Source organism: Labrenzia sp. CP4 (assembly GCF_001579905.1).
Taxonomy (GTDB): domain Bacteria; phylum Pseudomonadota; class Alphaproteobacteria; order Rhizobiales; family Stappiaceae; genus Roseibium; species Roseibium algicola.
In genome coordinates this window covers 3,171,867-4,094,612 of the sequence record NZ_CP011927.1, presented here as the reverse complement: position 1 = coordinate 4,094,612, position 922,746 = coordinate 3,171,867, and the positions used below count along the sequence as shown (strand labels likewise).

Here is a 922,746-nt window from a genome sequence, read left to right as displayed (position 1 = left end):
CATGAGCAGCTCTGGCCGCATCTGGCTGGTGCATACCGGCAGATGTTCAAGGGCATCAGCGACGCGGACCAGCGGGCCTTCGTCGCCACGCTGCAGGCAATTTTGAAGAACGTGCGCAAGCACCCGATATGAGTTGATCGCGTAAGGAGGGGCCGATGGCCGAAAGGTCGTTCAAGGCTGAGGTAGAGCATCTTCGCAAGGGAACAGGAGACACCTTCACGGGTGAGGGTATTCTGGCCATCACCAAGGCACTCCTGGAAAACGGTGTCGGCTATGTCGGCGGCTATCAGGGGGCGCCGATCTCCCATCTGATGGATGTGCTGGCCGATGCGGAGGATCTTCTCGGCGAACTCGGCATCCGTTTCGAGGCCAATGCCTCGGAAGCTGCTGCCGCCGCCATGCTGGCTGCCTCCGTGCATTATCCCATTCGTGGTGCCGTCACCTTCAAGGGCTCTGTCGGCGTCAATGTCGCATCCGATGCACTCGCCAACCTGGCCTCGTCCGGCGTCAACGGCGGTGCGCTTGTCATCGTCGGCGAGGATTACGGCGAAGGCAGCTCCATCATGCAGGAGCGTTCCTACGCCTTTGCCATGAAATCCCAGTTCTGGCTGCTCGACCCGCGCCCGAACCTGGCATCCATCGTCAAATCCGTTGGCGACGGCTTTGCCCTGTCGGAAGCCAGCAATTCGCCGGTCATGCTGATGGTGCGCATCCGCTCCTGCCATGTCACTGGCCGGTTCGAAACCCGGGACAACGTTCCGCCGCCGCTGTCCGTGCGCGACGCGCTCTCCAGTCCGATGCGCGATTTCAAGCGCGTTGTCCTGCCGCCGATGTCCTATGCGCATGAGCATGACAAGATCGACAACCGCTGGCCTGCTGCTGAAAAGTTCATTCTGGAAAATCGTTTGAACGAGCATTTCGGCCCGGAAGAGGGCAAGGTAGGGATCGTCTGTCTCGGCGGCATCTACAACAGTGTCATCCGGGCGCTGCAACGCTTAGGACTTGCCGATATCAGCGGGAACACATCCATCCCGCTTCATGTGCTCAACGTCACCTATCCTCTGGTGAAATCCGAACTGCTTGAATTCTGCGCCGGCAAGGAAGCCGTGCTGATGGTCGAGGAAGGCCAGCCGGAGTTTATCGAGCAGCAGCTCGGGGCGATGCTCTACAAGGAAGGCCGGACGACGAAGCTGGAAGGCAAGGGTATTTTCCCGCGTGCGGGTGAATACACCGGCCAGATCATGCTCGACGGTCTGGATACCTTCGTTCGCCAGTACGCGCCCGAGCTTCTGCCGGGCAAGGTGCTGGCACCAAACGCGCCCAAGCCGGAACTGCCGGATCTTTCCAAGACCGTGCCGATCCGTCCGCCGGGCTTTTGTACCGGGTGTCCGGAACGTCCGATCTTTGCCTCGTTGAAGATGGTGGAGCAGGAAGTCGGCCAGCATCAGATCACCGGTGATATCGGCTGCCATTTGTTTGCCTGCCTGCCGCCCTTCGAAATTGGCGGCTCCACCATGGGCTACGGCCTCGGGCCGGCCTCCAACGCGGCCTTTGACGGCGGCGGCGAGAGGCGAGCAATTTCGATCATCGGCGATGGCGGCTTCTGGCATAACGGCCTCAGCACTTCCATCGGCAACATGGTGTTCAACAAGTCCGACAGCGTCGCGATCATCGTCGACAACTATTATTCGGCGGCAACCGGGGGGCAGGACATTCCCTCCAGCCGGGCGAAGAACAAGACCAAGTCGACAAACAACCCTATCACCAAGGCGTTGCAAGGAGCGGGGGTCAAGTGGATCCGGCAGATCGACCGGACCTATGATGTCACCCGGATGCGCGAAACCATTCGCGAGGCACTGACCACCGACTATGATGGTCCGAAGGTGATCGTCGCGTCCTCCGAATGCATGCTCAACCGCCAGCGCCGGGAAAAGCCCCAGCGCAACAAGGCGATTGCAGGCGGCGAGCGGGTCGAGGTGCCGCGGTTCGGCGTCGATCAGGACGTCTGCACTGGCGATCACGCCTGCATCCGTCTGTCCGGGTGTCCGTCGCTTTCGCTGAAGAAACTGGATGACCCGCTGCGGGATGATCCTGTCGCACATATCGACCAGTCCTGCGTGGGCTGCGGCAACTGCGGCGAAGTCGCCGACGCCGCCATACTGTGTCCGTCCTTCTATGAAGCGAAAGTGGTTCACAACCCGACAGGCTTTGAAGCCTGGTATGCGGGGCTTCGCACAAGGATCATTTCCTGGCTGCAGACACGACGGGCCGGCTCCCGTCTGACCTTTACCGGGGAGGGCGTGTGATGTCGCTTTCATTGCCACTGGAAGCCAGACCGGCAGATCCAGCGCTCGAAGGGATCATCAAACTCGCCATCCTGGCCGTTGGCGGCCAGGGCGGTGGCGTTCTGACCAACTGGATCGAGGGCCTGGCCAGGTCACAAGGCTATCATTGCCAGGCAACGAGCGTGGCCGGTGTCGCCCAGAGAACTGGTGCGACCATCTACTATATGGAGATGGCGCCGGGCGATGTCGCGGCCCCCGTCTTTTCGCTCGCGCCATCTGCTGGCGATGTCGACATTATCATTGCCGCGGAAATGATGGAGGCCGGGCGTGCGATCATTCGCGGTTTCGTGACCCCCGATCGCACCACGCTGATCGCTTCGACCCACCGCATGCTTGCTGTCTCCGAAAAAACCGTGCCGGGCGACGGCATGGCGTCCTCGGAGGAGGTAAGAGCGGCAGCAGAACTGGCAGCACAGAAGCTTGTTCTGGCTGATATGGATACGGCTGCCCTGAAAGTCGGATCCGTGATTTCCGCTTCGCTTTTTGGCGCACTGGCTGGCTCCGGCGCTTTGCCCTTCGAACGGGCGGCTTTTGAAGAGGCCATTCGCGCTGGCGGCAAGGGCGTTGAGGCAAGCCTCAGGGCTTTCGCCACAGGTTACGATCTGGCGAAAAATGGCGAAGAGCCGAAGGTTGAAGCCGCAAAACCGGCCAGGCAGGAAATTGTCAGACCGGCCGGGCCGGATATGGCGCAGAAGGCCTGGGCATCTCTGGAAGCAAAGGTCGCGGCTCTGCCGGAGCCTGTTCGCGAGATGGCACGGGCGGGGCTGCAGAAAGTCGTCGATTTCCAGGATACCGACTATGGGGCGGAGTATCTCGGCAGGCTGGAAAGTCTCGTCAGCCGGGATAGCGCGGAGAAGGATTACGAGCTCTCCCGCGAGGCTGCCAAGTACATCGCCAATGCGATGGCCTATGACGATGTCATTCGGGTTGCTGACCTGAAAACGCGGTCGCAGCGTTTCGACCGGATTGAAACGGAAATGCAGGTGAAGGACGGCAAGCTGATGCACCTGACCGACTATCTTCACCCGCGTGCGGAAGAAATCGTAGGTTTGCTGCCGGAAAAGATGGGCCGGAAGATGGAGAACGATCCGGTCTGGATGAACCGCATCGACCGCTGGTTCAACCGTGGCCGCCGCATCCGCACCGATAGCCTGCGCGGCTTTGCAATGCTCTATTTCCTCGGTGGTTTGCGCGGCTGGCGCCGCAAGACCTTGCGCCACCGGATGGAGCAGGATCATCTGGAAAGCTGGCTGAAGATGGTCTCCGGTTACCTGCCGGACCGCTATGCCATGGCCGTGGAAACCCTGCGCTGCCGCAGGCTTATCAAGGGCTATTCCGACACCCATGCACGCGGCCTGTCGAAATTCGACAAGGTTCTGGCCGGGGCAAGAATGGTGGAAAACCGGAACGATGGTCCTGAATGGGTTGCCCGCCTGCGTGAAGCTGCCCTCAAGGATGAAAAGGGCACGGATCTCGACGGGGCGCTGAAGACGGTTGAGAGCTTCGTTTGAGGGAAGGGTGTCCCGGAACTCAATGACGGGACATACCCCTCGATTATCCCCCTGGCGAGCATAGCGGGACCCGGGGGGCTGCCCATTTCCAGAGTATCCGGGTTTCAAGGCAAGTCTTCGCCTCGTTCCTGGCGAAGCGAGCAGTCGAGTGCGGCCCGGATTTGCGTCGGCGTTTGCCGAGTTTGCAGCCCATCCTTCGAGACAGCGCTCCGCGCTTCCTCAGGATGAGGTTGGAGCAAGTTTGCGATTCAGAGAGGCAACTTTCCGGGCGGCTACACTCACACCCTCATCCTGAGGAGGTCGTCAGGCCGTCTCGAAGGATGGGCCGCTTGTGCTGGCTCCGGCGAAACGGCCTCCCGGCTCATCCTGCCAGTGCCGTCCCCAGTTCCACCACGACTTCGCGTGTGGCGTCTTCGCTCGTCTGGATGCCGGGGGAGAGCCGGAGGGTTGCGCCGCGGGTATCTGCGGAAAATCCGGCAACACGCAGATGGGTCAGCACCTGCACGGCTTGTTCTGGCGAAGCAAGTCCGAACATGAGACTGCCGCCACGATCTTCTTCTGATCTCGGTGTGAGCAGCTTCAGGCCAAGGTCATCCGCGCCATCGATCAGGATGCCGCAAAGGTGCCGGTTGCTGCGCAGGATGGACTCCCTGTCGGCGCTGGCATGCCACTTCAGGGCGGGCACAGAGGCGGCCGCAGGCATGATCGACGGGGTGCCGTTGTCGAAGCGACGGATGTCAGAGGCATATTCGAAGGCGTCGATATCCCAGTTGAAAGGGTTGTCCTGGCTGAACCAGCCGCACAGCTCCGGCCTGCAATCCCGGATCAGGTCCGGGTGGACATACAAGATGCCGGCTCCTGGCGTACCACACATCCATTTGAGACTGGTCGAAACCACAAAATCCACGTTCGGCGCCTCAACCGAATAGGGCAGGAGTCCTGCGGCCTGGGTGATGTCCACGCCAATGATGCTGCCCATCGCGCGGCCATGGTCAACGAGGTTTTCCAGATCCGAGCGTCTTGAGGTTGTGGAGCTGACCCAGGTGATCAGGCAGAGCGCGACATCGCGGTCCCACTCGGCGATCATGTCTTCGTCAGCAACGAAATTTGCGCCCTGACGGGCCCGCACGGTTACCAGCTCGAAGCCGAGCCGTTCCTGCAGGCGGGTGAGAAGAAAGTGGTTGGAAGGGAAACAGTCTGCGGCCACCAGCACCTTGCGGCCACGCAGCAGGCCGTCCGGCAGCGCCCGCATGACCATGTCGACGCCCTGGGTCACGTTCTCGCAGGTCGTAGCGGACCCGGCGGGTGCATCGATGATCGCGCGCCAGTAATCGATGAACTCTCCGCGCTTGCCGAGCAGATAGGGCCACTGCTGATCGTTCGGAGCACTCCAGACGGCAGCCAGCTCCGCCATCGCGGCGCTCAATCCGGCTTCCTTGCCGGGATACTGGCCGATGGAATGATAGAGGAAGTAGCCGTCTTCCCTGGTCGTCATGCGGTCCCCCGAAATGTCATTTCCTTCGGTCAATCAGGGTGCTGAAACAGATCCGTTTCCGTCTCAAACACGCTATTGACCGTCACTGGAATATTCGTATACAGTTTTTGAGATAGTTCAAGCTTAAAGGACTTTTCAAATGCCTGAAAATGGGTTGAATAGGCTGAGTGTCTGTTTAGGCTTGAATTGTTCTGTATACGAATTTGCCGTGGTGACGAGGTTCGTGACAAGGGAGGCTTGCCGGTGACAGCAGGAAAATCAACCGCCTCCACTTCGGGTGCACAAAGCACCAGCGGACAGATCCACGACCTGCTCATGGGGCGCATCCAGCGCGGGGAACTTGGTCAGGATATCCGCCTTGTCGACACCGCTGTGGCGGCCGAATTCGGCGTTTCCCGCATGCCGGCTCGTGATGCCCTGATGCGTCTTGCCCATGAAGGCTATCTGGAACCGACAACGCGAGGCTTTGTGCTTCCGCGTCTTGACCACCGGGAAATTCTGGAAATTTTCGATCTGCGACGTCTTCTTGAGCCGCGGGCAGCCGCCATGGCAGCGCTCAGCCTGTCGGAAGACGAGTTGCAGGGACTGGACGACATCCTCAAGGATGCGGGTTCGGCTATGGCGGCGGGGGATACCGAGCATTTGCATCGGGCCTGCGAGATTTTCCGCAACAGCTGGATTGCCGCCGTGCCGAATGTTTCGTTGCGCAAGGCGCTGCAGCGCTACATGACCCAAGTGCAGGCCGTTCGCCTGATGACCTTCGCCCATCAGGCGAACCATCCGTTGATCGTTGCCGGTAACACCCAGCTTTACCAGGCTTTCTGCCGCCGGGACGCGGTTGCCGCAAGCGACCGGATCCTGCGGTTCGTTTTTGAAGGGGAGGCGGCCTACCTCGCAGCACATGAGGATGCCGGCAATCAGAACACAACATCCTCTGCACAGGCAGGCTGAAGCGGGGGTAAAGGGAGCGATGGACAGGACATGACGGAAACCCGCGCGGAAGTCAGACTACCGACCCAGGACCTTGCCAAGGACCTGCCGTTCTTCACCAAGAAGCTGAACATGCGGCTGGACATGATCTATCCGGCCGACAGCCCGGAAATTGCGGTGTTCTCCGGTCACGGCTTGCGCGTGCGGGTGGAAAAGGGTGCAAGCGAAGCACCCGGCACGCTGCGAATTCTGACGGAAAATCCGGATGAATTTGCAGATGGCGAGCGCCTGCTGGTCTCCCCGAGCGGGACACGTGTCGAAATCGATGAACTCAATCCACCGCTGGTTATGCCTGAAACCGAGCACGCCTTCGTGGTGCGCCGTCTGGCAGACCAGGCCCCATGGGTGATCGGCCGGGCAGGTATGTCCTATCGGGATCTTGTGCCGACACGGCTCGGCGGCGCCATGATCGCCTCGCATATCCGGGTTCCGGACGGACCGGTTCCGGACATGGTTCACTTCCACAAGGTCGGGTTTCAGCTGATCTTTTGTGTCCACGGCTGGGTCGACGTTCTTTATGAAGATCAGGGCGGCATGCGCCGTCTGAGGGCTGGTGACTGTTTCATCCAGCCGCCGGAAATCCGTCACCGCGTAATGCACGCAGCCGAAGGGATCGAGGTGATCGAGATCGGCGTCCCAGCCGAGCACATTACCGAGATCGACCACGAGATGACCCTGCCGACGCCCCATGAGCGGCCGGATCGGGAGTGGCAAGGACAGAAATTCGTGCACAGCCTGGCACAGGACGGCGTTTTTGAACCGTTCCGCATTCCGGGTTTTGAGGCACGCGACACTACCATCTGTGACAACACCCGAGGCGTGGCATCTGTTATGGTGGCTCGTCCGGTCGGGGAGGCCTCTCCCTGGACGCGTCATGACTGCGATATTCTATTCAACTTTGTGCTGGCAGGCGAAATGACCCTGGAGGGCGAAGGCAAAGATCCTTACCGCCTGTCTGCCGGAGACGCCTTCGTGATCCCGCCGAACATGGCGACGCGATACGCGGAAGCAACTGCCGACCTGGAACTGCTGGAAGTCAGCCTGCCGGGCCGGTTCGAAACGGAGGTCCTGCGCGACTGAAAAGACAAAGCCTGTCGAGGAGGAAAGAACAGGCTGTGCAGGAGTTCAAGGTCAAGCCATGAGGGGATGACAGCATGAGAAAATTGATGACATTTGTGGCCGCAGCAGCGTTGCTGGGCACGGGGACCGCCGCACTGGCGGACGACACCAAGATCGGTATCCTGATGGACATCACGGGTCCGATCGCCAATTTCATTCCGCCGCTTCAAAATGCAGCCGATCTCGCGGTCAAGCAGGTGAACGAGCAGGGCGGTTTGTTGGGTGGCACGGCAGTTGCCGTCTACGGTGACACCACCGGCACCGCCCAGGGCGCGGTCGACGCTGCCCAGAAGCTGGTGAACGTGGAAAACGTGCCGATCATCATGGGTTCGCTCATGTCTGGCACCACCATTGCCGCTGCCGAAGCCGCAATCATTCCGGCGGGCGTGCCGCAGATCTCGCCGACCGCGACCTCTCCGGCCATGACCTTCCTGGAAGACAACGGCCTGGTGTTCCGCATTGTGCCTTCAGACAACTATCAGGGTGAGATTCTCGCCAAGATGGTGATGGACGAAGGCATCAAGAAAGTCGCGCTCACCTTCGTCAACAATGACTATGGCGTCGGTATCGGGGAAACATTCATCGACGCCTACACTGAAGCCGGCGGTGAAATCGTCGCCGAGGCGAAGCACGAAGAAAAGAAGGATTCCTACCGTTCGGAACTTGCAAGCCTGGCCAAGGGTGATGCCGAGGCGCTGGTTGTGATCGCCTATGCCGGCGACAGCGGCGGCAAGATCGTCCGTCAGGCCATTGAAGGTGGCCTCTTCACCAAATTCATCGGCACGGATGGCCTTCGTGACGAACTGCTGATCCAGAACGTTGGCGCAGATGCCCTGAAGACCTCGTTCTTCTCCTCACCGACGTCTCCGGCTGAAAACCCGGCCCAGCAGTCTCTGCATGATGCCTTCAACGCCGAATTTGGCGAAGGTGCCGACAAGGCTTTTGTCGACCAGACCTATGACGCAACTTTCCTGGCCCTGCTGGCTGTTGAAAAGGCCGGTTCGACTGACCGCGCAAAGATTGCCGAAGCCCTGAAGGAAGTCGCCATGGCTCCGGGCGAGAAAGTCGGCCCGGGCGAATGGGCAAAGGCGATTGCGCTGATCAAGGAAGGCAAGGACATCGACTATGACGGTGCCAGCGGCTCCGCGGAGTTCGATGAAAACGGCGATGTCGGTGGCTACATCGGCAAGTTCGTCGTGGACGGCGACGGCTACAAGCAAGTCGAAATCGTCGAATAAGCCGACAAGGCGACAGCGTGATTGAGCTGGACAAAATCTGCGTCGATTTTGGTGGTTTGCGGGCTATTGACCATGCAAGCTTCAAGATCGGCGCAGGCCGCATCACCGGCCTGATCGGGCCGAACGGTGCGGGAAAAACAACCGCCTTCAACGTCATTGCAGGTGCAATCCGGCCCAGTGCCGGCCGGGTGCTTCTGGACGGGAAGGACATAACTGCGCTCAAACCCCATCAACGGGCCAAGGCAGGCCTCGCACGCACCTTCCAGATACCTCACGAATTCGGGCATCTCTCGGTTCTCGAAAACCTGATGGCGTCTGCCTCGGCGCCGGAAGGCGAGAATGTCTTCAACGTGATCTTTCGCCGCGGCCACTACCAGGCCGAGGAACAGGAAATCTATGAGACTGCGCGGGACACTGTCCGCCTGCTTGAGCTGGACCATGTCATCGACGAGAAGGCAGGCAATCTTTCCGGTGGTCAGAAGAAGCTGGTCGAACTCGGTCGCGCTCTGATGCGCAACCCGAAGATCATCCTGCTGGACGAGATCGGTGCCGGCATCAACCGCACGCTTCTGTCCAAGCTGGCGGACAAGATCCTGATGCTGAACCGGGAACGGGGCCTGACCTTCTGTCTTATCGAGCATGACCTCGATTACGTTTCCAAGCTGTGCGACCACGTGCTGGTCATGGCGCAGGGCACGCTGCTGACAGAAGGTTCGGTCGAAGACGTGCGTAACGACGAACGTGTGATCGAGGCCTATTTCGGCGGCGGAAAATACGAGGCGCAGCTATGACCGAGCGACTTTCCGTCACAAACGTCAGCGCCGGCTATGGCGGTCCGCCCATCATCGAAGAGGTCTCACTGACTGTTGAGCCTGGCGAGATCGCGGTCATTCTCGGGCCGAACGGCGCCGGCAAGTCGACCTTGCTCAAAACCATCTTCGCACTGACCACCGTCTCCGCCGGTTCGATCAAACTTGGCGCGAAGGAACTGGCGGGCTGCAAGACGTCCGCTCTTGTTCCGCTCGGTGTTTCGGCAGTGCCCCAGACGAAAAACGTCTTTGCGACCATGTCCGTAGACGAGAACCTTGATGTCGGAACCTATGCAGCTCCACCAAAGGATAAAGCGGCGACGCGCGAACGTGTGCTCTCCCTGTTTCCCGACCTGCGGGACAAGCTGAAACAGCCTGCTGGCGAGCTTTCGGGTGGACAGCGGCAGATGGTAGCCATGGGCCGGGCCTTGATGAGCGACCCGAAGCTGGTGCTGCTGGACGAGCCGACAGCTGGTCTGTCGCCTGCCTATCTGGAGCGGATCTTCGACCTGCTTCTCGACATCCGAAAAACCGGGATCACGATATTAATGGTGGAACAGAATGCCCGCCAGGCTCTGCAGATTGCCGATCACGGCCATATCCTGGTGAACGGGCGAAACTATGCCAGCGGAACCGGCAAGGAGTTGCTGGCGGATGAAGACGTGCGTCGCCTCTTCCTCGGGGGAGCGGCTGCATGATCGAGTTCGTGAATTTCTATCTGTTCCCGGCGCTGGCTATCGGCAGCATCTACGCGCTTGGCGCTGTCGGGATTTCCATGATCTTCGGCATCCTGCGCTTTGCCCATTTTGCGCACGGCGATCTGATGACCCTGGGCACTTACGGTGTGCTGGCCATGGCTGCCATCGTCCCGGTCAATCCGCTTCTGCTGATCCCCTTCGGCATGGCACTCACGATTGTCTCGGCGCTGCTGGTCGACCGCTATTTCTACAAGCCACTGCGCGAGCTGCCGACCATTTACACGGTGATCTCGTCCTTCGGCATTGCGCTGGTCTTCCGTTCGATCGTTCAGTTGGTCTGGGGTTCTCAAAACCAGGTGTTTTCGACAGGCGTTAAACCGCCGCTGGTCCTGTTCGATACCTTTCGGGTGTCAGTGCTGCATCTGCAGGCGGTGATCTCGACGGCGATCATTGCCGTGCTTCTGCACTACTTCCTGACCGTCACAAGAACCGGCCGGTCCATGCGGGCAGTCGCGGACGATCCGGAACTGGCCGAAGTTTCCGGTCTGGATACCGCCAAGGTCATTCGCTGGACGTGGATCATCGGCGCGGCTCTGGCGGCTATCGCCGGAACCTTTGCCGCCTTGAACACCAGTGCTCACCCCAATCTGGGCTGGAACCTGCTGATGCCTATGTTTGCCGCTGCCATTCTGGGTGGGATCGGCAAGCCGATGGGGGCCATGGCAGGTGGTTTCATCATCGGCCTGGCCGAGGAACTGTCCTCCTACCACTGGATCGGTGACGATGCGCTCATCTCCCCGTCCTACAAAACGGCGGTTGCCTTCGTCCTGATGATCGGCCTGCTCATCTTCCGGCCCCAGGGCCTCTTCAAGGGGAGGTTGCTCTGATGGAACTCACCGGTCTCTTCTTCTATGCGGTCAGTCTTCTGATCCTGGGCGGTATCTACGCAATCCTGTGCCTTGCCCTGAATGTACAATGGGGCATGGGCGGCCTCTTCAACGCCGGTATCGCCGGTTTCTACGGTGTTGGGGCCTATACCTCGGCGATCCTGACAACCGCGGCCTCGTCCAAGCATCTCGGAGGCTTTGGCCTGCCTGTGCCGATTGGCTTGATCGGGGCTGCGATACTCGCCGGGCTTGCCGGCTGGGCGGTGGCCAAGATCTGCGTACGTCTCAAGAGCGACTATCTGGCGATGGCCTCCATCGGGATCGCCGAGATCCTGCGGCTCGTTATCGTCAACGAAAGCTGGCTCACCAACGGCAGTCTGGGCCTGTCCCGCATTCCAAGGCCTTTGGCGGACCTCACCACCGGGCGCATGGGGGACATCGTGTTTCTCGGCTTTGTCTGGTTCGTGGTGCTGCTGGTCTATCTGGCAGCCTCGCGCCTGCACGACAGCCCGTGGGGGCGCAGCCTGCGTGCGATCCGCGACAACGAGGCTTCTGCTGCGGCCGTCGGCAAGAACGTCGAGAAATTCAGGATCCAGACCTTCGTCATCGGCTGCGCCATCATGGGGATCGCTGGTGGCCTCTCAGCGCATTATTTCCGCTTCCTGTCGCCCACGGCCACCGATCCGCTGCTGGTGACTTTCCTTGTCTGGGTGATGCTGATGGCCGGTGGTTCCGGCAACAACAGGGGGGGCATCCTTGGCGCCTTGACCATCTGGACGCTTTGGTCCGTGACGGAAATCTTCACCAACCGCCTGCCGCCGGAATGGGCGACCCGCAGTTCGTTCATCCGCATGCTGCTGGTGGGTCTGCTTCTGCAGGTGGTGCTGCAGCGTTTCCGGTCCGGACTGTTGCCGGAGAAATCGCCGCCAGTGAAATTCCGGCAGGAATAGTAACGTTGCCGTGGGGTCAGGCGAGCGGTGGAAACACCGCCGTCTTCTTCACGGTGCCATAAACAAAACTGGTATCGATCGACGCAATGCCGCCGATCGGATGAATGCGGTTGCGGATGAAGGTCTCATAGGCTTCAAGATCCGACACCACCACGCGCAGCTGATAATCCATCGCGCCGGTCAGCACGTGGCATTCCAGAACCTCCTCGATGGTCTGCATCCGGCTTTCGAACCGGCGCACATCCTCCTCGTTGTGTCGCTCCAGCCGGATGCGGACGAAGACGGTGATCGGCAGGCCGTAGGCGGCAGCATCCACATCCACCGAAAACCCCTTGATTGCCCCGGAGGCTTCCAGGTTCCGGAGCCGGCGCAAGCAGGGCGAGGGCGACAGGTTGACCGCTTCCGCCAGGTCCTGGTTGGTCATGCGGCCATCCCGCTGCAGCGCACGGATGATCTGTCTGTCTTTCTTGTCCATTTGAAGCTCGATTGGCAGATTATGCTAATCTGAAGGCTAGCACTGACAGATTTTGAAATCTATCACCCTCATGTTTGGATCATATTGCTCAGGCTGAAATCAGGGAGACAGCCATGAGTGCCTACAAGGGTTTTGCCAGCCGTGCGATCCACCTCGCTTACAATCCGCTTGAAAACGAGGGATCTCTGACGCCACCGCTGCATCTGACCTCCACTTTCGTGTTCGAGACGGCGGAAGCCGGCGGCGAGATGTTCGCGGGCGAGCGGGCAGGGCATATCTACAGCCGCATTTCCAATCCGACGCTGGATCTTCTGGAACGCCGCATTGCGGATCTGGAAGGAGCGGAAGCCGGTCTCGCGCTTTCTTCCGGCATGGGCGCGATCACCGCGACCCTTTGGACGCTCGTGGCACCGGGGGACGAGATCATCGTCGACGAAACCCTTTACGGCTGCACCTTTGCCTATATGCGCCATGGCCTGACCAAGTTCGGCATCAAGATCACCCATGTGGACCTGACCGATCCGGAAAACCTGCGCAGCGTCATTTCCGACAAGACCCGGGTTGTCTATTTCGAGACCCCGGCCAACCCGAACATGCGCCTTGTCGACATCAGCCACGTTTCGGAAATCGCCCATGAGGCCGGCGCGACGGTAATCGTCGACAACACCTATGCCACGCCTTATCTCACCCGCCCGATCGAACTTGGCGCCGACCTCGTTCTGCATTCGGCCACCAAGTATCTGGGTGGTCATGGTGACGTTGTGGCCGGTCTGGTTGCCGGACGGGCCGACCAGATCCAGGAGATCCGCCTCGTGGGCATGAAGGACATGACCGGTGCGGTGATGGCTCCGTTCAGCGCCATGCTGATCCTGCGCGGTTTGAAGACGCTTGCCCTGCGCATGGACAGGCACTGTGCGTCCGCGCAGAAAGTCGCCGAATGGCTGCAAGACCATCCGGCGGTCTCAAAGGTCTACTTCCCGGGACTTGAAAGCTTCGAACAGCACGAACTGGCGAACAGGCAGATGAGCCAGCCGGGCGGCATGATTGCCTTTGAACTGAAGGGTGGTCTGGAAGCTGGTATTTCCATGATGAATGGCTTGAAGATGATCCAGCGGGCCGTATCCCTGGGCGATGCCGAGACGCTGATCCAGCATCCTGCGTCCATGACCCATTCCACCTACACCCCGGAAGAGCGCGCTGCCCACGGCATCAGCGACGGCCTCGTGCGCCTCTCCGTGGGCCTGGAAGACCTAGATGACATCCTGGAAGACTTGGCGCAGGCCATGCCGCAGGTGCCTGTTGCGGCGGCAGCCTGAACTCAGTCAACGCCCAAGTTTTTCCACGGATCTCCAGAGCCTCTCCTCTTCTCAACCTCATCCTGAGGAAGCGCGAAGCGCTGTCTCGAAGGATGGGCCCCACATTCCGGAGCAAGTGGCCCATCCTTCGAGACGGGCCGTTGGCCCTCCTCAGGATGAGGGAGCGGTGGAAGTAAGAGCCGGGGAACGTGGCGGACAGCCCAAATCAGGGCGTCCGTGCCACGCCGGATTTCACACGCCGCAGCGGAATGGAGCTTTCGATGTTGGCGACACCGGGCACCTTGGTGAGCTTTCCGGTCAGGAAGGTTTCGAAGGCGGCGAGCCCGGTGGTTGCCACGCGCAGGAGATAGTCCCGGTTGCCGGTCATCAGCCAGCAGTCGACGACTTCCGGAAACGCCTGAATGGCGGCTTCGAACTGGTCCAGGGTGACGTCGATCTGCTTGTCGAGCTGAACGGACACGAAGACCGAAACCTCGTAGCCGAGCTTCACCTCGTCGATCAGCGCGCAATATCCTGTCACGATGCCGCGGTCTTCCAGGTGCCTCAGGCGGCGGGCTGCCGGTGTCGCACTCAGGCCGATGCGTTCGGAAAGATCCTGAATTGAAATTCTGCCGTTCTGGCGCAGCTCCCGCAGGATCTGGATATCAAATGTGTCGAGCGTGTCGGAAATCGCCAAGGAAGGCCTCATTCTTGGTGAAACTCTCCAAGACTTAGCCGAAAAGATTAGGAAATAGCAAGAAACCGGTTCTTGCCCGAAGCTAGAGTAACGGCAAGTACGCACTTAACGGGAACGCCTCCATGAGCACCGAACACCTGAAGACCATCGAACAGCGCCTGTTGTGGCTGTCGCACTGGATGATCCATCACGCCAACCACGTGCGTCCGAAGGTGGATGGCATCAAGATCGGCGGGCATCAGGCAAGTTCGGCTTCCATGGTATCGATCATGACAGCGCTCTACTTCTCTGTTCTCCGGCCGGAAGATCGGGTGGCGGTCAAGCCGCATGCCTCGCCGATCTTCCATGCGATCCAGTACCTGATGGGCAATCAGACGCGCGAAAAGATGGAAAACTTTCGCGGTTACGGAGGTGTTCAGTCCTATCCTTCGCGTACCAAGGACATCGATGATGTCGATTTCTCCACCGGTTCGGTTGGGCTCGGTGTCGCGATTACCTCCTTCGCGTCGCTGGTACAGGACTATATCGCGGCCAAGAGCTGGTCGGGCGACAAGCCGCTCGGCCGCATGATCGCTCTGGTCGGCGATGCTGAACTCGACGAAGGCAATGTGTATGAAGCCCTTCAGGAGGGCTGGAAGAACGATCTCAGAAACTGCTGGTGGATCATCGATTATAACCGCCAGTCGCTCGACGGGATCGTTCGTGAGGGGCTCTTTGACCGGGTCGAGAAAATCTTCGATGCCTTCGGCTGGCAGGTGGTCCGGGTCAAATACGGGGTCTTGCAGCGCGCGGCCTTTGCCGAACCGGGCGGCGACAAGCTGCGCCAGTGGATCGACGATTGCTCCAACCAGGATTATTCCGCGCTGACTTTCATGGGGGGAGCCGTCTGGCGCAAACGCCTGATGGACGACCTTGGCGATCAGGGCGATGTCACCGCGCTGATCGACCGCCGCTCGGATGATGAATTGGCGGATCTCATGGAAAATCTCGGCGGCAATTGCACCGAGACCATGGCGGAAGCCTTCGCCGCCATCGATCATGACAAGCCGACCTGCTTCCTTGCCTATACCATCAAGGGGTGGGGCACGCCGATTGCCGGCCACAAGGACAATCACGGCGGCCTGATGAACAAGACCCAGATGGCCGAGTGGCAGAAACACATGGGCGTTGCGGAAGGCGAGGAATGGGAGCCCTTCGCGACAGTGCCGGATGTTGGAGCGCTGAAGGCGTTTCTGGATCAGGTGCCGTTCTTTGCCAAAGGCACCCGCCGTTTCTCTGACGACAAGATCGCCGTACCTGCCATCGAGCTTGCCTCCGACCGGGATATTTCCACCCAGATGGCCTTCGGCAAGGTGCTGGATGATCTCTCCAAGGGCGACAGCAAACTGGCCGAGCGTATCGTTACGACCTCACCGGATGTCACTGGCACCACCAACCTTGGTCCCTGGGTCAACCGGCGCAAGCTTTTCGCCCGCAAGGCCATGGCGGATGCCTTCATCGAGCACAGGATTCCCTCGACTGCGAAGTGGGAATTCACGCCGGAAGGCCAGCATATCGAACTCGGCATCGCGGAGATGAACTTGTTCCTGCTGTTGGGCGCTGCCGGTCTTTCCCATTCGCTCTTCGGCGAAAGGTTGATCCCCATCGGCACAGTCTATGATCCCTTTGTCTGCCGGGGGCTCGATGCGCTCAACTATGCCTGCTATCAGGATGCCCGCTTCATGATTGTCGGTACGCCATCCGGTGTGACCCTGTCGCCGGAAGGCGGTGCGCACCAGTCCATCGGCACACCGTTGATCGGCATGAGCCAGGACGGACTGGCCGCTTTCGAACCCGCCTTTGCCGACGAACTGGCCGTGATCATGGAATGGGCCTTCGATTACCTGCAACGCGACGGCGAGGGCGATCCGGACGAACGCACCTGGCTGCGCGACGAGACCGGTGGCTCCGTCTATCTGCGCCTGTCGACCAACCCGATCGAACAGCCGGTCAAACGGGCTGACGATGCCTTCCGCCAGGGCGCCATTGACGGTGCCTACTGGCTTCGCAAACCCGGCCCCAACTGCGAAGTTGTGATCGCCTATCAGGGCGTCGTTGCGCCCGAAGCCATCAAGGCGGCGGGAGAACTCGCCGGTAACCGAAGGGATGTCGGCGTTCTTGCCGTCACGTCCGCCGACCGCCTCAACGCGGGCTGGACGGCGGCGCAAAGAGCAAGGTCTCGTGGCAACGCGGCCGCCAGGTCCCATATCGAGCAACTGCTGGGCGATCTGCCCGGTCATTGCAAACTGATCACCGTGATTGACGGCCACCCGGCAACGCTCGCCTGGCTTGGCGGTGTTGCCGGCCACCAGACCATCCCGCTCGGTGTAGAACATTTCGGCCAGACCGGTACGATTGGCGATCTCTACCACCATTTCGGTATCGACGCCGCGTCGATCATCGAGAAGGTGAATGGATTGACGCCGGGGCGGCGAGTCTAAGTGCGCCTGAAGCTAAAGGCAGGGGCTGGATGGCACGTGATGTCTGCAGGTCATGGCTCGATTATGCCTTTGGTCAGAATGATGTTGCCGTAGAGGCGGTTCTCGCCTGTCTGGACCACGGCAAAGGCATGGCTGGCCGCTTCATAAAAGGCGTGGCGTTCCAGCGTTGAAATCCTGGCCGGCTTGTCGGCGGTGTCATCGATGATGGTCTGGAACTCGGCAACAATCTCCGGCACCGCGTCCGGATCACCGACCACCTGCATCGTACGGGCGGGGGCGGCGACGAACGTGTCGAGCGGCATAACCGACAGGATCGCCTTCAGCGTGTCTGTTGCCGATATGCCATCGAGACGAACACAATCGGGACCGGAGCTTTCCGCCGGGAAATTGGCGTCGACAATGGCGATCTCGTCGCCGTGCCCCATGGCTCTGAGGGCATAAAGCAGCGAGGGGCTCAGGATGGGGGGAAGGTTACGCAACATGGGAAGTCTCGCTCGGCAAGGGGGCATCGGGGCGGATCAGGCCAGCAGACCTGAGGTCTGACCAGAGAGCAGCAGGGATATCGGTCTTCAAGAGAGCAATATTGGCTTCAACCTCGGCCGCGTTCACTGCGCCGGGGATGACGGTCTTCACACTTGGATGTCCAAGCACGAACTGCAGCGCGGCCGCGATCAGCGGCACTGAATGGCTGCGGCAGACATCCTCGATCTTGCGCACGCGCTCAAGGATCTCCGGCGGTGCATCGGCGTAGTTGTATTTCGCACCGGGAACGGCCCCGGTTGCCAGAATGCCGGAATTATAGGGCCCGCCCAGAATGATGCCGACGTCCCGTTGCTTGCAAAGCGGCAGGAAGCTCTCAAGGGCGTCCTGTTCCAGAAGCGTGTAGCGGCCGGCAAGCAGGAAACAGTCGAAATCGGCAAGGCCAAGCAGCTTTTGGCAAACCTGCCATTCGTTTACCCCTGCGCCGATGGCCGCAACGTCCCCGGCCTCTTTCAACTCGGTAAGCGCCTTGTAGCCGCCGAGATCGAAGAGCTCGCGGACGCGGGCATCGCTGGCTTCCTGAGAGCCTTGCGAAAAGGCGCAGACGTCATGCACGAAAAGGATGTCCGCGTTGGCGACCTCCAGTCGCTGACGGCTTGCCTCGTAGCTGCGCATGACGCCGTCATAGCTGTAGTCGAAGACGATCCGCTTTTGCGGCACATCGACAAAGGCTTCCGGGGTCACCTCGTGCGGCTCGCAATCCAGCAGCAGGCGGCCGATCTTGGTGGAAAGCTGAATGTTCTCGCGGCCAAAACGCTTGATGGCAGTGGCAAAGCGCATTTCCGATCGGCCCAGGCCGTATTGCGGCGCCGTGTCAAAGTAGCGGATGCCGTTGTCATAGGCCGCCTGAAGGGCAGCCTGGGCATCTTCTTCCGAAACCTTGCGGTAGAGATTGCCGAGCGGCGCGCCGCCGAACCCCATCTCCGTCAGATCGATCGGTCTAGCGGTTCTGCTGTTCAGCCGCTGTGTTCTTAGAGCGGTCATGTGTTTCCTCTGGATGTTTCCTCAGGAGCTGTTTGAACGCCGCATGATCTGCGGTCTGGTGTCGGGCCACGGGCCAGGTTTTCAGTCGAACAGGTCCGGTCTGGTCTCGGCGAGCGGCTCAAGGCGCGTGACAAGTTCGCTCAGGTGCTTTTGCATTGCCTGGCGTGCCCGTTCCGGATCGCGGTCGCGGATTGCTTCCACGATGACGCGGTGCTCGTCATAGGCCTCAAAGGCCCTGCCACGCATGGGCAACAGCAATTGCCGTGCCCGGTTGACCTGCATCCACCCGGTGGCAGACAGGTTGTGGAGCCTCGGGTAGCCGGTGAAGGAGAAGATAAGCTCGTGCATGCGCTCGTCTTCCCGGTAGAAGCCGGTTTCGTCGTGATCTTCCAGGCAAAGAGCCTGCAGACGCAAATTGCGGTTCAACTCCGTCAACTGCTCTTCGGTGCGCTCCGCCGCCACCTTGGAAACGGCCGCAAGTTCGATGGCTTCCCTCAGGAAGGCGCCCTCGCGGATTTCCGACATGGAGAACTTGGTCACGCGTGAACCGGACTGAGGAATGACTTCGACAAGGCCTTCGCCTGCTAGCCGGGTGATCGCTTCCGTCACCGGCGAGCGGGAGACACCAAGCTGCTCGCAGATGACTTGTTTCCTGAGAAGGGTTCCCGGCGGCAGGTCCATCGCCAGGATCGACGAGCGCAGCGCCTCATAGACACGCTGTGCGAGCGAGCCGGACAGTTTGCCAATGTCGGGCAGGGTGATCTCGGGAAAATCTTGTTCGTTGGTCAGGGACATTGTCAACTCGATTGAATGCTAACATGTTAGTTGACACAGTTACCCTGTCAAGCTAATCGTGAAGAAAGACCGGCCGTGCCGATGCTCCATGGAGAGAGCTCGGAGAAGAGAGAAAAGCTGATTGATGTCAGCGGGTTGAGAAGGGCCTTGTCATCTTGAAATGACAAGGCGGACCAACCGTAGCGGCCGTAGCGGGGAGAGAGACGTGTTGCAGCCTCATGCCAATTCGATCCTTCTGAATGCCGATGACAATGTGGTCATCGCCCTTCAGGATATTGCGGCCGGCGCAAGCGTTGCCCATGTTGACTGTCCGCTACCCGGGCAGGTCATGCGTGGCCACAAGATTGCCCGCAAGCCGATCTCCGCTGGCGAAAACGTCATTCGGTACGGTCAAATCATCGGGCAGGCGAAGGCAGACATCAAGCCGGGGGAGCATGTCCATGTTCATAACCTTGGCATGGGCGATCACAGCCAGGACTATCAGCACGCCGAAGCCTCGATCCCGCTTGAGCCCGCAACGCAAGAGCGCACCTTTCTCGGCTACCGCCGGCAAACGGGGCGAGCAGGAACGCGCAATTACATCGGCATTCTGACCTCGGTGAACTGCTCGGGGTCTGTCGCAAAATTCATTGCGGAAGCTGCCGAGAAGTCCGGTCTGCTGGACGAGTTTCCGAATGTCGATGGCATCGTGCCAATCGTTCACGGAACTGGCTGCGGCATGTCCGGCAAGGACGAAGGTTACGCGACGCTGTTCCGGACGCTTTCCGGTTATGCCCAGCATCCGAATTTCGCGGCCATCCTGCTGATCGGTCTTGGCTGCGAGGTCATGCAGATTGCCGATCTCGTCGGTGACCGCAAGATCCGCCCTGATGGCGATTTGCGCTACATGACCATTCAGCAGACCGGCGGCACGCGCAAGACCATTGAAGCCGGGCTGAAAGAGTTGCGGGCGCTTGCCGAACTTGCCAACAAGGCCGAGCGCACGCCGGTGCCGATTTCCGAAATCACCGTCGGAATGCAGTGCGGCGGCTCGGACGGATATTCCGGCATCACTGCCAATCCGGCACTCGGGATTGCCTCCGATCTTCTGGTCCGTCATGGCGGTACCACGATCCTGTCCGAAACGTCGGAGATCTACGGCGCGGAGCACCTTCTGACCCGCCGGGCGGTTTCCGTCGATGTCGGCAAGAAGCTGATCGAGCGTGTGCGCTGGTGGGAAGACTACACTGCCCGCAATGGCGGCGAGATGGACAACAATCCGTCGCCCGGCAACAAGCGCGGCGGATTGACCACAATCCTGGAAAAGTCTCTTGGTGCAGCGGCCAAGGGAGGCTCTGCCCCCCTTGTGGACGTCTACAAGTTTGGCGAACCCGTCGACAAGAAGGGGTTCGTCTTCATGGACAGCCCAGGCTTTGACCCATGTTCGGTGACCGGTCAGATCGCCTCAGGCGCCAATATAATCGTCTTCACGACCGGACGCGGCTCCGTGTCCGGTTACATGCCGACCCCTTGCATCAAGCTCGCCACAAACAGCGAGATGTATGGCCGGATGTCGGAAGACATGGACATCAATTGCGGTGACGTGATCTCCGACAATGTCAGTCTGGAAGCCAAGGGCGAGGAGATCTTCGAAATGATCATCGCCGTTGCCTCCGGAAAACAATCGAAGAGCGAGGAACTCGGCTTCGGCGGAGTGGAGTTCGTGCCGTGGCAGATCGGTGCGGTGATGTAGCCGCATCCGGCAGAACGTTGTGACGATGCGCGGACTTTCGGGAGGATTTCAGTGCGCTTGAAAGATAAAACAATATTGGTGACGGCAGCCGGGCAGGGTATCGGCCGTGCAAGCGCGATTGCCTGTGCCAGGGAAGGCGCAAAGGTCTACGCCGCGGACATCAACGAGGAAACGCTGTCGACGCTCCCGGGCGAATGCCCCGGTATCGAGATCCACAAACTGGATGTCTGTGATCGCTCAGCCGTTGACGATCTGGCAAAAAAACTGCCGGCGCTCGATGGGCTCTTCAACTGTGCGGGCTTCGTTCACAACGGCTCTGTCCTCGATATCACCGAAGACGACTGGGCGTTCAGCTTCGAGCTGAACGTCACCTCCATGTACCGGATGACGCAAGCTTTCCTTCCGGGCATGCGCGAACGCGCCAAGGCGACCGGCACGGCATCGATCCTGAACATGTCGTCGATGGCATCGTCCATCAAAGGCTTTCCGATGCGCACCGCCTACGGCGCCACAAAGGCAGCCGTAATTGGCCTCACAAAGGGTGTCGCAGCGGATTTCGTCAAGGAAGGCATCCGCTGCAACGCGCTATGCCCGGGCACTGTCGATACTCCGTCCTTGCGCGGCCGCATTGCTTCTGCACCGGACCCGGTGGAAGCGGAAAAGAATTTCATCGCCCGGCAGCCCATGGGCCGTCTGGCAACCGTCGACGATATGACGCCGATGATCGTCTACCTGTTGTCCGACGAAAGCCGGTTCGTTTCCGGGCAGGCACTTCTGGTCGATGGAGGTGTCACCATCTGACGGTGGCCCCTTTGTCGCGGTTTGGGAGGATCGCGCATGACAAATCTGGTGAGGATGACGGGGATCGAAAAACGCTTCCCTGGTGTGCACGCCCTCAAGAATGTCAGCTTTGACCTGAACAGCGGCGAAGTGCATGCCCTGATGGGCGAAAACGGTGCCGGCAAGTCGACGCTGATGAAGATCCTGTCCGGAATTTACCCCAGGGACGGCGGCGAGCTGCTGGTCAACGGTCAGGCCGTGGAGATCGACGGTCCACGGGCCGCCCAGGCGCTGGGCATCGGTATCATTCATCAGGAACTCAGCCTGATGAATGATCTGACGGTCGCGCAGAACATCTTTATCGGCCGGGAACCGCGCAAGCGTTTCGGCCGTCTGGACGAGGCGGCGCTCAACGCCCGGGCGCTCGAGATCTTCAAGTCCATGAACCTGAAGATGAACCCGAAGACGATCGTCGGTGAACTCACCATCGCCCGTCAGCAGATGGTCGAGATCGCCAAGGCGTTGTCCTACCGTTCGCGCGTCCTTATCATGGACGAGCCGACCGCCGCCCTGAATGATGCGGAAATCGCCGAACTCTTCACCATCATCCGCCGGCTGAAGGCCGATGGCGTGGGCATCATCTACATCAGCCACAAGATGGACGAGCTGAAACAGATCGCCGACCGGGTGACGGTCATGCGTGACGGCTCCTATGTCGGCACCGTTGATGCAGCGCAGACGCCTGTTTCCAAGATCATCTCGATGATGGTGGGCCGGGAGCTGACCAGCGAGGCCATCGTGATCCCCGATCTGTCCGACGCCGAGACGGTGTTGGACATACGCGGGTTGAACAGGGGGCGCGAGATCCGCGACGTCAGCTTTTCCGTCAAGAAAGGCGAGATCCTTGGCTTTGCCGGCTTGATGGGAGCCGGGCGGACGGAAGTGGCACGGGCGATTTTCGGAGCTGATCCGCGCGACAGCGGCGAGATCCGGGTTCACGGCAAGCCCCGTTCGATATCGAAACCTTCCGACGCCGTGAAGGCGGGGATCGGATACCTTTCGGAAGATCGCAAGCATTTCGGTCTGGCCACCGGCATGGATGTTCGGACCAACGTGGCGCTGGCCAGCCTCGATCGCTTTTCCAGCCGGTTTGGCGTCCTGAATGACGATGCCATGCGCAAGACGGCGCAGGACTATATCGCCAAACTGGAAATCCGCACACCGTCCGACCGGCAGGAAGTCCGCCTGCTTTCCGGTGGCAACCAGCAGAAGGTCGTCATCGCCAAGTGGCTCTACCGGGATTGTGACATCCTGATCTTCGACGAGCCGACCCGCGGCATCGATGTCGGTGCCAAGTCGGAAATCTACAAACTGCTGAAGGCACTGGCCAACGAGGGCAGGGCGATCATCGTCATCTCCTCGGAATTGCCGGAGATCATGCGTCTCAGCCATCGCATCGCCGTCATGTGTGAAGGCCGTCTCACCGGCATCCTGCCGGGCGGTGAAGCCACCACGCAGGAAGACATCATGCATCTGGCGACGCTTCGGGCGCCATCCATGCAGCCAGAAGGATACCAGCAATGACCGCCGTCAACCCGTCCTCCTCGCCGTCGCTCGTTGCACGTCTGATCGAGACAGGGGCGCACCAGAAGCTGCTGGCCTTCGCCAGCCTGGTTCTATTGCTGATCGGTTTCTCGATCGCTTCACCCAACTTCATGCAAACCTCCAACATGATCGCGATCCTGCAGGCGACCTCGGTCAATGGCGTCTTGGCTGTTGCCGCAACCCTGGTGATCATCACCGGCGGGATCGATCTTTCCGTCGGAACCTTGATGACGTTCTGCGCGGTCATCGCAGGCGTCGTTCTGACCAATCTCGGCATGCCGTTGCCGCTCGGTGTGATTGCCGCCATCGCGACCGGTGCGCTCTGCGGCCTGTGTTCGGGCACCTTCATCGCCAAGATGAAAATCCCGCCGTTCATTGCGACCCTCGGCATGATGCTGATCCTGAAAGGCCTGTCGCTGGTGATTTCCGGAACCCGGCCGATCTATTTCAACGACACGCCCGGCTTCGACCTCATTTCCCGTGGCTCGCTGATAGGCGACATTTTCCCGGCACTGCCGATCCCGAACGGGGTTCTGATCCTGTTCCTGGTGGCCGGGGTAGCGTCCTACATTCTCGGACGCACGGTGCTTGGCCGCTACACGTTCGCGCTGGGCTCCAACGAAGAAGCGGTCCGCCTGTCCGGCGTCAACACCGATTTCTGGAAGATGTCGGTCTACGCCCTGGCTGGCTCCATCTGCGGCATCGCCGGCATCCTGATCGCCTCGCGCCTGAACTCCGCCCAGCCGGCGCTGGGGCTCGGCTACGAGCTGGAAGCCATCGCGGCCGTCGTCATTGGTGGCACGTCGCTTTCCGGTGGGCGCGGAACGGTTCTCGGGACCCTGATCGGCGCCCTGATCATGGCCGTCCTGACCAACGGTTTGCGGGTCCTGTCCGTCGCCCAGGAGTGGCAGACGGTGGTGACCGGCGCAATCATCATCCTGGCCGTTTACGCGGACATGGTGCGCAGGCGCAAAGCCTGAGTTTCATCAATACACAAGAGGGTGGTCACACCCCGGTACCGGACCTTCCGTCCAACCCAACCACAGGAGAGGAATATGCTGAACAGACGTACTCTTATCGGAGCTGCAAGTGCCGCTGCCCTGATGCTTTCCGGGAACTTTGCCTTCGCCCAGGAAACCTACATTCCGCTCATCTCCAAGGGTTTCCAGCACCAGTTCTGGCAAGCCGTGAAAGCTGGAGCCGATCAGGCCGCCTCGGAGCTGGGTGTCACCATCACCTTTGAAGGCCCGGACAACGAGACCATGGTCGACCGCCAGATCGACATGCTGGCCGCTGCCCTTGCCAAGAACCCGACGGCAATCGGCTTTGCCGCTCTCGACAGTCAGGCCGCCATTCCGCTTCTGAAGCAGGCTCAGGAAAAGGGAATCCCGGTCATCGCGTTCGACAGTGGTGTCGACAGCGATATTCCGGTGTCGACAGCGTCGACCGATAACATTGCTGCTGCAGCACTGGCTGCCGACAAGATGGCAGAGCTGATCGGCGGAGCTGGCCAGGTTGCCGTGGTGGCACATGACCAGACCAGCCGGACCGGCATCGACCGTGTCGACGGTTTCGTCAACCAGATGAAGGCAAATCATCCGGATATCGAGGTCGTCACTGTTCAATATGGCGGCGGTGACCATCTGAAGTCGACAGAACTCACCAAGGCCATCCTGACAGCCAATCCGGATCTGAAAGGCATCTTCGGTGCCAACGAAGGGTCTGCCCTTGGTGTGGTCAACGGTGTCTCTGAAATGGGCAAGTCCGACGTGGTCATCATCGGCTACGACAGTGGCAAGGCCCAGAAGGATGCGATCCGCAACGGCGTCATGGCCGGTGCGATCACCCAGAACCCGGTCGGCATCGGCTACGAGACCGTGAAAGCAGCTCTCGAAGCATCGCAAGGCAAGGAAGTTCCGGCTCATATCGACACCGGCTTCTACTACTACGACAAATCCAACATTGACGATCCGAAGATCGCTGCTGTCTTGTACGACTGATCGATTTTGTCGTAACCAACCCCATCGAGCCCGGTAGCACGTGCAGCCGGGCTCCAACCACTCAAGGACGATCCTTTATGAAATTGCTGAGATTTGGCGCTCCGGGACAGGAAAAACCCGGTGTTCTCGATGCCGACAACCGCGTTCGTGATCTTTCTTCCGTTGTCGCGGATATCGCCGGCGATGCTCTCCTGCCTGAAAGCATTCAACGCCTGCAGGGGCTCGACGTCGCTTCGCTGCCACTGGTGGAGGGCGCTCCACAGCAGGATCTGCGCGTCGGACCTTGCGTCGGCAATATCGGCAAGTTCATCTGTATCGGCCTCAACTACGCCGACCACGCTGCCGAATCCGGCATGGATGTGCCGCCGGAACCGGTGGTCTTCAACAAGTGGACCTCGGCCATTGTCGGTCCGGACGACGACGTCAAGATCCCGCGCGGCTCGCAGAAAACCGACTGGGAAGTCGAACTCGGCGTCGTGATCGGCAAGGGCGGTGCCTATATCGAGGAAGCCGATGCGATGAGCCATGTCGCCGGTTTCTGCGTGATCAACGATGTCTCCGAACGCGAATTCCAGATCGAACGGTCCGGCACCTGGGACAAGGGCAAGGGTTGCGATACCTTCGGCCCGATCGGCCCCTGGCTGGTAACGCCGGATGAAGTCGGCGACTTCGACGATCTCGGCATGTGGCTGGAAGTGGACGGCAAGCGCTACCAGAACGGCTCCACCAAGACGATGGTCTACCGGGTACCGTTCCTGATCTCCTATCTCAGCCGCTTCATGAGCCTGCAGCCTGGCGACGTCATCTCCACCGGCACGCCCCCGGGTGTTGGCATGGGGCAGAAGCCGCCGGTCTACCTCAAGGGTGGCGAAGTCATGACGCTTGGCATCGACAAGCTGGGCAGCCAGACCCAGAAGGTGACCAAGGCCTGATCATTCGGGATCTTGTATGAACAGTCACGGCCGGACGCGGGAACGCGTTCGGCCGTTGACGTTTTTGAGGAAGGGACGCGCGGCATCTCCTGCTTGTCGTCCCGGTTTGTCGCGTCAGCATCAAGAACGGGATCCAGTATCCTATGTGGCTGGTGAGGGGCAGATGCGACTTCATGCGATTACTGGATCCATGCCTTCGCAGGGACGACAAGGCGCATGTGGACAGATTGATAGAAATCCGCTTTGTCCGTGGACGAGCAGCGCCGCCACAGGTTCTCTTCAGCCCTCTCTGGCGATCTGCCAGCCGGCCCAGGACTGGCTGACGGGCATCAGTTCCAGCGAGTTGATGTTGAGATGCGGGGGCTGTGTCGCGACCCAATAGACAGTGCTGGCGATGTCTTCCGGCTGGATCGCGTTGGCGCCGCCATATAGAGCATCGTAGCTTTCCTGGTTGCCACCGGTACGCACCAGCGTGAATTCACTTTCGCATAGGCCCGGTTCGATGGAGGTAACCCGAACCCCCTTGCCGTGAAGATCCGACCGCAGGCCAAGCGAGAACTGGCGCAGGAACGCCTTGGTACCCGCATAGACGTTTCCGCCCGGATAGGGCCAGTTGGCAGCAATGGAGGAGATGTTCACGACCATGCCCTTGCGCTCGATCAGTTTCGGCAGAAGCTTGTCGGTGATGGTGACGAGACCGGTGATGTTGGTATCGATCATGGTCTTCCAGTCGGAGAGTTTCGTCGCCGGTGCCGAAGCCGTGCCAAGGGCAAGGCCGGCATTGTTGACGAGGATGTCGATCTCCTGAAATTCCTCCGGCAGGCTGGCGAGGGCCGCAGTTGTTGCTGCTTCGTCCATGATGTCGAAGACAAGCGCGTGAAATGCCTCGCAGAGATCCGTCTTCAGCTTTTCCAGCCGATCCGCGCGCCGGCCGGTACCGATAACCTTCCATCCGTTTTGCACGAACAGCCGGGCCATTGCCTGACCGAAGCCGGAGGTCGTTCCGGTAATGAGGATTGTGCCGCTCATGAGCCTGCCTTTCCGAAGTATCTGAAACAGTCGCTTGACCGGACCATAGGCAGCTGCCTCGCCAGCACAACGCCAAAAGCGGGCTTTGGGCCTCTGGCTCCTATGAATTCAAGCGCTGGCTCTACGGCGGGTTTGCGACTGGTCCTAGGAGTGATGGGAATGCTCCGATCTGAAGGACCCTGCGCCATGACCCAGATGCCGATCAACATGGATCACCACTGGCTTCCGTTCACCAACAACCGTCTCTTCCACAAGGAACCGCAGATGTTCGCGCGGGCGGAGGGCGTGCGGTATTGGACGCCCGAGGGGCGGGAAATCCTGGACGGATCTTCAGGCCTGTTCACCTGTGCAGCGGGGCATGGCCGCAAGGAGATTGCCGAAGCCGTCTACAAGCAGCTTCAGGTTCTGGATTATTCCCCGCACTTCCAGCGCGCGGCGCCGATCTCCTTCGAACTTGCCGAAGCGCTCAGTGGAATTCTGCCGGAAGGTCTCGACCGCATCTTTTTCGGGTCTTCCGGGTCTGAAGCCGTCGATTCCGCCATCAAGATCTGCCTTGCCTATCACAAGGCCAAAGGCGAGCCTCAGCGCACCCGTTTTGTTTCGCGGGCCTGGGCCTATCACGGGGTCAACCTTGGCGGCACGTCACTGGCGGGCATGGTCAACAACCGGCGGGACTTTTCCGGCGTTACCTGTGACGTCGTTCACATGCGCCACACCTGGAACGAGGATCAACGCTTCACGAGGGGGCAACCGCAAGACGGAGCGTGGATTGCCGAAGATCTGGAAGAGATCTGCAAGACCTACGGTGGCGAGACCATCGCCGCGGTCTTCGTCGAGCCGATTGCGGGTTCTATCGGCACTATCGTGCCGCCCGTCGGGTACTTGCAGAAGCTGCGCGAGATCGCCGATAAATACGGCATTCTGCTCGTGTTTGACGAAGTCATCACAGGTTTTGGCCGGACGGGCTCGGCCTTCGCGGCACAGGAATTCGGTGTCACACCGGATGTCATGACGATGGCGAAGGCGATTACCAACGGCGCGATCCCCATGAGCGCTGTCGCGGTGAAGACGGAAATCCAGAAGGCCGTCATTGATTCCATCACCGCAGATCGGCCGGAACTGATGCACGGTTATACCTACTCCGCCCATCCGGTTGCCTGCGCCGCGGCGCTGGCAACACTTGGCATCTACAAGACCGAAGGTCTTTTCGAGCGGGCGGCAAGCCTCTCGTCAACATTCCTCGATGGCGTTTTCAGCCTTCGCAATCTGCCTCATGTCCACGATTTGCGTGGTCATGGCATGATGTCCGGTATTCAGCTGACACCGGGCGAAACGCCGGGAGCCAAGGGATCTCTGGTGCAGCGGAAGCTGTTCGACGAAGGCCTGCATGTCAAAGCAACTGGTGATGCGCTGATCTTCGCCCCGGCACTCACTACATCGGAAGAAGATCTCTCGATGATGATCGATGTCCTCCAGAAGGTCTTGGGCAAGGCAGAGCTGTAAGCTGCCAGTCACGGGGTGTCCCGGCTTTGAGCCGGGGTCGCTACCTGCTGTCCGCCAGAAGTTGTCCGAGCAGCTTGATGCCCGGCTCCATCTTTTCTTCAGCAATTGCACCGAAGCCCAGGCGGATCCGGTTTCGAGGACTATTCGGGGAGAAATACCGGTCGTCTCCTGCCTCGATCAGGAGACCTTGCCGCGCGGCTCTCGATTGCAGTTCCGCAGCGCGGATACTCTCCGGTAGCCTGATCCACACGCCTGACCCGCCCGTCGTGACCGTTGCCTGACAGGTCGGCAGATGCGTTTCGATGAGCCTGAAGATCTTCTTCCATTTCTGCGACAGCACCTTTCGCTGACGTCGGATATGGGAATCGTAATGGCCCTCCGACAGAAAGATCGCCATCGCCCGCTGGTCGAGCGCTGAGGGGTGCCGATACATCAAGCGTCTGAGTGCCCGAAGCTCTCTGATAATGCGCCTGTCCGCAGCGATGAAACCGAGCCGCAATCCCGGAAACAGGGCCTTGGAAAGACTGGCTACGTGGATGACACGTCCGGTACGGTCGAAACTGCGCAAGGACGGTTTCTGTGCGCCGATGAAATTCAGCTCATGCTCATAGTCGTCTTCCAGGACGATGAAATCATGTGTTTCAGCATGGGCCAGCAGCCGCAGACGCCGCTCCATCGACATGGTGACGTTGGTTGGGGACTGATGGCCAGGTGTCACGTAAACAAGTCGTGCCCCCTTCAACTCGTCTCCAACCCGCATGCCGTTTGAATCAACCGGGTGATACTTCAGCTCTGCCCCAAAGGATTGGAAGATGTTGCGGGTGTCCACATAGCCGGGCTCTTCCATGTCCGTCCTGACCCCGGGCCGGCAAAAGAGCTGTGCCACCAGGAAGAGGGCATTCTGGGCGCCGACGGTTACCAGAATCTCGTCCGGCTCTGCCCGGAAGCCCCGTTGCGGCAGCATCCGGCGGATGATCTGGTTAACCAGCATCGGGTCGTCCTGATCGACCAGATCGCCGATCCAGGTCGGGGCGTGCTGGGCAGTGCCTGCCAACCGGACACAATCACGCCAGCGCGCGACGGATGTCTTGTCCGGAGCAAGTTGGCCATAGATGAAAGGGTAGGGATAGGACTGCCAATCGGCCGGTTTCGAAATGTTTTCCTGGGCTGCGTAGCTGTAGGTAAGAAAGGCTTGCGGATTGAACGGGTGCTCCGCAGTGGGCAGGATGTCCTTGGCGTGATCATCCACCCGGATGTTGAGCTGTTCGCGGATGTGACGTTCGTTGATGAAATACCCGCGCCGGCTGACCGACTTCAGATAACCGTCCTCAACCAGTCTCTCATAGACGATGGCGACCGTGTTTCTGGACACCTTTATCTCGCTGGAAAAGACACGGGTTGCCGGCAGCGGTTCGTGCAGGGGCCAAACGCCGTCCAGAATGGCCTCGATAAGCCGTTCCTGAATCTGGTGCTGCAATCGTCTGCCCGGATCGAAGGGCGTGTCGAAATAGGTCGCAAGCATTTGAACTTTTTGGTCGTCCCTGAATTCGGTTGGCCCGAAGGCGGCAGTTTGAAGTTGTTTCCCGAACCTGCAAAGCCCGGCAATTCCTCTGGCTCCATAGTTTTCACTCTCTGGCTCTAAGGGTGAATATTGCACCGCAATATCCTTTCTTGCAACGCGGCGCAGGATCGTCCGGGCAATGCGACCCTTTCCAAAAAAATGCGGCCTGTAACGCGCCAGAACGAGGAACAGTTTGGTGAGACCAACAGTGAAGGGGAAGTCATGATCAGTTTTAAAAAGGGAGCATCCGCAACGCGGCGTGATTTCCTGAAAACCGCAGCCGCGGCAGGCGCAGGGCTGTCCATGCCGGCAATCGTCAGCTCCAGCGTGCTGGCCTCGTCCGGTGAAATCAACATCATGATGTGGTCGGACTATCTGCCGGAAAGCTTCGTCAACGGCTTTACGGACAAGACCGGCATCAAGATCAACTTCACCGGCATCGGCTCCAATGAAGAGATCATCAACAAGTTGAAGGCCACCAACGGCGAAGGCTTCGACATCGTTTCACCGACTGTGAACCGCAACCTGCTGTGGGCAGAACTTGGCCTGTTGCAGCCGTTCGACATGTCGAAGGTCGCGCTCGACAAGGTCAACCCCTCAATGGCGCTTGGCGAAACCCACTGGAACTTCGACGGCAAGGGCGTCTTCTGGCTGCCGCATATCTGGGGCACGGAAGGCATTGCCTGGCGGACGGACGCCTTTGTTCCGGGCGGCGAATTCCCGAGCTATTACGATGTCTGGGATGAAGCCAATGCCGGCAAGACAATGGGCCGTGGACATTCCATGCTGCTTGGCCTCGGTCTCGGCCTTGAAGGTCGCGGCGAACTGGAGCCGGGTTCCATGTGGGCTGCTTACGAGAGCCCGGAAAAGATGGACGAGGTCTGGACCAAGGTCGTTGAGGCCGCCATCGCCAAGAAGCCGAACATCAAGCTGATCTGGAACGATGCGGATACCCAGAAGAACGGTCTCCTGAACGAAGGCGTGATCGTCGGCCAGACCTGGGACGGACCTCCGCTTGCTCTGAAAACGGCTGGTGAGCCGGTCATGTACCGGGCGCCGAAGGAAGGTGCGATGGCCTGGGTTGATGGGCTAGCCATGCCGACCGGTGCGAAGAACATCGACCAGATCTACGCCTTCATCGAGACGGCTTATGACGCCAAGCTCGCCGGCGAAGCCATCAAGACCCACGGCTACAATTCACCGGTAATCGGCGCGGCCGAATTCGGCGGCGAAATCTATGCCAAGAACTTTGCCGATGCTTACCCGGGCGAAGCGTTGGACAGTCTGAACGCCTGGCCGGCGGAAGCCCCCTGGTACTCGGAAAAGCGGACCGAATACACCAACAAGTTTCTGTCCGCTTAAGGCCTCTCCGGCTTTCTCAATGGCGGGTGCCGGGCGCAATGCGTCCGGCGCCAGGCCGCCCTTTTTCCGTCTCCCTTTCCCGCCGTCCTTCTGAGAGCGCCATGGCCACAAAAGATATTGTTCTGGATCACGTTTCCATTCGTTTTGGGGCCTATACCGCGGTCGACAATGCACATCTCGTCATCAAGGGCGGCGAGTTCTTCTCCTTCCTGGGGCCGTCCGGCTGTGGCAAGACCACCTTGCTGCGGTGTATTTCCGGCTTCTCCGATCCGTCCGAAGGTCGGGTGCTGATCGGCGGGCAGGACATGAAGGGCATCGGCCCGAACAAGCGCCCGACGGCACTGATCTTCCAGAACCTTGCTCTCTTTCCGCTGATGAGCGTCGCCGACAACATCGCTTTTCCGCTGGAGGTCCGGGGCATCGGCCGCAAGGACCGGCGCAAGCGGGCAGACGAACTTCTGGACATGATCGCACTTCCCGGTGTCGGGGACAAAAAGGTGCACGAACTTTCCGGCGGTCAGCGACAGCGCGTGGCGATTGCCCGTGCGCTGGCGGTCGAGCCGGATATTCTGCTTCTTGATGAGCCGCTGTCCGCGCTCGATCTGAAACTGCGCCACCACATGCGCACTGAATTGCGTGCTATCCAGCAGCGCGTCGGGCTGACCTTCATTTATATCACCCACGATCAGGGTGAGGCCCTGACGATGTCAGACCGTGTCGCGGTCATGAACTCCGGCGTTATCGAGCAGGTCGACCCGCCTGAAACCATCTACAATCGGCCGAAAACTTCGTTTGTCGCCTCATTCGTGGGCGAGACCAATGCCATCGAAGGCAAGGTCGCCCAGCAGTCGGAAGCGCTGGTTTCCGTTGAAACGCCACTCGGCCGCCTGCAGGGAAGGGCAGCAGGCGGGCGCCAATACAAGGCGGGCGAAGACTGCATCCTGTTCATTCGGCCCGAGCAACTGAGCCTTGGCGAAGGCGCTCCCAACAGCCTGACAGCGAACTGGGTGAAGGAAGAGTTCGAAGGCAATTCACGGCAGATGTTCCTGGAAGCGAACGGTGTCCAGCTTCGGCTCACCCGGGTGAACCTTGGCGGTGCGCCGGACAATCTCTCCGGTGGTGCCGTTTCGCTCGGCTTCACGCCTGAGCAGGCAATTGTCCTGCCGCATGGCGCACTTGCGGGAGCGTGAGGATGAAAGCGCTTCAAAACGTATTCAGGGAAATTTCCGGCAAGCATGGTCTTGGCGCTGCATCGTTCGTCGCTGTGGCGGTCCTCTTCTGGGTCATCTGCCTGATCACGCTGCCGCAGGTGGCAATGCTTGACTATTCCTTCCGGTTCAACCTGCCGGCAGCTGATGTCGGTGGACCGCAAGATGTCTATACTCTTGAAAACTACTCTTATTTTTTCCAAGGCAATGACGGCACGGTCAACACGCTCGATATCGGTATCCTGTTCAAGACCCTGATCGCCGCGGTGTTCGTCACCTGTATCGACATTCTTCTGTGCTACCCGATCGCCTTCATTCTCGCTCATTCGGCCACTGGCGTGGCGGCGCGGATGATGGTCATCGGCCTGATCGTGCCTTTCTGGGTCAACGAGATCCTGCGTGCCTTTGCCTTCCGTGTCCTGTTCGGCTCCACGGGTCTCATCAATGGCATCGGCATGTCGATGGGTCTGTGGGATCAGCCAGTCGATTTCATCCGGGCTGACGTCGCGCTCTATTCCGGGCTGACCTACGCCTACATCCTTCTGATGGTGTTCCCGATCTTCAATGCCGTCGAGGCACTCGACCGCAACCAGATCGAAGCGGCACGGGACATGGGCGCAAGCTGGTGGCGGGTGCATTGGCGGGTGGTGCTGCCAGTTGCCAAGCCGGGCATCGCCTCCGGGGCAACCATGGTGTTCATGCTGACGGCAGGTGCGCTTGCAGCACCCCAGATCCTCGGTGGTCCTTCCAATCTCTGGTTCACCCAGCTCATCTACCAGTGGTTCAACGAGAGCGCCAACTGGCAACGCGGTTCGGCCTATGCGGTGATCCTGCTCATTGTCTGCATCTCCTTCGTCATGATGCTGATGCGGATCTTCAAGGTCTCCATCGGGGAGATCGGCCGATGAACCGGGGCACAGGCGGCGGCGTGGTCGCGGCGGGCTTCTCCCTGCTTTTCTTCACCTTCCTGTTCGGGCCGCTGATCATCATGGTGATCACGGCGTTCAATTCATCCTCCTTCCCGCGGATCACGCCATGGGAATGCTTCACGACGGATTGGTTTGGTGTTCTCTTCGCCAATGACCGTCTTATGAGCGGGCTGGCCAACAGCTTGGTGATCGCCATCAGTGTGGTGGTCATTGCCGTGCCGATCGGGCTGGCGGGAGCGCTTGCGCTATCGGAGCTCGGACCGCGCCTGCGGGCGGCGCTCTACACGGTGCTGATCACGCCTATCCTCATTCCGGGCGTCGTTCTAGGCATCTCGACCATTGTCTTCTGGGGCGCTTTCGGCAGGTCCGTCGGGGCGGACTACGGTTCGATCTTCTACAACGGCATGTTTCTGACACTTGCCGGTCAGGTCACCTTCATTTCCGCCTATGCGATGCTGGTGTTTCTCGCAAGACTGCAGCGCTTCGATCCGATCCTGACGGAAGCCGCGCTCGATCTCGGCGCGACGCCGGGACAGGCCTTCCGCAAGATCCTGTTGCCGTTCCTGTGGCCTGCCATCGGCTCTGCCGCGTTTCTGACCTTCCTGGCATCCTTCGAGAACTACAACACCACCGTCTTCACGATCCTCTCCGGCAATACGTTCACCACGGCACTGGCTTCCAAGGTCCGTCATGGGACAGACCCTTCCTTGTCGGCGCTGGCGGTCATCATCATCGGCATTACGCTGATCGGGGCGGTGGTCCACGAAGCCCACATGCGGCGGAAGGAAGTGATGCGGACCGGCACAGCTACGCGTTCCCGCATTTACGGCAATCCGGTTCTGCGAACGCTCGTCCACCCGCTGACGATCTTCGTGATCCTTCTGGGTGTTGCAGGCTTTGCCACCTATCAGGGTTCGCAGCACGATGCAGGCGTATGCAAACAGCAGATCCTCGATGACAAGCGCGCTCGTCAGCAGGAACTTCTGGAGGAGCAGCGCCGGAAGATGGAAGCGCAACAACAGAACCAGGCACCTGCGTCCACGGCGCCGGTTGAAGCGCCGGTGAAAGCCAATCCGTCGCCCTTCGGCGGGGCCTTCAAGCCCAATGGTTTGAAACCAGGCGAGTAACAAGCGAACAGAAGCGTGCCGTCTATTGTCCGGAAAGCCGGGACAGCAGCACGGCAACGCTTTTGACCTGAAACTTCTTCAGAAGGCGCGCACGCACATCCTCAACGGTTCTTGGAGACAGGCTCAGGACACGGCCCATTTCCTTGCTGGTCTGTCCCTGGGAAAGAAGCAGCAGGACATCGCGTTCGCGCGGTGTCAGCTTCGGCCCGGCAGCAGCATTGTCGATCAGGGCGAAACTCAGGACGATTCGTGCCAGCGGTGTTTCCGGCGTCAGGGTTCGCGCCCTAAACCGGCACCAGATCGGGGTTCCATCGGACCGGCGCATCAACCGCTCGTCCGTGTAGGGCAGGGACCGGCGCAAGGGCTCCAGGCCAATGTCGCGGATCTGGTGAAATTCCTGATCCGTGCCGTAGAGCAGCCGGAAACTCTGCCCGATCAGCTGAGACTTCTTGAACCCGAACATCTCAACGAATGTCTGATTGCAGGCACGAATGATCCGGTTTTCGGTCAACGCCAAACCCATGGGCGCGTTTTCGAAGGCCAGTTGGTCGAGGTCTGTCATGTTTCACCGTGTTCCTACGGTATTGGCACCGTAGTTTGACGGTAGCATAGTTCTCGTTGCTTTTACCAAGGGGAGGCTGAGACGGGATGGCGCTAGCAGACGACCTGATCCGGGAGATCGACGGAAGGCGCGAGGATCTGATCGCGTTGACCCAGGACCTTCTGCGCATTCCCACGCTCAACCCGCCCGGCGAGAACTACCGCGATATCTGCGATTATCTGCAGAAGCGTCTGTCCAGGTCCGGCTTCGACATCGAACTGATCCGGGCGCATGGAACGCCAGGCGACAGCGACAAGTATCCGCGCTGGAACATCGTCGCGCGCCGGGATGGCGACCGACCGGGCGAATGCGTGCACTTCAACAGTCATATCGACGTTGTCGACGTCGGCCACGGCTGGACAAAGGATCCGTTCGGCGGGGAACTTGTCGACGGCAAGATTTACGGCCGAGGCGCCTGCGACATGAAGGGCGGCCTTGCTGCCAGCATCGTTGCAGCCGAGGCGTTCCTTGCGGTCTGTCCGGACTTTGCCGGAGCTATCGAGATCAGCGGAACGGCCGACGAGGAATCGGGGGGCTACGGCGGCGTCGCCTATCTTGCAGGCAAGGGCTATTTCAGTCCGGACCGGGTTCAGCACGTCATCATTCCCGAGCCGCTGAACAAGGACCGGATCTGCCTCGGACACCGAGGAGTGTGGTGGGCCGAGCTGGAGACATTCGGAGAGATCGCTCATGGCTCGATGCCGTTCCTCGGCGATTGTGCCGTCCGGCACATGGGAGCGGTGATCGACGAGATGGAGCAGAGCCTGTTTCCGGCGCTCGCGCAAAAGCGCACTGAAATGCCGGTGGTGCCGGAAGGCGCGAAACAGTCGACACTCAACATCAATTCCATCCACGGTGGTCAATCGGAAGGCGATGCGGATTTCACGGGTCTTCCGAGTCCCTGCGTGCCGGACAGTTGCCGGATGGTGATCGACCGCCGGTTCCTGCTGGAAGAGAATATCGACGACGTGCAGGCGGAAGTCCTGGAAGTTCTGAAGACGGTTGAAGGACGGCGCGACAAGTTCCGCTACGACTTGAGGGAACTGCACAGGGTGTTGCCCACCATGACGGAAAAGGATGCGCCCGTCGTGCGGACCGTCGCGAAGGCCATTGCCGAAACCATGGGCCGTGAAGCTGAATATGTCGTCAGCCCGGGTACATACGACCAGAAGCATATCGATCGTATCGGCAAACTGAAAAATTGTATCGCCTATGGCCCGGGCATTCTGGATCTGGCACATAAACCGGACGAATATGTGGGAGTGGATGACATGCTCGATTCTGCGAAGGTCATGGGCCGTTCGCTGATCGAGCTGTTGGCAAGGCCTTGCGAAAGCAGCCTCAATAAAGGGGGAAGTCATGCGTTTGCGTAAGTTTGGATTGGGTCTGGTCAGTGCTTTGGCGCTGGCAGCGAGCATGGGAATGGCCCATGCAAAGAGCGATATCGTGGTTGCCATGCAACTGGAACCGCCACATCTGGACCCGACTGGTGCCGCTGCAGGCGCGATTGATTCTGTCCTTTACTCCAACGTCTTCGAAGGCCTGACCCGCTTCGGTCCCGATGGTTCGGTCAATCCCGGGCTGGCCGAAAGCTGGGAGATTTCCGAGGACGGCAAGACCTATACCTTCAAGCTGCACGACGGCGTGAAATTTCACGATGGATCAGATCTGACGGCGGACGACGTCAAGTTCAGTCTCGATCGTGCCCGTGCAGACGACAGTCAGAACGCCCAGAAAGCGCTGTTTGCCGGTATCGAGAGCGTGGAAGTGGTTGATCCGCTGACCGTGAAGGTAACGCTCAAGGAGCCGAACGGCAGTTTCCTGTTCAACTTGGCCTGGGGCGATGCGGTTATTGTCGCTCCGGAATCCATTGGCGATATCAAGAGCAAGCCGGTTGGAACGGGCGCGTTCAAGTTCACCGACTGGGTACAGGGCGACCGGATCGATCTGGAAAAGAACGCCGACTACTGGGGTGAACCGGCCAAGCTCGACAAGGTCACCTTCAAGTTCATTTCCGATCCGACGGCTGCCTTCGCGGCCGTGATGGCGGAAGACGTCAACGCCTTCGTCGGTTTTCCGGCGCCGGAAAACCTGCCGCAGTTCGAGGCCGACGCCCGCTTCCAGGTGCTGGTCGGCTCTACCGAAGGCGAGACCATTCTTGCAGCCAACAACAAGTTGCCGCCGCTCGACAACATCAAGGTGCGCGAAGCGATTGCCCACGCGGTTGACCGGCAGGCGATCATCGATGGCGCGATGTTCGGCTACGGCACGCCGATCGGAACGCATTTCGCGCCGCATAACCCTGACTACGTCGATCTGACGGGAAGCAGCCAGTACGATCCGGACCTTGCCAAGAAGCTGCTGGCCGAGGCCGGCTATGCGGATGGTTTCACCACCACACTCAAGCTGCCGCCGCCATCCTATGCCCGCCGGGGCGGGGAGATCATCGCCGCTCAGCTTCGCGCCGTCGGTATCGAAACGGAAATCACCAACCTGGAATGGGCGCAGTGGCTTGAGCAGGTCTTCAAGGGCAAGGATTTCGGCCTGACAATCGTCAGCCATACCGAGCCGATGGATATCGGCATCTATGCCCGGCCGGATTACTATTTCCAGTATGACAATGCGGACTTCCAGAAGCTCATTGCCGATCTGACTGCGGAGAACGATCCGGCAAAACGCTCCGACCTTCTGAAACAGGCACAGGAGACGATCTCCAGGGACTACGTCAACACCTACCTGTTCCAGCTCGCATTCCCGACAATCGCCGACGCCAAGATCAAGGGACTCTGGGAAAACCAGCCGACCCAGGCAACGGATCTGACGGCGGTCTACTGGGAAGACTGACCCATACCGCAAAGCGGATGCTCGCGCCCGGTGTGCGGGCATCCACCTTCACTCCTTTCCTTTTGCCGGTATCTGACTGCCGATAGGCACGCGACGCGTTCATGCTGCAATATTTCCTGAAACGCCTTCTGTCCCTGGGGCTCAGCCTCGTGGCCGCGTCGGTGATAATCTTCCTGGCGCTGGAAGTGGTGCCGGGTGATCCGGCGTCCTACATGCTTGGCCTCAACGCCCAGGAAGACACGCTTGCAGCCCTGCGCGAAGAACTGGGCCTTGGCGGCAGCATCCTCGAGCGCTATGCAGCCTGGGCAGGTGGTCTTCTGGTCGGCGATTTCGGCACGTCCTACACATATCGCACACCCGTTGCAGGCATGATCGCCGACAGGCTTTGGGTGTCTCTGCCGCTCGCAGTCTATGCGCTGGTGCTGAGCACCTTGATCGCCTTTCCGGCCGGTATCTGGGCTGCCTCGCGCCGGGGCTCCCACGCCGATGGCGCCGTCATGGGCGTGACCCAGCTCGGCATCGCCATCCCCAATTTCTGGTTCGCGATGCTGATGGTGCTGGTCTTTGCGATCAATCTGCGCTGGTTTTCCGCCGGCGGATTTCCCGGGTGGGACGCGGGATTCTTCGCTGCCATGAAGGCGTTGACGCTGCCGGCCATCGCCCTGGCCCTGCCGCAGGCGAGCATCCTGACACGGGTGATGCGCTCCAGCCTGCTGGACACGCTGGGAGAGGACTTCATCCGCACTGCCCGTGCCAAGGGTCTCAGCAAGGGACAGGCACTCTGGCGTCATGCGGTGCGCAATGCCCTTATTCCGGTGCTGACGATACTCGGGCTGCAATTCTCCTTCCTGCTGGCGGGCGCAATCATCATTGAAAACGTCTTCTTCCTGCCGGGCCTCGGCAGGCTGGTCTTTCAGTCTATCAGCGCGCGCGACCTGATCGTGGTCGAAAGCGTCGTGATGCTGCTGGTCTTTGCGGTCATCGTCGTCAACTTCACTGTCGACATGGCCTATGCCTGGGTCGATCCGAGACTGCGGAGGCGACGTTGATGAGCGTCCTGTTCCACAGCCGCACACTGCTGCCAGGCGCCATTCTGACGCTTCTGTTCACGGCCGCCGCGCTTATCAGCCTCGTCTGGGTGCCGTATGACACGACAGTGCTCGATATCGCCAACCGCATGAAGCCGCCAAGCTGGCTGCACCCCTTCGGTACCGATCAGTTCGGGCGGGATATTCTCAGCATGATCATGGTCGGTGCGCGCACATCCATTGCCGTCGCCCTGGTGGCTGTCGGCATCGGCATGGCTGTTGGTGTGCCGCTCGGTCTTGCTGCTGCTGCCAGGAAAGGCGGCCTGATGGACGAGATCATCATGCGCGCCAATGACCTTGTGTTTGCGTTTCCAAGCCTTCTGATCGCGGTCATGATCACTGCCGTCTTCGGGGCGTCGGCGCTCAACGCCATCATCGCCATCGGCATCTTCAATATCCCGGTCTTCGCCCGCCTGACGCGGGGCGCCGCGCTGTCGCTCTGGAACCGGGAATACATTCTGGCGGCGCGGGTCGCGGGCAAAGGCTCGGCGCGTATTTCGCTGGAACACATCCTGCCCAACGTCGCCAATCTCCTGATCGTTCAGGGCACGATCCAGTTCTCTCTGGGCATTCTCGCCGAAGCGGGGCTCAGCTATGTCGGCCTCGGAGCACAGCCGCCGACTGCCAGTTGGGGGCGGATGCTGGCAGACAGCCAGACGATGATATCGCTCGCGCCTCATCTGGCGCTGTTTCCGGGCCTTGCCATCCTTCTGACGGTGCTTGGACTGAACCTGCTTGGCGATGGCCTGCGGGACAGTCTCGATCCGAAACTCAGGAGGGCCCGGACATGAGCCTTCTGACCATAAGGAACCTGTCGCTTTCCATTCACGGTCTTCAGATCCTCCGGAATGTCTCAATGGAAGTGGCGCCGGGCCGTATTCTCGGGGTGATCGGCGAGAGTGGATCAGGCAAATCGATCACGGCCTTTTCCGTGCTGCAGCTGTTGCCGGGCGGCGCTTCCTGCACCGGTTCGATCAATCTGTCGGGCAAGGATATCCTGTCGCTCAGCGAAGCCGAAATGTGTGGCCTGCGCGGGCGGGACGTCGGCATGGTCTTTCAGGAGCCGATGACCGCGCTCAATCCGCTGAAGACCATCGGCGACCAGGTTGCCGAGACAATCCTGATCCACGAGCGCGTTTCGAAAGCCGAAGCAATGGTTCGCGCATCGGATGCCCTGCAACGCGCGGAACTACCGCAGGAAAAGTTTCCGTTAAGCCGGTATCCGCACGAACTCTCCGGCGGTCAGCGCCAGAGAGTGGTCATCGCCATGGCGATTGCACTCAAGCCCAAGCTGCTGATTGCCGACGAACCGACCACCGCTCTGGATGTCACGACCCAGGCACAGATCCTGGAACTTCTGAAGCGTCTCGTCGCCGAGGACGGCATGGGGCTGATGCTGATCAGCCACGACCTCGCGGTCGTGGCCGACCTTGCCGACGATCTGGTGATCATGCGTCAGGGCGAGGTGGTCGAAAGCGGTCCGGCCAAGACGCTCTTCGGCAATCTGCAGCATCCCTATTCGCGCGCGCTGCTGGAAGCCTCCGCCCATGTGCCCGAACGCGGCAACGAAACGCTGGAGCAGCCCCTGCTGCAGGTGCGTGATGTCGTGCGCGATTATACCGGACATACACACGGATGGTGGGGCAAGACCACGCAGTTTCGTGCTGTTGATGGCGTCAGCTTCGAGATCCGCAAGGGCGAGAGCCTCGGTCTTGTGGGTGAATCGGGTTGCGGCAAGTCCACACTGACGCGGGCTATCCTGGGTCTGGAAGAAGTGCAGGGCGGCGAAATTCTGTTCGACGGTCTGCCTGTCTTCACCCATCACCACGCCAACCAGATCGTGCGCCGGCGCATGCAGGTGGTCTTTCAGGACCCCTATGGAAGCTTTAATCCGCGCTGGCGGGTGGACCGGCTGATCACGGAGCCTTTCCATCTGCTTTCTGACCCGCCCAAAGGGGCCGAGCGAGACGCGGCAATTGCCGAAGCTCTTGAAAGCGTCGGTCTGAGCGCGTCGGATGCCCACAAATACATTCACGAGTTTTCCGGTGGCCAGCGTCAGCGCATCGCAATCGCACGTGCGCTCATCATCAAGCCGGACCTGATCATTCTCGACGAAGCAGTTTCGGCGCTCGATGTGTCCGTTCGCGCCCAGGTGCTCGACCTACTGGCAGACCTGGCCGACAGGTTTGGCCTGACCTACCTCTTCATCAGCCACGATCTCAGCGTGGTCCGTTCGATAACGGATCGGGTGCTGGTGATGAAATCCGGCAAGATTGTCGAGCAAGGTCCGACGGACACGGTCTTCGACCGGCCGAACCATCCATATACCCAACAACTTGTTGCTGCCGCACCGGTCCTTCCGGCCGGCATCCTTTAGGGGAGGAACCCATGACCCAGGAACTGGACCTTTGGTTCGATCCGGCCAAATGCCTGATCGGCGGAAAATGGGTGGATCCGGCAGGAGGCGGAGAACTGCCGCTCAACGATCCTTCGACCGGGGCACGCATAGGTGCGATTGCCCGCGGTGGAGCGACCGATATCGATGCAGCGGTGGATGCGGCCGAAGCCGCCATGGCAGGCGAGTGGGGGCGGACCAACGCCGCCGAGCGCGGCCGGTTCCTGTTTCGCCTGCGCGAGCTGGTGCTGGAAAAGGTCGATCATCTGGCGCGGATCGAATCCATCGACGTTGGCAAGCCGTTGAAACAGGCACGCGCAGACGCTGTCGCTCTTGCCCGCTATCTGGAATTTTATGGCGGGGCTGCAGACAAGCTCCATGGCGAGACAATTCCCTATCTCGATGGGTACACGGTCTACACCTTGCGCGAACCGCATGGCGTTACCGGGCATATCGTGCCCTGGAACTACCCGATGCAGATCATCGGCCGCTCAGTTGGCGCGGCGCTGGCAACAGGCAATGCCTGTGTGCTGAAACCGGCGGAAGACGCCTGCCTGACGGCGCTCGCCTTTGCCGATCTCGCCCGTCAGGCCGGATTGCCTGACGGTGCGCTGAACGTGGTTCCGGGTCTCGGGTCGGAAGCCGGCGCGGCCTTGACCGCACATCCGCGTGTCCACCACATCTCTTTCACCGGTTCGGTTGCAACCGGTGTTCAGGTGCAGACGGCGGCAGCCCGGAATGTCGTGCCGGTAACGCTGGAGCTCGGCGGCAAGTCGCCTCAGCTTGTGTTCGAGGATGCCGATCTGGATGCTGCCCTGCCATTCCTGGTGAACGCAGGCATCCAGAACGCCGGGCAGACCTGCTCGGCTTCCTCACGCATTCTGGTGCACAGGTCTGTTCTCGATCAGGTGACCGAGCGCATGGCGGCTCGCTATGGGTCGCTGACGGTCGGGCCTGCACTGAACGATCTCGACGTCGGACCGCTGATCTCGGCCAAGCAGAAAGACATCGTCTCCGGTTTTCTGGATCGGGGGGCGGACCTGCAAAAGGTGGCGGAAGGTGTGTTGCAGGACGCACCGGAAGGCGGGAACTACGTCTGCCCGACCCTTTTTGCCGGCGTTTCACCCGGCCACGTGTTGGCACGAGACGAGATTTTCGGCCCGGTGCAGGTGATCATTCCCTTTGACGACGAGGAAGAAGCAATCTCGATTGCCAATGGCACAGACTACGGCCTTGTCGCGAGCCTATGGACCCGCGACGGTGCCCGCCAGATGCGGCTCGCCAAAAAGATCCGGACCGGCCAGGTTTTCATCAACAACTACGGTGCCGGTGGCGGTGTCGAGCTGCCGTTCGGCGGCATGGGCAAGTCCGGTCACGGCCGGGAAAAGGGGTTCGAGGCGCTTTACGGCTTCACCACGCTGAAGACCGTTGCGGCGTTTCACGGGTGAACGCCCGGTCGCTCAATTCGATGCGCGTACAAAGAACAATTGAATGTAGCTCCCCGATCCCGGCTTCCGCTTCGCTCGGCCGGGATGACGCTGGAGAGCAAGGAACCAAGATCGGGAGGTTTGCATGAGACTTGAAGGAAAGAAGGCGATTGTCACGGGTGGGGCCTCGGGCTTTGGAGCCGGCATCGTGCGCAAGTTCGCAGCAGAAGGCGCGAAGGTCATGGTCGCCGACCTGAACCTGGACCTTGCAGAGGAAATTGCCGCGGAAGTTGGCGGACTGGCCATCAAAACGGATGTCTCCAGCAATGATAGCGTCAGCCACTTGGCCGATGTTGCCTCCTCGCTGCTCGGCGGGGTCGATATCCTGGTCAACAATGCCGGCATCACGCATCTGCCCAAACTGATGCAGGACGTTACGGAAGAAGAGTTTGACCGGGTCCTCGCGGTCAATTGCAAGTCGGTCTATCTGACAGCGAAGCACTTCGTCCCGGCCATGACGGAAGCCGGCAAGGGGGCGATCCTGAATGTGGCTTCCACCGCAGGCCTCAGCCCGCGTCCCAGGCTCAACTGGTACAACGCTTCCAAGGGGTGGATGATCACCGCGACAAAGACGATGGCGGTCGAACTCGCCCCGTCGGGCGTGCGGGTCAACGCAATTTGCCCGGTGGCCGGCGAAACGCCGCTTCTGAAAAGCTTCATGGGTGAAGACACACCGGAAATGCGTGCCAAGTTCCTCTCCACCATTCCCATCGGCCGTTTTTCGACACCGGAAGACATGGGCAACGCAGCCTGTTTCCTGTGCTCGGATGAGGCGGGCATGATTACCGGAGTTGCGATGGAAGTTGACGGCGGACGCTGCATCTGAGGATTGATCAGCCTCGGCCGGATCATGTATCGACAGGTCCGAACAGATTTGCGCGACATCCAGACGGCCGAAGGAAGACGAGATCATGAAGCGATACACCGGTGGCTGCCTGTGCGGGAATGTCCGGTTCGTGGCAGAAGGCGAACCGTATCGGGTCGGCCTTTGCCATTGTATTGACTGCCGCAAGCACCTCGGGGCGCTGTTCCATGCTTCTGCTGTCTTTCCGCAGGATGCCGTAAGCCACGAAGGAGAAACGGGCGAGTATCGGGGGCGGTTTTTCTGTCCTCGGTGCGGGTCGTCCGTTTTTTCGCAAACGGGTGATGAAACCGAGGTGCATCTGGGAGCACTGGACGCACTCGACCAAATGACCCCGACCTACGAACTCTGGACCATCCGCCGCGAAGCCTGGCTGCCTGAATTTCCGATTTCCAGACACTACGAGCGCGATCGGGAAAACGAGGGCCGCGAGGAGTAGAGGCTTTCAAACCAGGGCCGGGTGCCAAGTGGATGGCGAGTAGGCCCTGCATTGTGCGTCACGCCATCGCGTTCCGGTCGCTGACGCCTCGCAACCTGTAAGTCTGCGCGCTCTGTTATCCGGTTTGTGCATCTGCAACCGTTTGTACCCTTGCAGTCAGGCAGGAAGTCAGGGGGCTGGATTCGGCCCCTTTTTACTGCGCCATAACGTTCCCGAGCAAATTTTTCACGTTTAAATTCAGGTGAAAGATCCTGAAATCACTCGCTATTTCTACGCATGAAATGAATGCATTCAAAAAAATGAAACGTTTCATATTGACGTTGTAATTCGGCCGTGCTTTCAATTGTGCAGCCTGATAGCGCCCTTGGAATGGCGTGAGAGGTGCAGCCTTTTTGGGAGGAAAATCATGAAGTTATTGAAAATCGCTGCCGCGGCAGCGACCGGCCTCGCTTTGCTTGGTGGAGCCGCTCTTGCCGACGACAAGCCGGTGGTGGGCCTGATCATGAAATCACTGGCCAACGAGTTCTTTCAGAACATGATGGTTGGTGCCGAGGAGCACCAGAAGCGCCGTGGCGACTATGAGCTCAAGGCCGTCGGCATGCAGAACGAGACCGACTTTGAATCCCAGATCAATGCGGTCGAAAACTTCATCACGCAGGGCGTTGACGCCATCGTTGTCGCTCCGGCCGACAGCCGCGCCATGGTCCGTCCGCTGAAAAAGGCGATGGAAGCCGGTATCGTCGTGGTCAACTTCGATGTGGCGCTTGACGAGGAAGCCAAGAAGCAACAGGGCGTAGAACTCGCGTTCGTCGGCCCGGACAACCGGGGCGGTGCCAAGCTTGCCGGTGATGCACTGGGCAAGAAGCTGGGTGAGGGCGCAAAGGTTGTCATCATCGAGGGCAACCCGGGTGCAGACAATGCCACGCAGCGCCGCCTGGGCTTTGAAGACTCTGTTGCCGAGTACAAGCTGGACCTGCTGGACAGCCGGACAGCGCATTGGGAAACCGAAGAAGCCAACCAGGTCTTCGCCACAATGCTGACAGCGCATCCCGACGTTCAGGGCGTGATGGCGGCCAACGACTCCATGGCGATTGGCGTTGTAAAGGCACTGGAAAGCGCCGGCCGCACCGACATTGAAGTCATCGGTTTTGACAACATTCCTGCAGTCGGCCCGATGATCGAAGACGGTCGGATGCTGGCTACCGTCGACCAGTTCGGCACCGACATGGCGGCCAATGCCATCGACATGGCGCTCGACGTCGTTTCGACCGGTGAGCAGCTTCAGGGCTGGGTCAAGACGCCGATCGAATTGGTGACTGCGAAGTAAGCAGTCTCAAGAACGCTCCCGCCCGGTCAGCTTCAGGGCGGGAGCTGTTTATCCATCAAAAAACGACTGGACGCACCATGGCAGCAGCATCGCTTGCCGCAGCGCCCGCCGCTGCACCGGACCGTGCTTTCCTGACGGTCGAAGGTCTGAAAAAGCATTTCGGTGGCGTCAAGGCACTCGACGGGGTCAGTTTCTCCCTGGATGAAGGCGAGGTTCATGCGCTCGTCGGAGAAAACGGCGCCGGCAAATCCACCCTCATCAAGATCCTTTCAGGCGTGTTTCCCTACGACGCGGGACAGATCGCCCTGGCTGGCGAACCTTACCGCCCCATGAGCCCGCATGACGCCAAGGATCATGGCGTTCAGGTGGTTCATCAGGAATTCAACCTGCTTGAACACCTCACCATCGCCGAAAATATCTCCATAGAACATCTGCCGAAGAACAGCCTCGGTCTGTTGGACCGCAAGGAAATGAACCGGCGCGCGCGAAAGGCACTGGATGCAATCGGACTGACGGATGTGGACGTCACCGCTCCAGTCCGCTCTCTCGGGATTGCCCATCGCCAGCTGGTCGAAATTGCCCGGGCGTTGCAGTCGAAAAGCCGGATCCTGATCCTGGATGAACCGACCGCAACCCTGACGGAACGCGAGACCAGACGCCTGTTTGACATCGTTGCCGGTATCAAGGCGGACGGGGTCACCGTGGTATTCGTCTCGCACCACCTTGATGAGGTGTTTGCCATCTGTGACCGTGTTACCGTGTTTCGAAACGGCAAAACCATTGCGACCGATCTGATCAGCGAGACCACGCCGGAAGGTGTTGTGCAGCGGATGGTGGGGCGCAAGCTTGCCGCCGAACAGGACGAACAGCCCGATGGCCATGAGCTTGGCGCAAGCGCATTGAGGCTGGAAGACCTTCTGACCGTTGCAAATCCCGGGACAAACGGGGTTTCGCTTGATTTGCGTTACGGCGAGATTGTCGGGATATCCGGACTTGTCGGGGCAGGGCGTACTGAAATCCTGCGCGGCATCTTCGGGATCGATCCGCTCAAGTCCGGCAAGATCTACCGTGATGGCGCGGAAGTGCGCTTCAAGGGGCCGCGTGACGCCATTGCTGCGGGCATCGGTTTCGTCACCGAAGATCGCAAGGACGAAGGCCTCATTCTGGACATGCCCATTGCTGCCAACATATCGCTGGCCAACATGGGCTCGGTCTCGCGCAGCGGGCTTTTGAAGCTGGCCGAGGAAACGCGCCAGGCTATCGCAAGCGCCGCCCGGCTGACCCTCAAATACGGACGTGCCTCGGATCCTGCCTCTAGCCTCTCCGGCGGCAACCAGCAGAAGGTTGTTCTGGCCAAATGGCTGGCGCGCAATCCGAAGGTGTTGCTGCTCGACGAGCCGACACGCGGTGTGGACGTCGGCGCCAAAGCGGAAATCTACGCCATTCTGAAAGACCTGGCCCGAGAAGGGGTTGCCTTGCTTGTCGTCTCTTCGGAAATGCCGGAGCTGATGACACTGGCCGATCGCATTCTGGTGCTTGCCGAACATGAGATCCAGGGCGAAGTGAAACGCCCGGATTTCTCTGAAGAAAACATTCTGAAACTGGCCTACGGGCAAACGCCGAGCGCCGGGGAAAACGACAAATGACAACCGAAACCTTGAGTGAAACGGCCGCAGCCGCACCGAAGTTCTCCATCCGGACGGTGTTGCACAACGCGGGCATCGGCCTGGCTCTGCTGGCGCTGATCGTCTTTTTCTCGCTCTTCACCGAGCACTTTCTGACGCCCAACAACATCACCAACATCCTGACCCAGATCACCATCAACCTTGTGCTGGCCGTCGGCATGACTTTCGTGATCCTGATCGGCGGCATCGATCTGTCTGTCGGATCCGTCATGGCCTTTGCTGCCGTTGTTGCCGGCAAGGCGATTACCTTGCCCGGCTTTGGCCCGGCGGAGGCGATCGCGCTAGCCGTTGTCGCAGCCACCTTGACCGGCGTCTTCTGCGGCTTTCTCAACGGTGCCATCAGTGCCTACTGGTCGCTGCCGTCCTTCATCATCACGCTCGGCATGCTGAACATTGCCCGCGGCGCAGCGCTGCAGGTTTCCGAGGCACAGACCATCTATTCCTTCCCCTTCGCGTTCGAGGAATTCGGGTCCGCCATGGTTTACGGTGTGCCGGTAGTGTTCCTGGTGGCGCTTGTGCTGGTGTTCATTGCCTGGTTCGTGCTGAACTTCACGGTCTTCGGCCGTCTGATCTACGGTATCGGCAACAACGAGGAAGCTGTCCGGCTGGCCGGTCATTCGGTGGCTCGCTACAAGATCGCGGCCTTCACCATCTGCGGTCTGACCGCCGGGATTGCCGCGGTCGTTTATATGGCACGCCTCAACATCTCCAGCCCGATTGCCGGCATCGGCTTTGAACTCAATGCCATTGCTGCCGTCATCATCGGCGGCACCAGTCTCAGCGGTGGGCGCGGATCGGTCATCGGGACGCTGCTGGGGGCCTTCATCATCGGTGTCCTCGCCAACGGGCTCATCCTGATCGGCCTCAGCGATTTCATGCGCCAGATGATCACCGGTGTCGTCATCATCGTTGCCGTCATCCTCGACTACTACCGTGCAAAGTACGCATCCAAATGAAACGCACAGCCCTTTTGAACCGCCACCTGAGCTTGCTTGTTGCTTCTCTCGGGCACCTGGACGAAATCGTTGTTGCCGATGCCGGTCTGCCTGTACCGGCCGGTGTGAAGGTGATCGACCTTGCCGTTACTGCAGGGGTGCCGAGCTTTCGCGAACTACTGACCGCACTGAAGTCCGAACTCGTCATTGAAGGTGCCGTCTGGGCAGAGGAGGCATCTGCGGAACTGACCTCGTTGATGCAGCATGAAGTGGCTGCCTGGGCGGAGGAGACGGGTAAGGCGATTACCGTTTCGAGGCTTTCGCACGAGGCTTTCAAGCACCGGACGCAAACGGCCAGGGCCGTGATCCGCACCGGCGAGGTGACCCCCTACGCCAACATCATCCTCATCAGCGGAGTTGCGTTTTGACGTCCGTTACCGTTGTCGGCAGCATCAATATCGACCTCACCAGCTATCTCGACCGCTGGCCGAAAATTGGTGAGACGATTTCCGTTCGCGAAACCGTCACCTCGTTGGGCGGGAAGGGGGCCAACCAGGCCGTCGCTGCCGCCCGTCTGGGCGCCAGTGTCAACTTCATCGGTGCCGTCGGCAGAGATGGCTTTGGTGCGGAAGCCGCCGCAGCCCTCAGGCCAGAAGGGGTTGCGATCCTTCTGGAGGAAATGACCAACACCGCAACCGGTCTTGCCTTCATCGATGTCGATCCCGATGGGCAGAACATTATCCGCCTCTCGGCCGGTGCAAATGGCAGGTTGTCACCGGAAAATGTCTCGAAATATGCAGATATCCTCCGCAAGAGCCGCGTCCTGCTTTTGCAGAATGAGATTGGTCTGGAAACATCGCTGGCCGCCGCGCGGATTGCCCGTGAGGCGGGTGCGCTGGTCATCATGGATCCGGCACCCGCGCCGGACCCTGCCTGGCCCGCTGAAGTTCTGTCCAGCTTCGACATACTGACACCAAATGCGGGTGAGGCAGGAGGCCTGTTGGGAACAGAACCGCAAACACTGGCCGATGCACGCGAGGCGGCTGGTACGTTGCGCAGCTTGGGCTTGCGCGGCGCTATCGTCACCATGGGGGCAGACGGAGTTGCCTGGTCAATTGATGGCAGCACCGGCGCCTTGCCTGCGCCCGGGGTTCGCAGCATCGATACGGTTGCCGCCGGTGACTGTTTCAACGGTGCTTTTGCAGCAAGAGTTGCCTCGGGCAATTCGATTGAGGATGCAATTTCGTTCGCCATGCAGGCGGCGGCCCTGGCAACAACCCGCAAGGGAGCGGCAACATCGTTGCCACGTCTGGACGAGATGGAGGCTTTCCCCGCCCAACGCATTGCCTGAATGCATTCATTTGCTTGATCAGAACACCGAGGAATGGTTCAAGGGGGCATCGCCTGGGGCGCGGGGAGAAACGCAAAACATGCCAACAATCAAAGACGTCGCACGCAAAGCCGGTGTGTCCGTTGGTACTGTCTCCCGCGTTCTGTCCAAAAACGAGTCGGTCAAGCAGCCCCTGAAAGAGCGCGTGCTCGCGGCTATGAAGGAGCTGGACTACAAGCCCAACCTGGCCGCCAGGGCTTTGCGCACCAACAGCATTGACGTGATCGGCCTCGTGGTGCCGGATATCACCAACCCTTTCTTTTCCCAGCTCGCCAAGAACATCGAAATGGAAGCCGCCAAGCGGGGCCACTCCGTTATGCTCGCAAATTCCCATGATGACGAGGAAGCCGAACAGACCCAGATCGCGGCATTGCTGGACAGGGCCGTGTGCGGGGTCATCGTGGTGGCAACCTCCGACGGTGGCCAGACACACAAGGCCGACGTGCCGATCGTTTCGCTCGACCGCCGTTTCGGTCCCTATCCGCTGGTCGCAACTGACCATTTCGACGGCTCGGCGAAAATCGCCGATCACCTCGTCGGCCTCGGCCATCGCCGCATCGCCTATATCGCCGGCCCGCAGTCCATGGAGGTGGCCCGCCAGCGGCGGGAAGGCTTTGTTGCCCGGATCAAGGCCCTGTCAACGCCGGAAGATCCGATCACGCTTACTGTCCACGAAGGTCATTTCGATTACGACAGCGGCGAAGACATCGGCCGGTCAATCCTGAAAGACACCTCCCGGGAGACCCGCCCGACAGCCATTGCCGCCGCAAGTGACCAGCAGGCCATCGGCGTCCTGCGCTGCGCCCGCGATCTGAAGATCGCCATTCCGGCGGATCTTTCCGTCACCGGCTTCGATGACATTGCACTGGCAGCTCTCGTGGTCCCGCGTCTCACCACCTTGCGTCAGCCCATTGAACAGCTGGCCGGGTCAGCGGTTGCAAGGATCTTTGCCGGGGAGGCCGCGGCCGACGAAGCGATTGCCGGGGAGATCGTGGTGCGGGAATCGACTGGCAATATCCCGAATCCCTGAGACGCATTGAACGGTTCCGTACCTGTATCCAGCCTGACATAAAAGATGATTTGCAGATCGATACCGTCATTTATTTCAAGCTTGAAATTTTAGGCTTGAAATAAATATCTCCCTGTGGTTCGCTGAGCATACCACAGCAGGGGAGGTTCGTATGCGGATTGCTTGTCTGGGCGGGGGACCTGCCGGTCTCTATTTCGCCATCTCGATGAAACTGCGAGACTCATCCCACGAGATCGACGTGATCGAGCGCAACCGCGCCGACGATACGTTCGGCTGGGGCGTGGTGCTCTCCGATGAGACCCTTCAGAACCTCGCGGTGAACGACGCTGTCAGCGCCAAGGCCATCGGCGAGAATTTCGCTTATTGGGACGACATTGCCCTTCATATGCGTGGAGAGCGTCTCGTCTCCACCGGGCATGGTTTCTGCGGCATCGGTCGCATGAAATTGCTGCTGCTCCTACAGGAGCGCGCCCGCGAGCTCGGCATCAACCTGAAGTTCGAAACCGAAGTCGACAGCGCCGAGGATTATCGCAAGGACTACGATCTCGTAGTGGCCAGCGACGGTCTGAATTCCAAGACCCGCACGCTCTATCAGGACACGTTCAAACCTGACATCGATCAGCGCCTGTGCCAGTTCGTCTGGCTCGGCACGCATCAGAAATTTGCCGATGCCTTCACCTTCATCTTCGAGGAAACCGAGCACGGCTGGGTCTGGGCGCACGCCTACCAGTTCGATGATGAAACGGCGACCTTCATCGTGGAGTGCACGCAGGAAACCTTTGACGCTTTCGGCTTTGGCGAAATGAGCCAGGAAGACAGCATCCGGACCTGCGAGGAAATCTTCAAGGATCACCTTGGCGGCCATCCGCTGATGACCAACGCCAAGCATATCCGGGGCTCCGCCTGGATCCGCTTCCCGCGTGTCCTGTGCGAGAAGTGGAGCCACGAGAATGTGGTTCTGCTCGGCGATGCTGCCGCAACGGCGCATTTTTCCATCGGTTCCGGCACCAAGCTTGCCTTTGAATCGGCAATTGCGCTCGCGGAATACCTGCACACCGAAGCGGATATGGCCGCTGCTTTCAAGCGCTACGAGGAAGACCGGCGCCTGGAGGTGCTGCGTCTGCAGTCGGCAGCACGCAACTCGCTGGAATGGTTCGAACACGTCGAGCGTTATCTCCATCTCGATCCGGTCCAGTTCAACTATTCCATGCTGACCCGTTCCCAGCGCATAAGTCACGAAAACCTGCGTCTGCGGGATCCGAAATGGCTGGAATCTGCCGAGCGCTGGTTCATGAACCAGGCCGGCGTTTCCCCGAATTCACCCGTGCGCGCACCCATGTTCACGCCGTTCAAACTGCGCGAGATGGAGTTGAAGAACCGCATCGTCGTCTCGCCGATGGCGCAGTACAAGGCCGTTGATGGTTTGCCGACCGACTGGCACATGGTCCATTACGCCGAGCGTGCCAAGGGCGGGGCAGGTCTCGTCTTTGTCGAAATGACCTGCGTCAGTGCCGAGGGTCGGATCACGCCTGGCTGTCCGGGGCTCTATGCGCCTGAACACGAGGCGGCCTGGAAACGGTTGACCGATTTCGTGCATGCCGAAACAGATGCCAAGATCTGTTGCCAGATCGGCCATTCCGGCCGTAAGGGGTCCACGCGGATCGGCTGGGAAGGCATGGACAAGCCGCTTCACGACGGCAACTGGGAACTTGTTTCCGCATCCGCGATCCCCTGGTCCGACGGCAATGCCGTGCCGCGCGAGATCACACTTGCCGAGATGGACGCGATCAAGGTGGAGTTCGTTGCCGCAGCCGAAATGGCTGAGCGCGCCGGCTTCGACATGATCGAGCTTCATGCGGCTCACGGCTACCTGCTGTCGTCTTTCATTTCGCCGGTGTCCAACGCACGGACGGACGAATACGGCGGGTCATTGGATAACCGCATGCGCTGGCCGCTGGAGGTCTTCAACGCCATGCGCGCTGTCTGGCCTGATCACAAGCCGATGTCTGTTCGAATTTCTGCCTGCGACTGGGTGGGCGAGGAAGGCATCACGCCTGACGACGCGGTCGAGATAGCTCGCCGCTTCCGTGATGCCGGCGTCGATCTGGTCGACGTCTCCGCAGGTCAGACAACCCCGAAGGCGCGTCCGGTCTATGGCCGCATGTTCCAGACGCCGTTCTCAGACCGTATCCGCAACGAGGGCGGGCTGCCGACCATGGCTGTCGGCAATATCTACGAAGCAGACCACGCCAACTCGATCCTTATGGCGGGCCGGGCGGATCTTGTTGCCGTCGGCCGTCCGCATCTGGCGGATCCGTATTGGACGCTGCATGAAGCAGCCAAGATCGGCGACCGGAACGCCACCGACTGGCCGTTGCCGTATCTCGCGGGCCGCGACCAGATGTGGCGTCTGGCCGATCGGGAAGCGGAGATGTTGAAGGTATGAGTGTCGCTTGCCGCCATATCCTTGTTACCGGTGGCGGCAGTGGCGTCGGTGCCGCCTGTGCCCACCTCTTCGCTGAAAAAGGCGCAAAGGTCACCATTCTCGGCAGGACGGAAGCAAGCCTTGCCGAACAGAAGCTGCGGTACCAGGTATGCGATGTAACCGATGCGCAGGCCGTTCAGGCAGCCGTTGCTGCCGCGCGGACGGTCAATGGTCCGGTTGATGTCGTTGTCGCCAACGCAGGGGCTGCCAGCAGCAAACCCTTTGCCCGCACCACCGCGGAAGACTTTCAGGCCATGCTGGCGGTCAATCTCTTCGGCGTGTCGAATGTCTGGCAGGCTGTTTTGCCGGACATGAAGGCGAGTGGCTGGGGCAGGATGATCGCGATTGCCTCCACAGCAGGTCTGCGCGGCTACCCCTATGTGAGCGCTTATAGCGCCGCCAAACATGCCGTCGTCGGGCTGACGCGCTCACTGGCGCGGGAACTGGCCAGAACCGGCATCACCGTCAATGCGATTTGCCCCGGCTTCATCGAGACGCCGATGCTGCATCGCTCCATTGACACGATTGTCGAAAAGACCGGCATGAGCCGGGAAGCAGCGGCTGACAGCCTGAAAGCGGACAATCCACAGGGACGCTTCATCCAGGTGTCGGAAGTGGCCGAAGCTGCGCTCTATCTGTGTTCTGATGGAGCGGTGTCCATCAACGGTCACGCGCTGACACTTTCGGGAGGAGAGCTGTGATGGCGGAAACCGCAGCGAAACAGGAAGCCCTGTCCAAGACGCGTTTGCGTCTGTGGCTGAAGCTGTTGAAATCCGTCAATGGCATCGAAGCCGAAATCCGCCGGAACCTGCGTGACCAGCATGGCACGACCCTGCCGCGGTTCGACGTCATGTCGGCGCTCGCCCGATTTCCCGACGGATTGAAAATGTCGGAATTGTCCACGTTCCTGAAGGTGTCGAACGGCAATGTCACCGGCATTGTCGACAAGCTGACCGAGGAAGGTCTGGCCCTGCGTGTCGCCGTTCCAGGTGACCGGCGAGCCCAGGTGGCCAGGTTGACGCCGAAGGGAAGAGCCGCCTTCGAGGAACTTGCAACCCATCACGAAACCTGGATCGACGAACTGCTGGACGGCTGGTCGGCGGAAGACATCGCGGCGCTTTCGAGCCGCCTCGATCTGGTCCTGAAACGTCAAAGCCAAGAGGAGAGCGGCAATGCGAAGTGACGTGACGCATTTCAAATGTGAGATCGCGAACGGCATTGCGCGGATCGCGCTCGACCGCCCTGAACGCAAGAACCCGCTGACGTTCGAAAGCTACGCCGAGCTGCGCGACTGGTTCCGGGATCTCGTTTATTCGGATGATGTCCATGCAGTGGTGATCCTCCCGAACGGCGGCAACTTCAGCTCCGGTGGCGACGTGCATGATATCATCGGCCCGCTGACGAAGATGAACATGAAGGAGCTCCTAGCCTTCACCCGCATGACCGGTGATCTGGTGAAAGCCATGCTCAACTGCGGCAAGCCGATCATATCCGCGGTCGACGGCATTTGCGCCGGTGCTGGTGCCATCATGGCCATGGCGTCCGATCTGCGCGTTGCGACACCGGAGGCCAAGGTTGCCTTCCTGTTCAACAAGGTCGGCCTTGCCGGCTGCGACATGGGTGCTTGCGCGATCCTGCCTCGTATCATCGGTCAGGGCCGTGCGGCGGAGCTGCTTTATCTCGGCCGTTCGATGAAGGCCGAGGAAGGTCATGCGTGGGGGTTCTTCAACGCGGTGGTGCCGGCGGGTGAGCTGGACCAGGCGGCCATGGATATGGCCGGCCGTATTGTTGCCGGACCGACCTTCTCCAACTCCATGACCAAGACCATGCTGGCGCAGGAATGGTCCATGGGCCTGGATCAGGCCATCGAGGCGGAAGCCCAGGCGCAAGCAATCTGTATGCAGGGCAACGACTTCCGCCGGGCTTACGAAGCCTTCGTGAAAAAAGAAAAGCCGGTGTTCGAGGGCGACTGATGTCGGATAAATCTTTCCTCCACTGGCCGTTCTTCGAAGAAAAGCACTGGCGTCTCGCTGAAGAACTGGAGATCTGGGCAGGATCGCATCTGGCTCATGTTGACCATTCGGACACGGACGCAGCCTGCCGTCATCTGGTGACAGCGCTCGGCGATGCAGGCTTCCTGCAGCACAGCGGTGCCCCGGACGGCAAGCTGGATGTGCGCAGCCTCTGCCTCATTCGCGAAACGCTGGCCCGTCATGACGGCCTGGCGGATTTTGCCTTTGCCATGCAAGGCCTCGGAACCGGTGCAATTTCCCTGTTCGGTACGGACGAGCAGAAAGCCGAGTGGCTTCCGCAGACGCGCACCGGCAAGGCGATCTCCGCCTTCGCGTTGACCGAACCTCAGTCCGGTTCCGACGTTGCCAATTCGACCATGACCGCCACCGACGATGGTGATGTCTATGTGCTCGACGGTGAAAAGACCTGGATTTCCAACGGTGGTATCGCCGACGTCTACACGCTTTTTGCAAGAACCGGCGAAGCACCCGGCGCAAAGGGTTTGTCGGCCTTCATCGTGACGCCTGACCTTGAAGGTTTCGAGGTTGTCGAACGCCTGGAAACAATTGCGCCCCATCCGCTTGCCACACTGCGTTTCACCGGCTGCCGCATTCCGAAAAAGAACATGATCGGCACGCCGGGCGCAGGGTTCAGGATTGCGATGTCTGTCTTGGACATTTTCCGCTCGACCGTCGCCGCCGCCGCCCTGGGCTTTGCCCGCCGGGCGCTGGATGAAGCGCTTTCACGGGTGACGACACGCGAAATCCAGGGCTCGCCGCTGTTCGACCTGCAGCTGGTGCAGGGGCATATCGCGGACATGGCGCTGGATGTCGATGCCGCAGCCCTGCTGATTTACCGTGCCGCCTGGACCAAGGACAGCGGCGCCCCCCGCGTGACGCGGGAAGCCGCCATGGCAAAACTCTTTGCCACCGACCAGGCACAGAAGGTCATCGACAAGGCCGTGCAGCTTCACGGTGGCGATGGTGTTCGCTCGGGCATGCAGGTCGAAAAGCTCTATCGCGAAATCCGTGCCTTGCGCATCTACGAGGGTGCGTCGGACGTTCAGAAGATCATCATCGCGCGCCAGACCCTTGGCGCCTTTCAGGGAGACTGATCCATGCTTGGTCCCTCCGCACACGTCGATACCTTTACCCGTGACAACCTGCCGCCGGAAGAAAGCTGGCCCGATTTCCTGCTCGATGGGTTTCAGTATCCCGAACGTCTCAATGCAGGCGTTGAGCTTACCGACAGGATGGTGGAACAGGGACTGGGGGATCACACCGCCCTGATCGGGAATGGCCGCCGCCGAACCTACAAGGAACTTGCGGACTGGACCAACCGGCTGGCGCATGCACTGACCGAAGATCTTGGTGTGAAGCCGGGTAACCGGGTGCTTATCCGTTCCGCCAACAACCCGGCAATGGTCGCCTGCTGGCTCGCCGCAACCAAGGCCGGTGCCGTTGTCGTCAACACGATGCCCATGCTGCGCGCGGGCGAACTTTCCAAGATCGTCGACAAGGCGGAAATCGAGTTCGCACTGTGCGACACGCGTCTCATGGACGAGATGGTCGCCTGTGCCAAGACATCATCCTTCCTGAAGAAGGTGATTGGCTTCGACGGCACGTCAAACCATGATGCGGAGCTGGACCGGCTCGCGCTGGAAAAATCCGTGCTCTATGACGCTGTCCCGACCGGACGCGATGACGTCGCCCTGCTGGGCTTCACGTCCGGCTCCACTGGCACGCCCAAGGCCACGATGCACTTCCACCGGGATTTGCTGATCATTGCCGACGGCTATGCCAAGGAAGTTCTGGGTGTCACGCCGGACGATGTCTTCGTCGGCTCACCACCCTTGGCCTTCACCTTCGGTCTTGGCGGACTTGCAATCTTCCCGCTGCGGTTCGGCGCTGCAGCCACGCTACTGGAAAGCGCGACGCCGCCGAACATGATCGAGATCATCGAGAAATATAAGGCGACCGTCTGCTTCACCGCACCGACCGCCTATCGCGTGATGCTGCAGGCCATGGAGGAGGGGGCTGACCTTTCCTCGCTGCGCGCCGCGGTCTCCGCCGGTGAAACTCTGCCGGGTCCCGTTTATGACGCCTGGATGGCCAAGACCGGCAAGCCCATGCTGGACGGGATCGGCGCCACGGAGATGTTGCATATCTTCATTTCCAACCGCTTCGACGACCACAAGCCTGCCTGCACCGGAAAACCCGTTTCCGGATACGAAGTCAGGATCCTCGATCAGGACGGCAAGGACGTCGCTCCCGGTGAAGTGGGGCGTCTTGCGGTGCGCGGTCCTACCGGATGTCGCTATCTGGCGGACGATCGCCAGGGGCAGTATGTGATGGATGGCTGGAACATCACCGGTGACAGCTTTTCCATGAGCGAGGACGGCCACCTGCACTTTGCCGCCCGCAACGACGACATGATCATCTCCGCCGGCTACAACATTGCAGGCCCGGAAGTGGAAGCGGCACTGCTTGCACACCCTGCGGTCCAGGAATGTGCCGTCATCGGTGCTCCGGATGAGGAACGAGGCTCCATCGTACAGGCCCATGTGGTTCTTGCAGCTGGGCACGAAGCCTCAGACGACCTTTCCAAGGCATTGAAAGATCACGTTAAAGCGACGATCGCGCCTTACAAGTATCCACGCTCGATCATCTTTGCAGACGCCTTGCCGAAAACAGAAACCGGCAAGATCCAGCGCTTCCGGCTGCGTCCGGACGCCTGACCAGACCCTCGCGTGGGGCACGCGGGACACTAAAACGACAAGCCCCTTGCTGACCGTGCCGCAAAAACGAAGCACGGCGGTCCAAACTAAAAAACCGAATGGGAATAGCAGGTCACAAGACCAAGAGGAGCAGCATATGAAATTTGTAACAATGGCGGCCGCAGCCGCTCTCGCACTCGGCCTTTCCAGCGCCAACGCGGAACCGGTGAAGGTCGGCATGATTACCACTCTGTCTGGTGGTGGTGCGGGCCTTGGCATCGATGTGCGCGACGGCTTCATGCTGGCTGTTAAGCAGGCCGGCAACACGGATCTGGAAGTGGTGGTCGAGGACGATCAGCAGAAGCCGGACATCGCCGTGCAGCTGGCCGACAAGATGATCCAGTCGGAAAAGGTGGACGTCCTGACCGGTATCATCTGGTCGAACCTCGCCATGGCCGTGGTGCCGTCAGCAACCGCGCAGGGCAAGTTCTACCTGTCGCCGAACGCAGGCCCCTCCGCGCTGGCCGGCAAGGGCTGCCACCCGAACTATTTCAACGTCGCCTGGCAGAACGACAACCTGCATGAAGCTGCCGGCGCCTATGCCAATTTCGAAGGCCTGAAGAACAGCTTCCTGCTTGCGCCGAACTACCCGGCCGGCAAGGACGCGCTGACCGGCTACAAGCGCATGTACAAGGGCGAGTTCGCGGGCGAAATCTACACCAAGCTGGGTCAGACCGACTACGCGGCTGAAATCGCGCAGATCCGTGCCTCCGGTGCAGACAGTGTCTATTTCTTCCTGCCGGGCGGCATGGGGATCTCCTTCCTGAAGCAGTACAAGGACTCCGGTGTCGATCTGCCGGTAATCGGACCTGCTTTCTCCTTTGATCAGGGCATTCTGCAGGCCGTTGGCGATGCGGCGCTCGGTGTCAAGAACACCAGCCAGTGGAGCAAGGACATCGAGTCCCCGGCCAACAAGGCCTTTGTTGAGAGCTTCCAGGCCGAGTACGGCCGCCTGCCGTCGCTTTACGCTTCGCAGGGCTTCGATACCGCCAATCTGCTGCTGTCGGCCATGGCCAAGGCGGACGTGAAGGATGCTGATGCCTTCCGCGCGGCGCTGGAAGAAGCCGATTTCGCTTCCACCCGTGGCGGCTTCAAGTTCGGTCCGAACCATCACCCGATCCAGGACATCTACGTCCGCGAAGTCATCAAGGAAGGTGACGTCTACACCAACAAGATCATCGGCAAGGCCTTGACCAGCCATGCGGATGCCTACTGGTCCGAGTGCAACATGTAAGGTATTGACCCAAAAGCCGGTGCGGGAAGCCGCGCCGGCCAAAGGGGCGGGGTACTCATGTCACTGATATTGCTCATAGAGCAGGTTCTGAACGGCCTGCAATTCGGCATCATGCTGTTTCTGATGGCCGCCGGGCTGACCTTGATCTTCGGCGTCATGGGTTTGATCAACCTTGCCCATGGTTCGCTTTACATGATCGGGGCGTTCTGCGCGGCGGCTGTTGCGGCTGCAACCGGATCGTTTCTGCTGGGCCTCGTGGCGGCACTTGCCGGTGCTGCCATCGCGGGCGCCTTGGTCGAGTTGGTGGTCATCCGCCGGCTTTACGCCAAGGATCATCTGGATCAGGTGCTGGCGACATTTGCGCTGATCCTGATCTTCTCCGAAGGAACGCGCTGGATCTTCGGTTCCTTTCCGCTGTTTCTCGACGTGCCGGAATTCCTGTCCGGCCCGGTCACGTTGCCGGGCGGCATCGAATATCCTCTCTACCGGCTGACGCTGATTGCCGTCGGCCTTGCCGTTGCGCTCGGTCTCTGGATGCTGATTTCCAGGACGCGTCTCGGTGTGCAGATCAGGGCAGGGGAAAATGACCGCGAGATGATCGCGGCCCTCGGCATCGACATTGCGCGGCTCTATACCATCGTCTTCGCGCTTGGCGCCGCTCTGGCAGGTCTTGCCGGCGCCCTGGTCGGTGCCATCCAGTCGGTGCAGGTCGGCATGGGGGAACCGGTGTTGATCCTGGCTTTCGTCGTCATCGTCATCGGCGGCATCGGCTCCATCAAGGGGGCGCTTGTGGGCGCTATCCTGGTTGGATTGACCGATACGCTCGGCGGCATCTTCCTGCCGGAAATCCTGAAGCTGTTCCTCGATCCGTCGACAGCCACGTCCGTCGGATCCTCGCTCGCCTCCATGGCGATCTATATCCTCATGGCTGCGGTGCTGATCCTGCGTCCTGCCGGTCTGTTCGGAGCGCGCGCATGATCCGGGAACGCTATCTCAATGCGCTGACGCTGGCGCTCTTCGTCGCGATCCCTTTTTGGGCGATCTCGGCGGAAGAACCCTTCACCATTACGCTGATGACGCGTGCCGTCGTCTTTGCGATCGCGGCCGTTGGCCTCAACATCGCGCTCGGCCTTGGCGGGCTGGTCAGTCTCGGTCACGCGGTCTTCTTCGGCCTCGGCGGTTATGCCATGGGTATCCTCGCCTACCATGCCCAGAACTATACCGCGCTCACCGAGTGGCCATTCCTGATCGAAGGCACGAAGTCCATGCCGGTGATCTGGCTTGTAGCCGTCGTGGTGTCTTCCCTGGCTGCGCTGGTGATCGGGATCCTGTCCTTGAGAACGGCAGGGGTCTACTTCATCATGATCACGCTGGCCTTTGGCCAGATGTTCTTCTTCTTTGCCATTTCCTGGGCGGAATATGGCGGAGAGGACGGACTGTCGATCTATGTCCGCAACGGATTTCCGGGGCTCAATACGCTGGACCCAATCCAGTTCTACGGGCTTTGCCTGGGGCTTTTGTGCCTTGTGCTGCTGTTTGCATGGCGGCTGTCGGGGTCTCCATTTGGTCTTGCTCTCAATGCTGCCCGGCAGGTTCCCGTTCGCGTGGAGACCGCGGGACTGGACCCGGTGCGACTGAAGCTCGTTGCCTTCGTTGTGTCCGGCGCCATCACGGGTCTCGCGGGGGCGCTGTTTGCCGACCTCAACCGTTTCGTCAGTCCGACGATGTTCAGCTGGCAGACCAGTGGCGAGATCATGATCTTCATCATCATCGGTGGGGTGGGACGGCTTTTCGGTCCTGTGGTCGGTGCGCTGGTCTTTGTTGCGCTGGAGCACTGGCTCGGAGCCTTGAGCGACTTCTGGCACATCTACCTGGGGCTGTTGCTTCTGGTCATCGTGCTCTTCGGCAAGGGTGGTGTGATTGGCATGATTTGCGGACGGGAGGCTGTTCATGACTGATGCTGTCCTGCAAACAAACGGCATTTCCAAGAGCTTTGGCGCCTTGCGAGCCAGCCGTGACATCTCCATCGACCTGAAGCCTGGCGAGATCCACGCGATCATCGGTCCCAATGGTGCCGGCAAGTCCACCCTGATCGGGCAGATTTGCGGAACACTGCGGCCTGATGCCGGGTCGGTTCGCCTGCTGGGCAGGGACGTGACGCATCAACCGACACGCGCCCGCGCGCGTGCCGGCCTTGGGCGTACCTTCCAGATCTCCTCGCTGGCCATGGAAGACACGGTTCTCCAGAACGTTCTGCTCGGGGCACTGGGTGCCAGCGGTCGGCCCTGGAGGTTCTTCTCCAACGTGACCAGGGACACCTCCTTGCGTGAAACCGCCGAGGAAGCGCTCGCCCGTGTCGGCCTGTTGGACCAGGCACGCATGCGCACGGCGGAGCTCAGTCACGGTCAGCGCCGTCAGCTGGAAGTGGCCGTTGCGCTGACACAGAAACCAAAGGCGCTTGTCATGGATGAACCCATGGCAGGCATGGGCTCTGAAGGCTCGAAGCTGCTCACCGGTTTTCTCGATCAGCTCCGGCACGAAGCTCCGATCCTTCTCGTCGAACACGACATGGACGCGGTCTTTTCGCTGGCAGACCGTATCAGTGTGCTGGTGTACGGCGAGGTGATTGCCACCGGCACGGTCGATGAAATCCGGTCCAACGCCGCCGTTAAGGAAGCTTACCTGGGAGACGAAGCATGAGCAGTCTTCTGACACTGTCCAACGTGACGGCCTCCTATGGCGCCAGTCAGGCGCTTTTCGGCGTTGATCTGGAAATCGGCGAGGGCGAAGTGCTGGCACTGCTTGGCCGCAACGGCATGGGCAAGTCGACCACGGTCAAATGCATTTGCCGGATGCTCTCCGCGCAAGGCTCGCTGACATTTGCCGGTCATGACCTTGCCCGCCTACCGAGCCACAAGGCTGCCCGGTTGGGACTGGGCCTTGTTCCGGAAGGGCGTCGCTGTTTCAGCACCTTGAGCGTTCAGGAAAACCTGATCGCGGCGGCACGGCGCGGCGACTGGACCTTCGAACGCGTCATAGGCATGTTTCCGCGGCTTGGTGAACGGCGCGGCCAGCGGGCGGGTTCGCTGTCGGGTGGCGAACAGCAGATGCTCGCCATTGGCCGAGCCCTGATGACCAACCCGAAGCTGCTGATCCTGGACGAAGCGACCGAAGGTCTGGCCCCTGTCATCCGCCAGGAAATCTGGGCCGTGATCCGTCAGTTGAAGGCGGAAACGGGGCTCGCGATCCTCGTCATCGACAAGTCGATCAAGGAACTGCGCCAGGTTTGCGACCGGGCGACGATCCTGGAGCGCGGCACATCCGTCTGGACTGGCGGTATTGATGCTCTGACCGACGACGTCACTGCCAAGTACATCGGAGTTTGAGTGATGTTCCGGTTCGAGCAACCCATCTTGTTCAAGCATTGCGATCCGGCGGGGATTGTCTTCTATCCCCGCTATTTCGAGATGATGAACGATTGTGTCGAAGCCTTTTTCGACAAGGTCGTCGAATGGCCGTTCAAGGACATTCACAAGGTGGGGGCCGTACCGACTGCGGAAATTCGTACGCGTTTCATGGCTCCGAGCAAACTGGGCGATCTTCTGGTGCTCGGCTTGAACGTGACCAAGGTTGGCCGGACCAGTTGCGGCATCGCAATCAGCGCGCAATGCGATGGCGAGGTGCGCTTCCAGACCGAGCTGACCATCGTCAACGTGGACAGCAGCGGCAAACCGGAGCCATGGCCGGAACAGGTAAAACAACGATTTCTGGACCAGTCGGCACTCGCTTGAGCGCCGACCGGTTCAACAGGTAGGGAGCGATCAGCCTTGAGAGTTCAATCCAGTCGGATTGATTTTCAGCTGATCCGGAAGACAAGGAAAGTCAGGATCAATGACGGTCAAAAGCATTCAACCCGACGGCTGGGCCCCGGCAAAAGGCTATGCAAACGGCATGTTGACGGAGGGCAAGACGCTCCATATCGGCGGCCAGATCGGCTGGAACAAGGACCAGGTCTTTGAAACCAGTGACTTCGTCGGCCAGATGGAACAGACGCTCGCCAACATTGTGGCTATCGTCGAGGCCGCCGGTGGAGCCGTGACCGATATCGCCCGCCTGACATGGTTCATTACGGACAAACGCGAATATCTTGCCCGGCAGAGAGAAGTCGGTGAAGCCTACCGTCGGGTGATGGGGCGGCATTTCCCGGCCATGTCGGTCGTCGTGGTGGCTGGCCTCATAGAGGACGATGCATTGATCGAAATCGAGGCAACCGCCCAGGTCGGCTGACCGGCAGAGAATATTTCCGTTGCGCTATCTATAGCCCGGCACCTCGTGCCGGGCTTTTGTTTACAGCCTCCGCGACAGGCCGTCTTCGGGACAATCTCCCACCTCGATTTCGTCCTCCCGGACGGAGCGCAGCGCAGATCCGGGATCAGGGAGTTGAGGCCTGTCAACAGGAGGCGGGCCACCACCGCCGCCAGCGACTCCCCGATCCCGGCTCGCGCGTTGCTTGGCCGGGATGACGATGGTGAGGGTGACTGTTGTGAGAGGCGTTGGGGCAGGTCAGCTGGCTGCCTTTTGCATAATCTCCCACCTCGATTTCGTCTTCTCGGACGGAGCGCAGCGAAGATCCGGGACCGGGGAACCAGGGCCTGTCGATAGGGCGGGACTTGCCACTGCTGCCAGCGGCTCTCCGATCCCGGCTCGCGCGTTGCTTGGCCGGGATGACGATGGTGAGGGTGATTGTGGTGAGAGGCGTGGAGCTGCGGTGGCTGATGTTCTTCGCGAGATTGTAAAATTCACTCAATAAAACAATTGTTTAAACGGGATGGCGCTTTGTCCGAAGATTATGTCAGACAAAGTGTTTACAATGTCAGACAAAGTGGTAACGTGAGATGGCAAACAAAGAAGGTTGACATCTGTCCATGCCGGAAAATGCACAACAGCCGAAACCGGAAACGGGGTCTGCAGCAGCGAGTGAGCCGCGGGATGTGCCGCGAGCCCTGATCAGCCTCATCGAGCAGGAAGGCCTCAAGATCGGGGATCGTCTGCCGCCGGAACTGGAGCTTGTGCGCCGTCTCGGCTTTGGCAGGTCGACCATTCGCGAGACGCTCAAGACCTGGGAAAGCATGGGCGTCGTCAGCCGCAACAAAGGAGCCGGCACAAGGCTCATCGCGGAAATATCAACCAATACACTGCGCGTGGCCCTCACCATCAAACATGAAGCCGAGAGCCTGTTGCGAATGCAGCAGGTTCGACGGCCTCTGGAAATCGAGTCGGTGCGTATCGCAACGAGATCCGCAACGCCGGAACAGCGCCGCATCATCAACGCGCGGGCGGCGGAACTGATGGCTGTGTTCGAAGCCGGTGAAGACTGGCGCCCGGCCGACCATCGGTTTCACAACGCCGTTCACGATGCGACCGGCAATCCCCTGTTCAGGCAGTTCATCGAACAGATCCAGAAAGCCTTTCACGACATTTACGAAACACCGTTCGGCAAGCCGCATCTCGGCCAGGACACCATCCCGCTGCACCGCCCGCTTGCCGACGCGATCATCGCCGGTGACGAGGACAAGGCAGCGGAACTGACCGAGATGATCATCGATATGGTCTGTGCCGAAACCCAGAAAATTTCAGAGGAACACGATGGCTGACGCTGTGCCGGGTGGATATTCGATCGAGACGCTGCTGGCGGCTGCTGCCGAGACAGGGGGCGCTGTGGCGCCGCCGATCGTGCAGACGTCTCTCTTCACCTTCGACAACTACAAGGCCTTCGAAGACCGGATGGCGGGCCGCTCCAACGAGCCGCTCTATACACGGGTTCAGAACCCCACTGTGGCTGCCTTTGAAAAGCTGATGGCCCAGGCGGAAGAGGGCGAAGCTGCTGTCGGTTTTGCGTCCGGCATGGCAGCGATCTCCTCCACCGTTCTTGCCTTCGTCAAGCCGGGTGACCGCATTGCCTGCATCGAGCATGTCTATCCGGATGCCTATCGCCTGTTCGAGCGTATGCTGCGCCCGTTTGGCGTCGGGGTTACCTATCATTCAATTGAGGAGTTCCAGTCGGATCCGGATCTGCTCAAGGGCGTGAAGCTCGCCTATCTGGAAAGCCCGACCTCCGTCGTCTTCAAGACGCTGGATCTCGGAGTTGTCGCCTCACATGCCAAAAAGCACGGCACGATCACCGTAATCGACAACTCCTGGGCAACACCGCTTTTCCAGCGCCCACTGACCCTCGGCATCGACATCGTTCTGCATTCTGCCTCCAAGTACCTGTCCGGCCATTCCGACACGGTTGCCGGCGTGGTGGTGGCACGCCAGGACCTGATCGACCGGATCCGGGACCTGACCCTGCCGCTGCTCGGCGGCAAGCTTGCCCCGTTCGAGGCTTTTCTGCTGACCCGGGGACTGCGCACCCTCGGTCCGCGCATGCGCCAGCATCAGGCGACCGCGAACCTGTTTGTTGACCGGCTGGCGAGCCACCCGCATGTCAGCGCGGTGCATTCGCCCGGTCCGAACATCGTGCCCGGTCTGACCGGCCGCTCGGGCCTGTTGTCCGTCGCGCTGAACGACAACGTCGACATTCCGAACCTTGCCGACAGCCTGAAGCTGTTCCGCCTTGGCGTCAGCTGGGGTGGTTTCGAAAGCCTGATCCTGCCGACACGCATCGGCCTCAACCAGGCCGGTGAGCAGAATTCAATGCAACGCTTTGGCGTGTCCGACCGGATCGTACGCCTCAGCCTGGGGTTGGAAGACCCCAACGATCTTTGGGCCGACTTCGAGGCGGCTCTGAGCAAAAGCGCCCGGACATAAGACGGCGCAATTCAAACCAAACCTGAAAGAAGCGGAGTTGAACCATGAGGGGACTGATAGGAGCAATTAGCGCATTGGCGTTTCTGGCAGGCTCGGCAGCGAGCGCGGAAACCCTGAAGCTGGTGGAAGTGATCACCAGCCCGGAGCGCACGGAAGTACTGCAGAAGCAGGTGGATGCCTTCGAGGCTGCCAACCCGGGCACGGAAGTTGAAATCGTCTCGCTGCCCTGGGGCCAGGCCTTTGAAAAGCTGGCAACCATGGTGGCCGGTGGCGACATTCCCGATGTCGTTGAAATGCCGGACCGCTGGGCGGGCATCTACAAGGACAGGCTGGTCGATCTGAACGACAAGATCGCAGGTTGGGAATATGGTGGCACGCTGACCCAGAAAACTCTGGACATGGGCCGCCAGACCGACGGCAAGACGGCACGGATGATCCCTTACGGCTTCTATCTGCGCGCCATGTTCTACAACAAGAAGCTGCTGGCGGAAGCCGGTGTCGAAAATCCACCGAGCACGATGGCGGAATTCATGGATGCGGCCAAGGCCGTTTCCGAACTGGACGGAAAATACGGATATTGTCTCCGGGGCGGACCTGGTGGGCTCAACGGCTGGATCATGATGGCCGCCACCATGAACGGGGACAACACCTTCTTTGACGCGGATGGCAAGAGCACGCTCAACCAGCCGGGTTCCGTCGAAGGCATCCAATTCCTGATCGACATGTACCAGAACGGTTATGCCCCGAAGGATTCCGTCAGCTGGGGCTTCAACGAGATCGTGGCCGGCTTCTATTCGGGAACCTGTGCTTTCCTCGATCAGGACCCGGATGCACTGATCGCGGTTGCCGAACGTATGGCGCCGGAAGACTTCGCTGTGGTTCCGATGCCTGTCGGTCCGGCCGGCAAGGCGTTCCCGACGATCGGGTTCGCCGGTTGGGCGATGTTCGACACGACCAGCAACGAAGACCTTTCCTGGAAGCTGATTGCGCATCTGTCCAGCCCGGAAACCAACAAGGAATGGGCAAAGCGCGTTGGCGTCATTCCGATCCATGAAGGTGCAGAGCAGGATCCGTACTTCAAGACCGAGCAGTTCAAGGGCTGGTTCGACACCCTGAACGGCGACCAGTACATCCCGACGGTCATGCCGACCTATCTGGAGCAGTTCGGTTACTTCGCGGACTCCATCGCCCTGGAATCCAGCCAGGAAGCCCTCCTGGGTGAAATCTCTGCTCAGGAAGTGGCCGACAAATGGGCCGAGTTCCTGACGGAAGAATATGGCCGCTGGAAAGCCGCGCAATGACCACGATCGACACTGCCGTGCCCGGGAAAAAATCCCGGGCTCGGCCCACCTTCTACTTCCGTTACATGGTGGAGCCTTATCTCTACCTGACCCCGGCAATCGTGCTGATTGCCCTGGTGATGCTGGTGCCGCTGGTGATCGGCGTTTCCTATGCCTTCCAGGCCGTCAACCTGCTGCGCCCGTTCCAGTCGGGCTGGGTTGGCTTCGCCAACTTCGAGGCCTTGTGGTCTGACCGGAAGTTCTGGCTGGCGCTCACCAACACGTTCTGGTGGACGCTCGGGTCGATTTTCTTCCAGTTCTTCCTGGGACTTGGCCTCGCGATGCTGCTGAACACACAGTTCCACGGCAAGCGCATTGTTCAGGCACTGGTCTTTCTGCCCTGGGCCGTACCGACGTTCCTGTCGGCTCTCACCTGGGCCTGGCTCTTCAACCCGACCATCGGACCACTGCCGCACTGGCTGGCCGCTCTCGGGATCCTTTCGGAGCCGTTCAACATCCTGGGTGACAAGGACCTGGCCATGTGGGGACCTGTGACCGCAAACGTCTGGTTCGGCATTCCCTTCTTCGCCATCACGCTGCTGGCTGCGCTGCAGTCCATCCCGGGCGAACTTTACGAGGCTGCGGAAATTGACGGCGCGACCGCCTGGCAGACCTTCACCAAGATCACGCTGCCGTTTCTGGCACCGATGATCGCAATCACCGTCATGCTGAGGACGATCTGGATCGCGAATTTCGCCGATCTCATCTTCGTCATGACCGGCGGCGGACCTGCAAACTCGACGCAGATCCTGTCGACCTACATTTTCACAACAGCCTTCCGGAAACTCGATTTCGGCTATGCCTCCGCAATCGCGGTCGCGCTCCTGGGTCTGCTGCTGATCTATGCGGCAATCCTGCTGGTGCTGCGCCGGAAACTGGTCAAGATCTGAGGTGCTTCGATGAGTGCGCTTCGTAATAGCTCGCCTCTGGCGGTCACGGGAAAATATCTGGCTCTGGCGTTTTACGTCGCCTTTGCGCTTTTCCCGCTCTACTGGCTCGTCAAGATCGCGATCACGCCGGACAAGCTGATCTTCACGGAAGGGACGGCGCTCTTTCCGAGCGAGTTTACCTTCGAGAATTTCCAGACCGTTCTGATCGCAACGGATTTCCTGTCCTATTTCAAGAACAGCGTGATCGTGTCCATTGGCACCGCGGCCATCACCACGGCGATTGCGGCGGCTGCCGGATACGCTTTCTCGCGGTTCGATTTTCGCGGCAAACGGCTGATCATCGCCCTGATGCTGATCACCCAGATGTTTCCGCTTCTGATGATCATTGCCCCGATCTACAAGATCGTTGCGGCGATCGGCCTGCTGAACTCGCTTACCAGCCTGATCATCGTCTACACGGCCTTCAACATTCCCTTCGCCACCTTCCTGATGCAGTCCTTCTTTGACGGCATTCCGAAGGATCTGGAGGAGGCCGGCATGATTGACGGTTGCAGCCGCTTCGAAGCGCTCAGGAAAATCATTCTGCCGCTGACGCTTCCGGGGCTTGGGGCGACGCTGGGCTTCGTCTTTACCGCCGCCTGGAGCGAGCTGCTCTTCGCACTCATGCTGATCAACTCCAACGACACCATGACCTTCCCCGTCGGGCTTCTGACTTTCGTTTCGAAGTTCTCTGTCGACTGGGGGCAGATGATGGCCGCCGGCGTGCTCGCACTGGTGCCGTCCTGTCTGTTCTTCATCTTCATCCAGCGCTATCTGGTCCAGGGGCTTACCTCTGGCGCCGTCAAGGGGTAGGAGACCCAGACCATGGCTCGTATCGAACTCAAGAACATCGCCAAGGCTTATGGCTCCGTCGAGGTAATGCGCGATATCAACCTCTCCATCGATGATGGCGAATTCATCGTACTGGTCGGCCCGTCCGGCTGCGGCAAGTCCACGCTGCTGCGCATGATCGCCGGCCTGGAACCGATTTCCGGAGGCGATTTCACGGTAGACGGCAAACGCATGAACGAAGTGCCGCCCCGTGATCGTGACATGGCCATGGTTTTCCAGTCCTATGCGCTTTATCCGCATATGGATGTGGCGCGGAACATGGGCTTCTCGCTGGAAATCCGCAAAGCGGCCAACGAGGAGCGGGTAAGCAAGGTGCAGGAAGCTGCCAGGACACTTGGCCTGAGCAATCTGACAGCACGCCTGCCCAAGCAACTTTCAGGCGGACAGCGCCAGCGTGTCGCCATGGGCCGAGCAATCGTCCGTGATCCAAGCGCCTTCCTGTTCGATGAGCCGCTGTCCAATCTCGATGCGGCACTACGTGTCGAAATGCGCCTGGAAATCGCTCGGCTCCACCAGCGTCTGAAGTCGACGATGATTTATGTGACCCACGACCAGGTGGAAGCCCTGACGCTGGCCGACAGGATCGTGGTCCTGAATGCGGGCGACATCCAGCAGGTCGGCACGCCTCTGGAGCTCTACGACACCCCTGCCAACAAGTTCGTTGCCCAGTTCATCGGGTCGCCGACCATGAACATCCTCGATATCGAACCGAAGGACGGTGGCGTTGCACTGAAGAACGGCGCCAGCCTCGGCCTTGGGTTGAGCAATGGGCAAGCAGCTGCAAGGGAGTTGGGGGTCCGTCCGGAACATCTCAACATCGTCGCCCAAGACGTCGCTCATATTTCCGGAACGGCCGAACTGGTCGAGCATCTGGGCTCGGACACCAACATTCACGCAAGTGTGCCGGGCATCGGTCAGGTCCTGGTGCGCGAGCACGGGCATTTCGCGCTGAAGTCCGGTGATCCGGTCGGCATCGCGCTGGATCTGGACAAGACACATCTGTTCGATGCTGAAGGCCGGCGCCTGGCAGCCTGAGTGCGTGGGGAACTCAACCCCACGCTTGCTCAGGCTGATTAAAAAGTGCGCGCACGGTCAGTTGCTGCTGCAGAGGCAGGTTTTGTAGGCGTCCAGGCTGGTGGCATCGAGCGCGCAGCCATATGCCTGCCAATTGACGGGATCGATTTCCGGGGTCGCTGATTGAACGGCATAGAGATTACTGAACCGCTGGCGCAATGGCTCGTCGTTCTGAAGCGTCTTGGCGAGTGAAGCCCGGCTGGCGGCGGAAAGGTCCGGAACCGCATAGGTGGAGCGGTAGTCATATTCGAGCTGCCAGTCCGGCTTTGCTCCGGCGGCGGCAGCTTCGAGGTTCGTCAGATAGAAGGTCGCCGAGTCTTTCACCGCGCCGCTGGTCTTGTCGTATAGAAAGACCGCAAAGGCCGGGTTGTTGCCGAAAACAGGGCTGACCGATGCCGTTATCTGGTTCGCAATCAACGGTTCACCCGAAGCATCATTGATGACAGTGAAGCCGTCCATATGCGTGTGGCCGGAAAACGTGTAGTCGACGGTGCCGGCATATTTGTACATCAGCTCCAGAAAGTCCGTAAGGTAATGCTCGTGCCAGAAGAGGTGGATACTGACCTCACACGTCTCCTTGTTTGCATGGCGCGCCGTATCGCGGGCATCGGCGCCTGGTGGAACATGCATCAGTAGCTGCGCCTTGCGGCCGGCCTGCTGCGTTTCGGCAAGCTGCTCATCCAGCCAGGTCATGACGTCCTTTCCAGGATCGCCGCCATTGGTATTGCAGGCATCCGAATAGTGTTTTGCCCAGTAGACGTTGCTGAGGGCGATGATGTCCTGATCCGGCACCGTTGGATGCGTAACCTTGTAGAAACCGTCGTGCTTGAACGCCTGGAACCCGCCCGGTTGACGGCTGAGCTTCGCCCACTGCTCGCCGACACCTTCAAGAAATGCACTGTCGGGAGCGAGCTGATAGTCACCGCAGGCTGAATCTTCGTTGCCCAGAACGCCGTAGACCGGGATGTTGCCGAACGTATCGCCCAGAAGCTGGGAAACATATTGCGTGGTCTTGATGGCAAACGAGGTCACGCCCTGCGGATTGTCGCCCGCTGTCTTCTGGTAGGTGTCATTGAAATGGTGGCTCAGGTAGTCGCCGGTATAGAGCACGTAGTCGTAGGTCATGCCTTGGGCTGCCGCCGCATCCAGGGCGGAGACCATCAGCGAGTAGCTGGCATCATTGCCGTAACTCTTGATACTTTCGGCGGCCCCCTTGAATATTTCTGTCCACCCGGAGACTGGGCTCTTGTCCAGTGCCGGCACGAGGGTCGGATCACTGAACGGGTCGAAGTGGATGTCGGTGACGATCAGAAACAGCCCCTCGTTCGTTCCCGGGTAGAACACCGGTTCCGTGGATTGGGCGCGAACACCGTCGAGCGTTAAAGTGACGGCTGCAAATGCCGCAAAAGAAAATGCCAACCTGTCGAACATTCCGGCCCCCTAGCTGTGCCAAAAATTCCCTTGCGGAATATTGGCACAGTCAAACACGGCACCGGTAAATGGATGTGAACCGCACTTCCGAAAATTGAGCCGATTTGCGCCTACCGGTAGACCAGTGTCGGCAGCCACATCGAAAAGGCCGGAACGAAAGTCAGCAACAGCAGCACCGTGATCAGCGGGACGAGGAAGGGAGCCGTTGCCGTCACGCATCGCTCGAAAGGCACTTGCGCCACTTTTGAAAGCACGTAAAGCACCATGCCGACCGGGGGCGTCAGAAGGCCGATCATCAGGTTCAGGATCATGATGATCCCGAAATGGACCGGATCAATACCCAGGCCGACGGCCACCGGAAGCAGCACCGGCGTCAGAATGGTGATGGCGGCAATTGTTTCCATGAACAGGCCGATCACCAGCACGATCAGCGTGATGATCAGTAGCAGAACGACCTTGTTGTCCGTCAATGCCACCATCAGCTCGGAAAAGTGGCGTGCGGTCTGGTTGGCCGTCAGGATCCAGGCGAAAATCGTGGAAGCGGCCACGATCAGCATGATGGCTGCGGTCGTCTCCACCGTCTCGAAGGATACCTTGAGGATCTTTCTGAAATTCAGCGTCCGATAGACGCCGACACCCAGAAAAATGCACCAGGCGACGGCAGCGATCGCCGCTTCCGTCGGAGTGAAAATACCGAACATGATGCCGCCGATGATGATCGTTGGTGTCATGAGGGGAAGCAGGGCGTCGAGAAAGGTCTGGCCAAGGCGCGAAAAGCGGAAATTGAGATCGCGCGGATAATTCCTCTGCCGGGAGTACCAGGCAACCATCACCATCAGGGCCAGTGCCATCATGAGACCGGGAACGATGCCGGCCATGAAAAGCTGGCCGATGGAAGCGTCCGCGATGACGCCGTAGATAACCAGGGGCAAAGACGGAGGAATGATCGGCCCGATAGTGGAAGAGGCAGCTGTGATGCCGACCGCGAAATCCGTATCGTAGCCACTGTCCCGCATGGCCTTGATCTCGATGTTGCCGAGACCTCCCGCGTCCGCCACGGCGGCCCCTGACATGCCGGCAAAGATGACACTCGCGCCGACATTCACGTGACCCAGTCCGCCGTGCATCCAGCCGACTGCCGCGCGGGCGAAGGCGAAGATGCGGGTCGTGATGCCTGCGGAGTTCATCAGGTTGCCGGCAAGGATGAAGAAGGGAACCGCGATCAGCGGAAACGAATTAATGCCGTTGACCATGTTTGCCAGCACGATCATCGGCGGCAGGCCTTCCATCAGCACGAAGGCGAGCGAGGCGAGGGCGAGGGCGGCAGCGACCGGCACCCCGATGATCATCAGGGCGAACAGCAGCATCATCATGAACAGGACGGCCATCGGCGAAAACTCTTCAATCGGTTGGCAGGTGGTCGTCCAGCGAGCGGACGAGGTCTTCGGGGCTTTGGCGAAGGCGGCGCCACAGCCAGATGGCCGAGTAGAACGCCATCAGTCCGAGAGCGACGACGCAGATCGTGTAGATCCATGCCTTCGGAATCGGCAGGGAAATCATCTTCTGCCGGGTTTTCTGGGTCAGTTCGATACCGATCCAGGTCATGGAGGCGAAAAAACCGAGCGTGATCGTCTGGGACAGAACGGTCAGAGCTTTCGCAAGACGCGGTGGCACCATGCGCATCAGAAACTCGAGCGTGATATGCGCACCACGCCGCGTCGCGGTGATTGCGCCAAGAAAGCAGACCAGGATCAGCAGATAACGGGCCACTTCCTCGGTCCACGCGAGGGAATCGTTCAGCACATAGCGAGTGAAGAACTGGAGGAAAACGACCACGGCAAGGACCCAGAAGACCAGAATGCCGGGGGCATCGATCCATTTCAGCGCGTTGAGGTCGGTTTCGGTCTCGTCAAAGTGAAGCAGTTCGGGCGCGCCGTCCGCGCGCCCTTGCTCCGTTTGTGCGGTGGCCTGTTTCGTTTGGTCAGCCACGGCATCGTTGCTTTGCGTCATTGAGCGAGAGCCTGCATCCGCTCGTAGTGTTCCTGGGTATAGGGAACCTTGGATTCATCGGTCAGGATCGGCTCGACAGCAGCCTGGAAAGCGGCCTTGTCGACTTCGTTTATCTGGATGCCCTGATCAACGAACCACTGCACAAGGTCCTGTTCCGACTGATAGATCTCGTCCGCATTCTGCGCGGCAGCTTCCTTCAGAACTGCGTCCACGGTGGCCGCATCGTCCCCCAGCTGCCCCATCGCGTTTTCGGAAACGACGATGATCAGCGAATTGCCGATATGGCCGGTCAGATTGATGTTGGACTGGACCTCGTAGAACTTCTTGAACTTGATCGTCGGCAGAGGGTTTTCCTGGGCGTCGACAACGCCTTGCTGCAACGCCAGATACACTTCGGAAAAGGCGATCGGTGTCGGGTTGGCGCCAACCGCATTCGGGAACAGCACCATCAGCGGCGAATCCGGCACACGGATCTTCAGACCCTTCATGTCGTCCGGTTTGGTGATCGGGAACTTGGATGTCACATGGCGATAACCGTACCAGGTAATGGCCATCACCGTGTGACCGGTCGCTTCCTTGTAGCCATTGGAAAGGTCGCTGAAGAGGTCACTGTCCCGGTAGGCCTTCCAGTGATCATAGTTCTTCAGCATGAAGGGATAGTCGGAAATGGCGATCGGACCGTAATCGCGTTCGGCGAAGTTGGGTCCGGTATAGATCATGTCGACGGACCCGATGGTCAGGCCTTCGTTGATCTCTGCTTCCTTGCCAAGTGACGAGGCCGGGTAGACCGAGATGGTCACGCGGCCATCCGTTTTTTCCTTGATCTGGTCTGCGGCCCACAGCGCCCATTTGTGGTAGCTGGATCCTTCCTCATAGACATGCGCCCATTTCAGGTCCGCGGCCCAGGACTGCCCAGCCAGGGCAAGTGTCATCGCGGCGGCCAGAAGGCCGCGCTTCATTGTTCTTCCAATCATGTCTGTCCTCCCGTCGGCCGGGGTCGAGCTCCTCCACTCAATCGGCCTATCTTGTATAACTGGTATACAAGTTATTTTACGTATATGACATATTGTAAGAATGCAAACGAATTCGGCTGGTCATCCCTTTGCTGGATTGCTAGTAAACCGGAAAAGAGGGGGAGAAACTGTAGGGATTCGAAGCAGATAGGATCAGTTCAGCTGCATCTTCGAACCTCTTGGTTTCAGGAAAGACGATGGCCGTATCACTGGATGAAACGCCTTCTGCCGGAGGCAAGACGCGCAAGCCGAGAGCAAAAAATGCCCCCCCACGCGGCGCTGCTTCCGGGACCGCCAGACGGGCGGCCCGCAACTCGGAAATCGTCTATCAGGACCTGCGCAACGCGATCATAAATGTCACGCTGCCACCCGGTTCGCCGCTGGCGGAAAAAGACCTGACCGAAAAATACGGCATCAGCCGAACGCCGGTTCGCGAGGCGATCTTGCGGCTGGCGGAAGAGAACCTTGTCGACGTTTTCCCGAAGTCCGGCACCTTCGTTGCCAGGATTCCCGTTTCCGAATTGCGCGAGGCCATCGTCGCGAGGAAAGCGCTGGAGGAAGTCTGCGTTCGCGAAGCCACGATGAAGGCGAGCAAGAGCCAGTTGATGGGGCTGCGGGCGATAGTCCAGCGCGAGCAGGAGCTGGCCGACAAAGGCGACGAACAGGCCTTCCACGAGGCGGACAATGCCTTTCATTCCGGTATCGCCGCAGCCAGCGGTTACCCGGGCATCTGGAACATGATCGAGAAGATCAGGCTGCAGGTGGAGCGCTACCGCAGGCTGACGCTGCCGCAGGAAGGCCGGATGCAACTGATCGTCGGCGAACATGCCGCTGTTCTGGAAGCGATCGAAAAGGGCGATGCAGATGCTGCGGTTGCCAATATGAACAACCACCTCAACAAGCTTCAGATCGATATCGGCACCTTTCAGGATCTGTGGCCCGACTATTTCCTGTTCGACAAGGATTAGGCCTGACCGTTTGTGGCTCTGCCCTGATCGGAAAAGGCGGGCAGTTGGGGCAGGTGGTAACGAGGTGGCGTGAGCCGGCGCGACTGTTGCGCTTCAGGAAGAGCGAGTTTTTGGGGCTGCACTGTGGAAGACGCAGCGGCACAGGCGGCATCCGCCATTTCTTTTTCAATCGCAACCATTCAAGTGCGCTGTTGCCCGGGTCGGTTTCGGAAAACGGGTCTGGGTGTGGAGGCCTGTTTCAAGCGGCTGGTTCTGATTTCTTTTAGAAAACAGATTGTTATGCCTGATCTCTGAAGCGGGACCTCGACTGAACAGCTCCCGCGACCGTGCAGGACAGGACTGTGCAGAAACCAGCTCGCAAGAGGGCCAAAGCATTTGTTCCGGCTGGAGTAATGCCAGTTCTTTACAAGACAACACCGGACAGGCGGAAATCCGCCGGATTTCGGCATTTGCTGAACGTGGCGAAACAATACCTCTGAGCCTGAAAGGCTGAAAAAACAAATCCAATATAATACCAATAAGCTGCGTGAATGGGCGATTCGGCCGGTGAAAAATGATTTTCACGATTTCAAACTAATAGGTCGACAAGTGGTATCAAATAGGTATTATATGAAATGAGCAGGAGGGCTGATGCTCTCCGGCGCATATTGTTCTGTATCTGGCGGTAAAACAAAAACGCGAATGGCAACGGAAGGTCCCATTAGGGCCGGCCGCGCCGGGAAGCGGGACGGGCTCCAACGCCGTGAGCGGACAATTTTGAACGTCCAGCAATGGATGGAACTTTTCGGAGGTGTCTTATGAAACGCAATATTCTAGCTCTGGCGATGGCCAGCACTGCGCTCTTTACGTCGACGGCTTTTGCTGAAGATGTCACGCTGACGATCGAAAGCTGGCGCAACGACGATCTGGCGCTGTGGCAGGAAAAGATCATTCCGGCTTTTGAAGCCTCGCATCCGGGCATCAAGGTGAAATTCACCCCGTCCGCACCGACAGAATACAATGCCGTACTGAACTCCAAGCTTGATGCCGGTTCCGCGGGTGACCTGATCACCTGCCGTCCGTTCGACGCCTCGCTGGCGCTTTATGATGCCGGACACCTGGCGGACTTGTCCGACATGGACGCCATGAACAACTTCTCAGACGTTGCCAAGGCCGCCTGGCAGACGGACGACGGTTCGGCAAGTTTCTGTGTGCCGATGGCTGCCGTGATCCACGGCTTCATCTACAACAAGGATGCTTTCAACGAACTGGGCATCGAAGTCCCGACGACCGAGGAAGAGTTCTTCGCCGCTCTCGACAAGATCAAGGAAGACGGCACCTATATCCCGATGGCCATGGGCACCAATGACCAGTGGGAAGCGGCCACCATGGGCTACAACAACATCGGTCCGAACTACTGGAAGGGTGAGGAAGGCCGCAAGGCTCTGATCGCCGGCGAGCAGAAGCTCACCGACGAGCAGTGGGTTGCCCCTTACGCCACGCTGGCAAAGTGGGCACCTTACCTGGGCGATGGCTATGAGGCCCAGACCTATCCGGACAGCCAGAACATTTTCACGCTTGGCCGTGCAGCGGTCTATCCGGCCGGCAGCTGGGAAATTTCGGGCTTCAACACTCAGGCCGATTTCGAAATGGGTGCTTTCAAGCCGCCGCTCCGCAACGCTGGCGACAAGTGCTACATCTCCGATCATACCGACATCGGCATCGGCATGAACGCCAAGACCGAGCATCCCGAACAGGCAAAGGAATTCCTGGCTTGGGTGGCGTCTCCTGAATTCGCCACCATCTTCGGCAACGCTCTGCCGGGCTTCTTCCCGCTGTCCAAGACGCCGGTTGAACTGGAAGATCCGCTTGCGAAGGAATTCGCCAGCTGGCGCGGCGAGTGCGAAAGCACCATCAGGTCCACCTACCAGATCCTGTCTCGCGGCACGCCGAACCTGGAAAACGAAACCTGGGGCGCATCTGCTGCCGCTATCAAGGGTACGGAAACGCCTGAGGCACTCGGCAAGAAGCTGCAAGACGGTCTGGCGAGCTGGTACGAGCCGCAGAAGTAATCTGCACGAATGACAAACGGTTCCCTGGCGGTGTTCGCATCGTCCGGGAACTCTAGACCTGGACAGGCCTCTGTCTGCCCAAGGGAAGTTTGTGTCCCGGGCAAGCCTCTGCCTGCCGTTTGTATCCCGGGCTGGCTTCTGCCTGCCCCAGGAACGTCTATATCCCGGGCAGGCTTCTGTCTGCCCTAGAGACGTCTATATCCCGGGCAGGCTTCTGCCTGCCCGGGGCATTTGACCGGAGCTTTTTATGAGCAGGCCTCGCTTCCGCTGGCATATCGTCGTGTTCCTGGCCCCAGCGGTCCTTGTTTACACGGCCGTGATGATCTTTCCCCTCTTCAACACGCTTCGTCTTGCCCTCTACAGCAAGATTGACCAGGAGCGCGTCTTCGTGGGGCTGCAGAATTTCACCACGCTTCTTGGCGATCCGCTCTGGTCGGATCAGTTCTGGAACGCGTTGGGGAACAATTTCTGGTTCTTCATCATTCATATGCTGGTTCAGAACCCGATCGGCATCGCCCTGGCGGCCATCCTCAGCCATCCGCGACTGCGGTTTGCGGCCTTCTACCGTTCGGCGATCTTCATTCCCACAATTCTGTCCTTCGTGATTGTCGGTTTCGCCTGGAAACTGATCCTGTCGCCGATCTGGGGCATCGCTCCGTCCATGCTGGATGCCGTCGGCCTGAAGTTCCTGTTCGCGCCCTGGCTCGGCAAGGAAGAGTACGCACTGACCACGTTGTCGCTCATTTCGGTCTGGCAGTTCGTGGGCATCCCGATGATGCTCATTTATGCCGCGCTGCTGTCCATTCCCGAAGAGATACTGGAAGCTGGCGAAATTGACGGCATCACCGGCATGTCGGCGTTCTGGAAGATCAAGCTGCCGCTGATCCTGCCGTCCATCGGCATCATTTCGATCCTGACATTCGTCGGCAATTTCAACGCCTTCGACCTGATCTACACGGCACAGGGGGCGCTGGCCGGGCCGGACTTCTCGACCGATATTCTCGGCACCTTCATGTACCGCACGTTCTTCGGATTTCAGCTTCAGCTGGGCGATCCCTACATGGGCTCGGCAATCGCAAGCGCCATGTTCGCGATCATCCTGATCGGCGTCTGTCTCTACCTCTTCGGCATCCAGACCCGGATGCGCAGATATCAGCTGTAAGGGAGGCCGTCACATGAACAAGGCGCGTACCAACCCGCTCAACACCGCCGCCATGCACGGCGCCCTGATCCTCTATACGCTGATCGCGCTGTTCCCGGTCTTCGTGATCCTGGTCAACAGCTTCAAGACCCGCAAGGCGATCTTCAGGGAACCGCTGGCACTGCCGGACGCCGAAAGCTTCTCGATGATCGGCTACCAGACGGTCATGAAGCAGGGGGATTTTTTCCTCTACTTCCAGAACTCCATGATCGTCACTGTTGTGTCCTTGACCTTCATCCTGCTGTTCGGGGCGATGGCGGCCTTTGCCCTGAGCGAATACCGCTTCAAGGGCAACATGCTGATGGGCCTTTATCTGGCACTCGGCATCATGATCCCGATCCGGATCGGCACCGTGGCCATTCTGGAAATGATGGTTGCCACCGGTCTGGTCAACTCGCTGATGGCGCTGATCCTGGTCTATACGGCGCAGGGGTTGCCACTGGCTGTCTTTATCCTGAGCGAGTTCATGCGGCAGGTGTCAGACGATCTGAAGAACGCCGGACGTATCGACGGGCTCTCGGAATACACGATCTTCTTCCGCCTTGTGCTGCCGCTCGTGCGCCCGGCGATGGCGACGGTCGCAGTCTTCAACATGATCCCGATCTGGAATGATCTGTGGTTCCCGCTAATCCTGGCGCCTGCTGAAGAAACCAAGACCCTGACCCTTGGCAGTCAGGTGTTCATCGGCCAGTTCGTTACCGACTGGAACGCGGTCCTGTCCGCGCTTTCGATGGCGATCCTGCCGGTGCTCGTTCTTTACGTCATCTTCTCACGCCAGCTCATTCGCGGCATTACCTCGGGAGCTGTCAAATGATCCGGGTTCTGATCGTCGGCCTTGGCAACATGGGACTTTCCCACGCCCTGGCTCACCACAAACATGCGGACGCCGAGATCGTCGGTCTCGTCAACCGTTCCGGACGGGTGACCCATCCGGATCTTGCTGGCTATCCGGTGTTCACGGATTACGCGCAGGCACTGGACACCTCAAAACCGGATCTGGTGGTGATCTCCACCTATTCTGACACCCATGCGGATTATGCGGTTGCGGCGATGCGGGCAGGCGCTCATGTATTTGTCGAAAAACCGCTGGCGACAACCGTGGCCGATGCAAAGCGGGTGGTCGCTTGCGCCGGGGAAACCGGCCGCAAACTCGCGGTCGGCTATATCCTGCGGCATCATCCGTCCTGGGTACGGCTGATTGAGGAGGCGCGGGGGCTCGGCGGACCATATGTCTTCCGCATGAACCTCAATCAGCAGAGCTCGGGAGCGGAGTGGGAAACCCACAAGGCCTTGATGCAGACGACTGCTCCCATCGTCGATTGCGGTGTGCATTATGTCGATGTCTGGTGCCAGATTACCGACGCCGAACCCGTGAAGGTGCACGGCATGGGGCTGCGGCTTTCCGACGAAATCGGCCCGGACATGTACAACTACGGCCAGTTTCAGGTCTTCTTCGACGATGGGTCGGTCGGCTGGTACGAAGCCGGGTGGGGGCCGATGATGTCCGAGACCGCCTTCTTCGTGAAGGATGTCGTTTCGCCCGCAGGCTCCGTTTCGATAGTCGAGGACGACAAGGGTGCATCGGCCGATGTTGACGGCCACACCAGGGTCGGCGGGCTTCTGGTCCATCGCCCGGAAGGTGACCGGCGCATCGATCTGCCGGGTGAACCCGGCCATCAGGAACTTTGCGACGCCGAGCAGGCTTTCATGCTTCGTGCGATTTCGGAAAACATCGATCTCAACCGGCACATGCAGGATGCCGTCCGGTCTCTGGCAATATGCCTTGCCGCCGACGAAAGCATCCGCACCGGTCACTCAGTCATGCTAAAGGAGCTAACGCCATGACGGCGCTAACCCTGACCAACGTCAACAAGTCGTTCGGCAACGTCCATGTCCTGAGGGACATCAATCTCGAAGTGGAAGACGGCGAGTTTGTCGTCTTCGTCGGACCGTCAGGGTGTGGCAAGTCCACCTTGTTGCGGGTCATCGCAGGTCTTGAAGACGTCTCCTCCGGCGAGGTCAGTATCGGCGGGGAGATCGTGAACACGACGCCGCCGTCCAAACGCGGCATTGCCATGGTGTTCCAGAGCTACGCGCTTTATCCGCATTTGAACGTGCGCAACAACATGACACTGGCGCTCAAGCAGGAAAAGCAGAGCAAGCAGGTGATCGACCAGCGCGTTGCCGAGGCGACCCGCATGCTGAACCTGGAGGACTATCTCGATCGCTATCCGTCGGAACTCTCCGGTGGCCAGCGCCAGCGTGTCGCGATCGGCCGGGCCATCGTGCGCCATCCGAAACTGTTCCTGTTCGACGAGCCGCTATCGAACCTTGATGCAGCGCTGCGTATGAACACAAGGCTGGAAATCGCCAACCTGCATCAGCAACTCAAGACCTCAATGATCTATGTGACCCACGACCAGTCCGAAGCCATGACGCTGGCCGACAAGATCGTGGTTCTCCGCGCTGGCCGCGTCGAGCAGATCGGCAGCCCGATGGAGCTTTACAACAATCCGGTCAACCAGTTCGTGGCAGGGTTCCTCGGGTCTCCGGCCATGAATTTCATGCCCGCAAGCCTGGTCAGTGAAGGCGATGCCCGCACGTTGGGAGTGCGCCCGGAAGACCTGTTCCTGAGCGACCAGGGGCAACTGAAAGCGTCTGTGCAGCATGTGGAACAGCTCGGCGGCGACACCAACGTGATCGCGAAGGTGCAAGACCAGCAGATCACTGCACGGCTCTTCGGCCAGCACGAGATCAAGCCGGGTGCTGAGTTGAGCTTCGGCATCGCGGAAGGCAAGTCGTTCTATTTCGACAAGGACGGCGCCCGGCTTCGCGGATAGGGCACTTCTTTTAGAAACAACACAAAGGCCACCTGGAAGTGATCCCGGTGGCCTTTGTTTTTTGGAGCCGTCATTCCGGACAAGTAAGGCGAAGCCGAACGCCGATCCGGAATCCAGACATATTCGTGCCAACGGCACACGGAGCTTGAAAGTGCAACGGTGTTCGCTGCGTTCACGCTGATATCTGGGTTCCGGATCGGCGCACAACTTGTGTTGCGCTTGTCCGGAATGACGGTGGAGGGGGAGGGGCTCTGCCATCAAAAAAAAGCCGCCCCGGTCTCCCGGGACGGCTTCTCGATATCTCGTCACTCAGACTTAGCCGATCTGGGTCAGCAGCTTGTCGAGGCTGGCCTTGGCGTCGCCGTAGAACATGCGCGTGTTCTCCTTGTAGAACAGCGGGTTCTCGATGCCGGAGTAACCGGTGCCCTGGCCGCGCTTGGAAACGAAGACCTGCTTCGCTTTCCAGACTTCCAGAACCGGCATGCCGGCGATAGGCGAGTTCGGGTCTTCCTGGGCAGCCGGATTGACGATGTCGTTGGAACCAATGACGATCACGACATCCGTTGACGGGAAGTCCTCGTTGATCTCGTCCATTTCCAGAACGATGTCATACGGCACCTTGGCTTCGGCCAGGAGCACGTTCATGTGGCCGGGAAGACGACCTGCGACCGGGTGGATCGCGAAGCGCACTTCCTTGCCCTTGGAGCGCAGGCGCTTGGTCAGTTCGCTGACCGATTGCTGTGCCTGGGCAACTGCCATGCCATAGCCCGGAACGATGATGACGCTGTCGGCATCTTCAAGCGCCGCAACAACACCATCGCTGTCGATGGCGATCTGTTCGCCTTCCACTTCCATGGCCGGACCGGTGGTGTTGCCGAAGCCGCCGAGGATAACGGAGACGAACGAGCGGTTCATCGCCTTGCACATGATGTAGGACAGGATCGCACCGGAAGAACCCACGAGCGCGCCGACGACGATCAGCAGATCGTTGCCAAGCGAGAAGCCGATGGCGGCCGCGGCCCAGCCCGAATAGGAGTTCAGCATCGACACCACAACAGGCATGTCGGCGCCGCCGATGCCCATGATCAGGTGGTAACCGATGAAGAACGCCAGCAGCGTCATCAGTACCAGCGTCCAGATGCCGGCCCCGTTCAGGAACATCAGCAACAAGATGACGCTGAGTGCGGCCGCACCGGCGTTCAGCATGTGGCCACCAGGCAGTTTTTCCGCCTTGGAGGTCAGCTTGCCGGCCAGCTTGCCGAAAGCGACGACAGAGCCGGTGAACGTGACAGCACCGATGAAGACGCCAAGGAACACTTCAACCTTCAGGATCGACTGTTCGATCGGGGTCTTGTGCGCCAGGATAGCGGCGAAGCCCTCAAGCGCATTGCGTTCTTCCTCGCCCATCGCCAGCACGTTGCCGAGCTCGATATAGGCATTGTAGCCGACGAAGACGGCTGCCAGACCCACGAGTGAGTGCATGGCGGCGACCAGCTGGGGCATTTCGGTCATCTGAACGCGCTGCGCCACGAAATAACCGATGATGCCGCCGGCAGCGATCAGGATGAGAGACAGGAGCCACAGGCCGGAGCCCGGACCGATCAGGGTGGCAACAACGGCCAGTCCCATGCCGGCGATGCCGTACCAGATGGCGCGCTTGGCGCTTTCCTGGCCGGAAAGGCCTCCCAGAGACAGGATGAACAGAACAGCCGCAACAACGTAAACGGCGGTCGTGAAACCGAATTCCATCTGCCGGCCTCCTTAGGATTTCTGGAACATGGCGAGCATGCGCCGGGTGACGAGGAAACCGCCGAAGATGTTGATCCCGGCCATGAAGACGGACAGGCCTGCCAGCAGGATGACCAGGAACGATCCGGATCCGATCTGCATCAGCGCACCGAGAATGATGATCGACGAAATGGCGTTGGTGACAGCCATCAGCGGCGTGTGCAGCGAGTGACTGACGTTCCAGATCACCTGGAAACCGACGAATACCGAAAGCACGAAAACGATGAAATGCTGCATGAAGCTGGCCGGGGCGATGAGGCCCACCAGCAGCAGAAGCAGGCCACCGACCGCCAGCAGGGTCACCTGCTGCTTGGTCTGTGCCTTGAAGGCGGCAGTTTCCTGCGCACGCTTTTCTTCCGCCGTCAGTTCCTTCGGCTTTTCCTTCGATTTCGCCGCGATTGCCTGCACCTTGGGAGGCGGCGGCGGGAAGGTGATCTCGCCTTCATGGGTCACGGTCGCGCCACGGATGACGTCGTCTTCCATGTTGTGGACGATCTGACCATCCTTCTCGGGCGTCAGGTCGGTCAGCATATGGCGGATGTTGGTGGCATAAAGCGTGGACGATTGAGCGGCCATGCGCGAGGGGAAGTCGGTATAGCCGATGATCGTGACACCATTGTCGGTGACGACCTTCTCGTCCTTGACCGTTCCTTCCGCGTTGCCGCCGCGTTCGGCGGCAAGATCGACGATGACCGAGCCCGGCTTCATGGCCTTGACCATGTCTTCCAGCCACAGCTTCGGTGCATCCCTGTTCGGGATTAGTGCCGTGGTGATGACAATGTCCATCTCCGGAGCCAGTTCCCGGAATTTTGCAAGCTGGGCTTCGCGGAACTCTGGTGAGGAAACGCTGGCATAACCGCCGGTCGCAGCGCCATCCTGCTGTTCTTCTTCAAAATCCAGATAAACGAATTCAGCGCCCATCGATTCGACCTGCTCGGCCACTTCCGGGCGCACGTCGAATGCATAGGTGATCGCGCCGAGCGACGTGGATGTGCCGATGGCCGCAAGACCCGCGACGCCTGCTCCCACAACCAGTACCTTCGCAGGCGGTACCTTGCCTGCAGCAGTGATCTGGCCGGTGAAGAAGCGGCCGAAATTGTTGCCCGCCTCGATAACGGCGCGATATCCGGCGATGTTGGCCATGGAGCTGAGAGCATCCATCTTCTGGGCACGCGAGATACGCGGTACCATCTCCATGGCAATGACGCTGGCGCCCGATTCCTTCGCCTTTTCCAGCCCGTCGGTGTTCCCACCCGGGTTGAAGAAGGAAATCAGGGTCTTGTCCTTTGTCAGATAGCCCAATTCCTTGTCATCGGGCTGCCGGACCTTGGTTACGATGTCCGATTTCTTCCAAAGACTTGCGGCAGTCTTGACGATTTCAACGCCGGCTTCTTCATAAGCCTGGTCGGAAAATCCGGCGGCGGTCCCGGCTCCGCTTTGCACAAGGCAGGAGAAGCCAAGCTTCTGCAGCTGCTTTGCGGATTCGGGTGTCATCGCCACACGGTTCTCCCCGGGGAAGGTTTCCTTTGGTGTGCCGATCTTTAGGGCTTCTGGCATACGTCTCTCCAGCAAGTGTCGAGGAATTGGCCTCAGGTAAGGGCAAGTTGGCCGGATTGGCTAACAAACTCCCCCCGTGCGTCCTGTCCCTCACAAACGTGCTGCGAATTTAGAAACGAAAATATTACTTATGACAAGGTGTCTTGCGATTGAATTTGGAGGGTATTACCGCACTGCACAGTGAGAGCAGCGCGATATAAATTTCACGGGATTTACAAAATAGGGGTATCGGAAACTGTGGGCGAGGGCATTCGGCAGTCGGAATACTCAAATAGGGCCCGGAATTAGTAAATTTTCCCGGCCCTATACACATATCAAGGCAAAATGACCAAAGACTGGTCGTGCGTAAAACCCCGGCAGCGGTTCCTGGGGAAAGAGCCGCTGCCGGACGAAAATTTATTCTGCAGCAGGGTCCAGCGCGGCTTTTGCGTCCAGATCCGCGGCATCATGACGCTCCGGAAGCTGCTCGTGATCTTCTCCCCAGGTCCGGTTCACCTTGCGCCCGCGAACAACCGCCGGGCGGGCATCGATCTTCTGGGCCCAGGCCAGGAGATTCTTGTATTCGTGAACGGAGAGGAATTCCGCCGCATCATAGGCGCGGCCAAGAACCATTCCGCCATACCAGGGGAAGATCGCCATGTCGGCGATGGTGTAGTCGTCACCGGCGATGTAGGGGCGATCAGCCAGCGCCTTGTCGAGGACGTCAAGCTGACGCTTGGCTTCCATTGCGAAGCGATCGATGGGGTATTGGTACTTTTCCGGCGCATAGGCGTAGAAATGGCCGAAGCCGCCGCCAAGATAAGGGGCGGATCCCATCTGCCAGAACAGCCAGTTCAGCGTTTCGGTGCGCTTCGCCGGATCCTTGGGCAGGAATTCACCGAATTTCTCGGCCAGATACAGCAGAATGGAACCGGATTCGAACACGCGCGTCGGGGTTTCGGTCGAGTGGTCGACAAGGGCCGGGATCTTGGAATTGGGATTGGCTTCCACGAAACCACTGGAGAATTGATCGCCTTCGTTGATCTTGATCAGCCAGGCATCATATTCAGCGCCCTTGTGACCGAGTGCGAGCAATTCCTCGAGCATCACCGTCACCTTGACGCCGTTCGGGGTCGCCAGAGAATAAAGCTGAAGCGGATGCTTGCCGACAGGCCGGTCCTTTTCGTGGGTTGAACCGGAAATCGGCCGGTTGATATTGGCGAACTGGCCGCCGCTCGGCTGTTCCCAGGTCCAGACTTTGGGCGGGGTGTAGGTCGGGTCACTCATGTGAAAGGGTCTCCGGAACGGGTCGGGCAGTAAAGGAAGGCGTGGATCGGAGCCAAGGTTGGTTCGATCCATCGCAATCTTACGATTAAATAGGCGGCAATGGCAGGATTGCCTAGGGTCGATTTTTGTTCTGAGGCAAATTATTGCGCAAAATCGGACATGGTTGAAACCGGGTCGCGATAAGTTCCCGTTTCGAGGTTTTCTGTTCTTTCTTCTTCGTCAAAGTTAGGATGCGTTTTCGCCATCGACCCCTGATCGTATTTCGGGCATTGTACTAAAGTCGCATCTGGAAATGCCAATGGTCGGCACCGTGATCATTGGCGCGGCCCGGCTGCAAAATGCAGCACAAGCAGCATAGGAGACGAATTCGGGAGGTCGGTAACAACAAGAAAAGGAATGCGGACATCCCGTCTTGAATGTCATCACGTTTAGGGAGGACGACATGAATTTAAGGCCCGATCCGAGTTTTTATCCGACGCCGCGCATGGCTATGGAAGCGCCGGTTGAGAAGCTGGCTTTCACCCTGATGCTCAGTCCAGATTTCTCTCAACCCGATGGTCTGGCTGTCGTCAATGTCGATCCGCAAAGTCCTGACTACGGCAAGATCGTGCATACCGTCTTCATGCCGAACAAGGGAGACGAATTCCACCATTTCGGGTGGAACGCCTGTTCCTCGGCGCTGTCGCCGCTGACAGGGCATGCCTTTCTCGAGCGCCGTTACCTGATCATCCCGGGCATCCGGTCGTCGCGCATCTACGTCGTTGACGTGAAAGAGCCGCTTCAAGCGAAAATTCACAAGATCATCGAACCGGAAGAAGTCTTCGCCAAGACAGGCTATTCCCGCCCGCACACCATTCATTGCGGGCCGGAAGGCATCTATGTCTCGACCCTTGGAGGAGGCGGTGCGGATGGCACCGACGGGCCTCCGGGCATCTTCATCATGGACTGCGAAACCTTCGACATTCTCGGCCGGTATGAAATGGATCGTGGCATCCAAGACAAACACTATGATTTCTGGTGGAACCTGCCGCGCGACTACATGGTGTCATCGGAGTGGGGACTGCCGCCGCAGTTCGAGAACGGTCTCGTTGCAGAAGACCTTCTGTCCAATAAATACGGCCACAGCCTTCATTTCTGGGATCTGCGCGGGCGAAAGAACATCCAGACCATCGATCTGGGCGAAAACCACCAGATGGCGCTCGAGGTTCGCCCTGCCCACGATCCCGCCAAACAATACGGCTTTTGTGGCGTTGTCGTCGACACAACCAACTTGCAAGGGGCGATCTTCACCTGGTGGCGCAAGGACGATGGCACGTTTGAAGCCAGGAAGACCATCACCATCGACCCGCAGCCGGCCGATCCCGCAGACCTGCCTGAAATGCTGAAGGGGTTTTCCGCAGTTCCACCGCTGGTGACCGACATCGACCTGAGTCTCGATGACAAATATCTCTATGTCGCATGCTGGGGCACCGGTGAAATGCATCAGTATGATGTCTCCGACCCAATGAACCCGACGCTCGCCGGCAAGGTCGAGATCGGCGGGATCGTGAAGAAGACGAAACATCCGAACGGCAAGGACTTCGGTTACGGACCGCAAATGGTCGAGATCAGCCGGGATGGTCAGCGCGTCTATTGGACCAACTCGCTCTATTCCACCTGGGACGAACAGTTCTATCCTGGCGAGCGCGGCGCCGCGATGGTGATGGCCCGTGTTGGAGCGGGTGGCGGATTGACGCTCGATCCGGATTTCTGGGTCGAATTCCCGGCGGGCTACAGGTCGCACCAGATCCGGCTTGAAGGCGGGGACTGCTCTACCGACAGTTTCTGCTTCCCGTCGGTCTAGGTTTTGGAAGAGGCGAGTTTGTCGGCTCTCTGGTGGGCCGTCATTGCGTCTGGTCTCTATCACGGCGTGAACCCGGGCATGGGGTGGCCGCTGGCGGTGTCGGCTGCCTTGATGGAACAACGCGCGTTGGCCCTGCCGCGTGCTTTGTTGCTGCTGGCGGTCGGGCATCTGGCGGCAATGCTGGTTGTTCTCTTGCCTTTTTCGGCAATGATCACGCTGGTTTCCCTGGAACGGGAAATCCGCATTGGCGCCGCCTGTCTGGTGATCGGCATGGGGCTGTACCTGCTGATCGCTGATCGCCATCCGCGCTTTCTGGCCCGTATTTCACCGGCGAAGCTTGGCCTCTGGTCCTTTCTGGTGGCGATTGCCCATGGGGCAGGGCTCATGCTGGTGCCGATCTACCTGGGTATCTGCGCAATGGAGCAGGAGGCCGGCCACGCGGCGGCCGGTACTCTCATGGGGGCAGATTTGAGGATGGCGTTGCTCGTGGCCGCGGTCCACACGCTCGCCATGGCGCTTGCCGGTGGCCTGCTGGCCATCGGCGTCTATTTCTGGCTGGGCCTGCGGTTCCTGCAAAAGGCGTGGTTCAACCTGGACAGGGTCTGGGCAGCCAGCCTCGTTTTCGTCGGTTTGTTTGCCCTTGTCCTGGCGCTCCGGAGCTGAGCTGCTCATCAGGTCAGCAGATGTGCCTCGAACGGAAACATCGACAGGGTCTCGATGCCGGTTTCGGTGATCAGGATCTGCTGCTCCAGCTTGACGCCTTCCTTGGCACCATCCTCGCCAATGTAGCTTTCGACACATAGTGTCATGCCCGGTTCCACGACACCGTCATAACCGGCGTCCGGAAAGTCGCCATGGTGATAGAGGTAGGGGTATTCGCCGGTCATGCCGCAGCCATGGGCAGACAGATAGTAACGGTTTGCATAGTAGCGGTCGGGGATGTTCCACGCCCGATCGGCATATTCCCGGAAGCTCATTCCGGGTTTCAGAATGCCCATGTTGTAGTGAACCTGTTCGTAGGCGACCTTGTAAAGTTCGCGCTGGGTGTCCGTCGGCCGGTCCGGGCCGGAGTGGAAGGTGCGTGAAAAGTCGGCATAATAACCGTGGCAGCCGACAACATCCGTATCGAGGGCTATCAGCTCGTTCGCGCCGATGACGTTGTCAGATGTTTCCTGGAACCATGGATTGGTGCGCGCGCCAGCATTCAGCAGCCTCGTTTCGACATAGTCGCCGTTCTGCGCGATGATCGACTTGTGCAGCACTGACCAGAGTTCGGCTTCGGTAAGCCCCGGGCGAATTGCTTCACGCAGCTTGCCGACGCCTATTTCCGTCGCGCGCAACGAAGCAATCACGCATTTCATTTCTTCCGGCGATTTGATCGCGCGCGCCATCTCCACGGGTTGCTGCGCGTCGACCACGTTGAGTCCGGCTTCTTTCAGCGCGATGGCTGTTCCCGCATTAAGCCGTTCCAGCCCCACCGTGGCGTCCTTCAAGCCTGTCAGCTCATGAATGGTATCCGCCATCTCCGCCGCCCATGCGCGTTCGCGCTCTGCAATATGAGGACCGGCAGCGACGAAGCTCGCGGTTTTAGAGGGGCGGACCTCGTCGACGGTTTCATAGCCCTCTCCAAGATGAAGACAGCCGGTGAACTCAAATAGAATGGAGCGGTTCTGGGTCAGCAGCAGGTAGCGCGACGGGGCATTGCGCATGGAAAAAACCTGCATGTTCCGCGTGCCGGTCGCATAGCGGATGTTGACCGGGTCGGAGAGGATTACCGCATCAACACCATATTCAGCCATCTTTTGCCGCACACGCTGCTGCCGGTATGTGCGCACGGCCACCAGATCGATCCCTTCCACCTCGGGTGCGCGGTCAAGCTGCGCCAGTCCCTGAAGGTCGCTGCGCTCCGCGTGCCAGTCCAGTTCCGCCATTTGTCATCGTCTCCAGTTCAACTGGATGGAATATCGGGCGAGCTTCGATTCTTTAAAAGACTGGAAAAAATCGGGTCATTGGATAACCTCCAGTAATGCAAGCCTATCGAAAATCACTCCCGCCGCTCGACACATTGGTCTTCTTTGAAGCCGCCATGCGTCATCTGAACTTTACAGAGGCTGCCGAAGAACTCTTCGTGACCCAGGCCGCCGTTTCCAAACGCATTCGGCAGCTCGAAGACTGGCTGGGCGTCGACCTGTTTGAGCGGTCCGGTCGCAGGCTTCTGCCGACAGAAGCAGGAACATATCTTGCCGAGAAGACCGGTATGACGCTGGATTATCTGACGCAGGCGCTGAGTGCGCTGAAAGTGCCGGAGAGGCCTGTCGTGCGGATTGCGTCTGTGACGGCACTTGCTGCCTTCTGGCTCCAGCCTAAGCTCAAGGAATTTGCACTGTCAGACGAAGCCTGCCTGTTCAATCTGGCAACAGCAGACGATCTGGGAGACCTGCTCAAACCAGAGCACGACCTTGTCATCCTGCACGGGGACGGCCGGTTTCCGGGCTGGCAGTCGGAATTGTTGTTTCAGGAGGTCCTGACACCTGTCGGAATGCCGGAGATTATTGACGCCCTGCGGTCAGGAGGTGGTGGGAAACAGCCGGCGCTTCTCAACTACCCGCGTCTTGCTCCGAACTGGATCGATTGGACAGGCTGGATCCAGCGGACAGGGAGATTGGATCTGAAAGATTGGCCTGTTCAGTCATGTGCAAGCTACAATCAGTCTATAGGGCGGGCCCTGAAGGGGCTCGGCATTGCGCTTGGCGCCTTGCCATTGTTGCGAGAAGAGATTTCTTCGGGAAGGCTCGTGCCGCTGGAAGGCGCTACGCTCAAGACGGGAATGGGCTATTACATCGCCTGGCCGAACATGCGGCCGCTCGGCACGGAGGCCGAGCGATTGAAATCCGCGCTGCTGGAAGCCGGCTGAGGCGTCAGTTCCTCACCACATAGACCGAACATTTCGAGTGACGGACGACCCGTGCTGCGTTTGGTCCGAGCAGGAATTCGCTCAAATGCGGCTGGTGGGCGCCAATGACAATAAGGTCTGCCCCGGTCTTTTTCGCGACTTCCAGGATTTCCTCGTAAATGGAGCCGGTGGCGACCAGATGCCGGATTTCGCTGTTTCTTTCCGCCCCGAGGACGCTTGAGACCTTCTCGACCAGCTTTTTCTGGGTTTCCGCCACCATCTGACCCTGAAAGTTCTCGTCGAAATAGGAAGCGACAAGATTGATGCCGGCGCTCGGGACGACCGTGATCACATCGAGCTGGGCACCGTCCAGACGGGCGAGCTTGTCGGCCGTTTCCAGAACCTTGGTGTCGTCGACCTGCTGGACGTCGACGGCGCACAAGATGGATTTCGTCATGCCGCTACTCCTTCTTCACGGTTGGTCCGGCCTGCGCGGGCGCGCTGGAGCATGAAGACAAGGGCCAGAAGCAGAAGCCCCGGGATATAGATCAGCTCCTTCGGCAACTGATCCGCCTCGAGGCGAGCTTCTTTAACGACCACGGGTTCGTCGCCGTAGAAGTCGAACGTACCGAGCTGTTCGAAGTAGGGCGTCCCCGGGAAGGGTTCCTCCAGCTTCAGAACACCGTCTTCTTCGAGGGTCGTCAGGCCAAGCGCCTGCAATCTGGCTTCGCCCCCGTCTTCGCTTCCGGGCGTGATCGCAATGCGCGTTTCCATCGTGTTGCCGGTGTCGAAGTCCGGACCACTCAGCACCAGACGGATCTCGCTGCCTGCAGGTGCATCGCCAACTGCCTGGACGAAACGGTCCGGCGAGACGATCTCGAACGGAGGCTGGATCCGGTTCATGAAGAAATCCGGACGGAACAGCACGAAGGCGACCAGCACCAGGGCAACACTCTCGTAGATCCTGTTCTTGGTCAGGAAATAGCCCATGGTGCCTGCGGTAAACACAAGGATGGCAATCGTCGCCATGATGAAGACGAGTATGCCCTGGGTCACCGTGACGTCGATCAGGAGAAGATCGGTGTTGAAGATGAAGACGAAGGGCAGGGCGACCGTCCGCAGAGAATAGAAGAATGCCGTGAACCCGGTCTTTATGGCATCGCCTCCTGACACCGCCGCCGCGGCAAAGGAGGCGAGACCCACGGGTGGCGTTACGTCCGCCATGATGCCGAAATAGAAGACGAACAGGTGCACGGCAATGAGCGGAACTATCAGTCCGGATTGCGCGCCGAGTTCGACCACGACCCCGGCCATCAGTGAAGACACCACGATGTAGTTGGCCGTTGTCGGCAGACCCATGCCAAGTATCAGCGACAGGACGCCGACGAAGACCAGCATCAGCACCAGATTGCCACCGGATACGAACTCGACGAGATCTGCCATCACCTGGCCGATGCCGGTCAGGGTGACCGTGCCGACGATGATGCCGGCTGTTGCGGTCGCAAGGCCGATGCCGATCATGTTGCGGGCACCGTCGATCATGCCGTGGACGAGGTCGTTGACGCCCTCCTTGAAGGCTTCGACCGTCTCGTTCTCGCCCCGGAAGATCGCCTTGATCGGACGCTGGGTCAATAGGATCGCGAAGAGCAGAGCCGTTGCCCAGAAGGCTGAAAGGCCCGGTGACTTCTGCTCGATCATCAGGAAGTAGACGAGCACGACGATCGGGAGCAGGTAGTAGAGACCAGCCTTGTAGATCTGGGAAATATCCGGAAGCGTGATCTCCTTGGCATTGGGGTCGTCCGGATGAAGGTCATCGACGCTGGCAGCCAGTTTCAACAGAGCGATATAGGCAAGGAAAACCAGTAGCGCGAGGATCCACGACGCGCCTTCCGGTACCAGGGCGACAATCCAGCCGACCGGGTATTGCACCCCATAGCAAAGAGCGGCAAAGGCCGCGAAAAACACGAACATTCCGATGATCGTGCGCAGGGTTGAAACGGTCTTGTGCCCGATGGTTGGCATGTTCCGCTTAACGGCTTCAAGGTGCACGATATAGACCAGCGCGATGTAGGAAATCACGGCCGGCAGAAAGGCGTGAGTGATCACGTCGACATAGGAAATGCCGACATATTCGACCATCAGAAAGGCGGCGGCGCCCATCACCGGCGGCATGATCTGGCCGTTCACGGATGATGCGACCTCGACCGATCCCGCTTGTTCAGAGGTAAAGCCGACGCGCTTCATCAGCGGAATGGTGAATGTGCCCGTGGTAACGACGTTTGCGATGGACGAGCCGGAGATGAGGCCGGTGGCTGCAGAGCCGACAACGGCTGCCTTGGCCGGGCCACCTTTCAGGTGACCGAGCGCGCCGAAGGCCATCTTGATGAAGTAGTTGCCCGCACCCGCCTTGTCCAGCAAGGCGCCAAAGAGCACGAACAGGAAGACGAACTTGGTGGAGACACCGAGCGCGATACCGAAGACACCCTCCGACGTGATCCACATGTGGCTCATCGCCTTTTGCAGCGAAGCGCCCTTCCAGCGGATGACCTCCGGGACCCATTCTGAGGAGCCGAAGAAGACGTAGAGCAGGAATACGGTTGCGACGATGGCCATGGCCGGGCCGAGTGCCCGGCGTGCGGCTTCAAACAGGACCACGATACCTGCAAGGGCGAACCACTTGTCGGTGTCGTCGGCCAGACCGCCGTTGGCAACGATCTTGTCGTAGAAGAAGAAGCCGTAAAGCGAAATGAAGGCGCCGAAAAACGCCAGGGCCCAGTCCTGGATCGGGACGCGGTGTCTCGGACTGCTCGACAGTGCAGGGTAGGCCATGAATGCCAGGAACATCGCAAACGCCAGATGCACCTGTCGGCTGTTATTGATGATGTCCGACGGCAGGACGTAGTAGACGATGGGGGAGGCGAGCAGAACCTGGAAGCAGGACCAGATCAGGGCCACGGTGGCGATCATCATCCCGACGGATCCGGCAGGGTTCCTGGACCCGGAGTCGGAGGAGGCGACGAGTTCCTGAAGTTCTTCTTCGGATAGTCCCTGTCGTTGGTCCCGTCCGTTCGGCTGGTTCTGTTCAGACATGAAGTTCCCCCGGTCTTCCGGCTGAAGCACAACATTGGCGTTGCGCTCGGCTGGCACCCGACAGCCACGCAGCCCGTGGCATCTGTTAATTCATTCAAGAAATGCCTTGGCCAAAATGTCGTTCAATGGGCCGCAGCAGAGAAACGGGCCCGGACATGGTCCGGACCCGAAATGTTGGCAAGGATTAGTTGATCCAGCCCTGTTCCTGGTAGTACTTCGCAGCACCCGGATGAAGCGGTGCGGACAGGCCGTCCTTCACCATTTCTTCCGGCTTCAGGTTGGCAAAGGCAGGATGCAGCTTCTTGAAGGCATCGAAGTTCTCGAACACTGACTTGACCAGCGTGTAGACGACTTCATCGTCCACCTTGGCGGACGTGATGAAGGTCGCGCCGACACCGAAGGTGGTGACGTCTTCGTCATTGCCGCGATACATGCCGCCCGGGATGGTTGCCTTGCGGTAGTAGCTGTTGTCTTCGATCAGCTTTCCGACAACCGGGCCGTCAACGTTCACGAGTTTGGAATCGCACGCCGTGGTCGCTTCCTGAATGGAACCGGACGGGTGGCCGACCGTGTAAACCATGGCATCGATCTGGTTGTCGCAGAGGGCGGCAGACTGTTCTGCAGCCTTCAGCTCGGTCGCCTGCGCGAAGTCATCCGTGGACCAGCCCATCGCTTCCATCAGAACTTCCATGGTGCCGCGCTGACCGGAACCCGGGTTGCCGATGTTGACCCGCTTGCCTTTCAGGTCCTCGAAGGACGTGACGCCGCTATCGGCGCGGGCAACGACGGTGAACGGCTCGGGGTGCACGGAGAAAACGGCTCGCAGGTCTTCGAACGGGCCTTTTTCCTCGAACTGCGAGGTACCGTTGTAAGCGTGATACTGCCAATCGGACTGGGCAACACCAAACTCCAGTTCGCCTTCACGTACCGTGTTGATGTTGTAGACGGACCCGCCGGTGGATTCCACGGAGCAACGAATGCCATGGTCCTTGCGGCCCTTGTTGACGAGCCGGCAAATGGCTCCGCCGGTCGGATAGTAAACGCCAGTCACACCACCAGTGCCGATGGTGATGAATTGCTCTGCAGAGGCTGCGCCGGTGAATGCGATGCTGGTCGCCATGACGGCGCCCGCAAGGTTCAGTTTCATCATCATTTGACTTGGCTTCCCTTTGTTTGAATTCTTGTGTCCGGCATGGCGATCCACGCTAGACGTTTTCAAATTCGTCGAGCAGACGATTGTGTCTGTCGACCTCCTGGATCCGGGCTTCCGCCTCGGCTCCGGCCCGCGCAACCAGCATGCCTGTAATGGTTTCGATAAGCACAAGCGTGGCTGCGTAAGACGAAAAAAAGTGTGGACTTTCAGTGCGTTGTATGAAGTGGTAATTTGCGAATTGCAACCCTGGAAAGGCGTGGCTGTCGGTCAGGACGATCACCTGTGCACCATTTCCTGCCGCCACTTTTGCCGCGCGTACCGAACGGTGGGCATAAGGGTGCTTGGATAGGACGATGACCGTGTCGGCCGATGTAATGCCGGCAAGCGTGCTGCCCAGAGTGGCACCATTGCGCCCGGCTACGACCCACCTGTCATCGAACCACTTGGCCAGATAGGCGAAATAGTCCGTGAAACCTGCTGAGGCGAGGGCACCTATCAGGATGATCTTGCGGGACTGGCTGAGCCGGTCGACGGCAGCATCCAGAACGGCCGGATCAATGTCGTCCACCAGTGCCTTGATGTTGTCGATGCAAGCGGAAACCTGGCGTGGCAGCAGAGGCAGGTCGGCATCCGAGCGCAGCTTCCTGGCCTTGTCCTGAAACGTGTCCCGCCCACGGTGGCTCAACTCGTTCCGGGCCTGTTCGCGCAACGCTTCGTAATCTGAAAAACCCAGTGCCCTTGCAAGTCGGGTGTAGCTCGCCGGCGAAACACCACTGGCCGATGCGACCGACCTCAGGCTGCGGGTGGCGATTTCCACCTGGTTTTCCGCAATGTAATCCGCTGCCGTACGCAATGCATCGCTCAGGTCGGCATAATTGGCCGAAATTGCGGTGCGAAGATGGGGCGGCGAAATGGTTTCCATCCGGTTACTGTTCCATTTGTTTTTTACATTGTCAATTTGTGAAACAAATGTTTCGCGTTGAAAACGATCCCTCCCTTTCTACCGGAAATTCCTACGGTTTTGCCCGTCCTGCCCGCACTCGCAAGGCAGTAAAATGTCCCTGTCCGAGTGGTTTGGCGCGGTGATGAAGGTTCTCGGAACCTGCTCAAAACGTCACTGATAAAAATACACGCATAAATAGATTTTTGAAATTTTAATACACGTTAAGGTTTTGTTAATGATATAATCCCTTGGGGGCATTGCGCTTTTCCTGTGACCATAAGGGGAGAGAGACATGACTGACTACACATCGAGAACTTTGGCCACATGTGCCCGGTCGGTGCTGTTGACACTTGCAATGGCAGCTCCGGCAATTGCCGGTGACTTCTTTGAAGTCGAGCCCGGGGTCGATCTCTATTACGAGGATCACGGATCGGGTCTTCCGATCGTGTTTGTTCCCGGTTGGACCTTCACCACACAGGTGTTCGAACATCAGATCGAGGCCTTTGCGAAAGAGCACCGGGTCATCACCTTCGATCCTCGAAGCCACGGCCGCTCGACGCTGACACTGGAAGGCAATAACTACGTTACCCAGGGGGCTGACCTTGCAAAGTTGCTTGATCATCTCAATGTCGAAAAGCCGGTGCTGGTGGGGTGGTCATTCGGTTGCCTGACCACTTGGGAATTCATCAAGACAAGGTCTGTGGATGCTGCGTCCGCCCATATGTGCATCGATCTTTCGCCGACACCGCTAACCGGTAACGACGGCGACTGGGCTGAGGGAAGTGTCGCGGAAATTGCGGAACTTTACAGCGGCATTCAGTCAGCTGAAGGCCAACGCAACGTCATCAACTGGTATGCCGACGAGGTCATGATCGAACAGGACTACACGCCGGAACTGTCCCGCTGGATTGTTGACCAGTCGACCAAGTCGCCACCATTCGTGGCCGCGGCTTATCTGGCGGCCGGAAATTTCAGCAATTACCTGGAGACGGCCAAGGAGGTCGATGCGAAGCTGCCGTCGGCCTTCGTGATCGCCGATCACTGGTCCGACAGTGCCAAGACCTACCTTGCCGTCCATACGCCCAACAGCTCGGTGCAGGCCTTTGGTGGCCATATGATGTTCTGGGAGTATCCAGACCGGTTCAACAGGGTGCTGGCCGGATTCATCGCACAGATCGAATAAGCTTCAGGCTGAACCTTTGAGTAAGTGGCGGGTGAGGCCTTGAAACTCTGCCTCACCCGCATCTGTTAGGTGACCCGAGTCGAAGGGCTTTAGGCAGCCTGCAACGTATAGACCGAGAACCAGTTGTTCTCGTCGCTGTCGACGTCCGTGATCTGCCATCCGCCCTCGCGGGCGATGCCTTCGAACGCTTCCTCGCTGTATTTGTGCGAGTTTTCCGTGTGGATTGTCTCGCCCTTTGCGAATGCGACGGTTTCCCCGGCGATGGAGACCTGCTGCTGAACTAGGCTTTCCAGATGCATCTCGATACGGCTTTCGACCTCGTTCCAGATGGCTTTGTGTGCGAAGGCGGCGAGGTCGAAATCGCCATCCAGTTCCCTGTTGATCCGCTGCAAAAGATTTTGGTTGAAGGCTGCTGTGATCCCGGCTGGATCGTCATAGGCTTCCTGCAGGAGTTTTGCATCCTTTGGCCGGTCCACACCGATAACCAGGCTGGCCTCCGGCATGGCTGAGCGAATGTTCGCCAGGAGTGTCGCTGCCTCGGTTTTCTCGAAGTTGCCGATCGTGGAACCGGGAAAGAAGATCAGCACTGGCAACTCGGGCAGCAACGGCAGTTGTCCGAAGGGCTGTGTGAAATCGGCAGCAACCGGGATTACCGCCAATGACGGGTATGCGCGGCGCACCCGTTCGGCGGCAGCTTTCAGGTGATTGGCCGAAATGTCGATCGGCATGTAGACGGACAGGTCCGGAAAGGCATTCAGCAACAGGTCTGTCTTGCGGCTGGACCCGCTGCCCAGTTCGACCATCGCTCCGCGTGCGCCCGGCAGACGGCGATATTTCCTGGCATTCCGGGCGAGGATCGAGATCTCCGTTCGGGTCGGGTAATAGGCATCCAGTTCGGTGATCGCTTCGAACAGATGTGACCCGACATCGTCGTAGAGCCATTTGCTGCTGATCGCCTTCTGATCCTTGAAGAGACCGGAGAGGATGTCGTCGCGAAACATATCCGACTGGTTCTCGTCCGTTTGGTTCTCGGGAGAAACATGCTTGGTCATCATTGATCTCCCGCCAGCCTCAGGCCGAGCATCTGCCAGCGTTGGTGTGGATAGAAGAAGGTGCGGTAGGACGACCGCAACTGTTCCTTCGGGGTCGCGCAGGACCCGCCGCGCAGCACCATCTGGTTGACCATGAACTTGCCATTGTATTCGCCAATGGCCCCCTCGGGTGGTCGGAAACCTGGGTAGGGACTGAAAGCGCTGCTGGTCCATTGCCAGACATCGCCCCAAAGACCGGGCCTGCGGCCAACAGGCTGAAAGGCTCCGCTTTCCAGGAAATTGCCTTCGATCGGGGTCGGCTCTGCAGCGGCTTCCCACTCTGCTTCCGTCGGCAACCGGCGACCTGCCCAGCGGGCAAAGGCTTCCGCTTCGTAGTAACTGACGTGGACAACCGGTGCCGCAAGATCAACCGGACGTGGACCCTGCAAGGTATAGGTCCACCATTGACCGTCCTGCTGCCACCAGTAGAGGGGGCTATCCCAACCGTTCTTCTCTCGCACGGCCCAGCCTTCCATCAGCCAGAGCGTTTGGGTTGAGTAACCACCATCTTCCATGAAGGCGATCCACTCGCCGTTTGTCACGGAACGATCCGCAAGACGATAGGGCTCCAGCCAGACCTTGTGACGTGGCCCTTCGCAGTCATACGCAAAGCCGGTCCCGTCGTGGCCGATTTCGAGAAGACCACCGTCGTAGGAAACCCATTCGGCGGTTTCAACCGCGCTGACCGGTGCCGGTTTTGGTTCGACATAGGCGGGCAGCAGCGGATTGAAGGAAAACGCATGGAGTAGATCGGTGACCAGCAGTTCCTGATGCTGCATCTCATGATGACAGCCGAGGGTAATCAGCTCTTCAAGCTTGTCCTGTTCGAGCGAAAAGGCGTTTCGGGCAACTCCTTCACGCAGGGCGTCTTCGACATGTGAGCGGTAGTCAAGCACGTCGGTGGCGCTGGGCCGCGAAAGCAGGCCCCGTCTCGACCGGGTATGTCTCGGGCCGGCTTGTACGTAGTACGAATTGAAGAGCACGGCGAAACGATCATCGCGTGGCTGATAGCCAGGCAGCGAAGGCTTCAGGATGAATTCTTCGAAGAACCAGGTGGTATGTGCCATGTGCCACTTGGGCGGGCTGGCATCCTCCATGGATTGCAGCCCCATATCCTCCGGACTGAGGGGGGCGGCGAGAGCAAGTGTCTGTGCCCTGACCCGATCAAACAGGTCGGTAACGGCGGAAAGAGGCGCTTCATGCGTCCGCTCATCCAGCAATGTCATGTCAATCCCTCCACGCGGGAACCGGCTGCTGTGCCTCCAGCCGGACCTGTGTCTGCCACCAAGCGACTTCTAGGTAGGCAGCGAACGGGGCATTCCAATGTCGGAAATTGCACCGGTCCTGTGCACAAATGCGCGATCAAGGCACTTGGTTGCGTATTGTTGATAAAAAAGAACATTGTTCAGATTTGTCTTCAATCGGTTGGATCGGGTGCGGAAAGTCACCAAGTTGTTGAGAGTGATGGAAGTTTTGCGTTTTGCCTTCCCGCATTTCAGGTGTGACCGTCGAAACCCATCCTAAAAAACAGCTACTGACAGGGTGTGTCAGGAGTTGCTGCAACCAGAGTTCACATTGATGTGAGGGAAGCGAAAATCGTTTCGCGTCAGCTTGAAATGGCCCTTCGCAGCAGCGCCGCACTGCCTGTCTCGGGCGGCCTCCGTGTTTTCCTGATGAACTTCACTTGACTTATTCGGACGGCCGTCCTAATTCGTCGATAGGTCACTTGTCCTAATGAATGTTGCGGAAATACGAAGGGAGATGGATATGGTTGCGGCAGGCGAGACACGGCGTCAGATCGTGGATGCGGCGGACAGCCTTTTCTATGCCCAAGGTTTTACGCAGACGTCCTTCGCGGACATTGCAGCAGCGGTCAAAATCTCGCGCGGCAACTTCTATTATCATTTCAAGACCAAGGACGAGATCCTCGATGCCGTGATCGACAAGCGTTTGTCGGATCGAAAAGAGCTGCTCGCCAAATGGGACGAGACGGCGGATGAAGCACGGAAACGGATTGAGTGTTTTATCCGGATTGTCATCGTCAACCAGACGAAGATCATGGCTTACGGCTGTCCCGTCGGTACGCTGACGACGGAGCTCGCAAAGATCGATCATCCCTCACGGGGCAAGGCCAACGAGATCATGGCCCTGTTCGGCGACTGGCTTGAAGCACAGTTTCGCGAAATCGGCTGCGGTGAGAATTCGCGGGACAATGCCATGCATGTCCTTGGCTGGAGCCAGGGCGTCGCGACACTCGCCCAGGCATTCAAGGACAAGGACTATGTCGAGCGTGAAGTCTCGAAAATCCTGAGCTGGCTGGACGGTGTCATTGCCGGGACACAGCAGAACAAGATCCAGTAACTCGCCTTTGCCTTTGATAAAAACATACATGGAGAATGACATGTTTGTCGTGACACTTACCTTTGCTGACAAATCCCGGGCAGGCGAACTCATGGAAGGCCACAAGGCCTGGATCCAACGCGGGTTCAAGCAAGGATATTTCCTCATGGTCGGCAGCCTGCAACCGAACCGCGGCGGCGGGATCCTTGCGCACGGCGCTAGCCTGGAAAAACTTGAAGGATTTGTTGCCGAAGACCCTTTCGTTGCTGAAGGTGTCGTGACGGCCGAAATTCTGGAAATAACACCTGCGCGGTTCGATGATCGACTGGAGTTTTTGGCTGCCTGATCGCGGATCATGATGCAGTAAGATGTTCATGAGGGACGGGGCAGGTTGCCAGTGACGGGTTTTTGGTGGCACATCGATCTGGAATGACTATCGATGGACATGGGACCGTGCTTTCAGACAGCGCGGATCCGGGAGGACGCCACATGCTCGAACTCAAGGGATCCATTCCCGCCCTTGTCACACCGTTCAGGGACGGAAGCGTTGACATCGAAGCGCTGGAACGTCTCGTTGAGTGGCACATTGCCCTGGGCAGCGTCGGGCTGGTTGCTGTCGGGACGACGGGCGAAAGCCCGACTGTCTCCAAGATCGAGCATAAGGACGTCATCAAGCGGGTTGTCGATCTCGTGGCCGGCCGTATTCCGGTTGTTGCCGGCACTGGCTCCAACGCAACGGCACAATCCCTCGACATGCTTCAGCACGCTGAAGCCGTTGGCGCAGATGCGGCACTGGTCGTCACGCCCTATTACAACAAGCCCAACCAGGCAGGCCTGCTCAGCCACTACCAGGTTCTCCACGACAACAGCGCGATCCCGATCATCCTCTACAATATTCCGGGCCGGTGTGTGATCGACATATTGCCGGAAACCATGGCCGAGATGGCACGCTGGCCGCGAATTATCGGCGTGAAAGATGCCACCGGCAGCATGGAGCGGGTCAGCAAGCAAAGGGCACTTTGCGGCAAGGCTTTCATGCAGTTCAGTGCAGAGGACGCCGCCGCACTGGGTTTCAACGCCCATGGCGGGCAGGGGTGCATTTCAGTGACCGCCAACGTGGCTCCAGGCCTTTGTGCCGAGTTCCAGAGCGCATCACTTGCTGAAAACCTCGAACTTGCCCGGGAGTATCAGGACCGCCTGTTGCCGCTCCACTCCGCGATGTTCCTCGAGCCACCCGCAGCCTGCGCCAAATACGGCCTGTCCAGGCTGGGGCTTTGCCGCGAAGATGTCCGCTTGCCGCTGACCCCGGTGACTAAGGCAACCCGTCGCGAGATCGACAAAGCCATGGAATTCGCCGGTCTGCTCTAGAGCCCCAGCTCATTCGCCGTACACTATGTGGCTGGAAATCGCTTTCCGCGCGACTGGCTATATGAAGCGCCCCGAGCAGGGGCGCTTCATTTTTTTGATCAAGCCGTGACGGGCTTACTGAACCCGCGGATAAAGCGTCTCGATTTCGCCGAGATCGCTATTGCCTTCCAGCCGGTCAAGTTCCGGCTTCCACGGGCAGGCGACAGCCGGTGCGTTCAGCATGGCAAGAGCCTTGCCGGCAGACGCAGGGATGACCTGTGTCAGCGCTTCCATGACGACGCGCAGGCAGTCCAGCGTCACGTAGATCACCGTCTGGCAACGCTCGCGGGTCTCCTCGTTCTTGATGAGATCCCAGGGCGCCTGCTCGGCGAAGTAGTTGTTCATCTCGTCGGCGACGGTGATGATCGACTGCATGCGAGCCGGGATTTCAGCAAGGTTGACCCATTCACCCATGCCCTTGGTGGCTTCAAGCACGGACTTGCGGATCGCTTCGTCCTCGGCTGACAGCGAACCCGGTGTCGGCAGTTTGCCGTCAAAACGGGCCTTGGAGAACTTGGCCGCCCGCGACAGCAGGTTGCCGATCTTGTTGCCCAGTTCCGTGTTGTAGGACTGGGTGATGAAGTCGACCGAAATCTGGCTGTCGCTGTCCGCACGCATGTGCCGGGCGAGGTACCAGCGCAAGGCGTCGACGCCCAGTTTCTCGATGACCTCGATCGGATCAACAACGTTGCCGATGGACTTCGACATCTTGACGCCGCCCGCACCAACCCAGTGGCTGTGAACGGACAGTTTCTTCGGCAACGGCAGTCCGGCGGCCATCAGCATGATCGGCCAGTAAACGCCATGCGGCTTGAGGATATCCTTGCCGATCAGGTGCTCGCATTCCGCCCACCAGCTCTCGTAGCCTGCTTCCGGCCAGTTGATGTTGGTGAGGTAGTTCGCCAGCGCATCGAACCAGACATAGGTGACGAAGTCAGTGTCGAAAGGCAGTTCGATACCCAGGGTTACACGGGCCTTCGGCCGGGAGATACAGAGATCTTCCAGCGGTTCGGACAGCATCTGCTTCAGTTCGTTCTTGAACGCTTCGGGCTGCACGAAGTCCGGATTTTCGGCGATGTGCTGCAGAAGGCGCTCGCGGAACGGTTCCATCTTCAGGAAGTAGTTGGTTTCCTCCGTCTGCTCTACCTTCATTGTCGGGTGCAGCGGGCACTGGCCCTCTTCGGTCAGATCGGATTCCTTCTTGAACTCCTCGCAGCCCTTGCAGTAGGTGCCGGTGTAGTTCTTCTTGACGATCAGATCCTTGTCGAAGATCGACTGCTCCATTCCAGCGACGGCCGTCTTGTGGCCCTCGCGGCTGGTGCGCACGAAATAGTCGTAAGCCACGTCCAGACGATCGAAGACATCGCGGAATTCTGCACAGCGCATGTTGAGGTAGTCTTCAACCGACATTCCCTCTTTTTCCGCTGCTTCCTGGTTCTTCTGTCCGTGCTCGTCCACGCCGGTGGACAGCATCATGTCATACCCCAGCGCCTGTCGGTTGCGTTTCAGGATATCGGCCATCACGGACGTGAAGGCGTGACCGATATGCGGAGAACCGTTGACGTAGTAGATCGGGGTGGTGATGTAGCTTTTCATCCAAACGCTTTCGAAATGTTTGGGCGGAAACAAGTCCGGTCCGGCCTGTTGCGGCGCATCTGCCGTTCCGCCTAAAGAGGTGCGAGCTATATTCCATACTCGCCCGCACAAGAAAAGCCCCGGCCTTTGAAAAGACCGGGGTTCTGCCTCGTTATATGGGGTGTGGCAAGGCCGATTGAAAGGTCAGCCGATCAGCCAGATGCCGCCCAGAACGAAGAGCGCCAGAAACGCTGTCTGCGTAACCAGCATCCAGATGGCCGGGCCGCCAACTTCCAGAAGTTTCGGAATGGAGGTTTTCATGCCCACTGCCGCAATGGCGGCCAGTAACGCCCAGCGGGAAACGTGTCCGGCCGCCTCCTTGGCAACGTCCGGAATAAGGCCGAAGGAATTGAGTGCGGCAAGCACCAGAAAGGCGACAACAAACGCCGGCATGATCGGAGGACGGGCGCTGCCCGGCTCTGAACTCTTGCGCAGGATGAGCGCCGCGACCAGAACGATGGGCGCCAGCATGGTGACGCGGATCAGCTTCACCAGCGTCGAGAGGTCTCCGGTTTCCTCGGAGATCGAGAAACCGGCCCCGACAACCTGGGCAACATCGTGGATCGTGCCGCCAAGGAAGACACCCGTCGCGTCCATGGAAAGGCCGAGGGAGGAGGTGAGGATCGGGTAGAAGATCATCGCCAGTGTGGACAGGACGGTCACGGTAATCACCGTGAAGGCGAGATCGCGTTCGGCATGTTCGCGCTTCGGCAGGATGGAGCCGATAGCCATGGCCGCGGAGGCTCCGCAAATGGCGACCGCGCCGCCGGTCAGAAACGAAAACAACCTGTCTCGTCCGAACAGCCCGCCGATCAAGAGGGAAAAGCCGATGGTAACCAGGACGCCGAGGATCACCAGAAGCAGAAACGGCAGACCCAGCTGCTGCACCATTTCCACGCTGATGCGGACGCCGAGCAGGGCAACGCCGACACGAAGCAGCGTGCGGGCTGCAAAGGCGATGCCTTCACCCGTGCGCTGCTCCTCCGAAAGGAAGTTCAGCGGCATGCCAAGCAGGATGGCCATCAACATGGCCGGTGCCCCGTAGTGCTCGTTGAGGAATTGCGCAGCAATGGCGACAAGCCCGGCAATCGCAATACCCGGGAACAGCCGGTTAGCCCGGTCTTTCAATGGAGCAACCATGAAACGTTCTTAGTCCTTGTTGATGTTTACCGGTCGACGGGAAGGCCGCTCGGGACAGTGGCAGGGATGCCGAAGGGCGGAGCCGTGACGGACTGCGTGCCGGTCAGGCTTTTCAGGAAAGCCTCCAGATCGGCAATCTCCGCATCCGAAAGGGGGAGAGGTTCAATATCCCTGAATCGGGCCTGACGCGCCATCTCACGAGCGTCATTCCAGACCACAAAATCGATCGCCTGCAGCCAGGGCGCTTGTGGAAGGGCTGCGGTTTCCGGTGTCCAGGCTTTCAGCATTCCATCGGGGTCGAGATGATGCCGGATGATCCCCTCCAGCGTAGGGTAGGCGCCATTGTGGCCGTAAGGGGCGGTCAGCTCGACATTGCGCAGCATCGGGGTCCGGAACCGGTAGGCATCTTCCAGGCGGTCGGTTTCTCCCATCACGCCGACATCGCGCACCATCGGATCGAAGCTGCGGGTGCGACCCGGACCGAAGGGGGGCAGGCCCAGGGCGTGGAATTTCTGATCGCTGAGCAGTTTGCCCGAATGACACGAGGAGCACCCGGCCTTGCCGTAGAAGAGATCGAGACCCCGCTTCTGGGCCGGATCCAGAGCGCTTTCGTCGCCGGTGAGATACGCGTCGAACGGGCTGTCGAAGCTCTGCCATTCAATTGCCTGGAAAGCTGCCAGCGCATTTGCGATTTCAACGATCGTGACCGCTTCAGGCGCGTCGATATGATCGAATGCCTCGACAAACAGGAGGCCATATTCCGGAATGATGCGGACGCGTTTGGCAAGGATCGGCCAGGCGTTGTCGATGCGATCGTAGATGGCCCCGGCGATCTCGTTTTCCTTCGGATTGCCCGCCATCTCGAACTGGGCCGTCACCGGAAAGACAGCCTGGGCGGCGAGCAGAGAATTGAAGCCCGTGGGCAGCCATTCTTCCGCCGGCGAATTGAAGCCGTTTTCGAAGGTGTCGGCAATTGACAGGCGGCCGTCATGAAACAGGACGTGGAGCTCTTTTGCTCCCAAATTCCAGAGACCTGGAGCGTTTCGCGGAATCCGTTTCTTAATGCGGCTGTCACCGGTTCCGGCAATCCGCATGAGCCCCAACCCTTCGCCACCTTCGCCGATGCCGAGCGACAACCGGTCCCCGGTGCCAAAGGTCGGGTGGTGGCATGTGGCGCAAGCAATATTCCTGTTGCCGGAGAGGATCTTGTCGTAAAAAAGCAACTGGCCGAGGGCTGCCTGCTTTCTGTCGAAGGCGATGAAATCGTCTTCCTTCAAGGGCGGTGGCAATTCGGAAGCAATCGCCGGTGCCGACAAGCCGAAGACCAGAGGGAGCAACCGCAACACATGAAAACCACGCTGACCGCCGCTCTTTTTGCTCTTGTGTTGTGCACGAGTTCTGCTCAGGCGGAAATCGAAGCCGCGCGCGACCTGATGGAGGCCAATCGCTACGAAGAGGCGATGAAGGAACTTTGGCCGGCGGCACGTTCCGGCAACGCGGATGCGGAAGAACTGATCGGTGTAATGTACGCTATGGGTCTGGGCGTCGAGCGCGACGACCAGCGGGCGTTCGAGTGGTATCTCAGAAGCGCGATGAAGGGGCATCCGGGTGCCCAGTCCGGTGTCGGCTGGTACTATGAGGTGGGCCGGGGCATGCCGGCTCCGGATCTCGTGAGGGCTTACATGTGGTACACGCTCTCCGCCATCGGGGGGGACCCCGACGCCGCGATCTCTCTGGAAGAGGTGGTCAAGAAGATGACCAAAGACGAAATTGAGAAGGCGCATATCCTGGTCGGTGATTACAAGGTCTGGATGTATCCGTTCAATTGAAAGCCGGTGGTTCGTTCCTGATCGGCGCAGAACTCGCGTGATCGAGTGCTGGGCGGGCCGGACCATTGAGTTCTGGCTCTCCCGGGTCTCCCACGGCTTCACCATGGGACGTGTGCCGATCCCTGTCCAGTTTACGGCAGGCACGATTCCGGACCGGTGCATGTGCTGGGATGTGTCACGCCCTGCAGTGGCAAGGCGTGACACGGTGTTTCGTCAGTTCAGATCGGCAGAGCGATTGGCGTTGATGTCGGCTTCGGCCGCAGCCACGGCTTCTTCCAGGGCGCCGAAGATCTCGCCGCCGCGTCCGACATTGCCTTTGAACCAGTCATAGACCGGAGCGGCTGCTTCCTTGAAGGCTGCCTTTTCTTCCGGGGTCGGGACGTAGAGATCGCCGCCACCGGCAACGAAGTCCTCATAAGCCTTGATCGACTTGCGCTTCGGTGAGGCGAAGGTTGCCTGCTGCAGGGCATAGAAACCGTCCACCACGACGCGGCGAAGGTCTTCCGGCATCGACAGGAACTTCTCGTTGTTCATCCACCACAGCGCGCCCATGTAGGCATGCCCGTCGAGGGTGACATACTGAAGACCGGCATCGGGGAACTTCATGCCCATGATGTCGGTGATGCCGTTCTTGGAACCTTCGACAACGCCGGTCTGCAGCGAGGTGAACAGTTCCGGCCACGGGATCGGCGTCGGAGCAGCACCAAGTGCCTTGACCAGTTCCTGCGGCAGGTCGGCCACCACGGTGCGGATCTTCAGGCCCTTGAGGTCTTCCGGCTTGGCGACGCGATGCTTGGTGTTGGCGAAGTTGCGCCAGCCACCGGTGTTGCCAATGGTCATCAGGCGGATGGTGTCACCGGAATCTTCCAGTGCCATCGTGCGCATAGTGCGGGTGAACTCGCCGGACAGGACATGCTCCGCAATCCGGTCGTCGCTCATCATGTAGGGCAGGTCGAGAACCTGGACATACGGGAAAATGCCCGCCGCGCCGCCGGAGGTGGAGATGTAGATGTCGATCGCACCGTCGGAAATGCCCTGAAGGCATTCAGCGCCGTTGGAGCAAAGCTGCGTGCCGATGAACAGTTCGACCTCGATGGCACCGTTGGAAGCGGCCTCAACGAAGTTCTTGAAAACGACAAGACCATCGTAGTCTTCGTCGTTTTCGTTGGAGTTGGCGGTTGCGCGCAGCGTGTAGTCCGCGGCAAGCGCGCTCAGCGACGATCCGGCAAGCATCGCCGCGACGGTGAGCGTTTTCAGTGCAGTTTTGAGCATTAGGTTCCTCCCTTAGAAAGCTCAGGATCAGTTGGCAAATCCGGTCAGACGCGGGATCGTCATCGAAAGTGCCGGAATGTAGGTGATCAGGAAGATCACCGCGATTTCCACCGCCAGAAACGGCAGGATGGCTTTGGCAATGGTTTCAACCCGTTCCCTTGAAACCGAAGCCGCAACGAAGAGCACCAGTCCCATGGGTGGCGTAGCCAGGCCGATGGTCAGGTTGACGCTCATGATGATGGCGAAATGGATCGGATCGACGCCAAGGTTGACGAAGATCGGTCCGAGAATGGGGCCGAGAATGATGATGGCAGGGCCTGCATCCAGGAACATGCCGACAACGAAGAGCAGCAGGTTGATCAGGAACAGCAGGATCAGCGGGTTCTCCGACAGGGTGAGAACGAACTCGGCCATGATTTCGGGAGCGTGGCTTAGGCTGACGACGGTCTTGAAGGCCATCGCCGCACCGACCAGGAGAAGCACCACTGCAGAGGTTATACCAGCCCTGTTCAGGACACCCGGGATCTCGGAGACCTTGATGGAGTGCAGAACGAAGAAGCCGATAACCAGCGCGTAGGCAACTGCGACCGCGGCCGCTTCCGTCGGCGTGAAGACCCCCAGCAGAATGCCGCCGAGAATGATGATCGGCGTCTGAAGCGGAGCAACTGCTTTCTTGCACACGACCCGAAAATCTTCCGAGACAGCACTTCTGAGTTTCCACAAGAGTACATGGGAAACCGCCAGGAAGACCGCGAACAGGATGAAGGAAGTCGTCGTTGAAAGGGAAGCGAACCCGGTCAGATTGATCACAAGGTCCGCGATCACCGTGAACAGGGCAGCCAGGTTTGCCCTCAGCACGACAAAGGAGAACCAGTATTCCACCGGTGCCATGGTCTGGCCGGGGTTGACGATCCTCTGTGCTTTGGGAAGGTCGTACTTGTTGGCCATGACCTTGACCATCAGCATCAGGCCGATGCCGACCATGATGCCGGGTACGATACCGGCCAGGAACAGCGCAGCAACGCTCTCGCCCATTACATAGGCATAGATGATCATGATGCCCGACGGCGGAATGATCGGCCCGATGACGGAACTCGCCGCGGTGATTGCCGCAGCAAAACGCCTTGTGTAACCCTGCTTCTCCATTGCCGGGATCAGCATGGATCCAAGAGCGGAGGTGTCGGCAACAGCGGAACCGGACAAGCCTGCAAACAGCATCGACGACAGGATGTTCACATGAGCAAGGCCGCCGCGCAGATGTCCCATCAGGGCCTGGCTGAACTCGACCAGCCGCATGGTGATGCCGCCCTTGTTCATCAGCTCGCCTGCGAGCATGAAAAACGGAATCGCCATCAGAGGAAAACTGTCCATGCCGTTGTAGACGTTGCGGTAAAGCAGCGTGATGTCTTTTTCCTGGCCGTTCAGCCAGAGCAACAGGCCAGGGGCCGCCAGAAGGCCGAAGAAGACAGGCAGTCCGATCAGCAGGAAGACGAGGAAAACGGGAAGGAACCAGATCAGCATCAGTCAGCTCCTGCCATGTCGGGATCGGGAATGACCGGCATGCGGTCGGCGCCACCGAAGCTGGCGATGATGTTGCGCAGGATCAGCTCGATGTTGACGAGCGTCAGCAGGAATACGCCGACGAGGATGGAAGCCATCATCCAGCTGCGCGGCACGCGGATCCATTCGCTGAAGGAAAGGTTGCCCGGAACATAAAGCGAGGCGGTTGCGAAACGGCCTCCGAAACCGGTGACTTCCGAAAAGCCGATCTTCAGGGCAACGACGAGCACCACAAGTGAAATAAGCAGAAGGAGCAGGGATATGGCGCTTCCCAGCAGGCGAGGCAGGGAATGGGTGAACATGTCGATGGCAACGAAACCGCCTCTGCGGAACGCCGTTGGTGCCATAAGACCTGTCATCCAGAGCATGCAGAAACGGGCTGCTTCGTCCGGCCAGGGCAGGGCATTGTTGAAGACATAGCGGAACACGACCTGAACCAGGATCGCGATCACCATCAGGGCGACGGCAACGATGCCGATGCCCCGGCCAATTCGCAACAGCAGCGAATTGACGAAGTCGAGCGGTGCAAGAACCGCCAGCAAAATGCCCATTCGGGCTCCTCCCTGGATCAACCGGCCGTCATGTGCGCGAACATGAGAACCGTGAAGCTGATCATGTAAAAAGTGGTGAAGCGGTCTTCTGCGTTCTCCTGAGACAGAAGGCTCCTCACTTTCCTCCAGAACGGGCCGGTCGCCGCCCCGTTTTCCGCCCTTATTTTGGAGCGATTTGTCCGAGTTTGCCTGCATAAAACGTCAGGGCCTCGCCTGAACGCATCTCGGCCTGCAACACCTGCCCAAGAACGATCAGATGATCGCCGCCCTCATAGGCGGTGAAGCGCTTGCACTCGAAGCGGGCGAGACAGTTTTCGATCAGGGGCACGCCGTTGTCGTCGATCGTATAGGTGAGCTGATCGAAAGCATGGGCATTGCGCACGAAACCGTTGCAGACTTCAGCCTGTTCGTTGCTGAGCACGTGAATGGCGTAATGTTCGGCCGTTTCGAAATACCTGAACCTTCGCGATCCCTTATCCGGCATCCACAGGACAAGTGCCGGTTCCAGGGAGACGGATGAGAAGCTGTTGGCTGTAATGCCGACGGGGCCGTCGGCCGAGCCGGTGGTCACCACCGTAACACCGGTGGCAAATCGACCGAACGCATCCCGCAAGAGGCGGGTGTTTTCGGCGTCCGGTTCGAAGGTCACGGTATGATTGGCATTCTGCATGGTCATCAGGGCACCTCTGTTCCAAGCGCCGCTTCGTAAAGACGGTACCAGGTTTCGCGATCCAGGCTGACTTTCAGCGCGTCGGAGATCTGGGCAATGCGCTCCAGATTGTTCGTGCCCATGACCGGCAAAAGTTGCGCCGGATGAGCCAGAAGGAAGGCGACCGCGACTGCGGACCGGTCGACACCGGCGTCTGCAGCGATTTCGTCCATCACGGTGCCAAGCTTGCCACTTTCGGAAATCAGCGAGCCGCCGCCGAGGGGAGACCATGCCATCAACCGGGTGCCGAGGCGTTGGTGGAACGCGAGGTCGCCATTGGTGAACGGCGCGATTTCCTTCAGTGAGATCTCGATCTGGTTGGTCACAAGCCGGTTCGACATCGCCGACTGCAGCAGCTCCCAGTCCCAGGGGCGGAAGTTGGAGACACCGACATTCCGCACCTTGCCGCTCTTGACCAGGTCATCGAGCGCGGCGCCGGTCTCGTGATGATCCATCAGCGGATCCGGGCGATGGATCAGCAGCAGGTCGATGGTTTCGATGCCCATCTCCGTGAGGGAGAACTCGACCGACTTCTCGATGTGTGATCGGGACGTGTCGTAGTATTTCACCCTGGCATCCGAATACCGTCCCATCGGCGCGACAATGTCGCATTTGGTGACGATTTCCATCTGACCACGCAGGGCCGGATTGGCCTTCAGCGCCCCGCCAAGCACGGCTTCCGCGGCATAACCGCCGTAAATGTCAGCCTGATCGAAGGTCGTGATGCCCTGGTCGAGACAGGTCTGGATCTTGCGTTCCACGTAAGCGTGGGACGTGTCGCTGTCGTCGCCGATGCGCCACATGCCATAGATCAGCCGGGAGAATTCCAGGGTTTCAGAAATTTTCACGCGGTCCATTAGCGGCGCACTCCTTGGCCAAGCGGGGTTGCCGGCGTTTGAGCCGGTACACGACCATAGGCGTGCGGAAGGGAACATGTCTTCAGATTCGGCAGGACCCTGGACCCGAAATGCCTGGCTTCTTCCAGGTGCGGATAGCCTGAGAAGATGAAGGCACGAATGCCCATCTTCTGATAGGCCTCGATCTTGGACATCACCTGATCGGTTGACCCGACCAGCGCTGCCCCGCAACCGGACCGCGCCCGGCCGACACCCGTCCACAGGTTCGGTTCGATATAACCGAATTCATCGGCGATCTCGCGGTTCTTGGCCTGGTGGCTCACTCCCAGTGACTTGGCATCCAGTGCCCGTTCGCGAATGGCGGTTCCCTGGGTCTCGTCAAGTTTGGAGACGATATAGTCCGCGTATTCCTGCGCTTCCTTTTCCGTGTCGCGCACGATCATGTGCACGCGCAGGCCATAGTCGAGGGTGCGGTCGTATTTCTCGGCGACCGCGTTGACCGCCTTCATGCGGCCTTCCAGTTCCTCGATCTTTTCCGGCCACATCAGGTAGACGTCGCAATGCTGACCGCAAAGGTCCAGCGCATCCGGAGAATAACCTCCGAAATAGAGCAGGGGTCCACCGGTCTGGTAAGGCCGGGCGGGGTCCGTGGTCAGGCCCTTGAAGTTATAGACCTGGCCTTCGTAATTGATTTCGTCCTGCGTCCAGGCCTGCTTCAGGATCTCCACCACTTCCCGCGAACGCTGGTAGCGATAGCTGCTGTCGGCCTGCTCGCCCGGAAAGTCGGACGAGATGATGTTGACCGTCAACCGGCCCTCGAGCATGTGGTCCAGCGTGGCAATGGTCCGCGCCAGCATGATCGGCTGCATCTCGCCGCAGCGAACCGCTGCCAGCAGGTTGATCTTGTCGGTGATCGGAGCGCAGCCGGCGACGAAGGACAGTGTGTCCTGGCCCACCTGGTAGGACGACGGGCACAGGATGTTGCGGAAGCCCTGCTGCTCGGCTGTTTTCACGATCGAAGAGCAATGCTCCCAGGAGGAACGCAGATGGCCTTCGGGTACGCCCAGAAACTGATAGTCGTCGGAACACAATGCGGCGAACCAGGATACCTCCGCTGCATCAAGATCCGGTGACGTGACTGGGACTACGGTCATGAAGTGCCTCCCTTGGACCATCTTGTCGAATACCGAAACCCGCATGCGCCGACATGGGTGCGATTGTGGTTTCGCTATTTTCGTTTGTTTTCGAATGGCTTCATTCTGCCTTCGATTTCTTCTTGCATATCACCCGTTTTGATGTAAATCAATAGTGTATCAATTTTGAAAACGAGACCTTCGAACCGCCATGCCAACCGCCTCGCAAACCTCTACCGCGCTGCCGTTATACGTGCAGATAAGCGAGCTTTTGATCAGGGATATCGCGGCCGGGCGGCTGATCGACGGGGAGCGGCTGCCGCCTGAAAGGGACATGGCAGAGGAGCTTGGCATCTCCATCGGAACCCTTCGCAAGGCACTCGCCGACCTTACGCAGAAAGGCTTACTCGAGCGGATCCAGGGGTCGGGAAACTACATACGGCAGGGCGGTACGCATGAGAGCGTCTACGCCATGTTCCGTCTGGAACTCCTGAGCGGAGGTGGTCTGCCACGCGCGGATATTCTGGACGTAAAGCGCCTAGACAAGCCGGACGATCTGCCGCTTTTCGGTACCAGCGCCGAAGGCACCCGTATCCGCCGGCTGAGGTTTCTCAACGATGTGATGATTGCGGTGGAGGAAATCTGGCTCGACGGCGACGCGGGATTCGTGCGGCGCGAGCTTCTGTCGGACTCGCTTTACCGCTTTTACCAGAAACACCTCGGGTTCTGGATCGTGCGTGCAGAAGACCGGGTGACCATCCGTGCGCTGCCGGATTGGACGCCGGAACTCTTTCAGAAGACGCCCGGCACTCTCACAGGCTTTGTCGAACGGTTCAGCTGGGCGGATCGCCCCAAGCCGGTCGAATATTCGCGAACCTGGTTCGACACGGACCGGGCGCATTACGTGCAGCGCTTGAAATAGGTGGACGAGAAATGCCACCGCGCATGGAGGACTGAATGCCTGCAAAGGTAAGATATGGTGTCATTGGCTGCGGGATGATGGGGCAGGAGCACCTGCGCAACATCGCACTCCTGCCGGACACCGAAGTAACGGTGATCTTCGAGCCGGACGCCGGAATGGCGGAAGCGGCCGCAAGATTTGCGCCTCTTGCGCGATTTGCCAATTCCGTTTCGGAACTGCTGGAAGTGGACGAACTGGACTGCATCCTGATTGCCAGCCCGAACCACTGCCATGTGCCACAGATGGAAGAAATTCGCCGCAAGCGCTCGTTGCCGCTTCTCGTCGAAAAGCCTCTCTTCACCGATCCCAAGGATGTTGCCGAGCTGGAGGCTTTCAAGGCGTCCTATCCGGCGCCCGTGTGGGTGGCGATGGAGTACCGCTACATGCCGCCGATCGCAGCGTTGATCGAGCAGGCGGAAACAGCCACTGGCGGCATCAAGATGCTGACGATCCGCGAGCACCGTTTTCCGTTCCTCGACAAGGTCGGCGCATGGAACCGGTTCAACCGCTACTCCGGTGGTACATTCGTTGAAAAGTGTTGCCATTTCTTCGATCTCATGCGGCTGATCATGCAATGCGAACCAGTCCGCGTGATGGCGTCGGCCGGCCAGGATGCCAACCACAAGGACGAGGTCTACAATGGCGAGCAGCCGGACATACTCGACAATGGCTATGTGATCGTCGACTTCGAAAACGGTGCACGGGCCATGCTGGAACTTTGCATGTTTGCCGAAGGCTCCCGCTACCAGGAAGAAGTGTCGGCCGTTGGCCCGGAAGGCAAGATCGAAGCCTTCGTGCCGGGTCCCGGACGCTTCTGGCCAGAACACCTCGGCGAGCCGCCGGTGCCTCAGCTTGTCGTGTCGCCCAGGTACCCGAAGGGACCGCGCCAGATCGATATTCCGGTTGACCCGATGATCCTCGATGCAGGCGACCACAACGGCTCGACATTCTATCAGCACGAAGGCTTCGTGGCTGTCGTACGCGGTGAAAAGCCGTCACCTGAAGTGACGCTTGAAGACGGATGGCGGGCCGTGGAAATGGGGCTGGCGGCACAGCAGTCTGCCCGTACGGGTCAGGCCGTGACGCTACGATCTCAGGCGCTTTCCTCCGTCGCCTGCTGACAAGACGATTTTTCTCTGGAAACCTGGCCGGTACGACATTTGTCGTGCCGGCTTTTTTCTTGCCAGTCCGGCAGGCGAGAAAGGGCTACCAGCGTTCCTTCGGCAACAGGGACTGCACGTTGTTGGAACTGAAGCCATCCCGTCCGCGCCGCAGGTTGATGGCGCGGATCGGCACCTGGTATTCTCGGCCCGTGTCCGACTTCTTGCACTGCTGTTTCCGGTAGGCGAAATTGTCCGGCACGTTCCTGTGGTTTTGAACAAGGACGCAGAAGACGTCGTAGCGGCCGTTCACGGCCACGTCCCGCCGCGCGCCCTGGGCGACGATTACCTGCATGTGGCGGGTGAAGGCCTTGTCGAAAAGCATAAAGTTGCAGTAGGGCTCGCTGCCGTTGGGTGTGCGCGTGCTCTGGCAATAAAATATCTCTGCCCAGGCTTTCTGCGGAGCAGCGAGCGGGAAAGAGCCGATCGAGACCAAGCCCGCCAATACGGCTGCCAGAGCGTAACGCTTCACCATTCCCTTAAACTCCTGGTCGAAATGCAGTTTTTTTCAACGTGATCTTGCGGATAGAATATCACTCCACGTAAGATTTACCCGTGACGCCCCTCACAGGGAATAGGCGTGACAACGAAATTTAGCTTGCCTCGGGAACGCACAGGTTCCCGTCACGTGCACAGACACATGCACCGACATCGACAGGGTTGGTTGAACCGGCCCCCGGGAGGTCCCAATGCGTAAGTCTCTTTCCGTTCTTTTGTCTTCCACTTTGATTTTGCAAACGGTTTTCGTAAACGGCGTGCTTGCCGCGCCGGCCCTGACGACCGCCAACGTGAATTTCCGACAAGGCCCGGGAACGAACTTCGGCTCACTGGGAACGGTGCCGTCCGGCACGCAGGTCGAAATGGAGAACTGCGATGACAGCGGGGCCTGGTGTTCAATCAGCTACAACGGCCAGAACGGGTTTGTCAGCGGACAGTATCTTCAGCTTAGCGAGCCGGAACAGACGACCGGCTGGCCGCGGTCTTTCCAGACCGACGCCGGGGCGACGCTGGTGCTCTACCAGCCGCAATTCACCGAGTGGGACAACTTCAAGACCCTGAAGGCGATGGTGGCAGCGGAATACATTAAGGACAAGGATGCCAAGCCTGTCTTTGGTGTGATCGGTGTCAGCGGCGCGACCGTGGCCGACACCGACAAGAGCGAAGTTGACATCAACCAGATCCAGGTAACGGAACTGAACTTTTCGGCTTTGGACCGGGAATCCCTCACTGACCTGTCGCTTCAGGTCGGCAAGATCATGCCGACCGGTACGATCACCGTGAAAGAGGATCGGATTACCGCAGGCCTTGCCGAATACCAGCGCATGGAGGATGTCCAGGGCCTGAGTTCGGAAGCACCGCCTATCTATGTCTCTACCGAGCCGTCCATTCTCGTGCAGACCGAAGGCACGCCGATCTTTGCGCCAGTCAAGGGTGATCAGGGGCTCAGCTTCGTGGTCAACAGCAACTGGGACATTCTGAAAATCGACGAGAGCGGCGAACTCTATCTGCGCGATGAAAAATCCTGGATGAAAACCAAGGACGTCTCGGCAGGGTGGGAAGCGGTCGACAAGCTGCCGGATCTGATCGGGTCTCTTCCAGATGACGATAACTGGAAGGAAACCCGGGAAGCGATCCCGGGGGAACCGTTCGCGGACAATACTCCGCCGAAGGTGATCTATTCAGACACACCGGCCGAAATGATCGTCTTTGACGGCGAACCGGCTCTGGAACCGGTGGATGGCACCGATCTGGAATGGGCGTCCAACACCGAAAGCGACGTGTTCTTCCTGAAATCCACGTCCACCTGGTACATTCTGGTATCCGGCCGCTGGTTCAAGTCCACCTCGCTCGACGGGCCGTGGACTTTCACCACTCCGGACATGCCCTCCGATTTTCAGAACCTGCCGGAAGACGCGCCTTACTATTCGGTCCGTTCGTCCATTCCAGGCACTTCTGAAGCCTCGCAGGCACGGCTGAAAGCCAGCATTCCGACAACGGCTCGCGTTGAGGTCGGTTCCGTCAGTGCGGATGTCTCCTATGCCGGCGATCCGGAATTCGAGAAGATCGACGGCACGTCGATGTCCTACGCGGTCAATACCAGCGACCAGGTGATCCAGGTCGGTGCGAAATACTACGTGCTGCAGGACGGTGTCTGGTTTGTCGGAGACAGCCCGGAAGGACCATTTACAGTTGCCACGGCGGTTCCTGACGAGATCTACACCATTCCGCCGTCTTCCCCGGTCTACAACACCACCTATGTGCGCATCTACGACAGCGAACCGGGAGCGGTCTGGTACGGCTACACGATGGGCTATCTGGCTGGGTTCCTGTCCTGGGGCGTCTTCGTTTACGGCACAGGCTATTATTATCGGCCCTGGTACCGTCCGGGGCTGCGCCCGATCTACTTCCCGCGTCCGGTGAGCTACGGGATCGGTGCCTTCTACAATCCGGTCCGTGGCACTTTCGGACGCTATGGCTATGCCTACGGTCCGCTGCGCGGCATCGCCGGCGGCGGCATCTATAATCCGCGTACGGGCGGCTACATTCGTGGTGCCGCCATCAGCGGCCCGCGCGGCAGTGCAGGCTTCATCAGCGCCTATAATCCGCGCACCGGCAATCGTGTCGTGGTTGGCGGAGCCCGGGGCATTTACGGCTCCTGGGGCGGAAAGGTCGTAAGCGGGCCGGAATGGTCACGCACGCGCGATATCCAGGCTGGCGCCGTGCAGCGCTGGAAGCAGGACGGCAATCTGGGCCGTGTAGCGAACCTTGATCGTCGTGGTGACGTCTTTGCCGGCCGGGACGGTAGCGTCTATCGCCGCGACGGCGAGAAATGGCAGAAATTCGAGGGTGGTCGTTGGGGCGAAGTCGCTGCGCCCTCCCGCGAGGCAATCCAGGACCGCGTGGGTGACATTGGTGCCGGACTGGCCGGGGGAGCGATTGGCGCCGGCGCAGGAGCAGCCCTTGCCAACCGCCCCCTTGGCGACAAGATCCAGAACCGGCCGAACGTTCAACGCCCGACCAACCTGCCTGCTGGCCAGCGTCCGAATATCGAGCGTCCCAACGTCCAACGCCCGAATGTTCAAAAGCCGAATGTGGAGCGCCCAAACGTCCAACGACCGGCGCAGCGTCCCAACGTTCAGCGCCCCAATGTGCAACGACCGAATATCCAGAAGCCGAATGTGCAGCGACCGGCGACCCGCCCTGCCACACGTCCGGCGGCCCGACCCCAGGCGCCTGCACACCTGAGCAGGGACAACCGGGCGAGAACGGCAGGCAACCGGCAGGTCAATCGGCAGCGCAACGTTCAGCGCTCACGTCCGCAGGCACGCCCGCAACGTCATGGCGGCGGTGGCGGTGCGCGCAGGGGAGGTGGCGGACGCCGCCGTTGAGAAAACCTAGATTGGAAGGTCGCGGGCATCCGCGATCGATTCCATGGTCATGTACGACGTGACCGTATCCAGATCGACTTTCTCGATCAGGCGCTGATAGACGCGGTCGAAGGCATTCATGTCTTCGGCCACCACTTTCAGCATGTAGTCGTAGTCTCCGGCAATCCGGTAGAAATCGATCACGTTCGGAATGGCCACCACTTCGCCCCTGAACCTTTCCAGCCACTCCTTGGAATGGTGCCGGGTCCGGATCATCACGAAGACCGTGAGATTCAACCCGAGCTGCGCCGGGTCCAGCCGGATCGTATGTCCTTCAATCAATCCACTGTCGTACAGCGTTTTCAACCGGCGCCAGCAGGCGTTCTGGGAAAGACCGACCTTGTCGGCAAGGTCTCTTTGCGAAAGACGTGCGTCGCGTTGCAGGGCGCGCAGCAGCGCGCGATCAATATGATCGAATTTTTTCTCCATGTTCGATCAATTGACACGATCTGGAGCGTAAAACAATCGAATGAGGTGAAGATATCCCAGTGAAAGGGGTCGTATGATCCGAAAAAGGCGTTTCGGAGCACAAGATGACCCAAAAAACAGGCACGGCACTCGATCATTTCATCGAGGAACTGAAATCTCCGGACCTGGTTTCCCGCCTGCGCGCGGGATTGATCGGCGAGGGGGCAACCATCTCAGGCCCGTTTGGCGAGCGCGAGCTGATCTATGCCGACTACGTCGCCTCCGGGCGGGCACTGCGCCAGGTCGAGGATTTCGTTCTGGAAGAAATCCTGCCGGTCTACGCGAACAGCCACACCGAGGCTTCCTACTGCGGCAGCGCAATGACACGAATGCGCGAGGCCGCGCGATCTGAAATCGCCCGCATTTGCGGGGCTGACCTGGGCTACGCGACGGTCTTTTGCGGCTCGGGGGCAACCGCGGGCCTTAACCGGCTTGTACATCTTCTTGGTGTTTCAGCCGCGGCAGAGCAGGGCGAACAGCCACTTGTTGTGATCGGTCCCTATGAACATCACTCAGACATTCTGCCCTGGCGCGAGAGCGGAGCGGAGGTGATCGAGATAGACGAAGCGGAGACTGGTGGACCTGATCTCGCCGAGCTGGAGGATGTCTTGCGCAAGGCTGGGTCCGGCCGGCTGATTGTTGGAGCATTTTCGCTGATGTCCAACGTAACCGGCATCGTTACCGACGACGTGGCGGTCACACACATTCTGAAGCGTTACGGCGCGCTCAGCGTTTGGGATTGCGCGGGTTCCGGCCCTTACCTCCCGGTAGATATGAAAGCCGGCACGGATGCCCAGAAAGATGCGGTTGTTGTCTCGCCGCACAAGTTCATCGGTGGGCCAGCCGCGTCAGGCGTCATGATCGTGCGCAAGGAAGCTGTCAGCAAGGCGACACCGGTCTTTCCGGGCGGAGGGACGGTACGCTTCGTCTCACCCTGGGCTCACGATTATTCAGACAATCTTTCAGCCCGCGAGGAAGCCGGTACGCCGAACGTGATCGGCGATATCCGGGCGGCGCTCGCCTTTCTGGTCAAGGAAGCCATTGGGCAGCGGCTCATGGACGAGCGGAACGCCGCCTGGCGCGCCAAAGCGCTGGCGGTCTGGCGTGACAATCCGGCGATCGAGATCCTCGGAAACGACAAGGCCCGTCACGTGCTACCCGTGTTCTCGTTCCGTGTGAAGGATCTGGAACGCGGAGGCTATGTGCACCAGCAGCTCGTCACCCGCATGCTGTCGGACATCTATGGCATCCAGGCCCGTGGTGGCTGCGCCTGTGCCGGACCCTATGCCCATCGGTTGCTGGATATCGGTCCGGAACAGTCCGAAGCGTTGAGGGTCGGTATTCTTTCCGGTGAAGAACTGAAGAAACCCGGCTGGACACGGCTCAATTTTTCAGTGCTCATGACAGTAGACAAGGCGGACAAGATCATTGCCGCCGTCGAAGATCTGGCGCTGCATCCTTATCCGGCCGCGGATTACTACGCGTGCGATGAAACCACGGCCCGGTTCAAGGCCATGCAAGACGCTGCTTGAAGGACACCAAGTCGACATGTGCCGCTGGGCTGCCTGGAGCGGAGCTCCCAAATACCTGGAAGAAGTCATTTGCGATCCGGCGCATTCGCTGATCGACCAGAGCCGCAACGCGCTGTCCTGCAAGACATCGGTCAATGCCGACGGGTTCGGCGTTGCCTGGTACGGCGACCGGGACACTCCTTGTGTCTACAAGGACGTCCGGCCCGCCTGGTCGGATCCAAACCTGTTGCAGATCTCCAAGCACATCCGGTCTCGCCACTTCCTGGCACATGTGCGCGCCTCAACCGGAACGGCGACCACGCGGGACAACTGCCATCCGTTCACGTTCCAGCGCTGGACCTTCATGCATAACGGTCAGGTCGGCGGCTACGACAAGGTGAAGCGTCGCCTCGACAACATGATCCCGGACGACCTTTACCGCGACCGCATTGGCGGCACCGACAGCGAAAGTCTGTTTCTGGTCGCGCTCGCCTATGGACTCAATCTCCACCCGCGCGCGGCCATGGCGAGAGCTGTGTTCGAAGCAGAAGCCCTGTCCAAATACGCCGGAACGACGCCGCACATGCGTTTTGCTGCCGGCTGGTCGGATGGTGAAACGCTCTATGCCGCCCGCTATGCTTCGGACAACCTGGCGCCGACGCTCTATTACCGGGTGTATGACGACGGTGTGATGGTGGTGTCCGAACCGCTGGATGAAGCCCGCGGATGCTGGATGGAAGTGCCTCAGGGCCAGATGATCGAGGTCAGGGACGGGAAAGTGAACCAGGTTGCCTTCCTGAGTGATGAACAGCTCGCTGACGCCTGAGTTTCCGGACTGACCTGCCAGGGCTGACCTGCCAGAACTGAATTGTCAGATGAGGCTGGACGGCAGCCTCAGTGGCAGAAATCGCCGACGGCTTGGCCTCAGACCGGCGTTTCGATCCAGTGCCAGGCGATATCGATTTCATCCCGGTCGAAGTGCTTTTCCTGAATGCCGACCATCCGTGCAAACGTGGCGTCGATCGCAACGAGGGCGGCAAGCAGCTTGCTGTCCGTAACGATGGCGATCTTGTTGAGATGCTGCATGTTGGCAAGCACCCACCGGATGTCCGCCTTAGCGGCCTCGAAGGAAACGCCGACATGATCGCCAAGAACGACCAGAACGCTGATCTTGCCCTGATCTTCAATCATCTCCTCGGCCTTGGCGATCAGGTTCTTTTCCTGATCAATATCGATTTTTCCGGAAATCTCGACACCGAGAACGGCACCCTGGCTGCGGGGCAGAATGGTGTACATGCTGGTTCCTCCGGCAGTGACTGGACGGCACAACCAGAAGGGTAAACCCAAACACGAGAAATAAGAACCTGCCTGACCTTTTTTGCTGACCGCCCGGCAAGGCGCCAGGCACCCTTGAGCGGCAAAGTCTCTGGTGCAATCAGGCGATTTCCCGTCCTGCGCCCGTCATCATGGTGCGGGTCAGCTCGTCGACTTCGTCACGCAACTGGCGCGTGAGAGCACTGCAATCGGTGCGATCACGGCCGTAACCCAGGTTGAACTCATAAAATGAAGGTGCTTGCCTTGGCATCAGAACGTGCTGAAGCATGGTCTCCAGCTTGTCGAACGCCTTGGCAAGTCGGGCTTCAGAGGTTCGTGCCGCTGCATACTCATCCCAGAGGGAGGTCAGCTCGCCAGCCACGTCACCCGGCAGCGGTTCGCACAAGGTCAGAAAGTCCCGCCTCTCGCGTTCCTGTCGGTCGTCACCCGGCGACTGGAGTGGAGCGGGGACATCTCCGGAGATGGCTTCGCCCAGGTCATGCACAAGCGTCAGCTTCAGGAGTTTGAGCATGTCGATTTCTTTCAGCTCTGGTTCGAACAACAGAACCATCAAGGCTAGTCGCCAGCTATGTTCGGCAGTGCTCTCCGGCCTGCCGCCGGATGTCGAACCCGAGCGAAGCGTGTCCTTCAGCTGCTCTGCAGCCTGAAGGAAGTCCAGCAGGCCCGTCAGTCTGGTGTGGGAAATTTCAGGAAGATCGAGGGAAGGGGGCGTCTTTGTCATGGCGGCCAGATTATTGCGGGCCACCGCGCCAGACGAGTTACCGCATAATTTATGCGGCATCCTGTTCTTCACGGACCAGCCGCGCAAACCGTCCGTCTGACAGCGGCAGGCGCGAAATCCGGATGATGCTCTCCGGGATGGTCATTTCCGGGAAATCGACGTGTTCCGTTCGGTAGACAATGTCAGGAGCATCCGGCTCGAACCAGCCATAGTCGGTCAGTCTGTGCTCCGTTGCCCGGATGCCTTCGGACGCAAAACGCCATAGGGGCCGGTTCAGAAACTCGTTCACCGGTGCGCGCCATTCGCAGGCACGCGGTACGGATATGGCCAGCAGCCTGTGTGTGAGGTCGCAGACCAGATGCACGGGAACTGCGGACCGGGAGACAAGATCAAGCAGGGCCTTGTCGGCGGCGCTCTCCGGACGTGCCCTCAACAGACGGGTGATCTTCGCCCTGTCGCTGTCATCCAGTTGCGACTTGCCGCTCTCCCAGCGCGATATCCTCGTCTGCGAGACGCCAAGTTCATGCGCCAGAGCTTCTTGCTTGACCCGGTTCAGTACGCGCCAGCGCCGCAGCGACGGTCCAAGACTGCTTTCAAGAACGGCGGTTTCTGTTTGCATGGTGCAAGTGTAACGCGTCCCGGGAATTTTGTGCAGCGGGAAAAGAAGCACGGCTCACCTGAGCAGGTGTCCGCGCCACCTGCGGGATCAGCGATACTTCTCGATGAACGCGTCGATCGACAACTTGCGAAAATCGGGCAGCCGCTGCTTCAGCTCTTCATGGGACCAGTCCCACCAGGAGATATCGATCAGCGCCTGTTCCTGCTGTTCGGTAAAACGCCGTTTGATTTCCCTGGCGGCCACACCGCCAACAACGGTGTAGGGGGCGACATCCTTGGAAACGACTGCCCCGGCTGCAACAATAGCTCCGGTGCCGATCGAGACGCCGGCAAGCACCGTGACATTGTGGCCGATCCACACATCATGGCCAATGGTGACCCAGTCGTCCTTGCGCCACTGGAAGAAATCCGCGTCGTCCTCGCCAAGGTCATAGGCAGCAGCGCGGTAGGTGAAGTGGTGCTGGGAGGCGCGCCAGGTTGCGTGGTTTCCCGGATTGATGCGGACGCGTCGGGCGATGGAACAGAACTTGCCGATGGTCGACCAGACGACATCGCCTTCCTGAACGATATAGGAATAGTCCCCCATGCTGCTTTCGCGCATTTCCGTGCGTGCACCAACCTCGGTCCAGATGCCGAGATCACAATTCAGCACCCTGGCCTCCGGGTGAATGTTCGGGGCTTCGGTCAGGGAAGGCTTCTGGGTCGGGGCGGACATGGATGCTCCAAATAGCGTTGGAAGGAGTGCGGAAACGGTTTGTAGCCGTGTTGCTGGCACCGGTCGTGACGCTTTGATGACACTGGCGTGACTCCCATCACTTTTTTTGCATGCATCCACAGCGGTGAAAACGGCATTTGGCGGGTAGAAGCCTTGTATTTGAGCACTGATTTCCGAGTAAATTTCAGCCAGGCATGTGTGACGCCAAGGGGGCTCGGAAAGCGCTGAGAGCGCTGCGGAATTCCCGCTGGAGATGGTTGTTCTGCCGATGCTTCAGGCCGGGATGTCATTGATTTGTCATAAAATTTTGGGCTCCCCGACAAAGGAATGTCATTTTTCTGTAATGGTCCGGTGGCTCTTGTCGCGCAGCACGACGAACACAACGGACAGGGCTGGCGCGTGATTCAATTTCAGGAAGTCACCAAGACCTTCGGGTCTCGGACCGCGGTCAACAAAGTAAGTTTTAATATCGAAAAACCGCAGATGGTCGGGATCATCGGTCGGTCCGGTGCCGGCAAGTCAACCTTGCTGCGCATGATCAACCGGCTGACCCCTGCCAGCGCCGGACAGATCCTGTTCGATGGCCGGGACATTCTCAGCCTGAAAGGTGGCATGATGCGTCGCTGGCAGCGCGACTGCGCCATGGTGTTCCAGCAGTTCAACCTGGTGCCGCGCCTGGATGTTGTCACCAACGTCATGTTGGGGCGCCTCAACGGTCACGGCACCTTGAAGAGCCTCTTCAACATCTTCAGCCAGGAAGACGTCAATTCGGCGCTTGGTGCGCTCGACAGACTGGGCATTGCCCAGGAAGCCACCAAGCGGGCCGAGGAGCTGTCCGGTGGTCAGCAGCAGCGTGTTGCGATTGCCCGCGCTCTTATGCAGGACCCGCACATGATCCTGGCGGACGAGCCGATTGCCTCGCTCGATCCGATGAATGCCAAGATCGTCATGGATGCGCTGCGTGAAATTCACGAGCGCGACAACAAGATCGTCATCTGCAACCTGCACACGCTCGACACTGCCCGGACCTATTGCGACCGGGTGATTGGCATGCGCGACGGTTTCCTCGTGTTCGACGGGGCGCCGGAAGCGCTGACCACAGCCGTCGCACGCGAAATCTACGGTGCCGATGAGAGCTTTAACGAGGCGGCGACATCCACCGCCATCGATGCCGGCCAGTCCGGTTCCAGAGAATCCGCCGGTGCGATGACCCCGGCGGCAGCAGCGGTCTGATCCGGCTGCGCACCCGCTTAACGTCATCAAAATTGAGAACTCTCGGGGAGTGTCCCAAATGAAACTCGTTGCTAAAGTTGCTGCGCTTGCTGCCGTCAGCATGATCGCTCTGAATGCTTCTGTTGCCGGTGCAGCGGAAATCACGGAATTCCGTATCGGCCTGCTCGGCGGCGAAAATGCTTCCGACCGTCTGCGTGCCAACGAATGCCTGCGCGAAAAGACCGAGGAACTGCTCGGCGTTCCGACAAAGCTGTTTGCTCCGGCAGACTACAACGGCGTTATCGAAGGCCTGCTCGGCGGTAACCTCGACATGGCCTGGCTCGGTGCTTCCGGCTACGCAAAAGTCTTCCTGACCGACCCGGAAGCCGTTGAGCCGGTTCTGGTCAAGGTCAACAACGACGGCAGCTACGGCTACTACTCCATCGGTTTTGCCCGCGTCGACAGCGAGATCAACTCCCTGGAAGACATGAAGGGCAAGACCTTCGGCTTCGGCGATCCGAACTCCACGTCCGGTTACCTGATCCCGTCCATCGAAATCCCGAAACTCGGCTACTCCATGAAGCCGGGTGAGTATTTCTCCGACGTCGTCTTCACCGGCGGTCACGAGCAGACCATCGTTGCCGTATTCAACGGCGACATCGCCGGCGGTGTGACCTGGGCTGATGGTCTCGGCGAATGGGAAGACGGCTACAATTCCGGCGCTCTGCGCAAGGCAACCGATGCGGGTCTGGTCGACATGACCGAGATCAAGGAAATCTGGCGTTCGCCGGTGATCCCGGAAGGCCCGGTTGTCCTGTCCAAGAAGCTGCCGGACGACATCAAGGCAAAGATGACCGAGCTGATGGCCAACCTCGTCAAGGAAGACAAGGAATGTGGTTACGGCGTGATGGCCGGTGAAGCACGCGGCTTCGAACCGATCACCCATGCGGCTTACGAGTCCATCGTCGCTGCCCGTAAGGCAAAGAGCGAGTAATCGGAACTTCCGATCTCCGCGCGGGCCGGTCTCCGGCCCGCGTTTTCTCAAGTATCGGCCAGCGGAATCGACTTTCCGCCAGAAGTGGCTCCACAGGGCGAGGATCGCCAGGTTTCGAAGAGTTGATCCAGCTAAGCCACCCCGCTTCGGATGAAGTGAGCATCAAGTAAAGGTCCCAAACAATGGCTGTTGCCGCACTCGAGCAGGAAATCCTGTCCATGCGCAAACGCCGCCAGCTCTATTCGTTGATAGGGTTGCTGCTGGTCGTAGCGGTTCTGGTCTCCGGTTATTCGAAATCCAATTCGATGAATTCCGGTGGATTTATTCAGGGTCTTTCCAAATTCTTCGACTATCCGGGCGAGATCGTCGTAGAAGCCTTTGAAGCCGGTCCGGCCTTTTTCTCGCTGATGCTGCAGTTCGTTCCGGCCATGCTGGAAACCTTGAACATTGCCGCGGTTGCGACCCTTCTGGGCGGCGCGATGGCGGTGGTGCTGGCCATGGCCTCCACACGCAATGTCGACAGCTGGGGACCGTTGATCCCGGTGGTTCGCCGCATCATGGACATCACACGTGCCTTTCCCGAACTGATCATTGCGCTGTTCCTGATCTTCGTACTCGGCTCCAGCCCTGTACCAGCCATGATCGCTGTTGCGTTTCATACCGCAGGTGCGCTCGGCAAACTCTTTTCCGAAGTGAACGAGAACATCGACCGCAAGCCCATCGAGGGCCTGTCGGCCTGTGGGGCCAGCTGGCTGCAACGCATCCGGTTTGCGGTGCTGCCCCAGGTGGCGCCGAACTATCTCAGCTATTTCCTACTGCGCCTTGAAATCAATGTGCGTGCTTCTGCCATTCTCGGCTTCGTTGGCGCTGGCGGCATCGGCCAGGAACTTCGCCGCACGATCGGCTGGGGCAAGGGTGCAGGCGATGAAACCGCCGCTATCTTCGTCCTTCTGTTCATAACCATCATGGCCATCGACCAACTGTCGTCCTATCTGCGCGGCAAGCTGGTCGGGTCCGGCCGGGCGCATTGAGGGGAAATCTCATGACCGTCGATACGCTCGAAACACCTGTCACCCAGGCTCTGGTCTGGAACCAGGTCCGCCGGCGCGCATGGCTCACTGTCGTCGTGCCGCTCGCGATCTTCACCTACCTCGTTTACACGTGGTTCGCCTTCGGGGTGCCGGAACTGCTCTCTCGTGCCCAGCCGGAACGGGCGGTGATCCTGGCAACGGATAGCGTCGCCTACAAAGTTCACGTCACAAAGAGCTTCCGGGACAACGAGTTCGAAGTTGCGATCGAAGGCGAGCGCACCGCTACCTACGACAACGCCAAGGTGCCTGACTGGGTGCAGCTCAGCGGCGAAAATGGTGTGGTTGACCTCGGCGATGGCTACAAGGTCGAGATCGATGGCAGGACAGCCCTGTTCACCATCCCGGGCTATGGCGTGGTGGAGGGCACCGCGACTGCCGATGGTGTCGAAACGGTTCTGCCGGCAAGGCCGGCACCGGACTGGATCAAGATCGACCCGCGCAAGCTCGATGTGCGCCCGACCCTTGATCGGCGCCTTCAGGTCACCAAGACGAAGATCGAGGTTCACAACTATTTCGGGGGTTGGGAGAACTTCTGGTTTCCGTTCCGCTCACCACTTTACGGCATGTCCTTCAGCCAGCTTTATGCGTTGGCGTTGAGCTCGGACCGAATGGATCCGGAAACGTCGAACATCTGGTTCATCGTGAACGAGTTTCTGGAAAACCCTGACTGGCAGCACGGCAAGGTTCTTACCGCCTTGTTCGAAACCATCATGATGGCCGTTCTCGGCACTCTCACGGCCGCATTCTTCGGATTGCCGCTGGCGTTTCTTGCAGCTCGCAACTTCACGCCGTCGAAGCTGCTTCGGTTCGGAACACGCCGCCTCTTCGATTTCCTGCGCGGCATCGACATGCTGATCTGGTCGCTGATCTTCATTCGCGCCTTCGGTCTCGGGCCGCTGACGGGGGCTCTGGCAATTGCCTTCACCGACACCGGTTCGCTCGGCAAACTGTTTTCCGAAGCGCTGGAGAACATCGACAACAAGCAGGTCGAGGGCGTTAGGGCGACCGGCGCCAATCAGATCCAGCGGTATCGCTACGGTGTGATCCCGCAGATCCTGCCGGTCTTCGTGTCCCAGGTCCTCTACTACCTGGAATCGAACACTCGGTCAGCCACGGTCATCGGTGCTCTCGGGGCGGGGGGGATCGGTCTCTTGCTGGTCGAAACCATGAAGACCTCGCGCGATTGGGAAAACACCAGCTACATCATCATCCTGACAATCATTGTCGTGATCCTGATGGATCAGACCTCAGGTTGGCTGCGCCGGAAGCTGATTGAAGGCAAATAGGTCCGTCTGACCTGAAAGTGATAAACCCGGCGCGGTAACGGCACCGGGTTTATCTTGATAACTGCAGGTACCCCCTTTTTGCCGCATTTATGTCGCGCTAGCGTGTCAGCGTTCGGAAATTGCTTCGAAGCTGCGGAGGGGGCTGTGCGCCAGGGCATGCGAAATCATCTTGTGAATGTTGCGTTCGGAACCGGTCTGTCCATGATGGCCATGGCAGGATCGGCCTTTGCGATCGAAAGCTGTGTTGCATCCCTGAAGAAACAGGCTGTTGCCGCAGGCGTCCGGCCGGACATCGCCGAGCGCATGCTGTCAGGTGCAACCTTTGACGAGAAGGTCATCCGGTTCTCGACGTCCCAGCCTGAGCACAAGACCGAAATCTGGGATTACATGGCCTTTCTGGTCGACGCGCAGCGGATCCAGGACGGCAAGGCAAACCTGAAAAAACACAACAGCACACTCACCTCCATCGAAAAGCGGTACGGTGTCGACCGGCACGTGGTTCTGGCGGTCTGGGGCATCGAGAGTGACTACGGCAACTTCCGCGGCGATTTCTACACCCCACATGCTTTGGCCAATCTGGTTTGCGCCGGCAAACGGCGCCAGAAATACTTCCAGGGCGAACTGATCAAGACCATGCAGATTGCTTCACGAGGGGATGTGCCGGCCAAAGACTTCGTCGGCTCCTGGGCAGGGGCTTTCGGGCAAACCCAGTTCATGCCGAGCACCTACAACAGTCTTGCGGTCGACTTTGACGGCGACGGCCGCAAGGACCTGGTGAATTCTGTCCCCGATGCTCTGGCTTCAACGGCAAACTTTCTGAAAAATGCCGGATGGAGCAACAGCCGGCCTTGGGGATACGAGGTCAAGGCACCGAAGAGTTACAGTGGGCCGTCGGGTCTGAAGAACTATTCCTCCCTGTCGACCTGGGCCAAAAGAGGCTTCACCAAAATCGACGGCGGCGGTCTTTCCGGCAATCTGGATGCAGCGCTGATCCAGCCGGCAGGAGCGGGTGGCCCGTCCTTCCTGGTGACCCGCAACTTCCGGGCCCTGCGCTCCTACAACGCATCAACCTCCTACGGTCTGGCGATCGCCCTTTTGTCGGAACTCGTATCAGGCGGCGACCCGTTCAAGACACCCTGGCCGACGGACAACCCCGGTCTTTCCCGTGCTCAGCGTGTGGAGCTGCAGAAGCTTCTCAACCGCAACGGCTTCAACGTCGGTGAACCGGACGGAAAGGTCGGCCCGGCCACACGTGAAGGCATCCGCAAGGCCGAGGCACGCCACGGCCTCCCGGTAACAGGACGTCCGTCCTGGAATGTGTATTCGGTGCTGGGGGGGAAATAGCCCACGGGCAACCGGCTGAAATAGGGTGAACCTTGCTTGACAGGTGCCGATCAGGAAGCGTTCTGGGGAATGGAAAGCGGCACACTGGAATGGAGGCAGCTTCTGTTCCGGCCCGTTTTCTTGGCCTGGTACATGGCCTCGTCCGCGGTCCTGAGAAGCTCATATTCGAGGTCCGGGCCGTTCGCCTGAACCGAGACCCCGACGCTTGCGCCGACTGTCCTGTCCACCGCCCCTTTGATCGGGATCGGCAGGTTGATGTCGTAAACGATCCTGTCTGCTAGGGCGGATAGACTGTCCGCGTCAGTGCGCCGTGTCGACAGGATCAGGAATTCGTCGCCGCCCATCCGGATGATCGTCTCATCTTGTTGCAGCAAATCCGACAACCGTTCCGCCACTGCCTTGATGACCTGATCACCGACCGAATGGCCATGGTGATCGTTGACGGTCTTGAACCGGTCCAGATCGATCAGAATGGCGGCAACTTTGACGCCGGGGCCCACGCTGAGCCGGGTCGTTTCGAAGAATTTCGACATCATGCGCCGATTGCCGACACCTGTCAGCGCGTCGTGCAGTGCGTTGAATTCGATCTGGGCGTTGAGTTCAAGAAGGCTCGTGTTCGCCTCCTGCAATTCCGTGTTCAAGGTTTCGGTTCTGGTGCGCAATTCCCTCTCGTAATCGGCTTTGCTGTGTGCAAGCCGGAATTCCAGACGGTTCCGGAAATCGTTGCTCTGGCGTTCCGTTTCCTCGGTGAACATCTTCTTCTGAAGTTTCACATAGGCCTTCAGATAGTCGAGTGCACTGCGGTGTTCTTCCAGGGCTTCGTGGGTCTGGGAGAGCTTGAGGTAGAAGTTTCGCGTCCAGTGGTGATAGTCGGCACCGGCAGCGTTCAGCAGACCGTTTTCCAGTTCGGCGCGCGCTTCGTCATAGCGCTTCTCTTCGAAAAGGCTCAATCCGAGCACGTAGTAAAGGTGGCAGGCAACCCGGTGATCCTGGCTGAACTGTGCCGCTGCCAGGCCCTTGGCGGCGCAGGCGCGCGCCTCCTTCAATGCCCCGGTTTCCACCAGCGCCGCTCCCAGCACTTCATAGGCGTAAGGCAGGTTCACGGCGTTGCGATGCTCCAGGGCATCTTCCAGGCACGCCTTTGCCGCTTCGACGGCTGCCTCGGGACTGCCACACCGCAATTCAGTGCGCGATAGGGTTTGCAGGATGTGCGAACGCTCGTAAACAAGGCCCAGCCGATCAGCGATGTCCATGGCTTCCTGAAGCTTGGACTGAGCCTTTTCGTAGTCATGATAATAGGCGCACATGTTGGCGAGCACGGTCAGCGGCTCGATACCTGCGCGTCCGTGAGTTGCCGCGCCGAGGATCTCCAGGCTTTCTCCCAGAATGGCATCGGCCTGGCTGAGTTCACCGAGGCTGTAGACGCAAACCGACTTGATGACCAGAAGCTCGGACCAGCCTTCCGGATCCTGCCTCGGATCCATCATCGAGAAGGCTTTGTCTGCAAGCTTTGCCGCCGCATCGAAATGACCGGACCAACGCTCCAGCCATGCAAGATTGAACTGAAGGGGACGGTTGCCGGGTTCCGGTTCCGGCTGCCGTTTCAGCGCGTCATACAAAAGGCGTTTGCAGAACGCCGGATTGCGCCATCGCAAGGCCCAGCTTCGCTCTTGCAGTTCCTTCAGGTGCGCCTCCCTTGACGGCAGTTTTTAAAAAATACCACTGGTGATCATAGCCATAATTCCGGAAACGCAACGTAAATTCATTTGGATAAGACATAGATTTGTTGCGTTGCGAAAAACATCAGCGCAATATATTGGCGAAATTCTGGAGGTTTAGGCATGTCCGGGCGGATTCTGACGGTTGCACAGCAAAAAGGCGGGTCGGGGAAGACAACCCTTGCGGCCCATCTTGCCGTTGCGCTTGCCAAAAAGTCCGGCGAACCGGTGGCAATCCTCGATGTGGATCCGCAAGGCTCTTTGGGGACCTGGTTCGAGGCACGCGAAGACAACTTTGGCGAAGACAATACCGGTCTTGAATTCCGCACCGCGTCAGGCTGGGGCGCAAGGCGTGAGGCGCGTTCGCTCGCAAAGTCCCATGGTTACGTTGTCATCGATACACCGCCCAAGACCGACAGTGATGCCAAGCCGGCAATCGACGCCGCTGACTTCGTGATCGTTCCGATCCAGCCGACGCCGGTCGATCTCTGGGCAACCTCGCAGACGATCGAGATGGCTGCGCGTGAAGATACCCCCGCACTTCTGGTGCTCAACCGCGTGCCGCCCCGCGCGTCCCTGACAGGCGAGATGGCGGACGCCATTGCCGCTTCGGGATATGACGCGCTCAATGCCCGCCTGGGCAACCGGACCGTCTTTGCCTCTGCAATGGGCAGAGGCCGCGCCGTGACCGAGGACGCACCATCCAGCAAGGCGGCCCAGGAAGTTGCGCTGCTGATCGAGGAACTGGTCAGCAGGATTGGCTGAACTCTCAGACCATCTCGTCTGCATTTGCGCGACCACGCCCTTGTGTCAGGAGAGTTCACTCTAAAAACTATTTTGCCTTGTCCTTGTCACGATCCAGTGACTTGATAGGGGAAATTATAGGCCCCGGAGGATTGGCCATGTTCGTTTTTTCGTTTGTTTCCCAAAAGCTTTCCCTCAATTTCAAGCATCGTTTCAAGAAGGTTGCCAAAAGCGCGCTGCTTCTTGTAGCGAGCGTCGGTTTCGCCGGTGTCTTGGCCACCGCAGCAGGCGCGCAGGACCGGCGTATTGTCACCATCGATGATGCGGATTTCTTCGGTGGTGACTATCGCACCGTGAAAGACGTGGATCTGGACGGGTGCAAATCCGTCTGCCTCAGCGACAATCAGTGCCGCGCTTTCACCTTCAACACTTCTGCAGGCTGGTGTTTTCTGAAGACCGACTATGGCGAACTGCAGAGTTTTGCCGGTGCGATCGCCGGACGGGTCGTTGAAGTCAAGGCGCCACGCGCCGACCAGAGCGCAGACCGAAAGGCAGAGCTGGTTTTTGTTCCCAAATCCCAGCTGGAAAGCGCACAGACCTATTCCCTCAGCATTGCAAATTCGGTGCGCCCGAACGGGCAGACTGCGGATCAGCTGCGACGGAACGGTCAGGACGCACTCGGCGAGCGTAACGGCGCACTGGCAGAAGCCGACTTCCTGCAGCTGATCAAGCTGGAACCGGGTGAATTTGATGCCTGGACCCAGCTCACCACCGCCCTGCTGCTGCAGGATCCAGACAACTGGCAGGACAGGGAAACCAAGCGCAAGAACGCGATATCAGCCTCGATCAATGCCTATCTGCGGTCGGTCAGCGCACCTGAGCGCGCCTTGGCACTTGAACTTGTGGGCCGCGCGATGACCCGCAGCAGCGAATACAAGACCGCGATCAAGGCCTTGCGGGCATCGTTGGCGGTCGAGGAAAATTCCAGCGTCCGTCGGCAATACGCGGATCTGGTTGCCGAGCACGGCTTCCGGATCGTTGATCACGAAGTCGATTCCGACAGCGCGTCGCCTCGGATTTGCCTGGTCTTCTCGCAAAAACTGCCGCTTGGCGAAGACATGAGCCCTTATGTCAGCGTAAGCGGCGAGGGTACTTTCGCGATCGAGGCGGAAGGCAGCCAAATCTGTGCGGATGGTCTCAAGCATGGCGGCCGCTATCAGATCACCGCACGCAGCGGCTTGCCGGCAGCCGATGGCGAGAAGCTGGAAAAGACCGCGGACCTGACTGTCTATGTGAAAGACCGGTCTCCCTCCGTCAGCTTTTTGAGCCGTTCCTACGTTCTTCCAGCTGGTGGCGACCCCACCATTCCGATCGTTTCCGTGAACACCTCTGAAGTCGAGACCTCGATCTACCGCATCGGCAACCGCTCCATCGCCGATATTCTGCGTGACAACCGCTTCCTGCGGCAGCTCGACAGCTGGCGGGCAGACCAGATCGAGGACGAACTGGGTCAGAAGGTCTGGTCCGGAATTGTCGAGACCGGCAACGACCTGAACCAGGACATCACGACCGCCATACCGATTTCGGAAACCGGCATCGAGCTGAAACCGGGCGTCTATGCCATGACTGCGCGGTCCAAGCTCGATCAGAAGAACCGCTGGGGCACGCTGGCAACGCAATGGTTCCTGGTGTCCGATCTGGGCCTGACGGCCCTTTCAGGCGATAACGGCATTGCCGCCAATATCCGGTCTCTCACAAGCGCTGAGGCACTGGAGGGCGTGACCGTACGGCTGTTGGCCGTCAACAACGACATTCTCGGTGAAGCTGTCAGCAACGCGGAAGGCTTTGCGGAATTTGCCGTCGGCCTTACCCGCGGCAGAGGTGGTCAGGCCCCCGGTATTCTCGTGGCCGAAACGTCCGAGGGCGACTATTCCTTCCTCGACCTGCGCAAACCGGCGTTCGATCTGTCCGACCGGGGTGTCGAAGGACGTGCAGCGCCGGGGCCGCTAGACGTTTTTGCCTGGACGGATCGCGGTATCTACAAGGCCGGCGAAACCGTTCACGCGCAGGCTCTGCTGCGCAATGCAAGTGCAACCGCTCAGGAAGACTTTCCGCTCACCTTCATCTTCAATCGGCCTGACGGTGTGGAGCACGCCCGCTTTACCGTGAACGACGGCGGGCTCGGTGGCCACCTTCAGGATGTGACGCTGGCGGCGTCGGCTCAGCAGGGTATCTGGTCCTGGCAGGTTTTCGCCGATCCGAAGGGCAGGGCTCTCACCGAGCAGACCTTCCTGGTGGAAGATTATCAGCCCGAGCGAGTCGATTTCGAACTTGAAACAGATGCAAAGGCCTTCAACCGTACCGGACCGACAGCGGTATCGCTGGACGCCAAGTATCTCTACGGCTCTCCGGCCAGCGGCCAGACGCTGGAAGGTGATGTCATCGTGCGGCCCATCCGCACGCTTGAAGCCCACCCGGGCTATCAGTTCGGCATTGCCGATGCGGATGCCTATACACAGCGTGGCTCCCTGTCGTCGGGCCTGAAGACCGATGAAGATGGCAAGCTTACCTTCGACGTGTTCATGCCCGAACTTCCCGAGACGACCATGCTTTATACCGGCGAGCTGATCGCACGCCTGGTGGAGGCGGGTGGCCGCTACGTTGAACGGGACATGGACCTGCCTGTTGCCATCGACGGACCACGCATTGGCGTGAAACCCGCCTTCGACGGCGGTGTCGATGAAGGCGGTCCGGCCGATTTCTCCGTAATCGTCATCGATGAAGACGGCAAGGAAGTCGACGGAGCGGACATCGGCTGGACCCTGTCCAAGGTCGATCGTCGGTATCAATGGTACCGCTATGACGGCAACTGGTCCTATGAGCCGATCACCACCACCCGCCGTGTTGCCACCGGCACCGTGCAGGTGACTGCTGGACAGCCGGCACAGCTATCCCTTCCGGTCGAATGGGGTGAATACCGTCTCGACGTTGAAGGCAGCGGAACGCTGCAGACCTCGACGCGCGTCACCTTCAATGCCGGCTGGTATTCTGCCGATGCGTCCTCTGATACGCCTGATTATCTGGACGTTGGCCTCGACAAGACCAGCTACCGGCCCGGCGACACCGCCAAGCTGCGCCTCAAGCCGCAGATGGCCGGTATTGCCGTGGTCAATGTTGTTTCCGGCGGATTGCTGGCCAGCAAGACCGTTGAAGTGACTGCCGAGGAAACCGAGGTCGAGATTCCTGTCAGCGACGATTGGGGGGCAGGGGCCTATGTCACGGCCAGCCTCTACCGGCCGATGGACCTGGACCAGAAGCGAATGCCGTCACGGGCAGTCGGTCTGTCCTGGCTGCAGGTCGACCCGGGTGACCGGGCGCTTGACGTGCAGTTGTCTGCGCCTGACCGGATTCTGCCCGAGACGACACTGGACGTTCCGGTGAAACTCGCGAACCTGAAAGCAGGAGACCAGGCGTATCTGACGATTGCCGCGGTTGACGTCGGCATTTTGAACCTGACCGGCTTCAAGACACCGGATCCGGAGAAATGGTACTTCGGCCAGCGGCGTCTCGGCACCGACTTCCGTGATCTTTACGGCCAGTTGATCGACCGGATGGCTGGAACCCGCGGGCGCGTCCGTTCCGGAGGAGATGCCGCAGGCATGCGGCTCGATGCACCTCCGCCAGATGAAGAACCGCTTGCCCTGTTCTCGGGACTTGTAACCGTGGGCGATACTGGCGAAGCAACCGTCTCCTTCGATATCCCGGCCTTCAACGGCGCCGTCAAACTGATGGCAGTTGCCTGGACAAAGGATGGCGTCGGTCATGCCGACCAGGAAGTGGAAGTGCGTTCACCAGTCGTGATGACGGCAAGCGCACCCGCCTTCCTTGCACCGGGAGACCAGTCGCGAATTTCCCTGGAAATCGACAACGTCGATGGCCCTTCCGGTTCTTATGCGCTCGAAATCTCGGTCGCTGACGGCCTTCGGCTGGAAGGCGGCAGCACGGATCAGTCGCGTACGCTGGATCTGGAAAACGGCAAGAAAGCCCTGGTGCTGCTCTCGGTTTCGGCAGAAGACATGCTGACGAAGTCGGAAGTCGTGGCGTCGCTGACCGGGCCGCAGGGCGAAGTTTTCGTCAAGCGTTTCAGCCTCGAGGTTGAAGATACCCAGCCTGAAGTTGTCCGTCAGTCCAGCTTCTCGCTGGCATCCGGAGACAGCCTCTCGCTGGATGCGGACACCCTCGACGGCCTGCGGGCGGATACGGTTGACATCACCTTGTCTGCCGGTGGTGCTGCAAGCATCGATGTCGCCGGCCTGCTGGCGGCACTTGACCGCTATCCTTATGGCTGCACCGAGCAGACGACCAGTCGTGCCTTGCCGCTGCTTTATCTCAGCGAAGTTGCCGAGGCTGCAGGGCTTGGCGGCGATAGTGCCATTCGGGAACGGGTGGTCAAGGCCATTGCCAAGATCCTGTCGAACCAGTCCTCTTCCGGCGATTTCGGTCTCTGGAACAGCTACGGCGGCGGTGATACCTGGTTGGATGCCTATGTTACCGACTTCCTGACCCGTGCACGCGAAAAGGGATATCTAGTGCCTGATCTTGCGTTCACTTCGGCACTGGACAATCTGGAAAACAGGTTGGCCTATTCCTCCGACTTCCAGGATGGCGGCGAAGACATCGCCTATGCGCTCTACGTGCTGGCCCGCAACGGCCGCGCCTCCATGGGCGATCTTCGCTACTACCTGGATGCCAAGCTGCAGAACTTCGCAACACCGCTTGCCAAGGCACAGGTTGCTGCCGGGCTTGCCCTTTATGGCGAGCGTGACCGGGCGGCCACCGGTTTCAGGGCGGCTCTTGCCGCTCTGCCGAAGGAGGCTCCGAAGTACTATCGCGACGACTACGGCTCCGTCCTGCGCGACAGCGCGGGCGTGACAGACTATGTCGTTTCGGCGTCCATGGAAGACAGTCTGAAGACGGAAGCCATCGACTTCCTGAAAACGGCCCAGGCCAACAAGCCATACCGGTCGACACAGGACATGGCCTGGATGCTCCTGGCAGCGAATGCGCTCAACGAATCCGCGCAAGACGCCCGGATCTCCGTTCGTGGTGAAGTAACGCCCGGACGGCTCGCCTGGTCGCTGGCTGGCCGCGAGGTTGCCGACTTCCCGGTGGAGGTGAAGAACAACGGTGACGCTGGAACGGAGCTTCTTGTCTCCGTGGCCGGCCAGCCGCTGGTGCCCGAGCCCGCAGGTGGCAAGGACTATGCGGTTGAACGCACGGTCTACGACCTTGACGGCAATCCGATCGATCCGGCCGCGGTTCCGGTCAACACCCGGCTTGCTGTGGTCGTCACAGTTCGGGCCCTGACGGATCATCCGGGCCGGTTGATGGTCGTTGACCGCCTGCCTGCCGGCCTGGTGATCGACAATCCGCGGCTTGTGCGTTCCGGCGATATCGGTGGCCTGTCGTTCCTCGATACGGTTGATCAGCCGGAACATTCGGCGTTCTACAGGGACCGTTTCGAAGTGGCCGTGGACCAGACCCGTTGGAGCAGCAAGGAACTGACCTTTGCCTATCTTGCGCGGGCTGCAACCCCGGGCGACTATTCGCACCCGCCGGCGTCGGTAGAGGATATGTATCGTCCGGACCGCCGCGCCATCACGGCAACCGGCAGGTTGGTTGTTCTCGGCCCGACGCGGTAAGGCGACCGTACGATGAAAACGTTGGCGCGGCGGAATTGGCTCATGATCCGGCGGTGGTTCGCTGCCGCCGGTCTTGGTGCCGCCGCGCTGTCTGTTTGCCTGATTACAAAGGTCGGGCACGACTATGCGTCGCTGTCCGCGCCGCCCCGTGTCGGCGACCTGCCTCTGTCGGTTGTCGTTCTGGACCGGAATGACCGCCTTCTACGGGCTTTCACCAGCCAGGACGACAAATGGCGCTTGCCGGTGGAACTACCAGAAATAGATCCGCTTTATTTCCGGATGTTGCTGGCGTTCGAAGACAAGCGGTTTTACGAACACGGCGGGTTTGACGCGCTGGCGCTTGCTCGCTCTGCCCTGCAAAGTCTCAGGAACGGCCGCATAGTTTCCGGCGGTTCGACGCTGACCATGCAGGTTGCGCGTTTGCTGGAAGAGCAGCCGACGAAGTCGCTTGAGCGTAAATACGAGCAGCTACTCAGGGCCGTTCAGCTGGAAGCGGAGTTTTCGAAAGAAGATATCTTGCGGCTTTATGCTCTCAGGGCGCCTTTTGGCGGCAACCTGGAGGGGGTTCGGGCGGCAAGCCTTACCTGGTTCGGCAAGGAACCTGGGCGTCTCACGCCGGCGGAAGCTGCGCTGCTGGTGGCATTGCCGCAAAGCCCTGAGGCGCGGCGGCCGGACCGTTTTCCAGAGCAGGCGCGCAAGGCCCGCAACCGTGTCTTGCGCCGGGCAGCAGTGGCTGGTGTCCTCGGCAAAGAGGATGCGGCTTCGGCTGCGAATGAACCGGTCCGGACGATACGTTATGCAATGCCATTCCTGGCGCCGCACGAAAGCCGGCAGGCGCGTGCCGATGCGCCTCTCTTGCCTGTCCACCGGTTGACGATCGACCTTGAGCTTCAGCGTGCGATCGAATCCCTGGCGAGACGGAAGAGCGAGACGATGCCATCGCCAGTTTCCCTGGCCATTCTGGTCGCCGATCACCAGAGCGGAGAAATTCTGGCCAGCGTTGGCGCGCCGAACCTTCTGGACACGCGCCGCCAGGGGCATGTCGACATGACCCGCGCCACACGTTCGCCCGGATCAACGCTGAAGCCGTTCATCTATGGTCTTGCCTTTGAAGAAGGTGTCGGTCTGCCGGAAAGTTTCATTGAAGATCGGGCGACCAACATTGGTGGCTACCAGCCGACGAACTTCGACCAGTCCTACCAGGGCACGGTCACCCTGCGCGAAGCCCTTCAGTTGTCGCTGAATACACCGGCCGTCAAGTTGCTGGAAGCGGTCGGGCCGGCACGGCTGATTGCCCGGCTGAAACGTGCCGGTGCCAATCCCGTCATGGAGAAAGGCATCGCACCGGGGCTTGCCATCAGCCTTGGCGGTCTCGGCATGACCTTGCGGGACTTGGCCCAGGCCTACGCCGCAATGGCTCGAGGTGGCGAACCGGTAGCCCTGTCCGTTTGCCGCAAAGACTGCGAAGAGGGTACGACGCCGGTGTCTTCAGCCCGTGTCCTTTCGGAAAAGGCCTCCTGGATGGTGGGCGATATTCTTTCCGGATTGCCGCAGCCGCAAAGTGCAGAAACACACCACGTCGCCTACAAGACGGGCACAGCCTACGGCTATCGTGACGCTTGGGCTGTCGGTTATGACGGTCGTCATGTGGTGGCGATCTGGTCGGGGCGCCCGGATGGCACGCCAGTGCCCGGGGCGACGGGAGCTTCGGTCGCCGTACCTATTCTCTTCGAGGCGTTTCAGATCCTGGGACCCGACAGGGTTCCGCTTCCGGACGGTCCGGCGGAAGCCATGAGTGTCGCCGGGCAACAGGTTCCCGAACCGCTTCGCTTTGCCCGCTTGCCACAAAACCGCGGCACGGTTCGCACGGGTGACACCTTGCAGATATCCTATCCGCCGGACGGAGCCGAGCTGGATCTTGGGTTCGCACGGGACAGTTCGTTGGAACAGTCGGCGCAGCCTCTGGTCGTCAAGTTCAAGGGCGGTGCAGGGCCGTTCTCCTTCCTTGTGAACGGACGCCCCCTCCACACAGGGCAGCGGGAAAGGCAACTTGTCTGGCAGCCGGACACGCCCGGTTTTGCGGATGTGACGGTGCTCGATGCCAACGGCAACAGTGCAGGAATAACGGTTCTCTTGCGCTAATCGCACAACAGCGCGCCAAATCGAACCCTTTCATTGTCGGCATCGCGTAAAGGCCTGCCGACCGGTCTGCATCAAAGACGCGGATCGACACGCCCCGCCTGCGCATCCGCTTGTTTTGCGAGAGTTCGCATGGATTGAGCGAATCTTCCGAAAAACATGCGGTTTTCATCGCTGTGGGGCGAATCTTTCAGCATCGAATCCCGCGACAAAGTATGTGGAAGACAAGAAACGCCTACCTTGATGCGGTTTTAGCGGATTTTCTCTACTCGTCTGAGTGGTGTCGTATTTTCCTTAAGGGAAGGGTGTTCAAATTCTCCATTGAACTTGTTTTCAGGTGTTAATAAAGTATAAATTAAGAAAATTTCTTAAATAAGAAAGACATGTATATTCTATTTTAGAAGTATGATCTATTTTTTGATTGAGTATTATCTTTTTAGATAGAAGTTCTTTGTTTTTCTGTGTTGTGTTTCGGAGGGATGGGGTTGGGGTGTCTCATCGCGAAATAGTGATTTTCCCGGGATTTTCCGCGAATTTTTGTTTGATGGTTCCCTTGGGTAATGGAAAACTGGTTGCAAAACAGCATGTTGCAGAAAAAACACACAGCTGCCTGACAGTGCTGCCAGTCAGCAGTTTGGACTTGCTGTGCCAACTCGAGTTTGGTTCTTAAGCCCTGCGACGGCGAGTAATCGCCAGAAAAAATAGTTCGGACTTTTTCGACTGAATTGTTTTTGTACGAAATCGCGGGGATGGAGCCCGCCAGGTCCTTGAGGGTCAGGTTCGGTTCCAATGAAAATTGACTTTTGGAGGTCAGATATGAAACTCAAGAGCTTGATGCTCGGCGCTGCAGCTGCTGCTGCTGCTGCCACCACCGCACAGGCAGCCGATCTTCCGGTTGCTCCGGAGCCGGTTGATTACGTTCGCGTCTGTGACGCTTACGGCGCACGCTTCTACTACATCCCGGGCACCGAAACCTGCCTCCGCGTTGGCGGCCGTGTTCGTACCCAGGTAATCGTCAACAACACGCTGGACAACGGCGCTTGGGGCAACCGTGATTCTGACGGCTACTCCTGGCTGTCTCGCGGCTACCTGTACCTGGACGCTCGCACTGCAACCGAATTCGGTACCCTGCGTGCATACGTCTCCATGTACTCCACCGTCACTAACGGTGCGAACTCTGCCAGCCTCGATAACGCCTACATCCAGTGGGGCGGCCTGACCGCAGGTCTTCTGACCTCGAACTTCGACATCTTCACCGGTCAGACCTTCATGGGTGTTGTTAGCCGTAACTGGTCCGACCAGACGGTCAACCAGATCGCTTACACCGCAGCTTTCGGCAACGGCTTCTCCGCTACGATCGCTCTGGAAGATCGTTCGCATCGTGAAGTTGGCACCTACGGCGGCACTCGTGCACCGGACCTGGTCGCTGCTCTCGGCGTTTCCCAGGGCTGGGGTTCTGCACAGCTGTCCGGTGCTCTGCACCAGGTTTACCCGGATCGTGCAAACGCACACCAGACCGGCGCAACCAACAACGGTGCTGACGATTCCCTCGGTTGGGCAATCGGCGGTGGTGTTGCTGTCAACATCCCGATGGCTTCCCCGGGCTCCAACATCTTCTTCCAGGGCTTCTACGCAGACGGCGCTCTGTCCTACATCGGCGCAGGCAGCACCGTTGGCGGCGTAGCAGTCTCCGATTACGGCCCGACCAGCGGCACCTCCACCGGCTACTCCCTGTCGGCTGGTGCTTACATCCAGGCAACTTCCACGATCGGTCTTGCTCTCGACGGTTCCTACATGGACATCGATCAGCCGAACGGCGCAACCGACCTGTCCCGTTGGGCAATCGACGGTTCCGTACAGTGGGAGCCGGTCTCTGGCTTCGTAATGGGTGCTGACGTTGGTTACGCCAACACCGACCCGGACAACGCATCTGACGTTGACGAACTCCTCTTCGGTGTTCGTATGCAGCGCACTTTCTAATCATCTGATTAGATTTCTGGCTGTGATCCTCTGAACTCCAGTCAGTCACGCGGCCCGGCAGGCTTCAATCTGCCGGGCCGTCCCCATTTTGATTCCCCGAGAATCCGCATGGGGCGAGGCCTCTAGCCTCCCGGTCAAGTACCGGTCAAACCGGCGATTTTGCCGAGTTTCCTAACAGTTTCTAAATTTCCGATCTGATTTTGTGACATTCGCGCAACACCGGTTTTTGAAAACAGCCGCTGCGGTAGGTGCAAACCGTATTCTGTATTGAACCGGGAAATTGGATGCGTATGGTCATCCTTGCGAGCGGCTTCGAGCCGCACTGATTTGTCTGCCTCGGACGTCCAACCTCCGATCGGTGGCAAACTCAGAAACAATTCGCGGGGACAATGGCGCTTTTCTTTGGTGCCAATTGAAATGACTGATTGGAGGTCAGATATGAAACTCAAGAGCTTGATGCTCGGCGCTGCAGCTGCTGCTGCTGCCACCACCGCACAGGCAGCCGATCTTCCGGTTGCTCCGGAGCCGGTTGATTACGTTCGCGTCTGTGACGCTTACGGCGCACGCTTCTACTACATCCCGGGCACCGAAACCTGCCTCCGCGTTGGCGGCCGTGTTCGTACCCAGGTAATCGTCAACAACACGCTGGACAACGGCGCTTGGGGCAACCGTGATTCTGACGGCTACTCCTGGCTGTCTCGCGGCTACCTGTACCTGGACGCTCGCACTGCAACCGAATTCGGTACCCTGCGTGCATACGTCTCCATGTACTCCACCGTCACTAACGGTGCGAACTCTGCCAGCCTCGATAACGCCTACATCCAGTGGGGCGGCCTGACCGCAGGTCTTCTGACCTCGAACTTCGACATCTTCACCGGTCAGACCTTCATGGGTGTTGTTAGCCGTAACTGGTCCGACCAGACGGTCAACCAGATCGCTTACACCGCAGCTTTCGGCAACGGCTTCTCCGCTACGATCGCTCTGGAAGATCGTTCGCATCGTGAAGTTGGCACCTACGGCGGCACTCGTGCACCGGACCTGGTCGCTGCTCTCGGCGTTTCCCAGGGCTGGGGTTCTGCACAGCTGTCCGGTGCTCTGCACCAGGTTTACCCGGATCGTGCAAACGCACACCAGACCGGCGCAACCAACAACGGTGCTGACGATTCCTTCGGTTGGGCAATCGGCGGTGGTGTTGCTGTCAACATCCCGATGGCTTCCCCGGGCTCCAACATCTTCTTCCAGGGCTTCTACGCAGACGGCGCTCTGTCCTACATCGGCGCAGGCAGCACCGTTGGCGGCGTAGCAGTCTCCGATTACGGCCCGACCAGCGGCACCTCCACCGGCTACTCCCTGTCGGCTGGTGCTTACATCCAGGCAACTTCCACGATCGGTCTTGCTCTCGACGGTTCCTACATGGACATCGATCAGCCGAACGGCGCAACCGACCTGACCCGTTGGGCAATCGACGGTTCCGTACAGTGGGAGCCGGTCTCTGGCTTCGTAATGGGTGCTGACGTTGGTTACGCCAACACCGACCCGAGCTCTGCGTCTGACGTTGACGAACTCCTCTTCGGTGTTCGTATGCAGCGCACCTTCTAATCAATCCTCACTCGAGGTTTGATGGGAAACCCGGCGGAAACGCCGGGTTTTCTTTTGTCTTGTCGGGCAAAAAGAACTGTAAAATGCGACGCACAGAGTGTCGCTGCAGCTCAGAAGCTCAGAAGCTCAGAAGCTCAGAAGAGCCAAGCGGAACAAGGCCAGGTGGCCACCAGATTCAAACGCTTTTCAGAAAATCCGAAATCGTCTTGTGCGTCTCGCCATCCCACAGAACAGGCGCATGTCCTTGGCCGGGAATGGTTTTTGCTGTGGCATTCGGGTGGTTGTCCGTCATCCGCCGACATGTTTCCGGGCTCAGCAGATCCGAATGTTCGCCGCGAAGCACCAGAACCGGTCTGTCGGTCAGCTTTTCGTAAAGAGGCCAGAGGTCGGGTGTGGGCGTGGCATCATCGAGACTTGCCAATTGATGGGCGAGGGCGGGGTCGTAGTCCATCATCACATGTCCGTCCTGCTCGCTCGCAAGCTGGCCGGCCAGCTTGAGCCAGTCAGCCTTCCCGAAGGCAGGGAATTGATATCCGAGCGTGTGTTCCAGGTTGGCTGCGACGTCTTCATGGGAGGCGCATTTCATGTAGTGGCCGAGTGTTGCGGCGATCCGGTGGATCGCGCGCATCTCGATATGCGGACCAATGTCATTGAAGATCACGGCCGCCATTCGGGATGCGGGATAACGCAAGCCCATTGCCAGGGCATGCAAGCCACCCCGTGAAGTTCCAAGAACGGCAAAACGGTCCAGTCCAAGTTCCGCAATGGCAGCATCGATGTCCTTGTCTTCAACGGTCAAGGCGTAATTGCGCCAATCGGGATCCCAGTCGCTCTTGCCTCGTCCCCTGTAGTCGAGGGCGATGACCCTGTGGCCGCAAGTTTGAAGGAAACGCGCGATCTCATTGAAATCTCGCGTATTTCTGGAAAGCCCCGGCAGGCAGAGAACTGGAATTGGGGACGCTGCCTCGTCTGATACCGGTTTGGCAGACGGCCACTCGCAGCCTGACAAGGTAAGGCCATCCGGGCTCTTCCAGGTAAAGTCTACTACTGGCGGCATCGGGGCGGTGCTGGAGCTGACAAGCGCTTCTTGCGGCGCAGAAGTCATGGGTGTCTCCCGTAACGTTTCCATCCAAAAGTTGTTTTTTTTCAAAGATAGAGTGGATTGCGGGCGGGTGCCAATAGGAAGACTTCGTATCAGGCATTGAAAAGATGAGGCCAGGTGTCGCTGGAAGAGCGCAGTTAAGGCAAGAAAAGTCGAAAAGCAGCAGTTCTATAGCATTGGAACCATTGCTCCTTGTTCGGCAGATGAGTATGTTGCGCCTCCATCTGAAACAGATGCCCTTCCGCCCGTCGGAACCACGACAGTCATCCAAGAGGAAACCGAGATGTTTAAAGGTTCAATTCCAGCGCTGATTACCCCGTTTAAGGACGGAGCGCTCGATGAGAAACGGTTTCAGGAGTTCGTGGACTGGCAGATCGCTGAAGGTTCCTCCGGTCTCGTGCCCGTGGGCACGACTGGCGAAAGCCCGACGCTGACCCATGATGAACACAAGCGCGTTGTCGAACTGTGTGTAGAAGCGGCCGCGGGCCGCGTTCCCGTCATGGCGGGCGCAGGTTCCAACAATACGATCGAAGCAATCGACTTCGCGCAACACGCCGAAAAGGCCGGCGCCAATGCCCTGCTGGTCGTGACGCCTTACTACAACAAGCCGAACCAGGCTGGCATGAAGGCCCATTTCAAGGCTGTCAACGATGCCGTTGGCATCCCGATCTTCATCTACAACATTCCAGGCCGGTCGATTGTCGACATGCTGCCGGAAACGATGGCAGAGCTGTTTGAAACCTGCGAGAACATCAAGGGCGTCAAGGATGCAACGGCTGACATGGCAAAGGCCAGCCGTCAGCGCCATCTGTGTGGACCGGATTTCGTCCAACTGTCCGGTGAAGATATCTCCGCACTTGCCTTCAATGCTCATGGCGGTGTCGGTTGCATTTCGGTGACCGCCAACGTTGCACCGCGCCTGTGTGCCGAGTTCCAGGCTGCCACGCTTGCCGGTGACTACAAGAAGGCGCTGGAATACCAGGACCGCCTTGCGCCGCTACACCGGGCCATGTTCCTGGAACCGAGCCCGGGCGGCGCAAAATATGCGCTTTCCCTGCTTGGCAAGGTGGACGAAGAGCTGCGGCTGCCTCTTCTGCCGGTGACGGAAGCAGCACAAGCCGAGATCCGCGCTGCAATGGCACACGCAGGGCTGATCAACTGACCGGAAAAGGAATGGCACTGGCTGCCGGGAACTGACGTTCGTCTCGATTGTTTGCCTTTTCGAGACGAACCGAATTTCAAGGCGCTGGCGCCGGAAGGAAAAAAATGGCTCCGAGAAAAGGGGGCGATCCGGGGCGGACAATCATTTCCGACAACCGGAAAGCCCGGTTCAATTTCGAAATCGAAGATACGCTGGAAGCAGGCATCGAGCTGAAGGGCACCGAGGTCAAATCGCTGCGCAACGGCAAGGCGAATATTGCAGAATCCTACGCCGCCGAACATAAGGGCGAGATCTGGATCTACAACGTCTATATTCCGGAATACCTGCAGGCCAATCGGTTCAATCACGAACCGCGCCGTCCGCGAAAATTGCTGTTGCACAAGCGCGAGATCGGCAAGTTGGCTGGTGCCGTCCAGAAGGACGGCAAGACGATTGTCCCGCTCAAGCTCTATTTCAATGAGCAGGGCCGGGCAAAGCTGGAATTGGCCCTTGCCCGGGGTAAAAAGCTGCATGACAAGCGCGAGACTGAGAAGAAACGCGATTGGCAGCGCGAAAAGTCCCGCTTGATGAAGAACTTCAGCTGATTTTCGCTATCCACAGCGGCGCTGCGTGACAATTCCATGACTGTGCGTAACCTGTTGAAAGCTTGCGCATAACGTGTGGAAGAGCTGTGCAGTGCCTGTGGGTAGTGGAAACGCCCATCCCGGACTTTTCCCGTGGATTGCCTGTGATCATTCACAGCGTAACTGTCTCGACGGACTTGTCCGGTATCTAAGCCGTCAAACCTTCCAGGATTCCCCGTTTCCAGTCGGGAATATGGCACGGTCTGCGTGTTTCACGGGCCACGTGGACATGGACAAAGCGGCCGTGAGCTGCTGTCGTCTCGCTTTCGCCGGCAAACAATCCAACCCTGAAAATTACAGAAGTTGAGCCAAGTTTTTCAACCTTCAGTCCTGCGGATATGATGGCGGGAAAGGTTAGTTCGGTGAAGTAATGGCAGCCGGTTTCCACCACCAGAAAGATCTCGGGGCTCTTTAGCGGGTCGAGCAGTTTCTTATCAACGTACCAGCTGTTAACAGCCGTATCGAAAAAGCTCAAATACTGAACGTTGTTGACGTGCCCGTAGATGTCCACATCCATCCACCTTGTGGGGATATGTTGAAAAGCTTTGAATTCGGACCTGTTTAAAGGTTCCGGCCTCGCCGCTTGTGGATGAGCTGTGATGTTCATAGCGCCGCCCTGTAGATTTCAAGCGCGTCCGTTTCGCCAAGCTCCCGCGGGTTGTTGACCAGCAGGCGGGTTTGCTTCATGGCGTCGCTCGCCATTTTGGGCAGATCAGTCTCGCTGATTCCGACATCGCGCAGGCGTGTTTGAAGGCCCAGTTTTGCAGCCAGGTCTGCCAGGTTATCTGCAAACAGGTCAGAGCGCGCCCTGGCATCGTTTACCTCGGCAAGTCCAGGGAAAACAATTGGCGCAATCTCGGCATAAGTTTCTGAAGCAACAGCGTTATTGAACTTCAGGACATGTGGCAGAACCAGCGCGTTGGATAGCCCGTGAGGGACGTGAAACGTGCCGCCGATGGGATAGGCAAGCGCATGAACCGCGGCCACCGGTGAATTGGCAAAGGCCATGCCGGCAAGCATGGAGCCGAGCAACATCGCGCCACGTGCGTCCCTGTCGTCCGGTGTGAACACGGCCTTTTCAATGTTGGCGCCAAGCAGTTTCAAGGCTTCAACGGCAAGCGTTCGGGAGACGGGGTTGTTGTTCACGGATTTCGAGGCGTATCCCTCGATCGCGTGGACCATGGCATCTATCCCCGTTGCCGCAGTGACAGGGCCTGGCAGGCCAAGTGTGAGCAGCGGGTCGAGGATCGCAAGATCGGGAAGAAGGAAGGGAGAAACGACGCCGCGCTTTTCCTCATCCCCGACCGTAATGATCGAGATCGGAGTGACCTCGGAGCCGGTTCCTGCTGTGGTCGGAACGAGGATCAGGGGCAGTCGCGGCCCCTTGGCGTTTCCGATGCCCCAGGCTTCGTCCAGATCCTCGTTGCTGCCCAGCAGCAGCGCGACAAGCTTTGCGACATCCAGGGAGGAACCTCCGCCGTAGCCGATGATCGACGTTGCGCCGTGCGAGCGGGCCGCTTCCACGGCGGCATCGACCAGGGACCGCGGCGGATCGGCGACGACGTCACTGAACCGGGCGATGTCATGCCCGGCTCCGACCAGGGATGTCTCGCAGGACGCCTGCAGGCCGAGGGAAACAATGCCGGGATCCGTTACCAGAAAGGGGCGCGGCCCCAGAAAGGAAGCCGCGTGGCTTGCCAGGTTCGCAGCTGCTCCATTTTCGAAGACGATGCGCTGACTGGTATTGAACGTGAACGCCCCTATCATAAGTCCTCCCGGGTTTTCTTTGCCCCACAGTGCCCGGAAAAGACATGCGCAGTCGAGTGAAGATTGATCCGACTTTTGAAGAAGGCGGGAGGGGGGTAATTTTCGAGGCCTGCAAAGTCTGAAGTTGTTCAGGCATGCATCTTCGCGCCCTTGGAAATTTTGTCTGCGACCTTCTTGTCCGCATGAAAGGCAATGCCGACCACTTTCGCATCATCCGGGCCAAAGCGCGAAAAGGCCTCCCGGTTCGCACTGTCATGGCCCGTGGTGAACATTTCCTCGATGTAAAGACTTGCCGGAACCGAACGGTCCAGCGTCCGCTTGTGGATCTTGCCGAGTGTTTCTGCGTCGGCACTCAGGACGATGATCGGCTGGACACTCATCGGGTGATAGACATTGGTCGCCGCATCGCTATAGGGTTCGCCGATTATGCCGGGCTTTGCAGCGGCAACGCCGGTTGACAGGAAAGCAGTCACATTCAGCTTCTGCCAGACCGCGAGATCTTCTCGGACAACAACGACGAACTTGGTTTCGAACATGACTTTCAACTCCACGCGGGGATTTCATCTTGAAGGCGAAAGCAAGGACCTAGCGGAGCCGAAGCCGAGTGGTCTTGAACGTTTGTGCGAAGTGGAAGCGGACAGGATCCATGTAGCGCCACCGGAAGAAGGGATCGAGCGCATTGACGCCCGGTTTCACGGCAACGGCTTTACACCTCACCGGCACGACACCTACGCCATCGGTTTGACCATGAGCGGCGTACAGACCTTCAGTTATCGCGGTGAGAAACGTGCTTCGCTGCCGGGGCAGGTGATCGTCATTCATCCGGACGAGCTGCATGATGGTGGTGCAGGGACTGAACGCGGGCTTCGCTACCGCATGATCTACATTCCACCGGAGCTGATTTGTGAAACCCTGGCTGCCTCGGGCAACGCGCGCCTGCCGTTTATCGGCTCACCCGTCATCTCCGACGCAGGCTTCAGGAAAGATCTGGCGGACGCCCTGACCGATATCGATCACGAGATGGGGCCTTTCCGGCGCGACTGCCTGATTGCGGATCTGGCAGCTTGCCTGGCTCGTCATGCCGATGACCGCATGGCAGGTGTCTCCTCATTGAACTGGCCGTCCCTGAAGGCCTGCGCCGAGTACTTGAGAGAAGGCTGTGCAGACCGTATAGCCATGGAGGAACTGGAGGACCTGGCGCAGATGGACAGGTTTTCCCTGTCGCGGCAGTTTCGAAAGGTCTTTGGAACGAGCCCGCACCGGTATCTCGTCATGCGGCGTCTTGAGAAGGCCAAGACGGAGCTGCATCAGGGAGCGTCACTTGCCGACGCGGCCTTTGCCAGCGGCTTTGCGGATCAAAGTCATCTGACACGTCACTTCAAGCGAACATTCGGGATGACACCCGGTCACTGGCGGCAGCTTTGCGCCGCCAGCATGGCTTAGCCCGATCGGAAAACGACCGGGAGCTTTGCCTTAAAGCTTGCTGGGCCCGAACTTGTTCGACCGGGGGAAACCCGTGGGCGGCAGGCGACCGGCCTGACCGCGTTCGCCGCGCCAGTCCGCAAGCTCTTCCATTGTCCGGGTAAAACTGCGGCCGGAACTGTCGGTCCAGGTCAGGCCGTCTTCGCCCTTGAAGACCCGAATGTCCGAGATGTTGCCGTCCCGGTAGCGCTGCAGGCGGACGCCGCGGCCGCGACCCATTTGCGGGATCTGTGCCATCGGGAATACCAGCAGTTTCCGGTTTTCACCGATGATGGCCACTTGGTCACCCGATGCCTCGACACAGATCGAGGCTTCCGCCGGAGCGCTGAGGTTGAGAACCTGCTTGCCCTTGCGCGTGTTGGCAACGACGTCGTCCTCGCTGACGACAAAACCACGCGCTTCGGTGGTTGCCAGGAGCAGGTTTCGGCCAGGTTTGTGAACGAAGGCGTTGACCACGTCCTGTGCTTCGTCCATTTCCACCATCAGGCGTATCGGCTCGCCATGGCCTCGTCCGCCAGGCAGGCGGTCGGCACCAAGCGTGAAGAACTTGCCTCCGGTGGAAAACAGCAGGATCTTGTCCGTCGTCTCGGCGTGGAGTGACAGTTTCAGTTTGTCGCCCTGCTTGAACGCAACACCGGAAAGGTCCGTCTGGTGACCTTTCATCGCCCGGATCCAGCCTTTTTCGGAAATGATGACGGTGATCGGTTCCTTTTCGATCATTGCCTGCTGGATGTCGATCAGGTCCGTTTCCGGAGCTTCGGACTTGTCGGTTCGCCGCTTGCCAATTTCGGTTTCAGGGCCATAGACCTTGGAGATTTCCGCAATTTCCTTGGAGATCTTGGTCCACTGACGCGCATCGGAACCGAGCAGTTTGGTCAGGTCGTCCTTCTCGGCCGACAGCTTGTCGTGTTCCTTGCGGATTTCCATTTCTTCAAGCTTGCGCAAGGAGCGCAGGCGCATGTTGAGGATGGCTTCCGCCTGAACGTCCGACAGCTCGAAAGTCCGCATCAGTTCGGCTTTGGGTTCGTCCTCTTCACGGATGATGCGAATGACCTCGTCCAGGTTCAGATAGGCAACAAGATAGCCTTCCAGAACTTCCAGACGATGGTTGATCTGGCCGAGCCGGTATTCGGACCGCCGGATCAGCACTTCCTTGCGGTGATCAAGCCATTCGCGCAGGACCTGTTTCAGGCCCATGACCATCGGCACCTTGCCCATGGAAAGGACATTCATGTTCAAGGAGAACCGGTTTTCCAGGTCCGTCAGCTTGAACAGTGATTCCATGAGAATATTTGCGTCGACATTGCGCGAACGCGGTACCAGGACGATGCGGATGTCTTCGGCAGATTCATCGCGGATATCGTCCAGAAGCGGCAGTTTGCGCGCCGTCAGCAGTTCGGCGATCTTTTCGATCAGGCGTGATTTCTGCACCTGGTAGGGGATCTCGGTGACGACGATCGCCCATTGCCCGCGGCCGAGATCTTCCACTTCCCAGCGGGCACGAACGCGGAAACTGCCACGTCCGGTTTCATAGGCCTCGCGAATGGACCCCTGGTCCGACACCAGAAGGCCGCCGGTCGGGAAATCCGGGCCCTTGATGTACTCCAGCAGCTCGCCGGTTTCCGCATTCGGGTTCTTGATCAGGTGTTGGCATGCCTCACAGAGCTCGAACGCATTGTGCGGCGGAATGGAGGTCGCCATGCCAACGGCAATGCCCGACGAACCGTTGCCGAGAAGGTTCGGGAAACCGCCCGGCAGAACGATCGGCTCCTTGTCCTCACCGTCATAGGTCTCGCGGAAATCAACGGCGTTCTCGTCCAGGCCGTCCAGCAGCCGTTTGGCCGTGTCGGTCATACGCGCTTCGGTGTAACGCATGGCTGCCGCATTATCGCCGTCAACGTTGCCGAAGTTGCCCTGTCCGTCGATCAGCGGATAGCGCTGCGCGAAGTCCTGGGCGAGACGAACGAGGGCATCGTAGACTGCCTGGTCGCCGTGCGGGTGGTATTTACCGATCACGTCACCAACAACACGGGCACATTTCTTGAAGCCGGATCCAGGGTCCAGTTTCAAAAGGCGCATTGCGTAAAGCAGGCGCCTGTGCACCGGTTTCAAACCGTCGCGCACATCCGGCAAGGCCCGGTGCATGATGGTCGACAGTGCATAGGCCAGATAGCGCTCTTCCAGCGCATTCTTGAGATTGATGCTCTCAATGCCGCTTGGCGGCGGTGTCGTCTCTTTTCCCATACTTGCTTGCTAGCTGTTTCAGGCACGAGGTGCAATTCGCTAACTGCCTCGAATGGCCGGGAACAGCGGATTTTCAACGGATTTCACACGTCTGTGGGTGAATTTCTATCCACCACAGGCGAGGGCAGGAGAGTACGGAAGGCGTGCGAGCAAGAAGTCCATTCAAAGAAAAACTCGAAGTAAAATATCGAAAACTGCGAAGCTTCCTTAATGTCATATCAAGGAGAGACCGGTATTAATCCAAGAAAGGCTGCGGATTTTACCGATGCCCGGTTAAACTTTGGAACATGCCTGAATGGGTTCAAACTGGTTGACGTCGGCCTTGACGGCTTTCAAAACGTGGGTTGCTGGTGATAGTGGCGATCCGGACGTTGCCCTTGCGCAATATCAGTTCATCCAGCGCCAGACACCGTTTCTCTACATGATGAGCCTGGCTGGCGGTTGGGGTTTATCGGTAACGCACTGGTCGGTTGCTCCGATCGCTCTGACGCTTGTGGTGCCTCTACTCGTGACCGCCTTCGCCGTGCAGCGGATCGTGACGGTTCGCAGGCGCCAGAAAGAAACGCCGAGCCACGCCGAAATTCTTGCCTGGCAGAAGCAGGCCAAGGTCCTGGCGGTGGTTTCGCCTGCGATTTTCTCGATCTGGGTTCTGTCGCTTTTTCCCTATGGCGGGCCATACCTGCAGGTTCAGGTGGTCTTCACGATTGCCGTCGCCAATCTGGTGCTGCTTTTCTGCCTGATCCATTTTCGCGCGGTTGCCCTCATCAATGCCTTCTGCGCCAACACCTTGTATTTTATATACTTTGCCATCGCAGGCGAGCATGTCTTCACCTATTTCGCGCTCTATGGAATAGCTGCTTCCATGGGGGCCTTCTTCATCCTGAACAACCATTATCGCGGCTTCATCAAACTGATCCGCACGGGCAGGGATCTGAAACGTCATTCCGAGGAACTGGAACACAAGCAGGATGAAACCCAGAAACTGAGTGATCTGAACTACTACATCGCGAACCACGATCACATGACCGGTCTGCCGAACCGGCGTTGCTTTCTTCTGGAACTGGACCAAAGCTTCAGGTCGGCTCGCCAGACGGGAGAACCGCTGTCGTTGTGTGTATTCGATCTGGGAGGCCTCAGGGCCATCAACAACATCTATGGGCTCAACACCGGAGATCAGATCCTTCTTGAGGTCGTGCGGCGGCTGAAATCCAAGCTTGCACCGCAAATGTTCGTGGCCCGGATCGCCGGTGACGAGTTCGCATTATTAGGCGTTGGGGACGAAGCAGCCTTTTCGGACGTCAGCAGTTTCTTTGACGAATTGTTTGCGGAGAGCTGCCAACTGCCGGAAGCCAGCATGAAGCTGAACTATGCCGCCGGTATAGCTCATCTGGATGAAAGCGTTCTGTCACCGACGGACCTGCTGGAACACGCCGTCTACGTTCTCCAGGAAGCAAAACTCAATCGGAACGAGCCGGTTGCCGTCTTCGGACCGCGCCACAGCGAACAGATGCTGTCCCACGCCAGAGTTACCCAGGCGTTGCAGTCGGCGGACATTGAAGCCGAATTGTCGGTTGCCTTTCAACCGATCGTGGATGTGGCACACAATCGGATTACGGGTGTGGAATGTCTTGCCCGTTGGAACAGTCCGTTGCTGGGCAATGTGCCGCCAGGTGAGTTCATCCCCATTGCCGAACGTTGCGGAGTGATCAACAGGCTGACGCTGGTCTTGTTGCGCAAGGCGCTTGAAGCCGCTCGTCACTGGCCAGCCGATCTGAAGCTGTCTTTCAACCTGTCGGCAAGCAACCTGTCGTCCCGTGGTTTCGTGCAGGAGATACTCGACCTGTTGGAGAGCTTCGGATTTGAGCCAGGGCGACTGCATTGCGAAGTGACGGAAACTTCCGTGATGTGGGATTTCAAGGAAGCGAGCCGGGCGATCCTGGCCTTGAAGGAAACCGGGATCCGTCTGTCACTCGACGATTTCGGCACCGGTTATTCGAGCCTTTCCCATGTTCACAAGCTGCCCCTCGACTGCATCAAGGTCGATCGAAGTTTCGTCCACGGAATTCGGCCGGATACAGCCGGATATGGCATCGTCAAGTCGCTGTTGGCCCTCAGCCGCGACATGGGCATTGCCTGCGTTGTCGAAGGCGTTGAAACGGAAGAAGAACTGTCCGTTCTAAAAAGTCTCGGCACAAGCGAAGTGCAGGGCTACCTGTTTTCCAGGCCGCTTTCCGAAGCGGATCTTGGACGCCTGTTTGCCAAAGGCATGACCCTTTCCAGCGGCACTATGCAATCGGACGACCCTCCGGTTGCTTTGGAGGCTGCCCAGGCAGGATGAAGGCGCGTCGTCTAAATACCTTTGGTTGCAGGAAAGGATTGTAGGAATCAGCACCGTCCCTTAGACCGTTGAAAGGTTTATTCAGCCGCACTGCCAATCGTGTGGTTCCTTTGCTGGGGGGGGCATGGCTTCCAAACGCAAATCTTTTCGCTGGCTCTTGGTCGGTTTGGTAGCGCTGGTTCTGGTCGCGGTCGCGGTGTCCTGGAACGATTTTTACCTGCTGCGCCTGAAAACCTATTCCAATCTTTCAAGCAACATGCGTCCGACCCTGGAGGTCGATGAAGTTGTTCTTGTGACAAAAATCTTCCCCTCAATGGGCGAGCACTATGAGCCAGTCCGCGGAGACGTAATCGTTTTCACTATCGCCGCCAAAAGAGCGAACGATTATATGAAAAGGGTCATCGGCTTGCCTGGCGAGCGCATACGGCTTCAGGACGGCGTGGTGCTGATCAATGATGTGCCTGTTCCACGTCAGGCCCTTGCAGACTATCGCTACGAGGGTCGAGACGGCTCAGAGATCTCTGCTCCGCGATTTAGGGAAACTTTGCCGAACGGCAGAAGTTACGAAGTTCTGGATCTCGATCCGCAAGGAGAAATGGACACGACAAGAGAATATGTCGTGCCCGACGGTCATCTGTTTGTAATGGGCGACAATCGAGACAACTCCGTCGATAGTCGTTTTACAGACTACATCGGGTATGTACCGCTGAGTGGGGTCTTCGGTGTCGTTGAGATGATCCTTCTTCCGAAAGGCGAGGGCAGTTCGCTGTGGCAGCCGCAGCAGCCGGAAGCAAATTAGGGCGTGTTTCTGGAGTTTCAGAAATTCCAGGGAAATTCGGTTCGGTAACGCTTCTCAAGGGCGGAGAGTACCTGGCTTCGCGTGCCGCCGTCCCTGGTGCCATGTTCCTGCAGGTATCTGTTCAGAAAAAAGCTTGTCAGGTCGAACCCCTGGGTGACATCAGCCCAGGTCAGCTCACTGCCGGCCTGCCGTTGCCCCTCAAGAAGAAAGCCGGGCAGGGGCAGCAGACGGTCATGATAAGGCGTGCCGGCTTCCCGGCAGACCGCACGGGCGGATTTCGGCGACACGTAAGCCAGGTCTTCGTTGCTGCCTGTGGCGGCGCAGGACGAAAGATCGAGACCGATGCCGAGGTCGCGCAATACCTCAAGCTCGAAACGGACCAGAAGCGCGGCTGCCGCGTCCGAAGCCTCCAGATGGTCCAGAACCACCGTTAGCGCATTGAACAGTCTCGGGTAGGCGTGGCGTTCGGGCAGGAGACGGAGCAAAAAGGCCAGATGCTGAAGCGCGGCCAGACCGAGGCTGCTGGTCATGAGGTCACCCGCCCGCAGGGTTTCCGGCTCTATGTGAAATTGACCGAGATGGTCGGAAAGGCGTGCCTTCCAGGTGAGGGTAAGCTCGTTGCCGGGCTGCAGAACAGGCCGGTGCCGCCGCGAGCGGCCACCACGGACAAGACCGAGGTGGCGGCCATGATCCAGCGTCATGGCCTCCAGAATGACATCGTTTTCGCCGTGTTTGCGGGTGGTCAGCACCACGCCGCGTCCGCTCCATTCCAAGGGCCGTTTCCCGTTTCATGTCAGGCCGGGAGTGTGGCGGATTCGGCGACCCGCGCAAATTATTTCGGAAATTCCAGTCCCATTTCCCGGTAACGCTCCGGATCGTCGGCCCAGTTCTCCCGAACCTTCACGAACAGGAACAGGTGGACGGGAGCTTCGATGATTTCCGAGAGCTCTTCGCGCGCTGCCTGTGAAATCGCCTTGATCGTCTGTCCGCGTTTGCCGAGCACGATGGACTTCTGGCTGTCCCGCTCCACGTAGATGGTCTGTTCGATCCGGGCCGACCCGTCCTTGCGGGCCTGCCACTGTTCCGTCTCCACGGTGGAGATATAGGGCAGTTCCTCATGCAGGCGCTCGAACAGCTTTTCGCGGGTGATTTCGGCTGCAAGAATGCGCAGGGGCAGGTCCGACGGCTGGTCTTCCGGAAAGAGCCAGGGGCCGTCCGGAACCTTGGACGCGAAATAGTCCAGGATGGTTTCGGTGCCGTCGCCGGTCAGAGCCGATACCATGAAGGTTTCTTCAAAAGAGACGAATTCGTTGATCTTCTGCGCCAGCTGAAGAAGTTTTTCACGCTTGGCGACATCGGTCTTGTTGAGGATCAGAACCTTCGGTGCCTGCTGGCTGGACAGGCGCTTGAGGATGTTCTCCACTTCCTCGGTCAGGCCTTTGCGGGCATCGACCAGAAGCGCGATCAGGTCGGCATCGCGCGCACCGCCCCAGGCGGTGTCGACCATGGCGCGATCGAGCCGGCGCTTGGGTTTGAAGATGCCCGGCGTGTCGATGAACACCAGCTGTGCCGCGCCGTGCATGGCCACGCCGCGCACAATGGTGCGTGTTGTCTGCACCTTGTGCGTAACGATGGAGACCTTGGTGCCGACAAGCTGATTGATCAGCGTCGATTTGCCGGCATTGGGCGCGCCTATCAGGGCAATGAAACCCGCCTTGGTATCAGCAGGCATCTCTGGCAGCGGCTCGGGCAGCGGCATGTCAAATCGGCCGGTGGGGGCCTGAAAGCCGTTGTCGTCATCTTCGTCCATCGGACCATCGTTGGTCGTGTTATCGTTCAAGCTGTCTTATTCCTTCCAGACGCCTTCCCGGCGCAATACGGCCTCTGCCGCATTCTGTTCCGCAATCCGTTTGGAGCCACCCTTGCCTTCGCCTGGCGGCAGTCCCTGAACGGTCACCGACACGGTGAAATTCGGTGCGTGGTCCGGTCCGTCCCGGCCTGTTACATCATATCGCGGTGTCGGCAGGCTCTTCGATTGTGCCCATTCCTGCAGCGTTGTCTTGGCGTCGCGCAGTGGACCCGACCAGGATAGCATACGCGGCTCCCAAAGGCGCGTAATGAAGCTTTCGGCCGCCTCAAACCCGCCGTCCAGGTAAATCGCGGCAATGACCGACTCGCAAATATCGGCGAGCAGGGCAGTTTTCTTCCGGCCCCCGGTCTGTGCTTCTGCAAGCCCGATGCGCATCGCATCGCCGACACCAAGTTCCTGGGCAATTTCCGCGCAGGTTTCGCGCTTGACCATGTGGTTGAAACGCCGCGCCAACTCACCTTCGTCAGCCTTGGGAAAATGCTTGTGCAGCATGGAAGCTATCACGAGGCCGAGAACACGGTCTCCAAGGAATTCCAGACGCTGATAACTGCCCGACACTGTTTCAGACGGTGCAAGGGCACTGGCATGGGTCAGCGCGACCCGCAGGAGTTCCAGGTCCTGAAACTCATATTGCAGTGCCGTTTTCAGGGCCGAAATCGGACCTGGTTGATGCAGTTGTCTTTTCATGCAGCCTGCTTCGGCGGCGTTCCGCCAAAGCCCCGGTTAGAGTGTCCGGCCAATCCGTTCCCAGCGAACGCTCCACGGCCAGGACCAGATATGCCAGGCAGGAGTTCCGTCCTTGACGGAGAAGAACAGGATTTCGGCACGACCCATGAAGTTTTCGAACGGAACGTAGCCGACCCTGTTCAGATAACGGCTGTCGATGGAGTTGTCGCGGTTGTCGCCCATCATGAAGTAATGGCCTTCGGGCACCTTGTACTCGCGGGTGTTGTCCACCTCTCCGCGCGTGGTCAGGTCCAGGGTTTCATAAGAAACGCCGTTCGGCAGGGTTTCCCGATAGCGCGGCACCCGACGTACGAGACCAGAGGGCGATTGTTCGATGTAGTCGTCGATCCGCTCGCGTTTGACCGGTTCGCCGTTGATATGCACCACGCCCTCGATGACCTGGATGGTATCGCCCGGCAGGCCGATCACGCGCTTGATGTAGTCAATGGACGTATCGGTCGGCAGCTTGAAAACGGCGACATCTCCCCGCTCTGGCTCGGCGGACCAGATCCGGCCGCTGAAGGGGCCCAGGCCGAAAGGGAAGGAAAAGCGTGAGTATCCGTAGCTGTATTTGGAGACGAACAGATAGTCGCCAACCAGCAAGGTGTCCTTCATCGAGCCGGACGGAATGTTGAACGGCTGGAACAGGAATGTTCGCACGATCAGGGCAAGCAACAGCGCCTGGACAATAACCTTGATGGTTTCGGCGAGGCCGCTGTCCTTATCCTTCTTGTTTTCCGTCACGCTCATCTTGTCCCTTGATCAAAATCGTCCGGCGTTCTGTTCGGCAGCGCCTTTCACAGCCGGACTCTTATCCGCTAGCGCCTGCCGACGCAATGAGAGGAAGGCCCTTAAGGCAGGGCTTTCAGGGGGAATCCGCCTTTTGCGGCTCGGGCCAGTCGGTCGGCCACGCCGAAATCACGACAAATGCCTGCGCAAGCGGATAATCATCCGTAATGGTCAGATCAATGGTGGTCCTGAAACCGGCAGGCGCCATTGCCTGCAATCGTTCGGCAGCGCCACCGGTCAGGGCAATGGTGGGTTTGCCGGAAGGAAGGTTGACGACGCCCATTTCCCGCCAGGCGACTCCCATGCGAATGCCGCTGCCAAGTGCCTTCGAGCAGGCTTCCTTGGCCGCAAACCGTTTTGCATAGGATGCGGCACGCTCGGCGCGCTTGTCAGATTTTGTCCGCTCGATTTCGGTGAAGACCCGGTTGGTAAAGCGCTCGCCGAATCTTTCGAGTGTTTTCTCGATCCGGCGGATATCGATCAGATCGCTGCCAATTCCAAGGATCATGGCCTTGCTTTCCAGGTTGCGGCGGGATGGGGTCTTGGTCCCGGTCTTAGTTGGACAGGTCGTCCACGAAAATCAAGCGCTGCCGTCTTCTTCGACAGTGTTGCCCGGGGCAGGGAACAAACGGCCATGTTTGCCGGCGCCCTTGTCGGCCAGCTTGTTTCTGCGGCGGCGCTGGTAGACCTCGACGCTCTTGTAAACGACCACATAGGAGACCGTTCCAACGATCAATCCAAGAGGAACCGCACCGATGAACATCGGTTTGAGCATTGGCCAGAGCGCGTCGAGAGATTTTTCGAAAAGACCTTGCTGAAACTGCTGGTGGACCTGATGCGGGTCCGCCTTTGGAGCGCGCCCGTGGATGATCCACTGTCCGATTTTGAAGGTGAAGGCCCAAATGAACGGGAACGTCAGTGGATTGCCGACGGACGTTCCAAGCGCTGCTGCTATCATGTTGCCGCGCACCAGGTAGGCAAGTGCGAAAGCGGTCAGGAAATGGAAGCCGACAAGAGGTGTGCAGGAGGCGAAGGCGCCCGCGGCAAAGCCAAGGGCAATCGCGTGGGGTGTCGCCGTGAGGCGCAAGACGCGCTTGCCGAAATAGCGGGTCGACCGCGCCCAGCTGTTCCGGGGCCAGACGGCAACGCGCAGTCGCTCAATCCGTGTTGGCCTATTTCTCCGGCGAAACAGCATGGTCTAAGGTTCGTTCCCGTCTTTTATCGTTCAGCTCAGTCCGCGGCTGCCAGGTTTGACAGCTGGCAAGGCGGCAAGTTCCGGCGGCAGGTTGTCAGGTTCATAGGCCGGAACCTTGTATTCTGCCAGAGCAATCACCGGAACCGAGGCGTCAGCCTCGCCGCCGGAGCGGTCGATCAAGCAGGCAACACCGAGGACTTCAGCACCAAGAGCTTTCAACGAGGTTACCGTTTCCCGACTCGATAGGCCGGTCGTGACAATATCCTCTACAACAATGACACGGGCGCCTTGCGGCATTTCGAAGCGGCGCAGTCGAAACTCCCCGTCCTCACGCTCCACCCACATGGCGGGAACGCCAAGATGGCGGGCGGTTTCGTAGCCCGGAATAAGACCACCGAGCGCCGGAGATACGATGTAGTCGATCTGACCCAGGCCGGAGGCGCGGATCTTGTCGGCGAGTGCCTTGCAGAGTTTTTCCGTCTTGTCCGGATACATGAACACGCGGGCCTTCTGCAGAAATACCGGGCTGCGCAGACCGGAGGTCAGAATGAAGTGACCTTCCAGAAAGGCGCCGGCCTCGCGGAATACGGCCAGAACTTCATCGCGTGTCATTATCAGATCCCCTCAAATTCTTTGGCGGCGGCGGGCCTTCCATGGACAAGCGGCTGTGTCACTCACCGGCAAGCCGCCTTGTCCTTATGTGCCTGCTACCGTTTGTAATCTAGCCGTTTACACGGCTGACGCTGGAAACATTAGGCTTGGTTCGCAGCTGATTTATGATCCTGTTCAGGTGTTTCAGGTCCCAGACTTCAAGATCGATGATCATCTGATGGAAGTCCGAGGCTCGCTGCATCATCTTGACGTTGTCGATGTTGCCGCTGTTTTCGCCGATCACCTGCGCGATGGTTGCCAGGGAACCAGGTTCGTTTGCAGCCGAAATGTCCAGACGTGCTGGGAACCGTTCCGGATTGTTGACGTCGATGTCCCAGCGAACGTCGACCCAGCGCTCCGTCTGGTCGTCGAATTCCTTCAGGGACGGCGATTGTATTGGATAGATGGTCAGTCCTTCGGACGGGGTCAAGATGCCGACGATACGGTCGCCGGGAACAGCACCGCCATCGGGAGCAAAAGTAACCGGGATGTCGCCGGACAGACCACGAATGGGAAGGGCCGGGCCTTCTTCAGGCTCGCCACTCTCGCCGGTGGCTGCCTTGTCTGCATCCAGTTCGCCGGGCGGAATGCGGAACTTCAGACCGTGGCCCTGTTTCAGGCCGAACCAGCCTTCTTCCAGTGGCGGGCCGGAAATGGCAACGCGCTCGTCCTGATAGTCCGGGTGAGCCGATTTCAGAACCAGTTGGGCGGAAAGATCCCCGCGTCCGACGGCAGCCAGCAAGTCGGCGACGCTGGCCTGGTGGAGGAGATCGAGGATCGCTTCCAGCAGGTCTTCCGAATAGGCTTTTTCGGCTCTGGCGAATGCGCGCTTCAGAATATGTTCGCCAAGGGCTCCATATTGCTTGCGCACGGATTCCCTGGTGGCGCGGCGGATCGCGGCGCGGGCCTTGCCGGTAACGGCAATCGCTTCCCAGGCTGGTGGTGGGGTCTGCGCGGGCGAACGGATGATTTCGACCTCGTCGCCGTTATGCAGCTCGGTCACAAGCGGCATGATCTTGCCGTTGATCTTGCAGCCGACACATGTGTTGCCGATACCGGTATGAACCGCATAGGCGAAATCGATCGGCGTCGCACCTCGGGGCAGGGCGATCAGACGGCCCTTTGGGCTGAAGCAGAAAACCTGGTCATGGAAAAGTTCCAGCTTGGTGTTTTCCAGGAATTCTTCCGGCGTGTCGCCCTGAGCCAGCAGTTCGGTCGTGCGGCGGAGCCATTCGAAGGCGCGGCAGTCTTCCGTATGCCGGGCGATATTGCGTCCGCCGAATTCGCCGTCCTTGTAAAGCGCGTGTGCGGCGATACCGTATTCCGCCACCCGGTCCATGGAAATGGTCCGGATCTGCAGTTCCACACGCTGGCGGGACGGTCCGACAATCGTGGTGTGGATCGACTTGTAGTCGTTCTGCTTGGGCGTGGAGATATAGTCCTTGAACCGGCCGGGAACGGTCGGCCAGGTCGTGTGAATGACACCCAGCACGCGGTAGCAGGCTTCCACGGTGCCGACAGTGACGCGGAACCCGTAGATATCGGACAGCTGCTCGAAGCCGATAGCCTTTCGTTGCATCTTGCGAAAGATGGAGTAGGGGCGTTTTTCTCGGCCCTTCACGAGGGCGGCCATTCCCCGTTCGCTGAGGCGTTCGGTCAGCGTTGTCTCGATGTCCAGGATCAGATCGCGGTTGCGTTCGCGCAGATCGACCAGACGGTCGGTGATGGTTTCATAAGCTTCGGGGTTGAGCGTATGGAAGGCAATGTCTTCCAGCTCTTCGCGCATGTCGTGCATGCCCATGCGTCCGGCGAGCGGCGCATAGATTTCCATCGTTTCTTCCGCGATCCGCCCACGCTTGTGCTCCGGCATGTGGTGGAGCGTGCGCATGTTGTGCAGACGGTCAGCCAGCTTGACCAGAAGCACGCGGACGTCATCGGCAATCGCAAGCAGAAGCTTGCGGAAGTTTTCTGCCTGCTTGGCCTTCTGGGAAACCAGGTCCAGGCGCTTGATCTTTGTCAGACCTTCGACCAGCTTGCCGATTTCCTCGCCGAACAGGGAGTCGATCTCGGCCCGGGTCGCGTCGGTGTCCTCGATCGTGTCATGCAGCAAGGCAACGGCAATGGTGGCGTCGTCCAGGCGCAGGTCCGTGAGGATCGCGGCAACTTCAAGCGGATGGGAGAAATAGGGGTCGCCAGACGCACGCGTCTGGGTACCATGCTTTTGCATGGCATAGACGTAAGCCTTGTTGAGCAAGGCTTCGTCGGCGTCCGGATTGTAGCGCGTAACTCGTTCAACGAGTTCATATTGACGCATCATGGCCGCAACCGACCCTGGCAAACGGCTGAGACATCAGCGGGACAGACAAAAATCGCCCGAAGCGCCGAGGAAACCCCGTCGCGCTTCAGACGAACTTGTGAACTCAAATCAGACGTCGTCGGTCCGCTCCGGCGGAACGAGGCCTTCGAGGCCGCGCAGAAGGTCTTCTTCCGACATGCGGTCGAATTCAACCGCACTGTCGTCAACGTTGTTGACCTGCGTCATCTGATGCTGGTTCGAGGACGGAACCATCGGCACGGCTTCGGCCTCGGGCTCATCCACTTCCACATATTTCTGCAGCGAGTGGATCAGGTCCTCTTTCATGTCTTCCGGGCTGACGGTCTGCTCGGCAATCTCGCGCAGCGCAACAACGGGGTTCTTGTCGTTGTCACGGTCAATGGTCAGCGGCGAGCCGCTCGAGATCATGCGAGCGCGATGCGCAGCAAGCAGCACCAGCTCAAACCGGTTTTCGACCTTGTCGATGCAGTCCTCGACGGTCACGCGCGCCATTCGACGTCTCCATAGGCTTAAGGAACTTGAAGAAACAGCGTATAGTGTTCACGTTTCCAAAAAGCAACCCCTTGTCAAATTTGAGAGGAGGAGGTCAGATACCGGAACGCATAGGCAAAGAATCCGCGGTTTTTTTGCCTGATTTGGCGCACGCTACTCGCTTTTGCATTGCGGCACTCCAATATTATGGTGTAGGCCACTAGTAACGGCCCTTTTCAGAATCAGAAGGCCGTTGACAAAACAAAACGATAAGCTGTGTGACGCCACGGAATACGCGGTAAACTTACAGCAAAATATACGTCGCCTTATAGAGTGTGCGTGGAATTGGTCGCGGGAAGCCAGTTCCTTCTACGCCAAATTGCAAGAGCGACGTGTATGACTCGGAAAGGTTTCAAATAAGATGTTTGACGCTCGAGAAAAAGTTGCTTTGTTCATTGATGGAGCGAACTTGTACTCAACGGCCAAGGCAATTGGTTTTGACATCGACTACAAACGTTTGCTGAAAGAGTTCCAGGGACAGGCGTATCTCCTGCGGGCGTACTATTACACCGCACTGATCGAAGATCAGGAGTATTCCTCCATCCGTCCGCTGATCGATTGGCTTGACTATAACGGCTACAAGGTCATCACCAAACCGGTGAAGGAATTTGTCGACAGTGCCGGCCGCCGCAAGGTGAAAGGCAACATGGACATTGAACTTGCCGTCGATGCCATGGAACTGGTCGAGTCCGTTGATCACGTGGTGCTGTTCTCAGGCGACGGCGATTTCCGCTCCCTGGTTGAGGCGCTGCAGCGCAAGGGCCGCAAGGTGAGCGTGGTGTCGACCTTGAAGACCCAGCCGCCGATGATCGCTGACGACCTGCGTCGCCAGGCCGACCACTTCATCGATCTGGCCAGCCTTGCCAACAAGATCGGCCGCGATCCGTCCGAACGTCCTGCCCGTCCGCAGACCCCCGCGCAAGTCGATGAAGACGACGAGGACGACGACTACTGAGGCTTGATCGGGCAATGTCCGACTATATCGCAGACCATGGGCCAGTCGATCCCCCATCAGATTGTCCGGCCTGTCCCCGCCTTGTTGCCCTGCGTGAAGAGCTGAAAGTTGCCTATCCCGACTGGCACAACGCGCCGGTTCCGTCATTCGGAGCCGACGCGCCGCGTCTTCTGATCATCGGCCTGGCCCCGGGCATGAAAGGGGCCAACTGCACGGGCCGCCCCTTTACAGGGGACTATGCGGGAGATCTCCTCTACCAGACCATGATCGAATTCGGTTTTGCCGAAGGGACCTATAAGGCCCGGCCGGACGACGGTCTGCAGTTGAAGGATGCGATGATCACCAACGCGGTGCGCTGCCTGCCGCCGCAGAACAAGCCAACCGGCGCGGAAATCAAGACCTGCCGCCCGTATCTTTTGTCGACGCTGGACGCCAATCCGTCGATCAAGGCTGTGCTTGCTCTCGGCCGGATCGCGCATGAAACTTTTCTGTCGGCCCTGGATCAGCGTCGGGCATCTTTCGCCTTTGCCCACGGCGCACGGCATGAGCTTCCCGGAACGGGACTGACGCTTTTCGACAGTTATCACTGCTCTCGCTACAACACCAACACAGGCCGCCTCACTGAGGAAATGTTCCACTCGGTCTTCAGGCAGATCCGGTCGTTTATTCCTTAGGAACACAACGGTTTAACGCTTTCGTCGCAGTTCGGTGATGTCGATAAAACTATCAGCCGTTTCCCGAGTGCAGCCCCCCCCCTTCCAACCTCATCCTGAGGAGGACCGTCAGGTCCGTCTCGAAGGATGGGCCACTTGCTCAAGAGTGTGTCGCCCATCCTTCGAGACAGCGCTGACGCGCTTCCTCAGGATGAGGTGTTGGGGTGGGAGCTGCCGCAATTTAGAGGAGAGGGCAGGCGTGCGCCGCCTTCCACACGGTCATTCCTCTGAGTGCGGTTCCGTTTGATAGGCCTCAGCGTCGACAACGAGCCAGCCGTTGGGGCCAAGATGTTCCTGCGGTTTGAAGCGGGCCTTGTAGGCCATCTTCTGGGAGCCGTTGACCCAATAGCCAAGATAAACGTAGGGCAGGTTCATTTTCCGGGCCCGCTCTATATGATCCAGGATCATGTAGGTGCCGAGCGGCGTCTTGGTGTAGTCGGGGTCGTAGAAGGAATAGACCATCGACAGCCCGTCCGAGAGCTGGTCGGAAAGGGCAACGCCCAACAACGAGCCTTCGCCGGCTCCGGTGATGAAGCTGTTCGGACCGCGTTGGCGATACTCCAGGACAATCGTTTCGACATGTGTGTCTTCGACCATCATTGCGTAGTCGAGGACACTCATTTCCGTCATGCCGCCGTTCTCGTGCCGGGCCTGAAGATAATCGCGAAAGAGATCGTATTGTTCGGCAGACGGGCTGGGCGGCAGACGGGCGCCGACGATGTCCGATCCGGATTTCCAGACCCGCTTGAACGACTTGCTCCACTTGAAATCGTCAACACGGACGCGAACCGAGATGCAGGCCTGGCACCGTTCGCAGGCCGGGCGGTAGGCGATATTCTGACTGCGCCGGAAACCGCCCTGCGTCAGCACCTCGTTGAGGGCGGGAGCGCCATGGCCGACAAGATGGGTAAAGACCTTGCGCTCTTGTTTTCCCTCAAGATATGGGCAGGGCGCTGGCGCCGTAAGGTAGAACTGCGGATGATCTGTGGGGTGCCGTGTCACCGTTTTGTCCCGCGAAACCTTTAGATTTGTTCTCTATTCCCGGTCCTATAGTCCGTAATACCATGGCGCGACCAGAGAGAAGGTCAACCATAAAATGAGTGCAAGCGGTGTGCCAGCCCGCACAAAGTCGTTGAACTTGTAGTGACCCGGACCCATCACGATCAGGTTGGTCTGATAGCCGATCGGCGTCGCAAACGACGAGTTGGCCGCAATAATCAGGCAGACGACGAAGGCTTCGGGGCTTGCACCGATCTGATTTGCCAGATTGATCGCAATCGGTGTGAACAGGACAGCCGCCGCGTTGTTCGACAGGAAGTTCGTCAGGATCATCACGATGAAGAACAGGGCCGACAGCATCACGGTTGGTGATGCCCCGGCGAGCAAATGAACCAGTCCGGTGGCAATCGCATTCGCACCGCCGGTTCCCTCCAGTGCAACGGCAGCCGCAAGCGAGGCGCCCACCAGCATGAAGATGCGGCTGTCGATGGCGCGCATGGCCTGGCGGATGTTGAGACAACCCGACACAATCATGGCGAAGGTCCCGGCCACGGCGGTGGTGACAATGGGAACAAGACCGCTGGCAGCCAGCGCGACAACAAGAGCGAAGATGACAAGCGCCCGTGGCGCGTAGCGTTTGCGCGGCACTTCGGCCATCGACCAGTCCAGCAGCAGCACGTCGCGATTACCGCGCAGGCGTGCGATCGCCTCTTCGCTGCCAGCCACAAGAAGCACGTCACCAGCTTCCAGGCGAATGTCGTTCATCGCCATGCGCGGCATGCGGCTGCGGCGCTGGATGCCCATCACCAGACAGCCGGTGTCGGTGTAAAAGCCCGACTGGGGCAAGGTGCGTCCCATCAGGCGGGACGCGGGGGCCACCACCACTTCCGCCAGGCTGATCGTGCCGGCAGGTGCCTGAGCCTCGCGGCCGGAGTTGCTGGTATCTGAATCAGCTTCCATCAGCGGCTGCCGGCGAGCCAGAGCATTGGCAAGGGCTGCACGCGTCGCCGCCACGATCACCGTATCGCCGGGAGAGAGCACCACGTTTTCAAACGGGGGCAGGATTGGCTTCTGGCCTCGCTGAACCAGTCTCACCGTCATGTCCTTCAACTGCGGGAACATGCCGGATACGGATTCCACGCCCACCAGCGGATGACCATAGGTGATTTCGATCTGGGCGATGAACTGCTTGCCGGAGGAGCTCTGGAACTCTTCCGCCATGGTTTTGCGCACCGGAAGCAGCTTGGGCATGATGAACAGCACATAGATCGAACCGACACCGGCGATGATCAGTCCGATTGGCGTGAAGCTGAAAAAGGTCAGTTTGAGATCGGAACTTTGCGCCGCGAAATTTGCTACCAGCAGGTTGGTCGACGAGCCGATCAACGTTGTCATGCCACCAAGGATCGCGAGGAAAGACAGGGGCATCAGAACACGGGCCGGCGACTGGCCGACCGTGGCGGCAACAGCAGTCAGGATCGGCAGAAACATCACCACAACAGGGGTGTTGTTCAAGAATGCGCTGAGCGCCGCGACAGTCAGGAGAACAGGGATCGCAGCCCGCAGCGACCGTCCGCGCGTCATCTTGACGATCGCCTTTGCCGGTGCTTCCAGCGCGTCGGTCTGGAACAGTCCCTGGCCGATGATCAGGAGACAGATGACTGTTATCAGAGCCGGATTTGAGAAGCCGGACAGGAAGTCGCCGGTGGTGATAAGCGAACCGTCCGGTCTCTCGACCGGAAAAACCGAAAAGATAACAATGAAGGCGGAAACGGACCCGAGAGCTATTGTTTCAATCGCGTACCGCTCGACGGCGTACAGGACGACAGTGGACGCGATCACCACGAAGGTCAGCGCCATTGCAATATCAACTGAGTCCATTCACCTGCCCAAAGCCACCTTGGCCAATTTCACGAACCTGCACTTTAAAGCAGGCGGTCCCGGCAATGGAAGAGCCTTAAGATAATATTGCCGTTGATATATTCCTTTGAGGCAATGACACTGTCAAAGTTCATACGCCGTTACTGCGATTTGATCCGATTAATCGGAACCCGGATTGGCGATCCGCGTTGAAGAAGTCATGAAATCAGATAATCCAATTTCGCCTTCGTTCCCGAAAGACCTGCCCTCGCTCGTCTTGTTTCTGGCAGTTGTCTTGGGTGTCGGCATCACGATCGGCGTTTTGAACACCCCTGGCGCCTGGTACGAGGCCTTGCAGAAGCCGCCGTTCAATCCACCCAACTGGGTGTTCGCGCCTGCCTGGACCATTCTTTACATTCTGATAGCGATTGCCGGCTGGCGGACATTCCTTCGGGCTCCCGATAGCCGCGTGATGAAAATCTGGTACGGGCAGATGGTTCTCAACTGGATCTGGTCGCCACTCTTCTTCACACTCCACTTCATGTGGACGGCTTTTGCCGTGATCGCGGCGATGCTCTACCTGATCCTGAACTTTATCGGTGGAAGCTGGCAAACGGATCGTTTGTCCGCGCAGCTGTTCATTCCCTATGCGCTCTGGACCTGCTTTGCCGGAATATTGAACCTGTCGCTGGCTCTCTTGAACTGAACTTACACCTGGCCGCGCACATAGCCTTGATGGGAGGCCGAGTTGATCACCACCGTTCCCAGTACGAGGTCGTGCAGCAGGCGTTTACGGTCGGAAAACAGTGACACCAGCAAAACAAGCGGTGTCAGCAAAGAGACCGAAAACCAGAACAGGATGACATGGACGGCTGCCAGAAGCGGGTAGGGCTTTGCGCCATACCAGAGGTGCATTTCCAGTCCCATCGCACGCATGCCCAGGGTTGACGCCTGCGGTCCGCCAAGGGTGAAGGCGACATAGAGCAGCGCGACCGCCGTCGGCAGGATGCCGTAAAGCAGGAAGCCGAGACCCAGCGTAAAGACACCCAGGAAAAACACCACGATGCCGGCACCGAAGGTGAAAAGCGTGATCACGATCAGATCGATTAAGAAGGCAAAGATGCGCCGACTGCGCACGCCGGAAAACAGCTCCGGATTGCTCACAGGATCGAAAACGTCCTGACGGGCATAATCGGAGGTGGTTTCAGCTGACATGGTTCGGCTCCCTTGAGTTCGATGATCAACATGTGGTGATTGGGGCCGGGTTTCGCAAATCATTTGCCGGGTGAAGCCGAACCGTTCCGCGGGTAATCCACACCAACCCCTCATCCTGAGGAAGCGCGGAGCGCTGTCTCGAAGGATGGGCGGCATACTCCGGAGCAAGGAGCCCATCCTTCGAGACGGTCCTCCGGTTCTCCTCAGGATGAGGTCGGTGTGTGGAATGTCCGCATCAATAGCCGTGTAATGAAGGACTGAGGTGGCGGCCCTTCAGTCCATCCGCTCGCCGATTTCCAGGTAACGCACCACGAAGGCACGTTCGCGCAGAGCGGCGACGATGCGCTCGCCATGTGGACGGTCAAAGGCCTCGAAGGTGACGTCCAGCGTCGCGCCTTTTGCGGGAACATTGAGGAACAGGCGATGGTGTTCGACGTCGACCACGTTGCCCTGCATGTCACCGATCACGGTTGCGATTTCACCCAGAACGCCGGGGCGGTCCGGCGTGTCGATCCGGATCGAGACCAGTTTGCCATCGCGTGCAAGTTCGCGGACCACGATCTTGGAGAGCAGTCTCGGATCGATATTGCCGCCGCAAAGAACCAGCCCAACCCTCTTGCCGGCAAATCGCTCGGGTTCGGTCAGCAAGGCCGCGAGACCGGCGGCGCCTGCGCCTTCCGCAATGGTCCGTTGCAAGGTCAGATAGGCGTTGATCGCCCGCTCGATGCTGCTTTCCGAAACAAGCAGGATGTCATCGACGACCCTTTTGACGACTTCGGTCGTCAGGACACCGATGTCGCGCACAGCGATACCTTCTGCGATGGTCGCGCCTTCGCAGCGCACGTCCTTGCCATAGAAGGCACCCCACATGCCGGGGTAGAGCGTCGTCTCAACGCCAATCACTTCGGCGGAAGGCTTGAGAGCCTTTGCTGCCGTGGCGATGCCGGCGATAAGGCCGCCGCCGCCGATCGGCACGACGAGCACATCGAGATCCGGCTGCTGTGCCAGCATCTCGATGCCGATGGTGCCCTGGCCGTGAATGACATGGGCATCGTCGTATGGGTGAACCCAGACGAGATTGTTCTGTTCGGCCAGCCTGTCGGCTTCTTCCTTCGCCTCGGCCAGCGTGTTTCCCGCCAGGACCACCTCTGCACCGTGGTTGCGGGTCGCGGAGATCTTCACGAATGGCGTCAGAACCGGCATGACGATGGTTGCCGGTATGCCAAGCCGTCCGGCGTGGTAGGCAACACCCTGGGCGTGGTTGCCGGCCGAAACAGCAATCACGCCGCGCTTCTTTTCATCCGCCGTCAGGCTGGAGAGCTTCACCAGCGCACCACGTTCCTTGAAGGCGCCGGTGACCTGCATGTTTTCGTATTTTACAAAGACATCCGCCCCTGTGAGCTGCGAAAGCCGCGGAGCGGGCAGGCACGGGGTCTCGATTACGGCGCCCTTCAAAAGTGCAGCCGCTTCCTGAACCTTGTCGAATGTGACGCTGTCAGCGGTGGTTGCCCCGGTGGAGGTCATTTCCCGGCTGCCAGCATTTCGGCCACCTTCGGTGCGAAGTAGGTCAGGATGCCGTCGGCGCCGGCGCGCTTGAAGGCGAGCAGACTTTCCAGCATCGCCTTGTCACCGTCCAGCCAGCCGTTTCCGGCCGCGGCCTTGATCATCGCGTATTCGCCTGACACCTGGTAAGCGTAGGTGGGAACCTGGAACTCGTCCTTTATCCGCCGGACAATGTCGAGGTAGGGCATGCCTGGCTTGACCATCACCATGTCGGCGCCTTCAGCAATGTCCAGTTCGGCTTCCCGCAGGGCTTCGTCCGTATTGGCCGGATCCATCTGGTAAGTGCGCTTGTCGCCAACCAGGGTCCCCGACGAGCCGACAGCGTCCCGGAACGGTCCATAGAAGGCGGAGGCGTATTTCGCCGAATAGGCCATGATCTGGGTTCCGCGATGACCTTGAGAATCGAGTGCCTGTCGAATGGCGCCGATACGTCCGTCCATCATGTCGGACGGGGCGATCACGTCTGATCCCGCTTCCGCCTGCACCAGGGCCTGCCGGCAGAGCTGATCCACGGTCTCGTCGTTCAGGATCGTCTCGCCTTCCATCAATCCGTCATGACCGTGGCTGGTGTAGGGATCAAGGGCGACGTCCGTCATCAGGCCCAGGTTCAATCCTTCCGCCTTGATGGCGCGCAAGGCGCGACAGGTCAGGTTTTCAGGATTGAGAGCCTCGGAACCTGTTTCATCGCGAAGACCGGGATCGGTGTAGGGAAACAGTGCCAGTGCCGGAATGTTCAACTTCGCCGCCTTCTCGGCGTCGCGGACGGCTTCATCCACGGACAGGCGCACAACATCCGGCATGGACGGAACGGACTGACGGATATTCTTGCCGTCCACCAGGAAAATCGGCCAGATCAGGTCATCGACCGTAAGGCTGTTTTCGCGCACCAGGCGGCGCGACCAATCGCTCTGGCGGTTGCGGCGCATGCGCGTGCCGGCCAGCAGTGTGTCCATGTGGTCGGAGGTTATCGGCGGGAGGGGAGATTTTGACGGCATCGGCCCTGACTGTTCGCTAGGAGATGTTGGAAAGCGTATTCTGATCGAAGTGAGCCGCCAATCTATCACGCAGATTGACGCAATCCAACATTCTGTAAAATAACTGAATTTAATAAAGAAAAAGAGATTGTTTGACGTTCGCGTCAAATGTGCTTTAGTGCTGCCGCGAAGACAGGGCGCAGACCTTTCCGGAGGAGGAAGTGCGCCGCCACCGCTTGAGGGAGGATAACCCGTGGACTTTTCACTGAACGAAGATCAGCGCGCCTTTCAGGACATGGCGGCAAGTTTCTCGCGGGATGAACTGGCGCCATTTGCCAAGGAATGGGACGAGGATAGCCACTTCCCGATTCCCACCCTGCGCAAGGCAGCCGAGCTTGGGTTCGGTGGCATCTACGTGAAGGAAGATGTCGGCGGTTCCGCGCTCACCCGGCTGGATGCAACGCTGATCTTCGAGGAACTGTCCAAGGGCTGTACGTCGACGGCGGCCTATATATCCATTCACAACATGGTCGCCTGGATCATCGATTCATATGGCTCGGAGGACCTACGTCAGAAGTATCTGCCCAGGCTCTGCACCATGGACCTGCTCACCAGCTACTGTCTCACCGAACCGGGCTCGGGTTCGGATGCAGCGAGCCTGCGTACCAGCGCCAAGGATGATGGTGACCATTATGTCCTCAACGGCTCCAAGGCATTCATCTCCGGCGGCGGCGTAAGTGATCTGTATGCGGTAATGGTCCGCACAGGTGGTGAGGGCCCGTCCGGCGTTTCCTGTCTTCTGGTCGAAAAAGGGACACCCGGTCTCAGCTTCGGTGCCAACGAGGTGAAGCTCGGCTGGAAGAGCCAGCCGACGGCCCAGGTCAATTTTCAGGATTGCCGGGTGCCGAAGTCGAATCTGATCGGATCGGAAGGGCAGGGCTTCAAGATTGCGATGGCGGCGCTCGATGGCGGTCGGCTCAACATCGGCGCCTGCTCGATGGGCGCTGCACAGGCCTGTCTCGATCACGCCCTGGCCTATGTGCAGGAACGCAAGCAGTTTGGTCGACCGATTGCCGACTTCCAGGCACTTCAGTTCCGCCTGGCGGATATGGCAACCGAATTGGAAGCAGCCCGTCTGCTCTTGCACAAGGCCGCTTCAGCGGTGGATGCGAAATCGCATGACGCCACCAAGCTTGCGGCCATGGCCAAGCGGCTTGCTACCGACACCGGCTTCAAGGTGGTCAACGAAGCACTGCAGCTTCATGGCGGCTACGGCTATCTGCGCGACTATCCTATCGAGCGTTATTTCCGCGATGTGCGGGTGCATCAGATCCTGGAAGGCACAAACGAGATCATGCGGCTGATAATTGCACGGCAGCTGCTAAAGGACTGATCGAGTTTTCCGTCCCATTCCGTTGAAACGACTCTTCTTTTGCGAGGCGCCAGTGAGCGACGAGATTCTTTTCCAGAAGCGCGGCAAGGCCGGGTTTGTCATCTTGAACCGGCCGAAGGCACTGAACGCGATCAACCACGCAATGGTCCTGGCAATGGCCGAGCAATTGTCGCGCTGGGCGGAAGATCCGGAAATCGCGCACATCGTCGTTACGGGTGCTGGCGACAAGGCGTTCTGCGCAGGTGGCGACATTCGCAGCATCTATGATGCCCGAATGAGCGGGCGGACAGACGGCCTGAGCGCCTTCTTCCGTGACGAGTACATGCTCAATGCACAGATCAAGGCCTATCCGAAGCCATACATCGCTCTCGTCAACGGGATTGTCATGGGCGGCGGTGTCGGGGTGTCGGTTCATGGCAGCTATCGCATCGGCACGGAAAAGACGTTGTTTGCGATGCCTGAAACCGGAATTGGCTTCTTTCCGGATGTCGGCGGGACATTCTTCCTGCCGCGCATGCCCAGGAACAGCGGCGTCTACTGTGCACTTAGCTCCGGCAGGCTGAAACAGGGCGATGCTCTGGCTACCGGCGTTCTGACCCATGCGGTTTCGGAAGAAAACCTTGCTGACCTGGAACAGGACCTTGAAACAGCAGACGATATCGGCGCAGTGCTTGCGCCGTATCTGATGACGCCGGAGAAGGGGCCCGTCTGCGAAAGTCTCGACGTTATCGACGAGATCTTTTCGGCTGCATCGGTGGAAGACATTCTGTCGCGTCTGGATGCTTCGCAGAGTGAATTTGCGGGGAAGGCCGCTGCCGCCATCCGGCAAAAATCACCGACAAGCGTTCTGGTTGCTTTCGAGCAAATGAAGCGAGGCCGCAAGCTTTCCTTCAATGAATGCATGAAGCTTGAATATCGCATCGTCTCGCGCATTCTGCAGGGGACGGAGTTCTACGAAGGCATTCGTGCTGTGCTGGTCGACAAGGATCAGGCGCCAAAATGGTCGCCTGCCCAGTTTGGCCAAGTGGACAGCGCCGAGCTGGCGTCGTATTTCGAGGAACCTGCTGACGGAGATCTGCCGCTCAGCTGAGCTCAACCTGACCCGGACAGCACATGATTACCAGCTTTCAGGACCTGATCGATTCCCGCCCACCCTGGAGCACGCTGCTGATCTGGTATCTGCGCGGCATTGCGATCATTCTCATCGGCGGCGGCGTCATCTACTGGGCCCGCATTATCGGCATCGTCGAATGGCGTGGATTGTGGTTCTGGGACATGCCCGTGGCGCTGCAGGGAGCCATCGTCTTTTTTGCCGTCCTGGATTTGGTGGCCGCGACCGGCCTCTGGCTGACCGTGTCCTGGGGCACGGTGATGTGGATTTTCCGCTGCTTCTGCCAGATCGTCATGCACACAGCCTTTTCCGATCTCTACGGACGGCGGCCATATGAAATCGCCTTCTACCTGCTGACAATCGCAATCTATGCCGGACTGGCCTTCCTGATGGACAGGGAAAACAAGGCCAATGCCGGCTGACGGCGGTTGAATCAGTTTTTGAAGTGCCTGGAACGGCAGTTCAAGACGGCCAGCCAACAGATTCAAAATCAACATGAAATCTCTTTGGGAGGAAACCATCATGAGCACTATCGGATTTATCGGTCTTGGCAACATGGGCGGACCGATGGCGATCAATCTCGTCAAGGCAGGGCACAAGGTACTCGGCTTTGATCTGTCCGATGCGGCCATGGCGGCACACGAAGCGGAGGGTGGTGAGAAGGCAGGCAGTGTCGCCGACCTGGCTGCTGCTGCGGACGTGATCGTCACCATGCTGCCCGCCGGAAAGCATGTCCGCCAGATCTATGAAGGCGAGGGCGGCATTCTCGACAACGCCAAGCCCGGCACTCTCATGATCGATTCCTCGACTATCGACGTCGACAGCGCTCGTGCGGTCAGCGCGGCGGCAGAGGCCAAGGGCATGAAAATGGTCGACGCTCCGGTCTCCGGTGGTGTTGCCGGCGCCGCGGGTGGAACGCTGACCTTCATGGTTGGTGGATCCGCCGAGGCATTCGAAGCGGCGAAAACCTATCTCGACATCATGGGCAAGACCATTGTGCATGCAGGCGACGCCGGAACCGGTCAGGCGGCAAAGATCTGCAACAACATGATCCTCGGCATTTCCATGATCGCCGTATCGGAGGCATTTGTGCTTGCCGAGAAGCTTGGTCTGGACAAGCAGAAGTTGTTTGATATCTCCTCGACCGCGTCCGGTCAGTGCTGGTCTCTGACATCCTACTGCCCGGTGCCAGGTCCGCTGCCGTCGTCTCCTGCGAACCGGGATTATCAACCTGGGTTTGCAGCCGCGATGATGCTCAAGGATCTGAAACTTGCTCAGGAAGCAGCAAATTCGGCCGGCGCGGCAACGCCGTTGGGCGCGGAAGCGGCAGCGCTCTACTCGCTGTTCTGTAACACAGGTGGCGAAGCCCAGGATTTCTCAGGGATTGTGAAGTTCCTCCGCGGAACATCGTAAACAACTTGTTAAAGGGAAGTCTAAAACGCCCGTTGGAAGTTAACGGATGATTCAGCGTGTCTCTTAAGCGGATTTTAGAATCGCTCGGTTAGATTGCGAAACAAGGCGGGAAAAATATCCGTCCAACGACAGGTACTAAAAGAGGCGCAATCACATGATCACCGCAAGTAGGGCAGTCGACGCTGTTGCACAGAGTGAAGGGGAAGAGCTTGAGATCAAGCCGCTTTACCTAGAGGCTCTTACGCTCGTTGAGCGACTGCATCGGCGTCTGCTCGACGTCATCAAGGACGAATTCGACCGCATGGGCCGGTCCGACGTAAACAGCGTGCAGGCACTGCTGCTGTTCAACATCGGCGACAGCGAACTGACCGCCGGTGAACTGCGGACACGCGGTTACTACCTGGGGTCGAATGTCTCCTACAACCTGAAGAAGCTGGTCGAGACCGGTTACATCCACCATCAGCGTTCGCGTATGGACCGCCGGTCTGTCCGTGTCAGCCTGACGGAAAAGGGACGGGAAGTGGCCAAGATCGTGAACGATCTTTACGAGCGTCACATGCTGTCCGTGGAACAGGTCGGCGAAATCGGTCCGCAGGACTTTGTGGCACTGAACAAGTCCCTGCGCCGTCTGGAGCGGTTCTGGACCGACCAGATCCTTTACCGCCTGTAAGACATTCGCGGAACATTCAGATGACAAGGCACCGCCCATTGGGCGGTGCTTTCTGTTTTTCAGCCTCAAGTTGCCGACCTCACGCAAATTTGCACAGCCAGAATTCTCGAACGGCGGAGAAACAAAGCTATGGTACAGGCAGTTTTAACTGCTGAGGCAAAGTTGACATCTTGTGGTCACATTGGAATGGCTTTGTGCAGTGCTCCTGAATCCGAGATGGTTAAAAAATCAAGCGATTTGTTAACTCCCTTCCGTTAGGACTGGGAGCAGGAACCGCCGGGGTGGCCTGTTTTGTTGGTCTCAATCCCGCGTATTTGAAGAAAATTTGCGCCGAATGGCGCTGCAACATGGGGTCGGCGATGAACCTTTTATCCGGACCGTTCGGGATAAAGCGTCACTGGAAGTGGACTGCTGGAAAAACGCTCAAGAGCATGATGATGCTGGGCGTGGTAACTCCAGTCATGATCGCAACTGGTGCGCAGGCACAGACGGCCCCGATGACATTCGCACAGAACCAGCAGGTTGAATGGGCGGATAACTTTGACATCGCGACGGATCACATCACGGAAGTGAAATCCTCTGCTCCGACGTTGTCCCCGCAGACGGCCGACTATATCGCGGCAGCGATCGATCGTTATCAGCGCATTGTCCAGGCCGGTGGCTGGGGAACGGTGTCTGCTGGTGGCAAAGCGCTTCGCATCGGCGCCAAGGATCCGCGCGTCGTGGAACTTCGCCGCCGCTTGATCGTTTCCGGCGATCTTGAACAGCAGGCCGGCCTCTCCGACACCTTCGATTCTTACGTGGATGCAGGTCTGCGTCGTTTTCAGCTTCGTCACGGTCTTATTCCGGACGGTGTGATGGGCGACGGCACCGTGACTGCGCTGAATATTTCGGCTGACGTACGTCTGCGCCAGCTCGAAACCAACATGATCCGTATGCGGTCCATGTCCGGTTTCCTGGGCGACCGCTACGTGATGGTCAACATTCCGGCAGCAGAGATCGAGGCGGTTGAAAACGGCATGGTCCGTTCGCGCCACACGGCCGTTGTGGGCAAGATCGACCGCCAGACGCCGATCCTCAACAGCAAGATCTACGAGTTGAACTTCAATCCGTACTGGACGGTGCCGAAGTCGATCATCCGCAAGGACCTGATCCCGAAGATGAAAGAGGATCCGCAGTATCTTGCGAAAAACAATATCCGCATCTTCGACTGGAGCAACAACGAGCTGAACTGGCAACAGATCGACTGGAACACGGATGAGGCGACCCAGTATCGCTTCACCCAGGATCCGGGCTCGGAAAACTCGCTCGGGTCGGTGCGCATCAACTTCCACAACAAACACCAGGTCTATCTGCACGATACGCCGTCCAAGACCCTGTTTGGCGAAGCCAACCGGTTCCATTCTTCGGGCTGCGTGCGCGTACAGAATGTGCGAGAGCTGGTGACCTGGCTGTTGCAGTCGACAACTCCTGACTGGGATCGGGGGCGCGTCGATGGTGTCATCCGCACAGGTGATCGTGAAGACGTGAAACTGAAATCGCAGATTCCGCTTTATCTCACCTACATCACCGCCTGGGCAAACGCCGACGGTGTGGTGCATTTCCGCGATGATATCTACGACCGCGACGATCTCTACGGAACGGGTGAGCAAGCACGCCTGTAGGTGTCGCCAAGCGTCAAACAATTGTTTCCTGTCCAGAAACGTCGGCCTTGATCAGGCCGGCGTTTCATGGATTCTAGCTCCATTCGCATGCTTGTTCGACAACGGGGTGCTGGATCAGGAGAACGGCAATGAGTCGCGAAGAGCGGCCTGGTGAAATTTATCTTGAGTTTCGGCCGATCGGTCAGCAGGTCAAGGTCACTGCCATTGACGCGGCGACCGGTTTTGAAGTGTCGGTCTTCGGGCCGGCTTCAGCAGCTCAGGAAGATCTGAAGCGGATTGCCGTTCGAAAACTTCGCCGCCGCCTTGAACAGGAAGGCTTGGCTGCGCAGAACAGACCTGACCCGACCCTATATTGATAGTTTGTCTTAAGTCTCTGCTTCCGCAATAGGTTTCGATAAATCAACAATCAATTTAAATCGTTTTGAGAAGAACGGCGCACCAGATCGATTTGCGAGAGCAGATTTCAATTGTGCCCGGGTATTGTTTTGGTGCCGGTCAAATGATCGATGCTGAAGGCCGGATCTGTTGCAGGTGTAACTTGTTGGGTTGTCAGTTTAGATTTGGCCCGAGGTTGCGAAAACTTGTTTCGTTCAAGATTTGGCAGCTGTGTCGTTTTCCAAACTGGACGCGTCGGTATGCCCCTTGGTTCTGGTCGGGGGGTGTGTTAATTCCTCGCCTCACACAGGCATGACGGTCGAAAGCGTCCTTCCGGACATTGGCCGCCGATGCTCCTGATCTATCAAAAGAACACAAGGATGGCGCTATGTCTTTGATGGAAAGCTCCGATCAGTCCCTGCAGTCCGGTTTCTTCACCCGCAGCCTTGCTGAAGCCGATCCGGATATCTTCGACACGATCGGCAAGGAACTCGGCCGTCAGCAGCATGAAATCGAGCTGATTGCTTCGGAAAACATCGTTTCCCGCGCAGTGCTGGAAGCACAGGGCTCGATCTTCACCAACAAATATGCCGAAGGTTATCCGGGCAAGCGCTACTATGGCGGCTGTGAATTCGCCGACATTGCCGAAACGCTGGCAATCGAGCGCGCGAAGGAACTGTTCGGCTGCCAGTTTGCCAACGTTCAGCCGAACTCCGGCAGCCAGATGAACCAGGCGGTGTTCCTGGCTCTTCTGCAGCCTGGCGACACCTTCATGGGCCTGGATCTCAACTCCGGTGGTCACCTGACCCACGGTTCTCCGGTCAACATGTCCGGCAAGTGGTTCAACGTCGTCTCCTATGGCGTGCGTGAGGACGACCATCTTCTCGACATGGATGAGGTCGAGCGCCTTGCCAACGAACACAAGCCCAAGCTGATCCTGGCCGGCGGCACTGCCTATTCCCGTATCTGGGACTGGAAGCGGTTCCGCGAAATCGCCGACAGCATTGGCGCTTATCTGATGGTTGACATGGCGCACATCGCCGGTCTGGTTGCTGGTGGCGTTCACCCGTCGCCGGTGCCGCACGCCCACGTCGTCACCACCACCACCCACAAGTCCCTGCGCGGCCCGCGCGGCGGCATGATCCTGAGCAACGACGAAGCGATCGCCAAGAAGATCAACTCGGCCGTCTTCCCGGGTCTTCAGGGTGGCCCGCTGATGCATGTCATTGCTGCCAAGGCCGTTGCCTTCAAGGAAGCACTGCAGCCGGAATTCAAGGCTTATGCCCGTGCCGTTCAGGAAAATGCCAAGGTTCTGGCTGAAGTCCTGAAGGAGCAGGGTCTGGATATCGTTTCCGGCGGCACCGACAACCACCTGATGCTGGTGGATCTGCGTCCGAAGAACGCCACCGGCAAGGTGGCTGAGAAATCTCTCGGCCGGGCCAACATCACCTGCAACAAGAACGGTATCCCGTTCGACCCGGAAAAGCCGTTTGTCACGTCTGGCGTTCGTCTCGGCACTCCGGCAGCGACCACACGCGGCTTCGGTGTTGCGGAATTCCGCGAAGTCGGTCTGCTGATCACGGAAGTGTTGGACGGTTTGAAGGCCGCAAACAGTGAAGAGGGCAACGCGGCAGTTGAAGCGGCGGTCAAAGCCAAGGTAGAAGCACTGACGGCCCGGTTCCCGATCTACGGGGGCTAATCGCGGGCTCGCTCAGGAGCTTTAAGACATGAGATGTCCGTTTTGCGGGGGTGAGGAAACCCAGGTCAAGGATTCCCGCCCGACCGAGGACAATACAGCCATCCGCCGCCGCAGGATCTGCAATACCTGCGGCGGCCGGTTCACCACCTTCGAGCGCGTGCAGCTGCGCGAACTCCTGGTGCTCAAACGCTCCGGGCGCCGCGTTCCCTTCGACAGGGAAAAACTGATGCGGTCCGTGCAGATCGCGGTGCGCAAGCGTCCCGTGGATCCTGACAAGATCGAACGCATGGTCTCCGGCATCGTTCGCCAGCTCGAAAGTTCGGGCGAAACCGAAATCACCGCGGAAACCATCGGCAACCACGTCATGGAAGGCCTGAAGGGCATCGACGACGTTGCCTATGTCCGCTTTGCCTCCGTTTACAAGAACTTCCGTGAGGCGAAGGATTTCGAAGCCCTTCTGGATGAGCTGAGCGATCCAGACGGACAGCCGCTCAAAAACTCCTGACCTGCAGTATCCGGTTCTTGATGTCCGAGCTTTCCAATCTTGATGCCCGTTTCATGGCGGCCGCCGAACGCCTTGCCCGTCGTGGTCTCGGCCGTGTGTGGCCCAATCCTTCCGTGGCTGCGCTCATTGTCCGTTTCGACGCAGGGGCCGCTGTTCTCGTGGGCAGAGGCGTCACGTCCCGTCCCGGCATGGCGCATGCGGAAGTCAATGCCTTGAACCAGGCAGGGGACAGGGCGAAAGGGGCGACCTGTTACGTCACCCTGGAGCCATGTTCTCACTACGGCCGAACCCCGCCTTGCGCCAAGGCTCTGATCGAGGCGGGCGTGAAACGTGTGGTCGTCGGCATGCTGGACCCGAACCCGCGTGTCGCTGGCCGTGGTGTCGCCATGCTGCGCGATGCGGGCATCGAAGTGGAAGTGGGTGTGCGCGAAAAGGCCATGCATGCGCTGTACCGAGGGTTCACTTACAGGCAACTGAAACAGCGTCCGGTGGTGTTCCTGAAGCTGGCTGTTTCCAGGGATGGATTTATCGGCCGGGCAGGCGAAGGTCAGGTCAAGATCTCCGGTGCCCTGTCGATGCGCAAGGTCCATGGGTTTCGCGCCGAATGCGACGCCATCCTGGTCGGTTCAGGCACGGCGCTTGCCGATGATCCGCAACTGACCTGCAGGCTTCCGGGCCTCGCTGATCGCTCTCCTGTGCGGGTCATCATCGACCGGTTTGCCCGGCTGCCATTGACTTCCAAACTGGTGCAAACCTGTGTCGACGTGCCTGTCTGGCTTGTGTGTGGCAATGCGGCGGATGCTGACAAGCTGGCGGACCTGGCGGCTGCTGGTGTCAATGTCATCCGGGTGCCCGCTGAAGAAACCGGCATCAAGCCCTCTGTCATCCTGAGTGCGCTGGCAACACGCGGCATAACGCGGGTGATGGTTGAAGGTGGTTCCCGTCTGGCGTCGTCATTCCTGGCGACGGACCTTGTGGATGATCTTTGTGTCGTTACCGGGGATATCGTAATCGGCGAAGGTGGCATACCTGCTCTGCACGGTCTTGACCTTGCAGATGTTCTCAAAGACCCCAAATTCGAGCGGGTCGATGCGGGCCGTTTCGGTCCGGACAGTTTTGTTTATCTCAGACGGCGCGGAGCCTGACATGTTCACCGGAATTGTGACCGACCTCGGCGAGATCCTCGCTATCGACAAGATCCCTGCCGGAATGCGGACGCGGATCCGCACCGCCTACGATACGAATGGCTTCGACATCGGGGCTTCGATTTCCTGTTCTGGCGTCTGCCACACGGTGACAGCCAAGGACAACGGATCCAATGGCAACTGGTTTGAAGTGGAATCGGCCGCCGAAACCCTGGCTCTGACCAACGTCGCATCCTGGAAAGTGGGGCAGAAACTCAATCTGGAACGCTCGCTGACGATGGGTGCGGAGCTGGGCGGGCACCTGGTGCTTGGCCATGTCGATGGACTTGCAACGGTGACAAAGCGTGAAGACCATCCGGATTCGGTCTATTTCCAGTTCGAAGCACCGGCGGAAGCCGCCCCCTTCATTGCCAAGAAGGGTTCGGTTGCGCTCGATGGCACGTCCCTGACGGTGAACGAGGTCGACGGGTTGCTCTTCTCCGTCTTCCTGATCCCGCATACGCTCGAAGTCACGACCTGGTCCGATCGGCAGGTCGGTGACAAGATCAACCTGGAAGTGGATATGATGGCCCGCTACGCCGCCCGTCTTGCGGAATTCTCCAAGACCGGGTAGGGGACGGTCCCAACACCTTCGAAAAGAGCTAATATCATTTACCGCCTTAACCACGGGACGAACTCGTCACCGGGATATCGTGGTCCTTTACGAATGAGACTGGACAAACCGGGGCAGACGTGGTTCCTGTCGCGGCCTTACATAGGAACGAAAACCCATGAGCGCTGCACCGAAACTTCTGATCATCGAAGCCCGTTTCTACGAGGATCTGGCCGATGCTCTCGCAGAAGGCGCGATCAAGACCATTGAGGCTGCCGGCGCAAGCTATGACCGGATCGCTGTTCCGGGTGTCCTGGAAATTCCGGCTGCCCTGTCCATGGCTCTGACGGCAATGGAAAACGATGGCGAGCTTTACGACGGCTTCGTTCTGCTGGGTGTCGTCATTCGCGGCGAGACCACCCATTACGATATTGTTGCCAATGAATCGAACCGGGTGATCATGGATTTGATCGTCGATGCGGATCTGGCTGTCGGAAATGGTATCCTGACCGTTGAAAACGGTGAGCAGGCATGGGCCCGCGCGAAGGTGGACGACAAGGACAAAGGCGGCGCGGCTGCCCGTGCTGCCCTCGACATGATCGCCCTGCGCGAGCGGCTTGGAGTATAAGAAGAATGACCGGAAAGGCCGACCCGGAAAAACCGGCTGGAAAAACTGTGCGCCCTGCAAACAAACGCGGCGTGGCTCGCCTTGCTGCTGTTCAGGCCCTTTATCAAATGGACGTCGGCGGTGCGCCGCTGACCAGTGTCGTCAGCGAATTCACTGCCTTTCGCCTAGGCAAGGAAATCGACGGTGCGCAGTACCGCGAAGCCGACGAACAATGGTTCAAGCAGATCCTTGCCGGCGTTGTGGAGGACCAGAAGTTTCTGGATCCCTACATTCACACTGCGTTGGCCGAAGACTGGCCCCTGAAGCGTATCGACAGCCTGCTGCGGGCTATCCTCCGCTCCGGCTCCTACGAGCTTTTGCGCCGCAAGGATGTTCCGGCCAAGGTGATCATTTCCGAGTATATCGACGTTACCAAGGCCTTCTTCGATGATGATGAGCCCGGCCTTGTCAACGGCGTGCTCGACCGTCTTGCGCATGAACTGCGCAGCGGCGAACTCGAGGAAAAGAAAACGGACGGCGCCTCCTGATCATGGGCGCTGACCGGCCAGGCGAATTCGAGCTGATCCGGCGTTTCTTTGCCCCTTTGGCAAAAGACCCGGGCAGCCTCGGTCTGACCGATGATGCCGCGGTGCTGACACCACGGGAAGGCCATGACCTCGTTCTGACCAAGGACGTGCTGGCGGCCGATATTCATTTCTTTGCTGAAGATGCACCGGAAGCGATCGCCGCCAAGGCACTGAGGGTCAACCTCTCGGACCTTGCGGCGAAGGGCGCACGTCCGCGTGGCTATCTGATGGGCCTGTCGTTGCCGTCCGACTGGACGGTCGACTGGCTTGAGCGGTTCTGCAACGGCCTGGCGGCTGATCAGGCGGCCTATGATTTCCATCTTCTGGGCGGTGACACGGTCCGTTCCGGCAATGGTCTGCAGGTGTCGATTACGGCAATAGGCGAGGTTGAAACCGGCAGCGCAGTTCGGCGGTCCGGGGCACGGCCGGGCGATCTTCTGTTCGTTACTGGAACCATTGGCGACGCCGCTGCCGGTCTTCAGGCGCGCCTCAATCCCGACTTCTGCCGCGATCATGATCTGACTGAGAGCGAAGAAGCCCATATTCTCGACCGTTACCTGCTGCCGAGGCCGCGCACGAGGCTTGCCGGGGCGGTGACTGATTATGCTTCGGCTGCCATGGACGTGTCAGATGGCCTGTTCGCCGATAGCGCGCATATGGCCAGCGCTTCAGCGTTGGACCTCACGATCGACCTGGATCAGGTGCCGCTTTCACAGGCGCTCGCCCATCTCAAGATCAAGTCACCAGAGGACTTTGCCCGTTGCCTGAACGGTGGCGACGATTATGAAATCCTGATGGCGGTGCCGGAAGACGTTTCTGGCACCTTCTGCCGGGTTGCTCATCTTGCCGGCTGTCTTGTCACGCAAATCGGTCATGCCCGGGCGGGTGAGGGCCGAATTCGGCTTGAGGAAGCCGGGCAACCTGTCGACTACGGTCGCTTTGCGGGCTTCAGTCACTTTTAGCTATTGCAAAGGGCAGGTGCCGGAATTTTACCAGGCCGGATCCATCGCCCGAATGCCTGCTTCCTATGGTGTTGCGCTTTCTTGCCGCTTGGCCGCGACGTGTCGCACGTTACAGCTCTCGGCTGGTCTCCAGTTGCAAATGAAACTTCTGGTCTTTCGCGGTCGGCTGTTGGCGTGTTATGTGCCATGCAAACTTCTGCCTTCCTGAAAGTATCCAAATGACCGTGACGACCCCCGATAGCTTTGTCGACGACAGTCTGGCAAAACGAAACGCGCTGCTATTGGCTCTGGCTCAGGCAATTGGTGGGGCTTCGGCGTCGATCGTGATCGCAACGGCGCCGCTGGTCGGGTATTCGATGCTGGATACGGACAAGTCTCTGGCAACCTTGCCCGTGTCGGCGATGGTTCTGGGAACAGCTTTCGGGACCATTCCAGCCGGCATGATCATGCGCCGCTACGGCCGCAGGACCGGTTTCATGGGGGCAGCTTTGCTTGGCGCCATCGCCGGGCTGCTGGCGGCATTCGCGGTTTTCCAGGACGAGTTTCTGATGTTTGCCCTCGGGTGCTGCATCAGCGGTTTTGCAGGCGCATTCGTGCAGCAATATCGCTTTGCTGCAGCAGACACGGCAAGTGACGCCTTCAAGCCGAAGGCCATCTCATGGGTGCTTGCCGGTGGTGTTCTGGCAGGGGTGGTTGGTCCGCAAACGGTTATCGCCACCAAGGACCTGTTCTCGCCAATCCTGTTCGCCGGAACCTATCTGGCGCAGGCGGGCTTGTCCCTGATTGCCTTTTTCCTCGTGGCTTTTCTCCGAATTCCGAAGCCGCAGCGGCACAGCCATACCCAGGCGGGTGGGCGTCCACTGCGCCAGATCATGTCGCAACGCCGTTTCATCGTCGCGGCAGCCTGCGGTATCTGTTCCTATGCGCTCATGAGCATGGTGATGACGGCCACGCCGCTGGCCATGATCGGCTGCGGCCTGTCGCAGAATGACGCCACACTTGGCATTCAGTGGCATGTGCTCGCCATGTTCGGTCCGAGTTTCTTCACGGGTAATCTCATCGGTCGCTTCGGTAAGGAGCGGATCGTCTCGATTGGCCTGCTGCTGCTGGCCGGATGTTCGGTGGTCGCGTTGATGGGGGTCGACCTTGCCAACTTCTGGATCGCGCTGATCCTGCTCGGCCTTGGCTGGAACTTCGGCTTCATCGGAGCCACCGCCATGCTGACGGATACCTACCGGCCCGAAGAGCGGAACCTGGTGCAGGCGGTCAACGATTTCCTGGTGTTCGGCTTTGTTGCTGCCGCATCGTTCTCGTCCGGTGCGTTGCTGAACGTCTACGGCTGGAACACGGTCACCCTTCTGGTGTTTCCCTTTGTGGTGCTCTGCATCGGCTTGCTTATCTGGCTTGCAGTTGCGGAAAGAAGAGCGGATACAACCGCTTAAAGTACCTTCGAAATTCCATTTCGTCAGCGCAGCATAATTACTGCGCTGCATCAAACAATACCGTAACGGAAGTTTTGAATTAAACAATGTGAGAGCTTGACGAGGCGCGCCGCTTTGCTGCTATCGTTACCCTCCCTCACGTCGAGGAATTGATGTGAAGGGCCGTCAGGCGGCAAAAAACGACAAGAAAATCAGTCCGCCGCAGCTTTGGGAGGAAGTATGATCGAGCTTGTCGTCATCATTTGTGGCCTCTTGTCCATTGCCTATGGGGCGTGGGCCATCCAGTCCGTTATGGCAGCGGATGCAGGGAACGCGCGCATGCAGGAGATCGCCGAGGCGATCCAGGAAGGGGCTAGCGCTTATCTCAATCGTCAATATACGACTATTGCCATTGTGGGGGCCGTTGTTTTCGTGCTCGCCTGGCTATTGCTTTCCGGCACCGCGGCAATCGGATTTGCCATCGGCGCCGTCCTCTCGGGAGCTGCCGGTTACATCGGCATGATGGTTTCCGTCCGGGCCAATGTGCGCACCGCCCAGGCGGCCAGCCAAAGCCTCGGGGCAGGGCTGGAAATCGCGTTCAAGGCCGGTGCCGTCACCGGCCTTTTGGTTGCCGGGCTCGCGTTGCTTGGCGTGGCAGTCTATTTCGCCATCCTCACCGGAATGATGGGGTACGACCCGACGGACCGTACAGTGATCGACGCGCTGGTCGCACTCGGCTTCGGTGCCTCCCTCATATCGATCTTCGCCCGTCTCGGTGGCGGTATCTTCACCAAGGGGGCTGACGTTGGCGGTGACCTGGTCGGCAAGGTTGAAGCCGGGATTCCGGAAGATGATCCACGCAACCCGGCGACTATCGCCGACAATGTCGGCGACAATGTCGGCGACTGTGCGGGCATGGCGGCCGATTTGTTCGAAACCTACGCGGTGACGGTCGTCGCCACGATGGTTCTGGCCTCGATCTTCTTCACGAGCAGCCAGGCCATCGACCTGATGCACCTGCCGTTGCTGATCGGAGCTAGCTGCGTGGTGACGTCCATCATCGGCACGTTCTTCGTCAAGCTCGGCAGCAACAACTCGATCATGGGGGCGCTCTACAAGGGCTTCATTGCCACGGCAGTTCTGTCCGCGGTAGCCCTCGCGATCATCATCTTCGGCTGGATCGGTGCCGGCACCGAGTTCACGACATCGGGCGGCACGACCTTTACCGGGTTCGATCTGTTCGTCTGTGGTCTCGTAGGTCTCGTGGTGACCGGGCTGATCATCTGGGTGACCGAATATTACACCGGCACGGAGTATCGTCCGGTGCGATCCATCGCCCAGGCGTCCGTGACCGGTCATGGCACCAATGTGATCCAGGGTCTGGCCGTGTCACTGGAAGCAACGGCCCTGCCGGCGCTGATCATCATCGCGGGCATTCTGGTCACCTACGCTTTCGCGGGCCTCTTCGGGATTGCGATTGCCGTAACGACCATGCTGGCGCTCGCAGGCATGGTGGTAGCGCTCGACGCCTTTGGTCCGGTGACCGATAACGCCGGGGGGATCGCCGAAATGGCGGATCTTCCGGCGGAAGTGCGTACCACGACGGACGCCCTCGATGCGGTGGGGAACACCACCAAAGCGGTCACCAAGGGCTATGCTATCGGGTCTGCTGGGCTAGGTGCGCTGGTTCTCTTTGCCGCCTATACGGAAGATCTGAAGTTCTTCTCCAGCAATGCTGCGGAAGGGTCGATCTTCTACGGCATCGACGTCGGCACCCTGTTCACATTGTCCAACCCCTATGTGGTAGCAGGTCTCCTGTTCGGCGGTCTGTTGCCCTATCTCTTCGGCGGCATTTCAATGACCGCCGTCGGCAGGGCTGCCGGAGCGGTGGTGGAGGAAGTCCGCCGCCAGTTCAAGGAAAAGCCGGGCATCATGCAGGGCACGGAACGGCCGGATTACGGCCGTGCGGTGGACATGCTTACAAAGGCGGCGATCCGGGAGATGATCATCCCCTCGCTGCTGCCGGTGCTGTCGCCCATCGTGGTGTTCTTCCTGGTCAAGGCCGTGGCAACACCAGCCGACGCCTTCGCGGCGCTTGGTGCGATGCTGCTGGGTGTGATCGTGACAGGGCTCTTCGTGGCCATTTCCATGACCGCCGGTGGCGGTGCCTGGGATAACGCCAAGAAGTCCTTCGAGGACGGCTTCACCGACAAGGACGGTGTGACCCACCAGAAGGGAAGCGAGGCGCACAAGGCCTCGGTGACAGGCGATACGGTTGGGGATCCCTACAAGGATACCGCCGGTCCGGCCGTGAACCCGATGATCAAGATCACCAACATCGTAGCCTTGCTGCTGTTGGCGATCCTGGCGCACTGACGCCCCGGAAAAAGAAAGCCCCGGCCGATGGCCGGGGCTTTTTGCATAGGGTTGAGACTTTCGCCTCAGAGACCAAGGCTCGGGTTGGTCGCACCGCGCAGGATCTGCGTCAGGAAGCCATAGTCGGCACCGCCCGTACGGGTCTTGCGGGTGACGATGTCGACGATTTTGCCGTCTTCAAGCGAGTAGTTGCCGAGGTCCTGGACGTAGCCGTCCTTGTCGAAGTAAACCGCGACGACGCGCTGCTCGACGATATCCGGAGCCATGAAGGCGGTCGTGGCGGTTTTCTGCGAAATGTAATAGTAGGCATCGCCGTTGAGGCTGGACGTAGTCGACGGGGTTCCCAGGACCAGCTCAACCTGTTCGCGGCTGGAGCCGACCTGAACCTGGTTCAGCATGTCGCTGGTGATCACGTGCCCGTGCGTATAGGTGGAGGTAAAACAGCCGCCGAGCGGTAAGGTGACCAGAAGCGGAAGGATCAGGGCGCTTGCCTTGAAGTTCATCTAAGAATTCCCGTTTCGCCAGACCGGTCTGGCTGCTCTTGAATTTCGTTGCTTGGCAAAGTCACTATCGTGGGATAGGGCACAAGGCAACACCTGACTTAAAAGGAGATGCCATGCTGTTTGGCCTGTTCCGCCGTCGGACCCGCGATGCCGAGCACAAGGTCTATTGTGAAATCGTGGCTCAAGCACGGCAGCCAGTCTTTTACACCGACTTTCAAGTGCCCGATAGTGTCGACGGCCGTTTTGACATGATCGTGGCCCATGCAGTGCTGTATTTCCGCCGAATGCGCGGGGAAGGGAAGTCGGTCTCGGAGTTTACGCAGAACGTCTTTGACCTGTTCTTTCTGGACATGGATGCATCGCTGCGTGAAATGGGTGTCAGCGACACGCGCGTGCCCAAGAAGGTGAAAGTCATGGGCGAAGCCTTTTATGGTCGTGCCGATGCCTATATTCCGGCGATTGAATCAAAAAACGTTGAGGAGCTGGCAGAAGCGCTCGGCCGCAACATCTATCCGGATGCACCGGAGCCGGTCGCACAGAAGCGTTTGGCGTACTATATGCTGGAAGCTGCCGAAAGCCTCGAGGGGCAGACGGTGGAAGCACTGATGAACGGGAGCATCGTCTGGTCCGACCCTGAAAAATTCAAGGCATTGCCGGTCTGAGAGCCAAGCCGGCGGTGCAAGAGGCCGCGACAAAGGTGCCAAGGTAAAAACAAAAATGACAAAAGAAACTTTCCCCTATTCGTACAAGGTCAACGCCGCCCGCGTTGTCGACAAGGACGAACGCGTCACTGTCAGTCCGGACGAAGCCGCGCTCAAGGCCATAGCAAAGACCTATGAGCTCGATGGTATTCGTGACCTCAAGGCGGATTTTCTTCTGAAACCGTATCGCAAGGCGGGACTGCGTGTCGTCGGCCCGCTGACGGCAACGCTGGAACAGACCTGTGTGGTGTCGCTGGAACCTTTCGAAAGCCAGCTGAAGATCGATGTCGATCGCACCTTCGAGCCCCAGTCCAGCCGGCCGCGCAAGGTCAGCGATCTCAATGAGGACGGCGAGATTGAAATCGACCTGGAAACGCTCGACCCGCCCGATGTCATTCTGGACGGCGTTCTCGACCTTGGTGCCGTGATCTGCGAGGAACTTGCACTTACGCTCGACCCGTTCCCCCGCAAGCCGGGAGTGGAGTTCGAGGGTGGCGATGGCGACGACGACAGCGTCGATGAAGAGCCCGAGGCCAAACCGTCCCCCTTCGCCGCCTTGAAGGCACTCAAGGAACAGCCGGATAACTGATATCCATTGTATTCACAGGTGCCGGAACGATTTGGACTGGGTCTTCATGCAGGTTTTCAACGTCAGAACTCTCCGCGATCAGGAAAACGGTTGTCAGTCTTGCCAAAACCGTTATGTTCGCGCCCGTTCTAGGCCCTTGCCGGACCTGCAGGACTTTGTCTGGAAGCACCACTCGGTGCTGTTCTTGGTAGCGAAACGTCAAAAGACCTTCTAGATGGCGAAAACTATTCCGATTTCTCTGGATGCCATGGGCGGCGATCATGGGGCTGACGTCGTCATTCCCGGGGCAGAAATTGCGCTTGTCCGCCATCCTGACATCCGTTTCCTGCTGTTCGGCAATGAAAAGGTCGTGCTGCCGCTCCTGGAAAAGTATCCAAGGGTTCGCGATGCTTCGACGTTCCATCATTGCGATGTCTCCATTGCGATGGACACCAAGCCCAGTCAGGCCCTGCGTCAGGGGCGCTGGCGCTCGTCCATGTGGCGGTCCATCGAGGCGGTAAAGACAGGCGATGCATCCGTTGCGGTCTCTGCCGGCAACACGGGCGCGCTCATGGCCATGTCCAAGTTCTGCCTGCGGACAATGGCCAATATCGAACGTCCGGCGATCGCGGCCATCTGGCCGACCATGCGCGGCGAGTCCGTGGTGCTTGATGTCGGTGCAACGATTGGCGCCGACGCACAGCAGCTTATCGATTTCGCCATTCTCGGTGGCGCGATGGCGCGGGCCCTGTTCGGTGTCCAGAAGCCGAGCGTCGGCCTGCTGAACATCGGCGTGGAAGAGGTCAAGGGACTGGAAGAGGTTCGCACCGCCGGCCGGCTTCTGCGCGAAACGCCGCTGCGCTCGCTGCATTACGCCGGTTTCGTCGAGGGTGACGACCTTGGAAAAGGCACTGTCGATGTCGTCGTGACCGAAGGCTTTGCCGGTAACATCGCGCTCAAAACCGCGGAAGGCACAGCCAAGCAGATCGGCAGTTACTTGCGTTCGGCCATGAATCGGACCTTTATGTCCAAAATCGGCTATCTCTTCGCCAAAGGCGCCTTTGATCTGCTGCGCGAGAAAATGGATCCGCGCAAGGTCAACGGCGGCGTGTTCCTGGGACTGAATGGCATTGTGATCAAAAGTCACGGCGGGACGGATGCCGAGGGTTATGCCTCGGCGGTCGACCTTGCCTACGACATGGTCAAAAACGAACTGACACACAAGATCGCCCAGGATCTTGTGCATTATCATCGTGGCCGCTTCGCTGAAGCCGCGCCGACATCGGAAGGTGATTTGTGAGCGTAATCCGTTCGACCGTAACCGGCTGCGGAAGTTTCCTGCCGGAAAAAATCCTGACCAACGACGATCTCTCCAAGATGGTCGACACGTCTGACGAATGGATCGTTCAGCGCACCGGCATCCAGCAGCGCCATGTTGCTGCCGAAGGCCAGATGACCTCGGATCTTGCTCTGGAAGCTGCCAAGCGGGCGCTGCAAAGCGCCGGCCGGGATGCTCAGGAGATCGACACAATCATTCTGGCAACCGCCACACCGGACAACACCTTTCCGGCAACGGCTGTCACCGTCCAGGCCAACCTGGGCATCTATCACGGTGCCGCATTCGATGTGCACGCCGTTTGCTCGGGCTTTGTCTATGCCCTGACGACGGCCGATGCCTATATTCGGGCAGGCTTGGCGAAGCGTTGCCTGGTTATCGGTGCAGAGACGTTCTCACGCATTCTGGACTGGACCGACCGGACGACCTGCGTTCTCTTCGGCGACGGCGCTGGTGCTGTCGTGGTGGAAGCAGCGGAAGGCGAAGGCACGACGGCCGACCGGGGTGTCCTTACATCGCACCTTCGCTCCGACGGCCGACACAAGGAAAAGCTCTTCGTCGACGGTGGACCGTCCTCGACCGGGACCGTTGGGCATCTCCGGATGGAAGGCCGTGAAGTCTACAAGCATGCGGTCGGCATGATCACCGACGTGATTGAAGATGCCTACAAGGCAACGGGCACCACATCGGAAGATCTCGACTGGTTCATTCCGCATCAGGCCAACAAGCGCATCATCGATGCCAGCGCCAAGAAACTCGGTATCGCACCTGAGAAGGTCGTGACCACGGTCCAGCATCACGGCAACACCTCTGCCGCGTCCATTCCGCTTGCGCTGGATACGGCCGTCAGGGACGGACGTGTCAAAAAGAACGATCTCGTGATGCTGGAAGCAATGGGCGGCGGATTCACCTGGGGCTCCGTTCTGCTGCGCTGGTAAGTCCTGTCTAACTTCCTACGACAAATCTGATTTCCACCAAGAGTTCCGGTTGACCGGCTCGCCGCAAGGCCGTACCGTATGGCCTTGCATCGGAGTTCTTGTGCAAAATCAGCCAGATGATGGCGTCGTTGAGGAGGGGTTATGGGCAATCGGACTATTACCCGCGCTGATCTGTGTGAGGCCGTTTATCAGAAAGTTGGTCTGTCCCGGACCGAGTCTTCTGAATTGGTCGAACGCGTACTTTCTGAAATTTCCGACTGTCTTGTGACCGGAGAATCAGTAAAATTATCAAGCTTCGGGTCTTTCGTGGTCCGCTCCAAGGGGGAGCGCATCGGCCGCAATCCGAAGACCGGCGAGGAAGTACCTATTTCACCGCGCCGGGTGATGGTGTTCAAACCGTCTAACGTATTGAAACAGCGGATCAATGATGCGCTGACAGGACAGGCCAGCAAATAGCCAGAAAATTATAAGACCGGATGAGCTCGCAGGAAAAAAGCCCCGACGCCTTTCGTACTATCAGCGAAGTCGCAGAAGATCTTGACCTGCCGCAGCACGTGCTGCGGTTCTGGGAAACACGCTTCTCGCAGATCAAGCCGCTGAAGCGTGGGGGAGGTCGCCGGTACTACCGGCCGGACGATGTCGAGCTTCTGAAGGGCATCCGTCATCTGCTCTACGGTGAAGGCTACACGATCAAGGGTGTACAGCGGATCCTGAAAGAGCAGGGGCCACGCTTCGTCATGCAGATCCGGCATGAAGACATGTCGGCCCTGCAGGCCGTTGCCACTGCAGAACCGGCACCGGCGGAGCCTGCGCCTGCCCCTGCGATGATTTCCCAAAATGGCCAGCATGAAATCCATAACGGCCCGTTGCCAAGCGGCGTTCTGGCGGACAATGCACCGGAACCGGCACCAGCCCAGGGTCATGGGCATTTCAGTATTCTTGGTCGCCTGCGCGGTGAGAAACCGGCTCAGGGCACAGGGTCCCATTCGTCTGTGACGAAGGAGGATATCCGCCGCCTGCAGGCAACCCTCTTTGAGTTGCTGGAATGCAAGCGAACGCTGGATCAGGCACGCTGACCCTCATACCTGGCCTTACTGGTCTGCCTTGCGTTTGAAAAGTTTCGCCAGGAAGCCAGGTTTTTTGCCGGCCTTTTCCGAAGTTTCGTTCGAAACCTGAGCCTGCTTGACGAAGTCTCGCAATTCGGCAACCGACATCCTTTTTGATGAGGGAGAAGTCTTTCCAGCAATGCGGGTGTCATCCAGCTGCCCGGCTGCAGTGGCGATCGTCTGATGAACTTGCGATGCAGTTGATGGTGAAACGGCGGAAGCAGTTTCAGGGTAAGCTGGTATAGCTGACTGATCAGGCCGGTCCAGTGCCGACATCTCCTGCTCGAATGCCTCTTCGCTCCGAACGTCTGGAGGCGCTTGAGAGGGAGCCTCTTCCTTCAGTTCCTGTAAACGTTCCAGGATGGCCGCGTCCACGGGGTCGTGCGGATCCAGTTCTGTGTCCTCGCTCCCGTCCGAATAACTCCCGGTTTCATTCAGGTCTTCATCGTAGCGAACGTATTTTGTCGGCACATCTTCACGGAGGATACCGAATTTGGGATTGTGGACGACCTTGAGTTCAATCGTACCCAACCCGTCATCGTCTTCCTCATGGTAGATCACCTGGATCTTTTCGTTTTCCTCACGGCCAAAAACGTCTCCATCATCGATCAGGCGACTACTCTTGTTCGTGAACTTTGAAAACGCGACGAGGATCTCGGCAAGGTACTCTGGCGGCAACCTGCAGGGCAGAACCTCCACCCTGTACCCGGTTAGCCACTGGGAGCCGATCCCCATCATGCCGATCAATTGCTCGCCGGTTTCGGGATCCTGTTGTCCGTAAGGATTGGGCAAGAGGTACAGGTCGTCGTGGTTTGAGGCGCGAGCCAGCGCCGAGAAGGCATCCGGCTTCAGCAGGAAGCTGCTTGGAGCCCAAAAGACGGCGTCCGGCCGGGATCTTTCCACGATGATCGCCGTGATCAACCTTGCGATCTCCATGGCTTGCAAGGTTTCTGCAGCCTCGCAGAAAGCCAGACTTTCCACTCCGGAAAGTGTCTTCAGGTTCTCTGGCAGCGAATCCGTGGGGATGAGGCTTTTTCTGACCGAAATCTGCGTGCAGGCCGCAATCTCGTTCAAAAGGTCGGCCGCTTCCGGAAAAGCGGTCCGGGCATAGATCGTTTCAAGCGCAGCATCTATCAGCGGCGTGTGTTCGAAGAGGCCTGTCTGTGTGACAAGGACATGGAACTTGCCGCACAGAAACCGCTTGTTGACGTCGTCTGATGTGTTCAACAGCTGGCAGGCGCTGCGCGGAACGCCCACCTTTTCCGCGACGGCTACAATGACAGCCATGATCGCGTCTCCGTCAAGCGGCTGATAGCGCTTGTAGAGGATCTGGGAATCGACGCTTGGAAGCGGATGCGTTTTCAACGGTAAGACCACACCTGATTTGCGGAATGATGCGGGAGGTTAGGCAACTTTGGTGAAAAAGGCCTTATCGCCTCTCACCTTGGTTGCCAAAACCGGTTCCTGCACGTCACTCCAGTCCGAGACAGGACGCATAAAAGCTCGTGGTTGCCGGCCAGTCCGAAAAGATGCCCTTGACGCCAACCTGGCGCGCCAGAACATCCACAACCTCATAAAGCTTGCCGTCGCCGTCGATGGCATCGTTGACGGTCTGATAGTACCAGCCGCCGCCGGACGACAGCGGTCCCGACCTTTCAAGCGTCCAGGCAATCAGCTCGATACCGGCTTCCTTTGCTGCAATCGCATAAGCCGAGGGAACGATCTTGCCGTCTTCCTGCGCAAGAAGGACAAACAGCGGCGGTGCGAGGTAGTTGACGCCCATGTCCTTCAGTTCGGTCATGGAAGGGGAGAAGGTTTCCGGATCCATGGGATCAACATCGCGGCGGCTTTCAAGGAAGACTGCCTGCTTTCCGAAGTCCGGTTCGTTTTCGATCCAGTAGAGAACGTCATCAAGGTTGAAGGATTGCGGGTAGACGTCTTCTGCCGGGATGCCTGCCGCCTTGTATTCGTCAATCAGTTTCTGGGCGTAGTCGGCCTGGGTAAAGCCATCAAATGGCATCTCGACTTCAGGGGCTTTCAACTCCGGAGTGAATTTCACGCCGAGGTCCTTGAAAAGGCGGATCGAGGCGTCGTGTGTCAGCAGCGTTCCCGTGCCCGCGTAGAGATCCGTGCGCCAGGGCGCGGTTCCATTCTGGTAAGCTTCAGGCGTTGTTGCCGCTTTGTCTGCACTGTCCATCTTGCCCTGCAAAGACGAGAACTCAGCCAGGGTCAGATCACTCGTCCGGCATTCGGCCGCGGCCGGCGTCTCACCCGAGGCCGGAGTGAAGCCCGTGGTGCATTTGTCGGCGAGATCGGTCGTCAGAATGTTCGTGGTCGTGTGCAGATCGTTCTGGGAATGCCGGCACACCAGTTCCTTGTCCTTGGTAAAAGTGACGTCGCATTCCAGGATGCCCGCTCCCATGAGTGCCGCAGCCCGGTAGCCTTCCTCCGTGTGTTCTGGAAACTGCAATGGGGCCCCACGATGGCTGATGGAAAACAGGGTGCGTTTTGCCGGCTTGCCGATGCAGGCTTCCAAGGTCTCCTTCAGCGGGCCGTCAGCCATCTGGGACACAAGGTAGGCGGGGCGGGGCCCAAGCTCGACAGTGCCTGCTTGTGCAGGCAAGACGGCACACAGCCCGGTCAGGCAAAGAACAACTTGTTTGAGGTGCATGAGGTATCCAATGGCTTTCGTGGCAAGAAGGGCAATAATTAGCGGCACGCATGCCGGGAGCAAGTGCAATAGCTGCAACTAGGCAGGTTGCCAGGCAAGTCTGAGTGCTTCCGGGCCTCTCACGGACAGGCCACGCTTGTAGGTGACGTTGTCATCAATCAGCTCAATCGTGCTGAACCTTTTCAGCAGTGTTGAAAAGATGATGTCCATATCCAGACGTGCAAGATGGTTGCCGAGGCAGAAATGTGCGCCCCGGCCAAAGGCAATGTGCCAATTCGGCGTTCTGCCAACATCGAAGCGGTCAGCGTCGGGAAATTGGGCCGGGTCGCGGTTGGCTGCTCCATAGAGGACGCCGAACTTCGTCCCGCGCGGATACGCGTCGCCGCATACCGTCATGTTTTCGGTGGAATAGCGGTGGAAGAACGGCAAGGGTGATTCATAGCGAAACATTTCCTGCACGGCCGTTTTCATCAGCGTGGGATCTTCGCGCAGGCGCTGCAGCTCTTTCGGAAACTTCAGCAGCGCATGCATGCCGCTGCCGAGAACGTCGATGGTTGAACCGTGACCGGCCATCAGGATCAGCATGGCGGTCGAAATGAATTCGTCCTCGTTCATCTGGCCGGCCCGTTCAGCTTCGATCATGAGCGACAGAAGGTCGTCCTGTGGTGCGCGTTCGCGCTCTGCCTTCAGCGTTTGCAGATAGAGATAGAATTCGGTCGTGTTGCGTTCGGCCAGTTCCTTGCGCTCATCCGTCCGGTCGATGTCGAAGTACTGAACAATGTTTTCCGACCAGATGCGCAGCTGCGGGCAGTCTTCATCGGGAACGCCGAGAACGCGGCCGATGATGTGACCTGGAACATGGGCGGCCAGATCTTCGATAAAGTCGATTTCGGTGCGGTCTGACAGACTGTCGAAAAGGCGGTCGACATAGGCCTGTATGTCATCGCGCAGCTTGCCGACCATCACCGGCGTGAACAGTCTGAACACCTGCTTGCGCAGCCGGTCATGAACGTCCCCGTCGCTGTCCAGCAGAGAGAACTGCACGAACCGGGAATGATGCGGCATGTCGTGCCAGTTCTGGGCACGTTTCATGTCCGCGATTTCTTCCGCGCTCGCGATGTGGTCCATGGAGCGCACCATCTTGCCGTTCTGCACGATTTCCGAAACGTCATCGAACGTCGCTGCCAGCCAGATATCGAAATCCTCGAAGTAAGTCAGACCCTTGCGGTCACGCAGTGCGGCGTAGAACGGGTAGGGGTCTCGTGCAAAGGCATCGGACAAAGGCGCGAAGGAAAGGTCTGTGGACGGGCTCATGAAGGGCTCTTGAGGTCGGGTTGGATGGGGTAGAATTGTGATTCTTGGCAGGGTCGAAGATTTGGCTGGCCAAGTGCAAGCGAAAAGCGGGAGCTATGGGCCATTTTTGACGTGTTTGGGCGAGTTATCCCAAGCCAGGCCTTCAGCTCTTGGGGATTGTGAGGAAATGACATTTCTGACGATATCGGCAGAGGTTCGGAAATCTTAACAATTCCTAAACGCGGGCTGGAAGGCCTGCTTGCACAGACCAGCAGAACCGTGAGTGCGTGAGGCCGAAATGCGTGTGCCAAAGGCTTTCAGTGACGAGTACCAGACCTTCTTGCGGGAGACGGGCTTGGACAACCCCAATCCGCAAGCCCTCCTCATGGAACTTGCCTCGCTCTCCATGGAAGTCTACCTGAAGGAAATCGCCTGGCTTTCCGAGTTCATCGGCAAGATCGAGCGCGCGAAAAAGGCTGCAGCCTGACGGTAAGCTGTTGACTGGATTGCGCCATTTCTGGCGGAAGAAATGTTTCCCTGGAATTTGGTCTCGTGCCTATCGAAGATTGTGAACCAAGTCGTTGCAATTAAGATGACGAATGACGCTACGTGAAGCATACTCGGATGATATAATGTCCGGAGCAGCTGTATCATGTCCATCAGTCAGTTCTCCACCACCAAGGAAATTCTGAGGTTCGAGGGCGCCAACAAGGCGGCCTATTGGCGCAAATTCGCTTTGCTGCTGTCGCTTGCCGTGATCATCGCGACGATGGGCCTGTTACGAAATTCCGGTGCTGTCGTGATCGCGGCCATGCTGGTGGCCCCGCTTATGACCCCCATCCTTGGCATCGCCTCATCGATCGTCATGGGATGGGTTGGAAGAGCGCTCGTCCTGATGCTGACTGTCTGGGTCGCCGCCGGCTGCAGCATCGTGATCTCGTGGTTGATTGTCTGGATAGCGGATGCGCCTTCAACGCTGCTGCTGCCGGATGAAGTCCTCAGCCGGAGCAATCCCGGGGCGGAAGACATGGTCGTTGCGCTCGCCGCGGGCATTGCCGGTGCCTATGTGCAGATCAGGAAATCGGAAATCAGCCTTTTGCCTGGAGCGGCGATAGGCGTGTCCCTGGTTCCGCCGCTCGCGGCAGCAGGGATCCTGTTGTACTTCGGAGAACAGGAGGCGGCCTATGAGGCCACATTGCTCTTTGCCACCAATTTCGGGGCGATCATCTTCTCTGCAAGCCTGGTCTACATCATCCTGGGCCCACGGGAGCGGCTCTTCCGCAAAGCACATCGGGGCGTCAAGTTCACGCTCGGCATGACGGTCACGCTTGCCTTCCTGTCGGTCGTTCTGGTCCAGCTTCTGGCGGCAACTTACCTGCGCTACATCGAAACCGGGACAGAAGCCATTCTGGCACAGCGCACCAAGGAGTGGGCGGGGGACACGCCTGTCGAGATCATAAGGGTTGACGTTCACGCCCGCACCAGGATTGCGGAAATCTGGGTACTTCTCGATCTGCCATCGGACGCGCAATACAAGATCGGCTCACTCGACGATTTTCTGCCGGTCGCCATGAAGGAACATCCGTTCAGAGAGGCCGCCCGTGAAGTTCTGGGAGAGGATTACAAGGTGGTCGTCAGATACCAGACACGCATTGCCTGGCTTCTGGATCTCGCCACGGAAACGATCGATGTAGCTCCTTCTGTCGATACCGTCAGAGAGGACTGACAGGTCATGCAAAAACAAACCCCGCCAGAGCGGCGGGGTTACGAGAGACTGCGTGTACTATTCGTCCTAGGAGGCGGTCGACAGCGACTGGCTTGCCAGATAGGCAGCCTTGGCCGGCACCGAAAGCCACGCCTTCGCCTGGGCAACGCGTTCCGGCGTATAGTGATGCTCCTCATCAAGCATGTTGACGGTGCCTACCAGCGTATCGCCGAGAACAACGGGCAGGTTGATGACCGAGCCGCAGCCGAGCCGGCCTATCAGCTCGTAATCGGGAAAGACGGTCGCAATATCGGCAAGCGTGTTTGCGACAAAGCTTTTCCGGTCCTTGTGTACGGTTTCAAACCAGCGGTCATAAGTGATCGGTTTGGTTCCGGAGACCGGGTAATCTTCCGGATGCGAAGTGTAGGAGCGCTGCGCCAGCTCGGTTTTCATGTCGGCTGTCATGAAGGTGAACAGCTTCACGCCAATGGTTTCCTGCGTCAGCTTCAGAAGAGCATCAAAAGGCGCATCCGGTGTGATCGCGGTGGAAAGGGCATGGTCAAACGTGGCCAAAGGGCCGGTGAAATCGGTCATGTATCGAAATCTCGAGCAATTCTGGTTGACGTTAGGCAGGGTGCAAGATGCCGCCGCTGGCGGCATAGAGTTCGCGGGAATATGGATCTGAGAGCTGACCCGACTTGAGAGCGTCGACACCGGCAATTTCCACCACGCGGCCATAGCGCATGACAGCCAGGCGGTCGCACAGGAACGAGACAACCGGAAGGTTATGCGTGACCATAAGATAGGTCAGGCCCTGTTCCCGCCGCAGCTTTTTCAGAAGGTTCAGGATTTCCGCCTGTACCGAAACGTCCAGTGCGGATGTCGGCTCGTCCAGTAGTAGAACGCGCGGTTCCAGCATCAACGCACGGGCGATCGCGACCCTCTGGCGCTGACCACCGGAAAGCTGATGCGGAAAGCGGAAGCGGAAGCGCTGGTCCAGACCGACGGCGGCAAGCATGTCTTTCACGCGGCCGTCCCGACCGCCAATACCATGAATGGCGAGGGGCTCTGCAAGGCAGGTATCGATGGTCTTGCGTGGATGAAGCGAGCCGTAAGGGTCCTGAAACACCATCTGGCAGGTTTCGGCAAAGGTCCTGTCCGGTGAATGTCCGCGAGGTTTTCCTTCAACGGCAATGGTGCCGGTCCAGTCCGGCGCCAGTCCGGAAATTGCCTTCAGGATTGTCGATTTGCCTGAGCCGGATTCCCCGACGAGCGCAAAACTTTCCCCTTCAGCAACATCGAAGGTGACGTCGTGAACGACAGCCGTGTCGCCATAGCTGATGGTGAGGTTTTCAAGATGGATGGCGGCGTCGGTCATGTTCCGGCTCCTGTGGTCCAGGTACTGCGGTCGAGAACGGGCAGCTCATCACGGTCTTCATTCATGCGCGGCATCGCGGCAATCAGGCCACGGGTGTAGGGATGCTGCGCGTTGTGCAGATCGCTCGCCTTGCACTGCTCGACGATCTCGCCGCTATTCATCACCAGGATGCGGTCGCAATAGCGGGACACAAGGTTGAGGTCATGACTGATCAGGATCAGACCCATGCCCTCGCCGGTGACCAGATCGTCGATAATGTCCAGGACCTGTGCCTGCACGGAAACATCAAGCGCGGAGGTTGGTTCGTCCGCAATCAGGAGATCAGGTTCCGGGATCAGCATCATGGCGATCATGATGCGCTGGCCCATGCCGCCGGAAACCTCGTGCGGATAAAGACCCGCAACCCGTGACGGATCGTTGATGCGCACAGCTTCCAGCATGGCGAGCACCCGTTCCTTCAGTTCCCGGCGTGGCAGCTTCTTGTGGGTGACAAGGGCTTCGGCAATCTGCTCGCCTACGGTCATCACCGGGTTGAGCGAGAATTTGGGATCCTGCATGACCATGGAAATGCGGGCGCCACGCAGATCGCGCATCTGGCGTTCACTTCGGCTGAGGAGGTCTATGCCGTCGAAGGTCATGCGCCGGGCGGTGACCTTGCCGGGCTTCCGGATCAGGCGCAGGATCGACCTGCCGGTCATGGATTTGCCGGAACCGGATTCGCCGACAATTCCGAGCCGTTCCCGCCCAAGCGTGAACGAAATGCCCTTGACGACATCCACCGGGCCACGGGCCGTCGGGAAGGTGACGGTGAGGCCGTCAACCTCGAGAAGCGGGGCGCTCATTGCTTGTCTCCCTGCTTGGGATCGAGCACGTCGCGCAAGCCGTCACCGAGGAAACAGAAACCGAGGCTCACCAGGATGATGGCAAAGCCCGGCATGGTGGCAACCCACCACTGGTCGAGAATGAAATTCCGTCCGCGCGAGATCATCGCCCCCCATTCCGGCAGAGGCGGCTGGGCGCCGAGGCCGAGAAAGCCGAGACCGGCGGCCGTCAGGATGATGCCGGCCATATCCAGCGTCACGCGAATGATCGTGGAAGAAGCGCAAAGCGGCAGAACGTGACGGAGGATAACGCGGGCGGAAGACGCACCTTGCAGGCGCACCGCCGCGATGAACTCTGCATCGCGGAAGGTAATCGTTTCCGCACGGGCGATACGCGCATAGGCAGGCCAGGCGGTGATCGCAATGGCGATGATGGCGTTCTCGATGCCGGGTCCGAGGGCTGCCACAAAGGCAAGCGCGAGGATCAGCTTCGGCATGGACAGGAAGATATCCGTCACGCCCATCAGCACCCGATCGGTCCAGCCGCCGAAATATCCGGAGACCGCACCGACGATGAGGCCGATTGGAGCGGCGATGACGGCCACCATGGTAACGATCATCAGCGTGATGCGCGCACCGTAGACAACGCGGGAGTAGATGTCCCGGCCAAGCTCGTCGGTGCCCATCCAGTGGGCCGCGGACGGCGGCATCAGGCGGTTTGCGAGATCCTGGCCGATGGGAGAGTAAGGGGCGATCAGCGGAGCGAAGATCGCCATCACGATCAGGACCAGGATGATGAAGCCGCCCACCACGGCAAGCGGATTGCGCAGGAGTGCTGCAAAGACACGCCAGGCGCGGCCAAGATTGGCCTGCAGGCGCGAGGCGGGGCTATCGTCGAGAAGCCAGTCGATCATTTGCGGGCCCTCGGATCGAGAATGCGGTAGAGCACATCGGAAATCTTGTTGATGAGGATGAACACGGCGCCGATGACGAGCGTCGCGCCCAGCACGGCGTTCATGTCGGCATTGAGAAGGGCACTGGTCAGGTAGTTGCCGATACCGGGCCAGGAGAACACGGTCTCGATCATCACGGAGCCTTCCAGAAGAGCGGCATAGGACAGGCCGATCACGGTGATCAGCTGGATACGGATCGGGTAGAACGCGTGGCGCCAGATGACACGGCGCTCGGGCACACCTTTCACCCGCGCGGTCGTCACATACTCGTGCCCAAGCTGGTCCAGCATGAACGACCGGGTCATGCGGGCGATGTAGGCAAGACTGAAGAAACCGAGGATCGATGCCGGCAGCATGAGGTGATCGAGCGCGTTCCAGAAGATGTCCCATTCGCCTGCGACAACACTGTCGATCAGGTAAAGCCCGGTTACGGGATCAACAATGCCGTCGTAGAAGATGTCGATACGGCCCGGACCGGCAACCCAGCCGAGGCCGGCGTAGAAGACCGCAAGGCCAACCAGCCCAAGCCAGAACGCGGGGACGGAATAGCCGAGAAGGCCGAGGACGCGGATCAACTGATCGATCCAGGTTCCCTGGCGGGTGGCGGCCAATACGCCCATAGGTACGCCGAGCAGCACACCGATCAGGATGCCGATCGTGGCCATTTCCAGGGTGGCGGGGAAGAACCGCCCCAGGTCTTCAGCGACCGGCCGACCGGTGGAAATCGACATGCCGAGATTGCCGGTGAAGACGTCGCCCACGTAGGAGAAAAACTGGATGACCAGCGGCCTGTCCAGTCCCATCGCCTGACGGGCAGCTTCATAGACTTCGTTCGATGCCCTGTCGCCGACTACTGCCAGAACCGGATCGATCGGCACCACGCGGCCGATGAAAAACGTGATTGCAAGCAGGCCAAGGAACGTTCCGGCCGTTACAAGACAGAAGCGCAACAGCGCCGCCGCACTGCCCAGCAGTTGGCTCGTCAACAGGCCCTCTCTTGCGTCGGTTACGCTCTCGGAAGGCTCAAAAGACATGCCAGTAGCGGCCTGTCGCCGTTCCCTGTTCAACCGGATTCTTCAAGTCCGTTCTCCACACTCATATGACTCATTTTCTGAATTAGAGTCTTCAGGTTGTTGTTTTTAAACAGCTTTCAGAAAGCGCTCGTAAGGCGCTTTTTTCGAAGCTGTCTAAAAAAGTTCTTGGAGCATACAAAAAAATCTGGTTACATCAAAAAAATTTTGATGGGAGTAAAAATCTTTGAGCAGTTCGACAGCACGTGCCGCTTCCGATGTCGATACAAAGGTTGGCGCGCTGATCCGTGCGCGGCGCCGGCAGCTGGGGTTCACCCTGCAACAGCTGAGCGATGCTTCGAACCTCTCGGTCGGGTATCTCAGTCAGGTCGAGCGTGATCACGCGACACCGACACTCGGATCTCTGGCGGGAATTGCCCGGGCACTCGGCGTCGGGCTGGATTACTTCGTGGCCCAGCCACGGGCCCAGGATGCACTGACCCGTGCCGCCACACGGCCCAATTTCTCCATTTCCGGTTCCGCCGTAAGCTATGAGCGGCTGGCAACCGAGTTTCCAGGCAATCAGCTTTCCTCGTTCATTCTCACCGTGCCGCCGGGATATGCCTCGGAAACGGTGAGCCACGAGGGCGAGGAGCTGATCTACATCCTGGAAGGGTCCATCACCCAGTACCTCGACGGGGAGGCGATGGTGATGACAGCTGGCGACAGCCTGCATTATCGGGGCAACACCCCGCATGCCTGGTCGAATCCGAACGATGCTCCGGCAAAGATTCTGTGGACCGGCACCCTCACGATTTTCAACGCCGGCGACGAGAAAACCAGCCGCATCGAGCTGGTGTCGCCTGACAAGAGCGCGGTGAAGCCGAGCCGCACCAAAAACAAGAACAAATCCTAACCCCCTGACAGACGGAGACGAAGAAATGAAGCTTTTAAGGACCGCGCTTCTGGCGGCCGCCCTGGCAATGCCGATGGCAATGCCTGCCGGTGCCGCGACACCGGACAACATTCTGGTGGTGGCGCAGAACATCGACGATATCGTCGCGATCGATCCTGCCCAGGCTTACGAGTTTTCCTCAGGCGAACTCGTGACCAATGTCTACGACCGCCTTGTGCAATATGACGCCGAAGACCCGACAGTTCTGGCACCGGGCCTTGCTGCCGAATGGCAGGCTGACGCTGATGCGAAGACCATCACCTTCACCCTGCGCGACGGTGCAACGTTCCATTCCGGCAATCCGGTCCGCGCAGAAGACGTGGTGTTCTCCTTTGCCCGTGTCATCAAGCTGAACCTTACTCCGGCCTTCATCCTTGCCCAGCTTGGCTGGACGGCGGAAAATGTCGAGGACATGGTCACGGCCGACGGCAACAAGGTCGTTGTCAAATACGAGGGTGACTTCTCTCCGGCGTTCGCCCTCAACGTCCTGGCTGCCCGTCCGGCTTCCATCGTCGACGAAAAGACGGTGATGGAGCATGAGGAAGATGGCGACATGGGCAACAAGTGGCTCAATGCCAATTCCGCCGGTTCCGGTCCGTTCGAACTGCAAACCTACCGCGCCGGCGAACTGGTGCGTTACAAGTCCAATGCCGACTACTTCAAGGGCGCGCCGAAGGTTGAAGGCGTGATCATCCGTCACGTTGCCGAAGCCGCAACCCAGCAACTGCTGCTGCAGTCCGGCGATGTCGACATGGCCCGCAATCTGACGCCGGACCAGATCGCCGGCATGGAAGGCGACACCATCAAGGTGGAAACCTATCCGCAGGCAGCCGTGCACTTCCTGTCCTTCAACCAGAAGAAGGACGTGCTGCGGCCTGAAGCGGTGTGGGACGCAGCGCGTTACCTCGTCAATTACAAGGGCATGACCGACAGCTTCCTGAAGGGCCAGATGGAAATCCATCAGACTTTCTGGCCGAAGGGCTTCCCGGGCTCCTATGACGAGACGCCTTACACCTACGACCCGGAAAAGGCCAAGCAGATCCTGGCGGATGCCGGCATCGAGACGCCGATCACGGTAACCCTCGACGTGATCAACTCCACCCCGTTCACGGACATGGCCCAGTCGCTGCAGGCAAGCTTTGCCGAAGCCGGGATCAATTTCGACATCATCCCGGGCACCGGTTCGCAGGTCATCACCAAGTACCGCGAGCGCAGCCATGAAGCGATGTTGCTCTATTGGGGCCCGGACTTCATGGACCCGCACTCCAATGCAAAGGCCTTTGCCTATAACAGCGACAATTCCGACGACAACTACCAGGCAACCACCACGTGGCGGAATGCCTGGGCTGTTCCGGCCGAGATGAACGACATGACCAAGGCTGCCCTGGCCGAGAGCGATGCGGAAAAACGCAACGGGATGTATGTCGAACTGCAGAAGGAAGTTCAGGCCAAGTCGCCGATCGTGATCATGTTCCAGGCAGCCTATCAGGTCGCCATGGACCAGAAGGTCGAAGGTTACGTCAACGGTGCGACGTCCGACTTCGTCTACTATCGTCTGGTAACGAAAAACTGACGCCAGAATCCAGGCCGTCCCGGTTTCCGGGGCGGCTTTTTTATTTGCTGACACAGCACACTGACTGACCAACCCCTCCGGAGTTTCCTGAAATGTCTTCCCTTTCCGATCAGCGCCTTGCCGCTTTGCGCGAGCGGATGTCTGCGACCGGGACCGACCTTGTGGCCATCGGTCCGTCCAGTCACATGATGTATCTGGCTGGTCTCGACCCCCACGGCGACGAACGGCCGGTGATGCTTCTGGTTTCCAGGAGCCATGCGGGCTTTCTGATGCCGGCGCTCAATGTCGACAGCTCACGCCAGAAGACGCACTTGCCCTTCTTCCCCTGGCGTGACGACGACGGACCGGACGCCGCGCTTGCCACATTGCTGGAAGCCTCCGGACTTCCGCAATCGCCAAGTGTCGTCATCGACGAAACCATGCGTGCCGATTTTGCGCTTCTGTTGCTGGACGCGCTCCCGGGCGCTTCTCGCCGGTTTACGGATGACACGGTCGGCTTCCTGCGTGCTCGAAAGGAAGAGGACGAATACCGCCGTCTTAAAGCCAGTGCCGTTCTGAACGACACTGCCGCCATCGCGGGCTTCGACGCCCTGACACCCGGCATCACGGAACTTGAGATCGCTGCCGTCATCCGGGAGGTCTACAAGCAGGCAGGCGCGACCCCGGTATTCACCTCGGTCTGTTTCGGTGGAAACGGCGCCTTTCCGCACCATCACACCGGCGAAACACAGCTGAAAGCCGGCGATGCCGTGCTGATCGACACCGGTGGCCGTCTCGAGGGGTACCCGTCCGACATGACCCGTGTTGGCTTCTTCGGAACGCCTACGGCGGAATTTGAGAAGGTCCACGCCATCGTCAACATGGCTGTGGAAGCAGCGCTTGCCGCTGCAAAGCCTGGGGTCTTGGCAAAATCAATCGACAAGGCGGCTCGGGATGTCATTGCAGATGCGGGCTATGGTGACTTTTTCACACACCGGACCGGCCACGGCCTCGGAATAGACATACATGAACCGCCATATTTGACGGCGACCTCCGAAACCGTACTGGACGAGGGCATGGTGTTCTCGATCGAACCTGGCATCTATCTCCCCGGCCAATTCGGCCTGCGTCTTGAGGAAATCGTCATCTTGCGGAAAGACGGCGCGGAAATCCTCTCGGACCTGCCGCGTGCGGCGCTTGTAAGGTGAGGGTACTCCAGTAAACGGACACGAAGCCGTTTTGGGAAACGAGGTCGGATTGTGGTTCCTTCGCCCTTGAAGGAACCTGAAAATCTTATACAGATTCGCGGCAAGACCTGCCTTGAAGCGGGGCTTGCCACGAAACGTGACCGCGAGACCCGAAACGGATTCATGCTCGAAGTAATTGAACTGGACATTCCCGAGGTCAAGATTCTCCGGCCGAAGAGGCATGGTGACAGCCGTGGTTTCTTCTCCGAAACCTACAACAAAGCGCTTCTTTCCGACGCCGGAATAGACATCGATTTCGTCCAGGACAATCATGCCTACTCTGCGGAAAAGGGAACGGTCCGCGGTCTGCATTACCAGACGCCGCCGTTCGCGCAGGACAAGCTGGTGCGTGTCGTGCGCGGAGCGATACTGGATATCGCTGTGGATCTGCGGCAAGGGTCTCCGACTTACGGCAAACACGTCTCGTCCGTCATTTCCGCGGAAAACGGTGATCAGATCCTGGTTCCGATCGGATTTGCCCACGGGCTGGTGACCCTGGAGGCGCACACGGAGGTTCTCTACAAGGTCTCGCATTATTATGCTCCGGAGCATGACCGGGGCATCGTGTGGAACGATCCCGATCTGGACATTGATTGGCGAATACCCGAAGCCGATGCCATCCTGTCGCAAAAGGATCAGGAACTCCCACCATTTGCCGATGCTGCCAGCTGTTTCACGTACCCGGAGGCCAGAGAACGATGAAAGTTCTTGTCACGGGGGGCGCCGGCTTTATCGGTTCGGCGGTCGTGCGAAAGCTGGTGTTGCAAGGCCTGGCAGAAGTAGTCACCGTGGATGCCCTGACATATGCCGGTAACCTGGCGTCCCTGGCTCCGGTCATGGAAGATCGCCGCCACCGGTTCGTGCAGGCAGATATCCGGGACGGGGAGGCAATGGCCAGTCTGCTGGAGACAGAGGCACCCGACGCTGTCATGCATCTGGCGGCTGAAAGTCACGTCGACCGGTCTATTGATGGCCCGGCTGCCTTTATCGATACAAATATCGTGGGCACCTACACCTTGCTGGAGGCGGTGAGAGGGTATTGGTCAGGCTTGCCGGTGTCTCGAAAGGAAGCCTTTCGCTTTCATCATGTGTCCACCGATGAAGTCTATGGCAGTCTCGGTCCAACAGGGGCCTTCAAGGAAACGACCGCATACGCGCCGAATTCTCCTTATTCCGCATCAAAGGCGGCGTCGGATCACTTGGTCAGGGCTTGGCACCATACGTATGGATTGCCGGTGGTCACCACCAATTGTTCCAACAATTACGGGCCTTACCAGTTTCCGGAAAAAACTGATCCCGTTGATGATCCTGAACGGCCTGGAGGAAAAGCCTCTGCCGGTCTACGGCGCGGGAGCAAATATCCGTGACTGGCTACATGTCGAAGATCATGCGGATGCGTTGTGGCTGGTCTTGACGCGCGGCACACCGGGCCAAGTTTACAATATCGGCGGTGACGCAGAGCGTCGAAACATCGATGTAGTCCATTTGATCTGCGATCTGTTGGATGAAGCGGTGCCTGGAGGAAAACCCCGGCGAGAATTGATCGAGTTCGTGACAGACCGTCCCGGCCACGATGCGCGCTATGCGATGGACATTTCGCGGATCGCTGCCGAACTCGACTGGCGACCCCGTTATTCATTCGAAAGCGGATTGCGCCAGACGTTGGACTGGTACCTTGCCAATTGCAGCTGGTGGGAGGCAATCCGTAGCGGTCAATATAGAGGGGACAGGCTGGGACTGGGTGCAAATGGTGTTTCAAGTGCATCTGCCGGTGTTCCATGACCCGTGTTCTGCTTACGGGAGCGAACGGTCAACTCGGTTATGAAGTCATTCGGCAAGCCCGGGCGCTGGCTCTTGATGTCGTGGCTCTCGACAGATCGACACTCGACATAACCGATCGCAATGCTGTGGCGGATGTCGTCCAGAACTTGGCACCCGACCTGATCATCAATGCGGCTGCATACACTGCCGTTGACCGTGCCGAGACCGACCGGCAGGCCGCCTTTGCGATCAACCGCGACGGAGCGCGCAATCTTGCGGAAGTGGCCGAACGGCGGGGTGCCGTCTTGATACATTTCTCCACGGACTACGTGTTCGACGGGGCAAAGCCGCAGCCTTATGTGGAAGAAGATACAGTCGGCCCGTTAGGCGTATATGGCGAAAGCAAGGAGGCCGGGGAGGCTGCCGTCCGCACAGTCTCAGAACGTCACCTGATCCTGCGCACGTCCTGGGTGTACGGCGTGCATGGTGCGAACTTTGTTCGGACGATGCTGAGGCTCGCACAGGAGAAGGATGTAATTCGGGTGGTCACCGACCAGACAGGATGCCCGACATATGCGGCCGACCTGGCTGAAATCGCATTGCAGCTATCCGTACGGGTCCTGAAGGGAAATTTTCCGAAGGGTGGATACGGAACATTTCATTGTGCCGGACAGGGGCAGGTGAGCTGGCATGGGTTTGCATCCAAGATATTCGAACTGGCCGGGGAACGATTATGCAAACAGCCGGAGCTGATTGGCATTGCGGCGTCGGAATTTCCAACGCTTGCAAATCGGCCGGCGAACTCGGCGCTTGATTGCTCTAAATTGTCACGTGTCCATGGCCTTTCCGCCAGGGACTGGCCAGTGGCACTGTCCGACATGCTTGACCGCCTGTATCTAAACGCCTGATATCTTGCGGGCAAGCAATTGGAATTGGAGTTGGACAATGAAAGGCATCGTGCTGGCGGGCGGAAGCGGAACGCGTCTCTTCCCGGTAACAAGGTGTATTTCCAAGCAATTGCTGCCTGTCTACGACAAGCCGATGATCTACTATCCGTTGAGTGTTCTGATGCTTGCCGGGATAAGAGATCTCCTGATCATCACAACACCACGCGATGCCATGGCTTTTCAGAACCTTCTGGAAGACGGCGCGCGATGGGGCATCAATATCAGCTATGCAGTTCAACCTGAACCGGCCGGCATCGCGCAGGCGTTCCTGATTGGAGAGGAGTTCCTTGCTGGACAGGAATGTGCGCTGATCCTGGGAGACAACCTTTATTACGGACATGGTCTGACGGAAATTCTTGCGAGAGCTTCAGCGCGCAAGTCCGGAGCGACCCTGTTCGGATACGAGGTGGCGGAGCCGGAACGATATGGTGTCATCTCGTTCGACCCGTCAGGCGCGCCGGTTTCAATCGAAGAGAAGCCAAAGTCCCCCCGGTCGTCCTGGGCGGTAACAGGGCTTTACTTCTATGACAAGGACGTCGCCGCCATTGCTTCCGATATCCGTCCGAGTGCGCGCGGTGAACTTGAAATCACGGATGTGAACGCCCGGTATCTTGAGCGCGGAGACCTGCATGTTGAACAGCTGGGGCGGGGATTTGCCTGGTTCGACATGGGGACACACGACAGTCTCATAGAATCCGCGACCTTCGTGCAGGCGATCGAGAAAAGGCAGGGCCACCGCATCGCCGTTCCGGAAGAAATTGCGTTCAAGAACGGTTGGATTACTGTGAATGATCTGGAACGGCTGAGCGAAGAATATTCCAGTAACGGATATGGGAAATACTTGGGAAAAATAGTCTCTGGGCACTCTAACGCATAAATAAATATTTCCGTTCGGAGGAAAATTGAAAATCTTGTCTAATAATAATCTGTTTGATTTACAGGATAATAAATACTGTCGAAGGCTATACGAAGCTTTTCTCTCGCCACGAATATTTGTAGCTGCTTGCTGGTGGTACGTCGTTGGTAAAAGGCAGCGTTCCCGAAACCGATTCCGACTGGTTTTCAGCGCCACAAGTATTCAAGGCAAGAATCTTCGTGTCGGACCACATATCTGCTTTGCACAAGCAAACCCGTCTATATCAGAACGAGAAGAGATGCTGCAGGAAGTTGCCGGTTGGCATAATCCTCCAGTAATCTCAATTGCAATGCCTGTCTATGATACAGATCTGGCTCAGCTGCGAGATGCCATCCAATCCGTGAAGAAGCAGATATATCCGCATTGGGAGTTGTGCATTGCTGACGACTGCTCAACGGATCCTGCCGTTCAAGAGGCTCTCAAGGAATTTGAAGAAAGCGACGGGCGCATCAAGGTCGTTTACCGGAGTGAAAACGGACATATCTGCAGAGCTTCAAACTCTGCCATAGATATTGCGACCGGTCCCTACATTGCGTTCATGGACCATGATGACCTGCTACCAGTTCATGCCCTTTATTATGTTGCCAGAGAAATTCGGCAATATCCTGAGGCAGATTTCATCTACTCGGATGAAGATAAAATTCGGAAGGAGGGCTGGCTTACCGATCCACACTTCAAGCCGGACTGGAATCTGGAACTTTTTCTAACCCAGAACTACATCAATCACCTCAGCGTATACAGGGCTTCAATCGTCAGGGATGTCGGAGGGTTTCGACCAGGTTTCGAGGGAAGTCAGGATCATGATCTAGCACTCCGGGTGGTTGCTCGGATTGACGAGAAAAATATTCGTCATATTCCGAAAATTCTCTACCATTGGCGATGCTTCTCCGGTTCGGGATCTTTTTCCGATCGCTGGATGCAGCAAGCCATAGAAGCGCGTCAGCGCGCCGTGCGTGAATACTTTAAGGACAATTACCCGGACGCGCCGGTGTCGGTAACGAATGGCCCTTCAGGGTGCAACAGGATCGTTAGGGAGCTCCCAAGCCCGGTTCCGCACGTAACCATCATTATTCCAACCCGTGACTGCACAGAATTTGTAAAGGCCTGTGTCTTCAGTCTGTTTGATAAAACAGACTATCCAAGTTTTGACGTTGTCATCGTGGACAATGACAGTGTGGAAGTGGAGTTAAAAGAATATCTGGCTGAAATAACAGAAAAACACCCTGTAACTGTATTGCCATATTCTGGTGAATTTAATTATTCAGCCATGAATAATTTTGCCGTTGAGCATGCTTCAGGTTCAGTTGTTGTGCTCTTGAACAATGACACTCAAGTTATTTCTTCTGAATGGCTTCGGGAGATGGTGTCCTATGCGGTACTGCCTCATATCGGGGCTGTTGGGGCGAAACTCCTATATGCCAACGGTTTGGTTCAACATGCTGGTGTGATCGTGGGTGTGGGAGGTATCGCAAATCACGCTTTTCAATTTTATCAAGGCGGCGATATCGGCTACCAGAACAGGTTACAACTTCCACAATATTTTTCTCGCAGTTACTGCCGCTTGCATGGTTGTTGAAAAGGATAAATACCTAAAATGTGGAGGTCTGGACGATATAGATCTAAAGGTTGCGTATAACGACGTTGATTTTTGCTTAAGGCTATCAAGAGATTTTGGGTTAAAGAATGTATACACTCCATACGCCCAATTATTTCATCATGAGTCTGTCTCGCGTGGCCAAGATACTTCGCCGGAGAAAATAGCAAGGTTCGAGCATGAGTCTATGACCATGAGGCAGCGCTGGGGTGATATCATGCAACGAGACCCTTATTATAATGAAAACTTCTCGCATCATAACGCTTACTTCCAGTATAATGTAAGTTGAAGTATTTTGAGGGCTTTAATTATTATATGTTCGTTGATAGGTGTTATATGGATGGATTTGTAGGTGGTAGTATATGAAACTATTTGACCTTGGTGTTTCAATAAACGATGAGAAGATGAAGAAGTTTTCATCGGGCAAGAAAAAAGTGTATCTCATTTCTGGGGCAAGTCGTGGAGGAACCTCTGCACTAGCTTATGCATTGCGGAGAGCTAATATATACTTTGGGGATGTTGATGTTAACAATCATGAACTTCCAGATTTGATGATACCTGATCTTACTGAGGACAAAATCAAAGCCGCGATAGATGGATTGCTTGTTGAGGAAGATGTTGTTGGTATCAAGCTTCCAAATTTTTCTTTTCATTTAACGTATCTTACATCGCAATATCCAAATTCAATATTGCTTTACGTTATACGCAATCCGTTGGATGTGGCTTCGACGATTATGTCCAGGAGTCCAGTCCATGGTCTTAATAAGTCGGATCTGCAGATGGGTATCCAGCACGCATTTCATTTTTATTTCGCAATGGCCAAAGTTCTCGATCAGATCGAACAACCTGTTTATCTGTTGTCTTTCGAGAGGATGAAAGCACAGTCAGAACGGTTCGCAACTTGGCTTGAAGAAATTGGGATAAATTTATCAGACGAAAATAGGTCGGAATTGGCTAAAGAAATAGCGGCGCCTGGTTACAAGAGTATTGCAAAAGAGAGATCCAAGTAATCGATCATTTTGGTATTCAAGAACATGAATCTCGAGGAGCTTCCAAACACGCCGACCAGAAGGCTTTCTGTTCTCTTCCGGCAATTTCATTGCGCTCATGAACGGGTGTGAGCGATCCGACGAGATCCTGAAAGTTCCGTTCAATCGATAGCGACAGCAGGTTGTCCACCCAGGTTCGAACGCTGTTTTTCCAGACCAGGCCCACGCGGTTGACACGAACGAAGTCAGCATAGGCCCAGCTGTCGCTGTACACACCAACGCCTCCACAAACGGCATGTTCTGCCAGCTTGTTCGCGGATCGGGCATCGTTGAAGCTCGAAGGTATTACCGGGTAGAGAAGAACGTCAAACCTGTGTTTGAATAGGCGCTTGCGATAGAAATACCAGTCGAGGTGCCTCAAAATCCGTAGCTTGGGGTGCGTTGATAGCTGCGGCGGTACATCGTGATCTCCAACGATTGTCAGTTCGACATTTGCGCCTGTCGCCAACAGGTTTTCAAATACCTCAAGGACGAATTTTCGATCGGCGGCGTGGCTGGCAGTTCCCAGGTAGCCGATCCTGAGCGGTGCATCTGCCGGCAGGTCTTGAAAACACCAGTCCGTCGAAAGTGCTTCTGACCAAAACGGATCGAGCATTTTGACCTGAAATCCTTGTTGCTCGTAGACCTCGAACAAGGCAGGCGAAGGGACAACAATCGTGTCGGCTGCAGTTGCCAGCTTGTTGTGCTGTCCATTGCGAAGGCTCAGCAAACGTTGCCGGTAAATTTCAGGCAGTGACACATCGTGGTCGGCTGCCCATAAATTGTCATCGATCACGTAATAGAGCCGTTTTGTCTTTTCATTCAAAAGACGCTCGACGACGCCCGGATGATCACGACGGCAGACGACAACGGCATCACGGGTGGAAAACGAATTGACACCTTCGCGCTGCAAGCTCCGCTCGCGGTTGGAATTCAGGAAATAAATGTCTGTCGTTGGAATGGTTTTGAACGAAGAACACAGATTACGCGCGAGGACGCTGTAGCAATAGTAAAAATCATCAGACGACTTTCTCGAAAATTTTGTCGCTATTCTCATCAAAAAAATACTCGGAATATTCGAATACGAACTGGTAGCTATGATTACTCGGAATACAGCATAATCAGGTGCCAGTTCCGTGCCGTGGCCGCAAGCTGCCATACGTTGTCACGGTAGGTAAGTTTACGCATAGCGTGCATCCGACGGCAAGCAACTGCGGGAAGCGAAAATGACAGACTGTGATACTTCTGGGTGAAACGTTGGAATGCTGAACGGCAAACGCAATGCGGTGCTGGATGGAGTTCCAGCCGCATAGTCGTTCAAAATCTGCAAAATATTTGGGGAAGTTTGTGTTGGTCGGGCAGGCCGGATTTGAACCGACGACCCCTTCACCCCCAGTGAAGTGCGCTACCAGGCTGCGCTACTGCCCGAACGGACCCTACCTAGCTTGTTCGCATGCCAAGCGCAAGCAGGTTGTTGCGCTTCTTTGGAGGCTTTTCCAGACATCTGTTACTTGCGGTATGGGAAGGCGGGAACCGGTCGTGCAGGGCGGCCATGGCCGAGCTTTTCAGCGGCAATCAGGCCCCAGGCCAGACCGTACAGCATATACATGTGCCGCCAGTGGTCGGTGTCGATGATCACCGACAGGATAAGATGCGCGGTAAACACCGCGAAGACGGATTGGGTGAAGGCGGTCCACGGGCGGGCTTTGAACAGGAGCGGCACCAGCGCGCAGAACGTCCATAGCGCCATCAGAATGTAGATCGAGCCGCCGAGCCAGCCGTAGGTCGTGTAGCCTTTAAGATAGACGTTGTGTTCGTCTTCCGGGAAATACTTGTTGAACTCCAGCGGGCCGAGCCCGAGCGGGTGTTCCATCACCAGCTGAAAGCCGAGCGAGTAGCGGGCGAAACGGCCAAGGCGGGCACCGTCGTAGGATTGTACGAGCTTTGCCCGTTCTGCGAACATGTCGGCGACCGTATCGACCGAAAGCGCCGCGCCGATTAGTGCGAAGACCGCAAGAATGCCGATTACGCCGAGCAGCACCAGGCGTGCCCGGCGGGCAGCGGCCTTTTCGGTGACGAGCGCCAGGAAATAGACCAGCAGCACCGATGCCGACAGCACACCCCACGCACCGCGTGAAAAACTCAGGAAGACACCGAGCAACAGAACGGCAAGCGGCACCAAAAGGTGCAGGTTGCGCAGCACCGATTGCCGGAGCAGCTTCTGGACCAGAAGCACCGTCGGCAGCACCAGGAACGGACCGAACACGTTGGGGTCCTGGAAAGTGCCACGAGCTCGATCGTAGAGTGTGAAATAGGACGCGCCGGGGAAAAGCTGAAAGTAACCGGCAACGCCTATGGCAGCCACAAGCACGGCGCTGGCGATATAGCCGCTCTGGATGACCCTGAACCTGCCAGGGTCTTCCGCGATAATGGCGGCATAGAAGATTGCAGTGATTGCCAGAAAGCCGGAAACGGCGATGTACATGATGGCATCGCCCATCTCCTTGGCCATGGGAATGGAGGCGACACCGCCTGCAATGTAAAGCATCAGGCAGATGATCAGCGGACCGAATTCACGACGAAGTTTCAGGCCGCAGGCAAGCCAGACGACCGAAAGCAGTGCCATGTAGAGTTCGTAAGGTGCCGGCTCCTCGATTACGAACCCGGACAGAAAGGCTGCAAGCCACAGTGCGCCGTTGCCCAGGCTCCTGGCCTGAAGACCGATAGGCGCGCGTGCATGAGGCGTACTGCCAAAATGGTCGGTCGCAAGGCTCAATAGGCGTTCTCCGTATTGAGCAACCGGAAGGGCGTCTGGATAAGGATTTTCAGGTCGAACAGGATCGACCAGTTCTCGATGTAGTAGACATCGCACTCCACGCGCTTCTGGATCTTTTCCGGTGTATCGACTTCACCGCGCCAGCCGTTGATCTGCGCATAGCCGGTCACGCCCGGCTTGACCTTGTGCCGCGCGAAGTAACCGTCAACGACGTCGTCCCAGGTCTTGTTGTTGGTATGGGCGTTGACAGCATGCGGGCGAGGTCCGACGAGCGACAGGCTGCCGCCGAGAACGTTGAAAAGCTGCGGTAATTCATCGATCGAAGTCTTGCGAATGAAGCGACCGACCCTGGTCACGCGGGGATCGCCCTTGGTCACCACCTTCTTGGCGTCCGGATCGGCCATTTCCGTGTACATGGACCGGAATTTCAGAACTTCGATGATCTCGTTGTTGAAGCCGTAGCGTTTCTGCCTGAACAGGATCGGCCCCTTGCTGTCCAGCTTCACGGCGATGGCAGCGGCGATCATGACCGGCAGCAGCGTGATGATGGCGAGCGAAGCGAAGACAAGGTCGAAGATCCGCTTGGCCACCATGTCCCAATCGGCTATCGGCTTTTCGACCACGTCGACAAATGGGACCGTACCGATGAAGCTCGATCCGCGGTTACGAAAGCGAACCTTGTCGGTGTGGGCAGAAAGCCGGATGTCGACCGGCAGAACCCAGAGTTTTTTCAAAAGCTCCAGCACCCTTTGCTCTGCGCGCAAGGGAATGCAGACAATGAGCATGTCGATGCGTGCCAGACGGGCGAATTCGACCAGCGCGCTGATGTTGCCGAGCTTCGGATAGCCGGCCACCACTGGCGGCGAACGTTCGTTGTTCCGGTCATCGAAAATACCGCAAATGCGGATGTCGTTGTCCGCCTGGGCTTCCAGGTCGTGGATCAGCTCCTGGGCGGCCGTGCCGCCACCGACGATGATCGCGCGCCGTTCCAGGCGACCGGATTTCATCCAGTGACGCACCAGCCGATAGACAATGAAGCGTGACAGGCAAAGGCCGGTCAGACTTATCGCGAACCAGGCGCCGATCCAGGCATCTGACAGTTCCGTACCGATGCCTGTTGTGGTGCGCAGAAGCGCGAACATGGCGAACACGAGCGTCCAGCCGGCGGCAACGCGTCCGATCTGCGACAGACCCTGGCGCATGACCGGAACCTGATAGACGTCTGCGGCCTGGAAAAAGGCGAGCGCAAACAGGATGGCGGCGCCAGTAACAAACAGGTTGCCAAGTCCGAAACCAGCCGCTTCGGGACTGGTAAAGACTGCGAACAGGGCCGTGCCAGCGATCAGAAGTACATCCGTCAGACGCACCATGCCGGTGAGAACGGTAACGGAAACGCCCTTGCCACCTAAGCCTTGAGCAATTTCAAAGGCATCGGCCGAAAGGCTGGTGTTGGCGGCGGACAGAACCTCGACGTTGCTTTGGCCCGTCGCGCCATGAACGGTATGTCTGAAATGCTTTTCCAATCTGTGCCCCAAAGCGGATGTCCCGCCCGCAACAGGCTTCGGTTCGACCGCATCAGAGGGTTTAAAAACTGGGGTATTCATTATCGGTTGTTCGATCTGGCAAGAACAGTCTGCGCACGCGGCACGGCTGATACACTATCAGCTTGGGCCGGTGTCGAGCTATCGGTCGGGGCGATGCCCTGGATTTCCTGGTAGAGGGTGGTGATTCTGTCGTTCATGAGGTCGACCGAGAAAGTCTCTGCAAGGCAGCTGCGCAGGTTTTTTGCCTGCTGTGCCATCTTGGCGGGATCCGCAAGTGCTTCTTCCATGGCTGTGGTCAGTTTGCCGATATGGCCTGGTTCCACCAGCCGATTGGCATAGCGGCCAAATATTTCCGGAATGCCGCCGACGCGTGTTGCAATCAGCGGACGTTCTGCCGCCACGGTCTCCAGGATGATATAGGGCATGGCTTCGGCGCGTGAGGGTACAACGACGTTCCTGGCAAGCTTGAAGGCTTCCCGAGCGGGAAGGGCACCATGGAACGTGATTGCGCCGTCGAGCCCCAGCTTCCTCACCATGTTACGATACCGCTCTTCGTCCGGGCCTTCACCAACGATGTGAGCCTTGGGCGCGGTGCCGTTCTTCAGGCGAATGTTGTAAAGCGCTTCAATGAAAAGGTCCGGTCCCTTCAGGTCTCGCAGCATTCCGATATAAAGGAAATCGGCGGCTGCTTCATCCACCGGAACGGGGGTGAATTCGTCCGGTGTCAGCCCGTTGTAGACAATGCGCGATCGGGCTTTCGTGTGACCGACCTTGCTTTCGTAGGCTGCGGCTTCATAGTCGGACACAAAGATCAGCCCGTCGGTCAGGCGGCCAAGAAGCCGTTCCAGCGTGTGGTAGACCCGGCCTTCGAAGCGATTGGGATCATAGTGCAGGCTGCCGCCATGAGGGCAATAGACGCGGGCGGCTTTCTGGCCGCGCAGGCGCAGAACACTGCCGATCAGGCGCGCATAGGCGCCACCTTTTGCCCCGTGTCCATGAAGGATGTCGGGTTTCAGGTCCCGGATGTGCTTGTAAAGGGAAACAGTTGCCGTCAGATCCTGTACGGTTAGCTGACGTTGCATGGGAAAGCGTGCAATACCAAGAGCTAGCCTCGGCTTCAGCTCTTCAAGAAGCTGATTGTCGAAAGCACTGCCCGTGTTGCTGTCACATACGAGGCCGACATCGTGTCCCGCTTCCGACTGGCAGATGGCCAGATCCCGGATATGGCGGAAAATGCCGCCAATGGGCGAGCGCACGCAATGCACGATCCGCATGGGGGTCGTTGTCATGATGCAGTATCCCTGTTGCTACCCCCAGGTTTCTTGTCGAACCTGTGGGGCACTGAAACTGCACCCTAACAAAGGGAGGTGAGTCCACAGTTAACTTGGCGGGACCCTAAAAATAACGCTCACGGACGTAAATTGTATCACCGGGACGCACCGGGTCCGAAATGGGCACACGGCCGTTTAGAATTTCACCGTTGAGCTGTCGGGTGATATCCACATCTGACTGCAGCGCCCGCGAACTGAAACCACCCGCTGTTGCGATGGCGTTTTGAACGGTCATGCCGGCAACGTAATTATATTGGCCTGCATTTTGCACTTCACCCATGACGAAGATCGGACGATAGGTATCGACCTCCACCGAGACGTCCGGATCGCGGATATAGCCCTGACGCAGCTTGGCCGAAATTTCGGATGCCAGGCCTTGCTGGGTCTTGCCGCGCGCAGCGACGCTGCCGACCAGCGGGAAGGAAATATATCCTGCTTGATCAACGACATAAGTATTGGACAGGTCATCCTGGCCGAACACGATAATGCGCAGCTTATCGCTTGAGTCCAAACGATAAGGCTGGGTCAGTGTTTCGTGAAACGCTGTCGGCGGCTGTCTGTACCCGCTGCATGCAGCAAGGCCCAGGCACAAGCCCAGGACAACAAGCGCTCTCGTTCGCATCAACGACTCTCCTACAATTCGGAGACAGGATCGCGCTTTATGGTTAATTGAGGGTGAAGAGGAAAAAAGACCTGTCCGGCACCCTGTCAAATTTGCGCATGCATTAATTAACAGGGCGACCCCGGAGACTGTAACCAGCTTAACCGAACGCTTACCATAATTCGACATAGTTTGCCGGTATCTTGGAGTTTCAAAAGATGAATGCTGAGCGGCAGACACATTCCGAAGACGATATGGCGCTGGATCTGGGTGGTCTGTTGCGGACGATCGGTCGATCCCTGGGCTGGCTTGTTCCACTCACGCTCTTCGTCACCGTTGTCGTCTTTCTGGGGCTCCAGTTCGTAGCGCCCAAATACAAGGGCGAAGCGCGCCTCATCATCGAGAGCACGGACAATCTGCCCGGTGCATCGCGAGGGCAGGAAGAAGAGCGAGCCCTGCTCGACAGCGAAGGTGTTGTCAGCCAGGTTCAACTGCTCAAGTCCGCTGATCTGGCGCGTCGTGTCGCGAACAAGCTCAACCTTGCTGCGATCCCGGAATTCGATGCCAACGACGATGGCAGCCTCGTCAATCTCCTGCTGTCTCTGGTCGGGTTCGGAAACGAGACCGAAGGCAATAGCGAGGAAGAGCGGGTCCTCAAGCATTATTACGAGAACCTGGAAATCTACCGGCTGGAAGGATCCCGCGTGATCGCGGTGGACTACACCGCCGAAAGTCCGGTTCTGGCGGCCAAGGTCGCCAATACGATTGTTGATGAGTATCTGTCGGTTCAATCCAGCGCAAAACGGCAGACGACCGAGCAGGCCTCCGCTGCGCTGGAGCCTCAGATTGTCGAATTGCGCCGGGAAGTTCAGGCAGCCCGGCAGGCGGTATCGGATTTTCGCGCCCGGGCCGACCTTTTGATCGGCGCTGACAATATCCCGCTCAACCAGCAGCAACTTGCCGAAACGAGTACCGCTTACTCCGACGCCCAGTCCTCCAAGGCCGAGGCGCAGGCCAAAGCCGACCTCATTCGCGAGTTGTTGAATTCAGGCGGTTCTCTCGAGACTGCCAGCGATGTGCTGAATTCCGCACTCATTCAGCGTCTGCGGGAGCGTCAGGTCGAAATTCAGTCCAATATTGCCGAACTCTCAATCACACTGTTGCCCAACCACCCGCAACTGAAGGCGCTTCAATCTCAGCTTGGTGATTACGACCGGCAAATCCGATCGGAAGCACGCAAGATCCTGCAGGGACTGGAAAATGATGCGAAGGTGCAAGACCAGCGCGCAAAAGCACTTGGGGCACGCCTTGAGGAGCTGAAGACGGCTGCGGCAAAATCCAACGCCGATCAGGCAAGGCTCGCGGAACTGGAGCGCGAAGCCAATGCCAAGGCGGCGCAACTTGACCAGCTTCTTCTCAGTTTCCAGGAAGCTGATTCCCGCTTGCGTGCACAGGTTCTGCCTGCCGATGCCAGGATCATCTCCCGTGCCAGCGTGCCGGTAGAACCGGATTCGCCCAAAATCATTGCCAGCACCATCATTGCTGCGCTTGTCACCTTTATTCTCGGATGTGCCTTCGTGCTCATGCGCGAATTTCTGAACGGCAATGCGCTCTATCGGATGCAGGATGGTTCGTCTGAAGGGCAGCGTGTCGCACCGCGAATGGATGAGCGGCCGCAGTCAGGTCCTCAGAATACCGTGCGGGCTGAAAACCCAGGCTGGGGCGGCGGCTACGGTCAGACGGTTGCCAGCTACAGGATCGATCCCGGCGAGTGGAGCAAAGCCGACACGCTTCGCGACGCTGAACCAAGCGTCCCTGAAACAGCCGTTAGCATTGATGAACCAGCCGAAGAAACGGTTCCTGAGCAGACCCCGGAACCCCAACCCCAACCCCAGGCCTCGGAAAAGACACAGCGGCCAAAGGGACGCATCGGGATCCTGTCCGGCAAGCTTCGTGGTCGCAAAAAGAAGACCGGCTACGATCACGATGTCAGCCCGGACTGGGTGGGGGACATGCGGGGTTCGAAGGAAGCCGAAGCAGAGGTGCCAGGCGCGGAAGTCGCTCCTGTTCCTGTGGTTTCAGCCAGCAAGACAAGCAGGCAAGCAAAGCGGGAAGAGCAGCTCAAGACAACGCACGCGGACGATGTCGAAGCGGCGGGACGCGTTGTCGTTCTCAGCGTCGATGATGAGGCCCTGTCTCACGAACTCGCTTTCGACCTGATCCGGAAGGCGGCCGGACGTGGCAAGTCTTCTCTCATCATGGAAGTCTTTCCCGATCAGACCAACCTGAAGGGGGCCGAAGGGTTCTCCGACATCGTCGCCGGAACGGTGCCTTTCGCCAAAGTGGTCTATCGCGATGCCGGATCAAAGGCGCATATCATTGAGGCCGGGCGGGTTGAGATCACGGACGAAATGGTGAACTCGGAACGTTTCAAGCTCGCTCTTGAAGCAATCAAGTCGACCTATGAAACCGTGGTTGTCGATCTTGGCGCCATCGATGGGTCGCTGGCGAGTGCCCGTATGTTGAGTTTCGCGGACAGGGTATTGATTGCAGCATCGGCGCCAGACCACGGCCACGAACTGCAAAGTGCGGCCAATCTACTGGCACATAACACAGGCGCGAAGGTCGAAGTCGTGATTTCTGGTGGAACCGGACCGGGGCCGCGCAGAAACGGTGACGGGCACGCCGCTTGAGGAAGATGTTGGCGACAGTTGGTCGCCAACTGTCTAACTGTTGCCGGCGATACCAGCTTTCATCTTGCGCAAACGCCGGATCAGCGGCCACAGGATCGATGAATTGCGGACGTGGGTTTTGGCTTTCAGCCTAGCGGCTTCCAGACGCATGCGGAGAGCCCCTTTCCAGGTCATCGCCAAAAGGCTGTCCTTCAAAGACACTGGTTCCGCCCACGTGGTCTTGTAGCGTTCCTCGCCAAGGCCGAGGTCCAGTGTGTCGATGGTCGGATCACTGCACGCACGTTCGATGATTTCCTTGATCAGGACCAGCCCTGGACTGTTGGGCAGCATGTCGTCATGAGCAACGCTGTTGCTGTAGGCATAAAGTGTCTTGCCATGCTGGGCGCACAGATAGGTGGCCCTGATCCGGTCTCCCGCTTCCAGGTACCAGAGATCCAGGGGATGAGCGCCGTGATCTTGCGCGCTGCCCGCTGCATCCAGTCCAACCACGCTGGACAGGAACGTCTTCGCTGGGGGCGCCGAAAAAACATTCGGAATGCCCGCTTCCCTTGCCCTGACAGAGCGTTGTTCAAGAAAAGCATCAAAGCCACGTTGCCTGTCGACAGGGGAGGTGGCTTTGGCAATCGTGTAATTACCGGCTGCCTGAAGATGTCGTTCCTTGCGAAGCAGGTTCTTGCGTGAGGACTTGCTGTGTGTGTCGTTGAACAACTGTCCGAAATCGGAGGGCAGAGCGCGGGCGAAAACAGGGCTTGGGCTTGATGTCGCTCCTTTGAATACCAGCGGATGGTCTCGCCCTAGCCAGGTCTCCGGAACGTTTTCAAGCTTGAGGAGATCAGCACCGACCTGTTTGCAGACGGCAGACAGGTGGCTTTTCATCTCGTCTGCCGTGGCACCTCGGTAGAAATCGGCGTGCCAGAGGCCCGTATTCTGGTTGCCATTCTGGTGGCCGAGAAACGTCAGCGCAGAGGTTCCAGCAGACCGTTTAAGTTGCAGTGGCAGCAGAAAAACCGCCTGACCGCGACACCGTCCGACAACGATCACCGGCGTGCAATTCAGGCTCTGGCCGACTGTCTCGAACCAGCTGCAAAGCCAGCCAGGAGACTGGTATGGATTACTGTGCAGCACATCCTTTAGTTGTTGCCAGTCAGCCTGTGCTTCGCTAAGCCTCGTGAATATGGACAATTCAAGGTCTGTTGAGGACACGGTGCTCACCTCGCACCAGGGCGCGTGAAAGACAGGCTGAAACGGTTATTGAAAATCGGATAAACCATTTTGAACGAACATGAAGGAAAGACAGGACGTCGCGCTGGCAGATCAAGCTAAGTCTCGATAGATTTAGCAATAATTGTTAAAGAAACCGTGCCTAACTGGCACATTCTAGCAAGGTGGGCATTTCGGCCACATGGGCATGCGGCACAAGACGGTAACACGCGCATTCAGTGTGCTTAAGGGAACGGGGCTCGGCCGTATGCTGGCACCGTTTACCCAGGGCTGTGGTGCCGTGTTTATGATGCACCATGTCCGGTCGGCCCGCTCCGATGCTTTCCAGCCGAACCGTCACCTGGAAATCACGCCCGAATTTCTGAAGCTCGCGGTCGAGCGGATTAGGGCAAACGGCTATGAAATCATATCGATGGATGAAGCCGTCGACCTGCTCAAGTCCGGTTACGGGCACCGCCGTTATGCGGTTCTGACTTTCGATGACGGGTACCGGGACAATCTGTCTGTCGCCTATCCGATATTGAAGGAACTGGAAGCTCCTTTCACCGTGTTCGTCACAACCGGGCTGATCGACCGGACCAGCGAACTGTGGTGGCTGGCCCTGGAGAAGATCATCGCTGACAACGATGAAGTGGTCTTCACAGCGGCAGGCAATTCAGCCGGCATCCCGTGCAGAACACTTGCAGAAAAAAACGCGTGTTTCGAAAAGATCGTCGATCATTTGACACTGGAGGTCGGCGAAGGTGATCAGCGCAAGATCATCCGGGCGCTTGCTGAAAGATACGGCGTCGACCTGAAAGCCCTGGCGGACGCGCAGATGATGACGTGGGACGAGACCCGCCAACTGGCTGGCGATCCGCTGGTTACCATCGGGGCCCACACCCACGATCATTTTGCCATGGCGCGGTTGAACGCGGATGCCGCCTGTGAAGACGTAACCAGGGGGCTTGAGCGGCTGGAGAAAGAACTCGGCCGCAGGCCGAAGCACTTTGCCTATCCGTATGGAAAATCACACGCGGTTACACCGCGTGATGCGGATATCTTGCGGGAGATCGGCTTCGCCTCGTCTGTGACGACGCTTCCCGGTGTGCTTCAATCCGTCAACGCGCGCGACCCGATGATGCTGCCACGCGTCTCCCTGAACGGCCGGTTTCAAGACCCGGCTGTCGTCGACCAGTACCTGACGGGGGCGCCCTTTGCGCTTTACCGGGTTGCCCGGTGGGCTGCCAACGGGTTTGGTGTCAGGTCCGGCTTTTCCCGCCTCTTTCCATCCACCAGATAATCGCGCCTGCCGGGATGACCCAGGCCAGACCTGCGATGCCGAAGTAGATGAAGCGGACCAGGTTCGAGGACTGCTGCAATGTCAGGTCGCCGATCACCATTGCGGTGAGCGCGTAGACCACCACAAAAACAACCAGCAGCACCATGCCGATAAACTTGCGAAACGAGGGAACCATTGTCGGGCGTGTCCGTTGACCGTGTGTGAATCCGCGCGATGAGGGACCTTTTGCCGCAAAACGTCCCGGACCGCTTGCCGTCTTGCTCCTGCACCTATATCTCCGCAAGCCAAAGGTCAAACTCACGATAAGAATTTCCGGAAGCGGCTCATGATTGCGATTGCAGAAGGTGTGAAGAACGAACAGATGCTTCCGGCCAAATTGCAGAGATTGCGACAGAACAGGGCTCTGATCCGATGGTGGCTCTACTTCGTTTGTGCGCTGATCCTGGCCATGGTCGTCGTCGGCGGAGCGACGCGTCTGACCGAATCCGGGCTGTCTATCACCGAGTGGAAACCCATCCACGGCGTCATTCCCCCGCTTAGCGAAGCCGAGTGGGAAGAGGAGCTGGAAAAATATCGCCAGATTCCGGAATATCAGCTCATCAACAAAGGCATGAGCCTTGACGAGTTCAAGTTCATCTTCTGGTGGGAATGGGCGCACCGGCTGCTGGGGCGCTTCATTGGTGTTGCGTTTTTTGTCCCCATGGTGGCGTTCTGGGCAACCGGCAGGATAGAGCCCTGGCTGAAGCCGAGATTGCTTGTCGGCCTGGCACTTGGCGGTTTGCAGGGCTTTGTCGGCTGGTGGATGGTGGCATCCGGCCTGGTGGACCGGGTGGATGTCAGTCAGTACCGGCTGGCCACACACCTGACGCTCGCACTCTTCATTTTTGCCTATCTTTTCTGGATTGCCCGGCGGCTGTGCCCATTGCCCGAACCCGAAATTCAGGAGCAGGAGCGGCTCGCAGGGCTGGGCAAACTGGTTCTTTTCCTTGTCTTTGTTCAGATGTTCCTGGGAGGTCTCGTCGCCGGGCTGAACGCCGGCTTGACCTTCAACACATGGCCACTCATGGATGGCCAATTCATTCCGCGCGGCATGCTTGCCATCCAGCCTATCTGGCTGAATTTCTTTGAAAACGTGATGACGGTTCAATTCCAGCATCGCATGACGGCCTATGTGCTGGTGTTCACCGGTGTGGCGCTGGCCTGGAGTACCTTCCGCGTGAGCCGGCGCAAGGAACTGCGCCGGGCAGGCGCCCATGTCGGGGGCTTCCTGTTGCTGCAGGCGATCTTCGGCATTCTGACGTTGCTGTGGCACGTGCCGCTGTCCATCGCTCTGGTGCATCAGGGCTTCGCGGTTATCGTCCTGGCGGCTGCGGTTGACTATGTGGCCATGCTGAAAGGGCCTTTCGCCATTCGCAGCTAGGTTCCGGAAGTCGCAACTGTTGGGGAAACGGGCTGCCGCGTGGAAGCACTTCGCTCCGAACGCCGCGGCTCTCCGAGCCAGGATTTCCGCTGTGCTTACAGCCTCGGGGCCTGAACGGGAGTACAGGCAAAAAAGCCCGCCAATCGGCGGGCTTTTCGTTTGTTCAGCTGGCACCCCTTAGCCGGAAAGGGCCTGATCGAGATCGGCGATGATGTCATCGACATCTTCCAGCCCGACCGAAATACGCACCACATCCGGGCCCGCGCCGGCCGCGGTCTTCTGTTCATCCGAAAGCTGCCGGTGTGTTGTGGATGCGGGATGGATGATCAGACTGCGGGTGTCACCGATGTTGGCCAGGTGCGAGAACAGTTCCACCTTGCTCACCAGGGCGACACCTGTGTCATAACCGCCTTCAACGCCGAAGGTGAACACGGCGCCGGCGCCTTTTGGCATGTACTTCTGTTGCAGGGCGTGGTGCTTGTCTTCCGGCAGGGCTGCGTAGGACACCCATTTGACCTTGTCGTGGGCCGCGAGGTGAAGCGCGACCTTCTTGGCATTGTCCGAGTGTCGCTGCATGCGCAGCGGCAGGGTTTCGATGCCGGTCAGGATCATGAAAGCGTTGAAGGGCGAGATGGCCGGTCCGAGGTCGCGCAGACCAAGCACACGGCAGGCAATGGCAAAGGCGAAGTTGCCGAAGGTCTCGTGCAGAACGATGCCCTGGTATTCCGGCCGGGGCTGGGACAGCAGCGGATAGTTGCCGCTGGCAGACCAGTCGAAGCTGCCGCCGTCGACGATGATGCCGCCCATGGAATTGCCGTGACCGCCCATGAATTTGGTCAGCGAGTGCAGAACGATATCAGCACCGTGTTCGATCGGCCGGCACAGGTATGGCGTTGCCATGGTGTTATCGACCACCAGCGGCACACCCTTTGCCTTTGCGATTGCCGCAATCGCCTCGATGTCGACAACGATTCCGCCGGGATTGGCCAGGCTCTCGATGAAGATCGCGCGTGTGCGGTCGTCAATCGCCGCTTCGAAGGACGACATGTCCGCAGGGTCGGCCCACTTCACGCCCCAACCGAAGCTCTTGAAGGAGTGGTTCAGCTGGTTGATGGAGCCGCCATAGAGCTTGTTTGCGGCCACGATGTTGTCGCCGGGCTGCATCAAGGTATGGAAGCACAGAAGCTGAGCCGAATGACCGGAAGCTGTCGCAAGTGCGGCGGTACCGCCTTCAAGCGCCGCAACGCGCTCCTCCAGAACAGCCGTCGTCGGATTGGTGATGCGTGTGTAAATGTTGCCGAAGGCCTGCAGCCCGAACAGGGAAGCGGCGTGATCGACATCGTCGAAAACGAACGAGGTCGTCTGGTAAATCGGTGTCGCCCGCGCGCCTGTCGAAGGATCCGGCGCTGCGCCAGCGTGAATCGCGAGAGTGGAAAAACCTGGAATATTTTCGCTCATTAAAAGACCTCCCTGTTGGATTGGCGGCCAGTTTGACCGAAGGAGCAGGGCAGGTCAAAGAACGATTTTGCGGTTTTGTGATCTAAAGGAAATTATGTATGTCAAAGCGTTAGGCAGGATTGGTGGCCTTTGCCTCCTGCCAGGGTGGGGCATGTCTGCCTATTGGTCGGAAGGGTCCTTCCGGTTCTCCAGCTTCACACCGAAATAGACACCAAAAAGCAGTGCCGCCGCCAGCAGTGGCAGGCTCCATGCCAGAAAGGTCGTATCTCCGAAGACTGCAAACACAGCGGCCTTCCTCCCGGTTTGAAAACTTGGATGCGAGGCAAAAGGTTAACGATCTCTTATGGAGAAAGTGGAAAGAAATTCATCGGCATTCGGAGCAAATTGAGCGAAAGCTCTTATAAATTGAACTTAAAATTGTCAGCTTTTGTCGGTTGCATCATCTTTCGTGCGCCTGGTTGCGCGCGGGCCGTTTGCAGATGGTTTCTGCAGATGAATCAGTACCGCGATACAGACGACGAACGCGACAGTCGCGAGCGCGAATATCATTAGTATTGCCCCCATGTATCTGTCGTCAAAGGCGCAAATTCGCCTGAACGCAGATCAAAACCCCATCCCTGAAGTCCCGAAGTATAGCAGAAACACGCAGGGGTAGAAGTGGGGGTGTATACATTGATTTCGGTTCAGCCGCCCTTCTGTTCCCGCTCGCCGGACTGTGCCTGCTCTCGCGCCCAGGTCTCGTCACGGTGGGCGAAAGGGGATCCGTGTTCGGCCTTGTGCACGAATGCGAACAGCAGCAAGGCAACCAGAGCTGCCATAGCCATGAGAACCCATTCAAATGCGGTAAACAGGGTCGGGTCCTGGGTCATGCTGCCTCACGCTACTGATGGCATCCGGTTGGCTTCCGGACGGCGGTATCTCAACTAACGAGCTATCCGGCGAGCATTGTGCGAAGCTGATGCAATGGGGAAAATTAGCTGTCTTTTTCCCCAGAAAGCCCGCGATGCTGAAACCCTGCTTTCAGAGCAGGGCGCTTGGAGGAAAGCGTGCGCGAGTTGACACCTGCCCATCCGATTTCACCTGACAGTCGACCATACTCTATCTTGGGGCAGCGGTTCATCACCATCTTGATACCGGCAGCTTCGGCTCTTGCTGCCGCTTCGTCGTGGCGCACGGTCAATTGCATCCAGATGACCTTGGGCAACTTGCCGCTGGCAATAACGTCGTCGACGATAACGCCTGCCGCTTCGGAATTGCGAAAGATGTCGATCATGTCGGGAACCGCAGGCAATTCGTCGAGCGAGGAATAGACCTTCTGTCCCAGGATCTCCTTGCCTGCCTGACCGGGATTGATGGGCCAGACCTCGTATCCCTTGGACAAAAGGTATTTCAGCACGAAATAGGACGGCCGGACATTGTTGGCACTCGCGCCGATCATGGCGACGGTTTTCACCTCGTCGAGAATACCCTTGATGTAAGCGTCCGGATAAGTGTCGTGATTCATGGAATGGAGATCCTCAGATTTATCGCGCTATCCAATGCGAAATGACACCTGCCTGCAAGGGGCCTTCTGCCGCAGACCGGTCCACCTCGAAGAATTGTGAAACTGCGCAGGGACGGTCAGGCGCGATAAACGGCTCACCGGTAAACGGGAGAGGCTAAACAGGCATACGGAAGGCGGCGTTTTATGAGTGAGTTGAAAAAGCGGTTCCAAAAGGTGCTGGAAACGATCGACCGGTCGCTGGACCGTCCGCTTGATGTTCCTGCGCTTGCGGGGGGGGCCGCCTATTCGAAGTTTCACTTTCAGCGCCAGTTCTCGGCCTTCTTTGGCCTCGGAGTTGCAGAATACCGGCGGCTCCTGAAGCTGAAACGCGCAGGACAGCAGCTCGCTTTCAGGGTGGAGCTGCCGGTCACTGAGATTGCCTACGATGCGGGCTACGAAAATCTCGAGAGCTTCTCACGTGCGTTCAAACGAGATTTTGGGCAAAGCCCGTCGGCTTTCCGATCAACGCCCGACTGGTCTGTCTGGCACAGAACCTATGACCCATTGCTGAATTTGAAAGGACAGTTCATGTCGGATCAGCACCTTGATGTCTCGGCCGTCCGGATCATCGATTTTCCTGAAACATCCGTCGCCCTGCTTGAGCATCGCGGGTCACCGCAAGAGGTGCCCGCATCCGTCAGACGCTTCATTGCCTGGCGCAAGGCAAATGCAAGCCCTCCCTCCAGAAGCGCGACGTTCAATATACTCTTTGACGATCCCAGAACGGCGCTACCTGAAGAATATCGGTTCGGCATTTGCTGCGCTCTAGCAGGACAGTTCAAAGAGAATGCGGAGGGCGTGGTAGCCGCAACGTTACCCGCAGGACGCTGCGCCGTAATCAGGCATTCCGGTCCACTCGACTTAGCTGAAGAAACAATCCGCGCGCTTATCGCGACTGGCTGCCACGAAGTGGCGAGGAGCTGCGGGACTTTCCGCTGTTCGTTCAACGCCTCAGCTTCTTTCCGGATGTTCCGGAGCATGAAGCGCAAACCGATATCTTCCTGCCGCTGAAATGATATGGAACCGCAGTGGTAATACGGTGAGTTGACAGTAGACACTCAGGCCAGCTTTGCCGCCTGTTCTTTCCTGAATTCCTTGCGGATCATCAGTTTCAAACCGGACCAGATGCCGTCAACGGCACAAACCTTTACGTCCACAAGCCCCATCGGCAGGCAAAGCTCGCGGATGGTGTCTTCGGTGACGTCGGTCGGTAGCTTGCTGGCCTTCTTGGGCCAGGAAACCCAGATCATGCCGTCCGGGGCCAGCAGGACCCGCAAGGTTTCCAGTAGTCCAGTCAGTTCAACCCGTTCGGTGACAAACACATGAGCGCATTCAACACCCGGTCCCGGCGCGGCACGAATGACCGCGCCGGGGTCTTGTGTCTGCAGCAAGGCGGAAATGTCTTCCGGCATCCGATGACGCCAGCAGATCATTCCCGGTTTCAGCCCCAGTTTTGCGGACAGCGGACGTCCGGAATAACCGGCTTCAGGCATGTCTTATCCTTGATGCCTCCAAACGGCAGGGCCGATCAGCTGTCCGTCCATTCGGGTTTGCGTTTTTGCAGAAAGGCGTTGATGCCTTCTTCCGCATCCCGGGCCATCATGTTCTCGACCATTGTTTGTGCCGCGAAATCATAGGCTTCCGACAACGGCATTTCCAGCTGACGGTAAAAGGCTTCCTTGCCGATCTTCACGGTCTTGGCAGACTTGGAGGCGATCGATTCCGCGTATTTCTGGACGACCTGCTCCAGGTAGTCACGCGGGACGATGCGGTTGATCAGGCCGAAATCCTTCGCGGTGGATGCGTCGATGCTTTCACCGGTCAGAAGCATCTCCATGGCCTGTTTAGGTGCAACATTGCGCGAGAGCGCAACCATTGGTGTGGAGCAGAAGAGGCCGATATTGACGCCTGGTGTGCAGAAGGTGGCCGTGTCGGTAGCGATGGCAAGGTCGCAGGAGGCAACCAGTTGGCAACCGGCTGCGGTCGCAACACCTGTTACCACGGCGATCACAGGCTTGGGCAGGCGCACAATCTGCTGCATCAGGTCCGAACACTGGCGCATGATCCGCTCGTAGGTGGCTTTCCCGCCGTCCGTTTCACCGCGCGCAGCGGTTAGTTCCTTCAGGTCGTGGCCAGCGCAGAAGACCTTGCCTTCTGCACCGAGCAGGACAACACGCACTGCAGGGTCCTCGGCCGCCTTCTGCAGTTCACCGGCTAGAGCGGTCATCATCTCGCTCGAAAGAGCGTTCATCCGCTCCGGCCGCTGCATCACGATCCGGTAAACGCCTTCATGAAGAAGCGTTGCGAGCATCGGTTTCTGGATCTCGTCATTTGCGGCGGTTTCAGACATGGAACGCTCCCTCAAGATTTGCTTTGCCGATGTTATAGCCGACGCGGGCAGGGCGGCGAAAGTGTCCGATCGGCTGGTGGCTGCCTCCGATCACAGATGGTTTATCTGACGAAGCGTCAAGTCGCTGGCGGTTCTTTCGGTTTCGGTTATCCTTTCGGCATGTGGAGGCTTTCCGAAGTCCGCTCACTTGCAGGTGCAGTCGCCTTGCTGCTGGCACCTCTCGGTCCCGCGCTTGCGCAGGAACAGGTCGATGTCGCTCTGGTCCTTGCTGTCGATGTCTCCCGCTCCATGTCGCCTGAAGAACTCCAGATCCAGCGCCGCGGATATGCAGCCGCCATCGCCAGCCCGGAAGTGGTGCGGGCGATCGGGTACGGGGCTCACGGCCGGATCGCTCTCATGATGTTCGAATGGGCCAACGAAAGCCATGCGCGCGAAATTGTCGGGTGGTCGGTGATCGAGGGCGTGGAAGATGCCCAGGAGTTCGCCGACAAGGTTCTGGCGGACAGCACCTACGGTCAGCGCCGAACCTCGATTTCCGGCGCAATCTGGCATGCTTCGGCTCTCCTCGCCGATGCACCTTTCAAGGCAGACCGCCGCGTGATCGACATTTCAGGGGATGGTCCCAACAACCAGGGAGCACCTGTGGTTCAGGCACGCGATGCTGCCGTAGAGGCCGGTCTGGTGATCAATGGATTGCCGCTGATGACTACTGGTGGCATGGGCTTCCAGTTCAACATTCCGGACCTGGACGTCTATTATCAGCGCTGCGTCATCGGCGGGCCTGCCAGCTTCGTCATACCGGTGAACGACTGGGAACAGTTTCCCGAAGCCGTTCGTCGCAAGCTGATCCTCGAGATCGGCGGCGTCAAGCCGCCGGAGCCACAAGTCATCCCGGCCCAATTCACCTTCGAAGAGCCATATGACTGCCTCGTGGGAGAAAAGATCTGGCGGCGTATGCGTGAGCAGTATTTCTGGGATCAGTAGCGGCAGAGCAAATCTGCCGCCCGTTCATGCTTGCTAGCCGAAGGAACGACACCATCATCCCCGGCGGCGTCTGCGCCTGCGCTCTCCGCCGGCTGCATCCGAGCCCGCGTCAGCCTCCTTGCGTACCGGCAATTCGACGGCAGCTCGAAGGTGGGGGAACTGATCGACCTTGTTGGGCAAGGCCATTGCATTGACGAAATGCTCCTGGAACTTGGGTTCCAGAGCGGTCTCGATCTTTTCGATATCGCGCACTGTCTGCTCGATTTCGCGCCTGTAGCAGCGGTTGAGCAAAGCCATCCTGGCGCCTGTCCCGGCAGCGTTGCCGACGCCGGAGACACCGTCCAGCGGGCAATCGGGAATAAGGCCAAGGATCATCGCGTACTTTGGGTCGATGTAACTGCCGAAGGCCCCAGCAAGGCGAATGCGGTCCAGATCATAGGTGCCGAGCTTGTCCTGCAGAAGTTTGACACCGGCATAAAGCGCACCCTTGGCGAGCTGGATCGCGCGAATGTCCGTCTGCAGGATCGATATTTCGACCCCGTCGTCAGCAATCAGATAGGAGAAGGTCCGGCCGGTGGATTTGACGCGCGATGTCCGTTCCGCCATCGAGCCGTCGATAACACCGTCTTCCGTGATGAGGCCCGCCAGATACATCTCGGCAACCGCCTCGATAATGCCGGAGCCGCAAATGCCGGTAACGCCGACAGTGTCGACCTTTTCGGCAAAGCCTTCTTCATCCGACCATTCGTCGACACCAATCACCTTGAAGCGAGGCTCAAGCGTTTCCTTGTCGATGCGGATGCGCTCGATTGCACCTGGTGCCGCGCGCTGGCCGGACGAGATCTCGGCGCCTTCGAACGCAGGGCCGGTCGGAGAGGACGCTGCCAACAGCCGGTTCCGGTTACCCAGCACGATTTCCGCATTGGTACCGACATCGACAAGCAGCGTTATCTCGTCGAGCTTGTAAGGGCTTTCTGCAAGCGTTGCAGCAGCTGCATCGGCACCCACATGGCCGGCGATGCAGGGCAGCATGTAGACACGTGCACCCGGGTTCAATTCCAGATCCAGATCGCGCGCGTTCAAAACCATGGCGTCGGAGGCTGCGAGCGCGAAGGGAGCGCCACCCAGTTCCACCGGATCGATACCGAGGAACAGATGATGCATGACCGGGTTGCCGACAAAGGTCGCATCAAGCACATCCGTGCGTTCTGCGCCGACATCGCCGACCAGTTTGCCGATCAGCGCGTTGATGGCATCGCGCACGGCCTTTGTCAGATCCGGCAGCTTGGACGGGTTCATCTGGACATAGGACACCCGCGACATCAGATCCTCACCAAAGCGGATCTGCGGGTTGGAGGTGCCTGCGGACGAGACTGTACGCCCGTTCTGCAGGTTGCAAAGGTGGGCTGCGATGGTGGTGGAGCCAATGTCGACGGCAAGGCCGTAGACGGCAGGTTTTTCTCCGGGCCAGAGCGCCACGAGTGTCGGCAGCACGCCTCTGTCTTCGTGGATTGCCGCGGTTACCTGCCAATTGCCCTTGCGCAGGATCGTCTGGACCCGTGGCAGCAGCACCGGGTCGATCGTGAGGTCGGCAATGCCGGTCTCGGCAATCAGCGCCTCTCGCAGCCGGTCGATATCGCCGCGCGGCGTTTCCATGTCCGGTTCGGCGATCGAGACGGATACCAGCGAAATGGGGCTGTCGGCTTCGATGTTGCGGGCTTCCGCGCGCTTGCGCACAACCTGACGGTTGGTCTGGGCATCGGTCGGGACATCGATAACCAGATCGCCCAGGATTTTTGCCTGACAGGAAAGGCGCCGGTCGGCGGGCAGTTTGCGCAAGGTTGCGTAGCGGGTTTCCGCTTCGGTGGCACCTTCCAGGTTTTCAGCTGCGCTGGTCAGGTTTTCCTTGGCGAAAGTGCCTTCCGAGATGGAAATCTGGCAGCGCCCGCAAATGCCGCGCCCGCCACATACCGACTCCACATAGACACCGAGCGAGCGGGCAGCGTCGAGCAAGGGCGTGCCGACAGGAAAGGTTCCACGGCGACCACTGGGTTGGAAAACGACTTTGGCTTGTTTGACGGTCTCGGTCATGTCTGCGATCTGCCACTACCGGTTTTGAAACACTGCGGGGACGAAGCCCACCCTTGACCCTTCACCCACAAGGAGGAGGGAGTTTTTATCTGAACCTGCGAAAGCCGGAGCCATCGTGAAAACGACGCGGATCCCGCGATTTGAAACGTGCCCCTCGACACGCAAAACCCCTCCCTATTAAAGGGAGGGGATTGGGGTGGAGATTCCATCCTGAAACTGGTGAAAAGCCACCCTGTTTGCGGAAGGGGAGAGAACCGCAAACGTGTTATGACATCTGGGCTCAGCCGGCGGACCGACGGGCCGCGCGTCCACCGCGGCGGCGACCGCCAGCAGACGCACCACCTTCACCAGGTGCTGCAACCGCACCTGCAGCGGCAGGCTGGTGATCACGGTAGGTCATGATCCATTCCGAGCAGTTCGGATCAGTGCCGTTGAGCACGTTCGCCGCACGTACGGCTTCCATTTCCTGCGGGCGGCACGGGTTCATGATCGCGGAGGTCATGCCGGCACCGATGACCATCGGAATGAAACCGGCATTGATACCGTGGCGATGCGGCAGGCCGAAGGAGATGTTGGAAAGGCCGCAGGTCGTGTTGACCTTCAGCTCTTCACGCAGACGGCGCAGCAACCGGAACACCTGCTGACCTGCGGTGCCCATGGCGCCGATCGGCATCACCAGCGGGTCCACGACAATGTCGTGTGCGGGAATGCCATAGTCGGCAGCATGCTGAACGATCTTCCTGGCGACTTCGAAACGAACGTCCGGATCTTCGGAGATACCGGTCTCATCGTTCGAGATCGCCACCACCGGCACGTTGTATTTCTTGATCAGCGGAAGGATCGCTTCCAGCTTCTCTTCTTCACCGGTCACGGAGTTGACCAGCGGACGGCCCTTGGCAACCGCGAGGCCGGCCTCGATGGCGGCGGTCACGGATGAATCGATAGACAAGGGAACGTCGACAAGTTCTTGAACTATCTCAAGAGTTTTGACGAGCAGCGGCGGTTCGGTCTCGTTCGGGTTGACCGCTGTCACGCCTGCATTGACGTCAAGCATGGTCGCGCCTGCAGCCACCTGGGCCAGCGCATCGGCCTTGACGGTTTCGAAGTTGCCTTCGGCCATTTCCGCCGCCAGCTTCTTGCGGCCGGTCGGGTTGATCCGCTCGCCGATCACACAGAACGGCTGATCGAAACCGATAACGATTTCCTTGGTGGCGGACGCGACAACAGTGCGGGTCATTTATGCGCTCTCATTGGCAGTCAGGATTGAAGATGAGGTTTGAAAAGACCAGCTCCCGCGGCTGTGCAGCCACTCGGCGGTTTTCTGGATACCGCCGAAGGGATAGGCGTGAATCTGGGCCAATTGGGTGTTCGGCTGGCTGGTGACGCGGGTCTCCAGCGGATCGACCATCGTGTCAGGATCGTAGCCCGACAGCATGGAGACGACAGCACCGCCGCGCTTCTTCAGGAAGTTGAAGGAATTTTCAACACCGGCAAAAGCGGCATATTTCAGCAGGGTCGTCATCTTTGCCGGACCGGCAACGCCGACATGGACCGGGAACTCGTTGCCCCATTCGCGCAGCTCGTCCAGCCAAAGGCTGACGCGGTGCGGATCGAACCCGAACTGGGTGACAATGCGGAATTCCGCATCGCTTTCGCGGGCAAGTTCGTGCTTGCGCTGCAGGAAGCTCTTGATGACGTCCGGCTTGATGTCCGGTGCGCCTTCCGGGTGACCTGCAACGGCGATCTTCTTGATGCCGAGCTTGTCGAAGAGGCCCGTCTCCAGAAGAGCGACGGATGAGGTGAGGGGGCCGGCTTTTTCTGCTTCACCGGCAATGGCCAGAACCTCGGTCGCACCTGCTTCCTGGGTCAGACGCGTGATGCGGCGCTCGAAGTCCTCGCGGCTGGCGTACCGGCGGGCCGCCATATGCGGAACTGCGGTCAGCTTGTTGTCGCGCAGGATGCGGGCGGCATCGACGATCATGTCTTCCGAGCAGTTGCCCAGATCCGTGACATAGACCTGCGTGCCCGCCGGAATAAATTCCAGAAGCTCGGTCTTTTCGACCACCTGCTTGGGAGACATTTCGGTAGAGGCGGGAAGCCGCCCATTGGCCAACAGGCGCTGATCAGTCATGTTCCGAGCCTCCATTTGCGAGCAGGGTTTTCAGTCTCTCTTTCGGATAGGCCGAGACCAGGTCGGTCAGGGCTGCGTCCGCTTCCGTTTCCAGGTCGTCCGTGACGGAGACCGGGTCTGTCCGGCGCCACTCCGCCATGTAGGCGTCGCTGTCCTTCGCACCGATCCGCATCGCGCAGGCATCAATGGCTTCCATGAACATGGCCGGCAGTTCCCGTCGGGCGGATTTGCGCCCCTGTTTCACCAGGATCTGTGCCGGGATGTCCCGCCAATAAACGATGATTTTCTGCGCCATTCTCGGACTTTCCTCCTGAGAAACATGTTTGCCGGAAGCTGGCTGATCCAGGACGCCTGATAGCGGCATCATCACGTGAAAAACCGACTTGTCCGGATGCTATTTTGCGACGCTCAGTCCGCCTGGCCCTTGTCCAGAAACGGCTGAAGCAATCCATACCCGGTTCGGCGCATTTCAAACGGCAGACCCAGCCGGTCCGCCGCGCGCCGCGCCGCATCCTCAAGGGCAGGGTCATCGGTCTGCGCAAGGTAAAGAACACGGGTGTAATGAGCGAAATACATGTCCCGCAAATGCGGGTGCCAGTCGAGGCCGAGCGGTTCGATGACCATGGTCTGGAAGTGACGGGCCAGGAAGTCGGTCAGGTAGAAGGTGCCAAGCTGGTCGTCTTCCATCTGGTCGAATTCGTCTATCCCCGTGAAGAAGGCATAGCAGTGTGCGCCATCGATGCGTCTCGCGCCGGTTTCTTCCAGCACCTTGTCGAGCAGGCCACCGGTTCCGCAATCGCCGTAGGCAATCAGAATGTCGGAATAGGTGTCCGCGTTCTTGAGGATGGCCCGGCGGACTTCATCAGGGATCTTTTCCGGCGAGTTGTGAAGCTTCGCCGGAAGGCAGGTGATGTCGAGATGATCGAGGCGGTTCTTTTCGCGGATGGCGACGATTTCGCGTGCCAGAGCCCCGCAGGCAATAACAAGAACGCGGCCGGCCTTGTCGTCCGCGCTCCCATCCGTTTCAACCGGAAAGAGAGGCTCGCCCACCAACATTTCGGCAGCCTCCTTGAACATTGCCGTCAGCCCTTGTTGGCCAGCATGTTGTGGCGGCGAGCGATCAGATCTTTAGCCATTTCCACAGCAACGGCCGCGTCGCGGCAATAACCGTCAGCACCGACGGCTTCGCCGAATTCCTCGTTCAGCGGTGCGCCGCCAACGAGCACGATATAATCGTCCCGGATGCCCTTGGCCTTCATTTCGTCGATCACGACTTTCATGTAGGGCATGGTGGTGGTCAGTAGAGCTGACATGCCGAGAATGTCCGGCTGGTGCTCTTCAATGGCCGCAAGGTAGTTTTCAACAGGGTTGTTGATGCCGATGTCGATCACTTCAAAGCCTGCGCCTTCCATCATCATCGAGACCAGATTCTTGCCGATGTCGTGGATGTCGCCCTTCACGGTGCCAATGACCATCTTGCCAACCTTCGGCGCACCGGTTTCGGCCAGCAGCGGACGCAGGATGCCCATGCCGGCTTTCATGGCGTTGGCGGAAAGCAGCACTTCGGGAACGAACAGGATGCCATCGCGGAAGTCGACGCCGACGATCCGCATGCCTTCGACAAGGGCCTTGGTCAGGATGTCGTAAGGTACCCAGCCGCGTTCCAGAAGGATGTTCACGGCATCCGTGATTTCTTCCTGAAGACCGTCGTAGAGGTCGTCATGCATCTGCTCGACAAGTTCGTCGTCAGAAAGGGAGGCGAGATCGATATCGTCTTCGTCAGACATGGGCAGCTCCAACCAGGCACAACGGCCATCAACTTAGTGCAAAACCTTATGCCTCAAGCCGGATTCGCCGATATCTCCAAAGCGACACGGCTAGTCGTTTACGCGACAGGGAAATCAAGCCAGGCCGTTCAATGTCAATTTTGTGCGCTGACGGGAAATGTTTGTAGCTGTCTAAACTTACGAGAAGGCAGTGGCGCTGCCTGCCGAAAGAAGCTTCACGCCCTGCCAGGCGGTTTCCGCACGGGCGTCGATGTCGTTTTCCGACCATTCAGCCACGGCGCGTGTCACCAGCCGGATTTGAAGATCGCCGATCAGCAGGGACAGATAGATTTCTACCGCGGTTTCCGTTTCAAGGTCTGTCAGCAGTCCGTCGCCCTGAACCTTCGCGACAAGGTCGGTTACGAGCGGCCTGATCGCGTCGCGACCGCTTTGCGCGAGGGCAGTTCCAAGCGTGCCGGTCGTGTCGGCGGCAGCTGCACGGTTGAGAGCGATTGCGGCCGGGTTCGAAAGAACGCCCAGAAGACGTCGGCCGAAGTTCCGCAGTGCTTCGGTGGGAGACGGGTTGTTTTCGATACACTCTCGAAGTGACTGGCGAATGTTTTCTGCATTGCGATCCACCAGGGCGCTGAACAACCCGGTCTTATCTCCATACCAACGGTAGAGCGTTTCGTTGGAGGCCTTTGCTTTTTTTGCGACTGCCAGCATCGACAGGTTGTCATAGCCCTGATCCAGCAGCAATTCGATCGCCGCCGCTTCTATGGATGCTTTCCGTCGTTCCCTGGCTTCCGCCCGCATGTCGTTCTCTCCGTCGCTTGCTCAAAACCGTAATCGATGTTACGGAAATTACAATCCGTACACTTAATTACGGTTTGGAGTTTGGGATGTATCGACTTGCACTTGGAACCGGTCTTTTGGCGCTTGTTTTCGCCGGGGCCATCTTCGGTTTCTTCTATGCCTGGGTCTGCTCAACCATGTGGGGCCTGGATGCCACTGATCCTCGCATTGCGATAGCAGCCATGCAGGCCATGAACGCGTCCGTCCGAAACGCCGTTTTTGCGCCCGCTTTCTTCGGCACGCCTTTCGTTCTTGCTCTTGCCGGGGTCTTCAGCCTGCTGTCTGGCCGGTGCGCAGCCGGGGTCGCCTTTGTAGGTGGAGCAATCGTCTATGCGCTGGGCGGCATCATGCTGACGTTCCTGGTCAACGTGCCCATGAACCTCGAGCTTGCTGAGGCAGCGATCCCGGAATACCTGAAAGAAGCGGCAATGCTCTGGCGGTCCTATTCCGAGCCTTGGCAGGTGTGGAACCAGACACGGACCGTCTTCTCGGGCCTTTCCCTGTTGTTGGCTGCGATCGGGCTCGTTCTGCTCGGCCGAAATCCACACCGCGCTGACTAGCCAAAATTTCAACTTTCTTCATGCGTGGCTCGACCTTGGCATCCACGCTGTTTGACTTACGCAAGTGCGGCCTTCGTTCGAGGCGATGTTTCGGTATGGATTGCAGGGTCTAGCCCTGCAATGACGGAGGAAGTGACGGATTGGTACTTTCTTTGATGGATTATGCAATTTGTAGGCAGGCAAACCGCTCCATCTTTGCCTTGTCTTCGTCATGCCATGGCTCGACCGTGGCATCCATGCTGTTTCAGTTCCTCTTGTGCAGCGTTCGAGGCGATGTCACTCCGCCGCAGTTTGAGAGACCGTTGACCGCACGCCACACAAAAAAGGCAGGTCCTGAGACCCGCCTTTTCTGGTATTCGGCATCAATCCTGAATGATCAGAACAGACCTTCGATCTGACCTTTTTCGTCCAGTTTGATGTGGTTGGCTGACGGCACGCGCGGCAGGCCGGGCATGGTCATGATTTCCCCGCAGATCACCACGATGAAACCGGCCCCTGCCGACAGGCGGACTTCGCGGACCGGCAGGCTATGGCCGGTCGGGGCGCCTCGGCGCTGCGGGTCGGTCGTGAAGGAATACTGGGTCTTGGCCATGCAGACCGGAAGATGACCGAACCCGTCGGCTTCCCAACGCTTGAGCTGGTCGCGTACAGACTTGTCTGCCAGAACTTCGTCTGCCCGGTAGATCCGTTTTGCGATGGTTTCGATCTTCTCGAACAGGGACAGGCTGTCGTCGTAGAGCGGTGCGAATTGCGCCGCGCCGCTTTCGGCAAGGGCTGCCACACGGGTGGCAAGTTCTTCGGTGCCTGCGGAGCCGTTGGCCCAATGGGTCGCCAGGATCGCTTCAACGCCGAATTCGGCGCAGTAATCCCGCACAGCCTGAACTTCCGCTTCCGTATCTGCTGTGAAGTGGTTGATGGCCACAACTGCCGGAACACCAAACTGTTTGACGTTCTCAATGTGGCGGCCAAGGTTGGCGCAGCCTTTTTTCACGGCCTCGACGTTCTCGCTGCCGAGGTCTTCCTTGGCAACGCCGCCATTCATCTTCAAGGCCTTGATGGTTGCGACGATGACAACCGCATCCGGGCTGAGGCCTGCCTTGCGGCATTTGATGTCGAAGAATTTCTCGGCACCGAGATCTGCGCCAAAGCCAGCTTCCGTCACCACATAGTCGGCCATCTTCAGGGCTGTCTGGGTAGCAACTACGGAGTTGCAGCCGTGTGCGATGTTGGCGAAAGGGCCGCCGTGGATGAATGCGGGGTTGTTTTCCAGCGTCTGCACCAGGTTCGGCTGCATTGCTTCTTTCAGCAGCACGGTCATGGCGCCGTCTGCTTCCAGTTCGCGCGCGGTGATCGCCGTGCGGTCGCGCCGGTAGGCAACGATGATGTCGCCGAGCCGCTTCTGCAGATCTTCGAGATCGGTGGCCAGGCAGAGGATGGCCATGATTTCGGAGGCGACGGTGATGTCGAACCCTGCTTCACGCGGAAAGCCGTTGGCAATGCCACCAAGCGAACAGACGATGGAACGTAGTGCGCGATCGTTCATGTCCATCACCCGGCGCCAGACTACGCGGCGAATGTCGATGCCCAGTTCGTTGCCCCAGTAGATGTGGTTCTCGATCAGGGCGGCGAGCAGGTTGTGGGCCGAGGTGATGGCGTGGAAGTCGCCGGTGAAATGCAGGTTGATGTCTTCCATCGGGACGACCTGCGCATAGCCGCCGCCGGCTGCGCCGCCCTTCATGCCGAAACAGGGGCCGAGCGAAGGTTCGCGCAGGCAGATCATCGCGTTCTTGCCGATCCTGTTGAGGCCGTCGCCAAGACCGACCGTTGTGGTCGTCTTGCCTTCGCCGGCCGGAGTCGGGTTGATCGCCGTCACCAGAATCAGCTTGCCGTTCTTGCGGCCATTGAGGTTGGCAATGTAGTCGGCGGAAATCTTGGCCTTGGTGCGCCCATAGGGCAGGAGAGAGTCTTCGGGAATATTCAGCCGTGTGCCGATCTCCTGAATGGGTTTCATCTTGGCTGCACGGGCAATTTCAATATCGCTGGCCATGGGTTCTCTCTCTCCGAAGCGTTTCCGATTTCTTGTTTTCCGGATGCGGTTTTGCACCGCCCCGACTTGTGCCGGAACGCTATGGGAGAGGGCGGTGCAGCAAATGTTCCGAAAGCGACAGGATGCGCCCCGGAAGCGACGGCAATTCAATCGGCGCGGTTGCGCAGCACTGTTGCGAGAAAAACCAGCATGGTCAGAACCGCCAGAACAGAGCCGGCCTTGGCCATGATTTCCCCTTCGGCGTTGATCGCAAATACGATCCCGGGCACGAGTACGATGACGGTGAGAACCGACAATCCGTAGTGGATGAGCGCAAGGCGCGAGGCGGCTGCCTTTGGTGCCAGGGCGTAGTAGGCACCAAAGACGGCCATCATCACGAAGCCGATCAGGTTGAGATGCCCGTGCGCTGGCGCAAGCGTGTGATCAGTGGTTGCTGACATGTGGATGCCCCAGGCCATGCCGATAAGGGCAAAGAGTGCGGCCGTGGCAAAATATAGACGTGGTATCGCTTTCATGTGTTCCCCCCGGAAGACGATGGCCATTCCTGTTTTCAGGTCCTGGCCGAGGGAAAGCTTACATGATTTGTGACAGTTGGATGACGGGAAAAGTAAATTGCAATATCTGGCGAAACGGATTTTAGTTCCGCAATGACAGATTCAGACATTCTCTCCCGTTTGCCGGCCCGCCTCAAGAAAGCGCGGCGTGCCCAGGGGCTCTCGCTTGAGGCCGTTGAAAAGCTCTCCGGCGTTTCCCGCTCCATGGTCAGCCAGATCGAGCGCGGGGAGTCCAATCCGACTGTCGCGACCCTGCTCAATCTGACCAGGGCCTTGAATGTCGACTTTGCAGGTCTTCTGGGGGAGGAGGCAGCCGAGGATCGGGTCGAGATCGTGCACGAACATCAGACCCCGGCGCTCGACAGGGCGGGAGACGGCTGCAAGATCCGCATCCTGTCACCGCCTCAGGACACAGGCCGGTTCGAAATCTATGAGCTGATATTCGCGGCAGATGGAAAGCTCGACAGCAAACCGCACGAACGTGGAACGCGGGAGCAACTGATAGCCGAAGACGGCCAGCTTGAAGTCACGTCCGGTGTGGCCAAAGGTGTCATCGGAAAAGGGGACACGGCTCGCTACGCCGCCGACGTGCCCCATTGCATTGCAGCCGTTGGCGGCCCGGCTCGGGCGATCCTGATGGTGATTAAGTTCTGAAGGTCGCGAGACGCTTCCTTGACCTTCACACAGCCGGCAGCGGCACATCAGGCCAGGTTTCCGTGACCTCCGCCTGCACCGGCCGGTCGAGATACGTCGTCAGCACCACATAACTTCTGGTCGCCCTTACGCCCGGCAGGGCATAGACCTGTGCAAGGAAGCGTTCCATCGCGTCGGCATTGGCCGTCCGCACCTTCAGGATGACACAACAGTCGCCCGTGACCGAATGGAGCTCTTCCACTTCCGGAAAGTCCCGCAGCTTCATCATCCGCTCGCTCTTGCCCCATCCGCTGGCATCCACATGCACGAAAGCCAGAAACGGTTTGCCGACAGACATGGGATCAATGGCGGCGTTGGTGGAGGCGATGGTTCCGGACGCGATCATCCGCTTTACCCGGTCATGCACCGCCGGTGCAGACAGCCCGACCTTGGTCCCGATCTCGGCATAGGTCTGCCGGGCATTGCGCACCAGCTCGCCTAATATTCTTCGGTCGAATGCGTCCACGGGGCGGCCGGGGGTGCTGTTTTTCTGAATGGTCTCTTTATTTGATTTCATTCGGCCAGATCCTTGTTGCGGTGAATCGTGTTCGTCTGAACAGTCATTTCCGAAACAGATTTCGGAAGAAGGATCTTCGACTTGATGGAGCGGACAATCAACCCGGACAAGGGCATTTACCCGGCAACACCGGATTATGTGCATGCCCTGGAAGTGACCGGTGCAGAGCGGTTGCTCTTCGTCAGCGGCACCATGGGGCTTGATGTAATCGGCCGGGCTCCAAAGAGCCTGGAAGAGCAGCTCGATCTGGTTTGGGCGAACCTGCGCCGGATCCTGACTGAAGCGGACATGACGACCGACAATATCGTCCGCGTCACCAGTTATCTTTCAGATCCGGACCATGCCGAAAAGAACCAGGCCGCACGACTGGAGGCACTGGGCGCCCGACGCGTCCCGACCACGGCCCTTGTGGTTCGAACGCTGACACCCGAGTGGATGATCGAAATCGAAATTGTCGCGGCCGCTTAGGCGAAGCAGCAGTTCTCGGCAAATCTGGCGGGCGCAGGAGAAAGCAATGCAGTTCGAGACATATCTGATCTTTCTTGTCACGACAGCTGTCGTGGTTTTCTCTCCCGGTGCGGCGGCCGTGGCCGTTGCGTCGCAAGGGGCGGCCAATGGTGGGCGTCGGGCACTCGGTGGCGTTTTTGGTATTGCGTCTGCCAATGCCGTTTATTTTGCGCTTTCAGCAACCGGCATTGCCTCACTGATCATTGCTTCCAACCTGGTGTTCTCGGTAATCAAATGGGCTGGTGTAGGATATCTCGTCTGGCTGGGTCTGACCGCACTCTTCTCGCCGGCAGGCGCAATCCGCGTCAAACGGTCCGGGCGGCAGTCCAGCCTGAAGGCGTTGTTCGCCCAGGGGTTTGTGATCGAGTTCGCCAATCCGAAGGCACTGCTCTATTTCGCAGCCATTTTGCCCCAGTTTCTCGACATCAATGCCCCCATTGTTCCGCAGATCCTCATCATGGGCATGACGACTTTCCTGATCGACCTTACATCCTACACGGCATATGCCTTTCTGGGGGATCGCCTGACCCGTGGTGAGATGAAGAACTGGATTGTAGGTCTCGTCAACAAATGCGCCGGGGTTGCCTTGCTCTATGCAGGTTTTCGAATGGCGGGTGTCACTGTAATGCGTTAGTATCTGCGGATATTTCCTGGCCGGAAAGGCTGATGCGATCGCCTGGATCTTGCGGAAGGGCAGTTGCAAGAATCCGTGATACCGGAAATAGAATCTTTTATTCCGGACAAATATCCGGCATAGTGGAGGAAATATCCATTTTGCCGGAGGAAGCCCTGTGTCCGATGCCTTTCTGTCGCATATTTCCGAGACGCTAAAAGAAATCGAGGCCGAAGGGCTCTACAAACGCGAGCGGTTGATCACCTCGCCGCAGGGCGGTTTGATCACGGTTGGCGGGCGCGAGGTTATCAACCTTTGCGCAAACAATTACCTGGGTCTGGCCGATCATCCGGCTCTCGAGGAGGCGGCCCGCAAGGCTCTTGAACCGAAGGGCTACGGCATGGCGTCCGTGCGCTTCATTTGCGGAACGCAGGACATTCACCGGCAACTTGAGCAACGCTTGGCTGAATTTCTTGGCAAGGACGATTCCATTCTGTTCGCGGCCTGTTTTGATGCAAATGGCGGCTTGTTCGAGCCCTTGCTCGGTCCTGAGGACGCGATCATATCGGACGCGCTCAATCACGCATCGATCATAGACGGTATTCGCCTGTGCAAGGCCCAGCGCTATCGCTACGCCAATTCCGATATGGCGGATCTGGAAGCGAAGCTGAAGGAAGCCCGGGCCGCCGGTGCCCGCCACATCATGATTGCGACCGACGGTGTCTTCTCGATGGACGGCTATCTGGCCAACCTGCCGGGGGTGACCGAACTCGCCAGGCAATATGATGCCGTGGTGATGGTCGACGATTGTCATGCGACCGGCTTCATGGGGCCGAAGGGCGAGGGCACACCGGCGCATTTCGGGGTTGATGTCGATATTTTGACGGGAACACTCGGCAAGGCGCTGGGCGGCGGCATTGGTGGTTACATTGCCGGGCCTCAGCCGGTTATTGACCTGCTGCGCCAGCGGGCAAGGCCCTATCTCTTCTCCAACTCCCTGCCACCGGCAGTGGTCATGAGCGGTCTTGAGGCCATCCGCCTGGTGGAAGAGGGTGACGATCTGCGCAAGAACCTTTTCGACAATGCCGGCTATTGGCGTGCAGGCCTTGAAGCGCTCGGCTTCACGCTTCTGCCGGGTGAGCATCCCATCATTCCGGTGATGCTGGGCGAGGCAAAGTTGGCCCAGGAAATGGCGGCAAAGTTGTTTGAGGAAGGCGTCTATGTCTCCGGTTTCTTCTTTCCTGTGGTGCCGCGCGGTCAGGCCCGCATTCGCACGCAGATGAACGCGGCCTTGACCCGGTCCGACCTGGACCGCGCACTGGAAGCCTTCGAAAAGGCCGGCAAGGCGACGGGGGTTCTGTCATGACCAGCAACCAAATGAAGGCGCTGTCCAAGTCCGAACCGAAGGAGGGCCTCTGGATGACCCGCGCGCCGGTGCCGGAAATCGGTCCGGACGACGTTCTGATCAAGATCCATAAAACCGGCATTTGCGGCACGGATATTCACATCTGGAACTGGGACGACTGGGCGTCGAAGACCGTGCCGGTGCCGATGATCACCGGTCACGAATTCGCCGGCGAAATTGTCGAACTCGGCAAGAACGTCACCGACCTTGAAATCGGACAGCGATGCTCAGGCGAGGGGCACCTGATCGGACGGCACTCACGCCAGTCTCGCGCGGGCAAGTTTCATCTGGATCCGGAAACCCGCGGCATAGGCGTCAACGAGCAGGGTGCCTTTGCAGAATATCTGCGCTTGCCGGCTTTCAATGTTGTGCCTTTGCCGGACGAGATCGACGATGAGATCGGCGCCATTCTCGACCCGCTCGGCAATGCGGTTCATACCGCACTCAGTTTCGATCTGGTTGGAGAGGATGTTCTGATCACCGGAGCCGGTCCGATCGGCATCATGGCCGCTGCTGTTGCCCGTCATGTCGGGGCGCGCAATGTCGTTATCACCGATATCAATCAGGCGCGTCTCGACCTTGCAACGAAGGTGGCCGACGTGGTGCCGGTCAATGTCGCCCGGGAAGATCTGAAAGGCATCGAGAAGAAACTCGGCATGAAGGAAGGCTTCGACGTCGGCCTGGAAATGTCCGGCAGTCAGGTAGCACTCGATCAGATGGTCGAGAACCTCGTGATGGGCGGGCGGATTGCACTGCTTGGTATCCCGCCCGGAAAGTCGCCCGTCGACTGGTCACGCATCGTGTTCAAGGCCATCACGATCAAGGGCGTTTACGGCCGGGAAATTTTCGAGACCTGGTACAAGATGATTGCCATGCTGCAGAACGGTCTGGACGTGCGCAATGTCATCACGCACCGGTTTGGTGTCGATGATTTCGAAAAAGGTTTTGCTGCCATGAAGTCAGGTGAAGCCGGCAAGGTAGTTCTCAGCTGGACCTGAGCCGGCTGAATGGCGAAGGGAACTTCAGCAGCTACATCAATAATCAAGTGACGCAAGATCGCTCTCGATCAGGTCGAAGGCGATCTTTTCGCACGCGTTTCTTTTCTGGCGGCGTTGCACCTTTTCAGGCAAAGCCGGATTTCTGCGGCAAACCCAGCTTTTTCAGGACCATCACCACCGGGCAAAGTCCGGTAAAGGATGCCTGGACGAGATGGGCGCCGAGAATTCCGGTGAGCCAAAGCCAGTTGAGATTGACGTAGACAGCCAGCAATACCGACGCAAGTATCAGCAGGCCGACCACGAGAAGAATGGCGCGTTCGACGGTCATCGTATTCTCCCAAGTTTCATTCATTCGAAACAGAGAAATTATGCGCCCATTTTACCGCGTTGAACAGGTCCTTGGTTCCGGCGTGACATATCGCCAGGCAGGGATCTCACCGGCGGTATCGCGGTAATTTCCGGATCGACAAGAGAATAATACTCATTTTGAGCATTATTCTCTTGCTAATGCTCAAAATGAGTATTAGATGAGATGCAGCCGAGGAGTTCGGCTGCATTCCAAAAATTCGAGGGAGGCTCGAATGTCCAAATTTCACTACGGTGTTTTTGTCGGCCGCTTTCAGCCGTTGCATGCTGGCCATGAGGCCGTCATCAGATCTGCGCTGGAACAAGTCGATACGCTGATCGTACTGATCGGGTCTTCCGGTCAGGCGCGCACCCCGCGAAATCCCTTCACTTGCGCCGAACGCGAAGAAATGTTCGCAAAGGTGTTCAAGCACGAGCTGACCACCGGCCGTCTGATCCTGAAGCCTGTTTCGGATCATCCCTATTCGGATGCTGCCTGGTGCGCCGAGGTTCAGCGGGCCGTCAATGAAACCGTGCTTGCCGATTACAACAAGGGCGGTGTCGTTCTGCATGGTTTGCAGGATATCGAGATCGCGCTTGCTGGCTATGGCAAGGACCGCACGAGCTACTATCTCAAGCTGTTTCCCGAATGGGGCAATGTGCAGTTGGCCAGCCAATACGGCACCTTCTCGTCGACAGACGTGCGCAGGCAGTTGTTCCAGCGCATCCCGGTCATATCGCGGTCGGTTCTGTCGGCCGGCGTGGTGGAGTGGCTGGAAGCCTTCGCTCTGACGGAGACCTTTCGTGCACTTCTGGAAGAGACCGAGTACCTGGATGCCTATCCCGGGCAATGGGGAAGGGGACCGTTCGTGACGGTGGATGCCGTCGTCATCCAGTCCGGAAACATTCTTCTGGTCGAGCGCGGCCAGGCTCCCGGCAAGGGATTGCTGGCTCTGCCCGGCGGGTTCCTTGATCCCAGCGAAAGCATCAAGGATGCCGCAATCCGCGAGTTGAAGGAAGAAACCGCCATCAGCGACCACAAGGGAGAAATTCCCCCGGCGATGTTGGCGTCTTTTATAGACGGAACCAAGACAAGGGTCTTCGACCATCCTGACCGGTCGTTGCGTGGCCGCATCATCACCCACGCGTTTCTGTTTCGTCTGCCTGAACGGCGCGAACTGTTTTCAGTCACGGGTGGTGACGATGCCAGGTCAGCCAATTGGCATCGCCTTGGCGACCTGAAGTCCGAGCAGTTCTTCGAAGATCACTGGTCCATCATCCAGCTGATGGCGGACCTGTAACAGCGCCTGCGGGGGAGGCCCGCAGACAATCGCATCTGTCACGTGAGGAGTTCACAATGACAAACCCACTTCTGGCGACCGACAGCTACAAGCAGTCGCACTTCAAGCAATATCCGCCCGAGGCCCGCAGGATCTCGGCCTATCTGGAAGCAAGGCCCAATCCGTTTTCGGATAGCGTCCTGTTCTTCGGGCTGCAATCCTACCTCAAGGATGTCCTCCTGAAGCCGATCACGGCAACGGACATCGAAGCGGCAGCACGCATCTGTGCGGCCCATGGCGTTCCGTTCAACCGGGAAGGCTGGGAACAGATCCTGACGGATCACGGCGGTCTGTTTCCGCTGGAGATCAAGGCTCTGCCGGAAGGAACGCTGGCACCGAGCGGTGTGCCCTTGGTGCAGGTGGAAAACACCGACGAGCGCATGCCCTGGCTGACCACCTGGGTTGAAACCGCCTTGTTGCGGTCGGTCTGGTATCCGTCGACGGTTGCGACACTCTCCTTCAAATGCAAGGAGATCCTGTATCGCGGTCTTCTGGAAACCTCTGAGGATCCAGCCGGACAGATCCCTTTCAAGCTGCATGATTTCGGCGCGCGCGGGGTTTCCTCTGCCGAAAGCGCCGCACTTGGCGGCATGGCCCATCTGGTCAATTTCTCGGGCACCGACACCATGGAAGCTCTGGAAGCGGCCATGGCCTGGTACGGCGCGGATGTGGCGGGTTTTTCGATCCCGGCAGCTGAACACTCGACTATGACGAGTTGGGGCCGTGAGCGGGAAGTCGACGCGTACCGGAACATGCTGGTGCAGTTTGGCCGTCCTAATGCTCTGGTGGCGGTCGTTTCAGACAGCTACGATCTCGGCAATGCTGTCGAGAACCTGTGGTGCGGCCGGTTGAAGGACGAGGTGCTGAAATCGGGGGCAACGGTCGTCATCCGCCCGGATTCCGGCGACCCTGTCGAAATGCCGTTGAAGGTTATGGAAACCCTTTGGCAGCACTACGGCGGCTCGGAAAACAGCAAGGGTGCGCGCGTTTTGCACCCGTCGGTTCGCGTCATTCAGGGTGACGGCATGAAGCTCGACACCATCAGGCAACTGGTGGAAGAACTGGTGCGTCGCAATTGGTCGGTCGACAACATCGCCGTAGGAATGGGCGGGGGACTGTTGCAGCAGGTCAACCGGGACACGATGCGCTTTGCCATGAAGGCAAATGCGATGAAAACCGCTGACGGTACCTGGCGCGATGTCTCCAAGAACCCGGCGACCGATCCCGGCAAGGCCTCCAAGGCCGGTCGTCAGGCGACGGTCCTGGAAAACGGAGTGCTGAGCGCGGTTCGTCTCGAAGCGGTTGGCGGCAGAACCGATCAGTTGCAGACGGTCTATCGCAATGGCGTGCTGGTGAAGGACTGGACTTTCGAAGAGGTACGCGCTCTGGCCCGAAAGCACCTGTTGGAAAGGGTGGCGAGCTGACCACATGATTGACCCATGGTGTTGGCCGGATGACCGGCCAGCACTGGAAACAACGGTGCGGACGGCTAAAGGGCCGTCCGTTGCCAATCCGGTTCGTAGGTGATGTCGGAAACGCCGGCAAAGCGGGCGGTGCGTTCCAGCTCCGCCTGTAGTTTGGCCTCCCGGCCCTTTGAGGCTCTGATGCCTTGTTCCGGCCAGTAGGCCCGCACATGAAGCCTGTTCTCGCTCCTGAGTGCCTTCATGTCGATGCGGCCGATCAAACGGTCACCTTCCAGGACAGGGAAGACGTAGTAGCCGTATTGGCGCTTCGGTTCAGGAACGAAGATCTCGATCCGGTAGTAGAATCCGAACAGGCGCTCGGCCCTTTTGCGGTCGCGAAGTGCAGGATCGAACGGCGACAGGATCCGCACCCGCGAAGGCGGTTCTGGAAGCTCGGAAAGCGTATCCAGCGTTTCCGGATAGGCGAACACCTTCCGCCGGGATCCATCGACACACTCAACTTCAATTTCGGTAATCGTGCCCGCAGCCTTTGCTGCCGTACACCAGTCCTTGGCTTCCTGTGGCGTGATCAGGTCCCAGAAAGCAGCGATCTCGCCGGAGGTCGCAAAGCCCAGCCTGTCGAGCGCGGAGCGGGCTGCCCAATCTGTCGTTTCTTCAAAGTCATGAACAGCATTGAGATGTTGCGCCGGAATGACCCGTTCCGTCAGGTCGTAGACTTTCTGAAATCCGTTCCGGCCGGTTACCGACAATTCGCCGGTGCGCCACAGGAACTCGAGTGCTGCCTTTGAGGGGTGCCATTCCCACCAGCCGCCATTGCTGCGTTGCTCGTCTTCTCCGACAGATGCCGACGTGACCGGACCATGGTCGCTGATCCTGTTCAGAATCTCGTCGAATTTCCGTTCGAACTCGTTCTGGTGCCAGTTGCGCCACCTGTTGATGAGGTTTTCCTTGTCTCGGCTGAAGCGCAGGCGCCAATGCCGGAAAAACTCTGTCGGTATGACCGACGCATCGTGCGTCCAATGCTCGAACAGATGCCGGTCACGCTCGGCAAGAAGCTTGAGGTTCTTTTCCTTGTAGGCTGGTCGCCGGGCAGCCAGGATCATGTGGTGCGCGCGGGCGACAGTGTTGATGCTGTCGAGCTGCACGAAGCCGATCTGGTCTATGACCGCAGCAAGATCATCGCCTTTTCCGGTTCCTTTGGGGGCGGATGCAAGGCCGTGTCTTTCGAGGAAGAGGTGCCGAGCGATACGATTCGGCAGCCGGGGCAGGGGGGAGGCACTCATGCGGCAAGGCTAGCATCTTCCAGGTTTCAAAGAAAATGACCGCAGTGATCTTATTGTAATTTTTTGCAAGAGCGACAGATGCCGTTTTCAAAATGAAACCGCAAATACAACGCATGCACACGTAGAACGTGTTTTTTTGATTGACCGATTAGTCAAAAGAAGTTTCACTGATTTGTCTGACTTCATTCATGGCTTTGTTTGAGCGGTATAAAATGAGTGTTTTCAATCATTTGAGAAAGAGAATACTGGTTTCGGGTCTTGCTTGCCTGGCTTTGACGCTGTCCTCTGCTGCCCGTGCCGACACGAATGATTGTTCCTCCGTCAAGTTGAATGGTTCCAGTGTCTGGTACCCGATTTCCATGCGCCAGGAAGCCGATGTCGGCCTCAACGGTGTGTTTCCTGACCTCGCAATTGAAATCTTTTCAGCATTGGATTTGCCTTTGGTCATGGGGCCGGATCTACCGTGGAAACGGCTTTTGACATTACTTGAGCATGGGCAGATCGACGTTCTGGCGGGGGCCTATCTGACTGACGAAAGGCTCGCCAAGTTCGGCGTCAGTCTGCCGGTCATGCGCGAAGATGTCGGTGTCTTTGTCCGCACCAGCCTGGATATCCGCCCTGCATCGCTTGAAGACCTTGCGGGACTGAGGGGCGTTGCACCGTTCGGGGCATCGTTTGGCGAAGAATTCGAGACCTATGCGGCTGCCAAACTGTCCATCGATCGGCAACCCTTCGACGACTTCAAGACCAACATGTACCTGCTGGCAGAGGATAAGGCCGACTATCTGGTCATTGCCCGCCGGGACGGCGAGATGATGATCCAGGAAGCCGGGGTCGAAGGGAAGGTCGAAGTCCTGCCGTGGTCTGCGGCTGTCAACACGGTTCATTTCCTGTTCTCCCGCGCGACACCGTGTATAAGAATGCTGGAGTCCTTTGATGAGGAACTGCAGCGTCGCCGTGAATCCGGTGAGCTGAACAAGCTGATCGAAGGCTACACTCTGCCCACGGGCGACGGATAGAAGAAGCAAGAGACCCCATGCAGCAACAGGTGAAGGCGTGACGGATTTAGGCGCAGCCGGTCCGGGACTGATACTGATTGCCGTGCTGGTGTTTCTGAGCGCAGGGTTCATCAAGGGGCTTGTGGGCTTTGGATTGCCGACAATCGGGCTTGGCCTGATGACTGTGTTTGTCGGTGTCGAAAAGGCGATGGTCCTTATCCTCTGGCCGGCATTTCTGACCAACCTCTGGCAAAGCCTGTCCGGTGGTTACCTGCGCGTTCTTTTGCCCCGTCTCTGGCCGTTTCTGGTGTCAGCCGTGGTGATGCTCGCCGCCGGAACCTTCATCCTCACCCAGTTGCCGGAAGGTGCCGCCGATCTGCTTCTGGGGATACTGATGGTTTCCTACGCGGTGCCGATGCTTGCAGGGCTGGTGCTGCATATTCCGGAAAACCGGGTCGTCCCGGTTGGAGTGGTCGTCGGGCTGGTCAACGGTGTCCTTTCGGGACTGACGGGGTCCTACACGGTGCCCGGTGTCATGTATCTGCAGGCGCTGGGGCTCACGCGAGACGAACTTATCCAGGCAATGGGTCTCTTGTTCCTGCTGTCGACGACGGCGCTCGGTATTTCACTTGGCGGTTTCGGACTGATGGGAGGCCAGGAAGCCGTGGCCTCTGCTGCGCTGGTCGTACCGGCCCTGACCGGCGTCTGGTTTGGACAGCGCGCACGCAAGAAAGTGTCGGAGGCCGGTTTCCGCCGGCTCGTGCTGGCAGCCATCCTCGCCCTTGGCCTTTACCTCATTCCACTGGGTCTCTGGCGGCTGCTCTAGCTTTTCCGGCAGAAGTCTCGGCGGGAAATTGTGGCGCTTGGGAGCGCAGCCAAGGACTTGCGTTTCCAACGTCATTCCGGCCAAGCGAAGCGCGAGCCGGGACAGAGACAACGTTGTGTTCGCTGTCTTCTTCGGCTTGTTTCGCCAGATCTCGGCACACCGATCACGGATCTTCGCTACGCTACGTCCTGGTTGACCATGGCGGGCTACAAAAAAACGCCGCGAAGACCGCGGCGTTCGAGGACTGGTTTTTCAGGCCGCGTCTTACTTGGCGATCAGCCGCATGGGGGTGGCGGTGCCGACCCCGGATGTCGTCTTGGTGTTGGCCCACTGGTAGGACTGACGTTCCTCCGTCGGTGTGCACAAGAAGCGCTCGCGGTAGCATTTGGTGAAATGCGAGGTGGAGGCAAAGCCGCAGGCCAAAGCGACATCTAGCACCGGGCGGCTGGTCCGGCGCAACAGGTCGCGCGCGGTTTCAAGGCGCAGGCGCAAGTAGTACTGGCCGGGCGTGCAGTTGAAATGACGCCGGAACAGGCGCTCCAGCTGGCGCGGCGACAGGTTGACCGTCATCGCAAGTTGCTGGCAGCTCAGCGGGTCTTCGATATGCAAATCCATGATCCGGATCGCGTCGAGGATCTTGGCATTCGAAATGCCGGTCCGGGCCTCGATGTCATGGCGCTGCGCAGATTCGCCGGAGCGCATGTTCTGGTAGAGCGCGACTTCGGCAACTTCATGGGCAAGATAGGCACCATGCTGGATCGCAATCAGGCGCAGCATCATGTCGAGCGACGCCATGCCGCCGGCACAGGTGATACAGTTGCGGTCGATCGCAAAGATATCGGACGTCACTTCGACATCCGGAAATTCTTCCCGCAGGGATCTCAGGTTTTCCCAATGGATGGTGCAGCGGCGACCGTCGAGAAGATGATACCGGGCAAGCAGATAGGCACCGGTGCAGATGGCGCCAAAGGTGCGGCCCATTGCGTTCAGACGGCGCAGCTTGTTGCCGAGTTCCGTGTCCAGCGGCAGGCGCTCGACATCGATGCCGGTGCACAAAAGTGTAATGTCGGCATCGTGCAGGTCGCGAATAGATTTTTTGACCGCGACTTCGCAGCCGTTGCTCGCCGTGACGGGATTCCCGTCAAGCGAATAAGTTGTCCATTGGTAGTACTCTCTTCCCAAAAGGCGATTTGCTATTCTGACAGGTTCGATAACGCTGGCGAAAGCGTTCATGGAAAATCGCTCCATGAGCACGAATGCTATCTTCTGGCCTGATTCATCGTGCGCGCGTCCGGACATTTACTGTGCCTCTGTGGAAGGTATTATTGCCATTTGTCTTTGGCTTTCAGCAAGTTTTGCAGTTTGTATTTATCTGTCAAATAAAAAACGCTTACAGACCTGATATTCTCGTAAATGTCACAAACGAATTGGCAACGTTGCCCAGCCCGTCATCCAGGTGCGGAACATTTCATCGGCAAATGCTGTCTTTTTCACCGCGATGCCGACGCTGCGCCGCTCCAGGCCTTCATGGTCGAGCGGAACGCCCGTCAAAGTATCTTTCATCTTCAAATGACCGGCTGGAAGGATGGCAGCGCCAAAGCCTAATCCGGCCAATTCAAGTACCTGCTGATCGTTGACCGCTTCAGCTGAAACGTTCAACGACAGGCCCGCCAGGGCGAATTCAGCCAGCAGGGCATCATAATTCGGGCAATACCTGCGGGAGATCAGGGAAACGGACTGAAGGTCGTTCATGGAAATCCTGTTGCGCCCGGCCAGCGGATGAGACCTTGCAACGGCAAGTACATAAGGCTCGCTGTAGAGTTTCCGGTACTTGTGGCTCCTGGGGGAGCAGGCCTTGTCGACCAGAGAAAGTTCCGCGTCCGCCGCTGCCTGCTCGAAACGCATCTCCAGTGTCGGATAAGTGGTGCGCAGGGCATGGAACGCCCCCTGAAACGCGGGAAGCAGAATATCGGGCGCCGTATAGAGGCTCAGGCGAAGCGGGGGCTCTTTCAGGAAGCGGTTCTCGGCGTCTCCGACAGCCCGCAGGATAGACTGGGCATGGTGATACAAATCGCGACCAGCCGGTGTCGGGCGTAACCCGGTGCGGGAACGGACAAACAGCGACGTTCCAATTGCGTCTTCAAGTTTTTGCAAGGCCTGGGACAAGGACGGTTGAGAAATGCCGTGTCCCGAGGCTGCCGCGCTGATCGTTCCCAATTCGAAGGCGCTGACGAAATAGCGAAGCGGGGTCACTTCAAGCATAGGAGTTACCTATATCAACGATAGAAAGCATAGGAGTATACTGCGAAATAGGTTGAGGGCACAACTCGGGCGGTCAATTGCAACGCCGTACCGAAGGAACTCCCGAATGAATTCCGCAATACCCCTGTCTCCGTCAGAAACCTTTCCGCTGCCTCGAACCGAACCGATCGCCATTCATCGTGTGCTTGATCTGTTTGAAAAAGGGTCACCGGAACTCTTCGGCGAACTGTCGGAACAGCTGGACTTCCGTATCGACCACTACCGCGATGAAACCGACGTTGCCTGGCAGATGGCCTCCGGGCTGGAGGAAATGGCTGGTGTCCTGCAACGCCTTGCACAGGACGTTTTTCCGAAGGGAACACATATTCTGGCTCTCGCCTCCCAGGCATTGGGGCAGGGATGGTTCCTGACCCGTTTCGAGCAAAGGTTCTTCTATCCTGTCAGGAACTGCGAATGCGAAAGCATCACCTATATCCTCAGCCACGAAGACAACGGAAAGCTCGATTTCTTTCGGGAAACCGTGACGACAATTGAAGAAAGACACTGACGTGTAATGCAGGTGGCGTGGCCGTCCGGCATCGCCGGATGGCCTGTCAGGGTAGGCCTGCGAATGCCTGCAGGCCGGAATCTTGAACATTTTTAGAATGATTTTTTTGAACTAAGTGCGTTTAGTGGATCGCAGTTGCTTCAAGTCAAGGCTGGACTAGTGCTACATGAGGCACAATCTAATACGAGCGCTGACATACGGACCAAGATTGACATGAACGTACTTGCCAAACCCGCCGACCTCGAAGCTGCCGCCCCGGCTGGCGCTTTCGTCGAGGAAGTGAAATCCGTCCAGCATTACACGGACCGCCTGTTCCGCTTTCGCATGACACGCCCGGCGAGCTTCCGCTTCCGGTCCGGGGAATTCGTGATGATCGGTCTGATGATCGACGGCAAGCCGCTCTATCGCGCTTATTCCATCGCCAGCCCGGCATGGGACGAAGAGCTCGAGTTCTTCTCCATCAAGGTTCCGGACGGCCCGCTGACGTCTCATCTTCAGAAGATCCAGCCGGGTGATGCAGTGCTGATGAAGAAGAAGCCGACCGGCACGCTGGTGAACGATGCGCTCATCCCCGGCAAGCGCGTCTACATGTTCTCCACCGGAACCGGCATCGCACCGTTTGCGAGCCTGATCCGTGACCCGGACACCTACGAAAAATTCGACCAGGTGATCCTGACCCATACCTGCCGTGAAGTTTCCGAGCTGAAATACGGCGAGGACCTTGTGCAGGAAACCATCAACGATCCGCTGATCGGTGAGTTCGCAAAGGACAAGCTGGTCCATTACACCTCTGTGACCCGGGAAGACTTTCCGCGTCAGGGCCGTATCACCGATCTGATCAAGTCCGGCAAACTGTTTGAAGACCTAGGCGTGCCGCCGCTCGATCCCGCCGTTGACCGCGGCATGATCTGCGGTTCCATGGACATGTTGAAGGACACCAAGGCGCTTCTGGAAGAAGCTGGTCTCACCGAAGGTGCAAACAACAAGCCGGCAGAGTTCGTTGTCGAGCGTGCGTTTGTCGGCTGAGTCGGCAACAGCTTAATCTGTTATTAATGCTTAGATCTTTGGCCGGGGGCGCGTGTTTAACACGTGCCCCCGCGGCTTTATTAATGATCTATTTTGGGTTTTCCAAAGAAAGCAGGGTCGATACACCCTAATATGGGGTTCGCGGGTGGACAGACATTGCCTGCAGTGGCAAGAATCTGTCTTAAAAATGGCAAGTCAGCAGGGCCACTTGAACGCTGCAGGCCAAACATCAAGGTACTGAGCCATGATCTCCGACAGTCGAACCTATGTGATTGCCGAAATCGGTATCAACCATAATGGCGATATCGACCAGGCCCTCGAAATGATCCGCAAGTCGAAGGAGGCCGGGTGCGACGCAGTCAAGTTTCAAAAGCGTACGATCGACGTCGTCTATTCCGCTGAAGAGCTGGCGCGTCCCCGTGAAAACGTCTTCGGCGCAACGAACGGCGATCTGAAGCGCGGCCTGGAATTCGGCAAGGCCGACTACGACCGCATCGACAAGCTGTCGAAGGAACTGGGCATCGACTGGTTTGCCTCTCCTTGGGACGAAGGCTCCGTCGATTTCCTGCTGGACTACGACACGCCCTATATCAAGGTCGCTTCCGCGATGGTGACCGATCGGGATTTCCTGGAGTATTGCGCTCGCAGTGGCCGACCCTTGCTGGTTTCCACCGGCATGAGCGACATGGCAATGGTGAAGAGCTTCGTTGACGTGATCGAGCGCTCCGGCGGCGAGATCGCCTGCCTGTACCACTGCACCTCCACCTATCCGACGCGCGATGACGAGATCAATCTGCTTGGCATTTCGACCCTGAAGGACGCTTTCCCCCATCTGAAGATCGGTTTTTCCGGTCACGAAGAAGGTATCCTGCCAAGCGTCTGTGCCGCCGCTCTTGGGGCGTGTTCCATTGAACGGCATGTCACGCTGGATCGCTCGGACTGGGGGTCCGACCAGAAGGCGTCGCTTGAAATGCCGGAAGTCGCTGAGCTGGTTTCGCAGGTGCGCCGGGTGGAAGTGGTCCGGGGCGACGGGGTTCTGCGCTTCTATGAAGACGAGAAGCCGATCGCGGAAAAGCTTCGCCGGAAAGTCACGCTGCAGGCGGCGTGAGACGATTGAGGTATTGGTGGGCTGACCGGAACCGGTCGGCCCTTTTTTTGTTCAAGAGCCATTTATGTCCATCATTGACCGCTGCCTGAATCTGTACCGGGGGGAGAGCTATTATGTGGCTTATCCAGCCCGGCCGCTCCCGCAGGACTATTGGGAAGCAAAGACGGATCCGGACGGCAAGGTCAGGGACATTGAAGCCGAGCGTGATCAGCGCAAGGAAGATGTTCGCTATATCGCGGACTACGTCAACGCACGGTCGCCGGGACGAGTGCTTGATATCGGCTTCGGCCTTGGCGAATTGCTTGAGCAGCTCACGGGCAAGAACGATTGTTTCGGCCTGGATCCTTCCGAGAAGGCGGTAGAGGTCGCTCGCCAATGGTGTTCGGCCGAGCTTCGGCACGGTGTTCTGGAGAAGGGGACGTTTCCTTCAAGCACGTTCGATGTGGTGACCGCCAACCATGTCATCGAGCATGTCGACGAGCCGATTCCCTTTGTTGAAACCATCTTCGAGATCCTGAAACCGGGTGGTGACTTCATTTGTGGCACGCCGAATTTCGCTTCAGCGGCCGCCCGGGTCTACGGTGATCGTTTCCGGTTGCTGCATGACCCAACTCATGTGAGCCTGTTCTCTGACGATTCTCTTGTCAGGCTGCTGCGTGACACGGGATTCCGCATCGAAATGGTCGAATATCCCTATTTCGGAACGCGTTTTGCCACGCGCGAAACGTTCGACAGCATGGTACGGGCCGACGCGGATGTGTCGCCGGCGTTCTGGGGATCTTTCGTAACCGTGTTCGCGCGCAAACCAGAGTGACTCCAGCTTCCCCGAGGTGGTTGAGCAGAAAATGAAAATAGTAGCGGCCATTCCTGCCAGAGGCGGTTCCGTCGGTCTTCCGGGCAAAAACATCCGGCCCTTGAACGGCATTCCGCTTGTCGGCCGGACCGTGCGTGCTGCACGCGGGTCGCGTTTCGTGTCCGAAGTATTCGTCTCGAGCGATTCAGCGGAAATTCTGACAGTCGGTGAGAAATACGGGGCAAAATCCGTTTTGCGCCCGACCGAACTTTCCGGACCGACCGCGAGCTCGGAATCCGCGTTGATCCATCTTCTGCAGAACGAGCCAAGCCTTGTCAGCGAACCGCCGGACATTCTGGTTTTCCTGCAGTGTACGGCCCCTTTCACGCAGGCACATCATGTCGATCATGTTGTGGAAGCGCTGCTGGCCAAGAACGCGACCAGTGCGATCTCGGTGGTCGATGACCATGGCTTCTACTGGGAAGTCGGCCCCAGCGGCGAAGGCGTCGGTCTCAACCATGATCCGAGCAAACAACGCGTTCGCCGGCAGGATATCTCTGCAAGATACAGGGAAAACGGTGCCGTCTACGCCATGCGTGTTCCCGAATTCCTGGAAGCGGGCAACCGTTACTGCGGAAAGACGATCCTGGTTCCGGTGGATTCGACCTGGATCGAGATCGATACTTCGCAGGACTGGGACATGGCCGAGGCTTTCATCCGGTCAGAACCCTTCACCGGCTTTCTGACCGAGACTGAGACCCAGCCCTTGCGGGCGGTGGTGACCGCCTTTGCCGGTGTGCACACGGACAATACTGTTTTCGTCAATCGAGACGGCACGGAATCGATCGTCTGCAACCGGTATGACGAAATCGGTCTCGACCGTCTGCTTGGCCGCGGCATGATGTTGCTGATGCTGGATCGGGAAGAGGACAGTCTCGCTGTCCAGCGCGCCCGCAAACTTGCCATGGATTACAAGCATCATCTGTTCGACAAGATGGAAACCCTTTCGGACTGGCGCACCAAAAAGGGGCTGGAGTGGTCCGAGATTGCCTATATCGGCGCAGACATTGCGGATCTCGACTGCATGAAGGCTTGCGGTCTGAGTATCGCGCCGCGCAATGCGCCTGCTGAAGTGAAGGCAACGGCAACGGTGGTTCTGGAAAGTGCCGGCGGTGCCGGTGTGCTGAATGAAGTCTCCGAGCTGCTGATTGCACGGGGCATGATTGCCAACTGACAGGACCGTCATCACTCCAGGTGGTGACATGGAAGAATTTGGGTTCTGGGATCGCGATACGTGCAATCTGCAAACGTCTTCGCTCTCCGGGCACCTTGCGACTGAGAAGGTGAAATATGGCCGTAGACCCACTGCAAAAGAACCTTTCGGTGTTCGATACGCTGCAGCAGCTCGGCCTTGCGTCCCTTGAAACCCAGAGTGTTTTTGCACCCCGGACCCGCGACAAGGAGGGTTTGACCGTCTATCGCGACACGGTTTCAGGTGTTGTCTACATCAATGATTACTATGTCGGTAACGAGACCTACGAAGGCGCTGAACACCGCAAGGACGACTTCTACAAGCGCATCGACTGGGACTACGAATACCAGCAGGATCAGTACCGGCGTCTGGATGCCTACAAGCAGTTTTATACGGGCAAGACGGTCACCGAGTTTGGATGTTGGAAGGGGCTTTTCCTGAGAGAGGCAGCCAGTCGTGGTGCCGATGTCACGGGGATCGAGCTGCACAGGGGTTACATCGAGGCGCTGGTTGCCGATGGCTATCGCTGCGTGGACAATCCAAACCAGATCTCTCCGTCAACGCAGGATGCGGTCTTTGCCTTTCATGTGCTGGAGCATCTTCCCGATCCGCTTTCAACCTTGCGAGACTTGCGAGCACTGCTGACGGACACCGGAACACTGATTGTCGAGGTTCCGCATGCTTCCGATTTCCTGCTGTCCAATCTTCAGAACGAAGCTTTCAAGAATTTCACCCTCTGGAGCCAGCACCTTGTTCTCCACACACGCGAAAGCCTGAGGCGCCTGCTTATGGCAGCCGGCTTTGCGGATGTCGTGATTGAAGGGGTGCAGCGGTATCCGCTTTCCAACCATCTCGGCTGGCTTGCCAACGGCAAGCCAGGTGGCCATAAGTCAAGCCTGTCCGCACTGGAAACACCGGAACTCAGGTCGGCTTACGAGGCCGCGCTCCGCAAGATCGACGCGACCGATACGCTTGTTGCCATTGCCAGAAAGGCTCGCTAAGGCGGGGCGGCCAGTTCAACGAATGATCGCACTACTTTGCCGCAAGCTCACTGGCAGCGCCTGCAAAGCTTTCTACAGGCCCAGCCGTTCGTTCCGTTTGCCAGGATAACCGGCTGCCAGTTCTTCACGCATGACCTGAATGACCTGCGGTACCATCTCCACCGTCGGATGCGTCTCGTCGATGTAGATGTACTTCATGCTTGGATACCAGGGAGGATTGGCCTGGCCGAGCAACAGGGCGGGTTCCACCGGGCCGAAGCGCACGCAGGGAACGCCAAGAATGCCCGCCATGTCTGCAACACTGGTATTTGCCGAAACCACAACATCGCAAATGGCGGTCAGGTCGGCGGCCGCCATCAGGTCGTTGAAGAGATCGACGTCCGGGAAATAGGTGAACTTTCCTTCCGAGCGGGCCACCAGGAAGTCGAGCTCCTTTTGCAGGGCCATGTACTGAAGATTGACGTAGATCGCGTCTTCAGCATCAAGGATCGGCGCAAAATCAGGCGCGGACAGGTAATAGCGCGCGCGGTATTTCTCCAGGTTCCTTGAGCGCCAGGAGACGCCGATAATCGGTTTCTTGTCGGCATCCGGCAGCCTGCCGAGATATTCGCGGGCCTTTTCCTGGTTGAATTTGTAGACCGGGTAGGGGGCCTTCTTGAAGCTCTCGAAATCCCGCCGGAAATAGCGCGCAAGATCGACCATGTTGGCCGTTATGTCGTAATCCGCATCCTCCGGGGCCTGGTCGTCCTTTGGCGTGCCGGGCCTGACAAGGATCTCCGGAAACGAATTCTGGAAGAAGGGAACCGACTTCGCCGACACTTCGAGAATGAGCTTTTTCGCTCGCGCCTGGATGTCGAGAAACATCGTGCCGCACTTGAGCGCGTCACCAAGCCCCTGGTCGCCCCACAGCAACACCGTCTTGTCGGAGATATCCTCGCCTTCCCATTCCGGCTTTGGAAACTCCCGCCGTTGGGAGGTTGCTTTCTTGTCTTCAAAGCGGGCCGCGTGAATGTCCCAACCCGTTTCAAGATTGCCCATCGACAGATAGGCAAGCGACAGGTTCCAATCGAGGCCGGAAATCACGCCACCAGGCGCTTCCTCCTTCGCCTTTTGCAGAATGTCGATACTGTCCTGTCCGCGGCCGAGCATGAGGTAGTGAACCCCGAGCGTAACCTTGCAGTGATAGTTGCCCGGTGTGCCTCTGACGGCCTCTTCGGCGTATTTCAAGCCCTCGTGTGCCCTGGAAATCGAGAACAGGACACGGGCCTTTTCGTGGAGCAGGAGCGGGTTGTTCTTGAAGCGCTCCAGGGCCTTGTCGATCGCCTCGAGCGAGGCGTCGAACTGTTTCAGTTCAAGGCGGCAACGGGCCTGTTCGATACAGTTTTCCACGTTGTCCGGTGCAAGCATTTCCGCGCGTTTGAAGAAGGTGAGCGCTTCTTCAAATCGGTTGTTCTTGCGCAGAAGCAGGCCATAGTTCGTGTAGACTTCACCATGGTTCGGATTGGAGACAAGCAGGCTCTTGAAGATCGCTTCCGCTTCTTCAAACTGTTGCAGCCCGGTCAGCGCAATTGCCTTGATGTTGAGTGCCTCGCGCTCTTTCGGGTTGAGCGACAGGGCTTTTTCCGAAACGGCGAGCATGCTTTCCGAATCTGTTCCGATGTCCATCATCGCTCGGGCGAGGTTGGCATAGAACGACGCCTGGTTCGGGTTCTGGGCAATCGCCTTCTGGATGTATTCAACGGCCTTTTTGGGAGATCCCAATTGCCTGTAGGTCACGCCTAGCAGATTGAGCGCATCCGGATTGGTCGGCGCCTTTTTCAATACCAGCTTGTAGCACCGCTGCGCTTTTTCAATCTCTCCGGATTGGTGATAGGACAGCCCCTTGACGAGCTTTTCACGTAAAGGATTTGGAGCGGTTTGCGTGGCCATCTTCTATCTGCTCTTCGGGAATCATTTGAAGAACAATAGCAGGAAGGGGTCTCAAAGGCAGGCCGACAAGCCAAACTGTCCGGATACCTTGGGGATTGAACCTGAATTTCTTGCTCGAAAGAGCTTATTGCCGTCGGAACTGCTGTGACTGGAATTGCTGGCGTTGGTATTGTTGTGGCTGGCCCCGCTGCGGCCGGTAGTCTTCGCGCTGGTATTGCTGGCGCCGATAGTAAGACCTGTTTTGCGGCTGGCCCAGCCGGCGTTGTCTTTCAAGTTGCAAAAGGCGAACTCTTTCTTCGCGCAATTGCTGAACGCGCTGCGCTTCTTCCAGTTCACGCCTTTCCTGTGCCAGTCGTTGTCGCTCGAGTTCCAGAATCAACATCTGCTGCTGCAGAAGCGATTGATTGAGCCGCTGTTGCTCGTCGGTGAGCAGAGGAACTGACGGCAATTGGATGTTCTGCGAGGACTGCGCGCGAGCGACCGTTGCGGGCGCAAGGACCGCAAACAACAGGAAAAGTGCCGCAGCTTTATTGGTCGCGGAGCGAAACATGTCATCCATGCCCAGTGCCGGAGCCGGGGCTTTGCTGGCGGGCAACGCGAAACCGGATCACTTCCGGTACGCCCGATCATCAGGATCCGCTCAACGGAACGGATCTGACCAATATACACGCTCACCTTTTGCAGGGCTGGTTTTCAGGAAAATTTGCCCAGATTTCTGGCAAGAGTTGCAATTGTGGTGAATCGGATCACGGCAAAGTAGTGAAAATTGCGGCAACCGGATCTGGAGGTAATCAAAGGAAAATGGTGGGCGATACTGGGATTGAACCAGTGACCCCTCCCGTGTGAAGGGAGTGCTCTCCCGCTGAGCTAATCGCCCATGCCTTGGCGGCTGGTGGCGCGTATCTAGGGCAAATCAACGGCTTGCGCAACACCCTTTTTCTGGAGCCGACGTCTGTTGCTGGGGCTCGTCGGTTCTAGCCAATTGCTTTTTGTGCTGATGCCACGGAAAGAGGGGACCCGCTGTCCCGGGCGAAAATATTTGTCGTCTGACCGGCAATGTCTGGAAAATCGGGGTGCCGTCATGTGGGGCGGCTTCCTGTCGGCGCGGTCTTCCGTCTGGTGAGGCATTCATCGAGCGGTCGGATCCGGAAGGCTGTCGTATCGCGTGACAGATTATGTCAGGAGCCGTTATCAGTCTTCGCGAAAAGGCCGTATTTAAAGCAGACGATCGTTTCCGCTGACTGTTTTTTGGAGTGTTTTTTAAATGATTGCACGCGTTTCTTCTCTCGCGCTCGTGGGTCTTTTCCTGCCTGCCGGGGCGTTTGGCGCCGACAATGGGCCCATTACCAGCATCACGCTGTCTTCGGGTGGTCTCGCCGAAGTGGTGCGCAAGGCGGATATTGACAGCAGCGGTCTGATCAACATGACGGTCCCGCTCGAACAGGTGAACGATGTGCTGAAGAGCATTGTCGTGTTCGATGAGGCAGGCGTTGTCGAGGGCATTACTCTTCCAGGCCCGAACCCGCTGGCGGAAACCTTCAAGAACCTGCCGTTCACCGTTGAGGACCTGCAGTCGCCCGCACGCCTTCTGGCAAAACTGCAGGGAACCCGCGTGCGTCTGGAAAAGGCCGGGTCCACGGTCGAGGGTCTCGTTCTCGGCGTGTCGGTGCAGGATGACGGCGACAGGGGGCAGTCCTTTGTCATTTCGGTTCTCAGTGATGGTCGCATCACCGGAGTCGGCCTGTCCGCAGATACCGAAGTCACGTTTCTCGATGAAGACATTCAGCAGAAGGTTGCCAAGGCCTTGTCGGCCGTTGGCAACGGTAAGTCGGACGGCGCGCGAACCGTTGCCTTGAAAGTGGCAGGCGAGGGCGAACGTGAGGTCGCGGTTTCCTACGTCGTGCCGGCTCCCATCTGGAAGACGGCTTACCGCGTGGTGACGATGGCCGATGACAAGGCCCGGCTGCAGGCCTGGGCCGTACTTGAAAACGCCAGCGGCGAAGACTGGGACGATGTCAGGATAACCCTGTCCTCCGGCGCACCGGTAACGCTGAAACAGCGGCTCCACGATCTTTACTGGAAGCAACGGCAGGAAGTGCCGGTGGATGTGTCCAGCGGCTATGTGCCTCCTGTCGACATGGGGGCGGAACCGCAGTTTGATGTTGCCGAGAGCGAAGCCCGCATGCCGGGCGCGGCGCGTTCCAGCTTCATTGGCTCGGCGGTTGCGCCGGAAATGGTTCTCAACATGGCCGCTGCCAATGTCGGCGAGGTGAGCGAAGGCGCGGTCACCGCGTCCTTCACAATTCCATGGCCTGTCGACCTTGAAAGCGGGGAAACCCTGTCGGCACCGATCGTCGACAAGGTCGTATCCGCCGAAACGGTTTCCGTATTCCAGCCGGAAAGCGGCCTGCAGCATCCCATTGCTGCAATCCTAATCAAGAACGAGACCGAAACCAGCCTGCCGCAGGGCATCCTGACGGTTTATGACGAAAAGGAAGGATATGTCGGTGATGCGCAGATCAGCGGCATGCCCTCGGGCGAAAGCCGCATGGCAAGCTTTGCGACCGACAAGAAGGTCAGGATTGCACAGTCAACATCTGCCGACAGCCAGATCGTCTCGATCAAGGTCAATGACGGGGTTCTGAACGCGATGGTGCGCGAGCGATCCTCGACGCAATACGCGATCAAGGGAGCCCCGGACGGTGACCGCACGATTGTCATCGAGCATGCCAAACGTCCCGGGTGGCAGTTTTCCTCCGAGCAGGAATTGGACAGCACCGCAACGCACCACCGTTTGAAGGTGGAAGTGCCTGCGGGAACAACGGAAACGGTTTCCGCCCTGCAGGAGCGGACCTTGTCGGAGACCTATTCGCTGATCTCCACCGATGCGAACCAGCTGCTTTATCTCTCCAGGCGCTCGCCGGACAAGGAAACCGCTGCAAAGCTGAAGGAACTGTCGGAGCTGCAGAACGAGATCGCGCAGATCGAGCGCCAGATCCAGCGCTTGCGACTGGAAAAGGATGAGGAGAGCCGGGATCAGGAACGCCACCGGGCCAACCTGGCGGCTCTTGAGCCGGGTGCCGATCTCTACAAGCGTGCCGCCCGCAAGCTGGAGGAAAGCGAAACCCGGATCGAGGATGTCGATACGGAAATCGCGGCATTATCCGTGCGCCGGGAAGAAATCCGTGAAACCCTGGGCGATGCCATCAGGACGTTCTGATGTCTGACAGAACCAGCCTCAGGACTTGAGCGAAGCGATTGCACCAGCCAGCTCGTCGAAATGCGAAATGACCCGGTCCGGGGAAAGGTCCCGGACCGGCACGACCGTGTAGCCGAAATCGACCGCGATGACCGGAATGCCGGCGTTACGGGCGGCATCGATGTCGGTGCCGCTGTCGCCGATCATGATGGAGCCGCCGATTTCTCCACCCGCCCGGTGGATGGCACCATGCACGGGTTCGGCATGCGGCTTTGCCACGGAAAACGTATCGCCGCCGACGACGGCGTCGAAATGCCTGGCGAGATCGAGTGTAGCCAACAGCGGATGCGTCAGCCGCTCGGCCTTGTTGGTGCAGACCGCCAGTTTCCATCCGTCTTTTCGGAAGTTTTCCAGCGCCGCGACAACGCCGTCGAACGGTTTGGTGTGAACCGCGATATTGGCGGCATAATGCTCCAGAAAATGCACATAGAGCGGCGCCACGGTTTCATCGGTCCAGGAAATGCCGTTGAATTCCAGGCCGCGCTGGATCAGCACCTTTGCACCAAGGCCGACCATGTTGGCGACGTTGTCCTGGGGAATGGCCGAATGTCCTGCGGAGGTCATGACGACGTTCAAGGTGGCGACGAGATCTTCCATGGACGACACCAGCGTGCCATCCAGATCGAAAACCAGAACGGACATGAGACCCTCTGAAATGCAGGAGCGGGACGGCAAGAACGCATTCATGCTGAAAGGCATGATTGCGGGCAGGTAAACCGGCCCCGGAATGTGGGAAAGGCCTGCATTCACCCGAACGCAGGCCGCCTTCAATGCCTAGCTGCGTAGCCGCTCCGCCGCAAGAGGGGATCGGCTCCGCCGGTTGGTTCTAGAGTTTGTACGCGGTCCGGAAGCCACCCCAGTGACGGCCTTGAACGATGATCGGCGCGTCGATCTCCTTCATCCAGACGATATTGCCGCCGCCCATGTCCCGGGCGTAGGACTGGATCAGGAAGGGGCGCGTGTTGCGCGCCGCGCTGAGGCCGGCCCGGTCATCGAAGATGCGCTTGTTGCGGCAGTTGGCCGTGTTCCAGGCAACATCATCCGGTTTTTGCGGTTTCGAGTAGATCAGATTGTGTACTGGCAGATAGCCGTTGCGATCGACCGAGGCACAAAAGGCCATACCCTTGCATTTGCCGAGGATTTCTTCCTGGATCGTTGGCAGGATCTTTTCCAGATGAGCCAACGCGCGCGTCGACACTTGCGGCGGGTTGGTGCCGGCTATGTGCTGGTAATTGGTATCGAACAGGTCATCCATGGTCAGCTGGCGCTGCGCGATGAGATCTTCCATCGCGTTGGAAATGCGTGAAGCCCCGGTCTGGACGCGTTCCACTTCGGCAGCGTGGCTTTCATGAATGGATGCGATCTTGCGCTCCAGGGCCGCCTGAAACCCGGCATCCTTGTTGACGAAGCAACCGTGGCAACCATGTTCGGAAACGGCGACGATGCGGACTTCCACCTGGCCGACCTCGGTGAGATCAAGACGGGCATTCATGCCCTGTTTCAGGTTGGAGCCACCTTCGGGCCGGAATAGCGTGCCGCCTTCCGAAATGTCGTGGGTCTCGATCTGTGCGGATGTTCCGCCTGCTGTCACGGATCCCGAAATCTTGATCGGCAATCGGTCGTGCTGACGACGATCGCCGATTTCGGTCTGCCGGATCATCATGGTGAAGCGGGACTGCAGCGCTTTGGAAGCCGTGCTCATTTCTGCACCGGTTTCGCGCGCCAGCATGCCACCTTCTTCTGCTGCCGCAGCAGACTCCGTAATTGTCTGCGCGGTGCGCAGCACTTCCTGAACGAAGTCCGCCGTCTGCTGCGCCTGGTCACCGATCCGGTTCGTTGTCTCAACCTGGGTCTGAACCGCATCTTCGACCGCGGCAAAGCTGGGCCGTATCCTGCCGATAACATCGATGATCTGGTTGACCGAGCCGAGGCTGAGTTCCGCTGACTGGTTGAGGCGGTCGATGTTGGCGACGATCTGTTCCGTTGCCGACTGCGTTTCCACCGACAGCGCCTTCACCTCGCTCGCGACAACGGAAAAGCCACGGCCGGCTTCGCCTGCGCGGGCAGCTTCGATCGTGGCGTTCAGGGCCAGCAGGTTGGTTTGCTTGGCAATGTCCGAAATCAGGCTGACGACATTGGCAATGTCATCGATCGCGTTCTTGAGCTCCAGAACACCCTGGTTGACCTGGGCCGCGACGTCGCGCGCCTCTTGTGCCAACTGGTTGGACACACCGACCTGCTGTCCGATTTCGCTGCTGGAGGTGGTGAGATCCTGAATGGACGTGGCCAGTCCCGAAGCGTTCTCATTGGCAACGGCCGATTGGTCCGCAAGCGACTGACTGTCGCTGCGGATGGTCTCCAGCTTGTCCATCTGACTGACGAGCCGGTCCTGCACCTTCTCCGCCGCGGCGTTGATGGTCTTGGCCGCGACTTGCAGATCGTCTTCCAGGCTGTCCAGTACGAAGCTCATCTGGCTGGCTGCCAGCTGCGCTTCCGGCTGGTTTCCGGAAGTATTGTCAGTTTCCTCAGGGGCAGGTATCTTGTTGTTTAAATTATTGTATTCGTCTTTCTGCCTTGGTCTAAGTCGAAGAATGTTCATTTGATTCTGTGCTTTCCAAACCCTAGACAATTGAAAGCATTATCTATTGTTGGTCTGAAATGATGGTTAATAAACCGCGGATATGGGCGCTATGGCGGTGTTTCCCCGTTGAAGAGGGGGAATGTCACTGGACCGGCGGACGCCGGCCATGTTAAGCACCCGGCGGCCGGATGGAGATGATTGCTTGGTCTTCTCCGCCGACAGGTTGGCCCTAGGAACGGTAAATGAGCGACCAGTACAAGAAACTGGCGGCGGAGCGCGCTGCCGACGATGTCACATCCGGAATGCGTCTTGGAATTGGGACCGGTTCGACCGCGGAATTCTTCGTCCATGCACTTGCCCGTCGGGTACAGGATGGCCTGGACGTTATCGGTGTGCCAACTTCGGAGCGCACGCGGGAACTTGCGTCGAGCCTCGGCATTCGCCTGACCACGCTTGATGAATTGCCGGAACTTGATCTGACCGTCGACGGCGCCGATGAACTGGACCCCCATCTGTCGCTCATCAAGGGCGGTGGAGGAGCCTTGCTGCGCGAGAAGATCGTGGCATCAGCGTCGGCCAACATGATCGTCATTGCAGACGGCAGCAAGGAAGTTGCGACGCTTGGCCGCTTTCCCCTGCCGATCGAAGTCGTTCCCTTCGGTCTGGAAGCAACGCGGCGCGCGATCCTGAAAGTGTTTGAGGATCTTGGACTGCCGTTGAACATGGCTTTGCGCGGCGGATCGGCTCAGCCTTTCGTCACGGATGGAGGTCACTTCATCCTGGATGCGCAGCTTGAAAGCATACCCGAGGTCCAGACCCTGGGCGACCGGCTGGTTGCCATTCCGGGGGTTGTCGAACACGGCCTCTTCATTGAACTTGCAACAAAAGCTTACGTGGCCGGCACAGATGGGGTAAAGACCGTCTTGCCCATCTAAGTGGTGTGGATTTGGCTTTCCAGACTAAAGATGAAAGCCGCCTAGGAGTAGAAAAATGAAGCTTATCAAATCTTTCCCGCGGGCAGCTGTATTGGGCGCAGCCATGATGGCCGCTGGTTTTGTCGCCTCGGGCGCAGCCGCACAGGATGCCGTTTCTGAAAGCCACCTTGCCGCAGCCAAGCAGGTTGCCGTTGTGACCAAGGTTCTGGAACCGTTTGACGATATTCTTCCGATCCTTGCTGAACAGACCCGGACGGCTTTCATTCAGTCCGACCCGACCCGTGCGGAAGAAATCGCCGAAGTCGTTCAGAATGTCGCGCTGACGCTGGCGCCGAAGCGGACCGAGCTCAACAATCTGGTTTACAAGGCCTGGGCAGACGCCTTCACCGAAGAAGAGCTGAACCAGCTTGCTGAATTCTACAGCACGGAACTCGGCCAGAAGCTGACCGAAAAGATCCCGACCATCACGCAGTATTCCGTTGGTGCTGCCCGTGAATGGCAGGACAAGGTTTCCACCGAAATGGTGACCATGGTTCAGGAAGAACTGGCGAAGCTGAACGCAGCTCAGTAAGGGCAGGGCTCCCGCGTCGGCCATGCCGATGGCAGGGAACACGCCTTTCACACGAATAAGTGAGGCCGGGGTCATGTCCGGCTTTCGGGCCGCGCAAGCGGCCCAATTCTTTTGGAAATGGCCCGTTTTGGCTGTCCCTGATGGCCTGGCCCGACCGGGCATCCGGACTTGTACCGCAGCTTCGGTTGCCTATCTGCGGGGCTGGCAAGGCTCTGCCGGACGGCAGCCGGCGGACTTTTGATCACGATGAGGCACTGATGACCGACTACGATTACGATCTCTTTGTTATTGGCGGCGGCTCCGGCGGCGTACGCGCTGCCAGAATTGCCGCGACACACGGCGCCCGGGTCGGTATCGCCGAGGAGTACCGTTACGGCGGTACCTGCGTCATTCGCGGCTGTGTGCCCAAGAAGCTGTTTGTCTACGCCTCGAAGTTTTCCGAAGAATTCGAAGATGCGGAAGGCTTTGGCTGGACGGTCGGCGAACGCGCCTTCTCGTGGGACAAGCTTGTTGCGGCAAAGGATCAGGAGATCACGCGCCTCGAAGGAATCTACCGGCGCAATCTCGAGCGGACCGACGTGGAAGTCCACGACAGCCGCGCGGTGATCGAAGATGCCCACACCGTCCGCCTGCTGTCCACCGGACAGACCTTGAGCGCGAAATACATTCTCGTGGCCGTTGGCGCGTCTCCGAACGTGGACGAAGGTCTGCCGGGCGGCGAGCATGTCATCACGTCCAACGAGGCCTTTCACCTTGCCGAACTGCCGAGCAAGATCGTGGTTGCCGGTGGTGGTTACATCGCGGTCGAGTTTGCCGGTATCTTCAACGGGCTGGGGGTAGATACGACGCTGATCTATCGCGGAGAGGAAATTCTGCGCGGCTTCGACGGTGAGCTTCGTACCGCGGTTCGCCAGGAAATGGAGAAGAAGGGCATCAAGGTGGTGCTCAACGACACTTTCTCCAGGATCGAGAAGGCGGCAGACGGTACTCTGACAGGCCACACCAAGGGTGGGCTGGCGCTGGAAGCAGGTCAGATCATGTTCGCCATCGGCCGCAACCCGCATACCCGTGACCTCGGTCTTGAGAAGGCCGGTGTCGAGATGGATGCGGCGGGTGCGATCAAGGTTGGTGCGGACTCCCGCACCAATGTGGCATCCATCTATGCCGTTGGCGACGTCACCAACCGGGCCAACCTGACGCCGGTTGCGATCCGGGAAGGCCATGCCTTTGCAGACACGGTCTTCGGCAACAAGCCCTGGACGGTCGACCACAGCCTGATTGCCACTGCCGTGTTCTCGCAGCCGGAAATGGGCACGGTCGGTCTCACACAGGAAGAAGCACTGCAGCGGACGCCCAATCTGGATATCTACAAGTCCAGCTTCCGTCCGATGAAGCACACCTTGTCGGGCCGCGATGAAAAGATGCTCATGAAAATGATCGTCGATGCAGATACGCAGAAAGTGCTCGGTGTCCACATCATGGGACCGGACGCCGGCGAACTGGCTCAGATCCTCGGCATCACCTTGCAGATGGGCGCGACCAAGGCCGACTTCGACAGGACGATCGCCGTTCATCCGACCGCTGCTGAAGAACTCGTCACGATGCGTGAACCGACCGAGCGTCTGCGCGGGTAGTTCGGCGGCAATTCAGAAAGTCAGGAGCCGCTGCGGGGCAACTTGTCCCGCAGCGGTTTCATTCTGCAGGCCCTGACGCTGCCCGCCGCAGCGGCTTGGCTTCAGGGTCAGTTAACACGCCGTCTGGTCCGACTTCCAGATCGAGTGAATCGGAGTAGAAGGAATACCGGCCCCGGCCGAGTTTCTTCGACTGGTATAGCGCGGTGTCCGAACGGGTGACGAGTTGTTCGGAAGTTGTTCCGTCCTCCGGGGCGATCGCGATGCCGACACTAAGGCCGATCTGCGCAATATCGCCACTTGAGATCGGTACGGGCAATTCGCCGGCAGCAACAAGGGCCCGGCAAAGTGTGTTCAAGGTTTCCCGCACAACACTGCCACGATAGATCACCATGAATTCGTCGCCGCCGATACGGCAAACCAGACCGGGTTTGCCGACGGCTTTGCTCAGGCGCTCCGCCATGGTCTTGATGACGATATCGCCCGCGGCATGTCCGAAGGTGTCGTTCACCGCCTTGAACTTGTCCAGATCGCAGTGAATGACGGCAAAGGGCTTGTCCGGCAGGGTTTTGACCGAGGATTCCAGGACACGGTTGAACTGCAGGCGGTTAGCGAGCCCCGTTAACGTATCGTGCAGAGCCAGGTACCTGTTCTGGTGTTCGCTCGCCTGAAGGGATGTGGTCAGCTGGCCGATCCGCCAGGCAATGCCGAACGCGAGGGCGCCAAGGGCAACACTCAGAACCACGATGACAGGGACGATGGTTGGCCAGATGGATTCGCCGACGGTCTGGCTGTCCCAGCGAAAGGTTCCGAGCGGGTCGTCATTCTGATCCTTGACAAGATGGCGCGGCCCTTTGCCAGGCACGCCTGCATCTTCCTCAAAACCGAAATTGGCGAAATTCAGCTGCGCGTTGAGCTGGCCGAGCAAGTAGGCGTCAACATAATGGGCTGACAGCAGCACGGTGGGAGGCCCGTCGGGCAAAGTCTCTTCATAGTCGTCCGGAATGATCGGCATCGCGCCGAATATGGCCGGTTTGCCGTCGATATGGACAAAACCCATGACGGCATATTCCCCGGGATCTGCTCCTTGCAGGGACTTGTGACCGAAACCGCCAGGCACCCGCACGCGGTTTTGCAGGTACAGCGCCTTCAGTTTTTCATGAACAATTTCAAGCTCCGGCGTTTCGGAGACGGGACGCCGGATGATGTGAGTATAGTCTGCGAAGGATTCAGCCAGAACGTCCCCGTTTCCGGAGATCAGCATTACCTTGCTGTGGCGATAGGTTGACCACAGGGTGTCGAAGCTGCTTCGAACGTAGTCGGGATCGAAATTGCGCACCAGCTTGAGCACCGACTGGTCGGACGACGCGATGCCGATCTGCTCGCGAACGATGGTGCGAAGGTGATCTGCCAGCGTGCTCTGGAACAGACGTTCCTCGTTGGCGATGGCCTGCTGCCGGGAAGCTTGAGAGGCAACGAAACCGACGAACAGCAACGAAACGGACGTAACAGCAATCAGCAATCCGGCAAGCAGAAACGCCAGCCGGGAAATATGCTGCCGGGGAATTTTCGCGGCCTGGTCGCTATATCTACGCCTAAACTCGGTCAAGTTGAGATCCCGATTGGGTCTTTGTTTGTTATTCTGAATTCTTGCCACTAAAGAGTAAAGTGATTGTATCAACGAATACCTTAACAGGATGTGGGAGTATTAAAAAACTTACGAGTTTTCGTGAGGTGCATCCTCAAAGGACTCTACCTTTTATAGTATTAATGACAATGTAATTTGCCGCTTTCGGCAGTGCCCGCTAGCGTGACGCCGGAATTGCTTGCAGATCCATCTGCTTGCGGGCCTTGGCAGCCTCGAGACTGTGCGGGCCCGCAAATTCATAAGCATTGCGGCCCTTATCCTTCGCCCGGTAAAGCGCCATGTCGGCCATGCGGATCAGATCTTTCTCGCTCGTGCCGGACTCTGGCGCGCTGGCAATGCCGATGCTGACACCGATGTCGACCTGTTGCCCTCCACCAATGTCTATCGGCTCGGCAATCGACCGGCGGATTTCCTCGGCCAGTGCTGCAAGCCTGTCCCTGTCTGTATGCTTGGTGAAGAGGACAATGAATTCGTCTCCTCCAATCCGGCTGACGACACCATCCTTGCCGACCAGAAGCCGCATCCGGTCGGCAACAGTACAGATGACCCGGTCGCCGGCTTCATGCCCGTATGTGTCGTTCACCGGTTTGAAGCGGTCGAGATCACAAGCAAATATCGCAAATCCACGATCCGGCAGGCCATCCAGCGAGAAAGTGAGGCAGTCGGAAAAATGATGCCGGTTCGGCAGCCCTGTCAGAGCGTCGTGTCGCGCAAAGTGGCGGTTCTTCCGTTCGCTTTCTTCAAGCGATGCCGACAGACGGCTGATCTTCGTTGCAAGCGCGAAGGCGACGATTGCGATGATGGATGCCAACAGGACGATCAGCGGCAGGGCCATGATCCAGATTTCGCGACCCGGTTTGGAATGGTCCCATTTGAAATAGCCGAACGTGGACCCGTCTGCCGCCTGTACAAGGTAATTCGTTGGGTGTTTGCGTTCAGGTTCACCGGGGAAAAACCGGAAATCCCTGTAGCCGAGTTGTTCGTTCAGTCCGGTCAGCCACTCCTGATCTATGTAGACGGCATTGACCAGGATTGCCGGATAGTCGCCCACCAGCCGCACATGACCTTCATCGGGTAGAACCGGGATGGCGCTGAGGAATGCTCGGGATCCGTCGATCTGGGCAAAGGCGGATTGAGACGTTTCCAGCAAGGCGGACTGAGGCATGTACCATTCGGCAAAAACGGAGTTGGAGCCCTCCTGCCGCTTCCGGAAAGCCGCAGCCGTCTGTTCGGCAAGCTTCCGAACAAGATTTTCGGCCGGCAATTGCCGATTTTCAATCAGGACATCGTCCCTGATTGCCTGCGCGATCAAGGTCCCGTCCGGCATCACGACGAAAGTCCGGTCGAGGTTGAAATCTTCCCAAAGGTCGCCGATCAGTTCGTCTTCGATGAACTCGCGGTCCAAAGGGGCCTGAAGGGCGTTGAAGGTATCGTCCCACTGAGCCATCGTCACCTGGTCTCGCGCGACCTGGCGGTGGATGTCCTTCAAGGTGTTGGTCAGGCGCATCTGCTCGGCTTCAAGAGCGCGCCTGTCGGCTTCGCCCCAGGCCATGTGGGCAATGAAGGTGAGGGAAGCGGTCGACAGGAAAATCACGAGCGCTGCAAGGCTGTAGATCCACACCGTGATCCGCCGGCCGGCTTCGGGAGCCTCCAGCCCTGGATGTGTTGCTTCAGATGTCTTTTTCTTCAAACGGAACAAGAAACCGCCATCCCCTCTTACCCGGATGCGACAGCTGTTTAGCCGAAGAACTTTAACACCGGGTGGGGGAGGCGCTTTTCTAGGGTGCTCACCTAGCGAAAACTACCGAGACACTTAACAAAGCGTTCAATTTCCTCTTCGCAATTGAACGCATGAACCGACGCCCGCACCACGGCATCAAGACCCCGGAGCGGCAAGTCGATCCGGGCTGAGCTGGCCTGGCTGACCGATACGTTGATACCGGCTTGCCCGAGCCGTAGCTTGGTCTGTGCCGGGCTTTCACCGGCCAGCGAGAACGTGACGATGCCGCCCTTGCGCTGGCCCTTGTCGTGAAGGGTTACCTCGGGAAGTGCAGATAGCTCAGACCGGAGCTGAGCGCCAAGCCCGCAGATCCTGTTGCCGATCCGCTCCATGCCGAAGCCGATGGCATAGCTGACGGCAACACCCAGGCCGATCTGCCCCGCGACATAGCGTTCCCAGGTTTCGAAACGGCGTGCGTGGGGAACAAGTTCATAACGATCTTCGTCGATCCACTCCGTTGCCTGAAGATCGACAAACGGCGGTTCTACCTGGTCAAGCACGGCGTCGCTGACGTAGAGAAATCCGGTGCCGCGCGGACCGCGCAGATATTTGCGCCCGGTGCCGGACAGGATATGGCAACCGATTTCGTTGACATTCAGCGGGATCTGCCCTGCGGACTGACACGCGTCGAGAAGATAAAGGACACCCGTTTGCCGCGCGATCTCTCCAACCTCTTCGGCAGGATTGATCAGTCCGGAAAAGGTCGGGACGTGCGTAAGGGCGATGAGCCGCGTTTTCGGACCAATCGCGGCTTTCAGGGCCTTCAGGTCGATTTGCCCGAATTCATCGTCCTCGACAATATCGATCTCGATCCCCTTGCGGCGTTTCATCTGCAGCAGGGCAACGTAGTTGGAGACGTATTCGGCACGGCCGGTGACAACCCGGTCTCCTTCGCGGAAGTCGATGCCGTAAAAAGCCATGTCCCAGGCCCGGGTGGCATTTTCGATATAGGCGATTTCCTGCGGTTTGCTGCCGATCAAAGCTGCCAGAGACGTATAAAAGGTGTCCATTGCGGTCTTGGCGGCCGCTGCGGCTTCATATCCGCCGAGGGTCGCTTCAAGATCAAGATGCTGCTTAACTGCTTCAAGAACAGGAGTGGGGGCCAGCCCCGTTCCCGCATTGTTAAAGTGAATGAGCTGACGTACACCCGGAGTATCGTCCCTCATGAGGTCGATATCCTGCTGGGTAAGAGACGGAACGATCATGACACCCTCGGAAACAATCTAAGAAAAACATACAAGCACTAGACAAGCACCAGATGACGATCACATATTTTGGTTATGGTTCCCTAGTCAATATTGACACTATTCCCGCCGGCGTTGAAGTGACGCCCGGAACCCTTCACGGTTGGGTGCGGGAATGGAAAGTGTGCGGCGAGAGCCCGGACGGCCAGGGGCGCTGCGCCCTGACTGTACGGGAAAAGGAAGGATCACGCATCATGGGGGTGATGGCGCGTGAACCCAAGACCCGCCTTGCCGAGCTGGAACTGCGCGAGAAACGATACCTGAAGGTCGAAGCTGTCGGCGGCGCATTTCGTTGCGACGCGTCCATGCGGCCGGGGCCCGACGAACTGTTTCTTTTTAGGGCTGCGCCCGAACATTGTCGCTGGGGTACGGACAAACATCCGATCCTGCAAAGTTACCTGGATTGCGTTCTGGCCGGGTTCTACCGTTTCTGGGGCGAAGCAGGGATCGACCATTTTCTGGAAACGACTGACGGCTGGCATGTGCCTGTACTGCCGGACCGTGCAAATCCGCTCTATCCGCGCAAGATTGTGCTCGATCCGGAAGTGGCGACGCTGATCGACAGCAAGTTGAAAGACCTCGGGGTCAACTTTCTTTCCCCGGCCACTTAGGCATTATCGTACCGTCAGCCGAGCAGCGTTTGCAGGCCGTATCCGACCGCAAAGGCGATGCCCGCGGCCAGGGTGCCGATTGCGCTTGTTTCCAGCCCGCAGGAAAACCAATGCCGCTGCGACCAGCGCGCCCTCAGGGAGCCAATGGTAAAAAAGGCGAGTATCGTGAGGATTGTCGCGGTTTCTGCACTGGCTGGCACCGGAATGACGAACGGCAGCAGTGGGATCGAGCCGAACAGAACGAAGGCGGCGAAGGTGTAAAGCGCTGCCCTCATTGGCGATCGCGCCGTGTTCGACAGACCGTATTCGGCCTGCATCATGGTTTCGATCCAGATGGATTTGTTGGAGGAGACCAACTCGACCAGGGTTTCCAGGTCTGGTCCGTCATAGCCCTTGGCGTGGAAAATCTGTCGGATTTCCTCCCGTTCGCCATCTGGCGCCACGGCGATGTGCTTTTCCTCGACCGCCTTGAGGCGCGCGTAATCCTCGATTTCGGATTTGGAACCGGTGTAGTTGGCTGCCGCCATGGAAAACCCGTCGGCAAACAGGTTGGCAGCTCCCAGGATGAGGATAATCGTCGGAGAAAGATCCGCGCCGACGGACCCTGCAACAATGGCAAAAGTGGTGACAGCGCCGTCGATGCCGCCGTAGACCCAGTCTCTCAAGTAGCTTGCGTCCGGTCCTGAAGCGAGCCGGTTCGCGATGTCATCGGGCCTGTGGCTGTGCTCCAGACGAGGTGTCGGCATGAGGTCATCCTGTGTGGTTTCACGCACGATGCATCCCTGGATCACCACCCGCAATGATCCGCCTCAAAGGCGAGGATTTCGTGTCTACGCAGAAGTGGCGAAAATGATCCTTGAAACAGGGTATATTTTGGGGGATTGCCCTGTGGCCTTGGCGGCCCATGAAGTGTATAAGGCCGCACGTTTGCCTTCAATTGGCAGGCCCAAACGAACGAAAATGTCGCGGACCGCGTGATCTAGGGTGTGAAACGAACCTGCGGGTCCAGTGAGGAGTAGGAAGTATGGCGGAGAAGTGGAGCCCGGACAGCTGGAGATCGAAGCCGATCTTGCAGGTTCCGGAATACCCGGATCAAGAGGCTTTGGCGGATGTTGAACAGCGCCTGTCGACTTATCCGCCGCTGGTTTTTGCAGGTGAGGCACGTGCGCTGAAGAGCCAGCTGGCAAATGTCGCGCAGGGCAACGGTTTTCTGCTCCAGGGCGGTGACTGCGCCGAAAGCTTTGCCGAGCATCATCCCGACCACATCCGTGATTTCTTCCGAGTCTTCCTGCAAATGGCTGTCGTGCTGACTTATGCCGCCAGCCAGCCGGTTGTGAAAGTCGGCCGTATCGCCGGTCAGTTCGCCAAGCCGCGTTCTTCCAATTTCGAGAAGAAGGGTGACGTCGAGCTGCCGAGCTACCGCGGCGACATCATCAACGACATCAATTTCACCCCGGAAAGCCGTATCCCGGATCCGGGCCGCATGGCTATGGCTTACCGCCAGTCGGCAGCCACGCTGAACCTTTTGCGCGCTTTCGCGCAGGGCGGTTTCGCAAACCTCGACCAGGTTCATCGCTGGATGCTCGGCTTCATTTCCGATAGCCCGCAGGGCCATCGCTACAAGGAACTGGCCGACCGCATTTCGGAGTCGCTGAACTTCATGAAGGCCTGCGGCATCAACGCCGATAGCGTTCCGCAGCTTCGGTCGACCGATTTCTTCACCAGCCATGAAGCTCTGCTGCTAGGCTATGAAGAAGCCCTGACGCGCGTCGATTCCACCTCGGGTGACTGGTATGCGACTTCCGGCCACATGATCTGGATCGGCGACCGGACGCGTCAGCCGGACCACGCCCATGTGGAATTCTTCCGCGGTATCAAGAACCCGATCGGCCTCAAGTGTGGCCCGTCCATGTCACCGGATGGCCTGCTGGAGCTGATCGACATCCTGAACCCGGAAAACGAACCGGGCCGCTTGACGCTGATCGCCCGCTTCGGCGCCGACAAGGTGTTCGACCACCTGCCGCAGCTCGTTCGCGCTGTCGAGCGGGAAGGCAAGACGGTTGTCTGGTCCTGCGATCCGATGCATGGCAACACCATTTCCGCTGGCGGTTACAAGACCCGTCCGTTCGACCGGATCCTGAAAGAAGTTGAAGCCTTCTTTGCGGTTCATCGGGCGGAAGGCACGCATGCCGGTGGTGTTCACATCGAAATGACCGGCCGGAACGTGACCGAGTGCACGGGCGGGGCGCGCGCCCTGACCGAGGACCAGCTCGGCGACCGGTACCACACCCATTGCGACCCGCGCCTCAATGCGGATCAGGCGTTGGAACTTGCATTCCTGATCGCGGAAAACCTGAAGAAGGAACGCGACGGCCGGCAGGTCGAGCCGCTTGCGGCAAGCGCATAAAGAGGATTGCCTCTTCCGTTACGTTATCTGAAAGGGCGGCATTTGCCGCCCTTTTGCGTTTTTTCCGGAATTTTCCGGATGAACGTGTCCTGAGGTAAGCCTCGCTTAACGCTCGACGCGCATACCTTCTTTTTAGGGAAACGGGTGTAGTGGGGAGTTTGAGTTGTGCGCGATAAGTGGGATCTGACGAAGGTTTCCTGCCTGATTGCGGAAGACAATCCCCATATGCGCTCGATCCTCCGCTCCGTGCTGGCGGGCTTCGGCATCCGTTCGGCCTATGAAGCCAGCGATGGTGCGGAAGCCCTGGAAATGGTCGTCGACCGCAAGCCGGACATTGTGCTTTGCGACTGGGTGATGAGCCCCTTTGGCGGCAATGAGTTTCTCCGAATCCTTCGTGCCGACAGGGACCTTGTGGTCAGCACCACGCCGGTTCTGATTGTGACTGCCCATGCCAAGCGCGCGACAATCCTTGAAGGCATCGAGATCGGTATTCACGGGTTCGTCGCCAAACCGATCGCTCCTGCCATCTTATATCGTCACATCGGCGAAATCCTTGAACGGCAGGAGATGCATGGGCGCTCGAAAGGTCTTCTCGGCCCCGGGCATCAGCAGCCGCTGCGCAAACTGAATGTCACGGACATCTCGTCCACGGCAGCATCGGACCCTTCAGCCGATCAAGCCGGGCTCGCCTTGCTCTGATGATGCCTTCAGGCATGGCCCATCACGACCGGGCTTTTGACAGGTGCCGGCAAATCTACTTCTGGACGTATGCAAATTCAGATTGGACGTTCGCCGATCTAGCGGCTACACCAGAAAGCAATGTCACTTCCTGGTAATTTTCCGATGATTTCAGACCGTTTCAGACTGGCTGTCGCGCAGCTAAACCCGACTGTTGGCGATGTGGCCGGCAACGCAGAGCTCGTTCGCAAGGCCCGTCAGGAAGCCGCCTCTCAAGGAGCCGACCTTGTCTTGACCTCCGAACTGATGCTCGCCGGGTATTTGCCGGAAGACCTTGTTCTGAAACCGGCTTTCGTCAGGCGCTGCATGGAAGCGGCCGAAACCCTTGCCGGTGAAACCGCGGATGGCGGCCCGGGCATCGTGCTGGGGTCTCCCTGGCGTAGCGAGGAAGGCAAAGTCTATAACGCCGCCCTGCTGCTGGACCAGGGTGAGATCAAGGCCGTTCGCTACAAGTACGACCTGCCAAACTATAGCGTCTTTGACGAGAAGCGGGTTTTTGCTGCAGGCCCCTTGCCCGGACCTGTCGACTTCCGCGGTGTGCGCATCGGCTTGCCGATCTGCGAGGACATCTGGAACGACGAGGTTTGCGAGTGTCTGGAGGAAACCGGCGCGGAGCTGCTGCTGGTTCCCAATGGCTCTCCCTACTGGGAGCACCGGGCTGAGCACCGTCTGCAGGTGGTTGTTTCGCGTGTGGTCCAGACCGGATTGCCGCTGATCTACTGCAACCAGCTTGGCGGGCAGGACGAGCTTGTTTTCGATGGCGGATCTTTCGCGCTTCATGCCGATCGCTCGCTGGCATTCCAGATGCCCCAGTTTGAAGCTGCTCTTGGTATCAGTGACTGGAAGCGCGAGGGCGAGACCTGGGTTTGTGAGAACGGCACTTTTGCAAGGCTTCCGGAACTCGATGAGGCGAATTGGCGGGCCTGCGTCATGGGCCTTGGAGACTACGTCACCAAAAATGGCTTTCCAGGAGTCGTACTGGGCCTTTCCGGTGGTATCGACTCGGCCATCTGTGCGGCAATGGCGGTAGATGCGCTCGGCGCCGACAAGGTCCATGCGATCATGTTGCCCTATCGCTATACCTCGGAAGAAAGCATCACCGATGCGGCCGCCTGCGCCAACGCTTTGGGTATCCGCTATGACACTGTGCCGATTTCCGAACCGGTTGAAGGCTTCAGGTCGGCACTGAGCGATCTGTTTGCCGGCACGACCGAAGACACGACCGAAGAAAACCTTCAATCGCGTGCGCGTGGTGTCATCCTGATGGCAGTTTCCAACAAGTTCGGGCGCATGGTCATGACCACCGGCAACAAGTCGGAAATGTCGGTCGGCTACGCCACGCTTTATGGCGACATGAACGGTGGCTACAATCCGATCAAGGATCTCTACAAGACGCAGGTCTATCACCTGGCCGCATGGCGCAATGCTAACTTGCCGGAAGGGCTGCTTGGTCCGGGTGGAGAGGTTATTCCGTCCAATATCATCACCAAGGTGCCGACTGCCGAACTGCGTGAAAACCAGACCGACCAGGATTCCCTGCCACCTTACGATGTTCTCGACGACATCCTGGAATGTCTGGTGGAAGACGAGATGTCGGTGGGCGACATTGAAAAACGCGGTCACGACCGGGCACTGATCCACCGGATCGAACATCTTCTTTATATTGCCGAATACAAACGCCGGCAGGCGCCTCCGGGGGTGAAGATCACCGAGCGCAACTTCGGTAAGGACCGGCGATATCCCATCACCAACAGGTTCCGCGATCGCTCTTGAGGGACAGGGCATTCATCAGTGCTTGCCTGGCGGATGTTTCGCAGAATCTGATCGTTTGAATTTGAACGGGCGTGGCAGAAAGCTACCGCCTCATCCTTCGAGACGGTGTTACGCGCTTTCGCAGGATGGGTTGTTTTGTGGATCGTCAGTTGTTTGTTGAAAGTGGGCTTTTGCCTCGATGACCTATTTCTCCTTCCTGCGTGAAAATGCCCGCTGGCTAGCCGCCAGTTACCTTCTCGCGGTCTTTTCCGGCTTCGGGCAGACGTTTTTCATCTCGCTCTCGGCGGGGGACCTCAGGGCGGAGTTCGGTCTCAGTCACGGTGACATTGGCCTGCTTTACATGGTGGCGACCCTCGGCAGTGCCCTGACCCTGCCTTATGTCGGTCGCAGCCTGGATCACTTCCCGGTACAGAAGATCGCAGCGGTGGTGATGACAGGTCTCGCCCTGTTCTGCCTGGCGATGGCCAACACGTTTTCCGTATGGATGGTCGGACTTGCCTTTTATGGCCTCCGGCTGTGCGGGCAGGGCATGATGACCCACACGTCGGTGACCGCTGCCGGACGATGGTTCACGGCGCAGCGGGGCCGGGCGGTGTCGATCGCCGTTCTCGGTTTTCCGACGGCAGAAGCGCTGTTTCCGCTGTGCTTCGTTGTTCTGGCCAATGCGTTCGGGTGGCGCGGTGCCTGGACGGTATCGGCCATCGTGCTGGCTGTTGTCGCCCTGCCGGTCTTGTTGACGCTCCTGGCAAAGGACCGCATCCCATCCGCGCTCGAAACGGCCTCGGCCAAACCGGAAGGCCGTCAGTGGACACGAGGAGAAGCGCTGCGCGATGTCCGCTTCTGGCTGGTCAACTGCGGTGTCAACGCGCCGGCCTTTATCGGCACGGCAATCTTCTTCCACCAGGTCTATCTGGTGGAACTGAGAGGGTGGACGCTGGAACTGTTTGCAAGCGCCTTTCTGTTAATGGCATCCGGCGTGGTCTGCGCATCCCTGGTGATAGGCCCGTTGATCGACCGGTTTTCCGCGCGTCAGTTGCTGCCTTTCACCCTTGTTCCCCTGACACTGGCCTGTTTCGTGCTGGCCAATTTCCACGCGCCAGCAGCTGCTTTCGTTTTCATGCTGCTTGTCGGCATCTCGAACGGTTTCAACAGCACGCTGGTGGGTGCGCTTTGGCCGGAGGTTTACGGCACGCGGCACATGGGGGCCATTCGGTCTGTCGCGTTTTCGGTGATGGTGTTTGCTTCCGCGGCCGGTCCGGGTCTCGTCGGCTGGCTGATCGACAAAGGTGTCTCGTTCGACCTGCAGGTCATGGCAATGGGGGGCTACTGCTTCGTTTTCTGCGGTGTGCTCGGGTTCGTGTCGCGCACCTACCGGTCTTCCGAACATTCTTCATAAGGTCCGGTAGTTTGGGGTTGCCGTCCGGTTCAACCCCGGCTAACTCATCGCCATGACCGTCACTGTTCGCTTCGCGCCGTCGCCGACCGGCCATATCCACATCGGCAACATCCGTCCTGCGCTCTACAACTGGCTTTTTGCCAAGAAGATGGGCGGCAGGTTCATCCTGCGTTTCGATGACACGGACCTCGTCCGCTCGAAGCAGGAATATGCCGATTCCATCGAGACTGACCTTCACTGGCTCGGGATCGAACCGGACCTGAAGGAGCGGCAGTCGGACCGGATCGCCAACTACGATGCAGCGGCGCAGAAGCTGAAAGATGCGGGCCTGCTTTATCCGTGTTACGAAACGCCGGATGAACTGGAACGCCGCCGGTCGCGCCAGCGAGCGCTCGGCAGACCTCCGGTCTACGACCGTGCAGGCCTGAAGCAGACCGCCGAAGAGCGGGCGGCTTTCGAAGCCGAAGGCCGCAAGCCGCATTGGCGCTTTGTCCTGCCGAACCACGACGGAAACCCGTTTGAAACCAGACGTACGGATGTCGCCTGGTCGGATCTGTGCCGCGGCGACCAGACGATCGATCTGGCCTCCATGTCCGATCCGGTTCTGATCCGTGCGGACGGTTCTTATCTCTACACGTTCACTTCAATTGTCGATGACATCGACATGGATGTAACCCACATCATCCGCGGCGAAGATCACGTCTCCAACACAGGCGTCCAGATTGCCATCTTCGAGGCGATGGGGGCAAAGCCGCCGGTATTCGGTCATCACAACCTCCTGACGACGATCGATGGCGAAGGTCTTTCGAAGCGCAAGGGGGCATTGTCCATAGGTTCGCTGCGCGAGGCCGGGCTTGAGCCAATGGCGGTCGCTTCCCTGGCCGTTTTGACCGGAACCAGTCAGGCGGTCGAGCCGGTTGCGTCCATGGATGCCCTGATCGAGAAATTCGACCTGACCAGCGTTTCGCGATCCTCCGCAAAGTTCGATCCGGAAGAGCTGAAATCCCTCAACGCGCGCCTCGTACATGATCTGCCCTTCGAGGCGGTGGAGAGCCGTCTTGCAGCAATGGGCATCAGTGGGGGCGCTGATTTTTGGGATACCGTGCGTGGCAACTGTGAAACAGTTGACGACGCGCGTGCCTATTGGCAGGTCGTCACCGGTCCCGTGGAAAGCCGCATCGAGGACGAAGACCAGGAATTCGTTTCAGGTGCAAAGGCCTTGCTGCCCGAGGGCGACATCACCCTGGAGACCTGGGGAGAGTGGACGTCTGCTCTGAAGGCTGAAACCGGCCGTAAAGGGCGCGGCCTGTTCATGCCATTGCGCAGGGTGCTGACCGGGATGGATCACGGTCCGGACATGAAGGCCTTGCTGCCGCTTATTGGGCGACAAAATATTCTGGACCGACTACCCTGACAGGGGCCTTTCGGTCCGGCGCTGCGCTAAAACCGTCGTCTTCTGCCTTGAACACAGGCGAAAAAGCCGCCAGTTCCTCGTCATCCGTTTCCTTGGGGGAATGGATCGACAGGACCGGGAAACCGTCCTTGAAACCGGAACTTGAAGCAACCTTGTCCTCGTCGCGCTCAAGTCGTGTCGCGGCGAGATCAAGCCGCGCCGACACGTCGAAGCCCTTTTCCATGTTCATGAGCGTGTCGGGATCTTCAAAGCGCGGAAGCTGCGTTCTGGTCAGCGGGGTTCTGGTCAGCGGAGAGGGAAGGTCTTCTTCGTGTTCGTAGGTTCCACCGCGGCTTGGCTGAAGTGTCCGCCTGGGAAGGCCGGCGCTGATGTCGGTGAAGAATACCCTGTTTCCCGAGCCGGTGCTGAGATCCGTCCAGGCCGATTGTGCCTTCGATTGACGGGTTGCCCGGCAACTGCAGCCTTCAACGAATTCGCTCTTGTAGCGATAGGCGAAGGGCTGTTCGGAGTAGAGGTTGCCGGCCAGAGACATCATCTGGGCCTGGTCGCCACCCGGGTTGCGATAGACGTATAGTTCGGTTTCTGCAGCCGGACAGATTTCCGAACATCTTGCTTCGTCGTTGGCAAACTGGCTCTTGCCCGTCGAAAAACTTACCGGGAAGAAATAGCCGTCGCAGGTTCTGACACATACGGTCCGGAATGCGCCACCGGAAGGCAGGGAATATCGTTTGGTTTCGCTGCGGGCTTGCCGGCGCACCGAAGCGATTTCCCGGTCGCCCGTCGTTACGGAGGCAAGTTCGACGCGCGGCTGCGGGTTGAAGATGCGGGCCAGGAGAGACTGCGGCTTGTCCTCACCGCTGGCGTTTTGTTGTCGTGCTTCGCGGGTCGGGGCATCGCATTTCTGTTTTGCCAGCGAGGCCCGGATCTGCCTTGCACGTTTTGCAGTTTTCGACGATCCGCCACCGGACTTCGCAAGCTGACGTTCAATTGCAGAAAGGTTGGCCTTCATGCGCTTGATCTTGTCATTTAGACCACTGCATTTGGGGGATGTGTTTGAAGCGCAGCCGAAGTAGTTTGCATCCCGTTCTGCGGCATTGATGGCCTTTTGCTGCTGGGTTTTGGCGGTGGTCCATTTCTGGGCTGTGGGAGACTGTGCCGTCGAACGCGATTCCAGCCGCTGCAGTTCGGCCTTCAGGCTGGAGCAGGTGGCCGCGCTCACAGTATGTGCGCACAGCACAAGCCCGGCACCAAACGCGACAGCGCGTGCCATTACCTTGGACCCGGCAGACCAGCTACGTCTCATCACCCATCCCCTACAGCGTTTTTGCCACGCCGTATCGGCCTTAAACCGACCCCGGCACTATCGCTGCTGGACCTATCAATAGCAATGAAAGCTCTCACGTTAGGTTAATGGCGGAGCGGCAGGACCACGCAGGATTTCAGTCGCTTTCCCCGGATCGCGTGGCCTCGTGCAGACGGTCGAAAATCTCGTCCAGGACCGATTTCTGTTCCTCTGTCAGCGCGTCTTCCAGGCTCTTGCTGTAGGCGAGGGCTTGAGGGACAATTTCTTCGTACATGGCATTGCCCTGGTCAGAGAGGCACAGGGTCTGTTCCCGCTGATCGTCCCTGTTCTTGTCGCGCACAATAAGGTCGCGCTTTTCCAGGGCGGCGACAGCCCGACTGACCTTGGTCTTGTGCATGGAGGTTGCCTGGCTGATATCTCGTGCGGTCATGGCCTTGTATTCGCCAAGAGTGGCAAGCACCCGCCATTCGGGAATCCCGATACCGTAGGTGTCGGCATAGATTCTGGAAAAGGACCTGCTGACGGTCTCGGCCAGATGGTTGAGCCTGTAAGGCAGGAATGCGCTCAGCTTCAGGACAGGTTTGGAAGGTACCTTGCCTGGGGAAACAGTGGATTTGGACCCTTGCTGATCGGACATGGATAAGTCGACGCCTTGGAGATTCGTTAAGCCTGATTGAGCAGGCAGATGAACAATGCCGTTATCCGGCCATTTTCTGTGACTAGCAAGTATATCCGGTTGAATAACCCCGGAAAGACACCCCGGGCAGCTACGAAAAAGTAGCAGGATTGAAAGCAAGTATGGCGAAGAGCTTTGTCAGGTGCAGTCAAAATACGGCGAAAGAGCTGACCTATCTGTTGATAAGGAGAGAATAGTTAAGGAATTGGCGCGTGAAAAATTGCGAATCAGACACCGAAACTGAGACGCTTCAGTCAACAGGAAAAAGCGCGGCAAAGTTCGCGCAGGCCGAAACAGGCAGTCAGACATCTGGCAGGAAAGCGAGACCGTTATGGTAGAGATGACAAACAGGTCCGAAGCCGTTCCGGGTGAAAACGAACGGTTCGAAGAGCTTGGACGCGGCTGTTATGCCTATAGCGCGGATGGCTGTTCCAACACCGGTGTGGTCATCGGCGAAAAAGGCGTTCTGATTGTCGATGCCCAGGCAACACCGGCCCTTGCGGAAAAGGTTCTGCAGAAGGTTCGCGAGCTCACGGACAAGCCGATCAAACAGGTTGTTCTGACGCACTTCCATTCAGACAACACACTTGGTGCCCTGGCATTCGAGCCGGGCGAGGTCATTGCTTCCGATCTGACCAGGCGGATGATGGAAACCCGCGGCGTCGAGGAAATCCGCGTGGCCCGGGAGCGGGATGCGGCACTGTTCGCCGGACTACCCGGCAACACCGGTGTAAGCATGCCGTCCATGACCATTGCATCTTCAATGACCATCGACCTTGGCGGGCTGGACGTCCGGCTGATGCATCTGGGCCGCGCCCATACGATGGGCGATCTGGTCGTATGGGTTCCGCAAAGTGGCGTGATCTTCGCAGGAGATCTGGTTCAGAAAGCCGCTGTTCCTTATTGCGGAGATGCCCATCTGTCCGACTGGCCGCGCGCGCTCGACCGCATCACGGCGTTTCGTCCGACTGCGCTGATGCCGGGACGCGGTAAATCCGCCATCGGTGCGCAAGCCGTGGCAACGGCTGTTGAAACCACCCGTGATTTTGTCGTGACCTTGCGGGACGCGGCAGCTGCATGTGTCGAGCAGAGCCTTGGTCTGAAGGATACTTTCCAGGCTGTTCGTGACGCGCTTGCTGCCCGTTTCGGCTCGAAGGCCGACTTTGAATTTCATCTGCCCATAAGCGTTGCCCGGGCCTATGACGAAGCTCTTGGCCTCGACCAGCCCCAGATATGGACACGGGAACGGATCGCCGATCTTTACGATGCCCTGGACGGAACAGCCGGCCTGAGTGAGGGGGCACCGGAGCAGGTTGCGGCGGAAATGGCTGTCGCCGATACGCCCTCAGCGGAAGTCTCGGAAGAGGCTTCGGCAACGAACGGAGAAGCACAAGCATCCGATCTAGTCTCGGACAGCGATTTTGCTGCCTCGCTTGCACTCGGTTCTGAAGAGGAGCAGCCGGAAGGCGGCGAAGATATGGAGCTATCGGCCGAGGACATCGTCGAGGACGAAAAACCGACGGATACACCGGCTCCTGAAGAAAAGGCGGCCGCAGACAAGGTTCTTGAAGACGCTCGCTAACATCGCGTCGAAAACCCGGTAAGATGAAGTTGTGAGGCGCGCGCCTGATGGGCGCGCGCTTTGTTTTTCGTCTGACGCTTGATCGCGCTTTCGTGATCCCCACATGTTGGACGGTTGAAAATCTGGAGGATTTCTAATGCGTTTTCTGGTCGCTGCCGCTCTTGGCGCATCTTTGCTGCTGCAAGGCGTGGGCGCTGCTCTTGCGGCGGATGAGCCTGATCTGATCTTCAAGAAATCAACCGTCTGGAAGTTCCTGACGCCCGACCACAAGTTGGCGACCTACGCCATAGACGATCCGATTGTCGATGGTGTCTCCTGCCACTTCACCGTTCCGGAGAAAGGCGGCGTTTCCGGTTGGCTCGGCGTTGCGGAAGAAGTCTCTGACGTATCGTTGGCGTGCCGTCAGGTTGGCCCGGTGACGATCAAGGAGAACTTCGAACAGGGCGAGGAAATGTTCCGCCAGCGTCGCTCGTTCATGTTCAAGAAAATGAGGATCGTCCGTGGCTGCGATGCCAAGCGAAACGTTCTCGTCTATCTGGTCTATTCCGACAAGCTGATTGAAGGCAGCCCTAAAAACTCGACCTCAACCGTGCCGTTGATGCCCTGGGGAGATCAGCAGCCCCCGAAATGCGGAGATTTCGTCCAGGACTGAGGCCGGGGAGTACTCGAAGGACGCGGATCAGTCCGCGTCCAGCGCTTCCAGCTGCTTTGGGCCGGGCAGTTCGGCATCCGCGCAGAAGTTCTTGTAAAGCACGGACATGATGTCCCTGACCGGTTCGCTGGCGAGCCGGTAATAGATGGTCGTGCCTTCGCGACGGGTCGAGACGAGACCCTGCGCACGCAGAAGGGCGAGCTGCTGCGAGACGGTCGGCATGCGCATGCCGGTTTTTTCCGCAAGTTCGCCAACACTGCGTTCGTTGTCGAGGACAAGACACATCAACAGCAATCGCGGCGCGGATGCCATCATCTTCAAGAATTCCGCCGCGGATTCTGCTTTATCTTCAAGTGCTTTGTAGTCCATGGGACAACCTTGCCAAACATCGGAGTAAACTGCAAGCAAAGAGGCTGGAATGTCCTGTGTGCGACCAATCTCAGACAAGATTCCCACTCTTTTCAAGTGGAAACAACTTTGAAGTACACACGCTTTCAGGTGACCGTTCACCAGTCCCCGCAATGCCTGCGAGCGCGCTTTTATATCCGACTGGCCACCGTGACAATGATATTCCCGTTGCCGCAGCCGGTTCCGGTGGTCAAGCACATGCCCTTTTGCTGGGCTTCCTGGCCAAACGCCTTGGTGCCGTCGGTGATTGCGATGATGGCTGCAAACGGGCCACCCAGGATGAGGGCCAGGAAGAAGATGACGAAGAGGCGGTTCAGCATGGGTAACTCCAGATGGCAATCCGTTTCGATTGACTGGAGATTAGTGGGGCCGGCTTGAACCCATGCTGAGTGCCGCATTCAGCTACCGTTCAGATATCTAAACAGAAGTAAAGTTCAATTAGAACAGTGTGTTATGCCTCTAGAGGTTCTCTGTCATCGCTCTGCGTAGCGCTTCCAGCAGCACCTTGTCGCGGTCGTAGATGTCTTTTCTGAAATGTGTTGATCCGTCCTTGTTCATCCACGCGGTCAGGTAGGTGAGGTGCACGTCGATTTCGACCTTGGTTTTGACGACCGTACGCTCGCCGCTGTCGCGAATGGCTTCCCATTTTCCCGGAGTGCCGTCGGAATCGACCAGAAGAACGTCCGCCAGGGCAAAGGGATCCGATACGCGAATGCAGCCGTGGCTGAAGGCGCGCTCCGCTCTGGTGAACAGGGATTTCGACGGGGTGTCGTGAATGTAGATGTTGAACTGGTTTGGGAACATGAATTTGATGCGACCAAGCGCATTGTCCTCACCCGGGTCCTGGCGCAGCCGGAACGGGAAATTGCCACCGGAATAGCTGTTCCAGGCAACCTGTGTCGGCGCGACCTCGTTGCCTTCCTGGAAGATCCGGATGCTCTTGTTGCTGAGCGCCGTGGGGTTCTGCTTGAGTTTCGGCAGATACTCCTTTGTCGCGATGGAATAGGGCACGTTCCAGTATGGATTGATTTCCACATATTCCAGCCGGTCAGAAAACACCGGCGTTGCGTGGTAGGGCTTGCCTACAACGACCCGCGCCGTGTGAATGGTCTTTCCGTCCCGCACCACCTTCAGGTTCTGGTCTGCCAGATTGACGAAGACGTAGAACTGTCCCGGATCATCCGGCATCCAGCGCCGCCGCTCCATGTTGAGCTCCATCTGGATGAGCTTTTCCTGGATCGGAATGTTGAGCTGGGCAATTGTCGCCTTGCCGATGACACCGTCGGTTTCAAGGCCGTGGTACTCCTGGAACAGCTTGACGGCTTCCACCAGGGCGCCGTCATAGACATCACCGGTGTGATCTCCGGCAACGACAATGTCTTCTTCCATGAGCCGGGTTCGCAACACTTCCAGGCGCGGATCGCTCATGCCTGGTTTCAGAACCTCACCATCCGGAACCTGGGTAAAGCCGCCGGCAGCAGCCTTCTCCCGGTATTGGGCAAGGCGCCGCTTCAGGCGCGCGTAATTGTCGGTCTGGGGTGCGAGGCTTTCCAGAAAGGCCCCGAAGTCCACGGCCTGTTCGGCATTTTCAAAAAGCATTTTCGGATCAGGCCGATCCGGAAACACGTTCAGCGCCTTGTTGACCTTGTTGGGTTGAACGCGGCCGGAGGAGAGGTGGGTCGCATAGCGCAGGAACTGTACGGACAGGTCCAGATCGAACTGGGCCCATTCCTGCTCGCTCTGGGAAGTTTCCGAACGCTTTATGAAGCCGAGGGGATCGTAATTGTTGGGGTTGAGCGCATGGTCGTTCGCCGCCGCCATGGCGGCAATGGTCAGATGAGCATCTTCCGTGAGGCCATTCTCGTTGAACCAGACCGGTGCGAAAGCGCGTTCGCCATAATAGAGTGCAAGACCTTCGGGCAGGTTCGCAGAAACTTGCGCCTGAATGGCCCTGGCGATCGGCGTCTGCGGTTCCTTGAAAACAGGGGGCGGAACGACCTGGGTCTCGCTGGTCGCCGGTGCCGCGGTTTGTGCCTGGACATATGGTGCCGAAAGTGGTCCGGACAAAAACGCTGCCAGCGTGAAAAGAAGACCAAGATGTCTGTTACGGCACGTGCAAAATATTCCCATCGGAAATACCCCCTCTGATTCCCAACGGGGAAAGTCTAGTGCATCTTGCGCATAATTGAACTGCGTTAAGCTTCCTTGCCATTGCAAAGCCGATCCCGTTTGTTGCCGCAACAGGAAAAGCGCGCGATCCGTTATCGCTCGTGGGAGTGACGCGTTGCGGCCACAAGGCACGGAAATTGGCGTTTCAGCGGCAACTGCAGCCTTGACCGGGTTCTGTTTTCCGGTCCATAAAGCGCTCCATGATGACGGCCACACGGAACATCATTTCGATCACCATTATTTGCAGCTAGCGACACCGCTGGCTGTGGCCGTTCCCTCTTGGCAAAATTTCCTTTGAGACGGACCGCCCGGCCAGCCGGCCAGGAGACCGTTTGACATGAGCGCCGCTGAGACAGAGAAATCCGGCACTTTCAAGGGCTTGAAGCTCACCAACACATTGACGCGCCAGAAGGAGGACTTCCGGGCGATCGATGACGGGAATGTGCGTCTCTACGTCTGCGGACCGACCGTCTATGACTTTGCCCACATCGGTAACGCGCGACCGGTCATCGTCTTCGATGTGCTCTTCCGGCTTCTGCGCCATCTTTATGGTGCCGACCACGTCACCTATGCGCGCAACATCACTGACGTTGACGACAAGATCAACGCACGCGCACTTCGTGACTTTCCCGATCTGTCGCTCAATGAAGCCATTGCCCGGGTGACGCAGAAGACTGCGGACCAGTTCCATAAGGACATCAGGTCTCTGGGTGTGCTGGAGCCGAGCATCGAGCCTCGGGCGACACAGCATATCAGCGGCATGGTCGAGATGATCGCGGCGCTGATCGAAAAGGGACACGCCTATCAGGCGGGCGGTGAAGTTCTATTCGACACCCAGTCCATGCCCGACTACGGCGGCCTGTCAAAGAGGAAGCTGGACGAGCAGCTGGCCGGGGCTCGCATTGCGGTTGATGCTCACAAGAAGAACCCCGGAGATTTCGTGCTCTGGAAACTGTCTTCTGAAGAAGAGCCCGGCTGGGACAGCCCGTGGGGCAGGGGGCGTCCGGGCTGGCACATCGAGTGCTCTGTCATGAGTGCGCACCATCTGGGTGAAGTGTTCGACATTCACGGCGGCGGGCTGGACCTTATCTTCCCGCACCACGAAAACGAAATCGCCCAGTCCCGCTGCGCTCATGGCACCAAGGTCATGGCCAACTACTGGATGCACAACGGCTTCCTGCAGGTGGAAGGCCGGAAGATGTCCAAGTCCGAGGGCAACTTCTTCACCATTCAGGAGCTTCTGGAAACGGACAGTTTCGGCGGCCGCATGTGGCCGGGCGAAGTGCTGCGCCTTGCCATGTTGATGACCAACTATCGAGAGCCGATCGACTTCTCCAAACGCAAGCTTGAAGAAGCGGAAAACCTCCTGGCCCGTTGGCCGGATCCGGTCGAAACGGATGCGGCCCCTGCCGCCGAGGTGCTTGATGCCCTTTTGGACGACCTGAACACCGCAGGCGCCATTCAGGCGCTCCACGCGCTCGCCGTCGAGGCTTCCAAGCACCCTGCCAAGCTGGATGTTTACTCGGCATCTGCCGCGCTCCTCGGCGTTCATCCGGTCAAGGCGGATTTGTCTGGCGTTGATGAGGCCGGCATTCAGGCAGCCATCGAAAAACGCCTGGAGGCCCTCAATGCCAAGAACTGGGCGGAAGCTGACGCGATCCGCGATGAACTGACGTCTCAGGGAATTCTTCTAAAGGATTCAAAAGACTCAGAAACCGGCACCCGCGTTACTACCTGGGAGGTCAAGCGGTGAGACAGTACCAGGCGGAAAGACGGGATACCCCCCTCTGTCCCCTATGGGAAGATCTCCCCCGCAAGGGGGGAGAGGGGCGTATGCCGCGTCGCCATGCATTTTTGAGCCGGCTATGGGGCAAGACCGGAGTTCTGCTCAGGGAGGAGACCTCTCTAAAGCTGTATGAGTTTTCTCAAATCAGCCCGCATGCTCCGGTCTCCCCCCTTGAGGGGGAGATGTCCGCGCAAGCGGACAGAGGGGGGTATACAGCTTGTGTAACAAACACTGGTTTCAGGCTATCGCTAAGAGGTCGCTACATGCCGCACCAGACAGTTTCCAAGCAACTCAGATCCAACGCCAAACGCCTGCGTTCGCAAATGACGGACGCTGAAAAGAAGCTCTGGCAAGTGATCCGGGCGCATCGATTGGAGGGGATTTCCTTTCGCAGGCAGATGCCGAGCGAAGGGGTCATTGTCGATTTCGCGGCACCTGCTCATCGCTTGATCGTGGAACTGGACGGATCCCAGCATGCAGAACTGCAGGGCCAGGCGCGTGACATCGCGCGCGACCGCAAGCTTCAGGCTCTCGGCTGGACGACCTTGCGCTTCTGGAATGCGGAGGTGACGCACGACCTTGACGGTGTCTGCCGCAAGATCCTGAACGCTTGTGGCAAGGAGAATTTCTGATGGGCGATAATGTTCAAAGGCTGAGCGGCGGTTGCCAGTGCGGCGCCGTGCGTTACCAGGTGACGGGAGAGGTCGGTCATCCGCATCTGTGTCATTGCCGCATGTGCCAGAAGGCATCGGGGAATTTCTTTCTGCCGTTGATCGGTGCTGCGAAGTCCGATTTTGAATGGACCCGCGGCGAACCCTCCTGGTTCCACTCTTCCAAGCCTGTCCGCCGGGGTTTCTGTGGAACCTGCGGCACGCCTCTGGCCTTTGATACGATTGGCGACGACCACATTTCCTTTACCCATGGCAGCCTGGACGATGTCGCCGCGGTCACGCCGGTTGAACAGTCCGGTGTCGAGGGGCGAGTGTCATTCTATGGGCATCTTTTCGAACTGAACGAAACGCAGTCAAATCGGGACGACCTGCCAGGTGGGATCAATGATGTCACGGCAACCAACAATCAGCACCCCGATCATGACACGGATCATTGGGAAGTGAGGGGCGGATGACGGAAATCCATACCGGAGGCTGTCAGTGCGGTGCCTTGCGGTTCAAGGTGGAAGGGCCACTGGGCGAGGCTTCCATCTGTCATTGCCGCATGTGCCAGAAGGCCTTTGGTGGCTTTTACGCGCCACTGGTCAGTGTTCCCGAAACATCCAGACTTGTCTGGACACGTGGATCGTTGAAGCACTTCCAGAGTTCCAATCACGCAACCCGGGGCTTTTGCGCCGATTGCGGTACACCGCTGACCTATGAAGCGCCGGATGGCATCGCACTGGCCATCGGGGCCTTTGACGATCCATCGCAGATCCCGCCCAGCATCCAGTTCGGCGTCGAGGCAAAGCTGCCTTATGCCGACAGCATGGTTCAAATTCCCGAAAGGGTGACCGAAGACGATATGGAGGCAGCGCCTTTTCTGGCGTCGCTCGTTTCGTTCCAGCACCCCGATCACGACACGGAAACCTGGCCACCGGTTCGCACCGGGGCAAATGACAACGAATAAAAGACAGCCCCGACGCTGCTCAGGATACGGATATGACCAAGGAACGGCTTTTTCTTTTCGACACGACATTGCGTGACGGCGCCCAGACCAGCGGGGTCGACTTCTCTGTCAACGAGAAGGTTGTGGTTGCCGAACTTCTGGAGCGGCTTGGCGTCGATTACATCGAAGGTGGCTATCCGGGTGCCAACCCGACCGACAGTGAGTTCTTCAGTGAAAAGCGGACGCGAAAGGCAACGTTCACCGCGTTTGGCATGACCAAGCGCGCAGGCCGCTCGGCTGCGAACGATCCGGGGCTTCAGGACGTGCTGTCCGCAAGTTCCGATGCCTGCTGTTTCGTGGCCAAGGCATGGGACTACCATGTCCGGGTCGCGCTTGGTTGCACCAACGAGGAAAACCTCGATTCAATCTACGAGACCGTTACCGCAGCCGTTGCTGCCGGCAAGGAAGCGATGATCGACTGCGAGCATTTCTTCGATGGTTTCAAGGCCAATCCGGAATACGCGCTCAATTGTGCCCGCACGGCATACCATGCAGGCGCGCGGTGGATCGTTCTGTGTGACACCAACGGCGGCACGCTGCCCGACGAGATCTTCGACATCGTCACCAAGGTGCTGGAGGTTGTTCCCGGAACGCATCTCGGCATCCACACCCACGATGACACCGGTCACGCGGTCGCCAACTCACTGGCGGCAGTGGATGCCGGCGTAAGGCAGATCCAGGGAACCTTGAACGGGCTGGGAGAGCGCTGCGGCAACGCCAACCTCATCACCCTGATCCCGACACTCAAGCTGAAACCGGCATTCTCCGATCGGTTCGAAATCGGTGTCAGCGACGCTCAGTTGAAAGAGATCACTTCAATCTCCCATGCGTTCGATGAAATCCTCAATCGGTCGCCGGACAGGCAGGCCCCCTACGTGGGCGAAACCGCCTTCGCCACAAAGGCCGGTATTCATGCCTCCGCGATCCTGAAGGATCCGCAGACCTATGAACACGTCGCACCGGAAAGTGTCGGCAACCAGCGGCGGGTGCTGGTGTCCGACCAGGCCGGCAAGAGCAACCTTCTGGGAGAGTTGGCCCGGGTGGGCATCGAAGTCGACAAGTCAGACCCGCGTCTCGACCTACTGTTGGCGAAGGTCAAGGAACGGGAAGCCGAAGGCTATGCCTACGAGGCTGCCGACGCGTCGTTCGAGTTGCTCGCGCGCCGGGAGCTGGGCGAGGTGCCGCGTTACTTCGCAGTTGAATCCTTCCGCGTGATGGTGGAGCGCCGGTTTAACGCAATCGGTGACCTGGTCACGGTTTCGGAAGCCGTGGTGAAGGTCGATATCGACGGCGAAACCAGAATGTCGGTTGCTGAAGGCAACGGCCCGGTCAACGCGCTCGACATGGCACTGCGAAAGGATCTGGGCAAATACCAGTCTGCCATCGACGGCCTTGAGCTGATTGACTATAAGGTGCGCATCCTCAATGGTGGCACGGGCGCTGTCACGCGCGTTCTGATCGAAAGCCAGGACACAGTCACGCACCGGCGCTGGTTCACGATCGGGGTATCCTCCAATATCGTCGACGCCTCTTTCCAGGCCTTGGTCGACTCCATTACATTCGCGCTGATGAAAGCCAACGTGGCCTGATCCTGGTCACGCGCCTTTCGGGCGCCAGAAAGGCAATGCCATGTCGCAGACGGTGACCAGCACCGAAGCGAATGCCGAATTCCGTCAGGGCCTTCTGTTTGGCCTGGCGGCATACGGCATGTGGGGCTTCCTCCCGGCCTATTACAAACTGACCGATACCGTGCCAGCAGATCTTGTGGTGTCTCACCGGATCCTCTGGTCGGTGCTGTTTGTCGGTCTGTTTCTCTATTCGCGCGGCCGCTGGCAGGAAGTGCGCGAGGTTTTTCGCCAGCCGAAGGTGCTCATGGGGCTGACGGCGTCTGCCACTTTCATTGCCGTCAACTGGCTGACCTTCGTCTGGGCAATCTCCAACAATCACGTGCTCGATATTTCGCTCGGCTATTTCATCAATCCGCTGGTCAGCATTCTGGTTGGCCTGTTCGTTTTGAGGGAAAAACTGACGACCTGGCAGGGGATTTCTGTCGGCGTTGCCGCCATTGCGGTTGTTCTGCAGGCGATCCTGGCAGGTGGGTTGCCGTGGGTCTCTCTGGTGCTGGCGTTTTCCTTCGCAGGCTACGGCTACGTGCGAAAAGTGACGCCCGTGAAGGCAACGCCGGGACTGTTCGTGGAAACGCTTGTGCTGTTTCCGCTCGCCGCCGGCTACATGCTGCTGAGCCTCAGCTGGGGTGTCGACGCAATGGTCTTGAACGATCCGCCGGTTCTGCTCGCCCTCGTGGGGACAGGCATTGTCACGGCCTTGCCCCTGATCTGTTTTTCCTCAGCCGCGCGGCGCCTGCCGCTCTTCATGCTGGGGCTTATGCAGTACATGGCGCCGTCCATGCACTTCCTGATGGCGATTTATATCTGGGGCGAACCGCTGGACCCGACCAAGCTGATGACGTTCGGCATGATCTGGGCTGCGCTGGTGGTGTTTACCTACGACAGCTGGCGGCGCTACCGGAGCTGAAACTGAGTTAGTCGCAGCCAGAGCACTGTGGAAGATGCGGTCAGTCTGAAGAAACCAGCTGGCCGCGGCCACTGCGTTTGGCGGCATAAAGCCTGTGGTCGGCGGTCTTCAGGGCATCGCCGAACCTGCCGCTTTCGAGCGGGGCGACGCCGACGCTTGTCTTCATCAGATGTTCCTCGCCGTCGTGACGCACGGGCGAGGCCAGAACGTTGTCCAGTAGGTTTTGCAGTCCGTCGACAACCTCGGCTTCTTCCTTGTCCCGGAACACGATGCAGAATTCGTCGCCGCCGAGCCGCGAGACGATATCGTCTTCCTTTGCGAGCTTCATCATGTGGCGGGCAAAACTGATCAGAACCGCATCGCCGAAATCGTGGCCGAGTGAATCGTTGATTGCCTTGAAGGAGTCCAGGTCGAGGAGCGCGAGCCAATGCGCTCGTCCTTCGGATACCGGCCAGGTCGCGATTGCCTTGGTGGCCTGTTCCAGAAGGTAACGGCGGTTGTAGAGACCCGTGAGGGAGTCCCGCATCGCCATGTTGTTGAGTTCCTCGATCCGGTAGATGTAATCGAGGTTCTGCGACACACGCAGCAGCAGCTCTTCCGGAGGGCAGTTCTTGTCGACGAAATCCGCTGCACCGTATTTCAGGAACCGCACCCGGTTGTCCGGATTGGCATAGGACGACATGCCGATGACGCCGACTTTCTCCGGGTCATGCACTCTGCGGACGGCTTTCAGAAAGGCAAAGCCGTCCTTGTCGGGCATGAAATAGTCCGCCAGGACAAGTTTGATGTCCTTGTAATCCTTCAGGGTCTGGAGAGCTTCGTCCGTAGAGCTGGCCTGATAGATCTTGTAAAGGTGCTTGCCGACGATCTTGGAGATCACGTCCCGCTCCACCGCGGAATCGTCCAGAATGAGAATGCCTATCTTGGGATTCTGCGCCAGTTTCCGGATCAGGTCCGCAACATAGTTCAGGCTGCCGGGAGAATCCTTCAGAACGTAGTCAATAACGCCTTTTTCCAGGAACTTGCTTCGGGTTTTCGGGTCGAAGCGGCTGGTGAAGACGATCGTGGGAATATTCCACTTCTCGCAAAGATCGACAATTTCGCCGTCGGGGGCGTCTGGAAGGGTCAGGTCGACAAGAGCAAGGTCGGGTTCACCGATCGGCAGATTGAGGCAGTTCTCGGCCTCTTCGTAGCTACGTGCCACCATGATCTGGTGACGTCCGACCTCATGCAGTTTCTTGACGATTGCCTTCTCGAAAAACGCCGCATCTTCAACAAGAAGGGTAGTTTGCATTTAGTGGCCTGTTCTTCCTGCGTTTCGTGCGACGGTACTATTCAACTCCTCAGACTGCAAATCGATTTGGTTCCAATATTCACAGTCATGGGAACGTATTCCCAACCTCTATACTCAGTAGAGTTTTAGAGATCTGTTACCGAGGCGCATGCTTCTTGTGCCGGCAGGGGCTCACCGTTGATCGCGCGGCGCAGCATGGGCAGGATATCGTCCACGGATCGGGCAACAAGATAAGGAACTTCAGTGTCCGGACGGATGTATCCCTGTGCCCGCATATGATCCAGAAGTTCCAGCAAAGGCGACCAGAAGCCGTTGAGGTTGGCCAGTGCCACCGGCTTGCGGTGTTGTCCGAGTTGGGCCCAGGTCATCATTTCGACGGCTTCTTCCAGGGTGCCGATACCGCCGGGCAACGCGATGAAGGCGTCGGCTTTCTCGAACATCAGGTGTTTGCGCTCGTGCATGTCCTGCGTGACGATCAGGTCTTCGAGGGTGTCCAGCATCACCTCGCGTTTTTCCAGGAAACGCGGAATGATTCCCGTCACCTTGCCGCCGGCTTCGAGGGCGGCATTGGCCACGGTTCCCATCAGACCGATAGAGCCGCCGCCATAGACAAGTCGAAGGCCAGCCTCGGCAATTAGCTGGCCCAGACGGGTGGCGGATGCCTCGTGTGCAGGGTCCGAACCAAAGCTGGACCCGCAGTAAACACAGACGCTTGTAAGCTGATTTTGAGAAACCGTATTCATGACGCAAAGATGTGGCATTCAGATTGCCACAAGGTCAAGCATTCTGTTTGAAAGGCCTTGGTTCTGAACCGGGTTTTCTTGCCGCGCCTGGAAAAGACGGCTATGCATGAACCACGATCTGAAGAAGAGCCGACGGCAAAGGAAACATGGCCATCAAGGTCAGGAGTTCGGCTGAGACAGGCAGCACCCGAAAGGGCGCAAACAGGGGAACGGATTTGGAAAGCGCCGCATCGCCTGGCTGCTTTCCCGGCAGGACACACAATGAATAACAAGACACTCATCTGGACTTTGATCGTAGCCGTGCCTGTTGGCCTGGCCGCTCTCGTGACGGGCTACATCTATCGCGATACGGGGCGTCTGCCTTTCCAGAGCGGTCCCGAAGTTGCCGCCACGCCATCGGTCTCCGGCGACAGTGCCACGACCGAACAGGCTGCAGGCTCTGATACAGGCACAAAGACGCAATCTGCAGAAACAGATAAGGCTGATGCGTCAGATGAGGCTCCTGCCGCGGAAACGGCAAGTGCAGGCCCGAGTTTTGACGTTGTCGGCGTTGAGCCGACCGGTGAAACGGTCGTTGCGGGCCGGTCTGTCGCTGGCGCTATCGTTGCCTTGACTGCCAACGGCAAGGTTGTCGGCAAGAGCATTGCCAATGAGGTCGGTGAATGGACCATCATTCTGGATGAGCCGTTGAAGCCGGGCGACTATGACGTTGGCCTGGAAGTTCATGACGATACCGGCAAAGCGATTGCCACGTCCGAAGAACGGCTTGCCGTTTCTCTGCCGGAAGGCGGCAAGGAACAACCCCTTGTGGTTCTGAACACGCCTGACGGTCCGTCGGACGTCTTGCAAAAGCCTGAGGCCGAGCAGCAGGTGGCTTCCATCACTTCGACTGGCGAAGGTTCGCAAACAGCTGCGACAACGGATTCTGCAGAAGGCACCGCCGCCGAGGCCTCCGGGTCGACGTCCGCAACTGAAACTGCTGCTGCGGAACCCGCCGCAGGGACCTCTGCAAGCCAGCAGACGGCTTCCCGGGAGACGAGCGAACAGCCCGCCGGTACCTCTGAGCAGACCGAAGTTGCGTCTGCCGACACGACTTCATCTGGAACAGGCACCGCGGTGCCGGAAACGGCAAGCAGTGGTGATGCCGTTTCTACCGCTAAGGCATCGGGACAGGCGGCTTCAGCAGAAACCGAAGTTGCTTCGACGTCATCAGGGGCAGCGCCGGTAGCTGTAGCAACACAGGACAGTGGCGCAGACGTTGCGCAAGCCGGCCAGAATGAACCGGCTGATGTTCCTGCAGCAGCACCGGATGCGCCGACGGTGACCGTGGAAGCCGTGGAGTCCGAAAAGGACAAGGTCTTTGTTGCCGGTACCGGCGAACCTGGGTCATCGGTTCGTGTCTACGTCGGCGACGAGTTTCAGGGCGAGGCTAAGGTCGGTTCGGGCGGGAAGTGGCTGATTGAAGGCGGAAAGAATATTTCTGAAGGAAATGTCGAGGTTCGCGCCGATTTGATCGGTGAGGACGGCAGCTCGGTCGACGCCCGTGCAGCCGTTACCTTTGAAAAGGAACAGGACAAGCAGATTGTGCTGACCAAGGTCGTCGCAAGCGGTGAGGGTGCAGGAGCCGATGGCCAGGGCGCGGAAGTGAAAAAGTCTCTTCCCGTCGTGATCATCCGCAAGGGGGATAACCTGTGGCGGATCTCCCGGCGTCTTTATGGAGAGGGCGTTCGCTATACGACGATCTACAAGGCCAACCAGCAACAGATCCGCAATCCTGACCTGATTTACCCGGGGCAAGTGTTCCTGACACCAGAAGGCGATCTGAGCTGGCCGAAACCAGACGAAAACAACGGCTGAGGTGACACCGGCCTCTGTCGGCACATCGATCGTTGTCGACACGTCTGAAAACGGCCATGGGCATTTATAAAATTCTCGGCTGTTGGCGCTGCTTAACTCTGTCAGTTACGCTTTGGTTGAACGTCAAAAATGAAGGCAGGGGATCGGAATGATCCTCTGCCTTTTTGCATCAGCCCCTTGTTTTTTTGATGATTCATCGCATATCAACGATGAAACAAACAATCGTGAATGAGGAAACCGCCCCATGAGCGGGACGGATCTGCCGGCCGGTGGAAATTGCATGACCTCCAAGGAAGGTCTGGCAAGTTGCGAGGAACTCGCGGCTATCTTCCGTGCACTTGGACATCCGGCCCGGTTGGCAATCATCAAGCAGCTCGCAAGCCGTCAGGGCGCCTGCTGCGGTGAGATCGTCAGTCACCTGCCGTTGGCTCAGTCGACCGTGTCTCAGCATTTGCAGGTTTTGAAGGACGCCGGGCTCTTGTGCTGTGACACGCGGGGCAGGAATTGCCACTACGCGCTCAATTGGCAAGTGCTCAGTCTGGCGGAGTGCCGGACCAAGGACTTCTGGGAGCGCCTGAACGCGGCGCAGCCGGACCAGTCAGGACAGTCAGCCGGTGCGCAAGTGGTTTCCGCTTCAGACTAACCCAAGTGGCCGCCTTCCGCGGCCTGGAGATTTTGTGTGACCGATCAGACAGCGACCCCGCCGCAAAAGCCCTCGGCTGCGGCTGCCGGCAGCCATTCCGCTCAAGCGCACATCCGCAAGCCTGTCAATGCAGACGAAGGCAGCACCTTCACGACGCTGGCCAACCTGTGGCCCTACATCTGGCCGTCTAATCGGCCGGATCTCAAGCAGCGCGTGCTTCTGGCCATTTTCGCACTGATCATTGCCAAGATCGTGACGGTCCTGTCGCCGTATTTTTTCGCCTGGGCGACGGATGCACTGACGGGTGAAGGCTCCAACCTGCCTGCTTTCCTGGTAGCTCCGGTCATGCTGGTGCTTGCCTATAATGCAGCCCGTGTATTGGCAGTGGCTTTCAACCAGCTGCGCGACGCACTGTTCGCCCGGGTCGGCCAGCATGCCGTACGCCAGCTCGCAATCCTGACATTCCGCCACCTGCACCAGCTTTCCCTGCGTTTCCACCTCGCCCGGCGGACGGGTGGGCTCAGCCGGGTGATTGAGCGCGGGGTGAAGGGCATAGAGGCGATTGTCCGCTTCACCATCTTGAACGGCATTCCGACGGTTCTGGAATTTGCCATCATGGCAGCCGTGATCTGGTACCAGTTCGGTTTCCTTTATGTTGTCATCGTCGCAGTGATGATCGTTGCCTACGTCTGGTTCACCATCAAGACCTCGAATTGGCGGATCGGCATTCGCCGCGAAATGAACGACAGCGACACGGATGCCAACTCCAAGGCCATCGACAGTCTGCTCAACTTCGAAACGGTCAAGTATTTCGGCAATGAAAACATGGAAGCTGCGCGCTTCGATGTCTCCATGGCGAAATATGAGAGTGCCGCTACGAAAACCTGGACATCCCTTTCCTGGCTCAACTTCGGTCAGGCGGTTATTCTGGGCATTGGCATGGCGGCCTGCATGGGGCTGTCTGCGCAGGCCGTACTGGCGGGCGAGCAGAACATCGGCGACTTTGTCCTTATCAACGCGCTGCTGATGCAGATTTCCATTCCGCTCAACTTCATCGGCTTCCTCTACCGGGAAATCCGTCAGGGTCTTGCGGATATCGAATCCATGTTCGACCTGCTGATGGTGCCCGCCGAAATCGAGGACAGGCCCGACGCCAGCCCGTTGAAGGCTGTTGAAGGAAAGATTGCGTTCAAGGACGTCCGCTTTCACTACGATCCCGACCGGCCGATCCTCAAGGGGATCGACTTTGAGGTTCCAGCAGGCAAGACCGTCGCCATCGTCGGTCCCTCCGGTGCGGGCAAATCGACGATCTCCCGTCTCCTGTTCCGGTTTTACGACGTCACCGACGGTTCAGTCGAGATCGATGGCCAGGATGTCCGAAACGTGACGCAGGAAAGCGTGCGTCAGGCCATCGGCATGGTTCCGCAGGATACGGTGCTCTTCAACGATACCATTGCCTACAACATTCGCTATGGCCGCCCGGACGCCAGCGACGAGGAAGTGCGGGAGGCTGCGCGCATGGCGCAGATCCACGACTTCATCGAAAGGCTACCTCAGGGCTATGACGCGGAAGTCGGCGAGCGCGGATTGAAACTGTCGGGCGGTGAAAAGCAGCGTGTTGCGATTGCACGCACCATCCTGAAATCTCCGCCGATCCTTATCCTCGATGAGGCGACATCGGCGCTTGATACACATACCGAACGCGAGATCCAGTCGGCGCTGGATGAGGTTTCGCAGGATCGGACAACGCTGGTGATTGCCCACCGCCTTTCGACCGTGGTCAACGCGGACCAGATCATCGTTCTGGAAGGTGGCGAGATTGCCGAGCGCGGCACCCATCAGGAGCTTCTGGCCAGAGACGGTCTTTACGCCTCAATGTGGGCTCGCCAGCGCGAAGCGGACGAGGCCGAGGAACGGCTGCGTGCCGCGAGGGAAAATGACGATCTTGGTATCGTCACACGTGGTCAGAGGGCTGATTACGTACCGGCGAAATAGGTCTGGCAACAGCTATTCCTGGTCATCCGGCCTGGCCAAGCCCTGGCCGGGAGAGGGGATGCTCCTGTTCCCGGTATGACGCTGACCCTTGCATGAGAGATCTGGGCTCACTGATCCCGGATCTCCACCACCGGTCTTCCTGCATGACAAGAAGTCAGAAACTTGCCGGAGGTCAGGCCGCACGAATTGTTTGCGGTGCCTGATCATTGTCGCAGGCCACATGGCCTGTTGTCGGCAGATTGGTGTTTTGGGCAGCTTCACCCCTTTTGAACAACAGTCTTGAAAGTGCCTTGGCAAGGCGGCGCAGTTCCTGGTGGCGGGCAGCGCGGGCGCGGGCTTCGTAGTCGTCTCCTGTATGTGTCATGGTGCTCTCCATCGCTTGGGATGAGCATTTGTCTCATATTGCGTTCCTTCGAAGAATGAGGCTAGTGTAGAATTAATTCTTCGAAAGATTGGAATAATGAGACTGGAAGACCTGCAGTTTTTTGTCCGCATTGCGGAATTGGGCAGCATGGCTGCTGCCGGACGGGAAATCGGCTTGTCGCCTTCAGCTGCCAGCACGCGGTTGACCGGCCTTGAGAAGTCCTTCGGTTCCCAGCTTTTTGCCCGCACCACCAGACGCACGATGTTGACAGAAGCCGGGCGTGTTTTGCTGCAACACGCGCGCACCGCAGTTGGTGAGATCGAACAGGCCCGCTCGATCCTGGAAGCATCCACAGAAGCGCCGCGCGGCTCGCTTCGGTTTTCCTGCAACACATTCTTCGGAAGAAAGCACATTCTGCCGTATCTGGTGGAGTTCCGCGAACTCTACCCGGATATCAGGCTGGAAATGGACTTTTCCGACAGGATCGTGGACGTGATCGAGGAAGGCTATGACATGGCGGTGAGGGGAGCGCCACTGACCGATTCCTCTCTGCTGTCCCGCAAGCTGGGCGGCAATCCAAGGGCCCTGTGTGCATCACCGGCCTACCTGGCTCGCAAGGGCGTGCCGCACACACCGGAAGACCTTGCCAACCACGACTGCATCGCCATGGCCTCCATGCCGTTCTGGTATTTCAACGGGCCGGAGGGGGAGGTCGCCTTCGAAATCCAGAAGCCGGTCATCAAGGGCGATAGCGGCGACCTGACTTACGACGCCGCGCTTCACGGCCTTGGCCTCAGCCTGAAGTCACTGGCACATGTCTGGGAAGACCTGCGCGACGGGCGTCTGGTCGCCGTCATGGAAGACTATACGATTGCCCGCACCGGGGCGATCTGGGCCGTTTATCCGCCAAGCCAGTTCGTTCCGCCCAAGGTGACCGCCTTTGTCGATTTCCTGATTTCAAAGTACGGTCGACCGCCCTACTGGGAGAGCGACTATCGGACGGCTTCCACTGGCTCAAGTGGGTCGCAAACCGTGTGATTTTCATGAAAAGCAGGTTCTCTTTGCCTTGAAAAGCCACTAGAAGCGGGGCAGAAGCTAAAGCGCAACGGGTGCGTTCAGTCCCGGGCCGGGAATACGCCTGCCGCCGGGCAGCAATGGAAAGCGAAGAAAAGAAGATGTCGATAGTCGATTCCGTCTCCAAGGCCATGGTGCCGATCCATCGTGAAGGCTGGCCCTTCATCGCGATTGCTCTGGTGGCGACCCTCGTTATCGGCTGGTTCATCGATCCGCTGTTCTGGATCGGCCTCTTCCTCACAGGGTGGGTCTGTTATTTCTTCCGCGATCCCAAGCGTGTGACGCCTGTCGGCGAAGGGCTGGTGATTTCTCCGGCAGATGGTGTCGTCAGCCTTGTTGGCCTGGCACGCCCGCCTGCTGAGCTGGAACTCGGTTCTGAACCGCTGATGCGGGTCTCCATCTTCATGAACGTGTTCAACTGCCATGTGAACCGGGCACCTGTCGGCGGGCGCATAGAGCGCGTCGCCTACCGTGCCGGCAAGTTTCTGAACGCGGAACTGGACAAGGCCAGTGAAGACAACGAGCGCAACGGACTGGTCATCGACACCGGCAACGGCCGGATCGGTGTCGTGCAGATCGCCGGTCTTGTTGCCCGCCGTATTGTCTGCTTCGTTCGTGAAGGAGAAAATCTCTCTGCCGGCGAGCGCTTTGGTCTGATCCGTTTCGGGTCACGTCTCGATGTCTATTTTCCGGTCGGAACCCAGCCAAAGGTTGCCCTCGGCCAGACCATGATTGCCGGCGAGACCGTGCTGGCCGATCTGTCGGCACCGCAAAGCCCGGCTCAGTCCCTGACCCGTGTAAGCTGAGGCCACCGTGAACGAGACGCCCGATCAAGGACCGGCCGACACCCGCAGAACACCGCGTTTCCGGCGCGTACCCTTGCGCCTGATCATTCCGAACATGGTGACGTTGCTCGCGCTGTGCTCCGGTCTGACGGCTGTGCGCATGGCCTTCGAGGGCCGCTGGGAATTCGCGGTCGGTGCCGTTCTCGTGGCAGCCGTGCTGGACGGGCTCGATGGCCGTGTCGCCCGCATGATGAAGGGAACGTCGCGTTTCGGTGCGGAACTGGATTCCCTCTCGGATTTTGTCAATTTCGGCGTCACGCCGGCCTTGATGCTCTATCTCTGGATCCTCAAGGATGCAGGCAACATGGGGTGGATCGCAGGCCTTATCTTCGCGATTTCCGCCGCACTTCGTCTGGCGCGTTTCAATGTGGCCCTGGACGATCCGAACAAGCCTGCCTGGGCGTCACGTTTCTTCACAGGCGTGCCTGCACCGGCCGGAGCGCTGACCGTGCTCCTGCCGCTTTATCTCGATTTTCTCGGCCTGTTTCCGCACTGGTTCGCAGATTCAGCTTTTGTTGCAGCCTATACGATCGGAGTTGCCTTCCTGCTGATCAGCCGTTTGCCGACCTATTCCGGCAAGACGCTGGGCACGAGGGTGCGCCGCGACTTTGTATTGCCGTTGTTCCTGGTTGCGGTTCTGGTGGTGGCGCTGACCGTTTCCTATCCCTTCCGGATGTTGGCGGGAGGAGCGGTCCTTTACCTGCTGACCATTCCGTTGTCCTGGCGTGCGCACAGGAAGCTGGTGCTCGCAGACGCCTCGCTGGGCCTCGATGACGACGGTGACGAATGCGATACAGATCTCGACAACATCGCGGACAGGGACAAGGACCACGGCGGCTGACGCACACCTGATCGCAAATCGGGTTTCAGCAGGCGATTTTCTGGTTCAATTAGGCCTCCTCGACAAATGAGGAGCCTTCTCATGCTTGATGGAAAGACAATTCTGATCACCGGTGCCAGCAGTGGCATCGGAGCGGCTGCCGCGCATCTTCTGGCTGACACCGGTGCGAACCTGATGCTGGCTGCCCGACGGGAAGACCGACTGAAAGAGCTGCGGTCGTCATTGCCCCATGCGTCCAACCGGGTCGCACTGTTCGTTGGCGACGTCTGCGATACCACATTTTCCGAAGCTTCCGTGAAAGCGACGCTCGACGCCTTTGGTGGCCTCGACGGAGCCTTCAATAATGCAGGCACCCTTGGAGAGATGGGGCCGGTGCCGGACATGAGCATGGAAACCTGGAACCATGTTGTCGCCACCAATCTCAACAGCGCCTTTCTCGCGGCCAAATACCAGATCCCGGCCATGCGCGAACGAGGAGGCGGATCGATTGTGTTCACCTCATCGTTCGTTGGCCATACCATCGGTTTTCCGGGCATGGCCGCCTATGCGGCTGCGAAGGCGGGGCTTGTCGGCCTGACACAGGTTCTGGCCGTGGAACACGGACCGGAAAACATCCGGGTCAATGCGCTTCTTCCTGGGGGCACGAAGACCGAGATGGGGGGCGATGACCCGGCATTCCGCGAGTATATCGCCGGCCTCCACGCGTTGAAGCGGATGGCTGAACCCGAAGAGATCGCCAAGGCGGCTGCGTTTCTGCTGTCTGACGCCAGTTCTTTCGTTACCGGTTCCGCCATGCTCTGTGATGGCGGGAACTCCATCTCCAAGGGATGAGCCATCACAGGAACGGTTCTGGCGAAGACCCGAACCGTTCCTTTTGGGATGAAAGGCTCATATGGCTCAGTGATAGGGGCCTGCGGGGCCTGCGAAATTATTTCGGGCGAATTCTTATGAATTTCTGTTCCGTGACGGCCTTGCCCCACTGGTCGCCGACATATTCCTCCGCAAGGGTGAACCCGTTTCTTTCGTAGAGCACACGTGCGGCTTCAAGCCCCTTGAGCGTCCAGAGGTGGATTTCATCGAACCCAAGCGCATCCGAGTGTTCCAGGGCTTTCTGGAGCAGCACTTTTCCCAGTCCTTTGCCCCGCAGGCGTTCGGACAGAATGAACCAGCGCAAATGTGCGATGTTGTTGCCAAGGTCTTCGCCATCAATGGTGATCGATCCGATAACGGCTCCGTTTTCGAGCACGCTCCAGCTGTTGTTCATCGGTTTGCCGATGCGCGGCATGAATTCGGCCATGGCGTTTGAGACCACACTTTCAAAGGTTGGCCCCATACCGACGATGTGGCCGTGAGTGCGGGCATGCATTCCGGCAATGTCGCCGATCATTCCGGTTTGATAACCTTCAGCGACCGTGAATTGTGGCTGATAATCTGCCGGCGTTTCCTGCGGCATGGCGAGCGCTTCCGCATAGGCGGACATGGCATCGCAAATTTCTTGTGCCTTGTCCCCGTTGACCCGGTTGAGCGCCCGTCGGGCCAGGGCATCGCCAAAGTTGTCGATCTTCGCAAAGGTGGCCTTACCGGTTTCGGTCAAAGTCAGTCCGAATGATCGGCCATCGTTGTCAGACCGGGTTTGCGTGATTTCCCCGCGGGCCTCGAGTGACTTCAGCAAACGGCTGATGGTCGATTTCTCGAGCTTTAGTCTCGTCGAGATTTCCTTGGCCGTAATGCCGGGGTTCAAACCGATTTCCATCATTGCATGGACACCTGAACCGGACAGATCCGTACCGGCGATGGTCTTGTCCAGAAAGCCGAATTCCCGGACTAGTTGGCGGGACGCTGCACGGATATCGTTGACGAGGGAGGGGGAATGCTGGGACATGCAAAAGCCTATATAGTTGTATTTTGCAACTATATTGATTGATGGGCCGCAATTCAAGGGGCAGTGGTTGGAATTCGGGTGAAGACACGCTGCGTGTTGCAAACAAAAAGGCCGCCGGAAACCGGCGGCCTTTTTGCTTGGAGGCGCTTAGGATCACTCTGCCGCGTGCGGCAGTTCCTCCTGCGGGGGGATTTTCGGTTGCGACGGCTTCGGCATGGAAACCACCTTTGCAGCCGGGCGCTGTTCGGGCTGATCGCCAAGAGCCACAGGTTCCGGAGTTACCTCCTCGGTGGCAGTACCTGGCTTGCGCCGAACGGTGGACACCACCTTCCAGAAGGTGCTTGACCATACACTCGGCAGCGCAATCATGACCGGGATCATCAGCAGCGTCAGCAAGGTGGAGAAAGCAAGGCCGGATATGACCGCCGTTGCCAGCTGCACCCACCAGACCGCCGTGATGCCGCCATAGGTGATCACCTGATTGAAGAAATCGAAGTTGATCATGGTGGCCATGGGCACCAGGCCGGCGATGGTCGTGATGGTGGTCAGCAGGATCGGCCGGATACGCTGAGCGGATGTTTTCAGGATCGCGTCCAGCGGGGGAAGGCCGTCATGAAGGAACCTGTTGTAGGTATCGATCAGAACGATGGCATTGTTGACCACAATCCCGGCAAGCGCCACCACCCCGGTCCCGGTCATGATGATCGAGAACGGCTGATTGGTGACGAGCATTCCGAGCAGCACCCCGAACACTGACAGAACCACCGTCGAGAGTGTCAGGATCGTCTGGTAGAACGAGTTGAACTGGGTCAGCAGGATCAGGAACATCAGGAACAGCGATGCCACCATCGCCTTCATCAGGAACTCGCCAGACTCCTGCTGGTCCTCATCCGCGCCGCGGAATTTCAGAAACACGTTGGCAGGCCATTCCTGCGTATCCAGCCACTTCTGAAGATCTGCAACCTGTTCTGTCGGCGTGGAACCGCTTTCCGGATTGACCGCCGCCTTCACGAACATGGAATAGAGCCCGTCACGACGCACGATTTCCGACACCTTCTGGGCCGGCTCGCGGCTGACGAAGTTTGCCAGCGGCACCAGTCCAAGCGAGGTCTGCAGCCGCAGCTGGTCGAACCGGTCAATGGTCCGCTCGTTCTCCGGCAGGCGAACGCGAATGTCCACCTCGTCCTCGCTGTCTCCGGGACGATAGGTGCCGATCAGAACACCGTTGGTGACCAGCTGGACCATGTTGCCAACGGAAGCGATGCTTGCCTGGTAGCGGCCGGCCTGTTCCCGATCGATGGAGATCTGCCATTCGATGCCGGGCAGGGGACGGTCGTCCTCCTGGTTCATCAGCGTATCCATGCCGTTGATGTGCTCGCGAATGCGGGCGACAGCAGCAACCATGTCGTTGTAATCGGTGGACTTGATCTCCAGCTGAACGTCCTTGCCCGTTGGCGGACCACCTTCGATCTTGCGGGTCTCCACCTTGATGCCGGGGATATCACTGGTCGCGTTACGGATGTCGGCGAAGATCTCCTTCGCCACCCGGCGGCAGCAGAAGTCTGCAAGCTCGATATTGATCTCGCCCATCACGTCGGCAGGCTTGTCCTGGACGTCGCCGACGGAGGGGCCGCCGGACGAACCACCTGGTGTGAACGCGTTGGTGATGACATTGTCGACGCCCGGAATGGACATGATCCTGTCTTCAACCTGCACAACGAGATCGCGCGCTTCCGAGGCAGACATGTTGCCACGGCCGGAAACAAGAACCACCGCTTGTTCCGGTTCTTCATCGATGAAGAACTGAACACCGGTCGGGTTCGCCATGAACGCGCCGACGATCGCAAAGCAACTGCCGATCAGCAGCACGATGGCGGCGATGTTACCGATCGGGTTGCCTGCAAACATCTTCAGGATGCGAACATAGATGCCGGTGAACCCGCTTACTTTCTTGACATCGAAAGCTTCGGAGCCGGAAAGGGCGGCAGCTTCCGCACGTTCCTTTTCGGCTCTCTTGGCAGCTCGTGCCTGAGACCAGCGCACAAACGGACGCAGCAGCTTGTAGGAAACAAAGCCGACAAGGACGAGGGCCACCAGGCCGCACAGGATGGCGATGCCGATTGCAGCCACCGCTGGTACGACGCCTTCGAGAGCCATCGGTACGAACGGGCCGAATCCGACAATGACGGCGGCCAGAACGCCAAATGTCAGTGCCAGAAGTCCAGCGGCATACCTGTTCAGGAAATGCGAGACCTGGGCCAGGATGCCCCCTGTCACCGGCAGGAACACCATGGCGGTGAACAGCGAGGCGGTCAGGACGATGATCACCATGATCGGCAGGTAGCTCATGAACTCGCCGGCAACACCCGGCCACAGCAGCATGGGCAGGAACGCTACAAGTGTGGTGGCCGTCGAGGAGACGATCGGCCAGAACATCAGCTTCGCGGCACGGATATAGGCCTCGCGGTCTTCCATGCCTTCCTGGATCTTGCGGTCGGCATATTCGGTCATCACGATGGCGCCGTCGACCAGCAGGCCAACGGTCAGAACGAGGCCGAACATGACCATGTTGTTGACCGTGTAGCCAACGCCGCCAAGGATCAGGAAGCCAACCATGAAGGAGGTCGGGATCGCCAGACCCACGAGCAGCGCGGAGCGCATGCCAAGCGCCGCCAGAACCAGGATCATCACCAGGAAGATCGCCGTCAGGATCGACGATTGCAGCGAGCCAAGCACTTCGAAGATGTTGTTGGACTGGTCGAGCATCATGTCGACACGAACGGTTTCCGGCCAGTCCTTGGAGGCATGTTCGACAACTTCACGGACTGCCGCGTTGTTCTCGATGATGTTGGTGCCGATACGCTTGACGACCTGAAGAGCAATTGCCCGGTTGCCATTGACGCGTGTGTAGGCGTTGGGATCCTTGAAGGTACGCCGGATCTCGGCGACATCTGCAAGGGTCACGACACCTTCACCGCTCTGTTTCAGCGGCAGCGTGTAGACATCCTCTGCGGTTTCTACGAGGCCGGGTACCTTAACGTTGAAGCGACCCTTGCCGCCGTCGATAAAGCCCGCAGGAACAAGCTGGTTGTTGAGCTGCAGCGAGTTCAGGAGCTCCTGCTGGGTGATCGAGTAGGATTCCAGTTTCTGGGTGTCGATCAGGACTTCCAGCAGCTCTTCACGATGCCCGGTCAGATCCGCCGACCGGACGGTGTCGATAGCCTCGATCTCGTCCTTGAGACGCCGGGCGTGCTTGTAGAGCGTGCGCTCCGGCACGTTGCCCGACAAGGCGATGATCATGGTCGGCGCAAGTGCGAAGTTCATTTCCGTGATCGTCGGCTCTTCAGCCTCGTCCGGCAGCTTGCTCTTGGCCTGGTCGACCTTGTCGCGCACGTCCGCCAGCGCCTCGTCCTTGTTGAACGAGATGTCGAATTCCAGCACGATGCCGGCATGACTTTCCGACGCGATCGCGGTGATTTCCTTCAACCCGTCAAGGCCACGCAACTCCGTTTCCATCGGCCGCACGAGCAGGCGCTCGGAATCTTCCGGAGAAATGCCCTGCTGGGTGATCGAAATGTAGAAGATCGGCAGATCGATGTCCGGGCTGGCTTCTTTCGGGATCGAGATATAGGTGGCGACACCGGCAACGATCAGCGCCAGCATCATCACGAATACCGTCTTGGGGCGCCGAAGGACGCCTTCAAGCATGTCTATCATTGACTCACCTCTGCCGTCTCAAAGACCGGTTGCACGAGTTCTCCATCCGAGACGTATTCCTGCCCCACGGTGATGGCGACGACTTCGTCGGGAAGACCGCCGATCCACATTCCGTCCTGTTCTCCACCCAGCACCTTGACGGGGTAGAAGACAGTCTTGTTGTTTTCATCGACTGCACGAATGCCGACCTGGCCGGCGTCGTTCAACGTCAGAATTGCTGGCGAAATCTTGTGTGCTTTCTCCGCAGCCAGCTCCAGCTTGGTGACTGCCGTCACGCCGTCCCTGGCCTTGCCGTCGGGATTGGGGAGCTCGATCTCGATACGGAAGGTTTTCGTGTCCGGATTTGCCGTCGGCGAGATGTAACGCACCTTGCCGCTGAGCGATTCACCCGTCACGAGCGTGACCGTTGCCGGCATGTCCAGCGAGATCTCGGAAATATTCAGTTCCGACACTTCGCCGATGGCAATCATCGGATCCGCATCAACCACCGTCGCGCAGATGCCGCCTTGTTCAAGCTGTGCGCCGATTTCAGCCATGGGGCTCTGGATGACGCCGGCAATCGGCGAGCGGATAACTGTGTGTTCCAGCTCCTGCTCGGCCTCAATCAGGCGCGCCTTTGCAGCATCGAGCTGGGCCTGCAGGGCAGCCACACGGGTTTGAGCGGTAAAGCCCTTGCTGTTCAACTGAGTTGCTGCCTCATGGTCCAGTTGCGCCTGAGCCAGGGCAGCCTTGGCTTCCAGAATGCGTGACTGCCGCGATCCCTTGTCGAGAACACAAAGCACATCGCCGGCGGCGACATGCGCGCCTTCCTGCGCCGGGCGCTCCACCACATCATCGGTTGTCTTGGATCTGACAGCCACCGTGGCTTCGGCTTCGGTGCGCCCGCGCACTTCCAGAACGGCTCGACGGTCTTGCGCCACAAGACGTTCCACCTGAACGCGGAAGGTCTCGGTGGAGGCCTGGCTGACCCTGAGCGCCGGGGGCGGGGTGGCATGTTCGCTGTCGCCGACACCACCGATCACCATCGTGCCGCTATACATCCAGAAACCGATGCCGGCCGCGATGCCGGTCGCCAGGAGGTAGGAAAACTTCACTCGCATTGTCTAAAGCTCCGAAACGTCTTGCGCTTACTCCGCGGCGGCCGCAACCGGCTGCGCCGCTTCTTCAGCAATCCTGATCAGTGCCTCACCGTGTTCTTCCAGGTAGGCGAGGGTGAAATTCATGCAGGCAATGCCGTATTCACGGGTCCAATTGGACCCGGGGTGCGAACATTCCTGGTCTTTTTCGTTGTCTGTCAGCAGGCGCAATTCAGCGTGCACCTGCGCCTTGCGCCGTTCGACCGCGCGGCGGATGACCTCGGGAGGCAGTTGCGCGGCGTTGAGGGCGATCAGCAGAAAGGGTGATTTGAAAGTGTCCGGCGCCTGTGGATCGCACAGGGACTGGATGAAGTCTTCCCGGCCGGCATCGGTGATGGAATAGACCTTGCGGGCAGGTTTGCCTGCCTGCGGCTCCTCGCGCACGGTTACAAGCCCTTCCGATTCCAGACGCGCCAGCGCCGGATAGATCGAGCCGAAGCTCGCATCATCAAAATAGCTGAACCGGCCTTCGGTCGACTCCTTCCGGATTTCGTATCCGGTGGCATCCCCGAAAGAAAGGATTGCGAGGCAGAGACTGCGTACACTCATTGACAACTCCGTGCCTGGGAGCGTCCTCCCGGCATGATGGCCTTCATACGAGCCCGGTTGCGATCCGGATGACGCTATAGGCATCGTAAGAAGTGTCATATGTTGGTTCGATATATCGAACAAATATATGCTCACGCATTTGTAATCAAGAGTGCGCTGCACAAATCTTGCGTCGAAGATGAATAAACTATGAGCTGATCTTCAAAATGATCTTAATCGGTCTATTTGACAGGTTGTTGGCAGGTATCGATCGGCGCTAGGCTGATCATGCATCGCAACAGCAATCGCAGAGCGAGGAGTGCGCGACATGGCATTGTCGATGAAGGGGCCAGTTCGCTTGAAGCTTCCGAGAGATCCCTTGTTTCGTCTGCTTGCAGTCAACGGCCTGGCGGGAACGGCAATTGCCGGCCTCGTGCTCGGCGGCATTTTCCTCGGCAATATCGGTAATCTGAGAGTGCTTGTCATGTCGGCAGAGGACCCAGTGCTGCCGGTCATCATGCTGGCATTCGGCCTGTTCATCACGCTCGGGTCCGTGGTCATGGGCTCAGCCATCATGTTGTTGGGTGAAACCGGCCGAAGCGGAAAAGGCGGAGGTGGGGCCGCAAGGCGCAGACTGCCGATATCTTTCACCGGGCAAATGAAACCGGTGCCGGTTCCAGCCAGAGCAAATCGCGGGCACGATCTGCACCGGTGAACCTTCTCGGTCAGTTCGGCACCTTGCGTAAACGGTCAATGAGCGAGTTGCTGGTAAACTGACTTGGCCTTGGCGGAAGTCGAGGGTTGTGGCCCCAAATCAGCAAACAAGGTCATGGCCGCAGCTGCTAAAAGTAGCAGCAATCCCAGGGATGAGAGCCTCATCTCACCGGTCCTTTCGATCATGACGTCCTCCGTTTTGATGCCGCGCTTATACAGTCGCAGGATCTAAAGTCCCGGTAATACCGCATGTAAAATTTTACGTACCTGCAAATACCTACAGGCAAATCTGACAGTGCCCCGTTTCCGGTGCCGGGAAGGGGCGGCCAGGTCATGTAGCTGAAGGACTGTCAGTACGTCCGCAGTGGTCCGTTCCAGGATCGGGAAGCGAAGAAGGGTAGGTCTCCGAACAGCGCAGACCGCTGTTAACCATGGCGTTCGAAAAAAACGGGCGAACTGCAAGGACAGGTTGCAGATCTCCCACGCGCCCTGTACGACCAATGGTAGATTAACGTTTTGTTAATTATTCATTGGGGTTGCAATGCGATTTCTTTTGAGAAACTTGCACGTTTTTGTTTTTGTTAGCCTTTCAGCGTCAATCGCCTTTTGGGTTGCTAGCCATTCCGACCAGGCGGTAGAGGTTGCGCAGCCACTGGTCGAAGACGCAGTCGAGCTTCATGTGATGGCGGAAAATGCCCTGCGCGAAATCGGTCAACTGGACCTGGAAAAAGCGGCAGATGAGGCGATTTCCTACTATGTCGCGACGCTGCGCATGCCCAGCCTGCTCTTCGAAAGGCTGTCGGATGAACTGGGCGAAGTCAGCGAGACGATGGAAAAGAGGGGGCAGTCAGGGCCTTTTCCTCAGATAGCAACACCTGCCGCAAAAGACCGGCCGGTGCCGGTGGGGACTGGCCCGAGCCGGTATTGGCGCACTGGTGAAGACCGGCACGCCAAACTGTCGATCTGATCAGAAACGCCTCACGCTGATGCCAGAGCCAGCGCTATACCCTGGCCGACACCGATGCACATGGTGGCAAGCGCCAGGTTTCCATCCCGTTTTTTCAGTTCCAGTGCTGCTGTTCCCGTGATTCTGGCGCCAGACATCCCCAACGGATGGCCGAGTGCAATCGCACCGCCGTTCGGATTGAGGATTTCGCTGTCTTCGGGCAGGCCAAGGTCTCGCATGACCGCAATGCCCTGGGCGGCGAAAGCTTCGTTGAGTTCGATCACGTCGAACTCCGGCAGCGCGATTCCGAGGCGCGCGCAGAGCTTGCGCGTCGCCGGCGCGGGGCCAATCCCCATGATCCGCGGCGGAACGCCGGCGGTGGCTCCACCGACGACGCGGGCGATCGGCGTGAGATTGTGCTTGGCCACCGCTGCTTCCGACGCGATCAGCAAAGCCGCAGCACCGTCGTTGACACCGGACGCGTTGCCGGCGGTCACCGAACCATTTTCACGGAACGGTGTCTTGAGTGCCGAAAGGGCCTCCAGGGTTGTGTTCCTGGGGTGTTCGTCCTTGTCCACTAGAATAGGGTCGCCCTTGCGCTGGGGGATCATCACGGGAACGATTTCTTCGGCGAACCGACCGGATTGCTGAGCGGCGGCGGCTCGCTGCTGGCTGCGCAGCGCGAAGGCATCCTGGTCCTGTCGCGAGATCTGGAATTGTTCGGCAACGTTTTCCGCCGTTTCCGGCATGGAATCGATACCATATTGGCGTTTGAGAAGCGGATTGACGAAGCGCCAGCCGATTGTCGTGTCGAAGATTTCAGCCGAGCGGGAAAAGGCGGTGTCTGCCTTTGGCATGACAAAAGGTGCGCGGGACATGCTTTCAACGCCGCCTGCGATGGCCAGATCGATTTCGCCGGCCTTGATCGCCCTGGCCGCAGTCATCACGGCATCCATTCCCGAACCACAAAGCCGGTTGAGCGTCAGACCGGGAACTGTCTCCGGCAGGCCCGCCAACAGTGCCGACATGCGCGCGACGTTTCGGTTGTCTTCACCGGCCTGGTTGGCACATCCATAAAAGACGTCATCTACCTCGGCCCAGTCCGTGTCCGGATTGCGCTCCATGAGGGCGCTGATGGGGATCGCACCTAGATCGTCAGCGCGGACAGAGGACAGCATGCCGCCATAGCGTCCGATGGGGGTGCGGACATAATCGCAAATGAAGACATGATGCATGAGCGTTTTCCTCTCCGTCGCGTGGCGTTGGCCTCTGGGGCATGGTCGCGAATTGAGGTGAAGTCTTGCCGGAAATCATCTGGCAGGGCAAGAACACATCACAGGAAAAACGATCTCGTCAGGAGTTTTGTGATGTTTCCGGATGGCGCCGGATATCGTCTTCCTGCAGGTAGGTTCCGGACTGCACCTCAATCATCCGCACCGGAATCTTGCCCGGGTTATGCAACGTGTGCTGCGCTCCAAGCGGCACATATGCGGACTGGTTTTCGCTGAGCAGGCGCGTTTCGCCATTGATCGTGATCTCGAGCGTACCGGACACCACCACCCAGTGCTCGGTCCGGTGAAGGTGGCTTTGCAGGCTGAGCCTCTTTCCCGGCTTGATCATCATCGACTGAACGGAAAAACGCTCGCCGGCGTTGATGCGTTCGGTGTAGCCCCAAGGACGATAGGACCTCGGGTGACGGTCCACCTCATGCCTGCCTTCCGCCTTCAGTTGCTCCACAACGGTCTTGACGTCCTGCGCCTTGTCCTTGTGGGCAACAAGCACGCTGTCGGTCGTGGCGATCACCATGACATCCTCAAGGCCGATAACGGATACGAGCCCGCGTTCAGCATAGGCCAGGCAGTTGTTGCTATCGAGAAAGCGGGCATCGCCCAATCCGGAATTGCCCTGGGCATCCTTGTCCAGGACCGTCCAGATCGCCGACCAGGAACCCAGGTCGTCCCATTCCGGTGCAACGGGCGCGCAGACGACGTTGTCCGCCTTTTCCATGATGGCGTAGTCGATGGAAATGTTGTCCAGTGCTTCGAAGGCTTCCTGGTTCAGTCGCGTAAAATCCAGATCCCCATGCCGTGTCTTCATGACGGCGACGATGTTCTCGTAAAGCTCCGGCTGGTGCTTCTTGAAAGCATCAATCATCGTATTGGCGGCATAAAGAAAGATACCGGCATTCCAGACATAGCTGCCGTCCTTCAGGAAGGCATCGGCACGGTCCTGGTCAGGCTTCTCGACAAAGGCTTCCACAGGCCGCACAGGCTCGCTGCCACTTGCAACCTTGATGTATCCGTATCCGGTATTGGCTTCGCTGGGTTCGATGCCGAAGGTCACGATCTTGCCTGCGCGAGCTGCTGTCTCCGCCTGATGGACGGCAGTCAGGAAAAGATCTTCCTTCCGGATCAGATGGTCGGATGGCAACAGCAGGATCAGGGCGTTCGGGTCGGTTTCAGCGGCAATCAACGCTGCCATCAGGGCAGGGGGCGCTGTATTTCGGCCGACAGGCTCAAGCAGGATCGACCGGGCTTCGAGCCCCAGTTCGTTGAGCTGCTCGCCGATCAGAAACCGGTGAGCATTGCTGCCGATCACGATCGGAGCGGCAAAGTCCGGCCGATTGACGCGCTTGCAGGTTTTCTGGAACAGACTTTCCCCGCCAAACAGTGGCAAAAACTGTTTTGGCCGGTCGGTGCGTGACAGCGGCCACAGCCGCGAACCGACACCACCGGACAAAATACAAGGGAAAATCATGCTTTGCTTCCTGTTCTGCTGGCACATTCGGGCGCTTGCGGGCGCACCGGTGTTGCTTTGAGTGTTAATCAGCACCGGGACAAGTTGCAAGCAAGTGGCTTGAACGCTACATACGTAATAACGTAACGCCAGGGCGTTGGTTCCCAAAGAGCGCAGCAGGCTTTCAGGACTATGACAAATTCGGATACCAGGCTTGTTCAGCTTGACCGCGCAGGCATCCGCAAAGGCGGTGAATGGCTGGTGCGCGGCGTAGATCTATCGGTTTCTCCGGGTGAAATCGTGACGCTTATCGGGCCCAACGGTTCCGGCAAGTCGACAACGGCCAAGATGGCGCTTGGGATCCTGAGCCCGAGCGAAGGCCGTGCCGAACGCAAGCCCGGCCTGAAAATTGGCTATGTGCCGCAGAAGCTCGCCATCGACTGGACGTTGCCGCTGACGGTCGCCAGGTTCATGCGGCTGACGAACCCCCTGTCCGATGCCGAATGCCGCGCTGCGCTGGCGCGCACCGGCGCTGAAAGGCTGATGACTTCTCAGATGCGCACGCTCTCCGGCGGTGAAATGCAGCGTGTCATGCTGGCGCGCGCGATTGCCCGCAATCCCGGGCTGCTGGTGTTGGACGAGCCGGTGCAAGGCGTGGATTATGCCGGAGAGATCGCGATCTACGACCTCATTTCCGAAATCCGCAACACGCTTGGCTGCGGCATCCTGATGATCTCTCACGATCTTCATGTCGTCATGGCGGCAGCAGATCAGGTGATTTGCCTCAATGGTCATGTTTGCTGCCGCGGAACCCCTTCTGACGTCAGCCGTGACGACCGGTATCATGCGCTGTTTGGCAACCGGCGCAATGCGGCGATTGCCGTCTATGAACATCATCATGACCACGTGCATCTGCCGGATGGAAAGGTGCGCCACGCGGACGGTTCGCTGTGTTCCTCCTGTTCCGGCGAGCATCATCACGCACCTGCCGACGCGGCTGCGGAGAAAGAAGGCGGCATTAGAAATGCTGGATGATTTCTTCACCCGTGCACTCATTGCCGGCATAGGTGTGGCACTTGTTGCAGGACCGCTTGGCTGTTTCATCGTCTGGCGTCGCATGGCCTATTTCGGCGATACGCTGTCCCATGCAGCCTTGCTGGGCGTTGCCCTGTCGTTGCTCCTCAACGTCAACACCACGTTGGCCGTCGGGGTTGTTTCCATCCTTCTGGCGATCGTGCTGATGGCACTGAGGCGCAGTGACACGCTGTCTTCCGATGCATTGCTTGGCTTGCTGTCCCATTCCGCGCTCGCCCTGGGATTGGTCTGTCTGGCCTTCATGACATGGGTCCGGGTCGATCTGCTGGGGCTGCTCTTCGGCGATATCCTGGCCGTCACACCCATGGACATTGCCATGATCTACGCTGGCGGTGCCATCGTGCTCGGTGTCCTCGTGGTCATCTGGCGCCGCCTGTTCGCAGCAACGGTCAGTCCGGACCTTGCCGCGGGCGAGGGGCTGAAGCCTGAGCGGACCGAGCTGATCTTCATGCTGCTGACGGCAATCGTTATCGCCATTTCTCTGAAGATTATCGGCGCGCTGCTGATCACCGCGCTGCTGATCATTCCCGCCGCCGCCGCCCGGCGCCTGTCGGCATCGCCGGAACAGATGGCGGTGATCGCAGCCCTGACAGGAGCCGCCGCCGTCGTCGGCGGGCTCTATAGTTCGCTTGCCTACGATACCCCGTCCGGCCCCTCCATCGTCGTTGCGGCGATGGCACTGTTTGTCGTCAGTCTTGTCCCGGGCGTGCAAATCGTGAGAAGGGTGAGATCGAGCACGAAAGGAGATCGTCCGTGAGCGTTGAGACACATCCCGAACTGACCAAGAACCAGGCCCTGGTGTTCGGCTCGTTGTCGGACGCGGGCGGACCTTTGACGGCCTATGCGATTCTCGATCTGTTGCGCGACAGCGGTTTCCGTGCGCCGTTGCAGGTCTACCGGGCTCTCGACAAGCTGGTGGAATACGGAATGGTCCACCGGCTGGAAAGCCTCAATGCCTTTGTGGCCTGTTCCCACAAGGGCTGCTCCGGTCATGGCACGGCTGCCTTCGCCATCTGTGAAAAATGTGGTGTCGTCAGCGAGTTTACGCCGGACAAGGCCATTTCCCTCCTGAGGGAATGGACACAGAGCGAAGGCTTCCAGTTGTCCCGGACGACCATCGAACTGCGCGGCACCTGCCGGCAGTGCACCATGCCGATGTAACCCTGGCGGCGTTTCCCGGCATCCATTTGATTTCCGAGACACTGTCTTTGTTCTAGGATGTCTGCATCGAATCCCCGGAGAGGTTCATGGCAGACAAACTGGGCATCGGCATCATCGGATGCGGCACCATCTCAAAGACCTATTTTGATTTGGCGCCAAAGTTCAATGGCCTTGAAATCAGGGCCTGTGCGGATCTGAACCGTCATGCTGCGGAAGAGCTCGCATCCGAATACGGCGTGCGTGCACTCACCGTGCACGACCTGCTTCTGGCGGATGATGTCGATCTGATCGTCAATCTGACTGTTCCCGATGCCCATTATCTCGTTTCCCATGAAATCCTGGCACACGGGAAGCATGTCTATTCGGAAAAACCTCTGGCTCTGTCGATCCGGGACGGGCAGGCGCTTGCCGATTTTGCGCGCAAAAAACATCTGAGGGTCGGGTGTGCACCGGATACGTTTCTCGGCGGGGCACATCAGATTGCCCGCAAGGCAGTTGACGAAGGACTGATCGGAGAAATCGTTGGCGGCACGTGCCATGTCATGAGTCACGGCATGGAACATTGGCATCCCAACCCGGACTTCTTCTTCAAACCGGGAGGGGGGCCGGTTCTCGACCTCGGACCTTATTATATTGCCGCGTTGCTCAATCTGATCGGCCCGGTAAAGCGTGTGTGCGCAATGTCAGCCATGCCGTTCAAGACCCGGACGATCGGGAACGGCACTCGAAATGGTGAAAAGATCGATGTCTCCACCCCAACCACGATCCATGCGATTCTCGAGTTCCGGTCCGGTGCAAAAGTAACGCTGACGGCGAGCTGGGACGTCTGGGCACATAGGCACCAGCCTATGGAGCTTTACGGTACCCGGGGAACACTTTTTCTGGCCGACCCGAACTATTTCGGCGGAGACGTAAGCCTGGTCACCGAAGATGGAACGACAAAAGCATTAGACGATGCGATGCACCCGTTCGGTTTGGCGAATGTCGATGACAACGGCCTGCCGCGTGCGAACTACCGGGCTGCCGGTCTGGCAGACATGGTCCAGTCGATCCTGAGTGGAGACGACACCGAGTTCCGCTGTTCGCTCGAACGGGCACTGCATGCGGTCGACGTCATGGTGTCGATTTTGAAATCTGCCGAAACGGGAACGTTCATCGAAATCGAACACCAGGCCAGCCGTCCACAGGCGCTTGCTGCCGCCGAGGCAGTCAAATTGCTCGTCTGAAGCTGGTTGCAGGTGCACCGCCAGCCACCTATCTTCGCCGCAAGGGATGTCCGGGTCTGAGGGCACCCGGCCGCTTGCGGGCAAAAGAGGGAGAGCGGGAATGGCCTTGTTGATCGCCGGCCTTGTGCTGTTTTTGGGAATTCACACGTTGCCGATGTTTCCGGCAACGCGCAATGGGCTGGTCTCAAGGCTCGGCGAAACACCGTACAAGGGGCTATATACGCTCTTGTCGTTCGTCGGTCTGGGGCTGATTGTTTACGGTTATGGCGTGGCCCGTTTTGAAGGCCCGCCGGTGCTGTACGATCCGCCGTTCTGGCTGCGCCACGTCACAATGCTGTTCATGGTTCCTGTTTTCATTTTCCTTGTCGCTGCCTATGTGCCGTCGCGGATCAAGACAGTCCTGAAACATCCGATGCTGGTAGCCGTAAAACTGTGGGCATTGGCTCACCTTCTGGCAAATGGCGATCTGGCTTCGGTGCTTTTGTTTGGCGGTTTTCTCGCCTGGGCAGTGGCAGACCGGATTTCGGTCAAGCGCCGCGGGCCCGGCGCAGGGCAGATAGGTGCACTGGCAACGGCCAAGCCAGGAAAATACTCCGATTTTGTCGTGATTCTGTTGGGCTTGGTCCTCTACGGGCTGTTCGCGTGGAAGCTGCACGCCTTGTTGATCGGCGTTCCGGTGGCCTGATAGCGGTCGCGGAGCTTGAAATTACGTTAGAAATCCGGCATTCCGTGCCGGATTGCCCCACTTGCGCCATGAAGGACCGATTTAAGCCCCTTCAGGGAATTGCCCGAGCCGGATCAAGTGGATAATGTGCGCCACTCATGAAGGGGCCGTGCCCGGGCAGACGTGCCGGGCCGAAGAAGTGAATGCAGGAAATAGACACGCATGTCTGACATTTTTCGTGAAGTCGATGAAGATATCCGCCAGGAAAAATACCGTCGGCTTTGGGACCGCTTCGGTCCGTGGGTGCTTGGCGTTGCGGTCTTGATCATTGTCGGAACCGGCGGCTATCGCGGCTGGCTCTACTGGCAGGAACAGCAGTCCCAGAGCGCTGGCGACACGTTCTTTGAAGCCGTGAGGCTTTCCGAAGCCCAGAACTACGAAGAAGCAGCAGCTCTTTACGGTGAACTGGACAACGCCCTTGGCGGATACCCGGCCTTGGCGAAACTGCGCCAGGCAACCGATCTTTCCAATTCCGGCAAGACTGAAGAAGCCCTGGCCGAATTCGATGCCCTGTCGCGTGACACCAGCATCATGGATGCTCTTCGTGATGTTGCAGCGCTGCGTGCTGCTTATCTTGCCGTCGACACCCAAGGCTACGGCGATATTGCCGACCGGGTCGAGAAGCTGACCGGCGACACTGGTCCGTTCCGTGCAGCTGCACGCGAACTTCTTGCCCTAAGTGCATGGAAAGCCGGCGATATTGAAACAGCCCGTCAGTGGATTTCCGCTCTTGAAGACGACGCGGAAACACCGGCAGACGTGAGCCGCCGCGTGTCGATCCTGAGTGACGTGATCCGGTCCAGCAACGGCGAAGCCAAGGCGGACAGTGAAGGAAACAACCAGTGAGTTTTGTAACCGTTTCTTTCCGCAGACGCGGTGTTTTTGGTGCCATTGCGCTTTCGCTCGTCCTCACCGGTTGCGGGTCGGTCAGCGAATTTACCGAGAACATAAACCCGTTTGCTCGCGAGAAAATCCTCAAGGGTGAGCGCCAGCCCGTTTTCGACGGTGCCGATCCGGCAGCCGAAGCGCTTGGCCAGGCAGCAAAGGTCGGTTCTGCGACTGGCGGGCAGTCCTGGTCAACAGCCGGTGGTGGCCTGACCAACGATCCGGGCAACGTCGCCATATCCGTCTCCGGCAATCGTGCCTGGCGCGCTCAGGTCGGCTCGTCCGGCGGCGGGCTGACAACATCCGCACTTCGGGTGTCTTCCCGTCCGGTCAGCGATGGCAGCCGTATTTACGTCTACAAGCCGAATGGCGAAGTCGTAGCGTTGTCGACGGGTGGTGGACGCCAGTGGACCCAGAACCTGCGTCCGGAAGGCGAAAGGGATGTGGGGCCTGGTGGTGGTGTCGCTGTTGAAGGCGGCGTTGTCTACGCAGCCACCAGCTATCGTCAGGTGGCGGCTCTTGAAGCCGGCTCCGGCCGGGAAATCTGGAAAGTCGACATCGACACGCCGGCTCGTGGTGCGCCTGTTGCCGGTGCCGGGCACGTAATTGTCGTATCCCAGTCCAACGAAGTCTATGCCCTGAAGCAGTCTGACGGCAGCGTTGCCTGGACCTATGCAGGTATTGAGGAAACCGCTGGTCTGTTGTCTGCGGCCAATCCGGCCATTTCCGGCAACCGTGTCATCGTGCCATTCTCCTCAGGTGAAATCATGGCCATCGACATCAAGTCGGGCGAACCTGCCTGGATCGATGGCGTGTCGCGCGGCTTCAGGACACTTGCCCTGTCAGGTCTCGCGGACGTTTCGGCGAGCCCGGTTGTCTCCGGCAGTACGGTTTATGCCACCGGTGTTGCCGGCCGCACGGTTGCGGTGGATGCCCGCACCGGCCAGCGTCGCTGGGAACAGGATCTCGGCAGCGTGCACACGCCGGTTGTCTCCGGCAGCGCGTTGTTCATGGTTGATCTCGACGATCGTATGGTCGCCCTCAATCTGAAAAACGGGGAAACCCTCTGGGCAACGGCCTTGCCGCGTCCGGAAAAGAAGAAGAAGCGCCGCAACTGGGCTGGCCCGATCCTGGCGAATGGGGCACTGGTTGCCTTTTCCAGCGACGGTCAGATCGCAATCGTGGATGCCGCTTCTGGAAAAACCATGTTGACGCAGCGGACCAATATGGATGTCTATGTGACACCGATCGTCGCCGGAGGCCGGATTATCGTGCTGACAGGCAATGACGGCGTCGCTGCCTTCAACTAGCATTTGAGGCAGGGCCCGAGGAGGCCCGCCTATCAGGAGAAACTGCTGTGGGCGCTACTGTCGCCATTATCGGACGGCCGAATGTCGGCAAGTCCACCCTGTTCAATCGCCTTGTGGGCAAGCGCCTGGCGCTGGTAGACGACACACCTGGTGTGACGCGAGACCGGCGGCCGGGCGATGCCCGCTTGGGCGACTTGCGCTTTACGATCATCGACACCGCCGGTCTCGAAGATGCGGACAAGGAATCCCTCGAGGGCCGCATGCGCCGGCAGACCGAGGAGGCGATCGAAACCGCCGACGCGGTTCTGTTCGTGATTGACGCTCGTGCTGGTGTAACGCCGCTTGATGCCCATTTTGCCGAAGTCGCACGCAAGACCACCCGTCCGGTGATCCTGCTGGCCAACAAGGCGGAAGGCCGGGCTGGAGAGAGCGGACTTTACGAATCCTATTCGCTTGGTCTTGGTGATCCGATTGCAATCTCCGCTGAACACGGCGAAGGGCTTGCTGATCTCTATGATGCTCTGAAACCTCATGTCGACCGGGTCACGGAAGAAGAAGAGGCAAAGCGCGAAGAGGCGATCACCAACGTGGATGTTGACGAGGACGGTGAATTCGTCGAGGACGAAGAGCCGGTCGGCACCATTGAAAGACCGCTGCGTGTTGCCATCGTCGGCCGCCCGAATGCGGGCAAATCGACGCTGATCAACCGCATGCTGGGTGAAGACCGCATGCTGACCGGACCGGAAGCAGGCATCACGCGCGATTCCATCTCGGTAGATTGGGTCTGGCGCGACAGGCATATCAAGCTGTTCGATACAGCCGGTATCCGGAAAAAGGCGCGCGTTCAGGAAAAGCTCGAAAAGCTTTCCGTGGCTGACGCTCTGCGTGCGATCAAGTTCGCCGAAGTGGTCGTTGTCACGCTGGACGCCACCATGTCCTTTGAGAAGCAGGACCTGCAGATCATCGATCTGGTTGCGCGCGAAGGCCGCGCGCTGGTGATCGCGATCAACAAGTGGGACTTGATCGAAGACCGGGAAGAAGCCTGGAAGAAAATCAAGGACGCCAACGAGCGGTATTTCAACCAGATCCGCGGTGTTCAGATCGCGACTTTGTCCGGCCAGCAAGGGCAGGGCGTCGATCGCCTGATCGAAAGCGTCTTTACCGCCTACGAGGCCTGGAATTCGCGTGTCTCGACCGCCAAGCTGAACCGTTGGCTGGACAAGGTCACCGCGAACCATCCGCCCCCCGCAGTTGCCGGACGCCGGGTGCGCCTGCGTTACATGACCCAGCCCAAGACGCGGCCGCCATATTTCGTGGTTTTTTGTTCGCGTCCCGAACAATTGCCGGAAAGCTACACGCGTTATCTGGTCAACTCGCTGCGCCAGACTTTCAACATACACGGAACTCCCATTCGCCTGTCCTATCGCAAAGGCGAAAACCCTTACGCCCCGAAGAGAAAACGGGGCTGAGTGGGGAGGGCAGCCTGCCATGTTGCCAGGCTGCCAGCCAGTATTCTTCTTTCCTGGCGGGAAAGCAGCTTTCCGCCGCGCTATCGACACTTAAGGGAGTTTGAACCATGTCCATCGACCGGCTGGAATTCGCCGTTGCCCTTGCCGAAAAGGCTGGCGAGCTCGGTCTCGACTATTTTCACAAGCTGGACACGCTGACGATTACGCAGAAGGGTCATCAGGACCTCGTCTCGGAAGCGGACCGCAATGTGGAAACGCTCATCCGCGCGGAACTCGCAAAGAGCTATCCGGACGACGGTATCCTGGGCGAAGAGCATGGCATGGAAGAAGGGTCTTCGGGCTACACCTGGGTTACCGACCCGATCGACGGTACGGCAAATTTCGTTGCCGGCATTCCGCAGTGGTGCGTCATCATCTCCTGCGTTCATCAGGGCCAGGTGATTGTCGGTGTGATCCATGATCCGGTGTCCAAGGAAACCTTCAAGGCTGCCGCCGGTCACGGTGCGTTCCTCAATGGCAAGCCGATCCGTGCCTCCGACAGCGAAAGCCTCTCTCACGGCTCTGTCGGTGTTGGTTTCAACGGCCGCACTGCCGTCACGGATGCGGTCAACGTCGTCGGTGCCCTGGTCTCCAAGGGCGGTGTGTTCTTCCGCAACGCCTCGGGCGGTCTGATGCTTGCCTACGCGGCTTCCGGGCGCCTTATCGGCTATGTAGAATCCCACATGAACGCCTGGGACTGCCTTGCAGGCATGCTGATCACCAAGGAAGCCGGTGGTGAAGTTCTGGAACAGGACATCAACCAGTCCCTTTACGACGGTGCACGTGTCGTTGTTGGCGCTCCCGGCGTCTTTGCCGATCTGAAGGAAATCGCCGAAAGTTCCTTTGCGCCTTTCGAAGCTGCTTAATCAGCCTCACACATGCTGGTCGACAAGAACCGGGTTTCCATCCGGGTCGACCAGCATGAAGCTGGCCCGACCACTGCCGGCCTCGTCAGCTTCGGATACAAAAGCGTATCCCTTCGCCTTCAGCGCCTTTTGGATGTCCCGTACATCTTGAAAATCTTCCAGTGTCCTGGCATCCTGGTCCCAGCCGGGATTGAAGGTGAGTATGTTCTTGTCGAACATGCCCTGAAACAGCCCGATGATGGTATCGCCGTTCTTCAGGACCGCCCAGTTGTCCGCGTCCGAGATGCCGATATCCACGAAGCCAAGTCCTTCGTAGAACGCCTTCGATTTTTCGAGATCCTTGACGGCCAGACTGACCGAGAACGCGCCGAGTTTCATCTTCCTGGCTCCTCTGCAGCGACCGCCGCTGGATACCCCGCATGCTTTCAAAGTTCCAGAAAGGAAGCAAGTTCCAGGCGGGTCTCCTCGGTAAAATGAAAGCCCTTCCAGCCAAGCGCCTTCGCTACGCGAACGTTTGTGGCGCTGTCGTCGATCAGCAAGATCTCGGACGGGGCAACCTTGAGAGTGTCGCTGACATGGACGAAGAACGCGGTGTCCGGCTTGGCTGACTTGATGCGGCCGGAAGAGAAAATCTGGCTGACCAGCGAGCCGAAGCCGGACTGGTGCTCGATGTAGCTGGAGCGGCGATCTTCATTGTTCGTCGCAATCACCTGAACGACGTCGTGACTTGTCAGATGTTCAAGCAGGCTGCAGGTGAAGGGATCCCGCAGATCATCCTTGGCAAACCAGTAGTCGAGAAGGTCTCCCGCATCCAGGAGGTAGCCGCTCCGGTCAAGCCAGTCCTGCAGGTGAGTTTTTATGTCCCGTTTCCCGGAGATGACTTGCAGGAAGGAGGCATCGAAGACGCCGCGTTCGAATGCATCGAGCGCGATGCCGAGGTCGCTCTCCAGCGTGTCAGCCCAGATGAACCTGCCGTCGACGACATTGCGGTTTAGAACGCCGTCGAAATCCCAGGCGGTGACACTGATATCTGACCGCATGGCATGCTTCCCTTCCGATCATCGACCGGAAGGCGTAATGCGAAAAAACGGGCTGCGCAACCCTTGATTGGATCAGCCCAGCAGGATCCGCCTTAGGGCTGAATCCATTCTCCGCTGACGCGGTCGTACAGGTGGCCGGTTTCCAGAACGTCCGGCATCAGCAAGGGCAGAAGATCTGCCGCAACATCATCCGGCGTCGGAAGGTTGGTGGCAAGCTCGCCCGGCATTGCCTTGGCGCGCAGCCCTGTGCGGGTAGGGCCCGGGTCGGCCAGGTTGATCTTCATCTTCGTCTGCAGGCTTTCATTCGCCCAGGTCCGTGCCATGGCTTCAACGGAAGCCTTGCTGATGGACTGTAGGCCCCAGAAGGGTGTGCAGGTGCTTGCATGAACGGAAGACAGGAACAGTGCACGGCCCGCGTCCGACTGGCGCAGGAGCGGGTCCAGAGAGCGGATCAGCCGCCAGTTGGCAACGACATTCACCGCCGTCACTTTCTCGAAGTCCTTCGGGCTGATGTGGCCGATCGGCGACAGAACACCCAGCATGCCGGCATTGGCAACGAAGATATCGAGCTTCTTCCAGCGTTCGTAGATCGCGGCGCCAAGCCGGTCGAGCGCGTCGAAGTCGGTCAGGTCAAGCGGGACGAGCGTTGTTTCCCCGTCTGCGGAGCGGATCTCGTCATCGAGGTCTTCCAGGCCGCCAACAGTCCGTGCAAGCGCAATGACATGCGCACCACGTTCGCCGAGCTGCTTTGCGATCTGATAGCCAATTCCGCGGGAGGCGCCGGTGACAAGAGCGACCCGGCCTTCAAAGTCTTTGATCATGCGTGATCTCTTAGATCAATTTGCCTTCCGGCGGTACCGCCGAAAGGCATAAATTGAAGCGGTCCAAAGAGTTTTGAGCGCTTTAGCCGACCTCGACCAGGCGAGGGGCGCTGACGAAGTCCTGATCCTCGGAAAGATCGGTCAGTGGCGTCGGATAATCGCCGGTGAAACAATGATCCGTGAACTGCGGATTGGCATCGTCGCGGCCATCGTAGCCCATGGCCTTGTAGATGCCATCGACGGACAGGAAGGCCAGGCTGTCGGCACCGATATAGGCACGCATTTCCTCAAGACCGTATTTTGCAGCCAGCAGTTTTTCACGCACCGGCGTGTCGATGCCGTAGTAGTCGGAATACTTGATCGGCGGGCTGGCCAGGCGGAAGTGAACTTCCTTCGCACCCGCTTCGCGGATCATCTGCACGATCTTGACCGATGTTGTTCCGCGCACAAGGCTGTCGTCCACAAGCACGACGCGCTTGCCTTCGATCTGAGCCCGGTTGGCGGAGTGTTTCATCTTCACGCCAAGTGCACGGATCTGCTGGGTCGGTTCGATGAACGTGCGACCGACATAGTGGTTGCGGATGATGCCGAGTTCGAACGGCACGCCGCTTTCCTGGCTGAAGCCGATGGCCGCCGGCACACCGCTGTCCGGCACCGGAACGATCACGTCGGCTTCGACGTTGGATTCCCGGGCCAGCTGGCGCCCCATTTCCCGGCGAACGTCGTAGACGCTGCGACCGCTGACAACGCTGTCGGGGCGGGAGAAGTAGATATATTCGAAGATACACGGACGAGCCGGGCGTTTGCCGAACGGGAAGAAGGATTCAATCCCTGTTGACGTGCAGACGATAACTTCGCCGTTTTCCACTTCGCGGATGAACTTTGCCCCGATGATGTCGAGTGCGCAGGTCTCCGAGGCCAGGATCGGAGCACCGTTCAGGTCACCCAGGACCAGCGGGCGAATGCCGAGCGGGTCACGCGCGCCGATCAGTTTCTTCGAAGTCAGCGCCACCAGAGAATAGGCACCTTCCATCTGGGTGATCGCGTCGATGAAACGTTCGACGATCTTGCCCTTGCGCGAGCGGGCAACGAGCTGCAGGACCACCTCGGAATCGGAGGTCGACTGGCAGATTGCTCCGTCTCGGATCAACTGGCGGCGCAGGGTGAGGGCGTTGGTGAAGTTGCCGTTGTGGCAAACGGCAATGCCGCCACCGTCCAGCTCGGCAAAGAGCGGCTGCACGTTCCGCAGGATGGTTTCACCGGTCGTCGAGTACCGAACGTGGCCGACAGCGGCCTTTCCGCTCAGCCGTTCGATAGTGTCGGCGTCGGAGAAATGATCGCCCACAAGGCCGAGATGGCGTTCCGCACGGAACTGCTCGTTGTCAACGGTGACGATCCCCGCTGCTTCCTGCCCGCGGTGCTGGAGCGCATGAAGCCCGAGCGCGGTCAGCGCGCTGGCATCCTCATGACCCAGAATGCCGAAAACACCGCATTCTTCGCGCAAGGTATCTGCATTGATGTCGAACGGTTCGTGCACGTCGGTTCCGCCAGCCATGGCGAACACTCCTTCGTTCTGGCCGGTGGGAGGACCGGCCGGGTCTTGCGGTCAAATGTCTGTCATCGTCACTCAGGTGGACGAAACATTGGCCGCTTTGCAAATGGTACATCGTCCCGCACATATTTGGGCGCGGGATGCCTCATTCAACGCTGCACCTCAAGCGGTGCCCGTTACTGCCCCAGTCTCGGTTAGTGTCCCTGGTTTATGCCCAAGGCCTGTTAGTTACTATCCGTCGTCAGCTGTTCAAGTCCCTGACGTTCTGAATCGCTGTAGGCCGGTTCATCAGTCGGGGTTGCTCCCCCTCCGGCCTGGTTGTTCTGCCGGATCTTGTCCAGGATCGCCTTTTCCGGGTCTTCTGGCAGCACAGCCACCAGCCGTTCACCGATGGACAGCAGGATCGGCCGCGACTTGGCGGTCTTGACCCAGTTCGGCTGCTGTTCCGGCTGGACGAACCAGTTGAAGAACATCATCGCGACGACGACCAGCAGCAGACCGCGCACAGCTCCGAACACGAACCCGAGGGTCCGGTCGAGGGCGCCGATCCGGCTGTCGAGCACGAAATCGGAAATCCGCATGGTGATATAGCTGACAACAAGCAGCGTGACCAGAAAGACTGCCGCGGCAGATACGCCCATGGCAACCAGGTCATGGTTGATATATTGCTTGGTGTAAGGAAGAACCCGTTCGTACAGCAGGAATGCCGCAGCTGCCGCAGCCACCCAGGAAACGATGGAAAGAACTTCCCTGACAAATCCGCGGATCATCGCAAGGACCGCCGAGATGAACATGATGACCAAGAGCAGTCCGTCCAGCAGCGTTATCGGCATGTTCCTGAAAAATCCTCTGTCTGGCGCTCTTTCAAGAGCTTAAACTTTTTGCCCAAACCCGTCACCATCTTGCGTCAGGTCTGCCCCGTAGCACTAGCCTCCGCCGAAAGTTTGGCAACAAAGTCCCCAAGTTCCGGCACGCCTGTCGTCCTGAACGAAGACACGGTGCCGTCCTTGAGATTGCCCTCCGGACAGTAAGCCTGATCGAAGCCGAGTTTTTCGGCTTCTTTCAGTCTGGAAGGGGCTTGGGCGACCGGCCTGATGGCCCCCGACAGGCTGACTTCGCCGAAATAGACGCAATTGGCCGGAAGGGCAAGTCCGCTGAGTGAGGAGATTAACGCTGCTGCCACGGCAAGATCGGCTCCAGGCTCGTTGATCTTGAGACCACCGGCGACGTTCAGATAGACATCATGTTGTGAAAAGCGGACGCCGCACCGTGCCTCAAGCACGGCCAGGATCATGGAAAGCCGCGCGCTGTCCCAGCCAATGACGGCCCTGCGCGGTGTTCCCAGAGAAGATTGCGCCACGAGCGCCTGGATCTCGATCAGGAGAGGTCTTGAACCTTCCAGACCGGCGAAAACGGCTGCGCCGGGCGCGGACGTGTTTCTGTCTCCCAGGAACAGGGCAGAAGGATTGGGGACTTCCTGCAGTCCCTTGCCGGTCATCTCGAAAACGCCGATTTCATCCGTCGCGCCGAAGCGGTTCTTGACCGAGCGCAGGATACGATACTGGTGAGCGCCGTCACCCTCGAAATAGAGCACGGCGTCGACCATGTGCTCGACCACGCGCGGACCGGCAATCTGTCCGTCCTTGGTCACATGTCCGACAAGAACAAGGGTGGTGCCGTTCTTCTTGGCATAACGCACCATCGCCTGGGCGGACGCACGCACCTGCGTCACGGTGCCGGGAGGAGATTCCACCTGGTCTGTCCAGAGCGTCTGAATGGAGTCGAGGATGAGAAGGGCCGGCGCCGTGTCGGATTCCAGCGTCGCCAGAATGTCTTCAACGCTCGTTTCCGCAGCCAGTGCCACGGGTGCCTGGGCGAGCCCGAGCCTTTCGGCCCGAAGCCGAACCTGTCCAATGGCTTCTTCGCCTGAAATATAGACGGTCTTGTGCCCAAGGTTAGCCAGTTGCGCAGCCGCCTGGATCAGCAATGTGGACTTGCCGATACCGGGGTCGCCGCCGACAAGCAAGGCAGACCCACGTACGAAGCCGCCGCCGGTCACCCGGTCAAGTTCAGGCACCTTCGTCTGGATGCGCGGAGCTTCCTTGGCATCGCCGGAAAGGCCGACAAGGGGAATGACACGGCCCTTGCTGCGGGAAGCCCTGCCGGGGCCGCCACCGACGCCGCCTCCGGTCTGCTCCTCCACGATGGTGTTCCATTCACCGCAGCTTTCACAACGGCCAACCCACTTGGCGGTAACCGCGCCGCAGGACTGGCAGACGAAGGATGTGGAGCGCCGTGCCATGCAAATTGCCTTTCGCTCTCGGCTCCGGTCAGGTCAGGGGCGCATAGACGCGCTCAAACCGACGTCCGAGGCTTGTCAGATATTCGTAGTCGATGGTTTCCGCATAAGCGGCAAGATCGGAAGCTGCAACACCTGGCCCCAGCATTTCCACAAACGCGCCGCGCTGAAGCAGGTGTTCAGGCACATCCGTCACGTCGAGCGTGATCATGTCCATTGAAATCCGGCCGAGGATCGGCGCCTTGTATCCGCCGATCAGCCCGAAGCCACCCGGGCGGTCGTCCGTAGAGCCGGCACGACGGATCATGCCGTCGGCATAACCGGCAGCCACGACGGCATTGCGCAAGGGGCGCTTTGCGGTTTGTTTCGCGCCATAGCCGATGGTATCGCCCTGTGGAACGTCGCGCACGATCATGATGCGTGCTTCCACCTTGGCGACCGGTTTCATCGGGTTGGGCTCGGTTTCGATGGCCAGCCCGCCGTAAAGCGCGATCCCGGGACGGACAAGGTCGAAGTGGTAGTCCGGGCCAAGCAGCACCCCGGCGGAATTTGCCAATGACCGCGGAATGTGAGGGAAGGGGGCGGTTGTCTCCGTAAACAGCTTGAGCTGCCGCCGGTTCATGTCGTGGTCGGGTGTCGAGCCACAGGCAAGATGGCTCATCACCAGTGATGGCTGGAACGGCCCCAGAACGGTGTTGTCACCCAGAGCGCGGGTGAGTTCAGCCGGAGACAGGCCCAAACGGTGGATGCCGGTATCGACATGGACAGCGGCGGCATTGTTCTTGCCCGACGCCTTGCAGACTTCCGCCCATTCCAGGAGTTCTTCCAGACTGCCGAGGACGGGACGGATGTCATGGGTCAGAAAGTGGTCGGCCGTTCCCGGAAACAGCCCGTCGAGCACGTAGATGACGGCGTCCGGAAGACTTGCGCGCAACGTCAGGGCCTCGGTCGGCACCGCGACGAAAAACGTCCTGCATCCCGCCTGGTAGAGGGCTGCAGCGGTTTTGTCCTGTCCGGTTCCATAGGCATCGGCCTTCAGAACGGCAGCGCAATCGGTGCTGTCGCTTACCTTGCCTTTCAGCAAGGACCAGTTCGACACGATCGCATCAAGGTCGATCGTCAGTCGTCCGCCGTAAAGATTGGATGGGAAAGCTTGTTCAATCGTCGCAGGCACGGTCCGAATATCTCTCCAGTCAGAATCAATGTCTGAAATTCGAGAGTGAGCTTAGCGCATCGAGGCGTATTTGCACCAACGGCCAAACTGCCAAAACCGTGACCAAGTGAAGCGCACTGCAGCGCTCCCCACGGGAAGTGCGCTGAAGAGCGGAAGCTCAATCCATATAGAGGAATTCGACGCCGGCTTCGCCGGAGCGCACCCACCGAATTTCACCGTAAAACCGCAATTTCCGGCTTTCGATTTCGATGGTGATGCGCTGATGCCGTTCAAGACCCTTGGTGTTGGTCGCAACGCGGCAACCACCGACGCTGATGTCTTCGACCACGCAGGGGCGATGGGTCGCGTCCTGCTTCAAAAGGCCGGACCACTTGCATCTTTTACGCGGAAAGATGCGAGCTTCTTCGAGGAGTTTTTGTGCCGACGAATACAAGATGCGGTCACCTGGAAAAGATTTTAGGCGAAATTCTTTCTACTTAAAGTAAGTGAGGAGTTTTAACAGTGGCTTAATCGTGAGCGACGGAGTGTTCATTGCCAAATGCCGCAAGTGAGCCGCAGACGAGAGTTTGAATGCGGCATCAGGCGGCTATCGGGGCACCTTGTCTCAAGGACCATCCAAAATCGCGAAGACGCCTGTTATTCGTAGCGTTCAGGCAGGTGATCTTCTTCGGCAAGATCGGAGAAGCGGGTGTACTGGCCTTCAAAGTGCAGGTTCGCCGTACCGGTCGGGCCGTGACGCTGCTTGGCGATGATGACTTCTGCCTTGCCTTTGAGCCGCTCCATGTCCCGTTGCCAGTTCTCGTGTTCGACAGTTCCGAATTCCGGCTCGGTCTTGGACAGGTAATATTCTTCGCGGAACACGAACAGGATCACGTCGGCGTCCTGCTCGATGGAGCCTGATTCACGCAGATCCGACATCATCGGTCGTTTGTCGTCACGCGATTCCACCTGACGGGAGAGCTGTGACAGCGCGATGATCGGGACGTGAAGTTCCTTCGCAAGCGCCTTCAGGCCCGTGGTGATTTCGGTGATTTCCTGGACGCGGTTGCCGGAGTTCTTGTTCGAGCCTGACAAGAGCTGGATATAGTCGACCACGAGCAGGTCGAGACCGCGCTGACGCTTCAGACGCCGTGCCTTGGCAACCAGCGAGGCGATGGAAATACCACCGGTCTGGTCCACATGAAGCGGGACGGCCTGCATGGTCTGCGCACAGGCGGCCAGCTTCTCGAATTCCGCTTCGGTGATATCGCCACGGCGGATTTTCGAGGACGAGATTTCCGCCTGTTCGGAAATGATACGGGTGGCCAGCTGTTCGGCCGACATTTCCAGAGAGAAGAAGCCGACAACGCCGCCGTTGACGGTCTTGATCGAGCCGTCGGGCTGTTCTTCGGACTTGTAGGACTGGGCGATGTTGTAGGCGATGTTGGTTGCCAGGGAGGTCTTGCCCATCGCGGGACGACCGGCAAGCACGATCAAGTCCGAATGCTGCAGACCCCCCATCAAACGGTCCAGTTCGCGCAGGCCTGTGGAAATACCGGAAAGGGCACCTTCACGGTTATAGGCGGCGTGCGCCATCTCGATGGTTTCGGTCAGGGCGTCGCCAAACGCGACGAACCCGCCTTCGCTGCGGCCGGTTTCTGCAAGTTCGAACAGGCGGCGCTCGGCATCATCGATCTGCTGGGAGGGGGGCACATCGATCGGGGCGTCGAAGGCGATATTGACCATGTCCTCGCCGATGCGGATCAGATTGCGACGGATCGCCAGGTCGTAGATGGTCCGGCCATAATCTTCGGCGTTGATGATCGAGGCGGCATCACCAGCCAGGCGCAGAAGAAACTGGGTCGCGGACAGATCCGCAATCTTCGCGTTGGCGGGATAGAAGGTCTTCAGCGTGATCGGCGACGCGGTTTTGCCGGCGCGGATCAGATGGCTGATCTTCTCGTAGATATCCTGGTGAGCAGGCACGAAAAAATGATGTGGTTCCAGAAAGTCTGAGACCCGGTAGAACGTCTCGTTGTTAACGAGAATCGCCCCCAGAAGCTGACGTTCAGCCTCGGCATTGTGTGGTGCCAAGCGCTGGATGTCTTCTTCCGTTTCGACCTTCTGTAGCGTGCCCTTCATAACGACCCCCGTTGACCCAAGTTCATTGGGAATACTCTGTGACGGGGGAGGGCTCAAGGTTCAAAAATGGCTGATTTCGATTCCCACCGGCTTGGACAAATCAGCGGGGAAAGAATCGAATCCAGCTTGACTCTGAACTCGATTGAAGACTCAAGGGCCTACCTCTTAGTTATTGAAATTTATGATATTTTCGAGAAGATTAATAGCTGGTTAATGAATTTTCAAGCAGTTTCAAGGCCTTAAACCGGAAACTGAAAAGCCAGGATTAGGCGTGGCTTGCCATCATTTCAAAAAGTTGCCGGCAAACAAAAAAACGGCGCTGAAGCCAGCGCCGTTTTCTAAAGTCCACAAGGGAAGCGAAGTGCTTAGGCTTCTTCTTCCGCTGCTTCTTCGGAAGCTTCTGCACCTTCTTCGGTGTCTTCTGCTTCTTCGTCTTCTTCGAATTCGAAGACGTCCATTTCCGGCGTGGAGAGATCTTCGCCGGCAGCCTGACGGACAGCTTCGTCTTCAGAACGGGCAACGTTGACGCTGATGGCGACTTCGACTTCCGGGTGCAGCTGGATCAGAACGCTGTGCAGACCGATCGTCTTGATCGGGTTGCGCAGTTCAACCTGGCTGCGGGAAACGGAGAAGCCGGCATTGGTCAGGCCGTCAGCAATATCGCGCGTGGAAACGGAACCGTAGAGCTGGCCGGTTTCACCAGCGGAACGGATCATCACCAGGGATTCGCCGTCGAGCTTGGAGGCAACGCCTTCAGCTTCGTTTTTGCGCTCAAGGTTACGAGCTTCGAGCTGAACGCGCTCACGCTCAAAACGCTCGAGGTTCGACTTGTTGGCGCGCAGTGCCTTGCCCTGCGGCAGCAGGAAGTTACGGGCATAGCCGTCGCGTACGCGAACGGTGTCGCCCATCTGGCCGAGCTTGGCGATACGCTCAAGAAGGATAACTTGCATGTCATTTCTCCTACTGTCCCACCCGTTGAGGATGGTTAGAGGCCGTTTGCCCGCGGCCCCAATTCGGGTCTTTCGGGAAGCCCCGAAAGAAACGTCTCAAGATTTTCGAGAAACGCTTAGCTGATCACGAACGGCAGCAGGCCGAGCAGGCGGGCGCGCTTGATCGCACGGGCCAGTTCACGCTGCTTCTTCGCGGAAACCGCGGTGATGCGGCTCGGAACAATCTTGCCGCGCTCGGAAATGTAGCGCTGCAGCAGACGGATGTCCTTGTAATCGATCTTCGGCGCGTTGGTGCCGGAGAACGGGCAGGTCTTCCGGCGACGGAAGAACGGACGGCGGCTCGGGAGCTGTGCAATATCAACCATCAATCTTACTCCCCTTCTGCGCGGCGCGGAGCGCGCTCACCGCGGTCGCCACCGCGTCCACCGCGGTCGCCGCCGCGATCGCCACCACCAAAGCGGCCACCACGATCGCCACCACGGCGGTCGTCACGGTCGCGCTTCTGCATCATTGCAGACGGCTCTTCGTCGAGTTCATCGACCTTGAAGGTCATGAAACGCAGAACGTCTTCGCTCAGACCCATCTGACGTTCCATCTCGGCAACCGCGGCGTGCGGAGCGTTGATGTTCATGAGGGTGTAGTGAGCCTTGCGGTTCTTCTTGATGCGGTATGCGAGGGAACGCAGACCCCAGTTTTCCACCTTGCCGATAGTACCGCCAGCGCCTTCGATGAGGCCCTTGTACTGTTCGACGAGTTGTTCGACCTGCTGGGCCGAAACGTCCTGGCGAGCCAGGAATACGTGCTCGTAAAGAGGCATGGAAATAGCCTTTCTTCGTGTTGACAACGCGGGATCGGCGCAGAGCCTCCTCGTAGCCCCGGAAAGGCACGAGAATTCTAACGAGAGCGGGAACACGGGAAGTCGGATCCGATCAAGGATCCTGGCGTCATGCCCTTCCGTTCAGCCCCCGGCCAAACCCCGGATGAAGCGCGCTCTATACTCTGTTTTGCGGAAATTGCAAGCAGCATACGCCCGAAAGGATCGAAAATCTGGAGAAGATACGAACGCTGCCGATTTGGAAGATTGCCTGACTGTCTATATAAATCGAGTTCCCGAAGCAGGTAAGGGGAGGACCGGTTTCGCGCGCAAGACAATGCCCATCGGGTTGCCGGGCATTTCAGGGATAATCAGGACAAAGGAAAACCGGCAAAACCGCCCGAAAAGCGGAAATGATTGCCCTGTGGGCCTTGACAGTTTGGTCAAGACCGTATCATAGCCTCGCGCCAAGTTCGATTTCAGCCTGCACGGGCTGTCTTCTCCGCTTTCTAATAAGCCGTCGACCTTTCGCTATAAGAACAACTAAGGTCCGCTCACGAGTCACGGAGGCGTTTCCAGATGACCATTGCATTCACATTTCCCGGCCAGGGCAGTCAAGGCGTTGGAATGGGTAAAGCCCTTGCCGATGCGTTCCCGGAAGCAAAAGCCGTTTTCGACGAAGTCGACGAGGCGCTTGGCCAGAAGCTGTCCGATGTCATGTGGACTGGTCCGGAAGAAACGCTGACACTGACAGCAAATGCTCAGCCTGCACTTATGGCGGTCAGCCTTGCGACCATGCGCGTTCTGGAAGCCCGCGGCCTCGATCTTGCCGGCAGTGTTTCCTTTGTCGCAGGACATTCGCTTGGTGAATATTCCGCGCTGGCTGCTGCCGGCAGCCTGGATATTGCGACCGCTGCAAAGCTCCTGCGCGTGCGCGGAGATGCCATGCAGGATGCGGTTCCGGCCGGTCAGGGCGCAATGGCTGCGTTGCTCGGGCTGGAGTTTGATGTTGCCGCAGAAGTGGCCGAGGCTGCCGCACAGGGCGAAGTCTGCCAGGCCGCGAACGACAACGCGCCGGGGCAGGTGGTTGTTTCCGGTCATCTGGCCGCCGTCGAGCGCGCCGTCGAGATTGCCAAGGCCAGGGGCGCGCGCCGTGCGGTGATGCTGCCGGTCAGCGCACCGTTCCATTGTTCCCTGATGGGCCCGGCTGCCGACAAGATGGCCGAAGCTCTGGCGAATGCCGAAATCCGCTCTCCTGCCGTGCCGCTGGTCGCAAACGTGCTGGCGCGCCCGATCACTGACGCAAATGAAATTCGCGATCGTCTTGTTCAGCAGGTGACCGGTACCGTGCGTTGGCGCGAAAGCATCACCTGGCTTGCCGACAACGGTGTCGACACCTTTGTCGAGGTTGGGACAGGCAAGGTGCTGACCGGCATGGTCAAGCGGATCGCCAAGGAAGCCACCGGCATGGCGGTCAATTCTCCGGAAGACATCGACGCCCTTATGGAAAAGATCTCCGGATAAGGCTTATATCGGCCGAGGCGACGATTTGGTCCGCCGCGGACCCAAACAGGAACAATGGAAGGATCCCGAATGTTCAGCTTGGAAGGGAAAAACGCGCTTGTCACCGGTGCCACCGGTGGGATCGGCGAAGCAATCGCCCGGTCGCTCCATGCACAGGGCGCAACCGTCTCCTTGTCCGGCACGCGGGCTGAAAAGCTGGAAGCGCTTGCTGCTGATCTCGGCGAACGCGCCTATGTGACGCCGGCCAATCTGTCCGACCGCGCGGCTGTTGATGCCTTGTTACCGGCGGCTGAAGAGAAAATGGGCTCCGTCGACATTCTGGTGAACAATGCCGGGATCACGCGCGACAACATCTTCATGCGCATGAAGGACGAAGAGTGGGATCAGGTTCTGGAAGTGAACCTGTCGTCCGGTTTCCGTCTGTGCCGCGCCGCAATCAAGGGCATGATGAAGCGTCGGTCCGGCCGCATCGTCGGCATTACGTCCGTCGTTGGTGTCACCGGTAACCCCGGTCAGGTCAACTATGCGGCAGCCAAGGCTGGCATGATCGGCATGTACAAGTCGCTTGCCCGGGAAGTCGCCAGCCGCAACATCACGGTCAATACGATTGCGCCCGGTTTCATCGAAACGGCAATGACCGATGCGCTGAACGACAAGCAAAAAGAATCGATTTTGACGAGCGTGCCTGCAGGGCGTTTGGGCACTTCCGCAGAGATTGCCGCAGCCGCCGTCTACCTGGCCAGCGACGAAGCCGCTTACGTGACCGGGCAGACCCTGCACGTTAATGGCGGCATGGCTATGATTTAAAAGGAATTTTTGCCGAGCAGGCAAAAAGAATCCGGGCCGCTCACAAGCGGTCTGGATCGGCTGGTAAAGGTCAACAAAGTGTGTTACCAACCCGCCGATTGTTTCGAATTGCACAGTTGGCCAAATAAACTGGCCTGGTGTGCGGCGACATCTTAAAGACCGCGAGTTCGCGCCACCGCTTGTTTGTAAACCGGATGGGGGCAGTTTCGCGAGTGACGAATAGATGAAAACTAAGGAAGTGAAAGATGAGCGATATCGCGGATCGGGTAAAGAAAATCGTCGTTGAGCACCTCGGCGTAGATGCTGACAAAGTTGTTGAAGGTGCAAGCTTCATCGACGACCTGGGCGCAGACAGCCTTGACACGGTCGAGCTGGTCATGGCGTTCGAAGAAGAATTCGGCGTAGAAATCCCGGACACCGCAGCAGAAACCATCCTGACCGTTGGCGATGCTGTCAAATTCCTGGAAGCCAACAAGTAAGGGTTACCCCCTTCTTGTGAATGTTTGAAGATCGGGCCGGCGGGGCGAAACCCCGCCTGGCCCTTCCAACGTAAGTGCGGGTGTATGAGGCGAGTTGTCGTAACTGGGTTGGGCATGGTGACGCCGCTTGGCTGTGGTGTCGATGTCACTTGGAAAAAGATCCTTGAAGGACAGAGCGGGGCCAACAAGGTCACGAATTTCAAAGTTGACGATCTGGCCTGCCAGATCGCATGTCAGATCCCGCGTGACTCGTCCGTTGAAGGCGCGTTCAATCCGGATGACTGGATGGACGTCAAGGAACAGCGCAAGGTCGATGATTTCATCGTCTACGCGATGGCAGCCGCCGATCAGGCGATGGCAGATTCCGGCTACAAGGCCGAGACTTACGAACAACAGGTGCGCTCTGGCGTTTTGATCGGCTCCGGCATAGGTGGTCTTCAAGGCATCGAGCAGGGCGCCAATCTGCTGGCCGAAAAAGGCCCGCGCCGCATTTCTCCGTTTTTCATTCCCGGCCGTCTGATCAACCTTGCCGGCGGGTATGTCTCGATCCGTCACAGCCTGAAGGGCCCGAACCACGCTGTCGTGACCGCGTGTTCGACCGGCGCGCACGCCATTGGCGATGCATCGCGGCTGATTGCCTTCGGTGATGCGGATGTCATGGTTGCCGGCGGTACGGAATCTCCGGTCTGCCGTCTTGCACTCGCGGGCTTTGCTGCCTGCCGTGCGCTTTCCACGGCTTTCAACGACACTCCCGAAAAAGGTTCCCGCCCTTACGACGTCGCCCGCGACGGCTTTGTGATGGGCGAAGGTGCCGGTGTCGTCGTGCTCGAAGAATACGAGCATGCAGTTCGCCGCGGCGCAAAGATCTACGGTGAGATCATCGGTTACGGCTTGTCCGGCGATGCTTATCACATCACCGCTCCGTCCTCCGATGGGGATGGTGCCTACCGTTGCATGGAAGCTGCGCTGAAGCGCGCCCAGGTCACGCCGGCCGACATCGACTATGTGAATGCTCATGGAACCTCGACGCCGCTTGGCGACGAGATCGAACTTGGCGCTGTCACCCGGCTTGCGGGAGAACATGCCGCCGATCTGACAATGTCGTCGACCAAGTCTTCCATCGGTCACCTTCTCGGTGCTGCTGGTGCGGTCGAGGCCATTTTCTCGGTTCTGGCCATGCGTGACGGTATGGCTCCGCCGACGATCAACCTCGATAACCCGTCTGTCGAGACGGTTATCGACTTGGTGCCGCACAAGCCGAAGAAGCTGGATATCAATGTCGCCCTTTCGAACTCGTTCGGCTTCGGCGGCACAAATGCCTCGCTTGTCTTCCGCAAAGTTGCCGCATAACCCATTCAAGTTCTTCAGGCCGGTCCGATTCTCTCGGGCCGGCCTGAAACTTTGATTGTGACAACTGGTCCGTTTGAGCCTAAGTCAGGGATTTGGGGGCTCAATCTTGGAGGTGCGACCCAATATGCGCATTAAGCCCAAAAGCCCGCGTGAAGCCTTGCAGCCGGAACCGGCGCCTGCGCCTCCGCAACGCTCCAGGCACGTACGCAACCCCTTCGTCATTCTGATCAACATGGTCATCACATTGACCGTGTTCGGACTTGCCGCGTTCGGGGGCGCGCTTTATTTCGGCAAACAGAAATTCGAGGAAAAGGGCCCGCTGCAGAAAGACGCCACCGTGGTGATTTCTTCAGGTGCCGGGCTTTCGGGTATTACCGACAGGCTTTCAGGGCAGGGCGTCATCAGCGACAATCTGCTCGACGAGTGGATCTTCAACCTGGGCATCCGCTTCTACAAGAACGCCACCAAACTGAAAGCCGGTGAATACGCTTTTGCGCCCGGCGTCTCGATGCAGGAGATCATGACCGATCTGGTGGAAGGCAATGCCGTCACCCATTCGGTAACGATCCCGGAAGGCTGGACCACCGCCCAGATCATCGAGCGCGTGCGCGAGCACCCAGTGCTTGTTGGCGAGATAACCGAAGTTCCGGAAGAAGGTGCACTGCTTCCTGAAACCTATACCTTTGCACGCGGCGCCTCGCGCCAGGAAGTTCTCAACCAGATGAAAGCGGCGCAGTCCAAGCTGCTGAGCGAAATCTGGGGGCGCCGGACGGAAGGCCTGCCGGTCGAAACGCCGGAAGACCTGGTTATTCTCGCGTCGATCGTGGAAAAGGAAACAGCCCTGGCAGACGAGCGACCGCGCGTCGCCGGTGTTTTCGTGAACCGTCTCAACAAGAACATGCGCCTGCAGTCCGACCCTACGATCCTTTACGGTCTTTATGGCGGTGAAGCGTGGCTCAAGGACCGCTCGGCAATCAAGCAATCCGAGCTGAAGGCGGACAACAAGTACAACACCTACCAGATCGACGGCTTGCCGCCAGGACCGATCGGTAATCCGGGCCGCGCGGCCATGGAAGCGGTCGCCAATCCTTCCCGCACGCAGGATCTCTATTTCGTGGCCGACGGAACCGGTGGCCACATCTTTGCCGAGACCTACGAGCAGCACCAGGCAAACGTCCGCAAGTGGCGTCAGGTGGAAAGAGACCGTCGTCAGGCGGAGCAGAACCAGGAAACGCAGCCAGCCACATCCAATTGACAGGAGCCCGCCTTTGCGGCGGGCCGGTGGCGGCACATTCGCAAAGGGGGGCACATGGCACTTGCCAGCATGACGGGCTTTGCACGGGCCCTTGGAGAATCCGGATCGGTTCGCTGGACCTGGGAACTGAGATCTGTCAACGGCAAGTCCCTTGACCTTCGTATCCGCATCCCGACGGGTTTGGAGACGCTCGAACCGAAGATCCGCGAGCGTTGCGGCAAGCTTCTTCGGCGCGGAAATGTTTCCGTTGGGCTCTCCATGCAGAGAGACCAGTCCGAACAGCAGCTCCAGGTCAATGAATCGGCTCTTGAAGCTGTCTTTGCGACAATCGATCTCCTCAAGAACCGGGTACCTGATCTTGCTCCGCCGTCGCTTGACGCCATTCTGGCGCAAAAAGGCGTCTTTGAGCTCAAGGAGCCCGAAGAAGACGAAGCGGTTCAGGCAGCGCTTCACAACACTCTTCTGACGACCCTGGATGCTGCGCTGATTGACCTTGTCGACATGCGCCACAGCGAGGGGCAGGCAATTGGCAGGGTGGTACGAGATCAGATCGACAGGATCGCCGAACTGACCCAGGCCGCCGAGGATCTGCCTGCGCGCAAACCGGACGCCATAAAGGCACGGCTGAAGCGACAGCTCGCAGAGCTGATGGATGCCTCGGACGGTCAACTGGATCCACAGCGCGTGCATCAGGAAGCTGTCTTCCTGGCAACCAAGGCTGACATCCGTGAAGAGCTGGATCGCCTGCATGCCCATGTGGCAGCCGTGCGTGAATTGATGGACACCGGTGGAGCAATCGGAAGGCGCCTGGATTTCCTGGCTCAGGAATTTAACCGGGAAGCCAACACTTTGTGTTCAAAGTCCAACGACGTGGACCTGACAGCCATTGGGCTGGACCTGAAGTCCGTTATCGATCAAATGCGTGAGCAGATACAGAATCTGGAGTGAGCCACATGACCGACGCACCTGCCGGTACCTCAACGGGAACCACTGTCAGTGCGGAACAGGCCGAGCAGCAGCGCCGTGGCCTGATGCTGGTGCTGTCGTCACCGTCCGGAGCCGGAAAGTCGACGATCGCTCGCCTCCTGCTGCAGAACGAAGACAATCTTGCCCTGTCGATCTCCGTGACCACGCGGCCACGCAGGTCCAGCGAAGTTGACGGCGTGCACTACCACTTCATTGATGCCGGCAGGTTCGAGCAGATGCGCGAGCATGATGAGCTGCTGGAGTGGGCCGAGGTGCATGGCAACTACTACGCCACACCGCGTGGACCGGTCGAAAATGCTATTGAAAATGGCAAGGACATCCTGTTCGACATCGATATTCAGGGTACCTTCCAGCTCTATGAAAAGATGCGTGACGATGTCGTTTCCATTTTCATTCTGCCGCCGTCCATCGCGGAAATGAAATCACGTCTGAAGCGGCGTGCTGAAGATGAGGACACTGTTATCCTCAAGCGGATGAAGACTGCGGTTGGTGAAATGCGCCACTGGTCGAAATACGATTATGTTGTGGTGAATGACGATCTGGAACGCGCTTACGAAAACGTTCGCGCAATCCTGAAAGCAGAAAGACTGAAGCAGTTCCGTTCGCCGAAAATCGGTCCGCTCATTCAGGGCATGGTCGATGATCTGGAAAACGAGCTGGCCGAAAAATCCTGACGTCTCAAGCGCTGTTTGGACTGGCCATTCAGCGTCAATAGAAGCTAGGAAGACGAAGAGCCTGCACCTGCGACATGAGCTTTATCCCTTTGCTCTGCTCGAGATGCTGTTTCTGAAAACTTCTGCCGAAAGAGCTTGGCGACGCGATCCTTGACCTCCGACAGCACCGGGTGGAAACGCAGTCTTTCGTGAAAGCTCATCCATGACTCTCCCTGATCGAGTGGGGAAGCGGTCAGGCGTGTCAGACCCTCCGTTTCCGCGATCCAGTCTGGTAGAACGCCCATGGCGTGCCCGGCGTTCAGAATATTGCAGAGCGATACGGAATTGTTGACGGAGTAGCGGCATGTCTTGCCCAGCAGAATGGCGTTGAGCAACTGCGAGGACTTGAGCCGCGCCCGGCTGCCGCAATATCCCGCCCAGATCTGTTCCTGCCAGGTCGAAGGGTCAACTGCGTCCGGTCGCTTTCGGCAGTAGTCCTTTGAGGCGTAGACGTGAAACTGGATCTCACCCAGTTTCTGGACAATCAGGTGCGGATGTTTAGGCTGTCTGTTACCGATGGCGATGTCGGCGGAGTTCCGGCTGAGATCCCAGAAGGCATCGTCCGCGAAAAATTCTATCCGGACTCCGTCAAGACCATCGGTTATCTGGTCGACGTGCCGTGTCAGATAATGCTGCCCCCATTCACCGAGCGTGATCCTGCAGACCTGCTCTTTTGAACCGACTTTTTCCAGATCAACCGCGCGCCTGAAGTCCGCGGCTCCGCGTGCCATGGATCTGGCAATCTTGATCAAACGTCGGCCACCACCCGTCAGTTCGTAGCCGGTCTGGCGTCGATCGAACAATTGTACGTCCAACTGTTCTTCTAACCGCGCAATATGGCGGCCGACGGTTGGTTGGGACAGGCAAAGAACCTGGGCGGCCTTGCTGAGGCTCTGATTCTCGGCAACAGCAAGAAAGACGCGTACGGCATCCCAGTCAAAATCGGTTTCATTCATTTTTGAATGATACCATGCAGCATCATTCAATTACATTCTAAAAAGGTTTTGACATCTTCTGCCCGTCATCAGCGGGAGATGAGACAATGGTCAGCTTTTTAAGGGTCCTGTTTTCAAGAAAACGAAACGTTTGGTACACCGGTCCGGACAAGGCTGACCGAAGAAACCAAATGCCGGATTGGATGATGCGCGATCTCGGGTTGGATAACCCGGATAACCTGAAAGCCGTTCAGGCGGGCAAGTGCCGTAGATCGGAACTTTCCAGCATCCCGCCAGTCGTCAAACTGCCTGAGCGGCCCTGAACGTGTTGGCAAGTTCAACGAACCCGGCGATGTCGATTTCTTCGGCACGAGCCGTCGGTTTCAACCCGGCCTTCGTGACGAGGTTTTCTGCGTCCGGTGTCAGTGACTTGAGGCTGGCACGCAGCATCTTGCGTCTCTGGCCAAAGGCCGCAGCGGTAATCTTTTCAAGGGCTTTCAGGTCGCAGGGCAGGGGCGAAGGATTTGGCGTCAGATGAACCACAGCCGACGTCACTTTCGGGGGCGGTGTGAACGCCTTTGGGCTGATGTCAAACAGGATCCCGCCCTTGCAGCGCCAGCCTGCCAGAACTGCAAGCCTGCCATAGGCCTTGGACGCAGGGGACGCGCTGATCCGCTCACCGACTTCCTTCTGGAACATCAGCGTCAGTGACGACCAGAATGGCGGCCACTGCGGTGTCGTGATCCAATTGATAAGCAGCTGGGTGCCAACGTTGTAAGGCAGGTTCGCGGCAATGCGGACCTTGTCTCCTCCAGTCAGGGCCACCGGATCGATTTCAAGGGCATCGCCTTCGATGACTTCCAGGCGCCCCGGATAGTGTGCCGAGATTTCGGCAAGAGCCGGCAGGCAACGGCTGTCCTTTTCAATCGCGATCACCCGCTTCGCTCCTGCGGCCAGCAGGGCACGGGTCAGCCCACCGGGACCAGGGCCGACTTCCAGAACGGTGCAATCTTCTAGACTGCCCGCAGATCGGGCGATGCGAGAGGTGAGATTGAGATCGAGAAGGAAGTTCTGTCCCAGCGACTTTTTCGCATTGAGACCATGAGCGGCGATGACGTCGCGCAACGGGGGCAGGTCGTCTATCTGAGCCATTGATCGCTGTCGCCCTAGAACCGCTCGGGGTTGGCAAGCACATCCGCCATGCGCAAGGACGCAGCGAAACTGTCGACCCGGGCGGTGCCGGTTCCAGCCAGGTTGTATGCCGTGCCATGGTCGGGAGAGGTGCGCACGAAAGGCAGACCCAGCGTAACATTGACGCTCTCGTCGAAACCGATGGTCTTCGCCGGTATCAACACCTGGTCGTGGTACATACCAAGCACGCAGTCATAATGCTGCCGTGCGGGCGGGTGGAACAGAGTGTCGGCTGGATGCGGACCTGTAGCCTCGATACCCATCGCTCGCAGGCGAGAAATGGCTGGCTCGATAATGTCGCGGTCTTCTGTTCCCATCGAGCCGTTTTCACCCGCATGAGGGTTCAGCCCGCAAATCGCCAATCGTGGCGACGTGTAGCCAAACCTGGTCTTGAGGTCGCGTGCGGTAATTTCCGCAGTCTCAACGATAAGTTCAGTCGTGAGAGATGCCGGAACATCGCGAATTGGAATGTGAATGGTGACCGGAACCACCATCAACTCCGGTCCGGCAATCATCATCACGGGTTTTGCCGGTTCTCCTGGCCAGTGCATCTCTGCAAGGGAGCCCAGATATTCCGTATGGCCGGGGAAGGCGAAGCCGGTTCGGTAAAGCGCAGCCTTGTTGATCGGACTGGTCACGAGGGCGCAGGCATGGCCGGACTTTATATCGTCGACACACCCTTCAATAGCAGCAACAACGGAAGCTGCCGTTTCAGGTGCTTCCACACCCGGCTGGTCGGGTAGGGCCGGCCCGGTCTGTACAACGGGCAAAGCTTTGGTGAAAGTCGCAACGGCTTCGTCCTGCGCTACCAGCCTGAGCCGGGCGTTCAGGCCCATTTTCTGTGCACGTTCGTGCAGCAGGGATTCGTCACCGCGAATGTAGAATGGCGGCAATCCGAGAGCTTTGCGATTAGCCCATGCAATCAGAGCCAGGTCCGGGCCGATCCCGGCAGGTTCTCCCATGCTGACGGCGATCGGCTTCTGGTTGGAGCGCATGTAGGATCAGCGATAAATGATGGTGGAACGACGGCGGATTTCCAGGAGATACCGACGGGACTGGCTTTCGCCTTCCTTCTGTCGCAGCTCGTTTTCAAGTTCCGTGCGAACGGCTATGTCCGAAGCGATTTCGCGTTTTCCGCAAACCGCGATCATTTCGTAACCGACGGGCGTGGTGGACGGTTTCGTCAACTTGCCCGGCGTCATTTTTTCGATTTCGGCGCGCATGTTTTCCGGAAGCTCGGTTTCGAGCCGGCGTCCGATAGGCTGCACAACCACTTCGCTGTATTTGCCGAGAATGGCGCCGGATTCATCGCAGCCGTTGAAAGCAGCCCGGATCTGGTTGCTCTCGTTCTTGCGCTTGGACTTGAAACCACCGGAGGAGTTCTTCGGTACCACGACAATGACCCTTTTGAGGTCATATTCCACGGACTTCTGACGGTCTTCCTCGTCGGTCTTCTTCAAGGCCGCGATCACGTCGGACTCATCCACTTCGATCCGGCCACTGAAACGGGACCGCAACACCTGGTTCCAGGCAAGCTGCGCCTTGAGGCGCTCCTTCAAGGTATCGGGCTGAACACCGCCACTGCGAAGCGCCTTGGAAAGCTGGGCCGGAGACATCTTCACATTGCGGGCAATGTTGTTGAAAGCGTTGTCGACTTCCGTCTGGCTGACGTCAACGCCGACACGCTCGGCTTCGGCAAGTTTGACCTGGTCGTCGACCAGTTCCTCTTCCGCCTGTTTTTTGGCGATGGATGCGGACTTGCGCTGGGTCATTGTAATCAGCCGGGCGCGTTGGCTGATGTCGTAGTCGGTAATCGGCACATCGTTGACGATGATCTTGATCGCTGCATGGGAAGGCGTTGCCAGCGGCGCTGCCAGGATCAAAGCTAGTCCAAAGAATACCGGAACGATACGAAGTCGCATTGAATAACCATCCGTGCTGGCTTGAGGCCAAACCGAAGTTCGTTGTTTTATGACATGATGTTTCGCATATCATGCCCGAAATTTCAAAGGTTCCACGCATCATGCCTTTTTTCATGGCGGCATGATGACCTACGGTCAGTCAGATGGCCTAGTTGAGAGCGCCGCTTGAAACCTGTGTCGTGCCGATGGTCCTCAACCCGATGCGGAAATAAAGCGTCCGGTTGACGTCATCGCCATCGTTGCGGCTGCGGTCTTCAGCATAGGTGACGGACAGCGAAAAACCTTCGTCGTCATAACCGATCCCGAGACCGTCCTGCACGATGTTGCTGTTTTGCAGATCGTATCGCATGGAGCCGAAAATGCGCCAGTTTTCCTCAAGGCGAAGGCTTGCGGAGCCTAGCAGTTCCTCTCGCGGATCATCGATCCCGACATCCGGCTGCGCGTTCAGGAACGCATAGGCTAGGGAGGACACGACCGGGCCGTAGATACCGCTGGCCTGTGCCTGTATCCGGTTCACGGTGAAATCTTCCTTGTCGAGCCGGGCCTGGGCGCCGACCTTCACACCGTATTGCGTGTCCAGATAGAGGCTGCCGACGTAATCGGACAAGGAAGTTTCCAGACCGGAATCCTGCGTCGCACCGAGTATGTCCGGAATGGCATAGGAGTTGTCGCCGGCAAGCTGATAGGACCTGCCGAACAGGCCGCTGACATAGTAGCCGCTATCCAGTTGCAGTTTGTAGTTCAGGCCGACGTTAAGACGTGTGCCGCCTTCGGCGCGGTCAAAGCCCGAGAACTTGTCGTAGTCGAACAGGGTCGTCGTATCAAAGACGATGCTTTGCGCGTCGTCGTTCGGCAGTTCGCCGATCCGCTGCTCGTTCGGACGGGCCACAACCTGGGCGACGGGCTCCAGGATCTGGTTGCCGCCGTTGAAGGTTGCAATGAACGGATAGCGGTATTCCAGGCCGATTGCGGGCATTGCACGGCCGACGAAACTTTCGCCTGTGAGAGCGGTCACGTCAGAATCGGGTGAGGCCAGAAAGAACAGGTCACCGCGCATGTAGGCAAACGGCGTGAATGACTGTCCAAGCGGATCGATGAATGTGCGGCGCCAGTTCCCCTTCACGGACACGCGCGAGAAGGTGCCGTCGATACCACGGAATTTCGCGGTTGTGCCGCCATCAATGGAGAAAGCATCCGTTTCATCGCGTGTCAGCGAGGTGAAGTTGGCAGTCAGTGCCAACTCACCGGCGAGGATCGGATCCGCGAACACATAGTCATAGTCGATCACGGGCAGAACGAGCGGCTGCTTGTCCTGCAGGGAACTGCCGACCGGAGAGAAGCCATTGGCGTTGAACTGGCTGTCCGTATAGTCCTCCTGGGAGATCTGATACGCATAGGCTTTGACAGACAGCGCGTTACGGTCGGTCTTGCCTTCCAGATAGATCGTGGAGGTCTCGCCGTTGTCGCCAAAACTGGTGAACGAGTAGTCCTTGAAGAACTGACGGTCACTCTTGTAGGTCAGGTTCCAGCCGAGGGTCCAGTCGCGCGCAATGCTGAAGGAGGCGGTCGAATTGACCGCACCACGCCAACGATCGTCAGCACGATCCGTCGTGAAGTTGCTCGGCTGCGCCTGAAACAGGCCAGCCGCAGAAACACTCACTTCGCCAGCGGCAAACCGATGACGATATTCGACATCGCCAAACACACCCTGCTTGGTGAGCGGCGTCAGAATGGTCGTCACATCGTAATAGGGGCTGAGCGCCCAGTAATAGGGAACGCTTACGCCATACCCGAGTTTGTCGGAAACAATGCCGCTTGGCATCAGGAAACCGGACTTTCGGGTGACGGACGGATCCGGCATCGACAGATAGGGCAGGTAGGCAATCGGCTGACCGTAGACCTCGAAGGCTGCGTTCTCGAACCGGATGATCTTTTCCTGCTGATTGTGGATGATCTTCTCGGCCCGCACGCGCCAGAGCGGCGGCTTGTCCGGCGGGTTGGTCGGTTTGGTGTAGACCGTATAGACGCCGTTATCGATGGTCGTGATGTTGTTGCCTTCGCGCCGGGCTTGCTCGGCCAGGAAGCGTGTGCGCCGCGTCGTGTCGATCTGAAGGGCACGTGCGAAGCCTTCTGAAAAGTCCTCGGACAGGACCATTTCTTCCGTGCGCACGACATTGCCGTTGGATTCGATGAAGATCACATTGCCCGAAGCCTTGAGCTGCTGGCTCTTGCGGTCGAAGACAACCTGATGCGCCTGCACGGTGCTGCCGTCGTAATAGACCTGCACATCTCCGGTCGCGACGATGAGATCGCGGTCGAAATCGTAGGTGATCTCACTTGATTCAAGCAGGAGTTCGGCATCGGGATCGACTTGACCGGCCAGACCTGCTGTCAGGTCCTGTGCCGCGGCTGGTGATCCGTACCCATGGCAAAGGGTTGCTGCAATGGCGCACAAGCTCGCCGCAGCCAACAGTCTGCCTTTTTTGGCCCAAGTCTCTGTTGTCAGAAAAACCGGAAAAGTCATCGCTTTACCCGTCTTCCTGATTCAAGAGAATTGTCAAACCCATGAGTACTCCAAATATTCCCGGCGCCCAGGCCGCCACCAAGGGAGGGACAATACCCGCACCCCCGAAGTCCTTGGCAAGTTCGGTTAGAACGTAAAGCACGAACCCGGAAAGGATTCCACCCAGAATCATACTTCCCAAACCGCCAAACCTCGAAACTTTAAGGGAAACCGCCGCTGCGATCAAAATCATAGCGACCAAAAGAAGCGGGCGGGCGAGGAGAGTCTGATACTGCAAATTGTAGCGATAGGCAGGTAACCCAGCGTTTCTGGCCAGTTCGATGAAACGAGGCAAATTCCAGAACGAAATCGATTCGGGGGATCCGATGCTTTCACGAACTTCAGTTGCAGTCAGGAATGTGCTGATCTGATATTGCCCGTAAGGCTGTGGATCCTGTTCGGTCGTGTAGACGATGGCATTGTCCAGGTACCAGATCTGGTCTCCGAGCCGCGCTTCGTCAGCTTCGATCCGCTCGCGGAAGGTACCGTCCTTGTCGAACGTGAAAATGGTGACGCCCTGCAGCAGCGTGCCGCCTTCCAGCAATTGCTTGGCAAGCAACACCGATTCTCCGTCCAGGCCGTCCTGCCGAACCCAGACGTCGTTCGAGGACTGCAGAAGGAAACTTTGTTCCGAGCCGAACAAACCGGCAGCTGCCTCGTCCGATTTCTGCTGAAACCAGACAGCCGCAGGATTGTAGACAGTAATGGACAGGATACCGAGAACGATCCCGACAAGGATGGCGGGAAGAGAAAACTGCCAGACCGAGATGCCGGAAGCCCGTGCCACGACCAGTTCCAGGCCTCGGCTCAGCGTCACGAAGGCAGCAATTGCACCGAACAGGACGGTGAAGGGAATAACCTGTTCCAGCAGCAGAGGCACCCGCAAGGCCGAGATCATGGCAACGCGCAGGACGGAAAATCCTTCGCGGTCACCACCACGTCTAACCAGTTCCAGGACGTCGAACAGATAGATCAGGACGGCGGCAAACAGGAAGAGACCGAGGATAGCCTTCAGGAAACGCCCTGAAAAATACAGCGACAGGGTCCGTCCAAGGATCATGCGACGCCTCCCGGCTTGCGACCGTTCAAGCGATCACTCAGTGCATCAATCCTGTCCTGAACAGAATGTTGCAGATCGACCAGCCAGCGTGGCTGCGACCCGCCTTGTTCGCGGAAGATGGAGACGAGGGCGAACACCGCGCCCGCAACGGGAACAATGTAAAGCAGGCTGAGAAGCGCGGTGGAACCACCGGAAATGGCGGTTACGCCGAAGCCCGTGGTCCGCAACAGGACACAGGAACAGATTGCCCCGAGCACGGCGAACCCGCGCCCCTGGCGTGTCGTTCTGGCCTTGCCAAGAAACGCGAACACGATCAGGCCGAAGGAAAGGCAGTAAAGCGGCTGGCTGAAGCGTTCGTGGAGTTCCTGCGCCAACTTGTCCGGATTCTTCAGCGCATATTCGTCGTTCCTGCCTGGTGACATCAGGTTAAGGGTGGTCCGCTCACTGGCTTTGAACACTGGCTCGCCAGCTTCAGGAATAAGGTTCGACAAATCGAATGCATAGGACTGGAAGCGAACGATCGAAATATCGCCCTGCTGCTTTGGACGTCTCTGAATTGTTCCGTTCTGCATGACAAGAAGCGTGCGATCGGCAGCTTCGACGATCAGCCCGGTGTCTGCCTGATAGGTAAAGGCCGTCTCCGGGTCACGGGTGTCGTGCATCAAAAGACCGTCAAGAGTGCCCTTGCCTGAACGGTTGCGGATATGGAACGTCAATCCGTCCTCGACGGTGATGAAGCGGCCCGGCTTGACGATGTTGGCAACAAGGTCTGCGCGCACGCGGGTAATCTCGGTGCGTAGCTGAGCCAGTCCTGTCGGAGCCACATAAAGTGACATGCTCGCGGTCAGCAACATGACCACGAAGGCAAAGAGCATGACCGGTTTCAAGACAAGGAACCTGGAGCCGCCACTGGCATCGATCACGATCAGCTCACTGTCGCCGGACAAGGAGTTTAGAACCAGTATCAGCGCGATCATCAGGGCAAACGGAGCCACGATGACGATCAGGAAGGGCAGGGCAAGCATGGTTATGCCAATGAACTGGACGATGGTCTGACCCTTTGAGGTCACCAGGTCCAGTTGGCGCAAGGCCTGGGTTGCCCAAACCACACCCGTCATCGCTGCAATCGTGAGGGTGAAAGCGTAAACAGTCCGGCGGATGATGTAACGTTCAAGCGTTTTCATAACGGTGCCGGTACATGTCCCTGCAAAAATGACGATAATCGGCCTGAGACCGAATAACACGGAATGTGGTGAATGGCGCATGAATAAGAATGGTAAATATACATTAATTTTTGTCGCCCTTGCCGAAAAGCTGTTGAAACCCCATGATTTGACAGGAAAATCACAATCTACGGGATAGGGCGCCTTTTCTTTCCACTGCCCAACCGCTCCAACCAGAAAAACCAACGGGACCGAAGCATGACCAAGCTTGCAAAACTGAACTTCTCCAAGGCCGAAACGCCGAAGGGTGGGGTGGCCGTAATCCTGGCCGGTAGCGACCTTAGCCTCGGGCCAGTTGCCGCAGAAGTTGTCTCGGGTCTCGAGGGCGGCTTGCAACGTTCGGCCGGTATCGCAGGTTTCACTGGGAAGAAGAAGGCAAGTCTTGATCTGGTCGCTCCTGCCGGATCGGGTCTCGACCGGCTGATCGTATTCGGCGTTGGCGATGCCGGCGAGTTGACTGGCGACGATTGGCGGGCTTTTGGCGGCGCGGTGTTTGCAGAATTGCAGAAGACCAAGGCAGACGCAGCAACGGTGCTTCTGGATGTCCCGGGCGATGCAGATCCGTCCGGTGTATTGGCAGCAGAGTTCGCAATGGGCGTGAAGCTGCGGGCGTATGCCTTTGACACCTACAAGACTGCCAAGAAAGACGATGACAAACCCAAGAACATGAAGGTGACCTTGGCCGTTGCCGATCCCAAGGCATCAAAGAAGGCCTGGTCTTCTGCTGAAGCTATTGCCGACGGCGTGATTCTGGCCCGCGACCTTGTGAACGAACCGGCGAATGTGCTGGGTCCGGTGGAGTTTGCCGAGAAGGCCAAGGAACTGACGGCCCTTGGTGTCGAAGTCGAGGTTCTCGGCGAAAAGGAAATGAAGAAGCTTAAGATGGCTGCTTTGCTTGGCGTCTCCCAAGGCTCGACCCGCCCACCGCAGCTGGCCGTGATGCGCTGGAACGGAGGCAAGAAGGGCGAAGCCCCGGTTGCGTTCGTCGGCAAGGGCGTGGTGTTCGACACTGGCGGCATCTCCATCAAGCCGGCCGCGGGCATGGAAGATATGAAAGGCGACATGGGCGGAGCTGCCGCAGTCATCGGCGCCATGCATGCGATCGCGGGGCGCAAGGCCAAGGCAAACGTGATCGGTGTCATCGGCCTCGTCGAAAACATGCCGGACGGCAACGCGCAACGACCAGGTGACATCGTTACCGCCATGTCCGGAACCACGATCGAGATCCTGAATACCGATGCGGAAGGCCGTTTGGTTCTTGCCGACGCGCTTTGGTACACGCAGGAAAAGTACAAACCGGCGATCATGATCGATCTGGCAACGCTCACCGGTGCCGTACTTGTCGCTCTCGGCAACCTGAATGCCGGTCTCTTTTCCAACAACGACGCTCTGGCAGACAAGCTGTTGTCATCTGCCAAGTCGAGCGGTGAGCCGCTTTGGCGCCTGCCGCTGTCGAAGGAATACGACAAGATCATCGATACGCCCAACGCAGACGTCAAGAACACCGGTGGCCGCTGGGCCGGGTCCATCACCGCTGCCCAGTTCCTGCAGCGTTTCACGAATGACGTGCCCTGGGCGCATCTGGACATCGCCGGAACCGCATTCGGCGCTCCGAAGGACGATATCTGCCAGAGCTGGGCTTCGGGCTATGGCGTGCGTCTGCTCAACCAGCTTGTCGCGGATCACTACGAAGGCTGAGGTCCATCTTGGCGCCCTTCGCATTTTCTACTGGTGGAGGGCTCCAGGACTGGAATGCAGCTGGGCAAAGAAAAACCCGCCGGGAAGGCGGGTTTTTCTTATCTGACTGTCGACCCTGGATCAGCAGGTCTTGTAGGTCTGGCAGGCCGTTGCCGGTTCAACCAGAAGACCCATGCCAAGTGTCGCGCCTGCAACGACAGCAACCAATGCGAAAAACACAACGACACGCGCAAGCATTCACCAAATCCCCTTTTGCGCCGGCTCGGGAAAACCGCTCACCGGCCAAATTTTTTGATCCATGGCCAAATCAAATGATCATTGGATCGTCCCCGGGGACGAACCCTAGCCAATCGACATTTTCGAAGGGTTAATGATACGAGTCTTATGGCCTGTCCATGTCATGTTTGTCGTCGGGGGAATTTGAACAGGCGAGTGTTGCAGGCCTGCACCACATTCCGGCATGGCGGTGGAAAACGGAAAGCGAAGGTACAAGGATGTGTCTAGACAGGGTCCGGCATGAGCGTTGAAGTTGTATTCTATCACCTTTTGCACAAGCCGCTGGAGATGGCTTTGCCGCAGCTTTTGCAAAAGTGCCTGGAGCGGGATTGGAAAGTTGTCGTGCAAACGGGAACCGAGGAGCGATGCAGCGCCCTTGATGCCCATTTGTGGACGTTTACCGACGACGGTTTTCTGCCACATGGCACCAAGGCAGACGGTTACGCCGAACATCAGCCGATATATCTCACGTCCGAACAGGATAATCCGAACGAAGCCGACGTGCGCTTCCTGGTGGACAGGGCAGCGCCGCCACCGCTGAGCGCCTACAAGCGGGCGATCTACATGTTTGATGGCAACGATACCGAGGCTGTTCAGGAAGCGCGCAATCGCTGGAAGGAAGCCAAGGCGGAAGGGTTTGAAATCGCTTACTGGCAGCAGACCGAAGCCGGCGGTTGGGAACGCAAGGCCTAGGCCGGCACAGACCCTGAGATTGGCGAGCAATCTTTTAAAAAGTGAGACGCGCACCGGTGTGAGATGCCGATATTGGAGGAAAGCCTTATGAAGAAGCTGAAGATGTCATCGGCCGACATGGTCGCCAAAGCCAAGGCGCGGATTGAGGAAGTCGACACCGACGCTGCCATCGCCCTGGTAGGAGACCCGGATGTGGTGTTCGTGGACCTGCGAGACGTGCGTGAACGTCAGAAGCTCGGGTTCATTCCGGGCAGCATTCATTGTCCACGCGGCATGATCGAGTTCTGGGTGGATCCGGAGAGCCCCTATCACAAGGAGGTCTTCTCGCAGGAAAAACGCTTCATCTTCCATTGCGCCGCAGGGTGGCGCTCTGCACTCACTGTCGCGACGCTTCAGGATATGGGCTTTGAAGCTGCCCATCTGACCGATGGGTTCGCAGACTGGGTCGAGAAGGGCGGTCCTGTCGAGCAAAAGGACTGAAACAGACCGCCCCGCCGTATTGGTGCTAGTTGGACGTCGAGATCAGGCGCAGTTCATCCGGATCGGCGTCTGAGCCGTCCGTTCCATCGTCGTTGACGGCGGTTTCTTCGGGATCAATCGGGTCCGTGCCGTCGTCCGGGGTCTCGGTTGCTTCGCGGATTTCATCGATCTTGCCGTCGTAATCGCCAACCCCGAGAACCTGCTTGGCCCAGTCGAGCATTTCCTCGTCGACGTAGTCGTCGCCATATTCCCGGACGCGGTTCTCGTTTGCCATCGCCAGAAGTGCTTCTTCCAGCGCTTCGTCAGAAACATCAGCGGCCAACCCATCCAGGCCGGTCTTTTCCGTTTCGTAGTTGGTTTCAGCCGTTTTGAAATCCGAATAGGCGTCGCTCTGAAGAGCAGTTTCAAGCGCCAGTCTTTCAGTTTCGAGAGCGGTCAGCTCGTCATCTGACAATTCAGCCGTATCCAGGCTTTCAAGTTCGGCAAGCCGGTCTTCGAGCTGTTGCGAGGTCAGGCCTTCGTAGGCGAAGCCGTCATAGCTGTCCACGTCCTGAAGTAACCCGTCGAACAGCGTACGTGCGGTCAGGAGGTCCTGTTCAAGGCCTTCCAAATCTGCGGAAAGTCGCTCGTAGGCAAGGCTGTCATTTATGTAGGCCTGAATGGCTGCCAGATGCGGGTCGTTGGAATTGATATAGGCGTGGTAATTGCGATTGAGGGAATTCAACCGACCAAGCTTTGCATTGAAGTTCTTCGGTTTGCCTGCAGGGCTTGCCTGTGGGGTCACGGCAATGCTTGCCAGTGTCGCGCGTTCAGCCTTTGGAAGCCGATGGCTCGCGGTGCCACTATTGCCTCTGGAGGCGGTCTGACGCTTGCCGGAGTTCTTTGAATTTTCGGTTCCGAATACGGAATTCAGAAAGCCACCGAGGCCTTTTCCATTTCCGTTGCCGTTATTCGACTTGGCCTGCTTGGAACCATTGCCGCGGTTGAAGATCCCAAGGCCCTTGTTGCCGTTGCCGTTGGAAGCGGAGTTCCCACCGCGGTTGGAGTTGCCGCTATTGCCCTTGTTGCCGGAATTTCCCTTGTTTCCGCCACCATTGCCGCCGGAATTTCCGCCGCCGCCACCACCATTGCCGTTTCCGTTGCCATTCTTGGCGAACGCCTTGTCCACATGGAAGGAAAGTGAAGGCACATCCGGCGACAGGGAAGGGGCAACGACGAGCGCTGTTGCGCCAAGGAAGAGGGTGACGGTTCTGGAGAGAGGCATTACGTATCCTGGTCTGAAGCGTGCGAAAAATCGAGCTTTGCGAAAACGCCCGCGGTAACTCCGCAAACGTGCCCGCAGTGTCTGAATGTTCACTTACGACAACCCGTCAGACTTTAATTGGTTTCGCTTCCGACAGGAATTTTCCGGCCGTAAAACCGCTATTCAACTCAGGCGAGCGAGCAGCTGCGGAACCTTGCCAATGTGGTCCAGTCGGTAAAACCGGTCATGGCCACGTGGCTCGTCCGCCTCTTCCAGTGCCCAGGTCAGGTCATAGGGCACGTGAGCACCGTATGCTCCTGCATCCAGTGCCGGCAGGATGTCCGATTTCAGTGAATTGCCGATCATGAGCGCTTCACCCGGGCCGCTGCCGTGACGCGAAAACAGTGAGCGGTATGTCTCGTCGGTCTTTTCCGAGACAATCTCGATTGCGTCGAAATAGACATCGAGGCCGGAGGCTGTCACCTTGCGCTCCTGATCGAACAGGTCCCCCTTGGTGATCAGGACCAGCTTGAAAGACGTCTTCACCTTTTTCAGCGTTTCTTCGACGTAAGGGAGAGGCTCGACGGGATGGGACATCATCTCGCGCCCGGCTTCCAATATTTCGGCGATGACATCGGCAGGCACCTGCCTGTCGGTGACCTCGATCGCTGTCTCGATCATTGAAAGGGTAAAGCCCTTAACGCCGTAGCCGTAATGCAGGACATTTCGTTTTTCCGCGGCCAGCAGCCGCTCGGCCAGGTGATCCTTGTCAGTGTAGTCGCCGAGCAATGAGGCGAACCGTTCTTCCGTCAGCCTGAACACCCGTTCGTTGTGCCAGAGCGTATCGTCTGCATCGAAGCCGAGTGTCGTGATCTTGGCCATCAGGAAGCCTCCTCGAATTCGGCGGAAAGCTCCAGCCATTCCTCTTCGGTATTGATCAGCTTCTTTTCGCAGAAGGCCCGTTCCTTGGCGAATTTCGCTGCCCGTTCGGGTTCCCTCATGAAGAATTCCGGATCGGCAAGGGCTTCGTCCAGCTTGATGATCTTTTCCTGCAGGCGCTTCATTTCCTTTTCAGCGGCATCGATCTTCTGTTTCAACGGTTTCAGAAGTTCGCGTTTGACGGCAGCATCGCGGCGTTTTTCTTGCGCATTTGCCTTGTCGGCTTCCGCAGCGGCCTTGTCACGGGCTTTCTGAACCGCCTCGGGACCTTGCAGGATCAGTCGGCGATAGTCTTCCATGTCGCCGTCATAGGGTTCCACCTTGCCGTCTGCCACCAACCATAGCCGGTCGGCGCAAGCCTCGACGAGATGCCTGTCGTGGCTGATCAGTACGACGGCTCCCTGAAAGTCGTTCAGCGCCATCACGAGCGCTTCCCGGCTGTCGATGTCGAGGTGGTTGGTCGGTTCGTCGAGGATCAGCAGATGCGGACCGTCAAATGTCGCCAGCCCCAGGAGGAGGCGGGCTTTTTCACCACCAGACAGGTCTTTCGCGGGCGTGTCCATCCGGTCGGTCGGAAGCCCCATGCGTGCAACGCGAGCCCGAACCCTTGCCTCCGGCGCATCCAGCATGAGGGCACGCACATGCGCAACGGCGCTTTCAGCAGGCTTGAGTTCGTCAAGCTGGTGCTGCGCGAAGAAGGCGATTTTCAGTTTCGACGCCTTGGTGATCTCACCATCCATGGCGCCCAGGCGTCCGGAAATCAGCTTGGCGAATGTCGACTTGCCGTTGCCGTTGGCACCCAGCAGCGCAATCCGGTCGTCGGTGTCGATATTCAGCGTCAGCCGCGACAGGATCCTGGTATCGCCATAGCCGGTCGCCACGCCTTCGAGTTTCAGGATGGGCGGCGCCAGCTGGCTGTCCGGATCGGGGAAATGGATCGGCTTGCTGCTCTCATCCGTGAGGGCGGCAATCGGCTGCATCTTTTCAAGCATTTTCAGGCGTGACTGCGCCTGCCGGGCCTTGCTGGCCTTGTAGCGGAACCGGTCGACAAACGCTTGCATGTGCTTGCGCTGGGCGTCCTGCTTTTCCTTTGCCTTTTCGGCAAGGATCATCGCTTCGCGACGTTGCCTGTCGAAACTGTCATAGCCACCGGAGTAGTAGGTCATCTTGCCCCGGTCGAGATGGACGATGCTGTCGACAGCCTTGTTCAGAAGGTCTCTGTCGTGGGAGATCAGAAGCACCTGATGCGGGTAGCGGGCAACATAGTTTTCCAGCCACATCGTGCCTTCAAGATCGAGATAGTTCGTCGGCTCGTCGAGCAGAAGAAGGTCAGGTTCGGAAAAAAGAACCGCAGCCAGGGCAACGCGCATACGCCATCCGCCTGAAAACGACGAACACGGCCTTTGCTGCGCGGCGGCATCAAAGCCAAGGCCGGACAGGATCGAGCCTGCCCTGGCTTCAGCCGTGTGGGCGCCGATGTCGGCGAGCCGGGTGTGGATTTCGGCAATCCGGGCCGGGTCTGTCTGTGTTTCGGCTTCTGCCAGCAGCTGGCTGCGTTCCTTGTCTGCGGCCAGCACCACTTCCATCAGGGTTTCTTCCGTCCCCGGTGCTTCCTGTGCGACCTGACCGATGCGCGCGCGCTTCGGGATCTGCACTGAGCCTGTCTCGGTGGAAAGATCCCCGGTGATGATCTTGAACAGCGTTGATTTGCCCGCACCGTTTCGACCGACAAGACCTGTCTTGGCCTTGCCGGGAAGCGTAACGCTGGCTCTGTCGATCAGGAGGCGGTCTCCGATCCGATATGTAAGGTCCGTAATCTGCAACATGAGGCGGATGTTTGGCGGAGCGCCCCAAAGGATGCAAGTGGAAACCGGAGCAAAACCTCGTTCGGGCAGCGGGCTGTGGCATTGCTGCACTTTTGAGCCCACCGCGCCCTGTCTCAAGGTTCCAGGAAGGCAAGAATTTCCGTCAGGATACGTTGATGCTGCTCTTCGCGTTCCTTGCCGCCTTTGATGCATACGATTTCGTCGCCCGGCTCATATTCTTCCAGGATGGCAAACCCTTTCGGCTTGCACACACCCATGAAGTCGAAATGTCCGGCATCAGCCATTTCCACATGGTGGACCTTGTCGGCCGGCAGAGCAGTGGCCAGCGCGCGCGACTCAATCTCTTGGTTCAGCATGTCGGCACGCTGCGAACCCAGAACGAGAACCGGGATGTCTATGGCGCTCAGGCTGTCGCGGGAAAGGACCGGCGTTCCGCCAAGATCCAGGCTGATGACCTTGGTCAGCCGTGGGTCCTTGCGGGATTTTGCCATCTCGCTCCGGTCGGCCTCCGTTTTCGCGATGGACCAACCGGTCAGCACCTGGCAGGCAACCGGCAGTTCCTCACCCGAACACTCACGCTCATACCGGTCAGGTTCGAATTCAGCGCCAGCTAAAAGCAGGACTGTGAAACCGCCAAGGGAATGGCCGGCCGCATAGATCCGTTCCGGGTCTATCCTGTCCTTGTAAGGGCTGTCCTCGAGCAGGAAGCTGATAAGGCGAGACAGGTCGACGGGTCTGTCCCAGAGCTTGCGGGTCTGGTCGGGATCGCGCAGGAACGAGCTGGTGCCCGGATGATTGACCATGGCAACGTAATAGCCACGTCGGGCAAGTTCGGAGCCGAGCCAGGCTTGGTTCAACGTGTTGCCGTACATGCCGTGCGATACGACCACAAGCGGAAATCTGCCTTCGGCGGCTTTGCCGTCAGGATCGGCCAGCGCCATTTGCCAGACTTTGCTCGTGTCTGCCCGGGGCAGAATGTCTGGTGTTGCGGTTGGATACCAGATGTCACCTTCAAGGGGCCGGTCTTTGCGCGCATCTTCGACGGTGATCTTGGTGACACCCGGCCCGTAGCGAAGTGTGTCCTCGGCAAGCGCACTTGACGGGAGCCCTAAGACACCGGCAAGTGACGCAGCAAACCAGCACAGCCGGATGGGCCAAAAGAGGCGGTTGGATGACGGATACATGGAACCTCCAGGGGGGTTAGCAGGAAGTCCTGGAGATGCTCTGCGCCAGACCAGTTGACAATTGCCTCGGAGGCGATGTCCTGTCCTCAATCGTGATAAAGGACAGAACCTACAGGTTGTTGTGTCTCCACAGTCGAGCGCGTTGGACCAAAGATGATCAGCATTCCGGTGTCTTTCCTGCTAGCCGCACTGTTCGGAGGGCTCGCCCTGGCGACTCTGGCCTGGCGGTCTCTGCCTGGACAGGCACGCGGAATGTTTGCCGGGGTGTTTTGCCTGATGGCGGTCGAGGCGTCCTTGGTCGGAATGCGTTTTGCCTATGGGCATTTCGAGTTTCTTGCGGTTCAACGGATTCTGCCCGTGTGGATAGCGCCGGTTATTTATCTCGCCTTCATTTCCCTCACGGTTACCGTCGAAAGAGCCCGGCGACTGATTGTATGGAACCTTGGGGCGGCGGCCATTATGACGATAGTGTTGTATTTGCCGGTGCCGGTGACCGGATATGTCGATGGGGTGATCGGGATAAGCTATGCGGTCTATTCGCTGGCTCTCGCGCGGATCTGGATCAACGGGCAGGACGTCTTTGCTGAAGCGCCGACAAACATGGGGGGGCTGCTGCACAAGCTGCTTCTCTTCTCCATATTGGTCATGGTGGCCACGCTCCTGATCGATGCTCTCGTCGCATATCTTTTTGCGCAAGAAAGACAGGAGGACGCAGCTCTGGCAATTTCCGGTGCAAGCCTGTTTTTCCTGGTGATCGCAGTGGGAGCCGCCATTGGATTTCTAGGCACTCGGTTCGGGCGATCCCGGAATACTGGGAAGGAGTTTGCTGCAAGCGAAGCGCGACAGGCAGAACTGGTTGAAGCTGCTAGAACGGTTCTGATCGACCAGGAGTTCTTCCGGGATCCATCGCTCACACTTACGCGGCTGGCCCGGCGGGTCGGGGTTCCTGATCGGGATCTATCCAGAGCCGTCAACGCAGTTGAAGGCGTCAATGTCAGCCAGTTCGTCAATCTGGTCCGCCTCGCGGAAGCGGAACGACTGCTGGTCACGACGGATGAACCTGTCGGCCGGATACAGGAGCGGGCCGGATTCTTGACCCGTTCGAACTTCTACAGGGAATTCCAGAAGGCATATGGCGAAGCGCCAGGCGCTTATCGCAAGAATGCTCAGTCCTCGCTCTGAGCTTTTTCATTTTCTTCCGGAACACTCAGATAGATCTCAGCCAGGCCGGCGAGAAGTTCATGGCAGAGGATCACTTCCCGCGTCTGCGGATCCCAGAAGGCGTTTTCCTCGCCGCAGGCGGTCGAGCGGAAGGTGACTGTCTTCGGCAGCTCGTAGAAAGTGTCGAATTCCTTGGCGACCATCTCCACCAGTCCGCTTTCCTTCAGGAAAACGGCCATGGCTTCCAGGTCTCTTGTTGCCGGATCATGGACGACCTTGATCTTGCCCCCTGGCGTATCGCTGTCTCTCAGATAAGGATCGGTCACGATTTCCCACGAAGCCGAGGCCTGTTCATAGTCGAAGGCGCAACTTTCGATCCGCTCCTCCGGCAACTCCAGGTCTCTGGCAAGATCCAGAAAGGCGTCTTCGTCGGCCCCTACCATCAGGCACAGCATCTTGTAGCCGCGTTGCTGGTCCAGATCGTGCTCGTCGTAGAAAACCAGGTCGTCGTAGTCTTCCTCGGCAATCAGGAACCAACCGATCATCGCCTGTGTGAGATAAAGATCCATGTCGTCGGTGTCCGCGCCGAGCATGGAAACGGTGGCCAGATTGTCGACGGCATCTTCTTCCTGGGCCAGAACGGGAAGTTCCAGTTCCGAGACAAGCATATGTCCGCTCTCGTGGTAGAGCGTGAACAGCGTGTTGCCCGCAACGAAAACGAAGAGCTCTTCCAGCTGTTCGGGTGAAAGGGCGGCAAGTTGCCCTGCCAAAGTGGGGAAAGTTTGCGGGCTTTCGGTCCCATGTGTATTGGCCGCCACCGAGGGGGCGGCAAGGCTGAGCCAAAGCGATGCGACGGCCGCATAAAGCAGCGTTGGCAGGATGGCGAAGAGTTCGACCATGGTGTCATTCCCGAAGAGGAGCGCCGCAAACCGTCCGCTCGACCTTTGCATTTGCGCGCAGACTAGGCAGCCGTTCGTATGTTGGCCAGCACCATATTGAGCCACAAACCGGTTACCGACATCAAAATGTCATGACCCGGCCCCCTTGCGGGCGTGACGGCACCCCGTTATTAAGGCCGCGAAATTTTTAAAAATCCGGAACCGGCACTCCGCCGGCCCGCTGCTGAAACGAGAAAGATGAAACCATGGCGATTGAACGCACGTTTTCCATGATCAAGCCGGACGCCACCAAGCGCAACCTGACCGGTGCCATCACCGCCAAGCTTGAAGAAGCCGGCCTGCGCGTCGTTGCTTCCAAGCGCGTTTGGATGTCCCTGCGCGAAGCTGAAGCTTTCTATGCGGTTCACAAGGAACGTCCGTTCTTCGGCGAACTGACTGAATTCATGTCCTCTGGCCCGACCGTCGTTCAGGTTCTGGAAGGCGAAAATGCCATTGCCAAGAACCGTGAAGTCATGGGTGCAACCAACCCGGCTGACGCTGCAGAAGGCACGATCCGCAAGTCCTATGCCCTGTCCATCGGCGAAAACTCCGTACACGGTTCCGATGCAGCTGAAACCGCTGCTGAAGAAATCGCGTTCTGGTTCTCCGGTGTTGAACTCGTCGGCTAACCTGCGGGCAATGAGTTGACTGAAAAGCCGGTCCCGTCGGGGCCGGCTTTTTCTGTTTGCGCCACCTCTCAGCCGTTACATCGCGTTACACTTTGATGCGATTGTCTGACAGCGTTCTGCTTCCAAAGGCCTCATACTCAATTTGTGGGCGAAGAGATCGGGAGAGAGCGATGCGCATATCGATAGCGCTGGCCGGAGTGCTGATTGCAGTACCGGCTGCCGCGCATGACAGCATGGCGCCACTGGAAGGTGAACAAGCCGTCGAGCAGACGCATGTTATGGAGGAAGTCTGGAACCTCTTGCTGCCGAAGGCCGAAGCGTCGGCAGACATTTCAGTCGACAGTAACTATCGCCATATTCATGCCGACGGCTATCCGGTGAAACCACCCGGAAAATTTCCCAACCGCGGGAACCCGCATTCCATTTCGAAAAAGAACTACAATCTGAAAGTCCCTCTGGTGCCGCACAAGAACTCCAGCGCAACCAGGGCGCAGGAGGCGGTTTTTGGCATTGCGGTGAACGGTGTGGTCATGGACCCTGGCACGGCGGAGTTCTGGCAAAACGACCGTCGCTCGGGATGGAACTACGAGGCGCTGGGCGGTGCTTGCAAGCTGGGTCTTGATCGGTACAACGCCCATGTCCAACCGGATGGCACCTACCATTATCATGGCATTCCGACCGGCGTCATGGCCTCCAAGGATGGTAAGTCAGTGCCCGCCTTGTTGGGATTTGCCGCGGACGGCTTTCCCATCTACGGCCCTTACGGCTTTTCCGACCCCAAGGGGAATTCGGGTCTCAAGAAGCTGAACAGCAGCTACAGGGTGAAGAAAGGCAATCGGCCGGGCGGGCCGGGCGGGCGCTACAACGGCAAGTTCACACAGGATTGGGCCTATGTTGCCGGCGCCGGCGATCTTGACCAGTGCAACGGGCGTTTTGCGGTTACGCCGGAATATCCGAACGGCACGTATCACTATGTGCTGACAGATGTATTTCCTTTCATTCCGCGCTGTTGGATGGGCAATCCCGACAGCAGCTTCATGCGCCTGAAACGAGCTGGCATGAGAGGCGAGATCCAGAACGAGAGCGATCTTCCCACGGTCGATTTTGCGGCGTTGTCGGACAACAGCGAGGCTGCCGTCATGCTTGTTCAGGCGCAGGGCGGACACCCGCCACGTTTTCTGCATGGAGGTCGCCCACCGCCCCCGGGCCTTGGATCTGGCCATGGACCAGGCTTTGGCTCGCGCAACGGAGGTCCTCCACCCGGCGCAAGGCCGGAAGCCGGGCGTGGGGGGAGATCTCCCTGCAGCGGCAGCTGAACGGAAAAAGTGCGTGACATCCACGCACTTTTTTTGGAAATGAAACATTCAAAAATTCGAAACTTGGAAAGAAAGGAAATCACATGAAATCGATCACGCTCGGAGCCGCCCTCATTCTGGCAACCGTGGGCTCATGTTTTGCCGCAGAAGGGCCTGGGGCGCATTTCATCGAAAACTGGGATCTGAATGGTGACGGTGCAGTGACCGCTGAAGAAGCGCGGGAACGGCGCGGCAATGTCTTTGCCAGTTTCGACGCCAACGACGATGGTTTTCTGGATGCAGAGGAATATGTCCTCTTCGATGAGGCAAGAGCCCAGGATCAGGCTGAGAATGAGCCCAAGGGATTGGGGAAAGGTGCAAGAAACCCGGCAAACGGCATGCGCCTTGAAGTCAATGATACCGACGGCGACGGCAAGGTTTCTGAAGCCGAGTTTCTCGACAACGCAGCCTCCTGGATCGAAATGATCGACCGCAACGGCGACGGGGTCGTAACAGTTGCGGATTTCGGTCCACGCGGGTGAAACGAACCACCCGGATAATGGGCAAAAGCGGCCATCCGACTTGACAGGTGGCCGCGCTGGGGGAACCTTGCCGGGCTCATGTTCGAGGAATTCAGTAAGGCATCATGACCCAGCAGCCGCCCAAGAGCACTTTTTCCGCCTGTCCGCACGATTGTCCGTCGACCTGCGCGCTGGAGGTGCATTTTTATCCGCATGGCGACGTACGCCGGCTGAATGGTGCCAAGGACAATGCCTATACCGCAGGCGTTATCTGCGCCAAGGTCGCGCGTTATCCCGAACGGCTTTACCACCCGGACCGGCTGTTGAAGCCGCTGCGGCGCACCGGCAAGAAAGGTGAAGGCCGTTTTGAGGAAATCTCCTGGGATGCAGCGCTGGATCTGATCGCTGAAAAGTTCCTCGCTGCGGAAGCCGAATTCGGAGCCGAAAGCGTCTGGCCCTATCACTATGCCGGTACGATGGGGATGGTGCAGCGGGACAGTATCCACCGGCTGCGTCATACCAAGGGCTACTCGCGTCAGTTCGACAGTTTCTGCACCAACATGGCCTGGACAGGCTATGTCGCCGGCACCGGCAAGTTGGCAGGGCCTGATCCGCGTGAAATGGCGGTTTCCGACCAGATCGTCATCTGGGGTACAAATCCGGTCGCGACCCAGGTCAACGTGATGACCCATGCCATTGCCGCCCGCAAGAAACGCGGCGCGCGCATCATTGTTGTTGACGTCTATGAGACCGAGACGATGAAGCAGGCGGACATCGGCATCATCCTGAAACCCGGCACGGATGCCGCGCTTGCCTGCGCTGTCATGCATGTGCTCTTCCGCGACGGCCATGCCGACCGGGATTACCTGGAAACCTACACGGATAGTCCAGCCGAGCTGGAAGCGCATCTGAAAACGAAGACACCGGAGTGGGCTGCCTCGATCACGGGGCTGGACGTCTCAAGGATCGAGGAGCTGGCGCAGCTGATCGGTTCGGTCAAGAAGACCTATTTCCGGCTCGGCTACGGCTTCACCCGGTCCCGCAATGGCGCAGTCGGCATGCATGCTGCCAGTTCCATTGCCGCTGTCACCGGCTGCTGGAAGGAAGAGGGTGGCGGCGCCTTCCACAACAACGGTGCAATCTATCAGCTCAACAAGGAAATGATCGAAGCCGGCTCGCTGAAGGACCCGGCTGTGCGCGCCCTCGACCAGAGCCTTGTCGGCCGTATTCTCACGGGCGACGAAGCGGCGTTGCTTGGTGGTCCGCCGGTTAAGGCGATGCTGATTCAGAATACCAACCCGGTTTCCGTGGCGCCGGAGCAGGACCTGATAAAGCAGGGGTTCGCGCGTGAGGACCTCTTCACCGTCGTCCATGAGCATTTCATGACAGAGACCGCGCAGATGGCAGACATCGTGCTGCCGGCAACCCAGTTTCTGGAACATGACGACCTTTATAAAGGCGGCGGACACCAGTATCTGATGCTGGGTCCCAAAGCTGTTGAGCCGCCGGAAGGTCCTAGGGAAAATATATTTGTTATCAACGAGATCGCCAGGCGCGTTGACTCAAAACCTCACCCCGGATTCGATATAAGCGCACGCGACCATATCGACTGGCTGTTGCGCAATTCCAACTATGGAACGCTCGCAGACCTGGAAGCTGGAAAGTGGATCGATCTGCAGCCTGATTTCGAAACGGCGCATTATCTCAACGGCTTCGGTCACGCAGACGGCAAGTTCCACTTCAAGGCTGACTGGGGTCGTTCCTCTGCTCCCAACAAACCGGAAGACGGCACAATCTTCGGCCCCTGGCAGACGATGCCGGAGTTGCCGGATCAATGGGACAGCATCGAACTTGCAGACGAGCAGCATCCGTTCCGCTTGGTGACATCGCCAGCTCGCTCTTTCCTGAATTCCACGTTCAACGAGACCGACAGCTCGAAGAAGAAGGAAGGCCGACCGGAGGTCTGGTTGCGTCCGGAAGAGGCAGAGCGTTTCGGCATCGAAGACGGTGCCAAGGTGAAGATGGGCAACCGGCGCGGTGTCGTGACTTTGCATGCGCGATATGTTGCGACCGTCGCGCCCGGAACCGTGATCTCGGAAGGGATCTGGCCGAACGATGCATTCGAGGATGGCCGCGGCATCAACACGCTCACCGGGGCCGACCCGGTTGCGCCCTATGGCGGCGCGGCGTTTCACGACACGGCCGTGTGGGTGAGGGCCGTCTGACGCTGACTGCCGGTTTGTAAGGTAATTGCGGCCCATCCTTCGAGATGCGAGCGAACTCGCTCCTCAGGATGAGGCGGACGTGCATTCAGGCGCAAGCAGAGCAACACACTCATCCTCATTCTGAGGAGGTGCGAAGCACCGTCTCGAAGGATGGGCCACTTGCTCCATAGCCTCTCAATTTAAGAAAAGAAAAGGCGGTGCATCGCCCGTCCGATGTCACCGCCTGCCTCGGGTAAGTCTGGTCCTGGGCCCGGCTTGGGGCTTCCGAACGTCAGACCTGGCTTTCCGAGGATTGGGAAACGGGTGTGGCCAGCTTGCCTTCTTCCGCCTTGTAGAAATACTGGCTTGAGACCAGCCAGCCCTTGAGCGGCCGAAGCATAGGAATGCAGGTCACCAGGATCAGCGGCAGGGTCGTCACCAAATGCACCCAGTAAGGGGCTGTAAACGCGATTTCGAGCCAGATCGCAAAGGCAACTGCGGGAATGCAGCCAAAGCAGATCACGAAAAACGCGGGCCCGTCCGCAGGGTCGGCAAAGCTGTAATCAAGTCCGCAGTGGTCGCATTTCGGCTTCAGCTTCAGGAAGCCGTCGAAGATGGAGCCTTCGCCGCAACGCGGGCAGCGGCCCTTGATGCCGGTGCGGATCGGCGGAATTTGCGGCCAGCTTTGTGGAGTGGTCATGGAACACCTTTTCCTGCGAGAGGTCTTCCGGTTCGAGCCGGAGACGTTAATCCAGTCAATATTTGAATGAATGGATATGTTTGCAGTCAAAGATAAAGCAAATTGCTTGCATGGCAAGCCGATCGCCTGCGGCAGATTGGCAGAGGGTTGTGTGCAGTCTTTGCCTTTTCGTTCAGAAGTAGGTGGAGGTCTTGTCCGGCGTTGACGCCAATGCCTCGGAAATGACCCTGAACGCGCTATCGATCTGAGCGCGATCATGTGGTCCACCCAGACAGAGCCGTACGGATTCATCCGCCTTTCCGGCAATTGTGAAGGCGTCGCTTTCCACAACGCCGACAGCCTGGTTCCTCATCTGGCTGACAAAGGCCGGACGAGACCAGCCTTCCGGCAAGGCAAGCCAGATATGAAATCCGTCAGGGTCGGCGTCAAACTTCTGGCTTTTCAGGTAGCGGGCGGCCAGCTCCTGCCGGGCCGCGCTTTCGCTTCGGATGTGCCGAAGCAGGGCTCTGGCAGTGCCATCTTCGATCCAGCGCGTGGCCAGGGCTGTCGTGAGCGGGGAAATCATGACGCTGGACGTGCGCTGTGAACGAGCGAACTGCCATGCAGCGCTCCGGTCCGGGGCAAGGACGTGGGCGAGCCGGAGACCGGCTCCAACGCTTTTCGAAAGAGAGCCGATGTACCAGGTGATATCCGGAGCAAGAGCGGCTATCGACGGGACCTGCTTGCGGCTGAGCTGGCCGTAGGGATCATCCTCCAGGATCGGCACGCCGTGGCGCTGCGCGGCGGCGGCAAGATCGCGGCGCCGCTGCTCGGAGAGGGTGCGAGTGGTTGGGTTGTGCAGAGTGGGATTGAGATAGAGTGCCTTCAGGCGACCGTCGAGACACGCTTTGCGAAAGGCCTCCGGATCAATGCCTTCTTCGTCGCTCGGCAAGCCACAAAGCTCCAGTCTGAGTTGTCCGCAGATGGAGCGGATCCCGGGATAGGTGACGGCTTCGCATGCGATCCGGTCACCCGGCTCGCAAAGCGTTGCAAGAATGCCGGCAAGAGCTGCCTGAGCGCCGGGAGCAAACAGAATATCTTCCGGGTCGGGTTTGAGGCCAACCCCGGCAAGCCAGCGTGCTGCAGCCTGGCGGTCCGGGTCTTTTTCAGAAATTGTCTGGTATCGAAGCAGCGGAATGAGGTCGGCCGAAAGCGCCGCGAGCCCCTCTTTCATACGGGCAATCAGGCCAGGGTCACTGACTTCCGGCGGCAGGTTCATGGAATAGTCCGGAGGTGACAGCCGCTTGGCATCACGTGTTGCAACGCCGCCGCCCAGCACGCTGTCGGGGCCGGTGACGAATGTGCCGCTGCCAACCATGGAGGAGATAGCGCCACGCCTGCGGGCTTCGGTGTAACCGCGTGCAACGGTGGTGAAGTCAAGCCCGAGCCGGGCTGCCAACTGGCGCTGCGCAGGAAGCCGGTCTCCAGGCGAAAGGCGTCCGGTGCGAATATCTTCTTCAATGGCGTCCGCGATTGCGGCATAGCGCGGAGCACTGCTGGCGGAAAGGTCCGGACACCATTCGGTCATGAAGAATTGCTTTCAAATTGACTGGATATTGACTGTATACAGAGGTCGCGCCGGAATGTCACCAATCATTCGCTTCAGCGTGGGGCACCCAGTGGAGCTTGCGAACAATGGACGGCTGGCGAACAGCGCGCGTGCTGAACGGTCTTTGTTTCCAGGAAGATGTGGTCGTGACGAACGTGTGGCAGCGAGTTGGCAGCAGGGCCTTCCCGATATCAGCTGGTTTTATCCTCGGTCCAAAACCTCAACGGCCAGCACTGTCGGCAAATGGCGGGCAATTTCCTGCCAGGTTTCACCTTCATCCAGGCTGGCGAAAACCGAGCCTGAGTTTGTGCCGAAGTAGAGCCCGGCGGGGTCTCGTGTGTCGCCGCCCATCGCCTGACGCAGAACCGTGAAGAAGCAGGCTTCCTGCGGAAGGCCCTCGCGCTTGTCCCGCCAGGTTCGGCCACCGTCTTCGGACTTCCACACGGCTGCTGCCGCACCGGGGGGAAACCTGCCTTCGGTGTCTCCGTTCAGCGGGAGCGTCCAGATGGTGTCAGGATCTCGCGGATGAACGCGGATCGGGAAGCCGAAGGTGGAGGGCAGGCCGTCGGTGATGTTGTCCCAGTTGAGCCCGCCGTCTGCGGATCGCCAGACGCCGTGGTGGTTCTGCTGATAAAGCAGGTCATTGTCGCCAGGTGCACGCATCATGTTGTGAACGCAATGGCCGGTCTCGCCGTCGCGCGGGGAGGCAGGGTGATCATGTCCCTCACAGGCGGCCGCGTTGGACAGCCGGTTGCGTCGCTCCCAGGTCATGCCGCCATCTTCGCTGGCGAAAACGCCTGCGGCAGAAATGCCTATCCAGAGCTTTTTCGGATTGTCCGGGTCGGAAACGATCGTGTGCAGCACAAGGCCGGCCGCACCCGGGTTCCAGCTGTCCGCGGACGGATGATTGGCAAGCCCTTCCAGATGCGCGAAGCTCTTGCCGCCATCCCGGCTGGCGAGAAATCTTGCAGGCTTGGTGCCGGCGTAGAGCGTACCGTGGGCATACCCGAGCGACCAGATTTGCGAGAAGTCGTCCGCAAAAGGCAGGTCCTGAGGTGTCCAATTCAGAAAGTTGGCCGTCTCGGGGTCATTGGCTGCCCAGTCGTCGAGCGTCCCTTTGGTCAGTCGGGTGACCTCCCATGTCTCGCCGCCGTCGACAGAACGCCAGACGCCCGCGCCGGACCATTCGCCGCCGCCGCCGGCCCAGATCGTGCCGCTTTTCGGATCGCCGATCACGTGATTGATCGGCCAGCCATCGCAGAAAGGTCCCTTTACCTTCCAGCCTCCACGGTCGCTTCCACCGTTCAGCAGGAACGCTCCCTTGGTGGTCCCGACAAGCACCGTTACACCCGAAGTCATGGTTTGCCTCCTCCAGAAACCGGTTGAGCTTAACACGAGTTTTGTTGGTTGCAGATGGGCTTCGTTGCTCCTTTACGGCGTGATGTGGCCTAAAGGAAAAGAGCCTCCTAACTGGTTCTGTAGGTCTCGAGGAACTGGATCTTTTCGCGGTACCAGTGACACGGTAGACAGTGGGAACCTGCTGGTAGCAAACTGCCGGCACATGCAAGCCATGCCCTTTCCGGAGATGATCATGCCTGAAAACCTTAGCCATTGGACCGCGCGTCCCCGGCCGGAGCACAAGCCGATTGAGGGCCGTTACGTTGTTCTGGAGCCGCTTGATCCGGGGCGTCACACGTCCGGGCTATTCGAAGCTTCCGATGTGCCGGACGGCGATCAGAAATTCCGCTGGCTGCCTGAATATCCGCCGGAGACGGAGACTGATTTCCGCGGGTGGGTGGAAAAGGCTGCAGCCAGCAAGGATCCGCTCTTTTTTGCAATCGTGGACAAGGAAACCGGTAAAGTTGCCGGGCGGCAGACACTTATGCGGATCGACGAGGCCAACGGTGTCATCGAAATTGGAAATATCTATTGGGGGCCTCTGATCTCGCGCAGACGCGGGGCGACCGAAGCCCTCTATCTGTTCATGAAATATGTGTTCGATGATCTCGGTTATCGGCGCTTCGAATGGAAGTGCAACAACGACAACATTCCGTCCAGACAGGCCGCCTTGCGTTTCGGTTTCAGCGAGGAAGGCGTCTTCCGGCAGCATCTTGTCGTCAAGGGTCTCAATCGCGATACAGCGTGGTTCTCCATGATCGAAAAGGAATGGCCGGCGCTGAAAAAGGGCTACGAAGCCTGGTTGGCCGCGGAGAATTTCGAGCCATCCGGAGAGCAGAAGCGCAAACTTGGCGCGTGTCTTGCGGATGCTGCGAAGAGCGGTCAATCATGAGCGATCGCGCCAGCCGGATTCGCCAGACGAGACCTATCGATGAACTCCAGACATATCGGCATCTTGCAGCCCGGGCATGCCCCCGACGAACTGGCACAGGAATTGGGCGACTACGATGCATGCTTCCGGCAGTTGCTGGCCGGTCGCGGGTTTTCCTTCACGACCTATGATGTGGAGGCGGGCGAGTTCCCCGATGGGCCGGAAGCAGCGGATTCCTGGTTGATAACCGGGTCCCGCCACGGAGCTTACGAAGACCACGACTGGATTCCGCAGCTTGAGGATCTTATCCGCGCTATTCACCAGAGCGAGCGCCCTCTGATCGGTGTTTGCTTCGGTCACCAGATCATTGCTCAGGCCCTTGGTGGCCAGGTGGAGAGGTCGCCCAGGGGATTTACCGCCGGACCGGAAACCTATCGCGGTTTCGGTCACGAAAAACTGGTGCTCAATGCCTGGCATCAGGACCAGGTCACAATGGCGCCCAAGGGACTTGAAGTTGTTGCAAGCAGTTCAGGTTGCCCGATTGCCGGGCTTCATCTGCCTGGCCGGATCCTGACATGCCAGCCGCATCCGGAAATAGATCCGGACTATCTTGCGGGCATTGTGAAGCTGCGCGGATATGTTTTGAACGACACGCAGCGCGCTGAACTGCCGAAACGGATCGAGACCATGCCTCTTGATGCGAGCAAAGCGGCAGATCTCTTTGCAATGTTTCTGTCGGGCGAAGAACTCGGGATGCTGTTGCCCGGTAACGCCGAAGCCTGATCTGCAGAGCCAACCATGCCCGTTCAATTGCAATGCTCGAATTCGCGAAGGTAGAATTTTATTTCGATCTAAACGCTAATTTGAACTTCTCGCGCTTGCAGGTGTTTAAGGGCGTGGCGGATCGTTGACTGCGACAAGGACCTGTCGGTGCCCTATGATCGCACCTTCATGGCCTATGCCGATGTCATCATGAAGTCTGGCTTCGTGGGTACGGCACTTACCGTTGCGCCTTACATCAAGTTTGCTCAACCAGATGGTCCGGCTTCCGGCTTCAATACGATTTAGGAACTGACCTTGAGCGACTGGGAGCTGGCTGTCGGGCTGACATGTCCCGGTCTCTTCGGCGTACAGAAAATCCTGCGCTTTGCTCTCTCACGAAAAAGGCAATCGACTGTCTCCTGTCGATTGCCTTTGTTTTTTCCGAGCCGACCGCTGGAAGGTCAGTGGCTCTTCGCGGCTGACTTGCCTCTGACGAGCCGCCAGACCGGCAGGATCACCTTGCTGGTGACCGGGATCAGCAGCATGCCGAGTGCGAGGCCGAACAAACCGTCCAGGCTTGCCGTTACCACCCATGTGAGGAAGCCTTGAGCGACCTGTACCGAATGAGCCACGTTGTGGGCAATGTCGTGGATGATGCCGTAGATCTGCCCGAAGCCCAGAACGTCCATACCATGCAGCACGATGGAGCCACCGACCCAAAGCATGGCGGCGGTACCAACTGTCATCAGCAGTTTCATGAAGCCGGGCATGGCTTTCACAATGCCGTGGCCGATGGCGCGGGTCAGCGACAGGCGGCCTCTGCGCGTCAGCATCAGGCCAAAGTCGTCCGCCTTTACCAGCAAGGCAACGCAGCCATAAACGAGAACGGTGATGCCGATTGCGACCACTGCAAGCGTGGCGGCTTCCATCCAGATGGTGCTTTCAGGAATCTCGGCGAGGGCGATCGTCATGATTTCCGCCGACAGGATGAAGTCGGTTTTGATGGCGCCGGAAACCTTCTGTTCTTCCAGATGCAACGGGTCGGCAACGAAGCCTTCCGGCTCGTCGGCGTCATGATGATGGGGCTTGAAGATGTGATAGATCTTTTCCGCCCCCTCAAAACACAGGTAGGCGCCACCCAGCATCAGCAACGGTGTAATGATACCTGGCAGAAACTCATTGAGTACGAGGCCGGCAGGAAGCAGGAAGATCAGCTTGTTCTTGATTGATCCCTTCGCGATCCGCCAGACGATCGGAATTTCGCGTGCAGGGGAAAATCCGGCGACATATTTCGGAGTGACGGCTGCGTCGTCGATTACGGCTCCGGCCGCTTTCGCACCCGCCTTGGCCGCCTGGCCGATCACGTCATCCGCGGAGGCCGCGGCAATCTTGGCGATTGCGGCAACGTCATCGAGTAGGGCAAGCAATCCGCTCATGGCAGCTCCAGGTCTGTGTCCGTCCGGGGCAAGGATATAGCGTGTTGCCGGGTGAGGGGCCAGTAAAGAGACCCCATATTCCTGAAACAGATTGCACCGGAACAAATTGGCCTGATGTTGATTACGCTAGGGCTGCCAGTGTCGTGCTTTCCTGCGGAAATGCCGTGAAGGCCTCCGCAGACTTGCGGCGTTGCTTCGGCATCGGGTTTGGAACGGCAGACAACAGGCGGCGTGTGTACGGGTGCTGCGGTTTTTTCAGAATCTGTTCGGTTGGACCGGTTTCGACAATCTCGCCCTTGTACATCACGGCAATGCGGTGACTGACCCGCTCCACCACGCCGATGTCGTGTGAGATGAACAGGAACGACAGACCTTCCGTGCGTTGCAGTTCCAGCATCAGATCAGTGATCTGCCGGGCAATGGAAACATCCAGCGCGGAAACCGCTTCGTCCGCAATGATGAGTTTCGGTTCCACCGACAAGGCACGCGCAATGCACAGACGCTGACGTTGTCCGCCGGAGAACTGGTGCACGAAGCGATTGATGGCATCGCGCTCCAGTCCAACCCTTTCAACCAGTTCCGCTGCGAGTTCCTTCTGGTCCTTGCGCGAGACAAGGCCATGGATCCGCGCCGGCTCCGTGATCAGCTCATGTACCGGAAGCCGCGGATTGAGGCTCGCATAGGGGTCCTGAAACACCATCTGCATGTCTTTCCGCGTCTCGCGGAGCGCCTGCCGGGAGGAGCTGTTCAGAACATTGCCGTCAAGCCGGACAGATCCGCTTTCAGGTTCGATCAGGTGCAGAATGGACCGCGCCAGGGTCGACTTGCCGCAACCGGATTCGCCAACCAGACCAAGCGTCTCGCCACGCGCAACCTTCAGCGAAACGCGGTTCACGGCCAGAACGCCGCCGGATTTCCTTGAAAACAGGCCGGATTTCCCGGCAAATCGTGTCGACAGTTGCTCAACATCCAGCACTGTCTCGGTCCCGGCCTGCTGCGTGCTGGTTCCGGAACCCGGTTTCGGCGTTGCCGCCATCAGCGCCTTTGTGTAGGCAGCCTTCGGTCGTTCGAAAAGATCGTTAACGCTGGCTTCTTCCATCTTTTCACCGTTGCGAAGCACGACGACCCGGTCGGCAATCTCGGCAACGACGCCCATGTCGTGGGTGATGAACAGAACGCCCATGCCGATTTCGGCCTGAAGGTTCCGGATCAGTGTCAGGATCTCCGCCTGGGTGGTGACATCCAGAGCCGTTGTCGGTTCATCGCAGATCAGCAGTTTGGGCCTGCAGGCGAGCGCCATTGCAATCATCACCCGTTGACGCAGGCCGCCGGAAAGTTCGTGCGGATATTGCTGCAGCCGCCGCGCCGGATCCGGAATGTGCACCTGATCGAGGGCTTCTTCCGCAGCCTGCATCGCCTTGCGCCTGTCGAACTTCCGGTGGCGGATGAAGACCTCGCCAACCTGGTCGCCGATTTTCAGAACCGGGTTGAGAGAGGTCATCGGCTCCTGAAAGACCATGGAAATGGCATTGCCGCGAAGCGCGGTCAGTTGCGCATCCGTCAGGCTTCGCAAGTCATGGGAGCCATCACCATCGTTCAGGCGGATATTGCCCCCGCCAATCGTTCCACCTTCTCGTTCGATCAGCCGCAGGATGGAAAGTGCCGTGGCCGATTTGCCGGAACCGGACTCTCCGACCAGCGCAAGTGTCTCGCGCGCATGAATTGCAAAGGAAATTCCCTTCACGGCTTCATGAGCACCGAAAGAAATCCTGAGGTCCTGAACGTCCAGTACCGGCTGGGTCATTTGAGATCTCCGCGGCGTCTTGCGGCAAATTCCGGATGCTGGTTGAAGTCCGGTAGCGGCGGTGTCCAGCGGTCGGCATGAGGCTTGAACGAATGGGCGATCGGGTCGAGGCCCTGCACCTGCCAGGAGACGGTTTCGCCAAGCTCAAGCAAACCGAAGGCACCGGCAGGTTGGCCCTTGGTGGTGAAGCTTTCGGTGAGCGACTGCTGTGTCAGATGGGTAATGCCGTCCACCGTGGTGATTGTGTTCCAGTGAACGTGGCCGGACAGACAGACCACCGGCTGCCGGGACTGCGCCAGTGCCGCGCGGGCACGTTCTGCCATCGGGTAGGTCGAAGCTGACGGATTGCGTTCGAAGTAGTAGTTACCGATCTGGCCATGACCGGAAACGGGAACGTGGCTGAGCACCAGAAGAGGCTTGTCCGTGTTCTGTGCAACGCGTGACAGCCACAAGAGATCGGCCTCATGCAGAATGAATCCTGAATGCTCCGGCGTCCGATGGATCTTGCTGTCTGCGCGCCAAAGCGCAATTCTCCAGTCACCTGCATCAAAGGTCGCGTTGGCGAGGGACTGACCGAGGATTTCCTCGTTGTCCGAAACATCCAGGTGATCGCGGTCGTGATTGCCGTTGATGTGGTGGACCGGAGCATTGACGGCCTTGAAGGCCTCTGCGACTTCGCGTTCCAGCTGAAGGTCCGTGTCGCGGTCCATATCGGAAATCCGATCGCCCAGATCGACGACGAAATCGGGGGCGGCATCGTTAACGAAACGGGCAAACTCGGCCATCAGGTCGAGGGCAGTGTCACCGCGCTTGGTCGCGGAAGGTTTGCCGTGGTGGATGTCGGCGACAACAGCAATGCGTACGGACACGTTGAATTTCCTGAATTGATCAAAGGGTAGGGAGAGCGCCGCCGGTGTACCGGCGGCGCTTTTTTGCTTAGTTGAACGAAATGGAGCCGGCGCGGAAGTCGAGCACGTAGGGAATGTGACCCGGCTTGGGAGCCCAGTTGACGTTGGTCTTCATCGCCCAGCTTTCATAGGGGCGATACAGCGGCAGCACCGGCGGATCCTGCTTGATGCGCTCCATCAGCTCCGCATAGGCCGCGCGACGCAACTCGACATCACCGTTAAAGCGGAACTGCTCCCAGCTCTTGGCGTAGTCTTCGTCCGTGTTGAAACGGCCTTCGGATTCAGACGGACCATTCGGAGCCCACATGACGCCGAAGCTGCCGAACGGGTCGGCGAAATACATCGGGTTGGACCAGTTGCGGGTCATCATGTCAGGGGAGTTGCCGCTCCATTTGTCCTGGACGTTGACCTTGCCCTTGATACCGACTTCCGCCCACATCTCCATGATGGCCTGGGCCGCCAGAAGGCCGTTGGTGTAGTAGCCCGGCGCGGTGTCGTAGGTGATTTCGAAGCCGTCATAGCCTGCTTCCTTGAGCAGTTCCCTGGCTTTCTCCGGATTGTATTCGAAGGTGGTCAGCTCCGGCTGGTACAGTTCGCCGAATTCCGCAAGCGTGTGCGTGGACGGAACCACGGCCTTGCCACCCCACAGGGCTTCGTTCAGCGTGTCACGGTCGATGGCGAGCGACAGGGCCTGACGGATGCGGGCATCCTTCAGTTTCGGATGGTTCACATTCATGATCATGACGTGGAAGAGGGCAGTGGCGCTGCCGGCGGCCTTCATGTCCGGATCGTTCTCGATCAGCTGAAGCTGGTCAGGTGCGATGTTGGTGACGATGTCGGCTTCACCTGTTTTCAGGGCCGTGATGCGTGAAGCAGTCTCCGGCATATGCCGGACAGTGACCTTGTCGAGCGGTGCCTTTTCGCCCCAGAAGTCGTCAAAACGTTCCCAGACCACTGTTTCGCCCGGTACGAATTCGGCAACCTTGTATGGTCCGGTGCCGACTGGCTTCAGAGAAAAGGCTTCAAAGTCGTCATGCTCAAGCTTGTCCGGGTCGCCTGCAAGGCTCTTGGTGTAAGCTTCCGGAATGATCATGACCTGCTGCAGGTTCAGCAGTGTTTCCCAAAGAGGCTCCGGGCGCTTTGCATGGATGCGCACGGTGAAATCATCGACCTTCTCGGCCTTCTCGAAGTTTTCAAGACGGTCCCGGGCACGCACCTGATAGGGTGGGAAGTCGGCCTGATACATCCGGTTCAGCGAGAACACGACGTCGTCGGCGGTCATGTCGGCACCATTGTGGAACTTCACGCCTTCGCGCAGTTTCAGTTCCATGATCGTCGGTTCGACAAGTTTCCACTCTGTCGCAAGGCCCGGCTGCCATTCAGTATCGGTGGTGTCGTGGTTCTTTGCGATCAGCGTATCGAAGGCGTTGTAGTAGAACTGTGAGCCGACATTCGAGTGATCGCGACCCGGATCTAGGTAACTGGACACGTTGGCTGCACCAACGGTGAGTTCTGTTGCGAAGGCACTTGTCGCCATGAGCGAAGCAAGAGCGGTGGTTGCCAGTAGTTTGGTCATATCGAGCCTCCAAGGCTGCTAGGGTGGAGCGTTGGCCGTTCCGGCTTCTGTGGTTGGGTTGGGTCAGCGGGACCTGAGACGGACATCCGCCTTGTCGCGCAGCCAGTCGCCAAGGATCTGGACTGCGAATGTGAGGAGCAGGATCACAATCGCAGGGGCGAGAACGATCCAGGGGGCCGTCGGCAGATAGTCGCGGCCGATGCCGACCATCGATCCGAGCGTTGCGGTTGGCGGTTGAACGCCGAGACCGAGGAAAGACAGGGTCGATTCCAGGATGACGATGTTGGAAAAGTTCAGTGTGAACTGGACGACGATCGGCGAGACGACATTGGGCAGGATGTGCCTCACCGCAATCCGGAGCGGCGTAGCACCTGCTGCACGTGCCGCTTCGACAAAGGGCATCTGGATCAGCTTCTTTACTTCACCGCGCACGATCCGCGTGTATTGCTCCCAGCCGTAGACACCGAGCACGAGGATCATCACGTCCAGGGATGAGCCCATGACTGCCAGAATGAGAAGGGCGATCAGGGTGAAGGGTATGGCGATCTGCGCGTCGACCAGGCCCATGATGACCTCTTCGAAAACACCGCCGATGATGCCGGCCATCAGACCCAATGTACCGCCGATCAGAAGACCTATGACGGCTCCCGCAAGGGCGAGTGCGAAGGTCAGCCGCAGGCCGTAGATGCAGCGGGAGAAGATGTCCCGGCCGAGTTCGTCGGTGCCGAAATAGAAGCCGTCCTTGTAGCGTTCGAACCCGATTGGCGGACGCAGCCGGGAAATGAGACTTTGGGCATTCGGGTCGAAGGGGGCTACCCAGGGGGCGGCGAGTGCCGTCACGATCAGGATCAGGCCGATGAGAAGCGCGATCCGGACAATCCAGTTCGCATCCGACCAGATTGGCAGCTGGTATGTTCTTGTGCCGGTATTACGCGGCGAAGACAGGTTGTGCGTTGCGTCGGTCATGCGCTTATCCCTTGGCAAGGCGGATGCGCGGATCCGCGAAGGCGTAGGCGATGTCGACCACTGCGTTGATCACGATGACCGCGACAGCGACGGACAGGACACCGAACTGGAGGACGGGGTAGTCACGCAGGATGGCGGACCGGACGAGGAGATCGCCGATACCGGGCCATGCGAAGATCGATTCCACGACAACGCTACCCGCCGCCGCGAGGCTGGCGATCTGTAGTCCGACCACGGAAAGCAGCGTGATCGAAGCGTTGCGCAGTCCGTGCTTCAGGATGACGATCCACTCCGGCAGGCCTTTGGCACGGGCTGTGCGCATGTAATCCTGGCTGAGCACGTCCAGCATGGCGTTGCGGGTGAAGCGGGTGATCGCCGCAACCAGCGTGCCGGAAATGGCAAGCGTCGGCATGATGAAATGCAGCGCAGTCCCATCGCCGATGACGGGAAGCCAGTTGAGCGTGTAGGCAAAGATCAGCACCAGCAGGATGCCGATGATGAAGGACGGCACGGCATATCCGAGAAAGGCAATCACCATCACCACGCTGCCGATGATGCTGGTGCGATAGATGGCGGCCAGAATGCCAAGCGGTATGGAAACTATCAGTGTGAAGCACACCGCGCTGAGCAGCAGTTTCAAGGATGGCCAGGCACGTTCGAGAACGATTTCCGAAACCGGCCGCCTTTCCAGGAAGGACAGTCCGAACTCGCCGGAAAACACGGAGCTGAGATAGCGCCAGTATTGGGTGCCGATGGAGGAATCCAGACCGTAGTAAGCGATCAGGAGAGCCCGGTCTTCCTTGGTGATGCCTTCGCCGAGAACGAAATCGACCGGATTTCCGGAAAGCCTGGTCGCGAAGAAGACGAGCGTCACGATGAGGAACAGGGTGATCGCCATCCGCAAAAGGGTTCGCAGAACGTAGGTCAGCATGCGCTCGCCTCCACTGGCGATGGGTGAGCGGACGGTATCGGCTCTTTCACGGGAGCCCCGTTCACGATCGGCGAGGGCGTTGCGACGAGGTGAATGAAATCAAGACCGGCAAGGGTTGCCGCCGCGCCGTCGGTCGCGGCGTTGTCGCCCACAAAGACAGCCTCGCTCGCCGGAACGCCCGCAGCTTCAAGTGCCGCGCCGATGAGGAACGGCTGAGGTTTGCCGATAACCCTTGGTGCGATCTCCGGACAGCACGCCTTGAAAGCTGCAAGCAGGGAGCCGGTTTCCGGCACCGGGCGACCGTCCGCATTCGGGTGGGAAAGATCCGGATTGGTCACGACCAGCTCTGCGCCTTGCTCCAGCAGTCGCAACGCCTTTTCCAGTCCGGTCAGGGTGAACTTTGTATCGCGGGCAAGCAGGACGACGTCTGTCCGGTCGTTTGCGCGCTCAAGGCCGAGTTCCGCTGCAAGAGCGTGAAGCGGCTGTTCGGCAATTACGTGGATGCGCGCGCCTGGACGTTCCGCTGCGATCGTGCGAACAGCCAGCTCACCTGCAAGAAAGATGCTTTCCTGCGGCAACGACAGGCCGATTGCGTTCAGTTTTGCCGATAGCGTGACGCATGTGTCGGCCGAGTTGTTTGAAACGATCGATAGTCTTTTGCCGGCAGCCCGGACAAAATCTTCCGCGCCCGGCAATGCTCGTCCGGCGGCTATCAGGCAACCGTCCAGATCGCACAGGATTGCGGCATAACCGTCAATCTCCGCGGCGCCAAGCCATTGAATTGTTGTTGTTTTGCGAGCCCGCATTGCGAAGTCCATATCTGTCCGGTTGCCTTTCGGTACCACCGATCGGCATTGAGGATCCGCCGGTACGGCAGGCGGATTGTTCTGGTCAGGAAGGGCCGTGCTCCGTTGGCGTGGCCCGCTGAAATCGCAATCAAATTGTCGTCACTCTGTGACGCTGCCGTAACAGAGCGAACCTATGGTTTGAGGTGATCAAACCTTTGGCTTTGCTAATCGGAGAAAACCTGGAATGACACTTTCCCTGTCGCGCATTCGGGCCGTGAACGCGGTCGCGTCCGGAGGTTCATATGCTGCAGCGGCACGGGCGCTGAAGATTTCGCAGCCGGCCGTCGCGCGTCATGTCAAAGACCTTGAAGCGGAATTCGGCGTACGCCTGTTCGACCGGAAAAACGGTGTGTTGTCGCCAACCCCCCTGTGCAACGAGCTATGCGACGTCGCCGAACGCATGGCGGAAGCCGAACGCGCAGCAACACGGCTTTTGACCCGCCACAACACCTTGCTGAACGGTCGTTTGAAAATCGGATTGGGAAATTCGATGCCGGGCATGGCGTTGATCGCGCAGTTTCTCAAGCGGCATCCGGGCATCGAAATTGCGGTGGAAACAGGTTCGCATGAGCGGATCACGCGGGCAGTGCTGACCCGCGAAGTCGACATCGGTGTGCTGCCGGATGTGCCTGCGGATGGCCGTTTCCGGCGCGCCTTGCTTGCAAGGCAGAATGTCGTTGCCATCGTCCATCCCGACAGCCCGCTGTCCCGGGAGGCGGCCGTGACCTGCGAACGGCTGATGGCCGAACCCCTGATTTTCCGGACAAGGGGATCCTCCACCCAACGGGTGGTCGACAGGGCCTTTCGTTCCGCCGGGTTCGAGCCGTCGCCGCTGTTGACGCTGGACACCCGTGACGCGGTTTATGAAGCAGTGGTCAATGGCCTCGGGGTCGGTTTCATGTGGCGGTTCGGAACCGGGCGAACCGATGTCGTTCACCGGGTTCCGGTCTCGGACATGCAACGCCAATACGAGGAAGTGGTTTTCTCGCTTGGCGACGAGCGCAGTATGCTGTTCGACGTATTCTTTTCCGCCGTGGAAAGCTTCCGCACGGAGGCGGACGACATTCTGGACCACTAGCAGGCGAGGGGGCGCGCCTAGGCGGTGATCGCCTCTGCAAGGCGCACAGCGGACGCTACACCATCAATGACGGGTACCTTGAATTGCGCCGTCAGGTCGGCGGCCAGATCCGCCATGCCCGCGCAACCGAGTGCGATTGCGCCAATGCCGTCCAGTCTCAGAGCGGCCTGGATTTCCGCCTCGATCTTGTGCCGGGCATCGCTCTCGGGGTTTTCCAGTTCGAGAACCGGTACGTCCGATGCACGCACCCTGACACATCGGGCGGCAAGGCCGGTGCGCTGCAGGTTCTCTTCCAGCACCGGTACGGAGACGGACAAGGTGGTAACCACCGAAAACCGTTCGGCCGCCACGGAGGCAACATGGTAGGCCGCCTCGCCGATGCCAACCACCGGGACGCGGGATTTCGCCTTCAGTTCCCAAAGGCCGGTGTCGTCGAAGCATGCGATGATGACCGCGCTTATGCTTGGGTCGGTCTTCAGCGAGCGCTCGAAGAGATCGAACAGACCGGGCAGGGCGGCCTCGCCATCGGCTGGTCCCTGAATGGCTGCCGGTCCCTCCAGTGGATTGATGGCCGTAATCCGGCTGAAGGGACCAGCTGCGGCGCGAGCAGCCGCCGCGATCTTCTGCGTCATTGAAGCCGTGGAATTCGGATTGATGACGAGGATGTGTATGTCGCGCATGTAAGGCCCTAGACCATGCCCTTTCCGGCATCCGAGCCGTGCCGTGACCTGCGTTTGTTCAGGATGACGACAATGGCCAGGAACAGGCCGATGATGCCGAAGGAGAAGGCGGTTGTCAGAGTGCCGAGCGCAAAGATCACCGGCGTCGTGACGTTTGTTGTCATGCCGTAGATTTCCAGCGGCAGCGTGTTGTAGCTGCCAGCCGTCAGAAGCGTGCGGGCAAACTCGTCATAGGACAGGGTGAAGCCGAACAGGGCGACCCCGATCAGCATCGGCGCGATTATCGGCAGCACGACATGACGGACAGTCTGCCAGGCGCTTGCGCCCTGGTCGCGCGCGGCCTCCTCGTAGGATTTGTCGAAACGGTTGAAAACCGCGAACATGATCAGCAGGCCGAAGGGCAAGGTCCACGTCAGCTGCGCGCCAAAGCCCGAGGTCGACCAATGCACGGCAAGGCCGGACTGGGAGAAGATCAGGCCGACGCCAAGCGAAACCAGGATCGACGGGATCACCAGCGAGGTGATGATCAGATAGAAGATCGCACCGGACCCGGGAAACCGCTTGCGGAAGGCAAGGCCGCCCATGACGGAGACAACGACCGTTGTCACCATGACCATGAGGCCAAGCACGAGCGAGCGCGAGAAACTGCCCCAGATATCCCCGACGGCCTGTTGTTCGAACAGGTCGTGGAACCAGTGCAGCGAGACGCCGCGCATCGGGAAGGTCAGCCCGCCCTGCGGTCCCTGAAAACTCAGGATCGCGATGGTGACTGTCGGGCCATAGAGGAAAACCAGGAAAAGGCCAAAGAACGCGGCAAGCGCATAGAAGGAGCGGGAACGTTTTTCCATGATCAGAGCTCCTTCCGGATGTCGACGAAGCGCAGCAAGATCGAGATCACCAGAAGCACCGTGATCAGCAGGATGACCGCTGTTGCCGCGGCAGAGGGATATTGCAAAAGCGCGATGTCGTTGGAGATCAACCTGCCGACATTGGCCTTCTGGCTGCCGGACATGAAGCGCACGGTAATGAAGTCGCCCATCACCAGCGTGACGACAAAAATGGAACCGATCATGATGCCGGGTTTGGTCAGCGGAATGATGACGTTGGTGAGTGTCTGCAGGCCGGTGGCGCCATTGTCATAGGCTGCCTCGATCAGCGAGCGATCGATACGCATCATTGTGTTGAAAATCGGGACCACCATGAACAGTGTGTAGAGGTGGACAAAGGCCAGGATCACCGAAAAATCGGAAAAGAGCAGCCAATCCAGAGGCTCGTCAATGACGCCCATCGAGATCAACGTGGAATTGGCGATGCCGTTGCGGCCCAGGAACGGGATCCAGGAAATCATGCGGATGATGTTGGATGTCCAGAACGGGATCGTGCACAACAGAAACAGAACGATCTGCCAGGTCAGCGTGCGCACGTGAAAGGCGAGGAAATAGGCAACGGTAAACCCGATCACCAGTGTGATCGCCCAGGTGATCAGCGCGTATTTCACCGTGTTGAAGAACACCTGGTAGGTCACTGGAGACGTCAGCAGGAATTCGTAGTTGTCGAACTGGAAGGCCGGGTAGATCGAGAATTCCGTCGCCCCCCAGAAACTCACCACGACGATCATGGCAATCGGCAGAACCAGGAAGAAGAACAGCACCAGCGCCAGAGGCAGCGACAGTAGCCAGCCGGTCATGGCATCGGGCAGGCGGCTGAGGCTGAAGGGAGCCTTTGCACGAGCTTTCGCAGCCGGGGCCACGCTGGAAATGGACTGTGTCTGATCCGTCATGAAGGTCGGGTCCGGTAAGTAGAGAAGGCGGGTGTCATGCTCGCCCCGGGTGTCTTGAAGTGCCCGGGAAAAGTTTCCCGGGCACCAGTGTGTCGGCTCAGCCTCAGGCGGCGATGAACTCGTTCCACTTGCGAACCATGTACTGGTTCTCGTCCATGACAGCGTTCCAGCAGGCAACGGCACCCATGCGCTCGTAGAACGAGCCGCCGTCGCGGGTTTCGCCGGCTTTCGCCAGAACGTCACCGAACGGGTTGGTGATGTCGCCGGTGGCTTCCTTGCCTTCGAACCAGTAACCCCACTCGTTCTCGTCCATGTGGTTCTTGGAGGTTTCCGGCACGGCCGAGTAGTAGCCCTGGCGCATCAGGAAGCCGCCGACCCAGCCGTCGAGATACCAGTTGATGTATTCGTAGGCTGCTTCCAGTTCGAGGCCGGTCAGGCTCTTGGAAAGACCGATGCCACCGCCCCATGACCGGTAACCTTCCTTCAGCGGCTGATAGACGCAATCGATGCCGCGGGACTTCACGGCGGTGATCGCCGGAGACCACATGGACTGGATCACGACTTCGCCGGACGCCATCAGGTTGACGCTTTCGTCGAAGGTCTTCCAGAAAGCGCGGAACTGGCCGTTTTTCTTGGCTTCGGTGAAGATCGCCATGGTCTTGTCGATCTCTTCGCGGGTCATGTTGCCCTTGTCGCCATACTGGATTTCGCCCATGGCTTCGCAAACCATGGCCGCATCCATGATGCCGATGGAAGAGATGTCGAGGATCGATGCCTTGCCCTTGAATTCCGGGTTCAGCAGTTCGGTCCAGCTTTCGATCGGGCGGCCGATCAGGTCCGGACGGATGCCGAGTGTGTCGGCGTTGTAGATGGTCGGGATGAGTGTCATCCAGCCGGTTTCTTCGGTGGCGAACGCCTTGCCGTCCGGACCGTCGACAAAGCCGACCGTGTGCGGAGCGGTGCCCTGTGCGATCACGGATTCGGGCGTCAGTTTGCCGCTTTTGAAGATGCCGACGATCTTGTCGTAGTTCTTGATCTTGGAGGTGTCCATTGCCTGCAGGTTGCCGGTCGGCCAGACCTTCTTGCAGATCCAGTATTCGATGTCCGCAATGTCGAAGCTGTCCGGCTGGGTCGCCGCACGCTGGGTGACGGCGTCACTGTCCAGAGCGGTCATTTCCAGGGTGAAGCCGAGATCTTCCTTCACCTTCTGCGCTACTTCGTTGAGGTTGGACACGCCGGTGCCGAACTGGCGCAGGGTCACGTCCTTGATGTTCTGTGCCCAGATGGTCGGGAAGCCGGTGATGGCTCCCGAACCCAGGGCCGCACCGGCAGCAGCAGCGCCGCCTTTCAGGATGCTGCGGCGGCTGACGCCTTTCTTGGTCATCTGTTCAGTTTTTCCCACTGTATCTGTCATGTTCTTACTCCTGTTCCCCTCTGGAGTTTGTTCGGCCTCGGGAGAAGGCCTGCGATCGGCAGCCTTCAGGCAGCCAGTTGGTGTGCGTCTTCCGGCTTCCATGTCAGGAAGACGGTTGCGCCGATTTCGATCGGGTCCTGGAAAAAGGCTTCGTCGGTGAGTGCGGCCGTCAGATCGCCGGCGCCCCCCGCATCAAGCGCGAGATTGACGGTGGAGCCGAGGTATTCGACGTCCTTGACGAAGGCCGTCAGAACGGCGCCGTCCTCTCCGGCCGCTTTTTTCACCCTCAACCTGTCTGCCCTCAGCGCGACCGCAGCGCCTTTCTGCTGCAGCACGTTGTGGCCGCCGATGAAGCGGGCGACGAACTCGGTTGTTGGCGTGTTGAACACGTCGCGCGGGCTGCCTGCCTGCTCGATCTTGCCGCCGTTCATGACGATGATGTCGTCTGCCAGCGCGAGGGCTTCGTCCTGGCTGTGCGTGACGTGGATGAAGGAAATGCCGAGCTCGCGCTGCAGCTTCTTCAACTCGAGCCGCATCTTGATACGCAGGAACGGATCGAGTGCCGACAGCGGTTCGTCAAGCAGAAGCACGGAAGGTTCGGTGATCAGGGCACGGGCCAGGGCAACACGTTGCTGCTGACCGCCGGAGAGCTGCGAAGGCAACCGTTCAGCATACGCCGCCATATCCACCAGTTCCAACAACTGACGGGCCTTCTTGAGCCTGACCGGTTTTTCGACACCCTTCATCTTCTGGGAAAAGGCGACGTTATCGACCACGGACAGATGCGGAAACAGCGCATAGTTCTGGAACATCATCGCCGTGCCGCGCCGGGCAGGTGGAAGATCGGTGATGTTGGTGCCGCCCAAAACGATGTCGCCGGTGGAGACGCTCTCATGGCCGGCGATCATTCGCAGGGTTGAAGACTTGCCGCATCCCGATGGCCCGAGCAGGCAAGAATAGGTGCCGGCGGCGAATTTGTGATTGATCGCGTCGACCGCAATGGTCTCGCCATAGATCTTGGTGGTGGCTGCCAGTTCAAGGTCCAGGGACTTCGCCATGGCCGGACGTCTCCTTCAGAAAACCGTTTTCGGCTCCTGAGACAGCAAGTGCCGTGCCAAAGCGTAAAACTGGCGGAATTCCGGAGATCCTGATGAGAAAGCGGAGCGATGAGCAAATTCTCACCGGTAAAAGTGCACAATATTTTGGCAAATTAAATACGATATGAACAAAAATTGTATACGATCCTAGATTGCCGCTTCGGGTGGCGGGGAGTAGGATCAAGGCACCGCTCAACCCCCATTGGGCACTTCAAGAAAAATGACCAAACCTGTGACCACAGCCGATCTTGATCAACGCAGCAAGCTGCATGAAGTCTTCGCCCTACCTCAGGGCCGGGCCCTTGAAATCTGCCTGAAGCTTCAGACTGCCATTCTGCAACACAAACTGACACCGGGGCTGAAACTGTCTGAGGATGAGGTGGGCGAAATTTATGGCGTCAGCCGTACCGTCGTGCGCGCTGCGTTGCAGGCACTCGCCCATTCCGGGCTGGTCGCCATGGAAAAGAACCGTGGTGCCTTCGTCGCAAAGCCGTCGATCCGCGAGGCCCACGAGGTGTTTCAGGCCCGTGCGCTGATTGAGCCTGCCGTGGCCAGGCTGGCAGCCGATGTCATCACCGACAGGCAGCTCGCGCAGTTGCACGCACATCTGGATGCGGAACATGCAGCTCTTCATGCCGGTGACATGGGCAAGGCGCTGTTCCTGTCCGGAAGCTTTCATACGGAGATTGCGGATATCGCCGACCATCGGGTGTTCGCCGGCATGATCCGATCACTGATCTCGCGCTCTTCGCTGATCATCGCTCTTTACTGGAAGCGCTCAGACACTGCCTGTGAAAGCCACTCTCATCATGCCCTGATGAATGCCTTTGAAAAGCGCGACGGCGCAGCAGCCGAGAAGATCCAGAAGAGCCACATCGTCGATCTGCATTCCGGTCTGGATTTGCGAGAGAAGTCAGCTCTCGGCCGCTCTCTGGGAGAAGCGCTCGGCAACGGCTGAAGAGTGGAACTGGGAAAGAGCGAGAGAAGGTTAGCGTCCGGCAGAAGCTCCGGCGCCACCGGCATTTGCGTTTGCTCCACCGTTGCCGGCGGATGCGCCTGCGCTGGTCCCGCCAGCTGACGCGCCGGCGCTTGCCCCGCCGCTGTTTGAAGCGCCTGCGGAACCGGCGTTACCAGAACCGGAACCGGCATTACCGCCAGAGCTTCCGCTGGAATTTGCATCAGAATTTCCGCCAGAATTTGCGCCTGAGTTTCCGCCAGAGTTTCCGCTTGAGTTCCCATTGGCGTTACCACTCGGCCCGCGATCACCCGAGTTGCCGGAGGAGGCATTTGCGTTACCGCTACCGCTAGCGGCATTGTCACGCCCGCCGGTGGTGATGTTCTGAGCTTTTGAGCCCGCAGGTGACAGGCTTGCCGGGGTATCGCCGAAGCTGGGCTTGCCAGGTGTACCTTGCTGGATGGCGGCGCGGGTCTTGCCGACGGATTTGAGACCGTTGAACTTCCCCGGTGCGCTTTGGACGCTTTGGCCTGCACGCAGGTCGCTTTGCTGCCCGGATGCGAGATCCTGAACACCAACGACGCCGCGCTGAACCGAAACCTGACTTTCGTTGCCGGTTACGGTTACCGAAAAGCGGGTTCCCTTGACGACGGCTGCAAGATAAGGCGTTTCAACCCTGAAAAACGGTCTGCCGCGGGTCTCGACATCGACATCGATCGTTCCCTTGCGTTGAAGCAGCGTGGTCTGGCTGTCGTTGCTGCGATATTGCGATAGTGCAAATTCCGTATTCGGGCCGACCGTGATGCTGTCGTTGCCTCGCTGAAGCACAGCGCGTGCGCCTTTTCGCGTCGCAATGGTATGGCCCTTGTGAAGTGCCATCCCCTTGCTGGCCCGGTGCGCCTGAATGCCTGGTGCGACCAGATAAACCGTTCCGGAAATCCGTGTGATCACCCATTCGGCTGCATAAGCTTTTGTCAGTCCTGCAGACAGGGGAATAAGCAGCAGAGCCAGCAGAACAGCTGCGGCACGAGTTTTCAGCGTCCTGCGCAAAGCCGGAAGGCTGTTAAAAGGAAGGCAGTAAACAGCGTGGCCGGCGTGCATCGGCAATACTCGATAGTTGTGTTGTCATGCACTCTTATCGATACCGGCTTAACGTAGGGTGAAGAATAAAGGTTCAATTTATTCTTGCAATTGTAAGTTTAAATAGTTTGGCTTAAATTTTTTGAGTTGATTTTATTTCTTCTGCTGTACTGAAGGTAATAATTCTTTCGCCATGTCAAGAATAGTTGGTTTGGTATTCAAATCGGCAACCCAGGTCGGGTGGTTCATTTCCTGGCACAGATTGCGTAGCGGTGCTGCGTTGCCCTTTCCAGACCCTTGAAGAAAGGCAGGTGACGCCGTTGTGCCCGGTGAACGGCTTTCAGGTCCGTATCGACAACGATTTGAGTGAAGTCGGCCTGTCGCAATAGTTCCACGACTGCTTCTGCCCTTGCTCCCCTCGAGAAATGAACGCGGGACAGGATGCTGCGATGTGTTTCCATCATGTCTGCCGGTTTTGCGTCCGGTTGCACGAGCAATCCAAAGCGAGCACGAGTTTTTGAAAACGTTGCAAGCAACTTTGCGAACCAGCCAGGATTGACAAAGTCTCCGTCGACGACGAGCAGCTGTCCTCCCGGTTTCAGCACCCGGTGCCATTCCGCAAAGGCGGCCGCAGGGTCGACCAGGGTCCAGACAAGGTGCCGGCAGGTTATGGCATCGTAGCTTTCGGACGCTTCCATCGTGCGTTCGGCATCGCCAAGCAGAAAGCGGATCGTGCGCCCGCGTTTCATTGCCTTTTCTCGGGCCTTGGCAAGCATGGGTTCCGCCCAGTCCATGCCGGTCACCTCAAAGCCTAGGTCGTCGAGCAGGTGCGAGATAACGCCGGTTCCGGAAGCAAGGTCAAGAACGCGCCTAGAGCCGCCCGGGCCCAGATGCTTTTCGAACAGCCTTATCCAGGCGGTGTGCTCTTCGTCGGAAAAAATCTCGTGGCCCGGCTGGGTGTCGAAGGTCTCGGCCCGCTTGCCCCAGTATTCCTTGATTTCTTCACGCAGATCGAAATTCGAGAGTGTGTCTGCGTCGCTCATCAGGCGTATTGCTCCGGTTGCTTGGAACCATTCCAAAAGATAATTCTTGACTCATATACTCAGGAAAAATACGAAAAACAAGAATTTAAAACTCAACTTATAACCTCAATAAAAAATCGAGGCGGATGTGAGCAAAATCAAAAGCTTGGCAGCATCTTTGCTGGTAACGGCTACTTTTCTTCCGGCAATGGCACTTGCCGGCGACGTGGTAACGGTCACGGATATTACCGGCCGTGAGGTCGAGGTCGAAGTGCCGGTGGAAAAGGTCATCCTGGGCGAGGGGCGCCAGATCTATTTCACCGCCGCGCTGGATGGTGAAGACCCCTTCAAACGTGTCGTCGGCTGGCGAGACGATTTCGAGAAGGCGGACAACGACGGATACCATCAGTATCTCGAGAAGTACCCGGAAATGGCCGATCTGCCGACTTTCGGCGGCATGAAGAACGGCACTTTCGATGTTGAGCAGGCCGTTGCACTCCAGCCGGACGTGATCATCCTGAACCTCGACGCCAAGGTTGCCACCGAAGAAGGCGGCTACATCGAGAAACTCGGCAAGGTCGGCATCCCGGTTGTCTATGTCGACTTCCGCGAAAAGCCGATGGAAAACACCGAGCCGTCCATGCGCCTGATCGGCAAGCTCTACGGCAAGGAAGACAAGGCCGAGGAATTCATCGAATTCCGGGCAGCCGAGATCGCCAAGGTGACCGACAAGTTGGCGGCACAGTCAGATCTCGCGAAACCCGTTGTGTTCGTGGAGCGTGCAGGCGGCTATTCCGATGATTGCTGCATGTCGTTCGGCAACGAGAATTTCGGCAAGATGGTTGAAATGGCCGGTGGCATCAACATGGCTGCCGAGATCATTCCCGGCACCTTCGGCACCGTCAACCCGGAGCAGATCATCGCGTCCGATCCGGACCAGATCATTGTGACCGGTGCAAACTGGGAGCTGTATGTTCCCGGCGGGAATTGGGTTGGTGTCGGCGCCGGCGCGGATCCGGAAGTATCTGCCGACAAGCTGGCGGGCCTGATGGAACGTCCGGGCTTTACAGGCGTCAAGGCGGTCCGGGAAAACAATGTCCATGCCATCTGGCACCAGTTCTACAACAGCCCTTACCAGTTCGTCGCTGTTCAGCAGATCGCCAAATGGCTGCATCCGGAGCTCTTTGCTGACCTTGACCCGGAAGCGACTTTCCAGGAATTGCACGACCGCTTCCTGCCGATCGACTACCGGCCAGGCTACTTCGTTTCGCTGAACTCGAGTAAATAAGATGGCGGTTTCGGAAATCATTCCGGCTGAGGAGGGGCGCGGTCTTTACCGCGCCCTTGCGTTCAGGCGCATTCTGGTTATTTGCGGGCTGATCGTCGCTCTGGCGTTCAGCTTTTCTTTGGATCTGGCCCTCGGACCGGCCCGCTATCCGCTGTCGGAAGTGCTTTCCGCCCTGGTTAATCCGTCCGGCGCCGATCTGCAGACACGCGTCGTCCTTTGGGACATTCGCATGCCGATCGCGCTGATGGCGATCACCGTTGGGGCCTGCCTGTCCCTTGCGGGTGCGCAGATGCAGACGATCCTTGCCAACCCGCTGGCCAGCCCCTTCACGCTAGGCATCTCCGCTGCTGCCAGCTTTGGCGCGGCCCTGGGTCTTGTCGCCGGCGTCGCGATTTTTCCGGCCGCAGTGCAATACATGGTCCCGATCAATGCTTTCCTGATGGCCATGGCGGCTTCGCTGTTCATCTATCTGCTGTCCACTGTACGGGGCGTGACTGTTCAGACCATCGTTCTTCTGGGGATCGCATTGGTGTTCACGTTCAACGCTCTGTTGTCGCTGCTGGAATATCTTGCTTCCGAACAGGCTCTGGCTGCGGTCGTTTTCTGGACCATGGGGTCGCTGACCAAGGCGACATGGGGCAAGGTTCTGGCGACCTTCATCATTCTTGTTGTCTGCGTTCCGTTCTTCGCGCGGCATTCCTGGGCTCTGACAGCCCTTCGGCTCGGCGACGTCAAGGCGGCGAGTTTCGGCGTCAACATCAGGTCGCTTCGGCTAAAAACGCTGCTCGGCGTCAGCCTGCTGGCGGCAATCCCCGTGTCCTTTGTCGGGACGATCGGTTTTGTCGGGCTTGTCGGACCGCACATTGCCCGGATGCTGGTCGGAGAAGACCAGCGTTTCTTCCTGCCTGCGGCCATCTTGTGCGGTTCCTTGATGCTGTCGGCAACATCGGTCGTTTCCAAGATCATTCTTCCGGGGGCGATCCTGCCCATCGGCGTCATCACCGCGCTTGTCGGGGTTCCATTCTTCTTCGCGCTCATTTTCGCCGACCGGAGGCAGTCATGGTAACGTTGCAGCTGAAAGGGGTTGGCGCACGCTATGGCTCCAATCTCGCGGTCGAAGGGGTCACGACGCCGGTCTTCTCCGGCGGTGAACTGACGGCGGTGATCGGTCCCAACGCAGCAGGCAAATCGACCTTGTTCAAGCGCATCTCCGGTCTATTGAAAGGCCCCGGCGATGTCGTGCTGGCCGGCAACCGGGCAGCGCCCCGGGATGCTATCCGCTACATGCCCCAGGATACCCACGCCAATGCCGTCCTGACGGTTTATGAATCCGTTCTGCTGGCTGCCAAACAGGGTGAGGGCTGGCGTGTAAAGGACTCTGAACTCGTCGAAATCGACCAGATCCTTAAGGCGCTTCAGATCGATAGCCTGGCGTTCCGGAACCTTGGCGAACTCTCCGGCGGTCAGCGTCAGCTGGTTTCGATTGCGCAGGCACTGGTACGCCGTCCGGAAGTTTTGATGATGGACGAACCGACCTCCGCGCTGGATCTCTACCGGCAGGTCGAGGTTCTGAACTTTATGCGCGATCTGGCACGCCGCCAGGGCACCCTGGTTCTGATTGCCTTGCACGATCTCAATCATGCCCTGCGGTTCTGCCGGAACACCATGGTGATTGCCGAAGGGCGTCTCGTTGCCGCCGGCCCGTCCGAAGATGTCATCACGTCAGCGATGCTGCGTGACATCTACCGTGTGGAGGCGCGCGTGGAGGCCTGTTCGCGCGGCGAAAATCACGTCATCATCGATCGGTCCGCTGCCTGACGGCGCGTGATCGGCCGAGGGCCAACGCCGATTAATCCTGGTCGACGTCTATGCGGGCTTCTTCGACGGTCGAGGCGAGATCCCGGTTCGCATCCAGAAGCACATTCTGGTGCAACCGGATCCGCCACAGGTGATAGGAAACCCTGTGCAGCCAGCGCAAGGCATCCAGTTTCAGCCAGACTGTTTCCGCCGGGACTGCATCGGCAGCGGCCATTGCAATCAGCCGGTCACGATTGAGGCGGCGTTGTCGGCGCATCAGCAGCCGCAACCGGTCCAGCGTCTTCTCCTGTGTCTTGGCGTCCTTCTGCCTGGTGGAAATGTCCGTGACGCCGATAAGCAGGCCCGCCAGGCGCTTGAGCCGGTGATCCAAGGACAGCTCGTCGATCCTCTGCCGCTGGTCGCAACGGTAGAGAAGGCGGCTCAAATGGTCGAGAATGTGAAACAGCCCTTTCAGTTCCTCCTGAAAGGCCATGTCGTTCGGCGGAACGATGATCTTGTCCAGATATGTCCGTGCTTCTGCGATGGCCTTGGCCAGGTCCTCCCGATCCAGTTCTTCATAAGCAGATGACTTTGCGCCCAACCGATTGCGCAGGCGTTCGATGATCAAGGTTTCCAGATGTGCGACGGTCTGCCCCGCCAGGGACGCGGCTGCGTGCGGGTCCCGCAACACGAGCGGATCCAGACGGCTGGTCAGATCGGAGCCTTTTTCGGGAACGAGATGTTCGATCAGCCGGGCGAATGGCCGCGCAAGTGGAAGCACCAAAACGACGCCGAGCGCATTGAAGAAACTGTGAAAAGCGACAAGCGCAATTTGGCTGTCGCCGTTTCCGGTCAACGCCCCGGCCACAAGCTGAAACGGCCCTAGAAGGAAAAACGCCATGACACCGGTCATGACGTTGTAGATCACATGCGCATAGCCCGTACGTCGGGCCATGGTGCCACCGCCGATGGTCGCCAAAGCTGCCGTGAATGTGGTTCCGACGTCCATGCCGATTACCAGCGCCGCTGCTTGTGGAAAGTTGATCGCACCGGCACCGAGCGCAGCCAGCGCCGTTGCAACGCCTGCGCTGGAGGACTGTGTCACGACGGTGATCAGCATGCCGATCAACACCAGCTGCAGCCGGCCGAAGAGTGTGTCCGGCGGAAAGTCGGTCGGGGTTACCACGCCACTGAAGGCGTCCAGACCGTCTTTCATGTGTTCGATGCCGATAAAGATCAGGCAAAAGCCCGCGAGCGCCTGGCCTGCGAGTGCGATCCGGCCACGGAAGGCCAGCCGCGCAATCGCGCCAAAAAACACGAAGGGCAGGGCGATCTGGCCAAGATCCAGCTTGAAGCCGAGAACCGCAACCAGCCACCCTGTCAGGGTCGTGCCGACGTTGGCACCGAAGATGACGCCGAGCGCCTGGGGAAAGGTGAGGAGGCCGGAAGCGACAAAGCCGACAGCGGCAACTGTGGTTGCACTGGATGACTGGATGACTGCGGTGGTGAGAGCACCCGTCACGGCGCCCGACAAAGGCGTTGAGGTGAACCTGGACAACACGTCGCGCATGCGCTGTGCCGCCAGGGCTTTCAGCCCGTCGGTCAGTAGCAGCATACCGATCAGAAACAACCCGACGCCACCAAGCGCGGACATGAAACTCAAAAACATGCAGGCACGTTATCCGACAGGTTAAGCGCCCACAATCAGTCAAGATACTATCGGCTTCGCATTTGCGATCCTTGAGCTTCAGATTGAAGCGAAGGGTGCTTCATGGAGTATCTGCAACTTGAGGCAGAAAGTCCTTTGCTCGCCGGCACGACTGTGGGAGCTTGAACCTGTCAGGCTTATCAAGCTTCTACCGGATGACGCGCTACGAGGAAGAGAGCAATGAAGAAGTATGAGGCCCCGGGTGTTTATGTCACCGAGCTGAACTCCTTCCCAAACACCGTCGTGCAGGTCCCGACGAGCGTTGCGGTCTTTGTCGGCTACACGGAAACAGCAATTGTGGATGGCAAGGATGTGACCGGCATTCCGGTGCGGATCTCCTCGATGTCGGAATTCGAGGCCCGTTTCGGCGTTGGGCCCATGTTTCGTTTCGACTTCAGCCTGCAGGATGGCAAGCCGGCTCTGGACCTGGAGGAAGCAAGCCGCTTCAATTTGCATGCGGCTATGGGGCTTTTCTTCGAAAATGGAGGACATGGTTGCTGGATCTTGTCGGTTGGATGTTACGGCGCGGGAGAGCCCGTTCTCATCAAGTCCGTGGAGGATTTCGGTGAACCTGTCTGGCGAGAGCTCGCCAAGCTGCAGGAGCCGTCGGTTATCGTGATACCCGACGCGGTGTTGTTGTCGTCAGAAGATTACAAGACCGTCAGCAATAGATGCCTCGCCCATTGTACCGACTTGCAAAACCGTTTCGCCATTGTGGACGTGTTCGATGGGAACAGGGAGCGAACTTTAGACGAGAATGACGTGATCTCGGGAAAAAGCGGCCTGCGCACCTTGCTCGCAGCGGAAGACATGAGCTTTGCTGCTGCCTATTATCCCTGGTTGAATACGTCTCACTTCGGTGCGGGGTCGATAACCTTTGAAAATGTTTCGGCTGGTACGCGCAAGGCCTTTTTCGAACATGTTGGCCAGGAGACTGCCATTCAGGCCAATGAGTCCCGGAAAGCCGCTTTCGATAAGGCGGTGAAATCACTGGAGGGCGACGACATCTCCGAAGAGGAGAAATGCACTACTCACAAGATCATGCGGGGTCTTTCAAAGCGCTACAACGAGCTTCTCTCGCAAGCTGTAAAAGCAGTAAGTGTCATGCCTCCGTCAGGCGCGTTGGCAGGTGCATATCCAGCGACAGACGCCCAGGAAGGTGTCTGGAAAGCGCCTGCAAATCTCAGCCTTAATTCAGTCGTATCGCCTTGCGTATCTATTTCCGATGCTGAGCAGGAAGACCTGAACACTCCGTTGGACGGAAACGCCGTGAACGCGATCCGGTCGTTTCCCGAGCGAGGTAATGTGGTTTGGGGAGCATGCACGCTGGACGGTAACAGCTCGGAATGGCGCTATGTGAATATCCGCCGAACCGCGATCATGCTGGAACAATCGATCAAGGCGGCGCTGGATCCTTTTGTCTTTGCGCCAAACACCGCTCCGACCTGGCTTATGGTGAAATCGGTGATCGAAAATTTCCTGAACGGGCTATGGAAACAAGGGGCTCTCGCGGGCGCTTCGCCAGAAGATGCCTACGGTGTCGAGGTCGACCTTGGGACGACGATGACGGGCGCCGATGTTCAGGCCGGTTGCATGAACGTCGTGGTGAAGGTTTCGCTCTTGCGGCCGGCGGAATTCATTGTCCTGTCGTTCCAGCAGCAGGTCCGGAAAGGTTAGCCAGAGGGAACAGATCCGTTAGGCGCGTCAGGATCGGTCTGAAAAATCTGCGATCGTTCTGCTGCAAGCGGGGAAGCCCTCCGGCCTACGGCCAGATGAGCGTTTCCGTCTCGTTGCTGTCGCCGCTGCCGGTTACCCGTGCTCCCGATACCTTGGCCTTGCCGCTGGCGACCATGGAAAGCGCCTTGGGGTAGATCTGGTGTTCAACGTCCAGCACACGGGCAGCCAACGTGTCAGGAGTGTCATTGTCCAGAACCGGTACGGCTCCCTGCATGATGATCGGACCATCGTCCATTTCAGCAGACACATAATGCACGGTGGCACCATGCAACTTGACACCTTCCTGCAAGGCCCGCTCATGTGTGGCAAGGCCTTTGAAAGAGGGCAGGAGAGCCGGATGGATGTTGATCATCCTGCCCGCCCAGGCATTGACCAGGTAGGGCGTCAGGATACGCATGAAACCGGCAAGGGCGACCAGGTCGATCTTGTGGTCCTTCAAAACGGCATCTACCGATTTTTCGAACGCTTCCCGATCACCTGCATGGTCCTTGTGGTCTACAACTGCCGTTGCAATGCCCAGCTCAGCGGCCCGTTCCAGTCCCTTGGCGTCAGGCCGGTTGGACAGGACAAGCGTGATTTCGGCGGGATAGTCGGGAGACATTGCCGCGGAAATCAGCGCGCCCATGTTGGAGCCGCGTCCTGAGATCAGGATGGCAGTCTTCTTGCGGCTCATGCGCCAAGGTCCAGGCTGCCGTCAAACAGCACCGGTGCAGCGCCTTCAGCTTCGATTACGCCGATCTTGCTGACCGTTTCACCGGCATTGCGCAGGACGTCGGCAACCGCATCGGCCTGGTCCGCAGACACGACAATCACCATCCCGGTGCCGCAGTTGAACGTGCGCAGCATCTCCTTCTCGGCAACGCCGCCCGATTTCGCGAGCCAGCCGAACACCGGCGGAACGCTGATCTGGCCAAGGTCGATGCGAGCGGAGCAATTCTTCGGCAGAACGCGCGGCAGGTTTTCCGGAAGGCCGCCACCGGTGATGTGGGCAAGGGCCTTGATGCCGGAAATTTCCTTCAGTGCGGCCAGCAGCGGTTTGACGTAAATCCTGGTCGGTTCCATCAAGGCTTCGCCCAGTGTCTTACCAGCTGCAAACGGTGCCGCATCCGACCAGTTCATGCCGGACAGTTCGATGATCTTGCGCACCATGGAATAGCCGTTGGAATGAACGCCGGAGGAGGCCAGAGCAAGCAGTACGTCGCCAGCGGCAACGTCCGGGCGCGGCAGGATCCCGCCGCGTTCAACAGCGCCGACGGAGAAGCCTGCCAGATCGTAGTCGCCTTCCACATACATGCCCGGCATTTCAGCTGTCTCGCCGCCGATCAGCGCGGCTCCTGCTATCTTGCAGCCGTCTGCAATGCCGGCAACCACATCCGTTGCAGTGGTCACATCCAGCGCGCCGGTCGCGAAATAGTCGAGGAAGAACAGCGGTTCAGCGCCCTGGACCACCAGATCGTTGACACACATCGCAACAAGGTCGATGCCGACAGTGCGGTGCTGGCCGGTTTCAATCGCAATCTTCAACTTGGTACCGACGCCGTCATTGGCGGCAACAAGGATCGGATCCTGAAACCCAGCGCCCTTGAGGTCAAAAAGACCACCGAAACCGCCGATATCGCTGTCGGCCCCGGGGCGGGAAGTTGCCTTGACCAGCGGCTTGATGCGGTTCACCAGTTCGTTTCCGGCGTCGATATCGACACCGGCATCGGCATAGGTCAGGCCGTTGGGACCAGAGGATTCGCTCATGGGGCACTCCGAGACTGCGTGCGGTTGGCTGTGCCAGTGCGGATTACAGTCTGCCGCCAAGGAACACAAGAGGCGAGCGGTTCTGCGCAGGGCTTAAGAACAGATGGCAGGCCAACTTCCGCATTTTTCTTCAAAACCAGGCCGATTTGAATGGCTCAAAGTGCATTGCCGGCGAAAAAGAGGTTATGGAGCATCTGGGTCAACCGTCAGCGCAAGAGTGCTGCAGACAGCCTGTTGCCGGAAATCGAGCTTGCTGGCCTGTTTGAAACCGTGGTCATAGGCTTTGCCTCATGAGGCAGAAGTGGCTCCTTCATGGACCAATGCCGCGAAAATCCGACTTCTTCTGGACTTGACCGGAGGCGGGGTTTAATTCCATGTCCGGAAGAAAGCCATTCCTACGCACCGGCACAACCGAGGAGCGCCATACATGACCCTTCGCCGTCAGGTCCAGTTCTGGCTGATTTCCCTCGTTGTTCTTTGCCTGTTTCTGTATGTCTTCTCCAGCGTGCTTCTCCCTTTCGTTGCCGGCATGGCGGTGGCCTATCTGCTGGATCCGGTTTGCGACCGGCTGGAAAAGCTGGGCATGGGGCGGATGTGGGCGACGCTGACAATCCTGTTCGCCTTCGTCCTCATCCTCGTGATGTTCTTCATCCTGCTTCTGCCACTGTTGGGCAATCAGCTTGCCCTTTTCCTGGAAAAGTTCCCGGAGCTGATCCGCAAGCTGCAGGCATTGCTGTCGGATAACTTTCCGGCCGATCTGGCGTCCGTTGCGGGCATCAATGCGGAAGACCTCCAGTCCTCCATGTCCAATCTCATCGGGCAGGGGGCTTCTTTCGTCGGCAAGCTGGCCCAGTCGCTCTGGAGCGGCGGTCAGGCGTTGCTGTCGATCCTGTCGCTCTTCGTCATTACGCCGGTCGTTGCATTCTATCTTTTGCTCGACTGGGACCGCATGGTCGCGCGTATCGACAGCTGGCTGCCGCGTGATCATCTGGCAGAAATCCGCGGCCTTGCAAAGGAAATGGATCAGGCTGTTGCCGGTTTCGTGCGTGGCCAGGTGTCGGTCTGTCTTATCCTGGGATCGTTTTATGCTGTTTCTCTGGCGCTGATCGGGCTGAATTTCGGTCTCCTGATCGGAATGGTGGCTGGTCTCGTCAGTTTCATTCCCTTCGTCGGGGCCGGGTTGGGGCTTGTCCTGTCCATCGGTGTGGCGCTTGTCCAATTCTGGCCGGAATGGCCCTGGATTATCGCAGTCGCCGCGATCTTTGGCGTTGGTCAGTTTCTGGAGGGCAATATCCTGCAGCCCAAACTTGTTGGCGAAAGCACGGGCCTGCATCCTGTTACGCTTATGTTTGCCTTGTTTGCCTTTGGATATCTCTTTGGATTTGTGGGGATGCTGATTGCGGTTCCAGCCGCCGCGATGATCGGCGTGCTTGCACGCTTTGCCCTGAAGCAGTATCTCGCAAGCCCGGTCTATCGGGGAACCGATCATCCCGTATCGGGGCAAGAAGAACAGGTATCAGAGTAGAAAATGGTGGAAACACCGCGCCAGTTGCCTTTGGAATTGCCGCATGAAGCGGCCTTGAGCCGTGACGACTATCTGGTTGGAAGCTCCAACCGGGCTGCGTTCGAATTGCTGGAACGCTGGCCGGATTGGCCTTCTCCGGTCGTTGTCCTTGCAGGCCCCGTCGGCGCGGGAAAAACCCATCTGGTCCAGGCTTTTCAGGATGAGACCGGCGCTGCCGTTCTGGCTGCTTCCAAGCTCGATCCGCAGTCCGTGGAAACCCTCGTTGCCGCACCCGCTGCCGTGATCGAGGATGCGCATCTGGGCATCGACAACACGGCTCTGTTCCACCTTCTCAACGCAGCGCGTCAGGCGGGCAAGACGGTGCTCATCACCAGCCGCACCTGGCCTGCCAGCTGGAAAATTTCCCTTCCGGATCTGCAGTCCCGCCTGCGCGCGGCCACTCCTGTCGAAATTCTGGAGCCGGACGATGATCTCCTTCGCCGTGTTCTGGTGAAGTTGTTTGCCGACCGGCAGATTGCGGTCGATCAAGGTGTCGTCGACTATCTTGTGGTGCGAATGGAACGTTCGCTCGAGGTCGCCATGCGCGCCGTTGAGGCGATCGATCAGGAGGCTCTTGCCGGGCGGGTCAAGATCACGAAACCACTTGCCGGGCGGGTCTTGGAAAATGTGCATAAAGGCCAATAATCGCCGATGCTGCCACAGGACTGTCATTTGCCCGCTCAGAAGTTCATGTTAGTCACGGCGGCGTTGAGGCAGAATGGGCGTGCCCGGTTTTGCCGGATTGAAGCGGAAGCTGCGCGGAACAAGGGATGATGCCATGAACGAAGCCCCTGATCTTTCGGACATTCTGCCTGCCTCCACCGTTGCTTCCGATGCAAAGGGAGCCGTGCCGGAACTGACACCGGAAGGTGAGCTGGCTACATCTCCGGCCAGGTTCATGAACCGGGAGCTGTCCTGGCTCCAGTTCAATCTCCGGGTTCTGGAAGAAGCCATGAACCCGAACCATCCGCTGCTTGAGCGCGTTCGGTTCCTGTCGATCTCCGCCAACAATCTCGACGAATTTTTCATGGTGCGTGTGGCCGGACTGCGTGGCCAGCAACGGGCCGACGTTACCAATCTGTCCGACGACGGCCTGACGCCGACCGAACAGCTTCAGAAGATCAGCGAAGCCGTGCGTGATCTCCAGGCGTCTCAGCAGAAGATCTGGGTGGAGCTGCGCCGCGAGATTGCCGACAAGGGTATCGAGATCCCGCAGGGCGACACGCTTGACCAGGCGGACAAGGCCTGGCTGCAAGACTATTTCCTTGCTTATGTCTTCCCGGTTCTGACGCCGCTTGCCATCGATCCGGCGCATCCGTTCCCGTTCATCCCGAACCTTGGCTTTTCAATCGTCTTTGAACTGGCGCCAACTTCCGGTGGGCGCGGCATGATTGCTCTGCTCAGAATTCCGAGCCAGGTTGATCGCTTCGTTCAATTGCCAAACGGCGAAGATGGCGCTGCCCGGTTCATCGCAATCGAGAAAGTCGTCAGCCTCTTCATCGGGCGCTTGTTTCCAGGCTACGAGATCCGGGGCAAGGGGGCGTTCCGCGTCATTCGTGACAGCGATCTTGAAATCGAAGAAGAAGCGGAAGACCTCGTTCGTCTGTTCGAGAGCGCTTTGCGCCGCCGCCGCCGGGGCTCGGTGATCCGTCTGGAAATCCAGGAAACCACACCACCGGCGCTGCGTGAGTTCGTGGGGGAGGCGCTGCATGTCGGGCAAAGCGAGATCTTCCTTGCAAACGGCTTGCTTGCGCTCAACAACCTGTCCCAGATTGTTGACCTCGAGCGGCCTGACCTGAAGTTCCAGCCCTATACCGCCCGCTTTCCGGAGCGCATTCGCGAACATGGCGGCGACTGTCTGGCGGCGATCCACCAGAAGGACATCATCGTCCACCACCCGTATGAATCCTTCGACGTTGTGGTTCAGTATCTGCGGCAGGCCGCGCGTGATCCGGATGTGGTGGCGATCAAGCAGACGCTCTATCGTACCTCCAACGACAGCCCCATCGTGAAGGCTTTGGCTGAGGCGGCCGAAGCCGGCAAATCCGTTACCGCACTGGTGGAGCTCAAGGCCAGGTTCGACGAGGAAGCGAATATCAAGTGGGCGCGCGATCTGGAGCGGGCAGGGGTGCAGGTTGTCTTCGGCTTCATCGAGCTGAAAACGCACTCCAAGCTCTCCATGGTCATCAAGCGCGAGCACGGTCAGCTCAAGACCTATTGCCACATCGGGACAGGAAACTATCACCCGATCACGGCGCGGATATACGAGGATCTTTCGTTTTTCACCGATGATCCCGGCATTGCCGAGGATGCTGCCCGGGTGTTCAACTTCATCACCGGTTACGCTCAACCGGCGGAACTGAACAACCTCATGGTTTCTCCGGTCAACCTGCGTCAGCGCATGCTGGAAATGACCGAGAACGAGATCGAGCACGCCCGCGCAGGCCGCCCCGCGCAGATCTGGTGGAAGATGAATTCCCTTGTAGATCCGGCGATCATCGATGCCCTTTATCGCGCAAGCCAGGCAGGCGTTCAGATCGATCTGATCATTCGCGGCATTTGCTGCCTGCGTCCGGGCATTCCGGGTTTGTCCGACAACATTCGGGTGAAATCCATTGTCGGGCGTTTCCTGGAGCATTCTCGCATCTACTGCTTTGGCAACGGCCAGGGTTTGCCGTCTCCCGAGGCACACGTCTATATCGGCTCGGCCGATCTGATGCCGCGTAACATCGACCGGCGGGTCGAGGTCCTGGCACCGCTCAAGACACCCACCGTGCACGAACAGGTTCTGGACCAGATCATGGTGGCCAACCTGAAGGACAACCAGCAAAGCTGGCGCATTCTGTCGGACGGCAGCCATGAGCGCATCGTTCCGAACGCCAATGAGGAACCCTTCAATGCGCATCAGTATTTCATGACGAACCCCTCGCTTTCCGGCAGAGGCAAATCATTGAAGAGCGATCGGCCGAGGCCGTTCCTGGAACGGCAAAAACGAGGTTAGCATGACTGCTGAGTTTCATCCGGCACGTGGCCGGCTCAACGGGTCCGGACCTGTCGCAGTCGTGGACATCGGTTCCAACTCCGTGCGCCTCGTGATTTACGAACGCAAGGCCCGCACACCGACCATGCTGTTCAACGAAAAGCTGCTGGCAGGGCTTGGCAAGGGCATTGCCGCGACCGGCCGTCTGGCCGACGATTCCGTCAGCCTGGCTCTCGGTGAACTGACCCGCTTCAAGACCCTCATCAAGCATACCGGCTGCCAGGACATCTACATCGTGGCGACGGCTGCGGCGCGCGATGCGGAAAACGGGCCTGATTTCGTGCGCGAGGTCGAACGGTTTCTGGAGGCACCGGTTCGCATCCTCGATGGCAATGAAGAGGCCTATTATTCCGCTCTTGGTGTGATTGCCGGGTTCTGGCAGCCGCGCGGCATTGTCGGCGACATGGGGGGCGGCAGTCTGGAGCTGGTGGAAATTGCCGACAACAAGCCCGGCACGGGAGCGACGTTCCCCCTTGGCGGGCTGCGGCTTTCGGAAGAGGCCGAAGGCAAGATCGCCAAGGCGCAGAAGATCACCGAAGCGGCTCTCAAGGACTTTCAGTGGCCTGACCTGGCTCCCGGTGAACGGACATTCTATGCCGTTGGCGGCACGTGGCGGTCGCTGGGCCGTCTGCATCTGATGCAGAACAATTATCCGCTGCACGTGATGCACAATTATGAAATCAGTGCAGAAGAGGCGATTGCCTTCTGCAAGCGTATCGCCATTCCGAACCTTGAAGGGGTGGAACTGGCGGAGATCGTTTCCAAACAGCGCCGTCCTCTGGTGCCGATCGGTGCAGTCGTGCTGGAACAGGTGCTGACGTCGATGAAGGCGGAGCGCCTGGTCTTTTCCGCAACCGGTGTTCGTGAAGGCCTGCTCCATGAAAAGCTGCCTTCGGAAATGCAGGCTCATGACCCGGTGATTGAAGCTGCACGCGAGCTGTGCACGCTGCGTGCGCGCTCACCTGCGCACGCGGAAGAGCTGATTGTCTGGACGGACAAGCTGTTCAAGGAACTTGGCATCGAGGAAACCGCCAACGAGACACGGCTTCGCCACGCGGCGTGTCTTCTCTCCGACATCGGCTGGCGCGCCCATCCCGACTATCGCGGCGAGCAGAGCCTCAATATCATTTCAAACGCATCTTTCGTCGGGCTGGATCATGCCAGTCGCGCTTATCTTGCAGCAGCCGTTTTCTATCGCCACCAGGGTCTGCGCGAGGGCGATCTTTCGCCGGTCATCCGGGAGCTGTTTACGGACCGTCTGCGCATCCGCGCCAAGGTTCTTGGCGCTACCATGCGGGTGGCGTCTCTTTTGAGTGCTTCCATTGCCGGCATGTTGCCGAAGGTCGGCATCACCAAATCGGAAACAGGGTTGTCGCTGGATCTCGGCAAGGACCTTGCCGACCTCGACGGTGAACGCCTGCGCAAGCGTGCGAACCAGCTCAGCAAGGTCATCGATGTCGAGGTTGCTGTAAACGCCGGCTGATTTCTGGGGTGCTGCGGAACTGAGACTGAGAAGGCAGGCGGCAGAGTTTACTCTGCCGCTTCCGATTCAACGTTCGCCTGCCGCGGCTGATCAATCGCGACGATCTGACGATCCTGGAAGGCGAGGGCGACTTCACCGCGCTTCAGCTTGAGCGCGGTTTCGCCGAAAAGCTCGCGCCGCCAGCCCTTCATGGCTGCCACATCGGCAGCATCATCTGCGGCAATCTTTTCAAGATCATCCACCGTGGCTATGACCTTGGCAGCAACGCCATGTGCCTCGCTGACAAGTTTCAGAAGAACCTTCAAGAGATCGACAGCGGCCGCTGACCCGTCCGGTGCCTGTCGACCTTTCGGTAGTTTCGGCATTTCGTTCTTGGGAAGCGAAACGGCCCGTCTGACGGCTTTCAAGATCTCGTCTGCGGATTTTGAACGTTCGAAGCCGCGCGGAATGGTCCTGAGGCGCGCGAGCGATTCTGCGTCCTGGGGCTGCTGAGCTGCGAGCTCGTAGATGGCATCGTCCTTGATGACGCGGCTGCGCGGAACGTCGCGTGATTGCGCTTCCCGTTCGCGCCAGGCTGCAACTTCCATCATCACGGCCAGTTCAACCGGCTTGCGCACCCGAAGCTTCAGCCGTTTCCAGGCCTGTTCGGGATCCGTACGGTAGGTGTTGATGGATGTCAGCACCTGCATTTCGTCCTGAACCCAGTGGCTGCGGTCCTGTTCGGCGAGATTCGCTTTCAGGAACTGATAGGCGTCGCGCAGATGCGTGACGTCCGCCAGCGCATAATCCAGTTGCTTTGCCGTCAGCGGCCTGCGGGCCCAGTCGGTGAAGCGGGACGACTTGTCGATCCGGGCACCGGTCACCTTGTAGACAAGCTGGTCGTAGGAAATGGAATCACCAAAGCCGCAAACCATGGCCGCGACTTGAGTGTCGAACAGCGGGGCCGGGATAAGTTCTCCCAGATGATAGATGATTTCGATGTCCTGGCGGGCAGCGTGAAAAACTTTTGTCACATTGCCGTCGCGCATAAGCTCGAAAAAGGGCTCAAGGTCCAGCCCTTCGGACAGGGCATCGACGATGAAGGCCATGTCAGGCCCTGCCATCTGGATGACGCAGAGCTTGGGCCAAAAGGTTGTCTCACGGAGAAACTCCGTGTCGACAGTCACGTAATCATGAGCGGCAAGACGCTGGCACGCAGCGGCGAGATCTTTTGTTTTTGTAATCACATGCATGGTGACGGACAGCTATACCCGAGTTCTGCCGCTTTGTCGCCACGAAATGGTAATTTTCGCGCTTGAAGCTCTTGAAAAGGCGCATTTTGTGCGCCTATGTTGAAGCTTAAGCGAGCGTCCGCAAAAGAACACACAGGGGAGTGGAAATGCGCAAGATACTGGTGGTGAATTCAAAGGGCGGTTGCGGCAAGACGACCCTCGCCACGAATCTTGCCGTTGCGCTCGCCGCTCGTGGCGAAGATGTTGCACTTGCTGATGCGGACCGGCAGAAGTCGAGCCTTTCCTGGGTCAAGCGCCGCCCAAAGGGCCTGGCGCAGATCGAAGGTCTCAACTGGAGCAAGGAGGAGGCTATCGGTGACAAGGACAAGCATCTGGACGCCATTGTCATCGACGGACCCGGCGGGCTTCGATCGGAGCTGGCCAAGAACCTGATTGCGGAGTCGTCCGATATCATCGTTCCGGTGCTTGCATCCGCCTTCGACTGGGACGCCACCTTGAAGTTTCTCGACGGCATTTCCGATATCAAGCGCGTGCGCAAGGGCAAGGCCGATATTCACGTGGTTGCAAACCGGATCGATCGCCGGTCAAACCAGGTTGCCGATCTGGAGCAGTTGCTCGCCAAGAAGGGCTATCCGCTGCTTGCCCGGATTTCTGATCGGGTGATATATGCCCGCCATGCCGCAGCCGGGTCTGGCGTATTCGACTATTCCGATGCCAGTTCTCACGAGATCCGCGGCCAGTGGCATCCACTGTTGCAAGCAGTCGACGCCTGAGAGAAATTCCCGAACCGTTTCGCGTTCAAAAGGGGAGAGGCAAGCCTACCGCAAGCCTTTCCCTTGACTTTCGTCCCGCAACATGGATTGTGCAGCCGGACTCGGCCTGCCTCCAGCGGGCCGTAACGATTTTCTATGCCAAGAAAAATGTCGAGGAATTAGAATGCACCCCTACCGTAGTCACACATGCGGTGACCTCCGTCTGTCCGACGAAGGCCAGACTATCCGTCTTTCCGGCTGGGTCCACAGGGTCCGCGATCATGGCGGGGTGCTGTTCATCGATCTGCGCGATCACTACGGTGTCACCCAGTGCGTGGTCGACCCCGACTCTGCGGCCTTCAAACTGGCCGAAACCGTGCGTTCCGAATGGTGTATCCGCATCGACGGCAACGTGAAGAAGCGTACTGACGAAACCATCAACGCCGAACTTCCGACCGGTGACATTGAAGTCTTCATCCGCGAGATGGAAATCCTGGGTGCGGCGAAGGAACTGCCGCTGCCGGTCTTCGGTGACCTGGACTATCCGGAAGAAGTTCGTCTGAAGTACCGTTTCCTGGATCTGCGCCGCGAGAAGCTGCACCAGAACATGATCCTGCGCTCCAATGTGGTGCGCGATCTGCGTGACCGCATGTGGAACATCGGCTTCAACGAATTCCAGACGCCGATCATCACGGCATCGTCCCCTGAGGGCGCGCGTGACTTCCTGGTTCCGTCTCGTCTGCACCCCGGCAAGTTCTACGCCCTGCCGCAGGCCCCGCAGCAGTTCAAGCAGCTGCTGATGGTCTCGGGCTTCGACAAGTACTTCCAGATCGCGCCGTGTTTCCGCGATGAAGACCCGCGTGCCGATCGTTCACCGACCGACTTCTACCAGCTCGACATGGAAATGTCCTTCGTCACCCAGCAGGACGTGTTCGATACAATCGAGCCGGTGATTGCAGGCTGCTTCGAGCGTTTCGGCAACGGCCGTCCGGTCAACCGCGACTGGCCGCAGATTTCCTACAAGGATTCAGCGCTCTGGTACGGCACCGACAAGCCGGACCTCAGAAACCCGATCAAGATGGAAATCGTCTCCGAGCATTTTGCAGGATCCGGTTTTGCAATCTTTGCCAAGCTGCTGGAGCAGCCGGGCACCGAGATCCGCGCTATCCCGGCACCGAAGGGTGGAAGCCGCAAGTTCTGCGACCGCATGAACAAGTTCGCCCAGGAGCAGGGCCTGCCGGGTATGGGCTACATCTTCTGGCGCAAGGCTGAAGACGGTTCCATGGAAGCTGCCGGTCCGCTGGCCAAGAACATTGGTCCGGAGCGCACCGAAGCGATCCGCACCCAGCTGGGTCTCGACGTCGGTGATGCGGCCTTCTTCCTCGGCGGCAAGCCGAAGCAGTTCGAGCCGGTCGCAGGCAAGGCCCGTGTCATCATCGGCGAAGAGCTCGGCCATACCGACAAGGACCGGTTCGAATTTGCCTGGATCGTGGATTTCCCGATCTACGAGCGCGACGAGGAAACCGGCGAGATCGATTTCGAACACAACCCGTTCTCCATGCCTCAGGGCGGAATGGAAGCTTTGGAAGGCGATCCTCTGGAAGTGCGCGGGTATCAGTACGATCTGGCCTGCAACGGTCACGAGCTGGTTTCCGGCGCGATCCGGAACCACAAGCCGGAGATCATGTACAAGGCTTTCGAAATTGCCGGCTATCCGGCTGAGGAAGTCGACAAGCGCTTCGGCGGCATGGTCAATGCATTCCAGTATGGCGCTCCTCCGCATGGCGGCTGCGCGGCCGGCATCGACCGCATGGTCATGCTGATGGCTGATGAAGCCAACATCCGTGAAGTCATGCTCTTCCCGATGAACCAGAAGGCGGAAGACCTGATGATGGGCGCACCGAGCGAAGCGACATCAGCTCAGCTTCGCGATCTGCATTTGCGTCTGAACTTGCCGGACGCCTGATAACAACCTACTTGCGGGTAACCGTTAAATAGGGATAACCCTCTGCAACAGAGGCTTGAGGCCGGCCTAGCCGGCCTCAGTCATGCTAAGCTTAGCGAGTTTTTGGAAAGGCGGCTTACAGTGCTCAACCCTGCAAAATGGGAGATCTGGAACGATCCGGATGGCACGGTCCAAGTCATCAAGCGCCTGTTGAGCGAAAATCTCCGGGCCTACATACCACGCTACATGGTGGCCTTCGTTTTCATGGGCATGGTAGCGGCGACGACCGCCGCAAGTGCCTGGATCATGAAGGATGTCATCAACGAGGTGTTCATCAACCGCGACAAGGCGATGATCTATGTCATCGCCGGAGCGGTCATCTGCATCTTCACCCTCAAGGGCGCTTCGACCTACGGTCAGATGGTCGTTCTCTCAAGGGTAGGCAACGCGATTGTTGCCGACCTTCAGAACCGCTTGTTCAAGCGGCTCACCATGCAGGACCAGGCCTACTACGACCGGATGTCCCTGCCGGAACTGGGCATTCGCGTGAACACGGGTGCCGGCAGTGCCCGTTCGGTCATCGACATGATCGTGCTCAGCCTTGGCCGGGATATTCTGACCCTGATCGGTCTCGTCGGCGTGATGATTGTCCAGGATCCCCTGATGAGCCTGCTCGCACTGGTGATCATGCCGCCGATCGTCGTCGGTGTCAGTTTTCTGGTCAAGCGGGTGAAGACCTACGCCAAGCGGCAGGTGGTTTCGAACGCCAAGATCGGCTCGACCCTGCAGGAAACCGTGCTGGGTATTCGCATCGTCAAGGCTTTCCGAATGGAGCAGACGATGCAGCAGCGGATGGCGACATCCGTCTCTGAAGTCGAGCGCCAGTCCAACAAGATTGCGGCGTTAACGGCGCGGACATCCCCGTTGATGGAATCCCTCGGCGGGTTCGCGATCGCACTGGTTATCTTCTACGGTGGATATTCGGTGGTGGAACTGGGCAAGGATCCCGGCGCGTTCTTCGCATTCATCACCGCCCTGCTGCTTGCGTATGATCCGGCGCGCCGTCTGGCCCGTCTGAATGTCAATCTCAGCAAGGCACTGGTCGGCGTTCGTCTGATGTACGAATTGATCGACGAGCAGCCGGATCTGGAGCAGGTCGAAAATGCACCGGACCTCAAGGTTGATAGCGGGCAGATCGAAGTGAAGGACGTCAAGTTCTCCTATGGCGAAGGTGCTGCCCTGAACGGGCTGACCCTGACGGCTGAGGGCGGCAAGACAACGGCACTGGTTGGTGCATCCGGTGCCGGGAAATCAACGGTCTTTGCCTTGATCGAGCGTTTCTACGATCCGCAGCAAGGTACGATCTGCGTTGACGGCCAGCCGATCAAATCGGTGACGATGGGGTCCCTGCGTCGTAACATTGCCTACGTCAGTCAGGACTCCTACCTCTTCAACATCAGCATCCGCGACAACATCGCAATCGGCAGGCCCGATGCCACGCAGGAAGAGATCGAGGCGGCGGCAAAGGCGGCAAACGCCCATGACTTCATCCTAGAATTGCCTGAAGGCTACAACACGTTGGCAGGCGACGGTGGCGGCCGATTGTCCGGCGGTCAGCGCCAGCGGGTCGCCATCGCGCGCGCCATGCTGCTTGATGCACCGATCCTGTTGCTGGACGAGGCAACCTCCGCTCTCGACGCGGAATCCGAGGCCAAGATCCAGTCCGCGCTCGAAACACTGATGGAAGGCCGCACAACGCTTGTGATCGCCCACCGGCTCAGCACGGTTCGCCACGCGCACAAGATACTCGTTCTGGACAGGGGGCGCGTCCTTGAAAGCGGCACCCATGACGAATTGTTCGAGCACGACGGCATATATCGCCGCCTGTGCGAACTGCAATTCCAGAGCCGGAACGAGGCAGCCGAGTAAGCCTGCATTTTTGAACGCATAAACAAGAAAAGCCCGGACAAGGTCCGGGCTTTTTGCTGTTTGAAGGCAGAGTTACTGGTTGGCGGTGATGCCAACCGAAAGGATCTGCGGGATCATCTGGGGCGCGAACATCGCCGTTCCCATGATCTGGGACAGGGGAACCGGCGCGCCAGGTGCCGCCGTCAGTTCCAGCGAGCCTGGGGTGTTCAGGAATTGGGTCACAGCCTGAGCGACCTTGCCTTCCAGTTCCTTGTTCTGCAGCATGCCAAGCATCACCGGCAGCGTGCCGGTGAGGCCAGCTACATAGGTCGGCGTGTCAACACCGGCCTTTTTCGATTCCTGATCCAGAACGCGTCCCGTCAAAGAGGCGTCATCCAGCCGGATCTTGGCATTTTCGATGGTCACGTTCTGCAGAAGTGCCATCGCTTCTTCCGGCTTCTCCGATTTTTCGTTGAGCTGGGTGACCACTTCCCGGGTAACCCCGCCCATGGAGAAGGAAAGCGACAGGCTGGCGGCTTCCTTGGCATCGATCTTGAGTTCCGGCACCACAAGTGTGGCTGCTTCCGGATCCCATTTGCCTGAACCGGCAACATCAACTGTCAGGGTTTCATAACCGAGATCCGTGAGGGACTTGGTTTCCTTCGATTCCAGTTCCTTCACATCAATCGTGGCGCCGGTCACGGCGAAACTGCCGGCCGTCGGAAGATCGCCCTCCATGGCATCGATCGAAGAGGAGATTTTTACGATGTCGGCAATCTGGTTGTCTTCATCGCGGATCTGGATGCTGTTGGCTTCAAACGTCTTGTAGCCGGGCCCGACCGGCGGCGTATCGGACGCAGCTTCTTCCGGCGTGGGCAAGAGAAGTTCCGTAACCTTGAGGTCTGCCAGCGACATGCCGCCGTCCTCCGCCGTGAGCTGAAGGTTGCTCATGTCGAGACTTGCCAGTTTGAGCCGGCCGTCAGCCTGGATTTCGCCACCAGTGAGCACGGTGGAAGCGATGGTGACGCTGGCACCTTCCTCGTCTTCCTTGCTGATGACGATGTCGCTGAGCGTGACGGCGCCACCTGCTTCGTCAACCGAACCATAGCTCTCGACGGTGCCTTTTTCAGCGTCCAGCAGCGACAGGAACGCATCGGCAATCTCGTTCCCGGACGGATCGAAGGCAAGAGCCGGAGAGGCTTGTAGAGCGAGCAGACTGACAGCGGCTGTCAGACCGGCTGCGATCCGGGGCGAACGGGAAAACATCATTGAAAATCTCCACGAAATAGAGGTGATCCCACTCTGGGGTAAGTTCCACAGTGTGGCAAGGCGAAAGCCGGTTGAAGCAATAGCCGGGCTTATTCGAACAAAATATGTCCTGCGTCACACTTTCCCCGGTTGAAACGCGAAGGCCTTGTAGCCAGTGCTTTACCGGGGCTGATTGTGTCAGGCAGCTGCCTTTTCCAGGAAGGTGCTGTTGGCGCGTTCGATATCTTCCAGTGTCGGCAGGCTGGCTTCGTTGCCCAGGTGCTGGATCGCATGGGTCGAGGCACCACGTGCAAAGCGGAAGTGCTGATCCCAGCTTCTTTCCGGCCATTGCAGGTAGGACGCAACATAGGCGCCGTGGAACACATCGCCAGCTCCATTGGAATCGACCACTTTCGACAAGGGTACATTCAAGGCCGGCATAACCTTGTCCGGACCGCCGGCTTCGTACCAGACCATGCCTTCGTCGCCGAGCGTGACAGCGCCGACAGGACAGTTCTTGGTACGCAAATACGCCAGGGTCTCGCCGGTCGACATGCCAAGCTGCTGGCAGAACCGTTCGGAAACGACCGCAATGTCGATTTGGTTCAAAAGCTCGTCCGTGTTTTCTCGCACCGCACCTCCGTCGAGAGACGTTAGAATACCGAGGTTCTTGCAAGTGGTCGCATAGTGGAGGGCTGCATCCGGCATGTGGCCATCCAGATGCAATGCCTTCATGCCGGTAAGCGTGAGGGGAGGGAAAGGATGCAGGAATTCGTTGTCGCGGCAGCGCACGATGGCACGCTTGCCTCCCTTCGGCATGATGAAGGAGAGCGAACTCTCGCGCACCTTGCGCCCGTGAATGGAAATGCCGTAGGCCGCGGCCATGTCCAGGAACATCCGCGCCAGCCAGTCATCCGCCTGCGAACATAACAGTTCCGGCTTGCCACCCAGTTTGGCGCAGCAGAACGCCGCTGTAACGGCATTGCCGCCGAAACTGATCGCGTAATCCCGGGCAATTGTCTTTTCGTCGCCCGTCGGCAGCTGGTCGGTCAAAAACGTAACGTCGATATAGGCTTGTCCAATAAACAATGCCTGCATGTAACCCTCCCGAAGTCCGGCTTTTTCTCGTCTGTCCTGCAGCTAACACGGCAATGAGGCAGGTCGCTTTGATCTGAATGAAACTGCTGAATCTTCAGTCCTTGTTTACCCAGATCAGCCATGGTCAGAAAGAGTTTATTCACGAACAGGCCTGCGACTTGTCTTTCCGCTATGTTGGTTTTGTAAAAACGGTGCTGATCGCCCTTGCGCTGGCGACTGCTCCGCTTTTTGCGATCAATGTCATCCTCAACCAATATGCGGAACGCCGCGCCGTCGTCGAAATGGAAGCCATGGGAAATGTGGCCATCCATCGCGCCGAAGAGGCAATTTCCACGACCGTCTCCCTGCTGCAGCGACTGGACCGTGACGACGTGCAAACCTGTAGCGCCGAAGACCGGGGTATCTACGAAAAACAGATCGTCGAGCACGGCATGATCGACGCCATCGGGCTGGCGGACGCGGCCGGTCAACGCATGTGCATCATTCCGGATCGAGATCTGGCCGGGAAGGTCGTTCTTCCTCCGATGCGCGAAGACGGCCCGCTGGTCGGTATCGGCATGCTGGACCGCAACTATCTGGGGGCTCGCGCGGCGGTAATCAGCTGGGATCTCAAGGACCAGACCCGTCTGTTCGCGGAAGTGACGCCCGCCGTTATTGCCATCGATCCCGGTCCGGAATATCTGCGCTCCTATCGCAGAGCCGAACTGCGCCTCGGCAACAATCTGCTCTGGTACAGTATCGGCGGTTATAACTCCGAGGCGACCGATCCTTCGCAAATCCTGTCTGTCGAGGTCTCCTCGCAGCTCTATCCGCTGGTCGCGACGATCACCGCACCGATTTCGGCCGCCGGCAATGTCGTGCAGGATCTGAAGGTTGTTGCGGCCGCCGCCTGTGCCGGCATTGCGCTTCTGTTCGTTGCCATCGGCGTCTGGTTGTCCTGGCGTCCGGAGCGGGAGGCCGACGACGAATTCATCGCCGCGATCCGCAATGGCGAATTCATTCCCTATTATCAGCCTGTCATGGACATCGAGAGTGGCCGGTTGCGCGGCTGCGAGATCCTGATGCGCTGGCGCCGTCCAAATGGCATGATCGTTTCGCCGGGCCAGTTCATGGCTTATGCCGAAAACAACGGCCATATCTTCGACATGACCCGCCACATGATGCGCGTGTCGTCGGAGGAAATCGGCGACCTTTATGGCGACAACCCGGACCTGAAGCTGTCGATCAACCTTTTCGCGGGGCACTTCCTGGATCGCGAAATCATTTCCGACATCCGTTCGATCTTCGAAAAGTCCCGGATTTCCTTCCAGCAGATCGTCGTGGAAGTGACCGAACGCCATCCGCTGGAAGATATGGAACTCGCCCGCAAGATCATCGCGGAACTGCAGGCCCTGGGTGTGCGTGTGGCGCTGGACGACGTTGGCACCGGCCACGGCGGCATGGCTTACCTGCAGAAGCTGGGTGTCGACATCATCAAGATCGACAAGATGTTCATCGATACCATCGGGTCGGACGACAACTCGACGACCATCGTCGATTCCATGGTCGAACTGGCCGACAATCTGGGCATGGGCATCATTGCCGAAGGTGTCGAGATGGAAGAGCAGATCGACCGGTTGCTTGAACTTGGCGTTACCGCTGCCCAGGGGTACTTCTTCGCAGCCCCCATGCCGGCCGATGAATTCATCGCCTTTGCAGAACGTACCGATGAAGAAGCCAATGAGCGTTCGCGGCTTGCAGCGGAAGCTGCCGCCGCAGAACAGGCGGCAAATGAAGCTGCAATGCGCAAGAACGCTGCAGCCTGATCCTGCCTTCCGGCTGGCTCTTGTTTTTTACCTGGATCGATCTCGAGAAAATCAGGTTCTGTCGGTTGGCACAGGCTCATGCCCGTGCCAGTCTTTGCGGTGTCCGGCTGCCTGGACACACTTTGAGTGTGAGCAGGATGAAAAAGCTGGCGAACTTATGCCAGTGTGCCCTCTTGTCTGTACCGGCTGGACGGTATAAATAGTGCGAAACTGTACTGACTGGACGGTATAGAAATGGCCGCGCGTTCGACACGCAACTCGCATGAATCAAAATCGGAAATACTGAAGGCTGCACTCGAAGTCGTGAGACGCTCGGGGGCGCAAAGCCTCACCATGGATGCCGTGGCCGAGGAAAGCGGCTTTTCGAAGGGGGGGGTGCTCTACAACTTTCCCACCAAGGACGCGCTGATTACAGGCATGGTGGAATTCCTTGCGGGCCAGTTCGAAGCCGAAGTGTCCGCTGCGCGGGAGCGGAACCTTTCTTCCGAATGCCCGACCTTGAGCGCCATGATCGAAGTCACCGAAGGCTGGCTGAGTGAGCAGCGGGATCTTGCGCAGGCCATGCTGGCCACGAAAGCAGACCGTCCCGACCTGAGTGAACCCTTCATGGGCGTGAAATCCCGTATGAAGGCGGCCATCGAAGCCGAACTTTCCGACCGCGGCAAAGCCTGGGCAATCTGGGCGTGCCTGGAAGGTCTGCATTTCTCCGAGGCGCATTGCGTCACGATTTTCACAGATGAGGAACGCGCGCTGGTTTTTCAGGACCTGCGCAAGCGTCTGACCCAACTCCAAGACTAGAACGGAAGACCAAATGCTGGCACTTCACAAAGCCCCAATCCGCCGTTGGGTCGCCCTCCTGTTTGCTGCGGGGATGCTCGCAGCCTGCCAGGAAGACGCAGTTGATCCGGTTTCCGAAGCAGAAGCAAAGCTTCACGCCGCGCCGAGACCTGCGAAGATCTTTACGGTGACAGACCAGATAGGTCTGCTGGAGCGGCGGTTCGCGGGCCGGGTTGCGGCGGTAAAGACCGTCGACCTGTCCTTTCAGGTGCCGGGCAAGCTTGTTGCGCTTCCGGTTCTGGAAAGCCAGCGCGTGAAAGAGGGCGACCTGATCGCCACGCTGGACACGACTGACTACGACCGTGCCGTCCGCGAGGCGACGATCAATGCCGAGCAGGCAAAGAGGGAACTCGACCGGCTGGAAACCCTGCGTGAACGCTCCGTGATCTCACAGTCCGCCTACGACGAGCAGAAGAACAAGCACGACCTTGCGCTTGAGACGTTGAAGGAAGCCAAGCAGAACCTCGAATACACCACGTTGAAAGCACCTTTCGACGGGATCGTCTCTGTACGACTGGTCGACAATTTCACCACGGTCAGTGTCGGCACACCGGTTGTGCGGCTTCACGATGTGTCGGAAGTGCAGGTGGACATCAACGTTGCCGAGGCGCTGTTCGGACGGGTATCCGAGTCTGAAGTGGCCTCGATCGAGGCAAGGTTCCCGGCCTATGGCGACAAGTTGTTTCCGCTGACATACCGCGAGCATTCCAGCCAGGTCGATGATGTGGCGCAAACCTATCGTATCACCCTTGCCATGCCTCGCGACGGCGCAGAGCAGCTGTCACCCGGCATGACGGCTTCTGTCACCGTGAAGTTTCTGCCGGAAGGTCTGGAACTGGGAGAACAGTTCCTGGTGCCTTCAAGTGCAATTGCCGTCGACGGTGATGGCAGCGCCTACGTCTGGAAATTCGATGCCGACACGGGCGCCGTGTCCAAGAACCCGGTCGAAATCGGCACGGTCATGGGCGACTTCATTCCGGTCCGCTCCGGCCTGGACAAAGGCGACGACATCGTTTCCGCCGGCGTCGCCTATCTCAGCGACGGCCAGGTCGTGCGGCGTTTGAACTGATCCGGTTCCGGACAGGCAAGAGGATCAGAAACCTTGGATATTGCACGCTACTCCATTCAAAAGCCGGTCAACACCTGGATGATCGTGATCATGTCGCTTCTGGGCGGGCTCTGGGGCCTGTCCACCGTGGGGCGGCTGGAAGATCCTGCGTTCACCATCAAGCAGGCTCAGGTGATCACCAGCTATCCAGGCGCAACCGCGGCTGAAGTCGAAAACGAAATTACCGAAAACCTCGAAACGGCCATCCAGCAGATGCCGCAACTGGATCTGATCACATCCGTGTCGGAGCCCGGCCTGTCGCGCATCAGCGTCGAAATCAAGCCAACCTACGACGGCGAGGAATTGCCTCAGGTCTGGGACGAATTGAGGCGCAAGGTCAATGACGAGGTCCGGAACCTGCCGACAGGGGCTGGCACACCGCTGGTCTATGACGATTTCGGCGATGTTTATGGCCTTTTCTACGCCTTCACTGCCGACGGTTATACCAACCGGGACATTCGCGACACGGTCAAGCGTATCCGGCGCGAACTCTTGACGGTTCCCGGGGTCGGCAAGGTGGAAGTTGCCGGCGAACCGCAGGATGTCATCTACCTGAATGTCAATCAGGACAAGATGGCCGGGCTCGGCATCACCTTCACCGACGTGATCGGTGTGCTGGATGCGGAAAACCGTATTCAGACCAACGGGTCGGGTGTTTCAGGTGACAAACGCATTCGCCTCATGACGGCTTCCGCCTTTGACGACTTCCGCGGCATTCAGGATCTCGTCATCGGCAGGGCAGGGTCGACGGCAATGATCCGCCTGTCCGACATTGCGACGCTGGAGTTGGGCGAGCCGGAGAAGCCGGACAGGTTGATACGCCATGATGGCCACGCGGCAGTGACGATCGGCGTGTCTCAGGTCGATGGCACCAATATTGTCGAAGTCGGCGAACGGGTGATCGAGAAGCTTGCCGCCGTCGAAGCGCAATTGCCGGTCGGCATGCAGATCCATCCCATCTACGAGCAGAATATCGTGGTCGATGAATCCGTAAACGGCTTCATCATGAACCTTGCGGCCTCCGTGGTCATCGTGATCGGTGTTCTGGCGCTGTTCATGGGGTGGCGCGCGGCAATCGTGGTCGGCACAGTGCTTCTGTTGACCGTGATGGCCACCGTTCTGTTCATGCGCATCTTCGCTATCGAGATGGAGCGCATTTCGCTCGGTGCGCTTATCATTGCCATGGGCATGCTAGTGGACAACGCCATCGTCGTGGCGGAAGGCATGATGATCAACATGCAGCGTGGCCAGAAGGCGATTGAGGCAGCCAGCCGCGTCGTCGCTCAGACCATGTGGCCCCTGCTGGGGGCAACCGTCATCGGCATCATGGCATTTTCCGGCATCGGCCTGTCGCCGGATGCTACCGGTGAGTTTCTGTTCTCGTTGTTTGCCGTGATCGGGATATCGCTGCTGTTGTCGTGGGTCTTCGCGATCACGGTGACCCCGCTGTTCGGCAAGTACTTCTTCAGAACCGCCACCGGCAATCTGGACGATCATGACCCTTACAAGGGCATTCTCTACAAGGCCTATCGCGGGATTCTGATCGGTTCCCTGCATGTCCGGCTGCTGACCGTTGCCGCCCTTGTCGGGATCACTGTTGTCTGTGTCATGGCCTTTGGTAACGTGAAACAGGCCTTCTTTCCGGACAGCAACACGCCGATCTTCTATGTCCACTACTGGTCACCCCAGGGAACCGATATCCGGTCGACCGAGGCGGACCTGAAGGAGATGGAGAAAATCGTCCTCACGGATGAGCGGGTGGCAACCGTCACAAGCTTTGCAGGCGGTGGTGCAACGCGTTTCATGCTGACCTACGCACCGGAAGACGCCAACCCGGCCTATGGCCACATGATCATCCGGACGCATGATCGTGAAGAGATCGACATGCTGGCGCTTGAGTTGAGGGAGCAGTTCGCGGAACGTTTCCCGTCTGCTCAGATCATCACCAAGCGCCTGGTGTTCGGTCCCGGTGGCGGTGCCAAGATCGAGGCACGGTTCTCTGGTCCGGATGCGGATGAGCTCAAGCGGCTCGGCAACGAGGCGCAGGCGATCTTCGCGATGCCTGACAACAAGCTTGCAGACGTCAACACAAACTGGCGCCAGCGCGAACTTGTCGTGCGGCCCATCTTCGATGAAGACCGCGCCCGAATTTCCGGCGTGACCCGCGAGGAGCTGTCGGTCGCCCTGCAGTTTTCGACTGAAGGCATTCGTGTCGGCTCCTACCGAGATGTCGACGAGAGCATTCCGATTGTCGCCCGCAAGGCCGAACAGAACGGCATCTCCGTCAACGAGAGCGTGTCGGACTCCCTGGTCCTGAGCAGCAATGAACGCCGCTATGTGCCGATCGAGCAGGTTGTGCGGGAATTCGTGATGGAGCCTCAGGATACGCTCATCCATCGCCGTGATCGCGTGCGCACGCTTACGGTGAAGGCTGAGACGACTGCGGGCGAAACCGCGACTGCTGCTCTTGCAAGGGTCCGTCCGCAAATCGAGGCCATCGAGCTGCCTCCGGGCTATGCGCTGGAGTGGGGCGGTGAATATGAAAGCACCAACGATGCGCAGGAATCTCTGGGTGCGCAGCTGCCGCTCGGTTTCCTGGTCATGCTGATCATCTCGATCCTGCTGTTCGGCTCCGTGCGGCAGCCGCTGATCATCTGGCTGATGGTGCCCATGTCGATCAATGGTGTTGCCATTGCCTTGCTGGCCACGGACACAGCCTTCGGCTTCATGTCGCTGCTCGGCTTCCTGTCGCTTTCCGGCATGCTCATCAAGAATGCCATCGTGCTTCTGGAAGAGATCGATCTTCTGATTGGTGAGGGCAGGGACAAGTACCAGGCAATCGTCGATGCAAGCGTCTCGCGTATGCGGCCAGTGATGCTGGCGGCGATCACCACCATCCTCGGCATGGCACCGCTCCTGTCGGATGCCTTCTTCCGGGGCATGGCAGTGACGATCATGGGCGGTCTGGCGTTTGCTACAGTGCTGACCCTGATTGCTGCACCCGTGCTCTATGCCCTGTTCTTCCGGGTTCGCCCGCCGAAGAAAAACAAGACGAAGGCGGAGCCGTCAGTTCCGGCGGATGCTGTTCCGGCGAAGTAACCCCGAACGCGGTTACTCACAAACTTGAAAGGCGGCCTTCGAGCCGCCTTTTGTCTTTCTCTCAAATGACATCCCAACGCCAACCAACACCGGCCCCCCATGGCTTGATCACGGGACCCAACCCGTTACGCCAAGGAGTGCAGGAAACACGGAAATGCAGTTCCGGGTTTCACTAGGGCCTCTAGAGGCATCTAGTCTCGTGATATCAATATCTTGTCGACGTATCCGGACTCATTTTCTCAGTCTGCCTTTCAGCCACGACTGAGTTTCATGTGCCGGTTGACGTCCTTGTAGAGCAGATAGCGAAACTTGCCTGGCCCGCCGGCGTAACAGGCTTGCGGGCAGAATGCGCGCAGCCACATGTAGTCACCGGCTTCAACTTCGACCCAGTCCTGATTGAGCCTGTAGACGGCTTTGCCCTCCAGCACGTAAAGCCCGTGCTCCATCACATGGGTTTCGGCAAACGGGATAACGGCACCCGGTTCGAAGGTAACGATGGTCACATGCATGTCATGACGCAGGTCTTCCGGCGCGACGAAACGGGTGGTTGCCCACTTACCGTCCGTCCCCGGCATTTCGGTCGGCTTGATCTGTTTTTCGTTCGTTACGAATGCATCCGGGGCAGCCAGTCCCTCGACTGCTTCATAGGCTTTTCGGATCCAGTGAAACCGGACTGGAGCATCGGCCGAATTTTCGACCGTCCAGGCACAACCGGCCGGTAGATAGGCGTATCCACCGTTTTCCAGTACGTGCACAGTCCCCTCGATTGTGAGTGTCAGTTTTCCTTGCACCACGAAGAGAACGGCTTCTGCATCGGCGTCCTGCTCCGGGGTCTTGCTGCCGCCGCCCGGCTGCACTTCCATGATGTATTGGGAGAAGGTCTCTGCAAATCCGGAGAGAGGGCGTGACAGCACCCAAAGCCGGGTCTTTTCCCAGAACGGCAGATAACTGGTGACGATGTCACGCATCGTTCCCTTCGGGATGACGGCATAAGCCTCCGTGAAGACGGCCCGGTCGGTCAGCAGCTGGGTTTGTGGCGGGTGACCGCCGCTTGGAGAGTAGTAGGGCGATGAGGTCATGCGGGTTTCCCTGAACCGTTGCCGAAACACTGTTTCGATCTGAATTAGAAAGCGCGGCTTACGGCAAGGCAACGAAAAAGAAAACCCGCCCGCGAGGCCTGCGGGCGGGATGTCCAGCTGGATGGTCAGCGTGGTCCGGATGGCGGAAATCCGGTTGGGGCCAAGAACCCGTCCTCTTTTCGGGACGTGGTTCTAACGTGCCGAGACCATCTCGCGCTGGACTGTGCTCCTTGCGGTCTTGACGTTGTCGAGCACCTTGGGGCAGGCGGCGCCCGACGTCTGTTTCTCGCGCAAGAACGAGGCCATGCGAGCATCGATATCCTTCAGGCGGGACTGTCTGGAAGGCGTGCGCTGCAGGGCTGCAAAGGGTGAAAAGAATGGCAGGAACGGATTCATTCAAAACCTCCCGATTGGCGTTGTGTTGCCGGTCAGTAGACCAGCTGAGAGGAGCTCAGGTTGGTCTCGATCCGGGTAATCTCATCCCGCAACCGAAGCTTGAATTTCTTCAACGACCGTATGTGCTGCGTATCCGGATAAGGGTGCATTTCCTCTCTGCGGATCAGGGAATCCAGGGTGTTGTGCTGGCTGCGCAGCGACTTCAGTCTGTTGTACATCGCCTGCTCCTCTTTCGTGGGCTGTGTCTGTGACACCCTTGATATGGATACGAGGAGAGAATAGATGAAATACATTGTTTCGATTGATTTGATAGAAATTATCTATCATGCAGGGAGGCGACATGCGGTTTCGGCCATCTTCACGGCAGCTGGACTATTTCGTTGCACTTGCAGAAACCTTGCACTTCGGCAGGGCTGCCTCTCGCTGCCATGTCTCGCAGCCAACGCTTTCGGCGCAATTCAAGCTGCTTGAAGAGCAACTTGGCTGCACCTTGCTGGAGCGCGGCAGTGGGGGGATCAGCCTGACGGCCTCCGGTGAGCGCCTGCTGCCGCTTGCACGGCGTACCCTCGAGAATCTCGACGAAATCGTGACTGTCGCCCAGGCAGGGCAATCCAATCTCGGCGGTCTGATCCGCCTTGGGGTCTCGCCCACATTCGGGCCGTATTTCATGCCCTACCTGTTGCCAATCCTGAAACGTGAATTTCCGCTTCTCGAGCTCTACATCCGCGAAGACAGGCCCAATCTCCTGGAAGAGGGACTGATGTCCGGTGCGCTCGACTGCATTCTGACACCGGATTTTGCGTCATCGGATCAGTGGACGGCACAGGTGCTATGCCGGGAAAGCGTTTCACTTGCCGTGCCGAAGTCGCACCCCTTGGCTGGCGTCGAAGTGATCCCGGTGGATATGTTGCGCGGCGAGAAGCTGCTTGCACTCGGTCAGGGGTTTCGCCTCCACAACGATGTTCAGGCATTGGCACATGCCGCGGGTGCGGACTTCCGGCAGGACTATGAAGGCACAAGCCTTGATGCCTTGCGCCAGATGGCTTCGATCGGCATGGGGCTGGCACTCTTTCCCGCCGCTTACATTGCGTCCGAATTCGGAAAGGAGCCGGATCTTCTGTTGAAGAAGATCGAGGGCTTGCCGATGCGCCGGACGATGTACCTCGTCTGGCGATGCGGGTCTTCCCGAACCACCCATTTCGAAAACCTGCTGTCCCTAGCGCTCCAGGCGGTGAACAGCATGAAAGTTGAGGGTGTCGAGCCGGCCTGAAAGAGGCTCACAAAGGTAATTGGAAGCGCAAGGCCATAAAGCAGAATTGATGGTCTCCCGTGCCACGTAATCCTCCCCATATTGCCGGTCCGCTAAAAACGTGCCAGCCTCGGAGGTACCGGCGGAGGAGGAGAGCCCCATGCCTGAAATTTCAAGCGACCGCGATTGCCAGACCGTCATTACCACTTTCGAAATGACCCCGGGCACATGCTACGACCTTCTGGACGAACTGAAGGACGCCTACGAGAATTTCATTAGCCATCAGCAGGGCTTCATTGGGGCCGGGCTGCATGTCAACGATGCTCAAACCCGTATCGCCAATTATTCGCAGTGGCGCCGACGGGAAGATTTCCTGGCCATGTTGCGTTCACCGGAAATGCGTGAGCGCAACCGGCGTATCAGTTCATTGTGCAAGAGTTTCGAACCGGTGATGTACGACGTCGTGGACGCCTACGACTGACCTGACCTTCATGACAGAATTCGTGATTGCGCCGGTCATGAAGGACCGGCGTTGCGCATCGCTCCGGGCTCCTGGAACAGGGACCGGAGGTTCCTTGCGGACTTCCCGCATTTTTCGGAAACTTCCATGTCCTATCAGATTGTCGATTGCCGCTCGTTTGGTGCTGACCAGCTGTGCGAGGCCTTGAACATTGCTTTCTCGGATTACGTCACGCCACTGCATCTGAGCGAGAAGGATTTCCGTGAGTTTCAGCGCCAGCGCGGGTTTTCGGCAGAGCATTCCTTCGTGGCGATGGCAGGGGAAGAGATTGCAGCCTTCTGGTTTTCGAGCTTGCCGAACTCCAGATATGGCAACACGGCCTATACGTTGTCCGTCGGGACCAGTCCTGCGCATCGTCGCAAAGGCTTGTCGAGAAAGCTCCTTGCAGCGGTGCTCGAAAAGCAGCTTGAGGTCGGCGCGAAAGGCCTGCAGCTTGAGGTCATCACGACAAACGAAAAGGCGGTTGCTGCTTATGAAGCCTTTGGCTTTCGCCGCGAAAGGACACTTGGTGTCTTTCGGCTCGTGAACAGCAAGGCGCTCAAGGCGCAGGTCGGAAAGTGGGTGCTGGAGCGGATCGGGTTGCACGATCTTCCCGATGATACCGGCCCCTATTTCGATACCTTGCCGACCCCCCAGAACAGTATTGCCGGGCTTCGTGGTTTGAGCCCGGATATCCATCTTCTGGCTGTTCGCCAGGACGATGAAATTCTGGGGTGGGGGGCGAGTTTTGCCGATGGCGCGGTCGCGCAGATCGCCGTTCACAAGAACCACCGTCGCCAAGGCATTGGCCGAGCCTTGTTGCAGGGGCTGATGGAGGCCCTGGGCGGATCCGAACTACGGTTTGTCAACGTCGACACCGCTGCGCAAAGCGCCAACGCATTCCTGCGCCTTTCAGGTGCGGAAGAGCTGCTGCAACAATACGAAATGCGGCTTGATTGCTAAGTGCACACCAAGGTTCAGGTCTCTTGGTCGATCTTGCGGAATGGTGCGTGTTCGGCCAGTGCCTCGTTCTCGCGTTCGACGGCAAGGCGTTCGTGTTCCAGAAAATCGGCGACAGCCTGATGTAGCCCTTCATGGGCGATCCAGTGGGCGGAATAGGTGGTGGTCGGCAGATAGCCGCGCGCCAGCTTGTGGGCACCTTGAGCGCCGGCTTCAACGCGCTTCAACTTGTTGGCGATCGCAAAGTCGATCGCCTGGTAGTAGCAGAGCTCGAAATGCAGGAACGGATGGTGCTCGGTGCAGCCCCAATGGCGCCCGAACAAGGTGTGCGAGCCGATGAAGTTGAGGGCACCGGCAATGTATTGGCCATGCCGTTTGGCAAGAACCAGCAAGGTGCGGTCAGCCAGCCTCTCATTGATCAGCGAATAGAATTTCCGGTTCAGATAGGGGCGGCCCCACTTCCGTGAACCTGTGTCCATGTAGAATTTGTAGAAGGCGTCCCAATGGGCCTCTGTCAGATCGGACCCGGTGACCCATTCCACCTCAATGCCCTCAGCGCTCAGGGCTTCGCGCCGCTCTTTCTTGACGGCCTTGCGTTTGCGCGACGCCAGATCTGCCAGAAAGCCGTCGAAATTGTCGTAACTGTGGTTTTCCCAATGAAACTGCTGATCGGTCCGTTGCAGATATCCTAGTTCACCCAGACTGTCCCATTCCGGTTTGGTCAGGAAAGTGGCATGCACGGATGAAGCCCCGGAGCGCTGACACACCTGTACCAGACCGGCGGCAAGCGCTTGCAGGCCCGCTTCACGGTTGACACCGGCACCTGTCAGAAACCGGCGTCCGGTTGCCGGCGTGAAGGGCACGCTGATCTGAAGTTTCGGATAATAGTCACCGCCTGCACGGTAGAAGGCGTCGGCCCAACCGTGGTCGAACACATATTCGCCTTGCGAATGGCTCTTGAGATAAGCCGGCACGGCACCGAGGACCTCGCCGCCGCTATCTTCCAGCACCATGTGTCTGGGCAGCCAGCCTGTCGCTTCCGTTGCACATCCGGAAGCCTCCAGAGCCTCCAGAAAAGCGTGGGACACAAACGGGTTGAAATCGATGTCCTCACCGGCAAATTCGGAACTGCCGCCAAGTGCCCCGGAAAGCTCGGCCAACGCCTCGCATTTCGGGTCTTTCTTCAAGAGCCCCCGTCCGGAAAGCTGCCAGCCTGGATTGGCCACCTGATCCCAGTTGGAGGCAGTGACATCCTTCAAGGAAGACAGGATTCGCAAGGTCGCTGTCTGTCCGCCGTCATCTGTAGCCGGGGAGTTGCCGTCCGTGGACCGGGAGGAGGTCATGCGTCAGAAGAAACCAAAGTTTGAAACCATACTCTTGATGTAGCGCTGGCATTTTGCAGTGCAAGAGGTTGATCTCGTGTAATGGTTATTTCTACAGGGAACGGGCTGCGCTCTTGTCCGGATCAAAGCCCTCGAAAACGATCTGGTCTGCGTAGCGGTCGGCCTTTTCCCGTTGTTCGGTGGTCCTCACCGTCCAGGACATCAGCGGCACCTTGAACACAGACCGCAGCAGACTGGGGCCGGCTTTTGGCAGGTCCTTGACACCGTAGGAAATGAAATGCGGGCGCGTGCGCGGTGCATGCAGGATATGGCGCAGGATGAACCGGTCGACACGGCTGTAGCGGGCATAGTCAGGTCCGGGCTCGGCGCCGTCGGCGACGATACCGCGCAGCACCGAGGCGTTGCGTGCCTTTGCAATGGACAACATGTCCGGGTCGAATGACTTGATGCATGCAGGGCCCTTGTAGCCCGCCACCTGGTCCGTCACGTGCCGGACAAAGTCCATTTGCGCATCACGGCGCATCAACGACTTGATCTCGACCACCAGCGGGACGCGGCCGTCGACAAGATCGAACAGGTCTTTCAGGAGCCAGAGCTTGTCTGTTCCAGTCTTCATGTGAATGCTGGTGAGCTCGGATGCGGCCAGATCGATAACCCTGCCGGTTCCCTCCGCAAGGCGCTCCAGCGTGTAGTCATGAAACACCAGAGCTTCGCCGTCTGCCGTTTCCTGAACATCCACCTCGATCGCGAAATTCTTGTCGATCGCATGCTGAATTGCGGTAGGCGTATTCTCGATGACGCCGTTGTCGGCATCGTGATAGCCCCGATGGGCGATCGGGCGGGCGAAGATGGCTTCGAGTTCCGGTGTCATGGCGGGGGCTCGTCAGGAAGGAAAATGCCTCACCGGCCGGTGTGGCTTCGGGAAGAGTGTGGGGGAGGCCAGGCTCCCCGCAAGCAGTCAGTCTTCGATTTCGAAAATCGCTTCGATCTCGACAGCAGCACCGAAGGGCAGGGACGCGGCGCTGACGGCGGAGCGCGCATGGCGGCCCTTTTCGCCCATCGCTTCTACCAGGAAGTCGGATGCGCCGTTGATGACCTGCGGCTGGTCGACGAATTCGGCCGTGGAGTTCACGAAGCCGACGATCTTCACCAGTCGGGCAACCTTGTCGAGATTTCCGGTGGCAGCCTTAGCCTGGGCAAGCAGGTTGATGGCGCACAGCTTGGCAGCGGCCTTGCCTTCGTCGATGGCCAGACCGTCACCCAGCTTGCCGGAGATCTGAAGCTTGCCGCCTGCCATCGGCAACTGGCCGGAAACGAACAGCTGATTGCCGGTCTGCAGGAAAGGCACGTAGTTGGCCGCGGGTGCCGCCGCTTCCGGAAGGGTGATGCCAAGTTCGTTCAGCCGGGTTTCGATCGCGCTGCTCATGGGGTTCTCCAAGTTTGAGAGCTTTCGGCGTGTCTTGGCGTAATTCGTCACAGGTGACAAGGTCAAAATGGGGTGTGTACGGTAAAAGGAAACTGTGGAGGAGCTTGGTTTCGATTGCCACGGTCACCACTTGAGAAGGACGATTTGTGAAATAACAGGCCAGCGGGGCTTGGGGCATGGCTGCACATTCGCGGTGGCGGAATGTGCAGTTTGCCGCATAATGTGTGGAACCGGTCCAGGTGGCGTTTCCACCAGGACGAGAATGAGGTTTTTTTGATGCAATGCGTTCCGAAGTCAGTGTCCTCGACCGTTGGTGCGATCGTTTTGGCCGCCGCAGCTTTTGCGGTGTCTGGCGCGACCGACGCCGATGCGAGCGGCACTGTCGGCTTTAAACTCGTGCCCCATCGCGCCGTTTACGACATGAACCTGGGAGACAGCGAGGAGCAAGCCGGGATCGCGGGCCTCAACGGACGCATGGTCTACGATTTCTCCGGAAGCGCCTGCGAGGGCTACAGCGTCAACTTCCGCTTTGTCACCGAGTTCCAGGATACCGACGGTGGTTCACAGATCACTGATCTGCAGACGACTTCCTTCGAAGAGCCGCGCGCCGAGAGCTACCAGTTCCTCTCCAAGACCTTTGTGGACCAGAAACTGGTCGAAGCGACCCGTGGAACCGCACGGAGCGGAAAGAAAGCTCGTACTGTCGAACTGAAGGAACCTTCGGAAAAATCGCTTGAGATTGGCCGGGAAGTGCTGTTTCCGACGGAGCATCTTCTGACGATCATGAAGTCGGCCGAGGCGGGCGTCCATTTTGTTGCAGCCGACATCTACGACGGCGCCGAAACCGGAGAAAAGGTTTATGCAACGACGACTGTGATCGGTGCCAAAGCCGTCAACGACGCAAAAACCGATGCTGACCACGTGGATGCACCGCTGTCCGGCAAGGGCTACTGGCCCGTTACCGTTGCCTACTTCGACCCGAGTGCCGAAGACGCAAGTGGAGAGCTTCTGCCGGTCTATCAGCTGTCATTCTGGCTGTATGAAAACGGCATCAGCGGACACCTGAAGCTCGACTACGGCGATTTCACCATCCAGGGCAAGATGGCGTCGCTGGAGCTTTACGACGAGTCCGAGTGCCCGCAGCAGTAACCGGGCAAGACCGTTTCTAAAAATGATCGGGTGACAGGCGAACTACTTGTCACCCTGCTTCTTGGCTTCCTTCGCAGCGCGCGCTGCGTGCGTGAGGCCGAGTTCGACAGCTGACGTTCCGAACTTGTCCCGAAGCCGATCCACGGCCAGTTCCGCATTCTTCCGTCGTTCGGCCGACTGGTCGAGCAGGTCTCTCGGATCGGCCCGGTCCGCGTTTTCCAGATCGCTGACGCCGATGCCGATAAGCCGGAAACGGCGGCCATCGGCTTCGATCTGAAGAAGGTTCTCACCCGCTGCGTAGATCTTGTCGGCCAATTGGGTCGGATCGGAAAAATGCCTGGCGCGGGTGATCGTCTTGAAGTCGGCGGTTTTCAGTTTCAAAGTCACACCGCGACCTGAGAGTTCCGCCTTCTTGAGCCTCGCAGACACTTTCTCGGCCAGGTTTCTGAGAATGGGGCGCAGGGTATCGAAACTCGAGATGTCGGTGAAGAAGGTGGTTTCCGCAGAAACGCTTTTTGCACCCCGTTCAGGAGTGACTTCACGGCTGTCGTCTCCATGCGAAAGACGGGCCAGACGCAGGCCGATGGTGCCGTATCGGCGGGCAAGATCCGTCGCTTCCATTTCCTGCAGTTGCCCGATGGTGCGGATACCGTCTTTCTCCAGCTTTTTCTGGAACACCTTGCCGACACCCCAGATGCGGCCCACAGGCATGGCCGCCAGAACGTCTTCGGCTTCCGCTGCGCCGATGACGGAGAAGCCACGCGGCTTTTCGAGATCGGACGCAAGTTTTGCCAGAAACTTGTTGGGGGCAAGGCCGACAGACGCCGATATGCCGATATCGGCTTCCATGTCGCGTATGAAGCCGGCGAGTGTTTCCGCCGGAGACTTCTTGTGAAGGCGTTCGGTGCCCGTCAGATCAAGAAAGGCTTCGTCGATGGACAAAGGCTCCACCAGGGGCGTGAGCGCACGCATGCGTTCACGGATCTCCTTGCCGACGCTCGCGTATTTGGCCATGTCAGGCTTGATCACGATCGCTTGCGGGCAAGCCTCAAGCGCCTTGAACATGGGCATTGCGGACCGCACACCGTAAATGCGGGCGATGTAGCAGCATGTGGAAACCACCCCGCGCTGACCTCCGCCAACGATTACCGGCTGGTCCTGCAGCTCCGGATTGTCGCGTTTTTCGATCGAGGCATAAAAGGCGTCGCAATCAATGTGGGCAATGGCCAGCGTGTCGAGTTCCGGATGCTTGACCAGCCTCGGGCTGCCGCAGCGGGTGCACCTGGCTGCCGACGGGGCGAGGCGGGCGCCGCAGTCTCGGCAAAGGGCACGTAAGGGCGGAACGGGTTGGGACACGGCGTTGGCAATCGGCTGCGGGGCGGATGGGCAATCAGCCGCTCTGCTGGTTTCGGTTCGAGCCCTGCAGAATAGCTCCGATAAAGGCGGCCGTCTCCTGCCAATCGCTGCTCAACAGATCGATGTAACCTGCCTTTTCAGTGGTCTGCAGAAATCTGGCGTCTGCGATGAACTGTATCTGGACAGCAGACGGCAGGGTCGCGTTCACGGAGGTGTGGTTGGTCGGACTGTCGTCAATGAAGACAACCGGCTCCGGACGTCCACGAGACAGAGCTGCAACCGCACCACCTTTGGGACCGGAATTCGTCAGCAACGGAAAGGTGATACCGAGCCCGGTGAGCAGCTTTTCCCGCACTGGCTTGTTGTGACCTCCGGGCAGATTGGTCAGCAGGATAACGTCCCATTGCTGTGCAAGTGCATTGAGCGCATCGCCTGCACCGGGGACCATGTCCTGACGATGGCTGACCTCGTCGAAGAACTCCAGAAGCAGTCTGCGAACGTCGTCGGACGACAGGGGCTCACCGTTGTCCCGCCGGCCAATATTGCCGGTCAGCCTGTACTCGTACTTCAGGAAAGCCAGGTCACGAGCGTGAAGATAGTCTTCCAGATGAGCGATCAGATGCAAAATTACTTCATCCACATCGCAGATGATCAAAGGGCGGTTCGAAAACGGCAGTGCCTGGATCTGCGCAAGAACTTCGGGCAGCACTTGCGTCGGTTCAGGCATGGTCTTCGTCTCCGCCGGCAATTGCGTAGCGTGCAGCGGCCATCATCGTTGGCCGTATTCCGGCATTTTCACAAAAGGCAAGCAGCAGCGCTTCATCCATCATGTAGAACTCGAGCACACCGGCAAGAAACCCAGGTTCTCCCGCCGCTTCTCGAATCATTTCCGGTCCAATTCCAGAAAAAGCAAGAAACCTGCCGATCTGTTCCGGGTCACGGCTGAGCTGGAGAAGAGCTTCAGTAGCAATTCCTTGTGCTTCTTCAACGGACAATGACTTGCTCTGTATATTTTTCATTGTGTTTTTTTGCCTTTCTGAAACGATTCCGGGTTAGAAGAAATTTAATGCGGACCGGGGAAGGGTTCTACCGCGGACTAAAATGTGCTGCGAAGATAAAATGGGACCGGCAAGAGGCCGGGTAAAGGGCCGGACATATGGCAAAATCCGTGTTGATCGTCGAAGACAACGAGCTGAACATGAAGCTGTTTCATGATCTGCTCGAAGCGCACGGCTATAATACATTGCAAACCCGGACCGGCATCGAAGCCTTGCAGTTGGCCCGTGAGCATCATCCCGATCTGATCCTGATGGATATTCAGCTGCCGGAAGTGTCGGGGCTGGAAGTCACGAAATGGATCAAGGAAGACGAGGATATAGCTTCCATCCCGGTTATCGCCGTGACCGCTTTCGCCATGAAGGGTGATGAGGAGCGTATCCGGCAGGGCGGGTGCGAAGCTTACATATCCAAGCCGATCTCCGTAGCGAAATTCCTGGAAACAGTTCGGGCATATCTCGGCGAAGCGTAACGGGCCACCGCCGGCGGTAGAACTGCGGCGGGTAAAGATTTCTGCAAGGTTTCACGGTTGTTTGGCATGGCTGCGTGCAACCAATTCCTGCGAATCGCAAAACCTCGCGTTCACGCGATCTTCATATTAAGGTTACGGATTTACTAAAACGGCATTGTTTCTGTGCATATTTTGCGGAAAATATTGCAATCAGGCAACATTCAGGTAGTGTGACCGCAGATTAGTGTTTTTCCTGATCGCCTCAATGACGTGGTAAAGAATGCCGTAGCGTCAAAACGGGCAATACAGTTTCCCCTCGGAGTGCTCAGGTCCGCCGCATCTCCTGGGTCCGTGGGGCAGGTCGGCAGGGAACCGGCCGATGAGTGGCCTCCTCGAATGCCGTGTTCCCGCCGACCACTAATCTTTCAACCGAAAATCAAGAAGCAGCACCAGCAGCAATGCTGAAGCTGCGTCGCCGTGCCTCTGCGTCCGCACAGTAATCATTTGTGGAAACAGGTTTCACGACGCTGGCCTGCGCCGACAAAATTTCAAAATCACATTCGACTACGCATGAAAAAACCCGCCGTTTCCGGCGGGTTCTTTAAAAATCATCAGGAACCAGATCTTACTTGATCTTGGTTTCCTTGAACTCGACGTGCTTCTTGGCAACCGGGTCGTATTTCTTTTTGACCATCTTCTCGGTCATCGTACGGGAGTTCTTCTTGGTGACATAGAAGAAGCCGGTGTCAGCCGTGGAGAGGAGCTTGATCTTGATTGTTGTCGCCTTGGCCATGGCCTTGGATCCTGTTCTCTGTTGTCGGGCAAAGAGTTCTTGCGGCCAGATGGCTGGCGATGAATCTGCCCCAATGTCTGAAATCAGCGCGCAAACTACTCATCGCAGCGCGAAAGTCAAGCACTTGCTATGGTTCAGCCGCCTTTTCGAACCATGTCAGCCATTCTGCCGCAGTGCTGTCAAAGCCTTCGTTATCGTATCAACCGATTGGCCCACGCTCAGGCTGAAACTATCCAGCTGGAAACATGGTTCCGTCCACGGTTCGTATTCATGACTTCGTACCTCAGGCCACCGGGGCAGGGTCAGTCCGTCAATCTCGGTTTCCCTGCTTGCAACGCGCTTGCGGTGTTCGCGCTCATCCGAGCAGACAATCTCGACATTCAGCAGTGTCGCGCCGGTTGATTGAGCGGTCTCCCTCCACAATTGCCTGGATTCGGCAACCGGGTTGACCGTATCTGCAACGACGTTGTGACCAAGTTCCAGGTTTCCGGCAGCGATAGCAGCAAGGGCGAGGTAACCCGCGTCTTCAGCCGGATGAATGTTCAAGACACTGCGTTTGAGGGCAGCTTCAACCGCATCCACACGCAAAAGAAATGCGGGCAGCCGCCCGCTCAGATCCTTTGCTATCGTCGACTTGCCGACGCCGGGTAAACCGGAAAGGGCAATCAGGAAAGGCATAAGCCTGGACACACCTTTGTGTGTTGCAACAGCCGGCAATCCGCCAGGTACAGGTAGCTTCAGAGCTCCTGCTTCACGAAACCGCCCTTGCGAAAGAAATAGTAGGGGACAGGCGTCGTCGGTGAAAGCTCAGGGTCTTTCGCCAGCCTGTCTTCCAGGTCGGTCAGGATCTTGTTGGTGATCATCGGCAGATCCTTCTGCCTCGCCTCTTCGAAAGTCAGCCAGGCACAATCTTCCAGTTCGCCGGACGGGCCGGTTCCATCGGGCAACCTGTCGGCAATGGCGTCGGCCCAGACGGCCAGAAAACGGGTGTCGAAGCGTCGCGGGCGTTGCGGTGGGGTGATGGCCCTCGCAATCATCCGAAGGCCGCTCAGGTCGGGCTGTATGCCGCGCTCGGCAAATGCCTCGAAGCCGGTACCAAGGTGCAGGTGGTTGTTGTGTGCCTGACGGCCGATAAACAGCCCGGCCTCTTCATAGGTTTCCCGAATGGCGGCCAGGGCCAGCGCACGAACGCGCGCGGCAGACTTGGCGTTCTTCAGGTCCTGCGTAAGCTTTGCCTCGACGTCCGGATGATAGGGAAGCACGTCGGTCACACGGGAATCGGAGACATCCACTCTGCCACCAGGGAACACGAATTTTCCCGGCATGAAGGCATGGCGCATGTGACGACGGCCCATCAGAAGCTTCACGGAACCCCGATCGTCGCGGTCCAGAATGAGCAGCGTTGCGGCATCCTTGGGACGGATATACGGATAGTTTCCGGCTTTTTCGTCTTTTGCCAGCTGCTTTTCGAACGAACCGCTCATGTAACCCTTTCGGAAGGCACCGGAATGGGAGGCGTGTCGTCTTCCGCATCCGGGTCAAAACCATGCATGTAGAGCGCCCACTGAAGACCGATCAGCGCGCCTTTGATCGGTCGCAGAAGCGACAGCGACAGGATCAGCGTCAGCGGCACCCAGAGAGACATATGGATCCACAGCGCGGGATGCCACAACACTTCCACGGCCAGAAGGCCGGGAACGATAATGTGGCCGACAATGGTGATTGTGAAATAGGGTGGGGCGTCGTCCGCGCGATGGTGATGGAACTCCTCGCCGCAGACAGAGCAGGCATAGTGCGGCTGAAGGAAGCCGTCGAACACCTTGCCTTTCCCGCAGTTCATGCACCGGTTGCCGGCACCGCGCAGCATGGCCTGAAGAACGTTGCGCCGCGGTTTTTCGGATGCTGTTTCCGGCGTTTCCAGTTTGTCGTGCAGTTCATACCGGACCGTCACGAAGATCTCCTTCGACCCTGTTTCTTCGGTGAGGCCTTGCTGCGTCCGCCCTTCGGCGGCCCGCGCCGCACCTTTGGCGCGGCTTTCCGGATGCGTTTGCCGGCAATGCTGCCGTGGCTCAGCAGCTCGAATGTCAGTGCACCGGCAAAGGGGGCTGCTTCCACCAGCCGGACCTCCACTTGATCGCCAAGTTGGTAGGTCTCGCCGGTTTTGTCACCTATCAGGGCGTGCGACCCTTCGTCATAGCGATAATAATCGAGGCCGATTGTGGAGGCCGGTACGAAGCCGTCGGCACCTGTATCGGACAGGCGAACAAACATGCCGGACTTGACCACCCCTGCAATTCTGCCCTGAAAACTCGCGCCGATCTGGTCGCTCATCCAAAGGGCAATCAGACGGTCGATTGTGTCGCGCTCGGCAAGCATTGCCCGCCGTTCAGCGGCCGAGATTTCAGCGCCGATGGCCTCCAGTTTCGTCTCGATACCTTCCGGCAAGCCATCCTTGCCAAGTCCGAGCGCGGATATCAGCCCACGGTGCACGATCAGATCAGCATACCGGCGGATCGGTGACGTGAAATGCGCGTACCGCCGCAGGTTCAAGCCGAAATGGCCGATGTTCTGCGGGGCGTATTCTGCCTGGGCCTGGCTGCGCAAGACCACCTCGTTGACGAGATTGGCCTGCGGTGTGTCCTTCACCTTGGCAAGTATGCCGTTGAAGGCGGAGGGGCGGAGACCACCGGAGGACGGCAGCTTGATGTTGATCGTCGACAGAAAGTCTTTCAGGCTTTCCAGCTTTTCCGGGGTCGAGGCATCGTGGATCCGGTAGAGCAGAGGCGTTTTCTTCTGCTCCAGCGTTTCGGCGGCTGCCACGTTCGCCTGGATCATGAATTCTTCGATCAGCTTGTGGGCGTCCAGACGCTCCGGAACATAGACATGATCGACAGTTCCATCCGGTTTCAGCTTGATCTTGCGTTCCGGCAGATCGAGTTCCAGCGGTTCGCGCGCCTCGCGTCCCTTCTTCAGCACGGCGTAAGCGGCCCATAGCGGCTTCAGGACGCCGTCGAGCAGGGTTTCGGTCTTCTCGTCTGTCGTACCGTCAATCGCCTTCTGGGCCTGCAGATAGGAGAGTTTTGCCGCCGAACGCATCAGCACCCTGTGAAAGGTGTGCCCGGTCTTGCGTCCGGTCTTGTCGAACACCATTCGCACGCCAAGCGCCGGCTTGTCTTCCTTTTCCCGGAGCGAGCAGAGCTGGTTGGAAATCCGCTCCGGCAGCATCGGGATCACCCGGTCGGGAAAATAGACCGAGTTGCCGCGCAGGTTCGCTTCCCGGTCCATCGGAGAACCGGGGGTGACGTAGTATGCGACATCCGCAATCGCCACATAGCAAATATAGCCGCCTTCGTTGGAAGGGTCCTCGTCCGCTTCGGCGTAGACGGCGTCGTCGTGGTCTTTTGCGTCGGGCGGGTCGATGGTGATCAGCGGCACCTGCCGCCAGTCCTCGCGCTTGCCGAGTTTCTCCACCGGCTTTGCGCTCTCGGCCTGCGCTTCTACAGCTGCCGGAAAGACATGCGGAATGCCATGTGATTGCAGGGCGATCTCCGAAACCGCCTTTTCCGAATTCATCGAGCCGAAGCGCTCAACCACCGACGCGACGGGATGGCCGTAGCGGCCGGAGCGCGTCACCTGAACGCTGACAAGATCTCCGTCCTCTGAGTCCTTGAGGTCACGCGGATCAATGTCGAGTTCCCGCTGCTTGCGGTCAATCGGTTCGAGATAGGGCGGGCGGGTGCCGTCACGCTTCCGCAGAATCCCGAGGATTGCACCCTGACGCTTTTCCAAAACGCGGATGACGCGGGCAACATGTTCTGTTTCGGGGCCGCTCTCAGCTTCGGTCAGGCGCACGAGTGCGCGGTCACCCAGGCCGGGTTGCGTCGCCTTGGTCTTGCCGGTCAGCACCAGAATTTTCGGCGGAGTGCCAGCCTCGTCGTCCCAGTCGACAGGGGTCGCGATCAGCTCACCGTCCCGGTCGCGTGCAATGAGATTGGCCACGAAAACCGGCGGCAGATCGCCAGGACGGATCATGCGCTTGTTGCGCTTTTCCATCAGGCCGTCGTCGGTCAGGTCCTTCAACATCTTTTTCAGATGGATGCGGGCCCCGCCGATAATACCGAAATGACGGGCAATCTCGCGCTTGCCCGCACGCCCCGGGTTATCTGCAACAAACGCGAGAATATCCTCGCGTGATGGCATTTCACCCGGAACCTTGGCGTGTTTTCGATTGGTGTGCTTGCGCGTGTTAATCCGTTTTGCGCTCAACTCGCATCATCCCAGGGCACCTCTTCGGACGACGCATCGACCTTTGCCTTTGCGGATGACTTTGCCGTCGTCTTCTTGGTGGCCGTCTTTTTGGTTGCTGTTTTCTTCGCAGCAGGTTTCTTGGCAGCCGCCTTCTTCTTGGTGCCGCCCTTGGAGGCCTTCGCCGCGATCAGCTCCAGCGCCTGTTCCATCGTCACGGCCTTGGGGTCGGTGTCCTTCGGTAGCGTGGCGTTGATCTTGCCGTGCTTGACGTAAGGCCCGTAGCGCCCGTCATAAACATTGATCGGGCCGCCTTCGGACGGATGCTCGCCAAGCTCCTTCAGCGGCGTTGCCGCTGCACCACCGCGGCCACCACCCTTGGCGCGTTTCTGCGCAAGAGCATCGACTGCACGGTTGATGCCGACGGAGAAGACTTCGTCTGGCGTGGACAGGTTGGCATAAGTGCCTTCATGCAGCACGAACGGCCCGTAGCGACCGATGCCGGCCGAGATCATCTTGCCGTCTTCCGGGTGTGGCCCCACCTCGCGTGGCAGCGACAGAAGCTGCAGCGCCTTTTCCAGATCCATGTCCGGTGCGGACCAGCCACGGGGCAGGGAGGCTCGCTTCGGCTTGGCTTCCTCGCCCAGCTGAACATAGGGGCCGAAGCGGCCGTTGCGCAGGGAAACGTCAAGGCCGGTTTCCGGATCGGTGCCGAGAACCTTCGGGCCGTCATCACCTTCGCCGTCTTCACCGCTCGGCTTGCCGAGCTGCCGTGTAAAGCCGCACTCGGGATAGTTGGAGCAGCCGATGAAAGCGCCCCAGCGGCTGACCTTGAGCGATAGCTGACCTGTGTCGCAGGACGGGCACTTGCGCGGATCGGTGCCATCTTCCTTCGGCGGGAAGATATGCGGCCCGAGCAGTTCGTTCAGCGCGTCGATGACATGGGCAACGCGCAGGTCCTTGATTTCATCGACCGCGCCGGAGAACCCGGTCCAGAAATCACGTAGCACGTCGAGCCAGGAAAGCTCGCCTGCGGAAATCTTGTCGAGCTGTTCTTCCAGGCTCGCTGTGAAGTCGAATTCGACATAGCGCTGGAAGAAGCTTTCCAGGAACGCGGTAACAATGCGGCCCTTGTCCATCGGAACAAGCTGCTTCTTGTCGAGTTCGACATAGTCACGGTCGCGCAGGGTCTGAAGCGTCGAGGCATAGGTGGACGGCCGGCCGATGCCAAGCTCTTCCATCTTCTTGACCAGGCTCGCTTCGGTGTAGCGCGGCGGCGGTGTCGTGAAATGCTGCGAGGCTTCGATGGCTTGTGCGGTCCCGTCGACAGAGGCAGCCGTCAGCGCGGCACCTTCATCGACCGCCGGCAGGCGCTTGGAGTTCTCGTCTTCTTCGTCGTCCCTGCCTTCCTGGTAAAGCGCAAGAAAACCGTCGAAGCGGACGACGGAGCCAGTTGCACGCAGATTGGCACGTTTACCGGAACCGTCGGCGAGAATCTCGATGGTGGTCCGTTCCAGAACGGCCGACTCCATCTGAGAAGCCATGGTCCGTTTCCACACCAGCTCATAAAGCTTGGCCTGGTCCGGGTCCAGGAACCGGGCGACATCCTTCGGGCGACGCGAAAGGTCCGTTGGCCGGATCGCTTCGTGTGCTTCCTGGGCGTTCTTTGCCTTGGAGGTATAGACGCGCGGGCTTGCCGGAACGTAATTGTCACCGAAATCCTTGGCGATTACGGAGCGGGCGGCAGCGATCGCTTCGCCGGCAATCTGAACGCCGTCGGTACGCATGTAGGTGATGAGACCGGAAGTCTCGCCACCGATTGAGATGCCCTCATAAAGCTTCTGCGCCACCTGCATGGTGCGCGATGCGGAAAACCCGAGTTTACGTGAGGCTTCCTGCTGCAGGGTGGAGGTGGTGAACGGTGCCGCCGGATTGCGCTTCGCAGGTTTGGAAGCCACGCTGTCGACCTTGAAGCTGGCACTTTCCAGCATGGTCTTGATCGCGGTGGCTTCCGCTTCGTTGTTGATGTCGAGACGGCCGATTTTCTTGCCGTCGAAACCGGTCACGCCAGCCTGGAACATGTCCCCGGTCGGTGTCTTCATGTTGGCGAAGATCGACCAGTATTCCTGCGGCTTGAAGGTTTCGATTTCCATTTCCCGGTCGCAGATCAGCCGCAATGCGACAGACTGCACGCGCCCGGCGGAACGGGCACCGGGCAGCTTGCGCCACAGAACCGGAGACAGGGTGAAACCGACCAGGTAATCCAGTGCTCGGCGGGCGAGATAGGCATCGACCAGCGGCGTATCCAGCTGGCGCGGATTGTCCATCGCTTCCAGGATCGCCTTCTTGGTGATCGCGTTGAAGACCACGCGCTCGACCTGCTTGTCCTTCAGCACCTTCTTCTTTTGCAGCACTTCCAGAACGTGCCACGAAATTGCTTCCCCTTCGCGGTCGGGGTCAGTCGCGAGAATGAGGCGGTCGGCATCCTTGACCGCATTGGCGATTTCGCTCAGCCGTTTCTGCGCCTTCGCATCCACTTGCCAGCTCATGGCGAAATTGTCGTCCGGCAGCACCGAGCCGTCCTTGGCGGGCAGATCTCGCACATGGCCGTAGGAAGCCAGCACCGTATAGTCGGAACCGAGATATTTGTTGATCGTCTTGGCTTTCGCCGGCGATTCGACAATGACGACGTTCATTCTTACCCAAAATATTTTTGCCGGATACGGAGCCCCCGCCCGGTGGAGAAGGTGATCTGAGTGCTAATTCAGTGGCGCAGACGATCAAGGATCAAGCGCCGCCTGTCAAATGGACCTTTGATCCTTCCGGGTCAAGCGGTTCGGTCCAGATACGGGTTATCCACTGAGATTCAAGGAAAAACGGCCCCTTACATCAAAGCGGAGATTTTGTTGCCGCGGTGTCTTTCGAGGCGCCCGGCAAGTTCGAGTTCCAGCAGCACGACATGAACCGACCTCGCATCACCATCCGCAAAGCGTATCAATTCATCCATGTCCACCGGGGTTGGTCCAAGCGCCGCAAGGACGCGGTCACGCAGCTTTCCGTCCGGTTCGGAGCGGGAAAGAGGGGCGGTTTCGCTCTCTTCGCGGAACTGCCTGCCAAAGGGAAGGGTTGGCGCCAGTCGACCACCAAGGCTTTCCAGCACATCGTCGGTGGTTGAGACAAGTGCCGCACCCTGCCGGATCAAGCCGTTGGCACCTTCCGAACGCGGATCCAGGGGGGAACCCGGTACGGCGAAGATGTCCCTGTTCTGCTCAAGAGCATAACGAGTGGTGTGAAGAGAGCCGGAGGCCTTGGCGGCTTCGATAACGATGACACCCAGAGACAGGCCTGAAATCAGCCGGTTGCGCCGGGGAAAATCCCGGCTGCGGGGTTTCCAGCCAAGAGGCATCTCGCTGATGACGGCGCCTCCTGTGTCGAGAACGGCAGCAAGCAACCTGTCGTGTTCCGGCGGGTAGAGCACATTGATGCCCCCCGCGAACACGGCGATGGTACCTGTTTGTAGTGAGGCTTCATGGGCGGCAGCATCGATCCCGCGGGCGAGGCCGGACACAATTGAAAAGCTTTCCGCTCCAAGCCCCTGTGCAAATCGTGTCGCAAGTTTTCTGCCCGAAAGCGAAGCGTTGCGGGCACCGACGATCGCAATCATCCGCTCCCGGGTCAGTGCGGAGGTGCCGCCCTTTACGGACAGGAGCGGCGGCGGACCGTCGATGTGTCGCAGATGTTGCGGATAGTCGGGTTCATGCAGGCCAATCAACCGGGCCCCGATCCGCTCGTGGGCGTCCAGCTCGGCTTCGGCGTCTTCAAGCGGACAAATCCGGCTTGCCTTGCCGCCGCGCCTTGCAAGATCGGGAAGCAGCTCCAGCGCTCGTTGAGCGGAGCCTGCGTGTTTCAGAAGTTCCGCGAATGTAACGGGACCGACGTTTTCCGATCGTATTAGGCGGAGCCACGCCAGACGCTCCGCCTCGGAGAGGTTGCCGGGAGTTATATTTTCAGGGACGCGGTTCACGCGCTTTCATCGCCGGGCGGAGACGAAGCATTGGCCGCCGGTTTGGATTTCGAGCCGATCTTGCTTTCTTCCCCACGCAGAAGCCGACCAATGTTTTCGTGATGCTTGGCCCATAGCAGCACCGACAGCAAGACGAACATCTGAGCTATCTGGACCTGATGGAAAACGAGATAGAGCACGATCGGGGTCAGCAGGGTAGCCGTCAGTGCGGACAGAGACGAATAACGGAACAGGAAGGCCATGCCGATCCAGATGCCTGCCGCGAGCAGGAACATCGGCCAATAGAGGCCAAGCAGAATGCCGAGGTAGGTTGCAACACCCTTGCCGCCCTTGAACTTCAGCCACACCGGGAAAAGGTGCCCGAGAAACGCCCCAAGGCCGGCGATAAGAGCCATTTCCTGGCCGTAGAAGTGATTGACGATCAGAACGGCAACGGTGCCCTTCAATCCATCCCCCAGCAACGTGGCAGCTGCCAGAGATTTGCGGCCGGTGCGCAGAACGTTGGTGGTGCCGATGTTGCCCGAGCCGATTTGGCGGATGTCTCCAAGCCCGGCCATGCGCGTGAACAGCAGGCCGAAGGGAATCGAACCGAGCAGATAGCCGAAGGCGAGGGCGGCGAGATAGTAGGGCCAGGCAAAGGCCCAGCTGATCGGTTCAGGCACGCGATACTCCAATGACGTGCATAATAAATAGCCATCGCAATGTAACTGCATGGCAGCCCGGATCAAGTCCGGCAACTGAGAAAAGAGTGTCTTTGCAGGGAAATAGCGCGGGGTCTATTCCGAGAGCTTGTATTTTTCCGCTTCCACCAGCAGCGACCCGAACGGAAGGGAAATACTGGCCCGGAGCGGGACGAGATACGGCTTGTCACCAACCGGTGCGAGCCAGACTTCCATGGACTTGTTTGCCGCGAGTTGCTGGATCGACTTGCGCTTCGGCCGGTGGCCGGAAATGGGTTCGTACCGGACACCGCAGACTATGACGTCGCCCTTGAAACGGCCATCGGATGTTCTGGTGGCCTTGCGGGATTTGTACTGCAGGTGAACGTCGTAACGTTCCTTGCCGTCGAAGATGCGCAATGTCCTGTTGCAGCTCTCCTTGGCAAGGCCCTGCGGGGCAGGAAGCACGGCGGCGGTCAGGGGATCGAGAACACTCTTAAGATGCTCTGCGGTTACCTTGACCCGTTCCTTCATCCGATCCTGCGGCGGCTGAACTTCGATAGCGTCGATACTGCCCTTACGCATCCGCATGGTAATGGTTCCGGTCTCGTCTTCACTCTTGAGGTCAAGAGCGTAGCGGGCTGGCTCCAGGTCGAGTTTTTGTGCGGTTCCCGCGACTTCAACTGTGCCTTTGCCGTCAGACACCAGCCGTCCGAAAGCGGCGGTCTGGCCGTTGGCACTGACGGAATAGGACTTGCTGTCGACATCCAGTGACAGGACGCCGGAGCCGATAGGCAGCCCAAGGGCGTAAAGCTTGTACTTAATGTAGAGATCAGCCGCCGAAGCGCTGCCGGTAAACAGCGCGGTTATCAGAAAGGCAAGTGCGATCAGGCGCATCAGCATGTTCCGTTGGAAGTTCCGTTCGCGCCAGATTCAGGGAGAATTGTGGCGCGAACAGGATCAGCGTTGGAACGGAAACAAGGGCTTGTTCAGGTGTGGCTGAAAACCGTTTTCCCACCGACAACCGTGCGCAGCACTCGCCCCGAGAACCGCGCATCCTCGAAGGGAGAATTTTTCGAACGTGACTTGATGGTGCTTTTTTCCAGGACCCAGGGACGCTCGGGATCGAACACGGTCACATCCGCCGGAGCCCCTTTCGAAAGGCGTCCGGTTTCCAGTCCCAGCCGGTCCGCCGGGCGACAGGTCATGGCGCCAAGCAGGGTGACAAGGTCGACCTGCTCGGAATGATAAAGCCGCAAGGCCGCCGCCAGAAGGGTTTCAAGGCCGATGGCGCCGTCTTCTGCTTCCGCCCATGGATGACGTTTGGTTTCCACGTCCTGTGGGTCATGATTGGAGCAGATGATGTCGATTGTGCCGTCGGCAACAGCCGCGATCATCGCTTGCCGGTCGTCTTCATCGCGCAGCGGTGGCGACATTTTGAAGAACGTCCGATAGGCGCCGATGTCGTTTTCATTGTGGGTCAGGTGATTGATCGACACACCGGCGGTGATGTCCAGCCCTTTGGCCTTGCCTGCTCGAACCACGTCTGCGCTGTCGGAGGTGGAAATGAGGTTTGCGTGGTACTTGCCCTTGGACATGGCAACCAGGCGCAGGTCCCGCTCCAGCATGATGATTTCCGCTTCACGCGGCACACCGGAAAGACCTTTCCAACTGGCGTTCAGGCCTGCGTTCATGACCCCGCCGGCGAGGTCCGGGTCTTCCGTATGATGGATGACCAGCGCGTCGAAATCGCGGGCATAGGTCATCATGCGGCGCATGACCTGGGCATTCTTGACCGACTTGTGGCCATTGGTGAAGGCAACGGCTCCCGCTTCCTTCAGCAAGCCGATTTCGGCCATTTCCTCGCCCTTGAGGCCCTTGGTCAAGGCGGCCAGTGGCAACACGTTGACGATGGCCGTGTCACGCGCCCGGCGCAGGATGAAATCGACCAGCGCGGGATCATCAATGACCGGATCCGTATCGGGCATAGTGCAAATTGTCGTCACGCCGCCGCTTGCGGCAGCCTGGGAGGCACTGGCGAGCGTTTCCCGGTGCTCTGCACCCGGTTCTCCGACGGAGACGCAGAAGTCGATCAGGCCGGGACAGGCGATCGCGCCCTTGCAGTCTATGATTTCCGCACCGTAGGGAGAGCCCTGGTTGGCAGCTTCCGGCCCGGCGGCGAGAATGGTGCCGTCCGCGATGATGACGGAACCTGGAGCATCCAGGCCGCGTGCCGGGTCAATCACTCTGGCGTTTGAGAGAACCAGAGGTTTGGGTGTGTCGTAAGCCACGTGTCTTTTCCCCTGGATCAGTTGTTCGGCAGATTGGCGGCAAGGGCTTCAAGCACGGCCATGCGCACGGCAACGCCCATTTCCACCTGTTCGCGAATAAGGCTTTGGGCGCCATCGGCAATCGAGGCATCGATCTCGACACCGCGGTTCATCGGCCCCGGATGCATGACAAGGGCGTCTTCCTTTGCATAGGCGAGCTTTTCCGCGTCCAGTCCGTAGTAGCGGTAATATTCCCTTACAGATGGAATGAAGGCACCGTTCATGCGCTCACGCTGCAGGCGCAGCATCATGACGATGTCGGCACCCGCCAGGCCTTCCTTCATGCTGGTGAAGACCTCGACGCCCATCTTGGCGATGCCGGACGGCAGGAGGGTGGTGGGGGCAACAACACGGACGCGCGCTCCGAGCGCGTTCAAAAGAATGATATTGGACCGGGCAACGCGAGAATGGGCGATGTCACCGCAGATGGCCACGGTCAACCGCGCGATCTTTCCCTTGTGTCGCCGGATGGTAAGGGCGTCGAGCAGGGCCTGTGTCGGGTGTTCATGCGGGCCGTCACCGGCATTGACCACGGAGCAGCCGACCTTGCGCGCCAGAAGATGCACCGCACCGGCCGCATGGTGGCGAACCACCAGAAGGTCGGGGTGCATGGCGTTCAGCGTTGCCGCCGTATCGATCAGCGTCTCGCCCTTTTTCACCGACGACTGGGACACCGCCATGTTCATCACATCCGCCCCGAGCCGTTTTCCGGCCAGTTCAAAAGAACTTTGGGTGCGGGTTGAGTTCTCGAAAAAGAGGTTGATCTGGGTTCGTCCCTGCAAGACCAGCCGTCGTTTGCTGATCTGGCGGGAAACCTCTACGGCTTCTTCCGCCCGGTCCAGAAGGCCCAGAATTTCGTGGGGGTGAAGGCCCTCTATGCCCAGCAAATGACGATGGGGATAAGGGCTGTCTCGATGGGTGTTGCTCGCGGTCATCGAGACCATTCCTATAAGGAGGAACACCCGGTTCGACAAGTCAGGAAATCACATCATGCCCGCTGTCCACATACCTGCTAAATATTTGATCGGCTGGACAAAATATGGCTGCGTGCGTGGAGGTAAACGGGAGAGGGTTCAAAGGCGACACGCGCAGGTGCTGCCAAAGGGTTGAATCTATTGTGTTCCACTCAAGATCACGACCGAATCTCAACGAGAATACTGTCGTAATGGTCGCAAAAAGCCTGCAGGTTTCCATCCGCTTGCAGCTTGCAGTCACCCTGGTTGGGAACAACTGACAAGTTCTTGGAAATTATGGACAATTGCCAGTTTTTGCCAAGCGTTGCACATGGCTCGGTGACTCTGTCGGCCTAAAGCGAATTGATGACGGGCACGATTTTGCGCAACTCGGCGAGCGTTTACTGCCAATGAGCCCCGATCAAGTGACCAGCAGCAGGGCGAGCGGGATCGTCAGGGTCGCTGCCAGGGTCTGAAGCGTGATGATCTCGGCCATCAGCTTCGCGTCGCCGCCCATCTGGCGGGCAAGCAGGTAGGAGTTGCTGGCGCAGGGCACTGAACTGGCAATGATGACGACGATCAATGCGGGCCCCGTTACGCCGAAAAGACTGGCAAAGCCAAAGGCAAGTAACGGCATGAATATCGGCCGCAGAAAGGTGCCGAGGGCGAGTGCCGGTCCCGGTCTGCGGAGTGAGCCAAGGTCCAGCCCGGCTCCGACGCAGATGATGCCGATGGGGAGCGCGGCCCTGGAGAAAATCTCCAGGGTATCGTCGACCACGAAAGGCAGGGAGATGCCACCCGCGTTCATGATGCCGCCTGCGCCGATCGAGAGGATGAAGGGATTGGTGAACAGGTCTTTCAGGATCTTGGCGCCACTTGGTGACGTTCCGCTTGCGTAGTGCGACAGCACCAGGATGCTGGCAACATTGAGCAAGGGGATCATGAACACCATTGCGACCGCAAGCATGGCCAGTCCTGTTTCACCGACCACATTGTCGGCAATCGCGAGCGCGATCATGGCGTTCCAGCGCAAGGTTCCCTGGAAAATGGAGGTAAAACGCGGCGCGGCGATGCCCCAGGCACGCTTGATGGTCGTGCGTGCCAGAAGCAGAAGCAGCGCCATGGACAAGATGGAGGCGAGCAGGGCGCCGCCCATGTTGAGCGTCGGAAAACTGGCGAAATCCGCTTGCGAGATCGTGCGGAACAACACCGCCGGAAACAGGACATAATAGGCAAGCCGTTCGACACCACGCCATTGCTCGCCGGTAATCAGTCCGGTGCGGGCGATCAGGTAGCCGGAGGCAATCACGAGGATGACCGGCATCAGGGCGGCAAGTGTGGTCAGCATGTGTTCGGCTTTCGCGTTCGACGGGCCTTGAAACAAGGACCCGTACCCGGCAGCGGTGGGATCAGCCGTTATCTAAGCCCATAAAGCCGAGTCGGTCCAGAAAGCCCTGCAGGATGTAGGCAGCGGCCATCTTGTCGACCACGTCGGCCCGTTTCGCACGGCTCGTATCGGCTTCCAGCAGGGTGCGCGTCACGGCCGCCGTCGACAGCCGCTCGTCCCAATAGGTGATCGGCAGGTCCGTTTTCTGCGAGAGGTTTCTCACGAAAGCGCGGGTCGCCTGGACACGGGGGCCTTCGGAACCATCCATGTTGAGCGGCAGACCGAGCACCATGCCGCCGACGCCCTGCTTGGCGCAGATAGCCAGGAGTTGTTCCGCATCCAGGGTAAACTTCTTGCGCCGGATCGTTTCCATGGGAGAGGCGATGCCACGTCCGAGATCTGAAAGCGCCAGACCAATGGTCTTGGTGCCAAGATCCAGGCCGATCAGCCGGGTGCGGTCAGGCACGGCGGCCATGAAGTCTTCCAGGGAAAGTGCGGGGTCATTTGCCATTCGGCGGCTTTACCAGCGAGCCATGGAAAACGCCAGTTCGATTTTCACTCAGAACCCGATGGCAACACGAAGTTGCCCTTCCCAAACGTCCAGCCCGTTCTGGCCCAGGCTGAGATAACCTCCCTTTGCATCAAGCGTCACGTTCTCCGCAATCAGGGCAGTCGCCCCACCACGCAGTGTAAAGCTCCAGGCTGATGCGGTGACAAAGTTGAGTTCATCATCGAGGATCTTGCCGTCGTTCGGTCGTAAATATTCGTAAACCGCGCCTGCTTCGACATAGGGCTGGATCAGAAGCCCGTCCTGCAAGGTGAATTGACGGCTGAACTCGGTCGTCAGTTCAATTGTACCCAGAGAGGCGGCATTGCCCGAGATGGGAACGCTTACAGCCCGGTTGAGGATCGTCCCGTTCAGATCGTAACCATCGGAAAACACGCGGTTGAAGGTTACGGTCGCCTTGGGGCGTACCTGGATCTCGCTCAGCGAATACTGGCCGTGAACACTGAAAGTCGCGCCGAGTTCATGAGTATTGTATTCGCCGCTCAAAACCGAGATATCCGACTGGCTGTTTGAAAAGCCATAGCTCAGCGAGCCATCAACCGCCCAGTGCTGAGAAATTCGTGCGGCAACATAGGGGCCGATTTCAAAGCCCTGGGTGTCGATTGTCAGGTTGGAATTGAAGCCGTCGGTGTCGATGGTTTCAAAGGTTACGGAAATACCGCCGACGATATCTTCGGTAAGCTTGCGGTCGGCACCAAATGCCGCGGTTCCGCTGAGTGTCTGAAAGTCCCTGCCGAAACGCCTGTCGTCGCTGTAGACACCGGTTACCGTGCTCCAGGCATTCCAGAGTGTCGGTTCGATCAGATCCCGGCCCGGTGTGATTGGAACTTCATCCTGCGCCTGCAGACGTCCGGCGGCCAGCAGTTGTTCCCGGGTGCAGAACGTCTGTGCATTGTCAGTCTTTGTCTCTTCGGCTGATCGTGGATCGACGCAATAACTGATGACCTGACCATCAGCGCGCCTGACCGGTACAAAGCCGGCCGGAAGGCTCGGTTGATTTGGATTGCGGCTGCCGGGCGGCAGGGTTCCGATTGGTGGTGTGATTGTGCCTGGCCCTCCAGGAGAGCCGGGGAGGCCACCGGATGGAGGAAGCGTGCCGATGGGAGGTGTTACCCCTCCAGGTGCCCCTGGCAAAACGCCCGAAGGCCGCACAATGCCGATTGGCGGTGTGGCTGTTCCGGGACGTCCGGGTGAAAGTCCGGCCGGTGGCAGTGTCCCTATTGGCGGAGTAACGCCGCTTGATGGTGGCGAAATCGGACCTGGCAGTCCGGGCATCACTCCGCTGGGAGGAAGGACCGCGATCGGTGGGACAGGCCGTCCGAAATCCGGAAACAGCCTTCCGATTGGAGGCTTTACCAAGTTTGGCGGCTTGATGTTGTCGGGCAGCTGGAAATCGCGTTTCTGGTTCTGCGTATCGATAAGACAATCGGAACCGCCGTCGACACTGTAAAGCTTGTGCGTGCCACCGTTTCCGTTCGAAACGACCGGAGAAGTTGATAAATGCAGGCCGGTGCTGGAGCGGGACCAGGTGTCGACAGTCTGGTTACCCTGAGCGGCGTCCAGCCGGTAACCTCCTGCGACCGTTCCCGAAATCCAGATCGAACGGCTATCGGACTTGTTGGTTCCCAGAAAAAGCAGGCCGCCATCATTTTTGCAGTTGGCGGCAAGGGCGGATGTCGAAAGGCTGCTGAAGAGCAGAGCTGCCGGGCAGATGACGTCCAGCCAGGCACGTTTCGAACGCAATCGCATCGGTATTGCTCCAAAGTCTCTCGAATCCCCAACGTCATCTTGCGTTGAAGTAGAAGGAGAAACCAGCTCTGGTTGTTGAAATAATCGAGGCGTTGCCATAATTGCACAGGTGCACTGTCAAAAATATCGATAACGAGACCGTGCCCTGCAAGGCAGATTGAACGCATTCAGCTTGTTGCGGACCGGCTGCCGCTGATAGGGTCCCGAATACCTGTCGTCGAATTAGGAGACCGCGATGAAACTGACCTGGTATGGCCATTCCGCCTTCAAGATCGAGATTGAAGGAGCATCCATCCTGTTCGATCCGTTCTTTACCGGAAATCCGTCTTTTCCCGAGAACCTGTCAGTCGATCAGGCGTCAGATGGCGTGACGCATGTCATCCTGACCCATGGTCACAACGATCACATCGGTGACGCCGTCGACATCCTGAAAAAAACCGGCGCGCAGCTGACGTCCAATTTTGAAATCTGCATGTGGGCCAACCGGCAGGGGATCGAGAATATCAGTCCCATGAATTCCGGCGGCAAGGTGAACGTCGGCCCGTTCAGCGTCGCGCTGACGCGCGCCGATCACTCGTCGTCCTTCCAGGCTGGCGGTGAGGCCATCTATCTGGGCAATCCACATGGTGTCATCATCGAAGCTCCTGGAGAAAAGACGCTCTATCACCTGGGAGATACCGACATCTTCTCCGACATGGCCCTGATCGACGAGATCTACCAGCCGAAAATCGGGCTTGTTCCCATCGGAGACCGCTTCACGATGGGTGGCAAGTCGGCAGCGCTCGCCTGCACCCGGTTCTTCAACTTCGATACGATCATTCCCTGCCATTACGGCTCGTTCCCGATCATCGACCAGACGGCGGATACGTTCCTTCAGGCAATGGGCGGCGATCGCGACAAGGTGGCAAAGCCAAAACCCGGTGAACCGATTGACGTCTGACGGGGGCTGCCGAGGGAAGCAATCTTTGCTTGTCTCACTTGGATGTAGAGGTTTAGTCTTTTTTCGAGAAATTTAAGAAGTAGGGGTGGTTTTCTTGTTTTGTGACGCTGGGACCTTTGGTTTCAGCGTCCAGCGGAGGATAATATGCCGACTGTAAAAGACGTTACCTTCGATCTGCTTCGCAAGCTCGGCTTGACAACTATCGTCGGCAATCCCGGGTCCACTGAAGAAACCTTTCTGAAGAATTTTCCGGACGACTTCCGCTACGTGCTTTCATTGCAGGAAGCCAGCGTCGTCGGTATCGCTGACGGCCTGGCGCAGGGACTGCGCAAACCTGTCATTGTGAATGTCCATACAGGAGCAGGCCTCGGTAACGCGATGGGCTGCATCCTGACCGCCTACCAGAACAAGACACCACTCATTCTGACCGCCGGACAGCAGACCCGAGACATGCTGCTGCTCGAGCCTCTTCTTACCAACATCAATGCGACGCTTTTGCCCCAGCCATGGGTGAAGTGGAGTTATGAACCGGCAAGGGCCCAGGACGTGCCGGCCGCTTTCATGCGCGCCTACGCAGCAGCCGTCCAGCAGCCGAGCGGGCCGGTGTTTCTGTCTCTCCCGCTGGACGACTGGGACAAGGAAATGGAGGGACCCGCGGAAGTCCGCTCCGTGTCTCTGCGCTCGGCCGCCGACCCTGCAAGAATCAAAGATTTCGCTGAGCGTATCAACGCAGCAAAAACTCCGGTTCTGGTCTACGGCTCGGACATTGCCCGGTCAGAAGCCTGGGACGAAGGGATCGCGTTCGCAGAAGCGCTGTCTGCCCCGGTTCTGACGGCGCCTTTTGCGGAGCGCACGCCATTTCCCGAAAGTCATCGGCTCCACGCCGGCACATTGCCTTCGGCCATCGGCCCCATCTGCAAGCGGCTCGAGGGGCACGACCTCGTCATCACCGTCGGCGCACCGGTCTTCCGCTACTATCCATATGTCGCGGGAGACTACCTTCCGGCAGGAACAAAGCTGCTACAAATCACCGACGATCCGGACATGGCGGCCAAGGCACCGGTTGGCGACAGCCTCGTCTCGGACAGCAGGCTTTTTCTTCAGGCAATCCTGCCTCAGCTGGATCGACGAGAGGAAAAGCCCAACCCCTACAAAAAGGATCCGGCGCCGGTACCCGACTACTCGGCCCTGCCTCTGACGCCGGATGCAGTCTACAGCTTGATCAGGGAGGCTGCGCCGTCAGGTTTCGTGTTGGTAGAGGAATCTCCATCCAACGTCATCGAGTTGGAGCGGCAAATTCCGATCGACCAGCCGGACACGTTCTACACTTTTGCTTCCGGAGGTCTCGGTTGGGATATGCCGGCTGCTGTCGGTCTCGCGATTGCTGAAGAAACGAGCGGACGCAACAGGCCCGTAATTGCCGTGATCGGCGACGGCTCGTTCCAGTATTCGGTGCAGAGCATCTACACCGGCGTGCAGGAGGAGGCGCATGTGGTCTTCGTTGCCATGCGCAACAGTCAATATGCGATCCTGAAGGAATTCGCGATCCTGGAGGAAACGCCGAACGTTCCGGGTCTTGATCTTCCCGGGCTTGATATCGAGGCACTTGGGCGTGGATACGGCGCAAAGACTGCGAAGGTGAAAACCGCTGACGAATTCAGGGCGTCTCTTTCCGCGGCGCTTGCGCACAGGGGGACGACAGTGATCGAGGTGGAGATATCGCCCAAGCTTAGATCTTTGCTTGGATAAACGTTCAAAGCTGCACTCATCGTGCAATGCAATTTTTACCGGCGAGCGAGGGGATTTCACTTCTCGTAAAGTTCAAGAGTTCCAAGCCGTACGCAAGGTCAGGCGATGCGCTGAAGCATTAGGAGAGGCGACTTGGCTGACCGGCAGCTGGCCTGCCACCAGCCAACACGTTGCTGAAGCCATCAGGCTGCATCCAGGCGGGCGAGGAACTCGTCCAGAGATTTCCTGAGATTGGTCGATTGATCCTGAACGGAGGAAGAAGACCCTCGGAGCTGGTCGGAGGATTGAACAAGCGCCTGAATGGCTTCCTGCATCTGCATCATGTTGCGGGAAACGATGCTGGTATCCGAAGACGTTTCCTGCGCGTTTGCGGCAATCTCGGTTGTTGCCGAGCCCTGCTGTGACACCGCGGCGGAAATCGTTGTCGTATGAGTGTCGACTTCTGTCATGGTCGTTGAAATTTGTTCGATTGCGAGCACAGCCTCTCTGGTTTCCGATTGAATGGCTGCAATCTGCCCGCCGATTTCCTCGGTCGCCTTTGAGGTTTGGGTAGCCAGCTCTTTCACTTCCGCCGCGACCACCGCAAATCCCTTGCCTGCTTCACCGGCCCGCGCCGCTTCGATGGTTGCGTTCAGTGCAAGCAGGTTCGTCTGCTCGGCGATAGCCTGGATAAGAACGACAACTTCGCCAATCTTGTCGGCTGCGTCGGCCAGGTTTGAAATCTTCTCGTTGGTCAAGCTGGCCTGGCCGGTGGCCGAGGCAACCACGGACGCGGTCGCTTCCACCTGTCTGCTGATGTCCGCAATGGAGGCAGTAAGCTCTTCTGCGGCGGCGGCAACCGTATCGACCTTGCCGGATGCATTGTCCGCGGCGTGAGTGGTCGATTGTACGATCGAGCCGGAGTCCTCGGCGGCCTTGGTGGACATATCAACGGCGACCTGCAGCCCCTCTGTGGCATTGTCGAGAGCCGCGAGGACCGCTTCGGTGCTGGCACGGAAATCTTCTGCAAGCCTGTGCATCAGCTTCTTGCGGTCTGCTGCCTGGACCTCGCGCTGCCGGTCGACTTCTTCTGCCAACTGGCGTTGTTCAACCAGAGAGCCCTGGAAGACGTCCAGCGTGTCGCGGAGCTGGCCCAGCTCATCTGCTGCCCGCCAGGTCGGTCGCTCGATTTCAAGCTGGCCGGATGCCAGCAGGTTGGCATTTTCGGAAAGCTGCCGTGCGCGGTGACCGATAGTGCGGCTGAAATAGAACCAGGCTGTTGCCGCAAATAGCGCAAGCACTAGCGTGCCGCCGACCTGAAGTGCATTGGACGTTTCTGCGGCCGAGCGCAGGGATGACAACCCATTATCCATTTCCTGGTGAATGAGCGTTTCGGCGTCATCCGCCAGGGCGATGAAACGTTCGAAGGTTTCGTCAAAGGCAACATCGGCTCCCGAGCCGGCTTTCTCGGTTGAAAGCATGGCCTGGTGTCGAACGTTCGCAAGGTCGATCAGTTCGCCGATCTGGGCGAGAACGTCCTTGCTCTTCTGAAGGTCCGGATGGGCCTCAAGCGCTTTCCGGGCGTTTTCGAAACTGCCCAGAGCTTCAGCGAATTCCTCACCTGCATCACCGCCCAGGATTTCCGCGACCAGCAAATGTCCATGCGCAAGACTGAACCTTGCTTCACCTGCCAGAGCTTGCGCCTTTGCATCATTCGTCAGCGGTGCGGAGATTGCAGCGATCTTCTGTTCCAGATCGTCGTAGATCGCGTCGAACTTCTCGTCAGCCGAACTGCCGACACCCTGATCGCCTGCGAGGGAAGCGTATCGGCCTTGAGCGGAGGCAACAAACTCGTCGACTGCGGCCAGAACTTCCTTGATCTTTTCGCGGACTTCCGGGGAGCGGGAAGGGTAGAAGGTTCCTTCTTCGTTGCTCGCGCCGTTTAATATGGCGTTCGCGTAAAACCGTGTTTCGTCGAGGAGATTCCAGACTTCGTCGATGCTCTCGCCATCGTCACCGGACATGATTTCCTCAAAAAGCAAATGCGCATGCGTCGCGGTGAGCTTGATCTCCATCGCGGCATCCCCAAGCGGCGCCAATTCTGCTCCCAGGTGTTCCCCTTCGCTCGCGACACTTTTCATGAGACTGTAGGAGAAGAACCCCATGGACAGGGAAACCAGAACCAGGGCACCAAATACCAGCGCCAGCTTGCGGGAAATTCCGAATCTCATGAGAGCCTCAACATGTCTGAAGTGAGTTCTCTGATGGTATGGGGCTTGGATTAAATAAGTATTTCGCCAGATGGTAGGAGAAAAGAACATTGATAGTTTTAAGTATATGTTGCAGAGAGCAGTAAAAATATTTGGTGTGTTTATCGTTGGGGTATGACGATGCTTCTGTACACCCGAATGGCTGAATGCGCTTTGGTGTGTGATAAGTTGTTCAAGTCATTGTGAGAATATTGTTGTGCCTTCAATCGTCAGGCACAATGCAAGCACATTATGATGGTAGCCAAGCCGTTGTTTTGGCCCAGCCACCCAAGCAAGTGAATAACCGGGGACTTATCATGAAGCTGTCCAGCTTTGCTTTCATCGCGGTTCTGAGCGGCGCCCTTTGTGCGACGCCCGTCTTGTCGGCGGACAAGTCGATCACGCCTGACGGCAAGCCCGCGCCGTCCAAGCCGCATGCCAAGCCAGGGTCCAAAGCCGCGCAGGACGAAGAAGCTGCCGCCAAAACACCTTATGCGACGGTGCGGGACGTGTTTTCCGGAGATACGACAGTTGCCGGTGAAAAGGTCGCCTTTCCGCAATCGAACCCTTCCATAAAGGCCATCGAGATTACCATGGAGCCGGGCGAGGAGACACAGTGGCACCAGCATCATGCGCCGCTCTTTGCCTACATTCTGGAAGGCGAGATTACCGTCACTTACGAGGAACTTGGCAAGAAGGTCTACCGTGCCGGCGACGGTCTTCTGGAAGCAATGGATGTCACCCACAAAGGGCAGAATACCGGTGAAGGGCCTGCCAAGATCCTGGCTGTTTTCCTGCTCGGTGATGACGGTGTGGCAACGGTTGCCGAAGACAAGCCGGGTGCAAACAAGAACAAGGTCGAATAAGCGCGGGACACCGCGCACCGCCTCTTTGTCCGATACACCCATTGATTGATAAAGCTTGGCCCGATTGTCAATACCTTTGGGAATGCGAACTTTATGTAAAATATTGAAAATTCCTTGCCAGATTGGAAAACTTACCTAAGGTAACTGTAGACTGCCTGTCAGATGGGGTGAAAATGCATCTGCAATCTGAGCGCGCAGTCCAAGCAACCATTCAGGTGGGAGTTTTCATGAGCCATTTTCGCATGTTGCCGCGTCTGAGCGCGGTGGTTCTCGGACTTGCGGCAGCTTTTGCCGTAACATCCCAGACAAGTCTGGCGCAGGAAGCGCAGAAGCCGAATATTCTCGCTATTTGGGGGGACGATATCGGCACCTGGAACATCAGCCACAACAACCGTGGCATGATGGGCTACCGCACGCCCAACATCGACCGGATCGCACAGGAAGGCGTTGCCTTTACCGACTATTACGCCCAGCAAAGCTGTACGGCCGGCCGCGCTGCCTTCATCGGGGGCAATGTACCTGTCCGTACAGGCATGACCAAGGTTGGCCTGCCGGGAGCAGAGCAAGGCTGGCAGGAAACCGACGTCACCATGGCGACCGTCCTGAAGGCGCAAGGTTACAAGACCGGCCAGTTCGGCAAGAACCACCAGGGTGACCTGGACGAACATCTGCCGACAAACCACGGTTTCGATGAGTTCTTCGGCAATCTCTATCATCTGAATGCTGAAGAAGAGCCGGAAAACCGGGACTATCCGGGTGATATGGTTCTGGCGAACGGCAAGACCTTCCGTGAACAGTTCGGTCCGCGCGGTGTGCTTCATACCTGGGCCAATGCAGACGGAACGCAGAAGATCGAGGACACTGGTCCACTTACGAAGAAGCGCATGGAAACCGTGGATGAGGAGTCACTCGCCGAAGCCAAGCGTTTTATCCGCGAAGCGGTGGAAGAGGGCGTTCCCTTCTTTGTCTGGTGGAACGGAACCCGCATGCATTTCCGCACACATGTGAAGGAGGAGCACAAAGGGATTGCCGGTCCGAGCGGGGATACCTATCACGACGGCATGGTCGAGCATGACATGCATGTCGGCGAGCTGCTGGACCTGTTGGATGAGCTCGGCATCGCCGATAACACGGTGGTGATGTATTCGACCGACAACGGCCCGCACTTCAACACCTGGCCGGATGCCGGCACGACGCCGTTCCGCAGCGAAAAGAATTCCAACTGGGAAGGTGCTTACCGTGTGCCGACCTTTGTTCGCTGGCCCGGCGTCTTCCAGGAAAACGTGACGCTGAACGGTATCGTTGCCCACGAAGACTGGCTGCCGACCTTCGCCGCGATTGCAGGGGCTTCGGATATCAAGGAACAGCTTCTTGAAGGTGTTGAACTCGGTGGACGGACTTACCGAAACTACATCGACGGTTACGACCTCAACGCCTATCTGAAAGGCGAGACCGGTTCATCGCCGCGTCACGAGTTCTGGTACGTGAATGACGATGGTCAGGTGGTTGCGGCCCGGTACGACGACTGGAAGGTCGTATTCCTGGAAAACCGCGGTCAGGCCTTCGGCGTCTGGCAGGAGCCCTTCACGGAACTGCGTGTGCCCGCCGTCTTCAACCTGCGCCGGGATCCTTTCGAAAAGGCCCAGCACAATGCGAATATCTATTTCGACTGGTTGCTGGACCGTGCGTTCGTGATCGTTCCGATCCAGGCACTGGCCTCAAGGTTCCTGCAGACCATGCAGGACTATCCGCCAAGCCAGACACCTGGATCCTTCAACCTGTCAGCGATCGAGGAAAAGTTGAAAGCCGGCATGAGCGGCAGCAACTGAGTTAAACGCGTCACAACAATAAAAAGCCCGGGGCTTTGCGACGCTCCGGGCTTTTTTTGCGCATTTGCCAATGTGTCGTCCAGAACCGCAGCAATTAGCGGTCGACTGATTTTGGATCTCAGAGACGGCGCAGCAGTTCAGGCGTCGGCCAGGCATCAGCCGGCATGCCAAGCTTCTGCTGCACCTGCTGCACGGCATTTCGGGTGCCGGAGCCGAGGATGCCGTCGATCTTGCCGACGTCATAACCCATGCTGGATAGCTTCGACTGGAGCTGCTTCATCTGGGCGTCGTCCAGGCCAAGGTCCGGATTGCCTTCCGTGTAGACCGGTGCGCCGGCGAGCCTTGTCGCGAAATAGGCGGCAGTGGTCGTGTAGACGAACGACTGGTTCCATTCCAGATAGATGCTGTAGTTCGGATAGGCGAGGAATGCCGGCCCCTTTCGGCCCTGGGGCAGAAGCAGCGAAGCGGGCAGGTTGCCCGAAATCTGACCCCAGCGCGGCTGCACGCCTAGAGCAGCCCACTGGGCACCGGTCTTGGTCTTGTCGAGCCCGCTTTCGGCCCAGTTGAGGTTCTGCGGTACCTTAACCTCCTGCAGCCAGGGCTCTCCGCGGCGCCAGCCCAGATGCTGGATGAAGGCGCCGGCGGTCAGAATGGCATCGGCGGCACTTTCCTTCAGCTTCACGTGCCCGTCACCATCGCCGTCGCGGCCGAACTTGATGATGTCTTCCGGCAGCATCTGAACCATACCGATCTCACCTGCCCAGGCGCCGGTGGTGCTGCGCGGGTCAAGATCACCGTGCTGGACCATCTCGATGGCAGCGATCAGTTGCGGCCGGAACAGTTCCGGGCGGCGGCAATCATGAGCAAGCGTGGCCAGTGCGTTGACGGTGTTGAAATCGCCCTGAACCGCGCCGAAATCCGTTTCAAGCGCCCAGAAAGCGGTAATGACAGGTGCCGGAACGCCATATTCGGATTCGGTACGCTGGAACACGCTCGCGTATTTCTTCATGTTCGCGGCGCCGTTTTTCATCCGGTAGCCGGAGATGACCCGCTTGGAAAAGTCCAGGAAGGTCATCTTGAAGACACCCTGCGCCCGATCGCGCGACAGCACCTTGCGATCGACCTGCGCGCCCGCCAGGGTCTGGTCTGCCGCATTCGCGGAAAGGCCCTTGGCAATCGCTTCCTGTTTCACGCCTGCAAGGAACTGCCGGAAGTCGCCGCCACACTGCTGCGCCTGAGCAGGCGCGGTGGCGAGCCAGAAACCAGCGAGGGCGGTGGCAGCGATTTTCGGGGAGAAGCGGAGTGTCATGAAAAATCCTGTCGTTGGGCGCAAAGGCAGGCCGGAGCCTTTAAAAATCGGCCATAGTTGACTGTGCTTCGCCTGTAACGTCAACCCGTCGACAGGGCGAGCTGAAGGCTCTTCCACCAAGTCTTTGGCAGCAAGCTGCGGTGCTAACGGCAATTGCCGAAATCAGAGCCGACCATAATGCCGCCGTTCGGGGATCTTTTCAGCGGCGCGTTGACGCTGGCTGAAGAACGACAGTCGGAGGAAGACGTTCCGACGCTGGGGGACTGGTAATAGGGGGCGTTCACCCCGGACGTCTGCTGCTGGCACATCTGGTAGGCCATGTCGTAAAGAGCCTGCCAACCGCCGGGCATTGAGCCCATATTGTCCAGGACGCCAAGCGCTGCACCTGCACGGGCGCCACGATAAGCGCCCGATGCCCCGCGCCATTCGCCGCCAACAACCGCTCCGGCCATGCCGCCGGAAACAGCATCTCCGACGACATCGCCGCTGCCCATGCGGGCGTTGGCATAGTCGGTCGCATAGACTGTGCAATCGGTTCCATCCGCCTGAGCTTGCGTGATTGCGGCCGAGAAACCGACGAGAAGGAAAGCGCTGAAGCTGAGGGCTGCCCGGTTTGCCATGGTCCGTCTCCTGTCTGCAGTGCCTGACGTGCACCGAGAATGCGAAACAATCCCGGAGCCAAGACCGTCCGGAAAGTGTTGCGACATCGAGAGCAATCGACACAGGCGCCGCTGATTGCGCCCGTCGATGCAACTGTCCCCGCGGTCAGCAGGGCAAATCTTAGATCGACGGGATATTACGCTTCGACACTTAACAAGGCTCTACCTGGCAAACGCAGGTTTTACTCATGGCTGCTGCTGGGGTTCCAGGAAACTTTCACCTACGTAGCCGGTTTTGCCGTCATACTGAACGCCGCACCACCAGTTGCCACACGTGTTGAAGCGAACCTCGGCTCCAGCCGGGATGACGGCCAGAACCGTCGCATCCTTGTTCTGCGCTTCACGCAGGTTCACCGATGACTTGATTTTTGCCGAAAGAGGAAAGTCCGACGCAGCAGCGCTGGTTTCCGGAGTAGAGGCGGATGCAGTGTCGGTGTCAGGTGCCGTGACGGCCGGAATGTCAGCTCCCAGCGGCGATGCATCCGATACCGGATTTTCGTCGGTCTCCTGCACTGCTGCAGCAGCGCTGGCAACGAGCGTATTGGTGGTGCCGCGTGCCGATTGGCTATTGGTTCTGACGGGGGCGGGCTGAGCTGGAGCAAGTCGCGACTGGATCTTGTCGTCGGCAACCTTGTTGGTGTCATGACCCAGCGGGTTGGAATGGTCTTCAGGTGCAGTGGACGCTATCGACCTTGAGGCGAATACCTCGCGGATACGGTCCTTGGCCGACTTTACCTGCTCTGCGCTTGCGGTCGGTGTTGCGGTCAGATCCGTCCTGCCCTGGTATTCGGGATCTGCGCCGGCAATCAGGCTCTCGATCGTCGGTTCGGTATTGATCTGCTGGGTCTGGACCGTGCGGCTGTCTGCCTCTTTGCCGGCCAGCAGGTCGCTCAGGCTCAAATAGACTGCTCCTGCGCCGACGCCGACAATCACAAGTGTACTGATCAACAGTGTTCTGAAACTCGGACCATGCCGGAAATTGGCTGCCGCTTTGGAAACGGCTGCAGGTGCGGGGACTTGTTCAGGCTGAAGGCCGATATTCCGCGAGCCTCGTACCGGAGTGCGCAACACGCCTGGCATATCGAAGCCGGCTTCGTCCGTTGCACCTGTCAGCGTCGGGCGGCGGGAGGCTGTCGGCTTCAGTTCGTCGGCGGTTGCATGCATCTGAAGGATCTTGGCGGCAAGTGTGCTGGCGTCAGAACCTGTGTCTGCCGCCACTGTGTGAACTTCGGTTTCGCTAAGAGGGGTTTCATCGTCCTTGGACGGATCGTTGGGAACGACGAGCTTCAGCTCGTTCTTTTGAGGTGCATTGTCCGGATCGTGGCCTTCAGGGAAGTCGCAAGTGTTGGCTGGCGCGGTGACGGAATACATGTGGCCCTCCTGGTTTTGCGGTTCGGGCACGCTCGGAGCGGTTGCCATATCTGGGTACCGGAACATTAATCTTCGTTAATGCGTCGGCACGCAGGCCGGATTGCGGCGGCAGTAGGGAATTTTGCATGAAATGTGACGGGTCTGTGGTCTTGCGGGGCCAAATGGATGTGCGTTTGCAAAAGCCTAACCTGTCTCTGACAAACTGCGCGCAAACGGCCTGCCAGTAGAATGAACGGCAGGCATTTCGCCCGGGCAGGGCGAAAGGCGAAGCCAGAAACGACAGGCAAAAAAGATCATGACGCGCTGGATCTCTCACCTCATCTCTCGAACGGTCGGATTGGCGGCGGGCCTTGCTGCTGGAATGGCGCTCACGTGCCACTCGGCGGCCGCGCAGGATGTGCAGGAATTGAAGATCGGCCTGTTGGCGACACTGTCCGGCCCGGCGGCCGTCTACGGTGAACACATGCGCGACGGTTTCATGCTGGCCGTCGAGCAATCCAATGGCGCGCTTGGTGGCTTGCCCACCAATGTGATCGTGGTCGATGACAAGCTGGATCCGGACAACGCGCTGGAGCAGGCAACGAAACTGATCGAGGAAAATGGCGTCGATCTCATCGTCGGCGTCAATTTCTCCAAGGTGATGCTTGCTGTGCACGATCCTATCGTGCGGTCGAAGACCTTGTTTATCGGAACGCATTCCGGGCCTGCGCCGATCGCCGGGCGCAATTGCAGCCGTTATTTCTTCTCCACCGCGTCACAGGACGATCAGGTCCACGAGACGATGGGGCGTTACGCCAGCCTCAAAGGGTACCAGGACGTCGTCACGATCGCTCCGGACTATGAAGCTGCCCGGGATGCCGTTGCCGCGTTCCGCCGCCATTTCAAGGGACAGATCGCCCGCGAACTGTTCCCGAAACTGGGTCAGACCGATTTCTCGGATGAATTCAAGCAGATCGAGGAAATAGAACCGGATGCGATTTTCACCTTTATGCCGGGTGGCATGGGGGTGGAACTGGTGAAACAGTTCCACACTTCCGGGCTGAAGGGTATTGTACCGTTTCTCTCGTCCGACACGGTCAATGCCGTCACGCTACCCTATACGGCGGAGATGGCTGAGGGACTTTACAGCGCATCTCATTGGGCGCCAAACCTTGATAATCCGGCCAACAAGAGGTTCGTGCGGGAGTTCAGCAAGGCCTACAAGTACGAGCCCTCGGTCTACGCTGCCCAAGGGTATGATGCTGCCAAGCTGATCCATTTTGCCCTGGAACTGACCGGGGGCATCAAGGACCAGGAAGCGTTGATCTCGGCTATCAGTGCGGCTCCCTTTGAAAGCGTTCGAGGCGACTTCCGCTTCAATTCCAACCAGTTTCCCATTCAGGATTTCTATATTGTGGAAGGGGTCCGGCGCACCAGCAAGCTCTATGAGATGGAAGCCGTTGCCCGGGTCTTCGACGATGTCGGCGATGCCTATGCCGGTTCGTGCCGTATGTAGTTTTATCCTGCACAGACCAGGTATCGGGATGATCTGAAACGATCGGTCCAGAAATCAGACTTGCTCCTCTTGCATTCTGGACTGCGTAGTCCATATCAGAGGCATGAGAAACGCAGAGGTCCATATTTCCGGCTCGGAAAAACGCACAGCAGGTCCAGGCAGGCCGCGCAGCTTCGATGAAGCGGCGGCGCTTGAGGCGGCCATGCATGTTTTCTGGCAGAAGGGCTTCGAAGCGACGTCTCTGGACGATCTCACCAAGGCAATGGGGCTTAGCCGTTCCAGTTTCTACGCCACTTTCGGCTGCAAGCAGACGCTGTTTCTGCGAGCGCTGGAGCATTATTCGAAAAACGGAATCCGTGGCCTGAAGGAAGTTGCTGAAACCGCTGAAGATGACGCGGTGGACGCGATGATGCAGGCTTTGTCCGATCCGAAAGGGGGCCCAAGGGGCTGCCTTCTGGTCAATTGCATCACCGAACTTGCGCCCCATGACGACAAGGTTGCCGAGATTGGCCGTCGTCACCTGGAAAACATCGAAGACCTCTTTGCCAGGGCGATCGACCCGGATAACCCGGATGCTGTCCGGGATAGGGCGAGCGCCTATTCATCGCTTGCCATTGGAACCCTGGCGCTGCGCAAGGCTGGAGTTCCGGCAGAGCGGATTGCCAGAACCCTGAAGCAGGCACGGACCGTCCTGATGCCATAATCGCCCGGGCGGTGTGGAAGCGTTCATGAAGAACCACGGAGTTGTGCGCATAATATTGGACTGTTTGGTCCAGAAATAGTGAAGCAGACAAACTTCAAAAGGAAAGAAGAACATGTCAGAAGCAAAACTGTTTTCGCCCGCAAAGGCAGGGGCAATCGAACTGAAGAACCGTATCGTGATGGCGCCGTTGACCCGCAACCGGGCCCGGCACGAAGACGATGCACCGCATGATCTGACAGTGAAATATTACGATCAGCGTGCCGGAGCAGGATTGATCATCACCGAGGCCTCGCAGATCTCGCCGCAGGGCAAGGGATATGCATGGACGCCGGGCATCTATTCAGATGCGCAGGTCGCGGGCTGGAAGAAGGTCACCGATGCGGTTCATGCAAAAGGTGGCAAGATTGTCATCCAGCTCTGGCATGTTGGCCGTATTTCGCATCCGGTTCTCCAGCCGGGTGGCGCAGATCCGGTGGCTCCTTCTGCAATTGCTGCCAAGTCCAAGACGTTTGACGGGACGCAATTCGTCGATACGCCGACGCCGCGTGCGCTGGACGCCAGCGAGATCCCGGGCATTGTCGAGGACTATAGAAAAGCCGCCGAAAACGCGAGGAAAGCTGGCTTCGACGGTGTCGAGGTGCATGCTGCCAACGGTTATCTGATTGACCAGTTCCTGCGCGACGGCTCCAACAAGCGTGACGATGCCTACGGCGGATCCATCGAGAACCGGACCCGCTTCCTGAAGGAAGTCATGGATGCCGTTGTTGGTGTGCTGGGTGGTGACCGGGTCGGCATCAGGCTGAGCCCGTTCTCCAGCGCCAACGACATTGCCGACAGCAATCCGCAAGCGACCTTCTCGCACGCGATCAAATTGCTCAACGGCTATGGTCTTGCCTACCTGCATCTGGTTGAAGGCCAGACCGGTGGTCCGCGCGATATCCCGAATGGTGGCGATTTGTCGGCTCTCTACGCACTCTTCGACGGCGCCCATATGGGCAACAACGGTTACGACCGTGCTTCCGCAATTGAGGCAGTGGAAACAGGCGCAGTCGATCTGGTCGCGTTCGGCCGTCCGTTCATTTCCAATCCGGATCTGGTCGAGAGGCTTGAGAAGAATGCTCCGCTGAACGCGCTGGATACCGATACGCTCTATGGCGGCAGCGAAAAAGGCTACACGGATTATCCCACCTTGGCAGAAGCGTCCGTCGCGGCGGAGTAATCCAGAAGGTTTCGGGCCGCCCGACATCCACCCCCTCCGGGGCGGTCTGAAGGATAGCCGGTGCAGGGTTTCGACCCGCACCGGCTTTCTTTTTATGCGTGCAAAGGGGGATTTGCCCTGCTGGCAAGCAGGTGAGCGGCACACCAGCAGCCAAGTCCCAACTCCACTGCGGCAGCAGCGACAAGTGGTGCAGGGGGCATGCCGTCGAGGGCCAGGCTGACAAGCCGGCCTGTGCCATAGCCAAGCAGCAAGGCGGCGGACACCAGCAATCCGATTGTCTCCCACAAACGATAGAAAAGACCCATCGAAGCGGCGAAACACGCCAGCAAGATGAGGACGCCGGGTGAGCGAACTTCGCTCATCATCGCCGCGGAAGGATTGAGGGTTATTCCGTTTGAAGAAAACAGTAGCTCCGGCGCAAAGACGATCAGGGAGCCGATCACCAGAAAGGTCAGGGCGGACAGGGCGAGGGCGGCTTTTTTGCTCAGGGTTTTCATTGGCTGTCTCCGGTTCGTTTGAACTGGAATCCAGGATCTGATAAGTGCGTCAGATGATCTATGATATAAAGAATAAGAAAAATTGCAGATCGTCCAGATTTCTGGGTTGGTGACCAGCGTTCAAGTGGGAGTTCCTGATGTCCTTGCCGAGCCCGGTCTTGCAAGCCGACCAATCCTCGCCCTCGCTGGATTTTGCCCCGCTTGGCGATGTGTTGCATCTTCTGCGGCTCACGGGAACCTTCTACTGCAATCCCGAACTGTCAGCTCCCTGGGCGATTGATGTTCCGGACATGGGTGGACAGATGGTTCTTCTGGTGGTGACCGAGGGGAGTTGTTTGCTGCAGACGGAGCACTGCGAGACGATTTCCTTGACCGCCGGGCAGCTTGTGCTCTTGCCGCATGGCAAACCGGTTGTCATGAGTAGTGATGCCGAAGCTGTCGCGACGCCTCTGTTCGACATTCCTGCCATCCGACACAGCCCCTCCTACGAAACCATGGTATTTGGTGGGGGCGGGGCCGTCACCCGGATGACTTGTGGTGTGTTGAAGCTTGACCACGCGGCTGCCGAACGACTGCAGGAGCTGTTGCCGCCGGTCATACGATTGGACACCTTCGCTCAGCACGCCGGCCCATGGATCTACAGCACGCTGAAATACCTGGCAGAAGAGGCATGCAATCCGCAGCCGGGCGGAGAAACGGTGCTGACACGCCTGACGGATATTCTCGTCGTACAGGCGATCCGGGCGTGGCTGCAGAGCAACGAGGCGCTTGGAACAGGTTGGCTTGCAGCCTTGCGCGATCCAAAGATCGGGCGGGCCCTGCAGGCCTTTCACCGGGCTCCGCAAGAAGGCTGGACCATTGCCCGGTTGGCGGAAAGGGCTGGTATGTCACGTTCCGCGTTTGCCGCGCGCTTCAAGCAACTGACCGGGGAAGGTGCCATGCAGTATGCCCTGCATTGGCGCATGCAATTGGCACGAATGGATCTGAGGGAAGGAAAGCGTACACTGGCGGAGATTGCCATCGGGCTCGGCTACGAGTCCGAAGCAGCATTTGCAAGGGCCTTCAAACGAATTGTCGGGACGTCGCCGGGGGCATATCGAAGGCAATAAACCGGAGTGATTTCAACATCGACCACGGCTGTGACTGGTAACCGTACCGGAGCGTACTCTTTTTTCCCATTCCGGCCTTTCGTTCGGCAAAAAAACCTGTCAAACCCATATCAGAGCTAAATCGGGCGCGGAAACCTGATCCGCTCCGGCAGCACGTCGCGCCGGAGAGACAAAGGCCTGCACACGTAGGGAGAAACGAAAATGCCCCCGTATCGTTCCAGAACATCCACTCACGGCCGCAACATGGCTGGTGCGCGCGGCCTTTGGCGCGCGACCGGCATGAAGGACGACGACTTCGGCAAGCCGATCATCGCCATCGCCAACTCCTTCACACAGTTTGTGCCGGGCCACGTCCATCTGAAGGACCTCGGCCAGCTGGTTGCCCGAGAAGTGGAAAAGGCTGGCGGTGTCGCCAAGGAATTCAACACCATCGCGGTCGATGACGGTATCGCCATGGGTCACGATGGCATGCTCTATTCGCTGCCCTCGCGCGAAGTGATTTCCGATGCGGTTGAATACATGGTCAACGGCCATTGCGCAGATGCGCTGGTCTGTATTTCCAACTGCGACAAGATTACCCCGGGCATGCTGAACGCTGCCATGCGGCTCAACATTCCGGTTGTCTTCGTTTCCGGCGGGCCGATGGAAGCCGGCAAGGTGGTGCTGGAAAATGGCGTTGCCAAGTCTGTCGACCTGATCGACGCGATGATTGCCGCTGCCGACGACCGGATGTCCGATGCAGACGTTCTGACAATGGAACAGAATGCCTGCCCGACATGCGGCTCCTGCTCGGGCATGTTCACGGCGAACTCCATGAACTGCCTGACGGAAGCCCTTGGCCTGGCCTTGCCGGGCAACGGTTCGACGCTGGCAACCCACGCAGATCGCGAACGGCTTTTCGTGGAAGCAGGGCATCTGATCGTCGATCTTGCTAAACGCTACTACGAGCAGGACGACGAAAGCGTGCTGCCGCGGAACATTGCGAACTTCAAGGCGTTCGAGAACGCAATGAGCCTCGATATCTCCATGGGTGGATCCACCAACACGATCCTGCACCTTCTGGCAGCGTCCCATGAAGGTGAAATCGGCTTCACGATCGATGACATCGACCGTCTGTCGAAACAGGTTCCGGTGCTCTGCAAGGTCGCGCCCGCGGTCGAAAACATCCACATGGAAGACGTCCACCGGGCTGGCGGTATCATGGGTATTCTCGGCGAACTGGACCGGGCAGGGTTGCTGCACACGGACCTTCCGACCGTCCATTCCGCAACGATGAAGGAAGCTCTTTCGCGTTGGGATATTCGCCAGACGAATTCCGAGAGCGTACACAATTTCTTCCGGGCAGCGCCGGGCGGGGTGCCGACACAGGTTGCCTTCAGCCAGGAGCGTCGCTGGGACGACCTCGACATCGACCGCAAGGCCGGTGTCATCCGCGAAGCAGAGCACGCCTACAGCAAGGATGGCGGCCTCGCCGTGCTTTACGGCAACATTGCCGAGGATGGCTGTGTGGTGAAGACTGCCGGTGTTGACGAAAGCATCCTGAAGTTTTCCGGTCCGGCTCGGATTTTCGAGAGCCAGGACAGTGCCGTCTCCGCGATCCTGACCAACAAGGTCAAGGAAGGCGACGTGGTGCTGATCCGCTACGAAGGTCCGCGCGGCGGTCCGGGCATGCAGGAAATGCTCTATCCGACCAGCTACCTGAAATCCAAGGGACTCGGCAAAGCCTGCGCGTTGATTACCGATGGCCGTTTCTCGGGTGGTTCTTCGGGCCTGTCCATTGGCCACATTTCGCCGGAAGCTGCCGAAGGCGGCGCTATCGGACTGGTCGAGGAAGGCGATCCTATCGTGATCGATATTCCGAACCGTGTTTTGAAGGTCGATCTGCCGGATTCAGTCTTTGCCGAACGCCGCGCTGCAATGGAAGCAAAGGGCGATCAGGCCTGGAAGCCGGTCGAGATCCGCAAGCGCAAGGTTTCAACGGCACTTCGCGCCTACGCCAAACTGACCACCAGCGCTTCCAAGGGCGCCTTCCGGGTTGTCGACTGACGACGAGCTGAACTGAAATTCGGCATACCGAAACTGCAACGCCCTGCGCCCGATAGGCCGCGGGGCGTTTGTCATTTCAAGGTTATGACAAGGCAAGACAATCGCTTCAGCCTGAAGGCTTGTTGGTGGTTCGGGAAATCAATTCGTCCCAAACCCTTGTCATTTGTATGCTTCCGCCGCACATATCCGGCTTATCTTCCGGTTCAGATCCAAGGCAGTAGATGGATTCTCTTACCCAGTTTGTTCTCGGCGCAGCCGTCTCCACAGCACTCCTTGGCAAAAAACTTGGCCCCAGAAAGGCTGCTCTTATCGGCGGGGGCCTCGGGACGTTGCCGGACCTGGATGTCCTGATCCCCTATGACGATCCAATCGACAGTTTCGTCTACCATCGCGGCTGGACACACTCGGTCTTTGTACATGCATTGGCAGCGCCGTTGTTGGGCGAGGGGCTCATAAGGCTGTTCAAGGGCTTGAGGGACTGCCGCTGGCTGACCTGGCTCACTGTCTTCCTGTGTCTTGCCACCCATGCAGGCATTGATGCAATGACGGTCTACGGCACGCGGCTGTTCTGGCCTTTTTATCCGGATCCCGTCGGCGTCGGGTCGGTGTTTATTATTGATCCGCTCTATACCCTGCCTCTTCTGGCCGTCGTGATCTGGGCTCTGTTCAGGAAAAACTGGACACGACGCTTTCAGGCCTGGATGACGGCTGCGCTGGTGGTTTCGACCGGATATCTTGGCCTGAGCGTCGTCCTTCAGCGTCATGTCGAGCAGAAGGCGCAGGATCTGTTCAGGCAGGAAGGCATTCTTCCGGACAAGGTTTTTGCAATTGCCGCTCCCTTCAACATTCTCGTCTGGAAGGTTATCGGCCTTCAGGAAGACCGCTACGACAATCTGTATTATTCGCTTCTGGACGAGGGTGGGAAACCGGAGATCTATACCCATCCGCGACACCCGGAACTCGTTGCCTGCGTTGAAGATACGCAAGCCTTCCGGAAACTGGACTGGTTCAGCCGTGGCTACTACAGGGCCGAACTGGACGACGGAAAACTCGTCATCTCCGATCTGCGCATGGGCATGACCCCGAACTATGTTTTCCGCTTTGCGATTGCCGAGGCCCAGGACGATGGCTTCCGGGAGATCCCTCCGCGTAGTGCAACGGGAGAGGTGAGGGTGGATCCTCAAGACTGGACGTGGCTGACTGCCCGGCTCAAGGGTGTGGTAGCGGTGCGCCGGGCGGAGGCAGCTGTTGCAGGAACTGGTGAGGCCATTGCCGGGCAGGCATGTGCGCTTGCTGGTGAGACTTCCGGTTAGATACTGCAGGGCCGTTGAAACAGATGCCCCTGCAATCCGCTTGTGTGAGTTGATGTCAAACCGCCTGTTGGCAAGTGGCAGCGGAAATTCTTCAACTTTTACAGATTGTTAGCTGCTTTAATTTTGAGCATGTTTTTTGATGGAATATACCCGGCACGTCGTTGGAGCTGGCGTGGTTGAGGAGGTTTTGGTAAATTATTTCAACTACTTAAATTGAATTTTTTGTTCATTGGAATTTTGGCGGGTTTGCTGAAGAATTGGGCATCCATTTTGCAGTAAAAGACCTGACAAAATTAGCAAGACAGAATTAACCTCTCGGCGAAATCATGCCTGTGTTTTCGAGCAGTGGGGCAAATACATCATGAGCCGGGCGGCATACACTAGATCCGTTCTCTGCGGTGCCGGTATTCTGGTGGCGGGACCGGCAATGGCCGCGCAGACAATGGAGCTGGCGACTTTCCAGAAGAGCCTGGACATGGTCTGGGTGCTGTTTGCAGCCGGGCTGGTTTTGTTGATGCAAGTTGGCTTCATGTTGCTGGAAGCTGGCCTCGTCCGTTCCAAGAACTCGATCAACGTTGCCCAGAAGAACCTTCTCGATCTCGCTGTCTCCGTTCTGATCTTTGCGGTCTTTGGCTTTTCGCTGGCATTCGGCGCCGGCGGAAGCTGGTTTGCGGGATTTGATACGCGGTTGTTCGGTCTGTCCGACCTTGATCCCTGGGGCCTGACCATCTTCGCCTTCCAGGTCATGTTCTGCGGTACGGCGGCAACGATCATTTCCGGTGCGGTGGCTGAACGCATGCGCCTTTCGGCGTACATCTGGTGTTCCGTGCTGACCGCCGGGCTGATCTACCCTGTGTTTGCGCATTGGGCCTGGGGACAGGCGCTGTTTTCAGATGCCACGGCAATGCTTGCCAACATCGGCTTTGTCGATTTCGCGGGGTCAACGGTGGTCCATGGCACGGGCGCATGGATCGCGCTGGCTGCCTGTGTGATCCTGGGGCCGAGATCCGGCCGCTTCGGAGCCGACGGGCGTGCCTATCGCATTCAGGGCCACAGTTCCGTTCTTGCAACGTCTGGTGCGTTGATCCTTTTTGTCGGCTGGCTTGGCTTCAACGGCGGCTCCACACTTGCCGCCTCCTGGCATGTGCCGATGATCCTCGCCAACACCGTTCTTGCCGCTGCGGCTGGCACCGGGGCGGGGTATCTTCTTGGCCGGCAGAAAGACAAGGTCATTCTGCCGGAAAACTCGATCTCGGGGCTATTGGGTGGCTTGGTTGCCGTGACTGCCGGTTGCCATCTTCTGACCCCGGTCGGTGCACTGGTGATCGGCGCTGCCGGTGGTGCCGTTGCCATTTTCGGTGCGGTCCTTCTGGAACGTGTCCTGAAGATTGACGATCCCGTCGGTGCAATCAGCGTACACGGATTTTCAGGCGTTGCCGGTACGCTGGGCCTGGCGCTTCTGGCACCAGCAGACCAGTTGCCGCTGGGAGCTCATCTGCCGCAGTTTCTGGTCCAGTTCACCGGAGCGCTTGCCTGCTTTGTCTGGAGTTTCGGGTCCGGTTGGCTCGTGCTGTCCGTCCTGCACAAGATGCAGCCGATCCGGCTCGACCTTGCAAGTGAGGATCTTGGCCTCAACGAGGCGGAGCACGGCACGCGGCTCGGTATCGGACATGTGGAAGATGCTCTTGATCGCCTGATTGCCGGCAAGGCGGACCTTTCCATGAGGCTGGAAGTTGCCAAGGGCGATGATTCAGAGCGTCTGACGCGTCTGTTCAATGCGCTCATGGATACCGTTCAGAACGAGGAACAGGCTCACAATCGTGCCGCAGATGCCAAGCGCACGCGCGAAGAGGCCGAACGCCTGTCGGCCCTTGCCAACGCCACATTCGATGCAATCGTCATTTCGGTCGACGGACGGATCCTGGACGGAAACAAGACCTTCGAGGATCTCATCGGCTATCCGATCGACGAACTCGAGATGCGCGGCTTGTACGAGTTTGTCGACAATGAACTCGCCGGCACGCTCGAGGAGCATCTGGTCAAGGCGGAAAAGGAACCGAGGGAAGTCACTCTGATCAACCGCTCCGGTGAGCGTGTGCCCGTCGAGATCCGCACCCGTGTCATTTCCTATCGCGGCATTCCGACCCGCGTCTCCGCTCTGGTTGACCTCAGGGAGCGCAAGAAGGCTGAGGCACAGATCCTGCACCTTGCCCAGCACGATCCGTTGACGGACCTGCCCAATCGCGCCGTCTTCAATGCCGAGCTCAAGCAGACCATCGGCAAGTGCAAGCAGCATGGTATGTCGGCAGCCCTTCTGATCATCGATCTGGACCGCTTCAAGGATATCAATGATCTGCACGGTCACCCGGTCGGTGACATCGTCATCCGGGTCACCGCAGAGCGTTTGCGCCACTCGTGCCGCCACGGCGATACGGTTTCACGCCTCGGCGGCGATGAGTTTGCGATCATCCAGAACGGCATCCAATTCGCCAATCAGGCAGAGGATATGGCCATGCGTCTGGTCAAGTCCCTGTCGGAGCCGATCGACTGTGGTCACGGGCTAATTCTGAAACCGGGTGCAAGCATCGGTGTTGCGCTGATGACCGGATACGACGCCGAAGACCAGGTCATCTCCAATGCCGACATCGCGCTTTACAACGCCAAGAACGGCGGACGGCATACCTATTGTGTCTTCCAGCAGGGCATGGGGGATGAAGTTCGCCAGCGCAGGGCCTTGGAAAAGGACATGAATACGGCACTCTCGGCGGGCGAATTCGAGTTGTTTTTCCAGCCGCGCATGTGCCTGGCATCCGCGCGTATCGTCAGCTATGAAGCTCTCATCCGCTGGAACCATCCCGAGCGTGGGCTTGTCAGTCCTGCCGAGTTCATTCCCGTCGCGGAGGCTTCCGGACAGATCGTTCCGATCGGCAAATATGTGTTGGCTGAAGCCTTGAGGATAGCCTCCTCGACAATCACGACTGCCAGCATCAGTATCAACGTCAGCCCGGTTCAGTTCCGCGATCGGGATTTTGTCGATGACGTTCGCAGAGCCATCGAAACGTCAGGTGTTCCGGCTGAGCGGATCGAACTGGAAATCACCGAAAACACCCTGATTGAAGACGACGCCAGAGCATTGGCGGTACTGAGACGCCTGAAGGAAATCGGGGTGAAAATAGCGCTGGACGATTTCGGCGTCGGTTATTCGTCCCTCAGCTACCTGAGCCGCTTTCCCTTCGATTGCATCAAGATCGACCGGTCCTTCGTTTCCGAAGCACAGCGCAATTACGGTTCATTGGCGATCATCGAAACGGTGGTCAGGCTCGGCAAGGCTCTCAAGATGCGCGTCGTCGCCGAAGGCGTAGAAGACACGGAAAAGCTCTGCCTGTTGGCACAGCGCGGATGCCACGAAGCTCAGGGTTATCTGATCGGAATGCCCGCACCAACGTCCAAACTTGTCCGGAGTATCCCGGAAGAAGTGAGTGAGGCGCTCGATCGGCTGAAGTTCGGCGGGCTGCAGGTGTTTGAAGCAGCCAACCAGAAGAACCTGGCCAGCTAGACGCCCGCGTCAGTTCACGTTGGATTCCGACAGTGGCAGAAGCATGGTCCTGTTCAGCAGGGCATCCGGATCGTGTATTTCCGGCACCTGGGTGCAGTCGGGCTGCGGTTCGGTTGTCTCGCCGCGCTTTTCCTTGAGTTCCGCGCAAATGGGAATGGCCGCCTGCCGGGTGCCATTGACAGCCGTCGTCACTATGTCTTGCAGGGTGCCTTCGCCAGCGTGCAACGCGACAGCGAGATGCTTTCCGAACAGCGATATCGTGCGGTCTGCGGAATAATTGGCTGACTGGCCTGGGCCAGAGGAAATGACCAACGCTTCCGGCCTGTTCTTGTTATCGACCGAATGATGTTCAAGAAGGCCAAGGTCGAACGCCTGAGGATTGTTGGTGTCCAGTATCAGAATGACTTCGCCAGCAGGAATGGCGTGGATCAGTGCCGCAAATGCGGAAGCAGACATCCAGGTTCCGTCGCTGATCGCCTGAAGCGTTGTCTCGGGCCTGGCACTTGCCCAGAGCTCCAGCGCATAGTTGGTTTGGTCAGCGTTGCCGGTAGGCTCGACAACACCAAGTGGCAAGTTGGCGTAGATCACCAGCCTGTCTTCAGGTCCCAGCTTGTTGGCAAGCTCGGTTGCCTTGAGTTTGAGTGCCGCAGCACTGGCGCCCTCGTTGACAAGCAAGTGTTGCCGGTCGGGCCCGGCGTCGAGCCTTGGGGCCAGTGAGGACATCACCTTGTCCACGCTGTAACGGCAGATTTCGACCGATTGCGGGTTCCAGGGAGGGCAGGTTCCTAGACCGAGGATGTGGTTCTTCAACGACGCGCCGTCTTCGGCAGCGGAAGATTGACCATAAAAGGGAAACATCACAATGGCTGCCGCCACGAGGCAGCGGCATGCGTCACCCCACGACCGAACCCTGCGTGTCCTTGCCTCTGGTACGCTTACGGCCATCATGTCTCCCTGAAACCTGTTTTGACAGGATTTGGTATTTATACTTTTCAACAGTGAAGGTTGAATAAACCAGACTGCGTATATCTATAGAACTCTGTTGTAATCTGTTAATCAACTTTCTTTTGGCAAAGCAGTCTTCAAATCATGCTGAAACATGCGAAACGAAGATGCAGAACTTATCTTTCGATACTGAAGTTACGTAACGTAAAATTTGATCTCAGGCATTCAGTTGTTTGAGACGCTCGATCACTTGTTGGGTGTCGTCTGTAAGGGTTCCGGTGTCGGCCTTTCCCACCGCGCTGACCATGCGGATCAAGTCTGGCAGAGTGTCGCGACCGCCAAGATTTACAGTACGTTTGATGAGGCGCCGGATCATGTCGTCCGGATTGCTGCTCTGGTTGGCGAGCCATTTGGCGAACTGAAACAGTTCCTCCACTTCACCGGCAGGCATTGCAAACACCGACTGAAGCTGTTCCAGGATCATGTCCTGTTCGGCTCTGGAAATGCCGCCATCGGTTTCGGCGACGAGGACCAGGAGAGCTGCAGCCGAAACACGAGGGTCATCGACACCTTCTGCCGGGTGCTGGTTTGCTCGTGTCCTGAAACCGAAACGCCGCGCGGCTGCCTTGACGTCTTGAGCAGCATCAAGCACCACCCTGGTATTGTCGGCGACCCTGCGTACCCGATAGATCCAAAAAGCGCCGGCGGCTAAAATGCCAAGAGCTGCAAGCAGAATATGCAAGGAAAATCTCCTTCAAAAAAACTGCGTCAGCTTTACCTCAGGTTGCGGGAAAAATCGTGACAAAAATCACGAGGGTGCCGGGAGTTGAAAGAAAAAAAAAGCCGCGCCGGTTCGGCGCGACTGTTTTTCGACGGCTCAATTAGGAATCATTGCCGTCGGTCTTGTCCATGAGCGGCTGGTTGGTTGCCTGATTGCCGTCCAGGTCCATTTTGGTTGAAGCGTGGTTTTCAACACGGCCTTCAACCTGCTGTTCGGCTGTCAACGGTTCGTCGCCGTCAAGATCGCCCACCATTGCTTTGGGGGCATCAACCGGTGCGTCAGCCGCAGCTGCTGCGTTTGCTTCAGGACATGCAACGATTGGCTTGTCGCCGCTTCCGTCGCTGCCGCAAGGGTCTTCCGCCTGTGCGAAGCCGACCATTGCCGTGGAGGCAATGAATGCGCTCATGAGCGGAACGATTGTCTTCTTAAGGGTAAGCATTGGTTTTCTCCTTTGCTTCGTGAGACACCTGCAACTCGCTGAAACCTGACTTGAGGTCCGTGCCGTTGAGGCGGTCGGGGAGAAAATGCAATGACACCCGGTATCGTTCCTGATTTTTCAGTCACGAAATTTTCAGGTGAGGAACATCAAGTTTCAGGAACGAAATGGGCAGGCACTTTTCGCGCGCATGGGTAAACGGTATTGAGAAACAAGACGTTGAATGGAAAAAGTGAAACGGCGCCATCAACGGCGCCGTTTGTGATTTCAACGTTTGGAGAGGGCTGACATTGCCCGGATGCTCGCAAATCAGGAAGCTGCTGCCACCTGTTGGTCTTTTGACGCGACAAGGCGTGTAACCACGTTTTCTATAATCTTGTGGCCGGCATCCTGATCCAGAGACATGATCGATTCCGGATGGAATTGCACCGCCGCGATCGCTTCTTTCTCGTGTTCTATCGCCATCACGATCCCGTCGTCGGTTTCCGCTGTCACGCGGATATCTGCCGGCACCGTTTCCCGTTTGGCGTAAAGCGAGTGGTAGCGGCCGACGACCACAGGGGCGTTGAGGCCTTCAAACAGCAACGAGTTTCCGGAAACGGAAATCGGCGATGGCTTGCCGTGCATCGGTACGTCAAGCTGGCCCAGTTCCGCCCCGAAGTATTCGGAAAGCGCCTGAAGCCCGAGGCAGACACCGAAGATGGGCAAGGCGCGCGCGCGCGCCCGGCCGATGGTGGCGGCACAGTCGAAGTCCTTGGGATTGCCTGGGCCGGGAGACAGGACCACAAGATCCGGATTGACGTCGTGAAAAACGTGGTCTGCCACCGGGGTTCGGTAGGTAACGACATCTGCGCCGGTCTGGCGGAAATAGTTGGCAAGCGTGTGCACGAAACTGTCTTCGTGATCGACCAGCAGGATCTTCATACCTTTGCCGGGTTTCCGGTCCTCGCGCTTCTCCTGCGCGTTGACGGCAAGTCCGGCCTCGCGAACGGCTGCCCGCATGGCTTCCGCCTTCAGTTCGGTTTCGGCTTCCTCCTCTTCCGGAACACTGTCGTACAGCAGGGTTGCGCCGGCACGGATCTGGGCTGTGCCGTCCTTGATGCGCACGGTGCGCAACGTCAGGCCGGTGTTCATGTCTCCATTGAAAAGCACGGCACCAATCGCGCCGCCATACCAGGCGCGTGGCGACTTTTCATGGTCTTCGATAAACTGCATGGCCCAGCGTTTGGGTGCGCCTGTCACGGTCACCGCCCAGGTGTGGGAGAGGAAAGCATCGAGCGCATCCATGTCTTCACGCAGGATGCCTTCTATGTGGTCCACCGTATGGATCAGGCGGGAGTACATTTCGATCTGCCGCCGCCCGATCACCCGAACGGAGCCGGGAACGCAGACGCGGCTCTTGTCGTTGCGGTCGACATCGGAACACATGGTCAGTTCCGCTTCGTCCTTGGCGGAGTTCAGCAGCTTGCGGATTTGGGCTTCGTCTTCAATGGCGTTCTTGCCGCGCCGGATCGTTCCGGAAATCGGGCAGGTTTCCACCCGGCGACCACCAGTGACCCGCACGTACATTTCCGGCGAAGCGCCGACGAGATATTCCTGATTGCCGAGATTGAAGAAGAAAGAATAGGGGGAAGGATTGATCTGGGCGAGGCGCCGCGAAACGGCAGACGGTGGATTGGCGCAGGGCTCGTAGAAGGTCTGGCCGGGCACGGTCTCGAACAGATCGCCCCTTCGGAAGTAGTCCTTGGCCTTCTCGACGAGCTTTGCATATTCGCCGGGTTCATGATCACCGCGGCCAGGGTCGCGGTTCGCCGGCGTATACTGCTGCTTGGCTCCCGTTCGCTCCATGCCCTTGGTGGTACGACCACCGACAACAAAGTCATATTCCAGCACGTAGGCGCGTTTGCCGTGGTGATCGACGATCAGGATCTCATCCGGCAGAAACAGGACGACGTCGCGCTGGTCGTCCGGTCGGTCGAGCTTCTGTTCGATGGGTTCGAACTGAAAGGCAACGTCATAGCCGAAGGCGCCGTAGAGCCCGAGCTGGTCATCGCCACAGGCGAACATGTCCTTCAGGGCACGGATGATCGAAAAGGTAGACGGCTGGCGTGAGCGTTCTTCCTCGTTGAACAACCGGTCGGGCCGCTTGACCGTTAGCTGGATCTTGCCGGTGTCGGCATTGAACGTGTCCACATCGTCATGTTTTTTCAGCACTTCGGCAATTGCCGGCAGCAGCAGGCCGCCGCGGTCGTTCAACGCACGGATCTCGACGTTTCTGTCCGTTGCTTCCATCACCAGGGGCGGGTTCACCAGCGCCATGTCCCAGCGAGTATATCGTCCGGGATATTCATAGGAGGAGGAAAGGACTGCCCCCATTTCGGCATCCAGCCGGTCGATCCATTCCGACGTTCCGGTTTCGTAGTCGGAAGGGCGCGATGTGCGCAGGATGGTGATCCCGCAATCGGTTTCATAGGTCTGGTCTGCCAGCACCGGCATGTCTCTGGTCCCGTTCTGGTGGCTGCCTTTGTGACGGCCTTATAAAGAACCAAGGCCGCCAGCGGTGTCCCGCGGCGGCCTTTGGTTTGATACTCGATCCCTTCAGAGCATGACTGATCGCTGGCCGCCTATTTCGCGCGACGCCACCACCAAGCTGCTTTCAGGTTCATGTTCATGGCAAGAGGGATAGATTATACGCTTCTGGATGGCAATGAAAAAAGACTACCTGACGTTTTACCGGCTTTTCCAGTGCGGCGCGGGGCGCCCATCCTTCAGACCGTGCTTCAGCCATTCGTCCCAGGCTGCATCGATATCATCATAAGTCCCATTCTCCTGTATGGCGTGCAGTCCCTCATCGAGAAGGGCTGCTACTGCGCTTGAGCGCTCGGGTGTCAATTTGGAAAACGATACGAAGAGACCGAACCTCGCGAGTTCGTGGACAGCCTTGGGGGCTGGGGAAATGAGATCCTGACTGTTGCTGATGTGAAAGTCGGCAACCTTTTCGTAAGCGACGGCGTAGTCGGTTCGCCTCTTCGCTACCAGCGCAAGTGTCTGCAGATCGGAATCCACCTCAACCTTCGAGATCCTCTCATCGGCATCAAAGGCGTCGGTGTAGGTGTACCCTCTGACCACGGAGAAGGTCTTGTCCTTCAAGAAATCGGGACGAAATTTCGCCGTGTTGTCGGGATGGCTGTAAACTAGGATCTTTCCGAAAAAGAGCGGTGTCTGGTGAAAAATGAAATTGCGCTTGTTTTCATCCGAGCCGGTGGTGTCGAAGCAGCCAAGCTGTCTGCCCTGCGCAACCTCACGTATGCACCTGTTGTACGGCATGACGTGGAGCGTGACGTCGCAGTGTTTTGCGCTCAAGGCGGCGGTTACTAGATCCACTGCAAATCCGCGTAGCTCTCCCTCATGAAGGCCTGAATAGGGAAAAAAGGCATCTTCCGCTGCAAGAACGATCTCTTCATGCATCGGGCATTGGCCGGATTGTTCCGCCTTCGCGTTATCGATCGGCGACAGCAGCATTGCACTGAATAGAACCAAAGCATGCGGCAGCCTGACTGTAATACATTCAAGCAATGCCATTGCTCGGCACGCCGTCTGGGAAGGCGATGATCCCATTTCGGTGGTCGACCCTTTCAGTGTTGGGAAACCCGTTCACGCCTGGTTGTCGTGAAGGTCCTTCATATTAAGGTTTCGCTCTCGAACTTCAGCTTCCTGAAAGGTCGCATGAAATGTGAGGGGAATGGCTCGGCAGAGACCGAGAATCTCATCGATGGCGAGTATATAGACGACCGACCGTGTTTGTCTTGCAACCTGGATACAAGTTCTGGTCAGGACCGGCTTCTCCACCAAAGCTCACGGAAAACCTTCATTTTCCGCTTGCCTTCTTGACCCTTCCGCCAAGATGCTGTTTTTGCAGTGCAGCGATTTTCAACAAGGTGCCTCCGCACGAACGGAGGCCAAGTGGCTGACAGAAAACTGGCAGTGAGGGGCACATGGAACACTACGATCTGGTTGTGATCGGCAGCGGACCGGCCGGGCGCCGGGCGGCGATTCAGGCGGCAAAATTCGGATACAATGTTCTGGTGGTGGAACGCGGACGGCGGGTCGGCGGCGTTTCGGTGCACACCGGGACCATTCCTTCCAAGACTTTGCGTGAGACCGTGCTCAACCTGACCGGATGGCGCGAACGAGGCTTCTACGGTCGCTCCTACCGGGTGAAGGAAGACCTCACGGCTGCGGACCTTCGTGCGCGGTTGCACATCACCCTCAATCACGAGGTCGAGGTTCTGGAGCACCAGTTTGCCCGAAACAAGGTCGATACGATCCGGGGCGAGGCAAGGTTCATCGAGCCGCACAAGATCGAAGTGGAGGGCGATGCCGGGGAAGTTCATTTCATCACTTCGGACAAGTTCATCATCGCCGTCGGCACCAAGCCCTTCCGCCCCGACTATGTTCCCTTTGATGGAGAATATGTTCTCGATAGCGACGAGATCCTCGAGCTTGGCGAATTGCCCCGGTCGGTCGCTGTCATCGGCGCAGGTGTTATCGGTGTCGAATATGCCTCGATATTTTCCGCGCTCGATGTACACGTGACGCTGATCGAGCCGCGCGAAACGATGCTCGACTTCCTGGACAAGGAGCTCGTTGCCGATTTCACGCATCAGCTCCGAGACCGCGGAATTGCGCTGCGCTTCGGGGCAAAGGTCCAGAAGATCGAAAAACACGGTCCCGCAGAATGTGAAATCACGCTGGAAGGCGGACGTAGTGTCCGGTCCAACGTCATCCTGTTCGCGGCAGGGCGCATGGGCGCGACCCCGAACCTGAACCTGCAAAGCTGTGGCCTGGAAGTGGACCACCGTGGTCGTCTGAAGGTCGATCCGATGACTTTTCAGACCGACGTACCGCATATCTATGCTGCTGGAGATGTCATCGGTTTTCCGAGCCTTGCCTCGACATCCATGGAGCAGGGGCGCATTGCAGCCTGTCAGGCTTTGGGAGAAAAGGCCTACGATCCGCCAGAGTATTTTCCCTATGGCATCTATGCGGTTCCGGAAATCTCAACCGTCGGCATGACCGAGGAGGAGATCAAGGAACGCGGCATTCCCTACGAGTGCGGCGTTGCCCGTTTCCGCGAAACGTCACGCGGCCACATCATGGGTCTCGATACCGGCATGCTGAAGATGATCTTCTCGCTCAAGACCCGCCGGCTTCTTGGATGTCATATTGTGGGCGAGGGCGCGACCGAACTGGTTCACATCGGTCAGGCCGTTCTCAATCTGCGTGGTACGCTGGAGTATTTCGTCGAAAACACCTTCAATTACCCGACGCTGGCCGAGGCCTACAAGATCGCCGCGCTCGATGCCTGGAACCGTATGCCGCCACTGGATCACTGAACCAGCGGTGGCGGCCTTGTCTGACGAGCTCTTCCAGATCAACTGGAATAAGGCGGACGATTCGAACTCAGCAGAGCCAGCAATTCTCCGGCAAGGCTGCCTGAGTGACTTCGCCGCCATCTTCGATCCAGTGTGCAATTCCCTTTTCGACGTTGACCACGTTGGTGAAGCCGGCCTGTCCGGCGAGATATTCTGACAGAGCCTGGCTTCGTTGCCCTGTCTGGCAGATTAACACCACTTCGTCCGAGGGGCCGGAAATCAACTTCTGAAGTTCGCTGCCGAAGGCAGGGTTCACCTGGCCACTGTCATTGAAGAACGTAACCAAGTGGCTGCCCGGAATGACGCCGGTTTGCTTCCACTCGTCAGGACGCCGGATATCAATGACCGTGGTGCCTGAGGCGAGCTTTGCCTTCAGGGTGCCGTTGTCGATATCAGAGAATTTCTTCGCCTTGACCTCAAGCAGTTCGATTTCGAATTTCAATGTTGCATCCGGCGGAATGATCCCACCTGCGCCTTGCGACCCATAAGCCATGTCCGGCGGAATGATCAGCTCGCGCTTGCCGCCGACCTGCATGCCCTCGACGCCTTTTTCCCAACCGGGAATAACGCGCCGCTCTCCCAGCGTGAACGAAAATGGCGTGCCTCGGTCGACGCTGGAGTCGAACTTCGTTCCGTCCATCAGCCAGCCGGTGTAGTGCACCACCACCGTTTCACCGACGTTTGCTTCTTCGCCGGTACCTTTTTCAATATCCCGGATCTGCAGCTCTTCCTGTGCCTGTGCCGGCAGGACGAAAAGCATGATGGCGAGAATGCGCGTAACCCATTTGAGCATGATGTGTTGTCCCGGTGTGTTGTTACGGACAAGAATTGGTCATCTGGGACAGGAAAACAATCCGGGTTTCCATCACAGTGACGGTAAGTCACAAGGCCGGGGTGGCTTGTGGTTTCCAGACCAGAGGCGCCTGGCTAGCGTATGCGCCAGTCAGGTCTTGCCAAGAGGATCGTTGACGGAGCGAATGAGCTTTTCCAGTAGGTCTGACAATTGCTGTTGTTCTTTTTCGCTTAACCCGCTCACCGCCTGCTGCTGTTTTGCAATGTAGTCGGGCATTTGCCCCTTTATCAGGTCCAGTCCCTTTGGGGTCAGGCAAACGGTGAGTGCCCGCCTGTCATCTGGATGCGGGCAGCGTTCAACCAGACCTGCTTTCTCCAGTTTATCGACCCGGGCCGTCATGCCGCCCGAGCTCATCATCGTGGTCCGGTACAATTCCGTCGGTGTCAGCTTGTAGGGTGGTCCGGACCGCACGAGGGTCGCCAGAACATCGAATTCACCCGTCTTCAGTCCGATATCCGCGTAGGCAGGGGCAAGATAGTCGCGACCCATCACCTGAGATGCTTCGTTCAATCGACCAAGCAGAACCATTGGCGACAACTGCTCCGCGATCTCGGGTATTTCCCTTTGCCATTGCCTGCGCGCGCGCTCCGCACGGTCGATTAGCAGGTCTTCCGGATCTCCGAACAGGTGATCCGATGGCTTCTTGGTGTCGCTTGACCGGGTGGTCATGGTCGGAAACTCCAGATCATTTCCAGTCAGATGACGCACTTTTTTACAAGGGAACAAGAGGTTGCGTAACTAGCTGACATATCGACTGTTTTTGTTGTTCCGATACTCGCTGTTTCGGGTGGTTCTGTCAACTGATGTCAAGAATCTTGAAATTAAGTATCTTGAAATCAAGATAAAATGCGTTATCTGTTCTGGCAACGGTGCAGCATCAAGCCAGCGCCAAATTGTGAGGAAGGACAGTCCCATGGTGGACACGACCAGATTAGGAACATCCGCAAGTACGGCTTCCCTGCAGCAACAAGCTTCTCTTTCCGGCGAAAAGCGTGAAAGTCCTTTGGATCAGCCGTTGGTGCTGTTGTTGATTGTCGGTGGTTTTCTCGCCGTATCCACGGTGATTGCCAAGGCCGCCCCCATGACCGGGTGGCATCCTTTGGCCCTGTTGCAGTGGTCCATCCTTGGCGGTGCTGCGGGTTTGTTCGTTATTAGCAGGATTGCAGCCGGAGGAAGTATCGCCGCTAAAGGGGACACAGGTGTCAGCCGGGGCCAGTTTGCCTTCTACCTGCTGGTCAGCGGTCTCCTGTTTATTGCGCCGAACATGATCGCAGTGGTTGCTGCGCCAAAGGTCGGGGCGGGGTTTGTCTCCCTGAGCTACGCTTTTCCGCTGGTTCTGACTTATGGATTTGCTGTTCTGTTGCGCCTGGAGAAGTTTCAGGTTCTGCGTGGGGTTGGCGTTCTGTTCGGTCTGGCTGGTGGCATCTTGCTGGCGGCGTCTGGACGTCAGCTTTCCGTGGATGCCTCCTGGTGGGCAATGTTTGCTCTGTCGATCCCTGTATTCCTGGCTTCCGGTAACATTTTTCGCACGGTGAAGTGGCCAGCAGGCGCGCGGCCGGTCAATCTTGCTCTCGGCATGATGCTGGTCGGGTTTGCAGCACTCGGATTATTTACTGCCATGGCCGGTATCCCCGTTGTGCCCGGCACCTGGTCGCTTGAGGCCACTGGCCTGCTGGCAGCCCAAATAACGATATTCACTTTTCAGTACGGGCTGTATTTCCGCCTGCAGCACACAGCCGGGCCAGTCTATCTCAGCCAGATAGGCTCCGTTGCCGCGGTGATTGGTCTTGGCCTCGGATATCTCGCCTTTGTTGAAGTGCCAAACATGGCGAAACTGGCGGCCGTCGCAGCTGTCGGGGCAGGGATTGTGCTCGTCAGCAAAGGGCGCGGCGCTGGAGCGAAAAAGTCAGGCTAGTCTTGCCATACCCCTAAGAACCGATCCCGCAAGTCGCGGGATCGGTTTGTCGTCTTTGGGTTCCAGGTGATTTCTCACCCCCAGAGCCAGGCTGCTCCCCGCACTCCAGAGCTGTCGCCGTGCATAGCCTTGCGGATCGGTGTCTCGAAGGTATCGGAGAAGATGTAAGGCGTCATCGCGGGGGGAAGGTCGGCATAAAGCTCGTCGATATTCGACATGCCACCACCCAGGACGAATACATCCGGATCGAGCAGATTAGCCGACATTGCAAGCGCACGGGCAAGACGGCTGACATAAGCCTCGTAGACGGCAGTTGCCACCACGTCGCCGGAGCGTTTCAGCGCCATGATCTCATGGCCTTTCAGCAGCGTTCCGGTCCTGTCCTTATAGTCAAGCTGAAAACCCGTTCCCGAACACCAGCGATCGATGGCGCCCTTGTGGCCGATCCAGCTGTCGGGACCCGGATACTCCTCCGGCTTTAGCCAGGGCACGGTGATCGCTCCCCATTCGCCACCGATGCCGTTGGCACCAAGATGGGCTTTCGCGTCGATGGCAATACCCGAACCGCTGCCTGTGCCGATGATAATAGCGTGAACGATATGCGCTCCAGCACCTGCTCCATCGGTCGCTTCGGAAACAGCCAGACAGTTTGCGTCATTCTGGATTCGCACCGGGCGCCCAAGAACCCTCTGCAGGTCCTGGTCCAGGGGCTTGCCGTTCATCCAGGTGGAATTGGCGTTCTTGACCAGGCCTGTCTTGGGGGAAAGCGAACCGGGAATTCCAAGACCGAGCGTTCCCGTCTGTCCGGTTGCCTTTTCGGCCTCCTCGACCAGAAATCGGACTGCTTCCAGACAACCTTCATAGTCGTCCCTGGGTGTGTCGACCCGTTGCCGGAACAGTTCCTCGCCCTCGTTGGAAAGAGCGATGATTTCGATCTTCGTTCCACCCCAGTCAATTCCCAGCCGCATTTTCAGTCCATCCGTCTTGGCAGTTCGAAGGCAGCTGTCTGGCCGTCTTCAAGTTCGCTTGTTTGTTTTCCGTAGGTTTTGAATTTTTTCAAGATTACGGTCATTTCCTCCGCATCCAGTATCACAGGTTCACCAAGGATCAGGGCTGATAGATACTGGTCTGCCAGATCTTCCACGCCTTCCGCGGTCGAAAGCGCCTTCTGCAAGGTTGCTCCACCGGCGATCTGTCCATGATTTGCAAGCAGGCAGGCGTTTCTGTCGCCAAGTGCTGAAATCATTGCCTCGGACAATCCACGGGTGCCGAAGGTGGCGTAACGGGCGCATTCGATGCGGTCGCCACCGGCAAGCGCCACCATATAGTGAAATGCTGGAATGCCGCGCCGGTGACAGGACAGTGCGGTCGCGCGAGGGCTATGGCAATGCACCACCGCGCCGCAATCCGGCTTCGCCAGATAGAAGTCGAGATGCATCCGCCATTCGGAAGACGGTAGTGTCTCGCCGCGGTAGCAGCCGTCCCAGTCCAGCGCGACAATCTTGTCTTCAGTCAGATTTTCGTAAGGCGTTCCCGACGGCGTCACCAAAAAACCGGATTCGGTGCGTGCACTGACATTTCCTGAGGTGCCTTTGGTCAGTCCGAGACGAGGCAAGGCACGGGCTGTCTCGATGATCGCACGGCGCAGGTCAGGTGTGTCACCTGGAAAGGTGGGCATTCGGGGCCTCTTTGGTTCTGGTTCGGGTGCGAGCGTTACGTTTGGCTGCGCGACCGTGGAAGCGGCGCTTACATGACAGGTATCCGGTTGCCTTTTCAAGGTATTGGTTTGATAAATCCCGTGCCCTTGACCACTCGGTTGAGGATCGCGGTGTTAAGGAACTGAATGGCGGGTTTCGCAGACAAGCTCAGGCAAATGCTTGGATCGGCTGCAATGTCGGCAGACCGGACCGGTAGGGGAGCGCAATCCAGGTCGAGGCCGGGGCACCGTTCCAAGGGCCCGCGCTGGGCCGAGCCGGACATGGAAACTCTGTCTGAAGGAGGCGAGCCCAGGAGGCCCGGCCAGCCAACCCGCACGTCCAGATCTCGTAAACGTGCTCAGGTAACGCCGTACTACATCTGGGGAACCCTGGCGTTGCTGGCTGCCGGTTTCGCCGTTGGCGGCCTGTTCCTGCACCTTGCCGGGCAATGGAGTGAGGAAAGCGTTGCAACCGCCCCCTTGATGCCTGATCCGCTTTCTTCCCTGCAGTCTCCGGCCAAGCAGGTGCTGCTGGCTCCGGAACCGGAACTGTCCGCGGAGCTGAAACGCAGCTTCCTGGGCCAGCCGGATCAGCTATGCGACGAATTACGGTCTCTGGGGCTCGGAAATCCCGGCTGGAGCCGGGCACCTTTCAGTGAAGGACGCTGGCAATGTGCATCCGACCTGGTGCCCTTGACCACACCCAGCGTCGACTACGGCTCGACAACTCTTTTCTTTCTGCTGCGCGGCCCATCGGAAAAAAGCATCGATTATCTGCGGCTGAAGCTGGTGGTGGAAGATCCACGCCAGATGCAGATCGGCCTAGATGCGGTCTGGCTGGTGATCGACGCCCTGTCGCTTCGGTATGGCTGGACGGTTCCGGAAGTGTTTCGCGAGGCGGTTTCCGGGTTCAGGCAACTGGAAACGACACACAGGGGCGTGCGGCTGTCGGTTTCGCCGGAAGATCCAAATCTGACGGGTGACCCGCTGGCAAGCCAACGGCTCAACATCATTCTGGACTTTGGCGAGCCGGACCTTATCCGGCCCGCCGACAGGTTTGAAAAAGCACCGCCATTGGAGAGCGGCTGGAGTGTCAGGGCCCCGGACGGTCAGGCAAGGGAATGAACTCTTCCGCATCGCCGGGTACCGTATCGAAACGGCCAAGACGCCAATCTTCCTTGGCCTGCTCGATGCGCTCTTTCGATGAGGACACGAAGTTCCACCAGATATAACGCCGGCCGTCCATCGGTTCGCCGCCAAGCACTACGAAACGGGCCGGCACGGGAGACGTGTTTTCAATCACCAGATGATCACCCGGTTTGAACACCAATAGCTGGGCCGGATCGAAATTCTGGCCGGCGATGGTGATCTGGCCCGAGACCGTATAAAGGCCGCGCTCTTCCCACCCGGCATCCAGCGGGATCTTCGCTCCCGGTTCCAGCGTGATATCGGCATAGAACATGTCGGACGCTGTCTTCACCGGTGCCTTGTGGCCATAAAGCTCGCCCGCGATAAGTTTGACTGAAGCGCCCTTGTCGGCAAATTCCGGCTGTTCTTCTGTGCCGTGGTGCTGGAAGGTCGGGTCGGTCTCTTCCAGGTGTTTGGGCAGGGCCACCCAGCTCTGCAGGCCGAACAGGGGACGTTTTTCCTGCAGGCGTTCCGGCCTCTCACGTTCGGAATGCACGATGCCCTTGCCGGCGCTCATCCAGTTCAGAGCACCGGGGGCAATCGCAATCTCCGTTCCAAGGCTGTCACGATGATACATTTCTCCTTCGAAGAGATAGGTCACCGTCGCCAACCCGATGTGAGGATGCGGGCGCACGTCGATACCGCCGCCGACCAAAAGTTCTGCCGGGCCCATCTGGTCGAAGAAGATGAACGGGCCAACCATCCGCCTCCTGGCAGACGGCAAGGCACGTCTTACCGAAAATCCGCCGAGGTCGGATGTCCGCGGTACGATGATCGTTTCAATCGGGTCACAGCTTGCAGCATTTCCCGGTACGGGATCAGGGCAATTCAACCAGCTCATCTGCCTCTCCATCAAAGAACATTCTGTCTTGCAAACTAGATAGGGCCAGCGAAGCCGAAGTGTCCATTGAACAGTCTGTTTCGGGTTTTCATCCCCTGCACAATCTGTATAACGACCGGCCCTTCCTTGCTTTTGTTTGGTGCGACATGAAACGCGTGATGATCGTTGGCGGCCCGGGCTCGGGCAAAAGCACGCTTGCCGTTGCCCTTGGGCGGAAAACCGGACTGCCGGTCTATCATATGGACAAGATCCACTACCGCTCCGGTTGGAGCGAGCGGACGCGGGAAGAGAAAGACCGGCTGACGCATGAGGTCCATCTGAAGGATGTGTGGATCTTCGAGGGCGGTCATTCAAACACCTATGCGGAACGTATCGAACGTGCCGACACTTTCATCTGGCTCGATGTCCCAGTAATGCGCCGCATATTTCGAGTGCTGAAACGGTCGGTGAAATACAATGGGCAAAGCCGTCCGGATCTGGCCGAGGGCTGCCCGGAGCAGTTCAACTGTCAAACTGTTGAATTCCTGAGGTTCATCTGGCGAACGAGACACTCCGCCAGAGCCAAGCTGGAGCACATCTACCGCGAACCTCCGGACCATCTGAAAGTCTATCGGTTCAACACCCTTGCCGAAATCGACGACTTTCTGGCGCGCCCCTGGCAACAAGGATGAAGGCTCATCCTGTCTCTTGACAGGTGCGCCTGACGGGCGGCACAACAGGGGCTCACCCGGGGTGCCTCCAGAAGAGGCTGAGATACTGCTAGTGCACTTGCGCAGTGCAGGGACCCGACGAACCTGATCCAGGTCATGCTGGCGAAGGGAAGGTGTTCTCGGCCAACTGCGTTCGCCACGGCAATGCTCCAATCCGGCCACCCTTCCAAGCCGAATGTCCGAAATGCGAGACCTTTTCCGGTCCTTGCGGAGATCCGTTGAATGCAAGCGGGCTACCAGACATTCCATGATGTCGAACGACTGACGTCCACCCTGGCAGGAGAGGCGGGATGAAGGTCGGTATCAAAGGGGCTGGAGTAGCCGGTCTGGCACTGGCACATGAACTTGTCTCGCGCGGTGTGCGGGTGGAGCTGCTGGAAAAACACAAGGATCTCACCGCCAGTGCCTCCTGGCTCGCAGGCGGCATGTTGGCGCCATGGTGTGAGCGGGAAAGTGCCGAGGAAGATGTTCTGCGGCTCGGGCAAGCCTCCATTGGCTGGTGGAGCAAGGTCCTGCCGGGACAGGTCTCGCACAATGGCACGCTGGTTGTTGCCGCGCCGCGCGATACCGGCGAGTTAAGTCGCTTTGCTTCTCGAACCAGCGGCTTTGCCTGGCTCGATGCTGACGCGCTGGGCGCACTCGAGCCGGACCTCGCAGGCCGATTTGCAAAGGGGCTCCATTTTGCGGGGGAAGCCCATCTCGATCCGCGGCAGGCCCTCACAGCATTGCAGGCAAAGGTGTCTGAAAGCGGTGCCAAGGTGAGGTCAGAAGCGCAGCACTTCACCGCGGCGACCGATCTTGTCGCCGATTGTACCGGCATGGCCTCGCCGGATCCGCACTTGCGTCCCGTACGCGGTGAAATGCTGATCCTCCACGCGCCAGATGTCTCGCTTTCGCGGCCGGTGCGTTTTCTGCACCCGCGCATCCCTGTCTATGTCGTGCCTCGTGACAACGGTGTCTTCATGGTCGGGGCAACCATGATCGAAAGCGGTGACCAGGGAGCGGTCAGTGTTCGGTCCACCATGGAACTTCTAAATGCCGCCTACAGCCTGCATCCGGGATTTGCCGAGGCAAAGATCATCGAAACCGGGGTGGGCCTCCGCCCGGCATATCCAAACAATCTTCCTCGTCTCACGTTTACCGGCAACGCGTTGTCAATGAACGGATTCTACCGGCACGGCTTCCTGCTTGCTCCGCATTTTGCCATGGAGGCGGCAGACAGGATCGTGCAACACCTTCAGGAGAAGTCCCTTGAAGCTAACCATTAACGGCGAACCTCAGGAAGTTGTCAGCGCGACGCTGGCTGCGCTTCTGGACGAACTGGCCTATGACCATGGGTTTCTTGCAACGGCACGCAACGGCGATCTGGTTTGTGCTGAAGACCGAAGCGATTGCTTCCTTCAAGCTGGCGACCGTATCGAGATCCTGTCACCGATGCAGGGAGGATGACGCTGATGTTTGAAGTTTATGGCGAAAGCGTTGCGTCGCGTTTCCTGCTTGGTACTGCCCAGTACCCATCACCCCAAATTCTGTCGGATGCGGTGAAAGTATCCGGGGCTGAAATTCTGACGGTGTCCCTTCGGCGCGAAACGGCAGGAAGTGGCGGAGGCGGCCGGTTCTGGGACCTGATCCGGGAACTGAACGTCAAGGTGCTGCCCAACACTGCCGGATGTCATTCGGTAAAGGAAGCCGTCACCACCGCTAAAATGGCACGCGACCTATTTGGAACCGACTGGATCAAGCTGGAAGTGATCGGTCATCACGACAGCCTGCAGCCGGATGTCTTTGGCCTCGTGGAAGCCGCACGTATCCTGAGCGATGACGGCTTCAAGGTGTTTCCCTATACGACGGACGATATTGTCGTCGGCGAACGGTTGCTTGACGCGGGGTGTCAGGTGTTGATGCCCTGGTGTGCGCCAATCGGTTCGGCGAAGGGGCCGGTCAATCCGGATGCCCTTCGTGCCTATCGCAGTCACTTCAAGGGCATCCCACTTGTTGTGGATGCCGGTCTTGGCAGACCGTCCCATGCGGCTGCTGTTCTGGAACTCGGTTTCGATGCGGTACTGCTGAATACGGCTGTCGCAAAGGCCGGAGACCCTGTCGCAATGGCCAAGGCCTTTGCAGTTGCAATTAAGGCCGGTCGCCTGGCCTATGAAGCCCAACCCCTGGAACCTCGCGACATGGCGGTTCCTTCTACCCCGGTTCTCGGAATGGCGGTGTTTGAATGAAGCTCGATCCCTTTTACCTCATCGTCGACAGTTCCGACTGGATCGAGCGGCTGGTTCCGCTTGGCGTCAAACTGGTTCAACTGCGCATCAAGGACGCGAGCGACGAAGTCCTGCGCAAGGAAATCGCAGCCTCCAAGAGCGCTTGCGAGAAGCACGGCTGCCAACTTGTCGTGAACGACTATTGGCAGCTCGCGATTGAACTGGACTGCGACTTTGTCCACCTTGGTCAGGAAGACCTTGCTGACGCCGATGTCGCGGCCATTCGCAAGGCGGGTCTGAAACTTGGCGTTTCGACCCATGACGGTGAGGAACTGGAAACCGCTCTTTCTGTAGAGCCCGATTATATCGCGCTGGGGCCTGTCTATCCGACGATCCTGAAAGAAATGAAATGGGCGCCCCAAGGCGTTGAAAAGGTCGGTCGGTGGAAGCGGCAGATCGGCGAATTGCCGCTTGTTGCTATTGGCGGTCTCAATCCGGAGCGTCTGCCGGGTGTGTTCGAGAACGGCGCAGATATCGCAGCTGTTGTCACTGACATCACCCGGAATGCCGACCCGGAAGCGCGCACCAGGGAATGGATAGTGGCGACAGATCCCTGGCGGTAGGTGGAGCGCGTTTCGCCTTCGGCCTGGCTAAACGAATATCGCCTTGTCGCGCGCGACTTGATCGCGCAGAAAATCCTGTGCCGCGGCGACATGGCGGAGAGGGCGCGAACTTTCATGTGTCACCATCCAGTAGGCCCGGTGAAGCTTTATCTCCGGGAGAACGGCGATCAGGTCGGCATTGTCGCGCGCGATAAAATCGTGAAGGATGCCGATACCGGCACCGGACCTGACTGCTTCGGTCTGGCCGAGTGCGGAGGCGATTTCAAATCGCGCGGTCCAGTCTTTCAGGATCTCGGTGCCGTAGTTCAGCGATGGCGAGTAGAGCAGGTCTTCCACGTAGCCAATAAGATCGTGGTCGATCAGATTGCTTGCGGAGGCAGGTGTTCCCCGGCTTTCCAGATAGGTTTTTGACGCATAAAGACCGAGCGAATAGTCGACGAGCTTGCCGGCAACCAGCCTGCCTGTTTCCGGCCTGTCTATTGTCACGGCGATATCAGCTTCACGGCGGGAGAGCGAGAAGGAGCGGGGCACGGGAACGAGCTGCACCGTCAGTCCTGGATGTTTTTCCGTGAGCTTGCCAAGCCGGGGCGCAAGATACGCGACACCGAAACCATCGGGTGCGCCAATGCGAACGGTTCCGGAAATTTCCGGCGTGTTGTTTGTCAGGTCGGCTTCCGCTGCCACCGCCTCGGCTTCGATCCGTTCTGCCCGGTCAAAGAACCGGCTGCCGGCTTCCGTCAGAAGGCAGCCGGATGTTGATCTGTCGAAGAGGCGTGTGCCGATGCTGTCTTCGAGGCTCGTCAGCCTGCGCGCCACCGTGGCGTGATTGAGGCCGAGACGGCGCGCTGCCGCCAGGATTTGTCCTGTTCGAGCGATCGCGAGAAAGATGCGGATGTCGTCCCAGTTCATGTCGATTTGCTTTCCGCGATGACCAGCCACTCCGTTTTTTTTAGCTGATGTCAGATACCAGGCACGATGCCGCCGCGTTCATGGTGGTGAGTTCACGCCTTGCTGCACACCGGCTTTTGGTAGAGTTTCAGCCGGGATGACAACCGAGGGGGATTGGACCTATCGTTTGTCTAAGACGCTTCGTGGCGTTTTATTGCATAACTTTAAAAAACGCACAACGGGTCCGGAAATCTGGCTCTTGTTTGTGGCAAAAATAAAAGTCAAAAAAGACGTCATCTCGGACGCTCGCCCAAAATCCTTTTGGCTGGTGTCAGGACATATTGGGAGAAACGCGACATGCGGAAGATCGGTCATTTTATCGGCGGCAAGCACGTGGAGGGAACCTCCGGCCGCTTTGCAGACGTCTACAACCCGGCAACCGGTGAAGTCGAGGCGCAGGTCGCCCTGGCCAGCCAGGCCGAGATGGACGCGGCAATTGCCAATGCTGCTGCCGCACAGCCTGCCTGGGCTGCCACCAACCCGCAGCGTCGCGCTCGCGTGATGATGAAGTTCGTAGATCTTCTCAACCGCGACATGGACAAGCTGGCAGAAGCTCTTTCCCGCGAACACGGCAAAACGATTCCGGACGCCAAGGGCGACGTTATCCGCGGTCTGGAAGTTGCCGAGTTCTGCATTGGTGCGCCGCATCTCCTGAAGGGTGAATTCACCGAAGGCGCCGGTCCTGGCATCGACATGTACTCCATGCGCCAGCCGCTTGGCGTCGTTGCCGGCATCACGCCGTTCAACTTCCCGGCCATGATCCCGATGTGGAAATTCTGCCCGGCGATCGCTTGTGGCAACGCCTTCATCCTGAAGCCGTCCGAACGCGATCCGTCCGTGCCGATCATGCTTGCTGAACTGATGATCGAAGCCGGCCTGCCGGAAGGTGTTCTGAACGTTGTCAACGGCGACAAGAGCGCGGTCGATGCAATCCTGGACGATGAAACCATCCAGGCTGTCGGCTTCGTCGGTTCCACGCCGATTGCCCAGTATGTTTATGCCCGTGCAACAGCATCCGGCAAACGCGCCCAGTGTTTCGGTGGCGCAAAGAACCACATGATCATCATGCCGGATGCCGACCTCGATCAGGCGGCCGATGCTCTGATCGGTGCCGGTTACGGCGCGGCCGGCGAGCGCTGCATGGCTGTTTCTGTTGCCGTGCCGGTTGGCGAAAGCACCGCAAACGCACTGATCGAGAAGCTTGCGCCGAAGGTGGAAGCGCTGAAGATCGGGCCGTACACGGCCGGCAACGACGTCGACTTCGGTCCGCTGGTGACCAAGGAAGCGCTTGCCCGCGTCAAGGGTCTCGTCGACCAGGGCATCAAGGAAGGTGCGAAGCTGGTTGTCGATGGCCGCGATTTCTCCATGCAGGGCTATGAGAACGGCTTCTTCATGGGTGGCTGCCTGTTCGACAACGTCACCAAGGACATGGACATCTACAAGACCGAAATCTTCGGTCCGGTCCTGTCCGTGGTTCGCGCTGAGAACTACGAAGAAGCTCTCGATCTGCCGCTCAGCCACGAATACGGCAACGGCACTGCGATCTTCACCCGTGACGGCGACACCGCCCGCGACTTCGCGTCCCGTATCAACATCGGCATGGTCGGCATCAACGTGCCGATCCCAGTGCCGCTCGCCTACCACACCTTCGGCGGCTGGAAAAAGTCCGGCTTCGGCGATCTCAACCAGCATGGCCCGGACGGGTTCAAGTTCTACACCCGCACCAAGACCGTGACCTCCCGCTGGCCTTCAGGTCTGAAGGACGGGGCCGAGTTCGTGATCCCGACGATGAAGTAATTCCTCCCGGACCAAGTCCGGTCTGGCGCTCCCGGCTTCGCCTGGAGCGCCTCTTTTTTGCCTTGTAAAATGATAAAAGATGAAATTTATTATTTATTATGAAATGCGCTTGGAGACCTCTCGTGCCTCAGATAATTCCGCCTGTCCTTTTCGGCTTGTTCCTGTTGTCGATGGTCCCGGTTACGATGTTGTGTCCCGGTTCGCCCATGCTTCCTGCACCGTTCCAGTGGACCGGTTTGGCAGTCGTCGCTCTGGGGTTGTTTTTCCTCAAAAAGGGGCATGGCACTTTCCTTTCGCAAGAAACGGAAATCCATACGTTCCGGCAACCAACCCGCTTGGTTACCTCCGGCATCTACGCGCTTTCGCGCAATCCGATGTATCTTGGGTTTTTGTTGATGCTGCTCGGGGTCGCTGTCTGCACCAACGAAGCATTGAACGTCCTTTTCGCAATCGTCTTTTTTCTGGCCGCGCAGTTTTGGTACATCCCGATTGAGGAGCGGAACGCCGAGAAGACGTTTGGCCAGCCTTACCTGGACTACAGAAAAAATGTGAGGCGCTGGCTTTAGAAATGGCAAGACCGAAGGTTGAAAACGCCGAAATCCGGGAGAGCCTGCTGCAGGCTGCGGAAAACCGCTTGCGGCGGCAAGGTTCGCCGCGCTTTTCCGTGACTGATCTGGCGGCCGATTGTCGGATGTCGCAATCGAATGTCTACCGGTTTTTTCCCAACAAGGCGGCTCTCATGGCCGGCTTGGCGGAACGCTGGTTCGCGGACGTGGAAGTTGCGCTTCAGGTGGAAATTTCAGCTGCGGAAAGCTGGCAATCGAAACTGGCAGCTTTTGTCAGGGTACAGCTCGTAATCAAGTCAGAAAGGTTTGACGACGATCCGGACCTGTTCCGGGCCTATCTGACACTGGCTGGAGAGCATCCCGAACCTGTCACCATCCATGTAGGCAGATTACGGAAAGTGTTGGAAGGGATCCTCGGCGCCGAATTTGAAGGACGCGAACTGAAAAGGGCGTGCGAATTGGTTGAAGACGCAACGCAACTGTTCAGGGACCCGTTTCTGATTGGCCGCCTTAGGCCAAGGTGCACGGTAGAACGCGCCGAAGCGGTTCTCGCCGCGGTGCTTTCCGAATTGGAGCATCGTCTCGTGCGATAGCTGTCACCGCGAACCTCCGCTAAAGGCACTGGCTGTTAGACGCAGCAGCTGCCATTTTCGGGCGTTTGTTGGAAACAAGGCCTTCACAAAGCTGTCTTCTGGAGTTTCAGGAGATGATTTCATGAACGAAGATCTCACAAGCGTCCTGAAAACCTCTTGTCAGGATTGTGCATCCGGTGAAAGAAAATAGGCATCTGCTGGCGCAGTACTGCGCCGATACCGGTCGCCCTTGCATGGCATTCCCATTGCCACCGTGGCAATCTGCCTCTTGAATTTGGTCGGACGGGGCGACACTAAACGGCTGATGACAATAAAAAGGGAAAAGATCGGGACGGTGGCTGAGGGTGAGGGGCAGGACAACGGAGCAGCAGCTGCTTTCGGCTGGCCGGACAAAGGAGAAAGCCGCAGCCTGAAACGGGCTGGTCGGCTTCTGGCCGTATCCGATCTGCTGTGGATTGCACAGGCCGGATTGATTTCCTGGGCGCTCGGATCGCTCCCCATGATGTTTTCCGCCGCAGATGACGGCCAGGTTATCGAAGGCGATCTGACAAGCTTGGCCTTCCAGGCTGCCGCCGGCATCGCACTGGTTGCTGTGTTGAGAGTGTTTCTGCAAAACCGAGCCGAAACGGTTGCCCGGCAAACTGCCCGTGCAATCCAGAGCAGGGCACGTGCAGAGCTGCTTTCCGTTGCCGCCAGAACGTCGCCGTCTGCAGAATTCCCATCTTCCGGTGCCTTTGCCGCCCATGTTACCGAACAGGTCGACCTGCTCGGACCGTACTATCGGAATTTCGAACCTCAGAAGGTTCGGCTTCGTCTTGTGCCTCTCGGCATCGTTGCCGCCACTGCCGTGTTCAGTTGGGTCGGCGCGCTGATCCTGGTTGTCTGCGGGCCGCTCATTCCTGTTTTCATGGCGCTGATTGGTATGCGTGCCAAGGCTGCGAGCGAGACGCAACAGGAGGAACTGGTGCGGCTGAGCGGCAGTCTGCTGGACAGGATCAGGGGCCTGGAAACACTGACCTTGTTTGGCGCAATTGAGCGTACCCAGCGGCAAATCGCTGACGCGGGCGAACGGTTCAGAACCGGCACCATGCGCGTCCTGAAGATCGCATTTCTCTCCTCAACCGTTCTGGAACTCTTTTCCGCACTCGGAATAGCCTTCTGCGCGGTCTATGTGGGGTTCTCGCTATTGGGTGAAATCCAGGCTGGAACCTGGGGCGGGCCCCTGACCTTTGCGCAGGGCCTATTCATTCTGCTGCTCGCACCGGAGTTCTTTGCCCCCTTGCGTGCCTACGCGGCAGCCTATCATGACAGGGCAGGCGGACTTGCCGCGCGGAAGAAGCTGGCGACACTTTTTCCGTCGCAGAACACCTACAGAAACCCTAAGCGCGCTGATGGATCAGACGTGCCGGTCGGTTCCATTTCACTTTCAGGCCCGCCCGCCATTCAGTTCAGGTCTGTCGGCATTTCCCATGATGAGCGCTGTGTCTTCAAGGAGTTCAATCTGACGATTGAGCCGGATGAAACGCTTTTGGTCGAAGGGCCGAGCGGCAGCGGCAAGACCACACTGATTGACGGGATACTGGGCTTCCAGGAGTCTGATTCCGGCGAAATTCAGGTGAATGACCTTACTGCAACCGCGATTGCACCGTTGCTGCGTCGAAAGGTTATATGGCTCGGCCAGTCGCCCAGGCTGTTCCACGGCAGTCTCAAGGCCAACCTCCTGAGAGCTGTTGATACATCTGCAGCGGTTACGGAGGACGATCTCTGGCAAGCCCTTCGCCTTGCCGGGGCCGAAGCGCTCGTCCAGCGCCTGCCTCGTGGTCTGGAAACACCTTTGGGAGAAGACGGTTTCGGCCTCTCGGTTGGGGAGATCCGCCGGGTGGCTCTCGCGAGGGCGGCAATGCGCAAGGATGCTGTCCTGCTGCTGGCGGACGAACCAACAGCCTCGCTTGATGAAGAAACGGCAGCAGATGTCATCGAGGGATTGCGGAAACTTTGCGATGGCCGGACCGCCGTGATCGCCACACACGACCCGGCCCTTCGGAAAATCGCCTCGCGGCGGATTGACCTGAAGGCGCTCGGCGTCCTCGCCGAAGGGGAGGTGTTCGTGTGAGGTCTGTCTGGCATATCATTCGCACCCAGCACCGGTACGACAGCTTCCATTTCTGGCTTGGCATTCTTGTGGCGTTGCTGCCTGCGGCCGCCGGGCTTCTTCTGCTCGGCGTTTCCGGCTGGTTCATCACCGCTGCGGCTATTGCAGGTTTGAGTGGCGCGTTCTTGAACATCTTTGCGCCAAGCGCGCTCATTCGCGCCTTTGCAATAGTCCGTACCGCCGGCCGTTACGGAGAAAGGGTCCTGACACATGACGCCACGTTTCGGTTTCTGACCGGGTTCAGAAACCGGCTGTTTGCGGCGATGGCACCTAAGACAAACGACGGTCAGCGATCCGGATTGCTGCTCAATCGTCTGACACTCGACGTTGCCGTCCTCGATACGGTTTATTTGCGCTTGGTTGTTCCTCTGGTGCTGTCGCTGGTTGTTGCTGTCTCGCTGCTTCTGGTCTGGAGCAGCGTATCGCCGCTTTTGTTGCTTACTGGAGCGGTCTTCGTTTTGGCCTGGCTCGGGCTCGCGGTCTGGACCTTTGCACGGTCCGACACCAAAACCGCCCGCCGCTCTGACGCGGCGCTGGATGCCATGCGGCTTCGAGCTGCGGATCTGGCAGCAGGCCGGCGGGATCTTGCGATTTACGGCGGTCTGGAAGCGGCGGCCGACTCGGTCCTTGTCGCCAACACGCGATTGGCGGAAGCCCAGGAAGTTGAGGATCGCCGTACCAGCAAGCTGACAGCGGGTTCCACGCTCCTTGGACAGCTGTTTCTTGCCGTCATGCTTCTTGTCTGTCTGCACGAAGTCGGGAATGGCGCGCTGACGGCTGCTTTCAGCGTCGGTCTGATACTGGTGGTGATGGGGCTTCCGGAAATATTTTCGATGAGCTTGCCTGGCCTTTCCAGACTGCCTCGCGTCGCGTTGGCAGCTGGTCGGATCATACACTTGATGCGTCGCCCCGAAGAGGTCGAGTCTTCGCAGAGTCTTTCCGTACCAGAAACCGGACGCCAAGGCGCCGTGCCTGCGCTCGCTTTCGCGGACGTCAGTTTTGGCTATCCCGGTGCTGACAGACGCGTTCTGGAGGGGCTCTCCTTTCACCTCGATCAGGGCGAAATTCTCGCATTGGCAGGGCGCAGCGGTTGCGGCAAGTCGACAATTGGGGCATTGGCCGCGCGGTTACGAAAGCCAGGGCAGGGGAAGATACTTCTGGGTGGGCTGGAAATCGACCGTATCTGCGAGAAAGAGCTACGCCGCAAGGTTACCGTCATTGGTCAAAAGGCCTATCTCTTCAACGAGACCGTTGCCGAGAACCTGCGTGTTGCAAACCCGGATGCTGGCGACACGGAACTTTGGCGTGCGCTTGAACAGGCGGCGCTTGCTGAACGCATTTCTGAAAATCCGGAAGGCCTGCAGACCATTCTCGGTGAGGGGGGGCTCGGACTGTCCGGTGGAGAGCAGAGGCGTCTTGCCCTGGCGCGTGCCTTTCTGACGCGGCCGGCCCTGTTTGTTCTGGACGAGATGACCGAGGGACTGGACGCCGCAACCGCTGCGGACGTTCTGGACCGGTTTTTGTCCTATCGCGGCGATACGGCCGTCCTGATGATTGCGCACCGTCGACAGGAGTTGGAGCGGGCGGACCGCGTACTGGATCTGACGGCACCATGCGGCAGCGGCATTCGGTCGCCGGAAATAATTCTTTCCGAATTTCAATGAGTTCTCCCGCAGTTTTCCGCATCTTGAGGTTGTCGCGACCTAACTGTCGCATTGACCTTGGGGGGGCGGTGGGCCACGATCAGTCCATAGGAAGACTCGTTTTCCAAGCCGGTTCATTGACGGGATTGGCGGCCGCAATCCGCATTCACTGTGAAGTTGATTGCCGTTGCCGGATCGAGACGAAAACCGGGTTTTCAATCAAGATCGACACAGGCCCGGTCCCCTCCGACAGGGCATTTACCCGTCGATCGTCCTGATGTGCAGACGTGCCTGTTGCGGTTCGATAGAACGTTGGACACGACTGCCGAAATGCTCGGGCCTCTCCGGTCCGTAAAGGGGGAATACGATGGAACTGAACGTCGTTGACCTGTCCCGGCTGCAATTTGCCATGACAGCGCTCTACCACTTCCTGTTTGTGCCTTTGACCATCGGCCTGTCGATCCTGCTGGCCACCATGGAAACAGTCTATGTGATGACCGGCCGAGAGGTCTGGAAGCGCATGGTCAAGTTCTGGGGCACCTTGTTCGGGATCAACTTCGTCCTGGGGGTCGCTACCGGTCTGACGATGGAGTTCCAGTTCGGCATGAACTGGGCCTACTTCAGTCAGTATGTCGGCGATGTCTTTGGTGCGCCTTTGGCGATCGAGGGCCTGATGGCTTTCTTTCTGGAAGCCACATTCGTTGGGCTGTTCTTCTTCGGCTGGGACAGGCTCTCCAAGCGCCAGCATCTGGCTGCCACCTGGGCTGTCGCGATTGGAACAAACCTTTCGGCACTCTGGATCCTGATCGCCAACGGCTGGATGCAACACCCTGTCGGGTCCGCATTCAACCCCGACACCATGCGCATGGAAGTCACCAGTTTCTATGAAGTGCTATTCAATCCGGTGGCGCAGGCGAAGTTCGTGCACACCGTTTCTGCAGGTTACGTCACCGCGTCGATGTTCGTTCTGGGTATCTCTGCCTGGTACATGCTGAAAGGCCGACATATTCCGATCGCCAAACGATCCATGGCCATCGCGTCCGCCTTCGGCTTTGCATCTGCACTTTCGGTTGTCGTTCTCGGGGATGAAAGCGGCTACGAGGCCAACCTGAACCAGAAGATGAAACTGGCGACGATCGAAGCCATGTGGGAGACCGAGCCGGCTCCGGCCTCGTTCAACGTGATTGCCTGGGCGGATATGGAGAAGCGGGAGAACGTCTTTGCCATCGAAGTGCCCTATGTCATGGGCCTGATCGCAACGCGTTCCCTCGATACGATCATTCCCGGCATCAAGGATCTGGTTGAGCGGACAAAGGACCGCATCCGGCAGGGTGCCATAGCCTGGGATGCGCTGCAGAAAATCCGGCAGGATCCGGCAAATGCAAGTGCGGATGTCCGCGAAACCTTCCTGCAGAACGAGAACTCGCTTGGGTACGCCTATCTGCTGCTGCCGTTCACGGACAATCCGATGGAAGCGACCACCGCTCAGGTGGACGCGGCCGCCTGGTCCACCGTGCCGGAAGTCATGCCGATGTTCTATTCCTTCCGGATCATGGTGGCGTGCGGCTTTTTCTTCATCCTGATGACCACGGTGTTCTTCTACTATTCGTCGTCCGGGCGGCTGGACGTTCTGAGAGAAAAGCGTCGTTGGCTGCTGCATGTCGCAGTTTGGTCGATCCCGTTGCCGTGGATCGCCTGCGAAATGGGCTGGTTCGTCGCCGAGTATGGCCGTCAGCCCTGGATCATCGAAAGTATGCTGCCGACCTCTGCCGGTGTCTCGAGCCTTAGCGTGACCGAGGTCCTGCTGACGCTTGCCGGCTTTGTTGCACTCTACAGCACGCTTCTGGTGATCGAGATCACGCTGATGATCAAATACATCAAGATCGGCCCTGAAGACGGCGAGAACCCGGATGCAGTTCCGGCCGCGCCGAAGCAGCCGGTCCCGGCCGCAGCCTCTGTACCAGCGGAGTAATCGAAAATGATCCTCTATGAAATGATCGACTACTCCGTCCTGAAGATGATCTGGTGGCTGCTGCTCGGCGTCCTTCTGATCGGCTTTGCCGTGATGGATGGTTTCGACATGGGTGTGGGCGCGATGCTGCCCTTTGTTGCCGAGACAGATATCGAACGGCGTGTCGTCATCAACACGATCGGCCCGACCTGGGAAGGAAACCAGGTTTGGTTCATCCTGGGGGGCGGGGCGATCTTTGCTGCCTGGCCGCCGCTCTATGCCATCAGCTTCTCGGGGTTCTATCTGGCGATGTTCGTGGTATTGGCCGCGATGATCCTGCGGCCGGTAGCCTTCAAGTATCGGTCCAAGCGGCCGGATCCCTCCTGGCGCAACGCCTGGGACTGGGCACTGTTCACGGGGTCTTTCGTACCGGCGCTTGTCTTCGGTGTTGCCGTCGGCAATGTGTTGCTCGGGGTCCCGTTCTCGCTCGATAACGATCTGCGGATGACATACGAAGGGTCGTTCTTCGCTCTGTTCTCGCCGTTCTCACTGCTGTGCGGGCTGTTGTCGGTGACAATGCTCGTCACGCATGGGTCTGTCTGGCTAGTGATGCGGGCGTCAGGTGATATTGCTGCGCGCGCGCGGCGGTTCGGCACGGTAACGGCAGGCCTCAGCATCGCTCTGTTCGCTCTCGGCGGGTATCTCGTTGCCAGCGGCTATGTGGAAGGTTTCCGCATTACCTCCGAAATCGATCCGAACATGGCGGCCAATCCACTGGCGAAGCAGGCGATCACCGAAGGTGGGGCGTGGATGTACAACTACACAGTCCACCCCATCCTCTGGCTGGCCCCCGGTCTCGGGTTCCTTGGCCTGTTCGGAACGCTCGTGCTTTTGCAGACACGTTTCGAAATGCCGATCTTCCTCTTCTCGAAGCTGGCGATTTTCGGGATCATCTCGACAGTCGGTGTCTCGATGTTCCCGTTCATCCTCCCATCATCGATACAGCCCGAAGCCAGCCTGACGGTTTGGGACGCATCTTCCAGCCACCGGACCTTGTTCAACATGCTGGTGGCGACGCTCATCTTCCTGCCGATCATCCTTGTCTACACCGCTTGGGTGTACAAGGTCCTGTGGGGCAAGGTGGATGAAGAAACCATCGAACGTGACAACCACAGCGCTTACTGAGGAGACTGCAACATGTGGTATTTTGCCTGGGTCCTCGGAATGCCTTTGGCCTGCGCCATGGCGATCCTGAACGCGATGTGGCTGGAGCTGAGGTCGGAGGACGAACGCCGCCGTCTGGAAGGCCGCAAGTAGTTCCGGCTTTTCTGGAAATCGTGTTGGAAAATGAAAAAGCCCCGGATTGCTCCGGGGCTTTTTGCTGGACCAGTTCCTGGTGGATCAGGCGGCCTGCACTTTTGCAGCGCGCAGCTTTTCCAGGATGTTCTGCGGCGAGGAAACGCCGTAAGGATCGCTTTCGCAGTTGTCGGAGAAGCCTTCTTCTTCGAACCACTGCTCGACGATGCCGTCATTGATGACCGCGCCATAGCGCCAGGAGCGCATGCCGAACCCGAGATTGTCCTTGGCGACCAGCATGCCCATCTTGCGGGTGAACTCGCCGGATCCATCCGGAATAACCTTGACGTTCTCGACGCCCTGGGCTTTTGCCCAGGCATTCATCACGAAAGCGTCGTTGACGGAGATGCAGTAGATTTCATCAACGCCTTCAGCCTTGAACTCTTCAAACAGCTTTTCGAAATCCGGAAGCTGATAGGTGGAGCAGGTCGGAGTGAATGCGCCTGGAAGCGAAAACAGAACGACCTTCTTGCCCTTGAAGTAGTCGTCGCTGGTCTTGTCTTCCCAGCGGAACGGGTTCGGACCTTCAATAGATTCATCACGGACGCGGGTGCGGAAGGTAACGAACGGAACTTTTTTGCTGAGCATCGCAAACTCCAGAAATTGAACGGTTGCAAACTGTCCAGAGTGCCGAAATCGTGCCTTGCCCGCGGGAGGAGAACCGGGCAGGGCACAAGCGCCCTGAAAGTGGAGGAGAAGTTCGGCCTAGCCCATTTGCTGCAATGCCGCAATCCATTTTGCTCCGCAATAGACAAGAAGCCTGTGCGAAGCACTCAATCGAGGCGATATGCCGCTGGTCGGCATTTCCAGGGGCACGGTTGGCGGACTTCTGTGGGTGGTCCGCCTTTTCCGGAAAAAGCACTCAAATCATTGTATACACGCTCAATTTCGGTCATTAAGCTGACCACGTCCCGTGTGGTTCGCCTGTGGCGCAATGCGGGGCTGAGGAGGGGGCTCCAGAAGGTCGGGTCTTGACGCCGTGACCAGAGCGAAATGCGACTTCCAGCAGCAAGAGTGATGAATGCGTAGGGTCTTTCGGGCGGTACACATGCTTTGCATGGGGTTTGCCGCGATCGTCTTTTTCGGCCAGCTGGCCATGGTGCTCATGCGCTATCTGCTTGGCTTCGGTTTTCTGGAAATCCAGGACGCGGTCAACTACGCTTTTGCAGCCCTCGTGGCCCTTTCTGTCGCCGTTTCCTTCGATGCAGACAAGCACGTGCGGGTCGATGTATTTCGCCAGAACTGGAGCGAGCGGACAAACCGGCGTATCGACTGGCTTGGAGACCTCCTGCTCGCGCTGCCGGTCTTTGCGATCATGCTCTGGACGGCATTCCCGCTCGTCAAAAGCTCCTGGGCGATATTGGAAGGCTCTCCGGAAACCGGCGGTCTGCCCGGCCTGTTTCTGGTCAAGACCTGTCTGGTGATCCTGCCTGCGCTGGTGGTGATCTACATCCTTCAAAAGCTGTTCGGCGCGATGCGACGGAAATTTTCATGACTGCCGATATCATCTGGCTCATCATTCTGGCCCTTTCCGTATTTGCCTGTATTCTTTCCGGCGTGCCGGTCCTGCTTGCAATCGCCGGCGCACCGACGATTGTCGCGCTGGTCGCCGCCGCCACCGGGCATTTTGACCTCGTGTTCTTCCAGGCTGTTCCCCAGCGCGTTTATGGCGTGATGACAAATCCGCTCCTGTTGGCGGTGCCGCTTTTCGTGCTGATGGGGTTGCTTCTTGAAAAGTCGCGCCAGGCAGAGCGGATGTTGCAGAGCCTGACGGCTGCAATGGGCGGGCAGCAGTCCGCTCTGGCGCTTTCTGTGGTTCTGGTGAGCGCACTCATTGCCGCCTCGACCGGTATCATTGGGGCAACCATCGTCATGCTGGGCACGATCACACTCCCGGCTCTGTTGGCCGCGGGCGTGAACAAGCACATGAGCAGTGGCCTCATTTGCGCCAGCGGCACGCTCGGTCAGATCATTCCGCCGTCGATCGTTCTGATCCTCCTGGGAGATCAAGTATCCAATGCCTACTTCGAAGCGCAGCAGGAAGCCGGCAACTTCGCGCCGGACCCGGTCACGGTGGGGGATCTCTTTGCCGGTGCGCTGATCCCGGGGCTGCTCCTCGTCGCGCTATATGCGGCATACGTCCTGCTGCGACTGCGCCGGGCCTCTCCGAAAGGACAGGAAGCTAAGACCCCGACACCAAAGCCTCGCGTGTCAGGCCGGGAATTATTCCGGGATATCGCGCCCACGCTCGGGTTGATCATCGCCGTGCTCGGCAGCATCCTGATCGGCATTGCAACGCCAACGGAAGCCGCAAGTGTCGGTGTCGCAGGGGCTGTCCTGATCGCGGCTGCAGGAAGCGACGGCAAGGTGGCGCGTGTTGCCATGGCCTGCGCTGCCTTTGCTATTCTGCTGTTGATCCTGCGCAGGCTCGGTCTGTTCGGTCTGGAGTTTGAAGGAGGCCGGATCAGCTGGACGACACTGACGATCGTTTCCGTCGTTATGACGGCCGCTGCCCTTGTCATGCTGGCCATCGCAGCAGCTTCTCTGATCCGGGGAGGAGTACTCGTGCCCGCGCTGAGGGAAACCGTCACCATCACCGGAATGATCTTCGGTATCGTGATTGCTGCCAGCATCCTGTCGCTCGTGTTCCGAGGGTTCAACGGTGATGAACATGTGGCCGAGTTGCTGCACGCCTTGCCGGGCGGCGCTTATGGCATGTTGTTGCTGACAATGCTGGTGATCTTCCTGCTCGGATTCATTCTGGAATTCGTGGAGATCATTTTCATTGTCGTTCCGATTGTCGGGCCGATTATCCTGCAAAGCGACATAAGCCCGGTCTGGTTTGCGGTGCTGATTGCGCTCAACCTGCAAACTTCGTTCTTGACGCCGCCATTCGGGTTTGCGCTTTTCTATTTTCGATCGGTTGCACCGGCGGATATTCGCACCTCTGACATTTATGTTTCGGTGATCCCGTTTGTCGCCATCCAGCTTCTGGCGCTCGGTCTGGTCGCCGCCTTTCCGGCACTGGCAACCCTGTTGCCGGACGTCCTGTTTTGAACATCGAGGGAGACACAAGCATGAAAAGACGTGATTTTCTGAAGGCTGGTGCCGTTGCCGCACCTGCCAGCCTGCTGGCAGCACCGGCAATTGCGCAAGGCAAGATCGAATGGAAGTTGCCGACCTCCTTTCCGGCGAAGGCGCCGGGTGTGGGCACCAACGTAACCGCCTTTGCCGACCGCGTGGCTGCAATGTCCGATGGACAGCTGACTTTCAAGGTCTATTCCAGTGGTGAGCTCGTACCGCCGTTCGGTGTTGAAGATGCCGTGGAGCAGGGTACTGCCGAGATCGGTCATTCGACGCCTTACTATGCCGCGTCCAAGAACACCGCCATGCACTTCTTCTCTGCCGTTCCTTTCGGCATGACCGCGGTCGAAACAACCGCCTGGCTTCGCTATGGCGGCGGACAGGACCTGTGGGACAGCCTTTATGAAGAACGCGGCCTCAAGCCGTTTTATTCCGGCAGTTCGGGCGTACAGGCGGCCGGCTGGTTCAAGAACCCGGTGGAAAGCCTCAACGATCTTGCCGGCCTCAACATGCGCATTGCCGGTCTGGGCGGTGAAGCCATGCGCAAGCTCGGCGTCAACGCTGTCCTGCTGCCGCCTCCGGAAATCTTCCCGGCCTTCCAGTCCGGCGCCATCGATGCGGCCGAGTGGGTTGGTCCCATGCTGGACCAGGCATTCGGCCTGCAGAAGGTCGCCAGCTACTGCTATGTTCCGGCCTTCCACGAGCCGTCAGCCGCGCTGGAAATCGTCGTCAACAAGGAAGCCTACGACAGCCTGCCGGCGAACCTTCAGGCAATCATCGCCTATGCTGCGGAAGCGGCTTCCGTCGAGACCACCGCACAGTTCGATTATTACAACGCGGTTGCCATGAAGAAACTGAAGGAAGACGGCGTTACCTTTGCCAACTTCCCGGATGATGTCCTGGCTGCGCTGAAGACGGCTGTTGCGGAAGTGATGGCGGAAAACGCTGCCGCCAATCCGAAGTTTGCCGAAGTGCAGAAAAGCTATGACGCGTTCCTCGAGCTTGCCAAGGACTACGCGGCACTGGTGAAGGCAACCACTTTCACCCAGCGCATGTAAGCAGAGTTGATCCTGCCGGTGGCATTGGCCACCGGCGGGGCTTCAGGTTTCCAGCTGCCGTTCGCGCAGGACGATGGCGATGCCGCTCGCGATGATGATCGCGGCACCGACATAGGTTGCTATGTCGGGAATTTCCCCCCACAAGAGCCAGCCGAGCAGGGTCGCCCACAAGAGCGCGGTATAATCGAATGGCGCGACAACGGCTGCCGGGGCAAAGCGGAAGGCCTGTGTCATCAGGGTGATGCCGGCCGTGCCGAATAGTGCGATGCCAAGAAACAGCCAGATGTCCTCCGCGCGTGGCTGCACCCAGACGAAGGGCATCGCAAGGGCACTCATGATTGCGCCGGCCCCCACCAGGTAAAGCATCAGGGTCCAGACACTCTCGCGCGGGTCGACAAGGCGGGCGCTGAGCATGAGCGCGGCATAGAAGAAAGCCGTTGCGATTGGGAGGAGCGATGCTGCCTGGAAAGTGCCTGAACCCGGACGGACAACCACCAGAACGCCCAGAAATCCCACGAGCACTGCCGTCCATCGACGCCAGCCTACTTGCTCTCGCAAGACCAGGGCGGAAAGCGCTGTCACAAAAACAGGCATGACAAAAATCAGAGCTGTTGCTTCGGCGAGGCCAAGAAGGCTCAGCCCGGTGAAAAACAGCGTGGCGGCGCAGAGCCACAACACTCCGCGAAGAAGATGGGCTGCCGGGCGGTGCGAGATCAAGGCAGATCTTCCACCCATTTTCAGTGCGATCAGAACCGCAATCGGAAGCGCGATCAAATTGCGCAGAAACAGGATCTGGATGGGGCTGTAATCAGCCGTCAATGTTTTGGCAATGGCGTCGTTGAGGCATAGGCACACGACACCTGCACACATCATTCCGATTCCGGTGGTCACCTGATTGCGACCGCCGGTCATGGCCGTTTCCATTCCCGTGTCTCCCTGGTTTTGGCGCAGTGAAGCATCGCGGCAGGCAGGGCGGCAAGGCACGATTTCACGAAATCAGGCCTGTCCGGACACCAGGAGAAACTGGAATACGGAAATTGCTGATGCCGCTACGTAATTCGTTTCGGGGCGATAGTGTTTTGCGGTAAGATGCAATCATCGATTGTTTTCGACGTTCCCAGGTCCACTGTCCGGAAGCCCCGTCCCATGGCATTGACGTCTCCCTATTTCCGCAACGTGCCGCAGCTCACCGCAGCGTCCACCAACAGCCCTTGGCTCGGCAGCGGGTCAAGCGGTCATGGAGTGCATCTGGTTCAGTTCGGGTTGATTGACCTGGGGTTTCCCATGCCAAAATCCGTTGGTGGAACGGGGCTCAGTCCGGATGGGGTCTACGGCAGTGAAACCGTGCAAAAGGTCAAGGAGTTCCAGCGTTCAACGCATGGCGGAGCCCCGATCAAGGACGACGGCGCCGTCGGACGAAATACCATGGCCAAGCTGGACCGGGCGCTCGCGTCCTTCACTCACAAGGTTCGTGTGCACATCTTTGTCGTGGTGACGCCGGATGCTCCGGTTGCAACTGCGGAAACGACCGCGAAGGAGCTTTACGGACATTACGGTATCAACTTCGAGGTTGCTTCCATCCAGTCGCTGGCATTGACCGCTGCCGAGGAGACGGAGTTTTCGCAGCATGGCCTCTTGTTTGCCCGGATGAAGGAACTTGCTGAGGCGCATACGTCCGTCAGGATCCGTCCGAATGAAATCATGGTGTTCTATATCCGTCGCTTCAATCCCGACACGGATCTGGCCCTGTCCAAGGCCAACCACACGGGTGCCGTTACCCGAATCAAGAAGAACGCGGATGCCAGCACACTTGCCCATGAGGTCGCCCATAATCTGATCGACAGTCCACGGGGTGTGAGCGAGCATGTGGCACACAAGCAGAACATCCTGGCGACGCTGCCCCGGACCACGCCCTTTGTGCTGAGTTTCGAACAGATTCAGCAGATGCGGCGCAACATTCGGCTGTTGCGGGCGTGACGACGGATGATTGAAGGCCAAGGTCATCTGGTCAGCATCGTTAGCGGAGGCTAGCATCCGGCAGTTCAAACTGATCCATCTTTGACAGAGAGACCCGCATGCACGCCTTCCTGCCGTTCAATCTAGACGACATCGTTCCCGAACAAGATGCGCCAGCACCGGAAAAGGTTATTGCGGGCGATCCTAAGTTTACCACCTGGTTGGTTGAAACGACGGACAACGAGACCCTGTTCTCGGGCGTATGGGAAGCAACACCGGGAGCCTGGAAAATCTCTTATGACGAATGGGAGTTCTGTTCGATCCTTACCGGCAGGTCGGTGCTGACCGACAAGGACGGCGTCACCCGGGAAATTGGCCCCGGAGACAGCTTTGTCCTGCAGCCCGGTTTCTCCGGAACCTGGGAAGTCCTTGAAACCACTCGCAAGCTTTTTGTGATCCGCCTGCCGTCTTGACGCAGGCATTCCAGGAGCTGAGCAACGTGACTTTTCAGGATTAGCTGCGAACGCATATGAGCACGTACCCTGACCTTTTGGAGTTCGGTAAGGTCAGGGTAGATTGCAGCGCTATTGTTTGGGGTACCTCAACAGCATCGTGCTGCTCGCAACCTGATGAGGCTTTTGAGGCAGCTGAAGAGAAACCGGGAACGGTGTTACCCGGTTTGCTTTTTTCGGTCAGATTACTTCTGCGACTGAAAACCGGCAGGTTCTGTCAGCAAAAGGATGACGAACACCAGAACGGGTGTCAGCACCACGCTTGCCAGGAAGCAGCCGAACGAACCAAGCCGTGTGTCCCGACCGCGGTAACCGACCAGGACACACAAGAGCAGATAGATGACCAGTGGCGCGACAAACATCAGGCGGCTTCCGACTTCTCTTCCGCGATGTCTTCGCCCTTCTTCACCATCTTCTTGAAATGCTCCTTGTAGGCAGCTGCGTCGAAACTCAGGAAATCTCCACCCGTTTCAAAATGTTGCTGGAACACCTTGCCGACGGCAAAGGTGAAGGCACCAAGCGTAGCGCCTGATCCGACGATACCGAGCGCAGTGCCGAGCACGGGAATGGTCTTCATGAAGCTGGTGGCAATAAAGGTTCCTGCACCGACACCGCCGAGACTTCCCAGAAGCGTGGTTACTGCAGTTCTTGCGCGATTTTCCGAGAATGGCACGTCATAGACGGCTGCCAGCTTGCGGATGAGGTTGAGCTGCGTTCCGATTGCGGCGACAAGATCGAAGATCGGAACTGGAATGAGGCCGGTACCTGTACCGACGATGACATGGTCCCGAATGATCTTTTCGGCTGCCAGCGTGCGTTCTTCCGGGGTCAGCGGAGCACTTTCGGTCTGAGCCTTGCCGTCTGCCAGCTTTTCAGCTGCATCAACAGTGTCCTCAGCTTCTGATTTTGCGGAACTTGTGCGAGTGGACTTCGTTGTCATTTCACAGTTTCCTTCCTTCAGCGTCGCAGCTCCCCGCTGCTTACTCTACGTGAGCGTAGCTTGAGTGCGGTCCGATTTCAATCTTACAATCAGCGCGGTATCAATTGTCAGTTTGCGGCTTTTCCGTGTTTTGATCATTCGAAGCAGGCGCGGTCTCACCTGACGTCGTGCTTTCGCTTGATGTACTGTCGCCGGTCGAATTTTCGTCAGGCCTCAGCTGTGTCTCCTGATCCTGAGATGTATCTGCCTCTGCTGTAGGAGCGTTCGGGAAAAGCTGTGGCAGGTTATCAAAATCAGGCAGTCGGTAGCGCTGCGGATTAACCGGAGCGGGCGCTGGTAAATTCGGCTGGTTTGCAATGTCGCTGCCCAGGATGAGCGGAAGCTGATCTTTCCCGCCACCGACGATCACGATCTTGCTGTTGTTGGACTTGGACAGTTCGACGGTCGCTTCAATTCCGCGCCAGGTCAGCAGTTGCGGCGTCAGGGCATCTGCAACAATCGAGTAGAATGTCTGGTAGCCGATGGCGTCGATCCGCTTGCGTTCCGCTTCCTTGCGGGCCTGCTCCAGCACGTATTCATAGGCGAGGGCGTTCTGTTCCTCGGTCAGCTTACGTGAAATCGCCTGATTGATTTCCTTCGGCAGTTCGATCCGGCGAATGATAACCTGGTCGAAGACGATGAGATCCTGATTGTTGGCTTCAATGGTCTCCATGACTTCCTTTTCGAGGCGCGTCATGTCGACCTGATAAAGCTCATGAGGGTCGTATTTGCCGATCACCGAGCGAACCGCTTCCACGGCGGTCGGGCGGACGAAACGGTCGGCGTATTCCGGCCCGATCGCCCGGTGCAGTTTGCCGGCATTATCCGCCTTCGGGTAATACAGAACCGAAATATCGGATGTGATGCGCAAGCCGTCCGCTGCCAGGCCGTGGACCGTTTCATCCTGTTTCTGGATGCGGACTTCGTACCGGTAGATGCGGTTCCACGGCCATTTGATGTTGATGCCTTCGGGATAAACAAACCTGGTTTCGGTGCCGACGGTGAGGGTTCTGAACAGGACGCCGACTTCACCCGGCCCGATGACGAAGAACGTCAGCGGCCACAAGACAATCGAGACGAAGCCGAGCAGCAGCAGATAGGCGATGGCCTTGTCGGTCCGGCTCATCCTGTGGATCTTGCGCGGCTTCTTTTTCGGCTTACCAACTTCGACGTCGTCTTCCGCAACGCTCATTCAGCGCTCCCAGGAATTGAAACGGCTCCGCAGCTCGTTAAGGTGACCTAGCGGCCAAGAAACGCATAAAAACAAGAACTCTCAATGCTTTCCGAGTAGTCTTGTCTGCGTCAATTGCAGCACAGTTGCAAGAAAACAACTCTGTGGCAAGCGTGTTTCTTGAGCTAGGCAAGAGCCAAAGAATTTGCTTAAGTTGTGTTGTGTAGCGTTGCGTCACTACAACGTATGGTTAATTTCACGGTTTGTGAAACCAAGATCGAAACAGACTATGGGAGTGGTGAGTGTCAGCCAGCACAGGGTCATTCAGTTTCGATCGCAAGGACCTTAGCCGGTTCCTTTTTGACCTTTACGATTATGAGCCAAGGCTCTTGCGCAAGCTGATCTCCGCCAGGCCCTACGTCTGCCCATTCGAAGAGATGGAGCGGCATGTTCCAGCAAATGCAAAGGTTCTGGATGTAGGCTGCGGCAATGGCGCGTTGCTGGCGATTCTGCTGGCATCCGGAAGGATAAGCGAAGCAACCGGCTGCGATGTCCACGAAGGCGCTCTTGCCTCGGCCCGCAAGGCAGCGGGGAGAATGGGGCACTCAGCGGAAGTATCCTTCCTGCAAATTGACAGCTTCGCGGAGCTGCCGGACGACTGCTTCGATGTGGTGACCATGGTCGACGTGCTGCACCATGTTGCCGAACCTGAACGGATGACGGCTGTTGAAGAGGCGATCAAACGAGTCGGTCCCGCAGGAGTGTTCCTTTTCAAGGATATGGTCGAAGCACCTTTCTGGCGCCGCCTGGCCCACAATATCGATGACCTGATTTTTTCCGGTGAATGGGTGAAGCAGGTGAAAACCGCAGAAGTTGAGAAGCAGGTAAGGGCTGCGGGCTTTGAACTGGTCGAGAGTCTCGAAATACCAAGGGTCTTTTACGGCAACACCCTGAGGGTTTTTCGAAAAATTTAGTAAACGTCGAAAAGAGATATGTTGAACGACGAATGTGAATAAAAATTAACTTATCTTCTGCGAAAAATTCGTGAATTGTTTTTTATTGCCGTTAGGTCATGAGAATGAAAAGTGAGTAGGTAGCGAATTTAAACGATCGATTACTTTGCTAAAAACCGGTCTTGGGGGGTGATTTGAGTTCTGGTGTTGCAAATCGTCATATGTTTCTGGCCGGGTATATTCTGGTGCCTGGAAGCCATTTCGCCGGCATGTGGCGCCACCCGTACAGCGAAACGGATTTCTGTGATCCCGATCTCTTCAAGGATACGGCGGTCACATTGGAACGGGGCGGGTTCGACCTCGCATTCATTCCAGAATCGCTCAGCGTGACAACCGGACTGAACGACAACTACGAAACCTTTTTGAAACACGGTGCGGTTGGTGCCATCCGCCATGACCCGAACCTGCTGGTTTCCCTCATGGCCTCGGTAACGCAGTCGCTCGGTTTTACGGTCACGCTATCGACCACCTACATGGAACCTTATCATCTGGCCCGTACGCTCAGTACGCTGGACCATTTCAGCAGGGGCCGGATCTCGTGGAACGTCGTGACCTCCGCTGGTCCGAGCAACGGGCACAATTTCGGTCATTTCCCAAAGCTCATTTCTCCCGAAGCCTATGACAGGGCAGAAGAGATCCTGGAGATCTGCCGCAAGCTCTGGAAGTCCTGGGAACCGGACGCGCTGGTAAGTGACAAGGGGTCCGGGCTTTACGCGGACACCGGCAAGATCCATCCGATTGATCACGAAGGCGAACGCTTCAAGCTCCGAGGTCCCTTGTCACTTCCCGCCGGACCGGACGGTGAACCGATCCTGATGAGTGTCGGCGTTTCTCCGCGGGGTCGCGATTTTTCCGCCAAATGGGTTGATGTCGTTTTCGCCATTCAGGCAGATGCCGAGGGCATGTCGGAACTGCGTGCAGATGTTCGCCGCCGGGCTGCAGAGATGGGGCGCGACCCGGAGAAGATATTCCTGCTGACGGCGGTGCAGCCTGTGATCGGTGAAACCGAAGCCATTGCAAAAGCGCGGGCCGAATATCTGGACGAGCTGATCCATCCGGATGTCGCCATCGCCTTTCTGTCTGGCATGATCGGCGTCGACGCGACAGGGTTCGATCCTGATACGCCAATCGACAAGGTGTTGGAGAGTTCTGGCAAGTCGCCAAACAAGGCGGCTGTCGATGGCGGAGCCGCATTTCCCTGGTTGGAGAGGATCCGGGAAGAGGACAGGGGAAGGCTCTGGACGCTTCGCGACATTGCCATTCGGATGGCACGGAGCACGTCGACGCCGCGTCTTGTCGGAACGCCGGAACAGGTGGCCGATCAGCTTGAGAGCTATTTTACAAGCGGCGCTTGCGACGGCTTCGTGATTACCCCGACCCACTTTCCCGGAAGCTTTGACGAGTTTTCCCGCTCCGTCGTGCCAATTCTCCGCCAGCGAGGGCACGTACGGCCGGCGGGGCACGAACCTTTGACACTCAGGCAGCGCCTCGGGCTGCAAGGCTGACGATATTTCAATTCGGTTTCGGCCGGACAGGCAAAACAGAAACGGCAATTCTTCGACGGAGTTGATCTCAATGACATCCCGCGAAAGTGGTTTCCAGACAGCAAGGGCAAAGGCTGCCTCAGGCAGCATTGCGCGTCCGGATGCCAGCCATTTGCCGTTGGAAGCAACATCGGACAATGAGAACGCTTCTGTTCGCGCACTTTTTGCCAGGCAAGTGAAGTCGGGGCCCCGCGAGACCGCACTGATACTGCCGGATAGGGTTCTGACCTTCGAGGAACTGGACCGGAAGGCGAACCGTGTCGCGTGGTACCTCATCGGCCGGGGTATCGGGCCTGGCAAGATCGTGGCACTCGGCTGTGCTGCCGGGCCGGACCTCGTCGTAAGCCTGCTGGGCGTGATCAAGACCGGAGCGTGCTACATGCCGCTCGATCCGACCTATCCTCGACAGCGTCTGATTGACATGCTTCAAGACGCAGAACCGGATCTGATCCTTGCGGAACAACCGGTCGCCGGCGTCGTTGAGGCGGCTGGTCAGACAACGCGGGCGGTCTTTCTTGGAAACGGTTCGCTGAGCCGGGAAATCGCCAGACAGCCTGATATCGCACCTGTGGGTGGTGATCTTGTTCGCCGGCTGACGGGCGATGATCCTGCCTATCTGGTCTATACGTCCGGTTCCACCGGGCGGCCCAAGGGCGTGCTGGGACGGCAGGCCGCTCTTGCCAACAGGCTGGCCTGGATATCGGAAGCCTTGCCCTTCGCGCCAGGTGAGCGAACGCTGTTCAAGACCTCATTGAACTTCATTGACGGGTCGACCGAGCTGTTGGGCGCCTTGTGCAATGGCTGTGCGGTCGTCCTTGCAACCGGCAATGTTTCCGCTGACCCAAGGCGACTGGCAGAGACGGTGGCGACGTTTGCCGTCACGAGGTTGACCGTTGTGCCGAGCCTGCTGGCAAGTCTTCTCGAGGACGACCGTTTGCCAGACTTGAAGGGCTGCCGGACCTGGGTCACGAGTGGCGAGCCTCTACCATCAAGTCTCTTGCAAAAATTCTGCGAGAAACTGCCAGACGCCCGCTTGTTCAACTTCTACGGTGCGTCAGAAGCTGCGGGGGACAGCCTCTGGGCGCGATGTGATGCTGACGGGAAAATTGCCATCGGCAACCCTATACGGGAAACAGTCGTCTACCTGCTCGACGATCTGCTTCAGCCCGTGTCCAACGGGGAGACCGGTGAACTCTACATAGCCGGCACAGGTCTTGCTCTTGGATATCATCGCCAACCGGACAAGACCGCAGAACGGTTCGTAGCTTCGCCGTTCGGACCCGCTGGTGCCTTGCTTTACAGAACAGGCGACGTTGCGCGGCGAATGCCTGACGGTGGTTACGAATATCTGGGGCGTTCCGATCATCAGGTGAAGATTCGCGGCGTCCGTGTCGAGCCGGGAGAGGTCGCAGCAGCCCTGGACAGATTGCCGGAGGTTGCCCGTTCGGCTGTCGTTGCGAAGCGACGTGACAACACGGACGTCTATCTTGCTGCCTATGTTGTCTGGGAAGTGGGAGCCGACACAAATGTCGCAAGGCTTATGGCCGCCTTGGCAGAAGCTCTCCCTCCAGCCTTTCTGCCGTCGGCGATTATGGCTCTCGATGCGCTTCCGCTCACACCCAATGGCAAGTTGGACAGGGCAGCGTTGCCGGATCCGGTGCCGACGGCTGGGCGGAGCGCAAGCGGAACGCAGAGCGACCTTGAAACCGCAATCTGTGAGGCATTTACAGAGCTGCTCGGCGTCCACTCGGTTTCAGTACAGGATAATTTCTTTCTCCTGGGTGGGCATTCACTGCTGGCCGCTCGTCTTGCATATCGACTGAGAGACCGTTTTGGCGTGCAGATTGCGCCGGGCGAGATTTTTGACGCGCCGACATCGGCTGCGCTTGCCCGTCTGATAGGGGCAGCGAAACCATGTTCCCTGAAACAGAAATCCGTTGCGCGACCCGACAAGGTTCCGCTGTCTTCTGCTCAAAAGCGTCTCTGGTTCCTGCAGCGGCTTCACCCGGAAGATACTTCCTACAATCTGGCCTACCGCTTCCGGCTTTCCGGCGCTGTCGATCCGTCCGTTCTTGGGCAAGCCTGGTCAGACGTTATCGACAGGCACGAGGTCTTGCGGACCGTTTATCCGCAAGACGGGGCCGGAGCGCCGTATCAGGAGATCCGTACGGGTTTCGTATCGGAGGATGTCATACGGATTGTTTCAGTACCGGCAGCTGAAGGCCGGTCAGAACTCTCCCGTCAGTCTTCCAGGCCGTTCGATCTGTGCAAGGACCTGCCGGTAAGAGTGTCGATCGTTACGGACGAAGATTTCAATCCCGAACCGCAATGCATGATGCAGATTGTCGTGCATCATATCGCGATTGACGGTGGCGCCCTGCGCCCATTGCTTGCCGACTTCGAGACGGCCTTTGCGGCGAGAATGAGCGGCAATGAACCTGTCTGGCAAAAGCCGGCAGTCCAATATGCCGACTTCGCAAGTTGGCAGCATACCCGGCTGTCCGAGGCAGCAGAACAGGAACTTGCCGCTCGTCTTGCCGAAGCAAGCGAAGACCTCGCAGGCGCTCCGGATTGCGTTGATCTGCCTTGTGCCGAAGGGCAACGAAAGAATACCTATTGGCAAGGCGACGGAGTAGCCGTCGCGATCCCGCCAGAGCTTCATTGCAAGCTTGAGCGACTGGCAACGGAAACTCGGACCAGCCTGTTCATGGTACTGCAGACTGCGATGGCTGCGACCTTGTCACGGCTCGGCGCTGGGGACGACATCGTCATCGGAACGCCTGTCGATGGCCGCCCGGACAGCTCTTTCGAAGAAACCATAGGCCTCTTCGTCAACATGCTGGCGCTCCGGAGCGATCTTTCCGGCAGACCGACCTTTCGCGCGTTATTGGCCGATACGCGTCAGCGGAACCTTGCCGCCTATTCCCGCCGGGACGTGCCATTCGAGCTCGTGGTCGACAAGGTCGCTCCACGCAGGGACCTGTCCTTTCATCCGGTGTTCCAGACCGTTCTGGCGCTCGATATGGCAGGAGCGACTGTTCTTACCTTGCCAGGGTTGACCTGCGAAGTTGAAGACGTGCCTGTCGAAGCCTCAAAGTTCGATCTTTCCTTCGACCTGACTGCTCATCGCGACGAGGTCGGAGGTGCAGGAGGTATCGACGGGCGGATCGAATTCCGGACAGATCTCCTGGATCGGGAGGTTGCGGGCAATATTTCCCGGCGTTTCATCGATCTACTTCGCGCAGCCGTGGAAAATCCGGACAAACGGATCGACCACCTCATGATTGTCGATCCCGACGAAGCGTCACGCCTTGCCGCCTTGTGCGAAGGCAAGCAGGTCGAAAAAGCTGCGATCGAAATGTCTTTGCCCGAGCGGTTTCGTCTGCTGGCCAGGGAAAAGGGCGAGAAGGTCGCTCTCTCCAGCCAGACCCGCATGCTTTCCTATGCAGAGCTCGATGCATTGTCGGACCGCGTTGCGCAAAACCTCCTCCGCCGGGGCGTTGCACCCGGGGCGCGGGTCGCGGTCCTGATGGACCGTTCCATTGATCTTGTCGTCGCAACGCTCGCGATCGTGAAGGCAGGTGGGGCATATGTTCCCTTGAACAGGAACGATCCTGCCAACAGGCTTCAACAACTCGTTGCCGACACCCGGGCCCACCTCGTGCTGACTGACAGTGAAGACGCGATATCAGTCAGTTTCAATGATGCACCCTGCGTTCCTTTCAGCCACCTGCAAGTGGCGGCGGGAAAGGAGACCTTACCGAATATCACCAATGGACAGATCGCCTGCGTTCTCTTCACCTCCGGCTCCACAGGCAGGCCGAAGGGGATCGCGATCAGCCACCGCAATATTCAGGCCCTCGCGCTCGACGGATGCTGGCCGGAAGGCTCTCATGAGCGGGTCTTGCTGCATTCGCCCTATGCATTTGACGCTTCGACCTATGAAATCTGGACACCGCTCATGTTGGGGCAGGAGCTTTTCGTCGCGCCGCCTGGCATTCTCGATGCTGAAACGATTGCGCGGCTGGTCGAAGAGCACAAGGTATCTGCGGCCTGTATCACGACACGTCTTTTCAACATCATTGCAGGTGAAAAACCCGAAGCATTCAAGCCTTTAAGGTCAGTGCTGATAGGTGGTGAGGCGGCTTCCGCAGAAGCCTTGCGCCGGGCAACGGCAGCTTCGCCTGGTACGCGGTTCGTCAATGGCTATGGCCCGGCAGAGGGCACGACCTTCGTGACCTGGCACGCAATGCACACGCTGGAGAAATCCGCGCACAAGGTTCCCATCGGGTTGCCGCGCGACAATTGTAGCGTCCGAATTCTGGATGACCGCCTGCAACCTGTCGGTATCGGCATGGTGGGCGAGCTTTACCTGGCCGGTGACTGCCTGACGCTTGGCTATCTCGACCGGACCGGTCTGACAGCCGAGCGCTTCGTTTCCGATCCCGCGGGGCCCGCAGGCAGCAGAATGTATCGCACCGGAGATCTGGTGCGCTGGCGCAGTGACGGCTTGCTGACCTTCGTCGGACGTGCCGACCACCAGGTCAAGATCAATGGCTTCCGTATCGAGCCGCAGGAAATCGAAAACGCTATCGGTAGGCAGTCGGACATAGGCCAGTGCACGGTGATCGTGCGTGAAGACAGGCCCGGGGAAAAGAAACTAGTTACCTATGTGGTTGGTACGGGGATAGGAGAACCAGATCTTGCAGGCTTGCGAAAAAGGCTTGCCGAGACACTCCCTGCATTCATGGTGCCAGCCCATTTTGTTCTTCTGGAACAACTTCCTTTCACGACCAATGGCAAGTTGGACATCAAGCGCCTGCCTGCGCCTGAAATTCACGGCGATGGAGCGAAGGTACCTGCGGGGCAAACCGAGACCGATATCTGCGCATTGTTTGCTGATGTTCTTGGTCTGGAAACCGTAGGGCCTGCCGACAACTTCTTCGCACTTGGCGGCGACAGTATTCTCTCCATTCAACTGGTCAGCCGAGCACGGCGAGCAGGGCTGGTGTTTTCGGCAAGAGATGTCTTCAGCAACAAGACCCCTGCAGAGCTGGCAACGGTTGCGCAAAGGCAGCAATTGCCGGAGATCGGAACTGATCTCAAGTCAGGATGGATCAGCGAGGAAGATCTGAGCATTGTCAGCAGCCGCTACGGCGGTTTGCTATCGACGGTGTGGCCGTTGACGGGCCTTCAGTCTGGTTTGCTGTTTCACGCCTTGATGGACGCTGAGACGGGCGAGGACGCCTACAAGGTGCAGACGGTGGTCAGCCTGGATGGCCCGGTGGATGTGCAGCGTCTTGAGGCGAGCCTTCAGGCTCTCGTTGCCCGGCACGCTCCCCTGCGGGCAGTCTTCTGCCACGAAGGCCTGAGCGATCCCGTTCAGGTGGTCCTGTCGAAGGTCGAGCTGCCGTTTGTGCAGGTGGACTTGTCCGAGGACGCAGATCCGGAAGCGGCGCTGGAGCGGTTTCTCTTGGAAGACAGGGAGATCCGTTTCGACCTTGCTCAAGGTCCATTGCTGCGTGTCTGCCTCGTAAAACGTCCGGATGGCGGTGCCTGGCTGGTGTTGACCAATCACCACATTCTTCTCGACGGTTGGTCGTTGCCGGTGCTGATGCGGGAGCTGAAGGAGATTTATGAAGCCGGCGGGGCAGGGGTTCTGCCGCCAGTAACGCCGTTTGACCGGTATCTCGGCTGGCTGCAGCAGCAGGACAAGACGGCTGCGAAAGCGGCCTGGCAAGAAGCACTGTCCGGTCTGGAGGAACCGACCCGGCTGGCGGCCTCTGTCTATGGCCAGTCTGCAAACACGTCCTCCGGCTCCTCGTCTGCTGAAGGCAGTGCGGTGCTGCGCTTTGACGATCTCCTGAGCGAGGACGCAACCCGGTCATTGGAAGGCCTGGCCCGCACGCTGGACATCACCTTGAACACGGTACTCCAGGGCGCCTGGTCGGTCGTGCTTGGCCGCATCTGTGGGCGGGATGATCTGGTCTTCGGCACGACGGTCTCCGGCCGACCTGCCGAGATCACCGGCGTCGAAACCATGGCGGGCCTCTTCATCAACACCGTGCCGGTGCGTGCCAAGCCTGTTCCGGCAACATCCGTCAGCAGCTTCCTGAAGGAGCTGCAGTCCCGTCAGGCCGCACTTCTGCCGCACCAGCATCTGGGGCTGCCGGAGATTCAGGCAGAAGCGGGACTTGGAGACCTGTTCGACACGCTGGTGGTGTTCGAGAACTATCCCTTCAGCGACGAGACCCATGAGGCTTCGCCGGATGGCCTGCGGATCAGCGGTGTCGAGGTGCATGACCAGACCCACTATCCTTTGAGCCTGATGGTCGTTCCGGGCAAACGGCTGCTGCTGCGGCTGGATTGCCGGGAAGAACGGATCGGTGCAGACCTTGGCCGCAGTCTCCTGGGGCAGCTGTGCAATGTACTGGCGCAGATGGTCTCCCGTCCGGAAGCGCCGCTGGGATCTCTCGAGATGCTGCCGGCTTCCGAAAGAAAGGCTGTGCAGGACCGGTGGAACGGAACACGGCACGCCTTGCCGGAAGGGGATCTGACGGAGCTTGTCTCTGCAACGGCTTCCCGGTTTGGAACGCGGGAAGCGGTTATCGGCAGCACGGAGCGGCTGACCTATGCCGAGCTTGAGGTACGGGCAAACCGGCTGGCGCATCTTCTGATCCGGCGCGGCATTGGTGCTGAGGACCGGGTCGCGATTGCCTTGCCGAGACGTCCGGACATGATCGTGGCGCTGCTGGCGGTGCTGAAAACGGGCGCCGCCTATCTGCCGCTGGATCCGGACTATCCGGCAGCCCGCATTGCGATGATGCTGGACGATGCCGCACCGCGTCTTGTGATCTCCGAGACGGCAACGGCAGCCGCCTTGACGGACGGTGCGCCGACATCGGCGCTTCTGCTGCTGGATGCCGAGGCGACCGGTGTCGAGCTGGCTGCAATGTCCGCTTCGGCCCCGACCGATGCCGACCGGAAACAGCCGATTGATCCCGCGCACCCGGCCTACGTCATCTACACGTCCGGCTCGACCGGTAAGCCGAAAGGTGTCGTCGTTACGCGCGAGGGGCTTTCAAATCTCGCCTATGCCCAGATCGAACAGTTTGCGATTTCGGAACAGTCTCGGGTCGCGCAGTTCGCATCCTTTAGTTTTGACGCCGCCTTTTCGGAAATCGCCACGGCACTGGTCTCCGGTGCGGCTCTTGTGATCTGGCCAAGACAGGCATTCACAGATCCCGCAGCCTTGAAGACATTCATGTATGCGCAACAGGTAACGCATATCACGTTGTCGCCGAGCCTCTTGAGCGTGATGTCGACGACAGACCTTCCCGAAGGTTGTGTGCTGGTAACGGCCGGTGAAGCCATCAGTGTGCCGGAAGTTCGCAGATGGTCTGACCGTTGTTGCCTCGTCAATGCTTACGGCCCTACGGAAGTGACCGTGTGCGGTTCCATGAGCTTGCCGCTGACACCTGTTCAGGAAGTCGATATCGCGCCCATCGGGTTGCCGATCTGGAATTCCAGCCTCTACGTACTTGATCAAACGCTGCAGCCCGTCCCGAACGGCGTGGCGGGGGAACTGTACATCGGCGGTGCCGGTCTTGCGCGGGGCTATCAGAACCTTGCGGATCTGACCTCTTCCAGATTTGTCGCCGACCCGTTCGCCGGTGCCGGACGGCGAATGTACCGAACAGGGGATCTCGTCTATCGGGCGGAGGACGGCAACCTCTTTTTCCTGGGCCGCAGTGATGCGCAGGTCAAGGTCAGGGGACGACGTATCGAGCCGGGCGAGATCGAACGTGTGCTTCTGGAACGTAGCGATGTCGCCCAATGTCTCGTGAGCGTCTACAGCGACCGGAAGGGCGCTTCGAGGCTTGTTGCCTATGTGATCGGGCAGGAAAGATCGGATCCAAGTGCAGAAGAGCTGCAGCGCTATTGCGCCGACCGTCTGCCGGATTATATGGTTCCGGCACAGATAGACCTCTTGCCCTACTTGCCAAGGCTTCCGAACGGCAAGATCGACAGGAAGGCCCTGCCGGCACCGAGCCGCCCGCAAAGAGCTGAAGAAACAAGACGGCAGTCTCCCGCAGAACAGGCGGTAGCCGCCGCTTTTGCCGAAACGCTCGGCATTTCACCTCCCGCGCTCGACGACAGCTTCTTCGGTCTCGGCGGCGACAGCATATCGGCAATCCGGCTTGTTGGACTGTTGCGTCGAAAGGGTCTCAAGGCAACACCGAAAGACGTCTTCGATCACAAGACGGTTGCAAAGCTTGCGAGCGTGGCAAGGACGTTTGAAGGACCGGAAGTCAATGAACTGAAGGAATTCGAGCCAGATACCGTTTTGCCGACGCCAATCCTGCGCTGGTTTGCAGAACTGGGTGGTCCCGCCGACGGCTTTTTCCAGTCGACCTGTCTGATGCTTCCGAAAGGGGCAAATGCCGAATTCCTGCAAACAGCTCTGGGGGCAATCGTCCAGCGGCACGGGATGCTGCGGGCTCGAGCGAACAAGACTACGCCGGCGATGAAGATTGCCCCGGTTGCCGAGTTCACTGATGTTTTCCCTGTCAAGCACATCAGCCTGAGTGAGATCGAAAATGAAAACGGGCTGAAAGATCTTCTGGAAGAACAGCATACCGCCGCAGTTGAGGCCTTGTCTCTTTCGCGAGGCAAGGTGTTCAGTGCCATCTGGTTTGACCGTGGCCAGATGGAGCCGGGTCTGCTTCTGCTTGTGGCGCACCACCTGGTGATCGATGGTGTCTCCTGGCGCATCCTGAGCGACGATCTTCGGACAGCTTGGGACGATTGGTTGGCCGACCGCCCGATCAGCCTGGAACCTGAAAGCACTTCTTTCCCAGGGTGGAGCAGGCTGCTGCAAGCCGATGCGGCCTCCGATGCGCGCGTATCTGAAGAGGGGTACTGGAGCGCGCTTCTTTCATCCGGCACTGAGCGCTTTCTGGAAGGTGATCTGGATCGCATGCTGGATACGGTTCAAACGTTGAACTCTCTTGCTAGCCTTCTGAGCGCTGAGGAAACCGAGCAGATCCTGACCCGACTGCCTGCTCTTTACAGCTGCGGACCGCAGGATGTGCTTCTGGCGGCACTTGGCCTTGCCGTTGGGGCTTTCAAAACTTCCAGGTCCGGAAAACCGGGTGGGCCGATCCTGTGCGATGTCGAAGGGCATGGACGCGAAGCGATTGGAGACGTCGACCTCAGCCGAACTGTCGGCTGGTTCACTAGCGTCTTCCCGGCACGGCTGGAGGCCACGAAGGCAGGGAATGGAATTTCCGGTATCTCCGACGCGGACCTGAAGCAGCTCATTATCGAGATCAAGGAGCAAGCCTCCGTACGTCCCGATCATGGCCTTGGTTATGGAATGCTGCGGTATCTCAACAAGGAGACCTCCGCCAAACTTGTGAGTGAAAACAAGGCGCAGATCGCCTTCAACTATCTCGGTCGTTTTCCGGCGGGCGCTGGTGGTGCTTGGAGCGCGGCGCCGTTCTTTGGTGGAATGCGGGGCGGTTTCGATCCGGCAACACCGCTTGCTCACATGCTTTCCATCGATTGTCAGGCGATCGAAGAGGAAAAGGGCTTTTGCCTCCACACCGAGTTCGGGTTTGCCAGCAGACATTTTTCGGAAAAAGAGACCGCTGAATTCAAGACACTCTGGGAAGACGCTCTGATCCGGCTGGCAGCACACGGTGACTGGTCGAAAGCCGGTGGTCAGTCGCCTTCGGATTTCCCGCTGGCTGCTGTTTCGCAGGACGATGTCGACTTGCTTGTTGAACGCTACGGCGGTTTGTTATCGACGGTGTGGCCGTTGACGGGCCTTCAGTCTGGTTTGCTGTTTCACGCCTTGATGGACGCTGAGACGGGCGAGGACGCCTACAAGGTGCAGACGGTGGTCAGCCTGGATGGCCCGGTGGATGTGCAGCGTCTTGAGGCGAGCCTTCAGGCTCTCGTTGCCCGGCACGCTCCCCTGCGGGCAGTCTTCTGCCACGAAGGCCTGAGCGATCCCGTTCAGGTGGTCCTGTCGAAGGTCGAGCTGCCGTTTGTGCAGGTGGACTTGTCCGAGGACGCAGATCCGGAAGCGGCGCTGGAGCGGTTTCTCTTGGAAGACAGGGAGATCCGTTTCGACCTTGCTCAAGGTCCATTGCTGCGTGTCTGCCTCGTAAAACGTCCGGATGGCGGTGCCTGGCTGGTGTTGACCAATCACCACATTCTTCTCGACGGTTGGTCGTTGCCGGTGCTGATGCGGGAGCTGAAGGAGATTTATGAAGCCGGCGGGGCAGGGGTTCTGCCGCCAGTAACGCCGTTTGACCGGTATCTCGGCTGGCTGCAGCAGCAGGACAAGACGGCTGCGAAAGCGGCCTGGCAAGAAGCACTGTCCGGTCTGGAGGAACCGACCCGGCTGGCGGCCTCTGTCTATGGCCAGTCTGCAAACACGTCCTCCGGCTCCTCGTCTGCTGAAGGCAGTGCGGTGCTGCGCTTTGACGATCTCCTGAGCGAGGACGCAACCCGGTCATTGGAAGGCCTGGCCCGCACGCTGGACATCACCTTGAACACGGTACTCCAGGGCGCCTGGTCGGTCGTGCTTGGCCGCATCTGTGGGCGGGATGATCTGGTCTTCGGCACGACGGTCTCCGGCCGACCTGCCGAGATCACCGGCGTCGAAACCATGGCGGGCCTCTTCATCAACACCGTGCCGGTGCGTGCCAAGCCTGTTCCGGCAACATCCGTCAGCAGCTTCCTGAAGGAGCTGCAGTCCCGTCAGGCCGCACTTCTGCCGCACCAGCATCTGGGGCTGCCGGAGATTCAGGCAGAAGCGGGACTTGGAGACCTGTTCGACACGCTGGTGGTGTTCGAGAACTATCCCTTCAGCGACGAGACCCATGAGGCTTCGCCGGATGGCCTGCGGATCAGCGGTGTCGAGGTGCATGACCAGACCCACTATCCTTTGAGCCTGATGGTCGTTCCGGGCAAACGGCTGCTGCTGCGGCTGGATTGCCGGGAAGAACGGATCGGTGCAGACCTTGGCCGCAGTCTCCTGGGGCAGCTGTGCAATGTACTGGCGCAGATGGTCTCCCGTCCGGAAGCGCCGCTGGGATCTCTCGAGATGCTGCCGGCTTCCGAAAGAAAGGCTGTGCAGGACCGGTGGAACGGAACACGGCACGCCTTGCCGGAAGGGGATCTGACGGAGCTTGTCTCTGCAACGGCTTCCCGGTTTGGAACGCGGGAAGCGGTTATCGGCAGCACGGAGCGGCTGACCTATGCCGAGCTTGAGGTACGGGCAAACCGGCTGGCGCATCTTCTGATCCGGCGCGGCATTGGTGCTGAGGACCGGGTCGCGATTGCCTTGCCGAGACGTCCGGACATGATCGTGGCGCTGCTGGCGGTGCTGAAAACGGGCGCCGCCTATCTGCCGCTGGATCCGGACTATCCGGCAGCCCGCATTGCGATGATGCTGGACGATGCCGCGCCGCGTCTTGTGATCTCCGAGACGGCAACGGCAGCCGCCTTGACGGACGGTGCGCCGACATCGGCGCTTCTGCTGCTGGATGCCGAGGCGACCGGTGTCGAGCTGGCTGCAATGTCCGCTTCGGCCCCGACCGATGCCGACCGGAAACAGCCGATTGATCCCGCGCACCCGGCCTACGTCATCTACACGTCCGGCTCGACCGGTAAGCCGAAAGGTGTCGTCGTTACGCGCGAGGGACTCAAGAACCTTCTGTGTTGCCTGAGTACCGAGCTTCGCCTTCTGCCGCAGGACAAGGTGCTCAGTGCGACCACGATCGGGTTCGACATTGCCGGGCTTGAGCTCTACGGCCCGCTGCTGGTTGGTGCAGGCGTAGTGCTGTTCGAGGGCAACCAGCGCGAAGCGGACCGTCTCCATGACTGGATCAAGCAGGAAAAACCAACGGTCATGCAGGCAACGCCATCGCTCTGGCGGTCGCTTCTGGAGGTTGGGCCACTACCGCGTTTGCAGGTTCTTGTGGGCGGTGAGGCTCTGGACGGCGGACTAGCGTCGCAGCTGCAAACCGCAGGGCCGGTGACGAATGTCTATGGCCCGACCGAGACAACGATCTGGTCTGTGAGCGCATCTGTTCGCCCTGAAAGTTCGGGCATTCCGTCTATCGGGCAACCTTTGTGGAACTCGCAGGTCTACGTACTAGATGAGACCCTTCAGCCTGTCGCCGACGGTATTTCCGGCGAACTCTACATTGGCGGGCTTGGACTCGCACGTGGCTATCACGGGCGTTCGGACCTGACGAGCGAACGCTTTGTTGCCGATCCGTTTGCAGCCCATGGAGCGCGTATGTACCGGACCGGGGACACGGTCTATCGCAGAAGCAACGGTGAGCTTGTGTTCCTGGGACGCGGAGACAGCCAGGTCAAGATTCGAGGCCATCGTATCGAGCTTGGCGAGATCGAGGCGACCATCGCATCGATGACGAATATTGCGCAGGCGGTGGTCTTGGACCGGCCGGATGGAGCGCGAGGTTCTTCGCTCGTTGCTTATGTTGTTCCGGAAGAAGGGGCTGAACTTAACACTGAAGAGCTTCGTTCCGTGCTCCAGCGAAACCTGCCTGACTACATGGTGCCTGGCGCTTTAATCGTACTCCCGGAATTGCCGCTGACACCAAATGGAAAGCTGAACCGTCTGGCGCTGCCGGATCCTGTCTGGAAACAGGGAGAAACAAGTCCGGCAACACTCCAGGAAACGTTGTTGTGCAATCTCTTCGCTGAACTGCTGCCCGGCGTAGTACCGGGACCGGAAGACAGTTTCTTTGACATGGGGGGGCATTCGCTGCTCGCCGCACGCCTGAAGGCACTGATGAAGGAACGCATGGGCCTGGACGTCAGCCTTCGAGATATTTTCGAAACACCAACGGTGCGCGGTCTGCTGTCGCTCCGGCAAGGTCGCAAGACCGGTTTGCTGGAGCCGGTGCTGCAGATCCGGCGGGCAGGATGTCAGGCGCCACTATTCTGCGTTCATCCGGGCTTCGGTCTTGGTTGGACGTATGCCGGTCTTGCTTCCGTCCTGCCAGCCGATGTCCCGATCATCGCCCTTCAGGCGCGCGGCTACATCGGCGAGGCCGTTTTGCCTTCAACGCTGAACCAAATGGCGGCCGATTACGTCGCAAGTGTCAACAAGGTGGCCAGCACGGGCCCGGTTCGGTTGCTTGGCTGGTCGTTCGGAGGGCTGGCTGCCTTCGAAATGGCACGTCTTTTGGAAGAAAGCAGCAGAGACGTCGAGTTCCTGATGCTTCTGGACAGTTATCCGATGCACGAAGGAGACCCGTTGCCGGATCTTTCAGATAGTGGAGCGCGCGGTGCGTTCCTTGAAATGATCGGCTTCGATCCGCATGGACGAGTACCCGAAGACATTACCTTTGAGGATGTCCGGAGATTTCTGGAAGACAGTGCCCATCCTCTGGCAGACCTCAGCCCAGTCGACTTCAACAACATGCTGCGGATCGCCCGAAACAACGCGCTGCTCGCACATGGCTATCGGCCCAAGACGTTAAACTGTCCCCTGGTGCATTACGCTTCGAACGATACGAAGCGTATGCTGGGTGTTGAGGCCGATCCCTGGGAAAACCGGACAAGCGGACAATTCGAGGCGCACGCACTCGACTGTACACACCATGAAATGACATCGCAGCAGGCCCTTTGTGAAATCGGTGAGGGGCTGAATGCTTTGATGAACCTTGGCGATCAGCCGTTCAGGCAGGCCGTTGCGGAAGGGAGACTAAAGAATGTCGGTTGATATCCTCAATCCCGTGGAACCGGAACACGCTGTGCAGCGCGCGACGCCCATGACCGGCGCGGAGTTCATCGACAGTCTCCAGGACCAGCGCTGTGTCTATTTCAATGGAGAGCGGGTGACCGACCTGACGGGTCATCCTGCCTTTCGCAACTCGGTACGATCCCTGGCACGGCTTTACGATGCCCTGCACCAGGACCACGACAGCGGCACCAATATCCTGACCGCACCTGCCGATGCCGATCCAACCGGCTACACACACCGATATTTCAAGGTGGCCAGATCGGCAGAGGACCTGCTCGGGCAACAGAAGGCGATCGCGGAATGGGCGAAGCTGAGCTATGGCTGGATGGGGCGCTCACCGGACTACAAGGCAGCCATCGTCAACACGCTGGACGCCAACGCGGCCTATTACGGGCCTTTCGCAGACAACGCGCGTTGCTGGTATCATCTGGCTCAGCAGCGCACCTATTTCATGAATCATGCTGTGGCCAATCCGCCGATTGACCGGGCGAAGCCTTTCAGCGATGCAAAAGACATCCTGGTTCACGTTGTCAAGGAAACAGACGCGGGGCTTTATCTTTCAGGTGCAAAGGTCGTCGCGACTTCGGCAGCACTTACCCACTACAACTTTCTCAGCCATCACGCGGTCTCGGAAACCAACGAACCGCCTACGGCCTTCATGTTCTTTCTCGACATGTCGACGCCGGGTATCAAGCTGATCTGCCGGAATTCCTACGAATATGCGGCGAGCCAATCCTCGACGCCGTTCGACAGCCCGCTGTCTTCCCGCTTCGACGAAAATGACGCCATCCTCGTTCTCGACAACGTTTTCGTGCCCTGGGAGAACGTGCTGGTCTATGGGCCTGCACACAAGCCGATCGACTTCCTGATGGACACGGGCTACCTGCAAGGCACCTGTTTCCACGGATGCACCCGGTTTGCGGTGAAGCTGGACTTTCTCGCCGGTCTACTGACCAGGGCGTTGCACATCACCAGTGGTGACGAGTTTCGCGGAAATCAGGTTCTGCAAGGGGAGGTGATCGCCCTGCGTCACCTGTTCTGGTCGTTGTCGGATGCAATGGCCCGGACACCAGAAGCCTTTGCAGACGGTGCTTTCCTGCCGGGACTATCGGCCGCGCAGGCCTATCGCGCGCTTGCGCCCGATGCCTACGGTCGTGTGAAGGAGATTGTCCAGAAGATCGTCGCGTCCGCGCTGATCTATCTGCCGTCTTCCGCAAAGGATTTCCAGAACCCTGAAATCGACGGTTATCTGGAACGGTACGTGCGCGGCTCCAACGGCGTCGGCTACAAGGACCGTATCAAGCTGATGAAGCTGCTGTGGGACGCCACGGGCTCGGAATTTGCAGGGCGTCACGAGCTTTACGAGCGCAATTATGCCGGCAATCATGAAGAGGTGAAACTGCAGCTTCCTGCAATCGCACGGCGCGACGGTTCAATGGACCAGATGCTGTCGCTTGTTGACCAGTGCCTTGATGATTATGATGAATTCGGCTGGTGCAACACGGCGTGGAAAGACTGACGCGCAAGGTTGGGAGAGACGGCGATGACAAATCCATTCGACGATCCGGACGGCATTTTCCATGTGCTGGTGAATGACGAGGAACAGCATTCTCTCTGGCCCGAATTCGTGCCGATTCCCGATGGCTGGCGGTCGGTATTCGGCCCCGGCAAGCGGCAGGACTGCGTGGACTATGTCAACGCCAACTGGACCGACATCCGCCCGAAAAGCCTTCGGGATGCTGCCCTGAACTGACATATTTCTCAAGCGGTGATGATCCACCTGGAGCGCCTGGTCTTCGATGAATTTCTTTCGTCTTTTGTATCGTGAAGCGGGCGACAGCAAACGCACCTTCCTGCTGCTTTCCCTGGTGCCCGGGCTGGTCATGGGGCTGATTATCGCCGTCATCAACGCGGTGACGAACTATCAGCAGAACACCGGTCTGCAGTGGCAGTATCTCGGTCTCTTCGTGCTTGGCTGCGCGACCGTTCTCTTCACGATGAATCGCGCCCTCAACATGGCAACCGCAATCATCGCCGATTATCTGTGTCGCTTGCGGATCCGGGTGACCGCGCAAGTCCGCAGTCTGAACCTGGCAACCGTCGAAGAAATCGGCCTGACCCGTATCAGGGCAGCAGTTGGTCGTGACCATCAGACAATCGAGGAAACGGCGCCAGCGCTTGTCGGTCTGATCTATTTCGTCATGCAGTTGGTCATGTCGGCGCTCTATATCTGCTATCTCTCGCCGCTGGCCTTTATCGTCACCCTGGCGTTTCTGGCCGGCGCCATCTTCTTCTATCGCAAGAGCTACCGCGATGCGGAGGAACTGATGCGCCAGGCAAGCCTGAGCGAACAGGCCTTTCACAACAGCTTCGAGAATATTCTCAGCGGCTTCAAGGAAGTGAAACTGAACGCGCAGCGCAGCGACGATCTCTTCCACAACTACATCATTCCGCGATCAGAGCAGGTCGAGGATCTACGGGTGGAATCCGGCCGCTCCTTCAACTATGGTCAGTCTGTCAGTGATGTCTTCTTCTACACGCTCATGGGAACGCTGGTCTTTGCGATACCGTTTTATGTGTCGGACCTCTCGATCCCGGGCAAGATTGTCACGGTGATCGTCTTTGCCAGCGGCGCGATCACCTCGATCATCCGCATGTTGCCGGTGGTTTCGCGTGCCAATCTGGCGGTGTCCAATATCGAGGAATTGAGAGAGCTTCTGGAAAAACACAGCGAAGCCTCGGAAGAGCGCAGCGAAGTGCGGCAGGCAAGGCTTTCCAAAGGCATATCCCTGAAGAAGATCGCCTACACCTATCATAGCGAAGATGGCGACCGCCCGTTTTCGATCGGGCCGTGTGACCTGGAAATTGCATCGGGCGAAATGGTCTTCATCGTGGGGGGCAACGGCAGCGGCAAGTCGACTCTCGCGAAGATCCTGACAGGTCTCTATGAGCCGGATGGTGGTCATTTGTCATGGGACGACAAGGTCGTCAAACCTCAAAACATCGACCGGTATCGCAGCCTGTTTTCGGTCATCTTTTCCGATTTCCACCTCTTCGACCGGCTTTATGGTGTGGATTTGACGGACGAACAGAAGCTTTATGACCTGCTGGAAGACATGAAACTGGACGAGAAGGTTCACTACCGGAACAACAGGTTCAGCACGACGAACCTGTCCACCGGCCAGAGAAAGCGGCTCGCCATGGTCGTTGCCCTGCTGGAAGACAGGGATGTCTACCTCTTTGACGAATGGGCCGCCGATCAGGATCCGGAGTATCGGCGCTGGTTCTATACAGATTTCCTGATGAAACTGAAGAAAGAAGGCCGCACAGTCATCGCGATCACGCATGACGACCGGTATTTCGATGTTGCAGACAAGATCGTCTGGATGGAAGAAGGCAGGATCAGCAAGGTGTCCAGTCCGGCTGATGCCACGGTATGAAACCGTCGGCTGAGTTCGTGACGGTAGAGCCTGGCCAGTGTCCAGGTCACTTCTCAACAGGGTGAAACAGTCTGCCCTCCGATTACCATCTCCAGAGTTCCGGGAGTTAACTTGCCAGGCACCAAGGCGATCATTCTGGGGACGGTCGGCTGCAGCTCCGAGGATCTCGAATCTGCACTGGAAATTCTCTCGGAGGATGAACTACAGCGGTTTCATGCGTTTCATTTCGATCAGGACCGGAAGGACTACGCGCTTGCACATGCTTTGCTGCGGAAAACCCTGAGTGATCTGGAACCCGGTACGGCACCGCGCGACTGGGAGTTCGCGCCAATGGCTACGGGAAAGCCGGCAGTCGCCGGACGGTCAGACCTCGACTTCAGCCTGACGCATACACGTGGCCTGGTTGCCTGCGCCGTGACGAGAGAGGGCGTGATCGGCATTGATGCGGAAACGGATCAGCGCACGGTCGAAGTAGACATGTTGATGCGCGACGTTTGTTCACCCGGAGAAAGACAAGAGCTGGCGAAGGTTGAAGGAGCTGACAAAACCTCCAGATTTCTGGATTTCTGGACGCTGAAAGAGGCGTATCTGAAAGCTGTCGGCCTGGGCATTACAGCCGATCTGACCACCGTCAGCTTTACCTTGGCTGACGATCGGGACATCGCAATTTCCGCGCCGCCCGACCTCCGCCGTCCGGCCAGTTCCTTCCAGATCAGCCGGCGTCCAGGGCACTGGCGTGTCGCGCTGGCGGTCTTTGGCGGAATAGACGCTAGGGACGTTGAAATCATCCTTTGTGAAAAGCGGAGCTTTTGAAAAGCCCCGAAATTTGTTATTTCGCGTCTAGTAAAGTCGATCGACATGAGAACAAGCTTGGATAACGCACCTCGCGGCGTGTCCAGCCTGGACGGTGGACGTCCGGAGCCAGTTCCTTGCAGTTGAAGAAAAATGCAACAGTATCAAGAGCATAAGTTTTCCATCGCCCCCATGATGGAGTGGACGGATCGCCATTGCCGCGCGTTTCACCGGCAACTGACGCGGCATGCGCTGCTCTATACGGAGATGGTGACGACTGGAGCGGTGATCCATGGCGACCGGCAGCATCTGCTAGGCTTTTCCGATATTGAGCACCCGGTTGCCTGTCAGTTGGGCGGATCTGATCCGAAGGACATGGCGGAAGCCGCGCGGATCGTTGCCGATTTTGGCTATGACGAGGTCAATATCAACGTGGGTTGCCCGTCCGACCGGGTTCAGTCCGGCCGCTTCGGCGCGTGCCTGATGGAAGAGCCCGCGTTGGTGGCGGCATGTGTCGAGGCCATGAAGGCCGCCGTCGATATTCCCGTAACCGTGAAATGCCGGATCGGTGTCGACGAACAGGACACTGAAGTGGCGCTTGACGCCATGGCGGATGCCGTTTTTGCTGCGGGCGCAGATGCCTTGTGGGTACACGCGCGCAAGGCCTGGCTCAAGGGACTCAGCCCAAAGGAAAACAGGGACATTCCACCGCTCGACTATGAGAGGGTTCTGCGCCTGAAGCAGCGTCTGCCGGACAGGTTCATCGGCCTCAACGGTGGCTTGCAGACGCTGGACCAGGCGGAGCCGTTCCTGGAGACCCTGGATGGCCTGATGTTTGGCCGCGCTGCCTATCACACTCCGCAGATCATGGGAGAGGTCGACCGGCGGCTCTATGGCGCCAGCGGGTCGGACGTCTCGCCATGGGATGCAGTGAAGGCGCATATGGCTTATCTGGAAGAGCAATTGGGCAAGGGCGTAAAGCTGGCACATATGACGCGGCACATGCTGGGCCTGTTCCACGGGCGTCCGGGGGCTAGGTCCTGGCGGCGCATTCTGACAGTGGAGGCGATCAAGCCCGGTGCTGGTCTGGAAGTGGTCGAAAAGGCGCTTGCAGCGGTCAGTCCTGCAGGAGCCGAACTGGCGGCAGCCGAATAGGACTATCGCGCGGTTCCCGATCCGCTCAAGGCGTCATGATCAACTTGTCGCCTTCGATGCGCCAACTGCGCAGATGATCAAGTGCGGTCATGCCGAAAAGGCTGGAATCGAGCGTCCCCTGGCGCCCGACGAAACCGCGGATGTTGCGCAGCGTGTGATCGCCGATGGTGATCGTGTCGATCTTTACCGGCGCGACCAGTGCACGGCCGTTGGCGGTGGAAACCGGTACTGAAAATGTCAGGTCTTGTGGGCGATAGCCGGCACGCAGCGCGTCTTCATAGGTCAGGACAACGGCACTGGCACCTGTATCAAGCAGAAACTCCGCACGGGCACCGTTGATGCGTCCATCCAGTACAAAATGTCCGCCAGCATCGCGGACAATCAGAATGGTGCCGTCGGGCTGGGTCACGGCAAGTCCGGGTGCCAGTGCTCCAAGAACGCGGTAACCCGCCTGGACCAGTTCCGCCTTGTAGACATAGCCTACAACGAGCAGGGCACAGAACCCTCCCCAGAAAACCGTGCCATGCAGGATTTCGCGGGCTTTCGGCTGGCCGAACAGGAAACTGGCCAGAAAAACGAAGGCGAGTGCGGAAAGGGCAACAACCCGGGGGCCAGTGTCATCGAAGTTGACATTCGCCGGGTCGGTCGGGTCACCAAAAAACGCATAGAAAGCGGCAACGGCCATGACCAGCACCAGAATGACAACCATCAGGCCGCGGTAGTTTCTGGGATTGTTCATCCTCGCACTCCGGGTGGAGTGGTCGACTGAGGCCGGTTCGCCAATTCTGCGAGGATCTGGTTGCGCTTGGCCTCACTGTAACTCGCCCAGGACGCGATTTCGTCAAGAGTGCGCAGGCAGCCTGCGCAAAGGCCTGATTTGGCGTCGATCTGGCAGATGTTGATACAAGGTGACTTCATGAAGCGCATATGGCCGCAGATTGTGGCGTTGCCAAGACTGTATTGGGCGGAAAACAGCGAATAATGACCGGATCAATAGCCGCCTGACGCATAGGTGAACGGCGCGGTGATGACCTTGATCGGCAAGGTAACTGCTGCCTGTGCCGTCGTGCCCACAAAGGACCCCAGGTCGTCACCAAGATTGGCGCCACGGTTGTGGTCGGCACTGGACCCGAGTGCGGAGCTGCCGAGTGCCTTGCGCAAGTCAGGCTGCAGCTGTGCAAGCTGTGCAAATTTCGAATGGTTCGTGCTGTCCAGCGATTCAAGCTCGGTCACGTCGATAACGACAGCACCGAGTTCCGCCAGTTCCTGATCGTTGGAAAAAGCCCCGACACGTTCCTTGCCACCTGCAATGGTGCGCGAGATGCGCAGGGCCTTGTCGTCACGCGAAACGATAACGGTAAAGGGCCGAGGCATCGGGCCAATTCGCTTGAGCTGGGTCTTGAAGAGGTCGATATCGATGTCGGGCGCCGCCAGAACGATGTCGTTGACATGCTTTGCGACAAGCCGGCGGTTTTCCGGTCGTGCCTGTACCGCGGTTTCCATCAACAGCCAATTGCCCATTGAGTGGGCAAGAATGGTGATGTTGTCGGCATTGGTCTTGGCAAGTTCCACAAGCGTTTCTTCAAGGGCTCCGCGAGCAATCGCGGCGCTGTTGAGGTCGTAGACGTAATCCTGAAGCTTGCCGCGCGAGGCCCAGGTAAACAGAACCGGGACGCCCTGGAACTGACTGTCGTTGACAATCTGCGCGAACCGGTAAAGCCCTTCCGGAAAGCGCGTGTTGTAGCCGTGAATGAACAGCATTATGTCGCGTTCGCCACGCGGCAAACTTGCAAGCCTGGCGTTGACAGAACGCCGGAAGGCAGCGTTGTCGGCAATGTAGTCGGCCTTGCGCGCAACAAAGTCGGTCTTGGGGTTACCCGGCAGACTTTCGGGCCACTCGATCTGGCCCGGTTTGTGAGAAGGCGGTACCGAAATCGAGGCTTCCGCGTAATTGACCGCGGCTGAACGCTCACCGCTGAAATAGGTGTCGGGGCGGTCGTCCCGCTGGCGCGTGGTGACGATCAGGATATCATTTACCCTGGCACCAACGACCGGGTCTTCGTTGAGCGCGAGCGCTCCGACTTCCGGCCTTCCGGAACAGGCGGACAAGATGGCAAAAACGATCAACAGGGTTGCTGCGCGCAAACCTGTTGCTTCTCGTCTAACTGAATTGCCCGATACTGACATGTGAGCTATTCCCGCCACCAAGGCCTCTATCCGCTACTCACGGCACCATAAGCATCCCTGCAAGAAAGCCAAGACCAGTGAGTTGTTGAACTGCGCCTAAAACATCGCCAGTGGCTCCGCCAATCTTGGCCACTGCAAGCCGACCGGTCGCATGTGCCGCGGCGATGGCGATGACAAGGGCCAGCAGCAAGGCCGGCAGGGAGAGCAGGAAGAACGCAGGCAGCATCACGGGCAACGTCACAAGAAAAGCTTGTTGCACTGTTGACCGGGACGGCTTTCCAAAGCGAGCTCCGAGCCCTTCAGGTCTTGCAGATGGCAGGCATTGCCACTGCCAGACAAGCAGCATCCGGTTGAGGGCTTCTCCCGCAAGAAAAAGCAGCGCCGCATCAGCCGGTCCGAATTTTTGCCAAAGCGCTGCAAGCAGGACGGCGCGCAGGAATACCGAGATCATCAGGGCGAGAGCCCCAAAGGCTCCGATGCGGCTGTCCTTCATGATGTCGAGGCGTCTTTCGCGGGTTGCACCGCCGAAGAAGCCGTCGGCTACGTCGCTCAAGCCATCTTCGTGAAGAGCTCCGGTCGTTGCCGCAAGAACCGCGGTCAGGAGAACCGCAACGGCCAGAAGCGGCAGTTGAGTGAAACCGAGCGCAACACCGACGCCGGCCGCGGGCAGGGCAATGATTGCACCTGCCAGAGGCGCTGCACGGGCGATCCGAACAAAGTCCGGAGGGGACATCGGGTCGTCTTCGGTGTTGACTGCAGGCAGGGGAAGCCGGGAGAAGAATCGTACGCAAGCTGCCGTGTCCGCGGCGAGTGCCTTGCCCCGGTGCAGCCAGACCTGGTGTCGATCCCGGGTTTTTCCGGACCGCGTTTCAACCTGTGAATCAGGCTCTTGGTCGGTTTCAGAGCTCATCAGGCCGGTCCCGTGCTTGAGTTTTTACCGGGCGAAGTTATAGAACAGCGGCTAAGCGAGACCAAGTGGCCACTCGACGGCCGCGAACAACCGGAACCAAAAGAACATGTCCCTCTCCGAGACCGCGCTGCCCTTTGACGATATCCGCAATCTGGTGAAATCCATGCCGGGGCCGGACGAGGATGCGCTCGCGAGGGTGAAGGCCCGGGATGCGGAGTTGACCAAACCTGCCGGTTCGCTCGGAAGGCTTGAGGAAATTGCCGAATGGCTGGCCGCCTGGTCTGGCAAGGCACCGCCTAAGATCACGCGGCCGATGGTCGGCATCTTCGCGACCGCCCATGGGGTTGCGGATGAAGGCGTGTCCGCGTTTCCAAGTGCAGTCAACCGGCAGATGGTCGAGAACTTCGCGGCTGGCGGTGCTGCAATCAACCAGATCTGCCGCGCTTATGACATCGGCCTGAAGGTGTTCGACCTGGCGGTCGACATGCCGACCCCCAGCATCACGCGGGAAGACGCGATGGACGAAGCCAATTGCGCTGCGACCATGGCATATGGCATGGAAGCGCTTGCCGGCGGGATTGACCTGATCTGTCTTGGCGAAATGGGGATCGGCAACACCACAGTCGCTGCTGCGGTTATAAATGCGCTGTTCGGCGGCAAGGCTGAAGACTGGATCGGGCGCGGTACCGGCGTTGACGACGAGGGCCTTGCCCGCAAACGCGATGCTGTCGAAAAAGCGGTTGCTCGACTGAACGGCGAACGCGATCCGCTGGAGATCCTGCGTCGCATCGGTGGCCGCGAGATTGCAGCCATGACAGGCCTCATCATTGCCGCACGCCTGCAGCGCGTTCCGGTGATTGTCGATGGCTTTGTCACGACGGCTGCTGCTGCTGTTGTCTATGCGATGGACCCGGCCGGTCTCGACCACTGCCTCTTCGCCCATGTTTCGGCAGAGCAGGCCCATGCGAAGGTGCTCGAGCACATGGGCAAGGATGCGCTGCTCGATTTTGGCATGCGTCTGGGTGAAGGCTCCGGTGCTGCACTCGCTGCCGGTATTGCCAAGGCCGCCGCCGAAATGCACTCCGGCATGGCCACCTTCGCAGACGCTGGTGTGTCCGAAAAAGACGACTGAAGCTCTTTCAGGAATTGAAGCGGCCTGAAACCGCTGATGCGGATCAGGCCGATCTTGCCTTGCCGGACGGTACGCCGCTGTCCTTGTCGTTCGGGTCCACCCAGATGACATCCGGCGAATAGTTCATGATCCTGGCTCTCGGCAGGGTGACGATCACCTCCGTGCCTTCGCCGGGCCTGGACTTCAGCGAGAACTTGCCGTCGTGCATGTTGATCAGCGCCTGGACGATGGACAGGCCAAGACCGGTCCCAGGTTCTGCCGTCTTGATGGCATGAGACCCCTGACCGAAAGCTTCCAGTACGGTCGGAATTTCGTCTTCCGGAATGCCGGGGCCCGTATCCTTTATCGAGACGTATTGTCCGCCATCTGACGTCGGTCCGACCTTGATCCAGACTTCACCGTTTACCGGTGTGAACTTCACGGCGTTGGACAGGAGGTTGAGCACCACCTGACGCAGGGCTCGCTCGTCCGCCCAAACGCGCGGCAGGTCAGGCTCGTGGGTGTGGTGAAGCGAAATCGTCTTGGCCTTCGCCCGAACCTTCATCATGGTCCCGCATTCCTCGACGATATCGTCCAGGAAGATCGGTTCCTCATGCAATTCGTGCCGACCGGCCTCGATGCGGGACAGGTCGAGAATTTCGTTGATCAGGTTGAGCAGATGTTGTCCCGAGCCGTGAATGTCTTCGGCATAGGACTGGTAGTTCTTGTTGTGCATCTTGCCGAGCACTTCATCCTTCATGATTTCGGAAAACCCGAGGATGGCGTTGAGCGGCGTCCGCAGTTCATGGCTCATCGTGGCCAGGAAGCGGGACTTGGCAAGGTTGGCAGCCTCTGCGCGGCGGCGCGCTTCGTCCGACATCGCGTTTGCAGTTTCCAACTCGGCGATCAGGTGATCCTTGTCGGCCCGGTATTCCAGCATGGTGTTGGCGTTCTTCAGAAGCTGGTTGCCCAGGATCAGGAAGAAACCTTGCGCGCCGATCGCCATGGCGGCGAGCGTATAGTGGATCGGGTTCACCTGCTGCAGGAAGCTGACGGTGACGATCAGTGTCATGGGCAAGGTGCTGGCAAGAAGGCATTTCGGCAGGGTGGCCGACTGCATCGTGTTCATGGCAACCACGATCAGCAGCGTCGCGAAATGAAAGATGACAAATCCGTCGCCGGATTCACTGGTCTGAGGCAGCAGAAAGAAGCTGGCCCAGCTGCAGCCGTAGACGAAGTCACCAAAGGCGAACCTGCGCCGCCAGTAGATGCGGGCTTTCTGGTCGGACGGAGCCTTCTCGTAGGAATGGCTGGTGATCACCATCATGAAGTGGGTGCAAAGCGTCGCCGTAAACCAGGCGCCGATGAAGAGCGGGTTGATCCACAGAACGGAGATCGCGGCAACGATCAGGGCGAGAAGGGGGACCGCGTAGGCAGCGTTGATGCGGGTGTCGGCAAACAGATGCTGCCGTTCCAGATCGAAAGACGTGTACCAGTTTTCAGGCGTACCGAGGCGGCTGCGCACATCGTTGGCCGAGCGCGCCATCTCACGACGGCGCTTGGCGCGCTGTTCGTTGATGGTGACTTTGTCGTCGCCGGTTTCTGACGCAACCGATGCCATTTGCTGCCCAAAGTTTTGATTTTGTTATCGCGCTGCCGCGTGTTTATTCAACCTGACTCACCATTCCTTAAGATCGTCCTCAAGATCGTGGTAAGGGAAGTGTTAACAGGCTGTGCCAAGGTGCAACTCATTGTCAGAAAAGACGAATTCGAAAACACTCGACAGACTTGCCGCTGACGTGCGGTCGTGCCGGATCTGCGTCGAGAACCCTGAAAAGTCGGCGTTACCGCATGAGCCCAGACCAGTTCTGCAAGTGTCTGGAACCGCAAGGCTTTGTGTCTGCGGACAAGCGCCGGGCACACGCGTTCACCAGAGCGGCAGACCGTTCACCGATCCTTCAGGTGACCGGTTGAGAAACTGGATGGGCATCGACGAGGATATTTTCTACGACGCCGGTAAACTGGCCATCGTGCCGATGGGGTTTTGTTTTCCTGGACTGGACGCAAAAGGGGGCGATCTGCCGCCGCGCACCGAATGCCGCAAGGCCTGGCATGACCGCTTGTTTGCCGCCATGCCGCAGATCGAACTGGTGCTGGTTATCGGCCAATATGCCCAAGCCTATCATCTCGGGTCAAACCGGCAGAAATCCCTTACCGAGACAGTGTCGAACTGGCGTCAGCATTTCGCTCGGCAGATGGACGGCAAACCGGCGGTCCTGCCGTTGCCGCATCCTTCCTGGCGCAACAATGCGTGGCTGAGAAAGAACCCGTGGTTTGAAACCGAGCTGCTGCCGGTTCTGAGAGGCGAGGTTCAGCGCCTTACAATGGTGCCCTAATTGCTGGAATTCGAAAATAATTCTCATTTCGGTGAGAATTGACATTTTCATTGAAACTCAGTTACGAGTTTTTATCTTCAATGAAAATGATTTCCCAACATGTTGCGGTCTGCGCGGTCGGGAATCTCTGTTGCTCCTGGCTGGATCTTGAATTCATGATTGATCGTATCGACCGTCGCATCCTGTCCATTCTCCAGGAAGATTGTACCGTTCCGGTGGCTGAAATCGGCCGCAGGGTGGGGCTGTCGACCACGCCGTGCTGGCGGCGCATTCAGAAAATGGAAGAAGACGGGGTCATCACCGGTCGCGTCGCCTTGCTGGACCCGGCAAAGGTCAATGCGAAGGTAACGGCCTTCGTCGCCATTACCACGAGCCAGCACTCCGAAGACTGGCTGAAGAAATTCGCCGATGTCATCCGGGAGTTTCCCGAAGTGGTCGAATTCTACAGGATGGCAGGTCAGGTCGACTATCTGTTGCGTGTCGCCGTGCCGGACATCGAGGCCTATGACGCCTTTTACAAGAAGCTGATTTCCCGGATCGACATTTCGGATGTCTCGACCACCTTCGCCATGGAGCAGATCAAGAACACCACGGCCTTGCCGCTCAGCTATGTGGCACCGGAAAAGCCTAAACCCGACCGGGACAAGTGAACTGGCCGGCAACACGATCTGCTCCGGCCAGCGAACCCCTGAGGTTCATTCGGTCTTCTGGTTGGTTCACGTGGACGTTTTGGGCCAATAGGTGCCGATGCTCCAGATGTTTCCTTCAGGATCCTGGCAAATGAATTCTCGGCTGCCGTAGTCCCGGTTCGTCAACCCCTCCAGGATTGTCGCCCCAGCTGCAGTGGCGCGGTCGAACAGTTTGTCGGCATTCTCCACAGCCAGGTAGATTGCCTTGCCGCAAGGGCCGTCCGGATGTCCGATGATCTTTGCAAAAGCGTCGTCTCGGGCCTGACCGATCATGATCATGGCTGAACCGAAGGCCAGCTCTGCATGCACCACAGTGCCGTTGTCGTCCCTGTGTACTTCGTGTTCGACAAACCCGAATGAATCTGCGAGCCACTTGATCATGGCATTGGCATTGCCGAACCGGAAAACGGGATAAATTCTGCTTGCTTCATGAGACATGTCGTACCTCCTTTGATGAAGGAGGTGATAGCTCTTCGCGATTTTGCGGGATTGAAGTTTTGTTACCTACCAGGTGTTGGCAGTGCCATTCAGCAGCCGTGCGCGCCAGGCTTCCGGTGAGTGACCGGAAAACTCGGAAAAGTCCCGAATGAGATGGGCCTGATCGGCGTAACCGCAATCAACCGCCAAGCCGGCCCAATCGATGTTGCAGCGGTTCTGTGCATGTTTGAGCACCTCGCCGAAGCGGATCACCCGGGCAACCGTCTTGGGCCGAAGGCCAATATCCTTCCGAAATTTTTGTGCCAGGTGCTTTCGGGTCCAGCCAATCTCCTTAGCCAACGATGTGACTGAGACCTGGCCTCCGGTTTCAAGTAGCCGTCGCAACACATGATCCGCCGGCGTTCGTTGGACGGTGTCTTGCCGTAGACGTTTGATGACGTAGGCAAGGGCATGATCGAGCCGCGCATTCCAGCTTGTCAGATCCTCGATCCGGCGGACAAATTCAGCCAGTTCCGGTTCCGCGACATCGGCAAACGGCAACATCTGGTCCGTCAGCAGGTCCATTGGGAACCGGAAAAAATGACGGGCACCGACGGGAGTAAAGTTGATCTGCAGGCATTTGGCACGGCCATTTGACTGAATGAAAACCGGAGAACTGCTGAGCCCAGCCAGAAAGGTGGGGCGCTCATTTTCAGCGGTTGGATGCTGACCGAGCGCGATTTCAAACGGATCGCCGAAACTCAGGATGAGCGGAATGGTCAAGGAGGCAGTTTCAACCTGCCTGTTCGTCTGCGGGTTTCGCTCTTCGTAGCCGATGATGTCGGTGAAAAGGCTGCGCAAGTCCGGCGGTGCTGTCCGGCGCCAGAAACCGGCATCAATGCCGGGGGGAGCCGAGAAGGAGGGCGGTGAGGCGTCTTGCGAGGTGGTCATGATCCTTCCTTGTCGGGGCAGGATAGGATCAACTCGGGTCGTGGTCACCCATAATCATTCAGTCTTAACGGGACCCAGCGGATGGCGCGCGCGAAATCTGGCGAATTCCGCATCGGATACGGTTTTCCCGGTAAAGATCTCGATGTAGTGGGGCATGCGCTGAAGCCTGGGGCCAAGCGGCTCGCTCGGCCGATCCTTGACGATGGAGATATAGCCGATCTGCGTCAGATACATGGTGTTGGCTCTCACGTCGGCCGAGGCATGTTCATAGCCAAAACGTTCGAACATCGCCGTAAAAGCCTCGATCCGCACCCGGTCGGCTTCTTCCAGCATGGGCGTCAGGTCCGGATCCGCGTGTGCCCAGTTGCGCATTGCAAATTCCAGCCGGGAATCGAACAGCTCCGGCAGCAGCCACAAATCGAAAAGGTTCAGGATCGCCTCGGTGATTGTCTCCGCGTAATCCTCGGTCCGTTTGACCAGATTGCCGGTGTTTTTCGTTTGCCACTGGGTGATCAAGGCGTCGAGCAGGTCGTTCCGGTCTGAGAAATGGCCATAGAAACTGGTCCGCGACAGACCGAGCCTGTCGGCCAGGGGCATCACCTTGACGGCATCAATGCCATGTTCAATCAGCGCCTGATAGGCAGCTTCGATCCAGATTTCACGCGTGCCGCGCCAACCGGACGTTTTTTCGATCAATAGGTCGCTCATGTGCTTGCGATAACAAAGCACCGGCCTGCCGGCAATCAAAATTGACACCAATGTCGACAAAAGCGACACATATGTCGCTTTTCAGACTTTTCAAAGATGATCGGTGGGAATTAATCTTTGCAAACCTGAGGAAATCCGTGACGCGGTGGAATGCCCGGAGAGGAAAGAGATGTCGAAAGATCCGTTGTTGCAGCCCTATCAGCTGAAACATTTGACGCTGAAAAACCGGATCATGATCACGTCGCACGAGCCTGCCTATCCTGAGGATGGCATGCCGAAGGACCGGTATCGCGCCTATCACGAGGTCCGGGCAAAGGCCGGTGTCGCACTGACCATGACCGCCGGCTCCGCGGCCGTCTCTCGCAACTCGCCGCCCGTCTTCAACAATATCCTTGCCTACAAGGACGAAGTCGTGCCGTGGATCAAGCGGCTAACGGATGCCTGCCACGAACACGATTGTGCGGTGATGATCCAGCTGACCCATCTTGGTCGCCGGACACACTGGAACAAGGGGGACTGGTTACCTGCGGTTTCGTCCAGCCATGAACGTGAAGCAGCGCACCGGGCCTTTCCCAAGCAGGTCGAAGAGTGGGACATCGCCCGCATCATAGCCGACTATGCCGACGCGGCGGAACGCATGAAGGCCGGAGGGATGGATGGCATAGAGCTGCAGGCCTACGGTCACCTGATGGACCAGTTCTGGTCGCCGGTCACCAACACGCTGGATGGGCCGTACGGTGGTTCACTGGAAAACCGGATGCGCTTTTCACTCGAAGTCATCGAGGCGGTTCGGCAGAGGGTTGGTGACGACTTCATTCTGGGCATCCGTTTTACCGCGGACGAGGATCTGGACGGAGGCATCACGGAAGACGAAGGTCTTGAAATTGCCCGCCGCCTGAAGGCTACGGGACAGGTCGACTTCCTCAATGTCATTCGGGGTCACATCGACACCGACCCTGGCCTGACAGACGTGATTCCCGTTCAGGGCATGCGCAACGCCCCGCATCTGGATTTCGCCGGTCGCATCAAGAAGGAAGTCGGCATGCCGACCTTCCATGCAGCCAAGATCCCCGATGTCGCAACAGCGCGCCATGCGATCGCCGAAGGGCTTCTGGACATGGTCGGCATGACGCGCGCGCATATGGCCGACCCGATGGTGGTCAGGAAAATTGCCGAAAAGCGGGAAGGGGATATCCGCCCCTGTGTGGGAGCAACCTATTGCCTCGACCGCATCTATCAGGCTGGCGATGCGCTTTGCATCCACAACCCGGCAACAGGTCGGGAATTGACCATGCCCCACGAGATCCCGCTCGCGGAAACGAAAAAGAAGGTGGTCGTCGTTGGCGCAGGGCCTGCCGGCATGGAAGCGGCGCGCGTTGCAGGTGAACGGGGGCACGATGTGATCGTGTTCGAGGCAGCGCCACATGCCGGTGGTCAGGTCCGGCTGACAGCGCAATCCGAGCGCAGGCGCGAAATGATCTCCATAATCGACTGGCGAATGGACCAGTGCCTGGCGAAAGACGTGAAGTTCCGTTTCAACACTTTTGCAGAAGCTGAAGATATCGCGGGAGAAAACCCGGATGTGGTGATCGTCGCAACAGGAGGCTTGCCGCATACGGAAGTCCTGAGCGAGGGCAATGATCTTGTTGTCTCTGCCTGGGATATCATTGCTGGCGACGTCAAGCCGGGCAAACGTGTTCTCGTCTACGACGATGCCGGTGATCATCCCGCACTTCAGGCGGCCGAGATGATCGCAAAATCAGGCGCTCACGTGGAGATCATGACGCCGGACAGGTCCTTCGCCCCGGATGTCATGGCAATGAACCTGGTGCCTTACATGCGATCGCTGCAGGACAAGGACGTTCGCTTCACGGTCACCTACCGCCTGAAAGCTGCAAAGCGTTCCGGGAACTTGATCACCGCGGTCGTCGGAACAGACTATTCCAACCACACGGAAGAGCGGGAGTTCGACCAAATCGTCGTCAATCACGGTACAATACCGATGGACGAACTCTATTTCGAGCTGAAGCCGATGTCGAAAAACCTTGGTGCTGTTCAGCAGGAAGCGTTGATTTTTGGCCGCTCGCAGCCTCTTGAGGCCAACCCGGATGGCACATTCGCGCTTTTCCGCATTGGGGATGCAGTTGCGGCTCGCAACACCCATGCGGCAATCTATGATGCGTTACGTTTGGTCAAGGACATTTGACGTGATGCTGCACCGCACGCGGAAAATTTGGGCAGCGTCTTACATGGATAAGCAAATGACGCTTTTGCGCTACGGCGGTGGGGTCTGGTGGGCCTAACGTTCCCGGCAAGGACAGGCCGGGAGACTCGGCCAAAGAGGATGTGTCACCATGTTCAGCGATGCGGAAATTCTATCACTTCTGATGGGCCGACGAGCCGGGTATTCTTTGCCCCAGGCCTTCTACACCGATGCCGACGTCTACCAGGCGGACCTGAAGAACATCTGGCAGAAGGAATGGATTTTCGCCATTCCGTCTGCCGAGCTGCCGAAGTCGGGAAATTACGTCACGCTTCAGATCGGCGATTACAACATCATCATCGTGCGTGGAGCCGACGGTGTCATTCGCTCATTCCACAATTCCTGCCGTCACCGCGGCAGCCGCATTTGTGCTGCATCCAAAGGTTCGGCGCCCAAGCTGGTCTGTCCGTACCACCAGTGGACCTACGAACTCGACGGCAAGCTTCTGTGGGCGCGCGAAATGGGGCCGGAGTTCAAGCCGGAAAACCATGGACTGAAGACCGTACACTGCGTGACTGTTTCAGGCATGGTGTTCATCTGCCTTGCTGCCGTTGCTCCCGACACCACGGAACTGGAAAAGCAGGCTGAACGCTATCTCGGCCCGCACGACCTTTCCAACCTCAAGGTTGCCCACCAGTCGACCATCGTCGAGCAGGGCAACTGGAAGCTTGTTCTGGAAAACAACCGCGAGTGCTATCACTGCTCCGGGTCGCATCCGTCGCTATGCCGGACATTCCCGGACGATCCCAACCTCGTGGGTGGTGACGATTCAACCTCTTCCAACGTCGGCAAGGCGCATGTGGAACGCTGCGAAGGCGCAGGGCTTCCGTCCAGATTCCTGATTTCGCCGTCCGAGCAATGGCGTTTCGTGCGTATTCCGTTCCTGGGAGATGCGGTCAGCTACACCATGGATGGCAAGGCGGCCGTTTCCAAGCGTATTGGGTCCGTGCCCTTCGACAACGCGGGGTCTTGCCTGTTCTTCCATTATCCGAACACCTGGAACCACTTCCTGTCCGACCAGGTGCTGACATTCCGCGTTCTGCCGATCAGTCCCATGGAAACCGAGGTGACAACCACCTGGCTGGTGCACAAGGACGCTCAGGAAGGGGTCGACTACGACCTCAAGCGGCTGACGGAAGTCTGGGTCCACACCAACGATGAGGACCGTCAGATCGTTGAGGAGAACCAGATCGGCATCAAGTCGCCGGCCTATGAACCGGGGCCGTATTCTCCGGCTCAGGAAAGCGGCGTCATCCAGTTCGTCGACTGGTACGCCCGAACCCTGGAAAACGGTCTGATGGGCCGTTTCCGTGTCGCGGCGGAGTAGTACGATGATCCCGATGCCCGGACGCGATACGCCGGTCTGGTCCGACAGTGAAGTTCTGGAATGCGTGAGTGTTCTGCCCGAGGCGCCGGGGGTGAAAACCTTCACCTTCCGTCCGCCATCAGGCGCGACTTTCGTCTATCGGGCAGGCCAGTTCATCACGCTCGATCTCCCGGTGCCTGGCGGAAACGTTCAACGCACCTATACGATTTCCTCTTCGCCGGTGACCAACGCCTATATCTCCGTAACGGTAAAGGTCCAGCAGGACAGCGTCGGTACGAAATGGATGCTGGAGAACCTTGTTCCCGGCATGCAGATCAAGGCTTATGGACCGGCTGGGCTGTTCCATCTGCCGCGCAATCCGGACAACAAGTACCTGTTCATTTCAGCCGGTTCCGGCGTTACGCCCATGATGTCGATGGCGACGACGCTTTTCGAGCGCGGTGAGGATCCGGACATTTGTTTCATCCAGTGCGCAACGCGGCCTGTTGATCTGATATTCCGCAAGCGGCTTGAGTACATGGCGAGCCGCGTGAACGGTTTGCAATTGCACTTCGTCGTCACGAAGAGCGATCCTTACGAGGTCTGGACCGGTTATCGCGGGCACTTCAACCAGCTGATGCTGGGCCTCATGTGCAACGACTATCTGGAGCGCGAAGTCTATTGCTGCGGCCCCGAAGGCTTCATGGAATCCGTGCGCGAGATCCTGAACTCGCTCGGTTTCAACATGGAAAACTATTTCCAGGAAAGCTTCCAGGCGCCGGCAGAAACCAAGGCTGAACTGACAGAGTTCGATGACGTCGTACCTCAGGATGACGTGCAGGCCCAGATCGTCTTTGCCAACTCCAAGGTGTCTTCCTGGTGTTCGGAAACCGACACGGTTCTGGCCGTTGCAAAGGATGCAGGGCTCAATATCCCGTCGGGCTGTACGTTCGGTGTGTGTGGCACCTGCAAGGTGAAGAAACTTTCCGGTGAAGTTCACATGGTCCACTCTGGCGGCATCAGCGATGAAGATATCGAGGCAGGTTTCATTCTGGCCTGTTGCTCGAATCCGATCGGTACAGTCGAGGTCGACATCTGAGCCGGAGATAGTCGAGGAAATATTCAAAATTTGCGATGTATCAATGGCGCGGGCATGAAGAGCGGAGTATTCTGGTCTTCATGCTCGGGAGGACGTCGCATGTTTGAAAGTTTCAGGAAACCGTTTCGGATCGCAATTGCTTTTGTGGGCCTCGCAGCTTGCGGCGCCGGAGCCGCCAGCGCCCAGTCAATTCCGGAAGGCGTTACCGCCTACCAGGTTTCAGCGGCCTTTGATGATGTGCGTTTCGATCTTGAAAATGCCATCGTCAATCATGGCCTGGTCATCGATTACGTCTCACACATAGGCGACATGCTGGATCGCACATCACAAGATGTCGGTGGTCAGAAACAGATCTTCGTCAAGGCGCAGGCCATGTTGTTCTGCTCGGCCAATCTCTCGCGCAAGGTGATGGAGGCTGACGCTGCGAACATCGCCTATTGCCCCTATTCGGTATTCGTCTACGAAACTCCGGACCAGCCTGGCACCGTAACGGTCGGATATCGTCACCTCGGTGAAACAGGCTCTGAGGAATCCAAGGCGGCCATCGGCGAAGTGAATGCCTTGCTGGATGCCATCGCCAAGGAAGCGGCAGGTCAGTAAGCGGCAGTCGATAATAGATCGACAGCTACATTTGACTAGATGTCTGCAGCCTTGTTGAGGCGGTTCAGAACCTTCTCGGACGAAAGCTCCCGGACAGCCGCATTACCGACCTTGCGGGCTGTCCGGTTTTCGGATGCTGCCAGGTCTTCGGCAATCGCGAGAGCGGCGCCATGCAGAGGCAAGGAGCGTTTGCCGATCTGGCGGAGGGCCCAGTGCACCGCTTTCCAGACAAAGTTTCGCTCGTCCGTGGCAGCTGCGCGGATCAAGGTAAAGTAGTCCAGAAACTCGGATTCGGGCGCTGTCTTGGCGTGGACGGCACGCCAGGCGATCAGCGCAAAGGCAGCCCGCCGGACGAATTCGCGTTCGTCTGCGGCAAGTGCCGGAACCAGTTCATTTGAACCGGCACGCCGGGCCAGAACATTCATGAGCTGATCGCACAGATCCCAGGAATTGATGTCGTTCAGCCATTGAAGGGCGAGCTCGGGTGCCAGGTGCCTGGGTGGGGTCAGAAGGATTGCCAAGAGCCGCGCTTCGTGAAAGCCGCTGGCCCAGAGTTCCCGTGCAAGGTCCGGGGAAGGGCCTATGGATCTGGCCAACGGACGCAGCACAGAGAGTGGAACGCCGAAGGCCCGATCTGTTTCGATGCCAAACCGCGCCATTCCAGCACGGTTCGGCTCCGTTCCCGCTTCACGCAGATCGTTCAATATGTTTTCAAGCGTGAAGGTCGTGTCCGGAACATGGGGCATATGGGTGCCCGTTTATGACTTGTCGGCGTTTTCCAGGCGGGCAATCAGGCTGGACGTATCCCAACGTTTGCCACCCATGGCCTGAACTTCGGCATAGAACTGATCGACCAGCGCCGTAACAGGCAGGCGGGCACCGGTATCATTTGCGGTCTTCAGGCAGATGCCGAGATCCTTGCGCATCCAGTCGACCGCAAAGCCATAGTCGAACTTGCCGGCATTCATGGTCTCCCACCGGTTTTCCATCTGCCAGGATTGGGCAGCCCCGCCTTTAATTGCGGAGATGACCTTGGCGACGTCGAGATCCGCTTTCTTGGCAAAGTGGATGGCTTCGGAGAGGCCCTGCACCAGGCCGGCAATGCAGATCTGGTTGACCATCTTGGTCAATTGCCCTGCACCGCTTTCTCCCATCAGGCCCGCGAATTTGGCGAAGCATTCGATGACCGGCTTGGCCTTGTCGAAAACATCCTGGTCTCCGCCGCACATTACTGTCAGGACACCGTTTTCGGCACCTGCCTGGCCACCGGAAACCGGGGCATCGATGAAGCCGCAGCCCTTGTCCTTGGCCGCTGCATAAAGTTCACGGGCAACTTCGGCAGACGCGGTGGTGTTGTCGACAAAGATCGCGCCTTCCTTCAATCCATGAAAGGCACCATCTTCGCCGGTCGTGACGGAGCGCAGATCATCGTCGTTTCCGACACAGGCAAAGACGAAGTCGCAACCTTCAGCTGCTTCCTTCGGGGTCTTGGCGAAGTTGCCGTCATATTCGGCAGCCCATTTCTCGGCCTTAGCAGTCGTGCGGTTATAAACCGTGACGTCGTGCCCACCCTTGGTTTTCAGGTATCCGGCCATCGGATATCCCATGACGCCCAGACCGATAAATGCAACCTTTGCCATGACGACGCTCCCTTCGCATGCGAAGGCCCGGAACGAGCCGGGCCTTTAATTGAACTGGTTCATCATGGTTTTAGGCCATTTGCCACGTGCTGTCAGCTTAGATCCAATAGGGCCCGCGCTGCCAGAGCCGCAAATGACGTTCCCGCTTCGCCGACTGGGCGTCCAGGTGCCGCTGGGTGCGCGGATCCGGACGAGTGTTGCTGGAGAACCGGGTTGCTTCCAGGAAGCTACGTGCGTAAATATCAAACATATGCTTACATCCTCTCGCTGCGTTGTGTGAGAGTAATGTGGCTGTTTATGGTTGCTGATGCCAGTCAGGAAGATTTTCAAAATGTAAGGTGAATTTACATATGGATTGGCGATCTCTCCCATCCCTGAACAGTCTGAGAACCTTTACTGCCGTTGCCGAGACCTGCAGTCTCTCGGCCGCGGGAAGAGAATTGAACGTCACTCACGCGGCTGTCAGTCAGCAGGTCAAGGCACTGGAGCAGTTTCTGGGGTTGAAACTGATTGTCCGTGAGGGCAGGGGCATTGCATTGACCCCTGAAGGCAAGCAGCTCTTTGAAGGTCTGAGCGAAGGCTTTGAAATCATCAGGGAGACAGTCGATGAATTGACGCGGGAAGATCTGGTCCGTCCGCTCAACATCACCATGACGCCGTCCTTTGCCATAAGTTGGCTGATGCCGCGGATCAGCGATTTCCGGCACAAGCATCCCGACATCGAACTGATGCTCAATCCGACGGCCGAAGTGGTTGAGCTCAGACCTGGCGGCGTCGACCTGGCGATCCGCTTCGGCAAGGGCAACTGGACAGGGCTTGAATCGGAACTGTTCATCCCAACGAATTTTGCGGTGATCGGTGCCAATTGCCTGATCGGAGACAAGAAGATCGAAAGCCCTGAAGACCTTCTGGAATTTCCCTGGTTGCAGGAATATGGCACCAACGAATTGACCATCTGGCTGGAGCGCCAGGGCGTCGTGCCCAAGGGCAAGCTCAACATCACCCATTTGCCAGGCTATATGGTGCTGGAAGGGTTGCGGCGGGGCGATGGTATTTCAGCCACCGCCAAGACCTTTGTCGAGCCTGAAATCGAGGCGGGTAACCTGAGGGTCCTATTTGAAGACGGCGTTTATCCGGGGACGGGATACCATCTGGTGACCCGCCCCGGTGTCAACCGTCCACCGCTCAAGGCCTTCATGAGCTGGCTCAGGGCCATGCGCGCCGAACAACTCTCCGATTAGCCTGGGCAGACGTCAGATTGCAGTGAGGGCCTGCTCCATGTCCGCAATCAGGTCGTCGCAATGCTCGATGCCGATGGAAAGCCGCAACAGGTTCTCCGGAATGCCGGAGCCTTCGCCCTCGATGGTGAAACGATGCTCGACAAGACTCTCGGTACCGCCGAGGGAGGTTGCTCGTTGGAACAGGTCAAGCGCACCGGTGACATTCAAGGCGGCCGTTTTGTCGCCCTTGACCTGAATGGACATGAGCGAGCCAAAACCGCCGGTCATCTGGCTTTTTGCAAGTTCGTGATGAGGGTGGCTCTTGACGCCGGGATAAAGCACGGCTTCCACTTTCGGGTGTTTTTCGAAGTGTTCCGCGAAAACCTGTGCCGATCTGTTCATGCGCTCCACACGCAATGCAAGTGTCCTGAGGCCCCGGAGCAAAAGCCAGGTTTCGAACGAACCGAGCACGGCGCCGGCCAACTTGCGTTCCTCGGTCAGAAACGCCCAGGCTTCGCTGCCGGCATTGTCTGTTGTGACAACGCCACCAAGAAGGTCTGAATGACCGTTGAGGGCCTTGGTCGCCGAATGCATCACCAGGTCCGCTCCGAGCGACAGAGGCTTGAGGATCAGCGGTGTTGCGGCGGTCGCATCGACGGCAAGCAGGGCGTCCGCCTGTTTGCACTGGTTGGCGATGTTCTTGATGTCGGCGACCTTCAAGAACGGATTGCTGGGCACTTCAAGCCAGACAAGATCCGGGCGCGTGACGGCTATCTCGTCCTGGAAGGACTGAAGGTCGCTTGCATCAGCCTCTACGAGGGCAATGTTGTTGCGTGCACACATCTTGCGCAGGAACAACGTGGTCCCCCAGTAAATGCCGGACTGGGCAAGCAGTGTGCCGCCTGGCTTGACGATGCGGGCGACGGCGGCGACAGCGGCCATGCCGGATGCAAACAGCCGGCTGTCTTCTCCCCCTTCAAGAGCGGCAATCAGTTTTTCGGTCTTCTTGAAAAGCGCATTGTCGTCACGGCTGTAGATATGCCCCGGATTGACCAGCTCATAGGTTTCGTCACGCACGAATGTGGTAGCAGTCTGTATCGGCGGCACGACAGCGCCTGTTGCTGCATCAAAACCGCCGCCGCCATGGGCCAGCAGGCTGTCGAGGTGAAGGCCATGGGCAATGGAGGGCGTTTTCGGCATGGGAGAGCTCCGTGAATGGGTGTCCCTTCGGGTTATCGCCGTCCGCTTGGATAATCAAATGAAAACAATCCATTTGGGAGAGCGGCGCCGACTTGCCTCCAAAGGAATATCGAGAAGACGAACGCGGGACAGGTAACAGAAAAACGGGCCGGAACTTGAAAAGCCCGGCCCAATTATTTCGAACGCTGAAAGTCTGCTCAGCGTATCAGGTGCCGCGTCAGGCGTGCTTCGATTTTGTCCCACAGGCGGCGCAGCATCTCCACCAGGAACAGATAGATCACCGCTGCCCAGATGTAGGCCTGGAAATCATACGATCTCGAGTAGGCCCGTCTGGTTTCTCCAAACAGATCGAACACCGTCACGATTGCCGCAATGGCGGAACCCTTGAGCATGAGTATGATCTCGTTGCCATAGGGCCGCAGGGCAACGATCAGTGCCTGCGGCAGGATGATCTTGAAGAAGGTAATCTGCTTGTTGAGGCCGAGAGCAGCAGCCCCTTCCCACTGACCTCTGGGCACGTTTTGAATGGCACCGCGCAGGATCTCGGCCTGGTACGCGGATGTATTCAGTGAAAACGCGAAGATCACGCAGAACCAGGCCTCCCGGAAAAGACCCCACAGTCCGACCGCTTCCAGCTGTGCCTGGAAGGTGCCTGCGCCATAGTAGACAAGGAAGGTCTGTGCCAGCAGCGGTGTGCCGCGGAAGAAATAGACGAAGCAATAGGCAGGCTTCGATAAAAGCCACCATTTCGACGCTCGTGCAGCTGCGATGGGCACACTCAGCACCGCACCTATCAGCAACGACAGGCCGACGATCTGAAGGGTGACCAGAAAACCGCTGAGGTACTCGGGCCAATACTTCAGCACGAAAGGACTGGCGACGTTTATCGCCAGATAGTAGAGCAGCCAGGCACCGGAGACGATCCAGAGCGCCATGAGCACATGGCCGAGAATTCGCGTCTTGGTCCAGCCCCGGGGCGGTGCGGGCGGCCGTTTCAGGCCTGTGGCGGGGTTTGCGGAGATCATCGTGCCGTATCTCCGCGGTTGCTCCAGCGCTCGATACGCACGAGACCGGTGGATGATATCATTGCCAGGACCAGGTAGATCAGGCAGGCGATGCCAAAGAACATGAAGGGTTCCTTGGTCACCCTTGCGGCGATACCTGACTGGCGCATGACGTCAGACAAGCCGACCACCGAAACGAGTGAGGTGTCCTTGAGAAGGACGAGCCAACTGTTTCCAAGTGCGGGCAGTGCGAGCCGGATCAATTGCGGCAGTACAACCAGTCGAAGGGTTTTGCCTTTCGACAGTCCAAGCGCATATCCGCCTTCGTATTGTCCCTGCGGGATCCCGCGAAAGGCGGAAAGAAACGCTTCGGAAGCGTAGGAAGAAAAGACGAAGGACAGTGCGATGACACCGGCGACAAACGAATTGACTTCAAAATAGAAGTCGAAGCCGGCCATCTTCAGCAAGACCTGTATCGCGATCTGTAGTCCGAAGTAGACCAGGAACAAGGTCAGCAGTTCCGGCAAGCCCCGGAAAAGAGTGGTGTAGATATTGGCCGCCAGGCGCAAGCTGGGTTCCGATGACTTTTTCGCAAGCGCAATCAGAAATCCCAGAAACAATCCGAACGGCAAAGTCACTATTGCCAGGCAGACGGTTACAACCACGCCCCAGGCAATTTCGTCTCCCCAACCCTCTGGTCCGAAGGAGAGTAGCGTCAAAGCTTCATTCATAAGCCGGCGCTTCTTTCTGTTTGTCGTTGTTATTCCGGCCGCCCCTCCGGCCGTACTGCGGGATTTTTCCCTGCAGGTGGTGCAGCGCACTGGGCGCGCTGCACCGGAATGCGATCAACTGGAGGCTAATCAGCCGCCGTAAACGTCGAACGTGAAGTACTTGTCGTTGATTTCCTTGTACTTGCCGTTCGCCAGGATGCCTTCGATGGCCTTGTTGAACATTTCCTTCAACTCGCCGTCGTCCTTGCGGATGGCAATGCCGGCGCCTTCACCGTTGATCACCGGATCCGGCGTCAGGGTGCCCAGCAGTTTGCAGCAGGCACCGTCATCGGTCGCCAGCCAATCGGACAGAACCACAACGTCGTCAATGACGGCATCGACACGGCCGCTGGCAACGTCGAGCTTGTATTCATCCGGCGTCGGATAAAGCTTCAGGTCTGCGGACGGCAGCTTTTCTTCAGCATAGTTGGAGTGGGTGGTGGAGGACTGTGCACCAAGTGCGACACCCTTGAGGTCTTCATCCGACGTACCGGTCAGAGCGGAATCCTTCGGCACGGCAATTGCCGGCGGGGTGTTGTAATACTTGTTGGTGAAGTCGACCTTTTCCTTGCGCTCTTCGGTGATCGACATGGAAGCGATCACGGCGTCGAACTTGCCGGCCTGCAGGGCGGGGATCATGCCGTCCCAATCCTGGGTAACGAATTCGCACTCGACTTTCATTTCTTCGCAGAGCGCCTTGGCAATATCGATGTCGAAACCTATCAGCTGGCCGTCTGCGGTCAGGGAGTTAAACGGAGGATAAGCGCCTTCGGTGCCGATACGCACCTTTGACCAGTCTTTCGCCTCAGCGCCACTCACGGCAGCCAGTACTGCTACTGCGGCCGCAGCCATACGCAATACACGCATATTTTGTTCCCCTAATATCTTCTTCGCGGCGCAAGCGGGTTCGTCCCGCCTTCTTGCCCGAGCGCTCTATTCCATACACTTCGGTTCAAATTTCAAGCATGCCTACGAAAAAAACACAGCGTGATTTCGCCGAATTTTCAATTTTTCCGGCATGTCGTTGGGGAAGCGTCAAGTCATTGTGGAAACCTGACTGTTCCCTGAGGCCTTTTCTTCGTGCTGTAGAAGCATGCCGCCCTGAACCAAATGTCGGCCTAAGGGCAGAAATCAGGCCTTTGAGTCGGCTGTTGTCTCTGCTGCTTCAGCTTCCCGGGAAGCGTCGTGGACATCGAGAACGGATTGCAGGGTAATCACCGGGCGGGAAAGCGCATCCCCTGCATCTGCCCCGCGATAGGGTGTCGGCGAGACAACCGGCTGCTTTGTCAATTCGGCGATCTTTTCTTCGTGAACAGCCCTGTTTCTGGGGGAAAGGTTGTCCAGACCGAGTTCGGTCAGCCCGTGATCTTCAAGATACTTGTGCCGAATTCGCTCTTCTTCAGGCAGTTCACGCCACTCTGCATATTGTTCCGCAAGAATGCTGCGGAATTGCAGAAACCGGCTTTCGGTTTCGCTTGGCTGCTTTTGGAGCGCCTTGGCGGATTGCGGTGACACGGAAGGCGTGGGCGGCAGAGCAGATGTCATCAGATCCTCTTTCTGGCTGCAAGCATTGTCAAATATGCAAGCAAAAATTGTGCCGAGAGGGGATATTAAAAACCCTGATGAATCTCATGAACTTATTGAATTTGAAGCTGGAAGCCGAACTTCTTAGGAAAAGACTACCCGGTGACACATGGTTATTTCTGCCGGGTTTCGGAAAAGGGCCCAGCAATGTCGGACTACGAACTTTTCATCGGAAACAAGAACTACTCCTCCTGGTCTTTCAGGCCGTGGATCGCTCTCAGGCACAAGGATATTCCCTTCCGGGAGACTCTGGTTCCTTTCGATTTCGAGAATGGAAATCCGGAATTCGCGGCATTTTCACCAAGCAGAAAAGTACCGGTTCTCAAGGATGGTACCCTGACGGTGTGGGACAGCCTGGCGATCCTGGAATATGTCGCCGACTGTTTTCCGGATAAAGGCCTGTGGCCAAAGGACAAGGCCAAACGCGCCTGGGCACGGTCAATCTCGGCGGAGATGCATTCCGGTTTTACCGCTCTTCGCAGCGAATGTTCCATGAACATGCAGCGCCCTGTAGCGGCAAAAGCCGTCAGCGAAGCGGTGAAGGTTGAGGTCAACCGCATCGTGACCGTCTGGAAAGAATGCCTGGAATCATCAGGAGGTCCTTTCCTGTTTGGCGATTTCACGATTGCCGACGCCATGTATGCACCCGTCGTCAGCCGTTTCGAGACCTACCAGCTATCAAACGACCCTGTGGTGAGCAAATACAGCGAAGCCATGAAGGCAACCGAGGCCTGGAAAGTCTGGCAAGAGGCTGCACTCAAGGAAACCTGGATCGTCGATACCGAGTGAGGTTCCTGCCAGCCCGGCGCCAGCCGCCGGGCGGCTATCAGGCCGTAACCGCGTCGCTGGCCAACGCAATGTCCTCACGTTGCTGAAAATCACTACTGCCTGAAGCAGGCTTGCCGGCGTACTGGAACGCACCTTCGTCTTCGAAAAAGCTATAAAGGCTGTCGACGAACCGGCGCACTTTCAGCGGAATGAAGCGATTGGAAGGATAGACCGCATGGACCGGGTGCGGCGGGTATTGCCATTGTGGCAGCACCACTTCCAGGTCTCCCGTTCGCAGGTACGGTTCGATAAGCCAGCGATTGGAGAGCGCAATTCCGAGACCGGCGAGTGCCGCACGGCGCAGGGTCGAAGAGTTGTTGACCAGCATTGTCGGCGTGATCTTGATAGACAGCTTTTCACCGATCGGACTGATGAACGGAACCCGGTTCCCGGTCGCAATGTTCTTGTAAAGCAAGTAATCGTGATCGGGCAGCTCGTCGGGATGGACAGGGCGTCCACGTTTATCCAGATAGTCTGGTGATGCCACCAGGCAGCGCTGAGCAAGCCCCAGCCTTCGAACAATCAGCCGGTCGTCCTCGATCTCACCCATGCGGATTGCCACATCGAGCCGTTGCTGGATGACATCGACAAACTGGTCGGACAACGACACATCCAGCAAGATGCCGGGGTGATCCTTCTTGAAGCGGATCAGGAAGTCCGAAAGGATGGTTTCCGCAAAGCCAAGAGGCAGCCCCACCGATAGCGGCCCGGACATCTGGGCCTCTTCACTCTGAACCGAGCGGTCGGCCTCATCGAGGCGCTCCAGAATATCCCTTGCATAGGCATAATAGCGTTCCCCGGCTTCCGTCAGGCTGAGTTGACGCGTGGTCCGGTTCAGCAGTCTGATGCCCAGATCGTCTTCAAGCGCCCGAACCTGCTGGCTGACGGCAGGTTGCGAGATGCCGAGAATCTTTGCAGCTGCTGAGAAACTGCCGAGATTGACAGCCTGCACAAAGCCGGAAAGGGAGGAAAGCTTGTCCATGGCGGCCCCAGTTGGAGAGCGAGTGAGGAGCGACCTCATACATAAGCACGGGTTATGAGTAATATAAGATATTGGCCGCTTTAAAAACAAAGCCAATGAAACACTTTTAGGACTGCCGGACCGATCCAACGGTTCGAGCGTCAAAGTTTTCCATCAGGTCGAGCCGGGAGGCCAATTATGACCACTTCACAGATTTCCGTTTCCAGACGTTCGCTGCTCGGTGCGGCTGCCGGGGCAGGGGCGCTCGCCGCTGCCGGTGGTGTCACCTTTCTTTCCGCACCCGCAGAGGCCGCTGTCGATCAGGCCGGAAAGCCGATGGCAGGCGCACTCCGCTACAAGGTCGGCGATCTTGAAATCACCGCATTGCTCGACGGGTATCTCGATGTCACGCCGGAACTGGTGATCGGCTACGACGCATCAGAAGGGCAGCGCCTGAGGGATGCTGCCATGGTTGAAGGTGAGGCGTTGCGTATTCCCGTCAATGCCTACCTCGTCAACACCGGTGACCGGCTGATCCTTGTCGATGCCGGCACTGCGGATGCTCTGGGCCCGACCATGGGGCGTCTGCCGGATGCCTTGGCAGCCGCAGGTGTATCGCCCGATCAGGTGGACGCGCTATTGATTACCCATATGCATCCGGACCACCTCTTCGGCGTGATCGATGGTGACGGCAACAAGGTGTTCAAGAATGCGGAACTGATCCTCCCGGAGGTGGACAAGGCCTTCTGGTACGATGATGCGGCAATGAACGGCGCTCCCGAGCAGTTCAAACCCTTCTTCCTCGGTGCACGCAAGGCTGCCGATGCCTACAAGGACAGCCAGACCCTGATTTCCGGCGACAAGGAAATCCTGTCCGGCATCCGGCCGATGGCTCTTCCGGGTCACACGCCGGGGCATACCGGCTATCTGTTCGACAGCAACGGCGAAACCCTCGTAATTGCGGGCGATATCGTCCATATGGCCGTCTATCAGTTCAACCGGCCGGACTGGGGTATCGGGTTCGACATTGATCCAGGGCAGGCAGTGTCGACACGCAAGACATTCCTGGACCAGGCCGCCGCCGACAAGTTGTTCTTTGCAGGCGCGCATATTCCGTTTCCCGGTATGGGCCGTGTTGCAAAGGACGGCGAGGGTTATCGCTTCGTCCCGGCTAACTGGCCCTACGCCTACTAACGAAGAACCTCTCGCTGGCCTGGCAACGCTGCCGGGTCAGCGTAGTCCGAAGCCGGAGAAGGGCAGGTAGGACACCAGCTCACCCTTGCGGATCGAGGTCACGTCTTCGGGTATTTCGATAAGACCGTCGGCCTCGCGCAGGCCCGTGATCAGGCCGGAGCCGTCGCGCTGGAATTTATGCGCTGCAAGTGATCCGTCTGGACGAGGCTTCAGATAGGCACGGTAGAACTCTCGGCGGTCCGGCTTTTTCTTGGGAACTTCGAAGGCTGCCGGAACCTGAAAGGCCTGCGGTTCCAGAAAGGCGCCGCCGCCAAGAACGCTGAAGACCGGCCGTGCGTAAAGCAGAAAACAGACCATCGCGGCAACCGGGTTTCCCGGCAGTCCGAGGACAACGCAGGAGCCGATATTTCCGAACATCATCGGGCGGCCAGGCTTGATAGCAAGCTGCCACATGTGGCGTTTTCCGATCTTGTCCAGAACCTTGAGCATGTGATCTTCCTCGCCGCGGCTTGCTCCGCCGGTGGTCAGGATCACGTCATGGCTGGCTGCTGCCGTCGAAAGCACCTCTTCAAGGGCGTCAGCGTCATCTTTCAGAATGCCCAGATCGTCGATCTCGACAGGAAGCGTTGCGCACAGGCTGCGCAGCAGAAAGTGGTTGGAATCGTAAACGTCTCCGAGCGTGATAAGGTCGCCGGGCCGGCGCAGCTCGTCGCCTGTCGACACTAGGGCCACCTTCAGTTTCCGGTAAACGGAAACGTCTGCCTGACCGGTGGACGCGATTGCCGCGATATCTTGCGGGCGCAACCGCTGACCGGGGCTCAGCAGCGTCGTTCCCTCCGCCACGTCTTCCCCCGCCTTACGGCGGTTGGCACCCGTTTTCAGGCCTTGCGGCACGATCACGAAGTCCTGCCCATCCTGCTGGTGCGTTTCACAATCTTCCTGCATGGCGACCGTATCCGCACCGGGTGGCATCACCGCTCCAGTAAAGATCCGGGCTGCAGCCCATGGGCCAAGATCGGCGTTGCTCGCGTGCCCTGCAGCTATCCTCTGTTCCAGACGGAAGAACCCTCCGGCTTCCTCGAAATCGGCGTTGCGGAAGGCGTAACCGTCAACGGCCGAATTGTCGGCGAGTGGTACATTGCGGGGAGCGGTCACCGTACTTGCAAGGATGCGTTCGGCGGCATCCTGCAGGGGCACGGTTTCGGTCTCGGCAATGCAATGCAGCCGCTGTTTCAGGATCTCCAGCGCCTCGTGGTGGCGCAAGCGGTCCTTGTCGTGCAGGAAGCAGTCATCCAGAAGCTGTTTACCGGTCATGTTGTCGGCCTTTTCAGCCCGAGATGAGTCTCGATGAAATTCGCCATGGCGGCGATGTCATCCAGATGAAACACCGGCAATACCTCGTCCGGCAAATCGTGATCGGTTGCGATGGCCAGAATATTCGGATCGGAAACGGCAAGGGGCCCGCGTTCGCTTGCCTCGGTTCTGCGTGCCTCGATCTTCGGATGGGGTTCGCTCTTGTAGCCTTCGATGAGGATCAGGTCGCAGGGGGCAAGCCGCTCCAGAACGTCTTCCAACGGCGGCTCGTCTTCCTCTTTCAGTTCATGCATCAAGGCCCAACGGCATCCGGACACCAGTGCAACTTCCACTGCACCTGCTTCGCGGTGCCGGAAACTGTCCGTTCCCGGCTTGTCGATATCGAAGCCGTGATGAGCATGCTTTACGGTCGAAACCTTCAGGCCCCGCGCGGTGAACTCGGCCACGAGGCTGGCCACGAGTTGTGTCTTGCCGGAATTCTTCCAGCCGGTGATGCCGAATACAGGGGTGGTGGTCATCTGGAATGTAAGCTCAGCGCGTCTCTGACAGTCGAAAGGTCATCAGGTTTGTTGGCATTGAAAAAGGGGTCCAACCCGCTGTCAGGATCCGCATCGAAGGCGACTTCGACACTGTCGTAACAGTCGACAAAGGCCAGCACCTTGCCTGTCTTGCCGGATTGCAGCCAGTCCTCGAGATCCGCTTTCAGGCTGACAGGCCACAGGCCGAAGACAGGGTGGAGCTTGTCCGCAGAAGAGGCGAGGGCAATGACCGGTCTGTCACCGGGGACTGCAGCACAGAACCGGCTGACAAGGCTGGTAGGGAAAAATGGTGTATCACCGGCGACCGAAATCACATGGCTGATATCCGGTCGCTCGTTGTGAGCATAAGTCATGCCGGCCAGGACACCTGCCAGCGGTCCTGCGAAATCACCTACCGGATCAGCGGCAACAGGCAGCTGAAAGCGCGCAAACCGGTCTGGGTTACCATTGGCGTTCAGGACTATATCGTGCAGCTGTGGTTTCAGACGGGCGAGGATCATATCAAGCATCGTCTTGCCGCCAAGATCCATCAGGCTTTTGTCGCCGCCGCCCATTCTGCGGGATTGGCCGCCGGCAAGTACGCAACCAAGCACCTTGCTGCTCTCAAGGGTTTTCTTGTGTCTGGTCATTCTGCCGGGACGCTCCCTTTTCGGCGGGCCGTATCCGGCTCGTCTTCCACGTCGCTCGCGGACATGTCGAACACGATCCTGTCCTGACCGGACAAAGCAACGAACCGCTTGCCGCGTGCGCGGCCGATCAGCGTAAGGCCGGCCTTGCGTGCGAGTTCGACGCCCCACGCGGTAAACCCCGAGCGTGACACGAGGATCGGAATGCCCATCATCACGGTCTTGATGACCATTTCGGAGGTCAGTCTGCCAGTGGTATAGAAGATCTTGTCGTGCGCGGGGATGTTGTTCAGGACCATCCAGCCTGCGATCTTGTCGACCGCATTGTGGCGGCCGACATCTTCCATGTAGACCAGAGCACGGTCTTTCTGGCACAGAACACAGCCATGGATCGCCCCCGCCTCGAGATAGAGGGAAGGCGTTGTGTTGATGGTTTTGGTCAGCGCATAGAGCCAGGAAGTGTTGAGACGGGCGTCCTCAGCGAGTTGAACGGTATCGAAGCCGTCCATGACATCGCCGAAGACAGTGCCCTGGGCGCAGCCGGAGGTGCGCACCTTCTTCTTCAGCTTTTCCTCGAAATTGGTCTCACGCTCGGTGCGAACCACCACAACATCCAGATCGTCGTCATGGTCGATGCCGGTGATGACATCGTCCTCGGCCAGCATGTTCTGGTTTTTCAGATAACCGACGGCGAGAAGGTCCGGATGATCGCCAATGGTCATCATGGTGACCACTTCCTGAGAATTCAGGTAGAGGGTCAGGGGTTTTTCCGTCACGACACGCGTTTCGACCGGCTGTCCGTCCTGATCGATACCGGTTACGGACGTCGAAAGACGCAAATCTTCCGGGTCGGGTTGCAGCACATATGAGCCTGACACAGGCAAACGACTCCATTTGCTTCGATTGTCTCAACACTATGGGACGCGATTGCCGCGGGGCAAGGTGTTACTTTGCCGTTTTGGTTCGCGAAAGTGCCATGAAGGCACCGCCGGCCAGCAGTCCCCAGAATGCACCCGAAACACCCAGGAAACTAACCCCGGAAGCCGTCACCATGAAGGTAATGATGGCGCTGTCCCTGTCAGCGGGAGCTTTTGTGGCCTCGCTGATGGAAAAGGCAAAAGCACCCAGCAGGGCCAATCCCGCAACGGCTTCGATCAGGATAGTCGGCGTGGCCGCAACAAAGGCCATCACCAACCCTGCGAATAGGCCGAACAGGACGTAGACCGCACCTGCGGTCACTGCCGCCCAGTAACGCTTTGCCGGATCCTTGTGCGCATCTTCACCCGCGCACATTGCAGCCGTGATGGCGGCAAGGTTGACCGCATGTCCGCCGAATGGGGCGGACAGCATACTGAAGACGCCGGACAGAGTGAAAAGCGGTCCGCTTTTGGGGCGGTAGCCATAGGCGGACAGCACGGCAACACCCGGGATGTTCTGGGACGCCATCGTCACGATGAAGAGCGGCAGCGCGATACTGATCAATGCTTCCAGAGAAAACGAGGGTGCGATCCAGGCTGGTTCGGTGATCAGCTGGACGTTGCTCAGGTCGATCGGGCCGCTGCTCGAAAGGCCGATCGCGAATGTCATGACCATGGCAAGGGGAACCGCGAAGAGCCTGAAAAAGCGCAGGGCAATCGCCCAGAAGGCAATGATGGCTAGTGCGCTGTAAGGTAGTTCTGCGACAGCTCTCACCGGCGCAAGGCACAGTCCGAACAGGACACCTGCCAGCATCGCGTTGGCAAGTGGTGCCGGAATGGATGCGACCGCCCGCCCGAAAGGCTTGATCAGGCCCGCGAGTACGACAAGCGCGCCACAAACCAGAAAAGCGCCAACGGCTGCCGAAAAGCCTCCTTCGAGCGGGCCGGCTGTCGCAAGGAGCGCGGCACCGGGTGTCGACCACGCGATGCTGACGGGGATCTTCGTGGCGAGGGAGGCAACGATCGCGCAAAGGCCCATGGAAATGGACAGTGCCATCAGGCCGCTGGTTGCTTCGGCTGGGGAAGCGCCGGCTGCTGTCAGCCCTTGAATGACGATAGCGAATGAACTCGCAAAGCCGACAATGGCGGCAAGAAAGCCGGCTGATACCGGCTGAAGGCCGGCGAACCTGCCCGACATGATGCAATCCCCCAGTTAACAAGGGCGCACAATATCGGCATGCCTGGCAATTGGACTAGGACCTTGCGGCCACGGACCGGATAATTTTGCGAAACATGTGATGAGCTGGGGCTCCTCGGCAGAAAACCCGGAGCGGCTCAGATCATCAACATGTCGTTGGTCAGGCGGCCTTCCTGAAGTTCCTGCGCGAAATGTCCGAACGCCCGGTAGGCTTCTTCCCGCGTTACGTCGGCAGGGTGGTCAAGCAGAGGGCGCAGCACGTCGTGCTTGGAAGCGGCCAGTCCATCGGTCAGATCCCGGAAGAACATCAGCGAATTCGGGAACAGCCGGAAATCCGCCGGTTCGTGAATGATGCCCTCGATGGCTTCAAGACGCGGATCGTTCATCACGCAATAGACGGTATCAAGCACCGGGCCGGTCAGGCCTTCCAGAACCTGGATGATGTGCTGATCGACCAGCAGAAGCGCACCGGTTACGCCGGCCTTTCTGTTGATCCGCCGAATACGCAACAACGTCTTGTCGATTTCGTCGGGCAGGGGCAAACGCATGTTGCCCCAGTTGATCTTGCTTCGGTAGCAGGCGCGGTAAAGTTCCATGGCGTATCCATCCTTTTGCCGATGAAACCAGCCTGCGCTTCAATTCCTCACATTTGCTTAAAATTTGAATCAAATACGAAGAAGAGCTTTTCGTGTTACCGAAGCGTCGCCAAGTCCTCCGCAAAAGTGTGCTTTGCGGACCGGTGAACAGAACAAGAAAACTGTGCAAAACAACGTGCGCACATCTTTGTGTGGATAAGGAGGTCAGGCACCGGCTTCGAGCTTGAAATCCAGACTGGCTCTTACGGCAGGCCACTCGTGAGGAAGAATCGAATAAACCGCCGTATCTCTGAGCGCTCCGTTGGGCGAGCGCTGGTGGGATCGCAGAACACCATCCAGTTTGGCACCTAGCCTTTCGATCGCGGCGCGGCTTTGGCGATTCATGAAGTGCGTCCGGAATTCGACCGCGATGCAGTCCAGTTCCTCAAACGCATGTGCCAGCAGCATGCGTTTGCATTCCGTATTGAGGCGAGTGCGCTGCACGGCCTTGCGATACCAGGTCGAACCGATTTCGACGCGCTTGTTGGCCGCATCGATGTTCATATAGGTGGTCATGCCGACGGCCTTGCCGGTTGGCGTCAACACGGCGAACGGAAGCATTAAGCCGGCTTCCTGAAGCGACAGCCGTCTTTCAATTTCCGCCCGAACGGCATCCGGTTTCGGGACGCTGGTGTACCAAAGCTTCCACAGTTCGCCGTCGGCGGCAGCTTCGGCCAGATCGGCGGCGTGGGATAGGCTCAAGGGCGCAAGTGTGCCGGTACTGCCCTTCAGGGTTACGGGGAGAGGCCAGGCCATCATGTGTCTCCAGTCGAATTGGCAGGTCAGAACGGGCGCTCTTCACCGCTCCATTTGAAGAACTTTCCGGTATCGGTAACAGACAGGGAACCGGCAATCTTCAGAACGCCCCGCGCCACATCCACCGGGTCATTGTCTGCCAACTGGCCGCCCATGTCTGTACGCACCCAGCCCGGATCTATCAGTGCGACCGGAATGCCTTCGGATTCCAGATCGGTCGCCAGCCCCTGCATGACCTTGTTCACTGCCGCCTTGGAGGCTCGGTAGGCGAGGGTGTCCGACTTCCGGTATCCCATCCAGGCCATCTGGCTGGAGATGGTAAGGATCCGACCGGATCCCGACCGGCGCAAATGAGGCAGGAAAGCTTGTGAGACCGCCAAAGGTGCAAGGGTGTTGACGGCCAGGGTTTCGGCAAAACCCTCGAAATCCATATCGAGTGCGCTTTGACGTTCCGGAGTGATGATGCCCGCGTTGTTGATCAAAAGGTTCAGCGGGGTGTCGAGGTCGCCGGCGACCGCGCGAACGGCGGCATGGTCTCTCACATCGAAAAACAGCGGATGAAAATCTTTGCCGAGCCGTTCCGCTGTCTCGTCAGCCGACTGCTGCGTGCGGACGGAGCCGTAAACGGTCCAGCCACTGTCCAGTGCGGCACGGGCAAGTTCATAACCGATCCCGCGATTGGCTGCGGTGATGAGGCAGGTTGGCATGTCAAATTCCTGAAGTTGGAATGTCTTGGGAAGGACGCTGTGTAGGGCCGTAACAAATTAACCGGGCCGTCTGGCTGTTCAACGAAAACATTGTCTCCCTTTTAGAAGGGGTAACAATCGCGAGATCCAGCAGCAACCATGGCCAATTCCATGGTTATGAAAGCTTCTGAAGCTTGCGGCTTTCAACTGCGCAGGGCTTGTCTCGGATTTTCACCCCTTCTATGACTCGCGGTCTGAAACCGGAACGCGCCGTGCTTCATTTTGGCAGGTTGCCTGAATGGAGCGGCGAACTAGAGTTCGCACCGGAAATAGCCGGTTGAACACAGTGGCCGGTGTACGAAACAGGACCGAAAGATGACCGACACCATAAAAAGCGCAGTCATGGAACGACTGAGGCAGATCAAGGGACCAGACCTTGAAGGCGATATCGTCTCGTTGGGCCTTGTCTCGGACGTGTTTGTGTCCGATGGCCGTGTTGTTTTTTCCATCACTGTTCCTGCAGAACGCGCACAGGAGCTTGAGCCGCTGCGCCAGGCCGCTGAAAAGGTGGTCAAGGAAGTGGATGGCGTTGAAACCGTGATGGTCGCGCTGACTGCCGAACGGGCGGCAGGCGGCGCTCGCAATGCGGCACCACAATCAGCTCCAAAACCAGCCCCCCAACAGCCTCGACGACCTGCGGAAGAGCAGGCGCCTGCAAAACCGGGCGTGCCGGGCATCAAGCACATTGTCGCGGTTGCGTCCGGCAAGGGCGGTGTTGGCAAATCCACCACCACGGCGAACCTTGCCTTGGCGATGGCCTCCCTCGGAAAGAAGGTCGGCGTCCTGGATGCCGATATCTACGGGCCCTCGGTGCCGCGGCTGTTCAATGTTTCCGGCAGGCCGGAAGCTTTGTCGGGCAGAATGCTCAAGCCAATGGAAGGCTATGGCATCAAGGTGATGTCCATGGGCTTCATGGTGGAAGAGGAAACGCCAATGATCTGGCGTGGACCGATGGTGATTTCCGCGCTTACCCAGATGTTGCGCGAAGTGGCCTGGGGCGAACTTGACGTCCTTGTGGTCGACATGCCTCCGGGAACCGGCGACGCCCAGCTCACCATGGCCCAGCAAGTGCCGCTGGCCGGAGCCGTGATCGTGTCGACACCGCAGGACCTTGCCCTGATCGATGCCCGCAAGGGTCTCAACATGTTCAAGCGTGTCGATGTTCCCGTGCTGGGGATTGTCGAGAACATGAGCTACTTCCTGTGCCCCGATTGCGGTGGTCGCCATGATATCTTCGGCCATGGCGGAGCGCGTGCGGAAGCGGACCGGCTGAACGTTCCGTTCCTGGGCGAAGTTCCCTTGACGATGAAGATCCGTGAAACCTCCGATGCCGGAACACCGGTTGTGGTGTCCGATCCGGAAGGCTCGGTCGCAGGCATCTACAAGGACATTGCTGCCAAGGTACTCGACAGCATTGATCGGGAGAGCGCGGAACCCACACGAGCCGCCCCCAACATCGTCTTCGATTGATATAGGGCAGGAGGGACGATCCCTGAGTAACTCCTGATTAGGCGACGAGACAAGTTTTGGCCACGGCGAGAGCTGTGGCCTTTTTTCGTCCGGGTTTACCTGGGTGCAGGACTGGCGGTGTTGATCGTGGATTTATCCGTGAAATGCAGCAATTTCCACCCGTTGCGAAGGCTCCGGTCAAGCTTGAAAAGTTGAAACAATTTCAAAGCCAATGAGGGGAAACATTAGCTGTTTTCGCCGTCTTTCGATGGTGGGCCTGTAACAATTCAGGTTTTCACGCCCGGATCACGCGGCCAATATATATTCGAACATGAATATATCGCCCGCGAGGGTGAAAACCAAAAGGTTCCTTCCCGGGCATGCTCACCAGCCGAACTCAGACTTCCAGCACCGATGCCAAACCATCCCTGGCGGTGCTTGTAGCGATTTCATCGGTCAGCCCGCTTGCCATGCAGATATACCTGCCGTCCCTGGCAGGAATGATGGTGGTCTTTTCCGCAACCGCGGGCGAGATTCAGCTGTCGATGTCCGCTTATTTCATCGCGGTTGCGGTTTCCCAGTTGTTCTGGGGGCCCTTGTCGGATCAGTTCGGCCGCCGGCCGGTAATCATTCTCGGCATGGCTTTGTTCGTAATCGGCAGCGTGTTCTGTCTGTTTGCGCAAACAATCGAAGCCTTGATCGCGGCCCGGGTTCTTCAGGCAGCCGGTGGCTGTACGGGAATGGTCCTTGGACGTGCGATCCTGCGTGATCTCTACAGCCCCAAGCAGGCGGCAAGCATGATCGGCTATGTCACCATGGGCATGGCGGTGATGCCGACAGTGGCACCAGCAATCGGCGGAATTCTGGATCAATACTATGGCTGGCAGGGCGGGTTTGTGCTGCTGCTGATGTTCGGAGTGGCGGTTCTGTGGGCAAGCATTGCGCTTCTGCCTGAAACGCACCTGAACCGAAAAGCGGCCGGTGGGCGGCAGATCCTGAAATCCTACGCGACCCTCTGCCGTGAGCCGCTCTACTGGAGCTACAGTCTGACAGCGGCGTCCAACGCGCTTGCCTACTTCGCCTATCTGGGAGGGGCTCCCTTTATTGCCGCCGATCTCCTGTCCCTGAGTGCGCAGGAAATGGGGTTCTACTTCATGTTTGTGGCGCTCGGTTATATCGCTGGAAACTTCATCTCCGGCCGGTTTGCCGAACGAGTTGGCCTGTTTCGGATGATACTGTCCGGCACTCTCATCGGCGTTGTCTGCGTGACGATAATCTCCGGGTTTGCCTATTTCGGAGCGTTGAGCGCACCCAGCCTCTTCCTGCCGATGTTCCTTCTTGGTCTCGGCAATGGTGTCTGCCTGCCAAGTGCATTGTCCGGTGCTGTCAGCGTACGGCCGGAGTTGACGGGAGCTGCTTCCGGCCTGACGGCGTCACTTCAGGTCGCCATGGGCGCGCTGGCCGGATCCATTGTCGCCTCGCTTTATGCCGATGGCCTGCTGGCCTCCTCGCCCTGGGGCATGATCCTGATGATGGGACTGGGCATCGGGTGCAGCCTGATCGCGACCGTCTGCATCAGGTTCTACACCACGCGCGCCGACCTCGTTCCGGCAGAATAGTTTTGCCGGTTTTCAAGGTCGCTGAACTTGCTGTTGCCTGGGTAACTGAAGTTTTGGCGGTTTAACCGCCGGTGACGCTCATGTGCCGGGAAACTGCAGGCTGGTTGCGGTTCCGGTCAATCACGAAATCATGCCCTTTTGGCTTCCGCCCGATGGCCTCGTCGATTGCATCGTTCAGAAGGTCGTTGCCTTCCGAAGCGCGCAGAGGCGCCCGAAGATCCGACATGTCTTCCTGACCAAGGCACATGTATAGCTGGCCGGTGCAGGTGACCCGCACCCGGTTGCAGCTTTCACAGAAGTTATGCGTCATCGGCGTGATGAAGCCGAGACGACCACCGGTTTCCTCGATGGTCACATACCGGGCGGGTCCGCCGGTCTTGTAGGGGATGTCCGTCAATGTGAACTGCTCGCCCAGGCGCGCACGCACGGTCGAGAGCGGCAGATACTGGTCCGTGCGGTCGCCGTCGATCTCGCCAAGAGGCATGGTCTCGATCAAGGTCAGGTCGTGACCGTGCTCATGGCACCACTCAAGCATCGTCACGATCTCATGCTCGTTGACGTCCTTGAGAGCAACCATGTTGATCTTGATCTGGAGGCCTGCGGCAGTCGCAGCGCGGATCCCGTCCATGACCTTGCCAAGGTCGCCCCAGCGGGTGACTGCCTTGAATTTCTGCGGATCGAGCGTATCGATCGACACGTTGATCCGGCGCACGCCGCAATCGTAAAGTTCCTGCGCGTAGCGGGCGAGCTGCGAGCCGTTGGTGGTCAGGGTCAACTCTTCCAGAGCGCCACTGTCCAGATGCCGGCCAAGGCTGCGGATAAGGCTCATGATATTCTTGCGGACCAGCGGCTCACCGCCGGTCAGGCGCAGTTTACGGACGCCTTTTTCGATGAAGGCAGTGCACAGACGGTCGAGCTCTTCAAGGCTGAGCACTTCGCGTTTGGGCAGGAAGGTCATGTCTTCCGCCATGCAATACACGCAACGGAAATCGCAACGATCGGTCACGGAGACGCGAAGGTAGGTGACGGCGCGGCCGAACGGGTCGATCATCGGACCATGTGATTCCGCTGTTCCGATTGCCGCTTGTGCCGGGACCACAATCTTGCCGTCTGTCACGTTTCGCTCTCCCTCGATTTTTATCTTATCCAGATCATATGGCGTCGATGCGGGCAAGATCAATTGAAACCGGACTGCAAATGTCCGGTTTACGGCATCAGGTAAACTTGTGAGTGTACTCTTGTCAAATCAATTGGAAAGATGCCGGAATTCGCTCGCCTGCGCGACCAGGAACATGCATCGAAGCGCCCACTGACGAGTGCTTGGTCCGGTCACAATCCTAGGAGCTCCACTTTACTTGCCGCTCGCCCGGTATTGGAGCCAATAAATCCGGCACGCCGTTGATCCGATTGTGTTTTGCGGCGTATCTGAGCTGTAGCAAGCGGCAGGAGCAGCATGACAACACTTGTTTGGTTTCGACAGGATTTGCGCATCAAGGACAATCCGGCCCTGTTCGAGGCGGCCCGCAAGGGACGTGTCCTTCCGGTCTTCATCCTTGAACCAGCAGAGCAGGCCGGTGAAACGCACCCGCTTGGCGGGGCAAGCCTCTGGTGGCTGCATCACAGCCTGGCGTCCTTGAAGGCGGATCTGCCGGGTCTGATCTTCCTGCGGGGGAGCGCGCGACACCTGATCCCACAGCTTGCAAAGGAAGTCGAGGCCGAGGCCGTCTTCTGGAATCGATGCTACGAACCACATGCGATCGAGCGGGATACCGATCTCAAGAAGGTGCTGAAAGAAGACGGGTTTGAGGTCAAAAGCTTCAAGGCGTCCCTCTTGTTCGAACCCTGGGAACTGGAGACAAAATCCGGCGGCCCCTTCAAGGTGTATTCGCCGTTCTGGAAGGCAGCTCAGCAAAAGACCATCGATGACGCCTTGCCAGCACCGGAGAAGCTGGAATTTGCGGACTACGATGGCGGTGAAACGCTTGAGAGCTTTGATCTCTTGCCCACGAAGCCTAACTGGGCAAAGGGATGGGAGGATTGCTGGCAGCCCGGTGAAGCCGGCGCTGTGGAGCGGCTGGAAGGCTTCTTCGAGGAAGGCTTGAAGGGCTATGGCACATTGCGCAATCGCCCTGATCTTCCGAATGTGTCGCGCTTGTCACCGCATCTCCACTTTGGCGAAATCTCCCCCCGACAGATCTGGCATGCAACGCAGAAGGTAATGGACCGGAAATCGTCGGTTGCCGGTGACGGTATGAAATTCCTGTCCGAGATTGCCTGGCGGGAATTTGCTTACCACTTGCTCTACCATTTCCCGAAATTGCCGTCGGATAACTGGCGTTCAACCTTTGATGCCTATCCCTGGCAGGAGCCGGGGGACGCGTTGGAGAAGTGGCAGAAAGGGCAAACGGGATATCCGATTGTCGACGCCGGCATGCGCGAACTCTGGCAAACCGGATACATGCACAACCGGGTGCGCATGATCGTGGCGAGTTTCCTGATCAAGCATCTGCGTATTCATTGGCACCATGGCGAGGCCTGGTTTCGGGACACGCTGGTGGATGCGGACCTTGCCAACAATTCGGCAAGCTGGCAGTGGGTTGCAGGATCAGGTGCTGATGCTGCTCCCTATTTTCGGGTCTTCAACCCGATTACCCAGGGAGAAAAATTTGATCCGGAAGGTGTGTACATCCGCAAATGGGTTCCAGAGCTGCGCGATCTGGACACGCACTATCTCTTTGCGCCATTTGATGCCCCGGCCGAAACCCTGAAAAAAGCCGGTATCACGCTTGGCGAGACCTATCCGAAACCGCTGGTCGACCATGCCAAGGCACGCAAGGCAGCGCTCGACGGCTATGAATCGGTGAAGCAGGCGGGACAAGACGCCGCTTGACGGTGCCGGTGCTACCGGTATCGTCCGCGCGCAAGTCCCGGCGACATGTGCCGGGTGGAATCAAAGGACCCGGAGATGACCGACCCGACTGCTCCCTGGCCAACGGAACTACGCGTATCCAAAGACAAGAAGAGCCTGACTGTTGCTTTCAACACGGGTGAGCGGCACGAATTGTCTGCTGAATATCTCCGGGTGTGTTCACCTTCGGCGGAAGTGAAGGGCCACAATCCATCCCAGAAGCAGACCGTGCCCGGCAAACGCAACGTCGAGATCATGAAGATCGAACCTGTCGGCAACTATGCTGTCCGTATCCATTTTGACGACATGCATAATTCCGGGATTTTTACCTGGACGTATTTCCTCGAGCTAGGCAGAGATCCGGAAGCACACTGGGGTGTCTACCTGCAGGAACTGGCGGACAAGGGCCTGACACGGGATCGTTGATTGAGAGCAGGCCGGGCTGGCTGAAGCCAGCTGGAATCAGCTATAAAGGGCGTGGCTCGACCCAAGCCATCCCCCTCCATCAGGAGCAGCAGCCGAACTGCAGGGTCGTTTCATACTGGCAACCAGACGATCGTGCGTTCGCATAAGGAGGGACAGCGGCTGATGCACGCGATCTGGAGGTCGCACCATGAAACTCACTGCACCCGTTTTCCGCCTGAAGCGTGAAGCCCGGACACTCGCCCGCAGCAAGTCTATCGCGTTGAGCCGGGCATTGGACGATATTGCTGTTCGCGAAGGTTTCAGAAGCTGGAGCCATCTCGCGTCTGCTGCACGCGACCAAGGCCCGTCGGTCAGGCTTTTGTCAGCGCTTGGACCAGGCGACATGGTCATCCTTGGTGCACGGCCCGGGCACGGCAAAACGGTGCTGGGGCTTGAGTTGCTTGCAGAAGCGGCCAAGGCTGGCAGAACGTCCGTGTTCTTCTCGTCAGAATGTTCTTATCGCGATGTTCGTATGAAGCTTTCCGCCAGCGGATACCGCGATCCGGAAAAATCGGGAACGTTCCGGATTAGGCTTTCCGACAACGTCTGCGCCGAGAAGATTAAAGAGACGCTGGCTGATGCTTTGCCGGGCTCCATTGCCGTCATCGATTATCTTCAAGTCATGGACCAGCATCGCTCGCAGCCACCGCTCGGTGCGCAGATCGAGGAGCTGAGACAATTTGCAAACAAGCGGCGTATCACGCTCGTCTTCCTGTCTCAGGTTCATAGAAGCTTTGATCCCGAGATCCAGTCACTGCCTGGGTTCTCCGATATCCGCACAACTAATTCTGTCGATCTATCGCACTTCGACAAGGGCTGTTTCCTGCACGACGGCGAGATGATGCTGTCCGGACATTGAGTTGCCTTTCCGGTCTTTTAGATCACCGGCCGGTGTCCTGCTGAACGCAGGGCACCGGTTGCTTGAACGTCTTGATACGTTCCGGGCTTTCGCGGGCTTGTGGGTTGTGGATTGTTAAAGTCCGAGTTCACTCAGGCCAGGATGGTCTGCCGGGCGCGGGCCCTGAGGCCAGTGCATCTTGCGATCATTCGCGGAAATGGCGAGATCATTGATGCTGGCAAATCGGCGATGCATCAGGCCATTGGATGCGAACTCCCAATTCTCGTTGCCGTAGGAGCGGTACCATTGTCCGGCCGCATCGTGCCATTCGTAGGCAAAGCGAACCGCAATCCGGTTGCCGGCAAAGGTCCACAGTTCCTTGATCAGGCGGTACTCCTGTTCCCTCTGCCATTTGCTGGTGAGGAATTCCACCACTTGCTCCCGCCCAACCGGAAAGTCCGACCGGTTCCGCCAAATGGTGTCCGGTGTATAGGCTAGCGAGACCTTCTCCGGGTTCCGGCTGTTCCAGCCGTCTTCCGCAGCACGCACCTTCTGGCGGGCGGTCTCAAGGGTAAAAGGCGGCAGCGGGGGGCGCTGTTCTGTCATCGCGCAAGCTCCAGGGTCTGAATTTGAGGAGACGAGGCCAACCCCGCATGAAGGCGGGCGTCCAGCGGCTGGGGGGCCGGGGTCAAGGCTGATGTGATCACAAGTACCCCGGCAACAAGTGCGCCGAAGAGATAGAAGCCGCGCGGATATGCAGGTCTTGGTGAGAACATGGGTTTGCCTCGCAGTGTTAAACAGATAAAAGTGTACCGATCTGTTCAGTTACGAGTTATATATGTGCCGATCTGTACATGATAGCAAGGCACTAACTTCGTGCTTGAGATCATTAAAACGTGAGGAGGTCGTGTTTCGGCTGTTTGGGCAGCACCTATTTTGGGCATCTTGAACGATCGCTGATGTTTGACTATTTACAAGTCAGTACAGAAAGGAAGCTCATGCGACCAAGCAAACGCGATGAACTGGTACGCAAGTCTCTGGCTGTCTTTTACAGAGACGGTTTCCATGCGACCGGCATGGATACGCTTGTTGCTGAAACAGGCATCTCCAAGACGACGATGTTCAAGCATTTCAGAACCAAGGATGATCTGATCCTGGCGGTGTTGAGATACCGGGACGAGACTTTCCGGAACTGGTTCCTGCGCAGGCTGGATGAACGCGATCTTTCGCCAAGGCAAAAGCTGCTCGCAGTTTTTGATATTTTGAAAGAGTGGTTCGAAGAACCCGGTTTCAAGGGATGTATGTTCATCAAGGCATCGGGTGAGTTTCAGGACCCTGTACACCCTGCATATGCCCAGTCCACCGAACACAAGCGCCTGCTTCTGTCGGCACTCAGGAGCCTTGCGGAAAAGGCGGGGGCTCGCGAGCCGGATCTGCTGGCACGTCAGATCCTCCTTCTCAAGGAGGGGGCAATCGTTGCCGCTCAGATGGGGTTCGACCCGGATCCGTCAGGTGCGGCAAAGAACGCGGCAGCGGTACTGATCGATGCCCACATCCCGGAAAATTGATCAAGTCTGGGATCTAGATGTGAGCATCAAAAAAAAGCCGGGCAGGGCCCGGCTTTATTTCTTGATAATTGGTGCCGCAGTTTAGCGCTTCACGATGACCTTCGAACCAACAGTCACGCTGTTGTAGAGGTGGATCACGTCTTCATTTGCCAGACGGATACAGCCGGAAGAGACAGCCGAACCGATGGTCCACGGCTCAGTCGTGCCGTGAATGCGGTAGAGGGTCGAGCCGATGTACATCGCGCGAGCACCCATCGGGTTGTTCGGTCCACCCGGCATGTAAGCCGGAAGGATACGGCCTTTCGCACGTTCACGAGCACGCATCTGTGCAGGCGGGGTCCAGCTCGGCCATTCAGCCTTGCGGGTGATACGGTGCGTGCCGGCCCACTGGAAGCCATCCTTGCCAACGCCGACGCCGTACTTCATGGCCTTGCCACCAGGCAGGACATGGTAAAGACGACGCTCGGAGGTATCGATGACGATCGTGCCTGCAGGGTACGGGCCATCATATTTCACGCGCTTGCGTTTGACCGGGGACGGGCCGCCCGGGTGATATTTCGGAGTGACCCAGGTGTTCGTGCTGTGGTCAAAGTAGCCATATCGCGGAGCTGCCTGAGCGGTCAGCGCAAAAGCGCCCGCCAGAACCGCAACCATTACAAATAAAAGTTTCTTCATTCCGATCCCCCATCAGCATCGGGCTCGTGCCTCAACGATGCGATTCTCAATCAAAGTGACGTTACGAAAATGTCCTTGCCGCACTCTTAATTATTATGTCGCAAAACGGTGTTCGGGAAAATCTCACGTTGATGTGACCACAGACCATGTCCTGCGTCTGTGCTGAAATTGCAACGGATTTTTCGTGAAAAACGCGATGAAGACGCGTTCGCTCGCTGAGATTGTGGAATTTGCCCGCCTTGGCATAAATCGTCAGCTATCTTTGATCCGGATTGGGCGATTCCGCGCCCAATTCCGAATCGTATGACCGCGATCCAAATCGCGCCAAAACGGCGCGTGGTTACTGTTGTTGGTGTGTCGACAGACAAAAAAGAACCCGCGGCAAAAGCCGCGGGTCTGGTGTTTTCAGCTGAAGCCGCGTTCAGCCGAGGTTCAATTCCTTGAAGAAGTCGTTGCCCTTGTCATCAATGACGATAAAGGCCGGGAAATCCTCGACTTCGATTCTCCAGACGGCTTCCATGCCCAGTTCCTCGAACTCGACCACTTCCACCTTTTTGATACAATCCTGCGCAAGGCGAGCGGCCGGACCGCCGATGGAGCCGAGATAAAATCCGCCATGAGCCTGGCAGGCGCGGCGCACCTGAGCGGAACGGTTGCCTTTGGCCAGCATGACCATGGAACCGCCGGCTGCCTGGAACTGATCGACGTAAGCGTCCATGCGTCCTGCGGTTGTCGGACCGAACGAACCTGAAGGCATTCCCTCCGGTGTCTTGGCCGGGCCAGCGTAATAGATCGGATGGTTCTTGAAATAGTCGGGCAGGGGCTCGCCACTTTCCAGCCGGTCACGCAGCTTGGAATGGGCAAGGTCGCGGGCAACGATCAGCGGTCCGGAAAGCGACAATCGGGTCTTGATCGGGTGTTTGGAAAGTTCGCCCAGGATTTCGGACATCGGCCGGGTCAGGTCGACCTTGACCACATTGTCGGACAGGTGGTCGTCGGTGACCTCCGGCAGGTATTTTTCCGGGTGCATCTCGAGCTGTTCCAGGAAAATCCCGTCTTTCGTGATCTTGCCGACGGCCTGCCGGTCCGCGGAACAGGACACGGCGAGGCCGATTGGCAAGGACGCGCCGTGACGCGGCAGGCGGATGACACGCACATCGTGGCAGAAATACTTGCCGCCGAACTGGGCACCGACGCCGGTTGCCTGGGTCAGTTTGTGGATCTCGGCTTCCAGCTCAAGGTCACGGAAGGCATGTCCCAGTTCCGACCCTTGCGTCGGCAGGCCGTCAAGATAGCGGGCCGAAGCCAGTTTTGCTGTCTTGAGGTTCATTTCCGCAGACGTGCCACCAATGACGATCGCAAGGTGATAGGGCGGGCAGGCAGCAGTACCGAGCGTAAGGATCTTTTCCTTGAGAAATTCCACCAGCCGGTCATGGGTCAGCAGGGATGGTGTGCCCTGGAACAGGAAAGTCTTGTTGGCCGAACCGCCACCCTTGGCCATGAACAGGAACTTGTAGGCATCTTCACCTTCGGCATAGAGCTCGATCTGTGCCGGCATGTTGTTGCTCGTGTTCTTTTCCTCGAACATGGAAATCGGCGCAAGCTGGGAATACCGCAGGTTCTTTTTGAAATAAGCGTCCCGGGAACCTTCGCCGAGTGCGGCTTCGTCCGTCCCGTCGGTCCAGACCCGGCGGCCCTTCTTGCCCATGATGATTGCGGTGCCCGTATCCTGGCACATCGGCAGAACACCGTGGGAGGCGATGTTCGCGTTTTTCAGGAGATCAAACGCAACGAATTTGTCGTTCTCGGTCGCTTCCGGATCTTCCAGGATCTTCTTCAGCTGTTCCAGGTGGCCTGGACGCAGGAAATGGTTGATGTCCTTGAAGGCCTCTTCGGCAAGAAGGCGTAGACCTTCAGCTTCGACAACCAGTACCTCTTCGCCGTTGAACTCGGCTGTCTTGACGTGGTCCGACGTCAGTTTCCGATACGGGGTCTTGTCTTCTCCCTGAGGGAAAAGGGCGCTGTGCTGATAAGCTGGAGGTGTGAGCGGAGCGTTCATAGGAGGCTTTCCTGATCTGGCTGCTTCCCGTCACATCGGGAAGCGCTGGAACGTTGAGTGCTGTTCTCATACGGCAAAAAGGCTGCGGACGCCAAGTGCCGCAGCCTGATCAAATGGTCGGAGCCGGAAGTCTTGTTTGCCGAAGGCGATGTCAGCGGATCGCCGTAAGATCCAGGGTGACGGTGACGATATCTCCGACCGTGTCGGTGCCGACCCCGCTGCCAAGCTGATAGTCGAGCCTGTTGACGATGGCCGTCCCCTTTGCTGTGGCGGTGTCGCCCGCGATGTCCAGGGTGAAATCCATCTCGACCGGCTGGGAAATTCCCTTTATGGAGAGCGTGCCCTGTGCCCGGTAGCTGTTGCCTTCGACAAGCTCGACAGTGTCGGACGTGAATTCGGCCGTCGGGAAGTCCCCGGCGTTGAACCAGTCCTTGCCAGGCAGGGTGCCGTCGAACTGGGCATTGCCGGTAGTGGCGCTCATCGGTTTGATTTCAGCACTGATCTTGGCGGTTTCAGGGGCCGCAGGATCAAAATCGATGTCTGCTTCCCACGACGCGAAGACGCCAGTCAGCGTGCCGCCGCCCTGTTTGACTTCAAAGCCGAGCTTGCTCTTGTCCGGATCGACTTTCCAGGTGTCGGCAAACGCCGGTGCGGTGAAGGTCGTCGCCGACAGGACTGCAACGGCATATGTAAAATGCTTCAATGTCATCTGCGGATTTCCAGTTCGTGTTGTCAGCTATCGGCCTTGGCGGGTGCGGTTGAAATCATGCGTTTCAACGTGGCGTCGCGGGCGATGAAGTGGTGTTTCAGCGCTGCTGCGACATGAACGGCAATCAGCGCGATCAACAGATAAGCCCCATATTCATGCAGCAGCTTGAAGAAAGTTTCCGCCTGTTCCTGCGAACCAAGCACACCTGGAACCGGCAGATGTGGCACTGGCCAGGTGTTGAACAGGATGGTCGGAATGCCCCACGGCGAAGCCGACACCATGAACCAGCCGGTCAGTGGCAGGGCAAACAGAAGCGCGTACAGGCCGACATGCCCAAGATGCGCCCCGACCTTTTCCAGCAGGTGCATGTTGTCAGGCAGTTTCGGCGAAGGGTTGAGAAGGCGCCAGACAAGACGGAGCACGGCAAGCGTCAGCACCACAAAGCCGATCGACTTGTGCAACTGATAGAGCTCAAAGGTTGCCTGTTCGGTTGGCGGAAGCTGGTGCATGTAGAGGCCGAGGCCAAGCATGCCGATGACCAAAACTGCCATCGTCCAATGGAACGCGATGGCAATTCTTCCATACCCGGTTGAAGTGTTGCGCAGCATGGCGGCTCCTGGAAAACGGAGGCCGGTCTGTCCGGCCTCCGAGGGTGTTCACTTAGTTGGTCGCGTCGGACTTCAGAGCTTCGGAATGGAAGGTCACGGTAATGTCGTCACCTACATAGGGAACATACATGTCCATTCCATAGTCGGAACGCTTCAGAACTGTGGAAACGGCAAAACCGGCAGCTTCCTTCTTCGCCATCGGGTGCTCACCAAGTGCAGTGACATCAACGGTCAGGGTCACCGGCTTGGTGATGTCCTTGATGGTCAGGTCGCCGGTCACTTCCAGCTGGTTGTCACCGGTCTTTTCGACCTTGGTGCTCTTGAAGGTCGCCTTCGGGAATTTTTCTGCGTCAAAGAAGTCCGCGCTCAGGAAGTGCGCGTTGCGCTCTGCCCAGAACGTGTCGAGGCTGCCGACGTCGATCGTGAATTCGATGGAGGAATTGGCAGGTGTGTCCTTGTCGATCAGCAGCGTGCCTTCCCATTCGCCGAAACGGCCTTCGGTCGTGGAGTAGCCAAGGTGGTTATAGGAGAAAGCCAGGTTGGCGTGGGACTTGTCGAAGTCGTAGGCCACCGGTTCGGCAAGGGCGGTGCCTGCGACGAGGGAAAGGGCAAGCGCAGAAGCTGCGAGACGGATCATGATCAAACCTCATAGATGTTACCAGAAGCGTTCGCTCATGAACGCTGCAGACTGGAACATAGGAAGAAAATTGTGCGGTGCAATTTGACTGACTGTTCGTAAATGCTGAACAATAATTCAGTTGATTTCTTCACCGTTAACTGTGTGGCTTTGGAAAGATTTTCAAGCGTCAGGGGGATAGAAAGTCGACCCTGCGGTATTGGGTGAGAATCGCGATAGAATTCCGAGACTGAAGTGAATTGTCCAGTCATTCAATTAAGGGGTGTTGCTACCGGTAAGCAACTGAAATTGCGAGGGAAGTTGCAGTGTCATCATTTCATCAAGAATTTCAGGCACCTGTTTCATCGACTTCCCTCTAGAGTGGCCGTTTGCCAGCCCTATCCAAGCTCCGGATATCACTCTGGAGACACAGGAGACCTAACCGTGAAACAAGCCGTCGTTGTGTGCCACCGCGGAGCCAGCCTTCAGGCTCCGGAAAACACGATTGCCTCGCTCGAGGGAGCAATTGCGCTTGGCGCCGAAGTTGTCGAGTTGGATGTTCGGCCGTCCAGGGATGGCATCCTCTACGTGATGCACGATGCAACTGTTGACCGGACGACGGATGGAAGTGGCCGAATTTCGGATATGACTTCCGACGAAATTGACCTTCTTGATGCAGGGAACTGGTTCAAGGAGACCTTCAAGGGCGAACGTGTTCCAAGGCTGGACACGTTTCTGGATACCTGCAAGGGCCGTATTGGCACCTATGTTGAGATCAAGGAAGGCGACCCTGCGGAAATTCGCGACATGCTGGCAGTCCGCGGCATGCTGAGTGACGCCTGGACGTTTTCGTTCGATCAGGCAATCCGCGCTGAAGCCCGTGCAAAGGTACCGGACCTGCGGCGCATGGTTCTTTACGCTCACGTTGGTTCGGTCGAGCGCGCCGTTGCCCAGGGTGCGCATATACTGGAATTCCATGAGGATGACCTGGAAGAGAATCTCATAAACGAGGCAAAGCAGGCCGGATTGATTACGCAGATGTTCTACGCCGGGTCTGAACGAGCCGTTTTCGAGAAAGCCGTGCGCTGCGGCGTCGAGCAAATGAACATCGACCAGGTCGAAATTTTCAAGTCCGTGGAAAAAGAGCTTTTGGCAACAGTCTGACGCTCCAGTGTGATGCAAATTGCACTGCGACGGAAATCATTGACTGGCGTGGCCGGGAACTTGCGGGTTCCTGGCCAATTTGTTTTGGATTGATTGAAAAAATATTTTGAGCCTCATACGTCATTTCGATCAGGGATCGCAAGTATCTATGATTGTGATTTTTCTCTAGTAATCCAAAAATACAATCTTAAATAGTTTTAATATTAAAATTTTATCTAATATGGGAAAAAGTTCGAAACGTTAGATGATAGAACAATTTTTACTAAAAGAATGAAATAAAAAGGTTTCCCATTTTAATTCAAGTCTTGTTAACGGGGGCGGAATAGCTTGCCGAGCTTCTGAGGCCGGGCCAAGAGAGGGCTCCCATGTCCAACAAAATAAACGTCAATCGCTCAGGTCAGGCCAGTTGCATGGCAGCAAAAGCTGATGACGTTGGACAGTTCTGGGGTCTCCGGATGCGGTTGGCAGCGTCGCTTCTGCTGGCTGCCCTTATGGCCTTCTGGTTTTCTCAAGAGGCATTGTCGCAAGACGCGGAGACAGGTGGCACGCCGTGGCACTGGTCGGTCGAACGCGTCAGCGGCCGGGTCATGGTGCAAACCCGTGCCGGCGAGACCTTTGCCGTCAAGCGTGGCATGACGGTGCGCAAGGGATGGAAGATCAAGACCGGCGGTGGGCGTGTAGTCATCAATCGGGGTGAAGAAACATTCGTTGTTTCTCCAAATTCTGTTGTGACGCTTGAGCCGAAGGGCGTGCTGATCAAGCGAATGGTCGTCTACCAGGACCGTGGTCAGGTAGATGTGGACGTAAAGCGCCGGTGGTATCGGCATTTCAAAGTAGAAACCCCTTTCCTTGCCGCTGTTGTCAAAGGAACTCAGTTCAGGGTTAAGGTCGGCAACAGGACTGCGTCGGTCAATGTGGGGCGGGGCGTTGTCGGTGTTCATGATTTTGCATCCGGAGACCGTGCCGACGTAGGCGCCGGTCAGGCGGCCGCCACCAACCCTTCGCGCCGCGTCGGTCTATCCGTCAGCGGGAAGAACAAGCCTGCGGTGCGTTCTGGCCCCAAACGGGCTCCTTCATTCGAAACACGCGTCGTGAAGAACGTGCCAGCTACCAAAGCTGAAGCAAGAGCTGCCAATGGCGGCAACCGGGGCAATGCTGGAGATTCCCGCTCGGGGAACAACGGCAATGGCAACTCCGGTGGCAATGGCAACGGCAACTCCGGTGGCAACGGGAATGGCAACTCCGGTGGCAACGGAAACGGTAATTCCGGCGGCAACGGAAACGGTAATTCCGGCGGCAACGGAAACGGTAATTCCGGTGGCAACGGAAACGGCAATTCCGGCGGCAATGGCAACGGCAATTCCGGTGGCAACGGCAACGGCAATTCCGGCGGCAACGGAAACGGCAATTCCGGCGGCAATGGCAACGGCAATTCCGGTGGCAACGGCAACGGCAATTCCGGCGGCAACGGCAATGGCAATTCCGGTGGCAACGGCAATGGCAATTCCGGTGGCAACGGAAATGGCAAGGGTCGGTAACGCCACTCCGTCTGCGAAAAGGTATCGCTCGGGATATTAAGTCTCGCTGCTGCTGAAGACGTTCCAGGAATATGACGACAAGCAATCCGTATTGGCGGATACAAGTCGTGGAGGTCGGGCTGGGTAACTCCGTATTTTACGGAAGATTACCTAGCTCCTTTCTGTTTTGAAGTAGTCGTTTATCGCAACTAGTGACGAGCATAGGCAATATTTTCCGCCTGTCTTCACGTTGGGTTAAACGCTGAAATGCTACACAGGATGTGTAGAACTCAATAAACCTGTCCGTGGGTTCTGCGCACGGCATTGACAGTCAGTCGTAACGTGTTGAAGAGCAAGATGAAAAAAGACGCTATGTATTCAGTCGAGCGGAAAGCAGGATCACTTCTGCGGGTCCTCTTGCTTGCAGCTCTGGTTCTGCTTCCTGCTACTGCGAATGCTTCGGACTGGGTTGTCAAACGTGTGTCCGGCATCGTTTATTTCGTTGCGCCTGGCGTGGAAGCTTTCCGTGTCAAAAAGGGCATGGTGTTTGAAAAAGGCTACACCATCGGAACCAGGGCAGGTGCCCGCGCTCTCATAGGCAGAGGCAGCGAAACCATCGCCGTTGGGCCGAACACCACCTTTGCCATGTCGGCATTTCGCAGCAATGGAGCAAAGACCACACTGCTGCAGAGAAAGGGGACGATCGAGGTCGATGTTGAAAAACGGCAGCAGCCGCATTTCACCGTCGAAACCCCGTTTTTTGCCGCTGTGGTGAAAGGTACGCGATTTGAGGTCAATGTCCAGGGCAAGCAGGCTCGCGTTTCCGTCGAACGAGGCGTTGTCGCTGTGGAAGATTTCGCCTCCGGCGACAGGGTGGACCTGACAGCCGGTCAGGCTGCAGCCAGTGCACCGTCAAACCGGGTTGGCTTGTCTGTGAGCGGTCGTACCAAACCGACCGTAAAACCTGGAGCCAAGCGCGCGCCTGCATTTGAAACACCGGCCGTGAAAAACGTGCCATCAAATGCAGCAGAAGCGAAATCGGCGAACTCGAACGGGAATGCCGGCAAAGGCAACAACAATTCCGGCGGCAATGGCAACGGCAACGGGAAATCCGGTGGCAACGGAAACGGTAATTCCGGTGGCAACGGTAACGGCAATTCCGGAGGCAATGGCAACGGGAATTCCGGTGGTAACGGTAACGGCAATTCCGGTGGTAACGGCAACGGGAATTCCGGTGGCAACGGAAATGGTAATTCCGGAAGCGGTAACAACAATTCCGGCGGCAACGGTAACGGCAATTCCGGTGGCAATGGTAACGGGAATTCCGGCAACGGAAACTCAGGCAATGGCAATTCCGGGAGCGGCAACAACAATGCCGGCGGAAACGGCAAAGGCAATTCCGGAAACGGAAACGGAAAAAAACAAGAACTGACGGTAATCAGGATACCGCAGGTGCAAGGCATTGCCTCTGACACCTGAAGTGCGGACTGAGAAAGTGGGCGGTGGGTGTGCTGATCGGAAGCTCTGAACAGCGGAAACGGATAGCGAGCGCGGTCTTGATCGTGGTCGGCGTGATCGCCGCCGTGGCTGTTCTGCGCACGGTTGCCCTGACCACGGCGTTCGATCGGTTTCTCTGGGAGTTTCGTTTCCATACGATCGAAAGACCGGTCTCCGGCGACATCGTGGTCGTGGATATCGATGCCAGAAGCCTGAATGAACTTGGCGTATGGCCATTGCCGCGCCGTCTTTATGCCGACCTGACAGATCATCTGGCTGAAGCGGGCGCCCGCGACATCGTATTCGACATCGATTTCAGCTCAACTTCCAATCCTGAAGATGACACGCTGTTTGCAGCCGCGATCGAGCGCGCCGGGAACGTCAGCCTTGCCACGTTCCTGCAAGCCGCTTCGGCTGAACAGGATGCCGGGCAAGTCGTCAACCAGCCGATCGAACAGTTTCTGAATGTAGCCTGGCCGGTCGTCGTCATGGTTCCGATGGAAACCGACAGCCGCATCTGGCGAAATCTGTACGGTTTCGAGATCAATGGGAATTCGGAGATCTCTGCCGCGGCTCTCCTGGGCGAGTACACCGGAGACGCAGCCGGAAGTTTCGGCATTGATTACAGCATCTCACTGGAACAGATGGAGCGGGTATCGCTTGTTGATGTCCTGAACAAGTCAGCGGCCCCAGGTCTGTTTCTGGACAAGAAGGTGATCGTCGGTGCAAGTGCGCAGGAGCTTCGAGACCTGTTTCCTGTTCCCGTCTACGATGTCTTGCCGGGAAGTATAATTCAGGCACTCGGGGCCGAAACGCTGTTGCAGAACAGGGCAATGGAAGTCAGGGGTGAGGGGATTGCGGTCCTTTGGGCACTTCTCGTCTTCTTCGCTCTGCTTTTGACGAAAATTGAAGGCTGGGCCCTCAAGATCAGCATTCTTGCGCTCTGCGCGATCATGTTTGAAATTGGTGCCATTGCCATCCAGAAGTCGGCTCCCGTCCTTGTGCCGACCGCAAGCTCGCATCTCATTCTGCTGTTGGCAGCCGCAAGTATCGTCTTGCGGGAACTGGGCTTTCACAAGCTTCTCTCACACATCGCCAACGTCAGACGCCGCAACAGCGAGCGTATGCTCGGACTTGTCTTCGACGACAGCTTTGATGCAATCGTTGTCGTTCAGAATGACGGTCGTGTCTCCGCTGCAAGCCAAATGGCCCGCTCATTGTTCCAAAGCGATGCTCTTGTCGGTAAGCCTGCCAGGAATGTACTGCCGCTGGAGCTGGTTGAAGAAGCTTTGTCAGTTCTTGCAGACCCTGGAAACCGTCAGCCGGTGGCCAAGATCCTGGACATGCGCCTTGACGACGGAAGACGCCGGTTTATCGAATATGTTGTCACGCGCTCTGAACGCACGATCGCGAAATCGAAGAAACTGCGCGATATGGAAACCGAAGCGGTCGCCTGTCTGACATGTCGGGATGTGACCGAAGAAAAGGAATCCGCGGAACGCCTTGCTTATCTCGCACGGTTCGATCCAAGCACCGGGCTTTTCAACCGGAACGGTTTTGAAGAAGAAGTTGCCGCAACGCTTAAGCTGGCTCGCGGCACGGGCCAGGAAGTATGCCTGGTTCAATTCGCGATTGCCAATTTCGATCAGATCGTTGCTTCGCTCGGATTTTCCTACGGTGACCAGCTTCGTGAAACGGTCGCGATGCGTCTGAAAAGCCATCTTTCCGCTCGCACGACATGGGCAGCCATTACAGCAGATGTTTTTGCAGGCGTATTTCGCTGTGAGCCGGATCAGGATCTGGCGCTGATCGAGTCGCTCCAGGAAGTGATCGGCGAGGACTACAAGATCGAAGGCGCCAGAATCTCGGTGCAGCTCAAGTTCGGGTACATCGTTACCAGCGGAGACATGACACCCGAGCATCTTTTGAAGAAATCCGGCAATGCCCTTGCCAAGGTCCGGCGAAACAACCGGTCGCCGGTCCTGCGTTTTCTGCCGGAGATGGACGCAGCGCTGCAGCGCCGGCGCCAACTGGAGACGGAACTCTTCAAGGCAATTGTCCGAGACGAGCTGCACATGGTCTATCAGCCACTTACCAACCTGGCCGACCGGTCGATCTTCGGTGTGGAGGCCTTGCTGCGATGGGACCATCGGGAACTGGGGCCGATCTCGCCCGCCGAGTTCGTCCCGATTGCCGAGGAAAACGGTTATATCGTGGAATTGGGGGCATGGGCATTGAACAGGGGAATGAAGGAAGCGCTGACCTGGTCGAGCCACCTCCGTCTGTCCATCAATGTGTCAGCCATACAGTTCAGTCGCGGCAATCTTGTTGCCACTGTCGGCGAGGCGCTGCAAAGAACGGGCTTTCCTTCGGACCTACTGGATCTGGAAATCACGGAATCCCTGTTTATCGATGAAACGCTCGACCTGAAGTTTGCCATGGAAGAAATGCGGGCGTTCGGCTGCAGCTTCTCACTGGACGACTTCGGGACCGGCTATTCTTCACTCGGCTACCTGCCCAAATATCCGTTCTCGAAGATCAAGCTCGACAAGACATTTGTTCGCCAGTCGATCGCCAGCAAACAGGACATCTCCGTGATCGAGGCAGTGCTGCATATGGCGAAGGGCTATGGAATGTCCGTTATTGTCGAGGGCATCGAAACCGGTGAACAGGCAGAGCGGCTTCGCGAACTGGGCTGCAAGTACGGTCAGGGCTACCTTTTCGGGCGCCCCATGAGTTCCGCCAATCTCCAGTCGACACTGCTCAACGCAGCGTAATGCGTCCCGGCGTTGGGCCGGGACGCAAGGCAATTACATGCCGAGGCCGCCGATGCAGCTGTATTTCACGTTCAGATAATCGTCCAGGCCGTACTTCGAGCCTTCGTTGCCCATGCCGCTGTCCTTGACGCCGCCAAAGGGGGCAACCTCTGTCGTGATGACGCCTTCGTTGACCCCGACAAGACCGTACTGAAGCTGTTCCATGACGCGGAAAGTGCGGCCAAGATCTTTGGTATAGAAGTAGCAGGCGAGGCCGAATTCGGTGTCATTGGCAAGTCGCACCGCTTCTTCTTCAGTGTCGAACCTGAACAGAACGGCAAGCGGACCAAAGGTTTCTTCGCGCGCCACCTTCATATCGGACGTCGCCTTGGTGATCAGTGTCGGCTCGAAAAACGTTCCCGGGCCGTTGGGGCGATGCCCGCCAGTAATCAGTTCACCACCCTTGGACAGCGCATCCTGCACGTGATCGGCGACCTTTTCGACAGCAGCTTCGTTGATCAGCGGGCCTTGGGTCGTTCCGGCTTCAAGACCGTTGCCGACCTTCAGCTGCGCTGCCATCGCGTCCTTCAGCTTCTGGGCAAAAGCGTCGTAGACGCCGGCCTGCACATAGAGCCTGTTGGCACAGACACAGGTCTGCCCGGAGTTGCGAAACTTGCTGGCAATTGCTCCTTCGACGGCCTTGTCGAGGTCGGCATCGTCGAAAACGATAAAAGGCGCGTTGCCCCCGAGCTCCATGGAGATCTTCTTCATGTTGCGGCCAGCATTCCCGGCCAGCAGCTTGCCGACACGGGTTGAACCGGTGAACGTCAGTTTCCGCAGCACGGGGTTCTCGCACATCTCCTCGCCAATCGCCGGAGCGTCACCTGTGATGATGTTGATCACGCCCTTTGGAAGACCGGACTTCTCCGCCATCACCCCGTAGACCAGCGCCGAATAAGGGGTGAATTCTGCAGGCTTCATCACCATTGTGCAGCCGGAGGCCAGGGCTGCGCCAAGCTTGCGGGCAATCATCGAATTCGGAAAATTCCAGGGAGTGATAGAGCCGACGACCCCGACGGGTTCCTTGGTCACCAGAATGCGGCGGTCTGCCCAGGGCGAGGGGATGGTGTCGCCATAAACCCGTTTGCCTTCCTCGGCAAAGAAACGGATGTATTTCACACCAAGCGCAATTTCGCCTTTGGCTTCTGCAAGCGGCTTGCCCATTTCCGTGGTCAGGATGGCGGCCAGGTCGTCCAGGTCGGCCATGATGGCATCGCAGAGAGCGTGCATATGGTTGGCCCGTGCCTCCGCCGTCAGCGCTTTCCAGGCAGGAAGCGCGGCCTCGGCAGCCGCAATCGCCCTTGCGGTTTCAGGACGCCCGCAAAAGGGAACGGTACCGATCGTCTCTCCGGTCGCAGGGTTGGTTACGGCGACGGTCTGTCCGCTGTCCGCATCGCTCCATGCGCCGCCGATAAACACTTTTTCCTTCAAGAGTGCAGCATTCAATGACATGGGTAGTTTCCTGAACCGTGAGAGGGGCAGACGCTGGTGGTCTGACGGATCGCCCGGCAGAGAGTGCATTCTGACGAACGCGAGGAGCGGAGCCAGAAAGGCTGGAGGGTCCAGCTTTCGGGCCTTCGCTCGATTCCGGCCAGGAAATCGTTGACCTAGAGATAGGGGGGAGGCGCGAGGTCTGGCAAGCGCTTTTCCCAGTCAAGCGTACTAGTGCCGGAAAATAGCGGGCAGACAAACAAGCAGTCAGGCCATGGTCTGGCGACCCAAGAGGGGCGGGGATGCGGATGATGCACTTAACGCCTGCGCCGAAGGACGCCAGTCCCCTTGCTTTGCAGAATTTTGAGCCAAGCAAATCAAGCGCTTGAAAACGGCCACCTTTTTATTGGCGGCCGTCACAAGAAGATTGGTTAGTCAGCGAAATGGATCAGCCTTCAAGACGATCCTGTAGCGTGGCAATCTCGTCGGCAAGTGCCTGAGCCTGGCGTTGAACCCTGTCGAGGGCAACACGCATGCTGTCGAGATCGGAGGTCGTGCTGCTTTCCGAAACCGGCGGTGTCCCCCGGCCAACCAGCAGCCACGTCGGGCTTACATTCAAGATACCGGCAAGCAAAACGAGTTTGTTGGAACGCGGCTCGGACCGGTCACTTTCCCAGCTCTGCAGGGTGGATGTCTTGATGCCCAGCCGGCGTGCAAGCTGGGCGGTCGAAAGATTGGAGGCATCGCGCGCCTTGCAGATCCGTTCACCCAGAGTGTAGTCACTGCTGTTCACCGACATGATTGCACCCCCGTCATTCACGGCTGTCTCCGTCACCGAAAAAACGGTTTCCTCCGGATGGGACGGAGTATTTCTCATAAATTGTTTGGTCATGGCGGGCACACTCGCACGAGACACGAGTGCACTGCAACCGTTGGCGGGCAATTTGTCGCAATCGCGGTTTCCAGCGGCGGCTACACGCTTCGCCCCTGTCAGATTTGCCGGGAACGGGAGTAGGCTCAATACTCGCGTTCAAAAAAGATACCGGCCTTAGAAGATCCGTCCGCACCGACTTCACCACGGACCTTCAGGCCGCGGTCCAGGTCAATGTCGACCTTCACCCGGCTGGAACCGGTACCCGTGCCTTGTTCAACGCCGACGTAGATGTTGTCATTGATGTATTTGCCGACAGCGACCGAAGGACCGTTGTCCCCGTCCGTGTTGATGTCGATGGCATCCAGGCCCAGAGACTTCCGGATCGTGGCAAGCGGTCCGTTGTCGCTGCCCCCGGTGAGCGTGGCTATGGCCGCCGCAAGCCGTGCCACCTGTGTGGGCGACAGGTTGCCGACGCTCTTGCCGAACAGAAGCAGTGCCAGAACTTCATCTTGCGGAAGTTCGGGGGACGAGGAGAACGCGATCTGGGGATCGTCTGCCTCGCCGCTCACGGTAACGGTGATGGTGGTGTCGCTCACGACTGTCGTTGCCGCAAAGTCGAGGACAGGCGTCAGTGAGCCCTCGAAAGTGGCGTTGCCGCGAGAGAAGATCAGGCGGCGTGTGAGAATGTCGAGCTGGCCACGCTTCAATCCGAAAGCACCGATTGCCTGCGGCGAGGCCGTTGTGCCGACGATCTTGAGATCGCCCTGTAGTTCCGCATCAAGACCGCGACCGCGAATGAAGATCCGTCCCGGTGCGGACAGGACGATGTCCAGACGCGGCGGGAAGGTCTTTTGCTGGGTCTGTGTTTGGGAGACTTCGCCACCGAGTTCTGCAACCTGTTGCTGGATTGCCTTGGAAGCATTGATATGCCTAACATCAACGGGAGGTATCGCACCAGGCAGATACTCGGGAATTGAGACGTCCGCCTTGTTGATCGATACCTGACCGTTGATAATGGCAGATGCGCTGGTGGAAGCAAGCGGACCGGAAACCTTGAGATCCGCATCCACTTCCGCAGTCACCAGGCCAGGATCGACGTAGCGCCCATTGTCCAGTTTCAGGCTGAGATCCGCCGGAAATCCGTCCTTCATGCCAACAGTGCCTGACGCAGACATGGAGCCGCCCGTCGCAAGGTCACCGGCAATGCCGTTCAGCGACGCTTCGTTCTGGCTGACCGAAGCCGTGCCGCGAATGTTCTGAACAGTGATACCTGTCGACAGGCTGGTGATCTTCAAACCGTTGGGCGTGGCGGTGATCTGGTAAGTGGGGGCAGCTGCCGAACCGCCGACATTGCCGCTCAGGGCGATTGTGCCTTCACCGCGCAAACCTGCCTCGATCATGGGGCGTCTGAGAGCCGCAGTCGGCACGTTGCCATTCAGGGTAAGAGCAATCGGATTGGGTTTCTGCAGCCCGACCGTTCCCGCAGCCGTGAGGTTCAGTCCATTCGGATCGCTGACCTTGGTCGTTTGGTCGATCCGGTTGTTCTTCAATGTGCCTGAGGTCGACAGACTGAGCGCGGCCAGACCGTTGTTTCGCAATTCGTTAGCCGTCAGACCTGTTCCGGAGATCGACCAGGTCGCTTCGGGAGCCGATGAGCTGCCTGTGGCAGACACTTTCCCCGAAAGAGCACCGCCGAGACCAAGTGAGGGTACAAAGGCGTTGGCAAGATTGAGCGGAATGGATGTCAGGTTGGCGTTCAGGTCAAGCGTCTCGCCGGCCTTGCCGGACACCGCAAGCGAGCCATTGCCAAGCTGAAGCTCCAGTGGTTCGATCGTCGCTTCACCTGCCGCATAGGAAATGGTTGTCGGCTGCTTCAACTGGCTGGCGATACCCTGATATCGCATGGCAAGCTCGGACAGGGCGACAACGTAGGAGCCAGCTTCCGGTTCGTTTACCTGCGCTGCAAGCGTCACGCCATCCTTGCCGTTCTTGTCCAGCTTGACGTCTGCCGTGATTGCGGTGCCGCCATTTTGAGGCTGGGCTTGAAGGCTGACCGCATGAACCGGGGTCGCATCTGTCAGGATGTCTGAAAGCTGAATGTCCGCAGTAACGGTTTCCGGCTCGTATGGGGCAGTAAGATTGGCCTTGAGCTTTACGCTGCCGAGACTGACTGCGGGCACGCTGATATCGCTTCCGGTAACGTCGAGTGCGAGTTGCCGCGTTTCCGGATTGGCTGTCACTGTGCCTTGAACACGTCCGGCGATTTCCGTCAGAAGGAGCGGAGAGAGCGAAGCAAGGTCCGGAGCATCGATGTTCAACGTGCCCTTGAGCGTTTCAACAGGCTTGTCGAGGTCTGCCAGAGAAAGTTCACCGGTCACGGTGTTGCCGGCCAGTTTGACGGAAAGCGGGCTGACACTTGCCCCACCGTCCTTGCTGGTAAGCTCAACATCAACGGCAATGGGTTGGCCATTCAGGCTGGCACTGCTGGTAATCTTGGCTGTAGGCGCGGCGGGGTTGGCCGTTGCCTGTGCAGAAAGCTTCAAGTCATCCAGTGGTGTGCCTGCAAGCATGATCTGCTTTGACGAGGCGACCGCCTGCACTTCAAGCGCGTCGATCGGACCTTCCGTGCTCGCTTCGAGTTCCAGCGAACCGGCAAGTTGCGGATCGACCTTTGCGAGATCGGCAAGGCTGGTCGTCAGGCTGGAACTGAGTTCATTCTGCTGGTAACGGGCATTCCCTTTCGCATCCAGCGCCTTGTTCGAAACAGCGAGACTGGTGACGGAAATATCGTCCACGCCTTGAAGATCGACAGATACGTCGATGCGTGTTTCACCTTCAAGAAGCGCGTCGGCCTGAGGAATTGCCGTCCCGACATCCCTGGTGACGAGAGCGCTGGTGATCGTGCCCGACAGTTGGCTTGGATCAAGATCCAGCGAAAATGTTCCGTTCAAAGCACCGGCCAGATCGCGGCCTGCCAGGCCCGACAGACGGGAAAGGTCGGCGAGCGAAAGCCTGCCCGATCCGTTGACAGCGTCGGCTGACAGGTTCGTGTCCGACAGAGCAAGCGAGGCGACTGCGGTTGAAAGGGTCAGATCCTTGATCTCGGCCGATTGGGTTGAGCCGTTCACGGCGCCCGTAGCCTTCAATTCAAGTGAACCGGTCAAAGGCTCTGTTTGCGGCGTAATGCCTTCCAGCCTGTCAATGGCGAGCGACAGCGAGAAGGGTGACGTCAGCGTTCCTTCGGAGAGATCTGCTCCATTTCCGAAGGACGACAGCGTGATGGCTCCAGTCCTGGCTTCCGTTGTCTGCAGCGACTTCAGGTCAATCTTGGTTTGCCAGTCGACCGCGGAGCGTTGTCCGGAAACACGTACCGTTCCGGTCAACGGACCGAAGGCAATGCGCCTCTCGCCAAGGTCGAGCGCAATCAGCGCATCATTCCCGGCACTTACGGCAAGATCCGCCGTGGCGTTGACGGCATCGTTCTCAAGATCGGCCTTTGCTTCCAGAGAAAGTGTTTGTGTTTTCAAGGTCAGGTTGGCCGAAAGAGGGGCGAACTCCGTAGAGAACCTGGCAGCTCCTTTGGCATTTGTCGTTCCGAGCAGAAAGGCTTGTGCCGCGGGAGGTGCAAGCGGCGCGAGATCACCGTCCAGATCGAAGGCCAGATGTCGTTCGGATGCATTTTCCTCGATTTTTGCCGAACCGGTGACGGTGGTCCTGCCATCGAGAGCCACACTCAGGTTGGCTGCCCAGTCGGTCAGGGGACCATCACCTTTGAGCGACAGATCCAGCGCGGGCAGGTCGGGAACTTCAAGAAGCCGTGCTGCAAGGCCCCCACGCGGTTCGGACACTTCAATATCGAAGGCAAGCGTTTCGGCGGCGGGTTCAAACTGTGCCTTGGCCACAAGACCGGCTTCTATGCCGTCGATCCGGTGCAGGTCGAGATCGGCAGTGACAAGTGCCGGGTCGAGCGCGAAAGAGCCTGATCCTGCGGCCGTCAGGGAGACAGGTACACCCAGCAGGGGAGCGCCGAGGTTGATTTCGTCAAGGCCCAGACGTTCGAGAGTGACGTTAAATGGCAGTGACACACCGCCCGAAGAGCTGCTCTCCTCGGTCACTGCCACCTCTTCAGCCGGTGGCTGGACAGGTGTTCTTTCCAGATCTATCCGGGATGCGGTGAGAGAAGAAATATCGAGATTGCCGGCAAGGAGCCGCATGGGATGCCAGTCGGCGGCAACGTTCTCGACGTTCAGCCAGGTTCCTTCCTTGTCGGCCAGGGAGACCTTGCCGACTTCAGCCTTCAGCCCAAAGCTGATGTACAAATCTTCAATCGTGATGGTCTGATTGTCGGACGAGGCAAGCGTGCTGACGACGCTGGACACAAAGGTGCGGCCCGCCGGCACTTGCAGAGCACAAAGGGCGAGGACGGGAACAGCAATCGCAACCGCGATCAGGAATCCGAAGATTCGCAAGGAAAGTTTCAGAAAACGCATCTGCGTTAGAATGCCTGGCTCAAACCTACATAAAGGGCGAAGTCCGGGTCATCCTGTCCCGGATCCAGCGGCACCGCAGCATCGACTCGCAGCGGGCCTATTGGAGTAAAGTAGCGCAGACCAGCGCCAACGCCCACCTTCAGGCTCTCGGAAAAATCAGGAATGCTGTCTTCGTATGCATTACCTGCATCAACAAATCCAACGATTCCAATAGTTTCGGTTACCATGACGCGAACTTCACCGGAAAGCTCGATAATTGAGCGTCCACCGGTAACTTCACCATCCTTGCGTGGACCGACGTTGCGATAGGCGTAGCCACGGATGGACCCGCCACCACCGGCGATGAACCGCCGGCTGGCGGGAACCGATTCCACGGACGGCGCCAGGATCGACCCTGTGGAGACTCGGCCCGCAAGAATGAAACGCTTGGCCTGATCGAGCGCATAGTAACTGGAAACAGTGCCTTTGATGAAACCCATCGCGTTGCTGTTCAGGGTATCGTAAGCGGGCTCTGCAAACAGGGCAGCGAAAATCCCCTTGGACGGATTGAGCTTGTCATCACGGTTGTCGAAGGTCAGGTCCGCCGGCAGTCCAACCAGCAGGTAGTCGCCATCGCCGAAGGCGTCTTCTTCATTGGCGTAAAAGACCTCGGCGCCCGCGCGGCCTTTCAGCTGCTCGGAAAATTCCCTGTTGAGATAGGCTTCATAGGTAATCGACCGGCTCTTGTAGGCGTCGGGATGTTCCTGGCGTGCCTGCAGGCTGGTCGAAAAGCTGGTAAGCGGACCGAAAACGCCTGGCTTTTCAAAGGCGATCCGCGCCGAGTACTCCATGTCGAGGACGCTCTCGTTGCCGATCCTGCCAACGGACCCTTCAACAGAGAGCAATTCGCCCCGACCGAAGAGGTTTCTTCTGCGCCAATAGGATTCGACACCAAAGCCCTCGGTACTGGACCAGGAAGCACCGGCACCGATCACGTGGCGCTTGCGCTCGCTCACCTCGATGGTGACCGGCATGGTGCCGTCTGGGCCTTCGATTTCTCCTTCCACGAGCCGGATGGACGAGAAGATGCCGAGTTCGTTGAGCCGTTTGCGTGCACGGGCCAGGTCTTCAGGCGAATAGACGCCTCCGACCGGAAGCATTGCCTGCTGGACGACGAAATCCGGGTCAGTGACTTCCGTACCCTTGACCGAGACCGGGCCGAAACGTGCCTGATGGCCGGCATCGGCGATCAGCGCCACGGCGAGGGTGTTGGTGCTATGGTCCGCCGTTATCCGGCGTTCCGCGATCCGCGCCTTCGGATACCCGCGATCGCGAAGAACCGCGATCATGCGCTTTTCCGCCGTCAGGATCTTGCCGGAAGCAGCGACCTCGCCTTTCGCGAGGCCCCAGAAGGACGGGTCGGTGGACAGATCGCCGTCCTGGGACGACACGTCGATATTGCTGAAGGTGAAGACCGGCCCCGGATTGACCAGGATCTCAACCTTCACCGGCCGAGCGTCAGGCAAATCACTCTGTTCAAGAGCGGTTTCAAGAGGAATGCCTGCAAGCGTGATATCGACAGTTCCACCGTAGCGGCCATCGGCATAAAGCTGGGCGATCAGCCGTTCGCGATCAGAAAGAGAGCGTGCGAGCAGGCCTGCCTCGCCGGAGGGAGGCTTTTCCTGTTGCTGTACCAGCAGCGAGGCGTCTTTCAATTCCTTGGTGAGATCATCCGCACCATTGGAGATTGTCAGGTCTGCCTCGTAGGGCAGGGGATCGGGAACAGCGTTGGCTTCGTCTTCCGCCGATTCGAAAAACTTCCAGCCGAATATTTCAAAGGAATTTGCGGGAAGGGGAGCAGCAAGAAGAAGGGCACAGGCCAACCCAGCACCAGCCGGGCGCAAGGCAACAAAAGAAACACCGCCAGCCAACCAGGCTGCCAATGAGGAAAATGCGTTGAAACGCTTGCCGGCGAACCTGCCGGACTTGCAAGACGGTAGACCCTTCACTCACTGCCGCCTGTTTAATTGGTCAGCCGAATTGCATCTGATAACAGCGCAATTCAACCATCTGCGTTTGCAGCCCCTACGTTACGCACCTTAAAGGGCCATGGTTAAGCGAATACAAACACGATAGACCATGGCACCGGAACGAGTTCAAGAGAGAAGGTGGCACAAGACTTTAGTGAATGTGCCGCAAGAACGCGCGAAAATATTCTTGCGCGCGCTTTCGTGCCGGCCGGTTATTACTCAAAAAAGCGCTTCTTCCTCCGGAAGGTCAAGCAGACGGCGAGCAGCCGTCAAGGTGTTGACCATCAGCATTGCAATCGTCATTGGACCAACACCGCCGGGAACCGGTGTTATGGCACCTGCAACCTCTGCTGCTTCTGCAAAGTTCACATCGCCAACCAGGCGAGCCTTGCCTTCACCCAGGTCCGGGGCCGGGATTCGGTTGATGCCGACATCGATAACGGTCGCGCCCGGTTTGATCCAATCGCCCTTGATCATCTCCGGCCGACCGACCGCCGCGACGACAATGTCCGCGGAACGCACGACGTCCGGCAGGTCTCTGGTGCGGCTGTGAGCGATCGTGACAGTGCAGCTTTCCTGAAGCAGAAGGCTCGCCATGGGTTTGCCGACGATGTTGGATCGGCCCACCACGACTGCGTTGAGACCCGACAGCGTGTCGCCGAGTGTGCGCTTCAACAGCACCAGGCTACCGGCAGGTGTGCAGGGCACCAGCGCACTGTCCCGTTCTCCGGCAGTCAGCAGTCCAACATTGACAGGATGGAAACCGTCTACGTCCTTTTCCGGGCGGATGAGGCGCAGCACCTTGCTCTCGTCGATATGTCCCGGCAAAGGCAGCTGCACCAGAATTCCGTGAATATCAGGGTCGTTGTTGAGCTGGTCGACAAGTGCCAGCACAGCGTCCTCGCTGGTATCAGCGGCGAGCGTGTGTTTCACGGAGTGAAAACCGCAGGCTTCGGCGGCCTTGTCCTTGTTGCGTACGTAGACCTGGCTGGCAGGATCCTCACCCACCAGGACGACCGCCAGACCGGGGCGTTTGCCGCTGGTTTCCAGCAGTTTGGCTGCCCGGTTGGTGATTTCTTGCCTGACACTTTCCGCGATAGCCTTGCCATCGATGATCTGAGCCTTGGGCATTCGGCCTCCTCATTGGTCGCACGTCTTCTTAAACCGGCGACAAGCTATAGAGCTCTGTATCGAAATGAAAAAGGCCGAATGCGTCTTTTACTGCTCTGGTTTCGCCATGCATGCCTTTTTGACCCCGACGACCCGGTCAAAGTGATTCTGCGAAATCGTGAAGTTCCGAGATGGCGCAAACGATGTGATAGAGCGAACTTGCCGGTGCGGGTTCATCGACAAAGGTTCCGTCTGGAGAGAGCTTGTCTCGCCACAAGCCGGCGGGGACATCTGCAAAATAGACTTTCAGTGCCTGGACGGCTTCCGGAATATCCGCCAGGTAGGCATCCCTTTCCGCGCCTGTTGAAACTTCTGCCAGAGCGACGGCGGCCTTGATCCATTCCGTCTGTCCCCACAGGCGTGCCATGGGGTCTCGGACCGAAAAATCGTCGTTCAAGGCCATGAAGGCGACGCCGCGGCTTTCATCTATGCCGTAGGTCCATGCAATGTCATAGAGGCGCCGCGCAGCAATCAGGGCGCCCGCATCCATTCTCGATTGCCCCCATCTTGTCAGGAGCCACGCCCATTCGAACTGGTGACCGGGCTCCATGACACGGCCCTTGTCACCATCAAACGGGGTCCAGTCGCTGTTGAAGAATTCTCGAAGCCCACCTGAAACCGGGTCGATGAAACGCGTCAGGGCAAGTTCGGCGATCTCATCGGCAAGGTCCGCCCAGGCAGAATCTGAGGAGACTTTTTCCCATGCGAGGCACGCTTCGAACATGTGCATGTGCGGATTGGAGCAAAGCGGTGCTTTCGCGGGAGAGGCTTCTTGAAATCCTGCTTCCGGATGACGATAGGCCGTCATCAGATGGTCCCGCAGCTTCTCGGCGTGTTCGCTTGCTCTGGTTTTACAGGAGGGAAGATCCGCTGCCAGCTTGGCGAAGCCAAAGAGGGAAAAAGACTGATTGTAGAGGTCGAAACTCGTGTCTGTGACTGTGTTATTCATGTCAACACAAGAGGCGTAGTGTCCGTCCGGCATCAGGAAAGTGCTCGTGTACCAGCCATAAAGTTCGGCCGCTAATTCCTCGGCTGGTCCCGTCCACCCGAGCTTCTTGCCTTCCAGAAGGGAATAGATCTGCCTGCTCACGACCCGCGCGCGCCGCGTGACCGGAAGGCCGGCACCAGTTTTGAGGTTGATAACGTCAAGACTGGTTTTTGTTTGCGGGTCGATACCGGCAGTTGACCAGAGCGGCAAGGCCGAATCCCGCAGCCAGATTGTTAATTCTGACGAGAGAATTTTAATGTTTTTAATGTCGTTATGCCGGTTGCTGGCGGTCATAAGATACCCCGAAGACAGATGTTGGAAGCTCTGACGCTGAATTCGATTATCGACGCTCACATGCCGAACAGAAGACGATAAATTGGAAATTTATCAATTCACTAGGAAAAGACGGTGTAGTGTTACAGCAAAGTCACAGCTGGGAGGTTTCTCCCGGGGAAAGCTGCGATGCGTCTTGGACAACCTTGCAAGAGGGTGTTACCAGACTTGGCAGCAATTTGGGTGGATTGGGTACTAATGCGTTTTTTGTCAGTATTGGCGGCTGCCGGAGTTCTGTTTGGATGCTCCGCCCTGCCGGGCGAGGGCCCGGCTGCGATAAATATTTCGTCGCAAGATGTCGAAACCAGCGCGCAGACGGGGGATTACACCGTCGTCGTTGTCGAACCGTCCAACATTGACACAATCAAGAATTACCGCCCACTTGCTTTCGCCAATCAGTTCCACGGAGTTGGAAGTGGCGGGTCTTCAACGCTCCTCGGCGTTGGCGACACGCTGAATGTCACTATCTGGGAAGCGTCGCCAGACGGCCTGTTCAGCAGTGGCGGTGGCGGGTCGAGCAACATTCCGTCCGTTGTTGACGAGAGCGGCTATATCTTCGTGCCGTACGCTGGCCGTATACGTGCAGCAGGCCTCAGCATTGAGGGCTTGCGCCAGTCGGTGCAGCAGAAACTCGTTGGCAAGGCCGTTGAGCCGCAGGTTCTGATTTCTCTCCGAGACAAGCTGAGCTCAACCGCGGTTGTCGTCGGCGATGTCGCCAAGCCGGGCGTTTATCCGCTGCCGCTGCGAAATACTCGCCTGCTTGACCTCGTTGCGCAGGCAGGTGGCGCGCGCGACGCGACCTATGAGACCGTGGTTACGCTGAAGCGCGGCAATCGCGCCGGTACCACGCGTCTGGAAGATCTGATCGACTATCCGGAAAACAACGTTCTGATCGCGCCGAACGACAACATTCTTCTGTCGCATCGCCCGCGTACTTTCTCTGCTTTTGGTGCCCTCAAGGCAAACCAGCTCGTTCCGTTCAGGACGAAAACCGTCACAATGGCCGAGGCGTTGGCTACGGTGGGTGGTTTGCGGGATGACCGCGCGGATGCAAACGGTGTGTTCCTGTTCCGCTTCGAAGATGCTGCGCTTGTGCGAAAGCTCAAGCCTCTTCTCGCGGACAAATTGACGGGCTCGCAGAGCGTTCCACTTGTATATAAACTGAGCCTTCGCGATCCGAAGGGCTTTTTCATGTCGCAGAAATTCGAAATGCGGGACAAGGACATCCTGTTCGTTTCGAACCATCCGACTGCTGAGCTTGGCAAGTTCCTGCAAATCATCGCACCGCTCATCAGCAACTACTCTGTGGTAAGTAACCTCACAGAATAACAGTTGCCGTAAGAAGATTTAACGGCTCAGATAAACATGGTGGGCCGTTAAAGCCGGTAGGTTGGCAGATTGCATGGTTTCAGTCAGTTCAATGGTGGTGCTGTTTCTGCAAGGGCCGCCTGGCGTTTTTGCGCGAACAATTGCCGACAGCCTTGAAAAAGCAGGGGCGTCCACACGGCGTGTGAACCTGTGTGCCGGCGACTGGATCGGTTGGCACGACCGCAGATGTACATCCTATCGTGGTTCCTTGCGAAACTGGCCCAACTGGCTTCGAGCCTACTGTCTCGACCAGAAGATTACCCACATCGTCTATTACGCGGATCGTGTGCCTTATCATGTCGCAGCGGCGGAAGTGGGGGCGGAACTCGGTATAACGTGTCTGACCTTTGAGAACGGCTATCTGCGTCCGGACTGGATAACGCTCGAGCATTGCGGAATGTCCGCGCACTCCCGGTTTCCGGATGATCCGGAACTCATCATGAAAGTAGGTAGCAGCCTTCCGGATATCGACCGGCAGGCACTCTACAAGTATCCGTTCATCAACGAAGCGGTGAACGAGGTAACCTACAATATGTCCAACGTGATCTTCGCGTTGTCATATCCCAGGTATGTCCGTGACAAGCTATATCATCCGCTGATCGACTACCTGAGCAATATTCCGCGATTCTCGCTCGCCAAAAGCCGCAACAGGCATGCCCACCACGTGATTGACGACATTATTGCGACTGGCCTGCCATACTACGTCTTTCCCCTTCAGCTTCAGAGCGACTATCAGCTGCGCTATAACTCCCAGTACGACCATATTGCGGATGCTGCGGAGGAGGTCATCAAGTCGTTTGCAGAAAACGCACCTGCCGCGGCGCGCCTTGTCTTCAAGGTCCACCCTCTGGACAATGGCATGGAGCCTTGGGGGCGAATCCTGCGGACGCTCGCCAAGAAATACCGGGTCAAGAAACGTGTGGTTCTGGTGGATGGTGGCAACCTGAACCGGCTTCTGGAACACGCAGCAGGCTCTTTGACAATCAACAGCACCACCGGTCTGCATGCCCTCAGGGCGAATTGTCCCACGAAGGTTCTTGGTATCGCACTTTATGATATCGCGGGGCTGACCTGCCAGAACCCTCTTGATGATTTCTGGCGCAACCCGACGATGCCGGATCAGGATCTGCTGGATGCGCTTGAGCGGTTGCTTGCAGCGTCCATTCAGGTCAAGGGATGTTTCTACACCAAGGAAGGCAGAGAGGCGGCTGCCGACATGATGGCGGAACGGATGATTGCGGACACGGTTAATTTGCCGCAAGCCTTCTGTGAAATGCCGCCTCGTTTGCAAAAGGCGCAGGCGAGAGGGATCGCGACGACCTTTTCCGAACAACTGGAACGACGTGGCAAAACCGAACGGTGGACACATGTCTGGCGCGGTTGAGCCGTCTCTGGCAACGGAAGCTCGCCCAAACGTCGTAAGACGGGTCTTATTCTTGCAGGGACCGTTATCTCCGCTCTACAAGCAAACGGGTGATTGCCTCAAAGCCCTCGGGTTTGATGTTCACCGGATCAACTTCTGCGCTGGTGACTGGCTACATTGGCACGGAAAGGGCTGTATCAGTTTCAAGGGGCAGCCATCCGAATGGCCGGCCTACATAGAAGACTATCTGCGCAAACACGAGATTACAGATCTCATTCTTCATGGGGATCAGCGCCTTTACCATCGCCTTGCTATCGAAAAAGCAGTCCAGCTAGGCGTTTATGTTGCCGTGACAGAACTCGGGGCGTTGCGGCCCGGCTGGATGACGCTGGAGCGAACCGGTTTGTCCACGCTCAGTCACTTTCCTTCCGACCCGGCTGCGATAAGGCATATAGCCGAGACTGCGGGGGCGGTGGATCTCACCCCGCGGTATCCCTCCAGCTTCTGGCTCCAGACAGCGCCTGACGTGGTTTATAACCTGACGAATGTCTTCCTGAAGCCGCTCTATCCTGCCTATCAGCGGCACACGATCTATTCCCCGGTTGCTGAATATCTGCGCGGAGCAGTCAGGCTGTTGACGGAAAAGCGGAGGAACAGGGCAGCAGAACACCAGCTTGCGGAATTGCAGGAGAAGGCGGTTCGCTATTACGTGCTGCCTTTGCAGCTGGAGGGAGATTTCCAGTTGCGCAGACATTCACCATTTCAGAGTTTTGAAGAGGTTCTGGAGGTCGTTTTCCGCTCCTTGGCCGAAGTGGCAGATGACGACGTTCACCTGGTCCTGAAGAGCCACCCTCTCGATGTCGGCTTCGAAGACTGGCCGGGTGTTGCCAATCAACTTGCAGACCGCTTCGGCTTGCAGCACAGGGTGCATTTTCTCGATGGCGGCGGCCTTGCAAAGCCGTTCGAGCAGGCGCTTGGGGTCGTGACGCTGAATTCCACTGCTGGGCTGGAAGCCTTGCAAGCTGGCGTGCCGGTGAAGACTCTGGTGCCGGCCCACTACGACATTGCCGGCATGACCCACCAGGGTGATCTGGCGAGTTTCTGGAATAAGCCGGATCAGCCGGATCGTGACCTTCTCCTCACTTACGTTCAGGCGCTGGCAGCATCCACGCAGGTACGAGGGTCGATTCACAATTCGGAAGGTGTCGCAGTTGCGGCGAAAAACATTGCCGAAAAGATTGCCAATAGAGACTTGAACGCCTTCGGAGCTTATGTCGATCCTCCTCCCAGGCTCGACAGGGCACGTGCGCTCGGAGTGCCGTTGTGATTGGTTGGTTGAAGGGGCATAAGTCGGCGTTGAAGATTGTCGACCCGGAGCTTCGGCCTTTGGAAGCCCGGCTTCAAGCGGCTCTCGAGGGCGGGATCCTTGAGAGTTCAGATACCAGTCCATATCAGGCAGTTTGGCTGAAAAATGCCAATGCGTTCAGCAGAATGAAGCCTGCCACAGGTAGCCTTCTTCTAGTCCTGGAAGGACCGACACCTGCACAAGCCCGGCGGCTGCCCTCCAGTTTAATTCTTTTGCCAGTGAGCCGCTCTGAGCTGAAAGAACGTTCTTTGATGAGCGTCGCCTTTGACACGCTAATCCGGCAGTTCGTCACACATGGCCGGAACATTGCGTCGGTTTGCGATTTTACGGGCACCTGGCGTGAGCAGTTGCTCTCCAGTTCCGCGGCGGGCGAAACTGCGATTTCTGGAGCCGAAGGTCTTTCGCTTCAGAGGCTTTTGACAGGAGACGAAGTCCGACAAGAGGGAGCGTTGTTCTGGACCGAGCTCAAAAACAAGGCCGCTCTTGAGCAGATAGCCATCGACGATCTGCTGAACTGGATACTGTCTTGCCGGACTGCCTGGTTCTCACCTTATACAGGCGATCTTCTGCACCCCGGTGACGCGCTGGTGGTCCACTCGCTTATGCAGGAGCAGTGGCAGGATAACGCCATGCCCGGCCATTGTTACGGCGCGCAGTATTGGAACCATCCTTCGATCAACGCCACCTTTTCCGGAAAAGGCGGGGCGGTCACGTTTCACGAAACCCAACAGGACGCAGTCTCAGCTGCACGGAGTGACGGCGGGCGGATATATTCCTGGGCGGGGCGCACCGATCCCGCGTTCGAGCAGATCTGCATACAAAACGGGATTCAGTTGTCGCGCATAGAAGACGGTTTCTTGCGCTCCGTCGGTCTTGGTGCAGGCCTTGCAAGAGGGGCTATGCTTGCGGTCGATGACCTCGGCATCTACTACGACCCCTCTCGGCCCAGCCGGCTTGAGGTTCTACTGAAAGAGTACGTGCTTTCACCGGAAGAACGGAACCGGGGCGAAGCTTTGATCGACCTGATCATTCGCGCCAGGGTCTCCAAATACAATTTCGGCAAGACGCGTTCATTTGCCTATCCGGCCAACAAGGAAAAGATCCTTGTACCGGGGCAGGTTGCGGACGATGCGGCAATCAGAAAATCCAGATCTGCGACAATCGATTGCGCCAACACACCGAACGTGAATCTCGATCTGCTTCGCCTCGCCCGTGCCCGTCATCGCGAGGCGTTCCTGGTTTTCAAGCCACACCCCGATGTTGAGACCGGTTTGCGCAAAGGCAAGGTGCCCCGTGAAACCGCGCTGGAATACGCCGATGAAATTGCCGAAGATGCGAATATCATCGACCTCATAGAGGCAGTCGATGGCGTCGAGACTTTTTCTTCGTTATCGGGGTTCGAAGCTTTGCTACGGGGCAAGAAGGTGTGTGTCCATGGAGCGCCCTTTTATGCCGGCTGGGGCCTATGTGAGGATTTGACCCAGATTGAAGGCAGGGGCACAAGCCGCACCTTGCCGGAGCTGGTCTATCTGGCTCTCGTGAAGTATGCCCGCACAATTGACCCGGTTTCCTTGTTGCCATGCTCACCGGAGTTTCTGGTTGCGCGGCTAGCGGAGCAGCGGACAGACAAGCGGCACCTTCTGGTGACCGCGATCAAGCGGCACTCGTCCTGGCTAGGCAGAAAACTTGGAATCTAACCCTCATGGGAGAGGCAAGAATGGCAGGCGAAACACAAAAGGTCATCGTGTTGACCGGTGCCAGTGGCGGCATAGGGCAGGCGCTTGCTCGTGAATACGCTGGTCCTGGTATCTATTTCGCCCTCATTGCCCGGGACGAGGCGCGTCTGGAAGCTCTGCTGAAAGAAATCCGCGAGCTTGGCGCAGACGGTGAAATCACTGCCATCGATATTCGTGATCGCGAAGCACTGCATGGCTACCTCAGTGATCTGGATGCACGGCATCCTGTCGATCTGGTCATTGCAAATGCTGGTGTGACTGCAGGGCTCGGCCCCAACCGCACGCGCGAAACGAATGCCGACAGCGATCGGCAGATCGATGTGAACTATCGAGGCGTGGTCAACACTCTCACGGGCCTCGTCGACAACATGCAAAAACGCCGGCAGGGGCAACTGGTGCTTATCTCGTCTCTGGCCGGAATGCGTGCCTTGCCGGATATGCCGAGCTACAGCGCCACGAAGGCGGCACTCATTGCCTACGGGCATTCCCTTCGCGGTTGGTTGAAGCCCTTCGGCATATCCGTGACGATCATCTGTCCGGGGTTCATCACTTCACCGATGTCAGCGCGCCACAACGGTGCCAAGCCGTTCGAAATGCCGGCTTCAAAAGCAGCCGCATTGATGCGACGGGCAATCGACCGTCGCAAGCCGTTCTATGCGTTTCCGTTTTTGCTGGCCTGGGGTATTCGCCTTCAAAATCTGTTGCCGACGAAGATCGGCGATCTCTTCATGGGCGGTTTTGATGTGACGATTGATCAGGATCCGCGTTATCGAGAGAACTCTGACAGGTAGGCTCTCACTGATCCGGACACGACAGCATTTCCGTGTCCGGTAGTTGCGGGAGGCATGATGCCCAAATCTGTTAGCGCGTAGCCTTGATAAGCCTGTCGACGGCAGTTCCGTCCGCGCGCATGGCGTCGAGTTCGGAAGCTGTTGTCTCTACAGCGCGCCGGATCTGGTCTTCGGTATGTTCGCTCGTAATGAAGAACCGAATGCGCGCTGATTTTTCAGGCACGGCCGGAAAAATGATCGGCAGGGCGTTGATTCCCTTTGCGAGCAAACGATTGGAAAGTGTTGCGGCACTTGCGGAATCGCCGACAATGACCGGAACCACCGCGTAGCCGGCACTGGGGCCAGTGTTCAGTCCGGCTTCCTTCGCGAGCTCCAGAAAGAGTGCTCCGTTCTTCTGAAGCTTTGCGACCCGCTCAGGTTCCTGCTCGAGCAGTTCGGCAGACGCAATGGCAGCGCCTGCGAGCGCGGCGGAAAGCCCAACGGAAAACACGAAACCCGGCGCAGACACTTTGAGGTAGTCGCACAGGACCTTGGATCCGGCGATATAGCCACCGCAGGACGAGAAGGTCTTGGACAGCGTCCCCATCCAGATTTCGACTTCAGTCGGGTCTATCCCGAAATGCTCGGCGATGCCCTTGCCGGTCTTGCCGAGGACACCGATGGAATGTGCTTCGTCGACCATCAACCAGGCGTCATAGGCCTGTTTGAGCTTCACGACACGCTTCAGGTCCGGGAAATCTCCATCCATCGAATAGAGACCTTCCACGACAACAAGCACCTTGTCGAACTTGTGCCGATGATCTGCGAGCATCTTTTCCAGAGCATCAAGATCATCATGAGGGAAGTTCATGCGGGTCGCGCCGGACAGGCGAACACCTTCGGCAATGGAGTTGTGCACGAAGGAATCGGTCAGGACCAGATCACCCTTGTGGACCAAATGGCCGATCGTCGTGACGTTGGTGGCATGACCGGACACCATGACGATTGAAGATTCCACACCGTGGATCCTCGCCAGCGCTGCTTCCAGTTCTGCGTGGAAAGGGCGCTCACCGGCAACAATACGGCTTGCGGAAACGCTCGTGCCGAATTTGTCGACATAGGCCTTTGCGGCCTCGTTGACCTTGGGGTGCCCGTTCAGGCCGAGGTAGTTGTAGGAAGCGAAATTGTCGTAGTTGCTGCCGTTGATGACGCTTGTACCCGCTGCCAGCCCGTCGTGAGGTCGGAAAAACGGGTTTTCGATCCCCATCATGTCTGCCGCAGCTCTGTGCATCTGCAACTGCTTGACCTGCGGCAGCTCCTTGAAGTCATAGACCTTGCGCTTCGGGGCTGCCGCTTGTGGACGCGCCGACGAAGACGTCGCCCGTCCACGCGCAGAACGGCGGTTGGCTTTCAAGCTGTCCATCAGCTTGGCGCGATCATCAGCGCCCATACCAGTCAATCCTTTTATGATGCCGCTTACAGGAAGGAACCAAGTTCGCGGCTCTTGTTCTCAACTTCGGCAGCAATGTCGGAAAGATCTTCCGTTTCCTGACGCTGGTCATCCACGTGCAAGCTGGCGAGCTGCTGCGTTTCATCCGAAATTCCGGAGGCATTTTCTTCGCCCAGAACCCGGTTTGCAACACGGCTGGACAGGTCGATCAACGTCGCGCCGTTTGCGAGAGACATCAATGGAATATCGATCCCGAGCTGACGTTCCGCACTCATGCGCAGTTCAAGAGCCATCAGGGAATCCATGCCGATGTCCGACAGCGGCTTGTGCGGATCGATCTCTTCAGGTGCAATCCGCAGGATCTTGCCGATTTCGGCGGCCAGAAGCTTGGCAACAGTCTGTGCGGCAGTGACCTGATCCATGCCTTCCAGCATGGCTGCAAGGTCGATCGCTCCGTCCGCGCCGGTTTCGTCCTCGTCACCAAGGCCAAGCAGACCGACCAGAGGTGTGCCGACCAGTGCCAGATCCTTGCGTGCCGCTTGCCAGTCGATACGCGCATATCCAAGCGCCGCAAGGCCAACGTCTTCCTGCGAAGGCTGCACCATAAGGGCCATGAGCCCGTCGAGCGCTTCCTTGGCAGTCAGGGCATGGCGTCCGAGCTTGCGGGACAGCATCTCGTTGACATCTTCGTTGCGGGCCAGATACCCGGCGTCGGAGATTGCACCCCAGGCGACAGCAAGGCCCGGCCGGCCTTCGGCCCTGCGTTTGCGTGCAAGACCTTCCAGGTAGCCGTTGGCGGCGACGTAGTTGGCCTGACCAGGGTTACCGACAAGGGTCGTGGCCGACGAATACAGCACGAAATGATCGAGCGGATCGTCGGATGTCAGTTTGTCCAGCAGTTCCGCGCCGCGGACCTTGGGCGCCAGCACTTTTGTCAGGCCGTCATGATCCATGTTGGCGATCAGCACGTCATTCAGCACCATCGCGGTGTGGAACACGCCCTTGATCTGATGTCCTTCAGCCCGGATCTCTGCAAGCGCCTTCTTGACTGCTGCTTCGCTGGTGATGTCGCAGGCATAACCCTTGATCGAAATGCCGCGCTTGGTCAGTTGCGCGAGAACCTCCTGGCCGTCTTCACTTGAAGCGCCCCGGCGGCTGAGAACCGCAAGCGACTTGGCACCGTGATCGGCAAGGCGGTGGAGCAATGCTGCACCGAAGCCGCCAAAGCCACCGGCAACGACGTAAACAGCCTCACCGTCAAACGAGATCTCGCGCTTGGTCGGCACGTTTTCGGGAACTGCGGGCGGGCGGATCACGATCTTGCCGATATGGCCCGCCTGCTGCATCAGTCGGAAGGCGTCGACCACATCTGCGGCTTCGAACAGGCGATGCGGCAAGGGACGTAGCGTGCCCGCTTCGAATAGCTCGACAAGCCTGACGAACAGGTCGACGGCCAGCTTTGGCTGACGGGTCAGAAGCTGGTCGGCATCGATGCCGAAGTAGGTCAGGTTCTGACGGAACGGACGCAGGCCGATCCGGGTGTTGCCGTAGTAGTCGCGTTTGCCCAGTTCCAGGAAGCGGCCGAACGGTTTCAGAACCTCAATGCTGCGTTCCATGGCTTCGCCGAACAGCGAGTTGAGAACCACATCGACGCCTTCGCCGGCAGTTTCTTCCATGACGGCGTCAACGAATGCCAGACTTCTGGAGTCCAGAACGACATCTGCCCCGAGCAGCTTCAGGGTGTTGCGCTTGTCTTCGGACCCTGCAGTCGCAATGATTTTCGCACCACGCCACTTGGCAATCTGCAAGGCGGCCAGGCCGACGCCACCAGCGCCTCCGTGGATCAGGACCGTTTCCCCTTCAGAGAGAGCCGCCAGATGCACAAGGGCATAATAGGCAGTGAGGAAGGTGACTGGGATTGTCGCAGCTTCTTCCGCTGAAACCGTGCTCGGCATCGGCGCACAGCCACTTTCGTCGACCGTGACATGAGATGCAAAGCAGGCCGGGGCGAAGGTGATGACCTTGTCACCCGGTCGGAAGCGGGTCACGTCCGGACCACAGCCCACAACATGACCACAGCACTCCATGCCGAGTGTCGGTCCGGCAAAGCCATCTTCGAGAGCTTCTTCCGGCAACAGGCCAAGTGCCCACATCACATCGCGGAAATTGAGACCGCTGGCTTCAACGGCGATTTCCACATCCTTGCCTTCAAGCGGCTTGCGCTCAACGGCGTGCCAGGAGAGCTGGTCCAGGGAGCCTTGGCGCAGGATATCCAGCCGCATGGCGGGTTTGGCGCCTTCCGGCAACGTGACGCTTGATAGGACGCCACCTTTTACAAGGCGGATACCGGAACGGGTTTTGCTGTCGAGAACGATTTCCCGTTCGCAATTGGCTACCAGGATCTCGTCGGCCACACGTGCAGCAGCTATCCCCGGCTCCAGATCTGGTGAGACGTCGATCAGCTTCAAGTTCGCGTCCGGGTATTCGTTCATGACCACACGGCCAAACGCCCAGATCCCGGCTTGCTCGGGAGCGGCTGGCTTGCCACCGGCTATATCCTGCGCGCCGGCTGGTGCCAGAACAGTGAACTCGCCGCCGTTTGGTCCCAATGCCTTGAGAAGTGTCATCAGGCTGAAGGCACGACTATCAACAGATGCGAGAGCGTCGGCCGGGGCGGCATATGCACCGAGCAGGTGAACGACCCGGCCGTTATGTGCGGCAACAAGCGCGTTGAGCGCTTCGTCGGCCACTTGGGCATCAACTTTGTCGCCAAGCGCAACACTCCAGATGTCGTCGCCGAGCTGTTCGGTAACTTCACCCGGAACAAGAAGGGTGGCTGTGTGCCCTTTTCGGGTCAGGCAAGCCTTCAGACCTTCGGCGAGACGGTGAGACGCGCCCTCGGAGCTGGTCAGGAGAAGATATTTTTTCTTCTCGGCTTCAGCTTCCGGTGCTTCTTCGTCGGTGTCCGATGCTTCCTCAGCGCGATCACCCGCACGCGCGCACAGGAGATCGGCTTCAATCAAAGTGCTCTTCAACGGTACGGTCTGGACCTCGGTCAAACCGGCAGCTTCCAGCGTCTTGGTCCAGTCTGCCTGTTGCCTGGAAATCGGGAACTCGGCAGTTGCGCCTTCGTCCCACCACGACGAGCCGACGCCCATGATTAGGTCGGTGAGCGGATGAGGCAGCGGTTCTGCGCCAAGCACCAGCCCGCCTGGAACGATGGATTTCGTAAAACGCTTCAGCGTGTCGGCATCGATTTCCGCAAGAGACGTATCGAACAGCACGATGTCGAAATGCCGGTCGAAGGTAAAGGATGCTTCGCCTGGTTCAACAAACTCGGTCGCCGAACTGCCCTGCCACAAACGCTCGCCCCTGCCAACTGCGGAGGACGTTGCATCTGTTACGGTCAGCGCCATGTAGGTGGGATCAAGCGCAGCATCGATCGCCGCAGCGAGGCCACCGTTTGCCCCAACCAGAAGGACCCTTAGTGCCTGGTCACTTGGCCAGCTGGAAATCAGGCTTTGCACACCAGACTGCAGGGCTGACGAGAGCGCGCGCTTGCCCGGAGAGGAGGAGCGGTAGGCGTCGAACAGGCTGGAAGAATATTCCTTACCGGAAGCTTCCTGAAGGCCTAACTTCAGGATATCGGACAAACCCGTCCAAAGTCGTGCCAGCAATGCTGCCTCGGCGATATGTTCTCCGCCGCCATCGGTCAGGGCTTGCAGAAGCGCCGCTGCATCTGGATTGCCAGACGGATCCGTGAGTTCAAAACCTTCGTCACTTTCCGTGCACAGCCCGCTCTCGGCCAGCCAGCCGAAAAGACTTGCCGCAAGCGGCAGTGCCGTTTCATGAAGATCGCCGGCCGCGACAAGCGACGCCAGTTCAATTTTCCGATCTGCGAAAAGATCGAAAAGGGTCTTGTGCGCAATCGTGCGACCCAGCGCTTCGATCAGAACACGGCTGTCGTCGAGTTCCTGGTCGTCGGCGCCCAGAAGGTCCAGATTGCCTGCCAATGAAGGCAATCCTTCGAAGGTTTCCTGAAGCGGAGAGATACGGTCCTGCGCAGGAAGAAGCGTCGCAATTTGGCGGTAGACCAGATCGTCAGGACGCGTGTCCTGTCCAAGAGTAACCGCCTTGAACCGGGTCTTGGTCAAGCGGGCGATCGTCAGGCCTTCGGCATCCAGGAACTCGAAGCTTGCTTCGATCGAGCGCGGAGACGCCTTTGTGACTTCGATACGCACGGAAGCCGGCAGGGTTTCCGGTGCCAGAAGACGCAATGTGCCAAGCCGGATCGGCAGGAAGGATGTGTTTTGCGGAACGTCCTCTACACCATCCAGGAGCGCAAACAGGCCATGGAAACCGGCATCCACCAAAGTCGGGCAGAGCGAGAACGAGTAATCCGCGAGGCTCTCGTCCTGCGGCAACAGCGTAACGGTCGCGCTGGTATTCGAGTGCTTGACCACTTTATCGGCACGGCGGAAAGCCGGACCGTAATTCAGGCCAAAGCTCTTGGTGACCGTGTAAAGCGTTTCGTGATCGAGTTCCGACAGAACGCTGTCGCCGGGTTTCACCCATGGGGTTCTGGAAGTCGTCGAAGGCGTCAGGAATGTTCCCCGGGCATTCAAGGACCAGTCGTTGTCGGACAGGCGCGGTCGCGACAGGATCTCGACCACATGATCGTCAGGCGAGATACGGACCTGGGTTTCCCAGACTTCATCGCCTTCGATTACCAACGGACGAAGAATGTCGAAGTCGCGCAATTCGATCTGGTCGCTCCGGCTCCACCGGAGCGCTGCGCGCAGGCTCATCTCGATATAGCCCGCGGCCGGATAGACTATGCTTTCCTCGACCTTGTGATCCTGCAGGAACGGCAGGGAACCGCTGTCGATGTGGTTGAACCACTCCGCAGTATCCTGACGCAGACGGTATCCCAGCAGCGGCCAGGTTTGGCCGAACATGAAATCGACGCGTTCGGGGCTGTTTTCCGGGCGATACTCGGAGTTCTGCCAGGGGTAGGACGGAAGCGGAACGAGATGACCTGGGCGTTCGCCGACAAACCGGATCAGGTCGGTCTGGCCACCATGTGCCACAACGGATGCGGCAATCCTGTCAACCGGATTGCCTGCTGCGGCAGCTGCTTTCTTGGAAGGTTCCTTGAGCGTTTCAAGAACCTTGGCCTTCTTGCCTTTGGCCCTCAGGACGTCGTTTACATAGGTGCCGAGAACAGGCTTGGGACCGATCTCGATCAGGACAGAGAAATCATCTGCTGCCATGTTTTCCATGGCGGCGGCAAACCGGACTGGCTGACGAACGTTGTGCCACCAGTATTCTGCATCAACGCGGACATCGCGTTCATCCGGCGTAACCGTCGAATAGAATGGAAGCGACACGTCTGTGGGCGAAAGACCGTCCAATGCAGCAAGCAGAGGCTTCTCGATCGGGTCAACCAGAGCGCTGTGGAACGGATACGCCAGGTTCAGGCGCCGCATGGCCCACTTTTTCTTGCGGGCAAACTTCGCAAAAGCATCCAGGCTTTCGCTGTCGCCGGAAATTGTAACGCTTCGCGGGCTGTTGTCAGCAGCAAGTTCAAGTCTCGGCAGTCCGCTTTCGGCGATGGCGGCAATTGCCTGATCTGCCGGCAGAAGCAAGGCAGCCATGGACCCGAGGTCCCTGACGACTTCCTGTTCGCTGGAACGGGCACGGATGACGCGGACTGCTTGTTCGAGGTTCAGGGCGCCTGCACACCAGGCTGCGGCAACTTCACCGACCGAATGACCTGCGGTCCCGGCAGCGGTAATGCCGCGCTGGCGCAGTGATTCCACAATGCCGACCTGAATAGCAAACAGAAGCGGCTGCGCGATTTCGGAGCGCTCAAGATCTGCTTCAAGGTCTTCAGCAAAAAGCGTGGTGACGAGTGACCATCCACTCAGACCCATGAAGATCTTGTCGACCTTGTCAAAGGCGGTCCGGAATGGCGTGTCGGCCTGGTAGGCTTCCTGACCCATACCGGCCCACTGAGACCCGTTTCCGGAAAAGACAAACCCGACCTTTGCGTTCGACTTGATGACGCTGCCAGACACGACATCTGCGTTTTCATCGCCGCTCTCTGCGAATGAACGCAGCGCGTCGAGTTTTTCCGCCTTGGTCTTGCCGAGAACAACAAGTCGCTCAGAAAGCAGATCGCGACCGTGGGCACTCGAGGCAATCACATTGCCGGCTGTTTCATCCGCCTCGTTGTCGAGACGTTCGGCGAACTTGCCGGCCAGTTGCTGCAGGGCTTCCTTGGACCGGGCACTGATGACCAGCGGCGCGTCAACCGGTGCTGTCGAAGCTTCGGCGGTTTCAGGATCGGGATCGCCTATGACGGCGTGAGCGTTCGTGCCACCGAAACCGAAGGAATTGACCCCAGCAAGTCTGCGGGTGCCATTGCGCTCCAGGGAAATGGCTTCACCGGCAACCTTGAGGTTCAGCTCGTCAAACGGAATATCCGGGTTCGGATTTCTGAAGTGCAGCGACTGCGGCAGGAGGTCTTCTCGCAGCGCCATTACGGATTTCAGAAGTCCGACCAGACCGGAAACAGGCTCAAGGTGACCGACGTTGGTCTTGACGGACCCGATGGGCAGCGCCTTGTCGCGTTTCTGGCCAATAACCTTGCCAAGCGCATCCGCTTCTGCAGGGTCACCAACGCGCGTACCGGTGCCGTGTGCCTCGACGAAGGCAAGATCCGTCGGGTTGATTTCCAGGCCTTCGTAAATTTCACGTAAGAGGTCTGCTTGCGCATACGGGGACGGAAGCGACAGGCCGACAGTGCGACCGTCGGCGTTGATGCCGGTTGCAAGCAGTTTGCCGTGGCTCTTTGCACCTTCCGGAATGCCAGCACGCGCAGCACGCAGAACGACCACTGCGCCGCCTTCGGAGCGCACGTACCCATCGCCATTGGCGTCGAATGCCTGGCAGAGGCCTGTCGGCGACAGCATTGTGGCGCGGGAGAAGCCGACAAAGGCAAACGGGCTGAGCAGAAGGCTGACGCCGCAGACGATCGCGGTATCGATCTGGCCGGATTCGATCGCGGAAACCGCTTCGTGCAATGCGACGATGGAAGAGGAGCAGGCGGTGTCGACCGTGAAGCTCGGGCCTCTGAGGTCGTAAATGTAGGAAATGCGGTTGGAGACGATCGACAGCGTGTTGCCGGTCATGAACTGCATGTCGGCCATGGCCGGATCGACCAGGAAGCGATGGTGGTAATCGAGAGACGACGCACCTACATAAACGCCGGTGTTCGAGCCGGCCAGGTCACTGGGGCGGATATTGGCGTGTTCCAGAGCTTCCCAGACCAGTTGCAGCAGCAGCCGCTGCTGCGGATCCATCTGCACGGCTTCCCGCGGAGAGACACCAAAAAAAGAGGGGTCAAAACCCCACACATCATCCAGCTGCCCGGCAGCCCAGGTGTAGGTCTTTCCAGACGTGCTTTGGACCGGGTGTCCGAAGCGGGCCAGGGGCCAGCGGTCTTTGGAGACAGACGTAACTGCGCATTCGCCGTTTTTCAGCAATGACCAGAATTCGGCAGAATCGTTGGCGCCGGGAAGGCGGGTAGAATAACCAAGAATATCGATATTTGATGTAAGCGACGCCACAGAACAACCTGTTTTTATTAGTTGGGTACAGTCAAGCTATTGATTTTCATAAGAAAACTTACAGTTTATAAACAGTCATTTCCGCATGCTCCCTCGAGATAAATCGCAGACCGGCGCGACCCAGTCCCAGTGCTGCCATGCGTAAGCTTATCCCATGCCAAACAGCGTTTCCAGCTACCTTGCAAACGCAGGGTTTGGCAACCTTTATCCCATGGAGAAATGCTGGAAAAGGCTAGATACATAAAAAATCGTATTTCTTCTGAGTGTTGTTAAGAAGCGTCGATGCGTTGCAAGAACAGATTTTGAAAATCTCTTGAAAAACAAACGCCCCGCACGAGGGCGGGGCGTTTTTTTGGTATTCGGCTGCGGATCAGACGTTGCTGTCCGGGAAAGACGCCTTGCGTTCGGTCATGAAAGCCAGCAGCGCCTCGTCGATGCCCGGGTCAAGTTCGGGGCCCGTGTAACCCGCCAATTGTTCCTTCCAGCGGGCATTGGCACGTTGTGCGGCATCCAGTTGCCCGTCTGCGAGCCATTGCTCGTAGGAGTTATTGTCGGCGATCGAGGACCTGAAGAACGCGCTCTCGAAATTGCGCTGCGTGTGCGCAGCGCCGAGGAAATGGCCACCGGGGCCGACTTCCTGAAGCGCGTCCATCGCCAGAGTTTCATCAGAGATTTCGATGCCCTTGGCAAGTACATGCATCATGCCGAGCTGGTCGGCATCCATGACGAACTTTTCGTAGGAAGAGCACAATCCGCCTTCCAGCCAGCCGGCTGCGTGAAGGCAGAAATTCACACCTGATTGCAAGGTGGCCAGAATGGTCTGCGCGGATTCCTGCGCAGATTGCGCATCCGGGCTCTTGGATGCGGTGAACGAGCCACCTGAACGGAACGGCAGGTTGAGCCTGCGGGCGAGTTTTGCTGCCCCGTTGAGAAGCAGGGAGCCTTCCGGGCTGCCGAAAGTCGGGGCACCGGATTGCATGGAGATCGAACTGACGAAGGCACCGAAAACGACCGGAGCACCGGGACGAATCAACTGGGTCAGGGCACAGCCGGCCAGAGCCTCTGCCAGCACTTGCGACAACGTACCGGCAACGGTTACCGGGCTCATGGCGCCTGCCAGGATAAACGGCGAAACGATACAAGCCTGATTGTGCTTGGCATAAACCTTGAGAGCACCAAGCATGGTGGCGTCGAAAACCAGAGGCGAATTGGCGTTGATCAGCTGGATCATGACGCAGTTCTGATCGACGAAGTCCTCACCGAAGGTGATCTGCGCCATCTTCACGGAATCTTCGGCGCGTTCCGGTGCGGTGACCGACCCCATGAACGGCTTGTCGGAATATTTGATATGGGAATAGACCATATCGAAGTGCCGCTTGTTGACCGGAAGGTCGACAGGCTCACAGACGGTGCCGCCGGAATGATGCATCCACGGCGACATGTAGGCGAGCTTCACGAAGTTGCGGAAGTCCTCGATCGTGCCGTACCGCCGGCCCTTGTCGAGATCGGTGACGAAAGGGGGGCCGTAGACCGGAGCAAAGACAAGATTGTTGCCGCCGATTTCAACGCTGCGCGCAGGGTTGCGGGCATGCTGGGTAAATTGGGAAGGGGCCGTCTTTACCAGCTCCTGAAGCATGCCCTTTGGAAAGCGGACACGTTCGCCGTCGACTTCCGCACCGGCTTCTTTCCAGATACCGATAACTTCGGGGTCGTCACGGAATTCAAGCCCGATTTCAGCGAGAATGCGGTCGGTATTGGCTTCGATCCGTTCCGCGCCTTCATCGCTCAAAATGTCGAAGTTCGGAATGTTGCGCGAAATGTAGGGAATGGCCAGGCCGGCAGGTCCGGCTTGCCGGCGCTCGCGGCGGGCGCTTCTTCCTCGACGGCCAGATGGGGCGGCGTCTGACATCTTATGCTCCCAAGATGATTTTGGTTGCGCGTAGTCTTTATCAGGAGCCCTGACAACCCGGCTCCATAACCGTCGCACAATACCGTAAAAGCGTCATGGCGCTTTGTTGCTTCATTTTCGCCGGAAAGTCCATTGACTTCGCACAGTGAAAAGTGGTTTCGGAATTGGCGACCAAGCGAAGGTCGAGGTCACCTTGCCGTACAGAAATACCGCCTTTACGCCTAACCGCGCAGGCCAGGGCTTCGCAGAAGATAAATTGCGCACATGGATTTCCCAGCGCGGTCTGCTATTGCAGAAACAGGCCTGAAAACGGGCGAAGACGACACCAACAAGACGAAAGACTGCTGAATGTCCAAGCTGGAAGAGCTCCTTGCCCAGAAGGGGGCGTTGCTTGCCGATGGTGCAACCGGAACCAACCTGTTCGAAATGGGTCTCGTTTCCGGTGACGCTCCGGAATTATGGAACACGGATGAACCGGAAAAGATCACTGCGCTTCACAAGTCGTTTGTCGATGCGGGATCCGATATCATTCTGACCAATACCTTCGGCTGCAATCGTCATCGGTTGAAGTTGCACAAGGCGGAGGGGCGCGTCAGGGAACTCAACATTGCCGCCGTCAAGCTGGCGCGTGATGTGGCCGAAGCTTCCGGACGGACGGTTCTGATCGGAGGGTCCGTCGGACCGACCGGCGAACTTTTCCAACCCCTTGGCGCACTCAGCTATGAAGAGGGGGTTGCAGCCTTCAAGGAGCAGATGGAAGGCCTTGTTGAAGGTGGTGCCGACATTTTGTGGGTCGAAACCATGTCAGCCGTCGAAGAAATGAAGGCTGCTGCTGAAGCAGCGCAGAATTTCGACTTGCCATTGGTCATTACTGCCAGTTTCGATACAGCCGGCAAGACGATGATGGGTCTTTCCCCCAAAGGGCTTGGCGACCTTCAGAGCCAATTTGCCTGCACGCCCGTCGCGATCGGGTCCAATTGCGGTGTCGGTGCGTCGGATCTGCTGGCAGCGATCATGGACATCACCGAAGCCTATCCTGATGCGATAATCGTGGCGAAAGCCAACTGCGGCATCCCTCAGATCAAGGGCGATGAAGTGGTCTACACCGGAACGCCGGAGCTGATGGCAAAATACGCACACATGGCCCTTGATGCAGGTGCGCGGATTGTCGGTGGCTGCTGCGGCACGTCGCCGATCCATCTGGCTGCAATGCGCGCAGCCTTGGATGCCCATCAGGCGGGTGCCCGGCCGATGCTGAACGAGGTGATTGCCGAAATCGGTCCGCTTGTTTCGCCTCCGAACAAGGAAGCTGATGCCGCCCGCGCAGAAAACGACGGTTCGGGCTCCGGCCGACGCAGAGGGCGCAGGCGCAGCTAGATCTTGCGCTCAAGCCACAAGTCAGGGTTTTAAAAAGGCGCCAATAGGCGCCTTTTTTCGTCGAAAGTCCTGCAACAGTGTTGCAGCTGTCACGTAAGCCCTCTAACGCATCCCGATCGTTTTGCGGAAGGTCGGCAAGTCGCGATGCTGCATGAGCAGGAACTGCGCGCCGTCCGATCCGCAAGCTAACGGAACCGCTTCGAGCCTGAAGCCAGAAACGGACACATGTTTTGCGCCCTGTTGGATTTGCACTGATTGCTTTGGCTGCCCTGATCCCTCTTTTCTGGTTCGCCCCGTTGGCTGCATCGCGAGATCCGGTGGCGCTTTTCAGCCAGTATCTTGGAACCGCTGCATTAATCGTGATGGGGATCAACCAATTCCTGGCGACGCGCATACCGGGGCTGGAATTGGTGTTCGGGCCGCTCGACCGGATCTACGTTTTGCACAAATGGCTCGGCATCATCGCGATGGTGGGCCTGGGACTGCACGACATCATCGATGCGGATATGGACGGTTTGCGTGGTGGGCCGCTGGCCGACGCTGCTGAAGACATCGGTGAGGTTAGCCTTTACGGTCTTCTGATCCTGGTGCTGGCATCCGTCATCACCTTCATTCCCTACCACTTGTGGAAGTGGAGCCACCGGCTGATCGGCGTCTTCTTTTTCATGGGAGCATTCCACTACTTCTTCATTGAAAAGCCGTTTGCGAACGCAGACCCGCTCGGGCTTTACGTTTCTGCGTTCTGTGTGCTCGGCCTTGTTTCCTATGTCTGGATGTCTGTTCTGCGGCCGTTGGCACCACGTGGCCACGCCTACAAGGTTGCCTCCGTTCGTCACATCAATGGCCTGACGGAAGTGCTCCTGGAGCCCAGGGGGCGAGGGCTGAAACATGTGGCCGGACAGTTCGCGTTCCTTTCGGTCAAGGGAGGAGGCTTGACGGAGGAACATCCGTTTACACTCAGTGCCGCGCCACGCGATGACAGGTCGCTGCGTTTCACGATAAAGGATCTCGGCGACTACACCAGCCGCCTGTACCGCGAGCTGAAGGTAGGTATGGAGGCTACGGTTTCCGGTCCTTATGGCAATTTCTCGATGCCGTCTGGACGGGATCCTCAGGTCTGGATTGCCGCCGGTGTCGGAATAACTCCCTTCCTTGCGTTTGCGCAGAGCCTGAAACACCGGGAGAGTGGGCCGATAAAGCTCTACTATTGTGTGCGCGAGCGTGGCGACATTCCATATGTGGCTGACCTTCAGCATTTGGCTGAAGAAACCGGCAAGCTTGAGCTGATGATCGTCAATTCGCTTGAAGGCGTCAGGCTGACGCCCGAACGGATTGTCGAAGACCTGAAGGGCGATCTACGCAATGCCCATGTCTTCTTTTGCGGGCCTGCTACCCTTCGCAAGACACTGAAGAGCAGTCTCGTGCTGAAAGGCTTGCGAGCCAGCCGGTTTCACTTCGAGGAGTTTCAGATGCGAACCGGTATTGGTCTGGGCAGACTGGCGGTCTGGCTTTGGGATCGGGGAATTTACGCCATCGAAAAACGCCGCGCCGAAAAGACACAGCCAGCAGAATAGGGCCTCCGACCTGCGAAAGCCCGCTTCGTGCGGGAAGGGCTTATTGCAGCCAGGGAGCTGACGCACTCCAGAAGATGATGTCAACGCCAAGATAGTCGGTGGCAAACTTGATAAATTCGGAACGGGTAAAGGTCTTGCCCGTTTCCGGATTGATGTACTCCAAAGTGGGCTCCTGGATCGCCATCGCAATGATCGGCAGTTTGTCCTGGAACTGGTGAAAGAAGGGGTAGGAATTCTTCATCTGTGCCTTTCGGTGCGGAACGATATCGGGACCGCCCAGACCGATTCCGAGTTCAGCTGCCTTATCGAAGCTGCGCTGCATGTAGCCTTCACTGTTTTCCCACTCGCATGGCCAGAAGTTGACGTATTGAACGACTTGGGACGCCTGGAACGCATTGCGCGCATGGACCATGTTTTCCAATGTCGCGTCGAAATAGGCGTCGCAACTGAAGCCCGTCTCGTCCTTGCGTCTGTCAACGTCGATCGAGCTTTCCGGCAGGTTGAGGCCTTCGATGCGGCCATCGAACTGGTCCGCAAGGGCGGTCAATAGAGCCTGGTAACGGGAGCGAACCGCTTCATTCCATTGCACGGCTACCCAGCCTTCTGGTGTCGGGGTTTCGGCTTCACTGTCGTCCACCTGCCGGGCAAGGCCGCCTGCATAGAGCGGATCTTTCAGCAAATAGTCCGGCACAAAGCGAGCACCTTCCCAAAAGAAGCGGTCCTGAAGTTGGAGAAAAAACGCCTTGTCGTATTTTTGGGCTACGGCGAGGTCCCGCTCGATTGCGGAAAAGTCATAACGACCTTTTTCCGGTTCAAGCATTCGCCAGTTGTAGAGGATCTGAACGCCAGAAATCGCTGGATTGTGCAATAGCTCACGTGTCTCGGAAAACGCACCTGCACTGGTGTAGAGGTAATGTTTCACGTCGGCCACGGCGATACCGGGGAACGTCATTATCGAGGCAGCCACAACAAGCGGCGGCAAGGGGCGAAGGCTGCGAGCGGAAAATACTTTGCACAAGGCTGCAATCAGTCTGATCAATTGAAGACCCTCACTATTCAAAAACGAAAACCTGACAGAGGACTGAAGTGAGGCCCTTGTGTGTCTGGATCCGCTTTTGCCCAAGAAACGAATTGACGTGTACGTAAGATGAAATCAGTTTATGGATTGAAAAAGAAAGTGGTAGGGGAGGCTACATGACACCGGTTATGACTGAGACCGAAATCATGGAAATGCTGGACAAGGAATTTCCGCAAATCCATGCAGGTGGTCGTGTTTATGCGATCGACAGCGTCTCACCCGGGAAAGCGGTCCTGCGCCTTTCCGCCAACGAGCTGCACCTGCGCCCGGGGGGCACAGTCTCCGGTCCTTCCATGATGGCGCTTGCCGACCTGGCCGCTTACGTCGTGATCCTGGCTCATATTGGCCCGGTTGCGCTTGCCGTGACCACAAATCTCAACATCAACTTTCTGCGGAAACCTGAGGCGGGAGATCTTCTCGCCACGTGCCGCCTGTTGAAACTCGGCAAGCGTCTTGCCGTTGTCGATTGCGAAATTGCAGGTGAGGGACAGGAAGAACTCGTGGCTCATGCCACGGCGACCTATTCCGTTCCTCCCCGCTGAAAGTATCCGGACTTGCGGCGTCGATGTCAGGCTGATTGCCTGCCGCGCCTTACGGCATTACGAGTTTCTCCTTCTGGACTGCAGAAATGGAGGTCCGGTTCATTGTGCCGGCCAACTGTTCGAATCTTGTCAGATCGGGAAGCTTTTGGCCATTTTTCCTGATCTGGTTGGGGCGATAGACATTGGCCGATACGGGGAATGCAAGCATCACCGTTGTCCGGATGATCAGCATCTGGCCAGGTTTGGCACCGATTTATGGGTTCTAATTTGCGGTATTATAATACCGTTTTTTTAAGTTATTGAAAAATATGAAGAAATAAGAGAGTTGTCGAAAATATCGTGCTTGACGCTTATTCTGGGTGAGCGTATAAGCGCCTCCGAACGAAATTTCGGTCCGTTCGCTGGCTTGATACAGGCCGCGCGGGCCTTTTCTTTAACCGACCAGTACGGATCAATCTCATGAAGACCTTCTCTGCCAAGCCGGCTGAGGTCGAGAAAAAGTGGATCTTGATCGACGCAGAAGGAATGGTTGTCGGCCGTCTCGCCGCATTCATCGCCAATCACCTGCGTGGCAAGCATCTGCCGACCTTCACGCCTCACATTGACACCGGTGACAACGTCATCGTCATCAATGCCGACAAGGTTGTGTTCACCGGCCGCAAGTACGACAACAAGAAGTACTACTGGCACACCGGCCACCCGGGCGGCATCAAGGAGCGCACAGCACGTGCAATTCTCGAAGGTCGTTTCCCGGAGCGCGTCCTGGAAAAAGCCGTTCAGCGCATGATGCCGGGCGGTCCTCTGTCCAACAAGCAGCTGAAGAACCTCAAGGTCTACGCTGGTCCGACCCACCCGCATGAAGCTCAGTCGCCGGAACTCGTCGACGTCAAGGGCCTCAACGCAAAGAATGATGGCAAGAGGGCTTAACGATGGCTGAGCTGCAATCCCTGGAAGAACTGGGCGGTGCGGTCGAAACCGCTGCCCCCGAAGCTCCGGTCCATGTCCAGAAGCTGGACGCCAATGGCCGTGCATATGCAACCGGCAAGCGTAAAGATGCTATTGCCCGCGTCTGGATCAAGCCGGGCACCGGCAAGATCGTGATCAACAAGAAGGACTACACCGAGTATTTCGCTCGCCCGGTTCTTCAGATGATCCTTCAGCAGCCGATCATGCTGACCGACCGTGCAGGCCAGTACGACGTTATCGCAACGGTTACCGGTGGTGGTCTTTCCGGTCAGGCTGGCGCTGTGCGTCACGGCCTGTCCAAGGCTCTGACCCACTATGAGCCGGAACTGCGTGCGGTTCTGAAGAAGAACGGCTTCCTGACCCGCGACAGCCGCGTTGTTGAACGTAAGAAGTTCGGTAAGCGCAAGGCACGCCGGTCGTTCCAGTTCTCCAAGCGTTAATCGCTGGATCTGGAAGTTACCAGTTCGAAAAACCCGCCGGAGCGATCCGGCGGGTTTTTTGTTGGCATCAATGCCTGCTAGGGCTTTGGCACGTTCGCAGCCACGCATGACGAGGACAATCCGCTGAGTTCGAATGTGAAAGATCAGGCATCTGCAACCCAGGCAAAATTTCTGTCTGGAAGTCTGTTTCGCCATGTGACCGTGATGTCCCTGACCGCGTCTATCGGTCTGATGGCGATCTTTGCTGTCGATTTTGTCGACATGATCTTCATTTCCATGCTGGGCAAGGCGGAACTGGCGGCGGCAGTCGGATATGCCGGTGCGATCCTTTTCTTCACCACCTCGTTCAACATTGGTGTTGCCATTGCCGCCGGTGCGCTGGTGGCCAGGGCACTGGGGGCAGGGGACAAAGAGGAGGCACGGCAACAGGCTTCCAACGCTCTTACGGCGGGGTTCCTTTTCAGCGCGGTCTTTGCACTGGCCGTCTGGGTTTCGCTGGGGCCGCTTGTCACGTTGATCGGCGCAACCGGTCGAACCCATGATCTCGCGGTTCATTACCTGGCAATCATCGTTCCGACGTTGCCTCTCCTGTTGCTCGGCATGGCAGGCGGAGCCGTTCTAAGAGCGCATGGCGATGCCCGGTGGGCGATGATGTCGACCATTGTCGGCGGGCTGGTGAATGCAGTGCTTGATCCGATCTTGATCTTCGGCTTCGACCTGGAACTGACAGGGGCAGCAATAGCCAGCGCAGCGTCCCGCGTCGCCATTGACGTATTCGCGCTGTTACCGATCTTCCGCTACCACGGTGGCCTGAGTTTGCCGCGCCCGAAGGCCCTTTTCAGGGACATGTCGCCAATTGCCGCGATTGCCTGTCCAGCAATTCTCACCCAACTCGCAACACCGGTGGGGCAGGCCTGGGTAACCCGGTCAATGGCCGAATTCGGTGAAGAGGCCGTGGCCGGCATGGCGGTTGTCGCGAGAATGTCGCCTCTGGCCTTTGCAACCATCTTTGCGTTGTCTGGAGCCGTGGGACCCATCGTGGGGCAGAACTATGGGGCGGGACGGTTCGACCGGGTGCGTGACACGTTGCGCGAAGCGCTTCTGTTTACGGCACTTGTGGTCGGCCTGGCCGCGCTGGTTCTATTCATGCTCCGTGAACCGATCGCGCATCTGTTCGAAGCCGAAGGCGTTGCCCTGACCCTGATTTTCCTTTTCTGCGGTCCCTTGGCGCTGGCCTTCTTTTTCAACGGCGCCATCTTTGTTGCGAACGCCTGCTTCAACAATCTGGGTCGGCCGTTCTATTCAACCATGCTCAACTGGGGACGGCACACGGTCGGTACGATTCCCTTCGTCTGGATCGGCGGAGCGCTGTATGGGGCGCCAGGTGTCCTGATCGGTCAGGCAGCCGGAGGCGTCTTGTTCGGTGTCGCTGCCATCCTCATCGTGCGTGGTGTCATTCGCTCCGTCGAGGAGCATCATGAGAAGCCGCGAGAACCGGGGCTCTTTCAGCGTCAGGCGCGTCAGGTCATCCTGTTCTTCTCAAGAAGGTAGCCGGTCAATCACATTCGACCCGGTTTGACCGGAGGCAACTTGTGTGTGACACGCTCACTTCGGCTTCTTCGACCACTGATACGGATCAGCTGCTGGAACTTCGGGCATTCCATGTGTGACGGTGCAGGACAGTCGGCGACGTGACGGATCATGTCGCGAAGTGCTTCCAGCGTGTGGATTTGCCTGTCGAGTTCATCTGCTCTCATGTGAAGGCCGGGCCGTGAGAGGGCGGGGCGGCCGTCGGAGCCGAACATTGACTTGATCTCTTCCAGCGAAAAGCCGCCGGTCTTGCCAAGCGTGATCAGGGCAAGCTGGTCCAGCACCTCCGGTCCGAACAGACGCTTCAGCCCCCGGCGACCCACGGACGTGATCAAACCCTTTTCCTCGTAGTGGCGAATGGCCGATGCAGCGATGCCCGTTTGCTTCGATACTTCGGAAATATCCATTAATTTCATCTATTGACCTCAAGTCGACTTGAATTTGTAGGCTGTGCTCCTGGCTTTCAAAAGGCAAGGAAAATCCATTATGTCTTCTCAACCTCGATCAACAGGTCGACCGCTCTGGCTGGAAACAGCAGCAATCGCGCTGCTGATGACGGCAACTTTGAAAATCATGGCAAATGCGACCATCAGCCCGGCGCTTCCGGCGCTCGAGGCAAGCTTTCCGAATGAACCCGCGGCGGCCTATCTGACCCGCTTTCTGGTCGCGGCGCCGTCGCTGTCCGTTGTTCTGATCGCACCGTTCGCCGGGCTGGCGGCAGACAGGTTCGGAAGAGGTCCGCTGCTGCTGGCTGGCGTTCTTCTTTTTGCCTTTGCCGGCAGCGCTGGAGCCTACCTGCCGGACCTGCAGTCGATCCTGGTGAGCCGTCTTTTGCTGGGTGTTGCGGTCGCCATGACGATGACTGCGCAGGTTGCGCTGGTTGGGGACCTGTTTTCCGGTCAGCGCCGAAGTGCCTTCATGGGATGGCAGACGGCGGCGATCAATTTCAGTGGCTTCCTGTTCATCGGCTTTGCCGGTTGGCTTGCAGGCCTGTCTCCACGTTTGCCGTTCCTGGTCTATATGTTACCTGTTCTGCTGGTGCCGCTGTTGCTGCCGATCCTGCAACAGGAAAGAAACACTCGCCGCGAGAGTGCGGCCAGCACAGCCGCAAATGCAGACCTTGCCCCGCAAAAAGGATGGCTTGTGCCCGCACTGGCTGTTGGCCTGCTGACCATGGTCACCGTCATGTTCTTTTTCCTGATGCCCAGCCAGTTGCCATATTATCTGGATGAAAACGGCATCGATAGCGCTTCTGGAACGGCAATGGGGCTAGGTGCATTGACACTGACCGGAGGCTTGGTTGCGATTGCCTACAAAAGGATCAGCTCCCTTGTCGGCCTGTCTGCGTCTTTCGGCATCGGCTTTGTGTTGATGGGGCTGGGATTCGCCATTCTTTCGATAGACGCTCTCTGGCCGCTCATCCTCGGCGGTGCTGCGCTGGTCGGGGCGGGTTATTCTCTCGTGCAGCCGTCGTTTCTGCTGCTTGCGTTGCAAGTCGCACCGGAAGAACGGCGTGGCAGCGTTTCGGGCATCGTGACGACAGCAATGTTTCTGGGCCAGGTCGTTTCGCCGCTGGTCCTGACCATGCCAATTCAGGACTTCGGTTTTGCCACTGTCTACCGGGGAACGGCGCTGGCGTTGGTCCTGTTTGCCGCTGCGGGGTTCAGCTTGTTGCTGTTTCGCCCGTTCAGGCCAAGGCACGCTGGCTGAAGCGGCCAAAAACCGGGGCATTTAGGTGTGCCCCGGCCAAGGTGTCAGGACTTCAAGGCTTTACCCGCTGCATAGGTTTCAACGACAGCACGATCATCGCCAAGGGTTTGCAGCACGAAAAGTTCTTCCGACAGACTTTCTGCAGTCTCCATCCGCAAGGCCATCGGTTGGGTCGCACGCGCATTCAGGACCACAAGGTCTGCATCTGTGCCCGGCTCGAGGGTGCCGATCCTGTCTTGCAGTGAAAGCGCTTCGGCGTTGCCAAGCGTTATCCAGTGGAAACAGGCGAGCGGGTGGAGGCGCTGGCGCTGGAGCTGCAGAACCTTGTAGCCTTCGTCGAGCGTGCGCAGCATGGAATAGTTTGTGCCACCGCCAACGTCGGTGGCGATGGCCGTGCGAACGCCAGCCTGCTCCAGCCCGGCCTTGTTGAAGAGACCGCTGCCGAGGAACAGGTTTGACGTCGGACAGAAAACGGCAACGGAGCCGGTTTCCCGCATGACACCCAGTTCCCGGTCGTTCATATGGATGCAGTGACCGAGCAAGGTCTTGCGGCCGAGCAGGCCAAACCCTTCGTAAACGCCAAGATAGTCTGCCGCTTCCGGGTAGAGTTCCAGCGTGTAGGCGATTTCGTTGTGGTTTTCGTTGATGTGGGTCTGCAAATGGCAGTCAGGATATTCCCTCAACAATGTTCCGGCAGCTTCAAGCTGCCCGGGTGTCGACGTGATTGCAAAGCGCGGGGTGACGACATAATGCGCCCGTCCGCGTCCATTCCATTTTTTCAGCAAAGCCTTGCTGTCGTCATAGGCGCTTTGAGCGGTGTCGCACAGGTCGGCAGGCGCGTTCCTGTCCATCATTGTCTTTCCACCCAGCATCAACATGCCGCGCCGTTCCGCCTCCTCTAAATAGGCGTCGACCGAGGTGGGGTGGCTGGAACAATAGGCGGAGGCCGTCGTGGTGCCGTGGGCAACAAGCGCGTCAAAAAAGGCCTTGGCGATCCGTTCCCCATGAGCCTTGTCCGCAAACTTCATTTCCGCCGGGAACGTGTAGTCGTTCAGCCAGTCCAGCAGTTGGTCCGCCCAGGACGCAATCACCTGTGCTTGGGGGAAATGGATATGGGTATCGATGAAGCCGGGCAGGATCAGATGTGGCCGATGATCGATGATGGCCGTTCCTTCATCGGCGGTGGCAGCAACGTCCGCAAACTCGCCGCAAGCAGCAATCTTGCCGCCCCGAAGCAGAAGGGCACCGTCTTCGATATAGCTGTAAGCGTCCGTGTCATCCGGCCCTTTGGGGGCGGTGGAGAAAGAAAGCAGCCTGCCGCGCAGGATCTTCGGGGTCATGTCTGCCAAGGCAGGAATTCCTCATGGAGATGGGCCGGCAATTGCCAGTTTGTTCCTCGTTTTAGTCCCGGAGGCGCAAGGCGACAACGGTCCCGTGTCGGTATCCCGTGGATCGCCGCGCAATCCGAAGAAAGACGGGAAATAATCCCGAGGACAAAATCTGTGTGTGAGGCAAGCCGACTTTATTGCCCGGATCCTGTCAGGGAAAATAGCGCTCCACCCAGGGCTGCAAGTGTGGCGAGAATGGCAAGACAGGCATAAAACGTGAAAATGGTGGCCGCACCTTCCGGAGGTGCGGTGTTTTCGTTTCTGGCGTTCCAGGCCGTTGGTGTCGGGTCCTGCGCCGAATTTCTGTCATAGCCAGCCATCCTGACTTCAGGCTAACCGGCAAGAGATAATCTCGCGTAAACGGTTGGGGACTTCAAAACAGCGGCAATGATCGGGAAGGGTGTGCTCAGAAATCTCAGAGACTCAGGAGCCTTCAGTTACCTCGATCGTCACGTGGCCGATGCCATGCCTTGTCTTCAACCGCTCTCGGATTTGCTGCAAAACGGCATCCGGACTGTCTTCCGGTTTCAAGATGGCATGCATGGTGGCATTCACCTTGCCTTCGGCCAGCGACCAGAGATGGATGTGATAAACGTCGGCGAGGCCAGGGACTTCATGCAACAGATCGGTTTTCAGGGTGTCCCTGTCGATGTCTGCCGGTGCGCCTTCCAGCAGGATATGCGCGGACTGGCGCATTACCGCGACCGCAGAACGAACAATCAGCACAGCGACGAAAACCGACAGGATCGGGTCAATCGGGTACCAACCCGTGAAATAGATGACGATAGCGGCCGCGATCGCCGCAACGGAGCCGAGTAGATCGCCGAGCACGTGCAGGATCGCAGAGCGCATGTTGAGCGATCCGTCACCGCCACGCTGCAGAATGAAAAAGGCGCCGATATTCACCAGAAGGCCGATTACGGCAATGATGAACATCGGGCCTGCAAGCACGGTCTCCGGCTCCATGAAGCGCCCGGCAGCTTCCACGCAGATCCAGCCTGTCACCACCAGCAGGAATATGGAATTGGCGAAGGCGATCAGTACCGGTAACCGGTCGCGGCCATAGGTTAGCCGGGCATCTGCAGGTTTCTTGGATTGCTGAAAGGCCCACCAGGCCAAACCCAGCGATGCGGCATCCGTAACCATGTGGACGGCGTCCGCCATCAGCGCGAGAGACCCTGAAAGCCAGCCACCGATCAGCTCCGCAAACATGAAGGCAGCAATCAAAAGACCTGCCCACGCAACAGCGCGCGCGTTCTTGTCCGTCACTTCAGGGGTGTGATCATGGTCGTGCCCTTGACCATGATCATGGTCGTGTGAATAGCCGTGCGCACTGCCGCCGGCATGGTCGTGATGGCCGCTGTCGCTCATGGCTGTGATCCTTCCTTTGCACGGAGAGGTGGGCGCCCCGATCTTTCGACATATCCCCACGGTTGACAAGAAGCGGAACAGGAACAGCACCAAAGAGACGGGGGACAAGTGCTGGTTCAACACTCTGTAGCGGGCCTTGCGGCTCGGGATTGGCGGGACGATCCATCACTGGTAAAACCTGAAAGACCGTCCTCGGGTGTCCGGTAAATGACACACCCGGCAGTCCGTGCCGCTTGATCCGGAGCGGCGCAAAAATCCTGCCACACCAGACTTCAAGGAAATTGTCATGTCAGCAGAATTGCCGCGGGAAACCGACAACGCATTTCTGGGTAAATCGGTCAAGGGCGGTTCGCATGAACCGACCTATGCAGGCGCGCTGTCGTTCATGCGCCGCCGCTATAGCCGCGATCTGACCGGGATTGACCTGGCGGTTTGGGGCATCCCGTTTGATGCCTCTGTTTCCAACCGTCCGGGGGCTCGGTTCGGTCCTCAGGGGGTGCGTCGCGCATCCGCCATTTTTGACGGTGACCCGCAATATCCGTTCGAAATGGACCCTTTCGAGGTTCTTGCCTGCGTGGACTACGGCGACTGTGTTTTCGACTATGGCCGCAACGCTGATATTCCCGGACACATCCAGTCTCAGGCCTCTGATATTCTGGCTTCCGGAGCGCATCTGTTTTCCATCGGTGGCGATCATTTCGTCACCTATCCGCTTCTCAAGGCGCATGTGGCCAAACATGGCCCGCTCGCCCTGGTGCAATTCGATGCCCATCAGGACACCTGGAACGACGAAGGCGACCGGATCGACCACGGCACCTTCACCGGACGCGCCGTGCGAGAAGGCCTTATCGACCCAGACCGTTCAATCCAGATCGGCATCCGTACCCATGCTCCCGAAACTTGCGGGCTGGAAATCATTCATGGCTATGAGATGGACGAATTGGGTATCGGCGGCGTGACCGACAGGATCAAGGCCCGGGTGGGCAATGGCCCGGCCTATATGACATTCGACATCGATTGCCTTGACCCGGCGTTTGCGCCCGGTACCGGCACGCCTGTTTCCGGCGGCCTGTCCTCTCGCGAGGCATTGTCGGTCCTGCGTGGGCTGGGGTCATTGAACTTCGTCGGCGGTGATGTCGTCGAAGTCGCACCGGCGTACGACCATGCCGATATCACCTCGATTGCGGGCGCAAGCGTCGCGCTGACCTACATTGGCCTGCTTGCCGAAAAGCGGAAACAGGCCGGCTGAGGCCAGAATAGGGGCAACATGGAAACGAACCTCAGCTTCCGATTTGTCAAAACGCCGGGCAGCAGGCCGTTGCCGCCCGGTGTCGCCAGGCAGTTCAAGGTGTTTGGCACCGGGCAAAGTCTGGAGGAAGCACCTGCCATGGTGTTCGAACTGGACAAGCCGCACATGAGAGGCGTCACAAGCATCCGCATCGGCCCACAGACTGCCTGGGCACTCGAGTGCAGGTCCAGGTCCGGTACTGGCAGCTGGGAACTGAGGACCGATGCCGACGTCAGCATCGGACAAATCGGGGGACGAGGACCTTTGAAGCAGGGCTGGCAACTGGAAGTGCCTGGAAGCAATGTTCAGTTCAGCCTTGCCAACCCTGACAGTGTTGCCAAACAAACCGTCCGCACGATGCTTGGTGGCGACACGGAAGCTCTGGTGCTGTTGGCAGACGGCAATCCAGTGGGGACGCTGGTCCGCAAACATCGGGATCAGGCAGAAGGCAAGAAAGCCGGTTTGCTGTCAGGTTTGAAGAGATTCGTGACAGGCAGGGATTGGGTGCTCGACATTCACGAGCCGGATTTGCGCAGCAAGATCGCGGGTCAGGAGCAGCAAGTTGCGCTTGCCGCACTTGGTCTGGTGGCCATCGTGAGTCTGGAGTTGAGCACAGCCGACTGAACAGCGATCCGCTTCAGGTAGACATTCAAAGGAAATCAGCCGTGTTTGCTGTGCGCTGCCTTCCCGGGAAGGTTGTCGTTGAGCGGGACAGCAGTCCAGAACCGGTACAGCGGGGTTTTGTCCTTCATGGTCTGGTAAAGCTGGATCAACTTGCCAAAGCTGACGAATTGGGCCGCATACGCAACGGCCAGACCTGTCAGCGACAGGATTGGCGATGACAGGAAGCCGCCGAGCAACGCAATCAGCCCACCCATCCAGAAAACGAGATAAAGCGTTGTAATCCGGGCACTGTCGGTGGCGGGAACGGGGAGGAACAATCTGTTGAGCCAGATCTTTTCTCCAAAGCTCACGCGTTTGGCCCAACTGGAGGCCTTGCCGGTTTCCCCAACAAGCCTGGGGACAGCGATCACGCCTGCCAGTACCGCAAAAGCGAGCAGAAGTGCGCCCCAGACACCAAGCCAGGCTTGCGTCCACAAGGCACCGGTCAACATGCCAGGTGCGAGTATCTTCATGAAAGTTGCCAGGGCAGGCGCTGGCTTGCCGGTCGCTGCTTTGGGCAGAAGAACGGGAGCTCTCAGGCCATTGGCATTTTTCAATGCCGGACGGGCAAGGGGGCTCGGGTGACGTTGCGTGGTTTGCATATGCTGAAGCCGGCCTTTCGGATATCCGGCAATCTTACCCGGCGAAATGGGGACTTGGCAAACAACATTCTGTCGCAAGCAACAGCAAAGATCGTGAAAAATACCTAGGCCAGGGCCAGATATCATTAAGTATTTTAATCGATATCTCCTAGAGATTTTGGTGTAGTTTCAATGCACTTGCCTGGATGGGCTAGTTCGTTCGATGAATAACAAATAGCTAATGAGTAAAAAGGCCTACATTCTGTTCAGTTCATTGTTTTTTAGTTTGAAATCGGCAAAGATGGCCAAATACTTGAGAGTGATAAATTCAATCAATTGGACTGGAGCATGGTCTTACAAACAAGCCAGGACGAAGGGGACGCGGAAAATAGCGAAATAGTCTCGTCCCTGGCCTCCGAGCTGGATCGGCTTAACCACATCACGAAGCTGTCAAGAAGTGACGAACTTCGCCTCAGCGGCGACTGGCTTCATACACTGCTTAACGAGGTTTCCGATTATCTCTATGTGAAGGACCGCAGCTCGCGCTTCGTCATGGCGAACTTGCAGGTCGCGCTTGATGTCGGCCTCGATGATGCTTCGCAATTGATCGGCAAGACCGATCTGGAACTGCATCCGGAGGAGACCGGTTCCAAGTTCCATGCCATCGAACAGGAGATCATGGCGTCGAATATTCCGCGTATCGATTTCGAGGAGCCGTCAATTCTGTCGAACGGCAAGCGGAAGTGGTTCTCTTCGTCCAAGTACCCGGTCACAAACAGCAAGGGTGAAGTGGTCGGCATTGTTGGCCTCTCGCGGGACATCACCGAGCGCAAACGGGCGTTACTCCTGCAGCAGGGGCAGAACAAGGTCCTTCAGGAAATTGCTGCGGGCAGACCCGTGAACGAGGTGTTGACGACACTCGTATTGACCATTGAGGACCAACTCGATGGAGTGATGGGGTCGATCATGCTTGTGGATGACACAGGCGAGCATCTCCTGGCGACTGTCGGTCCCAACCTGCCGCAAGAATACCTGGACATCACCGACGGTATACCTGTGAGCCCGAAAATGGGTTCATGCGGGACCGCTGTGTTCCGGCGCGAGAGTGTCATCGTCGAAGATATCCAGAAGGACCGACTGTGGGAGGATGTACGCGACCTTGTTGCTCCTTTCGAATTGCGGTCCTGCTGGTCGGTGCCGTTTTTCGGCAAGGACAGCAAGGTTCTGGGCACGTTTGGGCTCTACACCAAGTCGACGCGCAGCCCGACGGATCATGAGCTGAAGCTTGCACTGGAAGCTGCCCGGCTTGCGTCCGTAGCAGTCGAGCGTGACCGAGCCGAACGCAAGATCCGCTATCTGGCCAATCATGACGTCCTGACAGGCCTGCCCAATCGGCAGGAGTTCAAGACCAAGCTGGAAGAAAAGGTGTTCGAAAGTGATAGGACCGGCGTGCCTGTTGCCGTCGTTTTTGTCGATCTCGACAATTTCAAGTTCGTCAACGACAGCTTCGGACATGCGATTGGCGACCAGGTGCTGATGATCGTCGCGGAACGGATCATGTCCGTCCACGACGGTGCACATCAGGCCATCCGCTTTGGGGGCGACGAATTTGTCCTGATTGTCGACCGAGACACGGCAGAGAAAGCTGCCCTCTACGAATTCATGGCAAGGCTCCGGGACGAGATCACCAAAACGATCCAGATCGATGACCTGTCGTTCCATGTTACCTGCAGCATTGGTGCTGCCTGTTACCCGCAGGATGCCGACAGTGCGGCACAGCTTTTACGGAATGCCGACAAGGCGATGTTCGAAGCAAAGTCCGCAGGACGTGACAGCTTCAAGGTCTATGAGCAGACCCGTCCGGAACGTTCGGTCAACAAGCTGACACTTCTGGAGGAAATGCGGACCGGCATCGAGAACGGCGAGTTTTTCCTGGAATACCAGCCGCAATACAATCTGGTTAGCGGCCGTATCGTAGGTGCGGAAGCGCTGGTGCGCTGGCAACATCCGGCACTTGGTCGCATGATGCCGGGCGAGTTCATCACTCTGGCGGAAGAAAGCGGCCTGATCGTGCCTCTGGGCAGATGGGTGACGCGCGAAGCCTGCCGGCAGAACAAGGAATGGCAGGAAAGTGGCCTGATGCCGATTACGGTTGGCGTCAATGTTTCCGCCCGCCAGTTCCGTGACGACGGTATGATTTCGGATGTTCGCGATGCACTCGAGGAAACCGGACTTGCCGCGACCTACCTTGAGCTGGAGCTGACCGAAAGCCTGCTGATCAAGAATGCGGATCAGGCCGTTGGACTGATGGACGATTTCCGCCGGCTGGGCGTGAAGCTCGCCATAGATGATTTCGGCACCGGATATTCAAGTCTCGCCGCGCTGAAAAGCTTTCCGCTGACAAGGCTCAAGATCGACCGCAGCTTCATCAGCGATCTGGATTTCGACGAAAGCGACCGGTGTATCGCAAAGGCCATCATTTCCCTCGGGCGGGAACTTGGGCTCTGTGTCGTGGCAGAGGGCGTGGAAACCGCAAAGCAGCAGGCCTTTCTTGCCAGCTGCCGTTGTGAAGTCGTCCAAGGCTATCATTTCGGTCGCCCGATGGCCGCCCGCAAGTTCGGCAAGCTGCTGGCCATGACATTGACGCCTCTGGACGCACATTTCGGTTGAGATATGCGCTTCGGAAACAGCCGTAGTCAGCGCCGGGAGAATGGAGCTCCGGGGATGTGTCCTGGCGCAGTACGTTACACCTTGGTCATCACATAAGAGCCGGGCGCATCCTCAAGGATTTTGACCCGGTTCGCACCCGGTTTGCGGGCCTTGACCTTGGCGTCGTCATGCGAGCGGATCCACTGATCCCAGTAAGGCCACCAGGACCCGGGGTGTTCCTCGGCATTCTTGAGCCAGTTTTCCAGCGTTCCCTTGGCTTCCGCGCCTGTCCAGAACTGGTATTTCTTCTTCGCAGGCGGGTTGACCACACCTGCAATATGCCCGGAACCGGCCAGCACGTAATCGACCGGGCCACCAAAACAGCCTGATCCCAGAAAGACCGATTTCGGCGGTGCAATGTGGTCTTCGCGCGTTGCCAGGTTGAAGATCGGAATGGTCACCTTGGAGAGATCCAGGTGCTCGCCCGCGATTTCCATTTCGCCCTTGGACAGTTTGTTGTCCAGATAACAGTTGCGCAGATAGAACGAATGGTTCGCGGCGGGCATGCGCGTGGAATCCGAGTTCCAGTAGAGCAGGTCAAACGGGAAGGGGTCCTGGCCCTTCAGGTAGTTGTTGACCACATAGGACCAGATCAGATCGTTGGAGCGCAGCATGTTGAAGGCGGACGACATCTTGGAGCCGTCCAGGTAGCCGTGCTCGGCCATCCTCTTTTCAAGGACCGAGATCTGTTCTTCATCGACGAACACCTTCAGGTCACCCGCGAAAGTGAAGTCGACCTGTGTGGTGAAGAAGGTCGCGGTCTTGATGCGGTCGTCGCCGATCTTTGCCATATAGGCAAGCGTGACCGCCAGCAATGTGCCGCCGACGCAGTAACCGATGGAATTGACCTCTTCCTGGCGCGTTGCCCGCTTGATGACGTCGAGCGTATTGAGGATGCCTTCCTTCATATAATGCTCGAAGCTCTTTTGAGCCTGCCGTTCGTCCGGGTTGACCCAGGAAATGACAAACACCGTGTGGCCCTGGTCGACCGCCCACTTGATGAAGGATTTTTCCGGATTGAGGTCGAGAATGTAGAACTTGTTGATCCACGGCGGAACGATGAGGAGAGGACGCTTCAGGACCTCGTCGGTAGATGGCGAATACTGGATTACCTGGCAGACATCGTTCTGCGAGATCACCTTGCCTGGCGTGGTGCCGAGGTTCTCGCCGAGCTTGAATTTTGTCGGGTCGGTCTGGCGGATCTTCAGCTCGCCCTTGCCGGTTTTCAGATCCTCGACCAGGTGCCGCATGCCCTTGACCAGGTTTTCGCCGTTGCTTTCCAGTGTCAGACGTAACAGCTCGGGGTTTGTAAGCACGAAATTGGACGGGGAGACGGCATTGGCGATCTGGGTGACGTAGAATTCGGCCTTGTGGCGTGTGTGCTCATCCAGCCCCTGGGCGTCGTGGACCATGTCCTCCGCCCATTTGCTGGTGATCAGGTAGAGCTGCTTGATGAAATCGAAGAACTGGTTTTTTTCCCAGTCAGGATCGGCAAAGCGCTTGTCACGTGCCGGAGTTTCGATCGCCGGTGTAGACGGTTCGCCCATCATCCGTTTCAGCGAGGAATTCCAGAGATCGATATAGCCGCTCCACAAGCGCGACTGGGCTTCGACGGCGCGCTGCGGATCGGACGCCCAGTATTCGCCAACCTGAGCGAGGGTCTTTACGACACCGGTCAGCTCGTCGGTCGAATCGTGGGTGATCTTGCCCTGTTCCCGGGGCTCGATATAAGCCGCCAGTGCCTTGCCTGCCTGCTCGAGCGTCTTTGCAAGATTCTGTGCAAAGGCTTCCGGGTTGTTGATGATATACTGCAACATGGGATGGTCGCGGTCATCAGCCATAGGCAGGGATTTCCTCCGGTTGTCTTGCCCCATTCAGCCCACGAAAGGCCTGTGAGCCCTTGTTGTTCAATCGCGTTATCTTGTTATTTTTTCGCCGATATTTTGAACTATCGGCTATTTATGACACAAGGTAACGTCTCCGTCGATTGGATTTCAATCCACGTTCAGGCCCTCTGGCTAGTGGAAATTTGTGACGATCGGATGGACGAGGAAACAAAGTGGTGGAGGATCTGTTGAGCTGCATGCGGAACGTGCTGGCACTGGGTGGGTGCATGCTTCTCGCCTTTGGATTGTCAGCATGCGCTGTCGGGCCAGGGACACCCTTGCTTGATGCGCTGAAAACCGAGCCCGGGCAGGGGAGAGGCAACGTCCCGGCACCGAAAGGCTATGGTGCAATCGTCAATCCCGGCGAGTCTTCCGGCCTCATCAATCCGAAGGAGAGGCAAGAGACGCAGGCCTATCTGGAAACACTTGCGTCTGAGTGACGCAGGGGACGATGCCCAATACATATGCGGATGATGTGAGGTGGCTAAAGAAGATAAAATATTGATAAATATACGGATTAAATCTTTCCTTTACGACTGGCGGTCTAGGCTGCAAGCCTTGATCGCAAGGCCTTTGTTTTCATGACGCTCGATACACCGACACTGTTTACCTGCATTATGATTGCCGAGTTTGCCGGTAGCGTCATCCTGTTCCTTTTTTACATGTTCTGGCCCGGGCGGAGCGTTGCCTGTTCGAGAAGCCTCGCCCTGTGGTCTGCAGGAATGTTTCTGGCGGCTTGCGGGACGGTTCTCCTTGCATTTCGCGGGACAATTCCGGACCTTTTCAGTATCGTTGCCGCTAATTTCCTGGTCATTCTCGGGACCGGCCTGAGGCGAAGCGGCTTCGCCGTGTTCCTGGGCCGCAGCGGTCATGTCTGGGTGTTCGCAACGATAGCGTTTGCCTGGCTCGTTCTATGCCAGTTTCCCGAATTTCAGGACAACTTCCTCACCCGGGTGAATTATGTTCAGTCGGTGCTCATCCTGAGTGGTCTCTGGGTCGTTTGGATGGCGTTCTTCGAAAATCGGGAGAAACTCTATTCAGCACGTATGCTTGGGATGACAACGCTGGTCGAAACCGCGGGATTCATGTGGTTTACCTTTCACCAGAACATACTGCTGTTCCCGTCCTTCCAGTCGACGTTCACGGAAGGGTTCATGAGCACCTACCTGATCACCGTTCTGTTTTCGATCATCATGACGATCGTCCTGCCGGCTTCCATGGTCATCGAACGATCCTTGCACGGTTTCAGGGAGCAGGCTCTTCAGGACGACCTGACAGCTCTGCCGAACCGACGGGCGTTTCTCAACGATGCGGAGGACTGGATCGCTTCGAACTCCTCCCCAAAGGGCATTTACAGCCTCATCCTGTTTGACATGGACCAGTTCAAATCGGTGAACGAGCGTTTCGGTCAGGCGATGGGAGATGCGCTCCTGCAGCTATTCGCGCGCATCTTGAAGGATACCCTGGTCGAAAACGCCATTTCAGGGCGGGTAGGCGGTGCCGGATTCGCCGTGTTCCTGCCGGAGGGCAACAAGGAACTCGCCCATTTGACCGCCCAGAGGATCTGCAGGCGTTTCGGGCTGGAATGTCAGGAAGCGTCTGGCGGCCGGCTGATGGTGACCGCGAGCGTCGGTCTGGTGAGTGCCAGCGTTTCGACACCGCTGGAGCGTGCGATGGAAGCTGCCGAAGGTGGCCTGCACAGGGCAAAGAAACAGGGCCGCGCACAAATCGTCACGATGGATCTTGCGCCCAATGGCCGGCTTATCAAGGACGCAAAAAGAACCGGTTTTTCCGTGCTTCGGAAAAAGGCGGCCTGATCTCTTCCTTTCTTTGATTGTCGCGACGCGCCCGGCAAAGTGGAATGATGGATCTGGCTCCGGAAGGCGGTCCGCTTACTGCTCACTTGCCGTTCATTCCTCGCCAGATTTTTGCTCCTGCACACCGCGATTTGTAGGACATTTAAGCCGTTAGTGGAGCTCGGGCGGCCGAGGACTACTGCCAAAGCAATCATGTTCTAAAAAACGCTACAAATTTAGTCGGCTAGCGACGCAAAGACGGGTGCGTATTTTTATCCGGACTGCTAAAAGAGCCCCGCTGCGCCGTCGCCGCGCCCGGCAAGGGAGCGCAGCTGATACTGTCAACTCGCAAGGATTCGCGTCATGGAGGAATTCCATAAGATCAAGCGGCTGCCGCCGTATGTGTTCGAACAGGTGAACCGTTTGAAGGCGAAGGCGCGCGCGGCGGGGGCGGACATTATCGATCTTGGCATGGGCAACCCTGACCTGCCGACACCGAAGCACATTGTCGACAAGCTGACCGAAGTCGTGCAGGACCCACGCACGCACCGTTATTCCGCATCCAAGGGCATCGGAGGCCTGCGCAAGGCACAAGCGGCTTATTACGGTCGCCGGTTTGGCGTGAAACTGGATCCCGATACCCAGGTGATCGCGACACTCGGCTCCAAGGAAGGCTTCGCCAACATGGCGCAGGCCATCTCCGCACCCGGGGATGTGATTCTGAGCCCCAATCCCAGCTATCCGATTCACACCTTCGGCTTCTTGATGGCTGGCGCCTCGATCCGCAACATTCCGGCGGAACCGGGCCCGGCGTTCTTCGATGCGCTTGAACGCGCGGTGATCCATTCCGTGCCGAAGCCGATCGCAATCATTCTTTGCTACCCGGCGAACCCGACGTCCTATTGCGCGGATCTCGACTTCTACAAGGACGTGGTCGCATTCGCTCGCAAGCACAACATCTTCATCCTGTCTGACCTGGCTTACTCCGAAATCTATTTCGGTGCGACACCGCCGCCATCGGTTCTGCAGGTGCCGGGTGCCATGGATGTCACCGTCGAATTCACGTCACTTTCGAAGACCTTCTCCATGCCGGGGTGGCGCATGGGCTTTGCTGTCGGCAACGAGCGGCTGATTGCTGCGTTGTCGAGAGTGAAATCCTATCTCGATTACGGCGCCTTCACACCCATTCAGGTTGCGGCAACCGCGGCCCTGAACGGATCGGATGACTGCATCCGTGAAACCCGCGAGATCTACAAGAAGCGCCGCGATGTGGTGGTCGACAGTTTCGGCAGGGCCGGCTGGGATATTCCGGCACCGGAAGCCAGCATGTTCTGCTGGGCACCAATCCCCGAGAAGTTCCGGGCGCTCGGCAGTCTGGAATACTCCAAGCTGCTACTGGAAAAGGCGGAAGTGGCCGTCGCACCAGGTATCGGTTTCGGTGAACACGGAGACGAGTACGTCCGCATCGGACTGGTGGAAAACGAACAAAGACTGCGTCAGGCAGCCAGAAATATCCGCCGCTTCCTTGAAACTGCGGATCAAAAGCTGCACAACGTCATCCCGCTCGGGACCAAAGGTTGATAAGAACTGGACTCATTTCCGTATGGCAGACGCATTGAAGGTAGGCATCGCTGGCCTTGGCACCGTGGGGGGGGCCGTGGTGCAGCTCCTTTCAAAACACGGCGGACAGATTGCAACGAAAACCGGGCGAGCAGTGACCGTGACAGCGGTCAGTGCACGTGATCGGACCCGTGATCGGGGCATCGATGTCTCGGCATTCGAATGGTTCACCGATCCGGTGGAAATGGCCCGGACGGCAGATGTCGATATTTTTGTCGAACTGATCGGCGGCGACAACGGCCCCGCTGAGGAAAGCGTGCGTGCTGCTCTGGCGCGTGGCATTCATGTCGTGACAGCAAACAAGGCGCTGCTTGCGCGCCATGGCGTTGAGCTGGCAGTGCTGGCGGAGGCCAACGACGCCTGCCTCAACTACGAGGCAGCCGTTGCCGGAGGCATTCCGATCGTCAAGACGCTGCGCGAATCCATGGCCAGCAACGACATCAGCCGCATCTACGGTATCCTGAACGGCACCTGCAATTACATCCTGACCCGGATGGAGGCAGAAGGCATCAGTTTTCAGGATTGTCTGTCGGATGCACAGCGTCTCGGCTATGCGGAGGCGGATCCGACCTTCGACATCGAAGGTAACGACACCGCCCACAAGCTTGCCATCCTCACCAGTCTTGCCTTCGGCACGGAAATCTCGAGCGACGACATCTACGTCGAGGGCATCACCTCGATCACGACCGCCGATATTCAGGCTGCGGACGAACTCGGTTTTCGCATCAAGCTACTGGGCGTTGCCCAACGCACTGATACGGGCATCGAGCAACGTGTTCATCCGACCATGGTGCCGAAGTCCTCTGCGATTGCTCGGATCGACGGCGTCCTGAATGCTGTGGCTGTCGACGGTGACTTCGTTGGTGAAATCGTGCTCGTCGGACCGGGTGCCGGCGGCAATGCGACGGCGTCATCCGTCGTGGCCGATCTCGCCGATATTGCCCGGGGCGACGAAACGCCTGTTCTTGGCATGCCCGCTGCAGAGCTTAACAGCTATCAACGTGCCCGCATGCGGCTTCATGAAGGCGGATATTATATCCGCCTGTCCGTATTCGATCGGCCGGGTGCTTTCGCCGAAATCGCCAGATGCATGGGCGATGCCGGCATTTCACTGGAATCGATTGTCCAGAAACGTCATGCAAATAAGGACGTTCCTGTGAAATTTGATGCGGACCTGCCTCAACCTGTCATCCTCATCACGTATGAAACGACTGAAGTGGCAATCAAAGAGGCATTGGACGTGATCATGTCCAAGGGGGTAGTTTCCGAACAGCCTCAGATGATCCGCATTGAAAAACTGAACTGACGAGTGAGTGCCCGCCGAGGCGTCCTGCGGAGGGAGAGACTGGAGATGTTGATGTCCAATACTGATAAACAACCGTCGAGCGGCCTGGACCGTATTCTGACGCTCGAGCTGGCCCGCGTCAGTGAAAGAGCGGCTGTGTCGGCAGCCCGGTTGCGCGGTCACGGCGACGAAATGGCCGCGGACCAGGCGGCAGTGGACGCAATGCGGCGCGAACTGAACCGCCTGCCTATCGACGGTACCGTGGTTATCGGTGAGGGGGAACGCGACGAAGCTCCGATGCTCTACATCGGTGAAAACGTCGGCACGAAGCAGGGACCGAAAGTCGACATCGCTCTCGACCCGCTGGAAGGCACGACCATCTGCGCCAAGAACCTGCCGAACTCCCTGGCGGTTATCGCATTGGCGCCGGCGGGCGATCTTCTGAACGCTCCGGACAGCTATATGGACAAGATTGCCATCGGGCCGGGTTACAAGGCCGGATTGATCGATCTGGACGCACCGATTGCCGAAAATATTGCTGCTGTTGCCAAGGAAAAAGGCGTCAAGGTCAGTGAAGTCACGGCCTGCGTGCTCGACCGTCCGCGCCACGCCCGCCTGATTGAAGAAATCCGGGCGACTGGTGCTGCAATCCGCCTGATCGGAGATGGTGACGTCGCCGGCGTTATTCACACGACCGATCCGGACGAAACCGGCATCGATATCTACGCAGGTATCGGCGGTGCCCCGGAGGGTGTGCTTGCAGCTGCCGCGCTTCGTTGTATCGGTGGCCAGATGCAGTCTCGTCTTGTGATCACGCGCGACGAGCAGGTCGAGCGTGCGCATCGCATGGGCATCGAGGACATCAAGAAGAAGTACACGCTTGAAGAAATGGCCGGGCCGGACGTGCTTTTTGCCGCAACGGGTGTAACCGACGGCAACTTCCTGCAGGGCGTCCGCTTCGGCCGTCATCACATCACCACGCACACCGTTGTCATGCGGTCCTCCACTGGGACGGTGCGCTACATCAAGGCCCAGCACACGGATCTTGAGAAGTTTCATCTGGACTAAGCGCGGCTGAATGCTGGGACAATCCGGGGAAGACGACAGGCGGCTCGTACTTGGGGTCGCCCGTTCCGCAAACGACAACGCCTGGCGCGAGCGCCTGAGTGGCGCTGACCTGCGAACCGCGATGGCGATTTCGCAGGTTCACGGATTGCCGGACGTGCTGGCGCGTGTCATGGCTGCGCGCGGCGTTCAGGCCGACGAGGCAACCGGCTTCCTGGAGCCGTCACTCAAGCTGCTGATGCCCGATCCTTCCGGTCTGGTCGATATGGACGCCGCCGTGGCAAGGGTCGCGGATGCGGTCCAGGCTGGTCGAAAGATTGCGATCTTCGGCGACTATGATGTCGACGGGGCGACATCGTCGGCGATATTCGCCAAATACCTGCAGTGGCTCGGCCTTGACCCTGTGATCCATATTCCGGATCGGGTCATCGAAGGATACGGACCGAACGGTCCGGCCATCGAACATCTTCGCCATGGCGGGGCTGATCTGCTGGTTACGCTCGACTGCGGCAGCACGTCGTTTGAAGCTTTTGAAACTGCCCGGCAACTCGATCTCGACGTCGTGGTCATCGATCACCACCAGGTTGGCGAAACGCTTCCGGCGGTTGAGGCGCTCGTCAATCCCAACCGGCAGGATGATCTGTCGGGGCAGGGGCATTTGGCAGCTGTCGGCGTCACGTTCCTGTTTCTTGTCGGCCTGAACCGCGAGTTGCGGCGTCGCGGGGTTTTCCAGGGCAGGCAGGAGCCGGATCTCATGGCGCTGCTCGATCTGGTGGCGCTTGGTACCGTGTGCGACGTCGTTCCGTTGCAGGGCCTAAACAGGGCCTATGTGACACGTGGCCTTGCGGTGATGCACCAACGCCGCAATTACGGGCTGACTGCGCTTGCGGACACAGCGCGCGTGAGCGGAAAGCCGGCGCCTTATCATCTGGGTTTCTTGATAGGCCCGCGGATCAACGCGGGAGGACGTATTGGCGACGCTGCACTGGGCGCGCGCCTTCTGACGACGGAAGACCCGCACGAAGCACGGGCAATCGCCGAGCGGCTGGACCAGCTCAATACCGAACGTCAGTCCATGGAAGCAGTGATGCTGGAACAGGCCGGCGCAGAAGCCGCAATGGCAATCCAGGCACGTGATCCGGCGGTTCTCCTGACCGGTTCCGACGATTGGCACCCCGGGATTGTTGGACTGATTGCCTCTCGGCTCAAGGAAGCTCACCGCAGGCCTTCCTTTGCGGTCGCCTTTGATGAAACCGGCAAGGGGACAGGTTCAGGGCGCTCCATCCCCGGTGTTGACCTTGGCAAGGCCGTTCGCAGAGCGGTTGACGAAGGTTTGCTCGAAAAGGGTGGTGGGCACGCCATGGCGGCAGGGCTTACGGTTCTGCGGGAGAAGACCGCCGACCTGGAAGCGTTTTTCAACGATGTGCTGAAGGACGACGTCGAGGCGGCAAGTGCGAACCGGGAACTGAAGATTGATGCCGCGCTGACGGCAACGGGCGCAAATCTCGATTTTCTGGAGTTGCTGGAAAAGGCGGGGCCCTATGGTGCCGGTCATGCTGAACCGGTGTTTGCCTTTCCCGCCCACCGGATTTCCTTCGCCGATGTGGTCGGTAAGGGACATGTCCGAGCCTCGATCACTTCTGGTGACGGGACTGCGTTAAAGGCAATCTGCTTCAAGGCGGACGACAAACCGCACGGTCAGATGTTGTTGCAGGGCCGGGGGCAGTCGCTGCATGTGGCAGGTACGCTGTCAATCGACACCTGGCAGGGGACACCCAAGGTGCAACTGCGCATCCTTGATGTCGCGGATCCGCAGAAAACCCGCCTTTGATGCGGCGCAGGTAAACGTGAATTAACCAAACGCTAAGTCTCCGGGCATAAGGTTTGAACCCACGAAGGAATCGTGAGGATCAGGCATGCGTGCTCAGAATGAGCTTTCGCCCTATTTCGAAGAAATAGACAGGCGTACGGACCGGGCCCTGAAAGGGATTCGGGAAGTCAGACGTTCAGCAAAACTCACCGCCCTGCCGCAAGAGCCGAAAGCAGCCCTAGTCGGAACAGGATTTCTGATGGTGCTGGTAGCATTTCTCGGACTGTTCATCGATTGAACCTTCCGGAAATACCGGACGAGCCACGTTCAGGTGAACGAAAGACAGACAAGGGCTTGAAACGCTCTGCGTGCTGCCTTTAAGTCTTGCGTCTTAGTTATCGAGACGTCGGGCACCATGACAGATTATCCCATTGCACTTTGGTCCTTTAACCTGAGCCGCGCTCCAGCTTCGGTGGCAGCTTTTGCTGCACAGATAGAAGAGGGAATGCAGCGCGCCGCGGGAGAGGGCGCAAAGCTCCTGATGCTTCCTGAATATCTTGTGGAATGCTGCCTGGCGTTCAAACACGAAGGTCTGCTGCCTGACCAGGAAATGGCGTTCCTGGCGGACGTGGGCACCGACTTGCTCGCGATACTTGCTCCGCTACCTGCCAAGTATGGTGTGTCGCTGTTGGCTGGATCGATGCCTGTTCAGGCGCCTGCGGGTTTCACCAACACAGCCGTTCTGCTGACAGCCGACGGGCGCGAGATCCGTCAGGACAAATTGTGCCTCACACCGTTTGAGCAGGATCCGGAGATCTGGCATCTGGTGCCTGGAGCTGAACTGAAGACGTTCGAGCTCGACGGATTGAAGATGGCGATCCTGATCTGTCTGGATGTCGAAATGCCGGCGCTCAGCAGCCTGCTGGCGAAGCTGGATCTCGATCTTCTGCTAGTGCCTTCAATGACGGAAAAACTCTCCGGCTATCACCGTGTCTTCGGCTGTGCCAAGGCACGTGCGGTTGAGCTCATGTGCGCGGTCGCCGTTTGCGGTCTTGTCGGCACATCAAAGGGCACAACGCAGAACGACACCAACGTTTCCGGGGCGGCGCTGTATTTGCCGTGTGAAGAGGAATTCGGTTTTACAGGTGTTGCCGCAGAGGTAGCCGCGACCTCCGGAAGCAACGGAGAAGAACCTTTCCTTGTCGTTTCGGTGCCCCTTAGCGAACTTCGAGACCTGAAGTCCGGCAAAGCGGAAGTTTGGCCGGGAGCCTGGACAGCCGATCACGTTTCCGTTTCGGCGGCCTGAAGCGGACTTGTAATATTTGTAATAAAAATGTGCGCGCACCGAGTGCACTTTTCTCTAGACGTCCCTAAGGGAACTCCCTATACACCTGCTGTTCCAGAACAACAGGTGTGGAGATGGGATTCGCTAAGGCACTGACAGCGCGGGATGCATCGTGGCTGCACGGTATTGCAGGTTTGTTTGTCAAACCGCTCCGTCTGCAGATCGCGGCTCTTTGCGTGCGTCCGGGCGAGGCGGAGCCTGAAATTCTCCTGGTCTCGACCCGCGAGACCGGCCGTTTGATCTTGCCGAAAGGCTGGCCTGAAAAGGACAAGCCCGCATTTGAAACGGCGTTGATCGAAGCCTATGAGGAAGCGGGAATTGTCGGCACGGCCGAACCGCGGGCCATTGGCAGCTTCCGGTCCTACAAGGGCCTTGCGGACGGATTGAAGATCCGTACCAAGGTGATTGTCTTCAAGATCCGTTTTGAAAAACAGTTGAAAGACTTTCCTGAACTCGGGCAACGCAAAAGGGTCTGGCTGCCCTTCTCGAAGGCAATCGAGGCCGCCGAAGAGCCGGCGCTGAGACGGTTTTTGCGGCAGCACAAATCGCAAATCTGTTAGACATTTCCTGAGGGATAGCGAGGCGTGTTCGGGTGCTCACCAACAAGGACCTGAAAAAGAAGGCTCTGGACAAGGATCTCGACAAGATCAGCTTTGTCAGTGAGGCGGCGGAGGCTATGGGCCGGCGTCTTGTCGGACCGGGTCTTGCCCTGGTGTTCCTGGTGATCTGCGCCTGCGTTGCCGCATTCCAGGTGTCTTCCAGCGGTTTCTCCAACATGCTCATCCTTGTGGCCGCCAGTGCAATTGGCGGCTACATGGCGCTCAATATCGGCGCCAACGACGTTGCCAACAATGTCGGTCCTGCCGTGGGCGCGCGCGTCGTCAGCCTCACCGGCGCCTTGCTGATTGCGGCCGTTTGCGAAAGCGCGGGCGCATTGCTTGCCGGAGCGGATGTCGTCTCGACCGTTTCCGGTGATATCCTGAGCCCCAGCGATGTCCGAAACAGTTCGGAATTCATGCTGGCAATGCTGACAGCCATGGCTGCCTCAGCTTTGTGGATCAATTTCGCGACTGTGATCGGCGCACCTGTTTCGACCACCCATTCGATCATTGGCGGTGTTGTCGGCGCCGGGATCGCGGCAAGCGGCTTTGCAGCCATCAACTGGACAACCATTTCGACAATTGCTGCTTCCTGGGTTCTGTCTCCGGTGCTCGGCGGTCTTGTCGGGGCCGGGATCATGGCCTTTATCAATTCAAGGGTCGTCTATACGCCGGACCGGCTGAAAGCTGCCAGATATTGGTTGCCGATACTGCTGGGCCTCATGGGGGCGACCTTCACCGGCTACATTCTGCTGAAAACGTCCGATCGGCTCATCTCTGTTCCTGAATGGCTCGCCATCGTGCTGTCGCTCACCGTCGGATTCGTTGTCTGGCGGATCTATTGCCGGGTGATCCACGCCCAAACGCTTACACTGGAAAACAGTGCGCGCGCCTTGCGCAACCTGTTTGCAGTACCGCTCATGGTCGCGGCAGGTTTGCTGTCATTTGCCCATGGTGCCAACGACGTTGCAAACGCCATCGGGCCGCTGGCAGCCATCGTTCTCAGCCAATCGAATGATTTTCCGGATCTCGTATTTTGGTATCTGGGGGCGCTCAATCCCGAAGTACCGATCTGGGTGAGCGCAGTCGGCGCATGCGGGATTTCCGCCGGCCTTCTGCTGTTCGGCAGACGGCTTGTCACTGTTGTCGGCAAGAAGATCACCAAACTTAGTCCCGTACGTGCCTTTTGCATCACCCTGGCAACCGCCGCGACCGTGCTGACGGCTTCTGGTGCGGGGCTGCCGGTATCGTCCACTCATATTGCGGTTGGTGCGCTGTTCGGTGTGGGTTTTTACCGGGAATGGTATCGCAACAAGTATGTTGCGGAAGGCGGGGTCATGAAACCGCGCAAGATGATGAAAAACAGGGAAGAGCGTCGCAGACGCCTTCTGGTGCGTCGATCTAGCCTGATCACCATCATCGCAGCCTGGGTTGTCACAGTTCCCGCCTCAGCCTTGCTGGCCGCCGGCCTATTCACGGTGCTCAAGCTCGTCCTCTCATGAGAATTCCGTTCTGCCCTAACAAGTTCGACGGATAACAAGCAGCACACAGTGCGCATTTTCTGGACAAGCCCGAGTTCCGGCCTTATCTTCCGAGTGTCACCAACATTTCGGAAAGGGCACCATGGCGCAGCTTTATTCAGCAATCGACACCCGGACTTCCTGGTTTCAGAACCTGCTTCTGTTGTTCCGGCGCCCTTCGAGATTGCAGATCGCAGCGTTGTGCCATCGTTTGCGCGACGGGGAGCGGGAAGTCCTGCTTGTGACGACCAAATCCACGCATCGCTGGATCCTTCCCAAAGGCTGGCCGATCATGTCGTTGAAAGCACACCACACCGCAGCGGTAGAGGCTTTCGAAGAGGCAGGCGTTATTGGAAATGCGCAGAAGAAACCCTTTGCCAGTTTTCAGTCACACAAAGGCGGCGAAGGCGGCTTGCAGCTCAGGACGGAAGTTCTTGTGTTCCTTGTCGACGTTGAAAGCACGACAAGCAGTTTTCCCGACAAGGACGAGCGCGACGTCCGGTGGCTTCCGATACAGGAAGCCATGCGGCTTGCCGGCGATCCGGGCCTCGTGAAGGTGCTTCGCAAACTGGAAAATTTACCCAACTAAGAAATTTTGGCCAATGAGGGCCGTTTTGGTTGACCTTTTCGGACGATTGTTTAAGGCAGGCGCCAGATGACGCTTGGCTTGCAAGACTTGCCTTCAAAGGACTTCCCGACTGGAACGCCCATGCCGAATTTGAAAAAGCCGACCCTCGACAAGGATCTAGACAAGCTGAGCTACATGGAAGAGGCCGCCGGGTCTCTTGGACGTGGCTTGATTGCGCCGGGCATCGCGCTGGTCTTTATTGTCTTGTGTGCCCTTGGTGCCGGTGCCTCCATGTCGGGAGCACCGGGAACGGTCATCATCGTCGCTGCGGCAGCCATCGGCGCCTATATGGCACTTAATATCGGTGCTAACGATGTTGCCAACAATGTTGGCCCAGCCGTCGGTTCGCGGGCCATGACGCTGCTGACGGCGCTGATCATAGCGGCCGTCTTTGAAAGCGCAGGGGCCCTGATCGCAGGTGGGGATGTCGTCAGCACCATCTCCAAGGGCATCATTGATCCCGCTTCGGTAGCCGATGCCAATGTCTTCATGGCAGCGATGATGGCGGCTCTGGTGTCGTCAGCACTCTGGATCAACCTTGCCACCTGGATCGGTGCGCCGGTTTCGACAACGCATTCCATCGTTGGCGGCGTCATGGGAGCTGGCATTGCGGCGGCTGGCTTCAGCGCGGTCAATTGGGCGACAATGGGCGGTATCGCAGCAAGTTGGGTCATCTCGCCGTTCCTCGGCGGTCTGGTTGCTGCAGGTTTCCTGGCCTTCATCAAGACTTTCATCATCTATCAGGACGACAAAATCGCCGCTGCCCGCAAATGGGTTCCGGTTCTGATCGGTGTCATGTCGGGAACCTTTGCCAGCTACCTGGCACTCAAGGGCCTGAAGAAGATCGTGCACATCGACATGCCGATGTCATTGTTGCTTGGGGTTGTTGTCGGGCTTGCGGTCTGGGCGATCGTGCGACCGCTGATCAGGCGTCAGTCTGAAGGGCTGGAAAACCGCAACCAGTCTCTCCGTATCCTGTTTTCCGTGCCGCTTGTCTGTTCGGCGGCTCTTCTGTCCTTCGCCCACGGAGCGAACGACGTTGCAAATGCTGTGGGACCACTTGCCGCCATCGTTCACACGGCGGAACTCGGAGACGTCGCAGCCAAGGTGAGCATTCCGCTCTGGGTCATGGCAGTCGGTGCCTTCGGCATTTCATTCGGCCTATTGTTGTTCGGGCCGCGCCTGATCGAAATGGTCGGCCAACAGATTACCAAGCTCAATCCGATGCGGGCCTACTGCGTTTCGCTGTCAGCTGCCATCACGGTGATTGTTGCCTCGGGTTTCGGATTGCCCGTGAGTTCCACGCACATCGCCGTGGGAGCTGTCTTCGGTGTTGGGTTCTTCCGGGAGTGGTATACGGAACGTTCAAAGCGCCGCCTGGATTTCGTGAACCAGAAACAAGGCAATGGCAACGTGGTACGACCTGTCCGCAATCGCGAGGAGCAGGCACGCCGTCACTTGGTACGCCGGGCGCATTTCATGACCATCGTCGCCGCATGGGTCGTCACCGTTCCGGCTGCTGCCGTCCTGTCCGCCGGGCTTTACTTCGTCATGGTCAAGCTGATTGCCTGATAAAGGCGATTTCTAACCGGGTAGATGTCCGGCCGGCTCCAGGGTGAGGTTGGCCCAGACCGGCAAATGGTCGGAAGCAACGCGTGCCGTCTTCGATTTATGGACGCCAGCCTGCCGGACGACAAATTCCGGGCTGGTTATGATCCGGTCCAGGCTGCCGACGGGAAGGGGACTGGGAAAGCTCCGTCCCGGCGTCGTCACCTCATAGCGTTCTTCAAACAGCTTGATGCTGCCTGCCGTGTCTCGCCATTCGTTCAGGTCTCCGATCAGAACTGTCGGCAGATAATCCAGATGCTCGTGCAGCTGATGCATGAGCGAGGTTATCTGCTTTTTTCGAAAGTGACCGATCAGGCTCAGGTGCATGGCTGCCACACGGATTTTTTCACCGGCAACTTCAAGGTCGACAGCAACCGCACCACGTGGTTCCAGCGTCGGCAGATCTAGCCGGCGATGGTCGAGAATACCGATCGAGTTTCGAACAAGAATCGCGTTGCCGTGCCAGCCCAGGCTCTTGTCGCCCGTCGCGAACGGAACGGGGCGGTAATCCGTTTCCTGAAGAATCGTGTCTCTGTCGAGGGTGCTTTCCCGTGGTCCGAAGCGCTTGTCTGCTTCCTGCAAGGCCAGGATGTCGCAGTCCAGTTCCTGGATAACCTTGAGCGTCCGGTCAGGCCGCCTGCGCGCGTCGACGCCTATTGATTTTTGTATGTTGTAAGAACCGATTTTCAGCATGGGCGCAGAGTGAAGGCCTCACGTTAAAAGTTGCAAGGGGAATAGGTTGATTTGGCCGCCTTTGCGACCAATTTAGGCAGCCTTTGTCTGCTCCATGCGCTCCGTCGCCCGTTTGAGTGCAGCAAGGCATTTTGCATCAAGGGCTGTGCCGGCTTCGCTTTCCATGATGCCGAGTGCCTTGGGCACCGGCATCGGTCCACGATAAGGCCGTTCTGCGGTCAATGCGTCGAAAATATCCGCCGTCGTGACAATACGCGTTTCCATCGAAATCCTGCTTGTGGTCAGCCCGTCCGGATATCCGCGGCCGTCCAGTTTTTCATGATGCCCTCTCGCGATCGGCGACAGGTCCTTGAACGTATCGATCCTGGAGAGGATCTCGTCGGAGTAAACGGGATGCATGCGGATTTGTTCCCACTCCAGGTCATCGAGCTTTCCGGGCTTGTCGAGGACTGAGTTGCTGACGCCGAGTTTGCCGATGTCGTGCAGGAGAGCCGCCCGTCTCAGCAACTGCCGGTCACGCATTCCGTAACCCAACTCTTCTGCGATCATGTCGGTGTAAAGCGTTACGCGCTCGCTGTGTCCGGCGGTGTAGGGACTTTTGGAGTCGATCACGAGCGCAAAGCCGTGGGCTATGTCGTCGAGCTGCTCCTCATCTGCAAAACGAATGTTCTGCGCTGGCTCAAGACCGTAGACGATCTTGTCGAGGTTGTCCGACTTCAAGGCGTTCCAGAACTGGGGACTACTTGCGACGGTTGCTGCTGCAGCCACCAAGGCGGGGTCGAACCAGCTGCCGGCCCGTTCCTTCAATTCCTGCAAGGCCCCCTGTACGCCTGCATTGATCTGAAAGACATCCATGACCTGTGCCAGCAAGGCGATCTGGGAAAATACTGGGATGGTGGAGCCCACAATGCCGTGCGGCCGTCCTTTGCCGTCCCAATGTTCATCCAGACTGTAAATTCCGGATACGACAGTTTCCGAGAAATGCATCTGGCGGGCAATGTCGCCGCCGCGTGTGCAGCGTGTTTCGATCATCTCGTTTGCAATGTCGCCGCCATTTTGAAGAATGTTGACGATGGCGCGCACACGTTCTGCAAAGCCGTGCTTCAACCCGGTGTGAGAAAGCACGAAACGCAGGGCCGCAGGCAGGCTGTCGCTGATCGTCTTGAAGTCGTGTTTGAAAGTCAGGTCGTCGGTGAGATAAAGCTCGCAGATCCTCGCTGCATTGCTTGAACAGCCAAGGTCCTTCAAAAGCAGCGTGTAATAGAGATCACTGAGTTGGGCTTCAGTCAGCCCGACTTGTCGTCCGATATGAATGCCGATCCAGCAACAGCGAACGCAGTGGCCACGTGGCTGGCCTTCCGTGATGTCCAAAGCGTGACTGAGTGCGCCGAGCAGCTCCGCCAGCCTGAGTTTTCTGGAAACCTGTTCGGACATAAGAGCGAGCCTCGCGCAACGATGTGTTCCGCGAGGCTCGCAAAGCTTCGTTAAAATCAGGTGTTTTCACTGACCCCGGTCAGGCTGCTTCCAGCTCTGTAGCCGATTGGACAAGCTGACCTGCCACGTAGTCCATGAAGGAAACCCAGGCTTCCACCACAAATGTGTCCGCGCCTGTCCGCCAGATCATCACTGGAGACTTGTGAAACAGGGTCCTTGTCACTGTGCCGACCGGAAAGACCTCAAGCGAGAAATCGATGAAGACCCCGGTGTTGAGCAACCAGGCAGCCTTGTCGCCACTGATGATGATCGCTTCCGAACGGTTGGAGATATCAACCAAGGCGTGAGGATGCGTTGAGAGCTTTTCCTCGATGCCGTCGAACACTGCCCTGAGGTCTTCTTCAGGTGCAAGCAAGGTCCACTCGTCCGGCCCCATCCAGAGCGCTGCCCGCTTGGCGGAAGTGGAGTTCGACAAGGGAGAAAGCGGCAGTGAGGCACCAAATGCCGTGCCGGCTTCCTTTTGCGCAGCTTCACGGCAACGCAGGGAAAGTCGCGTCATGGGCGCAGCTTTCAGGATGGAGACCGACGGTAAGCTCAGAAGCGGTGTTTCACCCGCGTCCGGCGTGATCAGATCGCTTGCCAGAAGTTCAGACATTGATCCGTGCTCCTTCCTTGTCATAGAACACCGTGCTCGTCACCTCGACCGGAATGCTTCCGGTCGGCATCGGCACATAGAGCGTTTTGCCATCCAGTGCGTGGCCGTTCTTCACGATCGCGAGGGCAATCGTACGGTCGAGCGCCGGACTGTAGTAGGACGAGGTGACATGACCTTCCGCAGGCGTGCCGGTGGCGGGGTTCTCGGCAGTCGTGATCTGGGCACCTTCTTCCAGCTTCACTTTCGGGTCCTTCGTCAGCAGGCCCACGAATTGCTTCCGACCGTCTGCAACAAGGTCAGTACGGGCCAGGCCACGCTTGCCGACGAAGTCGAACTTGTTCTTGCCGATCGCCCAGCTCATGCCGGCATCCTGCGGGGTAACGGTACCGTCCGTGTCCTGACCGACGATGATGTAACCCTTCTCTGCGCGCAGCACGTGCATGGATTCCGTTCCGTAAACGGTGCCGTTGTGCTTCTCGATTTCCTTGGCGAGCGTTTCCCACATCATCTTGCCATGACGGCGGGGAACGTTGATTTCGAAGCCGAGTTCACCGGTGAAGGAAATCCGGAAAAGCCTGCAGGGAACGCCGCAGAAGGTCGCTTCCTTGACGCTCATGTGCGGGAAGGCATCGGCGGAAAGATCGACACCTTCAATAAAGGGCGCAATCACCTCCCGAGCCTTCGGTCCCTGAACCGCGGCGACCGCAAACTGTTCGGTGGTCGACGTGATCCAGACATCGAGATCCGGCCATTCTGTTTGCAGGTAGTCTTCCATGGTCGCAAACACACTCGGCGCGCCGCCGGTCGTGGTGGTTACATGGAAACGGTCTTCCGCAAGGCGTCCGATAACACCATCGTCGGTGATGAAACCGGCGTCATTGAGCAGCAGGCCATAGCGGCAGCGGCCGGGCGCCAGCTTCTTCCACGGGTTGGTGTACATCCGCTCCAGGAATTCGGCCGCATCCGGTCCGACAATTTCGATCTTGCCGAGCGTGGAGGCATCGAACAGCCCGACACTTTCGCGGACGGTCTTGCATTCGCGAGCAACCGCCGCATGCATGTCTTCACCGTTCTTCGGGAAGTACCAAGTGCGCTTCCACTGGCCAACGTCCTCATAGACGCCGCCGTTCTCCACCACCCAGTCATGGGAAGGTGTCTTGCGAACCGGGTCGAAGAAGTCGCCACGCGATACACCGGCAAAGAGACCGAACGTCGTTGGAGTGTAGGGCTGGCGGAATGTGGTGAGCCCGACATCCGTTACCGGCTTCTGCAAGGCCCCTGATGCGATCTCCAGGGCGTTCATGTTCGAAAGACGACCCTGGTCGGTGGCCATGCCGGTGGTGGTGTAGCGCTTGATATGCTCGATGGACTGCATGCCTTCGCGCACCGCCAGCTTGACGTCCTTGGCGGTAACGTCGTTCTGATAATCGACGAACGCCTTGACCCGTGAAGCGTTTCGATCGTGGGGCAGGGCGCCGAGGATGCCGCCTGATCCGGCTTCTCCACCCGTTGCCGTGACGTAGGTCAGTTTTGCGGACTTGCCGGTTGCGGCCCTGGCTGCTTCTTCACCGGCCGCATAGCCGTCGTGAAGCGTTGCCTGCAGGCCATAGAGGCCTTTGGAGCCGCCTGCCGAACGTTCCTTCTGAACGGAAATACCGGGAACATAGGCCCCCTTGTCCGCGTCCCAGACGACCTTGCCGCGAGACTGGGAATACAGGCTGACGGTCGGCGTCCAGCCGCCTGACATCAACAGCGCTTCGCACGCAATCTGGCCACCGGAGGCAACCTGTCCCGATGTCATCATCCGGCCGAGCAAGGCGCCTTTGACACGCTTGCGACCGAGAGTTCCTGTTACAACGCATCCTGCCTCGACACGAATGCCCCTGGCTTCAGCGATTGCAACCAGGCTTTCAGGCGGCGTTTCGCGCATGTCCACGATGGCGGCAACGTCGACACCATGGTCTGCAAGGTCGAATGCCGCTTGCCACGCACTGTCGCAGGCCGTCGCCACCAGAACCTTGTTGCCGACTTTGACGCCATAGCGGTTGAGGTAGGTTCTTCCAGCTTCCGCAAGCAGAATGCCTGGTCGGTCGTTTTCCGGAAACACCATCGGACGTTCGATCGCACCGGCTGCAATCACCACTTCCTTGGCGCGCACCTGCCACAGTCGTTCACGCGGCAGTTTGGGATCCGGGTTGGGCAAATGTTCGGTGATGCGCTCTGCCAGCGAAATGAAGTTATGCGCAAAATAACCGAAGGCCGTTGTCCGCGGCAGGAGTGTGACGTTGTCCATCGCGGCAAGCTTTGCGATGGTTTCCGAAACGAACTCCGCAGGATCCTTTCCGTCGATGCTTGCGCTGACTTCAGAAAGCAGTGAACCGCCGAATTCGGCCTGCTCGTCGACCAACATCACCTTGGCACCGGTCTCTGCCGCAGCCAGAGCCGCTGCAAGTCCGGTTGGTCCGGAGCCGACGACAAGAACGTCGCAGTGGGCGTAAATGTTACCGTAGAAGTCGTGATCCGGGTTTTTCGGTGGTTTGCCGAGACCGGCCGCCGAACGGATGATCGGCTCGTAGACCTTGTCCCAGAAGGCATGCGGCCACATGAAGGTCTTGTAGTAGAACCCGGCCGGAAACAACGGCGAAAGCAGATCGTTCACGGCGCCGATGTCAAACCCGAGCGAGGGAAAACGGTTCTGTGAAACGGCTTCAAGGCCCTGATAGAGCTCAACCTGTGTAGCGCGCAGGTTCGGCGTCTGATCGCCGTTGCGGTAAACCCCGACCAGCGCGTTCGGTTCTTCCGAACCGGCAGTCAGAATGCCGCGCGGACGGTGATACTTGAACGAACGACCGACCAGGTGAACACCATTGGCAAGCAGCGCAGAGGCAAGGGTATCGCCCTTGTGGCCTTGCATTTCCTCGCCGTCAAAGGTGAAGGTGAGTTGCTCGGCGCGGTCGATCCGGCCGCCTTTTTCAGTACGGAATGGCTGGCTCATTTGCCGGCCTCCTTGGCAAGCGCTTCAAGATCCGGTTTCGGTTCGCCGGTCTTGTAGATTTTCAGGAATTTGTCGCTGACGGTATCGCGGACAGCGTTGAAGAACCGTCCGCAGCCGTGGATATGGCGCCAGCGCTCGGCGGCTACACCCTTGGTATTGTCGCGCATGTACAGAAACTCCACCCAGTCCTCGTCCGTGGCCTGGCTCGGATCGGCCGGTCGGGCGATATGGGCTTCACCGCGGCAGGCAAATTCCGTTTCTGCACGCTCGACCTGGCAGTAGGGGCAATAAATCAGCAGCATTCTTGTGATCTCCCCTAGTGGGCCACGGCCGCTGCAGCGGCTTCGTCGATGAGGCGGCCGGTCCGGAACCGGTCGATGGTGAAAGGTGCGTTGATCGGGTGCGGCTCATCCTTGGCAATCGTATGCGCGAAGACATGGCCGGATCCGGGTGTCGCCTTGAAGCCGCCTGTGCCCCAGCCACAGTTGACGTAGAGCCCCTGAACCGGGGTTTTCGACAGGATGGGCGAACGGTCAGGCGTCGTGTCGACGATACCACCCCAGTTGCGAAGCATGCGCATGCGCCGGAAATGCGGGAAAAGTTCGCAGATCGCGTCGATTGTGTGGTTGGTGATGTGAATGCCGCCAGCCTGCGAATAGGAAACGAACTGGTCAGTGCCCGCACCGATCACAAGCTCACCCTTGTCGGACTGCGAAATGTAGGCATGGATCGTGTTTGACATGACCACGCACGGGAAGGCAGGTTTCACGGGTTCGGAGACCAGTGCCTGCAGGGGGAAGGATTCCAGCGGCAGCCGGACGCCGGCCATGTCCATGACGACAGACGTGTGACCGGCTGCGACGACACCGACCTTCTTGGCCTTGATGAAACCTTTGACCGTTTCCACACCCTCGACGGCCCCATTCTGGCCGCGGCGAATGCCGGTGACGGCGCAGTTCTGGATAATGTCGACACCCAGGGCATCGGCACCGCGGGCATAGCCCCAGGCGACCGCATCGTGACGGGCGGTGCCGCCGACGCGCTGCAAGGCTGCGCCCATGACCGGATAACGGATGTTCTTTGAAATGTTCAGAGGCGGGCAATATTCCTTTGTCTCTTCCGGCGTCAGCCACTCATTTTGAACGCCTGCCAGACGGTTGGCGTGAATATGGCGTTGTGCCACCTGAACATCGTGAACCGTGTGCGCGAGCATCATCACGCCACGTGCAGAATACATGACGTTGTAGTTCAGTTCCTGGGACAGGTTCTGCCACAAGCCCATTGCGTGATTGTAGAGCCCGGCGCTTTCCTCCCACAGATAGTTGGAGCGCACGATGGTCGTATTGCGACCGGTGTTGCCACCGCCGAGCCAACCTTTTTCGATGACCGCGACGTTGCGGATGCCGTGTTCCTTGGCAAGGTAATAGGCAGTTGCCAGACCGTGCCCGCCGGCGCCGACAATCACGACGTCATATTCGGCCTTGGGTTCCGGAGCGCGCCACTGGCGGCCCCAGTTCTGGTGCGCGGAAAAGGCGTTTTTCGCCAGTTCCAGAAAGGAATATCGCTTCATGAAGCAGCGGCTCCGCACGTTGCCGGCAAGCTAATCGGATAAATCCGCTCGGCCGGCCGTCAGGGTCAATACGCAATTGAACGACGACTTTAGCGACACGGCCGGAGTCTCGTCCATTGGGAGGCATATTCGCGATTGGGGTCGAGGTTGCGTATAAGGTTTCAGTCGCATGCTTGTCTGAATGCGACATGGGTGTCTTACGGCCTGCGATGAATTGTGCCAGACTAACCAAACCCTCGGAGAAACAATGGATTTCAGCGCTTCCTGCAAGGTGTCAGACGGGGTAGATTTCATCGAATAGCGCAATCCCGACAGCGGATGCCGCATCGGTTCTTGCATTTGCAGATATGGACGTTAACTCTCCCCGGGAAACACACATCAGGAGATCCTTCATGGAAGTTCGCGCCGCTGTGGCCGTTGGGGCCGGAAAACCGCTTGAAGTCACCACTGTAAGGCTTGAAGGCCCGCGCGCTTTTGAAGTGCTGGTGGAAATCAAGGCAACCGGCATCTGTCATACCGATGAATTCACCCTGTCGGGTGCGGATCCGGAAGGTCTGTTTCCCGCGATTCTGGGTCACGAAGGGGCAGGTGTCGTTGTCGAGGTTGGCCCGGGTGTGACTACCCTGAAGCCAGGCGACCATGTCATTCCGCTCTACACGCCGGAATGCCGGACCTGCGAATATTGCCTCAATCCGAAAACAAACCTCTGCCAGTCGATCCGCGCGACACAGGGGCAGGGCCTGATGCCGGACGGCTCGTCCCGATTCTCGACCCTCGATGGTGACCCGATCCTGCACTACATGGGCACATCGACGTTCTCCAACTACACGGTCGTACCGGAAATCGCCCTGGCGAAGATCCGTCCGGACGCGCCATTCGACAAGGTCTGCTACATCGGCTGTGGTGTTACGACCGGCATCGGTGCGGTGATCAACACCGCAAAGGTGGAAATCGGTTCGCGTGCGATTGTCTTCGGCCTCGGCGGTATCGGTCTGAACGTTCTCCAGGGTCTGCGTCTTGCCGGTGCCGACCAGATTGTCGGCGTTGACCTGAACCCGGAAAAGAAAGAGATGGCCGAGCGTTTCGGCATGACCGATTTCGTCAATCCGAGTGAAGTAGACGGCGACCTTGTTCCGTATCTTGTGAACCTCACCAAAGGTGGGGCCGACTATACCTTCGATGCGACCGGCAACGTGAATGTCATGCGTACGGCGCTTGAATCAGCCCACAAGGGCTGGGGCGAGAGCATCATCATCGGTGTTGCTCCGGCTGGTGCTGAGATCTCGACTCGTCCGTTCCAGCTTGTGACTGGCCGCGTCTGGAAAGGCACCGCATTTGGTGGTGCGCGTGGCCGCACGGACGTTCCGAAGATCGTTGACTGGTACATGGACGGCAAGATCGAGATCGATCCGATGATCACCCACACGATGCCTCTCGAAGACATCAACAAGGGGTTCGATCTGATGCACTCCGGTGAATCGATCCGCTCGGTGGTGGTTTACTGATCGAACGTCAGGCGTAACTCGCCGACATTTTGCCAAGGCGTCGTCTCTGCGAAAGTGGGGACGCGCATGCTGCGTCTCTCCGGTCTGGCAAGGCAAGGCCGGAGAAGTCCTTTTGGATAGGCGGCTATTCAGAGATTGGAATTGACTGACAATGAAAACCCTTTCCGAAAACAAGTCCTTTGGCGGCACCCAAGGTGTCTATAGCCACATGTCGGAAGCCTGTGGTTGTGAAATGACTTTTGCGGTCTACATTCCGCCGCAGGCCAAGGACGGCCCCGTGCCATGTCTTTGGTATTTGTCGGGTCTGACCTGCACCCATGAAAACGCCATGACCAAAGCCGGGCTGCAGGCCCATGCAGCAGAGTTTGGTATTGCCGTCGTCTTTCCGGACACCAGCCCGCGTGGCGAGGGCGTTGCCAATGATGAGGCTTATGATCTGGGGCAGGGGGCGGGATTCTATGTCAACGCGACAGAGATTCCATGGGCGCCGCATTTCCAGATGGAGACCTACATTGCCAGCGAATTGCGCGATCTGGTGACCGAGAACTTCCCAGTTTCCGTGCATCACGGGATCACCGGGCATTCCATGGGCGGGCACGGCGCGTTGACGCTGGCAATGAAATATCCCGGGCATTATCAGTCATTGTCAGCCTTTGCGCCGATCGCAAACCCCACGGCTTCCGACTGGGGCCGCAAACAGCTTGGGGCCTATCTCGGAGCTGATGATACACTCTGGACAGCGCATGACGCGACGGTTCTGGTCAAGGAAAAGGGCTGGGCCGGTGATGTTCTGATTGATCAGGGTGCAGGCGATCAATTCTACGAACTGCTCAAACCCGCTGCACTCATCGATGCATTGACCGAAACGAAGACGGCTCACACCTACCGCTTGCAGGCAGGCTACGACCATTCCTATTATTTCGTGTCAACGTTCGCGCGCGACCACGTCGCCTGGCATGCCGAGCGACTGAAGGGATAATCTACCACTTTCGGGCTTGGTTCTTTTCGCTCAAGGCTTTCGCGTAGGCGCTTTGGGCGAATTTTCTGGGCAATCTCAATTCGCCTAACATGTACCATTCTTCGATGTGTTCGAGAACGATCGGTTCGAACACATCGTTCATGGCCCGGACTGCGTCATGTAGACCATAGCCGGTGGTTTCTTCAGGTCTTTCCAGAGGCGGCAGAAGGACCATCCTGAAACGGGCCGGTCCCAGTCGCACAAGATATGTCGGGATAATTGTGCCGCCGCAGGAATTGGCGATCTTCACCGCGACGATCGCATTTCCTTTTTTCGGTAATGGTCGACCGAAACTGGGCAGATGGACCTGCTTGTCGCGAACTTCGTCCACGAAAATGGTCATGGAATACTGTCCGTTGTTCATCAGCCGGTGTAGCCGATACGCGCTTCTTTGCCCCGGTGGGAAAAGATACTGGTTTCGCTCCCTGCGGATGGCATGAACAATGCGGTTCTTGAACCGGTTTGGTTCCGGTTGAAATGGACCGATGCTCGGTCCGGCGAGCTCCTCGTGTATTGCCACGAAAAGTGCTTCCCAGGTGCCAAGATGCATGGATGTGAAGATCACTGGTGCGCCTTTGGCCTGCGCCGCTTTCAGATGTTCCAGCCCTTCAACTTCAATACGAGCACTTTTCCATAACTTGTTGACGATGCAGAACTCGGACATCGTCCGGCCGATGTTGTGCCACCATCGTTTCAGTCCCGCTTTCTGGCCCGTGTCGGTGTTCCAGCGGTTGACGGTCAGCGTTTCAAAATTACAGCTGATGCGCTGCGGAAACAGTTTGTCTCGATATGACCAGCGCATTACCGGCACGAGCAAATTGCCGAAAGCCGATGCGAAAGCTGGTGGGCACAGCTTCAGCGAATGATGAAAAAGGGTGTTCAGGACACCGTCCTTGACATGAACGAACCAGTGAAGCCGAGCTGCCTCCCGCTCTGCCTCCTGTTGAGAAAAGAGATCCCGTAGACGAGGAGCGGCGGGCTCTACTGCAAGAGTTTCAGCGAAGGGAATATCTTCCAGCCGCGTCTGTTTGGTCATGAATGGCGCGGGTGCAGCGTCATTGGCAGGTTTTCACCAGGGCGCAAGGTCAACCGCGCTACCGGCTGGACGTCCGTACCGTCTTTCAGCTTCAGTTCGAAATCCTGGGCGAGAATGGCCAAGCTGAGAATTGCTTCTGTCATGCCGAATTGCAGTCCGGCGCAAATGCGCGGGCCGATGCTGAAGGGGACATACCCGTATTTATTGGGTTTTTTCGATTTTGGATTGAGAAAACGGCCGGGATCAAAAACGTCCGGTTTCGACCATAGCACCGGATTGCGATGCATAAGCCATGGCACCACCATGACCAGCGAACCTTTTGGCACTGACTTGCCGCCGATGCTTGTGTCGGCCATTGCCTCTCGCGCAAGGATCGGGACCGGCGGATACAGCCGCAAGGTTTCCTCGATGACAGCCTTGGTGTAGGGCAGGTTGGGAACGTCCTGGAATGTTGGTGACCGGCCGGCAAGGACCGTGTCGAGTTCGGCCTGCAATTTTGCCCTGCTCTTGTCGCATTGGGACAGCAGGAACCAGGCCCAGGCCAGTGTGTTGGCGGTTGTTTCATGGCCGGCCATGAAAATCACGGCAGCTTCGCTGATGATTGCCTCACGGCTCAGTGGTTCGCCGTTCTCGTCTCTCGCTTCCAGCAAACCGCCAATGACGGATGCTTCGCCTTTTTCCTTCTGCGCTTCGTAGTTGGCGATGATCTTGTCGAGCACCGTCATGATGCGCTCGACAGGTTTCTTGATCGCACGACCACGAAAACGTGGCAGCCATTCGGGCAGTCCGAAGAGGGAGAGGATGTCGACCTGGTCGATATGGCGCTGATAATCCGAAAAACCCTGAACGACTTCGGCAGCATGATCCTTGCCCAGCTGGCGCCCAAAAATGGTCCGGCAAATGATCTCTGCTGTCAGGTGTGCCATATCGGCGAGCGCATCGACCTCAGCGCCTTCGCCCTGCGATGCCCAGTCGGCTCGCTGTTCCTCGATGGTTTCGATCATGATCGGCGCGAATCCTTTGACGCGCGAGCCGTGGATGATCGGTGCTACCACCTTGCGGCGTTTCGCCCAGGTGTCGGTATCACTGATAAAAAGACCGTCGCCGAGAAGAGGCTGCAAGGCATGACGCATTTGCGGGCTTTTGCGCTGCAAGACCTCGTGATTGGTCTGGAATGCTTCACGAACCACGTCTGGCCGGTTGCAGATCACCAGTTCACGAGTGAAGATCTTTTTGCTTCTGAGGCGGCTTTGAAAATCATCAACGCCCCAAATAGATAGAAAATTGCGTTTGGCCATGCCGATCAGGCTCCAGACCGGCGGCATCTTTTCATAGCGGAACGGGTAGGGCGGCACGAAGTCTTCAGCCTTGGTGGCTGTCGGTTCGGCCTTTTGGGTGTCGCCTGAAATTTGTGCGGAAACAGTCACTAAAAATAATCCGAATTGGTTCTGGTTTTACCGGAATAACCTGTCAGATGGCTTTTAGTCACTTGGGCCGAACACGTAAAGCACAGAGCGCGAGCATCAGCCATCCGAGGATCACCATCATGCCGCCGATTGGCGCCGACATCGCAAACAGGCGCCTTTCCAGAAAAGCCCGCATCAACAGGTCACCACAGAACAGGGACAGTCCTGCGGCAAGGAATATCAAAACGACGGGAAGGAGCGGCACTCTCCGCAATTGGGCGAGGAGACCGATCCCCAAAAACAAGGGCGCATGAAACAAAAGCATGTGTGCAGCGGTTTCGATCAGGCTTGACGCGCTGGCGTGCGCGGACAATGCCAGACTTACAACGCCGGCTGCACCTGAGACACCGGCCATGGCCATGCCCGTTCTGAGAAGAGGAGCGGTCGGGGTCGCCTGAGGCTGCATGTGGGTCATCCGGTTGTCCTGGAAACGTTTGACCCGCCGGCGCAAGCCGGCAGGCCTGGAGAAGGGGTCGGATTAGGCAGCAAAGCCGCGCTTTTCAAGAAGAGCATCGATCCGTGGCGCACGCCCCCGGAATGCGAGATACGCGGCTTCCGGGTCCTGCCGGCCACCGGCTGAGTAGATGTAGGTCAACAGTTTTCCAGCCGTTTCCGGATCAAATACGTTGCCCTTCTCTTCAAATGCCTCAAACGCGTCCGCATCCATCACTTCCGACCACATGTAGCTGTAATATCCAGCCGCGTAGCCGTCGCCCGAAAAGACATGCTGGAAATGCGGGATACGGTGACGCATCGTGATGGCTTGCGGCATGCCGATCTTGCCGAGTTCTTCCTTTTCGAAGGCTGCAACATCTAGGTCTGCCGGATCTTCCAATTGATGGAGTTCGAGATCGATCAGCGCGGAAGCCGTATACTCTACCGTCGCAAATCCCTGATTGAAATTGGCGGCAGCAAGCAGCTTATCGAGAAGTGCTTCGGGCATCGGTTCGCCGGTCTTGTAGTGAACGGCGTATTTTGAAAGCACTTCGGGTTGAGACAACCAGTGCTCATACAGCTGAGAGGGCAACTCGACGAAGTCACGCGAGACGCTGGTGCCCGAGATCATGGGGTAGGTCACATTCGAAAGAAGACCGTGCAGGCCATGGCCAAACTCGTGGAACAGGGTCCGGGCATCATCGAACGTCAGCAGCGTGGCCTCACCCTTGGCACCTTTGGAGAAATTCATCACATTGACGATGATTGGCGTTACGTCGCCTTCCAGCCTGTGTTGCGACCGGAAAGCACTCATCCAGGCACCGGATCTTTTTGACGACCGTGCGAAATAGTCTCCCAGAAAGAGACCGACGTGATTGCCATCCTTGCCGAGTACTTCAAACACCCGGACATCCGGATGGTAGACCGGCATGTCCTTGAGTTCTTTGAAAGTAAGCCCGAAGAGACGTGTTGCCGTGTCAAAGGCAGCCTGGATGATGTTTTCAAGCTGCAGGTAAGGCTTCAGCTCCGTTTCATCCAGATCGTGTTCGGCCTTGCGGACCTTTTCGGAATAAAAGCGCCAGTCCCATGCCTCGATAGAATGGTTTTCGCCGGCATTGCGCGCCATGTCCGCCAGCTTGGCTTCTTCTTCCCGCGCCTGAGCGACCGCCGGTTCCCAGACCTTCGCAAGCAGGCCTCTGACGTTGTCTGGCGTCTTGGCCATCGTGTCATCGAGCTTGAAGTCCGCAAAGTTCTTGAAACCGAGCATCCGGGCTTTCTCGTCCCGCAGTTTGAGGGTTTCGCTGATGATTGCCCGGTTGTCCGTCTGGCCGCCGTTTTCTCCCCGGGCGGACCATGCCTTGAAGGCTTCTTCACGCAAGCGCCGGTTCGTGGAAAATTGAAGGAAAGGTTCGATCGAGGAACGGGAAAGCGTGATGACGTGCTTTCCGTCAAGCCCTCGTTCGTTTGCAGCTTCGGCAGCCGACGTCAGCAGGAAGTCAGGCAGGCCGGCACGGTCTTCCTCGGTTTCCAGAACAAGCTGATAGTCCGACTCATCCTTGAGTACGTTCTGGGAAAAGCTGGTGCCGAGGGTGGCAAGTCTTTGCGAAATATCAGCCATCCGCGCCTTGCCGGCATCGTCGAGACCTGCACCGGCCCGCTGGAACATTTTCTGATACCGTTCGAGCACGCGCGCGTCTTCAGCATTGAGACCAAGGGAGTCCCTTTGATCCCACAACGCAGCAATCCGGCCGTAAAGCTTGGAATTCAGCAGCATTTCCGAGGAATGTTTGGCAAGCTTCGGTGCAACGTCGCGCTCGATCTTTTGCAGGGCCTCATTGGTATGGGCACCGGTCAGGTTGAAAAACGTCCTTGCAACCTTGGTGAGCGTCTTTCCTGACGTCTCCAGGGCAACAATCGTGTTTTCAAAAGTCGGCGCCACCTCCTGATCGGCGATTCTGTCAGTGTCCGCCTTGGCTTCCGCCATGGCAGCGTCGAATGCTTCCTCGAAATGCTCGGGAGAGATCGTCTCGAAGGGAGGCAGGTCGAACGGCGTGGTCCAGTCGGAAAGAAGCGGATTGACGGTCATTTGTGCCTCGGAAGGTATCTTGAAGGATGTCAGCGACATATGGCGCAGATTGGGATCGGTTCCAAGCACTCTGCGGCTAAATAGCGCCTTGAAGCCGGTCAGGCCGCAGAACGCGATATGGCAACCGGTGTTTCTGTTTGGCGGGTAAGGAAGGCAACGGCAATCGCTTGCCTCATGATGTCTTGTATCGGTCGTTCGATGTCATTGGCATCCCTTGGAGGCCGCTTACCACATCGAAGTCTTTGCACGCTCCGGCCATTCGCGGTCATAGGTTTCACCATCGAAACTTGCCTTGATTTCCTTCATGATTTCACCTGGTGACGGCAAGTCGCCCTTGCCGGTCCTGTTCTCAGTTTCCCAGAGGCCGGCACGCATGATGGCGCGTGCACACTGGAAGTAGACCGAGCCGATCGTGACCACGATCACCGAACGAGGCAAATGCCCCTCTTTCTCGAAGCTGGCAATAAGGTCGTGCTCGACGGACAGTACTGCCTTGCCGTTGATCCTCAGAACGTTGTTCCATCCGGGAATCATGAACATGAGCGAGACACGCGGGTCGCGAACAATATTGCGCAGCGAGTCGATCCTGTTGTTGCCCCGCCGGTCGGGCATCAGCAGCGTCTGGTCATCCTGTATCCTGACAACCATTCCGTCGTCGCCGCGCGGAGAGCAGTCGAGCCCTTCTGGTCCGCAGGTTGCAAGTGTGCAGAAGTTGGAAGCCTCGACAATCCTGCGATACGCAGGGCTCAGATGATCGATTTCCTTGATCAAGGACGCTTCTCCGGCAGTACCGTAGTGTGCGTGAAGGTCCTCAAGGGAAGTGAGGATGCTCATTGAAATGATTCCGGGCGGGTGTACGGGGACGAAGGCGAGAGCCGCAGCTTATCCGCCCGTGTCCGTCTCCGTCAATTTCGCCGCGGACGTCCTTTGAGCTCCGTACGATCTTGCACTTTGGTCTAACGCTTTGAAATTCCGGATTTTTGAACCTTTACGTCAAGGTAACTTCGCGTTGCGGTATGCGTGAGAAGTAAGTAGCTGAAAATCAAAAAGAAACAAAATGACGCAATGCAATAAAAATCGCGAGGAAATTCGAGGATTAGCCGTGATTACTTCGAAAGTATAATGAGTTGGTGTGGGTGAGCGATCCGATAGTCGTATTGCTGTTTTGCAGATGATTTTTTTACAGTCATTGCAGCTTGCAGTTTTGGTGCGGAGGAGCCGGGATCCCGGACGGGGAACAAGCCGGAATTGCTTGCAGCTGTACAGCTATTGCAGGCGTGCCCGAGGTGGGTACGCGACGCCTTTCTGGGAGGAAAGTATGAGCTTAATTCGTAAACCCCTCAATCGTCGTTCCATTTTGCGCGCTGGCGCATTGGGCGGTGCCGCATTGGCAACGCCGACCATTTTCACCAGCCGCGCATGGTCTGCCGGTTATCTCAACGAACCGACAGGCGCTGAAGTCGTTCTGGGCTTCAACGTTCCGCAGACCGGCGCATATGCCGACGAAGGGGCAGACGAACTGCGCGCCTATCAGCTTGCCGTCAAGCACCTGAACGGTGAAGGCGACGGCGGTCTGTTGAACACCTTCTCGTCCAAGGAACTCAAGGGCAACGGCGTCAACGGCAAGAAGGTCGCCTTCGTGACCGGTGACACGCAGACCAAGTCTGATGCAGCCCGTGCATCCGCAAAACGCATGATCGAAAAAGACGGCGCTATCATGATTACCGGTGGTTCGTCCTCCGGTGTGGCGATCGCCGTGCAGTCGCTCTGCCAGGAAGCAGGCGTCATCTTCATGGCGGGTCTGACCCACTCCAACGACACCACCGGCAAGGACAAGCGCAAGAACGGTTTCCGTCACTTCTTCAACACCGAAATGTCCGGCGCTGCGCTGGCTCCGGTTCTGAAGAACAACTACGGCACCGATCGCAAGGCCTATCACCTTACCGCCGACTACACCTGGGGCTGGTCTCAGGAAGAATCCATCAAGAAGTACACCGAAGGCATGGGCTGGGAGACAACAGCTGCTGTTCGTACGCCGCTTGGCGCTGGTGACTTCTCCCAGTACATCACGCCGGTTCTGAACTCCGGTGCTGACGTTCTTGTTCTGAACCACTATGGCAAGGACATGGTGAACTCCCTGACCCAGGCTGTTCAGTTCGGTCTGCGCGACAAGCAGGTCAACGGCAAGGACTTCGTGATCGTGGTTCCGCTGTACTCTCGTCTGATGGCACAGGGTGCCGGTGAAAACGTGAAGGGTATCTTCGGCTCCACCAACTGGCACTGGTCGCTGCAGGACGAAGGCTCCAAGGCTTTCGTCAAGTCCTTCGGTCAGGAATACGGCTTCCCGCCGAGCCAGGCTGCGCATACCTGCTACGTCCAGACCCTGCTTTATGCCGATGCCGCACAGCGGGCTGGCACGTTCGATCCTTGCGCAATCGCCGCAGCTCTCGAAGGCTTCGAGTTCGACGGCATGGGCAATGGTCCGACCCTCTATCGTGCAGATGACCACCAGTGCTTCAAGGACGTCCTGGTCGTGAAGGGTAAAGAAAACCCGAGCTCCCAGTTCGACCTTCTCGAAGTGGTGGAAGTCACTCCGCGTTCGCAGGTCGAATACCCGGCAGACATGCTGGGTGGCGAACTCGGCGCATGCAACAACGGCGCATAAGCTCTTGAACGTCGGCAGCCGCCGGAGGATCTCCGCCGGCGGCTGCTGCTTATCAGGACGCAAGTGACGCAGCAAATAGCGGCAAGACCATGGATGTGATTATTCTTCAACTGCTGAACGGGTTGGACAAGGGCGGAGCTTACGCGCTGATCGCCTTGGGACTGACCCTGATTTTCGGGACCCTTGGGGTCGTCAACTTCGCGCATGGTGCCTTGTTCATGCTTGGTGCGTTCTGCGCGGTGTCGTTCAACAAGCTTCTCAGCCTGGAGATCGTGACGACGGATCCGACCAAGACGACGGCGTGGGGAACTCCCCTCGAAATCCGTACACCCTACATCGAGGCATACCTCGGAGACTTCGGTCACTGGGTGCTCAACTATTCGGTGCCGGTTTCCATCCTGCTTGCCATTCCGGTCATGCTGCTTTTCGGTTTCATCATGGAACGCGGCCTGATCAAGCACTTCTACAACCGGGCGCACGCCGATCAGATCCTCGTCACCTTCGGCCTCGCTATCGTTCTTCAGGAAATCATCAAGTCGATTTTCGGTGCCAACCCGATCCCGCAAACCGCGCCAGATGCCGTACGTGGAGCAGCCGACATCGGAGCTGCCCTCGGCTTGGATCCCGGCGTGATCGTCTATCCGTACTGGCGCATGGTCTACCTTGCCTTCGCAGGCGCCATCATCGCAGCCGTCTTCGCCTTCCTGCAATTCACCACCTTCGGCATGGTTGTCCGGGCCGGCATGGCAGACCGTCATACGGTCGGGCTGCTGGGCATCAACATCGAGCGCCGTTTCACCATCGTTTTCGCGATCGCCGCAGTGGTCGCCGGTCTTGCCGGGGTCATGTACACGCCGATCCTGCCACCCGACTATCACATGGGCATGGACTTCCTCGTGCTCAGCTTCGTCGTGGTCGTTGTTGGCGGCATGGGGTCGCTGCCTGGAGCCGTCGCTGCAGGTTTCCTGCTCGGCATCCTGCAGTCCTTCGCATCGATGAATGAAATCAAGGCCATTCTTCCAGGCATCGACCAGATCATCATCTATCTCGTTGCTGTGGTCATCCTTCTCGTGCGTCCGCGCGGGCTGATGGGCCGCAAGGGCGTCATGGAGAACTAAAAAAATGTCTACAAAAACATCTCCTGCACGCGACTACATCTTCTTCGCGATCTTTGCTGTCGCGGTGCTTACGATGCCGATCTGGCTTGAGCCGATTGGTGCCGGTTATCCCGACCTTCTGCAGAAGTTTGCAATCTTTGGTCTCTTTGCGACCGGTTTCAACATTCTGTTCGGTCTGACTGGATACCTGTCATTCGGCCACGCCGCGTTTCTGGGTGTCGGTTCCTACACCGCAGTCTGGACGTTCAAGCTGCTTGGCATGAACCCGATCCCCGCCGTGATCATGGCAATCATCGCGTCCGGCATCTTCGCGCTTGCCATCGGCTATGTGTCGCTGCGCCGTTCGGGCATCTATTTCTCGATCCTGACGCTCGCTTTCGCTCAGATGTCCTATAACCTGGCCTATTCGGTTCTGACGCCGATCACCAACGGGGAGACCGGCTTGCGTGTTCTGCGCAGCGACCCGCGTCTGTTCGATGGCAACGGCGGTGCGGATGGACCCTTGATCGCAAACCTGTTCGGCATTGAAATGACCGGGTGGGGCGGGTTCTACTTCTGTGCGGTCATCCTTCTGATCGGCTTCTTCGTTGCACAGCGGATCTTCCGGTCGCCTTTCGGCATCATGTTGCGCGCTGTCAAGACCAACCAGAACCGTATGACCTACACCGGCCTCAATCCGCGTCCCTACACACTGGCGGCGTTCGTGATCTCGGGAATGTATGCAGGTCTGGCCGGTGCTTTGATGTGCATCACCGATCCGTTGGCAGGTGCTGAGCGCATGCAATGGACTGCATCGGGAGAGGTCGTTCTCATGACCATTCTCGGCGGCGCAGGCACCTTGCTCGGCCCGATCTTCGGTGCGGCGCTGATCAAGTATTTCGAGAACATCTTCTCTGCCTTCAACGAGCAGACCCTGCATGAGATTTTCGGTTTCCTTCCGGACTTTATCGAAGGCTCGGTCATCTCCGTTGCCGGCCTGTTCGTCGGTGAAGGCTGGCATCTTACGCTCGGTGTTCTCTTCATGCTGATCGTTATCTTCCTGCCTGGTGGCATCATGGAAGGTGTGTCCCGGATCGGTAAGCTGTTCAAGCGGTCGTCCGGCAAGTCCGAACCGAACCGTGCAACTGCCCCTGCAGAGTAAGGAACAAGAATATGGAAATCCTACGTGTAGAGGGCGTCAACAAGTCGTTCGGCGGTCTGAGAGCCCTCAACAATGTCAACTTCTCGGTGGAGCAGGGGACTGTTCACGCGATCATCGGGCCGAACGGAGCGGGTAAGTCGACCTTCCTGAACTGCATGATCGGCCGGTTGATCCCGGATACCGGCACGGTGAAGTTCGGTGATATCTCGCTCACAGGCATGAAGCCCTACGAGATCAACCAGGTCGGCGTTTCTCGGGTGTTCCAGACCCCTGAAATTTTCGCAGAACTCACCCTGCTGGAAAACGTCATCATCCCCACCATGGCAAAGCGCGACGGACAGTTCTCACTGCGTCCGTTCAAGCGGCTCGATAGGGATGCAGAAATCCAGGACAAGGCACTTCACATGCTGGAGGACGTCGGCCTGGCCGAGAAAAAAGACGTTATTTCCGGTTCCCTGTCACGTGGTGACAAGCGCCGGCTCGAGCTGGCCATGTGCCTCTCGCAGGATCCGAAGCTGCTGCTTCTCGATGAACCGACCGCGGGCATGTCCCGCGCCGATACCAACAACACGATCGATCTTCTGAAACGGATTGCCGGACGCGGTATCACCAAGGTGGTCATCGAACATGACATGCATGTCGTGTTCTCGCTTGCCGACAAGGTCACCGTGCTCGCACAGGGAACGATCATCGCGGAAGGCAAGCCTGAAGAGATCAAGGGCGACCCGCGCGTACAGGAAGCTTATCTCGGAGGAGCGCATCTGTGACCCTACTTGACGATCAGTTCAGCGGCCGGTCCGCTCCCGGCGTCCCGCCGCGCAAATCTCAAGGCGGCGCCCCCGCATTTTTCTCTGCGTGGGACCTGCATGCCTATTACGGAGAAAGCTATATCGTTCAGGGCGTCAGTTTTGACATTCGTGAGGGCGAGATCCTGGCACTTCTGGGCCGCAATGGTGCAGGCAAGACATCGACGTTGCGCGCAATCGCCCGGATGGAGGATCCGCAGCTGAAACATGGCGAGGTGTGGCTGGATCACAAGCCGCTTCACACCATGAAGAGCTTTCAGGCAGCCCGCCAGGGCGTCGGCCTCGTTCCGGAAGACAGACGCATCATTCCAGGACTGACGGTTCAGGAGAACCTGGAGCTTTCGCAGATTGCCGAGCCGGTCGGATGGTCGATCGAGCGTATCTACGAGCATTTCCCGAGGTTGGCCGAACGACGGTCGCAGGACGCCATCACCATGTCCGGCGGCGAACAGCAGATGCTGGCTGTTGCACGTATCCTCGCGCGCGACATCAAACTGCTGTTGCTGGACGAGCCCTATGAAGGCCTCGCACCAGTGATCGTTCAGGAGATCGAGCGCATCCTCGAAGGCGTGAAGGATCTCGGCATCACGACCATCATTGTTGAACAGAACGCAATCGCGGCGCTTCACCTTGCTGACAGGGCGGTCATTCTGGACATGGGAGAGGTCGTGTTCGACGGATCGGCACAGGAAGTCCTCGACAATCCGCAGCTGCGTCAGGAATACTTGGCGATCTGACCCTGCGGACATTTCAGAAGCTGAAGGCCGGTGCCAAGCGCCGGCCTTTTTTTGTCTGCCGGCATTGGTTGAAGGCGGCGGCGGCGGCCTATAGTCTGTCCAGACTGTTTTCATTTTTTTATCGGGTTTCTTTGTGACCAGCCTCAAATCGGAATTGCCGAGCCTTATGGGATTTGCGGTCTTTGCCGCCTTCACCTTCGCGGGCGATGCCTTGAAACCGGAAACGATCGGGATTGTCCCGTCGCTGTTGCTACTGGCAGTCATATTCGTCACGGTTATGTGGTGCGCCTTTTCGGTCGTCCGGCACGCGGAATGCCTGGCAACCCTGCTTGGCGAACCCTTCGGTACCTTGATCCTGACCCTGGCGGTCATCGGGATCGAAGTTGCGCTGATTGTTGCGATCATGCTGTCGGGCGACGCCATTCCGACGATGGCACGCAACACGATGTTCTCGGTCGTGATGATTGTCCTGAACGGGCTGGTTGGCCTGTGTCTTTTGGCAGGCGGCCTGCGCCACAAGAACCAGACCTATAATCTGCAAGGCGCGAATGCGTTCCTGTCGGTGCTTGTGCCTCTGGCAATCTTTGCACTCGTGTTGCCGCGCATCACCCATTCGGCTCCGGGCGGAGAACTATCTCCGCTACAGTCAGCGTTCGATGTCGTCATGTGCCTGCTGCTGTATGGCGTGTTTCTGGCGATCCAGACGGTAACGCACAGCGATATCTTTCGTCAGCCCGACGACGACGGCCATGATGAAGGGCATCATGGCGTAGTCGTTCGGTCGATGCCGTTTCACATCATTGGCCTGTTCGGGGCACTTCTTCCGATCATCCTCCTGTCGAAGAAGCTCGCACTCTATGTGGAATTCGGTATCGAAGGGCTGGGAGCACCGCTGGCCTTGAGCGGGTTCATTGTTGCGGCACTTGTGCTGATGCCCGAGGGGCTCAGCGCCCTGCAGGCCGCACGTGATAACAAGCTTCAGCGCGCTGTAAATATCTGCCTTGGATCTGCGGTGGCGACCATTGGTCTGACCGTGCCGGCCGTCCTTCTCGTGAGTTGGGTGACAGGACTCAAGATTGAACTCGGCCTGGAACCTGCCGACATCATCATGCTCGTGCTGACCCTGTTCATAAGCCTGTTGACGTTCGGCAGCAGGGCGACGAACTATCTCCAGGGCGCGGTTCACCTGGCACTGTTCGCCGCCTATGTAATGATGATCTTCGACTTGTCCTGAAAATTACGCTCTCCTGGAGTTTTTCGTCCGAGCAAATGCTTGGACTGCTCCGGGGAATATGATTTGTATCAATAAAGTTAACACTTAACAGATTGGCCCAACATGCTGCTTTTGACCGAAGACCAGACCCGCGATGCGTTGCCATACCCTGATCTGATAGACGCTTTGGCAAAGATGTTCCGGTCTGGCTGCGTGATGCCAACCCGCCACCATCATGACATGGAAATACCCGGTGAGCCCGATGCGACTGTGTTGCTGATGCCGGCCTGGGTGCCGGGCGGATATGCGGGCGTGAAGGTGGTCAATGTGGTTCCGGGCAATTCGGAGCGCAATCTTCCCGCAATTTCTGCGCAATACCTTTTGTCGGATGCACGAACCGGAGAGATGCTCGCGCTAATCGACGGTGGCGAATTGACAGCCAGGCGCACCGCAGCGGCCTCCGCACTTGCGGCCAGCTACCTGGCTCGCTCCGACGCGCGGCATCTGCTGGTACTCGGCACCGGGCGCCTTGCTCCCAATCTGATCGCCGCGCATATGGCCGTTCGTTCCATTGACGAAGTCACCATCTGGGGGCGGTCCAGGGAAAAGACGGAAGAAGTCGTGCGCTCGCTTGCCGACCAGTTTCCGGTGAAACTGAAATCAGCAACAAGTTTGAAGGAAGCGCTTGGGGAAGCGGATATCGTCAGTGCCGCAACACTCTCTTCCGAACCCTTGATCAAGGGGGCCTTGTTGAAGCCGGGAACGCATGTGGATCTTGTGGGGGCCTTCAAGCCCAGCATGCGCGAGAGTGACGACGATCTTGTCAAGCGGGCAGAGATCTTCGTGGACACCCGCGATGGGTGCCTTTCCGAAGGTGGAGATATCGTTCAGCCAATCAAGGCCGGGGTATTGTCGCCAGGCGAAATCAAGGCTGACCTGTATGAGCTTTGTCGGGGTGACCATCCTGGCCGGCAGAGTGAAGAAGCCATCACCATGTTCAAGTCGGTGGGGGCTGCGCTGGAAGACCTTGCCGGCGCCATTCTTGCCTACCAGTCAGTCGAGCATTGATTGGAAACACACAGGGCGCGGGGCGGTTTGCCGCCTCAGCCCAATTCGAACGTCGTGATGCCGTAGAGCTGGTCCAAAGGCAGATCGGGTGCCAGGCCGCGATACATGCGGAAGGTTTCGAATTCCGGTGACAGCTCGTATTTTTCCGCCATCAGCAATGCTGCCGCATTGGGTTCGGGTGTGTCGAGGATAATGGTCTGCCCTTTGACCTGACCGGCAAGTGTGCGGAACAAGGTATCGGCAATTTCCGGCTCATCCGCGAAAAGGGGCCCGATCTTGTAGCCTTCGTGGCACTGGCGGATAACGCCGTAGCCCCTGACATGACCATCTTCGACAAAGGCAAAGCCGCGGCGTGTTTCCAGCATGGGGGCGGCCCAGGTCTTCAGGAATTGCGTGCGTTCAGCCGGAAAGAAGCGCTGGTCATAATCACGTATGCCGGGAAAAAGGCCATGACCAAGTGGTGCAAGGCGCGGGTCCATGGGCGTATCGCACATTGAGATGCCGGCATGCCGGATGTTCCGGTAGACTGATTTGAACCCGTGCTGGGCATAACTCGCAGTCTGCTCATTTACCGCATCCAGACCGATGACCCGAGACCCCAGATATGCCATTGCATGGTCCCAGATCCGGTGGCCGTATCCCATGGTCCGGAATTCGGGCTTGCAGATATAGAGCCCGATGAAGCCGAATGTATCGCCGTAGCGAACTGCCGAAATAACGTTGATCAACTTTCCGTCTATTTCGCCGGCAAAATACCCGTTCGGATCGGCTGTGAAGAATGCTGGGCCGTCTTCAATCCCGGGGTTCCAACCTTCCTCCATCGCCAATTCGAGTGGAATGTGAATCTCACTTTCCTTCAGCTGGCGAATCCTGAACGCGTCTGTCATCTGACCTCCCGAGCATTTGCAGGCTTTTGCAGCAGCGTAGGATGACTCGAAATGAAAAGAAACACTTGCCTGAGGCGGCATTCCCTCGGCTTTGCCTGAACAGCTGACGGTTGCTGATGTCGTCTCCCTTGCGTCGGAACCACAAGTGTGCATCACTTTCCCTAAGGGTATTTGATCGACGGGGGCGCCGGACGCTTTGGAGCCGGAAGTGCCTCCGTGTGAGTTCCATCACAGACAGGCAGCAGCTCTAGCGCGATAGTTACACGCGGATTTAAGCGCTGAGGACGTTATGCAGAATCGGGATTATCGACCTCTTGCCACACGAGTTGGCAAATCTATGACCTCCACCAAGCCTGTGGGCCGGTTGAGGAAAGCTGTCAGGATGGGCCTTCTGAGCCTGCCGGTGGGTGCTGCTCTTGCTTTGCCTTCCGCCCAGGCGATGGCACAGACCGAGGACGGGCGCAGGGTTGCGCTGGTCATCGGCAATCAGGAATACCAGTATGTGACCCCGCTGGAAAATCCCGTTACGGACACGACGGAAATCGCCAGGATCCTTCGGGAGGCCGATTTTGATGTGACGATCGGCACGGACCTCAACAAGAAGGATCTGGAACAGGTCGTACGCCGGTTCCTGCGCGAACTGAATGACGGCGACACGGCGCTGTTCTACTATTCCGGTCATGCGCTTCAGGTTGGCGAATCCAATTTCATTCTTCCTGTCGATGCCAAACTGTCCTCTCAATACGACCTGGAATTCGAAAGCCTCAAGGTGTCCCATCTGCTGGACTACATGAAGGCCGCTTCCAGCCTGCAGATCGTCATGCTTGATGCCTGCCGGGACAACCCGTTCGAAATCGCAAGCCTGTTTTGGGGCGAGGAAGAATATTCGCTCGGAAAGACCAGAGGGCTGCGCCGGATTCCGAACAAGCTCGGCACATTTATCTCCTATGCCACACGTCCTGGTCAGGTTGCCTACGACGGCAAGGGGCCGATGAGCCCGTTCACCTCTTCTGTGGTCGAAAATGCTCTTGATCCGGCGCTCGAGATCAAGGACCTGATGACCAAGGTTCGCGATGACGTGGTTCGCAAGACCGGCGGCCAGCAGATCCCATATGAGGATTCAACGCTCGTCACCAGCTTCTATTTCGTACCGCCCAAACCGGCTCCGATCGTGACTGCCCATCACAGGGTCAGTGTATCTGCATCGGCTGAATCCGTCCCGATCAGCATCCCCGAACCGGTTCAGCCGGAAGGTGGTACGCTGAAGGCGAAGCTCACCTTGCTACCTGAAAAAGGTACCTTGAAGCTGCGGGGAGGCCGGGCCGTTGCTGAGGGGGACGTGATAGATGCGGCAGAGCTTGCCAGTCTCGAGTTCTTTCCGGAAGGCACCCAACCCGGCGACGTGGAACTGATCTCCTACGAGGTAGAGGACCAATGGGGTGGTTCTGCATCCGCGATCGCCTCAATTACGGTCGCACAGGCCGAAACGCCGGTGCAAAACGAGCAGGTGGAGGAAAACCGCACAAAGCGGCTTGAAGCTCTCCTGTCATGGCTGGGCAACACGGCCTCAAAGGGAGCGGTAGAAGCTGATATCGGTACCGGCCCCGTAAACGTCTATCCGGATGCGCCTGTCGAGGATCTGCCGGCAACAAGCGATTGGCTGAAGGTTGTCTCTGTCGATACGGACCTGCAGCTTGCTTCCGACAACCGATTGCTGCAGGCCGGCGACCGTTTTCCTGTTTCTGCGCTCGCGACGTTGACCGTCCGTCCGCAGATCGGCAGTGAAAGCGAAGCGCGGAAATTTGCTCTGGAACTGCCGGCTGTCGAAGGAACGCCCGCCAGAACCATCACGCAGATTGTTCAACCCCGTGTAACGCAGTGCGATCGCCTGGCAACCCAGCCTTTCGATTTGCAGGCGGTTACGGAAGGACGGCTCGCCAACGATCTTGATGCGGCGGCTGTGGATACGGCCTGCGCCGAAGCGATGGCTGCCTACCCGGAGATCGGCCGGTTTGTCTTCCAGCGCGGCCGTGGAGCATTTGCCGCTGGTAACCTGCAACAGGCTGTCGGTTACTTTGAACAGGCCTACCAGATGGGACATGTTCGTGCCGGCCAGGTGCTGGGGCGCATGTATTTCCTGGGCGCCGGGATCGATCGTGACCGCGAGAAGGCTGTTGACCTATACCGCAAGGCTGCGGAGCGGGGAGACGCCTATGCTCTTCATTCGCTTGGTATGGCCGAGATCAAGGGCGAAGGCACGGCCCAGAACGAAAAGGACGGTCTGGACAAACTGCTGCAGTCGGTGGAGGCAGGCCACACGTTCTCGTTCAATGCCATTGGTGGCTTCTACCTGAATGGCCAGCACGTGGAAGAAAACATCGACCGCGCCGTTTATTACTACAATCGCTCGGCATCGCGGAACGACATTTATGGCTACCTGAACATGGGGACACTGTACCGCGATGGTAAAGGTGTGCCGCAGGACTATGAAGCAGCACTTGGCTGGTTCATGAAAGCACATGAAGGCGGGCATCCCGCCGCAGGCACGGCCATCGGACTGCTTTACTACAATGGCCAGGGTGTTGAGAAAAACGCGGAAGAGGCAACTCGCTGGTTCCGTGAAAGTGCCCAGCGCGGAGATCCCTGGGGTGCATTCAACACCGCGTGGATGCTTGGCCAGCAAGATGGCGATGCCGCAGGCCAGGACCGTGTTCGCATGCTTGCCATGGCTGTGGCTGTTGAACCGTCTTCGCAGGCTGCCGAGCAGGCAAAGACCGCTCTCGGCGATGCGCGGAAAAACCTCAAGGCAAAGGTGTTGCAACAGACCCTGACCGATCTCGGTTTCGATCCAGGACCGGTTGACGGGCAGCCGGGACGGAAAACCCGTGAAGCCCTGGCCGACTTCTTTGAAGCCTCTGGACGGGCGCCTTCCGAAGGCGATGAGGCCCTGATTGCACTGGTAAAGCATCAGTGGGAACAGAACCGTCCCAGATATGATCTGTTTTAATCGTTGAGGGAGATATTCAGATGAAATCGTTCTTGTACTTATTGCCAGTCACAGGACTGCTGACGCTGATGGTGGCAGGATGCCAGACACAGCAAAACCCGGCCCCGCAAGGTGTCAGGCAGCCTGCGACCACGAGCCCGACGACCAATAGGGCTTCGAGACCTGCCTATGATCCGATCAACGATCCTAGCGCTCAAGACCGCAACAACGGCAACAGCGGTGGCGGCAATAGCGGTGGTGGAAATAGCGGCGGCGGAAACAGCGGTGGCGGCGGCAACAGCGGCGGCGGAAGTGGTGGCGGTGGTGGCGGCGGCGGCCCAAGTGGCGGCGGCGGCGGTAGCTGGGGCTAACCTCGCACAGAAAAGGTAACACCGATGAATGTTCCATTTGGCCTGGCGTCCGGACGATATTTCTGGGCCAGAGTGTGCAGCCTGTTTCTTATCGCAGTGAGCTTTGGCTCGACAGCGGAAGCCGGACAGTGGCGAGCACTCGTTGTGGGCGTCGACGCCTATCAGCACGTTTCTCCCTTGAAGGGGGCGGTCAATGATGCGCGAGACATCGCCGAAACACTGACAGCTGCCGGTGTTACCGACCTGACCACGCTATACGATGCCGATGCATCGAGGCAGGCAATCCTGTCTTCGTGGCAGGATCTCATTTCCCGCGCGGATGCTGATGATGTTCTTGTTTTGTCCTATGCTGGGCATGGGGCACAGGAGCCCGAGTGGGTAAAGGGTTCGGAAGAAGACGGCATGGACGAAGTCTTCCTTCTGGCTGGTTTCGATATTGCGGCACCGGGTAATGGCGAGAGACTGCGAGACGATGACATCGCCGCAATGCTCCGGGCTGCCGGTGGTCGCAGTGTTCTGGTTCTGGCAGATAGCTGTCACTCGGGCACAATGACCCGATCCGTGGACCCACGTATCACACGTCTGGGGACGCGGCTGGTTGGTTTACCTCCGTTCGAGAACGACGCCCTTCGCTCTCAACCTCTTCCGCCCATGCTGGCCGGAAACGCGCAGCAGACAGGCGACGTTCAGGACCTTCCCAACGTTATATACGTAGGCGCTACAGTCGATGGACAGGTCATCCCGGAGCTTTTGATTGCCGGTGAACCGCGCGGTGCCTTGAGCTGGGCCTTTGCGCGCGGTGTCGAGGGAAGGGCGGATCTGGATCGTGATGGCGGTATCTCCATGGAGGAGCTCAACCTGTTTCTCAAGGAAACCGTACGGGTCGCAACGGAGGGGCGCCAGTCACCCAGCCTGACCATGAGCGGTGACAGCCGCGCCGCTGTCCTGCCGCGTGTCAACGAGCAGATATTCACACATGAAAACGGCGTCTTGACCCTGTCTGCGAGCACCAATGCTGCAACACCGGTATTGCAGCAGCTGGCCGGCAAACAAGAGGGCCGCCTGAAGGTCGTTGAAGATGGGACCGCGGATCTGTTCTGGGATGTGGAAGAAGGCGACGTCCTGACCAAATTTGGCGACGTGGTGCTGCGCGGCAAGGCGACCAACATCGACCGGTTTTCCGATGTTGTGACCAAATGGGGTTTTCTGACCGATCTTTATGCCTTGTCGCGTGAGCGCCAGCCTATTGAAGGAACACTCCAGCCGTCAGTCGGGCATATCCCTGAAGGAGATGCGTTCAAGGTTGGTCTTAAATCGGACCAGTCAGGCAATATGGCCGTGTTCGCGCTGGAAGCAGACGGCACGCTTCGTCTGCTTGCCCCCAACAAGAAAGCGGATCCGCTTGGCAAGGACACCACGGTTCAGGCAGCCAAGCCTTACGTGTTGAACTTGAGGGCTGCCCTGCCGTTCGGTGCGGACCATATCGTTATGGTACGGGCGGCCAAACCGATGCCTCAATTGGTCGGCGTATTGGCTGCACTCGATGGCAAACCTCTGAGCGCCGAGCTGACACCAAAATTACTTGAGTTGATTGGCCAGTATGCAGATGCCGTGGGTATTGCCGGTGTCTACACGGAGCCTGCCGGCTGACACGCGAGGTCTCCTTCTATCTTGTTGCGCTTGAAAAGAATTTTTGTGACCATGGCCACACTCATTTCGCCATCCTCTGGTAATATCGAACCATAGTCAGCGCTGGGCTGCGTCGAAAAGGCCGGGCGTATTTGGAATGACCAGGGAATCAGGAGCCCTTCATGAAACGGATTTTGAAGCATGCCTGTTCAAGGCGAAGTTTGCAGGCCACGAGTGCTATCGCTGGTCTGATGTTTGCGCTGTCCGCCGGATCTGCACTAGCGGATCCGATTGCGCTGGTGCTGGACAAGTCGGAAGGTGTTGATGTGTCCGCGTTTACCGAGCTAATGCCTGGTGACGTAGTCGATCTCGGCGCTACCGGACATGTTGACCTGCTGGACTATTCCGCGTGTCAGGAAGTCAGGATTCAGGCCGGTGTGCTGAAGGTATCTTCCGAGGGATACACCGCAGAAGGTTCTGAACAGAAAGTTCTGAGAGCGGGTAACTGCTTGCAGGCAGACAGCGGAACCGACAGCGAAAAGGCTGACAAAGGTCTGACCGTCACGCTGCGTGGCCTTACACTGGAAAACAAGAAAGCTGCGTCATTGATGTTGCGGTTCGACAACAAGCTGCGCGATCAATACGACACGGTGTTTGTTTCCTTTGGGGGCGGTGAACCCAAGCGCTTCGATATGCTCGACAATATTCTGACCGACATGCCGAACCGTGAGCCGGAAGACGAGGCCGTTGAGGTTGAGCTGTTCCTGCAAGGCAAGGCGCCAGACTATGGTGTCGTCATGCGCACGATCACCATTGACCCGGTCCAGGTTGGACGGAAAACCGCTGTCGTCATCGTGAAATGATATCTGGCGGCCGGTTCGCGGACGCAGCCATTGGACGAAAACAGCTCATCTTGCTCATCGCACTCGTTGCGGTAGGGGCTGGGATCGCCATCGGTTTATCCGCTCAAAAGGCCATCTGGGAAGGGTGGGTGACAGACCGCCTGTTCCAGATCAAGGCCCTCATGGACAGCAAGGAGCAGGCAGGTCCTGCACCTGTTGTCGTGGTCGGCCTTGATCAAAAAGCGCTTAACTCCGACCGGTTGGCACCAATACCGCGGGTTCTGATGACCCCGGTTCTGGCAGAGGCCGGACAAGCCATGTTGAATGCCGGCGCGGTGGCGCTGGGCTATGACTTTGTATTTGCCTATAGTGCGGACGGCTTTGTGGATCCCAGCACCGGCGAAGCCAGATTGAAAGGTTTTGATCTGGCATTTCAGCGGTTCCTCTATCAGAACCGCGGCAAGGTGTTTATTGCTCACACCGAAATAGGCGTACCTCAACGCATGTTTTCCGCTGCAGCCGGTGAGGGCGGTGTCAGGTCGGTTATCGTTTCAACTGACAGCGACGGTGTGGTGCGACGACACGAGCCGCATTCACCTCTCACCGCTTCGCCACATCTGATCGATGCGCTTTTGGGTATCGCAGGTGTCGAGGTCGCCGAAACCTACATTCCGGTGCCATCCGCCCGCCTCGCAACGTCCGTTCCGTATCTTTCGCTTATCGACGTTCTGCAGCTTCTGGAAAGTGAAGAGGGCAGGCAGGAGCTTGCCCGTTTTGCAGAAGGCCGCATCGTACTGTTCGGCGGGCTGTTGCCCTATGAAGACGAGCATCTTTTTTCTGACCGTTTCCTGCCTCATCTGCCAGAACAGCTGGCAGAAACGGGGCCAAGCGGGCGACCGCGGGTACAGCCGCAAACCGCCGGTGTATTTGTACTGGCCGATTTCATCGGCTCGCCTATCGCCGGAAGGATCGTGACCGAGCCTCCCGCTGGTCTCGTCCCCGCATTTGCGGTCATCTTTGCCGTAGTTGGCGCGCTCGCAGGTCTGTCGCTTCCGCTGGTCGTCTTACCTGTTGTGGCTCTCGGCGGAGTGCTTTGCGGACTGGGCCTGAGCCTTGGCAGTACGGAGCTCGGTATGTTTCCTTCGCCAGGCGTTGCTCCGGTTGCCTTCGTCACCGCGACAATCATCGCGGCTGTCGGGAAGGTCGGCATCCTGCAGCGCCGGCAGAGGTCTCTGGTGAGGCTCTTCGGTCACTACCTTGCCCCGGATGTCATCAAGCTGATGGCGAGTTCCGAACAATTGCCGGCGCTTGGTGGGGAAACCCGGCATGTCGTCGTGGCCTTCATCGATATCGTCGGCTTCACCAAGATGTCGGAAAAACTCGCCGATAAGGATGTGGTGCGCGTGGTCAATTCCTGTTTCGACAGGATCGGACAGGTGATCACCGCTCACCAAGGGTATATCGACAAGTATATCGGCGACGCGATCATGGCGGTCTGGAACGCACCCAATACGGTCGAGCATCCCGAAAAATCGGCTGTCGATGCCGCAACAGAAATCATAAATCTGCTAGACAGATTGCGCGAAATCACCGGACAACCGCCGCTGGACCTGCGCATAGCCCTTAATGCCGGACCGGTTCTGGTGGGCGACATCGGTGGTGAACATCGCCGTTCCTTCACCGTCATGGGTACCACCGTCAACACGGCAAGCCGGGTCGAATCCGTTGCCAAGGACCACAAGGTTCGTCTCGCAGTCAGTCAATCGGTCGCCGAGAAACTGCCTTCGTCCTATCCGGTTGCTGAGATCTGGAAGGGACAATTGCGTGGTCTCAGTTCCGACATCACCGTTTACACTCTGGATCTACCTGAAATGTACATGGAGCCGGAAGAAAAACGGACGATCGCGCGGCAGGAACAGGACAGGAGCAAGCTGGTCACGTTTCCGCGCTCCTGACGAAGCGCTTTCAAACACAGCATTTTTTGCATCTTTCCCAATCATCCGGCATGATCGGGATATTGATTTTCGGCAGCCTGAGCAGCTGCGACGCTGCGCTTAAGGTCTCACAATGGTCCAATGGCCTGACAACCAAAATCCGGGTGCTCATCGCCCAGAGTTTGACAGGACCGTGATCCGTCCGTCGCAAAAGGCGCCACAAGCTAGTCCTACCGCTACACCACCACCAAAGCCAGGAGCTGCGCCGGCCAAGGGGGCGGCTCCGAAACGGTCACCCATTGTACTTTATGCTGCAATGGCCATCGGGTTCCTGGTGCTGGGCGGTGCTGCTGGCGGCATTGCCCATCTGATCTCCTCCGGCGCGATATCCCTGTCACCTCCCGAGGAAATCGGGTTACAGGAGATCGCCGAAGCGGTGTCGGACAGCGCCTCTCCGGAAAATGCTCCGCAGCAAGATCCGGGCGAAACCGTCGCCAACGACCAAGCCCTGGAACAGGATGTTGATGACACTGCGTTGACCAACGAAGAGGATCTCGATGTTCCGGCCGATCCGTTTTTCGACATGGCGCTCTCTGCAGTCATTCCGTTGGCGGGCGACCCGGTCCTTTTGAAGGATGGTGCCGCCAATCGGCGGATAGACTTGTCGGAGCGTCCAGTGCCAGCCGCTGCGATCGGGGACGGTGCTGCGTCGGTACCGTCTGTTGCCGCATACGTGCTGGACAGCCAGATGCTGGACGATGACGGCAACCTTGTTATTCGCGCACCGGGTAGTGAGGCGGACTTTCAGTTCGGCAATTTCGGGGGAGGAGATGAAGCCGAGGGCATAGTCGTTGAAGAAGATGCGCAGCCCGCGGACGATGGTTCTCCCGATTTGCCGGTGTTTCTGAAACCGTCAACTGACACGTTGAACCTCTATCTTACCGAGCGTCCCATCGGTCAGGGGCCCAGCCGGGTCGAAGTACGCGAGGAGGTAGCAAAAGCGGCTCCGCTCAAGGATTTCCTGAAAGGCAAAGGGTTCGATGAGGAAGTCATGGATTCACTAGTGGAATTCGTCAAGGAGAACTTTGACAAAAGCGATTTGATCGCAGGCGACAAGATCGCGGTGCGTGGCGTTCGCATGCCGAACAAGGTAGGCCGGATTGGCGATTATTATCGGCCTGTCCAGATTTCGATCTACGGCCGGGAAGGGTATATCGGTACAGCCGCCTATTCGGTCGGAAGAGACGGGGACGGGTATGTAGCCGGCGCCGATCCCTGGTTTGGCAAGACGATTGTGGAACAGAAGATCGCGGGTGAGGAGGCAACTCAACCTGCCAACTCGCATCGCTTGATCGACGGTGTTTATGCCACCGCAGTCCGCAATGCCGTGCCCGCTTCTATCGTGGGCGAGGCAATCGCATATTTGGCGCCCATGACCGACCTGAAGCGATCGATCAAACCAGATGAGAGAGTTACTCTGGTATTCACGGACAGTGCTCGAGACGAGAAGCGTGGCGGTGGCAGGGTGCTCTTTGCCGGTGTTCGGCGTGGGGACGACTGGTCCGTTCGCTGTTACGTGCTGAAAGCGCCCGGTAATCGCGGTTTTGCCTGTGTGAACGAAGGCGGCAAGGTGAGTTTGTCCGGCGCCATGCTTGTCCCGGTCAAAGGTGTTCTGACATCGAAGTTCGGCATGAGATTTCATCCGATCAAGAAAACGGAACGCCTGCATGCCGGTGTCGATTGGGCGGCCCCCACTGGAACCGCGATCCACGCGGCCTTTTCCGGAAAGGTCACCTATCGCGATGTGCGAGGCGGGTATGGCAATTTCATTGAACTCACCCACAAGGACGGAATTACCAGCCGCTACGCGCATATGCATGAATACGCCGATGGCATCCAGCTAGGGTCTGTGGTTCAGGCGGGTGATCTGATTGGTTACGTCGGAACTACGGGGCTTTCCACCGGACCGCACCTTCATTTCGAAATCAGGCACAGGGGAGAGCCGACAGACCCGCTGGCCTTTGAAATGGAGACGGGAGCGGAAGCACCGCAGTCTGTCGGGGGCAAGGATCTGCAGGAATACCGGACGGTGATTGCCGACATTTTGAGCGTGCAGTGAAACAGGACTTGCGGAAGCGCTGAAATACGCCAGACTGTGATCCAGGTCCCAGTATTTGTCGCAGGAACGTTCATTCTGGCAAGAGTGTAACAACGCACGAGGCTGCCATGACCAGACCAGCTGCCCGCCTGGGCGATTTTCATATGTGCCCGATGACACCCGTTCCACCGGGGTTGCCGATTGCGCCACCATGCAAGATCAACGTCCTGATCGGCAAGCGTCCTGCTGCGAGAATGACGGACCTTTGCGTGTGTGTCGGCCCTCCGCCGGCAAATGTCGACCCCATTATCATGGGGTCGCTGACTGTTCTTATCGGAAGTTTGCCCGCGGCCCGCATTGGTGATCCAACAGCCAAGGGTGGCGCGATCACGACAGGGGAATTTACCGTTCTTATCGGGGGCTGAACCAGGACCAGCGACAATCAGGCAGATTTCCGGGCAGAATCGAAACGCCGGACAGGTGGGAGAACCTGTCCGGCGTTTTTGTTGGTTGATGTCAGCTGGCCGGCTCGATTTCGATACCGGTTTCCGTGGCTTTCAAGGTCACGCCCTTCAGTTCTTCGCCGTTCATTTGCGCCGTGAGGAACGCACGCGACAGCTTCGGCAGAAGGTCGTTGGTCAGGATGTTGTCGATCATGCGGCCACCGCTGTCCGGGTCGCGGCAGAGTGAAACGATATGGCTCACCACGTCGTCGCCATAACTCAGCACGGCATCCCGGTTCTGCTTGACCCGTTTGACGATACGGTTGAGCTGAAGCCGGACGATGAATCCGAGCATGGACGGCGACAGCGGATAGTAGGGGATGGTCACGATACGGCCGAGCAGGGCCGGCGGGAACACGTCGAGCAATGCCGGTCTCAAGGTTTCCGCGAGCTTCTCCGGATCCGGTGCATTCGGGTCGGCTGCCGCAAGATCCGGATCACTGGAAACCGGCGCATCCAGCATGTGACTTGCTGCATTCATGATGATGTCAGTGCCGACATTCGAGGTCAGCAGTATCAACGTGTTGCGGAAGTCGATCTTCCGACCCATTCCGTCTTCCATCCAACCCTTGTCGAAGACCTGGAAGAAGATTTCGTGAACATCCGGATGAGCTTTTTCGACTTCGTCCAGAAGGACGACCGAGTAAGGCTTACGCCGCACGGCTTCGGTCAACCGGCCGCCTTCGCCATAGCCTACATATCCCGGAGGAGCGCCTTTGAGACCGGAAACGGAATGCGCTTCCTGGAATTCGGACATATTGATGGTGATCAGGCTTTCCTCACCACCATAAAGGGTCTCGGCAAGGGCCAGGGCGGTTTCGGTTTTACCAACACCGGAGGGGCCGCACAGCATGAACACGCCGATTGGCTTGTCCGGATTGCCCAACTGGGCGCGGCTGGTCTCGATGCGCTTCGAGATCATTGCCAGGCCATGGGCTTGACCGATCACGCGCTTGTTGAGGCTGTCGGTCAGCGTCAGGATCGTCTGCATTTCGTCCTGCACCATCCGGCCGACCGGAATGCCGGTCCAGTCGGAAATGATGCTGGCAACAGCCTCATCGTCGACATAGGCATAGACCATGCGATCGTCTTCGGGGATTTCGGAAAGCTCCGTGCGCATCGCCTGGAGCGCTTCGCGAATGGCGTCTTCGTTGGTCAGGTCGACGTCAAGTTCAAGCTCGATCTCGTCGATCGGAACTAGAGCGGGCTTGTCGTGCTGCGGATCTTCGATTGCCTCGCTTTCCGGATGAGGCGCAGGATCAACACCGCGAAGCTTTGCAAGAGCGGCATTCAAACGCCGGATTCCGGCTACCAGTTTCCGCTCGCTTTCCCACTGATTGCGGACAGTCTCAATGTCGCTTTCGGTTTCCGTAATCGCGTTGGACAGTGCCTCGAGCTGTTCCTGATGCTCCAGGCCCAGTTCGGCATCGTTGGTCAGGGCCTTTTTCTCTGTCTCCAGAAAACCTTTTCGGGCAACCAGGTCCAGCAACCGGGCTGGCTGTGCTGCTTGCGAGATGTTGACGCGTGCCGAGGCGGTGTCGAGAACGCTGACAGCCTTGTCCGGCAGCTGGCGCGCTGGAATGTAGCGATGTGACAAAGATACCGCCGACCGCACAGCGCTATCGAGGATGCGGACCTGGTGATGATCTTCCATCGGGCCAAGCAGGCCGCGCACCATGGCAAAGCACTTTTCCTCATCCGGTTCGTCAACCTGCACGGGCTGGAAGCGCCGTGTCAGGGCCGGGTCTTTTTCAAAATGCTGGCGGTATTCCGACCACGTCGTGGCCGCGACGGTCCTGAGTGTGCCGCGGGCAAGTGCAGGCTTCAGAAGGTTGGCCGCATCGCCCGTTCCGGCAGCGCCGCCAGCTCCGATCAACGTATGGGCTTCGTCAATGAACAGGATCGTCGGCACGATGGAACCATGGACGGCATCAATGACCGCGCGCAGACGTTTCTCGAATTCGCCTTTCATCGACGCGCCGGCCTGAAGCAAGCCGAGATCCAGCGCACAAAGGCGAGTGCCCAGCAGCGCGGGCGGAACATCACCGGCAACGATTTTCTGTGCAAAGCCTTCGACGATAGCCGTTTTGCCGACGCCGGCTTCGCCGGTCAGGATCGGGTTGTTCTGGCGGCGGCGCATCAGAACGTCGATGACTTGCCGGATTTCTTCGTCGCGGCCGACGATCGGATCGAATTCCTTTGCCCGCGCACGAGCTGTGAAATCTACAGTGAACTGGCTGAGTGCATCTTCCCCGGGGCCGCCTGCCGCGAGCGGCTCTGCGCCCGGTTCGCCTGCTGCGCTACCGGAGGCTGGACTTGAACCGTCGATGGGCCTCGCCCGCACTTCACCGGATGATCCGGCGATGGCATCCAGGTTGTTCGCGATTTCATCGTGCTTGAGCTTGTTGAGAGCCTTGGACAGCTGGAAAAGCTGCGTGCGGGTGCTCTCTTCGCCAAGCATGAAAAGAAGGACATAGGCCGTGCGGATTTTGTAGTCGCCGTATGTCAGCGTGCCAACGAACCAGGCTCCTTCCAGCGCTTCGCGGAAAGGCTTGGACATGGACGGAAGTTCGGTCTGATTGATCTTGAACTCTGCAAGCGCGGCCTGCAGGTCCTTGTCCAGGGTGCCGAGATCGACGTCGAAATGCCGCAGAATATGAAATACATCAGAATTTTCGTTGCGGATCAGATAGTAAAACCAGTGGACCAGCTCGAGATGCCGGTGGCCGGCATCCTTCGTAAGCCTCATGGCCTTGTCCAGGCTGTCGTAGGCAGTTGAGTTGGTCTTGTTGACAACTTTTTCAACCGTAATGTCATTCATAATATCGGTCCTTCAGACTTGAGACCTATTGGTAGACTGTGGTGTGGCGACGCACAGGCCGGAAACGGGTGTCGGTAAGCATTTCTTCTTCTTCGGCCTCCAGGTCAGTATCGTCGTCGAGGCCGGAAGCGGCCGGCTTCAGCCAGCCGATATGTCCAAGCGTTGCGGAGTTGTTGGCATCCATCCGGACAGCGGATGCGCATCTCTTCGGCAGCGCAAGTTCAATTTCATATTCAATTTCCAGACCCAGATAAAAATCGATGAGGTCGAAAAGCTTCTCTGTCCAGGGATTGGGTCTTGCCCGGGTTGGCGGGAGAAACTGCCGATATTCCTCCAGACTGCTCGTGAAAATCCTGATCCGGATCTTGTCACTCACACTATAGACCTTGGACCCAACGATCGTGTCGGCGCCAAGTTGCCCGGCTCCGCCTGGCCCGAAACCACCAAGCTTGAGCTGATCGTCCTTGTCCAGATGCAGCCACGTCCCGACACATTGATCAATCTCTACCCGGACATCGAAAACGCCCGTGATGAGGGCCTTCAAACGAGCGGCGCTCTTTGTCTTGGGGGCCATAAGGCCCGCATAGAGCAGCTTGAGCCGATCATCGATCCTGTCGAGGTCCCGGTAAAACGGGGTGCCGATGCCGATCGCCGACCCGAGATAGGCGAGAAACCGGTCGTCGTCCGGCCGGTCATGTTGAACGATCGGTCTGGCATCGGCCCACGCGCGGTAGAACAACTGCACGAAGCGGTTGTTGAACAGGTCAAGGAATCTCGGAAAACTGTCATCGCCTCTGAGCCCGCGCATGATCGCTTCATCGGTGTAGGCGGAAGGCAGAGCGCCTTGCGGTCCAAGCAAACCAAGGAAGCGTTCCAGCAAGACCAGGCCGCCGTCACCGTCCTTTGTCGCACGCTCAATGGTCGACGTGGCGAATTCGCTGGACGGGTCCTGACCGAAGCGAACGATGTCTTCCATCATGCGCCGGCTTTTGCCGATCCTGGGTGGAGCGGGCTCATCGGCGTTCTTCGGCTTTATTCCGGTTTCGGAAATTCCCGGAGCGGTCTGGCCTTCGAGCATTCTCAGCACCGCCAGCAGATCATGTCCACCTGGATGCTTCTCGATGCGGTCTCCGAGGGCTGCAAGCAACGACGCGTATTGCTGCTGGACCGGCACCTCGATACGCGGGGTTTCCGGAACTGCTTCCTCAGCTGCTGGATCAGACGCAGTCTCTTCGGTCTGCGCTTCAATCACCTCTTCCGTTCCCTCGACAGAGGTTTCCGCTGGAGGATCGATTTGTTGTGCAGGCGTTTCTGATTGGGATCCGGCAGGTGAGGGAGTGGCGTGTTCGGGTGATGTGATCGCGGCAGATTCAATCGCGGGCGACTTGATGGCGAGCGTTTCTGTCTCGTCCTCAGGTGTGTTGTTGTCCTGCGGTTTTACGGTCCAGATATCGTCAGCGTCGGCCTTCTCATCAGACTCGATTGCAGTCTCCGTCTCCTCTTTGGTCGGCCATGCCGGGGCCTTCCGGGAGGATGAAGGCACAACGGTCTTGTCCCGTGCAACACGGGTTTTCGTCAGATCCTTGTCTGCCGGACCGCTCATAGAATTCCTTTCGCGCCGATCCGCGGAGGCCACTTCATGATAACGCCGCGCTCTGTCGTTGCGATCACACACTGCGTGAAGTGATTGATGGAAGCGTATTCAGCGACAAACCGGTCGAGGACAGCCCCCATCAGAAAGGCACTCGCCCCTTCAAAAGCCTTGTCATCGAGCGTGATCGTGATTTCGAGACCTCTGGCGACACCTGTCCCGGACTTCTGTTGCAGGCGGCGCACAACTGGCCTTGTCGAAACCGACCGAACGGACTGGGCCTGCCGGTCTGCTGAACTGTCGGAAAGTGGCGCGAACACGCTCAACACATCGCGGAAAGACCGACCGTCCTGACCTGCCGCATCGTGCACAAGGCCGGTATGATTCAAGGCCAGAATGTTAATGAGCCGCCAGGCAATGGCGCCAGCGTGGCCCTGTTCGCCCAGCCTTTCATTGTAGGAAAGAAGCGGCGGCCTTGGGGACGTCGGGCCGGCAACACAATCTACCTTGAGGCCGATATCCTCCAGTATGCGAAAATCCCCAATCTCGGACTTGTCCGGGTTGGTTCCCACGGGGAGGTCGGCGGCCAGCGACCGGTTGGATGCCAATACCTTCAGTGATAGTTCCGAAAGACGTTTCTTGCCGGTTTGCAGCAGGGCGGCAGCCTGTGCTCCGCTTGAGATAGAGATGAAGGTTTCTGTACCTATGTAGTGGCTCGGCTGCATGCGCCGGATTTCGGAAGACGACTGGCGTCGCGGCAAACGGCGAATGGTATAAAACCACTCGTGACCGGCTTTTTCAGTGTCTGGTGCAACGCTGTAGAGCGGTTCAACCGGTCGTTTCTCGCCTCCTGAAAAGTGGGCGGAAACTTCAGTGACGGCATGCACTTCATAATCCAGAGGCCGTGTCCGGTCCGTGATGACAGCAAACTCGTGCTGCCCTTTCTTGATCGGCACACGGTCAGTCTGCCTTTCGAACAAGTTGACGGCCGGCGCTGAGTGAAGCGCGAAAATCTTGCGTTCAACGTGAGCAGGTAACCGGTTTTCTGCTTCATCGAACACGAAGACCAGATCGAATGCTTTTGCCTTGACCCTATCCAGATAACGGCGCAGGCCCGTCAGACGGAACCCGAGGAAGCTGCGCGGAAAGTTGAAATAGTCGCGCAAGTGATCAAAGCCGGTGAACAGGCGCAAGGCGTTGTGCAAGAGGGAATCTTCTTCATCGAAACCCAGCTGCTCGATGGCATCGACGGGCAGGCGCTGCAGGCTGGCCTGACCGAAAGCATCTTCGGTACGGATGTAGAGCGCGATTGTATGTCCGAAGATCTGTTCATAGACCTTCGCAGCCAGATCCAGAGGTCCGATCAATCGGACGGGAAGTGAATCGATCCGACAGCCGGCCACCTGGTATTCAGGTTTCTTCAAGGTTTCTTCGGTTGAAACCTCGTTTTCCGGATCCTCGGACATGCGGTGTGTGAACGTGATGGACAGACCTGCGCGCGTGCGTCTGTCTTCAGCCATCTCCGCACCGAGACCGGAGACCTGCGCAGCTGAGCTCAGGTACTTTGCAGCTGTCAGCTCCAGGGGTGTCAACGTAATAGGAGAGGTGAGAGTGAACCTGCAGCGAACCTCTCCCTGGCGTTCACGGAAGACGGCCTCCATGGGAGCATGGCGATCGACCTTTATGCCGTTGCGCAAATTCGCGTCGCCATATTTCGGCGTCACGCGGGCAAGTACCAGAGAGGGAATGGGCGCCAGCGCAGTTGGATATAGTTGTTCGAACAGGTTGGAAGTGAATTCGGCGAACTCATGCTTCATTTTCAGCTGCACGCGAGCTGACAGGAAGGCTGTACCTTCAAGCAATCCGGACAACATTGGGTCGGAACGGTCTTCCAGAAGCCCACCCAGGCGTTCTGCTACAGCAGGATAGGCCTCCGCGAATGACGCCCCTTGTTCTCGCAGGTAGGTGAGTTCCTGATTATAGAGGTCGAGAAATTCCCGGTTCATGCAGTTGCCCCGATGATCTTGATACGGCCGAAAGCAGGGTCGACGTCGGCTACGAATTCACTCGCGACCCGGATCGGATCGCAGCGTATTTCTGCCTTGATGAGAAATCTTACCTTGAAGGTATCGCTTTCGACCTTGTCGTCGCGCTCGACCTTGAGCGTGCGCGGGTCCATGCGCGGTTCGAAATGGATGAGGGCCTGTCGGATGTCTTCGGCAAGTCGGTCAATGCGAACGCTGTCAACAATATGGACAGAAAGGTCCGGCAATCCGTAATTGATGATCGAGCTCTCAACTTCCGGAAAATCGGAAAGGTCCTGAGTGGAATTGAGGTTGACCGTGTTCAGGAGCGCCTGCAGGTCTTGCCGGACTTCGGAAAGCAGGGTGTGTTCAGAGACCCCGTAGGATCTGGAAAGCCGCCGACCGGACCTGAGGTTGGCGCCGTTCTGTGCTTCTTTTTGCCTGTCCTGAGCGGCCTTGTAGTCTGGGTCGTCCATTGCACGGAAGGCCCACATCAGCGGGGAGTGCATTTTCACATTTGATTTAGCCATCGGCCAAGCCCACGCTGACTGCTGCCCCGGAAATTCCTAAGTGTGACCGTGGCGGTGCCGCTTCGAAAGTTGAAAGTCTGCATCGCCGGTCCAAACCAAAGAAGGCTGCCGCGCCGAAGCGCGGCAGCCCTGCAGGCCGAAGCCTTATTTCTTTTCGTTTGCTGCAATGTCCCAGGCAAACTCGGGGGCTGCGCCCTTGGAGCCGTCCGGCTTCTGTTCGGTGTAGATGTACTTGTACTCACCGAAGTTCAGCGTGACGCTCTCCGTGATGCGATCGTCGGAGCCACTGCCGCCGGTCGAAACGTTGGTCACGATAATGTCCTTCATTTCGAGCTTGATGTATTCCAGCGGGTTATCACCGGCAGCCTTGCGAACAAAGAGAGTGCCTTTGGTGATATGCTTGCCAGTCGACACGTGCTGCAGAAGCACAGGGGTGGATTTGTCGACGAACTTGGTGATGCTCAGATCCTGGAAGTGTGCCTTGCCGGAGCCGGAGCCCGAACCCATGTGGGTGGTGCCGGACTGGGAAGCGCCCCAGGACCAGGAAAGGACGTCAATCTTGTCCTTATGGGTCTTGTCCTGTGCTTCGCCTTTGATACCTTCAAGTTCCAGATAAAAATCGACGGCCATTTTAATAGATCCTCTTGGTTGTTGAGGGCCAGGTAAATGTTCCTGGCTCAAACTCTGCTATTCCTGACAACTACCTCGGACCTCGCGGTCCAAACCCCTAGGCGCTTGCGCACCTTGTTTGTACCTCCGCCCGGGAAAACCGGGCTGCATCCCGTGGGATGCATGCCGGGGGGCAGGCTGCCGCCCCGCCGGCAATTTGTGAAATCAATTACCGTCTTGCGGAATGCGGGACGCCAGGCTCATGCCGATGTCCATGCCTTCCAGCTGATAGTGCGGACGAAGGAAGAACTGGGCCCGGTAATATCCGGGGTTTTCCTCGTCGGGCACGATAGTGACCTTGGCTTCCCGCAGCGGCTTGCGCGCTTTGGTTTCCTCGGTCGAGTTGTCCGGATCACCATCGACGTAGTCCATGATCCAGTCATTCAGCCAACGCTGCAGCTGCGCCGATTCCTTGGTCGAACCGATCTTGTTGCGCACCATCACTTTCAGGTAGTGGGCGAAACGAGTGGTCGCGAACATGTAGGGCAGGCGGGCAGACAGGTTGTCCGATGCCGTTGCATCCTTGCCGTCCGGTCCGGAGAACTGGCGCGGTTTGAAGACGGACTGAGCTCCAAGGAAGGCTGCCTGGTCCGTATTCTTGCGGTGGATCAGCGGGATCAGGCCCAGACGGGAGATCTCGTGTTCGCGCCGGTCGGAAATCGCGATTTCCGCAGGGCACTTCTGGTCCACACCGCCATCGTCGGTTTCAAAGACGTGGGTCGGCAGGTTTTCCACCAGACCACCGCTTTCGACGCCGCGGATGCGCACAGTCCAACCGAATTCCTTGTAGGCACGGTTGACGTTGGTTGCCATGGCATAAGCCGAGCTCATCCAGGCGTAATTCTCGTGGCTATCTTCGCCGAACTCTTCTTCGAAGGCGAATTCTTCCACTGGGTCGGACTTCGCACCGTAGGGCTGGCGAGCCAGCACGCGGGGCATTGTCAGACCAAGGTAACGGGAGTCCTCGGATTCCCGCAGCGTCCGCCACTGGGCATGGATCTCCGTATCGAAGATCTTGGACAGATCACGCTTGGCCGGCAGTTCCGTCCAGCTGTCCATCTGCATCAGTTGCGGATTGGCCGCTGCCAGGAACGGTGCATGGGCTGCCGAAGCGATCTTTGCCATGCCGCGCAGCACGGTGATGTCCTGCGGGTCGTAGGAGAACTCATAGTCACCCACGAGACAGCCGTAGGGCTGACCACCCAGCTGGCCGAATTCGGCTTCATAGATCTGCTTGAACAGCGGGCTCTGATCCCACTTGGCGCCGCGGTAGCTCTTGAACACGCCTGCAAGTTCTTTCTTGGAGATGTTCAGGAACTGAAGCTTGAGCGAAGCGTCGGTTTCAGACTGGTGCACGAGGTAATCGATCCCGCGCCAGGCACTCTCAAGTGTCTGGAACTCCTCGGCGTGAATGATCTCGTTCACCTGAGCCGTCAGTTTTTCGTCCAGCTTCGCGATCATCTCATCGATCGTGTCGTAGACGTCTTCCTTGATAAGCGCCTGATCGGACAGGGCTTCGGCGAGGAAGGTCGACATGGCGTTGTCAACCAGCTGATTGGCCGTATCGTTTTCGTTCTTGATCCGGAAATTCTGTTTCAGGATCGAGGCGAACTCCTCGGGGCTCTTCTCAACCGCAACTTCGCCGGCTGCTGCGCCACTTGCCTGGGCGCTGGTATCGGTGCTGCTCATTTATGCCTCCTCCGTGCCGTCGCCGTCTGCCTGCTTGTCGGCGGACGATGCCTTGTCGGCTTCGATTTTCTGAGCAAGTGCCTGCATCAGGGCCGGGTCCCGGGTCAGCTCCTCGAGCTGGGAGATCGCCTGGACACGTCCGTCCATCATGGTGCGCAATGCAGCCAGGCTGCGGCGTGCATCGAGCAGCTTCTTGAGTGCCGGAACCTGTTCGGCAACGCGTCCCGGGGTGAAGTCGTCCATGCTCTTGAAACGCAGCTGGACGCTCATTTTGGAGTTTTCTTCGCCGGACAGCTTGTCCTTCACGGTGAAGGAGGTGCCAGGTTCAATTGCTTCCATGCGCTTGGAAAAGTTGTCCATGTCGATGTCGAGGAACTTGCGGTCATCGATATCGGCTTTTTCCACGCCAGGGTTGTCGCCGGAAAGATCGGCCATGATGCCCATGACGAATGGCAGTTCCACCTTCTGTTCCGCGTCAAACGGATCTTCATAGAAAATGTGGACCCGCGGAGGTCTGTTGCGCTTGATAAAGCCTTGCCCGCTGTTCGATGCCATTGTACTTGCCTTTCATTTTCATGACCCAGAAGAAAAAAGGTCAATTTTAGTCAAATACTAGCGCGTAACTCTTGTTTGCTAATTGCTGTACTTAGGTCGGCGCTGCGTTTCGTTGATATCTATGTACTGCGTTTCTGGGGAACGGGAAGTGATCACGGTCACATGATCGATGGTTTATTTTTTTCTCGAAATATTGAGGACCCGTTGGCCATTGGTGTCAAGTAAGAAGCTGAAAACCCTAGGTAACATAGGGGTTGTAATGGCAGTTGAATCAGTCCTCCTCCGGCCTCAGGAAGAGGTTGAGAAGACCGGTGAATGAACCGGAACTCATATTCTGCGCCTCGTCCAGCAAAAGGGGGATCGGGCTGGTGGGTTCATTGGAAGAATAGTAACCCTTGACCGCCGCAATACCCTTCATTGCGTCACTTCGGCTTTCGATCACCATCACTGCGAAATCGTCAATTTCGCCCAGTTCCCGGTCACCACCGTCGTTCAGGTCGATCAGTCGGTCGTTGGAAAGCTGTAACCCGCTCGCACCCAGAATCAGCGCTACGTCGTCGAACCTGCGCGGCATCAGTATTTTCAAGGCATCCAGATAGGACTTTCCGACGAGGCCGCGAGCCTCGCGCACCAGAAACAAAGCCGGATGCGACGGTTCGCGGCTGGCGAAATAGTCTTCGACAGCATCTAGAATCAGTTTTGCCTGGGCGGCATTCTTGATTTCTGATTGAGACGCCTGCGACGTGTCGCCTGCTGCTGCCTCTGCAGCAGCATCTTCAGAGGAAGAGGCCTCCGTCTCTTCAGGGGAGAGGCGTCCGAGCCGCTTGTTCAGTTCGGCATTCATCTCCTTCAGGAGAGTGGACAAGGCCTCATAATTGGGAGGAGCTGCTTTCGCACCGCTCTCCTTGAGCTTTTCGGTGCACAGCTCGGCTATGGTCTGAAGTTCGTCCGGCAGGTCTCCAAGGTCCTTGAGGATCTCGTCGATAGCGTCCTGCTCGAGTTCGCCCGATGTCAGTGCCGCCTCAATCGCACCAAGAGAGATTGTATGCTCATCCGGACGTGCCGTGGCATCGCCGGCTGCAATCTGGATGGCGCGATAGCTGATGGGCCCTGTCCGGCGGGTCTTGAGCAGGGGCGCTGCTTCCAGCGGAAGAACGACCGTGGGCCTGTTGTTGAGAGATTCGAGCGCTCCGATTCGTTCCATGTGGCCGAAGTCGGCATCGCTTGGATGGACGTCGTCCCAATGGTTCTCCAACAGTTTGCGAATGATGCGAATCGAGTTCGCAAACGTATGGACTTGACCGCTCAGCAGGCCGAACTGCGCGAGAATGACAAGCAGTCTCAGGTCTCTGGATTGCTTCAGGAAGCCGTCCATCTGCTTGAAGAGGTCGGTAAAGTCGATCTCGGATCGGTCGAATTCGCTGAACCGCTCCGGCAGCAATTCCTCACACGAATCCAGAAGCGCGGCAAAGGCGGGTTCGGTATCATAGAGGTCCGGCCCGCAGCCAGCACCCGGCGCTACTTCAGTGCCGTAGGTTTCCGGATCGAAATTCATTCGTGCTCCCCAGCCCGGTATGCATTCCGGTGGTATGTCCGGGATCGGTCCCGGTTATTGTTCAGGAGACCCGGACCGGGAAAAGCTCCGGTCCGGCATGTCTGGTGTGTGTATTTTTATTGCTCGAGTACCAGCTTGCTTTCAACGCGGCGGTTTGCCGGATCGTTTACATCAGCAACCTTTGGTCGGGATTCGCCGTAGGCAACAGTTTTCAGGCGGTCCCGGCTGACGCCGAGGTTGACAAGATACTGGGTAACCGCTTGCGCACGGTCTTCGGAAAGACGCTGGTTGTAGTTGGTCGAGCCAATTCCGTCGGTATGGCCTTCGATCACGAATGTGGCTTTGGCCAGATCGGGATCATTGATGCCCTTGGCAAACTCACGAAGGTTGGCCTGTGCGGACGTGCTGAGCTTGGCCGAAGCATATTCGAACGAAACCAGCAGGTTGAAAGCAGCGTCGATGGCGTTGGTTTCCGGATCGACCACAAGGGTCTGTTCCGTTTCACCACCTTCGGTCTTTGCACCGTCCTGGGAGACTGCGACCTGACCGCCTTCATCCGGTTTGGCGTTCGGATTACATTCGTCGCGAGTACCGATACAAAGAGCTCGCGTTCCGCCAGCCGGCTTCAGTGAACGCGTCTTGAGCTGCTTGAAGTGCTTGCTGACTTCATCGGCCGAATAAGTGGCGTCCTGGGCAAAAGCCGGAGCGGTTCCAAGTGCCGGCAAGGCAATGGCGAGAGAAACGGAAGCAGCCAGGAGAGCGCGGCGAAGTCCGGTCCGAGCGGCATTGTTCCGGTCGAGCGAAAATACAGTAGGGGTCACGATTTCAATCCTCCCTTGTGGAGTGTTCAAAAGCGATGTCGCTTTGGGCTTCGAAATGGATCGTGCCATATGGATAAGAATAATAGTGTGGCGAAAGTCACTAAAGTGCGATTTGATGTCAGTATGTCGTTTTATCGGCAATAAGCAAGAGGAGAGCTGTTGGGGTGACGTCGGTGAGCAGGGTTAGTATTTAAAAGCAGCAGGCGGTGTTTTTTAGCCGCACTTGGGGAAGGGGCAAGTGCCTCCTCCTTCACAAAAGGGTTTGAAGTTCAAAGTATTTGCATCAAGTGTGTTCTTGAGCACACTATTTTTGCCGGAAACGCCTTAGTGTCTGAAACGTGGTAGCCGCCAGGCTGCCTTTTTGCAGAAAACCGCGTTATTTCCGAGGAGATCTTTCGTGGCCGTAGGACAACTTAAACAAGCTAACCGAATGGCCGAGCTGACATCGGTCTTTGGCAAGGATGAGCTTTCCGTTGTCACCATCGAGTGCGACGAGGGTCTCAGCGAAGATTTTGAGATCAGGCTTGAGGTTCTGAGTCAGAAAGAGGATCTGGATTTCGACCAGGCCATAGCGACTTCCATGACGGTGAAGGTTGTCACCAACAATGGTGATACGCGGCATTTCGACGGTCTTCTGACAGATGCGAAATGGATAGGCTATCGCGATTCCTATTACATCTACAAATTGACGCTACGCCCCTGGTTCTGGCTGCTAACCAAGAACTCAAATTGTCGAATTTTCAAGGACATGTCCGCGCCTGAAATCATTCAGAACGTCCTGAATGAGCATGACTTCGCCGATTTCCAGATCAAGCTGACTGAATCCTATGATCCGATTCATTACTGCGTCCAGTACAGGGAATCGGATTACGATTTCTGCTGCCGGTTGATGGAAGAATTCGGAATTTCCTATTTCTTTGAGCACAAGGACGGCAAGCACATCATGATTCTGGCGGACGCCAAATCGTCCTACAGCCCGATCGTTGGTGACAGCTCCATTCCCTACATTGCTCTTGGCGGCGACAGTCAAAGGGATAAGGAGCATCTTTACCATTGGATTCCGACGCGCAAGTTTCGGACCGGCAAGTTTGCAGTCAATGATTATGATTTCGAGAAACCGAGTGCGCTGCTGGAAGCAGAGCGTGATGCAGGTACTAAATATCGGGCCGGGTCTCTGGAAAACTATGACTATCCGGGAAGGTACACTGAAAAAGACAAGGGCAGCACCTTCAGCAAGATTCGTATGGAAGCCGAACAGGCTGCGGACAAGCGAATTGAAACAGCCGGCGAAGTGCCGCGGTTCTTTGCAGGAGGGCTGTTCACCTTATTCAACCATCCCCACAAACCGCAGAACGTGGAGCACCTGATCGTGCGTGCAAGCCATCGGATCATCACCGAGGCATATCGCTCCGGTGGTGGTGGGGCCCAGGGAGAAGCCTATACCGGGACATATGACGTTCTGCCTTCCAGTATAACGTTCCGCACACCGGCCATCACCCGCAAACCTCGAATACCCGGCCCGCAAACGGCAAAAGTCGTGGGGCAAGGCGAGATCGATGTGGACGAATACGGTCAGATCCTGGTCGCCTTTCACTGGGACCGCGACAAGACAGCGTCTCGGCGGGTTCGCGTGGCGCAAGTGTGGTCAGGCAAGAACTGGGGTGGCATCTATATCCCTCGTGTCGGCCAGGAAGTGATTGTTCAGTTTCTGGAAGGCGATCCGGATCAACCGATCATCGTCGGCACAGTCTACAATGCGGAAAACATGCCACCTTACTCTTTGCCAGGCGAGAAAAACAAAGCCGGCATCAAGTCGGATTCAACGGTAGGCGGCGGCGGTTACAACGAGTTCGTGCTCGACGACACCAAAGGGAATGAGCTTGTTGGGGTTCATGCCCAAAAAGACATGGAGACCGTTATCGAGAATAACGAAATGCTGCATGTCAAAAACTGCCGCGAGACCCAGATCGACGTTGACCGAACGGAATCGGTTGGCCGAAACACGACTGAAGATATCGGCATGAACTGGAAGGTAACTGCCGGAGCGAAGATCGAGTTTATTTGCGGCGCCAGCAAGATCACCATGACGCCTGCCTCGATCAAGATCGAGTCGGTGAAAATCGATATCGTGGCTTCGGGCATGCTCAACGCCAAGGGTACAATGACCAATGTGACAGGCAGTGCGTTGCTGAAACTCAAGGGCGGCCTTGTACTGATCAATTGATGCTGCGGTTCTTGAACGAATGCGGCCAAGAGAAAAAACGGAGTAGAGCAGATGGGATCACGTATCCGCTTTACAAAGGCTAGACAGGTATTTGAAACTTTTCCGGAGTTGTCGGAAACGGTAAGCGAACCGGCCACGGATATCGCTCCGGACGCCTATGCTCTGGAATTGCAGAAAAGCGAGGCACCGCTGTCGGCGATTGCCTATTTCGCTCATATCCTGCCGAAACGGGAATCGGTCTGGTGGGGCATGAACTGCGTTGCCGGTCTGGATCAGGCCAAGAACGAGGATGACCGGCAGGTTCTTAAACTCAGCGAGACCTGGGTCCGCGAGGGGGATGAAGATGCCCGTGTTGCGGTTCACGCTGCGGCTGAGGCCGCCAAGAAGGACAGCGCGTCCGTCTGGATCGGTCTTGCTGCAGGCTGGTCTGGCGGATCCCTTTCGCCCAGCCCCGAGCACCGGGTGGACATGCCTGACGACCTGACGGCCAAGGCCGTGAATACAGCTGTGTTGATTGCGCTTGGAACACTTGAGCCTGCCAAACGGGATGAGGCCCTGAAATCTTGCCTGTCTGCCGGGCTGTCCTTCGCCGGAGGTGGGATGATGCCCGCGGTGACCGTCGGCGGCCCTTCGTCAGCCTTTTCCTAAGCGCAAAGAGGAAATGTGGGAATGCGCATAACGCTCCAGATTGAAAATGTTGACCGGTTGGAGACCGGCGGTCAGCTGTCCTACAGCTGTGCCGACCGAGGCTTCGACATTGGTCGGCACGAACATCTGGACTGGAGTCTCCCCGATCCCCAGCGGATGATTTCCGGCAAACATTGCGAAGTGCGCTTTGAAAGCGGGAATTTCGTTCTTTACGACTATTCGACAAACGGCACTTTCCTCAATGGCAGCCAGACCCGCATGGACAAGGCACATGTGCTGCGCTCCGGCGATCGGCTGATGATTGGCGATTACATCATCGTCGTATCGCTGGAAGCCGGATCCGGGCAGCCAGCCATGTCCGCAGCACCAGTCGCCGCCGCTGCTCCTCAGCCCTGGGACGCACCGCAAACCTCGTCTTCACCCGGTGGCTCCTCCTGGCCTACGGGGCCTGGTCCGGCGGGCGCGGCACCCGGTCACTATCCAATGGAAAATCAGGGTGGGCCCTGGGCTACACCGGGAGCGGGCATGGAAGGGCGACACGCTCCGCCTTCCTCCAATCCAGGCATAGGCACGCCGGCAGATAATGTTTGGAGCCAGCAAGGACACGGCTGGGGTACGGCGGATCCTTCGCTGTACGATCCGAATGCGCACATCGGCGAACGGGAAGCGCCTCGACCGGCCCAGGCGGACCCGCTGGATCATCTTGCCCAGCAACCGCATCTTCAATCTGCCGGAGCCGCACCCGCAGAGCCGCTTTTTGGATTTCCGGAACCTGTAGCTCAATCTCCGTTTCCGGCGCTGTCTGAAAACCCGGCGCAGGAAAGTGCTGAGCCGCTTTTCCAGATGCCGGATCTTCAACCAGAGGCACCAACCCAGCAACCGGCGGCCGAATCTGCTCCGCCCCCTGCAGGAGAGCCCACAGCATCGCCGTTTCCCGAAGCGCCTGTCTGGAGCACGCCGGAGGCAGAGGAAACACAGTCGGCAACGGTCCAGGAACCTCAGCCTGAACAACCGGCTCCAGTGGAGCAAGCTGCACCTGAGGCCATGCCTGTTGTTGCCCCGCAAGAACCAGCGAAGGCAGACACAGCGGCGGTTGCAAAGGTTGATGTTGAGCCGGCTAATATTCCGGCGGCCAATGTTGATTTCATCAAGGCCTTCGCCGAAGGAGCCGGTATCCCGGCTGCAACGCTGGCCGGCCGTGATCCGGAAGAATTTGCCAGGGAAGTCGGGGCCATATTGCAAGGCATCACCGGCGACTTGATGGGTCTTTTGCAGGCACGCAGTCAGGTGAAAGCCATGACCAGAAACGCCAACCGCACTCTGATCATGCGCAGCGGGAACAATGCCCTGAAGTTTTCGCCGACACCGCAAATGGCATTGCAGACGATGCTGGCTCCAGGAGCGGAAGAAAACGGGTATTTGCCGATTTCAAAGGCCATGCAGGCTGCTTTCAAGGACATCCAGAAACATCATGTCTGGACCTATGCAGCCATGCAGAAGGCTGCAGGAAGATTTGAAGAAAAGCTTTCCCCCAAGGCGATCGAGGCAGAAGGCCAGGTCGCCAAGAGTACATTCGGTAACCAGAAGGCCAAGCTATGGGAACGGATTCAGGAACGCTGGAGTTCCTTGTCCGGTTCGTACGACGATGGCGTGGTTGGGCTTTTCACGCAATACTTTACCGAAGGTTATGAAGAATTGAGCAGTGACGATCCGGAGCAGAGCTCCGGACTGATGAATTAAGACCTTTGCCAGTTTTAAGAGCGCGAAGGCGCTAAAGTGTTAAGGGAGCAGTACCTTTATGTCGTGGTATAGCAAGGTTGCATGGACCGAAGGCTTGTTTCTGCGGCCTCATCATCTCCAGCAGAGCGACCGGTACGCGGAGCACATGCTGGACGAACGGGTCCGTTTTGCCTCTCCCTATCCCTGGGGCTTTTCCGAGCTGGAAATTGATCAGGACGTAGGACAGCAATGCCGGTTCGCGCTTCGCTATGGCCGAGGCATATTCTCCGACGGAACGGTGTTCAACTTCCCGGCCGACGGTACGCCGCCGCCTGCAATCGACGTTCCGGAGGACGCGGCAGGACAAATCGTCTGGCTGGGAATTCCTGAGACGACCGTCAATGCGGTGGAAGTTGCCAATGGCCGCGACGATGCCGCCACGAGATATATTCAGGGCAGGGAGACGATCATCGATTCCACCTCCACCATCCGCCAGGAGGAGGAGATCGATGTTGCGCATCCGCGCCTGCAGTATTCGATTCGCTCGACACCCCATCCCGGTCAGGTCTGCCTGCCGGTCGCCCGTATCACGGAAATCAAGGATCGCATTGTCATAACCGATGGTTCCTTTGCGCCGCCGGTACTTGCCTGTCATGTGCATCCGGTCGTCACCGGCTGGATTGACTCCGTCATTGGCTGGGTGGAGCGCAAACTGAGCGAACTGGCGCGTTACGCCGCCGATACGTCCGCCGGGGGCGGATTGCAGAATTTCGATTATCTGACGTTGCAGCTGCTCAACCGCACTTATCCTTTGCTGATGCACCTGCGCAAATCGGCTTATGTGCATCCGGAGCGGCTGTACATACTGTTCCTGCAGCTGGCGGGGGAGCTTGCAACGTTTGCAACGGAAGAGCGCCGAGCGCGCAACTATCCCGTTTATGACCACGACAAGCTGCATGATATCTTCAAGCCGGTCCTGGCCGACATACAGGCGTTCCTGTCGGCCGGCTACGACCGGCGTGCAATCCGCTTGCCTCTGGAACAACTGGCGCCGAATGCGTTCAAGTCGACCATTGTCGATCGCAACCTGTTCTCGCAGGCGGGCTTTGTCATCGAAGTGGCTGCCCGCAGGCCTTTGACGGAAATTCAGAACGAGTTTCCAAGGCTCTTCAAGGTTGGCCCCTTCGGTCAGATGCGCCAGATCGTCTACTCCAACCTGCCGGGTATTCCGCTGATCCACATGCCGGTACCACCGGCACAGATCCGGGCTCTCACAGACCGTGTCTACTTCCGGCTGGACAAGACGACCCCGCTTTGGCGCGAATTTAGCCAGGACTCGGCGATCGGGCTGCAATTCTCCGGCAACTGGCCGGATCTGCAGCTTGAGTTCTATGCCGTCCGGGAGGGCCGCTGATGTCGGACAATGACGATCCCTTTGGCGTTTCCAAACGCAAGGGAAAGACAATTGTAATGCCCAATCCGGGCGGGCGATGGAGCGAAGGCCAGCCAGGACAACCCGGCCAGCCGCCTCAGCAACCTGCGCCGCCGCCACAACAGGTTCCCGGTCAGGCGCCTCCTGCACACGCAGCTACGCCACCGCCACACAATCCGCCTTCCGGTGGCTCGGATCCGTGGCAAAGCGGGGGAGGCGGCGGAGGACGTGATCCTTACGCTCCAACGCCAGCCGGGTATGAGTATGGCCAGCAGCAGGCACCGGATCTCAGAACCCCGCCAGGCGGTTACCAGGCACCGCAAGGTGCTGCGCCACAGCCGGCGGCCGCACCTGCACAAGGTGCCGGTAAACTGGCGCATATGCCGGACATCAACCAGATCCGCGTTGCCAATCGAAATCCGATTTCCCGTGCGGCTGCCCCGTTGCTTCTGCTTCTGGGCCGTCTTCACCTGACAATGACGGACGCCCAGTTCGACCAGTTGATGCGCGATGTCTACAGCGCCATCAAGACGTTCGAGAAAGAATTGCGGAGCGCCGGAATCACGGACGACCAGATCCGTTCCGCCGCCTATGCGCTCTGTGCGACATCAGACGATATCGTCCAGAACCTGCCGTCTGCCGGACGTCACCAATGGACGCAATATTCCATGCTGACCCAGTTCTTCGGTCAGGCAACCGGCGGTGTCGAGTTCTATCAGCTACTGGAGAAGGCAAAGCAGGATCCCGGTCGTAACTACGGTGTTCTGGAGGTCATGCATTCCTGTCTGTCACTCGGCTTTTACGGCAAGTACCGTGCGATCCAGGGTGGCCAGCAGGGCCTGGAGCGCGAACGACGCGACCTGCATGAAATTCTGCGTCGTGTTCGCCCGCGGCCTGGAGACGATCTCTCTCCCCATTGGCGCGGCCTGGAACTTCTGCAAAAGCGGGCAGGGTTCTCGGTGCCGATCTGGTCGGTCGCGGCCGTTGCAGGTGCATTGCTTCTTGGGGGCTACGTCACCTTGATGCTTCTTCTGTCGAGCGGGAGTGAAGTTGTCGCAGGACGCGCAAGTGCGCTTTACCCGTCGGGCCCGATCGAACTGGCGCGCGAAGGCTATCAACCCAAACCGCCACCCGCGCCACCACCACCAGAAGATGCGGCGATCGATACTGTCTCCGCTCAGCTGGCAGGTATCGATGGCCTGGAAATTTCGCAGGCGGGACCGGCAATCATGTTGCGCATGCGCGCGCAGTTCGACGTCGCAGCAGCCACGCTGCGTCCTGAATTTCAGCTTCTTGTCGAGCAGGTCAGCCAGACCCTCGACCAGGTGGAAGGTGAAATTCTGGTCGTCGGCCATACGGACAGCGACCCGATCCGCAATAATCCGCGGTTCCCGACGAACTGGCACCTGTCCGTTGAAAGGGCAAAGGCAGTTGCCGCCGTCATGGAATCAGTCCTCCAGACACCAGGGCGGGTGCAGGTGGAAGGACGTGGCGCAGACGAGCCGATCGCTCCCAATACAAGCAGGGAAGGCAAGGCGCTCAACAGACGTGTGGAAGTCTTCCTGAAGCCACCGGCCAAAGGGCTGGTGATAAACAACTGATATCCGGGGCAACCGCAGAACAAGGCTGTATCTATGAAATTCTGGCTCGGAATAACGGCAATCGTCATCGGCATACTCGCCCTGATCGGTCTGATCTGGTTTGGCGGGCCGTTCCTGTCGATCGCCGGTGTGAGGCCCTTCGAACCTCTCTGGGTAAGGTTGTCGCTGGTTGCGCTTGTCCTTCTGATCGTTGGCGGCTGGACCGGCTACCGGATCTACAAGCGCGTCAAGGCCAACCGGGCACTCGAGAGTGAGATCCTGCAGCCCAAGGCAAGTGATGCCGACTTGCAGATCATGTCGGAGCGCATGAAGGACGCTCTGAAGACGCTCAAGACGTCCAGTGGAAACGCGCGCACCTATCTTTACGACTTGCCCTGGTACCTGATGATCGGCCCTCCGGGCGCCGGCAAGACCACGGCTTTGATGCATTCCGGTTTGAAGTTTGCCGGTTCGCGCGCAAAGGGAGAGGCCCAGAAGCTGGAGGGCCTCGGCGGAACCCGGTATTGCGACTGGTGGTTTGCTGAAACGGCTGTGCTGATCGATACGGCAGGGCGTTACACAACGCAGGATTCCGACGAGGAGCATGACCGTGAAGCCTGGCACGGGTTCCTCAATATTCTGCGCAAGGCCCGTCCGCGTCAGCCGATCAACGGCGTCATGGTGTCGATCAGTCTTGAAGACCTGATGACGCTGTCTGACGATGAGTTGAAACAGCATTCCGATGCGATCCGCACGCGCTTGATCGAACTTTACAAGACCTTGAAAATCGATTTCCCGGTCTATGTGATCTTCACCAAGGCCGACACGGTTGCGGGCTTCATGGAGTTTTTCGGCTCCTATCCCGAAACCCGTCGCAACCTGGTCTGGGGAGCGACTTTCCAGACCCGCGAAAAAAACCAAGAACATGGTGTCGGAAGCGCCCGCCGAGTTTGATCTGCTGGTGGAGCGTCTCAACGAGGAGATGGCGGATCGTCTTCAGGAAGAACCGGATCCACGCGCCCGGCTGATGCTCTATGGCTTCCCGACACAGGTTGCTGCCCTGAAGGATCGTCTGACCGGTTTCCTGAATGCGATTTTCGAACCGAGCCGGTATTATCCGAATGCTGTTCTGCGCGGTTTCTATTTTACCTCCGGTACCCAAAAAGGCACGGCCATCGACAGGGTCATCGGCTCAATGAGCCAGGCCTTCGGGACAGCCTATCAGGCAGCCGCTCTATCCGGTCAGGGCAAGAGCTACTTCCTGCGTGATCTTCTTTCCAAGGTGATTATCGGAGAAGCCGGCTGGGTAACCCATAACCGGCAGGCCGTCAGAGTTGCGACCGCAACCCGCATTGCGGCTTACGCAGCCATTGCCCTCGTGACCCTGGGCCTCGGCAGCTTGTGGGGGATCAGTTATCTCAACAACAAGGCCTTGATTGACGAAACCGCCAAGGCTGTGGACACGGTGCGCGTAAACGGCGAAACCGTTCTGGCGGAGCGGGTTGTACGCGACGACAATCTGGCGGATACCGCCTACTTCCTGTCGATGTTGCGGGGCTTGCCGGCTGGTTACGACAGCCGCGATACGCCAACGCCTGTCATGGAACAGTTCGGCCTCAGCCAGCGCGACCGTCTGGAAGCTGCTGGCGTAACGTCCTACAGAAGTGGTCTGGAAAGGTTGTTGCGGCCGCGTTTGCTCTTGAGGATCGAAGAGCAGATGACCGAGGTGCTCGACAATCGCACCGGTCCGGGCGGACAGGACGTCGATACGCTCTACAATTTGGCAAAGCTGTACCGCATGGTGGCGGGTGATGCGCCGGAAATCGACAAGGAGCAGATCAAGAATTCGTTCCGTGCCGACTTCCTGCAAAGCTTCCCCGGACCTCAGGGCGAGATCTTGCGCAACGAGCTCAACAACCACGTTGCCGCGATGCTCGATCTCGATTTCGGTGGCAACGTCCTGACCGATCAGCTTGACGGCATTCTGGTTGCAGAGGTCCAGCGAGAGCTCGGACGTGTCAGCCTCGCCGAGCGTGGGTATGCACTTCTCAAGTCTCGTGCCAAGGGTCTTGCCAGCGAAGACTGGATTGCTGAACAACGTGGCGGCTCCGACATGGAGACCGTTTTCGAAACGGAGAATGGCGACACGTTGGACACGGTCGCGGTCGACAAGTTCTTCACCTATCCGGGCTTCCACCTTTCCGTTCTGCCGAACCTTGCCGGCATTCGTGAAGAACTGGAACGGGACAAGTGGGTGTTTGGGGATGTCGGGGAAGCCGATGCCTTTTCCGACCAATATCAGTCGCTTCCCGGCGAGATCCTGGCGCTTTACACCAAGGATTTCATCGAAGCCTGGGAAGAGGCGCTCGGCAACTTGAAATTCAAGTCGATGCGCAACGACAAGCCGCTTTACACGACGCTTCAGGCCGTCTCGGCACCAACATCACCTGTTGTGCAGCTTCTTGAGAGCATTCGGCGCGAAACCCTGCTCACCCAGGATCTGTCGAGTGAAGGCCTTGCCGGAAACCTGACAGGCGGCAATGCGCAAAATGCCGGCACTGACGCTGCACAGAAGATCTTCCAGCGCTACGTGCTGGATTCGTCCGGTGGATTGAAACGTATCGGCCTTGAAGCCGGACTTCAGGCAATCGCGCCTGGAGGTTTGTCCAACGCGCTTGGAACTGCCGCTGGTGGCGGAGGTCCAACCATTATTCCGGGCAAGGCGATCGAAGATCACTTCCGTCCTTACCATGTACTGGTGGAAGGCGAGAACAGCCGCAAGATCGATGCCTTGCTGCTGAACTTCAAGAACATCCTCGACAACCTTCTGATCGTGGCCAACAACCCGCTACAGAGCGAAACGGCAAATTCCAACGTGCAAATTCAGGCGTCTCTGCTGAGAAGCAACGCGACGCGTTTCCCGCCGCCTTTCGATAAACTGATTATTCAGGCTGCGAAGGAATTTGACGAGGAGTTCAAGGAAACCTCGATCACGCAGCTGAACGAGAAGCTGAGCACCCAGGTTGTTGGTGAATGCCGCAGGATCGTCGCCCGGAACTATCCGTTTGAAAACGGTCGCTCCGAAGTGCCGATGACGGAATTTGCCAAACTGTTCGCACCGACGGGAATCATGCAGCGGTTTTTCGATGAAAACCTGAAGCCGCTAGTCGATACCTCGACGCGCCCCTGGAACTGGAAGCCTGAAGTGTCTCAGGCGGACCGTCTGTCGAACGCAACGCTTCGGCAGTTCGAACGTGCAGACCTGATCAAGCAGGCCTTCTTCCCGACAGGAAACGCGTTTCCGTCCGTCGGACTTCAGGTGGTTCCGCGAGCCCTCTCTCAGCAGGCTGACGCGGCCAGCCTGGAAGTGAACGGCAATCTCGTACTAGTGACGCGTGGTCCCGGCTTCAACGCGGAAATCGAACCGTTGCCGGCCAACTTTGATTGGCCCAGCAACACGGCTACCCCGCGCGTTGTACTGGTGATACAGCCGGAAGTGCCTGGCTACAGATCTCGTCGTGAAATCCATGGAGATTGGGCCTTCTATCGCTTCGTTCGCGATAACAGGGTCAGTTCCGGTCAGAACAAGTTCGTCGTGCGCGAAACGCTTGGCGGCAGACAGGTTGCATTCACGGTGACACTGAGAACGAATCCGAACCCGTTCTTCCTGTCTGCAGTCGGCGATTTCAGTTGCCCTACGAGCTTCTAGAATGGGAACCGGTTACTTCGGCAAACTGCCGGCACGAGCGGATTTTGTCATCGGGCAGTGCCCTGCCGGCTTTCTGAAAAGCTGGGAGGCCTTCCTGATGACCGGACTCGCTCAATCCCGTCTGGATCTGGGCGCGGGGTGGGAGGAAGCCTTCATGACAATGCCGGTGTGGCGATTCTGGCTTTTGCACTCTTCAGAGGGTGACGAACCTGTTCAGGCCGTCGCTGGTGCTTTCATGCCGAATGTCGACAAGGTCGGCCGAACCTTTCCATTGACACTTGCCAGCGACATTCGACTGGAAAAGCAGAATGGTCGGCCGGAAGAGACCTGGTATGACCATGCCGAGGCAATCTTGCGCGACACCTTGCAGGAAGATGCCAGCCTGGAAAACTTTCAACAGGCTGTCGCAGGTCTGGAATCGCCACTTGCGGTGGAGGCAAGCGGCAAGAAGGGCAGGGATGCCGAATTACCGACGATGCCAGGAACGGATGTTCTGTCATCTGAATTCTGGTGCCGTGCAGGAGATGTGGGTTTTGAGTTTTCGTGTGCAGGCCTGCCGGACGCAAGCGCCTTTCGATGGCTGCTGCTCCCGGAAACCTACGCCGGTTCGGAAGCTCGACAGGACGTGGCAGGGAATAGTCATGGGCGATTTCATCCGGAGGATCATCGAACATGATCGAACAAATGGAAGCCTCTATGCGTGGCTTTGCGATTGGACTGACCCATGTTGGCCGGGTTCGGCAGCACAATGAGGACACGTTCTACGTTGACGAGGGCAAGGGCGTTTTCGCAGTGATGGACGGTGCGGGAGGAATGCATGACGGTGCGATGGCGTCCAGTCTCGTGCGTGAAGCCCTTGCCAGTATCGCGCAACCGCGCAGCGCGGAAGACCTTCTGGAGCAGTTCGAAAGCAGGTTGATTACCGCAAAGGACCGGATCGAACAGGCCGCAGCCAAGGCGAACGGAGCTGCCATGGGCACGACGATCGCCGCGCTTCTGATTTCCGGATCGAACTTTGCGTGCCTTTGGGCAGGCGACAGCCGTGTCTACCGTCTGCGCAATGGCCGTCTTGAACAATTGACGACAGATCATACCGAGGCGCAGGAACTGGTGGACCAGAACGTGCTGACGCCTGAAGAAGCAAGGACGTTCGCCCGCAGGCATGTCATCACCAGGGCGATCGGATCCGGGATCGAGCTTGAACTTGAACTGGTTTCCGGAAATTTGCGTCAGGGCGATCGGTTTCTTCTGTGTTCGGATGGCTTGACCGGACATCTGGACGATAGTGTGATTGGTACTTTCCTGATGAACGGCGCGCCGAAGCCGACGGCACAATGTCTTATCAATGGAGCGCTCGAAGAGGGCGGCTCGGATAACGTGACTGTCGTGATTGTCGATATCGATGCAATGTCTGCGCGCGAAGGAGTTCGCAACTGATGAACGTTGGTGCCCACCTGCTACCAGCCGGAACCCGGCTCAACAATCTCTATGAGATTGAGGAACATATTGCCGATGGCGGTATCGGGACGGTTTACAAGGCAAGGGACGTGGAAAGCGGGGATCCGGTTGCCGTCAAGGTCCTTCTCGCGACCTTCTCGCGCGACCCGATGATCCTGGATCTGTTCAAGCGGGAAGCAAAGATCCTTCGCAAACTCAAACACGACGCACTGACCCAGTACTACGTGTTCGCGAAGGAGCCTACGCTCGGCATCTATTACCTGGCGATGGAGTTCGTCAGTGGCCCGTCATTGAGCACGCGCCTTGAATCCGGTCCGCTTGAGCCGGAGGCGGTGGCACGGTTGATCAAGCGTCTGGCTGAAGCCCTGCAGGCGGTTCACGACCGGGAAGTGATCCACCGGGATCTTTCGCCGGACAACGTCATTCTCCAGAACGGCGATGTCGCGCAGGCCAAAATCATCGATTTCGGTATTTCGCGGGCAAACACGGGCGGGCCGACCATTATCGGTGATGGCTTTGCAGGCAAGGTCAATTATGTTTCGCCAGAACAGGTCGGCATTTTCGATGCCAAGGTGACTGCGCGCAGCGACATTTATTCGCTTGGCCTGGTCATTGCGGAAGCCCTGACCGGCAAACAGATCGACATGGGCGGCACGCAGGTGCAGATCGTCGACAAACGACGGCAGACGCCTCCCTTGGAAGGTATCGACAATCGTTTCCGTCCGTTGCTGGAGGCCATGTTACAGCCCGACCCGGCAAACCGTCCGGCCAGCATGAAGGAAATTGCGGACTGGACGCTAGGTGCTCCGATGGGGCGGCAGGACCAGGACCGCACGATCATTCGGCCATCTTCTGCGCCACCGCCGGAACAATCCGCACTGGATCAGCCGCCGCCTCAGGCAAACTGGGGCAAGCGCATTCTGGTTGCCTTGTCGCTGCTCGGTTTCGCCGGTGTCGGTGCCGGGGGTGTCTATTTCCTGGTAGGCCAATCCGTGCCCGAGCAGGACCAGAAACCTGTGCTTGTGGCACCGCCACGACCGAATGCGCCGGACGCACCGTCGCAGCAGACGAATGTGACACAACAAACGCAGACGCCAGCGACCCAGCAACCAGCAACGCAGCAACCAGTGTCCCAGCAGCCAACTGAAACGCAAACAACTGCGCTTCAGTCGCCTTCAACACAAACGCCGGGAACGCAGGCGCCGACGACGCCGGACAACACCGTACCGACAATTCCGACCACGCCTCCAGAGGAGACCGTCGACACGAAACCGGAACCGACCGAAACCGTTACCCGGCCACCCGTGACGACCGATCCGCAAGAGACGCCTGAAAACGTGACCCCCGAAGACCGGATCCGGAATTTCGTGAGCAGTTACCAGGCGGGCGATTGCATGTATCTGCAGCCGATAGAGATCGCGAGCCGTTCCGCAGAGATCGAAGGATTTGCTTCCAGGACGCCGCCATTCATCAGTTTCGACAGCGACTTCACCCAGTCTCAGGGGTTTGAAGCGAAGATCCAGGTCAACCTTGTGAGCGATGCGCAATGTCCGGCGATAGCTTTTCTGAGAGGAACACCACAGGGAAACGCCAAGACCGAATTGCGTCTCGACATGCAGCGAACGGTCGTGCCGAACGGCAGCAACATGGCCGGACGCATTTCCGGTTATGAACCATCAACGGGCGGGCTCGGGCTTATATTCGTCAACAGCAAGGGTGAGACGGTCAATCTGTCCCCATATCTGCAGACGGACGACCGGGGCGCCGGTTTCGTTGTGCCGCTGACCTTGAAAACGTCTACTGAAGAAACCGGTCTGATCATTGCAATGGTGGGCCCGGACATAACCAAGACGCTTTCCGAGCGCCGCGAAAAAGATCCGGAAGACTATTTCGAAAAGCTGATGCAGGATGGTCCGGTCTTGCGGGCAACGGCAACCACGGTCAAAGTGGTGCCCTGACCGGGAAGAGGCCTGGCGCAGCGGATATTCTGGCCAACCATGAAACGCTACACCAAACCGATCCATTTGCAGGAGCTGAAACCGCACCGGCGTGCGGACAGCTCCCTTGCATTGATCAACGTGGTGTTCCTGTTGCTGCTGTTTCTACTGGTATCCGGAACGCTGCGGCCGCCCTTGCCTGAAGGGTTCGACTGGGCGGAAACGCAACAGAACGATGGCAGCGGCAAACTGGAAGGCAGTCTTGTGCTGGACAGGGCAGGGACTGTCTGGTTCGACGGTGAAGTGCTGGCTTACGGCGACCTGGGCCCATTTCTTGAAGCCCGGCAATCCGACAGGCCCCACATGGTGGTTCAAGTCGACAAGCGAACCAGAATGGAAGCCGTTTCTGAGCTTGCCGACAGATTGAAAGCTGGCGGTGTGAAACGCCTGACGCTGATGACTGTTGAGGCAGGTGCACCTTGACCGTTGTCGCCTATAACAAGGACCGGCAATGGGATATCCCGGGGTACGTGTGGCCGGCTGTTTTGGGCGTTTCGGTTGCCTTGCATGTTTCGGCGCTGATCTACGGCCTGCCAGCGTTGCCTTGGACGGAAGAAGCCCTCTTGCCACCGGTCGAGACCGAAGTGATCCTGGAAAGTGGTGGTCTGCCATTTGAAGATCTGGCAAGTGTCGAAACTGAAATCGCACAACCGCTCGAACCGGACACTCCCTTGCCCGTCGAGACTTCTGTGCCAGTGGAAACGGTTGTCAATTCCGAGACTGCGGAATTCCTGGAGCCGGTATTGTCTGAGCCGATGGTCACCGAAAGCCCAGTCAATACACTGGTTGAAGCCGTGCCGGTAACGGTTCTGGATCAATCGCTTTCCGACGACACGCCTATCATTGAAGCACAAGAAGTCAGCCCCGTCGAAACAAGCCCGGTCACCGCAACGCCGCCGGAGCAGCTTCAGGTGACTCAGCCTTCTGTTGTTCCGCAAACCGCCTCCACCGTTGTGGCCGCCACGCCTGTACCGGATGCCGTTGTCGCTGTGACGCCCGTCGCGCCAAACGTTATTGCCGGATCTGAAGTCACTCTTTCCGGTGCCGAAGTCCCTGCCACGGTGGAAGTGATGCCTTTGGTCGCGGTTGCAACGGATATCGGTGAGGTTGCCACCGCAGGTGAGACGCAGACAATCGTTTCGGCTGTGCAGGAAAGTCCTGTTCTGGCTCCGCTCGCAGTCGATCAGACACCTGCCGAACCCACTGGCAACGAAGTCGTGTCTGAGGTCTTTGTTCCACAAACGCAGCCTTCCGTTGAAAGCCCGGGCATTGTTGCACCCGATACCAGCGTAACTGTCGATCCGGTGGTTACTGCGGAGGTGGATGCGGTATTGCCAGCGGAACAACAGGTTGCTGCCCTGCAGCCCACGGAAGCGGAAACGCCCGAGCTAGCGCCCAATGCCCCGGTCTCTTCAACGGTCCCCGCAACGCAGCCTCAAGGGGAGTTGACAGAAAACGTGCCGCCCGTCGCGGTTGCTTCCATCGATCCCCTGGCAAAGGTGTCGGACTATGTTGCCGGTTACAAGTTCGGCGAATGCACACATATGTCTGTTCTTGCAGCTGGTGCGGATACCGCGGAAGTTACAGCCTTTGGCGCAGGCATAGCGCCTTTCGCTATCTTCGATCAGCGCTTCAAGGCGGATCAGGGTTTCGAGGCAAAGATCGAAGTCCGACTGGTGACGCGCAGGCAATGCGCCTTGCTGGATGCTCTTGGCGTTTCTGAAGGCATTGAAGCTGCCGGTCTGGTCGAATTGGACCGGACGGTTGTGCGCAGCGGAACGCCTGTTTCCGGAGTGATTCAGCGTGACTTGCCGATTGAGCGGATTGCAAGCGCGGAACAATCGGGACTGGATCTCAGCGGCAGGGGGCCACCTGAACTGTACCTGATCGATGATGCCGGGCAGATCCATGACGGCCGGGAGTTTCTTCTGCCTGCATCGAACAGTCAGACGGCAGGCGGCTGGCGCTTCAAGGTACCGGTGACGATGATTGCCAGCGACAAGAGTGACGAGACAGCGCTCGTGCTCGCAATCTGGAACCGCCCTTCAGAGCGGCAGCCTTCTCGGTTCGGACGGCTTCCTTCCGAACGGTTGGCCGAGATACTGGCAGAGCCTGGGGTCTATTCGCTGACGGCGTTCAAGGTGTCACGCTGAGGGTTGCGATGATGAAGCACCGGCAGTGAAGACGCCGGTGAGGAGAACTTCCAGCGCAGCCCGCTCCTTTTCCAGCCTCGTTTCGAACCAGGTGACGGCAATGGATACTGGCATTGCAACGGCTAGGCCGCAGGCAGTTGTCAGGAGCGCTACCCAGATGCCACCGGCAAGCGTGGCAGGATTGGCGGAGGCACCCGATTCCTGAAGGGTCTGGAACGTTTCGATCATCCCGAGAACCGTGCCGAACAGGCCGAGCAAGGGCGAAATCTGCGTCACCAGGTCAAGTGCCTTCAGCCAACTGGCGAGGCCGAACAGACGGTCGGCAGCCCTGGCAGAAATTTCCTCACGTAGTCGTTCTTCCCTGATGTCGCGCACTTGAGAGGACAGGGGCTGCTGATCCAGCATCTGGATGGCATCCATGGCGCTGCGCACAAGTGCACCCGACAAGGACCTGTCCTTCAAAAGGTTTTGCGCGGCTTTGGTGCGTTCACCACTTCGCCATTGCGTGACAGCCTGACGAACAAGTCCGTGACGGCCAACACGGGCCGTGGAGAATTGAACGGTCTTGGCGAGGATGACTGAAAGCGCTGCAACGGAAATCGCGAGCAGGATGAGCACGACCGGCCCGCCAAGCTCCAGAAGGGAGGAAGATGTCTCGACCATGCGAAAGACGCTCCATCAGACGTTCAAGGGTAGGGTCAATCGCCGAATTCGATGGGTGTACGATTGCTCAGGTCCAGCAGATCCGGGCAATAGACATCGGTAATGCTGGAAGGCACACAATTCATGACGTCGTTGATGTGAAGCCGCGAAAGGCTGTCGCATGCCTTCCCGGCAAGATCGAATTGCAGGATCTTGGTTTTACCGGCGGATATGCGGGAGAACTGAAGACGCAGAAACTGATCCACCAGGCCGTCCTTGTTGAAGGCAACCATTTCCAGGCCGAGCTTGTCCATGGGGCGTTCAAGGCCATTGGTCGCGATGATCGAAAGGCGGCAGCCGCCGTCCGCTGTCGGTTGCAACTGGTTGAGTTCGAGGCTGATTTTACCCGTCACTTGCTGTGCCTGTGCGGGTGCCGCCAAAATGGCAACTGCAATTGCTATAAAAACTCTTTGAACCAGTATCCGCATCTTGTTCCCCCGGTTAATGCGTCAATGAATGTTGGAAAGGGTTGTGAATGCCGGTCTTTGCCGTCCCTAATCGTAAGACAATAGGACCGTCCAATCCTGTTTTCCCTCGGTTTCGACCTGAAAGAAATCTGCTTCGATCAGCCCGCGTTGCCAGCACTGATCGCCATCGAAAAGAACGAATTTTTCCTCGCGAATACAAAGCGTGATATCGCCTCCAAGACGGCTTTCGCCAAAACCGTCTGCTACGTGCAGATAGTAGCGTGCTTTCTCGAGAGGTTCCTGCAGCACCTGGCTGCAGGCGTTGGCAGTGATTGTCCACCAGCCTTCAGTCCGCATGCCTTCGTCGGTTTCATAGCCGATCGCGACGTTCACGAGATCAACGGACCCGTTGCAAACACGCAGGCCTGCGTGAGCAGCAGAAGTCGACAAAAAGCCAGCCAGCGCCACCGCCCCGAATAACGCGATTCCGCGTAACCCGATCCGGCGTCTTTGCCTAACCTTGCCGCTGTCGCGGTCCGTTTTCATGCTCGTGTTTCCAGTTTGCCAACCTGCTAAATACGCTAAGGAATTGCGAACCCGCGGTCAATTTAGGAAAGTCGATTGAGCTGAAGTGGTATTTCGGCGAAACTCGATTTTCGGAATGACCTGATGACCCGGGATGGCCTGAGCCATGATCTCCATCGAAACACCGCTTGCAAGGCGAAAGCGCATTCCGCTGACACCTCTGATCGATGTGATCTTCATCCTGATCATGTTCTTTCTTTTGTCTTCCACATTTGGTGTCTGGAGGCCGCTGGAAGTTGCGCTTGGTGGTGGTGCGCCGGCCGGGGGGGCAGAAGCACAATCGAACGCCAGCGTTCCCGCAGTCCTGATCGTCGTGAAATCTGTTCCCGGTGAAGATCTGTCCGTCGTGACTATTAATGGAAATGAACTGCCACTTGCAGGGTTGGCGCAGGAACTGAACCGGTTGGCAGAAGCTGGTGCCAGGGATGCTGTTCTTTTACCTGGCAAGGGAACCGATTTTCAGCAGGTCGTGCGGATTTTGGACGAAGCCCGAACCTCAAAGCTGACAAGTGTTCGGCTGCATCTCGATTGACAGGAACGCAAGGCGTTCCTGCAATGCAAACGAACCGTTCGTACGCAAAACCCCATCTGTGGCTACAAGAACGGCCCGGTTTTCAAGACCGGGCCGTTCTGGTTTGACATGTGATTACAAGTCGGTTGATCAGCGGCCTATTGCACCGCCGATGATGCCACCCACAACGCCACCGATAAAGGCTGCACCGGCCGGGTTGATGCTACCGCCATTGTTGTTGTTCGCACGGCGAGTGGTGGTGTTGTTGGTACGGCGCGTGGAGGTCGCACTGCGAGAGGCGCTGGCAGCCGCTTGCTGCTTGCGGTTCACTTCAGCCTGGTAAACCGAATACTGCGTTGCCGTTTGTGAGGTCAGCAAGGCGTATTGGGCGGCGGTGAAGTAACCCGTGGCGACGATGCCGTTGGCAGCCTGCCATGCACTCACACCGGCGCGGGTCTTCGGACCGAAGGCTCCATCCGGGCGGCCGACATCCTGACCAGCCAGGTTCAGGCGGGTCTGAACTTCGCGGCGGGCAGTACGGTTCCAGCCGAGTGAAGCTTCGGTTGCCTCAGTACCCGGAACGGCCTTTTGCGGGTCCGGCAGGGTAGCCACAACGCCTGTCGTGCTGGCGGCAGGAGCCGTTGCTGCACCCGGGACAACGGTCGGATTGACCGAAGCAACCTGGCTGCCGGCTTCGAGCCGCTTGATGGAATTGCGCGCAAAGTCCGCGAAGAGGCCTGAAGGGTAGGCATCCAGGTAAGCCTTGTAGTCAGCAACGGTGTTGCTGGACTTGGCGGTTTCCCAGATGAGCTTCTCACGTTCCCATGCAATTGCCGACTGGCTTGGGGAGGTCGTTGATGCATTGTTGACAACCGGCTGCTGCGGAGCGGAGGTCGCGGTGTCGCCAAGGGAGGCAACAGTGGTCGTCGCGGCCGGTGCGGCCTGCTTGTTCAGGAACACTTCGCCGATCAGAGATGCATTCACCCACGGGCGCTGCTTCTTTTCCGTCTCTTCATAGACTTCACCGGTAACGCGAGTCATGACGGTCTGGATGGAAGCGTTCGGCGTGTCGATATGTCTGATCAACGCAGAGGTGAAGGGCGAGTTCGCACCGTCGCCGTCCAGGGCAACATCTCCCGGGCTGGTCGCGAATGCGATCACGGAGCCTTCTCCGCCGGTTTCCTGAATCTTGATTTCAGCAAGACCTGCACCAATGCTGCCGGAGCGGCTCGGTCCCATGCGGCGTGCGAGGGTGCGGGCCAGCGGATTGTCGCGGCAGGCATCCAGGAACACCATCTGAACCTTCACGTCCTTGGACATCTGGCGCATGATGAAATCAACGGTAATGGTTTCGAAGTCGAGCGAGGTTTCATCCTCGATCGTGGCGTCGATAGGTACCAGGTGATTCTGACCGGCGACCTGAAGGCCGTGGCCGGCGTAGAAGAGAATGGCGATATCCGCGCCATATGCCTTTTTCGCAAAATCCATGACGGATCTGCGCATTTCACCATAAGTCTGGTCCTGCCCGGCGACGACTTCGAAGCCGAGGGCCTTGAGTTTGGCGGCCATCTGCTCGGCGTCATTTGCCGGATTAGGAAGTTGTACTGTGTGCTCGTAAGCGCCGTTGCCGAGTACGAGGGCAACGCGCTTAGCCAGTGCCGGAGCCGTCCCTGCGAGAATTATTGCCAGCACGGCGATCATTCGTTTGAACATATCCTGTCCTCTCGTAGATCATGGTTGCCTGTCGGTTGAACCGATCTTTACACGAGGTCTTTGTCCTCTTGAGAGGAACAGGTACCCCGGATGGCACTATGTTTCTGTAATACGCGTCACAGGAACGTCAAATAGAAGAAGCTGTCCCTGCAACCAACTGAATCCGGACCGCAACGGCCCGTTGATGACCCCACTAAAATCAGTTGCAGACTATAGCCAATCCTTTTTTTAAAAACCACTTTTCAACAGACAGTTGCTGCCATTTTTTGAGTTACGTTAACACGAAAGGACGTTAGGGAAGGTGGTAGTGGATTTTTTGCCGGCCTCAACTTGAAAACGGACCGGGTTTTTCGACCTGAAAAAACGCTTTGTGACTTGAATCACCGTGTTCGGGTGACTGTCTGGTAATCTGGTTTCATTGCAAATGCGCGTTTTCGCAGGCCCGGTTGAAGCCTGCACTCAGCGGAGAACACATTATGGCCGGAAGAGCAGATATTCTCAAACATATGAGAGCCAAGCATGTCGGCGTATTTCAGTCCGCAGCCCGGCTCTACAACGTTGCGATTCTGGTACGACGGACAAACACAGCATCCCTTGAGCACGTTGGCGAAACCTACGCCACGCCCAAGCGCCTGGATTGCAAGGCCAAGACTGCGGATTTCGATGTTAAGCCCGTCGGAAGCAAGTGTCCGGACGCGCAGCGCAAGAGCTTTGCGGGCCTGGTAGTCGATCCAAAAATCGTTGGCGAAAAGGCCTTCAAGGCGAGCAAGATGGCAAAGGTGATCGAGGAATGGGGGGAATTTCAAAAACAGTTGCGACCTGAAATGGCAACCTTCGAACAGCAACGGAAACTGACCTACATTCCGCGTGGAGGCGTTTATTTCGTCGAACGCAATCCAGAAGACCCCTATTTCGGCTGTGTGAAGTTCTCGTCCAGTTCGCTTATCACCGCGGCCAAGTGTGTGCACGGAGACTTCGATCTCTACGGCATTGTCGATATGGACGCACCTGACCAGCTGATCCGCGTCAGAGAGGATCGCCTGGGTCAGAAGCACACGCGCTCGCCAAAGTTTTTTGACGTGCAGCATTTCGTCAACAACCGGCTCGGCATTGCCATGGTCTTGCACGGATCGCAGGAAACCTATGCGACGGAGCACAAGGATGACGACCTGGACATATTCTTCCCGAGTGGACGGATAGAGTATGCCGGCCCTGCAGCCGCAGATATCGAAGCATTCTACAAGAAGGAATTTCCGGGGCGGACATTGTTCCGCAAGGACGAACCTGCCTTGGATATAAAAGGCAGTTACGTATCGCCAAGTGCAATTTGACCAGTAGCTTACGCCAATGCCAGATGCCTGCTTCTGAACCGGAAGGGAAGAAGTTGGCACGCCCAACGGGACTCGAACCCGTGTTTCCGCCGTGAAAGGGCGGCGTCCTAGACCGCTAGACGATGGGCGCGCGGTCGACGCGGCTGCGTCGTGGGGAGGCTTATAGGCGGGATTGGAGCAGCCCGCAAGAGCCTTTGCGACAATTTTTTGCAAGCCCGGAATCCCGGGCCTGCGCCTGTTGAAAACTGTCCGGTTTTACCATTCGCCGGTATTGGGCATGGAGGCCCAGGGTTCTTTGATTTCAAGCGCTTCACCCTTTTGAAGCAGCTCGAAGGAGATGTTGTCCGGCGAACGGACGAAGGCCATGCGGCCGTCACGTGGAGGACGGTTGATGGTGACACCCTTGTTCTGCAGGTTCTCGCAGAATTCGTAGATGTTATCGACCTCATAGGCGAGATGACCGAAGTTGCGGCCGCCGGTATAGGTTTCCGGATCCCAGTTGTAGGTCAGCTCGAGAAGTGGCGCAGCGTTTGCCTTTCCGGCTTCGACATCGTCGGATCCGGCGAGGAAGATTAGGGTGAACCGGCCTTTTTCGTTTTCGTAGCGACGGACTTCCGTCATGCCCATCTTGTTGCAATAAAAATCAAGTGAGTCTTCAATGTTGGTCACGCGGACCATCGTGTGCAAATAACGCATGTCCTATCCTTTTCCTCAATCGAGGGATTTTCCAAACGGGCACCGGACCGGCCGATGAAGTGCATTGATACCTTGCCCGAAGCTCAGCGCTTTGTGGCACAGTTCAAGGAAGGTTCCTACCGGCAGATCGTTGCCCTGACCGGGGCGGGGATATCGACGGACTCCGGAATTCCGGATTTCCGTTCACCTGGCGGGATATGGTCCAAACGTCAGCCTGTTCAATACCAGGACTTTGTCGCCGATGAGGATAGCCGCCTGGAAGACTGGGACCGCCGCTTCGAAATGATGGACTATTTCGCAAGAGCTGAGCCGAATGCAGCGCACCAGGCCATGACGAGCTTGGCGCAGGCCGGCAAGCTTCATTGCCTCATCACACAAAATGTCGATGGCCTGCACCAGCGAGCAGGGTTTCCGAATGACAAGCTTGTCGAGATCCATGGCAATTCCACATTCGCAACCTGTCTTTCCTGCGGGGGGCGGGCTGAACTGGAAGCTCAAAAGCCGATTGTTGACGCCGGGCAAAGTCCGAGATGTCCAGATTGCAGCGGACTGTTGAAGGCGGCGGTCATAAGTTTCGGGCAGCAGATGCCGGAAATGGAACTGGAGCGGGCAGCGGAGGCTGCTGCTGCTTGCGATCTGTTTCTGGTGTTGGGCTCGTCACTTGTCGTGCATCCAGCAGCACAACTGCCGGCCATCGCCGTTCGTGGCGGTGCAGACCTGGTGATTCTAAACGGCCAGGAAACGCCGCTCGATTCTTACGCGTCAACAGTCATTCGAACGCCTTTAGCTCAAACATTTGCGAGATTTGGCGAATAACCGGCCTGATTTCCGTAAATGGTCTGTGGTTAGTCCGACAATTTCCCTTCTCGCCAGAAAGCACAATGTTATCCTTTTGTTAGGAATCAGCTGGCTGGTGAGTCGAATTTTGCCTTCAGCTTAATGATGCGGACCAGAGACGGGACAAAAGGCTATGGGGGTTAAAACCGCACGGGAGCCCCGCGCACTCGAAACATTGACGGACGAAGTCGCCGTTGATGTACTCGAGATTGCCGGAACGATTAAGTGGTTCGACGTCGGGAAAGGATATGGCTTCATCGTCCCGGACGACGGCGACGGTGATATCCTTTTGCACGTCACCTGCCTCAGGCGAGACGGGTACCAGACTGCTTATGAAGGCGCGCGGGTTGTTTGCGAAGTACTCGACCGGCCGCGCGGTCTTCAGGCCTTCCGCATCCTGTCGATGGACGAAAGCACTGCGACCCACCCGTCACAGCTGCCACCGTCGCGCACCCATGTTCAGGTTGTCCCCGAAAGCGGTTTCGAAAAAGCGACCGTCAAATGGTTCAACCGCGTCAAGGGTTTCGGGTTTCTGACCCAGGGTGAAGGTTCAGAAGACATCTTCATTCATATGGAGACGCTGCGACGTTTCGGCATCACTGAATTGCGTCCCGGCCAGGATGTGCTGGTGCGCTTCGGCGAAGGCCCGAAAGGCCGCATGGCCGCTGAAATCCGTCCGGTCGGGACAGGCACCCACATACCTGCCTCTCACTGACCCCGCTTTCCGTCATTCTGCACATTGACTTGGCCGGACATGTTCCGGCCTTTTTGTTTGTCGACCTTCAGGCAATCTTCTTTGGCAAACGGGAAGTGTTATTCCGGCCTTGCCTTTGACTGCCAGTTACTCAAACCGGTTCTGCCGGGTCTTTCAGGAAGTTTTCAGAATGCGCCCTTTCTTTCTGTGCCTCTCGCTTTTTGCCGCAACACTCTGGATTTCGCTCGCGGGTTCGCCAGGGCAGGCGCTGGCGCAGGACCCGCAGCTGAACCTGCCGGTGGAAGAACTCGTCATTCGGTCTGGAGACAAGGAACACCAGTTCAAGGCGGAGGTTGCGGCGACGGACCGGCAACGGTCGATGGGATTGATGTTCCGCAAAGAGATGCCGGCGGAGCGCGGCATGCTGTTCCTCTTCGATGGGGAGGGCGACCGTTACTTCTGGATGAAAAATACGCCGCTGCCACTCGACATCATTTTCATTGACGCGAAGGGTGCCATCGTCAGCATCGCCGACAACACCACGCCTTTTTCCGAAGACGTCGTTCCCTCGCTTGGCCCGGCAAAGTACGTGTTCGAAATAAACGCCGGTCTGGCGGAAAAACTCGATATCTCGGCCGGAGACAAGGTCAGCAGCCAGTCCATGGGGCTGGAGTGAACCCGAACTGAACCTATTCCAGCCCGCCCGAAAATTCTAAAAACATGAATTATATGCGTTGACCGATGAGGCGGCCAGACTGGCGACCGACAGGACCAGCAGGACGCCTGTTGGTGCAGACACGGCGGTGATTACCGCGGAAGCAGAAAGCTCCATCACCGCACCGATGCACTGAGCCTTCTTTTTGTCCCCACCTGCAAAGGACACAATAATACCTGTCTTGTTGACGACTGTGGCACTGACAGCAACCATCGCGGCTCCTGGCGATAACCTGGTGGTGACACTTGCTAGATTCGCTGTCTGCTGGAATTGGCTCAAAGCAAAAGATCCTGCGCGAACGGCATTCTTTGTCCGACGGTCGGCAGAGGAGTGTCCAACGGCCATATTGGCTACACCTGCTGCTGTATTCGCGATCGACAGCTTTTTTTGGAAGATTGACGAATCTTCTGCGACAGTGATCAGCAGGTCAAAGGTAGCTTGGTATGCTTGCGGATCCTGAAGTATTTTCTGGGACTCGGATCCACCGAATTCTTTTAATGCCTTTGTGAAGTCATCTTTGGTGATCATCTACTTCTTTTCCTGAAATATATATCAAAAATTGTAATTTTGCTGATGTAAACGTTCTGGTATTTGAATCAATTGATTGGATACTTTTCATTCGGGAGAATGCCGCCAGTAATCGGGTTGGGCAAGCAAATATACTGAAGTTCGGTTTGCACTTTCGAAGACCGTGATGGCACGATGCCTTGGCCGTCGCGTTTACGAGGCTCGTTCGCGGTCATCGGGCACGCCGGTTAGCTTTTGCGTGCAAACTGAGAACAAAGTACGGGACATGTTTGTCAGGTTTTGCCCACAAAACTCGGATATTCTTGGTTTGTTCTAGCTTGACGATGGAGTCTGTGGCCTATAAATCCGAGCGCATCAACTGTTCGGGGTATAGCGCAGCCTGGTAGCGCATCTGGTTTGGGACCAGAGGGTCGCAAGTTCGAATCTTGCTGCCCCGACCATTCATTCTCCTGAAAATCGATGTGATGCGGTGCGCGTGACTTGGGACTTTGCAATGCAAATCCATGCGCTTGCTGTGGTTCCGTGCCTAAAGGCCGGGATAACTAGGGCCAAGCTACGCAGGCGTCTTGTGCAACTTATCGCCGCATAACAGACTGGCCAGACGGGCGTTTCCAATGCCTGTGGGAGTGACGCCGCTTGCGACGGCATGCAGGCTGCGCCGGATGGGGCTGATGATACCGGATCCTGACGACCAAGCGACGCTGGATGTATCGGCGGCGATAGCCGTGCTGCAGTCCAGAATTGAAAAGGCCGGGCTTTCTCTGAAGGAAAGCGCGGATTTTGCGCTTTTCGAAAAGACCGTCCGGAGCACCGAAGACAAATACCTGATGGAAGATTTTTCACCGCGGTTTTTCGACCTGCACGGGACGACCGCGTTCTGGGTAGGGGCCGTCAACAGCCATGGTAACGTCGTGTCTGTGCAAGCTGCAAAGGTGGAAGACCTGAAAGACAGGAGCCTTGCCGAGCACTGGCATCAGCAGCAACGCAGGATCTTTGTCGACCCAAACCCTCAGGTTCGCTTTGGGACAGAGCACGCGCATGACGCCTATTTCATGCGCGGGCGTATCGTCTATCACGGCAATCTCTGGCTGAGACGGGACATCCGGGGGCAGGGCCTTGCCGAGCCCTTGACCCAGTTGGGGTTTCTGCTCTCACTATTGAAGTGGTCGCCGGATTATCTCTATGGCCTGATGGCTGCAAAAAGCGCAGAAAAAGGCTTCGGCATCCGGGTCGGTTACCGCAGGTTCGTGCCACGCGGCACCCATTGGGAGATTGCGCCTGGACATATCAGGCCGGACGACTGGCTGGTCTATGCCACCAGAAGCGATCTACACGGCCTTGTAAAACTTATCCTCAGGACGTCCGCTGAAGATCCTGAATGACACCCAGGTAGGCGCAGAAGCGAAGGTCGGATTGCAACGAAGGTCGCACGGCGACGATCAACCGCTCGAACGCAACTTCATAGAGTTCGCCATTGACCTGAATTTTCGTGTGGGCGTAGCCGTAATAAGGCGTGCCTTCCAAAGCCTTGCGATAACCTTCCGCCGAAGCCTTCTCCAGGTCCGGATCAGGTGTGCGCAGACCGCAGGCGGGTGTCGCCGGGCTTGCCCAGTCTTCACCGAACAAGTGTCGCTGCCCACTTTCCTTGCCGACATAGAAGATCGGAGGGGGAGCGTTGCCGGGCATCTTGTCCGAGCAAAGGCTCAATTGAGGCAGGAACGGTTTCAGGCATTGCTGGATCTGAACCGCATCGGTCGACATGATGCTGTCGTAGAACGCGGCCACAGTCGGGTCGGCAAGCCCTTTTTCAATGGCCTGTGTGCCGAGTTCCGAAAAATGAGTATCAGGGCGTGTTAGCACGGTCCTCTCTCATGTTTTAATTTTGTTCCATCCGGTAAAAATCGACCAGCGACACCGCAAATCTTTCGCCGTTTGCCAATAATCATTTCTATCGGTCGAAGGCTTTCAACAACAGCGACATGACATTCAGGAATTCGTCGCGTTTTTCCGGTGACAGATCGGTGGGGTCGGATACCGAATAGTCCAGCGTCAGGATCATGTCCCACATTTCAGTGAGATTGGCGTCGTCGATCGCCGCTTTCAGTTCGACCGGCGCAATCTTTTCCGGCGCTCTGGTAACCGGCCGAACATGTTCCGGAACATAGCCTTCCAGTCTTTTCAGAAATTCGTAATGCATGTCAAAGCCTTATCGTTTTGATCTTTGGATCGGCCCTTTCAGGCTGTCCGGCCCTGCGATTCTGTATTTTTTGAACCTGCACTGCGTTCCGAAAATCGGCGTCTACCAGACAAGTTCACGTTAGGGTAGTTAATAGCATGAGTTGCGCCTCCATGTCATGTTACGTGAATGTCATAAATCGCCTCTCCACCAACACCGTTAATACATACTTGTGCCGTTAAATGAGTCGTCGCCGAACCGAAGATTGCGGGTTGCGGCCAATATCGGTGTTGACACCGGCGGCAAAGGCGGGAAAAAGCTGCTGTAAGGAATTGCATCTCACATATTCAGACTTGAGGGCACTGTCACATGGTTGCGCGTATCTACCGTCCGGCGAAAACCGCCATGCAGTCAGGCAAGGCGAAAACCCAGAGATGGGTGCTGGATTACGAGCCGGAGGTCGCCAAGTCCGTCGAACCTTTGATGGGCTACACGTCGTCTTCCGACATGAAGCAGCAAATCCGGCTTTATTTCGAGACTTCAGAAGAAGCTGTCGCATATGCGAAGCGCCATGGCATTCCGCATAGGGTTGAGAAAGCCCAGGAACGCAAAGTGCGCGGGTCTGCCTATGCGGACAATTTCAAATTCAGCCGGTCTGCGCCCTGGACCCACTGAACAAGAACGTTCGGCTCTTCTGACCTATTCGGCAAGAGATCGGATTGTCTGTTGAAAGCGCCGATTTCGAATCGACACGAGCCGGGTTTTTGACGCATTAGGGCAGTTGGAGGTGATCCCCGGATCGGGTTGCCTCCGGACGTTTGGACTCGATCCAAGTTTGCATGAACGTCTGGCAGGCCTCATAGATACTGCCTGATAGTCTCATCTGGGAACAGCTTGCGTTCCTGAGAAATTGGCTCCGTAGCTCAGCTGGATAGAGCACTCGCCTTCTAAGCGAATGGTCGCAGGTTCGAATCCTGCCGGAGTCGCCATCTCCCTGATTTTTTTGAATAAGTCCTGAGCTTCGATGCCTCTACCATGCGTGGAAAGGCTTCCTGCCGTGCAGATGTCCTAAACTGGACGTTCAAGTCAGGTACTTGGAAAAAGCCTGCAAAAAACAAAAACCGCCGGCCCCAGCAATATAGGAGCACGGCGGTGTTTCTAGACCGCGATTCGCCTGAAGGTCAGAGCGTCTCGGACTTTCCCGATTCCACCTTCTGGCCAACCATGAGCGGCGTGATCTTTGTTTTGAGGATCATGTCCACGTCCTCGGAACCATCTTCCAGGGACTGAAGGGCCATATCCAGGAAATAGGAACAGAACGTACGGCCGTCCTTGTCCGATTCTTTTTTCGTGTAGCGGATCATGCGCTTGATCGCCTCGATTGCAGGCTCCTGCTCGAGTTCAGTGCGGTCCGATTTGCTAACGGTCTTAGACATTTTACTACCCACCAGTATTTGATTTGCCGATTGCAGCGTCGCTGCTGTGACCATCCGTTTAAAGCATGCTGTTGCAGCGTGAAATGAGCGTGATAAGGTGCTGTTGTGTTTCAGGTTGCGTGATATTCGCGGTTGCGCGAAGGCGACGGCTGAAGCGTGCATTTCAAATACGGGGAATTGATGGCAATCGCGTCCTGCTTTGCATGCCTTGGGCGGCCTTTGCTCCTTGATAGCGACCAGGAACCTGTGGCGGTCAAGACCCGCAAGGCTCTGGCGATCATGGGCTATCTGAGCCGCATGAGCGGTATGGCGTCGCCCCGGGAAGCACTGGCGGATTTGCTTTGGAGCGGGACAGACCGCCACAAGGCAATGCAATCCTTGCGTCAGGCATTGCGCCAGTTGAAGAGCGCCGAAGAAACGGCCGGCATCGATGTAGTGCGCTCAGCGCCAGGTCACATTCAACTCGACCCATCGGCGTTTGCGTCTGATCTCATGGCCATGAATACGCTCCTGGAACGTGGGCAGGCAGCGGATTTCCGCAAGGCGGGGGAACTGTGGCGCGGCGAGTTCCTGACCGGCTACGACGATATCGATTCTGAATTTTCCGAGTGGCTGACGGTCGAGCGTGAACGGGTGCGCTCAGAACTCATCAGCGCCGCCTTCAAGCATCTGAACAGGATATCCACGGAAGACGGGGGTGTGCAGGCAGAGGCCGGGGCGCGTTTTGTCCTGAAGCTCGATCCTGCGTTTGAGGCGGCCCATCGCGTTCTTATTCGTCTCTACATGAATCTGGGTCAGCCCGAGCGCGCCGAACAGCAGCTCAGATCCTGCGAAAGGGAAATGCGGCTCCATCTGGATGCTGAGCCTGATGAGGAGACGCGGAAGCTGATGATCGTATCGGAGGTCGAAGCTTCTCCGGTGCCGGTTGGTAGAAGTGATGGTAATAGCGGCGGAAACCGAGGGTTCCTGCCAAATTACGATGACTTCGTTCCCTTGCCAGAAATTTCCATTGTCTCGTCATCCCTGTTGAAAAAAGGGCTGAACGACGCGATCCATCTGAGAGAGGAAATCGTTTCCGGCCTTTCTTCGTTTCGGTCGTTCGAGCTGTTCGAATCTGAGTATTTCGGCGAAGAAAACGTGCCACGTCCAACCTTGATGGAAGGTCACGAACTTGGCTGTTATCTGCTCAGGTTCCGGCATGACGAGCGATCGGGCAAAGTGGTTGTCCAGTTCGAGGACAGGGGCAACGGTCAGATTGTCTTTAACGAGATAATTGACCTGCAATACTGGGACGGTCTGGTGCCGGCTGCGAGCCAGATTGTGAGCCGCATCCATAACCACGCGACCAGCAGACTAAGAAACCCCGCGAAAACATCCGTTTTCGCCCGTTGGTGTCAGGCCGAAGCCCTGTTGTGGGATTTCACGCCGCAATCCGACGAAAAAGCGATGCGCTTGCTGGATGATCTGGAGCGCACAAATCGTTCGTTCTCGATGACGTATGCTGGCAAGGCGTCAATCATCATGAAGCAGGAATTGCATTTCCCGCTCATGGACAAGACGTTTTCCGGTGAAGAAAACAATCTTCTGAACCTTGCCGAAAAATCGATCAGGCTCGATCCCTGGCAGGCGGTCAATCAGCGCGTTTATGGTTGGGCACTTATTCTGTCCAATATGCCTGACGAGGCGCGAAGAGCATTCCAGAATGCCGGCCGTCTGAGCTCGGCTGATCCGGCCAACCTGATGTCCGTTGCCGAGGGCCTGGCTTTTTCCGGCGACATCAACGAAGCGCGCGTTACGGCCGAAAGAGCTTTTTCTCTCTTCGCGTTTGTGCCCCGCGTTTTCTACGAGTACCTGGCGAATATCTATTTTGCCGCGGAAGATTACGACAGCGCGATAAAACAGATAGAGCGGGGTGCCGGGGTTGGTATCAGTGGCTTGACCACTCGTGTGGCCGCTTTGGTCTGTGCCGGGCGAGAAGAAGAAGCCATGCAAACGCTTGAGCGCTTTGGTGAAAACCGTGCTGCCTTGCTGAAAAACTCTCCCGAGCTTGCGCAGGATCCCAAGAGCTGGAGAAAGAAGATCAATTTCTTCCAGAACGAGAAAGTGCGGAACGATTTCGACAAGGGCGCAGCCTTGGTGCAGCGGTTCCTGTTCGACGGTTCCGGGTCAATTTAGCGCGAACGTCGAAGACAGAGCTTTCAGATACTCCTCGTTGGCACTGTTCAGCTTTTCTTCGTTCAGACGAAAAGGAAGAGCTACGGCGTTCGGATTGTTTTTCTGATCGACGATCTTGAACCGCATGAGCGCCACCGTCTCCTTCGGCAGGCCAATATTGGAAATTGCGGCTACCGGGTCTCGCTCGAGCTCGCGTCGGAAGTTTTCGTCGATCGCTGCCCTGGCGATAAGTTTGCCAAGGTCTTTGACGTTGCTCTGGTAGTAGGGAAATCTGGCCATCGTTACCCCAATCGGAAAGAACGACGGCCTTCCTGCGTGAAGCAAGAAGGCCGGAGACGTATCGTGACGACCTTACCGGCTTACTCCGGGACGTCTTCGTAAAAGCAATTTCCGAGAGCTGCTTTACCGAGTTCTTCGAAATATTTCTCATCGCCAGCAGCAACACGCGCTGCATCGATTTTTGCCGGGATGATGAGGTGGACGAGGTCAGCAGTGTCGGCGAAGATTGCGGCATCGGAGTTGATGCCAACTTCAGCCAGGACTTCAGCCGGGTTGGTAACCAGCCGCTCACGAGCTGTGGCGTTCTGAATGATCGCGCCAAGTTTCGCGCCAATTTCCAGTTCAATCCGGGAAGTTGTGTCAGCGTGCATTATGAGCCTCCGATAGGTTGAGTTGCAATGTGTCCTGCCTGGTGGTGGGATGGTCACCTGGCTTTTTGAAATTAGGTCAAACTTTAGTAAATAGTTATGTATTGAGACTGTTTACTACTGATCGACTGCTTTCGAATTGAATGTAGAACGAGGGAATGAACTCGCTCAATGGCAGTTTTGTTAATCTACGTTGTGTGCAATTGCAGGGTGAGGCGAAGTAAATTGCCATATCAAAACATAAGCAGCCGTCGCGCTTCCTCACTGTTGGCGGCGGTGTCTCTTCTATGATCGTTGAAAGTGGAATTGCGGACGACGTGCTTGCGGACCTGTCGCGTTTGGGCCTGGTATCGGTGGAGCCGGGCGTTGAGGGAGATCGTGTGCGCTTGCTGGAGCCGGACCTTCGTCTTTTCCTGAAGCTGCTTTCGTCATTCTCCCCAAGACTGGTCCCGATGACGCGCCCCGGATGCCCGGTGCATTTCTGCACCGGTTTGCTCAAGTCGCCTGAAGCTGATGCAAAAGAAGTACCAGCTGTGGGGGCACCAATTCCTGCAGGGGGACAGGGGGATATCGCATCAATTGCAGCCATTAGTTGTATTGGAGAGCTTTCCGAAAGGCTAACCCTTTGTAGTATCGGGATTAGTGACAATAGGGTGTTCAATTACGACAAAAAACAACCTCAGGTAGATTTCGGTCGATTGGTTGGATTGAGTGAAGCCCAGGCAAGTGTCGCTCTGGGCAGGCTTCGTCTTGGACGGGATCTTTCACGCGTCAACTCTTCAGACTGGTCATCTCTTTCAGCCAGGCGTGTCCGGTTGCGAAATCTGCAGACTGATGAAGAGTCGCAGTGCCTTAGTTTGGGAATTTTGTTTAACGAAGCCGATGATGTTACCGGCTTACGTTTGCCCTTTGCTTCGAGCGTAGGATGCGCTGTCTGGCATGACCTTGAGGGAGCGCGCGTGCGCGCGCTTCTTGAGCTTGTAGAGCGTGATGCAGTTGCGCAGGCCTGGTACAACCGCCTGGGGATAACTTCTCTACCTGAAGGCTATGTGAGGGAAATGCTCCCTCCTGATCTGGTCCAATATCTCGATGACCAGCCGCGGGAATGGGAGCTCTTGCACGTCGACACGGACCTGCCGGTCCAGGTGGTGATTTGTGTCTCTCATGACGTTTACGGCCGGGGGTGTGCGTTTGGATCATCCGCCGGTTGGGACACCGCACAGGCCTGCACCAGTGCAATTCAGGAAATGTTGCAATCGGAAAACGCGCTGTCTCTTATGGACAAGTCCTATCCCGCCAGTCACGGCACAAAAGAAGCGCTGAGGTCGCTACCCAGGCAGCTGGCGTATGCCAGAGAGCGCGTGATTTTCGAAGATCTGCCTTTGCGGGGTGCGGTTGCCACGCGTCCTGAGGTTCTGGAGAAGACCTCAACTTTTGAAAGCCTGCTTCAGGGCTGTTTCGACCGCGAGATCAGCCTTTGGGAGTTTGATGCGACCCGCCAAGACCTTGCAATTCCCTGCATCAAGCTGTTGTCCCCCGAGCTTTGCAGTTGGGAGCCAAGGTTCGGCAAAAAAAGGTTGTTCGACGGGGTTGTAGAGCGTGGTTTGCGAGACATTCCCGCGTCCGAATCCGAATTTGCAGCCCGACCATTTCCCTTTTGAACGATTGACAGGCTGATGCGCCGGCCTTAATAAAATATGAGCCGTGCATTCATGTTTTGTTTGCGGGGCGTCCGGATGACAACTGGGTCATTCGATCTCTGGAAGAAGCCTTTTGGCGGAGCTTGGCTCCGCCCTTTTTCCAGGTGCCTTGTTATCGGGCGGTCGGTCGGCCGTCCGCATAAGGGCGGGACAGTGTCATCACCCAGAAATTGCGCCATTTGCCATTGTTGCGGTTGGTTCTGGCAATGCCTACCCGTGTCACGTAGGGGTTGAGAAGGTTCTTGTTGTGGCCTTCGGAGCCTTGCCAGCCACGGAAGGCTGCTGCCAGATCAGCATATCCCGCACCCAGGTTTTCCGCGCCTGCGTAATTTGCGTATCCTGCCTTGTCGAGCCGTTGTGACAGACCGAAGGCACTGTGAGCCCAGGTGTCCATACTGTCGCGCTCGGCGATATGGCGTGCCATCTTTTGGGAAACGACATCCAGTTCCGGGTCGTGGCGCAAAGCGGGCAGGCCTTTTTGCTGCCGGTAGGCGTTTATCATCGACAGCATCTGCGCCTTGTCGACCGGCTGGTCCGTCAGCACTGTCTTGTCTTCAAGGTCGCTTTTTCCCGGCAAGGCGCCGCAGGCGCTGAGGGAGGCCGCGAAAAGGCCAAGCAGCAACAGCGCCAGGAGGCGTTTGGGCAGGGCGATTACGGACATCAGGTTTCATCTCCCGGCCAGACGACGCCTTCATCGGCGAAGAAATGGTACGGGCCAGGATACGCTTCCACGTAGGCCATATGTGACACCACTCCGGTTTTCGGCGAATGATAGTGGAGAAAATAGGCTGCGGGTTCGAAGTTGAACATGGCAGGGCCGTCTTCCGTCAGGTCGAGGACGACCTGGTGACCGGTGCTGGGAGCAAGCGTCATCACCTTTCCGGCAAAGCTCGCGATGATCGGACGGTGAAGATGACCGCACAGGAAGCGCGCAACATGCCGGTGTGGCGAAACAACTTCTGCAAGCGCATCGGCATCCACAAGTCCGATGTCGTCCATGTGTCGGATCCCGGAAAGTGCAGGCGGGTGGTGTAGGGCGATCAGCGTTGTCTTGGCGCTTTCGCGCAGCCGGCTGTCGAGCCAGTCAAGCTGTGCCTGACCGAGCCGACCACGCGGATCACCCGGAATATGGGTATCCAGCGCAATCAGGCGGATGTCGCCGATGTCCGCCGTATAGCAGATCTTGTCTTCAAGGCTGCCTGAAAGACCTGGAAAGCTGCCGAGCTCGCGGCGCATGACTTCTGTGCCGTCGTGGTTCCCGGGCACAAGATAGACAGGCATGTCGACGCGCGAGAGGATGGAGCGGGCGAGTGCGTATTCCCTTGGATCGTTTCTGTCGGTTATATCGCCGGTTATAACGAGAGCATCAGGTTTCGGGGTGAGACTCTGCAGCGACTTGATCGCGCGCTCGGCAAGCATATTGGTGTCCGAAACGCGATAGCAGGGCAAACCTCGCGGACGCAAATGCAGGTCCGTCATATGAGCAATCAATGTCATGGAAAACCTTGTGACTCGTCAGGTGGATCATCTGCCCGGACGATAACCGTGCGTTCGAAGAGGGCAAGCACTAGTTTCCCTTTTTGAAAAGCTCATGTAGGAGAAGCGTTCAGAAACGGGCGGGCAGGGGCGACCGCCCAGACGCAGGACACCGGGCGCAGGACACCGGACGCAGGAACTGGACAAAAAAGTTGATGTCGGACACGCGCGACGATCAGAAGCCCGAGGCGGCAGGCAAGGCAGCCGGGAATTCCGAACGCAAGGACAACGTGGACAGCCCGTCGGCTGCCCCGGTTCGGAAGCCGGTCTGGTTGCATATCTTCGGCCACGACATCACTGCACCGTTCCTTCTGTTGCTCCTGTCGCTTGCCTTGTTCGTACCAGGTCAATGGACGGTACCTCCGCTGGACAGGGACGAACCGCGTTTTACCCAGGCAACCAAGCAGATGCTGGAAACGGACGATTACATCGACATTCGTTTTCAAGATCAGGCACGACACAAAAAACCGGTCGGGATCTATTGGCTTCAGGCAGCTGCCGTAAAGCTGACAGGGCAGGGGGCGGACGCGCCGCTTTGGGCTTATCGACTGCCTTCCGTCATAGCCTCGATAATCAGCGTTCTGGCAACCTTCTGGCTTGCACGGGCATTCATGGGGCCTGCCGGTGCGCTGTTGGCGGCAGGTTTCGTGGCGCTGGCGATCATTGTCGGCGTCGAGGCGCGACTGGCAAAAACTGATGCCGCGCTGTTTGCAATGATCATAATAGCGCAAGGTGCCCTGGCACGGGTCTGGTTGAAGGATCCGGACAAGCGACTATGGGGTCTCGGGTTCCTGTTCTGGACTGCACTTGCGGGCAGTGTGCTCATCAAGGGGCCGGTTGGACCCATGGTGATTGGCCTTACGGTTGTTGGCCTCATGGTAATGAAACGGAAAGCTGCATGGTTCAAGGGAACGGCGCCAATCGCGGGTCTGCTGTGGTTCGTGCTGCTCGTCTCGCCATGGTTCGTGGCAATCTGGATCGCGACGGACGGAACGTTCTTCACCGAAGCCATCGGCAAGGATCTCCTTGGCAAGGTCGGGCAGGGGCAGGAAGGTCATGGTGCCCCCCCGCTTACCCATCTCGGGGCGATGTTCGGCATATTCTGGCCTTTGCCTGCATTCTTCGTGATTGCTTTGCCGCTCATCTGGCATGAACGAAAAAGTCCACTGGTGACGTTTGCCGTCGCCTGGTTCGTCCCAAGCTGGATCGTGTTTGAACTGGTTGCAACGAAGCTTCCGCATTACACGATGCCGCTGCTGCCTGCGCTCGCGCTACCTGTTGCTGCTGCGCTGATGGAGGGGGCTGGCGCCACGACGAGAACGTGGCTGCGTTGGGTAGCGGCAGTGTTGCTGGCGGTGCCTGCGTTGGGGTTGGCCGTCGCCGCGTTTGCCGGTCCTTTTGCCCTGGGTGTCTGGCCGTCACCTCCCGGAGCCGTTCTGCTTGCAGTGGGAGCTGTTTTTGCGATTGCAGCAGCATCCCGGGTTCTGCGAGGACCGGCACTCTATGCTTTCCCCGCCATCTGTCTGACAGCGATCTGCGTCAGCATCGGGTTTTGGGGCTTTGTCGGCCCAGCTCTTACGCCGATCTGGGTCAGTCCGCGCCTTGTCGCGGCCATGGACGAAATCCCCGGTTGCGCAGACAAGTCGAACCGTCTGGTCGTGACCACCGGTTTTCACGAACCCAGTTTCATATTCCTGGAAGGCACGACGACAAAGATCGTTTCGGCGCAGGATGCCGCCGCCTTTCTTGCTGCCGATGAAGCCGCGAATCCAGCTACCTGCCGTATCGCGGCAATAGAAAGCCGGGAAGAAGCCGCGTTTTTGGCCGCCGCAAAGGAGATTGGTCTTGTGCCGGAGGCTGTAAAAAGGGTAGACGGCCTCAATATCAACGGCGGGGACGATGTCGATATCGGGCTTTATGAGAAGTCCGTGCCGACGACGGTTTCAGAAGACGGCAATGAGCAACAGCAGTAAATTTGTCTGGCATGTTCTGGCGCGCATGCGCGGGAATTCTCGGCGGGCTGCAATACTGTTTTCCGGTCGCAGGGAACGTGCGCGCCACAACAGGGATCCGCTTCCACCCGGGCAGCGGCCGCAGGATATCCTTGCAGTCCTCTTGTTGACGGTTGGCATTGCAGTCGTTGCGTTCGATGTTCCGACCTACCCGTGGCTGCGCTCCCTCCCGGGCGAATACCGGGCCGCCTTCCGAACCTTTACCGATATCGGCAAGGCCGACTGGATCCTCGTTTCTACCGGTCTATGCTGCCTGTTTCTGCTGGCGCTGGATGCCGGGCGCTACGCATTCCGCCTGCGCATGGCAATCGGCGCAGTGTTCACTTATGCGGCCTTCATCTTTTATTCAGTCGCCGCGACGGGGCTTCTGGCCATTGCATTCAAGTGGTCGCTCGGCCGGGCGCGTCCCAAGCTTTACGAGGAGGTTGGTCCGGTCCGCTTCGACTTTCTGGCCTTCGACGGCACCTTCACCAGTTTCCCCTCTGGTCATTCGACCACTGTCGCTGCACTTGCAACTGCGCTGGCCTTTATTTTCCCGGCCTACCGGTGGCTGATCATTGTTGCGGGCTTCTGGCTTGCGTTCAGCCGCGTCATGGTCGGGGCGCATTACCCCAGCGACGTCATCGCAGGCACGCTATTGGGGATGACGTTCACCTTTTTCACGGTTCGTGCCATGGCCCGGCGGCGGATCGGCTTTCACCTGTCTTCCTCCGGAAAGATTGTACCCAACATGAATGTCCTGTCTGCCAAGGCCTGTGTGCGGGCTGTCTGGCAGGTTCTGCGCGGCCAGCGTGGCGCCGACCGTGTGGAAGCCGAGGCCCCTGCGGCAGACACGACAGAACGGACAAGCGCATGACACAAAGCTATCTGGAAGCTGTTGCGGCCAGCAAGGGCGCGCTCGCCGTCACGGTCGTGGTTCCCGCGAAGGACGAAGCGGAAAACCTGCCCATCCTGCTGGATGAAATCGAGGCAGCATTGCAGGGCAGGCGTTTCGAGGTCATCGTCATCGACGATGGCTCGTCCGACGGCACGGATATCGTGTTGCAGGATTACGCGGCAACCCATGACTGGCTGCGGCCGGTCAGGCACGAGAAGTCTTGTGGCCAGAGCTGCGCGGTGCGCACTGGTCTTTTGAATGCGAGGGGCGACGTCGTCGCGACCATAGACGGCGATGGCGAAAACAACCCCGCCTATATTCCGGCGCTTTTGGACGCTCTCGACGCTGCCGGCCCGGCAGTTGCTCTTGCCGCCGGGCAAAGGCTTGGCCGCAAGGCCAGCCTGGCCAAGCGCTATGCGTCGAAGTTTGCAAACAAGCTGCGCGGCGCGATCCTGCGGGATAACACTCGTGACAGCGGTTGCGGCCTGAAGGCCCTGCGCCGGGAAGTGTTCCTGCAACTGCCGTACTTCGACAGCTGGCACCGGTTCTTGCCCGCACTCGTGATCCGCGAGGGTTACGGTGTCACCCATATCGACGTGCAGGACCGGCAGCGGCGCCATGGAACGTCTAAATACGGGATCTTTGACAGGGCGCTGGTCGGTGTGCTGGATCTGTTCGGAGTGTGGTGGCTGCGCCGCCGCCGTAAAAAAATTCCGGATGTCCGGCCGCTGACCTGATTAATGCCCCAATCCGGGTGGAGAAGCCCGCCGACCTTTCAAAAACACTGACTGGACCTGAGACATGAGTGCTCTATACGAATGGATCCATGCGGTTTTCATCGCGCAATTGGACTTCTGGATCATTCTGGGTTTCTTCGCCCAGGCCATGTTCATGATGCGCTTCGTCATTCAATGGATCGCATCCGAGCGCGTCGGCCGCTCAATCGTGCCGGTCGCTTTCTGGTTCTTTTCCGTTGCGGGTGGGTCGCTGCTGCTGATCTATGCCATTCAACGACAGGATCCGGTCTTCATCGCCGGTCAGGGACTGGGTCTGCTAATCTATTTCCGGAACCTGTGGCTGATCTTCAAGGAAAAGCGGAACGACCCTACGATCTGAGCCGTTCCGCCCTTCGCTCGACAGTCTGTCAGCCGAATGCCTTCGTCAGTGCCTGATCCAGATCGGCAATCAGATCTTCCGGGTCTTCCAGGCCGATGTGGAGGCGAACCGACTGGCGATCCAGGTTTACCGGGGTTGCCGTGCGGCCGCCCTTGAGGCGAACCGGAATGGCAAGGCTTTCAAAACCACCCCACGAATACCCGAGACCATAAAGCGTGAGCGCATCCAGGAAGGCGTAGGCCTGTTCCTGTGTCGTGCTTTCACTGAAGTCGAAGGCGCACAGGCCCGAGGCTCCCGAAAAATCTCGTTTCCAGAGAGCATGACCAGGATCCGATTCAAGGCCTGGATAGCGGATGCGATCGATGTTGGGCTGGTCCTTCAGCCAGCCAAGCACGGCTAGCGTGTTGCGCTGATGCCGTTCAAGGCGCACGGACAGAGTTCTGAGGCCCCGCAGGCCGAGGTAGATGTCATCCGGCGCGACGTGGCACCCCATGGCACCGCAGAACGCATCCAGTTTTTCCCAGGCGCGTTCGCTGGCAGCGACCGTACCGAGCATGGCGTCGGAGTGTCCGACAAGATATTTGGTGCCCGCCTGGATCGACAGATCGACCCCCATGGACAGTGGCTGGCAGTAAATCGGGCTCGCCCAGGTATTGTCCATCAGAACGGTTGCGCCGATGGCACGGGCCTCGGCGGCAATCGCCGGAACATCCTGCATCTCGAATGTGAGGGAGCCGGGTGCTTCGGTGAACACGGCTGTCGTGTTTTCCTGAAACAGTGTCTTGATGTCGGCGCCGATCTTCGGATCGTAGAAGGTCACGGAAACCCCGATGCCTGGCAGAACAGTGTCGGCAAAATGGCGGGTCGGTCCGTAAGCCGTATCGACAATCAGGATGTGGTCACCGGATTTCACGCAGGACAGGATGGCCAATGCAATGGCATTCAAACCCGAATTCGCGATCTTGACCCCGGCTGCCCCTTCGATCTCCTTCATGGCACCTTCAAGGGAGTCCGTGGTCGGGTTGCCCCTGCGGGCGTAGGAATAGGTCTGGGCACCCGTCACCATGGTTTTGGTGTCGGGGTAGAGAACAGTCGAAGCATGCACGACAGGCGGATTGACGAAACCGTGAAATGCAAGCGGGTCGCGCCCTGCATGCGCCAGTTTGGTATCCTGCCTCAACGGCGGCTTGGAATTGGTGGAAGACATGAAGGCTCTTGGGTGTGTGTTTTGCGAGAGGCGGCGCGACATTGAGCTGCCGAGCGCCGAGCGCTCACTTTAGTCATTCGCGTCATGGTCGCAACCGCCATTTCATGTGTTGTGTGCGGGTCTTTGTGTGGAGAATTTTTCGATTAGCGTTAACCTTCACAAGGTCTCCGCTAAATGCATTGAACCCTTTTTAGGCATTGAATGAATTCGATTTAGACATGTTCGCTGTTTGTGCATCCAACCTGATGGCAAATGGCGGATAGCTCGAGAAATTTGACGAGATATCTGCAGCAAGTACTTGACCCGAACAGCTAAATGCCATCGTATGGAACCGTTGGGTGGGACGAAAGATATCTGGAGGAAGCAGCCGTCAAGGCTGGCATCCGTCCGGTTACAAGAGACGGAGAAGATGTCTTTCGAACAAACCCGGCATAATAAAAGTATGGGTAACAAATAAAGGCTGCATATCCATGTCCAATAAATTCCTTCCGCTCGTAATCGGCGCTGCTATGGGAGTCGCCGCGACGACGGCTGCTGGTGCAACGACGCTGGAAGACGTCAAGGCAAAGGGCTTCATTCAGTGTGGCGTGAGTCAGGGTCTGCCGGGTTTCTCGAACCCGGATGCTCAGGGGAACTGGACCGGTATCGACGTTGACTACTGCCGCGCTATGGCTGCAGCAGTGTTCGGCGATGCGTCCGCTGTGAAATACACTCCGCTGTCCGCTAAAGAGCGTTTCACCGCGCTTCAGTCCGGCGAAGTTGATGTTCTGTCCCGCAACACCACTTGGACCATGTCCCGCGACACTCAGCTGGGTCTTAACTTTGCTGGTGTGAACTACTATGACGGTCAGGGCTTCATGGTTCGTAAGGACCTGGGCGTGACTTCCGCACTGGAACTGTCCGGCGCTTCGGTCTGCACCAACACCGGTACGACCACTGAGCTTAACGTTGCCGACTACTTCCGCGCCAACAACATGCCGTACGAAATCGTCGCCTTCGAAAAGGCCGACGAAGTTGTGGCTGCATACGACGCCGGTCGTTGCGACGTTTACACCACTGACGCATCCGGCCTGTACGCACAGCGCCTGAAGCTGACCAACCCGGGCGACCACATGGTCCTGCCGGAAATCATCTCCAAGGAGCCTCTGGGTCCGGTTGTCCGTCAGGGCGACGATGAGTGGTTCAACATTGCTAAGTGGACGCTGAACGCGATGCTCAACGCAGAAGAGCTCGGCGTGACCTCTGAAAACGTTGACGAGATGAAGTCTTCCGACAACCCGTCCATTAAGCGTCTTCTGGGCGTTGAGGGCGCATTTGGCGAAGCTATCGGCCTGCCGAACGACTGGGCCTATGCGATCGTCAAAAACGTCGGTAACTACGAAGAGTCCTTCAACGCCAACGTTGGTCCGGACACTCCGCTCGGCATCTCCCGTGGCGTAAACGCTCTGTGGAACGACGGCGGCTTCATGTACGCACCGCCGGTCCGCTAATCCTCTTCTTTGATTGAGGATTGAAGGGGTTCCGGCGGTTGTTCTGCCGGAACCCTCAATAAATTCCACGCAATAAAAACCGGACAACATACCCGGCAACCGCGTGGGGGAACAGACTGCTTCCGTCGATAGGGGAGTGCCGACAAAGTGCGGCCAGGGAAGCAGGTCAGACACGATTGAGGAGAGGCTGCGTGCCGGGCTCTTTCGTGAAAACTTGGGCGAGGTTCTATGTCAGTAATGGAGCAGGACTCGGCGGGGGCGCCGGCGCGTGCTTCGCTGTTGAACGATCCCAAAGCGCGCGGCATCTTTTACCAGCTGCTGCTGGTCGTCGCGCTGGTGACTTTGGGATATGTCATCGTTTCGAACACGATAGCCAACCTGGAGAGGCAGAACATCGCCTCCGGTTGGAGCTTTCTAGAAAATACAGCCGGGTTTGGAACCAACCAGTCACTGGTTTCCTACTCTGAGACATCAAGTTACGGAAGAGCGATCTATGTCGGCTTCCTGAACACTCTGCTTGTGGCGGGCGTAGGTATCTTCTTCGCCACGATCTTTGGGTTCATCATCGGTGTCGCCCGCTTGTCGAACAACTGGGTCATCAGCCGTCTGGCGTATTGCTACGTCGAGCTGGTCCGTAATATACCGCTGCTGCTGCAGATCTTTTTCTGGTACTTCGCGGTTCTGCGATCGATCCCCGGCAAGCGTGAAAAATGGTCGTTGTTTGACACTTTCCACCTGAATATTGGCGGTCTTCGGCTTCCCAAACCCATCATGGGGACCGGATCGGAATGGATTGGCTATGCGTTCCTGATCGGGATAGCAGTAGCGTTCTTCGTGGCACGTTGGGCGCGCAAGCGTCAGGAGGCCACAGGGCAACCGTTCCCGTCGTTCCTGACGGGGGTCGGACTTATTATTGGCCTGCCTTTGCTGACGTACTTTGCAACCGGCATGCCGATCACTCTTGAACATCCGAACTTCGTCGAAACCGGGCCAATCCTGCGTCAGGGGTTCGAACTCAATGTCGGGATCAATATTATTCCTGAATTCCTGGCTCTTACCGCAGCCCTGGCAATCTATACCGCGTCGTTCATCGCTGAGATCGTACGTGCCGGTATTCAGGCAGTGAGCCATGGTCAGACCGAAGCAGCGCATGCTCTTGGTCTGAGGAACGGACCGACGTTGAGACTGGTGGTCATTCCCCAGGCGATGCGCGTGATCATTCCGCCGCTGACGAGTCAGTACCTGAACCTTACCAAGAATTCTTCACTGGCAGTTGCCATTGCCTATCCGGACCTCGTCTCGATGGGTGGAACGGTGCTCAACCAGACCGGCCAGGCGATTGAAATCATCGGTATCTGGATGGTTGTCTATCTGTCGCTCAGCCTCATCACATCGGCCTTCATGAACTGGTACAACCAGCGCATGGCGCTCGTGGAACGGTAAGGAGCGCAAAATGGCTAACACTGATATGTTCCAAATCAGAACCGAGGAGGCGCCGCGACTGCCGGCGCCGATCTCGACCACCGGCGTCATCGGCTGGATGCGTCAGAACCTGTTTTCGTCCATCGGCAACACCGTTCTGACTGTAATCGGCATTCTGATCGCCTACTCACTTATCGCGCCTTTGATCCAGTTCGCATTTATCGATGCTGTCTGGAGCGGCGACAATCGCGAAGCGTGTCTGCCGCAGGATGGCGGCCATAGCGGTGCCTGCTGGGCTTACGTGGAAGCATACTTCCCGCAGTTCATCTATGGCCGGTATCCGACCGAGGAAATCTGGCGGGTGAACATCGTCTATTTCCTGTTCGCGGTTTTGCTCGTGCCGCTGGCAATCCCCAGCGCGCCGTTCAAGAAAATCAACGCAATCCTGTTTCTGGTCGTCTTCCCGATCATCGCATACTTCCTGCTGACCGGCCTGGTCATCGGAGATGCGGTAATCCTGCCGATCGTTGAAACAGCGGTTTGGGGCGGTTTGCTTGTCACGCTTGTCATCGCGGTCACGGGTATTGTGGCCTCGCTACCGCTAGGTATCGCGCTGGCGCTTGGACGTCGATCAAGAATGCCGATCATCAAGCTTGTCTCGGTTATCTTCATCGAGTTCTGGCGCGGTGTTCCGCTGATCACGGTTCTGTTCATGTCGTCGGTGATGCTGCCGTTGTTCTTGCCGGAAGGCGTGACCTTCGACAAGCTGCTGCGCGTGCTGATCGGCGTGACCCTGTTCTCTGCTGCCTATATGGCAGAGGTGGTCCGCGGTGGCCTGCAGGCCATTCCGAAGGGGCAATATGAAGGCGCCATGGCGCTCGGGCTCCGGTTCTGGCCGATGATGTATCTCATCATTTTGCCGCAGGCTCTGAAGCTCGTGATCCCCGGGATCGTCAACACCTTCATCGGATTGTTCAAGGATACGACTCTGGTTCTGATCGTCGGCATGTTCGACCTTCTCGGCCAGATCCAGTCGTCCTTCACGGATCCGACATGGTCGACGCCCAGCACCGGTCACACGGGTTACCTGTTCGCTGCAGTGGTGTTCTGGACCTTCTGCTTCGGCATGTCGCGCTACTCCATCTTCATGGAGAAGAAGCTTCATACAGGACACAAACGCTAGCAAATCGCTTCCGGGGCGCGCGATGAACCGCAGCGCCCCGGCCACAGGACACTCTTGGAGTTAAAAACTATGTCTGAAAACGCTGTACGCGACGAGGAACTCGCAGCCGACCGTTCCAGAATGACCATCTCCGATACGGACGTGGCTATTGAAATCAAGAACATGAACAAGTGGTACGGGGATTTCCACGTTCTGCGCGACATCAACCTGAAGGTCATGCGCGGCGAACGTATCGTTATCTGCGGACCGTCAGGTTCCGGCAAATCCACGATGATCCGTTGTATCAACCGTCTGGAAGAACATCAGGCTGGACAGATCCTTGTTGATGGCATCGAGTTGACGGACGATCTGAAAAAGATCGACGAAATTCGCCGCGAAGTCGGCATGTGCTTCCAGCACTTCAACCTGTTCCCGCATCTGACGATCCTGGAGAACTGCACTCTGGCTCCGATCTGGGTTCGCAAGATGCCCAAGAAGGAAGCCGAAGACATTGCGATGCACTATCTCGAGCGCGTCAAGATCCCCGAGCAGGCCAACAAATATCCAGGGCAGCTGTCCGGTGGCCAGCAGCAGCGCGTTGCTATTGCACGGTCTTTGTGCATGAACCCGAAAATCATGCTGTTCGATGAGCCGACCTCGGCGCTCGATCCGGAAATGATCAAGGAAGTTCTGGATGTGATGGTCGGACTTGCCGAAGAAGGCATGACCATGCTGTGCGTCACTCACGAAATGGGCTTTGCCCGCAAGGTTGCAAACCGCGTTATCTTCATGGATGCGGGGCAGATCGTGGAGCAGAACGAGCCGGAAGAGTTCTTCACCAATCCGCAGCATGAACGTACCAAGCTTTTCCTGAGCCAGATCCTGCACCACTGATCGGCTAAAGACTGCGGATGATGAAACTGCTGCGCAGGTTCCTGATTGGAATTTGCCTTGTTGTCTTCACTGCTGTTGTAGCACTGGGCCTCGGAGCACTCGTTCCGAGGCCTTTGTTCGATTCCAACCCGGTTATGGAAGTTGCGCAAAGTTCAGCAGATAAACGGCGTATTCTGATACTCAACAATCCCATCCATACTGATATCGCCCTCCCAGCCGATCCGGACGTGCTGGAGGCGTTCGGATTCGTATCGGATGGCGGGCTGGAGCTGGATTATCCGGGTGTTTTCTGGATTGCTTTCGGCTGGGGTGGGCGGTCGTTCTATATCGAAACACCAACGTGGGGTGATTTGAAACCGGGTCCGGTAATTGACGCGTTGACCTGGGATGCTTCGGTCATGCATGTCCGTCGTACCGGCGATATTCCGCTTGAACAGGAAAGCGTCCGCGTAGTTGAACTGAGCCAGCTGGAATTTGATGAGCTGGTCAATGATATCAGGACCAGTTTCCAGTCAGATGGCACAGCGCCTCCGACGGCAATTCCCGGCGTGGCGTACGACGCACACGACATTTTCTTTCCGGCAGTTGGCGGCTTCAACGCGATGATGGGCTGCAACACCTGGACGGCCGACATGTTGAGGCGGGCAGGGGTAAAGACCGGCATGTGGACGCCGCTGCCCCTGACGCTTGATTGGTCGCTGGATCTACATAACGGGCGCTGAAGCAGGGTCCGGTACAAGCCGGTCAACAGCAGCCTCTGCCAGTTCCACCAGGATATCGCGAGATTCCCCAGCCCGGGCGCGAACCGAAAGACCGTGCAGCATCAAAGACAAATGCTGGGCGGCGAACTGGACGCTTGCTTCCGGAACCGAGTCTTTCATCTCCGCGTAAATCAGACCGGCGAACCCTCGATCCATTCGCTCAACGACATGCGCCAGCATTGATCTGAAGTCAGGATCATCAGCAGCTTCAGTCGTCAGTGTGGAGATGGCCAGGCAACCATAGGCCGCATCACCAAATGTCGACCTGCCGCAATAAAGATCGATAGCAGCTGTCATGATGGCCTTGAGCCGGGGTTTCAGCCCTGTTTTTGTCTGTCCTGCCGCCTTCAGGTGGGCCTGCATCTGGTCCGCGAACCGTGAAATCACCTTCAGATACATGTCTTTCTTGCTGCCGAATGCGGCGTAGAGGCTGGGTCTGTTCAGGCCTGTTGCTTCTGCTATCTGGTCGAGAGTGGTAGCGGCATAGCCGTGCTGCCAGAACACCAGCATGATGCGGTCGAGCGTGATGTCTTCGTCGAATTTGCGCGGACGGCCGCGTTTGTTTTCGGCTTTCATTTTATACCAATTCGCACATAAATATCGACATGTCTATTTTTATGCGATACGGTACATAAAAATGGAGCAATCAATGGAGACGTTTTGGGAGATGCCGGAAAACACTGCAGACATGGGAACGGTAGCTTGGGGACGAAGGTCTGGTCAGTTCAGCAATGGGCGACTGACAAGAACTGAAAAGCTTAAGGTGCTTACAAATCTTGGCCGTATGGGGATGCTTGAAGCGCTGGATGCTTTCAGAGGAAAACTGGGCCTGATCAACACCTTCGGCGCAGACCTTGAAGGACTGCAGCCACCGGAGACCGCATTGGTCCGGGATGCGTTGGACTTTGCCGACGAAGTCCAGAATTTGGACCTGATGCGGCACAGTTGGCGCACCTATTACTTTGGTCTCTTGTTAGGTGGCTATCGTAAGCTCACTGTCGACAAGGAAATCCTCTTCTGTGCAGCCATATTGCATGACGTAGGCCTGGCGTCAGGCCGGACCAGCGAGCCGCGGGATTGCTGTTTCGTGGTCCATGGCGCGGAACGCTGCCAACACCACCTTGTCGGCCAGGGACATGACCGGGCAAAGGTACATCGGATTGCCGATGCCATCGGACTGCACCTTAACGGGTATGTGTCTGCCAGAAGGTACGGCGCAGAAGCACATCTTATTTCGCGCGGAGCAATGTGTGACGTATTCGGAATGGGGCAGCGCAGGATTGCGCAGAACGTTCGCAAGGACATTTTCGCTCGATACCCGAAAGGGAAATTGAACGATGCTCTGGAAATCTGGCCTGGCCATCATCTTGCCGGAACACGTGCCGACTTTCTGATCAGTCTGGAGCCTTCACGCAAGAAACCGGAGGGGATGAAGGCAAGACCCCAGCCGGGTGAGTGATCCTTGTTTTGGACAACCGGAATACGACCAAAGTATCTCTGCCTGCGTTTTCAGGTTGTGTTTATCGCTCTCATCCGGAAGAATCGAGTGTCGCGTTTTTATTGCCTAAAAAACGGCCAAAAATCAGGGGATTGGTAATTATTCCTATTCCGTTTTCGTTGTGGCTCAACGCGCCATTGTCACTATGTCGTACGTAAAAATACAATTTATGGTTTATTTAGAATTGTCGGGTCACGTAGGGTCAGTTTTTATCAAGGTGACCTGCCATGAGCGATCAGGAATACGACTTCCAAGCCCGTTTGAAATTCGCCCAGATTGACCACTCGACAATCGAAAATCTCAGAAAGCTCTGGCCGGTTATCGAGCCGGTGTTGGACGATGTACTGGCGGGGTTCTACGTTCACATCAACACCCAGCCAAATCTGGCTGCACTCGTCGGCTCGCATCAGCCCCGACTTGTTTCAGCACAAAAGGGCCATTGGAAGAAACTGTTCACGTCAGGCTTCGACCAGAGCTACCAGCAGAGCATCAACCAGATCGGTCATGTGCATTGCCGCATCGGGCTGGAGCCGCGTTGGTACATTGCCGGATATCTTTATGTCCTGCGCCATCTGCATGCTCATCTGACCCGTAAATACAGACGGTCTTTTCAAAACCTTGCCGTCTTGTTGAACGATGTCACGGCGGCCGTCTTCCTTGACATGGACCTTGCCATATCAACCTACGAAGAAGAACTTCTTCTGGAGCGTGCAGCGCAGACGGAACGGTTGAACAAGGCCATCGAAAAGTTCCAGAACAGCGTCAAGCAACCGCTGGCCGATGTGGAGGCCGGTGCTCGCAGCGTTGCGGGTGAAGCCGAGCATTTGACGAGTGTATCGCAGACCGCGAGAAGCCAGGTTGAGAACGCCGGTCATGTTTCAAAAGACTCCAGCGTCAGCGTCCAGACCGTAGCCTCTGCAACGGAAGAGCTCTCCAGTTCCATCCAGGAAATTTCGAAGCAGATCTCCGGTGCATCCCGTATTGCCAGCCAGGCGGCAGGCGGCACAGAACAATCAAGTCTTCAGGTGGCCAGCCTGGCAGGTGCAGCCCAGAAAATTGGGGATGTGATCGGTCTCATTCAGGCGATTGCCGAACAAACCAATTTGCTGGCTCTGAACGCTACGATCGAGGCTGCCCGTGCCGGCGATGCCGGCAAGGGATTTGCGGTGGTCGCAAGCGAAGTGAAAACCCTAGCAGAACAGACTGCAAAGGCCACCGAGGAAATAAGCCAGCAAGTAACCGAAATCCAGAGTTCGACGGACAATGCCGTGGCCTCCATCCAGTCGATTTCCGAAGTGGTCAAGCAACTTGACGAAATGACGTCGTCGATAGCAGCTGCGATTGAAGAGCAGGGTGCTGCAACGCAGGAAATTTCCCACAGCATCCAGACGGTCGCTTCGGGAACGCAGACCCTTGATGAGAACATTGGCGGTGTCGAACAGGCAATCACCGCAACCGATCAGGCGGCCGACAGTCTGTTGGCTGCATCCAGCAGAATGTCTTCAAGCACCAGTTCGATCTCGGATGAGATCCGGGATTTCTTTGAAACCTTACAGACTGGGACCTGATCAAGGCGCTATCTGATCTCTCAAGCTGGGCCGGTGACGACGTCCGTGTCGTCCCGGCTTCCCCATTCCGCCCAGGAACCATCGTAAAGCGCAAGATCCCGAGCACCGAGCACGGTAAGGCCAAGCGTCAGGATTGCCGCTGTGACACCGGAACCGCAAGAGGTCGTGACGGGCTTGTCGAGATCCACTCCAGCATCCTGAAAAGCCTTTGCCAGGTCTTCCTTCTGCAAGAATGTGCCGTCTTCCGCGATGAGCTGGGTGAAGGGCAGGTTGAGCGCGGTCGGCATGTGACCCGACTTCAGTCCGGCACGCGGCTCTGGCGCTTCTCCGGCAAATCGTTCGGCAGACCTTGCATCCAGTATTTGCCGTGAACCATTTGCAATGGTGGAGCGGATCTGGTCGAGGTCGGCAACGGCACCATGGTTCAGACGGGACGAGAAGTGGCTTTGAACTCTGCGGGGCGTATCGTCGTCAAAAGCACGGCCTTCTGCCCGCCACTTCGGAAAACCACCATCCAGAACATAAACTCGTTCGGCGCCCATGCTGCGAAGCGTCCACCAGACGCGTGGCGCGGAATAGAAACCAAAATCATCGTAGACCACCAGTGTCTGACCGTCGCCTATCCCCATCTTCCGCATGGTTGACGAAAACACATGTGGAGCTGGCAGCATGTGAGGCAGATCGCTGGTCTTGTCACAGACCTCGTTGACGTCAAAGAAGACGGCACCCGGAATGTGCGCGTTCGGATAGACAGGCGGAGCATCTGGATGCGTGACCGGCGGCATCCAGGCATTGATGACAATCAGATCAGGCGAGGAGAGATGATCGTCCAGCCATTGGGTCGATACGAGGGGATGGTCGGTCATTACGGCTCCTTAGGTCTCCAGCAAGCCTTTGGACTTGTGCCAGTCTTCGATGGAGAGGTCCGGATAGTTCTGGAAATGAACGTGTCCGGGACCGCTCGGCACATCGATCCAGTCAGGCTTGAACGCCAGCATGATATGGACAATCTCTGGCGGTGTTGGCAAGGGGCTATCGACCGCTCCTGCATGTGGATGCACCAGTTCAGGCCAACGCGGATCCCAAAGCCACAAGTGAGATCCACAAGCCTTGCAGAAATGACGTTCCGCAGGACTGGTCTTTCCATCAATGACAGCGTTGTAGACCGACTTCGTCTCCGCGCCCGATACCTCAAGGCTGCCGGCGTCTCCCATCAGATTGACTGCATAACCGCCGCTGCCACCTGTCTTACGGCAGATGGAACAGTAACAGCGCATGTAGGGGTATGGGGTTCTGCTTTCCACTTCGAAGGAAACAGCTCCACACCGGCAGCCACCTGACAGTTTCATTTCAACTTCCTCCGTTTGCTTGTCAGTCGGTCAGGCGGATCCGGACGCGCCTGTTCTGCTTGCCCTTCTTTTCGATCTTGCCGAGTTCAAGCAGGCCGATTTCAGAGGTTCTCGTTACATGGGTACCGCCGCAAGGCTGCAAGTCCACATCATCGCCGATCCTGACCAGTCTTACCCTGCCAGACCCACGGGGCGGCTTGACGGACATGGTCTTGACCAGACCCGGGTTGGCATCGAGTTCTTCGTCTGTGATCCATTGGGTGGTTACTTCGTGATCACCAGAAGCCAGCGCATTGAGCTTCTCCAGAAGCGCTTCCCGGTCGATTGTTTCTTCCCCCATATCGAAATCAAGCCGTCCTTCGGGATCCCCGATTTGACCACCTGTAACGGGAAAGGGCACGGCCACGGACAATAGATGCAAGGCCGTGTGCATGCGCATCAACCGGTACCGTCTTGCCCAGTCCAAATGGGCGGTCACTTTTGTGCCGGCGGCAGGCAGGTTTTGTCCTTCTGAAGGAACATGGACGATGGTTTTCTTGTCGTCATCATAGACCGTGCTGGCAATGTCGATCTTCGTGCCGTCTTCCAGCTCCAATGTGCCGCTGTCGCCCGGTTGACCGCCACCGGTCGCGTAAAAAACCGTTCTATCAAGCACGATGCCGCCACGCTCGTTGATGCCGGTCACTTCGGCTTCACATGTTCTGAGATAGGCATCGTCGCGAAATAAAGGCGTGGTCATCCGGAACTCCCTGAAACGAATAGCGTCGAATTGACCAACGAACAGCATGCGGTGCAAGGCCCTATTTGCCGGAAACCGGGGTCATGAAAAACAAACGCCCGCAATCCGGCCGGACCGCGGGCGATAACAATGATGTGGACCAAGTTCAGTCGGCGAAATTCAGATCGACAAAACCTTCTGACCAGTTCTGTGCATTTGCCTTGCCTTTTGCATTTGTAAAGATTGGCTTGGCCGGGTTTTCGCGCGTCACCGTGAAACAGGGTTTGCCCCAGCCATCGCCGCTCCAGTCTTCGCAATATTGACCAGTCCCGTTAATTTCGACGGCTTCCCACGGAATGTTCCGGATCTTGTCGCCCTTGACCACGACAACGGCGATGCCGTCGGCGTGGTTGTTCTGCTTGTATTCCGTCACACCGTCGGGAAAGAAACCATGGATGGAGTTTCCCGACATCATGTCGTTGATCTCGCCTGCCGTCAGGTTGGCCGGATCAGCCAGTGCGTAAAAACTGCCCATCAGTGTAACCAGTGACGTCAGTGCAAGAAGTAGTAGCTGAGATTTCAAGTTGCGCATGTTCCCCTCGATTTCGATGCTTGCATTTGCGCTAAACCCTTGGTTTCGTTCCAGGGCACATTTCATCCTGCAGCACGGTCGAAAGAAGACCTGTGAATATCGACGCCAAAATTCCCAATAAGCCGCAACAAGGTGCGGAGAACGTGCGTGTCAACGAGCCGCTCGGAGAAGCCTATTCGGCGTATTGGAACTGGTGGTTGAGGCGTTTTGCGAAGCAGGCTGAGGCACGGTTTCCCGCAATTTACGGGAAATCCGTTTTGCATGGCGCTGAGGCGAGGGATCCACTGTCCCGTATCGGAATGCTCTACGCTTCACGAGGATGCGGAGCGGTTTTCAATCTGGCGCATGCTCTAGGTCGTCCTACTGGTTTCGATGTGATCAGTCATCTCCTGACGAGTGCGCCGAGCATGCCCGATCTGGTGAACAGATGGTCGGGTGTCCTGGCACTGCAGGCGTCCTTTCGGTTTCAGGAGAGTGGCCACGGCAAAGATTTTATTTCTGCCGTACAGCGCAATTCACTGGTCCTGTCTCCCTACAAGATACGCCCCGCAAACCAGAAACCATTCGGACCGGCAATGCTGGCCGGTGTCGCGACCGGAACGCTTGAAAGCGCAGGGATACATATTCAGGACATCTGGGCGGTTAGCCGCGGCACTGCTTCCCGGCCGATTTATCGGTTCGGCAAATTCGTCGAAGGCAACTTGGACTTCGACAGCGATATCCTGATTATTCCTGCAGAAGAAGCTTCCGGGTTCAAATCCGAGATTGGAATGATGTCTTCTGCTTCAAGCCTGTCTTTTCACCACCTGCTGAACAGGCCTCAGGGGCCGGGTACGAACCGACTTCTTGCGCGGGTCGTCGGCAGTCTCGAACTTTCAGTGGGGGAGCATCCTGGCTTGTCGTCAACAGCGTCGGGACTTGGTTTATCGCCGAGAAGTCTTTCCCGGCGGCTATCGGAGGCGGGGTTGGGCTACGCCAGGCTCGCTCGTTTCGTCCGTCTGCGAAAGGCGACGCGTATGATGGCGTCGGGCGACTGCTGTCTCGATGAGATTGCCTACCAGGCGTCCTATTCGGACCGCCACCATATGAGCCGGGACTTTCGCAAGATGGCCCAAGTTACCCCCGCCGGCCTGAGAGAGCTGCTGGCACGCTAGACTGGTTTTGGACGCTCAGTCACCACGGGTCACCGGCAGCCAAAGGAACCGGTTCAGCTGTTTGCCTTGGCCACCAGAAGCTTCAGGGCGAAGGTGCCCATGATGCCCGCAAAAGCCCAGTCGAAGGCACGCATGAATTTCGGCGAGGACTTCAGGAAACGGGCAAACGCACTGGCTCCCAGAACCATCGCCGCGCAGATGGGCATTCCCAGAACGACGAAGTAAAACCCGAGGAACATCAGTTTTCCTGTCGCGTTCGGATCCGCCGCGCTGACAAACTGAGGCAGGAAGGTCACGAAGAACAAGACGATCTTGGGATTGAGGATGTTGATCCCGAGTGCCTGTAGCCAGACCCGGTGAATAGGTTGCTTCTTCACGGAGGCTGCTTCCAGCGCAAGGCTGGACCCGTTCCTGACGGCCTGAACTGCGAGATAAATCAGATAAGCGGCGCCGACGATCTTCAGCACTGTAAATGCAAGTGCCGACGCTGAAAGCAGGGCGGAAACACCGATCGCAGCAAGCACGGTGTGCAGGATCAGACCACAGGTTGCCCCAAACACAGCAGCAAGCCCGGCGCGTCGGCCTTGTGTCAGCGTCTTGCTCATGAACAGCGTCATGTCGGGTCCTGGCGTAACGGTCAACACCAGTGCTGCGGCCGTAAAGGCAAGCAGGGTCGCGTAGTCGGGTATGTAAGCCATGGTTTGCAGATGCCGGAGAAGTTGGTCTGATAGAGGTTTAGATCATTCGCCTCGACGGCACCAGTCCGGAAGGGGGCACTCTTCCATCGGTTTCAGAAAACAGATGCTGGATTTTGCCTTCAAGCTGCACGAGGCGCGCTGCATGGCCGCGCAGTCAGGGACTGAACATGTCTCGAACACTGATCAAAGAATAGGAGACAGCAACCGGGCGCCTTGAGCCAGGACACGAAAAACATAACTGCGGGACTGGAATGCGTCCGGCCAGGTCAGGCGGGAGTTCTGGAAATCGGTCTCCAGCATGCTTTCGACATTGTCGATCATGCGCGGATGGGTGAACCAGAGGGTCAGTTCAAAATTGATCTGGAATGATCTGTTGTCGAAGTTGACCGTGCCGATGGAAACGAGTTCGTCGTCCATCAAAGTAACCTTCTGGTGCAGAAAACCGTCGATATAGCGGTAAACCTTCACCCCGCGCTGTACGAGGGTGTCTTCATAGGCGTGGCTTGCGAGCCATACAGTCCAGTGATCACGTTTTTCCGGCATCAGAACGCGTACGTCCACACCGCGCATTGCTGCCGAGCAAAGCGCTGTCTGGATGTCGAGAGACGGCACCAGATACGGTGTGGTGATCCATAGCCTCTTTCGTGCCCGGGCTGCCGTTTCGACAAAAGCCAGCGCGCATTCCTCCAGCTTGTCTGCAGGCCCTGTCGGCATCACCAGAACGGCTTCGTCACCAGGCATCGGAATTTCGCCAACCTGAGGCAGTTCGATGCGCTCGCCGCTCGCCCAGAGCCAGTCTTCGACAAAGGAGAGTGCGCAAGCAACGGCAGCGGGCCCTTCGACACGGACATGGGTGTCGCGCCAGTGGCCAAACCAGTTGTCCCGGCCGACATACTGGTCCGCAACATTGTGCCCGCCGACAAATGTGACGCGGTAGTCGATCACGACCAGTTTGCGATGATTGCGATAGTTGAGACGCATCGGTCCAAGCAGTCGCAGGAACTTGTGGTTTTCGTTGAAACCGCAAACCTTGACACCGGCGCTCTTCAAGCGGGTCAGATAGTCTTTTGACAGAGAATGGCTGCCGACATCGTCGTAGAGGAAATAGACCGTTATGCCATCCTTGGCACGGGCGATCAGGGCGTCGGCCATGTCACGTCCCAGTTCGTCGTCATGGACGGCGAAGAACTGGAAGAATATGACGTTTCTGGCCTTTGCAATTTCATTCTTGATGGCTGTGAACGTCGCATCACCATCGATGAGAAGGTCTGCCTTGTTGCCGGCCATGAAGGGAACCCCGGCAACGCGGGAAAGAACCGGCCAGTCTCTGGTTTCCTCGTGATCGGTCAGGCCAAGTTCGTCTGCACGCCTTGCCCGTTCTGCCCGGCCAAGGGTCGCTTGAATCTTCTCGTAGTCGGAAAAGGATCGCCAGCCGAACACGAAATAGAGCGGCACCGTGAGATAAGGCAGAAAAAACAGGGACAGCAGCCATGCGACGGACCCCTGGGAAGTTCTTGAATTCATCACTTCGCGAACGGCGCAGATGCCTGCCGTAACGTACATGATCGCGACAAATGCCGCGACCAGTCCGAGATTGTTTGCCATGACATCCAGAACGCCGGCATCTGTGACGGCATCGCGGATCACCGCTTCGGCCGCGTCACCGCCTTGCGCCAATGCTTGATCCGCTGAACTCATGTAATGCCCCCCGGTGTCAATCGATCAGGCGAAGGGTGGCTGGATCGTGACTTTTCGCTCCAGCCACTCCGGAACCGGCAAATTCTTTGATCTGAGGAAGTCCGGATTGTAGAGTTTGGACTGGTAGCGGGTGCCGTGGTCGCACAGGATCGTGACGATCGTCTTGCCTGGTCCAAGCTCGCGTGCGAGGCGCCGGGCGCCGGCCAGGTTGATAGCGGTCGAGCCACCCAGCAGTAGCCCTTCCTTTTCTGCGAGATCGAACACCAGCGGCAGGGCTTCTTCGTCCGGAATTGTGTAGGCGTGATCGATTTTAAGATCGCCGACAATCGCGGTGCTGCGGCCAAGGCCGATGCCTTCGGAAACCGATCCACCTTCGGAGGCGACAGCCTTGCCGGTGGTGAACAGCGATTGCATCGCAGCGCCACGCGGGTCGGCGCAGCCGATGACGACACCCGGCTTGTTCTCCTGAAGATAGGTTGAAACGCCAGCCAGCGTGCCGCCGGAACCGACCGCACAGATGAAACCGTCAACACGGCCACCCGTTTGGGCCATGATTTCAGGACCTGTGGTTACGAAATGAGCCTTGCGGTTATCGAGGTTGTTCCACTGATCGGCAAAGATAACGCCATTAGGTTCAGTCCGTGCCATCTCTTCTGCAAGACGGCGGGCGACGTGCTGGTAGTTGTTGGGGTCGGAAAAAGGCTTGGCCGGAACTTCGACAAGTTCAGCACCACACAGGCGCAACATGTCCTTCTTTTCCTGGCTTTGCGTTTCCGGGATAACGATCACGGTCCGGTAGCCGCGCGCACTGGCTACCAGCGCCAGTCCGATACCGGTGTTTCCGGCTGTGCCTTCGACAATCACACCACCGGGCTTGAGATCACCGCGGGCTTCGGCTTCAAGAATCATCTGCCGGGCAGGGCGGTCCTTGACGGATTGACCGGGGTTCATGAACTCGGCCTTGCCGAGAATTTCGCAACCCGTTTCCTCGGACAGAGCTTTCAGACGGATGAGGGGCGTGTTACCGATCGCATCGACAACAGAAGCGGACACAGACATTTATTCTTTCCCGGCTGATCTGGTCCGGTGGCGCTGACCGGCCAGATGAAATCTGATAAGCCCCGGACGCTAAAGGTCTGAAGGGCCTTGATCAAGGTCGCAATGTAAGGCTTCAAATGGGGAATGCCAGCACCTGAGGCCAATCAGGTTCCTTTTTCCCTCTGGTGTCAAAAACACGCCATCAGTTGTTCCGTGAAATCAGCTCACTGAAATTCTATTTCTAACAATTCTGGTGTAATTGTTGATCCGATTTTTGTTGCCTGTCGTATCGCCGGTAAGGCAACTTGGGATTCTAAAGCCAAATGAGAGCGGTAATGGAAAAAAACGTGACCGGAATGGACGAGTTACTGGCCGGATATGCGGCCGGGACCTTGACCTATCCGGCGCAGGCATTGGTCGGTGCTCATCTCGAAATGAGCGACTGCAACAGGTCATACGTAAGCTCACTTGAAACTCTTGCCGGCTTTGAGCTGGAAGACGCCGAACCGGTCTCCATTTCCAATCGGGACGAATTTCTCGGATCGATATTCAGTGGCGCCGTTGATGACCTGAACGATAACGCGCCTGCCGCCGAACTGTCTGAGAAAGGCGGACCGGCCGTTCCCGAATCGCTGCAGTCGATTATCGGTTCCTCGATGGATCAGCTACCCTGGAAAACGCTCCTTCCAGGCGTCAAGGAATGCAAGTTCGGTGAAATTGACGGCTGCGCAAGCAGTCTCCTTTGGGTGCGGGCAGGTCGAGCAATGCCTTCCCATACGCACCACGGCACTGAGCTTACGCTGGTATTGACGGGCGGGTTCAAGGACGAAGACGGCCACTATGTGGCTGGTGACGTTGCCTTTGCCGATGGCGATGTGGACCACAAGCCTATAGCTGACGAAGGTGAAGACTGCATTTGCTTTGCGGTGACTGCGGGACGCCTGCAGTTGACCGGCCCTGTTGGCCGCTGGTTCGCACCCTTTATCCGCTAAAATTCAATCCGACACCCGGTCTGTTTGCGTAAAGAGGCAAACGAACCGGGAGAATGAATTGCCCAAGACGAATTATGTTGCCCAAGCTGATCACGGTTGCGCCTGGATCACGGGAGCAAGTTCCGGTATCGGCCGGGAGCTTGCACTTGACCTCGCCCGTTCGGGCTGGAAGGTCATTGTAACTGCCCGCTCGGAACAGGATCTGGCGGAGCTGGAGAAGCGATCTAAGACGCTTGCCGGTTCAATTCATGCGCTGCCCGGGGATGTCACGAAGACGGACCTCATGGCCGAACACGTGAAAAAAATTCAGCAGGACTTCGGCGGTTTGAGCCTGCTCGTGGCTAATGCGGGCATTTATCTGCCGCAGGATGGCCTCGATGCCGATGCAGACGCCTTTCGCAAAAGCTTTGATGTGAACCTCATGGGGACGGTTAATGTGCTTCTGCCCGCAATCACAGCCATGAAGGCGGCGGGCAGGGGGCAGATCGCAGTGGTGTCGTCTGTGGCAGGTTATGGCGGTCTGCCGACGTCAGCTGCATACGGTGCCACCAAGGCGGGGTTGATCAACCTTGTTGAATCCTTGAAATTCGATCTGGACCTTGCAGGGATCCGAATTCAGATCATCAGTCCCGGTTTTGTCGATACGCCGGCAACAAAGTCCAATCCGTTTCCGATGCCTTATCTGATGTCTCCGGAAGAGGCTGTCGAGGAAATCAGGAAAGGCCTGTCCCATCCAAGCCGTTTCGAGATTGCATTTCCGCGTAAATTTGTTCGGCAACTGAAGCTCTTGCGCTGGTTGCCGTACAGTGCCTACTTCGCGCTGGTCGCCCGGTCCACGGGTTGGAACAAGAAAAAGGCCGGGTGATCCCGGCCTTTGAAGTGTGTCTTCAAGATCAGTGCCTTGCTCAGGCAGATTTGACGTAGACCATCTGGCGAACATCGATATTGCCGGACCGGAAGCCTGCCTCGCAATAATGCAGGTAGAACTCCCAGAGGCGCTTGAAGCGCTCGTCAAATCCCAGCGGACTGATCCTTGGCCAGGCTTGTCGGAAGCTCTGCCGCCATTCTGCAAGCGTTCTTGCATAGTCCTGCCCGAAGATCTTCTGATCCATAAGGTCCAGGCCCAGGGACTTGCCGATTTCCGCCAGACGGCCGGGCGGCGGCAGCATTCCACCTGGGAAGATATAACGCTGGATGAAGTCTGTGCCTCTGCGATAGTCCTCGAACATCTTGTCCTGGATCGTGATGATCTGCAGGCCCGCCTTGCCACCCGGCTTGAGGCACTTCGACAATTGGCGGAAGTAGGTCGGCCAGTATTTTTCACCGACGGCCTCGAACATTTCGATGGAGGCTATCCTGTCGAACACGCCATTTTCGTCGCGATAGTCCTGGAAGACCACTTCAACCTTGTCGTTGAGGCCGGCCTTGTAGATCCGCTCGCGCGCGTAATCGAATTGTTCCTGCGAGATGGTCAATGCTCGCACGTTGGCACCAACCGATTTTGCGACATATTCCGCAAAACCGCCCCAGCCACACCCGATTTCCAGAACCTTGTGATCGGGAGTAATGCCCGTCTGCCGTACCAGAGAAGCGTATTTCTCGGTTTGGGCCTGTTCCAGATTGTTGGTTTCGTTGCTGTAGATCGCCGAGGAATAGGTCATCGAAGGATCGAGCCATTCCCGGTAAAATGCATTTCCGAGATCATAGTGCGCCGAGATGTTGCGCTTCGACCCGCGTTTGGTGTTGGAGTTCAGCCAGTGGCGTACCGACATCAAAAAACGTGTAATCGGCTTCCCCTGGAGAGCTTCCAGCGTCGATTCCTGGTTTATGCAGAAGACTTCCAGAAATGTGGTCACGTCGGGCGACGACCAGTACCCCGCCATGAAGGCTTCTCCGACACCAACGTCGCCTGCTTGGACGACCATCCGGAAAAACGCCCAGTTATGGATCTTGAGAACACCGTGTGGGCCATCTTCCTGCCCTTTGATATGGAATCTTCGACCGTCTGGAAATTGAACTTCAAGAGACCCGTAGCGGATTTTGAGGGCAAGGCCGGCCGCCATTTTGGCGAGGCGTGGAGTACCCTTCAACTCCGCGCGGAAGTTTTCCTTGGTCAGAACAATCGGCTCACTCATAGCAGAACCTCTTGAAACGTCAGTTGTTTGAAACTGGCAAGACAGAACCTGTCTGCCCAGGCAACCCGTCATTCCCTGCATCTTCTGCGGGTCGAGCGTGAAATGGTACACGCTTGCGCCAGATTTTAAAGGCTTCCCAATGGATGGCGCCGATGACCTTAAACGTCAGCAGCGGCACCTGAAGGCAGGCCTGCAGAATCGAGCCGTTGGACAGGGAGTGTTGTGTTCCGGAAAATGTCGCAGACAAAAGCGGGCCTTCGCAATCCTTTTCCAGAATGCGAACGCGGACGGTTTTTCCCGGCGGCATCATGCGGAAGAAATAGTGTTGTTCCATGCTGACGAAGGGCGACACGTAGAACAGCTTCTTCTGATCCTGGCGTATGCCTGCATCACTGCACTGGCCGGCTTTGACAGGTGCGACGTAGGTGTGGATACCGCCAAACGTGTTGCGTACCTCGTAAACGAGTGCAATCAGTTGGTTCGACCGGTCATAAGCATAATAAACGCTGAGAGGGTTGAAGCCGTACCCAAGCATCCGCGGATATGCGAGCAGCAGGACCCGAGCAGGTGCCTCTAGTCCTTCCTTGGCGAGCAATCGGTCGACATGGAGCCGCAAATCAGACCCGTCCCTTGGGCCATGGTCCTTCTGATGAAACGACAGCAAATTGAACCGGTTGACGGAGAAGAACAGGCTGGACTGCGCAACTTCTTCAAGCCGATCCAGATCGAGCAGCACGGAAAAGACCTTGTAGGAAAACCTGTGCTCACGGGGTTTCATGCGGTGATGCATGACCGAGCCCATGAACAATGATGCCGCCGGATTAGGGGGCGGTCCATTGTCATGCATACAATTGCTCGGCCTTGCCTTCATTCGGCAGCCTCCAGATAGGTATCGCCAGCCATGTCTTTTTCCCATGGCAGCCGGGCACCGAGCGAACGGGCAACATCAAGTCCGGACGAAAGTCCGTCTTCGTGGAAGCCGTGACCGCGCCACGCACCACAATACCATGTGTTGTTCACGCCTTGAATTTCCCCAAGCCGGTTCTTGGCCTGCTGAGCCATGGCATCAAACTGGGGATGATCATAAACATACTTTGCGAAGGTCTTGTCTTCCTGAGGTGGTGCATAGGGGTTCAATGTAACGAAGACCGGTTTGGAGTGATCGAAGTTCTGCAACCGGTTCATCCAGTAGCTGACGGTTACGTCCCGTGTTTCGCCGGCTTCGCGATCGGACATGTAATTCCAGGAAGCCCAGACGTTTTTGCGTTTCGGCATCAGGGCCTGGTCGCGGTGAAGGTAAACCTCGTTTGGACGATACCGGATGGATCCAAGAATATCGCGCTCCTGTGGGGATGGATCACCCAACATGGCAAGGGTCTGGTCCGTGTGGCTGGCAAGGATCACATGATCGAAGACGTCCTGGTGGCCGGATGCGTCGCGCACGATGACCTGACCGTTTTGCCGGAGAACTTCTGTGACCGGCTTGCCAAGCCTGATCTTTCCCTGAAGTGGCGCCAGCAGCTTTTCCACGTAGTTGCGGCTGCCACCGGAAACAGTACGCCACAGCGGCCGATCGAATGAAAGCAGGCGATGATTTTCAAAGAAAGCCACGAAGCTTTCCGCAGGATAGTCCCGCATTTCGTTGATCGGCGTCGACCAGATGGCAGCGCCCATCGCCAGCAGATAGTCGTTTATGAAACCGGAAGAGTAGTGTTCACGCTCCAGGTAGCCACCGAGCGTTTGCCCGCTGAGGCGTCCGGCCTTCAGATCTTCAACGGCTTTGCCATTGAAGCGGAAGATATCCCGCAACATGCGCAGGAACCGCGGTGAGACCAGATTACGCCGTTGTGCGAAGACCGCGTTCAGAGAATGGCCTGACCATTCAAGCTTGCCGTTGTCCGCCGACAAGGCAAAACTCATGTCGCTTATCTCGTTTGCGACCCCCAGATGGTCAAGCAGCGCAGTAAAATTCGGGTAATTGAGCTCGTTGTAGACGATGAAACCGGTGTCCACCGAAATCCGGGCGCCATCATAGTCGATATCCGCCGTGGCGCTGTGACCACCTGGCCGTTCGCGCCGCTCGTAGAGAACAACGTCATGAAGATCATTAAGGGCCCAGGCTGCACTGTTTCCGGAAATTCCGGAGCCGATTACGGCAATCCGCATATCATATCCTTCGGGGCGTCGATGTTACCGCGGGAAACCTGGTTGGACGCCAAGTTTTCCAGTTGATGTGCAGCGGTTACGCCTCGCCTTGAAGGGCGGATCACATAGGGCGATGAATTTTATGGATTATTTTTGACGCAAAACCATTGGCGCGTCTTCAGCCAACGCCATCCGAGGTTTTGCGACATGGGAAGAGCGGAAAAGCTCACACGTGCATCGCCGCTGCCCGGCAAAAGGGCCGGGCAAGCGAATGGCGTGTCGCAAGTCTGCAAGGCAATTGCGCCAAAACAAGCCTCAGGCCTGGATCGTGTCGACAATCCAGTTCCATGCGATTTCGACGCGTGTGCGTGCGGCATCGAAGAAGGCAACGACCTTCTGCCATACCAATTCGCCAAAATCTGCGACCTGCAGCATGGTGCCGCGTTTCTGCGAGGGTTGCTGGCCGGTTTCGATAAGTTCAATTGTGGTCGCATCAACACCTTCATTGACCACACGACGTGTGACCGTAAGGGTGCCTTCATTGACCAGTCTTGATTCATCCTTGCCGGCGACAACCGTATCCTGATCCATGGCGCGAACGACAACGGCCCGGCCATCTGGAAGCAGATGGGTTTCGTTGGTGTTCACTTCACTGTCATAGATAACTTCGCCGAAGGAATCGATCAGTTCTACCCAGATCGTTTTCCGGCCTTCAAGCTCGATTTCGCCCACCCATATCGTGAGCTCACTTTCCAGCGGATCGGCCTGATCCTGTGACGCTGACGCGACTGTGACCGCCAAACGATCCTCAGGCAACGTTATCGTTTCCTGAGGCAGTGGGGCCGCAGCAGCGCTTCCCGCCAAGGCAAGGATGAGGCCAAGCGCAAGAGTTCCTGCTCTGGTATTCCGTTGCATGTACGCCTCCCAAGGCTAATACAACTTAATTTACCGCGCGTGGGGTCTGTAAACGGAGGTCCATTGTAGGACTTTTCAGGTCTTCCGCGCTTTTGCGCCCCGTTCGTGCGGTCACGATTTTGCCATTATCGCACCACAATCTCCCGAATGCGTGTAACAAAGATCACAAATCCGGGCTTTTTCAGTTATATTTCGGTAATAAATGTGGGTTGAACTACGAAGTTCAAGGCCAATCACCAGTTCGTGAACGCAAAGCCATCGTCATAACTAACAATGAACGTAGAGTAAGTTTGTTGACTGTGGTAATTTTGTCGATGTTTTTCGATGATTTTGATCGGTTTCCGCTATCGCCTGTGCACTTGCCTTGAGCTCGAGGTCAGAAAGCCGGTTTGCTCAACGCGGCGAGAGGTGATTACCTGACAGAAGCTCCAATTAAAAAGCTCCACCGGCAAAGGTCCGGCGGAGCTTTATGGGATCGGCACAGTTGATGGGGTACGTGCAAATCTCCCTACAGATCAAATCCTTGCAGCAATCAGGCCGTTTTAGTTTGCCGTTGGATCTGCAGATCGGGGCAGGTCCTGAAGGCTGAGTTTCGATCATCCCATAAATTGATACTGACCGACCATTCACATTCAACCTTGGTAAAAATTACGATTGGTGTGTTTGAGCGCGCGCTGTTGAGCTTAAGATCCCATGTAAGACTATGATTGATTTGAGAAATGCAAATGCAGGCGGATGACCGATTTTAAATTCGGTACTGAAAATAATAGAAATAAAACTTTGCGAGTGCTTGTATTTGCAAGCAAAATGCCAATTATCCGTGCATTCAGGACGCGCTTGGTAAGCAATGCATCCCTTTTAGTCGGCTGGATTCGTCAGTTACTCATGCCGCTCGAAAGAGCGCGCAATACTCAAGAGGACGCCCTACGAGATAGACTTGTAACCGGTTTCCAATCGAAGGCCCGCTGAAAAGGGTAGCTCGGCACAGGGCGGTGTTGGTTTGTGAGCGCCTCAATGTCCTGGTTAACCGCACCATCTGTGAGGGCCATACGGGCGGGATTGGCGATTGGGGCCAGCTCTGGCGACAGGTATCCGGATTTCACGATCAAGAACCTTGCAGTGGATGGTTCAATGGCAAAACGCCGAAAATCCTCCAGTTGATGGAAGGGGCGTCTGTGTTCCGTCAGGATCACCAAATTACCTGCGATCCTGGTCAACACTTCCCGATTATGATCCTGTTCTCTGCCTAGTTTAGACAGCAAGACAGCTTCTGTGCTAACGACCTTGCAAACGCTGCCCAGGGCACCGCCAATTGTGAGGCGGTAAGAAGAGCCGTCTGGCAATGCCCAGAGTTTATCGACCGAAACCGGATCAGCGATCCCTGCAAATACACCTCCAGTCAAGCCTCGTTCCAACCAGGCCGTCAGGACATCGGATCTGTCACCAACACCACCACCTGTCGGATTGTCACCACTGTCGGCAAGGATGAGGGGAGACGAGCTTTCTGTTGCAGCATCGTCCAGGCACAGTTCGAGCGGCTTCGTGGCGACACCAAATTCGAAGTCTTGCCTTGCGGACCAGTACTGCGCAGCAATTTCGGAGGCCGCCTGTTGAATGGCATCCAGGTCTGTTCCCGTCACCACGGCGGCCGCGGTGGCTCTTGCCGTATCAGCCCAGACATATCCCACCATCAGATTGGCATCGGTCACCCCGGATCTCTGATCGAACTCCGGCAACCTTGCATAAAGCGATTTTGCCGGTTCGTCTTCCGTGCTGGTTCGTTCCCCGGGCAGGAGAACCGGCACGGGAGCCCAGGCCACGTACCTCTTGGGACCACCACCTAATTGGTTGACAAGATTTGCCGCGGCACGTCGGTGGGTTTCGGTCACGTCGATATGAGGGGCAGTGCGATAAGCACAGAAGATGTCGATCTGATCGACAATGGTTTGAGTGACATTGCCGTGCAGATCGTAACTGACAGCGATTGGCACTTGCGGCCCGACGAGTTGGCGAACCGCAGAGATCCAGTCCCCTTCCGCATCGCTCAGACCGATCACATGCATGGCGCCATGCATAATCAAGAGAACACCGTCCAATGGCTTCTCGGCTTCAAGTTCGGCAAGAAAGGCAGACTTGAAGCTCGCATAGCAATCCGCAGACACCGGTCCGCCTGGAATGGATCTGGCGTGAAACAATGGACAAAAGGTGACGTCAGGAAATCTGCCGCCGTCGACGCCTGCCTGTGCCAGCAAGTCCTTGCCACGGGTGACCGTGAAGTCTGATGCGGTTTGCTGGACCGGTGAATAGGTGCTGCATTCGGTATGAATGCCGCCAACTGCAATTTTCATCTTCCTGCCTCGTCACGCATTCAAAGCTGGGGGAAGAAGGGGGCCTGTGCTGCAAATCGCAGCCAGGCCTTGCTGGCGGGATCGGTCCAGCCGGCTTCAGCGACCGCATAAAGCCGCGGAAAGACCATATGGTTGAAGATGACGTTGTCGGTCATGTGCTCGCACCAGATGCAGGCCTGCACCCCCTTGAGGCGCGCTTCACTGCCGGTGCTGAGACCGGCAGCTGCTTCGTAGCCGTAACAGTCTTCCGGTGTCGAAACGCCGGCCCAACCCGCACCCGGTTCATGCCAACCGGACGCCTGGACCATATCCATGTAATAGTGCTGTCCTGGGGTGCAGATGACGTCGTAGCCCTGATCGATCAGGTCCTTGGTGACTTCCTGTCTTTGCCAGGCCATCAGAAGCACGCCATCCGGGTCGATGCCACCACCGTGTGAGACTTCGTCCCAACCGGCAAGTTTCCGGTTGAGTTTTCTCAGGATGTCGCGCACGCGGCCCATGAAATAGGCTTGCACTTCCATTGTATCCGCAAGACCCTTTTCCTCCATGAGGCGTTGGGTCTTCGGCGAGGCAAGCCATGAATTGACGTCGACTTCGTCGCCGCCGATATGGATGAAGTCGAACGGAAACAGGCTGGCAACTTCCGCAAAGACCTTTTCGAGAAACTCGTAGGTTTCATCCATCGCCGGGTTCAGTGCGTTGTTCGGATAGCCCTGAATGGAATGGTAGCTCTCCGGGGTCTCCGCCTGATCGGCGAAGCGCGGGTAGGTCTTCAAAACGGCGGTTGAATGCCCCGGAACATCGATTTCCGGCAGGATATCTATGTTCAGGCTGGTGGCATGGGCGACAATCTCGCGAACCTCGTCCTGCGAATAAGCCCCTTCGTAGACTTCAGCGGCAAAGCCAAGCTGGGGCACCTGCTGGCACCCAGGGCCACGCCGCGCGCCGCCCACGGTTAGTTCGGGATAGGCCTTGATTTCAAGTCGCCAGCCTTCATCGTCTGTCAGATGCCATTGGAAGACGTTCATCCGACCCCAAGCGAGAATGTCGAGCAGCCGCATGATGTCTTTGGGGCCACGGAAATGTCGTGACACATCCAGATGCGTTCCACGCCAGGAAAATCTTGGCGCGTCTTCAATCACGCCTTGTGCAGGAAACTTGAATGTACCAGGTGCCTCATAGGTGCCGTAAGCCATCTGGGCGAGTACAGTCAGGCCATAGTCACGGCCAACGGAGCCGCTGTAGCGCAAGGCTGCTTTCGCTTGGGCAAATTCGAGCCGGTAACCGTCAGCTGCAAGGCTATCGTCCTGTCGGAACTCAATCGCGATTTGATGATGCGATTGAGTAAAACGGAAAGGATGTGGCGCTCCTGGAAAGAGCCTTGCTGCGAGCGCGTTGATCTTGGCCGCCGCCGCCTTTTCCTCTGCAGAGCCCTGGGCAACTAGGAAGCTTGTCTTGTCGTCCGCAAAGGCCGTTACTTCCACTTTCTGGGGCCAGGGAACGATATGCAGCGGTTCAGGAAGGTGTCCAGCCGGTATGCTGCGGCGTTCTCCGCTGTCCAGCTCTTCCGGCGCTTCAAGATCATTGCACACCACCTCGATGACGCTGCCACCGGTGCTGACATAGGCGGACTTCGGACCATCAAGCCGGTGTCTTGCCACGTTCGCCAGGCCGGTGATGGCAAAGGTCCAGGTTTCGCCTGGTTCGATCGTTTCGCCAGTGTTTGGCGTGATTTCGTGAAAATTCGCAATCCGGCTGAAACTCGCTGCGTTTTCAAGCTTGGCATTTGCCGTGGCCCGGTTGACCGCCGTGTAGGCCAGCGTGAAATCCTTTAGGGGCCTGGAGCTTGTATTGGTCAGTGCAAACTCCTGACGAGACGCAGCAAGATCCTCCGCAGGGCGGTAGAAACAGTCGAGCACAATCTTGGTCATGACTTAAAATCCGTCGAAATCGGGAGATTGAGTGAAGGTTCGGGCTAGGGCGGGTGACCCGGCAGTGAGCCCACTGTCGACAGGCAGGCAAACACCCGTGATGCAACGCGCCGCCGGACTGATCAGGAATGAGACGGCCGAGGCAATGTCGTTCGGTTCTGGCAGGGATTTGAACGGATACCAGGAAAGGGCCTCGGCAAAGACATCCGGATTGGCCGCCTGCCGTATTTTCCAGGCCTGGGTCTTAACAGTGCCAGGCGCGATGGCATTCGATCTAATGCCATACTTCCCGTATTCGACGGCGATGGACCTTGTTGCATGGATCAAGCCGGCCTTTGCAGCGCTGTAGGCTGGGTGACCGAAGACAGACAGCCCGTTGACAGAGGCAATATTGACCACGTTGCCGACACCGCTTGAAATCAAGGGCTGTTCAAAGGCCTTGAAGCAGTTGAGCGCGGCTTCCAGATTGAGGGCGAGATCTCTGGACAGCGTTTCGGCAGTCATCTGATGCAACGTAAGTGCCGCAGCGGCGCCCGCGTTGTTGATGATTGTATTGACCTGCCCCAGTCTGGCAGCTTCCTTGGCAAGCCGGGCTAGGTCGTCAGCCCTGGTCAGATCGCATTGGATCGCAGCAATATCGGCACCGTGGTTTTCAAGACTTTCCACCGCGCCTTCGAGGGCAATCATGTCGATGTCGACAGCGGCGATGATGTGGGTCGCTGACAGCTGTGCAGCAATGGCCATGCCGATGTCGCCGGCTGCGCCCGTTACCACCGCAACGGGTTTCGGAGTTTGATCAGTCACCGAGGGCTTCCTTGTCGTCCGGATCGCGCGTGTTGCTGAGCTGGTATTTGACGCGTCTGAGGTTCTCTCGCGCCTCGTCGCCCCGCCGCATGGCGACAAGCGTTGCCAAGAGATCTGTCACAAACAGGAAGGCGTAGCGGCTGGTACTTGGCCGCAGGATGTTGTTACCTTCGGGCAGATCGATGGCAATCGTGATATCCGCCAGATCGGCGACGGGCCGCCCCGGGCGGGTGAGGGCGATTACGATTGCCCCGTAGGTCTTCGCTGCCTCCAGCGCACGTGCCATCTGCAGGTTCCGGCCAGAGACAGACGACGCAATGATGACGTCGCCGGTCCTCATGGTGGCTGCCTGCATCAGCTGCATGGCATGATCCGTCACGCTCACCGTACGCAGACCCAAGCGGAAAAACCGGTTCTGCATTTCGTCCGAAATCATCGAGGAGGTCCCGCCCGCGCCGAACGCTGCCAGCAGGTTGGCGGTCGAGATCGCATCTGCAGCTGCCAGCACCGACTCCATGTCCAACGCTTTGCGCGTACTGGTCGCAGCATCCTGAAACTGGGCCAGAAGACTGTCGGCAATATCGCGTGGCGCGTCAGAAGCCGCATTAGCGGTCAGGTACCTGGTTCCGGCGAAGGTGACCTGGGCAACCTGCACCTTGAAAGCGGTGTAACTCTCGCAGCCAAGCCGACGGCAAAAACGGGTAACGGTCGGCGGCGAAACACCTGCACGTTCGGCAACATCCGTAATGCCGGCATTGACGATGAACTCGGCATCGTTGCGCAACAATGCAGCCAGGATCCGTTCCGACTTGGACAGCTCCGGTTCGATCTGTTGCAGAACGGACAGGATATCCCGCATGGGGTCAGGCCGGCTTCTTGTAAGCGACGCAATCAATCTCGACCTTGCAGTCCACCATCATGGTTGACTGGACACAGGCGCGTGCCGGTGGGTGTTCACCGAAATAGCTTTTATAGACGCCGTTAAACGACCAGAAATCGCGCGGATCATCGAGCCAGACACCGACGCGGACAACATGTTCAAGGCCGTACCCGGCCTCTTCCAGGATCGCGATAACATTCTTGATGGTCAGGTGAGTCTGTTCGACAATCCCCGTGCCGACAATCTCACCATCCTTCATCGGTACCTGGCCGGAGACATAAAGCCAGCCATCAGCTTCAACGGCTCGAGCGAAGGGCAGATTCTGGCCGCCGGCACCTGATTTTTCAGCACCATAGCGCTTGATAGACATATTTGGCTCCAAAATGAAAATGATTTACATAGTGGTTTGACATTGGTTTTATTTCACCCTTATATTTTTCAAAAATCAACCGTCAAAATGAAAATGGTTTCCGATATGCAGGCCCTTTCAGACAGCCAGACAAATCCGTTTGCAGGAAAAGACGAAGATCGCTCCGAGATCTGGGACATGCTTGTCATGCGGGACATCAATGCCTTCGTCGCAGCAGACTGGGAGCAGGTGGCCGATGATTTCGACGAACCAGCCTTTTTTGGCGTAGACGGTGGAAAGGTACCTAATCCCGACGACTGGAAACTCGGGTTTCCGGATCTCGGCTCCTACAAGGAACGCTGGTTGAGCCAGGCGGAACTTTTCAAGGCGACGGAATTCGCCGAAGACGCGCGTGCCGCCATTTTCGACGCTACTTGCCTGACCGAGATCGACATCAACGGAAACCGGGCGATCGCGCACAAGAAATTCGACGGCCGCATCCGCAAAGCAGATGGCGGCGAGGATCGCTTGTTGTGGCAGACGCTCTATTTCTGTGTCCGAAAGGAGGGACGCTGGAAGATCTGCGGCTTTGCCGGATATTTGCCCAACCCTCTCGGAGCCGCGTCCTGATCATGACGAAGCCCCGCGCTTTTACGGCAGCTCTTGCAACAGAAACCAACACGTTTTCACCGATCCGGATTGATATCAACGCATTCAGGGCGTCGCTTCTGGCAAGGCCGGGGGAGCATCCGGAAACCCCGACCCTATGTTCTGCCGTCGTCACCGTAGGGCGCCGGTTTGCCTGTGAAAACAACTGGGAACTGGTTGAAGGTACCGCGGCGTGGGCAGATCCGGCCGGATTGGTTTCGCGGCAGACCTTTGAAGGTTTGCGTGACGAAATTCTGGATCAGATCGTGGCAGGTGGACCTTTCGACGTTGTCGTCATTGGCCTGCATGGTGCGATGGTGGCCGACGGGTATGATGATCCGGAAGGGGATCTACTAAGCCGAATTCGATCCGTGGTCGGCCCGGATGTCCCTGTAATTGCAACGTTCGACCCGCATAGTCATCTGACTGCTAAGCGTGTTGCCGCGGCTGATGCGCTTATCGCCTTCAAGGAATTTCCCCACATCGATTTCGTCGATCGGGCCGAGGATGCATGGCGTATTGCGGGGCAAGCGGTTGCAGGCGAAGTCAAACCTGTAATGAGCGTTTACGATCCCAAGATGATTGACGTCTTCCCGACAACATCCGAGCCTATGCGCCGGTTTGTCGATGACATGATCCGCCGGGAGCAGGAAACGCCGGGCCTTTTGTCTCTCTCGGTCATCCATGGCTTCATGGCGGGCGACGTCCCCGAAATGGGGACCAAGTTGCTGGCAGTGACAAACAACGATCCGGGACTTGGGTCCGAAGTTGCCCGTGACCTTGGAGAAGCCCTGTTCAAGCTGCGCGGCAAGGTGAGAAGTGCTGAACTTGCTCCGGCCGAAGCCTACGCCAAGGCATTGTCCTGTGAAGGTGGTCCGGTCACGATCGCTGACATGTGGGACAATCCCGGTGGGGGAACGGCCGGGGATGCGACCGTCCTGCTGGCAGAAGCCATTGCCGGTAATCTCGAGAAAATTGCCTTCGGCTCAATTTGGGACCCGGTAGCAGTCCAGCTCTGTCACGCAGCGGGCGAGGGGGCTCGGATGATGCTGCGGTTCGGAGCGAAATCAGCACCGGAAACCGGTGACCCGATCGACGCCGAAGTTGAAATTCTCCGCAACATCCGGAATGCAGAGCAGTTTTTTGGCCAGAGCATCGTTCCCATCGGTGACGCAAGTCTGATCCGGATTGGCGGAATCGAAGTGATCCTGAATTCGACCCGCGCCCAATGCTTCGACACGAGCCTGTTTTCCAACTTCGGTATCGATCCGACCAAAAGGAAGATCCTGGTAGTCAAGTCGACGAACCATTTTCATCAATCGTTTGTCCGCATCAGTCCGTTGATCCTCTATTGCGCCGCCGGACGTCCCTATCCCAACGACCCGAGGGTAACCCCTTATAAGAAAGCGCCGAGGGATATCTGGCCGATCAACGAGGCAGTCAACGCGAGCGGGCATGAAACCGATACCAGTGCCGGCACTGCCGGCCGCAAGGGAGGCTAAGCGATGAGTGTCGGGCTGTCAGTGCAGGATCTTCTGACCCCTGTCGCCGTGATCGATGAAACGGTCATGGAGACTAACATCAAGGTTGCACAGGAGTATTTCGACCGTATTGGCCGGAACTTCCGGCCTCATATCAAGACACACAAGATCCCGGCGCTGGCCGCATTGCAGCTGGCCTACGGCGCACGCGGTATCAACTGCCAAAAAATAAGCGAAGCGGAAGTGTTCGCCGACGCAGGCTTCACCGATATCCTGATCACCTTCAATATGCTCGGCAAATCGCGGCTCGACAGGTTGAAGTTGTTGAATACCAAGGTGGATCTACAGGTTGTTGCCGACAATGAAGTTGTCGTCGACGGTCTGGCGAGTGCGTTTTCCGGGGATCAACCGCTGAAGGTTCTGGTCGAATGCGATACAGGAGCCGGACGCAACGGCGTGCAAAATCCGGATGCTGCGGTCGCGCTGGCCAAGCGCATCGATGCATCGCCCGGACTGGTATTCCATGGTCTGCTGACCTATCCGAAGGCATCCTCCGAAACGGCGGTTGAAACTTTTTTTTCCGAAACGCTGTCACTTCTGAAACAGGCAGGTCTTGAGTGCCCCGTCGTCTCGCATGGAGGTTCTCCGAGCCTGTTCGACAGTGATCTTGTGCCTAGCGCGACGGAGCACCGGGCCGGAACCTATATCTTCAACGACCGCTCGATGGTGCGTGCCGGTATGTGCGATTTTGACGATTGCGCCATGCATCTGCTGGCCACAGTCGTCTCCCGGCCGACCGAAAACCGGGCGGTTCTGGATGCGGGATCGAAAGCGTTGACATCCGATTTGTTGGGTTTTTCCGACCACGGCCTGCTGATCGATTATCCGGAGGCATCCATTGCCGCGCTCAGCGAGGAGCATGCCGTCGTCGACCTGACGAAGTCCGGCAAAAAACCGCAGATCGGCGAACGGGTCCGGATCATTCCCAACCATACCTGCGTCGTTTCAAACCTGTTCGACCGCCTGGTGTTTCACAGAGACGGCGTGGTGACCCGCATCGAGACGGTCGCCGCCCGTGGGCAAGTCGTCTAGTCCTCCAGACGGCTTGCCCGCCGTTTCTCGAAATTTCAAACGGCCGCCTTTCGGGCGGCCGTTTTTATTTGGGGTATCTGATGCCAAGTGTCAGATATGCATGTCCACAGCATCCAGTTCTTCAAGCGAAAGCTGGCGGTCAAAAGCGTTTCCGTTACCGTCGAACAGGTGGCAATCCACACCCTTCAGTCCCATGGAAACCGGCACACCAACTTTCGCCGGGGCGGATCCGGGCAAGACGCTGCAAAAAGTGGACTTGGCACCGGCAACCGTGCTGTAGGTGACGGTGTGAATGCCGAGATGTTCAACGACGGTCGGAACAATCTCTATGGAGGCATCGGCAGCGCCTAGTGTCAGATGTTCCGGGCGAATGCCAAGGGTAAGGCTCTTTCCTGCAACTTCTTCCGCGGCATCTACCTTGACTGTCAGGTCCTTGCCTGATGGCAAGGTGACGACAACGCCTTCAGGACCGGAACTCTTTCCGGACACCTCGATGAAGTTCATTTTGGGGTTGCCGATAAAGCCGGCAACGAAGGTGTTCTGCGGTTTGTGATAAAGCTCCAGCGGCGAACCGACCTGGGAGATGATACCGTGATCCAGCACCACGATCCGGTCCGCCATGGTCATGGCTTCAACCTGGTCATGGGTGACGTAGATCATGGTCGCGTCAAGTTCCGTGTGCAGCTTGGCAAGTTCAACACGCATTTCCGCTCTTAGTGCCGCATCCAGATTGGACAGGGGTTCGTCGAACAGGAAAACGGAAGGTTCGCGCACGATGGCCCTGCCGATGGCGACGCGCTGTCGTTGCCCGCCGGAGAGCTCGCCCGGTTTGTGCTGCAGTCTTTCCTTCAGTTGAAGAATGCCGGCAGCGGCTTGAACCTTCTCCTCCACCTTGTCCTTGGAAAGGCGTTCGACGCGCAAGGGGAAGGCGATGTTCTCGTAGACAGACATATGCGGATAGAGCGCATACGACTGAAATACCATGGCGATGCCGCGTTTGACCGGCGGCAGATCGTTGACGACCTTGTTCTCGATCGTGATATCGCCGCCCGTGATTTCCTCCAACCCTGCAATCATGCGCAGCAAGGTCGATTTTCCGCATCCGGACGGACCGACAAAAACAATGAATTCGCCATGGTCCACATCAAGATTGACACCCTTGATGACTTCCATATGGCCATAGCTTTTGCGTACGTCGCGCAGCTGCAACTCGCCCATGGTCATTCCTTTTTTGAAGAGGTGACCGGGCCCCCGAAAGTGGGAGAGGGGGCCCGGACAGTGCTCAAGGTGTTACTTGAATTCCTCAAGCTGTTCCGCGGCGATTTCGACGGCTTCAGCCGGATCGACTTCACCAAGGACAACACCCTGAACGGCTTCGTTGATCGAATCCTGAAGGCCGACGTAATCGGTGACGAACGGCTCCGGACCACCGGTCGGGATCGCATCGAGGAAAGCAGACCAGGTCGGGTCCTTCTCAACCAGCGCACGCACTTCCGGCAGATCGCGCAGCGGCGTGAACCCTTCAGCCAATTCGAAGGCCATCTGGTTCTCCGGGTTGGTCAGAAGCTTTGCGAGCGAAAGCGCCTGTTCTTCAACGCCGGACCCCTTGAAAACGGCCAGGGAGTCGGTGATCAGCAAAGTGCCCGGAGTGCCGGACGGACCGACCGGGATCGGTGCGACACCCCAGTTCACGTCGGTCACGCGGGTGCGCTCCCACGGACCGGAGATGAACATGCCGATTTTACCTTCGGAAAACAGCGGACGCAGCTTCGCGCGGTCATAGGCGATCGGGCCCGGCTGCGAGACTTCGGCCATCTTGCCGTAGAAGGCGAGGGCTTCAACGTTATTCGGGGAATTGAAGACGATTTCGCCGTCTTCGTTGATGACCTGACCACCGTTCGTATAAACGTAGTTCATGAACTGGTGCATGGTGTTGTCGAAGGACGCGGCCGCGAGGCCGAAACCGTCAGAGTCGGTCTTTTCCTTGATAGCCTTGGCGAAATCGTACATTTCGTCCCAGGTCTTCGGCGGCGTATCCGGATCCAGGCCTGCGGCCTCGTAGAGATCCTTGTTCCAGTAGAGTGCCTTGGTGGAGAAGGCGCGCGGCAGACCCCACTGCTGACCGTTGGCAGTGATCGTTGCCAGGATCGGGGCCGCGTAGGTGGCCTTTTCTTCTTCTGTCATGTTGACCGGAATGATCAGGTCATTCGCCGCGAGCTGCTTCAGCGTGCGCGAGCCCATGTAGGCAACAGCCGGCGGGTTCCCGGCGGACGCGAGCGTCGTGGATTTTTCCTGGCACTGGCCCCAGGGAACGAACTCGAGCTGGACCTTGTAGCCCGGATTTTCGCCTTCCCAACCCTTGATCAACTCATCCTGCAGCGGAATTCCGGCGCCGGTGTTGTCGCCGCAGTTGATCATGTGAATGACCTTGTCTTCTGCCTGGGAGGCTCCGACGAGAGAGAGCGCGAAGACCCCTCCCAATAGCACTGATTTAAGTGTCATCTGTTTTCCCTTTTCTGGTTGGTTTCTTCTTTTTGTTATTCTTTGACGGCGCCTGCCGTGAGACCGGCGACGATGAAACGTTGCAGGAACACATAGACGAACAGCACAGGGAGGATGCCCACGAGGCTGGCGGCCATGAGTTCGTTCCAGACCACGGTCTGGCGTCCGAAGAACTGGAACAGCCCCACAGGAAGCGGGTTCAGTTCGTTCACGGAGTTGAAGGTCAGCGCATAGATGAATTGCTGCGCGTAAGCGGTGATGAAAGCGGTGATCGTGACTACCACGATGCCCGGCAACGCCACGGGAATGATCACGCGCCAGAGCGTGTAGATCTTGCCGGCGCCATCTACCCAGGCCGCTTCTTCAAGCTCCTTGGGAATCCGGATCAGATAGGAGCGCAGAAGCCAGATACCGGTCGGAATGACGAAGGCCGTTCCTGGCGCAATCATCGCGAAATAGGTGTTCAGCAGCCCGTATTGCTGCATCAGCTTGAACAGCGGAATGATCAGCACCGCACCGGAGAACATGTTCACCGCTATGAAGATGCCGAGCAGCGAGTTTCGCGCTGGAAACTCGAACCGGGCGAAGGCATAGGCAGCCGGGATGATGCAGAACAGGCCAAGGACCGTCACAACTGTGGCGATGAAGAACGAGTTGAGCATGTAGACCCACAACAGCGGCACGTTCTGCCACATGGTGATGTAGGCATCGAAGCTCATCTTGTCGGTGATGAACTTGTAGGGGATCGAGAACAGGCTGCTGAGCGGCCTCAGCGACACCACGAAGGCTTCGACGAAGGGAGCCAGGACGAAGGTCAGAAACACCGCGAGACCGAGATAGATCAGCACGTATTCGTACCAGCGATACTTATGCAGCATTGTGCGGGCTCCTTTTGGCAAGGCGCGACAGCAGCATGAAATAGACCAGCATGAACGAGCCCAGGAACACCACGATCATCACCGTTCTGGCGGCGCCTTCGCCGTATTTGAAGCGGCTGATCGCAGTCTTGTAGGTGTCGATGATCATCGTGGTGGTTGCGCCGCGCGGACCGCCTTCGGTCAGGATCCAGATGATATCGAAGGAGTTGAAGGTGGCGATGGCTGACAGAAGCGCCATCGTCGCGATCGAGGGAATGATCAATGGCAAGGTAATGCGGCGGAACCTGTAGAGCCGAGAGGCCCCGTCCACCCAGGCCGCTTCATAAAGGTCCTTGGAAATGGACTGCATGGCGGCCAGCAGATAAAGCGTCACCATTGGAACACCGATCCACACGTCCGTCACGATGGTCGACATGAAGGCGGAGTTTTTGTAGGCAAGGAATTCGAACGGCCCGCTCAGAATGCCGAGCCGTTGGGCCATTCCGGAAATCATTCCGAACTGACCGTTGTACATCCATCCCCAGATGAAGACGCCAATGGCAATCGGGATCACCCACGGCGGCATGACCAGCACGCGAAACAGGGTGCGACCCGGCACCATCGCGTTGAGAAGCACGGCTCCCAGGGTTCCGATCAGCATTTTCAGCGCTACAGAGAGAGCCATCCAGTAGAAGGTGCGCGCAATCACTTCCGGAAAGCGGCGCGACATGAGCTTCTCGTAGTTTTCCAGCCCTACGTATTCGTAGTTCGGGCTCATGCTCGTGTTGGTGAAGGAAAGCCGGAATGTTTCAAAAAGCGGATAGGCGACGATAGCCAGCATGACGAGGGACGCCGGCACCAGAAGCAGATAAGGAAAATAGTCGGTCTTCTTTCGCGAGTGCGCCATTGTGCCCCCTATGCCACGCCGTAGCTGTCGAATTGCTGCCAGGTTTCGGCAAGGTCGATGACGCTGCGCGTCCGGCGCGCTTCATCCAGTTTGATCGCCGTCAGACCGGCCTCAAGCGCATCCAGAACGCTGACCGGCAGATGTCCGCCGTTGCGAAAGTAATGGTCGAGGTCACGCGCCATGGCTTCATCGGCGCCATAGTGGCCGTGCCGGCTGGCATCAACGACCTGCGGCTTGTCGATCAGGCAGGCGGATGTCAGGGCGTCATGCACCCGGTAGTAATTCCGAATGAAGTCTCCTTCCGCCATGCCCTTGGTCCCCATGACGGCAAAGCGCCGGAATTCGTCCGGTACATACATGTTGGTGTGAAAGCAGAGGTTCGCGCCGTCCTCGTATTCGATCAGCGCTGTCTGGTAGTCGATGATGTCGCCATCACTGTCGAAGTCGGCATTGCCGCCACCCCATCGCGGTGTGAATGGATCGACCCTGCCTTCGATTTTCGGTGTCGGAAAGGTATGGTCCTGATCCGGCCGGTTCTCCGGAACAAAGCTCTTGCGTCCGCCGAAGCTGGATACGAAACGCGGCCGACAACCTGTGACACCCTGGTAGAGATCCAGATCGTGGCAGCACTTTTCCAGCATGAAGCCGCCGGAATTCCGGTCATAGCGGCGCCAGTCGCGCATGAAGAAGGAACCGTGGTAGGGACCGATATGCTCGGACGCCTCAATCGAGACCACTTTGCCGATCTGGCCGGACCTGAGACTTTTCTGAAGTTCGGTGTAGAGCGGCGAATATCGCAGCACCAGTCCGACAAGGACACGTTTCGATCCACCGTGTTCCTTCATCAGGGACAGGAGTTCGAAGGTTTCCTCTTCGCTGACGACAACCGGCTTTTCACAGAAGATGTAGCAAACATCGGATTTGAGCGCGGTTCGCAGATGATCGAGGTGCATGAAATTGGGGGACCCGATCATCAGGAGGTCTAGCTTTTCCTTTCGGATCATCCTGTCGAGATCGGTGTAGGCGGTCAGGCTGTGGCCGCATTTGGCCTCGACATGCTTGAGGCCGGCGGGTGTCGGGTCGACGTAAGCGCAGGGATCAAGGTCTCCTGAAACCTCCTGCAGGCAGTTGCTGACATTGGCAATTCTCGCGCCCAGTCCGACATAGCCGGTCTTCATGCTGCGGCCTCCGTAAATTGGTCCATGGCACGGCGAAGTGCCTGGACGACGTTTCCATCGGTTTCCTTGATGCCTGCCTCGGAAACGAAGCCGAGGCGCGTTTCCAGGTCCTGCGGCTCCGGCAAGGGCTTCACGGAAGAACAGGACGCATGCAGTTCCTGCACGCCGGATCGTTTGAGAATTTGGGAAGCATTGGCGGCGGTGACACCCGATCCTGCCATGATGGAAATCCGCCCTGCAGCGACATTGACCGCCTGCTGAAGCAGTGAAAGGCCGTGTTCCGCTTTGCTGGCCTGTCCAGAGGTCAGCACGCGTTCGAAACCGAGGGTGATCGCGTCTTCAATCGCTTTTTCGTAGTCGCGTGCGGTGTCGATGGCCCGGTGCAAAGTTGCCGGCAGTCTGGTGCCGTTCAGAGATGCGGCCAGAAAGTCTCGATCGAGGTTGTGCTGGCTGTCGACTGCCCCGATCACGATACCCGCAAGACCTGCTTTTTCAGCCGCTTGGATGTCGCGCAGCATCAAGGCCTTTTCCAGGTCCGAGTACTCAAAATTACCGGATCGGGGACGGATCATCGCGTAGACGGGAACCGGTAGTCTGGCCGCGGCCACCATGAACCCCTGGGAAGGGGTCAGGCCGCCTTCGGACAGAGCTGCGCATAATTCAATTCGGTCAGCGCCGTTTTCGGCTGCCGTCCAGGCGCCTTCGAGGGTGTCTACACATACCTCGAGGGGGATCCTGGTCACCGGGCCGCCTCCTTGATGAGCGTACGGGCCACGATGCCGGCACCATGCAGGCCGCCATTGGCGGCAAATTCGCCCTTGATGACGAGTGGCTCGCTATAGTCTGCAAGAACAAGGTCACGTGTCTTTCTATCGATCACGTCGAGAAGAACAAGATCGTTCGAAAGGCCACCACTCACCGGTATGACATCCGGACCAAGGGTGTTGACGAAAGCGGAAAGCGCTCGCGAAAGCAGAGTGGTGAAGGCGTCGAGCGTTTGTGTGGCAGCTGCATCACCGGCATGCCAGGCGGCAGTAATATCCTTGCTTGCCTGATCCAGCCCATGCAGCGACCGGTGGATCTTCTCCATGCCACGGGCCGAGCAGATCGCGTCGATGCATCCTGTCTGGCCGCAGCCGCAGGGGTAGTGCTCAATACCCTTCAACTGGCCACCAGCTGTCGGGTCCATGATGGGGCCGTGACCCCATTCCCCTGCTATGCCGCCATAACCGGTAACAAGCGTGCCATTGACGACAAGCCCGCCACCGACACCAGACCCGAGAATAATACCGAAAACGACCGGCTTGCCTCGACCAGTGCCGTCGACGGCTTCGGCAAGCGCAAAAGCATTTGCGTCATTTGTAATGGCGACAGGACGTTTGAGGGCGGTTTCCAGATCCGATTGCACGGGTCGTTTATGCAGGCAGGGGATGTTGGCCACATCCGCGATGCCGCTGCGGGTATCAACGGCGCCTGCAAGCGAAATCGAGATGGGAGATCCATCCGGCCCGGAGCAGTCGGCAATCGCGTCTACAAACGCCTGCCAGTCAGATCCGGGTGTCGCTACCCGGCCTTTTTCCGCAACGGTTCCATCCGCTTGGAGCTCTCCATGTCGGATGAAGGAGCCGCCAATATCAAAACAGGTGGTCATCGCCTGTTCAAACGCCTCTGGGTTATAATTGTTAACGTCCAGTTATAATACCAATATGCAACCAATCGCATTGGTAGTAAACCAAAAAAAGAAATTGGCATCATTTTTTAAAGGAATTGGGCGGCTGACACCTGTCAAAAACTACGGCTACAGCGCGCAAGCTCAATAGTGTTGTAAGGAGGCTAAGCCTGCTATTTGCGGACGAGATAATGTTCGAAAGCGTGCCCGGTGTCTGTTGGAGGCGCTGGCACGCGTCAAAGGAAGGGGCGCAAGTTTCCACTGTGCTCGTTGAGCGACATTTCGGCGCTTTCCGCGTCGAGGCCTTCTCGAATCATGAGAACCGCAACCTTCACTCTGCCTTGGGCCTGCTGGAGCTTTTCCGCTGCAGTTTCTGCCGTACAGCCCGTCAGATCCTGAAGGATGCGGTACGCGCGTTGGCGCAGTTTTTCATTATCCGCAACCAGGTTGACCATGTGACCACGAACTGCGTGTCCAAGCCTCAATGCCACCAATGTAGAGATCATGTTGAGTGCGGCTTTTTGGGCGCTTGCCGCCCCGAGACGTGTAGAGCCTGCGATGATTTCAGGAGGTGTTTTCAGGAAGATAGGAAAATCCGCCTGACGGAGGAGGGGAGTGTCAGGATTGTTTGCCAATGCAACGGTTTTTGTGCCTGCCGACTGTGCACCTCTGAACGTGCCAAGAGTATAAGGAGTTGATCCACTTGCAGAAACTGCAATGAGGATATCTCCTTCTCCAAGGCCTGATTTTTGAAAGTCAGCGAAGCCGGCTTCATCGTCGTCCTCATATGTGCCGGCAAGGTGAAGCAGGTTTGCAGCCCCCCCGGCATAGAGCATGCGCATGCGCTCAACGGGAAAGCCGAACGTTCCCGGCAATTCTAGGCAATCCGCCAGGGCTGTCAGTCCGGCACTGCCGGCACCGGCATAACCGATTTTTCCACCTGAAACAGTGACTTTCTGAAGTGCTTCGGCGGCTTTTGCGATCTCCGGAATGGCCGTTTCGGTGGCATTCAGCGCATCTTTCTGCCGTTGCAGCAGCAGCGACAGGACGTCTTCATCAGACTTTTTGGACAGGCCAATGGAAATCGGATCGCGGTCTTCGGTCGTCGGCAAATTCATGGTTCAGGAACTCGGAGGCACACCAAGTTTCGTATCGCGGAATTAAGTCTCTCAAGGCAATCACGCTCCGGGAACGTTTCCGTTGGGTGCTCCATCGGTGGTGATGCAGGTTCGGAAATTGTTTTAACACTTGATTTTCGGTTTCGATAGAGTTTAAATTGGTATCTGAAAGGTATTATTTTCATCTCCTAAGGCGCCCCTTTTCATGACAGACTTCATTTCCTTGCTGGAAAATGGTGACTGGTTGGCGAATTCCAGCGGTCCCCGATACCTGCAGCTGCGGCGGCGCATTCAGCAGGCTATTGACGACGGCGTGCTGAAGGAGAATGAGCCGCTTCCGTCTGAACGCGAGATTGCCTCCATTACGGATCTGTCCCGTGTGACGGTGCGCAAGGCGGTTGCCGGACTTGTTGAGGATCAGGTCGTTGTCCAGAAGCGCGGCAGCGGATCCTTCGTTGCGCCTAAGGTGCACAAGGTTGAGCAGCGCCTTTCCAGCCTGACGTCTTTTTCCGAGGATATGGCACGCCGTGGTCTTTCCGCCAGCAGCGAGTGGCTGCGCCGCGGACTGTTTCCAGCTTCGCCCGAAGAAATGTTCACGCTTGGTCTCACGTCCGGTCAGCGCGTTGCCCGCGTCGACAGGATTCGCAAGGCTGACGGCACGCCGATGGCAATCGAGCGTGCCTCCCTTTCCGAGAGCGTCCTGCCTCATCCGGAGCGGGTCACCACGTCTCTTTATGCCATCCTGCGCACGGCCGGCTTGCAGCCTGTCCGCGCTATCCAGCGCATTTCAGCCCGCAATCTTGAGCCAATCGATGCCGACATTCTGGGTGTGCCAGCCGGATCTGCCGGGCTGAAAATAGAACGTGTGTCCTATCTCGCGTCCGGAAATGTCGTCGAATTCACCCGTTCCGTTTACCGCGGCGATGCATATGACTTCATCGCCGAACTTCAGATTTCGGAAGACTAATCCTGATGATTGAAGCAAGTACCATGGCCACGCCGACGCACATGCGCCGGGAAATCGAAGAAATCCCGGACGCTGCGCGCCGTCTGTTGGCCGATGGACACCCGTTGATCCGCGACATTGCAAAGAAGGCAGGCGCGCCGGTGTTCCTGGCAAGCGTCGCTCGGGGTTCTTCTGACCACGCTGCGACGTTTCTCAAGTATGCCTCGGAGATCTACCTTGGTCTTGCCATGGCCTCTCTCGGACCATCCGTTTCCTCGGTTTATGGCGGCAAGGTCAAGCTGGGCCAGGCTCTTGTGATTGCAATTTCCCAATCCGGCGCCAGCCCGGACAGTCTCTCGGTTGTGGAAAGTGCAACCGAGCAGGGGGCTTTCACTGTAGGGTTTACCAACACGTCGGGAAGTGAGCTGGCAAAGCTTTCCAGCGCCGCGATCGATATCTGCGCAGGTCCTGAGCGTAGCGTCGCGGCGACCAAGACCTTCGTCAATTCCGTCTTGGCGGGCCTGCTGCTTTTGGCGGAAATCGGAGCTGACAAGGAATTGCTCGACGCGTTGGCTGCCTTGCCGGAGCATTTTGAAAAAGCAATCGACAAGGACTGGCGCGCGCTTGCCAAGCCGATCGAGCAGCGGGGTTCGCTTTATGTCATTGGACGCGGACCTGGTCTGGCAATCGCAAATGAAGCTGCGCTGAAATTCAAGGAAACCTGCCAGATCCATGCGGAGGCTTATTCCTCCGCCGAGGTAATGCACGGTCCTGTCTCGATCGTCGAAAACGGTTACCCGATCCTGGCACTTGGTGTGCGCGATGCAGCCGAAGAGGGGCTAGCCCAGGCTGCGGATCGCATGGTGGACCAGGGCGGAAGTGTTTTTGCAACGACCGACAAGGTGGAACGGGCGGAAAAGCTGGCGTTCCAGGCAACCGGGCATCCCTTGACAGACGCCTTGGTGCAGATTGTTTCTTTCTACGCCTTCATCGAATGGTTTGCGCGGCAGCGCGGGTTCAATCCGGACGTTCCCAAGCACCTGAAGAAAGTCACCCAGACCGTATGACCTCCACAACCGCCTACCTCTGCAGCCGGGTTTTCGATGGTGAGAAAATCCATGCGAATGCTGCCCTGCTTGTCGAAGATGGCAAGGTGGCTGGCCTTCTTTCGGCCGATAAGGTGCCCGTTGGCGTAGAGACTGTCGATCTTGGTGACGGCATTCTCGCACCGGGATTGATCGATCTGCAGGTCAATGGCGGCGGTGGCTTGATGCTGGGGGATGCGGAAACAGTCGACGATATCGAACGTATTTGCGCCGCCCATGTAAGCCTCGGGACAACAGCCCTGACACCGACTTTGATTACGGACACGCCCGACGTGACGCGCAAAGTCGTTGATCTGGCAATTGCCGCATGGTCGCGGGGCGTGAAGGGGTTTCATGGTCTGCATCTCGAAGGGCCGCATCTGTTTGCGGGGCGCAAGGGGGCCCATGACCCGAATCTGATCCGGCCTCTGAACCGCGAAGATATGGCGCTTTACCTGCGCGCGGCGCGGGAATTGCCAAGCCTTATCATGACTGTGGCACCGGAAACGGTGCCGCCAGAACAGATGCGGGAATTGGCTGACGCGGGAATTCACGTCAGTCTTGGCCACAGCGGAGCAACATACCGGCAGTGCAAGACAGCGGCTGAAGCGGGTGCTTCGATGGTCACCCATCTTTTTAACGCCATGAGCCCGTTGCAACACCGCGAACCCGGCCTTGTGGGCGCCGCGCTCGATCTGGGCGCGCTCAACGTGGGCATCATTGCTGATGGTGTCCATGTCGACCCGGTCGCGATGCGGGTTGCGCTCAAATCAAAGACTGGCCCGGGTAGGATCTTTATCGTTACCGATGCCATGTCCCAGACCGGCACCGATGTGACATCCTTCTTTCTCGGAGGTCGGGAAATCTTTCGCCGCGATGGCACATTGACCCTCGAAGACGGCACGCTTGCCGGCGCCGATATAGATTTGCCGGCGTCCTTGAGGTTTCTCACCGGTACACTCGAGCTTCCGGTTGAAGCTGCTCTTGCAATGGCGACCAGTGATCCTGCGGACGTTCTCGGGCGCCCGCTCGGTCGTTTCGAAGAAGGCTATCCAGCTGACTTCGTACAGCTTGGCAATGCCTATGAGGTCGAGGGCGTATGGATTGCGGGAGAGCAATTCTCGAATACGTAGCCCGGCATATATGCTGGTGGTCTACATACCGCGCCGAACTTGTGGGATTGGCAGCGCGTTCGCCGGTTAGGTCTTGTCGACCTTTTTCAGCGTTGAGCGAACGTTTGGAAGTGTCAGCAGCGTATTCGGTATTTGCAGCAATTCCTTGAAGAAGCGGCTGACCAATGCTCCGCGGCTTGGCGTATAGGGCGATGAAATGAACGATTTCAGACCCCAGCCAATACCGCCGACATTTGGAAGGGCGCGGATAGCGGTTTCGTAACAGCGCCGAACCAGCGCGGAATCACTGTTCTTGAATGAATGCAGCAGGCCGCACCGCTCCATGTCACGCTTGAATTCCTTCGAGATGACCGAAGTTTCGCGTTTCGTGAAAGTCCAATTGATGTTGATGTTCTCGTCTTCCTTGGCAACCACCCGGTGGTACCAATGTGGAGGCAGATAGAGAAGATCACCTTCCTCCAGATCGAATTTGTAGAATCGCTTGTTCCGCAGCAATCGCTCTTCGTCTTTCAGTAGAGAGAAGTTGGTGAACGGGTAGCACGGTAACGGTGTTTCGGGCGAAACCAGTACCCATTCCTTACGGCCCTTCACCTGAACTGTAATGACATTCTCGGCGTTGGTATCGTAGTGGAACTCTGTCCGGTTGTTCCTGCTGTTGATCCAGAATCTCCAGGCAACGGAGTCTTGCATTATCCGATCGGACGCGAGGATCTCCTTCAGGAAATCCGGCATCTCGATATCTTGTTCGAGTACGGGGGAGCGGCTGACGAAAAAGACACCTCTGTCGCGGACCTTTGGCAGTGTATGGAGTACTGCTCGTAATCGGCCGGATTGCCACCTTTCCCGCGCGGGCCAGTTTTTCGCTAGTCCCTTTATCAGCAGGGGCTGTTCCTTGTCGCAGTAGGCTTCAAGAAATTCGGCATAACCTGGTGCTGCGGTTACGGTGGCAATGGTGTGTGTGTTGTCGCCGCTCATAAAAGGTACCACGCATTTGAAGATTTGCGGGTTCGGGGGCGCTGGATTTAGCTGCGATTTTCCATGATGCTCCCTTTGGAAAAATCACGATAGGAGCAACCTGGAGCTTTATCAAGAAGCGCTATTCAACAACGCAGAGCCACTGGAGGCGCGATCTTCGTTATAAACGTAGCCAGGAAATGTTGTTTAGGAAGATGGTGCGGAACGTTACTGCTGCGAAAGACGCGCTCGCATCAAATGGCTGTCTATTTTTGAGGCGGTGCAGATTGCTGCAAGATCGCATGTGAATAAGATCAATCCGGACACTGAACAGTGTTCCAGTCTTCAGAAATGCAGCATTCGGGAGGATTAAGAAGAGGTGGTGATGGCTCCCCAGGCCGGACTCGAACCAGCGACCCAGCGATTAACAGTCGCTTGCTCTACCAACTGAGCTACTGGGGATCACCACGCTCGGGGCCAGCGCGTTGCCGCCCCGTCGATGGAGATGCGTATATCAAAGGCTTGATCCGTTTGCCAAGCCCCCGAGGGCGTTTTTTTCATCAAGCCGTCATTTTTTTTGATCTCAGTGTGGAAAACTCGATATATTTCAGATGGCTAGGCGTTCTGTCGAGCTTGGAAAACCCTACGTTTCGCGACGATTGGAACACCCCGGGCAGGCTAAATCGGCTGTGCCTTTTTCTGACTTTGTCGCAATAAGGCGTCCGTGTTGACTGCCTGGCCGATTTTCAAGGTTAGTCGTCAGCGACTTTCTGCTGCTTGTGTCGGCCTCAAGATACGTTTAGGAAGAAACCGACGGTTCCGGAAAAGGCCTTGCCTGATCCGGATGAAACGGGAATCCGGTGCGGTCTTTTTCAAGTCCAGATCCGGAGCTGCCCCCGCAACTGTGAGCGGTGAGTGGCTGTACGAAAACCACTGGCGTCCTGATGGGGCCGGGAAGGGGTACAGACCGCGCTGAGCCGCAAGCCAGGAGACCGGCCGTCACATTGTCAACCCTATGGCGCTGTCGGGCGGACGGCTGGGAGAAGGAATGACGCATTCAAACGGCGAGAGGACGACGCTGGTCCTCGGCGGTGCCCGCTCCGGAAAAAGCCGGTTCGCGGAAAAGCTTGTCCATGAAACCGGTCTGCAAAAAATCTATGTCGCGACTGGTGCTGCCCACGACGATGAAATGGCCAGCCGGATCGCCGCTCATAAAGATCAACGTGGCCCGTCCTGGCTCACCGTGGAAGAACAGCTCGAACTTGCGGCCGTGCTTGAAAACGAATGCAGGCAAGACCGGGTGGTTCTTGTTGACTGCCTGACCCTGTGGCTGTCGAACCTGCTGTTTGCAGACAAGGACATCCCCGCCGAAACGGCGCGGCTTTGCGCGGTTCTGAAGGATCTTCAGGGGCCGTGCGTTTTCGTTTCCAACGAAGTTGGTATGGGGATCGTGCCGGAGAACCGTCTGTCGAGGTCGTTCCGCGATGTGCAGGGACGACTGAACCAGGATATGGCGCATAGGTGCCAACAGGTCGTCTTCGTTGCTGCGGGCCTGCCGATACTTTTGAAACCCACATCACAACCGGATATCAAATTATGACCACTTCATCCCTGCAGCCGGGCGCAAAAATTCCGGCAACGATCGTCACTGGGTTTCTCGGAGCAGGCAAGACCACGCTGATCCGCAATTTGCTTACCAATGCCAATGGCAAACGCATTGCCCTTATCGTCAACGAGTTTGGGGACATGGGCTTCGACGGATCCCTGGTGAATGGATGCGCTGATCCCGATTGCGCCGCGGAAGAGGTGGTTGAGCTTACCAATGGCTGCATATGTTGCACCGTTGCCGACGATTTCCTGCCGACCATGGAAATGCTGCTCGCGCGGGACAATCCGCCGGAGCATATCGTTATCGAAACCTCCGGCCTGGCTCTGCCGCAGCCGCTCGTTCGGGCCTTCTCCTGGCCGAGCGTCAAGCCGAAGGTAACGGTAGATGGTGTTGTCACGGTGCTGGATGCTGCTGCACTCGCCGAAGGCCGGATCGCACTTGATGAAGATGCACTTGCCGCGCAGCGTGCCGCCGACGAAGCTCTTGATCATGACAGTCCGGTTGAAGAACTCTTCCACGACCAATTGCGTTGCGCAGACCTCGTCGTTCTGAACAAGGCTGATCTCGTCTCTGAAGACGCCTTGAAGCAGGTGCATGAGAAAATCGCCGCCGATGTTCGTCCGGCGGTTCATGTGGTGACATCCGAAAAAGGCACGCTTCCGATTGAAGTTCTGCTCGGCAGGGGCTCTGCTGCCGAAGACGACATGGCTGATCGGCACGAGCATCACCACCATCATGATGACCACGACCACGATCACGATGATGATGATCATGATCATCACCATGACGACCATCATCACGATCATCACCATCACGACGATTTTGAAAGTCACGTGCTGGCAGTCTCGTCTTTCGCCAGCCTGAAAGATGCAGAGGCAAAGGTTCTGGAAGCCATGGCGCAAAAAGGCGTCCTGCGTATCAAGGGGGCTGTAAAAATCGAGGGCAAGGCAGCGCCTGCAATGGTTCAAGCTGTCGGACCGCGTGTCGAAACCTGGTTCGCCGCCGGCGCCGAGAGCAGCGGCAGACTGGTCGTGATCGGTTTGAAAGGCCTCGACCTGACTGCGGTTCGTGGCCTGCTGGGTGAATTGACGGCTGCTGCCTGACACGCTGGATAGAAGCTGGAAATAAAGACCAAGCATGCACATTCTCGCCAGCCAGACGCGCCGGATCGATGACGGTGGGGACGCGGTCGACCTCGGCCAGTCCCCTGCCGACATTCTGTTCCTGTCAGCTGCAGACACCGAACTGGGAAGCTTTGCCGCTGCGCAATCACGGCTTGGAACAGCCCGTGCAGACCTGCGGCTCGCCAATCTCATGGCCCTGTCGCATCCCTATTCGGTCGACCTTTATGCCGAACAGACCGTCCGTGGCTCTCGGCTGATCGTTCTGCGAATTCTGGGTGGAGTGGAGTACTGGCGCTACGGCCTGGAAAGGTTTGAAGAAGAAGTCCGCGCGAATGGCATCGATCTGATCGTCATTCCGGGCGACGACAAGTGGGACGAAGAACTGACGTCTCGTTCCACCCGATCATCAGCGGAAGTGCATCGCTTCTGGCGATACTGTGTGGAAGGCGGCGCGGAGAATTACGCCAATGCCTTGAGATATGCAGCGCACCTGATCGGAAAGGGCGAGGAGCCCGCACATCCGGTGCCCCTTCCTCGCGCGGGTATCTATCTTGCTGGCAAGGCCGCCCCCGATATAGCGCAACTGAAGGCCTCCTGGCGGGATCCTGAAAGACCTGTTGCAGCGATCACGTTCTACCGCGCTCTGGTGCAAGGTGCCCAAACCGCACCACTGGATGCGTTGATCGCTGCTCTCGACAAAGCCGGCGTAAATGCACTGCCGATCTATGTGTCCAGCCTGAAGGAAGCGGAATCCGTCGCCGTTCTGGAAAGCCTGTTCGATGGGGCTCCGCCTGATGTCGTTTTGAACGGTACTGCCTTCGCCGTCTCGAAGGCCGGAGCAGCCCATCAGCCGACACCGCTCGATCGTCCCGGCAAACCTGTGCTGCAGGTCGTCTTTTCGTCTTCCTCCAAAGAGGGCTGGGAAGACAGCGATCAAGGCTTGTCGATACGTGACCTCGCCATGCATGTCGTCTTGCCGGAGATTGACGGCCGGATCTTGACCCGTGCTGTCTCCTTCAAGGAAGAAGGGATCTTCGATGAGGCCACCCAGTCGACGCCGGTTGCCTTTACGCCTGTTCCGGATCGGATCATGTTTACCGCGGCGCTTGCGGCTGCCTGGGGGAAACTCGGCCGGAAACCGGCTGCAGCCAAAAAGTCGGCCCTTGTCCTGGCAAACTATCCGAACCGGGACGGGCGTCTTGCCAACGGCGTAGGGCTCGACACGCCTGCGTCATGCGTTCATTTGCTCAAGGCCATGGCCGCCGCGGGTTATGACGTCGGCAAGGTTCCAGCAAGCTCCGCCGATCTGATGGAAATCCTGACTTCGGGCGTAACCAATGCCCTGGAAGGCCGATCAGGCAAGGACGAATATCAAGCCTTGTCGCTTCAGGACTACGAGCGCTCCTTCGACAGGTTGCCCGACGTTGTTCGGTCAGCAGTTGTTGATCGTTGGGGAGCACCGTCGAACGATCCACATGTAACGGATGGCCATTTCCGCCTGGCCCTGCACCGGTTCGGCAATCAGGTGGTCGGTATTCAGCCGGCGCGTGGCTACAACATCGATCCGAAGGAAACCTACCACGATCCGGCATTGGTGCCGCCGCACCACTATTTTGCCTTCTACATCTGGCTGCGGGAACAATTCGCGGTCGATGCCGTCATTCACCTCGGCAAACACGGCAATCTGGAATGGCTGCCCGGCAAGGCACTGGCCCTGGCAGAAAGCTGTTTCCCGGAAGCCGTTCTGGGGCCAATTCCGAACATCTACCCGTTCATCGTCAATGATCCAGGCGAAGGGGCGCAGGCCAAGCGACGAACCTCGGCCGTCATCGTCGATCACCTGACACCGCCTTTGGCCCGGGCGGAGAGCCATGGCGTCGCCGAAGAGCTGGAGACGCTGCTTGATGAGTATTATCTGGCGAGCGGCGTTGACCCGCGCCGCCTGAAGGCATTGACGCGGGACATCCTGGACACCGCTGCGCGGCATGGTCTGGACAAGGATATCGGTATAACCGAGACCATGGACGAGGAAACTCGCCTTGCGCGCCTCGACGCTCACTTGTGCGACCTGAAGGAACTGCAGATCAGGGACGGGTTGCATATTCTTGGCGAAAGTCCCGAAGGCGATCTTCTGATGGATCTGCTGGTTGCGTTGGCAAGGGTGCCGCGAGGCAACAGGTCGGAACAGCAGAGCCTGCAAAGGGCTATCGCTTCGGACCTCGGTTTTGATGGATTTGATCCACTGGATTGCGATTTCGCTGCCCCCTGGCAGCAGGGTCGACCGGAGCTCCTTACAAATGTTCTGGAGGCTCCCTGGAGATCGCAAGGCGATACGGTTGAACGTATCGAGCTTCTTGCCCGCGAAATCGTTGCGGGTAATCGCGGAGTGCCTGAGGCGTGGCAATCGACCCTTGCTGTTCTGGATGATCTAAACCAGGTTCTGCGACCGGCCGTAACCGGCTCCGGACACGCTGAAACAAGCGCAGTGCTGACGGCATTGGAAGGTGGGTTCGTTGCCCCCGGGCCGTCCGGCGCGCCTTCGCGTGGGCGTCCGGATGTGCTGCCCACCGGCCGGAACTTCTACTCCGTCGATGTACGTGCGGTGCCGACCGAAACCGCATGGCGGCTCGGCTGGCAATCTGCATCTCTCGTTGCAGAACGGTACTTCCAGGAAGAAGGCGAATGGCCGAAATCGCTGGTCCTGACATGTTGGGGCACTGCCAACATGCGAACCGGAGGTGACGACATTGCCCAGGCGCTGGCGCTTATAGGGGCGCGTCCAGTGTGGGAGCAGGGTTCGGGCCGTGTCACCGGGTTCGAAATTCTGAAGCTTTCAGAGCTTGGGCGACCGCGTGTCGACGTTACCTTGCGGGTTTCCGGGTTTTTCCGCGATGCCTTCCCGCATCAAATGGATCTTTTTGACAGCGCCGCCCGTGCGGTCGGTGCGCTTGAAGAACCGGACGAAGCCAATCCGATTGCCGCACGAATGCGATCGGAAAGTGCACGGCTTCAGGCTGAAGGGCTGGACAAGAACGAAGCCGAACGCAGGGCAGGTTTCCGTGTCTTTGGCTCAAAACCGGGTGCCTATGGTGCTGGCTTGCAGGCGCTGATTGACGAGAAGCTTTGGGAGGAACGTTCGGATTTTGCCGATGCCTTTCTGACATGGGGTGGTTACGCCTACGGTGGCGGTGCGGAAGGCTCCGTCGCCAGGCACGATCTCGAAACGAGGCTGAAAACCGTGGACGCAGTCCTGCACAATCAGGACAACCGCGAACACGATCTTCTGGACAGTGACGACTATTATCAGTTCGAGGGCGGACTGGCAGCGACTGTCGAAGCACTGAAAGGCGAAGCACCGACGGTCTACCACAACGACCATTCGCGGCCTGAGCGTCCGGTGGTCCGCACCCTTTCGGAAGAGATCGGCCGCGTGGTGCGCGCTCGTGCGGCAAACCCGAAATGGATCGCAGGTGTCATGCGGCATGGCTACAAGGGCGCGTTCGAGATGGTTGCGACGCTCGACTATCTGTTCGCATTTGCCGCGACCACCCGTGCCGTGGGAGATCACCATTTTGACCAGCTGTATGATGCCTACGTGGATAACCAAGAAGTTCTGGATTTCCTCAAGGACGCCAATCCGGCGGGGCTCACCGAAATGCTGGACCGCTTTCATGAAGCAATTGAACGCGGCCTCTGGACGCCGCGGCGTAATTCGACCCATGCTGCGCTGAATGATTTGAAAACAAGACTGGAAGGGACGGACGCATCGTGACCGCCGACAAGGACAAGCCGGAACTGACCGAAGAAGAACTCAATGCCCGCCATGCCGAGAAGATGCGCAAGAAAAAGGCCGCACGTGACAAGATCATGGCGACCAAGACCATCGAAAAGGGTTTGCTGATCGTCCACACGGGCAAGGGTAAAGGCAAGTCGACAGCCGGTTTCGGGATGGTGTTCCGTTCTCTCGGTCACGGCCACAAGGTGGGCGTGGTGCAATTCGTGAAGGGGCGGATCGAAACCGGTGAGCGCATGGCGCTGGAACGGTTCTCCGACCTCGTCACGATCAAACGGATGGGTGAGGGGTTCACGTGGGAAACGCAGGACCGGCAGCGGGATATCGATGCGGCGAACGAAGCCTGGCAAGCCGCCAAGGACATGATCACATCCGGTGAATATCGCCTGATCCTGTGCGACGAGCTCAACATCGTTCTGCGCTACGATTATCTGGACATCGCCGAAGTGGTCGAATTCCTGAAGAACGAAAAACCGGACGATGTGCATGTCGTCATCACGGGGCGCAATGCCAAGGACGAGCTGATCGACATTGCAGATCTTGTCACCGACATGACCCAGATAAAACACCCCTTCCGGTCTGGTGTGAAACCACAGGAAGGCATCGAGTTTTAAACCCGGGCACTTGGATCACGAAACCCAGAGGTAATCAAAGGGGATCGAGGATGAGCAAGCTATTCGACCACAGTCTTCGCACGGCCTCGCAGGCGCATGTGGAAACGGTCCGGAAATACGAACTTTACCGAACCGTTGTCGAATTTCTGGCTGCATTGACGTTTCTTGTCGGCAGCGTCTTCTTTTTCTACGACAGCCTGATGTACGCAGGAACATGGTTGTTCGTGATCGGATCCGTTCTCTTTGCCGTTCGGCCGACGGTTCGCTTGATGCTGGAACTGCGGCTCGCCAATCTTCCGGTGCCAAGCGAATTTCGGCCATATGGCGCAGCACCATTCGGCAAAGATTGACGTTGCATGGTTGAGACAAAAGCGGTCGGCAAGGTACCGGCGATCATGGTCCAGGGCACAGGCTCGAATGTTGGAAAAAGCCTGATCGTCGCCGGTCTGTGTCGTCTCTTTGCCAACCGTGGCCTGAACGTTCGCCCCTTCAAGCCGCAGAACATGTCAAACAACGCTGCTGTAACAGCCGACGGCGGCGAAATCGGCAGGGCCCAAGCGCTTCAGGCCATGGGCTGCCGCGTTCCGTTGAGTGTTCACATGAACCCCGTTCTGTTGAAGCCCGAAACCGACACCGGTGCTCAGGTAATCGTCCAGGGCAAGCGACACGGCACGATGCGGGCGCGCGAATATGGAAAGCAGAAAGCTCAATTATTACCGAATGTTCTGGAGAGTTTTTCGATAAACGCCTCAGGTGTTGATCTGGTGATTGTCGAGGGGGCAGGAAGCCCTGCGGAAATCAATCTCCGCTCTGGAGACATCGCCAACATGGGATTTGCCGAGGCGGCGGATCTGCCGGTGATCCTGTGTGCGGATATCGATCGCGGCGGGGTTATTGCATCAGTCGTCGGAACTTGTGCTGTGCTGGAAGAAAACGAACGGCAGCGAATCAAGGGCTTCTTCATCAACCGGTTTCGGGGAGACCCGAGCCTGTTCGACGAAGGCTTGCGAGAAATCGAGCAGCGCACCGGTTGGCAAGGTGTCGGTGTAGTCCCGTGGTTTGCGGATGCTGCGAAACTTCCGGCAGAAGATGCGCTCGGTCTGGCGGACGGATTTGGTGACGGGGGGCTCAAGATCGTTGTTCCCGTGATCTCGCGGATCGCGAACTTCGACGACCTGGATCCGCTCCGGCTTGAACCGGGTGTAACGCTTGAGCTTGTTCAACCCGGCACCCCTTTGCCGGGAGACGCCGATGTCGTGCTGTTGCCTGGGTCGAAGTCCACGGTTGGTGACCTTGCCTTTTTCCGCAGACAGGGTTGGGACATAGATCTCAAGGCACACCACCGGCGGGGCGGGCACATCCTGGGCGTCTGCGGTGGATATCAGATGCTGGGCAAGATCATCTCGGATCCGGACGGTATCGAGGGGTCCCCCGGAACGGTCGAAGGCCTGGGATATCTGAATGTCGAGACCATTTTGACGGCAGATAAATCGACGGTTGCCGCACGCGCGACCCATGTTGCCAGCGGAGCCCCTGTCTCCGGCTACGAAATTCATGTTGGCCGAACGTCCGGGCCAGACTGTACCAATCCCATGATGCGCCTTGATGATGGTCGGTCCGATGGTGCGGTCTCAGCGGATGGCCGAGTGTACGGAACCTACATTCACGGCCTGTTCACCGACGATGCCTTCCGGACGGCATACCTGAATGCTTTCAGCGTGCGCTCAGACATCAGTTATGACAAGGACATAGACAGGATTCTGGATGATCTTGCAGGGCATCTGGACAGCGTCCTCGACGTGGAGGCCATCCTGAAGATCGCACGCGGCGCGGCTTAAAACGCCTGACCTAGAAGGCCAGCAATAGCGCCAGACCTGCAATCAGTAACGCTTCGAGTGCGTAGCAGCCAATGAGGATCCTCAAGGCGCGCGAAATATCCTCTGCCCTCGCATCCTTTCGTCCACTCGCATTCAGATACCGGTCATTGACGGTGTACCCCGGATAGATCCGCGGTCCTGCAAGAGCCAGGTTCAATGCGCCTGCCATGGCCGCCTCCGGCCAACCGGCATTTGGCGAGCGGTGCTTGCGGGCGTCGTCCAGAATACAGGCAATGCTCTTGCGAACCGAGCCCCGGGACAAGGGCGCACACAAGGCGATAAACAGCCCAGCCAGGCGCGAGGCGGGCAGGTTGACCAGATCGTCGAAACGGGCAGCCGCCCAGCCGAAGTCGGCATAAACCTCGTTCTTGTGGCCGATCATGCTGTCGGCTGTATTCACCGCCTTGTAGACGATCAATCCGGGCAGGCCGAGCACGGCGAACCAGAAGACGGGCGCCACGATACCGTCGGAATAGTTCTCGGCGCAGGATTCGATGGCTGCCCGCGAGACACCGGCTTCGTCCAGCCGGTTCGGGTCACGCCCGACAATCAAGGAAACCGCCCTGCGGCCACCTTCCAACCCGTCCTTCAACAGGCCATCCCGCACGGCTGCCACGTGACGGTAAAGACTGTTTTGGGCGATAAATACCGCAGCTACGACAGCTTCAAGCACCCTGCCATATGGCAACCACTTCGCAACTGCCTCAATCACGACGCCAGCAAGTCCGGCGCTGACAAGCAGCGCCAGAAGTGTCAGCACGCCGCCGAGCTTGCGTGTCGCCGGTGCGAATTCCGTTTTGTTGAAATGCCGGTCGAACAGGCCAATCAACTTGCCGATCCAGACAACCGGATGCGGCAGACGTTGCCACATCCAGTTGGGGTCACCGATCAGGGCGTCCAGCAACAGCGCGGCGAGAAGCAGCCAGAGAGCGTGGTCGTAAAGCAGCATCCCGGTCCGTCAGACCTCTTTTAGCGCTTCTGCAAGAGCGTCTGTCAGACGTTTGAGATTTTCCGGTCCACCTGGAAGGCCAAAGCGGATCCAGGTTGGTGCGTAGTCGAAGATCCGCGTCCAGATCCTTCTGCGGGCAAGGGCCTCATGCAGGCCTTTTGGATTGCGCAGACCGGCAAGCGCATAGAGAGGGGTGCCGCCGAAGACACTGAGGCCTGCCTCGGAAAGTGCGACTGTCAGGTCCGCCATGTCTTCGATCAACTGCCTGGTTGTCCGATCTTGCCAGGTGCTGTCACGCAGTGCCCTGGCCCCGATTTCCAGTGCCGGTCCGCTGAGGCTCCAGCTGTCCAGCAGGCCGGACATTCTGGAAATGGCGGTTTTTTCGCCTGCAAGAAATCCGATCCGCAGTCCCGCAAGACCGAAGAACTTTCCGAAGGACCGCAAAACGACAACGTTTTCGGTTCCGATGTGCGGCAGCAAGGTCGCGCCCGGTACGACATCGGCAAAGGCTTCGTCCACCACCAGATAACCGCCGCGTGTGCTCAATGTCCGCGCGATTTCGATCAGGCTTTTGACATCTATCAGACGTCCGTCCGGATTGTTCGGATTGACCAGAACCACGATCTTTGCATCAGCGGGCAGGGAGTAGACGCTGGATACTTCGATAGGTGCTCGGCTTTCCCGCGTCCAGGCATCCCTGTGGCTGGTATAGGTGGGCGAGGCGAGAACGACCGGCCCTTCAGGAAGGATGGTCGGTAGAAGCGACAGCAGGACCTGTGTTCCAGGCGCTGCACAGACAGCGAGATTGTCGGGAATGCGATAAGCTTGGCGAGCAGCTGCAATCAGGTGTTCTTCGGCCCCGCGTGCCGGAAGGCTGGTCCAGGTGGACAGCGGCAGGTCGTCAGGCACGGGATAGCTGTATGGATTTATCCCGGTCGATAAATCCAGCCAGTCGTCATGCGTTCCGCCAAAGCGCTCTATCGCAAGGGTCAAATCCCCGCCGTGTTCCATGAAAATGCCTCTTGCAGTTGGCAGGTCGGCCGATCTGCCTTTTGTCACTCATCTAGCCGGTAGAAAGGCCAAAAGTACAGACGGTTCCCGACATGCGTTGCCGCAAGAACGTCCTGCGCATTTGTTCGTCCTGTCCCAAAAGCTGTTATGCGCTGTTGCCTGCCTTTTCAAACATTTATCCGTGTTCGGTACCGCACTTCTATCATTAGGGTGCAAGGGAGGCGGGTACGGCGCAAGGCGACGCAACTTTGGGCGCATTGACAGATCCGTCAAAGTGCAGAAAAAAGAACAAAAGAAGAACAATGTGCACCGAAGGACGCCCTGATGGCAAAGACCAGCCACCATTCACCATTGCAGGACGTGGAACGCGACGCCCTGCTGGCTCAGCTTGCGCTGGCGCGGCAGGCCTTGATCAAGGCGCAGCGCGGCATGCGCCCAAGGTCCGGGCTGTCACGCTCTGCCGCCGCGGTGATAGAGGAGATCGACGAATTTGCCTTTGTGCTGACCGGTTCGACCGAATTTTTTCACACAGACGCTCACGGAACGCCGCCAAGACAACCAGGTTGATCGTGGCGAGGGCCGACCGCACGATTGGATTGATCAAAGCCCTCGTTGTGTCTCGGAAATCAACTGGTCGACAATCCTGTCGAGAATGTCCTGGGGCAGATGACCGTCTTCAGGAATATCACCAGCCAGTTCCAGCTGGCGTTCTGCGGAGGTGCCCCTGGCGGCGATTTCCCTCAAATGGTTCACGTCGGACACGCAGTCAAAATGAACTGCGTCCGGGAGAATGAGTTCAATCAGTTCCTCGATCATGTCCGGAAAGGCTGCCGTTTCGTTGCGGCCGAAATCGATCAGTTGTGCATTTGTGCCGTGTCGTTGTGCCTGCCAGCGGTTTTCCGCCAGGAGAAACCGTGAATATTGCCGCCACCCCTGATTGGCGCGGCGCAACCGATAAAGCATGCGGCACAGGCATCTGAAAGTCGCCGCTATGGCGACGGCGTCGTCAAGCAACGGACAGACATCGGTAATGCGCATTTCCAGTGTCGGAAACCGGTCGGACGGGCGCAGGTCCCACCAGATCTTGGTGGCATCTTCGATGACACCGGCGCGAACGAGAATGTCGACCGTGTGCCGATAGTCGAAGTAACTGTCGAATCCGGGTGGGAGGCCGGTCCGCGGCATTTCGTTGAAAACCGATAAGCGATAGGACTTCAGGCCGGTGTTCCGACCACGCCAGAACGGGGACGAAGTGCTGAGTGCGAGCAGGTGCGGCAGGAAATAGGCGAGCTGATTGAACAGCTCGATGCGCAGTTCTTCGTCTTCGATACCGACATGAACATGCATTCCGCAGATCACCATGCGCTTGACCACGAGCTGCATGGTCCTGGCGATCTCGTTGTAACGTTCCTTGTCTGTGTGCGGCTGGTCCGTCCAGTCGGCGAACGGGTGGGTTGAAGACGCAATCGGCGCCAGGTCGAACACTGCTGCCTCGCGCGCAATGGTCTTGCGGAAATAACCGAGTTCCGTGCGTACTTCCTGCAGACTGGAGCAAACCGGTGTTCCAACCTCGATCTGACATTTCAGAAATTCAGGACTGACCCGTCCTTCGAGGGCCGTTTCGCAGGCCTTGAACAGTTCCGGTGGCGGCGAACTCGCCAACATGCGGGTCGATCTGTCGACGAGGAGATATTCTTCCTCGACGCCAATGCTGAAACTCGGTTCCTTCATGCAGGCAGCTTCCGTGCTGTTGCAGCGTTCGGTCAAGGCAGGATAAATGCGGATGGAGCACCTGAGAAACGATCGACACCCGGATCCTTGCCAAAAACTACCAGATGTTACCCGCGCCAGGCGTATAGGCAGCACCCATCACCGTGTTCGCCTTGACGATGTCGCACTCAAGAATGCCGGAAAATCTGGCGATTGGAGTGCTTGTCTCGGTCATGCTGGCAGAAACCTTGAATTTGCTGCCGGCCGAGATCTCGACAGTGTCCATGCCCTGGATGAGCACGCTTTTCGGCGCACTGATGATGACATCCTGGTTCTGTAGCGAAATCACGCTTTCCAGATCAGCTATTCGGTTTTCCAGGTCATTGATGCGCTGGCGCAAGGCTTCCACAAGAGCCGCGGTATTGTCGCTCGCGGAAACCGCTTGCGGTGTCTTGCGCGGCCGGGGCGGTTCAACGCGTTTCATGGTTGATGTCGTGATCACTCGCGCCGGTTTGCCTGGCGCTGGCGGACTTCCACCTGGTGTTTTCATGGCACATCCCCTTTTTCAAGGCTTCTGGACAGAAGCTAACATGACGCAAGGGAAAGATGTAGCATCGGCTTCGTTCAAGACAACGAACGCCTGAAAACATGCAATGATCTGAAAAAGTGTCTGGAGGCCCCGACCGGAATCGAACCGGTGTACACGGATTTGCAATCCGCTGCGTCACCACTCCGCCACAGGGCCCCTAGGTGGTGTGCCGCGCCTTATCAAACAGTTGCGCGTTTTGGTCAAGCCCTGTTTTCAACGTCGTACACATTTCCACCGTTGCCGATTATCGATCTGAGGAAAGCCATGAGTTGCTGCTTATTTTCCGTAGAATCCGGGTGCCATCGCAGGATCTGCTCGCGCGCATACTTGTCAGGCAGCCTTTGCATCGCTAATGAACGTTTCTCAAGAGGCGCCGGTAATCCGGCATGTCAAAGTGAGGGCCGATATGACGGACTTTAATCAGTCCCGCCGCAAGATGGTGGATAACCAGCTGCGCACCAACGATGTGACCGATCACCGGATCCTGGACGCAATGGAAGTGGTGCCGCGCGAGCGCTTCGTTCCCGCATCCAAACGTGCCGTTGCCTATATCGACGAAGATCTGCCGATTGGAGCAGTTGAAACCGGCCGCATGCTGATGAAGCCGCATATTTTCGGAAAGCTGGTTCAACTGGCGGATATCCGGGAAGGCGATGTCGTTCTGGTCATTGGAGCTGGCACCGGTTACAGCGCTGCAGTCGTTTCCAAACTTGCTGCTTCCGTCGTGGCTCTTGAGGAAAATCCGGACCTTGCCAAGACGGCAACCGAGGTTCTGGTCGATCTCGGCATCGAAAATGCGGTTGTCGTGGAAGGCGCACTGGCAGCAGGCTATTCTTCCGAAGGCCCTTACGACGTCATTTTCGTGGACGGAGCCGTGGAGGTGCTGCCAAAGACTCTGACTGACCAGCTGAAGCCGACAGGACGTCTGGCAGTGATTGAAGGACGCGGTGGTGCTGGCGTCGCCAAACTCTACCAGAAATCGGGTTCTGCGGTGAGCAGCCGATTCGGTTTCAATGCCTCCGTTAGCGTGCTTCCTGGCTTCGACAAGGCTGACGAATTCGTTTTCTGAGCGATCAATTTGGTCCAGACTGACAGAAACCCGCCGAATGATGGCGGGTTTTTGCTTTAAAAGCGGAGAAATGGCTTAACGCAGCGATAACTTGTTGCCATTAAGCCGCACTCGCGGAAATTCGCAATTATCCGCTCTCAAACGGTTGAAGAATAACACCCATCAGTTTACTCAACAGGATCAAGTAGGTTGACCCGGAAGGAGTGTGGGGTGTCTGGTCGTTCAACTCTAAAAGTTTTGACCATTGCTATTGGCCTGTTGGGTGGCGTTTCCGCCACCGCCTTGACCGGTGCCTCCCTGTCTCCCGCTGATGCTGAAACCATCAGAGAATCGCTGGCGCTTGCCTATTCGAACAATCCCACCTTGAACGCGGCGCGTGCGCAGCTTCGTGGTGTGGATGAGAATGTGCCTCAGGCACTGACGGGCTGGCGGCCAACCGTGACAGCATCCGCAGCGGCCGGACGCCTCGCAGCCGGGGCCGACTCGGCGATCGACTATCGCAACAATGCGTCGATCTCGCTGACGATCAGTCAGACCCTGTTCCGCGGCTTCCGGACGATCAATTCCACCCGTCAGGCAGAAGCTGTCGTGCGTGCTCAGCGTGAAAGCCTGATGTCGACGGAGCAGGATACGCTGCTGGATGCGGCAACGTCCTACGTGGATGTGATCAGGGATACGGCTCTGGTATCGCTTCAGCGCAGTGACCTTGCCTTCCTTCAGGAACAGGTAAGAGCCGCACGTGACCGGTTCGACGTAGGTGAGGGTACCCGGACGGACGTCAGCCAGGCAGAAGCCCGCGCTGCCGAAGCCCGCGCCAGCCTCAACACCGCGATGGCCAACCTGAATACAAGCCGCGCCATCTACCGTCAGGTGATCGGCGTTGAGGCACGCAGCCTGTCGGCCGATACGTCGATCAGCCGCTACGTTCCCAAGTCCATTGACGAGGCGATGCAGCTGAGTGAAACACATCAGCCGTTGATCCGTCAGGCGCAACACCTTGTCGATGCCGCCATTTTCAACACCAAGACGATCGAAGGCGAACTTCTGCCGACCGTCACCTTGGATGGCAGCATTTCCAGATCGTGGAACCCGTCTGCAACGACCGACTACAGCGATAATGCGCAGATCTTCGGTAACGTCAGTATTCCGCTCTATCAGGGTGGTGGCGTGTCGTCGCGTGTGCGGCAGGCCAAGGAAGAACTGGGCCAGACCCGTCTGCAGCTGGATGTGGCGCGCGATCAGATTCGCGCCAACGTCATTTCCGCCTGGGGTAACTACCAGGCGGCAGAAGCTTCCATCGTTGCAGCCCAGGCCGCTGTCGAAGCACAGCAGCTGGCTCTGGAAGGCGTTATTGAAGAGCAGCGCGTCGGTCAACGCACCACGCTCGACGTTCTTGACGCTCAGCGCGAACTGGTCATTCAGCAGTCCAATCTCGTAACAGCGCAGCGCAACCGGATTGTCAGCGGATATCAGCTGGTTGCTTCGATTGGCCGGTTGGACGCTGAATCACTTGGCCTCAACGTTGCCCGCTACAATCCGAAGCAGCATTACGAGGCTGTGCGGGACCAGTGGTTTGGTCTGCGCACTCCGGATGGCCGGTAAGAAACTGGTAACTTATATTCTTCACGATGGCGGCTGACGGTCGAAAGATCTTCAGCCGCTTTTGTTATTCGGCTGAACATCCTGACAAATTTACGAAGGATGACGTGAAACGCCTGGCCGAATTCCACCCTTGATCGGTAATTCCCGACTAAAAAGGGGATAAGGCGATGCTTCGGGGCGCGTTCACTTTGCGCGTTTCTTATTGACCCGCATAATTTCGGTTAACGAATCATTTTGATGGAACAGACTGTTCCTGAGCGTAGCCGGTAAGTACGGGGGAAGTCATGGCGCAGGCGAAGAAGGCTGATGAGCCGTCGATGGAGGAAATCCTCGCGTCGATCCGCCGAATCATATCCGATGAGGACTCCCAGGGAGCCGAAGACGGCGAAAGCGGCAGCAGCGAACCCGTAGAGACACCAGTAGAAGAAGAGGCGGCGGACGATATGGGCAATGCCTCCGAAATGTCCCAGGACGATCTCGACAAGCTGTTCGACATGAGCAGCGACGATGATGAAGACGACCTTCCGGTAGAAGATGACGACGCGGATGACATGGCTGCGGCCATGGCTGCGGATGCCGAAGAAGACGAAGGCGAAGACGTTCTGGAGCTGACCGAGGAACTGGCGATTCCTGACGATGATGCGATGGACATTGTCGAAGGAATGGCAGAGGACCTGGACGGCGACGAAGGAGACATTTCCTTCGCGGCTCCACCTGCTCCTGAATTTGACCCCGAACCGGAACCTGTTTTCGACCCTGAGCCTGTGATGGCCGCTCGGCCGGTGCCTGACGATTTGCCGAATGTGGCGGACGATGCCCCTCTGACATCGCAGAACACCGGTGAAGCCGTTCACGCGGCATTCGACAACCTGTCGAACATGTTTGTTGGCTCGCAGGCGCAGACTGTTGAGGAGCTGGTCAAGGAAATGCTGCGGCCGATGCTGAAGGCATGGCTGGACCAGAACCTGCCTGGCATGGTCGAGCAGATGGTTCAAAAGGAAATTCAGCGCGTGACGCGCCGGCGCTAGGCCGGATTTGTCCGAAGATTTCAGTCAGGGGATGTCAGATGGCATCCCCTGAATTCGTTTCTGGCAATCGCTGAGCACATATTCTGCCATTCGCAGCCTTGGCAAGCCTTGCGGATTGAGCCGTTAGCGAACGCATCCCTCAGAAAAGACAGGGTCTGTCGGTCCAAAATGATGGAATTGCCCTTTTCAAGAGGGCGTCCGAGCACCAGTGCAATATCAGCGGCCGCTGTCCGGTCCCTGTTGCGAACGCTTTCATTTCGACAATGGCACCCCGGTTCGTCCAACATTGGCTGGCACAAGGTGTCAGGACCTTCTACCAGCTCAATGGGTTCACCTTCATTCAGGCGCTGAACGATTGTGCTGTAATTTTGGACAAAGGCCGGCGTATAGCCTTTGCCCAGATAGGTCAGCATGCAAAGCAGGTGGTGTGGACGGATTGAAACGGTCATGACCCGCTTATCGCAGCAAACGTCATTCAACCCAAGTTCTGATCGGCAGACCGGTACTTCACCTATCAAAAGCGCTACTGGGCAGCAGGTTTGCCCCGCATAGGCGGTTGACTTGCGGCAGCGCATCCGATTTACACGGTGCTTCACGAAAATCGAAATTCATTCTCCCATTGAGTGACCCTGATGCTGGATAAGACCTACGATGCGGCCAGCGTTGAGCCGCGGATTTACGAAACCTGGGAAAAGGCGGAGGCCTTCAAGGCCGGAGCTGGTGCCAAAGAGGGTGCAGCCTCCTTTTCCATCGTAATTCCGCCACCGAACGTAAACGGTTCGCTGCACATGGGGCACGCTCTCAACAACACGCTTCAGGACATCCTGATCCGCTGGAAGCGCATGCAGGGCTTCGACACCCTTTGGCAGCCGGGCACCGACCATGCGGGGATCGCGCTTCAGATCGCTGTCGAAAGACAGATGGCCGAACGTGACGAGCCGAGCCGCACAGAGATCGGCCGCGAGGCATTCGTACAGCGTGCGTGGCGCTACAAGGGAGAAGTCGGCAGCGCGATTATCGCTCAGCTCAAGCGTCTTGGCGCATCATGCGATTGGTCGCGTGAGCGGTTCACCATGGACGAGGGCCTGTCGGAGGCCGTCCGCAAGGTTTTTGTCGACCTCTACAACGAGGGCCTGATCTACAAGTCCAAGCGGCTCGTCAACTGGGATCCGAAGATGGAGACAGCCATTTCGGATCTCGAGGTCGAGAACATCGAAACCGACGGACACATGTGGCACTTCCGCTACCCGCTTGCCGGTGGCGCGACCTATGAATACGTCGAGAAAGACGAAGAGGGGAACATCACCCTTCGCGAGACCCGTGACTATATTTCGATTGCCACGACGCGGCCGGAAACCATGCTGGGTGACGGTGCCGTCGCCGTTCATCCGGACGATGAGCGTTACAAGCCAATTGTCGGCAAACTCTGCGAAATCCCGGTCGGGCCGAAGGAACATCGCCGTCTGATCCCGATCATCACCGACGAATATCCGGATCCGGATTTCGGCTCGGGGGCGGTCAAGATCACCGGTGCACATGATTTCAACGACTATGGTGTCGCTCAGCGCAACAAGATCCCGATGTACCGCCTGATGGACACCAAGGGTGCGATGCGCGCCGATGGTGCGCCTTATGTCGAAGAGGCCGCCAAGGCCCAGGCGATCATCGATGGCGCAGAGATGACCATTCAAGAAGTCGATCTCATCAACATCGTTCCGGACGATCTGCGTGGACTTGACCGGTTCGAGGCGCGCAAACGCGTTATCGAACAGATCACGGCGGAAGGTCTGGCAGTTACGGCGCCGGCGGATCATCCGGACGTCGCCTGGATGAAGGGGCAGGCCCCTGAATGGAACACGCTTGGCCGGGCCGTCGTTCGTCCGCTGGAGGAAGGCGTGGAAGCGCCGGAGCGGTTGCCGCTGGTCGAATCCAAGAAGATCATGCAGCCGTTCGGAGACCGCTCCAAGGTCGTCATTGAGCCGATGTTGACGGACCAATGGTTTGTCGATGCCAAGACACTGGCGGCTCCCGCCCTGAAAGCCGTTCAGGACGGCACGACCAAACTCATTCCCGGCAACGCCGACAAGGTCTATTTCAACTGGCTCAACGACATTCAGCCCTGGTGTATTTCCCGCCAGCTCTGGTGGGGCCATCAGATCCCTGTCTGGTACGATGAAGATGGCAAGGAATACTGCGCGCATTCCGAGGAAGAGGCCGTTGCAATGGCAGGCGGCAAGGCGCTGACGCGCGACGAGGACGTCCTGGACACGTGGTTCTCCTCTGCGCTCTGGCCGTTTTCGACGCTTGGTTGGCCACACAAGACGCCGGAACTCGAGCGCTACTACAAGACGGATGTGCTCATCACGGGTCTCGACATCATCTTCTTCTGGGTTGCCCGGATGATGATGCAGGGCATTCATTTCATGGACGAAGTGCCGTTCCACACGGTTTACTTCAACTCGATCGTTGTTGACGGCAAGGGCAAGAAAATGTCCAAGTCGACCGGCAACGTGATCGATCCTCTCGATCTGATCGGCCGTTTCGGCGCCGATGCCACCCGGTTTGCGCTTGCGAGCCAGGAGGTTCAGGCCCGCAGAATGCTTCGGATGTCCGACCAGGCAGCCGAAGGCGGTCAGCGCTTTGCCACCAAACTCTGGAACGCTGCCCGGTTCGCCGAAATGAACGGCTGTGCCCGGATGGAAGGATTCGACCCGGCAGCAACCAATCACACGCTCAACCGTTGGATCGCAACGGAAGCAAGCCGCTGTATCGCCGAGGTGACCGCGGCACTCGAGGACTTCCGGTTCAACGATGCATCCGGTGCTGCCTATCGGTTCACCTGGAACACGTTCTGCGACTGGTACCTGGAACTCGCAAAGCCGATCTTCAACGGTGATGATGAAGCTGCCAAGGCTGAAACCCGGGCAACGGCAGCATGGGCGTTGGACGAAATCCTGAAGGTTCTGCATCCGATCATGCCGTTCCTGACGGAAGAACTGTGGGAGCGTCTCGGAGACGAAGGCAACGCGCATGATGGCTTGCTGATGCTGACTGCCTGGCCGGAGCCCAAGGTTTCCGATGAGGCTGCGGCTGGTGAGATCAACTGGCTTGTCGATCTGATTTCCGAAATCAGATCGGTTCGCGCGGAAATGAACATTCCGGCAGGTGCGAAGGTCTCCGTGGTCGTCGCAGGGGCCAGTGAACAGACCAAGGCCCGGCTCAAGACCCACGAGTCTGCCATTCTTCGTCTGGCAAGGGCAGAGACCGTTTCCCTGGCTGATGCAGCTCCCTCCGGAGCGGCCCAGATTATTGTTGGCGAAGCCACGGTCTGTCTGCCACTCGCCGGGGTCGTCGACCTTGGTGCAGAAAAGACCCGACTTCAGAAGGAAGCCGGCAAGCTGGAAGGTGAGATCTCGAAGATCGAGAAGAAGCTTTCCAACCCGGCATTCGTTGCAAAGGCCCCCGAAGAGGTTGTTGACGGCGAACGCGAAAAAGTTGCCGAATCCAAGGAAAAGCTGGAGAAGGTCCAGACGGCGCTCGGTCGTCTGGCGGAAATCGGCTAGATCATTTCTCGGCCCGGAACGAGCTTTGTCTTTTCCGGGCCGCAATTCGGTGCTAGCGCCGCATAAAAGAACACACGTATGCTTAGCACCTGAGGAATCGAATTGAAGCTGATGGCGGACCAGTTTGACACGATGAAAGCGGTAAAGCGCCTGGGCGCAGGCCTTGGAATCGCGGCGATGGCGATGGTCATGCCCCTGGTTTCTGCAAACGCTCAAAAGATCGAAAACCCGGTCGCCGTCTTTTCGGGCCTCGACAAGATCACCGGACGTATCATCTCCTTTGACGTTTACATTGGTGAAACCGTCCAGTTCGGTGCGCTGCAAGTCACGCCAAGGGTCTGTCACACGCGCCCTCAGACAGAATCGCCTCTCACGACCGGTTTTGTTCAGGTCGATGAAATCACGCTCAACAACGAAGTTCGGCGGATCTATTCCGGCTGGATGTTTGCAGCCAGCCCGGGCCTCCACGCGGTTGAGCACCCCGTGTACGATATCTGGCTGACCGATTGTAAACTTGCCTCAAGCGTTCCGCCGCCAGAAGATTATGCCGGTCCTCCGATTAAAGGCACCGTTGCAGAGGGCGAAGACCCATTGGCTGGACCTGACGACGGTCTGGATACTGGTCCGGGCGTGCCGCGTCCGAAACCCTTCCAGGGGTAGGCAGAAGTCGGAAAACGGCTTTGGGTCTTATCGCGTAAACCGTTCTGCTCCTCTGGTCGCGAGCCCGGAATAGAGTTCTTGCGACAACGAAAGCCCGCAACCTTCGACCATTCGGCGTGATGTTGTGTTCGTTGCCGCTACCAGTTCATAGACATGTGTCGCTGAAAGTCGTGTCAGTGCTGCGTCCGCCATCAGCGCATTGACGTAAGTGCCGAGTCCTTTACCGCGATGTTCGGGAGCAACGGCAACGAGACCACCCCAGGCATAACTGTGATAGGGGCTGTGATGATTGTGCGGCAGATAGGCGTGGGCACAAGCGGCAAGGCAACCTGCGTCATCCATCAAGCCGACGGAAACAACCGCACCATGATCGCCATTCAGGAACGATCCTGAGAACGGAGCGATTCCAGCCGCTGCCATGAATTCCTGGAACGAACGCGTCAGCCGACCCTCTGCGCCGTCAAGCTCTGAAAATGCGCGAATGCCGCCTGGAAGGGCGGTTGAAAGGGTCGGCCTTGTTGCGTCGCGGATCGCATTTGTGTCGCCCACGAAGACATCCCAGGTGTCCAGCCGGTAGCCGTTTTCTGTCAGAGCGTTTTCCAGGTCGGGCTGACGGGCTTTCTCAAGCAGACGAAACCCGAACACGCCATCTTCTGCCAGTACTTCGAAAATGGAGTCGAACCCCAGGGCATCAGGATCGTCCGTACCGAGCGTGCGTACATTGCAGCAGGCTCCGGGCGTCTTCATGGTCCAGCCGTAACGTTCTTCCGCTCGCTGCTGGAGCTTGATTTGCTGTTCCGTCCCGAAATAGCCGGCCATCGTGTTCACGCCTCCCGGTTCTCAATCTGGGAAATCAAGGCAGGCAAATACCGGTCTGTCCAGTCTGCTAATTGTTACAGGGACTTGGCGGTTGCTCTCAATTGCGTGCAGGGTACCCTGGAGCGCGCAATTCAAAGCCAGTCTTGGAGGTGGTGAACCCGAGGTTCTCGTAGAACCGATGCGCGTCCTTGTTGGCTGAACCCGACAGCAACATCACCTTGAAACATCCGGCCGAAAACGCCTTGTCGGTGGCAGCACGAAGTAGTGCCTTTCCAATTCCGCACCCCCGCCAGTCGGAATGTGTAACGACATTTTCAACAAGGGCGAATGATGCGCAGCCACGCGTCAGATTAGGCACGACAATCAGCATGCAGGTTGCAACCAATGTGTCTGCCAGTTCTCCGACAAGCAAATCGACACCTTGTTGCGTCAGGATCTGGTGAAAAGTTTCGAGGCGAAAATCATCATCAGCGGCAATGTCGTTGGAAATCAGTTGGACATAGAGCGCGCAAAGTCCCTGGAAATCTTCGGACCTTGCCGAGCGGATGACGAGACTGTCTGTTGAGACGGGCATGAGAACCGCAGGCGTTCGGACAAATGAAAAGCCCGCCGGGTGGCGGGCTTCGGTGTCGTGTCAGTCGATGTCGACATAATCGGATGGCGTCAGCCCAAGCCGCCCATCCACATATGTGCCGCAACGCTGCATGAGCTCGTCCATGTCGTTTTCGAAGAAATGGTTGGCTCCCGGAATGGTCTCGTGATCGATCACGATGCCTTTCTGGGTTTTCAGCTTGTCGACCAGCGTCTGCACATCCTTCTGCGGAACGACCTTGTCGTTATCACCATGAATGATCAGGCCGGAGGACGGGCAGGGGGCCAGGAACGAGAAGTCGTGCAGGTTTGCCGGTGGAGCGACCGAGATGAAGCCTTCCACTTCAGGGCGGCGCATCAGCAACTGCATGCCGATCCAGGCACCGAACGAGAAACCGGCAATCCAGCAGGCGCGGGCGTCGGTGTGTACGGTCTGCACCCAGTCGAGAGCCGCCGCTGCATCGGACAGTTCACCCTGGCCATGGTCGAAGGAGCCTTGCGACCGGCCGACGCCGCGGAAGTTGAAACGCAGCACTGCAAATCCGCGCCGGGCGAACATGTAGTACATCTGGTAGACGATCTGGTTGTTCATCGTGCCGCCGAATTGCGGATGCAGATGCAGAACCAGGGCAATGGGCGCGTTGCGTTTTCTGGCGGGATGGAACCGGCCCTCAAGCCGGCCGGCGGGACCGTTGAAGATCACCTCAGGCATGAAACGCTATGTCCTTGTCATTTTGTCGCGCAGAAGAAGATCGCGCGGTAATTTGGGCTCACGATACGTGGTTTCCCGTAAGTCTAAACTTGACTCTTTGTCTCCGAGTTTCTAGAACCCTGTTTAGAATTATTCGAAAGTTCGCACCATCCCTCAGCAGGCAGACGATGCTCGGTTCGACCGGTTGGGGGCAGTTATCGTCATCATGGCGGAAAAATTCAAGGTTTTTCGCACATGTAGCTGATAGTAAAGCGAAATTTCGATTCTTTGCGAAACTCGAGTTCAAGCGTAAGAGGCGCTATGCAGCAGCAGTCAGCCCCGATCTATCTGGACCACAACGCCGGCGCGCCTCTGCGCGAAACCGCGCGTGAGGTCATGATCGAGGTGCTGAATGATGCAGGCAACGCATCCTCCGTTCATGCTCACGGCCGCAAGGCGCGTGGACGCATTGAAACTGCGCGCGAACAGGTTGCCCGTCTTTGCAACGCCAGGAACCGTGCAGTGACATTTGTTTCCGGCGGAACGGAAGCGAACATGACGGCGCTTTCACCGGCCTGGCAGGACCAGGGAGCGCCCGTTTACCTCGACAAGTTGTTCAGGAGCGCTATCGAGCATCCTTCCGTGATGACTGGCGGACGCTTTGCGGTTTCCGATCAGGTGGTCATACCTGTCGACTGCGATGGCCGTGTTGAGCTCGGTGCCCTCGAACTGGCTGTCAAGGACGCCGGGCCAAGCCTCATTTCCGTGATGGCTGCCAACAATGAAACCGGTGTCATCCAGCCTCTTGCCGAAATCGGTGCCATTGCCGAAAGACACGGCCACTTCTTTCACGTCGACGCGGTTCAGGCTGCCGGCCGGATGCCGATCGATCTGGAAAGCTGGAAGGCAGATGTCCTGACGCTGTCTGCTCACAAGTTCGGTGGTCCGCAAGGCATTGGCGCGGTTGTGGTGCGTTCAACGGCCCGTGTACCTGCGCCACTCATGGTTGGCGGTGGACAGGAAAACTGGCGCCGTGGCGGCACCGAGAATGTTTCGGCAATCGCCGGCTTCGGCATTGCCAGCAAAGCCGCTCTTGAAGAATCCGCCGATACGCGCCATCTGAGCGATATGAAGGCGAAGCTCGAAGCCGGGCTGTGCGCGATTTGTCCTTCGACAGTTATTTTTGGCGACAAGGCTGAAAGACTGTCCAACACCTGTTGCTTTGCCGTTCCGGGCATTCCGGCAGAAACCGCGCTGATCGCCTTCGATCTCGACCATATCTCGGTTTCATCCGGTTCAGCCTGTTCTTCCGGCAAGGTGTCCGTGTCTCATGTGCTGACAGCCATGGGCGTTCCGGAAGATCTTGCCCGCTGCGCCTTGCGTATCAGCATGGGGTGGAATACCAGCGGCGCCGATATCGACAGGTTCCTTGAGCTGTGGCCGAAAATCGTCGGCAGGCTCAATCCGCAAGCACGTCATCAGGCGGCTTGACGACAAGATTTAGGCAGCTTCGCTGCCAGACATGGCGCAGGTGACAAGGTCCCTGCAGGAAATAACAAAAGCAGGCACGAGGCCTGTTGAATGGAGGCAAGACATGCCAGCTGTACAGGAAACCATCGATACGGTGAAAGCCATCGATGTCGACCAGTATAAATACGGCTTTGTGACCGATATCGAGTCGGAAAAAGGCGCCAAAGGCCTGTCCGAGGAAACCGTTCGCTTTCTGTCGGCTAAAAAGAACGAGCCGGAGTGGATGACCGAATGGCGCCTTGATGCGCTCCGCCGCTTTCAGCAGATGGAAGAGCCGACCTGGGCGCGCGTTTCCTACCCGAAGATCGATCTCGACGACCTCTATTACTGGGCGTCTCCGAAATCCGTCGAAGGCCCGAAAAGCCTGGACGAAGTCGATCCGGAACTGCTGGCGACCTACGAAAAGCTCGGTATTCCGCTGCGCGAGCAGGAAATCCTGGCCGGTGTCGAGCCGAAGAACCGGGTTGCGGTCGACGCTGTGTTCGATTCCGTTTCCGTCGTGACCACGTTCAAGGAAGAGCTGAAGAAAGCCGGCGTCATCTTCTGCTCCATTTCTGAAGCACTGCGCGAATACCCGGATCTGGTGAAGAAGTATCTTGGCTCCGTCGTTCCGGTGACCGACAACTACTACGCGACGCTGAACTCGGCTGTCTTTTCGGATGGATCCTTTGTCTATGTGCCTGAAGGCGTTCGCTGCCCAATGGAACTGTCGACCTATTTCCGTATCAACGAACAGAACACCGGTCAGTTCGAGCGCACGCTGATCATTGCCGAGAAGGGCGCTTACGTGTCCTACCTGGAAGGCTGTACGGCACCTCAGCGTGACGAGAACCAGCTTCATGCCGCTGTCGTTGAACTGGTGGCCCTGGATGATGCGGAGATCAAATACTCCACCGTTCAGAACTGGTTCCCGGGCGACAAGGACGGCAAGGGTGGCATCTATAATTTCGTCACGAAGCGTGGCGACTGCCGCGGCAAGAATTCCAAGATCTCCTGGACTCAGGTCGAGACCGGATCAGCGATTACCTGGAAATACCCGTCCTGCATCCTGCGCGGGGAGAACTCTCGTGGTGAGTTCTATTCGATCGCGGTTTCCAACGGCTATCAGCAGGTCGACAGCGGCACAAAGATGATCCACCTGGGCAAGAACTCTTCCAGCCGGATCATTTCCAAGGGCATTTCCGCAGGCAAGTCCCAGAACACTTATCGTGGCCTGGTTTCGGCTCACCGGAAAGCCTCGAATGCACGCAACTTCACCCAGTGTGACTCACTGTTGATTGGTCAGGACTGCGGTGCTCACACCGTGCCTTACATCGAGAGCAAGAATGCCTCGGCCCAGTTCGAACACGAGGCGACCACCTCGAAGATCTCGGACGACCAGATGTTCTACTGCCTGCAGCGCGGATTGTCGGAAGAAGAAGCTGTGGCGCTGATCGTCAACGGTTTCGTCAAGGACGTCATCCAGCAGCTGCCGATGGAATTCGCCGTTGAGGCACAGAAGCTGATCTCGATCAGCCTGGAAGGATCCGTGGGCTAGAGGGCCTGCAAAGTTACGAATTGATTTGGGCCTTGAATGCCCGCCGAAATACGAGGAACAATCTCAATGCTTGAGATCAAAAACCTGCATGCCCGCATTGCGGAAGACGAAACAGAGATCCTGCGCGGCATCGATCTGACCATCAATGCAGGCGAAGTACACGCCATCATGGGCCCGAACGGTTCCGGCAAGTCGACGCTGTCCTACATCCTGGCCGGCAAGGACGACTACGAGGTTACCGAAGGCGAGATCCTGTTCAACGGAGAAAACCTTCTTGAGAGGGAGCCGGATGAGCGCGCTGCTGCGGGCCTGTTCCTGGCGTTCCAGTACCCAATCGAGATTCCAGGTGTTGCCACCATGGAATTTCTCAAGACGGCGATGAACGCACAGCGCAAGGCACGCGGTGAGGACACGCTGTCGATCCCGGACTTCATGAAGCGCGTCAAGGAGGCTGCCGGCCACCTGAACGTCTCCATGGACATGCTGAAGCGCCCGCTTAATGTGGGCTTCTCCGGTGGCGAGAAGAAGCGTGCGGAAATTCTGCAGATGTCCTTGCTGGAGCCGAAGCTGTGCGTGCTCGACGAGACCGATTCCGGCCTCGACATCGACGCACTCAGGATCGTTTCTGAAGGTGTGAACAAGCTGCGCGGTCCGGATCGCGCCATGGTGGTGATCACCCACTATCAGCGTCTGCTTGACCACATCGTTCCGGACGTCGTCCACGTTCTGTCCAAGGGCCGCATCGTCAAGACCGGCGACAAGGACCTTGCGCTGGAGCTGGAAAAGAACGGTTACGCCGACTACATCGACACGGCCGCCTGAGGGAGCAAAGCGATATGAACGCCAGCGCACCCATCAAACACACCCAGGCGGAAAGCGACCTGCTGGAGCGTTTCGACAGCGCGAAAGACGGTTTGGCCGGCTCGGTTGCCGTCAAGGCTCTCCGCGAAGCGGCGCTCGGCCAGATTCGGGACCGTGGACTGCCGCATCGCCGGGTAGAGGAATACAAGTATTCCGACCTGCGTGCCTACATGAAGTCGGCTGCCTCCCTTGCGGGTGCAACTGACGCGGCCATTGCCAGCAAGCTGATCGAGACACAGGACGGCTTCGGAGATCTCGACCGGTACCGCATCGTCGTTGCCAATGGGTCCTATCTTGCCGAGCTTTCGGACGTGGAAGCGCTCGCAGGCGAAGGTGTAACCCTGACAAACGTTGCCGATGCTCTTGCCGGCGAAACAGGCACCCAGCTGATTGCGTCGCCAAAGACGGGACCGTCTGACGGTGTCGTTGCCTTGAACACTGCCTTCCTCCAAGGCGGCGTCGTCATGACAGTCGAGGCGGGCGTGGAAGTGTCCAAGCCGGTCGAGCTGGTTCAGGTGGCGACTTCCAAGGGCGCCCAGGCCGTCCGCAACCGCATCGAACTTGGCGAAGGCGCAAAATTGCGTCTTCTGGAAACCTTTGTCGGAGATACCGGCGAAGGCGAACTGAACACGGTGTTCGACTACGATCTCGCAGACAAGGCAGCGCTTGCTGCCACGCGATTGATCGTCGGCAAGACGAACGCCGCGCAGCTGTTCACGACAATCGCTACGCTTGGCGCTGAAACCGAGCTGAAATCGCTTGGGTTCATTGCCGGACCGCAGTTCACGCGCAACCAGCAATTCATCAACTTTACCGGTGAAAATTCGGAAGCGAAGATCTACGGCGTAACCATGGCGGGCGGTAAATCGCTGGCTGATCAGACGCTGATCGTCGATCATGCTGTGCCACACTGCAACAGCCGCGAGTTCTTCAAGACCGTGCTGGACGGCGAGGCCAGGGGGGTCTACCAGGGCCGCATCAACGTCGCCCAGCATGCGCAGAAAACCGATGGCGAGATGATGACCCAGGCTCTGCTCCTTTCCGAGGACGCGGAAATGGCCAACAAGCCGGAACTGGAGATTTTTGCGGACGACGTATTGTGTGCCCATGGTGCGACCAGCGGACAGATAGATGAAGACCTGCTCTTCTACCTTCGTGCCCGTGGCATTCCGGAAGACGAGGCAAAGACCCTTCTGGTACTCGCTTTCCTGTCCGAAGCGATTGAAGAATACGGCGAGGACGATGTGACCGAAGGCCTCGAAGCGCGCGTGCGTGACTGGCTTGCCAATCACTGACATCTGAAGCGAACGGGAATAAGGAGCAGCGCCGCATGACGGTCGCGACCGCAGAAGAAACAACCGGCAACACCGGTTACGACGTCGAAACCATCCGTCGGGATTTTCCGATCCTGTCGCGGGAGGTTTACGGCAAGCCGCTGGTCTATCTGGATAACGGTGCTTCCGCCCAGAAACCCCGGCAGGTGATAGATGCGGTGACCAAGGCTTACTCGGAGGAGTACGCCAACGTTCATCGTGGCCTGCATTTCCTGTCCAATACCGCAACGGACAACTATGAAGCCGCGCGCGAGAAAGTGCGCCGTTTCCTGAATGCCGGATCCGTCGATGAGGTGGTTTTCACCAAGTCCACGACCGAAGCGATCAACCTGGTGTCATATGGCCTCGGGCCCGACTATTTTGCCGATGGCGGTGAGATCGTTCTGTCGATCATGGAGCACCACTCCAACATCGTGCCTTGGCATTTTCACCGTGAACGTCACGGTGCGAAGCTGAAATGGGTCTATGTGCGCGAGGATGGCTCGTTCGATCTTGACGCCTTTGCTGATACCTTGACGGACAAGACAAGACTGGTTGCGCTCACGCACATGTCGAATGTTCTGGGTACGGTCGTTCCGGTGAAGGAAGTTTGCCGGATCGCGCATGAACGGGGCATCCCGGTGCTTGTGGACGGAAGCCAGGCGGCCGTACATCTTCCTGTCGACGTTCAGGACATCGACTGCGACTACTATGTCTTCACGGGACACAAGGTCTATGGGCCGTCGGGCATCGGGGTCCTGTGGGGCAAGCCGGATCGGCTGAAAGCCTTACGTCCCTTCAACGGTGGCGGCGAGATGATCCTCGACGTGACCGAGGACCTTGTTACCTATAATGAACCGCCGCACAGGTTTGAGGCAGGTACGCCACCGATCGTGCAGGCAATCGGTCTTGGCGCGGCTCTCGACTATATGGATGCGATAGGCCGTGAAAACATTGCACGCCACGAAGCTGATCTGAAGGATTATGCCCACCGGAAGCTGCGCGAGATCAACTCGCTGCGGATTTTCGGGGATGCGCCGGACAAGGGTGCAATTGTATCGTTCGAACTGCAGGGCGCCCACGCACACGACGTTGCCACGATCATCGACCGTGCAGGGGTCGCCGTGCGGGCAGGGACCCATTGTGCACAGCCGCTCTTGGCAAGATATGGTGTGACCTCTACATGTCGGGCAAGCTTCGGGCTTTACAACACGCGTGCGGAAGTGGACGCGCTGTATGAAGCCCTGTTGAAGGCTCAGAGCTTTTTCGGGTAAGGACGGACCCCATGGAAAACGCTACCACAATCGATACCGGCGCGGACGGCGAAGAGTTGCAGACGGAAGTCTCGGCCAAGAGCGCCATTCCGGCAAATGAACTCGACCAGCTGACCACCGATATCATCGGTGCTCTGAAGACGGTCTACGATCCGGAAATTCCGTGTGACATCTATGAGCTTGGCCTGATCTACAAGGTCGATATCGAGGATGACAGGTCGATCAACATCGACATGACCCTGACGGCCCCTGGCTGCCCTGTGGCTGGCGAAATGCCGGGCTGGGTGGAAAATGCCGTTTCTGCGGTTGCAGGGGTGGGACCGGTCAACGTCGATATGGTCTTCGACCCTCCCTGGACACCTGATCGCATGTCTGACGAAGCGAAGGTTGCGCTCAACTGGTATTGAGCTTCAAGCCTTTAATCGGATAAGCTGAAACCCCATATCAGGTTTAGCATTCGCTGCACTGAACGAGGATCATATGGCTTCCGCCGCTAAATTCCAGGTGATGACCCTGACTGACGCCGCCGCCGAGCGCGTGAAGGAACTTGTCGAGAACTCCGACAAGAATGCCATCGGCTTGCGTGTCGGTATCAAGAAGGGCGGCTGTGCCGGTATGGAATACACCATGGAAATGGTGGATGCGGCACGGCCAGGTGATGATGCCGTTGAAGACAAGGGGGCGAAACTCTTTGTGGATCCTTCTGCTGTGCTCTTTCTGCTCGGCACGGAAATGGACTTCGAAGTGACCAAGTTCCGTTCAGGCTTCATCTTCAAGAACCCGAATGAAGTGTCCGCCTGTGGCTGTGGGGAATCCGTTTCGCTTCAGGCTGCGGACCTGAATGCCCTGGCACGCTGAACGCGCCTTTTTATCTATTCGATGAGATTTTCATGAGCCTTTTCGAGCGGCTGAAGGCCGACGCCGGCCCGCAATGGTCCGACTACACCCGTCACGAATTTGTTCAGCAGCTTGGCGCGGGAACGCTGCCGTTATCTTGTTTCAAGCACTACCTGGTTCAGGACTATCTGTTTCTCATCCAGTTCGCCCGCGCTTATGCGCTTGGCGTCTACAAAAGCCCGTCAGTCGCCGACATGCGTCAGTCACTGGAGGGGGTAAAGGCGATTCTGGATGATGAACTCGATCTGCATGTCGAGATGTGCCGCAGTTGGGGCATGGAGCGTGACATGATCGAGCAGGCACCAGAAGACACGCCCACAATGGCTTATACGCGCTTTGTGCTCGATGCCGGTATGGCTGGTGATCTCCTGGACCTCCAGGCCGCTCTTGCACCTTGCGTAATTGGTTATGCGGAAATTGGAGCCAGGCTGACCGCGGAAGGCTGCGACACCGATCGCAATCCCTACGCACGCTGGATCCGGGAATACGCCAGTGAAGGCTATCAGGAACTCGCAAAAGGCTTTATCACCTGGCTCGACGGAACTGCAGGCCAGACGTTGACGGAGCACCGCTATCCGCGCGTCCTGTCCATATTTGAGAAGGCCTGCCGCCTGGAAAGTGATTTCTGGCAGATGGGGCTGAATGCAAAAGACTGAGACAGTTTTCTGCTCAGCCCCTGTTTTTCCAATGAATTTAGAAACTTGATACTTGATCAGGGACGATGCCTTGGATCAGGCAACGTCTTCTCGTTGATCCACTCCTGCAAGATCCTTTTCAGTCTTCACTAGGTTTCGACCGGCATCTTTTGCAAGGTAGAGCGCTTCGTCCGCGCGCGAAACGATGGAATGGACCGTATCGATGTTCTCGTAGGTTGCGATGCCGACAGAGATGGTCACACGGCCAAGATTTTCTCCCGTTGAACGTTTCACGAGTTCTTTGGACATCACCGCATTTCGGATGTTCTCGCCAATTTCGGCAGCATCTTCGAGCCCGACATGTGGCAGAATGATCGCAAATTCCTCACCGCCATACCGGCAGGCGATGTCCTGTGCCTTGATGTTCTGTTTAACCGCAAGTGCGACAAGTCGCAGAACCTGGTCGCCAGTCTGGTGGCCATAGGTGTCGTTGAACTTCTTGAAGTGATCGATATCGGTCATCAGCAAGGAGAAGCCACGACCGCTCTCCTTTGATTGATCGATGACACGTTCAATCGAGTTCTCGAAGTGCTTGCGATTGTTGAGTGTTGTCAGTTCGTCCGTGAGGGATTCGTAGCGGATCGCTTCCAGTGACGACTGCAGGTTCTCAATGTGTTTCTTGGACTCAAGCAGCTGGCTCTCAAGCTTGCGGTTGGACGCAACTGCATTCTGGGTCGATTTCACCAGATGTGTGACGTAGTTCTGTAATTTCTCCGGATCGGAGACCGACCTGATCTTTTCGCCTGCCTGCTCGAGCGCGGTGCCATAATCGGACGTGGCGTCGGCACTCAGCTTTAGCGTGTCGACCAGTTCTTCAACTTCCCGGGAAACCTTGGAGCCAACTTCATCCAGGCGATCACCGAGCCGTGTCGGCGACAGGAAGCGACCGTAAAGGGTCAGCATCTCGTCGGTGCTGATCCTGCCGTTGGATTTTATGGATTCATTGACGGCCCTGTTCAGGCCTTGATTGTATCCAGCCGCGTAAGTGTACCAAAGCTCGTAAGAACGAGGGTAGGCTGGCAGCACATTCTTCTTGATGTAACTGATCGCGGACTCTCCATACTGGATAGTCCGCTTATGGTCGTCTTCATCCGCCATCAAGTTTCTCTCACCCATGCCTTGCGAATCCGCCCCACACGGACACAAGAACTAGGTTTTAAACTCGGCTGGAAGGTTTAAGGAGCCGTTAAGCTTAAAGCAAAACCTGGAGAGAATTCGGCGTTACGATGCCTTTTTAGGCCGCGGCTCACGCAGGAGAAACGCAGGAATGTGAACGCCAGCACCGAAGGCAGGTTCCAGTTTATCGTTTCTGGAGCGCTTGCCAGTCTGCCGTTGCGGCAGGTTTGAGACCGGTGTCGGGTTCAGCATTTCCGGGAGTTCCTCCATCTGCTCTTCCACGACTTCGCGTGGCTTGCTCTGCGACCGGCGACGATTGGAAGGCTTGGGTTGTTCTGCAGCCTCGTTGTCGTTGCTCGACCGTGCGTTCCTGGAAGGCTTGCCGGCCTTGCGGCGTGCCTTGCGTTCCTGTGCTGCAGCTTCGAAGTCGATCGCATCGCCCAGCCAGTCGATGTCCTTCTTGATCAATGTCTGAATGGCATCGAGGTATTTCTGGTCTTCACCGGTTACGAGCGTGAACGCGGTGCCCTTGCGTCCGGCGCGGCCCGTCCGGCCGATCCGGTGGACATAGTCTTCGGCATTGCTCGGAACATCGAAGTTGAAGACGTGGCTGACCTCGGGAATATCGAGGCCACGCGCGGCAACGTCACTTGCGACGAGGAGCTTGATCGTTCCCTTCCGGAAATTGTCCAGCATCATCATGCGTGTACGCTGGTCCATGTCGCCATGGAGAGCACCGACGTTGTATTCATGACGCTCCAGAGACCGGTAAAGCGTCGTCACGTCCCGTTTGCGGTTGCAGAACACAATCGCATTCTTGAGGTCTTCAGCACCTTCCAGCAGTTCGCGCAGGGCTGCGCGCTTTTCGTAGTCCTTGGACTCGGCTGCCTTCAGAAACTGAGCGACGTTTTCAGCCGTCGACGAGGTCGGAGCGACTTCGATACGGGCCGGGTTCTGCAGGAACGTTTCGGTCAGACGCTGGATTTCCGGTGGCATCGTCGCCGAGAAGAAAAGAGTCTGACGAGTGAACGGGATCAGTTTGCAGATCCGCTCGATATCCGGAATGAAGCCCATGTCGAGCATACGATCGGCTTCGTCGATGACGAGAATTTCAACGCCCTGCAACAACAGTTTGCCGCGCTCGAAGTGATCAAGCAGACGGCCAGGCGTCGCGATCAGAACATCTGTGCCACGGTCGAGCTTCTTGTCCTGGTCGGAAAAGGAGACGCCGCCGATCAGCAGGGCGACATTGAGTTTATGGTTGGTGCCGTATTTGGCGAAATTCTCTTCAACCTGCGCAGCGAGTTCGCGCGTCGGTTCCAGGATGAGCGTACGCGGCATCCGCGCACGAGCGCGGCCCTTTTCGAGCAGCGTCAGCATGGGCAGTGTGAAACTTGCGGTCTTGCCGGTTCCGGTCTGGGCAATGCCAAGGATGTCGCGGCGCTCAAGCACCTGCGGAATGGCTCCCGACTGGATTGCCGTGGGTTCCTTATAACCTGCTGCTTCAACTGCAGCGAGGACCTTCTCGCTAAGACCGAGAGTATTAAATGCCATGGAGCGCTTTGCCCGAATGTTGTGATTGTTAATCGGCGGCGCCGTGGGAACCGCCGGTGCCAATGTGCGCACACCCTACATTCATGCGCTCAGGTGTCAATGCGCTTGAGAGGTAAAATCTCAAGAAAATCGAGTAATTCCGAGTACGATTTGCCATCTCAGTTAATAGTGCAACCAAGTTGGTTCATGAAATCGGCTGGAAAATCAGTATGCGTTGCCCAAAATGCAGGCGCAAACGAAGGTATGTGTTTCCGAAAGTATCGCTTCAGCCGGTATTCGATACGTAAAATTGCGCAGCGTCAGGCAGAAAGAGCCGCCGGTTTGTAGAACAGGTCGTAGTCTGACTTGTAGCGCCGCCGCAGCTGCTGCACTAGGCTGTCTTCGGTAAAGGACAGCAGCGTGTCCCTGCCGACAAAATTGTCCACGTGATACGCGACAGGAGATTTCGTGCGGAACCTGAGAGAGCTTTCCGAAAGAAAAGTTGCGAATGACTGGTCGAAATCTTCAAGCTGCAAGATCAGATCAGCCGTCAACATACCTTTGTAGGTGAGGGCAGCTGTCTGGCTGCGAAACAGATTGTCTGCTTCCAGGTCCGAAATCGACGCAACGTGTGACACGAACTCCTGAGGTGTCATGTCCTGATTGAACTGGCGCTCTTCATAATAGGCCGGAAGCGGATCGGCACTCAGGATGACTTTCTCATAACAGTAGGCCAACCGATGCATCGGATCCTGGACCCAGGCCGCGACTTTCATTTCGGGATGCCGTCGCTTGAGTTCGCGTGCTGTCAGTAACTCCACATTCCCATGGAAGAGCAGCCGTTCCGTGGCGGCGGTCCGAAGATCAAAGCCGGAAAGGGCCTTGAGCTTGTCGGTACCGGCAAGGCAATGAAGAACCGGGCGCAGAAGTTGAAAAGCAGGTTCTGCGATACGGGCAAAGGCGATCTTGTGCTTGGGAAAAGCCAGGAAGACATGATTTCGCAGTGGGCGAAGCCGTCTGTCCAGTATCGAATACATCCGGTTTAACATGCTACGTTTCCGACCGGTCAAATAGGCAGTGCGGGCAAAAATATACGCCCGCCCAACCTCTTCAAAAAAAGATATAGATCAAAATACCTGCTGTTGTGGCTAAATATCAAGATCCTCAGCGAATTCAGCGTTGTCCTGAATGAACCGGAAGCGCGCTTCCGGCTTGTTGCCCATCAGCCGTTCAACGGTGTCGTTGGTGTCTGTTACAGCTTCTTCTTCGACGACGACCTTCAGCATGGTCCGCTTGGACGGATCCATTGTCGTTTCCTTCAGCTGAGCCGGCAACATTTCACCCAAACCCTTGAAACGGCCGATTTCCACCTTGGATTTACCCTTGAAGACTGTCTCCATCAATTCGTCTTTATGGGCATCGTCGCGTGCATAGAGGGTCTTTCCCCCCTGGCTGAGACGATAGAGTGGTGGCACGGCCAGGAAGAGATGGCCGCCACGGATTAGCTCCGGCATTTCGCGGTAAAAGAAAGTAATCAAAAGTGATGCAATGTGGGCGCCGTCGACGTCAGCATCCGTCATGATGACGATCTTCTCGTACCGCAGGTCACTTTCCCGGTATTGGGAGCGCGTGCCGCAGCCAAGGGCCTGGATGAGATCGGCAAGCTGCTGGTTGGCGACGAGTTTGTCGCGGCCGGCGTTTGCGACGTTCAGGATTTTGCCGCGCAAGGGCAAGACGGCTTGGTTGGAACGGTTGCGCGCCTGTTTGGCCGAGCCACCTGCCGAGTCACCCTCCACGATGAAGAGTTCGGTGCCATCGGACTGGTTTGCCGAGCAGTCGGCAAGTTTGCCCGGAAGGCGCAGCTTGCGGACAGCTGTCTTGCGGGCGACGTCTTTTTCCTGTCGACGGCGCAAGCGCTCATCCGCGCGGTCGATCACCCACTCCAGAAGCTTGTTTGCCTGGTTGGGGGAGGCCGTCAGCCAATGATCAAATGCATCACGCACAGCAGTCTCTGCAATGCGCGTGGCTTCGTTGGTCGCCAGTTTGTCTTTGGTCTGGCCGACGAATTCAGGCTCACGGATGAAGACGGACAGCATTCCGCCGGCTGATGTCATCACATCATCGCCGGTGATGATGGATGCCTTCTTGTTGTTTGTCAGTTCGCCATATGCCTTGAGGCCGCGCAACAGGGCATATCGGAAACCCGCTTCGTGAGTTCCGCCTTCCGGTGTCGGCACGGTGTTGCAGTAGGAACTGACAAAGCCGTCGCCAGCAAACCAGCTCACTGCCCATTCCACGGATCCATGTTTGCCGGCGTTGTCGGTGCGGCCGAAGAACACGTCGTCGACGACACGGCGTTCCTTGGTCAGTCTCTCGTTGAGAAAGTCGCGAAGACCACCGGGGAAGTGAAACACGGCCTCAGCCGGTGTCTCGTCCTTTTCAGACAGCAATTCAGGTGCGCAGTGCCAGCGGATTTCGACACCGCCAAAGAGATAGGCCTTGGACCGTGCCATCTTCAAAAGGCGCGCCGGGACAAATTTGGCGCCTTTGCCGAAGATTTGATCGTCTGGTTTGAAGCTGACCTGGGTCCCGCGTCTGTTCTGGGTGTCGCCAACCAGCTCGAGAGGACCCTGGGCGTGACCGCGGCGGAAGATCTGACGATAGAGCTTGCGGCTGCGTGCGACCTCTACAATCAGTTCCTCTGACAGCGCATTGACCACGGAAATGCCGACACCGTGCAGACCGCCAGAGGTCTCATAGACCTTGCTGTCGAACTTGCCGCCCGCATGCAGCGTCGTCATGATCACTTCGAGTGCGGACTTGTCCTTGAACTTCGGGTGAGGGTCGACAGGAATACCGCGGCCGTTGTCGGTGATCGTCAGATAGCCATCGCTGGAAAGCGACACGTCGATCCACGTCGCATGGCCGGCAACCGCCTCATCCATGGAGTTGTCAATCACTTCGGCAAAGAGGTGATGCAACGCCTTTTCGTCAGTGCCGCCGATATACATGCCTGGCCGGCGCCGAACCGGCTCGAGCCCTTCGAGAACCTCGATGTCGGCCGCTGAATAATCGTCGCTGACCGCGACAGGCGCAACGGGACGCGGCTTTTGCGGAGCTGGGGCGGGCTCGTCTTGTGTCATTGGGGCAGAGACCGCCGCGTTGCCTGCAAACAGATCGTCTTTTGCGCTCATTCCGTATCGCCTGATGGGTCTTGGGTCACAGTTTCTACAAACTCAGCGCTGTTACCTACACCGAATCATGTCTCAGTTTGAAGGACAAAGATAGAACGGCAAAGGTAATTGGCCAAAAGCCCCCGTTTTCAACAGCCCGGGGCCAAAAAACCGATCTGGAAACACATCATCAACCCGCCTGTGTTGAAATAAGGGTCTTGAATGGGAGAGGGGCGGTCACAATATGTGCCAATTCCGCAACAGTTACTGACAGAGTCATTTGCAGGGCCCCGGTTTGCCGCCGTTGCCCCTGTTCGGCCATGTTTGCCCGTCACCCGTTACGCTAATGTCTGGGACGACCAGATCGGGATCAACTCCTGAAGTGGTTCACAGTCCGGACAAAAGTGTCAGGAAATGGTCTTATTTCGGCGTCGTATGGCCCAACTTAAGACGAAATGATCGGCCAATTTAGGCCACTCCGAAACAGTGGGTCCCGCAGGCATATGCTTTTGGGACCAAAGAGACAGCAAATGCGCTTGGCGCGGACAAAAAACAAGAAAGTCCGTCGGGGATCTGTTTCGTTGCCGACGGATAATAGTGTGACTGGGATGCCTAAGAACAGCACAAAGCTTCAACGCATGGGAAGAGCCGGAACCGTGCTCGGTGCGTTGATCCTGATCGGCCTGACAGGGCCCGTGGCCGCCTTTGACGGTCAGCCGGCGCCTGCACGGGCGATCGGTCCGAACGATCTTTCCCCGTCTGAAGCACTGCGGGCCGGTGCCCGCCAATATTATTCCGGCGACAAGGCCGCTGCGCTTGGGTCGCTGCAGTATGCCGCCGAAAACGGTCAGCCCATGGCCGCCTGGAAGCTGGGCGAAATGTATGCCTCCGGCGACGGCGTCAAGGAAGACGACCTCAAGGCGTTCGAATATTACAGTCAGATCGTTCGTGAGCACGGGGAAGATCGCCCCGATGCACCGGATGCTCCCTTTGTCTCAAGCGCCTTCGTTGCGCTCGGTTCCTACTATCTGAACGGCATCGACGGCGCAGTGCCCAAGAATGAATCACGTGCCCGTCAGATCTTCACGCATGCCGCCTCCTATTTCGGCGATGCCGATGCCCAGTATGAACTTGGCCGCATGTACCAGGAAAACAACAGCCGCATGGCCGTTCGTTGGTACAATCTTGCCGCGCTCAAGGGACATGTGGGTGCCCAGGCACGCCTTGGTGAAACGCTCTATGCACTCGGTACGTCGGACAAGAAAAAAGCTCGCGGCCTGATGTGGATGACCGTTGCCCGGGAACAGGCCAAGGGGACGGATACCAGTTGGATTCATTCCATGCACGAGCAGTATTTCGCGGTTTCGCCCGAGCCTGTCAGGCAGATGGCCAGATCAATGGCTGACGGATGGTTGAAGCAAAACCGCCCGGACGTGCTCACCGCACAGCAGTTGCCCGCACAATAACCTCAAGCTCATAGAGACCGATCTGAACACCATGTGGGTGTGATCGTCCGTCTTCAATGGCTCTCGCACTGCCGTGCTAACTCTGCTCCGGTTCGAAGCAGGAGCGTGCCAGGGTTTCAGAAAATCTGCGTTATCTGGCGAGTGATCTTCAACCTGACGAATAAGTTGGTGTTGTGGGACGCCTGGTCGTGAATTTATCGATCGCAGGGCTTTGAATTTGGGTCAGTGGGCAAGGCGCGTTGCTGATCTGCCAGGACGTGTTGTTCAGCACCATTTCACATGTCGCCATTCGCAGCCCGGATGGGCTCTTCAGGCAGATAGATTCACCTACGCCGTATTTCTCGCCCTGGTATCGGCAGGTACACGTGACGTCTTGCGCCCAAGCCGCGCTGCCTGACCCAAGAATCAGACCGAAAATCAGTCCGGAAAACAACCATACGGTGACAGTAAAGACCGACCGACCGGCAATCGAAATCGTTACCGGTATGTCTGTTCCGCATGTCGCCGTCGCGGATGTTGGTCGGCTGAGCGTCATCCCATGATGAGAAAAGCTTACCATGACGTCAGTCGACTGCAAGCCCGGTTTCCGGGCACGCACCGCGCTTCACGCCTCCATCAGCGATGGAGACAGATTTTTGGAGGCAGTTTCAGTCTCAAGCAGCCAGCTTCACCCAGACGGGCACATGATCCGACGGCTTTTCCCAGCCGCGCACATGCTTGTCGATACCGCAGCCTGAGAACCGGTCTGTGGCCTGCGGAGACATCAGGATATGATCGATCCGAATGCCATTGTTCTTTTGCCAGGCACCTGCCTGATAGTCCCAGAACGTGAATGTTTCCGGCGCTTCGCTGCAGGACCGGACTGCTTCGGTCAAGCCGAGGTGGGTGAGGGCACGGAAGCGTTGCCGGCTCTCAGGTTGAAAGAGAGCGTCTTCCAGCCAGTTCTGCGGGTTCTTGGCATCTACGGGATCGGGGATGACATTGTAGTCCCCCAGCAGCAGGAATGGCGTTTCTTCTGAAAGCCGCTTTTGAGCGTGCGCAATCAAGCGGTCCATCCACTCGAGCTTGTACGGAAATTTTTCTGTTCCCAGCGGATTGCCATTGGGAAGATAGAGGCAGCCGATTCGAATCTGGCCGCTATCCGTCGACAGAGTGCCTTCAATATAACGGGCCTGTTCGTCCGCATCGTTTCCGGGCAAGCCGCGCTGAATATCAGTCAGCGGCGTCTTGGACAGAAGCGCCACACCGTTGAAACCCTTTTGGCCGTGTGTTTCGACGGCGTAACCGAGGTCTTCAAACGGCTGACGGGGAAAGTTCTCGTCGACGGACTTGATTTCCTGAAGGCAGGCGACATCCGGAGACGCTTCCTTGAGCCACTCAAGGACCGTGTCGATACGTGCCTTGACGCCGTTTATGTTCCAGGTCGCGATTTTCATGAGCGCGGTTGCCTCAATTGTTCGAAACTGCCGGGGCAACCGGCGTCAAAGCGGTATCGCACCAGTGTCAGATCGTGAAACTGGTGCCGCAGCCACATCCGGCGACCGCATTCGGGTTGTTGATCTGAAATGACTGGCCAATCAGATCATCGACGAAATCGATTTCCGATCCGCTCATGTATTGAAGGGAAATGGAATCGATCAGAACCGTTGCCCCCGGCTTTTCGATCACCAGGTCGTCGTCTTCGCGGCTGTCGACCACGTCATATTTGTACTGCAGTCCGGAACAGCCGCCGCCTTCAACGCTGACACGCAGCATGCTGCCACCCGGCTCCTTGGACAAAATCGAAGCAATGCGCTTGGCAGCGCGGTCGCTGACTGTTACGCCAATTTCAAGTGTTTCGGTCATCTTTCACCGACTCGCTTAGTTCCGGCAATGTGCGGGAACGTTAAACCTGATTTGTTCAGATAAGTATGTTTTGAGGCCGCCCGCGTCAATGTGTTGCCCGCGGCCCGAGCAACAGCAAACGCGGACCGGTTCTGTGAAGGATGGCTGGAAACTGATGAAAGCGGATATCGGATTTGGGGGACAATCCCGCGCAATCTACGCGGAAAACCCTCTGGAAAGCCGGGGAAGACTCTTCCCCGAGCCTGAAAGCCCGACGCGGACACCCTTCCAGCGGGATCGGGACAGGATTATTCATTCCTCCGCGTTCCGCAGGCTCAAGCACAAGACGCAGGTTTTCGTCTATCACGAAGGTGACCATTTTCGCACACGGTTGACCCACACCATCGAGGTATCGCAAATCGCGCGCTCGCTGGCACGCGCTTTGCGGCTTGATGAAGATCTGGCGGAATGCCTGGCCTTGTCACATGATCTCGGTCACACGCCGTTTGGGCATGAAGGCGAAGACGTCATGCATGAGTGCATGGCACCCTTCGGCGGTTTCGACCACAACGCGCAATCACTGAGGGTCGTGACCCATCTGGAGCAGCGCTATGCCGAGTTCGACGGTCTGAACCTCGCCTGGGAAACTCTGGAAGGGTTGGTCAAGCACAACGGCCCCCTGATTGATGCCAGCGGTGCGCCGCTCGGAAAGTTCAAGGACAGCCAGTTGCCGTTTGCGATCCGCGACTATGCCAGGAAACAGGACCTCCTGTTGCATACCTGGCCTGGTGCGGAGGCACAGGCCGCTGCCATTGCCGATGATATTGCTTATGACGCGCATGATCTCGATGACGGATTGAGGGCAGGGCTGTTTGCGATCGAAGACATGCGCGATGTGCCGTTCCTTGCCGACATTCTTGCCGAGGTCGATGGCAAATATCCGGGTCTCGAAGAGAGCCGACGTATCCACGAGATCGTCAGGCGATCGATCACGCGCATGGTCGAGGATGTCATTCGCGAAGCGGTGCGCAATCTGAATGACGTTGCTCCGAAAAGCGTCCAGGAGATTCGCATGGCGGGGCGTTGTCTCGTCGGTTTCTCTGCGGACATGACCGCTGCGGAAAAGGAAGTGAAACGGTTCCTGTTCGCCCGGGTCTATCGGCATGAAGATGTTCTTGCAGTTCGAAAGCTGGTTGCCCGGGTTGTGCGGGACCTGTTCACAAGGTTCCTTGCGGAACCGGACCTCATGCCGAAACCATGGAACAGTGGCCTTGGCAACCTGGGTGAAACGGAAATCGCGCGACTGGTTTGCGACTATATCGCCGGAATGACCGACCGATACGCCATCGAAGAGCACCGCAGACTGTTTGACGACACTCCTGATTTGGGGTAGGCGCAGAGGCAACTTTACAGCCCCGTGGCGCCGAAGGCTTTTCCTTCGCAGCGCGCGGGGGCTTTGTGTTTGAAAACCAAAACCAGACCGGTGTTCTATGAATATCTTCGCGGACTTCACGCTGCGCGTCAAAGACGCTCTCCAAGACCTTGATTTAAAAGATGCAAATGGAGAGGCGCCAGATCTTTCGCGAGTCGTCGTGGAAGCACCGCGTGATCCGGCACATGGCGACCTTGCCACCAATGCTGCAATGGTACTTGCAAAACCACTCGGCATGAAGCCGCGCGATCTTGCCGAGCAGCTCGTTGCCAAGCTCAACGCTGACCCGGAAATTACCGAGACGACGATTGCCGGCCCTGGTTTCATCAATCTGCGTGTCGCCCAGGGGGTCTGGCACAAGGTTCTGGGCAGCGTATTGGATCAGGGTATCCGCTTCGGAGCCCAGGAACGTTCTCCTGCTCCGAAGGTCAACGTCGAATATGTTTCCGCGAACCCGACTGGTCCGATGCACGTCGGTCATATCCGTGGAGCGGTCGTGGGTGATGCCTTGGCGAACATTCTGGCATTTGCCGGCAATGACGTGGTCAAGGAATATTACATCAACGATGCAGGCTCGCAGATCGATACGCTGGCTCGTAGCGCCTTCCTGCGCTACCGCGAGGCACTTGGCGAGGACATCGGCGCCATTCCGGCTGGCCTTTATCCGGGAGACTACCTGAAGCCAGTCGGTGAAAAACTGAAAGCGGAGTTCGGTCCGTCGCTGGTAAGCAAGGAAGAAAGCGACTGGCTGCCGCTGGTAAAGGAACGCGCGATTGCCGCCATGCTCGAGTTGATCCGGCAGGACCTGGCAGCGCTCGGTGTGGAACACGAGGTGTTCTATTCCGAAAGAACCTTGCATGATCGCGGCTCGGGCAACGGTTCGAAGATCGATCACATGCTCGAAACTCTCCGGAACAAGGGTCTGATTTACGAAGGCACGCTTCCGCCACCCAAGGGTCAGGTTCCTGATGACTGGGAAGACCGCGAGCAAACACTGTTTCGCGCAAGCGACTTTGGTGACGATACCGACCGGGCGCTCAAGAAGTCCGATGGTTCCTACACGTATTTCGCTGCCGACGTCGCCTATTTCCAGGACAAGTTCGAACGGGGTTTTTCCGAAACGATCTACGTGCTTGGTGCCGATCACGGCGGTTACGCCAAACGCCTTCAGGCAGTCGGGAAGGCGATCTCCGACGGCAAGACGGAAGTTATTGTCCGGTTCTGCCAGCTTGTGAAGCTGATGCGTGACGGCGAACCGGTCAAGATGTCCAAACGCTCCGGCGATTTCATCACACTGCGCGATGTCGTGGATGAAGTCGGGCCGGACCCGGTTCGCTTCATGATGCTGTTCCGCAAGAATGATGCACCGCTGGACTTTGACTTCAAAAAGGTTACGGAACAATCGAAAGACAATCCGGTCTTCTATGTTCAATACGGCCATGCGCGTTGCTGTTCGGTGTTGCGGCAGGCGGCCGATGAACTCAAGGAAGCCGGCTATGCGGTTGATGATCTTGCAGGGGCCGATTTCACCTTGCTGGATGATATCGGCGAGCAGGAGCTTATCGCCAAGATGGCGGAATGGCCGAAAGTGGTCGAAGCAGCTGCAGAAACACATGAGCCGCACAGAATTGCGTTTTATCTACATGAACTCGCTAGTTCTTTGCATGGCCACTGGAATAAAGGCTACGAATTGCCTCATTTACGTTTTATTCAGGCCGGTAACTTGAAATTAACCCTAGCGCGTCTTGCTTTGGTTCGTGCAGTATCTTTGGTGCTCGCTTCAGGTCTAACGATTCTCGGCGTGAATGCTCCTGAAGAAATGCGCTAGTTTTAATGGCCGCTGGGAACGACTAAATGGCTCGCCAGCGACTTGAAGTGGACCGGTTTTCGTAAAGCTCATGTCACAAGACTACGAAACAAAGCGATCAGATTTGCGCGCCTCGCAAAACGAGGCGGGCGGCGAACGGCCGGCCGCGGAGGATCCGCTGGTTGAATTGGCCCGGATTGTCCACAAGAACAAGCAATCGGGGGCAAATGTGAGCAGCGGCCGCGTTGGTAGTACAGATTATTTTGCGGGGCTGGACGATGTGGCAGGCGATGGGCCTGCACAATCCACCCCGGCGCCGTCGCGCATCGAACCTTCGTTTTCAAATCTACGTCCGGTGTCGAATACGCCTGAAGCCCCTGCTGGCGCGGACTTTGCAGAAGAACCTGAAGGAACATACAGCGCCTCCAGGAATGATTTCTACGCGGCGACACCGCCGTCCAGCTTCGAGCAGTCTTTCCAGCTGGAAGAGCCGGTTCAAACAGCCCCAGTGACGCCTTCTTCACACGTTTCTTCGCTTTGGCCGAGCGAGCCGGAGCAGGCCGCAGAACCTGTACAACCAGTCGCTCCCCCGGTTGGCGTGTCACATGCTCCGGTGGATCATGTCGTGCAGTTTCGCACGCCACAGGCTGCCCCAGTGCAGGCTGAGCCAGAGGGCGCAAACGACAAGTCTTATCTTGCACCTTCCGTTGCCATGGATCTCGAACAGAATCTTACGGCAGAACTGGAAGACGAGTTGATCGGCGCCTTGCGTCAGTCCGTTGACGAGACACATCCGGCAAGCGCGCCCGATATGGGATATGCAGACGAGGTGGAAGAGGCTGCTCCTCAAACTCCCTCAATTCCTGTGATGCCAACGGCATCTTCATACTCCCGCGAAAAAACGGATTTTGCCGCCTCTGACAGCTTGACCCGCGCAACCCAGGTGCCGAGCGCGCCGTCCGTGTCTCCCGCCATTGGGACCGCAGCGTCCAGCATTTCGAAGCCAATTGATGCGCCGCGTCCCTCGGACGACTACCGGATTGGTGGCGTGCAACACGATGAACCGGTTGAGGCAGTTGCTGGAGATGAGGAGGTATTCGAAACCTCCAACTACCAGCAGCCTGTAACCGGGCAACGTCCGCAGATTGACGAGAATGACTTCTTTGCTGCGCTGAACCCGGTTCAGTCCGAACCGGCGGCGCAAAAGGTGGAAGCCGCGCCGGAACAGGCAGGAGATCCTGCCGGCATTGACGCCCTTTTTGCCGATCTTGACTTCCCGGCTCCAACGTCTCGGAAGCCTGTTGGTGGCTCGATCGACCCATCGTCGCAGGACACTCCATCAACAGAGCCGGACCTGGACGATATGGCTTGGCCTGCTGCAGCTGCAGCGGTTCCTCAATCGGAAGACGACGAAACGCCGCCACCGCCGGAAGGCTATGACCTTGATGCGGTTGCACGGGCAATGCAGGAAAGCGATCCAAGCCTTACCGGTGCTGGCGTCCTGCCGCCTCACTCGGCAGCCGAACGCAACGCGATACCGCATGCGGGCGAAAAATCCCGGAAAGGCTTGTTCGTTGCAGCTGGAGTGCTTGGCGTTGCTGTCCTGGGCGGCGCAAGCTTTTTTCTGTTCGATAGCGACGCCGTTCCTGTACCCAGTGGTCCGCCACCGGTCATCAGCGGTCTGCAGGAGCCGCTCAAGGTATATCCGGAGCAGAGCCAGGCTTCGGCAAACGATCAGGCCGGCAAGCTTATTTATGATCGGGTCGACGGCACTGGTGTAGCCGGACCAGACAGGCTTATCCCGACAGAATCTCCGCAACCCGCAGAGCTGCCGCCGGCACCTGCAGGCACCAACGGCGACGCCGATCTCGTTCCCGGAACTCCGAAACGGGTGAGGACTGTGGTCGTGAGACCGGACGGAACCATCATTCCTGAAGGTGAAGAACCTGCTGTAGCGACACCGGCGCAGCCTGAACCGGCGGCACCGGCGCAGCCTGATGCGGCTTCCGGCGAAAACGGTTCGCGGGTGGTTTCCACGTCGCCCGTCGTGACCGGTGCGGATGTCGCGCCTGCAGATCCGTCAGCCACTGCACCGGAACCGGCTCAGCCCGATACACCGGCAATCGTAACCGGTGCTGACGTAGCGCCGGAACCGACTGCAAGTGAACCTGCTGCACCGGTGCCGTCAGTTGTGCCTCGCAAGAAGCCGGATGCTCCTGTCCAGGTTGCAAGTGCTCCAGCCGTCGTCTCGACACCGGCGCAGGCGCAGCAGAACGATAGTCCGCTTAACCTGACGCAACAGCCTGCTGCCCCGGCAACAACTGCGCCCGCAGCACCGGCACCTGTTGCCAGCACCTCCGGCGGCAGCATCCCGTCTGGGACCTATATCGTTCAGGTAACGTCTCAACGTTCTGAAGCCGCTGCAAGCGACGCATACTCTGGACTGCAACGGCGGTTCCCCGCTGTATTGGGTAACCGGAACGCGGTGATCGTTGCAGCGACCGTTGAAGACAGGGGTGTGTTCTACAGGGCGCGGATCCCGACCGGGTCGCGCGATGAAGCAATAAGCTTGTGCGAAAGCCTCCAGGCAGCCGGTGGCGACTGTTTCGTTCGCAGACAGCCCTGAGACAGACTACACAATCGAAAAGCGTAAGTGAGACGGTCGGGTATTCCCGGCCGTTTTATTCTGCTGCTGCGACTGGCTCGTTCAATGAGGTGCCGCGCAACTGCGGTCCCATGTGACGGAAGACCTCGGCGATGGCATCCATGGCCTGGCGCACGGCGGGTTCCCGGCGCAAGTCCCGGTGAACGATGATGTGTTCGACGTTCGTGAGTTCCGCAAGCGGCTCAGTCAATCTGACGAGCTCGCGGTTACTGTCGCCCATGAAAACCGGCAAGAGACACAATCCGGCTCCCGATGCGGTCATGTTCATGAGAGTCGTCATGGTATTGGATCGCAGTTTCGGCATCTGTGCCAGCCGGGTTTCCAGCCAGCGCATCTGCGAGGGATACCAGAGGTCGTCTGGAGCAAAGCCAAGCCATGTACAGAGTTTGTAACGGTCCGGTGTTCTGGCGGCAGGGTGTTTTGCGACGTAATCGGCCGAACCGTAAACCGCGTAGGCCAATTCACCGATTTTCCGTGCAATCAACGTGTCGGTTTCCGGAAGGCAATTGCGGATCTGCAGCTCAATACTGCGTGACTGGTGATTGACATGCTGGTGGCTTGATATCAGTTCAAGCTCGACACCGTCGAGCAGGCCCGTCAGCAGTTCAAACCGGTCAGTCAGAACCCGCGCACGGACCTCGTCTACGGCGACACGAACAACCTTCAGTGCCGATCCGGACAGATCGGGCAGGATCCGTGCAGCCGCCTCCGCCTTCTTGCGCATGTCATCTGCAAGTGGGATCAGGCGCAGCCCGGCATCCGTCGGTTTCAGTCCTGTCGGCGTACGGTCGAACAGTCTTGCGCCTATCCGGTCTTCAAAGCTCTTCAGGCGGCGGCTCAGTTGCGGTTGGCTGATGTCCAGTGCCTTTGCCGCCCCGGAGAGAGAGCGCATGCGGGCAGCGGCATCAACCAGTTTCAGATCATCCCAGTTCATGGGTGGGTTATACCAATATACAAGGCGCGGAGCAACGTGATGCGTATACGCATACCCGTTATGGGGTTTTCACGACTGATTTGGCTGCCGGAGCAGTGATAAGACTCTCTTGAAATTACCTGGAACCGTTGAATGTCACAGAACTCCGTCTATCACCGCCCGGATAACACGTTGCTCGCCCTTTTGCTTGCACTTGCCGGCATGGCCGCTTTCACACCGATATTTGCCGCTGGTAAACTGTCTGGAGGTTTGTTGCCGGTTGCTGTGCTGGTATGGCTTCGGTTCATTGGGGGAGCTGCAACGATCGTGAGTGTTGCGGCCGTCAAGCGTGTTCCGGTGTTCACGCGTGTCAGCCCGCTCTGGAAACTGCACCTCATGCGAGCGTTTTGTGGTGTTGGTGGACTTGCCTGCTCCATCTACGCCGCCAGTGTTCTGCCCTTGGCGGACGCAACCGCAATAGGCCTCACAAAAGGTATCATCGCCATCATCTTGGCTGGTTTTATTCTCAAGGAGGTGATCACCGGTCGTCATTGGGTCGCAGGTGTGTTGTGCGCTGCAGGTGCATATCTCGTGGTCCGGTCTGCGGAAAGTGCTGCGGGTTATGACGAGCTTGCGTTGGCTGGCGTCATGTCAGCGCTCATCGGCGCCGTGTTCATGGCCTGTGAAGCCCTGATCATGCGCTATATTGCCCAGCGCGAGGACACCGTCACCATCCTGGCATATGTCAATGTCTTTGCCGCGGTGCTGTTGAGCGGGCCGGTCCTTTGGCTGATCGTCAAAGATGGAATTTCCTGGAGCGATCTGCTGATTTTTGCCTGGATGGGTCCACTGGCAATTGTCGGCCAGTCCATGAATATTTCCGCCTACAGAAGAGCAGGGGCGGCAACACTTGCCCCCGTGTATTACGGCACAGTGGTGATGTCGGCTGTTTTCGGTTTTGCAGTCTGGGGAGAAATTCCCACTCGCGTTGCTGTCTTTGGGGCCGTTCTGATTGTGGCGGGCGGTGCTATTCTGACCCTGCCGAACCCTTTCAGAAAGTTCCGCCAGGCTTCCTGAGATGCCTGGCGCCAAAGGTCAATGACTGAGCTTTTCTGCCAGAAACGGCAGGCTCTCATCCAGCCGGTAATCCACTGACGAGTGATTGTCGCTGAATTCCTGATAGACGTGGTCAACGCTGGCTTCGCTCAGTTTCCTGTGCAGGCGGCGCGCACCATAGACCAGGTTGTATTGATCGACATCGCCGCATTCGATCCAAAGGCCCTTCAAGGATTTCAGAGCATCGATGTGATCACCTACGATGTGCACTGGGTCCCACTTCAGCCAGGCATTCCAGCGTTCTTCAATGAGTTCGCATGTTTCCGGATCGACAGGCAGACGGATGCCGCAAAAGACCTCCGGATCGGGATCCGGATCGTAGGTTGCAGCCATGGCAAAGGTCATCAAGTCATGAAGTGAGTTGCCCGGATATTTCGGACCCTTTTCAAAATCCCGGACGAAGGCTTCGATTGAACCCGCTTTTGAAATTGCCCTCAATGCGCTTGGCATTTCGGGCAGGTAACAAAGTTCAAACGCCATGTCACCGGAATGGCAGGCAGCGGCAGACCAGACGTCTGAGTGTTTCATCGCATGAATGATGGCGCCGTAGCCTCCTGAGGATTTTCCGAAGATACCGCGCTTGCCGGTGCCGCCGCACTTGAAGCGATTTTCAACATCTTCCAGCATTTCGGTTGTCAGCCAGGTTGCCCAGGGCCCCATAGCGTCGCTGTCGATGTACTGGTTCCCGCCAAGACGCGTGAAACAGTCGGGGAAAGCGACTGCAACAGGTGGCATGGCACCGTCATGGATGAGCCTGTCGAGCCGCTCCGGTACGTTCTCACCGAAATTCTTCCAGTTCGTGTGAGCCGGGCCGCCGGCGGTAAATCCGACGATATCCACCAAAAGCGGCAAGCCGCTGCCGTCATGACCATGAGGGGTATAGACGTGGATCTCGCGCGTTGCCGTATCCCCCAGCCGGTTTCGTCCAAGAATTTCAGATCTATGGGAAAAACGGTGCAGGGTGCCGGCAGGAATGTCGAGACGCGCGCGCATGGGGGCTCCAATCAGATCTGGGACGAAGGGCGTCTAGATTGCAAGATAGTGACAAGGGTGCAAGAGGCAGCACTTGCATTTCTTGACGGCTCCCAGCGCTGCGGCTAAGCCGGATCAATGACCAAAGCCTTTGTATCCGGGTGTGCCGGACCGACCCTGACAAGTTCCGAAATCGACTTTTTCCAGCAGGAAGACCCTTGGGGACTGATCCTGTTCGCGCGCAACATCGAAACGCCGGAACAGGTCAGGATACTCACGTCGGCTTTTCGGGAAGCTGTAGGCCGGAGCGATGCACCCGTTCTGGTGGATCAGGAAGGCGGCCGGGTGCAACGGTTGAAGCCACCTCATTGGCCAAAGTATCCGGCACCGAAGGCATATGGTGATCTGTACGACCGGGACGCTACAGCAGGACAAAGAGTTGCCTGGCTTGCCGGGCGGCTGATTGCAGATGATCTCTACCAGGTCGGAATATCTGTCGATTGCCTGCCTTGTCTGGATGTCAGGTTCCCTGAAACTGTCGATGCTATCGGAGACAGGGCGTTTTCACAGGATCCGGAAGTCGTTGCAATACTTGGCAAGGCGATGGCGGAAGGTGCTTTGGCGGGTGGCGTGTTGCCCGTGATCAAACATATTCCGGGCCACGGACGCGCACGTGTCGACAGCCATTTGGAGCTGCCGCGCGTCAATGCGGCCATTTCTTCTTTGGAAAGCGTGGATTTCCGGCCCTTCAAGGCCCTTTCTCACGTGTCATTGGGGATGACAGCCCATATTGTGTACGAGGGGATCGATCCGAATACAGCTGGGACGCAGAGCGCGAAAGTCATTCAGGAAATCATCAGGGGTGAAATCGGCTTCGACGGCTGTCTGATGAGCGACGACATTTCCATGAAGGCGCTCGGTGGCAGTTTTGAGGACCGGTCCGGCAAGATCATCGAGGCAGGGTGTGACATCGTTTTGCACTGCAATGGTGATATGGATGAAATGATTGCAGTCGCGAAGGTGGTGCCCGAGCTTTCGGGTGCAGCCAGGCGGCGATGCGAGACGGCCTTGAGCGGCTTCCAGGTTCCCGATCCGGAATTTGACAGGCTTGCGGCCTTTGATGAGTTTCACACCTTGACCGGCTGGCAGGGCGTTTGACCGGAGCGGCAATGGCGGAATTGGAAAACAGCTCGAAGCGACAGCAGGATGGTTCCTACGATCTTCTCAGTTCTGTCAGCACTCCCGAGGAGCGTGCGAGTTCCGATCCGCAACTTGTTGTCGATGTGGAAGGTTTCGAAGGCCCGCTCGACCTTCTGTTAGGCCTGGCGCGAACGCAAAAGGTAGATCTTGCGCGTATTTCCATTCTCGAACTCGTCGAACAATACTTGGAATTCGTGGCCGAAGCCCGCAGGATGAGGCTGGAGCTGGCCGCGGACTATCTGGTCATGGCTGCATGGCTTGCCTTCCTGAAGTCCAAACTGTTGCTGCCTGAGCAGAAGAATGAGGACGAACCGACAGGTGAGGAACTTGCCGCGGCTCTCGCTTTCCGTTTGCGGCGCCTGGAAGCTATGCGGGAAGTTTCCGAAAAACTCCTGACCCGGAACAGACAGGGGCGGGACGTGTTCCATCGTGGTGAGCCTGAAACCATGTCGGTGCAACACAAGAGTATCTGGGACGCTTCCATCTACGATCTGCTGTCTGCGTATGCCACGCAGCGCCAAAGGCAATCCGTAACCTCCGTCCGTGTGTTGCGCAGGACGGTGTGGTCGCTGCAGGAAGCGCGCGAACTGCTCACCAAACTGGTTGGCCGGGTCGGTGAATGGGCCCCAATGAATGCCTATCTGCGCGATTATCTCTACGACAACAAGGATTGGGCGACGATTGTCGCAAGCACCTTCAGCGCCAGTCTCGAGATGGTGCGCGAAGGTCAGGTCGAAATCCGGCAGGGCGAACCTTTTTCCCCTGTCTATATCCGTGCTGTCATGAAGGAGCCGGATCATGGCGTCTGATTTCGATCTTCTGCAGTTGGAAAACGACGGGAAAACCGCTCCATCAAAGCCTCTGGATCCAGCCGGCCTTCGCATGGTCGAAGCGTTGCTGTTCGCCTCGTCCGAACCGCTGTCGCTTGAAGAGCTGACACTACGTCTGCCTGAAGGCACGGATGTGCTGGCCCTTCTCGAGCAGTTGCAGAACACCTATGCCTCGAGAGGCGTCAATCTGGTCAGGGTCGCGGGGAAATGGTGCTTCCGAACGGCTGAGGATCTCGCCTATCTGATGCACCGGAACGTCGAAGAGCAGCGCAAATTGTCGCGCGCAGCACTCGAGACGCTTGCGATCATCGCCTATCACCAGCCGGTCACACGCGCCGAGATTGAAGAAATTCGAGGCGTTTCCACCTCCAAGGGAACGCTTGATGTTCTGCTTGAAACGACATGGATACGAATGCGAGGACGCCGCAGAACTCCCGGTCGTCCCGTCACTTACGGAACCACCGATCATTTCCTGATCCACTTCGGTCTGGAGAATGTCCGAGACTTGCCGGGACTTGAGGAGCTGAAGGGAGCTGGGCTTCTGGACAGCGCCGTACCGGCCTCGTTCCTTGTGCCGACACCCAATGACGATATCGCATTGACGGAAGATGAGGATCCACTAGAAGACGGGTCTCTGTTTGACGATGATGACGCGGACGAGACCGCCGGATCCTGATGCCCGATCGCAAAAAGCCGACTTCAACCAATGGCAATGGCCATACGCTGAGCTGGGGTGCGCCCGGAACAGCCGGCGCAACAATCGCCGCAGGTCTCGTCTTTGAGAATGTGTCTCACGATTATGATGGCGTGACATCGGTTCAGGACCTGAGCCTGTCCATCGCACCGGGCGAGATCCTTTGTCTGCTTGGTCATTCCGGCTGCGGCAAGACCACATTGATGCGTATTGCCGCAGGCGTTGAGCGTCAGAGCAAGGGCAGGGTGCTGATCAACGGCCGGGAAATTGCCGGCGATGAACTGTTTCAGCCTCCCGAAAAGCGCGGTGTCGGCCTGATGTTCCAGGATTACGCGCTTTTTCCGCATATGAGCATTCTGGCGAATGTAATGTTCGGCCTGACCAACATGCCAAGACGGGAAGCCCAGACCGCCGCCCTGAGTGCTCTCGGCCGCGTCGGTCTGGCGGACTATGCAGCCGACTATCCTCACGCGCTTTCCGGTGGTGAACAGCAGCGTGTTGCGCTGGCCCGTGCACTGGTTCCCCGGCCCGGCATTCTCCTGATGGACGAACCATTCTCGGGTCTCGACAAACGTCTTCGTGACAATGTGCGCGATGAAACGCTCGCGGTTATTCGCGAAACGCGCGCCACCTGCATCATTGTGACCCACGATCCGGAAGAAGCCATGCGCATGGGCGACAAGATCGCACTGATGCGCCAGGGCCGCCTGGTTCAGCACGGCACGGCCGCAGACCTCTACAAGGCGCCCGTCGACCTGTTTGCCGCCAGGTTCTTTTCGGAACTGAACCAGTTGGAAGGTGTTGTGACCCCGGCAGGTGTCGAAACGCCGGTCGGCGTCTTGTCATCGGAGGGTTTGTCGCCGGGGCAGAAGGTTGATGTTTGCGTTCGGCCACAAGGCGTTGTTTTAAACAATGCTGGATTGTGCGGTGTTCCCGGCAGAATTCGTTCGAAACGATTCGTCGGCGAGGTCGATTTGTTGTCTATTGCAATAGACGGGCTCAATCATCCCCTTCAGGCAAGGGTTCGTGCGGGCAGTCCCTGGGAGCGTGGAATGGACGTCGCCGTCACGACTGATCCGAAAGACGTGCTTGTTTTTCCGCGTTCACCTTCCCAAGTCTAAGGGGAGGGCAACTTATCATTCCGTCTAAGTGATCGAAATCAAATAGACTGGCATGTTGCAGGGAGTGGGCCGTTTTTGTAATAAGGGCCTAAGGGCTTTTAAAGCCGATTATCAGGAGTTTGGCGTATGGGCATTAGTATTTGGCAGATCTTGATCATCGCAGTGGTCGTTGTTCTGCTGTTCGGACGTGGCAAGATTTCCGATCTCATGGGTGATGTTGCAAAGGGAATCAAAAGCTTCAAGAAGGGCATGGCCGAAGACGACGTAGCCGACTCTCCGAAGACCATCGACCACAAGAGCAGCGAAACGGCATCGTCCGTGAACGCCGAAGATCAGACCAAAGCGAGCTGATCTCAATCTGCATCGCGTCTCCTTAAGGGACGATACATCTCATGTTCGATATCGGGTGGACCGAACTATTGGTGATCGCCTGTGTGGCGATCATCGTCGTGGGGCCAAAGGATTTGCCGCGCATGCTGCGCACACTTGGCCAGACGATTGGGAAGATGCGAAAGCTTTCGCGTGAGTTCCAGTCGACCTTCAACGACGCGCTGCGTGAGGCCGAACAACAGGCCGATATCGCTGACATGAAGAAGCAGGTCGAATCGGCCGCCAACTTCAATCCGTTGGGTGATTTGAAAAAATCCATCGAAGAAGACGCGACCAAGAAAGCCGACAAGCCAAAAGTGGCAGCCAGCGAACCGGCGTCGCCGCCGGCAGACAGCGCAAATGCGGACAAGGTTTCTCCTACGGAAACAGCCCAGGCTGAAACCGAGGCAAAGCCGAAAACCGCGCCGGTGACGGAAGATGTAAAGGCATGAGCCAGGACGAAATCGACGCCTCGAAGGCGCCACTGATCGAACATCTGATCGAACTGCGCCAACGACTTATGTGGTCGATCGGTGCGATCCTCGTGATGTTCGTTATCTGCTTCTATTTCGCCACGGATATCTACAACATCCTGACTGTGCCTTACCTGCGTGCTGCAGGAGAGGGCCACCCGGTGGAGATGATCTTCACCGCGCCGCAGGAATGGTTTTTCACCCAGTTGAAGCTCGCACTTTTCGGCGCGCTCTTTCTGGCTTTTCCTGTCGTGGCCAGCCAGATCTACATGTTCGTGGCGCCCGGGCTCTACAAGCATGAGCGTGGCGCGTTCCTGCCGTTTCTGGTCGCAACGCCTGTTCTGTTCCTGATCGGCGCCTGTCTCGTCTATTTCCTGGTCATGCCCATGGCCATGGGCTTCTTCCTGTCGCAGGAACAGGCTGCGGCCACCGGTAAGGTTGCCATTCAGCATCTTGCCAAGGTGAGTGAATACCTGGGCCTGATCATGATCCTGATCTTCGCCTTCGGCCTGGTGTTCCAGTTGCCGGTGGTGCTGACCTTGCTCGGCAGGGCTGGCCTGGTGAGCTCCGATACGCTTCGCCAAAAACGCAAATATGCGATTGTTGGTGCCTTTGCTGCTGCTGCAATTTTGACACCACCCGACCCGATCTCGCAGATCGGTCTTGCGCTGCCTACGCTGCTTCTCTACGAAGTCTCCATTCTGTCCGTCAAACTGGTGGAACGCCAGCGTGCCGAAAGGGAGGCTCAACGCGAAGCCGAGGATGCGGCCGCTTGATGCTTTGAACGCTGCGCTTCCCGGATTGACAGACGGAATTGATTGAAACGACCGTCGTTCGGGAAGCGAAGATGTTTGATATTAGATGGATACGGGAAAACGCAGTCGCCTTTGACCAGGCTTTGGCTAAACGGGGTTATGAAGCTTCCGCAGCCAAGCTGATCGCACTGGACGATTCCCGCCGCTCCCATATCACCAGACTTCAGGAAGCCCAGGAACGGCGCAACGCCGCCTCCAAGGAAATCGGCAAGGCCAAGGGTTCGGGCGATGACGCGCGTGCGCAGGAGCTGATTGACGAAGTCGCACAGATCAAGGCTTTCATTCAGTCGGGTGAAGAAGAAGAGCGTAAGCTCATTGCCGATCTGGAAGCGGCCATGGCCGTCATCCCCAATCTTCCGCATGACGATGTTCCTGTGGGCGAGGATGAAGCCGGCAACGTGCTTCTGAAGACGCACGGTGAAAAACCGGTCTTCACGTTCAATGAAGCTCCGAAAGAACACTATGAGCTGGGCGAAGACCTCGGCGGCATGGACTTTGCCGCTGCGGCAAAGCTGTCCGGTTCGCGCTTCGTGATCCTCAAGGGGCAGATAGCCAGGCTGGAACGTGCACTTGGCCAGTTCATGATTGACCTGCACACCCAGGAAAATGGCTACACCGAGGTTTCGCCGCCGCTTCTGGTTCATAGCGATCCGCTCTACGGGACCGGTCAGCTGCCGAAATTCGAGGAAGATCTCTTCAAGACCACCACGGATCACTACCTAATCCCGACGGCCGAAATACCGCTGACCAATCTGGTTGCAGGTGAGATCCTCCCAGAAGATCAACTGCCGCTTCGTGTGACTGCGCTCACCTATTGTTTCCGGTCCGAGGCCGGGTCTGCCGGGCGTGATACGCGTGGAATGCTGCGCCAGCATCAGTTCCAGAAATGCGAACTCGTTTCCGTTACCAAGCCGGAAGACTCGCTCAACGAACTGGAACGCATGTTGGGCTGCGCGGAGAAAGTTCTGCAGAAACTCGGCCTGCATTACCGCGTGATGACCTTGTGCAGCGGCGACATGGGCTTTGGCGCACGCAAGACCTACGACATTGAGGTCTGGCTGCCCGGGCAGGATACCTACCGCGAGATTTCGTCCTGTTCCGTTTGCGGTGACTTTCAGGCGCGCCGCATGAATGCAAGGTTCCGGCCCACCGACTCCAAGCAACCGCTCCACGTGCACACCCTCAACGGATCGGGTATCGCAGTTGGCCGGGCTCTGATTGCCGTTTTGGAAAACTATCAAAATGGCGATGGCACCATCACCGTTCCCGACGTTCTGCGACCTTACATGGGTGGTCTGGAAAAGATCGGCTGAGCGGGACCGGCGAAAACGGCGGCCTGATCGGCATTGCGTGGATCGTGAGCGCTGGCGTTCAGCCGCAGCATACCGCCGGAATTTTGATTGCAATGGACGGCAACCGCGCAAGTTTGCCGTCCATCTTCATTTGGGGCTCTTCGGATCTGAAGTCAGAAGAGCTCGCGGGAAAACGGAGCAAAAATCGAGATGCGTATCCTCATCACCAATGACGACGGAATTCAGTCTCCCGGGCTGACGGTTCTGGAAAACATTGCCAGGACACTTTCCGACGATGTCTGGGTAATCGCTCCTGAAACCGACCAGAGTGGTGTTGCCCATTCCCTGACACTGAGCGACCCGCTGCGCCTTCGTAAGCTCGATGACCGGCACTACGCCTTGAAAGGGACGCCAACCGATTGCGTGATCATGGGCGTGCGCAAGGTGCTTCCCGGTTTGCCGGATCTAGTGCTGTCGGGAATCAACCGGGGCCAGAACCTCGCTGAAGACGTGACCTATTCCGGAACTGTTGCCGGAGCGATGGAAGGTGCCATCCTCGGGATCAGGTCGATCGCCGTTTCCCAGGCTTACAACTGGGATGTGCGTGCCGAGCCGGACTATTCGACCGCTGAGGCCCATGCGCCGGCGCTCTTCCGCAGGCTGATCGATTTCGAACTTCCGCAATATACGTTGTTGAATGTCAACTTTCCGGCCTGTGACGCCAAGGACGTGAAGGGGATCAAGGTTACCGTACAGGGGCACCATGAACAAAGCGGACTGTCCATCGACGAGCGTTCGGACGGGCGTGGTTATCCCTATTACTGGCTGCGTTTTCAGGATCGCGGCAAATCCGTACTTGATAATTCCGATCTGCAGGCAATTGCGGATGGATATGTTTCCGTTTCGCCGCTACGCATAGATCTGACAGCCCACGACCTGGTGACACACTTGGCGGAGGCTTTGGGGTAAACCCTGAGGGGGAACGGTTCATGGCCGGTCTATTGCCCGGCAAGGAAAACAGGACGATGGCGTCCGCTTTGCCGGATGAAGCGGAAGCCCGCGCTGCATTGGTTCTGGCACTGCGACAGCGCGGTGTCGGGGCGAGGGACGTACTGGCTGCAATTGAACGCGTCCCTCGGCGCCTTTTCCTGTCCGCACGCCATCACAGTCTTGCCTATGAAGACGCAATGCTGCCGATCGAATGCGGGCAGATCGTTTCAGCACCTTCAATCGTTGCCTTCACGGTACAAGCGCTAGCAATCGACTCCAGTCACGTGGTTCTGGAGATAGGGACCGGTTCCGGCTATCAGGCAGCCGTTATGTCCCATCTGGCCGCCCAGGTGGAAACGCTCGACAGGTTCGCCACCTTGACGGATCTGGCAACACGACGTTTTGAGGCGCTCAAACTCACGAACGTGAAAGCCCGGCAGGCCGACGGTTTGAGCGAGTTTCGCCAGAAAGGCCCCTACGACAGGATTGTCGTCAACGCGGCAGTGGAAGAAGTGCCAGATCCTTGGCTGCAGCAGCTGAAACCGGGAGGTATCCTGATCGCGCCGGTCGGTCAGGCAAAAAAGGCCCAGCCGTTGATCAAGTTCCAGAAAACCGAGAGTGTTGTGACTGCGGAAACGCTGATGATGGTGCGGACGGTCATGTTGCAGCCGGGAATCGCCAAGAAGCTCTAGAACGGTGTTTCATGCCGGTTCTTGGCCCATGCATTCGTTGAGCTTGCTCGACCACTTGCCTGTTCAAATTTACTATAATCGGCGCGATTGCTGGCTTTCTGGTTTGCTTCAATACTGAGAAATCGTTGTTTTTCAGCGAAAGCGTCAACCGTCTTTAGCCTTTATAAACCTTACTACCGTCTACTCTTAACCATAACAGCCACAGTCAGCGGTTAGAGTTAAGGCGATGATGAAGCGGAAGCGTACCCTCCGCAGGGATCTGATGGGCAAGGTAGCGACAGTGTCGCTGGTTGCTGTTGCTCTCGCGGGATGTTCCAGCGCGGTCGAGCGATTTGGTGAACCACCCTATTATACGGGCAATACACAGAATCAGCGGGATATTCTCAACGGCGGCCAGAAGCAGCCGACATACCAGGATATCGTGAATGGGCCTGGAGGGACCGCCGCAGGGCTTCCACAGAGTTCGTCCCAGCCAGTGACGACGGGGTCCATCCCGAACAGAGCACCATCTGTCCAGTCTGCGCCGTTGCCGGCGCCGGTGACGACGGCTCAGCGTCCTGCACCTGTCCGCGCAGCACCAGTTGCGACACAGCCCGCACCTGAAGCAGTGGCATCGACCGGGAATGTGAGGAGCTGGAAAGGGTGGACATCTGCCGGCGGAACCCGGGTGCAAATGCGTCAGGGTGATTCCATCCATTCGATGGCACGCCGGTATGGTGTTCCGATCCAGGCTATTGTTGCTGTCAATGGCATCGACGACCCGGCAAAGGTACAGCCGGGTCAAAGCGTCATCATCCCGACTTACGTTTACGCTGAACGAAACGGTTCAACGAGCACGACTGAAGGCGAAAGCGGCAAGGTCAAACTGCCGACAGCTGGACGAAGCGATAATGTTGTCACTGGGTCCGTGCCGACGTCTGTCGGGACGATGCCGAGGCCTGATCAGAAGAACGGTCAGCAGCCGACATTTGCTGATATCAGCCAGGGCAAGGTCGACGTTGTCCGCGTCAGCACCTTGCCGAGGCGCAAGCCCGGTGGATCCGATCAAACTCTGACGACAGCTTCCATTTCGTCCGGATCGTCTTCCTCGAGTGTGCCTACACCGCGCCGTCAGCCTGAGGCTTCGTCCGCCGCTTCGCAGCCCGTTGCTGCGGCACCGTCGGGAACGGTAGAGAAAACCAAGCTGCCACAGCCCGCTCTGACGCAGGAAGCCCGGCCCACAGAACCGATCAAGACGCCAACTGTCGTTGCCAAGGTTCAGGAAGACGACAGCGCGGATGCCAAGTTCCGGTGGCCTGTTCGTGGCCGTATCATCTCCGACTTCGGCGCAAAGCCGGGTGGTGGCAAGAACGAGGGTGTGAATCTTGCTGTTCCTGAAGGAACACCTGTTCATGCTGCTGACGACGGTTCCGTGATCTATTCAGGCAACGAACTGAAGGGCTACGGTAACCTGATCCTCGTTCGTCACAATGACGGCTGGGTCTCTGCCTATGCACACAACAGCGAGTTGAAGGTCAAACGGGGCGATACGATCCGCCGCGGTGATGTGGTTGCGCTTGCCGGGGCGACTGGGTCAGTCAACCAGCCGCAGCTCCATTTCGAACTGCGCCAGGGCAACAAGCCCGTCGATCCGCTGAAATACCTGCCGCGACGCTGACGCTGACAATTCTCGTATCCGGTGGGACCTTGCGATCCGCCGGATGAGAAAAGGCAGTCCGTGGCCAAAAACCGTGAACCTTGTCAATCAGCCCGGCCCTTGCGCCGGGCTTTGTCATTTCAGGAAATCGTCTTGCCGAGCCTGCCGGCCAGATCCTGAATGAACTGAAAGGCGACACGGCCCGACCGGCTGCCGCGCGTCGTCGCCCATTCCAGCGCTTTTGCCCGCAATTCGTCGGCTTCGATCTTCAGGTCAAAGTGTGCGGCATACCCGCGCACCATATCCAGGTAGTCGTCCTGGCTGCACTTGTGAAACCCGAGCCAAAGCCCGAACCGGTCCGACAGCGAAACCTTTTCTTCAACAGCTTCTGCGGGGTTTATTGCTGTCGAGCGTTCGTTCTCGATCATGTCCCTTGGCAGAAGGTGACGGCGGTTCGAAGTGGCATAGAAAATGACGTTGTCAGGCCGACCTTCGATCCCGCCCTCAAGAACGGCTTTGAGCGACTTGTACGAGGTGTCGTCATTGTCGAAACTCAGGTCGTCGCAAAAAACGATGAACCTGCAGGAAACGTCCCGGATGAGGTTCATGAGTTTGGGCAGCGACTCGATGTCTTCTCGATGAATTTCAATGAGTTTCAAGCCGGCGGAAGCGTTTTCGACGGCGATCGCTGCATGGGCAGCCTTGACCAGTGAGGATTTGCCCATGCCTCTGGCGCCCCACAGCAATGCGTTGTTTGCAGGTAATCCCTTCGCAAACCGGCGCGTATTGTCGAGAAGAAGATCACGCACATGGGAAACCGCACAAAGCAACGTGATATCGACGCGATTGACCTTTTGAACCGGTAGCAGTTCACCTGGATCAGGCGCCCAGACGAAAGCGTCAGCAACCGAAAAATCCGGGCGGCCGGGACGGGCCGGCACCGCACGTGCGATAAGGTCGATCAGGGAATCGAGTTTTGCATTTAATGCGGTGAGGTCGTTTTCAGCGTTCATTCTTCTTGCAAGCCCTGTCAAAAAGGCCCATGTCAGGCCCTGAATTAAGTGATGGCAGGATTAACACGGTGCGAGAAACACGAAAACGTCAGTTATTCCCATACCGGTACGCTGGAAACTGCTTGCAAAGCTTGAAATGAGGCGCGCCGCAGTTATAGTCCGCGCCACCAGAATGAGAGCGTTTTTGCCGAAGACCCGACAGAGGGGTCGGTGGTCACCAAAAACGCCACTTAGGAGAAGTGAATGTTTATCACACCAGCCTACGCGCAGGCAGCCGGTCCGGCAGGCGCTTCCGGTTTCTTGATCCAGATCCTGCCTTTCGTGGCGATCTTCGCAATCATGTATTTCCTGATCATCCGCCCGCAGCGTCAGCGCATGAAGAAGCATCAGGATATGGTTGCCAACCTTCGCCGTGGTGACACCATCGTGACCACCGGTGGCCTGATCGGCAAGGTTTCCAAAGTCGTAGACGACGGTGAAGTGCAGGTCGAACTTTCCGAGGGCGTCAAGGTTCGTCTCGTACGTTCCATGGTGCAGGAAGTGCGCTCCAAAACCGAACCGGCCAAGGAAAACGCGTAACGCGATCCCCGCCGCTTCGATGATACCGCCGGGCCGGTTCAGATCGGCCTGGCTGCATTTAAGGCTTGACCATGCTCTATTTCGCACGCTGGAAAATCGCGCTGATCGTGCTTGTGGTTGCCGCTGGCATCCTGACCACGCTGCCGAATTTCTTCTCCCAAAAACAACTTGAAAGCTGGCCGGACTTCCTGCCGAAGAACCAGATGGTTCTCGGTCTCGACCTTCAGGGCGGTGCTTATCTGCTTTATGAAATCGACAAGCAGGATTACGTCCAGAAGCGCATGAAGGCGCTGGTCGGCGATATCCGGTCAACCCTGCGCGAAGATCCGCGCATCGGGTATACGGGGCTCGGAGTTCAGGGAGACGCCGCTCAGGTTCGTATTCGCGATCTGACGCGGCTGGCCGATGCGGAAGAGCGTCTGCAACCACTCGTCAACCCGCTGGCCTCCAGTGTTTTTGGCGGTCAGGCGGTCAATGAGTTTGACATGACCGTGACGGAAGACGGTCTCGTTCGATTTTCCTATTCCGAGCGTGGCCTTGAGGATCGCATGACGAATATCGTCCAGCAATCCATCGAGGTCATCCGGCGTCGTGTCGATGAACTGGGGACTACGGAACCCAGCATCCAGCGCCAGGGCGCCGACCGGATTCTGGTCGAAGCGCCGGGTGAAGATGATCCGGAACGCTTGAAAGATCTCGTCGGCCAGACGGCGCAGCTCACTTTCCACATGGTCGATACGTCCATGTCCGGCGAACAGGCGCTTCAGAACCGTCCGCCTGCAGGCACTGTCATCATGACTTCGGTTGATGATCCGCCCATTCCTTATCTTCTCGAGGAAGCGCCGCTCCTGTCGGGCGAAGACCTTGTCGATGCTCAGGTCAGCTTCGATCAGCGCAACAACGAACCGGTTGTGAACTTCCGCTTCAATCAGTCCGGCGCGCGCAAGTTCGCCCAGATCACGCAGCAGAACGTCAACCGTCCGTTCGCAATCGTGCTCGACAATGAAGTCATTTCCGCGCCGGTTATCCGTGAGCCGATCACCGGTGGTTCAGGTCAGATTTCCGGCAGCTTCACGCTGGAGGGCGCCAACGATCTTGCCGTGCTGTTGCGCGCCGGTGCGTTGCCGGCCAAGCTGACCGTCATCGAGGAACGCTCTATCGGCCCAGGCCTCGGCGCTGACTCCATTGAAGCAGGCAAGTTGGCGTCTATCATCGGCGGCGGTCTGGTGATCGTCTTCATGATCCTGGCCTATGGCCGCTTCGGCATCATTGCCGACCTGGCTCTGATGGTGAACATCTTCCTGATCTTCGGTGCTCTCACAATGCTGCAGGCAACACTGACCTTGCCCGGCATTGCAGGTATCGTTTTGACGATCGGTATGGCGGTGGATGCGAACGTGCTGATTTTCGAGCGTATTCGCGAAGAAGCAAGGGCAGGGAGATCTGTCATTTCTGCGGTGGATGCAGGCTTCAGCCGTGCCCTCGGTACGATCCTGGATGCCAACATCACGACCCTGATCGCCGCCGTGATCCTGTTCCAGCTCGGCTCGGGTCCTGTCAAGGGCTTCGCCGTGACATTGGCCATCGGTATCTTCACCACAGTGTTCTCGGCATTCACGTTCAGCCGGTTGCTGGTAGCCCTTTGGCTCCGCCACCGCCGTCCGTCGAAATTGCCGATTTGATCCGGGAGACTTTCAAATGTTGCTGAGAATTGTTCCGGACAACACCAAAATCAAATTCATGTGGCTGCGGAAAGTCAGTTTTCCGCTGTCCATCGTACTGGTGATCGCATCAATCGCCGCCTTCTTCACCGTTGGGCTGAATTACGGCATCGACTTCAAGGGCGGTACCATCATCGAAATCAAGACCGATGGTCCGGCCGATGTCGCCTCGATCCGTTCCGATCTGTCTTCCCTGAACCTTGGGGATGTCCAGGTGCAGGAATTCGGCGGGTCGGACGACATCTTGATCCGTGTTGAAGAACAGCCGGGTGGCGAGCTTGCTCAACAGGCCGTTATCGGCAAGGTGCGAACCATTTTCGAAGGTCAGGAAGTGGATTTCCGCCGTGTCGAAGTTGTGGGCCCGCGTGTTTCGGGTGAGCTGGCTCAGGCAGGGGCAATCGCGGTTGCCGCCTCGTTGCTGGCGATCCTGTTCTACATCTGGTTCCGCTTCGAGTGGCAGTTTGCGGTTGGGGCCATTCTGACAACGGCCAACGACGTGGTCATAACCATTGGCCTGTTCGTCCTGCTGCAGCTTGATTTCTCGTTGTCCAGTATCGCGGCCGTTCTGACCATCATCGGTTACTCACTCAACGATACCGTGGTCGTTTATGACCGTATTCGCGAGAACCTGCGCAAATACAAGAAGCGGCCATTGACGGAAGTGCTCGACATGTCGATCAACGAGACGCTGTCTCGTACGACCATGACGTCTCTCACGACGCTGCTGGCGCTTTTCGCGCTTTACATCTTCGGCGGTGAGGTCATCCAGTCGTTCACCCTGGCAATGATCTTCGGTATCGTGATCGGCACCTATTCGTCGATCTTCCTGGCGGCACCTTTCCTGATCCTTTTCAATCTTCGTGCGGAGGCCATGTCTCCGAAGGACGACGATGGCGAAAAGGATCCAAAGGCGAAAGCGTCGGCTTAGGGACGGTACGATGGAAATCCGCGATGCGCATTTTCCCGGTCGGGCGCCGCTCGAAGCTTATGGCAACGGCGGCTTCCGGTTTGCCGGGATGTCTCATCGCGGATCCTTGTTATGCGTTCCGAGCGGAATCTACGGTTGGGACGTTACCGATGCGTCCGCCTTTACTCCTGAAGCCTTTCAGAAGGTTCTGGAGGAACAGGCGGACATTGAAGTGCTTCTGGTCGGAACCGGCAAGGAACTTCGACCTTTGCCGGCAGAGCTGAAAACCCTGTTTCGGGAGGCGGGCATATTGTCCGACCCGATGTCGACAGGCGCCGCGCTTCGGACCTTCAACGTGCTTCTGTCGGAAGACCGGGCTGTCGCTGCTGCACTGATCGCTGTCGACTGAAGTACCTCAAAGGCTATCGGGCTTTATGACGACCGATTTTGACCATGCTGCCGATGTGGTTCGTCAATTTGACAAGGACCGCTATCTCAGTGCGTTGCTGGCACCAGAAGCCCATCGCAATGGACTGATGGCGCTCTATGCCTACAGCGCCGAGATTTCCCGTATTCGAGAACTGGTGTCGGAACCGCTTCCAGGTGAAGTTCGGCTACAATGGTGGCGAGACCTGCTCGAAGGCACGGAACATGGAGCTGTTGCGTCCAATCCGGTTGCCAACGCTTTGTTGCAGACGATCGACCGATACGAATTGCCGAAAGAAAGCCTTGTGGCGATGGCGGAGGCAAGGGTTTTCGATCTCTACAACGACCAGATGCCAAGTCTCAACGATCTGGAAGGTTACGCTGGTGAAACCGTTTCTGGGTTGATCCAGCTGGCTTGCCTTGTCTTGAATGATGGCAAGGAAGCCGGCACGGCAACGGCCGCAGGGCACGCGGGCGTGGCGTATGCGCTGACCGGTTTGATGCGCGCACTTCCTTGGCATGCGTCGCGGCAGCAGATGTATTTGCCGAAGGACGTCTGTGACCGGCACAATCTTGACGTCCAGACAGTGTTTCGAGGAGAAACGACGGCTGAACTTCGGGCTGTGCTTGCTGAAATGCGCGGCCATGTCCGCCATCACCTCGGCCGTGTGCGTCAGGCGTCAAAGGATGTACCAACCGCCTGTCAGGCAGCCTACCTGCCACTGGTTCTTGTGGAGCCATTCCTGAAAAAACTGGAACGGGAAGACCTGGACCCGTTGAAGCAGGTTGCGGAGATGTCTCAACTCAGGCGGCAATGGATACTCTGGCGAGCGTCCGCGAACGTACTGAAGGCCATCTGATACCGTACGGATTGATTTCCAGACATGCAAAAAGGCGCTTTCCCGCGAGAAAAAGCGCCTGTTTGAAAATCATGAAAATGCATTCGATCCCGCCGCACATGCCTGAACATGGGGCCAATCGGCACCGACTATTCGGCGGCCTGTTTCACAAGGCCCAACTTGGCCTGCCAGCCCGTGAAGTCCGTTTTCGCCCGATTGGTCATCGCAAGCTTCTTTGCACGGGTCTTGTCCTTGCCTTTCAGTCGCTTGCCGTTTTCATCCTTGTTTGGTGCGTCCACTTCGGGGAAGAGGCCGAAATTGACATTCATCGGCTGGAAAGAGCCCGGTTTGCCGGCACCTTCGTCCCGTGTGATGTGTCCGCCGGTTATATGACCGAGCAGCGCGCCCATGGCAGTCGTTGCGGGCGGCGGGACGAGCTCTTGACCGCGGGCTTCAAGGACTGCAAACAGTCCGGCGAGGCAGCCGACGCTCGCCGATTCCACATAGCCCTCACAGCCGGTGATCTGACCGGCAAACCGCAGCCGAGGATCGGCTTTGAGCCGTAAGGTTCCATCTAGAACCTTAGGAGAGTTCAGGAAGGTATTGCGGTGAAGGCCGCCAAGGCGGGCAAATTGTGCGTTTTCAAGGCCTGGAATCATGCGGAAAATGTCGGCCTGGGCACCGTATTTCAGCTTTGTCTGGAAACCGACCATGTTGTAGAGCGTGCCGAGTGCATTGTCCTGACGCAGTTGCACAACCGCGTAGGCCTTCACCTCCGGATTATGCGCGTTGGTCAGGCCCATGGGTTTCATCGGGCCATGCCGAAGTGTTTCGCGGCCGCGGGCAGCCATGACTTCAATTGGCAGGCAACCATCAAAGTAGGGCGTGTTTTCTTCCCATTCCTTGAAGTCCGCTGTTTCACCTTCAAGAAGCGCATCGATAAAGGCCTCGTATTGCACCTTGTCCAGCGGGCAGTTGAGATAGTCCTTGCCAGTTCCACCAGGCCCCACCTTGTCATAGCGGGACTGGAACCAGGCCTTGGAAAGATCAACACTTTCGAAATGGACGATCGGTGCAATAGCGTCGAAGAATGCAAGAGCATCTTCCCCGCTTCTTTCCAGGATCGCTGCCGAGAGAGCCGGTGACGTCAGCGGTCCCGTTGCAATGATGACCTTTTCCCATTCAGAGGGGGGCAGACCCGCGACTTCCTCACGCGAGATCGTCACATTCGGATGATTTTGAAGTGCGGTCGTTACAGCGTTGGAGAATCCGTCCCGATCCACGGCAAGTGCACTGCCGGCAGGTACCTGATGAGCATCAGCGCAAGACATGATGAGCGAACCGAGCTGACGCAGTTCATGATGTATCAGGCCAACGGCGTTTTGCTCGGAATCGTCAGAACGAAAAGAGTTCGAGCAGACCAGTTCGGCAAGACCTTCGGTCTGATGAGCATCCGTTTTGCGGACAGGGCGCATTTCGTGGAGGACTACGGGCAATCCGGCTTGTGCGATCTGCCAGGCAGCCTCTGAACCGGCAAGGCCGCCGCCAATGATATGGATGGGGGTCATTTTGTGTCCCTGGGACCTGTTCCGGCCGCCTTTCGTCACCGACTTGCGGCAAGGTGGATCCGGACAATTGCTGTGCCGCCCTGATTACAGGCAAAGTGGGGCGACTGCAATGTGCGCCATATCGATGTGACCGAATGGTCTGAAGTCAGGCGCCGATATGATTGCCGACAAAACAAAAAACGCCCGCCGGTGGGAGGAGGTACCGGCAGGCGCTTTTGGAATTCCACGCATGGAGCGCGGAAGATGCGGTCATCAGGTTGGGAGGAGGATACCTTCTGACCGCGAAGCTTTGTTATTTCGCAGACATGCGCGCGTAGCGGGCGATGTCGGAGCGGGCAATGCCCAGGTCGTCCAGTTCGCGGTTGGACAGGTTGGACAGCTCGTCATAGGTCTGACGGAAGCGTTTCCAGTTATTGAATTTGCGAACAACAGTATCGATCATGGTTTAGGCCTTTCGCTATCTCATGGCCATGGCACCGCGGATCGGCGTCTGGCCCGTTCATCTCTTACAGGCTGGAAGATAGGTGTTTTGTGCAGTGCGAGGTAGAGGGGAAATCGCGAAGCTGATATGCAAAAAATGCAGATTAAAAAAGCCTTAATGGGGTTGAAATGGCAAAACGACCCGCATGCTTCGCATAGCTGTCATGATTTGAGTGTTCGCAGGTGCGAAATGAAAATGCAGTCGGGAGGGTTCCTTTCTACGGATCAGTCCGTCATTTGGTATCGCCTGAAAACTATAGACAGACCTGGTACGCACGAGTGATCTGCGCTGACGGAAGGCAGGCGGCGATAGACGGAGAAGACGGCGGAGTTCACAAGACAGATTGTCGATCTACCAGCCCAATCGAAAACACGGCATCGCAACAAGCCAAGACATCAAATTATCCGAATGCGACCCCGGCCCGGGTAACGACCCAGCTTGTGAATACCTATTTTCTGCTGACTTGCATCGCTTGGGCGTTCTCACAGGGATTGCTTCGCTTGGAGGAATGAGCGAGCTGTCGCCGCAAAAGCAGAGACATCGACCTGGAGACAGTTCAACACATCCAGATATCGCACTTGGCGTTGGAGTGTCAGCATTTTGAGGAATTTCTTGCCTGACCAGACAGGCATGGGAGGAAATCAGGACGCCAGAAAAACGAACGCCCGCCAGCGGGAGGAGGTGCTGGCGGGCGACGTTTCGACGTGACAGGGCTGGGAGGAGGATGCCCTGCGTGTCACACGCCCGTCGGCTGGGAGGAGGATGCCTAGGGACGCGATCTCTTTATTTCATTCAGCCAATCTGACGACGTGCGACAAATTTGATGTCGCTGCGGCAGATGCCGAGGTCGGCAAGCTCACGAGCCGAAAGGCGGGACAATTCGTCAACCGCACGGCGGTAGCTTACCCAGTTGCTGTACTTTTGGCGCACGGTGTCAAACATCTTCTTATTCCTTAATTATCGAAACGCGTGTGCGTTCCGCGCCGTTGTTGTCCAATGATATATTTCACCACTCAAAATAAAAGAAGTGCCATCTCTGCATGCCTGACATGCGTTTGATGCAATGCAGCAAAGCTTGCGCAGACAGAATCCGGATGATTCGTGGAACATGCGGAAATACAAATGAAAAAGGCATGTGTGCGGTGCACACATGCCTGTCGTCACGTAACTGGAGACTGGTTAAGACTTATTCCGCAGCGTCGTGCGCCCGTTGCGGACGTCGCTGCAGCAGTTCCTGCAGGAATTGTCCCGTGTAGCTTTCCGAAACCTCGGCAACGTCTTCAGGGCGTCCGGTTGCAACCACCGTACCGCCACCGTCGCCTCCTTCCGGTCCCAGATCGATAATCCAGTCTGCCGTCTTGATGACTTCGAGATTGTGCTCGATCACCAGAACCGTGTTGCCCTGGTCAACCAGTTCGTGCAGCACTTCCAGCAGTTTTGCGACATCGTGAAAATGCAGGCCTGTCGTGGGTTCGTCCAGAATGTAAAGCGTACGGCCCGTCGAGCGCTTGGAGAGTTCCTTCGCAAGCTTTACGCGCTGCGCTTCACCACCTGAAAGCGTGGTCGCCTGTTGGCCGACCTTGATGTAGCCGAGACCGACACGCGCCAGGGTCTCCATCTTGTCGCGCACGGCAGGAACTGCGGAGAAGAACACGGCGGCTTCATCCACGGTCATGTCGAGCACGTCGGCAATCGACTTGCCCTTGAACTCGACCTCGAGCGTTTCTCGATTGTACCGTTTGCCTTTGCATACGTCGCAAGTGACGTACACATCCGGCAGGAAGTGCATTTCGATCTTTATGACGCCGTCGCCCTGACAGGCTTCGCAGCGGCCTCCCTTGACGTTGAAGGAGAACCGGCCGGGCTGATAGCCTCTGGCCTTTGCTTCAGGCATGCCGGCGAACCATTCACGGATCGGGGTAAAGGCACCGGTGTAGGTCGCCGGGTTGGATCTGGGTGTCCGGCCGATCGGTGACTGATCGATATCGATCACCTTGTCGAGCACTTCCAGACCTTCGATGCGATCGTGCGGGGCAGGGTTGTCCCGCGCGCCATTGAGGCGACGAGCCGCGGCCTTGTAGAGCGTATCGATCAGGAACGTGGACTTGCCGCCACCCGACACACCGGTGACACAGGTAAACGTGCTGAGCGGCACGTCAACGTCAATGTCCTTCAGATTGTTGCCGCGGGCGCCGCGAACGGAGATCTTCCGCTTCTTGTTGATTTTTCTGCGCTCGTCGTTGCGCGAAACCATCATGGATCCAGACAGATACTGCCCCGTCAACGAATTGGGATTGGCCATGATTTCGGAGGGAGTGCCCTTGGCGACGATCTGCCCGCCATGGACACCCGCTCCTGGTCCGACGTCGACAACGTAATCGGCAGTCAGCACCGCGTCTTCGTCATGCTCGACCACGATCACCGTATTGCCGAGATCGCGCAGGTGTTTCAGCGTTTCCAGAAGACGGGCGTTGTCGCGCTGATGAAGGCCGATGGACGGCTCATCCAGTACATAGAGAACTCCTGTCAGCCCCGAGCCTATCTGCGAGGCGAGGCGGATACGCTGGCTTTCGCCGCCTGACAGTGTTCCGGAAGACCGGGACAAGGTGAGATATTCAAGACCAACGTCATTCAGGAACTTCAGCCGCTCGCGAATTTCCTTCAGGATGCGGCCTGCGATTTCGCTCTGTTTGTCGTTCAGTTGCTCCGGCAGGGCTTCAAACCAGAGGCTTGCATCGCGAATGGAATGTTCGGTGATCTGACCGATATGCCTGCCGGCAATCTTGACGGCAAGCGCTTCCGGCTTCAGACGGAACCCGCTGCAAGCCGGGCAGGCATGATCGGATTGAAACCTTGCCAGTTCCTCGCGAACCCAGGTGGATTCCGTCTCGCGCCACCGCCGTTCGATATTGCCGATTACACCTTCAAAGGTCTTCTCTGTCCGGTAGCTGCGGACGCCGTCATCATAGACGAATTCAATCTTCGCATTGCCGGTTCCATGAAGGATTGCCTCGCGCACTTCCGAAGGAAGATCCTTCCAGGGCGTTGCCATGGACACCTTGAAATGACTGCAGAGTGCTTCCAGCGTCTGGGCATAATAAGGTGATGTCGACCCTGTCTTCGCCCACGGCAGGACAGCTCCTTCGCGCAGGGAAAGCGAGTGGTCAGGAACAACCAGGTCTTCTTCAAAAGCGAGTGTCGTTCCAAGGCCGTCACAAGTGGGGCAGGCACCGAAGGGATTGTTGAACGAGAACAGACGCGGCTCGATCTCCGGAATGGTGAAGCCGGATACCGGGCAGGCAAATTTTTCGGAAAAGATCAGCCGTTCCGGGTTGCCGTTCTCATCGGTCTTGTCGGCAAATTCGGCAATTGCAATGCCATCGGCAAGTTTCAGCGCCGTTTCCAGTGAATCGGCAAGCCGACCGGAGATATCGTCACGCACGACGATACGGTCTACGACGACGTCGATATCGTGCTTGAATTTCTTGTCGAGGGCAGGGGCCTCGGAAATCTCATGGAAGGTTCCGTCGATCTTGACGCGCTGGAAACCCTTCTTCATCAGCTCGGCAAGTTCCTTGCGATACTCGCCCTTGCGGCCGCGAACCATCGGCGCGAGCAGGTAGAGGCGGGCACCTTCTTCCAGTTCCAGAATGCGATCGACCATTTGGCTGACGGTCTGGCTTTCGATCGGCAGACCGGTGGCGGGGGAATAGGGAACGCCGACACGCGCAAACAAAAGGCGCATGTAATCGTAGATTTCCGTAACCGTCCCGACCGTGGAGCGCGGATTGCGGGACGTGGTCTTCTGTTCGATGGAGATTGCCGGCGACAGTCCGTCGATCTGGTCGACGTCCGGTTTCTGCATCATTTCCAGGAACTGACGTGCGTAGGCGGACAGGCTTTCCACGTACCGCCGCTGTCCTTCTGCATATATGGTGTCGAAGGCGAGTGACGACTTTCCTGAGCCAGACAGGCCGGTCATGACAATTAACTTGTCGCGGGGCAGGTCCAGGTCGACACCCTTGAGGTTATGCTCCCGTGCGCCACGGATGCTGATGACCCGTGTTGGGTCCGCCTTCCAGGCTTCTTCCGACTGCGATCCCTTGGCTGTCTTCATTGTCGTTCTTCCTGACCGCATGCGTCGCCCAAAGCCGATTGTTGCTCTCGCATACGCTAAGATGGTCCATTGCCGATGATGTCTGTTTGCCCCGATATAGCAGTTTCGGGCGGAGCTTCCAGTGAGGCATTTTCATTATCGTGCCAGAGGCACTTGTCGATGCGATGCCTGATTGAATCGCTTTTACAGAAATGATAAGAACAAAACAAGTACATTAACGATTGCAGCGTCAGGAGCCGAGCAGAAATAGGTGACCGAAACCTCGCAGTTCATGAGATAATGTCCTGACACAAAAATCGGGGCTTGATTGGAACAAAAGTGGAGCAAATTGTAACTTGGCGCAATCAGGGATTGTGTCTGTCGACTTTGCTCGAATTTTAGGCGGATGAACCAGGCGGCAGTTTTTAAGTTGCCTTGTGGAAAATGAGTGAAGCCTGGCGAAAATAGCGGCGAAGCTGTTGGCGTGCCGTTAGGGTTCTGGTTTCTAGCAGCAAAGCTTGCAACGTTGACCGTTTATCGACACGTGCCGGAGAAGCACACGTACATCGTCGGCGGGGTCAACGAAAAACAAACAGGAGTTCAGTATGGCGGGCAGCGTCAACAAAGTAATTTTGGTCGGCAATCTGGGAGCAGACCCGGAAATCCGCCGTACGCAGGATGGCCGCCCGATCGCCAATCTCCGGATTGCGACGTCGGAATCCTGGCGCGACCGCAACACCGGTGAGCGTCGTGAAAAGACGGAGTGGCACCGTGTCGTGATTTTCAACGACGGTCTTTGCAAAGTTGCGGAGCAATATCTGCGCAAGGGATCAAAGGTTTATCTCGAAGGCCAGCTTCAGACCCGCAAATGGCAGGATCAGTCCGGTCAGGACCGGTACTCCACCGAGATCGTGCTGCAGGGCTTCAACTCCAACCTGACCATGCTTGACGGCCGCGGCGAAGGTGGCGGTGCATCCGGCGGTCTTCCCGATTACGGCAATGACTCACAAGGCGGCGGCGGAGGTGGCTTCGGCGGCGGCGGTTCCGGTTCCGGCGGGAATTTCGGTGGTGGCTATGGCGGCGGTTCCAGCAGCGGTGGCGGTTACGGCGGTCCGTCCGGTGGCGGTGGCGGCCCCATGGACGACGAAATTCCGTTCTGATCTTTTTCTGCCCTACCGGGTGCGGTCCCATGCTTTGGGGCCGCGCACCAGGTTATGTTGATCAACCGCCGACGTTCGGGTCGTAAGGCGTGTTCGGGTCATCAATGCCGTCGTAATATTCCTTCGCACTGCCGAGACCGCAGTGATAGACGGCTTCTTCTGCGCGTGTGTCGCCACCCGTAATCGGGGCGCCGTTGTGATGCGCGAATTCATGAATGATGGTGGCCAGCACCATCCACCTGCCCATTTTAAAGGCCCGGTCACCAACCGCGATTTCCCCGGAAGGAACGTGGATTTCCCCATGTAGCGGTGAAATGGTCGGTCCGTAATTCACCCAAATCGAGCTGTCGTTGATCATGTCCGACAAGCTTCGCCCCTTGGGGAGCGTCCGGAAATAGGCATTACATCCCGGGTTGTTCTTGACCATCTTGAAAAGCTTGTTTCTGGCCCATTTCAGCTTTGAATACTGGGAAGAGTTGAAACTTGTGTATTTCCAGATCGGTGACGAATGGTCACCAACATTGAATTGAAACGGCATTTGGCTCTCCGGTAATGTCTCACGTACTCGTGAAGCCGTAGATACCCCTTTGACGAAGAAGGCGGCGTGATGCCAATCACGCCAGGTAGTTTTTCCAAACAGCCGCAGTTCTGCCGTTTCTGGCACCGTGATGGTGGGCAGCTGTACTGTCAGCAACGAGGCAAAATCGTCACAGTCGCCTGATTTCAAACCTGTGTAGGACGGCGCCCCTTAACCATCTGATGAACCCTGTTATAGTATCAAACGGTTTACGGGCGCAGTTTCCGGGAATCGGGTCGCGGGGCCCGGTTGCACGGTAACTGCGTTGCCATATCACGCTCGGATGTAGAACATCCTCGGCGGATATGCCGAACAGCCTTCGTTCCTTGCAGGGAAGCAATAAAACCCTGGTGACTTGGGCAAGGCGTCAGGTTCGAAAAGATTTAAAAAAAGCGGGTTTAGACAATGCGAGCGAATGCAATGGCACTGAGCGAATGTACCAGGAAAAAACCGAAACGTTCTGTCCTGGGGACGTCCCTCAGGGCTGGCTTGATGGCGACGGTGCTTTTTTCCGGTTTTAACCTGGTCTCGGTTGAGCCTGCTTCCGCGCAGGGGTTGTTCCAGCGTCTGTTCAATCCGGAAGCGCATCGCCGGCAGCAGGAGCGTGAGCGCCAGCAGGATCTTAGCAAGAAGGTCGTTACCGCAAAGGTCTCTGCGCCGCGCTACCTCAATTACACGGCCGACAGCTGGAAGAAGGTTTCGCTGGCTGAATTGTCGGAGATCAAGTCCGCCGAGGTGAAGCCTGATGTCCAGCCCGTTGAAACGACGGATGCCCCGAGCACCGAAAGCGATAGCCTGCCACAGGCTCCGGTCGTCCTGACCGCATTCGACACGGCGCGTCCGGCATTGAAAGACATGTCGCTCACCGTCCTTCCGGAAGTGGGTTCTGCAGTCATTTCATTCTATCGTGAGCATCCCGATTTCGTCTGGGTGAAAGACGGTAAGCCGACAGAAAAGGCAATCGCGGTCCGCAGCAGTCTCGCTGAAACAGGCAAATTTGCGCTGAACCCGGAAGACTATGTCGTCGATCTTCCCGTAACTGAAGGTCTTGAAGGTGAGGCACTCGATGCCGCCACGATGCGGTTCGAGATGGAGATGAGTGCAGCCGTTCTGACATATGTTCTGGATTCGAGGCGCGGACGTGTCGATCCGAACCGGATTTCCGAATATCACGATCTTCCGAGGCATGAAGTCGATCTCGTTGCAGCCCTGGAAGGCTTCAAGGCAGCGGCCAATGCCGAAACAGCAGTTGCCAAAGCGCAGCCTCAGAGTGAACATTTCCGCAAGCTGACCGAAGAGTTGGCCCGCTTGCGAGCAGAAGATGAAGACGCCGACCAGATCGTCATCGCGCCCGGCACTTTCCTGAAGGCTGGCAAATCCAGCCCGGAAATGAAGAACATCGTCGCCGCGATCGCCAAGAACGGCTCGGAGGAACTCAAGTCGGCTCATGAAGAGACGCTGACTGCCTATGATGGCGCTGAACTTTATTCTCCGGAACTCGTTGAGCTGGTGAAGGCTTTCCAGAAGGAAGCCAAGCTCACGCCGGATGGTATTATCGGCAAGAACACCATCAACGCGATGGTCGGCGAAACCAACGCGGCGAAGATCGCCAAGGTCGAACTGGCCATGGAGCGCAGCCGCTGGCTTCCCGAAGAGCTCGGCGAACGCAAGGTTTTCATCAACCAGGCTGCCTTCACCGCGACCTATACTGCGCCTGACGAAGCTCCATTGAGCATGCGGGTGGTTGTCGGCAAGAAGTCCAATCAGACCAACTTCTTCTACGACAAGATCGAAATCGTTGAATACAATCCCTATTGGGGCGTGCCGTATTCGATCATTGTCAATGAAATGCTGCCGAAACTGGCCAACGACCCGAGTTATCTCGACCGCGCCGGTTATGAAGTAACGACACCAGGCGGCCGGCAGGTTTCCTCTTCTGCAGTCGACTGGTACGCGGTTGCTTCCAAACAGCAATCGGTCAACGTCCGCCAGTATCCGGGCAGCTCGAACGCGCTTGGCGAAGTCAAGATCCTGTTCCCGAACAGGCATCACATCTACATGCACGATACGCCGTCAAAAAACCTCTTCAACAAGGATATGCGCGCATACAGCCATGGCTGCATCCGTCTGCAGGATCCGAGGGCCATGGCCGCTGCGGTTCTCGGCAAATCCAAGGATTACGTGAGCTCGCGTATTTCGGGCGGTCAGAACCAGCAAGAACAGGTGACCGGCGATATTCCGGTTTATGTGTCCTATTTCACGGCGTGGCCTGAGTTGGACGGGACGGTTGCCTTCTATACCGACGTCTACGACAGGGACATGCATCTGTTGAAGGCCATCGAGAAAACCGAAGCAGAGCGGGAAAAAGTCAGAACGTCCTGATCTGGAATTGCAGAACAACAAAAGCCGCCGAAGGGGTGACCTCCGGCGGCTTTTTTGTTTGCCATCTCGAAGAGGCAATATCAGGAGGCGCCGCCGAGGCAATCCTTCAGAGAGCTTGAGAGCCCCTTCAGAAGTTGCGGATAAAGGTCCGGGCCATTTTCAAGATCGGTGCCCAGCGGGTCAAGCGTACCTGACCGAGCGCTGCTGCCTTCCAGAACAACCGAAACCAGCTTTGCGTCAAATTGCGGTTCCTGAAAAACGCAGCTTACGCCGAGGTCCCTGATCTTGCCCTGGATTTCCTGAATTCGGTCTGCACTCGCCAGAGCTTCCGGAGAAACGGTAACCGATCCACTGGCCTCGATTTCATAGTGATGTTCGAAATGATGATAGGCATCGTGGAAGACGATGAACTTTTTGTCTGCAAACGGAGCCAGTTCAGCGGAAATGTCCTGATCGAGTGACGCGATCCGCTTGGAAAACGCCGCTGCATTCTTTTTATAGATTTCGGCGTTGGCAGGATCCTGTTTCGCTAGGGTATCTGCCATGATTTTTGCGATCTCGATGCCGTTTTCCGGGTTCAGCCAGATATGCGGATCGACAGCCTCATGTGCCGCGTGCTGATGCTCTGCGTCGTGGTCGTGACCCGAGTGGTCATGGGCATCGGCGTGGCTGTCGTCGTCATCATGTTCGTGGCCGGCATGTTCATGTGCGCCCTCTTCGTGATCATGTTCGCCGCCAGCGTGGTCGTGGTCATCTTCTTCTTCTTCTGCATGATCATGCGCATGCTCTTCGCCACTGTGCCCATCGTCGTGATCGTGATCATGGGCGTCGAAGCTGGCACCTTCTCGAATGTCGAGTTGATGAATTCCAGACGCATCGATCAGTTCGACCGTTACAGCATTCTTGGCCATGGTTTCGATTGGCTTCTTCAGCGAGGGAGCCAGTTCTGGCCCAACCCAGAACACCACATCGGCTCCCTGAAGTAGAAATGCCTGCGACGGTTTCAGCGCATAGCCATGAGGAGAGGAGGCGCCGTCGACAAGGACATAGGGCGTCCCGACACCTTCCATAACAGCCGACGCGATGGAATGGATCGGTTTGATGGACGTGACGACACTGGGGGGGGCGTCGGCGTGCGCATTCACTGTCAGGGTCACTAGTGCTGCTGCGGCGGGAGCCGTCAGATAAAGTGACCTGCAGGCGCTGTTCTTGATGGCGGAGAAGGTGAGGGGCATAGGTAGGCCTTCAGGATGATGTAATTTTATAACGTGTAATTTTATAACGTTCAAAAATCGGGTTTTCAAGTCCACTTTCGCCGGAATGTTGTCGAGAGCATCCGTGAACATCTTGGTTTGCAGCCGCCGTACAGATAAGCTTTAGAAAAATGCTGACGGATCAGAAGCTTCATGCACACCGGAACCGAAATACTTGCTGACAGTTTCCTGCGGCCCTTTCCGCCCAAGGCTGCGCAGCTGATCGTGACCATCTACGGCGACATCGTTGAACCGCGTGGCGGTGTGCTGTGGATGGGAGACCTGATCAGCCTTTGCGCCGGCTTCAGCGTTAATGAATCGCTTGTCAGGACAGCGGTGTCCCGTCTGGTTTCAAAAGGTCAGTTGATAGGTGAGCGGGAAGGCAGGCGCAGCTTTTATGCTCTGACACCGGATGCCCGGGAAGAATATCACCTGGCGGCAGACTTGTTCTATGGCCCTGAGGATCCGGATTGTGGCTGGCTGTTGACCCGTTGTACGGAAGCCGCGGATCAGGCCGTTCTGATGCGGTTTGGGTTTGCGTCACTTGAGGGGAATGTCTACATCGGCGCCGACAGACCAGGACGCCCCGTTCTTGGTACCGCGTTTCGCGCGTCGGCTTTGAACCTGAAATCAGGTGAACTGGAAAAAATAGCTGCTTCCTCATTCGGACTGGAGCTGCTGGCTCGGGACTACACAGGCTTTGTCTCGCACTTCAAACCCATGCAGAACCTGATCGCAGATGGTGTTGCACCTGCCTCTGCACTGTTGTTCCGACTGGCATTGGTGCATGCCTATCGCGGCATTCGCCTGCGGGATCCCCGCCTGCCACGCTCGGTCCTGCCGGCAGACTGGGCCGGATACGAAGCGCGTTCGTTGTTCGCCGCGCTCTACGCGGGCCTTTCTCCGGCAGCCGACAGTTACATCGGTCGGAACCTGTTTAATCAGGATGGCCCACTACCGGCCGCACCGGATGCAGTGCAGGAACGTATGCGGTCACTTACCTTAACTGATTGAATTATAGTGTTTTTCGGCAATCACTTGAAGCAGGCGACAAAACATCACAAAAATAATTAATTTCATGCTTTTTCTGTGATGTGTTGTGAGGTATCCTTTTGGAAATTCAACATGACGAAAGGAGGCGTCATGTATGCCCAGATGGTAAAAACCGACTCGACCAAAGTTCTCTCTCTCGCGGAGATGACGGACGAGGAAAGAGCCTTTCAGGAACGCATTGACCGTGGTGAGAAAATCGAACCAACGGACTGGATGCCGGAAGGCTATCGCAAGACCCTGATCCGTCAGATCGGTCAGCATGCTCATTCGGAAATTGTCGGCCAGTTGCCTGAAGGCAATTGGATAACTCGTGCGCCTACACTCGAGCGCAAGGCAATCCTGCTCGCCAAGGTTCAGGATGAGGCAGGCCATGGCCTTTACCTCTACTGTGCGGCTGAAACCCTCGGCGTCAGCCGGGACGAGTTGATCGAGCTGCTCCATGCCGGCAAAATGAAATATTCCTCGATCTTCAATTACCCAACCCTGACGTGGGCCGATATCGGTGCCGTCGGATGGTTGGTGGACGGCGCGGCAATCATGAACCAGGTGCCGTTGCAGCGGACGTCCTTCGGCCCGTACTCGCGGGCGATGATCCGTATCTGCAAGGAAGAAAGCTTCCACCAGCGCCAAGGCTACGACATCATGATGAAGATGGCGAAGGGTTCGGAAGCGCAGCGCCGCATGGCGCAGGATGCCTTGAACAGGTTCTGGTATCCGTCGTTGATGATGTTCGGTCCGTCCGACAAGGACTCTGTCCATTCCGCCCAGTCGATGGCCTGGAAGATCAAGATCAACACCAACGACGAGCTGCGCCAGAAGTTTGTCGATCAGACCGTTCCCCAGGCTGAGTATCTCGGGCTGACAGTGCCTGACGAGAACCTCAGGTGGAACGAGGAAAAGGGCGGTTACGATTTTTCCGAACCGGACTGGAGCGAGTTTTTCGAAGTTCTCAAGGGCAACGGTCCATGCAACCGGGAACGCATGGAAGCCCGGGTGACGGCATGGGAAGATGGTGCCTGGGTGCGTGACGGGTTGATGGCGCATGCTGACAAGCGGGTCGCTGCCAGAACCGCGGCCGAGTAAGCGCCATGACCGAAACTCATCTGGCCGAATTGAATGTGGCTCGGCTCCGTTACGATATCAACGATCCGCGGATTGCCGATTTCGTCAACAATCTGAACCGGGTAAACGCCGCCGCCGAACGCAGCAACGGTTTTGTTTGGCGGTTGAAGGATGAGGCCGGCAACGCGGTTTCCATGACGCGCGAAAGCGACCCGTTGGTCATACCGAACCTTTCGGTATGGACCGACGTCGGGTCTCTGGAAAACTTCGTGTTCAAGACCGTTCACAAACGCATCTACGACCGACGGGCGGAATGGTTTGAAGTGATGGAGCGCATGCATTTTGTCATGTGGCCGGTCGCCGCTGGCCATGTGCCAACGCTCGAAGAAGCTTGGCAGAAGCTCGAATATCTGAACGAGCACGGGTCAACGGATCTTGCTTTCGGCTGGGAGCATGTGAAAGACGCCAATCTGTGGTGGTCGGCACGATGCTCAAGTTCTGCAGCCTGACATTTCGGAGGAAATCATGAAAAAGGAATGGCCCCTCTGGGAGGTCTTTATTCGCGGCCAGCATGGTCTCAATCATCGCCATGTAGGGTCACTGCATGCACCGGATGCTGAAATGGCAATCAAGAATGCGCGCGACGTCTATACGCGCCGCAAGGAAGGCGTTTCGATCTGGGTCGTGCCGTCGGCACAGATCACTGCTTCTGATCCGGGCGCGAAGGATGCCTTGTTCGAGCCGTCCATGGACAAGATCTATCGTCACCCAAGTTTTTACGACATTCCGGATGAAGTCGGAAAAATGTGATGACCAGAAAAGACGAACTAATCGCACGCGATACTCTCTTCGAATGGCTGCTGCGCAGAGGCGATACGGCGCTTGTTCTGGGGCACCGCGTTTCGGAATGGTGCGGGCATTCTCCTGTCCTGGAAGAAGATATCGCACTCGCCAATGTCGCGCTCGATCTAATCGGGCAGGCGCGCATGTGGCTGGGGCTTGCCGGTGAAGTCGAAGGTAAGGGACGCGGCGAAAATGAGCTGGCTTACCTTCGGGACGCCTGGGACTTTCGCAACTTCCTGCTGGCCGAACAGCCAAATGGTGATTTTGGCCAGACGTTGATGAGGCAGTTCCTGATCGATGCCTATCAGGTGCCGTTGCTCGAGGCTCTGAAAAGCTCGAAAGACGAGCGGATCGCTGCCATTGCAGCGAAGGCTGGCAAGGAGGTTGCCTACCATCTCGACCGATCCGCGGACCTCGTGATCCGTCTAGGAGACGGTACTGAAGAGAGCCATCGCCGCATGCAGCAGGCTCTTGAGGCGTTGTGGTCCTACACCGGTGAAATGTTCGCCAGTGATGCCATCGACACCGCGATGGCGGAAGCTGGGCTTGCTCCAGATGCCGCCTCCCTGAAAGCGGAATGGAAAGAAACAGTCGAAGCTGTTCTGGATGAGGCTACGCTTACCCTTCCGGAAAGCGACTTCGCCCATATGGGCGGCTTGACCGGTCGTCATTCGGAACACCTGGGGCACATGCTGGCAGAAATGCAGTTCCTGCAGCGGGCCTATCCCGGCGCGACCTGGTGATCCGATGCCTGTTTCCATGGACACGGTCTGGCAATGGCTTTCCGAGATCCCTGATCCGGAAATCCCGGTTATGTCCCTGACGGACCTGGGCGTCATTCGTGATGTCTCCTGGCAAGACGAAACGCTTGTTGTAACCGTCACGCCGACCTACAGCGGCTGCCCGGCAACTGCGGTGATCAAGCTGGACATCGAAACCAAGTTGCTGGAATGCGGCGTTACCAAGGTGCGTCTTGAGCAGCAGCTCAGTCCGCCTTGGACAACCGATTGGCTGACGCAGGAAGGCCGGGCGAAATTGCGTGCCTACGGCATTGCGCCGCCGGTAGACGGAACCCGCTCGGACGGTTCGGCAGCCGGAAGGGTCGCGCGGCTGACGGGTCAGGGGAGCTTTCAGGTCGCCTGTCCACGCTGTGGTTCGGAAAACACGGAAAAGGTCAGCCAGTTTGGCTCCACGCCCTGCAAGGCGGCTTATCGCTGCCGGTCGTGCCTGGAGCCATTCGATTACTTCAAGTGCCACTGAGAGGGCACTGCAATTAGTCGGGTCGCCAGGGAAAGTGAAAAGCTTCCATAGGCCGTCCTGAGTTTTTTGGCATCCGTTTTTGCCGATATAGGCAGGGTGCAGCAGATCATGTTTCGGGAGGACATGCATGTCGCGGTTTCATGCGCTGACAGTGACTGACGTAACGCCGGATACAAGAGATTCGGTCGTTGTGACCCTTCAGCCGCAGTCGGAGGAACAGGATTTGTTCCGTTTCGAGCAGGGGCAATATCTGACCTTCCGGCGTGACTTCGACGGACACGAGGTGCGCCGTTGCTACTCAATCTGTGCCGGGACCGAAGACGGTGCCCTGAAGGTCGGGATCAAGCGCGTCGACGGAGGTGCTTTTTCCTGCTGGGCGCATGAAAGCATGCGGCCGGGAGACATGGTCGAGGCCATGCCGCCACTCGGCAGCTTCAACGCCCCGATCGAACCGGATCTCGCGCGTTTTTATGTCGGTTTCGCCGGCGGGTCTGGCATCACGCCGATCCTGTCGATCCTGAAGACAGTACTGGCACGCGAGCCGAATTCTCAATTCACACTGGTCTATGCCAACCGGCAGATATCCTCGATCATGTTCCGAGAGGAACTGGAGGATCTGAAAAACCGGTATCTCGGTCGCCTGCAAGTGATCCACATTCTCAAAAGCGATGCGCAGGACACTGAGCTGTTTTCCGGCCGCGTCGATGAGCGGAAGCTGAACGATCTCTTCGATACACTGATCGATCCTCAGGACATTGATATTGCTTTTCTTTGCGGCCCTCACGGAATGATGGAAACCGTTCGTGGCAGCCTGGAAGCGCGCGGTGTCGCGGCGGACAAGATACGGCAGGAACTGTTCAAGTCCGACCAGCCGGGACGCTTGCCGGCACGGCTGCGGCCGGAGGTCATCGATGGTTCAGCGAAGGAGGCCGATCTTCGGTTGACCATCGACGGCACCACGCGGGAAATCCACATGGAACCGGGCGAGACCATTCTGGAAGCAGCGCATCGTCACAACATCGATGCACCATATTCCTGCTGTGCAGGCGTGTGTTCCACATGCCGCGGCAAGGTGCTGGAAGGTGAGGTCGAAATGGCGGCCAATCATGCTCTGGAAGACGACGAAATTCGGGATGGCTACGTTCTGACATGCCAGTCGCGGCCACTGAGCAAACGCCTTGTCGTGACTTACGACGCCTGAGACCATTCCGTTTCAAGAACTGGAATTCGATATGACCGTTCATCCGCAAAAAGTCCGCGTTTTGGAAAGCTATCTCGCTGGCAGCTGGAGGCAAGGCAAGGCCGAGGGAAAGCCGCTGCTTGACGCCGCAACCGGTGCGCCTGTCGCCGCCATTGACGCATCCGGTCTGGATCTTGCCGAGGCACTTGCCTGGGGGCGTGACACCGGTGGCAAGGCCTTGCGCAAGATGACCTACCACGAGCGCGCCTTGATGCTGAAAACCCTGGCGCAGGCGCTGACCGAGCAAAAGGAAATCTTCTACCAGGAGAGTTTCGCGACCGGGGCAACGCGCAAGGACAGCTGGATCGATATTGAAGGCGGCATTGGAACCATGTTCGCCTATTCCTCCAAGGCCCGTCGCGAGATGCCGAACACCCGGGTGTTCGTCGAAGGTGCAGTGGAGCCACTGTCGCGGGACAATAGTTTTTCAGGGCAGCATGTGCTGACACCACTGCGCGGTATTGCCGTTCATATCAACGCCTTCAACTTCCCCTGCTGGGGAATGCTGGAAAAGATCGCCCCCGCCCTGATCGCGGGCGTACCCTGCCTGGTCAAGCCTGCCAGCCAGACTGCTTATCTGACCGAGCTGATGGTTCGCCACATTCTGGCGACCGGCATTCTTCCTGAAGGCTCGCTTCAGCTTCTTTGCGGGTCGGCGGGAGATCTGATCGACCATGTCACGGGACAGGATGTTGTTACCTTCACCGGATCCGCTGCCACCGGGCAAATGCTGCGTCGGAACCCGGCAATCGTGCAGAATTCCGTTCGCTTCTCCATGGAGGCCGACAGCCTCAATGCTGCGGTTCTGGGGACGGATGTCAGCCCTGAAGATCCCGAATTTGACCTCTTCATCAAGGAAGTTGCCCGGGAAATGACCGTGAAGGCAGGGCAGAAGTGCACTGCGATCCGCCGGGTCATCGTGCCGCGTAAATTGTCCGATGCGGTTGCTGATGCGCTCGGCAAGAGGCTTGGGAAGGCCGTGATCGGAGATCCGCGAGACGAAGCGGTTTCGATGGGGCCACTCGCTTCAGCCGGTCAGCGTGAAGAAGTGCTTGCGCGCGTGAGTGATCTGAAGGTGGAAGCCGAGATCGTTTCCGATCTTGCGGGCTCAAGCCCCGCAACCGGCGCGTTCGCAGCTCCCGTACTTTTGCATTGCGCCAACCCGATGAGCGCAGAAGCCGTTCACTCGGTTGAAGCGTTCGGACCGGTTGCGACATTGATGCCCTACGACGAGCTGGAGGAAGCGGTCGAACTCACCCACAAGGGCAAGGGCTCTCTTGTTGCCTCGCTGTTCACAAATGACCCCTTGGTTGCCGAGGAAGCCGTTCTCGGCATGGCGCCTTTCCATGGACGCGTCATGATAGGCAATCGGAAGAGTGCAAAGTCTTCAACCGGACATGGTTCTCCCTTGCCCATGCTTGTGCACGGCGGACCGGGCCGGGCAGGTGGCGGCGAAGAACTTGGCGGCCTGCGCTCGGTCAAACATTACATGCAACGGACGGCGGTCCAGGGAACGCCCGCCTTGCTGGGCGCAGTGACCGGCCGCTGGATTTCCGGTGCACCAGGTCAGGAAGACAGCCGGCACCCGTTCCGCAAGTCATTGGCCGACCTCAAGATCGGCGATCAGCTGAACACCGGGGCACGGGAAGTTTCCCTGGAAGATATCGAACATTTTGCCAAGTTCACCGGCGACACCTTCTATGCGCATATGGATGAAGCCGCCGCGAAACGGAACCCGTTCTTCGAAGGCCGCGTGGCACATGGCTATCTGATTGTTTCCTTCGCCGCCGGTCTGTTCGTCGATCCTGATGAAGGTCCGGTGCTGGCGAATTACGGCGTTGATAATCTGCGTTTCATGACGCCGGTGAACGCAGGTGATGCACTCAAGGTTCAGTTGACCGCCAAGGAGATTTCGCCGCGTATTTCAGCAGACTATGGCGAAGTGCGGTGGGATTGTCTTGTGACCAACCAGAATGATGAAGCTGTTGCCCAGTACGACGTTCTGACATTGGTCGCCAAGGAATGGCCGATGTCTGCGTAAGTCAACCACATATCCAAATGGAAAAGGCCACCTGATCAGGTGGCCTTTTTCTTTGGCGAAAGGTCTGGAAAGGACCGGCTGATTTTGATGTCTTGGAGAAACGTCCTCCGAACGCTTGGCCTGCGTGTTCCCTTATTCCTTGGGCCTGTTGTCGACGACCCGCTTTGCCTTGCCGGCGGAACGTTCCACTTTGCCGGGCTCGGCAACATCGATCCTTGCGGATACGCCGACCACGCTCTTGATGTGATGCGAGAGTTCCTTTGCCGATGCCTGACGTGCGTCACTTGTTGCTGCTGTCGGCAGGGCTTCGACGTGCACCGTCATGACGTCCAGGCGGTCGGACCGGGAAAGCTCTATCTGGAAATGCGGCGACAAGCCTTCGCATTTCAGGATCTGTTCTTCGATCTGGGTCGGGAATACATTGACGCCGCGCAGAATGATCATGTCGTCAGATCGGCCGGTGATCTTTTCCATTCGCCGCATGGACCGGGCCGTACCGGGCAGGAGCCTGGTCAGGTCGCGCGTGCGGTAGCGGACCATTGGCAGGCCTTCCTTGGTAAGCGTGGTGAAGACCAGCTCTCCAATTTCACCGTCCGGCAGAACGTCGCCGGTCACCGGATCAATGATTTCCGGGTAGAAGTGGTCTTCCCAGATGTGGAGACCGTCCTTCGTCTCAACGCATTCGTTGGCAACGCCTGGTCCAAGCACTTCCGACAAGCCGTAGATGTCGACGGCATGCATGTCGAACGCGTCTTCGATTTCCTTGCGCATTGCGTTGGTCCAGGGCTCCGCGCCGAAGATCCCCGTCGCAAGCGACGTTTCCCGAGGATCGATGCCTTGCCGCCGGAATTCATCCAGAATGGACAGGAGATAGGACGGCGTTACCATGATGATGCGCGGTTTGAAGTCCTGGATAAGTGTCACCTGGCGTTCCGTCATGCCACCGGAGACCGGAACGACCGTGCAGCCTAGTTTTTCTGCGCCGTAGTGGGCGCCCAGTCCACCGGTAAAGAGACCGTAGCCATAAGCAACATGGATGATGTCACCCGGTCGGCCGCCAGAGGCTCGAATGGAGCGAGCGACGAGACCGGCCCACATGTCGATGTCGTTGGCTGTGTAGCCTACCACCGTTGGTTTGCCGGTCGTGCCCGAGGAGGCGTGTACGCGTACGATCTTGTCGCGCGGGACAGCGAACAAACCGAACGGATAATTGTCCCGGAGATCGCTCTTGGTCGTAAACGGAAATTTCGACAGGTCCGAGAGGGTCTTCAGGTCGGAAGGGTGTACGCCTTTCTCGTCGAAGCGTTGCTTGAATAGCGGAACGTTTTCATACGAATGGGTGAGGGACCATTGCAGTCTCTTCAGCTGCAGGGCCGACAATTCGTCCCGGCTGGCTGTTTCTATAGGCTCAAGATCTCCCGGTCGCGGAGCCAGATTTTCCATATTTTCCTCCCTTGAGCAGCCCGCCGGGCCGCTCGCCGTCATTCCGGCAAGATTGTACCTTTGGTCGTTCTGGAATTGCCGCGGAATTCGGCAATGACAGTGCCATTCTGGTTGGCCACCGTCACGTCGTAGAGGCCGGATCGGCCGGTACGCGATTTCTCGATGGCCGTAGCCGTCAAGCGGTCTCCGAGATGGGCCGGTGCCAGAAACGTGATGTCGCAATGCTGGGCAACCGTAACCTGGTTGTATGTGTTGCAGGCAAAAGCGAAGGCACTGTCGGCGAGCGTGAAGATATAGCCGCCGTGGCAAATGCCGTGGCCGTTGGTCATGGCTTTCGTAACCGTCATCGCCATCGTCGAATGTCCGGCACGTACATCTTCAAGTTTCATGTCCAGGTGCTGTGTCGCCGTATCCTGCGACCACATGCGGTCGGCGCAGGCGCGCGCAAATTCATCCGGTGTCATTCTGTGCCTCATTCAAGCGCCGGTAAATCGGGCGGACCGCTTTTCAAGGAAAGCGGTGACGCCCTCCCGATAATCATTCGTGCGCCCTGCCTGGCGTTGGCTATCGCGCTCGGCGTCCAGTTGCCGATAGAGCGACTGGTCTGCTGCCGATTGGATCAGTTCCTTGGTAAGCGCAAGGCCGGTGGTTGCCCCCGCCGCCAGCTGCGTTGCCAGCGTTCCGGCCTCCGTCATGAGGTCCGTATCCGGAACTGCCTTCCAGATGAGGCCCCAGGAGGCGGCTGTCTCGGCCCCCAACGGTTCGCCCGTCATGGCGAGTGCCTTCGCACGGGCTTCTCCAATCAGGCGTGGCAGCAACCATGTGCCGCCCGAATCGGGCACCAGGCCGATCTTTGAAAAAGCCTGGATGAAGCGGGCAGACTGGGCGGCGAGGACGATATCGCAGGCAAGCGCTACATTGGCGCCTGCACCTGCGGCAACGCCGTTGACCGCACAAATGACAGGCTTTCTGAGAGCCCTGATTTGCCGAACCAGGGGATTGTAAAGTGTCTCGAGTGTTACGCCGAGATCAGGTGCCTCGCCACCTCCGCGCATGTCGCGATCGGAAAGGTCCTGACCAGCGCTGAAAGCGCGGCCGGCTCCGGTCAGCAGCACAGCCCTGATTGAGCTGTCCTCCGTCGCGGTGGTCAAATGCTTGCGAAGCGCATGATGCATGGCTTCGTTGAAGGCATTGAGCCGGTCCGGTCTGTTGAGTGTTAGAAAAAGACAGCCATCCCGCTGTTCAGCGAGCACAGTATCACGGTCTGTCATGCGCCCCTCCCAAAGCATCACACCTTTTGCATGAAAATCGATAATGTTGTGACATTAATGCACGACGAACCGTTCTGGTCAAAGGCAGAATGCAGTTTTCCGGTACGCCAAATCACTTTGGTCGGTTCGCCACTGGCAACACGTCCGGTTTTCAACTCTTGTGAGAAAAGGCGCTTAAAATATGGTCAGCCCGATTCAGCTGATATTTACTTTAATCGTCAATAGTTAGCCCAGTTTCGGCCAGCGCTAGGGCAACATGTTTATCCGTAAAACCACCGCTGACAATTTTTCGTTGGACATTCCTCTGGAACTCGAGGAAGGCCCGCCGCCAGTCGCGTACCGGCGCGTTCTGCAGGTTTTATCGCTGACTGCGGCGGCTTTTCTGGCGTGGGCAGCGATCGGTCAGGTACGTGAAGTCGCCAGTGCGACAGGGGAAATTGTTCCGGCAGGCAAGGTGCAGACTGTCGGACACCTGGAAGGTGGCATCGTTGCAGAAGTGTTGGTTCAGGAAGGCCAACTGGTTGAAATAGGCACCCCCATCGTTCGGTTGCAGGAAACCGCGGCGTCGAGTGATCTCGAGAAGGTCCAGACTCGCTTGAAGTTTCTGGCGACCGAAGAGCAGCGGCTCGGAAATCCGGGTCTTGGCAGTGCCGCCAATGGTCTGAGACTAGGCGCCGATGCAGGCTTCAGCGAAGCGCAACAGGCTGCCTATGACGCGCAACGCCTGGCACTGGAAAAAGAACAGCAGGCCTTGAAGGCGAGGGTGAGCGAAAAGCAGGCGGAGCTAGCCAGTATTCTGGAACGGATAGCCCTGCAGGAAACCCAGATCGAGATCCAGCAGGAACAGTACAAGATCCAGGAAAACCTCTTCGAACAGGGTTACACATCCAAGAGACGCTTTCTGGAAGCCAAGTCGTCTCTTCAGAATGCCCAGAGCCTTTTGAGCGAACTGAACGGTATGAGCGGCAGCGTTCGAGCACAGTTGACGGAGGCAACTGCCAGCCTGGAACGTTCGATTGCCGTAGCCGAAGAGGAGCAGGCCGTAGAACGCAGCCGGGTTGCGCAGGAGCGCAGCGAGCTGACTTTCGAAGCCGATAAACAGAAAGACCGGTACGACCGACTGTTCGTGCGAGCTCCTGTCAGCGGGCACATCAAGGCGCTTTATCTCAAAGGACCGGGCAGTGTACTGGCGCCTGGCGATGTGGTTGCCGAAGTTGTGCCGAGCGATAGCGATCTTGTTGCCGAGGTTCGTGTTTCACCGCGCGATATCGGCCATGTGGATGTCGGTGACGAAGCAGAAATCGCCGTTACGACCTTCGACCCGAATATCGAAGGTACCTTGAAGGGGGAAGTTTCCGTCATCTCGGCGTCAAGTTTCAGGGACGAATACGGCAACTACTATTTCAAGGCCATGATCCCGCTGAAAACCAACACGATCGGGCATGGTGCGCGCGCTGAAACAATCTCGCCAGGCATGGTCGTTGACGCAAAGATCGTCACAGGTTCCAAGTCAGTGCTCCAGTACATGTTGAAGCCGGTCACCCGCGCTATCGGAGATCCGCTCAGCGAACGTTGAGCCGGGTCATATCGAGATCCCATTTTCCGAATACTGTCTCTGGCAGATAAATGAAAAGCCCCGCCGTTTCCGGCGGGGCTTTTCGTCAGTCACCGCTGTCCGGTGACATCAGCTACCAGCGGATTTCCTCAACATCGTTGAAGTTGACGCGACTGCCGTCTGCAAAGTCGATGTAGCCGTCGGCATCCTGGGAAAGGTCTAGCCTGCCGCCTTCAAGGTCTGTTGTCTCGATCGAGCCGTTGGTGATCGTCACTGTCCAGTCCGTGCCGTATTCGCCGGCGGCTGTGATCCCAGGCCCACCACCCAGATCGATGACGTCGGTCCAACCGGCCCCCATGCCTGCGTTGATGGTATCGCTGCCGTCGCCCAGGCCGTACATGAACAGGTCGGAACCGTCACCACCACTCAGGTTGTCGTTGCCAAGGCCACCGATGATAACATCATCTCCAGAGCCACCGCTGATGTTGTCTTGCCCGTCGCCACCGAAGATAAGGTCGCGGCCGTCACCTGCCGAAATGTTGTCGTTGCCGGTGCCGCCTTCGATCCTGTCGTTGTTTGAACCGCCTTCGATAACGTCATCACCACCAGCGCCGTCCAGATTGTAGGTGTAGTCGTAGCCTGCACCGCTGCCGGTGTTGCTTTCGTCAGTATCGGTGTAGGTGACGTCGTAATCGCCGGTAACGGCAATTGAGAAGGATTCAGAAGCCTCTGATCCATCCGAGGAAGTGGCGGTGATCGTCAGATCGATCGAATTTTCAATCTCGCTGTCGAAGAACGCATGGTCTGCAATCGTGACATTGCCGTCGGAGTCGATTTCGAAACGGTCGTCGCTCAGAGTGTAAGTGACCGCGTCACCGTTTGGATCGTCTGCGAAGGCCGTTATCCCAACTTGCGTGCCGGCACCATCCAGTTCGTGGATCGTGTTGGCGGACGCGTTGGTATCGGTCACATCACTAATTGGGCGATCGATCAGATGTTCCGATTGGATTTCTCCGTCGGCAAACCTGAAGTTCTCGACGTTGGACACCGTATCGATACCGTCAGGAGCGCCGGAGCGAAGATCGGAAATCGTGTAGCTGCCATCTTCGTTCTGGACGATGTTGTAGTCTTCCCAGTTACCGGAATAGATGGCGGTATCCGTTCCAGTGCCACCGTCGAGGCTGTCGTTGCCAGCACCACCGAAAAGAGTATCGTTGCCTTCGCCACCAAGTATGGTGTCGTTGCCTGCTCCTGCCCAGATGACGTCGTTTCCAGTCCCACCGTCAATCGTCATATCGGTGGTATAAGTGTAGGTGTCGCTGGTCATGTCCAGTATGTCGTCACCGGCGCCCAGATTTACGCTTTCGATGCTGTCAATACGTGGCCCGGAAGCTTCTGAGTGCATGCCTGAAAAAGTGTCGTCCAGGAAAATTGCATCGGAGCTTTCGGTGCCCAGCAGCGTGTCTGTACCGTCTCCACCTTGGAAGACGTCCGAGTTCATTGTGCGACCTGCAATGGAAACAGTTTCGCCAGTAACTGTGTTGACCGCCGAATAGCCGGACCAAGTGCCGTCACCGCCCATCTGGAACGTATCATCTCCCTCGCCACCCTGAAGAAGGTCTGCGCCAGCACCACCTGTCAGCGTATCGTTTCCGGCACCACCCTGCAGCTTGTCGCTTCCAGAAGAGCCGGTGATAACGTCGTTGCCTTCTCCGCCGTCTATATTGCCACCATTGCTATGAGCGGTGATTGAATCGTCGCCCGTGCCACCAGTGACAGAAGTTTCAGCAACGCCGGTATCGGTAAAGGTCACACCGCCATTGGCGAGTTGCAGATTCTCTGCAGCATCGGAAACTGTCAGCGTGAAGCTCTTGTTCGAAGAGGACCCGTCTGTCGACGTCGCAGTCACGGTGATGCTGATTTGCGGTTCGCTCTCGTAGTCAAAGCTGGCGCCGGACGCGACGCGTACCGTTCCGTCCGCATCTACTGTAAAACGACTGTCGTTGACAGTATAGGAAACGGTGTCGGACGCGTTTGCGTCATCTGCAAATGCCTTAATGCCAACGGTTGATCCTGCACTTGCACTTTCGTTGACGGTATTGTTGGCAGCGTCCGTATCCGAAACCGCAGAAATATCTTTCGCGACAAGATCGCCTGCAAGAATGTCGCCATCCGCGAAGCGGAAGTTCTCAACTCCGACGACAGTGTCGGTTCCATCCGGCGAGCTGGAGCGTTTGTCGACTACCGTGTAGGTGCCGTTCGCGTTTTCGGTAACGGTATAGTCGGAACGGTTACCGGAATAGATTGCGGTGTCTGTACCGCTTCCGCCGTCGATATAGTCGTTGCCAGCCCCACCTTCGAGCGTGTCGTTTCCAGCGCCGCCGTACAGCTTGTCGCTGCCTGAGCCGCCCTGAAGGGTATCGTCGTCATTTTCGCCGGACAGGCTATCGTTGCCTGCGCCACCGATCAGTGTGTCGTTCCCGCTGCCGCCAAAGATGGTGTCGTTACCTTCGCCGCCATCCAGGTAGTTGTCACCGGTGTTCGGCTGGGTGCCACGCTCATCATCGATGAAATCGTCGCCCGCACCGCCGTAAACGACGTCGTTGCCTTCGCCGAACATGATGGTGTCATTGCCTGCGCCGCCATAGATCGTGTCGTCGCCCGCACCGCTGTATATGGTGCTGCCGTCGTCATGAGCGGTAATCGTGTCGGCACTGTCGTTGCCGGTGATGGATGTTTCGGCGACGCCGGTGTCGGTGAAGGTCGTTTGACCTTCGGCCATCTGATAGGCTTCGGCGACGTCGGCAACCGAAAGAGCAAAGGTTTCCTGTGACGTGGAGCCGTCAGAAGACGTCGCGGTCACCGTCAGGTTGATGGTCGGTTCGCTCTCGTAGTCGAACGTTGCTCCGGCGGCTACCGTTACCAGGCCATCGTCGCCAACGGTGAACCGGTTATCGGACACCGTATAGGTTACCGTGTCGGTCACATCACTGTCCGTTGCCTGAACAGTAATACCGACTGTGGTGCCTTCTGCGGCATTTTCCGCGAAGCCATTGGCCGTCGCATCGATGTCGGTCACCGCGGATACGGCAACTTCATTGACGTCGGAAACGCCGATCGTGAAGGTTTCTTCCGAGGTTGAGCCATCGGTTGAAGTTGCCGTCACGATGATGTCGATCGACCCTTCGGTTTCCGCATCAAAGCTCGCACCTTCCGCTACCCGAACCACGCCGTTTTCGTCCACGGTGAAGCGGCTGTCGTTGACAGCGTAGGAAACCGTATCCGAGACATCGGCATCGCTTGCCGACGCCGTGATACCAACCTGTGTGCCTGCGGTCGCATCTTCTGCGATTGTGTTTGCCGAGATGTCTGCGTCAGTCACGCTGGAAACGTCGTATTCGTCGACATCAGACACCGCTACGGTAAAGGTTTCTGTTGAAGTCGAGCCGTCAGAAGACGTCGCGGTCACGGTAACGTTGATGGCCCCTTCCGTCTCTGCGTCGAAGCTGGCACCATCGGCAACACGAACCACACCGTTTTCATCGATTGTGAAGCGCGAGTCATCAACGGTGTAAGAAACCGTGTCAGAGGCATCTGCATCTGTTGCAAGGGCCGTGATGCCAACCTGAGTGCCGGCAGTTGCTGCTTCCGAAATCGTGTTTTCAGAGGTGTCCGTATCGGTGACGTTTGAAACGGCGCCCTCGTTGACGTCGGAAACGGCAATCGAGAAGGTCTCCTGCGACGTGGAACCGTCAGAGGAGGTGGCAGTCACGACAATGTCGATGGATCCTTCGGTTTCTGCATCGAAGCTGGCGCCATCGGCAACACGGACGACGCCATTCGCATCGACAGTAAAGCGGCTGTCATCGACGGAATAGCTCACAGACGCGGTGATATCCGCGTCACTCGCGTGTGCTGTAATGCCAACCTGTGTCCCGGCAGATGCGTCTTCGGAAATCTTGTTCGCCGCGGCGTCGGTGTCGGAAACGGCTGAGACGTCGTATTCGTTAACGTCGGACACGGCAATCGTGAATGTCTCTTCGGAAGCCGAGCCATCGGAAGACGTGGCGGTTACAACGATGTCGATGGAACCTTCGGTTTCCGCGTCGAAGCTGGCCCCATCCGCAACCCGGACAACGCCGTTTTCGTCCACGACAAAGCGATCGTCATCTACGGTGTAGGACACAGTATCAGACGTGTTTCCATCTTCAGCGAACGCGGTGACGCCGACAGCCGTTCCTGCAGTAGCGTCTTCCGCAACCGTGTTTGTGCTGCTGTCTTTATCTGTAACGGCAGAAATATCCTGCGCGATCAAATCGCCCGAAAGAACATCGCCATCGGCAAACCGGAAGTTTTCAACATTCACGACGGTGTCGGTACCATCGGGAGAACCTGGACGATTGTCCGTAACGGTGAAGATGCCTTCGTTCTCGGTAATGGTGTAGTCAGCGAAATTGCCGCTGTAGACCGCTGTGTCAGTACCCAGCCCACCGTCGATCATATCGTCGCCGGCACCACCCGTCAGCGTGTCGTCCCCCGGGATAACCGCGGCCGCACTGACAAAATCGGAGGTGAACAGGTCTACTGACGTTCCGCCTGGAGGCGTTACCGTTGCATCGAGAACCTCTTCTCCCTGGTTCTCCCAGACCTTGACGACAATGGTGTAGATCTCACCTGGTTCCAGATCAACGTCCGCCCAGCGGGTGGTCGCTGATTGGTGGTAATCATTGTCGAGATAGTCGGTCTGCGTACCGTTCTGGTTGGTGAACGTCAGTCGGTTGCCATATGCATCGAAGATCTCGATAGTGGATCCATCGTCCGAGCGGGTGGAGAAACGATAGGTGCCGCCATCTGTTGCGGTGAAGTTGGACGTCAGAATGACACCAAAATCTTCAGGGTTATCAGTCGACCCGCGTGCACCCTGGACAATTGTGTCCAGGTCGAACGCATCCGTCGTTCCCTCGTCGATCAGCGTGCCTGAGGAGATATCGACAGTCTGGCCGGCATCGCCACTGAAGTTGTGGTCATAAACCTGGTAGTGCCAGGTGCCGGACACAGGTGCATTTTCACCATAGATCGTGTCATTCCCGGCGCCACCTTCGATCGTGTCGTCACCCGCACCACCTGCAAGAGTATCGGCAGCATTGTTTCCGGAAATCGTGTCGTTGCCATCTGCGCCATCGACGTTGCCACCGTCGGCGTGTGCCACAATGGTATCGTCACCGGAGCCGCCGGTGATGCTGGTTTCAGCGACAGAAACATCGGTGAAGGTCTGGCCGCCGTCTTCGAGCTGATAGTCTTCAGCAACGTCGGTTACTGAAACCGAGAATGCATCCGAAGACGTGGAGCCGTCTGAAGACGTCGCGGTCACCGTCAGAGTGATGTTGGGTTCGCTTTCAAAGTCGAAAGAAGCACCATCTGCAACGCGGACTACGCCGTTTTCGTCCACCGTGAACCGGTTATCGTCTACCGAGTAGGATACCGTGTCAGTGATGTCGCTGTCGGTCGCAAGAACCGTGATACCAACCTGCGTTCCGGCAGCGGCATCTTCGGTAATCGAATTTGCCGCTGCGTCCGTATCAGTTACGGGAGTAATGGCACTTTCATTGATATCGGAAACAGCGATTGTGAAGGTCTCTTTAGAGCTCGATCCATCGCTTGAGGTCGCCGTCACGATAATGGCGATAGAACCTTCGGTTTCTGCATCGAAGCTCGCCCCCTCAGCCACACGGACGACACCGTTGTCATCAACAGTGAAGCGCGTATCGTTCACCGAGTATGAGACAGTATCTGTGACGTCCTTGTCTTCGGCAAATGCGGTCACACCAACCTGGGTACCTGCCACAGCATCTTCCGCTACGGTGTTCGCAGAAGTGTCGGCATCGGTAACAGCTGAAATGTCAAACTCATCAACATCAGACACCGCGATGGTGAAGGTCTCTTCCGAGGTCGAACCGTCGGAGGAGGTCGCCGTGACAGTGATATCGATGGACCCTTCGGTTTCGGCATCGAAGCTTGCGCCGTCAGCAACCCGAACCACGCCGTTCTCATCGATAGTGAATCGTGCGTCGTCGACGGAGTAGGAGACAGTGTCGGTGGCGTCTGCATCTGTTGCCAGGGCCGTCACGCCGACCTGGGTGCCTGCGCTTGCATCTTCTGCAATTGTGTTGTCGGAAGAATCCGTGTCGGTGACAGCGGAGACTGCGCTTTCGTTGACGTCTGAAACGGAAATCGTGAAGGTCTCTTCCGAAGTCGAACCGTCAGTCGAAGTCGCCGTGACGATGATATCGATGGAGCCCTCGGTTTCGGCGTCGAAGCTCGCGCCATCTGCAACCCGAACCACACCTTTTTCGTCCACCGTGAAACGGGCATCGTTGACGGTGTAGGAGACCGTGTCGGTGATGTCCTTGTCTTCGGCGAATGCGGTGACACCAACCTGTGTGCCAGCGACAGCATCTTCTGCAATGGAATTGGCAGATGCGTCTGTGTCGGTCACGGCGGTGACGTCATACTCATCAACGTCAGAAACGGAGATCGTGAAGGTCTCTTCCGAAGTTGATCCATCGGTGGAGGTCGCCGTCACGATGATATCGATGGAGCCTTCAGTTTCGGCATCGAAGCTCGCACCATCCGCAACCCGAACCACACCATGGTCGTCAACGGTGAAACGGGTGTCGTTGATCGAATAAGAAACCGTGTCGGTGGCGTCTGCATCAGTTGCCAGAGCGGTCACGCCAACCTGCGTACCAGCGCTCGCATCTTCGGCGATGGTGTTGGCCGAGGAATCCGTGTCGGTGACAGCGGAAACGGCGCTTTCGTTGACGTCGGAAACCGCAATCGTGAAGGTTTCTTCAGAGGTCGAACCGTCGGTCGAGGTCGCCGTCACGATGATGTCGATGGACCCTTCAGTTTCCGCGTCGAAGCTCGCGCCGTCTGCAACCCGAACCACGCCGGTTTTGTCAACGGAGAAACGGGCGTCGTTCACGGAATAGGAGACGGTGTCCGTCACATCTTTGTCTTCGGCAAATGCAGTGACGCCCACCTGCGTACCAGCCGCAGCATCTTCCGCGATGGTGTTGGCGGAAGTGTCTGTGTCGGTCACCGCGGTGATGTCATACTCATCAACGTCTGACGCCGAGATCGTGAAGGTCTCTTCCGAAGTCGATCCATCGGTAGAGGTAGCGGTCACGGTGATGTCGATGGACCCTTCGGTCTCCGCGTCGAAGCTTGCGCCGGCGGCAACCCGAACGACACCGTTCTCATCAACCGTGAAGCGGGCATCATCAACCGAATAAGAAACCGTGTCGGTGATGTCCTTGTCTTCGGCGAATGCAGTGACGCCCACCTGCGTGCCAGCTGCAGCATCTTCTGCAATTGTATTGGCAGATGTATCTGTGTCGGTTACGGCGGTGACATCATATTCATCGACGTCAGACACCGATATCGTAAAGGTCTCTTCCGAGGTCGAACCGTCGGTAGAGGTCGCCGTGACAGTGATGTCAATGGACCCTTCGGTTTCGGCATCGAAGCTAGCACCGTCAGCAACCCGAACCACGCCGTTCTCATCGATAGTGAAACGTGCGTCGTCGACGGAGTAGGAAACAGTGTCTGTGGCATCTGCATCAGTCGCCAGTGCAGTTACGCCAACCTGGGTGCCCGCGCTCGCATCTTCCGCGATGGTGTTGGCCGAAGAATCCGTATCGGTAACAGCGGTGACGTCATACTCATCGACGTCAGATACCGCGATCGTGAATGTCTCTTGCGAGGTCGAACCGTCGGTAGAGGTTGCTGTCACGATGACATCGATGGACCCTTCGGTTTCGGCATCGAAGCTCGCGCCATCCGCAACTCGAACGACGCCATTCTCATCAACCGTGAAACGGGGATCATCGACGGTGTAGGAGACGGTGTCCGTTACGTCTTTGTCTTCGGCGAATGCGGTGACGCCCACCTGCGTACCAGCTGCAGCATCTTCCGCGATGGTGTTGGCGGAAGTGTCTGTGTCCTGAACTGCGGACGTAGCGTATTCGTTTTCGTCTTCGACCTTCAATGTGAAGCTTTGCGTGGACTGCGAGCCGTCGGTGGAGGTGGCGGTCACAGTGAAGGAGACAGTCGCTTCGGTTTCAGCGTCAAACACGGCGTCTTCGGCAATGCTGACCACACCCTGGTCATCGATGACGAAGCGCGGGTCGTCTATGGAGTAGGAGACACTGTCGCTCACGTCCCGGTCGGTCGCCACAACAGTGATGCCAGCCTGACTGCCGCCGTCTACACCTTCGGAAATTGTGTTCGCAACAGCGCCGACCGTGCTGATCGGGCTGACGTCGTATTCGTTCACGTCACGGATATTGATCGTGAAGGTTTCTGTCTGCGTCGCTCCGTCGGATCCGGTGGCAAGCACGATGATCTGGTGACTTCCAGCCGTTTCGGCATCGAGCGAACCTGCTACCGTAACGATGCCCGTCTCGGGATCAATGGAGAACAGACCACCCGCATCGTCCAGGAGGCTGTAGGTTACGCTGGCCCCTTCTGCGGCGGTTGCGCTTGCCCGAATGCCGGTTGCAGATCCGACTGCTGAATTTTCGTCAACGGCGTTTTCAGTTGCATCGATATCGGTGACCGCAGACAAATCGGAAGCGACGATGCCCGCAGCACGGTCGTCGTTGCCGTCATCGAAACCTGCGCCTGACTGCACCTGGCCATTCTGGCTACTGAAGGTGCCGTCGCCCGGGTTGGTTGCGGAGCCATTCGAATAGGTCTGGTTCGATCCATCATCCAGAGCAGAAGCTATGCTTGCGGACGTGCCGCCGCCCAACGGCAAATCGTCGCTGTTCGACCCTGAAAAGTCCTGTGTGCCGGTTGAATTGTCGGAAGATTGCTCAGCGTATGCATTGACTGCATCGCTGTTTTCAAGCGCAGAAAGCTCCGTGCCATCATCCTCAAACCCGATACCTTGCGCGCCGGACGATGGGTCTTCCTGTTCGACGTATCGTTGTTCTTCCTCGTCGCTTCCAAGGTGCAGGTTGGCGTTGACCTGTTCCATGGATTCGCCCATGTCCTGGTCGAGATGATAGTCGTGCGCCTTGTCGAGATGCTCATCTCGATTATCGAGAAGCCCCGAATGCAGGATGCTATCGGAATTCAGGGTCGTCCTGGTTTCCGTAGTGTTACCCTCTGACGAGGTGTTTTCCTGGGTGTCTCGATTCTGAGTGTCGCTTGCCATTTCGGTCGCACGTCCGCACAATTTCCGATAATGCCAATGAACGTCGGCATCCTTAACAAAGCGCAAAATTCCTCTTGGAATCTGAAGTTTAGTTCTAATAAAATTCGGGAAACACGGCGTAGGGTAAACGCTTTTTAAACCCGATCAGCACAGTTTGAGCGAGTAGCTACACGACTCTGGCCCGCATATGCTGAAATCGGTTTTTTCATCTTTCTTTTTGCCTCGTCTGAGGATCCGGCATTCTCCGTCCGGACGCTGGATTTCTTCGCCCGGATTGCCGCGCGACGTTGTAGTTGCTTCCGTGTTCGCAAATATCATGGGGCTGGCGATGCCGCTGGCCATTCTTCAGGTTTATGACCGCGTTCTGCCAAATGCTTCCACCGACACGCTGCTTGTGCTCATCCTCGGGGTGACTGTCGTTCTAATTGCCGATGCTGTCATCAAGGTCTCCCGTACCGCGGTCGTCGGCAGGCTCGGGGCAGGGTTCAATCATCAGGCGCACACCGAACTTTTCCGCCGGGTGCTTGATGCCGAGCCATCCCAGTTTGCCAAAACGCCTGTTTCCGTACAGGTACACCAGCTTCGGGCGTTGCAATCGGTTGCAGATCACTATGGCGACCAGAACCGCCTTCTCGCCATCGACCTGCCTGCGGGGGGGATCTTCCTGGCAGCGCTCATCTTCATCGCAGGGCCGCTGGCGCTGGTGCCGATCACCTTGCTGGGCATCTTCATGCTATTTGCCCTCAACAGAAACAAGGTGCTGCAGCAGGTTGTCGCCGACCGGGCAGATCAGGACGATCGCAAATCCGATTTCATACTGGAGGTACTGTCCGGCGCCAAGACCGTGAAGTCCCAGGCGATGGAAGCGCTGATCATGCGCCGCTTCGAGCGATTGCAGCGGGCAACGGCAGAGCTCAGCTCCAGATATATGCGCTTGTCCGGCCAGGCGAGGGATGCCTCCGCACTTTTTGGAACCCTCACGACGATCTTTGTGGTCATCTGCGGCGCGTTGATGGCCATCTATGGCAATTTCAGCGTCGGCGGTGTCGCTGCCAGCACACTCTTGTCCGGTCAGTTCGTGCAGCCCTTCCTTCGCGCGATCAACCAGCTGACAGACATGCAACGACTGAAGCACGACTACGCTCAGGTCAATTCGCTCTTCAAGCTGCCGGAGGTTGCGAAGCAGGAGCCTTTGACGGTCGATACCGACGGTTCCATTCACCTGATCAACGTGTCAGTCGAACTGGGCGAAAGCCAGCGCCGGGTGTTCGAGGACATCAACCTGACAATCGAAGCCGGACAATTCGTCGGTTTCCGCGGTGCGGACGGCAGCGGCAAGTCCACACTCATGAAATTGCTGACCGGTGAAATGACGCCGACGACCGGCAAGGTCATGATCGGCGGGCAGGATTATGATGGCCTCCACCAACATGCACTACGCAAGACCGTTGCCTATGTCGACAACCAGTCTGCTATCTTCAACGGCACGATCCTTGAAAACATCACGATGTTCGGTGCCGTATCCGACATCGCTCATGCGCGTATGGCAGCAAAGCTGATCGGGCTTGAAAAGGAAATCCATCTCTTGCCGCGCGGTTATGAAACGCAGCTGGGGTCAGACCTGGGCGGGAAGGTTCCTGCAGCTACCTTGCAGCGTATCTGCATTGCAAGGGCATTGGCAGGCGAGCCGAAGATCCTGATCCTGGACGAGGCGAATGCGCAACTGGACCAACAGGCAGAAAAGGCGCTTGTCGATGCGCTGATCCGTCTGAAGGGCTATCTGACGGTTATCATCATCAGCCACCGTCCTTCCATGCTGGCAGTCGCGGATCACCAATACGAACTCAGGGACGGCAGCGTGCATGACCTCGGCACGATGAACGTCACCGGCGCACCTCAGAAAATGGGGATGCCGGCGTGAGCAGACCGCTATTCAACCTCGAGGACGTCCACGCTGCCGACAACGCCGTACACCGCCAGTGGCGCGATCTGTCGGCCGAACTGGCAGCCGATGGGACCGCCACAGGGCGGCTAGGACTTCCTGAAGACGGGGCGGCGCCCGCCGAAAGGTGCCTGATCCCGCTTTTGCGGGAGATGCGCTGGCAGGGCAATGACCGGCTCCTGTTCGAGGCATTGCCGCACTTCGACCGGATTGAAACTTTCCAAGTCTTGCGGACCGTCCTCAGCCGCTTGACAGTCAAGACGACACCTTTTCATGGAAGTGCCGGGGAACTGACCCATGCACAGATGCCGTGTCTGCGTGTAACCAGGGACGACGTTCAGGTTCTCGTTGGAAAAACCGGAACGGGTGAGTTTCGCGCCTATTCCGGTCGCCAGGGAGAGGCAATTTCCGTTCCTGCTGCCGATATTCTGAAAAACGAGATCTATCTCGCTGCCGAAGACACTGAGGAACAGGGGCAGGTTCAAAACAACCGAAGCTGGTTCTCGACCGTTTCCAAACGGTTCCGGACCAGTATCATCTCCATTCTGGCCCTCGGTTTTGTTCTCAACATTCTCGCTCTTGCACCGCCGTTGTTCATTATGGCGATCTACGACAAGGCAATGGGAGCAAAATCGACCGAGGTGCTTCTGACCATGGCGGTCGGCGTTGGAATCATTCTTCTGTGCGAAGTTGCGCTGCGCAGAATGAAGACATGGCTACAATCCTATCTCGGCGGACGGGTTGATGCGATTGTCGGCAACAAGACCTTTGAGCGCATCCTGCATCTTCCATATGCGATGCTGTCCGAAGCGCCGATCGGCACCCAGGTCATGCGGCTGCGCTATTTCGACAGCGTGCGCGACATATTCCAGAGTTCGCTGTTCAACGCGATTGTCGATATTCCCTTCACGCTGATCTTCATTGTCGCGATCTTCCTGATCGGCGGACCGGTTGCGCTGCCGCCGCTCGCACTGCTGACCATCTACACGCTGCTGGCCGTTTATGTCCTGCCCAAGGTCCAACGCGAAGTCGCTGCCGTTGGCGAGCAGAAGTCGAAACTCAACAGTTTCATGATCGAGACCTTTCGCAACCAGCGGGCTCTCAGGAACCTTTCTGTAGAAGATACCTGGCTGGAGCGATTTTCGGCGCTTTCCACCAACTTCAACAAACTCAACATCCATGCACGTCATATCACGCATGTGCTGCAGACACTGTCGCAGACGCTGATGACCATTTGCGGTGTCCTGGTTCTGGGGATCGGGGCAATGCGTGTCATGGAAGGAGAGATGAGCCTGGGCGCCCTGATTGCCACAATGGCCCTCAGCTGGCGGGTTCTGAACCCGATGAACCAGGCATTTCTCAGCATCACGCAGCTCGCGCAAAGCCGCACGGTGATCGAACAGATCAACAACCTCATGAAAGTGCAGCTCGAGCGCGAGCCGGGGCATCTGCCGAAAATCACACGTGACATTCGCGGTGATCTGAAAGTGTCCTCACTCGTCCTCAGGTATCCAGGGGCAACGGAAGCCTCGCTGAAGGGCCTTGAGCTGACGGTGAAGGAAGGCGAAACAGTTGCCATCACGGGCCCGAGCGGCTCGGGCAAGACCGCATTGTTCCAGGCTGTCATCGGCTTGTTTCAGCCCCAGGTGGGGTCCATCCTGTTCGACGGTCTGGATGTGCGCCAGCTGGATACCGCAGAGTGGCGCTCTTCCATTGGCTATGCACCCGACGATCTCGACTTCTTTTACGGCACGGTAAAACAGAACCTGCTGATGTCGGATCCGGGTGCTACCGACGAACGTCTGATCGAGGTCACCGGTAAACTTGGCTTGCTGTCCTACCTGGAGGAGAACTTCAACGGACTTGAAACGCGCCTCAATGGCGAGGTCCTGAAGCAGATCCCGGACAACATGAAGCAGCGCATTGTTTTGGCCCGTGCCTTCGTGAAGGCGGCACCGCTCTATCTGTTCGACAATCCGGGAACGCATCTCGATTTCGAGGGCGACAAGAAATTCATGGCGATGATCGAGGAACTCAAGGGCAAGGCGACCATCCTCATCAACACCCAGCGGCCTAGCCACATGAAAATGGCCAACCGGGTAGTCGTGCTCAGAGGTGGCCAGATTGCGATGATTGGGCCACCGGAACAAGTAGTACCGGCACTCATGGGACAGACTGCAAAAGCCGGGTAGGCAGCTTTCTTACCGAAGATACCAAAAAGCCCGCCGGATTGCTCCGACGGGCTTTTTTATTGGTGGTGCCGCTTCTTAGAAGACGGATTTTACTGCTTTCACAGTTGCATCAACAACCTTGTCGATTTCAGCTTCAGAAATGCACAGGGGAGGGGCGAACCCCAGGATGTCACCCTGCGGCATCGCCCGGCCGATGACGCCTTCCTTCAACAGGGCAGCTGCAACCTGTGGGCCGGTTTTGCTTGCCGGATCGAGATAGGTTCTGCTGGCCTTGTCCGATACAAATTCGATCGCGCAAAGCAGACCGTCGCCGCGGATGTCGCCAACGTTGGCGTGATCTCCGAGCGCATTCTTAAGTGCATTCTTGAAGTAGGCACCTGCGGACCCGGCATTCGCCACCAAGCCGAGACTGTCGATAAGCTTGAGGTTCGCAACACCGGCTGCGGCACCGATCGGGTGTGCGGAATAGGTCCACCCATGGCCGATCGGACCAAATTCGTCGGTACCGTCCTCCAGCACCTTCCAGACCTTGTCGGAAACGATGGAGCCGGACAGGGGAGCATATGCCGATGTCAGGCCTTTTGCGATGGTGATGAAATCCGGCTGAATACCGTAGTGGTCTGAGCCGAACATCGTGCCGAGACGTCCAAAGCCTGAAACAACTTCATCTGCGATCAGCAGAATGTCGTGTTTCTTGAGCACGGCCTGAATGGCCTCCCAGTACCCGCTTGGGGGCGGTACGATCCCGCCCGTACCAAGGGCCGGTTCGCCAATGAAGGCTGCAATGGTGTCAGCGCCTTCGCGTTCGATCAGGGCTTCCAGGTCAGCAACGCAATAGGCAACAAATTCCGCTTCGGACTGGGAAAGGTCTTCCCTGCGGAAATAGTCGGGCGCGACCGTGTGCAGAACCTGTGAAAGCGGCAGGTCGAACTTCTTGTGAAACAACTCGAGGCCCGTCAGAGAACCGGTCATCAGGCCCGAGCCGTGATAGCCGCGCCAGCGCGAGATGATCTTCTTCTTCTCCGGGCGGCCGAGAATGTTGTTGTAGTACCAGACCAGCTTGATGTTGGTTTCGTTCGCATCCGATCCGCCCAATCCGAAATAGACCTTGGACATGTGGTCGGGCGCTCGCTCCATCACCATCTGTGCAAGCGTGATTGAGGCTTCGGTGCCGTGGCCGACGTATGCGTGGTAATAGGCCAGTTCACGAGCCTGCTCCGCAATGGCGTCAGCAATTTCGGAACGGCCATAGCCGACGTTGACGCAATAAAGACCGGCGAATGCGTCCAATAGTTTGGTGCCGTCACGGTCTTCGATATAGACGCCGCTGCCACCGGTGACGATCCGGTTAGGGCTCTCTCCGCGCGCATGTTGGGCGAGGTGGGTCGAGGGATGGAAGAAGTTCTCTCTGTCCCAGGCATCCAGTTGGTCGTTCTTGAGCATATTCAAGTCCTTCTAGTGTTGGTTGGGCCAGGTCAGCTCCAGTCCCGGCAGACGTATTTGATTTCGGTGAAGGCCTCCAGTCCGTAGCGGGCACCTTCGCGGCCAAGGCCAGATTGTTTCACGCCTCCAAAGGGGATCGGATAGCCGGTCACTTTTGTGCGATTGACGGCAACCATGCCGTATTGAAGCGCGCGGCTTGCACGGTAGATGCGGCGCGGGTCCTGCGTGTGGAGATAGGCGATAAGGCCGTATTCGGTGTCGTTTGCCCATGCGATGGCGTCCTCCTCCTTATCGAAGGCTGCCAGGGCTGCCACCGGACCAAATGTTTCTTCCCGGAAAATTGATGCATCAGCGGGAGTGTCCGCCAGAACGGTCGGCTGATAAAACAATGGGCCGGCCGCGTGACGGTGGCCACCGGTGAGGAGACGCGCGCCTCGTGCGAGTGCATCTCGAACATGGTCCTCCTGCTTGGCAACCGCCCGCTCATGCATCAGCGGTCCGATGTCAGGATCTTCAAGCCCAGGTCCAACAGACAAGGCTTCAACACGGTTGGTGAAGGCTTCGCAAAACGCCAGGTAGACCGGTCTTTCAACCAGAATGCGATTTGCCGCGAGGCAATCCTGACCGGATGTTGCGAATTTCGCGGCGATTGCCTGATCGACGGCATGATCAAGATCAGCATCTGCAAACACGAGGAAGGGGGCGTGGCCGCCGAGTTCCAGCACAAGTCGTTTTACAGTCTGAGCACCCTGCGAATAAAGAAGCCGTCCGATACCCGTCGATCCGGTGAACGAAACCGCCCTGACGCGCGGGTCTGACATCCACGGTTTCACGATGTCTTCCGCGTTCCCGGGAAGCACGTTGAAAACACCTGCCGGAAGCCCTGCCTGGTCAGCAAGTTCAGCTAGTGCCAGTGCGGAATACGGCGTTTCCTGTGAAGGGTGCACGACAACGGTACAGCCGGCAGCGAGTGCGGCAGCTGCTTTTCGCGTGATCATCGCGCATGGAAAGTTCCACGGCGTGATCAACGCGGCAACGCCAACAGGTTCCCGCCAGACTTCCATCTCTGCGTCAGGCAAGTGGGAAGTGATGCTCTCGATATTCGGTCGTTTGGCCTCTTCGGCGTAAAACGATACGAAGGAGGCTGCATAATCGATCTCGCCGCGGGATTCCGAAAGTGGTTTCCCCTGCTCACGCGTCATCAGACGAGCCAGATCTTCCCTGTTTTCCAAGATCAAGTCGTGCCAGGCCAACAGAAAGGATGCTCTTTCCTGAGGTAGCAAGGTGGACCAACTCGAAAAGGCGTCATCGGCGGCATCGATAGCTTCGGCGGATTGTGCGCTGGAAAGAGATGTCACTTCTCCGAGAAGACTTCCATCCGCCGGATCGGTTACTTGAAACACGGCACCATCACGTGCCGCTGCCCAACGTCCATCGACATAGGCGAAGTGCTTTACCAGGTGACGGTTGTCGATCAGGTGAAAAAGCGAGCTTTCAAGGGATGTCTCGGCAAGGATTCGGGACTGCATGGCGTTGCTCTCCAAAGTGGTGAGCAGAGCCTAGAATGGCACCCGGGAACGAAACGCCTTTTCTTGACAAGCTTGGCAGCTGTTTCGTTCTTATTCGGAGTTGTCAGCAGTTGTATCTGTTCCAAGCATCCCGGCCAGCAACATATCCAGTGCTGGAGCAGCGCTCTGTTTCACCGGTTTTGTCACCACGTAAGTGAAGTAGCGAACGACGCCAAGGCCGCGGTCCAGCAGGGCATCCATGAACCGCTGATAGCTGTCGATGTCACGCGTGACGGTCTGCATCAGATAATCGAGCCCGCCACCGATCGCCCAGCAGGCAACGACTTCATCGCAATTGCGGATTGCCCGCTCAAAGGCCTGAAAATATTCGGCGCGGTGATGTTCCAGTTCGAGCGTCACGAAAACGGTGACATGAGGCGCGAGATTCTTGAGCGAGAAACGCGCGCCATATCCTTCGATGATACCAGCAGCCTCAAGCCTCTCAAGACGCTTCCAGCATGGGCTCGGGCTAAGATTTATACGCTTTGCGAGATCCGCTTTGGAAATGCGTCCTTCCTCGGCAAGTACCTTCAGGATTTCCAGATCTCGGTTGTCCAGTTTCAGCATCAATGTCTCTTGCCGGTTCAGGAAACGAGCATCGTGCCCGCATTTGCCTTCTTGACCTTGCCAAGAGAAAGCGTGGCAATGGCCGTATCCTGAACGCCGGTGCCGGTCAAATCGCAGACGGTGATATCGGCATCACCAGTCCTGCCTTGCGCCTTGCCTGAAACAATCTCACCGAGTTCACGTACACGGCTCACATCCTGCAAGGTGCGGTTCTCAAGGGCGGAACGCAGCTCTCCGAGTTTTTCGCATTGGCTTATCCGATCGCAGACCAGGACATCGGCCTTAGCCAGGATCTCCGGGGCAAGTTCATTCTTGTCCTCCTGATCAGATCCCATTGCAGTGATATGCAAGCCGGGATGCAGACAATCCGCGCCCAGGATAGCCTCCTTCGCAGGGGTCGTGGTGACGACAAGTTGGCTGTCGGCTACCAGTTGCTGCCGTTCCTCGGTTGCGACCACGTCTATCCCGAGCGCTGCAGACATATCCTTGGCCAGGGCTCTGGCCTTGTCACGGTCTCGTCCCCAGACCAGCGCCCTTTCCGCAGGCCGTACCTTTGCCGCCGCAATCAGCTGCAACCTGGCCTGAACGCCGGTTCCCAAAATGCCGATCGTTGAAACGACTGCAGGCGCAAGGTGGCGTGCCGCAACCGCTCCGGCTGCAGCCGTGCGGATGTCGGTCAGATAACCATTGTCCAGATAGACAGCCTGAACCAGACCGGTTTGCGCTGAAAAAAGCACCATCAACCCGTTGAGACTTGAAAGCCCGAGAGCAGGGTTGTTGAAAAAGCCAGGAGATACCTTGATCGCGAAACCGTCGAGACCTGGCACGTAGGCGGTTTTCACATCAACTTCCGCATTCACCTCCGGCAGGGCCATGGACAACACGGGAGGCATAACGACTGTTCCGGTTGCCAACTTTGCAAATGCTTTTTCAATGCAGTCGATGACTTCAAGATCAAGATGAACAGCCCGGCGCAGATCGGCCTCGTTCACCAACCTGATTTCATGCGCCATAAGGTTTTCCCTCCAACAGATAGTCCCCAAGCATAACGTCCTGACCGGTCATGACTTTTGTGAATTGAACCATGTCGACATTTCGACCCGTAATAATCGTTGCGACCGGACCTTTTGGCGCGGTCAGCTTTCCGGCCAGGATTGCTGCAATGCCAACCACGCAAGCGCCTTCCGCGACATGACTATCCTCGTAGTAAAGAGCCTGCATGGCCCGGTAGATTTCGCCTTCAGTTACCAGAATGATCTCGTCCAGAAGATCCCGGCACATTGCGAAGGAAAGCCGGTTGTCGAGGCCTATGCCGCCTCCAAGCGAATCCGCGAGGCTTGCTACCTCTGGCACTTCCACTGGCCGGCCGGCGTCGATCGATGTTTTCATCGCCGCGCCTCTGTCCATGGTCAGTCCGACAACACGGACCTGTGGGTTAATGGATTTTGCGGCAAGCGCGACACCCGCGGCAAGCCCGCCTCCTGACAGGGGGACCAAAAGGGTGTCGAGGTTTGGAACATCTTCCAGAATCTCAAGTCCGATGGTGCCTTGGCCTGCAATCACGTATGGATCGTCGAACGGTGAGATTTCAAAGACGCCGGTTGCCTGACCCAGCTTACGGCACTCGGCAAGGGCATCGTCCTGGCTGTTGCCGACGATGCGAGTTTCAGACCCAAGGGCTCTGATGCCATCCAGCTTGGTCTGCGGAACTAGGGATGACATGCAGATCACGGCGTTCAAACCAAGTTCCCGTGCCGCATAGGCAACTCCGCGGCCATGATTTCCGGTCGAACAGCATGTGAGCGTCGTGGTGCCTTCGGGCGCATTGCGGGCCGCATTCGTCGCACCGCGCAACTTGAACGCGCCTGTTGGCTGCATCGTCTCCATCTTCAGGAAAAATGGCTGTCCGGTTTGTTCTGTCATGAATCGCGAGGGCAGGAGGGGTGTCCTGACCACTCGCCCGGCGATGGCTCTTCGCGCTTCGAAAATATCCGTAAGCGTCAGTTGCATGGACTGTTTCCGGTATCGCTCGTGGTCATCATGAAGATCCTGCAAGGGGGAACATCCTCATTTGTGTACAAATGACCCATAAAGTGCAAGTGATGATGTTTGAATGTGTTTATTTTCTTGATTTCTGAAATGGCTGAGTTCTTATTTGTGTACAAATAAACGACGAGGCCCAATCATGCCAGGTCACGACCTTCCTTTCAGCAGTGCCGAGTATCAACGCCGTCTCGATCTTGTCCGTACCGACATGTCCAAACGGGGAATAGATGTCCTGTTTCTCGAGGACCCTTCCAATATGGCCTGGACCACTGGCTATGACGGATGGTCTTTCTATGTGCATCAGGGGGTCGTTGTCTTTCTGGACGAAGAACCGATCTGGTGGGGACGCAGGCAAGATGCCAATGGTGCCCGTCGAACTGTCTGGATGGACGACGCACGCGTCGCTTCCTACGCCGATCATTTCATTCAGTCGTCTGAACGCCACCCCATGCAGGACCTTGCCAGGCTGCTGGAATTGAGGGGGTGCGCGAACAAGAAGATTGGCGTTGAACTTGAGAACTACTACTTCTCGGCCAAGGCGTTCCTGACGCTGCAGAGTGAGATGCCGAACGCTGAATTCATCGACGCCACAAGCATGGTCAACTGGTTGAGGGCGGTCAAATCCGACGAAGAACTCGTGTTCATACGCAAGGCAGCCAGGATTTCCGAGAAAATCATGGACGGCGTCTTGGAGCGTGTTGTGCCGGGTATGCGCAAGGCCGACCTTGTTGCAGAGATCTACGCCGACGCCATCCGAGGATTGGATGACGCCTGGGGGGACTACCCGGCTATCGTGCCGCTGCTTCCAAGTGGCGCGGATGCGTCCGCTCCGCACCTGACGTGGGACGGACGTTTCATGCAGGAAGGGGAGGCGACATTTTTCGAACTTTCCGGCTGTTTTCGCCGCTATCATGCCCCGTTGTGCCGCACCGTTTTCCTTGGCAAGCCGGAACAGTACCTGCTTGATGCCGAGAAGGCGTTGGTCGAGGGGCTCGAAGCCGGCCTGGACACCGCAAGGGCCGGCAATACCGCGGGTGACATCGCACGTGCATTGGCGAAACCTCTTGAGGCCGCGGGGATCGAGCGTGGCGCGCGGGCAGGGTACCCGATCGGCATTTCCTATCCACCTGATTGGGGCGAACGCACAATTTCCATTCGCGAAGAAGACAACACCGTTCTGAAGCCCGGCATGACCTTTCACTTCATGCCGGGGCTTTGGATGGATGGGTGGGGACTGGAAATCACCGAGAGCATCCTCATCAAGGAAAACGGGCCTGCAGAATGCCTGTGCAACAGGCCCCGCAGATTGTTCGTGAAGTCCTGAGGTGAATATGCGCTCGGACTTGTTGACCCGGACGATTTCCATACTGGATCGCCTGATCGGTTTTCCGACGGTTTCGGCAGACAGCAATCTTGAATTGATCAGCTTTGCCGCGACCCTGCTTCGTGAAGCTGGTGCTCAAGTGACGGTATCCAAGGATGCGACCGGCAAGAAAGCCAACCTGTTCGCAACAATTGGCCCAAATGTCTCCGGCGGAATTGTCTTGTCAGGGCACACGGACGTCGTCCCGGCAGATCCCGTGGAATGGACCAGCAACCCGTATCAGATGCGTGAAGAACGCGGCTTGCTGTACGGGCGAGGCAGTTGCGACATGAAAGGCTATATCGCTGCGGTCCTCGCGAAATCGCAGGACTATGCGCTACTCGACCTGAAACGTCCGCTGCATGTCGCCTTGACCTATGATGAGGAAGTCGGCTGCTTTGGCGCAAGGCATCTGGTTGAGGAACTGAAGCGCAGTGATATTCGTCCTTCCGTAGCGATTATTGGTGAGCCGACGGAAATGCGGGTCATTGAGGGGCACAAGGGGTGTTACGAATATACGACAGCGTTCCACGGCACCGATGGGCATGCCTCCGAACCGGACAAGGGTGTCAACGCTATCCACGTCGCCGCCGCATTCATCACCAGGATGATGGAGCTGGCAGAAACCATGAAGGACAAGTCAGGTCCGGACAGCGAGCGCTACTCACCGCCATGGACCACACTTCAGGTTGGCCGGATAGACGGCGGCTCTGCACGCAATGTCATTGCTCGGCATTGCGCGGTGGAGTGGGAAATGCGCCCGGTTCGGATGCAGGACGCAATTGAGATAAAGTCTGCCCTCGAAGCCTATTGCCAGGACGTGCTGTTGCCTCAAATGACGTCCGTCTATCCCGATGCTGAGATTGTCACCGAAATTATAGGAGAAGTCGCCGGACTGGCCGTGATGCCGGAAAACGAAGCAAGGGACATCGTTACATCGCTCACTGGCGCAAACCTGTGTGATGTCGTTTCATTTGGCACTGAGGCCGGGTTGTTTCAGGCCCTGGGGCTTTCCGTTGTGGTTTGTGGCCCGGGCTCCATCGCACAGGCGCACAAGCCTGATGAATATCTGGCCGTTGACCAGCTCGAAAAATGTCTCGACATGCTCACGGGACTGGAAAGGACCTTGTTACAGGCCTCATGACCGATCAGGACATAACAGCGACGGCCGACGTTGCAGACCTGTTGAACCAGGCCGCAAGCGCCCAGGAACGGTTTCAGATCATGTATTCCGTTCTGAGAGACCGGATCTGCATGCTTGTCTATCCTCCTGGAATGCAACTGAGTGAAGAGGCATTGGCATCGGAATTCGGTGTCAGTCGCTCGCCATTGCGCAAGGCACTGCAGATACTCGAAGCAGACGGGCTGCTGTTGTCGCAGCAAGGCGTAGGCACACTTGTGACTGAAGTGGATCTGGAAGAACTGGCGCAGGTCTATGAACTCAGGCTTGAGTTGAATGAATTGACCGGCAGGTTGGGCCCGCGGTCTCTCGACTCGGAACTGGAAGCCACATTCAACAGTCTCAAAATTCGGGCGGAGCGATTGAGCTCAACGCCGGATCGTGCGGTTTTTGCCCGACTCAATATCGATTTCTTTCAGGCCTTTTTGCAGCTCACACTGAACATGCCGCTGCGCGAGGTTTCTGAAAAGCTGTTCTACAAGACCTGTCGCATCTGGCTGACTTTGATAGATGAGAAGGACCTGCCAACAGAGGTCGCCATCTTCTGTGGCGAAATCGCGGAAATTTCGAATGCTGTGCGACTTGGAGACTTCCAGGCCGCAGCCTTGATTAGGCGAGCACATCTCTCCATGGGGTTCAACCGACTGAAAACCGCTACACGACAAAGCACCGACCGGATGGCCGGTTAGCCAAGGGCTTCTTGGAACTTCCGGGGTTGGTTGAACGAATAAGACCGCCCCCGGAAGCGATTGTGGTGGGATACAATCAGTTGCTTCCGGGAGCGGCCCGGGCTTTCAAAGAAGATGAACGAACTTCTTTGAACGGTTAATTCTTTCAATGGCCTCAAACAAAAGCGGCGTTTTCACCTCAAATACGCTCGGTGTGCCTAGTTATTCCTAAAAAAATCAGTGTCTCTTTGCCATTTTCGTCAGTTTTCTGACTGTAGAAGTCGTGATCTTGCAATCGGATTCTACGTTTCGCTGAACGTATTTTCCTTTTTCGAGAGAATATTCGAGAAATACACTAAGTTCGTTTGCATGAGCGACAAGCACTCTGTGACCGGAAACCACTGTGTCGGTTACTTCCAGATCCTGACCCCAGGCCCAGCCACCATAAGAAGTGCCACCGCTGGACCTGAGAACGATTTCGAAAAAATTGCCCCCGTCGCTTTCAGGCATTTTGAAAACGAGATCCAGATTGTCTTCGTCGTCTTTCGTCGGCTCTCCCGCACCAAGCCAGACGGAACTGATATTTGCGGAGATCAAATCGCCAAGAGGATAAAATGGAGAACCTTCGTACCAAAGAAATTCCGTAATAACGGATCCTATGTCATTAGCCCTTTCAAATGGTCGTACATTGTCTCCGTACCCCGCATAGGTCCTCCTGAAGGAGATCTTACCAGACATGAATGGTTTCCTTACTATCTGATAATACGTAGTTTTTTGCTATTGGCCGCGAAGTGTGATCACTCTTCGTCCCTTCGGCAAAGCTACATTCCCAATAGCGCCGTCACACAGGCGTGACTCCGTCACGGCAGTGGTGTTCTTCTGTGGGGGGAACTGTGTTAGAAAAAATTACCAGGGGGCAACGTGATGAATAAAAGTAGTTCAGGCACTAATATTCGACTACTTGGCGTTCCGTCAGTGTATTACTCGCGGAATACCCCTTTTCCTGCCAAGGGATACGCGTTGCTTGCAGTATTGTTGCTTGTTCCTGGCAACGAGCTTGCGCGTCAAAAGGCGGCTGCCCTGCTTTGGGAGGATGTCGCTCAAACCAGGGCCATGGCAAACCTCAGGCAACTGCTTGTGAGGGTTCAAAGCAGGCAGCCCGAAGCCGGACCGCTCATTGAAACGACCCAGACCAGAATCAGTCTTGGGCCCGGGGCGCAAAGTTCCGATCTGGCCGCTTTTCTCCAGTCCTGCAAGGCTACCGACCTTGAAGGCATGATGTCCGGGATAGAGCAGTTCACCGGTGAACTGCTCGATGGCATGGAGTTCGAAGGTGAACAGCTGAACCTTTGGCTGCTGACCGAGCGCGCGAGCCTGAGGGAGAAACTGTTTAACAGAGCAGCAGCAGCCCTTGAGGAAACAACACGCTTCGGAGCGGATCGTGGCGGCAACATCGGCAAGATCGCTGATCGGCTTCTGGCTTTCGAACCTGACAGCCCCGAATGCTATCGTATCATTTCAAAAGCTTATGGCAGGTGTGGCGATCAGGATGGCGTCGATCGTATCGACCGGTTGATGAATTCGGTTCTCAATCCTGCCTTGCCTCGTGTGCCTGGCAATACAAGCAGCAAGCCTTCAGGAACAGTCTGGGTCGCACCGACGGGGGTCAAACCGGTTGAGGAGCGTCCGGCACCTCCCAAACCACCGGTTCCGCGCGTTGCCTTTTCGTCGCCCCGCCACATCGATCAACATCCGGATGCGCAGCTTGCCGAGGCATTCGTCGAGGATGTCGCGAACAGTTTCTCCAGATTCAAGACATTTGTCGTGGTCTCGCCGTTCAGTACGATGCGTGACTTTCGCGGCGGCAATTTAAGCAACTGGGAAAAAATTCGGTCCAACTACTCCGTGCAGAGTTTTCTGCTCCCGGGCAGCCAAAAGATTTCCTTTACCGTTATCGATGACGGCACAGGGGAGATCATCTGGTCTGCGGAGTATTCGATGGAGCCGGAGGACCTTCACTATACCTTCCGGCTTCTTGCAAAAACCGTGGCAGCCAATCTCGCCCAGCAGATCGAGCGACAGATGCTCGACTCCGGTCGGTCGATCAATGCCCAGAGCTATCTGCACGTCTTGCGGGGGCAGAACCTCATCAAGACCTGTAATCTGAGCATGATCCGCCGGGCCAGAAAGGAATTCCGGCAAGGTCTCACGTACGACAAGGACCTGTCCATCGCCCGCGCTCGCATAGCGCAGACAATGCAACTGGAATGGTTGCTGCTCGGGGGGACGGATCCGCACCTTCTTCACCGCGCCAAGGCGGAAGCGGACGCAGCCATCGAGATCGATTCGACGGCCGGTATCGGCTACTGGATGGCTGCGGTCATCGCGCTTTACCAACGTGATTACACGACCTCGGAAGCCAAGTTCCAGGAAGCCGAGACCTTGAGCCCCAACTCTTCGGATCTGCTCATACAGCACGCAGATGCGCTTGCGCATTTCGGCAAGCCCAAGGACGCCTGGAAGCGTTTCAAGCACGCGATCGATCTCAATCCACTTGCACCGGACATCTACTGGTGGGCGGGTGCGAGCATCGCCTTCAAGCTGGCCGACTACGCAGAGGCCGTCCGGCTGTGCAAGCAGATGGACGACGAGGAACCTGCATTGCGCGTCCTGACGGCAAGCCTCGCTCTCGACGGGCAAATCGAGAGCGCAAGGCAATATGCGCGGCGTCTCATGGACGTATATCCGGGGATGACCGCACAGGAAATCGTTCGCTTCCAACCAGACAAGAATCCAGAGAACAACAAGATCTTTCTGGAAGGGCTGAAACTCGCCGGCTTCGACTAGGTAAACCCATTTACAGGAGAAAATTATGCCTAATTCGTCATTTTACGTGATCGGAAAACGCGGTCATGGAGTTGTATTTTTGCGGATGGATCCGCTGCGCGTATCTCGTGTGTCGCACCAGACAATTCTGGCTTATGAAGCGCAAAATGCCGGTGTCGACGGCTATGCACGCATCGCCGCTGCTGCCCGCGTCCTGTTCGCCGAAAGTGACGGCAATCCGGAAACAAGCCTCAGCCAGGTCGAGTCGGAAGGTATCTACCAGGCAATCAAACAGGGCAGCACGATCTCGGATGTCGATTTTGCCTTCCTCACTGATGTCGATGACAGCGATTGGGATCTCAACAGGCTGAGCTGGGCGCCGATCCAGGATCCGGTTTCCAAGACCGGCTCTGGTTCTGATTCCGGAAATCCCGACACGCTTCAGGATGCCGTGCTTTCGGACGATTGATCCGGAAGGCGGCCTGACTGGCAAAATCGCACCGCTACAGGAGGTATTCGCTGTGCAATCCGATCCTTTCTCTCCGCAATTCCTGCGCAGCTTCGGCATTACCAGATTGGGTGAGATCACCGGGCTGGACACGATCGGGATCCCGGTCTGGTTCGCAACCAGGCCGAATTCCAGGTCTCTTTCCGTTTCCCAGGGAAAAGGTGTGACCGACGATCAGGCGAAGATTTCAGCGATCATGGAAGCCGTGGAATGTGCTGTCGCCGAACAACCGCGACAGCACGTCACGGAGTTCGCGACGATCGAAGACATGGCGCGCCAGCAAAGGAGCGTCATTCCGTTCTTTGATCTAGCAAGGGTCAACCCGCATCAGCTCGATCCGACCCGCCAGCGCGCCTGGGTTCCCGGAACGTCCCTGATTTCCGGCGAGCAACGCTTCGCGCCCTACGAATTGGTCGGGATGGACATGCGTAGCGACATGCCTTGGGACCGTCATGCCTTCCGAATGACATCCCAGGGGTTGGCGGCGCATTTCTCGATCGACAAGGCCATCGAACACGCCCTGCTCGAACTCGTGGAACATGACGCGTCCAGCGTGGTCGATACTTTCGGTTTGTTCGTCAACAATATCCGGGAGGTCACCGACTACAAGGGCGCGAACGCCGATCTAGACGCCATTCTGGAGAAGGTCTCAAAAGCCGGGCTTGATCTTCACATCTACGCCCTTCCAGGACGCGTGAAACTTCCGGTCATTGCCGCTGTCATCTCGCGGCAGGTGAATGGGCCAGCCGGTGTCATTTCGCGTGCTCCTGCCGGAATTGCCTGCCGGACGAACGTTGCCGAGGCGATACTCGCAGCCCTGCTGGAAGCGGTGCAGTCACGTCTGACGGACATCGCCGGTGCGCGCGACGACCTTGCGATGGATCGTTTTCAGCAGTCCAAGGATGGCGTAGCCAGGAAACAGCCACCACTCATTCCTCTTGCCAAACTTGAGGCTGAGTTCCGCCCTGCAAGGCAGTCGTCCATGGGGTGGCAGGATGTCCTGAAGCTGATGCGTGCGGCTGGCATTGAAGATGCCTACATGTTTCCGCTCAAATCGCCGGTCCCGGACGTTCACGTGGTGAGAACGATCGTCACAGGCCTTGACGCGCATTCCGGCAGCTTCTCCGAAATGTCCATGAACTCGATACTGCTGACGACGGAAGTGCTGAGCACTGCATGTTGAAACCCGTCGTTTTTGCAGGACCGAGCGTTCACGGCTTGGCCGGCGATCTTTTTGACGGCCTGGACGTATTCCCACCTGCGGCACGCGGAGACATTCTGCGAGCCGTGGGGCAGGGGCGCCGCGTGATCGGATTGATTGATGGTTACTTCAACTCCACCCCTTCTGTCTGGCACAAGGAAATCCTGTTCGCCCTACAGGAGGGGTGCAGGGTGTACGGCGCGGCCAGCATGGGTGCATTACGGGCTGCAGAGTGCTTCTCATTCGGGATGGTTGGTGTCGGGGCAATTTTTACAGACTATCAAGCGGGAAGTCGTCAATCGGATGCGGATGTTGCTGTTTCGCACGCTCCGGCAGAACTGGGCTATTGCCCGCTGACACTGGCGCTGGTGGATGCGGAGGCGACGCTGTCTGCAGCTTTGAAAGGCGCGTTCATTGCCGAGAGCGCACATGATGCATTGCTGAAAGCTGCAACCGGTCTGCATTTTTCCACGCGAACCTGGGTGCGCGTGCTGAGCGAAACAGGACTTTCCGAAGCTGAAAGCGCTCACTTTCTGAAGTGCCTGCCCGAGTTCGAGCAGAGCTTGAAACGGCAAGACGCTCAAAAGCTCCTGACCAATCTGAAAGAGAACATCGAGATTGAGACGCATGATGGTCAGGACAGTTGGAAAATACAGAACACCCTTTTTCTCAAGTCACTTGAAAAAGAAGTTCTCGGCAGGTGACAGCTAATGAAAATGGAGATTGTAAAAGCCAGAACCACATGGTCAATCGTGCCGGATTGTGGCGGTCTGATTGAAGCGATAGCGATCTCACTACCTCAAAAGGTCTTTGATCCCGGCAATCCTCACGCCGAAAAGATACTCGCCGCGATCGGAAATCTGCTCAAGGCCATGCCTTCGAGCGTTTCAATCCTGGTATTTGCAGATTCATTTAACGAGGCGGCTGCAAGAAGCTGGATCGAAACACAGACCGAGTGTCGGTATGACATGGTCCTGGCAGGCGCTAGGCCGCTTGAAAGTGCAGATATTTGGGCACAGGATTCCATCCTGGTACAAATGCGAGGCAACGACCTGCGGATTGCCGCTCCAGCATGCGACTGGCCCAGGGGCATCTTGCCGGGGTTATTGGCCGAACACCTCTCTGTCGCCTGCCACGATCAGCCACTCTTTTTGCCCGGTGGAGACCAGATCGTTGGTGAGGGCTTTCGTCTCATCGGTCACACAAGCCGGCTGAGATCAGCCTCCAACAAGTATGGCGGTGACAGCACTTTGCTTGCCGCTGATCGGCGCATCGGTGAACTCGATAACAGACCTGTCTGCTATTGGGGATACCGAAGACAAGACTTGTTCGAAAAGCCCACCGTCGATGCTCAAGAAATCAGGGCCGCCAAGAACACTGCAGATTCTAACCTTGAGGGAGACCTGGACTGGCAAACAGCGAATGATCTGCTCGGGGACCTTCCATTTTCCCATTTGCGGCCGGATCTGGTTACGAGCATTGAGCGGTGCGAAAGCCATGTCGACAGATATGTTTCTCCAACAGGTTTGCGCCACAACGGCAAGCACTTGTTATTGCTGGCAGACCCGGTGGCCGTGGCCGCAGAAGCCATCAGCAAGGCAAAACGGGAAAAGAGACTTCTCGATGCGTCGGAACATTGGTTGAGGGACCAGGGTTTCGAAATCATCCGCAATCCAGTTCCCTTTGGGGTCGACGTAAAGAACGCAGTCAGGCCGCGACTCTACAACAACGTTCTTCTGGAAAATGCGGTACGAGAGGGAAATGGCAAACCAATCATGTGGTTGCCATGCTTCGGCGAAGACAGCAGATTCACGGAATTCGATGCGGAGAACGCCAGGATCTGGAAGGATCTCGGCTTCGACCCCAAGCAGGCCTTTGGCTGGGAAAGCCTTGCCCATGCAAATGGCGCACTGCGCTGTGCCAGCAAGGTAATCAGACGGCAAGCAATTTGATCGAACGGAACTAGATGTAAACTGACACGGACAGGTGCGTCTTCAGCATCAGGCTAGTTCTTTCAGAAGAAGAGGTTGGCTGGGGAACCTGGATTCGAACCAGGACTAACGGAGTCAGAGTCCGTGGGTCTACCGTTAACCTATTCCCCAACAATGCTCATAACGCGAGCTGCCAATCGTCGGTACAGGGCGAAATGATTGGTCGCTCTCGATTGGTGTGCCGCATATACATCCATCACATTCACGATTGCAAGACCCGTCGACGACTTTTTTGTGAAATTGCATGCCTGTGGAAAGTCTCGCGAAAGACTGTATGCATTCGTTTCAAGGAAAGCTTTTCCAGCGAGGGGCAACCTGTTACAGTTTTGTCAACGAAAGACGCAGTCCCCAGCAGCGCCCCTTGAAAAACGGCGGCAGCACTGGAGATCTGAAAGGCAAAAACGTGACTCAATCAGGTCAGGAACCGCCCGAGAAAGGGCGTCGTACCCCTGATGTGTCCGGAACCAGCGGGGCTCCCAGGGAGCCCGGGGGAACATCCAGACGACGCCGAAAGCGCAAGTCTGGCAAGCGCCCCAAAGGCAACTCTGCGACACAGGCAAACAGTGTCGTCAACGGAGTGCCTGAAACGGACGGGCGAATTCCGTCCAGTGCTGTGACCGGACCCGTCGATCAAGCACTCGCCGCGCAGGAACAGCCTGCGCGAAAGGGTGAGGGTGCGTCCACTTCCCAGAAACGTCGCAAAAAACGGAAGCGCGGGCGGGCAGCCGTTGGTGAGGGCGTGCAAAACGTCCAGGCAGGCGGACTGAACCAGGATGGTGCGGAACGACAACTTGACACCACGACGAGCCTGAAGGGAAAGAAGGCAGCCCGTAGACGCGGCCGACGGCGCAAACAGTCCGCCAACGGAGCAGAATCAGCACCTGTTGCAAGGACAAACGACGACGACATCGTTGTCAGCCCAAAGACACTCGAAAAGAGTACTGATGCAGCCTCCCACCGTAATCATGAATTGCGCGTGCGTCGGGATGGTGAAAATCGCCCGTCAGCAAGCCGGAAGGGACAGGTCGACGGTTCTCGTAATCCTGCACCATATGATCGGTCTGCGGACAGGAACAACTCACCGCTTTATGCCGCGCTTGATCTTGGGACCAACAATTGCCGTCTTTTGATTGCCAGACCTGAAGATCGCGGATTTCGTGTAGTCGACGCCTATTCCCGAATAGTGCGCCTCGGAGAAGGTGTCGGCTCGAACAGAATGTTGAGCGATGCGGCCATGGAGCGGGCAATCGATGCTCTTGCCCAATGCCATCGGAAACTTGCCGACAGAGGGGTTGCTCGCTCAAGGCTTATCGCGACAGAGGCCTGCCGGGCAGCCGAAAATGGTGCTGACTTCATCGAAAGGGTGAAGGCGGAGACAGGTTTGGCGCTCGAGGTCGTGAACCGCGAGACAGAGGCCCGCCTGGCAGTCGCCGGATGCGCTTCGCTTGTGGATCACGACGCCGATGGCGTGATTCTGTTCGATATCGGCGGAGGGTCCTCGGAGATCGTCTGGTTGGACCTGCGCAACCGTTGTGGCGCGCGGGGCTATGCATTGACCCGCTTCATCCGGTCTTGGATCTCGTTGCCGGTCGGCGTCGTCAACCTTGCAGAGCGGCACGGCGGTGTTCACGTGACACCGGATATCTTCGAAGCCATGATTGAAGATGCCGCCGAACATCTGGCAGCGTTCAATCTTGCTAATAACCTGACCGAAGCTATCGCGTCGGGCAGGGTCCATATGCTCGGAACATCTGGTACGGTCACCACACTGGCCGGTGTCCATCTGGGCCTGAAACGTTATGACAGGCGCAGGGTCGACGGTACCTGGCTGGAAGATGGGGACGTCTCCAGAATGATTGATCAGCTGCGCGACATGCCTTATGAGGCACGCGTGGATAATCCATGCATTGGTGCGGATAGGGCTGATCTTGTTCTGGCAGGTTGTGCCATCCTGGAAGCTATCCGCCGCCGCTGGAGTTGCTCACGTCTGCGCGTCGCGGACAGAGGACTTCGCGAAGGCATTCTTACAGAATTGATGGCGGCCGATGGTGTCTGGTCGCACCGCAAAAACGGCTCTCGGCATAATCGCGGGCGCCAAGGGAACAGAACATGAGTCAGGGCAAAAAGGGAACAGGCGACCGAGGTCTCCACGTCAAGGTGAAGACGTCCGCTGGTCGGCGCGAATCCTCCACGCGTTGGCTGCAGAGGCAATTGAACGATCCTTACGTGCGCCGCGCGAAGATGGACGGTTACAGGTCGCGAGCTGCCTACAAGCTGATAGAGATCGACGACAAGCACAAATTGCTGAAACCCGGTTACCGGGTGGTCGATCTTGGTTGCGCACCGGGTGGCTGGTGTCAGGTTGCGGTGGAAAGGGTGCAGTCTTCCGTGGAAGCGCCCAAGGTGGTCGGGATCGACTATCTGGAAATGGACCACGTGCGAGGAACGACGTTCCTGCAAAAGGATTTTCTGGACGACGATGCTCCAGCCGCCTTGCTGGAAGCGCTCGGTGGCCACAAGCCCGATGTCGTTCTGTCCGACATGGCCGCGCCGACCACCGGCCACAAGCAGACCGACCATTTGCGCACGACGCATCTTTTCGAGATCGCAATCGATTTCGCGAGACGCAACCTCGTTCCGGGAGGCTCGTTCCTGGCGAAGGTTTTTCGGGGCGGGACGGAAAATGCACTGCTTAACGACCTGAAACGCGAATTCAAATCGGTCGCCCATCTAAAACCGCCGGCTAGTCGCAAGGAAAGCCCGGAACTTTATGTGATCGCGAAGGGCTTTCGCGGAAGTGATCTTGATCCGGACTGAACAGTATTCAACTCGACCGGGAAGCCGGTTTGCCTAGAGATACAGGGGGAACGCCCCATAGCGGGCGTCACCCCCTTTTCTTTCTGTCACCTGCGTGTTATTGACCCGCGCCAACTTCTCCGGCACAGCCGAAGCGACTCGAAAGATGCAGGCTTTTGATCAAAGCGTGCGTCTCAGCTATTTTTTTACAAAGGGGAATTGGCAATGGCATCCTTCTATGTCCCTACCACTGGACAGCAAGCCCTGACGTTTGACGATGTCTTGCTGATCCCTGGCCACTCGGAAGTCATGCCGGGTGAAGTTGACCTGCGCACCCGGGTCACACGGGAACTTGAACTCAATATTCCGATAATCTCGTCGGCAATGGACACAGTTACCGAAGGCCGTCTGGCAATCGCCATGGCTCAGGCAGGTGGCATTGGCGTCATTCACCGCAACCTTTCTCTCGACCAGCAGGCCGAAGAGGTCCGGATGGTCAAGAAGTTCGAATCCGGGATGGTGGTCAATCCGCTGGTCATCGGGCCGGACGCGACCCTGCAGGACGCTCTTGACCTGATGAAACGGTATGGCATTTCCGGCGTTCCGGTCGTTCAAAACGGCGGAGCAGGCGGTCAGACCACTGGCAAGCTGGTTGGCATCCTGACAAACAGGGACGTGCGGTTCGCGTCCAATCCCGACCAGAAGATCCATGAACTGATGACGAAGGACGATCTCGTCACTGTCAACGAGAACGTCAGCCAGGATGACGCCAAGCGGCTACTTCATCAGAACCGCATCGAAAAGCTTCTGGTCGTGGATGACAACCGGAACTGCATCGGTCTCATCACCGTCAAGGACATGGAAAAGGCGCAGCTCAATCCGAATGCGTCCAAGGACGATCAGGGCCGGTTACGCGTTGCAGCGGCAACCAGCGTCGGGGAAGAAGGGTTTGCCCGCGCAGAACGTCTGATCGACGCAGGTGTGGACCTTCTTGTGGTCGACACGGCCCATGGCCATTCCCAGAAGGTTCTCGACATGGTCGGCCGGGTAAAAAGCCTTTCCAATTCCGTGCAGGTACTTGCAGGCAACGTGGCAACCAGTGACGCAACCAAGGCTTTGATTGATGCCGGTGCAGATGCGGTAAAAGTCGGCATTGGCCCGGGTTCCATTTGCACCACCCGAATTGTCGCTGGCGTTGGCGTTCCGCAGCTAACGGCCATCATGGATTCAGTGAACGAAGCCGACAAGCAGGGCGTACCTGTGGTCGCCGATGGCGGCATCAAATTTTCCGGCGACTTGGCCAAGGCGATTGCCGCCGGCGCGGCGTCCGTCATGGTCGGCTCTCTTCTGGCAGGCACTGAAGAAAGCCCGGGCGAGGTCTATTTGCACCAGGGACGATCCTACAAATCCTATCGGGGCATGGGGTCCGTCGGCGCCATGGCACGTGGCTCGGCCGATCGCTATTTCCAGGCGGAAGTACGCGACAGTCTCAAGCTTGTACCGGAAGGCATCGAAGGTCAGGTGCCTTACAAAGGTGCGCTTGGCAGCGTTCTGCATCAACTGGCAGGTGGCTTGAGGGCTGCAATGGGCTATGTTGGCGGCCGCAACATTCCTGATTTTCAGGAAAAGGCGCGTTTTGTACGGATCTCTGGTGCAGGCTTGCGGGAAAGCCATGCCCATGATGTGACGATTACACGAGAAAGCCCAAATTACCCGTCCAACGTTTAAACCACTCGGTACCGGGGCGCTTTGCTATAGGCGCCCCGCAAAGGAACAGCATGAAAGATGGCGGACGCCTGGCGGCGGCAATTGAAGTCCTGACTGAAGTGGAAACGCGGCACAGGCCTGTGCAGCTTGCCCTGAAAGACTGGGGTTCCGCACACCGGTTTGCAGGTTCCGGTGACCGGACGGTCATCGGCAATCTTGTGTTTGACGCACTTCGGAACAAGGCTTCGCTTGGTGCAAGAATGAAAGACGGTTCGGCAAGAGCCGTCGTTCTAGCGACCTATTGCCTGGGTTGGGGCAAAGGCCTGCAGGCGTTAAGCGACATTCTTGAGCAGGATCATCATGCTCCGGCTGCATTGTCGGCTGATGAAATCGCTTGCCTCTCGCAGGAGCCTGACAGCACGCCGGCGCCTTTTGAACAGGCAGATATTCCAGAATGGCTTTGGCCGCATTTTGAGACCGTCTTCGGCGAAAACACCATTGAAGAAGGCCAGGCGCTGGCAACACGCGCCCCGGTCGACATGAGAACCAATACGCTCAAATCTGACCGGGACAAGGTTCTCAAGCGGCTGGCTCATACCGGGGCAAAGGCAACACCGCTGTCACCAGTTGGTGCGCGCATCGAGGCCAAGCCTGATCTTGGCCGCATGCCGCATGTTCAGGCTGAGGAAGGCTATCGAAAGGGTTGGTTTGAATTGCAGGACGAGGCCAGCCAACTGGCGGCTCATCTTGCGCAAGCCAAACCTGGTGATCAGGTTTTGGACTTTTGCGCTGGCGGTGGTGGCAAGACACTGGCTCTGGCTGCCACCATGCAGAACAAGGGGCAGCTATATGCCTATGACGCGGACCGGCTCAGGCTTGCTCCGATCCACGAAAGACTGCAGCGGGCCGGTGTTCGAAACATTCAGGTGAAAGATCCTGCAACCTCAAGCCTCGACGATCTTGTCGATCAGATGGACCTGGTTTTCATCGACGCCCCTTGCACGGGGACCGGCGTATGGCGTCGCCGGCCGGACTCCAAGTGGAAGCTGGCGGAAAAGGCCTTGCAGGATCGTATCGAAGACCAGCGCCGTGTACTGGAAAGCGCGAGCAGATACGTCAAGCCGGGGGGACGTCTTGCCTACGCGACCTGTTCCGTCCTGCGTGAGGAAAACCAGGCCCAGGCGGACTGGTTCCTGGAGCAAAATCCGTCGTTCCAGTCTGTTTCCGCGCTGGATATCTGGAAAACAACTCTGCCGGATGCACGGCTCCCGAAATACGTTTCCGACCGTGGCGACATTCTGCTGACGCCCGGGTCTACCCAGACGGACGGTTTCTTCATTGCCCTGTTCCGGCGCGTGCAGTGAGTTCAGACAGTATTTGCCGTCAGGATCTGTCCTGACGGCGCAGCCCGAGAACGTTCGGCAATTGATCGCCGTCAGTTGCGAGTAACTTCTTTGAAGTCACGGGCTCCAGGCTTTCCTGGTGTTGAATTACCTGTTTGGTTTCTTCTTCTTGAGCGATTTTTGCAGCATCGTCGGGATTATCTGACGAAGGTGCTTCCGTTGCTGAAGTCGCAGGGGAGCTCGCTGGGCCTGCTTCCGGTGATTTCCTTTCGGCGACAACCAGGCCTTCGACGAGTTCTCGAATGGCCGGCTCCAGACCGTCGCCTCGAGACATGGCCGTCAGGACGGATCTGGCCTGGTTGGAATACTTGAGTGCGGCGAGGGCGGCTCCAAGTGCATTCAGAGGTTCTTTTGCTGATTTGTCGAGATCGTGCGCGGCCAGGGCGTGTTTCAGAGCTGCGCCATGATCACCAAACTTACGCGCAATACTGCTGAGCCGAACGTGGGTCTGTATTGATCTCGGAGATAGCTTCAACGCGGCAAGCGCGGCTTCACGAGCATCTTCCAGGGCGCCTTTCCCGGCAAGTGCATCGGCCAACAGGTCCAGAGGGAGCGGGTCTGCCGGCGCTCGCTCACTTGCCCGGATCGTCAGTTCGATCACTTCGTCAAAGCGTTTACGCAGCAGCAATGTCTGCGACAGGCCAATGAGCGCAGGACCGTAGTCCGGATCGGCCTTCAGCGCTTTCCGATAAGCCGCGATCGCTGCTGCCTTTTGATCAACACGTGCCTGTGTGTCTGCGAAAAGAGACAAGACAGCTGGCGTATCCGGCAGTAGCTCGACCAGGCGTCGGGCCGGAACGGAAGCTTCTTCGGGTTTGTCTTCTTTCAGCAAAACACTGGCAAGACCATAGAGCGCGTTTCGATTGTCCGGTGCTTGAGAGAGCACATCAGCAAAATTTTGCCGGGCGTTTGCCATGTCACCGAGCAGCAACTGACAGTTACCGAGGCTCGCGCGAGCATTCAGGTGGTCTGGTTCGGCAAACACGATGCGGCGTAACTGCGATTGCGCCTCGTCCAGATACCCGGTCTGGAGCAACGCGGACGCCGTCCTGTAGGCAATTTCCGTGTCGTCCGGCGACAGTTCCTGGGCTTTCAGATAAGACACCAGCGCCCTGTCAAGATTGCCCGCATTTTCAAGGGCTACGGCTTCTTCAAACGCTTTACGGGCAGCTGCGGTCATCTGGGTCGGTTTTCCTAAAAGCACCTGCCAGCAGCTTGTCTCACCGGAGACGAAGCACGGGGGCTTATGGTTAACCTAAGGAGCAGGCGCGCGCCGGTCAAAAGCGAATTTCAGCCGTACACAGCTTGTCCGCCGGAAACATTTGCCCGCCAAAGTTACGACACAAGAAAGCCGCGGAACAGGAGTTATCGGCAAAATCTTGTGCGGGACAGCATCGGCTGTGAAATTCGGGTTCATTTTACTCAAAAGACCGGTTAGAAGCTGGCCATGACCCAGCATCAGCGCCTTCTTATCATCGACTTCGGCTCCCAGGTCACGCAGCTCATCGCGCGGCGCCTGCGCGAGTTAAATGTCTACTGCGAAATCCACCCATATCAGAACGTTACCGACGCCTTTTTGAGCGAGTTTTCGCCCAAGGCGGTAATTTTCTCAGGCGGCCCGGATTCGGTTACACGAGCCGGTTCACCGCGTCCGCCGGAAAGTGTCTACACAATGGGCGTTCCGATCCTGGGGATCTGTTACGGCCAACAGGTGATGATGCAACAGCTGGGCGGACAGGTTGACGGTGGCAAGATTTCCGGCGGTGGCGGCACGGCCGAGTTTGGCAGAGCATTCGTGACACCAGTCGAGAACAAACTGTCGATCCTGGATGGATGGTTTGCCGACGGGAAAGAACAGGTCTGGATGAGCCATGGCGACCATGTCAGCCGGATCGCACCAGGCTTTGAGGTCTTCGGCACATCGCCAAACGCTCCCTACGCGATTACCGCGGACAAGGAGAGAAACTTCTACGCCGTACAGTTTCACCCGGAAGTGCACCACACGCCGAACGGCAAGAAGCTTTATGAGAATTTCGTCCGACTTGCCGGCTTCACCGGTGACTGGACCATGGGAGCCTACAAGGACGACGCCATTGCGCGCATCCGCGAGCAGGTCGGTGACAAGAGGGTCATTTGTGGTCTCTCCGGTGGTGTCGACAGCTCCGTTGCTGCTGTATTGATCCATGAGGCGATCGGGGATCAGCTCACATGTGTCTTCGTGGACCACGGCTTGTTGCGCCTGAACGAGGCGGAAGAAGTGGTGTCCATGTTCAGGGATAACTACAACATTCCCTTGATCCATGCGGATGAGAGCGAACTGTTCCTGGGAGAGCTGGACGGTGTTTCCGACCCGGAAACCAAACGCAAGATCATCGGAAAACTGTTCATCGACGTTTTCCAGAAACATGCGAATGAGATTGAGGGCGCTGAGTTTCTCGCTCAAGGTACGCTCTATCCGGACGTGATTGAGAGCGTCAGCTTCTCCGGAGGTCCGTCGGTCACCATCAAGTCGCATCATAATGTCGGCGGGTTGCCGGAAAAGATGGGACTGAAGCTGGTCGAGCCGCTGCGTGAGCTCTTCAAGGACGAGGTGAGGGCGCTTGGCCGTGAACTCGGCCTTCCCGAGAAGTTCATCGGCCGCCACCCCTTCCCGGGACCTGGACTTGCCATTCGTTGTCCAGGTGAAATCACCCGCGAGAAACTTGAAATTCTTCGAAAGGCTGATGCGGTTTATATCGACCAGATCCGTAAGCACGGTCTCTATGACGATATCTGGCAGGCTTTCGTTGCCATCCTTCCAGTGCGAACGGTCGGTGTCATGGGCGATGGCCGCACATATGACTACGCCTGCGCGTTGAGAGCCGTGACGTCAGTCGACGGCATGACCGCCGACTATTTCCCCTTCACGCATGATTTCCTGGGTGAGACGGCAACCCGTATCATTAATGAGGTACAGGGCATCAACCGCGTAACCTATGACATTACGTCAAAACCACCCGGCACTATTGAGTGGGAATAAGCAAGGCTTTGGATCACTTGGACCCGACGTCGCTTGGCGGGTCTTGACGTGTGCGGACCGAAATATCGCGGGTAACTCTGCGAACGCAGGAATGTGATTGCACGAACGATTGTCGAGCCTGCATGCATTGGCGAAAGGTCCATGTTTGTGCTCGTGCATTTGCTTTTGTTTATAGCGCCTCGATGCTGTGAGCGAACTGCAACTTGCTTCGATTAACTGTATATTTGCAGGCGCTCATATAAACAGTCCTCAAACTGTTGCTCTGTCAGTTGCTTCGCCGAATAAAGATGGGAATGATTGAAGTGAGTAAATTAACTAAAATTATTTCTGGATATGAAAATGACGGCTTCAGTCTCGGCAAAGCAGCTAGAAAAAAGAGAATTAAGTATTTTTGTGAATTGATAGAGAGTAAATTTTCTGAGAAGGGCCGTGTAAAAATACTAGATATTGGCGGGACTGTTCAATATTGGAACATCATCGACAAAGATTTTCTGGATCGCAACAACGTACAAATTACCCTTTTAAATCTCCCGGGATCTCAAGCCTTTGAGGCAGACGGGAGATTTGATTTTTTGACAGGTAATGCCACAGAAGACATCTGGAGTTACCTGGACCCTCAGGACTATGACCTGATCCATTCAAACTCCGTAATCGAGCATGTTGGTGACTGGGCGCAAATGAAGCGGTTTGCGTCAAATATCCGGGATTTCCACGGCGGTTATTTTGTCCAGACACCAAATTTCTGGTTTCCCATTGAGCCGCATTGCATGACGCTCTTTTTCCATTGGCTGCCGAAGCCTTTAAGGGTCTGGCTTGTTGCTCACTTTTCCCTGGGGCATTGGGCAAAAGGGGCCAATACCGATGAGGCCGTCGAAATCGTCGAAAGTGCGCGCCTGCTGAGCAAGTCCATGTTCAAGGCGCTTTTCGATGATGCGCTCGTCAAGCAGGAAAAATTCCTGTTTTTGACCAAGTCCTTCATGGCTGTCAGAGTTGACGGGGAAGGAGTCTCTTCTTGAAAAGAGACTGGATTGCTCAACTTAAAAGATTTGAATACCCGACAGGCTTTCGAAAGATCACGATACGAGCTCTCGAAATTGGTGGCTCAGCGCCTTGTTGAGATTTGAGCGTGAATGAATACACCACGGCATCCGGACCTGACACCAGACTGTGCTTCTTGTGCAGCCCTTTGCTGTGTTGTCTTTGCATTTGACCAATCCGAGTCCTTTGGTATCGACAAGGCAGCAGGCGAGGTTTGCCCGAACCTGGATAGCTGCGGACGTTGTGCCATCTTCGATGACAGGTCGCGTCTCGGATTCAGTGGATGCATTACCTATGATTGTCACGGTGCAGGACAACGTGTGACGCAGGAAGTGTTTCACGGGCACACATGGCGGGAAGATCCCGGACTTACGGAACGGATGGGTGAGGCGCTTTCCATCCTACGGCAAATTCATGAGAAACTGCTGCTCCTGGCAGCGGCTGAAAAACTTCCGCTTGGTATCGGGGAACGACAAGCAATAGTCGAACTGCAGATGCAGCTTGCTCCGCAGTCAGACTGGACGGAATCTCGGCTGAAGGCGTTCCCGCTGATTGAGATTTCACGAAAAGTGTCGGATTTCCTGACAGGCTTGCGTCGACATTTCGAGCGATAGACCTGAGAGCGAAATGTGTGCCCTTATCTTGCGCATTTGATACAGAATGCTGCGGCCGGGTCCACCTGTAGCCGTTTCACGGAAATCTCTTCACCGCACTCCACGCAGTCACCGTATTCGCCAGCTTCCAACCTTGATAAGGCCGCGTCGATTTTCTGGATTGTCGCCCGGCGCTGCCGTTCGGCTGCCTGTGCCATCGCTTGTCCTTGAAGCGCGTCCATACGCGACAATCGACCGACTGATTGTTGATCTAGCTCCACCGTGGCACGGGCTTCCCCGGACAATTCGCTCAATGTTTCAAGTTCGGACTTGAGCGACAAGAGCTTGATCCGAATGTCTTCAACGTTGTGTTCCGCCATCTCCAAGCCTCCAGCGAAAGCATGAAGATGGCAGCCTGAATGTGCAAGAGGAGGTAAGTGTCACCTGTTAAACGGCATCACTTGATACTAAAACCCGGCAAGAACGATCTTCCCAATGGTTTTATTGCTTTCAATCTTCTGATGCGCGACGCGCAGATTACTTGCATTGATGGGTTCAATCACTTCCGTCAACGTGGTCTTGAGCTTGCCTGCATCAACAAGGTCAGCGACGTTGTTCAACAGCTTGCGTTGCTCATCCATATCGGTCGTCTGGTACATGGAACGGGTAAACATCATCTCCCAGTGGATCGATATCGCCTTCAGTTTGAAGGGCCCAATGCTGACGTTGTCGGGATCGTCGATGAGCAGAAAACGGCCCTGTGGCGCGATCAATTCTGCAATATCGTTCACGTGTTGCTCTGTGTGCGTTGTCGAGAAAACATAGCCGGGGGCTTCCAGTCCCAGGGCTTCGATCTGAGGCGCCATCGGTTTTGAATGATCGAGAACATGATGCGCACCAAGCTCACTCACCCAGGAACGGCTCTCCGGTCTTGAAGCAGTTGCGATAATCGTCATGTTCGTCAATTGGCGGGCAAGTTGAACCGCAATGGAACCGACGCCTCCCGAACCGCCAATGATCAGGAGAGTGTTCGAACCAGCTGGAACCGGGTCATTCACCTTCAGCCGGTCGAACAGGGCTTCCCAGGCGGTGATCGCCGTCAAGGGCATGGCTGCTGCCTCGGCAAAACTCAGGCTCGTGGGTTTGCGGCCCACAATGCGTTCATCAATGAGATGGTACTCCGAGTTGGTTCCGTCCCTGGTGATGTCGCCGGCATAATAGACCTCATCGCCCACCTTGTAGCTGGTAACGTCAGGACCCACTTCGGCGACGATCCCGGCCGCGTCGTATCCAAGGACGACTGGCGCGCCGTTTTGCGAAGTTCGGGATTGCCGCACCTTGGTGTCGACTGGGTTGACCGCAACAGCCTTGACCTCAACGAGAAGATCCTTTCCGGAAGGCACCGGCCTTGGTAGGTCGAGATCAGTCAACGACTTCGGGTCATCAATAGGAAGTGGTTCAAAAAATCCGATGGCACGCATACTGTGTTCTCCTGATTTGCGTACCAATCAAATTGATCATAAAATTGTTTGGCGCAAGAATGCACAATTCTAGCCGTAACTGACAAAAAAGAACCTTAGGCACAAAATGGATACCGTTAGGAAATCAGGACCCAAACTGGTCAAGGACGTTTATGGCTGCCATCCGGGCTGTGCTGTCGAAGCAGCGCTCAGTTTGATCGACGGCAAGTGGAAAGGCGTCATTCTGTTCCTGTTGATGGAAAAAGAAGTGATGCGCTTCAACGAGTTCCAGAAAGCGCTTCCGGACATCACACAACGGATCTTGACCGCTCAACTCCGTAGTATGGAAGCTGACGGGTTGATCGTGAGGACCGTCTATCCTGTTGTTCCGCCGAAGGTTGAATATCAACTGACCGACCTTGGCGTGTCGCTGGAGCCGGTGGTGAAGGCCCTTGCACGCTGGGGGAACGAAAACAAGACGCTCTGGCCAAAAGGGTTTAAACGGGACAGCCACCTTCAGCAGGCAGGCTGACGTTTTTCCAGGCAGATGAGTTTCGTTTGTCGCTCGCAAACCATCGAGCCTCCTGACGCATTCGTGACTTTGTCAATCCGCGGCCCGTTGCGAGGATGCTCCCGCGAAATCCAAGGGAGAAATGCGTCATGAACCTAAGATGTTCGACAGCGCTTGCGGTGTTGCTCTTGTCCTCGGTGTTCGGAGCGTTCTCAGCACGGGCAGGTGAGGTCGAGATTGTCTCGGCAACAGCAACCGGATCTGCAGGCACGTGGACCTTCGCAGTAACTCTCAGGCATGACGATACGGGTTGGGATCACTACGCCGACCTTTGGCAGATCTTTACGCCAGACGGAGAATTGTTAGGCGAGAGAGTGCTCCTTCACCCCCATGTCGACGAGCAATCCTTCACGCGATCCCAATCGGGCATCACGATCCCAGAGGGCGTGTCACAGGTCATCATCCGGGCACGAGACACGGTGCACGGTGTTTCGCCACAAGAGTACAAGTTGAACCTGGACCGATAAGCATTGCCTCAGTCAGGTGCGGATAAAGGCCAAAATGCCGTCCGCAACGAATTGTACGGATAGAGCTGCCAACAGCACGCCGAGAAGTCGGGTGATAACCAGCTGTGCGGTTTCTCCCAGGAGCCGTTCAATCTTGTCAGCCAAGAGAAAGGCACCCATGCAACTCAGCAGGATGATCGCGATGACGCCGCCGAGGCCTGCATAGGCGAGGGTATCCGGAGCCTGACTGGACAACAGGATGATCGCGGAGATTGCCGCGGGTCCCGAAATAAGCGGTATCGCCAAAGGAAAGATGGCGAGTTCATTGATCGTTCCATGATGCGCTTCCGATTCCATCGCCTTTTCGGCGGTTTCGGTTTTACGCGCCTGGCGCTTGCCGAAAATCATCTCGATCGCGATCAGGAACAACAGGATGCCTCCGGCGACCCTGAAAGCGGACACGGAGATGCCGAGTACATTCAGCACCGTCTGTCCGGACGCATAAAAAACAAGGAGTATGGCCGCCGCCGTAATGGTTGCCCGAATGGCGACCTTGCGCCTGTCGTGCTTGCTCATTCCAGCCGTGATTGCAAGAAACATCGGGGCCAGGCCGACCGGATCAATGGTGACAAATAGGGTCGCGAAGGCGTTGATGTAGTAGTCGAGCATGGCGATTCCCGGACCGGTTTTTAAGGCGCTTTTGTCGCCTTACTATAGAGCTTTGCGATGTGGTGGCATGTTCTCAAGCCAAATGATTTTTGCCCCCTGTGTATACTCCTCGTAAAGCATTGAAATTAAACCCCTATTACTTAGGCGGAAAAGCGCCGAGAATTTGGAGCGGCGTCTTGAATCGGATATAAAAGAGCAAGCAATAACAATGAAATGAGTGTCTTCCTTGGCTGACCAGGACAACAGCACGCCCACTGACGGTCTTCCGTCCGATATCAAACCGGTCTCCATCGTCGATGAAATGAAGCGCAGCTATCTCGATTACGCGATGAGCGTGATCGTGTCGCGTGCGCTGCCTGACGTCCGCGACGGCCTCAAACCGGTTCACCGGCGCATTCTCTACTCGATGCACGAAAACGGCTACGAGTGGAACAAGCCCTATCGCAAGTCGGCCCGCGTGGTCGGTGACGTCATGGGTAAGTATCACCCGCATGGTGACAGCGCGATTTACGATGCGCTGGTGCGCATGGCGCAGAATTTCTCGCTGCGACTGCCGTTGATTGACGGGCAGGGTAACTTCGGCTCCATCGACGGCGATCCAGCCGCGGCCATGCGCTACACCGAGTGCCGTCTCGAAAAGGTCGCCCACAAACTGCTGGACGATATCGACAAGGAGACGGTCGACTTTCAGGAAAACTACGATAACTCCGAGAGCGAGCCCGTCGTCCTTCCTGCCAAGTTCCCGAACCTCCTCGTCAACGGTGCCGGTGGTATCGCAGTAGGCATGGCAACCAACATTCCGCCGCACAACCTGGGCGAAGTGATCGATGCCGCCATTGCCGTGATGGAAAATCCGGCGATGTCACTCGAAGAACTGATGCAGATCGTTCCAGGCCCGGATTTCCCAACGGGTGGCATGATCCTCGGTCGGTCGGGTATCCGTAGTGCCTATGAAACGGCCCGCGGTTCGATCGTCATGCGGGCGAAAGTCGACGTCGAGGAAGTGCGCAAGGACCGAACGGCACTGATCGTCACGGAAATTCCGTATCAGGTCAACAAATCGACGATGATCGAGAAGATTGCCGAACTGGTGCGCGACAAGCGTATCGAGGGCATCTCGGACATTCGTGACGAGAGCGACCGCTCGGGCATGCGGGTCGTGATCGAGCTGAAGCGCGATGCGGTTCCGGACGTGATCCTGAACCAGCTCTACCGTTTCAGTCAGTTGCAGACATCGTTCGGTGCCAACATCGTTGCTCTGAACGGCGGCAAGCCGGAGCAGATGAACCTCTCCGACATGCTGCGCGCCTTCGTCTCCTTCCGCGAGGAGGTGATCCAGCGACGCACACGCTACCTGCTGAAGAAAGCCCGTGACCGTGCCCACATCTTGGTGGGCCTGGGCATTGCAGTTGCCAACATTGATGAAGTCATCAAGCTCATCCGCAGCGCACCGGACCCGGCAACGGCGAGAGCGCAGCTGATGGAGCGCAACTGGCCGGCAAAGGATGTTGAATCGCTCATTCTTCTGATCGACGATCCGCGCCACATGGTGCAGGACGACGGCACCTACAAACTGTCAGAAGAACAGGCACGAGCCATTCTCGATCTGCGTCTGCAGCGCCTGACGGCGATGGGCCGTGACGAAATCGAGGAAGAACTCAACAAGATTGGTGCGGAAATTTCCGACTATCTCGACATCCTGCGCTCCCGGGCCAGGATCCAGGAGATCGTCCGCAACGAAATGCTTGAGATCAAGGAAGAATTTGCAACTCCGCGCCGAACCGAAATCATCGAAGGCGGGGCAGATTTCGACGAAGAAGACCTGATCCAGCGCGAAGACATGGTCGTGACCGTGTCTCACGGTGGCTACATCAAGCGCGTGCCGCTGGCGACCTACCGTGCACAACGACGCGGAGGCAAGGGCCGGTCCGGCATGGCGACCAAGGACGAGGATTTCGTCACCAGGCTGTTCGTCGCCAATACCCACACACCGGTTCTGTTCTTCTCCTCGCGCGGCATCTGTTACAAGATGAAGGTGTGGCGTCTTCCACTCGGCGGACCGACCTCGCGCGGAAAGGCATTGATCAACCTGCTACCTCTCGAACAGGGCGAACAGATCACCTCGATCCTGCCATTGCCGGAAGACGAGGACAGCTGGGCAAACCTGGATGTGATGTTCGCGACCATTCGTGGCACCATCCGGCGCAACAAACTGTCCGATTTCGTCAACATCAACCGGAACGGCAAGATTGCCATGAAGCTGGAAGACGGTGACGGGATTGTCGGCGTCGACACCTGTTCTGAACATGACGATGTGATGCTGACGACCAACTTCGGTCAGTGTATCCGCTTCCCCGTAACGGATGTTCGTGTGTTCGCTGGTCGTAATTCTGTCGGGGTCCGCGGAATTCGTCTGGCCGAAGAGGATCGCGTGATCTCCATGCAGATCCTGCACCACATCGATGTGACGGCAGAAGAGCGCGCCGCCTACCTAAAGCTTTCCCGTGCAATGCGTGGAGAAGCAGATGAGAACGGTAACGGTGCAGATGAAGAGGGCGTAGTTGCAGGCGATCTGCCTCAGGAACGCTACGCTCAGATGAGTGCAGCCGAGCAGATCATCCTGACCATCTCTGAAAACGGCTACGGCAAGCGGACGTCCTCCTTCGAGTACCGGGTCACCGGCCGAGGCGGCAAAGGCATCACGGCCATGGCTGTCAACAGCCGGAATGGCGGTCTGATCTCGTCTTTCCCTGTCGAAGACAGCCACCAGATCATGCTGGTGACGGATGGTGGACAGTTGATCCGCTGTCCGGTGGACGGTATCCGCATCGCCGGGCGAGCGACCCAGGGCGTGATCGTCTTCAAGACGGCAGCCGATGAAAAAGTCGTTGCGGTCGAAGGGATCTCCGAAGTCGATGAAGACGACGTCCTCGAAGACGCCCTGGAAGGAGAAGCTGAGGGTTCAGCTGAACCGGGTGAGAATGACGCCGGTAACGATTCCGCCGAAGGAGATGAAACGCCTCCAGAAGCCTGATCTCTGATTGGCTAGACCTGAAAACGACAACAGCGGCCAGGGTGGAACCTGAGCCGCTGTTTGCCGTTACGGGGAGGGAGGTTTGAGACGAAGCTCAGTTGGCCACGGGGTAACGGGCCAGAATTGTTTCATTTACGGTGGGTGCCGTTTTTTCGACGGTGACGAAGGACACGTTGCGTACACGGTTCGCACCGGTCAGTGCCGCTGCACAGTCTTCGCTCCAGGCGCCCCAAGCTTGTGTTTCACATGCCTTTGATGCCGGAATTTGCACAGCGCGGTCGGACTTGGTGGAAGCAAGTCCCTGCGTTGCCAGGCTGGTCAGACCTTCTGCCTGAGACGCTTTGCTCGGGTGCATGCTCATCATGCCTGCGGCAATCATCGTCAACAACGCCAGAACGAAAATAGCGGCCATCTTGAATTGTCCGGCCGGATCGATTGCCTTTGACTGAAAGGCAAAAGGACGTACCGCGATAGCCGTTGCGGTCCGGTCGATTGTAGTAGTGCTCCTCATGATGCTGGCTCCTGCTCACGCCAATTGATTTCGATGGAGCCACTTTGACCTAGGTTTGCAAAGAGAGTTGTGACGGTCGTCACACAATGTCAGTTACTGGCAAAAGACGCGTTCATGCCTGCGTTCTACTTGTTAGGCCGATGCAGGCAGAGTAAGGAAGGTGCCATGAATCGTATTGCGCTTTATCCTGGATCCTTCGATCCCGTCACCAATGGCCACATGGATATATTGCGTCAGTCGCTTGCGCTGGCGGACAAGGTGGTGGTTGCCATTGGCATTCACCCCGGCAAGTCTCCCCTGTTTTCCTTCGAGGAACGGGTCGAATTGATCCATGCTTCGGCGCGTTCGGAATTTACTCCGCAGGAAGCTGAACGGATTGATGTCATCGCCTTCGACAATCTGGTCATCGAAACGGCACGCCAGCAAAACGCCGCTTACCTGGTTCGCGGTCTGCGGGACGGGACGGATTTTGACTACGAGATGCAGATGGCGGGCATGAACGGCACGCTGGAACCTGACATTCGTACGGTATTTCTTCCGGCTTCTCCGAACGTGCGCCACATCACGGCCACCTTGGTACGTCAAATCGCGAAGATGGGCGGAGAAATTTCCGCTTTTGTGCCGGAACCGGTTGCCGAACCATTGAGATCGCGCGCGAAACCCGGCGCGTAATTCAAAGCCAAGCTCTAGACCTGAACCTTAGGAGTCTCCAGTGTCGCGCTTTTTTGCAATTTTTGCCGTTCTGGCTTCACTTCTGATCCTGCCTTCGGCCGCCAGTGCCCAAGGCACCGATCCGGAAAACACAATTTATCTCGATTTGAAGGACGGACGCGTCGTCATACAGCTTCGTCCGGACCTTGCTCCGGCTCACGTTGAGCGGATCAAGAAGCTTTCTCGCGAAGGTTTTTACGACGGTATCGTCTTCCATCGCGTCATCGACGGCTTCATGGCCCAGACCGGTGACCCGACGGGCACCGGTACAGGCCGTTCCAGCGAACCTAACCTGAAGGCTGAGTTTTCCAACGCACCGTTCAAGCGTGGCACGCTCGGCATGGCACGTTCCGCTAGCCCGGACAGCGCCAATTCCCAGTTTTTCATCATGTTCGGCGATGGCGACTGGCTGAATGGCCAGTACACCGTATTCGGTGAAGTCGTCGATGGTATGGAATTTGTCGACAACATCACCCGCGGCGAACCGCCGGCAAATCCGGACAAGATCATCAAGATGCAGGTCGCCTCGGACGCACAATAACGTTCACGCGACTACAATTTCGAAAATACCCAAGGAGATACTCGATGGCTGAAATCAAAGACGCCGAAAACACCCTTCTCATGGAAACCAGCCAGGGACCGGTTGTTATCGAACTGAAGCCGGACCTCGCGCCGACACATGTCGCACGTATCAAGGAGCTGGTCCGCGAAGGTTTTTACGACGGCATCGTGTTTCACCGCGTAATCGACGGCTTCATGGCACAGACCGGCTGCCCGCAGGGCACTGGCACTGGTGGTTCCGGCAAGAAATTGAAAGCGGAATTCAGCAATGAGAAGCACGTGCGCGGCACCTGCTCCATGGCTCGCGCAATGGACCCGAACTCCGGTGACAGCCAGTTCTTCATCTGCTTTACCGACGCGCCCTGGCTCGACGGTCAGTACACCGTCTGGGGTGAAGTGATCGAAGGCATGGACAATGTCGACAAGATCAAGCGTGGCGAACCGGTTTCCAATCCGGACAATATCGTCTCCTTGAAAGTGGCGGCCGACGCGGCCTGAACCACCTGAAAGTGGCTTTAACGATGCAGCGCGGATCATTCATCCGCGCTGTTTTGTTTTGGATGTACCGTCAGACGGTTGACCTGCTCCGCCGTCGCCAGTAAGAGCCGCTGACTGAAAGTCCGGTTGCCGCTCTGGATGGAATGGCGCCGCACCCCGAAACCTTCCAGAGATCCGTCAGTAGCAAATCACCATGCGCGTCGACCAATTCGACTTTGTTCTTCCCAACGAGCGGATCGCCTTGCGCCCGGCTCGGCCACGTGATTCCGCTCGCATGCTTGTCGTTAAACCAGGTGCTGAACCTGAACTATCCGACACGGGTGTTCGCGAATTGCCGCTGTTGCTGGAGCCCGGTGATGCGCTGGTCTTCAACGATACCAAGGTCATACCCGCACAGCTTGAAGGAACACGCCTGCGAGGAGACATTACCGCGGGCATCGGGGCGACGCTGCACATGCGCACCGGGCCGGACCGCTGGAAGGCCTTCGTCCGGCCGGCAAAGAAGTTGCAGGTTGGCGATACTGTCCTTTTCGAAGGGTTCGGCACACGGCTAACGGCGGAAGTGACCGAAAAGGGCGACAGCGGTGAAGTACTGCTGACTTTCGACCGGTCCGGACCTGATCTCGACATTGCAATCGCATCCGTTGGACACATACCCTTGCCACCGTATATTGCGCAAAAGCGTGGCGAAGACGACCAGGATCGCAGGGACTATCAGACGATTTTTGCCGAAAAGGACGGTGCCGTTGCCGCACCGACAGCGGGTCTTCATTTTACGCCTGAACTGCTGAAGGCATTGAGCGAGCGCGGTATCGAACAGCACCGCGTAACACTGCATGTCGGAGCCGGCACCTTTCTGCCGGTAAAGGCGGAAGACACTGCAGATCACAAGATGCACGCAGAATGGGGCGAAATCTCCGAAGAGACTGCCGCCGCACTTCTGGCCGTCAAGGCAAGGGGTAACAAGGTTGTCAGCGTCGGCACGACATCCCTGCGGATCCTTGAAAGCTCCGCCCAGGCAAGTGGCGCCATTGCCGCCTTTGCGGGTGAAACCTCGATCTTCATCACGCCCGGCTACCGCTTCAAGGCGATCGACGCGTTGATGACCAACTTCCATCTTCCGCGTTCTACGTTGTTCATGCTGGTGTCGGCTCTTTCGGGTCTGGACACGATGCGGCGTGCCTATGCACACGCTATTTCTCAGGAATACCGTTTTTACAGCTATGGCGACGCTTCCTTGCTTTTCCCGCAGGAAGGCGCTGTCTGAGGACCAATCATGACCGAAAAAACCGGCAAGACCTTCAGCTTCAAGCTGATCACCACGGACGGCGCGGCGCGGCGCGGCGAAATCACGACGCCCCACGGTGTTGTGCGCACACCCGCTTTCATGCCGGTGGGCACTCAGGCAACTGTGAAGGCGATGTACCCGGAGCAGGTGCGGGAAACCGGTGCAGACGTGGTTCTAGGCAATACCTATCACCTGATGCTTCGCCCGACTGCCGAACGGGTCGCGAGACTTGGCGGACTGCACACCTTCATGAACTGGCCTCACACGATCCTGACCGACAGCGGCGGGTTCCAGGTGATGTCGCTGGCTCAGCTGCGGAAGCTGGATGAAGATGGTGTGCGTTTCCAAAGCCACATTGACGGTCAGAAGTACCATCTCACACCGGAACGTTCAGTCGAGATACAGGGTCTCCTCGGGTCAGATATCCAGATGCAGCTGGACGAATGCATCAAGTTGCCGAGCCCCCGTGAAGAAGTCCAAAGAGCTATGGAGCTGTCTCTCAGGTGGGCAGAACGCTCTCGCAAACAGTTCGAAGCCATGGGTGGACCAGGGAAAGGGCAGGGGCTTTACGGTATCGTTCAGGGTGGCGATCAACCCGACCTTCGTATTCGCTCGGCAGAAGAACTCGGTAAAATGCCGTTTGAAGGCTATTCGGTTGGCGGTCTGGCGGTTGGTGAACCTCAGGACGTCATGCTGAGCATGCTCGACATCACGACGCCAGTTATGCCGGTGGCCAAGCCACGTTACCTGATGGGCGTTGGGACACCGGACGATCTTCTGGAAAGCGTGAAGCGCGGCATTGATCAGTTTGATTGCGTGATGCCAACCCGCGCAGGACGTCACGGTCTCGCCTATACGCGCTATGGCAAGGTCAACCTCAAGAATGCCCGTCACCAAGACGACCCACGCCCGCTGGACGAGGCGAGCACCTGTCCCGCGTCTAGCGTCTACAGCAGAGCCTATCTGCACCATCTCGTGCGGGCTGGCGAAGGACTGGCCGGCATGCTGCTCACCTGGAACAACATCGCCTACTATCAGCACCTGATGCAGGGCATGCGCGACGCGATTGACGCCGGATCGTTCGAAGACTTCTACTCAAAGACCAAGGAAGACTGGGCGCGCGGCGATATTGCCGCGCTGTAACCCGGCACACTCAATCCAGGCTCAGGCTGAAACTGGCTAGGCGGAAAATCCGTCTGCTTTCGTCAGATAGCAGCCGGAAATCTTCCAACTGCCGTCATCCTGTTGCTCGAAACTGTAGAGAGCCAGCCAGTTTTGGCCATTTGGGCCGGTTACATAGACTTCCTGCGTTGGCCCGAGCTTTGTCATTTTCGACCGGCCGAAGGTCACGCTTTGAGGCTTGTAAACTGGCTGGTAGCCTTGCCGCACCATTTCCATGAAGAACTCTGGTGTTTGAAACCGCTGTTGCAAGGAACTGGTTGCGAACGAGAAGGCAGCCTGGGCATTACCCGTCGCAAACGCACTCATCTGATTTTTGATGATCTTGTGAAAGGCGCTGCTATCGAGGCCTTCTTCGGCGCGGACAGACCCTGTAGCCAGCAACGCGCTGACGCCGGCCACCGCCACCATCTTCCAGAAACGAGCATGAGCCATGTTCGGTGTCTCCTTTCCTGAAACCCGAATAGTATACGGCTCCAAACCCTTTTCAGATTGCTAAAATACGAGCAAACCCTTGCGGCAATTCCCGGCAGTTTGAACTGTTTTACGGCAGACCTTGAGCTGCGAATTTTCGTGTCGCGTACCGAGGCACAACAAAACCCGGAAATAGTCCTTTAGAATCAAAGGCGCCAGAGCTGGATTCCCTCCGGACAAGTAGAGCGATCCAAAAGCGCCGGTATGTCAGCAACCAGGCCGCGTTGATCTTTCAGAACGTCTTTCAGGACCTGCCAACCGGTTCCATCTTGGAAAAAATGCCGATGCGGGACCGCAAGTACGGCAACATCCGCAGCATCGAGGTCTTCTTCCCGGGTGAGGGTGATTCCATATTCGGCCGCAACCTCATCGGGATGTGCAAGTGGATCACAGACCTGAACACGTGCCCCAAACTTTTCCAGCTCCCTGATGAGATCGACGACCTTGGAATTACGGGTATCAGGCACATTCGCCTTGTAGGTGATGCCGAGAACGACAACTTTCGGGGGCATGGGCATGCCAAGCTTCACGCTTTCCTGGATGATCTTGCCTGCAATAAACGCCGGCATTGCTTCGTTGGTGCCGCGACCCGCCAGAATAACCTGAGGTGTCATGCCGATCTCGTGTGCCTTGTGGGTCAGGTAATAGGGATCGACACCGATGCAGTGCCCACCGACCAGTCCCGGCTGGAACGGCAGGAAGTTCCATTTGGTCGAAGCCCCCTTCAACACGTCCCGGGTATCGATGCCCATCTGGTGGAAAAGCATCGCCAATTCGTTCATGAGAGCGATATTGAGATCGCGTTGTGTGTTCTCAATCACCTTCGCCGCTTCCGCTACGCGGATCGACGGAGCAAGGTGAATGCCGGCCGTGACAACGGCTCCATAGAGCGTGTTGAGCGTTTCGGCTGTTTCCGGGCTGGAACCCGAAACGATTTTTGTGATGTCCGCAAACCCTCGCTCGGTATCGCCAGGATTTATGCGCTCTGGCGAATAACCAACGGCAAAATCCTTGTTGAAGAGCAGCCCCGATTCCTTCTCGAGGACGGGAACAGCGATCTCTTCGGTTGCCCCTGGATACACGGTTGATTCAAAGACAACGATGGCCCCTGGTTTCAGATTGCGACCGACGGTTGCCGCTGCGTTTCTGAAAGGCGAAAGGTCAGGTCGTTTGGCGTGATCGACAGGTGTCGGCACGGCCACGATCAAGACATCCCTATCGCTCAGATCCTTTTCGTTGTTGGAAAATACCAGCGTTTCCTGCTGCAAATCCGCGTCATCGACAGACGACGTGCTATCCTGACCGCTGCGCAACTCGTTCAACCGGTTTTCGTTTATATCGAACCCGAGAACGTCAAAACCCTTCGCAGCGAAGGCCACCGCCACGGGCAGACCGACATAACCCAGACCGATAACCGCGATCTTGGTGGAGTGAATGGAGTTGTCGTGCATGAGGCATCCGGGATTGGAGCAAACGGAAAGGGCCGGGTCTTGCGCAAGACCCGGCCCACTCCTAAAGGCTTCTGGCGAACCTTTTCAAGTCCGCAGTGAAAACGATCGCAGATTATTCGGCGGCCAAGGGTTTGCGAATGATCTCTTCCATGAACGGAACCAGTTCCCGAGCAAGTTTCGGATCGTCCATGCCGAATGCGATATTGGCGCTCAGGAAGCCGGCCTTGTTACCGCAGTCGTAGCTCCGACCTTCGAACTTGAGCGACGCGAAGTGCTGTTCCTTCATCAAGGCCAGCATGCTGTCAGTCAACTGGATCTCGCCACCTGCACCTTTGCCCTGGTTGGACAGAAGATCGAAAATTTCCGGCTGAAGAATGTAGCGACCGGTGATCATCAAATTGGAAGGCGCCGTACCGGGGGCAGGCTTTTCGACCATGTTTGAGATCTTGTGCGCATTTGCACCGAGTTCTCCGTCGAGTTCCACAATGCCGTACTGATCTGTCTGGTCTTCGGGAACTTCTTCCACGGCGATGATGTTGCCACCCGTATTTTGATAGAGGTCTACCATCTGCTTGAGGCAGCTGACCTGGGACTTGATGATCACGTCCGGCAACAGAATGGCAAAGGGCTCGTTACCGATAATATCGCGTGCGCACCAGATAGCGTGGCCGAGGCCAAGCGGCGCCTGTTGACGGGTGAAGGAAGTGGCTCCCGGAACCGGGCGGTGCTTTTCAAGCAGTTCCAGAGCAGCAGTCTTGTTTCTCGCCTTGAGGGTATCTTCCAGCTCATAGGCCATATCGAAATGGTCTTCGATAACCTGTTTGTTTCGCCCGGTGACGAAAACGATATGTTCGATACCTGCGGCCCGTGCTTCATCCACCACATACTGGATGATCGGACGGTCAACGATCGTCAGCATTTCCTTCGGTACTGCCTTGGTCGCGGGCAGAAACCGAGTGCCAAGACCTGCCACGGGCAGGATCGCTTTGCGAATGGGCTTGTTCATGTCAGGCCTTCCGATGGTCTACAAATACGAACTCAATCTTCTTTTACCCACTAATAGTCTCATGAGCCGTCGAATACACGTTCTAAACTCAGATCGTCCGCGGGCGCGACGTTGCAGTTAGCCCAAGTGGCAATCAGTCGGACCCTCAGGTCTTTGGCCGGTTGCAAGCTTGTGCACTGCAATACTAACGCAATAACTTCGACAAAGTGATCATTTTATGTCGGGCTGAGACTACACACTTTTAAATCGATTTAAGGCTTGTCCGCTTTCCGCCATAGCGATGTTGCGGGCAGGCAAAAAGAACGCTATGGAACTCCGCAAGTTCCAAGATCGGACTTGTTTCCTGAACGAGTTGCCGCGCTCAAGCGGCAACCGCATGGCATAAGGTGGAAAATGACCGAGGCAAACCGCGTAGTTTCCGTTGGCAATGTAACCTTTAGCAATGATGCGCCTTTCAGCCTCATTGCCGGCCCGTGCCAGCTTGAAAGCCGCGAACACGCACTGGAATGCGCAGCCGCGATCAAGGAAATTACGGATCGTCTCGGTATCGGCGTCATTTACAAGACTTCATACGACAAGGCCAACCGGACATCTCTCGCAGGAAAACGGGGTGTTGGCATGGAAGAAGCCATGCCGATCTTTGCCGAAGTGAAGGAAAAATTCGGCATGCCGGTCTTGACCGATGTGCACAGCCCCGAGCAATGCGCACCGGTTGCGGAAGTTGTCGATGTCCTGCAGATCCCGGCATTCCTCTGCCGCCAGACGGACTTGCTTGTGGCTGCCGCGAAGACCGGCCGCGTGGTCAACATCAAGAAAGGTCAGTTCCTGGCGCCCTGGGACATGAAAAATGTTCTGGGGAAGGTGACCGGTTCGGGCAATGCCAATGTCATGTTGACCGAACGCGGCGCCAGCTTCGGCTACAACACGCTTGTTACCGATATGCGCTCGCTGCCGATCATGGCACAGACCGGTGCGCCGGTAATTTTTGATGCAACACATTCCGTGCAGCAACCGGGCGGGCAGGGCGCTTCCACCGGCGGCGACCGGACAATGGTACCCGTTCTTGCGCGCGCAGCAGTGGCCGTGGGTGTTGCAGGTCTCTTCATCGAAACGCACCCTGATCCGGACAACGCGCCGTCCGATGGACCGAACATGGTGCCGCTCGACCAACTCGAAGCGTTGCTGGCCCAGTTGAAGGCACTGGACAACGTCGTCAAGGCACCGGCAGCCGCTGCAGAATAGTCAATTTCAGCCGCACCTCGTGTGCGGCTTTCCTTTGAGGGGCAAGAGCTCCGGAAAAACGCCGGTACTCCGGCTTCCAAACGGCCGGATTTTCTCCGGCAGACCGTCAATTCAGGTGCATGCGACAAGGGAGTTCTTTCCATGACCGCCATTATCGATGTTATCGGCCGTCAGATCTTTGACAGCCGTGGTAACCCGACCGTTGAAGTCGACGTTTTCCTGGAGGATGGTTCCTTCGGCCGGGCTGCCGTTCCGTCCGGAGCTTCCACCGGTGCACACGAAGCTGTCGAACTGCGCGATGGCGGTGACCGCTTCATGGGCAAGGGTGTCCAGAATGCAGTTGATGCCGTAAACGGAGAAATCTTCGAGACCGTTGGCGGTCTGGACGCTGAAGATCAACTTCAGATCGACCAGGCCATGATCGATCTAGACGGTACTCACAACAAGTCGCGTCTTGGCGCCAACTCCATACTGGGCGTATCGCTCGCGGTTGCCCGCGCCGCTGCCCAGGCGTCCGGTCTGCCGCTCTACCGCTATGTCGGCGGCACGTCTGCACGCACGCTTCCGGTTCCCATGATGAACATCATCAATGGCGGCGCGCATGCCGACAATCCGATCGATTTCCAGGAATTCATGATCATGCCGGTCGGCGCCGAGTCCCTTGGCGATGCCGTGCGCATGGGTTCTGAAATTTTCCACACCTTGAAAAAGGCACTGAACGCAGCCGGTCACAACACCAATGTTGGCGATGAGGGCGGCTTTGCTCCTAATCTGGAATCGACAGACGCAGCTATCGGCTTCGTCATGAAGGCGATCGAAACCGCCGGCTACAAGCCAGGCGAAGATGTCTTCCTGGCACTGGACGCGGCATCGACGGAGTTCTTCAAGGACGGCAAATATGTGCTGGAAGGTGAAGGCAAGACGCTGGCTCCTGAGGAGATGGCAAAATATCTTGCCGATCTCGTTTCCCGCTACCCGATCATCTCGATCGAAGACGGTCTGGCAGAAGACGACTGGGACGGCTGGAAAGCGACGACCGACCTTATCGGCAACAAGTGCCAGCTGGTCGGCGACGACCTGTTCGTCACCAATTCCGAGCGTCTGCGCAAGGGTATCGACCTCGGCGTTGCCAACTCGATCCTGATCAAGGTCAACCAGATCGGTACGCTGTCCGAAACGCTGGATGCCGTCGAGACCGCACACAAGGCAGCCTACACTGCTGTGATGTCCCACCGCTCGGGCGAGACCGAGGACAGCACCATTGCAGACCTCGCGGTTGCCACCAACTGCGGCCAGATCAAAACCGGTTCACTCGCACGGTCCGACCGGCTCGCAAAGTACAACCAGCTCATCCGTATCGAGGAAGAACTGGGCGCACAGGCGGTTTATGCAGGCCGTTCCATTCTGCGCGGCTGATCTTTTCAGGTCGTCAAAATCAGAAAAGCCCCGCATTCGTGCGGGGCTTTTTTGTTTCGGCAACTCAAGCTGCTTTTAATTGGAAACTGCCGCTTGTGGATCGGTCCGTGTTTCGTCGGCGTGCAGAAGCGCTGCGGCAATTGTTTCCGGTTTTTCGGCACCAGCCAGAACAAACCTGCCATCGATAATGAAACATGGCACACCTGTAATCCCGGACTTTTGAGCATTGGCAATCTGGGCCTCGACCTTGTCGAGATCGGTTTCGGTTCCCAACAGATGCTCCACCAGATCGGACTGCATCCCCGCTTCCTCGGCAATTCGCACAAGAACCTCGGGGCGTGTCAGATCTTCTCCGTTCAGGAAATAGGCCTTGAACAAAAGCTCCACGACTTCGTCCTGAAGATCGTCGTCACGTGACCAAAGGATCAGTCTGTGGCAATCAAGGGTATTCGGCGACAAGGTGATATCATCAAAAGCAAAGTTGATGCCTTCCTCCTGTCCCGCTGCACGAATTTGTTTGTAGAACGTGTCCGCCCGCTCCAGACCACCGAACTTGTCGCTCAGATACTGTTTTCTGTCCTTGCCAGACTTCGGCAAGGTGGCGTCAAGCTGAAAGGGGTGCCAACGAACCAACACATCAAGCTGCGGAACCGACTTCAACGCCGCTTCAAGGCGTCTTTTTCCAATGAAGCACCAGGGGCACATTACATCGGATACGACATCGACGGTAAGGGCGGATGATAGGGTCATCGGACATCCAGAACGTTGGAGATATTTTTGTCAGGCTAAAGACTCTGACAAATATGCCAACCCCAAATTCGCGGCAGTGTTAAGGCAATAGACAAAAGACGCATACAGACAAGCGTCTGTTCACAGAACAGTGTGTGTGAGGATCGAGCTGATCCGCTTCTGCAGCCTTGTCGTGCCAGCCTCGTTCTTCAAG

Annotated in this window: 802 protein-coding genes, 8 tRNA genes, 4 pseudogenes and 2 riboswitches (2 of these 816 running past the window's edge); of the genes and pseudogenes, 448 read left to right on the top strand and 366 right to left on the bottom strand. The window is 57.9% G+C overall.

Going from position 1 to position 922,746, the window contains the following annotated elements; genetic code table 11:
* The 3 genes in view from ACP90_RS18815 to ACP90_RS18805 are tightly spaced (at most 23 nt apart) and all read left to right on the top strand, a layout consistent with a single transcriptional unit that may run on beyond the window.
* Window positions 1-132: the final stretch of a MarR family transcriptional regulator gene (locus ACP90_RS18815; protein ID WP_022997707.1), read on the top strand. It extends 363 nt beyond the left edge of the window; only the last 132 of its 495 coding nucleotides appear in the window; its start codon lies beyond the left edge, outside the window; it ends in the stop codon at window positions 130-132.
* A 23-nt stretch (window positions 133-155) separates the two neighbouring features.
* Window positions 156-2,306 carry an indolepyruvate ferredoxin oxidoreductase subunit alpha gene (locus ACP90_RS18810; RefSeq protein ID WP_062489304.1) on the top strand — a complete coding sequence of 717 codons (2,151 nt, stop codon included), beginning with the start codon at window positions 156-158 and terminating at the stop codon, window positions 2,304-2,306.
* Window positions 2,306-3,856, top strand: coding sequence for an indolepyruvate oxidoreductase subunit beta family protein (locus tag ACP90_RS18805; protein WP_062489302.1), 1,551 nt, complete (start codon window positions 2,306-2,308; stop codon window positions 3,854-3,856). The genes ACP90_RS18810 and ACP90_RS18805 overlap by 1 nt, the downstream gene beginning before the upstream one ends.
* Window positions 3,857-4,217: 361 nt before the next feature.
* Here the strand turns inward: ACP90_RS18805 and ACP90_RS18800 are convergent, their stop codons facing one another.
* A complete protein-coding gene (locus ACP90_RS18800) occupies window positions 4,218-5,351 on the bottom strand; it encodes an aminotransferase class V-fold PLP-dependent enzyme (protein WP_062491765.1) in 1,134 nt (377 codons plus the stop codon).
* A 243-nt stretch (window positions 5,352-5,594) separates the two neighbouring features.
* Between ACP90_RS18800 and ACP90_RS18795 the strand changes: the two genes are divergently transcribed.
* The 7 genes from ACP90_RS18795 to ACP90_RS18765 all read left to right on the top strand — a co-directional run bounded on the left by ACP90_RS18795 (window position 5,595) and on the right by ACP90_RS18765 (window position 12,042).
* Complete coding sequence (locus ACP90_RS18795) at window positions 5,595-6,302, top strand: GntR family transcriptional regulator (protein WP_208993365.1); 708 nt, start codon at window positions 5,595-5,597, stop codon at window positions 6,300-6,302.
* A 30-nt stretch (window positions 6,303-6,332) separates the two neighbouring features.
* The gene (locus tag ACP90_RS18790) at window positions 6,333-7,421 is read left to right on the top strand and encodes a cupin domain-containing protein (RefSeq protein ID WP_022997702.1); all 1,089 of its coding nucleotides are present in this window, start codon (window positions 6,333-6,335) and stop codon (window positions 7,419-7,421) included.
* An 86-nt stretch (window positions 7,422-7,507) separates the two neighbouring features.
* Window positions 7,508-8,698 carry an ABC transporter substrate-binding protein gene (locus ACP90_RS18785; RefSeq protein WP_062489298.1) on the top strand — a complete coding sequence of 397 codons (1,191 nt, stop codon included), beginning with the start codon at window positions 7,508-7,510 and terminating at the stop codon, window positions 8,696-8,698.
* Window positions 8,699-8,715: 17 nt separating this feature from the next.
* On the top strand, window positions 8,716-9,489 hold the full coding sequence (locus ACP90_RS18780; RefSeq protein ID WP_022997700.1) for an ABC transporter ATP-binding protein: 774 nt from the start codon (window positions 8,716-8,718) through the stop codon (window positions 9,487-9,489).
* Complete coding sequence (locus ACP90_RS18775; RefSeq protein ID WP_022997699.1) at window positions 9,486-10,205, top strand: ABC transporter ATP-binding protein; 720 nt, start codon at window positions 9,486-9,488, stop codon at window positions 10,203-10,205. The genes ACP90_RS18780 and ACP90_RS18775 overlap by 4 nt, the downstream gene beginning before the upstream one ends.
* On the top strand, window positions 10,202-11,092 hold the full coding sequence (locus ACP90_RS18770; protein ID WP_022997698.1) for a branched-chain amino acid ABC transporter permease: 891 nt from the start codon (window positions 10,202-10,204) through the stop codon (window positions 11,090-11,092). Before ACP90_RS18775 ends, ACP90_RS18770 begins: the two co-directional genes overlap by 4 nt.
* Entirely contained in the window at window positions 11,092-12,042 is a 951-nt protein-coding gene (locus ACP90_RS18765) for a branched-chain amino acid ABC transporter permease (RefSeq protein ID WP_062489296.1), read from the top strand. The genes ACP90_RS18770 and ACP90_RS18765 overlap by 1 nt, the downstream gene beginning before the upstream one ends.
* Before the next feature lie 16 nt (window positions 12,043-12,058).
* On the opposite strand, the gene ACP90_RS18760 is transcribed toward ACP90_RS18765, so the two are convergent.
* A complete protein-coding gene (locus tag ACP90_RS18760; protein WP_055659083.1) occupies window positions 12,059-12,517 on the bottom strand; it encodes an Lrp/AsnC family transcriptional regulator in 459 nt (152 codons plus the stop codon).
* Window positions 12,518-12,630: 113 nt separating this feature from the next.
* Here ACP90_RS18760 and ACP90_RS18755 point away from each other — a divergent pair, with 113 nt between their 5' ends.
* The gene (locus ACP90_RS18755) at window positions 12,631-13,833 is read left to right on the top strand and encodes a methionine gamma-lyase (protein ID WP_062491763.1); all 1,203 of its coding nucleotides are present in this window, start codon (window positions 12,631-12,633) and stop codon (window positions 13,831-13,833) included.
* Window positions 13,834-14,038: 205 nt separating this feature from the next.
* Here ACP90_RS18755 and ACP90_RS18750 read toward each other — a convergent pair whose 3' ends face one another.
* Window positions 14,039-14,521: an Lrp/AsnC family transcriptional regulator gene (locus tag ACP90_RS18750; protein ID WP_022997694.1), complete on the bottom strand. Its 483-nt coding sequence runs from the start codon at window positions 14,519-14,521 to the stop codon at window positions 14,039-14,041.
* A 110-nt stretch (window positions 14,522-14,631) separates the two neighbouring features.
* Here ACP90_RS18750 and ACP90_RS18745 point away from each other — a divergent pair, with 110 nt between their 5' ends.
* Entirely contained in the window at window positions 14,632-16,989 is a 2,358-nt protein-coding gene (locus ACP90_RS18745) for a 1-deoxy-D-xylulose-5-phosphate synthase N-terminal domain-containing protein (RefSeq protein WP_062489294.1), read from the top strand.
* 50 nt (window positions 16,990-17,039) lie between these two features.
* On the opposite strand, the gene ACP90_RS18740 is transcribed toward ACP90_RS18745, so the two are convergent.
* From ACP90_RS18740 to ACP90_RS18730, 3 genes are all read right to left on the bottom strand, one after another.
* The gene (locus ACP90_RS18740) at window positions 17,040-17,471 is read right to left on the bottom strand and encodes an RbsD/FucU domain-containing protein (protein ID WP_023014608.1); all 432 of its coding nucleotides are present in this window, start codon (window positions 17,469-17,471) and stop codon (window positions 17,040-17,042) included.
* Window positions 17,461-18,513 carry an aldo/keto reductase gene (locus ACP90_RS18735; protein ID WP_062489292.1) on the bottom strand — a complete coding sequence of 351 codons (1,053 nt, stop codon included), beginning with the start codon at window positions 18,511-18,513 and terminating at the stop codon, window positions 17,461-17,463. Before ACP90_RS18735 ends, ACP90_RS18740 begins: the two co-directional genes overlap by 11 nt.
* An 81-nt stretch (window positions 18,514-18,594) precedes the next feature.
* A complete protein-coding gene (locus ACP90_RS18730; RefSeq protein ID WP_062489290.1) occupies window positions 18,595-19,308 on the bottom strand; it encodes a GntR family transcriptional regulator in 714 nt (237 codons plus the stop codon).
* A 205-nt stretch (window positions 19,309-19,513) separates the two neighbouring features.
* On the opposite strand from ACP90_RS18730, the gene ACP90_RS18725 reads away from it, so the two are divergent.
* The 6 genes from ACP90_RS18725 to ACP90_RS18700 all read left to right on the top strand — a co-directional run bounded on the left by ACP90_RS18725 (window position 19,514) and on the right by ACP90_RS18700 (window position 26,357).
* Window positions 19,514-21,040 carry an altronate dehydratase family protein gene (locus ACP90_RS18725; protein ID WP_062491761.1) on the top strand — a complete coding sequence of 509 codons (1,527 nt, stop codon included), beginning with the start codon at window positions 19,514-19,516 and terminating at the stop codon, window positions 21,038-21,040.
* A 45-nt stretch (window positions 21,041-21,085) separates the two neighbouring features.
* Complete coding sequence (locus tag ACP90_RS18720; RefSeq protein ID WP_208984592.1) at window positions 21,086-21,841, top strand: SDR family oxidoreductase; 756 nt, start codon at window positions 21,086-21,088, stop codon at window positions 21,839-21,841.
* 36 nt (window positions 21,842-21,877) lie between these two features.
* Window positions 21,878-23,404 carry a sugar ABC transporter ATP-binding protein gene (locus tag ACP90_RS18715; RefSeq protein ID WP_062489288.1) on the top strand — a complete coding sequence of 509 codons (1,527 nt, stop codon included), beginning with the start codon at window positions 21,878-21,880 and terminating at the stop codon, window positions 23,402-23,404.
* Window positions 23,401-24,405 carry an ABC transporter permease gene (locus ACP90_RS18710; protein ID WP_062489286.1) on the top strand — a complete coding sequence of 335 codons (1,005 nt, stop codon included), beginning with the start codon at window positions 23,401-23,403 and terminating at the stop codon, window positions 24,403-24,405. Before ACP90_RS18715 ends, ACP90_RS18710 begins: the two co-directional genes overlap by 4 nt.
* A 75-nt stretch (window positions 24,406-24,480) precedes the next feature.
* Window positions 24,481-25,425, top strand: a complete 945-nt coding sequence (locus ACP90_RS18705) for an ABC transporter substrate-binding protein (RefSeq protein ID WP_022997686.1) — start codon at window positions 24,481-24,483, stop codon at window positions 25,423-25,425.
* A 77-nt stretch (window positions 25,426-25,502) separates the two neighbouring features.
* Window positions 25,503-26,357 (top strand): fumarylacetoacetate hydrolase family protein, encoded by an 855-nt coding sequence (locus tag ACP90_RS18700; protein ID WP_062489284.1) that lies wholly within the window; start codon window positions 25,503-25,505, stop codon window positions 26,355-26,357.
* 279 nt (window positions 26,358-26,636) lie between these two features.
* Here the strand turns inward: ACP90_RS18700 and ACP90_RS18695 are convergent, their stop codons facing one another.
* A complete protein-coding gene (locus ACP90_RS18695) occupies window positions 26,637-27,386 on the bottom strand; it encodes an SDR family NAD(P)-dependent oxidoreductase (RefSeq protein ID WP_062489282.1) in 750 nt (249 codons plus the stop codon).
* Window positions 27,387-27,545: 159 nt separating this feature from the next.
* Here ACP90_RS18695 and ACP90_RS18690 point away from each other — a divergent pair, with 159 nt between their 5' ends.
* Window positions 27,546-28,889, top strand: a complete 1,344-nt coding sequence (locus ACP90_RS18690) for an aminotransferase class III-fold pyridoxal phosphate-dependent enzyme (RefSeq protein WP_201030410.1) — start codon at window positions 27,546-27,548, stop codon at window positions 28,887-28,889.
* 40 nt (window positions 28,890-28,929) lie between these two features.
* On the opposite strand, the gene ACP90_RS18685 is transcribed toward ACP90_RS18690, so the two are convergent.
* Complete coding sequence (locus ACP90_RS18685; protein ID WP_022997682.1) at window positions 28,930-30,411, bottom strand: PLP-dependent aminotransferase family protein; 1,482 nt, start codon at window positions 30,409-30,411, stop codon at window positions 28,930-28,932.
* Between the two features lie 261 nt (window positions 30,412-30,672).
* Here ACP90_RS18685 and ACP90_RS18680 point away from each other — a divergent pair, with 261 nt between their 5' ends.
* From ACP90_RS18680 to ACP90_RS18665, 4 genes are all read left to right on the top strand, one after another.
* Complete coding sequence (locus ACP90_RS18680) at window positions 30,673-31,812, top strand: substrate-binding domain-containing protein (protein WP_055659564.1); 1,140 nt, start codon at window positions 30,673-30,675, stop codon at window positions 31,810-31,812.
* A gap of 101 nt (window positions 31,813-31,913) precedes the next feature.
* Complete coding sequence (locus ACP90_RS18675) at window positions 31,914-33,002, top strand: ABC transporter ATP-binding protein (RefSeq protein ID WP_062489280.1); 1,089 nt, start codon at window positions 31,914-31,916, stop codon at window positions 33,000-33,002.
* A 2-nt stretch (window positions 33,003-33,004) separates the two neighbouring features.
* On the top strand, window positions 33,005-33,928 hold the full coding sequence (locus ACP90_RS18670) for an ABC transporter permease (RefSeq protein ID WP_062489278.1): 924 nt from the start codon (window positions 33,005-33,007) through the stop codon (window positions 33,926-33,928).
* Window positions 33,925-35,076: an ABC transporter permease gene (locus tag ACP90_RS18665; RefSeq protein WP_062489276.1), complete on the top strand. Its 1,152-nt coding sequence runs from the start codon at window positions 33,925-33,927 to the stop codon at window positions 35,074-35,076. The genes ACP90_RS18670 and ACP90_RS18665 overlap by 4 nt, the downstream gene beginning before the upstream one ends.
* A gap of 22 nt (window positions 35,077-35,098) precedes the next feature.
* On the opposite strand, the gene ACP90_RS28800 is transcribed toward ACP90_RS18665, so the two are convergent.
* The gene (locus ACP90_RS28800; protein ID WP_062489274.1) at window positions 35,099-35,638 is read right to left on the bottom strand and encodes a PAS and helix-turn-helix domain-containing protein; all 540 of its coding nucleotides are present in this window, start codon (window positions 35,636-35,638) and stop codon (window positions 35,099-35,101) included.
* Window positions 35,639-35,724: 86 nt separating this feature from the next.
* On the opposite strand from ACP90_RS28800, the gene ACP90_RS18655 reads away from it, so the two are divergent.
* From ACP90_RS18655 to ugpC (ACP90_RS18490), 33 genes are all read left to right on the top strand, one after another.
* Window positions 35,725-37,050 (top strand): acetylornithine deacetylase/succinyl-diaminopimelate desuccinylase family protein, encoded by a 1,326-nt coding sequence (locus tag ACP90_RS18655; protein ID WP_022997676.1) that lies wholly within the window; start codon window positions 35,725-35,727, stop codon window positions 37,048-37,050.
* On the top strand, window positions 37,037-38,521 hold the full coding sequence (locus ACP90_RS18650; protein WP_055659109.1) for an ABC transporter substrate-binding protein: 1,485 nt from the start codon (window positions 37,037-37,039) through the stop codon (window positions 38,519-38,521). The genes ACP90_RS18655 and ACP90_RS18650 overlap by 14 nt, the downstream gene beginning before the upstream one ends.
* A 101-nt stretch (window positions 38,522-38,622) precedes the next feature.
* Complete coding sequence (locus ACP90_RS18645) at window positions 38,623-39,570, top strand: ABC transporter permease (protein WP_022997674.1); 948 nt, start codon at window positions 38,623-38,625, stop codon at window positions 39,568-39,570.
* Window positions 39,570-40,400 carry an ABC transporter permease gene (locus tag ACP90_RS18640; RefSeq protein ID WP_022997673.1) on the top strand — a complete coding sequence of 277 codons (831 nt, stop codon included), beginning with the start codon at window positions 39,570-39,572 and terminating at the stop codon, window positions 40,398-40,400. Before ACP90_RS18645 ends, ACP90_RS18640 begins: the two co-directional genes overlap by 1 nt.
* Window positions 40,397-41,986 carry a dipeptide ABC transporter ATP-binding protein gene (locus tag ACP90_RS18635; RefSeq protein ID WP_062489272.1) on the top strand — a complete coding sequence of 530 codons (1,590 nt, stop codon included), beginning with the start codon at window positions 40,397-40,399 and terminating at the stop codon, window positions 41,984-41,986. Before ACP90_RS18640 ends, ACP90_RS18635 begins: the two co-directional genes overlap by 4 nt.
* 11 nt (window positions 41,987-41,997) lie before the next feature.
* The gene (locus tag ACP90_RS18630; RefSeq protein WP_062489270.1) at window positions 41,998-43,452 is read left to right on the top strand and encodes an aldehyde dehydrogenase family protein; all 1,455 of its coding nucleotides are present in this window, start codon (window positions 41,998-42,000) and stop codon (window positions 43,450-43,452) included.
* Window positions 43,453-43,576: 124 nt separating this feature from the next.
* Window positions 43,577-44,317 carry an SDR family oxidoreductase gene (locus ACP90_RS18625; protein ID WP_022997670.1) on the top strand — a complete coding sequence of 247 codons (741 nt, stop codon included), beginning with the start codon at window positions 43,577-43,579 and terminating at the stop codon, window positions 44,315-44,317.
* Window positions 44,318-44,402: 85 nt separating this feature from the next.
* Window positions 44,403-44,792, top strand: a complete 390-nt coding sequence (locus ACP90_RS18620) for a GFA family protein (RefSeq protein WP_062489268.1) — start codon at window positions 44,403-44,405, stop codon at window positions 44,790-44,792.
* 406 nt (window positions 44,793-45,198) lie between these two features.
* Window positions 45,199-46,119 (top strand): sugar ABC transporter substrate-binding protein, encoded by a 921-nt coding sequence (locus ACP90_RS18615; protein ID WP_062489266.1) that lies wholly within the window; start codon window positions 45,199-45,201, stop codon window positions 46,117-46,119.
* A 77-nt stretch (window positions 46,120-46,196) separates the two neighbouring features.
* Window positions 46,197-47,765 (top strand): sugar ABC transporter ATP-binding protein, encoded by a 1,569-nt coding sequence (locus ACP90_RS18610; protein ID WP_062489264.1) that lies wholly within the window; start codon window positions 46,197-46,199, stop codon window positions 47,763-47,765.
* Window positions 47,762-48,760 carry an ABC transporter permease gene (locus ACP90_RS18605; RefSeq protein WP_062489262.1) on the top strand — a complete coding sequence of 333 codons (999 nt, stop codon included), beginning with the start codon at window positions 47,762-47,764 and terminating at the stop codon, window positions 48,758-48,760. The genes ACP90_RS18610 and ACP90_RS18605 overlap by 4 nt, the downstream gene beginning before the upstream one ends.
* Window positions 48,757-49,167 (top strand): D-ribose pyranase, encoded by a 411-nt coding sequence (gene rbsD / locus ACP90_RS18600; RefSeq protein WP_062489260.1) that lies wholly within the window; start codon window positions 48,757-48,759, stop codon window positions 49,165-49,167. Before ACP90_RS18605 ends, rbsD begins: the two co-directional genes overlap by 4 nt.
* Window positions 49,164-50,090, top strand: a complete 927-nt coding sequence (gene rbsK / locus ACP90_RS18595; RefSeq protein ID WP_062489258.1) for a ribokinase — start codon at window positions 49,164-49,166, stop codon at window positions 50,088-50,090. Before rbsD ends, rbsK begins: the two co-directional genes overlap by 4 nt.
* A gap of 79 nt (window positions 50,091-50,169) precedes the next feature.
* On the top strand, window positions 50,170-51,159 hold the full coding sequence (locus ACP90_RS18590) for a LacI family DNA-binding transcriptional regulator (protein ID WP_062491759.1): 990 nt from the start codon (window positions 50,170-50,172) through the stop codon (window positions 51,157-51,159).
* 151 nt (window positions 51,160-51,310) lie between these two features.
* Window positions 51,311-53,605, top strand: a complete 2,295-nt coding sequence (locus tag ACP90_RS18585) for a bifunctional salicylyl-CoA 5-hydroxylase/oxidoreductase (RefSeq protein ID WP_062489255.1) — start codon at window positions 51,311-51,313, stop codon at window positions 53,603-53,605.
* The gene (locus ACP90_RS18580; protein ID WP_062489253.1) at window positions 53,602-54,345 is read left to right on the top strand and encodes an SDR family oxidoreductase; all 744 of its coding nucleotides are present in this window, start codon (window positions 53,602-53,604) and stop codon (window positions 54,343-54,345) included. Before ACP90_RS18585 ends, ACP90_RS18580 begins: the two co-directional genes overlap by 4 nt.
* The gene (locus tag ACP90_RS18575) at window positions 54,345-54,827 is read left to right on the top strand and encodes a MarR family transcriptional regulator (protein ID WP_055659133.1); all 483 of its coding nucleotides are present in this window, start codon (window positions 54,345-54,347) and stop codon (window positions 54,825-54,827) included. The genes ACP90_RS18580 and ACP90_RS18575 overlap by 1 nt, the downstream gene beginning before the upstream one ends.
* A complete protein-coding gene (locus ACP90_RS18570; RefSeq protein ID WP_055659135.1) occupies window positions 54,817-55,617 on the top strand; it encodes an enoyl-CoA hydratase family protein in 801 nt (266 codons plus the stop codon). The genes ACP90_RS18575 and ACP90_RS18570 overlap by 11 nt, the downstream gene beginning before the upstream one ends.
* Window positions 55,617-56,771 carry an acyl-CoA dehydrogenase family protein gene (locus ACP90_RS18565; protein ID WP_062489251.1) on the top strand — a complete coding sequence of 385 codons (1,155 nt, stop codon included), beginning with the start codon at window positions 55,617-55,619 and terminating at the stop codon, window positions 56,769-56,771. The genes ACP90_RS18570 and ACP90_RS18565 overlap by 1 nt, the downstream gene beginning before the upstream one ends.
* Window positions 56,772-56,774: 3 nt before the next feature.
* Window positions 56,775-58,394: an AMP-binding protein gene (locus ACP90_RS18560; protein ID WP_062489249.1), complete on the top strand. Its 1,620-nt coding sequence runs from the start codon at window positions 56,775-56,777 to the stop codon at window positions 58,392-58,394.
* A gap of 136 nt (window positions 58,395-58,530) precedes the next feature.
* The gene (locus tag ACP90_RS18555; RefSeq protein ID WP_062489247.1) at window positions 58,531-59,667 is read left to right on the top strand and encodes an ABC transporter substrate-binding protein; all 1,137 of its coding nucleotides are present in this window, start codon (window positions 58,531-58,533) and stop codon (window positions 59,665-59,667) included.
* A gap of 57 nt (window positions 59,668-59,724) precedes the next feature.
* Complete coding sequence (locus ACP90_RS18550) at window positions 59,725-60,645, top strand: branched-chain amino acid ABC transporter permease (protein WP_022997654.1); 921 nt, start codon at window positions 59,725-59,727, stop codon at window positions 60,643-60,645.
* Window positions 60,642-61,625 (top strand): branched-chain amino acid ABC transporter permease, encoded by a 984-nt coding sequence (locus ACP90_RS18545; protein ID WP_022997653.1) that lies wholly within the window; start codon window positions 60,642-60,644, stop codon window positions 61,623-61,625. The genes ACP90_RS18550 and ACP90_RS18545 overlap by 4 nt, the downstream gene beginning before the upstream one ends.
* Entirely contained in the window at window positions 61,618-62,367 is a 750-nt protein-coding gene (locus tag ACP90_RS18540; protein ID WP_022997652.1) for an ABC transporter ATP-binding protein, read from the top strand. Before ACP90_RS18545 ends, ACP90_RS18540 begins: the two co-directional genes overlap by 8 nt.
* Window positions 62,364-63,053 carry an ABC transporter ATP-binding protein gene (locus ACP90_RS18535; RefSeq protein WP_055659143.1) on the top strand — a complete coding sequence of 230 codons (690 nt, stop codon included), beginning with the start codon at window positions 62,364-62,366 and terminating at the stop codon, window positions 63,051-63,053. Before ACP90_RS18540 ends, ACP90_RS18535 begins: the two co-directional genes overlap by 4 nt.
* A gap of 3 nt (window positions 63,054-63,056) precedes the next feature.
* Window positions 63,057-63,458, top strand: a complete 402-nt coding sequence (locus tag ACP90_RS18530; protein ID WP_062489245.1) for a thioesterase family protein — start codon at window positions 63,057-63,059, stop codon at window positions 63,456-63,458.
* A 100-nt stretch (window positions 63,459-63,558) separates the two neighbouring features.
* Entirely contained in the window at window positions 63,559-63,954 is a 396-nt protein-coding gene (locus ACP90_RS18525) for a RidA family protein (RefSeq protein ID WP_022997649.1), read from the top strand.
* Window positions 63,955-64,592: 638 nt separating this feature from the next.
* Window positions 64,593-65,321, top strand: a complete 729-nt coding sequence (locus tag ACP90_RS18515; RefSeq protein ID WP_062489240.1) for an FCD domain-containing protein — start codon at window positions 64,593-64,595, stop codon at window positions 65,319-65,321.
* Window positions 65,314-66,477, top strand: coding sequence for an aminotransferase class I/II-fold pyridoxal phosphate-dependent enzyme (locus tag ACP90_RS18510; protein ID WP_062489236.1), 1,164 nt, complete (start codon window positions 65,314-65,316; stop codon window positions 66,475-66,477). The genes ACP90_RS18515 and ACP90_RS18510 overlap by 8 nt, the downstream gene beginning before the upstream one ends.
* A 44-nt stretch (window positions 66,478-66,521) precedes the next feature.
* On the top strand, window positions 66,522-67,778 hold the full coding sequence (locus ACP90_RS18505) for a sugar ABC transporter substrate-binding protein (protein ID WP_031268042.1): 1,257 nt from the start codon (window positions 66,522-66,524) through the stop codon (window positions 67,776-67,778).
* A 65-nt stretch (window positions 67,779-67,843) separates the two neighbouring features.
* Entirely contained in the window at window positions 67,844-68,707 is an 864-nt protein-coding gene (locus ACP90_RS18500) for a sugar ABC transporter permease (RefSeq protein WP_228148102.1), read from the top strand.
* 9 nt (window positions 68,708-68,716) lie between these two features.
* The gene (locus ACP90_RS18495; RefSeq protein WP_022997643.1) at window positions 68,717-69,559 is read left to right on the top strand and encodes a carbohydrate ABC transporter permease; all 843 of its coding nucleotides are present in this window, start codon (window positions 68,717-68,719) and stop codon (window positions 69,557-69,559) included.
* A gap of 12 nt (window positions 69,560-69,571) precedes the next feature.
* Complete coding sequence (ugpC, locus tag ACP90_RS18490) at window positions 69,572-70,633, top strand: sn-glycerol-3-phosphate ABC transporter ATP-binding protein UgpC (protein ID WP_022997642.1); 1,062 nt, start codon at window positions 69,572-69,574, stop codon at window positions 70,631-70,633.
* Between the two features lie 57 nt (window positions 70,634-70,690).
* Here the strand turns inward: ugpC (ACP90_RS18490) and ACP90_RS18485 are convergent, their stop codons facing one another.
* The 4 genes from ACP90_RS18485 to ACP90_RS18470 all read right to left on the bottom strand — a co-directional run bounded on the left by ACP90_RS18485 (window position 70,691) and on the right by ACP90_RS18470 (window position 75,087).
* Window positions 70,691-72,103 carry a metallophosphoesterase gene (locus tag ACP90_RS18485; RefSeq protein WP_062489234.1) on the bottom strand — a complete coding sequence of 471 codons (1,413 nt, stop codon included), beginning with the start codon at window positions 72,101-72,103 and terminating at the stop codon, window positions 70,691-70,693.
* Between the two features lie 110 nt (window positions 72,104-72,213).
* Window positions 72,214-73,491, bottom strand: coding sequence for a TRAP transporter large permease (locus ACP90_RS18480; protein WP_022997640.1), 1,278 nt, complete (start codon window positions 73,489-73,491; stop codon window positions 72,214-72,216).
* Between the two features lie 13 nt (window positions 73,492-73,504).
* Window positions 73,505-74,092: a TRAP transporter small permease gene (locus tag ACP90_RS18475; protein ID WP_158514195.1), complete on the bottom strand. Its 588-nt coding sequence runs from the start codon at window positions 74,090-74,092 to the stop codon at window positions 73,505-73,507.
* Between the two features lie 17 nt (window positions 74,093-74,109).
* Window positions 74,110-75,087, bottom strand: coding sequence for a sialic acid TRAP transporter substrate-binding protein SiaP (locus tag ACP90_RS18470; protein WP_031268038.1), 978 nt, complete (start codon window positions 75,085-75,087; stop codon window positions 74,110-74,112).
* A 236-nt stretch (window positions 75,088-75,323) separates the two neighbouring features.
* On the opposite strand from ACP90_RS18470, the gene ACP90_RS18465 reads away from it, so the two are divergent.
* From ACP90_RS18465 to ACP90_RS18435, 6 genes are all read left to right on the top strand, one after another.
* On the top strand, window positions 75,324-76,094 hold the full coding sequence (locus ACP90_RS18465) for a GntR family transcriptional regulator (protein WP_022997637.1): 771 nt from the start codon (window positions 75,324-75,326) through the stop codon (window positions 76,092-76,094).
* Window positions 76,095-76,891: 797 nt separating this feature from the next.
* Window positions 76,892-78,145: an ABC transporter substrate-binding protein gene (locus ACP90_RS18455; RefSeq protein ID WP_022997635.1), complete on the top strand. Its 1,254-nt coding sequence runs from the start codon at window positions 76,892-76,894 to the stop codon at window positions 78,143-78,145.
* Window positions 78,146-78,392: 247 nt separating this feature from the next.
* Window positions 78,393-79,307, top strand: a complete 915-nt coding sequence (locus ACP90_RS18450) for a sugar ABC transporter permease (protein ID WP_023000238.1) — start codon at window positions 78,393-78,395, stop codon at window positions 79,305-79,307.
* A 13-nt stretch (window positions 79,308-79,320) separates the two neighbouring features.
* Window positions 79,321-80,160, top strand: a complete 840-nt coding sequence (locus tag ACP90_RS18445) for a carbohydrate ABC transporter permease (RefSeq protein WP_023000237.1) — start codon at window positions 79,321-79,323, stop codon at window positions 80,158-80,160.
* The gene (locus tag ACP90_RS18440; RefSeq protein ID WP_082809778.1) at window positions 80,157-81,191 is read left to right on the top strand and encodes a Gfo/Idh/MocA family oxidoreductase; all 1,035 of its coding nucleotides are present in this window, start codon (window positions 80,157-80,159) and stop codon (window positions 81,189-81,191) included. The genes ACP90_RS18445 and ACP90_RS18440 overlap by 4 nt, the downstream gene beginning before the upstream one ends.
* Window positions 81,188-82,186 carry an ABC transporter ATP-binding protein gene (locus tag ACP90_RS18435; protein ID WP_062489227.1) on the top strand — a complete coding sequence of 333 codons (999 nt, stop codon included), beginning with the start codon at window positions 81,188-81,190 and terminating at the stop codon, window positions 82,184-82,186. Before ACP90_RS18440 ends, ACP90_RS18435 begins: the two co-directional genes overlap by 4 nt.
* A 315-nt stretch (window positions 82,187-82,501) precedes the next feature.
* On the opposite strand, the gene ACP90_RS18430 is transcribed toward ACP90_RS18435, so the two are convergent.
* From ACP90_RS18430 to yghU, 3 genes are all read right to left on the bottom strand, one after another.
* Window positions 82,502-83,935 carry an NAD(P)(+) transhydrogenase (Re/Si-specific) subunit beta gene (locus tag ACP90_RS18430; RefSeq protein ID WP_023000234.1) on the bottom strand — a complete coding sequence of 478 codons (1,434 nt, stop codon included), beginning with the start codon at window positions 83,933-83,935 and terminating at the stop codon, window positions 82,502-82,504.
* Window positions 83,936-83,947: 12 nt separating this feature from the next.
* Complete coding sequence (locus tag ACP90_RS18425) at window positions 83,948-85,531, bottom strand: Re/Si-specific NAD(P)(+) transhydrogenase subunit alpha (RefSeq protein WP_062489225.1); 1,584 nt, start codon at window positions 85,529-85,531, stop codon at window positions 83,948-83,950.
* Between the two features lie 396 nt (window positions 85,532-85,927).
* Window positions 85,928-86,797, bottom strand: coding sequence for a glutathione-dependent disulfide-bond oxidoreductase (gene yghU / locus ACP90_RS18420; RefSeq protein ID WP_062489222.1), 870 nt, complete (start codon window positions 86,795-86,797; stop codon window positions 85,928-85,930).
* Window positions 86,798-87,239: 442 nt separating this feature from the next.
* Here yghU and ACP90_RS18415 point away from each other — a divergent pair, with 442 nt between their 5' ends.
* Window positions 87,240-88,640 carry a selenium-binding protein SBP56-related protein gene (locus tag ACP90_RS18415; RefSeq protein WP_031269032.1) on the top strand — a complete coding sequence of 467 codons (1,401 nt, stop codon included), beginning with the start codon at window positions 87,240-87,242 and terminating at the stop codon, window positions 88,638-88,640.
* Window positions 88,641-88,718: 78 nt separating this feature from the next.
* Window positions 88,719-89,303: a hypothetical protein gene (locus tag ACP90_RS18410; protein ID WP_286145768.1), complete on the top strand. Its 585-nt coding sequence runs from the start codon at window positions 88,719-88,721 to the stop codon at window positions 89,301-89,303.
* An 8-nt stretch (window positions 89,304-89,311) separates the two neighbouring features.
* Here ACP90_RS18410 and ACP90_RS18405 read toward each other — a convergent pair whose 3' ends face one another.
* On the bottom strand, window positions 89,312-90,571 hold the full coding sequence (locus ACP90_RS18405) for a Xaa-Pro peptidase family protein (protein WP_062489217.1): 1,260 nt from the start codon (window positions 90,569-90,571) through the stop codon (window positions 89,312-89,314).
* 95 nt (window positions 90,572-90,666) lie between these two features.
* On the opposite strand from ACP90_RS18405, the gene ACP90_RS18400 reads away from it, so the two are divergent.
* Window positions 90,667-91,554 carry a LysR family transcriptional regulator gene (locus ACP90_RS18400; RefSeq protein WP_062489216.1) on the top strand — a complete coding sequence of 296 codons (888 nt, stop codon included), beginning with the start codon at window positions 90,667-90,669 and terminating at the stop codon, window positions 91,552-91,554.
* A 4-nt stretch (window positions 91,555-91,558) separates the two neighbouring features.
* On the opposite strand, the gene ACP90_RS18395 is transcribed toward ACP90_RS18400, so the two are convergent.
* From ACP90_RS18395 to ACP90_RS18380, 4 genes are all read right to left on the bottom strand, one after another.
* Window positions 91,559-91,990, bottom strand: coding sequence for a universal stress protein (locus ACP90_RS18395; protein ID WP_023000227.1), 432 nt, complete (start codon window positions 91,988-91,990; stop codon window positions 91,559-91,561).
* Complete coding sequence (locus ACP90_RS18390) at window positions 91,987-94,623, bottom strand: TRAP transporter permease (protein WP_062491755.1); 2,637 nt, start codon at window positions 94,621-94,623, stop codon at window positions 91,987-91,989. Before ACP90_RS18390 ends, ACP90_RS18395 begins: the two co-directional genes overlap by 4 nt.
* Before the next feature lie 184 nt (window positions 94,624-94,807).
* A complete protein-coding gene (locus ACP90_RS18385; protein ID WP_023000225.1) occupies window positions 94,808-95,776 on the bottom strand; it encodes a TAXI family TRAP transporter solute-binding subunit in 969 nt (322 codons plus the stop codon).
* Window positions 95,777-95,828: 52 nt separating this feature from the next.
* Window positions 95,829-96,698: a MurR/RpiR family transcriptional regulator gene (locus tag ACP90_RS18380; protein WP_055659167.1), complete on the bottom strand. Its 870-nt coding sequence runs from the start codon at window positions 96,696-96,698 to the stop codon at window positions 95,829-95,831.
* Between the two features lie 313 nt (window positions 96,699-97,011).
* Between ACP90_RS18380 and ACP90_RS18375 the strand changes: the two genes are divergently transcribed.
* Window positions 97,012-97,902, top strand: a complete 891-nt coding sequence (locus ACP90_RS18375; protein ID WP_082809777.1) for an alpha/beta hydrolase — start codon at window positions 97,012-97,014, stop codon at window positions 97,900-97,902.
* A gap of 89 nt (window positions 97,903-97,991) precedes the next feature.
* Here the strand turns inward: ACP90_RS18375 and egtD are convergent, their stop codons facing one another.
* Together egtD and egtB are read right to left on the bottom strand one after the other, a co-directional pair.
* Window positions 97,992-98,954 (bottom strand): L-histidine N(alpha)-methyltransferase, encoded by a 963-nt coding sequence (gene egtD, locus ACP90_RS18370; protein WP_082809941.1) that lies wholly within the window; start codon window positions 98,952-98,954, stop codon window positions 97,992-97,994.
* Window positions 98,954-100,219 carry an ergothioneine biosynthesis protein EgtB gene (egtB, locus tag ACP90_RS18365; protein ID WP_088665201.1) on the bottom strand — a complete coding sequence of 422 codons (1,266 nt, stop codon included), beginning with the start codon at window positions 100,217-100,219 and terminating at the stop codon, window positions 98,954-98,956. The genes egtD and egtB overlap by 1 nt, the downstream gene beginning before the upstream one ends.
* A 541-nt stretch (window positions 100,220-100,760) precedes the next feature.
* Here egtB and ACP90_RS18360 point away from each other — a divergent pair.
* From ACP90_RS18360 to dapA (ACP90_RS18350), 3 genes are all read left to right on the top strand, one after another.
* On the top strand, window positions 100,761-101,354 hold the full coding sequence (locus tag ACP90_RS18360; protein WP_062491751.1) for a TetR/AcrR family transcriptional regulator: 594 nt from the start codon (window positions 100,761-100,763) through the stop codon (window positions 101,352-101,354).
* Between the two features lie 40 nt (window positions 101,355-101,394).
* Window positions 101,395-101,679, top strand: coding sequence for a YciI family protein (locus ACP90_RS18355; RefSeq protein WP_062491749.1), 285 nt, complete (start codon window positions 101,395-101,397; stop codon window positions 101,677-101,679).
* Window positions 101,680-101,822: 143 nt separating this feature from the next.
* On the top strand, window positions 101,823-102,701 hold the full coding sequence (gene dapA / locus ACP90_RS18350; RefSeq protein ID WP_062489211.1) for a 4-hydroxy-tetrahydrodipicolinate synthase: 879 nt from the start codon (window positions 101,823-101,825) through the stop codon (window positions 102,699-102,701).
* A gap of 114 nt (window positions 102,702-102,815) precedes the next feature.
* Here the strand turns inward: dapA (ACP90_RS18350) and metG are convergent, their stop codons facing one another.
* From metG to ACP90_RS18335, 3 genes are all read right to left on the bottom strand, one after another.
* Entirely contained in the window at window positions 102,816-104,336 is a 1,521-nt protein-coding gene (gene metG, locus ACP90_RS18345) for a methionine--tRNA ligase (protein ID WP_062489209.1), read from the bottom strand.
* A 183-nt stretch (window positions 104,337-104,519) separates the two neighbouring features.
* Complete coding sequence (locus tag ACP90_RS18340; protein ID WP_023000216.1) at window positions 104,520-105,515, bottom strand: YeiH family protein; 996 nt, start codon at window positions 105,513-105,515, stop codon at window positions 104,520-104,522.
* A 26-nt stretch (window positions 105,516-105,541) separates the two neighbouring features.
* Window positions 105,542-106,861, bottom strand: coding sequence for a cytochrome c peroxidase (locus ACP90_RS18335; protein ID WP_208993362.1), 1,320 nt, complete (start codon window positions 106,859-106,861; stop codon window positions 105,542-105,544).
* Here ACP90_RS18335 and ACP90_RS18330 point away from each other — a divergent pair, their 5' ends adjacent.
* Window positions 106,862-107,344: a tetratricopeptide repeat protein gene (locus ACP90_RS18330; RefSeq protein WP_023000214.1), complete on the top strand. Its 483-nt coding sequence runs from the start codon at window positions 106,862-106,864 to the stop codon at window positions 107,342-107,344. It begins immediately after the preceding gene.
* Between the two features lie 213 nt (window positions 107,345-107,557).
* Here the strand turns inward: ACP90_RS18330 and dctP are convergent, their stop codons facing one another.
* From dctP to ACP90_RS18300, 6 genes are all read right to left on the bottom strand, one after another.
* Window positions 107,558-108,616 (bottom strand): TRAP transporter substrate-binding protein DctP, encoded by a 1,059-nt coding sequence (gene dctP / locus ACP90_RS18325; RefSeq protein ID WP_055659181.1) that lies wholly within the window; start codon window positions 108,614-108,616, stop codon window positions 107,558-107,560.
* 27 nt (window positions 108,617-108,643) lie between these two features.
* Window positions 108,644-110,137 carry a TRAP transporter large permease gene (locus ACP90_RS18320; RefSeq protein ID WP_055659183.1) on the bottom strand — a complete coding sequence of 498 codons (1,494 nt, stop codon included), beginning with the start codon at window positions 110,135-110,137 and terminating at the stop codon, window positions 108,644-108,646.
* Window positions 110,137-110,727: a TRAP transporter small permease gene (locus tag ACP90_RS18315; protein ID WP_023000211.1), complete on the bottom strand. Its 591-nt coding sequence runs from the start codon at window positions 110,725-110,727 to the stop codon at window positions 110,137-110,139. The genes ACP90_RS18320 and ACP90_RS18315 overlap by 1 nt, the downstream gene beginning before the upstream one ends.
* 160 nt (window positions 110,728-110,887) lie before the next feature.
* Entirely contained in the window at window positions 110,888-111,403 is a 516-nt protein-coding gene (locus ACP90_RS18310; protein WP_062489207.1) for a flavin reductase family protein, read from the bottom strand.
* On the bottom strand, window positions 111,403-112,293 hold the full coding sequence (locus ACP90_RS18305) for an aldo/keto reductase (RefSeq protein ID WP_062489205.1): 891 nt from the start codon (window positions 112,291-112,293) through the stop codon (window positions 111,403-111,405). The genes ACP90_RS18310 and ACP90_RS18305 overlap by 1 nt, the downstream gene beginning before the upstream one ends.
* Window positions 112,293-113,447, bottom strand: coding sequence for an LLM class flavin-dependent oxidoreductase (locus ACP90_RS18300; RefSeq protein WP_055659188.1), 1,155 nt, complete (start codon window positions 113,445-113,447; stop codon window positions 112,293-112,295). The genes ACP90_RS18305 and ACP90_RS18300 overlap by 1 nt, the downstream gene beginning before the upstream one ends.
* A 190-nt stretch (window positions 113,448-113,637) precedes the next feature.
* Between ACP90_RS18300 and ACP90_RS18295 the strand changes: the two genes are divergently transcribed.
* Both ACP90_RS18295 and ACP90_RS18290 read left to right on the top strand, forming a co-directional pair.
* Window positions 113,638-114,348: a GntR family transcriptional regulator gene (locus ACP90_RS18295; protein WP_062489203.1), complete on the top strand. Its 711-nt coding sequence runs from the start codon at window positions 113,638-113,640 to the stop codon at window positions 114,346-114,348.
* Window positions 114,349-114,383: 35 nt separating this feature from the next.
* Window positions 114,384-115,508: a Gfo/Idh/MocA family oxidoreductase gene (locus ACP90_RS18290; RefSeq protein WP_062489201.1), complete on the top strand. Its 1,125-nt coding sequence runs from the start codon at window positions 114,384-114,386 to the stop codon at window positions 115,506-115,508.
* Between the two features lie 85 nt (window positions 115,509-115,593).
* Here ACP90_RS18290 and ACP90_RS18285 read toward each other — a convergent pair whose 3' ends face one another.
* Entirely contained in the window at window positions 115,594-116,022 is a 429-nt protein-coding gene (locus ACP90_RS18285) for a hypothetical protein (protein WP_023000203.1), read from the bottom strand.
* 214 nt (window positions 116,023-116,236) lie between these two features.
* Between ACP90_RS18285 and ACP90_RS18280 the strand changes: the two genes are divergently transcribed.
* On the top strand, window positions 116,237-118,936 hold the full coding sequence (locus ACP90_RS18280; RefSeq protein WP_062489199.1) for an SH3 domain-containing protein: 2,700 nt from the start codon (window positions 116,237-116,239) through the stop codon (window positions 118,934-118,936).
* A gap of 6 nt (window positions 118,937-118,942) precedes the next feature.
* Here the strand turns inward: ACP90_RS18280 and ACP90_RS18275 are convergent, their stop codons facing one another.
* Window positions 118,943-119,404 carry an Lrp/AsnC family transcriptional regulator gene (locus ACP90_RS18275; protein WP_023000201.1) on the bottom strand — a complete coding sequence of 154 codons (462 nt, stop codon included), beginning with the start codon at window positions 119,402-119,404 and terminating at the stop codon, window positions 118,943-118,945.
* Window positions 119,405-119,508: 104 nt separating this feature from the next.
* On the opposite strand from ACP90_RS18275, the gene ACP90_RS18270 reads away from it, so the two are divergent.
* Both ACP90_RS18270 and ACP90_RS18265 read left to right on the top strand, forming a co-directional pair.
* Window positions 119,509-120,975, top strand: coding sequence for an aminotransferase class V-fold PLP-dependent enzyme (locus tag ACP90_RS18270; RefSeq protein ID WP_062489197.1), 1,467 nt, complete (start codon window positions 119,509-119,511; stop codon window positions 120,973-120,975).
* A 16-nt stretch (window positions 120,976-120,991) separates the two neighbouring features.
* Window positions 120,992-121,780, top strand: coding sequence for a class II glutamine amidotransferase (locus ACP90_RS18265; RefSeq protein WP_023000199.1), 789 nt, complete (start codon window positions 120,992-120,994; stop codon window positions 121,778-121,780).
* Window positions 121,781-121,878: 98 nt separating this feature from the next.
* Here the strand turns inward: ACP90_RS18265 and ACP90_RS18260 are convergent, their stop codons facing one another.
* The 4 genes from ACP90_RS18260 to ACP90_RS18245 all read right to left on the bottom strand — a co-directional run bounded on the left by ACP90_RS18260 (window position 121,879) and on the right by ACP90_RS18245 (window position 124,343).
* The gene (locus ACP90_RS18260) at window positions 121,879-122,250 is read right to left on the bottom strand and encodes an STAS/SEC14 domain-containing protein (RefSeq protein ID WP_023000198.1); all 372 of its coding nucleotides are present in this window, start codon (window positions 122,248-122,250) and stop codon (window positions 121,879-121,881) included.
* Between the two features lie 139 nt (window positions 122,251-122,389).
* Complete coding sequence (locus tag ACP90_RS18255; protein ID WP_353612646.1) at window positions 122,390-123,070, bottom strand: HD domain-containing protein; 681 nt, start codon at window positions 123,068-123,070, stop codon at window positions 122,390-122,392.
* Window positions 123,060-123,629: a helix-turn-helix transcriptional regulator gene (locus ACP90_RS18250; RefSeq protein WP_062489195.1), complete on the bottom strand. Its 570-nt coding sequence runs from the start codon at window positions 123,627-123,629 to the stop codon at window positions 123,060-123,062. The genes ACP90_RS18255 and ACP90_RS18250 overlap by 11 nt, the downstream gene beginning before the upstream one ends.
* Before the next feature lie 87 nt (window positions 123,630-123,716).
* Entirely contained in the window at window positions 123,717-124,343 is a 627-nt protein-coding gene (locus ACP90_RS18245) for a DapH/DapD/GlmU-related protein (protein ID WP_055659209.1), read from the bottom strand.
* A 399-nt stretch (window positions 124,344-124,742) separates the two neighbouring features.
* Here ACP90_RS18245 and phnC point away from each other — a divergent pair, with 399 nt between their 5' ends.
* The 5 genes from phnC (at window position 124,743) to ACP90_RS18220 (ending at window position 130,270) form a co-directional block, all read left to right on the top strand.
* Window positions 124,743-125,576: a phosphonate ABC transporter ATP-binding protein gene (gene phnC / locus ACP90_RS18240; RefSeq protein ID WP_055659582.1), complete on the top strand. Its 834-nt coding sequence runs from the start codon at window positions 124,743-124,745 to the stop codon at window positions 125,574-125,576.
* 58 nt (window positions 125,577-125,634) lie between these two features.
* Window positions 125,635-126,549 (top strand): phosphonate ABC transporter substrate-binding protein, encoded by a 915-nt coding sequence (phnD, locus tag ACP90_RS18235; RefSeq protein ID WP_023000193.1) that lies wholly within the window; start codon window positions 125,635-125,637, stop codon window positions 126,547-126,549.
* A 182-nt stretch (window positions 126,550-126,731) separates the two neighbouring features.
* Window positions 126,732-127,580 carry a phosphonate ABC transporter, permease protein PhnE gene (phnE, locus tag ACP90_RS18230; protein ID WP_023000192.1) on the top strand — a complete coding sequence of 283 codons (849 nt, stop codon included), beginning with the start codon at window positions 126,732-126,734 and terminating at the stop codon, window positions 127,578-127,580.
* Between the two features lie 11 nt (window positions 127,581-127,591).
* Window positions 127,592-128,926, top strand: coding sequence for a phosphonate ABC transporter, permease protein PhnE (gene phnE, locus ACP90_RS18225; protein ID WP_062489193.1), 1,335 nt, complete (start codon window positions 127,592-127,594; stop codon window positions 128,924-128,926).
* A gap of 156 nt (window positions 128,927-129,082) precedes the next feature.
* The gene (locus ACP90_RS18220) at window positions 129,083-130,270 is read left to right on the top strand and encodes a lytic murein transglycosylase (protein WP_055659212.1); all 1,188 of its coding nucleotides are present in this window, start codon (window positions 129,083-129,085) and stop codon (window positions 130,268-130,270) included.
* Between the two features lie 50 nt (window positions 130,271-130,320).
* Here ACP90_RS18220 and ACP90_RS18215 read toward each other — a convergent pair whose 3' ends face one another.
* A complete protein-coding gene (locus ACP90_RS18215; protein ID WP_145915796.1) occupies window positions 130,321-131,925 on the bottom strand; it encodes a tetratricopeptide repeat-containing diguanylate cyclase in 1,605 nt (534 codons plus the stop codon).
* 186 nt (window positions 131,926-132,111) lie between these two features.
* Between ACP90_RS18215 and parA the strand changes: the two genes are divergently transcribed.
* The 5 genes from parA to ACP90_RS18185 all read left to right on the top strand — a co-directional run bounded on the left by parA (window position 132,112) and on the right by ACP90_RS18185 (window position 144,152).
* Window positions 132,112-132,753 carry a ParA family partition ATPase gene (parA, locus tag ACP90_RS18210; protein WP_023000188.1) on the top strand — a complete coding sequence of 214 codons (642 nt, stop codon included), beginning with the start codon at window positions 132,112-132,114 and terminating at the stop codon, window positions 132,751-132,753.
* Between the two features lie 137 nt (window positions 132,754-132,890).
* On the top strand, window positions 132,891-138,434 hold the full coding sequence (locus ACP90_RS18205; RefSeq protein WP_062489189.1) for an alpha-2-macroglobulin family protein: 5,544 nt from the start codon (window positions 132,891-132,893) through the stop codon (window positions 138,432-138,434).
* A 42-nt stretch (window positions 138,435-138,476) separates the two neighbouring features.
* Window positions 138,477-140,576: a penicillin-binding protein 1C gene (pbpC, locus tag ACP90_RS18200; RefSeq protein ID WP_208993361.1), complete on the top strand. Its 2,100-nt coding sequence runs from the start codon at window positions 138,477-138,479 to the stop codon at window positions 140,574-140,576.
* An 813-nt stretch (window positions 140,577-141,389) separates the two neighbouring features.
* Window positions 141,390-142,553 (top strand): porin, encoded by a 1,164-nt coding sequence (locus ACP90_RS18190; protein ID WP_062489183.1) that lies wholly within the window; start codon window positions 141,390-141,392, stop codon window positions 142,551-142,553.
* A gap of 438 nt (window positions 142,554-142,991) precedes the next feature.
* The gene (locus ACP90_RS18185) at window positions 142,992-144,152 is read left to right on the top strand and encodes a porin (RefSeq protein WP_062489181.1); all 1,161 of its coding nucleotides are present in this window, start codon (window positions 142,992-142,994) and stop codon (window positions 144,150-144,152) included.
* A 175-nt stretch (window positions 144,153-144,327) separates the two neighbouring features.
* On the opposite strand, the gene ACP90_RS18180 is transcribed toward ACP90_RS18185, so the two are convergent.
* The gene (locus ACP90_RS18180; RefSeq protein ID WP_062489178.1) at window positions 144,328-145,257 is read right to left on the bottom strand and encodes an alpha/beta hydrolase; all 930 of its coding nucleotides are present in this window, start codon (window positions 145,255-145,257) and stop codon (window positions 144,328-144,330) included.
* A 280-nt stretch (window positions 145,258-145,537) separates the two neighbouring features.
* On the opposite strand from ACP90_RS18180, the gene dapA (ACP90_RS18175) reads away from it, so the two are divergent.
* Both dapA (ACP90_RS18175) and smpB read left to right on the top strand, forming a co-directional pair.
* Complete coding sequence (gene dapA, locus ACP90_RS18175; protein WP_023003772.1) at window positions 145,538-146,416, top strand: 4-hydroxy-tetrahydrodipicolinate synthase; 879 nt, start codon at window positions 145,538-145,540, stop codon at window positions 146,414-146,416.
* 104 nt (window positions 146,417-146,520) lie between these two features.
* The gene (smpB, locus tag ACP90_RS18170; protein WP_023003773.1) at window positions 146,521-147,000 is read left to right on the top strand and encodes an SsrA-binding protein SmpB; all 480 of its coding nucleotides are present in this window, start codon (window positions 146,521-146,523) and stop codon (window positions 146,998-147,000) included.
* A gap of 187 nt (window positions 147,001-147,187) precedes the next feature.
* Here the strand turns inward: smpB and ACP90_RS18165 are convergent, their stop codons facing one another.
* From ACP90_RS18165 to ACP90_RS18155, 3 genes are all read right to left on the bottom strand, one after another.
* On the bottom strand, window positions 147,188-147,646 hold the full coding sequence (locus ACP90_RS18165; RefSeq protein WP_062489176.1) for a thioesterase family protein: 459 nt from the start codon (window positions 147,644-147,646) through the stop codon (window positions 147,188-147,190).
* Complete coding sequence (locus ACP90_RS18160) at window positions 147,643-148,806, bottom strand: iron-containing alcohol dehydrogenase (protein WP_062489174.1); 1,164 nt, start codon at window positions 148,804-148,806, stop codon at window positions 147,643-147,645. Before ACP90_RS18160 ends, ACP90_RS18165 begins: the two co-directional genes overlap by 4 nt.
* Window positions 148,807-148,934: 128 nt before the next feature.
* Window positions 148,935-149,342: a DUF2000 family protein gene (locus tag ACP90_RS18155; protein ID WP_062489172.1), complete on the bottom strand. Its 408-nt coding sequence runs from the start codon at window positions 149,340-149,342 to the stop codon at window positions 148,935-148,937.
* Between ACP90_RS18155 and ACP90_RS18150 the strand changes: the two genes are divergently transcribed.
* Window positions 149,341-150,249 carry an AraC family transcriptional regulator gene (locus tag ACP90_RS18150; RefSeq protein WP_023003777.1) on the top strand — a complete coding sequence of 303 codons (909 nt, stop codon included), beginning with the start codon at window positions 149,341-149,343 and terminating at the stop codon, window positions 150,247-150,249. The two genes, ACP90_RS18155 and ACP90_RS18150, sit on opposite strands and share 2 nt — an antisense overlap.
* A 30-nt stretch (window positions 150,250-150,279) precedes the next feature.
* On the opposite strand, the gene parC is transcribed toward ACP90_RS18150, so the two are convergent.
* Window positions 150,280-152,532 (bottom strand): DNA topoisomerase IV subunit A, encoded by a 2,253-nt coding sequence (gene parC, locus ACP90_RS18145; protein WP_062489170.1) that lies wholly within the window; start codon window positions 152,530-152,532, stop codon window positions 150,280-150,282.
* A 322-nt stretch (window positions 152,533-152,854) separates the two neighbouring features.
* On the opposite strand from parC, the gene ACP90_RS18140 reads away from it, so the two are divergent.
* Both ACP90_RS18140 and lepB (ACP90_RS18135) read left to right on the top strand, forming a co-directional pair.
* Window positions 152,855-154,870, top strand: coding sequence for an EAL domain-containing protein (locus ACP90_RS18140; protein WP_158514194.1), 2,016 nt, complete (start codon window positions 152,855-152,857; stop codon window positions 154,868-154,870).
* A gap of 124 nt (window positions 154,871-154,994) precedes the next feature.
* Window positions 154,995-155,669 (top strand): signal peptidase I, encoded by a 675-nt coding sequence (gene lepB / locus ACP90_RS18135; protein WP_062489166.1) that lies wholly within the window; start codon window positions 154,995-154,997, stop codon window positions 155,667-155,669.
* Window positions 155,670-155,686: 17 nt separating this feature from the next.
* Here lepB (ACP90_RS18135) and recO read toward each other — a convergent pair whose 3' ends face one another.
* From recO to rpoZ, 9 genes are all read right to left on the bottom strand, one after another.
* Window positions 155,687-156,442, bottom strand: a complete 756-nt coding sequence (recO, locus tag ACP90_RS18130; protein WP_055653434.1) for a DNA repair protein RecO — start codon at window positions 156,440-156,442, stop codon at window positions 155,687-155,689.
* A 59-nt stretch (window positions 156,443-156,501) separates the two neighbouring features.
* Window positions 156,502-157,428, bottom strand: coding sequence for a GTPase Era (gene era / locus ACP90_RS18125; protein ID WP_187306554.1), 927 nt, complete (start codon window positions 157,426-157,428; stop codon window positions 156,502-156,504).
* An 87-nt stretch (window positions 157,429-157,515) separates the two neighbouring features.
* Entirely contained in the window at window positions 157,516-158,226 is a 711-nt protein-coding gene (gene rnc, locus ACP90_RS18120) for a ribonuclease III (RefSeq protein ID WP_023003783.1), read from the bottom strand.
* A gap of 36 nt (window positions 158,227-158,262) precedes the next feature.
* Window positions 158,263-159,015: a signal peptidase I gene (lepB, locus tag ACP90_RS18115; protein WP_062489164.1), complete on the bottom strand. Its 753-nt coding sequence runs from the start codon at window positions 159,013-159,015 to the stop codon at window positions 158,263-158,265.
* A 115-nt stretch (window positions 159,016-159,130) separates the two neighbouring features.
* Window positions 159,131-159,562, bottom strand: coding sequence for a holo-ACP synthase (acpS, locus tag ACP90_RS18110; protein WP_062489162.1), 432 nt, complete (start codon window positions 159,560-159,562; stop codon window positions 159,131-159,133).
* 72 nt (window positions 159,563-159,634) lie between these two features.
* Complete coding sequence (locus tag ACP90_RS18105) at window positions 159,635-160,249, bottom strand: DUF2062 domain-containing protein (RefSeq protein ID WP_031270631.1); 615 nt, start codon at window positions 160,247-160,249, stop codon at window positions 159,635-159,637.
* A 30-nt stretch (window positions 160,250-160,279) separates the two neighbouring features.
* Window positions 160,280-160,861, bottom strand: a complete 582-nt coding sequence (gene pyrE, locus ACP90_RS18100; RefSeq protein ID WP_023003787.1) for an orotate phosphoribosyltransferase — start codon at window positions 160,859-160,861, stop codon at window positions 160,280-160,282.
* Window positions 160,862-160,970: 109 nt separating this feature from the next.
* Window positions 160,971-163,217: a bifunctional (p)ppGpp synthetase/guanosine-3',5'-bis(diphosphate) 3'-pyrophosphohydrolase gene (locus ACP90_RS18095; RefSeq protein ID WP_062489160.1), complete on the bottom strand. Its 2,247-nt coding sequence runs from the start codon at window positions 163,215-163,217 to the stop codon at window positions 160,971-160,973.
* A 108-nt stretch (window positions 163,218-163,325) separates the two neighbouring features.
* Window positions 163,326-163,727: a DNA-directed RNA polymerase subunit omega gene (rpoZ, locus tag ACP90_RS18090; RefSeq protein ID WP_023003789.1), complete on the bottom strand. Its 402-nt coding sequence runs from the start codon at window positions 163,725-163,727 to the stop codon at window positions 163,326-163,328.
* 400 nt (window positions 163,728-164,127) lie between these two features.
* Here rpoZ and ACP90_RS18085 point away from each other — a divergent pair, with 400 nt between their 5' ends.
* Both ACP90_RS18085 and ACP90_RS18080 read left to right on the top strand, forming a co-directional pair.
* Entirely contained in the window at window positions 164,128-164,721 is a 594-nt protein-coding gene (locus ACP90_RS18085; protein ID WP_023003790.1) for an NYN domain-containing protein, read from the top strand.
* A 14-nt stretch (window positions 164,722-164,735) separates the two neighbouring features.
* Window positions 164,736-165,395 (top strand): uracil-DNA glycosylase, encoded by a 660-nt coding sequence (locus tag ACP90_RS18080; protein WP_055653444.1) that lies wholly within the window; start codon window positions 164,736-164,738, stop codon window positions 165,393-165,395.
* A 258-nt stretch (window positions 165,396-165,653) separates the two neighbouring features.
* Here ACP90_RS18080 and ACP90_RS18075 read toward each other — a convergent pair whose 3' ends face one another.
* Together ACP90_RS18075 and ACP90_RS18070 are read right to left on the bottom strand one after the other, a co-directional pair.
* Window positions 165,654-166,436 (bottom strand): arginyltransferase, encoded by a 783-nt coding sequence (locus ACP90_RS18075; RefSeq protein ID WP_062489157.1) that lies wholly within the window; start codon window positions 166,434-166,436, stop codon window positions 165,654-165,656.
* Between the two features lie 45 nt (window positions 166,437-166,481).
* Window positions 166,482-168,314, bottom strand: coding sequence for an SLC13 family permease (locus tag ACP90_RS18070; RefSeq protein ID WP_023003793.1), 1,833 nt, complete (start codon window positions 168,312-168,314; stop codon window positions 166,482-166,484).
* A gap of 199 nt (window positions 168,315-168,513) precedes the next feature.
* Here ACP90_RS18070 and ACP90_RS18065 point away from each other — a divergent pair, with 199 nt between their 5' ends.
* A complete protein-coding gene (locus ACP90_RS18065) occupies window positions 168,514-168,999 on the top strand; it encodes a TspO/MBR family protein (RefSeq protein WP_082809939.1) in 486 nt (161 codons plus the stop codon).
* 2 nt (window positions 169,000-169,001) lie between these two features.
* Here the strand turns inward: ACP90_RS18065 and ACP90_RS18060 are convergent, their stop codons facing one another.
* From ACP90_RS18060 to hemB, 3 genes are all read right to left on the bottom strand, one after another.
* The gene (locus ACP90_RS18060) at window positions 169,002-169,508 is read right to left on the bottom strand and encodes an RDD family protein (protein WP_062489156.1); all 507 of its coding nucleotides are present in this window, start codon (window positions 169,506-169,508) and stop codon (window positions 169,002-169,004) included.
* Window positions 169,509-169,781: 273 nt separating this feature from the next.
* Window positions 169,782-171,032 (bottom strand): threonine ammonia-lyase, encoded by a 1,251-nt coding sequence (locus ACP90_RS18055; RefSeq protein WP_062489154.1) that lies wholly within the window; start codon window positions 171,030-171,032, stop codon window positions 169,782-169,784.
* Window positions 171,029-172,024, bottom strand: a complete 996-nt coding sequence (gene hemB / locus ACP90_RS18050; protein WP_062489152.1) for a porphobilinogen synthase — start codon at window positions 172,022-172,024, stop codon at window positions 171,029-171,031. The genes ACP90_RS18055 and hemB overlap by 4 nt, the downstream gene beginning before the upstream one ends.
* 274 nt (window positions 172,025-172,298) lie before the next feature.
* Between hemB and ACP90_RS18045 the strand changes: the two genes are divergently transcribed.
* The 16 genes from ACP90_RS18045 (at window position 172,299) to ACP90_RS17970 (ending at window position 188,565) form a co-directional block, all read left to right on the top strand.
* Window positions 172,299-173,438, top strand: a complete 1,140-nt coding sequence (locus ACP90_RS18045; RefSeq protein ID WP_062489150.1) for an isobutyryl-CoA dehydrogenase — start codon at window positions 172,299-172,301, stop codon at window positions 173,436-173,438.
* Between the two features lie 52 nt (window positions 173,439-173,490).
* Window positions 173,491-174,528, top strand: a complete 1,038-nt coding sequence (locus ACP90_RS18040) for an enoyl-CoA hydratase/isomerase family protein (protein ID WP_082809776.1) — start codon at window positions 173,491-173,493, stop codon at window positions 174,526-174,528.
* 23 nt (window positions 174,529-174,551) lie between these two features.
* Entirely contained in the window at window positions 174,552-174,971 is a 420-nt protein-coding gene (locus ACP90_RS18035; RefSeq protein WP_023003800.1) for a DUF6163 family protein, read from the top strand.
* Window positions 174,972-175,044: 73 nt separating this feature from the next.
* Complete coding sequence (gene mmsB, locus ACP90_RS18030) at window positions 175,045-175,962, top strand: 3-hydroxyisobutyrate dehydrogenase (RefSeq protein WP_286145686.1); 918 nt, start codon at window positions 175,045-175,047, stop codon at window positions 175,960-175,962.
* 154 nt (window positions 175,963-176,116) lie between these two features.
* The gene (locus tag ACP90_RS18025) at window positions 176,117-176,632 is read left to right on the top strand and encodes a winged helix DNA-binding protein (RefSeq protein ID WP_023003802.1); all 516 of its coding nucleotides are present in this window, start codon (window positions 176,117-176,119) and stop codon (window positions 176,630-176,632) included.
* Window positions 176,633-176,991: 359 nt separating this feature from the next.
* Window positions 176,992-178,296, top strand: a complete 1,305-nt coding sequence (locus tag ACP90_RS18020; RefSeq protein WP_023003803.1) for a L,D-transpeptidase family protein — start codon at window positions 176,992-176,994, stop codon at window positions 178,294-178,296.
* 128 nt (window positions 178,297-178,424) lie between these two features.
* Entirely contained in the window at window positions 178,425-178,652 is a 228-nt protein-coding gene (locus ACP90_RS18015) for a hypothetical protein (protein WP_062489145.1), read from the top strand.
* A gap of 407 nt (window positions 178,653-179,059) precedes the next feature.
* Window positions 179,060-180,370 (top strand): serine hydroxymethyltransferase, encoded by a 1,311-nt coding sequence (gene glyA, locus ACP90_RS18010; RefSeq protein ID WP_031270645.1) that lies wholly within the window; start codon window positions 179,060-179,062, stop codon window positions 180,368-180,370.
* A gap of 28 nt (window positions 180,371-180,398) precedes the next feature.
* Complete coding sequence (gene nrdR / locus ACP90_RS18005; protein ID WP_023003806.1) at window positions 180,399-180,875, top strand: transcriptional regulator NrdR; 477 nt, start codon at window positions 180,399-180,401, stop codon at window positions 180,873-180,875.
* 20 nt (window positions 180,876-180,895) lie between these two features.
* Complete coding sequence (gene ribD, locus ACP90_RS18000; protein ID WP_062489143.1) at window positions 180,896-182,020, top strand: bifunctional diaminohydroxyphosphoribosylaminopyrimidine deaminase/5-amino-6-(5-phosphoribosylamino)uracil reductase RibD; 1,125 nt, start codon at window positions 180,896-180,898, stop codon at window positions 182,018-182,020.
* Between the two features lies 1 nt (window position 182,021).
* A complete protein-coding gene (locus ACP90_RS17995) occupies window positions 182,022-182,633 on the top strand; it encodes a riboflavin synthase (protein WP_055653455.1) in 612 nt (203 codons plus the stop codon).
* A 157-nt stretch (window positions 182,634-182,790) separates the two neighbouring features.
* On the top strand, window positions 182,791-183,240 hold the full coding sequence (gene ribH / locus ACP90_RS17990; RefSeq protein WP_023003809.1) for a 6,7-dimethyl-8-ribityllumazine synthase: 450 nt from the start codon (window positions 182,791-182,793) through the stop codon (window positions 183,238-183,240).
* A gap of 5 nt (window positions 183,241-183,245) precedes the next feature.
* The gene (gene nusB, locus ACP90_RS17985) at window positions 183,246-183,767 is read left to right on the top strand and encodes a transcription antitermination factor NusB (protein WP_023003810.1); all 522 of its coding nucleotides are present in this window, start codon (window positions 183,246-183,248) and stop codon (window positions 183,765-183,767) included.
* A gap of 2 nt (window positions 183,768-183,769) precedes the next feature.
* Window positions 183,770-184,768: a thiamine-phosphate kinase gene (gene thiL / locus ACP90_RS17980; RefSeq protein WP_062489140.1), complete on the top strand. Its 999-nt coding sequence runs from the start codon at window positions 183,770-183,772 to the stop codon at window positions 184,766-184,768.
* Between the two features lie 218 nt (window positions 184,769-184,986).
* Window positions 184,987-186,210, top strand: coding sequence for an MFS transporter (locus tag ACP90_RS17975; RefSeq protein ID WP_031270647.1), 1,224 nt, complete (start codon window positions 184,987-184,989; stop codon window positions 186,208-186,210).
* 219 nt (window positions 186,211-186,429) lie between these two features.
* Entirely contained in the window at window positions 186,430-188,565 is a 2,136-nt protein-coding gene (locus ACP90_RS17970) for a sodium-translocating pyrophosphatase (protein ID WP_023003813.1), read from the top strand.
* 65 nt (window positions 188,566-188,630) lie between these two features.
* Here ACP90_RS17970 and bamE read toward each other — a convergent pair whose 3' ends face one another.
* Window positions 188,631-189,068 carry an outer membrane protein assembly factor BamE gene (gene bamE / locus ACP90_RS17965; protein ID WP_006931570.1) on the bottom strand — a complete coding sequence of 146 codons (438 nt, stop codon included), beginning with the start codon at window positions 189,066-189,068 and terminating at the stop codon, window positions 188,631-188,633.
* Window positions 189,069-189,106: 38 nt separating this feature from the next.
* Here bamE and ACP90_RS17960 point away from each other — a divergent pair, with 38 nt between their 5' ends.
* From ACP90_RS17960 to ACP90_RS17940, 6 genes are all read left to right on the top strand, one after another.
* The gene (locus ACP90_RS17960; protein WP_208993360.1) at window positions 189,107-189,730 is read left to right on the top strand and encodes a ubiquinol-cytochrome C chaperone family protein; all 624 of its coding nucleotides are present in this window, start codon (window positions 189,107-189,109) and stop codon (window positions 189,728-189,730) included.
* A 55-nt stretch (window positions 189,731-189,785) separates the two neighbouring features.
* Window positions 189,786-190,358: a DUF177 domain-containing protein gene (locus ACP90_RS17955; RefSeq protein WP_055653457.1), complete on the top strand. Its 573-nt coding sequence runs from the start codon at window positions 189,786-189,788 to the stop codon at window positions 190,356-190,358.
* 214 nt (window positions 190,359-190,572) lie between these two features.
* A complete protein-coding gene (plsX, locus tag ACP90_RS17950; protein WP_062489137.1) occupies window positions 190,573-191,637 on the top strand; it encodes a phosphate acyltransferase PlsX in 1,065 nt (354 codons plus the stop codon).
* Window positions 191,634-192,611, top strand: a complete 978-nt coding sequence (locus ACP90_RS17945) for a beta-ketoacyl-ACP synthase III (protein WP_062489136.1) — start codon at window positions 191,634-191,636, stop codon at window positions 192,609-192,611. The genes plsX and ACP90_RS17945 overlap by 4 nt, the downstream gene beginning before the upstream one ends.
* 141 nt (window positions 192,612-192,752) lie before the next feature.
* Window positions 192,753-193,067 carry an integration host factor subunit alpha gene (locus ACP90_RS28035; protein WP_023003819.1) on the top strand — a complete coding sequence of 105 codons (315 nt, stop codon included), beginning with the start codon at window positions 192,753-192,755 and terminating at the stop codon, window positions 193,065-193,067.
* 20 nt (window positions 193,068-193,087) lie between these two features.
* Window positions 193,088-193,687: a MerR family transcriptional regulator gene (locus ACP90_RS17940; protein ID WP_062489135.1), complete on the top strand. Its 600-nt coding sequence runs from the start codon at window positions 193,088-193,090 to the stop codon at window positions 193,685-193,687.
* 15 nt (window positions 193,688-193,702) lie between these two features.
* On the opposite strand, the gene ACP90_RS17935 is transcribed toward ACP90_RS17940, so the two are convergent.
* From ACP90_RS17935 to ACP90_RS17925, 3 genes are all read right to left on the bottom strand, one after another.
* Window positions 193,703-195,082: a hypothetical protein gene (locus ACP90_RS17935; RefSeq protein WP_062489134.1), complete on the bottom strand. Its 1,380-nt coding sequence runs from the start codon at window positions 195,080-195,082 to the stop codon at window positions 193,703-193,705.
* 106 nt (window positions 195,083-195,188) lie between these two features.
* Complete coding sequence (locus ACP90_RS17930; protein WP_062489133.1) at window positions 195,189-196,388, bottom strand: glycerophosphodiester phosphodiesterase family protein; 1,200 nt, start codon at window positions 196,386-196,388, stop codon at window positions 195,189-195,191.
* A 78-nt stretch (window positions 196,389-196,466) separates the two neighbouring features.
* A complete protein-coding gene (locus ACP90_RS17925) occupies window positions 196,467-197,702 on the bottom strand; it encodes a cytochrome P450 (protein WP_062489132.1) in 1,236 nt (411 codons plus the stop codon).
* Between the two features lie 262 nt (window positions 197,703-197,964).
* On the opposite strand from ACP90_RS17925, the gene ACP90_RS17920 reads away from it, so the two are divergent.
* Window positions 197,965-198,168, top strand: coding sequence for a hypothetical protein (locus ACP90_RS17920; protein WP_023003824.1), 204 nt, complete (start codon window positions 197,965-197,967; stop codon window positions 198,166-198,168).
* Between the two features lie 165 nt (window positions 198,169-198,333).
* The gene (locus ACP90_RS17915) at window positions 198,334-199,407 is read left to right on the top strand and encodes a DUF389 domain-containing protein (RefSeq protein WP_023003825.1); all 1,074 of its coding nucleotides are present in this window, start codon (window positions 198,334-198,336) and stop codon (window positions 199,405-199,407) included.
* Between the two features lie 66 nt (window positions 199,408-199,473).
* On the opposite strand, the gene ACP90_RS17910 is transcribed toward ACP90_RS17915, so the two are convergent.
* Genes ACP90_RS17910 through ACP90_RS17890 form a run of 5 tightly spaced genes read right to left on the bottom strand, consistent with a single transcriptional unit; the run spans window position 199,474 to window position 203,572 of the window.
* A complete protein-coding gene (locus tag ACP90_RS17910; RefSeq protein WP_062489131.1) occupies window positions 199,474-199,980 on the bottom strand; it encodes a GAF domain-containing protein in 507 nt (168 codons plus the stop codon).
* Between the two features lie 31 nt (window positions 199,981-200,011).
* Complete coding sequence (locus tag ACP90_RS17905; RefSeq protein WP_023003827.1) at window positions 200,012-200,764, bottom strand: ABC transporter ATP-binding protein; 753 nt, start codon at window positions 200,762-200,764, stop codon at window positions 200,012-200,014.
* Window positions 200,761-201,606 carry an ABC transporter ATP-binding protein gene (locus ACP90_RS17900; protein WP_062489130.1) on the bottom strand — a complete coding sequence of 282 codons (846 nt, stop codon included), beginning with the start codon at window positions 201,604-201,606 and terminating at the stop codon, window positions 200,761-200,763. The genes ACP90_RS17905 and ACP90_RS17900 overlap by 4 nt, the downstream gene beginning before the upstream one ends.
* Entirely contained in the window at window positions 201,603-202,499 is an 897-nt protein-coding gene (locus tag ACP90_RS17895; RefSeq protein WP_023003829.1) for an ABC transporter permease, read from the bottom strand. The genes ACP90_RS17900 and ACP90_RS17895 overlap by 4 nt, the downstream gene beginning before the upstream one ends.
* A complete protein-coding gene (locus ACP90_RS17890) occupies window positions 202,496-203,572 on the bottom strand; it encodes an ABC transporter permease (RefSeq protein ID WP_062489129.1) in 1,077 nt (358 codons plus the stop codon). The genes ACP90_RS17895 and ACP90_RS17890 overlap by 4 nt, the downstream gene beginning before the upstream one ends.
* A 223-nt stretch (window positions 203,573-203,795) precedes the next feature.
* Between ACP90_RS17890 and ACP90_RS17885 the strand changes: the two genes are divergently transcribed.
* The 9 genes and pseudogenes from ACP90_RS17885 to ACP90_RS17840 all read left to right on the top strand — a co-directional run bounded on the left by ACP90_RS17885 (window position 203,796) and on the right by ACP90_RS17840 (window position 213,530).
* On the top strand, window positions 203,796-204,464 hold the full coding sequence (locus ACP90_RS17885; RefSeq protein ID WP_062489128.1) for a cupin domain-containing protein: 669 nt from the start codon (window positions 203,796-203,798) through the stop codon (window positions 204,462-204,464).
* A gap of 25 nt (window positions 204,465-204,489) precedes the next feature.
* Window positions 204,490-206,076 (top strand): ABC transporter substrate-binding protein, encoded by a 1,587-nt coding sequence (locus ACP90_RS17880; RefSeq protein WP_062489127.1) that lies wholly within the window; start codon window positions 204,490-204,492, stop codon window positions 206,074-206,076.
* Between the two features lie 92 nt (window positions 206,077-206,168).
* Window positions 206,169-207,263: a M24 family metallopeptidase gene (locus ACP90_RS17875; RefSeq protein ID WP_062489126.1), complete on the top strand. Its 1,095-nt coding sequence runs from the start codon at window positions 206,169-206,171 to the stop codon at window positions 207,261-207,263.
* A 162-nt stretch (window positions 207,264-207,425) separates the two neighbouring features.
* A complete protein-coding gene (gene rfbC / locus ACP90_RS17870; protein ID WP_062491739.1) occupies window positions 207,426-208,004 on the top strand; it encodes a dTDP-4-dehydrorhamnose 3,5-epimerase in 579 nt (192 codons plus the stop codon).
* Window positions 208,001-209,084 (top strand): annotated as a pseudogene (gene rfbB, locus ACP90_RS17865) (dTDP-glucose 4,6-dehydratase). Before rfbC ends, rfbB begins: the two are co-directional and overlap by 4 nt.
* A complete protein-coding gene (gene rfbD / locus ACP90_RS17860) occupies window positions 209,081-209,971 on the top strand; it encodes a dTDP-4-dehydrorhamnose reductase (RefSeq protein WP_062489125.1) in 891 nt (296 codons plus the stop codon). Before rfbB ends, rfbD begins: the two are co-directional and overlap by 4 nt.
* 37 nt (window positions 209,972-210,008) lie before the next feature.
* Entirely contained in the window at window positions 210,009-210,887 is an 879-nt protein-coding gene (gene rfbA, locus ACP90_RS17855; protein WP_062489124.1) for a glucose-1-phosphate thymidylyltransferase RfbA, read from the top strand.
* Window positions 210,888-210,912: 25 nt separating this feature from the next.
* The gene (locus tag ACP90_RS17850; protein WP_145915795.1) at window positions 210,913-212,502 is read left to right on the top strand and encodes a glycosyltransferase; all 1,590 of its coding nucleotides are present in this window, start codon (window positions 210,913-210,915) and stop codon (window positions 212,500-212,502) included.
* A gap of 380 nt (window positions 212,503-212,882) precedes the next feature.
* Window positions 212,883-213,530 carry a sulfotransferase family protein gene (locus ACP90_RS17840; RefSeq protein WP_055653489.1) on the top strand — a complete coding sequence of 216 codons (648 nt, stop codon included), beginning with the start codon at window positions 212,883-212,885 and terminating at the stop codon, window positions 213,528-213,530.
* Between the two features lie 16 nt (window positions 213,531-213,546).
* On the opposite strand, the gene ACP90_RS17835 is transcribed toward ACP90_RS17840, so the two are convergent.
* From ACP90_RS17835 to ACP90_RS17810, 6 genes are all read right to left on the bottom strand, one after another.
* A complete protein-coding gene (locus tag ACP90_RS17835) occupies window positions 213,547-214,605 on the bottom strand; it encodes a glycosyltransferase family 4 protein (RefSeq protein ID WP_145915794.1) in 1,059 nt (352 codons plus the stop codon).
* Between the two features lie 294 nt (window positions 214,606-214,899).
* Window positions 214,900-214,976: transfer RNA gene (locus ACP90_RS17830), tRNA-Pro, on the bottom strand.
* A 79-nt stretch (window positions 214,977-215,055) separates the two neighbouring features.
* Complete coding sequence (locus ACP90_RS17825) at window positions 215,056-216,324, bottom strand: O-antigen ligase family protein (protein WP_062489120.1); 1,269 nt, start codon at window positions 216,322-216,324, stop codon at window positions 215,056-215,058.
* Window positions 216,321-217,928, bottom strand: a complete 1,608-nt coding sequence (locus ACP90_RS17820) for an undecaprenyl-phosphate glucose phosphotransferase (RefSeq protein WP_062489119.1) — start codon at window positions 217,926-217,928, stop codon at window positions 216,321-216,323. The genes ACP90_RS17825 and ACP90_RS17820 overlap by 4 nt, the downstream gene beginning before the upstream one ends.
* Window positions 217,928-219,157 carry a glycosyltransferase family 4 protein gene (locus ACP90_RS17815; RefSeq protein ID WP_062489118.1) on the bottom strand — a complete coding sequence of 410 codons (1,230 nt, stop codon included), beginning with the start codon at window positions 219,155-219,157 and terminating at the stop codon, window positions 217,928-217,930. Before ACP90_RS17815 ends, ACP90_RS17820 begins: the two co-directional genes overlap by 1 nt.
* 106 nt (window positions 219,158-219,263) lie before the next feature.
* Complete coding sequence (locus ACP90_RS17810; RefSeq protein ID WP_023003844.1) at window positions 219,264-219,821, bottom strand: polysaccharide biosynthesis/export family protein; 558 nt, start codon at window positions 219,819-219,821, stop codon at window positions 219,264-219,266.
* Between the two features lie 197 nt (window positions 219,822-220,018).
* Between ACP90_RS17810 and ACP90_RS17805 the strand changes: the two genes are divergently transcribed.
* Window positions 220,019-222,493 carry an exopolysaccharide transport family protein gene (locus ACP90_RS17805; protein WP_062489117.1) on the top strand — a complete coding sequence of 825 codons (2,475 nt, stop codon included), beginning with the start codon at window positions 220,019-220,021 and terminating at the stop codon, window positions 222,491-222,493.
* Window positions 222,494-222,526: 33 nt separating this feature from the next.
* Here the strand turns inward: ACP90_RS17805 and ACP90_RS17800 are convergent, their stop codons facing one another.
* Window positions 222,527-223,696: a GNAT family N-acetyltransferase gene (locus ACP90_RS17800; protein ID WP_145915793.1), complete on the bottom strand. Its 1,170-nt coding sequence runs from the start codon at window positions 223,694-223,696 to the stop codon at window positions 222,527-222,529.
* A 205-nt stretch (window positions 223,697-223,901) separates the two neighbouring features.
* Between ACP90_RS17800 and ACP90_RS17795 the strand changes: the two genes are divergently transcribed.
* Window positions 223,902-224,996 (top strand): polysaccharide deacetylase family protein, encoded by a 1,095-nt coding sequence (locus ACP90_RS17795; RefSeq protein ID WP_208992144.1) that lies wholly within the window; start codon window positions 223,902-223,904, stop codon window positions 224,994-224,996.
* On the opposite strand, the gene ACP90_RS17790 is transcribed toward ACP90_RS17795, so the two are convergent.
* Window positions 224,956-225,171 (bottom strand): DUF2842 domain-containing protein, encoded by a 216-nt coding sequence (locus ACP90_RS17790; protein ID WP_023003848.1) that lies wholly within the window; start codon window positions 225,169-225,171, stop codon window positions 224,956-224,958. The genes ACP90_RS17795 and ACP90_RS17790 overlap by 41 nt on opposite strands.
* A 150-nt stretch (window positions 225,172-225,321) precedes the next feature.
* Between ACP90_RS17790 and ACP90_RS17785 the strand changes: the two genes are divergently transcribed.
* Window positions 225,322-226,416 carry a COX15/CtaA family protein gene (locus tag ACP90_RS17785; protein WP_062489114.1) on the top strand — a complete coding sequence of 365 codons (1,095 nt, stop codon included), beginning with the start codon at window positions 225,322-225,324 and terminating at the stop codon, window positions 226,414-226,416.
* Between the two features lie 177 nt (window positions 226,417-226,593).
* Here the strand turns inward: ACP90_RS17785 and ACP90_RS17780 are convergent, their stop codons facing one another.
* The 4 genes from ACP90_RS17780 to ACP90_RS17770 all read right to left on the bottom strand — a co-directional run bounded on the left by ACP90_RS17780 (window position 226,594) and on the right by ACP90_RS17770 (window position 229,378).
* Complete coding sequence (locus tag ACP90_RS17780) at window positions 226,594-227,874, bottom strand: O-acetylhomoserine aminocarboxypropyltransferase (RefSeq protein WP_023003850.1); 1,281 nt, start codon at window positions 227,872-227,874, stop codon at window positions 226,594-226,596.
* 159 nt (window positions 227,875-228,033) lie between these two features.
* Window positions 228,034-228,159: a hypothetical protein gene (locus tag ACP90_RS28795; RefSeq protein ID WP_023003851.1), complete on the bottom strand. Its 126-nt coding sequence runs from the start codon at window positions 228,157-228,159 to the stop codon at window positions 228,034-228,036.
* Window positions 228,160-228,557: 398 nt separating this feature from the next.
* Window positions 228,558-228,743, bottom strand: coding sequence for a hypothetical protein (locus ACP90_RS17775; protein ID WP_023003853.1), 186 nt, complete (start codon window positions 228,741-228,743; stop codon window positions 228,558-228,560).
* Between the two features lie 104 nt (window positions 228,744-228,847).
* Complete coding sequence (locus ACP90_RS17770; RefSeq protein ID WP_055653510.1) at window positions 228,848-229,378, bottom strand: CoA-binding protein; 531 nt, start codon at window positions 229,376-229,378, stop codon at window positions 228,848-228,850.
* A gap of 183 nt (window positions 229,379-229,561) precedes the next feature.
* Between ACP90_RS17770 and ACP90_RS17765 the strand changes: the two are divergent.
* A pseudogene (locus ACP90_RS17765) lies at window positions 229,562-230,433 on the top strand (AraC family transcriptional regulator).
* A gap of 42 nt (window positions 230,434-230,475) precedes the next feature.
* On the opposite strand, the gene ACP90_RS17760 reads toward ACP90_RS17765, so the two are convergent.
* Window positions 230,476-230,910, bottom strand: a complete 435-nt coding sequence (locus ACP90_RS17760; RefSeq protein WP_062489113.1) for a DUF3052 family protein — start codon at window positions 230,908-230,910, stop codon at window positions 230,476-230,478.
* Between the two features lie 35 nt (window positions 230,911-230,945).
* The gene (locus ACP90_RS17755; RefSeq protein WP_062489112.1) at window positions 230,946-231,767 is read right to left on the bottom strand and encodes an enoyl-CoA hydratase; all 822 of its coding nucleotides are present in this window, start codon (window positions 231,765-231,767) and stop codon (window positions 230,946-230,948) included.
* 96 nt (window positions 231,768-231,863) lie between these two features.
* Between ACP90_RS17755 and ACP90_RS17750 the strand changes: the two genes are divergently transcribed.
* Complete coding sequence (locus ACP90_RS17750; protein WP_082809773.1) at window positions 231,864-232,751, top strand: DUF1194 domain-containing protein; 888 nt, start codon at window positions 231,864-231,866, stop codon at window positions 232,749-232,751.
* 54 nt (window positions 232,752-232,805) lie between these two features.
* Here the strand turns inward: ACP90_RS17750 and ACP90_RS17745 are convergent, their stop codons facing one another.
* The 7 genes from ACP90_RS17745 to ACP90_RS17715 all read right to left on the bottom strand — a co-directional run bounded on the left by ACP90_RS17745 (window position 232,806) and on the right by ACP90_RS17715 (window position 239,555).
* Window positions 232,806-234,842, bottom strand: coding sequence for an ASKHA domain-containing protein (locus tag ACP90_RS17745; RefSeq protein WP_062489111.1), 2,037 nt, complete (start codon window positions 234,840-234,842; stop codon window positions 232,806-232,808).
* A 280-nt stretch (window positions 234,843-235,122) separates the two neighbouring features.
* Window positions 235,123-236,079, bottom strand: coding sequence for a methyltetrahydrofolate cobalamin methyltransferase (locus ACP90_RS17740; protein ID WP_023003861.1), 957 nt, complete (start codon window positions 236,077-236,079; stop codon window positions 235,123-235,125).
* Window positions 236,080-236,973, bottom strand: coding sequence for a methylenetetrahydrofolate reductase (locus tag ACP90_RS17735; RefSeq protein ID WP_023003862.1), 894 nt, complete (start codon window positions 236,971-236,973; stop codon window positions 236,080-236,082).
* Window positions 236,966-237,268 (bottom strand): virulence factor, encoded by a 303-nt coding sequence (locus tag ACP90_RS17730; RefSeq protein WP_031270670.1) that lies wholly within the window; start codon window positions 237,266-237,268, stop codon window positions 236,966-236,968. The genes ACP90_RS17735 and ACP90_RS17730 overlap by 8 nt, the downstream gene beginning before the upstream one ends.
* Window positions 237,269-237,381: 113 nt before the next feature.
* Complete coding sequence (locus tag ACP90_RS17725) at window positions 237,382-238,029, bottom strand: DUF1638 domain-containing protein (protein ID WP_055656430.1); 648 nt, start codon at window positions 238,027-238,029, stop codon at window positions 237,382-237,384.
* A 26-nt stretch (window positions 238,030-238,055) separates the two neighbouring features.
* Window positions 238,056-238,760 (bottom strand): B12-binding domain-containing protein, encoded by a 705-nt coding sequence (locus tag ACP90_RS17720; protein ID WP_031270674.1) that lies wholly within the window; start codon window positions 238,758-238,760, stop codon window positions 238,056-238,058.
* Window positions 238,761-238,937: 177 nt separating this feature from the next.
* The gene (locus ACP90_RS17715) at window positions 238,938-239,555 is read right to left on the bottom strand and encodes a TetR/AcrR family transcriptional regulator (protein WP_062489110.1); all 618 of its coding nucleotides are present in this window, start codon (window positions 239,553-239,555) and stop codon (window positions 238,938-238,940) included.
* 86 nt (window positions 239,556-239,641) lie between these two features.
* Between ACP90_RS17715 and ACP90_RS17710 the strand changes: the two genes are divergently transcribed.
* Entirely contained in the window at window positions 239,642-240,154 is a 513-nt protein-coding gene (locus ACP90_RS17710; protein ID WP_062489109.1) for an anthrone oxygenase family protein, read from the top strand.
* A 376-nt stretch (window positions 240,155-240,530) separates the two neighbouring features.
* Here ACP90_RS17710 and ACP90_RS17705 read toward each other — a convergent pair whose 3' ends face one another.
* A complete protein-coding gene (locus tag ACP90_RS17705; protein ID WP_062489108.1) occupies window positions 240,531-242,201 on the bottom strand; it encodes a formate--tetrahydrofolate ligase in 1,671 nt (556 codons plus the stop codon).
* Window positions 242,202-242,347: 146 nt separating this feature from the next.
* Complete coding sequence (locus ACP90_RS17700; RefSeq protein WP_062491737.1) at window positions 242,348-242,716, bottom strand: hypothetical protein; 369 nt, start codon at window positions 242,714-242,716, stop codon at window positions 242,348-242,350.
* Window positions 242,717-242,848: 132 nt separating this feature from the next.
* Here ACP90_RS17700 and ACP90_RS17695 point away from each other — a divergent pair, with 132 nt between their 5' ends.
* The gene (locus ACP90_RS17695; protein ID WP_023003870.1) at window positions 242,849-243,409 is read left to right on the top strand and encodes an XRE family transcriptional regulator; all 561 of its coding nucleotides are present in this window, start codon (window positions 242,849-242,851) and stop codon (window positions 243,407-243,409) included.
* A 25-nt stretch (window positions 243,410-243,434) separates the two neighbouring features.
* Here the strand turns inward: ACP90_RS17695 and ACP90_RS17690 are convergent, their stop codons facing one another.
* Window positions 243,435-243,965, bottom strand: a complete 531-nt coding sequence (locus ACP90_RS17690) for an Lrp/AsnC family transcriptional regulator (RefSeq protein WP_062489107.1) — start codon at window positions 243,963-243,965, stop codon at window positions 243,435-243,437.
* Between the two features lie 84 nt (window positions 243,966-244,049).
* Between ACP90_RS17690 and ACP90_RS17685 the strand changes: the two genes are divergently transcribed.
* The 4 genes from ACP90_RS17685 (at window position 244,050) to tdh (ending at window position 247,488) form a co-directional block, all read left to right on the top strand.
* Window positions 244,050-244,433, top strand: a complete 384-nt coding sequence (locus ACP90_RS17685) for a RidA family protein (protein WP_062489106.1) — start codon at window positions 244,050-244,052, stop codon at window positions 244,431-244,433.
* 46 nt (window positions 244,434-244,479) lie between these two features.
* Window positions 244,480-245,106, top strand: coding sequence for a LysE family translocator (locus ACP90_RS17680; RefSeq protein WP_062489105.1), 627 nt, complete (start codon window positions 244,480-244,482; stop codon window positions 245,104-245,106).
* Between the two features lie 157 nt (window positions 245,107-245,263).
* Window positions 245,264-246,451, top strand: coding sequence for a glycine C-acetyltransferase (locus ACP90_RS17675; RefSeq protein ID WP_062489104.1), 1,188 nt, complete (start codon window positions 245,264-245,266; stop codon window positions 246,449-246,451).
* Window positions 246,452-246,462: 11 nt separating this feature from the next.
* Entirely contained in the window at window positions 246,463-247,488 is a 1,026-nt protein-coding gene (tdh, locus tag ACP90_RS17670; protein WP_208993601.1) for an L-threonine 3-dehydrogenase, read from the top strand.
* Window positions 247,489-247,612: 124 nt separating this feature from the next.
* Here the strand turns inward: tdh and ACP90_RS17665 are convergent, their stop codons facing one another.
* Window positions 247,613-247,816: a YgaP-like transmembrane domain gene (locus ACP90_RS17665; protein WP_031270681.1), complete on the bottom strand. Its 204-nt coding sequence runs from the start codon at window positions 247,814-247,816 to the stop codon at window positions 247,613-247,615.
* Window positions 247,817-248,069: 253 nt separating this feature from the next.
* Here ACP90_RS17665 and ACP90_RS17660 point away from each other — a divergent pair, with 253 nt between their 5' ends.
* Window positions 248,070-249,134: an NUDIX domain-containing protein gene (locus ACP90_RS17660; RefSeq protein ID WP_062489102.1), complete on the top strand. Its 1,065-nt coding sequence runs from the start codon at window positions 248,070-248,072 to the stop codon at window positions 249,132-249,134.
* A gap of 56 nt (window positions 249,135-249,190) precedes the next feature.
* The gene (locus ACP90_RS17655) at window positions 249,191-250,597 is read left to right on the top strand and encodes a nicotinate phosphoribosyltransferase (protein WP_062489101.1); all 1,407 of its coding nucleotides are present in this window, start codon (window positions 249,191-249,193) and stop codon (window positions 250,595-250,597) included.
* Window positions 250,598-250,662: 65 nt separating this feature from the next.
* Here the strand turns inward: ACP90_RS17655 and ACP90_RS17650 are convergent, their stop codons facing one another.
* Window positions 250,663-251,880, bottom strand: a complete 1,218-nt coding sequence (locus ACP90_RS17650) for a crosslink repair DNA glycosylase YcaQ family protein (protein ID WP_062489100.1) — start codon at window positions 251,878-251,880, stop codon at window positions 250,663-250,665.
* Window positions 251,881-252,092: 212 nt separating this feature from the next.
* Here ACP90_RS17650 and ACP90_RS17645 point away from each other — a divergent pair, with 212 nt between their 5' ends.
* A complete protein-coding gene (locus tag ACP90_RS17645) occupies window positions 252,093-252,899 on the top strand; it encodes a transporter substrate-binding domain-containing protein (RefSeq protein WP_023003880.1) in 807 nt (268 codons plus the stop codon).
* Between the two features lie 37 nt (window positions 252,900-252,936).
* Window positions 252,937-253,704, top strand: coding sequence for a sulfite exporter TauE/SafE family protein (locus ACP90_RS17640; RefSeq protein ID WP_062489099.1), 768 nt, complete (start codon window positions 252,937-252,939; stop codon window positions 253,702-253,704).
* Window positions 253,705-253,968: 264 nt separating this feature from the next.
* On the opposite strand, the gene ACP90_RS17635 is transcribed toward ACP90_RS17640, so the two are convergent.
* Both ACP90_RS17635 and ACP90_RS17630 read right to left on the bottom strand, forming a co-directional pair.
* A complete protein-coding gene (locus ACP90_RS17635; RefSeq protein ID WP_208993359.1) occupies window positions 253,969-254,937 on the bottom strand; it encodes a GlxA family transcriptional regulator in 969 nt (322 codons plus the stop codon).
* A 183-nt stretch (window positions 254,938-255,120) separates the two neighbouring features.
* The gene (locus ACP90_RS17630; protein ID WP_062489098.1) at window positions 255,121-255,966 is read right to left on the bottom strand and encodes a LysR family transcriptional regulator; all 846 of its coding nucleotides are present in this window, start codon (window positions 255,964-255,966) and stop codon (window positions 255,121-255,123) included.
* Between the two features lie 106 nt (window positions 255,967-256,072).
* Between ACP90_RS17630 and ACP90_RS17625 the strand changes: the two genes are divergently transcribed.
* The 6 genes from ACP90_RS17625 (at window position 256,073) to ACP90_RS17600 (ending at window position 261,693) form a co-directional block, all read left to right on the top strand.
* Complete coding sequence (locus tag ACP90_RS17625; RefSeq protein WP_082809772.1) at window positions 256,073-256,513, top strand: hypothetical protein; 441 nt, start codon at window positions 256,073-256,075, stop codon at window positions 256,511-256,513.
* Between the two features lie 213 nt (window positions 256,514-256,726).
* A complete protein-coding gene (locus ACP90_RS17620; RefSeq protein ID WP_023003885.1) occupies window positions 256,727-257,539 on the top strand; it encodes a ferredoxin--NADP reductase in 813 nt (270 codons plus the stop codon).
* 244 nt (window positions 257,540-257,783) lie between these two features.
* Window positions 257,784-258,647, top strand: a complete 864-nt coding sequence (locus ACP90_RS17615; RefSeq protein ID WP_023003886.1) for an N-acetylneuraminate synthase family protein — start codon at window positions 257,784-257,786, stop codon at window positions 258,645-258,647.
* 64 nt (window positions 258,648-258,711) lie between these two features.
* Window positions 258,712-259,461, top strand: a complete 750-nt coding sequence (locus ACP90_RS17610) for a class I SAM-dependent methyltransferase (RefSeq protein ID WP_062489097.1) — start codon at window positions 258,712-258,714, stop codon at window positions 259,459-259,461.
* Window positions 259,462-259,492: 31 nt separating this feature from the next.
* Entirely contained in the window at window positions 259,493-260,674 is a 1,182-nt protein-coding gene (locus ACP90_RS17605; protein WP_055653552.1) for an acylneuraminate cytidylyltransferase, read from the top strand.
* Window positions 260,675-260,790: 116 nt separating this feature from the next.
* Window positions 260,791-261,693, top strand: coding sequence for a class I SAM-dependent methyltransferase (locus tag ACP90_RS17600; protein WP_062489096.1), 903 nt, complete (start codon window positions 260,791-260,793; stop codon window positions 261,691-261,693).
* A gap of 72 nt (window positions 261,694-261,765) precedes the next feature.
* Here the strand turns inward: ACP90_RS17600 and ACP90_RS17595 are convergent, their stop codons facing one another.
* From ACP90_RS17595 to ACP90_RS17585, 3 genes are all read right to left on the bottom strand, one after another.
* Complete coding sequence (locus tag ACP90_RS17595; protein WP_062489095.1) at window positions 261,766-263,622, bottom strand: tetratricopeptide repeat protein; 1,857 nt, start codon at window positions 263,620-263,622, stop codon at window positions 261,766-261,768.
* 124 nt (window positions 263,623-263,746) lie between these two features.
* Window positions 263,747-264,181, bottom strand: coding sequence for a hypothetical protein (locus ACP90_RS17590; RefSeq protein WP_145915792.1), 435 nt, complete (start codon window positions 264,179-264,181; stop codon window positions 263,747-263,749).
* Between the two features lie 243 nt (window positions 264,182-264,424).
* Window positions 264,425-264,499, bottom strand: a tRNA-Val gene (locus tag ACP90_RS17585).
* 387 nt (window positions 264,500-264,886) lie between these two features.
* Between ACP90_RS17585 and ACP90_RS17580 the strand changes: the two genes are divergently transcribed.
* The gene (locus ACP90_RS17580) at window positions 264,887-266,842 is read left to right on the top strand and encodes a DUF4139 domain-containing protein (RefSeq protein WP_062489093.1); all 1,956 of its coding nucleotides are present in this window, start codon (window positions 264,887-264,889) and stop codon (window positions 266,840-266,842) included.
* 18 nt (window positions 266,843-266,860) lie between these two features.
* Here the strand turns inward: ACP90_RS17580 and ACP90_RS17575 are convergent, their stop codons facing one another.
* Window positions 266,861-267,523: an HAD hydrolase-like protein gene (locus ACP90_RS17575; protein WP_055656436.1), complete on the bottom strand. Its 663-nt coding sequence runs from the start codon at window positions 267,521-267,523 to the stop codon at window positions 266,861-266,863.
* A 184-nt stretch (window positions 267,524-267,707) separates the two neighbouring features.
* The gene (locus ACP90_RS17570) at window positions 267,708-269,351 is read right to left on the bottom strand and encodes a methyl-accepting chemotaxis protein (RefSeq protein WP_208993358.1); all 1,644 of its coding nucleotides are present in this window, start codon (window positions 269,349-269,351) and stop codon (window positions 267,708-267,710) included.
* 353 nt (window positions 269,352-269,704) lie between these two features.
* Here ACP90_RS17570 and rpiA point away from each other — a divergent pair, with 353 nt between their 5' ends.
* From rpiA to gor, 3 genes are all read left to right on the top strand, one after another.
* Window positions 269,705-270,397: a ribose-5-phosphate isomerase RpiA gene (rpiA, locus tag ACP90_RS17565; protein WP_062489091.1), complete on the top strand. Its 693-nt coding sequence runs from the start codon at window positions 269,705-269,707 to the stop codon at window positions 270,395-270,397.
* Between the two features lie 55 nt (window positions 270,398-270,452).
* Window positions 270,453-270,968 (top strand): DUF2059 domain-containing protein, encoded by a 516-nt coding sequence (locus ACP90_RS17560; protein ID WP_031270696.1) that lies wholly within the window; start codon window positions 270,453-270,455, stop codon window positions 270,966-270,968.
* Between the two features lie 257 nt (window positions 270,969-271,225).
* Entirely contained in the window at window positions 271,226-272,602 is a 1,377-nt protein-coding gene (gene gor, locus ACP90_RS17555; RefSeq protein WP_055656438.1) for a glutathione-disulfide reductase, read from the top strand.
* A gap of 58 nt (window positions 272,603-272,660) precedes the next feature.
* Here gor and ACP90_RS17550 read toward each other — a convergent pair whose 3' ends face one another.
* From ACP90_RS17550 to ACP90_RS17540, 3 genes are all read right to left on the bottom strand, one after another.
* Window positions 272,661-274,208 carry a diguanylate cyclase gene (locus tag ACP90_RS17550; RefSeq protein WP_208993357.1) on the bottom strand — a complete coding sequence of 516 codons (1,548 nt, stop codon included), beginning with the start codon at window positions 274,206-274,208 and terminating at the stop codon, window positions 272,661-272,663.
* Between the two features lie 196 nt (window positions 274,209-274,404).
* Complete coding sequence (locus ACP90_RS17545; protein WP_145915791.1) at window positions 274,405-275,946, bottom strand: diguanylate cyclase; 1,542 nt, start codon at window positions 275,944-275,946, stop codon at window positions 274,405-274,407.
* A 92-nt stretch (window positions 275,947-276,038) separates the two neighbouring features.
* Window positions 276,039-277,232, bottom strand: a complete 1,194-nt coding sequence (locus ACP90_RS17540) for an aminotransferase class V-fold PLP-dependent enzyme (protein ID WP_062489088.1) — start codon at window positions 277,230-277,232, stop codon at window positions 276,039-276,041.
* Between the two features lie 53 nt (window positions 277,233-277,285).
* Between ACP90_RS17540 and ACP90_RS17535 the strand changes: the two genes are divergently transcribed.
* Window positions 277,286-277,882 carry a hypothetical protein gene (locus ACP90_RS17535; RefSeq protein ID WP_062489087.1) on the top strand — a complete coding sequence of 199 codons (597 nt, stop codon included), beginning with the start codon at window positions 277,286-277,288 and terminating at the stop codon, window positions 277,880-277,882.
* Window positions 277,883-277,896: 14 nt separating this feature from the next.
* Here the strand turns inward: ACP90_RS17535 and ACP90_RS17530 are convergent, their stop codons facing one another.
* Window positions 277,897-278,655: a VIT1/CCC1 transporter family protein gene (locus ACP90_RS17530; RefSeq protein WP_286145685.1), complete on the bottom strand. Its 759-nt coding sequence runs from the start codon at window positions 278,653-278,655 to the stop codon at window positions 277,897-277,899.
* A 251-nt stretch (window positions 278,656-278,906) separates the two neighbouring features.
* Between ACP90_RS17530 and ACP90_RS17525 the strand changes: the two genes are divergently transcribed.
* From ACP90_RS17525 to gltX, 5 genes are all read left to right on the top strand, one after another.
* On the top strand, window positions 278,907-280,289 hold the full coding sequence (locus ACP90_RS17525; protein WP_023003903.1) for a class II 3-deoxy-7-phosphoheptulonate synthase: 1,383 nt from the start codon (window positions 278,907-278,909) through the stop codon (window positions 280,287-280,289).
* Between the two features lie 165 nt (window positions 280,290-280,454).
* Window positions 280,455-280,988: a response regulator gene (locus tag ACP90_RS17520; protein ID WP_082809771.1), complete on the top strand. Its 534-nt coding sequence runs from the start codon at window positions 280,455-280,457 to the stop codon at window positions 280,986-280,988.
* 144 nt (window positions 280,989-281,132) lie between these two features.
* Window positions 281,133-282,800, top strand: a complete 1,668-nt coding sequence (locus ACP90_RS17515) for an NAD+ synthase (RefSeq protein ID WP_062489086.1) — start codon at window positions 281,133-281,135, stop codon at window positions 282,798-282,800.
* A gap of 178 nt (window positions 282,801-282,978) precedes the next feature.
* Window positions 282,979-284,196 carry an MFS transporter gene (locus ACP90_RS17510; RefSeq protein WP_062489085.1) on the top strand — a complete coding sequence of 406 codons (1,218 nt, stop codon included), beginning with the start codon at window positions 282,979-282,981 and terminating at the stop codon, window positions 284,194-284,196.
* Between the two features lie 52 nt (window positions 284,197-284,248).
* Entirely contained in the window at window positions 284,249-285,610 is a 1,362-nt protein-coding gene (gene gltX / locus ACP90_RS17505) for a glutamate--tRNA ligase (RefSeq protein WP_062489084.1), read from the top strand.
* Here gltX and ACP90_RS17500 read toward each other — a convergent pair.
* Entirely contained in the window at window positions 285,573-286,913 is a 1,341-nt protein-coding gene (locus ACP90_RS17500; RefSeq protein WP_062489083.1) for a DUF2865 domain-containing protein, read from the bottom strand. The two genes, gltX and ACP90_RS17500, sit on opposite strands and share 38 nt — an antisense overlap.
* Window positions 286,914-287,049: 136 nt before the next feature.
* Window positions 287,050-287,550 carry a MarR family winged helix-turn-helix transcriptional regulator gene (locus ACP90_RS17495; RefSeq protein WP_023003909.1) on the bottom strand — a complete coding sequence of 167 codons (501 nt, stop codon included), beginning with the start codon at window positions 287,548-287,550 and terminating at the stop codon, window positions 287,050-287,052.
* A 370-nt stretch (window positions 287,551-287,920) separates the two neighbouring features.
* Between ACP90_RS17495 and ACP90_RS17490 the strand changes: the two genes are divergently transcribed.
* A complete protein-coding gene (locus ACP90_RS17490) occupies window positions 287,921-289,171 on the top strand; it encodes an MBL fold metallo-hydrolase (protein WP_208993356.1) in 1,251 nt (416 codons plus the stop codon).
* Between the two features lie 136 nt (window positions 289,172-289,307).
* Complete coding sequence (locus ACP90_RS17485) at window positions 289,308-289,823, top strand: CreA family protein (protein WP_023003912.1); 516 nt, start codon at window positions 289,308-289,310, stop codon at window positions 289,821-289,823.
* Between the two features lie 27 nt (window positions 289,824-289,850).
* Here ACP90_RS17485 and ACP90_RS17480 read toward each other — a convergent pair whose 3' ends face one another.
* The 3 genes from ACP90_RS17480 to ACP90_RS17470 form a co-directional block, all read right to left on the bottom strand.
* The gene (locus ACP90_RS17480; RefSeq protein WP_062489081.1) at window positions 289,851-290,192 is read right to left on the bottom strand and encodes a metalloregulator ArsR/SmtB family transcription factor; all 342 of its coding nucleotides are present in this window, start codon (window positions 290,190-290,192) and stop codon (window positions 289,851-289,853) included.
* A gap of 170 nt (window positions 290,193-290,362) precedes the next feature.
* Window positions 290,363-290,551: a hypothetical protein gene (locus ACP90_RS17475; RefSeq protein WP_023003917.1), complete on the bottom strand. Its 189-nt coding sequence runs from the start codon at window positions 290,549-290,551 to the stop codon at window positions 290,363-290,365.
* A 139-nt stretch (window positions 290,552-290,690) separates the two neighbouring features.
* On the bottom strand, window positions 290,691-292,298 hold the full coding sequence (locus ACP90_RS17470) for a L,D-transpeptidase family protein (RefSeq protein WP_062489080.1): 1,608 nt from the start codon (window positions 292,296-292,298) through the stop codon (window positions 290,691-290,693).
* A 439-nt stretch (window positions 292,299-292,737) separates the two neighbouring features.
* Between ACP90_RS17470 and cysS the strand changes: the two genes are divergently transcribed.
* The 6 genes from cysS (at window position 292,738) to rarD (ending at window position 298,380) form a co-directional block, all read left to right on the top strand.
* Window positions 292,738-294,153 (top strand): cysteine--tRNA ligase, encoded by a 1,416-nt coding sequence (gene cysS / locus ACP90_RS17465; protein ID WP_062489079.1) that lies wholly within the window; start codon window positions 292,738-292,740, stop codon window positions 294,151-294,153.
* Window positions 294,154-294,449: 296 nt separating this feature from the next.
* Entirely contained in the window at window positions 294,450-294,818 is a 369-nt protein-coding gene (locus ACP90_RS17460; protein WP_062489078.1) for a DUF559 domain-containing protein, read from the top strand.
* Complete coding sequence (locus ACP90_RS17455) at window positions 294,818-295,312, top strand: GFA family protein (protein WP_062489077.1); 495 nt, start codon at window positions 294,818-294,820, stop codon at window positions 295,310-295,312. Before ACP90_RS17460 ends, ACP90_RS17455 begins: the two co-directional genes overlap by 1 nt.
* A complete protein-coding gene (locus ACP90_RS17450) occupies window positions 295,309-295,806 on the top strand; it encodes a GFA family protein (RefSeq protein ID WP_062489076.1) in 498 nt (165 codons plus the stop codon). The genes ACP90_RS17455 and ACP90_RS17450 overlap by 4 nt, the downstream gene beginning before the upstream one ends.
* 32 nt (window positions 295,807-295,838) lie before the next feature.
* Window positions 295,839-297,434 (top strand): citramalate synthase, encoded by a 1,596-nt coding sequence (gene cimA / locus ACP90_RS17445; RefSeq protein WP_062489075.1) that lies wholly within the window; start codon window positions 295,839-295,841, stop codon window positions 297,432-297,434.
* 40 nt (window positions 297,435-297,474) lie between these two features.
* Window positions 297,475-298,380 carry an EamA family transporter RarD gene (rarD, locus tag ACP90_RS17440; RefSeq protein ID WP_055653595.1) on the top strand — a complete coding sequence of 302 codons (906 nt, stop codon included), beginning with the start codon at window positions 297,475-297,477 and terminating at the stop codon, window positions 298,378-298,380.
* A gap of 40 nt (window positions 298,381-298,420) precedes the next feature.
* Here rarD and ACP90_RS17435 read toward each other — a convergent pair whose 3' ends face one another.
* Together ACP90_RS17435 and ACP90_RS17430 are read right to left on the bottom strand one after the other, a co-directional pair.
* Window positions 298,421-299,674 (bottom strand): diguanylate cyclase, encoded by a 1,254-nt coding sequence (locus ACP90_RS17435; protein ID WP_055653596.1) that lies wholly within the window; start codon window positions 299,672-299,674, stop codon window positions 298,421-298,423.
* 125 nt (window positions 299,675-299,799) lie between these two features.
* On the bottom strand, window positions 299,800-300,417 hold the full coding sequence (locus ACP90_RS17430; RefSeq protein WP_062491731.1) for a TIGR00730 family Rossman fold protein: 618 nt from the start codon (window positions 300,415-300,417) through the stop codon (window positions 299,800-299,802).
* A gap of 261 nt (window positions 300,418-300,678) precedes the next feature.
* On the opposite strand from ACP90_RS17430, the gene ACP90_RS17425 reads away from it, so the two are divergent.
* From ACP90_RS17425 to ACP90_RS17415, 3 genes are all read left to right on the top strand, one after another.
* Window positions 300,679-302,274 (top strand): LysM peptidoglycan-binding domain-containing protein, encoded by a 1,596-nt coding sequence (locus ACP90_RS17425; protein WP_062489074.1) that lies wholly within the window; start codon window positions 300,679-300,681, stop codon window positions 302,272-302,274.
* 244 nt (window positions 302,275-302,518) lie between these two features.
* The gene (locus ACP90_RS17420) at window positions 302,519-302,917 is read left to right on the top strand and encodes a metalloregulator ArsR/SmtB family transcription factor (RefSeq protein WP_062489073.1); all 399 of its coding nucleotides are present in this window, start codon (window positions 302,519-302,521) and stop codon (window positions 302,915-302,917) included.
* 111 nt (window positions 302,918-303,028) lie between these two features.
* Window positions 303,029-304,912 (top strand): ABC transporter ATP-binding protein/permease, encoded by a 1,884-nt coding sequence (locus ACP90_RS17415; protein ID WP_062491729.1) that lies wholly within the window; start codon window positions 303,029-303,031, stop codon window positions 304,910-304,912.
* Between the two features lie 172 nt (window positions 304,913-305,084).
* Here ACP90_RS17415 and ACP90_RS17410 read toward each other — a convergent pair whose 3' ends face one another.
* Window positions 305,085-305,276 (bottom strand): hypothetical protein, encoded by a 192-nt coding sequence (locus ACP90_RS17410; RefSeq protein ID WP_145915790.1) that lies wholly within the window; start codon window positions 305,274-305,276, stop codon window positions 305,085-305,087.
* 96 nt (window positions 305,277-305,372) lie between these two features.
* Here ACP90_RS17410 and ACP90_RS17405 point away from each other — a divergent pair, with 96 nt between their 5' ends.
* From ACP90_RS17405 to ACP90_RS17390, 4 genes are all read left to right on the top strand, one after another.
* Window positions 305,373-306,314 carry a LysR family transcriptional regulator gene (locus ACP90_RS17405; protein ID WP_055653605.1) on the top strand — a complete coding sequence of 314 codons (942 nt, stop codon included), beginning with the start codon at window positions 305,373-305,375 and terminating at the stop codon, window positions 306,312-306,314.
* 71 nt (window positions 306,315-306,385) lie between these two features.
* On the top strand, window positions 306,386-307,156 hold the full coding sequence (locus tag ACP90_RS17400) for a phosphatidylserine decarboxylase (protein ID WP_267479105.1): 771 nt from the start codon (window positions 306,386-306,388) through the stop codon (window positions 307,154-307,156).
* A 7-nt stretch (window positions 307,157-307,163) separates the two neighbouring features.
* The gene (locus tag ACP90_RS17395) at window positions 307,164-308,036 is read left to right on the top strand and encodes a phosphatidylcholine/phosphatidylserine synthase (RefSeq protein ID WP_062489071.1); all 873 of its coding nucleotides are present in this window, start codon (window positions 307,164-307,166) and stop codon (window positions 308,034-308,036) included.
* A gap of 81 nt (window positions 308,037-308,117) precedes the next feature.
* Window positions 308,118-308,867 (top strand): SDR family oxidoreductase, encoded by a 750-nt coding sequence (locus tag ACP90_RS17390; protein WP_082809937.1) that lies wholly within the window; start codon window positions 308,118-308,120, stop codon window positions 308,865-308,867.
* Window positions 308,868-308,964: 97 nt separating this feature from the next.
* Here the strand turns inward: ACP90_RS17390 and ACP90_RS17385 are convergent, their stop codons facing one another.
* From ACP90_RS17385 to ACP90_RS17370, 4 genes are all read right to left on the bottom strand, one after another.
* Window positions 308,965-309,918, bottom strand: coding sequence for a helix-turn-helix domain-containing GNAT family N-acetyltransferase (locus ACP90_RS17385; protein ID WP_062489069.1), 954 nt, complete (start codon window positions 309,916-309,918; stop codon window positions 308,965-308,967).
* A gap of 153 nt (window positions 309,919-310,071) precedes the next feature.
* The gene (locus ACP90_RS17380) at window positions 310,072-313,635 is read right to left on the bottom strand and encodes an efflux RND transporter permease subunit (protein WP_062489068.1); all 3,564 of its coding nucleotides are present in this window, start codon (window positions 313,633-313,635) and stop codon (window positions 310,072-310,074) included.
* Entirely contained in the window at window positions 313,632-314,735 is a 1,104-nt protein-coding gene (locus ACP90_RS17375) for an efflux RND transporter periplasmic adaptor subunit (protein WP_062489067.1), read from the bottom strand. Before ACP90_RS17375 ends, ACP90_RS17380 begins: the two co-directional genes overlap by 4 nt.
* Window positions 314,736-314,762: 27 nt before the next feature.
* Window positions 314,763-315,320 carry a helix-turn-helix transcriptional regulator gene (locus tag ACP90_RS17370; RefSeq protein ID WP_023003940.1) on the bottom strand — a complete coding sequence of 186 codons (558 nt, stop codon included), beginning with the start codon at window positions 315,318-315,320 and terminating at the stop codon, window positions 314,763-314,765.
* 307 nt (window positions 315,321-315,627) lie between these two features.
* Here ACP90_RS17370 and ACP90_RS17365 point away from each other — a divergent pair, with 307 nt between their 5' ends.
* Together ACP90_RS17365 and ACP90_RS17360 are read left to right on the top strand one after the other, a co-directional pair.
* A complete protein-coding gene (locus ACP90_RS17365) occupies window positions 315,628-316,014 on the top strand; it encodes a hypothetical protein (RefSeq protein WP_062489066.1) in 387 nt (128 codons plus the stop codon).
* Window positions 316,015-316,695: 681 nt separating this feature from the next.
* Window positions 316,696-316,980: a hypothetical protein gene (locus ACP90_RS17360; protein WP_145915789.1), complete on the top strand. Its 285-nt coding sequence runs from the start codon at window positions 316,696-316,698 to the stop codon at window positions 316,978-316,980.
* Between the two features lie 11 nt (window positions 316,981-316,991).
* Here ACP90_RS17360 and pcaF read toward each other — a convergent pair whose 3' ends face one another.
* Together pcaF and ACP90_RS17350 are read right to left on the bottom strand one after the other, a co-directional pair.
* Window positions 316,992-318,194 carry a 3-oxoadipyl-CoA thiolase gene (gene pcaF, locus ACP90_RS17355; protein ID WP_023003943.1) on the bottom strand — a complete coding sequence of 401 codons (1,203 nt, stop codon included), beginning with the start codon at window positions 318,192-318,194 and terminating at the stop codon, window positions 316,992-316,994.
* Window positions 318,195-318,312: 118 nt separating this feature from the next.
* Window positions 318,313-319,716, bottom strand: a complete 1,404-nt coding sequence (locus tag ACP90_RS17350) for a mannose-1-phosphate guanylyltransferase/mannose-6-phosphate isomerase (protein ID WP_082809936.1) — start codon at window positions 319,714-319,716, stop codon at window positions 318,313-318,315.
* A 171-nt stretch (window positions 319,717-319,887) separates the two neighbouring features.
* Between ACP90_RS17350 and ACP90_RS17345 the strand changes: the two genes are divergently transcribed.
* The 9 genes from ACP90_RS17345 to ACP90_RS17305 all read left to right on the top strand — a co-directional run bounded on the left by ACP90_RS17345 (window position 319,888) and on the right by ACP90_RS17305 (window position 328,470).
* Entirely contained in the window at window positions 319,888-320,730 is an 843-nt protein-coding gene (locus ACP90_RS17345; protein WP_055653619.1) for a metal ABC transporter ATP-binding protein, read from the top strand.
* Window positions 320,720-321,547, top strand: a complete 828-nt coding sequence (gene znuB / locus ACP90_RS17340; protein ID WP_023003946.1) for a zinc ABC transporter permease subunit ZnuB — start codon at window positions 320,720-320,722, stop codon at window positions 321,545-321,547. The genes ACP90_RS17345 and znuB overlap by 11 nt, the downstream gene beginning before the upstream one ends.
* Window positions 321,544-321,951: a Fur family transcriptional regulator gene (locus tag ACP90_RS17335; RefSeq protein WP_023003947.1), complete on the top strand. Its 408-nt coding sequence runs from the start codon at window positions 321,544-321,546 to the stop codon at window positions 321,949-321,951. The genes znuB and ACP90_RS17335 overlap by 4 nt, the downstream gene beginning before the upstream one ends.
* 86 nt (window positions 321,952-322,037) lie before the next feature.
* Window positions 322,038-323,177, top strand: coding sequence for a Gfo/Idh/MocA family oxidoreductase (locus tag ACP90_RS17330; protein ID WP_062489063.1), 1,140 nt, complete (start codon window positions 322,038-322,040; stop codon window positions 323,175-323,177).
* A 100-nt stretch (window positions 323,178-323,277) separates the two neighbouring features.
* Window positions 323,278-323,862, top strand: coding sequence for an NnrU family protein (locus ACP90_RS17325; protein ID WP_062489062.1), 585 nt, complete (start codon window positions 323,278-323,280; stop codon window positions 323,860-323,862).
* 201 nt (window positions 323,863-324,063) lie between these two features.
* On the top strand, window positions 324,064-324,747 hold the full coding sequence (locus ACP90_RS17320; protein WP_023003950.1) for a tetratricopeptide repeat protein: 684 nt from the start codon (window positions 324,064-324,066) through the stop codon (window positions 324,745-324,747).
* On the top strand, window positions 324,744-326,096 hold the full coding sequence (locus ACP90_RS17315) for a PQQ-binding-like beta-propeller repeat protein (protein WP_062489061.1): 1,353 nt from the start codon (window positions 324,744-324,746) through the stop codon (window positions 326,094-326,096). The genes ACP90_RS17320 and ACP90_RS17315 overlap by 4 nt, the downstream gene beginning before the upstream one ends.
* Before the next feature lie 47 nt (window positions 326,097-326,143).
* On the top strand, window positions 326,144-327,565 hold the full coding sequence (der, locus tag ACP90_RS17310; protein WP_062489060.1) for a ribosome biogenesis GTPase Der: 1,422 nt from the start codon (window positions 326,144-326,146) through the stop codon (window positions 327,563-327,565).
* 107 nt (window positions 327,566-327,672) lie between these two features.
* Entirely contained in the window at window positions 327,673-328,470 is a 798-nt protein-coding gene (locus tag ACP90_RS17305) for an inositol monophosphatase family protein (RefSeq protein ID WP_023003953.1), read from the top strand.
* 6 nt (window positions 328,471-328,476) lie between these two features.
* On the opposite strand, the gene ACP90_RS17300 is transcribed toward ACP90_RS17305, so the two are convergent.
* From ACP90_RS17300 to rpsF, 12 genes are all read right to left on the bottom strand, one after another.
* The gene (locus ACP90_RS17300) at window positions 328,477-328,848 is read right to left on the bottom strand and encodes a VOC family protein (protein WP_062489059.1); all 372 of its coding nucleotides are present in this window, start codon (window positions 328,846-328,848) and stop codon (window positions 328,477-328,479) included.
* A gap of 47 nt (window positions 328,849-328,895) precedes the next feature.
* Window positions 328,896-329,510: an HAD-IA family hydrolase gene (locus ACP90_RS17295; RefSeq protein ID WP_062489058.1), complete on the bottom strand. Its 615-nt coding sequence runs from the start codon at window positions 329,508-329,510 to the stop codon at window positions 328,896-328,898.
* 92 nt (window positions 329,511-329,602) lie between these two features.
* A complete protein-coding gene (locus ACP90_RS17290; protein ID WP_062489057.1) occupies window positions 329,603-330,331 on the bottom strand; it encodes an SDR family NAD(P)-dependent oxidoreductase in 729 nt (242 codons plus the stop codon).
* Between the two features lie 82 nt (window positions 330,332-330,413).
* Complete coding sequence (purF, locus tag ACP90_RS17285; RefSeq protein ID WP_062489056.1) at window positions 330,414-331,886, bottom strand: amidophosphoribosyltransferase; 1,473 nt, start codon at window positions 331,884-331,886, stop codon at window positions 330,414-330,416.
* 221 nt (window positions 331,887-332,107) lie between these two features.
* On the bottom strand, window positions 332,108-332,716 hold the full coding sequence (locus ACP90_RS17280) for a CvpA family protein (RefSeq protein WP_023003958.1): 609 nt from the start codon (window positions 332,714-332,716) through the stop codon (window positions 332,108-332,110).
* A gap of 74 nt (window positions 332,717-332,790) precedes the next feature.
* Complete coding sequence (gene radA, locus ACP90_RS17275) at window positions 332,791-334,185, bottom strand: DNA repair protein RadA (protein ID WP_062489055.1); 1,395 nt, start codon at window positions 334,183-334,185, stop codon at window positions 332,791-332,793.
* Window positions 334,186-334,213: 28 nt separating this feature from the next.
* The gene (gene alr, locus ACP90_RS17270) at window positions 334,214-335,356 is read right to left on the bottom strand and encodes an alanine racemase (RefSeq protein WP_062489054.1); all 1,143 of its coding nucleotides are present in this window, start codon (window positions 335,354-335,356) and stop codon (window positions 334,214-334,216) included.
* A gap of 157 nt (window positions 335,357-335,513) precedes the next feature.
* Window positions 335,514-335,789 carry a PilZ domain-containing protein gene (locus ACP90_RS17265; protein WP_023003961.1) on the bottom strand — a complete coding sequence of 92 codons (276 nt, stop codon included), beginning with the start codon at window positions 335,787-335,789 and terminating at the stop codon, window positions 335,514-335,516.
* Window positions 335,790-335,992: 203 nt separating this feature from the next.
* Window positions 335,993-337,477: a replicative DNA helicase gene (locus ACP90_RS17260; RefSeq protein WP_023003962.1), complete on the bottom strand. Its 1,485-nt coding sequence runs from the start codon at window positions 337,475-337,477 to the stop codon at window positions 335,993-335,995.
* Between the two features lie 365 nt (window positions 337,478-337,842).
* On the bottom strand, window positions 337,843-338,427 hold the full coding sequence (gene rplI, locus ACP90_RS17255) for a 50S ribosomal protein L9 (protein WP_023003963.1): 585 nt from the start codon (window positions 338,425-338,427) through the stop codon (window positions 337,843-337,845).
* Between the two features lie 116 nt (window positions 338,428-338,543).
* On the bottom strand, window positions 338,544-338,792 hold the full coding sequence (gene rpsR, locus ACP90_RS17250; protein WP_023003964.1) for a 30S ribosomal protein S18: 249 nt from the start codon (window positions 338,790-338,792) through the stop codon (window positions 338,544-338,546).
* Between the two features lie 5 nt (window positions 338,793-338,797).
* The gene (gene rpsF / locus ACP90_RS17245) at window positions 338,798-339,244 is read right to left on the bottom strand and encodes a 30S ribosomal protein S6 (RefSeq protein ID WP_023003965.1); all 447 of its coding nucleotides are present in this window, start codon (window positions 339,242-339,244) and stop codon (window positions 338,798-338,800) included.
* A gap of 576 nt (window positions 339,245-339,820) precedes the next feature.
* Between rpsF and fabD the strand changes: the two genes are divergently transcribed.
* From fabD to gmk, 7 genes are all read left to right on the top strand, one after another.
* Window positions 339,821-340,765 (top strand): ACP S-malonyltransferase, encoded by a 945-nt coding sequence (gene fabD / locus ACP90_RS17240; RefSeq protein ID WP_062489053.1) that lies wholly within the window; start codon window positions 339,821-339,823, stop codon window positions 340,763-340,765.
* Window positions 340,766-340,834: 69 nt separating this feature from the next.
* Window positions 340,835-341,572 carry a 3-oxoacyl-[acyl-carrier-protein] reductase gene (gene fabG / locus ACP90_RS17235; RefSeq protein WP_031270724.1) on the top strand — a complete coding sequence of 246 codons (738 nt, stop codon included), beginning with the start codon at window positions 340,835-340,837 and terminating at the stop codon, window positions 341,570-341,572.
* A 245-nt stretch (window positions 341,573-341,817) separates the two neighbouring features.
* A complete protein-coding gene (locus tag ACP90_RS17230) occupies window positions 341,818-342,051 on the top strand; it encodes an acyl carrier protein (RefSeq protein WP_006931822.1) in 234 nt (77 codons plus the stop codon).
* Window positions 342,052-342,135: 84 nt separating this feature from the next.
* Entirely contained in the window at window positions 342,136-343,401 is a 1,266-nt protein-coding gene (gene fabF, locus ACP90_RS17225; protein WP_031270725.1) for a beta-ketoacyl-ACP synthase II, read from the top strand.
* Window positions 343,402-343,525: 124 nt separating this feature from the next.
* Complete coding sequence (gene mltG / locus ACP90_RS17220) at window positions 343,526-344,656, top strand: endolytic transglycosylase MltG (protein WP_023003969.1); 1,131 nt, start codon at window positions 343,526-343,528, stop codon at window positions 344,654-344,656.
* A gap of 54 nt (window positions 344,657-344,710) precedes the next feature.
* Window positions 344,711-345,604: a YicC/YloC family endoribonuclease gene (locus ACP90_RS17215; RefSeq protein WP_062489052.1), complete on the top strand. Its 894-nt coding sequence runs from the start codon at window positions 344,711-344,713 to the stop codon at window positions 345,602-345,604.
* A gap of 5 nt (window positions 345,605-345,609) precedes the next feature.
* Window positions 345,610-346,317 carry a guanylate kinase gene (gene gmk, locus ACP90_RS17210; RefSeq protein ID WP_023003971.1) on the top strand — a complete coding sequence of 236 codons (708 nt, stop codon included), beginning with the start codon at window positions 345,610-345,612 and terminating at the stop codon, window positions 346,315-346,317.
* Window positions 346,318-346,361: 44 nt separating this feature from the next.
* On the opposite strand, the gene ACP90_RS17205 is transcribed toward gmk, so the two are convergent.
* From ACP90_RS17205 to lptF, 7 genes are all read right to left on the bottom strand, one after another.
* A complete protein-coding gene (locus ACP90_RS17205; RefSeq protein WP_062489051.1) occupies window positions 346,362-347,312 on the bottom strand; it encodes a LysR family transcriptional regulator in 951 nt (316 codons plus the stop codon).
* Window positions 347,313-347,591: 279 nt separating this feature from the next.
* A complete protein-coding gene (rsmA, locus tag ACP90_RS17200) occupies window positions 347,592-348,443 on the bottom strand; it encodes a 16S rRNA (adenine(1518)-N(6)/adenine(1519)-N(6))-dimethyltransferase RsmA (protein WP_062489050.1) in 852 nt (283 codons plus the stop codon).
* Window positions 348,444-348,457: 14 nt separating this feature from the next.
* On the bottom strand, window positions 348,458-349,477 hold the full coding sequence (gene pdxA, locus ACP90_RS17195; RefSeq protein ID WP_062489049.1) for a 4-hydroxythreonine-4-phosphate dehydrogenase PdxA: 1,020 nt from the start codon (window positions 349,475-349,477) through the stop codon (window positions 348,458-348,460).
* 6 nt (window positions 349,478-349,483) lie between these two features.
* Window positions 349,484-350,404 carry a SurA N-terminal domain-containing protein gene (locus ACP90_RS17190; protein ID WP_082809770.1) on the bottom strand — a complete coding sequence of 307 codons (921 nt, stop codon included), beginning with the start codon at window positions 350,402-350,404 and terminating at the stop codon, window positions 349,484-349,486.
* A 148-nt stretch (window positions 350,405-350,552) separates the two neighbouring features.
* The gene (locus ACP90_RS17185; protein WP_035907990.1) at window positions 350,553-352,874 is read right to left on the bottom strand and encodes an LPS-assembly protein LptD; all 2,322 of its coding nucleotides are present in this window, start codon (window positions 352,872-352,874) and stop codon (window positions 350,553-350,555) included.
* Window positions 352,875-352,932: 58 nt separating this feature from the next.
* Window positions 352,933-354,027, bottom strand: a complete 1,095-nt coding sequence (lptG, locus tag ACP90_RS17180) for an LPS export ABC transporter permease LptG (protein WP_023003977.1) — start codon at window positions 354,025-354,027, stop codon at window positions 352,933-352,935.
* The gene (gene lptF, locus ACP90_RS17175) at window positions 354,024-355,211 is read right to left on the bottom strand and encodes an LPS export ABC transporter permease LptF (RefSeq protein ID WP_023003978.1); all 1,188 of its coding nucleotides are present in this window, start codon (window positions 355,209-355,211) and stop codon (window positions 354,024-354,026) included. The genes lptG and lptF overlap by 4 nt, the downstream gene beginning before the upstream one ends.
* 237 nt (window positions 355,212-355,448) lie before the next feature.
* Here lptF and ACP90_RS17170 point away from each other — a divergent pair, with 237 nt between their 5' ends.
* The 3 genes from ACP90_RS17170 to ACP90_RS17160 all read left to right on the top strand — a co-directional run bounded on the left by ACP90_RS17170 (window position 355,449) and on the right by ACP90_RS17160 (window position 358,397).
* Window positions 355,449-356,948, top strand: coding sequence for a leucyl aminopeptidase (locus ACP90_RS17170; protein ID WP_062489048.1), 1,500 nt, complete (start codon window positions 355,449-355,451; stop codon window positions 356,946-356,948).
* Between the two features lie 516 nt (window positions 356,949-357,464).
* Window positions 357,465-357,917 (top strand): DNA polymerase III subunit chi, encoded by a 453-nt coding sequence (locus tag ACP90_RS17165; protein ID WP_023003980.1) that lies wholly within the window; start codon window positions 357,465-357,467, stop codon window positions 357,915-357,917.
* An 87-nt stretch (window positions 357,918-358,004) separates the two neighbouring features.
* Window positions 358,005-358,397, top strand: coding sequence for a rhodanese-like domain-containing protein (locus tag ACP90_RS17160; protein WP_031270729.1), 393 nt, complete (start codon window positions 358,005-358,007; stop codon window positions 358,395-358,397).
* A gap of 25 nt (window positions 358,398-358,422) precedes the next feature.
* Here ACP90_RS17160 and ACP90_RS17155 read toward each other — a convergent pair whose 3' ends face one another.
* From ACP90_RS17155 to ACP90_RS17140, 4 genes are all read right to left on the bottom strand, one after another.
* Window positions 358,423-359,661 carry a hypothetical protein gene (locus ACP90_RS17155; RefSeq protein ID WP_062489047.1) on the bottom strand — a complete coding sequence of 413 codons (1,239 nt, stop codon included), beginning with the start codon at window positions 359,659-359,661 and terminating at the stop codon, window positions 358,423-358,425.
* A gap of 162 nt (window positions 359,662-359,823) precedes the next feature.
* Window positions 359,824-360,522, bottom strand: coding sequence for an HAD family hydrolase (locus ACP90_RS17150; RefSeq protein WP_062489046.1), 699 nt, complete (start codon window positions 360,520-360,522; stop codon window positions 359,824-359,826).
* The gene (locus ACP90_RS17145) at window positions 360,522-362,405 is read right to left on the bottom strand and encodes an ABC-F family ATP-binding cassette domain-containing protein (RefSeq protein ID WP_062489045.1); all 1,884 of its coding nucleotides are present in this window, start codon (window positions 362,403-362,405) and stop codon (window positions 360,522-360,524) included. Before ACP90_RS17145 ends, ACP90_RS17150 begins: the two co-directional genes overlap by 1 nt.
* A gap of 113 nt (window positions 362,406-362,518) precedes the next feature.
* Window positions 362,519-363,589: an alpha/beta fold hydrolase gene (locus tag ACP90_RS17140; RefSeq protein WP_062489044.1), complete on the bottom strand. Its 1,071-nt coding sequence runs from the start codon at window positions 363,587-363,589 to the stop codon at window positions 362,519-362,521.
* A 459-nt stretch (window positions 363,590-364,048) separates the two neighbouring features.
* Between ACP90_RS17140 and ACP90_RS17135 the strand changes: the two genes are divergently transcribed.
* Window positions 364,049-364,771, top strand: coding sequence for an AraC family transcriptional regulator (locus ACP90_RS17135; protein ID WP_158514192.1), 723 nt, complete (start codon window positions 364,049-364,051; stop codon window positions 364,769-364,771).
* Here the strand turns inward: ACP90_RS17135 and ACP90_RS17130 are convergent.
* On the bottom strand, window positions 364,756-365,649 hold the full coding sequence (locus ACP90_RS17130) for a DUF4344 domain-containing metallopeptidase (protein ID WP_062489042.1): 894 nt from the start codon (window positions 365,647-365,649) through the stop codon (window positions 364,756-364,758). The genes ACP90_RS17135 and ACP90_RS17130 overlap by 16 nt on opposite strands.
* 245 nt (window positions 365,650-365,894) lie before the next feature.
* On the opposite strand from ACP90_RS17130, the gene ndk reads away from it, so the two are divergent.
* The 4 genes from ndk (at window position 365,895) to ACP90_RS17110 (ending at window position 370,358) form a co-directional block, all read left to right on the top strand.
* Window positions 365,895-366,317, top strand: a complete 423-nt coding sequence (ndk, locus tag ACP90_RS17125; RefSeq protein ID WP_031270733.1) for a nucleoside-diphosphate kinase — start codon at window positions 365,895-365,897, stop codon at window positions 366,315-366,317.
* Window positions 366,318-366,487: 170 nt separating this feature from the next.
* Complete coding sequence (locus ACP90_RS17120; RefSeq protein WP_062489041.1) at window positions 366,488-367,633, top strand: YHYH protein; 1,146 nt, start codon at window positions 366,488-366,490, stop codon at window positions 367,631-367,633.
* 83 nt (window positions 367,634-367,716) lie between these two features.
* Window positions 367,717-368,154 carry an EF-hand domain-containing protein gene (locus ACP90_RS17115; RefSeq protein ID WP_023003990.1) on the top strand — a complete coding sequence of 146 codons (438 nt, stop codon included), beginning with the start codon at window positions 367,717-367,719 and terminating at the stop codon, window positions 368,152-368,154.
* Window positions 368,155-368,258: 104 nt separating this feature from the next.
* Entirely contained in the window at window positions 368,259-370,358 is a 2,100-nt protein-coding gene (locus tag ACP90_RS17110; protein WP_062489040.1) for a molybdopterin oxidoreductase family protein, read from the top strand.
* A 271-nt stretch (window positions 370,359-370,629) separates the two neighbouring features.
* On the opposite strand, the gene ACP90_RS17105 is transcribed toward ACP90_RS17110, so the two are convergent.
* The 3 genes from ACP90_RS17105 to ACP90_RS17095 form a co-directional block, all read right to left on the bottom strand.
* On the bottom strand, window positions 370,630-371,037 hold the full coding sequence (locus ACP90_RS17105) for a DUF983 domain-containing protein (RefSeq protein ID WP_023003992.1): 408 nt from the start codon (window positions 371,035-371,037) through the stop codon (window positions 370,630-370,632).
* Window positions 371,038-371,209: 172 nt separating this feature from the next.
* Window positions 371,210-372,604 carry a PLP-dependent aminotransferase family protein gene (locus ACP90_RS17100; RefSeq protein WP_062489039.1) on the bottom strand — a complete coding sequence of 465 codons (1,395 nt, stop codon included), beginning with the start codon at window positions 372,602-372,604 and terminating at the stop codon, window positions 371,210-371,212.
* 222 nt (window positions 372,605-372,826) lie between these two features.
* Complete coding sequence (locus ACP90_RS17095) at window positions 372,827-373,984, bottom strand: hypothetical protein (RefSeq protein WP_062489038.1); 1,158 nt, start codon at window positions 373,982-373,984, stop codon at window positions 372,827-372,829.
* Between the two features lie 232 nt (window positions 373,985-374,216).
* Between ACP90_RS17095 and ACP90_RS17090 the strand changes: the two genes are divergently transcribed.
* From ACP90_RS17090 to ACP90_RS28030, 3 genes are all read left to right on the top strand, one after another.
* Window positions 374,217-374,915, top strand: coding sequence for a GNAT family protein (locus ACP90_RS17090; protein ID WP_062491725.1), 699 nt, complete (start codon window positions 374,217-374,219; stop codon window positions 374,913-374,915).
* A gap of 39 nt (window positions 374,916-374,954) precedes the next feature.
* Entirely contained in the window at window positions 374,955-375,677 is a 723-nt protein-coding gene (locus ACP90_RS17085; protein WP_062489037.1) for a type 1 glutamine amidotransferase, read from the top strand.
* A 120-nt stretch (window positions 375,678-375,797) separates the two neighbouring features.
* Window positions 375,798-375,962, top strand: a complete 165-nt coding sequence (locus ACP90_RS28030; protein WP_145915788.1) for a histidine decarboxylase, pyruvoyl type — start codon at window positions 375,798-375,800, stop codon at window positions 375,960-375,962.
* A gap of 155 nt (window positions 375,963-376,117) precedes the next feature.
* Here ACP90_RS28030 and ACP90_RS17080 read toward each other — a convergent pair whose 3' ends face one another.
* The 7 genes from ACP90_RS17080 to ACP90_RS17050 form a co-directional block, all read right to left on the bottom strand.
* Entirely contained in the window at window positions 376,118-377,092 is a 975-nt protein-coding gene (locus ACP90_RS17080) for a DUF808 domain-containing protein (RefSeq protein ID WP_062489036.1), read from the bottom strand.
* Window positions 377,093-377,213: 121 nt separating this feature from the next.
* Window positions 377,214-378,896: an ABC transporter ATP-binding protein gene (locus ACP90_RS17075; RefSeq protein ID WP_062489035.1), complete on the bottom strand. Its 1,683-nt coding sequence runs from the start codon at window positions 378,894-378,896 to the stop codon at window positions 377,214-377,216.
* The gene (locus ACP90_RS17070) at window positions 378,893-379,765 is read right to left on the bottom strand and encodes a metallophosphoesterase (protein WP_062489034.1); all 873 of its coding nucleotides are present in this window, start codon (window positions 379,763-379,765) and stop codon (window positions 378,893-378,895) included. Before ACP90_RS17070 ends, ACP90_RS17075 begins: the two co-directional genes overlap by 4 nt.
* Window positions 379,766-379,832: 67 nt before the next feature.
* Entirely contained in the window at window positions 379,833-381,380 is a 1,548-nt protein-coding gene (locus tag ACP90_RS17065; RefSeq protein WP_062489033.1) for an ABC transporter substrate-binding protein, read from the bottom strand.
* A gap of 63 nt (window positions 381,381-381,443) precedes the next feature.
* Window positions 381,444-382,346 carry an ABC transporter permease gene (locus tag ACP90_RS17060; RefSeq protein ID WP_062489032.1) on the bottom strand — a complete coding sequence of 301 codons (903 nt, stop codon included), beginning with the start codon at window positions 382,344-382,346 and terminating at the stop codon, window positions 381,444-381,446.
* 4 nt (window positions 382,347-382,350) lie between these two features.
* Window positions 382,351-383,277, bottom strand: coding sequence for an ABC transporter permease (locus tag ACP90_RS17055; protein WP_023004002.1), 927 nt, complete (start codon window positions 383,275-383,277; stop codon window positions 382,351-382,353).
* Window positions 383,271-384,083: an HAD family hydrolase gene (locus ACP90_RS17050; protein ID WP_077293087.1), complete on the bottom strand. Its 813-nt coding sequence runs from the start codon at window positions 384,081-384,083 to the stop codon at window positions 383,271-383,273. The genes ACP90_RS17055 and ACP90_RS17050 overlap by 7 nt, the downstream gene beginning before the upstream one ends.
* Window positions 384,084-384,309: 226 nt before the next feature.
* On the opposite strand from ACP90_RS17050, the gene ACP90_RS17045 reads away from it, so the two are divergent.
* Window positions 384,310-385,203, top strand: coding sequence for a LysR family transcriptional regulator (locus tag ACP90_RS17045; protein WP_023004004.1), 894 nt, complete (start codon window positions 384,310-384,312; stop codon window positions 385,201-385,203).
* Between the two features lie 17 nt (window positions 385,204-385,220).
* Here ACP90_RS17045 and ACP90_RS17040 read toward each other — a convergent pair whose 3' ends face one another.
* From ACP90_RS17040 to ACP90_RS17020, 5 genes are all read right to left on the bottom strand, one after another.
* Complete coding sequence (locus ACP90_RS17040; protein WP_023004005.1) at window positions 385,221-385,883, bottom strand: aspartate/glutamate racemase family protein; 663 nt, start codon at window positions 385,881-385,883, stop codon at window positions 385,221-385,223.
* A gap of 8 nt (window positions 385,884-385,891) precedes the next feature.
* Window positions 385,892-386,731, bottom strand: a complete 840-nt coding sequence (locus ACP90_RS17035; protein WP_055653687.1) for an ABC transporter permease — start codon at window positions 386,729-386,731, stop codon at window positions 385,892-385,894.
* A 2-nt stretch (window positions 386,732-386,733) separates the two neighbouring features.
* The gene (locus ACP90_RS17030; protein WP_031270739.1) at window positions 386,734-387,570 is read right to left on the bottom strand and encodes an ABC transporter permease; all 837 of its coding nucleotides are present in this window, start codon (window positions 387,568-387,570) and stop codon (window positions 386,734-386,736) included.
* A 196-nt stretch (window positions 387,571-387,766) separates the two neighbouring features.
* The gene (locus ACP90_RS17025) at window positions 387,767-389,077 is read right to left on the bottom strand and encodes an extracellular solute-binding protein (RefSeq protein WP_023014488.1); all 1,311 of its coding nucleotides are present in this window, start codon (window positions 389,075-389,077) and stop codon (window positions 387,767-387,769) included.
* A 65-nt stretch (window positions 389,078-389,142) separates the two neighbouring features.
* A complete protein-coding gene (locus ACP90_RS17020) occupies window positions 389,143-390,135 on the bottom strand; it encodes an ABC transporter ATP-binding protein (RefSeq protein ID WP_062489031.1) in 993 nt (330 codons plus the stop codon).
* A 259-nt stretch (window positions 390,136-390,394) separates the two neighbouring features.
* Between ACP90_RS17020 and ACP90_RS17015 the strand changes: the two genes are divergently transcribed.
* Window positions 390,395-391,132, top strand: a complete 738-nt coding sequence (locus ACP90_RS17015; protein ID WP_055653688.1) for a GntR family transcriptional regulator — start codon at window positions 390,395-390,397, stop codon at window positions 391,130-391,132.
* A gap of 30 nt (window positions 391,133-391,162) precedes the next feature.
* On the opposite strand, the gene ACP90_RS17010 is transcribed toward ACP90_RS17015, so the two are convergent.
* Both ACP90_RS17010 and ACP90_RS17005 read right to left on the bottom strand, forming a co-directional pair.
* The gene (locus tag ACP90_RS17010; RefSeq protein ID WP_158514191.1) at window positions 391,163-392,179 is read right to left on the bottom strand and encodes a FecR family protein; all 1,017 of its coding nucleotides are present in this window, start codon (window positions 392,177-392,179) and stop codon (window positions 391,163-391,165) included.
* Between the two features lie 275 nt (window positions 392,180-392,454).
* The gene (locus tag ACP90_RS17005; RefSeq protein ID WP_062489029.1) at window positions 392,455-393,252 is read right to left on the bottom strand and encodes a methyltransferase domain-containing protein; all 798 of its coding nucleotides are present in this window, start codon (window positions 393,250-393,252) and stop codon (window positions 392,455-392,457) included.
* Window positions 393,253-393,439: 187 nt separating this feature from the next.
* Between ACP90_RS17005 and ACP90_RS17000 the strand changes: the two genes are divergently transcribed.
* Genes ACP90_RS17000 through ACP90_RS16990 form a run of 3 tightly spaced genes read left to right on the top strand, consistent with a single transcriptional unit; the run spans window position 393,440 to window position 396,337 of the window.
* Window positions 393,440-394,519 (top strand): ABC transporter substrate-binding protein, encoded by a 1,080-nt coding sequence (locus tag ACP90_RS17000; protein ID WP_208993599.1) that lies wholly within the window; start codon window positions 393,440-393,442, stop codon window positions 394,517-394,519.
* A gap of 1 nt (window position 394,520) precedes the next feature.
* Window positions 394,521-395,585 carry an iron ABC transporter permease gene (locus ACP90_RS16995; RefSeq protein ID WP_062489027.1) on the top strand — a complete coding sequence of 355 codons (1,065 nt, stop codon included), beginning with the start codon at window positions 394,521-394,523 and terminating at the stop codon, window positions 395,583-395,585.
* Window positions 395,579-396,337: an ABC transporter ATP-binding protein gene (locus tag ACP90_RS16990; protein ID WP_023004015.1), complete on the top strand. Its 759-nt coding sequence runs from the start codon at window positions 395,579-395,581 to the stop codon at window positions 396,335-396,337. Before ACP90_RS16995 ends, ACP90_RS16990 begins: the two co-directional genes overlap by 7 nt.
* Before the next feature lie 31 nt (window positions 396,338-396,368).
* Here the strand turns inward: ACP90_RS16990 and ACP90_RS16985 are convergent, their stop codons facing one another.
* On the bottom strand, window positions 396,369-397,985 hold the full coding sequence (locus tag ACP90_RS16985; RefSeq protein WP_062489026.1) for a Na/Pi symporter: 1,617 nt from the start codon (window positions 397,983-397,985) through the stop codon (window positions 396,369-396,371).
* A gap of 219 nt (window positions 397,986-398,204) precedes the next feature.
* On the opposite strand from ACP90_RS16985, the gene ACP90_RS16980 reads away from it, so the two are divergent.
* On the top strand, window positions 398,205-399,701 hold the full coding sequence (locus ACP90_RS16980) for a phage tail sheath C-terminal domain-containing protein (protein WP_062489025.1): 1,497 nt from the start codon (window positions 398,205-398,207) through the stop codon (window positions 399,699-399,701).
* A gap of 85 nt (window positions 399,702-399,786) precedes the next feature.
* Here ACP90_RS16980 and purN read toward each other — a convergent pair whose 3' ends face one another.
* On the bottom strand, window positions 399,787-400,434 hold the full coding sequence (purN, locus tag ACP90_RS16975; protein WP_062489024.1) for a phosphoribosylglycinamide formyltransferase: 648 nt from the start codon (window positions 400,432-400,434) through the stop codon (window positions 399,787-399,789).
* On the bottom strand, window positions 400,431-401,507 hold the full coding sequence (gene purM, locus ACP90_RS16970) for a phosphoribosylformylglycinamidine cyclo-ligase (protein WP_062489023.1): 1,077 nt from the start codon (window positions 401,505-401,507) through the stop codon (window positions 400,431-400,433). Before purM ends, purN begins: the two co-directional genes overlap by 4 nt.
* A 150-nt stretch (window positions 401,508-401,657) precedes the next feature.
* On the opposite strand from purM, the gene ACP90_RS28445 reads away from it, so the two are divergent.
* The 5 genes from ACP90_RS28445 to ACP90_RS16950 all read left to right on the top strand — a co-directional run bounded on the left by ACP90_RS28445 (window position 401,658) and on the right by ACP90_RS16950 (window position 407,594).
* Window positions 401,658-401,801: a hypothetical protein gene (locus tag ACP90_RS28445; RefSeq protein ID WP_158514190.1), complete on the top strand. Its 144-nt coding sequence runs from the start codon at window positions 401,658-401,660 to the stop codon at window positions 401,799-401,801.
* Between the two features lie 133 nt (window positions 401,802-401,934).
* Window positions 401,935-403,032, top strand: coding sequence for an AI-2E family transporter (locus ACP90_RS16965; RefSeq protein WP_023004020.1), 1,098 nt, complete (start codon window positions 401,935-401,937; stop codon window positions 403,030-403,032).
* 3 nt (window positions 403,033-403,035) lie between these two features.
* Window positions 403,036-403,716 carry a DnaA/Hda family protein gene (locus ACP90_RS16960; protein WP_023004021.1) on the top strand — a complete coding sequence of 227 codons (681 nt, stop codon included), beginning with the start codon at window positions 403,036-403,038 and terminating at the stop codon, window positions 403,714-403,716.
* Between the two features lie 133 nt (window positions 403,717-403,849).
* Window positions 403,850-406,072 (top strand): RNA degradosome polyphosphate kinase, encoded by a 2,223-nt coding sequence (locus tag ACP90_RS16955; protein ID WP_055656448.1) that lies wholly within the window; start codon window positions 403,850-403,852, stop codon window positions 406,070-406,072.
* Between the two features lies 1 nt (window position 406,073).
* Window positions 406,074-407,594 (top strand): Ppx/GppA phosphatase family protein, encoded by a 1,521-nt coding sequence (locus tag ACP90_RS16950; protein WP_062489022.1) that lies wholly within the window; start codon window positions 406,074-406,076, stop codon window positions 407,592-407,594.
* A gap of 47 nt (window positions 407,595-407,641) precedes the next feature.
* Here ACP90_RS16950 and rnd read toward each other — a convergent pair whose 3' ends face one another.
* Window positions 407,642-408,826, bottom strand: coding sequence for a ribonuclease D (rnd, locus tag ACP90_RS16945; RefSeq protein WP_023004024.1), 1,185 nt, complete (start codon window positions 408,824-408,826; stop codon window positions 407,642-407,644).
* Window positions 408,827-408,972: 146 nt separating this feature from the next.
* Between rnd and ACP90_RS16940 the strand changes: the two genes are divergently transcribed.
* The 3 genes from ACP90_RS16940 (at window position 408,973) to ACP90_RS16930 (ending at window position 413,452) form a co-directional block, all read left to right on the top strand.
* A complete protein-coding gene (locus tag ACP90_RS16940) occupies window positions 408,973-409,599 on the top strand; it encodes a ParA family protein (protein WP_031270746.1) in 627 nt (208 codons plus the stop codon).
* A gap of 163 nt (window positions 409,600-409,762) precedes the next feature.
* Window positions 409,763-411,544, top strand: coding sequence for an aspartate--tRNA ligase (gene aspS, locus ACP90_RS16935; RefSeq protein WP_023004026.1), 1,782 nt, complete (start codon window positions 409,763-409,765; stop codon window positions 411,542-411,544).
* A 120-nt stretch (window positions 411,545-411,664) separates the two neighbouring features.
* Window positions 411,665-413,452, top strand: coding sequence for an ABC transporter ATP-binding protein (locus ACP90_RS16930; RefSeq protein ID WP_062489021.1), 1,788 nt, complete (start codon window positions 411,665-411,667; stop codon window positions 413,450-413,452).
* 72 nt (window positions 413,453-413,524) lie between these two features.
* On the opposite strand, the gene ACP90_RS16925 is transcribed toward ACP90_RS16930, so the two are convergent.
* Window positions 413,525-414,700, bottom strand: coding sequence for a hypothetical protein (locus ACP90_RS16925; RefSeq protein WP_208993354.1), 1,176 nt, complete (start codon window positions 414,698-414,700; stop codon window positions 413,525-413,527).
* A 177-nt stretch (window positions 414,701-414,877) separates the two neighbouring features.
* Window positions 414,878-415,777: a sugar kinase gene (locus tag ACP90_RS16920; protein ID WP_023004029.1), complete on the bottom strand. Its 900-nt coding sequence runs from the start codon at window positions 415,775-415,777 to the stop codon at window positions 414,878-414,880.
* 77 nt (window positions 415,778-415,854) lie between these two features.
* Between ACP90_RS16920 and ACP90_RS16915 the strand changes: the two genes are divergently transcribed.
* The 4 genes from ACP90_RS16915 to ACP90_RS16900 all read left to right on the top strand — a co-directional run bounded on the left by ACP90_RS16915 (window position 415,855) and on the right by ACP90_RS16900 (window position 422,626).
* A complete protein-coding gene (locus ACP90_RS16915) occupies window positions 415,855-417,582 on the top strand; it encodes an EAL domain-containing protein (RefSeq protein ID WP_023004030.1) in 1,728 nt (575 codons plus the stop codon).
* A gap of 234 nt (window positions 417,583-417,816) precedes the next feature.
* Window positions 417,817-418,380 carry a TetR/AcrR family transcriptional regulator gene (locus ACP90_RS16910; protein ID WP_055653711.1) on the top strand — a complete coding sequence of 188 codons (564 nt, stop codon included), beginning with the start codon at window positions 417,817-417,819 and terminating at the stop codon, window positions 418,378-418,380.
* 13 nt (window positions 418,381-418,393) lie between these two features.
* A complete protein-coding gene (locus tag ACP90_RS16905) occupies window positions 418,394-419,488 on the top strand; it encodes an efflux RND transporter periplasmic adaptor subunit (protein ID WP_062489020.1) in 1,095 nt (364 codons plus the stop codon).
* Between the two features lie 33 nt (window positions 419,489-419,521).
* Window positions 419,522-422,626, top strand: a complete 3,105-nt coding sequence (locus ACP90_RS16900) for an efflux RND transporter permease subunit (RefSeq protein WP_062489019.1) — start codon at window positions 419,522-419,524, stop codon at window positions 422,624-422,626.
* A gap of 251 nt (window positions 422,627-422,877) precedes the next feature.
* Here the strand turns inward: ACP90_RS16900 and ACP90_RS16895 are convergent, their stop codons facing one another.
* The 3 genes from ACP90_RS16895 to ACP90_RS16885 form a co-directional block, all read right to left on the bottom strand.
* Complete coding sequence (locus ACP90_RS16895) at window positions 422,878-423,705, bottom strand: bifunctional allantoicase/(S)-ureidoglycine aminohydrolase (RefSeq protein WP_062489018.1); 828 nt, start codon at window positions 423,703-423,705, stop codon at window positions 422,878-422,880.
* Window positions 423,706-423,897: 192 nt separating this feature from the next.
* Entirely contained in the window at window positions 423,898-424,101 is a 204-nt protein-coding gene (locus ACP90_RS16890; RefSeq protein ID WP_055653717.1) for a hypothetical protein, read from the bottom strand.
* Window positions 424,102-424,133: 32 nt separating this feature from the next.
* Window positions 424,134-424,319, bottom strand: coding sequence for a YdcH family protein (locus ACP90_RS16885; protein WP_031270751.1), 186 nt, complete (start codon window positions 424,317-424,319; stop codon window positions 424,134-424,136).
* Window positions 424,320-424,441: 122 nt separating this feature from the next.
* On the opposite strand from ACP90_RS16885, the gene ACP90_RS16880 reads away from it, so the two are divergent.
* From ACP90_RS16880 to ACP90_RS16870, 3 genes are all read left to right on the top strand, one after another.
* Complete coding sequence (locus ACP90_RS16880) at window positions 424,442-425,371, top strand: LysR substrate-binding domain-containing protein (protein ID WP_062491721.1); 930 nt, start codon at window positions 424,442-424,444, stop codon at window positions 425,369-425,371.
* 139 nt (window positions 425,372-425,510) lie between these two features.
* Window positions 425,511-425,831 (top strand): antibiotic biosynthesis monooxygenase, encoded by a 321-nt coding sequence (locus ACP90_RS16875; protein ID WP_062489017.1) that lies wholly within the window; start codon window positions 425,511-425,513, stop codon window positions 425,829-425,831.
* Window positions 425,832-425,957: 126 nt separating this feature from the next.
* Window positions 425,958-426,812 carry a GNAT family N-acetyltransferase gene (locus tag ACP90_RS16870; RefSeq protein WP_145915787.1) on the top strand — a complete coding sequence of 285 codons (855 nt, stop codon included), beginning with the start codon at window positions 425,958-425,960 and terminating at the stop codon, window positions 426,810-426,812.
* A 14-nt stretch (window positions 426,813-426,826) separates the two neighbouring features.
* On the opposite strand, the gene ACP90_RS16865 is transcribed toward ACP90_RS16870, so the two are convergent.
* The 3 genes from ACP90_RS16865 to ACP90_RS16855 form a co-directional block, all read right to left on the bottom strand.
* On the bottom strand, window positions 426,827-428,152 hold the full coding sequence (locus tag ACP90_RS16865; RefSeq protein WP_201030405.1) for a GNAT family N-acetyltransferase: 1,326 nt from the start codon (window positions 428,150-428,152) through the stop codon (window positions 426,827-426,829).
* A gap of 91 nt (window positions 428,153-428,243) precedes the next feature.
* A complete protein-coding gene (locus tag ACP90_RS16860; protein ID WP_062489015.1) occupies window positions 428,244-429,023 on the bottom strand; it encodes a glycerophosphodiester phosphodiesterase family protein in 780 nt (259 codons plus the stop codon).
* Window positions 429,024-429,110: 87 nt separating this feature from the next.
* Window positions 429,111-429,578: a RidA family protein gene (locus ACP90_RS16855; RefSeq protein ID WP_062489014.1), complete on the bottom strand. Its 468-nt coding sequence runs from the start codon at window positions 429,576-429,578 to the stop codon at window positions 429,111-429,113.
* 276 nt (window positions 429,579-429,854) lie between these two features.
* On the opposite strand from ACP90_RS16855, the gene ACP90_RS16850 reads away from it, so the two are divergent.
* Window positions 429,855-430,727, top strand: a complete 873-nt coding sequence (locus ACP90_RS16850) for a cell envelope integrity EipB family protein (protein WP_208993353.1) — start codon at window positions 429,855-429,857, stop codon at window positions 430,725-430,727.
* A 42-nt stretch (window positions 430,728-430,769) separates the two neighbouring features.
* Here ACP90_RS16850 and ACP90_RS16845 read toward each other — a convergent pair whose 3' ends face one another.
* The 3 genes from ACP90_RS16845 to ACP90_RS16835 are packed head-to-tail and all read right to left on the bottom strand — an operon-like array spanning window position 430,770 to window position 433,102.
* Window positions 430,770-432,083 (bottom strand): DNA polymerase IV, encoded by a 1,314-nt coding sequence (locus tag ACP90_RS16845; protein WP_062489013.1) that lies wholly within the window; start codon window positions 432,081-432,083, stop codon window positions 430,770-430,772.
* A 34-nt stretch (window positions 432,084-432,117) separates the two neighbouring features.
* On the bottom strand, window positions 432,118-432,810 hold the full coding sequence (locus ACP90_RS16840; RefSeq protein ID WP_023004045.1) for an HAD family hydrolase: 693 nt from the start codon (window positions 432,808-432,810) through the stop codon (window positions 432,118-432,120).
* Window positions 432,803-433,102: a DUF3572 domain-containing protein gene (locus ACP90_RS16835; protein ID WP_023004046.1), complete on the bottom strand. Its 300-nt coding sequence runs from the start codon at window positions 433,100-433,102 to the stop codon at window positions 432,803-432,805. The genes ACP90_RS16840 and ACP90_RS16835 overlap by 8 nt, the downstream gene beginning before the upstream one ends.
* A gap of 137 nt (window positions 433,103-433,239) precedes the next feature.
* Between ACP90_RS16835 and ACP90_RS16830 the strand changes: the two genes are divergently transcribed.
* Window positions 433,240-433,611, top strand: a complete 372-nt coding sequence (locus tag ACP90_RS16830) for a response regulator (protein WP_006934912.1) — start codon at window positions 433,240-433,242, stop codon at window positions 433,609-433,611.
* Window positions 433,612-434,215: 604 nt separating this feature from the next.
* Here the strand turns inward: ACP90_RS16830 and rpmG are convergent.
* The 14 genes from rpmG to ACP90_RS16760 all read right to left on the bottom strand — a co-directional run bounded on the left by rpmG (window position 434,216) and on the right by ACP90_RS16760 (window position 450,298).
* The gene (gene rpmG, locus ACP90_RS16825; protein ID WP_023004047.1) at window positions 434,216-434,383 is read right to left on the bottom strand and encodes a 50S ribosomal protein L33; all 168 of its coding nucleotides are present in this window, start codon (window positions 434,381-434,383) and stop codon (window positions 434,216-434,218) included.
* Window positions 434,384-434,539: 156 nt separating this feature from the next.
* Window positions 434,540-435,061, bottom strand: a complete 522-nt coding sequence (locus ACP90_RS16820; protein ID WP_062489012.1) for an AAA family ATPase — start codon at window positions 435,059-435,061, stop codon at window positions 434,540-434,542.
* A gap of 59 nt (window positions 435,062-435,120) precedes the next feature.
* A complete protein-coding gene (locus ACP90_RS16815) occupies window positions 435,121-435,867 on the bottom strand; it encodes an NUDIX hydrolase (RefSeq protein ID WP_023004049.1) in 747 nt (248 codons plus the stop codon).
* Window positions 435,864-436,334 carry a DUF983 domain-containing protein gene (locus ACP90_RS16810; protein ID WP_023004050.1) on the bottom strand — a complete coding sequence of 157 codons (471 nt, stop codon included), beginning with the start codon at window positions 436,332-436,334 and terminating at the stop codon, window positions 435,864-435,866. The genes ACP90_RS16815 and ACP90_RS16810 overlap by 4 nt, the downstream gene beginning before the upstream one ends.
* Entirely contained in the window at window positions 436,331-438,583 is a 2,253-nt protein-coding gene (gene rnr / locus ACP90_RS16805; protein WP_062489011.1) for a ribonuclease R, read from the bottom strand. The genes ACP90_RS16810 and rnr overlap by 4 nt, the downstream gene beginning before the upstream one ends.
* Window positions 438,584-438,645: 62 nt before the next feature.
* Window positions 438,646-441,324, bottom strand: a complete 2,679-nt coding sequence (gene topA / locus ACP90_RS16800; RefSeq protein ID WP_062489010.1) for a type I DNA topoisomerase — start codon at window positions 441,322-441,324, stop codon at window positions 438,646-438,648.
* Window positions 441,325-441,512: 188 nt separating this feature from the next.
* Window positions 441,513-442,652, bottom strand: a complete 1,140-nt coding sequence (dprA, locus tag ACP90_RS16795; RefSeq protein ID WP_062489009.1) for a DNA-processing protein DprA — start codon at window positions 442,650-442,652, stop codon at window positions 441,513-441,515.
* Window positions 442,649-443,314 (bottom strand): glycerol-3-phosphate 1-O-acyltransferase PlsY, encoded by a 666-nt coding sequence (plsY, locus tag ACP90_RS16790; RefSeq protein ID WP_031270763.1) that lies wholly within the window; start codon window positions 443,312-443,314, stop codon window positions 442,649-442,651. Before plsY ends, dprA begins: the two co-directional genes overlap by 4 nt.
* A 114-nt stretch (window positions 443,315-443,428) precedes the next feature.
* A complete protein-coding gene (locus ACP90_RS16785) occupies window positions 443,429-444,208 on the bottom strand; it encodes a DUF3108 domain-containing protein (RefSeq protein ID WP_158514189.1) in 780 nt (259 codons plus the stop codon).
* Between the two features lie 92 nt (window positions 444,209-444,300).
* Window positions 444,301-445,602 (bottom strand): dihydroorotase, encoded by a 1,302-nt coding sequence (locus ACP90_RS16780; RefSeq protein ID WP_031270764.1) that lies wholly within the window; start codon window positions 445,600-445,602, stop codon window positions 444,301-444,303.
* Window positions 445,603-445,619: 17 nt separating this feature from the next.
* A complete protein-coding gene (locus tag ACP90_RS16775) occupies window positions 445,620-446,585 on the bottom strand; it encodes an aspartate carbamoyltransferase catalytic subunit (RefSeq protein WP_023014489.1) in 966 nt (321 codons plus the stop codon).
* Between the two features lie 430 nt (window positions 446,586-447,015).
* Window positions 447,016-447,942 carry an AEC family transporter gene (locus ACP90_RS16770; RefSeq protein ID WP_062489007.1) on the bottom strand — a complete coding sequence of 309 codons (927 nt, stop codon included), beginning with the start codon at window positions 447,940-447,942 and terminating at the stop codon, window positions 447,016-447,018.
* Window positions 447,943-448,003: 61 nt separating this feature from the next.
* Window positions 448,004-448,492, bottom strand: a complete 489-nt coding sequence (ruvX, locus tag ACP90_RS16765; protein WP_023004059.1) for a Holliday junction resolvase RuvX — start codon at window positions 448,490-448,492, stop codon at window positions 448,004-448,006.
* Between the two features lie 48 nt (window positions 448,493-448,540).
* Window positions 448,541-450,298 carry an autotransporter domain-containing protein gene (locus ACP90_RS16760; RefSeq protein WP_062489006.1) on the bottom strand — a complete coding sequence of 586 codons (1,758 nt, stop codon included), beginning with the start codon at window positions 450,296-450,298 and terminating at the stop codon, window positions 448,541-448,543.
* Window positions 450,299-450,533: 235 nt separating this feature from the next.
* Between ACP90_RS16760 and ACP90_RS16755 the strand changes: the two genes are divergently transcribed.
* Together ACP90_RS16755 and mdlC are read left to right on the top strand one after the other, a co-directional pair.
* Window positions 450,534-451,238, top strand: a complete 705-nt coding sequence (locus ACP90_RS16755) for a metal-dependent hydrolase (RefSeq protein WP_062489005.1) — start codon at window positions 450,534-450,536, stop codon at window positions 451,236-451,238.
* A 144-nt stretch (window positions 451,239-451,382) separates the two neighbouring features.
* Window positions 451,383-452,987: a benzoylformate decarboxylase gene (gene mdlC, locus ACP90_RS16750; RefSeq protein ID WP_062489004.1), complete on the top strand. Its 1,605-nt coding sequence runs from the start codon at window positions 451,383-451,385 to the stop codon at window positions 452,985-452,987.
* A gap of 182 nt (window positions 452,988-453,169) precedes the next feature.
* Here mdlC and ACP90_RS16745 read toward each other — a convergent pair whose 3' ends face one another.
* Window positions 453,170-455,197 carry a methyl-accepting chemotaxis protein gene (locus ACP90_RS16745; protein ID WP_062489003.1) on the bottom strand — a complete coding sequence of 676 codons (2,028 nt, stop codon included), beginning with the start codon at window positions 455,195-455,197 and terminating at the stop codon, window positions 453,170-453,172.
* 335 nt (window positions 455,198-455,532) lie between these two features.
* On the opposite strand from ACP90_RS16745, the gene ACP90_RS16740 reads away from it, so the two are divergent.
* Window positions 455,533-456,081, top strand: coding sequence for a cupin domain-containing protein (locus tag ACP90_RS16740; protein ID WP_062489002.1), 549 nt, complete (start codon window positions 455,533-455,535; stop codon window positions 456,079-456,081).
* 227 nt (window positions 456,082-456,308) lie between these two features.
* Window positions 456,309-457,910, top strand: a complete 1,602-nt coding sequence (locus ACP90_RS16735; protein ID WP_082809767.1) for an arylsulfatase — start codon at window positions 456,309-456,311, stop codon at window positions 457,908-457,910.
* Between the two features lie 118 nt (window positions 457,911-458,028).
* Here the strand turns inward: ACP90_RS16735 and ACP90_RS16730 are convergent, their stop codons facing one another.
* From ACP90_RS16730 to ACP90_RS16720, 3 genes are all read right to left on the bottom strand, one after another.
* Window positions 458,029-459,219, bottom strand: a complete 1,191-nt coding sequence (locus tag ACP90_RS16730; RefSeq protein ID WP_055653746.1) for a lytic murein transglycosylase — start codon at window positions 459,217-459,219, stop codon at window positions 458,029-458,031.
* A 143-nt stretch (window positions 459,220-459,362) separates the two neighbouring features.
* Window positions 459,363-459,839 (bottom strand): hypothetical protein, encoded by a 477-nt coding sequence (locus ACP90_RS16725; RefSeq protein WP_062489001.1) that lies wholly within the window; start codon window positions 459,837-459,839, stop codon window positions 459,363-459,365.
* A 225-nt stretch (window positions 459,840-460,064) separates the two neighbouring features.
* On the bottom strand, window positions 460,065-461,249 hold the full coding sequence (locus tag ACP90_RS16720) for an SH3 domain-containing protein (protein WP_158514188.1): 1,185 nt from the start codon (window positions 461,247-461,249) through the stop codon (window positions 460,065-460,067).
* Window positions 461,250-461,544: 295 nt separating this feature from the next.
* On the opposite strand from ACP90_RS16720, the gene ACP90_RS16715 reads away from it, so the two are divergent.
* The 3 genes from ACP90_RS16715 to ACP90_RS16705 all read left to right on the top strand — a co-directional run bounded on the left by ACP90_RS16715 (window position 461,545) and on the right by ACP90_RS16705 (window position 464,666).
* Window positions 461,545-462,744 (top strand): ABC transporter substrate-binding protein, encoded by a 1,200-nt coding sequence (locus ACP90_RS16715; protein ID WP_062488999.1) that lies wholly within the window; start codon window positions 461,545-461,547, stop codon window positions 462,742-462,744.
* Between the two features lie 103 nt (window positions 462,745-462,847).
* Window positions 462,848-463,447: a TetR/AcrR family transcriptional regulator gene (locus tag ACP90_RS16710; RefSeq protein WP_023004070.1), complete on the top strand. Its 600-nt coding sequence runs from the start codon at window positions 462,848-462,850 to the stop codon at window positions 463,445-463,447.
* Window positions 463,448-463,559: 112 nt separating this feature from the next.
* Complete coding sequence (locus ACP90_RS16705; RefSeq protein ID WP_062488998.1) at window positions 463,560-464,666, top strand: alkene reductase; 1,107 nt, start codon at window positions 463,560-463,562, stop codon at window positions 464,664-464,666.
* 92 nt (window positions 464,667-464,758) lie between these two features.
* On the opposite strand, the gene ACP90_RS16700 is transcribed toward ACP90_RS16705, so the two are convergent.
* Entirely contained in the window at window positions 464,759-465,163 is a 405-nt protein-coding gene (locus tag ACP90_RS16700; RefSeq protein ID WP_062488997.1) for a DUF4345 domain-containing protein, read from the bottom strand.
* Window positions 465,164-465,300: 137 nt separating this feature from the next.
* Between ACP90_RS16700 and ACP90_RS16695 the strand changes: the two genes are divergently transcribed.
* The 4 genes from ACP90_RS16695 (at window position 465,301) to amt (ending at window position 473,187) form a co-directional block, all read left to right on the top strand.
* Complete coding sequence (locus ACP90_RS16695; protein WP_062488996.1) at window positions 465,301-466,272, top strand: AraC family transcriptional regulator; 972 nt, start codon at window positions 465,301-465,303, stop codon at window positions 466,270-466,272.
* Window positions 466,273-466,473: 201 nt separating this feature from the next.
* Entirely contained in the window at window positions 466,474-468,318 is a 1,845-nt protein-coding gene (gene ilvD / locus ACP90_RS16690) for a dihydroxy-acid dehydratase (protein WP_031270774.1), read from the top strand.
* A gap of 221 nt (window positions 468,319-468,539) precedes the next feature.
* Entirely contained in the window at window positions 468,540-469,631 is a 1,092-nt protein-coding gene (locus tag ACP90_RS16685; RefSeq protein WP_062488995.1) for a metal-dependent hydrolase, read from the top strand.
* A gap of 361 nt (window positions 469,632-469,992) precedes the next feature.
* Window positions 469,993-473,187 (top strand): ammonium transporter, encoded by a 3,195-nt coding sequence (gene amt, locus ACP90_RS16680; RefSeq protein WP_208993351.1) that lies wholly within the window; start codon window positions 469,993-469,995, stop codon window positions 473,185-473,187.
* A 9-nt stretch (window positions 473,188-473,196) separates the two neighbouring features.
* On the opposite strand, the gene ACP90_RS16675 is transcribed toward amt, so the two are convergent.
* From ACP90_RS16675 to ACP90_RS16655, 5 genes are all read right to left on the bottom strand, one after another.
* Window positions 473,197-474,045 carry a hypothetical protein gene (locus tag ACP90_RS16675; protein ID WP_062491713.1) on the bottom strand — a complete coding sequence of 283 codons (849 nt, stop codon included), beginning with the start codon at window positions 474,043-474,045 and terminating at the stop codon, window positions 473,197-473,199.
* Window positions 474,046-474,349: 304 nt separating this feature from the next.
* The gene (locus tag ACP90_RS16670) at window positions 474,350-474,874 is read right to left on the bottom strand and encodes a TerB family tellurite resistance protein (RefSeq protein WP_062488993.1); all 525 of its coding nucleotides are present in this window, start codon (window positions 474,872-474,874) and stop codon (window positions 474,350-474,352) included.
* Window positions 474,875-475,013: 139 nt separating this feature from the next.
* A complete protein-coding gene (locus tag ACP90_RS16665) occupies window positions 475,014-475,352 on the bottom strand; it encodes a hypothetical protein (protein WP_062488992.1) in 339 nt (112 codons plus the stop codon).
* Window positions 475,353-475,658: 306 nt separating this feature from the next.
* Window positions 475,659-477,845, bottom strand: a complete 2,187-nt coding sequence (locus tag ACP90_RS16660) for an anthranilate synthase component I (protein ID WP_062488991.1) — start codon at window positions 477,843-477,845, stop codon at window positions 475,659-475,661.
* A 234-nt stretch (window positions 477,846-478,079) separates the two neighbouring features.
* The gene (locus tag ACP90_RS16655) at window positions 478,080-478,889 is read right to left on the bottom strand and encodes a transporter substrate-binding domain-containing protein (RefSeq protein ID WP_158514187.1); all 810 of its coding nucleotides are present in this window, start codon (window positions 478,887-478,889) and stop codon (window positions 478,080-478,082) included.
* Window positions 478,890-479,344: 455 nt separating this feature from the next.
* Here ACP90_RS16655 and sthA point away from each other — a divergent pair, with 455 nt between their 5' ends.
* Entirely contained in the window at window positions 479,345-480,745 is a 1,401-nt protein-coding gene (sthA, locus tag ACP90_RS16645; protein ID WP_023004084.1) for a Si-specific NAD(P)(+) transhydrogenase, read from the top strand.
* A 67-nt stretch (window positions 480,746-480,812) separates the two neighbouring features.
* On the opposite strand, the gene ACP90_RS16640 is transcribed toward sthA, so the two are convergent.
* Window positions 480,813-481,577, bottom strand: a complete 765-nt coding sequence (locus ACP90_RS16640; RefSeq protein ID WP_062488988.1) for an FKBP-type peptidyl-prolyl cis-trans isomerase — start codon at window positions 481,575-481,577, stop codon at window positions 480,813-480,815.
* A gap of 150 nt (window positions 481,578-481,727) precedes the next feature.
* Window positions 481,728-482,306, bottom strand: coding sequence for a MarR family winged helix-turn-helix transcriptional regulator (locus ACP90_RS16635; protein WP_023014493.1), 579 nt, complete (start codon window positions 482,304-482,306; stop codon window positions 481,728-481,730).
* Between the two features lie 94 nt (window positions 482,307-482,400).
* Between ACP90_RS16635 and ACP90_RS16630 the strand changes: the two genes are divergently transcribed.
* Window positions 482,401-483,552, top strand: coding sequence for a DMT family transporter (locus ACP90_RS16630; protein WP_208993350.1), 1,152 nt, complete (start codon window positions 482,401-482,403; stop codon window positions 483,550-483,552).
* A 74-nt stretch (window positions 483,553-483,626) separates the two neighbouring features.
* On the opposite strand, the gene ACP90_RS16625 is transcribed toward ACP90_RS16630, so the two are convergent.
* Both ACP90_RS16625 and ACP90_RS16620 read right to left on the bottom strand, forming a co-directional pair.
* Window positions 483,627-484,520 carry an ROK family protein gene (locus ACP90_RS16625; protein WP_062488987.1) on the bottom strand — a complete coding sequence of 298 codons (894 nt, stop codon included), beginning with the start codon at window positions 484,518-484,520 and terminating at the stop codon, window positions 483,627-483,629.
* Between the two features lie 2 nt (window positions 484,521-484,522).
* Window positions 484,523-485,230 carry a class II aldolase/adducin family protein gene (locus ACP90_RS16620; RefSeq protein WP_062488986.1) on the bottom strand — a complete coding sequence of 236 codons (708 nt, stop codon included), beginning with the start codon at window positions 485,228-485,230 and terminating at the stop codon, window positions 484,523-484,525.
* A gap of 300 nt (window positions 485,231-485,530) precedes the next feature.
* On the opposite strand from ACP90_RS16620, the gene ACP90_RS16610 reads away from it, so the two are divergent.
* Window positions 485,531-486,373 (top strand): DUF6030 family protein, encoded by an 843-nt coding sequence (locus tag ACP90_RS16610; protein WP_145915786.1) that lies wholly within the window; start codon window positions 485,531-485,533, stop codon window positions 486,371-486,373.
* Here the strand turns inward: ACP90_RS16610 and ACP90_RS16605 are convergent.
* Window positions 486,342-487,277 (bottom strand): pirin family protein, encoded by a 936-nt coding sequence (locus ACP90_RS16605; RefSeq protein ID WP_031270780.1) that lies wholly within the window; start codon window positions 487,275-487,277, stop codon window positions 486,342-486,344. The genes ACP90_RS16610 and ACP90_RS16605 overlap by 32 nt on opposite strands.
* A 146-nt stretch (window positions 487,278-487,423) precedes the next feature.
* Between ACP90_RS16605 and ACP90_RS16600 the strand changes: the two genes are divergently transcribed.
* The 5 genes from ACP90_RS16600 to ACP90_RS16580 all read left to right on the top strand — a co-directional run bounded on the left by ACP90_RS16600 (window position 487,424) and on the right by ACP90_RS16580 (window position 490,817).
* Window positions 487,424-487,948 carry a DNA topology modulation protein FlaR gene (locus ACP90_RS16600; protein WP_062491710.1) on the top strand — a complete coding sequence of 175 codons (525 nt, stop codon included), beginning with the start codon at window positions 487,424-487,426 and terminating at the stop codon, window positions 487,946-487,948.
* Window positions 487,949-487,995: 47 nt separating this feature from the next.
* A riboswitch (TPP riboswitch) is annotated at window positions 487,996-488,116 on the top strand.
* A gap of 161 nt (window positions 488,117-488,277) precedes the next feature.
* A complete protein-coding gene (gene thiO, locus ACP90_RS16595; RefSeq protein ID WP_062488983.1) occupies window positions 488,278-489,255 on the top strand; it encodes a glycine oxidase ThiO in 978 nt (325 codons plus the stop codon).
* On the top strand, window positions 489,239-489,436 hold the full coding sequence (gene thiS, locus ACP90_RS16590) for a sulfur carrier protein ThiS (RefSeq protein ID WP_062488982.1): 198 nt from the start codon (window positions 489,239-489,241) through the stop codon (window positions 489,434-489,436). The genes thiO and thiS overlap by 17 nt, the downstream gene beginning before the upstream one ends.
* A gap of 5 nt (window positions 489,437-489,441) precedes the next feature.
* Window positions 489,442-490,215 carry a thiazole synthase gene (locus tag ACP90_RS16585; RefSeq protein WP_062491708.1) on the top strand — a complete coding sequence of 258 codons (774 nt, stop codon included), beginning with the start codon at window positions 489,442-489,444 and terminating at the stop codon, window positions 490,213-490,215.
* Entirely contained in the window at window positions 490,212-490,817 is a 606-nt protein-coding gene (locus ACP90_RS16580) for a thiamine phosphate synthase (protein ID WP_062488981.1), read from the top strand. Before ACP90_RS16585 ends, ACP90_RS16580 begins: the two co-directional genes overlap by 4 nt.
* 27 nt (window positions 490,818-490,844) lie before the next feature.
* On the opposite strand, the gene ACP90_RS16575 is transcribed toward ACP90_RS16580, so the two are convergent.
* A complete protein-coding gene (locus ACP90_RS16575) occupies window positions 490,845-491,726 on the bottom strand; it encodes a LysR family transcriptional regulator (RefSeq protein WP_062488980.1) in 882 nt (293 codons plus the stop codon).
* A gap of 336 nt (window positions 491,727-492,062) precedes the next feature.
* Here ACP90_RS16575 and ACP90_RS16570 point away from each other — a divergent pair, with 336 nt between their 5' ends.
* From ACP90_RS16570 to cydX, 8 genes are all read left to right on the top strand, one after another.
* Window positions 492,063-493,562, top strand: coding sequence for a CoA-acylating methylmalonate-semialdehyde dehydrogenase (locus ACP90_RS16570; protein WP_055653788.1), 1,500 nt, complete (start codon window positions 492,063-492,065; stop codon window positions 493,560-493,562).
* 122 nt (window positions 493,563-493,684) lie between these two features.
* A complete protein-coding gene (locus tag ACP90_RS16565) occupies window positions 493,685-494,128 on the top strand; it encodes an isoprenylcysteine carboxylmethyltransferase family protein (protein WP_158514186.1) in 444 nt (147 codons plus the stop codon).
* A gap of 2 nt (window positions 494,129-494,130) precedes the next feature.
* Window positions 494,131-494,721, top strand: coding sequence for a TetR family transcriptional regulator (locus tag ACP90_RS16560; RefSeq protein ID WP_062488978.1), 591 nt, complete (start codon window positions 494,131-494,133; stop codon window positions 494,719-494,721).
* Window positions 494,722-495,025: 304 nt separating this feature from the next.
* On the top strand, window positions 495,026-496,834 hold the full coding sequence (gene cydD, locus ACP90_RS16555; protein WP_062488977.1) for a thiol reductant ABC exporter subunit CydD: 1,809 nt from the start codon (window positions 495,026-495,028) through the stop codon (window positions 496,832-496,834).
* A complete protein-coding gene (cydC, locus tag ACP90_RS16550) occupies window positions 496,831-498,537 on the top strand; it encodes a thiol reductant ABC exporter subunit CydC (RefSeq protein WP_062488976.1) in 1,707 nt (568 codons plus the stop codon). Before cydD ends, cydC begins: the two co-directional genes overlap by 4 nt.
* Window positions 498,538-498,883: 346 nt before the next feature.
* Window positions 498,884-500,488 carry a cytochrome ubiquinol oxidase subunit I gene (locus ACP90_RS16545; protein ID WP_055653799.1) on the top strand — a complete coding sequence of 535 codons (1,605 nt, stop codon included), beginning with the start codon at window positions 498,884-498,886 and terminating at the stop codon, window positions 500,486-500,488.
* A 6-nt stretch (window positions 500,489-500,494) separates the two neighbouring features.
* Entirely contained in the window at window positions 500,495-501,652 is a 1,158-nt protein-coding gene (cydB, locus tag ACP90_RS16540; protein ID WP_062488975.1) for a cytochrome d ubiquinol oxidase subunit II, read from the top strand.
* Window positions 501,653-501,664: 12 nt separating this feature from the next.
* Entirely contained in the window at window positions 501,665-501,784 is a 120-nt protein-coding gene (gene cydX / locus ACP90_RS16535) for a cytochrome bd-I oxidase subunit CydX (RefSeq protein WP_031270783.1), read from the top strand.
* 84 nt (window positions 501,785-501,868) lie between these two features.
* On the opposite strand, the gene ACP90_RS16530 is transcribed toward cydX, so the two are convergent.
* On the bottom strand, window positions 501,869-502,411 hold the full coding sequence (locus ACP90_RS16530; protein ID WP_055653804.1) for a peroxiredoxin: 543 nt from the start codon (window positions 502,409-502,411) through the stop codon (window positions 501,869-501,871).
* Window positions 502,412-502,844: 433 nt separating this feature from the next.
* Here ACP90_RS16530 and ACP90_RS16525 point away from each other — a divergent pair, with 433 nt between their 5' ends.
* The 3 genes from ACP90_RS16525 to ACP90_RS16515 are packed head-to-tail and all read left to right on the top strand — an operon-like array spanning window position 502,845 to window position 505,965.
* On the top strand, window positions 502,845-503,318 hold the full coding sequence (locus ACP90_RS16525; protein ID WP_208993349.1) for a TRAP transporter small permease subunit: 474 nt from the start codon (window positions 502,845-502,847) through the stop codon (window positions 503,316-503,318).
* The gene (locus ACP90_RS16520; protein ID WP_062488973.1) at window positions 503,315-504,880 is read left to right on the top strand and encodes a TRAP transporter large permease subunit; all 1,566 of its coding nucleotides are present in this window, start codon (window positions 503,315-503,317) and stop codon (window positions 504,878-504,880) included. Before ACP90_RS16525 ends, ACP90_RS16520 begins: the two co-directional genes overlap by 4 nt.
* Window positions 504,881-504,900: 20 nt before the next feature.
* The gene (locus ACP90_RS16515; protein ID WP_023004109.1) at window positions 504,901-505,965 is read left to right on the top strand and encodes a TRAP transporter substrate-binding protein; all 1,065 of its coding nucleotides are present in this window, start codon (window positions 504,901-504,903) and stop codon (window positions 505,963-505,965) included.
* 42 nt (window positions 505,966-506,007) lie between these two features.
* On the opposite strand, the gene ACP90_RS16510 is transcribed toward ACP90_RS16515, so the two are convergent.
* Window positions 506,008-506,889 (bottom strand): DMT family transporter, encoded by an 882-nt coding sequence (locus tag ACP90_RS16510; protein WP_062488972.1) that lies wholly within the window; start codon window positions 506,887-506,889, stop codon window positions 506,008-506,010.
* 222 nt (window positions 506,890-507,111) lie between these two features.
* Here ACP90_RS16510 and ACP90_RS16505 point away from each other — a divergent pair, with 222 nt between their 5' ends.
* Window positions 507,112-507,942: a peptidoglycan-binding protein gene (locus tag ACP90_RS16505; RefSeq protein WP_023004111.1), complete on the top strand. Its 831-nt coding sequence runs from the start codon at window positions 507,112-507,114 to the stop codon at window positions 507,940-507,942.
* Between the two features lie 98 nt (window positions 507,943-508,040).
* Entirely contained in the window at window positions 508,041-508,394 is a 354-nt protein-coding gene (locus ACP90_RS16500; protein WP_062488971.1) for a cupin domain-containing protein, read from the top strand.
* Between the two features lie 224 nt (window positions 508,395-508,618).
* Here ACP90_RS16500 and ACP90_RS28545 read toward each other — a convergent pair whose 3' ends face one another.
* The 3 genes from ACP90_RS28545 to ACP90_RS16490 all read right to left on the bottom strand — a co-directional run bounded on the left by ACP90_RS28545 (window position 508,619) and on the right by ACP90_RS16490 (window position 510,604).
* The gene (locus ACP90_RS28545) at window positions 508,619-508,795 is read right to left on the bottom strand and encodes a hypothetical protein (RefSeq protein ID WP_023004113.1); all 177 of its coding nucleotides are present in this window, start codon (window positions 508,793-508,795) and stop codon (window positions 508,619-508,621) included.
* Window positions 508,795-509,373, bottom strand: coding sequence for a DUF697 domain-containing protein (locus ACP90_RS16495; protein ID WP_023004114.1), 579 nt, complete (start codon window positions 509,371-509,373; stop codon window positions 508,795-508,797). Before ACP90_RS16495 ends, ACP90_RS28545 begins: the two co-directional genes overlap by 1 nt.
* A gap of 100 nt (window positions 509,374-509,473) precedes the next feature.
* Complete coding sequence (locus ACP90_RS16490; protein WP_023004115.1) at window positions 509,474-510,604, bottom strand: prohibitin family protein; 1,131 nt, start codon at window positions 510,602-510,604, stop codon at window positions 509,474-509,476.
* 368 nt (window positions 510,605-510,972) lie between these two features.
* Between ACP90_RS16490 and ACP90_RS16485 the strand changes: the two genes are divergently transcribed.
* The 8 genes from ACP90_RS16485 to dusA all read left to right on the top strand — a co-directional run bounded on the left by ACP90_RS16485 (window position 510,973) and on the right by dusA (window position 532,322).
* A complete protein-coding gene (locus tag ACP90_RS16485) occupies window positions 510,973-511,557 on the top strand; it encodes a class I SAM-dependent methyltransferase (RefSeq protein ID WP_062488970.1) in 585 nt (194 codons plus the stop codon).
* 200 nt (window positions 511,558-511,757) lie between these two features.
* Complete coding sequence (locus ACP90_RS16480) at window positions 511,758-513,101, top strand: NtaA/DmoA family FMN-dependent monooxygenase (RefSeq protein ID WP_062488969.1); 1,344 nt, start codon at window positions 511,758-511,760, stop codon at window positions 513,099-513,101.
* Between the two features lie 70 nt (window positions 513,102-513,171).
* Complete coding sequence (locus tag ACP90_RS16475) at window positions 513,172-526,914, top strand: non-ribosomal peptide synthetase (RefSeq protein WP_062488968.1); 13,743 nt, start codon at window positions 513,172-513,174, stop codon at window positions 526,912-526,914.
* Window positions 526,904-528,454: a 4-hydroxyphenylacetate 3-hydroxylase N-terminal domain-containing protein gene (locus ACP90_RS16470; protein WP_062488967.1), complete on the top strand. Its 1,551-nt coding sequence runs from the start codon at window positions 526,904-526,906 to the stop codon at window positions 528,452-528,454. The genes ACP90_RS16475 and ACP90_RS16470 overlap by 11 nt, the downstream gene beginning before the upstream one ends.
* Window positions 528,455-528,478: 24 nt before the next feature.
* Entirely contained in the window at window positions 528,479-528,688 is a 210-nt protein-coding gene (locus ACP90_RS16465) for an MbtH family protein (protein ID WP_022999502.1), read from the top strand.
* 46 nt (window positions 528,689-528,734) lie between these two features.
* Window positions 528,735-530,375, top strand: a complete 1,641-nt coding sequence (locus ACP90_RS16460) for a cyclic peptide export ABC transporter (protein WP_062488966.1) — start codon at window positions 528,735-528,737, stop codon at window positions 530,373-530,375.
* Between the two features lie 111 nt (window positions 530,376-530,486).
* Window positions 530,487-531,188 (top strand): 4'-phosphopantetheinyl transferase superfamily protein, encoded by a 702-nt coding sequence (locus ACP90_RS16455; RefSeq protein ID WP_062488965.1) that lies wholly within the window; start codon window positions 530,487-530,489, stop codon window positions 531,186-531,188.
* A 132-nt stretch (window positions 531,189-531,320) separates the two neighbouring features.
* A complete protein-coding gene (gene dusA, locus ACP90_RS16450; RefSeq protein ID WP_062488964.1) occupies window positions 531,321-532,322 on the top strand; it encodes a tRNA dihydrouridine(20/20a) synthase DusA in 1,002 nt (333 codons plus the stop codon).
* 25 nt (window positions 532,323-532,347) lie between these two features.
* On the opposite strand, the gene ACP90_RS16445 is transcribed toward dusA, so the two are convergent.
* The 4 genes from ACP90_RS16445 to cobS all read right to left on the bottom strand — a co-directional run bounded on the left by ACP90_RS16445 (window position 532,348) and on the right by cobS (window position 535,419).
* Window positions 532,348-533,061 carry a TIGR02281 family clan AA aspartic protease gene (locus ACP90_RS16445; protein ID WP_062488963.1) on the bottom strand — a complete coding sequence of 238 codons (714 nt, stop codon included), beginning with the start codon at window positions 533,059-533,061 and terminating at the stop codon, window positions 532,348-532,350.
* Window positions 533,058-533,240, bottom strand: coding sequence for a DUF1289 domain-containing protein (locus ACP90_RS28025; protein WP_208993348.1), 183 nt, complete (start codon window positions 533,238-533,240; stop codon window positions 533,058-533,060). Before ACP90_RS28025 ends, ACP90_RS16445 begins: the two co-directional genes overlap by 4 nt.
* Window positions 533,241-533,312: 72 nt before the next feature.
* Window positions 533,313-534,467 (bottom strand): alpha/beta hydrolase, encoded by a 1,155-nt coding sequence (locus ACP90_RS16440; RefSeq protein WP_208993347.1) that lies wholly within the window; start codon window positions 534,465-534,467, stop codon window positions 533,313-533,315.
* Between the two features lie 79 nt (window positions 534,468-534,546).
* Window positions 534,547-535,419, bottom strand: a complete 873-nt coding sequence (cobS, locus tag ACP90_RS16435) for an adenosylcobinamide-GDP ribazoletransferase (RefSeq protein ID WP_082809762.1) — start codon at window positions 535,417-535,419, stop codon at window positions 534,547-534,549.
* 106 nt (window positions 535,420-535,525) lie between these two features.
* On the opposite strand from cobS, the gene cobT reads away from it, so the two are divergent.
* Window positions 535,526-536,551 (top strand): nicotinate-nucleotide--dimethylbenzimidazole phosphoribosyltransferase, encoded by a 1,026-nt coding sequence (gene cobT, locus ACP90_RS16430; RefSeq protein ID WP_055653840.1) that lies wholly within the window; start codon window positions 535,526-535,528, stop codon window positions 536,549-536,551.
* Between the two features lie 43 nt (window positions 536,552-536,594).
* On the opposite strand, the gene ACP90_RS16425 is transcribed toward cobT, so the two are convergent.
* The gene (locus ACP90_RS16425; protein ID WP_022999494.1) at window positions 536,595-538,151 is read right to left on the bottom strand and encodes a HAMP domain-containing sensor histidine kinase; all 1,557 of its coding nucleotides are present in this window, start codon (window positions 538,149-538,151) and stop codon (window positions 536,595-536,597) included.
* Between the two features lie 130 nt (window positions 538,152-538,281).
* Here ACP90_RS16425 and ACP90_RS16420 point away from each other — a divergent pair, with 130 nt between their 5' ends.
* Entirely contained in the window at window positions 538,282-538,926 is a 645-nt protein-coding gene (locus ACP90_RS16420) for a uracil-DNA glycosylase family protein (protein WP_062488961.1), read from the top strand.
* A gap of 158 nt (window positions 538,927-539,084) precedes the next feature.
* A complete protein-coding gene (locus tag ACP90_RS16415; RefSeq protein WP_031268819.1) occupies window positions 539,085-539,576 on the top strand; it encodes an Lrp/AsnC family transcriptional regulator in 492 nt (163 codons plus the stop codon).
* A gap of 66 nt (window positions 539,577-539,642) precedes the next feature.
* Here the strand turns inward: ACP90_RS16415 and ACP90_RS16410 are convergent, their stop codons facing one another.
* The 3 genes from ACP90_RS16410 to ACP90_RS16400 all read right to left on the bottom strand — a co-directional run bounded on the left by ACP90_RS16410 (window position 539,643) and on the right by ACP90_RS16400 (window position 541,691).
* Window positions 539,643-540,053, bottom strand: a complete 411-nt coding sequence (locus tag ACP90_RS16410) for a VOC family protein (RefSeq protein ID WP_062488960.1) — start codon at window positions 540,051-540,053, stop codon at window positions 539,643-539,645.
* A gap of 66 nt (window positions 540,054-540,119) precedes the next feature.
* Window positions 540,120-540,983: a helix-turn-helix domain-containing protein gene (locus tag ACP90_RS16405; protein ID WP_062488959.1), complete on the bottom strand. Its 864-nt coding sequence runs from the start codon at window positions 540,981-540,983 to the stop codon at window positions 540,120-540,122.
* A 54-nt stretch (window positions 540,984-541,037) separates the two neighbouring features.
* On the bottom strand, window positions 541,038-541,691 hold the full coding sequence (locus ACP90_RS16400; protein ID WP_062488958.1) for a TetR/AcrR family transcriptional regulator: 654 nt from the start codon (window positions 541,689-541,691) through the stop codon (window positions 541,038-541,040).
* A gap of 169 nt (window positions 541,692-541,860) precedes the next feature.
* Here ACP90_RS16400 and ACP90_RS16395 point away from each other — a divergent pair, with 169 nt between their 5' ends.
* The 4 genes from ACP90_RS16395 to ACP90_RS16380 all read left to right on the top strand — a co-directional run bounded on the left by ACP90_RS16395 (window position 541,861) and on the right by ACP90_RS16380 (window position 546,959).
* Window positions 541,861-543,897: an NADH:flavin oxidoreductase gene (locus ACP90_RS16395; RefSeq protein ID WP_062488957.1), complete on the top strand. Its 2,037-nt coding sequence runs from the start codon at window positions 541,861-541,863 to the stop codon at window positions 543,895-543,897.
* A gap of 148 nt (window positions 543,898-544,045) precedes the next feature.
* Window positions 544,046-545,281, top strand: coding sequence for an aromatic ring-hydroxylating dioxygenase subunit alpha (locus ACP90_RS16390; RefSeq protein WP_031268817.1), 1,236 nt, complete (start codon window positions 544,046-544,048; stop codon window positions 545,279-545,281).
* Window positions 545,282-545,285: 4 nt separating this feature from the next.
* Window positions 545,286-546,359 carry a hybrid-cluster NAD(P)-dependent oxidoreductase gene (locus ACP90_RS16385; protein ID WP_022999486.1) on the top strand — a complete coding sequence of 358 codons (1,074 nt, stop codon included), beginning with the start codon at window positions 545,286-545,288 and terminating at the stop codon, window positions 546,357-546,359.
* A 99-nt stretch (window positions 546,360-546,458) separates the two neighbouring features.
* On the top strand, window positions 546,459-546,959 hold the full coding sequence (locus tag ACP90_RS16380; RefSeq protein WP_062488956.1) for a DUF302 domain-containing protein: 501 nt from the start codon (window positions 546,459-546,461) through the stop codon (window positions 546,957-546,959).
* 35 nt (window positions 546,960-546,994) lie between these two features.
* On the opposite strand, the gene ACP90_RS16375 is transcribed toward ACP90_RS16380, so the two are convergent.
* The 3 genes from ACP90_RS16375 to ACP90_RS28440 form a co-directional block, all read right to left on the bottom strand.
* Complete coding sequence (locus ACP90_RS16375) at window positions 546,995-547,705, bottom strand: DNA alkylation repair protein (RefSeq protein ID WP_062488955.1); 711 nt, start codon at window positions 547,703-547,705, stop codon at window positions 546,995-546,997.
* Between the two features lie 12 nt (window positions 547,706-547,717).
* Window positions 547,718-548,599, bottom strand: coding sequence for an NAD(P)-dependent oxidoreductase (locus tag ACP90_RS16370; protein WP_062488954.1), 882 nt, complete (start codon window positions 548,597-548,599; stop codon window positions 547,718-547,720).
* A 97-nt stretch (window positions 548,600-548,696) separates the two neighbouring features.
* Window positions 548,697-548,849 carry a hypothetical protein gene (locus tag ACP90_RS28440; RefSeq protein WP_022999482.1) on the bottom strand — a complete coding sequence of 51 codons (153 nt, stop codon included), beginning with the start codon at window positions 548,847-548,849 and terminating at the stop codon, window positions 548,697-548,699.
* A gap of 100 nt (window positions 548,850-548,949) precedes the next feature.
* On the opposite strand from ACP90_RS28440, the gene ACP90_RS16365 reads away from it, so the two are divergent.
* Complete coding sequence (locus tag ACP90_RS16365) at window positions 548,950-549,840, top strand: LysR substrate-binding domain-containing protein (protein WP_062488953.1); 891 nt, start codon at window positions 548,950-548,952, stop codon at window positions 549,838-549,840.
* A gap of 12 nt (window positions 549,841-549,852) precedes the next feature.
* Here the strand turns inward: ACP90_RS16365 and ACP90_RS16360 are convergent, their stop codons facing one another.
* The 5 genes from ACP90_RS16360 to ACP90_RS16340 all read right to left on the bottom strand — a co-directional run bounded on the left by ACP90_RS16360 (window position 549,853) and on the right by ACP90_RS16340 (window position 554,338).
* Window positions 549,853-551,019: a PLP-dependent aspartate aminotransferase family protein gene (locus ACP90_RS16360; protein ID WP_062488952.1), complete on the bottom strand. Its 1,167-nt coding sequence runs from the start codon at window positions 551,017-551,019 to the stop codon at window positions 549,853-549,855.
* A 197-nt stretch (window positions 551,020-551,216) separates the two neighbouring features.
* Window positions 551,217-552,044, bottom strand: coding sequence for an ABC transporter permease (locus ACP90_RS16355; RefSeq protein ID WP_022999479.1), 828 nt, complete (start codon window positions 552,042-552,044; stop codon window positions 551,217-551,219).
* Entirely contained in the window at window positions 552,041-552,754 is a 714-nt protein-coding gene (locus ACP90_RS16350) for an ABC transporter permease (RefSeq protein WP_062491704.1), read from the bottom strand. Before ACP90_RS16350 ends, ACP90_RS16355 begins: the two co-directional genes overlap by 4 nt.
* Before the next feature lie 129 nt (window positions 552,755-552,883).
* Window positions 552,884-553,660, bottom strand: coding sequence for an ABC transporter substrate-binding protein (locus tag ACP90_RS16345; RefSeq protein WP_031268815.1), 777 nt, complete (start codon window positions 553,658-553,660; stop codon window positions 552,884-552,886).
* Window positions 553,661-553,924: 264 nt separating this feature from the next.
* Complete coding sequence (locus ACP90_RS16340; protein WP_062488951.1) at window positions 553,925-554,338, bottom strand: hypothetical protein; 414 nt, start codon at window positions 554,336-554,338, stop codon at window positions 553,925-553,927.
* 186 nt (window positions 554,339-554,524) lie between these two features.
* Between ACP90_RS16340 and ACP90_RS16335 the strand changes: the two genes are divergently transcribed.
* Window positions 554,525-555,166, top strand: coding sequence for a glutathione S-transferase family protein (locus ACP90_RS16335; protein WP_062488950.1), 642 nt, complete (start codon window positions 554,525-554,527; stop codon window positions 555,164-555,166).
* 37 nt (window positions 555,167-555,203) lie between these two features.
* On the opposite strand, the gene ACP90_RS16330 is transcribed toward ACP90_RS16335, so the two are convergent.
* On the bottom strand, window positions 555,204-556,187 hold the full coding sequence (locus ACP90_RS16330; protein WP_208993346.1) for a LysR family transcriptional regulator: 984 nt from the start codon (window positions 556,185-556,187) through the stop codon (window positions 555,204-555,206).
* A gap of 177 nt (window positions 556,188-556,364) precedes the next feature.
* Between ACP90_RS16330 and ACP90_RS16325 the strand changes: the two genes are divergently transcribed.
* Window positions 556,365-557,360, top strand: coding sequence for an MBL fold metallo-hydrolase (locus tag ACP90_RS16325; protein WP_062488949.1), 996 nt, complete (start codon window positions 556,365-556,367; stop codon window positions 557,358-557,360).
* Between the two features lie 36 nt (window positions 557,361-557,396).
* On the opposite strand, the gene glp is transcribed toward ACP90_RS16325, so the two are convergent.
* From glp to ACP90_RS16285, 8 genes are all read right to left on the bottom strand, one after another.
* A complete protein-coding gene (glp, locus tag ACP90_RS16320; protein ID WP_062488948.1) occupies window positions 557,397-558,674 on the bottom strand; it encodes a gephyrin-like molybdotransferase Glp in 1,278 nt (425 codons plus the stop codon).
* Window positions 558,671-559,192 carry a molybdopterin-guanine dinucleotide biosynthesis protein B gene (gene mobB / locus ACP90_RS16315; RefSeq protein WP_062488947.1) on the bottom strand — a complete coding sequence of 174 codons (522 nt, stop codon included), beginning with the start codon at window positions 559,190-559,192 and terminating at the stop codon, window positions 558,671-558,673. The genes glp and mobB overlap by 4 nt, the downstream gene beginning before the upstream one ends.
* Complete coding sequence (gene mobA, locus ACP90_RS16310; protein ID WP_062488946.1) at window positions 559,189-559,842, bottom strand: molybdenum cofactor guanylyltransferase MobA; 654 nt, start codon at window positions 559,840-559,842, stop codon at window positions 559,189-559,191. Before mobA ends, mobB begins: the two co-directional genes overlap by 4 nt.
* Entirely contained in the window at window positions 559,839-560,717 is an 879-nt protein-coding gene (gene fdhD / locus ACP90_RS16305) for a formate dehydrogenase accessory sulfurtransferase FdhD (protein ID WP_062488945.1), read from the bottom strand. The genes mobA and fdhD overlap by 4 nt, the downstream gene beginning before the upstream one ends.
* A 67-nt stretch (window positions 560,718-560,784) precedes the next feature.
* Window positions 560,785-561,954, bottom strand: a complete 1,170-nt coding sequence (locus ACP90_RS16300; RefSeq protein WP_062488944.1) for a benzoate/H(+) symporter BenE family transporter — start codon at window positions 561,952-561,954, stop codon at window positions 560,785-560,787.
* 137 nt (window positions 561,955-562,091) lie between these two features.
* Window positions 562,092-562,550 carry a BLUF domain-containing protein gene (locus ACP90_RS16295; RefSeq protein ID WP_055653875.1) on the bottom strand — a complete coding sequence of 153 codons (459 nt, stop codon included), beginning with the start codon at window positions 562,548-562,550 and terminating at the stop codon, window positions 562,092-562,094.
* Window positions 562,551-562,754: 204 nt separating this feature from the next.
* The gene (locus ACP90_RS16290; RefSeq protein ID WP_208993594.1) at window positions 562,755-563,345 is read right to left on the bottom strand and encodes a GNAT family protein; all 591 of its coding nucleotides are present in this window, start codon (window positions 563,343-563,345) and stop codon (window positions 562,755-562,757) included.
* A gap of 26 nt (window positions 563,346-563,371) precedes the next feature.
* Window positions 563,372-564,052 carry an SDR family oxidoreductase gene (locus ACP90_RS16285; RefSeq protein WP_062488942.1) on the bottom strand — a complete coding sequence of 227 codons (681 nt, stop codon included), beginning with the start codon at window positions 564,050-564,052 and terminating at the stop codon, window positions 563,372-563,374.
* Between the two features lie 354 nt (window positions 564,053-564,406).
* Here ACP90_RS16285 and ACP90_RS16280 point away from each other — a divergent pair, with 354 nt between their 5' ends.
* Both ACP90_RS16280 and ACP90_RS16275 read left to right on the top strand, forming a co-directional pair.
* Window positions 564,407-565,561, top strand: coding sequence for an Mrp/NBP35 family ATP-binding protein (locus ACP90_RS16280; protein WP_062488941.1), 1,155 nt, complete (start codon window positions 564,407-564,409; stop codon window positions 565,559-565,561).
* Window positions 565,562-565,920: 359 nt separating this feature from the next.
* Entirely contained in the window at window positions 565,921-567,159 is a 1,239-nt protein-coding gene (locus tag ACP90_RS16275) for a multidrug effflux MFS transporter (protein ID WP_062488940.1), read from the top strand.
* 61 nt (window positions 567,160-567,220) lie between these two features.
* On the opposite strand, the gene moaA is transcribed toward ACP90_RS16275, so the two are convergent.
* Window positions 567,221-568,210 carry a GTP 3',8-cyclase MoaA gene (gene moaA, locus ACP90_RS16270; RefSeq protein WP_031268810.1) on the bottom strand — a complete coding sequence of 330 codons (990 nt, stop codon included), beginning with the start codon at window positions 568,208-568,210 and terminating at the stop codon, window positions 567,221-567,223.
* Between the two features lie 402 nt (window positions 568,211-568,612).
* Here moaA and ACP90_RS16265 point away from each other — a divergent pair, with 402 nt between their 5' ends.
* From ACP90_RS16265 to ACP90_RS16255, 3 genes are all read left to right on the top strand, one after another.
* A complete protein-coding gene (locus ACP90_RS16265; RefSeq protein WP_062488939.1) occupies window positions 568,613-570,049 on the top strand; it encodes a deoxyribodipyrimidine photo-lyase in 1,437 nt (478 codons plus the stop codon).
* A 75-nt stretch (window positions 570,050-570,124) separates the two neighbouring features.
* Window positions 570,125-570,493: a DUF971 domain-containing protein gene (locus ACP90_RS16260; RefSeq protein WP_055656473.1), complete on the top strand. Its 369-nt coding sequence runs from the start codon at window positions 570,125-570,127 to the stop codon at window positions 570,491-570,493.
* Window positions 570,494-570,680: 187 nt separating this feature from the next.
* Window positions 570,681-571,391, top strand: coding sequence for a DNA helicase (locus tag ACP90_RS16255; protein WP_062488938.1), 711 nt, complete (start codon window positions 570,681-570,683; stop codon window positions 571,389-571,391).
* A 114-nt stretch (window positions 571,392-571,505) separates the two neighbouring features.
* On the opposite strand, the gene ACP90_RS16250 is transcribed toward ACP90_RS16255, so the two are convergent.
* Window positions 571,506-571,976 carry a nuclear transport factor 2 family protein gene (locus ACP90_RS16250; protein ID WP_062488937.1) on the bottom strand — a complete coding sequence of 157 codons (471 nt, stop codon included), beginning with the start codon at window positions 571,974-571,976 and terminating at the stop codon, window positions 571,506-571,508.
* A gap of 392 nt (window positions 571,977-572,368) precedes the next feature.
* On the opposite strand from ACP90_RS16250, the gene ACP90_RS16245 reads away from it, so the two are divergent.
* Window positions 572,369-572,938: a TetR family transcriptional regulator gene (locus tag ACP90_RS16245; protein ID WP_062488936.1), complete on the top strand. Its 570-nt coding sequence runs from the start codon at window positions 572,369-572,371 to the stop codon at window positions 572,936-572,938.
* An 81-nt stretch (window positions 572,939-573,019) separates the two neighbouring features.
* Here the strand turns inward: ACP90_RS16245 and ACP90_RS16240 are convergent, their stop codons facing one another.
* From ACP90_RS16240 to ACP90_RS16220, 5 genes are all read right to left on the bottom strand, one after another.
* A complete protein-coding gene (locus ACP90_RS16240; protein WP_031268808.1) occupies window positions 573,020-573,613 on the bottom strand; it encodes a L,D-transpeptidase in 594 nt (197 codons plus the stop codon).
* Window positions 573,614-574,034: 421 nt separating this feature from the next.
* Window positions 574,035-575,672 carry a fumarate hydratase gene (locus tag ACP90_RS16235; protein ID WP_062488935.1) on the bottom strand — a complete coding sequence of 546 codons (1,638 nt, stop codon included), beginning with the start codon at window positions 575,670-575,672 and terminating at the stop codon, window positions 574,035-574,037.
* 151 nt (window positions 575,673-575,823) lie between these two features.
* Window positions 575,824-576,381 (bottom strand): YceI family protein, encoded by a 558-nt coding sequence (locus ACP90_RS16230; protein ID WP_022999453.1) that lies wholly within the window; start codon window positions 576,379-576,381, stop codon window positions 575,824-575,826.
* 23 nt (window positions 576,382-576,404) lie between these two features.
* Window positions 576,405-576,989 carry a cytochrome b gene (locus tag ACP90_RS16225; protein WP_062488934.1) on the bottom strand — a complete coding sequence of 195 codons (585 nt, stop codon included), beginning with the start codon at window positions 576,987-576,989 and terminating at the stop codon, window positions 576,405-576,407.
* A gap of 52 nt (window positions 576,990-577,041) precedes the next feature.
* On the bottom strand, window positions 577,042-577,626 hold the full coding sequence (locus tag ACP90_RS16220) for a YceI family protein (protein WP_022999451.1): 585 nt from the start codon (window positions 577,624-577,626) through the stop codon (window positions 577,042-577,044).
* 423 nt (window positions 577,627-578,049) lie between these two features.
* On the opposite strand from ACP90_RS16220, the gene ACP90_RS16215 reads away from it, so the two are divergent.
* Entirely contained in the window at window positions 578,050-578,769 is a 720-nt protein-coding gene (locus ACP90_RS16215; RefSeq protein WP_062488933.1) for a glycerophosphodiester phosphodiesterase family protein, read from the top strand.
* 365 nt (window positions 578,770-579,134) lie between these two features.
* A pseudogene (locus ACP90_RS28915) lies at window positions 579,135-579,641 on the top strand (hypothetical protein); the annotation flags it as partial.
* Window positions 579,642-579,842: 201 nt separating this feature from the next.
* Here ACP90_RS28915 and ACP90_RS28785 read toward each other — a convergent pair.
* A complete protein-coding gene (locus ACP90_RS28785; protein ID WP_286145777.1) occupies window positions 579,843-580,313 on the bottom strand; it encodes a hypothetical protein in 471 nt (156 codons plus the stop codon).
* Between the two features lie 330 nt (window positions 580,314-580,643).
* Between ACP90_RS28785 and ACP90_RS16205 the strand changes: the two genes are divergently transcribed.
* A complete protein-coding gene (locus tag ACP90_RS16205; protein WP_208993343.1) occupies window positions 580,644-581,765 on the top strand; it encodes a FecR family protein in 1,122 nt (373 codons plus the stop codon).
* 29 nt (window positions 581,766-581,794) lie between these two features.
* On the top strand, window positions 581,795-584,560 hold the full coding sequence (locus tag ACP90_RS16200; RefSeq protein WP_208993342.1) for an EAL domain-containing protein: 2,766 nt from the start codon (window positions 581,795-581,797) through the stop codon (window positions 584,558-584,560).
* A 33-nt stretch (window positions 584,561-584,593) separates the two neighbouring features.
* Here the strand turns inward: ACP90_RS16200 and ACP90_RS16195 are convergent, their stop codons facing one another.
* From ACP90_RS16195 to ACP90_RS16170, 6 genes are all read right to left on the bottom strand, one after another.
* Window positions 584,594-586,051 carry an NAD-dependent succinate-semialdehyde dehydrogenase gene (locus tag ACP90_RS16195; protein ID WP_062488931.1) on the bottom strand — a complete coding sequence of 486 codons (1,458 nt, stop codon included), beginning with the start codon at window positions 586,049-586,051 and terminating at the stop codon, window positions 584,594-584,596.
* Between the two features lie 427 nt (window positions 586,052-586,478).
* The gene (locus ACP90_RS16190) at window positions 586,479-586,850 is read right to left on the bottom strand and encodes a helix-turn-helix domain-containing protein (protein WP_228148044.1); all 372 of its coding nucleotides are present in this window, start codon (window positions 586,848-586,850) and stop codon (window positions 586,479-586,481) included.
* A 197-nt stretch (window positions 586,851-587,047) separates the two neighbouring features.
* The gene (locus ACP90_RS16185) at window positions 587,048-591,373 is read right to left on the bottom strand and encodes a translocation/assembly module TamB domain-containing protein (RefSeq protein ID WP_208993341.1); all 4,326 of its coding nucleotides are present in this window, start codon (window positions 591,371-591,373) and stop codon (window positions 587,048-587,050) included.
* Between the two features lie 26 nt (window positions 591,374-591,399).
* A complete protein-coding gene (locus ACP90_RS16180) occupies window positions 591,400-593,382 on the bottom strand; it encodes an autotransporter assembly complex family protein (protein ID WP_208993340.1) in 1,983 nt (660 codons plus the stop codon).
* Window positions 593,383-593,622: 240 nt separating this feature from the next.
* A complete protein-coding gene (gene folD, locus ACP90_RS16175) occupies window positions 593,623-594,534 on the bottom strand; it encodes a bifunctional methylenetetrahydrofolate dehydrogenase/methenyltetrahydrofolate cyclohydrolase FolD (protein WP_022999442.1) in 912 nt (303 codons plus the stop codon).
* 136 nt (window positions 594,535-594,670) lie between these two features.
* Window positions 594,671-595,771 carry an AGE family epimerase/isomerase gene (locus tag ACP90_RS16170; RefSeq protein WP_286145684.1) on the bottom strand — a complete coding sequence of 367 codons (1,101 nt, stop codon included), beginning with the start codon at window positions 595,769-595,771 and terminating at the stop codon, window positions 594,671-594,673.
* Window positions 595,772-596,023: 252 nt separating this feature from the next.
* On the opposite strand from ACP90_RS16170, the gene ACP90_RS16165 reads away from it, so the two are divergent.
* The 5 genes from ACP90_RS16165 (at window position 596,024) to ACP90_RS16145 (ending at window position 602,518) form a co-directional block, all read left to right on the top strand.
* Window positions 596,024-597,223: a polysaccharide biosynthesis/export family protein gene (locus tag ACP90_RS16165; protein WP_208993339.1), complete on the top strand. Its 1,200-nt coding sequence runs from the start codon at window positions 596,024-596,026 to the stop codon at window positions 597,221-597,223.
* Between the two features lie 73 nt (window positions 597,224-597,296).
* On the top strand, window positions 597,297-598,646 hold the full coding sequence (locus tag ACP90_RS16160; RefSeq protein WP_208993338.1) for a capsular biosynthesis protein: 1,350 nt from the start codon (window positions 597,297-597,299) through the stop codon (window positions 598,644-598,646).
* Between the two features lie 52 nt (window positions 598,647-598,698).
* A complete protein-coding gene (locus ACP90_RS16155) occupies window positions 598,699-599,952 on the top strand; it encodes a capsular biosynthesis protein (RefSeq protein WP_208993337.1) in 1,254 nt (417 codons plus the stop codon).
* A gap of 290 nt (window positions 599,953-600,242) precedes the next feature.
* On the top strand, window positions 600,243-601,688 hold the full coding sequence (locus ACP90_RS16150) for a beta-3-deoxy-D-manno-oct-2-ulosonic acid transferase (RefSeq protein WP_062488925.1): 1,446 nt from the start codon (window positions 600,243-600,245) through the stop codon (window positions 601,686-601,688).
* Between the two features lie 20 nt (window positions 601,689-601,708).
* On the top strand, window positions 601,709-602,518 hold the full coding sequence (locus ACP90_RS16145; RefSeq protein ID WP_062488924.1) for an SDR family NAD(P)-dependent oxidoreductase: 810 nt from the start codon (window positions 601,709-601,711) through the stop codon (window positions 602,516-602,518).
* A gap of 70 nt (window positions 602,519-602,588) precedes the next feature.
* Here ACP90_RS16145 and ACP90_RS16140 read toward each other — a convergent pair whose 3' ends face one another.
* The 3 genes from ACP90_RS16140 to ACP90_RS16130 all read right to left on the bottom strand — a co-directional run bounded on the left by ACP90_RS16140 (window position 602,589) and on the right by ACP90_RS16130 (window position 613,490).
* Entirely contained in the window at window positions 602,589-603,947 is a 1,359-nt protein-coding gene (locus ACP90_RS16140) for an aminotransferase class I/II-fold pyridoxal phosphate-dependent enzyme (RefSeq protein WP_055653918.1), read from the bottom strand.
* A gap of 26 nt (window positions 603,948-603,973) precedes the next feature.
* A complete protein-coding gene (locus ACP90_RS16135) occupies window positions 603,974-611,581 on the bottom strand; it encodes a type I polyketide synthase (RefSeq protein ID WP_208993336.1) in 7,608 nt (2,535 codons plus the stop codon).
* 370 nt (window positions 611,582-611,951) lie between these two features.
* On the bottom strand, window positions 611,952-613,490 hold the full coding sequence (locus tag ACP90_RS16130; protein WP_062488923.1) for a trimethylamine methyltransferase family protein: 1,539 nt from the start codon (window positions 613,488-613,490) through the stop codon (window positions 611,952-611,954).
* Window positions 613,491-613,838: 348 nt separating this feature from the next.
* Between ACP90_RS16130 and bmt the strand changes: the two genes are divergently transcribed.
* Window positions 613,839-614,867 carry a betaine--homocysteine S-methyltransferase gene (gene bmt, locus ACP90_RS16125; RefSeq protein WP_062488922.1) on the top strand — a complete coding sequence of 343 codons (1,029 nt, stop codon included), beginning with the start codon at window positions 613,839-613,841 and terminating at the stop codon, window positions 614,865-614,867.
* A 317-nt stretch (window positions 614,868-615,184) separates the two neighbouring features.
* Complete coding sequence (locus ACP90_RS16120) at window positions 615,185-616,441, top strand: ferredoxin reductase family protein (RefSeq protein WP_145915784.1); 1,257 nt, start codon at window positions 615,185-615,187, stop codon at window positions 616,439-616,441.
* 40 nt (window positions 616,442-616,481) lie between these two features.
* Here the strand turns inward: ACP90_RS16120 and ACP90_RS16115 are convergent, their stop codons facing one another.
* Window positions 616,482-617,393 carry a hypothetical protein gene (locus tag ACP90_RS16115; RefSeq protein ID WP_062491693.1) on the bottom strand — a complete coding sequence of 304 codons (912 nt, stop codon included), beginning with the start codon at window positions 617,391-617,393 and terminating at the stop codon, window positions 616,482-616,484.
* 242 nt (window positions 617,394-617,635) lie between these two features.
* Between ACP90_RS16115 and ACP90_RS16110 the strand changes: the two genes are divergently transcribed.
* The 4 genes from ACP90_RS16110 to ACP90_RS16090 all read left to right on the top strand — a co-directional run bounded on the left by ACP90_RS16110 (window position 617,636) and on the right by ACP90_RS16090 (window position 621,018).
* On the top strand, window positions 617,636-618,061 hold the full coding sequence (locus ACP90_RS16110) for a PaaI family thioesterase (RefSeq protein ID WP_022999428.1): 426 nt from the start codon (window positions 617,636-617,638) through the stop codon (window positions 618,059-618,061).
* A gap of 459 nt (window positions 618,062-618,520) precedes the next feature.
* The gene (rplM, locus tag ACP90_RS16100) at window positions 618,521-618,988 is read left to right on the top strand and encodes a 50S ribosomal protein L13 (RefSeq protein ID WP_006935155.1); all 468 of its coding nucleotides are present in this window, start codon (window positions 618,521-618,523) and stop codon (window positions 618,986-618,988) included.
* Window positions 618,989-618,990: 2 nt separating this feature from the next.
* Window positions 618,991-619,467 (top strand): 30S ribosomal protein S9, encoded by a 477-nt coding sequence (gene rpsI / locus ACP90_RS16095; protein ID WP_022999426.1) that lies wholly within the window; start codon window positions 618,991-618,993, stop codon window positions 619,465-619,467.
* 135 nt (window positions 619,468-619,602) lie between these two features.
* Complete coding sequence (locus tag ACP90_RS16090; RefSeq protein WP_208993335.1) at window positions 619,603-621,018, top strand: MATE family efflux transporter; 1,416 nt, start codon at window positions 619,603-619,605, stop codon at window positions 621,016-621,018.
* A gap of 8 nt (window positions 621,019-621,026) precedes the next feature.
* Here ACP90_RS16090 and ACP90_RS16085 read toward each other — a convergent pair whose 3' ends face one another.
* Entirely contained in the window at window positions 621,027-621,473 is a 447-nt protein-coding gene (locus ACP90_RS16085) for a helix-turn-helix domain-containing protein (protein ID WP_051990147.1), read from the bottom strand.
* A gap of 70 nt (window positions 621,474-621,543) precedes the next feature.
* Here ACP90_RS16085 and ACP90_RS16080 point away from each other — a divergent pair, with 70 nt between their 5' ends.
* Window positions 621,544-622,767, top strand: coding sequence for an MFS transporter (locus ACP90_RS16080; RefSeq protein ID WP_062488918.1), 1,224 nt, complete (start codon window positions 621,544-621,546; stop codon window positions 622,765-622,767).
* Between the two features lie 44 nt (window positions 622,768-622,811).
* Here the strand turns inward: ACP90_RS16080 and guaD are convergent, their stop codons facing one another.
* From guaD to ACP90_RS16065, 3 genes are all read right to left on the bottom strand, one after another.
* Window positions 622,812-624,107 carry a guanine deaminase gene (guaD, locus tag ACP90_RS16075; protein WP_062488917.1) on the bottom strand — a complete coding sequence of 432 codons (1,296 nt, stop codon included), beginning with the start codon at window positions 624,105-624,107 and terminating at the stop codon, window positions 622,812-622,814.
* A gap of 182 nt (window positions 624,108-624,289) precedes the next feature.
* Window positions 624,290-624,475 carry a hypothetical protein gene (locus tag ACP90_RS16070; RefSeq protein ID WP_062488916.1) on the bottom strand — a complete coding sequence of 62 codons (186 nt, stop codon included), beginning with the start codon at window positions 624,473-624,475 and terminating at the stop codon, window positions 624,290-624,292.
* A 103-nt stretch (window positions 624,476-624,578) separates the two neighbouring features.
* Entirely contained in the window at window positions 624,579-625,526 is a 948-nt protein-coding gene (locus tag ACP90_RS16065; protein ID WP_062488915.1) for a cation diffusion facilitator family transporter, read from the bottom strand.
* A 286-nt stretch (window positions 625,527-625,812) separates the two neighbouring features.
* On the opposite strand from ACP90_RS16065, the gene speB reads away from it, so the two are divergent.
* Both speB and ACP90_RS16055 read left to right on the top strand, forming a co-directional pair.
* Window positions 625,813-626,775 carry an agmatinase gene (gene speB / locus ACP90_RS16060; protein ID WP_031268792.1) on the top strand — a complete coding sequence of 321 codons (963 nt, stop codon included), beginning with the start codon at window positions 625,813-625,815 and terminating at the stop codon, window positions 626,773-626,775.
* Between the two features lie 18 nt (window positions 626,776-626,793).
* Window positions 626,794-627,438 (top strand): hypothetical protein, encoded by a 645-nt coding sequence (locus tag ACP90_RS16055; RefSeq protein ID WP_062488914.1) that lies wholly within the window; start codon window positions 626,794-626,796, stop codon window positions 627,436-627,438.
* A gap of 35 nt (window positions 627,439-627,473) precedes the next feature.
* Here ACP90_RS16055 and ACP90_RS16050 read toward each other — a convergent pair whose 3' ends face one another.
* Entirely contained in the window at window positions 627,474-628,079 is a 606-nt protein-coding gene (locus ACP90_RS16050; RefSeq protein ID WP_062488913.1) for a DUF6653 family protein, read from the bottom strand.
* A gap of 327 nt (window positions 628,080-628,406) precedes the next feature.
* Between ACP90_RS16050 and ACP90_RS16045 the strand changes: the two genes are divergently transcribed.
* Complete coding sequence (locus ACP90_RS16045; protein WP_062488912.1) at window positions 628,407-630,728, top strand: EAL domain-containing protein; 2,322 nt, start codon at window positions 628,407-628,409, stop codon at window positions 630,726-630,728.
* Window positions 630,729-630,802: 74 nt separating this feature from the next.
* Here ACP90_RS16045 and phaC read toward each other — a convergent pair whose 3' ends face one another.
* Window positions 630,803-632,608 (bottom strand): class I poly(R)-hydroxyalkanoic acid synthase, encoded by a 1,806-nt coding sequence (gene phaC, locus ACP90_RS16040; RefSeq protein ID WP_055653945.1) that lies wholly within the window; start codon window positions 632,606-632,608, stop codon window positions 630,803-630,805.
* A 233-nt stretch (window positions 632,609-632,841) separates the two neighbouring features.
* Between phaC and ACP90_RS16035 the strand changes: the two genes are divergently transcribed.
* From ACP90_RS16035 to ACP90_RS15980, 12 genes are all read left to right on the top strand, one after another.
* Window positions 632,842-633,093 (top strand): hypothetical protein, encoded by a 252-nt coding sequence (locus ACP90_RS16035; RefSeq protein WP_139314125.1) that lies wholly within the window; start codon window positions 632,842-632,844, stop codon window positions 633,091-633,093.
* A gap of 141 nt (window positions 633,094-633,234) precedes the next feature.
* A complete protein-coding gene (locus ACP90_RS16030) occupies window positions 633,235-634,470 on the top strand; it encodes a GGDEF domain-containing protein (RefSeq protein WP_062488910.1) in 1,236 nt (411 codons plus the stop codon).
* A gap of 342 nt (window positions 634,471-634,812) precedes the next feature.
* Complete coding sequence (locus ACP90_RS16025) at window positions 634,813-636,030, top strand: LL-diaminopimelate aminotransferase (protein ID WP_022999411.1); 1,218 nt, start codon at window positions 634,813-634,815, stop codon at window positions 636,028-636,030.
* A gap of 22 nt (window positions 636,031-636,052) precedes the next feature.
* Window positions 636,053-637,375 carry a homoserine dehydrogenase gene (locus tag ACP90_RS16020; RefSeq protein ID WP_062488909.1) on the top strand — a complete coding sequence of 441 codons (1,323 nt, stop codon included), beginning with the start codon at window positions 636,053-636,055 and terminating at the stop codon, window positions 637,373-637,375.
* 51 nt (window positions 637,376-637,426) lie between these two features.
* Window positions 637,427-638,422, top strand: coding sequence for a class II fructose-bisphosphatase (gene glpX, locus ACP90_RS16015; protein ID WP_022999409.1), 996 nt, complete (start codon window positions 637,427-637,429; stop codon window positions 638,420-638,422).
* Between the two features lie 10 nt (window positions 638,423-638,432).
* Complete coding sequence (gene recJ, locus ACP90_RS16010; protein ID WP_062488908.1) at window positions 638,433-640,250, top strand: single-stranded-DNA-specific exonuclease RecJ; 1,818 nt, start codon at window positions 638,433-638,435, stop codon at window positions 640,248-640,250.
* An 85-nt stretch (window positions 640,251-640,335) separates the two neighbouring features.
* Complete coding sequence (locus ACP90_RS16005) at window positions 640,336-640,527, top strand: hypothetical protein (RefSeq protein ID WP_022999407.1); 192 nt, start codon at window positions 640,336-640,338, stop codon at window positions 640,525-640,527.
* Between the two features lie 117 nt (window positions 640,528-640,644).
* Entirely contained in the window at window positions 640,645-641,535 is an 891-nt protein-coding gene (locus ACP90_RS16000; RefSeq protein ID WP_062488907.1) for a nitrilase-related carbon-nitrogen hydrolase, read from the top strand.
* Between the two features lie 113 nt (window positions 641,536-641,648).
* Window positions 641,649-642,134, top strand: coding sequence for an NUDIX hydrolase (locus ACP90_RS15995; RefSeq protein WP_062488906.1), 486 nt, complete (start codon window positions 641,649-641,651; stop codon window positions 642,132-642,134).
* Window positions 642,135-642,166: 32 nt separating this feature from the next.
* Window positions 642,167-643,675: an inorganic phosphate transporter gene (locus tag ACP90_RS15990; RefSeq protein ID WP_062488905.1), complete on the top strand. Its 1,509-nt coding sequence runs from the start codon at window positions 642,167-642,169 to the stop codon at window positions 643,673-643,675.
* A 121-nt stretch (window positions 643,676-643,796) separates the two neighbouring features.
* Window positions 643,797-644,282, top strand: a complete 486-nt coding sequence (locus ACP90_RS15985) for an NUDIX hydrolase (protein ID WP_022999403.1) — start codon at window positions 643,797-643,799, stop codon at window positions 644,280-644,282.
* A 120-nt stretch (window positions 644,283-644,402) separates the two neighbouring features.
* Window positions 644,403-645,893 (top strand): inorganic phosphate transporter, encoded by a 1,491-nt coding sequence (locus tag ACP90_RS15980; protein ID WP_055653956.1) that lies wholly within the window; start codon window positions 644,403-644,405, stop codon window positions 645,891-645,893.
* A gap of 12 nt (window positions 645,894-645,905) precedes the next feature.
* On the opposite strand, the gene ACP90_RS15975 is transcribed toward ACP90_RS15980, so the two are convergent.
* From ACP90_RS15975 to ACP90_RS15950, 6 genes are all read right to left on the bottom strand, one after another.
* Window positions 645,906-646,622 (bottom strand): endonuclease/exonuclease/phosphatase family protein, encoded by a 717-nt coding sequence (locus ACP90_RS15975; RefSeq protein ID WP_055653958.1) that lies wholly within the window; start codon window positions 646,620-646,622, stop codon window positions 645,906-645,908.
* A 72-nt stretch (window positions 646,623-646,694) separates the two neighbouring features.
* On the bottom strand, window positions 646,695-648,056 hold the full coding sequence (locus ACP90_RS15970; protein ID WP_062488904.1) for an HD-GYP domain-containing protein: 1,362 nt from the start codon (window positions 648,054-648,056) through the stop codon (window positions 646,695-646,697).
* A 79-nt stretch (window positions 648,057-648,135) separates the two neighbouring features.
* Window positions 648,136-648,711, bottom strand: coding sequence for a sarcosine oxidase subunit gamma family protein (locus ACP90_RS15965; RefSeq protein ID WP_062488903.1), 576 nt, complete (start codon window positions 648,709-648,711; stop codon window positions 648,136-648,138).
* Window positions 648,704-651,706, bottom strand: a complete 3,003-nt coding sequence (locus ACP90_RS15960) for a sarcosine oxidase subunit alpha family protein (RefSeq protein ID WP_062488902.1) — start codon at window positions 651,704-651,706, stop codon at window positions 648,704-648,706. The genes ACP90_RS15965 and ACP90_RS15960 overlap by 8 nt, the downstream gene beginning before the upstream one ends.
* Window positions 651,703-652,008, bottom strand: coding sequence for a sarcosine oxidase subunit delta (locus tag ACP90_RS15955; RefSeq protein WP_062488901.1), 306 nt, complete (start codon window positions 652,006-652,008; stop codon window positions 651,703-651,705). Before ACP90_RS15955 ends, ACP90_RS15960 begins: the two co-directional genes overlap by 4 nt.
* Window positions 652,009-652,022: 14 nt before the next feature.
* Complete coding sequence (locus ACP90_RS15950; protein WP_062488900.1) at window positions 652,023-653,276, bottom strand: sarcosine oxidase subunit beta family protein; 1,254 nt, start codon at window positions 653,274-653,276, stop codon at window positions 652,023-652,025.
* A 392-nt stretch (window positions 653,277-653,668) separates the two neighbouring features.
* Between ACP90_RS15950 and ACP90_RS15945 the strand changes: the two genes are divergently transcribed.
* Together ACP90_RS15945 and fghA are read left to right on the top strand one after the other, a co-directional pair.
* Window positions 653,669-654,781, top strand: coding sequence for an S-(hydroxymethyl)glutathione dehydrogenase/class III alcohol dehydrogenase (locus ACP90_RS15945; protein WP_022999395.1), 1,113 nt, complete (start codon window positions 653,669-653,671; stop codon window positions 654,779-654,781).
* A 151-nt stretch (window positions 654,782-654,932) separates the two neighbouring features.
* The gene (gene fghA / locus ACP90_RS15940; protein WP_062488899.1) at window positions 654,933-655,760 is read left to right on the top strand and encodes an S-formylglutathione hydrolase; all 828 of its coding nucleotides are present in this window, start codon (window positions 654,933-654,935) and stop codon (window positions 655,758-655,760) included.
* A gap of 1 nt (window position 655,761) precedes the next feature.
* Here the strand turns inward: fghA and ACP90_RS15935 are convergent, their stop codons facing one another.
* The 5 genes from ACP90_RS15935 to ACP90_RS15915 all read right to left on the bottom strand — a co-directional run bounded on the left by ACP90_RS15935 (window position 655,762) and on the right by ACP90_RS15915 (window position 661,656).
* Window positions 655,762-656,835 carry a lysophospholipid acyltransferase family protein gene (locus ACP90_RS15935; RefSeq protein WP_062488898.1) on the bottom strand — a complete coding sequence of 358 codons (1,074 nt, stop codon included), beginning with the start codon at window positions 656,833-656,835 and terminating at the stop codon, window positions 655,762-655,764.
* Window positions 656,832-658,262: a cytochrome P450 gene (locus tag ACP90_RS15930; protein WP_062488897.1), complete on the bottom strand. Its 1,431-nt coding sequence runs from the start codon at window positions 658,260-658,262 to the stop codon at window positions 656,832-656,834. Before ACP90_RS15930 ends, ACP90_RS15935 begins: the two co-directional genes overlap by 4 nt.
* A 58-nt stretch (window positions 658,263-658,320) precedes the next feature.
* Entirely contained in the window at window positions 658,321-658,662 is a 342-nt protein-coding gene (locus tag ACP90_RS15925) for a DUF423 domain-containing protein (protein ID WP_208993333.1), read from the bottom strand.
* 117 nt (window positions 658,663-658,779) lie between these two features.
* Entirely contained in the window at window positions 658,780-660,822 is a 2,043-nt protein-coding gene (locus ACP90_RS15920; protein WP_062491689.1) for a M3 family metallopeptidase, read from the bottom strand.
* A gap of 225 nt (window positions 660,823-661,047) precedes the next feature.
* Complete coding sequence (locus ACP90_RS15915; RefSeq protein WP_062488896.1) at window positions 661,048-661,656, bottom strand: pyridoxamine 5'-phosphate oxidase family protein; 609 nt, start codon at window positions 661,654-661,656, stop codon at window positions 661,048-661,050.
* Between the two features lie 484 nt (window positions 661,657-662,140).
* Here ACP90_RS15915 and ACP90_RS15910 point away from each other — a divergent pair, with 484 nt between their 5' ends.
* The 7 genes from ACP90_RS15910 (at window position 662,141) to ACP90_RS15880 (ending at window position 669,570) form a co-directional block, all read left to right on the top strand.
* Window positions 662,141-663,487 (top strand): substrate-binding protein, encoded by a 1,347-nt coding sequence (locus ACP90_RS15910; protein WP_031268785.1) that lies wholly within the window; start codon window positions 662,141-662,143, stop codon window positions 663,485-663,487.
* An 89-nt stretch (window positions 663,488-663,576) separates the two neighbouring features.
* Window positions 663,577-664,605 (top strand): branched-chain amino acid ABC transporter permease, encoded by a 1,029-nt coding sequence (locus ACP90_RS15905; RefSeq protein ID WP_022999387.1) that lies wholly within the window; start codon window positions 663,577-663,579, stop codon window positions 664,603-664,605.
* Window positions 664,606-664,678: 73 nt separating this feature from the next.
* Window positions 664,679-665,746, top strand: coding sequence for a branched-chain amino acid ABC transporter permease (locus tag ACP90_RS15900; protein WP_286145766.1), 1,068 nt, complete (start codon window positions 664,679-664,681; stop codon window positions 665,744-665,746).
* Between the two features lie 11 nt (window positions 665,747-665,757).
* A complete protein-coding gene (locus ACP90_RS15895) occupies window positions 665,758-666,513 on the top strand; it encodes an ABC transporter ATP-binding protein (protein WP_022999385.1) in 756 nt (251 codons plus the stop codon).
* On the top strand, window positions 666,510-667,289 hold the full coding sequence (locus tag ACP90_RS15890) for an ABC transporter ATP-binding protein (RefSeq protein ID WP_022999384.1): 780 nt from the start codon (window positions 666,510-666,512) through the stop codon (window positions 667,287-667,289). Before ACP90_RS15895 ends, ACP90_RS15890 begins: the two co-directional genes overlap by 4 nt.
* Window positions 667,290-667,422: 133 nt before the next feature.
* Window positions 667,423-668,523, top strand: a complete 1,101-nt coding sequence (locus tag ACP90_RS15885) for a calcium:proton antiporter (RefSeq protein ID WP_062488894.1) — start codon at window positions 667,423-667,425, stop codon at window positions 668,521-668,523.
* Between the two features lie 102 nt (window positions 668,524-668,625).
* Window positions 668,626-669,570, top strand: coding sequence for an ornithine cyclodeaminase family protein (locus ACP90_RS15880; protein WP_055653978.1), 945 nt, complete (start codon window positions 668,626-668,628; stop codon window positions 669,568-669,570).
* A gap of 35 nt (window positions 669,571-669,605) precedes the next feature.
* Here ACP90_RS15880 and ACP90_RS15875 read toward each other — a convergent pair whose 3' ends face one another.
* Window positions 669,606-670,457 (bottom strand): GNAT family N-acetyltransferase, encoded by an 852-nt coding sequence (locus ACP90_RS15875; RefSeq protein WP_062488893.1) that lies wholly within the window; start codon window positions 670,455-670,457, stop codon window positions 669,606-669,608.
* Between the two features lie 382 nt (window positions 670,458-670,839).
* Between ACP90_RS15875 and ACP90_RS15870 the strand changes: the two genes are divergently transcribed.
* The 7 genes from ACP90_RS15870 (at window position 670,840) to ACP90_RS15835 (ending at window position 680,742) form a co-directional block, all read left to right on the top strand.
* Window positions 670,840-673,464, top strand: coding sequence for a caspase family protein (locus ACP90_RS15870; RefSeq protein ID WP_158514185.1), 2,625 nt, complete (start codon window positions 670,840-670,842; stop codon window positions 673,462-673,464).
* A gap of 20 nt (window positions 673,465-673,484) precedes the next feature.
* Complete coding sequence (locus ACP90_RS28285) at window positions 673,485-673,814, top strand: hypothetical protein (RefSeq protein ID WP_145915783.1); 330 nt, start codon at window positions 673,485-673,487, stop codon at window positions 673,812-673,814.
* 24 nt (window positions 673,815-673,838) lie between these two features.
* Window positions 673,839-675,464 (top strand): caspase family protein, encoded by a 1,626-nt coding sequence (locus tag ACP90_RS15860; RefSeq protein WP_082809757.1) that lies wholly within the window; start codon window positions 673,839-673,841, stop codon window positions 675,462-675,464.
* 161 nt (window positions 675,465-675,625) lie between these two features.
* Window positions 675,626-676,306 carry a hypothetical protein gene (locus ACP90_RS15850; protein WP_208993332.1) on the top strand — a complete coding sequence of 227 codons (681 nt, stop codon included), beginning with the start codon at window positions 675,626-675,628 and terminating at the stop codon, window positions 676,304-676,306.
* Window positions 676,303-678,240 carry an adenylate/guanylate cyclase domain-containing protein gene (locus ACP90_RS15845; RefSeq protein ID WP_062488887.1) on the top strand — a complete coding sequence of 646 codons (1,938 nt, stop codon included), beginning with the start codon at window positions 676,303-676,305 and terminating at the stop codon, window positions 678,238-678,240. Before ACP90_RS15850 ends, ACP90_RS15845 begins: the two co-directional genes overlap by 4 nt.
* A 295-nt stretch (window positions 678,241-678,535) precedes the next feature.
* Window positions 678,536-680,338, top strand: a complete 1,803-nt coding sequence (locus ACP90_RS15840) for a M23 family metallopeptidase (protein ID WP_062488886.1) — start codon at window positions 678,536-678,538, stop codon at window positions 680,336-680,338.
* A 107-nt stretch (window positions 680,339-680,445) separates the two neighbouring features.
* Window positions 680,446-680,742 (top strand): PAAR domain-containing protein, encoded by a 297-nt coding sequence (locus ACP90_RS15835; protein ID WP_031268781.1) that lies wholly within the window; start codon window positions 680,446-680,448, stop codon window positions 680,740-680,742.
* A 91-nt stretch (window positions 680,743-680,833) separates the two neighbouring features.
* Here ACP90_RS15835 and tssH read toward each other — a convergent pair whose 3' ends face one another.
* The 9 genes from tssH to ACP90_RS15790 all read right to left on the bottom strand — a co-directional run bounded on the left by tssH (window position 680,834) and on the right by ACP90_RS15790 (window position 693,075).
* Window positions 680,834-683,641, bottom strand: a complete 2,808-nt coding sequence (gene tssH, locus ACP90_RS15830; RefSeq protein WP_062488885.1) for a type VI secretion system ATPase TssH — start codon at window positions 683,639-683,641, stop codon at window positions 680,834-680,836.
* Between the two features lie 25 nt (window positions 683,642-683,666).
* The gene (gene tssG, locus ACP90_RS15825) at window positions 683,667-685,244 is read right to left on the bottom strand and encodes a type VI secretion system baseplate subunit TssG (RefSeq protein WP_062488884.1); all 1,578 of its coding nucleotides are present in this window, start codon (window positions 685,242-685,244) and stop codon (window positions 683,667-683,669) included.
* Entirely contained in the window at window positions 685,241-687,238 is a 1,998-nt protein-coding gene (gene tssF, locus ACP90_RS15820) for a type VI secretion system baseplate subunit TssF (protein ID WP_062488883.1), read from the bottom strand. The genes tssG and tssF overlap by 4 nt, the downstream gene beginning before the upstream one ends.
* Window positions 687,235-687,732, bottom strand: a complete 498-nt coding sequence (gene tssE, locus ACP90_RS15815) for a type VI secretion system baseplate subunit TssE (RefSeq protein WP_158514184.1) — start codon at window positions 687,730-687,732, stop codon at window positions 687,235-687,237. Before tssE ends, tssF begins: the two co-directional genes overlap by 4 nt.
* A gap of 198 nt (window positions 687,733-687,930) precedes the next feature.
* A complete protein-coding gene (locus tag ACP90_RS15810; protein ID WP_022999368.1) occupies window positions 687,931-688,416 on the bottom strand; it encodes a type VI secretion system tube protein Hcp in 486 nt (161 codons plus the stop codon).
* Between the two features lie 204 nt (window positions 688,417-688,620).
* Window positions 688,621-690,144, bottom strand: a complete 1,524-nt coding sequence (tssC, locus tag ACP90_RS15805) for a type VI secretion system contractile sheath large subunit (protein ID WP_022999367.1) — start codon at window positions 690,142-690,144, stop codon at window positions 688,621-688,623.
* Window positions 690,145-690,699, bottom strand: coding sequence for a type VI secretion system contractile sheath small subunit (gene tssB / locus ACP90_RS15800; protein ID WP_022999366.1), 555 nt, complete (start codon window positions 690,697-690,699; stop codon window positions 690,145-690,147).
* Window positions 690,700-690,970: 271 nt separating this feature from the next.
* Complete coding sequence (locus tag ACP90_RS15795; protein ID WP_062488882.1) at window positions 690,971-692,254, bottom strand: type VI secretion system ImpA family N-terminal domain-containing protein; 1,284 nt, start codon at window positions 692,252-692,254, stop codon at window positions 690,971-690,973.
* A gap of 116 nt (window positions 692,255-692,370) precedes the next feature.
* Window positions 692,371-693,075: an OmpA family protein gene (locus ACP90_RS15790; protein ID WP_158514183.1), complete on the bottom strand. Its 705-nt coding sequence runs from the start codon at window positions 693,073-693,075 to the stop codon at window positions 692,371-692,373.
* A gap of 361 nt (window positions 693,076-693,436) precedes the next feature.
* On the opposite strand from ACP90_RS15790, the gene tssI reads away from it, so the two are divergent.
* The 11 genes and pseudogenes from tssI to ACP90_RS15730 all read left to right on the top strand — a co-directional run bounded on the left by tssI (window position 693,437) and on the right by ACP90_RS15730 (window position 709,995).
* Window positions 693,437-695,299, top strand: coding sequence for a type VI secretion system tip protein TssI/VgrG (tssI, locus tag ACP90_RS15785; protein ID WP_145915782.1), 1,863 nt, complete (start codon window positions 693,437-693,439; stop codon window positions 695,297-695,299).
* A 51-nt stretch (window positions 695,300-695,350) separates the two neighbouring features.
* Entirely contained in the window at window positions 695,351-695,947 is a 597-nt protein-coding gene (locus ACP90_RS15780; RefSeq protein WP_139314123.1) for a hypothetical protein, read from the top strand.
* Window positions 695,948-695,968: 21 nt separating this feature from the next.
* Window positions 695,969-697,687, top strand: coding sequence for a type VI secretion system-associated FHA domain protein TagH (gene tagH, locus ACP90_RS15775; protein ID WP_062488879.1), 1,719 nt, complete (start codon window positions 695,969-695,971; stop codon window positions 697,685-697,687).
* A gap of 58 nt (window positions 697,688-697,745) precedes the next feature.
* The gene (gene tssK, locus ACP90_RS15770) at window positions 697,746-699,080 is read left to right on the top strand and encodes a type VI secretion system baseplate subunit TssK (protein WP_055654006.1); all 1,335 of its coding nucleotides are present in this window, start codon (window positions 697,746-697,748) and stop codon (window positions 699,078-699,080) included.
* On the top strand, window positions 699,080-700,699 hold the full coding sequence (gene icmH, locus ACP90_RS15765) for a type IVB secretion system protein IcmH/DotU (protein ID WP_145915781.1): 1,620 nt from the start codon (window positions 699,080-699,082) through the stop codon (window positions 700,697-700,699). The genes tssK and icmH overlap by 1 nt, the downstream gene beginning before the upstream one ends.
* 33 nt (window positions 700,700-700,732) lie before the next feature.
* Window positions 700,733-704,387: pseudogene (gene tssM, locus ACP90_RS15755) on the top strand (type VI secretion system membrane subunit TssM).
* Window position 704,388: 1 nt separating this feature from the next.
* Window positions 704,389-705,063, top strand: a complete 675-nt coding sequence (gene tagF / locus ACP90_RS15750; RefSeq protein ID WP_062488876.1) for a type VI secretion system-associated protein TagF — start codon at window positions 704,389-704,391, stop codon at window positions 705,061-705,063.
* Entirely contained in the window at window positions 705,060-705,824 is a 765-nt protein-coding gene (locus tag ACP90_RS15745; protein WP_022999356.1) for a PP2C family serine/threonine-protein phosphatase, read from the top strand. Before tagF ends, ACP90_RS15745 begins: the two co-directional genes overlap by 4 nt.
* Window positions 705,824-707,803 (top strand): serine/threonine-protein kinase, encoded by a 1,980-nt coding sequence (locus ACP90_RS15740; protein WP_062488875.1) that lies wholly within the window; start codon window positions 705,824-705,826, stop codon window positions 707,801-707,803. The genes ACP90_RS15745 and ACP90_RS15740 overlap by 1 nt, the downstream gene beginning before the upstream one ends.
* Window positions 707,804-707,842: 39 nt before the next feature.
* Window positions 707,843-708,265: a biopolymer transporter ExbD gene (locus tag ACP90_RS15735; protein WP_062488874.1), complete on the top strand. Its 423-nt coding sequence runs from the start codon at window positions 707,843-707,845 to the stop codon at window positions 708,263-708,265.
* A complete protein-coding gene (locus ACP90_RS15730) occupies window positions 708,262-709,995 on the top strand; it encodes a hypothetical protein (RefSeq protein ID WP_062488873.1) in 1,734 nt (577 codons plus the stop codon). The genes ACP90_RS15735 and ACP90_RS15730 overlap by 4 nt, the downstream gene beginning before the upstream one ends.
* Here ACP90_RS15730 and ACP90_RS15725 read toward each other — a convergent pair.
* From ACP90_RS15725 to ACP90_RS15715, 3 genes are all read right to left on the bottom strand, one after another.
* Window positions 709,987-710,658 (bottom strand): MotA/TolQ/ExbB proton channel family protein, encoded by a 672-nt coding sequence (locus tag ACP90_RS15725; RefSeq protein WP_062488872.1) that lies wholly within the window; start codon window positions 710,656-710,658, stop codon window positions 709,987-709,989. The genes ACP90_RS15730 and ACP90_RS15725 overlap by 9 nt on opposite strands.
* Before the next feature lie 35 nt (window positions 710,659-710,693).
* The gene (locus ACP90_RS15720; protein WP_022999351.1) at window positions 710,694-711,050 is read right to left on the bottom strand and encodes a hypothetical protein; all 357 of its coding nucleotides are present in this window, start codon (window positions 711,048-711,050) and stop codon (window positions 710,694-710,696) included.
* Between the two features lie 141 nt (window positions 711,051-711,191).
* Window positions 711,192-711,650: a DUF1036 domain-containing protein gene (locus tag ACP90_RS15715; RefSeq protein WP_082809755.1), complete on the bottom strand. Its 459-nt coding sequence runs from the start codon at window positions 711,648-711,650 to the stop codon at window positions 711,192-711,194.
* A gap of 145 nt (window positions 711,651-711,795) precedes the next feature.
* On the opposite strand from ACP90_RS15715, the gene ACP90_RS15710 reads away from it, so the two are divergent.
* Window positions 711,796-712,221 carry a biopolymer transporter ExbD gene (locus ACP90_RS15710; RefSeq protein WP_062488870.1) on the top strand — a complete coding sequence of 142 codons (426 nt, stop codon included), beginning with the start codon at window positions 711,796-711,798 and terminating at the stop codon, window positions 712,219-712,221.
* Window positions 712,222-712,350: 129 nt separating this feature from the next.
* Here ACP90_RS15710 and ACP90_RS15705 read toward each other — a convergent pair whose 3' ends face one another.
* Window positions 712,351-713,913, bottom strand: coding sequence for a caspase family protein (locus ACP90_RS15705; protein ID WP_062488869.1), 1,563 nt, complete (start codon window positions 713,911-713,913; stop codon window positions 712,351-712,353).
* A 446-nt stretch (window positions 713,914-714,359) separates the two neighbouring features.
* Here ACP90_RS15705 and ACP90_RS15700 point away from each other — a divergent pair, with 446 nt between their 5' ends.
* Window positions 714,360-715,244 (top strand): hypothetical protein, encoded by an 885-nt coding sequence (locus tag ACP90_RS15700; RefSeq protein ID WP_145915780.1) that lies wholly within the window; start codon window positions 714,360-714,362, stop codon window positions 715,242-715,244.
* Window positions 715,245-715,298: 54 nt separating this feature from the next.
* On the opposite strand, the gene ACP90_RS15695 is transcribed toward ACP90_RS15700, so the two are convergent.
* A tRNA-Glu gene (locus ACP90_RS15695) sits at window positions 715,299-715,374 on the bottom strand.
* A 125-nt stretch (window positions 715,375-715,499) separates the two neighbouring features.
* Window positions 715,500-715,940, bottom strand: a complete 441-nt coding sequence (locus ACP90_RS15690; protein ID WP_022999346.1) for a VOC family protein — start codon at window positions 715,938-715,940, stop codon at window positions 715,500-715,502.
* Window positions 715,941-715,994: 54 nt separating this feature from the next.
* Here ACP90_RS15690 and ACP90_RS15685 point away from each other — a divergent pair, with 54 nt between their 5' ends.
* From ACP90_RS15685 to ACP90_RS15675, 3 genes are all read left to right on the top strand, one after another.
* Entirely contained in the window at window positions 715,995-716,756 is a 762-nt protein-coding gene (locus ACP90_RS15685) for a Sir2 family NAD-dependent protein deacetylase (protein ID WP_062488867.1), read from the top strand.
* 154 nt (window positions 716,757-716,910) lie between these two features.
* On the top strand, window positions 716,911-717,492 hold the full coding sequence (locus ACP90_RS15680; RefSeq protein ID WP_022999344.1) for a cold-shock protein: 582 nt from the start codon (window positions 716,911-716,913) through the stop codon (window positions 717,490-717,492).
* A 169-nt stretch (window positions 717,493-717,661) separates the two neighbouring features.
* The gene (locus tag ACP90_RS15675) at window positions 717,662-718,147 is read left to right on the top strand and encodes a DUF192 domain-containing protein (RefSeq protein ID WP_082809754.1); all 486 of its coding nucleotides are present in this window, start codon (window positions 717,662-717,664) and stop codon (window positions 718,145-718,147) included.
* A gap of 36 nt (window positions 718,148-718,183) precedes the next feature.
* Here the strand turns inward: ACP90_RS15675 and ACP90_RS15670 are convergent, their stop codons facing one another.
* Complete coding sequence (locus ACP90_RS15670; protein ID WP_062488866.1) at window positions 718,184-718,714, bottom strand: hypothetical protein; 531 nt, start codon at window positions 718,712-718,714, stop codon at window positions 718,184-718,186.
* 363 nt (window positions 718,715-719,077) lie between these two features.
* Here ACP90_RS15670 and ACP90_RS15665 point away from each other — a divergent pair.
* Together ACP90_RS15665 and ACP90_RS15660 are read left to right on the top strand one after the other, a co-directional pair.
* A tRNA-Pro gene (locus tag ACP90_RS15665) sits at window positions 719,078-719,154 on the top strand.
* A gap of 231 nt (window positions 719,155-719,385) precedes the next feature.
* Window positions 719,386-720,096 carry a hypothetical protein gene (locus ACP90_RS15660; RefSeq protein ID WP_055656487.1) on the top strand — a complete coding sequence of 237 codons (711 nt, stop codon included), beginning with the start codon at window positions 719,386-719,388 and terminating at the stop codon, window positions 720,094-720,096.
* On the opposite strand, the gene ACP90_RS15655 is transcribed toward ACP90_RS15660, so the two are convergent.
* Window positions 720,068-720,574, bottom strand: coding sequence for a hypothetical protein (locus ACP90_RS15655; RefSeq protein ID WP_062488865.1), 507 nt, complete (start codon window positions 720,572-720,574; stop codon window positions 720,068-720,070). The genes ACP90_RS15660 and ACP90_RS15655 overlap by 29 nt on opposite strands.
* A gap of 88 nt (window positions 720,575-720,662) precedes the next feature.
* Entirely contained in the window at window positions 720,663-720,911 is a 249-nt protein-coding gene (locus ACP90_RS15650) for a hypothetical protein (protein WP_055654038.1), read from the bottom strand.
* A gap of 348 nt (window positions 720,912-721,259) precedes the next feature.
* On the opposite strand from ACP90_RS15650, the gene ACP90_RS15645 reads away from it, so the two are divergent.
* Together ACP90_RS15645 and ACP90_RS15640 are read left to right on the top strand one after the other, a co-directional pair.
* Window positions 721,260-721,565: an ETC complex I subunit gene (locus ACP90_RS15645; protein WP_062488864.1), complete on the top strand. Its 306-nt coding sequence runs from the start codon at window positions 721,260-721,262 to the stop codon at window positions 721,563-721,565.
* A 237-nt stretch (window positions 721,566-721,802) separates the two neighbouring features.
* Window positions 721,803-721,879, top strand: a tRNA-Arg gene (locus ACP90_RS15640).
* A 192-nt stretch (window positions 721,880-722,071) separates the two neighbouring features.
* On the opposite strand, the gene ACP90_RS15635 is transcribed toward ACP90_RS15640, so the two are convergent.
* Window positions 722,072-722,326: a hypothetical protein gene (locus ACP90_RS15635; protein ID WP_022998829.1), complete on the bottom strand. Its 255-nt coding sequence runs from the start codon at window positions 722,324-722,326 to the stop codon at window positions 722,072-722,074.
* Between the two features lie 180 nt (window positions 722,327-722,506).
* Between ACP90_RS15635 and ACP90_RS15630 the strand changes: the two genes are divergently transcribed.
* A complete protein-coding gene (locus tag ACP90_RS15630; protein ID WP_022998828.1) occupies window positions 722,507-724,501 on the top strand; it encodes a BTAD domain-containing putative transcriptional regulator in 1,995 nt (664 codons plus the stop codon).
* On the opposite strand, the gene ACP90_RS15625 is transcribed toward ACP90_RS15630, so the two are convergent.
* Entirely contained in the window at window positions 724,493-724,780 is a 288-nt protein-coding gene (locus tag ACP90_RS15625; RefSeq protein WP_062488863.1) for a hypothetical protein, read from the bottom strand. The two genes, ACP90_RS15630 and ACP90_RS15625, sit on opposite strands and share 9 nt — an antisense overlap.
* Before the next feature lie 80 nt (window positions 724,781-724,860).
* Window positions 724,861-725,151 carry a hypothetical protein gene (locus ACP90_RS15620; protein WP_062488862.1) on the bottom strand — a complete coding sequence of 97 codons (291 nt, stop codon included), beginning with the start codon at window positions 725,149-725,151 and terminating at the stop codon, window positions 724,861-724,863.
* Window positions 725,152-725,435: 284 nt separating this feature from the next.
* Here ACP90_RS15620 and ACP90_RS15615 point away from each other — a divergent pair, with 284 nt between their 5' ends.
* Window positions 725,436-726,809, top strand: a complete 1,374-nt coding sequence (locus ACP90_RS15615) for a YcaO-like family protein (RefSeq protein WP_062488861.1) — start codon at window positions 725,436-725,438, stop codon at window positions 726,807-726,809.
* 151 nt (window positions 726,810-726,960) lie between these two features.
* On the opposite strand, the gene ACP90_RS15610 is transcribed toward ACP90_RS15615, so the two are convergent.
* Both ACP90_RS15610 and ACP90_RS15605 read right to left on the bottom strand, forming a co-directional pair.
* Window positions 726,961-727,509, bottom strand: a complete 549-nt coding sequence (locus ACP90_RS15610) for a CAP domain-containing protein (RefSeq protein ID WP_062488860.1) — start codon at window positions 727,507-727,509, stop codon at window positions 726,961-726,963.
* On the bottom strand, window positions 727,509-728,345 hold the full coding sequence (locus ACP90_RS15605) for a phosphodiesterase (protein ID WP_062488859.1): 837 nt from the start codon (window positions 728,343-728,345) through the stop codon (window positions 727,509-727,511). Before ACP90_RS15605 ends, ACP90_RS15610 begins: the two co-directional genes overlap by 1 nt.
* Window positions 728,346-728,539: 194 nt before the next feature.
* Between ACP90_RS15605 and ACP90_RS15600 the strand changes: the two genes are divergently transcribed.
* The 4 genes from ACP90_RS15600 (at window position 728,540) to ACP90_RS15585 (ending at window position 732,389) form a co-directional block, all read left to right on the top strand.
* Window positions 728,540-730,357, top strand: a complete 1,818-nt coding sequence (locus tag ACP90_RS15600; protein ID WP_062488858.1) for a glycosyltransferase family 39 protein — start codon at window positions 728,540-728,542, stop codon at window positions 730,355-730,357.
* Window positions 730,341-731,252, top strand: a complete 912-nt coding sequence (locus ACP90_RS15595) for a phosphatase PAP2 family protein (RefSeq protein ID WP_062488857.1) — start codon at window positions 730,341-730,343, stop codon at window positions 731,250-731,252. The genes ACP90_RS15600 and ACP90_RS15595 overlap by 17 nt, the downstream gene beginning before the upstream one ends.
* Window positions 731,249-732,010 carry a glycosyltransferase family 2 protein gene (locus tag ACP90_RS15590; RefSeq protein ID WP_022998820.1) on the top strand — a complete coding sequence of 254 codons (762 nt, stop codon included), beginning with the start codon at window positions 731,249-731,251 and terminating at the stop codon, window positions 732,008-732,010. The genes ACP90_RS15595 and ACP90_RS15590 overlap by 4 nt, the downstream gene beginning before the upstream one ends.
* A 64-nt stretch (window positions 732,011-732,074) precedes the next feature.
* Complete coding sequence (locus ACP90_RS15585; protein ID WP_022998819.1) at window positions 732,075-732,389, top strand: lipid-A-disaccharide synthase N-terminal domain-containing protein; 315 nt, start codon at window positions 732,075-732,077, stop codon at window positions 732,387-732,389.
* Window positions 732,390-732,417: 28 nt separating this feature from the next.
* Here the strand turns inward: ACP90_RS15585 and metC are convergent, their stop codons facing one another.
* Complete coding sequence (gene metC / locus ACP90_RS15580) at window positions 732,418-733,596, bottom strand: cystathionine beta-lyase (RefSeq protein WP_055654061.1); 1,179 nt, start codon at window positions 733,594-733,596, stop codon at window positions 732,418-732,420.
* 470 nt (window positions 733,597-734,066) lie between these two features.
* Here metC and ACP90_RS15575 point away from each other — a divergent pair, with 470 nt between their 5' ends.
* The 5 genes from ACP90_RS15575 to ACP90_RS15555 all read left to right on the top strand — a co-directional run bounded on the left by ACP90_RS15575 (window position 734,067) and on the right by ACP90_RS15555 (window position 739,286).
* Window positions 734,067-735,086, top strand: coding sequence for an amino acid ABC transporter substrate-binding protein (locus ACP90_RS15575; RefSeq protein ID WP_062488856.1), 1,020 nt, complete (start codon window positions 734,067-734,069; stop codon window positions 735,084-735,086).
* Between the two features lie 228 nt (window positions 735,087-735,314).
* Window positions 735,315-736,529 carry an amino acid ABC transporter permease gene (locus ACP90_RS15570; RefSeq protein ID WP_062488855.1) on the top strand — a complete coding sequence of 405 codons (1,215 nt, stop codon included), beginning with the start codon at window positions 735,315-735,317 and terminating at the stop codon, window positions 736,527-736,529.
* Between the two features lie 10 nt (window positions 736,530-736,539).
* Entirely contained in the window at window positions 736,540-737,691 is a 1,152-nt protein-coding gene (locus tag ACP90_RS15565; protein WP_031268584.1) for an amino acid ABC transporter permease, read from the top strand.
* Window positions 737,692-737,760: 69 nt separating this feature from the next.
* On the top strand, window positions 737,761-738,564 hold the full coding sequence (locus ACP90_RS15560; RefSeq protein ID WP_022998815.1) for an amino acid ABC transporter ATP-binding protein: 804 nt from the start codon (window positions 737,761-737,763) through the stop codon (window positions 738,562-738,564).
* A gap of 17 nt (window positions 738,565-738,581) precedes the next feature.
* Window positions 738,582-739,286, top strand: coding sequence for a TIGR02117 family protein (locus tag ACP90_RS15555; RefSeq protein ID WP_082809752.1), 705 nt, complete (start codon window positions 738,582-738,584; stop codon window positions 739,284-739,286).
* Here the strand turns inward: ACP90_RS15555 and ACP90_RS15550 are convergent.
* Window positions 739,269-739,901 (bottom strand): TetR/AcrR family transcriptional regulator, encoded by a 633-nt coding sequence (locus ACP90_RS15550; protein ID WP_062488854.1) that lies wholly within the window; start codon window positions 739,899-739,901, stop codon window positions 739,269-739,271. The genes ACP90_RS15555 and ACP90_RS15550 overlap by 18 nt on opposite strands.
* Here ACP90_RS15550 and ACP90_RS15545 point away from each other — a divergent pair.
* Together ACP90_RS15545 and ACP90_RS15540 are read left to right on the top strand one after the other, a co-directional pair.
* On the top strand, window positions 739,885-740,784 hold the full coding sequence (locus ACP90_RS15545) for an HD domain-containing protein (RefSeq protein ID WP_208993330.1): 900 nt from the start codon (window positions 739,885-739,887) through the stop codon (window positions 740,782-740,784). The two genes, ACP90_RS15550 and ACP90_RS15545, sit on opposite strands and share 17 nt — an antisense overlap.
* Window positions 740,785-741,050: 266 nt before the next feature.
* Window positions 741,051-742,391: a globin-coupled sensor protein gene (locus ACP90_RS15540; RefSeq protein ID WP_062488853.1), complete on the top strand. Its 1,341-nt coding sequence runs from the start codon at window positions 741,051-741,053 to the stop codon at window positions 742,389-742,391.
* 20 nt (window positions 742,392-742,411) lie between these two features.
* Here the strand turns inward: ACP90_RS15540 and sseA are convergent, their stop codons facing one another.
* From sseA to ACP90_RS15520, 4 genes are all read right to left on the bottom strand, one after another.
* A complete protein-coding gene (gene sseA / locus ACP90_RS15535) occupies window positions 742,412-743,257 on the bottom strand; it encodes a 3-mercaptopyruvate sulfurtransferase (RefSeq protein WP_062488852.1) in 846 nt (281 codons plus the stop codon).
* A 9-nt stretch (window positions 743,258-743,266) separates the two neighbouring features.
* A complete protein-coding gene (locus ACP90_RS15530) occupies window positions 743,267-743,740 on the bottom strand; it encodes a GFA family protein (RefSeq protein ID WP_031268580.1) in 474 nt (157 codons plus the stop codon).
* A gap of 22 nt (window positions 743,741-743,762) precedes the next feature.
* Window positions 743,763-744,479, bottom strand: a complete 717-nt coding sequence (locus tag ACP90_RS15525) for an alanyl-tRNA editing protein (protein WP_062491680.1) — start codon at window positions 744,477-744,479, stop codon at window positions 743,763-743,765.
* A gap of 145 nt (window positions 744,480-744,624) precedes the next feature.
* The gene (locus tag ACP90_RS15520; RefSeq protein ID WP_145915779.1) at window positions 744,625-745,050 is read right to left on the bottom strand and encodes a hypothetical protein; all 426 of its coding nucleotides are present in this window, start codon (window positions 745,048-745,050) and stop codon (window positions 744,625-744,627) included.
* Between the two features lie 92 nt (window positions 745,051-745,142).
* Between ACP90_RS15520 and ACP90_RS15515 the strand changes: the two genes are divergently transcribed.
* Window positions 745,143-746,204, top strand: coding sequence for an AraC family transcriptional regulator (locus tag ACP90_RS15515; RefSeq protein ID WP_082809751.1), 1,062 nt, complete (start codon window positions 745,143-745,145; stop codon window positions 746,202-746,204).
* A gap of 53 nt (window positions 746,205-746,257) precedes the next feature.
* On the opposite strand, the gene ACP90_RS15510 is transcribed toward ACP90_RS15515, so the two are convergent.
* The 3 genes from ACP90_RS15510 to ACP90_RS15500 all read right to left on the bottom strand — a co-directional run bounded on the left by ACP90_RS15510 (window position 746,258) and on the right by ACP90_RS15500 (window position 749,659).
* On the bottom strand, window positions 746,258-746,902 hold the full coding sequence (locus ACP90_RS15510; RefSeq protein ID WP_022998805.1) for a LysE family translocator: 645 nt from the start codon (window positions 746,900-746,902) through the stop codon (window positions 746,258-746,260).
* Between the two features lie 183 nt (window positions 746,903-747,085).
* Window positions 747,086-748,600, bottom strand: a complete 1,515-nt coding sequence (cls, locus tag ACP90_RS15505) for a cardiolipin synthase (protein WP_062488849.1) — start codon at window positions 748,598-748,600, stop codon at window positions 747,086-747,088.
* 24 nt (window positions 748,601-748,624) lie between these two features.
* Window positions 748,625-749,659, bottom strand: a complete 1,035-nt coding sequence (locus ACP90_RS15500) for a cysteine synthase A (RefSeq protein WP_062488848.1) — start codon at window positions 749,657-749,659, stop codon at window positions 748,625-748,627.
* Window positions 749,660-749,973: 314 nt separating this feature from the next.
* Here ACP90_RS15500 and ACP90_RS15495 point away from each other — a divergent pair, with 314 nt between their 5' ends.
* Window positions 749,974-750,630 (top strand): ChrR family anti-sigma-E factor, encoded by a 657-nt coding sequence (locus tag ACP90_RS15495; RefSeq protein WP_062488847.1) that lies wholly within the window; start codon window positions 749,974-749,976, stop codon window positions 750,628-750,630.
* Window positions 750,631-750,688: 58 nt separating this feature from the next.
* The gene (locus ACP90_RS15490; protein WP_062488846.1) at window positions 750,689-751,495 is read left to right on the top strand and encodes an SDR family NAD(P)-dependent oxidoreductase; all 807 of its coding nucleotides are present in this window, start codon (window positions 750,689-750,691) and stop codon (window positions 751,493-751,495) included.
* A 40-nt stretch (window positions 751,496-751,535) separates the two neighbouring features.
* On the opposite strand, the gene ACP90_RS15485 is transcribed toward ACP90_RS15490, so the two are convergent.
* From ACP90_RS15485 to ACP90_RS15445, 9 genes are all read right to left on the bottom strand, one after another.
* The gene (locus tag ACP90_RS15485; protein WP_062488845.1) at window positions 751,536-752,765 is read right to left on the bottom strand and encodes a cyclopropane-fatty-acyl-phospholipid synthase family protein; all 1,230 of its coding nucleotides are present in this window, start codon (window positions 752,763-752,765) and stop codon (window positions 751,536-751,538) included.
* Window positions 752,766-752,784: 19 nt separating this feature from the next.
* On the bottom strand, window positions 752,785-753,636 hold the full coding sequence (locus tag ACP90_RS15480) for a DUF1365 domain-containing protein (protein ID WP_062488844.1): 852 nt from the start codon (window positions 753,634-753,636) through the stop codon (window positions 752,785-752,787).
* Window positions 753,633-754,931: an FAD-dependent oxidoreductase gene (locus ACP90_RS15475; protein WP_062488843.1), complete on the bottom strand. Its 1,299-nt coding sequence runs from the start codon at window positions 754,929-754,931 to the stop codon at window positions 753,633-753,635. Before ACP90_RS15475 ends, ACP90_RS15480 begins: the two co-directional genes overlap by 4 nt.
* A 294-nt stretch (window positions 754,932-755,225) precedes the next feature.
* Window positions 755,226-755,825 (bottom strand): hypothetical protein, encoded by a 600-nt coding sequence (locus ACP90_RS15470; protein WP_022998797.1) that lies wholly within the window; start codon window positions 755,823-755,825, stop codon window positions 755,226-755,228.
* A gap of 911 nt (window positions 755,826-756,736) precedes the next feature.
* Complete coding sequence (locus tag ACP90_RS15465; RefSeq protein ID WP_062488842.1) at window positions 756,737-758,173, bottom strand: M81 family metallopeptidase; 1,437 nt, start codon at window positions 758,171-758,173, stop codon at window positions 756,737-756,739.
* Between the two features lie 20 nt (window positions 758,174-758,193).
* Window positions 758,194-760,104: a family 20 glycosylhydrolase gene (locus ACP90_RS15460; protein ID WP_062488841.1), complete on the bottom strand. Its 1,911-nt coding sequence runs from the start codon at window positions 760,102-760,104 to the stop codon at window positions 758,194-758,196.
* A 3-nt stretch (window positions 760,105-760,107) separates the two neighbouring features.
* The gene (locus ACP90_RS15455; protein ID WP_082809750.1) at window positions 760,108-760,908 is read right to left on the bottom strand and encodes an SDR family oxidoreductase; all 801 of its coding nucleotides are present in this window, start codon (window positions 760,906-760,908) and stop codon (window positions 760,108-760,110) included.
* The gene (locus tag ACP90_RS15450) at window positions 760,901-761,767 is read right to left on the bottom strand and encodes a MurR/RpiR family transcriptional regulator (protein WP_062488840.1); all 867 of its coding nucleotides are present in this window, start codon (window positions 761,765-761,767) and stop codon (window positions 760,901-760,903) included. The genes ACP90_RS15455 and ACP90_RS15450 overlap by 8 nt, the downstream gene beginning before the upstream one ends.
* 4 nt (window positions 761,768-761,771) lie before the next feature.
* Complete coding sequence (locus tag ACP90_RS15445; protein ID WP_022998792.1) at window positions 761,772-762,158, bottom strand: RidA family protein; 387 nt, start codon at window positions 762,156-762,158, stop codon at window positions 761,772-761,774.
* 87 nt (window positions 762,159-762,245) lie between these two features.
* On the opposite strand from ACP90_RS15445, the gene ACP90_RS15440 reads away from it, so the two are divergent.
* The 3 genes from ACP90_RS15440 to ACP90_RS15430 are packed head-to-tail and all read left to right on the top strand — an operon-like array spanning window position 762,246 to window position 765,358.
* Entirely contained in the window at window positions 762,246-762,767 is a 522-nt protein-coding gene (locus ACP90_RS15440) for a hypothetical protein (protein ID WP_062488839.1), read from the top strand.
* A 2-nt stretch (window positions 762,768-762,769) separates the two neighbouring features.
* Window positions 762,770-764,287, top strand: a complete 1,518-nt coding sequence (locus ACP90_RS15435) for a M81 family metallopeptidase (protein ID WP_062488838.1) — start codon at window positions 762,770-762,772, stop codon at window positions 764,285-764,287.
* 3 nt (window positions 764,288-764,290) lie between these two features.
* The gene (locus ACP90_RS15430; protein WP_062488837.1) at window positions 764,291-765,358 is read left to right on the top strand and encodes a D-TA family PLP-dependent enzyme; all 1,068 of its coding nucleotides are present in this window, start codon (window positions 764,291-764,293) and stop codon (window positions 765,356-765,358) included.
* Window positions 765,359-765,448: 90 nt separating this feature from the next.
* Here ACP90_RS15430 and ugpC (ACP90_RS15425) read toward each other — a convergent pair whose 3' ends face one another.
* From ugpC (ACP90_RS15425) to ACP90_RS15390, 8 genes are all read right to left on the bottom strand, one after another.
* Entirely contained in the window at window positions 765,449-766,576 is a 1,128-nt protein-coding gene (ugpC, locus tag ACP90_RS15425) for a sn-glycerol-3-phosphate ABC transporter ATP-binding protein UgpC (RefSeq protein ID WP_062491676.1), read from the bottom strand.
* 72 nt (window positions 766,577-766,648) lie between these two features.
* A complete protein-coding gene (locus ACP90_RS15420; RefSeq protein ID WP_055654104.1) occupies window positions 766,649-767,860 on the bottom strand; it encodes a sugar ABC transporter substrate-binding protein in 1,212 nt (403 codons plus the stop codon).
* Window positions 767,861-767,895: 35 nt separating this feature from the next.
* A complete protein-coding gene (locus tag ACP90_RS15415; protein WP_022998786.1) occupies window positions 767,896-768,738 on the bottom strand; it encodes a carbohydrate ABC transporter permease in 843 nt (280 codons plus the stop codon).
* A complete protein-coding gene (locus ACP90_RS15410; RefSeq protein ID WP_022998785.1) occupies window positions 768,728-769,624 on the bottom strand; it encodes a sugar ABC transporter permease in 897 nt (298 codons plus the stop codon). The genes ACP90_RS15415 and ACP90_RS15410 overlap by 11 nt, the downstream gene beginning before the upstream one ends.
* A gap of 8 nt (window positions 769,625-769,632) precedes the next feature.
* Window positions 769,633-770,802, bottom strand: coding sequence for a Gfo/Idh/MocA family oxidoreductase (locus tag ACP90_RS15405; RefSeq protein ID WP_062488836.1), 1,170 nt, complete (start codon window positions 770,800-770,802; stop codon window positions 769,633-769,635).
* Window positions 770,799-771,545 carry a copper homeostasis protein CutC gene (locus ACP90_RS15400; RefSeq protein WP_062488835.1) on the bottom strand — a complete coding sequence of 249 codons (747 nt, stop codon included), beginning with the start codon at window positions 771,543-771,545 and terminating at the stop codon, window positions 770,799-770,801. Before ACP90_RS15400 ends, ACP90_RS15405 begins: the two co-directional genes overlap by 4 nt.
* On the bottom strand, window positions 771,542-772,453 hold the full coding sequence (locus tag ACP90_RS15395) for an ROK family protein (protein ID WP_062488834.1): 912 nt from the start codon (window positions 772,451-772,453) through the stop codon (window positions 771,542-771,544). Before ACP90_RS15395 ends, ACP90_RS15400 begins: the two co-directional genes overlap by 4 nt.
* A 254-nt stretch (window positions 772,454-772,707) precedes the next feature.
* The gene (locus tag ACP90_RS15390; RefSeq protein ID WP_062488833.1) at window positions 772,708-773,589 is read right to left on the bottom strand and encodes an N-acetylmuramic acid 6-phosphate etherase; all 882 of its coding nucleotides are present in this window, start codon (window positions 773,587-773,589) and stop codon (window positions 772,708-772,710) included.
* A 205-nt stretch (window positions 773,590-773,794) separates the two neighbouring features.
* Between ACP90_RS15390 and ACP90_RS15385 the strand changes: the two genes are divergently transcribed.
* From ACP90_RS15385 to nagA, 3 genes are read left to right on the top strand one after another with little or no spacing between them, the layout of a single operon-like run.
* The gene (locus tag ACP90_RS15385) at window positions 773,795-774,556 is read left to right on the top strand and encodes a GntR family transcriptional regulator (protein WP_062488832.1); all 762 of its coding nucleotides are present in this window, start codon (window positions 773,795-773,797) and stop codon (window positions 774,554-774,556) included.
* Between the two features lie 5 nt (window positions 774,557-774,561).
* Window positions 774,562-775,602: an SIS domain-containing protein gene (locus ACP90_RS15380; RefSeq protein ID WP_022998779.1), complete on the top strand. Its 1,041-nt coding sequence runs from the start codon at window positions 774,562-774,564 to the stop codon at window positions 775,600-775,602.
* A complete protein-coding gene (nagA, locus tag ACP90_RS15375) occupies window positions 775,599-776,753 on the top strand; it encodes an N-acetylglucosamine-6-phosphate deacetylase (RefSeq protein WP_062488831.1) in 1,155 nt (384 codons plus the stop codon). Before ACP90_RS15380 ends, nagA begins: the two co-directional genes overlap by 4 nt.
* Window positions 776,754-776,819: 66 nt before the next feature.
* Here the strand turns inward: nagA and ACP90_RS15370 are convergent, their stop codons facing one another.
* The gene (locus tag ACP90_RS15370; protein WP_062488830.1) at window positions 776,820-777,728 is read right to left on the bottom strand and encodes a cupin-like domain-containing protein; all 909 of its coding nucleotides are present in this window, start codon (window positions 777,726-777,728) and stop codon (window positions 776,820-776,822) included.
* Window positions 777,729-778,093: 365 nt separating this feature from the next.
* A tRNA-Asn gene (locus tag ACP90_RS15365) sits at window positions 778,094-778,169 on the bottom strand.
* Between the two features lie 335 nt (window positions 778,170-778,504).
* Window positions 778,505-778,723, top strand: a riboswitch (cobalamin riboswitch).
* 32 nt (window positions 778,724-778,755) lie between these two features.
* Between ACP90_RS15365 and cobU the strand changes: the two genes are divergently transcribed.
* From cobU to ACP90_RS15335, 6 genes are read left to right on the top strand one after another with little or no spacing between them, the layout of a single operon-like run.
* Window positions 778,756-779,307 (top strand): bifunctional adenosylcobinamide kinase/adenosylcobinamide-phosphate guanylyltransferase, encoded by a 552-nt coding sequence (cobU, locus tag ACP90_RS15360; protein ID WP_055656499.1) that lies wholly within the window; start codon window positions 778,756-778,758, stop codon window positions 779,305-779,307.
* Window positions 779,304-780,419: a cobalamin biosynthesis protein CobW gene (gene cobW, locus ACP90_RS15355; protein WP_062488829.1), complete on the top strand. Its 1,116-nt coding sequence runs from the start codon at window positions 779,304-779,306 to the stop codon at window positions 780,417-780,419. The genes cobU and cobW overlap by 4 nt, the downstream gene beginning before the upstream one ends.
* A 34-nt stretch (window positions 780,420-780,453) precedes the next feature.
* A complete protein-coding gene (gene cobN / locus ACP90_RS15350; protein ID WP_062488828.1) occupies window positions 780,454-784,212 on the top strand; it encodes a cobaltochelatase subunit CobN in 3,759 nt (1,252 codons plus the stop codon).
* Window positions 784,209-784,847: a cob(I)yrinic acid a,c-diamide adenosyltransferase gene (cobO, locus tag ACP90_RS15345; RefSeq protein ID WP_062488827.1), complete on the top strand. Its 639-nt coding sequence runs from the start codon at window positions 784,209-784,211 to the stop codon at window positions 784,845-784,847. Before cobN ends, cobO begins: the two co-directional genes overlap by 4 nt.
* Window positions 784,848-784,897: 50 nt before the next feature.
* The gene (locus ACP90_RS15340; RefSeq protein WP_022998763.1) at window positions 784,898-785,197 is read left to right on the top strand and encodes a YrhK family protein; all 300 of its coding nucleotides are present in this window, start codon (window positions 784,898-784,900) and stop codon (window positions 785,195-785,197) included.
* Between the two features lie 6 nt (window positions 785,198-785,203).
* Window positions 785,204-786,685 (top strand): cobyric acid synthase, encoded by a 1,482-nt coding sequence (locus ACP90_RS15335; RefSeq protein ID WP_062488826.1) that lies wholly within the window; start codon window positions 785,204-785,206, stop codon window positions 786,683-786,685.
* A 10-nt stretch (window positions 786,686-786,695) separates the two neighbouring features.
* Here the strand turns inward: ACP90_RS15335 and cbiB are convergent, their stop codons facing one another.
* Together cbiB and cobD are read right to left on the bottom strand one after the other, a co-directional pair.
* Complete coding sequence (gene cbiB / locus ACP90_RS15330) at window positions 786,696-787,673, bottom strand: adenosylcobinamide-phosphate synthase CbiB (protein ID WP_062488825.1); 978 nt, start codon at window positions 787,671-787,673, stop codon at window positions 786,696-786,698.
* Window positions 787,674-787,682: 9 nt separating this feature from the next.
* Entirely contained in the window at window positions 787,683-788,684 is a 1,002-nt protein-coding gene (cobD, locus tag ACP90_RS15325) for a threonine-phosphate decarboxylase CobD (RefSeq protein ID WP_062488824.1), read from the bottom strand.
* A 324-nt stretch (window positions 788,685-789,008) separates the two neighbouring features.
* On the opposite strand from cobD, the gene ACP90_RS15320 reads away from it, so the two are divergent.
* Window positions 789,009-789,251: a hypothetical protein gene (locus ACP90_RS15320; protein WP_031268556.1), complete on the top strand. Its 243-nt coding sequence runs from the start codon at window positions 789,009-789,011 to the stop codon at window positions 789,249-789,251.
* 33 nt (window positions 789,252-789,284) lie between these two features.
* Here the strand turns inward: ACP90_RS15320 and ACP90_RS15315 are convergent, their stop codons facing one another.
* The 3 genes from ACP90_RS15315 to ACP90_RS15305 form a co-directional block, all read right to left on the bottom strand.
* Entirely contained in the window at window positions 789,285-790,415 is a 1,131-nt protein-coding gene (locus ACP90_RS15315) for a carboxylate-amine ligase (RefSeq protein WP_062491674.1), read from the bottom strand.
* Window positions 790,416-790,512: 97 nt separating this feature from the next.
* Window positions 790,513-790,878 carry a hypothetical protein gene (locus ACP90_RS15310; protein WP_022998757.1) on the bottom strand — a complete coding sequence of 122 codons (366 nt, stop codon included), beginning with the start codon at window positions 790,876-790,878 and terminating at the stop codon, window positions 790,513-790,515.
* A gap of 187 nt (window positions 790,879-791,065) precedes the next feature.
* Window positions 791,066-791,139: transfer RNA gene (locus ACP90_RS15305), tRNA-Cys, on the bottom strand.
* 250 nt (window positions 791,140-791,389) lie between these two features.
* Between ACP90_RS15305 and ACP90_RS15300 the strand changes: the two genes are divergently transcribed.
* The 3 genes from ACP90_RS15300 (at window position 791,390) to ACP90_RS15290 (ending at window position 794,682) form a co-directional block, all read left to right on the top strand.
* Window positions 791,390-792,052: a protein-L-isoaspartate O-methyltransferase gene (locus ACP90_RS15300; RefSeq protein ID WP_062491672.1), complete on the top strand. Its 663-nt coding sequence runs from the start codon at window positions 791,390-791,392 to the stop codon at window positions 792,050-792,052.
* A 210-nt stretch (window positions 792,053-792,262) separates the two neighbouring features.
* On the top strand, window positions 792,263-793,654 hold the full coding sequence (locus ACP90_RS15295; RefSeq protein ID WP_228148040.1) for a TolC family outer membrane protein: 1,392 nt from the start codon (window positions 792,263-792,265) through the stop codon (window positions 793,652-793,654).
* A 284-nt stretch (window positions 793,655-793,938) separates the two neighbouring features.
* Window positions 793,939-794,682 carry a DUF2497 domain-containing protein gene (locus tag ACP90_RS15290; RefSeq protein WP_022998753.1) on the top strand — a complete coding sequence of 248 codons (744 nt, stop codon included), beginning with the start codon at window positions 793,939-793,941 and terminating at the stop codon, window positions 794,680-794,682.
* A gap of 20 nt (window positions 794,683-794,702) precedes the next feature.
* On the opposite strand, the gene ACP90_RS15285 is transcribed toward ACP90_RS15290, so the two are convergent.
* Window positions 794,703-795,131: a DUF1284 domain-containing protein gene (locus ACP90_RS15285; protein ID WP_062488822.1), complete on the bottom strand. Its 429-nt coding sequence runs from the start codon at window positions 795,129-795,131 to the stop codon at window positions 794,703-794,705.
* 183 nt (window positions 795,132-795,314) lie between these two features.
* Here ACP90_RS15285 and ACP90_RS15280 point away from each other — a divergent pair, with 183 nt between their 5' ends.
* Both ACP90_RS15280 and ACP90_RS15275 read left to right on the top strand, forming a co-directional pair.
* Window positions 795,315-798,245, top strand: a complete 2,931-nt coding sequence (locus tag ACP90_RS15280; RefSeq protein WP_062488821.1) for a valine--tRNA ligase — start codon at window positions 795,315-795,317, stop codon at window positions 798,243-798,245.
* A 177-nt stretch (window positions 798,246-798,422) separates the two neighbouring features.
* On the top strand, window positions 798,423-798,905 hold the full coding sequence (locus tag ACP90_RS15275; RefSeq protein WP_088665247.1) for a DUF2155 domain-containing protein: 483 nt from the start codon (window positions 798,423-798,425) through the stop codon (window positions 798,903-798,905).
* A 27-nt stretch (window positions 798,906-798,932) separates the two neighbouring features.
* On the opposite strand, the gene ACP90_RS15270 is transcribed toward ACP90_RS15275, so the two are convergent.
* The 3 genes from ACP90_RS15270 to ACP90_RS15260 form a co-directional block, all read right to left on the bottom strand.
* Window positions 798,933-799,724: a GNAT family N-acetyltransferase gene (locus ACP90_RS15270; protein WP_062488820.1), complete on the bottom strand. Its 792-nt coding sequence runs from the start codon at window positions 799,722-799,724 to the stop codon at window positions 798,933-798,935.
* A gap of 97 nt (window positions 799,725-799,821) precedes the next feature.
* Window positions 799,822-800,298 carry a GNAT family N-acetyltransferase gene (locus ACP90_RS15265; RefSeq protein WP_062488819.1) on the bottom strand — a complete coding sequence of 159 codons (477 nt, stop codon included), beginning with the start codon at window positions 800,296-800,298 and terminating at the stop codon, window positions 799,822-799,824.
* A 60-nt stretch (window positions 800,299-800,358) separates the two neighbouring features.
* Entirely contained in the window at window positions 800,359-801,027 is a 669-nt protein-coding gene (locus tag ACP90_RS15260) for an alpha/beta hydrolase (RefSeq protein WP_022998747.1), read from the bottom strand.
* Window positions 801,028-801,327: 300 nt separating this feature from the next.
* Between ACP90_RS15260 and ACP90_RS15255 the strand changes: the two genes are divergently transcribed.
* The 8 genes from ACP90_RS15255 (at window position 801,328) to tenA (ending at window position 809,074) form a co-directional block, all read left to right on the top strand.
* On the top strand, window positions 801,328-802,497 hold the full coding sequence (locus tag ACP90_RS15255; RefSeq protein WP_062488818.1) for a cysteine desulfurase family protein: 1,170 nt from the start codon (window positions 801,328-801,330) through the stop codon (window positions 802,495-802,497).
* Between the two features lie 103 nt (window positions 802,498-802,600).
* Window positions 802,601-804,073, top strand: coding sequence for a Fe-S cluster assembly protein SufB (gene sufB, locus ACP90_RS15250; protein WP_031268546.1), 1,473 nt, complete (start codon window positions 802,601-802,603; stop codon window positions 804,071-804,073).
* A gap of 66 nt (window positions 804,074-804,139) precedes the next feature.
* Window positions 804,140-804,895 (top strand): Fe-S cluster assembly ATPase SufC, encoded by a 756-nt coding sequence (gene sufC / locus ACP90_RS15245; RefSeq protein WP_062488817.1) that lies wholly within the window; start codon window positions 804,140-804,142, stop codon window positions 804,893-804,895.
* 14 nt (window positions 804,896-804,909) lie between these two features.
* Entirely contained in the window at window positions 804,910-806,229 is a 1,320-nt protein-coding gene (gene sufD / locus ACP90_RS15240) for a Fe-S cluster assembly protein SufD (RefSeq protein WP_062488816.1), read from the top strand.
* A 35-nt stretch (window positions 806,230-806,264) separates the two neighbouring features.
* Entirely contained in the window at window positions 806,265-807,521 is a 1,257-nt protein-coding gene (locus ACP90_RS15235) for a cysteine desulfurase (protein ID WP_062488815.1), read from the top strand.
* Between the two features lie 11 nt (window positions 807,522-807,532).
* Entirely contained in the window at window positions 807,533-807,928 is a 396-nt protein-coding gene (locus ACP90_RS15230) for an SUF system Fe-S cluster assembly protein (RefSeq protein WP_006933232.1), read from the top strand.
* Between the two features lie 73 nt (window positions 807,929-808,001).
* Window positions 808,002-808,379 carry a Fe-S cluster assembly scaffold SufA gene (gene sufA, locus ACP90_RS15225; protein WP_022998742.1) on the top strand — a complete coding sequence of 126 codons (378 nt, stop codon included), beginning with the start codon at window positions 808,002-808,004 and terminating at the stop codon, window positions 808,377-808,379.
* 32 nt (window positions 808,380-808,411) lie between these two features.
* Window positions 808,412-809,074 (top strand): thiaminase II, encoded by a 663-nt coding sequence (gene tenA, locus ACP90_RS15220; protein ID WP_082809748.1) that lies wholly within the window; start codon window positions 808,412-808,414, stop codon window positions 809,072-809,074.
* A 75-nt stretch (window positions 809,075-809,149) separates the two neighbouring features.
* Here the strand turns inward: tenA and ACP90_RS15215 are convergent, their stop codons facing one another.
* The 4 genes from ACP90_RS15215 to parE form a co-directional block, all read right to left on the bottom strand.
* Window positions 809,150-810,211: a GGDEF domain-containing protein gene (locus ACP90_RS15215; protein WP_022998740.1), complete on the bottom strand. Its 1,062-nt coding sequence runs from the start codon at window positions 810,209-810,211 to the stop codon at window positions 809,150-809,152.
* A 123-nt stretch (window positions 810,212-810,334) separates the two neighbouring features.
* A complete protein-coding gene (locus ACP90_RS15210) occupies window positions 810,335-811,783 on the bottom strand; it encodes a DEAD/DEAH box helicase (protein ID WP_055654145.1) in 1,449 nt (482 codons plus the stop codon).
* A gap of 299 nt (window positions 811,784-812,082) precedes the next feature.
* The gene (locus ACP90_RS15205; protein WP_139314249.1) at window positions 812,083-812,811 is read right to left on the bottom strand and encodes a sulfotransferase family 2 domain-containing protein; all 729 of its coding nucleotides are present in this window, start codon (window positions 812,809-812,811) and stop codon (window positions 812,083-812,085) included.
* A 99-nt stretch (window positions 812,812-812,910) separates the two neighbouring features.
* Window positions 812,911-814,956 (bottom strand): DNA topoisomerase IV subunit B, encoded by a 2,046-nt coding sequence (parE, locus tag ACP90_RS15200; RefSeq protein WP_022998737.1) that lies wholly within the window; start codon window positions 814,954-814,956, stop codon window positions 812,911-812,913.
* Window positions 814,957-815,543: 587 nt separating this feature from the next.
* Between parE and ACP90_RS15195 the strand changes: the two genes are divergently transcribed.
* Window positions 815,544-816,401: a tetratricopeptide repeat protein gene (locus ACP90_RS15195; protein ID WP_201030490.1), complete on the top strand. Its 858-nt coding sequence runs from the start codon at window positions 815,544-815,546 to the stop codon at window positions 816,399-816,401.
* A gap of 653 nt (window positions 816,402-817,054) precedes the next feature.
* On the opposite strand, the gene xth is transcribed toward ACP90_RS15195, so the two are convergent.
* On the bottom strand, window positions 817,055-817,837 hold the full coding sequence (gene xth / locus ACP90_RS15190) for an exodeoxyribonuclease III (RefSeq protein ID WP_062488813.1): 783 nt from the start codon (window positions 817,835-817,837) through the stop codon (window positions 817,055-817,057).
* A gap of 67 nt (window positions 817,838-817,904) precedes the next feature.
* Window positions 817,905-818,246: an iron-sulfur cluster insertion protein ErpA gene (erpA, locus tag ACP90_RS15185; protein ID WP_022998733.1), complete on the bottom strand. Its 342-nt coding sequence runs from the start codon at window positions 818,244-818,246 to the stop codon at window positions 817,905-817,907.
* A 154-nt stretch (window positions 818,247-818,400) separates the two neighbouring features.
* Here erpA and ACP90_RS15180 point away from each other — a divergent pair, with 154 nt between their 5' ends.
* The 3 genes from ACP90_RS15180 to ACP90_RS15170 all read left to right on the top strand — a co-directional run bounded on the left by ACP90_RS15180 (window position 818,401) and on the right by ACP90_RS15170 (window position 824,090).
* Entirely contained in the window at window positions 818,401-819,618 is a 1,218-nt protein-coding gene (locus ACP90_RS15180; protein WP_062491668.1) for a deoxyguanosinetriphosphate triphosphohydrolase, read from the top strand.
* Window positions 819,619-819,715: 97 nt separating this feature from the next.
* Entirely contained in the window at window positions 819,716-821,485 is a 1,770-nt protein-coding gene (gene argS, locus ACP90_RS15175) for an arginine--tRNA ligase (RefSeq protein ID WP_062488812.1), read from the top strand.
* A gap of 208 nt (window positions 821,486-821,693) precedes the next feature.
* On the top strand, window positions 821,694-824,090 hold the full coding sequence (locus ACP90_RS15170; protein WP_158514182.1) for an SPOR domain-containing protein: 2,397 nt from the start codon (window positions 821,694-821,696) through the stop codon (window positions 824,088-824,090).
* A 55-nt stretch (window positions 824,091-824,145) separates the two neighbouring features.
* Here ACP90_RS15170 and ACP90_RS15165 read toward each other — a convergent pair whose 3' ends face one another.
* Window positions 824,146-825,063 carry a LysR family transcriptional regulator gene (locus ACP90_RS15165; protein WP_062488810.1) on the bottom strand — a complete coding sequence of 306 codons (918 nt, stop codon included), beginning with the start codon at window positions 825,061-825,063 and terminating at the stop codon, window positions 824,146-824,148.
* A 132-nt stretch (window positions 825,064-825,195) separates the two neighbouring features.
* Between ACP90_RS15165 and ACP90_RS15160 the strand changes: the two genes are divergently transcribed.
* Window positions 825,196-826,119 (top strand): DMT family transporter, encoded by a 924-nt coding sequence (locus ACP90_RS15160; RefSeq protein ID WP_062488809.1) that lies wholly within the window; start codon window positions 825,196-825,198, stop codon window positions 826,117-826,119.
* Window positions 826,120-826,137: 18 nt separating this feature from the next.
* Here the strand turns inward: ACP90_RS15160 and ACP90_RS15155 are convergent, their stop codons facing one another.
* The gene (locus tag ACP90_RS15155) at window positions 826,138-827,151 is read right to left on the bottom strand and encodes an alpha/beta hydrolase-fold protein (RefSeq protein WP_062488808.1); all 1,014 of its coding nucleotides are present in this window, start codon (window positions 827,149-827,151) and stop codon (window positions 826,138-826,140) included.
* 117 nt (window positions 827,152-827,268) lie between these two features.
* Between ACP90_RS15155 and nagZ the strand changes: the two genes are divergently transcribed.
* The 11 genes from nagZ to ACP90_RS15100 all read left to right on the top strand — a co-directional run bounded on the left by nagZ (window position 827,269) and on the right by ACP90_RS15100 (window position 837,263).
* Window positions 827,269-828,288, top strand: coding sequence for a beta-N-acetylhexosaminidase (gene nagZ / locus ACP90_RS15150; RefSeq protein ID WP_062488807.1), 1,020 nt, complete (start codon window positions 827,269-827,271; stop codon window positions 828,286-828,288).
* Between the two features lie 11 nt (window positions 828,289-828,299).
* Window positions 828,300-829,139 (top strand): ScpA family protein, encoded by an 840-nt coding sequence (locus ACP90_RS15145; RefSeq protein ID WP_062491667.1) that lies wholly within the window; start codon window positions 828,300-828,302, stop codon window positions 829,137-829,139.
* A complete protein-coding gene (gene scpB, locus ACP90_RS15140; protein ID WP_062488806.1) occupies window positions 829,129-829,836 on the top strand; it encodes an SMC-Scp complex subunit ScpB in 708 nt (235 codons plus the stop codon). The genes ACP90_RS15145 and scpB overlap by 11 nt, the downstream gene beginning before the upstream one ends.
* Window positions 829,836-830,975: an ABC transporter ATP-binding protein gene (locus ACP90_RS15135; protein ID WP_055654167.1), complete on the top strand. Its 1,140-nt coding sequence runs from the start codon at window positions 829,836-829,838 to the stop codon at window positions 830,973-830,975. Before scpB ends, ACP90_RS15135 begins: the two co-directional genes overlap by 1 nt.
* A 126-nt stretch (window positions 830,976-831,101) precedes the next feature.
* Window positions 831,102-831,326: a twin-arginine translocase TatA/TatE family subunit gene (locus ACP90_RS15130; protein ID WP_022998722.1), complete on the top strand. Its 225-nt coding sequence runs from the start codon at window positions 831,102-831,104 to the stop codon at window positions 831,324-831,326.
* Between the two features lie 41 nt (window positions 831,327-831,367).
* Window positions 831,368-831,796, top strand: coding sequence for a Sec-independent protein translocase protein TatB (gene tatB, locus ACP90_RS15125; RefSeq protein ID WP_022998721.1), 429 nt, complete (start codon window positions 831,368-831,370; stop codon window positions 831,794-831,796).
* Entirely contained in the window at window positions 831,793-832,593 is an 801-nt protein-coding gene (tatC, locus tag ACP90_RS15120) for a twin-arginine translocase subunit TatC (protein WP_022998720.1), read from the top strand. The genes tatB and tatC overlap by 4 nt, the downstream gene beginning before the upstream one ends.
* A 71-nt stretch (window positions 832,594-832,664) precedes the next feature.
* Window positions 832,665-833,945, top strand: a complete 1,281-nt coding sequence (gene serS / locus ACP90_RS15115) for a serine--tRNA ligase (protein WP_062491665.1) — start codon at window positions 832,665-832,667, stop codon at window positions 833,943-833,945.
* Window positions 833,946-834,134: 189 nt separating this feature from the next.
* Window positions 834,135-834,893, top strand: a complete 759-nt coding sequence (gene surE / locus ACP90_RS15110) for a 5'/3'-nucleotidase SurE (protein ID WP_022998718.1) — start codon at window positions 834,135-834,137, stop codon at window positions 834,891-834,893.
* Window positions 834,894-834,913: 20 nt separating this feature from the next.
* Window positions 834,914-835,606 (top strand): protein-L-isoaspartate(D-aspartate) O-methyltransferase, encoded by a 693-nt coding sequence (locus tag ACP90_RS15105; RefSeq protein WP_286145683.1) that lies wholly within the window; start codon window positions 834,914-834,916, stop codon window positions 835,604-835,606.
* Between the two features lie 673 nt (window positions 835,607-836,279).
* Window positions 836,280-837,263, top strand: coding sequence for a peptidoglycan DD-metalloendopeptidase family protein (locus tag ACP90_RS15100; RefSeq protein ID WP_208993328.1), 984 nt, complete (start codon window positions 836,280-836,282; stop codon window positions 837,261-837,263).
* 119 nt (window positions 837,264-837,382) lie between these two features.
* Here ACP90_RS15100 and ACP90_RS15095 read toward each other — a convergent pair whose 3' ends face one another.
* On the bottom strand, window positions 837,383-838,255 hold the full coding sequence (locus ACP90_RS15095; protein ID WP_022998715.1) for an ATP-binding protein: 873 nt from the start codon (window positions 838,253-838,255) through the stop codon (window positions 837,383-837,385).
* 243 nt (window positions 838,256-838,498) lie between these two features.
* On the opposite strand from ACP90_RS15095, the gene yajC reads away from it, so the two are divergent.
* The 5 genes from yajC to ACP90_RS15070 all read left to right on the top strand — a co-directional run bounded on the left by yajC (window position 838,499) and on the right by ACP90_RS15070 (window position 842,748).
* Window positions 838,499-838,834 carry a preprotein translocase subunit YajC gene (yajC, locus tag ACP90_RS15090; protein WP_022998714.1) on the top strand — a complete coding sequence of 112 codons (336 nt, stop codon included), beginning with the start codon at window positions 838,499-838,501 and terminating at the stop codon, window positions 838,832-838,834.
* A gap of 71 nt (window positions 838,835-838,905) precedes the next feature.
* Window positions 838,906-840,516, top strand: a complete 1,611-nt coding sequence (secD, locus tag ACP90_RS28780; RefSeq protein WP_022998713.1) for a protein translocase subunit SecD — start codon at window positions 838,906-838,908, stop codon at window positions 840,514-840,516.
* Window positions 840,517-840,532: 16 nt separating this feature from the next.
* Entirely contained in the window at window positions 840,533-841,483 is a 951-nt protein-coding gene (secF, locus tag ACP90_RS28775) for a protein translocase subunit SecF (protein ID WP_062488805.1), read from the top strand.
* A gap of 10 nt (window positions 841,484-841,493) precedes the next feature.
* On the top strand, window positions 841,494-841,871 hold the full coding sequence (locus tag ACP90_RS15075) for an Mth938-like domain-containing protein (RefSeq protein WP_201030402.1): 378 nt from the start codon (window positions 841,494-841,496) through the stop codon (window positions 841,869-841,871).
* A 25-nt stretch (window positions 841,872-841,896) separates the two neighbouring features.
* A complete protein-coding gene (locus tag ACP90_RS15070) occupies window positions 841,897-842,748 on the top strand; it encodes a phytoene/squalene synthase family protein (RefSeq protein ID WP_062488803.1) in 852 nt (283 codons plus the stop codon).
* Window positions 842,749-842,876: 128 nt separating this feature from the next.
* On the opposite strand, the gene trmFO is transcribed toward ACP90_RS15070, so the two are convergent.
* From trmFO to uvrA, 4 genes are all read right to left on the bottom strand, one after another.
* Window positions 842,877-844,295, bottom strand: a complete 1,419-nt coding sequence (gene trmFO, locus ACP90_RS15065) for a methylenetetrahydrofolate--tRNA-(uracil(54)-C(5))-methyltransferase (FADH(2)-oxidizing) TrmFO (RefSeq protein ID WP_062491662.1) — start codon at window positions 844,293-844,295, stop codon at window positions 842,877-842,879.
* Window positions 844,296-844,587: 292 nt separating this feature from the next.
* A complete protein-coding gene (locus tag ACP90_RS28020) occupies window positions 844,588-844,737 on the bottom strand; it encodes a DUF1127 domain-containing protein (protein ID WP_006933293.1) in 150 nt (49 codons plus the stop codon).
* 831 nt (window positions 844,738-845,568) lie between these two features.
* Window positions 845,569-845,718: a DUF1127 domain-containing protein gene (locus ACP90_RS28015; protein WP_006933294.1), complete on the bottom strand. Its 150-nt coding sequence runs from the start codon at window positions 845,716-845,718 to the stop codon at window positions 845,569-845,571.
* Between the two features lie 244 nt (window positions 845,719-845,962).
* On the bottom strand, window positions 845,963-848,893 hold the full coding sequence (gene uvrA, locus ACP90_RS15060) for an excinuclease ABC subunit UvrA (RefSeq protein ID WP_022998707.1): 2,931 nt from the start codon (window positions 848,891-848,893) through the stop codon (window positions 845,963-845,965).
* A 584-nt stretch (window positions 848,894-849,477) separates the two neighbouring features.
* Between uvrA and ACP90_RS15055 the strand changes: the two genes are divergently transcribed.
* On the top strand, window positions 849,478-850,032 hold the full coding sequence (locus tag ACP90_RS15055) for a single-stranded DNA-binding protein (RefSeq protein WP_055654172.1): 555 nt from the start codon (window positions 849,478-849,480) through the stop codon (window positions 850,030-850,032).
* 61 nt (window positions 850,033-850,093) lie between these two features.
* Here the strand turns inward: ACP90_RS15055 and ACP90_RS15050 are convergent, their stop codons facing one another.
* On the bottom strand, window positions 850,094-850,570 hold the full coding sequence (locus ACP90_RS15050; protein ID WP_062488802.1) for a hypothetical protein: 477 nt from the start codon (window positions 850,568-850,570) through the stop codon (window positions 850,094-850,096).
* Window positions 850,571-851,101: 531 nt separating this feature from the next.
* Here ACP90_RS15050 and ACP90_RS15045 point away from each other — a divergent pair.
* A complete protein-coding gene (locus ACP90_RS15045) occupies window positions 851,102-852,991 on the top strand; it encodes a L,D-transpeptidase family protein (RefSeq protein WP_208993327.1) in 1,890 nt (629 codons plus the stop codon).
* A gap of 80 nt (window positions 852,992-853,071) precedes the next feature.
* Here ACP90_RS15045 and ACP90_RS15040 read toward each other — a convergent pair whose 3' ends face one another.
* On the bottom strand, window positions 853,072-854,226 hold the full coding sequence (locus ACP90_RS15040; RefSeq protein ID WP_062488800.1) for a zinc ABC transporter substrate-binding protein: 1,155 nt from the start codon (window positions 854,224-854,226) through the stop codon (window positions 853,072-853,074).
* A gap of 171 nt (window positions 854,227-854,397) precedes the next feature.
* On the opposite strand from ACP90_RS15040, the gene ACP90_RS15035 reads away from it, so the two are divergent.
* The 8 genes from ACP90_RS15035 (at window position 854,398) to paaZ (ending at window position 861,743) form a co-directional block, all read left to right on the top strand.
* On the top strand, window positions 854,398-855,258 hold the full coding sequence (locus tag ACP90_RS15035) for a PaaX family transcriptional regulator C-terminal domain-containing protein (protein ID WP_062488799.1): 861 nt from the start codon (window positions 854,398-854,400) through the stop codon (window positions 855,256-855,258).
* A 129-nt stretch (window positions 855,259-855,387) separates the two neighbouring features.
* Window positions 855,388-856,380 carry a 1,2-phenylacetyl-CoA epoxidase subunit PaaA gene (gene paaA / locus ACP90_RS15030; RefSeq protein WP_022998701.1) on the top strand — a complete coding sequence of 331 codons (993 nt, stop codon included), beginning with the start codon at window positions 855,388-855,390 and terminating at the stop codon, window positions 856,378-856,380.
* 5 nt (window positions 856,381-856,385) lie between these two features.
* Window positions 856,386-856,868 carry a DUF3291 domain-containing protein gene (locus ACP90_RS15025; RefSeq protein ID WP_062488798.1) on the top strand — a complete coding sequence of 161 codons (483 nt, stop codon included), beginning with the start codon at window positions 856,386-856,388 and terminating at the stop codon, window positions 856,866-856,868.
* A gap of 16 nt (window positions 856,869-856,884) precedes the next feature.
* On the top strand, window positions 856,885-857,169 hold the full coding sequence (gene paaB, locus ACP90_RS15020; RefSeq protein ID WP_006933303.1) for a 1,2-phenylacetyl-CoA epoxidase subunit PaaB: 285 nt from the start codon (window positions 856,885-856,887) through the stop codon (window positions 857,167-857,169).
* Complete coding sequence (gene paaC, locus ACP90_RS15015) at window positions 857,169-857,945, top strand: 1,2-phenylacetyl-CoA epoxidase subunit PaaC (RefSeq protein WP_197923275.1); 777 nt, start codon at window positions 857,169-857,171, stop codon at window positions 857,943-857,945. Before paaB ends, paaC begins: the two co-directional genes overlap by 1 nt.
* A gap of 4 nt (window positions 857,946-857,949) precedes the next feature.
* A complete protein-coding gene (paaD, locus tag ACP90_RS15010) occupies window positions 857,950-858,462 on the top strand; it encodes a 1,2-phenylacetyl-CoA epoxidase subunit PaaD (protein ID WP_062488797.1) in 513 nt (170 codons plus the stop codon).
* Between the two features lie 127 nt (window positions 858,463-858,589).
* On the top strand, window positions 858,590-859,663 hold the full coding sequence (paaE, locus tag ACP90_RS15005; protein ID WP_062488796.1) for a 1,2-phenylacetyl-CoA epoxidase subunit PaaE: 1,074 nt from the start codon (window positions 858,590-858,592) through the stop codon (window positions 859,661-859,663).
* Between the two features lie 31 nt (window positions 859,664-859,694).
* Window positions 859,695-861,743, top strand: coding sequence for a phenylacetic acid degradation bifunctional protein PaaZ (gene paaZ, locus ACP90_RS15000; protein WP_062488795.1), 2,049 nt, complete (start codon window positions 859,695-859,697; stop codon window positions 861,741-861,743).
* Between the two features lie 132 nt (window positions 861,744-861,875).
* Here the strand turns inward: paaZ and paaK are convergent, their stop codons facing one another.
* From paaK to paaG, 3 genes are read right to left on the bottom strand one after another with little or no spacing between them, the layout of a single operon-like run.
* Window positions 861,876-863,186 (bottom strand): phenylacetate--CoA ligase PaaK, encoded by a 1,311-nt coding sequence (gene paaK, locus ACP90_RS14995; protein WP_062491659.1) that lies wholly within the window; start codon window positions 863,184-863,186, stop codon window positions 861,876-861,878.
* Window positions 863,187-863,224: 38 nt separating this feature from the next.
* Complete coding sequence (gene paaI / locus ACP90_RS14990; RefSeq protein WP_088665236.1) at window positions 863,225-863,650, bottom strand: hydroxyphenylacetyl-CoA thioesterase PaaI; 426 nt, start codon at window positions 863,648-863,650, stop codon at window positions 863,225-863,227.
* A gap of 12 nt (window positions 863,651-863,662) precedes the next feature.
* The gene (gene paaG, locus ACP90_RS14985) at window positions 863,663-864,457 is read right to left on the bottom strand and encodes a 2-(1,2-epoxy-1,2-dihydrophenyl)acetyl-CoA isomerase PaaG (protein WP_062488793.1); all 795 of its coding nucleotides are present in this window, start codon (window positions 864,455-864,457) and stop codon (window positions 863,663-863,665) included.
* A gap of 256 nt (window positions 864,458-864,713) precedes the next feature.
* Between paaG and ACP90_RS14980 the strand changes: the two genes are divergently transcribed.
* A complete protein-coding gene (locus tag ACP90_RS14980) occupies window positions 864,714-866,033 on the top strand; it encodes an HlyD family type I secretion periplasmic adaptor subunit (RefSeq protein WP_062488792.1) in 1,320 nt (439 codons plus the stop codon).
* A gap of 112 nt (window positions 866,034-866,145) precedes the next feature.
* Here the strand turns inward: ACP90_RS14980 and ACP90_RS28650 are convergent, their stop codons facing one another.
* Complete coding sequence (locus tag ACP90_RS28650; protein ID WP_062488791.1) at window positions 866,146-875,235, bottom strand: cadherin domain-containing protein; 9,090 nt, start codon at window positions 875,233-875,235, stop codon at window positions 866,146-866,148.
* A 274-nt stretch (window positions 875,236-875,509) separates the two neighbouring features.
* Here ACP90_RS28650 and ACP90_RS14970 point away from each other — a divergent pair, with 274 nt between their 5' ends.
* Entirely contained in the window at window positions 875,510-877,156 is a 1,647-nt protein-coding gene (locus ACP90_RS14970; protein WP_158514181.1) for an ABC transporter transmembrane domain-containing protein, read from the top strand.
* The gene (locus ACP90_RS14965) at window positions 877,153-879,369 is read left to right on the top strand and encodes an ABC transporter transmembrane domain-containing protein (RefSeq protein ID WP_062488789.1); all 2,217 of its coding nucleotides are present in this window, start codon (window positions 877,153-877,155) and stop codon (window positions 879,367-879,369) included. The genes ACP90_RS14970 and ACP90_RS14965 overlap by 4 nt, the downstream gene beginning before the upstream one ends.
* A gap of 75 nt (window positions 879,370-879,444) precedes the next feature.
* On the opposite strand, the gene ACP90_RS14960 is transcribed toward ACP90_RS14965, so the two are convergent.
* The 5 genes from ACP90_RS14960 to eutB all read right to left on the bottom strand — a co-directional run bounded on the left by ACP90_RS14960 (window position 879,445) and on the right by eutB (window position 884,957).
* Window positions 879,445-880,812: an aspartate aminotransferase family protein gene (locus ACP90_RS14960; RefSeq protein WP_062488788.1), complete on the bottom strand. Its 1,368-nt coding sequence runs from the start codon at window positions 880,810-880,812 to the stop codon at window positions 879,445-879,447.
* A gap of 32 nt (window positions 880,813-880,844) precedes the next feature.
* Window positions 880,845-882,341 (bottom strand): NAD-dependent succinate-semialdehyde dehydrogenase, encoded by a 1,497-nt coding sequence (locus ACP90_RS14955; protein ID WP_062488787.1) that lies wholly within the window; start codon window positions 882,339-882,341, stop codon window positions 880,845-880,847.
* A gap of 90 nt (window positions 882,342-882,431) precedes the next feature.
* Window positions 882,432-882,947: an Lrp/AsnC family transcriptional regulator gene (locus tag ACP90_RS14950; RefSeq protein ID WP_201030401.1), complete on the bottom strand. Its 516-nt coding sequence runs from the start codon at window positions 882,945-882,947 to the stop codon at window positions 882,432-882,434.
* 17 nt (window positions 882,948-882,964) lie between these two features.
* Window positions 882,965-883,960 carry a cyclodeaminase gene (locus tag ACP90_RS14945; protein WP_062488786.1) on the bottom strand — a complete coding sequence of 332 codons (996 nt, stop codon included), beginning with the start codon at window positions 883,958-883,960 and terminating at the stop codon, window positions 882,965-882,967.
* The gene (gene eutB, locus ACP90_RS14940; protein ID WP_055654207.1) at window positions 883,950-884,957 is read right to left on the bottom strand and encodes a hydroxyectoine utilization dehydratase EutB; all 1,008 of its coding nucleotides are present in this window, start codon (window positions 884,955-884,957) and stop codon (window positions 883,950-883,952) included. Before eutB ends, ACP90_RS14945 begins: the two co-directional genes overlap by 11 nt.
* A 175-nt stretch (window positions 884,958-885,132) precedes the next feature.
* On the opposite strand from eutB, the gene doeA reads away from it, so the two are divergent.
* Genes doeA through ACP90_RS14925 form a run of 3 tightly spaced genes read left to right on the top strand, consistent with a single transcriptional unit; the run spans window position 885,133 to window position 888,225 of the window.
* Window positions 885,133-886,317, top strand: coding sequence for an ectoine hydrolase DoeA (doeA, locus tag ACP90_RS14935; protein ID WP_062488785.1), 1,185 nt, complete (start codon window positions 885,133-885,135; stop codon window positions 886,315-886,317).
* 7 nt (window positions 886,318-886,324) lie between these two features.
* Window positions 886,325-887,500, top strand: a complete 1,176-nt coding sequence (gene argE, locus ACP90_RS14930) for an acetylornithine deacetylase (protein ID WP_082809746.1) — start codon at window positions 886,325-886,327, stop codon at window positions 887,498-887,500.
* A complete protein-coding gene (locus ACP90_RS14925; RefSeq protein ID WP_062488784.1) occupies window positions 887,497-888,225 on the top strand; it encodes a GntR family transcriptional regulator in 729 nt (242 codons plus the stop codon). Before argE ends, ACP90_RS14925 begins: the two co-directional genes overlap by 4 nt.
* Window positions 888,226-888,441: 216 nt before the next feature.
* Here the strand turns inward: ACP90_RS14925 and ACP90_RS14920 are convergent, their stop codons facing one another.
* Complete coding sequence (locus tag ACP90_RS14920) at window positions 888,442-888,942, bottom strand: hypothetical protein (RefSeq protein WP_062488783.1); 501 nt, start codon at window positions 888,940-888,942, stop codon at window positions 888,442-888,444.
* Window positions 888,943-889,224: 282 nt separating this feature from the next.
* On the opposite strand from ACP90_RS14920, the gene ACP90_RS14915 reads away from it, so the two are divergent.
* The 5 genes from ACP90_RS14915 to ACP90_RS14895 all read left to right on the top strand — a co-directional run bounded on the left by ACP90_RS14915 (window position 889,225) and on the right by ACP90_RS14895 (window position 894,691).
* The gene (locus tag ACP90_RS14915; protein ID WP_145915778.1) at window positions 889,225-891,051 is read left to right on the top strand and encodes an SARP family transcriptional regulator; all 1,827 of its coding nucleotides are present in this window, start codon (window positions 889,225-889,227) and stop codon (window positions 891,049-891,051) included.
* A gap of 85 nt (window positions 891,052-891,136) precedes the next feature.
* Complete coding sequence (locus ACP90_RS14910) at window positions 891,137-891,499, top strand: hypothetical protein (protein WP_201030400.1); 363 nt, start codon at window positions 891,137-891,139, stop codon at window positions 891,497-891,499.
* A 52-nt stretch (window positions 891,500-891,551) separates the two neighbouring features.
* Complete coding sequence (locus ACP90_RS14905) at window positions 891,552-892,721, top strand: YcaO-like family protein (protein WP_158514180.1); 1,170 nt, start codon at window positions 891,552-891,554, stop codon at window positions 892,719-892,721.
* Complete coding sequence (locus tag ACP90_RS14900; RefSeq protein WP_062491654.1) at window positions 892,718-893,443, top strand: TfuA-like protein; 726 nt, start codon at window positions 892,718-892,720, stop codon at window positions 893,441-893,443. The genes ACP90_RS14905 and ACP90_RS14900 overlap by 4 nt, the downstream gene beginning before the upstream one ends.
* 6 nt (window positions 893,444-893,449) lie before the next feature.
* The gene (locus ACP90_RS14895; RefSeq protein WP_062488779.1) at window positions 893,450-894,691 is read left to right on the top strand and encodes a hypothetical protein; all 1,242 of its coding nucleotides are present in this window, start codon (window positions 893,450-893,452) and stop codon (window positions 894,689-894,691) included.
* A 76-nt stretch (window positions 894,692-894,767) separates the two neighbouring features.
* Here the strand turns inward: ACP90_RS14895 and ACP90_RS14890 are convergent.
* Window positions 894,768-894,841, bottom strand: a tRNA-Gln gene (locus ACP90_RS14890).
* Between the two features lie 343 nt (window positions 894,842-895,184).
* On the opposite strand from ACP90_RS14890, the gene ACP90_RS28645 reads away from it, so the two are divergent.
* From ACP90_RS28645 to ACP90_RS14870, 4 genes are all read left to right on the top strand, one after another.
* On the top strand, window positions 895,185-896,843 hold the full coding sequence (locus ACP90_RS28645; RefSeq protein ID WP_286145765.1) for a Ppx/GppA phosphatase family protein: 1,659 nt from the start codon (window positions 895,185-895,187) through the stop codon (window positions 896,841-896,843).
* Window positions 896,840-897,547 (top strand): RlmE family RNA methyltransferase, encoded by a 708-nt coding sequence (locus tag ACP90_RS14880; RefSeq protein WP_022998673.1) that lies wholly within the window; start codon window positions 896,840-896,842, stop codon window positions 897,545-897,547. Before ACP90_RS28645 ends, ACP90_RS14880 begins: the two co-directional genes overlap by 4 nt.
* A 204-nt stretch (window positions 897,548-897,751) precedes the next feature.
* Window positions 897,752-899,254 (top strand): IMP dehydrogenase, encoded by a 1,503-nt coding sequence (gene guaB, locus ACP90_RS14875; protein ID WP_022998672.1) that lies wholly within the window; start codon window positions 897,752-897,754, stop codon window positions 899,252-899,254.
* A 50-nt stretch (window positions 899,255-899,304) separates the two neighbouring features.
* Window positions 899,305-900,597 (top strand): RsmB/NOP family class I SAM-dependent RNA methyltransferase, encoded by a 1,293-nt coding sequence (locus ACP90_RS14870; protein WP_062488777.1) that lies wholly within the window; start codon window positions 899,305-899,307, stop codon window positions 900,595-900,597.
* Between the two features lie 19 nt (window positions 900,598-900,616).
* Here ACP90_RS14870 and ACP90_RS14865 read toward each other — a convergent pair whose 3' ends face one another.
* Window positions 900,617-901,816, bottom strand: a complete 1,200-nt coding sequence (locus ACP90_RS14865; protein ID WP_062488776.1) for a tetratricopeptide repeat protein — start codon at window positions 901,814-901,816, stop codon at window positions 900,617-900,619.
* A 267-nt stretch (window positions 901,817-902,083) separates the two neighbouring features.
* Here ACP90_RS14865 and guaA point away from each other — a divergent pair, with 267 nt between their 5' ends.
* From guaA to ACP90_RS14850, 3 genes are all read left to right on the top strand, one after another.
* Complete coding sequence (gene guaA / locus ACP90_RS14860; protein ID WP_062488775.1) at window positions 902,084-903,655, top strand: glutamine-hydrolyzing GMP synthase; 1,572 nt, start codon at window positions 902,084-902,086, stop codon at window positions 903,653-903,655.
* Window positions 903,656-903,948: 293 nt separating this feature from the next.
* The gene (locus ACP90_RS14855) at window positions 903,949-904,671 is read left to right on the top strand and encodes a class I SAM-dependent methyltransferase (RefSeq protein WP_145915777.1); all 723 of its coding nucleotides are present in this window, start codon (window positions 903,949-903,951) and stop codon (window positions 904,669-904,671) included.
* A gap of 114 nt (window positions 904,672-904,785) precedes the next feature.
* Window positions 904,786-905,307 carry a hypothetical protein gene (locus tag ACP90_RS14850; protein WP_062488773.1) on the top strand — a complete coding sequence of 174 codons (522 nt, stop codon included), beginning with the start codon at window positions 904,786-904,788 and terminating at the stop codon, window positions 905,305-905,307.
* Between the two features lie 23 nt (window positions 905,308-905,330).
* Here ACP90_RS14850 and ACP90_RS14845 read toward each other — a convergent pair whose 3' ends face one another.
* Together ACP90_RS14845 and ACP90_RS14840 are read right to left on the bottom strand one after the other, a co-directional pair.
* On the bottom strand, window positions 905,331-905,666 hold the full coding sequence (locus ACP90_RS14845) for a TraR/DksA C4-type zinc finger protein (protein ID WP_022998666.1): 336 nt from the start codon (window positions 905,664-905,666) through the stop codon (window positions 905,331-905,333).
* Window positions 905,667-905,753: 87 nt separating this feature from the next.
* Window positions 905,754-906,767 carry a zinc-binding alcohol dehydrogenase family protein gene (locus tag ACP90_RS14840; RefSeq protein WP_022998665.1) on the bottom strand — a complete coding sequence of 338 codons (1,014 nt, stop codon included), beginning with the start codon at window positions 906,765-906,767 and terminating at the stop codon, window positions 905,754-905,756.
* Window positions 906,768-906,873: 106 nt separating this feature from the next.
* Between ACP90_RS14840 and ACP90_RS14835 the strand changes: the two genes are divergently transcribed.
* Together ACP90_RS14835 and ACP90_RS14830 are read left to right on the top strand one after the other, a co-directional pair.
* Window positions 906,874-907,278 (top strand): helix-turn-helix domain-containing protein, encoded by a 405-nt coding sequence (locus tag ACP90_RS14835; protein WP_022998664.1) that lies wholly within the window; start codon window positions 906,874-906,876, stop codon window positions 907,276-907,278.
* Window positions 907,279-907,406: 128 nt separating this feature from the next.
* The gene (locus ACP90_RS14830; protein WP_062491652.1) at window positions 907,407-907,784 is read left to right on the top strand and encodes a hypothetical protein; all 378 of its coding nucleotides are present in this window, start codon (window positions 907,407-907,409) and stop codon (window positions 907,782-907,784) included.
* Between the two features lie 12 nt (window positions 907,785-907,796).
* On the opposite strand, the gene ACP90_RS14825 is transcribed toward ACP90_RS14830, so the two are convergent.
* The gene (locus ACP90_RS14825; protein ID WP_022998662.1) at window positions 907,797-908,432 is read right to left on the bottom strand and encodes a MarC family protein; all 636 of its coding nucleotides are present in this window, start codon (window positions 908,430-908,432) and stop codon (window positions 907,797-907,799) included.
* A gap of 226 nt (window positions 908,433-908,658) precedes the next feature.
* On the opposite strand from ACP90_RS14825, the gene gyrA reads away from it, so the two are divergent.
* Complete coding sequence (gene gyrA, locus ACP90_RS14820; RefSeq protein ID WP_062488772.1) at window positions 908,659-911,466, top strand: DNA gyrase subunit A; 2,808 nt, start codon at window positions 908,659-908,661, stop codon at window positions 911,464-911,466.
* 94 nt (window positions 911,467-911,560) lie between these two features.
* On the opposite strand, the gene ACP90_RS14815 is transcribed toward gyrA, so the two are convergent.
* Complete coding sequence (locus tag ACP90_RS14815) at window positions 911,561-911,977, bottom strand: hypothetical protein (RefSeq protein WP_062488771.1); 417 nt, start codon at window positions 911,975-911,977, stop codon at window positions 911,561-911,563.
* 165 nt (window positions 911,978-912,142) lie between these two features.
* Here ACP90_RS14815 and coaD point away from each other — a divergent pair, with 165 nt between their 5' ends.
* From coaD to tgt, 5 genes are all read left to right on the top strand, one after another.
* Entirely contained in the window at window positions 912,143-912,649 is a 507-nt protein-coding gene (gene coaD / locus ACP90_RS14810; protein WP_062488770.1) for a pantetheine-phosphate adenylyltransferase, read from the top strand.
* A gap of 40 nt (window positions 912,650-912,689) precedes the next feature.
* On the top strand, window positions 912,690-913,229 hold the full coding sequence (locus ACP90_RS14805) for a peptidylprolyl isomerase (RefSeq protein WP_022998658.1): 540 nt from the start codon (window positions 912,690-912,692) through the stop codon (window positions 913,227-913,229).
* Window positions 913,230-913,273: 44 nt separating this feature from the next.
* On the top strand, window positions 913,274-913,747 hold the full coding sequence (locus ACP90_RS14800; RefSeq protein ID WP_022998657.1) for a peptidylprolyl isomerase: 474 nt from the start codon (window positions 913,274-913,276) through the stop codon (window positions 913,745-913,747).
* Window positions 913,748-913,940: 193 nt separating this feature from the next.
* Window positions 913,941-915,014 carry a tRNA preQ1(34) S-adenosylmethionine ribosyltransferase-isomerase QueA gene (gene queA, locus ACP90_RS14795; RefSeq protein ID WP_062488769.1) on the top strand — a complete coding sequence of 358 codons (1,074 nt, stop codon included), beginning with the start codon at window positions 913,941-913,943 and terminating at the stop codon, window positions 915,012-915,014.
* 9 nt (window positions 915,015-915,023) lie between these two features.
* Complete coding sequence (tgt, locus tag ACP90_RS14790; RefSeq protein WP_062488768.1) at window positions 915,024-916,178, top strand: tRNA guanosine(34) transglycosylase Tgt; 1,155 nt, start codon at window positions 915,024-915,026, stop codon at window positions 916,176-916,178.
* Window positions 916,179-916,214: 36 nt separating this feature from the next.
* On the opposite strand, the gene ACP90_RS14785 is transcribed toward tgt, so the two are convergent.
* From ACP90_RS14785 to galU, 3 genes are all read right to left on the bottom strand, one after another.
* Window positions 916,215-916,649: a DUF4864 domain-containing protein gene (locus ACP90_RS14785; RefSeq protein WP_022998654.1), complete on the bottom strand. Its 435-nt coding sequence runs from the start codon at window positions 916,647-916,649 to the stop codon at window positions 916,215-916,217.
* Window positions 916,650-916,834: 185 nt separating this feature from the next.
* Entirely contained in the window at window positions 916,835-918,139 is a 1,305-nt protein-coding gene (locus ACP90_RS14780; RefSeq protein ID WP_062488767.1) for a nucleotide sugar dehydrogenase, read from the bottom strand.
* A gap of 112 nt (window positions 918,140-918,251) precedes the next feature.
* On the bottom strand, window positions 918,252-919,145 hold the full coding sequence (galU, locus tag ACP90_RS14775; RefSeq protein WP_022998652.1) for a UTP--glucose-1-phosphate uridylyltransferase GalU: 894 nt from the start codon (window positions 919,143-919,145) through the stop codon (window positions 918,252-918,254).
* Window positions 919,146-919,538: 393 nt separating this feature from the next.
* Here galU and kdsA point away from each other — a divergent pair, with 393 nt between their 5' ends.
* The gene (gene kdsA, locus ACP90_RS14770) at window positions 919,539-920,387 is read left to right on the top strand and encodes a 3-deoxy-8-phosphooctulonate synthase (protein ID WP_062488766.1); all 849 of its coding nucleotides are present in this window, start codon (window positions 919,539-919,541) and stop codon (window positions 920,385-920,387) included.
* Between the two features lie 141 nt (window positions 920,388-920,528).
* Window positions 920,529-921,803 carry a phosphopyruvate hydratase gene (gene eno, locus ACP90_RS14765; RefSeq protein WP_031268504.1) on the top strand — a complete coding sequence of 425 codons (1,275 nt, stop codon included), beginning with the start codon at window positions 920,529-920,531 and terminating at the stop codon, window positions 921,801-921,803.
* Window positions 921,804-921,878: 75 nt separating this feature from the next.
* Here eno and ACP90_RS14760 read toward each other — a convergent pair whose 3' ends face one another.
* Complete coding sequence (locus ACP90_RS14760) at window positions 921,879-922,553, bottom strand: DsbA family oxidoreductase (protein WP_031268503.1); 675 nt, start codon at window positions 922,551-922,553, stop codon at window positions 921,879-921,881.
* A gap of 120 nt (window positions 922,554-922,673) precedes the next feature.
* On the bottom strand, window positions 922,674-922,746 hold the 3' portion of the coding sequence (locus ACP90_RS14755; protein WP_208993325.1) for a hypothetical protein. Its footprint extends 1,010 nt past the window's final position; the window shows 73 of its 1,083 coding nt (coding positions 1,011-1,083); its start codon lies off the right edge, out of view; its stop codon occupies window positions 922,674-922,676.

What these genes read in the sequence shown, in the direction of transcription:
- ACP90_RS18810 (WP_062489304.1), top strand. Translation starts at nt 156, where the DNA reads ATGGCCGAAAGGTCGTTCAAGGCTGAGGTAGAGCATCTTCGCAAGGGA.
- ACP90_RS18805 (WP_062489302.1), top strand. Translation starts at nt 2,306, where the DNA reads ATGTCGCTTTCATTGCCACTGGAAGCCAGACCGGCAGATCCAGCGCTC.
- ACP90_RS18800 (WP_062491765.1), bottom strand. Translation starts at nt 5,351, where the DNA reads ATGACGACCAGGGAAGACGGCTACTTCCTCTATCATTCCATCGGCCAG.
- ACP90_RS18790 (WP_022997702.1), top strand. Translation starts at nt 6,333, where the DNA reads ATGACGGAAACCCGCGCGGAAGTCAGACTACCGACCCAGGACCTTGCC.
- ACP90_RS18785 (WP_062489298.1), top strand. Translation starts at nt 7,508, where the DNA reads ATGACATTTGTGGCCGCAGCAGCGTTGCTGGGCACGGGGACCGCCGCA.
- ACP90_RS18775 (WP_022997699.1), top strand. Translation starts at nt 9,486, where the DNA reads ATGACCGAGCGACTTTCCGTCACAAACGTCAGCGCCGGCTATGGCGGT.
- ACP90_RS18770 (WP_022997698.1), top strand. Translation starts at nt 10,202, where the DNA reads ATGATCGAGTTCGTGAATTTCTATCTGTTCCCGGCGCTGGCTATCGGC.
- ACP90_RS18765 (WP_062489296.1), top strand. Translation starts at nt 11,092, where the DNA reads ATGGAACTCACCGGTCTCTTCTTCTATGCGGTCAGTCTTCTGATCCTG.
- ACP90_RS18760 (WP_055659083.1), bottom strand. Translation starts at nt 12,517, where the DNA reads ATGGACAAGAAAGACAGACAGATCATCCGTGCGCTGCAGCGGGATGGC.
- ACP90_RS18755 (WP_062491763.1), top strand. Translation starts at nt 12,631, where the DNA reads ATGAGTGCCTACAAGGGTTTTGCCAGCCGTGCGATCCACCTCGCTTAC.
- ACP90_RS18750 (WP_022997694.1), bottom strand. Translation starts at nt 14,521, where the DNA reads ATGAGGCCTTCCTTGGCGATTTCCGACACGCTCGACACATTTGATATC.
- ACP90_RS18745 (WP_062489294.1), top strand. Translation starts at nt 14,632, where the DNA reads ATGAGCACCGAACACCTGAAGACCATCGAACAGCGCCTGTTGTGGCTG.
- ACP90_RS18740 (WP_023014608.1), bottom strand. Translation starts at nt 17,471, where the DNA reads ATGTTGCGTAACCTTCCCCCCATCCTGAGCCCCTCGCTGCTTTATGCC.
- ACP90_RS18735 (WP_062489292.1), bottom strand. Translation starts at nt 18,513, where the DNA reads ATGACCGCTCTAAGAACACAGCGGCTGAACAGCAGAACCGCTAGACCG.
- ACP90_RS18730 (WP_062489290.1), bottom strand. Translation starts at nt 19,308, where the DNA reads ATGTCCCTGACCAACGAACAAGATTTTCCCGAGATCACCCTGCCCGAC.
- ACP90_RS18715 (WP_062489288.1), top strand. Translation starts at nt 21,878, where the DNA reads ATGACAAATCTGGTGAGGATGACGGGGATCGAAAAACGCTTCCCTGGT.
- ACP90_RS18710 (WP_062489286.1), top strand. Translation starts at nt 23,401, where the DNA reads ATGACCGCCGTCAACCCGTCCTCCTCGCCGTCGCTCGTTGCACGTCTG.
- ACP90_RS18705 (WP_022997686.1), top strand. Translation starts at nt 24,481, where the DNA reads ATGCTGAACAGACGTACTCTTATCGGAGCTGCAAGTGCCGCTGCCCTG.
- ACP90_RS18700 (WP_062489284.1), top strand. Translation starts at nt 25,503, where the DNA reads ATGAAATTGCTGAGATTTGGCGCTCCGGGACAGGAAAAACCCGGTGTT.
- ACP90_RS18695 (WP_062489282.1), bottom strand. Translation starts at nt 27,386, where the DNA reads ATGAGCGGCACAATCCTCATTACCGGAACGACCTCCGGCTTCGGTCAG.
- ACP90_RS18690 (WP_201030410.1), top strand. Translation starts at nt 27,546, where the DNA reads ATGCTCCGATCTGAAGGACCCTGCGCCATGACCCAGATGCCGATCAAC.
- ACP90_RS18685 (WP_022997682.1), bottom strand. Translation starts at nt 30,411, where the DNA reads ATGCTTGCGACCTATTTCGACACGCCCTTCGATCCGGGCAGACGATTG.
- ACP90_RS18680 (WP_055659564.1), top strand. Translation starts at nt 30,673, where the DNA reads ATGATCAGTTTTAAAAAGGGAGCATCCGCAACGCGGCGTGATTTCCTG.
- ACP90_RS18675 (WP_062489280.1), top strand. Translation starts at nt 31,914, where the DNA reads ATGGCCACAAAAGATATTGTTCTGGATCACGTTTCCATTCGTTTTGGG.
- ACP90_RS18670 (WP_062489278.1), top strand. Translation starts at nt 33,005, where the DNA reads ATGAAAGCGCTTCAAAACGTATTCAGGGAAATTTCCGGCAAGCATGGT.
- ACP90_RS18665 (WP_062489276.1), top strand. Translation starts at nt 33,925, where the DNA reads ATGAACCGGGGCACAGGCGGCGGCGTGGTCGCGGCGGGCTTCTCCCTG.
- ACP90_RS28800 (WP_062489274.1), bottom strand. Translation starts at nt 35,638, where the DNA reads ATGACAGACCTCGACCAACTGGCCTTCGAAAACGCGCCCATGGGTTTG.
- ACP90_RS18655 (WP_022997676.1), top strand. Translation starts at nt 35,725, where the DNA reads ATGGCGCTAGCAGACGACCTGATCCGGGAGATCGACGGAAGGCGCGAG.
- ACP90_RS18650 (WP_055659109.1), top strand. Translation starts at nt 37,037, where the DNA reads ATGCGTTTGCGTAAGTTTGGATTGGGTCTGGTCAGTGCTTTGGCGCTG.
- ACP90_RS18645 (WP_022997674.1), top strand. Translation starts at nt 38,623, where the DNA reads ATGCTGCAATATTTCCTGAAACGCCTTCTGTCCCTGGGGCTCAGCCTC.
- ACP90_RS18640 (WP_022997673.1), top strand. Translation starts at nt 39,570, where the DNA reads ATGAGCGTCCTGTTCCACAGCCGCACACTGCTGCCAGGCGCCATTCTG.
- ACP90_RS18635 (WP_062489272.1), top strand. Translation starts at nt 40,397, where the DNA reads ATGAGCCTTCTGACCATAAGGAACCTGTCGCTTTCCATTCACGGTCTT.
- ACP90_RS18630 (WP_062489270.1), top strand. Translation starts at nt 41,998, where the DNA reads ATGACCCAGGAACTGGACCTTTGGTTCGATCCGGCCAAATGCCTGATC.
- ACP90_RS18625 (WP_022997670.1), top strand. Translation starts at nt 43,577, where the DNA reads ATGAGACTTGAAGGAAAGAAGGCGATTGTCACGGGTGGGGCCTCGGGC.
- ACP90_RS18620 (WP_062489268.1), top strand. Translation starts at nt 44,403, where the DNA reads ATGAAGCGATACACCGGTGGCTGCCTGTGCGGGAATGTCCGGTTCGTG.
- ACP90_RS18615 (WP_062489266.1), top strand. Translation starts at nt 45,199, where the DNA reads ATGAAGTTATTGAAAATCGCTGCCGCGGCAGCGACCGGCCTCGCTTTG.
- ACP90_RS18610 (WP_062489264.1), top strand. Translation starts at nt 46,197, where the DNA reads ATGGCAGCAGCATCGCTTGCCGCAGCGCCCGCCGCTGCACCGGACCGT.
- ACP90_RS18605 (WP_062489262.1), top strand. Translation starts at nt 47,762, where the DNA reads ATGACAACCGAAACCTTGAGTGAAACGGCCGCAGCCGCACCGAAGTTC.
- rbsD (WP_062489260.1), top strand. Translation starts at nt 48,757, where the DNA reads ATGAAACGCACAGCCCTTTTGAACCGCCACCTGAGCTTGCTTGTTGCT.
- ACP90_RS18590 (WP_062491759.1), top strand. Translation starts at nt 50,170, where the DNA reads ATGCCAACAATCAAAGACGTCGCACGCAAAGCCGGTGTGTCCGTTGGT.
- ACP90_RS18585 (WP_062489255.1), top strand. Translation starts at nt 51,311, where the DNA reads ATGCGGATTGCTTGTCTGGGCGGGGGACCTGCCGGTCTCTATTTCGCC.
- ACP90_RS18580 (WP_062489253.1), top strand. Translation starts at nt 53,602, where the DNA reads ATGAGTGTCGCTTGCCGCCATATCCTTGTTACCGGTGGCGGCAGTGGC.
- ACP90_RS18575 (WP_055659133.1), top strand. Translation starts at nt 54,345, where the DNA reads ATGGCGGAAACCGCAGCGAAACAGGAAGCCCTGTCCAAGACGCGTTTG.
- ACP90_RS18570 (WP_055659135.1), top strand. Translation starts at nt 54,817, where the DNA reads ATGCGAAGTGACGTGACGCATTTCAAATGTGAGATCGCGAACGGCATT.
- ACP90_RS18565 (WP_062489251.1), top strand. Translation starts at nt 55,617, where the DNA reads ATGTCGGATAAATCTTTCCTCCACTGGCCGTTCTTCGAAGAAAAGCAC.
- ACP90_RS18560 (WP_062489249.1), top strand. Translation starts at nt 56,775, where the DNA reads ATGCTTGGTCCCTCCGCACACGTCGATACCTTTACCCGTGACAACCTG.
- ACP90_RS18555 (WP_062489247.1), top strand. Translation starts at nt 58,531, where the DNA reads ATGAAATTTGTAACAATGGCGGCCGCAGCCGCTCTCGCACTCGGCCTT.
- ACP90_RS18550 (WP_022997654.1), top strand. Translation starts at nt 59,725, where the DNA reads ATGTCACTGATATTGCTCATAGAGCAGGTTCTGAACGGCCTGCAATTC.
- ACP90_RS18545 (WP_022997653.1), top strand. Translation starts at nt 60,642, where the DNA reads ATGATCCGGGAACGCTATCTCAATGCGCTGACGCTGGCGCTCTTCGTC.
- ACP90_RS18540 (WP_022997652.1), top strand. Translation starts at nt 61,618, where the DNA reads ATGACTGATGCTGTCCTGCAAACAAACGGCATTTCCAAGAGCTTTGGC.
- ACP90_RS18535 (WP_055659143.1), top strand. Translation starts at nt 62,364, where the DNA reads ATGAGCAGTCTTCTGACACTGTCCAACGTGACGGCCTCCTATGGCGCC.
- ACP90_RS18530 (WP_062489245.1), top strand. Translation starts at nt 63,057, where the DNA reads ATGTTCCGGTTCGAGCAACCCATCTTGTTCAAGCATTGCGATCCGGCG.
- ACP90_RS18525 (WP_022997649.1), top strand. Translation starts at nt 63,559, where the DNA reads ATGACGGTCAAAAGCATTCAACCCGACGGCTGGGCCCCGGCAAAAGGC.
- ACP90_RS18515 (WP_062489240.1), top strand. Translation starts at nt 64,593, where the DNA reads ATGCCGGAAAATGCACAACAGCCGAAACCGGAAACGGGGTCTGCAGCA.
- ACP90_RS18510 (WP_062489236.1), top strand. Translation starts at nt 65,314, where the DNA reads ATGGCTGACGCTGTGCCGGGTGGATATTCGATCGAGACGCTGCTGGCG.
- ACP90_RS18505 (WP_031268042.1), top strand. Translation starts at nt 66,522, where the DNA reads ATGAGGGGACTGATAGGAGCAATTAGCGCATTGGCGTTTCTGGCAGGC.
- ACP90_RS18500 (WP_228148102.1), top strand. Translation starts at nt 67,844, where the DNA reads ATGGTGGAGCCTTATCTCTACCTGACCCCGGCAATCGTGCTGATTGCC.
- ACP90_RS18495 (WP_022997643.1), top strand. Translation starts at nt 68,717, where the DNA reads ATGAGTGCGCTTCGTAATAGCTCGCCTCTGGCGGTCACGGGAAAATAT.
- ugpC (WP_022997642.1), top strand. Translation starts at nt 69,572, where the DNA reads ATGGCTCGTATCGAACTCAAGAACATCGCCAAGGCTTATGGCTCCGTC.
- ACP90_RS18485 (WP_062489234.1), bottom strand. Translation starts at nt 72,103, where the DNA reads ATGTTCGACAGGTTGGCATTTTCTTTTGCGGCATTTGCAGCCGTCACT.
- ACP90_RS18480 (WP_022997640.1), bottom strand. Translation starts at nt 73,491, where the DNA reads ATGGCCGTCCTGTTCATGATGATGCTGCTGTTCGCCCTGATGATCATC.
- ACP90_RS18470 (WP_031268038.1), bottom strand. Translation starts at nt 75,087, where the DNA reads ATGATTGGAAGAACAATGAAGCGCGGCCTTCTGGCCGCCGCGATGACA.
- ACP90_RS18465 (WP_022997637.1), top strand. Translation starts at nt 75,324, where the DNA reads ATGGCCGTATCACTGGATGAAACGCCTTCTGCCGGAGGCAAGACGCGC.
- ACP90_RS18455 (WP_022997635.1), top strand. Translation starts at nt 76,892, where the DNA reads ATGAAACGCAATATTCTAGCTCTGGCGATGGCCAGCACTGCGCTCTTT.
- ACP90_RS18450 (WP_023000238.1), top strand. Translation starts at nt 78,393, where the DNA reads ATGAGCAGGCCTCGCTTCCGCTGGCATATCGTCGTGTTCCTGGCCCCA.
- ACP90_RS18445 (WP_023000237.1), top strand. Translation starts at nt 79,321, where the DNA reads ATGAACAAGGCGCGTACCAACCCGCTCAACACCGCCGCCATGCACGGC.
- ACP90_RS18440 (WP_082809778.1), top strand. Translation starts at nt 80,157, where the DNA reads ATGATCCGGGTTCTGATCGTCGGCCTTGGCAACATGGGACTTTCCCAC.
- ACP90_RS18435 (WP_062489227.1), top strand. Translation starts at nt 81,188, where the DNA reads ATGACGGCGCTAACCCTGACCAACGTCAACAAGTCGTTCGGCAACGTC.
- ACP90_RS18430 (WP_023000234.1), bottom strand. Translation starts at nt 83,935, where the DNA reads ATGGAATTCGGTTTCACGACCGCCGTTTACGTTGTTGCGGCTGTTCTG.
- ACP90_RS18425 (WP_062489225.1), bottom strand. Translation starts at nt 85,531, where the DNA reads ATGCCAGAAGCCCTAAAGATCGGCACACCAAAGGAAACCTTCCCCGGG.
- yghU (WP_062489222.1), bottom strand. Translation starts at nt 86,797, where the DNA reads ATGAGTGACCCGACCTACACCCCGCCCAAAGTCTGGACCTGGGAACAG.
- ACP90_RS18415 (WP_031269032.1), top strand. Translation starts at nt 87,240, where the DNA reads ATGAATTTAAGGCCCGATCCGAGTTTTTATCCGACGCCGCGCATGGCT.
- ACP90_RS18410 (WP_286145768.1), top strand. Translation starts at nt 88,719, where the DNA reads ATGGGGTGGCCGCTGGCGGTGTCGGCTGCCTTGATGGAACAACGCGCG.
- ACP90_RS18405 (WP_062489217.1), bottom strand. Translation starts at nt 90,571, where the DNA reads ATGGCGGAACTGGACTGGCACGCGGAGCGCAGCGACCTTCAGGGACTG.
- ACP90_RS18400 (WP_062489216.1), top strand. Translation starts at nt 90,667, where the DNA reads ATGCAAGCCTATCGAAAATCACTCCCGCCGCTCGACACATTGGTCTTC.
- ACP90_RS18395 (WP_023000227.1), bottom strand. Translation starts at nt 91,990, where the DNA reads ATGACGAAATCCATCTTGTGCGCCGTCGACGTCCAGCAGGTCGACGAC.
- ACP90_RS18390 (WP_062491755.1), bottom strand. Translation starts at nt 94,623, where the DNA reads ATGTCTGAACAGAACCAGCCGAACGGACGGGACCAACGACAGGGACTA.
- ACP90_RS18385 (WP_023000225.1), bottom strand. Translation starts at nt 95,776, where the DNA reads ATGATGATGAAACTGAACCTTGCGGGCGCCGTCATGGCGACCAGCATC.
- ACP90_RS18380 (WP_055659167.1), bottom strand. Translation starts at nt 96,698, where the DNA reads ATGGAAACCATTTCGCCGCCCCATCTTCGCACCGCAATTTCGGCCAAT.
- ACP90_RS18375 (WP_082809777.1), top strand. Translation starts at nt 97,012, where the DNA reads ATGACTGACTACACATCGAGAACTTTGGCCACATGTGCCCGGTCGGTG.
- egtD (WP_082809941.1), bottom strand. Translation starts at nt 98,954, where the DNA reads ATGACCAAGCATGTTTCTCCCGAGAACCAAACGGACGAGAACCAGTCG.
- egtB (WP_088665201.1), bottom strand. Translation starts at nt 100,219, where the DNA reads ATGACATTGCTGGATGAGCGGACGCATGAAGCGCCTCTTTCCGCCGTT.
- ACP90_RS18360 (WP_062491751.1), top strand. Translation starts at nt 100,761, where the DNA reads ATGGTTGCGGCAGGCGAGACACGGCGTCAGATCGTGGATGCGGCGGAC.
- ACP90_RS18355 (WP_062491749.1), top strand. Translation starts at nt 101,395, where the DNA reads ATGTTTGTCGTGACACTTACCTTTGCTGACAAATCCCGGGCAGGCGAA.
- dapA (WP_062489211.1), top strand. Translation starts at nt 101,823, where the DNA reads ATGCTCGAACTCAAGGGATCCATTCCCGCCCTTGTCACACCGTTCAGG.
- metG (WP_062489209.1), bottom strand. Translation starts at nt 104,336, where the DNA reads ATGAAAAGCTACATCACCACCCCGATCTACTACGTCAACGGTTCTCCG.
- ACP90_RS18340 (WP_023000216.1), bottom strand. Translation starts at nt 105,515, where the DNA reads ATGGTTGCTCCATTGAAAGACCGGGCTAACCGGCTGTTCCCGGGTATT.
- ACP90_RS18330 (WP_023000214.1), top strand. Translation starts at nt 106,862, where the DNA reads ATGAAAACCACGCTGACCGCCGCTCTTTTTGCTCTTGTGTTGTGCACG.
- dctP (WP_055659181.1), bottom strand. Translation starts at nt 108,616, where the DNA reads ATGCTCAAAACTGCACTGAAAACGCTCACCGTCGCGGCGATGCTTGCC.
- ACP90_RS18320 (WP_055659183.1), bottom strand. Translation starts at nt 110,137, where the DNA reads ATGCTGATCTGGTTCCTTCCCGTTTTCCTCGTCTTCCTGCTGATCGGA.
- ACP90_RS18315 (WP_023000211.1), bottom strand. Translation starts at nt 110,727, where the DNA reads ATGGGCATTTTGCTGGCGGTTCTTGCACCGCTCGACTTCGTCAATTCG.
- ACP90_RS18310 (WP_062489207.1), bottom strand. Translation starts at nt 111,403, where the DNA reads ATGACCATGCAGAATGCCAATCATACCGTGACCTTCGAACCGGACGCC.
- ACP90_RS18305 (WP_062489205.1), bottom strand. Translation starts at nt 112,293, where the DNA reads ATGGACCGCGTGAAAATTTCTGAAACCCTGGAATTCTCCCGGCTGATC.
- ACP90_RS18300 (WP_055659188.1), bottom strand. Translation starts at nt 113,447, where the DNA reads ATGACCGTAGTCCCAGTCACGTCACCGGATCTTGATGCAGCGGAGGTA.
- ACP90_RS18295 (WP_062489203.1), top strand. Translation starts at nt 113,638, where the DNA reads ATGCCAACCGCCTCGCAAACCTCTACCGCGCTGCCGTTATACGTGCAG.
- ACP90_RS18290 (WP_062489201.1), top strand. Translation starts at nt 114,384, where the DNA reads ATGCCTGCAAAGGTAAGATATGGTGTCATTGGCTGCGGGATGATGGGG.
- ACP90_RS18285 (WP_023000203.1), bottom strand. Translation starts at nt 116,022, where the DNA reads ATGGTGAAGCGTTACGCTCTGGCAGCCGTATTGGCGGGCTTGGTCTCG.
- ACP90_RS18280 (WP_062489199.1), top strand. Translation starts at nt 116,237, where the DNA reads ATGCGTAAGTCTCTTTCCGTTCTTTTGTCTTCCACTTTGATTTTGCAA.
- ACP90_RS18275 (WP_023000201.1), bottom strand. Translation starts at nt 119,404, where the DNA reads ATGGAGAAAAAATTCGATCATATTGATCGCGCGCTGCTGCGCGCCCTG.
- ACP90_RS18270 (WP_062489197.1), top strand. Translation starts at nt 119,509, where the DNA reads ATGACCCAAAAAACAGGCACGGCACTCGATCATTTCATCGAGGAACTG.
- ACP90_RS18265 (WP_023000199.1), top strand. Translation starts at nt 120,992, where the DNA reads ATGTGCCGCTGGGCTGCCTGGAGCGGAGCTCCCAAATACCTGGAAGAA.
- ACP90_RS18260 (WP_023000198.1), bottom strand. Translation starts at nt 122,250, where the DNA reads ATGTACACCATTCTGCCCCGCAGCCAGGGTGCCGTTCTCGGTGTCGAG.
- ACP90_RS18255 (WP_353612646.1), bottom strand. Translation starts at nt 123,070, where the DNA reads ATGCCGCATAAATTATGCGGTAACTCGTCTGGCGCGGTGGCCCGCAAT.
- ACP90_RS18250 (WP_062489195.1), bottom strand. Translation starts at nt 123,629, where the DNA reads ATGCAAACAGAAACCGCCGTTCTTGAAAGCAGTCTTGGACCGTCGCTG.
- ACP90_RS18245 (WP_055659209.1), bottom strand. Translation starts at nt 124,343, where the DNA reads ATGTCCGCCCCGACCCAGAAGCCTTCCCTGACCGAAGCCCCGAACATT.
- phnD (WP_023000193.1), top strand. Translation starts at nt 125,635, where the DNA reads ATGAAACTCGTTGCTAAAGTTGCTGCGCTTGCTGCCGTCAGCATGATC.
- phnE (WP_023000192.1), top strand. Translation starts at nt 126,732, where the DNA reads ATGGCTGTTGCCGCACTCGAGCAGGAAATCCTGTCCATGCGCAAACGC.
- phnE (WP_062489193.1), top strand. Translation starts at nt 127,592, where the DNA reads ATGACCGTCGATACGCTCGAAACACCTGTCACCCAGGCTCTGGTCTGG.
- ACP90_RS18220 (WP_055659212.1), top strand. Translation starts at nt 129,083, where the DNA reads ATGCGAAATCATCTTGTGAATGTTGCGTTCGGAACCGGTCTGTCCATG.
- parA (WP_023000188.1), top strand. Translation starts at nt 132,112, where the DNA reads ATGTCCGGGCGGATTCTGACGGTTGCACAGCAAAAAGGCGGGTCGGGG.
- ACP90_RS18205 (WP_062489189.1), top strand. Translation starts at nt 132,891, where the DNA reads ATGTTCGTTTTTTCGTTTGTTTCCCAAAAGCTTTCCCTCAATTTCAAG.
- pbpC (WP_208993361.1), top strand. Translation starts at nt 138,477, where the DNA reads ATGATCCGGCGGTGGTTCGCTGCCGCCGGTCTTGGTGCCGCCGCGCTG.
- ACP90_RS18190 (WP_062489183.1), top strand. Translation starts at nt 141,390, where the DNA reads ATGAAACTCAAGAGCTTGATGCTCGGCGCTGCAGCTGCTGCTGCTGCT.
- ACP90_RS18185 (WP_062489181.1), top strand. Translation starts at nt 142,992, where the DNA reads ATGAAACTCAAGAGCTTGATGCTCGGCGCTGCAGCTGCTGCTGCTGCC.
- ACP90_RS18180 (WP_062489178.1), bottom strand. Translation starts at nt 145,257, where the DNA reads ATGACTTCTGCGCCGCAAGAAGCGCTTGTCAGCTCCAGCACCGCCCCG.
- dapA (WP_023003772.1), top strand. Translation starts at nt 145,538, where the DNA reads ATGTTTAAAGGTTCAATTCCAGCGCTGATTACCCCGTTTAAGGACGGA.
- smpB (WP_023003773.1), top strand. Translation starts at nt 146,521, where the DNA reads ATGGCTCCGAGAAAAGGGGGCGATCCGGGGCGGACAATCATTTCCGAC.
- ACP90_RS18165 (WP_062489176.1), bottom strand. Translation starts at nt 147,646, where the DNA reads ATGAACATCACAGCTCATCCACAAGCGGCGAGGCCGGAACCTTTAAAC.
- ACP90_RS18160 (WP_062489174.1), bottom strand. Translation starts at nt 148,806, where the DNA reads ATGATAGGGGCGTTCACGTTCAATACCAGTCAGCGCATCGTCTTCGAA.
- ACP90_RS18150 (WP_023003777.1), top strand. Translation starts at nt 149,341, where the DNA reads ATGACTTTCAACTCCACGCGGGGATTTCATCTTGAAGGCGAAAGCAAG.
- ACP90_RS18155 (WP_062489172.1), bottom strand. Translation starts at nt 149,342, where the DNA reads ATGTTCGAAACCAAGTTCGTCGTTGTTGTCCGAGAAGATCTCGCGGTC.
- parC (WP_062489170.1), bottom strand. Translation starts at nt 152,532, where the DNA reads ATGGGAAAAGAGACGACACCGCCGCCAAGCGGCATTGAGAGCATCAAT.
- lepB (WP_062489166.1), top strand. Translation starts at nt 154,995, where the DNA reads ATGGCTTCCAAACGCAAATCTTTTCGCTGGCTCTTGGTCGGTTTGGTA.
- era (WP_187306554.1), bottom strand. Translation starts at nt 157,428, where the DNA reads ATGCCGCTGCCCGAGCCGCTGCCAGAGATGCCTGCTGATACCAAGGCG.
- rnc (WP_023003783.1), bottom strand. Translation starts at nt 158,226, where the DNA reads ATGAAAAGACAACTGCATCAACCAGGTCCGATTTCGGCCCTGAAAACG.
- lepB (WP_062489164.1), bottom strand. Translation starts at nt 159,015, where the DNA reads ATGAGCGTGACGGAAAACAAGAAGGATAAGGACAGCGGCCTCGCCGAA.
- acpS (WP_062489162.1), bottom strand. Translation starts at nt 159,562, where the DNA reads ATGATCCTTGGAATTGGCAGCGATCTGATCGATATCCGCCGGATCGAG.
- ACP90_RS18105 (WP_031270631.1), bottom strand. Translation starts at nt 160,249, where the DNA reads ATGCTGTTTCGCCGGAGAAATAGGCCAACACGGATTGAGCGACTGCGC.
- pyrE (WP_023003787.1), bottom strand. Translation starts at nt 160,861, where the DNA reads ATGACACGCGATGAAGTTCTGGCCGTATTCCGCGAGGCCGGCGCCTTT.
- ACP90_RS18095 (WP_062489160.1), bottom strand. Translation starts at nt 163,217, where the DNA reads ATGATGCGTCAATATGAACTCGTTGAACGAGTTACGCGCTACAATCCG.
- rpoZ (WP_023003789.1), bottom strand. Translation starts at nt 163,727, where the DNA reads ATGGCGCGCGTGACCGTCGAGGACTGCATCGACAAGGTCGAAAACCGG.
- ACP90_RS18085 (WP_023003790.1), top strand. Translation starts at nt 164,128, where the DNA reads ATGTTTGACGCTCGAGAAAAAGTTGCTTTGTTCATTGATGGAGCGAAC.
- ACP90_RS18080 (WP_055653444.1), top strand. Translation starts at nt 164,736, where the DNA reads ATGTCCGACTATATCGCAGACCATGGGCCAGTCGATCCCCCATCAGAT.
- ACP90_RS18070 (WP_023003793.1), bottom strand. Translation starts at nt 168,314, where the DNA reads ATGGACTCAGTTGATATTGCAATGGCGCTGACCTTCGTGGTGATCGCG.
- ACP90_RS18065 (WP_082809939.1), top strand. Translation starts at nt 168,514, where the DNA reads ATGAAATCAGATAATCCAATTTCGCCTTCGTTCCCGAAAGACCTGCCC.
- ACP90_RS18060 (WP_062489156.1), bottom strand. Translation starts at nt 169,508, where the DNA reads ATGTCAGCTGAAACCACCTCCGATTATGCCCGTCAGGACGTTTTCGAT.
- ACP90_RS18055 (WP_062489154.1), bottom strand. Translation starts at nt 171,032, where the DNA reads ATGACCTCCACCGGGGCAACCACCGCTGACAGCGTCACATTCGACAAG.
- hemB (WP_062489152.1), bottom strand. Translation starts at nt 172,024, where the DNA reads ATGGACACACTGCTGGCCGGCACGCGCATGCGCCGCAACCGCCAGAGC.
- ACP90_RS18035 (WP_023003800.1), top strand. Translation starts at nt 174,552, where the DNA reads ATGATTACCAGCTTTCAGGACCTGATCGATTCCCGCCCACCCTGGAGC.
- mmsB (WP_286145686.1), top strand. Translation starts at nt 175,045, where the DNA reads ATGAAATCTCTTTGGGAGGAAACCATCATGAGCACTATCGGATTTATC.
- ACP90_RS18025 (WP_023003802.1), top strand. Translation starts at nt 176,117, where the DNA reads ATGATCACCGCAAGTAGGGCAGTCGACGCTGTTGCACAGAGTGAAGGG.
- ACP90_RS18020 (WP_023003803.1), top strand. Translation starts at nt 176,992, where the DNA reads ATGAACCTTTTATCCGGACCGTTCGGGATAAAGCGTCACTGGAAGTGG.
- ACP90_RS18015 (WP_062489145.1), top strand. Translation starts at nt 178,425, where the DNA reads ATGAGTCGCGAAGAGCGGCCTGGTGAAATTTATCTTGAGTTTCGGCCG.
- glyA (WP_031270645.1), top strand. Translation starts at nt 179,060, where the DNA reads ATGTCTTTGATGGAAAGCTCCGATCAGTCCCTGCAGTCCGGTTTCTTC.
- nrdR (WP_023003806.1), top strand. Translation starts at nt 180,399, where the DNA reads ATGAGATGTCCGTTTTGCGGGGGTGAGGAAACCCAGGTCAAGGATTCC.
- ribD (WP_062489143.1), top strand. Translation starts at nt 180,896, where the DNA reads ATGTCCGAGCTTTCCAATCTTGATGCCCGTTTCATGGCGGCCGCCGAA.
- ACP90_RS17995 (WP_055653455.1), top strand. Translation starts at nt 182,022, where the DNA reads ATGTTCACCGGAATTGTGACCGACCTCGGCGAGATCCTCGCTATCGAC.
- ribH (WP_023003809.1), top strand. Translation starts at nt 182,791, where the DNA reads ATGAGCGCTGCACCGAAACTTCTGATCATCGAAGCCCGTTTCTACGAG.
- nusB (WP_023003810.1), top strand. Translation starts at nt 183,246, where the DNA reads ATGACCGGAAAGGCCGACCCGGAAAAACCGGCTGGAAAAACTGTGCGC.
- thiL (WP_062489140.1), top strand. Translation starts at nt 183,770, where the DNA reads ATGGGCGCTGACCGGCCAGGCGAATTCGAGCTGATCCGGCGTTTCTTT.
- ACP90_RS17975 (WP_031270647.1), top strand. Translation starts at nt 184,987, where the DNA reads ATGACCGTGACGACCCCCGATAGCTTTGTCGACGACAGTCTGGCAAAA.
- ACP90_RS17970 (WP_023003813.1), top strand. Translation starts at nt 186,430, where the DNA reads ATGATCGAGCTTGTCGTCATCATTTGTGGCCTCTTGTCCATTGCCTAT.
- bamE (WP_006931570.1), bottom strand. Translation starts at nt 189,068, where the DNA reads ATGAACTTCAAGGCAAGCGCCCTGATCCTTCCGCTTCTGGTCACCTTA.
- ACP90_RS17955 (WP_055653457.1), top strand. Translation starts at nt 189,786, where the DNA reads ATGACAAAAGAAACTTTCCCCTATTCGTACAAGGTCAACGCCGCCCGC.
- plsX (WP_062489137.1), top strand. Translation starts at nt 190,573, where the DNA reads ATGGCGAAAACTATTCCGATTTCTCTGGATGCCATGGGCGGCGATCAT.
- ACP90_RS28035 (WP_023003819.1), top strand. Translation starts at nt 192,753, where the DNA reads ATGGGCAATCGGACTATTACCCGCGCTGATCTGTGTGAGGCCGTTTAT.
- ACP90_RS17940 (WP_062489135.1), top strand. Translation starts at nt 193,088, where the DNA reads ATGAGCTCGCAGGAAAAAAGCCCCGACGCCTTTCGTACTATCAGCGAA.
- ACP90_RS17930 (WP_062489133.1), bottom strand. Translation starts at nt 196,388, where the DNA reads ATGCACCTCAAACAAGTTGTTCTTTGCCTGACCGGGCTGTGTGCCGTC.
- ACP90_RS17925 (WP_062489132.1), bottom strand. Translation starts at nt 197,702, where the DNA reads ATGAGCCCGTCCACAGACCTTTCCTTCGCGCCTTTGTCCGATGCCTTT.
- ACP90_RS17915 (WP_023003825.1), top strand. Translation starts at nt 198,334, where the DNA reads ATGTCCATCAGTCAGTTCTCCACCACCAAGGAAATTCTGAGGTTCGAG.
- ACP90_RS17910 (WP_062489131.1), bottom strand. Translation starts at nt 199,980, where the DNA reads ATGACCGATTTCACCGGCCCTTTGGCCACGTTTGACCATGCCCTTTCC.
- ACP90_RS17905 (WP_023003827.1), bottom strand. Translation starts at nt 200,764, where the DNA reads ATGACCGACGCCGCCATCCATCTTGAAAACCTCACCATCAGCTATGGC.
- ACP90_RS17900 (WP_062489130.1), bottom strand. Translation starts at nt 201,606, where the DNA reads ATGAGCGCCCCGCTTCTCGAGGTTGACGGCCTCACCGTCACCTTCCCG.
- ACP90_RS17895 (WP_023003829.1), bottom strand. Translation starts at nt 202,499, where the DNA reads ATGATCGACTGGCTTCTCGACGATAGCCCCGCCTCGCGCCTGCAGGCC.
- ACP90_RS17890 (WP_062489129.1), bottom strand. Translation starts at nt 203,572, where the DNA reads ATGTCTTTTGAGCCTTCCGAGAGCGTAACCGACGCAAGAGAGGGCCTG.
- ACP90_RS17880 (WP_062489127.1), top strand. Translation starts at nt 204,490, where the DNA reads ATGAAGCTTTTAAGGACCGCGCTTCTGGCGGCCGCCCTGGCAATGCCG.
- ACP90_RS17875 (WP_062489126.1), top strand. Translation starts at nt 206,169, where the DNA reads ATGTCTTCCCTTTCCGATCAGCGCCTTGCCGCTTTGCGCGAGCGGATG.
- rfbC (WP_062491739.1), top strand. Translation starts at nt 207,426, where the DNA reads ATGCTCGAAGTAATTGAACTGGACATTCCCGAGGTCAAGATTCTCCGG.
- rfbD (WP_062489125.1), top strand. Translation starts at nt 209,081, where the DNA reads ATGACCCGTGTTCTGCTTACGGGAGCGAACGGTCAACTCGGTTATGAA.
- rfbA (WP_062489124.1), top strand. Translation starts at nt 210,009, where the DNA reads ATGAAAGGCATCGTGCTGGCGGGCGGAAGCGGAACGCGTCTCTTCCCG.
- ACP90_RS17840 (WP_055653489.1), top strand. Translation starts at nt 212,883, where the DNA reads ATGAAACTATTTGACCTTGGTGTTTCAATAAACGATGAGAAGATGAAG.
- ACP90_RS17835 (WP_145915794.1), bottom strand. Translation starts at nt 214,605, where the DNA reads ATGAGAATAGCGACAAAATTTTCGAGAAAGTCGTCTGATGATTTTTAC.
- ACP90_RS17820 (WP_062489119.1), bottom strand. Translation starts at nt 217,928, where the DNA reads ATGAATACCCCAGTTTTTAAACCCTCTGATGCGGTCGAACCGAAGCCT.
- ACP90_RS17815 (WP_062489118.1), bottom strand. Translation starts at nt 219,157, where the DNA reads ATGACAACGACCCCCATGCGGATCGTGCATTGCGTGCGCTCGCCCATT.
- ACP90_RS17810 (WP_023003844.1), bottom strand. Translation starts at nt 219,821, where the DNA reads ATGCGAACGAGAGCGCTTGTTGTCCTGGGCTTGTGCCTGGGCCTTGCT.
- ACP90_RS17805 (WP_062489117.1), top strand. Translation starts at nt 220,019, where the DNA reads ATGAATGCTGAGCGGCAGACACATTCCGAAGACGATATGGCGCTGGAT.
- ACP90_RS17795 (WP_208992144.1), top strand. Translation starts at nt 223,902, where the DNA reads ATGCGGCACAAGACGGTAACACGCGCATTCAGTGTGCTTAAGGGAACG.
- ACP90_RS17790 (WP_023003848.1), bottom strand. Translation starts at nt 225,171, where the DNA reads ATGGTTCCCTCGTTTCGCAAGTTTATCGGCATGGTGCTGCTGGTTGTT.
- ACP90_RS17785 (WP_062489114.1), top strand. Translation starts at nt 225,322, where the DNA reads ATGATTGCGATTGCAGAAGGTGTGAAGAACGAACAGATGCTTCCGGCC.
- ACP90_RS17780 (WP_023003850.1), bottom strand. Translation starts at nt 227,874, where the DNA reads ATGAGCGAAAATATTCCAGGTTTTTCCACTCTCGCGATTCACGCTGGC.
- ACP90_RS17775 (WP_023003853.1), bottom strand. Translation starts at nt 228,743, where the DNA reads ATGACCCAGGACCCGACCCTGTTTACCGCATTTGAATGGGTTCTCATG.
- ACP90_RS17770 (WP_055653510.1), bottom strand. Translation starts at nt 229,378, where the DNA reads ATGAATCACGACACTTATCCGGACGCTTACATCAAGGGTATTCTCGAC.
- ACP90_RS17760 (WP_062489113.1), bottom strand. Translation starts at nt 230,910, where the DNA reads ATGCCTGAAGCCGGTTATTCCGGACGTCCGCTGTCCGCAAAACTGGGG.
- ACP90_RS17755 (WP_062489112.1), bottom strand. Translation starts at nt 231,767, where the DNA reads ATGTCTGAAACCGCCGCAAATGACGAGATCCAGAAACCGATGCTCGCA.
- ACP90_RS17750 (WP_082809773.1), top strand. Translation starts at nt 231,864, where the DNA reads ATGGTTTATCTGACGAAGCGTCAAGTCGCTGGCGGTTCTTTCGGTTTC.
- ACP90_RS17745 (WP_062489111.1), bottom strand. Translation starts at nt 234,842, where the DNA reads ATGACCGAGACCGTCAAACAAGCCAAAGTCGTTTTCCAACCCAGTGGT.
- ACP90_RS17740 (WP_023003861.1), bottom strand. Translation starts at nt 236,079, where the DNA reads ATGACCCGCACTGTTGTCGCGTCCGCCACCAAGGAAATCGTTATCGGT.
- ACP90_RS17735 (WP_023003862.1), bottom strand. Translation starts at nt 236,973, where the DNA reads ATGACTGATCAGCGCCTGTTGGCCAATGGGCGGCTTCCCGCCTCTACC.
- ACP90_RS17730 (WP_031270670.1), bottom strand. Translation starts at nt 237,268, where the DNA reads ATGGCGCAGAAAATCATCGTTTATTGGCGGGACATCCCGGCACAGATC.
- ACP90_RS17725 (WP_055656430.1), bottom strand. Translation starts at nt 238,029, where the DNA reads ATGTTGGTGGGCGAGCCTCTCTTTCCGGTTGAAACGGATGGGAGCGCG.
- ACP90_RS17720 (WP_031270674.1), bottom strand. Translation starts at nt 238,760, where the DNA reads ATGTCTGACGAAGACGATATCGATCTCGCCTCCCTTTCTGACGACGAA.
- ACP90_RS17715 (WP_062489110.1), bottom strand. Translation starts at nt 239,555, where the DNA reads ATGCGGGCGGAAGCCAGGGAACGACGGAAAGCATCCATAGAAGCGGCG.
- ACP90_RS17710 (WP_062489109.1), top strand. Translation starts at nt 239,642, where the DNA reads ATGTATCGACTTGCACTTGGAACCGGTCTTTTGGCGCTTGTTTTCGCC.
- ACP90_RS17705 (WP_062489108.1), bottom strand. Translation starts at nt 242,201, where the DNA reads ATGGCCAGCGATATTGAAATTGCCCGTGCAGCCAAGATGAAACCCATT.
- ACP90_RS17700 (WP_062491737.1), bottom strand. Translation starts at nt 242,716, where the DNA reads ATGAAAGCGATACCACGTCTATATTTTGCCACGGCCGCACTCTTTGCC.
- ACP90_RS17695 (WP_023003870.1), top strand. Translation starts at nt 242,849, where the DNA reads ATGACAGATTCAGACATTCTCTCCCGTTTGCCGGCCCGCCTCAAGAAA.
- ACP90_RS17690 (WP_062489107.1), bottom strand. Translation starts at nt 243,965, where the DNA reads ATGAAATCAAATAAAGAGACCATTCAGAAAAACAGCACCCCCGGCCGC.
- ACP90_RS17685 (WP_062489106.1), top strand. Translation starts at nt 244,050, where the DNA reads ATGGAGCGGACAATCAACCCGGACAAGGGCATTTACCCGGCAACACCG.
- ACP90_RS17680 (WP_062489105.1), top strand. Translation starts at nt 244,480, where the DNA reads ATGCAGTTCGAGACATATCTGATCTTTCTTGTCACGACAGCTGTCGTG.
- tdh (WP_208993601.1), top strand. Translation starts at nt 246,463, where the DNA reads ATGAAGGCGCTGTCCAAGTCCGAACCGAAGGAGGGCCTCTGGATGACC.
- ACP90_RS17665 (WP_031270681.1), bottom strand. Translation starts at nt 247,816, where the DNA reads ATGACCGTCGAACGCGCCATTCTTCTCGTGGTCGGCCTGCTGATACTT.
- ACP90_RS17660 (WP_062489102.1), top strand. Translation starts at nt 248,070, where the DNA reads ATGTCCAAATTTCACTACGGTGTTTTTGTCGGCCGCTTTCAGCCGTTG.
- ACP90_RS17655 (WP_062489101.1), top strand. Translation starts at nt 249,191, where the DNA reads ATGACAAACCCACTTCTGGCGACCGACAGCTACAAGCAGTCGCACTTC.
- ACP90_RS17650 (WP_062489100.1), bottom strand. Translation starts at nt 251,880, where the DNA reads ATGAGTGCCTCCCCCCTGCCCCGGCTGCCGAATCGTATCGCTCGGCAC.
- ACP90_RS17645 (WP_023003880.1), top strand. Translation starts at nt 252,093, where the DNA reads ATGAGTGTTTTCAATCATTTGAGAAAGAGAATACTGGTTTCGGGTCTT.
- ACP90_RS17635 (WP_208993359.1), bottom strand. Translation starts at nt 254,937, where the DNA reads ATGAACGCTTTCGCCAGCGTTATCGAACCTGTCAGAATAGCAAATCGC.
- ACP90_RS17630 (WP_062489098.1), bottom strand. Translation starts at nt 255,966, where the DNA reads ATGCTTGAAGTGACCCCGCTTCGCTATTTCGTCAGCGCCTTCGAATTG.
- ACP90_RS17625 (WP_082809772.1), top strand. Translation starts at nt 256,073, where the DNA reads ATGAATTCCGCAATACCCCTGTCTCCGTCAGAAACCTTTCCGCTGCCT.
- ACP90_RS17620 (WP_023003885.1), top strand. Translation starts at nt 256,727, where the DNA reads ATGAACGTACTTGCCAAACCCGCCGACCTCGAAGCTGCCGCCCCGGCT.
- ACP90_RS17615 (WP_023003886.1), top strand. Translation starts at nt 257,784, where the DNA reads ATGATCTCCGACAGTCGAACCTATGTGATTGCCGAAATCGGTATCAAC.
- ACP90_RS17610 (WP_062489097.1), top strand. Translation starts at nt 258,712, where the DNA reads ATGTCCATCATTGACCGCTGCCTGAATCTGTACCGGGGGGAGAGCTAT.
- ACP90_RS17605 (WP_055653552.1), top strand. Translation starts at nt 259,493, where the DNA reads ATGAAAATAGTAGCGGCCATTCCTGCCAGAGGCGGTTCCGTCGGTCTT.
- ACP90_RS17600 (WP_062489096.1), top strand. Translation starts at nt 260,791, where the DNA reads ATGGCCGTAGACCCACTGCAAAAGAACCTTTCGGTGTTCGATACGCTG.
- ACP90_RS17595 (WP_062489095.1), bottom strand. Translation starts at nt 263,622, where the DNA reads ATGGCCACGCAAACCGCTCCAAATCCTTTACGTGAAAAGCTCGTCAAG.
- ACP90_RS17590 (WP_145915792.1), bottom strand. Translation starts at nt 264,181, where the DNA reads ATGGATGACATGTTTCGCTCCGCGACCAATAAAGCTGCGGCACTTTTC.
- ACP90_RS17580 (WP_062489093.1), top strand. Translation starts at nt 264,887, where the DNA reads ATGATTGCACGCGTTTCTTCTCTCGCGCTCGTGGGTCTTTTCCTGCCT.
- ACP90_RS17575 (WP_055656436.1), bottom strand. Translation starts at nt 267,523, where the DNA reads ATGTCCGTTCTGGTTTTCGATCTGGATGGCACGCTGGTGTCGTCCATG.
- ACP90_RS17570 (WP_208993358.1), bottom strand. Translation starts at nt 269,351, where the DNA reads ATGAGCTTCGTACTGGACAGCCTGGAAGACGATCTGCAAGTCGCGGCC.
- rpiA (WP_062489091.1), top strand. Translation starts at nt 269,705, where the DNA reads ATGAGCGACCAGTACAAGAAACTGGCGGCGGAGCGCGCTGCCGACGAT.
- ACP90_RS17560 (WP_031270696.1), top strand. Translation starts at nt 270,453, where the DNA reads ATGAAGCTTATCAAATCTTTCCCGCGGGCAGCTGTATTGGGCGCAGCC.
- gor (WP_055656438.1), top strand. Translation starts at nt 271,226, where the DNA reads ATGACCGACTACGATTACGATCTCTTTGTTATTGGCGGCGGCTCCGGC.
- ACP90_RS17540 (WP_062489088.1), bottom strand. Translation starts at nt 277,232, where the DNA reads ATGATCGTTCCGTCTCTTACCCAGCAGGATATCGACCTCATGAGGGAC.
- ACP90_RS17535 (WP_062489087.1), top strand. Translation starts at nt 277,286, where the DNA reads ATGACGATCACATATTTTGGTTATGGTTCCCTAGTCAATATTGACACT.
- ACP90_RS17525 (WP_023003903.1), top strand. Translation starts at nt 278,907, where the DNA reads ATGGCGGAGAAGTGGAGCCCGGACAGCTGGAGATCGAAGCCGATCTTG.
- ACP90_RS17515 (WP_062489086.1), top strand. Translation starts at nt 281,133, where the DNA reads ATGATTTCAGACCGTTTCAGACTGGCTGTCGCGCAGCTAAACCCGACT.
- ACP90_RS17510 (WP_062489085.1), top strand. Translation starts at nt 282,979, where the DNA reads ATGACCTATTTCTCCTTCCTGCGTGAAAATGCCCGCTGGCTAGCCGCC.
- gltX (WP_062489084.1), top strand. Translation starts at nt 284,249, where the DNA reads ATGACCGTCACTGTTCGCTTCGCGCCGTCGCCGACCGGCCATATCCAC.
- ACP90_RS17500 (WP_062489083.1), bottom strand. Translation starts at nt 286,913, where the DNA reads ATGAGACGTAGCTGGTCTGCCGGGTCCAAGGTAATGGCACGCGCTGTC.
- ACP90_RS17495 (WP_023003909.1), bottom strand. Translation starts at nt 287,550, where the DNA reads ATGTCCGATCAGCAAGGGTCCAAATCCACTGTTTCCCCAGGCAAGGTA.
- ACP90_RS17490 (WP_208993356.1), top strand. Translation starts at nt 287,921, where the DNA reads ATGGTAGAGATGACAAACAGGTCCGAAGCCGTTCCGGGTGAAAACGAA.
- ACP90_RS17485 (WP_023003912.1), top strand. Translation starts at nt 289,308, where the DNA reads ATGCGTTTTCTGGTCGCTGCCGCTCTTGGCGCATCTTTGCTGCTGCAA.
- ACP90_RS17480 (WP_062489081.1), bottom strand. Translation starts at nt 290,192, where the DNA reads ATGGACTACAAAGCACTTGAAGATAAAGCAGAATCCGCGGCGGAATTC.
- ACP90_RS17475 (WP_023003917.1), bottom strand. Translation starts at nt 290,551, where the DNA reads ATGCTGAACCGCCTCTTCGTCATCTTCTTCCTGGCCCTCATCCTGGGT.
- cysS (WP_062489079.1), top strand. Translation starts at nt 292,738, where the DNA reads ATGAGCGCCGCTGAGACAGAGAAATCCGGCACTTTCAAGGGCTTGAAG.
- ACP90_RS17460 (WP_062489078.1), top strand. Translation starts at nt 294,450, where the DNA reads ATGCCGCACCAGACAGTTTCCAAGCAACTCAGATCCAACGCCAAACGC.
- ACP90_RS17455 (WP_062489077.1), top strand. Translation starts at nt 294,818, where the DNA reads ATGGGCGATAATGTTCAAAGGCTGAGCGGCGGTTGCCAGTGCGGCGCC.
- ACP90_RS17450 (WP_062489076.1), top strand. Translation starts at nt 295,309, where the DNA reads ATGACGGAAATCCATACCGGAGGCTGTCAGTGCGGTGCCTTGCGGTTC.
- cimA (WP_062489075.1), top strand. Translation starts at nt 295,839, where the DNA reads ATGACCAAGGAACGGCTTTTTCTTTTCGACACGACATTGCGTGACGGC.
- rarD (WP_055653595.1), top strand. Translation starts at nt 297,475, where the DNA reads ATGTCGCAGACGGTGACCAGCACCGAAGCGAATGCCGAATTCCGTCAG.
- ACP90_RS17435 (WP_055653596.1), bottom strand. Translation starts at nt 299,674, where the DNA reads ATGCAAACTACCCTTCTTGTTGAAGATGCGGCGTTTTTCGAGAAGGCA.
- ACP90_RS17430 (WP_062491731.1), bottom strand. Translation starts at nt 300,417, where the DNA reads ATGAATACGGTTTCTCAAAATCAGCTTACAAGCGTCTGTGTTTACTGC.
- ACP90_RS17425 (WP_062489074.1), top strand. Translation starts at nt 300,679, where the DNA reads ATGAATAACAAGACACTCATCTGGACTTTGATCGTAGCCGTGCCTGTT.
- ACP90_RS17420 (WP_062489073.1), top strand. Translation starts at nt 302,519, where the DNA reads ATGAGCGGGACGGATCTGCCGGCCGGTGGAAATTGCATGACCTCCAAG.
- ACP90_RS17410 (WP_145915790.1), bottom strand. Translation starts at nt 305,276, where the DNA reads ATGACACATACAGGAGACGACTACGAAGCCCGCGCCCGCGCTGCCCGC.
- ACP90_RS17405 (WP_055653605.1), top strand. Translation starts at nt 305,373, where the DNA reads ATGAGACTGGAAGACCTGCAGTTTTTTGTCCGCATTGCGGAATTGGGC.
- ACP90_RS17390 (WP_082809937.1), top strand. Translation starts at nt 308,118, where the DNA reads ATGCTTGATGGAAAGACAATTCTGATCACCGGTGCCAGCAGTGGCATC.
- ACP90_RS17385 (WP_062489069.1), bottom strand. Translation starts at nt 309,918, where the DNA reads ATGTCCCAGCATTCCCCCTCCCTCGTCAACGATATCCGTGCAGCGTCC.
- ACP90_RS17380 (WP_062489068.1), bottom strand. Translation starts at nt 313,635, where the DNA reads ATGATAGACATGCTTGAAGGCGTCCTTCGGCGCCCCAAGACGGTATTC.
- ACP90_RS17375 (WP_062489067.1), bottom strand. Translation starts at nt 314,735, where the DNA reads ATGCGAGTGAAGTTTTCCTACCTCCTGGCGACCGGCATCGCGGCCGGC.
- ACP90_RS17370 (WP_023003940.1), bottom strand. Translation starts at nt 315,320, where the DNA reads ATGAGTGTACGCAGTCTCTGCCTCGCAATCCTTTCTTTCGGGGATGCC.
- ACP90_RS17365 (WP_062489066.1), top strand. Translation starts at nt 315,628, where the DNA reads ATGGCATTGTCGATGAAGGGGCCAGTTCGCTTGAAGCTTCCGAGAGAT.
- ACP90_RS17360 (WP_145915789.1), top strand. Translation starts at nt 316,696, where the DNA reads ATGGCGGAAAATGCCCTGCGCGAAATCGGTCAACTGGACCTGGAAAAA.
- pcaF (WP_023003943.1), bottom strand. Translation starts at nt 318,194, where the DNA reads ATGCATCATGTCTTCATTTGCGATTATGTCCGCACCCCCATCGGACGC.
- ACP90_RS17350 (WP_082809936.1), bottom strand. Translation starts at nt 319,716, where the DNA reads ATGATTTTCCCTTGTATTTTGTCCGGTGGTGTCGGTTCGCGGCTGTGG.
- ACP90_RS17345 (WP_055653619.1), top strand. Translation starts at nt 319,888, where the DNA reads ATGACAAATTCGGATACCAGGCTTGTTCAGCTTGACCGCGCAGGCATC.
- znuB (WP_023003946.1), top strand. Translation starts at nt 320,720, where the DNA reads ATGCTGGATGATTTCTTCACCCGTGCACTCATTGCCGGCATAGGTGTG.
- ACP90_RS17330 (WP_062489063.1), top strand. Translation starts at nt 322,038, where the DNA reads ATGGCAGACAAACTGGGCATCGGCATCATCGGATGCGGCACCATCTCA.
- ACP90_RS17325 (WP_062489062.1), top strand. Translation starts at nt 323,278, where the DNA reads ATGGCCTTGTTGATCGCCGGCCTTGTGCTGTTTTTGGGAATTCACACG.
- ACP90_RS17320 (WP_023003950.1), top strand. Translation starts at nt 324,064, where the DNA reads ATGTCTGACATTTTTCGTGAAGTCGATGAAGATATCCGCCAGGAAAAA.
- ACP90_RS17305 (WP_023003953.1), top strand. Translation starts at nt 327,673, where the DNA reads ATGTCCATCGACCGGCTGGAATTCGCCGTTGCCCTTGCCGAAAAGGCT.
- ACP90_RS17300 (WP_062489059.1), bottom strand. Translation starts at nt 328,848, where the DNA reads ATGAAACTCGGCGCGTTCTCGGTCAGTCTGGCCGTCAAGGATCTCGAA.
- ACP90_RS17295 (WP_062489058.1), bottom strand. Translation starts at nt 329,510, where the DNA reads ATGCGGTCAGATATCAGTGTCACCGCCTGGGATTTCGACGGCGTTCTA.
- ACP90_RS17290 (WP_062489057.1), bottom strand. Translation starts at nt 330,331, where the DNA reads ATGATCAAAGACTTTGAAGGCCGGGTCGCTCTTGTCACCGGCGCCTCC.
- purF (WP_062489056.1), bottom strand. Translation starts at nt 331,886, where the DNA reads ATGGCTGGCGGAACCGACGTGCACGAACCGTTCGACATCAATGCAGAT.
- ACP90_RS17280 (WP_023003958.1), bottom strand. Translation starts at nt 332,716, where the DNA reads ATGCCGATAACGCTGCTGGACGGACTGCTCTTGGTCATCATGTTCATC.
- radA (WP_062489055.1), bottom strand. Translation starts at nt 334,185, where the DNA reads ATGGCACGGCGCTCCACATCCTTCGTCTGCCAGTCCTGCGGCGCGGTT.
- ACP90_RS17260 (WP_023003962.1), bottom strand. Translation starts at nt 337,477, where the DNA reads ATGAAGGGCACGCTACAGAAGGTCGAAACGGAAGAAGACATCCAGCGC.
- rplI (WP_023003963.1), bottom strand. Translation starts at nt 338,427, where the DNA reads ATGCAAGTTATCCTTCTTGAGCGTATCGCCAAGCTCGGCCAGATGGGC.
- rpsR (WP_023003964.1), bottom strand. Translation starts at nt 338,792, where the DNA reads ATGGTTGATATTGCACAGCTCCCGAGCCGCCGTCCGTTCTTCCGTCGC.
- rpsF (WP_023003965.1), bottom strand. Translation starts at nt 339,244, where the DNA reads ATGCCTCTTTACGAGCACGTATTCCTGGCTCGCCAGGACGTTTCGGCC.
- fabD (WP_062489053.1), top strand. Translation starts at nt 339,821, where the DNA reads ATGACCATTGCATTCACATTTCCCGGCCAGGGCAGTCAAGGCGTTGGA.
- fabG (WP_031270724.1), top strand. Translation starts at nt 340,835, where the DNA reads ATGTTCAGCTTGGAAGGGAAAAACGCGCTTGTCACCGGTGCCACCGGT.
- ACP90_RS17230 (WP_006931822.1), top strand. Translation starts at nt 341,818, where the DNA reads ATGAGCGATATCGCGGATCGGGTAAAGAAAATCGTCGTTGAGCACCTC.
- fabF (WP_031270725.1), top strand. Translation starts at nt 342,136, where the DNA reads ATGAGGCGAGTTGTCGTAACTGGGTTGGGCATGGTGACGCCGCTTGGC.
- mltG (WP_023003969.1), top strand. Translation starts at nt 343,526, where the DNA reads ATGCGCATTAAGCCCAAAAGCCCGCGTGAAGCCTTGCAGCCGGAACCG.
- ACP90_RS17215 (WP_062489052.1), top strand. Translation starts at nt 344,711, where the DNA reads ATGGCACTTGCCAGCATGACGGGCTTTGCACGGGCCCTTGGAGAATCC.
- gmk (WP_023003971.1), top strand. Translation starts at nt 345,610, where the DNA reads ATGACCGACGCACCTGCCGGTACCTCAACGGGAACCACTGTCAGTGCG.
- ACP90_RS17205 (WP_062489051.1), bottom strand. Translation starts at nt 347,312, where the DNA reads ATGAATGAAACCGATTTTGACTGGGATGCCGTACGCGTCTTTCTTGCT.
- rsmA (WP_062489050.1), bottom strand. Translation starts at nt 348,443, where the DNA reads ATGGCTCAGATAGACGACCTGCCCCCGTTGCGCGACGTCATCGCCGCT.
- pdxA (WP_062489049.1), bottom strand. Translation starts at nt 349,477, where the DNA reads ATGCGCTCCAACCAGAAGCCGATCGCCGTCAGCATGGGAGAACCTGCC.
- ACP90_RS17190 (WP_082809770.1), bottom strand. Translation starts at nt 350,404, where the DNA reads ATGCGACTTCGTATCGTTCCGGTATTCTTTGGACTAGCTTTGATCCTG.
- lptG (WP_023003977.1), bottom strand. Translation starts at nt 354,027, where the DNA reads ATGATCCTTGGACGGACCCTGTCGCTGTATTTTTCAGGGCGTTTCCTG.
- lptF (WP_023003978.1), bottom strand. Translation starts at nt 355,211, where the DNA reads ATGAAAACGCTTGAACGTTACATCATCCGCCGGACTGTTTACGCTTTC.
- ACP90_RS17170 (WP_062489048.1), top strand. Translation starts at nt 355,449, where the DNA reads ATGACCAAGCTTGCAAAACTGAACTTCTCCAAGGCCGAAACGCCGAAG.
- ACP90_RS17165 (WP_023003980.1), top strand. Translation starts at nt 357,465, where the DNA reads ATGAGCGTTGAAGTTGTATTCTATCACCTTTTGCACAAGCCGCTGGAG.
- ACP90_RS17160 (WP_031270729.1), top strand. Translation starts at nt 358,005, where the DNA reads ATGAAGAAGCTGAAGATGTCATCGGCCGACATGGTCGCCAAAGCCAAG.
- ACP90_RS17155 (WP_062489047.1), bottom strand. Translation starts at nt 359,661, where the DNA reads ATGCCTCTCTCCAGAACCGTCACCCTCTTCCTTGGCGCAACAGCGCTC.
- ACP90_RS17150 (WP_062489046.1), bottom strand. Translation starts at nt 360,522, where the DNA reads ATGGCCAAGATCACGACACTCGGCTTCGATGCAGACGATACGCTCTGG.
- ACP90_RS17145 (WP_062489045.1), bottom strand. Translation starts at nt 362,405, where the DNA reads ATGTTGCAGATTACGGACCTTACATATCGGATCGGAGACCGCCTCCTG.
- ACP90_RS17140 (WP_062489044.1), bottom strand. Translation starts at nt 363,589, where the DNA reads ATGTATCCGTCATCCAACCGCCTCTTTTGGCCCATCCGGCTGTGCTGG.
- ACP90_RS17135 (WP_158514192.1), top strand. Translation starts at nt 364,049, where the DNA reads ATGACGATAGTGTTGTATTTGCCGGTGCCGGTGACCGGATATGTCGAT.
- ACP90_RS17130 (WP_062489042.1), bottom strand. Translation starts at nt 365,649, where the DNA reads ATGGTCGAACTCTTCGCCATCCTGCCAACGCTGCTTTATGCGGCCGTC.
- ndk (WP_031270733.1), top strand. Translation starts at nt 365,895, where the DNA reads ATGGCGATTGAACGCACGTTTTCCATGATCAAGCCGGACGCCACCAAG.
- ACP90_RS17120 (WP_062489041.1), top strand. Translation starts at nt 366,488, where the DNA reads ATGCGCATATCGATAGCGCTGGCCGGAGTGCTGATTGCAGTACCGGCT.
- ACP90_RS17115 (WP_023003990.1), top strand. Translation starts at nt 367,717, where the DNA reads ATGAAATCGATCACGCTCGGAGCCGCCCTCATTCTGGCAACCGTGGGC.
- ACP90_RS17110 (WP_062489040.1), top strand. Translation starts at nt 368,259, where the DNA reads ATGACCCAGCAGCCGCCCAAGAGCACTTTTTCCGCCTGTCCGCACGAT.
- ACP90_RS17105 (WP_023003992.1), bottom strand. Translation starts at nt 371,037, where the DNA reads ATGACCACTCCACAAAGCTGGCCGCAAATTCCGCCGATCCGCACCGGC.
- ACP90_RS17100 (WP_062489039.1), bottom strand. Translation starts at nt 372,604, where the DNA reads ATGACCGAATGGTGTCCGGACCTTTCCGCCAGCAGTGCTCCGCGCTAT.
- ACP90_RS17095 (WP_062489038.1), bottom strand. Translation starts at nt 373,984, where the DNA reads ATGACTTCGGGTGTAACGGTGCTTGTCGGGACCACCAAGGGAGCGTTC.
- ACP90_RS17090 (WP_062491725.1), top strand. Translation starts at nt 374,217, where the DNA reads ATGCCTGAAAACCTTAGCCATTGGACCGCGCGTCCCCGGCCGGAGCAC.
- ACP90_RS17085 (WP_062489037.1), top strand. Translation starts at nt 374,955, where the DNA reads ATGAACTCCAGACATATCGGCATCTTGCAGCCCGGGCATGCCCCCGAC.
- ACP90_RS17080 (WP_062489036.1), bottom strand. Translation starts at nt 377,092, where the DNA reads ATGAGCGGATTGCTTGCCCTACTCGATGACGTTGCCGCAATCGCCAAG.
- ACP90_RS17075 (WP_062489035.1), bottom strand. Translation starts at nt 378,896, where the DNA reads ATGACCCAGCCGGTACTGGACGTTCAGGACCTCAGGATTTCTTTCGGT.
- ACP90_RS17065 (WP_062489033.1), bottom strand. Translation starts at nt 381,380, where the DNA reads ATGACCAAACTACTGGCAACCACCGCTCTTGCTTCGCTCATGGCGACA.
- ACP90_RS17060 (WP_062489032.1), bottom strand. Translation starts at nt 382,346, where the DNA reads ATGACCGACGCAACGCACAACCTGTCTTCGCCGCGTAATACCGGCACA.
- ACP90_RS17055 (WP_023004002.1), bottom strand. Translation starts at nt 383,277, where the DNA reads ATGCTGACCTACGTTCTGCGAACCCTTTTGCGGATGGCGATCACCCTG.
- ACP90_RS17050 (WP_077293087.1), bottom strand. Translation starts at nt 384,083, where the DNA reads ATGCGGGCTCGCAAAACAACAACAATTCAATGGCTTGGCGCCGCGGAG.
- ACP90_RS17045 (WP_023004004.1), top strand. Translation starts at nt 384,310, where the DNA reads ATGACACTTTCCCTGTCGCGCATTCGGGCCGTGAACGCGGTCGCGTCC.
- ACP90_RS17040 (WP_023004005.1), bottom strand. Translation starts at nt 385,883, where the DNA reads ATGCGCGACATACACATCCTCGTCATCAATCCGAATTCCACGGCTTCA.
- ACP90_RS17035 (WP_055653687.1), bottom strand. Translation starts at nt 386,731, where the DNA reads ATGGAAAAACGTTCCCGCTCCTTCTATGCGCTTGCCGCGTTCTTTGGC.
- ACP90_RS17030 (WP_031270739.1), bottom strand. Translation starts at nt 387,570, where the DNA reads ATGACCGGCTGGCTACTGTCGCTGCCTCTGGCGCTGGTGCTGTTCTTC.
- ACP90_RS17025 (WP_023014488.1), bottom strand. Translation starts at nt 389,077, where the DNA reads ATGACAGATACAGTGGGAAAAACTGAACAGATGACCAAGAAAGGCGTC.
- ACP90_RS17020 (WP_062489031.1), bottom strand. Translation starts at nt 390,135, where the DNA reads ATGGCGAAGTCCCTGGACCTTGAACTGGCAGCCACCACCAAGATCTAT.
- ACP90_RS17015 (WP_055653688.1), top strand. Translation starts at nt 390,395, where the DNA reads ATGACCAAACCTGTGACCACAGCCGATCTTGATCAACGCAGCAAGCTG.
- ACP90_RS17005 (WP_062489029.1), bottom strand. Translation starts at nt 393,252, where the DNA reads ATGAGCGACGCAGACACACTCTCGAATTTCGATCTGCGTGAAGAAATC.
- ACP90_RS17000 (WP_208993599.1), top strand. Translation starts at nt 393,440, where the DNA reads ATGGCACTTGCCGGCGACGTGGTAACGGTCACGGATATTACCGGCCGT.
- ACP90_RS16995 (WP_062489027.1), top strand. Translation starts at nt 394,521, where the DNA reads ATGGCGGTTTCGGAAATCATTCCGGCTGAGGAGGGGCGCGGTCTTTAC.
- ACP90_RS16990 (WP_023004015.1), top strand. Translation starts at nt 395,579, where the DNA reads ATGGTAACGTTGCAGCTGAAAGGGGTTGGCGCACGCTATGGCTCCAAT.
- ACP90_RS16985 (WP_062489026.1), bottom strand. Translation starts at nt 397,985, where the DNA reads ATGTTTTTGAGTTTCATGTCCGCGCTTGGTGGCGTCGGGTTGTTTCTG.
- ACP90_RS16980 (WP_062489025.1), top strand. Translation starts at nt 398,205, where the DNA reads ATGAAGAAGTATGAGGCCCCGGGTGTTTATGTCACCGAGCTGAACTCC.
- purN (WP_062489024.1), bottom strand. Translation starts at nt 400,434, where the DNA reads ATGAGCCGCAAGAAGACTGCCATCCTGATCTCAGGACGCGGCTCCAAC.
- purM (WP_062489023.1), bottom strand. Translation starts at nt 401,507, where the DNA reads ATGAGCGAATCCTCTGGTCCCAACGGCCTGACCTATGCCGATGCCGGT.
- ACP90_RS28445 (WP_158514190.1), top strand. Translation starts at nt 401,658, where the DNA reads ATGGCTCAAAGTGCATTGCCGGCGAAAAAGAGGTTATGGAGCATCTGG.
- ACP90_RS16965 (WP_023004020.1), top strand. Translation starts at nt 401,935, where the DNA reads ATGACCCTTCGCCGTCAGGTCCAGTTCTGGCTGATTTCCCTCGTTGTT.
- ACP90_RS16960 (WP_023004021.1), top strand. Translation starts at nt 403,036, where the DNA reads ATGGTGGAAACACCGCGCCAGTTGCCTTTGGAATTGCCGCATGAAGCG.
- ACP90_RS16955 (WP_055656448.1), top strand. Translation starts at nt 403,850, where the DNA reads ATGAACGAAGCCCCTGATCTTTCGGACATTCTGCCTGCCTCCACCGTT.
- ACP90_RS16950 (WP_062489022.1), top strand. Translation starts at nt 406,074, where the DNA reads ATGACTGCTGAGTTTCATCCGGCACGTGGCCGGCTCAACGGGTCCGGA.
- rnd (WP_023004024.1), bottom strand. Translation starts at nt 408,826, where the DNA reads ATGCATGTGATTACAAAAACAAAAGATCTCGCCGCTGCGTGCCAGCGT.
- ACP90_RS16940 (WP_031270746.1), top strand. Translation starts at nt 408,973, where the DNA reads ATGCGCAAGATACTGGTGGTGAATTCAAAGGGCGGTTGCGGCAAGACG.
- aspS (WP_023004026.1), top strand. Translation starts at nt 409,763, where the DNA reads ATGCACCCCTACCGTAGTCACACATGCGGTGACCTCCGTCTGTCCGAC.
- ACP90_RS16925 (WP_208993354.1), bottom strand. Translation starts at nt 414,700, where the DNA reads ATGATGTTTTCCCGTTCGCCCCGGATCGCAGCCGGTCTGACAGCCGCT.
- ACP90_RS16920 (WP_023004029.1), bottom strand. Translation starts at nt 415,777, where the DNA reads ATGCAGGCATTGTTTATTGGACAAGCCTATATCGACGTTACGTTTTTG.
- ACP90_RS16915 (WP_023004030.1), top strand. Translation starts at nt 415,855, where the DNA reads ATGAAACTGCTGAATCTTCAGTCCTTGTTTACCCAGATCAGCCATGGT.
- ACP90_RS16910 (WP_055653711.1), top strand. Translation starts at nt 417,817, where the DNA reads ATGGCCGCGCGTTCGACACGCAACTCGCATGAATCAAAATCGGAAATA.
- ACP90_RS16905 (WP_062489020.1), top strand. Translation starts at nt 418,394, where the DNA reads ATGCTGGCACTTCACAAAGCCCCAATCCGCCGTTGGGTCGCCCTCCTG.
- ACP90_RS16895 (WP_062489018.1), bottom strand. Translation starts at nt 423,705, where the DNA reads ATGACCTCATCGCCCTACTACTCTCCAAGCGGCGGTCACCCGCCACAA.
- ACP90_RS16890 (WP_055653717.1), bottom strand. Translation starts at nt 424,101, where the DNA reads ATGAATCCGTTCCTGCCATTCTTTTCACCCTTTGCAGCCCTGCAGCGC.
- ACP90_RS16885 (WP_031270751.1), bottom strand. Translation starts at nt 424,319, where the DNA reads ATGTACAACAGACTGAAGTCGCTGCGCAGCCAGCACAACACCCTGGAT.
- ACP90_RS16880 (WP_062491721.1), top strand. Translation starts at nt 424,442, where the DNA reads ATGCGGTTTCGGCCATCTTCACGGCAGCTGGACTATTTCGTTGCACTT.
- ACP90_RS16875 (WP_062489017.1), top strand. Translation starts at nt 425,511, where the DNA reads ATGCCTGAAATTTCAAGCGACCGCGATTGCCAGACCGTCATTACCACT.
- ACP90_RS16870 (WP_145915787.1), top strand. Translation starts at nt 425,958, where the DNA reads ATGTCCTATCAGATTGTCGATTGCCGCTCGTTTGGTGCTGACCAGCTG.
- ACP90_RS16865 (WP_201030405.1), bottom strand. Translation starts at nt 428,152, where the DNA reads ATGACCTCCTCCCGGTCCACGGACGGCAACTCCCCGGCTACAGATGAC.
- ACP90_RS16860 (WP_062489015.1), bottom strand. Translation starts at nt 429,023, where the DNA reads ATGACACCGGAACTCGAAGCCATCTTCGCCCGCCCGATCGCCCATCGG.
- ACP90_RS16855 (WP_062489014.1), bottom strand. Translation starts at nt 429,578, where the DNA reads ATGAGCAGCGCGATCGAAACCCGGCTGAACGAACTTGGCATCACCCTT.
- ACP90_RS16850 (WP_208993353.1), top strand. Translation starts at nt 429,855, where the DNA reads ATGCAATGCGTTCCGAAGTCAGTGTCCTCGACCGTTGGTGCGATCGTT.
- ACP90_RS16840 (WP_023004045.1), bottom strand. Translation starts at nt 432,810, where the DNA reads ATGCCTGAACCGACGCAAGTGCTGCCCGAAGTTCTTGCGCAGATCCAG.
- ACP90_RS16835 (WP_023004046.1), bottom strand. Translation starts at nt 433,102, where the DNA reads ATGAAAAATATACAGAGCAAGTCATTGTCCGTTGAAGAAGCACAAGGA.
- ACP90_RS16830 (WP_006934912.1), top strand. Translation starts at nt 433,240, where the DNA reads ATGGCAAAATCCGTGTTGATCGTCGAAGACAACGAGCTGAACATGAAG.
- rpmG (WP_023004047.1), bottom strand. Translation starts at nt 434,383, where the DNA reads ATGGCCAAGGCGACAACAATCAAGATCAAGCTCCTCTCCACGGCTGAC.
- ACP90_RS16820 (WP_062489012.1), bottom strand. Translation starts at nt 435,061, where the DNA reads ATGCCTTTCCTGATTGCCCTTTCCGGTTTACCCGGCGTCGGCAAGTCG.
- ACP90_RS16815 (WP_023004049.1), bottom strand. Translation starts at nt 435,867, where the DNA reads ATGAGCGGTTCGTTCGAAAAGCAGCTGGCAAAAGACGAAAAAGCCGGA.
- rnr (WP_062489011.1), bottom strand. Translation starts at nt 438,583, where the DNA reads ATGCCATCACGCGAGGATATTCTCGCGTTTGTTGCAGATAACCCGGGG.
- topA (WP_062489010.1), bottom strand. Translation starts at nt 441,324, where the DNA reads ATGAACGTCGTCATTGTCGAATCGCCGGCGAAAGCCAAGACGATCAAC.
- ACP90_RS16785 (WP_158514189.1), bottom strand. Translation starts at nt 444,208, where the DNA reads ATGCGCCTGATCGCACTTGCCTTTCTGATAACCGCGCTGTTTACCGGC.
- ACP90_RS16775 (WP_023014489.1), bottom strand. Translation starts at nt 446,585, where the DNA reads ATGGTCTCGATGACCGCGAGCAACACCCATCGAGACAGCCCTTATCCC.
- ACP90_RS16770 (WP_062489007.1), bottom strand. Translation starts at nt 447,942, where the DNA reads ATGCTGACCACACTTGCCGCCCTGATGCCGGTCATCCTCGTGATTGCC.
- ruvX (WP_023004059.1), bottom strand. Translation starts at nt 448,492, where the DNA reads ATGGCAAATGACCCCGCACTTTCCCTGGAAGACTTCATGGCCGCCGTG.
- ACP90_RS16760 (WP_062489006.1), bottom strand. Translation starts at nt 450,298, where the DNA reads ATGCGATTGCGTTCGAAACGTGCCTGGCTGGACGTCATCTGCCCGGCA.
- ACP90_RS16755 (WP_062489005.1), top strand. Translation starts at nt 450,534, where the DNA reads ATGAAACTGACCTGGTATGGCCATTCCGCCTTCAAGATCGAGATTGAA.
- mdlC (WP_062489004.1), top strand. Translation starts at nt 451,383, where the DNA reads ATGCCGACTGTAAAAGACGTTACCTTCGATCTGCTTCGCAAGCTCGGC.
- ACP90_RS16745 (WP_062489003.1), bottom strand. Translation starts at nt 455,197, where the DNA reads ATGAGATTCGGAATTTCCCGCAAGCTGGCGCTGGTATTTGGTGCCCTG.
- ACP90_RS16740 (WP_062489002.1), top strand. Translation starts at nt 455,533, where the DNA reads ATGAAGCTGTCCAGCTTTGCTTTCATCGCGGTTCTGAGCGGCGCCCTT.
- ACP90_RS16735 (WP_082809767.1), top strand. Translation starts at nt 456,309, where the DNA reads ATGAGCCATTTTCGCATGTTGCCGCGTCTGAGCGCGGTGGTTCTCGGA.
- ACP90_RS16730 (WP_055653746.1), bottom strand. Translation starts at nt 459,219, where the DNA reads ATGACACTCCGCTTCTCCCCGAAAATCGCTGCCACCGCCCTCGCTGGT.
- ACP90_RS16725 (WP_062489001.1), bottom strand. Translation starts at nt 459,839, where the DNA reads ATGGCAAACCGGGCAGCCCTCAGCTTCAGCGCTTTCCTTCTCGTCGGT.
- ACP90_RS16720 (WP_158514188.1), bottom strand. Translation starts at nt 461,249, where the DNA reads ATGTATTCCGTCACCGCGCCAGCCAACACTTGCGACTTCCCTGAAGGC.
- ACP90_RS16715 (WP_062488999.1), top strand. Translation starts at nt 461,545, where the DNA reads ATGACGCGCTGGATCTCTCACCTCATCTCTCGAACGGTCGGATTGGCG.
- ACP90_RS16710 (WP_023004070.1), top strand. Translation starts at nt 462,848, where the DNA reads ATGAGAAACGCAGAGGTCCATATTTCCGGCTCGGAAAAACGCACAGCA.
- ACP90_RS16705 (WP_062488998.1), top strand. Translation starts at nt 463,560, where the DNA reads ATGTCAGAAGCAAAACTGTTTTCGCCCGCAAAGGCAGGGGCAATCGAA.
- ACP90_RS16700 (WP_062488997.1), bottom strand. Translation starts at nt 465,163, where the DNA reads ATGAAAACCCTGAGCAAAAAAGCCGCCCTCGCCCTGTCCGCCCTGACC.
- ACP90_RS16695 (WP_062488996.1), top strand. Translation starts at nt 465,301, where the DNA reads ATGTCCTTGCCGAGCCCGGTCTTGCAAGCCGACCAATCCTCGCCCTCG.
- ilvD (WP_031270774.1), top strand. Translation starts at nt 466,474, where the DNA reads ATGCCCCCGTATCGTTCCAGAACATCCACTCACGGCCGCAACATGGCT.
- ACP90_RS16685 (WP_062488995.1), top strand. Translation starts at nt 468,540, where the DNA reads ATGGATTCTCTTACCCAGTTTGTTCTCGGCGCAGCCGTCTCCACAGCA.
- amt (WP_208993351.1), top strand. Translation starts at nt 469,993, where the DNA reads ATGAGCCGGGCGGCATACACTAGATCCGTTCTCTGCGGTGCCGGTATT.
- ACP90_RS16675 (WP_062491713.1), bottom strand. Translation starts at nt 474,045, where the DNA reads ATGTTTCCCTTTTATGGTCAATCTTCCGCTGCCGAAGACGGCGCGTCG.
- ACP90_RS16665 (WP_062488992.1), bottom strand. Translation starts at nt 475,352, where the DNA reads ATGCTTACCCTTAAGAAGACAATCGTTCCGCTCATGAGCGCATTCATT.
- ACP90_RS16660 (WP_062488991.1), bottom strand. Translation starts at nt 477,845, where the DNA reads ATGCCGGTGCTGGCAGACCAGACCTATGAAACCGATTGCGGGATCACC.
- sthA (WP_023004084.1), top strand. Translation starts at nt 479,345, where the DNA reads ATGGAACACTACGATCTGGTTGTGATCGGCAGCGGACCGGCCGGGCGC.
- ACP90_RS16640 (WP_062488988.1), bottom strand. Translation starts at nt 481,577, where the DNA reads ATGCTCAAATGGGTTACGCGCATTCTCGCCATCATGCTTTTCGTCCTG.
- ACP90_RS16635 (WP_023014493.1), bottom strand. Translation starts at nt 482,306, where the DNA reads ATGACCACCCGGTCAAGCGACACCAAGAAGCCATCGGATCACCTGTTC.
- ACP90_RS16625 (WP_062488987.1), bottom strand. Translation starts at nt 484,520, where the DNA reads ATGCGGCTGGGAATTGACTGGGGTGGAACGAAGATCGAAATCATCGCT.
- ACP90_RS16620 (WP_062488986.1), bottom strand. Translation starts at nt 485,230, where the DNA reads ATGCCCACCTTTCCAGGTGACACACCTGACCTGCGCCGTGCGATCATC.
- ACP90_RS16610 (WP_145915786.1), top strand. Translation starts at nt 485,531, where the DNA reads ATGGAAACTCTGTCTGAAGGAGGCGAGCCCAGGAGGCCCGGCCAGCCA.
- ACP90_RS16605 (WP_031270780.1), bottom strand. Translation starts at nt 487,277, where the DNA reads ATGAGCTGGTTGAATTGCCCTGATCCCGTACCGGGAAATGCTGCAAGC.
- ACP90_RS16600 (WP_062491710.1), top strand. Translation starts at nt 487,424, where the DNA reads ATGAAACGCGTGATGATCGTTGGCGGCCCGGGCTCGGGCAAAAGCACG.
- thiO (WP_062488983.1), top strand. Translation starts at nt 488,278, where the DNA reads ATGAAGGTCGGTATCAAAGGGGCTGGAGTAGCCGGTCTGGCACTGGCA.
- ACP90_RS16585 (WP_062491708.1), top strand. Translation starts at nt 489,442, where the DNA reads ATGTTTGAAGTTTATGGCGAAAGCGTTGCGTCGCGTTTCCTGCTTGGT.
- ACP90_RS16580 (WP_062488981.1), top strand. Translation starts at nt 490,212, where the DNA reads ATGAAGCTCGATCCCTTTTACCTCATCGTCGACAGTTCCGACTGGATC.
- ACP90_RS16575 (WP_062488980.1), bottom strand. Translation starts at nt 491,726, where the DNA reads ATGAACTGGGACGACATCCGCATCTTTCTCGCGATCGCTCGAACAGGA.
- ACP90_RS16570 (WP_055653788.1), top strand. Translation starts at nt 492,063, where the DNA reads ATGCGGAAGATCGGTCATTTTATCGGCGGCAAGCACGTGGAGGGAACC.
- ACP90_RS16560 (WP_062488978.1), top strand. Translation starts at nt 494,131, where the DNA reads ATGGCAAGACCGAAGGTTGAAAACGCCGAAATCCGGGAGAGCCTGCTG.
- cydD (WP_062488977.1), top strand. Translation starts at nt 495,026, where the DNA reads ATGACAATAAAAAGGGAAAAGATCGGGACGGTGGCTGAGGGTGAGGGG.
- ACP90_RS16545 (WP_055653799.1), top strand. Translation starts at nt 498,884, where the DNA reads ATGGAACTGAACGTCGTTGACCTGTCCCGGCTGCAATTTGCCATGACA.
- cydB (WP_062488975.1), top strand. Translation starts at nt 500,495, where the DNA reads ATGATCCTCTATGAAATGATCGACTACTCCGTCCTGAAGATGATCTGG.
- cydX (WP_031270783.1), top strand. Translation starts at nt 501,665, where the DNA reads ATGTGGTATTTTGCCTGGGTCCTCGGAATGCCTTTGGCCTGCGCCATG.
- ACP90_RS16530 (WP_055653804.1), bottom strand. Translation starts at nt 502,411, where the DNA reads ATGCTCAGCAAAAAAGTTCCGTTCGTTACCTTCCGCACCCGCGTCCGT.
- ACP90_RS16525 (WP_208993349.1), top strand. Translation starts at nt 502,845, where the DNA reads ATGCGTAGGGTCTTTCGGGCGGTACACATGCTTTGCATGGGGTTTGCC.
- ACP90_RS16520 (WP_062488973.1), top strand. Translation starts at nt 503,315, where the DNA reads ATGACTGCCGATATCATCTGGCTCATCATTCTGGCCCTTTCCGTATTT.
- ACP90_RS16515 (WP_023004109.1), top strand. Translation starts at nt 504,901, where the DNA reads ATGAAAAGACGTGATTTTCTGAAGGCTGGTGCCGTTGCCGCACCTGCC.
- ACP90_RS16510 (WP_062488972.1), bottom strand. Translation starts at nt 506,889, where the DNA reads ATGGAAACGGCCATGACCGGCGGTCGCAATCAGGTGACCACCGGAATC.
- ACP90_RS16505 (WP_023004111.1), top strand. Translation starts at nt 507,112, where the DNA reads ATGGCATTGACGTCTCCCTATTTCCGCAACGTGCCGCAGCTCACCGCA.
- ACP90_RS16500 (WP_062488971.1), top strand. Translation starts at nt 508,041, where the DNA reads ATGCACGCCTTCCTGCCGTTCAATCTAGACGACATCGTTCCCGAACAA.
- ACP90_RS28545 (WP_023004113.1), bottom strand. Translation starts at nt 508,795, where the DNA reads ATGTTTGTCGCGCCACTGGTCATCTATCTGCTCTTGTGTGTCCTGGTC.
- ACP90_RS16495 (WP_023004114.1), bottom strand. Translation starts at nt 509,373, where the DNA reads ATGACAACGAAGTCCACTCGCACAAGTTCCGCAAAATCAGAAGCTGAG.
- ACP90_RS16490 (WP_023004115.1), bottom strand. Translation starts at nt 510,604, where the DNA reads ATGAGCGTTGCGGAAGACGACGTCGAAGTTGGTAAGCCGAAAAAGAAG.
- ACP90_RS16480 (WP_062488969.1), top strand. Translation starts at nt 511,758, where the DNA reads ATGTTTCTGGCCGGGTATATTCTGGTGCCTGGAAGCCATTTCGCCGGC.
- ACP90_RS16475 (WP_062488968.1), top strand. Translation starts at nt 513,172, where the DNA reads ATGACATCCCGCGAAAGTGGTTTCCAGACAGCAAGGGCAAAGGCTGCC.
- ACP90_RS16470 (WP_062488967.1), top strand. Translation starts at nt 526,904, where the DNA reads ATGTCGGTTGATATCCTCAATCCCGTGGAACCGGAACACGCTGTGCAG.
- ACP90_RS16465 (WP_022999502.1), top strand. Translation starts at nt 528,479, where the DNA reads ATGACAAATCCATTCGACGATCCGGACGGCATTTTCCATGTGCTGGTG.
- ACP90_RS16460 (WP_062488966.1), top strand. Translation starts at nt 528,735, where the DNA reads ATGAATTTCTTTCGTCTTTTGTATCGTGAAGCGGGCGACAGCAAACGC.
- dusA (WP_062488964.1), top strand. Translation starts at nt 531,321, where the DNA reads ATGCAACAGTATCAAGAGCATAAGTTTTCCATCGCCCCCATGATGGAG.
- ACP90_RS16445 (WP_062488963.1), bottom strand. Translation starts at nt 533,061, where the DNA reads ATGAACAATCCCAGAAACTACCGCGGCCTGATGGTTGTCATTCTGGTG.
- ACP90_RS28025 (WP_208993348.1), bottom strand. Translation starts at nt 533,240, where the DNA reads ATGAAGTCACCTTGTATCAACATCTGCCAGATCGACGCCAAATCAGGC.
- cobS (WP_082809762.1), bottom strand. Translation starts at nt 535,419, where the DNA reads ATGAGCTCTGAAACCGACCAAGAGCCTGATTCACAGGTTGAAACGCGG.
- cobT (WP_055653840.1), top strand. Translation starts at nt 535,526, where the DNA reads ATGTCCCTCTCCGAGACCGCGCTGCCCTTTGACGATATCCGCAATCTG.
- ACP90_RS16425 (WP_022999494.1), bottom strand. Translation starts at nt 538,151, where the DNA reads ATGGCATCGGTTGCGTCAGAAACCGGCGACGACAAAGTCACCATCAAC.
- ACP90_RS16410 (WP_062488960.1), bottom strand. Translation starts at nt 540,053, where the DNA reads ATGTCTCATGAAGCAAGCAGAATTTATCCCGTTTTCCGGTTCGGCAAT.
- ACP90_RS16405 (WP_062488959.1), bottom strand. Translation starts at nt 540,983, where the DNA reads ATGACCACCTCGCAAGACGCCTCACCGCCCTCCTTCTCGGCTCCCCCC.
- ACP90_RS16400 (WP_062488958.1), bottom strand. Translation starts at nt 541,691, where the DNA reads ATGAGCGACCTATTGATCGAAAAAACGTCCGGTTGGCGCGGCACGCGT.
- ACP90_RS16395 (WP_062488957.1), top strand. Translation starts at nt 541,861, where the DNA reads ATGTCGAAAGATCCGTTGTTGCAGCCCTATCAGCTGAAACATTTGACG.
- ACP90_RS16390 (WP_031268817.1), top strand. Translation starts at nt 544,046, where the DNA reads ATGTTCAGCGATGCGGAAATTCTATCACTTCTGATGGGCCGACGAGCC.
- ACP90_RS16385 (WP_022999486.1), top strand. Translation starts at nt 545,286, where the DNA reads ATGATCCCGATGCCCGGACGCGATACGCCGGTCTGGTCCGACAGTGAA.
- ACP90_RS16380 (WP_062488956.1), top strand. Translation starts at nt 546,459, where the DNA reads ATGTTTGAAAGTTTCAGGAAACCGTTTCGGATCGCAATTGCTTTTGTG.
- ACP90_RS16375 (WP_062488955.1), bottom strand. Translation starts at nt 547,705, where the DNA reads ATGCCCCATGTTCCGGACACGACCTTCACGCTTGAAAACATATTGAAC.
- ACP90_RS16370 (WP_062488954.1), bottom strand. Translation starts at nt 548,599, where the DNA reads ATGGCAAAGGTTGCATTTATCGGTCTGGGCGTCATGGGATATCCGATG.
- ACP90_RS28440 (WP_022999482.1), bottom strand. Translation starts at nt 548,849, where the DNA reads ATGTTTGATATTTACGCACGTAGCTTCCTGGAAGCAACCCGGTTCTCC.
- ACP90_RS16365 (WP_062488953.1), top strand. Translation starts at nt 548,950, where the DNA reads ATGGATTGGCGATCTCTCCCATCCCTGAACAGTCTGAGAACCTTTACT.
- ACP90_RS16360 (WP_062488952.1), bottom strand. Translation starts at nt 551,019, where the DNA reads ATGCCGAAAACGCCCTCCATTGCCCATGGCCTTCACCTCGACAGCCTG.
- ACP90_RS16355 (WP_022999479.1), bottom strand. Translation starts at nt 552,044, where the DNA reads ATGATCTCCGCAAACCCCGCCACAGGCCTGAAACGGCCGCCCGCACCG.
- ACP90_RS16350 (WP_062491704.1), bottom strand. Translation starts at nt 552,754, where the DNA reads ATGAATGAAGCTTTGACGCTACTCTCCTTCGGACCAGAGGGTTGGGGA.
- ACP90_RS16345 (WP_031268815.1), bottom strand. Translation starts at nt 553,660, where the DNA reads ATGCGTGTATTGCGTATGGCTGCGGCCGCAGTAGCAGTACTGGCTGCC.
- ACP90_RS16340 (WP_062488951.1), bottom strand. Translation starts at nt 554,338, where the DNA reads ATGACATCTGCTCTGCCGCCCACGCCTTCCGTGTCACCGCAATCCGCC.
- ACP90_RS16335 (WP_062488950.1), top strand. Translation starts at nt 554,525, where the DNA reads ATGTCGGACTACGAACTTTTCATCGGAAACAAGAACTACTCCTCCTGG.
- ACP90_RS16330 (WP_208993346.1), bottom strand. Translation starts at nt 556,187, where the DNA reads ATGGACAAGCTTTCCTCCCTTTCCGGCTTTGTGCAGGCTGTCAATCTC.
- ACP90_RS16325 (WP_062488949.1), top strand. Translation starts at nt 556,365, where the DNA reads ATGACCACTTCACAGATTTCCGTTTCCAGACGTTCGCTGCTCGGTGCG.
- glp (WP_062488948.1), bottom strand. Translation starts at nt 558,674, where the DNA reads ATGACCGGTAAACAGCTTCTGGATGACTGCTTCCTGCACGACAAGGAC.
- mobB (WP_062488947.1), bottom strand. Translation starts at nt 559,192, where the DNA reads ATGACCACCACCCCTGTATTCGGCATCACCGGCTGGAAGAATTCCGGC.
- mobA (WP_062488946.1), bottom strand. Translation starts at nt 559,842, where the DNA reads ATGACCAGACACAAGAAAACCCTTGAGAGCAGCAAGGTGCTTGGTTGC.
- ACP90_RS16300 (WP_062488944.1), bottom strand. Translation starts at nt 561,954, where the DNA reads ATGTCGGGCAGGTTCGCCGGCCTTCAGCCGGTATCAGCCGGCTTTCTT.
- ACP90_RS16295 (WP_055653875.1), bottom strand. Translation starts at nt 562,550, where the DNA reads ATGGAACTTTACCGCGCCTGCTACCGAAGCAAGATCAACTGGGGCAAC.
- ACP90_RS16290 (WP_208993594.1), bottom strand. Translation starts at nt 563,345, where the DNA reads ATGGCCTGGCCTCTCCCCGTAACCCTGAAGGGCAGTACCGGCACACTT.
- ACP90_RS16285 (WP_062488942.1), bottom strand. Translation starts at nt 564,052, where the DNA reads ATGCCAACCTGCCTCATCACCGCAGCCAATCGCGGGATCGGTTATGAA.
- ACP90_RS16280 (WP_062488941.1), top strand. Translation starts at nt 564,407, where the DNA reads ATGACCGACACCATAAAAAGCGCAGTCATGGAACGACTGAGGCAGATC.
- ACP90_RS16275 (WP_062488940.1), top strand. Translation starts at nt 565,921, where the DNA reads ATGCTCACCAGCCGAACTCAGACTTCCAGCACCGATGCCAAACCATCC.
- moaA (WP_031268810.1), bottom strand. Translation starts at nt 568,210, where the DNA reads ATGATCGACCCGTTCGGCCGCGCCGTCACCTACCTTCGCGTCTCCGTG.
- ACP90_RS16265 (WP_062488939.1), top strand. Translation starts at nt 568,613, where the DNA reads ATGACAACACTTGTTTGGTTTCGACAGGATTTGCGCATCAAGGACAAT.
- ACP90_RS16260 (WP_055656473.1), top strand. Translation starts at nt 570,125, where the DNA reads ATGACCGACCCGACTGCTCCCTGGCCAACGGAACTACGCGTATCCAAA.
- ACP90_RS16255 (WP_062488938.1), top strand. Translation starts at nt 570,681, where the DNA reads ATGAAACTCACTGCACCCGTTTTCCGCCTGAAGCGTGAAGCCCGGACA.
- ACP90_RS16250 (WP_062488937.1), bottom strand. Translation starts at nt 571,976, where the DNA reads ATGACAGAACAGCGCCCCCCGCTGCCGCCTTTTACCCTTGAGACCGCC.
- ACP90_RS16245 (WP_062488936.1), top strand. Translation starts at nt 572,369, where the DNA reads ATGCGACCAAGCAAACGCGATGAACTGGTACGCAAGTCTCTGGCTGTC.
- ACP90_RS16240 (WP_031268808.1), bottom strand. Translation starts at nt 573,613, where the DNA reads ATGAAGAAACTTTTATTTGTAATGGTTGCGGTTCTGGCGGGCGCTTTT.
- ACP90_RS16235 (WP_062488935.1), bottom strand. Translation starts at nt 575,672, where the DNA reads ATGAACGCTCCGCTCACACCTCCAGCTTATCAGCACAGCGCCCTTTTC.
- ACP90_RS16230 (WP_022999453.1), bottom strand. Translation starts at nt 576,381, where the DNA reads ATGACATTGAAGCATTTTACATATGCCGTTGCAGTCCTGTCGGCGACG.
- ACP90_RS16225 (WP_062488934.1), bottom strand. Translation starts at nt 576,989, where the DNA reads ATGCTGCGCAACACTTCAACCGGGTATGGAAGAATTGCCATCGCGTTC.
- ACP90_RS16220 (WP_022999451.1), bottom strand. Translation starts at nt 577,626, where the DNA reads ATGATCCGTCTCGCAGCTTCTGCGCTTGCCCTTTCCCTCGTCGCAGGC.
- ACP90_RS16205 (WP_208993343.1), top strand. Translation starts at nt 580,644, where the DNA reads ATGAAAAAAGACGCTATGTATTCAGTCGAGCGGAAAGCAGGATCACTT.
- ACP90_RS16195 (WP_062488931.1), bottom strand. Translation starts at nt 586,051, where the DNA reads ATGTCATTGAATGCTGCACTCTTGAAGGAAAAAGTGTTTATCGGCGGC.
- folD (WP_022999442.1), bottom strand. Translation starts at nt 594,534, where the DNA reads ATGCCCAAGGCTCAGATCATCGATGGCAAGGCTATCGCGGAAAGTGTC.
- ACP90_RS16165 (WP_208993339.1), top strand. Translation starts at nt 596,024, where the DNA reads ATGCGTCTTGGACAACCTTGCAAGAGGGTGTTACCAGACTTGGCAGCA.
- ACP90_RS16160 (WP_208993338.1), top strand. Translation starts at nt 597,297, where the DNA reads ATGGTTTCAGTCAGTTCAATGGTGGTGCTGTTTCTGCAAGGGCCGCCT.
- ACP90_RS16150 (WP_062488925.1), top strand. Translation starts at nt 600,243, where the DNA reads ATGAGCGTCGCCTTTGACACGCTAATCCGGCAGTTCGTCACACATGGC.
- ACP90_RS16145 (WP_062488924.1), top strand. Translation starts at nt 601,709, where the DNA reads ATGGCAGGCGAAACACAAAAGGTCATCGTGTTGACCGGTGCCAGTGGC.
- ACP90_RS16140 (WP_055653918.1), bottom strand. Translation starts at nt 603,947, where the DNA reads ATGGGCGCTGATGATCGCGCCAAGCTGATGGACAGCTTGAAAGCCAAC.
- ACP90_RS16130 (WP_062488923.1), bottom strand. Translation starts at nt 613,490, where the DNA reads ATGTCAGACGCCGCCCCATCTGGCCGTCGAGGAAGAAGCGCCCGCCGC.
- bmt (WP_062488922.1), top strand. Translation starts at nt 613,839, where the DNA reads ATGTCCAAGCTGGAAGAGCTCCTTGCCCAGAAGGGGGCGTTGCTTGCC.
- ACP90_RS16115 (WP_062491693.1), bottom strand. Translation starts at nt 617,393, where the DNA reads ATGACGTTCCCCGGTATCGCCGTGGCCGACGTGAAACATTACCTCTAC.
- ACP90_RS16110 (WP_022999428.1), top strand. Translation starts at nt 617,636, where the DNA reads ATGACACCGGTTATGACTGAGACCGAAATCATGGAAATGCTGGACAAG.
- rplM (WP_006935155.1), top strand. Translation starts at nt 618,521, where the DNA reads ATGAAGACCTTCTCTGCCAAGCCGGCTGAGGTCGAGAAAAAGTGGATC.
- rpsI (WP_022999426.1), top strand. Translation starts at nt 618,991, where the DNA reads ATGGCTGAGCTGCAATCCCTGGAAGAACTGGGCGGTGCGGTCGAAACC.
- ACP90_RS16085 (WP_051990147.1), bottom strand. Translation starts at nt 621,473, where the DNA reads ATGAAATTAATGGATATTTCCGAAGTATCGAAGCAAACGGGCATCGCT.
- ACP90_RS16080 (WP_062488918.1), top strand. Translation starts at nt 621,544, where the DNA reads ATGTCTTCTCAACCTCGATCAACAGGTCGACCGCTCTGGCTGGAAACA.
- guaD (WP_062488917.1), bottom strand. Translation starts at nt 624,107, where the DNA reads ATGACCCCGAAGATCCTGCGCGGCAGGCTGCTTTCTTTCTCCACCGCC.
- ACP90_RS16070 (WP_062488916.1), bottom strand. Translation starts at nt 624,475, where the DNA reads ATGGCTGGCTATGACAGAAATTCGGCGCAGGACCCGACACCAACGGCC.
- ACP90_RS16065 (WP_062488915.1), bottom strand. Translation starts at nt 625,526, where the DNA reads ATGAGCGACAGCGGCCATCACGACCATGCCGGCGGCAGTGCGCACGGC.
- speB (WP_031268792.1), top strand. Translation starts at nt 625,813, where the DNA reads ATGTCAGCAGAATTGCCGCGGGAAACCGACAACGCATTTCTGGGTAAA.
- ACP90_RS16055 (WP_062488914.1), top strand. Translation starts at nt 626,794, where the DNA reads ATGGAAACGAACCTCAGCTTCCGATTTGTCAAAACGCCGGGCAGCAGG.
- ACP90_RS16050 (WP_062488913.1), bottom strand. Translation starts at nt 628,079, where the DNA reads ATGCAAACCACGCAACGTCACCCGAGCCCCCTTGCCCGTCCGGCATTG.
- ACP90_RS16045 (WP_062488912.1), top strand. Translation starts at nt 628,407, where the DNA reads ATGGTCTTACAAACAAGCCAGGACGAAGGGGACGCGGAAAATAGCGAA.
- phaC (WP_055653945.1), bottom strand. Translation starts at nt 632,608, where the DNA reads ATGGCTGATGACCGCGACCATCCCATGTTGCAGTATATCATCAACAAC.
- ACP90_RS16030 (WP_062488910.1), top strand. Translation starts at nt 633,235, where the DNA reads ATGACGCTCGATACACCGACACTGTTTACCTGCATTATGATTGCCGAG.
- ACP90_RS16025 (WP_022999411.1), top strand. Translation starts at nt 634,813, where the DNA reads ATGGAGGAATTCCATAAGATCAAGCGGCTGCCGCCGTATGTGTTCGAA.
- ACP90_RS16020 (WP_062488909.1), top strand. Translation starts at nt 636,053, where the DNA reads ATGGCAGACGCATTGAAGGTAGGCATCGCTGGCCTTGGCACCGTGGGG.
- glpX (WP_022999409.1), top strand. Translation starts at nt 637,427, where the DNA reads ATGTCCAATACTGATAAACAACCGTCGAGCGGCCTGGACCGTATTCTG.
- recJ (WP_062488908.1), top strand. Translation starts at nt 638,433, where the DNA reads ATGCTGGGACAATCCGGGGAAGACGACAGGCGGCTCGTACTTGGGGTC.
- ACP90_RS16005 (WP_022999407.1), top strand. Translation starts at nt 640,336, where the DNA reads ATGCGTGCTCAGAATGAGCTTTCGCCCTATTTCGAAGAAATAGACAGG.
- ACP90_RS16000 (WP_062488907.1), top strand. Translation starts at nt 640,645, where the DNA reads ATGACAGATTATCCCATTGCACTTTGGTCCTTTAACCTGAGCCGCGCT.
- ACP90_RS15995 (WP_062488906.1), top strand. Translation starts at nt 641,649, where the DNA reads ATGGGATTCGCTAAGGCACTGACAGCGCGGGATGCATCGTGGCTGCAC.
- ACP90_RS15985 (WP_022999403.1), top strand. Translation starts at nt 643,797, where the DNA reads ATGGCGCAGCTTTATTCAGCAATCGACACCCGGACTTCCTGGTTTCAG.
- ACP90_RS15980 (WP_055653956.1), top strand. Translation starts at nt 644,403, where the DNA reads ATGCCGAATTTGAAAAAGCCGACCCTCGACAAGGATCTAGACAAGCTG.
- ACP90_RS15975 (WP_055653958.1), bottom strand. Translation starts at nt 646,622, where the DNA reads ATGCTGAAAATCGGTTCTTACAACATACAAAAATCAATAGGCGTCGAC.
- ACP90_RS15970 (WP_062488904.1), bottom strand. Translation starts at nt 648,056, where the DNA reads ATGTCCGAACAGGTTTCCAGAAAACTCAGGCTGGCGGAGCTGCTCGGC.
- ACP90_RS15965 (WP_062488903.1), bottom strand. Translation starts at nt 648,711, where the DNA reads ATGTCTGAACTTCTGGCAAGCGATCTGATCACGCCGGACGCGGGTGAA.
- ACP90_RS15960 (WP_062488902.1), bottom strand. Translation starts at nt 651,706, where the DNA reads ATGAGCCAGCCATTCCGTACTGAAAAAGGCGGCCGGATCGACCGCGCC.
- ACP90_RS15955 (WP_062488901.1), bottom strand. Translation starts at nt 652,008, where the DNA reads ATGCTGCTGATTTATTGCCCCTACTGCCAGGTCGAGCGTGCAGAAACG.
- ACP90_RS15950 (WP_062488900.1), bottom strand. Translation starts at nt 653,276, where the DNA reads ATGAAGCGATATTCCTTTCTGGAACTGGCGAAAAACGCCTTTTCCGCG.
- ACP90_RS15945 (WP_022999395.1), top strand. Translation starts at nt 653,669, where the DNA reads ATGGAAGTTCGCGCCGCTGTGGCCGTTGGGGCCGGAAAACCGCTTGAA.
- fghA (WP_062488899.1), top strand. Translation starts at nt 654,933, where the DNA reads ATGAAAACCCTTTCCGAAAACAAGTCCTTTGGCGGCACCCAAGGTGTC.
- ACP90_RS15935 (WP_062488898.1), bottom strand. Translation starts at nt 656,835, where the DNA reads ATGACCAAACAGACGCGGCTGGAAGATATTCCCTTCGCTGAAACTCTT.
- ACP90_RS15925 (WP_208993333.1), bottom strand. Translation starts at nt 658,662, where the DNA reads ATGGCCATGGCCGGTGTCTCAGGTGCAGCCGGCGTTGTAAGTCTGGCA.
- ACP90_RS15920 (WP_062491689.1), bottom strand. Translation starts at nt 660,822, where the DNA reads ATGACCGTCAATCCGCTTCTTTCCGACTGGACCACGCCGTTCGACCTG.
- ACP90_RS15915 (WP_062488896.1), bottom strand. Translation starts at nt 661,656, where the DNA reads ATGAGCATCCTCACTTCCCTTGAGGACCTTCACGCACACTACGGTACT.
- ACP90_RS15910 (WP_031268785.1), top strand. Translation starts at nt 662,141, where the DNA reads ATGAGCTTAATTCGTAAACCCCTCAATCGTCGTTCCATTTTGCGCGCT.
- ACP90_RS15905 (WP_022999387.1), top strand. Translation starts at nt 663,577, where the DNA reads ATGGATGTGATTATTCTTCAACTGCTGAACGGGTTGGACAAGGGCGGA.
- ACP90_RS15900 (WP_286145766.1), top strand. Translation starts at nt 664,679, where the DNA reads ATGCCGATCTGGCTTGAGCCGATTGGTGCCGGTTATCCCGACCTTCTG.
- ACP90_RS15895 (WP_022999385.1), top strand. Translation starts at nt 665,758, where the DNA reads ATGGAAATCCTACGTGTAGAGGGCGTCAACAAGTCGTTCGGCGGTCTG.
- ACP90_RS15880 (WP_055653978.1), top strand. Translation starts at nt 668,626, where the DNA reads ATGCTGCTTTTGACCGAAGACCAGACCCGCGATGCGTTGCCATACCCT.
- ACP90_RS15875 (WP_062488893.1), bottom strand. Translation starts at nt 670,457, where the DNA reads ATGACAGACGCGTTCAGGATTCGCCAGCTGAAGGAAAGTGAGATTCAC.
- ACP90_RS15870 (WP_158514185.1), top strand. Translation starts at nt 670,840, where the DNA reads ATGGGCCTTCTGAGCCTGCCGGTGGGTGCTGCTCTTGCTTTGCCTTCC.
- ACP90_RS28285 (WP_145915783.1), top strand. Translation starts at nt 673,485, where the DNA reads ATGAAATCGTTCTTGTACTTATTGCCAGTCACAGGACTGCTGACGCTG.
- ACP90_RS15860 (WP_082809757.1), top strand. Translation starts at nt 673,839, where the DNA reads ATGAATGTTCCATTTGGCCTGGCGTCCGGACGATATTTCTGGGCCAGA.
- ACP90_RS15850 (WP_208993332.1), top strand. Translation starts at nt 675,626, where the DNA reads ATGAAACGGATTTTGAAGCATGCCTGTTCAAGGCGAAGTTTGCAGGCC.
- ACP90_RS15845 (WP_062488887.1), top strand. Translation starts at nt 676,303, where the DNA reads ATGATATCTGGCGGCCGGTTCGCGGACGCAGCCATTGGACGAAAACAG.
- ACP90_RS15840 (WP_062488886.1), top strand. Translation starts at nt 678,536, where the DNA reads ATGGCCATCGGGTTCCTGGTGCTGGGCGGTGCTGCTGGCGGCATTGCC.
- ACP90_RS15835 (WP_031268781.1), top strand. Translation starts at nt 680,446, where the DNA reads ATGACCAGACCAGCTGCCCGCCTGGGCGATTTTCATATGTGCCCGATG.
- tssH (WP_062488885.1), bottom strand. Translation starts at nt 683,641, where the DNA reads ATGAATGACATTACGGTTGAAAAAGTTGTCAACAAGACCAACTCAACT.
- tssG (WP_062488884.1), bottom strand. Translation starts at nt 685,244, where the DNA reads ATGAGCGGTCCGGCAGACAAGGATCTGACGAAAACCCGTGTTGCACGG.
- tssF (WP_062488883.1), bottom strand. Translation starts at nt 687,238, where the DNA reads ATGAACCGGGAATTTCTCGACCTCTATAATCAGGAACTCACCTACCTG.
- tssE (WP_158514184.1), bottom strand. Translation starts at nt 687,732, where the DNA reads ATGGACGACCCAGACTACAAGGCCGCTCAGGACAGGCAAAAAGAAGCA.
- ACP90_RS15810 (WP_022999368.1), bottom strand. Translation starts at nt 688,416, where the DNA reads ATGGCCGTCGATTTTTATCTGGAACTTGAAGGTATCAAAGGCGAAGCA.
- tssC (WP_022999367.1), bottom strand. Translation starts at nt 690,144, where the DNA reads ATGAGCAGCACCGATACCAGCGCCCAGGCAAGTGGCGCAGCAGCCGGC.
- tssB (WP_022999366.1), bottom strand. Translation starts at nt 690,699, where the DNA reads ATGGCATCGAACAGCGGGCAAGGCTTTATCAAGCGCAACAGACCTCCG.
- ACP90_RS15795 (WP_062488882.1), bottom strand. Translation starts at nt 692,254, where the DNA reads ATGAATTTCGATCCGGAAACCTACGGCACTGAAGTAGCGCCGGGTGCT.
- ACP90_RS15780 (WP_139314123.1), top strand. Translation starts at nt 695,351, where the DNA reads ATGGGATCACGTATCCGCTTTACAAAGGCTAGACAGGTATTTGAAACT.
- tagH (WP_062488879.1), top strand. Translation starts at nt 695,969, where the DNA reads ATGCGCATAACGCTCCAGATTGAAAATGTTGACCGGTTGGAGACCGGC.
- tssK (WP_055654006.1), top strand. Translation starts at nt 697,746, where the DNA reads ATGTCGTGGTATAGCAAGGTTGCATGGACCGAAGGCTTGTTTCTGCGG.
- icmH (WP_145915781.1), top strand. Translation starts at nt 699,080, where the DNA reads ATGTCGGACAATGACGATCCCTTTGGCGTTTCCAAACGCAAGGGAAAG.
- tagF (WP_062488876.1), top strand. Translation starts at nt 704,389, where the DNA reads ATGGGAACCGGTTACTTCGGCAAACTGCCGGCACGAGCGGATTTTGTC.
- ACP90_RS15745 (WP_022999356.1), top strand. Translation starts at nt 705,060, where the DNA reads ATGATCGAACAAATGGAAGCCTCTATGCGTGGCTTTGCGATTGGACTG.
- ACP90_RS15740 (WP_062488875.1), top strand. Translation starts at nt 705,824, where the DNA reads ATGAACGTTGGTGCCCACCTGCTACCAGCCGGAACCCGGCTCAACAAT.
- ACP90_RS15735 (WP_062488874.1), top strand. Translation starts at nt 707,843, where the DNA reads ATGAAACGCTACACCAAACCGATCCATTTGCAGGAGCTGAAACCGCAC.
- ACP90_RS15725 (WP_062488872.1), bottom strand. Translation starts at nt 710,658, where the DNA reads ATGGTCGAGACATCTTCCTCCCTTCTGGAGCTTGGCGGGCCGGTCGTG.
- ACP90_RS15715 (WP_082809755.1), bottom strand. Translation starts at nt 711,650, where the DNA reads ATGAAAACGGACCGCGACAGCGGCAAGGTTAGGCAAAGACGCCGGATC.
- ACP90_RS15710 (WP_062488870.1), top strand. Translation starts at nt 711,796, where the DNA reads ATGATCTCCATCGAAACACCGCTTGCAAGGCGAAAGCGCATTCCGCTG.
- ACP90_RS15705 (WP_062488869.1), bottom strand. Translation starts at nt 713,913, where the DNA reads ATGTTCAAACGAATGATCGCCGTGCTGGCAATAATTCTCGCAGGGACG.
- ACP90_RS15690 (WP_022999346.1), bottom strand. Translation starts at nt 715,940, where the DNA reads ATGCGTTATTTGCACACGATGGTCCGCGTGACCAACATTGAAGACTCA.
- ACP90_RS15685 (WP_062488867.1), top strand. Translation starts at nt 715,995, where the DNA reads ATGAAGTGCATTGATACCTTGCCCGAAGCTCAGCGCTTTGTGGCACAG.
- ACP90_RS15680 (WP_022999344.1), top strand. Translation starts at nt 716,911, where the DNA reads ATGGGGGTTAAAACCGCACGGGAGCCCCGCGCACTCGAAACATTGACG.
- ACP90_RS15675 (WP_082809754.1), top strand. Translation starts at nt 717,662, where the DNA reads ATGCGCCCTTTCTTTCTGTGCCTCTCGCTTTTTGCCGCAACACTCTGG.
- ACP90_RS15670 (WP_062488866.1), bottom strand. Translation starts at nt 718,714, where the DNA reads ATGATCACCAAAGATGACTTCACAAAGGCATTAAAAGAATTCGGTGGA.
- ACP90_RS15660 (WP_055656487.1), top strand. Translation starts at nt 719,386, where the DNA reads ATGATACCGGATCCTGACGACCAAGCGACGCTGGATGTATCGGCGGCG.
- ACP90_RS15650 (WP_055654038.1), bottom strand. Translation starts at nt 720,911, where the DNA reads ATGCATTACGAATTTCTGAAAAGACTGGAAGGCTATGTTCCGGAACAT.
- ACP90_RS15645 (WP_062488864.1), top strand. Translation starts at nt 721,260, where the DNA reads ATGGTTGCGCGTATCTACCGTCCGGCGAAAACCGCCATGCAGTCAGGC.
- ACP90_RS15635 (WP_022998829.1), bottom strand. Translation starts at nt 722,326, where the DNA reads ATGTCTAAGACCGTTAGCAAATCGGACCGCACTGAACTCGAGCAGGAG.
- ACP90_RS15630 (WP_022998828.1), top strand. Translation starts at nt 722,507, where the DNA reads ATGGCAATCGCGTCCTGCTTTGCATGCCTTGGGCGGCCTTTGCTCCTT.
- ACP90_RS15625 (WP_062488863.1), bottom strand. Translation starts at nt 724,780, where the DNA reads ATGGCCAGATTTCCCTACTACCAGAGCAACGTCAAAGACCTTGGCAAA.
- ACP90_RS15620 (WP_062488862.1), bottom strand. Translation starts at nt 725,151, where the DNA reads ATGCACGCTGACACAACTTCCCGGATTGAACTGGAAATTGGCGCGAAA.
- ACP90_RS15615 (WP_062488861.1), top strand. Translation starts at nt 725,436, where the DNA reads ATGATCGTTGAAAGTGGAATTGCGGACGACGTGCTTGCGGACCTGTCG.
- ACP90_RS15610 (WP_062488860.1), bottom strand. Translation starts at nt 727,509, where the DNA reads ATGTCCGTAATCGCCCTGCCCAAACGCCTCCTGGCGCTGTTGCTGCTT.
- ACP90_RS15605 (WP_062488859.1), bottom strand. Translation starts at nt 728,345, where the DNA reads ATGACATTGATTGCTCATATGACGGACCTGCATTTGCGTCCGCGAGGT.
- ACP90_RS15600 (WP_062488858.1), top strand. Translation starts at nt 728,540, where the DNA reads ATGTCGGACACGCGCGACGATCAGAAGCCCGAGGCGGCAGGCAAGGCA.
- ACP90_RS15595 (WP_062488857.1), top strand. Translation starts at nt 730,341, where the DNA reads ATGAGCAACAGCAGTAAATTTGTCTGGCATGTTCTGGCGCGCATGCGC.
- ACP90_RS15590 (WP_022998820.1), top strand. Translation starts at nt 731,249, where the DNA reads ATGACACAAAGCTATCTGGAAGCTGTTGCGGCCAGCAAGGGCGCGCTC.
- ACP90_RS15585 (WP_022998819.1), top strand. Translation starts at nt 732,075, where the DNA reads ATGAGTGCTCTATACGAATGGATCCATGCGGTTTTCATCGCGCAATTG.
- metC (WP_055654061.1), bottom strand. Translation starts at nt 733,596, where the DNA reads ATGTCTTCCACCAATTCCAAGCCGCCGTTGAGGCAGGATACCAAACTG.
- ACP90_RS15575 (WP_062488856.1), top strand. Translation starts at nt 734,067, where the DNA reads ATGTCCAATAAATTCCTTCCGCTCGTAATCGGCGCTGCTATGGGAGTC.
- ACP90_RS15570 (WP_062488855.1), top strand. Translation starts at nt 735,315, where the DNA reads ATGTCAGTAATGGAGCAGGACTCGGCGGGGGCGCCGGCGCGTGCTTCG.
- ACP90_RS15565 (WP_031268584.1), top strand. Translation starts at nt 736,540, where the DNA reads ATGGCTAACACTGATATGTTCCAAATCAGAACCGAGGAGGCGCCGCGA.
- ACP90_RS15560 (WP_022998815.1), top strand. Translation starts at nt 737,761, where the DNA reads ATGTCTGAAAACGCTGTACGCGACGAGGAACTCGCAGCCGACCGTTCC.
- ACP90_RS15555 (WP_082809752.1), top strand. Translation starts at nt 738,582, where the DNA reads ATGATGAAACTGCTGCGCAGGTTCCTGATTGGAATTTGCCTTGTTGTC.
- ACP90_RS15550 (WP_062488854.1), bottom strand. Translation starts at nt 739,901, where the DNA reads ATGAAAGCCGAAAACAAACGCGGCCGTCCGCGCAAATTCGACGAAGAC.
- ACP90_RS15540 (WP_062488853.1), top strand. Translation starts at nt 741,051, where the DNA reads ATGAGCGATCAGGAATACGACTTCCAAGCCCGTTTGAAATTCGCCCAG.
- sseA (WP_062488852.1), bottom strand. Translation starts at nt 743,257, where the DNA reads ATGACCGACCATCCCCTCGTATCGACCCAATGGCTGGACGATCATCTC.
- ACP90_RS15530 (WP_031268580.1), bottom strand. Translation starts at nt 743,740, where the DNA reads ATGAAACTGTCAGGTGGCTGCCGGTGTGGAGCTGTTTCCTTCGAAGTG.
- ACP90_RS15525 (WP_062491680.1), bottom strand. Translation starts at nt 744,479, where the DNA reads ATGACCACGCCTTTATTTCGCGACGATGCCTATCTCAGAACATGTGAA.
- ACP90_RS15520 (WP_145915779.1), bottom strand. Translation starts at nt 745,050, where the DNA reads ATGCGCAACTTGAAATCTCAGCTACTACTTCTTGCACTGACGTCACTG.
- ACP90_RS15510 (WP_022998805.1), bottom strand. Translation starts at nt 746,902, where the DNA reads ATGGCTTACATACCCGACTACGCGACCCTGCTTGCCTTTACGGCCGCA.
- cls (WP_062488849.1), bottom strand. Translation starts at nt 748,600, where the DNA reads ATGAGTTCAGCGGATCAAGCATTGGCGCAAGGCGGTGACGCGGCCGAA.
- ACP90_RS15500 (WP_062488848.1), bottom strand. Translation starts at nt 749,659, where the DNA reads ATGTCTGTGTCCGCTTCTGTTGTCGATGCGATCGGTAACACGCCCCTC.
- ACP90_RS15495 (WP_062488847.1), top strand. Translation starts at nt 749,974, where the DNA reads ATGGAAAAAAACGTGACCGGAATGGACGAGTTACTGGCCGGATATGCG.
- ACP90_RS15485 (WP_062488845.1), bottom strand. Translation starts at nt 752,765, where the DNA reads ATGAGTGAGCCGATTGTTCTGACCAAGGAAAACTTCCGCGCGGAGTTG.
- ACP90_RS15480 (WP_062488844.1), bottom strand. Translation starts at nt 753,636, where the DNA reads ATGAAGGCAAGGCCGAGCAATTGTATGCATGACAATGGACCGCCCCCT.
- ACP90_RS15475 (WP_062488843.1), bottom strand. Translation starts at nt 754,931, where the DNA reads ATGCGGATTGCCGTAATCGGCTCCGGAATTTCCGGAAACAGTGCAGCC.
- ACP90_RS15470 (WP_022998797.1), bottom strand. Translation starts at nt 755,825, where the DNA reads ATGCAACGGAATACCAGAGCAGGAACTCTTGCGCTTGGCCTCATCCTT.
- ACP90_RS15465 (WP_062488842.1), bottom strand. Translation starts at nt 758,173, where the DNA reads ATGAAAATTGCAGTTGGCGGCATTCATACCGAATGCAGCACCTATTCA.
- ACP90_RS15460 (WP_062488841.1), bottom strand. Translation starts at nt 760,104, where the DNA reads ATGACCAAGATTGTGCTCGACTGTTTCTACCGCCCTGCGGAGGATCTT.
- ACP90_RS15450 (WP_062488840.1), bottom strand. Translation starts at nt 761,767, where the DNA reads ATGCGGGATATCCTGTCCGTTCTGCAACAGATCGAACCGGAGCTGTCC.
- ACP90_RS15445 (WP_022998792.1), bottom strand. Translation starts at nt 762,158, where the DNA reads ATGTCTATCAAGCGCTATGGTGCTGAAAAATCAGGTGCCGGCGGCCAG.
- ACP90_RS15440 (WP_062488839.1), top strand. Translation starts at nt 762,246, where the DNA reads ATGAAAATGGTTTCCGATATGCAGGCCCTTTCAGACAGCCAGACAAAT.
- ACP90_RS15435 (WP_062488838.1), top strand. Translation starts at nt 762,770, where the DNA reads ATGACGAAGCCCCGCGCTTTTACGGCAGCTCTTGCAACAGAAACCAAC.
- ACP90_RS15430 (WP_062488837.1), top strand. Translation starts at nt 764,291, where the DNA reads ATGAGTGTCGGGCTGTCAGTGCAGGATCTTCTGACCCCTGTCGCCGTG.
- ugpC (WP_062491676.1), bottom strand. Translation starts at nt 766,576, where the DNA reads ATGGGCGAGTTGCAGCTGCGCGACGTACGCAAAAGCTATGGCCATATG.
- ACP90_RS15420 (WP_055654104.1), bottom strand. Translation starts at nt 767,860, where the DNA reads ATGACACTTAAATCAGTGCTATTGGGAGGGGTCTTCGCGCTCTCTCTC.
- ACP90_RS15415 (WP_022998786.1), bottom strand. Translation starts at nt 768,738, where the DNA reads ATGCTGCATAAGTATCGCTGGTACGAATACGTGCTGATCTATCTCGGT.
- ACP90_RS15410 (WP_022998785.1), bottom strand. Translation starts at nt 769,624, where the DNA reads ATGGCGCACTCGCGAAAGAAGACCGACTATTTTCCTTATCTGCTTCTG.
- ACP90_RS15405 (WP_062488836.1), bottom strand. Translation starts at nt 770,802, where the DNA reads ATGAAGACCGGCTATGTCGGACTGGGCGCGAGAATTGCCAATGTCAGC.
- ACP90_RS15395 (WP_062488834.1), bottom strand. Translation starts at nt 772,453, where the DNA reads ATGACCACCTGTTTTGATATTGGCGGCTCCTTCATCCGACATGGAGAG.
- ACP90_RS15390 (WP_062488833.1), bottom strand. Translation starts at nt 773,589, where the DNA reads ATGAATTTGCCGACGACCGAAGACCGCGATCCGATTTCCATTGGCCTG.
- ACP90_RS15385 (WP_062488832.1), top strand. Translation starts at nt 773,795, where the DNA reads ATGACAGACTTCATTTCCTTGCTGGAAAATGGTGACTGGTTGGCGAAT.
- ACP90_RS15380 (WP_022998779.1), top strand. Translation starts at nt 774,562, where the DNA reads ATGATTGAAGCAAGTACCATGGCCACGCCGACGCACATGCGCCGGGAA.
- nagA (WP_062488831.1), top strand. Translation starts at nt 775,599, where the DNA reads ATGACCTCCACAACCGCCTACCTCTGCAGCCGGGTTTTCGATGGTGAG.
- ACP90_RS15370 (WP_062488830.1), bottom strand. Translation starts at nt 777,728, where the DNA reads ATGAGCGGCGACAACACACACACCATTGCCACCGTAACCGCAGCACCA.
- cobU (WP_055656499.1), top strand. Translation starts at nt 778,756, where the DNA reads ATGACGCATTCAAACGGCGAGAGGACGACGCTGGTCCTCGGCGGTGCC.
- cobW (WP_062488829.1), top strand. Translation starts at nt 779,304, where the DNA reads ATGACCACTTCATCCCTGCAGCCGGGCGCAAAAATTCCGGCAACGATC.
- cobN (WP_062488828.1), top strand. Translation starts at nt 780,454, where the DNA reads ATGCACATTCTCGCCAGCCAGACGCGCCGGATCGATGACGGTGGGGAC.
- ACP90_RS15340 (WP_022998763.1), top strand. Translation starts at nt 784,898, where the DNA reads ATGAGCAAGCTATTCGACCACAGTCTTCGCACGGCCTCGCAGGCGCAT.
- ACP90_RS15335 (WP_062488826.1), top strand. Translation starts at nt 785,204, where the DNA reads ATGGTTGAGACAAAAGCGGTCGGCAAGGTACCGGCGATCATGGTCCAG.
- cbiB (WP_062488825.1), bottom strand. Translation starts at nt 787,673, where the DNA reads ATGCTGCTTTACGACCACGCTCTCTGGCTGCTTCTCGCCGCGCTGTTG.
- cobD (WP_062488824.1), bottom strand. Translation starts at nt 788,684, where the DNA reads ATGGAACACGGCGGGGATTTGACCCTTGCGATAGAGCGCTTTGGCGGA.
- ACP90_RS15320 (WP_031268556.1), top strand. Translation starts at nt 789,009, where the DNA reads ATGGCAAAGACCAGCCACCATTCACCATTGCAGGACGTGGAACGCGAC.
- ACP90_RS15315 (WP_062491674.1), bottom strand. Translation starts at nt 790,415, where the DNA reads ATGAAGGAACCGAGTTTCAGCATTGGCGTCGAGGAAGAATATCTCCTC.
- ACP90_RS15310 (WP_022998757.1), bottom strand. Translation starts at nt 790,878, where the DNA reads ATGAAACGCGTTGAACCGCCCCGGCCGCGCAAGACACCGCAAGCGGTT.
- ACP90_RS15300 (WP_062491672.1), top strand. Translation starts at nt 791,390, where the DNA reads ATGACGGACTTTAATCAGTCCCGCCGCAAGATGGTGGATAACCAGCTG.
- ACP90_RS15290 (WP_022998753.1), top strand. Translation starts at nt 793,939, where the DNA reads ATGGCGCAGGCGAAGAAGGCTGATGAGCCGTCGATGGAGGAAATCCTC.
- ACP90_RS15285 (WP_062488822.1), bottom strand. Translation starts at nt 795,131, where the DNA reads ATGACCGTTTCAATCCGTCCACACCACCTGCTTTGCATGCTGACCTAT.
- ACP90_RS15280 (WP_062488821.1), top strand. Translation starts at nt 795,315, where the DNA reads ATGCTGGATAAGACCTACGATGCGGCCAGCGTTGAGCCGCGGATTTAC.
- ACP90_RS15275 (WP_088665247.1), top strand. Translation starts at nt 798,423, where the DNA reads ATGGCGATGGTCATGCCCCTGGTTTCTGCAAACGCTCAAAAGATCGAA.
- ACP90_RS15270 (WP_062488820.1), bottom strand. Translation starts at nt 799,724, where the DNA reads ATGGCCGGCTATTTCGGGACGGAACAGCAAATCAAGCTCCAGCAGCGA.
- ACP90_RS15265 (WP_062488819.1), bottom strand. Translation starts at nt 800,298, where the DNA reads ATGCCCGTCTCAACAGACAGTCTCGTCATCCGCTCGGCAAGGTCCGAA.
- ACP90_RS15260 (WP_022998747.1), bottom strand. Translation starts at nt 801,027, where the DNA reads ATGCCTGAGGTGATCTTCAACGGTCCCGCCGGCCGGCTTGAGGGCCGG.
- ACP90_RS15255 (WP_062488818.1), top strand. Translation starts at nt 801,328, where the DNA reads ATGCAGCAGCAGTCAGCCCCGATCTATCTGGACCACAACGCCGGCGCG.
- sufB (WP_031268546.1), top strand. Translation starts at nt 802,601, where the DNA reads ATGCCAGCTGTACAGGAAACCATCGATACGGTGAAAGCCATCGATGTC.
- sufC (WP_062488817.1), top strand. Translation starts at nt 804,140, where the DNA reads ATGCTTGAGATCAAAAACCTGCATGCCCGCATTGCGGAAGACGAAACA.
- sufD (WP_062488816.1), top strand. Translation starts at nt 804,910, where the DNA reads ATGAACGCCAGCGCACCCATCAAACACACCCAGGCGGAAAGCGACCTG.
- ACP90_RS15235 (WP_062488815.1), top strand. Translation starts at nt 806,265, where the DNA reads ATGACGGTCGCGACCGCAGAAGAAACAACCGGCAACACCGGTTACGAC.
- ACP90_RS15230 (WP_006933232.1), top strand. Translation starts at nt 807,533, where the DNA reads ATGGAAAACGCTACCACAATCGATACCGGCGCGGACGGCGAAGAGTTG.
- sufA (WP_022998742.1), top strand. Translation starts at nt 808,002, where the DNA reads ATGGCTTCCGCCGCTAAATTCCAGGTGATGACCCTGACTGACGCCGCC.
- tenA (WP_082809748.1), top strand. Translation starts at nt 808,412, where the DNA reads ATGAGCCTTTTCGAGCGGCTGAAGGCCGACGCCGGCCCGCAATGGTCC.
- ACP90_RS15215 (WP_022998740.1), bottom strand. Translation starts at nt 810,211, where the DNA reads ATGGCGGATGAAGACGACCATAAGCGGACTATCCAGTATGGAGAGTCC.
- ACP90_RS15210 (WP_055654145.1), bottom strand. Translation starts at nt 811,783, where the DNA reads ATGGCATTTAATACTCTCGGTCTTAGCGAGAAGGTCCTCGCTGCAGTT.
- ACP90_RS15205 (WP_139314249.1), bottom strand. Translation starts at nt 812,811, where the DNA reads ATGTTAAACCGGATGTATTCGATACTGGACAGACGGCTTCGCCCACTG.
- parE (WP_022998737.1), bottom strand. Translation starts at nt 814,956, where the DNA reads ATGAGCGCAAAAGACGATCTGTTTGCAGGCAACGCGGCGGTCTCTGCC.
- ACP90_RS15195 (WP_201030490.1), top strand. Translation starts at nt 815,544, where the DNA reads ATGCCTAAGAACAGCACAAAGCTTCAACGCATGGGAAGAGCCGGAACC.
- xth (WP_062488813.1), bottom strand. Translation starts at nt 817,837, where the DNA reads ATGAAAATCGCGACCTGGAACATAAACGGCGTCAAGGCACGTATCGAC.
- erpA (WP_022998733.1), bottom strand. Translation starts at nt 818,246, where the DNA reads ATGACCGAAACACTTGAAATTGGCGTAACAGTCAGCGACCGCGCTGCC.
- ACP90_RS15180 (WP_062491668.1), top strand. Translation starts at nt 818,401, where the DNA reads ATGAAAGCGGATATCGGATTTGGGGGACAATCCCGCGCAATCTACGCG.
- argS (WP_062488812.1), top strand. Translation starts at nt 819,716, where the DNA reads ATGAATATCTTCGCGGACTTCACGCTGCGCGTCAAAGACGCTCTCCAA.
- ACP90_RS15165 (WP_062488810.1), bottom strand. Translation starts at nt 825,063, where the DNA reads ATGAACTGGGATGATCTGAAACTGGTTGATGCCGCTGCCCGCATGCGC.
- ACP90_RS15160 (WP_062488809.1), top strand. Translation starts at nt 825,196, where the DNA reads ATGTCACAGAACTCCGTCTATCACCGCCCGGATAACACGTTGCTCGCC.
- ACP90_RS15155 (WP_062488808.1), bottom strand. Translation starts at nt 827,151, where the DNA reads ATGCGCGCGCGTCTCGACATTCCTGCCGGCACCCTGCACCGTTTTTCC.
- nagZ (WP_062488807.1), top strand. Translation starts at nt 827,269, where the DNA reads ATGACCAAAGCCTTTGTATCCGGGTGTGCCGGACCGACCCTGACAAGT.
- ACP90_RS15145 (WP_062491667.1), top strand. Translation starts at nt 828,300, where the DNA reads ATGGCGGAATTGGAAAACAGCTCGAAGCGACAGCAGGATGGTTCCTAC.
- scpB (WP_062488806.1), top strand. Translation starts at nt 829,129, where the DNA reads ATGGCGTCTGATTTCGATCTTCTGCAGTTGGAAAACGACGGGAAAACC.
- ACP90_RS15135 (WP_055654167.1), top strand. Translation starts at nt 829,836, where the DNA reads ATGCCCGATCGCAAAAAGCCGACTTCAACCAATGGCAATGGCCATACG.
- ACP90_RS15130 (WP_022998722.1), top strand. Translation starts at nt 831,102, where the DNA reads ATGGGCATTAGTATTTGGCAGATCTTGATCATCGCAGTGGTCGTTGTT.
- tatB (WP_022998721.1), top strand. Translation starts at nt 831,368, where the DNA reads ATGTTCGATATCGGGTGGACCGAACTATTGGTGATCGCCTGTGTGGCG.
- tatC (WP_022998720.1), top strand. Translation starts at nt 831,793, where the DNA reads ATGAGCCAGGACGAAATCGACGCCTCGAAGGCGCCACTGATCGAACAT.
- serS (WP_062491665.1), top strand. Translation starts at nt 832,665, where the DNA reads ATGTTTGATATTAGATGGATACGGGAAAACGCAGTCGCCTTTGACCAG.
- surE (WP_022998718.1), top strand. Translation starts at nt 834,135, where the DNA reads ATGCGTATCCTCATCACCAATGACGACGGAATTCAGTCTCCCGGGCTG.
- ACP90_RS15105 (WP_286145683.1), top strand. Translation starts at nt 834,914, where the DNA reads ATGGCCGGTCTATTGCCCGGCAAGGAAAACAGGACGATGGCGTCCGCT.
- ACP90_RS15100 (WP_208993328.1), top strand. Translation starts at nt 836,280, where the DNA reads ATGCGTCAGGGTGATTCCATCCATTCGATGGCACGCCGGTATGGTGTT.
- ACP90_RS15095 (WP_022998715.1), bottom strand. Translation starts at nt 838,255, where the DNA reads ATGAACGCTGAAAACGACCTCACCGCATTAAATGCAAAACTCGATTCC.
- yajC (WP_022998714.1), top strand. Translation starts at nt 838,499, where the DNA reads ATGTTTATCACACCAGCCTACGCGCAGGCAGCCGGTCCGGCAGGCGCT.
- secD (WP_022998713.1), top strand. Translation starts at nt 838,906, where the DNA reads ATGCTCTATTTCGCACGCTGGAAAATCGCGCTGATCGTGCTTGTGGTT.
- secF (WP_062488805.1), top strand. Translation starts at nt 840,533, where the DNA reads ATGTTGCTGAGAATTGTTCCGGACAACACCAAAATCAAATTCATGTGG.
- ACP90_RS15075 (WP_201030402.1), top strand. Translation starts at nt 841,494, where the DNA reads ATGGAAATCCGCGATGCGCATTTTCCCGGTCGGGCGCCGCTCGAAGCT.
- ACP90_RS15070 (WP_062488803.1), top strand. Translation starts at nt 841,897, where the DNA reads ATGACGACCGATTTTGACCATGCTGCCGATGTGGTTCGTCAATTTGAC.
- trmFO (WP_062491662.1), bottom strand. Translation starts at nt 844,295, where the DNA reads ATGACCCCCATCCATATCATTGGCGGCGGCCTTGCCGGTTCAGAGGCT.
- ACP90_RS28020 (WP_006933293.1), bottom strand. Translation starts at nt 844,737, where the DNA reads ATGATCGATACTGTTGTTCGCAAATTCAATAACTGGAAACGCTTCCGT.
- ACP90_RS28015 (WP_006933294.1), bottom strand. Translation starts at nt 845,718, where the DNA reads ATGTTTGACACCGTGCGCCAAAAGTACAGCAACTGGGTAAGCTACCGC.
- uvrA (WP_022998707.1), bottom strand. Translation starts at nt 848,893, where the DNA reads ATGAAGACAGCCAAGGGATCGCAGTCGGAAGAAGCCTGGAAGGCGGAC.
- ACP90_RS15055 (WP_055654172.1), top strand. Translation starts at nt 849,478, where the DNA reads ATGGCGGGCAGCGTCAACAAAGTAATTTTGGTCGGCAATCTGGGAGCA.
- ACP90_RS15050 (WP_062488802.1), bottom strand. Translation starts at nt 850,570, where the DNA reads ATGCCGTTTCAATTCAATGTTGGTGACCATTCGTCACCGATCTGGAAA.
- ACP90_RS15045 (WP_208993327.1), top strand. Translation starts at nt 851,102, where the DNA reads ATGGCGACGGTGCTTTTTTCCGGTTTTAACCTGGTCTCGGTTGAGCCT.
- ACP90_RS15040 (WP_062488800.1), bottom strand. Translation starts at nt 854,226, where the DNA reads ATGCCCCTCACCTTCTCCGCCATCAAGAACAGCGCCTGCAGGTCACTT.
- ACP90_RS15035 (WP_062488799.1), top strand. Translation starts at nt 854,398, where the DNA reads ATGCACACCGGAACCGAAATACTTGCTGACAGTTTCCTGCGGCCCTTT.
- paaA (WP_022998701.1), top strand. Translation starts at nt 855,388, where the DNA reads ATGTATGCCCAGATGGTAAAAACCGACTCGACCAAAGTTCTCTCTCTC.
- ACP90_RS15025 (WP_062488798.1), top strand. Translation starts at nt 856,386, where the DNA reads ATGACCGAAACTCATCTGGCCGAATTGAATGTGGCTCGGCTCCGTTAC.
- paaB (WP_006933303.1), top strand. Translation starts at nt 856,885, where the DNA reads ATGAAAAAGGAATGGCCCCTCTGGGAGGTCTTTATTCGCGGCCAGCAT.
- paaC (WP_197923275.1), top strand. Translation starts at nt 857,169, where the DNA reads ATGACCAGAAAAGACGAACTAATCGCACGCGATACTCTCTTCGAATGG.
- paaD (WP_062488797.1), top strand. Translation starts at nt 857,950, where the DNA reads ATGCCTGTTTCCATGGACACGGTCTGGCAATGGCTTTCCGAGATCCCT.
- paaE (WP_062488796.1), top strand. Translation starts at nt 858,590, where the DNA reads ATGTCGCGGTTTCATGCGCTGACAGTGACTGACGTAACGCCGGATACA.
- paaZ (WP_062488795.1), top strand. Translation starts at nt 859,695, where the DNA reads ATGACCGTTCATCCGCAAAAAGTCCGCGTTTTGGAAAGCTATCTCGCT.
- paaK (WP_062491659.1), bottom strand. Translation starts at nt 863,186, where the DNA reads ATGGAAAATCTGGCTCCGCGACCGGGAGATCTTGAGCCTATAGAAACA.
- paaI (WP_088665236.1), bottom strand. Translation starts at nt 863,650, where the DNA reads ATGACACCGGATGAATTTGCGCGCGCCTGCGCCGACCGCATGTGGTCG.
- paaG (WP_062488793.1), bottom strand. Translation starts at nt 864,457, where the DNA reads ATGACAGACCGTGATACTGTGCTCGCTGAACAGCGGGATGGCTGTCTT.
- ACP90_RS14980 (WP_062488792.1), top strand. Translation starts at nt 864,714, where the DNA reads ATGTTTATCCGTAAAACCACCGCTGACAATTTTTCGTTGGACATTCCT.
- ACP90_RS28650 (WP_062488791.1), bottom strand. Translation starts at nt 875,235, where the DNA reads ATGGCAAGCGACACTCAGAATCGAGACACCCAGGAAAACACCTCGTCA.
- ACP90_RS14960 (WP_062488788.1), bottom strand. Translation starts at nt 880,812, where the DNA reads ATGCTCAAGAACGACCAACTGGATGCCTGGGACAGAGAGAACTTCTTC.
- ACP90_RS14955 (WP_062488787.1), bottom strand. Translation starts at nt 882,341, where the DNA reads ATGCAGTCCCGAATCCTTGCCGAGACATCCCTTGAAAGCTCGCTTTTT.
- ACP90_RS14950 (WP_201030401.1), bottom strand. Translation starts at nt 882,947, where the DNA reads ATGCTGAAACTGGACAACCGAGATCTGGAAATCCTGAAGGTACTTGCC.
- ACP90_RS14945 (WP_062488786.1), bottom strand. Translation starts at nt 883,960, where the DNA reads ATGGCGCATGAAATCAGGTTGGTGAACGAGGCCGATCTGCGCCGGGCT.
- eutB (WP_055654207.1), bottom strand. Translation starts at nt 884,957, where the DNA reads ATGCAACTGACGCTTACGGATATTTTCGAAGCGCGAAGAGCCATCGCC.
- doeA (WP_062488785.1), top strand. Translation starts at nt 885,133, where the DNA reads ATGCCAGGTCACGACCTTCCTTTCAGCAGTGCCGAGTATCAACGCCGT.
- argE (WP_082809746.1), top strand. Translation starts at nt 886,325, where the DNA reads ATGCGCTCGGACTTGTTGACCCGGACGATTTCCATACTGGATCGCCTG.
- ACP90_RS14925 (WP_062488784.1), top strand. Translation starts at nt 887,497, where the DNA reads ATGACCGATCAGGACATAACAGCGACGGCCGACGTTGCAGACCTGTTG.
- ACP90_RS14920 (WP_062488783.1), bottom strand. Translation starts at nt 888,942, where the DNA reads ATGTCTGGTAAGATCTCCTTCAGGAGGACCTATGCGGGGTACGGAGAC.
- ACP90_RS14910 (WP_201030400.1), top strand. Translation starts at nt 891,137, where the DNA reads ATGGATCCGCTGCGCGTATCTCGTGTGTCGCACCAGACAATTCTGGCT.
- ACP90_RS14895 (WP_062488779.1), top strand. Translation starts at nt 893,450, where the DNA reads ATGAAAATGGAGATTGTAAAAGCCAGAACCACATGGTCAATCGTGCCG.
- ACP90_RS14880 (WP_022998673.1), top strand. Translation starts at nt 896,840, where the DNA reads ATGAGTCAGGGCAAAAAGGGAACAGGCGACCGAGGTCTCCACGTCAAG.
- guaB (WP_022998672.1), top strand. Translation starts at nt 897,752, where the DNA reads ATGGCATCCTTCTATGTCCCTACCACTGGACAGCAAGCCCTGACGTTT.
- ACP90_RS14870 (WP_062488777.1), top strand. Translation starts at nt 899,305, where the DNA reads ATGAAAGATGGCGGACGCCTGGCGGCGGCAATTGAAGTCCTGACTGAA.
- ACP90_RS14865 (WP_062488776.1), bottom strand. Translation starts at nt 901,816, where the DNA reads ATGACCGCAGCTGCCCGTAAAGCGTTTGAAGAAGCCGTAGCCCTTGAA.
- guaA (WP_062488775.1), top strand. Translation starts at nt 902,084, where the DNA reads ATGACCCAGCATCAGCGCCTTCTTATCATCGACTTCGGCTCCCAGGTC.
- ACP90_RS14855 (WP_145915777.1), top strand. Translation starts at nt 903,949, where the DNA reads ATGATTGAAGTGAGTAAATTAACTAAAATTATTTCTGGATATGAAAAT.
- ACP90_RS14850 (WP_062488773.1), top strand. Translation starts at nt 904,786, where the DNA reads ATGAATACACCACGGCATCCGGACCTGACACCAGACTGTGCTTCTTGT.
- ACP90_RS14845 (WP_022998666.1), bottom strand. Translation starts at nt 905,666, where the DNA reads ATGGCGGAACACAACGTTGAAGACATTCGGATCAAGCTCTTGTCGCTC.
- ACP90_RS14840 (WP_022998665.1), bottom strand. Translation starts at nt 906,767, where the DNA reads ATGCGTGCCATCGGATTTTTTGAACCACTTCCTATTGATGACCCGAAG.
- ACP90_RS14835 (WP_022998664.1), top strand. Translation starts at nt 906,874, where the DNA reads ATGGATACCGTTAGGAAATCAGGACCCAAACTGGTCAAGGACGTTTAT.
- ACP90_RS14830 (WP_062491652.1), top strand. Translation starts at nt 907,407, where the DNA reads ATGAACCTAAGATGTTCGACAGCGCTTGCGGTGTTGCTCTTGTCCTCG.
- ACP90_RS14825 (WP_022998662.1), bottom strand. Translation starts at nt 908,432, where the DNA reads ATGCTCGACTACTACATCAACGCCTTCGCGACCCTATTTGTCACCATT.
- ACP90_RS14815 (WP_062488771.1), bottom strand. Translation starts at nt 911,977, where the DNA reads ATGAGGAGCACTACTACAATCGACCGGACCGCAACGGCTATCGCGGTA.
- coaD (WP_062488770.1), top strand. Translation starts at nt 912,143, where the DNA reads ATGAATCGTATTGCGCTTTATCCTGGATCCTTCGATCCCGTCACCAAT.
- ACP90_RS14800 (WP_022998657.1), top strand. Translation starts at nt 913,274, where the DNA reads ATGGCTGAAATCAAAGACGCCGAAAACACCCTTCTCATGGAAACCAGC.
- queA (WP_062488769.1), top strand. Translation starts at nt 913,941, where the DNA reads ATGCGCGTCGACCAATTCGACTTTGTTCTTCCCAACGAGCGGATCGCC.
- tgt (WP_062488768.1), top strand. Translation starts at nt 915,024, where the DNA reads ATGACCGAAAAAACCGGCAAGACCTTCAGCTTCAAGCTGATCACCACG.
- ACP90_RS14785 (WP_022998654.1), bottom strand. Translation starts at nt 916,649, where the DNA reads ATGGCTCATGCTCGTTTCTGGAAGATGGTGGCGGTGGCCGGCGTCAGC.
- ACP90_RS14780 (WP_062488767.1), bottom strand. Translation starts at nt 918,139, where the DNA reads ATGCACGACAACTCCATTCACTCCACCAAGATCGCGGTTATCGGTCTG.
- galU (WP_022998652.1), bottom strand. Translation starts at nt 919,145, where the DNA reads ATGAACAAGCCCATTCGCAAAGCGATCCTGCCCGTGGCAGGTCTTGGC.
- kdsA (WP_062488766.1), top strand. Translation starts at nt 919,539, where the DNA reads ATGACCGAGGCAAACCGCGTAGTTTCCGTTGGCAATGTAACCTTTAGC.
- eno (WP_031268504.1), top strand. Translation starts at nt 920,529, where the DNA reads ATGACCGCCATTATCGATGTTATCGGCCGTCAGATCTTTGACAGCCGT.
- ACP90_RS14760 (WP_031268503.1), bottom strand. Translation starts at nt 922,553, where the DNA reads ATGACCCTATCATCCGCCCTTACCGTCGATGTCGTATCCGATGTAATG.